Origin of the sequence: Lentzea xerophila (genome assembly GCF_051094245.1) — a bacterium.
GTDB classification, from domain to species: domain Bacteria; phylum Actinomycetota; class Actinomycetes; order Mycobacteriales; family Pseudonocardiaceae; genus Lentzea; species Lentzea xerophila.
Genome location: NZ_CP194934.1, coordinates 2167076 through 3084091 on the forward strand (window position 1 = coordinate 2167076; position 917016 = coordinate 3084091).

Genomic DNA, 917016 nt, shown 5'->3' on the forward strand with positions numbered 1-917016 from the left:
GTCAGAGGAGGTTGTGCCGGCCGGCACAGGGCAAGCGGGGACGGGCGAACTCCGACATCGCTCGTGTGGCCAGGTGGCGGACCGATTACGTCACGCGGCGATGCGCTCGTTCTCCGCGCCGGCGGGTTGGCCTTCTTCTCGTGCGTCATCAACGGTGTGGCGGTTCGGTGGGCTCCCGAGCCGCCACACCGGCCTTTTCTGTGCTGGCGTGCGGGGCATCGGTGGCTGGCTCGTGTGGGCTGGTCGCGTTCCAGCGGAGGGGTCGCCTGCCGTGCGTGATGTCGCCTTGCGTTGGTGGCTGGCTTGGGTGCCTTTGCCGGGCGTGGTCCATGCATCGCCCCAATCGCGCGGCTGGTTGCGTTGACACCGCTGGGACATCGGCGGAACGGGCGGTCGCCTCGGCTCCGTCATTGGCCTTGTAGACGGGGTCGCGCGGCTTCGCCTTCGCGCTTACCGCGCGGGGGCTCACATGCCGTTGATGCCTGCCTGGTACTTCGGCACGCGGACGGTGATCTTCGTGCCCAGGCCGCACGCGGTCTCGACCACCAGGCCGTACTCGTCGCCGTAGACCCGCCGCAGCCGTTCGTCTATGTTGCCCAGCCCGATTCCGGCGGACTCGTCCACATGTCCGGCGAGGGTGCGGCGGAGTCGTTCCGGGTCCATCCCGATGCCGTCGTCCTCGATCGTGATGTGGGCCTCGGCGCCGCCGTCGTTCGCGTAGATCTGGATGTGGCCGGGCTCTACCTTGCCCTCCATGCCGTGCCGTACGGCGTTCTCCACCAACGGTTGCAGGCACAGGAACGGCACGGTGACCGGCAGGACCTCTGGCGCTACCTGGAGGGTCACCCTGAGGCGTTCGCCGAAGCGGGCCCGTTCCAGGGCCAGGTACTGGTCGATCGAGCGGAGTTCCTCGGCCAGCGTGGTGAAGTCGCCGTGGCGGCGGAACGAGTAGCGGGTGAAGTCCGCGAAGTCGAGGAGCAGGGTTCGGGCGCGTTCCGGGTTCGTGCGGACGTAGGAGGCGATGGCGGACAGGGAGTTGTAGATGAAGTGTGGCGAGATCTGGGCGCGCAGGGCGCGGACCTCGGCTTCCACCAGGCGGGTGCGTGAGCGGTCCAGTTCGGCCAGTTCCAGTTGGCCCGCCGCCCAGCGGGCCACCTGGTTGGTGGCGCGTACCAGGCCTGCCGAGGCTTCTCGGGAGTAGGCGGCCAGCGTGCCGACCACTCTGCCCTCGACGGTCAGGGGGGCGACGACGGCGCAGTTGATCGGGCAGTTCGGTTCGGAGCAGCCGATGTCGTAGGCCTGGGTGCGGCCCGTCATGAAGACGTCCTCGGCCTGGGCCATGGCCTCGGCGGCGTGGTGGTCGGAGACGCCTTCCCAGGCCACGACCTCTGTCTCGTCGGTCAGGGCGAGGGCAGGGGTGTCCAGCAGGGTGCGGAGGTGGCGCGCTGACTTCTTCGCCGCGTCCGGGACCAGGCCCGCTCGCAGGGGAGGGGCGGCGGACCAGGCCGTGTGCAGGGTCTCGTAGGTGACGCGCTGGGCCTCGGTCGAGAGCGACTGCTTGTTGCGGGTGCCTCGCCACAGGACGAGCACGGCTGCGCCGCCGACGAACAGGATCGCGGCGGCGGTGAGGAAGTCCTGCATGGTCAGGTCACCTTCGTTCGGGCCACGTCACTAGCTTCGCTCCTCGCCCGAGTTGGAGCCGGAGCCGTCCAGTCCGAGGTTCTCGGGTGCGTGGAGCTTGACCATCGTGCGCTGCACGCCTGGCGGTACGTGACGCTGGGTCAGCAGGGAGACGACGTACATGACCCCGAAGCCGAGCGGCACGGTCCACGCCGCCGGGCGGGAGAGCAGGACCTCGTACCAGGCGTCGCCGGTGTCGGTGAACATCGTGACGAGGCCCGCCGTCAGGGCCGGGACGCCGCCCGCGAGCATGCCGGCGATCGCGCCGATCGTGGTGATGCGCGAGGACCAGATGCCCAGCATCAGCAACGGGCACAACGAGGACGCGGCCACGGCGAACGCGAGGCCGACCATGTCCGCGACGGGCATGCCGGTGGAGACGAACGTCATCGCCAGCGGCACGAGTCCCGCGAGCACCGTGGAGATCCGGAAGCCGCGCACCCCGCCGAGCCGCAGCACGTCCTGCGAGAGCACCCCCGCGAGCGACACGACCAGGCCCGACGAGGTCGAGAGGAACGCCGCGAAGGCGCCGCCCGCCACCAGGGCGCCGAGCAGCTCGCCGCCGACGCCGTCGATCATCCGCGTCGGCAGCACGAGCACCACGGCGTCGGTCTGGCCGGTCATCAGCAGTTCCGGTGTGTAGAGCCGGCCGAGCGCGCCGTAGATCGGCGGCATCAGGTAGAAGAAGGACAGCAGGCCCAGCACGATCAACGTGGTGCGGCGCGCGGCCGTGCCGTTCGGGTTGGTGTAGAAGCGCACGATCACGTGCGGCAGGCCCATGGTGCCCAGGAACGTCGCGATGATGAGCGAATAGGCCCCGTACAACGGGAAGTCCGCGCCGCTCGACATCGGCAGCGACCACATCTCGTTGGTGTTGTGCGCCATTGTGGACAGATGGGGGACCGGGGCGTCCTCCGGGAACGTGAACGTCGAGCCCTGGCCGATGCGGTGGTAGCCCTCGGTCAGCTCGAAGCCCGAGTTCGTGACGGGCACCCCGTCGATCTCGCCGGTGCCGCTCAGGGTGATGGGCCTGTCCGCGTGGACGGTGGTCTGGCGCTGGAACGAGACCTCGGTGTCCTGCCGGAACGTCGGGTACTCCGGCTTGGTCAGCGAGTCCGCCCCGTGCACCTGCCAGACGACGAACAGGAACGCGATCGGCACGGTGATCGCGGTCAGCTTGAACCAGTACTGGAACGCCTGCACGAACGTGATCGACCGCATCCCGCCGGACATCACGTTCGCGGTCACGACCCCCGTCACGATCAGCGCGCCCACCCAGTCCGGTGCGCCGGTCACCGTGTTCAGCGTCAGGCCGGCGCCTTCCAGCTGCGGCAGCAGGTAGAGCCAGCCGATCGCGAGCGCCAGTACCGACGCGACCCCCCGCACGGCGCGGGAGCGGAAGCGGGCCTCGGCGAAGTCCGGCAGCGTGTAGGCGCCCGAGCGCCGCAGCGGCGCGGCGACCATCGTGAGCAGCACCAGGTAACCGGCGGTGTAGCCGACCGGGAACCACAGCATGTCCGGCCCGTAGGCGAAGATCAGCCCGGCGATGCCGACGAACGACGCCGCCGAGAGGTACTCGCCGCCGATCGCGGACGCGTTCCACCACGGGGAGACCGTGCGCGAGGCGACGTAGAAGTCGGACGTGGTGCGGGAGACGCGCAGTCCGTAGGTGCCGACCAGGATCGTGCCCAGTGCGACGACCAGCACCGCCACGATGGCGTATCCGCTCGTCATGGACGTTCGACCAGCTCCGCGAACTCGCGCTCACTGCGCTCGGCCTGCCGCACGTAGAACCAGCCGGCCAGCAGCAGCATCGGGCACGTCGCCACGCACAGCAGGAACCACGGCAGGCCGAGGCCGAGGACCCGGAACTTCCCGAGATCCGGCTCGATCGCGAACAGCAGCGGCAGCAGTCCGAGCGTCCCGCACGTCACCAGGCACACCGACAGGCCCAGCCGGCGTTGCGCCCGGATCAGCGTGCGCATGTAGACGGCGCCGAGCTCGCTCTGCTCGTTGATCTCACGCGTGCCCGAGTACGGGCGCCGCGCACGGGGTGCCCGCGTGCGCGGGCTCGTCACCACCACGCGCTGGGCCGGTCTGGGCTCCGGCCGCTGGGGTGGTGGGGTCGTCACGACCCGAGCCCGTTCCTCGGTTGCGCGGCACCGGCCGGTGAGGGCTGGCCCGTCACGGGAGTGGGCCGGGCGCGGCGCACCAGCAGTTGCCGCAGGTGGCGGGCGTGGCGGCGGCTGACCGGCAGCACCGTGCCGCCGATCGTGACGCTCAGGTGCCCCTCTTCCAGGCGCAGTTCGTCGATGTGGCCGAGCGACACCAGATGGCTGCGGTGGATGCGGACGAAGCCCGCGCTGCGCCACCGTTCCTCCAGGCCGTTCAACGCCGCGCGCACCAGGCCGCTGCCGGTCGCGGTGTGCAGGCGGGCGTAGTCGCCGTGCGCTTCGACGTACCGGATGTCCGCGAGGCGGATGAAACGGGTGACGCCACCGAGCTCGACGGGGACGACCTCGTCACCCATCTCCGGCGGCGTGGAGTTCGCGGGCTGCGCGGGCGCCGGCGCGGCGGGCTCGGCGGGGGTCTTGGAGTCCCAGACCTCGTGCACGATGCGGTGCACGGACTCGGCGAGACGTTCCGGGCGCACGGGCTTGAGCAGGTAGTCGAGGGCCTTGAGCTCGAACGCCTCCACCGCGGGCTGCTGGTGCGCCGTCACGAACACCACGGGCGGCGGCTGCGCGAACCGCGACAGCACGCGGGCGAGGTCGAGACCGTCCAGCCCCGGCATGCGGATGTCGAGGAACACCGCGTCCAACGGCTGCCCGGCGTCCATCGCGCGGTGCAGGACCCGCAGCGCCTTGGTGGCGTCGGTGACCGCCTCGACGTGAGCGACGCGTGGATCGGAGCGCAACAGGTACACGAGGTCTTCCAGCGCGGGTGCCTCGTCGTCGACGGCGAGCACCCTCAGGGAGCGTTCGAGGCTGCCACGTCGATCCGGCCCCTCGCAGATGGGGCAGGGCAGACCTGAGGTCATTCGAGATCGAGTCCAAACTGTGTACGGCCGATCCTCACCCGGCGGCGATTGGACCATGGCCGGTCATCGCGCGCCTGATGAGCCGAGGGCGTCGGATACGCGATCATGCACCCTCACGGAGGGTGACTCTGCGCGGGGGTCCGGTTGCCCAGCGTGTGCGGCACGAGGCACCCCTCCCGGTCGACGAACCCGATCGGGCGCATCATCCGTCAGGGGATGAGGTGCCGGAACCCTCCGATCGGGTGTCAGGGTTGCCGGATCGCGCGGGGCTGGGCCGCCAGCGCGTCACCGAGCGTGATCTCCAGCTCGATGAACGACTCCTCCGCCCGGCGGGCGGCGACGCTGACGGAGGCGGCCGCGGCAGGGCCGATCAGTCTGCGGGTGGGCGCGCGGAGCGCCTGGATCGCCTCGGACCACTGGTTCGAGAGTTTGGCGAGACCGCTCAACGTGTCCACGAGCTCGTCGGTGTTGTCCGGTGGCGACGCGACGATCTCCGCCAGCCGGTCGCGCAAGGCGTCCAGTGCCGGGTCCACTTCAATCCTCCAGTCGGGCTGCGCCAGACTTTCCCCCATTGGGCAACACCATATCCCGGCCGCTATGGTCCAGCGCAATACTGTTGCCCCAAGGGCGCCATCCAGTCAATCGTTTGCGCATTTCCGTCTCAACCGGCTCTTGTCTCAACTGGCCCGCGCTTATGGCGGTCTGTGGAATTAACAGGCTTTTCGGCGTTTAACGCGGGTTAACGGCACGGTGCCGGTCCTGGGCTCCGTTGGGCCAGGTGGCGCGACGGTACTGGGCCGAACCGGTGTGTCCTGGATCGCACCCGACACGCATTGAGTTCGCCGACCGAGACACTTCTCGGTCGTTGTATCCACTCTTTTGCCGTAGTGCCGAGCCGTCGGCCGGTGCGGGTTCCCGCGGAATTCCGGCTCGTCTAGCAGACCTGCCGATAGGGGGCGTCCGGAACGTACCGCGCCCACTCGGCGGGGCTCAGCGCGCGGCCCGCCTGCTCGCACAGCGTCTTCTCGACGTCCACCGAGTACCCGACGTCCCACAACCGCACGGCGCTGTCGTCCCCGCCGCTGGCCAGCGTCCGGCCGTCCGGGCTGAACCGCACGGCCCGCACCGGCCCGTTGTGACCCCAGAAGCCCGGGCTGATCTGGCGGCGCGTGGCGACGTCCCAGATCCGCACCGACGTGTCGCCGCTGCCGGTCGCGAGGAGCCGTCCGTCCGGGCTGAACGCCAGCGAGTACACCGGCCCGGTGTGGCCGAGCAGCGCCTCACCAGCCGGCCTGCGCGTCGCCACGTCCCAGAGCCGCACGACGCCGTCCTCTCCCGCGCTGGCGACCAGTGTGCCGTCCGGCGAGAACGCGACCGCGCCGATCGCGCCCAGGTGCCCGGTCAGCTCGACCGTGCCGGCGCCGTCCTGCAACCGCAGCACGCCGCGGATCCCGCCGGTGGCGATCAGCCGGCCGTCCGGGTGCACGGCGACCGCGTACAGCTCGTCCTCGACGGTCCTGCTGTCGAGCTGCAGGCGGGTCGTCGCGTCCCAGCGGCGCAGGTTCGCCTCGTCACGGGCCCCGTGCTGCGCGGTCACGAGCGTCCTGCCGTCAGGGGTGAACGCCGCCGCGCGGAACGTGCTGCTGCCGGCCAGCTCGCCGAGCTTCCCGCTGCCCGCGCCGTCCCACCACAGCAGGCCGCCGACGTCGTCGTCGCGGATGTCGAGCCTGATGCCGGCCATCGCGATCCTGCGGTCGACGCCGATGGCGAGGGAGGTGACCGCGGTGATCACGCCGGTGTCCAGCTCGCCGCGCTGCTCGCGCTCCGCCACGTCGATGAACCGGACGGTGGCGCCGAGCTTGATCGGCGGTAACCGCTTCTCCTCCTCCGTGTCGGGGAACAGCTGACTTATGTTGGGGCCGATCCACTTGTTCCCGTCGCTGCTGCAGAGCGCGAAACCCGTGTTCTGACAGGCATAGTTGCCGTTCTCCGTGTACAGCGCACCGCCGTTGTCGCCACCGGTCAGCAGGGTCGTGCCGTCGTCGTCGAACGCCAACGCGTAGACCGGTCCGGCGAACCCCGACAGCGGTTTGGTGATCTCGTGGTGACCGCTGACGTCCCACTGCCGCACCGTGCCGTCCGCCGCGGTGCTCGCCAGCGTGCGGCCGTCCTGGCTGAACGCCACCGACGTCACCGGCCGGGTGTGGCCCGCCAGCGGTGCGCCGACCTGCTGCCGCGTGCCGGTGCGCCACAACCGGACCGTGCCGTCCTGGCTGCCGGTCGCGACCAGCGTCGAGTCCGGGTGCACCGCCACCGACGGTGCCACCAGCACCCGGTCCTCGCGGGTGTGGCCGGTCACCGGCCCGCCGATCGGTGTCCGCCGCACGAAGTCCCAGAACCGCAGCGTCCCCTCGATGCCGGCGGAGATCAGCGTGGCGCCGTCCGGGGTGAGTGCCAGTGCCGGGCTGACGGTGGCGCTGTCGTCCACCACGTGGGCGTCGAGCGGGGCGCCGAGCGCCGCTCCCGTCGCCGGATCCCAGAACCGGATCGTGCCGTCGGTCGACGCGGTGACCAGCGCGTCGCGGCTGAACAGGACGGTGGCGGCGGGACGGTCCTCGTCGTCGTAGGGATCGCTGCCGATGCTCCAGCCGCGCAGCCGTTCGCCGGTCGCGGTGTCCACCAGCACGACGACGCTGCCGGGCAGGCTCACCGCGAGCGTCCGGCCGTCGTCCGGGTGGAACGCCGGCTTGCCCGCACCGCCGCGCAGGCCGCCACCGCCCACCGCCAGCGGGCCGCCGATCCACTCGCCGGGATCGGTGCGCCACAACCGGATCCGGTCCTCGGTCGCGATCGCGAGCACCGACCCGTCCCGGTTGAACACGGCCGCGCGCACGTGGTCCGCGTCGAGCGTGCGGAACGTCCCGGTGCCGCGCACGTGCGCCTTGCCGTCCGCCACGACCGCGGACCACGGCCCGGTCTCGCTGTAGGTCACGGCCGCCGCCGTGTGCCCGGCCCGCAGCACGGTGCGGCTCGGCAGGGTGGCCGCGCGCAGCATCCCGGCACGTGCCTGCGGCGTCGGGCTGACCTTCCACGCGGCGAGTCCCAGCAACCGGGCGAGCGCCGGGTCGTTGTCGCCGATCGACTCGCTGCGGGCCGCGAGCTCGCGGGACAGCGACCTGTCCCGCTGGTCCTCCGCCTCGCTCTGCTGCTGCGCCGCCGTCAGACCGAGCACCAGCGCGATGACGGTCAGCAGCACCAGCGCGGTCACGGCTCCCTGGCGGGCGCGCACGGCGCTGCGGTGCAGGCGGACGTCCTCGCTGTCGAGCGCCTCCTTGGGCTGGCCGTGGATCGGCGCCGCCAGCGTGGCGAGCTCGGAGCGGAACCGGCTGTGCCGCACGGAGAGTTGGGTCTCGTTGCGCGCCCAGGTGAGGTTCACCCACAGCGGCTCGGCCTCGAACCAGCCGCTCAGCTGCCGCGGCAACGCGTCGGTCTGCTCCCAGTCGAAGTCGTTCGCGCGCTCGTCCCAGTTGATCGTGCCGCTGGTGAGGACGATCAGGAACGTCGCCTGCTCGCGGTGCCGCCGCCAGTGCTCGACCTCGCGGCCGACCCAGACCGACCGCGCGCTCTCCGGCGACGCCATCAGGATGAAGAACCGCGACCGCGCCAGCGCGGCCTCGATCGCGGCACCGAGCCCCGGACTCGCCTCCAGACCGGTCTGGTCACGGAAGATGCTGAGCGCGCGGGGCCGGTACCAGGGCTTCGCGAGCAGGCTCAGCCCGCGTTGCACCGCCGGGGCGAGCGCCGGACCGTCGACCGCGTAGCTGTAGGACAGGAACGCGTCGTACTGCCGTTCGGACACCTTCGGCAGCGTAACGCCGGACCTGCTGCCGAGACCGGCGGCCTTCGCCGGTCAGGGCGCTACAGCCGGCCGACGTCGGTGATCGTCAGCACCGCTTCGCCCAGCTCGTCCGACGCGGCCAGGTCGACCTCGGCGTTGAAGCCCCAGTCCTTGTCTCCCGCCGGGTCCTCGAAGATCTGCCGGCACACCCAGCGCTCGCGCTCGACGTTGATGATCAGGAACGCCGGGCCGCGCGCGTTCGGGCCCGCGCCGATGGCCGGGTGCTCCTCGAAGTACGGCTCCAGCGCGTCCATCCACTCCTTGGCCGTCCAGCCCGACTCGTGGTCGAGCTCGCCCAGCGAGTACCAGTCGCGCTTGGCGGCCAGCTCGACACGGCGGAACAGCGCGTTGCGGACCAGCACGCGGAACGCGCGGACGTTGCTGGTGACGGCGGGCGGCAGGTCGACGCGGACCTCCTGCTCGGGGGCGTCCGGGTTCGTGAGCTTCTCCCACTCGTCGATCAGCGACGAGTCGACCTGGCGGACCAGCTCGCCCAGCCACGAGATCAGGTCCTGCAGCTCCTCGGTCTTCGCCTCCTCCGGCACCGTCTGCGACAGCGCCTTGTAGGCGTCGGCGAGGTAGCGCAGCACCAGGCCCTCGGAGCGCGCCAGGCCGTAGAACGCCACGTACTCCGTGAACGTCATCGCACGCTCGTACATGTCGCGCACGACGGCCTTGGGGGACAGCTTGTAGTCGTCGACCCACGGGTGGCCGCGGCGGTAGGTGAACATCGCCGCGTCGAGCAGCTCGACGAGCGGCTTCGGGTACGTGACCTCGTCGAGCAGCTCCATCCGCTGGTCGTACTCGATGCCCTCGGCCTTCATCGCGCCGATCGCCTTGCCGCGCGCCTTGTGCTCCTGCGCGCCCAGGATCTGCCTCGGGTCGTCCAGAATGGACTCGATCACGGACAGCACGTCCAGCGCGTAGCCCGGCGCCTCGCGGTCGAGCAGCTCGATCGCGGCCAGTGCGAACGGCGACAGCGGCTGGTTCAGCGCGAAGTTGAACTGCAGGTCGACGGTGAGCCGGAAGTCGTCGCCGTTACGTTCGACGACGCCCGCCGCGACCAGCGCCCGGTACATCGCGAGCGCGCGGCGGATGTGCCTGAGCTGCTTCGGCCGGTCCTCGTGGTTGTCCTCGAGCAGGTGCCGCATCGCCTGGAACGCGCCACCACTCGGGCGGCCGATCACGTTGAGCAGCATGGCGTGCGAGACCTGGAAGCTCGACGTCAGCGGCTCGGGCTCGGCACCGACGAGCCGGTCGAACGTCGACTCGCTCCAGGAGACGAACCCGTCCGGCGCCTTCTTGCGCACGACCTTGCGGCGCTTCTTCGGGTCGTCGCCCGCCTTGGCGAGCGCCTTGATGTTCTCGACCTCGTGCTCCGGAGCCTGCACGACGACCGTGCCGACGGTGTCGTAGCCCGCGCGGCCCGCCCGGCCGGCGATCTGGTGGAACTCACGGGCCTTGAGGATGCGCGTGCGCGTGCCGTCGTACTTCGACAGCGCGGTGAACACGACGGTGCGGATCGGGACGTTGATGCCGACGCCGAGGGTGTCCGTGCCGCAGATGACCTTGAGCAGACCGGCCTGCGCGAGCTGTTCGACCAGGCGGCGGTACTTCGGCAGCATGCCGGCGTGGTGCACGCCGATGCCGTGCCGCACCAGCCGCGACAGCGTCTTGCCGAACCCGGCGGAGAAGCGGAAGTTGCCGATCAACCCGGCGATCGCTTCCTTCTCGGGCTTGGAGCAGACGTTCACGCTCATCAGCGACTGCGCACGCTCCAGCGCGGCGGCCTGCGTGAAGTGCACGACGTAGATCGGCGCCTCACGGCCGTGCAGCAGGTCTTCGATCGTCTCGTGCAACGGCGTGGAGACGTATTGGAAGTTCAACGGCACCGGGCGCTGCGCCGAGCGGACCACCGCCGTGGGCCGGCCGGTGCGCCGGGTCAGGTCCTTCTCGAAGAACGTGACGTCGCCCAGCGTCGCCGACATCAGCAGGAACTGGGCCTGCGGCAGCTCGACGATCGGCACCTGCCACGCCCAGCCGCGGTCGGGCTCGCTGTAGAAGTGGAACTCGTCCATCACGACCTGGCCGACGTCGGCCGTGTGGCCGTCGCGCAGGGCGATGTTCGCGAGGATCTCCGCGGTGCAGCAGATGATGGGCGCCTGGTCGTTGACGCTGGCGTCGCCGGTCATCATGCCGACGTTCTCCGGCCCGAACACCTCGCACAGCGCGAAGAACTTCTCCGAGACCAGCGCCTTGATCGGCGCGGTGTAGAAGCTGCGCTGGTTGCCCGCCATCGCGACGAGGTGGGCCCCGATGGCCACCAGGCTCTTGCCGGACCCCGTGGGTGTGCTGAGGATGACGTTGGCCCCCGAGACGAGCTCGATGACCGCTTCCTCCTGCGCGGGGTACAGCGCGAGACCGCGGTCGGCGGCCCAGTGGGAGAAGGCGTCGAACAGTTCGTCTTCGTCGGCGATCGAGGTGAGCCGGTCCGTGAGTGCAGTCATCGCAGGTGAACTATAGGTGGTACGCGTATTCGGTGAACTCCCAGTCGGTCACGAACCGCTGGAACCGGGCCACCTCCTCCCACTTGAAGTCCACATAGGACCGCACGAAGTCCTTGCCCAGCACCTCCACCATCGCCGCGTCCTCCTCCAGGTGGGCGAGGGCGTCGGGCAGCGTGGCGGGCAGCGTCGGTGCCTTCGACGGGTCGTAGCCGTACCCGGCGGACGGCCGCGGCGGCTCGATCCGGTCGCGAATGCCCAGGTAGGTGGCCGCGATGAGGCCGGCGATGCCGAGGTAGGGGTTCGCGCTCGCGTCACCGAGCCGCAGTTCGAGCCGGGTCGTGTCGCCGCGCTCGGCCGGCACCCGGAGCATCGCGCTGCGGTTGTCGAGGCCCCAGTCGATCAGCCACGGCGCGAGCGAGTCCGGGCCGAACCGCTTGTAGGAGTTGACCGTCGGGTTGAGCAGCGCGGCCAGCGCCGGTGCGTGCTTGAGGATGCCGCCGATGGCCCAGCGCGCCTCGTCCGACAGGCCGCTCGACGTGCCCGGCGCCTGGAACGCGTTGCGGCCGTCCTGCTCGTGGCACGACAGGTGCAGGTGGAAGCCGCTGCCGCCGCCGTCGTTGAACGGCTTGGCCATGAACGTGGCCATCCGGCCTTCGCGCCGCGCCAGTTCCTTCACGCTCGTCTTGAAGCGGAACGCGCGATCGGCGGCGTCCATGGCGGGCGAATGGACGAGGTTGATTTCGAACTGCCCGCCGGCGTACTCGTGGTTGCCGCCGGTCGTTTGGAGGCCCGCCGAACTGAGCGTGCGAAGAGTTCTCAACAGATGACCGTCGGAATCGCCGCGGCGTCCGGTCGCGTAGACGTTGCCCGGCTCGTCGCAGTAAGGCCGCCACCCGTTCGGGCGATCTTCGGCGGGTTCGCAGAGAAAATATTCCAACTCGGGCCCGATGACCGGAGACAGCCCGGTGGTCTCGAATATCTCCAGGGCTCTGCGCAGCACCTGCCGGGGTGATTCGTCCACAGGTCTTTCGTCGGCGGGGCTCACGGCGTCGCCGATGCACCACGCCACGCCCGGTTCCCAGGGGATCGGAAGCAGCGTGTCGAGGTCGGGGACCACGATCACGTCGGGCAGCCCGGCGTCGAGCACACCCCCGTTCTCCGTGGTCTTGCCGCCGGGCGTGGTGCTGTAGACGGCCCGGCAGAACGACAGTCCGCGCTGGACAACCGCAGGTAGATGCTCCACGAGGACGTCACGGCCCCGGTCGGTGCCGAGCAGGTCGGGGAAGACGACGCGCACCACGTCGATCCCGTCCTCGCCGAGTCTTGCCGCGAGTTCCCGTGTCACCTGTTCACCGACCACGTCGAACTACCTTTCCGGCACAGTGTGTCGCTGGCTCGGAGGGGATAACGTTGAGAGGCAAACGCTATGGACCCGTCCGCGGAGCAATGACCACGATCGACCCTCAGTGGGTGCTCCGCACTCATCGTCCACCACCGGGCAACAGTCCGTAACTGGACGGGTGACGACCGTCACGAGATCATGCACGATGTGGGATCGTGATCAAAGTGGTTGCCGACTGAAGCGCACCACATCACAGACATAGTTCGGAACCGCAAGTATTGTGCCGGGAACACCTGAGCTCGAGCACGGGAGACTTTGAGTTGTCTGGTCACCACACGATTGCCGAGACCGAGAAAGCCGTCCAGGCCAAGCTCGGTGCGGTGCCGCTGCATCGCGAACAGATGGCGGCGGTGTCGAACATCCACCGCGCCGCGACCGCGATCCGCCAGCACCTCGAGAACTCGGTGCTGCGCACCAGCGATCTGACCTGGACCGGCTTCGTCGTGCTCTGGGTCGTGTGGATCTGGGGCGAGATGGAGACGCGCTACGTGGCCGAGGAGGCCGGGATCTCCAAGGGCACCCTGACCGGCGTCGCCAAGACGCTGCAGTCACGGGGTCTGCTGGAGCGCATGGGCCACCCGACCGACGGGCGTCTGGCGGTTCTGCGGCTCACCCCTGAGGGTGAAGAACTGATGGCCGACCTCTTCCCCAAGTTCAACGAGGAAGAGGTCTTCGTCAGCGACCCGCTGGAGTCGTCCGAGGCCCAGTCGCTGGCCGAGATGCTGCGCCGCATGGTGACGCACCTGGAGGCCAACGGCGAGCAGCGCAGGCTCGACCTGCGCGGGGACACGCCGCTGCCGCCGCGCCGATCCGGCCGGCGCGCGAAGCACGGCTGATCGCCGCGTCTGGGCGGCTCACCTGGGGTGAGTCGCCCATTTCGGCGTTGCCGGAAGCTCTTTCCAGGGCTTGCGAGCAGGGCTTCAGAGCAGGCTGAGGACCCGTGCGTGCAGCGTGTCCAGGTAGTCCTCGGACTCCGGCTTCATCAGCACGCTGCGCAGCACCCGTGCGCCGTCCGCGTCGGCCTCGACCCCGCGATGCCGGGCGGCGAACGCGGACTTCGACTGCCGCGCCACGCTCAGGAAGATCGGGTCGACCGGCGCGTTCATGCCGGTCTCCATCACCTGGTGGGACGCGGCGTCCACGGCCGACAGGGTCAGGGGACTGGTGCGCGGGAAGTACGTGACGATGTCCAGTTCGGGCTCCTGGTAGAGCTCGAGCGCGTCGGACTCGCGGATCATCGACGCCCACCGCACGGCTGCCCGCCGACCGGCCGCCAGCACCTCACCCAGGCCGTCGCGCGTCAACGGCAGCAACCGCAGCGTCAGCCAGAGACCGGCCGCGGCGGCGCCGGCGCGGGAGCACTCCAGGCTGATCTCGCCCAGGTGCATCTCGTCGGACGTGAAGTACGTGTAGGGCGAGTCGTGCAGGTAGAAGCGGCCCACGGCCGGGTCGCGGAACAGGACGGCGCCGCAGCCGTAGGGCTGCAGGCCGTGCTTGTGCGGGTCCACCACCACGGAGTCGCACGACCCGATGGCTTCCCACGGTTCGGGGGCCAGCTCTGTGCCCGCGAGCAAGGTGAAGAAGCCGCCGTACGCCCCGTCGACATGCACCCGTGCGTCGTAGCGGCGTGCGATGTCCAGCACGAGGTGCACCGGTTCGATGGCACCCAATGCGGTGGTTCCGGGGGTGACGACCACCGTGCCGACCTTGCCGGTGCGCAGAAGCTCTTCGAGTGCGTCCAGGTCGATGCGGCCGAGGCCGTCCACGGCGACGGGGAAGCCCTCGATGCCGAGCACGCCGCACATGCGTGAGTGCGTGTAGTGCGCCTCGGAGGAGTAGGCGACGCCACGGCCGGGATGGAGCGAACGCGCCACGAACAGGGCTTCGAGGTTCGCGATCGTGCCGCTGGAGGTCAGGTGGCCGAGGTGCTCCTCGCCGTAGCCGAACATCGTCGCGAGCTGCGAGACGACCTCACGTTCCATGGCGGCGGTGGCGGGACCGCCGTCCAGGGCGTGGTTGTTCGGGTTGATCAGCATCGCGGACAGGTAGCCGACGACGGCCGCGGGATGCGGGGGCTTGAGCATCTGGCCCGCGTAGCGCGGGTGGAAGAACGGGTAGTTGTCGCGCAGGCGGTCCTGGAGCTCGGCCAGCGCCGAGCCGAAGACCGCCGGGTCGGTCTGGAGCGACGAGTGGGGGGTGAAGACGCCGTACTCGGCGGTCCACTTCTCGTGGTTGGCCAACGCCTCGTTGAGCCAGTGTTGAAGATCCACCGCACACCCCACCCGTCACATCCGTATGTTCGAATTCGGACGCTACGGCAGACCCCAGCGTGACGACGAACCGATCGGCGTCACATCGCGTGGCGAGAGGTCAGGGCGTGTGCCGCGGCGCGCGACGACGGCCGTCTGGCCTCGGCGAAGGGGAATCTCGATGGCCGCGCCGCGTGTCTTGTACTCCAGTCGGCGGCCCCAGCCGTCGCGGACGTCGATCTCGCCCGTGATGCCGTGGTCGAGCACCAGACGCGAACCGGCCTCCGAGTGCACCTTGACCCAGTCTGTGCGGCCAGAGGACCGCGAAGCGTCCACAAGGAACGCACCCTGCGTGCGCAATGACGAGATGGACGCATCAGCCCAAGTGGACGAAACCGACGGGAAGACGCGCACGACGTCGTTGTGCGACTGGATCATCATTTCCAGCACGGCCTGGCCGGACATGAGCGGCGACTCGATCGCGAGGTTGCCGCCCTCGCGGTAGAAGGTGTTCTCGGTCAGCACCGCGTTCGAGCCGACCTGCTTGCGGTCGAGGAAGTGGCGCAGGAACGACAGCGCGTCCTCCGGGCGGCCCATCGCCGAGTACATCGCCGAGGCGGCGCCGTAGCTGTAGCCGGCCCACGCCTCGCGGCGCGAGGTCCAGAGGTCGACCGTCCGCGTGATGAGCGACCGGTGCTCGGGCATGTCCCAGGTGAGCTCGCGCAGCGGGTAGAACCACAGCAGGTGCGAGAAGTGGCGGTGCGAGTCCTCCAGCGCCTTGTCCCGGCCGATCCGGACGCCGCTCGCGTCCTGGGAGTAGGGCGTGAGGCGGTTGTGGACGTCGCGCCAGCGCGGGTTCTCCTCGATCGAGAGCAGCGTCTTGACGCCCCAGCGGATCAGCGACAGGTCGTACGTCGCGTCCACGCTGTTCGCGTACTCCGGTGAGCGCGTCTCGGGCAGGTGCAGCTTGCCGTCGGTGCCCTCGACGAGGAACCGGGCGTAGTAGTTGACCGCCTTGGTGAGGATCGGGAAGAGGACGTCCTTGACGATCTTCTTGTCCATCGTGTGCCGGTAGCCCAGCCAGACGTTGTGGCAGGCCCACAGAAGATTGCCCGTATGGTCGTTCGGCGCGACGCCGGGAACGCCGCAGTAGCGCGGGCCGGAGCGCAGCGTGCGGTCGCCGGGATGGCAGATCGCGTAGGAGTTGCCGTCGCGATAGGCCGGGTTCACGTTCAGTTCGAGGTTGTGCTCGAACCGCTTCAGCGTCGTCGTCACCGCGTCGAGCTCGTGGTGGTTCGAGCCGTTGACCAGCGGATACGAGATCTGGACGTTGAGGTTCCACCACACGGCGGTCCAGCTGTTGCCCTGTTCGGGGAACCACGGCCCCCACTCGGAGATGACCGGCGCGTCGGCCCTGGTCGCGGCCGCCATCTTGTAGAGCTGCAACCAGTAGAAGCGCTGCACGAGCTTGTCCGGCACGGACACCAGCGACTTCGAGTAGTACGCGTTCCACCAGCGCCGATGCTGCAGCGTGAGCACCTCGAACGGGATCGCGAGCGCCTGACGCACCTCGCGGATCGCGTCGGACGTGTGCGTGTTCGCCGGGTGTGTGTACGCCACGTGCGCCGCGAAACGGCCGTTGCGGGTCTGCCAGGCCGTTGTGTAGCCACCGCCCGCGAGCAGCGGCTGCGCCGCGTAGGAGACACCGTTGGCCGTACCCAGTGTCGGGGCGGGGTTGGCCGTGTAGTCGGCCGGCCTGCGGATCTGCCGGGTCGTCGACGACTCCAGCGGCTGGAAACCCCAGGTCACGTCGCCTTTGACGGAGGCGAGGAAGGTGCTGCGCGCGTTGTGCACGAGCATCGTGAACGTGGCACTGCCCTGTGTGGTGGTCACCGAGCCGGTGAGCTCGGCGTTCCACAGGTCGAGCGTCCAGTCGACCGCGGTGATCGCGCCCGCGAACCGCAGCGTCAGGTACCCGATGGGCAGCCTGGAAAGGCCGACCGCGGCCTCCCAGTGGTCGCGCTGGTCCTGCACCTCCGAGTGGCTGAGCATGAGTTTCAGCTCGTCCGGCGTGCGGCCCCGGTAGACCTGGACGCCCAGGAAGCCGTTGGCGAGGAACGGGCTGTCGCCCCAGTTCTCCGGCAGCCGCCTCCACTCCATTCGCGCATCGCGGACGACGTCCCGGTGCCCGCTGTGACCCGATGTTTCCGGGATCGTCGGCGAAGCGACCGCAGTGCTCGACCCCAGCGCGGAAGCACCCACGGCCGCGCCTGTTCCATACAGAAAGGTTCTACGCGACAGCTCTGTCACTGTTCGTCCCTCCGTGCCGTGGCGGCGGCGGAACGGATCTAACCGCAGAAATCATCCGATGACTAGCGGGTGCGGTCCTCCGGGTGTGACCACCGCCGCCTTCCTGCCCATCAATCGTTGTTGCAAAGTTCTAGTCACAGTCGGCACCGGCCAATTAGCGTGATCGCTCATGTCACCTGTTGCCATGCACATGAGCGACGGTCTGCTGAACGCGCCGGTGTCGGTCGTGTTCCTGGTCATCGCGGCGTTGGGTGTCGGCTTCGCGCTCGTCAAGGCCCGGGCTGATCTCGACGACCGGACGGCGCCGATGGCGGGCCTGGTGGCCACGTTCGTCTTCGCCGTCCAGATGATCAACTTCCCGATCCTGCCCGGCGCGTCCGGGCACCTGCTCGGCGGCGCGCTGGCGGCCATCCTGGTCGGTCCGTGGGTCGGCGCGCTGTGCGTGACGATCGTGCTGGTCGTGCAGGCGCTGCTGTTCGCCGACGGCGGGCTGACCGCGTTGGGCGCCAACGTCACCAACATGGCGTTGATCGGCACCGCGACCGGTTTCGTCGTCGCCCTCGCCCTGCGCAGGCTGGCGCAGCGCGGCAAGGGTGGTCTGGCCGCCGTCGCGTTCGTCTCGGCGTTCGTCAACACGGTGGTCGCCGCGACCGGCTTCGTCGTCGAGTACGCGATCGGCGGCGCGGGCGGCGTGGAGATCGGCAAGGTCGCGCTGCTGATGTGGGGCCTGCACGCGCTGATCGGCATCGGCGAGGGTTTGATCACCGCCGCCACCGTCACGTCGGTCGCGTCGATCCGGCCCGACCTCGTCTACCTGCTGAAGGGCGATCGCGCCGGATTCGGCAGCAAGCCGCTGGAGGTCCGGTCGTGAGGAAGTTCTTCATCGGTTTCGCCGTGGTGTCGCTGCTGGTCGCGGGCGTGCTGTCGTACTTCGCGTCCGGCGACCCGGACGGCCTGGACAAGACCGTCGAGGACACCGGCATCGCCGAGCACGCGCGGGAACACCCGTTCGCGGGCAGCACGTTCGCCGACTACGCGCTCGGCGGCGACGACAAGTTCACCGGTCTCGCTGGTGTGCTCGGCGTGGTCGTGGTGCTAGGGCTGTCGTTCGGGCTGTTCTGGTTGCTGCGCAAGAAGTCCGACGCGTAGTGGGCGGTAGCCACGACGTCCTGCACCACGCCGGCGACTCGCCGGTGCACCGCCTCGCACCCCACGTGAAGATCCTCGTGGCGTTCGCGGCGGTGCTGGGCGTCGTGGCGACCCCGCGCACGTGGTTCCCGCTGTTCGGCGGCTACCTGCTGCTGATCGTCGCGATGTGGTTCGTCGCGCGCGTTCCCGTACTGTGGTTCGTGAAGCGCGCGGTGATCGAGCTGCCGTTCGTGGTGCTCGCGTTCCTGCTGCCGATCTTCGGCACCGACCCGCGCACCGGCTTCCTGGGGCTGTCGGTGTCGGTGGAAGGGTCGCTGGCGGGCTGGAACATCCTGGCCAAGGGCACTCTGGGTGTGCTGATCAGCCTGACCCTGGCCGCCACGACGGCGCCGGGTGAGTTGCTGCGCGGCCTGCGGACGTTGCGCGTGCCGGCGCCGCTGGTCATGATCGCCACCCTGATGCTCCGCTACGGCGAAGTCGTTGTCGGAGAGGCGAAACGCATGCGTGTCGCCCGCATCTCGCGCGGCGACGACCCTCGGTTCCTGTGGCAGGCGGGCGCGGTGGCGCGGTCGGTCGGCACACTGTTCATCCGGTCCTACGAACGCGGAGAGAGGGTGCACCTCGCGATGGTGTCGCGCGGCTGGACGGGCGGTTCGCCAGGCTCGGCGACGGTCGTGGCGGAGACCCCGGCCGCTCCCGCCCTGGACGTCTCCAAGCTCGCCTTCGCCTACCCGGACGGGCACCAGGCCTTGTTCGGCATCGACCTCCGCGTCGACCGCGGCGAACGAGTGGCGGTGCTCGGCCCCAACGGCGCCGGCAAGACCACTTTCGCGTTGCACCTCAACGGCGTGCTGTCCGGCGGGTCGGGGTCGGTCTCGGTCGCCGGGCTCGAGGTGACGAGGAAGAACCTCCGCGAGATCCGCCGCCGCGTCGGACTCGTCTTCCAGGATCCGGACGACCAGCTGTTCTGCCCCACGGTGGCCGAGGACGTGGCGTTCGGCCCGCGCAACTTCGGGATGTCCGATGTGGACTCCCGGGTGGCGAGGGCGTTGAGCGCGGTGGGCATGGAGCCGGTCGCGGACCGCTCGCCGCTGCACCTGTCCGGCGGTCAGCGACGCCGCGTCGCGCTGGCCTCGGTGCTCGCCTGCGACCCGGAGGTCCTGGTGCTGGACGAGCCCTCCGCGAACCTCGAACCCGTGGCCCGCCGCGAACTGGCCGAGCTGCTGCTCTCGTTGGGCCGCACGATGCTGATGGTCACGCACGACCTGCCGTTCGCGCTGCAGATCTGCCCTCGCAGCGTGCTGATCGACGACGGCGTGGTCGTCGCCGACGGCCCGACCCGCGAGATCCTCGCCGACACCGCGCTCCTCGCCCGGCACCGGCTCGAGCTGCCCTACGGCTTCCGGCTCGACTGAAGCCCGCTCAGCACGATCTCCAGCAGCACCACGGGGTTCGCGCCCTCGTGCATGCTCTGCAGCATCCCCTTCATCAACGCGACCAGGTCCTTGGTCGTGATGTCGGTGCGCACGGCTCCGGCGTCCTGGGCCCGGTGGAGGAGTCCGCCGAGCGTGGCGTGCAGCCTGTCGCGCAGGTCTGACGGCACCGCGATCGCGTCCGACATGTCCCGCTTCGCCGCGGCCTCGTCCGCCATCTTGGTGAGGAACGCCGCCAGGTCGGCACCGGGGTCGGCCGACGGCTCCGCCGACTCGATCATGGCCGACACGCGCGCGTCCGTGACGGCCTGGAACAGCGCCTGCTTCGTGGGGAAGTGCCGGTAGACCGTGCCAGGTCCGACACCGGCCTTCGCCGCGATCTCGTCCAGCGGCACGTCGAAGCCCTGTTCCGCGAACAGTTCCCGTGCCGCTACCAGCACCTTCTCGCGATTCCGCGCGGCATCGGCCCTCATCGTCGCCAACCGGGGCGTGCGTTCCGTATCATCCTAACCGGGGTCACCGTTCCGATTCTACGAGGGGACAGATCATGACGCGCACACCGGCACAGATCGTCGACCACGTCCGCCGGCAGGTGGCTGGGGAACAGGGCCACGACTCGTTCGCGGACCTGTTCGCCGCGGACGGCGTGCTGGCCTACCGCTTCCCGGCGCCGTTCCAGCAGCCGGAGATCCGGGGCCGCGACGAGATCCGCGCCTACTTCGACACCATGCGCGGGGCACGCGTCCGCGAGAAGATCGAGATTCAGCAGGTCGAGGCGATCACCAGGCTCACCGACGACCCGGACGTCGTCGTCGCCGAGATCACCCACCGCGGCTGGTCGAAGGTGAAGCAGGACCATTACGCGTTCACCGCCATCGCGATCATCCACTTGCGTGACGGCGAGATCGTCCGCTACGACGACTACATGAACCCGCTGCTGCTGCAGGAGCTCCTCGGCGCATGACCTTCGACCTGTCCGCCTGGTGCTCGTCGGAGCTGGGGAGTCCCGTGGCCGAGGTCCTCTACGAGAGGGTGTCGATCTCCACGGTCTTCGGCGTGCGCCTGGCCGACGGTCGCGAGGTCTACGTGAAGGTCCGCCCGGACGACGGCCGCGCCGCGTCCTGCGTGGCCGCGCAGGCGTCGTTGGCGTCGCGGGGGTTCCCGTGTCCCCGCCCGCTGACGCCGGTCGTGGTCGCGGGCCGGCTGGCAGTGCACGCCGAGGAACCGTTGCCCGGCGGGGAGATGCTGCTCGGCTCCACCCCGGACGTCGCTCGCCGCTACGCGGCCGTGTTCGCCCGGCTGATGGCTCTGCTGGCCGACGTCTCCGTCCCACCGCCGCACCCGTCACCGCGCTGGGCCCGCTGGGACCACACCGATCCTGGTCTGTGGCCGGCGATCGGCTTCCTCGACGCGCGGGACCAGCGCGCGGTGCCGTCCGTCGTCACGGAGATGGCCTCCCGCGTGCGCAAGCGGTTGCTGGCCACCGACCTGCCGTGCGTGCTGGGCCACGCCGACTTCGAGGCGCAGAACCTCCGCTGGCAGGACGGCGAGGTGCTGGCCGTGCACGACTGGGACAGCCTGGCGTGGCAACCGGAGGCGGCCCTGGCCGGTGCCGCGTCCGGCGCGTTCGCCAACGTGCCGCCGCCGGGTCTGGTGCCGATCGAGAGCTCGGCGGCGTTCCTGGAGACCTACCAGTTCCGCCGCGGGCGGGCGTTCTCCGCGGAGGAACTGGAGGTCGCGTGGGCCGGGAGCATGTGGACCGCCCTGCACAACGCGCGGTGGGAGGTCCTGCACGGTGACGCTCCGGTGTCGCTCGACGCCGTCCGCGAGCAGGGAGCCGAACGCCTCCGCCTCGCGAGGGCCTAGCCGGCCGCGCGCCGGCGCCGCTCCGCCAGCACCGCCGACAGGTACGGGTGCGGATGCGTCTGCTCGACCCGCGGCGACCGGATCGCCGCGCCGACGTCGTCCGACAGCCGCGACCCCAGATCCCACCGCGCCTGCTCGTTCAGCTCGTGATAGCGGCTCAGGTACTGCCGCGCCGCCAGCACCAGGTCCTCCGGCAGCTGCGAGAGGTCGAGCCCCGACGCCCACTGCGCGAGCTGCGGCGGCATCACGGCGAGCTCCACCTGCTGGCGCGGCACGCGGGTGTGGATCACCACCGTGCCGGCGAGGTAGTCGCCGACCCGCTTGCCCTGCGCCGAGAAGAGGGAGACGAACAGCGCGATCGCGCCGCCGAGGCCCAGCACCCAGAAGTCCACGATGAAGCCGGTGAGCGAGCGCACCAGGGCGTGGCGGAAGCGGATCGCGCCGCCGTCGTCGCGCACCACGCGCAGGCCCATGGCGAGCTTGCCCAGCGAACGCCCTCGCGTCGCGGTCTCCATCGCGGTCGGGAAACCGATCATCACGGCTATCAGCAGCGTGAGCGTGAGCGCGTCCCGCAGCGCGTTGTCGAGGTCGATCGGCGTCATCAGCATCACGATGACGAGCAGGCCGAACTGCACAGCCACGTCGATCGCGAAGGCGACCGCCCTGCTCGCGAGTCGTGCGACGCGCAGGTCCAGAACTACGGCTTCACCGGTGACGAGGTCCCCCACGCGGATAGTGTGACTCATCGTGGATCTGGACGTCTTCATCGATCGCCACCGCGAGTCGTGGCAGCGGCTCGAGCACCTGGTCAGGCGGTCCGGGAAGCTCAGCGGGGCCGAGGCCGACGAGCTGATCGAGCTCTACCAGCAGGTGACGACGCACCTGTCGGTCGTGCGCAGCCAGATGCCGGACCCGGCCACGGTCGAACGGCTCTCGGCGCTGGTCGCACAGGCTCGGTCGGTGCTCACGGGCACACACGTGCCGGCGTGGAAGGTGTTCGCGCGCTTCTTCACCCACCGGCTGCCCGCCGCGATCTACCTCGGCTGGCGGTGGTGGGTGCCGGCCGGGCTCGCGTTCTACCTGGTCACCGGCATCATCGCGGCGTGGATCGCGGCCAACCCGGACGTGCAGGCGAGTATCGCCGCGCCGGACGAGATCCGGGAGATGACGAGGGTCGGCGGCGGGTACGAGTCCTACTACTCCAGCGACCCCGCCGGGTCGTTCGCGGCGAAGGTGTGGACGAACAACGCCTGGGTCGCCGCGGCCTGCCTGCTGCTCGGCGTGCTGTTGGCGATCCCGCCGATCTACCTGCTCTTCACCAACGCCCTCAACGTCGGCGTCGGCATCGGGCTGATGTTCGGCGCGGGCCGCGGAGGGTTGTTCCTCGGACTGTTGGCGCCGCACGGGCTGCTGGAGCTCACGGCCGTGTTCGTCGCGGCGGGCATCGGCATGAGGCTGGGCTGGCAGGTGATCGACCCCGGCAACCGCACCCGTGCCCAGGCCCTCGCCACGGAGGGACGGTCGGTCGTCGCGGTGGCGCTAGGACTGGTCGTGGTGCTGCTCGTGTCCGGTGTCCTGGAAGGGTTCGTGACGCCGTCCGGGCTGCCGACGTGGGCGCGCGTCGGCATCGGCGTGGTGGCCGAGGTGCTTTTCCTGCTGTACGTGTTCGTGATCGGACGGCGGGCCGCGCGCCAGGGCGAGACCGGCGACATGGACGCGAGCGAACGTGAGGACGTCGCGCCCGTCGCCGTCTAGACCCGTCTTCCGCACATAGAAGTGAGTGACTTGATCAGGCGGCCCAGTGGCTGCCTGATCAGGGAGTTCTGCCAGGGTGTCCGGTCGTGGATCAACGTGGACAGCGGGCCCGGTATGTGACGGCGAGGCTGGAGAAGTCGCTGGGCGCGTTGCCGGTCGTGGCCGACTACTGCCGCCGCCTGGACCTGGCCGGGATCATCGACCGGGCGTGTCCGGTGCGTGATCTCGCGCATCTGAGCCACGGCCAGGTGATCGAGGCGCTGATCGCGAACCGGCTCACCTCGCCCGCGCCGCTGGTCCGGGTATCGGAATGGGCCGGCCAGTGGGCGGTCGAGGAGGTTTTCGGCATCGCCGCCGAGCTGCTCAACGACGACCGGATCGGCCGGGCGCTGGACGCGATCGCGCCCGAGCTGGACGGGATCATCGGATCCGTTGGGGCCCAGGCGATCTCGGCGTTCGGGCTGGAGGTGTCCCGGCTGCACTGGGACATGACCTCGATCTCCCTGCACGGGGACTTCGCCGGCAACGACGAGGACTACCCGGCCCCGAAGTACGGCCACCCCAAAGACCGCCGCCACGACCTCAAACAGATCCAGGCCGGGCTGGCGGTCACCTCCGACGGCGCGGTCCCGGTGTTCCACCGCGCCTACGACGGCAACGCCGGCGAGGTGACTCAGGTCGTCGCGGCGATGACCGCGCTGACGAAAATGGCCGCGCCGCGGGACTTCTTGCTGGTCGGGGATTCCAAACTGGTGTCCTGCAGCAACCTTGTGGCGATGGCTGATGCCGGTGTCGCGTTCCTGGCGCCCGCGTCCAAGACCTACGTCCCGGCCGCTGTCCTTGCCACGCTGGACATCCACGCCGCAGTCGAGGTCGACCACGTGGCCGAACGAGACCTGGGAAAGCCTACCGCCGAGCAGGGCCGGTGGCGGGTGCTCGAGGACACTATGACGCTGACCGGGCCCCGCAAGAAGGACCCCGTGCTCACGCTGCGCCGGGTGTTCGTGCACTCCACCGCCCGCGCCCAGGCCGCCGTCACCGCACGAGAACGCAAACTCGCCCAGGCCCGCGCCGACCTGGGGCGGCTGGCACGCGGGCTGGGCAGCCGGCACTATCCCGACGCCGCGTCAGTCACCGCCCGGATCGCCACGATCAGCAAGGCCCGCCGGGTCAGCGCCTTGCTGCGCGCCACGGTGAGCACCGACCCCGCCACCAGCAAACCCGCCCTGGCCTGGGAGTTCGACGACCAGGCCCTGGCCGCCGAGGCCGCCCTCGACGGCTGGCACGCGCTGCTGACCAACCTTCATCCCGCCGACGCCGACACGGCCGAAGTGCTGCGCCGCTACAAGGGCCAGGAAACCGTCGAACGCCGCTACGGCGCGTTCAAGGGACCACTCGCGGTGGTGCCGCTGTTCCTCAAGAACAACCGGCGCATCGCCGCGCTGATCACCGTGATCTGCCTGGCACTGCTGATCTTCTGCCTGATCGAACGCCAGACACGACTCGCGATCGCCCCGCACACCACACTCGACGGACTCTACGTCGGACGCCCCGCCAAACCCACCGGCCGGCTGATCTTCGAGGCGCTGGCCCGGCTCCGGCTCATCCCTGCCACCGCGAACGAACCTCCCGGCATCCCGCAACCACCACCACTACAGGCCACACTCCTGGCCCTGCTAGAGGTTGATCCAACCAGGCCAAGATGATCAAATCCCACCTCGGAAATGATCACCAAAGTTGATCAACCCCCATGTGCGGAACGCGGGTCTAGAGCTTGCCCGCGGCCTTCAACGACAGATAGCGGTTCGCGAGAGCGCGTGGCAGGTCGTCGGGCAGTGCGTCCACGACGTCGACACCGTGCCGTGCGAGCAAAGCGGTGATACGGCGTCGTTCGGCCAGAGTGCGTTCCGCGGCAGCGGCCGAGTACACGGCCTCCAGGTCACCACGTCCGGCCGCCATCGCGTGCACGGCCGGGTCGGACACCGACGCGATCAGCAAGTGGTGCCGCGTGGCCAACGCCGGCAGTAGCGGCAGCAGGCCGTGCTCGATGGACGGCTCCAACGCCGTCAGCAGCACGACCAGCGAGCGGCGACCGGCACGGCGGAGCACCTCGGCGACGGCGCCACGGGCGTCGAACTCCACCAGCTCGGCCTCCAGCGGTGCCATGGCCCGCACGAGGACCGGCAGCGTGGCGCGCGGCACCGAGGCACGCACCTTGTGGCTGAACGCGAGGAAGTCGACCTGGTCGCGGGCCTGCGATGCCAAGGCGGACAACAACAACGCGGCGTCCATCGACGTGTCGAGGCGGGGCAGGCCACCCAGCGCGCCCTCCACGCGGCCCGCCGAGGTGCGGGCGGTGTCGAGCACGATCGTCACCTGGCGGTCGCGTTCCGGGCGCCAGGTGCGCACCACGACGTCGGACGACCGGGCCGAGGCACGCCAGTCGATGGAGCGCACGTCGTCGCCGATGACATACGCGCGTAGCGAGTCGAACTCCGTGCCGGCACCACGGATCAACGACGCGCGACGGCCGTCCAGTTCGCGCAGGCGTTCCAGCAGCGGCGGCAGGTGGCGGCGGCTGTGGAACGGCGGCAACGCGCGCACAGTCCACGGCACGACATGCGAGCCCTGCCGTGCCGCGACACCCAACGGCCCGAGCGAGCGCACGGTCACACGGTCGGCAACGCGATCGCCGCGACGCACAGGCCGTAGCTCGAACGACAACACACGCGACCCACCGCCAGGCACATCCACAGCCACCCGGTCGGCCACCACACCGGCAGAAGGCGCCCATGCGTCACGAAGAACGCCACGCAGCCGACGTCCGGGGTTGTGCACGGTCAGCTGCACCACACACGGTTCGCCCGTGCGCACCGAAGTCGCTCCAGCGCGCGAGAACGTCAACGGCCGGACGCCGGCGGCCAACAACAAGTCCACGGCCACACACGCCAGCAGCACAGCGAACACGACGAGAATCCCTTGCCACGACGGCAAGAAAAGTCCGACGACGAGAACCCCGAAGAGCGCGAGCAGGCCCGCGCGGCCCGTGAGCGCCACGTCAGCGCGGCACCTGGACCGCGCCGAGCACGCCGTCCAGCACGCCGTCCGCCGTCACGCCCTCCAGTTCGGCCTCCGGGCGCAGTTCCAGCCGGTGCCGCAGAGCGGGCCGGGCCAGCGACTTCACGTCGTCCGGCGTCACGTAGTCACGGCCGGACAACCACGCCCACGCGCGCGCGGCAGCCAACAGAGCCGTCGCACCACGCGGAGAAACGCCCAGACGAACAGCCGGGGACTGACGGGTCGCACGGCAGACATCGACGACGTACGCGATCACCTCAGGTGCCACGGTCAACGCGCGCACGGCCGCGGATCCCGCCTCCAGGTGGGCAGCGCTCGCGACGGCCGACAACGCGGAAAGGTCGCGCGGGTCGAAGCCGGACGCGTGCCGGGTCAGCACGTCGATCTCGTGCTCCCGCGCCGGGACCGGCATGGTGACCTTGAGCAGGAAGCGGTCCAGCTGCGCCTCGGGCAACGGGTAGGTGCCCTCGTACTCCACCGGGTTCTGCGTCGCCACCACGATGAACGGCGACGGCAGCGGCCGCGTCTTGCCGTCCGCGGAGACCTGCCGTTCCTCCATCGCCTCCAGCAGCGCGGACTGCGTCTTCGGCGGCGTCCGGTTGATCTCGTCGGCCAGCAGGAGGTTCGTGAAGACCGGGCCGTCGCGGAACGAGAACGCCGCGTTGTGCGAGTCGTAGACCAACGAACCCGTCAGGTCGCCGGGCATCAGGTCCGGCGTGAACTGCACACGCGTCGTCGACAGGTCCAACGCGCGCGCGAGAGCACGCACGAGCAACGTCTTCGCAACGCCCGGCACGCCCTCCAACAGCACGTGTCCCTTGCACAGCAACGCGAGGATCAACGACGTCACGGCGGCGTCGTTGCCCACGACGGCCTTGCCGATCTCCGCGCGCAACGCCACGAGCGCCGTGCGGGCTTCCTCGGTGGTGACCACTGCCGTCATCCCTTGCGCACCTCGTTCTCCACAGCGTCCAGTTCAGCAGCCAGCGCGACCAGCCCCCGGTCGTCCACCGGCCCGTCGTCGTAGAGCAGCGCCCGCACCGAAACGGCGGGTCGCGAAGTCCTGCGGGCGATCTCCTCGGACGGATCGTCTCCCGGCGGCACGCCCAGCAGTGGCGCCAACCTGTCACGAGTCGCCTGGCGCAGCACAGAAGCAGCGTGCGAGGCGGCGTGCGACCGGCGGTACAGCCGGGCCCTGCCCTCCACGGTCTCGGCCGCGCGCACCAGGACCGGCAGCGGTTCGGGCACCACCCGGCCGAGCCTGCGCGCCCGCCACAGCGCGATCAGCACGGCCGCGATGCCGAGCTGCAGCGCGCCGAACTTCCAGCCGTCCGGGATCAGGTCCGTGAGCGTCTTCTGCTGCGACCTGTCGGCCGCGGACGGCACGTACCAGACCAGCCGCTCGTGCTGTCCCAGCAACGACAACGCGAGCGCCGCGTTGCCCTCCTGGTCGAGGTCGCGGTTGGTGAAGATGCCGCCGAACCCGATCGTCGTCACCGTGCCGGTGCGCACCAACGTCGAGTCGTAGCAACTCTGTTCGCCCTCGTAGGTGAACCCGCCCATCGTCGCCGCGCCGGCCCTGTCCGCCAGCGGGCAGCCGGGCTGCCTGGTCTCGGGCTCCAACCGGCTCATCCCGGGAGCGGGCGCGAGGAGCACGGTCGCGGAGGCCCGGCGGCTCAGGTTCGCGAGCCGTTCCGGGTCGATCAGGTTCGGTTGCGTCACGAACAACGTCGCACCGTCCACAGCGGACGCGTCGTCGGTGAGCTCGACGCGCACACCGTTCTGCTCCAGTAGCCGGGCGACGGCGTGGCTGCCTTCCGGCTGGAACGACCGGGGGTCGAGCGATCCCCCCTCGCCGCTGCCGCGCAGCAACGTCAGCACGACGGCCGTGAACAGGATGATCACGCCGATCAGCAGCGGGCCGCGCGCGGCCGTCCAGATCCGCCCGGCGTCGGGGGAGACCGCCGTCATCCGCGGACCCTGTCGTCGACGGAGACCAGCAGCCGGTACCCGTCCGCCGTCGCGGTCCTGCCGCCGTACCAGACGTCGTCGAACTGCACCGCCGCCCCGCGCAGGTCGCCGGCGAGCACCGGAAGCGCCTTGCCCGCCTCGAAGGCCACCTCGTCCACGGTGCGGCCGGCCCGCTCGTCGAGCACGCCGCGCTGCTCCAGCTCCCGCACCACCGCGCGGAAGCGTTCGCGCACGGCCTCGGCCAGGTCACCGGCCGCGGCGGCCTTCTCGGCGGCCGCCCGGTGCTGCGCGGCGGTCAGGACGGTCGGCCCGAACACCTTGCCGCCGGACCGCAGCGCACGGCTGGTGCGTCCCGTGCGGAGCCGGATGACGATCGCGATGATCACCGCCAGGGCCACGATGACCGTGACCGCGGTGATGCCGCTCATGCCGCCCGCCCCGGCGAACATCTCGCCGAGGCGGTCCAGGATCCAGTCGAGGGCGCGTTGCAGGGGGTTCGGGTCGTCGGAGACGTACGCCGGGTCGCTGAGCTCCCGGACGGCCGCCTCCCTCGCCTCGTCGCGGCCGAGATCTACCGGTACGTCAGCTACCGCCATGCCCCGCGGCCCGCTGGAGTTCGATGTCCATGCCCTCGGAGCGCATCCGGCGGTCGACGTAGACCAGCACGGTCACCGCGGCGCTGAACGGCAGCGTGATCGTCGAGGCGATGATGGCACCCAGCGTCGACAGGACCAGCGCGCCCGCGCTCAGCATGGCGGCCGGGTCGTCGCTGAAGCCGGTGGTCGCGAGGCCCAGCAGCTCGAACGGCAGGCTGACGATCCAGCCGATCACCGCGCTGATCAGGACGGTGAGCAGCAGGATGCCGAACGTCCGCCACCACGCGCCCTTCACGAGCTTCATCGAGCGGCCGAACGCGGTGCCGACGCCGCAGCGCTCCAGCACCAGCGCGGGCGTGACCAGGGCGAACAACACCCACAGCCAGACGCCGGGAACGATGCACAGGACCAGGCCGACGACGATCACGAGAGTGGAGAGCAGCGTCGCGCCCAGCAACGGCAGCAGGCGCGGCTTGAACTCCTCCCACGCCTGCGCGAACGTGACGGGCTTGCCCAGCACCGCGTGACCCACGATGACGGTGACGAAGCCCGACAGGAACACCGTGCCGAGCAGCACCAGCAGGACGCTGAGCATCGTCCCGCCGAGGAAGCCGGCGAGGGTCGAGGTGAACTGGTCGAGGAACTGGTCCTCGGTCATCGTGTTCGGGTCGATGCTCGCGACCCTGGTGAGGTCCTCCAGGAACGGCAGCTGCACCAGCAGGCCGAGGATCTGCGTGACCGCCGCGACCACCGCGGCCGCGCCGAGGAGCAGCTTCGGGTACCGGCGCATCGTCGTGATGGCGCCGTCCACGATCTCGCCCATGGCCAGCGGGCGCAGCGGGATCACGCCGGGCTTGATCGACGGCTGTGCTCCTGGCGGCGGCGGGGCGTTGTAGCCGTACTGCGGCTGCTGTCCGTACGGCGGTGGCTGCTGCGGCTGGTTCGGTGGCTGGTCGGGTGAGGACCAGCCGGGCGTGTCGGACATCTCGGCTACCCCCGGTCGTAGTGTGAGCGGCATCCTGCCAGATCAGGACGGCCGCCACCGGTCGACCTGATCACGAAACGAGCTCGGTCCTCGCCCTGGACGGTGTCGTGCGTCGCATGCCCGCGCTGACACACCGCCTGACCACCAGTGGTTGTTCGCGCATCAGCCGCAGCCCGCGCCTGACCAGCGTCGGCACCGGCTTGCGGGCCTCGGCGACGTCGCGGGCGAACCGGCGGACGAACGTGACCGGAGGGCTCGGCGCGAGCACGATCGCGTCCCGGAGCACTCCGGCCTCCCTCGCGCCCTGGACCAGCAGGTCCGCGAACAGGCCCTCCGCGATGAACGCGGGCGCGTCACCGAGCATGATCGTCTGGGTGCCGACCGCGCGGTCCTCGCTGATGGAGTAGACCGGCGCCTCGACCGTGCCCGTGTCCGACAGCTCGATGATCGCCCGGAGCGCCTTGTCCGCGTTCCACGAGCCGATGGCGTCCCAGTCCGCCCTGCCGTGCTCGTCGCGGGGCAGCAGCGGGTCGTCGCCGTCGCGGTAGAAGTCGTCGAGGCGCAGCACCGGCCAGCCGAGGTGGGCGGCGAGTGTCGACTTGCCTGAGCCGGAGGGTCCGGCGAGCAGCACGGCACGAGGGATGGGCACGGAACGCGATTTTCGCACATGACCTACGCTCGAACGCATGAGCGAAGGTCTGTTCGACGAGGGCCTCTTCGGCGCGACCGACGAGGAGAAGGCCGAGCGCATCGCGGCCAACGCCCCGCTGGCCGTGCGGATGCGTCCGGCGGTGCTGGACGAGGTCGTCGGCCAGGACCACCTGCTCGGACCCGGCGCGCCGCTGCGCCGCCTGGTCGAGGGCGCCACGCCGGCGTCCGTGATGCTCTACGGCCCTCCCGGCACCGGCAAGACGACCCTCGCGACGCTGGTCTCCAAGGCGACCGGGCGCCGGTTCGTCGCGCTGTCGGCCCTGTCGGCCGGCGTGAAGGAGGTGCGGGCGGTCATCGACGAGGCCCGGCGCCGCCTGGTGCGCTCCGGCGAGTCGACCGTGCTGTTCATCGACGAGGTGCACCGGTTCTCCAAGACCCAGCAGGACGCCCTGCTGGGCGCGGTCGAGGACCGGATCGTGCTGCTGGTCGCGGCCACCACCGAGAACCCGTTCTTCTCGGTCGTGTCGCCGTTGCTGTCGCGGTCCCTGGTGCTGCAGCTCAAGTCGTTGACCGACGACGGCGTGCGGGAGGTCATCCGCCGTGCGGTGTCCGACGAACGGGGGCTCGGCGGTTCCGTCGTCCTGGAGCCCGAGGCCGAGGACCACCTGATCCGGCTGGCCGGTGGCGACGCCCGCCGGTCGCTGACCGCGCTGGAGGCGGCGGCGGACTCCGCGCTGGCCTCGAACGACGGCGTGATCACGCTGGCGCTGCTGGAGTCCACTGTGGACAAGGCGGCGGTGCGGTACGACCGCGACGGCGACCAGCACTACGACGTGACGTCGGCGTTCATCAAGTCGATCCGCGGCTCGGACGTGGACGCGGCGCTGCACTACCTGGCCCGGATGATCGAGGCGGGGGAGGACCCGAGGTTCATCGCCCGGCGGCTGGTGATCCACGCCAGCGAGGACGTCGGCATGGCCGACCCGACGGCGTTGCAGACGTGCGTGGCGGCGGCCCAGGCCGTGCAGCTCATCGGGTTGCCGGAGTGCACTCTGAACCTCGCGCAGGCCACGATCCACCTGGCCACCGCGCCGAAGTCCAACGCCGTCACGACCGCGATCCACGCGGCCATCGAGGACGTGCGCAAGGGCGCCATCGGTGCCGTGCCGGCACATCTGCGGGACGGGCACTACGCGGGGGCGGCGAAGCTCGGCAACGCACAGGGCTACCGGTACCCGCACGACGTGCCGGAAGGCGTGCTGACACAGCAGTACGCGCCGGACGACCTCGTGGGCCGCGACTACTACGAGCCGACGGGCCGGGGCAACGAACGCGCCGTGGCCGAGCGGCTGCCCCGGTTGCGCCGCGTGATCAGGGGCGAGTAAACCGTTTGGTGCCGTGTGCATGATCGACGCATGGAACTCGTGCCGCACAACCCCACTGACGGCATCTATCCGGCCAGCGACGACTACGTGCACGCCATGGAGGTCCGTGGCGCGGGGCGGCTGTTGTTCGTCGCCGGGACCATGGGCCTCGACGCCACCGGGAGGCCCGGCGCCGGCCTGGCCGAGCAGCTCGACCTGATCTGGTCCAACATCCGCACGATCCTCGCCTCGGCTGGCATGACCGTCGCCGACATCGTGCGCCTCACCAGCTACCTGCGCGACGAGTCGTATGCGGAGGCGAACGCCGCCGCCCGCACGGCGGCGCTCGGTGGCAGGCCCGTGCCCACCACCGCGATCGTCGCCACGACGCTGGTCAGCGACTGGCTCGTGGAGATCGAGGTGGTCGCGGCCGGGTAACTCGCTTGGCGGGGCGCGTAACTTCGGCGAGGTGACGATCAGAGAAGACTTCCTGACCACCGCCCGCATCGCCCTGGAACTCCTGCGCCACGAGCGGGTCGCGCAGCACTGGGACCAGCCGAGCGCCCTGCCGGAGTTCGGGGTCGGTGGCCTCGCCGGCCACATCGGCTACCAGGCGTTGCCGTTGCCGGACATGATCTCCGCCCCGCCCGGGGACGAGCCAGTCGTCTCGCTGATGGAGCACTACGCGCGGGCGAACTGGACCGAGCTCGACGTCGACTCCGAGTTCCACACCCGCATCCGGGCGGGCGGCGAAAAGCTCGCCGCGGAAGGCCAGGGCGCCTTCTGTGACCGGGTCGAGCGGACCCTCGACGAGCTCGCGAAGACGTTGCCGGGACAGGAGAACCGGGGCGTCCGGATGCCGCACTGGGGCCCGTGGGCCGTGCCGCTGGACGAGTACCTGGTCAGCCGGCTGATGGAGTTCGTCGTGCACTGCGACGACCTCGCGGTGAGCGTTGGGGTGGAGACGCCCGAGTTCCCGCGCCACGTCAACGAGACGGTCATCGACCTGCTGACCCGGATGGCACTCAACAAGCACCGCGCCGTCGACGTGGTGCGCGCGCTCAGCCGCAAGGAACGCGCACCGCAGGACATCACCGCGTTCTAGCGTTCTCAGAGGTTCAGCGCTTGCACACCATCAGCAGTGCGACCCTCCCGGGCAGCACGATCTCGTCGGCGGCCATGAACCCGCCGGCCTCGAACGACCTGATGGCGCGTGTGTTGCGCACGTCCGGTTCCAGCACGATCCGCGTGCAGTGCGGGTCGGCTTCGAACAGCGCGTTGGTGAGCCGCGGGAGCAGCGCCCGCACGAGCCCGCGGTCGGTCATCGCGAGCTCACCGACCGCCAGGTTCAGCCCGAGGTCGTGCGGCCGGGCCTGGTAGCACCCGGCGACGGCCTGCCGGGCCGCGCGGTACACCTCGGCGTAGATCACCGGGCGGCCGTGCCAGCTGATCAGCAGGGGCCGGACGTCGTCGCCCTTCAGGTGCGTCCTCAGCTCCTCCTCCCAGCGCGGCAGCGTCCACGCCTGCCGCCAGAACGCCGCCACGTGCGGTGCCTGGTTCCAGCGGTGGACGAGGTGCAGGTCGTAGCCGTCCGACCGGGCGACGCGGGCGTCCCACGGCGCCGGCAGCTCCGGGACCGGAGGCGCGCCCGCCGTGATCTGCGTCCGGTAGGAGTCCAGGTGCGACACCGGCTTCACGAGGCCTCCTGCACGAGTAACTTAGGGTTGCCTAACTCCAGCTCTGCGGGGCCGCCGATGTCAAGCCCTGTGTGACGGGTATTTCACAGGCTGTTACTGCCAGGCGTCAATGAGTCGCTGCCCGTACGTTCTCGGCATGTTGGAGACACAGCGCGAACCCGTGCCGCGCGTCGACACGGGCGAACTCGACGTCATGCACGCGTTCCTGAAGTTCCAGCGGCACTGCGTGCTCAAGAAGGCCGAAGGGCTCACCGACGAGCAGCTGCGCCGGCCGGTGCTGCCCAGCGGAACGTCGATCCTCGGCCTGATCCAGCACCTGACCGGCGCCGAGCGCTACTGGTTCGAACACACCCTCGGCGGTGGCGAGGAACCGGCGGACGACGCCCTCAGCATGACCGTGCCCCCGGATCGTTCCCCGGACGCGGTGATCGAGGACTACCGCGCGGCGATCGTGGCCGGCGACAACGCCATCGAGGCCGCGGGTCACCCCGAGGCGCTCTCGGCGATCCCGGTCGGCACCGAGCCGGCGTCGGTGCGCTGGATCCTCGCGCACATGACCACCGAGACCGCCAGGCACGCGGGCCACGCCGACATCATCCGGGAGCAGATCGACGGCGCCACAGGTCGTTGAAGATCAACGGATGGTGCCGCTCAGCTGGGTGTCGGACCCACCCGGTAATCTCACTCGCAACCAAGCCAGAACACCGGTTCACCAGGAGGATCCGTGTCGCCAGGGTGGCTCGCCGCCGGTGCCTTCGTGCTGCTCGTGCTGCTGCTGGCGATCCCGGCCCTGAAGGCCGCGCGCTTCTTCGACGAAGCGACGATCGCGATGCGCAAGGCCCACGAGAACACGGACCCGTTGTTCACTGAGGCCAACACGACGCTCACGCACGTGAACACGCAGCTCGAGCGCGTCGACGGCATCACGGCCAACGCGCGCGCCGTCACGGGCAACGTCTCGGCGCTCACCAGCCTGTTCACCGCCACGCTCGGCGGACCGCTGGTCAAGGCCGCCGCGCTGTCCTACGGCGTGAGCAAGGCCGTCAGGGCCCGCCGCAAGGCCGTCGAGAATCCGAACAAGCACGCGAAGCGCCGCCTGAAGCGAGGTTCGCGATGAGCCGCCTCTTCTGGTTCGGGCTGGGTGCCGCCGCGGGGCTCTTCGTCGCGAAGAAGGCCGCCGAGGTGACCAAGCAGGCGACTCCGGCCGGTATCGGCGCTAACGTGGGTGAAGGCCTGCGTGAGCTCGCCGGCGCCATCGGTTCCTTCGGGGCCGAGGTGCGCGCGGGCATGGCCGAACGGGAACAGGAGTTGCAGGACACCGTGGAACGTCAGACGGGCTTCACGCCGGGGCGGCGAGCGCCCAGGGCGAACGGCAAGCACTAAGACAGCCGTTCGCCTCTGTGTCATGCGCGTTTGAGCGCCCGGCCCTGACAACTTCTGAAATAGCAAGGAACTCCCGTGCAGACCCACGAGATCATCAAGCGTTTCCGCGAGCACTTCGAGAACGCCGGCCACAAGTACATCCCCAGCGCCTCGCTGCTGCTCGACGACCCGAACCTGCTGTTCGTCAACGCCGGCATGGTGCCGTTCAAGCCGTACTTCCTCGGTGAGGCCCCGCCGCCCGCCCCGCGGATGACGAGCATCCAGAAGTGCGTGCGCACCCCCGACATCGACGAGGTCGGCAAGACCACGCGCCACCTCACGTTCTTCCAGATGGCCGGCAACTTCTCGCTCGGCGACTACTTCAAGGAAGACGCCATCCGGCTCGCCTGGGAGCTGATCACCAACTCACAGGAGAACGGCGGCTACGGCTTCGACCCCGAGCGCATCTGGGTGACGGTCTACCTGGACGACGACGAGGCCATCGAGCTGTGGCAGAAGGTCGCCGGCATGCCGCTGGAGCGCATCCAGCGCCGCGGCGTCGAGGACAATTTCTGGTCGATGGGCGTGCCCGGCCCGTGCGGCCCGTGCTCGGAGATCTACTACGACCGCGGCCCCGAGTACGGCAAGGAGGGCGGCCCGGTCGTCGACGAGGACAGGTACCTGGAGATCTGGAACCTCGTCTTCATGCAGAACATCCGCGGCGAGGGTGGTGCCAAGAAGGACTACCCGATCCTCGGTGAGCTGCCGTCGAAGAACATCGACACCGGCATGGGCGTCGAGCGGGTCGCCTACCTGCTGCAGGGCGTCGACAACGTCTACGAGACCGACCTGGTCCGCGCCGTCATCAACAAGGCCGAGGAGCTGTCCGGCCGCAAGTACGGCGCCAACGAGGTCGACGACGTCCGGTTCCGCGTCATCGCCGACCACGCCCGCAGCGGTGTGCTGCTGGTCGGCGACGGCGTCACGCCCGGCAACGAGGCCCGCGGCTACGTGCTGCGCCGCCTGCTGCGCCGCATCGTCCGCAGCTCTCGTCTCCTGGGCGTGAACGAGCCGGTGCTGCAGCAGTTCGCCGAGGTCGTCCGCGACTCGATGGGTGAGGCCTACCCCGAGCTGGTCAGCGGGTTCGCCCGCATCCAGCAGGTGCTCAAGGCCGAGGAGGACACGTTCCTGCGCACGCTGGACGCCGGTTCGCGGATCTTCGAGGGTGCCGCCGCCGAGGTGAAGTCCGACGGCCGCGCCACGCTGCCCGGTGACAAGGCCTTCCAGCTGCACGACACCTACGGCTTCCCGATCGACCTGACGCTGGAGATGGCCTCCGAGGCCGGCCTGACCGTCGACGAGGACGGGTTCCGCAAGCTGATGGCCGAGCAGCGTGCCCGCGCCAAGGCCGACGCCGCCGGCAAGAAGACCGGCCACGGGGACCAGTCGGTGTACCGCGAGCTGCTGGAGCAGGGCCCGACCGAGTTCACCGGTTACACCGAGCTCGCCTCCGAGGCCACGCTGCGCGGCATCGTGCTGAACGGTCAGCGGGTCAAGTCCGCCAGGGAAGGCGACATCGTCGAGGTCGTCCTCGACCGCACGCCGCTCTACGCCGAGTCCGGTGGCCAGGAGTCCGACGCCGGCACGATCGTCACCGCCAACGCCGAGCTGGAAGTGCTCGACGTGCAGAAGGTCGCCCGCAAGCTGTGGGTGCACCAGGTGCGCGTCCGCTCCGGCGAGGTCGCCGAGGGCGAGCACGTCGAGGCCCGCGTCGACCCGGAGTGGCGCGTCGGCGCCCGCCAGGGCCACTCGGGCACGCACGTCGTGCACGCCGCCCTGCGCCAGGTGCTCGGCCCGTCGGCCCTGCAGAGCGGTTCGTACAACAAGCCCGGCTACCTGCGTCTCGACTTCGCCTGGACCGGTGGCCTCTCGGCCGAGGCCCGCAGCGAGATCGAGGAGGTCTCGAACCTCGCCGTGCGCAAGGACCTGCCGGTCAGCATCGTCTACACCGACATGGCCGGTGCCCAGGACATGGGTGCCGTCGCCCTGTTCGGCGAGACCTACGACGAGACGGTCCGCGTCATCGAGATCGGTGGCCCGTGGTCGCGCGAGCTGTGCGGTGGCACGCACGTCGAGCACTCGTCGCAGATCGGCCCGATCACCCTGCTGGGTGAGTCGTCGGTCGGTTCCGGCGTGCGCCGCCTGGAGGCCTACGTCGGCATCGAGGCCATGCGGTTCCTCGCCAAGGAACGCGCCATCGTGCAGAACCTCTCCGACCTGCTCAAGGTCGGCTCCGACGGTCTGCCCGAGCGGATCGAGTCGCTGGTCGAGCGCCTGAAGTCCGCCGAGAAGGAGCTCGAGAAGGTCCGTGCCGCCCAGTTGCTCGGCAACGCCGGGTCGCTGGCCGACAAGGCCCTCGACGTCCGCGGCCTGTCGCTCGTGGCTCTCAGTCTGGAGGGCGTGCCGGGCAACGACCTGCGCACCCTCGGTGGCGAGGTCCGCAACCGCCTGGGCGCCAAGCCCGGTGTGGTGGCCCTGTTCTCGGTCGACGGTGACAAGGTGAGCTTCGTGGTCGCCACGACGGCCGCCGCCCGCGACCTGGGGCTGGCCGCCGGCAAGCTCGTCCCGGTGTTCGGCCCGGCCATCTCCGCCCGCGGTGGCGGCAAGCCGGACCTGGCCCAGGGCGGCGGCACGAACCCGGCCGGCGTTCCCGAGGCCATCACGGCCCTCACCAACGAACTGGACAAGGTGCTTGAGCAGCGCTGATGTTGCTGGTGTCGACGATCCGGGCCTCGGTCGGAGGCTCGGCGTCGACGTCGGATCGGTCCGGGTGGGAATCTCTCTGAGCGATCCGGGCGCTTTTCTGGCGACTCCGCTGGTTACCCTGCAGCGTGACGAGAAGCGCGGCTCGGACCTCACCGAGCTCGTACGTCTCGTGGCCGAGCATGACGTCGTCGAGGTCGTGGTCGGTCTGCCCAAGACACTGGCCGGTCGGCACGGCCCGGCTGCCGAAGCGGCGAGCGCGTACGCTGCGGCCTTGGCCGGACGCGTGGCTCCCGTGCCGGTGCGGCTCAGTGACGAACGGCTGACGACGGTCATGGTGAGCCGGGTGCTGGCAGAGCGTGGTGTGAAGGGCAAGAAGCAGCGTGCCGTGGTCGACCAGGCCGCCGCTGTCGAGATCCTGCAGTCTTGGCTGGACGCACGGGCACGGTTCGTGGCCGCCCGAAAGGACGAGTTGTGAGCGACGATCTCGGGTTGTTCACCGACCCCGACACCGATGAGCGGCGTCCGGTCCGCAAGCGCGATCGCGAGCGCGACAACGCCCGCGCGAAGGCGAAGAAGCGCAAGAAGACGATCCTGTGGCTCGTCGTGGCGCTGGTGCTCGCCGTCGGCGCGGGCGGCGCGTACTACGGCTACCGCGAGCTGCGCGGCATCGGCTCGTACGAGGACTACGCGGGCAGCGGCGAGGCCGACGCCATCGTCGAGGTCCAGGACGGCGACGTGGTCAGCAAGATCGCGGCGACCCTGTACGAGAACGGCGTCATCGCCTCCGGGCGCGCCTTCACCGAGGCCGCCAAGGCCGACGCCCGCGTGACGTCGATCCAGCCCGGCTTCTACCTGATGAAGACGAAGATGTCGGGTCAGCAGGCCGTCGCCCGCATGATCGACCCGAAGACGCGCGTCCCTGCCGTCCAGATCGTCGGCGGCCTCAAGCTGACCGACATCAAGGTGGGCGACAAGACCGTCCCCGGCATCTACTCCCAGCTCGCCGCCGCGAGCTGCACGGAGAAGGACGGCGCCAAGAAGTGCCTGACCTTCGACGAGATCAAGGCCGCCGCCGAGCAGACCGACCCGGTCGCCCTCGGCGTTCCCGACTGGGCGCTGGCCGACGTGTCGCGCGCCGAGCCCCAGTTCCGCCTCGAAGGCCTGATCATGCGCGGCGTCTACCAGGTCAAGCCGGGCGTGAGCGCCGTCGAGCTGATCCGCAGCGTCGTCGTGGCCTCCGCGCAGAAGCTGCAGGGGGCGGGCATCCCCGGCGGCACCGTGAACACCGGCTTCCGCCCCTACGAGGTCCTCGTCATGGCTTCGTTGATCGAGAAGGAAGCCATCGAGAAGGACTTCGGCAAGGTCTCGCAGGTCATCTACAACCGCCTGAAGAAGCCGATGGCCCTGCAGTTCGACTCGACCATCAACTACAAGAACAACCAGCCCCACATCCGCACCTCCGACGCGGACCGCGGCGCACAGGGGCCGTACAACACCTACATCAACCAGGGGCTGACGCCGACCCCGATCGGCTCGCCGTCGCAGCAGGCGATCGCCGCGGCGCTGAAGCCGGAGGCCGGCGAGTTCCTGTACTTCGTGAAGTGCCAGAAGGACGGCACGTCGTGCTTCGCGAACACGTTCGAGGAGCACAACGCGAACGACCAGAAGGCCCAGCGGGAGGGCGTCTACTAGTGCGCAAGGCGGCGGTGATCGGTTCGCCGATCGAGCACTCCCTGTCCCCGGTGCTGCACAACGCCGCGTATGCCGCGCTGGGCCTCGACTGGGAGTACACGCGACTGGAGTGCTCCGAGGCGGACGTTCCGGCTCTGGTCTCCTCGCTGGGCCCGGAGTGGGTCGGGCTCTCGTGCACGATGCCGACCAAACGCGCCGCGCTGGCCTTCGCGTCGTCGGTGACCGCGCGGGCGTCGGCCGTGGGTGCCGCGAACACGTTGGTGCGCAAGGGTTCCTCGTGGCACGCGGACTGCACCGATGTGGACGGTGTCGTCGGTGCGTTGCGGGAGAAGGGGTTCTCCGGCGGTGCGCACGGCGTCGTGCTCGGTGCGGGCGGCACGGCCACGGCAGCTCTGGCCGGGTTCGCCGAGCTGGGTATTTCGTCGGCTTCCCTGGTGGTGCGGGATCCTTCGCGTGCCGGGGAGGCGGTGGAGACCGCCGGCAGGGTCGGCGTCTCGGTCGAGGTGCTGGCCTTGTCCTCTGTGGACCTCGGTGTGCTGGCCGGCGCGGCGGACGTGCTGGTGTCGACGGTGCCGGCTTCGGCCACGGAGTCGCTGGCCGGTGAGCTGGCTCGGGCTCCGTACGTGCTGGACGTGATCTACCACCCGTGGCCCACCCCGGTCGCCGCGGCGGCCGAGGTGTCCGGGAGCCGGCTGGCCACCGGGCTGGACATGTTGCTGCACCAGGCTTTCGGGCAGGTGGAACAGTTCACCGGGCGGCCTGCTCCGCGAGACGTGATGCGGGAGGCGCTGGCCAAGGAGCTGGCGCTGCGGTCGTAACGGGCTGAGTACGGCGGCCGTCGTCAGGGGCAGTTGTCGTCCGACATCGTCACTCCCGCAACCTTCGCCCGGCTGGCCACGGCCGTGCAGTGCACCTGCAGGATCGCCCATTTGGTCGACGGCGGTTCCACATCGTCGGGCATCACGATCACGTCCAGCAAGGCGACCGCCTTCGAGGTCGTGGTGGGCACCTCGGTCACCAGGCCGAGCTTCTTCTCCTCGTCGGTCAGTCCCGCCAGAAGCAGGTTCATGGCAGTCGTGATGTCCACGGTGCCGGTGTAAGTGCGGGTGCGGCGGACCAGGCCGTCTCGTTCCGGCGTGACCAGGTAGATCGTGAGCTCGTGGGACGAGACCGTGGGGGCGTCGCCGCCGGTGAGGATCGGGGTCGGGCGCACGCCGCACGCGGTGAGGGTCACCAGGGCAAGCGCAAGGTGAAGACCGCGCCGCCCGAAGGGGCGTTGGCCGCTTCGATGGTGCCTCCGTGCAGGCGTGCGTTCTCCCATGCGATCGCCAATCCCAGTCCGCTGCCCTCGGAACGGGAGCGGGCCGTGTCTGCCTTGTAGAAGCGGTCGAAGATGTGGGGGAGGGCATCGGGTGGGATGCCGGGGCCGTGGTCGGAGACCTCGATGACGCCGGGGCGCACCGCGACGTGGACCGGCGTGCCGCCGTGCCTGAGGGCGTTGCCGACGAGGTTGGCGACGATGACGTCGAGACGGCGGCGGTCCACCCTGCCGACCACGCCGTCCGGGAGCGAGGCGTCGACCGAGGAGGTCCAGCCTCTGGCCGCGAGCGTGTCGCGGACCGCGGTGCCGATGTCCCACTCGTCGAGCTCGAGGACGTTGCGGCCCTCGTCGAAGCGGGAGATCTCCATCAGGTCGTTGACGAGGCGGGTGAGCTTGCGGGTCTCGGCCGAGACCAGGCGCGCCGCCACGGCGGTGTCGGGCGGGAGCGTCTCGGCGTCCTCGTCCAGGACGGCGGTGACGGCGTTCATGGCCGTCAGAGGCGTGCGGAGCTCGTGGGACACGTCGGCCACGAAGCGGCGGGAGGCGGCCTGGCCGGCTTCCAGTTGCTCGGCGGCGCGGTTGAACGTGCGGGCCAGGTCGGAGAGTTCGTCGGAGCCGCGTTCGTCGACGCGGGTGTCGAGCCGGCCGGAGCCCAGGGCCCTGGCGGCGGTGCCGAGGCGGCGGACCGGACGCAGGACGCCGCGTGCGGTGAGGAGAGCGAGGCCCAGGGCCAGGGGGAGGACCAGGCTCACGCCGACCCAGGCGGCGGTGGCGAAGCTGTCGATGGCGGTCTGCGGGGCGTTCAGGCTCTCCATGGCCCACACCTGCACGCCGGTCGAGGTGCCGTCGGGGCGCAGCAGTGGGATGCCGACGACCAGGTACGGGCTGCCCGTGTCGGTGCGGCGCTGCCAGAGGATCGTCTTGCTCGTGGTCAGCAGGCCGCGCATCTCCGCGGGGATGAACGACGGATCGGGGCCGTTGCGGGAACGCAGGCCCTCGAACAGCACGACGGCCGTGCCGCGCAGGTACGTGGCGAAGTCGTCCAGGTCCCGCTGGGCCGGCGGGACGGTCAGGCGGGGCGCGTAGTCGCGGACGTCCTTCACGAGCGGGTTCATGAAGCCGTTCTGCGCGTCCTCGAGCAGCAGGGTGCGGGCGGTCGCGTAGGAGGCACCGGTGGCCGCCACCGCGCCCAGCAGGGTCAGCAGCAGGAAGGCCGCCATCAGCCTGGGTTTCAGGCCGCGGAACAACGACCTCATCGTGGGCCGAAGCGGTAACCGAAGCCGCGCACGGTGTGGATGTGGCCGGGGTCGGACGGGACGTCCTCGATCTTGGCGCGCAGGCGCTGGACGCACGCGTCGACCAGGCGCGAGTCGCCGAGGTAGTCGTGCTCCCAGACGGCCTCGAGGATCTGCTGGCGGGTCAGCACGCGGCCCGGCGTGCGGGAGAGTTCGAGCAGCAGCTTCAGCTCGGTCGGGGTCAACGCGACCTTCACGTCGTTCTTGAGCACCTGCAGGCCGGCGCGGTCGATGACCAGCGAGCCGTGGCGTTCGACGGAGGACGGCTCGGAGACGGTCCGCCGCAGCACGGCGCGGATGCGGGCCTCCAGGACGCGTGGTTCGACGGGCTTGACCACGTAGTCGTCGGCGCCCGCCTCCAGGCCCGCGACCACGTCGAAGTCGTCGCCCCGCGCGGTGAGCATGATGATCGGCACCTCGGCGTGCGTGCGCATCCGGCGGCACGTCTCGAAGCCGTCGATGCCGGGCAGCATGATGTCCAGGACGACGATGTCGGGACGGGACTCGCGCAGCCTGTCGACGCCTTCCTCGCCTGTTTCCGCCGCTCGGACGTTGTGTCCCTGGCGGCGCAACGCCAACCCGAGTCCTTCGCGCACCGCGGGGTCGTCCTCGACCAGCAAGACCATCGCCACGAGATCCATTATCGGGCGGTGCCGAGTCCCGCGCCCGATCTGTAGCGGAACCATGACATGGCGTGAACGTTCCCGTAGACCGGCGCACGGAGTCTCGACCACATGGCCGGAAGCTTGCTGGGATTCCTCTTCACGTACTTCGCGCTGGTGTGGACGTCGTTCGGGCAGAAGGCGGAGAACGCCGCGTTGCCCGAGCTTTCGCTGCAACGCTCGTGGGCGTCCAACGTGGACATGGCGATCGTCGTCGCCGCGATCGTGGTGGTTCTCTTCGCGCGCAAGAAGTCGTTTCCGCCGTTGCTGCTGCTCGGCGGCTCGGTGCTGCTCGCTCAGCTCCTGAAGCTCAACGTGCTGGTGCGGCCGCCGTTGGACGACGACGCCGTGCTGGTGCACAACAGCTTCCCGAGTGGACACACGACGGCGGCGGTGGCGGCGGTGATCGCCGTGACGATGGCGGTGCCGCCGCGGTTCGCGCTGGCGGTGGCGGTTCCCGGGGCGATCGGCGCGGGAGCGGTCGCGGCGCAGACGGTGTCGCTGGGCTGGCACCGGTTCAGCGACACGCTCGGTGCGGCGCTGCTGGTCTCGGCGCTCGCGTTCCTGGTGCTGCGCAGGTGGACCGCGGGACTGGTCGTGCCGCCCGCGCTCGCGGTGGGAGGGGTGTGGCTGATGGTGAGCTACCCGCAGGCCACGCCGTCGACTCTCGCCGGCGTCGTGACCGCGGGTGTGGTGCTGCACTTCGGGTGGGTCGTGAGTGGTCTCGGCCGTCGGGGCGACCGAGACCACTCACGACCGGGATCACTCGTCGTGATCGGTGGCGATCAGCTCGGCGATGGCGTCCAGAGCAACGTCAGCTCCGTCCCCCTCGGCGGTGAGCACCACCTCGTCACCGTGCATGGCGCCCAGGGTCATCAGACCCAGAACACTCGCCGCGTCAACGGCTTCGCCGCCGTCCTTGGCGATGCTGACCGTCACCGGCTGGTCGGCGGCGGCCTTCGCCAGCAGTGCGGCGGGCCGGGCGTGCAGTCCGACCTTGCTGGCCACGGTGACCCGTCGCTCGGCCATGATCGTTCCTCTCGGTAGAGCTGGTTGTGCCGACTACTTGTCGTTCTTGGTGCGCTTCTCGCGCACCGCGGTGTCACCGGTGCCGCCGACCACGCTCTCGTCGGCCTCCGGCGACTCGTCATCCTCGCGGCCCGGCGTCTTCAGGTTCCACTTGGTGATGACGAAGCGGAACAGGAAGTAGTAGATCACCGCGTAGATCGCGCCGAGGATGATCAGCAGCCACGGCTTCGTGGCGATGTTCCAGTTCAGGATGAAGTCGATCGCACCGGCCGAGAACGAGAACCCGTCGTGGGCGCCCAGCGCGTTCGAGATCGCCAGCGAGGTACCGGTCAGCACCGCGTGGATCAGGTACAGCGGCCACGCCACGAACATGAACGCGAACTCGAGCGGCTCCGTCACACCGGTGATGAACGCGGTGAGAGCGGCGGAGCCCATGATGCCGCCGATGAGCTTGCGCTGGCTCGGCCGCGCGGTGTGCACGATCGCGAGCGCGGCGGCCGGCAGGGCGAACATCAGGATGGGGAAGAAGCCGGTCTGGAACGTGCCGGCGGTCGGGTCGCCCGCGAGGAAGCGCGGGATGTCACCGGTCTTGTCGTTGTACTCGCCGAACTGGAACCACACGACGTTGTTGACGATGTGGTGCAGGCCGAGCGGGATCAGCAGGCGGTTGACGACACCGTAGATGAACGCACCGATGATCGTGCTGCCGGTGACCCACTCACCGACGGCGGTCAGGCCGGCGTCGAACCACGGGTAGACCAGGCCGAGCAGGACGCCGATGATCGTCATGACGCCGGCGACGATGATCGGGACGAACCGGCGGCCACCGAAGAACGCCAGGTACGGGGGCAGCTTGATGCGGTGGTACTTCTGCCACAACAGGGCGGTCAGGATGCCGACGACGATACCGCCGAGCACCCCGTAGTTGATCACTTCGGGCTTCGCGGCCGGGTCGGTCGGCTGGTCGAGGACCAGCGGCGACATGGCCTTGAAGACGCTCGTCAGCACGACGTAGCCGACGACGCCGGCGAGCGCCGTGGAACCGTCACCGCGCCGGGCGAACCCGACGGCGATGCCGACGGCGAACAGCAGGGCGAGGTTGCTGAACAGCGCGTCACCCGCCGCACCGATCACCGAGGCGACGGCGTTCCAGCCCAGGCCTTCCTCGCCCAGCATGTCGGGCTGACCGAAGCGGAGCAGCAGGCCTGCCGCGGGCAGCACGGCGATCGGCAGCATGAGGCTGCGACCGAAGCGTTGCAACGTGGCGAGGCCCTTGATCTCACGACCACCGGTTGCGGCGTCCGTGCTCATCGGGTTCCTCCCTTGGCGGAGTTGGGTCCGGAACCCGGGACGGTCCGGTCCAGTTGCATGGTCACCTGGTAGAGATCGCCCCGGTACCAGGAAGTCACGTCTTCACAGGGCCGCCCGTCGGAGCTGGCGACCCTCCTGAACACGAGGAGCGGGCTGCCCTTGCGGACGTCGAGCGCCTTCGCGGTCTCCGCGTCGGCGGTCTCGGCCCACACGGTCTGCCGCGCGTGGTCGAGCTGCACCCCGTACCGGGTCGCGATGATCTCGTAGATCGATCCGGTCAGGTCGCAGCGGTCCAGTTCGGGAAGCATGTGCGGGCTGTACCAGCCGGCTTCGAGCGCCAGTGGTGCCCCGTCGGCCTTGCGCAGCCGTACGACGCGATAGGCGTACTCGTCGGGCTCGAGACCCAGTGAGGCCTTCGAACCCGGTGCCGCCTGGCCGCAGCTGATCACCTCGGTGCTGGGTTCGACCCCGCGTGCCTTCATGTCCGAGGTGAACGAGGCCAGGAAGAGCTGCAGGTCGTAGCGCCGCTTGGCGGTGAACGTCCCACGTCCCTTGGCCCGCGTGAGCAGGCCCTCTGCGACCAGTTGGCCGACGGCGGCCCGCACGGTGATGCGGGAGACTCCGTACCGCTCGGCCAGGTCCCGCTCCGACGGGATGGGTGAGCCGGGAGCGAGCTCCTGTTCGGCGAGCCGGCGCAGGATCTCGCGGAGCTGCGCGTGCTTGGGCTTGGGCCCCTCCACGATCTCGTGCACTCGCTCACCTCCTCGCTAGTGGTACTTTCCGGTCTAGACCAGTTGGTGCGGGAGGATGCTCCGCGCACCGAGCGGGTGTCAACCGCTGTTACGGGAACGAGAGGTACGAACGTGGCTGACGAGAAGGCGAAGAAGATCCTCGAGGCGCTGGGCGGCGCGGACAACATCGTGGAGATCGAGCCGTGCATCACCCGCCTGCGGTGTGAGCTCGAAGACGGTTCCGTGGTGGACGAGAAGGCCCTGAAGGCGTTGGGAGCACACGGGGTCATGCGTTCCGGCAACGTCGTCCAGGTCGTCGTCGGACCCGAGGCGGACACCATCGCGTCGGACATCGAGGACCTCCTGTGAGCCTCCGCGTCGGCAGCCCGGTGGCCGGCCGGGCGGTCGCGCTCTCCGCCGTGCCGGACCCGGTCTTCTCGCAGGCGATGGTCGGTCCCGGTGTCGCCGTCGACCCGGTTCGATCGAAGTCCGATGTGGTCTCGCCGCTCGACGGCACCGTCGTGACGCTGCACCCGCACGCGTTCGTGGTCGCCAACGGTGACGGCGCCGCGGTGCTGGTCCACCTGGGCATCGACACCGTGAAGCGCAAGGGCGAGGGTTTCGAGCTCCACGTCGTCAAGGGCGAGGAGGTCAGGGCCGGCCAGCGGATCGTGACGTGGGACCCGGCCGAGGTCGAGGCTGCCGGGTTCGCGCCGATCTGCCCGGTGATCGCGCTCGACGCGTCCGCCGAGGTGCTGGGCGACCTCGCGCTGGACGTGGACGTGGCGGCGAACGACCCGCTGTTCGACTGGTCCCGCTGACCCGTTCTCCCCGTTGCTTCGAAGGGGACCCGCGGGTTCGAGCGTTCCCCTGGGCGTCGTCGTGAACGGACCGTTCACGACAGGTCAGGATTTGTGCCCGAGCCGTACCGAGCAGGACCGTGGTGCCATGACCACGGTCCTGCTCGCGTTTGCGCTGGGTTCGCTGTGGACGGTCGCCGCCGTCCTGGACGCACCGCCCTCGTCGTTCGTGCTGGCGTGGTTCGGCATCGTGCTCGCCGTGATCGACCTGCGGCACCACCGGTTGCCGGACGCGCTGACCGTCCCTTTGGGCGTCGCGCTGCTGCTCCTGCAGTTCCACGGGCTGGGACCCGCGCTGGTCTCCGGGCTCGTCTTCGGTGGCGCGCATCTCGTCGTCCGGCGCTGCCGGCCCGCGCTCATGGGCGGAGGGGACGTGAAGCTCGCGTTCGGCCTCGGCGCGGCGCTCCCACCGGCGTCGCTCTTACCTGCGGCGATCCTGTCCAGTGCGGTCACCCTGGTGGTCGCCGCCCTCCGCCGCAGGCGCGCGGTCCCGCACGGCCCCGGGCTGCTGGCCGCCACCTGGGCGTTGACGACGCTGTGAAAGGATTGTGAACGTGCTGCGCTGGATCACCGCTGGAGAGTCACACGGCCCCGCCCTCGTCGCCGTCCTCGAGGGCATGCCCGCCGGTGTGGAGGTGACCACCGACGATCTCGTCGCCCAGCTCGGGCGCCGCAGGCTCGGGTTCGGTCGCTCGCCCCGCATGGGCTTCGAGCAGGACGCGGTCGAGATCCTCGGCGGCGTGCGCCACGGCAAAACCCAGGGTGGTCCGATCGCGGTCACGATCGGCAACTCCGAGTGGCCCAAGTGGCAGACGGTCATGTCGCCGGACCCGGTCGATCCCAGCCTGCTCAAGCCGACTGGCCGCAACGAGGCCCTCACGCGGCCCCGCCCCGGCCACGCCGACCTGCCGGGCATGCAGAAGTTCGGCTTCGACGAGGCCCGTCCGGTGCTGGAGCGCGCGTCCGCCCGTGAGACCGCGGCACGCACCGCGCTCGGCACGGTCGCACGGCAGTTCCTGCAGCAGCTGCTCGGCGTGCGGATCCTCAGCCACGTCGTGTCCATCGGCACGGCGGAGACGCCCGCGGACGCGGGCCTGCCCACCCCGGACGACCTGGCCGCGATCGATTCCTCGCCCGTGCGCTGCTTCGACTCCCGCGGCACCGACGCCATGGTCGCCGAGGTCGAGGCCGTGAAGGAGGCCGGTGACACCGTCGGCGGCGTGATCGAGGTGCTCGCGTACGGGTTGCCGCCGGGCCTGGGCTCGCACGTGCACTGGGACCGCCGCCTCGACGCGCGCCTGGCCGCCGCCCTGATGGGCGTGCAGGCGATGAAGGGCGTGGAGATCGGCGACGGCTTCACCTCCGCGAAGCGCTGGGGTTCGCAGGCGCACGACGAGATCGACCGCGGCACCGGCCCGGTCGGCGTCACGCGCCGCTCGAACCGTGCCGGTGGCCTCGAAGGCGGCATCACCAACGGCGAGATCCTGCGTGCGCGCGTGGCGATGAAGCCCATCTCGACCGTTCCGCGCGCACTGTCCACAGTGGACGTGCGCACCGGTGAGCCCGCCGTCGCGATCCACCAGCGTTCGGACGTCTGTGCCGTGCCGCGGGCCGGTGTGGTGCTGGAGTCCGTCGTGGCGCTGGTGCTGGCCGAGGCCGCGCTGGAGAAGTTCGGCGGCGACTCGCTGGACGAGACCCGCCGCAACGCCCACGCGTACCTCAAGGCCCTCGAAGCCCGCTGGGAGGGCATGTGAGCCCCCGGTACGTGGTGGTCGGGCCTCCCGGGGCCGGGAAGACCACGGTCAGCGAACTGCTGGCCGCGCGGCTCGGCGTGCCGTTCCGCGACGTCGACGCGGACATCGTCCAGCTGGCAGGCAAGCCGATCTCGGACATCTTCACCGACGACGGCGAGCCCGTTTTCCGCGCCATGGAAGAGGAAGCGGTCGCCAAGGCGCTGGCGGAGCACGAGGGCGTGCTGGCGCTGGGCGGGGGAGCGGTGCTGTCCGCGCCGACCCGTGAGCGCCTTCGTGAGCACACCGTCGTGTTCCTGAACGTGGGCATGGCCGAGGGCGTGCGCCGCACGGGCCTGGCGGCCAACCGCCCGCTGCTGACCGGCGTGAACCCGCGCGCCACGTTCAAGGCGCTGCTGGACGCGCGCCTGCCGCTGTACCGCGAGGTCGCGACGATCGAGGTCCTGACGGACGCGCTCGATCCGGAGCAGGTGACCGACGCGGTGATCAAGGGAGCAGAACAGTGACCGAGCCCGTGCGCATCCGGGTCGCCGCGGAGAAGCCCTACGACGTGATGATCGGCCGCGGCCTCCTCGGCGACATCGTCGAGTTCCTCAAGGGCACCGCCAAGATCGCGATCGTCCACCAGCCGACACTGGCCGAGACGGCGAAGGTGCTGGTCGACGAGCTCAAGGCCGTGGGAGCCGACGCGCACCGCGTCGAGGTCCCCGACGCCGAGGACGGCAAGGACCTCGCCGTCGCCGGCTTCTGCTGGGACGTGCTGGGCAAGATCGGCCTGTCACGCTCCGACGCCGTCGTCGGCCTGGGCGGCGGCGCGGTCACGGACCTCGCGGGCTTCGTCGCGTCCACCTGGATGCGCGGCGTGCGGCTGGTCAACATCCCGACGACGCTGCTCGGCATGGTCGACGCGGCGGTCGGCGGCAAGACCGGCATCAACACCGACGCGGGCAAGAACCTCGTCGGCACGTTCTACGAGCCGGACGCCATCTTCGTCGACCTCGCGACGCTGGAGACGTTGCCGCGCAACGAGCTCATCGCGGGCATGGCCGAGGTCGTGAAGGGCGGCTTCATCGCCGACCCGGTGATCCTCGACCTGATCGAGGCGGACCCCGCTCTGGCGCTGGACCCGACCGGCGACGTGCTGGCCGAACTGGTCCGCCGCAAGATCCAGATCAAGGCCGACGTCGTCACGAACGACCTGCGCGAGTCGTCCCTGCGCGAGATCCTGAACTACGGCCACACCCTGGGCCACGCCATCGAACGCCGCGAACGCTACCGCTGGCGCCACGGCGCCGCGGTCAGCGTGGGCCTGGTCTTCGCCGCCGAACTGTCCCGCCTGGCAGGCCGCCTCGACGACGAGACCGCCGACCGCCACAAGCGCGTGCTGCAACTGCTCGGCCTCCCGACGTCCTACGACCCGGACGCCCTCCCGCAGCTCATGGAGGGCATGAAGGTCGACAAGAAGAACAAGGCGGGCGTGCTCCGCTTCGTCGTCCTGGACGGCCTCGCCAAGCCCGGCCGCCTGGAGGGCCCGGACCCGGCCCTGATCGCCGCCGCCTACTCGGCCGTCGCCGCCGAGCCGACCCCCGGCTCCGGAAAGGTGCTGCTGTGAAGGTCCTCGTCCTCAACGGCCCGAACCTCGACCGCCTCGGCACCCGCGAGCCGCTCATCTACGGCAGCACCACCCACGCCGACCTCGTCGACATGTGCGTGACGGAAGGCAAGGACCTCGGCTTCGACGTCGAGGTCCGCCAGACCGCCCACGAGGGCGAGATGATCACGTGGCTGCACGAGGCCGCCGACGCCTCGATCCCGGTAGTCCTCAACGGCGCCGCCTGGACGCACTACTCGATCGCGGTGCGCGACGCCTGCTCGCAACTGACCGCGCCGCTCGTCGAGGTGCACATCTCGAACATCCACCAGCGCGAGGAGTTCCGGCACCACAGCGTCATCTCCGCGGTCGCGAGCGGCGTGATCGTGGGGCTGGGCGTCGAGGGCTACCTGCTGGCGCTGCGCTGGCTGTCGCTCAAGCAGGCCCCGCCCGCGGGACGCCCCTGACCACGTCGCGTGACCTCGCGCAGGAGGTGGCGCATCCAGAGGTTCGTCTCCTCGTGGTTCGCGACGATCTTCGGCCCATCGCGGAAGTCCAGGGAGATCGCGCATGCTGCATCACGTCGAGCTGTGGGTGCCGGACCTCCGCCGCGCCGAGGCCACCTTCGGCTGGCTCTTCCCGGCACTCGGCTGGACCGAGCACCAGCGCTGGAGTGCCGGCGTCAGCTGGAAGCTCAACGAGACCTACGTCGTGGTCGAGCAGTCCCCGGCCCTGACCGGTCCACACGATCGGATGAAAGCCGGCCTCAACCACCTCGCCCTGCACGCGGGCACACGCGCGGACGTCGACCGCCTGACCCGCGAAGCCGGACGGAACGGCTGGCGGCTCATGTTCGCCGACCGGCACCCACACGCGGGAGGGCCGGACCACTACGCCGCGTTCCTGGAGAACGAGGACGGCTTCGAAATCGAGCTGGTAGCGGCCTGACCGGCTGGCCGGGTCCTTCGGCGCGAGCGTCCCGCCGAGCGGCGTCCCGAGTCCGGCCGGCGCCAGCACGAGCAGCGCCGTGAACGCTGCCCCGCCCGTCAGCGCGCCACCTGCGCACCGTCAGCTCCGAGGACTGGCCGAGTCCTTCGGCACGAGCAGCCCACCCAGCAGCATCCCGAGCCCAGCCGGCGCCAGCACGAGCAGCGCCGTGAAAGCTGCCCCACCCGTCAGAGCCACCCACAGCGCTTCCTGCCCGGTCTGGTCGACGAGCAACGCCGATCCGATCACGCCCAGAGCACCCGCGAACGGCCCGGCGATCAGCGCGGCGATGAACCACTGCATGCCGCGCGACGGCAGGTCGCGCAGCGTGTCGACCGCACCCCAGATGACCGCGGCGGCGATCAGCAGGCCGATCGCGATCGGCCGGACCGAGCCGGCCTCGGGGCTGCGCACGCCCACGGCCGCCACGCCGGTCTGCACGGCTCCGTGCAGGAGCCCCATCCACAACGCACGGACGAACCAAGGACGCATGCGGACAGCTTAGGACTGGCCGTACGCTGCGAGACATGTCGTCGTACGCCGCACGCCGAACCGCATTGCGCCAGGAGCTCCAGGCCACGAACCTGGACGCCCTGCTCGTCACGAACCTGCTGAACGTCCGGTACCTCACCGGGTTCACCGGGTCGAACGCCGCCGTGCTGGTCGACGCGAACGGCGACGACACCACGGTGTTCTGCACCGACGGCCGATATCTCACCCAGTCGGCCCGGCAGGTGCCGGACCTGGAGCGGGTGATCGAGCGGCCGTGCGACGTCGCGCTCGCGGGCAGGGCGAAGGGCCGGCTCGGGTTCGAGAGCCACCACGTCACGGTCGACGGGCTGGCCGAGCTGACGGCGGCCGCCGGGAAGGCCGAACTGCACAAGGCCGGTGGCCTGGTCGAGAAGCTGCGGCTGGTCAAGGACGAGGTCGAGATCGAGGCGCTGCGGATGGCGTGCGCGGCGGCGGACCGGGCGCTGGCGGCGTTGATCGGGCACGGCGGCCTGCGGACGGGCTGTACCGAACGCGAGATCGCGCGCGAGCTGGAGAGCCGCATGCTCGACCACGGCGCGGAGGGTCCGTCGTTCTCCTCGATCGTGGCGTTCGGCGCGAACTCGGCGGTGCCGCACCACCAGCCGACGGACGCGACCCTGCACACCGGCGACTTCATCAAGCTGGACTTCGGCGCGCTCGTCGACGGCTACCACTCGGACATGACCCGCACGCTCGTGCTCGGCAAGCCCGCGGACTGGCAGCGCGACCTGTACGACCTGGTGGCGCGGTCGCAGGCGGCCGGCCGGAACGCTCTCGAGCCGGGGGTGAAGGTGAGCGACGTCGACCACGCGTCGCGCGAGGTGATCGAGAAGGCGGGACACGGCGAGGAGTTCCTGCACGGCCTCGGTCACGGGGTCGGGCTGGAGATCCACGAGGCACCGGCGTTGTCGAAGGTGGGTGCCGGTACACTTTCTGCCGGTATGGCGGTCACCGTCGAGCCCGGCGTCTACTTGTCGGGGCGGGGCGGGGTCCGCATCGAGGACACCCTCGTGGTGCGCGAAAGCGGGCCGGAGCTCCTCACCCTGACCACGAAAGAACTCGTGGTCGTCTGACACCCCCGTCCTACCCCAGGAGAAATCCCACCGTGGCCACCACGAACGACCTGAAGAACGGCCTGGTGCTGAACCTCGACGGCCAGCTCTGGACCGTCACCGCGTTCCAGCACGTGAAGCCCGGCAAGGGTGGCGCCTTCGTGCGCACGACCCTCAAGCACGTGCTGACCGGGAAGGTCGTCGACAAGACCTTCAACGCGGGCACCAAGGTCGAGACCGCCACCGTGGACAAGCGCGGCATGACCTTCCTGTACAAGGACGGCACCGACTTCATCTTCATGGACGGCGACACCTACGACCAGATCCCGGTCCCCGGCGAGACCGTTGGCGACGCCGCCAACTACATGCTGGAGAACCAGGAGGCCGTCGTGGCCGTCCACGAGGGCGTGCCGCTGTTCATCGAGCTCCCGACCTCGGTCGAGCTCGTCATCGAGCACACCGACCCCGGCCTGCAGGGCGACCGCTCCACCGGTGGCACCAAGCCCGCGCGCCTCGAGACCGGCGCCGAGATCCAGGTCCCGCTGTTCGTCACGACCGGCGAGAAGATCAAGGTCGACACCCGCGACGGCCGTTACCTCGGCCGAATCAGCGACAAGTAATGGGCGCACGGAGCAAGGCCCGCAAGCGCGCGGTCGACTTCCTCTACGAAGCCGACCTGCTGGGCAGCGACGCGGTGACCCTGCTGGCTTCCCGCGTCGGGTCCCCGGACGTGCCGCCGGTGAACGACTACACGGTGACGCTCGTCGAGGGCGTCACCGCACACCGCGCGCGCATCGACGATCTCATCTCCGAACACGCCGAGGGCTGGACCCTGCAGCGGATGCCGGCGGTCGACCGCGCGGTCCTGCGCATCGGCCTGTACGAGCTGCTGTGGGCGGCCGACGTGCCGGACGCGGTGGCCATCGACGAGGCCGTGGAGCTCGCCAAGGGCCTGTCCACGGACGACTCGCCGCGGTTCGTGAACGGCGTGCTCGGCCGGATCGCGGTCATCGCGGACCAGTTGCGCGCTGTGCTGTAACTCTGCCTGACGACGACGGCCGCCTGGGTTTCCAGGCGGCCGTCGCGCTGTCAGCCGCGTGCCCAGCCGCGGCGCTCACCCTCGTCGATCAGGTGCAGCGCCGCGTCCCAGAGCTTCCTCGATCCCTCACCGATCACGGCCTTGCGAGCCCGCACGTCGTTCGCGGTCACGCCCGGCGTGCGCCAGGTCCCGCCCTTCGCCATCCAGTTGAGCAGCAACGGTTGCAGCCGGTCCATGGCCTTGGCGAACCGCGCTTCGGGCGTCTCTCGCGCCTCGAACTCGTCCCACAACGCCCTCATGGTCCGGCCCGCGTCCTCGGGCAGGACGCCGAACAACCGGTTCGCGGCGGCTTCCTCGCGTTCCTGCTGGCTCGCGCCCAGTTCGGTGTCGTAGATCGGGGTGTCGCCCGCGTAGATCTCGACGAGGTCGTGCACCACCACGAGCTTCATGGTGTGGCCGACGTCGATCGGTTCGTCGGCGTACTCGGCGAGGGTCATCACCATCAGCGCCAGGTGCCACGAGTGCTCGGCGTCGTTCTCGCGCCGGTCCGCCGCCGCGAGAGGGGACGCGCGCAGCACGGTCTTGAGCTGGTCGACCTCGATCAGGAACGTGAGGTGGTCGCGCAACCGGGCGTCCAAGCCGGTCGGCAGCGGGTTCCGATCGGCGAGAAGTCCTGCGTCAGAGGTGGTCACGGTGCCAGGACTCTACCGATCGGCGAGGAACTCCTCCCAGGTGCGGACGCCCCGGTCGCCGTCCAGGGTCAGGTTCCGCCCGTCCCGGTAGGCCTTCCCCGCCTTGCCGGGCAGCCGCACCGGCACCGTGAGCCGGCGCTTGCCCGCCGCCGTCAGGTAGTCCCGGACGAGCTGCTTCATGTCGTGGACCGCGGGGCCCGCGAGGTCCGCGACGCGGCCCGCCGGCCGTCCCAGCGCCAGTTCGACGAGCCGGAAGGCCACGTCACGGGCGTCGACCGGCTGCAGCCTCATACCCGGCACCGGCACGATAGGCAGCTTCGCGAGGCCGCGCACCATCGTGAACGTCAGGTCGTGGAACTGGGCCGCGCGCAGGATTGTGAACGGGATGCCCGACTCCGCGATCGCCTCCTCGCAGGTGAGCTTGGTGTTCAGCCACGCCAGCGGCACGGTGTCGGCGCCGATCACCGAGATGAAGACGAAGTGGCGTACCCCGGCGCAGGCCGCGAGCAGGTTGCGGGTCGCCACGTCGTCACCCTTCTGGCCACCGGCGAGGTGCACCACGACGTCGGCCTCGATCGGGGGAACCGGGCCCGCCACCAGGTCACAGGCGATGTCGCCATGCCTGCTCAGGGTCGTGACCTGCGCGCCGGCATCGCGCAACAGGGGGACGACGTGCCTGCCGAGTGTGCCGGTGCCGCCCGTGACGAGGATCTTCATGATTACCCTCCAGAATGAGTCGTTGCCCGGTCGACCCGGCGGCGCTCGGGAACGTGACACGGTGTGTGCCAGGCCACAGGGGGAAGCTTTGATCGCGCAGTTCGAGCAGGAGCGCACGCGGTTGCGCGCCATCGCCCACCGCATGCTCGGGTCGTTCGCCGAGGCGGACGACGCGTTGCAGGAGGCCTGGCTCCGCGTCGAACGCGCCGACACCAGCGAGGTCGAGAACCCGGCCGCGTGGCTCACCACCGTGGTCGGCCGGGTGTGTTTGAACATGTTGCGCGACAGGCGGGAGCACGCCTTCGAGATGCCGGACCCCGTGATCGAGACGGGGGAGGAGCCCGAGCAGCAGGCCGTGGCGAACGACCAGGTCGGGCTCGCGATGCTGATCGTGCTGGACTCGCTCAAGCCCGACGAGCGGCTGGCGTTCGTGCTGCACGACATGTTCGCGGTGCCGTTCGACGACATCGCGCCGTTGATCGACAAGACGCCCACCGCGACCCGGCAGCTCGCGTCCCGTGCGCGCAAGCGCGTGCAGGACAGGCCGCAGCCCAACGTCAACCTGCCGAGGCAGCGGGAAGCGGTGCAGGCGTTCCTCAGGGCGGCGCAGGAGGGCGACCTGGAGGGGCTCGTGTCGGTGCTGCACCCGAACGTGGTGCTGCGCGCGGGCGATCTCGAGGTCATCGGCGGACGCGCGGTCGCCGCACGGGCCAGCCTGTTCCGCAAGTACGCCGCCGCCGCGACCGCGCAGCTCGCGGTCATCGGGGGCGAGGCCGGCTTCATCTCGCGGGTGAACGGCGTGCCGTTCTCGATCATGGCGTTCACGGTGCGCGACGGCCGGATCGCCGCGATCCACGTGATCCAGGACAAACAGCAGCTCGCCGCACTTGTTCCGTGAGCAACACCACTGCTGTCGCTGGTCAGGCCGAGCGCCCGCCGGATGTCTGGTGGGCGCTCACTGCGCGCCGCTCGTCGCCCACGGGCTGCTCAGGCCGAGCGCCGGCGCGGCTGAACACGACACCTGCCTGCGACGGGTACAACGCCTGTGGCGAGCACGAAGGGTGAGACCGTGCTCCGTGCTCCGTGCTCCGTGCTCCGTGCTCCGTGCTCCGTGCTCCCGTGGCCCCGTGCGGCGGAAACGCGTAACGGCCACATGCGACGCACCACACACACGCGCCCGCCGGGATCCCCCAAAATCAACACTAGCGAGCAGGTCTGACAGAAAAGCGGCAGTGGGCTCAAGCAGCAGTGGCTCAAAGCAGCAGTGGCTCCCCTGACGTCCTCAGGGCGACTAGCAGGACGTCAGGGGAGCCACCACTCCGTTCGAGGAGCCGGAAAGCTCAGTCTTCCTTGGCCGGACGGGCCTCGGGAGGCAGCACACCCCAGTCGATGAGCTGCTCGGTGAGCTCGCCCGGCGTCATGTCGTAGATGATCGCGAGCGAGCGGAGGTCCTCGGTGCGGATGGAGAGGACCTTGCCGTTGTAGTCACCGCGCTGCGACTGGATGGTCGCGGCGTAGCGGGCCAGCGGGCCCACCTTCTCGACCGGCAGCTGCTGGAGCCGTTCCAGGTTGATGACGATCTTGGTCGCCGGCTCGGCACCCGACGGCACGCGGCCCTCCGGCAGGAGCTCGGCGACGGGAACCCCGTAGAAGTCGGCCAGCTCGGCCAGCTTCTGCACGGTCACCGCGCGGTCACCGCGCTCGTACGAGCCCACGACCACGGCCTTCCAGCGACCGCCGGACTTCTGCTCGACGCCGTGCAGGGACAGACCCTGCTGCTGGCGGATAGCGCGGAGCTTGGCCCCCAGCGCCTTGGCGTAGTCGCCCATGTGGCGGTTCTCCGTTCATTCGCCCCGTCAGCAGTACGGGCGTGCCGCGGGGAGGCTTAGATCGATACGCAGAGTAATGATTACTCGCCGTGGTCGGCAGGTCAAGCTGATCTCGGGCGGAGACGCGCGCCACGCCTGGGCTACCACTCGGATGGTTGACCGCCCGTGGGTGATACGGTGCAGGTCAGCCTGGTTGTCACCAGGTGTCCGACGTCCTTTAAGGACCCGTCCAGTGAGGCGGGGAAGGAGGTCCAGCCGTGGCGTCACGTCAACGTGGCGCGACGGATCCGGCCGGGGATCGCGAGATCCTGTCGGCCGGTGACGTCGCGCGCACTGTCGCCCGAATGGCCCATCAGATCATCGAGAAGACCGCTCTCGATGCACCCAGCGCACCCGATGTCGTCTTGATGGGTATTCCCAGCCGGGGAGCCCCCCTCGCACGGCGCCTGGCCGCTAAGATCGCCGAATTTTCCGGCCGGACGGTGCACGAGGGCACGCTCGACATCACCCTCTACCGCGACGACCTGCGCCGGGGCCCCACGCGGCCGCTGGAGGCGACGAAGCTGCCCGAGGGCGGCATCGACGACAAGCTGGTCGTGCTCGTGGACGACGTGCTGTTCTCCGGTCGCACGATCCGCTCCGCCCTCGACGCGCTGCGCGACCACGGCCGGCCCCGCGCCGTCCAGCTCGCCGTGCTGGTCGACCGCGGTCACCGCGAGCTGCCGATCCGCGCCGACTACGTGGGCAAGAACCTGCCGACGGCCAAGACCGAGGACGTCGTCGTGCTCCTGGAGGAGTTCGACGGTCGCGACGGAGTGGTGCTGAAGTGAAGCACCTGCTCTCCACCGACGGCCTCGACCGCGACCAGGCGATCGCGATCCTCGACACCGCGGACCGGCTGAAGCAGGCGCTGCTCGGCCGCGAGGTCCGCAAGCTGCCGACGCTGCGCGGCCGCACGGTGATCACGATGTTCTACGAGAACAGCACCCGCACCCGCGTCAGCTTCGAGATCGCCGGCAAGTGGATGTCCGCGGACGTGATCAACGTCAGCAGCTCCGGTTCCAGCGTCAGCAAGGGTGAAAGCCTCCGCGACACCGCGCTCACGCTGCAGGCCGCGGGCGCGGACTGCGTGATCGTGCGGCACCCGGCGTCCGGTGCGGCCCACCGGCTCGCGGGCTGGCTCAAGCACACCAGCACGTCCGTGGTGAACGCGGGCGACGGCATGCACGAGCACCCCACCCAGGCGCTGCTCGACGCCGCCACGCTGCGCGACCGCCTGGGCGACCTCGACGGCCGCCGGGTCGCGATCGTCGGCGACGTGCTGCACAGCCGGGTCGCCCGGTCGAACGTGCACCTGCTCACCACGCTCGGTGCCGAGGTCACGCTGGTCGCGCCGCCGACCCTGCTGCCCACCGGCGTCGAGAAGTGGCCGGTCACGGTCTCGCACGAGATCGACTCGGAACTCGCGAGCCAGGACGCGGTGATGTTGCTGCGCGTGCAGGCCGAGCGGATGACCGGCGGGTTCTTCCCGAGCTCGCGCGAGTACTCGATCGCCTACGGCCTCAACGAGCGCCGCCTGAAACTGCTGCCAGAGCACGCCGTCGTGCTGCACCCCGGCCCGATGCTGCGCGGCATGGAGATCGCCTCCGTCGTCGCCGACAGCCCGCAGGCCGCCATCACCGAGCAGGTCCGCAACGGTGTCCACGTGCGCATGGCCGTGCTGTACCACTTGCTCGCCCACGAGGAGGAAAACGCGTGAAACCCTTGCTTCTCAAGGGAGTTAGGCCCTATGGCGAGGGGGAACCGCAAGACATTCTCATCCGTGACGGCGTAATCGCCGAGGGCACGGATGAGAACGCGGAGGTCATCGAAGGCAACGGCGCCATCCTGCTGCCGGGCTTCGTCGACCTGCACACCCACCTGCGCGAACCCGGCCGCGAGGACACCGAGACCATCGAGACGGGTTCCAGGGCCGCTGCTCTCGGCGGTTACACGGCGGTGTTCGCCATGGCCAACACCGACCCGGTGGCCGACAACGCCGTCATCGTCGAGCACGTCTCCCGCCGCGGCGGGGAGGTCGGTCTCGTCGACGTCCACCCGGTCGGCGCCGTCACCGTCGGCCTCAAGGGCGAGAAGCTCGCCGAGCTCGGCACCATGGCGAACTCCAAGGCGAACGTCCGCGTGTTCTCCGACGACGGCCACTGCGTGCACGACCCGTTGATCATGCGCCGTGCGCTGGAGTACTCGAAGGCGCTGGGCGCCGTCATCGCCCAGCACGCCGAAGAGCCGCGTCTCACCGTCGGTGCCCAGGCGCACGAGGGCGAGAACGCGTCCCGGCTCGGTCTGCAGGGCTGGCCGGCGGCGGCCGAGGAGTCCATCGTCGCCCGTGACTGCATCCTCGCGCAGCAGGTCGGCGCGAGGCTGCACGTCTGCCACGTCAGCACCACCGGCACGGCCGACGTCCTGAAGTGGGCCAAGGCGCGCGGCACCAAGGTCAGCGCCGAGGTCACCCCGCACCACCTGATCCTGACCGACGACCGGCTGAGCACCTACGACCCGGTCAACAAGGTCAACCCGCCGCTGCGCACGCAGGCCGACGTCGACGCGCTGCGCCAGGCGCTGGCCGACGGCACCATCGACTGCGTCGCCACGGACCACGCCCCGCACGCCGTCCAGGACAAGGACTGCGAGTGGTCGGCGGCCCGGCCCGGCATGCTCGGCCTGCAGACCGCGCTCGGCATCGTCGTCGAGACGATGGTGAAGACCGGTCTGCTGGACTGGCGCGGCGTCGCGCGGGTGATGAGCGAGAAGCCCGCCGAGATCGCGGGCCTGACCGACCAGGGCCGTCCGATCGAGGTCGGCGAGCCTGCGAACCTCGTGCTCGTGGACCCGGACGCGTCGTGGACGGTGAACGGCGCCGAACTCGCGAGCATCGCGGGCAACACCCCGTTCGAGGGCATGGAGCTGCCTGCCGCGGTGACGGCCACCATCTTGCGTGGCAGGGTCACGGCACTGGCGGGGAGGATTGCGGAATGACCCGCGTTCTGTTGTCCCTGGCCGTTTTCCTCTTCTTCGCCCTGTGCGTGTACGGCATGTGGCACGGCTGGAAGCGGCGCCAGCGCAAGCAGGCCGGCCTGCCCGCGTTCCCCGCGACTCCGGCGACTCTCGGTGCGCCGACGCTCACGACGACGGGCGTCTACCTCGGAACGACGAACGCGGGCAACTGGCAGGACCGCGTCCAGGTGGGCGACATCGGCCACCGCGCCGAGGCCACGCTGAGCCTGGTCCCGGAGGGCGTCGCCATCGACCGCGTCGGCGCGACGCCGATCTTCATCCCGGCCGGGTCCGTCAGGGCCGCCCGCAAGGACCGGGGGCTCGCCGGGAAGGTCATGTTCAGCGAAGAGGGCCTGCTGGTGGTCCAGTGGGAGAACGAGGGCCACCTCTTCGACACCGGGTTCCGCGGTGACGACAAAGACGTTTACGACGAATGGGTTGAAGCTCTCGGCCACAACCCGATCAACACGGAGGGCAAGGCGTGACGAACGCGGCATTGGTGCTGGAAGACGGACGTGTCTTCCGCGGTGAGGCGTACGGAGCGACCGGCGTCTCGCTCGGCGAGGTCGTGTTCTCCACGGCCATGACCGGGTACCAGGAAACCCTGACCGACCCCTCCTACCACCGCCAGATCGTGGTGCAGACCGCGCCGCAGATCGGCAACACCGGCTGGAACGACGAGGACGACGAGTCGTCGAGGATCTGGGTCGCCGGCTACGTGGTCCGCGACCCCGCGCGCACGCCGTCGAACTGGCGGTCCCGGCGCGGCCTCGACGAGGAACTGGCGAACCAGGGCGTCGTCGGCATCTCCGGCCTCGACACCCGCACCCTGACCCGCCACATCCGCGAGCAGGGCGCGATGCGCGCCGGTGTGTTCTCGGGTTCCGGGCTCGCCGACGACGCGTCGATGGTCGAGCAGGTCAAGGCCTCGGCGCAGATGGTCGGTGCGAACCTCGCGGTCGACGTCACCACGGACAAGCCGTACGTGGTCGAGGCCATCGGCGAGAAGAAGTTCACCGTCGCGGCGCTCGACCTGGGCATCAAGTCGAACACCCCGCGGATGATGGCGGCGCGTGGCATCGAGGTGCACGTGCTGCCGCTGACCAGCACGTTCGACGAGATCCTGGCGACGAGCCCGGACGGGTTGTTCCTGTCCAACGGCCCCGGCGACCCCGCTACGCAGGACCACGCCATCGCGCTGACCAAGGAGGCGCTGGGCCGCAAGCTGCCGCTGTTCGGCATCTGCTTCGGCAACCAGATCCTCGGCCGCGCGGTCGGCCGCGGGACGTACAAGATGCGCTACGGCCACCGCGGCATCAACATCCCGGTGATCGACGTGACCACCGGCAAGGTCGCCATCACCTCGCAGAACCATGGGTTCGCGCTGGAAGGCACACCGGGGGAGGAGTTCTCCTCCGAGTTCGGCCGCGCCGTGCTGTCGCACTACTGCCCGAACGACGGCACCGTCGAGGGCGTCCGGCTGCTCGACGCGCCGGCGTTCTCCGTGCAGTACCACCCCGAGGCCGCGGCCGGTCCGCACGACGCCGCGCCCCTGTTCGACGAGTTCGTGACGCTGATGAATGAGGCCCGCTGATGCCGAAGAGGACTGATCTCAAGCACATCCTGGTCATCGGGTCCGGCCCGATCGTCATCGGTCAGGCGTGCGAGTTCGACTACTCCGGCACGCAGGCGTGCCGGGTGCTGCGGGAGGAGGGCATCAGGGTCAGCCTGGTGAACTCCAACCCGGCGACGATCATGACCGACCCCGAGTTCGCCGACGCCACCTACATCGAGCCGATCACGGCCGAGTTCGTGGAGAAGGTGATCGCGCAGGAGCGCCCGGACGCCGTGCTGGCGACCCTGGGCGGCCAGACCGCGCTGAACACGGCCATCGCCCTGCACGAGCGCGGGGTGCTGGAGAAGTTCGACGTCGAGCTGATCGGCGCGAACGTCGACGCGATCCAGCGCGGCGAGGACCGGCAGATGTTCAAGGACATCGTGCGCAAGATCGGCGCCGAGGTCCCGCGCTCCGCTGTCTGCCGGACGATGGACGAGGTCCGCGAGACGGTCGCCGAGCTGGGCCTGCCGGTCGTCATCCGCCCGTCGTTCACCATGGGCGGCCTGGGGTCGGGCATGGCGTACACGCCGGACGAGCTGGAGCGCCTCGCGTCCATCGGTCTCGAGGAGTCCCCGGTGACCGAGGTGCTCATCGAGGAGAGCGTGCTCGGGTGGAAGGAGTACGAGCTCGAGCTCATGCGCGACCGCAACGACAACGTGGTCGTCATCTGCTCGATCGAGAACATCGACCCGATGGGCGTGCACACCGGCGACTCGGTGACGGTCGCGCCCGCGATGACGCTGACCGACCGCGAGTACCAGCACATGCGCGACGTCGGCATCCAGGTGATCCGCGAGGTCGGCGTCGACACCGGCGGCTGCAACATCCAGTTCGCGATCCACCCCGAGACCGGCCGCATGGTCGTCATCGAGATGAACCCGCGTGTCTCGCGTTCGTCCGCGCTGGCGTCCAAGGCGACCGGCTTCCCGATCGCCAAGATCGCCGCGAAGCTCGCCATCGGCTACACGCTCGACGAGATCACCAACGACATCACGGGGGAGACCCCGGCGTCGTTCGAGCCGACGCTCGACTACGTGGTCGTGAAGGCGCCGCGGTTCGCCTTCGAGAAGTTCCCCGGCGCGGACCCCACGCTGACGACCACGATGAAGTCGGTCGGCGAGGCCATGTCGATCGGCCGGAACTTCGTGGAGGCGCTCGGCAAGGCGCTGCGTTCGCTGGAAACGAAATCGGTCGGTTTCTGGACGCAGCCCGATCCGGAGGGCGCTACGCTCGAGTCCACGTTGAAGCAGCTGGAGCGCGGTCATGACGGCCGCCTCTACACGGTCGAGCGTGCTCTCCGGCTCGGTGCGTCCATTGAGGACGTGTACACCGCGTCGGGGATCGACCCCTGGTTCATCGAGCAGATCGCGTGGCTCGGCACGTTGCGCACGGAGCTCCTGGAGGCTCCCGTGCTCGACGAACCGTTGCTGCGCAAGGCGAAGCGTGCCGGCCTGTCCGACCGGCAGATCTCCGTGCTGCGGCCGGAGCTGGCCGGTGAAGACGGCGTGCGCTCGTTGCGGCACCGTCTGGGCGTGCGTCCGGTCTACAAGACGGTCGACACGTGCGCGGCGGAGTTCAAGTCGGAGACGCCGTACCACTACTCCGCGTACGAGCTCGACCCGAACGCCGAGTCGGAGGTGGCGGAGCAGCGGGAGAAGCCGAAGGTGCTGATCCTGGGCTCCGGGCCGAACCGGATCGGGCAGGGCATCGAGTTCGACTACTCGTGCGTGCACGCGGCGATGGCGTTGCGGGCGGCCGGGTACGAGACCGTCATGGTCAACTGCAACCCGGAGACGGTGTCGACCGACTACGACACCTCCGACCGCCTGTACTTCGAGCCGCTGACGTTCGAGGACGTACTGGAGGTCGTGCACTCCGAGCAGCGCTCCGGTGAGGTCGTCGGCGTGATCGTGCAGCTCGGCGGCCAGACGCCGCTGGGCCTCGCGCAGCGCCTGTCCGACGCCGGTGTGCCGGTCGTGGGCACGACGCCCGAGGCGATCCACCTCGCCGAGGACCGGGGCCAGTTCGGCAAGGTGCTGACCGAGGCTGGCCTGCCCGCGCCGAAGTTCGGCACGGCCACGTCGTTCGGCGAGGCGAAGGAGATCGCGGACGAGATCGGCTACCCGGTCCTCGTGCGACCGTCCTACGTGCTCGGCGGGCGCGGCATGGAGATCGTGTACGACGAGGAGTCGCTGTCGGGCTACATCGCCCGCGCGACCGAGGTGACGCCCGAGCACCCGGTGCTGGTCGACCGGTTCCTCGACGACGCCATCGAGATCGACGTCGACGCGCTGTGCGACGGCGACGAGGTGTTCATCGGCGGCGTGATGGAGCACATCGAGGAGGCCGGCATCCACTCCGGCGACTCGTCGTGCGCGCTGCCTCCGATCACGCTGGGCGCGTCGGACATCGAGAACGTCCGCCGCTCCACCGAGGCCATCGCCAAGGGCATCGGCGTGAAGGGGCTCCTGAACGTCCAGTACGCGCTCAAGGACGACGTGCTGTACGTCCTGGAGGCAAACCCGCGTGCGTCGCGCACGGTGCCGTTCGTGTCCAAGGCTACGGCCGTGTCGTTGGCCAAGGCCGCGTCGCGGGTCATGCTCGGCGCCACGATCGCGGAGCTGCGCGAGGAGGGCATGCTGCCGGCCACCGGTGACGGTGCCCGGCTGCCCGAGCACGCGCCGGTCGCGGTCAAGGAGGCGGTCATGCAGTTCCACCGCTTCCGCACGCCCGAAGGCCACGGCGTCGACTCGTTGCTGGGCCCGGAGATGAAGTCGACGGGCGAGGTCATGGGCATCGACTCGTCGTTCGGCAAGGCCTTCGCGAAGTCGCAGACGGCCTCGTACGGCTCGCTCCCGACCTCCGGCAAGGTGTTCGTGTCGTTCGCGAACCGCGACAAGCGCGCGATGATCTTCCCGGTCAAGCGCCTCGCGGACCTCGGTTTCCAGATCCTGGCGACCGCGGGCACGGCGGAGGTCCTCAAGCGCAACGGGATCGCGTGCACCGAGGTGCGCAAGCACTTCGAGGGCGAGGGCAACGTCGTCGACATGATCCTGGCCGGCGAGATCGACATGATCTTCAACACGCCGTACGGCAACAGCGGCCCCCGGGTGGACGGGTACGAGATCCGCACCGCCGCCGTGGCCAAGGACATCCCCTGCGTCACCACGATCCAGGGCGCTGCCGCGGCCGTGCACGGCATCGAGGCGCTCATCCGCGGTGACATCGGCGTGCAGCCGCTCCAGGCGCTGCAGGCCGCGCTGCGAGGTGACGCGTGACGTTCGGCGACAAGCTCACGAAGGCCGTCGAGGCGCACGGGCCGCTGTGCGTCGGGATCGACCCGCACCCGAGCCTGCTGGACGCCTGGGGCCTCTCGCGCACCGCCGAGGGCCTCGAACGGTTCGCGCTGACGGCCGTGGAGGCCTTCGGCGGCAAGGTGTCGATGGTGAAGCCGCAGGCGGCGTTCTTCGAGGCCTACGGGTCGCGTGGCGTCGCCGTGCTGGAGCGGGTGATCGCCGGCCTGCGCGACTCGGGCACGCTGGTGCTCGTGGACGCCAAGCGCGGCGACATCGGCTCGACCATGGCCGCCTACGCGCAGGCGTACCTGGCCGACGGCTCGCCGCTGGCCGGCGACGCGGTCACGCTGTCGCCGTTCCTCGGCTTCGGATCGCTGCAGCCCGCGCTCGACACGGCGCGGGCGACCGGCCGCGGCGTGTTCGTGCTCGCCCTCACGTCGAACCCGGAGGGTGGCCAGGTCCAGCGCACGGTTGCTCCGGACGGGCGAACCGTGGCGCAGACGATCATCGATTTCGCCACCGCTCGGAATTCCGGCATTTCCCCGTGCGGCGATGTTGGTCTCGTCGTGGGTGCCACGATCGGGGAAACGGATGTAGACCTCGCGGGGTTCAACGGCCCGATCCTGGCCCCCGGTTTCGGAGCTCAGGGTGGCTCCGTGACCGATCTAAAACGGCTCTTCGGGCCCGACATGCGCAACGTCTTTCCGACTTCTTCACGAGATGTTCTCAGGCACGGTCCCGACGTATCGTCGCTGGTCAGCGCGGTGCGGAGGGTTCAGGAGACCCTGTAGGGGACGGGCGCGCCACAACTTTTGTGGTGTGGCGCGCTCACCTGGGGAAACATGTGTTGGTAGGGTCCACGCCACCGGCTGCCCCGCTGGTCACCGGCCTCATAGCACACCTAGAGTGGGCGACGAGTTGCCGGTGGCGGTGATCAGGCCGCCGGAGGGTGTTGGTACTACTACCACCCGCCGCATCACTCATGGCCGCTGAAGATTTACCTGACTGGGTCGCGTTGTACTCAGGCAATTGCGGTCGGTACGGTCGCGGCACCGATCCGAAAAGAATCCACACCACGGAGGAAATCGTGGCTCTTCCCCAGCTTACCGAGGAGCAGCGAGCCGCAGCGCTGGAGAAGGCTGCTGCCGCTCGTCGCGCTCGGGCTGAGCTCAAGGAGCGCCTCAAGCGCGGCGGCACGACCCTGACGGACGTGCTCAAGGCCGCCGAGAGCGACGAGGTCCTGGGCAAGATGAAGGTGTCCGCGCTGCTCGAGGCCCTGCCGGGCGTCGGCAAGGTGCGCGCGCAGCAGATCATGGAGCGCCTCGAGATCGCTCCCAGCCGTCGCCTGCGCGGTCTCGGTGACCGTCAGCGCAAGGCCCTGCTCTCCGAGTTCAGCGGAGAGTGATTGGCACCGAGGCGGGGGCGGGTTCTGCCCGTCCCCGCCTCACCGTCTTGTCCGGGCCGTCCGGCGTTGGCAAGTCCAGCGTTCTGGCGGAGCTGCGCAGGCAGCAACCCGATGTCTACTTCTCCGTCTCGGCGACCACCAGGAAGCCGAGGCCGGGCGAGGTCGACGGAGTGCACTACCACTTCGTGGACCACGAGAAGTTCCAGCAGATGGCCGAGGCCGGCGAGTTCCTCGAACACGCCGAGTTCGCCGGCAACCGCTACGGAACTCCTCGCAGGCCCGTCGAGGAAGCACTGGCCGCCGGCCGTCCCGCCCTGCTCGAGATCGAACTGCAGGGCGCACGGCAGGTCCGCGTGGCCATGCCCGAGGCCCAGCTGGTCATGCTGATGCCCCCATCCTGGGAGCACCTGGTCGACCGGCTGACCGGCAGGGGCACCGAACACCCGGACGTCGTCGAACGCCGTCTTCAGATCGCCCGCGAAGAGCTGGCGGCCGAAAAGGAGTTCGACGAGGTCGTCGTGAACGCCGACGTGCAGTCGGCCGCGGCCGACTTGCTATCCTTGGTGGTCGGACCACGAATTTCAGGAGATTGACGAGTGATCACCCACACCGAGTTCGGTCACCTGACCGGTTCCCCGGAGGGCATCACCAACCCGCCGATCGACGACCTGCTGGAGCAGGTGAGCTCGAAGTACGCGTTGGTGATCTACGCCGCGAAGCGTGCCCGCCAGATCAACGACTACTACGCGCAGCTCGGCGAGGGCCTGCTCGAGTACGTCGGCCCGCTCGTCGAGCCGGGCCCGCGTGAGAAGCCCCTCTCGATCGCGCTCCGCGAGATCCACGCGGGTCTCCTCGAGCACACCGAGGGCGAGTGAGCGCGTCTGCTGACGCTACCGATGCCCCCGTCAAGCCCCGGATCGTTCTCGGGGTCGGCGGGGGCATCGCCGCGTACAAGGCCTGTGAGGTCCTGCGGCGGCTGACCGAGTCCGGCCACTCCGTGCGGGTCATCCCCACCGAGGGCGCGCTGAAGTTCGTGGGAGCCGCCACGTTCGAGGCGCTGTCCGGCCAGGTCGTGACCGCGGACCCGTTCGACGACGTGCACGAGGTCCCGCACGTCAAGCTCGGGCAGAACGCCGATCTCGTCGTGGTCGCCCCGGCGACCGCGAACATCATCGCGAAGGCCGCGCACGGCCTCGCCGACGACCTCCTGACGAACACCCTGCTGACCGCGCGCTGCCCGGTCCTGCTGGTGCCGGCGATGCACACCGAGATGTGGGAGCACCCGGCCACGCAGCACAACGTGGCGCTGCTGCGCTCCCGCGGTGTCGTCGTCGCCGAACCGGCGTCCGGCCGGCTGACCGGCAAGGACACCGGCAAGGGCCGCCTGCCCGACCCCGCCGAGATCGTGGAGCTCGCCCGGCTGCTGCTGGCGCGGCCCGACGCGTTGCGCCGGACGCTCGAAGGCGTGCACGTCGCGATCTCCGCCGGTGGCACGCGAGAACCACTCGATCCGGTCCGGTTCATCGGCAACCGCTCGTCCGGCAAGCAGGGCTACGCGCTCGCGCGGGTGGCGGCGCAACGCGGTGCCCGAGTGACCTTGGTCGCGGGCAACACCGCCGACCTGGCCACCCCGGCCGGGGTCGACCTGGTCCGCGTCGGCTCGGCGGTGGAACTGCGCGACGCCATGCACAAGGTGGCGGCGGACGCGGACGTGGTCGTCATGGCCGCCGCGGTCGCCGACTTCCGGCCGTCGTCGCTCACCGGGCACAAGATCAAGAAGACCGCCGCCGAACCGGACCCGATCACGCTGACGAAGAACCCCGACATCCTCGTAGAGCTCGTTTCCGCACGTCGGACAGGCCAGCTGATCGTCGGGTTCGCCGCGGAGACCGGCGACGAGACGACGTCCGTGCTCGACTACGGCCGGGCGAAGCTGCGCCGCAAGGGCTGCGACCTGCTGGTGCTGAACGCCGTCGGCGACGGCAAGGCGTTCGAGCAGGAGGACAACGCCGGCTGGCTGCTGTTCCCGGACGGCACCGAGACCGCTATACCGCACGGTTCGAAAACACAACTGGGTTCCGCTTTGTGGGACGCGGTTGTCGTTCGCCTGGCCGAGTTTCAGTAGACTTCTCCAGTCCAACCCGCAATTAAGGAGTGTCCGTGAGCCAGCACAGCAGCAGGCTGTTCACCAGTGAGTCGGTGACCGAGGGACACCCGGACAAGATCTGTGACGCGATCAGCGACTCGATCCTGGACGCCCTGCTGGCCAAGGACCCGCGTTCCCGCGTCGCGGTGGAGACGATGGTCACCACCGGGCAGGTGCACGTCGCGGGTGAGGTCACGACCGAGGCCTACGCGGACATTCCCACGATCGTCCGGGAGAAGATCCTGGAGATCGGTTACGACTCGTCGGCGAAGGGCTTCGACGGCCATTCGTGCGGCGTGAACGTGGCGATCGGCGCGCAGTCCCCGGACATCGCGCAGGGTGTCGACACGGCGTTCGAGGAGCGTGTCGAGGGCGCCGCGGACGAGATCGACAAGCAGGGCGCCGGCGACCAGGGCCTGATGTTCGGCTACGCGTGCACCGACACGCCCGAGCTGATGCCGCTGCCGATCGCGCTGGCCCACCGCCTGTCGCGGCGGCTGAGCGCGGTCCGCAAGGACGGCACCGTCCCGTACCTGCGCCCGGACGGCAAGACGCAGGTGACCATCGAGTACGCCGGCGACCAGCCCGTGCGCCTCGACACCGTCGTGATCTCCACGCAGCACGCCGACGGCATCGACCTGGAGAAGCTGCTCGGCGTCGACCTGCGCACGCACGTGGTCGCCCCGGAGATCTCCGAACTGGGCATCGACACGACCGACGTCCGCCTGCTCACGAACCCGACCGGCCGCTTCGTCATCGGTGGCCCGATGGGCGACGCGGGCCTGACCGGCCGCAAGATCATCGTCGACACCTACGGCGGCATGGCCCGCCACGGCGGCGGCGCGTTCTCCGGCAAGGACCCGTCGAAGGTCGACCGCTCCGCCGCCTACGCCATGCGCTGGGTCGCGAAGAACACCGTCGCGGCGGGCCTCGCGTCCCGCGTCGAGGTCCAGGTCGCCTACGCCATCGGCAAGGCCGCCCCGGTGGGCCTGTTCGTCGAGACGTTCGGCACCGAGACGGTCGATCCGCAGAAGATCCAGCAGGCCATCACCGAGGTCTTCGACCTCCGCCCGGCCGCGATCATCCGCGACCTGGACCTGCTGCGCCCGATCTACGCCCCGACCGCCGCGTACGGCCACTTCGGCCGCACCGACGTCGACCTGCCCTGGGAGTCGACGGATCGCGCGGAGGCCCTGCGCAACGCCGCCGGCGCCTGATCCCGCACGCTCGAACGGCCCGCTTCCCTCCGGGGAGGCGGGCCGTTCCGCGTTTGACGATCTTGTCGGACCCCGTGAGTACGTTGTGATGTAGGGGTTCCCAGCTCGGGGGTACCCCTGCGTGAGCCTGCCCGCGCGTGCGTTCGGCCTGCGGCGTGCTTCCGGACTGCCACCTGCGTTAGGCACGCCGCATGCTTTCGGCCGCCAAATTCTGGGCGGTCCGCGCGAACCTCCTCGAACCGCGCGGCATCGACGCCTGGGTGACGTGCAGCCCGGCCACGAGGACGCGCCTCGGCTGGCCGCGGCGATCCTGGGCGCCCTCGCCGCCGATCACACTGACGAGCCCGGCGCGGAAGAAGTCCTCGCGGCGTTCCGGCGGAAAGCTCCGCTCGACGTGTGCCTGCTGCTCGACGACGTGCACGAGGTCCCGGACGGATCGCCGGGCGCGCGGCTGTTCGAAGCCGTGGCACGCGCTACCGGACACCGCGCATCTCGTGCTCTCCGGACGTACCGTGCCGGCTCTCCCGTTGGCCCGCAGGCAGGCGGCGGGGGAGGTGGCCTCGATCGAGACGGCCGATCTTGCCTTCACCGACGCCGAAACGTCTGCACTGGCACGGAGGTTCGGCCGCGAGCTCACCGCCGATCTGCACGGCTGGCCTCGCCCTCGTCAGGCTGTCTCTCACGGCCGGGCCTGCCGCGTCGTGGCGCTACGCCGCCGAGGAGGTCGGCACGGTCATGGAAGCACCCGCCGTGATGGAGCACCTCGTGCGCGTGGTGCCGTTGGTCAACCGGCTCGACGACGGCCGGTATCGGGCACACGACCTGTGGGCGAGCCTGGTGTCCACCGATCACCTGCGGCACAAGGCCGTCGAGGTGCTCACCAAGCGCGGAGATCTGGCCGCGGCCCACCACCTCGCTGACCGGGCGCTGGAGCTGGAACCGTTCGAACCGCGCGGGCACCGGTTGGCGCTCGCGGCCGCGTTGCGCACGGAATCCACAAAGGACCGTGGAGACCCCGTGCGCGCGTGCTGGACGCGTTGCGGCAGTTCGGGGTGAGACCCGATCCGCCACGGAGATCCTGTTGCGGCAGATGGTCACACGCAGCTGACCGGGTTCTCTGTGGACGGCGGGCAGTGGTCGAACCCGGCCTCGCCGTCGCCGTCGTCGGAGTTGCCCGTGTCGCCGGACAGCAGGTCCATCCCCTCGCCACCGAGCATGTCGTCGTTGCCGCCGTAGATCACGTCGTCGGCGCCGAGACCGAGGATGATGTCGTTGCCCTCCAACCCGATGATGATGTCCGGGTTGTTGCTGCCGAGGATGACGTCCGGCCCGACGGTACCGACGATGAAGCCGTTGTCGACGATCGTGGGATGGCGTTGTAGCAGTTCGCGGGCGTCGGTCTGTTCTGGAACTCCGGCGGCACCTCATCGGCCTCGGCGACACCCGCGGTGCACAGCCCGATGGCGAGCGCTGCAGCAGCGATGCGCAGTCTCATGGTTGCTTCTCCTCTTCCGTGTATCGCTTACGGGCAGAAGAGTCGCGACCGAGCGTTGTCCGAACGCTAGCCAGAACGCGCCGTCCAGCCTACGCAGTTATTTCAGTGATGCTTGAAGTTCATGGGTTTTCCGCAACGCTGCGGGAAGGGGCTCGGTGCTCCGCAACGTGTCGATCAGACGCGCTGCCGGAGCACCGAGGGTGCGCACAACGCCAGTAGCGCCAGGAGGGAGCGCTGGCGCATACCGGTGAGGCACACCATGCCGCCTGGCCCGGTGACTTCAAGGGGTCCGGGCAGGCGGACGTCGAGTTCCTCCACTCATGAGCGGAGTTCTCCCGGCCGGCCCTGATACATCGACCAGCGCGCTGCAGCGAAGTCATCACCCGCATCGCAGCGCTGTTCGGTGTGCACAGCGCTGTCGTCGTCGCCGGTTTCCACTGTGAGTGTGAACAAGGTCCTGGTCATCCGGGGCCGATGTTCATGCGTGAGTCGGTTCCGCGACACGTCCTGAGGCTAGAAACTCGTCTCATGTCGCTCTCTCGTCGTGGGTTCATGGCTGCGGTCGCTGCTGCTGGTGCGGGCACGTTGCTGCCACCGTCGGTGCACGCCGCATTGGCTCGTGAGCCCCGTGCGGGAGGGTTGCGCGCGATCAAGCACGTTGTGCTGTTGATGCAGGAGAACCGGTCGTTCGACCACTACTACGGGACTTTGCGCGGTGTGCGCGGGTTCTCCGACCGGAACGCGTTGCGCGGGGTGTTCGACCAGTCAGGCGTGCTGCCGTTCCCGGTGCGGGAGGCGGCGTCCGGGCGGGACATCCAGTACATCGGTGACCTGGACCACAGCTGGAACGGTGGGCACTCGGCGTTGCGCGACGGGTGGAACGACAACTGGGTGCCGGCGAAGAGCGCGGCGACGATGGGGTTCTACGCGCGCCAGGACATTCCGTTCCACTACGAGCTGGCGGACACCTTCACGCTGTGCGACGCCTACCACTGCTCGGTGCCCTCTTCGACCTCGCCGAACCGGAACTACTGGGTGTCCGGGTACACGGGCTTCGAGCCGTCTGGTGGCCGTGCGACCGGCAACGCCGCCTACAGCGAGGACACGCACGCCGGGTACACGTGGAAGACGTATCCGGAACGCCTCGAGGCTGCCGGGAAGTCGTGGCGCGTGTACCAGGAGTGGGACAACTTCCAGGACAACAACCTGGAGTTCTTCGTGCGGTTCAAGGAGATCGCGCGCAAGGTGCTGCCCGCCGGGTTCAAGTCGCTGGACAAGCTGTACGGGACCGGGGACCCCGCTCTGATCGGTTCCATCGACCTCTCCGGTCTTACCGCCGCCGAGAAGTCCCTGTACTCGCGGGGACTGCACCGCGTGCAACCGGGCGGTCTGGGGGAGGCGTTCCGTGCGGACGTCGCCGCGGGCCGGTTGCCCGCCGTGTCGTACCTCGTTCCGTCCTCCGTGGACTCCGAGCACCCCGGCGCGTCGTCGCCCGCCGCGTCCGCCTCGGTCACCTACCAGGTGCTGGACGCGCTGGCCTCCAACCAGGAGGTGTGGGAGTCGACGGTGCTGTTCATCACCTACGACGAGAACGACGGTTTCTACGACCACGTGCCGCCGCCGCGTCCGCCGTTGTCCGTGGCGGACGAGTACGTGGGTGACCGGCCGTTGGGACTGGGGACGCGCGTGCCGATGACCGTCGTCTCGCCGTGGTCCGTTGGCGGTTACGTGTGTTCGCAAGTGTTCGACCACACGTCGATGACGCAGTTCCTGGAGCGGTGGACCGGGGTGCGTTCGGAGGAGATCTCCGCGTGGCGCCGGACCGTTGCCGGTGACCTGACCTCGGCGTTCGACTTCGACCGGCGCCGGACGTGGCCCGAGGTGGGCGAGCCGTCCCCCGTGCCGCCGGCGACGCCGCGGTGGCGTCCCGCGCCGCCTTCGTCGCAGAAGATGCCGGAGCAGGAGGCCGGACGACGGCGTGCGCGCGCTCTGCCGTATCAGCCTGACGCGTCGTTGCGGGGCTCCCGGCTGGACATGTCGAACTCCGGCTCGGCCTCGGTCCACTTCGCATTGTACCCGTACTCGGGGCAGTTCGCGGTGCCGCAGCACTTCGACGTTGCCACCGCCTCGTCGCTGGAGATCGCCGGTGATCACGATCTCGTGCTGCTGGGCCCCAACGGTTTCCGCCGTGAGTTCGCTGGGTCGTCGTCTGACCGTGCGCGCGTCTCATCGTCGGTGCGCGGCTACAGCCGTGTGCTGACCTTGACGTTCGAGAACAGTGGTTCGTCGCGGCTGACGTTCGTGCTGGGGCGGCGTCGTTACGTCGTGAGGCCGGGACATCGGCACGTCATCCCGTGGCTGACCATCATGAACTCCGGCTGGTACGACCTGACGGTGACGGTGGAGGAGGAACCGACGTTCCGCCGCCGTCTTTGTGGCCACATCGAGAACGGTCAGGAGTCGATCTCCGGCTGACGTGTCGCCGTGAGGACGAGATCCGGGGACGGATGATCGATCACGCTGTGCCCGAGCGGGCTGGTCGCGACGAGGGTCGGCCCGCCGGTTTGGTGAGGCGCGACGCGTGACTGTCGGAGGTGTCTGATACACCAGGAGGCATGAGCGCGAAGACCGGAGCGAGAAAAGGGGAACGGGTCCCCGCGGAGTCGCTGCCGGTCGCCCGGATCGTGGTGGACGTGCCGCTGGCCCACCTGGACCGTCCCTTCGACTACTCGGTTCCGTCCGAACTGGACACCGCGGCCGTACCCGGCTGCCGGGTCCGCGTCCGGTTCGCGGGCCAGCTGGTCGACGGCTACCTGCTCGAACGGGTGGAAACCTCGGAATACGGCAAGAAGCTCGCGTTCCTCGAGAAGGTCGTGTCTTCCGAACCGGTGCTGGCGCCCGAGATCGCCGCCCTGGCCCGCGCGATCGCCGACAGGTACGCGGGCGGCATGATCGACGTCCTGCGCCTGGCCATCCCACCCCGCCACGCCCGCGCGGAGGCGGCCTCGTCGGGCGAGTCGCCCCCGCTGCCGCAGGTGCCCGCGTGGGTGGGGGAGCAGTCGCCGGTCGAGGCGGCAGATCCGCCCGTCGATTCCGCTTCGCCCGCGGAGACCTCGCCCGGCGAACCTGCCGAGTCCGCCGCGGCCGGCCAGGCCGCGGGAGCGCCCTCCGGGGCCGGGCCCGCGGCGGCTTCTGTGTCGGTGGAGGGGCCGGCGTCGGCTCCTGTGCCGGCGGCCGAGCCCGCCTCAGCTTCCGCGTCCGATGCCGAGCCCGTCGCGGAACCTGCCGCTCCGCCCTCACCTCGTCAGTCGCAACCTCCGCGGTCGCAACTGCCGCCCGTGCCCGCCGACGCCTGGTCGCGCTATCCCCGCGGCCCCAAGTACCTGGAGGCCCTGCGCGAGGGCCGGCCCGCCCACGCCGTGTGGCAGGCGCTGCCGTCCGAGGACTGGCCCGCGCGGCTGGCCGAAGCGGCGGCCGCGGTCGCGTCCACCGGCCGGGGCGTGGCCATCGTCGTGCCCGACCACCGGGACCTGGCTCGCGTGGCCGAGGCGTGCGGCAAGCTGATCGAGGGCGTGGTGACGCTGTCGGCCGATCTCGGTCCGTCGGAGCGCTACAAACGTTGGCTCGCGGTGCGGCGGGGTGTGGCGCGGGTGGTGGTCGGCACGCGCGCGACGGCGTTCGCGCCGGTCAGGGATCCTGGGTTGCTGGTCGTGTGGGACGACGGCGATGACCTGCACGTCGAGCAACGCTCGCCGTACCCGAACGTGCGTGACGTGCTGGTGCAGCGTGCGCACATGACGGGTGCCGCGCTGCTGATCGGTGGGTTCGCCCGCACGGCCGAGGCGCAGTTGCTGGTCGAGACGGGCTGGGCGCACGAGATCGTCGCCTCGCGCGAGACGCTGAGGTCCGTCGCGCCGCGCGTCGTGTCGGTGGGCGACAACGAGTGGCAGGACGTCAAGGACCCGGCCGCGCGCACGGCCCGGCTGCCGTCCATCGCGTTCGACGCCGCCCGGTTCGCCCTGGCCGACTCGCCGGTGCTGATCCAGGTGCCACGCCGCGGCTACGTGCCGTCCCTCGCCTGCGGTCAGTGTCGCGGGCCTGCCCGGTGCCGTCGGTGCGCTGGGCCGCTGGCACTGCCGGGCGGGACCGAGGGTGGGCTGCCCAAGCCCGCGTACTGCCGGTGGTGCGCGGCGACCGAGGCCGGGTTCCGCTGCCCGACGTGCGGGTCGCGCAAGCTCCGCGGCCAGATCATCGGCGCGCGGCGCACGGCGGAGGAGCTCGGCCGTGCCTTTCCCGGGCACCCGGTGCGGACCAGCGGCGCGGACGAGGTGCTGACCATGGTGCCGGGCAAACCCGCCCTGGTGGTCGCCACACCGGGCGCCGAACCCGTGGCCGAGGGCGGTTACGGCGCGGTGCTGCTGCTGGACGGCTGGGCGTTGCTGGGCAGGGCCGACCTCCGTGCCTCCGAGGAGGCGCTCAGGCGGTGGATGACGGCGGCGGGCCTGGTGCGGCCGGGCAACGGTCGCGTGGTCGTGATCGCGGACTCGTCCCTGACCCCGGTGCAGGCCCTCGTCCGCTGGGACCCGGTGTGGCACGCCGCCACGGAGCTGGCCGCGCGGACCGAGCTGGGCTTCCCGCCGGCGGTCCGGATGGCGACCGTCGACGGCACCCCGGACGCCGTGAACGCCATGCTCGACGAGCTGCGCCTGCCGCCGACCGGCGAGATCCTCGGGCCGGTGCCTCTCGGCGACGACGAGACGAAGGAACGGGCCCTGGTGCGGGTCGCGCGCGCCGAAGGCCGTCAGCTCGCCGCCGTGCTGGCCGAGGCGCAGGCGGTGCGGACGGCGCGCAAGGAACAGGAGCTGGTGCGGATCAAGCTCGATCCGCTCGAGGTCCTGTAGTCAGCCCTCGAAGTGGGAGCGCAGGCCGGCGACGTGCTCGCGGATGTCCTCGTCGGTGAGCTTCTCGTACTCCAGGTACTCGCTCATGTAGGTCATGAGGTCGCCTCGCTCCGGATACTGCTCGTTCGCGATGACGTGCGCCGTCGTGCCCGCGATGCCCGCCGGGAACAGCAGGAAGCCGTCGAGGCCCGCCATGGTGTCGAAGGAGGCGTTCTTGGCCTCCCACAGGGCCCAGACGTCGTCCTCGCGGCCGCATTCGGCGAGCAGCAGGGCGGCGAGGACCATCGCCTCGCGCACGCCCCAGCCCTCCTGGTGCGCGGCGGTCTCCTCGGCAAGAAGATGGCGCAGCAGGTCGGCGTCGCCGTCGCGGCGTTCGCGCAGGAGCAGGTGCAGCGCTTCCTCGCGGTCGGCCTCGTCGAGCGGGGTGTTCGTGAAATTGGTTCGCAACTGGTCAAGATCGATCGACACGCCCGCACCTTAGGCCTTCCTCAAGGAGTGTTGCCATCCGGTCGTAACGGAGTAGAAGTTGCCGCATGTTGCGAACGGTTGCCGCACTGACGCTCTCCGTCGTACTGGTCGCTCCTGCCACGGCAGGCGCGGCGGAACCACCACCGCGCGTGCCCGAGCAGGTGGGCTGGGGTGGCGCTGTCTCGAGCGTCGACCCCGACGCGTCCCAGATCGGCATCGACGTGCTGCGCCGCGGTGGCAACGCCGTCGACGCCGCCGTCGCCACCGCCGCCGCGCTGGGCGTGACCGACCCGTTCTCCGCGGGCATCGGTGGCGGCGGCTTCTTCGTGCACTTCGACGCCCGCACCGGTCGCGTGTCCACTCTGGACGGGCGGGAGACCGCGCCGCGCTCGGCGACCGACCAGCTCTTCGTCGAGAACGGCAAGGCGCTGCCGTTCGCCGAGGCGATGACCAGCGGCCTGTCCGTCGGCGTCCCCGGCACGCCCAAGACGTGGCAGCAGGCGCTGCGCAGATGGGGCACGCTCAACCTGCGGGAGGCGATGGCGCCCGCGGAAGCGTTGGCACGACGAGGTTTCGTCGTCGACAAGACGTTCAATTCGCAGATCGCGAACAACGCCGCCCGCTTCGCCGACTTCACCTCGACCCGCGACCTCTACCTTCCCGGCGGCCAGCCGCCCGCGGTCGGCAGCACGTTCCGCAACCCGGAGCTCGCCGACACCTACCGCGAGCTCGCCCGCACCCAGCTCGCCTCGCTCTACGGCGGCGCGGTCGGCCGCGACCTGGTGCAGGCCGTGCGGCAGCCGCCGGTGGTGCCCGGTTCGACCCGCAACGTCCGCGCCGGCGACATGCGGCTCTCCGACCTCGCCCGCTACCAGGTCGAACGCCGTGACCCGACGCACACCCGCTACCGCGGCCTCGACGTCTACGGCATGGCGGCACCGTCGTCCGGCGGCACGACCGTCGGCGAGGCGCTGAACATCCTCGAGTCGACCGACCTGGCGAAGGTCTCCGACGTCGAGTACCTGCACCGCTTCATCGAGTCGACGAAGCTCTCGTTCGCCGACCGCCTGCGCTGGGTGGGCGACCCGGCGTTCTCCCGCGTGCCGACCGAGGGCCTGCTCTCGCAGAAGTTCGCCGACAGCCGCGCGTGCCTGATCAAGCCCGACGCCGTGCTGCCCGCCCCGCAGCCCGCAGCCGACCCGCGCAACCCCAAGGCGTGTGAAGCCACCGCCGGCCTCTCGGCGCTGCGCGAGGACGCCGAGCGCACCACCCACCTCACGACGGCCGACCGCTGGGGCAACGTCGTCGCCTACACCCTCACCATCGAGGCGGAGGGCGGCAGCGGCATCGTCGTCCCCGGCCGCGGCTTCCTGCTCAACAACGAGCTCACCGACTTCGAGTTCGTCGCCCCGACCGCGGGCGTCCCGCACCCGAACCTCCCCGGCCCCGGCAAGCGCCCGCGCTCGTCCATGGCCCCGACCATCGTCGTCGACCACGGCAAGGTCCTCCTCGCCGTCGGCTCACCGGGCGGCTCCACGATCATCACCACGGTCACCCAGATCCTGACCGCGCGCCTGGACCGCAAGATGTCCCTCATCGACGCCGTCGCGGCCCCACGCGCCTCACAGCGCAACGCCGCCACCACTCCGGCCGAGGCGGAGTTCATCGCCGCCTCGACCACAGCGGGCCTGCAGGCCATCGGCCACAAGTTCAGCCAGAACGCCGAAATCGGCGCCGCCACGGCCGTCGAACGCGCCTCGGACGGCCGCTGGCGCGCGGTCGCCGAACCGACCCGGCGCGGCGGAGGCGCGGCCCGCGTGGTGAAGGTGGGATAGCCCGTCACCTGTGATCGAAGTTGGGCGGCTGGAGCGCGGAACCCCGCACTCCAGCCGCCTTTTCACGCCGCCACGACGGTCTCGCTCCAGGTCAGGTCCTGACTTCTGCGCGGCGAACCGGAGTTCCCCGATGCTCGGGAAGCGCCAGTCCCGGACGCGCTTGTGCAGCAACAAAACCACCGCAACAAACCGTCAGACCTCCAGAGTAGAATTGAAATTGGGGGAACCCAGCCGCGTGCGTGTGTGTGGTGTGTGCGCTACTCGTTGGTGCGGCCATCAACGCGTTCGCGGATGAGATCGGCGTGACCGTTGTGTTGCGCGTACTCCTCGATCAGGTGGATGTAGAGCCAGCGCACCGAGATCTCGCCCACGCGCTCGTGCACGAAGGTGTCGTCGAGGTCGCGGGTGGCCACGGCCGCGCGGGACTCGTCCATCTCGGCGACGAGATCGGCGTACTCGGCCTCGGCGCGTGTGGGGTCCAGGTCCTCGAAGGCGCCGTCCGGGGCGCCCGGTGTGCGGTAGCGGGCCTTGACGTCCTCGCCGGCCAGGCGGATGCGGAACCACACGCGCTCGACATCCGCGAGGTGGCGGATCAGGCCCAGCAGGGTGAGGTTCGACGGGGGTGTGGACGCCGTGGCGAGCTGGTCGCCGGACAGGCCCGCGCAGTTGCCCAGGAAGGTGGCTCGGTGGCGGTCGAGCCACGCCTCCAGCATCGGGCGTTCGGCGCCGAGCAGTGGTTCGTCGGTCAGTTCGACTTCGGGTGCCGTCCAGGTCATGAGGTCATGCCTAGCTGATGGCGCCGTCGTGGACGATCTCTTTGTCGGCGTTGCGGGCCACAGACCGAGAGGATGGCGACGCCCATTCGTTCGAGCGGTACGAACTCCGGTCCGGGCTGGATCGCGCGCCGGGGTGTCGTTGAGCGTGGCGGCCCTGTCGGCGTGGTCACATCAGCCTCGTGGTCTCGGGGTCTCCACCTTGTGGCCGAGGGCGGCACGTGATCTTCCTACCCTGGGCTGATGCGGGCTCGATACTGCGAGCCGATGTGGGTTGACCTGCGCGAACGGCACAGTTGACGGCATGACGACGACTACGGTTTCCAGCGCCCCGGCAGCCCACCTCGACTTCCACGCGCTGTTCCGGCCCGTGCTGACGGCCCTGAGGTTCACCGGCCACTTCCTCGTGGCGCTCGTGGGCGTGATCTTCCTCGGCAGCGCGTCCGAGCACTGACCGGGCTCCTCGTAGACTGGCCTCCAGTCCACACGAGGAGCATTGCGTGACCGTCCAACCCATCCGCCTGTTCGGCGACCCGGTGCTGCGGACAGCGGCCGCCGAGGTCACCGACTTCGACAAGGAACTGCGCACCCTGGTCAAGGACCTGTGGGACACGATGCAGGACGCCGGCGGAGCGGGACTCGCCGCGCCTCAGCTCGGCGTTGGACTGCGCGTGTTCACGTACCACTGCGACGGTTTCGCGGGGCACCTCGTCAACCCCACGTGGGACGTGGTCGGCGAGGAGATGCAGGACGGGTCGGAGGGATGTCTGTCCATCCCGGGCATGTCGTGGGACTGCAAGCGTCACCTGCACGTCGTGGCCAAGGGCTGGAACATGCACGGTGAGCCCGTCGAGGTCGAAGGCACCGAGACGCTGGCGCGCTGCATCCAGCACGAGTCGGACCACCTCGACGGCGTGTTGTTCCTCGACCGCCTCGACGCCGAGACCCGCAAGCAGGCCATGAGGGAGATCCGGCAGGCCGAGTGGTTCGACGGTACGGTGCCCACCTTGAAGCAGAGCCCGCACCCACTCTTCGGCAGGTCCAGCTGACCATGCGACTCGTGTTCGCCGGTACGCCCGAGGTCGCACTTCCCTCGCTGCGCGCCTTCATCGACTCCTCCCGCCACGACGTCGTCGCCGTGGTCACCCGTCCCGACGCGCCCTCAGGCCGTGGCCGAAGGCTCGAGCGCTCCCCGGTGGCCGCGCTCGCCGACGAGCACGGCATCGAGGTGCTCACCCCGGCCAAAGCGGGCGATCCCGAGTTCCTGGACCGCCTGCGCGCGCTGGAGCCCGACCTCTGCCCCGTCGTCGCCTACGGCAACCTGCTCCCGCAGCGGACGCTCGACGTGCCGAGGTTCGGCTGGGTCAACCTCCACTTCTCCGTGCTGCCCGCGTGGCGCGGCGCCGCGCCGGTGCAGGCCTCCGTGCGCAACGGTGACGACATCACGGGCGCCTCGACGTTCCGGATCGTCAAGGAACTGGACGCCGGTCCCGTGTTCGGCGTGGTGACCGAGAAGGTGCGCGACCGCGACACCTCCGGCGACCTGCTGACGAGGCTGTCGGTCTCCGGCGCCGGCCTGCTGCTGTCCACTGTGGACGGCATCGAGGACGGCACCCTGCGCGCCGTCGACCAGCCCGCCGACGGCGTCACGTACGCCGCGAAGATCACCGTCGACGACGCGCGCCTCGACTTCACCACGCCCGCGGTGGCCGTGGACCGCCTGGCGCGCGCCGTGACGCCCGAGCCCGGCGCGTGGGCGGAGTTCCGGGGTGAGCGGCTGAAGCTCGGCCCGGTGAATCCGGTGGACGACGTGACGCTGCCCGCCGGTGAGGTGCTCGTCGAGCGCAAGCGCGTGCTCGTGGGCACCGCGACGACCGCTGTGGCCCTCGGTGAGGTCCAGGCACAGGGCAAGAAGCGCATGGCCGCCACCGACTGGGCCCGCGGCGTGCGGGTCGAAGCAGGGGAGCGCATCGCATGAGGTGCTCCGCGGCATGGGCGCGCGGCACAGCGGTACCCGCCTGGGAGCGGACGGGAACTGACCCGGCCGGTGCGGGCCGGGCGCACGTTGCCGGTGTGGTGCCCGGCCGGTCTTCGGCCAGGGACCGCGGTGTGGACATGGGCATCGGTGTGAATTGGGGCCGCGGCGTGGACTGGCGCTGCGGGGTGGACTGGGGTCGCAGTCTGGACTCGGGCTGCGGTGTGGAATGCGATCACGGTGTGAACTGGGGTCGCGGTCTGAACCGGGGCTGCGGTGTGGAATGCGGCCACGGTGTGAACTTGGGCCGTGGTGTGGACATGAGCTGGGGTGTGGGCCTGGACCGCGGTGCGGACCAGGGCCGCGGTGTGGAGCTGGGCCGCGTTGGGCGTGCCCCGGCAGGGAAAAACGAGATGTTGGAGCCCAAGACAGTGGAGCAGTGCGCATGACCAACCACTCGCGAGGCGCCTCCAAGCCGTCCCGCCCGAGCAGGCCGCACCCGCCGCGCCGGCGCACCGGACCCTCCAAGCCGCCTGTGGAGGATCCGGCGCGTCTTGCCGCGCTGGAGACGTTGCGCGCGGTGCGGCAGCGTGACGCCTACGCGAACCTCGTGCTGCCGAAGCTGCTTCGCGACCGTCGCATCACCGGTCGCGACGCAGCCCTCGCCACCGAGCTCACCTACGGTGCGTCGCGGGCTCAGGGCCTGCTCGACGCCGTCATCGAGGCGTGCTCCGACCGCCCCTTGTCCGAAGTGGACGGCTCGGCGCTCGACGCGCTGCGGCTCGGTGCGTATCAGCTGCTACGCACGCGGATTCCGTCGCACGCCGCGGTCGCCTCGACCGTCGACCTCGTCCGGGCCGAGCTCGGGTCCGGGATCGCGGGCTTCGTCAACGCCGTCCTGCGCCGGGTCTCCGAGCAGGACGAGGCCGCCTGGGTCGACGAGCTCGCGCCGGACCCGGACACGGACCCGGTCGGCAACCTGGCCTTCACCCACGCCCACCCGCGCTGGATCGCGCAGGCGTTCGCGGAGGCCCTCGGCAGTCGCGAGGAGCCGTTGAAGCTGGCCCTCGAGGCCGACGACGCGCGGCCGGCCGTGCACCTGGTGGCACGTCCTGGCGAGGTGAGCGCCGACGAGCTCGCCGCCATCATCGGCGGCGACGTGGCGCCGTACTCGCCTTACGGCGTGCATCTGGAGGCCGGGGCGGGCGACCCGGGCGATCTCGAGCCCGTCCGGGAACGCTTCGCCCACGTGCAGGACGAGGGCAGCCAGCTCTGTGCGCTGGCCCTGACCCGCGCGCCACTCGAAGGCGGTGACGACGGGGGGACGGACGACCGCTGGCTGGACCTCTGCGCGGGCCCTGGCGGCAAGGCCGCCCTGCTGGCCGCGCTGGTTGGCCTCGAAGGCGGCGAGCTCATCGCCGTCGAGAAGGCACCCCACCGCGCCGAGCTCGTGCGCAAGATCACCTCAGGCCTGCCGGTGACCGTGCACGTGGCCGATGGCCGTGAGACCGACTTCGTCGAAGGGGCGTTCGACCGCGTACTGGTCGACGCGCCCTGCACCGGTCTCGGTGCACTGCGCAGGCGCCCGGAGGCGCGGTGGAGGCGCCAGCCCGCCGACGTCGGCACGCTCACCAAGCTGCAGCATGAGCTGCTGACCGAGGCGTTGCGGCTGGTGCGGCCTGGTGGCGTCGTGGCTTATGTCGTGTGCTCACCTCATCTCTCGGAGACCGTCGGGATAGTGACGGACGTCGCCCGGCGGACCGGAGCCGAAGTGCTGGACACGCGTGAACTCTTCCCCGGGGTTCCACACCTCGGGGACGGGCCGCACGTCCAGCTCTGGCCGCACCTGCACGGAACCGATGCGATGTTCTGCTCGGTGCTGCGACGCCCTGTTCGAGCGCTCGGGGACGACGCTAGCGACGGGGTCTGACAGTGATGGGCGCCGTCGGCCCGCAGTGGGGTGCAACGGCGTCGGAGTTCACTGGTTCGGGTGACGCTCCGCGCCCAGCCTAAGATCGTCCACATGACACGTGGGCTGCTCGGACTGGTCGCAAGCGGCTGCGGCGGCGTCGAGTCCTGGTTCCGCACGGACCTCGCCGAACCGGCGGCTCGACGCGGCTGGCGGCTCGCCATCACGCTGACCCCGACCGTGGTCCCGTGGTTCGAGGAGGCCGGTGAGCTGGACGAACTGCAGGCGCTCACCGACCTGGAGATCCGGTGGAACCCGCGCCTGCCGAGCCAGCCGAAGCCCTACCCGACGCCCGACGCGTTCATCTTCGCCCCGGCGAGCGCGAACTCGGTGGCCAAGCTCGCCCTGGGCATCGGCGACAACCAGGCGCTGACCGCGGTGAACGAGGCCATCGGCGTCGAGAACTGCAAGGTCGTCGTCATGCCCCAGGCGAACGCGGACAAGCGCCGTCACCCGATGTGGGACACGCACGTCGCGACGCTCACCGGAGCGGGTGTCGTGGTGGTCACTGACGAGGCTCCCGGCACGTTGCTCGACCTGCTGGACACCTAGACTTCACCCTTGTGGTCCACACGCCGATGATCGCCCCCAGCATCCTGTCCGCCGACTTCGCGCGCCTCGCCGACGAGCTCGCCGCGGTGCCCACGTCGGACTGGATCCACGTCGACGTCATGGACAACCACTTCGTGCCGAACCTGACGCTCGGCCTGCCCGTGGTGAAGTCGCTGCTCAAGGTGACCGACATCCCGATCGACTGCCACCTCATGATCGAGGACCCCGACCGCTGGGCCATCGGGTACGCCGAAGCGGGCGCCTACAACGTGACGGTGCACGTCGAGGCGGCGAACGACCCCGTCGCGCTGGCCAAGAACCTGAAGGCCGCGGGCAGCAAGGCCGGTCTGAGCATCAAGCCCGGTACCCCGCTGGAGCCGTACGTCGAGGTGCTCAAGCACTACGACACGCTGCTGGTCATGTCGGTCGAGCCGGGCTTCGGCGGGCAGAGCTTCATGGCCGAGGTGCTCGACAAGGTCCGCCAGGCACGCCACCTCGTCGACACCGGCCACCTCAAGCTGGTGGTGGAGATCGACGGCGGCATCAACGCCGACACGATCGAACAGGCCGCGCAGGCCGGAGTGGACTGCTTCGTCGCGGGTTCCGCCGTGTACGACGCCACCGACCCCGGCAAGGCCGTCGAGGCACTGCGCGCTTCGGCGGCCCGCGCCCAGGTAGCCAGGACCACATGACGCCCGAGGACGCGATGGCGCTCGCCATCGCGGAGAGCGAGCGGGTGCGGGGCACCACGAGCCCCAACCCGCCGGTCGGGTGCGTGGTCCTGGACGAGAGCGGCAAAGCGGTCGGGTTCGGCGCCACGCAACCGCCCGGTGGGCCGCACGCCGAGGTCATGGCGCTCAAGGAAGCGGGCACGAAAGCACAGGGCGGCACGGCCGTGGTGACCCTGGAGCCGTGTTCGCACTACGGCCGTACACCACCGTGCACCGAAGCCCTCATCGAAGCCGGCATCAAGCACGTCATCCACGCCGTCAGCGACCCGGACCCCCGAGCCGCGGGTGGCGCGAAAGTGCTCGAAGAAGCCGGCCTCACGGTCGAGAGCGGCCTGATGCACCAAGAAGTCAGCCGCGGCCCCCTCAGGGCGTGGCTGCACTACGCGCGCACGGGCCGTCCGCACGTCACGTGGAAGTACGCGGCCTCGCTCGACGGCCGGATCGCGGCCGCCGACGGCACCAGCCAGTGGATCAGCTCGGCGACCTCCCGCAAGGAGGTCCACGACCTGCGCGCGAAGCTGGACGCGATCATCGTCGGCAGCGGCACGGTCAGGAAGGACGACCCCGCGCTGACGGCCAGGGACGCCGACGGAATGCCGCTGCCCCGCCAGCCGTTGCCCGTGGTGGTGGGCCGCGGCGACCTGCCGGAAGGGGCCAAGCTCCAGCACACCGCCCTGCACCTGCGCACGCACGACCCGGACGACGTGCTGAGCGCGCTCGCCGGGCAGGGGAAGGTCGACGTGCTGCTGGAGGGCGGCCCGACGCTGGCCGGCGTGTTCTGGCGGGCCGGGAGGATCGACCGGGTGCTCGCCTACATCGCGCCCGCGCTGCTCGGGAACGGACCCGCGGCGGTACTGGACGCGGGCGTGTCAACCATCACGGACGCTGTCCGGTTGACAGTGGAAGACGTCACCATGAGCGGGCCGGACTTGCGGATCAGCGCGGTTCCGCGAACTTAGGAGGAGCGGTGTTCACCGGGATCGTCGAGGAACTCGGCCACGTCGTAGCGACGGAGGACCTGCCTGACGCGGCACGGATCCGCATCGCCGGGCCGATCGTGACCAGCGATGCGAAGCACGGCGACTCCATCGCGGTGAACGGCGTCTGCCTCACCGTCGTGGAGGTCGAGAACGACACCTTCACCGCGGACGTGATGCGCGAGACCCTGACGCGCAGCAGCCTCGCGAAGGTCGCCGGAGGCGACCGGGTCAACCTGGAGCGCGCGGCCGCGGTCGGCCAGCGCCTCGGCGGCCACATCGTGCAGGGCCACGTCGACGGCACGGGCACGATCCTCGCGCGGGAGAAGGCCGAGCACTGGGAGATCGTCCACATCGGACTACCGCCCCAGCTCGCCCGCTACGTGGTGGAGAAGGGATCGATCACGGTCGACGGCGTCTCGCTGACGGTCGTGACCGTCTCCGAGGACCAGTTCACCGTGAGCCTGATCCCGACCACCCTCGAACTCACCACGCTCGGGCGCCGCCTGCCCGGCGACCTGGTGAACCTGGAGGTCGACGTGCTGGCGAAGTACGTTGAACGACTGGCGATCCCGCACCTGCGGGCCATCGCGGGCGAGGAGGCCCAGTGAGCACGGAGTTCGCCGAGATCGAGCGGGCGATCAGGGACATCGCCGCCGGACGGCCCGTGGTCGTCGTGGACGACGAGGACCGTGAGAACGAGGGCGACCTGATCTTCGCCGCCGAGAAGGCGACGCCGGAACTGCTCGCGTTCATGGTCCGCTACACGTCCGGCTACATCTGCGTGCCGCTTACCGAGTCCGACTGCGATCGCCTCGACCTGCCGCCGATGTTCCACACGAACCAGGATGTGCGCGGCACCGCGTACACGGTCACGGTCGATGCGCGTGAGGGCGTCAGCACCGGCATCTCGGCCGCGGACCGCGCCCGTACGATCCGGCTGCTCGCCGACCCGACCTCGAAGGCCAGCGACTTCAACCGTCCCGGCCACGTCGTGCCGTTGCGTGCCAAGGCCGGTGGCGTGCTGCGCCGTCCGGGCCACACCGAGGCCGCCATCGACCTGTCGCGCCTGGCCGGGTTGTCGCCCGCAGGCGTGCTCTGCGAGATCGTGTCGCAGAAGGACGAGGGCGACATGGCCCGCCGCGACGAGCTCGAGGTGTTCGCGGCCGACCACGACCTCGCGCTGATCACGATCGCCGATCTGATCGCGTACCGCCGCCGGGTCGAGACCCAGGTCGAACGGGCCGCCGAGGCGCGCATCCCGACCGCGCACGGCGTGTTCACCGCCTTCGGCTACGACAGCCTGCTCGACGGCATCGAGCACGTCGCGATGGTGTACGGCGACATCGGCGACGGCGAGGACGTGCTGGTGCGCGTGCACTCCGAGTGCCTCACCGGCGACGTCCTGGGCTCGTTGCGCTGCGACTGCGGCCCGCAGCTCGACGCGGCGCTGGAAGCCGTCGCGGCACAGGGACGTGGCGTCGTGCTGTACATGCGTGGCCACGAGGGGCGCGGCATCGGCCTGATGCACAAGCTGCAGGCCTACCAGCTGCAGGACCAGGGCGCGGACACCGTGGACGCGAACCTCGCGCTGGGCGTTCCCGCCGACGCGCGCGACTACGGCACGGGTGCGCAGATCCTCGTGGACCTCGGCATCAAGTCCATGCGGCTGCTGACGAACAACCCGGCCAAGCGCGTCGGTCTGGAGGCCGGATACGGTCTGCGTGTGCTCGACCGGGTACCGCTGCCGATCTCCCCGAACCCGGAGAACCTGCGGTACCTGCGCACCAAGCGTGACCGGATGGGCCACGAGCTGCACCAGCTGGAGCAGTACGAGGCCGTTGTTTCCGCTACGGAGGACCAGGAATGAGCGGCGAGGGCCGTCCAGAGCAGACCACGCTCGACGGCAGGGGCCTGAGCGTCGCCATCGCGGCGACGCGCTGGCACACCAAGATCACCGACCAGCTCGTCGAGCGCGCCCTCAAGGCCGCCGAGGACGCCGGCTGCGTCGACACGACCGTCGTGCGCGTGGCGGGGGCGATCGAGCTCCCCGTCGTGGTGCAGGAACTCGCGCGTCACCACGATGCCGTGGTCGCGCTGGGCGTGGTCATCCGCGGCGGCACCCCGCACTTCGAGTACGTGTGCGACTCGGTGACGGACGGCCTCACGCGCGTCGCGCTCGACGAGTCGACGCCGGTCGGCAACGGCGTGCTGACGACGAACACCGAGGAGCAGGCCCTGGCCCGCGCCGGGCTGCCGGACTCGGTGGAGGACAAGGGCTACGAGGCGACCGTCGCCGCGATCGACACGGCACTCGTGCTGCGCGGCCTGCGTCAGCCGTGGACCGAGCAGGGGTTCGAGTCGTGACCGCCATCGTCCTGCGCCCCAAGAAGATCCGCCGCGTCGCGTGGGCGTGCGCGATCGGCCTCGTCGCCGTGTTCACGGTGGTGGGCCTGCTGCTGGGCAACACTCCGACCGGCGTGATCTTCCGGACGTCCGACCAGATCGCCATGATCGTGCTGGGCTTCCTGCTGGCGGGCGGGGTGCTGCTGCTGACCCGTCCGCGCGTCACCGCCGACGCCTCGGGTGTCGACGTGCGCAACGTCGTGACGTCACACCACTACGACTGGAACGACGTGCTGTCGGTCAGCTTCCCGGACGGCGCCGCGTGGGCCCGTCTGGAACTGCCGGAGGACGAGTACATCTCCGTCATGGCCGTGCAGGCCGTGGACCGCGACTACGCCGTTTCGTCCGTGCGCGCGTTGCGGGAACTGCACAAGTCCGCGCGAGGTTAGGTCCACAGACCGAGGATCGCGCCCGCGAGCGTGAGACCGACGACGTGATAGCCCGCGCCGATGGCCGCGAAGGTCACCGGGGCGGGCTTCGTCATGTCGTAGGCGCCCGTCACGAACCTGACGGGCAACGCGATGCCGGCACCGATGACGAGCCCGAGCAGGACGCCCTCCATGATGGTGTCGGTGTTCGACGCGGCACCGATCATCGCGGTGACGAGCGTGATCACGAAACACGTGGCCAGCGGGACGGCGTAGGTGCTGACGCCGATCTTCTCCGGCGGGCTGAGGTCCCACCCGGCCGCTCGTTGCCAGGCCCTGCCGAAGGCGAAGTCCGCGTACCACACCATGCTCAACGCGAAGTAGGCGATCGTGGCCACGACGACGGCCCACCAGTTCAGGTCGCCGAGCACGCTCAAGCTCATCAGGTTCTCCCGCGGTGATCAGGGTGACTTGGCATCGCGGGCCGCCAGGTAGCTGTTACCGGTGGTTCGGGTTTCGACATTACGGTGGCGAATGGACCGCCCGTCCCGGGGAACGAGCGGTCCACGTCGTCACGTCACTTGGGCGGTGGCGGGACGTTGCACCGCACCGGCGCCGACTCGTTGCCGGACGCGTCCTTCGCGCTCACCAGGGCGTCGCCCTTGAGCGTGATCTTCCAGTCGATGTCACCCGTGCCGGGCTTCTGCGTGGGCGTCGCTCCGGGCGCCTGCACCAGCTTGATCTCGGTGCCGCCGGGGAAGCCGCCGAAGACCGCGGCGCTCGCCGTGTCGCGGACGTAGATCTGCGGGTTCGGGTCCACGGCGTCCGTCGCGCTCAGCAGGTAGAAGCCGTCCTCGTTGTCAGCGGGCGGAACGTTGCCACCGCTGGGGTTGTTCGTCGGCGTGCACGTCACGACCGGCGGTGTGGTGTCCACCCAGTCCTTCAGCACGTCGTCGCACACCGCGTTGCCGTTGGCGTGCGTGAAGCAGCCGCGGATCGTGTCGGTGCCGAGGCCGCCGAGTCCCTGCGCTCCCGGATAGGTGAAGTCGGTCAGCCCGTTGGCCGCCGTCGTGCCGTTGCCCGCGGCGCCGGTGTTGGGGCCGGACAGAACTCCGAACGTGACGCCGATGCCGGAGACCGGATCACCGAAGTCGTCGGTGACCTTGGCGGTGACCGTGTGGGTCTGGCCGGGGGTGCCGAGCTCGTTCACCTCGTGCTCGGGCTCGACGTCGATGTGCGCCGCACACCCGTGCACCCTCACGGTCGGGTTGGCGAACGTGACGGCGTGGCCCTGCGCGTCGCTGTAGGACACGGCCGGGTTCACGGCGAGCGTTCCACCGCCGGCGGCGGGCAGGTGCGTCGCGGTGAACGTCAGCGTGACGCTCTCCGTGCGCAGCTCGTTGATCGTCCACGTCAGGACGTTGCCGTTCTGCGCCACGGTGCCCTTGGACACGGCGGCGCCACTCACGGAGAACTGCGGTCCGACGGTGTCCACGACCTGCACGCCGGTCGCCGCGGGCACGACGATCGCCGCGCCGATGGTGCCGAAGATCTGCTGCAGCTGACCGGAGTCCGGGGCGAAGAAGTAGTGCACACCCTCGTCTGGATCGGTCGTCCAGTCCTTGATCTCCGCTTCGAACGAGGTGACGCGCAGTCCGATGGCGAAGATCTCGGTGCCGGCGGCACGGGCGCTCGCGGCGGCCGGGCTCGCGTCACCGCCCACGGTCGTCTCGCCGTCCGTGATGATGATCATCTTCTTGGCGTTGCCCGGCACCGATCCCGCGAGTTGGGCCTGGCCGGTCGAGATGCCGTCGGAGTGGTTGGTGTTCCCGGCGGCCGACAGCGTGTCGATGGCCGATTTCACCGCCGCGGCGTCACCGGTCAGTCCCACGTCGACCGAGGCGTCGGAGGCGAAACTGGTCACGCCCACTCGTGAGCCGTTGGCGATCACGCCGTTGAGCGAACCGTCGGTCGCCTGGTCGATGATGTCGACGAAAGATTTCGCCGCGGCTTTCAAATCGGCGATCGGTTGTCCCTGCATGCTGCCCGACCGGTCAAGCACCAGCTCGATGTCCGCGGGATTGCCCGCGATGCCGGTCTCGGCGTTGAGCGTCACCGTGACCGGTACGGTGCCGCCGCACTGGATGTCGGTGGCGCCCAGCGACTTGTCGCCGGTCACGGTGCCTTCCGCGGCCGCGCCGGCTTGGCCGGAGAGCGGGACGGTCATGGCCGCGACCAGCGCTGCGACGGTGATCCCGGCTCTTCGTCTGAGTTTCCTCGGTTCCACTGGAATACCTCCTTCTGGCCAATCGCGATGGTGCCGCGATTGGTCAGAAGAGGCTAAGTCCGGTCAAACCCAATGGCGATGAAGTTCACCCGTGTGCAGCAAGGAAAAGTGTTAGCCCAGTTTATCCAATTGTGACGAAAGGACCGCCCGGAATGTGTCCGGACGGATCTTTCGTAATGATCGGCTATTATGCCGATGATGTTCGAGCGGTGGATGCGCTGCTCGGCCCACACCTACGAGTTGGATCCGGCGACGGCAACCTATGCGTTGACCGGCATCTTCCGCGATCGGTTGAAGACCACAGTCCCGTTCGCCGATCGCATTGGACGATCTGATCAGCTGAACACCGAAGGCCCGCCCGGAACATGTCCGGACGGGCCTTCCGCGATGATCGGCTCTTAGCTGCGGACCATCTTGCGCAGCACGTACTGCATGATGCCGCCGTTGCGGTAGTAGTCGGCCTCACCGGGCGTGTCGATGCGGACGACCGCGTCGAACTCGACCTTCGAGCCGTCCGCCTTGGTGGCGACGACGTGCACCGTCGACGGCGTGGTGCCGTTGTTCAGCTCCGTGACGCCGCTGAAGTCGAACGTCTCGGTGCCGTCGAGGCCCAGGGACGCAGCGTTGTCGCCCGCCGGGAACTGCAGCGGCAGCACGCCCATGCCGATGAGGTTCGAGCGGTGGATGCGCTCGTAGGACTCGGCGATGACGGCGCGGACGCCGAGCAGCGAGGTGCCCTTGGCCGCCCAGTCGCGCGACGAGCCGGAGCCGTACTCCTTGCCCGCCAGCACGACCAGCGGAACGCCTGCCTCCGCGTACGCGACCGACGCGTCGTAGATCGTCGTCTGCGGGGCGTCGGCCTCCAGGAAGTTGCGGGTGAAGCCGCCCTGGACGTCGTCGAGCAGGAGGTTGCGCAGGCGGATGTTCGCGAACGTGCCGCGGATCATCACCTCGTGGTTGCCGCGGCGGGAGCCGTAGGAGTTGAAGTCCTTGCGCTCCACGCCGTGCTCGGTCAGGTACTTGCCCGCGGGCGAGTCGGCCTTGATCGAACCGGCGGGGGAGATGTGGTCCGTGGTGACCGAGTCGCCCAGCAGCGCGAGGACGCGAGCGCCCGCGATGTCGGTGACCGGCTTCGGCTCCATCTCCATGCCCTCGAAGTACGGGGGCTTGCGCACGTAGGTGGACTCGGTGTCCCACTCGAACGTGTTGCCGGTCGGCGTGGGCAGCGACTGCCAGCGCTCGTCACCGGAGAACACGTTGGTGTAGCCCTTGGTGAAGCCCTCCGCGGAGATCGAGGTCGAGATGACCTCGGCGATCTCGGCCGGGGTCGGCCAGATCTCCGACAGGTACACCGGCTTGCCCTCGGGGTCGTACGCGAGCGGCTCGGTGGTGATGTCCTTGTCCATCGAACCGGCCAGCGCGTACGCCACGACCAGCGGCGGCGACGCGAGGTAGTTCATCTTGATGTCCGGGTTGATCCGGCCCTCGAAGTTGCGGTTGCCGGACAGCACCGAGACGACCGCGAGGTCGCCTTCCTGCACGCCCGCCGAGATCTCGTCCTGCAGCGGGCCCGAGTTGCCGATGCAGGTGGTGCAGCCGTAGCCGACCAGGTGGAAGCCGAGCTTCTCCAGGTACGGCATGAGGCCGGCGCGCTCGTAGTAGTCCATGACGACCTTCGAGCCCGGCGCCAGGGTCGTCTTGACCCACGGCTTGCGCTCGAGGCCGCGCTCGACGGCCTTCTTCGCGAGCAGGGCCGCGCCGAGCATCACGGACGGGTTCGAGGTGTTGGTGCACGACGTGATCGCGGCGATCGCGACCGCGCCGTGGTCCAGCTCGAACTCGTTGCCGTCGAGGGTGACCTTGACGGGCTTCGAGACCCGGCCGGTGGCACCCTCGGCGGCGGACTGGAAGACCTTCGGCGTGCCGGAGCCGTTGTCGCCCTCGTGGACGGCGATCGGGTCGCTGGCCGGGAACGTCTCGTCGACGGCCTCGTCCACGCCGGACAGCTCCGGGGACTCGGTGTGCGCGACGTAGGCGCCCAGGGCCTGGCGGAACGACTCCTTGGCGTTCGTCAGCTCGATGCGGTCCTGCGGGCGCTTCGGGCCGGCGATGGACGGGACGACCGTCGCCAGGTCGAGCTCCAGCGTCTCGGAGAACACCGGCTCGCGGGACGCGTCGTGCCAGAGGCCCTGCTCCTTGGCGTAGGCCTCGACGAGCGCGATCTGCTCCTCGGTCCGGCCGGTCAGGCGCAGGTAGTCGATGGTCTCGCCGTCGATCGGGAAGATGCCGACCGTGGAGCCGAACTCCGGCGACATGTTGCCGATGGTGGCGCGGTTCGCGAGCGGCACGGCGCTGACGCCCTCGCCGTAGAACTCGACGAACTTGCCGACGACGCCCTGCTTGCGCAGCATCTCGGTGATCGTGAGCACGAGGTCGGTCGCGGTGGCGCCGGGGGGCAGCTCACCGGAGAGCTTGAAGCCCACGACCCGCGGGATCAGCATGGAGACCGGCTGGCCGAGCATCGCGGCCTCGGCCTCGATGCCGCCGACGCCCCAGCCCAGCACGCCGATGCCGTTGACCATCGTGGTGTGCGAGTCGGTGCCGACGAGGGTGTCCGGGTACGCCTGGCCGTTGCGGACCATGACGACGCGGGCCAGGTGCTCGATGTTGACCTGGTGCACGATGCCGGTGCCGGGCGGGACGACCTTGAACTCGTCGAACGCCGTCTGGCCCCAGCGCAGGAACTGGTAGCGCTCGCGGTTGCGCTCGTACTCCAGGTCGACGTTCAGCTCGAACGCGTCCGGGCGGCCGAAGATGTCGGCGATGACCGAGTGGTCGATCACGAGCTCGGCGGGCGCGAGCGGGTTCACCTTCTCGGCGTCGCCGCCGAGCTGGGTGACGGCCTCGCGCATGGTCGCGAGGTCGACCACGCAGGGCACACCGGTGAAGTCCTGCATCACGACGCGGGCAGGCGTGAACTGGATTTCGGTGCTGGGCTCGGCGGCCGGGTCCCAGTTGGCGAGAGCGCGCACGTGGTCGGCGGTGATGTTCGCGCCGTCCTCGGTCCGCAGCAGGTTCTCCAGCAGGATCTTCAGGCTGAACGGAAGACGCTCGGCGCCCTCCACGGCGCTCAGCCGGAACACCTCGTACGAGGCGTCGCCGACGTTGAGCGTGCCGCGGGCGCCGAAGCTGTCCTTGCTAGCTGGTGCAGTCACGTGCAACTCCATCTGGTGACAGCGCGGTGGTCAGTTCGGGGTACGGGGAGAGTCTTCCTCACCAGGTCGACCACTGCCCCTCGACCCCAAACAGTACGCTTGTCCTGTAAGTCGGTTCAACCCAGGTTGCCCTAAGTCACTTGCCTGTTCGGTCGGGGATCAGCTCAGCAGGACGATCGCGAACGTGATCAGCAGCAGCACCTTGAGGCCTTCGAGCGCGATGTAGACGACGTGCGTGCTGGATCCGGGCGGCGTCTCGCCCGCGATGATGACCGCGGCCCTGGCTTCGAGCCGCGGCCGCAGCACGAGGACCTGGACTGCCAGCGTCACGGCGAGCACGACCAGCAGGATCGTCGCGGCGAGAGAGCGTGGCGCCAGCGCGAACGTGACCGCGGTGACGGTGGCCAGCACGATCTCCGACGCGTTGAGCGCGCGGAACACCAGCCGGCCGATGCCGAGGCCCAGCGGCAGCGTGATGCCGGGCGCGCGGAACTTCAGCGGTGCCTCGATCGAGATCGCCACGACCATGCCGAGCCAGACGCACGCCGTCGCGAGCGGTACGAGTGTCATGAACGGTTATCTTGGCCTAGTGCTCCTCGATCAGGTCTCCAAGCGGTACGGGCGCGGGCCCTGGGTGCTGCGCGACCTCACGCTGGAGGTGTCCGGCCTGACCGTGTTGACCGGTGCCAACGGCACGGGCAAGTCGACGCTGCTCAAGATCGCCGCGGGCGTTCTGAAGCCGACGTCCGGCCGCGTCGTGCGACCTGCCTCGGTCGGCTACGTGCCCGAGCGGTTTCCCTCGGACGTCAGGATGTCCGCGTCGTCCTACCTGCGGCACATGGGACGAATCCGCCGCACCGAGGCCGGCGACGTGCTGGAACGGCTGGGGTTCGTCGGTTCGATGACGGCGCCGATGTCGGAGCTGTCCAAGGGCAACGCGCAGAAGGTCGCGCTGGCGCAGGCGTTCCTGGCCGCGGACGTGCTGGTGTTCGACGAACCGTGGACCGGCCTCGACCCGTCGGCGGCCGAGGAACTGGTGGCGTTGCTGCAGGGGCGGACAGCGCTCGTGTCGGACCACGAGGGACACCTCGCCGACGCGACCCGCGTCGATCTCGCCGGTGGGCACGTGACGATCGAGCTCAGCCGGGTGGCCGAACTGGACGTGTTGGAGGCGTTGGAAGGCGTGCGGTCCGTGCTGGCTCGTGGGTCGTCGGTGCGCGTGGTGGTGGCGCCGGACCGGAGCGACCAGGTGCTGGCGGAGGCGTTGCGGCTCGGGTGCTCGGTGCGGAGCGTGCGGTGATCTCCCTGGTTCGGTACCTCGCGGCGGACGTCCTTCGCGGGCAACGGTATCTCGCGCCTTTGCTGGTGTTCCTCGGCGTGATGGGCATGCTGTTCTCCGGCGACGCGGGGCAGCCGTTGGAGGCGTACTCGGGTTCGGCGGCGTTGCTCTACCCGATCGCGGCGTGGATGGCCGTCGTCGTGGCGACGTCGGAGGACGTGGTGCGGCGCGAGATCACCGTGGTGACGGCCGGCGGGTGGTCGCGGGTGCTGACCGCGGCGGCGCTGGTCGCGGTGTTGTTCGCGCTGGCGTTGGCACTGCTGGCGGCGGTGTGGCCGGTGGTGACGAACCCGCACCCGTACACGGCGGGTGAGTTTTTTGTCGGACTCGCCGCGCATACTGGGTGCGCGTTGCTCGGCGTCGGCGTGGGCCTGATGTTCGCCAGGCCGGTTTTCGACTCGATCGGGCGCACCGTGCTGGCGGTGTTCTCGGTGGTGGTGCTGACCTATCCGCTGGGGCGGGTCACTCCGCTCGGGTGGGTGCTGGACGCGTTGGGGCACAACGAGGTCTCATCGGCCTTGTGGTGGACCGGCGTGGCCGGTGCCGCGCTGGTCTCGGCGGCGGTGCTGGTCGGAGTGCGGCGGGCCTGACGCGGGTCGACGTGCTCGGGAAGCGGTTGCGGCGTTGTGGCGTGGGCGCCGTTCGCGGTTGACGAGGCCGCGCGGCTCGCGTTGGTGCGGGACGACCTGGCCGGGTGGCGGAGCCGTTGCGGGACAACCGGTTGGTGACGCTGACCGGGTGCCGAGGCGTGGGCAAGGCACGGCTGGTGCTGACGCACGCGGCTTCGGTATCGCAGGCGTGGTGCGTCGAGCTGGACTCGGCGGCCGAACGTGCGCGTGCCGGTGACCTCGCGGGACCCCCTGGGTCGCTGCTGGAGCTCGATCACGCCGTGCGGCTGTTCCCGCCCCGGAAAACGCCACGGCCCTGCCACCGCGCTGATGCGGGCGACAGGGCCGGGGTCCGGCGTGCGGAGACTTACTTGTTGATCAGCTCGATCAGCGCGTCGACGTCCTTGGGCTCGAAGCCGCGGAACAGCGTCAGCGCCAGCTCGTAGTACGAGCGGATCGGGCTCACGTACCACTTGCCGTCGACCTCGGTGGCGACGACGCCGACACCGGTCTTCATGATCGACCCGACGACCCTGCCGATGATCTCGAGGGCCTCGGAGGGGACGTTCTTGCCGCCCTGCTGCTGCACCAGCTGCGTGATGTCGTCCGCGCAGAGCTTCTGCGTGCCCTCGCCGGGGATCTCGGCCGAGTAGCAGTCGCCCTCGCGCGTGATCGTGGCGGTCTCGCCCTCGGCGGTGATCGACAGCTTCTTGATCGTGACCTGCTTGCCGCCGGCGACGTCCTTGACGTCGGTCTCCAGCGTGTTGAGCTTGGCGTCGGTCGGCTTCATCGTGCCGGCCTGCTCGAGCAGCAGCGGGCCGAGGTCCTGGAGCACACCGGCCTCGTCGGGCGGCAGCAGTGCGATGACCTTCTTCAGGTCACCGTCCAGTGCGGCGTTGACCAGGTTCTTCGCCGCGTCCTCCGGCGAGCTCGCACCCTCGGGGGCGAAGCCGGACTGCGGCCACTTGAGCTTCTCCTCCTCCAGGACCGCGTTGGCGATCGTGTAGAAGGCGCTCGGGTACCACTTGTCGCCGACCTTGATCGCCGCGATGCCGATCGGGGTGCCGCGCTTCTTGACCTCGGCGGTGATGTCGATGGTCTCGGACTTCGACGTGCTCAGGCTGATCTCGTCGCCGAGCGCGTCGACGAGCTTGTCGGTGAGCGGGATCTTCGACGCGTCCGAGGTGATCGTGATCTTGCCCTCGACCAGTTTGTTGATGGTGAGGTGGTCGTTGATCTTCTCGGCCGCCGCCTCGTCGAACTTGATGTTCTCGCTCTTGAACTCGACGCCCGTGAGCTTGTTCGGGTCGGCTTCGGGCTTCAGGATCTCGAGACGCTTCATCTCCTTCGTCAGCGACTCCGTGTAGTCCTTCGACAGCGCCGCCTCCGCGGGCGCCAGCGAGGCCATGATGCCGACGACGTCACCGCTGCCGAGCTGCTCGATGAGGTTCTTCGCCGCGACGGCGGGGGTGTCCTGGCCCGCGTTCGCCGCCGGGTCGGACCTCTTCATCGCGAAGAACGTGACACCGCCGCCGATCAGCAGCAGCACGGCGACGACGGCCGTGACCACCAGGCCGGTGCGCTTCTTCTTCGGCGGCTCGCCACCCATCGGCGCGTAGCCGTACGGCTGCTGCTCGAAGCCCTGCTGCGGAAAGCCCTGCGGGCCCGTCTGCGGGTAGCCGTGCTGCGGGAACCCCTGCTGGGGGAAGCCCTCCGGTCCGGTCTGGGGCGGCTGCGGGAAACCCTGCGGGCCGGTCTGCGGGTGTCCGCCCTGCTGGGGATAGCCGCCCTGCTGGGGCTGCTGCCCGTACGGGTTGTTCTGCGGCTGCCACTGGCCGCCGCCACCACCTGGGTAGCTCACGGGTTTCCTCCTGGAGTTCTCACTGCGCTGCGCCTGGTCGAGGTGAGCACCGTGATCGCCCCCACGATCGTCAGTACGGCACCGGCAAGAGTGGTGACAGGTCCGGAGGTGCTGATTCCGACCAGTGCGCCCTTGCCATCCCCTTGGACTGTGGCCACCAGGGCCACGGTTCCGCTGATCGTGCCAAAAAGAAGACCGATGCATGCGGCAATTCGTGGAAAACGGACCACGTGGAGAGCGATCGCGGCCATCGCCAGTGGCGTCAGCCCCACCCAGATCGACGTCACGACGCTTCCCGCCACCCCGTCCAACCCGGCGAGATCACGGAGCGAGAGCACTTCGTAACTGTCCCTCGTGGTCGATCCGGATTTCAGCCAGGGCAAGAAAGTCCCGGTGATGGAGGTGACCAAGCCCACTGCCGCGATGGCGGCTCCCACAGCGCTGCGCACCCGACTAGTGTGAACCGATGGCTTCCCAGGCGTGCGCAGTGGCACGGGAGCTGATCGCGTCCGCGCACCGGATCACGGTGCTGACGGGTGCGGGAGTCTCCACGGATTCGGGCATCCCGGACTTCCGCGGGCCGGACGGGTTGTGGACCCGCGACGCCGACGCCGGGCCGGGGTCGTCCCTGGAGGCCTACGTTTCCGATCCGCACCTGCGCAGGCTGGCCTGGCGCACGCGGCTGGACAGTCCGGTGTGGACGGCGAAACCGAACGCCGCGCACAAGGCGCTCGTGGAACTGGAACGATCCGGGCGGTTGCGCACCGTGGTCACGCAGAACATCGACGGCCTGCATCAGAAAGCGGGCTCCGATCCGCATCGTGTGCTGGAGCTGCACGGCACGTTGCACGCGACCGTGTGCCTCGGATGCGGTGCCACGGGCCCGATGCGCGATGCCTTGAAGCGCGTCGCGGACGGCGAGCAGGAACCGGACTGCCCGCGGTGCGGAGGAATCCTCAAGTCCGCCACCATCTCGTTCGGGCAGGAGCTCGACGGCGAGGTGCTGCGCCGCGCCCGGCTCGCCGCCCTGGACTGCGACGTGCTGCTGGTGGTGGGAACATCGCTCTCGGTGCAGCCCGCCGCGGGGCTCGTGCCGTTGGCGGCCAAGGCAGGTGCCCAGGTCATCATCTGCAACGCCGAACCGACGCCGTACGACTCGGTGGCGGCCGTTGTCCTGCGCGAACGCGTCGGCGAGGTGCTCCCGGACCTCAGCTCCGTTCCTCCATCCGGGGGAGGCCGGTTCTCGTCCTGGGGAGATCCGAGCACCTGGTCGTAGGGTCGGGTTCATGCGCGTACCGCTGATCACCACGGACTTCCTGGACCGCGCGTCGTTCGCGTTCTCGGCGACGACGGCGACGATCGACGAACCGGACCAGCCCGCGAAACCGGTCGAGACGACGACGTACGCGGACATGGCGGCCCGTGTGCGCGCGTGGCAGGCCGGGTTCGACGCACTGGGCATCGGTGAGGGCGAGCGGATCGCCGTCGTGAGCCACAACTCGGCGCGGATGCTGGAGCTGCTGCACGCCGTGCCCGGCAGCGGGCGGATCTGCGTGCCGGTGAACTTCCGCCTGCGGCCCGATGAGGTGAAGTACATCGTCGAGCACAGTGGCGCGTCGGCGTTGTTCGTCGACCCCGAGCTGCAGCTGGACGACGTCGTGGCGCGCCACCGGTTCACGCTCGGCGAGGAGTCGGAGTCGCTGCTCCGGTTCGATGTGGAGCCACGGCCGTGGAGCGCGCCCTCGGAGGACGCGACGGCGACGATCAACTACACGTCGGGCACCACCGCGCGGCCCAAGGGCGTGCAGCTGACGCACCGCAACATCTGGCTGAACGCGGTCACGTTCGCCATGCACACCCGTGCGTGGGAGGGCGACGTGTACATGCACGTGCTGCCGATGTTCCACTGCAACGGCTGGGGAATGCCGTTCGGACTGGCCGGTCTGGGCGTGCCGCAGGTGGTGCTGCGCAAGGTCGACGGTGCCGAGATCCTGCGCCGCGTGCGCGATCACGGCGTGACGCTGATGTGCGGCGCACCGGCCGTGTGGAACTCGGTGCTGGACGCCGCTCAGACGTGGGACGGCGAGATCCCCGGCCGCGACACCGTACGCATCGTGTGCGCCGGTGCACCGCCGCCCTCGCGCACGATCCAGCGCGTCACCGAGGAGCTCGGGTGGGAGTTCCTGCAGATCTACGGTCTGACCGAGACGGCGCCGCTGCTCACCTTCAACCGGGCCCAGCCCGGGCACGCGGGACAGGACCGGGCCCGGCTGCAGTCGCGGGCGGGCGCGCCGGCGTTGGGCGCGCAGTTGAAGATCTCCGACACCGGTGAGGTGCTCGCGCGTTCGAACGTCGTCATGGAGGGCTACTGGGAGAACCCGGAGTCCACCGCGGACGCGATCTCCGACGGCTGGTTCCACACCGGCGACGGCGGCCACTTCGACGACGAGGGTTACCTGACGATCTCCGACCGCAAGAAGGACGTGATCATCACCGGCGGCGAGAACGTCTCCTCCATCGAGGTCGAGGACTGCCTGTTCTCGCACCCGGCCGTCGCCGAGGTCGCGGTCATCGGTGTGCCCCACGAGAAGTGGGGTGAAACGATCAAGGCCCTGGTCGTGCTCTCCGGTGAGGTCACCGAGGCCGAGCTGATCAAGCACTGCAAGGAGCGGCTCGCCGGGTACAAGGCGCCGACCTCGATCGAGTTCCGCGACTCGATCCCGCGCACGGCGACCGGCAAGATCCAGAAGTTCAAGCTGCGCGAGCCGTACTGGGCGGGCCGGGACCGCGGCGTGAACTAGCCGGCGGCCTATGCCCGTATTTCGACGGTGAGACGGGTACGTCGCGGGGCCGGCCTCGCGGCGCTCGTCCATACCGGCGACACGCCAGACCTCCGATCGTCCCAAAAGGACCACCGACCGTGTTCCACTGTGACACGTGTGGTTGACGGTGCGTTAGTTCCAGATGCGCCGAATGAGTCTGATTGGTCTAATTCGGTAGGAGGTGATGCCCCGTGTTGACACGACTCTCCGCCGTGCTGGTGTTGATGACGGCCGTCCTCACGGGGACGGCGGCCGCCGTCCCCCCGCCTCCGCCGAACCCGAGCGACTCGGAGATCTCGGCGTCGCGCGCCGAGGCGGACGCGAAGGCGGCCCGCGTGGGCGAGCTGACCGGGCGGCTCACCCAGGCGGAGTCGCGCCTGCAGGAACTTCTCGACGACGTCTCGTACAAGCGCGAGCTCGCCAACAAGGCCCGCGTGGACCTCAAGACGGCGATCGCCGAGGCCGAGGCCGCCCGTCGCGAGGCCACGGCCGCGCGGGTGCAGGCCGATGCCGCGTCCAAGGCCGTCGAGGACAGCCGGCGCGAACTGGACGAGTTCGCCGCCGCCTCCTACGCGCAGGGCAGCACCGTCGGTTCGTTCTCCGCCTACATCGGCGCCAAGTCGCCCGAGGACCTGCTGGCCCGCGCCCAGCTGCTGGAGGCGGTGTCGGCGTCGAGCCTGAACCGGCTGGAGCAGGTGACCCGTGACCAGGGCACCGCCGCGAACCTCGACTCCGCCGCCCGCGCGGCGCTGAAGAAGTCCGAGGCGAAGCAGGCGGCCGCCGACGAGGCCAGGAAGGTCGCCGACCAGGCACAGCAGGTGGCCGTGGACGCGCATTCGGCGCAAGCCGCGGCTACCGCGGAGCTGCAGGCCGACAAGGACGCCGTCGAACGGGAGCTCGTCAACGCGCGCGGTGCGGCCAGCGGGCTGGAAGCGCAACGCCGGCAGTACGACCAGTGGCTCGTGGCGAAGAAGCAGGAGGAAGAGGAGAACGCCCGCCGCGCCGCCGCCCAGGCAGCGGTGCAGGCCCCCGCACCACGCCGTCCGGCCGTGGCGGCACCCGCGCCGTCGGGCAACCGCGTGCAGACCGTGATCAACCGGGCGTTGTCGCAGCGCGGCGTCATCTACGCGTGGGGTGGTGGCAACTACAACGGCCCGACGTACGGCGTGCGTGACGGTGGTGTGGCCGACTCGTACGGCGACTACCGCAAGATCGGCTTCGACTGCTCTGGCCTGATGATGTACGCCTTCGCCGGAGTGGGGGTGTACCTGCCGCACTACAGCGGCTACCAGTACAACTCGGGCCGCAAGGTGCCGCTGTCGCAGATGGCGCCCGGCGACATGATCTTCTGGGGTCCCGGCGGCGGCACGCACGTGGCGCTGTACCTGGGCGGCGGGATGATGGTGGAGGCACCGCATTCCGGCGCGGTGGTGCGGATCTCGCCGGTGCGTTACGGCGGCATCATGCCGTACGTGACCCGGATGCTGTGACGGTCGGACGGCCTGCTGGGAAGGGCCGCCACGAACAGGAGTTCAGAGGGCGCGTGCCCAGAGTTGGCCGGTCACTTCGTGGCCGAAGCTGCGCTGGGGCGTTTCCTCCTGGAGCTCGAACCCGTGCGCCTCGTAGATCTTCCTGGCGGACTTGAGGCCGTCGACCGTCCACAACGCCATGCGTTCGTACCCGGCGCTCTTCGCGAACTCGATGCACGTGTCGACGAGCGTGTTGCCCGCGCCGTGGCCACGCGCGTCCGGGTGCACGAGCAGCACGCGTAGCTTCGCTGTCGTGTCGTTCTCGCGCACGCAGAACACGCATCCGACGCGGTGACCGTCGAGCTCGGCGATCCACGCGCCCTCTCTCGCGGGGTCGTGGTCGACCGCGTAGTCGCCGACGATCTTGGCGACCAGCGCCTCGAACGAGGTGTCCCAGTCGAACTCCGACGCGTAGAGCTCGCCGTGCGCCTGTACGACCCAGCCCAGGTCGCCGGGCCTGCCGAGGGAACGGATCAGCATGGGCTCCTCCACTGACACGACTGTTTCAGTAATGCCAAGATAGTACTCATGCCGTCCGCACGGGAGACCGAACTGCTCGAAGCCGCCTACCGGTACGTGCTCACGCACGGCCTGGCCGACGTCTCGCTGCGGCCGCTGGCGGCGGCCATCGGGTCGAGCACGCGGGTGCTGCTCTACCTGTTCGGCAGCAAGGACGGCCTGGTCAGGGCACTGCTGGCGCGGGCACGCACCGACGAACTGGCGTTGCTCGCCGACATCGGCACCGGACCGGGGATCGTGATGCGGTTGTGGGAGTGGCTGGCCGAGCCCGCGCACCGGCCGTTGCTGACGCTGTGGCTGGAGGCTTACGCGCGCTCTCTCGTGGAGCCCGACGGGCCGTGGGCGGGCTTCGCGAAGGCCACGGTCGAGGACTGGCTGGAGGTCCTCAAGGCGTCGCAGCCCGAGGAAGCCCGGGACACCGATGCCGGACTGGCGTCGCGCACGCGGGAACTCGCGTTGCTACGAGGTGCCTTGCTGGATCTGCTCGCGACCGGGGACGCGGAGCGTGTCACCGCGGCGCTGACGGCTAGTTTTGCGAAATGAAGATCGTGGTGTTCGGCGCGTCCGGCATGGTCGGCCAGGGCGTGGTGCGGGAGTGCCTGCTCGACGCGGCCGTGGATTCCGTTGTGACGGTGGGACGTTCGCCGTCGGCCGCGACCGATCCCAAGCTGCGTCACGTCGTGCACGCCGACTTCGGTGACTTGTCGCCCATCGCCGCCGAACTCGCCGACGCCGATGCGTGCTTCTACTGCATGGGTGTGGCGTCCGCAGGACTGACCGAAGCCGAGTACACGCCTGTGACGCACGACTACGCCCTTGAGGTCGCACGGGTCGTCGGCGGCACCTATGTGTACGTGTCCGGCGAGGGCGCGAACGCCGACAGCAGCACGATGTGGGCTCGGGTGAAGGGGCGCACAGAGAACGAGTTGCTGGCGCTGGATCGCCTGGTGTTCGTCGTGCGGCCCGGGGTCATCCAGCCGCGGCACGGGATCAAGTCGCGCACACGCATCTACCGCTACGGCTACTCGTGGTTGTCCTGGCTGTTCCCGGTGCTGCGGAAGGTGGCACCGAGGTTCGTCACGAGCACCGACCAGCTCGGGCGGGCGATGGTGGCGCTGGCGAGAGCGCACGCGGAGCGGGTGCTGCGCAGCGACGAGATCAACCGGGTGGCGGGATGACCCTCGACGAGTGCATCCGCGAGTACCAGGAAGACGGCTACGAGGTGACGCACGTCGTCGAGTCCGTGTGCGGAGATTGCGGCGGCAAGGCGTTCCAGGTGCAGGTGACCGAGGAGCAGGCGATGCGCCGGACCTGCCTCGGGTGCGGCACGGCGGAGTTCATCGCCGACTCCGCCGAGCACTGGGATGACGACGACGCGGAGGAATGCGCGTGCACGTGCGGCGGCGAGGAGTTCGCCGCCGCGCTCGGCTCGTCCTGCCTGCCCGACGGCGAGGTGCGCTGGCTGACCGTCGGCTTGCGGTGCCTGAAGTGCGGACTGTGCGGCGTGTACGAGGACTGGAAGATCGACTACCTGCCGAGCGGGCACCTCGTCACGCGGGCTTGAACGCGTCCTCGGTCTTCACAACGCCCGCCGCACGGCCCGGCGCCCTGTGGTTCTCCCAGTAGAGGTTCGTGTGGGCGATGACCTTGTCCGGGGTGGGCGCGCCCCACTCCGAGAGGTCCTCGGTGGTGTGCGCGTCACTGACGAGTTGGGCGTCGTAGCCGCGCACGATGGCACCGTGCAGCGTCGAGCGGATGCACTCGTCGGTCTGCGCCCCGGAGACCACGAGGCTGCCGATTCCCTTGCCCGCCAGTACTTCTTCGAGGTCGGTCGCCTCGAACGAGTCGGCGTAGGTCTTGTGCACCACGGGTTCCCCGTCGGCGACCTTCAGTTCGGGGACGAACTGCCAGCCGTCGGTGCCGCGCGGCATGTGCTCGGCGCTGCTGTGCTGCACCCACACGACGTCGACGCCGGCCGCGCGCGCCTTGTCGACAAGGGTGGCGACGTTGGCTACCACCTCGTCGCGGTTGTGGGCGTGGTTCACGACGCTGTTCTGCACGTCGATCACGAGCAACGCGGTGTTGGGGCGGTTCGCCAGGGTCGTCACGCGGTCAGCTTAGGCCGCTTCCACAGGCGTGCAAGGATGTTCCGTCGACTGTGGACGGCCGTACGCGTGCGGCTCAGCGGGAACGCAACCGGCGCAGCATGCGTGCGTCCTCGAAGCCGACGTTGCGCGCGGCGGTCTCGACCGTGGCGCCCTGGCCGATGAGGTACTCGGCTCGTTCGACGCGCAACGCCTGCTGGTACTTCAACGGCGTCATGCCCGTCGCACGGCCGAACAGCCGCGTCACCGTCCGTTCGCTGCAACCGGCGACAGTGGCGAGTTCCGTGAGCGACAACCGGTCCGCGAGGCGTGACTCAATGACGTCCTGAACACGGTGCACGGTCTCGTTGATGTGCGAACGGTGCCGCAGCAGCACGCTGGCCTGCTGGTCGTCACCGTTCCTGCGCGCGTAGATGACCATCGTGCGTGCGATCGCGGCGGCGACGGCGGGGCCGTGGCGCACGGCGACGAGGTGCAACGCGAGGTCGATGCCGCTCGCGATGCCCGCGGACGTCACGACCCTGTTGTCCTCCACGAACAAGACGTCGCGCACGACCTGCGCGGCCGGGTAGCGCCGTGCGAGCTCGTCCTGCAGTTCGTGATGCGTGGTGCAACGGTGGCCGTCGAGCAGACCGGCACGCCCCAACGCGTCCGCGCCGGCACACACACTCGCGACCGTGCCGCCGGCTTCGTGGTGCGCGCGCAGCCACGCCAACGCGCGTTCGGACAGGTGCCCGGTTCCGGCGATCTTCGGCGACCGCCAGCCCGGCACGAACACGAGGTCGTGCACGTCGAGAGAGGGCAGCTCGGGCGACGCGCCCAGCGGCACGCCCTGATGGCTGAGCACGGAGTCCGAGTCGCCCACGTACGACAGTTCGTAGCCGCCGACGAGGTCGGCCGCGCTGGAGAACACCTGCGCCGGCCCCGCGAGGTCGAGCAGGTGCAGTCCAGGTACGAGCAGGAAGACGACTCTGGTCACGATCCGGTCAGCGTAGCGACATCGGAGATCCGCGCGAACCGGCCCGCCAGCACGTACTCGGTGCGCTCGATGATCTCCTCGACGCCCAGCACCTTCCCGGTCCGCCAGTGCGGCAACGGCATGGTGGCGGTCGCGTCCGTCACGAACGTCATGTCGAACCCGAGGTCCGACCCGACCCGCGTGGTCGTCTCGCAGCACTGCTCGGTCCGGATGCCGCTGACCAGCAGCTCCCGCACCCCGTGGTGGGTGAGCGTCTGCTGCAGGTTCGTCGTGGTGAACGCGTTGTGCGACGTCTTGGTGAGCACCTGTTCGTCGTCGAGCGGCTTGAGGCCGTCGATCAGCCGCACGTGGCCCGACGCGGGGTCGAACACGGTCCCGGAGCCGGGCTCGGAGTGCAGCACCCACACCACCAGGTCGCCCGCGGCGCGGCTCATGTCGACCAGCCGGTTCACCTTGCCGGCTATCTCCGGGTCGGACACCTCGGCCCAGTTCGGGCGCTGCCGGAACGACTCCTGCACGTCGATGACGATCAATGCTCGCTTCATGACCACCAGCCTCGCCGCCGTCGCGCCGGCACGACAGGCACGACCCGGCCGAGCAACGGACGGATCCGGTCAGCCGTGCGAAGATCACGGGCATGCGCATCCTGGCCGGGGATCCGGCGGACCCGACCTTAGGTGCGGAAGTCACCCTCACTCTCACCGGCAGCAGGCTCGACGGGCCCGCGGTGCCGTTCGTGCGGATCACCGGCCGGAAGAACCGCAAGATCCTCGTGGGCCAGGCACGCACCGACGGCACCGAGGTCGAGGTCGTGGTGCACGCGGCGTGGAGCGACGCCGAGGGCTGGCGCCAGAGCACCTGGTCCGCCGAGGACCTGGCCGGCACGCTGGACGAGCCCGCGCACCTGGTCGCCGAACGCGAGCGCGCGCTGACGATCGCCAAGGCGCTCGCCGAGGGGTCGCGCAACACCGTCGCGGGCCTGCGCGGCCTGCGCTACGAGATGGAACGGCAGGTCGCGGACCTGCTGGCACAGCGCAGGAACACGGCCCTGCGGATGGTCATGGCGCAGCTCGTCGAGCTGTCGCTGGCCGTCAGCCGCGCCCGTGACCAGGCGCGGGAAGCCGTCCGCGAAGGCCGCTTCAACACGGTCACGCTGCGGCACTGCGAGGCGATGGACGCCGAGCTCGGCGACGAGGTCACCCGGCTGCAGTCGCTGCTCAGCAGCGTGTCTACGTTCGCCGTCGCGCAGGAAGGAGAGGCGCAGCAACGGTTCAACACGCTCGCCGCCGCGGCTGCCGCCGGCCTCGGTCTGCCCGCGCTGATCCTGTCGCTGTACGGCGCGGACGACTACCTGCCGTTCACGTGGGACAAGGCGTGGCGCGCCCTCACGCCGATCGCGGGCGTCCTGACGGTGGCCGCGTCGATCATTCTGCGCCGCATGCCCGGCCGTACGACCGTGAAGCACTACCTGGTGGCCCTCGGCCTCATCGCCGGGCTGGTGAGCGTGCTGCTGGTCGCGGGCTTCCTCGCTCCAGGGTAGGCCGTGTCCTGCAGGTCTCGTCCGCGATAGTCGAGGCCGAGGCTCTCATCGAACGGACCTGCAGGACACGGCCTACAGCGGGCGGCGGCCGGCGAACCCCAGATCGGACCGGTGGTACCAGGCCAGCTCACGATCGCCTTCGAGCCAGCACAGCAGCACCGGCACGCCGTCCCTCTCGGACGGGAAGTCGACGAGCAGCGGCGCGAAGCCCTTCAGCTCGGCCCCGGTCCGCTGCACGGACTCCATCAGCTCGTCCAGCCGGGCCTGCGCCGCCTTGAACTCCGGCAGGCCGCCCAGCGGGGAGTCCCCGGCGGCCAGTTCGGCGGCGTCGGCGCGCAGGCGCACGATCTCGTCCAGCACGGGCAGCAGCCGCGCCAGTTCGTCCCTGGCCTCGGCGAGCGTGAACAGTCCCACGGCGCCAAGGCTGGCACAGTGGAGCCAATGACGTGGCGACTGGGTGACCTCACCGTGAACCGGGTCGGCTTCGGCGCGATGCGCCTGCCGCAGCACGGGACCGCGTTCGACCCCAGGGCCAGGCCCCGCGACCGGGCGCAGGCGATCGAGGTCCTGCGCCGGGCGGTGGAGCTCGGGGTGAACCACCTCGACACGGCCGCCTTCTACTTCTCCGCCACGCGGTCGGCGAACGAGCTGATCAACAGCGCGCTCTCGCCGTACCCGGAGGACCTGGTGATCGTCACCAAGGTCGGTCCCGGCCGCACGCCGCAGGGGGAGTGGCTGCCGCTCGCGACGCCGCGCCTGCTCAAGGGCCAGGTCGAGGAGAGCCTGCGGCAGCTCGGTCGTGACCACCTCGACGTCGTCAACCTGCGGGTCAGCGGACTGGACGACGTCTCCGCGCACTTCGAGGAGCTGGCGAAGCTCCAGCAGGACGGGCTGGTCCGGCACCTCGGGCTGTCGAACGTCCGGCCGCACCACCTCGACCAGGCCCAGCGGATCGCGCCCGTCGTGTGCGTGCAGAACTCGTACGGGCTCGGGCACCACCCCGAGCAGGACGACTTCGTCGGCGTCTGCGGTGAGCGGGGCATCGCGTTCGTGCCGTTCTTCGCCCTCGCCGGCGCGAACCAGGAGGCCGGGACGTCGGCCGAGGACGACGTGGTCACCGAGATCGCGCACGGCAGGAACGCCACGCCCGCCCAGATCAGGCTGGCCTGGACCCTCGCCAGGGGACCGCACGTGCTGGTCATCCCCGGCACGGGGGACCCGGAACACCTGCGGCAGAACGTCGAGGCGGGCGGCCTCCGCCTCACCCCGGAGGAGCTCACCCGCCTCGACGCCGTGCACCTCAACGAGAGCTGATCCGCCGGAACAGCCAGGTCGCCCAGCCGAACGCCACGACCAGCAACCCGCCCGACCACGCCAGCGCGAGCCAGCCCGACGTCACCGGCGCGGACAGCAGCAGAGCGCGCACGGTCTCGATGACCGGTGTGATCGGCTGGTGCTGGCTGACCGCGCGCAGCCAGGACGGCATCGTCTCCACCGGCACGAAAGCGCTGCTCAGGTACGGGATGAACAGCATGAAGAAGCCGAGTAGGCTGGCGGACTCGACGGTCCGCGCGATCACGCCGAACCCGGCCGCGAGCCACGACAGCGCCAGCACGTAGACCAGCAGCACTCCCATCGCCAGGACCCACGACACGAACGACCCCGTGGGCCGGAAGCCCATCAGCAGTGCGACCAGGACCACCGCGAACGTCGCCAGCGCGTTGCGGGCGACCGAGGCGGTGACGTGGCCGGTCAGCACGGAGAAGCTGCTGATCGGCATCGAGCGGAACCGGTCGACGACGCCCTTCTTCATGTCGTCGGCCACCGACATCGCGGTGGACGTGGCGCCGTAGCCGGTGCACAGCACGAGGATGCCGGGCACCACGTAGTCCACATAGGACTGCACTGAGCTGATCGCGCCGCCGAAGACGTAGACGAACAGCGACATCATCAGCACCGGCAACACGATCGCCATGATCACGAGGTCGAGGTTGCGGCGGCTCAGCCGGATGCTGCGGCCGATCATCGTCATCGAGGCGGTCATGCGGCCACCGCCGTCAACGAAGCGAAGACGTCGTCCAGTGTGGGGCGATGCGTGGACACGCGAGCGGGGCGCACGCCCGCCACGAGCACGTCGTCCAGAACACGGTGCAGGTGGACCGCGCTGCCGTCGGACGGCACGCTCAACGTCACCCCGTCGACCACGCCGTCCACCACGGACCTGGCTCGCAGGGCGTCCTCGGAGGAGTCGAAGGCCAGGTCGAGCCGGGTGCCGCCGACCGAGTTCTTCAACGCGTCCGCTGTGCCGTCCGCGACGACGCCTCCGCCGTGCAGCACCACGATCCGGTCCGCCAGGCGGTCGGCCTCCTCCAGGTACTGGGTCGTCAGGAAGATCGTCACGCCGTCGCGCACCAGGTCGCCGATCGCGTCCCACATCGTCGTGCGGCTCACCGGGTCGAGGCCGGTGGTCGGCTCGTCCAGGAACAGCAGCCGCGGCCGCGCCACCAGGCTCATCGCCAGGTCCAGCCGGCGCCGCATGCCGCCGGAGTACGTCCGGACCCGCCGGTCGGCGGCGTCCACCAGAGCGAAGCGCTCCAGCAGTTCCGATGCCCGCGCGCGAGCCGCTGACCGGCTGAAACGACGCAGGCGCGCGATCATGACCAGGTTCTCGCGCCCGGTCTGCTCCTCGTCCACGGCCGCGTACTGCCCGGTCAGGCTGATCACGCCGCGGACGGACGCCGCCGAGCTCACCACGTCGAACCCGCAGATCCGCGCGGAACCGCCATCGGGCCTGGTCAGCGTGCTCAGGATGCGGATCGTGGTCGTCTTGCCCGCTCCGTTCGGCCCGAGCAGCGCGAGCACCGATCCCTCCGCCACCTTCAGATCCAGGCCGGTGAGCACGGTGTTCGAGCCGTATCTCTTCGTCAGACCTTCTGTCTCGACGATCATGGAACCCCCTTTTTATGCGTATCTCGTACGCAAAACCTAAATTAGCGTATGGCATACGCATCTGTTTGACTAGGGGGCATGAAGAGGGGGCGCAAGCCGGCCATCGACGCCGCCGACATCACGCGGGCCGCCATCGCGGTCGCGGACGCCGAAGGCCTCGCCGCCGTGTCGATGGCACGCGTCGCGCAAGAGCTGGGCAATGCCACGATGGCGCTGTATCGGCACGTGAAGAGCAAGGACGAGCTGCTCACGTTGATGGCCGACGCCGCGTTCGACGAGCCGCCCCCGCTCCCGGACGGCGAGTGGCGGGACAAGCTCGGGGTCTGGGCGAAGGAGTTGCTCAAAGGCGTGCGCAGGCGCCCGTGGTTCCTGCAGATCCCGGTGAGCGGCCCGCCGACCGGCCCCAGGAGCCTCGCGTGGTTCGACAGCGCCCTGGGTGCGCTCGAGGGCACTCCGCTGGAGGCGGGCGAGAAGGTCGGCGTGGTGATGGGCCTGCTGACGTTCGTGCACGGCGAGGCGTGGCTGAGCGTCACGCTGCAGCAGGGTTTCGAGGACGACCCGGCCCAGTTCAGCCGCCAGTACGGGCAGCGGCTGCGCGAGATCGTCGACCCGCGCCGGATGCCCGCGCTCGCCAAGATCGTCGCGGCCGGTGTGTTCGACATGGACGACCTGCTCGACGCCGAGGACGTGGCGGCGGAGTTCGACTTCGGCCTGCACCTGTTCCTGGAAGGCGTCGCCGCGCACATCGGAGGCAGGGCATGACGTACGCGGTGATCATCCTCACCGGCGGCAGGGGCGAACGGCTCGGTGGCGTGGACAAGGCCGCGTTGTCCTTCCGGGACGCGACGCTGCTCGACCACGTGCTGTCCGTTGTGGACGACGCGAGCCAGAAAGTAGTTGTGGGACCGGAGAAGGACGTCCCCGGGGTCATCTGGGCGCGCGAGGACCCGCCCGGTGGCGGACCGCTCGCCGGACTGGCCGCCGGGCTCGCGCACGTCACCGAGGACTGGGTCGCGGTGCTCGCCGTCGACCAGCCGGGGCTCACGAAGGACACCATCGCGAGACTGCGCGGCGCGGGCGGCAACGCCGTGCTCAAGGACGACCGCGTGCAGTGGCTGATCGGTTTCTGGAACGCCGCTGAGCTGCGCGAAGCCCTCCCGGAAGAGCCACGGGACCTGCCGCTGCGCCGAACCCTGCTGCGACTTGACCCGGTGGAAGTGTCCGCTTTGCCCGGTGAGGCGCGGGACGTCGACACACCCGCCGACCTGGACACCCTTCACAGCGGTTGAACAGGCGGGGAGTAAGACTGTTCCACGATCGGTAAACCCTGTTCCGCATGGAGGCCCGCACGTGACCGAGCCCGCCGCCGAGGCAACGCCGAACGCATCGGCGCCCGTCACCCCGGCTCGTGACGCCCAGCTGCTCGAACGCACCGTGTTCGAGGTGAAGCGGGTCATCGTCGGCCAGGACCGGCTCGTCGAGCGGATGCTCGTGGGTCTGCTGGCCAAGGGCCATCTGCTGCTCGAAGGCGTGCCGGGTGTCGCGAAGACGCTCGCCGTCGAGACGTTCGCCCGCGTGGTCGGCGGCTCGTTCTCGCGCGTGCAGTTCACGCCCGACCTGGTGCCCGCCGACATCCTCGGCACCCGCATCTACCGCCAGTCCACCGAGACGTTCGACGTCGAGCTCGGCCCCGTCGTCGCGAACTTCGTGCTCGCCGACGAGATCAACCGCGCGCCCGCCAAGGTGCAGTCGGCGATGCTCGAGGTCATGGCCGAGCGGCACGTGTCCATCGGTGGCCGCACGTTCCCGATGCCGAACCCGTTCCTGGTGCTGGCGACGCAGAACCCGATCGAGAACGAGGGCGTGTACCCGCTGCCGGAGGCGCAGCGCGACAGGTTCCTGTTCAAGATCCAGGTCGAGTACCCGACCGCCGAGGAAGAGCGCGAGATCGTCTACCGGATGGGCGTCGAGGCGCCCACTCCGAGCCAGGTCCTCTCGCCGGAGGAGCTGGTGCGCCTGCAGGGCGTGGCGTCGCGCGTCTTCGTCCACCACGCACTGGTCGACTACGTGGTGCGCCTGGTGATCGCGACCCGCGCGCCGGCTGAGCACGGCCTCACCGACGTCGCCGGCTGGGTCGCGTACGGCGCCTCGCCGCGTGCGTCGCTCGGCATCATCGCCGCCGCACGTGGCCTCGCGCTGGTCCGCGGCCGTGACTACGTGCTGCCGCAGGACGTCGTGGACGTCGTCCCGGACGTGCTGCGCCACCGCCTGGTGCTCTCGTACGACGCGCTGGCCGACGGCGTGCCGATCGACCACATCATCACGCGCGTGCTGCAGATCGTGCCGTTGCCGCAGGTGTCGGCCCGTCCGCAGCAGCCGGTTCCGGCTGGTAGGCAGTGAGCGGCCCAGAAGGGAAGTCCAAGCGAGAGACCGCCGAGCGTCCCTCGTGGGCGCCCCCGATCCTGCGTGGCGTCCGGATGGAAGCCGCCCTGCGCATGCTCGAGCTCGACGTCCGCCGCCGGCTCGACGGCCTGCTGCAGGGCAACCACCTCGGCCTCGTGCCGGGACCGGGCACCGAGCCGGGCGAGGCGCGGACCTACCAGCCCGGTGACGACGTGCGCCGGATGGACTGGGCGGTCACGGCACGCACGACGGTGCCGCACATCCGCGAGACGGTCGCGGACCGCGAGCTGGAGACGTGGGTGGCGATCGACCTGTCGCCGTCGCTCGACTTCGGCACCGCGGCCTGCGAGAAGCGCGACCTGGCCATCGCCGCGACGGCCGCGGTCGCGCACCTGACGCGCGGCGGCGGCAACCGGATCGGCGCCGCGGTCTCGACGGGCGCGGAGAACGTCCGGATCCCGGCGCGCGGTGGCCTGGCGCACGCGCGCGGCATGATCCGCAAGATCGCCGAGATCGACCGGGCGCCCGAGGGCACCCGCGGAGACCTGGCCGCGTTGCTCGAACAACTGCGCCGCCCGCCGCGCCGGCGCGGCCTGATCGTGGTGATCTCCGACTTCCTCGGTGGCATGGAGTGGCAACGGCCGTTGCGCGCTCTGTCCGCGCGGCACGACATCGTCGCCATCGAGGTCGTCGACCCGCGTGACGTCGACCTGCCCGAGGTCGGCACCGTGGTGCTGTCCGACCCGGAGAGCGGGCGGCAGCGCGAGGTGACCGCGTCCGCGTTGCTGCGCAAGGAGTTCAACGCCGCGGCCGCGGAGCACCGGGCCGAGGTGGCGGCGGGGCTGCGGCGCGCGGGCGCCGGGCACCTGGTGCTGCGGACCGACTCCGACTGGATCGCGGACACGGTTCGTTTCGTGGTGGCGCGCAAGCGCCGCTGGTCTGGGGGTGTCGCATGAGCTTCTCGAACTTCGTCGCCCCGTGGTGGTTCCTGCTGCTGGTCGCGGTGGCGGTGCTCGCCGCCGCGTACGTGATGGTGCAGCGGATGCGCCGCAAGCGCGTGCTGCGGTTCACGAACCTGGAGCTGCTGGAGAAGGTCGCGCCCAAGCGGGAACGCTGGTCGCGGCACGTCCCGGCGGCGTTCCTGCTGGCGGCGCTGGCGTTGCTGACGGTCGCGCTGGCCGGGCCGACGTCCGAGCAGCGGGTGCCGCGCAACCGGGCGACGGTCATGCTCGTGGTCGACGTGTCGTTGTCGATGAAGGCGACGGACGTGAAGCCGTCCCGCCTGGAGGCGGCGCAGGTGGCCGCCAAGTCGTTCACGGAGGGCCTCACGCCGGGCATCAACCTGGGCCTGATCTCCTTCGCCGGGTCGGCCACCGTGCTGGTGGCGCCGACGACGGACCGCGCGGCCGTGTCGCAGTCGATCGACGGGCTGAAGCTCGCCCAGTCGACGGCGACCGGTGACGGGCTGGCGGCGGCGCTCGCGTCGATCGACTCGTTCGGCAAGGTCGTCGGCGGCGCGGAGGGGCCACCGCCCGCCCGGATCGTGCTGATGACGGACGGCAAGGAGACCGTCGGCACCCGCAAGGCGTTCGACGTGGCGGAGGACGCCAAGAAGGCCGGGGTCCCGATCTCCACGATCTCGTTCGGCACCGAGGACGGCGTGGTCGACATCGAGGGCCGGCAGCAGTCCGTGCCGGTCGACGACGACTCGATGAAGGAGATCGCGAAGATCTCCGGTGGCGAGTTCTTCAAGGCCGCCTCCGCCGAGGAGCTGCGCCGGGTCTACGACACGCTCGGCGAGCAGATCGGCTACGAGAAGAAGCAGGCGGACGCGTCGAAGCCGTGGCTGTTGCTCGGCACGTTGACGGCGATGTTCGCCGCCGCCGCGGCTCTGCTGCTGGGGCAGCGCCTGCCGTAGGCCTGCTCCACGACACCGAAACGCCCTGGTTGCGCTTGAGCGCCAGGGCGTTCGGCTCATCCGTGCCGCCTGCGGTATTCCGCCGCGGCGCCGGGGTGCAGTGGCACCTTGCCGGTGTCGATGAGGCTGCGCACGTCGAGGTACTGGGTGCCGAGGGCCTGTTCCGGCACGAGCTGCGCGGCCTTGCCCACGAGGAGCCGCACGACGGCGCCCGCGTACTCGGCGCGGAGGTCCGGCCGGCACACCAGCAGGTTCGGCGTGCCGATCGTCGGAATGTCGACGGGGGAGCCGTAGACGCCCATGCGGACGTCCACGCGTTCGTAGACCTTGCCGTAGTTCTGCCGCAGCCTCGGCAGGAAGGCGTCCAGCGGCAGCAGCCTGATCCCGCTGGCCTTGTCGAGCTCCGGGGTCGGGACGCCGCCGGACCACAGCAGGGCGGCGATCTCACCGGCTTTCAGCGCGTCGATGGCGTTGCGCAACGGGTAGTGCTCCTCCCGCACGCCCAGCGCGAGCCGTTCGCCCTGCAACGCCGCGCCGGATCCGGCCGCGCCCAGCGACACCGGCCTGCCGACGAGGTCGGCAGCGGAGCGGTACGGCGAAGAGGTGAGGACCACGAGCTGCAGGTAGTTCTCGTAGACCCGGCCCAACGCGACGAGGCCGGGCTCCAGGTGGGCGCTGTCGCTCAGCGTCAGCGCGATGTCCGCGGTGCCCTCTCGGAGGTGCTTGAGGTTGTCAGCGCTGCCGCCGGTCTCGATCGGCGTGATCGTCAGCGGGCTGGGGGCCAGGCGTGAGATCAGCCCGGCGAAGTCGTTGTAGAAGCCGCCGGGCTCACCGCCGGCGATCCTGATCGTCCCCTCGGGTTCCTCGGAACCGCACGCGGTCAGTGCCAGCGTGCCGAGCAGGAACGTCCGGCGCCTCACAGCAGCGGCTCCTTCGGCAGCTCCACCGTGACGACCAGGCCGTTGTCCGTGTGCAGCTTCAGCTTTCCGTCGTGCGCGGTGACGATGCGTTCCGCGATGGCGAGGCCGAGGCCCGTTCCGCGCTGGGTGTCGTCGCCCCGCCAGAACCGTTCGGTGGCGTGCTTCAAGTCCTTTTTGGACAGACCGGGGCCGTTGTCCCGGACGGTCAGCGTGGCGCGGTCGCAGATCACCGCGACCTCCGTGCCGCCGTACTTGATGGCGTTGTCCAGCAACACGTCCAGCACCTGCGCGAGGTCCGACACCGCGCACCGCACCAGTCCGGGAGCGCGGTCGTCGACGGTGATCGTGACGCCCTTGGCCTGGGCCGCCGCGCGCCAGGCGTCGACCCGGTCGTGCGCCACGACCTGCAGGTCCGCGAGCTCGGGTTCGAGGCCTCCCGCCGCGCGTTCGGTGGCGGTGCTCTCCGCCGACGCCAGTGCCAGCAGCCCGTCCAGCAACGACTCCAGCCGCTCGACCTCGGTGAGCAGCGACCCGTTGGACGGCAGCATGTCCACGCGCAACCGCAGCGCCGCCATGGGGTTGCGCAGCTGGTGCGAGGCGTCGGCGATGAGCCGTCGTTGCTGGTCGGCGGCCTCGGCGACGGCGTCGGACATGCGGTTGAACGACTCCGACAACGCCCGCAGCTCGGCCGGTCCGGCGGTGTCGGCCACGTGCGTGCGCCGCTGCCCCTCCGCGACCGCACGGACGCCGCGGTCCAGTTCCTTGAGGGGCCGCAGCAACCACCGGGAGACCACCAGCGCCAGCAGCACGCACGCGCAGGCCGCCAGCAACGCCCCGGCCAGCACGATCGCCCACCGCCGGGCCACGTCCAGGGCGGCCACGCGGGTCGAGGCCCGCAGCACCACGGCACCCGCCACCTTCGTGCCGATGCCGACCGGACGGGCGAACAGGACGTCGCCGCCGTTCCACGGCATCACCGTCGGCACGGGCGCGGCGGGCTGGTTGCGCAGGGCCGCGTCGATCTGCGCGGACACCTCGGCGGCCGTCATGCCCGACTCGACGACGGGCGTGCCGGACGCGTCGACGACCACGATCTCCTCGTCGTAGACCTCGGCGTAGCGCTCCGCCTCGGACAGGACGACGTCGACGGGCAGCGTGGCGAAGCGGTCCAGGTCGGCGGTGCGGCTGATCACGAACTGCTGCGTGCGTTCCGACGCCGTGCTCATCAGCAACGGGAAGGCGAACGCCGTGACGGCCGAGAGCGAGAACAGCAGCAGCACCAACAGAAGCCGTTGCCGCATCTATTCACCGAGCCGGTAGCCGAAACCACGGATCGTGTGCAGCAGCCCCGGCCGGTCGAGCTTGGCGCGCAACTGCGTGAGGTGCACGTCGAGGGTCCGCGACACCGCCACGAACGCGTTGCCCCACACCTCGTCCATCAGCTGCTGGCGGCTCACCGCCGTGCCCGGTCGTCTCGCGAGCACGGCGAGGACGTCGAACTCCTTGGTGGTCAACGAGATCTCGCGCCCGCCGACCACGACCTGGCGGCTCTGCAGGTCGATCTCCACATCGGACACCCGCACGACGTCGCCCGGTTCCTGCGACCGGGCCGCGCTGCGCCGTGCCACCGCGTCGATGCGGGCCAGCAGTTCGGCCAGCCGCACCGGCTTGACCAGGTAGTCGTCCGCACCCAGCCGCAACCCGCGCACCACCGTGCGTTCGTCGCCGCGCGCGGTCAGCACGAGCACCGGCACCGGGTCGATCTTGCGGAGCTTCCGCAGCACCTCCAGGCCGTCCTGGTCGGGCAGGCCGAGGTCGAGCAGCACCACGTCGGCGTCGCGGTGGGCGATCAGCGCGTCGGAACCCCTGCGCACGCGAGCGGGCCGGTGCCCGTTCGCCCGCAGTGCCTCCACCAGAGCGTCCGCGACACCGTCGTCGTCTTCGACCAACAGCACCCGCATCGCAGCAGTATCGGCCATGAAGTCTGTTTCGTGCGCGTGGCGACGCGCCTAAGTGACTGTAAAGAAGTGCCCGGTCCTCGGCGGGGACCGGGCACATCGGGGTCAGATCTTGATCAGTGGCTTGCTCGGGGCCACGGCCGCTGCCGGGTACGCCGTGACGTCGACGCTCGACGGCCCGCCCGAGGACACCGTGCCACTGAGGAGCTGGTCGAGCCGGTTCTCGGCGTCCTTGTAGTTCGCCGCCTGGGCCCTGTCGAGGTACCCGATGTACTTCTTGTTGGCGTCGGAGCCGAAGTCCAGGACGGCGGCGGCGACCGCGGTCACCCAGCGCTCGTAGGTGAACTCGAACGTGATCTTCTGCGCCGTCGAGCACGTCGTGGTGAACTCGCTCTGTGACGAGGACACCGACAGGTAGTAGTACTTCAGCTTCGGGAAGTACCGGTACGCCGAGTCGCCCGCGCCGCTCTGCTGCACTGCCTCATGGCACTGGCTGAGCACCGCGACCGAGTAGTTGCGGCTGCGGTCGTCCCAACTGGCCCGCAACGAGGTGCCGACGCCGGTGATGAACGACGTCACGCCGGAGATGATCGAGCTGGGCACGGTGGCGGCGTCGAACAGCAGCTTGAGGAAGTCGGTGCTGAACTCAGCGATCAGCTGGGTGTCCGAATAGGACTCATTGGTGATCGAGTAGCCGGTCAGCCCGCCGGTCTTCTCCAGCATGTCCTGGAGGTAGTGGGTGACCGCCGGGTCCCACTTCGTCGTCGGCACCGGGTCGGGTGGCAACGGTTTGACCGTGCCCTTCCGCATCGCCGCGAACACGGTACTGCGCATCGAGGCGATGAAGTTGGCCGTCTTGTCGAACACGTCGGTGCCGGTGTGGTACTCGGGGCTCTTGGTCACCAGGTCCGACGACAGGTTCACGAACGAGATCAGGCCGTCGGAGTCGTCGAAGGTGCTCGGCGGGTCGTCCTGGGCGCCCACCGGGGCGAGGGCCAGGATCGTGTCGAGCCGCTGGTGCGCCTCGTCCAGGCCGTTCGTTGAGCCGTTGGTCGTCAGGGACAGCCCGGCCGGCGGCGACGTCGGCGGGTTGCAGACCACGTCGTTGTCCGCGTGGCCGGGTTTGATGCCGTCCGGCACCTTCGGGATCCAGATGTAGATGCCCGCGGGCCGCTTCTCGTTGCCGTTGGGGTTCACCCCGCCCTTGTTGACCTGCGGATGACCTACGACCGTCTTCGTCTGCCCCCACCAGTGCGGCGGATTGGTGGACGCGGGCACCCAGTAGGCGCCTTCCGGGAACACCGCGACCTCGTAATGCCAGTGTTCCGTGGCCGACCAGTTCCAGTCGGGGAACGGGCCGAAGTGGTCGTTGCCCTCGTACTGGTACACCTTGACGCCGGGCCAGCTCCCGATTTCCTTGCCGGACAGGGTCAGTACTTTGCACATGGCGATCTCCTCCGCTGTGGCCGCGGCACCGTCGCCACGCCGCCCGTCAGTGTCTGGCGGTGCGTACTGGCCCGACATCGTCAAAATTGACGACCTGTACCGCGAGGTCGGCCAGGCCGGGCTCGCGCCAGCCCCGCCTGCACAACGCGACCGCGGCAAGCTGCGACGAGACTTCGAGCTTGAGCAGGATCGAGCGGATGTGGGCGCGGACGGTCGAGATGCTCACGTGCTGCCGGCAGGCGATGTCCGCGGCGACCATGCCCCTGGCCAACTCGGTCAGCACGGCGCATTCGCGCGGGGTCAGCCGGTCGAGCCGCTCGCACCACTGCTGTCGCACCCGCAGACCCTCCAGCAGGCCAGGGGACTGAACGGGCTGGGTGAGGCCGCGTTGCACGGCGGCCAGCAGGTCGATGATCGGCAGGTCCCGGTCGACGACCGTGGTCGCCCCGGCGTGCACCGCGGTGATCAGCTCACGAGGACACCGGAGGGATCCGACGATCACCGTCGGCAGCGCGCGGGCGACGCACTCGGCGACCAGGTCGCCGGGCAGCGCACCGCCTTCGAGCACGAACACCGCGGCCACGACCCCCGCCGGATCGCGCACACACGACCAGCCCAGCGTCGCCAACCCCGCTGCCAGAACCGCGCTTAACAGCCCGACCCCGACCAACCGCACCACATGGGAGTTCGCTCGTGGTTGCGGGATGAAGGGCCGCCCTGGCGCTGCCGTGGCCACCGTCCGACACTCACCTCCCCGAGGACACCGGACGAGGCGACGGTGACAGATGCCGTTGATGGGTGGCAACGGCGTCATTCAATACCTAGCTGTTCGTGTGAGACAGCTGTCACCCGGAAGGGCGGTGACCCTGCGACCTGAGGAGATGGCGGCGATCCGGCCGGTCACCGCGGTCGACGGAGCCCGTGATCGGCAGGCCCGTCGACCTGCCGATCAAGTCACCCACTCCCATGTGCGGAAGACGGGATCAGCAGCGGATGTCGGCGCCCCTGCCGAACGTGCTCACGCTCAGCGTGTTCGCGCCTTGATCGTCAGCACCTCTCGTCGGTTCCGCCGGACACGCTGTAGCCGGAACCCCACACCTGCCCGACCGCGGTGGTGCAGACGCTCAGCGTGTTCGCGCCGTTGGACCACAGTTCCTGCGCGCCACTGTCGTTGCCGCTGTAGTCCACGGCACCGTCGCTTGTGCGCGTCCAGATGCCCGCACGGATGTGGTAGTTGCCGTGGGTGGCGCGCCACGAGTCCCAGACGTAGACGTACGCCCAGTTCTTGCCGCAACCCTTGAACTGCTTCACCGACGCGACGGTCGCCGAGCCGTGCTTCATGTAGCCGGTCTTGCCGATCTGCGTGACGCCGCTGGAGCACTTCGGGTTCGTCTCGGCCTGGGCGGTGCCGGTGAACGTCATCGCGATCGCGGCGGCCGCCAGCACGGCGGCGCCAATCTTCTTCTGCATGCGCACGACGATGGTCGTGGGCGGTTAGTCAGCGGTAAATCACACCCAGCCGGGACGCGAGGACGGTGGCCAGGTGGGCCGGCTCGCGGTCGGTCGTGTGGCGGATCTGCGTGCGGCAGCTGAAGCCGTCCGCGATGACCAGCGCGTCCTCGTTCGCCCGCAGAGCGGGCAGCAGGTCCTGCTCGGCGCACGCGATCGACACGTCGTAGTGCCCTCGCTCGAAACCGAAGTTGCCGGCCAGGCCGCAGCAGCCCTCGACGACCTGGGCGTGCACTCCCGCCTTGGTCATCGCTTCCCGGTCCCGGTCGAAGCCGAGCTCCGCGTACTGGTGGCAATGGGTCTGCACGACGGCTTCGCGTTCGCCGTCCAGTTCGGGCAACCTCGGCGCGACGTGTTCTGCGAACGTGCGGGTGGCTCGCGCGAGCGCTTGGACGGCCGGGTCGTTCGACAGCTTCGGGGCTTCCACGCGGAGGAACGCCGTGCAGCTCGGTTCCAGGCCGATCACCGGGATCCCCTGGCTGGTCCACGGGTGCAGTGCCCGCGCGGTGCGTTCGATCACCCGGCGGGCCTTGGGGAGCTGGCCGGTCGAGTGCCACGTCAGTCCACAACAGACGTTCGTGGACGGCACTTCGACGCGGTTTCCCAGGTGTGCCAGCACAGCCGCGGCGTCGAGGCCGATGCCCGGCTCGAAGAAGTTCGTGAACGTGTCGGGGAACAGCAGCACCGGATCGCCCGTGCCGAGCGGGTGCAGCTGGCGGACCAGACGAGTGGTCTGCCGGGGCAGCTCCCGTTCCGGCGTGATCCCGGCGAACCGGCCGAGCTTCGCGGTGAACCTGTTCACCAGCCCGTACTTCAGCCACGTCGGCAGCCAGCCCATCGCGTAGTGCGACCGCGGGCGCGGACGTCCTTTGTAGTGCTCGTGCAGGAACTCCGCCTTGTAGCTCGCCATGTCGACGTCGACCGGGCAGTCGCGCTTGCAGCCCTTGCAGCCCAGGCAGAGGTCCAGCGCCTCCGCCACCTCGGACGACCTCCAGCCGCCCTTGACCACATCGCCGTTGAGCATCTCGAACAACAGGTGCGCGCGGCCTCGCGTCGAATGCTTCTCCTCGCGCGTCACGCGGTAGCTCGGGCACATCACGCCGCCCTTGGTGTTCAGGCATTTGCCGACGCCGACGCACCGCCGCGTGTCGCTCGCGAACTCCGCCCGGGTCGGAATGCGCGGAGGCGCGACCAGGATCCTGAGGTCGTCGTCGAGCTTCAGCGGCTCCACGATCCGGCCGGGGTTGAGCAGGTTCCCTGGATCGAAGGCGCGCTTGAACTCACCGAACGCCCTGATGGCCTCCGGCGGGTACATCCGGCTGAGCAACTCGGAGCGCGCCTGGCCGTCGCCGTGCTCGCCCGACAGGCTGCCGCCGTGGCTGACGACCAGGTCCGCGGCGTCCTGCAGGAACTCGCGGTAGCCGTGCGCGAGGTCGAAGTCGATGCGCACGTGCAGGCAGCCCTCGCCGAAGTGGCCGTACGTGATGCCGCGGCGGCCGTGTCCGGCCAGCAGCTGGTCGAACTCGCGCAGGTAGGTGCCGAGGCGCTCCGGTGGAACGGCCGCGTCCTCCCAGCCCGACCAGGCCTCGCCGCCGTCCGGCATCCTCGTCGCGAGCCCCGCCCCGTCCTCGCGGATCCGCCACAACGCCCGCTGGTGCGCGGGGTCGTGGATGATCATGGAGTTCCTGGTGATCCTGGCGACGCGTTCGGGGTGGTCCTCGACCTCGACGAACAGCCAGCTGCGGCCCTCCGGCAGGTCGGGACGGGTCCGCACGGCCCGGACGAGCGCCTCGTCGATGCCCTCGACCGCCAGCGCGCCGGAGATCTGGGTGACCTGGTCGGCGGCGTCGTAGGTGTCCGCGAAGCCGAGCACGACCAGAACGCGGCGTTCCGGCCTGCGCACGAGCTTCAGCTCCGCGCCCAGCAGCACCACGCAGGTCCCCTCGGTGCCGACGAGCTGCTGCGTCAAGGTTGGGGCGTCCAGCGCGTAGCCGCTGACCCGGCGGGTGAGCCGCGGGAACCACGCCGGGTCGACTTGCGGCAGAGCGAGCTCGGGCGGGTTCGTGGTGTCGAACGTGCGGCCGTCGGCGGTGAGCACGTGCAGGTTCGCGACGTTCTCGCTCGTCTTGCCCCACTTCACCGAGTGCGCGCCGCACGCGTTGTTGCCGATCATCCCGCCGATCGTGCACCGCGAGTGCGTGGACGGGTCCGGGCCGAAGAGGTAGTCGCCGGCCTGGGAGTTCAGCCGGTCGAGCACCGCTCCCGGCTGGGCGAACGCCCGGTCGCCGGAGATCTCGAACGAGGTCAGGTACCGGCTGAAGTCGATCACCAGGCCGGTACCGCACGCGTTGCCCGCGACGGACGTCCCGGCACCGCGGCTCGTGATCGGCACGCGGTGCTCGGCGGCCAGCCCGACCGCCGCGACCACGGCGTCCGTCGTGCGTGGACGGACGACCACCCGCGGCACGTGCCGGTAGTTCGACGCGTCCGCCGAGTACAGGGCCCGGCTCGCCGGGTCGTCGAGGACGTCGCCGTCCACGTGGCGGCGGAGTTGATCGAGAAAGGCCCGCATCACCCGATCATGCCCCGCCCGGTGTGACATGTCCCCGCCGATGCCGGTCTACCTGTCGGTAGCCGATAGCCTCACCCGGTCAACCAGCAGCGATTCCCAGGAGAGCTCGTGAGTCGGTCCGTACTGGTCACCGGAGGCAACCGCGGCATCGGCCTCGCCATCGCGCGGGCGTTCGCGGCGCAGGGCGACAAGGTCGCGGTGACGCACCGCGGTTCCGGCGCCCCCGAGGGGCTGCTCGGCGTGAAGTGCGACGTGACGAGCTCCGAGGAGATCGACGCCGCGTTCACCGAGGTCGAGGCCGCGCACGGGCCGGTCGAGGTGCTCGTCTGCAACGCCGGTATCACGCAGGACACGCTGCTGCTGCGGATGAGCGAGGACCAGTTCACCCAGGTCGTCGACGCGAACCTGACCGGCGCGTTCCGGTTCGCCCAGCGCGCCTCCCGCGGGATGCTGCGCAAGAAGTTCGGCCGCATCGTCTTCATCTCGTCGGTCGTGGGCCTCACCGGTGGCGCGGGCCAGGTGAACTACGCGGCGTCCAAGGCGGGCATGGTCGGCATGGCGCGCTCGATCGCGCTGGAACTGGGCTCCCGCAACATCACCGCGAACGTCGTCACGCCCGGCTTCATCACCACGGACATGACCGCGGAGCTGCCCGAGGCCGTCCGTGAGGCCGCGCTCAAGCAGATCCCGGCCGGTCGTTACGGTGCGGCCGACGAGATCGCGCGCGCCGTCACGTTCCTCGCGGCGAACGAGGCCGGCTACATCAACGGTGCCGTGCTGCCGGTCGACGGCGGCCTCGGCATGGGCCACTGAAACTTCTCAACGACTGCTGTTCCGTACTGCGAAAGGGTTGGATCAAGTGACCGGACTGCTCGAGGGCAAGCGACTGCTGATCACCGGTGTGATCACCGACGCGTCGATCGCCTTCCACGTCGCGCGTGTCGCCCAGGAGCAGGGTGCCGAGGTCGTGCTGACCGGGTTCGGCCGGATGAGCCTCGTGCAGCGCATCGCCCAGCGCCTGCCCAAGCCCGCGCCCGTGGTCGAGCTCGACGTGCAGAACACCGAGCACCTGGACACGCTGGCCGACCGCGTGCGTGAGCACGTCGACGGCCTCGACGGTGTCGTGCACGCCATCGGCTTCGCCCCGCAGAGCTGCCTCGGCGCCCCGTTCATGGACGCGCCGTGGGAGGACGTCTCCGTCGCGATGCACGTCTCGGCGTACTCGTACAAGGCGCTGGTGCAGGCCGTCCGCCCGCTGCTGTCGCACGGCTCGTCGGTCGTCGGTCTCGACTTCGACGCCCGGCAGGCCTGGCCCGCCTACAACTGGATGGGCGCGGCGAAGGCGGCGTTCGAGTCGATCAACCGGTACATGGCGCGCGACCTCGGCCCGGACGGCATCCGCGTGAACCTGATCTCCGCCGGCCCGGTGCGCACCATGGCCGCGAAGTCCATCCCTGGCTTCGGCGAGCTGGAGAAGATGTGGGGCGAGAAGGCGCCGCTGAGCTGGGACGTGGACGACCCCACGCCGGTCGCGAAGTCGGTCTGCGGCCTGCTGTCCGACTGGTTCCCGGCCACCACGGGCTCGATGGTGTTCGTCGACGGCGGCGTGCACTTCCTCGGTCTCTGACGTCACATCGGTTCGTCAGGTGAGGCGTTCGGGCGTCTGATTGGATGGAGCGGTGAGTTTCGATGCGCTGCTCTGGCTGTCGTTCGGCGGCCCAGAAGGTCCTGAGGACGTCCGTCCCTTCCTGGAGAACGTGGTGCGCGGACGTGGCGTGCCGCCGGAGCGACTGGACGAGGTCGAGGCCCACTACCAGCACTTCGGCGGCGTGTCGCCGATCAACCGCCTGAACCTCGACGCCATCGAGGCCGTGCGCGCCACCGGTTTCGAGCTGCCGATCTACTTCGGCAACCGCAACTGGCACCCGATGGTCGAGGACACCGTCGCGCGGATGAAGGCCGACGGCGTCAAGCGCGCTCTGGTGTTCCCGACGAGCGCGTACGGCGGCTACTCCGCGTGCCGGCAGTACGACGAGGACATCGTGCGGGCGCTGCAGGCCGTGCCGGACGGTCCCGAGCTGGTGAAGCTGCGCCAGTTCTTCGACCACCCGCTGTTCGTCTCGGCTTTCGCCGACGGCGTCCGTGCCGCCGCTTCGTCCCTGTCCGGCCCCTACCGGCTGGTGTTCACCGCGCACTCGGTGCCGGTCTCCGCCGACAAGGCCGCCGGCCCGCCGTCCGAGGGCGGCTACCGCTACTCGCGCCAGGTCGTCGAGGCGTCCCGCCTGGTCGCCGCCGAGCTGGGCGTCACCGAGTACGACGTGGTGTGGCAGTCGCGCTCGGGCCCGCCGCAGATCCCGTGGCTGGAGCCCGACATCGTCGACCACATCGACGCCCTGCACGCCAAGGGCGTCGCCGGTGTCGTCGTGTGCCCGATCGGGTTCGTGTCCGACCACCTCGAAGTCGTGTGGGACCTCGACACCGAGGCCCGAGACCGCGCGACCGAGCTGGGCATGGAGTTCGGCCGCGCCGCGACGCCGAACGCGGACCCGCGCTTCGCCGAGCTCGTGGTCGAACTGGTCGCCGAGCACACCGCTGACGCGCCCGTGCGGAAGCTGTCGTCGTTCGTGGCGGCGGGCTGCACGGTGAACGGCGCGCCGTGTGCGCCGTTGTGCTGCGAACCGGCGAAGAGGCCCGCCCGCGCCTGAGGTCGCGTCCATGATCAACCGCCGATTGCGAGGTTGATGGGGGGAGCTTTCCTCAACCTCAGGTTGAGGAAAGCTCCCCCCATCAACGTTGTCTCGCGCCCTAACGGCCCTGGAGGGCTCCGGTCAGCGCCTGCTCGGCGTTGGCCGGTAAGGCGCCGTCGTGGTCGAGGGCGTAGCGGACGATGGCGCGGAACTCGTCGCTGAAGCGTGAGTAGTACGGCGTAACCGGGCGGAGCCTGGCGTCCTCGATCGCCTTCAGCAGCGTGCGGGCGTAGGGGTGTTCGGTGGCGACCCGGCCGTCCTGGTAGACGATGCCGCGGGTGGCGGCGAGGCCTCCTCGTTCGAAGAGGAGCTGCTGGCTGCGGGGGCCGGTGAGGAACTCGATGAGGGCCTGGGCGGCGCGGGGTTTGGTGGACTTGGCGGAGATGGCGAGGTTCTGGCCGCCGAGGACGCTCGGGCCGGGCAGTTGCGTCACCTCGAAGTCGATGCCGGGACGGCCCGCCGACTCGCCGCGGTTGCCCTGCAGGGTGCGGTGGGCGACGGGCCAGTTGCGCATGAAGGCGATCCTGCCGTCGCGGAACGCCTGGGTGGTCAGCTGCTCGTTCTGGGACCGGGAATCGGGCAGCACCACGGGTTGGGGGCCCTTGAGGCCGTCGGCGAGCCAGCGCAGGGCGCGGCGGGTGCGGTCGGAGTCGATCACGACCTTGCCGGTCTCGTCGACGACGTCGCCCTTCTCCGCCCAGATCAGCTCCAGGGCGTTCACGGTGAGGCCCTCGTAGTCGCCGAACTGGCCCGCGTAGCCGGCGGCGAGGCGGGCGTCCTGGGCGGCCCGCAACGCGCGGGTGGAGGTGGTGGCGATGTCGTCGAGGCCGAGGGGCTCGTCCTGCACGAGGTCCTTGCGGTAGAAGAGCAGACCCGCGTCGGTGTTGAACGGCAGCGCCCACAGCACGCCCTGGTAGCGGCAGCTCTCCAGCGGACGGCGGAGGAACCCACTGGTGTCCACTGTGGACAACGGTCGCAGGTAGCCGGACTGGGCGAACTCGGCCGTCCACGTGACGTCGAGGTTGAAGACGTCCACGTTGTCGGTCTTCTCCCTGGCCCGCGCGACCATCTCGCTGCGCTGGCCGTCCGCCTCCGCCGGCAGCTCGACGATCTCCGCGGGCTGCTCGGGGTGCTCGGCGTTCCACTGGTTGATCAACGCGCGCCGCTGGCCGCCGTCGCTCTGGTCGTGGCCGCTGAGCACGATCAGCTTGCCCTTCTCCCACTCCGCCGACTCGCGGAAGAGGGGCTGCACGCCGCTCGTGAACAGGATCGTCAGCACGACACCGACCGCCACGCCCATCGCGAGCCACGAGCGGTTCGCCCACACCACGCCCGGCGGGCCCAATCTGGGCAGGGCCGCCCACGTGCGCCGCAACCACCTCATCCGGAACCTCCCCACACCCGGCGGAACAACTCCGCCAGGTCGTCCCCGAGCGTGTCCGTCGTCGAGTCGCGGCACTCGCCGCCCGACGTGTCCGTGATCGACGTCAGCGCGTGCGCCGCGCAGCTCGCGTCGCCGACGGCGATCACGAACACCCGGATCCCCTTCTGCCGCACCACGTCCACGACCTCCTGCCGGGTCTGCGCGCTCGTCGTGTCCTCGCCGTCGGTCAACACGATCACCGCGCTGACGTGGTCCGCGTCGTCGGCGCCGACCCGGTCGAGGCTGTCGAGGATCGCCTGGTGCAGCGGCGTGCCACCGGAGGGCTGGACCGTGCCCAGCGCGGCGGTCGTGGCCTCCTTGTCACGCCTGCCGAGGGGGATGAGCGGCCGGACGTCGTTGTCGTTGAACACCGACAGGCCGTACGTGTCCCTGGCGCCCATCTGCGTGAGGGCCTTGCGGACACCTTCGACGGCGACGGCGAACCGCGTCTCACCGGTCGCCGTCGGCTCGACCATCGAGCCGGACGCGTCGAGCGTGAGCCAGACCCGCCCGTCCCTCTTGGCCTGTTCGTACTCCTTCTGGAACTCGGCCTGCGCCGCCTCGCCGGGGGCGGCCTCGTCGCGGTCGAGCGCCAGGCCGGCCCGCACCCCGAGCTCCTCGCGGAACTCGGCCCCCGCGGCCTGCCGGGCGGGACGCAGCCCGGCGGCGTTGAGCGCCGTCATGCCGTCCTGCGTACCGAGCCACGCCTGGAACGCCTTCGCGGGCTCGCGCGCGGCGAGGTTCGACACGTCCGGCGCGTCCCACTCGACGAGGTTCAGCGGGTAGTCGGCCCGGTAGGTGTCCGCCGGGTACAGCGCGGTGAGGCACGGCTTCTGCGCACAGCTGGTCTTGTTGTGCCGCAACAACACCTGCTCGGTCGTGATCATCGCGGCACCCGGCCGCGGCCGGTCGGCCTCCTCGACCCGGCGCTCCACGACGGCGGGGGCGAGCGTCTCGTACAACGCCGCCGTGGCGAGCCTGCCGTCCGTCGTCATCAGCGGGTTCGGCCTGCCGATCGCGATCCCCGCCCTGCCGACCTTGGTGAGCAGCTCACCCCACGTCTCCGGGCTGCTGGAGACGACGTCCCGCGCGATCGGCGCAGGTACCCCGAGCACGACCGGTGAGAACGCGACCGAGCCGCCCGGCTTGATGCGCACCGCCGACCCGATGCCGTCCGTGCGGCGCACCACCTCGTTCGTCTCCGTGGTCGAGTCGGGCAGCCACACGTCCGGGTGCGGCCCGACCTCCCGCAGGTCCTGCGACGACCAGGAGGACCGCAACGCGATCGCACCCCGGTTGCCCGGCGCCGAGAACACGTACAGCCGCGCCGTGCGGCACCCGTGGTGGCTCGCCGCCGTGTGCTGTTCGAACTTCCGCGCCACCTCGCCGATCGCGGGCGCCACGTCCCGCGACGTCAGCACCCGCACCTCGGTCGGCTGCGGGCACCCGAGCAGCAGCACGCGCCCGTACGCCACCACCGGCGGCGCCGCGAGCGCGACCACCCCCGCCGCGGCGACGAGCACGGCCGTGAACACCACCCAGCGCAACCGGACGCGCTTGACCAGCTGGTTCAGCCGGTCGATCGCGGACGCCGACAGCACGAGGAGCGCCGCGCCGATGCCGTAGAGCACCCACGACTGCCAGGTCGCGAGCGATCCGGTGGCCGTCTCGGACAGCAGGTGCCCGGCGACCGCGGCCAGCATGAGGGCTCCCGCGTACCTGGGTGCTGTGCTCGACCGGCGCTGGTCGACGTCCTCCATTCAGCGTCCTCCCCACCAGGCACCTTATGCCGGGGCCCCGACAGTTCCGGCGCAGTTGCCGGGTCGGGAGGAGTTACCGGGGGAGAACCACTCGTTTGGGTCAGTGCCGGCCGGCGCCGCTGTCCGCCAGCACGCGCACGGCCTCGTCGACCGCCGCGCACCGCGCCCGTCGCACCGCCTCCGACAACGGCCGCAGCGCCTCGCTGCGCGCGGACATCGCCGACGCCGACATCGCGCCACCGGGTGAGTCGGACCTGGCCACGGACACGATCGCGTCCACCTCGGCGGCCCGCTGCAGCACCCGCAGCGCGCGGGGTGGCATCGCGTCCGGCCACGGCAGCGCCGAGTTCGCGGCGGCCAGGTCGGCGATCTCCTTGCGCACGTTCGGGCGGTGCTTGGCCACGTCGAGCGTGGCCAGTGCCGCCGTCGCCTCGCGCAGTGCCGCGCCCAGGCCGTGCTCGGCCTCGCCGATCGGGATGTGCTCCAGGCCGTTGGAGGAGGGCAGGTCGAACACCGTCCACCGCATCACGCCGTCGGCCACGATCTTCGGTACCAGCCCGATGTGCACCGACGGGACCACGAGCGCCTCACCGGACCTCAGCGCGCACGTCGAGAGCGGGCCCTTGCCGCCCAGGCCGCGCACGTCGCCCGCGACGGGGAGCACCAGCCGCGCCGAAGTCGCGCCGGCGCGCCGCAGGGCGGCCAGCAGCAGGGCTGGGCCGACCGGGGCCTCGTCGGGACCGGGGAGGTCGAGCGCCGTGGCGGTGCCGTCGTCGTCGGCCACCACCTCGTGCTGCTCGGCCCACGTGTGCAGGGCGTCGAGGACGTCGTCGGAGGCGGCCAGACCGTGCAGCCATCCCGACGTCCACACGACCAGCGTGGCACTCGCACAGGACACGCGACGAGATTACGTTGCCCTGCCCCGCGAGCCCCACCCGGTGTGCCCGATCCGAGACACCTACCTGGCCGGGCCGATGTGCTGTTCGAGGAGGGCACGGAAGGACGTCACGTCCTCATCGGACGCGAACGCCCGGTGCGGCACGGAGAGCGACGCCGCGCCCTCGTCGAGCGTCTCCAGCACGAAGCCCTGACGGGTCTCGGTCCAGCCGGGCAGCTCCTCCCAGCCGATCTCCTCGCGGACGGTGCCGCCCACGGCCATCCGGAACGACTGGTCGTCGGCACTGCCCACCACGGTCCGGCTGATCATCTCGTCCGACGAGAAGCGCCACCACACCGCGACCGGCTCCATGAACCCGATCACCAGCGCGCACACCAGGCCGAAGACCGCCACGACGAGCGTGTCCTCGAAGCCGAACAGCAGCACCAGGGAGATCACCGCGAACGCGAGCGCGAACCACGGCGCCCACCTGAACATCGGCACCATCGCCCGCAGGCTCGCACGCCAGTCCGCGGGTGACGGGGCCCACCTGAAATCAACGCTGTCACTCATATCGCCCCGCATTCTGGCGCACCGGCCGGGCCCTCGCCTGGAGTTGCTCCACATCGACGGGGCCGGATTCGGTGCGTAGCGTCGTCTGCGTGACCCAGAACCTGGCCCGCACGGCGGGCGAACTGCGCGCCGCCGGGCACCTGCCGCGCGGCGTCAAGACCGAGATCAGGGAGAACCTCCTCGCGGCGCTTCGCGAGGGACGCAACCCGTGGCCCGGCATCGTCGGTTTCGACCGCACGGTGCTCCCGCAGCTCGAACGCGCGCTGCTGGCGGGCCACGACGTCGTGCTGCTCGGCGAGCGCGGCCAGGGCAAGACCCGGCTGCTGCGCACCCTGATCACGTTGCTCGACGAGTGGACGCCCGTCATCGAGGGCTCCGAGCTGGGCGAACACCCGCTCGACCCGATCACGCCCGAGTCCCGCCGCCGGGCCGCCGAGCTCGGCGACGACCTGCCCGTGGTGTGGCGGCACCGCGACGAGCGGTATGCCGAGAAGCTCGCGACGCCCGACACGTCCGTCGGTGACCTGGTCGGCGACGTCGACCCGGTGAAGGTCGCCGAGGGACGGTCGCTCGGCGACCCGGAGACGATCCACTACGGCATGCTCCCGCGCGCCCACCGTGGCATCATCGCCATCAACGAGCTGCCCGACCTGGCCGAACGCATCCAGGTCTCGTTGCTGAACGTGATGGAGGAGCGCGACATCCAGGTGCGCGGCTACACGCTGCGGCTGCCGCTGGACGTGCTGCTCGTGGCCACCGCGAACCCCGAGGACTACACGAACCGCGGCCGCATCATCACGCCGCTCAAGGACCGCTTCGGCGCCGAGGTCCGCACGCACTACCCGTTGGAGATCGACGCCGAGGTCGACCTGGTCCGCCAGGAGGCCGGGCTCGTGGCCGAGGTGGGCGACCACCTGCTGGAGATCATCGCGCGGTTCGTCCGGCACCTGCGCGAGTCGTCCTCGATCGACCAGCGGTCGGGCGTCTCCGCCCGGTTCGCGGTCGCCGCGGCGGAAACCGTTGCGGCGTCGGCACTGCGCCGGTCCGCGCTGATCGGCGAGAACCCGGCCATCGCCCGCCCGATCGACCTCGAGTCGGTGCCGGACGTGCTGCGCGGCAAACTCGAGTTCGAGGCGGGGGAGGAGGGCCGCGAGGACGAGGTCCTGGTCCACCTGCTGCGCCGCTCGATCGCCGACACGGCCCGTGCGCGGCTGGCGGGCCTGAACCTCCGTGCGCTGGCCGAGGTCGTCGCGGACGGCCACCCCGTCGCGACCGGCGACCGCGTGCACGCGGGTGACCTGCTGGCGGCGTTGCCGGAGCTCCCGATCCTGCACGAGGTCGCGGCACGCCTGGGTGCGGGCCCGAAGGACCCGGTCGGCCGCATCGCCTCGGCCGTGGAACTGGCCCTGGAGTCGCTGTACCTGACCCGCAACCTGTCGAAGGACACCTCCTCCGACGACGACCGATCGGTGTACGGATGAGATACCGCTACGGACGCTGGGGCGGCGGCGCCGATCCGCTGGCGCCCCCGGTGGACCTCCGCGCGGCCGTCGACGAGCTCGGCCGCGACATCATGGAGGGCGCCTCACCGTCGTCCGCCCTGCGCGAACTGCTGCGCCGCGGCGTCGACGGCACCCGAGGCCTCGACGACCTGACGTCGCGCCTGTGGCAGCGCCGTGCTTCGATCCAGCGCCGGCACCGCCTGGACGGCACCCTGACCGAGGTCCGCCGGCTGCTGGACCAGGCCGTGGAGGCCGAGCGCCGGGCGTTGTTCCCGGACCCGTCCGACGACGCGCGCTTCCGCGAGGCCCAGCTCGACGCCCTGCCGCCGGGCACCGCCGCGGCCGTCCAGGAGCTCTCCTCCTACGACTGGCGCTCCGAGGAGGCCCGCGAGGCGTTCCAGCAGATCCGCGACCTGCTCGGCCGCGAACTGCTCGACCAGCGCTTCCAGGGCATGAAGAACGCGCTGTCCAATGTGGACTCCGACGACGTCCGCCGCATCCAGCGCATGCTGCGCGACCTCAACTCGTTGCTGGAGGCGCACGCGTCCGGCTCCCCGGACACGCCGCGCCTGTTCGACGAGTTCATGCGCAAGCACGGCGAGTTCTTCCCGGAGAAGCCCCGCAACGTCGACGAGCTCATCGACGCACTGGCCGCCCGCTCGGCCGCCGCGCAACGCATGATGAACTCGATGACCGACGCCCAGCGCGCCGAGCTGTCCGCGTTGTCCCAGCAGGCCTTCGGCGGCATCGGCTCGTCCTTGTCTACTTTGGACTCACTGCTGCAACGGCTGCGCCCCGGCCTCGACTGGAACTCCTCCGCGCGCTTCCGCGGCCAGGACCCGCTGGGCCTGGGCGAGGGCGCGCAGGCGATGGCCGACCTGGCCGAGCTCGACGCCCTGGCCGAACAGCTCTCCCAGTCGTATCCGGGCGCCCGCCTGGAGGACATCGATTTGGAGGCCCTGGAACGCCAGCTCGGCGAGTCGGCCTCGGTCGACGCACGCCGCCTCGCGGAGCTGGAGAAGGCCCTCCGTCAGCAGAACATCGTCGAACGCGCTCCGGACGGTTCCTTGAGGCTGACGCCGAAAGCGTTGCGCCGTCTGGGAGAAACGGCCCTGCGCGGCGTCGTGGACCAGCTGCGGTCCTCGCAGGGCTCGCGCGAGACCACCTCCGCCGGTGCCGCGGGCGAGCTGATCGGCTCGACCCGGCCGTGGCAGTTCGGTGACACCGAGCCCTGGGACGTGCCGCGGACCCTGCGCAACGCCGTGCTCCGCTCGGGCTCGATGTCGATGGACGTCGTCGACCTGGAGGTCTCCGAGACCGAACACCGGACGCGTGCGGCTGTCGCACTGTGCGTGGACACCTCCTGGTCGATGGTGCAGGACGGCCGTTGGGTGCCGATGAAACGTACGGCCCTGGCGCTGCATCACCTCGTGCGCACCCGTTTCCGCACCGATGCTCTGCAGCTGGTGACCTTCGGGCGTTATGCCGAGGCCGTGGACATCGGCCAGCTGACGGCGTTGGAAGGTGTGTGGGAGCAGGGCACGAACCTCCACCACGCGTTGCTGCTGGCGGGGCGTCACGTGCGTCGTCATCCCGACGCACAGCCCGTGGTGCTGGTCGTGACCGATGGTGAGCCCACGGCGCACCTGGAGCCCGAGGGGGACGCGGAGTTCAACTACCCGCCGCTGCCCCGGACGCTGACCAAGACGCTGAACGAGGTCGACGCTCTGGCCCGGCTCGGGGCGACGATCTCGGTGTTCAAGCTGGGGGACGATCCCCGGCTGGCCGCGTTCGTCGACATCGTGGCCCGGCGGGGTGGCGGCCGGGTGGTGTCGCCGGATGAGGAAGGGCTCGGGGCCGCTGTGGTCAGCGACTACCTGCGGTCTCGGCGTCAGCGTCGGTGATGTGGTCCCGGCGGTGTGCTGCCGGTGCTGCGAGGTCTCGGTGGGCCGGTGCGTTGGTGTGCCGGTGAAAGCCGCCGCCTGAGGTCAGAGTTCGTGGAGCGCCGCCAGGCGTGGCAGGCGGGCGGCCAGCTCCTCGCGGTCGTCGAAGTCGAAGTCCCACTCCGGGTCGAGTTCGGGGTAGCGGATGGTGAAGGCGTCCTCCGGTAACCGCATGCCGGTGGCCTTGATGTGGGCGTTCCAGGCGATGGACAGGGCGTCCTCGCCCTCGATGTCCATGCCGGACTCGGCGGCGGCCACGACGGCGGGCAGGCCGGCGAGTGAGTCGGGGTCGGCGAGCGCGGCGTCGTAGACCTCCTCGCCCTGGGTCAGCAGCCAGCCGCGGAAGTAGTCGAAGCCGTCGTCCGAGCAGCCGCCGTTGATCAGATAGGCCGCCGCCCACAGCGGGTTCCGGTACGAGGCCGCGAGGAGGTCCCACAGGACCTGCTGGGCCGCGACGATCTCGCCGGGTGGCCTGGCCGCCAGCAGGTCGGTCGCGGCGGCGGCCACCGCGGCGCTGTCCGAGGGGTCGGGGACGCGGCCGCGGGCGTCGGCGACGAGCTTCCAGAAGGTGTTCGGGTTCACGTCGGTGAGCTTGGCAGAGGGGTCTGACACTTTTGGCCTGACGAACCAGGTCGGACGATCTAGGTTGGAGGCATGATCAGGACCCTGTGGTACTCGCTCGAAGCCGTGCACGCGATGATCTACTTCGCCCCCCAGGCGGACTCCCGGTACGCGGCGGCCGGGTTGGACCGGCCCGGCGGGTACTTCGCGTCGCGGGCGGCGGCGCTGGGGGAGGCCGGTCCCGAGGTCGTGATCGCCACCTTCTACAACTTCAACCCCGACCTGGTCCGGGCGTGCGTTCCGCGGGTGTGGGAGACGGTCACGCCGCGGCAGATGCTCGAGCTCCGGCTCGCGGCGGCGGACGAGGCCCTCAAGCCGATTCTGCCGGGCGACCTCGAGGAGATCACCGGGCTGGCCCGGCGGGCGGCCGAGCGGTCCACGGAGATGCTGCACGGCCGCACCCTGTTCGCCGCGCACGCGAGCCTGCCGTGGCCGGACGAGACGCACCTGCGGTTGTGGCACGCTCAGACGTTGCTGCGCGAGTTCCGCGGCGACGGGCACCTCGCGGCGCTCCTCAAGCACAACCTCACCGGCATCGAGGCGCTCGTGCTGCACGCCGCCGAGGGTGCGGTCCCGGCGGAGACGCTCCGCAAGACACGGGCGTGGTCCGAGGAGAAGTGGGCCGAGACCGCGGAGGACCTCCGCAGCCGTGGTCTCATCGGCGAGAACCACCTGCTCACCGACGCGGGCCGGGCGCTGCGGCAGAGCATCGAGGACGAGACGGACGCGATGAACGCGGCCGCGTACGACGTCCTGTCGGAGCAGGAGAAGCAGCGGTACGTCGAGCTCGCCGCGCCGCTGAGCAAGGCGGTCGTGGCGGCGGGACTGATCCCCGGCCGGCGTTAGCCTCGACCTTTCGCTACTAGGGCTCGTCCCGTTCCGTCGACGCGAGCGCCTTCTCCGTCGCTTCGTCCTTGCCCACGCGGTGCTTTCCGGGATGCGTGATGGAGAAGTGCGCTTCCTCCCGCATCCGTTCGACCATGTGCGGGTAGTGCAGCTCGAACGCGGGCCGCTCGGACCGGATGCGTGGCAGCTCCTTGAAGTTGTGCCGCGGCGGGGGAGACGTCGTGGCCCACTCCAGCGAGTTGCCGTAGCCCCACGGGTCGTCCTGCGGGGCCGGGTCGCCGTAGCGGTAGGAGCGGAAGACGTTCCACACGAACGGCAGCACGGAGGCGCCGAGCAGGAAGGAGCCGATCGTGGAGAACGTGTTGAGGAACGTGAAGCCGTCGGAGGGCAGGTAGTCGGCGTAGCGGCGCGGCATGCCCTCGTTGCCCAGCCAGTGCTGCACCAGGAACGTGCCGTGGAAGCCGAAGAACGTCGTCCAGAAGTGCAGTTTGCCCAGCGGTTCGTTGAGCATCCGGCCGGTGATCTTCGGGAACCAGAAGTAGATGCCCGCGTAGGTGGCGAACACGATCGTGCCGAACAGCACGTAGTGGAAGTGCGCCACCACGAAGTACGTGTCGGACACGTGGAAGTCGATCGCGGGCGAGGCCAGCAGGATGCCCGTCAGGCCACCGAAGAGGAACGTGACGAGGAAACCGACCGAGAACAGCATCGGTGTCTCGAACGTCAGCTGCCCCTTCCACATCGTGCCGGCCCAGTTGAAGAACTTGATACCGGTCGGCACCGCGATCAGGAACGTCATCAGGGCGAAGAACGGCAGCAGCACCGCACCCGTGGCGTACATGTGGTGCGCCCACACCGCCACGGACAGCATCGCGATCGCGAGGGTCGCGAACACCAGGCCCTTGTAGCCGAACAACGGCTTGCGGCTGAACACCGGGAGTATCTCCGTCACGATCCCGAAGAACGGCAACGCGACGATGTAGACCTCGGGATGGCCGAAGAACCAGAACAGGTGCTGCCAGAGGACCACGCCGCCGTTGGCCGGGTCGAAGACGTGCGCCCCGAGGTGCCGGTCCGCCGCCAGGCCCATCAGAGCGGCCGTCAGGATCGGGAACGCCAGCAGGATCAGCACGGCCGTCACCAGGATGTTCCAGGTGAAGATCGGCATCCGGAACATCGTCATGCCCGGCGCCCGCAGGCACACGACGGTGGTGATCATGTTGACCGCGCCGAGGATCGTGCCCAGACCGGACACCGCCAGTCCCATGATCCACAGATCCGCGCCGACACCCGGCGAGTGCATCGCCGACGACAGCGGCGTGTAGGCGAACCAGCCGAAGTCCGCCGCGCCGCCCGGTGTCACGAAGCCCGCGACGACGGTGGTGCCACCGAACAGGAAGAGCCAGTACGAGAAGGCGTTCAGGCGCGGGAACGCGACGTCCGGCGAGCCGATCTGCAGCGGGAGGATGAAGTTCGCGAACCCGAACAGGATCGGCGTCGCGTACAGCAGCAGCATGATCGTGCCGTGCATGGTGAACAGCTGGTTGTACTGCTCGTTCGACAGGAACTGCATGCCTGGCCGCGCGAGCTCGCCGCGCATCAGCAGCGCCATCACGCCGCCGATCATGAAGAACGCGAACGACGTGACCAGGTACATGATCCCGATCTGCTTGGGATCCGTCGTCTTGAACAGCTGGAGGAAGTACGAGCCCTTCGGCCGCGCACGCGCCGCCCCCGGATGGGGCACTACGGGCGTTGGCTTGATCGTGGTCATCGCGCCTCCTCCGTGCCAGGGGTAAATCGTCCTCCCGGTCAGACCACGGGGCAATCCATGACGAGCACCGCCGAGGTCACCGGGACCACCGGAGCACCCACCGAGATGCCGCTGACCTGCACGTAGTAGGCGCCGGGGGCCAATTCACCGAATCTGACCGCCATGCTCTCGGAGATCGCCGGGCTGCGCGATTCGACCTGTTTGCCGTTCTCGTCGAGCAGCGCCACCTTCAACGCCCGCGGGGTGGTGTCCCTCAGCTCGACGGTGACCTCCAGGTCCTCACCGGTCAGCACCAGGTCCGGCACGCTGACCTGCGGTTCAGTGGCGGTCACGTTGCGTGGGACGATCGCCTTGGCGGTCAGGAACGACTCCACGGCGTCCAGCACGGCGGAGTTGTCCTGCAACGACGTGTGCTGCTCCGTCACGCGGTGCAGCGTGTTCGAGGACAACGCCAGTCCACGCCGTGCGGCACCGACCATCGGCACGGTCGCGTCTCCGTACAGCTCGTCACCCTCGTACGTCCGGTAGCAGGTCACCTTGCCGTCGGCGATACGAGCGGTCGTGGCCGTTGGCTGCTTACCGCCCAGGATCGCGTACGTCTGGTCAGCGAACGAGTCGGTCAACGCGCCGTGGAACGCCATCGCGTCCGCGACCATCTTGGTGTCCAGCTCGGGCAACGTGGTCTCGGTCGTCTTCACCAACCCGGTGGGCGACTCGATGCACGCGTACTCGGGCATCAGCTGGTGCAGCGACGGCATCGACCGCGCGAACTCCGTCAGGTCGATCGCCAACGGCCCGAGACCCTTTCTCACGCCGTTGACCAGCTGGTCCAGCGCCGCGGCCGCACCACGGTAGGGCGTGCCCATCGTGATCAGCTTGTCGGTCCGCTCCGCCATCCCGCACTGCTCGACGCACCAGCGGGCGACGAGCCCACCCATCGAGTGACACACGAAGCTGACCTTGGCGTCCGGCCCGATCCGGTCCAGCGCCTCGTCCACCCGCCTGGCCAGCAGCGCGCCGTTGTACCGGTTCGACAGCCGCCAGTCGTAGGCGAAGAGCAGCAGGTTGCCCTTCTCGACGGTGTAACCGAGCGAGTTCATCCGCCTGGTCACCCGGTCGTAGCCCTTCAACGGCGTCCAGATGCCGGGGACGACGTGCAGGTCCGACATCAACGCGACGGGCTCGACACCGTCTCCCGGGTGCTCGTCACCGATGCCGGCCGGGAGCGTCAGCCGCCGCAGGCTGCGGCCGAGCGTGAGCACCGCGCGCAACGCGGCCTTGCCGGACACCTCCCAGACCATGCCGTCGCGGTCGCGCAGCGTGCTGCCGAGGATGCCGGGCAGGACGACGACCAGATCACTCATCAGGACTCCTCGGCGAGCTTGCGGATGAGACTGAGCAACGCGAAGTTCGCGGGCACCAGGTAAGTCAGCTCGCGGATCCACGCCAGACGCTGGTCCGCCGCGGGCAACGCCAGCCGCGCGTCACCGGCCCGAGCGCGCGCGACCGCCTTGTACAGCGCGGCCAACGGGTGCGGCTCCAACGCCGTCACGGCCTGGGTCAACGCCTGAGGGGACGCGGAGGCCGCGAGCCCCCGCAGGACGTCGGTGACGCGGGAGGGGTCCTCCGCGGCGTCCAGCACGAGACCGGCCACGTCGGCGTCCTCGCCGGCCAGCAGCAGCAACGCGTGCACGGGCCGGTTGTCACGGACGTTCTTCAGGACTTCCTTGTCCAGCAGCTCGTCCCGCCGCGTCGCGAGCAGCTCCCGGCGGCGGGCGGGCGTGGCGTCGACGAACTCGTCCGCGAGGCTCATCAGCAGCCACGGCCGGTACGCGAGCGGCACGCCCTGCTGCTGCGCGGTCGTCCGGCGCGACTGGATGACCTGCGCCTCGATCAGGCTCGTCCCGTACAACGCCTCGGTCACCGCGACGTCCGCGTCCGTCGACAGCAGCTCGGGGTGCGCGAGCAGGACCGCCTGCTCCTCGGCGTACGAGCGGGCGAACACCCAGGCGCGGGCGGTCTTCAGCAACGCCCGGTCGACCGTCAGCCAGTCCGGCGTCGAGTCCCACGGCCACGGCCCGGAGTCGTAGTGGCGGCGTGCGATGTCGTGCACGTCGTGGCGCGCCTGCCGCGACTGGCCGACATGGGTCAACGCCTGGCACAGCCACTTCGCCGCCGCCGGATCACCGGGCGACGTCGCCGCCGCCCGCAGCATCAGCAGCGTGGCGAGGTGCGGGCCGGTGAACCGGGTGGTCACCCGTTCCCAGGTCTCGTCCACGATCTCGGGCTGCTCCAGCCCCGCGCAGATCGTGTCGAGCGTGAACAACGCCGCCGCGAGCGTCGACAGCCGGTCGGTGTTCTCCGGCAGCAGGCACACCTCGACGGTCCGCAGCCCGGTCACCAGGGCCTCTCTGGGCTTGTCCGCGTCACGCTGGCGGCGCATCAGGTTGTGCAGCGCCTGGCCGTGGATCCGCAGCCCGTCCGCCAGCTCCGCCGCCTGGCGCGCGGAGGTGAGCGCCTCGTCCCCGCGGCCGACCAGGCTGTAGGCGACGCTCAGGCTCAGCGCCGCGTCGGCGAGCTGCGGCCGGAACGCGGCGTGCCGGCCGAGCGTGCCGCTGATCTCCGCGGCCTGCTGGGTCGCGCGGTCGGCGTCGGACAGCCGCCCCAGCGCCAGGTAGTCGCGGCTCAGCTCGACCAGGGCGGTGACGAGGTCCGCGAGGAACACCGGATTCGTCTGCGCGAGGGCGTAGTACAGCTCCACGGCCTGTTTCGACCGTTGCATCGCCTCATACCGCCGGCCGGTCTCACTGCACCTGGCGGCGAGGCACGTCATTGCGCGCGCGAGTGGCGCATCGGTATCGACGGCCGCAACGGCGTCTCTGGCCGTCGACAGTGCCTCGTGCCGGCGCCCGAGCATCGCGTAGGTCTCGCTCAGGTCCACCAACGCACCGCTGAGGTGCGCCGCGTACGTCGGGTTGTCACCGCCGTGCGTCGTCGTCTTCGCGATGCGTTGCGCTAGCCGTTTGTGCGTAAGGCTTTCCGCTGTCGTCGGAGTCGAGGCGACCAGCTCGCGATACCGCACGGCGGCTTCCTCGGCAGGCGCCACGGCCTGCTGGAGCCGCCCGGCCTCGCGGAACCGCCGGCCGAGTTTGTTCAGCACGAAAGCCAGGTCCGCCAGGTACATCCGGAGCTTCGGCACCAGCGCGCGGAAGTGCTCGGCGGCTTCCTCCAGTGGTGCGATGGCCTCGTCGCCACGACCCCAGTGCATCAGCTCGTTCGCCGCCGTCGTGGCTGCGAGTGCGATGTCAGGCAACAACATCCGGTTCATCACCGCGAGAGCGCGCAGTCCGTCCAATGCCCGCGTACCGGCGTGCCCGCAGTGCCGCCACGCGTACTTCCACAGGTAACCCGGCACGTCCGGCGGCACGCCGGCCTCCACCCGCTGCCGGTACAGCTCGATCAGCGCACACGCCACCTTCTCGGCGTCCGGTGCGAAGACCTCGGCACGGCTGGGCGCGAAGGGTGGTCGCAGGTGGTCGGCGAACGTCTGGTGCGTCAGCTTGAAGACGGCTGTGCCCTCCTCGCCGTCCTGCACGACGTGGCGGCCCAGTTCGGTGAGCACGGCGGTGATGTCGTCACGCGTGAACTCCTCGCCGGACAACGCTTCCGCGACCGCGATCCACTCCGCCTCGGGGAAACCGGCGCCGTAGCTCCACGTCAGCGCCGTCAGCAGCGCACGGGCAGAGGGCACCTTCGCCAGTTCACGGTCGAACGCCGCGTCCAGGGACAGCTTGAGGTCCGCGCCTCCGTCGGCCCGCACCTGGTCGGTGATCATCCACGCGGTCAGGAACGGCAGCTTGGCCAACTTGTCCACAGTGGACTGCGCTGCACCGGGACCCAGGCGGGCCATGACGTACTCGCGGACGTCGGCCTCGCTCCCGGCGTCGTCGAGGTTCAGCACCTCGATCGGAGACAGCTCGGTCAACAGCGGAGCGCCACCCGCGACCCGATGGGCCTGGCGGGTCGAGACGATCACCACCGCGTGGTTCGCGAGCTTGACCAGCAGCGAGGTCGCGATCGAGAACGACTCACCGCGCGCCTCGTCCAGACCGTCGACGACGAGCACCGGCGGTGTGGCCAGCGCGCTGACCACACCGACCAGCTCGGCGGCACCGCGCCGCGGCCCCTCCGGTGGAGAGATCAGGCCCGCGACGACCAGCTGGCGGCTGAGCAGGTCGGCGACGCGGTCGGCGTCCATCGCGCGGGCGTGCACGGCGGCGTCGACCGAGCAGGGACCGGGGTCGGCGTGCTGGAACGACGGCCCGGCGGTCAGCAGCAGGTCGCGCTCGGCCGGGTTGGACAGGCTCACGACCCGGCCGACGACCGCGGACTTGCCGGTGCCGGGCGACCCGGTCACCACCCGCAGACCGGCCACCCCGGACTTCACCCAGCTCACGACCTTGTCGACCTGGGCGGTGCGGCCGGTGAACCACGACCGGTTGGACGTGGAGTCGCCACCACGCGCGGCCAGCAGAAGGTGCTTCACGACCGTGTTCGCGGCATACAGCGGGTTCGGCAGCATCGGCTGTGCGGAGCCGTACTGCATGAAGCGCGGCCGCTGGACGTCGCTGTCCCACGTGTTCAGCAACGCCGTGCCGACCGCGCCACCGTCGACCAACGCCGTGCGGTCGCTCCACCGCCGTGCGTCCTCATCAGCGGTGGGACCGGCGCGCAGCAGGTTGCGCAACTTCCCGCCGAACAGACCGTCACGGGCCGTTTCGACGCTTGAACACGACACCAGCACACCGGCCCAGTGCACCTGCCCGGCCAGCAGCTCCTCCTGGACGGCGGCGACCGTCCGGACGGCTTCGTCGAGCTGGGCGCCGGAGTAGCAGGCGTCGACGATGATGAGCACCTGGTGCGCGCCCGACGCGGCACACCACAGCGCGAACTCGTGCAGCATGATGCCGTCGATCACGCCGTCGTTGTCCCTGGCCAGCAGCCTGAGGTTGCCCGCGACGGGGATGGCGTGCCCGCTCCACAACGCCACCAGCGCGCCGCCGTCCTGCGGAGTGCGCCGCAGCGCCTTCATGTGCGCGCGGATCTCGGCCTCGGTCGGGTCGGCCAGCGGCTCGCCGTCGTAGCCCTTGAGCAGGGCGCGCAGCTCCCGCACGTCGCTCACGGCGTGCTGCAGCGGCGGCACCAGCTCGTAGGAGCCGACGCCGATGCCGACGAACCGTCCTCTGACCCTCTCCTGCATGCGTCACTACCCCCTGCCCGGACGTCGTCGGGCGCAGTGAGGCGTTACTCCGGTTAACTCACATGGGGGAATCCGTCGGCTCGCTCTTCGGCAGTTCGATGTTGGTGTTCTTCTCCAGGAACCTCAGCAGCTCCACCGGGAACGGCAGCACCAGCGTCGAGTTCTTCTCCGCCGCCACCTCCACGATGGTCTGCAGCAGCCGCAGCTGCAGCGCGCCGGGCGTGGCCTCCATCGTGCCCGCGGCCTCGGAGAGCTTCTTCGACGCCTGCAGCTCGCCGTCCGCGGTGATGATGCGGGCACGGCGCTCACGTTCGGCCTCCGCCTGCCGCGACATCGAGCGCTTCATGCTCTCCGGCAGCGCCACGTCCTTGATCTCAACGCGGTCGATGTCGATGCCCCACGTCAGCGCGGGCGTGTCGATCATCAGCTCCAGGCCCTGGTTGAGGCGCTCGCGGTTGGACAGCAGGTCGTCGAGCTCGCTCTTGCCGATGATCGACCGCAACGACGTCTGCGCGACCTGCAACATCGCGAACCGGTAGTCCTCGACGTTGATGATCGCCTTCGCCGCGTCCTGCACCTTGAAGTACACGACGGCATCGACGCGCACGGTGACGTTGTCGCGCGTGATGCCGTCCTGGGCCGGCACGGGCAGGGTGACGATCTGCAGGTTGACCTTCCGGAGATGGTCGACCCCGGGGATCACCATCGTCAGCCCCGGCCCGCGCACGCCCTGCTGGAGCTTGCCGAACCGGAACACCAGTCCCTGTTCGAACTGTTTGATCACTCTGGCGCTCATGGCGAGGCCGAGGCCTCCGAGCGCGATCAGTCCGCCGAGGATTTCGAAGAAGATCATGAGACCCCGCCCTTCGCCGGCGAATGCCCTTGATCCCTACGGTACGCCGCTAGGGCCGGTATCGAAGTCCATGTTCGCGATAGCCGGGCCTGAGGCGGCCCCTGGCGGCACGGCCGGACGGCCCACATACAACACCGGTATGCGGGTCGTCCGGCCGCACCACCGGAAACCACCTCAGGCGCGACTCTCATCGAACGGGACTTCGATACCGGCCCTACGCGCAGCTCAAGACCGGGTTCGCCCAGTCGGAGTGGTCGTTCGCGTTCCCGTCACCCCCGTCTGTGACCCGGAACGTCACCACGGTTGCTCCGGACGTGTCGACGGTGATCGGGACGGCGGCGCTCCGTCCGGTCAGCACCGGGCTCTGGTAGATCTGCTGCCCGTCGCGCAGGACCTCGAACCGCACGCTGCCGCCGCCGTTCGTCTCGTCGTCGACACCGATGGTGGCGGTCAGCGCGGAGCACCTGCCGCCGGTGTAGACCTGGAACTCCGAGTCGGCGTGCGTGCCCACGCCCTTGTCGAACTTCGCGCCACGGATGCTCATCGGGTTGCCGTCACCGCCGACGTTCTCGCCGTTGCTGCGGTCGCGCTCGATCGGGCCCCACCCGTTGCGCTCGCCGAGGAACTCCAGCGCGGACACCGGCGTCTCGCCCTGCGGCGGACGCGGGGTGGCGGTGAAGTCCTTGGTCAGGCTCGTCGTTCCCTTGCCCGTGGTGACCTCGGCGAACACCGGGCGGGTGCCGGTCGCGCCGCCCTCCCGCGTGATCGTCACCTTCGCGGAGCCGCCGGTGACCTCGACGGTGGAAGGGGAGACCGACCAGCCGTCCGGCGCGGTCAGCCGTGCCGTCGTGACGCCGGGGCACGGCTTGGTCACCACCAGTTCGGCCTCGACCTGCTCGCCGGGTTCGAGAGTGGTGTCGGCGGCGTTGAGCTGCGTCGTGGGCGCGCAGTCGACGTGACGGCCGAGCTTGCCCGTCGCGGCCTCCACGGGCGTGAGCGGGCGCAGCAGCACGGAGTACGCGTACTCGTTGCCCGCCTCCACCTGGTACTGCGGCAGCGGCTCGTGGAACGTCTCGCTGACGCCCGTCACGCGGTGCGCGGCGTGCAGGGTGGTCCAGCCGTCGTTCTTCTTGAGCGCGAACGGGTACGCTGCCCGGTCCAGGTCGTCGTAGCGCGACACCCGCACGTCGAGGTCGCCCGCGACGAGCAGGCCCGCGCGGCCGTTGGACAGCGTCGCCCAGCGCGTGTCCGCGTGGTTGCCGAAGTCCTGCGGCTTGTAGTAGTCGTTGAACTCCTTGTCCACAGTGGACTGGTAGACGCCGATCGGGTTGCCGGCCAGGCGGTCGTCGTAGTTCTCGCCGGGACCACGGCCGTACCAGGTGAACTTCTGGTAGTCGTCGGGCACCTTGAGCGTGAAACCGATGCCGGGCAGGTAGCTCAGGTCGCGCATGCGGTCCCGCGCCGCGACCCGGTGGCCGACGGTGATCTCGCCGGCGCCGGTGATCCGATAGGTGAAGGTCTGGCCGAAGGACGCGTTCTGCACCCCCTGGGCCGTGGACCTGGCCGTGATGGTCGTGTCCGTCGCGTTTTGGGCGACCGTCACGCTCGACGGCGTGGTCTTGAGGCGGTCTAGGCCGTTGCGGTACCAGGAGCCGTCCTCGCTCATGTACTCGTTGGACAGCGGCGCGCGCCACGCGTCGAGTTCCGGGCCGGTCCTGAGCAGCTCGGTGCCGCGTACGCGCATCGACGTGAGCGTGCCGGACTTCTTGCTGACGACGTACCGGAAGTCCCGGCCCGACACGACGATCTCGTCGTTGTTCTCGGTGGTGGTCAGCGTGCCGCGGAACCCCTGCGCGTGCAGGCCGGCGATCTGCGTGCCGCCGCCCACCGGGAACTGGGCGATGCCGACGTCGTTGCCCTGCCGGTCGGTCGCGCGGACGGTCAGCCGGCGCTCGGTCGCCGCGGTGAAGTCCGGCAACGTGGTCGTGCCCGGCTGGAGCCTGCCGCGGTGCTGGGCGATCGTGCGGCCGTTGTCCTGGACCTGCCAGCGCAGCTCGAGGTCGTCGGTGCCGGTGAACCGGCGTTCGCTGACGATCGTGAGCTTGTTGTCCGCGAAGGAGAACCGGATGGGGGAGTGGACCGCCATCAGTTCGGTGGTCTCCGGCTGCGGCCTGCGGTCCGCCCACACCACGCCGTCGACACCGCCGGTGCCCGCGCCGTAGGACTCGTGGCGGCCCTTGTCCTCCAGCCTCTCGAAGTCGAGCGCCAGGACCGCCTCCCGCTTCGGGTCCGCGGCGAGCTCGGACTCGGACAGGGCGCGGTGGTAGATCCGGACCTGGTCGACGCTGCCGTGCGCCATGCGGGTCCCGACGTTCTCCTGCATGGTCTCGGCGTTGCGGCCGATGTTGACCGGCCAGTGCGACCAGTCGACCGAGCCGGTGTAGTCCGCGGTGGCGACTTCACGGCCGTCGATCAGCAACCGCAGTTTCGAGCCGTCGAACGTGCCGGTGACGCGATGCCAGTTGCCCTGGAAGTCCGCCGGGACCGTGGCACGGACCGTGCGCCAGGTGCCGCTGTGGATGAAGAACTCGAGCGTCGTGGCGTTGGACATCTTCAGCGCGTACTGGTGGTCGCCCTTGGAGATGACCGTGAAGTCACCGGTCCAGGTGTCGGGCTTGACCCAGGCGTCCAGGGTGAGGCCGGTCGTGACCTCGTCGAGCTTGCGGTCGCGGTAGACCTCCACGAAGTCGTCGAGTCCGCTGAGCCGCAACGCCTTGCCGTGCGGTCCGTCCACCTGGGACGGTTTGCCGGACAGGTAGGCGAGGATCCCGTTGGCGTCGTCGGGGGTGGTGAAGAGCGGCAGCGCGATGTTCTGCTCGGCCCAGTCCCAGATGAAGCCGCCCTGCACCTGCGGGTAGGCGCGCACGACGTCCCAGAACTCCTTGAAGTTGCCGAGGCTGTTGCCCATGGCGTGCGCGTACTCGCCCATGATGATCGGCTTGGTCGTCGTCTTCGCCTTGGCTTCGAGGCTCGCGGGCGACGGGTAGCGCGGCCCGGCCACGTCCGCGAACGGAGCGTCGCCGTCCGGCACGTTCGGCTGGTGGTACAGCGGGCGGGTGTCGTGCTTCCGCGCGTACTCGGCCATCGTGTAGTGCGCCTTGCCGAGACCCGCCTCGTTGCCGGTGTCCCACATGATCACGCTGGGGTGGTTCTTGTCGCGCTGCATCATCGCGACGAACCGTTCCTGGAACGCGTCCTGCCACTCCGGGCGTTCGGCGAGGCAGTTGTTCGGGCAGCCGTCGTGGTGGTGGGTCTCGATGTCGACCTCGTCGGCGATCATCAGGCCGTTGCGGTCCGCGAGCTCGTAGAAGTACGGGTCGCTCGGGTAGTGCGAGGTGCGGACCGCGTTGATGTTGAACCGCTTCATCAGCTGGACGTCTTTTTCCTGGTCAGCGCGGGTGACGTAGCGGCTGCCGTGCACGCTCGTCTCGGCCCGGTTGGTGCCGCGGAACACCACGCGCTTGCCGTTGATCTTCAACTGCCTGTCGATGATCTCGATCTCGCGGAACCCGACCGGCTGCCTGCCGGTCTGGACGACGCGGCCGTCCCGGAGCAGCTCGATCCGCAGCTCGTAGACGTTCGGGGTCTCGTCGGTCCACTTCAGCGGGTTCGCGACCTTGCCGTCCCGGACGGCGACCTCACGGCCCTGCGGGTCGAAGAGCCTGGTCCGGACGGTGTGGCCCTCGCCCGGCCCGCCGATCTTCACGTCCGCGCTGAGCGTGGCGTCGCGGTACTCGGCGTCGAGATCGGTCTTGATCGTGACGTCCTGGAGGTACGTCCGAGGGGTGGAGTAGAGCCAGACCTCGCGGAAGATGCCGGAGAACCGCCACTGGTCGTAGTCCTCCAGGTGGGAGCCCGCGGACCAGCGGTGGACCTGGACCTTCAGGGTGTTTCGGCCGGGCTTGAGCTTGCTGGTGACGTCGAACTCGGCGGGCGTGTAGCCACCCTGGTCGTAGCCGACGTACGCGCCGTTGGCCCAGACGAAGTATCCGCTGGTCACGCCCTCGAAGCGGACCAGCGTGCGGTCCCAGTTCGCGGGCAGGTCGAAGGTCTTCTCGTAGACGCCGGTGGGGTTGACGTCGCGCGGGATCGCCGGCGGGTCGTCCGGGTACATCTCGGTGGGGATGTTGCGGAACATCGGGTGGTCGAGGAAGTCGGTCTGCCACGTGTGGGGGACCTTGACCGTGCGCCAGCCGTCCGGCGTGTCCCTGACGTCCTCGGGCTTGTCGAACATCCGGATGCGCCAGTCGCCGTTCAGGCTCAGGCGCCGCTCGGGCTTCAGGTCCGGGTGCGGGGGCTCCTGGTGCTCCCCCGTCATTCTGGGATTCTCCAGATACGCCAAGACGTCCAGGGGTTCCGCCTGGGCGGTGGCGGGGGAGAGTGAGAGCGCTACCACCGTGGCTACGACGACACGAAGCATGCCTTCGGAAACTAGGGGTGCGCTGACAACGTCGTCAACGAATGTCCGATCTTTCTGTCCTGGTCCGATCGGGGTGGTGGTTCCAACAGCCGGAAAGTGCGCTCCACCCGGCGGCACGCGTTAGTGTCGGAAGCATGCAGACCTGGTCATCCATTCCTGTGCCGCGGGTTCCGGGGGACCCCCGCCCGCTGCGGCTGTTCGACACGGCTACGGGCGAAGTGCGCCCCACGGCTCCAGGAGACACCGCCAGGTTGTACGTCTGCGGCATCACGCCGTACGACGCGACGCACCTCGGCCACGCCGCGACCTACCTCGCGTTCGACCTCGTGCACCGCGTGTGGCTCGACAACGGCCACAACGTGCACTACGTCCAGAACGTCACCGATGTCGACGACCCGCTGCTGGAGCGCGCCGAGCGCGACCAGGACGACTGGGTCGTCCTGGCGATGCGTGAGACGGCGCTGTTCCGCGAGGACATGGAGGCACTCCGCGTCCTGCCGCCGCAGGACTTCGTCGGCATCGTCGAGGCGATCCCCGAGATCGTCGAGGTGGTCGCCAAACTTCTCAACGACGGCGTCGCCTACCGGGTGGACGACGCCGAGTACCCGGACATCTACTTCGAGCACAACGCCACCGGGCGGTTCGGCTACGAGTCGAACTATTCGGAGGAGAAGATGCTCAAGCTGTTCGCCGAACGCGGTGGCGACCCGGACCGCCCGGGCAAGCGCCACCCCCTCGACGCCCTGCTGTGGCGCGTGCGGCGCCCCGGCGAGCCCTCCTGGCCGTCCGAGCTGGGCGAGGGCCGCCCCGGCTGGCACATCGAGTGCAGCGCCATCGCCCACAACCGCCTCGGCATCGGCTTCGACGTCCAGGGCGGCGGCTCCGACCTGATCTACCCGCACCACGAGTACTCCGCCGCGCACGCCGAGGCCCAGACCGGCCAGCACCCGTTCGCGCGCCACTACGTGCACGCGGGCATGATCGGCCTCGACGGCGAGAAGATGTCGAAGTCGCGCGGCAACCTGGTCTTCGTCTCGAAGCTGCGCTCCGAGAAGGTCGACCCGAACGCCATCCGCCTCGCGCTGCTGGCGGGCCACTACCGCGCCGACCGCCCGTGGACCCAGGCGCTGCTCGACGAGGCGCTGGTCCGCGTCGCCAAGTGGCGCCGCGCGGTCGAGCTGTCGTCGGGGCCGTCCGCCGCGGACACCGTGACGCGGCTGCGGGACCACCTGGGCAACGACCTCGACACCCCGAAGGCGCTGGCCGCCATCGACGCGTGGGCCGACGAGGCGTTGGCGCACGGCGGTTCGGACCGGCACGGTCCGTCGCAGGTCCGCACGGCCGTGGACGCGCTTCTGGGCGTGGAGCTCTAAACCGGCTGACCGGTGGCCGTCTCCTCGGCGGCCACCGGCTCGCTCCCCGGGACGACCACCTCGGGATCGACCGCCGCCACCAGCTGGTGCTGGATGTACGCGAGCGTCTGGAAGTGCAGCGCGGTCGCCTTGCGGAGCTGCCGGTACAGCGCGCGGATCTGGCTGATCACCACGATCCACTCCTCGGCCTCGGCGGTGGTCAGCACGAGCGACTCGGCGTTGATCCACTGCTCCCACACCCGGTCGACGAGCGCACGGTCGGCGAGCATCTTCCGGTGCCGCCGCCGCACCAGCGCGGACCGCCACCGCGACGCGGCGATGTCCGGGAACATCCTGCGCAGGAACGGCCGCCGCGTCATGAAAGGCCGGGGGAAGCGGAGTCCGTACACGATCACGTTGCGGCGGTAGACGTTCTCCAGCGTCCGGAACGCCGGCTCCCAGCCCCGTGCGAACCGCTCGGGGACCTCCACCAGGACGCCCCCGTCGACCCGTCGTGCGGTGAAGTACGGCTCGTCGTCGACGTCGGCTCGCTGGACCGTGGCCCGCATGCCCGCCCGCATGAATCTCAGCGCGACGGACTCGGCCGTCTCGCGGTCGTAGCTGCCGATCCCCGCGCTGCCGCTGTGATGGATCATCGTCGTCAGGTCGCGCGCGGTGTTCGTGCCGAGCTCGCAGACCGTGCGGATCAGGTGCCAGGCGACGGCGAACGGCGTGTGGTCGTCGTTGTGCACGACGACGCTCCATCTCTCCCCGGGATTCACCGGCGAAGTATGCGGTACGGCCTTCACACGGTCTGGTCGGTGCCGGTCTCCTGCTCGCGGTGCGGGCCGGCGAACGTGTCCGGGGCGACGGCCATCACCAGGAGCTCCTGACTGGCGCTCAGCAACGGGATCGCCCTCTTGGCGTACGCCTGCGTCTCGAGGAGCAGGCGGGCCTGTCCCAGCACCGCGATCCATTCATCGACCTCGGCGTGCGTCAGCACGAAGGGCCTGGGACCTCTCCAGCGGGCTCGCACCCGCTCGACGAGCGCCCGGTCCGCCAGCACGTCCCGGTGCCGGCGCAGGAAGGCGTCCGACTCCTTCGGCGACTGCGCCACCTCCGGGTAGAGGCGCCGCAGCAGGGAGGCGTGGCGCACCATCCACGCGGGCCTCTGCAGCGCGTACAACGGGTTACCGCGCCGGTAGCTCAGTGAGAGCCGGCGAAGCGCCCGCCCGATGCCCCAGGCGAACGTCCGGTGCATGTCCACCCGCACGCCGCCGCCGACCGGCTCGGCGCTGAACAACTGCGTCACGCCGCCCTCCGGACGCTCGCCGACAGCCCGTGCCGCAGCAGTTCCACCGCCAGGGCTTCCGCGGTCTCCCGGTCGTGGACGCCCACGAAGGCGCCGTCCTTCTCGTGGACCCGGATGGCCAGGTCACGCGCGCTTTCCCAGTCGAGACCGCAGATCTTGCGCAGCAGGTAGTGCACCACCGCGAACGTGTTGTGGTCGTCGTTGTGCAGGGCGACGCGCCATCTCTCGCCGGGATTCACCGGCAGAGTATGCACTCGGGACGAACGAGGGCCGGAAACGGGGAACCGCCCCCGAGGCGGAAGCACCGGGGGCGGTTCGTTCAACCGGAAACGATCAGACGTCGAGCGTCCAGCTGTTCAACGTGCCGGTGTCGAAGTACGCCGCGTCACGCACGCGCAGGGTCCACGTGCCGTTGGCGGCCTCACCCGAGAGGTTCCGGGCGTAGGTCTCGTTGATGTCGTTGGCCGAGCCGCCGGAACGGTTGTGCAGGTTGTAGACCGAACCGTCGGGCGCGACCAGGTCGACCACGAGGTCGCCCTTGTAGCTGTGCGTGATCGCGACCTTGATCGACGAGGTGGCCGACGCGTTGCCCGCGCAGCCGGAGACGACGATCGTGCTGGTCACGGTGGTGTTGTCCGGGATCCGGACCGGGGTGGAGTTGGTCCTGGCGTCACAGCTGCCGCCGACCGCGTTGACGACCCACGAGAACGTCGCCGAGCCGGTCTTGCCGGCGGAGTCGGTCACCCTGGCGGTCACCGTGGAGGTGCCCGCCGTGGTCGGGGTGCCGGAGATCGCGCCGGAGGCGGACGCCGACAGACCGGCCGGGAGGCCCGAGACGGACCAGGTGTACGGCGCGGTGCCGCCGCTCGCGGAGAGCTGCAGCGACGCCGGGGTGCCGACCGTCGAGGTCTGCGTGCCCGGGTTGGTCACCGAGGGGTCGCCCGGCTGCACGTCACCGAAGAGGGTGTAGAGCAGCTTGTTCGGGGAACCGGAGCCGGGGTTGCTGATCTTGTTGGGGGTCGACGCCGCGTTCAGGCCCGCCCAGACCGCGGCGGGGCTGTCGGTCGGGTGCGTGGCGAGCCACAGGGCCGCACCGCCCGCGACGTGCGGAGACGCCATCGACGTGCCGGAGATGTTGTTCGTGGCGGTGTCGCTGGTGTGCCACGCCGACACGATGTTCTGGCCCGGCGCGAAGATGTCCGTGCAGGTGCCGTAGTTGGAGAACGAGGCACGCGCGTCGGTGTTGGTCGACGCGTTGACCGTGATCGCCTCGGCGACGCGGGCCGGCGACGACGAGCACGCGTCGGTGTTCGAGTTACCGGACGCGAGGGCGTAGGTCACGCCCGACGCGACGGAGTTGCGGACGGCCGTGTCCAGGGCGGCGGCAGCGCCACCACCGAGGGACATGTTCGCCACCGCGGGCTTCACCGCGTTCGCGGTCACCCAGTTGACGCCGTCGACGACGCCCTGGATGGTGCCGGAGCCCTGGCAGTTCAGGACCTTCACCGCGACGACCTTGGCGGCCTTCGCGATGCCGTACTCGGCGCCCGCGACGGTGCCGGCGACGTGCGTGCCGTGGCCGTTGCAGTCGCTGTTGTTGCCGTCACCGGAGGTGTTGGTGCCCCAGGTGGCACGGCCGCCGAACGTCTGGTGCGTGGTGCGCACACCGGTGTCGACGATGTACGTCGTCACGTTCGACGCGGTCGTGTTGTACTGGTAGCTGTTGCTCAGCGGCAGGTCCCGCTGGTCGACGCGGTCCAGGCCCCACGACGGCGGGTTCTGCTGGACGTCGAGGAGGCTGACCTCGGCGTCCTGCTCGACGAACGCGACCTTCGGGTCCGCGGCGAGACGGGCGGCCTGCTTGGCCGTCATCGTCACCGAGAAGCCGTTGAGCGCGTGCTGCCAGACCTTGCCGACCTGGCCGCCGTAGCGGCTCGCCAGTTCCGGAGCGGCGGCCCTCGACGCCGCACCGGCCTTGAGCGAGACGATGTAGCTGTCCTTCACGACCCTGGCGCGGTCGGCGCCGAGAATCGTCCCCACGTTTTCTTGAGCGGATGCGGCGGGAGCCACAGCGGCTGCCAGACAGACGGCAGCGGCGGCGGCGAGTCCCGTACCCAAGACTCTTCGCATTGCAGGGTTCTCCCTCGTGCAGGGAACAGGGTGATCTGCACGCTAGACCTAAACCGCAGGTCAGAGGGATACGCCGTCGGTTGCGAACTGTTGACAGTTTTGGCGTTCCGTGTCAAAGCGACTGGTCGCTCTCAGTTACGGAAATAGGCCGAGAGAACGCATTTGGTTTCCCTATATCAACCCGAACGCCGAGAGGTCCACCCCTCGATCGGCCCTACCGACCAGTAGGCAGCACGAGTTAGCGTCACCCAGACGGAGGAACGAACTGATCGGGCAGTTCGACCGCCTGGGGACGCCATTCATCCGGTGTCGTGCGGGCTGTGTTGCAGCACAGCCGATCTCCTCATCGCGGTTGCCCGGTCCGGCGTTACACCGGCCCTGCACAAACCGAAGATCAAGGAGAAGTGCCTATGAAGCGCATGGCTGTCGCGGCAGTCGCCGTGCTGGCGGGTGCGTTCGCGACCACGGCCTCCCCTGCCGCCGTCGCCGCGCCGCAACCGTCAGCCGACCTGCTCGCCGCGATGCAGCGCGACCTCGGACTGAACGCCCAGCAGGCGGCGGAACGGTTGCGCCAGGAGAGCGCGGCCGCGGTCCTGCAGCGCGTTGTGGAGAACTTCGCCGGCGACAGCTTCGGTGGCGCGTGGTTCGACGCGTCCACCGGCAAGCTCGTCGTGGGCGTGACCGACGCGGCCAAGGCCGACCGGCTCCGGCGGCTCGGCGCGGAGCCGCGCACGGTCGCCCACAAGGCCAGTGACCTCGACGCGGCCAAGGCGAAGCTCGACGCCTCGCCGGCGCCCGCCGCGGTCACCGGCTGGTTCGTGGACACCAAGGCCAACGCAGTGATGATCACTGTCAGGCGAGGTCAGGCCGAGGCGGCCGCGCCGCTGGTGGAGAAGGCGGGCACCCTCGCCAAGGTCGTCGAGACCGACGAGGCGCCCCGGTTGTTCAAGGACATCCGCGGCGGCGACGCCTACTACATCAACAACGCGGGACGGTGTTCCGTCGGCTTCGCGGTGCAGGGCGGGTTCGTCACCGCCGGGCACTGCGGCTCCGCCGGTGACAGCGTGGCCGGCGTCGACCGCACCGACCTGGGCGCGTTCGAGGCCTCGTCCTTCCCGGGCAACGACTACGGGTGGGTCAAGGCCAACTCGTCGTGGACGCCCACGGCCAACGTGAACCACTACGGCGGCGCCGACGTCGTCGTGTCCGGTCACACCGAGTCCGCCGTCGGCGCCTCGATCTGCCGGTCCGGCTCGACCACGGGCTGGCACTGCGGCGAGGTCCAGGCCAAGAGCCAGACGGTGAACTACCAGGAGGGCTCCGTCAGCGGTCTGACGCGCACCGACGTGTGCGCGGAGCCCGGTGACTCGGGTGGCTCGTGGGTCAGCGGCACGCAGGCGCAGGGTGTCACCTCCGGTGGCAGCGGCAACTGCTCCAGCGGCGGCACGACCTACTTCCAGCCGGTCAACGAGATCCTCTCGGCGTACGACCTGACGCTCGTCACGGGCTGACGCACAAGCCATGGGGGTGACATTCATGGACCTCAGGTCCATGAATGTCACCCCCATGGCCGTTCGGGGTCAGTGTTCTTCGAGCCATTTCTCGCGGTGCGTGCGCCATCGGTCGAGCAGCGAGCCGAGTTCGCCGTGCACGAACCGGAAGAACTCGCGCGTCTCGTCCAGCCGCAGCGCGGCCTCGGTGTCCGGCCCGAGCGCCTCGACGCCCTCGGTGAGCACCTCGTCGATCAGCACGAGCATCTGGTCCTTGCGGAACGTCGTCTCGTACCAGACGTTGTCGCGCATCCGGAAGACGTCGCGGCGGGATCCCGGCTCGCGTTCGCGGCTGACGATCTGGACCGTGGTCAGGTAGCGCACCGCGCCCGACACCGCCGCCGGACTGATCTGCAGCAGGTCGGCGATCTCGGCTGCGGTGAGCCGCCCGGAGTCCGTCGTCAGCAGCGCCGCGAGGATGCGAGCCGGCATGCGGGGCACGCCGGTGTCCGCCAGAATCCCGCCGAACCGCTCGACGAACTGGCTCACCGCCTGCGTGTCACGCTCTGTAGCTCTGGTCACGGCGGCATCATTCCCTTCCGTCAGCCGTTCGAGCAAAATTTACGTGCTTCACGAAGTTGTGAAAGAAGTGTAGCTTACCGGCCATGACATCTGCGATATCCGTGTCGGGCCTGGTCAAGACCTTCGGCCCGACGCGTGCGCTGGACGATCTGAACCTGGATGTCCAGACCGGTGAGGTCCACGGCTTCCTCGGCCCGAACGGCTCCGGCAAGTCGACGACGATCCGGATCCTCCTCGGCCTGCTGCGTGCCGACTCCGGCACCGCGCGGCTGCTCGGCGGCGACCCGTGGAAGGACACCGCGTCCCTGCACCGCCGCCTCGCCTACGTCCCCGGCGACGTCAACCTCTGGCCCAACCTGACCGGTGGCGAGGTCATCGACCTGCTCGGACGGCTCCGCGGTGGCCTCGACAAGGCCCGCCGCACCGAGCTGCTGGAGCGCTTCGAACTGGACCCGCGAAAGAAGGGCCGCACCTACTCCAAGGGCAACCGGCAGAAGGTGGCGCTGGTCGCCGCCCTGTCGAGCGACGTCGAGCTGCTGATCCTCGACGAGCCGACCTCCGGCCTCGACCCGTTGATGGAGGCCGTCTTCCAGGACTGCATCAACGACGAACGGCGGCGCGGCCGCACCGTGCTGCTCTCCAGCCACATCCTCGCCGAGGTCGAGGCGCTCTGCGACCGGGTGTCGATCATCCGCAACGGTCACGTCGTCGAGACCGGCACGCTCGCCGACCTGCGGCACCTCACCCGCACGTCGATCTCCGCCGAGCTCGCGGGCCCGCCCAACGGCCTCGCGGACCTGGCCGGGGTGCACGACCTCGTCGCCGAGGGCAACCGCGTCCGGTTCGAGGTCGACTCGGACCAGCTCGACCCCGTGCTCAAGCAGCTCGTCTCCACGGGCGTGCGCACGCTGACCTCGCAGCCGCCGACGCTGGAGGAACTGTTCCTGCGCCACTACGAGGACGCGAAATGAGCGGCACCACGTTCGTCGGCACCCGGCACCTCGTCCGGCTGGCGCTGCGCCGGGACCGCGTCCTGCTGCCGGTCTGGGTGCTCTTCCTGGCCGGCGTCACCTACTCGACGACGACGGCGCTCGAGGAGCTGTACGGGTCGGCCGAGTCGCGGGCGCTGCTCGGCGTCACCGCGAACGCGAACTCCGCGTTCCTCGCGATGCTCGGCCCGTTGCACGACTCGTCGTCGCTCGGCGGTCTGGTCGTGTGGCGCTGGGGCGTGTTCGCGGGCCTGTTCATCGCGATCATGGCTCTGCTGGTCGTCACCCGGCACACGCGCGCGGAAGAGGAAGCCGGCCGTACCGAACTGATCAGTGCGGCCGTCGTCGGCCGGCACGCGCCGCTGGCCGCCGCGGTGATCGTCGCGGGCGGCACGAGCCTGCTGATCGGCCTGCTGCAGGCGCTGGCGCTGATCGGCAAGGGGCTCGACGCGTCCGGCTCGTTCGCGTTCGGGCTGTCCACGGCCTCGGTCGGGCTGGTCTTCACCGGCGTCAGCGCGTTCACCGCGCAGCTCTCGGAGAACTCGCGCGTGTCCAACGCGCTCGCGGGCGGGTTCCTCGGCGTGACCTACCTCTTCCGCGCGGCCGGTGACGCGGCGGGGGAGTCGGGGCCGCAGTGGCTGACCTGGCTCTCACCGATCGGCTGGACCGAGCACGTGCGGTCGTTCGCCGACAACAGGTTCTGGGTGCTCGGCCTCTCGCTGGCCGCGTTCGTGCTCCTGATCGGCGTCTCGGCTTACCTCGTCACGCGCCGGGACGTGGGGCTCGGCCTGCTGGCGACCCGCCCAGGACCTCCCGAGGGCACGATCGGCACCCCGTTCGGCCTGGCCTGGCGGCTGCAGAAGGGCTCGCTCATCGGCTGGTCGCTGGCGCTGCTCGCGGTCGGCATGATCTACGGCAGCGTCGCGCAGGCGGTCGGGCAGATGGTGCAGGACAACCCGACGCTCGGCCAGATCGTGCAGCAGATCGGCGGTGCGGACGCGATGGTGGACGCGTTCTTCGCGACCATCACCCAGCTGCTGGGCCTGATCACGTCGATCTACCTCGTGCAGGCCGTGCTGCGGCTGCGGTCGGAGGAGACGTCGTTCCGTGCCGAGCCGATCCTCGCCACACCGGTGTCGCGCTGGGGCTGGGTCGCCTCGCACGCCGTGTTCGCCCTGGCCGGCGGCGCGATCGTGCTGGCGGCGTCCGGGCTCGGGCTCGGGCTCGTGCACGGGCTGCAGACCGGCGACCTGGGCGCGGTGCTGCCCCGGATGCTCGGCGCGGCACTGGTCCAGCTGCCGGCCGCCTGGGTGGTCGCGGGCGTCGCGCTGGTGCTGTTCGGGCTGTTCCCGCAGCTCACCGGCGTGAGCTGGGCGGTGGTGTCGGTGTCGCTGGTGATCACGCTGCTCGGCCCGGCCCTGCAGCTCGACCAGTGGATCATCGACGTCTCGCCGTTCACGCACGTCCCGAAGTACCCGGACATCACCTTCGGGCCGCTCGCGTGGCTCACAGTGGTGGCGGTGGTGCTGCTGGCGGCGGGGTTCGCCGGTTTCCGCCGCCGCGACCTGTCCACGTGACGACCGCGGGCACGGTGACCAGCAGTGCTGCCGGGACGAGGAACCCCAGCAGCGGGTGCGACTGGTAGAGCGGGACGAACGCCAGCGGGGCCGCGGCGGCGCCCATGAAGCGCAGTGACTGCACGACACTGACGCTGCCACCCCTGTTGGCGTTCTCGCTCTGCAGCACCAACGCGTTGAGGCTCACCAGCACGCCCTGCGCGGCGGCCCCGGTCAGCGCCCACGCGATGACCACCATCGCGGCGAACGGCGACGTACCCACCGCCGCGACGAGCCCCGCGCCCAGCGTCGCGCCGACGACCACGGTGGTCGCCGCGCCGAACCGGTCGATGGCCCTGCCGATCTGCCGGGCGGTGAGGAACCCGACGATGCCGAAGCCCGTGAGCAGTAGCCCGCGTTCACCGGCGCCGAGGCCGAACACGTCGTCCAGCCGGAACGCCACGAGGAACGACAGGCCACCCAGACAGCCCCAGCCGACGAACGCGATCACGGCGGGCCTGACGGTGCTCGGCACGAACGCGCTGCGCAGACTCACGTCGCGTTCCGGCGCGGCGTCGGTCTCCGGCACGCCCAGGACTGCGAGCCCGACGGCGACCACCGCGATCACCACGAACGCCAGCCGCCAGTCGACCTCGGCGGTGAGGCCGCCGACGAGCGGGGCCGAGGTCTGCCCGGCCGCCTGCATCGACCCGAACAGCCCCAGCGCGCGCCCGAGCTTGCCCTTCGGTGTCGAGGCGGCGATCACCGCCAGCAGCACCGGAGTGGTGAACGAGTTCGCGGCGCCCTGCAACGCGCGGGAGGCCAGCAGCACCTCGAACGTCCAGGAGGACGCGGCCAGCACAGAAGTCACCGCATAGGCGATGTACGCGAACCGGACAGTCCGTTGTGGACCCCAGCGTTGCGCGAGCGTGCCGGACGCGAGCATCAGCACCGCGAACGGCACCAGGTAGTACGTCAGCGTCGAGGCGGCGCTGCCCGCCGACCGCCCGAAGCTGTCGCCGATCTCGGGCAGGATCGAGGTGGTCACGGCGCCGCCGAACGGCCCGATCAAGGCCCCGGCGTACAACCCGGCGCGCGCCAGCCGCCCCACAGCCATCTCCCCCCGCTCACTGATCTGCACGCGGGGCCCTTTCGTACCGTCCTGTAGTACGAAAGGGCCCCGCGTACTACAGGTGCTGCCGACGGACGCCGGTGCCGGGCAGCCTGCTCCCGGCGACCTCGGAGTGCACGCGGGGAGCTTTCGTACTGTCTTGTAGTACGCGGGGTCCCCGCGTGCGGTCCGTCGAGCGGGGTCAGCGTGGGCCCGTTGACGGCCAGCCGGGACCGCGGCCGCGGCGGCGCAGGTAGCGCTCGAACTCCGCGGCGATGTCGTCCCCCGAAGCCTCGGTGATCTGCATGGCCGCGTCGCCGCGTTCCTCGAGCGCGCGCACGTAGTTGCGCACGTCCTCGTCCTCGTCGGCCATCTCGGAGACCGTGCGCTCCCATTCCTCGGCCTGCTCCGGCAGCGCGCCGAGCGGGACCTCGATGTCGAGGACCTCCTCCACCCGGTGCAGCAGCGCGAGCGTGGCCTTGGGGGACGGCGGCTGCGAGACGTAGTGCGGGACGGCGGCCCAGAACGAGATCGCCGGGATGCCGGCCTGCACGCACGCGTCCTGGAACACGCCGACGATGCCCGTCGGACCCTCGTACTTCGAGTGCTCCAGGCCGAACTTCTCGGCGGCGTCCGCGTCGTAGGCCGTGCCGGTGACCGGGACCGGGCGCGTGTGGGGCGTGTCCATCAGCAGGGCACCCAGCGTCACCACCGTCGTCACCCCGAGGGCGTCGATGTGACCCAGCAGCTCGGCGGCGAACTTGCGCCACCTCATGTTCGGCTCGATGCCGTGCACGAGGATCACGTCCACGTCCGAACCGGGCGGGCGGCACACCGACAGCCGCGTCGTCGGCCAGTCGACCCTGCGGGTGACACCGTCCACCAGGCGGACGGAGGGCCGCGTCACCTGGAAGTCGTAGTAGTCGTCCGGGTCGATCTCGGCGAGCGGCGTGGCGTCCCAGGTGAGTTGGAGGTGCTCGATCGCGGTGCTGGCGGCGTCGCCGGCGTCGTTCCATCCTTCGAACGCGCAGACCATGATCGGAGCCGTGAGCGGTTTGCGCGGGTTCGAGGGGGCCGGGGATTCCTGGGACGGATCGTTCACGGCGCCAGACTACGGCCTCCCCCATCCAACTCATCGTAGGCTTGGCCCATGCGTGATCGCGGAGAGTCGCCGTTGCTGGAAGCGCTGGTGAACCGTGTTGTCGTCGCTGACGGTGCCATGGGCACCATGCTTCAGGCCGTTGACCTCTCTCTTGACGACTTCAACGGTCTAGAGGGCTGCAACGAGATCCTGAACGTGACACGGCCGGACGTCGTGAAGGCCGTGCATCGCGGTTATCTCGAGGTCGGTGTCGACGCCGTCGAGACGAACACGTTCGGCGCGAACCTCGCGAACCTGGCCGAGTACGACATTCCGGACCAGATCTTCCACCTGTCCGAGCGCGGCGCCGCGCTGGCGCGGGAGGTCGCGGACGAGTTCAGCACACCCGGTCAGCCCCGGTTCGTGCTCGGGTCCGTCGGCCCCGGCACCAAGCTGCCGACGCTCGGCCACGCGCCTTATGCGACGTTGCGCGACGCGTACCAGGAGCAGTGCAAGGGCCTGCTGGTCGGCGGCGTGGACGCGGTCATCGTCGAGACCTCGCAGGACCTGTTGCAGACCAAGGCGTCCATCATCGGCGCCAAGCGCGCGATGACCGCCGAGGGCCGGTTCGTCCCGATCATCGCCCAGGTCACCGTCGAGACGACCGGCACGATGCTGCTCGGTTCGGAGATCGGTGCCGCGCTGACCGCGCTGGAGCCGCTGGGCATCGACCTGATCGGACTCAACTGCGCCACCGGCCCCGCCGAGATGAGCGAGCACCTGCGCACGTTGTCCAAGCACGCGCGCATCCCGCTCTCGGTGATGCCGAACGCCGGACTGCCCGAGCTCGGGCCGAACGGCGCGGTCTACCCGTTGTCGCCGGAGGAACTGGCCCAGTCGCTGGCCGGGTTCGTGCGGGAGTTCGGCACGCGGCTCGTCGGCGGCTGCTGCGGCACCACCGCCGAGCACCTGCGGCAGGTGGCCGAGGCGGTCCGCGAGCTCGGACCGTCGGCGCGACGGCCGCGTCCGGAGCCCGGAGTGTCCTCTTTGTACCAGGCCGTCCCGTTCAAACAGGACGCTTCGGTGCTGATGATCGGCGAGCGCACGAACGCCAACGGCTCCAAGGCGTTCCGCGCGGCGATGCTGGCGGAGAAGTGGGAGGACTGCATCGAGATCGCGCGCGACCAGACGCGCGAGGGCGCCCACCTGATCGACCTCTGCATCGACTACGTGGGCCGCGACGGTGAGGCGGACATGCGCGCGCTGGCGTCCCGGCTGGCCACCGCGTCCACGTTGCCGATCATGCTCGACTCCACCGAACCCGCGGTGCTCCAGGCCGGTCTGGAGTGCCTCGGCGGCCGCAGCGCCGTCAACTCGGTCAACTACGAGGACGGCGACGGTCCCGACTCGCGGTTCCAGAAGATCATGCGGCTGGTCTCCGAGCACGGCGCGGCGGTCGTGGCGCTGTGCATCGACGAGGAGGGCCAGGCCCGCACGGCCGAGTGGAAGGTTCGCGTCGCCACCCGGCTGATCGAGGACCTGACCACGAACTGGGGCATGCGGGTCAACGACATCATCGTCGACTGCCTGACGTTCCCGATCTCCACCGGCCAGGAGGAGGTCCGCCGCGACGCCCTCGAGACGATCGAGGCGATCCGCGAGCTCAAGCGCCGTTACCCGGACGTGCAGACGACCCTGGGCCTGTCGAACGTCTCCTTCGGACTCAACCCGGCCGCGCGGCAGGTGCTGAACTCCGTGTTCCTGCACGAGTGCGTGCAGGCGGGCCTCGACACCGCGATCGTGCACGCCTCCAAGATCGTGCCGATGGCGCGCATCCCCGACGAGCAGCGCGCGGTCGCGCTGGACCTGGTCTACGACCGCCGCCGCGAGGGCTACGACCCGCTGCAGAAGCTCATGGGGCTGTTCGAGGGCGTCACCACGAAGTCGAGCTCCGCCTCCCGCGCCGAGGAACTGGCCGCGCTGCCGTTGTTCGAACGGCTGGAGCGCCGGATCGTCGACGGCGAGCGCAACGGTCTCGAGGCGGACCTCGACTCCGCGCTGGACGAGCGCCCGGCGTTGCAGATCATCAACGACACGTTGCTCGCGGGCATGAAGACCGTGGGCGAGCTGTTCGGCTCCGGTCAGATGCAGCTGCCGTTCGTGCTGCAGTCGGCCGAGGTCATGAAGACCGCCGTCGCGCACCTCGAACCGCACATGGAACGGTCCGACGACGGCGGCAAGGGCCGGATCGTGCTCGCCACCGTGAAGGGCGACGTCCACGACATCGGCAAGAACCTCGTCGACATCATCCTGTCCAACAACGGCTACGAGGTCGTGAACATCGGCATCAAGCAGCCGATCAACGCGATCCTGGAGGCCGCGCAGGAGCACCGCGCGGACGCCATCGGCATGTCCGGCCTCCTGGTCAAGTCGACCGTGATCATGAAGGAGAACCTCGAGGAGATGAACTCCCGGGGTGTCGCCGCCCGATGGCCGGTGCTGCTGGGAGGCGCGGCTCTGACTCGCGCGTACGTCGAGAACGACCTGACCGAGATGTACCTCGGCGACGTCCGCTACGCGCGGGACGCCTTCGAGGGCCTGCGGCTGATGGACGCGATCATGGCTGCCAAGCGCGGCGAGGCCCCTCCGGTGGACCCCGAGGCCGAGGCGAAGGCCGCCGAACGCAAGGCGCGCCGCGAACGGTCGCTGCGCATCGCGGCGGCCCGCAAAGCCGCCGTGGCCGAGGAGGAGACCGTCACCGGCCGCTCGGACGTGGCCGCGGACAACCCGATCCCGGCGCCGCCGTTCTGGGGCAGCCGGGTCGTGAAGGGCATCCCGGTCGCGGACTACAGCGCGCTGCTGGACGAGCGGGCGACGTTCATGGGCCAGTGGGGCCTCAAGGGCACCCGCGGCGCCGGCCCGACCTACGAGGAACTGGTCGAGACCGAGGGCCGCCCGCGCCTGCGCTACTGGATGGAACGCCTTGCCACGGAGGGTGTTCTTGCCCACGCCGCCGTCGTCTACGGCTACTTCCCGTGCGTCTCGGACGGCGACGACCTGGTGATCCTCACGGAGCCGTCGCCGGACTCCGCCGAGCGCTTCCGGTTCACTTTTCCGCGCCAGAAAAGGAATCGCCGGCTCTGCCTCGCGGACTTCTGGCGCCCGAAGGAGTCCGGTGAGGTCGACGTGATCGCGTTCCACCTGGTGACGATGGGCCAGCCGATCGCCGACTACGCGAACGATCTCTTCGGCAAGAACGCGTATCGTGAGTACCTGGAAGTCCACGGACTGGGGGTCCAGCTCACCGAGGCGCTGGCCGAGTACTGGCACAAGCGCGTGCGCGAAGAGCTCGTGTGGCCCTCAGGCGGCAATGTCGCCGCGGAGGACCCGGCGGACGTCGAGGAGTACTTCAAGCTCGGCTACCGCGGCGCGCGGTACTCGTTCGGCTACGGCGCCTGCCCCGAGATGGAAGACCGCGGGCGCATCGTCGAGCTGCTCGACCCGTCGCGCATCGGGGTCTCGCTGTCCGAGGAACTCCAGCTCCACCCGGAACAGTCCACCGACGCCTTCGTGGCGCACCACCCGGAGGCGAAGTACTTCAATGTCTGACCTGCAAGCTGTCCTGTGGGACATGGACGGCACGCTGCTCGACTCCGAGAAGCTGTGGGACATCCCGCTCTACGAGTACGCGGAGAAGCTTGGCGGTGTCCTGTCGCTGGAGACCCGCGAACGCATGGTCGGCAGCAACGTCCCCACCACGATGCGCCTGCTGTTCGCCGACGTCGGCATCGAGCCCACCGAGGCCGACATGACCGACGGCGCCGCGTGGATCTCGCGCCGCACCGAGGAGGTCTTCCGCGCCGGCCTGCCGTGGCGTCCGGGTGCCCAGGACGCGTTGCGCGCCGTGCGTGCGTCGGGGGTGCCGATGGCGTTGGTGACGTCGACCGAGCGGTCGCTGACCGAGGTCGCGCTGGACACGATCGGGCGGGACCTGTTCGACGTGACCGTGTGCGGCGACGAGGTCGACGGGCTCAACAAGCCGCTGCCCGAGCCGTACCTGAAGGCGGCCCGGCTGCTGGGCGTGGACCCGGCGCGGTGTGTGGCGGTCGAGGACTCGCCCACGGGCGTCGCGGCTGCTGTCGCCGCCGGGTGCACCGTGCTGGTGGTGCCCTGTGACGTCGAGGTGCCGGCGGGGGAGAGGCGGATCTTCCGCGACTCGCTCGTCGGAGTGGACCTGGACGTGCTGAAGACACTCTAAGTGGGCACGGACTGCCACATCAGCGCGCCGTCACGCACTTCGGTGGTCTTGCGGATGCGTTTCCGGTTCGAGTCCTCTGAGGACAGCGGCGTGTACTTCGGTGGAAAGAGGTCGACCGCCCCGGCCAAGCGCCATCGCCCAATGGCACCGGAACGCGCGGAAATCTGATCGAAGGTGCGCGATGCGTTGTCGCGCAACCAGTTCTGGACTCGTTCCCACGGTTGAAGGCCGTTCTCCATCATGAGTTCATGATGGAGCCGGACGTGACGACGGTGAGGGCCGCACACGCGGCCCCACCATCACGCCGCGGCGGCCCTTTCGGCAGCCGCCCCGCTCTTGCGCGTGGCCGGGTCGACCAGCAGGCCGAACACCACGCCGATGCCGACGTAGAGCGTGGCCAGCTGGGCGAGCGAGCTGAGGCGGAACTGCCACAGCACGGCGACCGGCATGTCCGCCGGGATCGTGTCCGGCGGCGCGGGGAACGCGAGCAGCACCACCGCGACGGCCGCGGCCACCGCTAGAAGCACCGCGGTCACCCGCACCGGCTGGGACTGGGCGCGTAGCCGCTCGGCGAGCCAACTGGCGGTCCACATGATCACCAGACCGGCCACCACCACACCGAGGTAGAGCGCGGTCCGGTAGTTCACCGTCTCCGGATCACCCACGGCGGGCGGGTTGGCCGGGTACTTCAGCCACGGCAGCAGCGCCACGGCACCGAACACCGCCGCACCGAACGCAAAGCTGCGGCTGAACGGCGTGCTGCCGGTGAACCAGCGCTTCGACAGCGCGTAGGCCGTGGCGAACACCAGGCCCACCGCGATGCCGACGATCACCACGCCGAGCATGCCGCCGACGATCTGCGCGCCGCGGCTGACCAGCTCCTCCTCGCCGCCGTGCGAGTGACCGGATTCCCTGGCCTCCTCGACCGCGAGCGCGGCGCGGATCGGGATCTCGGTCACCAGCAGCTGCACGAGCGCGGAGGCGACGCCGGCGATGGCACCGGCCGCGACCCCGCGCAGCGCGAGGGACTTGTACGTCGTCATGTGCTTGACCGAGAGGTCGGATCAGTGGCACGGGACGCCGAGCGCGTGGCGCCCGTCGTGGAAGAACTCGTGCAGCAGCTCCGAGCTCGCACCGAGCGCGAGACCGTTCTCCTGCAGGACCAGATAGGTGACGATGAGGCCGAGCAGTGAGACGGCGAAGGCCCATTTGGGCACGCGGACGGCGGACAGGCTTGCTGCGGGGCTCGTCATGACGGGCTCCTCCATACCTCGTGGAAGGTCAACTCTCCTTGCGGCGCCGCAGCCGGTCTCCTGACTCCCGGATCAACGCTGCCCCCGCGTCTTCCCAGCCCCTCGCGGGACCAGTGACGTGCTCGGCGGGGATCGCTTCCCGGTCACAGTGGCGAGGACCGCGCCGGATTCACACCGGCTTCCCGTCACTGCGGCGCGAGCACCGTAAGTTGAGCGGCCCGTTAAGCACAACCGGCCATAAGAGTTGTTGCGTCGCTCACTTCACGAGCGGACAGTCGCCACACTTCCCACCTGCGGCGACGCGGTAGTAAAGGCAACAGCTCCTGCGCCGGAACGTGACCTCGCCGGGGAAGGGGATGAATTCTCCCGCGTGTTCGAACGGCGGTGCGCTCATGAGCCGTTCGCCACGTTCTTCCGCTTCCTCCGCGGTGAGCATCCGTGCGCGCACAACCATTTTCAGCGCGCCGGCGATGTTCGACATCGCGTTGCCCCACAACAATCCGCGCGCCACCGGCGTGACGGCCTGAATCGCGTCCACCACGGGTTCGAGCGCCTCCGCGGCGTCCGGGCCCAGTCGCGGTGCGTCGATGCGGACGCTCAGGCCGTTCGTCATGTCGTGACGCCACCAGAGGTTCTCCGGCCGTACGTCGATCGGGAGGTTCGCGGCCGTGAGCGGGCTGAGCAGCCGCGCGGTGTAGCTGAGGAAGAACAGGCTCGCCGCCACGCGCGGTTCCTCCGCTTTGTACCGGATCGCGATGGCGTCGATCGTGGTTTTGAGGGCGGGGCCGTCGAGCAGCGCTGTTCCCGGCAGCCACGAGTCGTCCGGACGGCCCACGTCGAGCGCGAAGAACGGGTTGATGCCGCGCACCCGGCGCAGCGCTGCGAGTACCTCCGCGAACTCCGACACGAAGTTCACGCTACTGGGTGCGATCTTCCGCGCGAGCAGCGGCGATGTGATCAGGGCAGGCTTCTCTCCGTCAACTTGAAGTCATGAGGACGGCGTACCGTTGCCGGGCCTACCCCGATGCTGAACAGATCGCGGTGCTCAACCGCACGTTCGGCTGTGTGCGCTTGGTGTGGAACAAGACCCTTGCCGAGCGGACCCACCGCTACCGCACGGAGGGCAAGCCAACCTCGTCGAGTTGACGTTGTCGGTTCAACGCTGGACGTGTCCGGAATGCCGTGCCCGGCACGACCGGGACCTCAACGCGGCGAAGAACATCCTTGCGGCTGGTCGAGCCGTAGCCCAAGACGATTCGGGCGAGGCCTGTGGAGCTGATGTGAGACGGCGAGGGCTCGCCCTTCCGCAGTTGGCGTTGAAACAGGAATCCCGTGTCGCGAGGCACACCTCATAGGCGGTATCCGGGACGACCCGGATGGGACTCCTCACTCTTCTGGGCGAGGAGGAAGTCAAGCTACTGGGTGTCCATGCAGGACAGATCACGTCCACGGCCTGGGACGAAGGTGACCGCGGTGTGGACGGGGGTCCGGGAGATGGGAGAATGTCACGTCGTGAAGACCTTCGACTCCCTGTTCGCCGAACTGACCGAACGAGCCGCCACCAAGCCGGCGGGTTCCGGCACCGTCGCAGCGCTCGAGGCCGGCGTCCATGCGCAGGGCAAGAAGGTCCTGGAGGAGGCGGGCGAGGTCTGGATCGCCGCCGAGTACGAGTCGGACGAGAAGCTCTCCGAGGAGATCTCGCAGCTGCTCTACCGCCTCCAGGTGCTCATGCTGGGCCGCGGCCTGACCCTCGAAGACGTCTACAAGTACCTCTGAGCGGAAGACTCCCACATGCTGCGCGTAGCAGTCCCGAACAAGGGCGCGCTCGCCGAACGCGCCTCCGCCATGCTCACCGAGGCCGGTTACCGGCAGCGGCACGAGCCCCGCGACCTCACCGTGCTCGACCCGAACAACGAGGTCGAGTTCTTCTTCCTGCGCCCCAAGGACATCGCGATCTACGTGGCGTCCGGCGACCTCGACCTCGGCATCACCGGCCGCGACCTGGCCGCCGACTCGGGCGCCGACGACAACGGCTCCTCGGTCGAGGAGCTGCTGGCACTGGGCTTCGGCTCGTCGACCTTCCGCTACGCCGGGCCTCGCGGCACCGACTGGAAGGTCTCCGACCTGGAGGGCAAGCGCCTCGCCACCGCGTATCCGAAGCTGGTGGGCCGCGACCTCAAGGCCCGCGGCATCACCGCGCAGGTGATCCGCCTCGACGGCGCCGTCGAGATCTCGATCCAGCTGGGCGTGGCCGACCTGATCGCCGACGTCGTGGGCTCCGGCCGGACGTTGCGGCAGCACGACCTGGTGCCGTTCGGCGAGCCGATCTGCGAGTCGGAGGCGGTCCTGATCCACCGCAACGGCTCGGAGCTGACCGCCGCCAAGAAGCAGCTGACCGCGCGCCTGCAGGGCGTCGTGTTCGCGCAGCAGTACCTGATGCTCGACTACGACTGCCCGCGTTCGATCCTCGACCAGGCCATCGCGCTGACCCCGGGCCTCGAGTCACCGACGGTCGCGCCGCTGGCCAACCCCGAGTGGGCGGCCGTGCGGGCGATGGTGTCGCGCAAGGAGGCGAACAAGGTGATGGACGAGCTGGCCGCGATCGGCGCCAAGGCCGTGCTGGCCTCGGACATCAGGTTCTGCCGCCTGTGATCACGGAGCACGCCCTGCTCGACGTCCTGCCGGGATCCGAGCAGGACTTCGAGTGGGCGTTCGGCGAGGCGCGGGAGCTGATCTCCGCCTCGCCGGGCTTCCGCGGCCTCGAACTGCTGCGGTGCCTGGAGACGCCATCGCGCTACCTGCTGCTGGTGCGGTGGGAGTCGGTCGAGGCGCACACGGTCGGCTTCCGGCAGGGCCCGTCCTATGAGCGCTGGTCGTCGTTGCTGCACAGGTTCTACTCGCCGTTCCCCGTGGTGGAGCACTACTCCAGCGCGCTGAGCACCTCGTCGTCCGTGGTCTGATCGAACCGTTCGTACCAGCGGCTCACCGCGCCGAAGTGCTTCGGGACCAGGATGGCGACGATCGGCGTCGTGAAGGCGCGGAGTGACTCTCTGGCGGCCACCGGAACGGCGAGGGTGACGCTCTTCGGTCCGCGCTCGGTGATCCACTTCAGGGCCGCCCTGGCCGTGACGCCCGTGGCCAGGCCGTCGTCGACGAGGATCACGTCGCGGTCCCTGATGGCGAGCGGTTTGTCCCGGCGGTAGAGGGCTGTGCGCCTGGCGGCTTCGGCGCGTTCCCGGTCGCAGGTGTGGCCCAGCTGTTCTTCGGTCAGGTTCAGGGCCCTGAGCACTTTCGCGTCGTAGAACGGCTCGCTGTCCGCCGTGACGGCGCCGACGCCGTACTCGGGGTGGCCAGGGGCACCGATCTTGCGCGCCACCACGACGTCGAGCTCGGCGTCGAGGTGCGTGGCCACCTCTTTCGCCACCGGGACGCCGCCTCGGGGCAGGCCCAGGACCAGCGGGTCGTGCCACGGTTGGGTGGCGAGGCGCGCGGCGAGGGCGCGGCCCGCCTCCTGCCGGTTCGCGAACCTCTTCACAGTTCCATCGACGCTACGCCTTTTCCGGCTGCGTCAAAAAGGCCGAACTTCGCCCAAGCCACTACGGGAGGAATTCTACCCGTATCTGTACTCCATTCGAGCTATCTTCCTCGCCGTGCCGTCACGTACCCACCGTTGAGCCGGATAGCTCAAGCACACGGCAGTACGGGGTGGTTTCTCATGGCTGCGGACTTGGAACTGGGCCTCATCTGGGATCCGGACCAGCAGAACTTCGAGGTCAGCCTGCGGCTTGTCGCTCCAGGAGTCGACCAGATGGCGCCGCCCTTGCGCAGCGCCGTGAAGATCGATGTGGACGAACTCGCGGGATTGACGCACGACGAGTCGGCCTACGGTGCCCGGCTGAGCGAGATGTTGTTCGCGGAGCCCAAGGTCGAGGAGTTCCGCAGGAAGGCATTGTCGCTGGCGCGGGAAAACGAGGTACATCTGCGGCTGCACATCCACGGACCGGCCGAATACCACGGTCTGCGCTGGGAGTTGTTGCGCGCACCCGGTGAGGACGGCCTGCCTCTGGCCACGGCCGGCAATGTGTGGTTCTCGCGATTTCTCAGCAGTTTGGACTGGACGCCCATCCGCGTGCGCACCAGACCGGAGCGGCGGGCGCTGGTCGTCATCGGGGCGCCCTCCGACGCCGAGGAGTTCGGGCTCGCGGCGGTGGACGTGCGGGCAGAGACGGAGCGGGCGAGAGCCGCCCTGCAGGGCTACCAGGTCGACGTCCTCGGTGGTGGCGGCAGCGCGAGTCTGGTCCGGATGTTCGAGCAGTTCGAGAAGCACGAGTACGAGGTCCTCTACCTCGTCGCGCACGGCAAGCTGATCGACGACGAGCCACATCTGGTCCTGGAGAAGGCCGACGGGACTCGGGCACGGGTGGACGGTCTGCGCCTCGCGGAACGCATCCACGGCCTGGAACATCCGCCCACGCTGGCGATGCTGTTGTCGTGCCGGTCGGCCGACGCCGGAACCACGGTTCCGCTCGCGGGCATGGGGCCGCGCATCTCCGCCGCGGGCATCCCGGCCGTGATCGCGATGCAGGGTGACGTCACGATGGAGACCGCTGGCGTGTTCGCCAGCGCGTTCTTCAAATCCTTCCGGGACAGACCGATCGTCGACCGTGCCATGGCCAAGGCGAGGACGGCGGTGCGGGAGCGCCGGGACTGGTGGGCGCCCGTGCTGTTCTCCCGGCTGCGGTCGGGACGCGCGTACCTCGACGAGGCGTTCACCGCGCCGCCCAACGACATCTGGGAGGACTTCAGCGCCCTGATGGAGGCCGGGCAGGTCACGCCGGTGCTGGGGCCGGGCCTGACCGACGGGATTCTGGGCTCGCGCGCGGAGATCGCCCAGCGCTGGGTGAACCGGTGGCAGATGCCGATCGTGGCGCACGGCCGTGGCAACCTCGCCCAAGTGGCGCAGTACCTGCGTGTGCTGGGCAGAGCGCCGACGACCGTGCGGACCTATCTGCGCAAGTACCTGATGAGCGACATCATGGAACGAGTCGAGGTCGCCAGGGAGGGCGACCCGTTCCACGACCTTCCCGCGGAGGCGTTGCGCGGTGTCGACCCGCTGCCCGCTCTCATGGAGGTCGGGAAGCGGCGCTGGGCGGCGAACGAGAACGACCCCTACCGGATCGCGGCGGCACTGCCCGTGCCGGTCTTCTTCACCACGGGGTGGACGGACCTCCTGCAGGCCGCGATGCGGGCCCGCGGGAAGACGCCGCGGACGCTCGTCTTCCCCTGGTACCCGAGAGCGGGCTGGAAGGACGTCGAGGGTGCCGACGTCTTCGACTGGGAACCGCCCACCGAGGACAGTCCGTGGATCATGCAGTTGTTCGGCAGGCTGGACCAGCCCGACTCGCTCGTCCTGACCGAGGACGACTACTTCACGTGGCTGGGCCGGTGGATCGAGAACCGGCCGGTGCTGTCCGAGCACCTGTCGGAGTTCTCCAGCGCGCTGATCGAGAACTCGTTGCTCTTCGTCGGCTACCAGTTGCGGGACTGGGACTTCCAGGTCGTGTTCCGCGGCATCCAAAGTTTCGGCGGCGCCGACCTGCTGCTGCAGCGACAGCACATCGGGGTGCAGCTGATGCCCGAGGTGGACGTGATCGAACCCGAGGCCGCACGGCGCTACCTCAAGTCCTATCTGAAGAACAGCAACGTCGAGATCTTCTGGAACGACGCGGAGAGCTTCCTCGCGGAACTGCGTGAGCAGACGGGAGTGACGCCGTGATCCTGGCCAACCCGTACATCGGTCCGCGGGCGTTCAGGCCGGGGGAGGAGCTGCCGAACCGGGAACGCACCGCCGTCGCACTCGCCAACCACCTGATCGCCGAACGGATCGTGCTCATCCACGCCCCGTCGGGTGCCGGCAAGACGTCGCTCGTCCAGACGTCGCTCACCTACCTGTTGCAGAACCGCGGGTTCACCCCGACCAAGGCCCTGCGGGTGAACTTCACCCCACCGGCCGGCGTGACCGTCGGCAACAGGTACGTGGCCGGGCTCGCGCTCGACCTGCTGGGGCCGGAGGCGGACCTGGGGCACGTGCACCTGGAGGACGCCCTTGCCGGGCTCTCCGAGCAAAAGCGCCCGGTGCTCATCATCGACCAGCTCGAGGAGGTCCTCACCCTCGACCGCACCGACGTCGCAATGAAGATCGACTTCTTCCGCCAGCTGGGTGAGGTGCTCGAAAACCGCGGCCTGTGGGCGTTGCTGGCCATCCGCGAGGACTACCTGGGCGCCTTGGACCGCTATCTTCGTTACCTGCCAGGACATCTGCGCAGCCGGTGCCGGCTCGACTTCCTCCAGCGCGACGACGCGCTGGCCGCGATCCAGAAACCCGCCACGGGTCAGGGCGTCCAGTTCACCGCCGACGCTGCGCAGGCGCTGGTGGACCGCCTGGACGTCGCGGGCTACGTCGAGCCGTTCCAACTGCAGGTCGCGTGCCGGCAGCTGTGGAAGGACTGGCGCCGGGAGCGTGGCGACAACTACCTTGTGATCGCGCATCGCGACGTGCGGAGCTTCGACCTCGACCGAGCCCTGAGCAGGTACTACGCGCAGTCCATGGCGGACGTCGCCAAACAGTTCGGGATCGAGCAGCGGGTCGTGCGCGACTGGTTCGAGGAAGCGCTCATCACGCCGCAGCGCCTGCGCAACCAGAGCACGACCGGACCGCTGGCGGGGGAGAGGGGCAGGGAGATCCTCGCCCGGCTGGAGGGCATGTACCTGGTGCGCAGCGACGAGCGCGCCGGCACCGAGTGGTTCGAGCTCTCCCACGACCGGCTCGTCGGCGCCGTGCTGGAGGACAACCAGGCGTGGCAGCTGCGCAACCTGCCCGGCTGGCAGGTCGCCGCGTACGAGTGGAAGCGCAAGGGCAGGGCACGCGGTTTCCTGTACCCGGAGAACAAGCTCGGCACCGCGCCGCCCCTCTCGGCGCCGTACCTGCTCGACCACGAGCGCGCGTACCTGGAGGAGTCGTGGCGGGAAGCCGCGCTGAACGCGGGTTCCCGGTCGAAGCTGGTCCTCGCGAACGTCGAACTGGAAGAAGACGTCCTGACGCTCAACGGCGTCGACGTCGACACCAGCGGCTACCTGTTCCCGCGGTTGCCGCTGCGGGAGCTGGCGGAGGCCGCCCGCGGTACGGACCTGAGCTCTCCGTTCCTGGACGCGATGCGCCGGAGGTCGGAAGCCGACGAGGCGCACCTCGGTGTCTCGTTCGTCGACGATCCCAACGACCTGGCCGAGACCGGGTGGGGCCTGCTCTACGCCGAGGACACGGACTCCGCGATCCTGGAGGCGCTGGCGCCCCTGCGTGATCTGCGAAGGCGGCAGGCCGGCGAGCGCTACCGCGAGCTCGTGGTGCACGAAGGCGAGTCCCCCGGCACCTTCCTCGCCCGCAACGGGATGGGGCCCGGCCCGGCCGATCCCCGCCGGGTTCCGTACTACCTGCTGATCGCGGGTCCGCCCCGGTCCATCCCCTTCGCGTTCCAGTACCAGCTCGACGTCGAGTACGCGGTCGGCAGGGCCGAGTTCGACACCGCCGCGGAGTACGCGGCGTACGCGGCCGCCGTGGTGTCGGCCGACCAGCGCGACCGTCGCCGGCCCGCGGTCCACGTCTTCGGCACGCGCAACGCGGGTGATCTGGCGACAGCGCTCAGCTCGTCGCGGCTGGCGGCGCCACTCGCCCAGGAGCTCCGCGACCTCGCGCCCGGCATGGAGGTCACCACCGACGTCGGTCCGTCGGCGACGAAGGCACGGCTGGCGGAGCTGCTCACCGACGGACCGCAGGTGTTGTTCACCGCGACGCACGGGCTCGGGCGCGAGGCGGGAGACGCCAGGGAGATCCAGGGAGCGCTGGTGTGCCAGGACTGGCCGGGCCCGATGGCCGCCGGCGCGCCGATCGCGGCGGGCCAGTACCTCGCCGCGAGTGACGTCACGAGCCCTCTCGCGCCGCGGGTCGTGTTCTCGTTCGCCTGCTACAGCGCGGGAGCACCGTGCGACGCGTACGTGTCCCGCCTTCCGCAGAGGATGCTGACCTCCGGCGTGCTGGGCTTCGTCGGCCACGTCGACAAGGCGTGGAGCTTCTCCTTCCGGTGGAAGGGGAACGAGCCCCAGATCACCGCCATGGTCGACACCGTGTTGAAACTCCACAAAGGACACCGGCTCGGCTACGCGATGGAGTCCGTCAACTCCCGCTGGGCGGCGATCGCGACCCAGCTGATCGTGACCCTCGACGAGATGCGCGTCGACGGGCGGATCGTCGACGACCGGCAGCTCGCGTGGCTGTGGACCGCGAGCAGCGATGCGCGCAACTACGTGGTGCTCGGTGACCCAGCCGTCCGCGCGTGGTGAAGGAGGAGGCCCGATGTCCAGGGAGAGCGTGCCGGGGCACGAGATCGACTACCACCTGCTCTCGTTCGACGAGGCCGGCCGTGAACGCGGCGGTGACAGCCGGGATGTGCTTCGTGAGGCGCGGAACGGGCCGACCGACGTGTTCGTGTTCAGCCACGGCTGGAACGGCGACGTGCCTGCCGCCCGCGAGCAGTACGGAACGTGGATCGCCACGATGGCCGGCTGCACCGAGGAGCGGCAGCGTGCGCACGACTCGGCGGGCGGGTTCAAGGCCCTGCTGATCGGACTCCACTGGCCGAGCAAGGCGTGGGGAGACGAGGAGATCGGCTCGGCGTCGTTCGCCGCGGGCGCTGGGACGAGTCCGGAGACGCTCGTGCGGCTCAGCGCTGAACGGCTCGGTGGCGGTGGGGCTCGGCAGGCCGCGGTGCGCACGATCGTCGACGCCGCGCTGGACGACGCCGCGCCGGTCACGTTGCCGCCGCGGGTCCGGGAGGCCTACGAGTTCCTGGACGCGGCGGACCCCGACCTCCCCGGCGAACACGACCGGGCGCCGTTCGACGCGGAGCAGCTCTACCAGGGGTGCCTGATGGAGGACGAGGCCTCGTTCGGAGACTTCTCGCTCGGCGGCGTGCTTGCGCCGCTTCGGGTGCTGACGTTCTGGAAGATGAAGAAGCGCGCCCGCGTCTTCGGCGAGAGCGGCGCCGCCGGCCTGCTGCGCGATCTGCGGCAGGCGGCACCACGGGCGCGGATCCACCTGATGGGGCACAGCTTCGGATGCATCGTCGTCTCCGCCGCGGTGCTGCGGGCGGACGGCCCCGTCGCGACGATGGCGCTCGTGCAGGGGGCGATGTCGCTGTGGTCGTTCTGCGCGGAGATCCCGGGCGAACGCGGGCGTGGCGGCTACTTCCGGTCCGTCGTCGCGGACAGGCGCGTCACCGGGCCGGTGCTCGTCACGACGTCGCCGTTCGATCGCGCGGTCGGGCGGTTCTACCCGCTGGGCGCCTGGTCGGCGAACCACGTGGACTTCGGCCCGGAGGAGTTGCCGAGGTACGGAGCGATCGGAGCGCACGGGGTGCGCGGGCCGGGCGTCGAGGTGGTGGACCACTCTGACGTGCGGACGGTCGGCGAGCTCGCGCCGGGGCGCGTCCACAACATCGACGCCGGGACGATCGTGGCCACCGGAGATGGCATCGCCGGCGCGCACAACGACATCTGCCACCCCGAGCTGGGACGGCTCATCTGGCGCGCGGCACGGCCGTGACGAGCGGTCGCCGGTGAGCGGGTTGGGCCACGCCGGGGACGGCTCCGTGCTGTCACGAGGCAAGGCGGCGAACGGCTGGCGAGTCGTGGTCCGACGGCCAGAAACCGCTGTCACGCGCGGGTTCCGTGTTCGCCGAGCGGGTCCGCCGCATAGGGTGGCCCAGGTGGTCGGCGGCTTACCAGGGTGGCGTCGCCCGCGTGCTTCAAGGTGCGGCCGAGGTGGTCGTTGGCCTACCTCCACGGGCAGCTCCACTGGTCGCCCGCGCACCTCAGCAGGTGGTCCCGGCCCGCCTCAACGGGTGACTCCGGCGGTCGCCCACGCACCTCGCGACGGCCCGGAGCGGCGGTCGTCAAACCGCGATCCCACCGCAGAGGTATCAGCGCTCCCGCACGAACAGCGCCTGCGCCGTCGTCCCCACCGGACCTTCCGCGTCGTGCACCACGCTGGTCGCCAGGCCGACCCCGGCCGGCCCGATGGTCGTCCGCGCGTCCATGCCGACCCACTCGCCGACGGGCGGGCGGTGCAGGTGCACGGTCAGGTCGGTGTTGATCGCGTACCACCTGCGGATGTCCAAACGGGACGAGACGCCGCTGGCCGAGTCGACGACGGCGAACAGGCACTCCAGCGGTGACGGCTCGAAGCCCTCGACGACGGCCACGCGCGGGCGGGCCCACACCTGGGCGTCGCCCGGCGTGAAGATGCCGCCCGACAGCGAATGCCACTCGACGGCGGCCAGGTAGCCGCCGCCCCAGTGGTCCGGGATCTCCATCGGCACGGCGGTCGTGGGCGGTGCCAGCCGGTCGACGGTGCCGCCGGCGACGGTCGTGGTGTCCGAGCCGGCGATGCGCCACGCACGCGCTGTCAGCACCGCACGGCCCTCATGGGAGAGCGAGGCCGCGTGCAGTTCCACGGAACGGCCGGGGCGTTCGACCGAAGTGGACACTGTGAGGTCGGCCACCGGGACCGGGCCGAGCACCTCGAACGTGACGCGCGCCAGGACCGACGAGGGGGTGCCCAGCGCCAGCAGGGAGCGGACCAGCAAGGCCGAGGGTGGGCCGAGGTGCTGGCTGTCCGGGCCCCACGGGCCGACGGTGTGCGAGGTGGAGCGGAACGTGTCGTCGCCCAGCGGCAGGTAGAAGGCCGGCATCAGTCGCGGTCCTTCAGGGGCTCGGTGTCGTCGGGCTCGGGCCAGCCGGGGTAGGGCGGCGGGGTGCCGTCGAACGCCGGGCAGAACGCCTTGTGGTCGCAGTAGTCGCACAGGCGGCTGCGGTTCGGGCGGAAGTCGCCGGTCGGGGCCGCGCGCATGATGGCCTGCCAGATCGCGTCAAGGGTGCGCTCGAAGCGGGCCAGCTCGGCCTCGTCCGGGGTGTAGGCGAGGGCCTGGCGGTCGGCGAGGTACATCAGGCGGAGCTGGCGGGGGACGACGCCGCGCAGCTTCCACAGGACCAGGGCGTAGAACTTCATCTGGAACAACGCCTTCGCCTCGCCCACCTCGCGGGGGGCGGCGCCGGTCTTGTAGTCGACGACGCGGATCTCACCCGTCGGGGCCACGTCGACGCGGTCGATGTAGCCGCGCAGCAGCACGCCGGACGGCAGTTCGGACTCCACGAGCAGCTCGCGCGACTCCGGCTCCAGGCGGCGGGGATCCTCGAGGCCGAAGTAGCCGTCGAGCAGCTTGGTGGCGGACGCGAGCCATTCCGCCTCCTCCTCGCTGCCCTCGACCTCGAAGAGGGACGCGAACTCCGGGCGCTCGGCCTTCACGCGCTCCCAGGCCGGCGTGATCATCGAACGGGCCCGGTCCGGCACGCGTTCGGCGGCGGGCAGCGCGAACAGGTCCTCCAGCACCGCGTGCACCACCGTGCCGCGCACCTGCGCCTTCGTCGGCTTCTCCGGCAGCCGGTCGACCGCGCGGAACCGGTAGAGCAGCGGGCACTGCTTGAAGTCCCCTGCCCGGGAAGGCGAGAGCGCGGGCCTGCGCAACGTGGTGCTCATGGTTCGCACCATAGGACAGGGGTCTGACAATCCCGCGCGGGCCACCGAACCGCGAGATCACATCCGCGGCTCTACAGTGCTCCCGTGGCCGCGCGGATCAGCGAACGAGAGGGCGGCCTGCTGCTGTTCCGGGTGGCGGGCATCCCGGTGTTGCTCGCGCCGTCGTGGTGGATCGGCTCGGCGATCGTGGTGGCCTTCTACGCGCCGCTCGTCGACGACCTGGCCCCCGGCACGCCGCCGGGAGCCGGGCTGCTGCTGGCCGCGCTGTTCGCGGTCTTCCTCGGACTGTCGGTGCTCGCGCACGAGCTCGGCCACTGCGTCGCGGCGCTGCGGCTCGGCCTGCCGGTCAGAAGACTGCGGCTGTTCCTGCTGGGCGGGTCGTCCGAGATCATGCGCACGCCCGGCAAACCCAGCCACGAGGGCGTGGTCGCGGGTGCCGGACCTGTCGTGTCCGTGGCGCTGGCGGTCGTCTTCGGCATCGGCGCGCTGGTCATGAGACAGGGCGACGTCCTGTGGGTGCTGGTCTTCCAGATCGCCGCCGCGAACGCCGCCGTCGCGATCTTCAACCTCCTGCCCGGCCTGCCGCTGGACGGAGGCCGCATCGTGAGGGCGGGTGTGTGGGCCGTCACCGGGAAACGAGCGACGGGCACGCGTGTCGCCGTGGTCGGTGGTGTCGCCGTCGCCGTCGCACTGGTGGTGTGGGCGCTTTTCGGCATCGTGGAAGGTGCGGAGGACCGTTGGCTGCGCTTCGGCGTGTGCGTGCTGACGGCGTGGGGCGTCATCGCCGGCGCTAGGAGCGAGCTCGCGAACGAACGCCGCCGCACCTGGCCCGCCGGAGTGACCCTCAACGACCTCATCCGCCCGGTGCTCCAGCTCCCGGCGGAAAGCCCCGTCAGGGACGCGCTGAGCACCTCGGCGGGCCGGGGCGTGGTGCTGGTGCGGGCGGACGGCGTCGCGGCCGGGCTGCTCGACGCGGTCGCGGCCGAGAAGCTCGCCGCCGCCAGTCCCTTCGCACCCGCCGAGCAGGCCGCGGAGCCGATCCGGCCCGAGACGGTACTGCTCGCCGACGAGCCCGGCGAGGAGATCGTGAAACAGGTCCAGAGCACCGCCGCGTGGCAGTTCCTCGTCGTCGACCTGGAGGGCCGGCCGGCCGGTGTGCTGCGCAGGGAGGACCTGCGTGCGGCCATTGAGAAGGGCGTTTGACACCATTGCGCGGTGATTAGCGCAAGTGGACCGTTCCAGCCGGGTGACCGGGTTCAGCTGACCGACCCCAAGGGGCGGCACTACACGGTCGTCCTCGAACCCGGCAAGGAGTACCACACCCACCGCGGCGCCATCCCGCACGACCTGCTGCTCGGGCAGCCGGAAGGGTCGGTGGTGCAGTCGGTCGGCGGCACGAACTTCCTGGCGCTGCGCCCGCTGCTGCCGGACTACGTGCTGTCCATGCCGCGGGGCGCGCAGGTGATCTACCCGAAGGACGCCGCACAGATCTGCATGTACGGCGACATCTTCCCGGGCGCGCGCGTCCTGGAGGCGGGGGCGGGCTCCGGCGCGTTGTCGTGTTCGCTGCTGCGCGCGGTGGGGGAGAAGGGCAGCGTCCAGTCCTACGAGGTGCGCGAGGACCACGCGGTCCACGCCATCCGCAACGTGGAGACGTTCTTCGGCGAGCGCCCCGGCAACTGGTCGATCACCGTCGACGACGTGAAGAACCACGAGGGCGAGGTCGACCGGGTCATCCTCGACATGCTCTCGCCGTGGGAGGTGCTGCCAACGATCGCGAAGAACCTCATCCCCGGCGGCGTCCTCGTCGTCTACGTCGCCACCACCACGCAGCTGTCCGTGGTCACCGAGGCGCTGCGCGAGCAGACCTGCTGGACCGAGCCCCACGCGTGGGAGACGCTCGTCCGCCCGTGGCACGTCGTCGGTCTCGCCGTGCGGCCGGAGCACCGGATGATCGGGCACACCGCGTTCCTGCTGACCGCGCGCAAGCTCGCGGACGGTGTGACGGCGCCCAGGCCGCAACGCCGGCCCAGCAAGGGCTGATCCTCGTCCGGTTTCCGGGCAAAAGATCGCCGTCCGGGTGTTCTCCCCGAGCGTGCTCGTGGCGCCGCCGACGTACGAGGCCGGTCGGGGCGTCCACGCAGTTCCCGTGAACCGCGCCAATGCCAAGGGCCTCGCACTTCACCGAAGTGCGAGGCCCTCCGCGTCAGCTCAGTTGCCTTCGAGCTTGTCGATGCCGCAGACCTTCCAGTCGCCGCCTTCTTTGGTCAGCTTGTAGATGATGGCGCCGGACATGACCTTGCCCGGGTTGGCCGGGTCCTCCAGTCCGGTGAGGCTCTGCTTGAACGTGCCGGTGCTGCCCGACGTCCTGACCTCCGAGACGGTGGCCTTGACGCTCGGGTTCGGCGCGGCGGACTGGGTCTTCAGCTTCGGGAACTCCGCCGTGCACACGAGTTCCTTGACGTCGCTCGGGTTGCTGTTGCCCGCGTGGACGCCCTTCAGGATCTTCTCGGTGAACTCCTCCGCCACCTCCTTGGCGGCGGAGTCACCGCCGCCGGACGAACTCTTCGACGACGGCGCGGTCGGCTTCGTGCTGCGGCCCGTCGGGTCCGTGTTCGTGTTGGTGTTCGACGACGCGGTGGTGGTGCTGCCCGAGTCGTCGCCGGAGAGCATGACGGCGGCCGTGACGCCGCCGCCGACGAGGACCAGCACGCCGACGATGACGCCGATGATCAGGCCGGTGTTGCTCTTCTTGGGCGGCGGAGGACCGCCGAACCCGCCGGGCTGGCCGTACGGCTGCTGGCCGTAGGGACCGGGCTGACCGTAAGGCTGCTGGCCGTACTGGCCCTGCTGCTGGAAGCCGCCGCTCGGCGGTCCCTGCTGGCCGAACGGGTCCTGCTGCGGCTGGCCGTACTGGCCGGGCTGCTGGCCGTAGCCGGGCGGCGGAGACTGGCCGGGCTGCTGCCCGTACCCCGGCGGCGGCTGGCCGTAGCCGGGTTGCTGGGGCGGCTGTTGCCCGTAGGGCCCCGGCTGCTGTGGCGGGTAGGTCATCGAAGTTCCCCCGAAGAAGGTGTGCGAATCCGGCTACAGGTCACTTGGGCGGCTGGACCTGGCCAGCCTCCGAGGCGAGCGTGCAGTACTTCCAGTCGCCGGAGACCTTCTTGAACTTGACCTCGGTGTCCGTGACCTTGCTCTGGCCGCTGTAGGACATCTCGATCTTGACCTTCACCTTCGCCTGGTCACCGGACACGGTCGCGTCGCCGACGGTCACCTTGGGCTTGAGCGTCTTGGCCAGCTCCTCGGCTGCCTTCCGCTGGTCGGCAGGAAGCTGCTCGAACTTCTTCTGCATCTCCCTGGCCTCGTCGACGACCTCCTTGCAGGCGAGCTTGGAGGCCTTGTCGATGTCGTTGTTGATCGCGAAGTACTCCTTCGCGACCTTCTTGACCTCGGCGGCCTCGTCGGAGCCGCTGCTACCCGAGTCGGACGTGTTGCTGCCCGAGTCCGACGCCGAGTTGCTGGAGCTGCTCGAGCTGTCGCCGGAGAGCATGACGGCGGCCGTGACGCCACCACCGACGAGCACCAGCACGCCGACGATGACGCCGACGATGAGGCCGGTGTTGCTCTTCTTGGGCGGCGGAGGACCGCCGAACCCGCCGGGCTGGCCGTACGGCTGCTGACCGTAGGGCTGCTGGCCGTAGGGACCGGGCTGACCGGGCTGGGGCTGGCCGTACTGACCCTGCTGCGGGAACCCGCCGCTCTGCGGTCCCTGCTGGCCGAACGGGTCCTGCTGCGGCTGGCCGTACTGGCCGGGCTGCTGGCCGTAGCCGGGCGGCGGCTGCTGGCCGTAACCCGGCTGCTGCGGCGGCTGCTGCCCGTACGGCCCGCCGGGCGGCGGCTGCTGCCCGTAGGGGCCGGGCTGCTGCGGCGGGTAGGTCATCGAAACTCCCCCGATGCGGATGAGGCGATCTTTTCGCTGGACATTGTGGTACTTCGCCGGCCAACTCGCGGCCGAATGGGACCTATCGACACGCGCGAGTGGTTATGCACACGCCGTGCGGTCGCGATCCGGTCGCGAGAAGGCCGTGTCTGATAACAATTGCGGCACCTCGACCGGGAATCGAGCGCGATGCACTGCGCTGTCGGGGTGGTGCGCCGGACGCGTCGGTGGAACCACCCGGTTGGCGGCACGCCCTCCGGTCGTACTGGAGTCCGGCTCGCGCGGGTCGTCCGGGAAACGCGGAGGAGGTGGGTCGCGGTGGGTGACCACCGATCGGAGCAGTCGATGGTCCACCTGGTGGGACGGCGGCGGATTGCCGCCCGTCGGCGGGCCGTGAGCCGCACCAGGCGTGTCCGCGGTCGTCCGCGGGTGGTCGCGGACAGTAGGGGCCGGGTGCCCGCACAGGTGCTCCCATGACCCCTCTCTTCGGACTTCTCGCAGGTCGGCTGGCGTGTCGCGGTGCGAAACGCCGATCGTGGTCGCTGGGACGCACCGTAGCGGGTGGGCCGCCGGACCGGACACCGAGATGGAGTAGTTGACCTCTCTTGGAGGCGTTGCCGTTGCGTCACACGAGCGAAGATGATGTTGTGGGTACCCCATTTTGTCGGTGATCGCCGGTACCGTAATCGGTACGAACACGGGAGGAGGGTGCCGACATGCAGCACGGTCATCCCGGCAGCCAACCCGATGAGGGTGGCGAGCTGAACCAGGGCAACAATTCTGCTGAGCTGACTGCGCAGATCAGGTTCCTCGAGGACGAGATCGCGTCGTTGCGTCGCAAGCTGACCGAGTCGCCGCGGCACACGCGGTTGCTCGAGCAGCGCTTGGCTGAGGCGACAGAGCGCGTCAGCCAGCTGACCGAGCGAAACACGAAGCTCATAGACACCCTCCGCGAAGCACGAAGCCAGCTGCTCGCGCTGCGTGAGGAGGTCGACCGGCTGGCCCAACCGCCCAGTGGGTACGGCGTCTTCATGGCGCGGTTCGACGACGGGACGGTGGACGTCTTCACCTCCGGCCGTCGCATGCGGGTCGCCGTGTCCCCGGCGGTCGAGCCGGAGAAGCTGAACTTCGGCCAGTCCGTGCGCCTCAACGAGGCGCTGACCGTCGTCGAGGCCGGCGGGTTCGAGCGGTCCGGCGAGGTCTGCGCGTTGCGGGAGGTGCTGACCGAGGACGACGGCCAGGACTCGATCGCCCGCGCGCTGGTCGTCGGCCACGCGGACGAGGAGAGGGTGGTCTGGCTCGCCCAGCCGCTGCTCGACTCGCCGCTGAAGCCCGGCGACTCGCTGCTGGTCGACTCGAAGGCGGGTTTCGCCTACGAACGGGTCCCCAAGGCCGAGGTCGAGGACCTCGTGCTCGAGGAGGTCCCGGACATCGACTACAACGACATCGGTGGCCTCTCCCGGCAGATCGAGCAGATCCGCGACGCCGTCGAGCTGCCGTTCCTGCACGCGGACCTGTTCCGCGAGTACGAGCTGCGCCCGCCCAAGGGCGTGCTGCTCTACGGCCCTCCCGGCTGCGGCAAGACGCTCATCGCCAAGGCGGTGGCGAACTCCCTGGCCAAGAAGGTGCGGGAGATCCGCGGCGAGACCGACAAGCAGGCCAAGTCCTACTTCCTCAACATCAAGGGCCCCGAGCTCCTCAACAAGTTCGTCGGTGAGACCGAGCGGCACATCCGCCTGATCTTCCAGCGGGCCAGGGAGAAGGCGTCCGACGGCACCCCGGTGATCGTGTTCTTCGACGAGATGGACTCGATCTTCCGCACCCGCGGCTCCGGTGTCTCGTCCGACGTCGAGACGACGATCGTGCCCCAGCTCCTCGCCGAGATCGACGGTGTCGAGGGCCTGGAGAACGTCATCGTCATCGGCGCCTCCAACCGCGAGGACATGATCGACCCGGCGATCCTCCGCCCCGGCCGCCTCGACGTGAAGATCAAGATCGAGCGACCGGACGCCGAGGGCGCGAAGGACATCTTCAACAAGTACCTGACGCCCAACCTCCCGCTACACGCCGACGACCTCGCCGAGTTCGGCGGGGACCCGAAGGCCTGCATCGAGGGCATGGTGCAGCACACCGTGGAGCGCATGTACGAGGAGTCCGAGGACAACCGGTTCCTGGAGGTCACCTACGCCAACGGTGACAAGGAGGTCCTGTACTTCCGCGACTTCAACTCCGGCGCCATGATCCAGAACATCGTCGACAGGGCGAAGAAGGCGGCGATCAAGTCGCTGCTCGACACCAAGCAGCCCGGCCTCTCGGTCCGGCACCTGCAGGCCGCCATCCTCGACGAGTTCGCCGAGAACGAGGACCTGCCGAACACGACGAACCCGGACGACTGGGCGCGCATCTCGGGCAAGAAGGGCGAGCGGATCGTCTACATCCGCACGCTCGTCACCGGGAAGAACCAGGACGCCGGCCGCGCGATCGACACGGCCACGAACACCGGCACGTACCTGTAGTACCGCTTCACCGAACCGCCCCGGTCGCTGCACACGGCCGGGGCGGTTCCGCGTTCAGACCAGGCCGGACTCGTAGGCCGCGATCACGAGCTGGGCGCGGTCGCGGGCGTGCAGCTTCGCCAGCAGGTTCCCGATGTGCGTCTTCACCGTGCCGGTGCTGACGTGCAGCGTGGCCATGATCTCCGCGTTGGACAGTCCGCGGGCGATCAGCAGCAGCACCTCCTTCTCCCGCTCGGTCAGGCGCTCCAGCCCGCGCACGGCGGGCGCCGCGGGGCGCCGGACGAACTCCGAGATCAGCCGGCGCGTGACCGTCGGCGACAGCAGCGACTCGCCGGACGCCACCACGCGGATCGCCGCCAGCAGCTCGGCGGGTGGCGTGTCCTTCAGCAGGAAGCCCGAGGCGCCGGCCCGCAGCGCGCCGAAGACGTACTCGTCGAGGTCGAACGTCGTCAGCACGAGCACGCGGGGCCCGTCCAGCAGCCGCGTGGCCTCGATGCCGTCCATCTCGGGCATGCGGATGTCCATCAGCACGACGTCCGGCTCCGACGCCGCCGCGAGCGCCACGGCCTGGGCGCCGGTGCCCGCCTCGCCCACCACGGTCAGGTCGGGTTCGTTGTCGACCAGCAGGCGGAAGCTGGCCCGCAGCAGCGCCTGGTCGTCGGCGATCAGCACACGGGTCATCGGACGGGCAGCTCCGCGACGACCTGGAAACCGCCGCCGGCGCCAGGTCCGGCGGTGAACGTGCCGCCGTAGACGGCCACGCGTTCGCGCATGCCGATCAACCCGTGTCCCACCCCGAGCTCCTTCACCCCAGGCCCGTCGTCGGCCACCTCGATGCGGACCGACGACGGTGTGACGTCGACCAGCACGGTGCACGACGCGGGCGCCGCGTGCTTCACGACGTTGGTCAGAGCCTCCTGCACGATCCGGTACGCCGACAGCCCGACCCCTTCCGGGACGGCCGCGTCGCCCCGCACGTCCACCGAGACCCGCACGCCCGCCAGCGACGCCCGGTCGGCCAGCTCGGCCAGTCCGCCGAGGCCGGGGGAGGGCGTGAGGTCGGCGTCCGAGCGCAGGACGCCCAGCAGTCCGCGCATCTCGGTCAGCGCCGCGCGGCTCGTCTCGGAGATCACGTCCAGCGCCTGGTAGGCGTGCTCGGGTGAGCGCACGTGTGCGGCGTTGGCGGCCTGCACCGCGATCAGGGAAAGGTTGTGCGCCACCACGTCGTGCAGTTCGCGGGCGATGCGCATCCGCTCGTCGGCCAGTGCCTGCTCGCCCCGCTGGGACAGTTCCCGCTCCAGGAACGAGCGCCGCAACCGGGTCGTGTACCCGATGACCCAGACAGCGCTCATCGCGGCGAGGACGGCCAGCACGTTCTCCGGTTCACCGCCGGAGACGCCGGAGATCGCGATCACGGCGACCACAAGCCCGGCGAGTGACCACGTGCGGGTGCGTTCGACGGCCACGGTGTAGAGCGCGAAACACACCGCCCCCACCGGGGCGCCGAGGGCCTCCGCCGGCAGCACCTGGCTGATCACCACCGTCGCCGTGGCCGCCGTGGTCACCACCAGGGCGGACACCGGCCAGATCCGGCGCACCACGACGGGCAGTGCGACGAGGAGGGCGCCGGGCAGGACGAGCCACCACGGCTTGTCCTCGTGCTCCACCATCGCGTAGGCCACGAGAACGCCGATCACCACCGCGGCGGTCAGATCGACCAGGTAGAGGTGCAGTCTCGCGATCACGAGCACGACGGTAACGAGCGCGGGGCGGCGGCGCCTCGGACCACGGTCCGATTCCGGGGATCGGAGCACGGGCCGATCCGCCACGGGCTTGCGCGGACGACTCTCTTCGTCATGATCGAGGTGCGGAACCTGACGAAGAGATACGGGGACACGACGGCGGTCGACGGTCTGTCGTTCACCGTCCATCCCGGACTGGTGACGGGCTTCCTCGGCCCGAACGGCGCCGGGAAGTCCACGACGATGCGCATGATCCTCGGCCTGGACCGGCCTGCCGGAGGCGAGGCGCTGATCGACGGCCGTCGCTACGACAGCTTCGACCAGCCGCTGCGGCACGTCGGCGCGCTCCTCGACCCGGCGGCGGTCCACCCCGGCCGCAGGGCGCTCGACCACCTGCGCTGGCTCGCGGCCGGCAACGGGATCAGCCGGCGGCGCGCGGCCGACCTGCTGGAGCAGGTCGGCCTGGGCGGTGTGCGGCACAAGCGGATCAGGGCGCTGTCACTCGGCATGAAGCAACGGCTGGGCGTCGCGGCGGCGTTGCTGGGCGACCCGCGGGTCCTGATGTTCGACGAACCGGTCAACGGCCTCGACCCCGAAGGCGTGCGGTGGATCCGCGACCTGATGCGCTCGCTCGCGAACGAGGGGCGCACCGTCTTCGTCTCCAGCCACCTGATGAGCGAGATGGCGCTGACCGCCGACCACGTCGTGATCGTCGCAGGAGGACAGCTGGTGAAGGAGACGCCGATGGAGACGTTGACGCGCAACGGTTCGCTGGAGGACGCCTACCTGGAGCTCACCTCGGGGAGGGGACTGTGAGGAACGCGCTCGCCGCCGAGTGGCTGAAGATCCGGACCGTCCGGGCACCACTCGGCATCGTCTCCGCCATCGGCCTGATGGTCGTCGCCGGCGGGGCGCTCTCGTGGTTGATCGTGCAGGACTACGATACGTCTCCGGCCGCCGAGCAGGCGAACTTCGCCTCCGCCGACGCCAGTGTCGTGATCACGCCGGTCGTCCAGTTCCTCGTGGCCGCGCTCGGCGCCCTGGTGGCGACCTCCGACCCGAGGCTCACCGCGCTGACCGCCGTGCCGAACCGGAAACGCTTGCTGGCCGCCAAAACCACGCTCGTCGCCACGCTCTCCGTGGTGCTCGGCGCGGCCACGCTAGCCCTGAGCACCGGCACCAGCCGGCTGATCATGGGGGACCGGCCGCCCCCGATCGCGCCGTGGGACGGCCTGGGCGACGTGCTGCCGTGGGCCGGTGCCGCGGTGCTGTCGATCCTGGTGACCGGGCTGGCCGGGCTGGGGATCGGTCTCGCGGTGAGGTCGACGGCCGTCACGATCGTGGTGGTCGGCGTGCTGCTGTGGGGCCTGCCCGCGATTACCCCGATGCTGCCCGACCCGTGGAACGTGGACGCCTCGGCGGTGATGGTGCCCTACCTGGTGTGGGAGGTGGCGGGAGTCCTCACGGACCCGCCGCTGGGCCCGCCGGCGGCCGTCGCGGTGCTGGCGATCTACGCGGTCGTGACGCTCGGTGCCGGAACTGTGACTCTTCTGCGACGAGACGCTTGACTCCCTTCCGGGGCGGCTTTATGGTCATCCATACCTTTTATCGGTAAGGAAACTTACCTATCTAATCCGCCGCCAGCAGTCCGAGAGGAGACGCTGAATGGCTTGGCAGAAGTCTGTGGTGGCGCTCGCCGCGGCAGTCGTGCTCCCGTTGACCGGTGTCATGGCGGGAAGCTCCGTCGCCGCCGCACCCGCGGGTGACGTCTCCGCCGCCGCGCTGCCGCCGGGTTCGCCCGCGGCGGTCAACGGCCAGCTGAGGGTGTGCGGCGTCAAGCTGTGCAACAAGAACGGCAAGCAGATCCAGTTGCGCGGCATGAGCACGCACGGCATCCAGTGGTACTCCCAGTGCGTCAAGACCGCGTCCCTGGACGCGCTCGCCGGCGACTGGAAGGCGGACATCCTCCGCATCTCGATGTACATCCAGGAGGGCGGCTACGAGTCGAACCCCCGCAAGTTCACCGACATGGTGCACGGCTACATCGAAGAGGCCACCAAGCGCGGCATGTACGCGCTGGTCGACTGGCACCAGCTCTCGCCGGGCGACCCGAACCACAACACCACGCGCGCCAAGACGTTCTTCAAGGAGATCGCGCAGCGCCACAAGAACAAGACGAACATCATCTACGACATCGCCAACGAGCCCAACGGCGTGACGTGGTCGCGGGTCAAGTCCTACGCGGAGGCGGTCATCCCGACGATCCGCGCCGAGGACCCGGACAGCCTGGTGCTCGTGGGCACGCACGGCTGGTCGACGTTCGGCCTGTCCGATGGCAGGGACATCAACGAGGTCAGCCGCAACAAGGTCAACGCCTCGAACCTGATGTACACGTTCCACTTCTACGCGAAGGACCACCGCGACTCGTACCTCAACGCGTTGCGCACGGTCTCGAGCCAGGTGCCGGTGTTCGTCACCGAGTTCGGTTCGCAGGAGGCGTCAGGTGACGGTCCCAACGACTTCACCATGGCGAACAAGTTCATCGCCTTCATGAAGCAGGCGAAGATCTCCTGGACCAACTGGAACTTCTCCGACGACCACCGCACGGGCGCGGTGTTCAAGAGCGGTACCTGCTCCGGCAACAGCTTCGCCGGTGAGGGCCCGCTGAAGGACGCCGGCAAGTGGGTGCGCAACCACATCCGCACGGCCGACGACTTCTGATCCTCCCGCTCGACCGACCCCGGCGGGTCAGGTGAACGGCGGTCCCCCGGGGCCGCCGTTTACCGTTGTCGGCATGGCTCAACTCGCACTCGGACTCGCTTCACTCGGTCGTCCCGCCTACATCAACCTCGGCCGTGAGGACGCGTTGCCCGCCGTGCGCGACGTCGACGCGATGCGCGCGCAGTGCCACCGTGTGCTCGACACGGCTTACGAACTGGGCATCCGGTGGGTCGACGCCGCTCGCTCGTACGGGTTGTCCGAGGACTACCTGTCGTCGTGGCTGCCCGGTCACGACGACGTGACGGTGTCCAGCAAGTGGGGCTACGCCTACACCGCGGACTGGCGGCCCGACGCCGAGGTGCACGAGGTCAAGGAGCACTCGCTCGCCCGGTTCACCCGGCAGTGGCAGGAGACCTCGGCCCTGCTGCCGCGGGTCGCCCTGTACCAGGTGCACTCGCTGACGCCCGACAGCCCGCTGTTCTCCGACCGGGCGCTGCTGGACGCGATGGTGGCGATCGGCGTGCCGCTGGGCTTCTCGACGTCGGGCCCGCGGCAGGCCGACGCGATCCGCAAGGCTCTCGACCTCGGCGTCTTCCGGTCGGTCCAGTCCACCTGGAACCTGCTGGAGACCTCGGCGGGCCAAGCCCTGCGGGAGGCGCACGACGCCGGGCTGACCGTGATCGTCAAGGAGGGCGTGGCCAACGGGCGGCTCGTCGTGCAGCCTCCGCAAGCGGTTGCGGCACAGGCGGAAACACTCGGTGTCGGCCCGGACGCCGTCGCTCTGGCCGCGATCGCGCGGCAGCCGTGGGTGGACGTGGTGCTGTCCGGCGCGGCGAGCCCGGAGCAGCTGCGGTCCAATGTGGACGCGCTGCGGATCGACGTGGACCTGCCGGACCTGGCCGAGCCCGCCGAGCGGTACTGGAAAACCCGTGCCGGTCTGCCCTGGAACTAGCTACGGTGACGCCGTGAGCGATCAGCCGGTGAGACCAGTCGAGGCCTTCGAGCCCCCGTACTACGTGGCCATCTTCACCACGGTGCGAACCCAGGAGCAGAGCGGCTACCGCGAGACCAACGCGCGCATGGAGGAACTCGTGCGGGACATCCCCGGATTCCTGGGGATCGACCACGCGCAGAACCCCGGCGGGCTGGGCATCACCGTCGGGTACTTCCGCGACGCCGACGCCCTCACGCGGTGGCGGACCAACGCCGAGCACCAGGCGGCGCAGAAGCGCGGCCGGGCCGAGTGGTACCAGAACTACACGCTGCACATCGCCAAGGTGGAGCGCAGCCACGGGTTCACGCGCGCCGAGACGGCCTAGAGCCGCAGCCACTCCCGCCCGATCGCGCGGCCGTCCGGCACCAGCGGCCAGCCGGGGTCCTCGATCCTGGCGCGCAGCTCGTCCAGGTCCATCCACCCGCCCCAGGCGACCTCCTCGGGCTGGTGGGTGAACGGGCCGTCGGTGCGCGTCTCGTAGACCCACGCGTGATAGCGCGTCTGCTCGTCGACGTAGGTGGTCTGAAAGAGCGGGGTCAGCGGGGTGCCGACGCCCAGTTCCTCGCGCAGTTCGCGGACCGCCGCCTCGTCCGGGGTCTCGCCCGCGTCGATCACTCCGCCCGCGGTGTAGTCGTAGAGGCCGGGGAAGATGTCCTTGGTGTCGGTGCGGCGGTGCACGTAGACCCGTTCACCGTCGGCCGAGAACACCAGGGTGAGGACGCAGCCGTGCCAGAGGTTCTCGGCGCGCATCCGTTCGCGGGTCACCTCGCCGATGACGTTCGCGTCCTCGTCGTAGAGGTTGATCATCCCCGTGTCCTCCTGTGGTCGTACGCGAGCTTGCTACCCCAGTCCGACGCCCGCTGATCGCCTTCCTTCCTACCTTCGTGAACGTCAGACGTCACCGAGGAGGATTCGTGTCCACTTCCCTGCGGCTCGGCGTCGCCGAGTTCCGCGCCCGGCCGGGCCGCGCGCTGCTGCCCGGAGTCGCGCTCGTCGTCGGCGTGGCGTGCCTGCTGGCCGCCCTCGTGCTGAGCGACGCGCTCACCAGGTCGGTCGACGAGGGCGCGCCCCTCACGCCGTCCTCAGTGGAACACGTGGTGGACGTCAAGCCGCAACAGGGCGGCAGCAAGACCCAGCTCGACGACGCCCTGCTCGCCCGGCTGTCCGGGACCGGCCGGGCCGTGCCGGTGCAGGTGGCGCGGGCGGATCTGCTGGACTCCGCCGGCCGTGCCGGGCAGGACCGGGCCGAGGTGCAGGTCCAGCAGCCGGACCTGGTGCGCTGGCCGCTGGCCGAGGGCAGGCAGCCGGCCGCCGACAACGAGGTGGCCGTCGACAAGATGACCGCGTACGAACGCGGTCTGAAGCCCGGTGACAAGGTCACGCTCGCCTCCGCGGACGGCAAGCCGTTCGACGTGACGGTCAGCGGTGTCATGAAGAAGGGCGGGATCGACTCCCAGCCGATCCTGGTCGCCGGTCCGGAGCTCGCCCGCAAGCTCGACCCGCAGCCGTTCACCAGGGAGGTGTGGGTGATCGGTGGCGCCCGCACCGCCGTCGCGAGCGCCGCCGGTGCGGCCTACGTCGTGTCGGACCCGGTGCCGGACGCGGACAAGATCGGCAACGACCTGATGTACATCCTGCTGCCGTTCAGCGTGCTCGCGCTGGCCACGGCGGTGTTCGTCGCGGCGGCCACGTTCCGGGCGGTCTACGCGCAACGGCAGCGGCAGACGGCGTTGTTGCGGTGCATTGGTGCCCAGCGCGGGCCGTTGGTGCGCAGGAGCCTGTTCGAGGCGTTCGTGACGGGTGCGCTGGCCGGTGTCGGTGGCGCGTTGCTCGGCGGGCCGATGGCGTGGCTGCTGGCCAGGACGTTCGACGCCACCGGCATCTCCGCGCTGTTCGGCGCGGTCGAGCTGAGCCCGGAACTGCTGCCGTCGCTCGGGTACGTCATCCTCGGAGTCGTCGTCGCCGCGCTGTTGAGCGTCATGGCGGCCGTCCGTCCCGCGATCAACGCCGCGCGTGTGTCGCCGTTGGCTGCTTTGCGTGACGCGGAGAGCGAGGTGCCGCCTCGCGCCGTGCGTCGTCTGCGGTTCGTGTCCGGCGCGCTGTTCACCGGTGGTGCGGCGCTGCTCGCGATGATGGCTATCGCCGCCAAGGGCACGGCCGCCGCGCCGCTCGCCGTCACGTTCTCCGCGATCGCCGCGGTGACGGGCCTGTTCTGGATCCTCGGACCGGTCACGGTGCCGTTCATCGCGCGGCTGTTCGCCAGGATCGGCGGCACGCAATGGAAGCTCGCCGGCGCCGAGGTGCGCAGGATGCCGCAGCGGTCGGCGTCGGTGGCGCTGCCGTTGCTGCTGGCCAGTTCGATGGTGACGTTCTTCCTGGTCGTGCTGGGCGGGGCGCAGGAGATGACCTACTCCTACGCCAACGAGGAACGCCCGGACGCGACCGTCGTGGACGCGGGGGAGCGGCCGTTGCCGGAGATCCCCGTGCAGCCGGACGTGGCCGCGAGCGTCGTGCTGCACAAGACCTCCGACAGCGCCGCGAGCGTCGACCCGGAGGAGTTCAAGGCCTGGCTGAAGGCGCAGAACGTGTCCGGCGCCGAGCAGCTCACCGCCGGTACCGCCGTCGTGCCGGCGCACTGGGAGGGCCGGCCGTTCGTCGAGGCCGACGGCACGCGGTACAAGGTCGTGGGCACGGTCCCCGGCACCATCACCGGCTACACGCCGATCGTCGCCGGGCCCACCTCGGGACCCGCGACGAAGGTCCTCGTCGCGCTGAAGCCGGGCGCGGATCCGGCGTCGTTCCGGGCCGGTCTGCAGGCGGCGCTGCCGGACAACCCGACCGTCATCGTTGAGACGGACGCGGACGAACGCGCCGAGGCGGACCGGTACATGCACCTGGGCACCGTGCTCATGATGGTGCTGCTCGGACTGTCCGTGGCGGTCGCCGTGACCGGTATCGGCACCGCGCTGACCATCTCGGTGCAGGAGCGCCGCAAGGAGCTCGCGCTGCGGCGGGCCCTGGGCGTCACTCGAGGCGGGCTGCAGGGCGGAGTCATCGCCGAAGCGGTCATGCTGGCCCTGGTCGGGGTGATCGGCGGCGGTGTGCTCGGGTTCGTCTACGCGGAGATCGCGATTCTGTCGACCGGCATCGACATGTCGCTGCCCGGCCTGAAGGTCGTGTTGCCGCTGGTCATCGGGGCCGCGGCGGTCGTGCTGCTCGCCGTGGCCGCCGCGTTCGGGCCGTCGCGCGGCGCCTCGAGGATCCGACCGGCGGCCGGACTCGCGTCCGGCTGATCACCCGTGTCGGCATCCGGGTGAATAGGGTGAGGGGAGCTTCACCGCGAAGCTCCCCTCACGCTGTTGCCGGGGTCAGGTCATAAGGTGTTGCGTATGCGGCGGATCATGGGAACCGAGGTCGAGTACGGCATCGCGGTGCCGGGCGACGCGACCGCGAACCCGGTGCTCACTTCGACACAGGTGGTGCTCGCGTACGCGGCGGCGGCGGACATACCGCGCGCCAGGCGAGCGCGCTGGGACTACGAGGTGGAGTCGCCACTGCGCGACGCCCGCGGGTTCGACCTGGGTTCGCCCGGCGGGCACCCCGCCGACTCCGACGTCGAGGACCTGGGCGCGGCGAACGTCATCCTCACCAACGGCGCGCGGCTCTACGTCGACCACGCGCACCCCGAGTACTCGGCTCCCGAGGTCACCAACGCGCGTGACGCGGTGATCTGGGACAAGGCGGGGGAGCGGGTGATGGAGGAGGCCGCGCTCAAGGCCGCCACCGTTCCCGGCCAGCCCCGGCTGCAGCTGTACAAGAACAACGTCGACGGCAAGGGCGCGTCGTACGGCACGCACGAGAACTACCTGATGCAGCGCTCGACGCCGTTCACGGCGGTCATCGCGGGCCTCACGCCGTTCTTCGTGTCCCGCCAGGTCATCACGGGTTCGGGCCGCGTGGGCATCGGCCAGTCCGGCGAGGAGGCCGGCTACCAGCTCTCGCAGCGCGCCGACTACATCGAGGTCGAGGTCGGCCTCGAGACGACGCTCAAGCGCGGCATCATCAACACGCGCGACGAGCCGCACGCGGACGCGGACAAGTACCGCCGCCTGCACGTCATCATCGGCGACGCGAACCTGGCCGAGTACTCCACGTACCTCAAGGTCGGCACCACCTCGCTGGTGCTCGACATGATCGAGGCCGGTCAGCGGTTCGACGACCTGCGCATGGTCGACCCGGTGCGCGCGGTGCACCAGATCAGCCACGACCCGACCCTGAAGACCAAGGTCGAGCTGACCGGCGGGCGCAAGTTCACCGGCCTCGACGTGCAGTTCGCCTACCACGAGCGCGCGATGGCGTTCGTGGAGAAGGAGGGCGTCGGCGACCGCGACGTCCTGCGGATCTGGGGCGAGGTGCTCGACGCGCTGGCGCGTGACCCGTCCGAGTGCGCGGACCGGCTCGACTGGGTCGCGAAGCTGCGGCTGCTGGAGGGCTACCGCCAGCGCGATGGCCTCGCCTGGGGCTCGGCGCGGCTGAACCTGGTCGACCTGCAGTACTCCGACGTCCGCCTGGACAAGGGCCTCTACAACCGGCTGGTCGCGCGTGGCTCGATGAAGCGCCTGGTCAGCGAGGAGGAGGTCATCGCGGCCATCACCACGCCGCCGGAGGACACGCGCGCGTACTTCCGCGGCCGGTGCCTGGAGCGCTACCCGACCTCGGTCGCCGCCGCGTCGTGGGACTCGGTGATCTTTGATCTCGGTCGAGAATCCCTCGTGCGGATCCCGACGCTCGAACCGCTGCGCGGGACGAAAGCGCACGTCGGAGCCCTTCTGGAGGCCTCTGACACCGCCGAGCAACTGGTGGACGCACTGACTCGCGGGTGATCGTCTACCCGAGTGGCTCAGGATTTTTGTCGGTGCCGCTGGGTAGTGTTCTTGTCAGGCGAGTAAGCGGGAGGCCGAGATGTCCCAGGAACAGAAGCAGCGCCAGGGCGGTGGCGACGGCGACGACGGTGCGGACGACGCCGCCGGAGCCGGTCAGGAACGCCGCGAGAAGCTCGGCGAGGACGTGGACGCGATCCTCGACGAGATCGACGACGTGCTCGAGGAGAACGCGGAGGACTTCGTCCGCGCATACGTGCAGAAGGGTGGTCAGTAGGCCTTCGGGGGCCTGTTGACCAACTCGGGGACGGGAGAACAACCAACACATGGACAACAGCTCGACCGGGCGTTACCCGGCCGCGGCGCTGCCGGCGGCGTACCTCACGCCGGGCTCGTCGTCGTTCACGGACTTCCTGCGGGCGCAGGCACCCGACATGCTGCCTGGCGGCCGGAGGCTCCCGGAGGGGACCGTGCAGGCCCCGCACGGGACGACGATCGTCGCGGCCACCTACAAGGGTGGGGTCGTGATCGCCGGCGACCGGCGCGCGACGATGGGCAACGTCATCGCCCAGCGCGACATGAAGAAGGTCTTCGTGACCGACGACCACTCGGCCGTCGGCATCGCGGGCACCGCGGGCATCGCGATCGAGATCGTGCGCCTGTACACGGTGGAGCTGCGCCACTACGAGAAGATCGAGGGCGTGTCGCTGTCGCTCGACGGCAAGGCGAACCGTCTCTCGGCGATGATCAGGGGCAACCTCGACGCGGCCATGGCCGGCCTCGCCGTGGTGCCTCTGTTCGCCGGGTACGACACGTCGGCGACTGATTCGGACCGCGCGGGCCGCATCGTGTCCTATGACGTCACCGGTGGCCGCTACGAGGAGTCGCAGGGTTACCAGGCCGTCGGCTCGGGCTCGCTGTTCGCGAAGTCGGCGCTCAAGAAGCTCTACGACCCGGACGCCGACGCCGAGGCCGCCATCCGCGCGGTCATCGAAGCGCTCTACGACGCCGCGGACGACGACTCGGCGACAGGTGGCCCGGACCCGGTCCGCCGCCTCTACCCGGTCGTGGTCACGATCAACGGCGCCGACGGTGCCGTGGAGGTACCGGAGTCGCAGATCCAGACGGTCGCCGACGCGGTCGTCGAGGGCCGCCGGTCCCGCCCCGCAGGCTGAGTCCCCCACAGGTTCGACGTCAGGAGCACCACCCATGACGATGCCGCTGTACGCATCGGCAGAGCAGGTGATGCGCGACCGCTCGGAGTACGCCCGCAAGGGCATCGCCAGGGGTCGCAGCGTCATCGTGCTGAAGTACGCGGACGGCATTCTGTTCGTCGCGGAGAACCCCTCCAGCACTCTGCACAAGGTCTCGGAGATCTACGACCGCATCGGCTTCGCCGCCGTCGGCCGCTACAGCGAGTTCGAGAACCTCCGCCAGGCCGGCATCCGGTTCGCCGACGTCCGCGGCTACCAGAACGACCCGCGCGACGTGACGTCCCGCTCGCTCGCGAACGTCTACGCGACGACCCTCGGCACCTACTTCACCGAGCAGATCAAGCCCTTCGAGGTGGAGATCTGCGTGGCCGAGGTGGGCGACTCCGCCGACTCCGACACGTTGTACCGGCTGACGTACGACGGGTCCATTGTGGACGAACCCCAGTACATCGTGATGGGCGGCACCGTGGACGCCGCCAACACGGCGCTGAAGGAGGCCTTCGCCGACGGCTTGTCGCTGGCCGAGGCCGTCCCCGTCGCCGTGAAGGCGTTGTCCGCCGGCTCGCCCTCCACCGGGAACGGGTCCGCCGAGCTGCTTCCCGCCGCGAAGCTGGAGGTCGCGGTGCTGGAGCGCGCTCGGCCCCGGCGCGCGTTCCGGCGGATCGCCGGGGCGGCTCTGGATTCGCTGATGCCTGCGCCTACCAAGGATGGCAAGGCTGTCGAGGATGTGGAGCTGCCTGGGGACGACGAGTCCAAGTAGGCTGGTTGGCTGTTGCGAAGGCCCCTGGGGTTGTCCTCGGGGGCTTTTTGCTGTTCCGCTCCTTTGCCCGGGGTCTCTTTCGTTGGTGCTGGTTGGTGCCGGTTTCGTGGTGGGTCTTTGTTTCGATCTTGTCGGGGGTTCTCGGAGGCGGGGGACCCCTGCGGCAGCTTGCGCGTTGGTTGTGTGGGGTGCTCCGGGCGGGTTGGTTTCGTGGGTTGTCTCCCGGTTGGGTGGCGGCTGGGCGTTTGGGTTCGTAGGTTGGTTGCCTTGCGGACGGCGGCCTTGTGTTGCCGCTGGTTTGTGGGTGGTTGTCTTGCGGGCGGCCGAGTCGCGTTGCTTGCTTCCCTCTGGGGGACTCCGTCCCCCAGGCCCCCTGACAATCTGATCAAGGACCGGCCGGCGCCGCTCGCGGGTTGATGGCACGCCTGGTGCGTTGGGCGGCTTGCTGTTGCGTAGCGGGTGCTGCTCGGTGGGGTGGTCCCCGTCACGAGTCACACCCGAGCGGGCCTCAGATGCAGCAAGTGCTGAGGTGCGACTCGTGACGGGACCACCCCACCCGGCCCGTATGGTAATTACGCTCGCCTCCGGCGTCGCGGGCGATCAGGCGTGGCCGTGGGTGTGTGCGCTACTTCGCGTAGGTTTCCAGGAGGGCTGCTAGTTCCTTTGGCTTGCTCAGCTGTGCGCAGTGGCCTGCTGCGAGTTCCACCGGCTCCACGCCCAGTCGGTCTGCCACCACCCTGCGCATGAAGTCCGGGATGAAGAAGCGGTCCTCCGTGCACAGGACGAAGTGCGTTGGCACGTCGGGCATCGCGTCGAGTGGCCACGGTTCGGACATGACCTTCTCCGACATGCCCCGCTCCCGCTTCTGTGCTTCTGCGGCGAGGTCTGCCGGGACGTCGTAGAAGAACGAGTTCTCCAGGCCCGCGTCCTCGTAGCCGGTGTTGGCCCACCAGTCGCCTGGTGCCTCGCCTGGTACGGGCAGCATTGCCGTGACCAGGACGAGAGCCGAGGCGTTGATGCGGGCCGCGACCAAGGGGGCTACGAAGCCGCCGAACGAGTGGCCCACCACGACCACGTCCTCAGTGGACGGAAGGGCGTCGATCAGCGTCGTCGCCCAGTCCGTCAGGTTCTTCGACTCGTCTTCGATGGGGAGGTCGGGAGCGACGACGGTGTGGCCCTTGGTCTGCAACGCTTCTGCTACCAGGTGCCACGACCAGCCGACGTCGCCGCCTCCGTGCGCGATCGCGAAGGTGCTCATGGGATGCAGCCTATTCGCGGCGTTCGATCGGGGGAGGCGGAAACGGGTGAAGAGGGCCGTGCCGAGTGTCGCGACCGCTGGTGCCGGTGGTAGCGAGATCCCGGCGGCGGGCCAGCGGGTCTGCGTGCTCGTAGGTCGGCGGCGGTCGTTCAGGTCGGCGCGGGAGGGCTGTGATGCCGGGCCTGTTGAGTTCGTTGACTCGAACGTGCCGGCGGGCTTCCCGCTGGGAGGCTACGACGCCGTCACTCAAGTTGCCGACCGCCGGACATCTCGTCAGGGAAACGGTCGGCGTGCCCGACGAAGTCCACTTCGGACAGTTCTGCTTTCGGTTGCTGACAGGCCTGCGCACAAGGCGGCGAGTTCACCCGGTTCGCAGGCGGGCGTGGTTCACGTCGGGCCGTTCGAGGACGGTTGTCTCGGCGCCTCGACGTCCGTCGTTTCGGGGAGTGGCTGGGGCTCGTGGCGCAGGAGGCTCGCCTCGCAGTGGTCGAGCCAGCGCAGTTCGGCCTCGGCCTGGAAGATCATCGCGTCGAGCACGAGCCGCCACGGCAGGTCGCCCTGCTGGGTCTTGAGCCTCGCGTACTCCTGCACCGTGCGCATCGTGGCCGTGCGCTGGGTCGTCACGACCTTGACGACGTCCACGCCTGGCGTGGTGATCGCGAGTGCGAGTTTGATCGCTACCTCGTCCCGAGGTCGGTCGCCGCGCTGGACGGGGGTGGCGAACCACTTCTTGAGTTCATCTCGGCCGTGCGCGGTGATCTCGTAGGGGCGCTGGCCTTCGGTCTCGGGCAGTGCGGCGACGAGGTCGTCGCGCTCCAGGCGTGACAACGTCGTGTAGACCTGCCCGATGTTCAACGGCCACGTGCCGCCGGTGGCCGAGTCGAACGCGGCCCGCAACTGGTAGCCGTACATGGGCTTGCGCTTGAGCAGTGCCAGCAGACCGTGTTTCACCGACATACGTACTGAGTTTGCATACTGGGTATGTTCCTGGCAAACGGTGACGCGGAAACAAGCGTGCGAGCGGGCCCGTCATCCGGAACGCTGGTGGTACCGGGTGGACGAGGCGAGGTGGGAAGCGTGGTCGGCGCGGCGCGGGGGAGAGCCGGGAGACTGGGCTTGCTGGGGGCTTCGAACGGGCTCGGGGTGCGCGGCGAACCGCGGGCCGGCGTCCGGGACTACGAGCCGATGGACGAGGTGTCGTGGCTGCGCTGCCGCGTCCTGGGGTTGTTGGGGACGACCTGCTACGACGACGTCTGGCCCGCGAAGCGCCGGGCTGATCTGGAGCTCGTCGTGGCCGACGGTGACGTGGCCGGGCTGATGGACGTGTCGGTGCCGGGGCGCGAGGCGACGATCGAGACCGTCGTCGTGCATCCGGACCATCAGGGGCGCGGGATCGCGACGGCGTTGCTCGCGGAGGCGCTGCGGCGGTTGGAGCGGTGCGGTGTGCGTCAGGTCGACGCGTGGACCCGTGAGGACGAGCCGGCGCTGAAGTGGTTCGCGCGCAACGGGTTTGTGGAGGACTGCCGGTACCTGCAGGTGTACGCGTCACCGGCGGAGGTGGGGACCGTGCTGAGCGTGAAGTGCGGGCTGGAGCCCGTGGGGGCGTTCCTGCACGGCCGGATCGAGCGGGAAACGGAGATGCGGCAACGGTTCGAGCGCGTCCACGTGTGCCGCAGGATGGTCCGCGCGCTCACACCGTGATGCCGGTACGCGGCGCAATGGTGGCGGAGCGGCGAGCGGCATAACCAGCGCCTCGATCGGCCGCTGGCCTCGGTGCCTTCACCGGCGACCCAGCCGATGCCCGGCAACGCGGTGCAGCGCGTTCCGCTCGGCAGCCGGACTGGCCGAGCGGAACGCGCCAGGGCGCGTCAGGAAGCGAGCAACTCCGACACCCGTGTGCGGACCTCGGGGGAGTCGAGGCCGCGCACCATCACGGTGGTGCGGCGGCGCAGCACGTCGTCCACCTCGGACGCCCACTCGGTGCGGCGGGCGTGCTCTACCTGTGCCCAGATGTCCGGGCCGTCCGGGTGGACGCGTTCCAGCAGCGCCGGGTTCTCCAGGCCGAGGGCGACGACCTCGTGCGACGTCGTGCCGTAGTGCGTGGCGAGGTGGCGGACCACGTCGTCGGGCAGCGCGTCGAAGGCGTGGCCCAGCACGGAACCCACGGTGTCGGGCTGGGCCGAGCCGGGCAGCGCCACGCCGTCGAGAGGTCCGGCGAAGGTGCGGCCGAGCTCGGAGTTCACACGGGCCAGGACGGTCGCGCCGATCTTGCGGAACGTCGTCCACTTGCCGCCGGCGACGCTGATCATGCCTCCGGAGCCCGCGGTGATCACCGTCTCGCGCTTGGCGTGGGAGGTGTCGCCGGGGCCGCCGGGCAGGACCCTCAGGCCCGCGAACGTGTACGCGATGCGGGATCGGTCCAAACCGGACACCGCGACGCCCGCCTCGGCGAGGATCTGGTCGATGTCGGCGTCGGTGCACGCGACGGCCGCCGGGTCGTCCTCGTAGGCCTCGTCGGTGGTGCCGAGCAGGAGGTGACCTTCCCAGGGGATAGCGAACGACACGCGCACGTCGTCGACCGGGATCGTCAGCGCGGCCTTCCACTCCGACGACGTCCGCAGCACCAGGTGCGACCCCTTCGACAGGCGGATCGACGGGTCGGCGGCCGGGTCTTCCATGCGCCGCAGCACGTCCAGCCACGGGCCGGTGGCGTTCACGACGACGCGGGCGTCCACGCCGAACTCGCCCAGCGAGTCGCGCAGGTCGACACCCGTGACCTTGGAACCGGTCTTGCGCAGGCCCACGACCGAGATGTGGTTGAGCAGCACGGCACCGGCCTCGGCGGCGGCGCGCGCGGCGGTGATCGCCACGCGGCTGTCGTTCATCTGGTGGTCGTAGTACATCGCGGCACCGCGCAGACCGTCGGCGCGCAGGTCAGGCACCCACTCCACAGCCCTGCGCGCCGACAGCACCTTCCCCATGCCGTCGCCGAAGCCCGACAGCGCGGAGTACAGCGTCACGCCCGCACCGAGCACGAAACGGCTGTGCGGGCCTCCCTTGTAGACGGGGACGAGGAACGGCAACGGGCGCACCAGGTGTGGGGCCAGCCGGTCGCCCAGGGCCCGGCGTTCCTTGTGGTTCTCGTGCACCATCGGCACCGCCGAGGGGCCCATCGCGAGGTAGCGCAGGCCGCCGTGCACGAGCTTCGACGACGCGGACGACGTGGCGCCCGCGAAGTCGCCGCTTTCCACGAGCGCGACCCGCAGTCCCGAACGAGCGGCGGCCCACGTGGTCGCGATGCCCAGGATGCCGCCGCCGATCACGACGACGTCGAACTTGCCGTGCTGCAGCTCTTCGCGAGCCCTGGTGCGTTGTGCTGAGAAGTCAGTCATCGTCCTCGTCCATCCACCCGACGGTCCGCTCGACCGCCTTCTTCCACTTCCGGTAGCCCTTGTCGCGGGCCGCCGGGTCCATCGACGGCTCCCACTCGGCCGCCTTGTGCCAGTTGGCTTTCAGGGCCTCGGTCGAGGGCCAGTAGCCCACCGCGAGACCGGCCGCGTACGCCGCGCCGAGGCACGTCGTCTCGGCCACGATCGGGCGCACCACCGGCACGTCCAGCACGTCCGACAGGAACTGCATGAGCAGGTTGTTCGCCGTCATGCCGCCGTCGACGCGCAACGTCGTGAGGTCCACACCGGAGTCGGCGTTCATCGCGTCCACGACCTCGCGCGTCTGCCACGCCGATGCCTCCAGCACGGCCCGCGCGAGGTGCCCGCGCGAGATGTAGCCCGTCAGGCCGGCGATCACGCCACGCGCGTCGCTGCGCCAGTGCGGCGCGAACAGCCCGGAGAACGCGGGCACGAAGTACGCGCCGCCGTTGTCGTCGACCGTGCGCGCCAGCGTCTCGATCTCCGCCGCCGACGAGATCAGCCCGACCTTGTCGCGGAACCACTGCACCAGCGCGCCGGTCACCGCGACCGCGCCCTCCAGCGCGTACGCGGCAGGCTCGTCGCCGATCTTGTAGCCGACGGTGGTGAGCAGGCCGTTGTGCGAGCGAACCGGCTGGTCACCGGTGTTGATCAGCAGGAACGCGCCGGTGCCGTACGTGCACTTGCCCTCGCCGGGCTCGAAGCAGGTCTGGCCGAACAGCGCGGCCTGCTGGTCGCCGAGCGCCGACGCGACGGGCACGCCCTCGTAGGTGCCGTAGACCTCGGCGGAGGAACGGATCTCGGGCAGCATCGCGAGGGGAACGTCCAGCGCGGACACCAGCTCCGGGTCCCAGTCCAGGGTCTCCAGGTTCATCAGCATGGTGCGCGATGCGTTCGTCACGTCGGTGACGTGGCGGCCGGTCAGGTTCCAGATCAGCCAGGTGTCCATGGTGCCGAACAGCACCTCGCCGCGGTCGGCCCGTGCGCGCAGCCCGTCGACGTTGTCGAGCAGCCACCGCAGCTTCGGGCCGGAGAAGTAGGTCGCCGGGGGCAGGCCGGAGCGTTCGCGGAACCGGTCGTGGTCACCCAGCTGCTTGATCAGCGCGTCGGTGCGCGTGTCCTGCCAGACGATCGCGTTGTGCACGGGCTCGCCGGTCGCCTTGTCCCACACGACCGTCGTCTCGCGCTGGTTCGTGATGCCGAACGCGGCGATGTCGGCGTACGTCAGTGACGCGTGTGCGAGGGCGTCGCGCACCACGGCCTGCACGTTCGTCCAGATCTCGGTCGCGTCGTGCTCCACCCAGCCCGGCCTGGGGAAGATCTGCCGGTGCTCGCGCTGGGCGACCGACACGATCCCGCCGGACTGGTCGAACACGATGCACCGGGACGACGTCGTGCCCTGGTCGATCGCCGCGATGTAAGCCACGTGCACTCCCTTGTGCGAGCCATTCGACATTGTCGAACGATTCCACAGTACTACCAGGAGAGCCCGCCGAGCTCCCTCGAAACACTGCGAGCTGCCTCACGTACGTAGGACACGAGTTCGAGACGCGGCGGCTGGTCGGGTGAGTCGCACAGCCGCTCGACCGGTCCCGAGATGCCGATCGCGCCCACGACCACACCGCGCCGGTCGCGGATCGGTGCCGCCACGGACGCCTCGCCCTCGACGAGTTCGTGCAGGTCGTACGCCCAGTCGCGATCACGGATCACGTTCATGTCCTCGTGCAGCTGCTCGGGATCGAGCGTGTGCCGGGTGAAGGCCTGCAGGTCGCCGTCGGGCCAGTTGTCGCCGAACGCGACCAGTGCCTTGCCCAGCGCCGTCGCGTTCCACGGCAGCAGCGCGCCGGTGTCGAGTGTCTGCCGGCTGTTGTCCGGCCGGAAGACGTGGTGCACGACGAGGACGTGCTTGCCGTGCATCACGCCGATGCGCACCGCCTCGCGCGCACGCATCGCCAACGAGTCCGACCAGTTCAACGCCTTGGCGCGCAGCTCGTTGCCGTCGAGGTACGAGGTGCCGATCTGGAACAGCGCGGCGCCCAGGCGATACTTGCCGCCCTCGACCTCCTGCTCGACGAACCCGACCTCCTGCAACGTCCGCAGGATGCCGTGCGCCGTCGGTTTCGCGAGGTCCAGGGCGCGGGCGATCTCGCCGACGCTCAGCTGGTGCGCGCCGCCGTGCGCGAGCAGCTTCAGAACCTCCGCCGCGCGCTGGATGGACTGAATGGACCCCGGCACACACCGCACTCTACCTGCACGCGTTCGACATTGTCGAACACCAGCGCGCGCGAAGTCAGGGGCGGTAGATGCCCAGGGCGGCCGGGCGGGAGCGGAACGCGAAGTGGGTGGCTCGCTCGCGCACCTCGCCGTCCGTCGCGATCGAGATGGGCGCGCCGTGCACCTCGACGTTCAGCGAGGCCACTTCGAGGTGCCGGTACGTGCGCGAGTGCTCCAGCGCCCCGAACGCGGCGCCCAGGAAGAACCGGGTCCGCGAGAACGGCCTGTCCGCCCGCACGTACCGCACGTCGAGCAGCCCGTCGTCGAGTCGCGGGCGCATCGCCGGCGCGAATCCCTTGGGCCGGTACGGCCCGTTGCCCACGAACAGCAGCCACACGAGGTGCTTGTCGCCGTCGATGGTCATCCTGAGCGGCTTGGCCCGCTGCAGCACGCGGAACAGCGCGATCGCCGCCGCCGGCCACTTGCCCCAGCGTTTCTGCAGCTTCTCGCGGATGCGCACCATGTCCGGGTAGCCGCCGAGCGACGCCGTGTTCACGAACCACTGCCCGTTGACCTGCGCCAGGTCGACCCGCACGCCGACGCCGTCCGCGACCGCCTGCGCCGTGTCGTGCAGCCCGGTGATGCCCACGTCGCGCGCGAAGTGGTTCAACGTGCCGGACGGGATGAGCACCATCGGCAGGTCGCGTTCGACCGCCACGGCGGCCACGGCGGCCACGGTCCCGTCGCCACCGGCCACGCCCAGCGCCTTCGCGTCCGGCAGCGAGTCCAGGTCCTCGATCGGCACGACCTGCGCCTTCGGCCACTCCTCGGTGATCTGCGGCGTCGGGTCCGGGCCGATCCCCGAGTACGGGTTCACCACCACGACCAGCCCGTCGCCGTCCTGCAGCGACGTCAGGTCGGCGTGCTCGTAGGCCGAGGCGGGCTCGTTGATGCCGAGCGGCCACCACCGGCGGGTCAGCAACGCGGCACTGACACCTACCGCCGCGCCGGCCGCGACATCGGTCGGCCAATGCACGCCCGTGTGGACGCGTGAATAGGCCACGGCGGCGGCGATCGGCGCCACCACCACGCCTGCCGTGGGTGATTCCATGGCGACCGCGGTGGCGAAAGCAGCCGCCGATGCCGAGTGACCGGAAGGAAACGACGAGGACGTCGGCCGCTTCGACAACCGGCGCGGGACCGCGAGCAGATCAGCGGCGGGACGGCGGCGCGGGAAAAGTGACTTCCCGACCAGGTTCGCGCTGGCAGAGGCCCCGGCGATGGCCACGAGCCCCCGGAACGCGCCACGCCGGAACGAGCCTTTGCCCGTTGCCAGAATCGCCGCGATGACGAACCACAGCAGACTGTGGTTCGCGGCTTTCGAAAGCCTCTTCAAACCCCTGTCGAGCCTGCTCGGAGGCAGTCCGGCAGACGAGCTCATGAGCTTCTTGTCGAGAGCGCTGACCCGTTTCCACACGCCTTCGACACTAAACCGCAACCGGCGTGCCGCCCGAACGGATCACCCTGCTCCGCCTGAGAGTCGCCTACTGTTGAGGCATGCAGCGGCGGATCTTCGGCATTGAGACAGAATTCGGGGTGACCTGCACCTTCCACGGGCAGCGTCGTCTGTCCCCGGACGAGGTCGCGCGGTACTTGTTCCGCCGCGTCGTCTCCTGGGGGCGTTCTTCCAACGTCTTCCTGCGCAACGGCTCCCGGCTCTACCTCGACGTCGGCTCCCATCCGGAGTACGCGACGGCCGAGTGTGACGACCTGGCCCAGCTCGTCACGCACGACAAGGCGGGTGAGCGGATCCTCGAGGACCTGCTCGTCGACGCCGAGCGCAGGCTCGCCGACGAGGGCATCGGCGGCGACATCTTCCTGTTCAAGAACAACACCGACTCCGCGGGCAACTCGTACGGCTGCCACGAGAACTACCTGGTCGCACGGGCCGGCGAGTTCTCGCGCATCGCGGACGTGCTGCTGCCGTTCCTGGTCACCCGCCAGCTGATCTGCGGCGCGGGCAAGGTGCTGCAGACCCCGCGCGGCGCCGTGTACTGCCTCTCGCAGCGCGCCGAGCACATCTGGGAGGGCGTGTCGTCCGCGACCACCCGGTCCCGCCCGATCATCAACACCCGCGACGAGCCGCACGCCGACGCCGAGCGCTACCGGCGCCTGCACGTCATCGTCGGCGACTCGAACATGTCCGAGGTGACGACGCTGCTCAAGGTGGGCAGCGCGAACCTGGTGCTGGAGATGATCGAGCAGGGCGTCCAGTTCCGGGACTTCTCGCTGGACAACCCGATCCGCGCCATCCGCGAGATCTCGCACGACCTGACCGGCCGTCGCACGGTCCGGCTGGCCGGCGGCAAGGAAGCGTCCGCGCTCGACATCCAGCGCGAGTACTACGAGAAGGCCGTCGAGCACTGCGCCAAGCGCTCCCCGGACCCGATGGCCGAGCGCGTCCTCGAACTGTGGGGCCGCACGCTGGACGCCGTCGAGTCGCAGGACCTGACGAAGATCGACCGCGAGATCGACTGGGCCATCAAGAACCGCCTGATGGAGCGGTACATGGCCAAGCACAACATGGACCTGTCCAACCCTCGCATCGCCCAGCTCGACCTCGCCTACCACGACATCCGCCGCGGCCGGGGCGTGTTCGACCTGCTGCAGCGCAAGGGCCAGGTCGAGCGGGTGACCGACGACGGCGAGATCGAGGCCGCCAAGGACACCCCGCCGCAGACCACCCGGGCCAAGCTGCGCGGTGACTTCATCGCCGCCGCGCAGGCCGCCGGTCGCGACTTCACCGTCGACTGGGTGCACCTCAAGCTGAACGACCAGGCGCAGCGCACCGTGCTGTGCAAGGACCCGTTCCGCGCGGTGGACGAGCGCGTGGAACGCCTCATCTCCTCGCTCTGAGAAAACGACGACGAGGGGCGCGCTCCAGCCCGGAGCGCGTCCCTCGTCGCGTTTCTAGCGTGCGACCGCTTCGAACAGGTGCAGCGACTCGGTCGCCGTCGACCCGCGGTACTCCAGGCCCGCTCGGCCGAACAGGCCCGTGTACTCGTCCTCGGTGCGTTCCTGGCTGCCGAACAGCACGAACATCCCCATGTCGGCCATCGCGGTGTACGCGTCGGGCGGGCCTGACTTCCCCAGCAGCACCTCGGCGACGACGATCCGGGAACCGGGTTTCGCGGCCCGTGCACAGGACTTCAGGATGCGCACGCAGTCCTCGTCGCCCCAGTTGTGCAGGATGAACCGCAGCAGGTAGAGGTCGGCTCCCGCAGGGACGGCGGCCAGCGCGTCCCCTGCCACGGTCTCGCACCGCGACGCGAGCGGGTCGCTGACCAGCTCGGGCAGGGCGTCGGCGATGACCCCCTCCACGTCGAACAGCACGCCGTGCAGGCCAGGTGCGGCCCTCAGGACGTCCCGCAGCAGTCCGCCGCGGCCTCCGCCCACGTCGACCACCACGCCCGTCTCCGGCAGGCCCAGCGCCGCGACCACGTCACCGTTGTCCTCCTCGGTGGCGTTGCTCATCGCCTGGTGGAAGTCGGCGGCCTGCTCGGGATCGTGCTCGCTGATATAGCTGTAGAAGTCGGTGCCGTGCACGACCGCGAACGGGCTGCGGCCCTCCTTGGCGGCGGCCGCGAGGTTGCTCCACGCCTGCCACGAGGCGTCGTTCTTCAGGTCCTGCGTGAGGATGCGGCCCACGGGGTGCGTGGAGCACATCGTCCGGGAGAGCGGCGTGTGCGCGTACCGGCCGTCCTCGGCCAGCGTGAACACACCGGTGCTCGCCAGGGCCGCCAGCAGTCTGCCGAGCACGCCGGGATCGGTGCCCGTCCGGACGGCCAGGTCCGCCACGGAGAGCGGGTCGTCCTCCAGCGTGTCCGCCAGATCGAGCAGCACCGCCGCGCGCAGCAGGTGTGCCGAGCGCAGGAGCACCAGCATCCTGCTCACCGAGTCGTCCGCCACCGGTTCTTCAGGGGTCTGCGTCATCTCGTTCCTCACTGGTGGGGTGACAGCACGACGGGCAGGGCGCTGATGCGCCGGATGATCCAGTCCGACTCCCACCGCACCTCGCTCGTGTCGCTCAGCCGGGCGTGGGGAAAGCGCGCCAGGAACGCGCCGAGGGCGATCCTGGCCTCCAGGCGGGCCAGTGGCGCGCCCAGGCAGAGGTGGCGGCCGAGGCCGAAGCTGACGTTGTCGCCACCGGTTCCCGGGCGGAAGTCGTCTCCGGCGGTGCGGTGCGGGCAGCGGTTGGCCGTCGCGAGGTTGACCTGCACGGGCGCGCCCTTCGGGATCAGGTAGCCGCCGAGCTCGATGTCCTCGGTGGCGAACCGCCAGGTCGCGTGCGGCAGCGGTGGCTGCATCCGCAGGGTCTCCTCCACCCAGTCACCGATCTCCGCCTCGGTCCTCGGCCGCTCACCGGGCGGCCGGCGCAGGGCCTCGAAGATCGCTGAGGCGATCAGGCTGGCCGTGGACTCGTAGCCCGCCATGATCAGGCCCGTCGTCCACGTCACGACCTCGTTCAGGCTCACCGAGTCCTCGGCCTCGGCCGCCAGGAGGTCGGTGATGAACCCCTGGTCGAGGACGTCGCGGTCGGCGGCCCACCGGGCGACCGTGCCGGCGAGCCCGCCCACGCCGGCGGCCCTGGTGTCCTGGTCCTCCGAGAAGATGATGGCGTCGGTGACCTCGCGCAGCGCGGGGCGCAGGTGCGGTGGCACCCCGAGGAGCTCGCCGAAGAAACCGAGCGGCAGGGGGAAGGTGAAGCGGTCGATGAGGTTCACCTCGCCCTTCTCCGCGGCGAGCTCGTCCAGCAGGCCGCCGGCGAGCCTGGTGATCCGCTCACCCCACTCGCCGAGCTTGCGGGGCGTGAAGAACTTCGCGTGCAACCGCCTGATCCGGGTGTGCTCCCCGCCCTCGCTCATCACCATCGCCTTGGCGACCTCGGCACGGGGCTGGGCGCCGAGCATGACGCCGGGAATCCGCATCCACTCCGGCGCGAGCGCTATGTCCTTGCTGAGCCGTCCGTCGAGGAGCGCGGCCCGCGCGAGGTCCGGGTCGCACACGACCCAGTTGGTGCCGCCGTAGTAGTCCACCTTGACGATCGGCGCCACCTCGCCCGCCGCCAGCACCGCCGCGATGGAGTCGACGGGTGCCGGCACGGTGGGCATGCCGGCCTCGGGGGCGTCCAGCAACTCGTCCTGCTTCACCGGGTGTCTCCGTTCAGGGGCGTCGCCGGCCCGTCGCCGGTGTGGGTGGTCTGCCGGGTGCGTGCCAGTACGTCTGCCATGTCGAGCTGTCCTCTTCCGGTTTCGTGGCGCCCACGCCACTGCTCGTCCTGTCGTGTGCCGCGCTCACCACGGCTGACACCGCCACCGCACACAGCTCCGCCGCGCGTGGCCCGCCAGTCATGCCTCGACGGCTCCGCGCACCGTGTCGACGAGAGCCACGGGGTCGTCCGGGAGCGCGTCGCCCCGCCACGCCACGTGGCCGTCCGGCCGGACCAGGACGAAGGTCCGCTCGTAGAGCTTGGCCAGTTCGTCGTCGTCGCTGCGGTGGACGCTCAGCGGCACGCCGCGGCCGGCGAACGCCTCCACGAAGCGCGGAAGTCCTTCGTCCGCACCGAACTGCAGCAGGACGAAGCCGTGGCCGAAGAGGTCGAGCGTCGACGTCGTCGCGTCCCACCACGCGTGCGCGGCTCGCCTGCCCGGTTCGCCACCGGGCCGCCAGGCCGCGTCCGGCACGGTGATGCCGGCCGGCTGACCGGGGTCGTCGACGATGACCGCGGACCGGTAGCGGAGTCCGAAGTGGATCTCCGGGGCGTCGAACTCGCGGTGCGCGCCGCTCGCGGCGAGCCGTTCGGCCATGGCCTCGCGAGCCTGTTCGCCGTCCGGGCCGTCCAGGTCGATCTCCTGCGGCACCTGCCGGTCCAACGTCCGCCGCAGGTTCACGTTCGCCTCGCGCAGGCTTTCCTCGGCGATCGGCCTGCGCTCGGTCTCGTAGCTGTCGAGCAGGCCCGGTCCCGCCCAGCCGTCGAGCGTGGCGGCGATCTTCCACCCCAGGTCGGCCGCATCGGCGATGCCGGTGTTGAGGCCGAAGCCACCGGAGGGGGACAGGGTGTGCGCGGCGTCGCCCGCGAGGAACACGCGGCGGTCCCGGTAGCGGTCGGCGACCCGGTGGGTGAGGTGCCAGTCGCCGTCGCTCAGCACCTCCACCGGGGTGTCGAACGCGATCGCGTCGCGGATGAGGGACAGGGCGTCGGTGCGGGGCGCCGTCTCGTCCTCGACGCCGACGACGAGGTTGTAGAGGTCGGCGCCGTCCAGTGACCGCAGCGGGAAGCGCAGGACCGGCGACCGGACGAGGAAGTGGACCAGCGCGGTGCCGTCGCCGAGCCGCGCCCTGAGCTCGGGGGCGCGGAACAGCACGTTGCGGAAGATCTGGGGGCGGAACCGGGCGGGGGCGTCGATGCCGCAGGCCTGGCGGATGGGGGAGGACGCGCCGTCGCAGGCGACCAGGAACTCCGCCCGCACGTCGGTGGTCGTGCCGGTGGTGAGGTCGGTGAGCACGGCCTGCACGTGGTCGCCGGCCTGGGTCACGTCGCTGATCGACGACCTCAGCCGCAGCGGTCCGTCCGGTGCGATGCCGACCGCCTGTGCCAGCACGGGGTTGAGCCAGTGCGCCGGGCAGATCTGGTCGGGTTCGGGGGTGTGCTGGAAGACCGGGCGGTCGGCGGCGGTTCCCCGCCGGTAGCGGTACAGCTCGTGCCCGCCGATCTTGGTGACCCAGGCGATGTCCAGGGGGTGGTCGGGCGGCCAGCCCGCGCCGCGGATCGCGTCCGCGAGGCCCCAGCGCCGGAACAGCTCCATCGAGCGCGGCCCGATCGTGCTGACCTTCGGGTGGCGGACGGTGCCGTCCCCCGCCTCGACCACCAGACAGGCGATCCCGCGGTGGGTCAGGTCGATCGCCAGCGCCATCCCGACCGGGCCGCCGCCGACGATCAGCACGTCGGTCCGCTCAGCCTTGCCCGTCATCGTGTCCGCACCTTTCGTTGGGGTGAAAGGCAGGGCGGTGTTTCGAAAGCACCGCCCCGCGACGTCAGTGCGATCAGGGGCGCACGGCCACGGCCAGCAGGCAGCCGAAGTCGTCCGCGCCGGACAGGTCACCCGGCTTGAAGGCGTTCTCGGAGAACTCGAAGTTGCCCTCGTCCATCGCTACGGGGCGTTCCTCGAAGCCACCGAGCTTCTCGATCTCGTCGGCCAGGCGCAGCGTGCTCTGCTCGGTGATGTCGTCGATGCTGTGCAGGCGCAGGCCCGCGCGGTGCAGCATCGGCACGTAGTCGTCGATGTCGGCCGTGGTGCACATGAGGTCGCGGCAGAACTTGTCGATGCCGGGGCTGCGGACCTCCTTGCGCGGGTAGCGGTCGAAGATGTCGGTCAGCACCACCCGGCCGCCGGGCCTCAGCACCCGGAAGATCTCGCGGAACACCTGGTCGCGGTCGGGCATGTGGCAGATCGACTCCAGCGCCATCACCGCGTCGAACGAGCTGTCCTGGAACGGCAGGTTCAGCGCGTCGGCGTGCTCGAAGACCGCCCTGGCGGCGAGACCCGTCTCGGCGGCGAGCTTGTTCGCGGTCTTGACCTGTTCCGCGCTGATGCTGACGCCCGTCACCCGTGCACCGGTCCTGCCCGCCAGTCGCAGGCCGGGGCCGCCCACCCCGCAGCCCAGGTCAAGCACGTGCGACGACGCGTCGACGTTGAGCTTCTCGATGAACACGTCGGTGAGCCGGTCCATCGCCTCGTCGATCGTGGCAGTGGAGTCCGGCGAGTCCCAGTAACCGATGTGGACGTTGGTGTTGAAGCTGCCGTCGCGCATCGCGCTCAGGGTCAGCTTGTCGTAGAGCGCACCGACGTCTTGCGGCTGGGGCAGAGTCTGGGTCATGGCGAGCTTCTCCTGATGGGTGAACGAGTCCGGTCTGGAGGTCAGAGGGAGACGACGGCCTGCGTCAGTTCCTGTTCGATCTGCCGGCAGAGCTCGTAGTGGGGCAGCAGACCCTGTTCCCCCGCCTGGGCGAGGGTGATCGCGACACTGTCCCTTTCGGACAGAATCGGTGGGACGTCCTTCGGCACGGGCAGACCGAGGGCCGGGTCGAGGACGTCGAGGGCGAGTTCGTGCTCCGCGACGTAGGTGCCGGAGATCATGTACGACATCACGGTGTCGTCCTCGAGTGCGATGAACGCGTGCCCGACGCCGACCGGGAAGTACAGGGTGCGGTGGTGGTTCTGGTCCATCAGCACGGAGTCCCACCGGCCGAACGTCGGTGAGCCGACCCGGATGTCGACCACGACGTCGACGGCCGACCCGGCCGCGCAGTAGACGTACTTGGCGCAGCCCGGCGGAGTGGTGGTGTAGTGGATGCCCCTGACCACACCGCGGGCGGACACGCTGTGGTTGGTCTGCCTCACCGGGAAGAGCGGTGCACCGTGCGCGTCGGCGAACGCCGCTTCCTGGAACGGGGAGAGGAACCTGCCCCGGTCGTCACCGAACACCTGCGGGGTGAACTCCAGCGCGCCTTCCACTGCGAGCGTGCGGACTTTCATGTGAGCTCCTGCGATCTCAGAGCGTTGCCAGGACCTGGCGCAACGCATGGATGACCTTGTCCTGCAGATCGGGCGACAGCGACGGGTACATCGGCAGCGAGAAGATCTCGCCCGCCAGTGCCTCGGTGACGGGCAACGAGCCGGTGCGCTCGGCGAGGTGGGCGAAGCCGCTCATGGTGTGCACGGGCCACGGGTAGCTGATGTTCAGGTGGATGTCGTAGGACTTGAGGCGCTCGATGATGTCGTCACGCCGGGGATGGCGGACCACGTAGACGTAGTAGACGTGGTCGTTGCCCTCGGTCGTGGCGGGCAGCTTCAGGGCGGTGTCGCCGAGCCCTTCCTCGTACCGCCGCGCCACGGCCCGGCGCCCGGCGACGTAGGTGTCGAGCCGCGTCAGCTTGCGCCGCAGGATCTCGGCCTGGACCTCGTCGAGACGGCTGTTGTGCGCCGGGGTCTGGACGGTGTAGTAGATCTTGTCCATGCCGTAGTAGCGCAGCCTCCGCAGCTGCGCGGCGACATGGTCGTGCGGAGTCAGCACCGCGCCACCGTCGCCGTAGGCGCCGAGAACCTTGGTGGGGTAGAAGGAGAACGCCGCCGCGTCACCGGTCGAGCCGGCGATCGTGCCGCGCTGGCGGGCGCCGTGCGCCTGGGCGCAGTCCTCCAGAACGCTCAGGCCGTGCTTGTCCGCGATCGCCTTCACGGCCGCCATGTCCACGCACTGCCCGTAGAGGTGGACGGGCACGATGCAGCGTGTGCGGTCGGTGATCTTCGCTTCGACCTGCGAGGTGTCCATGAGGAAGTCCTCCTCGCGGACGTCGACGAACACCGGCGTGGCTCCCGCGGCGTCGATGGCGACGACGGTCGGCGCCGCGGTGTTCGACACCGTGATCACCTCGTCGCCCGGCCCGACGCCCAGCGCCTGGAGCCCGAGCGTGATCGCGTTCGTCCCGTTGTCGACCCCGACGCAGTGCGGAAGTCCGTGGTACGCGGCGAACTCCTCCTCGAACCCCCGCACACTCTCCCCGAGGACGAGCTGCCCGGAGTCGAACACCTTCTCGACGGCGGCCAGGATGTCGAGCCGCTCGTGCCGGTATTCGGCGAGGTAGTCCCAAACACGCGTGGTCATGTGCGAGCCTTTCGGGCCAGTGCGGTGACGGTTCGGCGGATCCCTTCCGCCAGCGGGATCTCCGGGCGCCAGCCGGTGACGGCCCGGAACGCCGAGGAGTCGATGGTCACGCTGCGGAAGTCGGTCACGGGGGCGTGCGAGGGGGCCTGGACCGAAGTCACCTCGACCGGCGGTGCGCCGGTGTGCTCGGAGGTGATGCCGGCGATCAGGCGGAAGACGTCGCCGAGCGCGTCGCCGCGCCCCGCCCCGAGCAGCCAGTGCCGGCCGGCCAGTGCGCCGGGATGCGCGAGTGCCGCGGCGAACGCGGAGGCGATGTCCTCGACGTGGACCAGGTCGCGGCGGACGGTGCCGTCGTGCCACATCGTGAGCGGTTGCCCGTCGAGCGCCCTCTTCACCATGGCGGACACGACACCGCGGTCCTGGCCTCCGCCCAGGCTCTCGCCGAACACCGTGGGCAACCGCAGACCGATGCCGCGCACCCGGCCGGCGGCAGTCGCCTTCTCCAGCAGCAGTTCGGCGCGCAGCTTCTGCCGGTCGTAAGCGGTTTCCGGCTGGTCGGGCTCACTGCCGTCGAGCGGTTCCCGTTGCGGCACACCGACCTGGGACGCCGCACCGCCGTAGACGATCACCGGAGGTTCGCCGGCGCGTTCGCCCAGCACGTCGAGCAGGTCCCGCATGACACCGACGTTCACGCGTTCGGCGGAGCCCTCCTCGGCCGCGCGCCACCCGCCGTCACCGAGCAGCAGGTAGAGCACCGCGTCCGCGCCGTCGACCGCCTTCGCGAGCGCGTCGCGGTCGGTGAGGTCGGCGGTCACCACCTCGACCTCGGCCGGGCCGGGCGGCACCACGGCGGGTCTGCGCGCCACGGCACGCAGCTGAACTTCCTGCTGCGCCAACGTCTTCAGCACCGCCGAGCCGATGAAGCCCGTGGCGCCGAGCACGGTGATCCTGTTCATGTCACACCACTCCCCGTGGCCAGGCGGAGGCGGCGTTCATGCACGCCAGGAGCGTGCGCGCCTCCACGTTGAGGTAGTGCCCGTGCCGGGCCAGCGCGGTGAGCTGCGCGGGCGTGGCCCAGGCGTAGCCGCGCGGAGGCTCGGACGGCACCAGCGAGGCGGCCTCGATGGTGAGGTAACGGCATTTGGTGTTCAGGAACCGGCCGCCCTCCTCGGAATGCACCGCCTCGTACCGGATCCGCGAACGATCGGCCCCCAGCACGACGTCGAGGAACGGGGGACGTTCGCCGGCCGGGAGGTGTTCGTAGTTGCGAGGGGTGCACTGCACGGTGGGCGCGAGCTCGACCGTGTCGAGGAAACCGCCGTCGGCGCGGGCGTGCACCAGCACATGCCGTACGCCACCGAACTCGCGCACCAGGAACGCCGAGACACCCATGTCGACCGATTCCAGCAACGGCTGGGTCCAGCTGACCCGCTCCCGGTTGCTGCCCCGCACGGCGACCGCCACGACCTTGAAGTAGCGGCCGTCCTCGTGCTCGACGGCGTCGGGACCGCGTTTCCAGCCTTCGACCGACGCCAGCGGGATGCGCGTGGTCCGGACGTCGTGACGGGCGCGTTCGCCGGTGAACCACGAGAGCAGCTGGACGTCGGAGTGCAGCGCGCCGGGATTCGGGTCGTAGTAGGGAAGGCAGGAAAGAACGCTGCGCGCGTTCATGTTGACCGTCAGGTCCTCGTGCAGCAGTTCCGCGATCTGGCCGAGGGTGAGCCAGCGGAAGTCGTCGTCCTCGGCGATCTCGGCGGCGGTCTCGACGATCATGTTGCGGTTGGACTTGCGGAAGAACCAGGACCCCTGCTCGGCCTGCAGCACGTCGACGATCACCTGGTCGCGGTCGAGGTCGACGAAGTGCTCCAGCAGCTTCACGCTCGAACCGCCGTGGGCTCCCGTGTAGTTGCTGCGGGTCGCCTGGACGGTCGGCGACAACTGCACGAGGTTGGGGTTGCCCGGCTCCATCTTCGCCTGCATCAGGAAGTGCAGGACCCCGTCGATCTCCTTGCAGAGGATGCCGAGGATCCCGACCTCGGGCTGTTTGATGACCGGCTGCTGCCACTCGCGGTAGGGGCCGTCGCCGTGCGGGCCGTCGTGCTCCACCACGTGCAGGCCCTCGATCGCGAAGAACCGGCCGCTCGCGTGCACGAGATCACCGGTGGGCTTCACGAAGTGCCACTGGTCGAGGTCGGCGAACGGGATGCGTTCGACCCGGAGGACGTTGGCCTGGCGGCGTTCCGCGAGCCAGGCGCGGACGTCCTCGGTGCGCATGTCCGCGCCGTGGCGGGTCGCGGCGGACAGGGCGATGCGGCCGGCGTGGCCGGGGCCTCCGCGCGGGCGGATGGCGGTGGGCAGGCTCAGGTGGGGCGTCATGGTGGGAACCCCGTTCTACGGCCGTTGTGCGGTGATCAGGACGTAGCCGCTGCTCGGGTTCTCCCCGAACGCCGACATGAGGTTCGCCGCCGTGAGGACGTCCCCGGCCGCGGCGGGCGGCACCGAGGCGGCGATCCGGCGGAACGCGGCGGCGACGTGCCCGTAGCTCGGCCGCACGTTCTCGCCGATGTCGGCGAGCTCCAGCAGCTGCCAGCCGGCTCGCTCCACCACGGCCCGGTGCTCCTGCGGGGTGTTGATCCCGGCGATCTCCAGCGTGCGGATCATCCCGGCCAGCACCTCCTCGCCCGCGCCGGTGAACGGTTCGCGCCGGCACAGGTCCGCCACGACGAGCCGGCCTCCCGGACGCACGAACCGGCGCAACCCCGCCAACGCCGCGGCCTGGTCCGGCAGGTGCAGCAGCGACTCGATGGCGAAGACGGCGTCGAACGTGCCGAGGTCGCCGGGCAGGCCTGCGGCGTCGGCGAGCCGGAAGGCGACGCGGTCCGCCACCTCCGACTCCGCCGCGAGCCCGGTCGCCCTGGAGACCTCCTCCGGTGACACCGTGATGCCGGTGACGTGGACGTCGTGGGTCTCCGCGATGCGCAGGGCCGGGAAACCGTTGCCACAGCCCACGTCGAGCACCCGGTGACCGGGCCGCAGGGCGAGGCGCTCGGCGACCAGGTCGGTCAGGCGGTCCGTCGCGATGACCATCGGCACGTCCTCGGCGCCGGGGTCCCAGTAGCCCGCGTGGATGTTGCCGCCCAGGGCCTCCGTGGTGCCGGCCTGCGCGAACTGGTCGTACTTGCCGCCGACGGCGTCGGTCTGCGCTGTCATGGGTGCGTTCCTCCCGGACTGGTGGTGGCGGGCAGGTCGAGGACGAGGCGGGCCGGTCCGTGGAAGACCATGTCGTCGGCGTACTCGACCCGCTGGGAGGCCTTCTCCCAGCCGGGAAGGCCCTCCAGCAGCGCGCGCAGCCCGATCTCGAGCTCGGCGCGCGCGAGGGTCGCGCCGAGGCAGTAGTGGATGCCGATCCCGAAGCCGAGGTGCCGGTCCGCCGGCCGGTGCACGTCCACGGCGTCCGGCCGCGGGAAGCGGGCCGGGTCCCTGTTCGCCGAGCCCAGCAGCGCGATCACGCGGCTGCCGGCCGGCACGTCGAGTCCGCCGACGAGGGTGTCCTGCCGGGCCCAGCGCGTCACGGCCTGCACCGGTGGGTCGTAGCGGAGCAGCTCCTCCACGGCGGTGGGCACCAGGTCCGGGTAGTCGCGCAGGTCGGCGACCAGCTCCGGGTGCGCGCGCAGGACCAGCGCCGCCTTGGCCAGCGAGTTGGTCGTGGTCTCGTGCCCCGCGGTCAGGAGGTGGATGCAGGTTCCCACCACTCTTTCGGTGCTCAGCGGAGTGCCGTCGTGCTTGATGCCCACGAGCAGCGAGAGCAGGTCGTGCTGACCCGGCTGCCGCCGCCGCGCCTGGTCGCGGAAGTAGTCCGACAGCTCCCGCGCCGCGGCCTCCGCGCCGGTGAACCTCGACCCGCCGTTCGCGGACCGGGTGGTGCTGGCGCCCTGCAACGCCACGGCCCGGTCGCGCAGCCACTCGTGGTGCCCCGCGGGAACCCCGAGCAGCTCGCAGATCACCATGATCGGGAACGGCGCCGCGAAGCCGCCGACGAGGTCGACCTCGCCGAGCCCGCGGAGCCGGGACAGCAGCTCCTGGGCGATGCGGGCGATGCGGGGCCGCAACGCGGTCACCACCGCGCCGGAGAACTCCTTCTGCAGCGAGGACCTCAGCTGCGTGTGCTCCGGCGGGTCGAGGAAGACGAGCCAGTTCTCCACCACGGAACGAAGAGCCGGGAACTCGGCGGGAACCGGCACTGCCGGTGGAGCCGACTCGTCCGAAGTGGAGCGCGGGGTCCGGCCGAAGCCGCGGTCGGACAGCACTTTCACCACGTCGTCGTAGCCGAAGACGTAGAAGGTGCGCGGGCCGTCCCCGGCGCCCTCGTGCACGGACCGGACCTCCCGGTACCGGCGGTACACCGGGTACGGGTCGGCGATGTCCTCTTCGGACCAGCCCGTCAGGCTGAACCGGGGCAGTGTCACGGATCGCATGGGTGCTGTCACATCCCTTCGGCTTGCCCGCGGAAGTGGTCTGCCCAGAACGTGCTCAGCTCGCCCACGCGCACGGGCACCAGCGAGCACTTGGCGCACTGCGCCGCGATGTCGTCCAGCCGCAGCGCGATGGCACGCCTGGCCACGTCCGGTCGCGCGATCGCGGCGGGCAGGTCCGGCAGCTCGAACGAGGGTCCTGCCGTCGTGCCACGCCGGCCGGAGGGCAGCGTCACCAGCAGCTCGCCCAGCGGGCGCATCATCCCCGTCATGACGTCGATGGCCGCGTTCATGAGGTCCGACCGGCGCAGGCTCGCGTCCGGGCGTTCCCCGAAGTGCTGGGCCATGAGCTGCAGGGTCATGAAGTACGACTGGTTGAAGATCCGCATGACCGTCCTGGCGTCGGGGTCCGTCACCGCCTCGACCGCCGGGCTCGCGGGATCGAGGGACGGGTTGCGGACGACCGGGTAGGCGGGGTTCCACAGCTCGGCGTGCGGACCTGTCACCGGCGCCGTGCGCAGCAGTTCGCCGATGCGCAGGAACGACGTGTAGTGCGAGTCCTCGGTGGCGTCGTGGTCCAGCACACCGCCCTCGCCCTGTTCGGTGATCACGTCGATCGCGTACAGGGCGCTCGGGAGGTCGTCGACCTCCAGCTGGTAGTCGGGGTGCTCGTGGTTGATCGACTCACGGAGGAACAGGTGGTGCTCGCCGCCGCCCCTGCCCCTGGAGACCAGGAACAGGTCCGGGATCCGTTGCAGGGCCTCACGGATGTCGGCGTAGAGCTCGCTCAGCGAGGCGTAACCGTGTTCGTGCCTGCCCGGCTGCGCCGTGGTGGCACCGTCGCGCGGCCGCAGATCGCTGACCTGGTGCTCCGGCTTCTCGATCTGGGTGAAGCGCTCCACGCTGCCGAGGCCGAGCCGTTCGAGGGCGAAGTCCAGCGGTACCGGCAGTTCGTGGTTGATCGTGGCGAAGTCGACCCGCGGCACGTGGAACGGCTCGCCCAGCGCCATGATGATGTTGTTGACGAGCAGGAAGTGGATCATCTCCTCGCGCGCGATCCCGAGCAGCATGCTCCGGATGCCCTCGTCGAGCGTCTCCCCGCCGTCGCCGCAGGCGAGCTGGAGCTGTTCGGGAGTCCACACCCCCAGCCGCACGTACTCCGCGCCGGCGCCGTAGGTGGGCACGGAGTAGGCCGCGTAGAGGTACTGGAGCATGACGGCGAGCTCGACCATGGCCGCTTCCCGCAGGATCCGCAGCAACTCGCCGCGCGTGGAGATCCGGTCGCGGGGCAGTACGGCCGTCTCGGCCGGCAGGAGCAGGTGGTCGGGAACCTGTTGCGTCCGCAGGAACTTCAGCAGCAGACGCGCTTTCGGCTCGGAGAGGTCCCGCGTCGGCGGCATGTAGTACGTCTGCGTCTTGTTGCGCGGATCGCACATCTGCCAGATCAGCTTGGCGTAGGTCTCGGTGCGGCTGCGGTTCGCGAGGCTGAAGACCTCCTTGTCCATGAAGGAGAAGAGGTGTTCGTAGTAGGCGAAGACCTCGCGGTACACCAGGTCGTAGTCGGCGTGCCGCACCTCGTCGAGGTGCCAGTCGTCCGGCAGCACGCGCACGTTCAGGTATCCGGCGCCGGACCAGAACCCGAGCTTGTCGTCGTTGTCGTAGCCGAGCGCCGCGGGTTCCGGTGTGGCCGTCAGCAGCACGCGTGCGGTGCCGGCCGTCCTGCCGCGCAGGGTGAACCGGCCGCGACCGGTGTCGTCCGTGTTCAGCACGCAGGTGGTCGCCCACGCGGACCCGTCCGCGCGCAGGGAGACGATGTCGGCGTCGGCGGGGTCGCGGGGACGAGCCGCCGGGTTGGCGAACTGCCGGACGGTGATGCCGTGCACCGCGCCGGGCCGGCCCCGGACGGACGACCGCACCACCACGTCGACGTCGTGGTCCGCGTCGTCCGGAGTGCGGGGGTGTTCCACGAAGACGCTCGCGTCGTCGACCTGGAGGTTGATCTCCTGCTCCCGCAGGAGCAGCACGCCGTCCGAGGCGACCAGCCGCAGCGCGTTGACCGCGGTGTCCTCTTCGGACAGTTCGGCGGGAACCGTGACCACACCGGCGGTGAGTGCCGCGTCGTCACCGGTGTACGCGCGGGCGGGGATCCGGGCCACCAGCCGGTCGTCGCCCGCCGTGCGCAGTTCGAGGTCCCGCGCCACTGCCGCCGGCGCGGGCGCCGTGATCATGTTCAGGGTGACGTGGCCGTCCGCGACCCCGACGGTGAGGTTGCCCAGGCGGTTGCGGGTGGCGCGGTCCGGGACGAGCAGCCGGCCGGCCGGGTACGTGCGCGGCTCGTCGGGCCGCCACGGCGCGATCGTGCCGTGCAGCCGCCACCGCGAGGGCTGGTCCGGTGCCTGTGGGGCGGACTGGTCGTCGAGCGCGAACTGCACGACGAGACCGCCCGTCCTGGCCGCCTTGAGGAGCCCGGCGATCGGTGACATCTCGGCCTCGTCCAGCCAGCGCAGGTCGTCGTCGGTGACGACGAACTGGTGCACCACCGATCGGCCCAGCCGCCAGTGGCCGGACCCGCGGCCGGTGGCGTGCCAGCGCGGCGGGGAGAAGCCCCTGACCGTTCCGGTCGCCATGTACCCGACGTCGTGCGACCTCCCGTCCCGGCCGAAGCCGAGCTGGCCCACCATGAGCGTCGTCGTCCAGTCGGAGGCGGGGTCGACGTCGAAGATCCGCGCCCGGTTGACCGTGGTGGCGAGGTACTCGTTGTAGTGGCCCCAGAAGTCGACGGCGCGGCCCACCACCGGGTCCGTGGTGTCGGACTGACCCGCCAGGCGCTCGGCGCTGACGATGCGCGCGTTGATGGAGAAGTGCCCGTTGCCCGCGAAGTCGCGGCCCTTGGCCGCGCTGAACGGCCCGTCCGGTGCTTCGCGGCCCGCGCTGTCGTACCTCGGCCCTGTCTCGTCGAGGTGCTGCTGGTACTCGGCCGGTGGGCGGTGCACCGGAAAGGGGTCACCTTGCGCGGTGAGGGCGGTGTTGGTCGCCAGGTCGACCATTCCGTTGCGTGGCCCCGTAGGCAGGCGGGTGGAGGCGGTACCGGCGAAGTGCAGCCTGGGCAGGTCGAAGACGCTCATGCGGACTTCTCCGTGTGCGTGAACCGCCGGGGCGCGAACACCGGACCCGTCCGGCGTTCGCACCACTCGATCTCGTGCGCGGCGTCGATCGCGGACTCGATCGCGCCCTCGATCCACGCGGGTTTCGACGAGCAGTGCTCCCCGGCGAAGAAGAGGCCCTTCTGCGGCCTCGTCGCCTCCCGGCGCTGCGCTTCCCGCAGCGCCGAGTCCTGGTCCCAGCGGATCGTCGCCGCCCCGCGGGACCAGCGGTGCTCGCCCCACGCCTTCGTGGCGACGCCGAGGACCATGCCCGGGCTGCGCAGTTCCGGATGCATCACCCCGAGCTCCCGGGTGATCAGCGCGATCCTCTCCTGCTCGCTGAGCTCGCTGAGCGCGTCGGCGTCGGGACCGATGCTGTAGCTGGCGAGCATCACCGCGCCGTGGGCCGGATCGCCGTCGACGGGCGGGTAGTAGGTCTGCCGGACGTGCCCGCCGGTGAAGGAGGCGCCGCCGCTGATGCCGTCCTCGTGCCAGAACGCCTCGCGGCAGTGGAAGGCGACCTTCGTCGCCGGCCAGTACTTCGTGCCGTGGATGATGTCGAGCTTCTCGTCGTCGAACCCGCTCAGCCGCAGGCCGCGCAGCACCGTGAACGGGATCGTGCACACCACGAAGTCGCAGGTCCTGGTGAAGGACCTCGTTCCCTGCCGCAGGCTCAGGACCACGGCCCTGTCCCGGACCTCGATCCCGGTCACCTCCTGCCCGGTGGTGACCCTGCCGAGCAGGCGTGCCGCGAGACCACGGGGGATCTGGTCCATGCCGTCACGCAGCCGCACGATGGCGGAGCTGGTCTCGTCGAGCACGTCGTCGAGGAAGCGTTCCAGGTGTGCCGGCACCAGCGAGCGGATGCGCGGGTTGCCCGCGTAGAAGGCGTGCAGGTCGATCCTGGTGCCGTTGCCACGACGGTAGGGCTCCAGGTCGACCTGGTCGACGAGGTCGAGCAGACCGGCGCCGATCTCGCCGTGCATCCCGTTGTAGAACTGGCGTGGCGCGATGGCCTTGATGGTCGCGTCCAGCCAGGCACCGAAGAGCAGGGTGCTGTCCCGGTAGCGCCCGGCGGGCAGCCCGGAGGCGAACTCGCTGACGAGCACGTCGTGTGCGTCGCGCACCCGCAGGTACCCGGCGGAGCTCGGCAGGTAGGCCGCGTCGTCGGAGAAGATCGTGTGGAACGGCCGCACCTGGTCCTGCAGGCCGAGCTCGGCGATGTAGTGCAAGGTCAGGCGGTGTTCGGAAGGAATGCGCATCGCACCGAGCTCGGCGAACTGCCCCTCGCCGGTGAAGCGGTGGGTGTGGATACGGCCACCGATCCTGGTGCCGGCCTCGATGATCTCGACTTCGTGGCCGAGGCGCTCCAGTTCGTAGGCCGTGACCAGACCGGCGACACCCGCGCCGATGACGGTGACCTTCTTCCTCTCGCCGACGGCGTCGATCCCGTTGACCTCTTGCAACGTTGTCACCGCGGACTTCCTTCCGGTGCGCGTTGTGCTCCATGGGGCTTGCGTTCGACGAGGCGAAACCCTTGCTCTGGGCGGCGGAGCGACGGGCAAGGAATTGATCTGCGGCCATTGTTCGTGCGGTGACGGTGCGCCCGTATCCCCCGACAGAGCCGGTCGCGGACGGCCTTCGGCGGTCCGGGACGCCTACCGCGACACGCTGAACCGACCGGCCCCGCGCATGTGCGCGGGGTTTGTCTCGACACGTCGTTCGGTGCCGTCCGGCGGGTGATGCTGACGCGAGCCGCTCAGCGGCCACACCCACGGTTGCTGCGGGAGGCGACGTTGACCCGAGTGCTGATCGCGACCACACCCGCCCCTGGACATGTCGTCAGCCTGTTCGAGATAGCCACCGAGCTGACCCGGCGCGGTCACGAGGTGCGCTGGTACACCGGCGAGGCGTTCCGGGAGCAGGTCGAACGGACCGGCGCGCGCTTCGAGCCGATGACCGAGGGGCTCGACTTCGGGGGCCGTAACCGGGAGGAGGCCTTCCCCGTCCACTCCGGCCTGACCGGGCTGAAGAGCTTCAAGGTCGGCGTCCGCGACATCTTCTACCGCACCGCCAAGGGACAGCTTGCGGACATCCTGGCGGTGCTCGACCGGTTCCCCGCGGAACGGATCCTCTCCGACGACATGTGCTACGGCGCCTGCTTCGCCAGTGAGCGCACGGGAATCCCGCTGGTCTGGCTCGCCAACTCCATCTACATCCTGGGCAGTCGCGACACCGGGCCGCTCGGGATGGGGCTGCCGCCGAGCACCACACCGTTGCGCCGCCTGCGCAACGCGGCACTGAGGTTCCTCGGCGACCAGGTGTCGATGCGGGATCTGCGTGCCGAGGCCGACCGCGTGCGCGCCGAGGTCGGGCTGCCCCGGCTGAGGAAGAGGGCGATGGAGAACATCTCCCGTGCCCCCGACCTGTACCTGGTCGGCTCGGTGGCGTCGTTCGAGTTCCCACGCAGGGACCTGCTGCCGGGAACCCACTTCATCGGCGGCCTGTTCGGCGTTCCGCCCGCTCGCTTCGACCCGCCCGAGTGGTGGGACGAGCTCGGCGGCGACCGGCCCGTCGTCCTGATCACGCAGGGGACGACGGCCAACGACGTCGAACGCATGCTGGTGCCCGCCGTGCGCGCTCTCGCCGAAGAGGACGTTCTCGTCGTGCTGACCACCGGCAGCAAACTGGACGTGGAGAGGCTTCTTCCGTTGCCGGACAACGTGCGGATGGAACGGTTCGTCCCCTACCACCACCTGCTCCCGCACGTGGACGTGATGATGACCAACGGCGGCTACAACGGGGTCAACGCCGCTCTCGCGCACGGTGTGCCGTTGGTCGTCGTGCCCGCCACCGAAGAAAACCCCGATGTGGCCGCGAGAGTCGAGTACGCCGGCGTGGGCGTGGTCGTCACGCCGCGCGCCGTCACCGAGTCCAGCCTGCGTGCCGCCGTGACGACCGTGCGCACGAACGAGAGCTACCGGCGTCGCGCCGCGGAGCTGGCCGTGGACCTCAACAACAGCGACGCGCCGAAACGGGCTGCCGATCTGATCGAGTCCGCCGCCGTTTTCCAGGACCAGATTCCCACCGGAGGTATCGCACGTTGAACGGCACGACGAAGACGGGGCTGCAGGCCCCCGAGACGACCATGCCCATCGACCCTGGTCCCTTCGACTGCATGCCGGACCTGCTCGCCGCCGCGCGGGTGGCTCCGGTCGTGAGGATTCCCTACCTCGGGCAGCACGCCTGGGTGGTGTGCGACCGGGAACTCGTCAAACAGGCGCTCGCGCACCCGAAGATGGGCAAGGACATCACCCTGGTGCCCGACTTCATGCGCCAGCCGGGCCTGATGGTGGGCTCCCAGCCGCCGCCGGAGTACGCGCGAGCCATGATCATGAGCGACGGCGAGGACCACGCGCGGATCAGGCGGATGCACGCCCCCGTGCTGAGCCCGCGCAACACGGAGAGGTGGGGTGAGCGGGTCAGCGTCAAGGTCGAGGGCTTCCTCGACGAGCTCGAGCAGCTCAGCACTCGCGGTGACGGCGAGGTCAACGTCGTGACCGACTACACCCACAAGATCCCGCTGGCGTTCATCTCCGAGATGCTGGGGCTCCCCGAGGAGGCGGAACGGCAGCTGCGCGGCATCACCGACGTGATGCTGTACTCCTCGGACTACCCCGCCCGCACCATGGCGGTCCGGTCGCTGTACGAGGCGGTCGAGGGCTGGGTGGCCAACCCGGAACCGTTGCGCGACGGCGTCATCACCGGCCTGCTGGCCTCCTCCAACGGGATCGACGCCGACGTGACGGAGGGCGAGGTGATCGTGTGGACCCTCGGCATGATCATCACGGGCTACGAGACCACCGGCAGTCTCATCTCGGCCGCCCTCTTCGAAGCGCTGCGCCGCCCGGTGGACGAGCGGCCGGAGACCGGCGACGAGATCAAGTCGTGGATCGAGGAGGCGCTGCGGGTGCACCCGCCGTTCCCGCACCCGACCTGGCGTTTCCCGCTGGAGGACATCGAGCTCGGCGGCTACCTGATTCCCAAGGGCGCGCCGGTGCAGGTCAGCATCGCCGCGGCCAACCGTGAACCGGGGGAGGAGGCGGACAGCTTCGATTCCACGCGCGGCGGCCACGGGCACCTCTCGTTCGGGCTGGGAATGCATTACTGCATCGGCGCGTCGCTGGTGCGTCTGGAAGCCCAGATCGCGGTGGAGGGATTCCTGCGCCGCTTCCCGCGGGCGCGGCTGAGCACCACCACGCCGTTCGAGTGGGAGTCCGAGTGGATGATCCGCCGGATGAGCGTTCTTCCCGCGACGCTGCGGTGACGTGAATGGCGGGCCGATTGACCACCGGCCCGCCGTTTCGCCCCGCTGTGAAAGTTAACGCCGGCTGGTCGCTCGTCCGGCGGAATCGCCGTTCCGGTGGAGCTGGTAATCGTGGGGATCGGCCAAACGAGACGTTGGTGTGAGGATTCTCCGAGCCCGGGTAATGACGGGGTTCGCTGCTCGGGAGAACTGAGGCGGGCGCCGCCGTGCCGCGACCGGGCAGCGGATCCGCATTACTCGGAACGACAGAACAATCGGCCCTGCGTGAAAACGGGATCGCCCACGCGTGTTTTTGCCTGGAGCTCACCCGGTGTGAGCGGGCACGCCCTGCCCGTCTCACTTCGCTTGCCGCTGATTTCGGATGGATCCGGTCGCGTTGTGTTGTTTGGGGGTGTTGACACGGCGGGTGAACTCGCGCGAGTCTGCAGTCGATGAGTTGAAAGGTTCTCGGATGCAGCCAACGAGTCACGCACCTGCTGGAACCCGCGTCTTGAATGGCGCAGCGCCACCCCTGTGTCACAGTGAAGTGCCGCAGCCAGATCGTCGCCTGGGGAGCATCGTTCATTTCTTTCCGTGAACAGTTCCCTTTTCGTCGTGCCCATGGCGGTGCTCACAGGACAGGACAAGAAGTGTTGTGCACACCTCTCGCCGAGAATCCCGTGGCGTGGAATCGGCCATCGGATCTGCCCGTATCGCTGCCGTTGCGCGGACGTGAAGAGGAGATCTGGCGGATAGAGCAGTACATCCTGGCGACCGCGGAGACGCGGCAGGCGAGCATGCTGGTGGTGGCGTCCGCCGAGGGCACGGGCATCAGCAGGCTGGTGGCCGAGAGCGCCTCGCTGGCCGTGCGGGGCGGCTTCTCGGTGGTGGGCCTGTCACCGGACGCCTTCCCGGCGGAGGGCTCCAGGTCCGACCATCCCCATGTCGTCAGCCTCGGCTCGCTGGCCGCGCAGATCGAACCGCAGGTGATCGGGCAGCTCCGGCACGGCCCGGTGCTCGTCACGCTCGACGACGCCCATCGGACGTCGCCGCCGGTGCTCGGCGCCGTGAGCACGGTGATGGCCAAGCTGAAGCACCTGCCGGTGTGCTGGCTGCTCACCCTGCACGACGAGCACTCCGCGTCAGTCGCGAGCGCGGTGCTCCAGGACATGGCGCGAACGCTCCCGTGCGACTGGATCGGGTCGCTCGCGCCGCTGCCGGACGACGCGGCTCTCGGCATGGCCGCCGACCTGCTGCGCGCGGAGCCGGACGAGGACGTCGCCGCGCTGGTCGGCAGCGCCGGTGGCACCCCGCGGGGCGTGGGGAACCTGGTCGTGGGCCTGCTGCGGGAGAACCACGTCCAGGTCGTGGACGGCGTCGCCCGGCTGACCGCGGGACCGCTGGAGTGCGGTGTCGCCTGCGCCGTGTCGGTCGAGCCGGCCGAGCGGCTGCCCCGGTCGTTCCGGCGGATGATGGGCGAGAGGTTCCTCGGACTCTCTCCGCTGGTGCAGGACGTGCTCCAGGTCGCGGCGGTGCTCGGTAACCGCTTCGCCCCGGAGGACCTGGCGGAGATGCTCGGCGAGCCCGTGGCGGTGCTGCTGCGGCCGCTGCGGGAGGCGCTGGCGGCCGGGTTCCTGCGTGGTGACGGTGCCGAGTTCGTGTTCCATCGGGAACCGGTGTGGCGGGCGGTGCTCGGCTCCGTGCCGAAACCGATGCGGTCGGCGTTGCACCGGCAGGCGGTGACGATGCTGCTCGCCCGTGAGCGCCAGGACGTGGTGTCGGTCGCGGTGCATCTGGTGCACTGCGCGCAAACCGGGGACGCGCGGGCCGTCGGCACCGTCGAGGAGGCGGCGCAAATCCTGCTGCCGATCTCTCCCGAGGCGGCCGCGGCACTCGCGACCAGCGGCCTGAGGATCACGGAGCCGGGTACGGCGAACCGGATCGCGCTCGGAGTCACGGCGGCCGCGGCACTGGTCCGGATGGGCAGGCTCAGCCAGGCCGTGGAGCTCGCGGGGGCGTTGCTGCACCCCGACGACCCCGTCCACGTGCAGCCGGCGTCCGTGCTGCGCACCTGGCAGACCATCGCGCAGATGTTGCGCGGTGACGCCACGACGGTGTGCGCCGTCGACTTCGAGGTCACCGGGCCGGCCGATCACGAGCTGTCGCCGGAGCTGTTGCTGCTCAACATCCTGTCGTTGCACAACCTCGGCGCGGCGGTGGGAATGGCGGACCAGGTGCTTGCGCTGCCGGCGAACCACACCGCGGACGTGCTGGCCGCCGCGCTGACCGTGCGGGCGATGGCGAACTGGCGCGAGGGGAGGCTGGGCTCCGCGATCGAGGCGGCGGAGGCGGCCGTGGCCACCCGCGACCAGCTGACCAGGACCTGGCAGAGCGATCCACTGTGGACGAAGGCCTGGCTCCTCACCAGGCTCGGCGAGCTCGACGAGGCGCTCGACGCGGTGCACGAGGCCTGCAGAACGGCGCAAGCGCACGGAACCGGCGTGATGACGTCGGTCCCGCTCACGCTGCGGGCGGCGGTCCTGCTGGCCAAGGGCGACGTGGCCGCCGCCGAAGCGGCCGCGACCATCGGACTCGCGGCCTCCGAACAGGCCGAGATGCCGCTGTTCCAGCCGCAGCTCGGCGCGGTCCTGGTGCAGTGCGCGCTCAGAAGGGGCGACCTGGTCGCGGCCTCCGACGGGCTACGCCGGCTGGAGGAGTCGGTTCCTGCCGGGCACACCCATCCCTGCGCGGTGACGCTGCGGCTGACGGCGGGCCAGGTGGCATCGGCCGCCGACGGCCCGGCGGCGGCGATCGACGAGATCCGCCCGCTGGCGGAGGATCCGGCACTGCGCACGCAACTGCTGCTCGAAGCACCGACCGCCACCGCGTGGTGTGTGCGCACCGCACTGGCCGCCGGTGAAAACGCTCTCGCCGAGCTGCTCGCGAACGCGGCCGAAGCCTTGGCCTCCGCCAACCCGCGGCACGACTCGGTGGTCGCGGCGGCCGGACACGGCCGCGCGCTGGTGGCGCGGGACATCGCCGCGTTGAGGCAACTCCAGGCGAGCTGCGCCGACCGGTGGACGAACGCCTCACTGGCGGAGGACATCGGGTCCGTCCTCCTCGACACCGACCGCGACCAGGCGGTCGTCGAGCTGAACCGCGCGCTGAGCGGCTACGACGAGATCGAGGCCGAGCTCGACTCCGCCCGAGTGCGCCGCACCCTGCGGCGGCTCGGCGTCCGGCGACGCCGCAGCACGGCGAAACGACACGAGGAACACGACTACGAACCCCGGCCGAGAACAGGATGGGACAGCCTCACCGGCACCGAGCGGAAGGTCGCGCGTCTCGTCGCGAACGGGCTGACCAACCGCCAGGTGGCCAAGGAGCTCTTCATCTCACCGCACACCGTCGGGTTCCACCTGCGGCAGATCTACCGCAAGCTCACCATCCAGTCCCGAGTGGACCTCGCCCGGATCGCGCCCTGACGCCGGCCGGAGTGCGGCGACCGCCGATCGGGGCTAGGAAGAGCAGCGGTGGCTGGGCGAGAGTGGCCGCATGCGACTTCTGCCGGCGACGCTCGTCGCCCTGCTCGCCCTCTCCGGGACAGCCGCTGCCGACCCCTCCTACTGGGAGCTGACACCGACCGGCACGGACGCCCGCCTGCGCGGCCTGTCCGCCGTGTCCGGTCAGGTCGCGTGGGTCAGCGGCTCGAAGGGCACCGTCCTGCGCACGACGAACGGCGGCCGCTCCTGGGACTCCGTCGGGCCACCCGGCACCGAGGCCCTGGAGTTCCGCGACATCGAGGCCTTCGACGCGCGCGACGCCGTGGCGCTGTCGATCGGCGAGGGCGAGTCGTCGCGGATCTACCGCACGTCCGACGGCGGCCGCAGCTGGCAGGAGTCGTTCCGCAACACCGATCCCAAGGCGTTCTACGACTGCGTGGCGTTCTTCGACCGGTTCCGCGGGCTGGCGCTGAGCGACCCGGTCGACGGGAAGTTCCGGGTGCTGCGGACGTGGGACGGTGGCCGGTCGTGGCACGTCAACGACACCAAGGGCATGCCGGACGCGTTGCCGGGCGAGTTCGCGTTCGCGGCGTCCGGGCAGTGCGTGACGACCAGCGGCAACCACGCGTGGATCGCGACCGGCGGCGGCGCGCGGGCACGGGTGCTGGAGTCGCGGGACGGTGGCCGGTCGTGGAAGGCGAGCGAGGTGCCGTTGCCGTCCGGTGAGGCGGCCGGGGTGTTCGCGGTGGCGTTCAAGACGCCGTGGCGTGGGGTGGCGATCGGCGGCGACTACCTGAAGCCGACCGATCCGACGCCGGCGTTCGCGACCAACGACGGCCGCGGCTGGAAGGCGGGGACCGACGCGCCGGTCGGGTACCGGTCCGGCATCGCCTACCGGGGCAACGGGCTCGTCGCGGTCGGTCCGTCCGGGACGGACACCAGCAGGGACGGCAGGTCGTGGCGGGTCGCGGACACCGGCAGCTTCGACACCGTGGACTGCGTCGGCTCCACCTGCTGGGCCGCCGGGGAGAAGGGGCGGGTCGGCCGCACCTGATCCACCCGGACGCAGGCCAGGCCACCGTCCGTGGCGGGCCTCGCCACTCTGTTCCCGTAACGGGGCGGGGCTTAGAGCTGGGAAGTTCCACCTTCGCCGAGCGGCGGAGGAGCGGCCCGTGACCCGCGCCCGAGGATCGTCGCGGTGTAACGCTCGCCGGGCCCGTAGCGAAAAGAGACGTGTCGGCCACGCTTTGCAGGGGTAGCCGAAAAGTGTGTTCGAGGGTTTCTCGTTGCGTTGCAGGGACGTCGGCGAGGCTGTGTTGCGAGTGAGGACCGGTGGAGCAGGGCCACCGGTCCTTCTCCTTCACGGCCACCCTCGAACCCACACGACCTGGCACCGCGTCGCGCCGTTGCTCGCCGACGACCACACGGTCGTGTGCCCGGATCTGCGTGGATACGGCGAGTCCAGCAAGCCCGGCGACTACTCGAAACGGGCGATGGCCCGCGACTTCGTGAACCTCATGCGCGGGCTCGGCCACGAGAGGTTCGCCGTCGTCGGACACGACCGAGGTGCCGCCGCCGCGATCCGGCTCGCACTCGACCACCCGGACCGCGTCACACGCCTGGCCGTGTTGGACGGACTACCGATCGGGGCGCACCTCGCCCGCGCGGACGACCGGTTCGCCCAGGCCTGGTACCACTGGTTCTTCCTGGCGCGGCAGGAGCTCGCCGCCGCGATGATCAACCAGGACCCCGACCTCTGGTACGGCGGGCGCTACGGCGACACACCGGTCGCGATGGGTGTGGAGAACTGGGCCGACTTCCAGCGGGCGATCCACGACCCCGCGACCGTGCTCGCGATGTGCGGGGACTACCGCGCCGGCCTGGAGGTCGACCGCCACCACGACGATGAGGACCGGGCCGCCGGTCGCCGGATCACGTGCCCGGTGCTGGCGTTGTGGTCGGCCAAGGACGACCTCGGCGAGCTGTACCCCGACCTGCCGGCGATCTGGGCCGAATGGGCCGATGACGTGCGGGTTCGTTCCATCGACTGCGGGCACCACATGGCCGAGGAAGCACCCGCCGAGCTGGTGCGGGAATTGCGGTCCCTGTTCTGAACGGACCGTTGACGACAGGTGGTGATGAGGTTTCAGCGCGCGCACGCGTTAGGGTCTGTCCGTGGCCATCGCACGCGCCGAACGCCTCGTCAACCTGGTGCTGTGCCTGCTGTCGACCCGTCAGTACCTGACAGCGGAGCGCATCCGCGCCATCGTCCCGGGCTATCGCGAAGCTCCGACGGACGAGGCGTTCTTCCGCATGTTCGAAAGGGACAAGTCCGAACTGCGTGATCTCGGCGTGCCGCTCGAGACCGGGCGGCAGTCGAACGCCGAGGGCGCGGAGGACGGGTACCGGATCGCGCGACGCGACTACGAGCTCGGCGACATCGACCTCGAACCCGACGAGGCGGCCGCGGTGGCGCTGGCCGCGAGGCTGTGGGACTCGCCGCAGCTCACCGGCGCGGTGCACGGGGCGTTGATCAAGCTGCGGGCCGCCGGGGTGGACGTCGACCAGGACACTCCCGCGACCGTCGAACCCAAGGTGCGCGCCAGTGAACCGGCGTTCCCGCCGCTGCTGCAGGCCGTGCAGGCCGGGCAGGTCGTGGCGTTCGACTACCGCAAGCCGCCGCCGGGCGGGCAGAAGCAGCGCACGGTCGAGCCGTGGGGCGTGGTCGCGTGGCGCGGCCGCTGGTACCTCGTGGGCTGGGACCGCGACCGCAACGGCACGCGCTGTTTCCGGCTCTCGAGAGTCGTCGGCCAGGTACGGCCCGTGGGCAAGCCGGGCGTGGTGACCGTTCCCGAGGGCACGGACCTGATGAGCCTCATCGCGCGCACGGAGGTCGATCCGCACCACACGGCGCCCGCGCGGATCTGGGTCGCCAAGGGCCGCGCGCAGGGCGTCCGCCGGCACGCGAAGGTCGTCGAGGAACGCGACGGCGGCGACGTCGTCGAGATCGACCTGAAGTTCCCGGACTCCGCGGCCAAGTGGCTCGCCGGGTTCGGGCCCGACGTCGTGGTGCTGGAGCCCGAGGTCCTGGCCAAGTCGGTCCGCGACCGCCTGCAGGGCGCACTGGAAGGAGCGCGGTGACCGCGTCGAACGAACGGCTGCCGCGCCTGCTCGCCCTCGTGCCGTACCTGCTCAACCGGCCCGCCATCACGGTCAAGGAGGCCGCGGCCGACTTCGGCATCACCCCGAAGCAGCTGCGCAAGGACCTCGAACTGCTGTGGATGTGCGGTCTGCCCGGCTACGGCCCCGGCGACCTCATCGACCTGTCGTTCGAGGGCGAGACGATCACCGTCTCGTTCGACGCGGGTCTCGACCGGCCACTGCGGCTGACCGCGGCCGAGGCGGCGTCGCTGCTGGTCGCGCTCAGGGCGCTGGCCGACACCCCCGGCGTGGTCGACACGGACGCCGTGCAACGCGCACTGGCCAAGATCGAGGCGGCGGTCGGCAAGGCGCAGCCCGCGGGCATGGTCGTCGGGCTCGGCGCGTTCGAACGCGGGGAGACCGCGGAGATCCGTGCCGCCGTGCAGGACGCCGTGAAGCGTGAACGCGCTGTGCGCATCCGCTATTACTCGCAATCGCACGACGCGATGAGCGACCGTGTGGTCGATCCGATGCGTCTGCTGCTCCTGGAAGGGCGCGGTTACCTCGAAGCGTGGTGCCGCTCGGCGCTCGGCGTGCGGTTGTTCCGGCTCGACCGGATCGACGACGTGGAGGTGCTCGACGAGCCGTCGTCCCCGCCGCCGCACGCCCAGCAGACCGATACATCGGAGGGCTTGTTCCAGCCGCGGGACGACCAGAAGATCGCGGTCCTGCTGCTCGAACCGGACGCGCACTGGGTCGCCGAGTACTACCCCGTCGACCACTCCGCGGAGCTCTCCGACGGCCGCACGCGTGTCCTCATGCGCTACGACGACCCGTCCTGGATGGTGCGCCTGCTCCTCGGGCTGGGCGGTGACGTGCACGTCGAACAGCCGGCGGAGCTGGCGGAGGAGGTCGTGCGGCAAGCGCGGGAGGCATTGCGCCGGGCAGATCACCTGCTGTCCACCTAAGCCGTATACCGTGTGCTCGTGCCGTCTACACCGACCCTGGCGCTGAGCGCGCTCGGCCTGATCGCGCTGGTCGTGATCATGGTTCGAGTCATCCGATCCTTGCGTCGATTCGCCAGCGCCCGCACTCTGGTGGGGGACAGGGTCGGAGACGGCGTGGGCCTGCTCAAGGCGCGTTCCGCGGCGCTCAAGGTGGCCCTCGCCGAACGCCGGACTTCGGGACAGGCCCGCACCAGGGCAAACCCCGCGTACGATCGACGTCGCGGGGCAGACAGGAGGACCAGCAATGCCTAACCTCGGACCCACCGAGCTGATCATCATCGCTGTGGTGATCATCCTGCTGTTCGGTGCGAAGAAGCTTCCTGACATGGCGCGGTCGCTCGGCCGGTCGGCGAAGATCTTCAAGGCTGAGACCAAGGGTCTGCGTGATCAGGACGCGGACGACGCGCCGGTCCAGCAGCAGCCCGTGCAGCAGCCGGTCCAGCAGCTTCCCCCGGCCCAGCCGCCGGTGCAGCAGCAGCCGCAGGTCGCGCCTCCCATCGAGCAGACCACCCAGAACAAGGCCGCCGGAAACTGACCTTCTCCTCTCCTGACCTGTAAGGACGGTTCGCGCGGTGGCAAGTCCGTTCCGGTGGATCGCCGAGCGCCGGGAACGCGGCAGGCGCCGTCGGGGCAACGCCGACGGCACGATGTCGCTCAAAGAGCACCTGTACGAGCTGAGGTACCGGCTCGGTCTGGCGATGCTGGTCATCTCCGTCGGCGCCATCTTCGGCTTCATCTGGTTCCAGGTGCGGCTCGGCCCGATCCCGTCGCTGGGCGACATCCTGACGGGGCCGTACTGCCAGCCGGACCTGGAGAAGTACCGGGCCAAGATCACCAACGACGGCACCTGCGCGTTGCTGCAGACCGAGCCGTTCGAGATCTTCCTCGTGCAGCTGCAGGTCGGCGCCGCGGCGGGCGCGGTGCTGCTCAGCCCGTTGTGGCTCTACCAGATCTGGGCGTTCATCACGCCAGGGCTCTACCAGAAGGAACGCAGGTTCGCCCGCGTGTTCGTCAGCGCCGGAGCGCTGCTGTTCATCGCCGGCGCCGTGCTCGCGTACCTGGTGGTGCCCGAGGGCCTGAAGGTCCTGCTGGGGTTCGGTGGCGACAACTGGGTCACGGCGCTCACCGGTAGCAAGTACATCAACTTCGTCATCACGATGCTGTTCATCTTCGGCGTGAGCTTCCTGATCCCGCTGGTCGTGGTGATGCTCAACCGCGCGGGCGTGCTGTCCTACGAGCGGCTGGCGAAGTGGCGGCGTGGCCTGATGATGGGCCTGTTCGTGTTCGCCGCGGTCGCCACGCCGGGCACGGACCCGATCTCGATGGTCGTGCTGGCGATCGCGTTGTCGCTGCTGTTCGAGATGGCGATCCAGATCGCCCGCGTGCACGACAAGCGCAAGGCGAAGCTGCGCGCGGCCGAGGGCTGGGACGCGCTCGACGACAACCAGGCGGCGCCGTTCGACTACACGCCGTCCGACGCCGACGGCGACATGCCCGGTGAGAAGGCCATCGCTGCGGAGCCCCCGAAGCGCGTCAACTACGACGACGCCACGTGACCCGGGCGGCTTTACTCGTCTGCCCCGCGTCGGGCAAGGGGCGGGCGGCCCGGATGGCCGGGTCGACGTCCGCCGCGCTGCGTCCGCACGTCTCCGAGCTGCGGCAACTGGTGGCGCACGACGCCGAGGGCACGCTGGCGCTGGCCCGTGAGGCGGTCGCCGACGGCGTTGACCTGCTGGTCGTGCTCGGCGGTGACGGTGCTGCCCACCTGGGCATCCAGGCGTGCGCGGGCACCTCGACGGCGCTGGGCATCGTCCCGGCGGGCACCGGCAACGACCTGGCGGCCGCCGTGGGATCGCGGTCGGTCGAGGACGTCGTGCACGGCACGAAGAAGTCCCTCGACCTGGGCCGGCTGTCGACGGGGCAGTGGTTCGCGACGGTGCTGTGCGCCGGGTTCGACTCGATGGTGAACGAGCGGGCGAACGCGATGCGCTGGCCCGCCGGTCCGCGCCGCTACGACCTGGCGATCGTCGCCGAGTTCGCGTCGTTGCGGTCGGCGCCCCTGGTGGTGACCACGGAGTCCGGGACGTTCGAGCTGGACGCGACGCTTGTGGCCGTGGGCAACACACCGAGCTACGGCGGCGGCATCCCCGTGTGCCCCGCGGCCGACGCGAACGACGGCCTGTTCGACGTGACGGTCGTCGAGGGCGGCACCCGCTCGATGCTGGCCCGGATGCTGCCGACGTTGCGCACGGGCAGGCACGTCGAGCACCCGGCCGTGCGGACGTTCCGCGCGCGTGAGGTGTCGTTGTCCGGTGACAACGGCTGGATCGCTTACGCCGACGGCGAACGCCAGGAGGCGTTGCCGGTCTCAGTTCGGACGGTTCCCGGCGCTCTCACTGTCGTGGGTCGCTAAGTTGTAGGGCTGTTCGGTTCGTTTTTCGGTTCTTCGGTAGGGATGCATGGAGACGCTGGAGTTTCAGTCCGAGGCGCGTCAGCTGCTGCAGCTGATGATCCACTCGATCTACTCGAACAAGGACACGTTCCTGCGCGAGCTGGTCTCGAACGCCTCCGACGCGCTGGACAAGTTGCGGCTGGAGTCGTTCCGGGACAAGGACATGCAGGTCGACGTCGACGACCTGCACATCGTGATCGAGTCGGATCCGGCCGAGCACACGCTGACGGTGCGGGACAACGGGATCGGCATGACGCGCGAGGACGTCGTGCGGCTGATCGGCACGATCGCGAAGTCCGGTACCGCGGAGTTCCTCAAGCAGCTCAAGGAACAGCAGTCGTCGTCCTCCGACCTGATCGGTCAGTTCGGCATCGGCTTCTACTCGTCGTTCATGGTGGCCGACAAGGTCACCCTCGTGACGAAGTACCCGCACGCCGAGAAGGGCGTCCGCTGGGAGTCGACCGGCGAGGCCACCTACACGATCGACGACGTGGACGACGCGCCGCAGGGCACCTCGGTCACGTTGCACCTCAAGCCGTCCGACGACGAGGACCGCCTGCCGGACTACACCGAGCCGGCGAAGATCCGCGAGATCGTCAAGCGCTACTCGGACTTCATCACCTGGCCGGTGCGCCTGGGCGGCGAGGACATCAACTCGCGCAAGGCCCTGTGGGCGCGCCCGGCCTCCGAGGTGACGGACGAGGAGTACGCCGAGTTCTACCGGCACGTCAGCCACGACTGGAACGCGCCGCTCGAGACCATCCGCATGCAGGCGGAGGGCACCTTCGAGTACCAGGCCCTGCTGTTCCTGCCCTCGCAGGCGCCGATGGACCTGTTCATGCGCGACGCCAGGCGCGGCGTGCAGCTCTACGTGAAGCGCGTCTTCATCATGGAGGACTGCGCCGAGCTGATGCCGGAGTACCTGCGCTTCGTCAAGGGCGTGGTGGACGCGGCGGACCTCTCGCTGAACGTCTCGCGCGAGATCCTGCAGCAGGACCGGCAGATCCAGCTGATGCGCCGCCGCCTCGTGAAGAAGGTCCTCTCCTCCATCAAGTCGCTGATGGGATCCCGCCCGGACGACTACCGGAAGTTCTGGGGCGAGATGGGCGCGGCGCTGAAGGAGGGCCTGCTCTCCGACGCGGACAACCGCGACGCGATCCTGGAGGTCTGCTCCTTCGCCTCGACGCACTCCGAGGACACTCTCACGACCCTCGCCGAGTACGTGGGGCGCATGAAGGAGGGCCAGGAGCACATCTACTTCATGACCGGCGACTCGCGGGTGGCCGTCGAGCAGTCGCCGCACCTGGAGGCGTTGCGCGCCAAGGGCTTCGAGGTGCTGATCCTCACCGACACGATCGACGAGATGTGGGTCGACTCGGTGCCGTCGTTCGACGGCAGGACCTTCCAGTCCGTCGCCAAGGGCCAGGTGGACCTGGAGACGGAGGAGGAGAAGTCCGCGAACGAGGCCAAGGCCGCGGAGTTCGCCGACCTGCTCACCTGGCTGAAGGAGCAGCTGGAGGACAGCGTCAAGGAGGTCCGCCTCTCGTCGCGTCTGACGACCTCACCGGCGTGCGTTGTCGGTGACTCCTACGACATCACTCCGACCCTGGAGAAGATGTACAAGGCGATGGGCCAGGAACTGCCGAAGATCAAGCGGATCCTGGAGCTCAACCCGTCGCACCCGCTGGTCGAAGGCCTGCACAAGGCGTTCGCGGCGGGCGAACGCGACTCGCTGGCCGGCACCGCCGAGCTGGTCTACGGCTTGGCGCTGCTCGCGGAGGGTGGCGAGCTGGCCGACCCGTCGCGTTTCGTGAAGCTGGTGGCGGATCGGGTGCAGCGCACGTTCTGAGGTAAGCGCGGGTGGAGGCGGTGCCGGCACCGCCGAGCTGGTCGACGGCCTGACGGTGCCGCGGATCGGGTGCAGCGCACCTTTTGAGGTAAGCGCAGGTGGGGGCGGTGTCCTGGCCGGCATCGCCGAGCTGATCAGCTGGCGCTGCTCGCGGAGGGCGGCGAGCTGGCCGACCCGTCCCGCTTCCTGAAGCTGGTGACGGATCGGGTGCACTGCACGATCTGAGAAAGCCGCAGGTGGAGGGCGATGTCCTGGTGACATCGCCCTCTGTCGTTTCAGTGTTGACTGAAGTTAATCTACGGCGGCGATTGTCGGTGCGATGTGAAAGCCTGAAGGGGTGTCACGTGCTTCGCGGTCCCCGGCCGAGGCCTACGCCGACTCCCGGCGTCGTGCTGAACGGCCCAAGCTGACCGACTTCGGCTCCGTCATCTCGTTCGAGCTGGACCCGTTCCAGCGCCAGGCCTGCGAGGCCCTGGAGGACGGTCACGGAGTGCTCGTCTGCGCCCCCACCGGTGCCGGCAAGACGGTGGTGGGCGAGTTCGCCGTGCACCTGGCCCTCACCGAAGGCCGCAAGTGCTTCTACACGACGCCGATCAAGGCGCTGAGCAACCAGAAGTTCGCCGACCTCACCGCGCGTTACGGCGCGGAGAGCATCGGCCTGCTCACGGGTGACACAAGCGTGAACGGCAACGCGCCGGTCGTGGTCATGACCACCGAGGTGCTGCGGAACATGCTGTACTCGGGCTCGTCCACTCTGGACGGACTCGCGTACGTCGTGATGGACGAGGTGCACTACCTCGCGGACAGGTTCCGCGGTCCGGTGTGGGAAGAGGTCATCCTGCACCTGCCCGAGCACGTGCAGGTCGTCGGTCTGTCCGCGACGGTCAGCAACGCCGAGGAGTTCGGCGAGTGGCTGGTCGAGGTGCGCGGCGACACGACGGTCGTGGTCGACGAGCACCGGCCCGTGCCGCTGTGGCAGCACATGCTGGTGGGCAACCAGATGCTCGACCTGTTCGAGGGCGACGAGACGCACGCGCGGATCAACGTCCAAGTGCTGCGCAAGACCGAGGAGCTCACGCGCTACCACGTGCCGTTCAGCCGTGGGCGCAACCGCGGCAACGGCGGGAGGGCGCCGCGCAACACCGGGTTCAAGCCGACCTCGCGCATCGACATGATCCAGCGGCTCGACAACGCCAGCCTGCTGCCCGCGATCGTGTTCGTGTTCAGCCGCGCGGGCTGTGACGCGGCGGTGGCGCAGACGGCGCGCGCCGGACTGCGGCTCAACACGCCGGAGGAGTCCGACCAGGTCCGGCGGATCATCGACGAGAAGACGCGGGACCTGCCCGAGGCCGACCTGATGGTGCTCGGGTACTGGGAGTGGCGCGAGGCGCTGGAGCGCGGCATCGCGTCGCACCACTCCGGGCTGCTGCCGGCGTTCAAGGAGACGGTCGAGGAGCTCTTCGTCCGCGGGCTGGTCAAGGTCGTGTTCGCGACCGAGACGCTCGCGCTGGGCATCAACATGCCCGCGCGGACGGTCGTGCTCGAGAAGCTCGTGAAGTACAACGGTGAGGCGCACGTCGACCTCACGCCGGGGGAGTACACGCAGCTCACCGGCCGTGCGGGCCGTCGTGGCATCGACGTGGAGGGGCACGCGGTCGTCGTCTGGCAGCCGGGGATCGACCCCAAGGCGGTCGGCGGGCTCGCGTCCACCCGCACGTACCCGCTGCGGTCGTCGTTCCGCCCCGGTTACAACATGGCCGTCAACCTCGTGCACCAGCTCGGGGCCGAGTCCGCGCGCGAGATCCTGGAGCAGTCGTTCGCGCAGTTCCAGGCGGACCGGTCGGTGGTCGGGCTGGCGCGCCGCATCGAGCGCAACAAGGAGGCGCTCGAGGGCTACTCCGAGTCGATGACGTGCCACCTCGGCGACTTCACGGAGTACGCGTCGCTGCGCCGCCGCATCGGCGACCGGGAGAAGCAGCTCGCGAAGCAGAACACGAACGCGCGCCGCATCGAGACGGCCAAGTCTCTCGAACGGCTGCGCAAGGGCGACGTGATCGCGGTGCCGTCCGGGCGGCGGTCCGGCCTCGCCGTCGTCATCGACCCCGGCCTCGAGCCGCTGGGGGAGGCGCGGCCGCTGGTCGTCACCGAGGACCGCTGGTCGGGCCGCCTCACCTCCGCCGACTTCCCGGCGCCCGTCGAGGTGCTCGGCCACGTGCGGCTGCCTCGGCAGGTGGACGTGCGGTCGCCCAAGTCGCGGCGCGACCTCGCGTCGACGGTCCGCAACACCGGCATCACCGTGCCGTCGCGGGGCCGCAGGCAGACCACCGCGGACGACGACCCCGAGCTCGCGACGCTGCGCCGTGCCCTGCGCTCGCACCCGTGCCACGGCTGTGACCAGCGCGAGGACCACGCGCGGTGGGGCGAGCGGTACCACCGGCTGCTGGCGGAGACCCAGCAGCTCGAGCGCAAGGTCGCGGCGACCACGCACTCGCTGGCACGCCAGTTCGACCGCATCCGGGCCTTGCTGCGCGAGCGCGGCTACCTCAGCGAGTCCGAGGAGGTCACCGCCGACGGCAAGCGCCTGACCAGGCTCTACAGCGAGTCCGACCTGCTCGCCGCCGAGTGCATCCGTCACGGCGTGTGGAAGGGCCTCAAGCCGGAGGAGCTCGCCGCCGTGGTGTCGTCGCTGGTCTACGAGGCGCGCCGGGACGGTCCCGTCGAGGCGCGGCTGCCGCAGGGCCCGGTGTCGGACGCGATGCTGGGGACCGTGCGGCTGTGGGCGGAGATCGAGGACGACGAGCGCCGCCTCAAGCTGGAGCGCATCACGCGCCAGCCGGACCCCGGCTTCGCCTGGCCGGTGTTCCGCTGGGCGCGTGGCGAGTCGCTCGAGAAGGTGCTGAGCGCCGCGGAGGCGGGCGGCAACGAGCTCGGCGCCGGCGACTTCGTGCGCTGGTGCCGGCAGGTGATCGACCTTTTGGACCAGATCCGTGAGGTGGTCGGCCGAAAGGACCCGGTCGGCGCGGCGGCGGCCAAGGCGGTCGACGCGTTGCGCCGCGGAGTCGTGGCGATGATGTGACCTCTGCCTGACGAAGGTTTTGCGAGTCGGAGTAAAGACTGACGTCAACGGTGTGATTGGATTTCGCCGCAACGTCGTACACACGGAGGTCGACAGATGAGCAGCCCGTACGGACCGTCCGGAGGGAACGATCCGCAGCAGCCCTGGGGCCAGCCGCAACAGCCGCAGCAGCCCTACGGTGGCGGGTTCCCTCCCGGCACACCGTCTGGCGGCTTCCCGGCTCAGAACCCCTACGGCCAGCCGCAGCAGCCCCAGCCGGGCCAGCAGCAGCCGTATCCGGGGTTCGACCCGTCGCAGCAGCAGACGCAGCAGTACGGCGTGCCCGGCCAGCAGCCGCAGTCGAACCCGTACGGCACCCCGGCACAGGACCCGTACGGCCAGCAGACGCAGCAGTACGGCATGCCGCCGGGCCAGCAGCAGCCCAACCCGTACGGCCAGCAGCCGGGCTACGGCCCGCCCATGCCGCCGAAGAAGAAGTCCAGCGCGGCCATCTGGGTCGCCGCGGTGGTCGTCGTCCTGCTCGTCGGTGGCGTGCTGTTCACCGGTTTCGTGTCGCCGGCCTTCCTGAAGAAGAAGATCTTCGACAACACCGCCGTGCAGAACGGCATCGTCCAGATCCTGAAGGACGAGTACAAGATCTCCGACGTCGGCGCCGCGACGTGCAGTGGTGAGAACGAGGTCAAGCCCAACACCTCGTTCGAGTGCAAGGTGCAGGTCGCCGGCAAGGACAAGAAGGTCAAGATCGTCGTCAAGACCGAGGACGGCGAGTACGAGGTCGGCCAGCCCACCGGCTGAGCCCAGCTGTCTCGACAGGCGTCCCTGGAACTTCGCGTTCCGGGGGCGCCTGTCGCGTCTCGCGGAAACTGAGGTGCGCTCGCCGTCGCTCTGAGACACGATCGCGGGCGTGACCGAGATCCGCGTTCTCAGCGACGAAGCGCAGTATCGCGCCCACAACACGGTTTTCCGCCGGGCGATGCACTGGGGCCCGCCCACCGACGAGCAGTGGCCGCTGACGCTGCCCTCCTACGAGGCCGGCCGCGTGCTCGCGGCGTTCGACGGCGACGAGATCATCGGCACGACCCAGTCGTTCGGTGGCTCCATGATGGTGCCCGGTGGCGCCGTCGTGCCGCACTCGGCGGTCTCACGTGTGGGCGTGCGTGCGGACTACACGCGCCGTGGCGTGGTGAGCGCCCTGATGCGCGAGCAACTGTCGACGCTTCCCGACCCCGTCGCGACCCTGCGGGCGTCCGAGGGGCGCATCTACGGCCGTTTCGGCTACGGGCTCGCCGGGCGCGTGCGGTTCCTGCGGATCGACGCGCGCAGGGCGGTGATCCCGGGCTCGCCGGTCGGGCGGGTGCGGATGGTGGACCCCGAGACCGCCGACAAGCTGCTGCCGGAACTGCACGACGCGTTCGGGCTCGACCGGCCGGGGGAGATCTCCCGCTGGCCCGGCTGGTGGGCGAGGGCGCGCGACCGCAAGACCGAGGCCGACAACATGGTCGTCGTTGTCCACAGTGGACCGGACGGCGACGACGGTTTCCTGTGCTACAAGGTGTCCGAGGACAAGGACTTCAAGCACCACATGGAGGTCAAGGACTTCGCGTGGGCCAACGCCGACGCGTGGCGCGACCTGTGGATCTACCTGACGCGGCTCGACCTGATCGACACGATCGAGGTCGACGCGGCGCTCGACGAGCCGGTGAGCTGGCTGTTCGAGGACCCGCGCGTCGTGTACACGAAGGACGTGTTCGACCAGATCTGGCTGCGGCTGGTGGACGTGCCGCGCATGCTCGCCGCCCGTGCCTACGGCCTCGCCGACCCCGTCGTCATCGAGGTGCACGACAAGCTGCTGCCCGCGAACGACGGCCGCTACCGCGTCTCGCCCGGCGGTGTCGAGCGCGTCGACGAGCGGCCGGACCTCACGATCCCGGTCGACCTCCTCGGCGCCGTCTACCTCGGTGACACGAGGTTCTCGGACCTCGCGGCCGCCAGGCGGATCGAGGGATCTCGGTTCGACGAGGCCGACGCGTTGTTCGCCGCCCCCGTCGCACCGCTGTGCTCGACGTTCTTCTAGTCCCCGCGCCTGATCGACACCGAAACTCCGTCATACGCGTCTAGGCGCGTCTAGGCGCTTCTACGCCCGCCGCTCCATCGCGTTCACCAGCCGCGGCACCGAACTGCCCAGCCCCCAGCGCTGCGTGAGCTCACGCAGCCGCTCGGGGTCGGCGGGCACCCGCGGCACCTCGTCGGACCGGTCCAGCACCACCGGGGCGTCCAGCGCGGTGCGGACGACCACGGGCGCCACCGCCAGGTACTCCTCGGCCGCGATGAGCGCGTTGCGGGCCTTGGTGGTGAGCTTGCGGTCCATCGGGTCGGTCACGGCCTTGAGCAGGGCGTCCAGCGAGCCGAACTCGGTGATGAGCTTCGCCGCGGTCTTCTCGCCGATACCCGCGACGCCCGGCAGGCCGTCGGACGGGTCGCCGCGCAGCACGGACATGTCGGCGTACGCGGAGCCCGCGTTCTCGACTGGCAGCGAGTACTTGGCCGCGAGCTCCTCAGGGCCGAGGACCTCGGCCTTGTTCCAGCCGCGGCCGACGTAGACGACGTGCACGGGCGTGGGTTCGAAGCGCACGACCTGGAACATGTCGCGGTCGCCCGTCACGACCTCGACGGGGGAGCGCGACTCGTGGTGGGCGAGGGCGCCGATCACGTCGTCGGCCTCGTGGCCCGCCGCCTCGCCGGTGCAGATGCCGGCGGCGTCGAGCACGTCGAGGATGATCGGGATCTGCGGCGTCAGCGTGTCCGGGACCTCCTCGGACCCGTCCGCCGCGTCCTCGGCGACCCGGTGCGCCTTGTAGGACGGCAGCGCCTTGACCCGGAACTCGGGCCGCCAGTCGGCGTCGAGGCAGGCGACCAGCCGGGCCGCGCCGCGCTCGGTGATGACGCGCGCGATCGTGTCGACGAACCCGCGCACGGCGTTCACCGGCGTGCCGTCGGGCGCGGTCATCGAGTCCGGCAGCGCGTAGTACGACCGGAAGTAAAGGCTCGCGGAGTCGAGCAGCACCAGGGGAGAGCTCACGAATGGACAAGCTACTAGGCTTTCGGTCATGGCAACGATCACCGGGCCCATCGACGTGTCCGCGCTGCGCGCGCGACTTGACCGCGCCTCCCGCGCCGCCGAGCAGGCGGGCGTCGACGCCCTGCTCATCTCGCCCGGCTCGGACCTGCGGTACCTGATCGGTGCCGGTGGCGACTCCTTCGAACGCCTCACCTGCCTGGCGCTGCCCGTCGACGGCACGCCGACGCTGGTCGTGCCGAAGCTGGAACAGCCGGGCTACGCGGCCATCCCGACCGGCGAACTCGGCGTCGAGGTCGTCACGTGGGTCGACGGCGAGGACCCGTATGCGCTGGTCAAGGCCGCGATCAAGGGCTCACGCACGGCCGTGGCGGACATGATGCCCGCCCTGCACACCATCAAGCTCGGCAACGCGATCGGCGGCCCGCAGTCCCTGGCCGGCCCGATCATCCGCGAGCTGCGCATGCGCAAGGACACCGCCGAGATCGCCGCCCTGCGCAAGGCGGGCGCCGCGATCGACCGAGTCCACGCGCGCATCGGCGAGTTCCTGCGCGTGGGCCGCACCGAACGCGAGGTAGCGCACGACATCGCACTCGCGATCGTCGAGGAAGGCCATACCGTCGCCGAGTTCGTGATCGTCGGCTCCGGCCCGAACGGCGCCTCCCCGCACCACCGCGACTCGGACCGCGTCATCGAGGCGGGCGAGGTCGTCGTCATCGACATCGGCGGCCCGGTCGCCGAGGGCTACAACTCCGACTCGACCCGGACGTACGTGATGGGCGAGCCGGCCTATGACGACGTCTGGGACACCTACGCCGTCCTGCAGGCAGCGCAGAAGGCCGCCGTCGAGGCCGTCAAGCCGGGCGTGACCTGCGAGGAGATCGACAACGTCGCCCGCAGCGTCATCACCGACGCGGGCTACGGCGAGTTCTTCGTCCACCGCACCGGCCACGGCATCGGCCTGGACGTGCACGAGGAGCCCTACATCGTGAGCGGCAACTCCCTGCCGCTCGAAGCAGGCATGGCGTTCAGCGTGGAGCCCGGCATCTACCTGCCCGGCCGCTGGGGCGCCCGCATCGAGGACATCGTGGTCGCCACCCCCGACGGCGTCGAGTCCTTCAACAACCGACCTCACGAGCTGGTGGTGCTTTGACCCTGGAGCAGATCGACAGAGCGATACTGAAGGAACTCGCCTCGGACGGCCGGTGCAGCTTCACCGACCTGGCCGAACGAGTGGGCCTGTCCGTCTCGGCGGTGCACCAGCGCGTGAAACGCCTGGAACAACGCGGCATCGTGAAGGGCTACGCCGCCCGCCTGGACGGCGCGGAGATCGGCCTGCCGATGTCCGCGTTCATCTCGCTCTTCCCGATCAACCCGGCCGAACCCGACGACTACCCGAAGCGCCTGGAGCACCTGACGGAGATCGAGGCCTGCTACTCGGTGGCAGGCGACGCCTCGTACGTCCTCCGCGTCCGTGTCGCCTCGCCAACGGCCCTGGAGGAACTCCTCCAAAAGATCCGGGAGTCGGCGAACGTCTCCACACGCACGACCGTCGTCCTGTCCACGCCCTACGAGGACCGGCCCCCGTCGGTCTGAGCCCGGCGGAGGCTGCGGGCTGCGGCGGGAGAACACCCCGCCGCAGCACGGCCACCCAGGCGTGTCGACACCCCGGCCATCACCGCAGGGCGAAGGCGAAGCCGAGCCACCCTTCTACAAGGCCAACGGCGAAGCCGGGGCGACCGCCATACCCCACTGAGCAGCGGTAATGACGCAACCACCGCGCGATTGGGGCTTGACCTTGAGGGGCGGGGTGCGACCGTTGAAGGGATCGGCCGGGCTCCTTATGCCTGGCCGTTCAGGCCGATCAATGCATCCCGCCAGAGGCTCAAGGTCAAGCCCCAATCGCAATCGTCGCGAAGCGGCGATGAATTGACCCGGCCCGGTAAAGGCACCCAACCCAGCCACCTGCACAAGGTGAGCGCATCAACAAACCCGCCCCTCCCTCAAAACCAGAACCCGATCAGCCACCTCATGAACAGCCTCATGATGAGTAGCGATCAAAACCGCGGCCCCTTCATCAGCAACCCGCCGCAAAACCCCAACAGCAGCCACCGAACTAACGGCATCCAAATGAGCAGTGGGCTCATCCGCCAGAACAACGGCAGGCCGAGCCACCACCGCCCGAGCCAAAGCGGCCCTCTGCTGCTGCCCGAAAGAAACCTGCCCGGGAAACCGATCCGCCAACCCGGCAATCCCCAACTCGGCCAACAGCGACGAAACCCCGGCCACCGGCATCCGAGCCAGCCTCAACGGCAACGCGACATTCTCCGACAACGTCAACTCGGAAGCCAGCCCAAGAGACTGGGGCAGCACAGCACAGGCGGACCAGGAAGCGACCCCGGGCAGCACCGACCCGCTGTCCGGAAAGTCGAACCCGCACAACAAAGACAACAACGCGGTCTTCCCAGATCCGGAAGGCCCGCTCAAGGTGACCAGCTCACCAGCCGCGACCGCCAGGTCCACGCCACGAAGCACCGAGACACCGCCGAAAGCGCGATGCACCCCGGACGCCCGGATCATGACGCGGCCAGCGGGATGCACAGGTCCGCCAGGGCGACCAGCCGCGGGTCGTGCGAGGCCACCACGGCCGGCACCGGCAACGACGACAGGATCTCCAGCACCAGGTCGGCGGAACGGACGTCGAGCTGCGACGTCGGCTCGTCCGCCACCACGACGGAAGTTCCACGGGCCAGCGCGCACCCGAAGGCGAGGCGTTGCTGCTGGCCACCGGACAACGCACTGATCCGCCACGCGCCGGACCCACCCAGTCCCAGTGAGTCGAGCAACGACAGGTCCGCCGCCCCGGCCGCGCGGAGGTTCTCGCCCACTGTCAGGTGCGGGATCAGGTTGTCCGCCGGGTTCTGGAAGACGACCGCGATCTCCTTGCGCCGCAACGACCGCAGCTTCGCCCACGACAACGACGACGTGGCCACGTCGTGCACGAACACCTCGCCCGCGGAGGGCCGTTCGACCAGCGACAGCACGCGCAGCAACGTCGACTTGCCGGAGCCGGAAGGGCCGGACAGCACGGTGAGGCCGGGCGCGATCGACAGCGACACGTCCGAGACAGCGCGCACGGCGCCGTAGGACACTCCTACGCCAGAAGCGCGGATCACCTGAGCAGCTCTCCCATCCGCGCGGTTCGCACACCGCGCAACGCAAGCCACGCCGCTACCACGACGACCACGAGACCGCACGTCGTCATCAACCCGAGCAACGGCAGCAGGTCCGGCAGCACCGGGGCCGGGTTGAGCCACGGGGCGGGGTCCAGGCGCGGCACGGCCGCCCCGGCACTCATGAACGACGCGAGGACGCCGACCGCCACAGCCAGCGACGCCAGCGCGCCCACCTCCAGCAGATGGCTCGACCACAGCAGGGACGGGCGCATGCCCATGCGGGTCGACAGGGCGCCGGAGATGGCGTTCTGGCGGCGCCGGACCTCGATGGCCAGCAGCAGCGCCACGGCGGCGACCACGGCCAGCACGACGCCGATCGCGGCCACGAAGCCGAAGGTCCACTCCACGGTCAGGAACGGCAGGCCGTCGAGCACGCGGGCGCGGTCGGCGACGTTCGCGTAGTGGATGCCCTCGGCCTGCAACGCGGAAGTCAAGGCGGACAGCGGGAGTGACGACCACAGGTGCCACGAGCCGACCTGGTCGACGGCGGGCACCGAGGCACGGGCGACGACGTAGCCGCGGGTGCCGAGCTTCGGGAACGACGGCAGCGACGCCACGGGCTTGATGAGCGGCAGCCCGGGAACCCGGATCTCCTGGTTCGCCGCACGTCCGATGCGCAGCGCGGGCGCGGTGTCGCCGGTACGCCGCAAGTTCGAGATCAGGGACCGCACCGCGGCGGGGTCGTCCAGGACGGCGGCGTCGGTGAACGTCGCCGGGTCCACGATCAGCGCGCCGGTGCTCACGCCGACGAGGGTTGTGGTGCCCTGCAGCGACGACGGCAGCGTGACCCGCCCCAGAGCGACGTCCTGCGACACCTGGACCGTGCTGTTGGCGCCGACGAACACGCCCGACTTCGAGGCCAGCGCCGACTGCTGGGCGCCCGCCACCGCGCTGCCGACGGCGATGGTGCCGACCGCCAGCACGCCCACCAGCAACACGCCGGTCACGGGACCGACGGCGGCCGCGAGGCGGCGTAACGCCAGCTGGGCCGCCGGGACCCGCCACCACCGCACGCGGTGCGACCAGCCGAGCGACCACCGCAGCAACCGGGTCGCGAGCAACGCCGCCGCCAGCACCACGAGCAGCGGGAACGCCAGCGCGGCCATGTCCACGCGCGGCAGCGAGCCGGCCTTGAGCGAGGTGCCCAGCCCGTTGCTGGACAGGCGGACCCACGCCAGCACCGCCAGCAAAGCGACGACCAGCTCCCACGGCACCAGCGCGAGCCGTCGCGCCCGCGCCCGCCGCTGGAACGTCCGGTGCGCCCGCCAGGACGCCACCAGCACCGTCACCGCGAGGCTCAGCAGGACCACGCCCAGCACCAGGCCCAGTGCCACCCAGAGCGTCCCGGGGGCCAGCGCCACCCCAGGCGCGTACAGCGGCAGCAGCAGCCGGGCGGCGACCAGCCCGAGCACCCCACCGGCGACCAGCGGCAGCCCGAGCTCCAGCACCGCGCGGAGGCCGAGCGCCAGCGGACTCGCCCCGCGCACCCACAGCAGCCGCAGCTCGGAATGCCGGCGCTGAGCCCACTGCACGGTCACGGTGCCCACGCCCGCGAGCCCGACCAGCACACTGATGATCACCAACGGCAGCAGCGCGGACGAGACGTTGCGCTCCGACGTGCGCGCCGCGGTGATGGCGGAGGACAGCAGGTCCGTGCGCGTCAGTGGCAGCCCGAGCGCGGCCAGGCGGGCGTTCCCGGCGTCCCGCAGCGCCTCGGCGTCGGCCAGCGTCACCGGTGGCTCGGTGGGGAAGCGCAACGACACCGTGGCATCGGACGAGAACTCCGGCGGCAACGACGCGAGGTCGGACGCCGAGGCCACCCAGATCACCGAGGTGCTGGCACCGTCACCGCCCAACGGGTTCGGCACCACCGTCTTCGCCTCGGAGCACCACCACCCGGACACGGGCTGCGCCAGGTCGGCGTAGATCGCGCTCACCACCAGCGGCGACCCGGTCAACCGGTCGCCGACCTCCACCCGCGCGGCCGTGGCGATCGTTCGCGGCACCCACAACCCGGTGCCGCCGCCCTGCACGACGGTCAGGTGCGACAACGCGTCCGGCCGGTACCCGAACCGCCCGTAGGTCGCGATCCCGTTGAAGTCGGGCCTGCCGATCCGCGAATAGGCGGCGCCCAGATCGCTGCGCGCCGCCATCGACACGGCGGTGGACAGCGGCAGCCCTTCCCCGTCCAGCGACGGGTGCACCGAGTGCTCGCACATCCGGCTCTGCTGGTAGGCCAGAGCGGCGCTGCCCGCGGACGAGGAGTGCAGGGCGGCCGCGGCCACCACGAAGCCCAGCAGCAACGTCGTCGCGATGCTCACCAGCAACGTGAGCGGGCTCGACAACGCCGCCCTGGGCGCGGCTCTCCACGGCAACTGCACCAGCGCACGCTAACCGCCGTTTCCCGATTTGGGGAGCCTTCGGGAGATAACGGAACGCATGACCCCGAAGCGGTCCCCGACGGATCGGCGAGCGCGTCGGCTACAGCGAGAACCCCTCGGGGAACGGATCGGTCGGATCGAGGAGGTACTGGCCCATCCCGGTGATCCACGCGCGACCGGCCACAGTGGGCAGCACCGCCGTCCGGTCACCCAGCGGAACCTCCTGCAGCAACCGGCCGATGAACCTGGTGCCGATGAACGACTCGTTCACGAAGTCCGTGCCGATCTCCAGTTCGCCGCGCGCGTGCAACTGGGCCATCCGGGCGCAAGTGCCCGTGCCGCAGGGAGAACGGTCGAACCAGCCGGGGTGGATCGCCATCGCGTTGCGCGAGTGGGCGCCGTCCTGGCCCGGCGCGGTGAACTGGACGTGCTTGCAGCCGCCGATCGCCGCGTCCACCGGGTGCACCGGGCGGTTCACCGCGTTGATCCGGTCCATGATGGACAGTCCGGCGGCCAGGATCCGGTCCTTCTCCGCCCTGTCGAACGGGATGCCCAGGTCCGCGAGGGGCACGATCGCGTAGAAGTTGCCGCCGTACGCCATGTCGTAGCGGACCTCGCCGAGTCCGGGCACGTCCACGACGGCGTCCAGCTCGTGCGCGTACGCCGGGACGTTGCGGATCGTCACGAGCTTCGTGCGGGTGTCGTAGTCGGCGAGCACCAGCCCTGCCGGGGTGTCGAGCCGCACGGTCGTGACGGGCTCGGTCACCTCGACCATGCCGGTCTCCACCAGCACCGTCGCCACGCCGATCGTGCCGTGCCCGCACATCGGCAGGCAGCCGGACACCTCGATGTAGAGCACGCCCCAGTCCGCGTCCGGCCGGGTCGGCGGCTGCAGGATCGCGCCGCTCATCGCCGCGTGCCCGCGCGGTTCGTTCACCAGGAACCTGCGGACGTGGTCGTGATCGGAGATGAAGTTCAGCCGCTTCTCGGCCATGGTCTCGCCGGGGATCACCCCGGCCCCACCGGTGATCACGCGCGTCGGCATGCCCTCGGTATGCGAGTCGACGGCGCTGAAGTACTTGGCGAACCTCATGACGTCGCCAGTTTCATGTCCGCGTCGACCTGGGCCAGCTGCTCGGCGCTGAGCGGGCCGCGCGGGGGACGGCACGGGCCGCCGTAGCGGCCGACGAAGTCCATCGAGCGCTTGATCGCCTGCACGAACTCGGTGCGCGAGTCCCAGCGGAACGCCGGCACGAGCTTCTCGTACAACGCGCGCGCCTCGGCGAGCCTGCCCTGCTGCGCCAGGTCGAACAGCTCGGTGCACTCGGCCGGGAACACGTTGGGGTAGCCCGCGAACCAGCCCGTCGCGCCCATCAGCAGGCTCTCCAGGACGACGTCGTCCGCACCGGCCACCACGGTGAGGTGCGGGGCGGCCGCGCGGATCTCCAGCACGCGCCGGACGTCGCCGGAGAACTCCTTGACCGCCACCACGTTCTCGATCTGGCCGAGCTCCGCGAGCAGGTCCGGCGTGAGGTCGACCTTGGTGTCGATCGGGTTGTTGTAGACCATGATCGGCAGTCCGGCCTTCGCGACCTCGCGGAAGTGGTGCACGACCTCGCCGCGGTTGGCCCGGTACATCGTCGGCGGCAGGCAGAGCACGCCGTCCGCGCCGTCCTCGGCCGCGAGCTCGGCCCAGTGCCGGGCCTGGTGCGCGCCCACGCCGTGCACGCCGATCACCGCGATGCCGCGCCCCTTGACCGCCGCGATGGCGGTCTGCGCGACCTCACGGCGTTCCGCGTCGGTCAGCGACGAGTACTCGCCCAGCGAGCCGTTCGGGCCGACGCCGCGGCAGCCGTTCTCGACGACCCACCGGCAGTGCTCGGCGAACTTCTCCAGGTCCGGGCGGAGTCCCGCCGGGGCGCTCGGGTCCTCGGCGTAGGGGAGTGCGGTGGCGACGATGACGCCGTCGAGGCGTTCGCTCATGTTTTGTCCTCCGGGAGTTCGGCGAGTTCGCCGAGGGGGATCGGGATCGCGATCACGCGGCGTTGCCCGTCGAACGGGACGCCGGTGAGCTCGGCGGCGTTGCGGGCGCAGATGCGACCCTGACAGCGGCCCATCGCGACCCGGCTGGTCAGCTTGAGCTCGCGCATGCTCGTGGCATCGCCGAGGTCTTCGAGACGGACCTTCTCGCAGCGGCACACGATGGTGTCCGGGTTCAGCCACGTCCGCCAGCCCGGTTGCACGGCATGCGCTCTGGCCAGGGCTTGGGCGAAGAGGCGGCCTTCGCGCACGGCTTCCACGGCCTTCGCGGGCGGGTTCAGTCCTGCCGCGGCGGCTCCGGCGACGACGCCCTCGGCCTCGGCCAGGTCGGCGCCACCGATGCCGGTGACCTCCCCGGCCGCGTAGACGTTCTCGACCGACGTCCGCTGGCGTTCGTCGACGTCGTAGAAGTCGTTGGTGCGCCGGGCGTCCGGCAGGAGATCCGTGCGGGGCAGGAAGCCGTAGCCGACGCAGACGAGATCGGCGTGCACGGTGCGGTGGCTGACCGGGTGCCACCGGCTGTCGAGCTTCGCGACCGTCACGCGGTCACCGTGCTTGGCGATGACGGCGGTGCGGGTCTCCAGGCGTGGCAGCACTTTCCGGTAGCCGGCGAGCTCGCCGATCTTGTGCCGGTTCGCGGTGATCGCCTTGACCTCGCGGAGCCATCTCGTGGGGGACGACGCCTCGTAGACGCCGACGAGCGTGGCACCGAGGTCCTGCAACGCGGTGGCGACGGGCAGCAGGAACGGGCCGGTGCCCGTGACGATCACGCGTTCGGCCAGCGTGACGTCCTGTTTCGCGAGCGCCTGGGCGGCGCCCGCGGTGATGACGCCCGGGCCGTCCCAGCCGGGGAAGGGGAGCGGGCGGTCGTAGGCGCCGGTGGCGATGACCAGCGCGTCGAACCGCAGTCGCCCTGGTCCGCGCAGGTGGAGCGTGTTCCCCTCCACCAGCCAGGCCTCGGTGTTCTTCAGGTGTGTGACACCGGGATGGCCGAACCTGGCCCGTCCGCGCAGGTACTGGCCACCGGCCTCGGGTTCCGAGTCGACCATCGTGACCTCGGCGCCCGCGTCGGCGGCGGTCCTGGCGGCGGCCATCCCGGCCGGTCCCGCGCCCACGACGACGATCCTCATGGCTTCGTCCTGATCACGTCGCCGTCGCGCAGCGGGTGGCGGCACGCGCGGACCTCCGGCACGCCGTTGATCTCCGCGACGCAGCCGAAGCAGACGCCGATGCCGCAGAAGAACCTGCCGGGCAACAACTCCGCGACGTGGGCGACCTCGCGTTGCAGGCCGTTGAACGTCACCAGCACACCATCACCTCCGGCCGGTCGACCCGGAACGGGCTGGGATCGACGAGCGGGGTCTCGCCCGTCAGCAGTTGCGCGAGCAGGCGTCCGGTGGCCGGGGCGAGCCCGACGCCGGCGCCCTCGTGCCCGGTGGCGTGCCACAGGCCGGGCGTGCGCGGGTCCTCGCCGATGATCGGCAGGTGATCCGGCGCGTACGGGCGGAAGCCGCCGTACGCGCGCATGACCGGCACCTGGGCCAGCATCGGGAAGAGGGCGATCGCCTTCAACGCCAACGCTTTCAGCACCTTGCTCTCGATCGCGTCGTCGAAGCCCTTGCGCTGGCGGCTCGACCCGATCAGCACCGTGCCGGCCTGGGTCGACTCGACGACGCCGGAGGTCCGCAGGTCCGCGTCACCGCTCGCGACGGCGCCGACGTAGTCCGCGTCGTAGACCTTGTGCCGGATCGTGCCCGGGATCGGCGTGGTGACCAGGACGACGCCGCGCCGGGGCAGCACGTTGACGCCGAAGTTCCGCGCCCACGGCCCGGTGGCGTTGACGACGGCGCCGCAGCTGATCACGCCGTCGGCGGTGGTGACGCTGCGACCGTCCGTTGTGGACACGTCGGCGCGCGTGACCGTGATGCCGCGCAGCAGGGTTTTGGTGGCCTTGACCGGGTTGAGCTGCGCGTCCTGCAGGTAGTGGACGGCCGCGGTGATCTCCGGGTTGAGGTGCGGCTCGTGGGTCAGCGCCTCCGCGGCCGTGATCTCGCAGGCGTCGACGCCCGCGGCGCGTTGCTTCGCGGCGAAGGCCTTCAGCGGTTCGGCGGCCTCGGGAGTCGTGGCGACGACCAGACCGCCCTTCTCCTCCCACTCGGCGTCTCCGGCCAGGTCCGGCCAGAGTTCCCGGCTCGCCTTCGCGAGGTCGAGCTCCGGGCCCGGCTCCTTGTCGCTGACCAGGACGTTGCCCTCACCGGCCGCGCTGGTGCCCGACGCCGGCCCGTGGCGGTCGAGGACGAGGACGTGGAGCCCGCGCGCCGTCAACGCCTGGGCGCACGCGGCTCCGATGATGCCCGCGCCCATGACCACGACGTCCGGGTGCATCGCCACCTCCGTTCATTAGAATGAACGTTAGTGCTTCGGATACTCCAGCACCAGTACCGAGCTGACCTCATCTCCGACGGTCTCGTACAGGTGCGGGACCGAACCGGGGAAGCACACGTAGTCTCCCGGCCCGAGCTCGTAGGGTTCGTCGACCGGCCCCACGCGCAGCCGGCCGCCCGTGACCAGCACGTGCTCCCTGCCGGAATGACCTTCGCTGGTCTGCGTGCCGCCGGGCCGGACGCGCTGGTCGTAGATCTCCAGCACGGTGTCCCCGATGTCCATCCGCCGCATCAGCCGCAGGTCGACGGCGTTGCTGCTGAGCACCTCGACGTCACGGGCCCGCACCAGCACGACGTCCAGTGGTGTCCGCGCGGTCACCAGCTCCGACACAGGCACGTCCAGAGCGTTCGACAAACTGAACACTGTCTCGATCGTCGGGTTGCCCGAGCCGCTCTCCAGCTGGGACAGCGTGCCCTTGGCGATGGACGACCGCCGCGCGAGCTCCGACAGGGACAACCCGCGTTGCTCCCGGAACGCCCTGATGTTGGCGCCAAGCACCTGACCCGCACTCATAGCCACTGATCGTTGCATAGGCTTGCGCCCATGACTGCGTACACGGAGGCGGAGGGGCAGACCCTCCGCACGGCCGTTTTCGGTGCCATGGTGCTGGTGTCCACTGCGGACCCCGGCTCGGTCGACGAGGAGAGCCACGCCGGCGTCAGGGCCATCACCCTGCTCTCGGACGACCTGCGCGCCATCATCGCCGCCGCCCCGCCCGCGCTGCCGCAGGGCTCGGCGTCCGATGTGGAGGCGGGCGTGCTGGCCGCGCTGCGCGACTCGGTGGCGATCATCAACGCCCACGAACCCCGCGACGTCGCGATCTTCCGCGCGGCCGTGAGCGAGATGTGCCGGTCGGTGGCGGGCGCGGACGGCGAGGTGGCGGTGGCGGAGAAGGAGATGGTGACCAGGGTGGTCGAGGCCCTCGGGTAGCGGCGCCGCCGGCCGCGGCCGCCGACGAGGTGCTGCTCGCCGAGGAGGTGCTGGTGGCGCCGTTCGGCCTCCGCCGCGGGCTCCAGGGCGGGCGCGTACCGGCTGTTCATCCAGTTCACCGTGAACGGGCCGCGTTCGTACTTCGTGACGGTCAACGGCGGCACGCCGGTCGAGGTGAAGCCCGACGGGATCGGCGACAACATCCCTTACGTGGCCGAGATCCCCGGTGACGCTCGACGCCGGCGCCAACACCGTCAGGTTCGGCAACGACACCGCCGGTGCGCCCGGCCTGGACCAGATCTCGATCGCGTAGGGTGCCGTTCCCATGGGGGCGGAAAGCCGGGGATGGCAGGGTTTCGGGTACACCTCGTGGACCAGTACGGAAGCGGTGCTGGAACGGCTCGGCGCCGGTGCCGACCCGAACGCGACCGAGCACTGGATGCCACCGCTGCACATCGCGGCCGAGTACGGCTCACCGGAGGTGGTGGCCGAGCTGGCCGCGCGGGTGGACGACGTCGACGCACTCGTGGACGGGCGCTCGGCCCTGTGGCGGGCGGTGGACCGGGGCAAGCCGGAGCACGCGCGGGCGCTGCTGGCCGCGGGCGCGGACCCGGTGCGTCCCATGATGTCCGGTTGGTCGCCCGCCCGGCTGAGCCTGGTGACCGGGCACGTCATCCCGTCCGGCGAGGTGCTGACCGAGCAGGAGCGGGCGGCGATCGCCGAGCGCGACCGGATGCTCGCCGCGCTCGGTGACTTCCCGCGGTTCGACGGTTTCAGCATCGCCTGCGTCGCGGGGATCGACGCGGCGGAGGCGACCCGCAGGCTGAAGGCGTCCGTCGTGCCCGACGACGAGGTGCCGAACCTCGGCGACTGGTACGACGACCCGTTCGACGACGACACCGAGCTCGCCATGGGAGTGACCGACGTGCCGGGCGGCTGCGTCGTGACGCAGCCCTGGTTCTACAACGCCTCCACCCCGGTGGTGACGAACCGGCTCTCGGCGGGCACCGTCGTGTACGCCATGTTCGCGAACCCCAAGAGCGGTGACCAGGGCAGGATCGACCGCGACGGCCGGATCGCCGGGTGGGACCTGCACCCCGGTGGCGCGCCCGGCCCGGACGACGGCACGCTCGAGGTGTTGCTGGCACACCTGTACGCCACCAATGCCGTCGCCTACTGCTGCGCCTACACGGGCCTGCGCCCGGAGGACAACCGGGCGTTCACCGAGCCGGACCGGTGGCTGCTCCTTCCCGACATCGACTACTGGCGCGCATGATGGAGTGATGCTGGAGGCGTTGAGACGACAGCTGGGTGAGGGACTCTTCGAGCGGGTCGTGGGTCCGGACCGCGAAAGACACGCGCGGCGGATCCACGAGTCGCCCGGCCCCCGCCTGTTCGCCGACGACCGGCCGATCCGGCACGTCCACGCCGACAACGCGATGTTCATCGGCGGTCTGCGGGCGTTGCTGCTGCAGTCGCTGCACCCGCTGGCGATGGCGGCGGTCGCACAGCACTCCGACTACCGCACGGACCCGTGGGGACGGCTGCAGCGCACGAGCCTGTTCATCGGCGTCACGACCTTCGGCAGCGCGGAGGACGCGCACCAGGCCGTCGAACGCCTCGGGCGCGTGCACCGGCACATCCACGGCACCGCGCCGGACGGCCGCCGGTACCGCGCCGACGACCCGCACCTGCTGGCCTGGGTGCACGTGGCCGAGGTCGACAGCTTCCTGCGCTGCCACCAGCGCTACGGCGACAAGCCCCTCGCCGACTACGACGGATACGTCGCCGACATGGCCGTCATCGCCCACGCGATGGGCATCCCCGACCCGCCGCGCACCACCGCCGAGCTCGACGCACGGCTCCAGTCCTACCGCGCCGAGCTCCGCGGCACTCCCGAGGCGCGGGAGGCGGCCAGGTTCCTGCTGCTCAAGGCCCCTTTGCCGTGGCCGGCGCGCGGGCCGTACGCGATCCTGGCCGCCAACGCCGTGGCGAGCCTGCCGCTGTGGGCGCGGATCCCGTTGCGGCTGCCCTACCTGCCGATCACCGAGGCCACCGGCGTGCGGCTCGCGGGCCACGCGTTGATGCGCGGCCTGCGGTGGGTCACGAGCTGATCCTCAGCAGGAAGCCGGCCACCAGCGGCGTGGCCTCGCCGGCGAACTCCTCGAAGTAGCCGTGCCGGGCTCCTTCGAGCAGGTGCATCCGGGCGCCGGGAATCCGTTCGGTGATCAGGGGAGCGTTGGCCGTGGGGTTGAAGACGTCGTCGGTCCCGTGCACGACAAGCGTCGGCGCGGTGATCGACGGCAGCACGTCCCACGCGTCGTGCTCGGCACTCGCGAAGAGGTGCCTCTTGCGCGCGTAGGGCGGCATCCGCGGGTCGCCGAGCGTGTTGAACGGACCTCGGTAGGCAGGCGTGTACATCAGCTCCTCCAACGCCCGGCGCGCCTTCATCGGGTCGACCTGGGCGAGGGACCTGCGCACCTCGGCGCCGCGCTCGACCGCGTGCGGGCCGCCGGGGGAGGTGCAGCCGAGCACGAGCCGGTCGACGCGGCCGCCGTGCTCCGCCGCGATCCACTGCGCGATCCGGCCACCCATCGAGGTGCCGTAGACGTGGGCGGCGCCGATGCCCGCGTCGTCGAGGATCGCGACGCAGTCCGCGGCGAACATCCGGGTGCTGTACGGGGTGTCGGGCTTGTCGCTGGAACCGGTGCCGCGGTGGTCGGTGACGATCGTCGTGAACCGCTCCGAGAACTCCGGCCGGACCTGTGACCACCAGCGCGACGAGTTCGACTGACCCGCGATGAGCAGCAGCGGTGGCCCGGAGCCCTCGACCGAGTAGAAGAGCCTGGTTCCGTCGGCGGCACGAGCGTAGGGCACAACGGATCAGTGTAGTGCTGCGTCAGCCAGCCTTCGCCGCGTCTTCGGCGCTCAGCAGGTCGCCTCGCGGCACCGGCCCCGCGCCCCGGTACAACCAGTACAGGGACGCGGGGCCGGCACCACGATGCGGCCGTCTGAACACCGAATACGGGGCAAAGGCCGGCTGACGCAGCACAAGAACCTTGACTCACCGATAGATGGTCTAGTCCAATTCGGGATGACCCCCTGCCGGCCGCCGCGCGTAAGGGATGGAGCAGCCCGATGCTGTTGTTCGCTCGAATATCCGCGGTGGCCGCACTGGTGCTCGGCACCGTGATCGTGAGTCTCGCCCCGGCCAGCGCCGCCGGAGTCACGGCGACGTTCTCCAAACAGGCCTGGAGCACCGGCTACACCGCGACGGTGACGATCAAGAACGAGACCAGCGCGGCCATCGGTTCCTGGAAGGTCGAGTTCGACTACCCGGCCTCGACCAGCGTCGGCGCCTACTGGGACTCGCTGCTCACCAAGAGCGGCAACCGCAACACGTTCGCCAACCGCGAGTACAACGGCTCGGTCGCGCCCGGCGCCAGCGTCACGTTCGGGTTCAACGCCTCCGGCACCGCCGACCCGGCGAACTGCACGATCAACGGCGCCGCCTGCACTGGAGGCACCAGCCCGACGACCACCTCGACCACTACCACCACCTCGACCAACACCACCACCACCACGACCACCACGACCACGCCTCCGACGGGGTCGTTGCCGCGCAAGGTCCTCGTCGGCTACCTGCACGCGAGCTTCGCCAACGGCTCCGGCTACATCCGCATGCGGGACGTGCCGGACGAGTGGGACGTCATCAACCTCTCGTTCGCGGAGCCGACCAGCGCGACCTCGGGTGAGCTGCGGTTCACCCAGTGCCCGGTCGCCGAGTGCCCGAACGTCGAGTCCGAGGCCGAGTTCATCGCCGGCATCCGCGCCCAGCAGCAGAAGGGCAAGAAGGTGCTGATCTCGATCGGCGGGCAGAACGGGCAGGTGCGGCTCGAGACCACGGCCGCGCGTGACGCGTTCGTGCGCTCGGCGTCGGCGATCATCGACCGGTACGGCCTGAACGGTCTCGACGTCGACTTCGAGGGCCACTCGCTGTCGCTCAACGCCGGGGACACCGACTTCCGGAACCCGACGACGCCGGTGGTCGTGAACCTCATCTCCGCGCTGCGGTCGCTGAAGTCCCGCTACGGCGCCGGCTTCGTGCTGACGATGGCACCGGAGACGTTCTTCGTGCAGGTCGGCTACCAGTTCTACGGCGGCGCGGGCGGCGGCGACGCGCGCACGGGCGCGTACCTGCCGGTGATCGAGGCGATGCGCGACGACCTGACGTTGCTGCACGTCCAGCACTACAACTCGGGACCGGTGATGGGCCTGGACAACCAGTACCACTTCATGGGCGGCTCGGACTTCCACATCGCGATGGCCGACATGGTGCTCGCCGGGTTCCCGGTGCGCGGTGACACGTCGAAGGTCTTCGCGCCGCTGCGGCAGGAACAGGTCGCCATCGGCCTGCCCGCCGCAGTGCCGGCCGGCAACGGGTTCACGTCCGTGGCCGACGTGCACACCACGTTGAACTGCCTCACGAAGGGCACGGGGTGCGGTAGCTACCAGCCGAAGGGCGTCTACCCGAACCTGCGCGGCCTCATGACGTGGTCGATCAACTGGGACAAGTTCAACAACTACGAGTTCTCCAAGCAGCACAGGGCCTATCTGCCCCGCTAGCAAGTCGATGGGGGGAGCTTTCATCAACCTGACGTTGATCTGGTGTTTTAACCAGGAGGCTCCTGATCTTTGACATAGGCACGGCCACCGCTTGATCATCTTCGGGTTCCGTCCAAAGAACTCGATCATGACAATTGGTGGCCGTGTCTCCTAGTGTGCCTGATCAAGGTCTGAGTGCCCAAGTCCGGGTGCTGCAACGGTTCCGGCGCGAGCTCTATGACTGTTTCGGCGCGTGGCGGGACACGTTGTTCGAGCTGGTGGACGCGTTGCTGGTGAGTCCGCAGCGGCCGTCGTCGGTGCCGTGGCTGACGTTGGAGACGCCGCTGCGACGCGGGCACGGCAGCGTCTACAAGGCGTTGAAGCATGGCCGGGTCGACACCCAGGGGCTCGCGCGGACGTTGACCCGGCTGGTGATCGGCTCCGCGGACGTGGCCGATCCGCTGGTGTTCGCGCTGGACTGTTCGCAGTGGCCCCGTCCAGGCGCGGTCACCAGCCCTGGCCGGACGCTGAACTACGACGCGGCCAAGGACCGGCGTGACCGGCGGGCACCGGTGACCGAGGGCTGGTGGTTTCAGTGGCTGGCCGCCACCAACAGCGAGCACTCGTCGTGGGCGCCGCCGGTCGACCTGGCCCGGATCGGCCCCGATGACAACCATCACGCGGTCGCGGTGACCCAGATCAGGTCCCTGCTCGACCGGTTGCCCGCCGACCGGCCGCACGTGCCGGTGGTGTGTCTGGACGGTGACTACAGTGCGTCCTGGATCGGCCGGCAGCTGGCCGGACTGCCGGTGCAGATGCTGATCCGGGTGCGGTCGGACTCGGTGATGCGCACCGACCCGCCCCCGCGCCGGGCCGGGGCTCGCGGCCGGCCGCCGGTGCACGGACCGGCGATGAAACTGCCGGAGGTGGCCAGCTGGCCCGAGCCCGACGAGATCAGGATCGTGCCACCCCGGCCGGACCGGGGCCGCCGGCACGAGCTGTCGGTACTGGCCTGGCACGGCCTGCACCCGCGGCACTCCAAGAAACTCGACGAACCCGGCCGGACCCCGCACCCAGGCAAGGCACGGGAGATCGTGCGCGGCAGCGTGATCCGCATCCACTCCGCGGCACCGGACGAGAAACCGATCTGGCTTTTCTGGACCGGACCGGGCGGCTCGTTCGACCTGGACCGGCTCTGGCGGGCCTACCTGCGCCGCTTCCACATCGAGCACCTGTTCCGGTTCATCAAACAGCACCTCGGCTGGACCGCACCGAGGCTGCGCACCCCCGAACAGGCCGAACGATGGAGCTGGCTGATCGCCGCCTCCTACACCCACCTGCACGCCGCCCGCGACCTCGTCGCAGACCACCGCCTGCCCTGGGAACGCGCGGGCCTGATGTCCCCGCTACGGGTCAAACGCGGATTTCGGATACTTCAGCCCGAGCTGGACACCCCGGCCAAGTCCCGCAAACCCTCCCAGCCCGGCCCCGGCCGCCCACCCGGACGCACCTCCACACCCGCACCCCGCCACCCCGTGACCCGCAAACACCCCAGCTCACCCAAACCCAAGACACACAACAAGAAACGAGCCGCCGCTGACGCGACGGCCCGCTAAAGAGCTCACCTGAGGTTAAAACACCAGGTTGATGAAAGCTCCCCCCATCAAGATTCACGCCAGGGTGGACCAGAACTGCAGCTCGTAGGCCTGCAGCAGGCGGCCGTAGCGCCACGCGTGCTTCGGCTGCCAGCCCGCGTCGAGCGCGGCCTGGATGGCGGCGACCGCGCGGTCCTCGAGCTGCGGCGCGGGCGTGGCGAAGAAGTCGACGAACGCGCAGGCCTCGTCGTCGAACCCGTAGTGCTCGCGCAGCCCCTCGGCCATCCGGGCGCAGTAGCCGCCCCACGCCGTGAAGTTCGCGAGGATCGCCAGGATCACGTCGGTCGGCTCGCCGTTGAGCGCCATCCACGCCTGGTAGGCCGGGTAGGCCTGGCAGCCGGGGAACGGCTCGTAGGCCGCGAACTTCTCGGCCGGCATGCCGGCGGCCCTGGCCAGCGGCTCGAGCATCGGCAGCACCAGCTCCTCGCCGCCCGCGAGCAGCGTGAAGAACGCCCGCGCGTTCGGCTCCTCCGCCTTCGCGGCGAGCGCCAGGAATGTTCGCCAGTCGGACGACACGATGTGGTTCTCCTCCGCGGCGAACGTCGCGATCACGGAGCGCGGGGCCTGGCCCGTTTCGATCAGGTTCACCACGAGGTTGTCGTGCTCACCGGGGTGCAGCTCGGTCCGGATTCGCGTGACCAGCTCTTTTGCGTTCATGGTCGCCGATTCTTCCGCACGCCGGAAATCGTTCGCCAGACCTGTGGGCGTTCCGGGACCATCTTCGCTCGTGGCTGAACACACCTACCGAGTACTCGTTCGCGGCCGGTTCGCCGACCTGACCGACGAGCAGCGCGTGACGCTGCGGGAACGCCTGAAGGGCTTCGACTTCCTGCACGACGCCGGGTTCAGCGAAGAGGGCGCACTCACGTTCGACGAGAAGCTCGACTTCTTCAGCTACCGCGTGATCCTCACGGCGTCGGAGAAGCCGGACGAGGCGGGGCTGCGGCGCGCGACGACGGCCCTCGACGCGCTCGGAGTCGACTTCCGGGGACTCAAGGCCAAGGTCACCGACATGGACGAGATGAAGATCAACCGGCCGAAGCGGCTGGGCTGAGCGACGAGATGTCCCCGTGCTCCACGGAGCGGAGCACGGGGACACCGCTGTTAGGGGTAGTGCGCGAGGTAGGCCTCGGTCGACCCGGCTGTCGCCGTGCCACCCGCGTTGTTGATGATCCGCTGGATGGTTCCGTTGCCGCCCAACGACACCGTCACCATGCTGTGGAACTTCACGCCAGGGGTGTTCGGCACCTCGAACGCGCGGTCGGCCGTCACGGCGGCGTTGTACCGCATGTAGATGTAGCTGCCCAGGCCCCACGCCTCGTGCGTCGCGACGTGGTTCGCGACCTTGTAGGCCGCGTAGCCGCGGGTCGAGCCGTTCATCCACGCCGCCTGGTTGGGCGCCTCGTACGGCATCTCGTTCTGGTAGAAGTACGTCCGCCCGCCCTGGCCGTTCCAGATGGTCTGGTACTTCTGGTAGTGCTCGACGAAGAGCCCGTACATCGTCACGTTGTTGCCGTTGACGATCAGGCCGGTGTCCGCCGTGTTCACGTCCCAGCCGACGCCGTAGGAATGGTCACCGCGCCATAGCCACAGGTGGTCGCCGATCACGTTGTGGCTGTTGATAACCAACGAGGTCGTGGCCCGCCCGACGGCCGAACCGCCGATCCGCACGTACACGTCGTGCAGCGACGTCGGGTTGGCGGCGTGGTTGGCGTTGCTGCCCGGCGCGCCGACCTGCATCAGCAGCGGCGAGTTGGTCGGGGCCGCGTCGATCAGCAGGCCCGCGACCTTCACACCGTCCACATCGGCCACATCGATCGCCATGTTCCCGTTGGTGGGCATGACGGTCGCGAGACCCAGGCCCAGCACGACGGTGTCGGGGCGGGTGACCCGGATCGGCTCGCTGACCTGGTGGATGCCCGGTGTGAGCAGCAGGTGCTTGCCGGCCGCGAGCTGCGCGTTGATCGTGGCGGCCGAGGTGCCGGGCTTCGCGATGTAGAACTGCGACAGCGGGATGTTCGTGCCCTGCTGGTTGCCGGAGGCCCACGTGGTGCCGCTCGAGTTGGTGCGCAGGGCGGGGACGAACACGTTGTAGTTGCCGCCGCCGTCGATGTTCAGGAACGGCTTCTCGCGCACGACCGGCGTCTGCGGGACGTTCGTGTACGGCGGCTCCGGGAACGAGGTCTGCGGCGCGTTGCGCGCACCGACGAACACCATGTTCCAGTTCTCACCGGTCCACGAGCCCCACTCGGTGTTGCGCGACAGCCACTGCTGCTGCGAACCCGAGCGCACCTGCCCCGTCACGACGGAGTCGGTCAGGAAGCCGCCGCTGGACCAGCCGCCGTCATCGAGCTGCATGTTGCCGTAGACCTTGGTGCGGCGCATCGCGGACGCCTGCGAGACGGCCCACGTGTTGGTGCCGCCCGGCGGCCGGATCGCGAGGTTCTCCGCGCCACGCCAGAAGTTGTGCGTCGCGTTGCCCTGGAACCAGTCCGCCTCGACGTGCACCTGGCCGTTGATCGTCACGCCGTCGGGCAGCAGGCCGAGCCCGAGCACCTGGGTGAAGAAACCGATGTTGACGTCGACGTTGTAGTTGCCGGGCTTGAACATGATCGCGTACCGGCGCGCGTCGTACTGACCCTCCTCCTGCTGCCGGAACACGTCGTCCAGCCGCGCCTGGATGGTGGCCGCGGGCATCGACGGGTCGAAGACCAGCACGTGGGGGCCGAAGTCGGGCTGACTCGGGTCGGGGTTCCCGGAGGTGAGCCGGAAGAGCTGCGCGTTGGTCCCGTTGCAGGTGTACTGGACCAGCTGGACGTCACCGGTCGACGCGCCGGGCACGTCGAGGCACTTGGCGCTGTGCCGGTTCACGAACCGGTAGGTGTCCGTGCCGACCTGCTCGGCGCGCCATTGCTGGTTGTTCGCGCTGAAGTTCTGCCACATGTGGACCGCCGCGTTGTCCGCGGTCGACACGTTCGAGACGTCCCAGACCTGACCCTGGCCGACCGTGTGGTAGCCGTCGCTCGTGGGCGTGAAGGTCCACTTCTGCCCAGTGCAACCTTGTTGGCGGAGCTGTGCGCCGTTGGCCGTTCCCAGCGACTCCACGCACTTTCCGCTGCCGACGTTCGTCACTTGATAAGCGGTTCCGGGCACCACGTCGGCCTGGGCGGCGACCGTCCACACGGGAACGATCGCTGCTGCCGCCAACGCTGCCACCAGCAGGGGGGTTCTCACGGGTCACAGGGTGGGGGTGGTCCGTCGCAATGGTCAACGAACCTAACGGTTTCCGGTCGTGTTCCGGTATTGACAAATGAATTTGTCAAATGGGACCGTTCTGGGCATGGAGCTGTCGCCGTTGCGCAGATCGCTGCTGGAGCTGCTGAAGTCGCCCGCCTCGGCGACGCAGCTCGCGGCGGCCCTCGACCTGCCCCGGCAGCGGGTCAACTACCACGTGCGAGCCCTGGAACAGGCAGGACTCGTCGAGCTGGTCGAGCAACGCCAGCGGCGTGGCTGCGTCGAACGGGTGCTGCGCGCGAAGCCCGGCCGGGAGATCGCGGCCGGCGTCCAGGACCAGTTCGCCGCCACGCATCTGGTGTCCGTCGCGGCGGACACGGCGCGCGAGGTCGAGCGGATGTCGGGCGCGGCCGCCGACGCGGGAAAGCGCTTGCTCACCTTCACCGTGGAGACGACGGTCCGTTTCGGCGCGCCCGGCGACATCCACGAGTTCACCAGCGACCTGGCCGAAGCGGTGCGGCAGGTCGCGTTGAAGTACGACACCGAGTCAGGCCGCCCGTACCGGGTGGTCGCCATGGGCCACCCAGGAGCAGCAGATGGCTGACGAAGGCATCCAGATCGAGATCACCGTGGCCGCGCCGGTCGAGGAGGTGTGGCAGTCGTTCCGTGACAAGGAGAAGCTGCGGCACTGGCACGGCTGGGACATCCCGGAGCTCGACGCCGAGATCGACCAGATCTACTTCCAGGACGTCGAGGAGAACGGCACCACACTGGTTGTCGCCGGCCACGACACCTTCGCGCTCACGGCCGTTCCCGAGGGCACCCGTGTCGTGCTGACCCGCGCGCCCAAGGGCACCTCACCGGAGTGGGACGAGTACTACGACGACATCACCGAAGGCTGGATCACGTTCCTGCACCAGCTCAAGTTCGGGCACGAGTACCACCCCGGCGAGAAGCGCCGCACGCTGTTCTGGCCGTCCGAGGTCGACCTGGGCGTGACGGGGAAGCCGCTCTTCGAGTCGGCGAACCAGCGCGGTGTGGTGGTCGAGGAGTTCGGTCCGGGACTCGTGATCACCAGCGCGAAGATGACCGTCGTGACGACCTACGGGTTCTCCGACGACGAGCTGGAGGCGGTGCGCCGCAAGGGTCAGGCCGCCGTGGTCGAGCCGAAGTAGCGGGTCAGGAAGTCGTTGCGGAAGACACCTTTCGGGTCGTGCTCGCGCAGCAGCGCCCGGAAGGTGTCCCACTGCGGATAGCGGGCGGCCAGCAGCGCCGGCGGCACGGTGAAGAGCTTGCCCCAGTGCGGCCGCGGCGCGATCGCCTCCTCCAGGCGGGGCAGCAGCCTCAGCACCGCCGGGGTGTCCGGCACCCAGGTGAAGTGGATCGCGAGGCTGTCGCGGTCGTAGGCGGGGCTCAGCCACTGCGGTTCGGCGTCGATCGTGCGGATCTCGCAGGCCTGCACCAGCGGCGAGATCACCGTCGACATCTCCGCCAGCGCCCGCAACGCCGTCACCGCGCGCGTGCGGGGGACGAAGTACTCCGTCTGCAGCTCCTCGCCGACCGACGGGGTGAACTCGGCGCGGAAGTGGGGCAGGCGCTCGTGCCACGGGCCGGGCACGCCGCCCTGCGGCGTGCAGCGGGAGGCGGGCTGACCGGGCACCGGGTGGGCCGGTTCGGAGGCGGGGCGGCCGGGGAACGCGAACTCCTCGTCGCCCACGCGGTGCTTCGCCCACACCGTCGCGCCGCCCTGCCAGTCGACGAACGCGCTCACGCTGTACGCGCCGTCGAAGATCTGCTCCAGCCGGACGAGCAGTGTCGTCCACGCGACGTCCTCGTAGACGGTCTGGGCGACCTGGAACGACGGCACCACGTCCAGGGTCACGGTGGTGATGACGCCCAGCCCACCCAGTGACACGGGCGCGCCCGCGGAAGCCAGCTCGACGACCGAACCGTCACCGCGCAGGACCTCGACCGAACGGACGGCGCCCGCGAGGGAGCGCGACCCCGACCCGTGAGTGGCGGTGGCGATCGCCCCGGCGACGGTGATGTGCGGCAACGACGGCAGCGTGTGCAGGGCGAGGCCGGCGGCCTCCAGCCGGACGGACAGCGCGGCGAGGGTCATCCCGGCGCCGACGCGGACGGTGTGGCCGGAGACCTCGAAGACCTCGGGCATCGCCGACAGCGACACCAGCGTGCCGGTCGTGTCGGCGATCGTGCTGAACGAGTGCCCCGAGCCGACGACGTGCACGGCCGACGACCCGCGCACGATCGCACGCAGGTCGTCGGTCGAGGCCGGCTCGACGGCCTGCGTTGCGGTGAACGTGATGTTGCCCGCCCAGTTGGTCCTCATAGGCACACGGTAAGCGCTCCGGCGCACTGTGTCGTGCTCACTATTACTTCAGTGTCGACCAATATCGAGTTGCCCGTGGTGGCAGGGTGGATCCACGTGGATACCGACGTACAAGCGCTTCGGAAGATGTCCGGTCTGGTCACGCCCATGGCGCTGCGGGTCGCCGTGACCTTGGGGCTGCCGGACCGCCTGCGTGACAAGCCCGCCACCGCCCACGAACTCGCGCCCGAGCTCAAGGTCGACCCGCTCGCGCTCGACCTGCTGCTGGCCCACCTGACGACCCTAGGTGTGGCCGAACGAACGGACGCCGGCTACCGCACCACCGGCTTCGGCGCGCACCTCGGCGCGGACGCGGGCAACGGCCTGCACAACCTGCTGCACCACGACTCCGCCGCCGGACGCGCCGATCTGGCGTTCATCGACCTGCTCCACAGCGTCCGCACCGGCGCACCGGCCTACCCACTGCGCTACGGCAGGGACTTCTGGACCGACCTCGCCGAGCAGCCGCACCTGCGCGCGGCGTTCGACCGGCAGATGAACGACCGCATCCGCGACTGGATTCCCGAGGTCGTGGCGGGCTTCGACTGGGCGCGGTTCGGCACGCTCGTCGACGTCGGCGGCGGCCACGGCAGCCTGCTCGCCGCGATCCTCGCCGCGAATCCGGGGATGCGCGGCCACCTCGTCGACCTCGAGGACAGCGCGGCGGGCGCGCGTGTGCTGATCCGCTCGCACGGCCTCGACGGTCGCGCCGAGGTGACCGGCGGCAGCTTCTTCGACCCGTTGCCCACCGGCGGCGACGCCTACCTGCTGTTCGACGTCCTGCACGACTGGGACGACGAGCACGCGCACCGGATCCTGGCCCGCTGCGCCGAGGCCGCGCCGCCCGGCGGCCGCGTTCTCGTCGTCGAGTCCCTCGGCGAGAGCACCGAGTTCGACCTGGTCATGCTGGTGCACTTCGGTGGGCGCGACCGAGGGATCGACGAGTTCGAGAGGCTGGCGTCGGCGCACGGACTGGCTCTGGAGTCCGTGACCGCGCTGACCGGTGGACGGAGCCTGCTGGAGTTCAGTCGCTGAGCGCGGCGATCCGCTCCTGGGCCTCGGCGAGGTCGTCGGCGGTGGGGGCGTCGTCCTGGGTGAGCTCTCGCCGCCAGTAGCCGGCGAACTCGATGTCCTTCTTGGACACTCCCAGGCCGACGAAGTGCCGGCGCAGCGCGCGCACCGCGGCGGCCTCGCCGCCGAGCCACACCCAGGCCGACGACGGCACCTCGGCCGCCGTCACCACGGAGACCAGGTCCTTCCCGGCGCTGCGGTGCACCCACCGCACGCCGGGGATCTCCTGTTCCTCCGCCGGATCCGCCACCTCGACGAACGCGAGCCGCCGCTGCGTCGCCGGCAGCAGCTCCAGCAGTGAGCCGATCGCGGGCAACGCCGTCTCGTCGCCCGCGAACACCAGCAGGTCCGCGGTGCCGAGCGGCCGGGCGTAGTCCCGCGACGGCCCGAACCGGCCGATGACGTCGCCGGCCTGCGCCGTCGCCGCCCACCTCGACGCGGGCCCGCTGTCGCCGTGCAGCACGAAGTCCACGGTCAGGACACCGGTGGCCAGCGAGCGGACGGTGAAGCTGCGCATCCACGGCCTCTCGGACTCGGGGATGGCCATATAGGCCTGGTACCAGGTGCCGAGGTCGGGGGAGTCCGACACGTGCGCCGAACCGCCCGGCTTGGGGAAGAGCAGCTTGAGCTGCTGGTCCGGCCAGGTGCCGATCTCGGTGAGCCCGTCGCCGGTGAACGTCATCCGCGTCATCCGCGGGGTGACCGGCCGGACGGAGGTGACCGTCAGCAGGCTCACGACAGGTACTCCTTCAGGTGTGCGGCGGTGAGGGTGCCGGAGTTCGCGACGAGCTCGCCGGGCGTGCCGGAGAAGACGACCTGGCCGCCGTCGTGGCCCGCGCCGGGGCCCATGTCGACGATCCAGTCGGCGTGCGCCATCACGGCGAGGTGGTGCTCGATCACGATCACCGTGTTGCCGGCGCCGATCAGCTGGTCCAGCAGCCCGAGCAGCTGGTCGACGTCCGCGAGGTGCAGTCCGGACGTCGGTTCGTCGAGCACGTATGTCGACGCCTTCTCCGCCATGTGGATCGCGAGCTTCAGCCGTTGCCGCTCACCGCCGGACAGCGTGGTCAGCGGCTGGCCGAGGGAGAGGTACGACAGGCCCACGTCGTGCAGGCGGCTCAGCACGGCATGCGGCTGGCCGGACGGGAAGAACTCGCGGGCGTCGGCCACGGACATGCCGAGCACCTCGCTGATGTTCTTGCCCCGCAACGTGTAGCGCAGCACCTCGGGCGTGAACCGCTTGCCTTCGCACTTCTCGCACACCGTCGCGACGCCGGCCATCATCGCGAGGTCGGTGTAGACGAGCCCGATGCCCTTGCACGTGCCGCACGCGCCCTCGGAGTTCGCGCTGAACAACGCCGCCTTCACGCCGTTGGCCTTCGCGAAGGCAGTCCGGACCGAGTCGAGCAGGCCGGTGTAGGTGGCGGGGTTGGACCGGCGCGAGCCGCGGATCGGCGACTGGTCGACCGTCACGACGCCGGGCCGCCCGCGCAGCGAACCGTGGATCAGCGACGACTTGCCCGAGCCCGCGACACCCGTGACGACGGTCAGCACGCCGAGCGGCAGGTCGACCGAGACGTCCTTGAGGTTGTTGGTGCGCGCACCGCTGATCGTCAGGAAACCCTTGGGGGAGCGGAGCTCCGGCCGCAGCTTCGCCCGGTGGTCCAGGTGGCGCCCCGTCAGCGTGCCGGACGCGCGCAGGCCGGCCACGTCACCGGAGTAGCAGAGGTGCCCGCCGTGCACGCCCGCGCCGGGGCCGAGGTCGACGACGTGGTCGGCGATCTCGATGGTCTCCGGTTTGTGCTCGACGACGAGGACGGTGTTGCCCTTGTCCCGCAACTGGAGCAGCAGGTTGTTCATCCGCTGGATGTCGTGCGGGTGCAGGCCGACGGTCGGTTCGTCGAAGACGTAGGTGATGTCGGTGAGCGAGGATCCCAGGTGCCGCACCATCTTCACGCGCTGCGACTCACCGCCCGAGAGCGTCGCGGACTCGCGGTCCAGCGACAGGTAGCCGAGGCCGATCTCGACCAGCGAGTCCAGCGTGTCACGCAGGGTGGCGAGCAGCGGCGCGACCGACGGGTCGTCGATCGAGTGCACGAACTCCGCGAGGTCGCTGATCTGCATCGCGCAGCAGTCGGCGATGTTCACGCCGCGGATCTTCGAGTTGAGCGCGGCCTCGTTGAGCCGGGCGCCCTTACAGTCCTGGCAGGTGGCGAACGTGACGGCGCGGTCGACGAACGCGCGGACGTGCGGCTGCATCGACTCGCGGTCCTTGCTCAGGATCGTGCGCTGCAGCTTGGAGATCAGGCCGTCGTAGGTGACGTTGGTGCCGCCGATGTTCAGCTTCGTCGTCGGTTTGTAGAGGAAGTCGTCGAGCTGTTGCTCGGTGAACGTCGAGATCGGCTGGTCGGCGGGGTAGAGGCCGGAGTTCGCGAGGACCTGCCAGTACCAGGTGCCGACGCCGTAGTTCGGGGCGTCGATCGCGCCGTCGTTGAGCGACTTCGTCCGGTCGACGATGGCGTCCACGTCGATCGTGGTGACCTTGCCCAGGCCCTCGCACGCCGGGCACATGCCCTCGGGCAGATTGAAGCTGAACGCGCCGGACGTGCCGACGTGGGGCTCGCCGAGGCGGCTGAAGACGATCCGGAGCATCGTGTGCGCGTCGGTGGCGGTGCCGACGGTCGAGCGGGAGTTCGCGCCCATCCGCTCCTGGTCGACGATGATCGCCGCGCTCAGGTTGTGCAGCGCGTCCACGTCCGGGCGGCCGATCGACGGCATGAACGACTGCAGGAACGCGGTGTAGGTCTCGTTGATCATGCGCTGGGACTCGGCCGCGATCGTGCCGAAGACCAGCGAGGACTTGCCGGAACCGGACACGCCGGTGAAGACGGTCAGGCGGCGCTTGGGGATGTCGAGTGACACGTCCGCGAGGTTGTTCTCCCTCGCCCCGCGGACCTGGATCACGTCATGGCTGTCGGCGACAGCGTTCACAGTCTTCTTCCCCCGGAGTGTTGTTCAAACTGATTCTTTATGCCGTAAAGTATCGGCCAACGAGGTTACTTTACGTCGTAAGGAGTTGCAACCGTGGTCGTCTACGCAGGTCAGGGCGACCCGCGCCGGTCCATCGAGCTGCTCTGGCGGAATGCCTCGACCGAGCGACGCCCCGGCCCGAAACCCGGGCTGAGCGTGGACGCGATCGTCGACGCGGGCATCGCCGTCGCCGACGAGCAGGGCATGGCCTTCTCGATGCGCGCGGTGGGGGAGCGGCTGGGGCGCACCGCGATGGCGCTCTACACGTACGTGCCGGGCAAGAACGAGCTCGTCGACCTCATGTACGACCGGACGATGGCCGAGCTGCCGACGTCCTACCCGATCGAGGACGGCTGGCGGCCCGCCGTCACGCGCTGGGCGCACGACATGTGGGAGTTCTACAGCCGGCACCCGTGGGTGCTGCAGGTGTCCCAGGCGCGCCCGGTCCTCGGCCCGCACGAGTTCGCGGTGATCGAGGCGCTGGCCGCGATCCTGGTGTCCACCGGGCTGCCCGGTCGTGAGCTGCGCGGGATCGTCGGCGCGATCAACTACTTCGTGCGCGGTGCGGCCCAGACCGTCGCCGAGGCCCGTGCGGCGGGTGGCGCGACCGGTGAGGCCGACGAGGAGTGGTGGTACGCGCGGTCCGCGGTGCTGATGGAGATCGAGCCCGACCTCGACAAGAAGTTCCCGATGCTGCATCTGCTGGAGAGCGATCGGGAGCCGGTCGATCCTGAGCTGCCGTACTTGGAGAACGACGCCGTGGAGAACTTCCGGAGCGGGCTGCGGGTGTTGCTGGACGGTGTCGAGGGTGCCGTGAGGGCTGTGGCAGAACCGTGACACGGTCCTCACATGACGCCTACAAGTGCTCGATGAGATCACCACATGTCAATCGGAAAAGTCGCGGCGGCCGTCGTGACGGCGATGGTGCTGACCGCGCCGACCACCTCTGCTGCCCCGGAAGGACACGCCGGCGGCGTTCGGACGACCGAGTACTCGCTCGGTGACCGGGCGTTCCAGGTTCCCGAGTTCCACACCGAGCCCGGCGGCCCTGTCGCCGACATCGAGCTCACCGCAGTCGTGCACGCCCCACGCAAGCTCGTCGGCAAACGGCCGTTGGTGTTGCTCGCGCACGGCTACTGGAAGACCTGCCGCGACCTTGAGGACTGGGTCTGGCCCTGTCCCTCGGGCGAGGCGTTCCTGAGCCACCGCGGGTACGACTACCTCGGGCAGGAGCTGGCGCGGCAGGGGTTCGTGGTCGTGTCGATCAGCGCCAACGGCGTGAACGCGGGAGAGCTGGGCCAGCCCGCGGACGTGGCACGCGCGATGCTGATGAGCAAGCACCTGGAGATGTGGCGCGACCTCAACGACGGCAAGGGTCCGCTGGCGGGCCGGCTGCGCGGGTTCCAGGGCCATGTCGATCTGACCAACGTGGGCACCCTCGGTCACTCGCGGGGCGGCCGGGGTGCCGTCTGGCAGGCCTCCGACAACCACGCCCACCTCCTTCCGGCGGGGGTACGGATCAAGGCGGTCCTGCCGCTGGCACCGGCCGGTTACTACGCGCCGGACCCCGAGGCCCCGGAGAACCTCGACTACCGCATCACGAAGATCCCGTTCGCGGTGCTGACCGGGGACTGCGACTCCATCGCCGGGCAGGCGGCCGGTTACGTCCGCAACGCCCAGGGCCGCAACCTCGCCCCGATCCACCACGTGACGCCCCACCGCGCCAACCACAACTTCTTCAACACCGAGTGGTCCTACGACAACGACGGCAGCTGCCAGGACACCGGGCTGTCCCCCGAGCAACAGCGGGCAGTCGCCGCCACCTACATCCCGGCGTTCTTCCGCCAGTACCTCTACGGCGTCCCGAGCTCGATCGTCAGCGAGGGCTACTCGGGCGTCGACGTCGTGACGCATCAGCCGATCGGCTAACCCTCGACGCGACTTTGGGGTGACGCTTCCCCCTTCCGCCGCTGCCAGAGTGGGTGGCGGAAGGGGGAAATTCCATGCTCAGAACAACTGCGCTGCTCACCGCGGCGCTCGTGGTACTGACCGCGTCGCCCGCCACCGCCACCGCCCGCGCCACCGGTGACTGGCCCGGCTGGCAGAAGGACCTCAACGGATCGCGGCACAACGCCGCCGAATGGCGCATCAACGCGGGCAACGCCGGCAAGCTCAAGGTGAAGTGGGCGTTCGCCTACGGCAAGGGTGACTTCAACGCGGTCCGCAGCCAGCCGGCCGTCGTGGGGAACACCATCTACTTCGGTGGCCCGGACGGGAAGTTCTACGCCCGTGACGCGCGCGACGGCCGGGCGAAGTGGGAGTTCACGCTCCCGGCGGCCTCCCGGTACGCGTTCAACTCCGACAGCCCGACGGTGGCTGACGGCAAGGTGTTCTTCGGTGACAGCGCGAGCCGGTTCTTCGCGCTCGACCAGCGCACCGGACGCCTGAAGTGGCAGGTGCAGCTGGACGACGGCATCGCCTCGGTGACCACCAGCTCACCGATCGTCCACAACGGACTCGTGTACGTCGGCACGTCCAGCAGCGAGAACGTGCTGCCGAACACCCATGCGTGCTGCACGTTCCGCGGCCACATCGACGCCTACGACATCGACACCGGCGCGCTGGTCTGGCGCCACTACACGGTGCCGGAACCGGTCGAGGTCGGCACGTGGCCCAACGGCGCCAAGCGGTTCGAGCCGTCCGGTGTCGGCGTGTGGAGCTCGCCGGTGATCGACCGCAGGACCGGCACGCTCTACGTCGGCACGGGCCAGAACTACACCGGCAAGGGCGGCGAGTTCGACTCGCTGCTCGCGCTGAACGCCCGTACCGGTGCGGTGAAGTGGACCAACCAGGTCACCGACGCCGACACCTGGCGCGGCGCGTGCAACGAGCCCGACGCCGAGGGCTACTGCCCCGGCCTCAAGGACGGCACCAACCTCGACTACGACATCGGTGCCACGCCGAACCTGTTCAGCGTCGACGGCCGCCGGCTCGTCGGCGTCGGCCAGAAGTCCGGTGTGTACCACGTGTTCGACGCCTCGACGGGGCAGGTCGTGTGGCGTCGCCAGCTCGGCGTGCCGCTGCCCAGCGGTGGCATCTCGGGCATCCAGTGGGGATCGAGCTACGACGGCAAGCGGCTCTACATCGCGACCTACTACGCCGATCCCGGCAAGCTGTTCGCGGTGGACCCCGCCACCGGCACCGTGCTGTGGGAGACCCCGGCACCCGCCGACGGGTGCTCCACGGGCGGCGCGGCCGGCCAGCCCGGCTGCTACCAGGCGCACGGGCTGCCCGTATCCAGCTCACCCGGCGTGGTGTGGCTGGGGGCCGCGGACGGCAAGTTCCGCGCGTACGACTCGAAGACCGGCCGGATCCTCTGGTCCCACGACACCATTCAGGACGTCCGCGGTGTCAACGGGCTGACCGGGCGCGGCGGCACGATGGCCGGACCCGGCACGGGAGCGGTGGTGTCGGACGGCATGGTCTACGTGCAGTCCGGTTACCACTCCGGTTTCGAGAACCCGCACGGGCACGTGCTGCTCGCGTTCGGGCTGTAGCGGACTCGCGCCGCGGCCCGGAAGTTTCCGGGTCGCGGCGCGGGTTCCGCGGGCCGGTGCGGCGAGACCAGGTGCCGCGACGGCTCGTCGGCGAACCTCGACGCGATCACACGGGTCGTCACAAGAGGAACGCCTCCCGGAGTTCGCGGACCAGCAGCTCCGGCACCTCCATAGCGGCGAAGTGCCCACCTCGCGGCATCTCCGTCCACCGCACGATGGTGTGGTTGCGCTCGGCCATCCGCCGGATCGGCACACCCACGTCGTGCGGGAACACCGCCACCGAGGTCGGTGCCGGCGACGGCGGTTCCAGCTCGCCCCACGTCTCGTCGCCCTCCTGGTAGTAGCGCGCCGACGAGCCCGCGGTCCGGGTGAACCAGAAGATCGACGCGGTGGTCAGCAGCGCGTCGAGAGGGATCCCGATCTCCGGGTCGCTCCACGTGTGGAACGCCCACTCGATCCACTCCAGCTGCGCGACGGGCGAGTCGGTGAGCGCGTAGGCGACCGACTGCGGCCGTGTGCTCTGCATCGACACGTACCCGGACTGCTCGAACTCGTACCGGTACGCCTTCTCGACCGACCTGCGCTCCGCCTCGACGGTGAGGTCCGCCGTCTCCTGGGTGACACCGGCGGAGAAGATCTGGTTGACGTGGATCGCGCGTACCTCCTCCCGCATTCCCAGGTGGCGGGTGAGCATGGCGCCGAAGTCGTAGCCGTGGGCGACGTACCGGTCGTAGCCCAGACGCCGCATGAGCTCGGCGAACACCTCGGCCACGCGCGGGATCGTCCAGCCGAGCTCGGTCGTGGGGCCGGAGAACCCGAAACCGGGAACCGACGGGATCACCAGGTGGAAGTCGCGGCTCAGTGGTTCGAGCATCTCCGCGAACGCGAAGCACGTCGTCGGCCAGCCGTGCGTGAGCAGCAGCGGTTCCGCGTTCTCGTTGGCGCTGCGGACGTGCACGAAGTGCAGCCGAGTGCCGTCGATCTCGGTGACGAACTGCGGGATCTTGTTGAGCCGCCGTTCCTGTTCGCGCCAGTCGAAGTCCCGCCACTGCCGCGCGAGCTCGCGGAGGTGCTCCTGCGGTGTGCCCTGTGCCCAGCCCGCACCCGCCGGTGCGGCGGGCCAGCGGGTCTGGTCGAGGCGGCGGTGCAGGTCGTCGACGTCGGATTGGGGGATGTTGATCTCGAACGGCTTCATGGTCGTGACGCTAGGAGGCCTGTAGGACAGTTATGGTCCTACAGTGTCCTCGGCTCGCTTGCTCAAGTTGCTCGGTCTGCTGCAGTCGCGCCGTGAGTGGTCCGGCGCGGAGCTCGCGGACCGGCTGGGCGTCACCACCCGCACGGTCCGGCGCGACGTCGACCGGCTCCGCTCGCTCGACTACCCGGTGCACGCCTCGAAGGGCACGTCCGGCGGCGGCTACCGGCTCGGCTCGGGCGCGCGGCTGCCGCCGTTGCTGCTGGACGACGACGAGGCGGTGGCCGTGGCGGTCGGGCTGCGGACCGCGAGCGGAATCGAGAACATCGGCGAGACGGCCGTGCGGGCGTTGCTGAAGGTCGAGCAGGTGCTGCCGTCGGCGCTGCGGCACCGGGTCGCGGCGCTGGAGATCGCGACGGTGCCGCACACCGGGCCGGCGCCGCTTGTCGACGCGGAGCTGCTGACGCTGGTCGGCACGGCCTGCCGCGACCGGCAGCGGATCCGGTTCGGCTACGTCGGGCACTCGGGACAGGAGTCGTCGAGGGAGGCCGAGCCGCACCGGCTCGTGACGTGGGGCCGGCGCTGGTATCTGGTCGCGTGGGACGTGGCGCGGGACGACTGGCGGACTTTCCGGCTCGATCGGATGAGCGTGCGGACCCCGTTCGGTGTGCGGTTCACGCCCCGTGAGATTCCGGGCGGGGACGCTGGGGCGTTCGTGGCCGCACGGGTCGCCGACCGGTGGCCCGTTCAGGGCGTGGTGCGACTGGGTGTGCCCGCCGCCGCGGCCGTGGAGTGGCAGAGCTACGGCGAGGTTTTGGCTGTGGACGAAACGTCGTGCCATGTGTGCGTCGGAGGGGAGACCATGGACGACGTGGTGTTCATGCTCGCGAGCATCACCGCCGACTTCGAGGTCGTCTCGCCGCCGGAGCTCTCCGCCGCACTGGTCCGGGCAGCAGACCGGTTTCGCCGCGCGGCGAAGTTCTAGAGAATTTCTCAGGGTGCTGACAGCAGACTCCCAGGCGCACACGGCTTAGTGGAGGTCAGGGAGGTCCGCCATGCTGATCGATCGCACCATGCCACTGGGCTCCGCCCTCACCGTGACCCACGCGTCGGACCGTGGACCGCGCACGCACAACGCCGACGCGTACGCCTCGAACCGCCGCACCTTCGTCGTCGCCGACGGCGTGGGCGACTCCACGTCCGCCGTCGACGCCGCGTGGGCCGCCGTGAGAGCCGCGGCCCTGCTCACCGACCCGGTCGCCGCGATCCTCGCCGCCCGTGCGGCCGTGCAGGTGCACTCCGGGGACGCCGTGATCGTCGTCGCCGTGGCCCGCCCGGACGGCGGTTTCGACGTGGCGTGGGCGGGCGACGCACGCGCGTACGCCTCGGACGGCGAAGACCTCGTTCAGCTCACTACGGACCACACGGTCGCCGAGTACTTCCGCGAGCGGGGTATCTCCGCCGAGAAGCGGATGGAACACGTCGTCACGAACACGGTCCGCCTCGCGACCCCCGGCAACATCGGCCGGGCGGCGACCCGTGCTCCCCGGCTCGCCCTGGTCTCCGACGGTGTCTACGGACCGTTAGGGCACAACGGGATCGAGGCCATCATGTCCGGCCACGCCACGGCGGAGCGGTTGGTGCGAGCGGCCCTGTACGCGGGCGGAACGGACAACGCGACGGCGCTCGTCGTCAGCTGACCTTCTTGCTCTTGCCGCGCTTCTTCTTGCTCGCCTCGACGCTGCGCTGCAACGCCTCCATGAGGTCCACGACCCCCGTGGCCTCCGGCGGCTCGGCCTCGACCACGACCTCGCGGCCCTTTTGCTTGGCCTTGATCAGCTTGTTGACGCGCTCGGTGTAGGTGTCGCGGTAGTCCTTCGGCCGCCAGTCGTCGGCCATCGACTCGACCAGCGACACCGCCATGTCGAGCTCCTTGCCGCGCGGCGCCCTGCCCTCCGGCGCCACGTCCAGCACGTCCTTCGGCTTGCGGATCTCGTCGGCGAAGAACAGCGTGTGCACGGCGAGGATCCCCTTGTCCTCCGTCAACGCCGTGAGGTACTGCTTGCCGCGCATGACGAACAACGCGATGCCCGCCCGATTCGTCTTCTTCATCGCCTGCGCGAGAAGGAGGTACGGGCGGGAGAACTCGGGCTTGGCAGGTCCGAGCCAGTAGGTCTTCTGGAAGTGCACCGGGTCGATCTCGTCGATGTCCACGAACGCCTCGATGTCGAGCGTGCGGGACCGTCCCGGCGCGATCTCGTCCAGTTCCTCGGGCTCCACGACGACGTACTCGCCGTTCTCGACCTCGTGCCCCTTCACGATCTTATCGTAGGGCACCTCACGGCCGGTGCGCTCGTTGACGCGCTTGTACCGGATGCGGTCGGACGTGCCGCGCTGGAACTGGTTGAAGTGCACGGTGTGGTCCTCGGTGGCGCTGTACAGCTCCACCGGGATGCTCACCAGCCCGAAACTGACAGACCCGCTCCAGATAGCCCGTGCCATGCCGGGGAGATACCCGCGTCGTGCAACCCCAAACGTGAGAGCCGCGTTTCCTTCTGATGATCGACAAACCACTGGGAGGAAGTGCATGAGATTCGTACTGGGGAGCTTGCTCGCCGTGCTGGCGTTCATCGGGGGAACCGGTGTGGCGCAGGCTGATCCGCCGTTGCCGCCCTACCCGACCGTGACGACGTGGCACGACGCGGAAGTGCGCACCTGCGAGGCGTTGTCGTGCCCCGTCTACCAGGTGCTGCCCGCGGGCACGAGCACCATCGGCATCTGCTGGACCCGTGGTGAGAACGTCACCGCGCTCGGCTACAGCAACAACATCTGGATCATGGTCAGCATGAACAGCGGCGGCCGCTACCTCGTCAGCGCCATCTACCTCACCGGCGACGAGCGCGCGAACCTGCCGTACGAGAACGACTGCGGGCCGTACTGACCCGGCCGAGTGCGTCGCCAAACCTGACTGCTCAGCGGTAATCCCCTGGCTTTCGCACCGGTGCCGGCGCAACGATCCGCGCATGGTCGAGGTCAGGGTCACCGCGGGAACGGTCCGGGGCGCAGTGGAGTCGGGGTCGGCGGTGTTCCGCGGCATCCCGTTCGCGGCGCCGCCGGTGGGCGAGCACCGGTTCGCCGCGCCACACCCGGTCGCGGCGCCGCCGGTGGGCGAGCACCGGTTCGCCGCGCCACACCCGGTCGCGGCGTGGACGGGCGTGCGGGAGGCGCTGGCATTCGGGCCGCCACCGCCGCAACCCTCGGTGTTCGGCATGGACCGGCCGGCAGGGGCGGGCGACGACTGGCTGACGGTGCTTTCCGCCCTCTCCCGCTCGGGGAATACCAGCCGCCCGACGACGTTGTACGCGTCCGGAAGGAGGTTCGATGAAGAACGAATTCGCTGTCCACGACAGCACAGGGTTCAACGCCTACCAGCCCAACGGTGAGGTGGCGGCGGATCGCTGGGTGACGGCGACCCGCCTGTTCGACGCGGACCACGCCGAGACACCGGCCGAGAAGTGGGAGCGCGCACGGCTGCTGTTCGAGGCCCGCGACTACATCCGGGCCGCGGAGCTCCTGGCGGCGGTGGCCGGCGAGGTGCCGTTCCAGACCGACCTCCACCTGCTGCTGGCCCGCGCCTACTACCACTCGGCGCAGCTGGGCAGGGCCGAGGAGCGGCTCCGCGTCATCGTGGACCGCGACCCGGTCGAGCACTACGCCCACCTGCTGCTCGGGCGCACGCTGGAGCGGCAGGGACGGTCCGAGGAGGCCGCGCCGTGGCTCCGGCTGGCCGCCGCTCTCGGTGGCGAGCCGGTGGGTGACGCCGGAAAGCTCACGGGCTGAGCCACCGGACGTCCCCAACTGTTCCCGCGTGCCGCAGGTGGCACGCTAACCGAGGTCCAGCTTGGCGAAGGCGCGCAACAGGCCCGGCGCGGCCCGGCTCGCCAGCCGGGCCGCCTTGGCCTCGATGGTCACCGGCACCACCGCGCGGTTGCGGCGCACCGCGCGCACGATCTCCGTGGCCACGCCCTCGGGGCCGAAGCCGCGCCGGGCGTAGAGCCGGGACGCGCTGTTCTGCTTGTAGCGTTCCTCCTCGGCGCTGACGCCGGAGAACGTCGTGGTCGCGGTGATGTTCGTGTTCACCACGCCAGGGCAGATCGCGCTGACGCCGATGGCGTGCGGCGCGAGCTCGGCCCGCAGGCAGTCGGAGAGCATGGACACCGCCGCCTTGCTGGTGGCGTACGCGGAGAGGATCTTCGACGGCAGGTAGGCCGCCGCCGAGGACAGGTTCACGATGTGGCCGCCCTCTCCGCGTTCGACCATCAGCTCACCGAACGCCCGGCAGCCGTGCACGACACCCCACAGGTTGACGTCCAGCACCCGTTGCCACTGCTCGGTCGAGGTCGACAGGAACGACCCGGAGTGGCCGATGCCGGCGTTGTTGACGACGACGTCGGGCACGCCGTGCTCGTCGGCGACCTGCCGCGCCCAGGCCCGGACCGCCTCCTCGGAGCGCACGTCGACCTCGTAGGCGTGGCCGCCGACCATGTCCGCGGTCTCCCGGGCGGCCCGGAAGTCCACATCGGACACCACGACTCGCGCGCCCGCCTTGGCGAACGCCACCGCGGTCGCCCGCCCGATGCCGCTGCCGCCACCGGTGATCACGACGAGTTCGCGCGAAGGTGCGGAGCCGGTGACGAACTCGCCGATCATCCGGGCGAGCGGCTCCGGGCGGCTGAGCGGGGCCCAGTGGCCGGCCGCGATCCTGCGCCTCGTGAGCGACGGCACCCAGCGTTCGAGGTCGAGTGGCTCGGTGCGGATGTAGCGGTCGTGCACGGGCTGGATCACCTGCACCGGCATGGGCGCGACGCGCTGCCGTGGTGAGCGCATGACCTGGCGGATGTTCGCCCGGTACAACGAGATCCCGCGCACGGCGTCCGACGCGATGGTCGGCGCGGGCGTGACGCGGACGCCCTCCAGCCGCCGCAGCACATCTCCCCAGCGGCGCGCGAGGTACAGGCGCCAGAACAGCGGGGCGACCGCCGGCAGGTGGAACGCGCCGATGTACCAGGACCGGAAGAACTGCCGGACGTGCGCGAGCGACAGGCCGTTGCGCGACCAGTGACCCATGTGGTCGAGACACGGCCCGGAGATCGAGGTGAACGTCGCGATCCGCGCGCCGGGCGTGGTCACGGCCTCCCACGACTGGATCGAGCCCCAGTCGTGGCCGACGACGTGCACTGGCTCGTCCGGGCTGACCGCGTCGATCACCGCGAACAGGTCGGCCGCCAGCCGTTCGAGCCGGTAACCGTCCTCAGTGGACGGCGCGGTCGACTTGCCGGCCCCGCGCACGTCGTACGTGACGACGCGGAAGTCCTTCTCCAGCAGGGCGGCCACGCGGTCCCAGACGGCGTGCGTGTCCGGATACCCGTGCACCAGGACCACGGTCGGCCCGGACGTGCCGCGCACCTGAACGGCGAGTTCGACTTCCCCGGAACGCACCTGCACAGTTCCTCCAAGCGCACGTATCGCAAACCCAGGCCGGCATGCCAATTACTACGCCAGCGTAGCTTTGTGAAAGCTACGCCACCGTAGCAATATGGTCCAGTGAGCACAACGCGCCGGAAGTACGCCCGCCGCCTGCCGCCCGAGCAGCGCCGCGAGCAGTTGCTGGACGCCGCGCTGACGCTGATCCCGGCCGGCTTCGACACCGTGACGATGGAGTCGGTCGCCAAGCAGGCCCAGGTCACCAAGCCCGTGCTCTACGACCTGTTCGCGAACCGCGGCGAGCTCATCAGCGCGCTGCTCGACCGCGAGGCGGGCCGCGCCACCGACCAGGTGCTCGCCGCCCTGCCCACCGGCTTCGCCACCCGTTCCCCGGACGACGCTTTCGCCGACGCCGTCCGCGTCTTCGTGAACGCCGTCGTCGAGGCCCCGGACCGCTGGCGCCTCGTGCTCCTCCCGCCCGAGGGCACGCCGCACGAGTTCCGTGCCCAGGTCGAACTGGTGCGCGCGGGCGTCCTGGCCCAGATCGAGGACCTCACCGCACTGGGCCTGGAGGAGCTCGGTGGCCTCGACGACCTCGACTCGGCCCTGCTGGGCCACGCGATGCTCGCCCTCGCCGAGATGTCCGGCCGCCTCCTGCTGACCGACCCGGACAGGTTCACGCCCGACCGCCTGGTCGCCTTCGTGACCCGGATCGCCCACGGCCTGCGCTGAGCACCGGAAGGACTCAGGCCCTGCGCACCCGCACGTGGGTGAGCAGCGCCAGCCCGGTCGGGTCGAGGCCGGCCGACACGTCGCACCCCGGCAGCAGGGCGCGGACGGCGGGCTCGTCGCGTTCGGTCACCGACCAGCCCATCAGGTGCTCGAGCGCCCACCGGAACGGGTTGCCGGTCGTGGTGCTGGAGAAGTAGAACGTGCCGCCGGGACGGCAGAGCCGGGTCAGCACGGCCTCGGTCAGGCGCACGGCCGCGCGGTCGTTGAGGTAGTCGTACAGGCCGTTGACCAGCACCAGGTCGAACGGCCCGAGCTCGGCGAGCGTCGGCAGCGCGCGGAACACGTTGCCGGGGACCGCGGTGGTGAAGTCGTTGAGCAGCCCGAGCCGCTTCCCGGCGAGCTCCAGCGCGTCGGGGTCGACGTCGGTGAGCACGAACCTGTCGCCGGGCCGCGCGATGCCCGGTGGGATGAGCCGCAGGTCGGGGGCGGCACCGGCGGCGACGAGCAGCACCGAACGCGGGCCGGAGCGTGACGCGGTGAGGGTGTCGCTGATCAGCCGGGCCTGGTGCATCACCCGGTTGCGCTGCTGGTGGGCGACCGCGCTGCCCTGCAGGTGCGCCTCGACGTGCCAGGCGAGCGTGCCCGGCCGGACGTCGTTGGCCTGGGCCAGGACGTGCTCGACCAGCTGGAAGTCGCTGGGGTAGCCGCGCGCCCACTCGTTCTCGTCGCGCATGAACGGCGAACGGGCGCATTTCGACCGCGCGGGCTGGACGATCGCGGCGATGTCCTCGTCCGGCACGCCCGCGAGGACGGCGGCGCCGATCTGCGTGCTCAGCGTGCGGAACCGGCCGCCGACCAGCATCTGTGCGGAGGGGTCGGCGAGGGTGAACTCCTTCTCACCGCGCAGGAAGCCGTCGACGGCGTCGCTGAGCCGGTACAGGGCATCGGTGCTGTGCGGGAGCACGGTCATCGAACACTTCCTCGCTGCGGCAACGGTTCCAGAGCCTGTCAGGAGCGGCGGCCGATCGACAGGGTCTTTCGGGTAGTACGGCGCCAACGCTGCCCTGGTTCGCGGACCGGTCGCGGGAAAGGCCCCCGGACGGAGTACTTCAGCGGCTCGCCGCGGTGACGGCCTCCGCGATGGCCCGGTGGCCGGCGGGCGTCGGGTGCACGTCAGTGCGGTCGCAGAAGTAGGTGAGCGCGCACACCTTGGCGACCGAGGCGGGGATCTGGCCGTACTTCGGGTCCTGGGTCAGCTCGGTCAGCGCGCCGTAGCCACCGGTCGTGTTCGTGACGTCGGCGAACTTCGCGCCGAACCGGTCGTACTGGGCCGCGATCCTCGTGTTGAAGTCCCGGAACATCGTGACGGACAGGCGGGCGAGGTTCTTGCCGTTGGGGAACGACGGGTTCACCCACGCGCCGAGGAACACGTCCGGGTAGGTCAGCCCGACGATCTTCACGTCCGGCGCGGCCTCCCGCAGTTCGGTGAGGGTGCCGGCGACGTTGGTCTGGATGTCCGCGACGGTCCTGGTCGCGCAGTCGAGCGGCTGCTCGGACAACGCGCACGGCGCCAGGTCGTTGCCGCCGATCACCACCGTGACCAGGGCGGCGTTGTTGCTCCGCACCGCCTCGACGGCCGCGTCGAGCTGGGTCCTGCCGCCCGCGTCGGGGCCGCAGGCGGGCTTGGTGGCGAGGTCGGCGGAGGTGGCGCCGTTGCAGGCCAGGTTGATCAGCCTGAGGTTCGACTGCTCGGCGACGATCTGGGCGAAGCTCCTGCCGGTGCCGTCCGGACCGAAGCCCGTGGCGTAGGAGTCGCCGATCGAGATGTGGACCTGCTGCTCGGCCGGCGACGAGGTGCTGCTGGGCGGCGGCGTGGGTGCCGGGGCGGGCGGCGTCGAGGAGCACGCGCCCAGCGCCACCAGCAGCGTCACGACCAGGGCGAACCTCGGCACACCTGCTCCATTTCTCCGGAAACTGATGTGCCGAGGCTACGAAACCGCCCGTGTGGGTCGTGTCAGCGGAAGCCGCGCAACCGCAGACTGTTGCTCACCACGAACACCGACGAGAACGCCATCGCGGCGCCCGCGATCATCGGGTTGAGCAGGCCTAGCGCCGCCAACGGCAGTGCGGCGACGTTGTAGGCGAACGCCCAGAACAGGTTGCCCTTGATCGTGGAGAGCGTGCGCCGCGCCAGCCTGATCGCGTCCACGGCGGCCCGCAGGTCACCGCGCACCAGCGTGAGGTCACTGGCCTCGATCGCGACGTCCGTGCCGGTGCCCATCGCGAGCCCCAGGTCGGCCTGGGCGAGCGCGGCGGCGTCGTTCACGCCGTCGCCGACCATCGCCACGACCCGTCCCCCGTCCTGCAGGCGCTTCACGACGTCGACCTTGTCCGCGGGCAGCACCTCGGCGATGACCTCGTCGATGCCGACCTCGGCGGCCACGGCCTGCGCCGCCGCCCTGTTGTCGCCGGTCAGCAGCACGGGACGCAGTCCGAGCCCGCGCAGACCCTCGACGGCCTCCTTCGACGTGGGCTTCACCGTGTCCGCGACGACCAGCACGCCACGGGCCTCGCCGTCCCACGCGACCAGCACCGCCGTGCGGCCCTGCCGTTCGGCCGCCTCCTTGGCCTCGGTGAGCCGCGCGTCGAGCTTGACGCTCCAGTCGGCGAGCAGGCGTTCCCGGCCGACGAGCACCGCGTGCCCCTCGACCACGCCCTGCACGCCGAGCCCCTCGACGTTCTGGAAGTCCTCGACCTCGGGCACCTCGCCCGCGGCCGTCGCGATGGCCCTGGCGATCGGGTGCTCCGACGCGTGTTCCAGCGCACCGGCGAGCCTCAGGACCTCGTCCTCGTCGTCGACGGCGTGCACGCTGACCAGGCTCATCTGGCCCGTCGTCACGGTCCCGGTCTTGTCGAGCACCACGGTGTCGACGCGGCGGGTGGACTCCAGCACCTCCGGCCCCTTGATCAGGATGCCCAGCTGGGCGCCTCGGCCGGTGCCCACGAGCAACGCGGTCGGCGTGGCCAGGCCGAGCGCGCACGGGCAGGCGATGATCAGCACCGCCACCGCGGCCGTGAACGCCGCCCCGGCGCCACCGCCGGTGCCGAGCCAGAAGCCCAGCGTGCCGACGGCCAGCGCGATCACGATCGGCACGAACACCGCCGAGATCCGGTCCGCGAGGCGCTGCACCTCGGCCTTGCCGTTCTGCGCCTCCTCGACCAGCCTCGCCATCTGCGCGAGCTGGGTGTCCGCCCCGATCCGGGTGGCGCGGACGACGAGCCGCCCGCCCGCGTTGACCGTCGCGCCGGCCACCGGGTCGCCCGGCCGCACCTCCACCGGCACGGACTCGCCGGTGAGAAGGCCGGCGTCGACCGCGGAGCTGCCCTCCTCGACGACACCGTCCGTGGCGATCTTCTCGCCCGGCCGCACGACGAACCTGTCGCCGACGCGCAGCTCGTCGGTCGGGACGCGCACCTCGCCGCCGTCCCGCAGCACCGCGGCGTCCTTCGCGCCGAGCTCCAGCAGCGCCTTCAGCGCCGCTCCCGCCCGCCGCTTGGACCGGGCCTCGAAGTAGCGGCCGGCCAGGATGAACGTCGTGACGCCCGCCGCGACCTCGAGGTAGATGTTGCCGGTCCCTGCCATCCGCTCCACGGTGAACGAGAACCCGTGCGTCATGCCGGGCACGCCGGCCGTGCCCAGGAACAGCGCGTAGAGCGACCACAGGAACGCCGCGCCCACGCCGATCGAGATCAGCGTGTCCATCGTGGCGGCGCCGTGCCGGAGGTTCGTCCACGCCGCCTTGTGGAACGGCCACGCGGCGTAGGTGACGACCGGTCCGGCGAGTGCCAGCGACAGCCACTGCCAGTAGGTGAACTGCAACGCCGGGATCATCGCGAGCGCGATCACCGGCACCGACAGCACCACGGCCGTGATCAGCCGTTGCCGCAACGTCCTCGCCGGGTCGTCCTCGACCGTCGCGGGGTCCGGAGACGGGAGCTCGGCGGTGTAGCCGGTGTCCTCGACGACCTTCACCAGGTCGGCGGGCGTGAGGTCGCCCGCGTAGCTGATCCGCGCCTTCTCGGTCGCGTAGTTGACCGACGCCTCGACGCCGTCCAGCTTGTTGAGCTTGCGTTCGATCCGCGCTGCGCAGGAGGCGCAGGTCATGCCGCCGATCGAGATCTCGATGGTGTCAGTGCCCATGACCGCCCTCCTCGTGGGTCGTGAGGGTGAACTCCGCGGTGCGGACCACGCCCTCGTGCTGGAAGTCGAGGAACAGCCGGTAGGTCCCGGCCGTCGGCACCTCGACCGCGAACCTGACCTGGTCGCTCTCCTCGGGGTGCACGTGCAGGTACGCGAGGTCGGCCGACCTCAGCGCGACCAGATGCCCCTTGGCGCCCAGGTAGTCCTGCAGGTCCCCGACGGGCCTGCCGTTCTTCGTGATGCCGATGGTGACGGTCGACGCGGCGTTCTCGGTGAGCTCACCGTCGAGGGTTACCTCGTAGCCGTCGACCGTGAACACACGGCTGACCTCGTGGTGCCGCGGCCGGTAGTCGCCGGGGACCTCGACGTCGGCGCCGAGCGTGGTCTTCGGACCGTTCTCGGGCTTGAAGTCGGCGAACACGCGGTAGCTGCCCGCCTGGCCCAGCCGGAGCGGCACCGACCACGTGCCGTCCGGCGCCATCTCCGGGTGCACGTGCTGGAAGTGCGATCCGTCCCGGCGGACGACCACGAGGTGCAGGCGCTTCTCGTGCTCCACGTCGAACCTCGTGACGGGCCGCCCGTCCGGTCCGGCGATGTCGAAGCTGAGCGAGCTGTTCTCGCGCAGCCGCAACGTGTAGCCGTTGTCCGACACGGACAGTCCCGGCGGGACCTTCGACGGCTCGGCCTTGTGCTCGGCCTTGTGCTCTCCGTGCGGCGCCTCTTCGCTGTGCGCCACCGGTGTTTCCGTTGGTCCGGCGGCGGACCCGACGGCCCAGGTGCCGCCGAAGACGACAGCCAGCGTCACGCCGTACAGCGCGACCTTGTACCCGGTCCTCATCGCTCAGCCCGCCAGCTCGTAGCCGGCCTCGGCGACGGCGGCCCGCACGTCGTCCAGCGCGACCGGGGCGGTGCTGGTGATCGTGACCCGGCCCGTGGGCAGGTCGACGGCCACGCCGCTCACCCCGTCGATCCGGCCGACCTCCTCGGTCACCGCGCTCACGCAGTGGCCGCAGGTCATGCCGGTGACGGTGTACACGGACTCGCTCATGCTCGTTCTCCTCGGTTTAGGAGCGGACCAGGCGGGCGATGGCGTCACTGGCCTCCGCGATCTTCGCGTCGGCCGTGGTCGGGCCCTCGCTGATGGCCTGGCTCACGCAGTGCTTCAGGTGCTCGTCGAGCAACCCCAGTGAGACCGCCTGCAACGCCCTGGTGGCCGCGGAGATCTGCGTGAGCACGTCGATGCAGTACTCGTCGCTCTCGATCATCCGCTGCAAGCCGCGGACCTGCCCCTCGATCCGGCGGAGGCGGCGCAGGTGGGCGTCCTTGTTCTCGGCGTAGCCGTGCATGTCTCGCTCCTTCTCCGGCCACCGCGCGGCCGGCTGGTGACGCCGGGGGAGCGGTGGGCACGACCCATTTATACCCTTAGGGGGTATGGGTATGTCAAGCGGTCCTGGCCCGGTTCCGCGGGCTCGACGGCGCCGCAACGCCGGACCGTGGCGATGTCGGCGCTGTCCCGCGGGCGCTCGACGCGATCGGCGGCATGACCACGCCGGACACGACCAGCGTCGCGAGCACGCCAGCGAGTAGAGGCCTTTGCACGTTCGCACCCGCGCGACATCGCCACGCCCGGCTGCGACGTGCCGGCACCCGAGTGGAAACCCTGCCCGGCGGGTGACGGCGGCGCCCGCTGCGCGACCGTCGAGGTGCCGCTCGACTGGCCGGAGCCGCACGGCGAGAAGATCGCGCACGCTGGGCGAGGCGGCCGAGACGGTCAACACCCGCGCGACGCTCTGGTGCAGTGACCGGTGGCTTCCGGTCAGGAACCACGCCGAGTACGAGCAGATACGGGACACGCTCGCGCGGGAGTACCCCAACGTGCAGTGGAGTCTCCAGTTCGGCATCGCGGCCGGATGTGTCGGTGAGCCGTTGCCGACCACGAACCCGCAGCGGCGAACCAAGATCAAGGGCGCCGCCGCTGGTGATGATCGGCAACCTCTACGACCGGCAGACGCCGTACGAGTGGGCCAGGTCGGCGGCCGAACAGGCCGGTTTCCACCTCATCACCTACGAGGGGCTGGGGTCACACCGCCTATGGCAACAGCGACCGTCCGCAGAGCCAGTGCGTGACCGACGCGGTCAACGCCTATCTGATCGACCTGAAGGTCCCGGCGCGCGGCCTGTCCTGCCCGGCGGTGGAGCAGCCGCCGGGTTCGTGATCGCGCGACGCACCCGCAACCAGAGCGGCGACTCCGCGGAACGCCTCGGATTGCTCCGAGAGCGAACAGCGATCGCGGGCGCGCGCAGCGATGTTTGGATGAGCGCATGACCGAGAGCGCTTTCCAGCGGTACCTGGACCTGGAGCCGACCACCGAACGTCCCGCGGTCGTGCTGGTCGCCGGCATTCCCGGCAGTGGCAAGAGCACTCTCGCCGAGGCGCTGGCCCGGCACCTGCGCGGGCCGATCGTCTCGATGGACTGGGTGCTGGGCACGGTGACGCAGTTCCCCGAACTGTCCGACGAGACCGCGGGGTCGTTGGTGGACCTGAACCTCTTCGCCTCGACAGCCCGGCACGTTCAGCTGGGGATCGACGTCGTCGTCGACGCGACAGCGCACACCCGCGAGTCGCGGGACCAGTGGCGTGAGCTCACCGAACGGCTCGGCGGCGTGTTCGTCGGCGTCGAGTGCGTCTGCTCGGACGAGGGCCTGCACCGCGAGCGGGTGAAAGGACGGGACCGCGGGATTCCTGGTTGGTACCCAACGGTTCCGTGGGAGCACGTGCAACGGATGCGCGGCCTGTGGGAGCCGTGGGAGAACGAGCACCTGGTGCTCGACTCGGCCGTGGAGACCCCGGACAGCTCGCTGCGGCGGGTGCTGGACGTGTTCCAGGGTCTGCGGTCACCAGGGGAGACCGCAGACCCCGGAATCCAGAGCAGCCAGGGCGTGTCCCATACGTCCGTTCGATGAGACTCTCGTCCGCGACTATCGCGGACGAGACTGACGGGACACGCCCTAATGCCGCAGTCACGTGAGCGGGCACCCGCCGGGAAACGCGCATGGCCGGACGCGTCGTTGGCTACTCTGCCGGTCGTGCTTGAACAGACGTCGTCACCCAGTCCTGGAACGCCCGTCATCGAGTACCGTTCCGGTCGGGCGTTGTTCCTCGGTGGGCTGGCCATGCTGGTCTTCTTCGGGTTGGCCGCCCTCTTCCCGGAGGCCGGGAGCCCGTCTGGATCGCCGAAATCGAAAAATTTCCCCCCGGTCGCCGCGTCGGTCCTCTTCGGCGCGCTCGCGCTGGGCGGCCTGCTGGCCATGGTCGGCTCCGTTCCCCGCACGCATCGCTTCGTCGTCGACGGACGCGGACTGTGGTGGCGAGCCGGTCGCAAGTCCGATCTGATCGCGTGGGAGGAGCTGCGTGCCGTGCGCGGCCAGGAACCGCGACCGCCGGTCAAGGACGCCCCGAACTCGAAGCCCCTGGTGCCGGCCCTGGTGTTCACCCCCGTGGACCGTCACTTCACCACCCGCCACGCGGCCTTGGTGAACAGCCCGCCCACTACCTCTCCGGACGTGCAACTGAGACTGCCGAACGGGGCCACGGTCCGGCAGTTGACCCAGGAGATCGCCAGAGTCCGGCCGGACCTGCTCCACCAGTGATCTTTGGTCGCCGAACCCTGCACGTCCGGGTCAGGTTTCTCGGAGGCGTGGGCCACGGATCCCCTTTCAGGACAAGGGATCGGCGCTCAGCGCGACGGCCTCGGCGTTGCACATCCACGCGAACACCGTGCGGTACCGGCTGGACCGCCTGGTGGAGCTGACGGACGCCGACCTCGGCGAGAACCCCGGCGCGCGTCGTTCTCATGTGCTGACGACGCTGCACACCTGGTGAGCGCTGCGGTCGTGGATCGACCGCAGCGCCAGGTGAGCCGCTAGAGGCGGTAGAAGTTCCCATAGTGGTCGGGGGAGAAGTAGACCGAGCCGGTCGTGCGGTCGACGACGATCCGGTACGCGTCGCGGGAGGCGTTGCAGGCGCGCGGATAGACGTCGAACTCCTGGTAGCGGTGGCCGGCCGGGAGCTGGCCCTCGCGGTTGTAGAACGTGCCGCCGGCGAAGTTGCACTGACCGTTCGGCCAGCTGTACCAGCCGCGCGAGCCCGGATATCCCTTCGCCGACCAGGTCGAGTTGGCGGAGCGGGCCGCCGAGCACCGGGTCTGCGTGCAGGAACTGTAGACGGCCGCGTCGGCGGCGGGCGTGCCGACGACGGTGGTCACGCCGAAGACGGACGCGACGATGGCGAGAGCGGCGAGCATGCGACGTGTCCAGTGCGGTTGCAGGGCTTGCACTTCAGACCTCCATCGGCTGGGGGCAGGAACCCCGTGAGCATTTCGGCCGAGCACCACGAGCCGGTGAACGGCAGGGAACCATCCGTGCAACTGTGGCCTCCTCACGCTCGCACACTTCGCGGCGCCGTGCGCGGGCACGACTCTGAACGCCCGAGTTGATCAACTCCGAACAGCCGATTGCGGATGCCGCCACCGGCGATAGATTGGCCCAATGGCAGCACGGAAGCACTTGTCGGTGCTGTTGATCCTGGCCTCGCTCACCGCCTGCACGGCAGAGCACGAAGGCAGACCGCTTGCTGCACCACAGGTCTCCTCTCCCTCCTCAGTGGAGAACAGGCCGTCCACAAAGGTGCGCACCGTTGTGGACGGCCGCACCGTCGAGCTGGCGGACGGCACGCGCGCCCGGATCTCCCTGCTCGCCGAACCGCCGTCGTGCGCGGCCGCCGCGGCGACCGATTTCGCCGCGAAGACGTTGCTGGACAAGGAAGTCCGCGTGAGCAGCATTACCCCCGGCGAGGTCTCGCTGGCGCTCCCAGACGGCGCCGACTACGCGATGCTGGCCGTGCAGTACGGCTTCCTGCGCACCTCGGGGGTCGACGGCGGCCCGCTGATGGAGGCCGAAACCAAGGCGTCGCAGGCGAAACTCGGCCTGTGGGCACAGGACTGCTCGACGCCGACCCCGTCCTCTTCGGCACCGCCGCCTCCCTGCGTCGTCGTCTACCGAATCAACGGCCAGTGGACCGGCGCCTTCCAGGCCGACGTGACGGTGCGCAACGTCAGCGGCGCGCTGGTGAACGGCTGGACGGTGCGCTGGCGGTTCGCCGACGGTCAAACCGTGACGCAGATGTGGAACGGCACGGTGTCCCAGTCCGGCGCGGACGTCACCGTGACCGACGCCGGCTACAACGCGCTGATCGTGGTGGACGGCTCGGTGTCGTTCGGGTTCAACGGCTCCGTTTCCGGTTCGAACTCCGCGCCGGGTTCGTTCACCCTCAACGGCGTGTCCTGCACGACCGGTTAGTGCCCTCGTAGCCTGGGCCGGTGGTCTTCCACTCAGTGGAAGACCGCGGTCGACTCCACGTGGCCGCGTGCCTAGCGTGTGATCGCGTGACGACCAGTCAGCAGGAGATCAGCGACGAGATCGCGAAGATCCACGCCGACACACCGACGGGTGCGCCGCTGCTGGACTTCCCGCCGTACCGCAGCACGCTGCTGCGCCACCCGACGAAGGAGCTCAGGCACGTCGACCCCGAGGGTGCTGAGCTGCTCGCGCCGGTCTTCGGCCACTCCGACGTCGCGGCGATCGAGGCCGACCTGACCGTGCAGCGCGGCGGCGAGCCGATCGGCGAACGCATCCGCGTCCACGGCCGCGTGCTCGACGGGGACGGCCGTCCGGTGCGTCGGCAGCTCGTCGAGGTCTGGCAGGCCAACGCCGCGGGCCGCTACTCGCACCAGGGCGACCAGCACCCGGCGCCGCTGGACCCGAACTTCACCGGCGTCGGCCGCTGCCTGACCGACGACGACGGCTGGTACTCGTTCACGTCGATCAAGCCGGGCCCCTACCCGTGGCGCAACCACCACAACGCCTGGCGGCCCGCGCACATCCACTTCTCGTTGTTCGGCACCGACTTCACCCAGCGGCTGATCACGCAGATGTACTTCCCCGGCGACCAGCTGCTGGCGCTCGACCCGATCGCCCAGTCGATCACCGACCCGGCCGCCCTGTCCCGTCTCATCGCGTCGTACGACCATTCGCGGTCGGAGCACGAGTGGCTGCTCGGCTACCGATGGGACATCGTGCTGACCGGCAGCCACGCGACCTACCTGGAGCCGACCGATGACTGAGCCGACCCCGGGCCAGACCGTCGGCCCGTTCTTCCACCACGCGCTCGCGTTCCCCGGCGACTCCGAGCTGGTGCCGTTCGGCGCGGCCGGATCCGTCGTGCTGCACGGCTACGTCCGCGACGGCAACGGCGATCCGGTGCCGGACGCGATGATCGAGATCCGCCAGTCCGACGCCTCCGGCGTGGTGCCCCGCGTCGGCGGGTCGCTGCGGCGCCGGGGTGCCGGCTTCACCGGGTGGGGCCGGTGCTGCACCGACGCCGCGGGGCACTACTGGTTCAGCACCGTCGAGCCGGGGTTGCCGTTCTTCGCGGTGACGGTCTTCGCCCGCGGGCTGCTCGACCGGCTGTTCACGCGCATCTACCTGCCCGGAGCTCCGGATGCCGTGGACGGCCTGGTGGCGGAGCGCGAGGAGGACGGGCGGCTGCGGTTCGACATCCACCTGCAGGGCCCGTCCGAGACGGTGTTCTTCACGTTCCCGCGGAGCTGATCGTGCTACCTGGTTCTCATCGCGCCGACGGTCTCGTCGACGATGCCGCGCTGGTACGGGCGATGCTGGAGGTCGAGGTCGCCTGGGCCCGCGTGCTCGGAACCTCGGTCTCCCTGGGCTCGTGGGTTCCCTCGCTGGACCCGGTCGAGGTCGAGGCCGCGGGCAATCCGGTGCTGCCGCTGGTTTCCGCGCTGCGTGCCAAGGTCTCCGGACCGGTCCACACCGGCCTGACGAGTCAGGACGTGCTCGACACGGCTCTGATGCTGCTGGCGCGCGGGGTGCTGGATCGGGTCGTGCCCGACTTGCGGCGGGTTGCCTCCGGGCTGGCGGCGCTGGCCGAGGAGCACCGGTCCAGCGTGATGGCGGGGCGCACGTTGACGCAGTACGCCGTGCCGATCACGTTCGGTCTCAAGGCCGCGCGGTGGCTGGTGGGCGTGCTGGACGCCGTGGACGAGCTGGAAGCCGTCGCACGCACCCTGCCGGTGCAGTGCGGAGGAGCGGCGGGGACGTTGTCGCGCGTTCCGGACCCTGTCGCGTCGGCTGTTGCTTTCGCGGGCTACCTGGGCCTGGTGTGGCCGGGGATGCCCTGGCACACGTACCGGGCGCCGGTCACGCGGCTCGGTGACGCGGTGGTGCGGACGTGCGACGCGCTCGGCGTGATGGCCGCCGACCTGCTGACGCTGGGACGGCCGGAGATCGGTGAGGTGCGCGAGGGCTTCGTGGCCGGGCGGGGAGGGTCGTCGACCATGCCGCACAAGCGGAACCCGGTGCTGTCGGTGCTGGTGAACAGCGCTGCCTTGCAGGCGCCCGGGTTGGGGGCGCGGCTGCACCTGTGCGCGGCTCGGGCGGTCGACGAGCGGCCGGACGGTGCCTGGCACGCGGAGTGGCCCGCGTTGCGGGCGTTGCTGGAGCTGCTGGTGGTGGCGGCCTCGCAGGCGGCGGCGCTGGTGGAGGGGCTCGAGGTGCACGCCGACGTGATGGCGCGCCGGGCCTCGGATGCCGCCGGTGAGTTGCTGGCGGAGCGCGGCGGTGGGGGCGATCCGGGCTCCTACCTCGGGGCTGCCGAGTCTTTCGTGGACGAGGCGCTCCGTCGGAATCGGACTCGATCGGAGGGGTCTGACGGCAATGGCGACTGAGTTGGGCTTGACCCGGCCGGGTGGGTCCGGGCGCTCGCCGTGGCGGTGGGTGGCCGGCCCGTCCCCGGACACGTCCGGGGCCTTGCCGTGGCCGTTGGGGGCCGGGCCGCCCGTGGCGTTGCTGTGGCGGGACTGCGGGCGCTCGGCGAGATCGGCATCCCGACCAGAAGGGTCTGACGGAAATGGCGACTGAGTTGAGCCTGACCCGGCTGGCGGGGTCCGAGGACTCGCCGAGGCTGCTGGTGGCCGGCCCGTCCCTGGGCACCTCCGTAGCGCTGCTGTGGCAGGACTGCGCGCGAGCGCTCGGCGAGGAATACGAGGTGATCGGCTGGGACCTGCCCGGCCACGGCAGCGGCAGGCCGGCCACCGGTGCGTTCACCGTGCCGGACATCGCGGACGAGCTGACCGCACGCACAACAGAGCTGTGCCAAGGGCGGCCGGCGGCGTATGCCGGGGTGTCGTTCGGCGGCGCGGTCGGGTTCGAGTTGGCGGCACGCGCCGAGAGCCCGTTCGAGGCCGTCGTGTGCATCGGGGCGGCGAGGCGGATCGGCCTGCCGGAGATGTGGCACGAGCGGGCCGCGCTGGTGCGGCGGGCGGGTACGCCGGTGATGGTGGAGGGGTCGGCGCGGCGGTGGTTCGCGCCCGGCTTCGTCGAGCGGGCGCCTCAGGTGGCGGGGGCGTTGCTGCGGGCGTTGGCCGATGTGGATCGGGAGTCCTACGCGGTGGCGTGTGAGGCGTTGGCGGCGTTCGAGGCCGACGAGGCGGCCGGGCCGGTGCGGGTGTTGGTGGGCGAGCACGACGTTGTGGTGTCGACGGAGGCAGCGGACCGGGTGCTGGCGGGGTGCGGGCACCTGCCGCCCGCCGAGGACCCGGTGGCGGTGGCGCGGATGGTGGTCGAGGTGCTGGAGGAGATGCGGTGTCCTACGACGACGGCATGAAGGTTCGGCGTGAGGTGCTCGGGGACGCGCATGTGGACAGGGCGGCCCCGGACGCGTTCACGCGCGACTTCCAGGAGTTCATCACCCGGTACGCGTGGGGCGAGGTCTGGACGCGGCCCGGACTGGACCGGCGGACGCGCAGCGCGATCACGCTCACGGCGTTGATCGCGCGGGGGCATTGGGACGAGCTGAGGCTGCACGTCGCCGCGGCGCTGCGGAACGGGTTGAGCCAAGCGGAGATCGGCGAGGTGATCCTGCAGAGCGCGATCTACTGCGGGGTGCCGGCGGCGAACCACGCGTTCGCGGTGGCGCGCCAGGTCCTGAACGAGGACGGGCGCCTGAACGAGGACCAGCGCCGGAAGGACGACGAGTGCCGGAAGGAGGACGAGTGAACGTGTACGAGACCGCGCGGGAGGCCGTCGCGGACACACCGGACGGGGCCACCGCGCTGATCGGCGGGTTCGGGCCGGCCGGGGAGCCGGTGCAGCTGATCGAGGCGTTGCTCGACAGCGGAGCGAAGGAGCTCACCGTGGTGAGCAACAACGCCGGGTCCGGCGAGAACGGCATCGCCGCCCTGATCCGCGAACACCGGGTCGCGAAGATCGTGTGCTCGTACCCGCGGCAGGTCGACTCGCGGCACTTCGACGACGCGTACCGGTCGGGCCGGATCGAGCTCGACCTGGTGCCGCAGGGCAATCTCGCCGAACGGATCCGGGCGGGCGGCGCGGGCATCGGCGCGTTCTTCACGCCCACCGGGTACGGCACGACGCTGGCGGAGGGCAAGGAGACCCGCGTGATCGACGGTAGGGGATACGTGCTGGAGTACCCGATCAAGGGCGATCTCGCGCTGGTCAAGGCGCATCGGGCGGACGCGCACGGCAACCTCGTCTACCGCAGGACGGGCCGCAACTTCGGGCCGGTCATGGCGTCCGCGGCGACCACGACCGTCGTGCAGGTCGAGGAGTTCGGCGACATCGACCCGGAACACGTTGTGACGCCGTCCATCTACGTCGACCGGATCGTCCACATCGGACGTGCGGCATGATCGACCGGCAGACCCTGGCCAAGCTGGTGGCGGCCGACATCCCGGCGGGCGCGTTCGTGAACCTCGGCATCGGGCAGCCCACCGAGGTCGCCGACCACCTCACGCCGGACAGCGGCGTGGTGCTGCACACCGAGAACGGCATGCTCGGGATGGGGCCGCAGGCGCACGGCGACGACATCGACCCCGACCTGATCAACGCGGGGAAGATCCCGGTCACGGAACTGCCCGGCGCGGCGTACTTCCACCACGCCGACTCGTTCGCGATGATGCGCGGCGGTCACCTCGACGTGTGCGTGCTCGGCGCCTACCAGGTGTCCGCGCGAGGCGATCTCGCGAACTGGCACAGCGGCTCCACGGACGCGATCCCGGCCGTCGGCGGCGCGATGGACCTCGCGGTCGGCGCGAAGCAGGTGTTCGTGATGATGAACCTGCTGACCCGTGACGGGAAACCCAAGCTGCTGCCGGAGTGCACGTATCCTCTCACCGGACTGCGGTGCGTCACCCGCGTCTACACCGACCTCGCGACGTTCCTGATCACACCGGAGAGCGTGGTCGTCCGCGAGCTGCACGGCATCTCGTTCACCGATCTCCAGGCACTGCTCGATGTTCCGTTGAAGGAGCTGTCATGACGCGCACGCAGGTCGGCATCGTCGGCGCGGGACCGGCGGGGCTGATGCTTTCGCACCTGTTGTCCCTCAACGGGATCGACAGCGTCGTAGTGGACAACAGGACCCGCCTGGAGATCGAGAACACCGTCCGCGCCGGCATCCTCGAGGCCGACAGCGCGCGGTTGCTGGTCGACACCGGGGTGTCGGACCGGGTGCTCCGCGACGGTCATCCGCACGAGGGCATCGACCTGCGGTTCGGCGGCGAGAGCCACCGCGTCGACTTCCGCGCGCTGGTGGGCGAGTCGGTGTGGCTCTACCCGCAGACCGACGTGTTCGTGGACCTGGCGAACGCCCGCGAACGCGACGGCGGCGACGTGCGGTTCGGCGTCCGTGACACGGCGGTCGACGTCAACGAACCCGCGATCCGGTTCACCGACAGCGACGGCGTGCGGCAGGAGGTGCGCTGCGACCTGCTCGTCGGCGCGGACGGCTCCCGCTCGATCTGCCGGGCCGAGGTGCCGGAAGCCCTGCGCACGCACAGCTTCCGCGAGTACCCGTTCGCCTGGTTCGGCATCATCACCGAAGCGCCGCGCAGCGCCCCGGAACTGGTCTACGCGCACTCGCCACGTGGGTTCGCGCTGATCAGCCAACGCACCGAGACCCACCAGCGGATGTACTTCCAGTGCGACCCGGAGACCGATCCCTCGCAGTGGTCCACCGATCGGATCTGGGAGGAGCTGCAGGCACGGGTCGCGGGCCCCGACGGCTTCACGCTGAAGGAAGGCCCGATCACCGAGAAGACGGTGCTGCGCTTCCGGTCGTTCGTCGCGGAACCCATGCGCCACGGAAACCTGCTGCTCGCCGGCGACGCCGCCCACACGGTGCCGCCGACCGGAGCGAAGGGCCTGAACCTGGCGCTGCAGGACGTCCGCGTGCTCGCCGAGGTCATCGAACGGGCGCTGCTCAAGAACGACCCCGATGCGTTGGACGAGTACGGGCCCCGCGCGCTCGGCCGGGTCTGGAAGGCGCAGCACTTCTCGTACTGGATGACCACGATGCTGCACGCGCTGCCCGGCGCGACCGGGTTCGACGTGCGCAGGCAGCTCGGTGAGCTGGGTTCGGTGGTCGCGTCGGAGGCGGGATCGCGGTTCCTGGCCGAGGGCTACACGGGCACCTGGCCCGCTTGAGCGGGACTGGAGCGCGGTCGGTGAGACTGGCCCGATGGACATCGCGGCGCTGCGCCTCGGCAACATCGGGCGGCTCCGGACGGCGGAGGACGTCGTCCGCTCGCTGGGTGCCGTGCAGGGCCAGGACTACGGCCAGTCGTTGTGGGCTCTGGGCCTGCGCACGGCCGCCGGTCGCGTCACCGACGTCGAAGCGGCGCTGCGGACGGGCAAGGTCGTCCGCACGTGGCTGATGCGCGGCACGATCCACTACGTCCTGGCCGAGGACGTCCGGTGGATGCTCGGCCTGTTCGGTGCCCGCGACCTCGCCCGGCTGACGCCCAAGGCGTGGCAGTACCACCACATGACGCCTGAGCTGATGTCGTTGGCGCGCAAGACGTTCGTCGAGGCGCTGACCGGTGGCGGCTGTCTCACCCGCCGGGAGATGATCGAGCTGATGGCGGGTGTCGGCATCCCGGACGACCGGCAGCAGAGCTACTTCACGTTCATCCACCTCGCCCAGGAGGGCCTGGTCGTGCCGGGGCCACCGCGCGGCAGGGAGCAGACGTTCGTGCTGCTGGAGGAGTGGGCGCCCCGCCAGCGTTCGCTCGACGGCGACGAGGCGATGGCCGTGCTGGCGTCACGGTTCTTCGGCAGCCACGGCCCGGCGACGCTCGCGGACTTCGCGAACTGGTGCGGCATCGGCGTGCGCGAGGCGTCGCGCGGGCTGGCGGCGGTGAAGTCCTCGCTGGTGAGCGAAACCTTCGACGGCAAGGAGTACTGGCTGCCGCCCGACCTCACGCCGGGCTCGGGCGCGTACATCCTGCCCGCGTACGACGAGCTGGTGATCGGCTACAAGGACCGCAGCGCGTTCTTCACCCGCTACGACGAGATTCCGATCTCCACGTACAACGGCATGTTCTACGCGACGATCATCGAGGACGGCCAGATCGCCGGGCTGTGGCGGCGGGTCATGAAGAAGACCTCGGTGGACGTGGAACTGCGCCCGCTGCCGGGGTTCGACGTCGACCGGCTGGCCGAGCACACCGCGCGGTTCAGCGACTTCCTCGGACTGCCGGTGCGGACCGTCGTGAAGGACGCGCCCGAAGCGGGCTCGTCGAAGGTCAGCTGGCGCTCGCGCGGGTGAGCAGCTCCACCTCACCGCCGCTGTGACCGGGCGGGACCACGGCGAGGGCGTCGGCGAGCGCCGCGCCCCACAGCGAGCCGGGACGGTCGTGGCCGGCGGGAACGGCCGCACCGCCGGTTCTGGTGACCGGCACGAGCCGCGTGTCCCTGGGGTGGGCGCCGACGTCGGGGAGCCAGGCGGTGACCGGCGGGCGGGCGGTGTGGCCGCCGAGCGTGTCCAGCAGCGGCTGGAGCAGCGTCAGCACGGCGGCGAAGGCGGCGAACGGGTTGCCGGGCAGGCCGGCGACGCAGCGGCCGTCGGGAAGGACGGCGAGCAGCATCGGGTGGCCCGGCCGGCAGGCGACGCCGCTGACCAGGACCTCGGCGTCCAGGGACCGGAGCACCCGGCGGAGGTGGTCCGCCCGGCCGACCGAGGTGGCGCCGCACGTGACGAGCACGTCGGCCGCGTCGGCCGTGAGGGCGTCGGCCAGCGCGGACGGATCGTCGCGCACGTGAGTGGTGGCGAGGAGGTCCGCGCCGGTCAGCAGGCCCGGCAGCATCGGGCCGATCGCGTCACGGACCCGGCCGGGGCGGGGAGGACCGGCGTGGAGGAGCTCGTCGCCGGTCACGACCACGGCCACGCGCGGGCGGCGGTGGGCCAGGAAAGTGTCGTGGCCCGCTCCGGCGGCGAGGCCCAGGACGGCGGGTGAGATGCGGGACCCGGCGGGGACGAGCTCGTCGCCCGCTGACCAGTCCTCGCCCCGTCGGCGGATATGCCTGCCCGGCACGGCGTCGCCGCTGAGCACCGTGCCCCGCGCCGAACAGAGTTCCACCGGGACCACCGCCTCGGCTCCGTCCGGCACGGGCGCCCCCGTGGCCACGCCGAACGCCTCACCCGGCGTCAGGACCACGTCCGGCACCGGGTCGCCCGCGGCCACCCCGCCCACGATCGTCCACGGTCCGGGCCCGGCCACCGCGTAGCCGTCCATCGCCGAGGTGTCGCAGGTCGGCTGGCTCGCGAGGGCCCGCACACCCGCGGCGAGTGCGAGGCCGAGCGCGTCGGGCAGGGCGAGCTCCACCGCGTCCAGCGGTTTCGCGGCTTCCCGCGCCGTCTGCCGGGCGAGCGTCCAGGGCATGGTCATGAGGACTCCTGTGGTATAGCCTACCGAATACTGTATGCAATCCTCGGGACGGGGTGAAGGGCATGCCAGTCGCGACTTACGTACGTGATCACGTCGGCAGGCTCTACCGGGTGGGGGAGACCGACGTCGAGGTGTCGGGGCGCTCGCGCCGCACGGTGCTGTGGGCGGCGTGGGCGGCGATGCTCGCGGCCGGCATCGGGCAGTACGGGTTCGGGGCGCTGATCCCACAGTTGCAGGACCGGTGGAGCGTGCCGGAGCTGTTCTGGGCACTGGCGCTGTGGACCGTCTGCCAGGCGGGCACGGCGTTCCCGGCGGCCTGGTTGAGAGAGCAGAAGCGGCTCACCGCCTCCGGCGCCATGTGGATCGGCGCGGTCCTGTGCGGCACGGGGTTGCTGACGCTCGGGCAGGGACAACTGGCCGGGTACGCGATCCTCGGCGGCATCGGCGCGGGCCTCGTCTACGCGACCTGCCTCGGGACCGTCGTCCGCTGGTATCCCGAGCGGGTCACCGGGAAGGTCGCGTTCGTCAGCGGGGCGTTCGCGTACGGGTCGGTGCCGTTCGTGCTCGCGGCCGGGATCTTCTTCGGTGGCGGGTTCCTCGCGCAGGCCGGGATCGCGATCGCCGTCGTCGTGGCGGTGGCCGGCGCACTGATGAAGGACCCGCCTGAGCACTGGTGGCCGCCGCACGTCTCACCACGCGAGTGGGCACTGGACCGGGCGCGGGTGCCGAACCGGTGCGCGCTCAAGGAGTTCCGGACGCACGAGGCCATGCGCTGCGGCACGTTCTGGTGGCTGTACGGCGGTGTGGCGTTCGCGGCCGCCGTCTCCCTCTACGACCTGGCGTACCTGCCGCTGTTCGTCGGCGACAAGGTGCTCGGCGCGGTCGCGCTGGCCACCCTCGCGGCGGCGACGGGCACCGGACGCGTGCTGGTCGGGTGGATCTCGGACCGGGTCGGGCGCCGGAAGGCCCTCGTCTGGACGCTGGCGACCGGCGGGCTCGCGCAGTTCCTGTTGCTGTACTCCCAGAACGTCACGGGTTTGTTGATCGGCGCGGCTCTCGCCGGGCTCGGCACCGGGTGCTGCTACTCGTTGCTGGTCGGCGTCACCAGGGAGTACTTCGGCGAGACGAACGGCGCGCGGAACTTCGGCGTGCTCTACACCGCCAAGGCCGCGGGTGCGCTGCTCGCCGCTATCGTCCTTGCCTCCCAAGGCCCCACGTTCGCGTTCGTCGCGGCGGGAGTGCTGGGCCTGGCCGGAGCGGTGCTCACCGGGCAGCTGTCGCAACCGGGAAGGCCGCGGCTGTGAGCCGGGTGCCGCGGCTCGCCAGGGGCCGGCACCCGACGCCGGCGGACGGGTGCTGCCTGATGGAGCTGACGTCGGTGCTCGCGGGCGAGGTGTGGTCGGACCGGCCCGCCTGCGTGCACCCGGTGCTGGCGTGCGTGGCCAGGTGCGTCAACGATCAGTCCACAGAGGACGGTAGACGACGGCTGCTGCCGTTCGCCACCAAGGTGATCGGGACGCGGAAGGCGCCGGCGGAACGGCTGGTCGCACACTGCGTGCGCCGGTCGGGCATCACCGCGCCCCGCTGGTGGCCCCGCGACTGGGTCGTGGCGCGGGCGGTGCGGGCGATGTCCGGGGACGAGGTGTTGCGGCGGCTGCTCGACGAGTGCGTCGCGATCTGCAGGGAGGCTATCCATGGGACGGGTGACGAGCAGGCGGCGCGTGGTGCGGCTGGTGGACGACGCGGCCACCGCGCGACCGGACACGCTGGCGGTCGAGGAACCGCTGGAGATCCGCGTGCGGGGCAGGTCCCTCGCCGTGACCATGCGCACGCCGGGTGACGACTTCGACCTCGCCGCGGGGTTCCTCGTCAGCGAGGGCGTGGTGCGCAGCCCGTCCGACATCGCCTCGATCCGCTACTGCGCGGGCGCCACGGCGGACGGCGGCAACACCTACAACGTGCTCGACGTCGGGCTCGCCGAGGGCGTGGCCCCGCCGGACCCGTCGATCGAGCGCAACTTCTACACCACCTCGTCGTGTGGGCTGTGCGGCAAGGCGAGCCTGGATGCCGTGCGCACCACCGCGTCCTGGCAGGTGGCCGCGGACCCGATCCGGCTCGACCCGAAGCTCGTCACCGGGTTCCCGACGAAACTCCGTGCCGCGCAACGGGTCTTCGACCGGACCGGTGGCCTGCACGCGGCCGGGCTGTTCGATGCCGAGGGCACCCTGCTGTGCCTGCGCGAGGACGTCGGCCGGCACAACGCGGTCGACAAGGTCGTCGGCTGGGCCACGCGCGGCGGACGGCTGCCGTTGACCGGCACCGTGCTGATGGTGAGCGGGCGGGCGTCGTTCGAGCTGGTGCAGAAGGCGGTCATGGCGGGGATTCCGGTGCTCACGGCGGTCTCGGCGCCGTCGTCGCTTGCCGCCGACCTGGCGGAGGAGATGGGGGTGACGCTGGTGGGGTTCCTGCGCGGCACGTCGATGAACGTCTACACAGGAGGGCACCGGCTGGGGGTCACGGCCGGCGCGCGGTGAGACCTCAGTGGTGGATCAGGCCGCCGACCGGGACCGGATCGACGTGACCAGTCGGCGGCAGCGTCCTGGCGAGCGCGAGGCCGATGTCGACCAGCGACGACCGGCGAAGGCCCCGGACGGCGGAGATCGGCGTCCACAGTGGATCGGTGGTCGCGCCGTCCGGTTCGGGTCGTGGTTCGCCGCCGGTGATCCGGACCAGGTAGAAGACGCCGACGTTCTGGTGCGCGTGCGGGCTCGGCACAGCGCGTTCGGCCGCGGGGACGACCCGCGAGTCCACTCCCAGCAGGCGTTCGACGACCGCGTCGCAGCCGGTCTCCTCGGCGATCTCCCGGATCACGGCGTCGAACGGGTCCTCACCGTGCTCGACCGCGCCGCCCGGCAACGTCCGGTTCTCACCGTGACGGACGAGCAGCACGCGATCGTTCTCGATGCTCACGCCGTAGGAGGCCAGCCGGAAGCTCACGTCCGCAACGTTATCGCGCGTTAGTCCATAAGGCGTCCTCCGCGAGGAGGATGCCGCACGGCGGACGCGATCTTGAACGCCGCGATCTATCGTTCGTCCCATGTTGACTGTGAGGGGGATCAGCCGGAGCTTCGGCGATCACAGGGTCCTCGACGAGGTGAGCTTCGACGTCCGGCCCGGCCGCATGACGGGCTTCCTGGGCGCCAACGGGTCGGGCAAGACGACCACGATGCGCATCGTGCTGGGGGTGCTCGCCGCGCACGGGGGAACGGTGAGCTGGAAGGGGCAGGAACTCGCGGCGCAGAGCCGGCCGGACTTCGGCTACATGCCGGAGGAACGGGGGCTCTATCCGAAGATGAAGGTGCGGGACCAGATCACGTGGCTGGCGCGGTTGCACGGCGTCGATCGCGAGACCGCGCAGCGCAACACCGACGAGCTGCTCGAGGACCTGGAGCTGACCGGGCGGGCCGGTGACCGGCTGGAGGAGTTGTCGCTCGGCAACCAGCAGCGCGTGCAGATCGCGGCCGCGCTGGTGCACGACCCGGACGTGCTGATCCTCGACGAGCCGTTCTCCGGCCTCGACCCGATCGCCGTCGAGACCGTGCTGGACGTGCTGCGCAAGCGCGCCGCCGACGGCGTGCCCGTGCTGTTCTCGAGCCACCAGCTCGCGATCGTGGAACGGCTCTGCGACGACGTCGTGATCATCTCGAAGGGACGGATCGTCGCGAACGGGTCACGCGAGGAGCTGCGCACCAGGCACGCGGGCGACCGGTACGAGATCGTCGTCGAGCAGGACGCGGGCTGGGTCCGCGACGTGCCCGGCGTGACGATCCTGGACCTCGACGGGCCGCGGGCCGTGTTCGAGGCGGCACCCCAGCAGGTGCTCAAGGCGGCGCTCGAACGCGGCGAGGTCCGCTCGTTCACGCCGGTCGTGCCCACGCTGGACGAGATCTTCAAGGAAGTGATCTGACATGGCTCGCGCCTCCTTCAACCAGGCGACCTGGCTCGTCGCCGAACGCGAGATGAAGACCCTGGTCGGCACCAAGGGCTTCTGGATCGGCTTCCTCTTCACGATCGCCGGGCTGTTCGCGCTCACCGTGCTGCCGACGGTGTTCGGCGGGGACGACCCGAAGGTCGCCGTGGTCGGCTCGGCCTCGCAGGTGGTGCAGGGCAAGGCACTCGACGTGCGTGAGGTCGGCAGCGTCACCGAAGCCGCGGACCTGGTCAGGGACGACGAGGTCGAGGCGGCGATCGTGCCGGACGGCGCCGGGATCAAGGTCCTCGCGCTCAACGACCCGCCGAACAGCGTGATCCGCCAGCTCGTCGAGTCGCCGCCGGTCGAGCTGCTGGACGGGTCGGTGGTGACCTCCGGTCAGCGGGACGTCACGGTGATCGTGTTCGGGCTGGTGTTCCTCATGTTCGGCATGGGTGGCGCGGCCATCGCGCAGAGCACCGTGACCGAGAAGCAGACGCGGATCGTGGAGATCCTCGTGTCGACGGTGCCGGTACGGGCGCTGCTCGCGGGCAAGATCCTCGGGCACACGATCCTCACGCTCGGCCAGGTCGTGGTCCTGGCGCTGGTGGCACCGATCGCGTTGCGCGTCGCGGGTCTCGGCGAGCTGCTGGGGGTGGTGGCGCCCGCGCTGGGCTGGTTCATCCCGTTCCTGATGCTCGGGTTCGTGCTGATCTCGTCCATGTGGGCGGTCGCCGGCGCGCTGGTCAGCCGCCAGGAGGACCTCGGCTCGACCATGGGCCTGGTCATGCTCGCGGTGATGGGTCCGTACTTCGGCGTGCAGTTCTTCTACGAGAACCCCGCGGTGCTCAAGGTGATGTCGTTCGTGCCGTTCACGGCCGGCGTCGCGATGCCCGTGCGGTTGTTCGCCGAACAGGCCCAGGCGTGGGAGGCGCTCCTCTCGCTGGGCATCCTCGCCGTGACCGTCGTGGTGATCCTGCTGGTCGCGTCGCGGCTCTACACCGGCTCGCTGCTGCAGACCGGTGGACGGGTGAAGCTGTCGAAGGCCTGGGCACCGGCAGAATAGGGCCCATGATCGCTGATCCGATTCGCCTCGCCGTCGTCGGCCTGGGAGCCATGGGCACCCGGATGCTGACGGCGGCGCGGCAACATCCCGGCTACACCGTGGTCGCGGGCGTGGACGTCGCACCCCGCACGCTCGACCTCCCCGTCGTCACGACGCTGGACGACGTGCTGTCCGAAGTGGACGCGGTGTACATCTCGACGCCACCCGCGTCGCACGCCGAACTGGTGCTGAAAGCCTTCCAGGCAGGCAAAGCCGTGTTCTGCGAGAAGCCGCTGGCCGTCGACCTGGCCGAGGCCCGCGCGATGGCCGCAGCCGCCCAGGGCCGCCCGAACGCCGTGAACTTCGCGTTGTCCGACATGGCGGCGACGATCGAGGTCGAACGGCGGCTGCCCGAGCTGGGCGCGCTGCGCGGCGTCGAGATCCGGCTGCAGTTCCCGCGCTGGCCCAGGGCGTTCCAGGCGGAGGCGGCCTGGCTCTCACGCTCGGAGCAGGGCGGGTTCGTCCGCGAGGTGCTGTCGCACTTCGTCTACCTCACCGACCGGGTGCTCGGGCCGCTGACCGTCGAGTCGGTGTCGTCGGACTTCCCCGAGCCCGGCGCGGCCGAGGTGGCGGCCTGCGGCGTGCTGCGGGGCAGTGGTGTGCCGGTGCACGTGTCGGCGTTCTCCGGACTGGCCGGGCCCGAGATCTACGAGTGGACGATGTGGGGCACCGAACGGTCGCTGCGCCTCGAACAGTGGGCCGCGCTGTCCACTTCGGATGGTGGCCCGTGGGAACCGGTGGCGCTGGAGCGGACCGGGTCCGACTACTCGCGGCTCACGCTGTTCGCGCAGGCGGTCAGGGGTGAGCACCCGCGCGACCTGGCGGACTTCGCGAGCGGCCTGCGCGTGGCCGAGGTCGTCGAGGCGTTCCTGCGATAAAGCGGTTGACCCCGTTCGGCAGGATCGGCGGCATGGGGATCCTGTTCGTCACGCTCGCTGGACATGGCCACGTCACGCCGACCCTGGCGGTCGTCGAGGAGCTGGCCCGACGCGGTGCCGAGGTCGGCTACGCGACCGGTGCCGAGCACGCCGAAGCGGTGACCGGAGCCGGCGCGCGGTGGGTGGAGCTCCCCGCGCTGCCCGACTTCCGGCCCGTCACCGCCAACCCGATCGACGAGTGGTTCCCGCACTACTTCAGGGCGATGAGCGCGACCTACCCGGTCCTGCTCGACCGGTGCCGGACCGCCAGGCCGGACCTCATCTGCTACGACTCCACGAACTGGCCCGCACGGCTGGTGGCGCGGCGGTTCGGCATCCCGGCGGTCCGCACCTTGCCGCACACCGCGTCCAACGAGCACCACAAGGTCATGGACGTCGACCTGGACCGATACCTCACCGAGCACACCGCGCGGTTCGCGGCCGAACACGGCGTCGAGCTCGACCCGTGGAGCACCGTCGAGGCGCCCGAGGCGTGCAGCGTGGTGTTCCTGCCACGGGAGTTCCAGCCGTTCGGTGCCACGTTCGACGAGTCGTTCCACTTCGTCGGCCCGGTGCTCGGGCGCCGGCTCGACGAGGAGTGGGCACCCCGGCGGCCGGACCTGCCGCTGCTCTACGTCTCGCTCGGCTCGGTGATGAGCGACGCCGGCTTCTACCGGGCGTGCGCCGACCAGTTCGGCGACGGCGCCTGGCAGGTCGCGATGACCGCCCGTGACGTCGAGGCGCCGGAGAACTTCGACGTCCGGCCGTGGTTCCCGCAGCCGGCGGTGCTGAGGCACGCCAAGGCGTTCATCAGCCACGGCGGCATGAACTCCACCATGGAGGCCCTGCACCAGGGCGTGCCGCTGGTCGTCGTCCCGCAGACACCGGAGCAGGTCGCGAACGCCGACCGCGTGGCCGAACTCGGCCTGGGTGAACGCGTCGACGACCACGCGGACCTGCGGGCGGCCGTCGAACGGGTGGTCGCCGGCGGCACGATCCGGCGGAACCTCGACCGGATGCGTGCCGCCATCGCGACCAGCGGCGGCGCTCAGCGGGCCGCCGACGTCATCCTCAGCCGAGCACCTCGCGCAGCCTGACCGCGAACTCCTCGGGCTTGCCCGCGTAACCGAACTCGCCACCGAGGAAACCGCCGTGGTGGCTCGGGAACACCACGGCTTCCTGGCCAAGGAGCTTCGCCGTGTGCACGGCCGTGCGCGCGGTGAACGCGTCGCCCGTCTCCTCGCCCACAGCGATCACGACGCGGGTGGAGGCGGCGGCCAGCGCGTCGGCCTTCGGGTGGTAGTCGGTGATGGCGAGCGAGGCGGTGCTCAGCAACGGGTCGTCGCGCTTGCCGTCGTCCTCGGCGGGCATGCCGAACTGCGCCGGATCCGGTGCGGGCAAAGCGAAGTACTCGTCGGTGTACTCGCCCTGCCACGAGCTCATCTGCATGAACGCGGCCATGCCCGCACCCCAGCCCTTGGTCTGGTAGACGTGCATGAAACCGTCACGCGCGCGGCGGGCGGCATCGGCGTCGGGCAGCACGTCGATGATCGGCGGCTCGTGCGCGACGAGCGTGATCACGTCGTCCGGGTAGGCGGCCACGAGCTCCAGCGCCGTGACCGCGCCGCCGCTGGACGCGAACAGGTCGACCGGGCCACCGACGGCCTCGATCACCGCGTGCACGTCGGCTGCCTGGATCTCCGGCGTGTTGTCGGTGCTGCCGTCGGACCGCGTGCTCCTGCCGATGCCGCGCGGGTCGTAGGTGATCACCTTGCGGTCGGGGAACTGCGCACGCAGGGCGGTGAAGCCGCTCGCGTCCATCGGCTGGCCGATCATCATCAGCGGACGGCCTTCGCCGCTCACGTCGTAGGTGATGGCCGCTCTGTCGGTTTCGAGAACGTGCGTTTCCATCGAGATCTCCCCAGTCGGTTCCGGACGTGAGCAGCCTAATCACCGAGGTGGCCCGGCGCCGGACCCGTGGCCCGGCGCCGGGCCACGTTCTCAGGCCGGCCGCGTCTGACTGGTGGGGTCGAGTGCGGGACCGACCCTGACCTGTTCCAACGCCGTCGTCAACCGGGCGCAGCGCGTCGGCGATGCCGCACTGGACGAGGACCCGGGAGCCGTGCGTGATCAGTCGCGCCGAATCAGCCGCCGCCACGCGCCGCGCCCTGCTCGTCGCGGGCGCTGAGCTGTTCGATTCCGGCGGTCTCGACGCCGTGACGTTGCGCGCGGCGGGAGCGAGCGCCGGAGTGACCCGAGGGGCGCCCTGCCGGCACTCGCCCGTGCCGCCCAGCGCAGCCAGACCGAGTTCCTGGCCGTCGTCGCCGACCTGGTCGGCGAGCAGGACGCCCGCCGCTACGCGGCCCTGCTCATCAGCAGCGCGAACGGGATCGCGGGCATGGAGGCCAGCGGTCAGCTCAACGATCCCAAGTGGGGCGGCGCCTCCGCGGAAGACCTCGCCGACATGATCGCGGGCAAGGGCAGGCCCAGGTCATCGGGATGAACGGCGGAGCCGGGCCCGGACGCTGAACGCGATCACCGCCACCAGCACGACCAGCAGCGCGACCCACGAGAACTCGGCGAGGTAGTGCTCGGCGGCTTCTCCGGCGAAGTAGACGGCCGCCGTCGTGCCGCCGGCCCACGTGATGCCGCCCGCCGCGTTGGCCGCCAGGAACTTCCCGTAGTGCATGCCCATCGTGGCCGCGAGCGGACCGGACAGGATCCGCAGCAACGCCACGAACCGGCCGAAGAACACCGCCCAGGCGCCGTACTTCGCGAACAGCGCTTCTGCGCGGCCGATCTTGTCCGGACTGAAGTGGCGCGGGAACTTCTCGCCCGCCCAGCCGAAGATCCGCGGCCCGAACCGCTTGCCCAGCGCGTACCCGACGCTGTCGCCGACGATCGCCCCCGCGGCCGCGGAGACCCCGACGAGCAGCGGCGAGACGCCGTCGTGGTGGGAGGCCATCAGCGCCGCCGCGACGAGCACGATCTCGCCCGGCACCGGTATCCCCATGCTCTCGACACCGACCACCAGGCCCACGACGACGTAGACCAGCAGCGGCGGAACGGTGTGGAGCCATTCGGTCAGCACCTCCGCGATCTTCCTCCAACCGGATGGCATCGGCCACGAGACACGGTGGTCTCGGTACGCTGCTGATCATCAGGACGAGGGGGCGGTTGTGGCGAGCCAGTTCGGCTTACTGCTGCGTCAGTGGCGGCAGCGGGCCGGCTTGAGCCAGGAGGCGCTCGCCCAGCGCGCCGCCGTGGGCATTCGCACGGTGCGGGGGCTGGAGACCGGCGAACGGACCGATCCGCGCATGGGCACCGTGCGGTCGCTAGCCGACGCGCTGGAGCTGACCGGGGCCGAGCGCACCGAACTGTTCTCCGCCGCCGGACGCGACGAACCCGTCGCGGTGGAGCCGGTGAGGTTCGACCCGCTGCACGAGGCCGTCGAGACGTTGAAGGTCGCCATCGAGGCCCGGTGGCGGCGCGAAGAAGAGCAACGGCAGATCCACGACCCGGTGCCGCTGCCGGTGCGCTGGGACGCGGCGCCCGCGACGTTGATGGACAGCTGGCTCAACATCGGCGGCGAGGCGGCGCTCGACGGGCGCCTGGACCAGGTCGTCGACGTGTACCGCGGGGTCGGGTCGCGGCGGCTCGTGGTGCTCGGGCGGGCTGGGGCCGGCAAGACGGTGCTGACCACTCGGTTCGTGCTCGACCTGCTCGGCGCGCGCAACCCGGCCGATCCGGTGCCGGTGATCTTCAGCCTCGGGTCGTGGCACCCGGAACGCCTGGGCCTGCGCGACTGGCTCGCCGACCAGCTGACCCGCGACCACCCGTTCCTCGCGGCACCGGGGCCCAGCGGCGGGACGCTCGCGGCGGCACTGGTCGACTCCCAGCGGGTGCTGCCGGTGCTGGACGGGTTCGACGAGATCGCGGCCGGGTTGCACCGGTCCGCGCTCAACGCGTTGAACGCCACCACCCTGCCGTTGTTGCTGACCAGCCGCGTGGACGAGTACCGCGACGCCGTCGAGGGCACGGACGTGCTGACGTCGGCCGCCGCGGTGGTGCTGGCCGACCTGGCGTGCGAGGACCTGGCGGACTACCTGCCGCGCACCACGCGCAAGACCGGGCCGGGCGGCAACGTCTGGAAGCCCGTGCTCGATGAGGTGCGCAACGGCGGCCCGCTCGCCCAGGTGCTGACGACGCCGTTGATGGTGGCGCTCGCGCGGCGGATCTACAGCGACACCCCTGACCACGACCCGGCCGAGCTGCTCACGTTCGGGACCGCCGAAGAGGTCGAACGGCACCTGCTCGGCAGCTTCGTCCCCGCCGTCTACGGCGCGGAGGCCGAGCGGGTGCGGCCGTGGCTCGGCCACCTCGCCCGCCACCTGACCAGGCTCGGCACGCACGACGTGGCGTGGTGGCGGTTCGGCTCCTCGTCGACGGTGACCGGGCTGGCTGTGGGAGTCGCGGTCGGGTTCGCCGACCTGGTGCTGGAGACCGTGCTGGTGGGTGAGCTCGGGGCCAGAGGTCTGCTGTTCGCGGTGATGATCGGGCTGGCCACCGGACTGCTGTTCGGGGTGGCGCACCGCTTGGTGGTGCGCAGGACACCGCTCGAACCCGTGCGGACGCGGCTGAGGTTGCGCGGCCGGGCCGGGAAGCGGGTGTGGTCGCGGGGACTGCTCGGGCTGGCGTTCGGCGGGGCCGTCGGTGCCGCGTACGGGCTGGTGCGCACGATGGCGTTCTGGCTGGTCACGCCCGGAGCGGTGCTGACGGCGGGGGTGCTGGTCGACATCGGCGCGTTCGGCCTGGTGTTCGGGCTCGGCGCCGGGCTGGTGTTCGCCGTGGTCGCCGCGATGGAGGCGCCGCTCGACGTGCGGTCGGCGGGCAGCCCCGACGGGCTGCGGAAGGCCAACCGGCGCGCGGTGTTCGGGCTGATGGCGCTGATGGTCCCCGTGTTCGCCCTGTTCCTCACGGCGGTGACGGGGATCGTCGCGAGAGTGGTGACGGCGTTGTGGGTCGAGGTGCTGTGGAGCCCGGTGCCGGCTCTGGCGCTCGGTCTCGTCGGCGGCATCGGCGGTGGGCTGGCCTACGTGCTGAGCCTGACCGCGTGGGGGCAGTGGGTGGTGTTCGCGCGCGTGTGGTTGCCGTTGACCGGGAAGCTGCCGTGGGATCTGCCGGCGTTTCTGGACGACGCGTACCGGCGTGGCGTGCTGCGGCGGGCCGGTGCGGTCTACCAGTTCCGGCACGCGCGTCTCCAGGACCATCTCGCTCGTTTGCGCTGACCAGAGCAACCGGCCACAAGTGGCCGGTCGTCTGGCCTGTTCTCCCGCCCGTCCCGGCTGTGATCGTTTGCCGGGGACGAGGGAGGGATCGCAGGGGTGTCAGGCAACGAGTCGCCGCCGCCGGGTGAGATCAACTGGGAGGCGTACAGCCACGAAGAGTTGCACCGGATGTTGTGGCAGGACGCCGACGTCGCGGACGTGAGCACGGTCGCCGACGAGTGGACGCGCCACCGTGCCGCGTTGGACGCGCACGCCGAGGTGCTCCGGGAACAACGAGCCGCGTTGCTCGAGGGGTGGAAAGGGGCGGCGGCGGAGGAGGCCGGTGCCCGGCTCGGCGCGCTGGCCGAGCGGATCGAGAAGATCAGCGAGCTGGCGTCGGCCGGGCAGAAGGCCGCGCAGGACTCCGCCGACGCGCTGGCCGCGGCCAGAGCCGCGATGCCGCCGCCACCGGCTCCGGCTCCGGCTCCGGCTCCGGGGATGACGATGCCGGCGTTCGCCGGCATGCCGAGCGCCCCGGCGTCCTTCGCTCCGGCTTCGTTCGCACCGGCTCCGTTCGCGCTGCCGAACGCCCCGGCGCCGTACACCGTTCCGGGCGCGCCGGCGCCGTACACCTTTCCGAGCGCCCCGACCATGCCGGCGGGAGCCACGTCGGGCTTCTACTTCTACTTCGGCGCCGCCTCGGCCGACCAGCAGAAGGCGCAGGCCGTCCGCGCGATGCAGACCTACGAGTCCAGCCTCAACGGCAGCGGCCGCCTGATCGACGACGCGCGGAGCAACATCCCGCAGGCCGCTCCCACGCCCCGTGCTGCGCCGCCCGTGGCCGCGGTGAAGACGCCGAGCTCGGGTGGCGTGCCGTGGCAACGCCTGGTGGGCGGTTCGACGGCGTCCACCACCCGAGGCCCGGTGACCCCGGTTTCCGGTGCCGCCACGCCGGTGAGCCAGCAGCTCAGTCCGGGCATGCGCACCGGCGTGATGTTCGGCCAGCAGGGCGGCATCGCCGCGATGGGCACGCTCACCGGAGACACCCGGCCGTCCGCGCAGAACAACGCGATGGGCGCACCTCCGGCGGGGGGCGCGCGCAAGGACGAGGACCAGACGCACGAGAACCAGATGCCGACGCTCGACCACGACCTGTTCGCGGTGACCGAGCGGGTGTCGCCGGCGGTCATCGGGGAGGAACAGTGACCGGTTACGAAGTCTCGCCCGACCAGCTGCAGGACCGGGTGCGGACCCTGACCAGGCTGGCTGAGCTGACCGGCGATCTGGTGGCGACGGCGAGCAGGCTGGCCGAGCGGCAGCCGTTGCTCGGCACCGCCCCGCCCGCGCAGGACCTGTCGCGCCGGCTCAAGGACGCCGGATCGGGGCTCGCGGGTGAGGTGGGCGCGGCCGAACGCGAGGTGCGGGAGTTCCGGCAGATGCTCGCGGAGATCAGGTCCACCTACACCGAGACCGACGCCGAGCAGGCGCGCAAGGCGGCCCGGTGATCGCCTTCGACCTGGTGGAGATGGACCTGCTCGCCACCCACGCCGGGGTGCGCTGGCCGTTCCCGTTGCGGGTGCCGTCGTTCGGCAGGCTCGCGGACGAACGCGCCACGCTGCTCGCCGAGGCGGGCCACGGCCTGCAGGCGCGCGGACTGGCCGAGGCGCACGGACCGACGGGCATGGCCGCGGAACTGGTCACCGCGCTGCACGAGCACCGGGCCGTGGTCGACCTCGTCGTGCCGGGCGCGGGTGCGGTCGCGATGGTCTACGGCGACGACGCGGTGGTGTGCACGCAGTCCGAGAACACGGTCCGGGTGGCGCACGTCGAGGCGGAGACGCTGGGCGACGAGCTCGTGGCGCTGGTGCCACGGCTGCGGCCCGCACAGCTCATGCCCATCACGCTGCCGCCCGGCGCCGGGCTCGACCTGGAGGTCACCGGGCAGGGGCAGGCGGGCGTGGTCAGGGGCGGGCAGCGGCAGGAAGTGTCCTGGTTGGACAGTCCAGGGGGGCGGGTCAGAGTGGACGTCGGTGAGGACGGCTGGGTCAGCGTCAACCCGATGCGGCACCACGACCTGGTCCGGGTGATCGGTGAGCTCGCCGCGACGGCGCGAGCCTAGAAGAGGGGGAGAGAAGTGGATCCAGCACAGTGGCTGGCCGACTACCAGGAACGCCTGGAGCGGGTCGCCTACAGCGCACGGTCGGCGAGTGCGAGTCTGGCCGAGGTCGGCGCGAGCGCGACCTCGCCGCGCGGTGAGGTCACCGTGACGGTGAACGCGGGGGGAGTGCTCGGCGATGTCGCGTTGACTCCGGCGGCGCGCAAGCTCGACGTCGACACGCTCGCGATGCTGATCGTCAGCACCGCGCGGGAGGCGCAACGGCTGGCGAGCGCCCGCATGACCGAGGTGATGGCGAGCTACCTCGGCGAGAGCGACGCGCTGCACCGGATCACCTCGCACCTGCCGGAGGCCGTCCGATGAGCTTCACCGTCGACCACGAGCAGTTGCGCCGCCATGCCGCGACGCTGACCGGATGCGCCGACCAGTTGTCCGCGACGGGAGGACGGTTGCCCGACCAGCTCGGTCAGGAGTCCCTCGGCTCGTTCGCGCGGTTCCTCACCTCCGGCCTGAGCGGCTCGATGGGGGAGACGATGGGTGCGTTCGCGCACGTGGCGTCCACAATGGACAAGGTAGGCGAGGGTATGCGGCGGACGGCCGAGGACTACCAGCGCACCGACGAGCGCAATGCCGAGAACGTCACGGGGGCCGGCCGATGACCGCCACCGTGACGGACGCGGGCACGATCGCCGCGCTGCTGGGCGAGCTCCGCACCACCACCAAAGCCATCGCCGGCGACGAGTGGCTCTCCGAGGACCTCGCCGACACGCCGAAGGCACAGCTGAGCGAGCTCGGCTCGAACGGGAAACCGTTGCAGGCCCTGGACAGCGCGGGCGTCGGCTTCCTCACGCCGATGGTGTCGTTCCTGGAGGAGCCGCTCAACCAGCTGCGCGGCAACCCGGACGGCGTGCAGCGCGGTGCCGGCGAGTTCCAGGACGCGGGCAAGGCCGCGACGACGCTGGCCGAGGACTACCAGCGGAAGTCGGGCAGCGAGACCAGCGGCTGGACCGGCGAGAGCGCGGAGAGCTACGCGAAGACCGGCCAGGAACTCGTCGACGGCGTGCTGTCCGTCGCCGAGACCGCGCTCACCAACGCCACCGCGCTGATCAAGGCGGGCGAGGTGGTCGCGCAGGTCGTCGCCGAGGTGACGCGGCTGATCACCGAGGCGGTCGGCAAGATCGTGCCGATCATGACCCAGGCCATCGCCGCGGCGGCCGCGACGTTCGGGCAGAGCATCGCCGTGGCGATCCCGCAGTGCGTCCAGATCGCCGTCGAGTGCGGGGTGCAGATCGCCGCCAAGCTCGGCGAACTCCTGGCCAGCGGCGAGAACCTGGTCAAACTGGTCGAGGGCGCCCAAGCCGTGCTGAAGATCGTGAAGCAGGCCATGTCGGTGATCGGGGACAAGGCCGAGGGCTCGGCCGAGCTCCCGACGTCCAGGGAGGTGACCGCGTGAAGCGCCTCACCGTGCTCGTCTGCGCGCTCCTGCTCCTCGGCGTCACACCGGCGAAGGCCGACGACGGCGTGCAGACGGTGCTCGACCAGTACCTGATGCAGGCGGGACCGGGCGCCGCCGTGCACACCGGATCCGGTACGCGGTCGACCGGCACAGGGAAGCTCCACGAGCGGCGCCCGATCACCGCGGCCGACCACTTCCGGATCGGCAGTCAGACCAAGACGTTCACCGCCGTCGTGGTGCTGCAACTCGTCGACGAGGGCCGCGCCGAACTGGACGCCCCCATCTCGCGGTACCTGCCCGGGGTGGTCACCGGGAACTACAACGGTGATGTGATCACCGTCCGCCAGCTGCTGCAGCACACCAGCGGGCTCGTCCGCGACGTCCGCGACGCGAAGGCGAGCCCGGGCGGTACGTTCACGCTGGCCGAGCTCGTCCGCTCGGCGATGGACGAGCCCGCCCAGAACGTCCCCGGTGCCGCTCAGAACTACTCGAACGTCGGCTTCCTGGTGCTCGGCCTGCTGATCGAACGTCTCACCGGCAGGCAGGCCGGCGACGCGATCACCGAGCGGGTCCTCCACCCTCTCGGCCTCACCGAGACACGCTTCCCGGCACCCGGTGACCGTGCGCTGAAGACGCCTTTCCTGAACGGCTACCTGGGTGGCCGCCTCGGCCAGCTCTACTTCTGGACCGAGGCGACCACCGCCGTCGAGCTGTCCTTCTGGAGCACCGCCGGCGCCATGGAGTCCACTTTGGACGACCTCCAGCGGTTCTACCGCGCGTTGGTCGGCGGCAGGCTCGTCTCACCCGCGGCGCTGGCCGAGATGAAGCGCACCTTCGGCCCCGCCGACCTCTACGGCCTGGCCCTGGTGAAGATGCCGCTTTCGTGCGGCGTGGTCGCATGGGGTCACAACGGTTCCCTGCCCACCGGGCACTACTCGTTCACCCTGACCACCGACGACGGCCGGTTCGCGTCGGTCGTGACCAACACGAACTGGCAGGGCTCCGGCAAGCCCTCGGCCGTCGACGTGGCCGACCGGGCGATCTGCACCGGTTAGTGCTGCGTCAGCCAACCTTCGCCGCGTCTTCGACGCTCAGCGGGCCGCCTCGCGGCCGTCTGAACACCGAATACGGGGCAAAGCCCGACTGACGCAGCACTAGCTGGTCAGGATGGCCCTGGCGAGGGAGGCGGTCTCGGACGGCGTCCTGCCGACCCTGATCCCCACCGCCTCCATCGCCTGCTTCTTGGCCTCCGCCGTGCCCGAGGAGCCCGAGACGATGGCGCCCGCGTGGCCCATCGTCCTGCCCTCGGGCGCGGTGAAGCCGGCGACGTACCCGACGACGGGCTTGGACACGTTGTCCCGCACGAACTCCGCCGCCCGTTCCTCCGCGTCACCGCCGATCTCGCCGATCATCACGATCAGCTCGGTCTCCGGATCGGCCTCGAACGCCGTGATCGCGTCGATGTGCGTGGTGCCGACGATCGGGTCGCCGCCGATGCCGACGCACGTGGTGAAGCCGAAGTCCTTCAGCTCGTGCATCAGCTGGTAGGTGAGCGTTCCCGACTTCGACACCAGGCCGATCGACCCCGGCTTGGTGATGTCGGCGGGGATGATGCCCGCGTTGGACTTGCCGGGACTGATGATGCCGGGGCAGTTGGGGCCGATGATCCGCGTCGAACGGCCCTGCGCGTGCGCCCAGAACCGTGCCGTGTCGTGGACCGGTACGCCTTCGGTGATCACGACGGCCAGGCCGATCCCGGCGTCGACCGCCTCGATCACCGCGTCGCCGGTGAACGCGGGCGGGACGAAGAGCACCGACACGGTCGCGCCGGTCTCCGCCATCGCCTGGGCGACCGTGCCGTACACCGGCAGCGTCACGTCGTCGAAGTCCACGGACGTGCCTGCCTTGCGCGCGTTCACGCCGCCGACGACCTGAGTGCCGGCCGCGAGCATCCGGCGGGTGTGCTTGGCACCCTCCGAACCCGTCATGCCCTGCACGATCACACGGCTGTTCTCATCGAGGAAGATGGCCATCAGGACTCCTTGCCGGCGAGGGCGGCGGCACGGCCCGCCGCGTCGTCCATCGTGTGCGCCACGGTGATCAGGGGGTGTCGTGCCTCGTCGAGGATGCGGTGGCCCGCTTCGGCGTTGTTGCCGTCCAGCCGCACGACCAGCGGTTTGTCGGCGCGGTCGCCGAGCATGCCGAGTGCCTGCACGATTCCGCCGGCCACCGCGTCGCACGCGGTGATGCCGCCGAACACGTTCACGAACACACTGCGCACCGACGGGTCGGACAGGATCACGTCGAGGCCGTCGGCCATCACCTGGGCCGAGGCGCCGCCGCCGATGTCGAGGAAGTTCGCGGGCGCGGCACCGGCGAGCGCCACGACGTCCAAAGTGGACATGACGAGACCCGCGCCGTTGCCGATGACACCGACCGTGCCGTCGAGCTTGACGTAGTTGAGGCCCTTCTCGGCCGCCCGCACCTCCAGCGGGTCGCCGACAGCGCTGTCCGAAGGACGAGAGTGCCGGAACGCCGCGTTGTCGTCCAGCGTCACTTTGCCGTCCAGCGCGACGATCCGGCCGTCCTTGGTGCGCGCCAACGGGTTGACCTCGACCAGGGTCGCGTCCTCGGAGACGAAGACCTTCCACAGGGCGGAAGCCACCTCGTCGACCTGCGCGGCGATCTCCGGCCCGAACACCGCGGACGCGTCGAAGGCCGAAGCCGGCATCCGGGTGATGGAGTCCGCCATCTCCTCGATCTCCATGCCGCCGGTGGCCGACGCCATGCCGATGAACGTCCTGTTGGCACGATCCAGCAGGAACGACAGGTAGTACTCCTCGGCGATCTCGCTCGCCTCGGTGACCAGAACCTTGTGCACGGTGTGGCCCTTGATGTCCATCCCCAGGATGGCGGTGGCCGCGCCGAAAGCTTCGCCGGGCGACGAAGCGAGCTTGATCCCGCCGGCTTTGCCGCGTCCGCCGGTCTTCACCTGGGCCTTCACGACGACGGTGCCGCCGATCCGCGCCGCGGCCTCGCGCGCGGACTCAGGAGTGTCCGCCACGAAACCACGCGGGACGGGCACCCCGTACCGCTCGAAGAGGTCCCGCGCCTCGTGTTCGAAAAGATCCACCGTCTACGTCCTCTCGCCGAAAACTTGCGGGCATCTATGGACATCCGGTTGGTAGCGGAGTAACGATATGCCTACCTCATACGGTATGCAATCTACAGTCGAGCGCTAGGGGAGCTGATCGCCGATGACGAGTTCCGCGGAGCCGGAGTCGACTACCGAGACCATCTCTGGGGGTCATCTGGTCGCCAAAGCGCTCAAGGCTGAGGGCGTCGACACCATCTTCACGCTGTGCGGCGGCCACATCATCGACATCTACGACGGTTGCGTCGACGAGGGCATCGCCGTCGTCGACGTCCGGCACGAACAGGTCGCGGCGCACGCGGCCGACGGCTACGCGCGGATCACCGGCAAGCCGGGCTGCGCCGTCGTGACCGCGGGACCGGGCACCACCGACGCCGTCACGGGCGTCGCCAACGCGTTCCGCGCGGAGAGCCCGATGCTGCTGATCGGCGGCCAGGGTGCGCTGAGCCAGCACAAGATGGGTTCACTGCAGGACCTCCCGCACGTGGACATGATGACGCCGATCACGAAGTTCGCGGCGAACGTCCCGCACACCGCCCGCATCGCGGACATGGTGTCGATGGCGTTCCGCGAGGCCAACGCCGGCGCGCCCGGCCCGTCGTTCCTGGAGATCCCGCGCGACGTCCTGGACGCCAGGGTGCCGGTGTCGCAGGCACGGGTACCGCAGGCGGGCCACTACCGCGCGTCCACGCGCGCCCTCGGTGACCCGGCGGACGTCGAGCGGCTCGCGGACCTGCTGGTGAACGCCCGCAAGCCCGCGATCCTGCTGGGCAGCCAGGTGTGGACCACGCGGGCCACGGACTCCGCGATCGAGCTCGTCCGCACCCTCAACGTCCCCGCCTACATGAACGGCGCCGGCCGCGGCACCCTGCCTCCCGGCGACCCGCACCACTTCCAGCTGTCGCGCCGCTACGCCTTCGACAACGCCGACGTCATCGTGATCGTCGGCACCCCGTTCGACTTCCGGATGGGGTACGGCCGGAGGCTCTCCGCGAACGCGACCGTCGTGCAGATCGACCTCGACTACCGCACGGTCGGCAAGAACCGCGACGTCGACCTCGGCATCGTCGGTGACGCCGACCTGGTCCTGGCCAGCGTCACGCAGGCCGCGTCGGGCCGTGAGGACAACGGCGCGATGGGCCGCAAGGTGTGGCTGGAGGAGCTGCAGGCGGTCGAGGAGAAGGCCCGGCAGAAGCGCGCGGAGCACCTGCGTTCCGACGACCTGCCGATCCACCCTTACCGCCTGGTGAGCGAGATCAACGACTTCCTCACCGAGGACTCGATCTACATCGGCGACGGCGGTGACGTGGTCACGTTCTCCGGCCAGGTCGTGCAGCCGAAGTCGCCAGGCCACTGGATGGACCCCGGTCCACTCGGGACACTCGGCGTCGGCATCCCGTTCGTGCTGGCGGCGAAACTGGCCAGGCCGGACAAGGAGGTCGTGGCGCTCTTCGGTGACGGCGCGTTCAGCCTCACCGGCTGGGACTTCGAGACGCTCGTCCGCTACAACCTGCCGTTCGTCGGCATCGTCGGCAACAACTCGTCGATGAACCAGATCCGCTACGGCCAGGCGGCCAAGTACGGGCTGGAGCGCGAGCGCGTCGGCAACACGCTCGGCGACGTGCGCTACGACCAGTTCGCCAAGATGCTCGGCGGCTACGGCGAGGAGGTCCGCGACCCCAAGGACATCGGCCCGGCACTGCAGCGCGCCCGCGAGTCCGGCAAGCCCTCGCTGATCAACGTGTGGATCGACCCCGACGTGTACGCGCCGGGAACCATGAACCAGACGATGTACAAGTAGGTGAGCTGACCAAATGGGTACAACTCCGACCAAGGCCCTGGAGGGCGTCAAAGTCCTCGACATGACGCACGTGCAGTCCGGACCGTCGTCGACCCAGCTGCTCGCCTGGCTGGGAGCGGACGTCATCAAGCTGGAAACGCCGGGACGGGGCGACATCACCCGCGGCCAGCTGCGCGATCTGCCCGATGTGGACAGTCTTTACTTCACGATGCTCAACTGCAACAAGCGGAGCATCACGCTCAACATGAAGGCCGCCGAAGGCAAGGAGGTCTTCGAGAAGCTGATCGCCGACGTCGACGTCCTGGTGGAGAACTTCGGCCCCGGCGTCGTCGAGCGGTTCGGCTACCCCTGGGAGAAGCTGCACGAGCTCAACGAGAAGCTCATCTACGCGTCGATCAAGGGCTTCGGCCCCGGCCGCTACGCCGACTTCAAGGCGTACGAGGTGATCGCGCAGGCGATGGGCGGCTCGATGAGCACCACCGGCTTCGAGGACGGACCTCCGCTCGCCACCGGCGCGCAGATCGGCGACTCCGGTACCGGCATCCACCTGGTGGCCGCGATCCTGGCCGCGCTGTACCAGCGGACCAACACCGGGCGCGGGCAGCGCGTCCAGGTCGCGATGCAGGACGCGGTGCTGAACCTGTGCCGGGTCAAGCTGCGCGACCAGCAGCGGCTCGCCCACGGGCCACTGGGGGAGTACCCGAACGAGCAGTTCTCCGACGAGGTGCCCCGGTCCGGTAACGCCTCCGGTGGTGGTCAGCCGGGCTGGGCGGTGCGCTGCGCTCCCGGCGGTCCCAACGACTACATCTACGTGATCATCCAGCCCGTCGGCTGGGCGCCGCTGACCCAGCTGATCGGCAGGCCGGAGCTCGCCGACGACCCGGCCTGGGCCACGCCCGAGGTCCGGCTCTCCAAGCTGGACAAGGCGTTCGCGCTGATCGAGGAGTGGACGGAGAAGCACACCAAGTGGGAGGTCATGGACAAGCTCAACGCCCACAACATCCCGTGCGGACCCATCCTGTCCACAAAGGAGATCATCGAGGACGAGACGCTGGCCGAGCTGGGCACCGTGGTCGAGGTCGAGCACCCCGAACGCGGCACGTTCAAGACGGTCGGCAACCCGCTCAAACTCTCCGACTCGGTCGTCGAGGTGCGGCGCCCGCCGTTGCTGGGTGAGCACAACGACGAGGTGCTCGGCGCGCTCGGCTACAGCGCCGACCGGCTGGCCGGCCTGCGCGCCGCCGGCGTCATCTGAACCGCCCCGAATCCCTAGGGAGACGAAATCTCATGCCGGACAACGGCTACGACCGCGCCGCGGTCGAGAACGTACTCGCGAAGGTGCGGGCGGAGGGACGGTCGTCGCTCACCGCGCCGGAGGGCAAGCGGGTCTGCGACGCCTACGGGATCGCGACCCCGGCCGAGGCGCTGGCGAAGTCGTCGGAGGGCGCCGTCGCGTTCGCCGAGGAGATCGGCTACCCGGTCGTGCTCAAGATCGTCTCACCGGACATCCTGCACAAGACCGAGGCCGGCGGCGTCCTGGTGGGCCTCAGGAACTCCGCCGAGGTGGCCGAGGGCTACCGCACGATCATCCACAACGCCAGGAACTACCAGGCGGACGCCGACATCACCGGTGTGCAGGTCCAGCAGCAGCTGCCGACCGGCAAGGAGGTCCACGAGGTCATCGTGGGTGCCACCACCGACGCCACGTTCGGCAAGATCGTCGCGTTCGGCCTCGGCGGGATCCTGGTCGAGGTGCTCAAGGACGTCACGTTCCGGCTGGCGCCGACCAGCGCGTCCGAGGCCCTCTCCATGGTCGACGGCATCGCCGCCGCGGAGATCCTCCGCGGCGTCCGCGGCGCGGAAGGCGTCGACGCCCACAAGCTCGCCGACCTGATCCACCGCGTGTCGGACCTGGTCTCGGACTTCCCGCAACTGGCGGAGGTCGACCTCAACCCCGTGCTGGCGACGCCTTCCGGCGCCACCGCGGTCGACGTCCGGATCCTGGTCGACGAGAACGCGGCCAAGGAGCCGGTCCGGTTCACCCAGGACGAGATCCTCGCCTCGATGAACCGGATCATGAAGCCGTCCGCCGTCGCCGTGATCGGTGCCTCGAACGAAGAGGGCAAGATCGGCAACTCGGTGATGAAGAACCTCGTGAACGGCGGCTACCAGGGAGAGATCTACCCGATCAACCCCAAGGCGGACGAGATCCTCGACCGCAAGGCCTTCGCGAGCATCGCCGACGTTCCGGGAGACGTCGACGTCGCGGTGTTCGCGATCCCGGCGAAGTTCGTGCCGGCCGCGCTCGAGGAGGTCGGCAGGAAGGGCGTCGGCGGCGCGATCATGATCCCGTCCGGCTTCGGCGAGACGGGCAACCAGGAGCTGCAGGACGAGATCGTGGCGATCGCGCGCAAGCACGGCGTGCGGATCCTCGGCCCGAACATCTACGGCTACTACTACACACCGGAAAACCTCTCGGCGACGTTCTGCACGCCCTACGACGTCAAGGGCGGAGTGGCCCTTACCTCTCAAAGCGGCGGAATCGGCATGGCGATCCTCGGGTTCAGCCGGTCCGCGGGCATGGGCGTCTCGTCGATCGTGGGCGTCGGCAACAAGGCCGACATCGACGAGGACGACCTGCTGACGTTCTTCGAGTCCGACCCGAACACCCAGCTCGTCGCGATGCACCTGGAGGACCTCAAGGACGGCCGGTCCTTCGCCGAGACCGCGAAACGGGTCTCGGCGAAGAAACCGGTCGTGGTGCTCAAAGCGGGACGGACCGACCAGGGCGCGAAGGCCGCGAGCTCGCACACCGGCGCCCTCGCCGGCAACGACCGGGTCTACGACGACATCCTGCGGCAGAGCGGCGTGATCCGCGCCCCCGGCCTGAACGACCTGCTGGAGTACGCGCGCGGCATCCCGCTGCTCGCGACCCCGAAGGGCGAGAACGTCGTCATCATCACCGGCGCGGGCGGCTCGGGCGTGCTGCTCTCGGACGCCTGTGTGGACCACGGGTTGTCGCTCATGTCCATTCCGGACGATCTGGACGCGGCGTTCCGGAAGTTCATCCCGCCGTTCGGCGCGGCGGGCAACCCCGTCGACATCACCGGTGGGGAACCGCCCTCGACGTACCGGAACACGATCGCGCTCGGCCTCGCGGACGACCGCATCCACTCGTTGATCCTGGGCTACTGGCACACCATCGTCACGCCACCGATGGTGTTCGCGAAGCTCGTGGTCGACGTCGTGGAGGAGTACCGGGCGAACGGGATCCACAAGCCTGTCGTCGCCTCCCTCGCGGGTGACGTCCAGGTCGAGGAAGCCAGCGAGTACCTGTACCGGCACGGAGTGGTTGCGTATCCGTACACAACGGAGAAGCCTGTCGCGGTACTGGGTGCCAAGTACCGGTGGGCCCGTGCCGCCGGCTTGCTGTAGTTGAGTCGTGAGTGGTCGTGGTCCCTCCCGGGACCACGACCACCGCACGGCGTTTCAAGGAATGGATGGCCCGTCCGCGACCGTGACACGCCCACGGTCGCGAACCCGCCAGGGAGGTCAACGAAGACAGCCGGTCCTCTGGAGGTTGTTAACCGTGGATGATCCAAATCTGGTCGCCCGCACGGACGTGTCGGCCCCGCCCGGCAAGGAACGCGTCTGGCCCGCGGGCAGGCTGGAAGCGATGCCCATCAGGAAACTGCCCGACGCGCCACCGTCGATCCACCTGCTGGGCCCCACCGTCTTCCTGGTGGCACTCGGCGTGGGCATGGGCGAGGCCTACATGTGGCCCCGGCTCGTGCTGTTGTTCGGCCCGGACATCCGGTGGCTCTTCCTGATCGGCGTGACCCTGCAGGCCGTCGTGATGCTCGAGATGGCCCGCTACGCCATGGCGACGGGCGAGAGCATCTTCTTCGGCGCGGCCCGCGTGTTCAAACCGATCATGTGGTTCTTCTTCATCGTCGCCATGGCCGTCTACATCTGGCCGGGCCACCTCTCCGCGGGCGCGGCGGCGCTGGAGCGGATCACCGGCATACCGTGGGCGGTGTCGGCCTGTGTGGGCCTGATCCTCGTCGGCGTGCTCTTCAGCCTGGCGAAGGTCATCTACAACCTGCTGGAGAACCTGCTCTCCATCCTCATCGGCGTGCTCGTCGTCAGCACCGCCGTGGTGGCGGCGATGGTCGGCACGTGGCAGGACCTGGTCAGCACCGTGACGGGCATGTTCCAGTTCGGGTACCTGCCGGCCGACGCCCTGTCGGCGACGTGGTTCCCGGTCATCGTCGGCTCGATCGCGTTCGCCGGTCCGTCCGGCATGCAGCAGATGTGGTACACGCTGCACCTGCGCGACAGCGGTGCCGGCATGGGCGCGCACATCCCCAAGGTGCGCGGGCTGCGGCACGCGGGCAAGGAAGAGGAGATGCCCAGCCGCGGCTTCATGTTCGACACGTCGGACCCGGCCGAGATGGCGAAGTGGAAGGGCTGGCGGCGCTGGGTGACGTTCGACGCGCTGCTGCTCTTCTGGGGCATCACGATGCTGGTGACGATCTCGTTCACCGTGCTCGCGCAGGCGGCGAACCGGGAGAGCCCGAACGTGCGGGCGCTGATCGAGGCAGGGGAACGGGAAGCGGCGCTCAACGGCATGTCGGACGCCTTCGCGTCAGCGGGCGGACCGGTGCTCGGCGCCGTGTTCCTCGGCTTCATCGCGTTGATCGGCCTGAACGCCACCCTGGGTCTGTTCGACTCGTTCTCGCGCGGCCAGGCCGACATGGCCTACCACTTCGTGCCCGGCGCGAAGCGGTTCCGGATGTCGCACCTCTACGCGGGATTCCTGTGGGGCGTCATCACGTTCGGCATCATCATCCTGCTGTGGGGGCCGGCGGACGGACCGGGAGCGATCCTCGACGTCCTCGCGTTCCTCTCGACGTTCGCGATGGGCGCCTACTGCGTGGTGCTGCTGCTCGTGAACAACCGGATGCTGCCCAAACCCATCCGGCCCAAGCTGATCACGAACATCATCATCGGGCTGGGTGCCGTGTTCTACCTCGGCATGCTGTTCTACAGCCTGGTCCGGTTCGGCGTCGTGGTGGACTGATGGAGATCAAGGAAGCAGTCCCCGGTGCGGCGGTCGGACTCGCCGCAGGAGTCGTCGCGGGTGGGCTGGCGGCCCTGATCGGCCAGCCCCTCTCCTGGGCGCTGGTCACGATGCTCGCGCTCGGCGTGCCGCTGGCGTCGCTCGGTGGCGGTCTCGGCGTCCTGCTGGCGTCGGGCCGGCTGCCGCGAGGGCGGTTCGCCCCGGTCGCGCTGTTCTGGCTCGTGGGCTTCCCGCTGGCCAGGCTGGTGCACGAGATCTCCGTGAGTTTGGTGCTCACCGGCCAGGTCCGGCTGCCCCCGGATCTGGCCGGTTTCCTCGCCTACCAGGGACTCGTGAGCCTCGGCTGGGCGATCGGGTTCCTGTGGCTGCACGAGCGGATCGCGCTGCGCATCCGCATGAACGCCGCGGCGGCCACCACGTCCCGCTGACCTTCCGCCGGAGGAGCGAGAATGCTGGATCTTCCTGTCTGGGTGTGGATCGCGACGTTGGGCGGCATCGCCGCCATCATCGCGTTCGACTTCTACCTCGTCGCACGCAAACCGCACGAACCGTCGTTCCGCGAGTCGTTGTACTGGGTGCTCTTCTACGTCGGCCTGGCCGTCCTGTTCGGACTCGGCGTCACGGTGTTCGCCGGGCCCGGCCACGGCGGTGAGTTCTTCGCCGGCTGGATCACCGAGTACTCGCTGAGCGTCGACAACCTGTTCGTCTTCGTGCTCATCATGGCCAGGTTCGCGGTGCCGCGTGAGTACCGGCAGAAGGTGCTCATCGTCGGCATCATCCTGGCGTTGTTGCTGCGAGCCGTGTTCATCGCCCTGGGAGCACAGGCGATCTCACGGTTCGACTGGCTGTTCTACCTCTTCGGTGCCTTCCTGATCTTCACCGCGTGGAAGTTGTTGCGGCAGAAGGAGACCGAGGAGGCCGAGTTCTCCGAGAACGCCGCCCTGCGCGCGGTGAAGAAGGTGGTGCCGGCGACCACGACGTACCACGGTGCCGCGTTGACGACGCGCATCGACGGCAAGCGCGTGGTCACGCCGATGCTGATCGTCATGGTCGCGGTCGGCACCACGGACCTGCTGTTCGCGGTGGACTCGATCCCGGCGATCTTCGGGCTCACCAAGGAGCCGTACCTGGTGCTGACCGCCAACGCGTTCGCGTTGATGGGCTTGCGCCAGCTCTTCTTCCTGGTGGGTGGTCTTCTGGATCGCCTGGTGCACCTGAGCAAGGGCCTCGCGGTGGTGCTCGCGTTCATCGGGTTCAAGCTCATCTTCGAGGCGCTGCACCACCACGGTGTCTCGTGGGCTCCGGAGATCCCGATCGTGGTGTCCCTCGGGGTCATCGTGGTCACGCTCGCGATCACCACGGTGTGGAGCCTGCACACCTCCCGGCGGGCTGCCCGTTCCGCCGTGGAGGGTGCCGAGAGTGCGCAGCGGAGCGAAGACGCTCCGGTGAAGGACTCTCAGCCGTGAATCGTGTGGCCCTTGGCGTCCTTGCGGAGCGTCTTGGCCACGGCCGCCTGGGCCTCGGCGTCCTTGCGCTGTTCGTTGAGCGCGGTGGACAGTCCGAGGCCCAGCGCGCGGCCGTCGGCGGAGAAACCCGCACGCGGCTGGGTGAGCGAGCGCGCGAAGTTCTTCAAGCGGGACATGACTTTCCTCCTGTCGATGGTGGCTCCCGAGGCGCGCAACAGCCCGACAGGCGCTGGCGTACGGGAGGAACAGGGCTGCGGCCGGGGTCTGTTCCTCCGGATGCCCATTGCCTGGGTACCCGGCGGGAAACCTCTTTCGGGTCTCCGTCGACCCCGTCCCTGTTGCGATTCAGCATACTGCGTTTTGTATGCAATCCGCCGCCATCGTGTCGCGGATCACCCGTTCGATACCAAATGACCGATTTGAGTGATCTGAGGGTAATGGATCAGTCGCTGTCCGTAGGACTTTCGGGTGTCTTGCGGTCGTGGTAGGTCTGGCGGGTCTGCTCCGCGTGGTGGTGCATGACCTCGCCGGCCCGCTCCACATCGCCGTCGGCGATGGCCGCGACCAGCTCGGCGTGCTCGTTCCACGAGTCCCGGCTGCGCGGGCGGGCGATCGGCGTGTAGTACCAGCGCACCCGGCGGTCGACCAGCCCGATCATCTCGGACAGGACCTTGTTGCGGCCGATCGCCGCGACGGCCGCGTGCAGATCGGCGTTCGCCTTGACCAGGCGCTCGACGTTCGCGGTGACGAGCGCCTCCTCGCCGGCCTTCTGCAGTTTCCTGAGCGTCTTCACGTCGGACGGGGTGGCGTGTTCGGCGGCGAGCTTGGCGGAGTAGGTCTCCAGCACGCTGCGCACGGCGAGCAGCTGGTCGGCCTCCTCCTCGGTCGGGGTGTGCACGAAGGCACCCTGGGCGGGACGCAGGTCGACCCACCCATCGGTCTGCAGTCGCTGCAGGGCCTCGCGCACGGGTTGCCTGCTCACGCCCAGGTACTCGGCGAGCTCGGCCTCGACCAGGTGCTGACCGGGTGCGAGGGTGCGGTTGACGATGAGCTCGAGCAGGGCGTCGTAGACGGCTTGACGCAGCGGTGCGGGCCGTTCGACCCGGCGGCTCGCCGCGGCGCTGAGGGACCCGCGGGGCGCTCTGCGGCCACTGGGCAAAGAGGTCATGCCGGACAGAATACAGCTTTTGGTATGCAAAAAGCACTTCTAGGGAAGTATTCGGGTTGTCAGTATACTGTATGCAATCTTTGACGAGCGGGGCGTGCTATGAAGATCGCTGTTCTCGGAGCCGGAGCGATCGGTGCCTACGTCGGTGCGGCCTTGCATCGTGCGGGCGTGGAAGTCCACCTGATCGCGCGTGGAGCCCACCTCGCCGCAATGCGGGAGCACGGCGTGCGGGTGCTGAGCCCGCGCGGTGACTTCACCGCGCATCCACACGCGACCGACGACCCCGCCGAAGTGGGCGAGGTCGACTACGTTTTCCTTGGCCTGAAGGCGTACTCGTACGCGTCGGCAGGCGACCTGCTGGCGCCGCTGATGGGACCCGGCACCGCGGTGATCGCGGCGCAGAACGGAATCCCGTGGTGGTACTTCCACGGCATGACCGGACATCCCCTGGAGGGCCAGCGCATCGAGGCCGTGGACCCCGGCGGCTCGGTCACCGCCGTGCTGCCGATGGACCGCGCGATCGGGTGCGTCGTCTACTGCTCGACTGAGATCGAGGCGCCCGGCGTGATCCGGCACCTGGAGGGCACGCGGTTCTCGATCGGCGAGCCTGATCGGTCGATCTCCCCGCGCTGTGTCGCGCTGAGTGAGGCGATGGTCGCCGGCGGGCTGAAGTGCCCGGTGGAGAAGGACGTCCGCGAGGACATCTGGATCAAGCTCATGGGCAACGTGGCGTTCAACCCACTGAGCGCGCTGACCCGCGCGACGATGGTGGAGATCTGCGACCACTCGGACAGCCGCGACCTGGTGGCCCAGATGATGGCGGAGACCCTGACCATCGCACGGGCCGCCGGCTGCGATCCGCAGATCTCCATCGACAAGCGCATCGACGGGGCCAGGAGGGTCGGCCACCACAAGACGTCGATGCTGCAGGACCTGGAGGCCGGCAAGCGGCTGGAGATCGACGCGATCATCGCCGCGGTGGTGGAGATCGCCGAGCTCACCCGCGTGCCGGCGCCGACGTTGCGACACGTGTACGCGGCGATCGACCTGCTGTCGCGGACGTCGTTGGTGTCGTAGTTGTTGCTATGCCAGCTGGATCGGACCGGACTCGTCGCGGGGGCGCGGGCTTCGACCCCTGGTGCCGGCGATGCCGGGGCTCACCCGCGGGCTTGACGTGCGCGGGGAGTTGGACCGCCTGTTGCACAAGCACCTTGACAGCCGGGACCTGTGTGCGTGGTTTACTGCTCCCTCGGCGCCCGTTTCCGGGCGCCGAAAGTCCTGGGGAGCAAAGTTGAACACGCGTATTTGTGCTGCCGTCATGGCTTTGGTCGGCCTGGTCGCAGGGTGTGCCGGTGAACCCGCTGCCGCGCCGCCGCCGTCGACCACGATCCCCATGACGACGGCGCTGCCGACGCCGGCCGAGCTGAACGAGCGCGCTAAGGCGGCGATCGCCCCGCCCGACGCCTTCGCCGCGGTCGGTGGCCAGGTCAAGACGAACGTGCCGGCGACCGACGGCGAGATCGGCGCGGACGGCCAGGTCGTGGCCATGATCTGCGGGGGCCGCGAGATCCACGTGGACGGCACCTCGGTCGCCCGGTCACGGCTCTGGACGGGGCGGACGACTGTCTTCCAGCAGGTCCACGCCATGGCAGACCGCATGGCGGCCGTGCTGGTGCAGGGTGTGGAGACCGGGCTCGCCAGCTGTACCCACACCCGCAGCGTCGAGCAGCTCACGGCGCTCGCCAAGCCGGAGGGCGTGGACGACTTCTACGCGTACTGCGAGGCGACCCTCGATCCGGACGTGTCCCCCTATGCGTGTTACGCGTTCATGGGCCGCGGCACGCTCATCTCGGAGGTGATCATGTTCGGCCAGACCAAGGAGGCGGCCGGGGCCGAACTGGCGTCCGTGCTGCCGGTCTTCGTTCCGTCGTTCGTCAAGGCCTGAGTGAGCGCTCGATAGGCGTGACCTATGAGGGGATAGGCAGTTTCGCTTGGACGCGGGGCTGCCTGCGCCTCGATGGTCGAGGTCGTGAAGCGCTTGCTTGAAGAGCTGGATCGCGTGCCGCACAAGCACCTCGACAGGCGCGAGCTATGAGCGGACAGGCGCTTTCGCTTGGACACAAGGACGTCCTGGCTTCGATGCTGAAGGCATGAAGATTCTCTGCGTTCTCTACGACGACCCGGTGACCGGGTATCCGACGGCGTACGCACGCGACGACCTGCCCGGGCTGACCGGATATCCGGGCGGGCAGACGGTGCCGACTCCGTCCTCAGTGGACTTCACACGCCTGCTCGGCGGTGTGGCGCATCGGACTCGCCAGGCTGAAGTGCCTGGCTCTGTTCTGAACCTGACGTTCCACCCGCCGGGGGTGGACATCCCCAACGCGACGTCGGCACGATCAACGCGCCGCTGCACCCCGGAGACCGAGGGGCTCTTCGACGATGACCTGATCGCGAAGACGAAGCACGGCGCCTACCTGATCAACACCGCGCGTGGAGCGCGCAGCGGCCGGCCCGGTACGCCGGGAATGTGCCCGGCCCGTGCCTGCCTCTCAGGCAGCTCGCAATCCGCACACGCCCGCTACCGCGGTGCGTGGCTGACGAGCGGGGCCGGTGTGCGACCACCGGCCCCGCTTGCCCTCTCCCCCCGACCTGGCTCATGAACTGCGGTGAACCGCGCTGCCGTCCCCACGGCGGCAGGTGCTCTGCTCAGCAATGGACTCCCCCTCCATTTGCCTCAGTTCATGAGGCGGCCGCCGAAAGTAAACTGAGATGTCTGGGCGTTTGTCAACTGACGTGAGACGAGATCCCCGTTCGTGTTCACGGCAGCTCATGGGCCGGTCGGTAGGATGTCGGCATGTCAGAAGACGAAGGGGGCCTCGCCGCGCGGGTCGACCACCTGTTCCGCACGGTGCGGGCGGACGATGGCGGCGAGTACACCTTCGAGGAGGTCGCCGAGGCGATCAGGGCCAAGGGCGGGCCGACGATCTCCGCCACGTACCTGTGGCAGCTGCGCAAGGGTGTGCGGGACAACCCGACGAAGCGTCACGTCGAGGCGCTGGCGAGCTTCTTCGGCGTGCCGCCCGCGTACTTCTTCGACGCCGCCGAGGCCGCCCGCATCGACGCCGAGCTCACGCTGCTCAACGCGCTGCGTGACGCGCCGGTGCGGCAACTCGCCCTGCGGGCCAGAGGCCTGTCGGACAAGAGTCTCGCCACCATCGCCGACATGGTCGAACGGGTGCGCGAGCTGGAAGGTCTGTCCCGGGAGGAAGGCACGAGGTGAGTGCGCGCCGGCTGCGAAAACTCCTGCGCGGCCTGGAGATCCCGGTACCGTTCGACGTGCGGGCGTTCACCGGGCAGATCGCGGCACGGCGAGGCCGGCCGATCCACCTGATGCCCATGGCGGGCCTCACCGGCGTGTGCGGTCTCTGGATCGCCACCGACGCCGCGGACATCATCTTCTACGAACAGGAAACCGCGCCGTTCCACCAGGAACACATCGTGCTGCACGAGCTGAGCCACGTGCTGTGCGACCACTACCCGGTGACGATGGACCTGGCCGCACAGGCGGAGTCGCTGTTGCCCAGCCTCGACCCGGCTCTCGTGCGGCGCGTCCTGGGCCGCGCCGGCTACACCACCGACGAGGAACGTGAGGCGGAGCTGCTCGCCACCATGATCCGCCAACGGGTTCACACCGGTACCACCCTGGCTGACCGGCTCCGCGCGGCCTTCGACGGTTTCCATGGCTGAGCTCCTGCTCCGCTACGTCCCGCCTCTCGTCGCGTGGCTGATGGTCTTCGGCTGGCGCAAGGGGGACGACGGGATCCGCCGTCTGTTCCTGGGTCTCGCGACATCGCTCACCGTGCTCACCCCGGCCGGTCAGATCACCGTGCTGCACCTGACCGGCTCAAGCGACGTCCCACGTCTGCTGGGACACGCGGGCATGGTGCTGGTGGCGTGGTCGGCCCACGGACTCCTCGCCCACCTCAACGGCCTGCGCCGCAGCCGTTGGAGCACCTGGTGGACAGCGGGCATGTTCGCGTTGATGTGCCTGCTTTTCGCGCTGAAGCCGAACCTGATGCCGAACTCGCCCTGGGTGTTCGAATACTGGCTGGCTTATCTGCTCACGCTGACACCGGCGTTCGGCAACGTGATCCGCCTGGGCCTGCGCTACGCGCGCACCACGTCCGACCGAGCCCTGCGTGCGGGTCTGCACCTCATCGTCGCCGGCGCCGCGCTGGCGTTGGTGTACCTGGTGAACAGGGTCGTGCGCGTCGCGTCGAGCCGCTTCGTCTTCGACTACGAGCTGGGCTGGAAGTTCTGGATGAGCGCCATCCTGCCGAACACGGCCCACTTCCTCGTGCTCCTCGGCGCCGCCATCCCCGCCGCGACCGCCTGGTACCGCCGCCACCGCCGGCACACCCGCCTGCACCCGCTCTGGCAGGCGCTGGCCGCCGCCGACCCGCGCATCGCCCTGAACCCGCGCGTCGGCTGGTGGAACATGCGGATGCGCCTGTACCGCAGGGTGATCGAGATCCGCGACGGCCTCCTGGACCTCCAGCCCTACCGCGACTCCGCCGTCGCCTCCGCCGTGCGGGCGAAGTCCGCGAGCCCGGCGGAGGTGGAGGCCGCCGTGATCGCCGCCGCGCTCCGGGCGAACGGTGCCGTACCGGACCGCGTCGAACCCGGCGCCGGGGGAGCGGACCTGGAGAGCGACACCGCGTTCCTGTGCGAGGTGGCGGACGCGTTCGCGCTCCTTGGCCGCCGCCCGGCCCCGCAGGACCAGTAAGAACACCTGCGCAAACCGCACGCCCAGCCAACGAAACCACAACAGGGGCTAGCGCATACCGAAGATTGCATACAGTATGGACACAGGAGGTGCAGACGATGAGCAGGCGGAAGAAGACCGAGCCCTACGTGCGGCTGACCCAGCCGTTGGTGCGTGACGCGGGAATCCTGCGACCGGCCAGCTGGGACGAGGCGCTGGACAAGGCAGCAGAGGGCTTCCGCAGGAACGTGGCCACCGGTGGTCCGGACGCGTTCGGCATGTTCTCCTGTGCGCGGGCCACCAACGAGATGAACTACATGGCCCAGAAGTTCACCAGGGCCGTCATCGGGACGAACAACGTCGACTCGTGCAACCGCACCTGTCACGCCCCGAGCGTGGCCGGTCTGGCCAAGGTGTTCGGCAGCGGCGGCGGTACCTCTTCCTACCAGGAGATCGAGGACGCCGACCTGATCGTCCTGTGGGGCTCGAACGCGCGGGAGGCGCACCCGATCTTCTTCCAGCACGTGCTGAAGGCGGTCAACAAGGGCGCGAAGCTGTACGTGGTCGACCCGCGGTTGACCAGCACCGGCAAGTGGGCACACGGGTGGTTGCGGCTCAACGTCGGCACCGACATCCCGCTGGCGCACGCCATCGCGCGCGAGATCATCGCGTCCGGCCTCACCAACATGTCGTTCGTCGAGCGGGCGACGGAAGGGTTCGCGGAGTTCGTCAAGGCCGTCGAGCCGTGGACGCTGCCGGTCGCCGAACTGGAGACCGGTGTGCCGGCCGAGCTGATCCGCGAGCTCGCGCACGCCTACGCCAAGGCGGATCGCGGTCAGCTCAGCTGGACCCTCGGCATCACCGAGCACCACAACGGCACCAACAACGTGCTGAGCCTCATCAACCTGGCGCTGCTGACCGGTCAGGTCGGGCGGTACGGGGCGGGGCTGAACCCGTTGCGCGGGCAGAACAACGTGCAGGGCGGCGGCGACATGGGCGCCATCCCCGACCGGCTGCCCGGCTTCCAGGACATCACGGACCCCGGCGTCGCGAAGAAGTTCAACGACGCCTGGGGCTCCAACTTCAAGGCCGCCAAGGGCTGGAACCTCACCCAGATGCTCGAGGCGATGGAACGCGGTGACATGACCACCGTGTACATCATCGGCGAGAACCCGGTGCAGTCCGAGGCCGACTGCGAGCACACGATCAAGCGACTGTCCAACTTGGACCACGTCGTGGTGCAGGACATCTTCCTCACCAAGACCGCGCAGCTCGCGCACGTCGTGCTGCCGGCGGCTGCGGCGTGGTGCGAGACCGACGGTACGTTCACGAACAGCGAGCGCCGGGTGCAACGGGTGCGGAAGGCCCTCACTCCGCCCGAGGGCGCGCGCGACGACATCGAGATCATGGGGGAGATCGCCACCAGGCTCGGTGCCGGCTGGCAGCACAAGACCGGCCAGGACGTGTGGGACGAGCTGCGGAGCCTGTCGCCGATCCACACCGGCATGACCTACCAGCGGCTGGAGGACCTCGGCGGAATCCAGTGGCCGTGCCCGAGCGAGGACTCCCTCGAACCCAGTTTCCTGCACGGCAGGTTGTGGGAGGAGGACCCGGTCAAGCGGGGCATGCCCGCGCCGTTCTCGCCGGTGCCGCACAGCCCGCCCGTCGACGAGCTGACGAGTGAGTTCCCGTTCCGGCTCACCACCGGGCGCCGGCTCGACTCCTACAACACCGGGGTGCAGTCGAACGGCTTCGAGTCGCCGCTGCGCATCGGCGAGACGCTCGACCTGTGCCCGCAGGACGCCGCCACGCTCGGCGTCAGCGCGGGTGAGGAAGTGCAGATCACGTCCAGGCGCGGGCAGATCCAGGCGCCGGTGCGCATCGACGACGGCCTGACGCCGGGGCTCGTGTTCATGACGTTCCACTTCCCGGACGAGATCGACGTCAACGTGCTCACGATCGAGGCGACCTGCCCGATCGCGGGAACGGCCGAGTACAAGGCCGCGGCCATTCGCATCGACAAGCTTCCGGTGAAGGTGGGCTGAGTGGATCTCAAACTGCTCGACGTCGAGCCGTCCGAGGCCGAACGCGTCGTCGTGGACCTGTTCGCCGGGATGGGACGGGACCAGCTGTTGCCCGCCCTGCACGCGGTCAACGACAGGGTCGGCTGGATCAGTCAGGGTGCGCTGAACCACATCTGCCGCGTCCTGCACATTCCTCCGGCCGAGGCGTACGGTGTGGCGAGCTTCTACGCGCTGTTCTCGCTGACCGAGCGGCCGGCGAAGGTCGTGCACGTCTGCGTCGACCTGGCCTGCCAGGTCAACGGCGCGAAGGCGTTGTGCGACAGGCTGACCGACGAGCTCGGACCGGCGGGTGCGAAGAGCGGCTGGCTGCGCAGCCCGTGTCTCGGGGTGTGCGAGAAGGCTCCGGCCGCGCTCGCGTTCGAGGCGGGGGAGGTGGCGAAGGAGCAGCTCCTGGCGCCCACCCACGCCGGTGAGGTGATCGCGGTGGCGGCCGCCGGTCCCTCGCATGTGGACGGTGAGCGCGCGGAGGTGCCGCAGGCCGGGTCCCCCGGCCTGCGGCTGCTCAAGCGGGTCGGTGTCGTCGACCCGGAGTCGCTCGACGACTACCGGGCGACGGGCGGCTACTCGGCGTTGCGGACGGCTCTCCTCCTGGGGCCGTCGGGGGTGATTCGCGAGGTCACCGACGCCAAACTGATGGGCCGCGGGGGCGCGGCGTTCCCCACGGGACGCAAGTGGGACGCGACCGCCCGCCAGCCCGTGCGCCCGCACTACCTGGTGTGCAACGCGGACGAGAGCGAGCCCGGCACGTTCAAGGACCGCCTGCTGATGGAGGGCGACCCGTACGCGGTGATCGAGTCGATGACGATCGCCGGGTTCGCGGCCGGCTGCTCGCGCGGCTACCTCTACCTGCGCGGCGAGTACCCGCGGGCGTTGCACCTGCTGCGCAACGCGATCGCGCGTGCCAAGGAACGCAACTTCCTCGGCGAGAACATCATGGGCCACGAGGGTTTCTCGTTCGACATCGAGATCCGCCGCGGCGCGGGCGCGTACATCTGCGGCGAGGAAACGGCGATCTTCAACTCCATCGAGGGCTTCCGCGGTGAGCCGCGGTCGAAGCCGCCGTTCCCGGTGGAGTCAGGGCTCTTCGGCAAACCGACCGTGGTCAACAACGTTGAGACGCTGGTCAACGTGCCCGTGATCCTCACGGAGGGGTGCGAGGCCTACACCCGCATCGGCACCGAGGCCTCGACCGGCCCGAAGCTCTTCTGCCTGTCTGGCAACGTCAGTCGTCCGGGCGTGTACGAGGTGCCGTTCGGCACCACGCTCGGGGAACTCCTCGATCTGGCGGGTGGCGTGCCGCCAGGCCGGGAGCTGCGAGCGGTACTGCTCGGCGGGGCGGCAGGCGGGTTCGTCCGCCCGGACGAGCTCGACCTGCCGCTCACCATGGAGGACGCGCGGGCCGCGAACACCACGCTCGGCTCCGGCGTCGTGCTGGTGCTCGACGACACGGCCGACCTGGGCAGCTTCCTGTTGCGCATTGCCGCGTTCTTCCGCGACGAGTCGTGCGGGCAGTGCGTGCCGTGCCGGATCGGCACCGTGCGCCAGGAAGAGGCGATGCACCGGCTCGTGGGCAAGCGCCCGCTGAGCACCAGCGCGGAGGATCTCCAGCTGCTGCGCGAAGTCGGGCAGGTCATGCGCGACTCGTCCATCTGCGGTCTGGGCCAAACCGCCTGGAACGCCATCGAATCAGCTCTCGACCGGCTGGGTTACGCGCAGGAGGCGGCGTCGTGACGATCGTGGAAATCGGGCTGCCGAAGCGGCTGGTGGAGCTGACTCTGGACGGCGAGTCCGTGCGGGTGCCGGAGGGCGCGACGATCCTGGACGCCTGCACGGCGAAGGGGAAGTCGATCCCGACGCTCTGCTACGGCGACACCCTGAAGCCGGCCAACGCCTGCCGCGTCTGCATGGTCGAGGTCGAGGGGTCGCGCACGCTGGTGCCGTCGTGCTCGCGCAAGGTCGAGCCCGGCATGGTCGTGCGCACGGACTCCGAACGCACGCAACACAGTCGCAAGCTGGTACTGGAACTTCTCGGGTCCGCCACGGACCTCTCCACCACGCCGCACGTGGACGAGTGGATGTCCGCGTGCGGTGCCGACCCCTCCCGCTTCGGCCCGCCGGCTCCGCCGTCGACCGACCGGGACGACCGCCGTCCAGGCGAGCACGAGGAACCCGACGGCCAGACGGCCGCCACCGTGCGGCAGCCGGCCAAAGTGGACAATCCGCTCTACGTCCGCGACCTGGGCAAGTGCATCATGTGTTACAAGTGCGTCGACGCGTGCGGCGACCAGTGGCAGAACACCTTCGCGATCTCGGTGGCCGGTCGCGGCTTCGACTCGCGGATCTCCACGGAGTTCTCCACGCCGCTGCCCGAAAGCGCTTGCGTCTACTGCGGGAACTGCATCGAGGTCTGCCCGACGGGTGCGCTGAGCTTCAAGCGCGAGTACGACAAGCGCGAGGACGGCACCTGGGACGAAGAGGCCCAGACGCAGACCACGACCATCTGCACGTTCTGCGGTGTCGGGTGCAACCTCACCCTGCACGTGCAGGACAACGAGATCGTGAAGGTCACGTCCCCGCACGAAAGCACCGTCACGCACGGAAACCTCTGCATCAAGGGCCGGTTCGGCTGGCAGCACGTGCAGAACCGCTGATCATCGGCCACATCTCTTCGGCCAGGAGGGCGCTCCGATGTCGTTGATCCTCAAGCCCGGCACATCATGGAACGACGTTTACGCCCAGTGCGTGCAGGTCGCACCCGAAGCGTTCCACGACGATCGCTTGCTCAACCACTTCGGCGGCGAGTGGAGCCGTTCCGGCGAACCGATGCCCGCCACCACCCCGGTCGACGGCTCCACCGTCGCGGGTCCTCCGTTCCTGGACTTCGACGTCGCGGGCCGCGCGGTGGTCGCCGCCGTCGACCAGCACATCGAGTGGCGTGAAGTACCGCTGGCGCAACGCAAAGCCCGCGTGGCGGAGGCCCTCGACGCCCTGACCCAGCACCGCGACCTGCTGTCGCTGCTGCTGGTGTGGGAGATCGGCAAGCCGTGGCGGCTCGCGACGGCCGACGTCGACCGCTGCATCGAGGGCGTGCGCTGGTACGTCGAGGAGATCGACTCGATGCTGGCCGGCCGGACGCCGCTGAACGGCCCGGTCAGCAACATCGCCTCGTGGAACTACCCCATGAGCGTGCTGATGCACGCCATGCTCGTGCAGGCGCTGGCGGGCAACGCCGTCATCGCCAAGGCACCGACCGACGGGGGCGTGAGCTGCCTGACGCTGGCGACCGCGCTGGCCGTGCGGTCGGGGCTGCCGTTGACGCTGGTGTCGGGCAGCGGCGCCGAGCTCGCCCCGGTGCTGGTCGGGTCGTCGTTCCTGGGGTGTGTGTCCTTCGTGGGCGGTCGGGATGTCGGCAGCGCCATCGCGGCGCGGCTGGTCGACTCGAACCGGCGCCACGTCCTCGAGCAGGAAGGCCTGAACTGCTGGGGTGTCTGGGAGACCGACTCGTGGGACATGCTCGGCACGCAGATCCGCAAGGCGTTCGACTACGGCAAGCAGCGCTGCACCGCCTACCCGCGCTACGTCGTGCAGCGGTCGCTGTTCGACAAGTTCCTCGACGTCTACCTGCCTGCCGTGCGGGACGTGAAGTTCGGCCACCCGCTCGCCGTCGCCTCACCCGGGGACGAACTGCCGGAGCTGGACTTCGGGCCGTTGATCAACGACGCGAAGGCCAAGGAGCTCGGTGACGTCGTCGACGAGGCGATCAGGGCCGGTGGTGTGCCGCTGTACCGGGGATCGCCCAGCTCGGGCCGGTTCCTGCCGGGCCAGCAGACCGCCGCGTACCTGGCGCCGGTCGCGATCCTCGACCCGCCGCGCTCGTCGGTGCTGCACCACGCCGAGCCGTTCGGACCGGTCGACACGATCGTCCTGGTGGACACCGAGGCCGAGCTGCTGGCCGCGATGAACGCCTCGAACGGCGCCCTGGTCGCGTCCCTGGCCTGCGACGACGAGGCCACCGCCCGCCGGTTGAGCGAGGACGTCCAGGCGTTCAAGGTCGGCATCAACAAGCCGCGGTCGCGGGGTGACCGTGACGAGGTGTTCGGCGGTCGTGGAGCGTCGTGGCGCGGTGCGTTCGTCGGCGGCTCGTTGCTCGTCCACGCCGTCACGGAAGGTCCGCCTGACGAGCGGCCGTACGGCAACTTCCCCTCCTACTCGCTCTACCCACCCACGTGACGTACCGGGCGGACTTACTCCGCATCGTGCAGAACGTGGTGGCGCCCAACGCCGCGGACGTCGACCAGCACTCCAGGTTCCCGCGTGCCGCTCTGAACGCACTGGGCGCACGCGGCCTGCTGGGCATGACGATCTCCCGCACGGTCGGCGGCGGAGGCCAGGACGTCCGGGCGGCCGGACGGGTCGTCGAGCACGTCGCTCGCTTCTGCGGTGCAACGGCTTCCGTGCTGCGCTCGCACTACTCGGCGGCCGCCGTGCTCGACCGTTCCGGGCCGCACTGGCTGCGCGCCGAGATCGCGGCAGGCCGGCACGTGTCGACGCTGGCGGCGTTCGGCTCGCCCGGCGAGATGTCCGTGCACGGCGATGTGGTGCAGGTGCGGGCGCGCAAGAGCTGGGTGATCGCGGCCGGTGAGGCGGACAGTTACGTCTGGTCGTGCGGCAAGGCGTTGTGGCTCGTCCCGGCCGAGGCGCCGGGGCTGCTCGTCCCGGCCGACCATGCCGGGATGGGCCTGCGGGGAACCGTCGCCACGTGTGTGGAGGCGGACCCGGTGCGGGTGCCGGCGTCCAACCGCCTGTGGTCGGAGGAACTGGCGTTCCCGTGGTTCATGGTTCTCGGGGCCGCGGTGTCGCTGGGACTGATGGAGGGTGCGCTGGCGGCGGCGCTGGGGCATCTCGGCGGCGGTGATCCGCGCACGAGGGCCGACCTGGCGAGGATGCGGCTGCGGACCGACTCGGTGCGAGTGCTCTACAACGACACCCTGTCCGCGGTGACGTGGCATCCGGAACGGTCGGCCGACCGCGTCCGGCTGCTGGCGGTCACCGCGACCGAGGCCGCCGTCGCGGTGACGGATCTGGCGATGAAGGTGTGCGGTGACGCGGCCTTCCGCCGTGACCTGGGCATCGAGCGCCGGTTCCGGGACGCGCGGGCGGCGGCCGCGATCGAGCCGACGGTCGACCTCCTGCTGGATTCGGTGGAGATCCAAGTTCTCGTTGGCTAGGGTCGCGGGCATGTCCTACGGTCCACCCGAACAGCAGTGGAGCCAGCCCGCTCAGCCGGGGACCCGCAAGGGGCCGCTGCTGGGTGTGCTGGCACTGGTTCTCGGCCTGGCCGGTGTCGTGGCGACCTTCCTCCCGATCGACCTTTCCGGCATCCGCGCGTACCTGGCGTGGACCTTCGGCCTGCCCGGCCTCGTGGTGGCCGTGTTCGGGCTGCTCGGCAACCGCGCCGGCAAGGCCATGGCGGCGATCGGTGCGATGCTGTCGCTGCTGGCCGTGGCGATCGGCGTGATCTCGATCGGCAACGTCGTCGGCGTGCTCTGAGGCGGTCATCCCGCTCTGCGGTAGGTCTCCGTGACCACCTCGAACATCCGGCCGGACGGCGCCGGCAGCGCCTCGGTGAGCTTGACGTGGCCGGGGTAGCGCGAGAGCAGATCCGGCAGGCAGTGCAGGTGCAGGGCGTTGGTGAGGTCGACGTACAGCGGTCCCGCGAACAGCCGCGGGGGCATGCCGTGACGGGCCCGCAACGCGGTTGTCCCGGCGACGGAGGAGAACGCCTCCTGGAGCACCGCCGAGGGGAAGTCCCAGTAGCGGCGGCCGAGCACGACGTCGCGGTAGCGCAGGCGGCCGGCGACCCGCACGCCGGCGGTGTCCACGACGGGCTGTAGCGGGGAGAGGTCGGCCGCGCCGCACGAGAGGTCGGCGTGCAGGGCGGCGACGCGGCCGGGCAACGAACCCGGCATCAGGTGGCCGAGGTAAAGCACGTCCACGACGGCACCGGTGTCGCGGCGCCGCAACCGGAGCTCGTCGTGTTCCTGGTCGTGGAAGACCTCCAGCGCGTCCGGCGTGTGGTCGGCCCAGCGCGGGTCCTCGCCGATCTCCGCGCGCCCGAGCAGCGGGTGCAGGTTCGGGTTGAAGCCGTGCACCGGGCGGTACTCGGCGAACCCGCGCGGGAACACACCGTCCAAAGTGGCCCGGACGGTCGCGTACGCCTCGGGTGGCAGCAGGTCGAGGAACCGGCCGGGGAAGCGGCCGAAGCCGTTGTGGACCTGGTTCACCACCAGGCCGGCAGGCGAGGGCTGGGCGAAGAACGAGTACGAGACCGGCCGGGTCCTCATCCACGCGGGCAGCAGGTCCGCGGCGGCCGTGACGACCTCGTCGGTGATCACGCCGTCCTGCACCAGGTCGGCCACCTGGGCCCGGCTGGCGCCGAGACCACCGGTCGGCGCGCCGGACATGGCCTCGTGCAACAAGGGCGCACACGCGGCGAGACGGGCAGAGCCGCCGTGGCCGAACTCCTTGACGAACCGGTCGCGTGAGTCCCTGCGGATCGCCAGGTGCCGGTCGAACAGCATGAGCAACGGCGTGAGGCCCGCCAACGACCGGACGCCGTCGTAGCCGTGCGCGCGGCCGAGCCGAACCGGTTGGGGCAGCACGACGTCCTCGTTCAACGGCGGCACGCCGCCCAGGTCCGAGCCGGTCAGGCGGCCGAGTGTTTCCCATGACGCGAACAACGCGTCCAGCGCGGCTGGACGTTGAGCGGCGTCGAGGTCGGCGAACGCCAAGGTGTCGCGGTAGAGCGAGATCACCCGGTCGGCGAGTTCGGTCCGTCCGGTGTCCCGCAGCCACGAGGCCAGAGCGGGACAGGCGGCGGGATCCTGCGGGTCGACCGGCAGCACCGGCACAAGGAGCTTGATGTCGAGCAGCAACGCGACGTAGTGCGGCGCGCGGTCGGCCTCGCCGTCGGGGAGCCGGGTGGCGAGCGCGCTGGCGAGCTCGGCGGGGCTGATGCCCTTGGGGTTCGCGCCGGTGAGGCCGACGAGGAACTGCAGCGGCGGGCTCGACGCCAGCTCGACGTCCTCCTCGACGCCGACGGTGGCGCGCAGCGGTCCACGAGCGGGGACGTCACGGCGGAACTTCAGGTGGCCGTCGTCGGTGCGCACGTCGGGCGCCAGGCGGTGGGGGTGGTCGAAGAGGAGCGTGCGGTCGGCGAGCAGCGCGGTGATGAGGCGGGTCAGCAGCACCTGGCTGACCCGCGTGACGGCGACCGGCGTGCCCCAGTCGGGCGTGGGGGCGTCGGGGGACCAGGTGGCCCAGCCGACGGCGGCGTACCAGGACAGGGGACTGGTCTTCGACGTCGCACGCAGGGCGTGGCGCAGCACGGCTGGTTCGGCCTTGCCGGACCCGTGGTCGCTCGCACCTGGTCCGCTGATCACGGCTGCTCGTTGCAGGGACTCGGTGCCGCACAACGAGTCCAGCACCTCGCGTTCGGCGGCGAGGGCGTCGGGCAGGCGCTGCTCGATCTCCTCGGTCAGCGCGGCCCGCTCGTCCATCGCGGCCAGCCACTCACCGAGCCGCGGGTACCGCGACACCAGGGAATCCGCCTCGGCGCGAAGGGAGGCCCTCGGCATCCGTCCCTTGTGGACGTCTCGCCGCAACGGCAGCACGACCGTGCGGTGGTAGGAGTCGGAGTGCGTGCCCGCGCTGTCGTGCAGCAGGTCCGACACCGGACCGGCCAGCGCCGCCAGTGAGGCCTCGACCGCCGCCAGCGCCTCCACCGCCCGCCGGAACGGAGCTGCCGCCGCAGCGCCGTCCGGGTGCGGCAGAGCGGCCAGGCGCACGAGTGCGTATGGCGCTGTTTCCATGCCGTGTCCTCACGTCTTCAGTTGCCGTGGACCGGCCGGGTCCGTTCAGCCAGCCTGAAGAAGCGCGATACGGCATGGATCGCGCTTTGCTTGATCGCACGGACTAGCTTGAGTTTTATCCTGTTCGGCATGGTCCGGCTCGCCAACGTTCGAGGTCAGGCCGCTACAGACGGCCGCGGACCTCGTCGGCCTTGGGTTCGCCCAGATCCTCGAACAGCGCCACCGACTCCAGCCAGCACTTCTCGGCACCGCGCCGGTCGCCCAGTCCGTCGAGCGCCAGCCCGAGGTTGTCGAGCGACTCGGCCTGCCCGTAGACGTCGCCGATCGCCCGGAACGTCGCCAACGCCCGGTCGACGAAGGACACGGCCTCGGGGAAGTCGAGCAGCCCCCGGTACACCTCGCCGATGTTGTTGAGCAGGATCGCCTCGCTGTACGGGTCCTCGATCTCCCGCCGGATCTCCAGCGCCCGCAGATACCGCGACAGTGCGACGTCGAACCGGCCCGCGTCGGCGTGCAGCAGGCCGATGTTGTTCAGCAGCACCGCTTCCGTGTGGAGGTTGCCGAGCTCCCGGGAGATCTCGGCGGCCTGTTCGTAGCACGACAACGCCTCGGCGGTCCGTCCCTGCACCATGTAGGCGATGCCGAGGTTGTTCAGCACCGGTTCCTGCCGCGACCTGTCCCCGATGGCGCGGAAGATCGCGAGCGCCTGCCGGCAGCAGTCGATGGCCTCGTCGTGGCGCCGGACCTCGCGCAGCGCGATGCCGAGCGTGATCAGCATCCGGCCCTCGGCGCCCCGGTCACCGGCCGATCGCGCGGCGGCCAGCGCGACGCCGTGCGTGTCGATCCAGTCCGCCCAGTGCTTGCGCAGGTTGAAGAAGTCCCACAGGCATTGGGCGAGGCTCCAGGAGTGCTCCGGCAGGCCGTGCTCGGCGGCGTCGCGGACGGCCGCCACCAGGTTCGCGCGTTCGGTGTCGCACCACAGCAGAGCCGCGTCGCGATCGGCGAACGCGCGCGGGTGCACGGCCGGGTCCGCGGTGCCGATCTCCAGCTTGCGTTGCGGGTTGAGCTGCTGCGCGCCGTGCCACGACGTGTGCACGTACCAGTCCAGCATTCGGCGCAGCGCCAGCGCCCTGGCAGGCGGCGGTTCGGCGGCCATGACCTGTTCGACGGCGTACGCGCGCAGGAGGTCGTGCAGGCTGTAGCGGCCGGGGGTGTGCTGTTGCAGCAGGTGCTCGTCGAGCAACGTCTCCAGCAGGTCACCGGCCTCGTACGCGGTCAGGCCGGCGAGGGCGGCGGCGGACTCGGCGGTGACGTCCTCTCCCGGTGCGAGTCCGAGGAGGCGAAACAGGCGCCTCTGGTTGTCCGGCAACGCCTGGTACGAGAGGTCGAACACGCCCCGAGCACCGAGACCGCCCCCTCGCTCCAGCCGGGACAGGAGGTCCTGCAAGGTCCACTGCGGACGACTCGCGAGCCGTTTCGCGGCCAGCGCCACGGCGATCGGCAGGTGCCCGCAGACTTCCGCGATCCGTTCGGCCGCCTCGCGATCCGCCTGCACGCGGTCCTCGCCGGCGATCCGAGACAGCAGCGCAAGCGCTTCACCGGGCGTGAACACGTCGAGGACGAGCGACTTCACCCCGTCCAGCCGCAGCAGCGTTCTCCGGCTGGTGATCAGCACCATGCAGGTGGAGCCGCCGGGCAGCAACGGCAGCACCTGGTCCTCACCGGCGACGTTGTCCAGCAGCACCAACGCGCGCTTGTCCGCCAGGCGGTCGCGGTAGAGCGCCGCCCGTGCCTCCAGCGACTCCGGGATCTGCCCACCCGGCACGCCCAGCAGACGCAGGAAGCTCTCCAGCACGGCGGCCGGGTCCGCGGGCAGCTCGTCGGCGTCGAACCCGTGCAGGTCGGCCCACAGCTGCACGTCCGGATACCGCTGCACGAGCCGGTGCGCCGCCCGCACGGCGAGCTTCGTCTTGCCGACCCCGGCCATGCCCTCGATCGCGGAGATGACGACGGTGGTCTGCGACCCCGGCTCGCACAGCCGCCGCAGCTCGGACTCGCGTCCGGTGAACTCGGCGATGTCCATCGGCAGCTGGCGGTGCGCGGTCAACGCCGCCGGCGAGGCCACCCGGCTCTCGAGGATCTCCTGCTGCAACCGGCGCAACCGCGCACCCGGTTCGACCCCGACCTGCTCGATCATGTGCCTGCGGGCGGTCGCGTAGGCCTCCAGCGCCTCGCCGCGGCGGCCGGACCGGTCCAGCGCCAGCATCAGCTGCGCCCACAGCTCCTCACGCAACGGGTGGAGCGCCGACTCCCGCCGCAGCCGGTCGATCACGACGTCGAACCGGCCGAGTTCCAGGCAGGCCTTCGCATACCGTTCGACGGCGGTGAGCCTGCGTTCCTGAATGCGGGTGAACTCCGCGCGCAGCAACGGCCCCGCGTCGAGCTCGGCCGTCGGGATGCCGTGCCAGCGGGCCAGCGCCTGGCCGAACCTCTCCGCCGCGGCCTCGGTGTCGTTGTCCGCGAAGGCGTTCTCCCCGGCGCGCACCAGCTCGTCGAACGCGTCGAGGTCGAGCTCACCGGGTTCGACGACGAGCTGGTAGCCGTGGCCGGGCCGCGTGACCAGCCGGTCGCCCAGGACCTTGCGCAGCCCGGCGACGTACGTGCGCAGGTTCGACTCGGGCGAAACCGGCGGCGAGTCCCACACGGCCTGCGTCAGCTGTGCGACGCTGACAGCCTCGTTGGCGTGCAGCAAGAGCATGGTGAGCACCGCGCGCTGCCGAGGTCCGCCCAGCTCCAGCAGCGTTCCAGCCCGCCGGACCGCCAGCGAGCCGAGCAGCAGGAACTCCACAGGTGTGTCTCTTCTCGGTGGTCAGGACGTCGGTGCACACCCATCCTCGCGCACTTCCCGATGGTCTGTGCGCGGTCTGGGCGAAATCTGTGCGGGCCTCCTGGCACCTTGTACCCAGATCCGGTACCTGCGCCGCCGGGCCCGAACGCCCGGGAGTGGGGGTCGGCGCAGTTGCCGGGTCCGGTTCCCCCAGAACCCGGCCGGCGTGTGAAAGTCACCGCGCACGCCGGCCACCTTCTGCGCGGGAACCGCTTTGCACTCCGTCTAGCCGTCGTGGCGCTTGACGGCCTCACGACGCTCGGGCAACGGCCGTCGCGGCTCACGCACACCGCTGCCGTCACCGCCGCCCTCGACCCAGACCGTCACGACGTCCCAGCGCCGGGCCCGCGTGCCCGCGGCAGGATGCTGCGCCACGACGACACCGTTCACCAGGGGATGGGGACTGTCCGGATCAGGACCCTGCAGGAGCACACCCGCGTCGTGGCCTGACAGCCACGCGTCGAGCGCCTGCTTGCCGTGGAAGTTCGGAACCACCACTGTCACTGCACTTCACCCGGTACCGACGGTACCCCACCGAGCCCGCAGTGTGGAGACGAACGCCTCGAACTCCTCCGTCATGGACACGTCGTCCGGTTGCAGCAACCACTGCTGCTGCAGCCCATCGATCACCGCGATCGTCGTGCGCACCACCGTGCCGACCGGGGCGTCCGCGGCGATCTCGCCGCGTTCCTGACCGGTGCGCACGGCATCGGTCAGCCATCGCCGCAGTCTGTTGTAGTGCTCATGCACCCACGTGTGCGCGGGATGAGCCGGTTCGGTCGCCTCAGCCGCCAGCCGCACGAACAGCCCGACCAGGTGCGGCCGCGCCGAGTTGCGCGCCACCAGGGCACCCAGCGCGTCGAACGCGGCCCAGCCCAGCGGAGGGCCCGAGCTCCCGGCCAGGAAGTCGCCGTCCTGCCTGTCGCGTTCCTCCAGCACGGCTGTCAGCAGCGCGGCCTTGCTCGGGAAGTGGTGCAGCAGGCCGGACTGCGAGAGTCCCGTTCTGGCTGCCACGGCTGCGACCGAGGTGCCCTTGAAGCCGGTCAGGGCGAACAACTCCGTTGCGGCGGCAACCGCTTTGGCCCTGGACTCCTCGCCGGAGACGTCCACCCTCGACTTGGCTCGGTATCTGGGCGGGACTGACACGTCGTTGCCTCACTCTCGATCAAAGGGGCAAGGTAACCCGGACGTCGCCGAGCCCGCGGGCGATGAGCACCTCACCGCCGCGCAACGGCTGCCAGCCGTCCGCCCACACCCGTTGCACGCGCGCCGAGCACGGCACCTCGACCTGCGCCGTTTCGCCCGCGGTCACGTCCACGACCGACCAGCCGACGAGACGGACAGGTTCGTCACGCGGCCGCAGGTAGACCTGCACGACCTCACGGCCCGCCCGGTCGCCGGTGTTGGTGAGCTCGACCGAGACCGAGCCGACCAGACCGTCCACAGTGGACAAGGCGGCCGCCCCGTACTCCCAGGTGGTGTAGCCGAGCCCGTGGCCGAACCAGAACAACGGCTCGGTAGCGCCCCGGTAGCCGACGGCCGTCCCCTCGGAGTAGTGCAGCTCGCCGTCGACCGGCGCCAGCGGCAGCGCGTCGGAGTCCGTCCGGGGGAACGTGGTCACCAGGCGCCCAGCCGGTTCGACGTGGCCGAGCAACGCGGCCGCCACGGCGTCACCTGCCTCCTGGCCGGGCAGCCCGGCCCACAGCACGGCGTCGACCTGGCCGAGCCACGGCATGAGCACCGGCGTCGCGGCGTTCACCACGACCACCGTGCGGTTCGCGGCCGCCGCCACCGCTGCGACCAGCGCGTCCTGCTCACCGGGCAACGCGAGCGTCGTCTTGTCGAAGCCCTCGGTCTCCTGTTCCTCGGTCAGGCCGACGACCACCACCGCGACGTCCGCCTCGCGCGCGGCCCGGACGGCGGCGCCGATCGCGTCGGCTGGAGCACGGCGGACCGGCTGGGCGATGAGACCGACCAGCGCGCTGGCCTCGCGGACGCGGGCGGTGATCCGGTCACCGGGGGAGAGCAGGACCTCGGTCGTCCAGTGCGGCGGCTTCAGCAGCGCTTCCTCGATGATGCCGTTCGCCCAGGCCAGGCGTGTGGCGTGCTGCTGTCCGCCGACCTCCAGCGTCCAGTCGCCGAACCCGCGCACCCCGACCAGCATCCGCGCCGGTTCGGCCAGCGCGACCTCGCCGGACACCTCGATCGACGTGGCACCCTGCGCCCACCCGCCGTACGCCGCGAGTTCGGCGATCTCCAGCTCACGGGTGGCCAGCACCTCGCCGGACGCGTCGAACGTCGTGGCACGGACGTCCTTCAGCACTCCTGGACCGGGAGCGGTGTGCCGGAGCCGGACCTCCACACCGTCCACAACGGACACCGCGGCGCCGAGCAACGACGTCAGGCCGTCGGCGATGCTGATCGTGTGCGGCGGCCGCACCCCGGCCGAACCGCCGCCCTGGGCCACGGTGTCGATCGCGTGCCGGCCGATCAGCGCGATACGGGACGGTCGTAGTGGCAGCACGCCGGAGTTCTTCAGCACGGTCATGCCACCCGCGGCGAACCTCCGCAGCTGCTCACGGCGCACCGCGCTGTCCGGCGCGGGCAGGTCTTCCGGCCACGAGCGCTCGCCGCCGAACGCCCCGGTCCGCGACGCCAGGAGCAGCAGCCGGCGCAGGTGGTCGTCGATGACCGACTCGGCGACCTCGCCCGCCTCGACGGCCGCGACCAGCTTGTCCTCCCACGGACCGCCGGGGCCGGGCATGACGAGGTCGAGGCCGCCGTTCGCGCTCGCCGCCGTGGACTTCGTGGCGAACCAGTCGGACATGACCAGGCCGTCGAACCCCCACTCGCCCTTCAGCACGCCCTCGACGAGCGCGGTGTGCTCGGTCGCGGGGACGCCGTTGACGTTGTTGTAGGCGGCCATGATCGCCCACGGTGAGGAGTCCTCGACGACGATCTCGAACGGCAGCAGGTACACCTCCCGCAACGTCTTCTCGTCCAGCACCATGCTCGCTGTGCGGCGCTCGGTCTCGGACTCGTTGGCCACGTAGTGCTTCGGCGTCGCCGCGATGCCCTTGTCCTGCAGGCCCCGCACGTAGGCGGCGGCCAGAACACCGGTGAGCAGCGGATCCTCGCTGTAGGCCTCGAAGAGCCGGCCACCGAGCGCGGTGCGGTGCAGGTTGATCGTCGGACCGAGCACGACGTGCACCCGTTGTGCGGTGGCCTCGTCCGCGAGCACCTCGCCGACCTCGCAGGCCAGCGCCGGGTCCCAGTGCTGCGCGAGCAACGTGGCGTTGGGCAGCACGCAGGCGATCGTGCCGCCCCTGAGTTCGGCGCCGCGGACACCGGTCGGGCCGTCGGACAGCTTCAGCGACGCGAGCCCGATCGCTGGCTCCGGATGCAGGGCGAAGAGCGCGGAACCGGTCAGCAGCCGCACCTTCCGGCGCAGGTCCAGGCTTGCGATCGCGCTCTCGGTGTCCATGCTGCCGAGCAAACCAGCGGCACCGACCGCGTGGTCGGTCGGTATATCTTGCTGTGATTGTTCGGTTATGCAGTGGTGATGTTCGGGCGATGCAAGGAGGCGAACAGCGGATCGGTGAACGAGGTGATCCGGGCATGGTCCTGAGCGATGGACGCGTAGGTTCCGGCGTCCGGCGAGGGTGTGAAGACGTCGGCGGTCGTGACCATCGCCTTCACCGCGGTGTCGAAGTCCGGGTGCACGCCGCTGCCGACGGCCGCGCAGATCGCCGCTCCCAGTCCCGCCGCGTCGCTCATCCTGGTGCGGCGCACAGGACGGTCGAAGACGTCGGCGAAGATCTGCATCATCAGGTCCGATCGCGATCCGCCACCGGAGACGATCAGTTCGCCGAACTCGCGCCCCAGCGCATCGGCCATCGACGTGCTGTGCCGGTGCATGGTCAGCGCGATGCCCTCCAGGATCGACCGGTACACGTGGTGGCGGCCCTGGGTGCCGTCGAACCCGAGCAACGCGCCACGCCGGTACGGGTGGTCGCCCGGCGCCAGCCAGTCGAGCACGGTCATCAGCCCGCCGCAGCCCGGTTCGACGGCCGCCGCACCGGCCTCCAGCTCACCCAGGTCGGAGTCGACCAGTTGGCGGTACCAGCTGACGGTCCACATCCCGCGCCGGATCCCGTTGCTCTCGTACAGGTACTTTCCCGGCTCAGAGCCGAAGTTGGACCAGAACCGTCCCTCGGCGTCCACGACGTGCCGTGAACCGGTGGCCATCGCGGCGATGTAGGTGCCGAGCGACACCAGCAGTTCATCGCCGAGCCCGCTGCCCAGCGCCTCGACGGCCTTGTCGTTCGAGGTCGCGAACACCGGCAGCCCGACGGGCAGTCCGGTGACAGCGGCCGCCTCGTCGGTCACGGTCCCGAGCAGCGCACCTGGGTCGACGAGCTCGAACAACTGCTCGCGGCGCATCCCGGTGTCCGCATAGGACGGTGACGCATCCGGCCAGCGCCACGTCTCGTGGTCGATGGGCCACATGCCCTCGTAGTTGCCGGCCGTGTCACGGCGTTCGCCGGTGAGCCGGTACGTCACGTAACCCGACGAAGCCGAGATGAGACCGTTCGTCTCGTCTGGCCACTGCGGCCGCGCGAGCCGCTCGTCCATCCAGCTCAGCAACGGCTCCGTCAGCCGCCCGTCCTCGGTCATCAGCGCCCGGCAGAACCGGATAGTGCACAGGCCGACGCCCGCGATCTCGCCCGGTGCGCCGGTGAACCGCTGCATCGCTTCGGTGCAGGCCTCGGCGATCGAGTCCCACACGTCGTCGCCGGGGTGCACGACCTGGCCGGGCCGCGGGTGCTCGTACGGCCGCAGCGGGCGCTGGGCCGAGGCGTGCACCCGCCCGACCTCGTCGACGATCGACACCTTCGTGCTCTGTGAGCCGTTGTCGATCGCGATCAGGTAGCTCATGACACCGGGAAGATCGTGCCGGTGTTCATGATCCCGTTCGGGTCGAACCCGCGCTTGAGCACCTCCAGCAGGTGGTACGCGCTGCCGTGCTCCTCGCGGGTCCACGGCGTGCGGTACTTGCCGATGCCGTGGTGGTGCACCATCGACCCGCCCAGCCGCAGCGACTCCTCGACGATGATCGCGTTGAGCGGGATGTGGTACTCGGTGATCTCCTGCTCCGGCTCGCAGGTGATGTCGTAGTCGTAGACGAAGTACAGGTTCGTGCCGGTCTGGTAGCTGTGTGACGAGTGCGCGCCGAACATCGTGAGGTCATCGAAGCGCGGGAACTCGGTCCGCACCCGATCCATGATCGCGTTGTAGAGAGGCGTGACGTTCGACCAGTCGACGGAGACCTCGGTGGTGTAGCCGAGGTGCCGGGTCTCGAGCATCGCCCGCTTCTCGGCGTCGATCTTGTCCTGGCCCCAGTTGAGGTTGCCGAACCACTCGACGATCAGCGCGGGGTCGACGGCCTCCGTGCCGGCGAAGGTCTTCTCGATCGCCTCGGCGGTGGCCCGCGCGATGCCCTCCGGGCCCTCCGCGACGAGCACGACCACGTTCTTGTTCTGCGAGAAGTGGGAGAAGTGCTGGTTGGCGTCCTCGGGGGAGTAGACCCGGCAGACCGATGGCCGGTAGCCATCGGTGATCAACGTCCGCAGCCGCTCGACGGCGTCGCCGAAGTCGTCGGTGAGGAAGCCGAAGTAGTGGTTGTGCTCCGGCTGGTACCGGAACAGCTTCACGGTGACCTCGGTGATCACGCACAGCGCGCCCTCGTTGCCGATCACGACGTGCCGGATGTCGGGGCCGGCCGCGCGGCGCGGGACGTTCTTGATCCGGCTGACCGTGCCGTCCGGGAAGACCGCCTCCAGACCGACGACCATGTCCTCGATCCCGCCGTACAGCGTGGAGAACTGGCCGATCGACCGGGTCGCGACGAGCCCGCCCATCTGCGCGAGGGGCTTGGACTGCGGCGAGTGGCCGGTCGTCAGACCCTGCTCCCGCAGCGTGTCCTCCAGGCGCTGCAACGGGACGCCGCACTGGGCGGTGACCATCATGTTGACCGCGTCGACCCGAACGATCGCGTCCATTGTGGAGCCGTCGAGCACGATAGTGTTCTCCACCACCGTCTCGAGCCCGCCCTCGGTCGCGGTCCGGCCGGTACGAGGGACGACGTTGATCCGGTGCTCGTTCGCGAACGCCAGCACCTTCGACACCTCGTCGGTGGTGCCGGGCCGGACGATCGCGGCCGGGATCGGGCCGGTGAAGATCCCGTGCACGGAGGTGTACTTGCGAAACCTGTCGACGCTGGCCTCGCGCAGTTCTCGCTCGTCGGTACTCACCTTCGCGGCCCCGAGCAGGCCGGTGAGGCCGGCGACGATCTCGGCGCGGCTCAGGTCGGAGGCGGAGGGGACGGAGGGCGGCGGTGCAGGAAACATGGCTCTGCCTTCGGGAAGAGAGTCAGCGGACGAGATAACCGCCGTCGACCACCAGCGTGTGGCCGTTGACGTAGTCGGAGGCGCGGCAGGACAGGAACACCAGCGCGCCCATGAGGTCGCTCGGATCGCCCCAGCGGCCGGCCGGGATGTGGTCGATGACCCGCTGGTTGGTCTCGGGGTCCGACCGGGTGGCCTCGGTGATCTTCGTGGCGAAGTAACCGGGCGCCAGCGCGTTGACCTGGATGTTGTGCTGTGCCAGCTCGTCGCAGTAGGCCTTGGTGAACCCGGCGATGCCGTGCTTGGTCGCGGCGTAGGCGGGGGACTGGCGGCCGCCCAGGAACGAGAACAGCGACGCGATGTTGATGATCTTCCCGGACCGTTGCGGGATCATGTACCTGGTCGCCTCGTGGGCCAGTTCGAAGGCCGCGGTCAGGTTGACCGCGATCATCGGGTCCCACTTGGCGCGGTCGAAGTTCTCCACGTCGTCGAGCAGGCTGATGCCGGCCGAGTTGACGACGATGTCGACAGAGCCGAACTGCTCGAAGCAGGCGTCGACGACGGACGCGCACGCGCCAGGGGCCGTGATGTCCGCGGTCATCTCGGCGAACCGCTGCCCTTGCGCTTCAACGAGTTTCTGCGTCTCACCGTCGTCGGAGACGAGGCTCGGCACGAACACGTCGGCCCCGGCGGCGGCCAGGCCGAGCGCGAACGCCTGACCCAGCCCCGTGTTGCCGCCGGTGACGATCGCGCTCTTTCCCTTGAGGGAGAACAGATCCAACCCGAAATCCATTACGCACTCCCAAACGGGTCGGACACCGCGACATAAGTGGTTTCGAGGTACTCCTCGATGCCCTCGGCGCCGCCTTCCCGGCCGATGCCCGAGTGCTTGACGCCACCGAACGGAGCGGCGGGGTTCGACACGATTCCCGTGTTGAGGCCGAGCATCCCGGTCTCCAGCGACTCCGCGAGCCGCAGACCGCGGTCGAGGTCACGGGTGTAGGCGAAGCAGACCAGCCCGTACTCGGTGGCGTTGGCCAGCCGGACGGCTTCGTCCTCGGTGTCGAAGGTGACGATCGGCGCGACGGGACCGAAGATCTCCTCGCTCAGCAGCCGGGCGTCGGCGGGCACGTCGGTGAGCACGGTCGCCTCGTAGAAGAAACCCTTGCCCTCCAACGCGATCCCGCCGAGCACGACCTGGGCGCCGCGGTCCACGGCGTCGTCGACGAGTTCGGTGACCTTCGCCCTGGTCCTGGCGTCGACCAAAGGGCCGAGCGGGTAGTCCTTCATGCGCTCGGCCAGCTTCGCCGTGAACTCATCGGCTACCGAGGCGTGCACGAGGAACCTGTTCGCCGCCACGCAGGCCTCGCCGCCGTTGCGCAGCTTGGCGAGCACCGCGCCGTCAGCGGCCGCGTCGACGTCCGCGTCCTCGAAGACGAGGAACGGCGCGTTGCCGCCCAGTTCCATCGAGACGCGCAGCACCTGGTCGGCGGACTGCGCGATCAGCTTTCTGCCCACCGCCGTCGACCCGGTGAACGACAGCTTCCGCAGCCGCGGATCGGTGAGCAACGGGCCGGTCACCGCGCCCGGATCGGTCGTGGTGATCACGTTGAGCACGCCCGCCGGCAGCCCGGCCTCCGCCAGCACCTCGGCGAACAGCAGCGCGGTCAACGGCGTGAGCTCGGCGGGCTTGAGCACCATCGTGCAGCCCGCCGCGATCGCCGGGGCGATCTTGCGCGTGGCCATCGCCAGCGGGAAGTTCCACGGCGTCACGAACAGGCACGGCCCGACCGGCCGCTTGACCGTGACCAGGCGGTTGCGGCCGTCCGGAGCGGTCGTGAACCGGCCGGAGATCCGCGGCGCCTCCTCGGAGAACCACCGCAGGAACTCGGCGCCGTACGCGACCTCCGCCCGTGACTCGGCGAGCGGCTTACCCATCTCCGAGGTGATGACCTGGGCGAACTCCTCGGTCCGCGCGGTCACCAGCTCGAACGCGCGCCGCAGGATCTCGGCACGGGCCCGCGGAGCGGTCCTGCCCCACGCGGGCTGCGCGGCTACGGCCGCGTCGAGTGCCCGCACACCGTCCTGGGGCGTGGCTTCGGCAACCGCGGCCAGAACCTCCTCAGTGGACGGATCCAGCACCTCGAACGTGCGGCCGTCGCTTGAATCGAGCCACTTGCCGTCGATGTACAACTTGGTGAGCATGGCGTGTCCCCTCACAGCCTCAGGTCGACCCCGATGAGGTCCTCGTAGAGCTTCACCGGGGTCATCTCGCCGGCCCGGTCGCCGTAGGTGGCGCGGGCGCGGCGGAAGATCTGCTCGACGAGCGCGGACAGCTCGGCGGGTACCCCGACCGACGCCGCGAGATCGGTCGACAGGCCGAGGTCCTTGCAGGCCAGCGCGATCGCGAAGCCCTCGTCGTAGTCACCGTGGTCCAGCACGGACAGCACGTCGTGTTCCACGAAGTTGCTCCGGGCCGGGCTGTTGACGAGCGCGTTGCGCAGCACACCCAGCTCGACCCCCGCCTTCACCCCGATCGCCAGCACCTCGGCCGTGGCGACCAGGTGCGAGAACCACAACTGGTTCAGCATCAGCTTCACCGTGTAGCCCGCGCCGTGCGCCCCGACGTGCAGGATGCGTTCCTTTTCACCCATCGCCTCGAACACCGGCCTCAGCCGGGTGACGTCATCGGGGTCACCGCCGACGAAGATCTGCAACGTGCCGTTCGCCGCGCCCACGGACATCCCGCTGACCGGGGCGTCCAGCACGTGCAGACCGGTGTTGGACTTGCGGATCTCGTCCGCCACCTCGGGAACCGAGGTGGACATGTCGATCCACGTGCCGCTCGGCACCATCCCGGCGAGCACACCGGCCCGGCCGGTCATGACCTCGTGGACGTGCTTGGGCGTGGGCAGCATGGTGATCACGAGGTCGCTGTCGGCGGCGACCTCGGCGGGCGTGCCCGCCCACCTGGCGCCGCCGGCGACCAGCTCGTCCGCCGCCTCGCGGCGGATGTCGTTGACCACCAGGGAGAACCCGGCCTTCTGCAGGTTGCGGGTCATGCCGGCACCCATGCTGCCGAGTCCGACGAAACCGACGGTGGGAGTCACGCTCTCTCCTCAGGGGGCGTGTAGAAGGGGTTGCTCGGGGACGCAGCCAGCACGTCTTTGAGAAGCGGCAGGTCGGAGGCGCCGTTGGCCAGCGCCGTCCGCGTGGCTTCCCGGTTGTTGCGGTACACGGTGTCCGCGTCGTCGGCGCCGGGGTTGACCCAGACCGCCGCGATCAGCACGTGCGTCGAGGTGTCCGGCTCCGGGATGCTGCCCTCGGCCACCGCGTCGGCCACTCCCGCGGCGACACCGGCCTGGGCCGGACCCCAGATCAGCAACCCGTGGTCGTCGTTCGCGGGCGCGGCCTTCGTGACGAACAACGTCATCGGCTTGACCGGCAACGAAGGTCGCAGCACCGCCACGAACGGGACGTGGCCTTCGCTTGGTGTCGCCAGAGCCGTGGCCCACGCGGTTCCCGCGGGCCCGTCGCGATGGCCGAGCACCGTGTTGATGTGGGCGGCGTTGACGCCCTCGCCGACGAAGCTCTCTCCGATCCGCATGATCAGATCAGCCCCTGCGCGGTCAGCCACTCCTGCGCGACCTCGTCGGGCTCCTCGCCGTCGACGTCGACCTTGGCGTTGAGCTTCTGCATCTCTTCGGTGGTCAGCTTGTCCGCCATCGGCTTGAGCACGTCCGCGATCTTCGGGTGGCTCTTGAGCACGTCGGCCTGCAGCGTGAACCCGCCCTGGTAGATCGGGAAGAACGACTTGTCGTCCTGCAGCACGGTCAGCCCGAGCGCGGCGATGCGGCCGTCGGTGGCGAACACCTCGCCGAAGTTGCAGTCCCTGCCTTCCTTGGTGGCGGTGTAGATGACGCCGGTGTCGAGCAGCTTCACGTTGTCCTTGGGCGCGTCGAAGCCGTACGTCGCCGAGACGCCGGGCCAGCCGTCGTCCCGCGTCGAGAACTCGCTCTCGATGCAGAACGTCCGCTCGTTCGCGGGCAGCTTGGCGATGTCGCTCATCTTCGAGACGCCCAGCTCCTGCGCCTTCTCGTTGCGGATCGCGAAGGTGTAGGTGTTGTTGAACGGCGCGGGCGCGACCCACGCGATGCTCTTGGCCTCGTCGGCCTTCTTGACCGCGTCGAACTGCTCCTGCTCGGTCTTGAGCGGCTGGGTCTGCTTGTTGTAGGTGATCCAGGACGTGCCGGTGTACTCCCAGTAGCCCACGAACTGCTTGTTCTCCAACGCCTGCCGCACGTTCGCCGAGCCCACCAGCTTGGTGTTGGCCTCCAACGTCGCGCCGTGGGCGTTGAGCAGCTTCGTGGTCAGGTGGGCGAGGATGTACTGCTCGGCGAAGTCCTTCGAGCCGATCTGGCCCGACAGGCCCGCGAGGTCGCTGGACTTCGCTTCGGTGCTCGCGTTGGGGGACGAACAGGCGGCCAGCCCGAGGGCGAGCACACCGATGAGGGCGCGCTTGTACATGGGAGGTCCTTACGGCGGAGGAGGGGTACTTACAGACCGCGGGGGCGGACGAGGTCCTCGACGAGGCCGGCGGCCCAGTCGATGAGGACGGCGATCGCGGCGACGAGCACGGCGCCGACGACGATCACGGGGTAGCGCTGGAGCTTCAGGCCGTTGACGATCATGTCGCCGAGCCCGCCGGCGTTGATGAACGTCGCGATGGTGGCGACGCCGACGGAGAACACGAGAGCGGTCCGCAGCCCGGCCAGGATCACCGGTGAGGCCAGCGGGAGCTCGATGCGCCACAGGACCTGGCGCGGGGTCATGCCCATGCCACTGGCGGCCTCGCGGGTGGCGTGGTCGACCTGTTCGAGCCCGGTCAGGGTGTTGCGCAGGACGGGGAGGAAGCAGTACGCGACGAGTGAGATGAGGGCGGTGTAGAAGCCGGTCTGCCACACGATCGCCAGCAGGATCACCACACCCACCGCCGGTGTGGCCTGGCCGATGTTGCCGAGCCCGATCACGAACGCCCTGACCGCCTTGGACTTCACCCGGTAGGCGGCGATGCCCGCCGGGATCGCCAGGAGCGCGACGAGGGCCGACGAGGCCACGGTGAGGACGAGGTGTTCCTGCGTGCGGTCGAGGAGGTAGGTGGTGTTGAGCGTGCGCTGTTCGATGGAGTCGAGCGTCAGCGTGCCGACCCACAGGAACAGCACGGTCAGGGCCGCGGCGACGGCCAGCGGGGTCGCGAGCCGGCGCAACGCCATCCGGGGAGTGGCGGGGAGCTGCGTGGTGTGGGCGGTCATGACGCCTCCACCGGTTGCCTCGACCTGTGCAGGGCGGCCGCGATCCTCGCGTGGGTCAGCGATCCGTTCGCACCCGACACGTTGACCCGCTCCGCGCCCGTCACCATCAGCAGGTCGAGCGCGTCCCGCAGCGAGGCGTCCGCGTCGACCGCCGGCGCGGACGCGTCCGGTGCGTCGAGCTCGACGTCGGAGGTGGAGATCAGCGCCAGGCGCATGAGACCGGCGCCGTGGCCGATGAAGCTCGAGACGTAGTCGTTGGCGGGGTCGGCCAGGATGTTCGCGGGCGTGTCGAACTGCTCGATCTGGCTGCGTTCGCTCAGCACCGCGATCCGGTCGCCGAGCCGGACTGCCTCGTCGAAGTCGTGCGTGACGAAGATGATCGTCTTGCCGATGTCCGCCTGTAGCTTAAGGAACTCGGCCTGCAGCTTCTGCCTGGTGATCGGGTCGGTGGCGCCGAACGGCTCGTCCATCAGCATCACCGGCGGATCGGCGGCCAGCGCCCGCGCGACGCCGACGCGTTGCTGCTGACCGCCGGAGAGCTGCTTGGGGTAGCGGTGGGCGAACGTGCCGGGGTCGAGCTGGACGGTCCGCAGCAGCTCGTCGACCCGCTCGCTGGTCCGCTCCTTCGACCAGCCGAGCAGTTTCGGCACGGTGGCGATGTTCTCCGCGATCGTCATGTGCGGGAACAGGCCGATCTGCTGGATCACGTACCCGATGTGGCGGCGCAACTCGTTGGGGTCCAACGACAACACGTCCTGGCCGTCGATCGTGATCGACCCGCTGGACGGCTCGATGATCCGGTTGATCATCTTCATCGTCGTGGTCTTGCCGCAGCCCGACGGGCCGACGAACATGACCAGCTCGCCGGGGTCGACCTTCAGCGTGAAGTCCTCGACGGCGCACTGCTGCTGACCGGCGTACTGCTTGGTGACGTGGCTCAGCTCGATGCCGACTCCAGGCTCAGACACGGAGACCCCTCGAGGTGCTGTAGCGGGCGATCAGGACGAAGGCACCGTCGATCAGCAGGGCCAGCAGCACGACACAGAGCGTGCCGGTGAGCGCGAAGTTGAGCGCGTTGACCGAGCCGAGCGAGGACAGGCCCTTGAAGATGTAGAAGCCGAGACCGGGACCGGCGACGTAGGCCGCGATCGCCGCGATGCCGACGGTGAGCTGCGCGGCCACCCGGATGCCGGTGACGATGAGCGGCCACGCGAGCGGCAACTGGATGCTGAGCAGCGTCTTCGTCGGCGTCATCCCCATGCCGCGGGCCGACTCGATGAGGTGGGCGGGCACCTCCCGCAGGCCGACCACGGTGTTCCGCACGATCGGCAGCAGCGAGTAGAAGACCAGCGACACCACCGTGGGCGCCCACCCGAGCCCGAGCACCGGGCTGAGCAGGGCCAGCAGCGCGAGCGACGGGATGGTGATCGCGATGCCGGCGGCGGTGAGCACCGCCGAGCGGGGGATGTCGCGGTCCCACACCAGCAAGCCGAGCAGAACGCCGAGGACGGTGGCGATGGCGAGGCTCAAAGCCACCACGGCGAGGTGTTGCAGCGTCAGCGTGACGAGATCTTCCCAGCGGCGGGCCAGGAACACGTCGAGCGAACCGGACACGGGGCCTCCTTTCGGCGTCGGTGCCGATGGCCGGGAACGGTAGAATTTCCGTGGTCTTATGCACAACTGCTGTTGGCAATATGGCAACGTGCCTCGTAGGGTGCCGCTTCATGCAGGGATCACGACGCAACTCCGCAGGCCTGGCTCGCGACATCGAGGTGCTGGAGGTGCTCGGCCGGCCGGAAGCCGTCGAGGCCGGCGGCCTCGGTGTCGTCCGGATCGCGACCCTCGTCGGCAGGGACAAGACGGTGGTGTCGCGGACGCTCGCGACGCTGGCCGAGAGCGGGCTCGTCGAGCGTGACCCCGAGTCCCTGAGCTACCGGCTCGGCTCCCGCCTGTACGCGCTGGCCGCGCGGACGTCCGAGGGCGCACTGGCCTGGAACGCGCGCGGGCGCCTGAAGCACCTCGCCCAGGTGACCCGCGAGACCGCGCACCTGTGCGTGCTGCGGGGCGGGAACGTGCTGACGTTGATGAGCGAGCTGAGCCCGAACCGCTTCCACACCACCGGGTGGGAGGGCGTGACGACCGCGGCGTGGCGCACCCCGTCGGGCCGGGCGTTGATCAGCGACTGGGACCTGTCGTCACTGTCGGTCTGGTACGCCGAGCACGGCCACGACCAGGCGGTGCTGGAGGCGGGGGAGCGGGCCGACGCGCAGTTCGCGGTGCTGGAACAACCTTCGCCGCGGCCGAACTCCATCAAGGACCTCGACTCACTGGTGGCGGAGCTCAAGCGCGTGCGGGAGCGCGGTTACGCGACGTCCGACGAGGAGCTGGAACGGGGCGTGGTCGCGGCTTCCGCGCCGGTGTTCGACTTCACCTCGCGGATCGTGGCTGCGTTGAACGTGTCGGCGCCGAAGGAGCGGATCGGGACGCAGCTCGACAAGCTGGGGCGGATCGTGTCCGGGGCGGCTCGCGATCTCTCCACCGCCCTCGGTTTTCCCGGCTAGGGCGGGAATATCGCGGACGACCGCTCAGCTGGGTCTCACCTGTCACGGTCCTCGAGGTAGCGGGTGTGGTCGGCCTGACGCTGGGCGTCCGCCGAGTGGAACCGTTCGGCGGTGCGCACCGCGTCGGCGTGCAGCAGGTCGAGTTGCCGCACCAGTTCCGTGCCGGAACCTCGCGCGGCGGCGTACCACCACGGCAGGTTCAGGTAGGACTGCACCGCCAGCGGCAGGTCGGTGGCCACGAGCCGGGTGACGGCGTGCAGGGCGTCCGGGTCGGCGCGCAGCTCGCGCGGGCGGTCCAGCATGCCGCGCAGGACCTCGGCGACCTCCGCGAGCTTCGGCGGGACCTCACCGGGCACGCGGAGACCTCGCACCCGTTCGACCAGCGCGTCCAGCTCCGACCGCAGCGCGCCGGCTTCCTCCTCCGGGTCGGTCACCAGGGTGATCCGCTCGGGTGGCGCGGCCAGAGCGCCGACGCCGTAGAGGCCGATCACCACCAGCACCCAGTAGGAGCCGGCGAGCCCCGCGAAGTGCAGGCCCAGGCCGGTCAGGCCGCCGACGCAGCCCGCGAGGTTCTTCCAGGAGGCCAGGTATCTACTGATAGCCACGGATCTCCTTGAAGGCGGCCGAGAGCGAGCGGCTGCGGGCGTCGAACACCTTGCCACCGCTCATCTTCGCCAGCCGGTCCATCTCGGCGGTCGCGCTCTCGCCGAACAGCACGGGGAAGATCGGGATGCCCTTGAGGTTCTGCGGCAGGCCCGCGTGGAACCGCTGGAAGTCGTCGACGTTCTCGCTGCCGGTGTTCTCGCCGTCGGTCATGAGCACGATCGACGTGAACCGGTCGGGGTCGGCGTCGATCTGCTGGCGCAGCACGTCGTAGCCGCCGCGCAGGCTGCTGTAGATGGCCGTGCCGCCGGAGGCGTCCAGCGCGGTGGCGGTGGTGCGGATCTGGTCGAGGACCGGACGCGGGTCGTCCTGCGGCACCTCGTACTTCATCGCCGGGCGCGCGCTGCTGCTGAACGGCACCAGCGTCACCTGCTCGCGGCTGTGGAACCTGTTGAACTTCCCGGCGAGCGTGGAGTCGGCGCCGGTCAGGCCCACCAGCGCCTGGCGCAGGCCGTCGATGCGGTCGCCCTGCATCGAACCGGACGTGTCGAGCACGTAGAGCGTGCGCGACGGGCGGCGCAGCTGGTCGAAGTACGTCGTGATGAGACCGTCCACAGCGGACTGACTGCCGGGGAACGGCAGTTCGACCAGGTCCCGCACGGTGAACTTCGCGTCCGGCTGCACCTGCGGCACGGCCGGGCGGCGGTGCGTGGTGTCCATGATCCTGCGCTGGACGTCCTGGCCGCGCAGGTGGTCGGACAGCTTCTGGTGCGCCGCACGGGCTTCCGAGGTCGCGGACGTGAGCAGCGTGAGCGGGTAGTCCGCGGTCACCACGCCGTCGCTCGGGTAGATCAGCGTCAACGGTTCGGGCAGCGTCGCGTTGAGCGACAACAATACGGACTCGTAGTTGATCAGACCGTCCACTTTGGTGCCGGGGTCCTCGCCCCTGGCGCGCCGGGCGTAGGCCTCCGACAGCCAGCCGGACGAGCCCGCGGACAGGGTCTGGGCCGAGAAGAACTGCTTGAGCTGCGGGGCGACGGCGTCGATCCGCGCCGCGTCGAGGGCGGAGCCCGAACCGGACAGCGCCGCCGCGACACCGACCAGCGCGGAGAAACCGGAGTTGGAGGCGGACGGGTCCGTCATGCCGTAGGTGAACCTCTGCGCACCGGCCGCGGTGGCGATCTCGGCCCAGCCGACCCGCCTGCCCTCCCAGCCCAGTTCGCGGACCTTCGCCGCCGGCAACCCCAGCACGACGGGAGAGGACATCACCCTGGCCGGCGTGCCGAGCCGTTTCTGGGCCTCGGGCACGAGCTCGAGGTAGCGGTTGGAGGAGAACCAGACGGCGTCGAAACCCTGTTCGGCGCTGCCGCTCGCGACCTTCTCGGCGCCCTCGATGGTGCCGGTGAAGCTGAACTTCACGCTGACCCCGGTCGCGCGGGCGGCCTCGTCGAGAACGGGTTGCAGGTCGGCGAGCTCACTGCCGGCCAGCACCCGCAGGACACCGGGCTCGGGGTCGCCGACGGGTCTCGCCGGATCGGCTTCGTCGGAACATCCCGCGAGCAGTGCCAGAGCGGTGACCGCGGGGACGAGGCGGCGGATCATGCTTGCTCCTCAGCGCCGCGGACGCGGCTCAGGTGGTCGTGGGCGCGCCGGATCTCGGCGTCGAGCGCGGTCACCGTGCTCGACAGGGAGTCGGCCGCGCGGGCCTTGAACGTGTCGATCGCGTCGATCGCCGCGTAGATCTGGTCGAACGAGGTCCGCACCGCCTCGACGCCGACGGCCGGTGTGGCCGCGATGCGCTGGATGTCCTGTCCCTGCACCGACATCAGCGTCGCGTTGGACCGCAGGAGGGAGTCGGTGAGCCCGCGCACGGCGTCGACCTGGTCGATCACCTCGCGCTGCCCGGCCAGTGCCGCCGCGACCGCCACCCCGATCCGCAACGCCGTGACGGTCGTGCCGACGGCCCGTTCGACGCCCTTGATCAGCTCGTCGTTGTTGCGGCGCACCACGTCCAGCGCCAGATAGCCCTGCGCGCAGACGGCGAGCTGGGTCAGCAGGTCCTGATGCCGTTGCCGCAGCCCGAACAGCACGTCGGCGCGCAGCGCCTGCGCGCGGTCCGGTTCGGCCAGGTCGAGGATCGCGACCTGCCGCTGCACCGCCTCGTCCATCTCGGCGGCCAGCGCGGCGTCCTGCGACAGCGTGGTCATCAGGTCCCACAACCGCTGCCGCTCGCCCTTGATGGCGGCGTTGTCGCGCTTCAGGGCGTCCTGGCTGGACCGCAGCCGCAACACGATCCGGTTGATCGGCTCGTCGGCCGCGCGCAGCCTGGCCAGCAACCCCTTCGCCGCGTTCCCGCCGGGGAGGAACCCGAGGATCTTGCGGCCGGTCAGCTTCGTGATGTCCTGCGGGTCGAGCTCGCGCACCGAACGCCGCAGCTCGGTCAGGCTCGTGGACATCTGCGCGCCGTGAGGTGAGGAGGCGGACGCGAGCGTGCGGTCGAGCAACCGGCCCGCGATCTGCGCCGCGACCCGCATCTCCGCCTCGCCGAGCACGAGCGCCTCGTCCACGATCCGGCCGAAGTCCGGCGACTGCGGGTCGACGGCGCTCAGTGCGGAGACGAACTCCTGCGCCCGTGACGACAGCGCGGCCTTGGCCTCGTCGGCGACGGGGATCAGCCCGGCGGCGCGGCCGACCGGCACGGGCTCGACGGGCTCCGGTGGCGTCAGCACGAAGTCGGACACGTCAGTACTGCTTCGCGATCGCTTCGAGCATCCGCTCCAGCGTCTCGTGCGCGGGCGGTTCGACCACGTCCACGATCGTCTGCGGCACGGTCAGGTTCTTCTCCTTGACGATGTCGGCGAAGTGCCTGGGATCGGCGGTGCGGAAGCCGAACGTCGCGGCGAGCCTGCCCAGCTCGGCGTCGCTCTGGAGCAGCTGCCCGACCTTGTCACCGGCGTCGCGCAGCGGTACGAGCGTGTGCTTGGACAGCACCGTCGGCGCCGGGTAGAGCAGCTTCATCTCCGGCCGGATCGTCGAGTCGCCCCGCACCACCCGGTCGGCGAACTGCGCCTCGTACGCGAGCACCAGCGGCGTCTTGCCCATCCCCGCGGACAGGTAGTCCTCGAACGGCCCCTCGGTGCTGCTCTGCGTGTAACCCTGGTCCAGGAACAGCTTGGACACCGACGGCAGCACCTTGGCCTCGGCGTCCGGCGTGCTCACCACCCCGCCGTTGGCGACGAACGACGTGATCGCGAGGTACATCGCCGCCGAGTTCGAGTCACGCGGGTCGGTCGTGGTGACCAGCAGGTTCTTCCGCGCGGGATAAGAGGTGTTGCCCGGCAGCTGGTCCCACCGCGTGCCCCTGGCCGCGATGTCCAGGTACGCCTGCACGTCGAACGTCTGGTAGCCCGGCCCGGCCTTCACCACGCCCGCCTTCGTCAGCAGCTCGACGATCGGGTCGAACGTGGCGACCACCATCGGCGACGAGAACGGCGCGTACGTCCGCGCGGCCTTGCGGTCCCGCTGGATCTTCTCGGCCGCCGGCGCACTCGACGGGAAGGCGAAGTCGTACGAGTTCAGGTCCGCGGCCGTGGCGATCTGCCGCGAACCCGCCGGATCGACCTCGATCACGAGCCCGTGCTTCGCGAACACGTCCTTGACCCGCTGGTCGGCGAAGAAGGCGAGCTTCTCCGAGCCGATCACGCCGCGCACGGTCGCCAACTGGGCTTGCTTCTCGCCCTGACCCAGGACGATGGCCGTCACGACACCCACCAGGAGCACCACCGCCAGGCCGATGCCGAGCGTTCTCTTCACTGTTCACCTCTGCCGGAAACCCTGTCGAGAAACAGATCTTTCGTTACTTCGACGGGTTTTCCCGGTGCTGCGTGGCAAGCGTGGGGTGAACAGTCGATGAACGGCCCGATGAGTTCCGCGCGCTGCCGGAGTCGGTACCGGTGAAGGCTCGAGACAGGAGGATCAGCGATGCCGAAGTTCGTGACCATCGGGTACGGCGAGCGTGAAGGATATGACCGAACCTCTGCGGCTGTTCGCGAGGAGGCGCACGAGCACGACGAACGACTGAAGGCGGCAGGCGTCGAGATGGGGATCGCCGGTGCGCCCGTGCAGGTTCGCAATCACGACGGCGCCGGTACGTCCGTGGAGGACGGGCCTTTCCTCCGAGCCGCTCTGCCGGTCGCCGGGTTCGCGATCTTCGAGGCGGACTCCGTGGAGGAGGCCGTTCGCATGGTGGCCGGGACCCCGTGCGCGGTCGCGCACGGAGTCGTCGAGGTGTGGCCGCTGAGCTGAATCGCCTTGCCGGCACCCGTGCCCGCAGCCCGCCCATTCCGTCCGGCAGTGAGGTTGATGGGGGGAGCGTTCCTCAACCTGAGGTTTGGGAAAGCTCCCCCATCAACCTCTCCGGGCGGGCGTTCAGACCTCGTTCAGCAACCAGGCGACGTCGCGCACCAGGGCGTGCCGCCAGCCGACCCGGTCGTGCCCGGACGGAGACCGGTTCACCCGCACGGTCGCGCCCGCCTGCGCGGCGAGTTCCTCCACCGCCACGCAGTGCCGGTGCATCCTGGGCTCGTGCTCGCCGACGTCGAACGCCACGCGCAGACCGGACAGGTCCGGCAGGGCGCTCAGGCGTTCCGCCGTGTCACCGCCTGAAGGCCCGTCGAGCGACAGCCCGTGCTCAGGCAGATCCCGCTTCCACCAGAACGAACCGGACTGGCAGGCCACCCGCCTCACCAGATCCGGGAAGTCCAGGGCCGCGTGGAACGCGCTGAGCCCGCCCAGGCTCTGCCCGGCGACGACGAACCGGTCCAGGTCGACGGTGACGCCGTTCGCGGCGAGCAACGGCAGCAGCTCGTCCCGGATCGCCTGCCACAGCGCGGAAGAGCTGTACTCGGCGGCACGATCACGGGGCGTGGGAAGGAAAACGAGCGTGGCCGCCGGCATCTCGCCGTTCTTCACCGCCGACTCGAACGCGGCGACGGCCGGGTGCGCGTACATCCAGTCGTCGCCGTCGAGCAGCAGCACGACCGGTTCGCCGCCCTGATGCACACGAACTGTCTTGCGTCCCAACGTCCCGTTCCACCGGATGCGCAGCGACGGCACGTCGAGCACCTCGTCCGGTCCGACGACGGGCCAGTGCGGCTGCGGTTCCAGGTCGGGCGTGGCGAAGATCGACCGGTTCGGGCCCGCACCCTCGGGGTTGCGCGGATCGGCGTGCTCGTCGCCGTCGAAGAAGTGGTACGTCACGCGCAGCCGGGCCGGCATCTCGACCTCGGCGGACCAGAGGTCGCCCTCCCTGTGCTCCAGCTCGACCGGCTCCGACCAGCTCTCGAACCTGACCGAGGCCGGGCCGCCGCGCCACTCGAACGTCGTCCGGTATCCGGCACCGGTCATCGGGCCACCGCCAGTTGGTAGGAGGAGTCGCGGCCGAGCAGTTCACGGTGCGTGCCCTCGGACGTGACGGTGCCGCCGTCGAGCACGATCACGCGGTCCGCCACGTCGAGCAGCGCCGGGCTGCTGGTGATCACGATCGTCGTGCGGTCGCGGCGCAACGCGACGAGGTTGCGGGCGATGAGCTGTTCGGTCACCGCGTCGACGGCCGTGGTCGGGTCGTGCAGCACCAGGATCTCCGGATCCGCCGCCAGCGCGCGGGCCAGTGACAACCGCTGCCGTTGCCCGCCGGAGAGGTTCGCGCCCCGGTCGCGCACGGCGTAGTCGAGGCCGTCGGAGTGCAGCGCCACCACGTCGGTGAGCATCGCGGCGGAGACCGCCTCGTCCACCAGCGAGCTGGAGCCGGCCGGGTCGACGTTCTCCCGCAACGTTCCCGCGAACACCTCGTGGTGCGAAGGGTTGACCAGCAGGTGGGTGCGCACGCTCTCGATCGTCAGCGACGCGACCTCCCGCTTGCCCACCCGGACGACACCCGCGTACGAAGCCGGGGCCACGTCGACGGCCAGCACCGACGCCAGTTCGGCCGCGGCCTGCGGCTGGTAGGCGGCGATCGCCACGAACTCACCCGGCTGCACCGCGAACGTCAGGTCCCGCAACGTCCCGTGCGTGACACCGGAGACCTCGAGACCGCTCTGCGGCACGGGTTCCTCGACGCCGGGCGTCATCCGCGGCGGAGCGGCCAGGACCAGCGCCATCCGTTCGGCCGACGCCCGCGCGATCATCACGTACTTGGGCATCTCGGAGAACAGCTTCAGCGGTTCGATCAGGAACTGCGCCAGGCCGACCACCATCACGAGCTGGCCGATGGTGATCTGGCCCTGGAACGTCAGCAGGCCCGCCCACAACGTGACCGCGGCGGCCAGCAACGAGTTCAGCGCCAACGCCAGACCGGCGTAGACGCCGTTGACCCGTGCCACGACGATCGACTGCTTCTTCGCCTCGGTGCTCACGCGGCGGTAAGCCTGGAAGGCCGCGTAGCTGCCGCCGAACCCGTGCAGCGGCCGCAGACCCGCGATCAGGTCCGACACCTTCGCTCCGGCCCGCGCGACCTTCGCCTGCTGCACCTGGGTGTTCGTGCCGATCCGGCGCGACATCACGCTCAGCACGCTGAGGATCGCCGCCGTGCCGGCGAAGACCAGCACGCCGAGCGGCACGCTGATCACCGCCAGCACCACGCCCGTGATCGCCACCGACACCAGTGCGCTGACCAGCAGCGGCACCACCTCGATGATGTCCGCCGTCTGGTCGGCGTCCTCGGTGGCGACGGTGAGGACCTCGCCGGACTTCAGGTCGACCTCGCGCGCCACCGGCTGCAGGCCGCGGTCCGCGACCTCGACCCGCCACCGGTGTGCCTCCGTCGTGTTCGCCTTCTGCAGGATGCGCATGCCGAACCGCCACGAGTACGACACCGTGGCCATCACGAGGCCGAGCGCGAGCAGCGCGATCCCCAGCGAGCTGAGCTCACCCCCACGCAGCGCGTACTCGACGATCACGCCGAGCAGGATCGGCACGGCGGTCTCGGCGGCCTGGTAGGACCCCATCAGCAGGGTCCCGGACGCCATCGCGCCGATGTTGCGGCGCAGGGCGATCCGCAGGATCTCCCTGCCGGTGCGGACTTCAGTGTTCGTCAACGTGGCGCGCAATCGCTTCGGGGGTGGAGAGGGACAGCAGGTCGCGGATCGTGACCACGGGACCGAACTCGCGTCGCAGCAGGCCGATCAGCCGCACCGCGAGCATCGAGTGCCCGCCCAGGTCGGTGAAGCCGCTCGTCATACCCACCTCGTCCTCGTCGAGGTCGAGCGCCTCCGCGAACATCTCGCGGACGACGACCTCGGTCTCGGTCAGCTCCCGGTCGGAGACCTTGGTCATCAGGGTGCCGAGCGGACGGGCCTCGGGCAAGGCCGAGGTGTCGGCCTTGCCGTTGACCGTGAGCGGGATCGCGTTGACCTGGGCGTAGTGCGTCGGCCGCAGGTAGTCCGGCATCCCGGTGCCGACCTCCGCGGCGATGGACGGGATGTCCGCTCCCTCGGTGAGAACCAGGTAGGCCGCGAGCCGGTACGCCCCGTCGACCTGCGGGTCGGCCTGCGCGACGGCGGCGACGAACTTCACGTCCGGGTGCGCGGCGAACCGGGCCTCGACCTCGCCCAGTTCCACGCGGTGGCCGCGGATCTTGACCTGCTTGTCCGTGCGGCCCAGGTAGAGCAGGTTGCCGTCGGGACGCCGGATCACCAGGTCGCCGGTCCGGTACATCCGCTCGCCGGGCACCCAGGGACAGGCCACGAACCGTTCGGCGGACTGGCCTGGCTGCCCGAGGTAGCCGCGCGCGATGCCCACGCCTGACACGTAAAGCTCGCCCGCGATGCCATCCGGCACGTGCCGCAGCCACGGGTCGAGCACGTAGACGTCGGTGTTGTCGATCGCCATACCGACCACCGGGTCGACGCAGTCGAACGTGCCGACGCCCAGCGTGTTGATCGTGTACTCCGTTGGCCCGTAAAGGTTGTAGCCGATCGTGCCGGGCGTGTCCGCGAGCAGCTGCCACAACGTCGGCGTCACGGCCTCGCCGCCCAGCAGCACCAGCGCCGGCTTGTGCTCGGCGCCGAGCAGCCCCTCGGCCACCAGCTGCTGCGCGTAGGTCGGCGTCACGTTGATGACGTCGATCTCGTGCTCCAGGCAGTACTCGACCAGCCCGGTCGCGTCGCGGCGCAGCTCCTCGTCGCAGATGTGCACCTCGTGGCCGTCGGCGAGCCAGAGCAGCTCCTCCCACGACATGTCGAAGGCGAACGAGACGGTGTGCGCGATCCGGAACGTCCGGTGCCCGTGCTCGGCCAGCACCGGCTCGAAGATCCGCCGCTGGTGGTTGACCAGCATGTTGGTCAGACCGGCGTACTCGGTCACCACACCCTTGGGCTTGCCGGTCGAACCGGAGGTGTAGATCGTGTAGGCCGCGTGCTTGAGCCGGTTCGGGTCGTCCTCCGCGAACGTGGTCACCGGATCGGCGTCCGGCCACGGCTCGTCGAGCGTGAAGACCTCGCCCTGGATCCGCGGCGCCACCGCGGTCGTTGTGATGACGAGCGCCGGTCGCGCGTCGTCGATGATCGCGGCGATCCGCTCGTCCGGGTGGTCCAGCTCCAGCGGCACATAGGCCGCGCCGCAGCGCAGGATGCCGAACAGCGCGACGACCCAGTCCAGCGAGCGCGGCACCGCGATGGCGACCGACGTCTCGATGCCGATGCCCTTCGCGGACAGCACTCCGGCCAGATGCCGGCTGCGGTCCCTGAGCTCCGCGAACGTCATCGTCTTGCCGTGCGCGACCAACGCGATCCGGTCCGGGTTGCGGTCGGCCGCGACGTCGAACAGGTCGACGACGGTCTGGTTGCCGAAGTCGTTGGCGGGGTTGAGCTCCGGCTTCGGGCCGGTGCCGTGGATCGCGCCGACCGGGCCTTCGGTGGTCGCGAGGTCGTCGAGGATCCGCAGGTAGTCGTCGAAGAGCCGCTCGGCCCGCGCCGGGTCGGTGACCTCCGGCCGGTACTCGAGCTTGACGGTGAGCTGCCTGCCCGGCGTCACGACCCAGGTGAACGGGTAGTGCGTCGAGTCCTCCGACTCGTGGTCGATGATCCCGTTCGCCGCGTTGAGCTCGTCGAACGTGTCGTCGCCCAGGAAGTTCTGCAGCACGAACAGGGAGTCGAACAGCTGCTCGTGGCCGCTCGCGCGCTGGATCTCGCCGAGCCCGAGGTGCTCGTGCTCCATCGCGTCGACCCGCGAGGCCTGCACGTTCGCGAGGAACTGCGCCGCGGTGTCCTGCGGTCGCGCCGAGACGCGCATCGGGACGGTGTTGAGCAGCACGCCGACGATGTCCTCGGTGCCCTCCTCCTCACGTCCGGAGACCGTGACGCCGAAGACCGCGTCGCCCCGGCCGGTCTCGCTGCCGAGCAGCAGTCCGAGCGCGCCGGTGACGACCGAGTTGAGCGTGACGCCGTGCCTGCTGGCCGCCTCCCGAACGCGGTTCGTCGGCTCCACCGGGAGCGTTCGCACGATCTTGGTCGGCAGCGTGTCCGAAGTGGACCCGTCGCTCAGCAGCGTCGGGCCGGGCAGGTCCGCGAGGTATCGCGCCCAGAACCGTTCCGCCGCCTGCCGATCCTTGGCGTCGAGCGCGCGGCAGTAGTCCTCGAAGCTCGGCGCGGCCTCGGAGCCGACGGGTTCGTCGCTGACGAACGCCTGGTAGGCGCCGAACAGGTCACGCAGCACGATCTCGCGCGACCAGCCGTCCCACAGCAGCAGGTGGTAGCTGAACAGCAACGCGTCCCGGCCGTCCGGCAACCGCAGCACGGTGAGCCGCACCAGCGGAGGCTGCTCCAGGTCGAAGCCCGTGGCGCGGTCCTCGATCCTGATGGCGTCGACGGTCTCCTGGTTCAGCACGTCGACCGTGCGGACCTCGACCTGCCCGCCCGGCGTGATCACCTGGACCGGCGAGCCGTCCTCGTCCTCGAAACCCGCGCCCACGACGGGATGCTTGGCGATGACGTGCCTCATCGCCTTCCGCAACGCGTCGGTGTCGAGCCGGCGGTCGAACGTGAAGTAGCTCTGCGCCACGTAGTGCCCGGCCGCACTGAGCGCGGCCTGGAAGTACAGACCACGCTGCAACGGCGAGACCGGCGCGGTGCGGCGCGCGGTCACCGAGGCGTCCGCGATCCGTTCCAGCGCCAGCAGCCACCGCGCGGCGATCTCGTCCGACACGTCCCGCGTGAGCGCGAACGTCGCCCGCAGGCTGCCGGTGCCCGTGTCGACCCAGCAGTTGACCTCGACCGCGTACGGGCTCGGCTGGTGCCCGGCGTCGACGTGCAGCGCCTGTGACTCGCTGCCCCGGCCGAGGTAGTTGAACAGCACCTGCGGCCTCGGCAGCGCGGCGAGCACGGGCGCGGTCTGCGGGTTGAGGTACCGCAACTGCCCGTAGCCGACGTGCTGCCGCTCGTCCGGCTGTCGGTGGGTGAGCTCGCGAGCGGCCGCGACGGGGTCGGTGTGCGGGCTGAGCTTCACCGGCGCGATCGAGGTGAACCAGCCGACCGTGCGGGTGTAGTCGTGGTGGTCCTGGACCGGCACGCGACCGTGGCGTTCCAGCTCGACCACCAGATCCGTCGGCGTGCCCTGGATCTCGGTCAGCGCGACGCGCAGCGCACCGCACAGCAGCTCGGTCAGGCCGATGCCGAGCGCGGTCGGCGCCGTCTGCACGACCCGGTCGGTGATGTCGGCGCTCAGGTTGACCGTGACCTCGCGCTGGTCGCCGATCTGCGGGGTGAGTGACGGGGTGTCCAGCACCTCGATCCAGCGGCGCAGGCCGGTGACCGACTGGGCGTCGATCGTGAGCGCGCTGGTGTAGGTGCTGAACGGGGTGGTGGCCGGTGCGAGGTCTTCGCCTCGCATGGCTGCGGCTATGTCGTCGAGGAGGATCAGCCACGAGACCGCGTCCACGGCCAGGTGGTGGACTACGACGACGAGGGTTTGGGTGTTCTCCAGCCACGTGAATGCGGCCATTACGCCGGCTTCGGGGTTTAGGCGGCGGGCGGCCTCGTTGGCTGCGGCCTGAAGATCGCCGGAACTGTCAGACCTGCTTGAGACGATTGGAGTGGGGACCCGATTCCCCCAGGGGGCCTGCGAATCGGTATCGATTCCGAAGGACCAGACCCCGTGCTCCACCACGAGCCGCATCCGCAGGGCGGCGTGAGCCTTCACCACGGCGTCGGCCGCGCGCTGCGCGTCAGCCAGGCTGGGGCAGTCCACCTGCCGTGCCTGGGCGAACAGCCGGAGGTCGCCTCCCAGCTCCCGCTGCCGCAACACGATCGGCGTCGGCACCACCGGTCCGTCCGCGGCCTCGGACGCCACCACCGGGGCGGCGACGGCGACCGCGAACTTCGAGGCCAGCGCGCGCGGCGTCTTGTGCAGGAACAGGTCGCGAGGCGCGATCCGCAGACCCAGGTCGCGGGCCCGGTTCACCACGCCGATCGCGATGATGCTGTCGCCGCCGGCCACGAAGAAGTCCGTGTCCGCGTCCACCGCGGCTCCCGGCAGGACGTCCGCGAAGATGCCTACCAGCGAGTCCAGAGCGGGCGAGCCGGCCGGGACCGGTACGTCCTCCTCGCGCGCCCGTTCCTCCAGCGCCTTGCGGTCGAGCTTGCCGTTGACCGTCAGCGGCAGCGCGTCGAGCCGAACCAGCCGCTGCGGCACCATGTGTACCGGCAGCTTCGAGCCCAGCGTCCCCAGCACATCACCGGCCGGCGTGCCCACGACGTGCGCGACGAGGTGGTCGGCGGTGTCGGCCACCGTCACCGCCACGTCGACGACACCCGGCACCGAGCGGATCGCCGACTCGACCTCGCCCAGCTCGATCCGGAAACCCTTGAGCTGCACCTGGTTGTCGGCCCGGCCGACGAACTCCAGCGAGCCGTCCAGCGCACGCCGGGCGAGGTCGCCCGAGTTGTACATCCTCGAACCGTCTGAGCAGAACGGGTCCGCCACGAAACGGCTGGAGGTGAGGCCCGGGCGGTTGTGGTAGCCCAGCGCGAGTTGCGGGCCCGCCACGTAGATCGCGCCGATCTGGCCGGGACGAACGGGGCGCAACGACGAGTCGAGCAGGTAGGTGCGCAGGCCGGGGATCGGGCCGCCGATCGGGCTGACGTCACCGGCCGCGAAGTCCAGGTCATCCAGCACGCGGTGCGTCACGTGGACCGTGGTCTCGGTGATGCCGTACATGTTGACCAGCTCGGGGCGGCCGGTGCCGTAGCGCTCGACCCAGCCGCGCATCCGGGACAGGTCCAGGGCCTCGCCGCCGAAGATCACGCGGCGCAGCGCGGGCAGCGGCTCGCTCAGGCGGTCCGCTTCGATGAACTGGTAGAACGCGGACGGCGTCTGGTTGAGCACGGTGACGCCGCGCGTCCGCACGAGCTTGTGGAAGTCGACCGGGGAGCGGGTCAGGCCGTGGTCGGGGACCAGCAGCTCACCGCCGTGGGCCAGCGCGCCCCACAGTTCCCAGACCGCGAAGTCGAACGAGTACGAGTGGAACTGCGTCCACACGTCGTCCGGCCCGAAGTTCATGTCCGGCTGGGTGTTCGCCAGCAGCGACACGACGCTGGCGTGCGACACGACGACGCCCTTGGGCTTGCCGGTCGAGCCGGACGTGTAGATCACGTACGCCGGGTTGCGCCAGTCGAAGGCCGGGACGGGAGCGTCGCCGGGCACCTCCTCGCCGTACACCAGCACCCGCGCCGGCACACCGGCACGATCCAGGAGACGCTCGAAGCGGGAACGGTGCTCCGCCGAGACGAGCACGACCTGGGGCGCCGAGTCGGCGAGGACGTACTCGAGCCGCTCGTCGGGGTAGGCGAGGTCGAGCGGCACGTAGGCGCCGCCCGCCGACACGATCCCGACCAGGGCGACGACCTGCTCCAGCGACCGCCCGATGGCGACCGCGACCCGCTTGTGCGGCCCGACGCCGGCGTTGGCCAGCGTCTGCGCCAGGCGGTTCTTGGCGTCGGTCAGCATCCCGTAGGACAGGCCCTCGGAGCTGCCGTCGAGGTGGCACATCGTCACGGCCCGAGCGGACGGGCCGCGTTCGGCGGCCGCGTCGAACAAATCCGCGAGCGTCACCGGTGAGACCGAGGCGGCGGCCCGCGCGGACGACAGCGAGGGAGTGGGTACGACGTCCTCACGCAGCAACGAGTTCAGCGTGTCCGAGAACGCCAGCAGGATCGTGCGGGCACCGGCCTCGCGCACGACCGTGGTGTCGTAGATCAGGTTGAACCGCAACGCGGCGTCGTTGCCCCGCTCGACCACCAGCGTCAGCGGATAGTGCGGCGCGCCCTCGTTCACGACCTCGGCGATCGTGAACGGGCCCTGCAACGACGTCACGTCCGTGGCGACGTCGAAGACGACCAGCGTGTCGAACGCCGAACCGTGCGGAGCCTGCCGGCCGATGCGGGTGAGCGACACGTGCTGGTGTGGCAGCACCGCGGTCTGGTGCGCACGCACCGAGTCCAGCAGCTCACGCGCCGACGAAGACCACTTGGTGCGCACCGGAATCGTGTTGATGAACAGACCGACCATCTCGTCGATGCCCGGCACGTCGGCGTCACGACCGGACACCGTCGACCCGAACACCACGTCCCAGCTGCCCAGGAGGCCACCCAGCGTCACACCCCACGCGCTGTGCACGGCGGCGCTCAACGGCACCCCGGCCGCTCGCGTCGCCTCGTCGAGGTCCGCGGCCGCGTCGATCGCCACGTCGGCGAACAGCTCGGACGGCGTGTGGCCCTCCGCCACGAACGACGGGCCCGGCAGTCCGGCGAGCTCCGCTGCCCAGACGCGGTCGCTCTCCGCCGCGTCGGCGTTCACGAGCCAGCGCACGTAGTCCGCGTAGGAACCCCGGACGTGCACCGAACCCGGCGCTGAGTACTCGGCCAGCAACGCGCGCAGCATCGGCGGCACCGACCAGCCGTCCGCGATGATGTGGTGCACGGTCTGCACCAGCACGAACCGTTGTGGTGCAACACGGATCAGGGTGAAGCGCATCAGCGGCCCGCGTGCGAGGTCGAACCCGGCGACGCGGTCTCGTTCGGCGTACTCCCCGATCTCCTCACTGGTCATGCCCTGACCGTCCACAGTGGAGAACTCGGGCCGGACGCCGGACTCCAGCACCGACACGACACGTCCGTCGGCAAGACCGACGAACCGCGCGGCCAGGTTCGGGAACAGCTCCAGCACGCGTGCCGCGGCCGCTTCGAGCCTGCGGGCGTCGACCGGGCCGGTCAGCGTCAGCAGCTGCTGCTCCACGTACCGGTGGGACGACTCGTCGTCGAACACCGAGTGGAAGTACAGGCCCTCCTGCAACGGCGTCAGCGGCAGGACGTCGCGCAACGCCGGCGAGTCCAGGGCGTCCACGTCGGCCTGCGTCAGCGGCAGCAGGTCGAAGTCGCTGGGGGAGTGGCCACCCCGCGTCAGCGCCGCGAGCCCCTCCAGCGCCTCCACGAAGTACGAGCCGATCTGGGCGGTGTCCTCGGAGGTGAAGACACCGGACGGCCACGAGATGACCGTGACCAGCTCCAGCGCACCGTCGGCGCCCGGCTCGGCGGAGGCGTTGAACTCCAGCGCGCGCGGCAGCCGCATCGCCGGGTCGCGCTTCTCGCCGAGCTGGCCCGCGTTCTCCGCGAGCTGCCAGTCACCGGTCGTGCCACCGGCGAACCGGCCGAGATAGTTGAACAGCACCTGCGGCCGCGTGACGTCGAACTCGTTGCGTCCCAAGTACTTCAGCGCACCGTACGAGACACCGTTGCTCGGCACCCGCGCGAGGTCTTCCTTGACCCGCTTCAGGGCCGAGCCCAGATCGTCGACGTCGACCGGATCGACGGTCACCGGGAACAGCGTCGTGAACCAGCCGACCGTGCGGGACAGGTCGGGGTCGAGCGGGACGAACCGGCCCTCGCGGCCGTGTCCCTCCAGTTCGATGTGCGCGAACGTCTGGTCCTGGCCGTTGTCGCGCCGCCACCGGGCCAGCGCCACCGCGAGGCCGGTCAGCAGCACGTCGTTGACCTTGGCGTGGAACAACGCGGGCACGTCGCTCAGCAACGCCGCGGTGGCGGCCGAACCGAGCGTGACCGTGCGAACCTGTTCGCCCGCGACGACGTCGGACTCGGTCAGCTCACGACGGCCGAGCGGCTGGTCCGCGCCCGGCAACGCGCGCTGGTAGTACGGGAGGTCCGCCTCGAACCCGGTCTTCTCCAGCAGCTGGGTCCAGCGCCGGAACGACGTTCCGACCGGGCGGAGTTCGACAGCCGCACCCGAGGAGACCTGCTCCCACGCCAGCGCCAGGTCGTCGAACAGGATGCGCCACGAGACACCGTCGATCACGACGTGGTGGATCACGAGGACGAGCTGCCGGTCCGCGGACCGCCACACCGCGCGCAGCATGACGCCGGCGTCCGGGTCCAGTCCCGCGGTCGCCGCCGCGACGCACTCCTCCACCGGAGCGCTGCTCTCGTCCCACAGCGCATGACCGTCCGCGGGAATGTCGAACGACCACCGCTCGCCGCGAACCAGCTTGGCGCGCAACATGTCGTGCCGCGCGACGACCGCGTCGAGGATCTGCGTCAGAGCGTCAGCGGTCAGATCAGCAGGCGTGTTGAGCACGACCGACTGCACGAACCCGTCGATCGCGTCCGTGGTCTCACCGAGCCACTGCACGATCGGCAGCCCTGCGACCGGCCCGGTCGGCACGTCGTCGTGGTCGACGGCCGAGGCGCCGTCACGTGACGCGACAGCCGCGAGCGCGCGAGGAGTGCGGTGCACGAAGATCTGCGTGGCCGTGACGAAGACGCCCTCGGCCCGCAACGCGGACAGCAGCGAGATCGCCAGGATGCTGTCGCCGCCCAGCTCGAAGAAGTCCTGGTCGGCACCGACCCGCTCGACCCGCAGCACCGACGCGACGGCGGCGCAGATCGCGGCCTCGTCGTCGTTGGCCGCGGCGGTCACCGGCCCGGTCTCGGCCGTCGGTTCCGGCAGTGCGCGGCGGTCGAGCTTTCCGTTGGGCGTCAACGGGAACTCGCTCATCACCACGATGTGCGCCGGGACCATGTACTCGACGAGGTTCTCGGTCGCCCACTGCTTCACGGCGTCCGAGGTCAGGCTGGGGTCCGAGGGAACGACGTATCCGACGAGGTAGTTGCCGCCCGCGGAGTTCTTCCTGACCACGACACAGGTGTGGCGGACCCGGGGGTGTTCGGCCAGCGCGACCTCGACGTCCTCCAGCTCCAGCCGCATGCCGCGGATCTTGACCTGGTTGTCGACGCGGCCGAGGAAGTCGAGCGAGCCGTCCGGCGCGAACCGCGCCAGGTCGCCGGTCCGGTAGAGCCGCGAGCCGTCGGAGGCGAACGGGTTGGCCACGAACCGCGACGCCGTCAGGCCGGGTGCGTTCACGTAGCCGCAGCCCAGCAGGAACCCGCCGATGTACAGCTCGCCGCCCACGCCGGCCGGGCACGGCCGCAGTTCGTCGTCGAGGACGTAGAGGTCGGTGTTCGGGTTCGCCCTGCCGATCGACGTCGACAGCCGCTCGGCCTCACCCCGGTAGATCACGTGCGAGACGCCGATCGTGGCCTCGGCCGGGCCGTAACCGTGGTACATCGGGATGTCGAGCTGCGTGCGGAACCTGTCGTACAGCTCGGGGGTGAGCACCTCGCCGCCGCACCACACGTGCCGCAGGCTGGCCAGCTCGCCGTCGCCCGCGATGTTCAGCAGCACGTCCAGCATCGACGACACCAGGTACACGAACGTCACGCGGTGACGGGCGATCGTGTGCAGCAGGTGGTGCGGGTCGCGCTCGCCACCGGACCGCACGACGACGGTTCGCCCGCCGCACACCAGCGGCAGGAAGATCTCGTTGACGGAGATGTCGAACGACAGCGGCGCCTTGAACAGCGACGCGTCGGAGTGTCCGAAGTGGAGGATCTGGTCCACCTGCCACAGCAGGCGTTCGCTGATCGCCTCGTGCCGGATCATCGCGCCCTTGGGGCGGCCGGTCGAGCCGGACGTGAACATCACGTACGCGAGCTGCGCGCCGAGGATCGTGACGTCCGCCGGCTCGGCGGAGTACCCGGTGAAACCCCAGTCGGAGAGGTCGACCGGGACGGCCTCTGGCTCGCCTTCCTGTCCGGTGCCGAGGAGCACGACGACCTGCGCGTCGGTGATCACGGACTCCCGGCGGGAGGCCGGCCACTGCGGGTCCAGCGGGACGAACGCGGCCCCGGCCTGCAGCACGGCGAGCAGGCTGATCACCATCTCGGCCGAGCGGTCGAGCGAGATGCCGACGACCTGCTCGGCGGTCAGTCCGCGCTCGATCAGGTGGCGGGCCAGCTGGTTGGACCGCGCCAGCGCCTCGCCGTAGGTGAACGCGCGGTCACCGTCGTTGATCGCGACGGCGTCCGGGCGCTGCCGGGCCTGCTCGCGGAACAGCTCGACGATGCTCGGCCGGTCGCGCGCGAACTCGTTGTCGTTCCACCGCGCCAGGTCGGCGAGCCGCTCCTCGGCCGTCTGCGAGGTCAGCGTTCCGATGGCGCGGTTCGGGAACTCGGCGAGGTCGTCCAGCGCCCGTTGGGCCGCAACGGGATCCACGCCCTCGGGCAGCGGGATGGCCCAGCCGTCCGGCGTTTCGGTGACGTCCCACCGCTGGCCCTTGTCGGCCCAGACGAGCAGGTCGCCGAAGAGCGTCGCGGGCGTGAGCTCGAGTCCGTCGACTTCCAGCGAAGGGTCCGCCCAGCGGGTCAGTGCGACGGCACTCGCGACGGCGATGGTCCGCTGCGGGTACTCACCGGCACGGCGCCGAACGGAGGCGATCCGGGCGGTCGAAAGAAGTACGTCACGGTCGGCCATCTGTTCCATCGACGACTCAGCCATCCCTTCACGTCGGTGAAGGTAGCCTAACCTAAGTATTTGCGGTTCCGAATCGCCAAGCGGCCCAAAGTGCCGCGTAACGCCCGTCACGCGCCACAAGTTCTTCGTGAGTGCCCTGTTCCAGCACGCGGCCCGCGTCGAGAACGGCGATCCGGTCGGCGGCGATGGCCTGGGTCAGGCGGTGCGCGACCAGAAGCGTGGTGCGGCCCCGGCACGCCGCGAGCGCCGCTCGTTCCAGGGCGGCGGCACCCTGGCTGCCCGCCTCGGCCGTCGACTCGTCGAGCACGACGACAGGGGAGCGGCCGAGCACCAGCCTCGCCAGCGCGATCTGGGCGACCTTGGTCACGTCGAGGCGTTCGCCGCCCTCGCCGACGTCGGTCAGCAAACCTTGGGGCAACGTCTGAACCCACGTGTCGGCACCCACGGTGCGCAGCGCGTCCATGAGCTCGTCGTCCGTCGCGCCGGGTGCGGCCAGCCGCAGGTCCTCGGCGAGCGGGCCGGCGAAGACGTGGGCTTCCTGGGTCAGGATGCTGACCAGCGCGCGAGCGCCCGCCTCGTCGAGATCGGCGAGGTCGGACGTGCCGATGTGCACGGACCCGGCGAGCGGGGTGCCCGTCCCGGCGACCAGGGCGGCCAGCGTCGTCTTGCCCGCACCGGTCGCGCCGACCAGTGCGAGAGAGGTGCCGGCGGGGATCTCCAGGTCGATGTCCCGCAGCACGTCGTGCTCGGATTCGGGGTAGCGGAAGGAAAGCCCGCGCACCGACACCGGAAGTGGTTGCGCGTCAGGGTCGACGGCGACCGCGCTGCGCACGAGCTCGTCGCCGTCCGACTCCGTGGTCACGCCGACCAGTCGCGTCAGCCCGGCTCCGGACTTCTGCGCCTCGTCGAAGAACGCCATGATCAGGCCGAGCGGCACGAACAACTTGTGGAACAGCAACGCCGCCACGGACACCTGGCCCAGCGAGGACTGCCCGTTCGTCACCAGGAAGTAGCCGACGACGATGATCAGTCCGAGACCGATGAACTCGGCGCGGTTCTCCCGGCCGATGAACCGGCCGAAGAACCGGAAGACCTCGATGCCGATGTTGCGCACCCGCCACGACTCGGCCGTCACCCGGTCGCGGAACACGCCTTCCAGCCGGTAGGCGCGCACGGTGGCGATGCCGTCCAGGCCGCTGATCAACGCCTGCGCGCGGTCGGCCTGCGCCTCGGAACGCGCCCGGTAGAGCGGTTGCGATCGCGGCAGGTACCAGCGCAGCGCCAGCCAGTAGGCGGGCAGCGCGCACGCGCCGGCCAGGCCCAGCCGCCAGTCGAGCCCGAACATGCCGGCCGTGGCGATCACGACCAGCACGACCGCGGAGAAGATCGTCGGGATCGCCGTGCGGAACCCCTTGGAGATCACGGCGACGTCGTCACCGACGCGCGAGAGCACGTCGCCGCGGCCGACCTCCTCGATCCGCGCGCTCGGCATCCCGAGCACCGCGCGGACGGCGCCTTCCCGCAGGCGCGCCAGCATTTCCGCGCCCAGGCGGCCGATGAGGTAGGTCGAGACCGCGGTCATCACCGCGCCGCCCAGCGCCGACACCACGGTGGCGATGCCGATGGACCACAGGATCTCCGCGCCGCGGCCCCCGACGATCCCGTCCACCACGGTGCCCAGCAGGAACACCGGGACGATCTGCAGCACCGCCCCCACCACCGTCGCCAGCACGGTGGCGATCGGCAGGGCGGGGGCGGAGCGGCAGTGGTCGAGCACCCAGCGAGCCGCCTCCCGCCCGGACGCCGTGCGCAGGATCTTCGCTGGCGCGCCGGACAGGGTTGTGCTCACTGAGTTCCTCTCGTCGTGCGGGGGCGGGTCAGCCGGCCGACTTGGCGGCCTTCACCAGCTCGTCGACCGCGTAGGGCATGGACGCCAGCGTGGCCTGCGAGATCGCGGCACCGACGGCGGGACCCTCGCTGTCGAGCAGCCAGTGGACCTTGCCGGCCTTGACCGCGGGCAGGTTCGCGAAGAGCGGGAAGTCCTTCAGCGCCTTCTGGTCGGCCTCGTCCGCGATCACGAAGATGCGGTCGACGTTCATCACGTCGATGCGCTCGGGCGACAGCGTCACGTAGAACTTGCCCGCCGCGAGCTCGTCGATCTTCGTGTTGCCCTTGAAGCCGATGCCCGTGACGACCTGGCCGCGCACGTCGGTCGTGCTGAACGGCGCGATGGCGTCCTTGTACCAGGAGGTGACTGCCGCGGTCTCGTTCGCCCACGCGGGGTTCGCCTTCTTGGCCTCGGCGATCTTGTCGTCGATGGCCTTGATGGCCTTCGCGCCCTCGTCGCCCTTGCCGACCGCCTTCGCGACCTGAAGCGCGTTGTCCTGCCACTTGGCGCTGAACGGCTCCTTCTCCTCCTTGGTCCGGCCGACCGTCGGAGCGATCTTGCTGAGCTTGTCGTACCAGGCCTGGTCGGCCTCGGAGTAGACCGCGACGATCAGATCGGGGCGCAGCTCGGCGATCTTCTCGTAGTTCGGCTCCGTGTCACCGTTCTTCATGATGACCTCGGGCGTGGTCGAACCCCACTTGTCCTTCACCCAGGCCCACTGGGTGTTGATGTCCGGGGTCTTGCCCTCGGGGTTGGGGTACTGGTCGACCATGCCGACCGGGACGACGCCCAGCGCCAGCAGCGTCTGGTCGTCGGTGTAGCCGAGGGAGACGACGCGCTTGGGCGCTTCCTTGATCTCCGTCGTGCCGAAGAAGTGCTCGACCTTGGTCGGGAACGTGCCACCGGAGGCGCTGTTCGCGTCAGGGGTCGTCGCAGGCGTGGAGGAACCGCACCCGGCGAGGACACCGGCACCGACCACCACGGCCGCGGCCACAGCTGTCAGTCGCTTCCAGGTCATGGTCGTTCTCTGGCCCATTCGGCACCTCGTTCTTCGCTGCCCACGCGGCGGGGGAAATTAGGACAGGCGAACCTTATCACCCAGTTAGGGCAGGCTAACCAAGGTCTTGGTCACTCTTCGATACCACGTGGGTCCGGCCGATAGGCACGATCAACGGCCGTTCGCTGACCGGGTCGCCGATGACTTTCGCCTGCAGACCGAACGTGTCCAGCAACAACTCGCTCGTGATGACCTCGCTCGGATGTCCCTGCGCGACAATCGATCCCGACTTCATCACGATCAGGTTGTCGCTGTAACGAACGGCCAGGTTCAAATCGTGCAGGACCATCACGATCGTGCAGCCGCCCTCGTGCAGATCGTCGACGAGGTCGATCACGTCGATCGCGTGCGCGAGGTCGAGGTAGGTCGTCGGCTCGTCCAGCAGCAGCAGATCGGTGCCCTGGGCGAGCGTCATGGAGATCCACACCCGCTGCCGCTGGCCACCCGAGAGCGAGTCGATGGGACGATGCGCGAGATCGGCGACGCCGGTCATGTGCAACGCCCTGGCGACGACGTCGGCGTCGTCGCTCGACCACTGGCGCACCCAGCTCTGGTGCGGGTGCCGGCCGCGCGCGACCAGGTCGGCGACCGTGAGGCCCTCCGGCGCGATCGGGGTCTGCGGGAGCAGGCCCATCCGCTTCGCGACGTCCTTGGTCTTCAGCCGCGCGATGTCATGGCCGTCGAGCAGCACCGTGCCCTGGCGCGGTTTGAGCAACCGGGACAGCGTGCGCAGCAGCGTCGACTTGCCGCACCCGTTCGGGCCGATCACCGTAGTGATCACCCCGGTCGGGATGGCGACGTCCAGGTTGTCGAGCACGACCCGGTCGGCGTATCCGACCGTGACACCCTCGGCACCCAGTCGGGCAGCATCGTTGCGCAACGCGGTCATAGGGCAACCTTACTTAACTCAGGCTTGCCTCAGGCCGCGCGCTTCACGTTCGCGCGCACCAGGAGGTAGACGAGGAACGGACCGCCGATGATCGCGGTCACGATGCCGACGGGCAGGTCGTTGGGCAGCATGATCCGGGCGATCAGGTCCGAGCCGATCAGCAGCAGCGCGCCGAAGAGCCCGGACGCGACCAGCGGCGGTACGGGCGAGCGCAGCAGCCGCATGGTGATCTGGGGCGCGACCAGGGCGACGAACGGCACCGGACCCGCCGCCGACACCGCGATTCCGGCCAGCAGCACCGCGCACAGCAGGAGCACCGCGCGAACGGCCCCGAAGCGGACACCGAGACCGGCGGCGACGTCGTCGCCGAAGTGCATCGGCCGCAGCTGGAAGGAGATCACCACCACGACCAGGATCAGCGCCAGGGTGACCCACAGCGTGGTCCACACCTCGTTCCACGACCGCGAGTCGAGCGATCCCACGAGCCACGACTGCGCGCGGGCGACGTCACGGATGTCCGCCAGCACCAGCAGCCACGTCGTGATCGCCTGCATCGCCGCGCTGACGGAGACGCCGATGAGGATCAGCCGGAACCCGTCGATGCCCTTCTTCCAGGCCAGGAAGTAGACGAGCAACCCGGTCAGCAGCCCTCCGGTGAGCGCGGCCGCGGACAGCCCGATCGTGCTGGCGACCGCCGCGCCGCCGCTCGCCGTGACGACGAAGACCGCCGTGGCGCTGGCACCGCCGGTGATGCCGAGGACGTCGGGACTCGCCAGCGCGTTGCGGGCGATCGACTGGGTCAGCGCGCCGGAGATCCCGAGCGCGACGCCGGCGATCAGGCCGACCAGCGCCCGCGGCATCCGCAGGTCCATGATCACGAACTCGTCGACGCGCTCGCCCTGCCCGAAGAGCGTCCTGATCACCGCGGGAAGCTCGATGGTGAAGTCGCCGACCGAGATCGACACGCAGAAGATCAGGAACGTCAGCGCCGTCAGCACGACCGTGACGAGCACGATCCACGGCCGCCAGACCCAGGACCAGCCGCCGACGCGGACACCGCGGTGCATCTCCGGTGCGTTGATCATGCCTGCCTGAACTTCCCGAGCCAGACCAGCGCCGCGAAGAACGGGGCGCCGAGGAGGGCGATGACGATGCCGGCCTGCAGTTCGGCCGGCCGCACGACGAGCCTGCCCGCGACGTCGCCGACCAGCAGCACGACCGCGCCGAGCAACCCGGCGTACGGCACCATCCAGCGGTAGTCCGGGCCGGTCATCCAGCGGGCGACGTGCGCGACCATCAGACCGAGGAACGCGATCGGCCCGCACGCCGCCGTGGCCGCGCCCGCGAGCAGCGTGACGGCCACGACGCCGACGGTCCGGCCGGCCACGATGTTCACCCCGAGGCCGCGCGCGACGTCGTCACCGAGGTTGAGCAGGTTGAGCGCGGGCAGGTTGATCAACGCCAGCACGATCCCGACGACGATGAAGCCCGCGGCCGTCCAGATCACGTCGTACCCGACGCCCTGCACGGAGCCCGCGTTCCAGAACCGCAGCACGTCCAGGGACTGCTTGTCGGACAACGCGACGGCGTGCGTCATCGCGGCGAGGAAGATCGTGACGCCCTGACCGGCCAGCACGAGCGTGAGCGGGTTGCCCGAACCGCGACCGAGGCTCGACAGCCCGAACACGACCACCCCGGCCGCCGCCGCGCCCAGGAACGCGAACCACATGTACTGGATCGGGTTCTGCAGGCCGAACAGGTAGACCGAGAGCACCACGGCGAACGACGCCCCGGCGTTGACGCCGAGCAGACCGGTGTCCGCGATGGGGTTGCGGGTGTGCCCCTGGATCAGCGCGCCCGCGACGCCGAGCGCGATGCCCGCCACGACCGCGAGCACCGTGCGCGGGATGCGCAGCGTGTGCACGATGAGCGTGATCTCGGTGAGCCGCTGGTCGGTGCCGGGATCGCCGAACAGCCCCTGCCACACCTCGGCCAGGGTGAGCGACCGCGTGCCGATGACCAGCGACAGCACCCCGGCCACCGCGAGCCCCGCGACCAGACCGGCCAGCCCGAGGCGCCGCCGGCGGTGCGGACTCGCCTCGGGTGGTGCGGACTCCAGCCCGCGTTGCTCCACGACCATGCTCACGACGGGCTACGTTAGCTCCCGTCGGGCGTCAGTACCTAGGGCACCCTTACCTAAGTGCCGTTGGATCTGTGCTTCGACGGCTGTTCCTGGGTGTTGCACGGTTTAGAGGCGGCCTGCTAGCCACCGTTCGATGTCGTGCCTGGCCGCCGCCGCCATTCCGGTGTCGCGGTGGGTGAAGCCGTGCTGCGACTCGGGGTAGACCCTGAGGTCGACCTCACCCACCGCGGCCGCTCGTGCCGCCATGGCGAGGTTGTCCTCCAGCAGGACGTCCAAGGCGCCGACGACGATCAACAGTGGTGGCAGGCCGCGCGGGTCGCCGTAGATCGGGGAGATGTCCGGGTCGGTCCGGTCGGGCGCGTGCCCCGCGTAGGCCTGGATGAAGTACTCGTCGGCGATCAGGCGGCCCGCCGGGGTCAGGCCGCTCAGGTCGTAGGTGCCGAACTGCAGCGCGGCGCCGCGGAACCGGTCGGTGCGCAGCCTGAGCAGCGTCGTCATGGCGAGGGTGGCTCCCGCCGAGAACCCGCCGATGACGAGCCGGTCGGTACCGAAGCGGTCCTCGGCCTGCTCGAGCAGCCAGCGGGCCGCGGTCTCGGCGTCGTCGGGTGCGGCCGGCCACGGGTGTTCGGGGGCGAGGCGGTAGTCGACGCCCACGACGACGATGCCGAGCGCGTCCGCGAGCCGCTGGTCGCGGTCGTCGTGCTGCGCCGTGGTGCCCAGGTAGAAGCCGCCGCCGTGGAAGTGGAGGTAGACGCCGTTCGGACGGCCTGCGGGCAGGTGGATCCTGACGGGCACCTGCCGGCCGGCGGCTTCGACGAGCGTGGAACCGGTGATCTCCGTCGGCGGCCTCATCGCCCGCAACTCGTCGAGGGTGCTCGGGCCGCGCCTCGTTCCCCTCGCGGCGTTCGCTTGCCGCGCCTCCTCGACGTGCACCGCGAGCTTCGGATCGATGAAGCCGGCCAACCCCAGTCGCACGAGCGTTCCCCCTGCCGTGAAACGGCTGTCTCCCGTCGGCGCCGGATCCTTTCATGCTGGACGGTGAGGCGATCTGGGAGAGGCGGTCATTCGTGCGCCGGGTCGGCGGGCGGCAGGGCGGGCCGGAACCATTCGGTGCGGTGGTCCTGGTTCGCGGCGGCGACGTTGCCCGCCGTCAGCTCGTCGGCGGCGGCCGGGTCGACGACGGTGCCGCTCTCCGCGGCGGGGAGCCGGTACCAGCCCGAGCATCCGTTGACGCACGGGTGGTTCATCTCGGTCAGCGTGAACACGCCGTCCGGGCCGGGTACCGGTTGCCGCCAGGTCATCGTTCCCGTGTCGTCGCACAGGTCGCAGGGGTGGGCGCGCCGCACGCGGACCAGCATTCAGCACAGTTCGGGATTTGTCCGAATTGACCACCTGAACGGGCGAACATGTGAACCGCCGGCCGTGTGACGCCGTAGGCCTCCTCGTCAGTTCGCGACCAGGCGCCAGCGGTTGTCCGCGGTGCCGTTGTCGGAGTCCTGCACGATCTGCGCGCCCGCGCTGGTGGAGCCGTTGAGAACCCCGAGTAGCTTCCCGCTGTGGACGTTGCGGATCTTGTGGGTGCCGTCGCCGTTCGGGACGAGCGTCCACTTGTGGTCAGCGGTGCCGTTGTCGGACCACTGCAGGACGCGGGCGTTGTCGGCGGTGGACATGTTCTCGACGCCCAGCACCTTGCCGCTGTGGACGTTGCGCAGCCGGACGTCGGAGCCGTCGGCGATCAGCTGCCAGTCGTGGTCGGCGGTTCCGCTGTCGTGCCACTGGACGGCCAGGCCGCCGTCCACTGTGGACATGTCGCGGATGCCCAGCACCATGCCCGTGCCGGCGTTGACGAGCCGGTGGCTCGCCGCACCGCCGGTGCGCCAGTAGACGGTGTAGTTGAAGCCGTGCGCGCCGTGGAACGGCCCGAGGTTCACCCGCGTCCCGTTCGCTGTCGCGGTGAACGCCAGTGACGAGGTGCTGGTGCGGGTGACGGAGCCGACGTCCAGCGAGGGCAACGCCGACAGGCTGGTGTTGCCGTAGTTGCCCGCGAGCACCGCCGGGCCGTAGGTCAGCGCGACGACACCGGGGTTGTCGTTGGCGGGCTGGGCGATCAGCCGCATCGGCAGCCGCAACGCCACGACGTCGCCGGACGTCCACGAGCGGGTCACGGACGCGTAGGTGCCGGGCGTGGTGGCGACGTTCTGCGTGACGCCGTTGACGCTGATGGTCGCACCCGTGGTCCAGGCGGGGATGCGGAAGCGCATCGTCCACGACCCGCCCGCGTTGCCGGTGACCGTCAATGTCGTGGTGTCACTGGCGGGGTAGGTCGTGCTCTGGGTGACCGTGATGCCGCGCGCCGACCACGTCAGCACCGAGGGCGCGTACAGGTTCACCGTGAGCGTGGTGCCGCTGAAGAAGTAGAGGGAGTCGGCGAGCTTGGTGTTGGTCTCCAGCCCGGTTCCCTGGCAGCACCAGAACGTGCCGTAGTCCGTGCTCCAGTTGCCGCCGCCCCACGCCGGGCCGGTGTTGCCCCGCCGGTGGCCGGGGTTGAGCCCGGTGAAGTAGCAGATGTGACCGTGGGGGTCCGCCGGGTTCTGCTGGCCGATCAGGTGGTTGAGCAGGGCGCGCTCGTAGTAGTCGAAGTAGGCCGCTCGATTCGGATCGGTCAGCCACAGCTCACGGGTCAGTTTGAGCATGTTGTAGGTGTTGCACGCCTCGCACGCGTCGGTGCTGAGATAGGACGCGATGGCGTTGGGGGCGCGGAAGTGCTCTGCCTGGCTGTTGCCGCCGATGACGTAGGTGTGCGCGCCGACGGTGATGTTCCAGGCGTTGACGGCGATGTCGCGGTACCGGGTGGTCCCGGTCGCCTTGTACTCGCGGGCGGCGCCGATCCACTTCGGTACCTGGGTGTTGGCGTGCAGTCCGTTGAGCCGGTCCTGGCCGGAGGCCAGCGGGTCGAACACCGCCGCGTGGTCGAACCGCTGGGCCGTTGCCAGCCAGCGGGCGTCTCCCGTCTGCTGGTACAAATCGGCGAGCACCGCGTTCATGCCGCCGAACTCGGTGCCGAGGACGTTCTGCATCCTGCTGTAGGACAGCCGCGACGTGCGCCAGTCCACCCACCCGGCCAGGCGCAGCAGCACGTCGCGCGCCTGGGTGCTGCCGATGTGGCGCCACGCGTCCAGCAGCCCGGCGAGCGTCTTGTGCAGCGAGTAGTACGACACCGCCCTCGGCGAACCGGCTTCCAGCGCGTCGAAGTCCGACTCCGGGAAGCCCGAGAGGTAGCCCGCGGTGAACCCGGCCGACGCGTTGTTCGCCTGGCACCTGGCCAGTTCGGCCACCATGCGGTTCGCCCTGTCCCGGCACGTCGTGTCACCCAGAACCGCCCACGCCTGCGCCCAGGCCGTGAGGAAGTGCCCCTGGCTGTGCGTGCGGAACGGGAAGTTCGGCGCTTCCCAGCCTCCCAGTGGCGCGGCACCGCCGGTGGACAGCCGGTGGTTGGCGCGGAAGTTGTACAGGAGCCGGTCGACGTCGACGAACCGCAGGTAGGACAGCGTCCTGTCTTGGTTTTCGAGCCACCGCCCCGGTGTCAGCCGGACCTCGGACAGGTCGAACGGGAAGGTCGACACACCCGCGTCGCCGCGGGCGGGAGGCACCGCTGCCGCCTGCGCCTGGCCCGCCAGCAGCGACGGCGCCGTGGTCGCGATGGCGGCCACGCCGGCGGCGTGGAAGAGCCTGCGTCGGCTCAACGATGAAGACATGGGGGTGCTCCCGTCGCTCGGCGAAACGGTGCTCTTCAGGCGGACGGACCGAACGTCCCGGTCGTCCGGACTGGCTACCGCACCGTGGCGGCCCTGCGACGGAATGTAGTCACGACTCCGCTGGCGGGTCAATGCTCAATGTGAGCGTTAACTTTAGCGATCCGCGACGAAGGTAAGCTGATCGGACCAACTTCTGTTAGCGCTCACAGAAAGTGGATGCAGTTCGGCGCGCTGGGCGGCGGCACGCTCGGCGCCAGGACCGGCACGATGATCGCGGTGGCCGCGGCCGGCCAGAACCGTTGTGGCTACTGCCTTTCCGCGCAGCACCAACCACATCGACGCGGTCCTCGACATCACTCGCGTGGCCCCCACCAGATGAGCACCCGGCATGCTGGCGGCCCGCTCACCCCGCCGCAACCGGGCTCTCGTTCGAAAGTACTAGGTGGAACTCCTTGTGCTGCAACCACTTCAGTGCCCTCCTACCGTCGTGATCATGACTACTGCAACAGGTAGGACCACGCCGCCGGGCACCGTCGTCGCCGCGTTCGTGGGGTTCCTCGTGTCGAGCGTCTTCGCGGTGACGGCCGTCGGCGTGCTCGCCGGCACGCACGACGACATCGTGGACGCGCTGAGGTCGTCGGGCACGACGATGACCGAAGAGCAACTGCAGAGCGCCGCCACCTTCACCCAGGTCCTGGTGGCGGGCATCGCGCTGGTGATCGCGCTGGTGCAGCTGTTCCTCGCGTTCAAGCTCAGGTCGGGACGCAACTGGGCCAGGGTCCTGCTGACGGTGTTCACGGTGCTGCACATCGGCTCGCTGTTCATCGGTCAGGGAGCGGTGACCCTTCCCGCGTACGGGGGCGCCGCCGTCGCCGCGCTGGCGGTGGTGGCGAGCTACCTGCCGGCGTCCAACGCGTACTTCGAGACCGTCAAGCGGGCGGGGTAGCGGAGAATGCCCGCATGACCGCGGGGGGAACGCCGGCACGGCGCAGCGTGTTCGTGGCCGAGGTCGCCGTGCTGGTCGCGGCGGCCGTGGCAGACGCGGTGCTGGCGGCCGGCGGGGATGGTCCGCGGGGTGTGCTGGGGCCGTTGCTCACCATGGTCGTGCCGTACGTGGGCGTGGCCGCGGCGGTCCTCGCGGTGCTGCGGCGCAGGTTTCCCCGCGGCATCGAGGTGCTGGCCGGCGCGGTCATCGGGCTTTCGCTGCTCAGCACGGCTGCCGGCGCACTCGTGGAACGGGTTCCCGCGCAGCCGCCGGTGACGGAGGTGCTGGCGGTGCTGTTGCTGGCCGCCGCGGGATGCCGCCGGCTCCCTCCGGCGCGTGCGGCGGTGCTCGCCATCGCCGCCTGCGTCACCGTCGTGCTCGCTCCGATCGCGCGCTACGGCCTGGACTACCCGGCGGCGTTGTACCCGGTGGCCGCCGCGCTGGCGTGGGGCGCCGCCGTGGCGCTGGGCCTGATCCTGCGCGACGCCGACGCCCGGCACCGCCGCGAGCTGGAGCGCGTGCGCACCGAGGACCGGCTGCAGCTCGCCCGGGACCTGCACGACCTGGTGGCGCACCACGTCACCGGCATCGTCGTGCGGACCCGCGCGGCGCAGGCGCTGGCCGCGAACCCGGCGGCACCGGTCCAGGACCCCGCCGAGGTCTACGACCAGATCGAGCACGCGGCGGCCGAGGCCCTGACCGCGACGCGGGGACTGGTCGGAGTGCTGCGCAGCGACGAGCCACCGCCGTCGCCGAGCCTCGTGCTGGGCGACGTGGTGCGCGCGGCGGTGGGCGAGGAGGCGTCGGTGCACGTCGCCGCCGATGTCGGCGCAGCTCCGCTGCCACCGCAGGTTTCCGTTGCGCTGCACCGGGTGTTGCTGGAGGCGTTGACCAACGTGCGCCGCCACGCGCGTGCCACCGAGGTGCGGGTCGTGGCCCGTTCCGACGAGGGCGACCTGGTGCTGGAGGTCGACAACGACGGTGTGCCCGCGGGCGCGCGGGCGAAGGGCGGGCACGGCATCATCGGCATGGCGGAACGGATGGCCGCGTTGGGCGGAGAGCTGACCGCGGGCCGGCGCGGGGAGGACCGCTGGCGGGTCACCGCGCGCCTGCCGCTCGCACCGGACCGCTTCGACACCCTGCCGAAGGGCATCTGATGACCATCCGCGTGCTGATCGCCGACGACCAGACCCTCGTCCGCACCGGCTTCCGGCTGGTCCTCGACGCCGAGCCGGGCATCAAGGTGATCAGCGAGGCCGCCGACGGGGAGGCGGCGGTGCGGATGGCGCGCCGGCTGCGTCCCGACGTGACGCTGATGGACATCCGCATGCCGAAGCTCGACGGCCTGCGGGCGACCGAGCTGCTGGCCGGACCGGGGGTCGAGGACCCGTTGCGGGTGCTGGTCGTCACCACCTACGACGTCGACCAGAACGTCTACGCCGCGTTGATCGCCGGGGCCTGCGGGTTCCTGCTCAAGGACGCCCGGCCGCGCCTGCTGGTCGAAGCCGTGCACGCCGCGGTCAGGGGAGAGGCGATGGTCTCGCCCGCCGTGACCGTCCGGCTGCTCGCGCACTTCACCGGTGGCACCGGGCGCGAGCAGCCCGGCACTCCGCTGACCGGCCGCGAGCTCGACGTCGCACTGGCGGTGGCACGCGGCTGGACCAACGCCGAGATCGCCGACCGCCTGCGCGTCTCGCTGTCGACGGTGAAGTCGCACCTGACCAACGTCCAGGGCAAGCTCGGCGCGCGCAACCGCACCGAGATCGCGATCTGGGCGTGGCGCAGCGGGCTGGTCAGGTGACCGGGCGGCCGGGTGCGGGGAGCCGGACGACCACCGTCCCGGCGACCATGTCCCCGAGCCTCTGGTTGCGCGGCGTCACGGCGATCAGCACGGCGCCGACCAGCCCCAGCAGCAGCCCGTCCACGGCCATCAGCAACCAGCGCACGAAGTAGTCCCGCAACGACGGCTCGCCGCCGTGCAGGGTGGTGATCCGCAGACCCAGCCACCGCATCGCCGGCGTCGAACCACCGTGCCGGTGCGGGTACCAGATCTCGATCCACAGGACCCCGAGCAACGACACCACGACGACCGCGGCCATCGGCAGCACCGAGAAGAACTTCGGCGTCAAGCCGAGCTCGAGCAGCGGCAACGACAGCAGGACACCGAGGACGAGGCTCAGGACCGCGGCGACGGACAGCAGGACGAGCTCGATGAGGTGCTGGCAGTAGCGGCGGAGGACGATCGACCGGGCATCGGCATCGGTGGCCACCCGGCCATCATGCCAAGGCCCGCAACCGGCGGTTCGAACTGCGCGGCAGGACGTCGACGACCAGGCAGCGCCGCGTCCTAAGTGGACGCGGCCGCCGTCGTCCCGCGCGGCACGTACCGTGCGGTCGGCGACCAGCGCGGCGTCACCGGCCCACCGGCGATCCGCTCCAGCACCGACTCCGCCACCGACACGCCGAACTCGTGCACGTCGACGCTCATCGTCGTGAGGGCGGGGGAGGCGAGCCGGCACAACGTCGAGTCGTCCCACGCCACGAGACTGAGCCGGGCAGGCACCTCGATCCCGAGCTCGGCGGCCGCGGCGAGACCGGCGACGGCCATCACGTCGTTGTCGTAGAGGATCGCGGTGGGCGGCTCCGGCCCGGTCAGCAGCGCGGCGGTGAGCTTGGCGCCCGCCTCCTCGGAGTAGTCGCCCTCGACGATCACCGGGTCGATCCCGGCCTCCGAGCATCCGGCCAGCAGCGCGTCCGTGCGGGCCCGCGTGTGCAGCAGCGCGCTGGGCCCGGTGACCCTGGCGATCCGCCGGTGGCCCAGTTCCAGCAGGTGGCCCAGGGCTTCGGCGATCGGGCCCGCGTGGTCGGTGCGGACCGAGGGAAGGTGGGAGTCGCCGACGACGACGGCGGGCAGCCCCGTCTCCTCGAGCACGGCCGGGCGCGGGTCGCCGGCCACCGGGTTCACCACCACGACGGCGTCGACGAGACCGCGGGCCGCCCACCGGCGGTAGGCGGCGATCTCGGCCTCGTGGTCCGCCACGACGTGCAGCAGCACAGACAGGTCGCGCTCGGCGAGCCGTTCCTCGATCCCGGCGATGAACTCCATGAAGAACGGCTCCACGCCGAGGAGCCGGGCGGGGCGGGCCAGCACGAGGCCGACCGCGCCCGTTGACTCAGCCGGCATCGGGCACCGCCGCGGGATGGTTGGTCGGCTCCGTGCCGGGGAACTGGGCACCGAGGAGCCGGGCGGAGCGGACCGGCGCGAGGCCCGCCCCACCCATCAACTCGCTAAGCACCCGGCACCGCCGCGAGATCGTTGGCACAGCGCAGGACCAGCGGACCGGTGAACGCGGCCGGGTCGACAGTCGCCTCCGTGCGGATGTGGAACACCCGGACCTCTCCGGCCAGCATCGGCACGAGCAGGTCGTCGACCACCGCGTCGGGAGCGACCCGGTCGGCCAGGATCGCCACGTCCCGGGCGAACGACTCGGCGCGCACCTCGACCTCGTAGCCGCCGCGCACGGCTTCCGCCTGGGCGGCAAGGGGGTTCGGGTGGTACGACAGCTCGACGTCCGGCCGGAACGGCAGGATCGCGCGGGCTTCGGCCGTGGTCGCCACCATCACCTCCGCGTCGTCGTGCACCGGCTGCCGCAGCCCTAGCGGGAGGTCCAGCTCCAGGACCGACCGGGGCGGCACGGTCCGCCGCAGTCTAGTCAGGTCGAGCGTGACGCCCTGGAACGTCTGCCGGTCGAGGGTGAGGTGCGCGTCCCACGGTTCGTCGTGGTCGTTGACGGCGACGAGCACGAGCCGGTCGCCCCGCGGCTGGAACGTCAGGAGCCGGGGCGCGAACGCGTGCCGCAGGCCGTACCACAGCGGCTTCAGCCGTTCCTCGCTGTCGATCGCCGCCCAGGACGTGACGGGCCAGCAGTCGTTGAGCTGCCAGACGATCGCGCCGGCCGTGCGCGGCCACCACGAGCGGAAGTGCTCGATGCCGAAGCTCACCGCCCGCGCCTGGTTGAGCTGCGTGGCCCAGTGCCAGTCCTCGAACCGCGACGGCACCGGCAGGTGGGCCGCGAGGCCGCGGTCGAGCTTTCCGTTGCCGTCCTCGGCTTTCTGGTGGGTGAGGAAGCTCGCCGAGGACGGCGTGAGCGGCTGGTCGTGGATCCACCGGGTGAGGGTGGCCCAGGTCGGGGGACCCTGGAACCCGAACTCCGAGCAGAACCGCGGCACGTGGTCGCGGTAGTGCGTGTGGTCGACCTCGTTCCACACCCGCCATTCGTGCCGGGTGCCGTGGTCCTCGTCGTTGGGGTGCAGGCCGTCCACCGGGCTGTACGGGCTGCTGGGGCAGTAGAACCGGGTCGGGTCGAGCTCGGCCACGATCTTCGGCAGCAGTTCGGTGTAGTAGCCGAGTCCCCAGGTCCTGCCGTCGAGCTGGGAGGGCCAGTCCCAGTCGGCGAAGCCCCAGAGGTTCTCGTTGCCGCCGTTCCACAACGCCAGGGAGGCGTGCGGCATCAGGCGGACGACGTTCTCCCGCGCCTCGGCCTCCAGCTCCGACCGCAGCGGTTCCTCCTCCGGATACGCGGCACACGCGAGCGGGAAGTCCTGCCACACCAGGACACCGCGTTCGTCGCACAGGTCGTAGAAGTCGTCGGACTCGTAGATCCCGCCGCCCCACACCCGCAGCAGGTTCATGTGCGCGGCGACGGCCTGGTCCACCCGGCGCGCCAGCCGGTCGCGCGTGATCCGGGTCAGGAAGTGGTCGTCGGGGATCCAGTTGGCGCCCTTGACGAAGACCGGTTTGCCGTTCACGACGATCGTGAACGGCGTGCCGATGTCGTCCGGTGTCGTGTCCACGGTGATCGTGCGGAACCCGATCCGCCGCGTCACGCGGTCGAGCGCGGCCGTCTCCCCGCACAGCAGCACTTCCAGGTCGTACAGCGGCTGCTCACCGTGCCCGACCGGCCACCACAGCGCGACCTCGGGCACCTCGACGCGGGCGATCACGGTCTCCTGCCCGGCGGGGACGGTGACGGTCTGCTCGCGGCCGCCGACGCGGATCAGCAGGGTCAGGTTCGCCGGCTCTCCCGACCACTCGATGTCGGCGTGCAGCTCGACCTGCCCGCCACCACGGCCGGTGACGGTCACGACCGGCCGGACCCGCGCGAGCCGGGCCGTGTGCCAGCGTTCCAGCCGGACCGGCCGCCAGATGCCCGCGGTCTGCAGGTCAGGACCCCAGTCCCAGCCGAAGCTGCAGGCCATCTTGCGGATCATGTTGAACGGGTGCGCGTTGACGTGCGCCCTGCTGCCCAGAGCGGCCTCGACCTTCTCGGCGTGGGTCAGCGCGGACGAGAAGGACACCGTCAGGTCGTTCGCGCCGTCGACGAGCAGGTCGCGGACGTCGAAACGGTAGCCGCGGTGCATGTTCGCGGTCTGGCCGACGGGGTGGCCGTTCAGCTCGATCGAGGCCAGGGTGTCCAGGCCGTCGAACACGAGGTCGGCCCGGTGGCTCGACGTCATCGCGGCGGCCAGGAACGTGGTGCTGTAGCGCCAGTCCGCGCGGTGCGTCCAGGTCAGCTCCGCCTCGGCCTGGTCGAGGAACGGGTCGGTGATCAGCCCGGACGCCAGCAGGTCGAGGTGGGTGCTGCCGGGTACGGTCGCGGGCACGGTCCTGCTCCTGATGTTGTCCGGCACGTCGTTCGTCGTCGCGGTCAGCTGCCAGCCGTCGTGCAGGTACTGCCGGATCAAGGCTGTCCTCCTTGGCGGAAGCGGGTTTCGGGGTTGGGCGCGGCGGCGGCGAGCTGCCGGGTGTACGGGGCTTGGGGACGCACGAGGACGTCGTCGCTCGGCCCGCGTTCGACGATCCGTCCCCGGTGCATCACCAGGACCTCGTCGGAGAAGTGGCGGGCGGTGGCCAGGTCGTGGGTGATGTAGAGGACCGCGAGGTGCTCCTCCCGTTGCAGCCGGTTGAGGAGCTTCAGCACGCCGAGCCGGATCGAGACGTCCAACATGGACACCGGTTCGTCCGCGACGATCACCCCGGCGCCGGGCGCGAGTGCGCGGGCGATGGCGACGCGTTGCCGTTGCCCGCCGGACAGCTCGTGCGGCCGGCGGCGCGCGATGTCCGGGGTGAGGCTCACCCGCTCCAACAGATGAGGCACCTCCGCGCGAGAGCGTCCGTGCAGCCGCAACGGCCGGGCGAGGTGGTGCTCGACGGTGTGGAACGGGTTGAGCGAGGCGAACGGGTCCTGGAAGATCATCTGGACGTGGTCGCGATAGGCCCGCCGAGGCACCGGTACGCCGTCCGGGCCGGTCAGCACGATCTCCCCGGACGTGGGGCGGGTCAGCCGGGCGATCATCCTCGCGATCGTCGACTTGCCGGATCCCGACTCGCCCACCAGCGCCACCGTGCGGCCCGCCGTGAGGGTGAACGAGACGTCGTCGACCGCGCGGACGGAGTGGAACGTCTTGGTGAGACCCCGGACTTCCAATGTGGTCATGTGATCAGCGCTCCTGCCTCGCCGGTCAGGCTGGGGAACGCCGCCAGCAGCTGACGCGTGTACGGGTGCTGTGGCCGCAGGTACAGGTCTTCGGCTGTCGCGTACTCGACGACCTCGCCGTCGCGCATCACCGCGATCCGGTCGCTGAGCTCCAGCAGCAGCGGCAGGTCGTGGGTGATGAAGACGACCGCGAACCCCAGCTCGTCGCGCAGCCGCTTGATCTCGTTGAGGATCTCGCGCTGCACCAGGACGTCCAGTGCGGTCGTGGGTTCGTCCATGATCATGACCTGCGGGTCGAGCAGCAGTGCCATGGCGATCATGACCCGCTGCCGCATGCCGCCGGACAGCTCGTGCGGGTACGAGCCGAGCCGTGCGGGGTCGACCCCGACGAGCCGCAGCACCTCCGCGCACCGCAGCTCGCGGTCCGGCGCGGACATCCCGGGCCGGTGGGTGCGCAGCACGTCCTGCAGCTGCGCGCGGACCGTGGTGACCGGGTTGAGCGAGTTCATGGCGCCCTGGAACACCATGGAGAGCCTGACCCAGCGGAACTTCCTGAGCTCCTCCGGTGCCAGCGCCAGCACGTCGACGTCCTCGAAGGCGACGGACCCGGACGTGACCTCGGCCGGTGGCCGGTGCAGGCGGTTGATCGCGTACGCCAGCGTGGTCTTGCCGCAGCCCGATTCCCCGGCCAGGCCGAGGATCTCGCCCCGGTGCAGGGTCAGCGACACGTCCTTCACCGCGTGCACCGGCGTCGCGGCCTGGTAGACGACGTCGAGGTGCCGGACCGTCAGCACCGCGTCAGGTTCCGCCCGCACGATCTCCGCCTCGACCGCGACCACGTCCCGCTTCCGGCGGGGACGGTCGCGCAGCCGCGGGTTGACGATCTCGTCGATGCTGAAGTTGACGAGCGCCAGCGCGCCCCCGAACAGGGCGATGACCAGCCCCGGCGGGACGAACCACCACCACGCCTCCCGTTGCAGCGCGAAGCCGTTCTGGGCGTAGTAGAGCATCGTGCCCAGCGTCGACGAGTCGGCCGCGCCGAGCCCGAGGAACGACAGCCCCGCCTCGCTGAGGATGGCCAGCACGACGGCGAAGACGAACTGGGAGGCCACGATCGGCAGCAGGTTCGGCAGGATCTCGACGCAGATCACCCGCCAGGTCCTCTCGCCGGACACGCGTGCCGCGGCCACGTAGTCCCTGTTGCGCAACGAGAGCGTTTGCGCGCGCAGCACGCGGGCGGCCGCGGCCCACCCGGTGATCGCCAGGACCAGCGAGATCGTCCACGTGCCGCGCTGGTCCGCGGGGACGAACCCGGCGACCACGATCACCAGCGGCAGGCCGGGGATGACCAGCATGACGTTGGAGAACAACGAGAACGCCTCGTCGACGAGACCGCCCGCGTACGCGCCGACGATGCCGAACAGACCGGACAGCACCGTCGCCATGACGCCGACGAGCACGCCGATCCACAACGACCCGCGCGTCGCGTGGGCGAGCTGGGCGAGGACGTCCTGGCCGGTGAGCGTGGTGCCGAGGAGGTGCTCACCGCCGGGCGGGGTGAGGCCGATGTCCCTGATCGTGGCGGGATCGCCGGTGAGCAGCGGGCCGATCAGTCCGAAGAGGACGATCACACCCGCGAGGCCGAGACCGGCGACGAGTTTTCCGGACCTGGTCATGACACCGTGCTCCGATCCCTCGTGCGGGCGTCGACCAGCCCGTAGAGCAGGTCCACGACCAGGTTCGCGCCGAGCACCGCGATCGTGATCACCAGGAAGATGCCCTGCATGAGCGCGTAGTCGTTGTTCTGCACCGCCTGCAACAGCTTCGAGCCGATGCCGGGGTAGGAGAACACCTGCTCGGTGACGATCGACCCGGACACCACGAACCCGAGCGAGATGGCGAACCCGGCGACCGAGGGGAGCACGGCGTTGCGGGCCGCGTACCGGACCATGATCCGGCGGTCGGTCAGGCCCTTGGCCCGCGCGGTGAGCACGTAGTCCTCCGACATCGCCGAGACCATCATGTTGCGCATGCCGAGCAGCCATCCGCCGATCGACGAGATGACGATCGTCAGCGCGGGCAACGTGCCGTGGTAGATCGCCGAGCCGAGGAACTCGGGGCTCCAGCCGGGATCCAGGACCACGTCGTAGCCACCGTTGAGGGGGAACCAGCCGAGGCCCGACGAGAGCACCGCGACCAGGATCAGCGCGAGCCAGAAGTACGGCACCGCCGACAGCACGGTGGTCGCCGGCACCAGCGAGTCGAGCCAGGTCCCGCGCCTCCAGCCGACGACGGCGCCGAGCCCGACGCCGAGCAGGAACGACAGCAGCGTCGCGAGCCCGACCAGGACGACGGTCCACGGCAGCGCGGCACCGATCACGTCGGAGACCTTGGCCGGGAACGCGCTGACCGACACACCGAGCTCGCCGCGCAGCAGGTTGCCCAGGTACGCGAGGTACTCCTCGGCGAACGACTTCTGGCCGCCGGTGCCGAGCAACGTCTCGTAGGCCGTGCGCGCGGCGGGGTCGACGGTCCCGCCGCGCTGCTGGAGCTTGGCCATCAGGATGTCGACGGGGTTGCCCGGCAACATCCGCGGGATGACGAAGTTCAGCGTCACCGCCGCCCACAGCGCCGTCAGGTAGAAGGCGAGCTTGCGCAGGTAGTAGCCCATCGTCAGTTACCGGCGGGCTTGAGCTTCATGTACACCTGCGAGGCGTCCGGCCGCTTCCAGACCGCGGGGAACGCGTAGAGGTCGTCCTTGCTGGGCCAGCCGGTGAACGCCTCGGCGTTGTACTCGCTCGGGATCCCGCCGGTCAGCACCGGGATGTATGGCAGGGACTTCTCGAGCTCGACCTGGATCGCGTCGTAGTACGGCTGCCGCGCGGGGTCGCCCCGGTCCGTCTTCTTCAGCTCGGCCAGCGCGTTGTCCACGGTCGCGTTGCTGAAGCGGGAGAAGTTCGGGTTCGCCGCCTGCCCGACCGGCGCCGTCGTCGCGGTCGAGAAGAAGTAGCTGTAGGTGTAGTACGGGTCCGGGGCGGGTCCCTGCTCGACCGAGTCGATGAGCAGCTCGAACTGGCCGCGGCCGCGCGCGTCGGCCCACTCGTTCCACGACAGCTGCTGCGGCGTGATCCTGATGCCGATGTTCAGCAGCTGCTGGCTCAGCGTCTCGAGCGCGGTGATGTAGTCGGTCCAGCCGGCGACCACCTTCACGGTGAGCGCGAGCGGCTTGCCGTCCTTGGCGTAGATGCCGTCCGCGCCCTTGGCGTAACCCGCCGAGGTGAGGATCTCCTCGGCCTTGACGGTGTCGGCGTTCATCGGCGCCATGCGGTCGGTGAGCTTGCTCGACAGCAACGCCTCGTCACGTGGCTGGAGCGTGAAACCGGGCGACATCTCGGTGTTGAGGTTCTGGAACGCCAGCGAGTTGATCTGCGTGCGGTTCATGCCGTGGTAGATCGCCCTGCGCACGGCCGGATCGGTCTGCGCGCCCTGACAGCCCAGCTGGGCGTTCGAGCAGGTGAACAGCGCGACCTGGTTGAGCGGCAGCGTGATCGCCTGGTAGCCGGGGTAGTTCTTCTCGATGTCCTTGACGTCCGGGATCGGGCCGGTCTGCCAGTCGACCGACCCGGCCTTGAGCGCGTCCACGCCCGCCTGGTTGCCGGACAGCGACAGGTAGCGGACCTGCTTCAGTGCGGGCTCGCCGCCCCAGTACTCCGAATTCGCCTTGAGGGTGAACGACTGCGCCTTGAAGTCGCCGAGCTGGAACGGGCCGGTGCCGACGGGGTTCTGGTTCACCTCGGTCGCCGGCGTGGCGTGGTTCTTCCAGATGTGCTCCGGCATGATCCAGAGCTGGCCGAGCACCTGCGGCCCGTCCATGTAGGACGGCTCGGTGAACTTGACGGTGACGTGCGTGTCGTCGACGACCGTGGTCGTGCCCTTGAAACCGGTCTTGTTGATGGCAGGGGTCCTGGCGACCATGTCGAGGGTGAACTTCACGTCCTCGGCGGTGAACTTCTCGCCGTCGGACCAGGTCACGCCGTCCCGCAGGGTGACGGACAGCTCGGTGCCGCCGGCGTTCCACTGGAACTCGGTGCCGAGCATCGGCTTCGGCGGCACGTCCTTGGCGATGTTGAAGAAGAACAGCGGCTCGTAGATCGTGCCCGGCCCCTCGATCTGGGCGGGGGCGTACGGGTTGAAGTTGAGCTGGAAGTCGCCGGCCTGCCCGGTGTAGACGACGAGGGTGTCCCGGGACTGGCCGCCTCCGCCGGATCCGGAGCATGCCGCGGTGGCCGCGATGACCACCGCGAGACCTAAAGCGCTGAGCCTTTTGTGCAGGAACATCGTTGATCCTCCCCGTGGCTGGGTGGGCGCGGCGGAGATTCTTCAGTTACTAAACAAAGAAAGTCAACGGCTCGGGATGCTTTACTGATCCCGAACCCGTCGAAGTGGCAGGTTCGTCGTTCGACGGAGGAGAGCAGTGAGCGGACCGGCGCGGGTGACTCACGCCAGCACCAGGGCGGCCGTGCTGGACCTGATCCGCGCGGCGGGCATGATCAGCCGCGTCGGCCTGGTCAACGCCAGCGGCCTGACCGGCGGGACGATCTCCACCGTCGTGCGCGGCCTGATCGACGAGGGACTCGTCGCCGAGACCGGGCACGCCGAGTCGACCGGCGGTAAGCGCCGGGTCATGTTGCAGCTCAACCACTTCGCCCGTTACGCCATCGGTGTGCACCTCGACGACGCGCGGATCACCTACGTGCTGACCAACCTCGGCGGCGCGGTCGTCGCCCGGATCTCGCGAACGGGCGCCGGCAGCGACGACCCGGCGGCCGTGGTCGCCAGGATGGCCCGCGAGGTCGACGCCGTCATCGAGAGCGTCGGTGTCGAACGCGATCGAATCCTCGGCCTCGGCCTGGTGTCCGCGCGGCCGTCGGCGCACCACGAGTTCGGCCGGTCGCTGGAGCGGGCGACGGGCCTGCCGGTGGTGCTGGACAACGACGCGACCGCGGCGGCGATCGGCGAGCACTGGTCCGGCGGCGTCGGCGCGACGTCGACGTTCGCCGCGCTGTGCATGGGCACCGGCATCGGCGCGGGGGTCGTGCTCGGCGGCACCACCTATCGCGGCCCGAGCGGTCACACCGGCGAGATCGGCCACGCCTGCCTCGACATCGACGGCCCCCGGTGCTGGTGTGGGGCGAGGGGATGCCTGGAGGTCCTCGCCGGTCCCGCGGCGGTCGTCGAGCAGGCACGGGCCGACCGCGCGCTGACCCGTGCGGCGGGCCTGGTCGGCGGCCGGACCCGCGCGGCCACGCCGGTCGCGGCGGACTTCGCGGCGATCAGCAGGGCCGCCCGGCACGGCAACGCCCGCGCGGTCGCGTTGCTCGAACGGTCCGCCCGGTACGTCGCGGCGGCCGCGCGCACGCTCGCCAACGTGCTGGACCTGGAGGTGCTGGTGCTCACCGGCCCGAGCTTCGCGATCGCGGGCTCGGTCTACCTGCCCGTGCTGCGCGCCGAGCTCGACGCCGCGTTCATCGCCCGCGACGCCCACCCGGTCTCCGTGCGGCTGTCGCCCTCGGCCGCGTCGGCGCCGGCCATCGGCGCCGCGGCGATCGTGCTGCAGTCGGAGCTGGTGCCGCGCCGGCAGGGGCTGCGGCTGCCGGACGACCTGGCGGCGGAGGAGCCGCCGGTCTTCCAGCAGCTCGCTCGCTGAGGTGGGTGTGGTGAGGTAGTGCGCTGAGGCGCGGCCTCGCGGTGGGGTCGCCGCCCCGGCCGTTCGGCGGGGTCGCCGCCCTCGTGGGCTGCCGGGCGGCCGCGTCGACCAGCGCGCCGGGTGTCAGGACTTCCGCGCCGAGTCCGCCGGCGTCACCCACCGGGCCGGTAGCCTGTCCATACAGGACTCCCGTCGAAACGGCGCGATCCGGTTCGACGATCGATTCGACTGCGTTCGACACCCGTGCTTGACGCTCTTGGTGCACCGATGCAGACTCCGGAAAGCGTTTTCCAGCCGACGGGGTCAGGAGTTCATGAGCGCCCTCGACGAACTGCGCCAGCTGCGGCGGGGCGGCGTGCAGGTCCGCAAACGCGACAACAGGGCCGCGTTCTGGTTCCTGGCGCCGTGGTTCGCCGGGCTGATCTTCATCACCATCGGGCCGGTGCTCGCGTCGTTCGGGCTGGGTTTCACCAAGTACAACCTGATCCAGCCGCCGAGGTTCATCGGGCTGGACAACTTCGCCCGTGTCCTCAGCGACGAGCGGCTGCACAACGCGCTGCGGGTGACGTTCACGTACGTGCTCGTGTCCGTGCCCCTGCAACTGGCGTGCGCGCTGGGCGTGGCGCTGCTGCTCGACCGAGGGCTGCGCGGGCTCGCGTTCTACCGCTCGGCGTTCTACCTGCCGTCGCTGCTCGGGTCCAGCGTGGCGATCGCGGTGCTGTGGACGCAGGTCTTCGGCACCGACGGGCTGGTGAACCGCGTGCTGGGCTTCTTCGGCATCGAGGGCAGGGGCTGGATCTCCGACCCGGACACCGCGCTGTCGACGCTCATCGTGCTCAACGTGTGGACCTTCGGCTCACCGATGATCATCTTCCTGGCCGGGCTGCGGCAGATCCCGGCTGTCTACTACGAGGCCGCCGCGATCGACGGGGTGGGCAGGTGGTCGCGGTTCCGGCGGATCACCCTGCCGCTGCTGTCGCCGATCCTGTTCTTCAACCTGGTGCTGCAGATCATCCACGCGTTCCAGTCGTTCACGCAGGCGTTCGTGGTCTCGGGAGGCACCGGCGGCCCGTCCGACTCGACCATGTTCTACACGCTCTACCTGTACCAGCAGGGTTTCAGCCGGTTCGACATGGGTTACGCGTCGGCGCTGGCGTGGTTCCTGCTGCTGATCATCGCGGCCTTCACCGCGATCAACTTCTGGGCGGCGAAGTACTGGGTGTTCTATGACGACTGATCTGCGCAGGAGGCTCGTCGTTCCCGCCAAGCACGCGGGCCTGATCGTGATCGGGCTCGTGATGCTGTACCCGGTGCTGTGGATGGTCGCGGGCTCGTTGCGTCCCGGCGACGAGATCTTCCGCAGCCCCGGACTCATCCTCGACGGCCTGCATACCGAGAACTACACCGAGGGCTGGAACGCGCTCACGCCGTCGTTCGGCACCTACCTGCTGAACTCGACGATCCTGGTGCTGGGCTGCATCGTCGGCAACCTGGTGTCGTGCTCGATGGCGGCCTACGCCTTCGCCCGGCTGCAGTTCACCGGCAAGCGGTGGTGGTTCGGGATCATGCTCGGCACGATCATGCTGCCGATCCACGTGATCATCGTGCCGCAGTACGTGCTGTTCTCGAACATCGGCTGGGTCAACACGTTCCTGCCGCTGATCGTGCCGAAGATCCTCGCCACCGACGCGTTCTTCGTCTTCCTGATGGTGCAGTTCATCCGGGGGCTGCCGCGCGAGCTCGACGAGGCGGCGCGCATCGACGGCTGCGGCCACCCGCGCATCTTCCTGCGGATCGTCCTGCCGCTGATGACACCGGCCCTGGCCACCACCACGATCTTCACGTTCATCTGGACGTGGAACGACTTCTTCAGCCAGCTGATCTACCTGACGGACCCGGACATGTACACGGTCCCCGTCGCCCTGCGCTCGTTCGTCGACTCGACGGTCGCGACGTCGTGGGGCTCGCAGTTCGCGATGAGCGTCGTGTCGCTCGTCCCGATCTTCCTCGCGTTCCTCGTCGGCCAGCGGTACCTCGTCAAGGGGATCGCCACGACCGGAGGCAAGTAGCCGAAGGGAAAGCTCATGCTCAGAGGTGTTCGCCGCCCCATCGCGTGGGCGGTCCTGCTGTCGGTGACCGCGTCGCTGCTCGCGGCGTGCGGACCCGGGTCCGACGCCGGGGGTGACCTGACGACGGAGCAGGTCACGCTGCGCTTCACCTGGTGGGGCGCGGACGACCGGCACAAGCGCACCCAACAGGTCATCGACATGTTCCAGCGCAAGCACCCGAACATCACCGTCAAAGGTGAGTTCAAGGAGTGGAACGGCTACTGGGACAGCCTCGCCACGACGATGGCCGCCAACGACGCTCCGGACATCATGCAGATGGACGAGCTCTACATCGCCTCCTACGCCGAACGCGGCGCGCTGCTGGACCTGAACGAGGCCAAGAAGCACCTCGACACCTCCAGCTTCGACCAGAAGGCGCTCGCCACCGGTGCCATCGGCGGCAAGCAGTACGGACTGCCGGTAGGCCTCGGCATGTACTCGATCATGGTCAACACCGACCTGCTGGCCAGGTACGGCATTCCCGTGCCCGACGACACGAAGTGGTCCTGGGACGACCTGAAGTCGATCGGTGACCAGGTGTCAAAAGCCAGTGGTGGCACGGTGTTCGGCGTGCAGTCGCCCGGCATCAACGACGCGGCGGGGCTGAGCATCCGGGCGCGTCAGCAGGGTGAGGCGATGTTCGACGCCGACGCCAAGGTCGTCCTGCCGCAGGAGATCGCGCGCGACTACTGGCAGTACATCCTCGACCTGTCGAAGTCCGGCGTCGCCGCGCCGCCGTCGGTGACCATCGAGAAGGCCTCCGCGGGGCTCAACCAGTCCGCGACCGCGACGAACACCGCGGCGTTCGGCCTGTGGTGGAACACCCAGCTGACCGCGCTGACCGCCGCCAGCGGTGCGAAGCTGAAGCTGTTGCGGCTACCCGGTGAGACACAGGGTGAAGCGCCCGGCGCCTACTACAAGCCGTCGATGTTCTGGTCGGTCTCGGCACGCTCGGAGCACCCAGCGGAGGCGACCGCGTTCGTGAACTTCCTCGCGAACGACGAGGAGGCCGCCAAGGTCCTGCTGACCGAGCGCGGGGTGCCCGCGAACCAGAAGATCCGCGAGTCGATCTCGGGCCAGCTCAAGGACACCGACAAGGCCGCGAAGGAGTACCTCGACACCGTGCCCGTCAGCGACCCGCCGCGGATCACGCCGAACGGCGCCAGCACGCTCGACACGATCCTCAAGCGGCACACCGAGGACGTCCTGTTCGGCCGGACCACACCCGACCAGGCCGCTGCCGCGTTCATCAGGGAAGTCCAGTCCGAAGTGGACGCGGCCAGGTGAGGCGCGCGGCCATCGTCGGGACGGGCGCGATCGCCGGCGCCCACGCGGAGGCGTTGCGTGCGGCGGGAGACCGCGTCGAGCTGGTGGCGGTCGTGGACGTCGACGCCGATCGTGCGACGGCGTTCGCCAGGGAGTGGGGTGTGCCGCGCACGCACCCCACTCCGGCCGCGTTGCTGGAGGCGGAGGACCTCGACGTGGTGCACGTCTGCACGCCACCGCGCCACCACGTGCCGTTGGCGCTCGACTGCCTCGCCGCGAACGTGAACGTGCTGGTGGAGAAGCCGCCGGCCTTGTCGCTGAGCGAGGTCGACAGGCTGATCGCGGCCGAACGCGGTTCGGCGGGCCGGGTCGCGACGGTGTTCCAGCACCGCTTCGGGCCCGCCGCGATCCGGTTGCGGCGGCTGGTCTCCGAAGGCGTGCTCGGCAGGTCATTCGTGGCGAAGTGCGACACCCTCTGGTACCGCGGTGACTCCTACTTCGACGTGCCGTGGCGGGGCACGTGGGACAGCGAGGGCGGCGGCCCGACGATGGGTCACGGCATCCACCAGTTCGACCTGCTGCTGTCGGTCCTGGGGCCGTGGCAGGAGATCCGGGCGGTCGCCGTCCGGCAGGCCCGCGACGTGCAGACCGAGGACGTCTCGATGGCGCTGGTGACCTTCGCCGACGGCACGGTCGCGTCGGTGGTGAACTCCCTGCTGTCGCCACGGGAGACCTCGGAGCTCAGGTTCGACTTCGAGCGAGCCACGGTCGAGGTCGAGCACCTGTACGGCTACACCGACGCGCACTGGACGGTCACCCCCGCTCCCGGCCACGACGACATCGCCCCGCGCTGGCGGGAGGGGCGGTCGGGGGTCGTGAGTGGCCACCGGTGTCAGCTCAGCGCTTTCCTCGACGCTCTGGACAGCGGCGAGACGCCACCGGTCACCCTGGCGGACGCGCGCAACACCATGGAGTTCATCGCGGCGCTGTACGCCTCGGCGTTCACCGGAACCGTCGTGAAGGCCGGTCAGATCGGCCCGGACAGCCCGTTCTACGCGACGATGGAAGGAGTCGGTGCTCCATGGGCGACCGCCCGGTGACCACGCGGCACGACGACGAGGCGCTCGTCGTGTCGGCAGGCGAGGTCGAGCTGTTCCGGTACGTGCACCGGCCCGCGACGCCGGCGTTCGAGGGGCCGAAGCCCTACCTGCACCCGGTGCGCACGCTGGCCGGTGACGTGGTGACGGCGTTCCGGCCGCACGACCACCGCTGGCACAAGGGCGTGCAGATGACGGCCACCGACGTGTCGGGGCAGAACTTCTGGGGCGGCGTGACGTACGTGCGCGACCAGGGGTACGTGGCGCTGCCGAACGTCGGCACCATGCTGCACGAGGAGTTCACGATCGACGAACCGCGCGTCGACGAACTGCTGTCCTGGTGCACCGAGGCCGGTGAGCACTGGGTCAGCGAGCGCCGCTCGTTCACGGTGCGCGACGTCGAGGACGACTCGTGGACGCTGGAGTTCGCCACCACGCTGACGAACCTGCGCTCCGAACCGCTGGTCTTCGGCAGCCCGACGACCAACGGCCGTGAGCTCGCGGGCTACACCGGGTTCTTCTGGCGCGGCCCGCGGTCGTTCACCGGCGGCGAGGTGATCGCCGCCGGCGGGGGAGCGGGACAGGAGATGATGGGCGAGGCCGCGCGCTGGCTCGCGTTCGTCGGCCACCACGACGAAGTGGACCGTTCGTCGACGTTGGTGTTCCTGGATCATCCGGACAACAAGGGTACGCACTGGTTCGTGCGCAGCACACCGTTCGCGGCGGTCAACCCCTCCTTCGCCTTCCACGACACGGTGGAGCTGGCCGCGGGTGATGCCCTGGACCTGCGCTACCGGCTCGTCGTCGCCACTGGCGCGTGGGGGCGCGAACAGCTGGAGTCCTATGTGGAGGCGCATCCGTGGTGACGCAGTTCCCCGGCGGTGTCGGGATCTCCGGTCTGCGGGTGTACGACTGGCCGGCGGCGGACGGGGTGTGCGGCGGGTCGCCGCACGTCCACCTCGCGTGCTCGGAGTGCTACTACGTGATCGGCGGGCGGGGCAGCGTCCAGACCCTGACCCGGCGCGGGTTCGCCGAGACGCCGCTGCACGAGGGCACCGTCGCCTGGTTCACGCCCGGCACGATCCACCGCCTGGTCAACGACGACGACCTGCGGATCATCGTCGTGATGCAGAACAGCGGGCTGCCCGAGGCGGGTGACGCGGTGTTCACGTTCCCCGCCCCGGTGCTGGCCGATCCCGAGCGGTACGCGATGGCTTCCGCCGCTGCGGACGACGAGACGGCCCGGCGCCGCCGCGATCTCGCGCTCGACGGGTTCCTGGAACTGCGCCGGCGGTCCGAGGGCGGCGACCGCACCGCGCTGGAGGAGTTCTACCGGGCGGCGCTCGCGTTGAAGCGCGATCTGCTGGCGGACTGGGAGAAGAGGTGGCGGTCCGGCGCGCTCGCGGCCGCCGAGGCGACCGGGGAGCACCTCGGGCGGTTGCGGTCCGGGGACCTCGATCACCTGGCGGAGGCGGACATCCACGTGATGGCCGCGGAGGGGCCGCGGCGGTTCGGCATGTGCGGCCGGCTCGACGTCCACGACCCGGCCGACGGAAGGTCGCCGCACGGGGAATGACAGCAGGGGCTCTGCCTTCGTCACCACTCCGGGTTCTCCGCGCTTAGACGTCTACATCGGACGATCATGCGCGCCGTTGTCTTTGTGGTCGAAGGTCGTCGAAAGAATTGACCGCATCATGTTCGACTTGTTCGACGCTAGTCTCACCTTCCGGTGAAACGTTTCAATTCTGCGGTTTCACCTTCCGGTTCAATGCTGAACGGAAGGACGAGTGTCATGGGCAAGATCAACCGAACACTCCCGGTGCTGCTCGCGGTGGTTCTCACCGCGGGCGGTGTCGCGGCATCGGCGGACGAGACACCGGTCCTCGCGGACCGCGGGCTCGTCAGCATCCGGTCGGTGCACGGCACCGGCAACTTCGTGTCGTGGCGACTGCTCGGCTCCGACGCCGCGGACGTGGCGTTCAACGTCTACCGGGACGGCGTGCGGGTCAACCGGACGCCGGTGACCACGGCCACGAGCTACCTGGACGCCGGCGCGCCGGCGACCGCGTCCTACTCGGTGCGTCCGGTGATCGGAGGCGTGGAACCGGCGGCGGCCACGCGGTCCGTCGGGACGCTCGCGACGAGCAGGGACGTTCCCCTGCAGATCCCCGGCGGCGGGAGGACGCCGTCGGGCGAGGCGTACACCTACGTGGCGAACGACGTGTCGGTCGGCGACCTCGACGGTGACGGCGAGCAGGACCTCGTGCTGAAGTGGGACCCCACCAACGCCAAGGACAACTCGCAGTCCGGCTACACGGGCAACGTGTACCTGGACGCGTACCGGCTGAACGGCACCAGGTTGTGGCGGATCGACCTCGGCCGCAACATCCGGGCGGGCGCGCACTACACGCAGTTCCAGGTGTTCGACTACGACGGTGACGGCAGGGCCGAGGTCGCCGTCAAGACCGCCGACGGCACGCGGTCGGGCACCGGCCAGGTGATCGGCAACGCGAGCGCCGACCACCGCAACAGCGGCGGCTACATCCTGGCCGGCCCGGAGTACCTGTCGGTGTTCCGCGGCACGGACGGCGCGGTGCTGGACACGGAGAACTACGTGCCACCGCGCGGGAACGTGTCGTCGTGGGGCGACAACTACGGCAACCGGGTCGACAGGTTCCTGGCCGGAACGGCCTATGTGGACGGATCGCGGCCGAGCATCGTCATGGCGCGCGGCTACTACACCCGCAGCGTGATCTCCGTGTGGGACTTCCGCGGCGGGCAGCTCACCCAGCGGTGGACGTTCGACTCGGCCTCCCAGTCGAACCGCGCGGCCTGGGAGGGCAAGGGCAACCACCAGCTGTCGGTGGCCGACGTCGACGCGGACGGCCGCGACGAGATCGTCTACGGCTCGATGACGATCGACGACAACGGCCGCGGCCTGTGGCAGAACGGCACCCGCCACGGCGACGCGTTGCACGTCGGCGACTTCGTTCCGACCAGGCCGGGCCTAGAAGTCTTCAAGCCGTCGGAGTCGACCACCGACGTCACCCACTGGATGGGCGACGCGCGCACCGGCCAGATCATCTGGAGCGCGCCGTCGTGCGGCTGCGACAACGGCAGGGCGGTGGCCGCCGACGTCTGGGCCGGCAACCCCGGCGCCGAGGCGTGGTCGGCGTCGGTGGGCGGCCTGCGCAGCGCCACCACGGGTGGTCAGGTCGCCGCGCGCAAGCCGGGTTCGATCAACTTCGTGGTCTGGTGGGACGGCGACGCCCAGCGCGAGCTGCTGAACGGCACCACGATCGACAAGTACGGCCCCAACGGCGACACGAGGCTGCTCACCGGATCGGGCGTGGCGTCCAACAACGGCACCAAGTCCACACCGGCGCTGTCCGCCGACATCCTCGGCGACTGGCGTGAGGAGGTGGTCTGGCGGACCTCGGACAACCGGGCGCTGCGCATCTACTCGACCACCGAGCCGACCTCCATCCGGCGGGTGTCGCTGATGCAGGACCGGCAGTACCGGGTGGGCGTGGCGTTCCAGAACACCGCGTACAACCAGCCGTCGCACCCGAGCTTCGCCTCGCCGTGATGGGGAGGGCCTCGCGCTCTGTGAGCGCGAGGCTTGGTGTGTCAGCGGCGAGGCGGCACCGGGTGGGCGTGGCGTTCCGGAACACCGCGTACAACCAGCCGTCGCACCCGAGCTTCGCCTCGCCGTGATGGGGAGGGCCTCGCGCTCTGTGAGCGCGAGGCTTGGTGTGTCAGCGGCGAGGCGGCACCGGGTGGGCGTGGCGTTCCGGAACACCGCGTACGACCAGCCGCCACACGCGAGCTTCGCGTCGCCGTGATGGCATCGGGGTCCCGCGCTGGGGCGCGCGGGGCCGTGGTGCGTCAAACGGCCTGGCGGCGTGGCGTTCCAGAACCGGACCTCAACCAGCCACCGCACCAGAGCTTCGCTTTTGATGTGGAGGGTCCCGCGCTCGCCGAGCGCGGGGCCTGGTCGGTCGGCGGAAGTCGTTCGCGAGAATTCGACGGAGGTGTTCGACAACGTGTCCGATCGTTGCTCCGCAAGACAATCCGACGTCAGCCGGTTGTCCGCACCGGACAGTCCGGCGCGGTGGTCCACTCGGCGGTATCGTCGGGTGACCGGCTGGCTAAGGTCCGGTTCTGGGAGCGCTCCCAGAATTCCCTCGAGACCAGTCGAACCCTCCCAGGAGGTCGTCGTGACCTTGCGATTTCTCCGAGCGGTGGTGACCGGCCTGCTGCTGGCGGCCTGCGTGGTCATCGCTCCCACCGCGGTGAACGCCGCCGCCCCCGCGCGGATAATGGCGCTCGGTGACTCCATCACCGGTTCGCCGGGGTGCTGGCGGGCGTTGCTGGCGAAGCAGTTGCAGGACGCAGGGCACACCGGCGTCGACTTCGTCGGCTCACTGCCGGCACCAGGCTGTGGTTTCTCCTACGACGGCGAGAACGAGGGCCACGGCGGAATCCTGGCGACCAACATCGTGCGGGACAACAAGTTGCCCGGCTGGCTGTCGTCGGCACGTCCTGACGTCGTCCTGATGCACCTCGGCACCAACGACGTCTGGAGCAATATCCCCGCGAGCACGATCCTGAACGCCTACACCACGATGCTCGGTCAGATGCGGGCGAGCAATCCCGCGATCAAGCTGGTCGTGGCCCAGATCATCCCGATGAACCCGTCGAACTGCGCGGCCTGCGGGCAGCGGGTGATCGACCTGAACGCGGCGATCCCCGGCTGGGCGCGGGCGAACAGCACCATGGCCTCACCCATCACGGTGGTGGACCAGTGGACCGGGTTCGACACGGCGGCCGACACCACCGACGGCGTCCACCCGAACAGCTCCACCGGCATCCAGAAGATCGCGAGCCGCTGGTACCCGGCCGTGGTGTCGGCGCTGGGCGCGCAACCCCCGGCGGCGGTGGGTCTGCACGTCGAGGGCAGTCGGGTCGTCGAGGCGAACGGCGCCGCCTTCGTGATGCGCGGTGTGAACCACGCACACGTCTGGTACCAGAGCCAGACGAGAGCCTTCGCGGACATCAAGTCCTTCGGTGCCAACACGGTTCGCGTCGTGCTCGGCAGCGGCCAGCGCTGGGGCCCGACGCCGGCCGCCGAGGTGTCGAGCGTCGTCTCGCTGTGCAAGCAGTCCAAGCTGATCTGCGTGCTGGAGGTGCACGACACCACGGGGTACGGCGAGCAGAGCGGGGCCGCGACGCTGGACCAGGCGGCGACCTACTGGATCAGCGTGGCGAACGCGCTCAAGGGCCAGGAGAACTACGTAGTCATCAACCTCGGCAACGAGCCTTTCGGCAACAACGCCCAGGTGAGCGCCACCTGGGCGAGTGCGACGAGCAGCGCGATCAGTCGCCTGCGCGGTGCCGGGCTGCAACACCTGTTGATGGCCGACGCGCCGATGTGGGGCCAGGACTGGGGCAACATCATGCGCGACAACGCGGCGTCGGTGCTGAACGCCGATCCGCTGCGCAACACCGTGTTCTCCATCCACATGTATGGCGTCTACAACACCGGGGAGAAGGTCAACGCGTACTTCGACGCGTTCCGGACCGCGGGCCTGCCGTTGGTGGTGGGGGAGTTCGGGCACAACCACAGCGACGGTGACCCGGACGAGGACACGATCATGGCCCAGGCGCAGGCACGGGGCCTCGGTTACCTCGGGTGGTCGTGGAGCGGCAACAGCAGCGACGTCGGCTACCTCGACATGGTCAACTCCTTCAACCCGGCGAGCCTCACGTCGTGGGGTGAGCGGTTCCTCAACGGCGCCAACGGTGTTCGCCAGACCTCGAAGGAGGCCACCATCTACGGCGGTGGCGGCCCCGTCGACACCGAGGCTCCGTCCACGCCGGGCACTCCGGCGGCCTCGGGCGTGACGTCGACCGGCCTCACGCTGAACTGGACCGCGTCGACCGACAACGTCGGTGTCACCGGCTACGACGTGCTCCGCGCCGTGGGCAGCGGGTCGTTCGTCCAGGTCGGCTCGACGGCGACGACGTCGTTAGCCGACAGCGGTCTGACGCCGTCGACCACCTACCGGTACCAGGTGCGCGCGAAGGACGCGGCCGGCAACGTCTCGGCCCTCTCCGGCATCGGCACGGCGACCACGAGCGCGGGCGGTGGCACCGGCACGTGCAAGGTCGGCTACTCCGCTCAGAACTGGGGCGGTGGTAACGGTTTCACCGCGAGCGTCACCATCACGAACACGGGCACCAGCGCGATCAACGGCTGGACCCTGGGCTTCAGCTACGCGAACGGCCAGAAGGTGACCTTGCCGGGATGGGGTGCGGCCTTCGCCCAGTCCGGCGCCGGCGTCACCGCGACCAACCTGACGTGGAACGGCACTCTCGCGCCGGACGCGTCGACGAACATCGGGTTCAACGGCACGTACAGCGGCTCCAACCCGGCGCCGTCGTCGTTCACACTCAACGGGAGCACCTGCACGACGGGCTGACCACGGGTTTAAACGATTCAACAGGCTGTCCGATTGCGGACAGCCTGTTGTCGTCTGCCTTGACACGCTTCCACGCAACCAACACGCTGGGCGTCGCCGACGTGATTGAAACGTTTCATCCAGCGATGAAGGTGGAGGCGACGTGCGCAGACGGGTGTTCCTCAGGACATCGGCGGTCGGGCTGACCGCCACGGCGCTCCCGGCAGGGGTGGCGCACGCCGCGCCGGAGGAGAAGGCCGGCGGGATGCGCGTGGTGCGCACGACCGTCGAGTACGCGGAAACGTTGCTGGGCACCGATGTCACCGTGCCCCGGCTCGGCTGGGTGCTCGAGGCCGGCGGCACCGGCGCCCGGCAGACCGCCTACCAGGTCGAGGTCGGTACCGCTCCCGGGCGCGCGGACGTGTGGCGGTCCGGCCGGGTCGTCTCCGACCGCACCGCGGGGATTCCGTTCGGCGGCAAGGAACTCAAGCCCCGGACGCGTTACCACTGGCGCGTGCGGGTGTGGGACGGCGCGAACCGGCCGTCGCCGTGGAGCACCACGAACTGGTGGGAGACGGCCCTGCTCGGCACGCCGTGGCAGGCACGCTGGATCGGTGCCGCGGACACGTCGATCACCTTCGCCGGTGCCTCCTGGATCTGGTCGGCCTCGACGGCGGCGGAGAGCCGGTGGTTCCGCACCTCGGTCGACCTCCCGGCGGACGCGGTCCGGGCGCGGCTCGTCGCGACCGCGGACGACGACTTCACGTTGTACGTCAACGGGTCCGAAGTTCTGCACGTGCCGGAGCAGGTCGACGTCTGGAAGGTCGGCCAACGCGCCGATGTCACCCATCTGGTGGGCAGGCGCGTCGTGCTGGCCGCGCGGGCCACCAACAGGTCAGCGGGCCCGGCCGGACTCCTCCTCAGGCTCTTCGTCGACCTCTCGGACGGTCAGCGCGAGATCGTCACCGGCCCCGGCTGGAAGGTGGCCGAGACCGAGCAACCCGGTTGGCAGACGTCGGAGTTCGACGACTCGGCGTGGGCCGCGGCGACGGTGCTCAACCCGTACGGCCAGGGTCCGTGGGGCCAGAACGTCACGGTGAAGGAGCAGCCGGCACCGTTGCTGCGCAGGGAGTTCACCCTGAGCAAGCCGGTGAGGCGCGCCCGGCTCTACGTCAGCGGCCTCGCGTACCACGAGACCGAGATCAACGGCCGCCGCGTCGGCGACCGGGTGCTCGACCCCGGTTTCACCGACTACGACAACACCGTCCTCTACGCGACGCACGACGTCACCAGGCTGGTCCGCAGCGGCCGCAACGCCATCGGCGTGACGCTGGGCCGCGGCTTCTACGGCATGAAGACGCCGAACGTGTGGCGGTGGGAGCGCCCGCCGTGGCACGACGAGCCGAAACTGCTGGCACAGCTGGAGATCGACCACCCGGACGGCACGCGCACCACCATCACCTCCGACGACCAGTGGCGCCTGACCGACGGCCCGACCGTGTCGAACTCGCTCTACACCGGCGAGACCTACGACGCCCGCCTCGCCCCGCGCGACTGGACGAAACCGGGTTTCGACGACACCAAGTGGCAGCGCACGACGATCAGGCCCGCCCCGAAGGGCACGCTGAAAGCCCAGGAGCACGAACCGATCCGCGTCGTCGAGTCGGTCACGCCGGCGGCGGTCACCAGTCCGAAACCCGGCGTGTTCGTGGCCGACATGGGCCGCACGATGTCCGGCTGGACGCAGTTGACCGTCACCGCCCCGGCGGGCACCGTGGTGCGGTTGAAGCACGGTGAGACGCTGAACTCCGACGGCACCGTGAAGATGGAGAACGGGCACGTCACCGGCAGTCGCATCCAGGTGGACGAGTACGTGTGCGCCGGCGGAACGGAGACCTGGGAGCCGAAGTTCTCCTACAAGGGCTTCCGCTACGTCGAGGTGACCGGCCTGGCCGCCGCGCCGGACCTGGTCGGCCGCGTCGTGCACTCGGACGTCCCGCGGGCCAGCACTTTCCGCTGCTCCGAACCGTTGTACGAACAGTACGACGCCGCGATGCGCCGCACGGTCGTGAACAACCTGCACGGCATCCCGACCGACACCCCGACCTACGAGAAGAACGGCTGGACGGGTGACGCGCAGGTCGGTGCCCCGTCGATGCTGGCCGAGTTCGGCATGGCGAAGTTCTTCACCAAGTGGCTCGGCGACCTCGCGGACAGCCAGGACGCGGCCGGCCAGCTCCCGGTGATCGTGCCGAGCGGCGGCTGGGGCTACCGCGAGCTCGCGCCCGCTCCCGAGTGGACGACCGTCTACCCGTTCGTGCTGCGGGAGATGTACCGCGTCTACGGCGACGACCGGCTGCCCGCGCAGCACTGGCCGGTGCTCACCCGGTACCTGGACTGGGAGATCGGCAGGCTGCGGGACGGTCTCGCGGTCACCGCGCTCGGCGACTTCCTGCCGCCCGGCTCCGGTGGCATCCCACCGGAGGACACCCGGCTGACCGCGACGGCGTACCTGTACCGCGCGCTGCTGCACACCGCCGAACTCGGTGACGTGATCGGCAAGCCCGTGCCCCGCTACCGCGAGGTTGCGGCGACCCTGTTGTCAGCGTTCAACAAGACGTTCCTCGACGGCTATTACCGCACGGCCAAGGACCCCGGCTACCGGCAGACCTCCAACGCGATCCCGCTCGCGTTCGGCATGGTGCCCGCCGGGTCGGTCCAGACCGTGGCGGACAAGCTCGCCGCCGAGGTCCGGGCGAACGGCAACCACGTCAACGTCGGCTGTCTCGGCGCCAGCGTGCTGCTGCAGGCGTTGAGCGACAACGGGCACGCTGACGTGGCGCACGCGATGGCCACCGAGCGGTCGTATCCGAGCTGGGGCCACTGGTTCTCCAACGGCGCCGACACCATGTGGGAGATGTGGGACACCGGCACGCGCTCACGCAACCACTACTTCAAGGGCACGCTCGTACAGTGGCTGTACGAGCACGTCGCCGGGCTGCGGCCGGGTGACGCGGGCTACCGGACGTTCACGGTCAAGCCCAACGCCACCAACGGGGTGTCCTGGGCGCGGTACGAGTTCGAGAGCGTGCGCGGACGGATCGAGGTGGCGTGGGCGAAGGTCGACGGGGTGCTGCGGCTCACCGTCGAGGTGCCGGTGGGGTCCACCGCCGAGGTGCACGTTCCCGGCTCCTCGGCGGTGACCGTGCCGCACGGGCGCTGGACGTTCAGCGGAACAGCCTGAGCGGAACCGACTCGGCGAGCATCCGGTAGCCCGCCGGGTTCAGGTGCAGGTGGTCCCCGACGTCCGCGGCCGGCAGCAGCCGCCGCGGACTCGCGGGATCCCGCACGACGGCGTCGAAGTCGAGCACGGCGTCGAACCGTCTGCTTGTGCGGATCCAATGGTTCACGGTCTGCCGCGCGGACTCGCGGACACCGCCGGGATCGTCGTAGCCGTGGCCGCCGAACGGGAGCAGCGTCGCGCCGAAGACCTTGATGTCGTGCGCCTGCGCTCGGTCGACGACCTGCTGGTAGGCGGCGATCAGGTCCTCGGCGACCGTTTTCTGGGCGAGTTCCGCCGGTTCGGCCGTGCCGATGTCGTTGACGCCCTCGAACAGGATCAGCCACCTGACCCCGCTCTGCGCGAGCAGGTCGCGGTCGAGGCGCGCCAGCACGTTCGGGCCGAGGCCGTCGGCGAGCACCCGGTTGCCGCCCGCGGCCTGGTTGAGCACCGAGATCTCCCTGCCGCGCAGGCGGTCGAAGAGCAGGTCGGGCCAGCGGTCGTTGCCGTTGGTGGTGGAGCCGCGGCCGTCGGTCAGCGAGTCGCCGATCACCACCACGGCGTCCGACGAGGACTGCACCTCGACGCCGCTGAGGAAGTACCAGTGGTCGGTGGGGGTGGATCCCGGCAGATCCGCCGCCTCGGTGTGGTGGCCGGTGAGGAGGTGAGACGTGGTGCGGGAGCCGGGGTGCGAGGTGATCTCGCCGGACGCCTGACCGTGCGCGAGGTAGGCCGTGACCGTGAGGTTCGTTCCGGGCGCCAACGGGAAGTCCAGCGGGTCGGACACGACCAGCGCGCCCGTCGGGACGTCCGCGTAGGGCCTGCCGTTGAACGTGACCCGGCGCGTCGTGCCCGGCTGGATCGCGCCGGTGCCCGCGCGGCCGTCTTTCGGCAGCGCGACGGTGACCGCGGTGAGCGGGAGCACCGCGCCGCCGAACGCGTTGCTGAAGCGCAACCGCATGCGCTTTCCGCCGGTGGTGACCCGGACCGTCTGGCGCAGTGTCGCGTCCGCCAGCACCAGCCCGTCCTGGGTGAAGGGTGCCGGTGGCATGTTGTGCGGTTCGGTGAGCTGGGGCATGGCCGCCCAGGTGGTCACCCAGCGGGTTCGGCGGGGGATCCGGGCCTGGGCCACGGCGGGGGTGAGAACGCCGGTGGCGGCCAGGCCGAGGAAGGAGCGCCTGCGCATCTGTGCCGTCCTTTCGTCAGCGGGGCAGATAACGCTGGAGCGGCTGCGACCTTCCTACCAGTTTCCGGAGATCGGCGAGAGTGCCTTCGACGGCCCCCGCGGCTCGGGCCTGCACCAGAACGTTGCCCAAGGCCGTGGCCTCCGCCGGTCCCGCCACCACGGGCAGCCCGCACGCGTCCGCGGTGAGCTGGCACAACAACGCGTTGTGCGAGCCGCCGCCGACGACGTGCACGACCTCGACTTCCTTGCCGGACAACCGTTGCGCGTCCGCGATGGCGTCGCGGTGGGCCAGGGCGAGACTATCCAGGATGGAGCGGACGACCTCCGGCCGGGTCATGCTCCTCCCACACCATCGCTCGATCCGGGCGGGCATGTCGCCGGGCGGGAGGAACACCGGGTCGTTGGGATCGAACGTCGAACCGGTCGCGTTCGACGCCTCCCGCAGCAACGGTTCCAGGTCCGCCCGCCAGGTCCGGAGGCATTCCTGCAGCAGCCACAGGCCCATCACGTTGCGGAGGTAGCGGATCGTGCCGTCGACGCCGCCCTCGTTGGTGAAGTTGGCGGCCCTGCTTTCGGCCGTGAGCACCGGGGAGCCGAGTTCGACGCCGACCAGCGACCAGGTGCCGCACGAGATGTAGGCGAACCGGTCCGTCTCGGCGGGCACGGCGACTACGGCGGACGCGGTGTCGTGCGAGCCGACCGCCGTGACCGGGATGCCGTTCCAGGAGCCCGCGGCGTCGCCGGGGTGGCGCAGGTCCGGCAGCAGGCCGGGCGGGAGATCGCGGGTGAGCTCGGGCGACCACCGTCCTGTTCGGACATCGATCAGGCCCGTGGTGGTGGCGTTGGTGTACTCGGCGCCGCGTTCGCCGGTGAGCCAGTAGGAGAGCAGGTCGGGGATCAGCAGGAGCTGGGAGGCCTGGGGCAGCAGCGGTTCCGCCATCAGCTGGAACATCGTGTTGAACGGCTGGAACTGCAACCCGTTGACCTCGTACAGGCCGTCCTCGGGCTTGATGCCCTCGGTGCGGGAGTCGCGGTAGTGCACGGGTTCGCCGAGCAGCTCACCGGAGGCGTCCAGCAAGCCGTAGTCGACCGCCCAGCTGTCGATGCCGATGCTGTCGACCCCGCCGGCCAGGCGCAGCCCGGCGAGGATCTCCCGGTACAGGCCGCGCAGGTCCCAGTGCAGCCGATCACCGGAGTGCACCGGCCCGTTGGCGAACCGGTGCACCTCCTCGATGCGTACGGTGCCGTCGCTGACGACCCCGCGCACCACGCGGCCGCTGGACGCGCCGAGGTCGACCGCCGCAACCGTTGTCATCGCAGGAATGCCGCGGCCACACCGGCGTCGACCGGCACGTGCAGGCCGGTCGTGAGGGACAGGTCGCCCGCCGTCAGCGCGAACACCGCGGCAGCGACGTGCTCGGGCAATACCTCGCGCTTGAGCAGCGTGCGCTGGGCGTAGAACGCGCCGAGTTCCTCCTCGGGCACGCCGTAGACAGCCGCGCGCTGGGCGCCCCAGCCACCGGCGAAGATGCCGGAGCCGCGGACCACGCCGTCCGGGTTGATGCCGTTGACCCGGATGCCGTCGGCGCCGAGTTCCGCGGCGAGCAACCGGACCTGGTGCGCCTGGTTCGCCTTGGCCGCCCCGTACGCGACGTTGTTCGGGCCGGCGAACACCGCGTTCTTGCTGGAGATGTAGACGATGTCGCCGCCCATGCCCTGAGCGCGCATGACCTTGGCCGCCTGCTGTGACACCAGGAACGAGCCCTTGGCCATCACGTCGTGCTGGAGGTCCCAGTCGGCCTCGGTGGTCTCCGCGAGCGGCTTGGAGATCGACAGACCGGCGTTGTTGACCACCAGGTCCACGCCGCCGAACGCGAGCGCGGCGACGTGGAACGCCTCGACGATGCCGGAAGGGTCGGTGACGTCGACGGTCACCGGCACCGCCACGTCCGCCGAACCGATTCCCTCGGCGACCTCACGCGCGCTGTCACCATCGCGGTCCGCGACGACGACACAAGCGCCTTCAGCCGCGAGACGTCGAGCGATCGCCCGGCCGATGCCCGATCCGCCGCCGGTGACGAGCGCGACGCGGGTGGCGAGCGGCTTGGGCTTCGGCATGCGTTGCAACTTGGCCTCTTCGAGCGCCCAGTACTCGATGCGGAACTTCTCCCGTTCCCCGATCGGCGCGTACCGGGAGACCGACTCGGCGCCGCGCATCACGTTGATGGCGTTCACGTAGAACTCGCCGGCGACCCGCGCGGTCTGCTTGTTCGCGCCGAAGCTGAACATTCCGACGCCCGGCACGAGCACGATGGCCGGGTCGGCGCCGCGCATCGGCGGGCTGTCCCGTTCGGCGTGCCGCTCGTAGTAGGCCCGGTAGTCCTCGCGGTACGCGGCGTGCAGGTGCCGCAACCGTTCCACGACGTCTTCCAGCGACGCCGTGGGCGGCAGGTCGACCACCAGCGGACGGACCTTGGTGCGCAGGAAGTGGTCAGGGCACGAGGTGCCGAGCGCGGCCAGGTCCGGATGCCGTTCACGCGACAGGAAGTCGAGCACCTCGCCGGAGTCGGTGAAGTGGCCGACCTGCGGGCTGTCCGTCGAGGCCAGGCCCCGGATCACCGGTGCCAGCTCGGCGGCGCGCGCACGCCGGTCCTCAGTGGACAGCGGAGGGTGGACCACCGGCCCGAACGGTTCGGCGCGACCGTGCTCGTCCAGGTAGCGCTGGGCGGTCTGGATGATCTCCAGCGAGTGCGCCTCGCACTCCTCGCTCGTCGCACCCCACGCGGTGATGCCGTGACCGCCCAGGACCACGCCGATCGCCTGCGGGTGGTCGCGCTTGATCGCCGCGATGTCCAGCCCCAGCTGGAAACCGGGCCGCCGCCACGGCACCCACGCCACGCGGTCGCCGAAGCACGCCTTGACCAGCGCCTCGCCGTCCGCGGCGGTCGCGAACGCGATGCCGGCGTCCGGGTGCAGGTGGTCGACGTGTGCCGCGTCCACGAGGCCGTGCATGGCCGTGTCGATCGACGGTGCCGCGCCGCCCTTGCCGTGCAGGCAGAAGTCGAACGCGGCGACCATCTCGTCCTCGCGGTCGACCCCGGGATAGACCTCGGTCAACGCACGCAACCGGTCGAGTCGCAGCACCGCGAGCCCGGCCTCCCGCAACGTGCCCAGATCGCCGCCGGACCCCTTCACCCACATCAGGTCCACGGGCCGCCCGGTCACCGGGTCGACCTCGGAGCCCTTGGCGGAGGTGTTCCCACCCGCGTAGTTCGTGTTGCGGGGATCCGCGCCGAGCCGGTTGCTCCGGCCCAGCAACGCTTCGACCTGGCCCATCACGCACCCCACCCGGCGGCCTCGCCGCCGACTCGTTCCCGGACGATCCGCTCGGCGTACCCGGACCGCCGGTACGCGGCCATCGGGTCGGGGTCGAGACCCATCTCGTCGCGCAGTTCCCGCAGCAGCGGCCGTACGTCGGTGTTGTAGGCGTCCATCAACGCGCCGTTCGCGGCGAGCACGTCACCGGCCTGCTGAGCCGCCGACAGCTCCTCCCGGTCGACGAGCAGCGCCTTCGCCGTGGCCTCCTGGACGTTCAGCACCGAGCGGATGATCGCCGGGATCTTCGCCTCCAGGTTGTGGCACTGGTCCAGCATGAACGCGATCCCCGCCGCCGGCTTGAGCGCGTCGGCCAGCACGATCTCGTGCATGATCCGGAACAGCTGGAACGGGTCCGCCGCCCCCACCATCAGGTCGTCGTCGGCGTAGAAGCGCGAGTTGAAGTCGAACGCGCCGAGCTTCCCCGCGCGCAACAGGAACGACACGATGAACTCGATGTTCGTGCCGGGAGCGTGGTGCCCGGTGTCGATCACGACCTGCGCCCGCTCGCCCAGTTCCAGGCAGTGCGCGTACGCGGTGCCCCAGTCCGGCACGTCGGTCGTGTAGAAGGCGGGCTCGAAGAGCTTGTACTCCAACAACATCCGCTGGTCCGGGCCGAGCCGGTCGTAGGTCTCGTGCAACGCCTCGGCCAAACGGTCCTGGCGGGCGCGGATGTTGTCCTGGCCGGGATAGTTGAGCCCGTCGGCGAACCACAGCTTGAGGTCGCGCGACCCCGTCTGGTCCATGATGTCGACGCACTCGAGCAGGTGCCCGATGGCCTTGCGCCGCACCGCCGGATCCGGGTGGCAGACGCTGCCGAGCTTGTAGTCGTCGTCCTGGAACACGTTGGAGTTGATGGCACCGAGCGCGACGCCACGATCCCGCGCGTAGGAAGCGAGCTTGCCGTAGTCGTCGACCTTGTCCCACGGGATGTGCAACGCGACCGTCGGCGCGACCCCGGTGAGCCGGTGCACCACCGCCGCGTCGTCGATCTTCTCGTACGGCGTGCGCGGAACTCCCTGCTGCGCGAACACCTTGAACCGGGTGCCGGAGTTCGCGTACGCCCACGACGGCGTCTCGATCCGCTGCTCGCGCAACGCGTCCTTCACACTCATTGTTCTCCCCAAAGCATCAGTCGAGGCGGAAGACCTCGTCGAGCGGCCGCATCCGTTCGTCGGCGTTGCCGTCGCCGACGAAGAACTCCGCCATCTCGGACTGCCAGCGCGCGTTCACCTCGGTGCGCGCCATCCGCGCCAGCGCCGCGTCGAAGTCGTCGCATTCGAGGTAGCCGACCAGCAGGCCGTCCCCGGCGAGGAAGAGGGAGTAGTTGTGCCATCCCGCCTCGCTGAGGGCGGCCCGCATCTCGGGCCACACGTCGCGGTGCCGCGCCCTGTACTCGTCCAGCCGATCCGGCCGGACTCGCAGGGTGAAGCAGACGCGCACGTCAGAAGTCGAACTGGTCGATGTTGTCCTTGGTGAACACCGTCGGCGGGCCGAGCACGACCTCGCCCTTGGCGCCGACCGTGTACTCGCCGAGGTCACCCGCCTTGTACTTCTCGCCCTCCGCACCGGTGATCTGCCCGGACGCGAGCGCGGCGGCGGTGTACGTGGCGAGGTAGCCGAGCTTGCTCGGGTCCCACAGCGCGAACGACTTCACCGTGCCGTCCTGGACGAACTTGCGCATCTGGTTCGGCGTGCCCAGACCGGTCAGCTGGACCTTGCCCTTGTACTCCGACGAGCTGAGGTAGCGGGCGGCCGCGGCGACACCGACGGTGGTCGGCGAGATGATGCCCTTGAGGTTCGGGTGTGCCTGCAGCAGCCCCTGGGTCTTCTGGAACGACGTCTGGTCGTCGTCGTTGCCGTACGCGGTCTCCACGAGTTTGAGACCCGCGTACTCGGGCTTCGCGAGCTCGGTCTTCATGACCTCGATCCACGCGTTCTGGTTGGTGGCGTTGGGGGTCGCGGAGAGGATCGCGATCTCACCGCTGCCGCCGACCGCCTCGGAGATCAGCTTCACCTGGCCGGCGGCGATCTCGTTCGAGGTCGCCTGGTTGATGAAGACGTCCCTGGCGTCCGGCGCGGCGTCGGAGTCGAACGTGACGACCTTCAACCCCTGCGAGCGCGCGGTCTTCAGCGCGGGCGCGACGGCGTTGGCATCGTTCGCGGAGATCACCAGCGCGTCCTGCTTCTGCTGCGCGGCGGTGTTGATGTAGGTGACCTGAGAGGAGGCGGCGGCGTCGGACGGACCGGTGGCCTTGACCTCGGCCTTGATCGCCGTGCCCGCGTTCTCCGCACCCTTCTGCGCCACGGTGAAGTACGGGTTGTTGACCTGCTTGGGCAGGAACGTGATCTTCAGACCCTCTTTGAGGGGCGCGTTGGGGTCGCCCTTGGCGGCGTTGGTGGCGCCGCCGGTCTGGTCGCCCGCGCTGTCCCTGGTGGTGCCACCACCGCAGGCGGTGAGCGCGACGGTCCCGGACATCACCAGGGCGAGCACTAGCCGTGTGTTCATGGTGTTGCCTTCCTTAGGCTTCCAACGCGACGGGTGATGGAAGGTGCGAGGACGCTCACCAACAGCAGGAGCCCGGTGACGATGGTGAGGACCTCGGTGGAGGTGTCCTGCAGGATCAACAGGTTGCGCAGACCGCCCAGCAACAGCACGCCCGCGAGCACACCGAAGAGCGATCCCTTGCCGCCGAAGATGGACACGCCGCCGAGCAGCACGGCGGCGACGACGGCCAGTTCGAGCCCGACGCCGTTGTCCGCGCGGGCACTGGAGAAGCGGAACGTGTAGACGATGCCCGCGATGGCGGCGACCGCCCCGGCGAGCACGAACAGGGTCAGCTTCACGCGCTTGACCCGGATGCCGGAGAAGCGCGCGCCCTCCTCGTTGGCGCCGATCGCGTAGACGGACCGGCCGAACGAGCTGGCGTGCAACGCGACGCCGAACAGGACCGCGAGGACCGCGGCCAGCACGATCGGGTACGGGATGTTCGTGCCCGGCAACGGTGTCGTGCCGAACGACGTGTAGCTCGCCGGGAAGTCCGCGACTGCCGTGTCGCCCAGGACGACCAGCGCGAGCCCGCGGTAGAGCGCGAGCGTGCCGATGGTGACCGCCAGCGACGGCAGGCCGAGCCGCGTGACCAGCAGGCCGTTGACCGCCCCGCACACCGCGCCGGCCACGATGACCGTCGGCAGGATGGTCTCGAGCGACCAGCCCGCGGTCCACAGCCAGCCGATCAGCGCGCTGGACAGCCCCAGCACCGACGCGACGGACAGGTCGATCTCACCCGCGACGATCACCAGTGTCAGCGGGAGGGCGATCAGCGCGATCTCGCCGATGTCGAGGCCGAGGTAGAAGAGGTTGCCGCCGGACAGGAACGAGCCGTCCGTGCTGACCTGACCGGTCAGGGCCACGACGATCAGCAGGAACACCAGCGCGGTCTCCCACCGCAGGAGGTTACGCATGGCTGGTCCCTTCCGAGGTGCGCAGGGCCTTCGCGAGCCGCAGCGCCAGGAGCCGGTCGACGGTGATGGCGCTGAGCAGGAGCGCGCCCGCGATGGCCTGCTGCCAGAACGCGGGAATCTGCAGCACCACCAGGCAACTGGTGATCGTGGCCAGCAGCAGCGCGCCGAGGGCCGCGCCGGCGACCGTGCCGGACCCGCCGAAGATCGCGACACCGCCGACCACGACCGCGGCGACGACCTGGAGCTCCAGACCGGTGCCGGCCGCGGCGTCGACCGTGCCGTAGCGGGCCACCCACAACGCTCCGGCAAGACCCGCGACCAGTCCGGAAAGGACGAACGTGGTGAGTGTCCGCTTGGCCACCGGGATGCCAGCGAGGGTGGCGGCTTCGGGGTTCGAGCCGATCGCGTACAGCTCGCGGCCGGAACGGTAGGAACGGAGGTAGACGGCCGCGACCACGATGACCACGACGGTGATCAGCACGAGCACCGGGACGCCGAGGACGCGGCTGCTGCCGAGATTCAGCAGCGCGTCCGGAAGGTTTGCCGCGTTGACCTGCTGGCCTTGGGCCAGTGCGTAGTCGACGCCGCGGAACACGTAGAGCGTGCCGAGGGTGACGACGAGGCTGGGCACGTTGCCGAGCGCCACCAGCAGGCCGTTGAGCAGGCCGCACGCGAGGCCCACCGCGACACCGAAGCCGATGCCGGCGACGAGCGGGGTGCCGGGGTGGTCGGCGAACTGCTGCGCGGTGAGGAAGGCGGACAGGCCGAGGACCGAGCCGACGGACAGGTCGACGTTGCGGGTGATGACCACGAGGGTCTGGCCCACGGCCAGCAGCGCGACGATCGAGGCGTTGAGCAGGAGGTCGCGCAGGCTCTGTGGCTGGATGAACCGCGGGTTCACGATCGCCGTGGGGATGACGACGAGGGCCAGTGCCACGAGGATGCCGAGCTCGCGGAAGCGGCCGACCCTGGTGGACAGGCGGTGGGCCGCGGTGCGGCGGGCGGGCGCGACGGCGGTGGCGGTCATCGGGCTGCCCCCGGCTGGGTCGCGGTTCGTGTTGCTGTGTTCGTTGGTGGCGCCTCGGGCTGGGGTGCGATTTGTGCTGCCAGCACCTTCGGCCGGACCGCGGTCCGTGCTGGTGCCGTCATCCCGCCACCGCCTGTCCCGCGGCCGCCAGCGCGACGCGTTCCTCCGTCGCCTCGGCCCGGTCCAGCTCCTCGACCAGCCTGCCTTCGTGCATCACGAGCACGCGGTCGGCCATGCCGAGCACCTCCGGCAGCTCCGACGAGATCATCAGCACCGCGACGCCCTGCCCGGCCAGTTCGGACAGCAACCGGTGCACCTCGGCCTTCGTGCCGACGTCGATGCCCCGCGTCGGCTCGTCCACGATCAGCACGGAAGGCTTGCGCGCCAGCCACTTCGCGAGCACGACCTTCTGCTGGTTGCCGCCGGACAGCACGCCGACGGGGTCGCTCAGCCGGGAGAACCTGAGCCGCAGCCGGACCGCCCAGTCCTGCGCCAGCGCGCGTTCCGAGCTCCGCCGCAGCAGTCCGAACCTCGACAGCCGGCCGAGCGAGGCCAGCGCGGTGTTGCGTTCGATGGACGCGTCCATCACGAGTCCCTGCTGCCGGCGGTCCTCCGGCACGAACCCGATGCCCGCGGCCATCGCGGCGGTGGGGGAGCCGTACTTCAGCTTCCTGCCCCGGACGTGGACGGAACCGCCGTCGGGGCGGTCGATGCCGAACACCGCCCGCGCGACCTCGCTGCGCCCCGCGCCGACGAGGCCTGACAGCGCGACGATCTCACCCGCGCGGACGTCGAACGAGACGTCGGTGAACACGCCCTCGCGCGTGAGTCGTCGCACCGACAGCAGAACCTCGCCGGTGGCCGTGTCCTGCTTGGGGAAGAGCTGCGAGAGCTCGCGGCCGACCATCCGGCGCACCAACGAGTCCGGCGTCTCGCCGCCCAGTTCACCGGACCAGACGAACTCGCCGTCACGCAGCACCGTGGCGCGCTGGCAGAGCTCGAACACCTCGTCGAGCCGGTGCGACACGAACAGCACCGCGGCGTCCTGCTCACGCAACGCCCGCACGACACCGAAAAGCCGTCGGACCTCGTGGGCGGACAGGGCGGCGGTCGGTTCGTCCATCACGATCACGCGGGCGTCGAACGACAACGCCTTGGCGATCTCGACGAGCTGCTGGTCCGCGATGGACAGACCACGTGCCGGTCGGGCCGGGTCGAGCCGGACTCCCAGGCGGGAGAACAACTCCGACGTGCGGGCGTGCATCTTGGAGACGTCGATGCGGCGGCCGAACCCGAGCGGCTGGCGTCCCATGAAGACGTTCTCGGCCACCGAGAGGTCACCGAAGAGCGTCGGCTCCTGGTAGATGATCGCGATGCCCGCCGCGAGCGCGTCGGCGGGGCCGGAGAACTTCACCGGAGTGTCCTCGACCAGCGCCTGACCCGCGTCCGGGCGGTGCACCCCGGCCAGCGTCTTGATCAGCGTCGACTTGCCGGCGCCGTTCTCCCCGAGCAACGCGTGGGCCTCGCCGGGCAGCAGCCGCAGCGACACCCCGGACAGCGCGCGGACGGCGCCGAAGGACTTGCTCACCTCGCCCAGTGCCACCACGGGAGGTCGGTCCACGTTTCCGTCTCCTCGATGTTGAAACGTTTTAACGGTCGCGTTACGAGAACTCTGGGTGCGCCGGGACGGCATGTCAAGACGCGAGAGGTACGATTCGTTGTCACGTTTCAACAAAGGAGCCGCCCGTGAAGCCGTCTGTGGGCATCCGCGACGTCGCGCAGCACGCCGGCGTGTCCAACGCGACCGTCTCGAACGTGCTGAACCGGCCGGACGTCGTCGCGCCCGCCACCCGGCAACGCGTGCTGGCCGCCATCGAAGAGCTCGGGTTCGTGCGCAACGAGTCCGCGCGCCAGCTGCGGGCCGGGCGCAGCCGGGTGCTCGCCTACGTCGTGCTCGACGCGTCGAACCCGTTCTTCACCGACGTGGCGCGTGGTGTGGAGGACGCGGCGCGGGAAGCGGGTTTCGCGCTGTTCCTGTGCAACAGCGCCTCCGACGGCGGTCGCGAGCGCGAGTACCTGGAGCTGCTGCACGAACAACGCGTCGAGGGCATCCTGATCACCCCGGTCGACGCCGAGAGCGCGCAGCTCACCGACCGCGGCACGCCGGTGGTCCTCGTCGACCGCGAGGCGACGGAGGGGTCGCGTTGCTCGGTGGCCGTGGACGACGTGCTCGGCGGTGAGCTCGCGGTGACGCACCTGATCGAGAACGGCCACACCCGCATCGCCATGGTCGGTGGCCCGATGTCGATCCAGCAGGTGCGGGACCGTCGCGAGGGAGCGTTGCGCGCGCTGGCGAACGCGGGGCTGCCCCCGGAGTCGCTGACCGTCCTCGAAACCAGGGGCCTGCGGGTGGCGGAAGGCCGCGGCGCGGGGGAGCGGCTGGTCGGCCTGCCCGCCTCACGTCGTCCCACGGCGGCGTTCTGCGCCAACGACCTTCTCGCGCTCGGGCTGCTCCAGTCGATGACGCAGCAGGGCCTGCGCGTCCCGGACGACCTCGCCGTAGTGGGCTACGACGACATCGAGTTCGCCGCGGCCGCCGCCGTTCCGCTGACGTCGGTCCGCCAGCCGCGCGAGCAGCTGGGCCGGACCGCGGCCCAGCTGCTGCTGTCGGAGAACGATCCGGACCACGAGCACCGGCACGTGAAATTCCAGCCGGAACTCGTGGTCCGAGCATCCACCTCGCTGAGGCGGACTACCTGACGAGCGTCATTTCGCGGTCTTCCTCGACGGTGCTCGAACCGTCCGGCGGAAGATAGGCGTTCAGCACGGCGGAAGTGAATGCGACGCCTTGCCTGAACGCTTTCGTGCGCGACACCACGGTCACGTCGACCTTGTGGAACTCGCCGGTGCACGGAATGCTCGCCGTGTACTTGTCACCGACCGCGAGCTCACCGCGCACGTTCTGGGTGACCTGCACCCACAACGACCCGGTCGCGCCGTTCTGGCACATCACCCGGGTCGGCACGGTGACGGCGGCGCCACGCGCCTCGAGCCGCGCCTGCGGTTGCAGGGCGACGGAGGCGTCGATCTGTGCTGCCGACGCCGGCAATGCGGTCACCATTGTCGCCGCCGCGGTCAACACGAGCGCAGAAATCGCACGCACGATATTTCACCTCGTTCTCGTGGAAGGGTTGAATGCGGCCGCGAGACGACATTAGCGATGAGGTGTTCAGAGGTGCGAGGGGCCATTGATCGTGGCGCGAATCCAGGTCGCGTTGGGGAGAGCTGTTCGTGCGAAGGACATTTCGGTGTCGCCGGGGACCGGCGACGGCTGTCACCGATCCCGATCCGTCATGATTGGATCACCCGCCGGGCGGGCATCCTGAACCATGCCGGACACACCTCTTCTCGCCAGCCGTTACCAGGTGGGTGACCTGCTGGGCACGTGCGGCACGGCGGAGGTGCGCCGCGGCAGGGACACCCTGCTGGCACGTGACGTCGCGATCAAGTTCTTCCGGCCGGGCCGTGACCCGGTGGACGCGCGCCGGATCGACGACGAGATCCGCGCGCTCGCCCGGTTGTCCCATCCCGGACTCGTGACGGTCTTCGACGCCGACCCGGCCGCGGACATCCCGTACGCGGTGCTGGAGCGGCTCGAGGGCCCCACGCTGGACGACCGTGTCGCGGCCGGGCCGATGGGCGCGAGCGAGGTGCGCCGGCTGGGTGCCGCGCTCGCCGACGCGCTGGCCCACGTGCACGCGTACGGGTTCGTCCATCGCGGGGTCACTCCCTCCACCGTCCTGCTCGGCGACGACGACGCTCCGCGCCTGGCCGACCTCGGCCCCGCGCGCCTGGCACCGTCGCGGGCGCCTGGCGGGCAGGTCGCCACGGCGGTGGACGTGTACGCGCTCGGGCTGGTGCTGCTGGAATGCCTGACCGGGCGCCGGCAGTGGCGGCCCCAGGTGCCGGACGACCTGCCGTTCGACCTCAAGCGGCTGCTGATGTCGATGACCTCGCAGTCCGCCGCTCGCCGCCCGACCGCGCTGGAGTGCGCCAGGGCGTTGCCGGCGGTCGCCCCGCCGACTCTCGTCGCCCCGCTTCCCCGCCGCCCGCGCGGCGCGTACCTTCCGGCCTCGGCCTGACGCCCGCCAGCTCCGCGTCAGTCCGCTTCGCGTTCGCGGTGGCCCCGCAGCGATCCGGGGTGGGCCTTGGCCGACGGGTCGTTGCGCGTCTTGATCAGGCTCGCGACCGTGACGACCACCAGGATGGCGATGATCACGCCGAGGCTGAGCGGCGTCGGCACCTCGGGCACGCTCGGGGAGATGTCGACGTGCGCCCAGTGCAGGATCAGCTTGACGCCGATGAACGCGAGGATGACCGCGAGCCCGGCCGACAGGTACACGAGCCGGTCGAGCAGACCCTTGACCAAGAAGAACAACGCGCGCAGGCCGAGCAGCGCGAACGCGTTGGCGGTGAAGACGATGTAGGGCTCCTCGGTCACGCCGAAGACCGCGGGAATCGAGTCGAGCGCGAACAGCAGGTCGACACCACCGATGGCGACCAGCACGACGAACAGGGGAGTGGCGAGCCGCTTGCCGTCCACGCGGGTGAAGATCCTGCCGCCGACGTAGTCGTCCGTGACCGGCAGCAGTCTGCGCGCGGTCTTCACCACCACGTTGTTCTCGACGTCGGGATCCTCGTCGCGGTGCCGGAACAGCTGCACGGCCGTGAAGATCAGCAGCAGGCCGAACAGCAGGAACATGAACGAGAACAACGACAGCAGCGTCGCGCCGACGGCGATGAAGATGCCGCGCATGATCAGGGCCAGCACGATGCCGAACGTCAGCACCTTGTGCTGGTGCTCCTCCGGCACCAGGAACGTGGTCATGATGATCACGAAGACGAACAGGTTGTCGACCGACAGGCTCTTCTCGACGATGTACCCGGCGAAGTACTCCGCGCCGAACCCACCGCCGTGCGCGCCGGCGAACCACACGCCGAACCCGATGGCGACGGCGATGTAGAACACCGACCACAGACTCGCTTCACGGAAGCCGATCCGGTGGGGCCGCCACGCCGCCAGCACGAGGTCGAACGCCAGCAGCAGCACGATCACGCCGATCGTGACCGCCCACGTCAGTCCGCTGATCTCCAGCACAGAGCACCCCTCCGACGGCCCGGTTTGTCCGCATTGGACGTTACCGGTCGCCGGGCGTGGGTGTGGGAGGCCGGTGGCTGTGTCCGACGTCCGACGTGGAGGCACCGGTCCTCGCAGGGGTGGGCGAGGACCGGTGCGGTCGTGGGGGCTGGCGAACGCCGGTGCCGGAGGGCGGTCAGCCGGGTGGGTGCCGGAGCGTGGTCGAGCCGGGTGGGGCTGCGGATGCCGGTGCCGGACGGCGGTCGAAGCCCGCGCGACGCCGGGACGAGCGGCGCGGGCGGCCCGGCGGTGACCGGACCTGCCCGTCCGGTCACCGCGGGTCCCCCCGCCGGCGAAGGTCAGCGGGTGTCGAACACCGGCGCCAGGACACGGTCGAAGCCGACCTCGCGCCGGGCCCCGGTCATGGTGAGCCGCAACCTGGTGTGGATGTTCGCACTGGAAGTGCCGACGTGCAGCTCGACGTCACCGGGGTCTACCTGCCGAGTGCCGGCACGTCCGGTGTAGGAGGTGAGGTCCGCGTGCAGCTCGGCGGTGACGGTGCGGGTCTCGCCGGGAGCGAGGTCCACCTTCACCGCGCCGATCAGCTGCCGGACGGGCCGCGCCACCTCGGCCACCGGGTCGTGCAGGTAGATCTGGACGACCTCGGCGGTCGCGATGTCGGTGTCGTTGCGCACGACCGCGTGCACCCGGCTGACGCCGTCCGTCGGCCATTCGCGTTCCTCGCAGCCTGCCGTCACCCACGTGGCGGGGGCGTAGGAAAGGCCGTGGCCGAACGGGAACAGCGGCGTCGGGTCGACGGTGCTGACCTCGCTGCGGGTGCCGAGCTGCGCGCTCAGGTAGGTGGACGGCTGGGTGGAGCCGGTGCCGGGGAAGCCGACGGGGAGCCTGCCGGACGGGTTGACCCGTCCACTGAGGACACCCGCGAGCGCGGACGCGCCCTCCTCGCCGGGGTAGAAGCCGCACACGACGGCGGCGAGCCGGTCGATCTGCCGGGTGAGGTCGTAGGGCCGGCCGGACAGCAGCACGAGCACCACCGGCATGCCGGTGCCGAGCAGTGCCTCCAGCAGTTCCTCCTGGCGGCCGGGGAGCCGGAGGTCCGCGACGTCGCAGCCCTCGCCGGACGTGCCCTTGCCGAACAGTCCGGCCTGGTCGCCGAGCACCGCCACGCAGACGTCCGCCTGACGCGCGGCCTCGACGGCCTCGGCGATCTCGTCGTCGGTCCCGCCGACGACGGGACATCCCCGCGCGAACACCACGTCGTGGTCCGCGCGCAGCGCCTCCAGCACGGTGGCGACCTCGATGCCCATCTCCGCGTCCGGGTGGTGGACGCCGACGTGCAGGGGGAACGAGTAGCAGCCCATCATCGCGCCGGGTTCGTCCGCGCGCGGACCCACGACCGCCAGGCGCTTGCCTGCCAGCGGCAGGACGCCGTCGTTGTGCAGCAACACGATCGAGCGCTCGGCGACCTCCCGCGCGAGGGCGCGGGACTCGTCGTCGTCGAGGTCGAGGTCCGCCGAGGGGGCGGGGGAGTAGTCCGGGTCGAGCAGCCCGAGCTCGATCTTCTGCGTCAGCACCCGGATCAGGGCGCGGTCGACCACGGCCGGGTCGACCCGGCCGGACTGGAGGCCTTCGAGCAGGGGCTCGCCGAAGCAGTCCACCGTGGGCAGTTCGACGTCGATCCCGGCCGTCAGCGCCTGCGCGGCCGCGTCCTCGCGATCGGCGGCGACGCCGTGCAGCTTGTGCAGGAACGCCACCGAGAAGTAGTCGGCGACCACGGTGCCCGTGAAGCCGTACTCGTCGCGCAGTAACTCGGTGAGCATGCTCGCGTCCGCGGCGACGGGCACGCCATCGTTGTCGGAGTAGGAGTTCATCACCGACCGGGCACCCGCGCGCAGTGCCATCTCGAACGGCGGCAGGAGCACGTCGGCCAGCTCGCGCGGCCCGATCGACACCGGCGCGAGGTTGCGTCCGGCACGCGAGGCCGAGTAACCGGCGAAGTGCTTCAGCGTCGCCACGACGCCCGCCGACTCCAGGCCCTCGACGTAGGCGGCACCGATGGTGCCCACGAGGTGCGGGTCCTCGCCGATGGTCTCCTCGACCCGGCCCCACCGCAGGTCGCGCGTGACGTCGAGGACGGGGGCGAGACCCTGGTGGATCCCGAGGCGGCGCATCGAGTCGCCGAACTTGGCGGCCATGCGCCGCACCAGGTCCGGTTCGAAGGTCGCGCCCCAGCACAGCGGCGACGGGTACACGGTCGCCTGCCACGCGGCCAATCCGGTCAGGCACTCCTCGTGCGCCATCGCGGGAATCCCGAAGCGGCTCGCCTCGATGATCTGCCGCTGGGTGCGGGCGAGCGTGTGCGCGCCGACCTCCGGTGCGATGGGACGAGTGCCGAAGACCCTGGTGAGCTGGCCGATGCCGTACCGGGTCAGCTCGTCGAAGTCCTGTGGTGCCACGGCGAACTCGTGCTGGTGCGGTGCCATCTCGCCGGCGGCGTCGATGCCGGCCCAGATGCCCTGCAGCTGCGCGATCTTCTCCTGCGGCGTCATCCGCGCGACGAGGTCGCGCACACGGTCGGCCACGGGGGCGTGCGGATTGCGCCAGACCTCGTCCGGCGTGGTGGCTTCTATCGTCACGAGAACAACCTCACGGGGTCAGGGGACGGGTCGACTGCCGGATGACCAGCTCGGTGCCCAGGGTGATGTGCGTGTCGGCGGGTTCGGCGCCGTTGATGAGCCGCACCAGCAACTCGACGGCGCGGTGGCCCATCTCGCGGATCGGTTGCTCCACGGTGGTGAGCGGCGGGGTGCACAGCGCGGACTCGGGGATGTTGTCGAAACCGACCACCGACAGGTCTTCCGGCACCCGCAGACCCAGCTCGCGGGCGGCCTGGATGGCCGCGATGGCGGTGATGTCGTTGGCGGCGAAGATCGCGGTGGGCCGGTCGGGACCGGTCAGCAGCTCGCGGGTGGACGCGGCGGCCACGTCGGCGTCGTAGTCACCCCGGCGGACGAGGTTCTCGTCCACCACCAGCCCCGCGGCGGCGAGTGCTCCGCGGAAGCCGGTTTCGCGTTGCTGGGCGGACTTCAGGTCCTCGCGGCCGGTGAGCAGCGCGATCCTGCGGTGGCCGAGCTCGAGCAGGTGTTCGGTCGCGAGCCGTCCGCCGTGCAGGTTGTCGGAGTCGACGGTGGGCAGCGCCGCGCGCCCGGTGTGCGGGTCGACGGCGACGACGGGCGTACCGGGGATGCCTTCGAGGTCGACGGCCGGCGTGACCAGCACGGCGCCGTCGACGAGGGTGCCGCTCAGCCGCGTGAGGTACCGGTGTTCCCAGCCGTGCGGATCACTGGTGCGGCCTCCCGCCGAGTACACGACCAGCTCGAAACCGGTGCCACGGATGGCATCCGCCGCGCCTTTGAGCAGTTCGGTGCTGAAGGGCTCGATGTCGGCGACGAGGATCCCGATGACGTTCGTACGGTGGTTGCGCAGGCTCTGCGCGACGAGGCTCGCCTCGTACCCCAGTTCCTTGATCACAGCCGTGACCCGCGCGAACGTGTCGGCGGAGACGCCGTAGCGCTGGTTGAGGACCTTGGACACGGTGGCTACCGAGACGCCGGCTTGAGCGGCGACGTCGCGGATGGTGACACGAGAGCGTGGAGGCACCCGGTCAGGCTAGCCGTGTAAAACGTTATCGACAACGATTGACACGACACCGGTTCACGCGAGAGTCTCTGGCCCCAACACAGGCAGTCCAACTCGGCCGACGTCGTCAGGAGTGGACCCCCAATGCGTTCCAAGAAGCCCCTTGCCCTCTTCGCCGCCGCGGCGTTCGTGCTGGCCGGGTGCAGTGGAGGCGGCGACGCCTCCACCGAAGGACCCGTCACGCTCACCTGGTGGCACAACCGGACCACTGAGCCCATGAAGTCGAAGTGGCAGCAGATCGCCGACGACTTCCACAAGACCCACCCGAACACCTCGTTCACGATCGAGCCGTTGCAGAACGAGCAGTTCCAGACCAAGGTGCCGCTCGCACTGCAGGGCAACACCCCGCCGGACCTCTTCCAGCAGTGGGGCGGCGGTGCTCTCGCCGACCAGATCAAGTCCGGCAAGATCGCCGACATCACGCAGTCGTCGTCGGGCTGGATCGGCCCGCTCGGCAAGTACGCCGACGGCTGGAAGGCCGGCGGCAAGCAGTACGGCGCGCCGTACCTGATGCACGCGGTCGGTTTCTGGTACCGCAAGGACCTGTTCGCCACCGCCGGCATCACCACGCCACCGACCACTTTGGACGAGCTCAACGCGGCCGTCGCGAAGCTGAAGACAGCGGGCATGACACCGATCGCGATCGGCGGCAAGGACCGCTGGCCCGACGCGTTCTACTGGGCCTACTTCGCGGTGCGCCAGTGCTCGGTCGACGCGCTGAAGCAGGCTGTCGAGAAGACCGAGCTCGCTGACCCGTGCTTCCTGAAGGCGGGCGAGAACCTCAAGACCTTCCTGGACACGAAACCGTTCCAGGACGGGTTCGTCGGAACGCCCGCCCAGCAGGGGGCGGGCAGCTCGGCCGGACTGGTGGCCAACGGCAAGGCGGCCATGGAGCTGCAGGGCGACTGGAACCCCGACGTGATGCAGGCGCTCACCGAGGACAAGGACATCGGCTCGAAGATCGGCTGGTTCCCGTTCCCGACCGTGCCGGGCGGACAGGGCGACCCGAGCGTGCTGCTCGGCGGCGGTGACGGTTTCTCCTGCACCACCCGCGCGGCCCAGGCGTGCTCGGAGTTCCTGGGCCACCTGGTCGGCGACGACGTGCAGAAGATCCTCGCCGAGACCAACTCCGGTCTGCCGGTGACCCCCGCCGGCGTGGCCGCGCTGAAGAGCGAGCCGCACAAGACGATCGCCGAGGCCATGAACAAGGCATCGCACCTGCAGTTCTACTTCGACACCGCGTTCCCGACCAACGTCGGTCAGGCGCTCAACGACGCCATCGCGAACTTCTTCGCGGGACAGGGCGGGCCCGACACCATCGTGCAGTCCGTGAGCAAAGCGGCTGCCGGGAACAAATGATGAGTGCCGCGATCACCACGCGGCCGCCGACCGCCCCCGTGCCGCACGCGCCAGCGGCCGGGGGCACCCGGCGGCGGTCCAGACTCCGCACCCGCCTCGAGCTCGCGTTCCTGCTGACCCCGGCTCTGCTGCTGTTCGCCGGGTTCGTGCTGGTGCCGATCGGCGTCGCCGGGTTCTACAGCCTCTACTCGTGGAACGGCTTCGGCCCGCTCACCGACTTCGTCGGGCTGCGGAACTACGTCGAAGCCTTCTCCGGTGACGTCTTCCAGGGCGCCATCGGGCACAACCTGATCATCGCCGTGCTCTCGATCATCGTGCAGCTGCCGCTCAGCATCGGCCTGGCGCTGCTGCTCAACCGGAAGCTGCGCGGCCGGACCATTCTGCGGATGGTCGTCTTCGCGCCGTACGTGCTGTCGGAGGCCGTGACCGCGGTCATCTGGCTGCTCATGTTGCAGCCGGGCGGGTTCGTCGACGAGATCCTGCGCGGCGTCGGCCTCGGCGGGTTCGTGCGGCTCTGGCTCGCCGACCCGGCGATCGTGCTCTACACGCTGTTCGTCGTGATCACCTGGAAGTACATCGGGTTCGGCGTGATCCTGCTGCTGGCCGGCCTGCAGGGCGTTCCTGCCGAGCTGCGGGAGGCCGCCGCGCTGGACGGCGCGAGCGCCTGGCAGATCACCCGGCACGTCGTGCTCCCGTTGCTGGGACCGACGATCAGGGTGTGGGTCTTCCTGTCCGTGATCGGGTCGCTCCAGCTGTTCGACCTGGTCTGGATCATGACGCTCGGCGGTCCCGCCAACGCGTCCACGACCATGGCGACCTACCTGGTCGACCACGGCTTCAAGCGGTACGAGTTCGGGTTCGGCAGCGCGGTCGCGGTGATCCTCTTCATCGTCTGCTTCCTGTTCGCGTTGCTGTACCAGCGGTTCGCCCTGCGCCGCGACACCGAGGGCGCTTTGACGGGGGTGCGCTGACATGGCACGTCGCAACACTGTCGGCTACCTCGCCGCGTTCGCCGTCGTCGGCATGACGGTGGTGCCGCTGCTGTTCGTGGTGCTGGGCGGGTTCCGGACCACGGCGCAGATCAACGCGTCGCCTGCCGGGTTGCCCGGTCCGTTCGTGTGGGACAACTACGCCGAGATCGCGACCTCCCCGCAGTTCTGGCGCCTGCTCGGCAACAGCGCGCTGATCGCGGTGATCGCGACGACGCTGGCGGTCGTGCTCGGGTCGATGGCGGCGTTCGCGTTGTCCCGCTACGCGTTCAAGGGCCGCGAGGCGTTCTACACGTTGTTCACGCTCGGCCTGCTGTTCCCGCTGGGCGTGGCGACGCTGCCGCTGTACCTGTGGCTGCGCCAGCTGGGGATGCTGGAGAACCCGCTCGGCGTCGCGATCCCCGAGGCGGCGTTCTCGCTGCCGGTCACGATCGTGATCCTGCGGCCGTTCATGCACGCGATTCCCGGCGAGCTGGAGGACGCCGCGCTGCTCGACGGCGCGGCCAAGCTCGGCTTCTTCTGGCGGATCCTGCTGCCGCTCTCGCGGCCGGCGCTGATCACCGTGTCGGTGCTCGCGTTCGTCAGCAGCTGGAACTTCTACTTGCTGCCGTTGCTGGTGTTCAACGACTCCACGAACTTCACGCTTCCGCTCGGCGTGGCGATGTTCCAGTCCGAACACACCCAGGACACCGCGAAGGTGCTCGCCTTCACCGCGTTGTCCATGATCCCCGCGCTCACGTTCTTCGTGCTCGCCGAACGCCGCATGGTCGGGGGACTCACCGGTTCAGTGAAGGGTTGACTCACAAGGGAGTGGATCATGCGAACCCGATTGGCTGTCGGCATCGCGGCACTGCTGGTGCTGACGCAGGCGGTGCCCGCGTCGGCCACCGGACCTCTGAAGAGCATCACCAAGAGGTACGTGGGCAGTGCGGTGGCCGTCCAGCACCTCGAAAGCGAAGCCGACTACCGGAAAGTGCTGACGCGGGAGTTCGACAGCGTCACGCCCGAGAACGAGATGAAGTGGGGCGTCGTCGAGGCCGTCCGCGGCCAGTACGACTGGTCCGGCGCCGACGCGATCGTCGAGTACGCCCGCAAGACCGGCAAGTCGGTACGGGGACACACCCTCGTCTGGCACAGCCAGTTGCCCGACTGGGTCGACGACCTCGACGCGACGGAGCTGCGCGGAGTGGTCAGACAGCACATCGCCACGGAGGCGGGCCGCTACCGCGGGAAGATCCGGGCGTGGGACGTCGTCAACGAGGCGTTCAACGAGGACGGCACGCGCCGGCAGACGGTGTTCCAGGACAAGCTCGGTGACCGTTACATCGCCGACGCCCTGCGCTGGGCCCACGCGGCCGACCCGAAGGCCAGGCTCTACATCAACGACTACAACGTCGAGGGCATCAACCCCAAGAGCGATGCCCTCTACGACCTGGTGCGCTCGCTGAAGCGGCAGGGCGTGCCGATCCACGGCGTCGGGATCCAGGCGCACCTGTCGATCCAGTACGGGTTCCCCTCTGGCGTCCGCGAGAACATCGCGAGGTTCGCCGCGCTCGGCCTGGACGTCGCGATCACCGAGGCGGACGTGCGGATCCCGCTGCCCGTCACCCCGGAGAAGCTGGACACGCAGGCGAGCTACTTCGACCAGGTGTGGGACGCCTGCCACGCGGTGAAGCGGTGCGTCGAGTTCACCACGTGGGGCTTCACCGACCGGCACTCGTGGGTGCCCGACGTGTTCCCCGGTGAGGGCGCGGCCTGCCTGTTCGACGAGAACCTGCGGCCGAAGCCCGCGTACACCCGGATCAACCCGTAGCGGAGTTCTCCTTGGCACAGTTCGACAATCCGGTCCTGCCCGGCTCGCATCCCGATCCGTCGGTGTGCCGGGCGGGATCGGACTACTACCTCGTCACCTCGACCTTCGAGTACTTCCCCGGCCTGCCGATCCACCACAGCAGGGATCTCGTGCACTGGCGGTTGCTCGGTCACGTGCTGGACCGGCCGTCCCAGCTGCCGCTGCGGGGCGTGCGCGCGTCCGGCGGCCTGTACGCACCGACGATCCGTCACCACGACGGCGTGTTCTACGTCGTGTGCACGCTGGTCGACGGCACCGAGCGGAGTGGCAACTTCGTGGTGACCACCACGGATCCGGCCGGTGGGTGGTCGGAGCCGCGGTGGCTGCCGGAGGCGGACGGGTTCGACCCGTCGCTGTTCTTCGACGACACCGGCCGCGCGTGGTGGACGGCGACCCGCGACGCTCCCGGCGGCACGCCCGGCCAGACCGAGGTGTGGCTGCGCGAGTTCGACCCGGTGCGGCTGGAGCTGGTCGGCGACGAGCACGTGCTGTGGACCGGCACGTCGCCCGGCTCCGTGTGGCTCGAAGCACCGCATCTGTACAAAATGGACGGACGCTACGTGCTGTTGTGCGCGGAGGGCGGCACGGACTTCGAGCACTCGGTGGTCGTGGCGACGGCGGACGAGGTCACCGGCCCGTACCGCGGTTCACCGCTCAACCCGGTGCTGACCCACCGGCACCTGGGCCGCAGTCATCCGATCGCGGCGGCCGGGCACGCGGACCTCGTGAGCACGCAGCACGGACAGTGGTTCGCGGTGCTGCTCGCGACCCGGCCGTACGGCGGCTACTACTACAACCTCGGCCGCGAGACGTTCCTCGTGCCGGTGTCGTGGGAAGCGGGTGGCCCGGTGTTCAGCCCGGGCACCGGTCGCGTCGAGGCCCGCTACGACGTTCCCGACCTGCTCGCCCATCCGTGGCCGGAGGCCGCGCGGACCGACGACTTCGACGCGCCCGTGCTGGATCCCGCATGGCTGTTCCTGCGCACGCCGGACGAGGTGTTCTGGTCACTCACCGACCGGCCGGGACACCTCCGGCTCGCGGTGCGCCCGGAGTCGATCACAGAGCTGGTCACCCCGAGCGCGGTCGTGCGGCCGCAGCGGCACCAGAGCTTCCACGTCTCCTGCGAGCTCGAGTTCGAGCCGGCGGGACCGACCGAGGCCGCCGGGCTGGTGCTGCTGCAGAACAACGACCACCACGTCCGGCTCCTGCTCGGCGCCGGCCGCGAGGTCACCCTCGTGCGCCGTACCGCCGGACGCGACGAGGAGCTCGCGCGGACGCGCCTGCCGGACGGCGTGGCGCGCCTGTGCTTCGAGGCGGCGGGCCAGGAGCACAGGGCGCTGGTCGCCGCGGGTGCCGGGGAGTGGCGGCCGCTGGGTGAGCCGTTCGACGGCCGGATGCTCAGCACGCAGGCGGCGGGCGGGTTCACCGGAGTCCACATCGGACTGTACGCGAGCAGCGAAGGTGTGCCGAGCACGTCGTGGGCCGACTTCGGCAGCTTCACCTACCACGGTCTGCCAGGTTGAACCGGTCAGGCTCCCGCCGGACGGCCGGAAGGAGTCGGTTCAGCGAACGGACGTGCTGCCGCGGTCGGTGAGCCGGGGCTGAAGCAGTCGTACCTCCGGCGCGCGGTCCTGGCCGAGCCGCGCCATCACCATGTCCACGGCGATGGCGCCCAGCTCCTGCGCGGGCACGGAGATCGAGGTGAGCGGCACGGGCAGGCTCTCCGCGACGTCGTCGGGGCACAGCGTGATCACCGACAGGTCGGCCGGTACGTCGAGTGAGCGGCGGCGCAGTTCGAGCAGCAGCTGGCCGAGCACCGCCTCGTTGTGCACGACCAGGCCGGTGATGCCGCGGCCGGGGTGCAGCACGACGTCGAGGCAGGCGGCGACCGAGTCGTAGCCGGGAGCGCACGAGTGCACCGACGCCGGCAGGTTCCTCTTCGTGGTCTCGTGCTGGAACCCGGCCAGCAGCCGTGCGGCGTAGCTGGTGCCGCGTTCGTACACGGTGGGAGGAGAGCCGATCAGGGCGATCGACCGGTGCCCGCGCTCGGCGAGGTGCGCCACCATCCGGCTGCCCGCGGCGGTGAAGTCGAGGTCGACGCAGCTCAGGCCCTCGTGCTCGTCGGGCACCCCGAGCAGGACCACCGGCGCGTCGATGGCGCGCAGCTCGGGCACGCGCGGGTCCGCGCTCTCCACGTCCATCACGATGATCGCGTCCGCCATCGACCGCGCGGTGACCCGGTGGGCTTCGCCGGGGCCGGCTTCCTTGGTCAGCAGCAGCACGTCGTAGTCGTGGTCGCGGGCCGAGGTCACGATCGACGAGACGAACCGCATGACCACGGGCAGGTTCTGGCCGGACCGCAACGGCACGACCAGCCCGAGCACGTGCGAGGTGTTCGACGCGAGAGCGCGCGCACCGGCGTTCGGGTGGTACCCGAGGGCCGCGATGCTCTGTTCGACGCGGCGCTTGGTCTCCTCCGAGATGCTGCGCTTCCCGCTCAGCACGTAGGACACGGTGCTGATCGACACGCCGGCATGACGGGCGACCTCCTTGATCGTGATCATGCCCGTCCCCTCTTCCTGGATCGTGGCGATCATCGTAGTGCCGGTCCGGCGCGCCGCGCGTCGCCGGACGAGCCGGGAAATCGACGCGGTCTTCGTCGAAATCGTCGAACCCAGGCCAGTTGCTTGACGCCCGAGTTTCGGTTGTGCCACATTCCGACCCTCGGTCGAAGCGTTTCGATTCGTTGCGGTCCGGAGGTGTCGGCGTGGTCACCATTGTGGACGTGGCGAACCATGCGGGTGTCGCTCCCAGCACGGTTTCGTACGTGCTGACGGGCAAGCGCCCGGTCTCCACGAGTACCCGCGTGCGAGTGCGGGACAGCATTCAGCAGCTCGGCTACCGGCCGCACGCCGGAGCATGGGCGCAGGCGAGCAGGACGAACGTGCTGGCGCTGGTGCTGCCGCTGCGGGAGGGCGTGCACCTGCCGGTCGTCATGCGGTTCGTGACCTCCGTCGTCACCGCCGCCCGCGCGCACGACATGGACGTGCTGCTGGTGACCGCCGACCAGGGTGCGGCAGGGCTGCGCAGGGTCGCGAACGGTGGCAGGGTCGACGGGTTCCTCGTGATGGACGTGGAGCTGGACGACGAGCGGGTGCCCGTGCTGCGCGAGCTGGGCCGCCCGTCGGTCCTGCTCGGCCATCCATCCGCGGTGAAAGGCCTTACCTGCGTCGACCTGGACTTCGAGGCGGCCGGCGCGCGCTGCGTGGACCACCTCGCCGAACGGGGTCACCGCGACATCGGCTTCCTGGGTGCGCCGAGCGTCGTCTACGCGCGCAACACCGGCTTCGCGCAACGGACTCTTGCGGGGTTCAGTGCCGCGGCCATGCGCCGGGGCGTCACGTCGACGGCCCTGCCCGCCGGACAGGGTCCCGACTCGGTGCAGGCCGTGGTCGGCACACTTCTGCGGGCGCTACCGCGGATGTCTGCGTTGGTCGTGCAGAACGAGGCGGTGCTCGGCCAGGTGCTGGACTGCCTGCGCGCCGAGGGGCGGCGGGTCCCCGACGACGTGGCGGTGGTGGCGATCTGCCCGGACGAGCTCGCCGAGCGGCTGCGCCTCACGTCGGTCCAGCTGCCGGTCGACGTGCTGGGGCGGCGGGCAGTCGACCTGCTGATGGCGAAGCTGGGCGGGCAGCAGCCGCCGGCGCTGACGTTGCTGCCGCCGAGGTTGTTCAGCCGGACCGGTCTGAAGATCGTCCGCACCGAGGACGTCGTGGCGACCGCCGAATGAGGGCAGGCCGCACCGGGTCAGGCGCCAAGACCCCGCTCGCGCAACCACTCCAGCTGGGTGACGGGGTTCGAGCCGTATCCGCCGCCGTGGTCGGCGAACTGCCACACGGTCATGGTTTTGTCCTGGCCCGCGTAACGGTTGTACGCGGCGTACACAGTGGATGGTGGGCAGACCGGATCCATCAGGCCGACGCTGAACAACGCCGGCGCGGTGGCCCGGGCCGCGAAGTGCACGCCGTCGAAGTAGGCGAGGGTGGCGAAGGCCGGTTCCACGCGGTGCCTGCTGTGCCAGCGCAGGTAGTCGGCGAGCTCCTGGTACGGCCCTTCACCGCAGATCTCGGCCGCCCGCCGGTAGTGGCACAGGAACGGCACGTCCGGCAGCGCCGCGGCGACGCCGGCCAGCCCGGCGACGGCGAGCGTGAGCCCTCCGCCCTGGCTGCCGCCCGTGACGATCACGCGGTCCTGGTCGAGCCCCGGCAGGTGGGCGACCGCGTCCACGGCGCGGACACAGTCGGTGATGAGGCGGCGGTAGTAGTAGGTCTCCGGGGAGTCGATGCCGCGGGTCAGGAAACCCTTGGCCCACTGGACACCGCCGCCGGAGTCCGGGGTGTCGTGGCCCTGGCCGCGGCTGTCGACGACGAGCTGGGCGTACCCGGCGGCCGACCACAGCAGGTGGTCGGTGGGCAGACCGCGTCCGCCGGTGTAGCCGATGAACGTGACGACGACGGGCAACGGGCCGTCCGCCCCTCGTGGCCGCAGCAGCCAGGAGGCCACCGGATCGCCGTTCCAGCCGGGGAAGCGGACGTCGTCCACCTCGACGGTGCGCAGCGGACCGGTGACGCGGTCGGCCTTCACCGCGCCACCGCACGCGCGTGCTTCGGCCAAGGTGTCTTCCCAGAACGCGTCGAAGTCCGGAGGCGCCACGAGTTCCGGGCGGTAGGCGGTGAGCTCGTCGAGAGAGAGGTCCGTCAACGGCATCGAGTGCTCCTTCAGTCGGCCGTGGTGAACCGGAAGGCGGCGAGGCGGAAGCCGCCGTGCAGAGCCACCCGCAGGTCGTGGACGCCTTGCAGCGGTGCCGGCAGCGCGGCCGACGCGGTGGTCCAGACGTAGCGGTCTCCGGTGGCGGGCACGGGGATCTCCGCCAGCGGCACCGAGCCGGACCAGAACTCCACGCGGTGGCCGGGATCGCTGACGTCGCAAGCCACTTCGACCTCGACCGAGGTCGCGCCGGAGAGGTCGAGGGCATGGAACCACAGCGTCGCTTCGGAACCGGAGGACGTGACCGCGTCACCGGCGGTGCGGGTGGCGTCGACGATCGTCACGCCGTCGTGGTCGTCGAAGTCGACGGCGAGCAGCCGCCGGTCGACGCCGGCCCGGGGTCCGGCAGGCGGGCCGGCGACCGTGAGCGGTGCGGTGAGCACGACGTCTCGCGCGGAACGGGCGACGAGCACCTCGTAGCCGCCCGGATCGACGGTGAACGCGCCGGTGCCGACGTCCCAGTGGGCGAGCTGCCGTGCGTCCAGGCGGAAGGCCAGCACCCGGATCTCGCCGGGAGCGAGCGAGACCTTGCGGAAGTCGGCGAGCCGCAGCCGGGGCGCCTCGTACCGGGCGTCCAGCGCGCGGACGTAGAGCTGGACGACCTCGCTGCCCGTCCGCGTGCCGGTGTTAACGAGCGTCACCGAGACGTCCAGCGCGCTGTTCGAGGTGATCGTGCCGGACGACAGGATCAGGTCCCGCATGACGAACTCGGTGTACGAAAGGCCGTGGCCGAACGGGTACAGCGGCTCCGTCCGGTGGTACTGGTAGGTCCAGCCCGCCTTGATGACGTCGTAGTCGAGCGGGTCCGCCAGGTCGTCGTCGCCGCGGTACCAGGTCTGCGGCAGCCGTCCGGCCGGTTCCGCCTCGCCGAGCAGCACGGCCGCCACCGCCCTGCCCGTCTCCTGGCCGCCGTGGGACGTCCACACCACGGCGGGCAGGTGCTCGTCCGCCCAGTCGAGGGCGTAGGGGTAACTGCTCGTCACGACCAGCACGGTGTCCTGGCGGACGCCCGCCACCGCGCGCAGCAACGCGTCCTGGGCGGCGGGCAGCGCGATGCCCTCGCGGTCCTCGGTCTCCCTGCCGTGGATGAGCGGGTGGTTGCCGAGGACGACCACCGCGACGTCGGCCGCCAGTGCGGCGGCCAGCGCTTCCGCGGTGCCGTCGCGCAGCAGCTCCCGTTCCCAGCGCTCGGCGTCGTCCGCGGTCTCGGCGGTGACGCCCACCCGGCCGTCGACCGGGTCGACGACGGCGTACCGGCCCGTCAGCACGCTCTGCAGCACCACGGAATCCTCGACGGGCACAAGGCGGAACGTCTCGTGGACGTCCCAGCTCTTGATCAGCTCCTGGTCCGCCACCAGCGACGTGTCGTGCAGGCGCAGGTATCGCCCGTTCTCCGCGGACCTCATCGTCAGCACGCCGTTGCCCCAGTCGGTGACGTCGAACGCCGTCTTGCCGAGCAGCTCACCGCTCGTGCGTGAGCGCAACGCGATCCGGTTCGCTCCGTCCGCGACGGTGACCTCGCCCCCGAGCACCGCGGCGAGTCCACTTGCGACGGTCACCTGGTACGGCAGCGTGCCGCTGTACCAGTCCTCGCACACCACGTCGGCGAGCGGGCCGACCACGGCGATCCTCGGCGTCTTCAACGGAAGAAGACCGGTGTTGCGCAACAGGACCACGGACTCAGTCGCCGCCTTCAGGGCGAGTGCGCGGTGTTCCTGGCAGTCGATCACCTCGGGGCCGATGGCCGCGTAGGGGTCGAGGTCGGGGTCGAACTCGCCGAGCCGGAACCGGATCTCCAGCTGCCGCCGCACCGCGCGGTCGACGTCGGCCTCGTCGATCAGGCCGCGGTCCAGGGCGACCCGCAGCCTGCTCAACGGGGTCGCGCTGTCCTCGCCGTGGTCGGTGAAGCTGTCGATGCCCGCCCTGAGTGCGGCGGCGTGCGACGCGGGGTGGTCGTCGAAGTAGTGCTCCGGATCGACCAGGTTGGACGGTGCCTCGGCGTCGCTGACCACGAAGAGCTCCTGGTCGGTCCAGCGGCGCAGTTCCGTCTCGATGAGCGGGGTGACGTGGCACGGCCGGCCGTTGACCAGGTTGTAGGCGGCCATCACGCCGGTGGCGGCACCGGAGGCGACCACGGGGCGGAACGCGGCGAGGTCGTACTCCTGCAGCACGCGCGGCCGCAGGCCCGACGACGTGACGCAGCGGTCGTTCTCGTTGTTGTAGGCCAGGAAGTGCTTGAGCACCGGGGCCGCGCGCAGAAACCGGTGGTGCTCGCCCGCGAGCCCCTGGCAGAACGCCGTGCCGAGCCGCGCGGTGTGCACCGGGTCCTCGGAGTAGCCCTCCTCGTTGCGGCCCCAGCGCGGGTCGCGCAGCAGGTTCAGCACCGGCGCCCACGCCTGCAGGCTGTTGGCGCCCGTGCCGACGGCGGGCGAGCGGTGGTAGTGGAACGCCCGCAGCTCCACGGAGGTGGCCTCGGCGACGCGGCGCACGAGCTCGGGGTCCCACGTGGCGCCCAGCCCGACCGCCTGCGGGAACACGGTGGCGGGTCCCAGCCAGGCGACGCCGTGCAGGGCCTCCGTCCCGGTGCGGAACGCGGCGACGCCCAGCCGTGGCACGGCAGGTGAGTACTGGTGCAGCATCGCGATCCGTTCGTCGAGCGTGAGCCGCCCGAGCAGGTCGTCGACGCGCTTGCGCCTCGGCAGCGCCGGGTTGCGGAAGGGCAGCCGATCGGCGGCCCGGACGTACTCGGAAACCACGTGGCAACCCCTCGGGTCGGTACCGGCAGCGAAGCGTTTCGACGTTGGCACGCGCGGGTTTGCGCTGTCAACGGTCTTGTTTCAGGAGAGCTGCGTCACTAGCCTCGCCGACATCTGTTTAAGCGCTTCGACACTTCGACGACGAAGGATCGGTTCCGCCATGGACATCGAGTTGAACCGCAGAAGCTTCCTGAACGCCGCCGCCTCCGCCGCGGGTCTTCTCGCCGCGGGACCGCTGCTGTCCGCCTGCGGAGGTAGCGCGGCACAGCGGGCGGGGGTGAACTCCGAAGCCGGCCTGAGGGCCGCGTTACCGGCCCACGTGCCGCTCACCGCGATCAAGCCGGACATCCCCTCGGTGGCGGGCGGTCCGGACGTCCTGACCGATCCCGGCTTCCTCGGCTACCCGTCCACCCGCGTCGCCACCGTCTCCGGCGTGCCGGGCAGGGGCGGCAGGTACTCGGCGGTCGTCCCGTTGTGGGGCACGATCCCGCCCGCGGACAACGCGTTCTACCAGGCGATGAACCAGGCGCTGGGCGTCCAGCTCGAGATGAAGCCGGCGGACGGCAACACCTACAACACGATCGTCTCGACGATGACGGCGGCGAAGAGGCTGCCCGACTGGATCAACCTGCCGTCCTGGTGGAACCCGAACTTCAACACCGGCGGCCTGGTCGGCAACCAGCTCGCGGACCTCACGCCGTTCCTCTCCGGCGACAACGTCAAGAAGTACCCGAACCTCGCGGCCATCCCCACCGCCGCGTGGCGAGCCGGTGCGTGGGGCGACAAGCTCTACGGGATCCCGTGCTTCTCCTCGGGTTTCGCGATCGCCGGCGCGACCTTCTACCGGCGCGACGTCCTGGAGGCCAAGGGAATCACCGCCGACCAGGTCAAGTCCGCCGACGACCTGATGAACCTGGGCAAGGAACTGACCGACGCGAAGGGCGGCGTCTGGGCGTTCGACGACGTCTACACCTACCTCTACACCGCGTTCGGCGCGCCGCTGAAGTGGAAGGTGGACAACGGAAAGCTCATCCACCTGTTCGAGACCGACGAGTTCCTCGAAGCCGTCGACTGGCACCACCGCCTCGCCACCGCGGGGTACGTGCATCCCGACGCGCTGGCGGGCGACACCGCCGGCACCACCCGCTTCTACGCGGGCAAGGTGCTGATCGCCGGTGGTGGCACGGGCGCGTGGAACCTCGCCGACCACCAGAACGGCGTCGCCGCGAACCCGGCCTACCGGCGCGGCGCGTTCGACTTCTTCGCCGCCGACGGCAAGGGCACGCCGCGCGTCGACATGGGACCGGCCACCAGCATCGTCAGCTACCTCAACGCGAACCTGAAGCCCGAGCAGATCGAGGAGCTGCTGGCCGTCGCGAACTACCTGGCCGCGCCGTTCGGCTCGGCCGAGTACACGATGGCCAACTTCGGTGTCGAGGGCACGCACTTCACCACCACCGGCGGCGTGCCGACACCCACCGACGCGGGCCGCAAGGAGGTGCAGGCGCAGACCTTCCCGTTCCTGGCCTCGCCGGCACAGGTGATCAGCAACCAGACCGCGCAGGGCGTCACCAGGGACATCGCCGCCTGGCAGGCCGCCAACGCCAAGGCGCTCGCCAAGCCGGTCTTCTGGGGCATGAACGTCAGCATGCCGCAGGCCCAGGCGACGGCGGAGGCCGCGCAGGCCGTGCAGGACACGGTGAAGGACTGCTACCGCGGCAAGAAGAAGGTGCAGGACGTCAAGGACGCCGTCGCGACCTGGAAGACCAGCGGCGGCGGTGACCGGCTGGTCCAGTGGATGAACGACAACGTGCTCCAGAAGTACGGCACGGGGCAGTGACCACCGCGCTGCGCCCGGCGCGGCGGACCTGGCGGGTGAGACTGCGGCGCGACCGCTCGCTGGTCCTGATGGCGCTGCCCGCCGTGGTCCTGCTGCTGGTGTTCAACTACGTTCCGCTGTTCGGGCTCGTCACCGCGTTCCAGGAGTACGACCCGCTGTCCGGCGTCTCCGGCAGCGCGTGGGTGGGTCTCTACCAGTTCGAGCGGCTCTTCGGCGATCCGCTGTTCTGGGGCGCGGTGCGCAACACGCTGTACCTCAGCTTCGTCCAGCTGGTGCTGTTCTTCCCGGTGCCGATCGCGTTGGCGCTGCTGCTGAACTCCGTGCTGAGCGAACGGATCCGCAACTTCATCCAGTCCGTCGTCTACCTGCCGCACTTCTTCTCGTGGGTACTGGCGATCACGATCTTCCAGCAGATGCTCGGCGGCGCGGGCGTGCTGAACCAGTTCCTGCGCAGCCACGACCTCGGCACCTGGGACGTCATGACCAACCCGGACACCTTCGCGCTCCTGGTCACCTCGCAGGTGATCTGGAAGGAGGCCGGCTGGGGGATCATCGTGTTCCTGGCCGCGCTCGCCGCCATCAACACCGACCTCTACGAGGCGGCCGCGGCGGACGGCGCCGGGCGGTGGCGGCGGCTGTGGCACATCACGCTGCCCGGCCTGCGCGGGGTGATCGTGCTGTTGCTGGTGCTGCGCCTGGGAAACTCGCTGACCGTCGGCTTCGAGCAGTTCCTCATCCAGCGGTACGCGGTCGGCCACGACACCGCCGACGTGCTCGACACCTTCTCGTTCTACTTCGGTATCGCCACCAACGACTACAGCTACGGCGCGGCGGCGGGCCTGTTCAAGAGCGTGATCTCACTGCTGCTCATCTGGGGTGCGAACAAGCTGGCGCACGCCTTCGGGGAGGACGGGCTGTATCGCGCATGACGGACACACTGACGATCACTCGCGCCGGGGCGGACGGCGAACCCGCTGTGCCGCGAGAGGAGCCGCCGACGGTTGCGGGCGAGGCCGCGAAGGGCGTCACCCCATGACCGACACACTGACGATCACTCGCACCAGGACTGACGAGTCCGCCACGCCGCAACCGGCCCGGCGCAAACGGCGCGACGCCCGCCCGCCGTGGGAGGAACCGCCGACGGTCGCAGGGGAGGCCGCGAAGGGCGTCACCCTGGGCGGGGTGCTGCTGGTCATGCTGGTGCCGCTGTGGATCATCATCGTCACCAGCCTGTCCACCCAGGGTGCGGTGAACCGCGCCGGTGGCCTCGTGATCTGGCCCGACGGCCTGACCCTCGACGCGTACCGGGTGATGCTCGAGGACGCGACCGTGCGCACCGCGTTGCTGGTGAGCCTCGGCATCACCGCGGTCGGCACGCTGGTGTCGATGGTGGTCTCGATCCTGTGCGCCTACGGCCTGTCCCGGTCGAGGTCGTTCGGCCACCGCTTCCTGCTGACGCTGCTGATCGTCACCATGTTCGTCAACGGCGGCCTGATCCCGACGTTCCTCGTCGTCACCGGGCTCGGCGGCTACGGGCAGTGGTGGGCGCTGATCCTGCCGAGCGCGGTGTCGGTGTTCAACATCCTCATCCTGCGCGCGTTCTACTCGAGCACCTCGGCCGACCTGATCGAGGCCGCGCGGATCGACGGCGCGGGGGAGTGGCGGATCCTGTGGTCCATCGTCCTGCCGACCTCGCGTGCCGTCACCGCCGTGATGGCGCTCTTCTACGGCGTCGGCTACTGGAACTCGTTCTTCAACGTGATGCTGTACCTGCCGACGGACAGCGAGAAATGGCCCTTGCAGTACGTGCTCTACACCTACGTCAGCCGGGGCAACGGGATGCCGGGCTCGGTCAACCAGGGCTTCGGCGACGCGCTCTCGCAGACCGCGCCGCTGTCGCTGCAGATGGCCGTGGTCGTGCTGACGCTCGTCCCCCTGCTCATCGTCTACCCGTTCGTGCAGAAGCACTTCCGCACGGGTGTCCTGACCGGCGCGATCAAGGGCTGAACCATGGTGACCATTGCCGACGTGGCGAGGCACGCGGGCGTGTCGTCCAGCACGGTCAGCTACGTGCTGAGCGGCAAGCGCGCGATCTCCGAGGAAACCCGGCTGCGGGTGCAGAGCTCGGTGCGGGAGCTCGGCTACCACCCCCACGCCGGCGCGCGGTCACTGGCGGCCCGGCGGTCGCACATCATCGCGCTGATGGTGCCGCTGCGCACGGACGTCTACGTGCCGGTGATGATGGAGATCGCCATCGCGGTGACCACGGCGGCCCGCCGGCACGGCTACGACGTCCTGCTGATCACCAACGACGAGGGACCGGACGGGGTCCGCCGGATCGCCGCCAGCGGCCTGGCCGACGGCGTGGTCCTGATGGACGTCGAGCTGGACGACGAGCGCATCCCGGTGCTGCGCGCCCAGGGCGTCCAGGCCGCGCTCATCGGCCTGGCCGACGACGTCCGCGGACTGTCCTGTGTGGACCACGACTTCGCCGCAGCCGGGGCGTTGTGCGCGGACCACCTCGCCAATCTCGGGCACCGCGAGGTCGCGTTCATCGGCTACGGCTCCGGCGTCTACCACCGGCACGCGGGCTACGCCGAGCGCACGATCGCGGGTTTCCGCGACCGGGCAGGGGACCGCGGCCTGCGTTTCCTGCACCGCACCTGCGAAGGGACGTACGAGAGCACCGCGGGAACGCTGGCGCGCGTCCTCGCGGACCGGCCTGCCACCACGGGTTTCGTGGTGCAGAACGAGGGCGCGATCGGCCCGTTGCTCAGCCTGCTGCGCACCAGCGGGCGGACCGTTCCCGAGGACGCCTCGGTGGTCGCGCTCTGCCAGGACCAGCTCGCCGAGCAGTTCGCGCCGCGGCTCACGGCGGTGACCGGGTCGGCGCAGGACCTCGGCAGGGTCGCGGTCGAGCAGATCATGCGCCGGCTCGCCGCGGTGAACGACGGCGGCCGGCCCACGGACGACCGGGTCCTGCTCACACCCGTCCTGACCGTGCGTGACAGCACAGGTCCAGCGCCGCACCTGCCTTGACCTCTCCGCACCTATGAACGCGAGGAGATCCCGCATGCCCCAGTACTTCCGAGACCTCGGCACCGCACTCGAATGGCGCGCCAGGGGTGAAACCCTCCGCGTCGAGGCCTGGGGCCCCGACGCCGTCCGCGTCCGCGCGACGCCCGCGGGCCCGTTGCTCGACGACCTCCCCGGCGCCCTGCTCGCCGCGCCACCGGACAGCGAGGTCGAGATCAAGGTCGCCGAGCACCACGCGACCCTCGTCACCGGCGGGCTGACCGTCCGGATCGACGCCGGCACCGAGGGCGGCCTGACCCCCGACCTGCCGTCGTCCGCGGGACTGCTGACGTTCAGCAGGACCGAGGACGGCACCGAGCTCCTGGCGGAGGAGCCCGCCCACTTCTGGTGGCCGGGACCGCGCCTCGCCACCGCGACCGGCAACGGCCACCACCGGCTGGAGCAGCGTTTCCGCGCCTACCGAGGAGAACGGCTTTACGGCCTCGGCCAGCACACCCACGGCATGCTGGACCAGAAGGGCGCGGTGATCGACCTCGTCCAGCGCAACGCCGAGGTCACCATCCCGTTGCTGGTCTCCGACCGAGGCTACGGCCTGCTGTGGAACTCGCCCGCCATCGGCAGGGTGGAGCTCGCGGAGACCGGCACCCGCTGGGTGTCCGACAGCGCCCGCCAGATCGACTACTGGATCACCGCGGGCGGTCCGGCCGACGTGCTGCGCCGCTATGCCGGCGTGACGGGCCACTCGCCGCAGCTGCCCGAGTGGGCCTCCGGTTTCTGGCAGTGCAAGCTGCGCTACCGCACTCAGGACGAGCTGCTCGAGGTCGCCCGCGAGTACAAAAGGCGCGGGCTGCCGTTGTCCGTGATCGTCTGCGACTTCTTCCACTGGACCCACCTGGGCGAGTGGCGCTTCGACCCCGCCGAGTGGCCCGATCCCGCGGCGATGGTCCGCGAGCTCGACGAGCTGGGCGTCAAGCTGATGGTCTCGGTCTGGCCGTCGGTGAGCCCGGCCAGTGAGAACTACCACCCGATGCTGAACCAGGGCCTCTTCGTCGGAACGGAGCTCGGCCCGATGGCGCACGCCGACTGGCCGGACAAGGGGCTCGGCGCCTACTCCGCCCAGGTCGCCTTCTACGACGCCACCAACCCGGAGGCACGCGAGTACGTCTGGGAACGCCTCCAGCGCGGGTACCACGACCTCGGCATCAAGGTGTTCTGGCTGGACGCCGGCGAACCCGAGCTCAAACCCGGCCACCAGTACAACCTGCGCTACCACGCGGGTCCCGGTCTTGAGGTCGGCAACCTCTACCCCCGCGAGAACGCCCGCACCGTTCACGACGGACTCCGCGCGGCGGGCGAGACCGAGATCATCTCGCTCAACCGCTCCTCGTGGGCGGGCGCGCAGCGGTACGGCGCCGCGCTGTGGTCCGGCGACATCGGCACGGACTTCGCCACGTTGCGGACGCAGATCAAGGCCGGGCTCAACGTCATGATGTCCGGCATCCCGTGGTGGACAACGGACATCGGCGGCTTCCACGGCGGTGATCCCGGCGATCCCGCGTACCGCGAGGTCCTCGTGCGCTGGTTCCAGTACGGCACTTTCTGCCCGCTGTTCCGGCTGCACGGTCACCGCGGCGCCGGGCAGGTGCTGGAGCCCAGCATGACCGGTCTGCCGAACGAGGTCTGGTCGTACGGCGACCAGGCCTACGAGATCCTCGCCGAGCACCTGCGTCTGCGGGAACGGTTGCGCCCCTACGTGATGGAGCAGATGCGCGCGACGTCCGAGACCGGGTTGCCGCCGATGCGGCCGCTGTTCCTCGAGTTCCCGGACGACCGGCAGGCGTGGCGGGTCGAGGACGCCTTCCTGCTCGGCCCGGACCTGCTCGTCGCCCCGGTGACCGAGGCGGGTGTCCGCGAACGTGAGGTGTACCTGCCCGCCGGTGCACGCTGGACCGATGCGTGGACCGGGCTGGAGCACGAGGGCGGGCAGAGTGTTCTGGCCGCCGCGCCGATCGAGCAGATCCCGTTGTTCCTGCGCGACGGCGCCCGCCTGCCGGTGCGGGACGAGTCGTGATCACGGAACGGCTGGGCGGCCTGGCGTTCGGCGGAGACTACAACCCCGAGCAGTGGGACGAGCGGGTGTGGAAGGAGGACGACGCGCTGATGCGGGAGGCCGGGGTCAACCTGGCCACGGTCGGCGTCTTCTCCTGGGCGTTGCTCGAACCGGAGGAGGGCCGTTACGACTTCGCGTGGCTCGACGCGCACTTGGATCGGTTGCACGCCAACGGTGTCCACGTCGATCTCGCCACGCCGACCGCCTCGCCGCCGCCGTGGTTCACGCTCGCGCACCCAGACGCCCTGCCGGTCACGCCCGGCGGCACCAGGCTGGTCCACGGCAGCCGCGACACCTACTGCCTCACCGCGCCCGCCTACCGCGCGGCGGCCCGGCGCATCGCCTCGGCGCTCGCGGAACGCTACGGCGACCACCCGGCCGTGGCGTTGTGGCACGTGCACAACGAGTACGTGACGTTGTGCTGGTGCGAGCACACCGCCGCGGCGTTCCGCGTCTGGCTGCGGGCGCGGCGCGGCTCGCTCGACGCGCTCAACGAGGCGTGGGGTACGGCGTTCTGGAGCCAGCGGTACACGGGCTGGGACCAGGTCCTGCCGCCGCGCGCGACCCAGTGGCACCGCAACCCCGGTCAGTCGCTGGACTTCAGCCGGTTCTTCTCCGACGAGGTGATCGCGGCCTACCGGGAGCAACGGGACGCGATCCGCGCGTTCAGCGACCGTCCCGTGACCACCAACCTGATGATGCCCCGCTACCAGAACGTCGACCTGTGGGCGCTCGGCCGCGAGGTCGACGTCGTGGCGATCGACCACTACCCGGACGCGCCGGGCCTCGACGCGGCCGCCGACGTCGCGTTCGCCGCGGACCGCGCCCGTTCGTTCGGCGGCGGCAGGCCGTGGCTGCTGATGGAACAGGGCACCAGCACCGTTTACGGCGGTGACCGGGTGCTCGCCAAGGAACCGGGGGAGATCCTGCGGCACTCGCTCGGCCACATCGCGCGCGGGTCGGAGGGAGCGCTGTTCTTCCAGTGGCGCCAGTCGAAAGCCGGTGCCGAGCAGTGGCATTCGGCGATGGTGCCGCACGCCGGACCGGACAGCCGCGTCTTCCGCGAGGTGAGGGCGACCGGTGCGGCCGTCGCCCGGCTGGCTGAGCTGGCGGGGTCGGCCGTCACGGCGCAGGTGGCCGTGCTGCACGACGCCGACGCCTGGTGGGCGCTGAACTCCGACGGCCTGCCCTCCGCGGAGCTCGACTACCACTCCGCGCTGCGCGGTGCCCACCGGGCGTTGTGGGACGCAGGGGTGGTCTCGGACTTCGCCCACCCGGAGGCGGACCTGGGCCGCTACCGGCTCGTGCTGGCCCCGGCGCTGTACCTGCTGTCCGACTCCGGCGCCGAGAACCTCCGCCGGTACGCCGTCAACGGTGGGACGTTGCTCGTGCAGCACTTCAGCGGAGTCGTCGACAGCCGCCTGCACGCGCGGCTCGGCGGATATCCCGCCGGTCCGCTGCGGGAGGCGCTCGGCATCCGGGTCGAGGAGCACCGGCCGTTGCGGCGGGACGAGCGGATCACGCTGTCCGACGGCTCGCACGGCACGGCCTGGAGCGAGTCGATCCGGCTGGAGGGCGCCGAGGCGGTCGCCACCTACACCCACGGCATGCTCGCCGGCTCTCCCGCGCTGACCCGGCACGGCACCGCCTGGTACCTGTCCACCCGCCCCGACGCCGCCGACTACGCGACCCTGGTCGCCGACCTGCTCGACTCGGCCGGTGTCCGCCCGGTGCTGCCGGGCCTGCCGCACGGCGTCGAAGCCGTGACCCGTCAGCTCGGAAAACGCCGCTGGCACTTCGTGCTCAACCACCGCGGCGACTCCGTGTCGCTGCCGGGGCCCGGCCACGACGTGCTCACGGGCGGGCCGGTGGAGGTGCTGCCACCTGGCGGGTGCGTCGTGCTGCGGGAGTAGAAGATCATCACGATGTCGTCGACGTCGTCGGCCCGTACGCCTCGCTGGGCACCGTCCGCTTCCACCGGTTCGAGTACCGCTTCTCTGATTGCGAGGGATCATGAACGGATCACGCAGGACAGCTCTCATCGCGGTCGTGGCCCTGGCCGTGACCATCGCGCCGGCGACGGCCGAGGCGGGTGTCCTGGACCGGGCGCACACCGCCGGCCGGGTTACCGAGGCCGGCCAGTACACCTGGCCCGGCGTCTACTTCGAAGGACGCTTTCGCGGCACCGGGATCGGGATCGTCCTCGACGACTCCGTGAACGACTACGACGTGGAGGTCGACGGGAGAACCGTCGCGACACTGGTGACGCCCGGCCGCACCACGTACTGGGTGCGCGGCCTGAGCAATGCCGTGCACCGGGTCCGGTTGGTCAAGCGGACCGAAAGCCCGGGGACCGCCGGGCAGTTCGGCGGGTTCGTGGCCGCGGCCGGCGGCGCGGTGCTCGCGAAACCCACTCCGCGCGCCCGGCAGGTCGAGTTCATCGGCGACTCCCTGACCGCGGGCTACGGCAACCTCTCGGCCACCCGCGACTGCTCCGCGAACGGCGGCGTCACCCGCAACACCAACACCGACCTGAGCTTCGGGGCGATCACCGCCCGCGCGCTGAACGCCGACTACCAGGTCAACGCGTTCTCCGGGCTGGGCATGGTGCGCAACTACAACGGCCACACCGCCGGCACCAGCTACCGCACCTACTACGACCGGGCGTTGCTGAACGTCGAGGGTGACGTGTGGCGCAACCCCGGCACCTGGCGGCCACAGCTGGTCGTCGTGGGACTGGGCACCAACGACTTCTCCACCGCGCTCAACCCCGGCGAGCAGTGGGCGACCCCCGATGACCTTGTCGCCGCGTACAAGGCGGCGTACCAGGGCTTTCTCGACAAGCTGCGGTTCAGGTACGGCACGCGCACGACGATCGTGGTGGGCGTCCCGGAGGGTGCGGGAAGGCTCGCCGACGCCGCCCGGCAGGTCGTGCACGAGCGCAACGACCGCCGGGTCGTCCACTGGAACTACGACGACCCGGCGCTCGACCGGCTCGGGTGCGACTGGCACTTCTCGGCGCGTGACCACCGGCTGATCGCGGGGAAGCTCGGCGACTACCTCGCCACGCTTCCCCTGCGGTGGTGACCGGCTACTTCGGGTCGAGCACGAACACCGGGATCTGCCGGTCGGTCTTCACCTGGTACTCGGCGTAGTTGGGGAACGCCGCGACGGCTCGGTCCCACCACTCGGCCCGCTCGGCGCCGTCGACCACGCGGGCGGTGTACTCCCGCACCGCGGTCCCGTCCTGCAGGACGATCTCCGGGTGGGCCACGATGTTGTGGTACCAGGTGGGGTGCCCTGACGAGCCGCCGTTGGACGCCACCACCGCGTAGCTGCCGTCGTGCTCCACGCGCATGACCGGGGTGTAGCGCAGCTTGCCGCTCTTCGCGCCCCGCACGGTCAGGAGCACGATCGGCCTGCCCAGCACCAGGACACCCTCGGTCGTGCCCTTTTCCAGGATCGTCTTCGTCTGGTTCTGAACCCACTCGGTAGGGCTGAGGTGCACGTCTGCCATGTCACGATCAACAATTCCGCCGCCGGTCGCATTCCCCGGCGGCGGACTCGTCTCACCGCCGGACCATGGTCCGCTGCACCGCGATGAAGACCAGCAGCAGCACGCCGATCACGATCTTGGTCCACCACGAGCTCAGCGTGCCCTGGAACGAGATCAGCGTCTGGATCGTGCCGAGCACCAGCACCCCGGCCAGCCCGCCGAGCACGTACCCGACGCCACCCGCCAGCAGTGTGCCGCCGATCACGACGGCCGCGATGGCGTCGAGCTCCATGCCGACGGCGTGCAGGCCGTAGCCGGACAGCATGTAGAGGCTGAACAGGAGACCGGCCAGCGACGAGCAGAGGCCGCTGATCACGTAGACACCGACCTTGACGCGGCCGGTCGGCAGCCCCATCAGCAGCGCGGACGACTCGTTGCCGCCCACCGCGTAGACCGTGCGGCCGAAGCGCGTACGGTGCAGGACGTACATCGCCGCCGCGACGACCAGCAGCGCGATCACGACGTTGTAGGTGATCGTCACGCCACCGGGCAGCTCGATCGCGGCGGTGGCGACGTCGCGGAACGTCTTGTCCTTGATGGACACCGACTCGACGCTGATCAGGAAGCACAGGCCACGGGCGAGGAACATGCCGGCGAGCGTGACGATGAACGGCTGGATGTCGAACCGGTGGATCACCAGGCCCATCAGCAGGCCCAGGGTGGCGCCGATCAGCAGCACGGCGACCACGACCAGCGGCACCGGCCACCCGGCTTTGAGGCCCGAGGCCGTGACCATCGTGGACAGTGCGAGCACCGAGCCGACGGACAGGTCGATGCCACCGCTGAGGATCACGAACGTCATGCCGGCGGCGAGCACGATCAGGAACGCGTTGTCGATGAACAGGTTCGCGATCACCTGACCGGACGCGAACCCCTCGTACCGCGCCGAGCCGACGCCGAACGCGAGGACGAACAGCGCGACGGTCGCGAAGACGGGCAGGAACCGCGACGGAACCCGTTGGGCGAGCGTGGTCATGACGAGACGGCCACCTTCCGGAAGCTCAGTGCGGCACGGGCCTTCGGTGCCTGGACCAGGCACACGGCGATGACGACGACGGCCTTGAACACCAGCGTCACCTCCGGAGCGACGCCGATCGTGTAGACGGTGGTGGTGAGGGTCTGGATGATCAGCGCGCCGAGCAGCGTGCCGGTGAGCGAGTAACGCCCGCCGGCGAGCGAGGTGCCGCCGATGACGACGGCGAGGATCGCGTCCATCTCGATCCACAGCCCGGCGTTGTTGGCGTCGGCCGCGCTGACGTTGGAACTGATCATCAGCCCGGCGATGCCCGCGCACACCGCGGCGAACACGTAGACGGTCCAGATGATCGTGCGGGACCGCACCCCGGCCAGCCGCGACGCCTCGGGGTTCACCCCGACGGCCTCGATCAGCATGCCCAGCGCGGTCCGCCGGGTCACGAACGCCACCAGCCCCAGCACGAGCAGGCTGATCAGAATCGAGACCGGCAGGACCACGAACCCGGCGCCGACCTGCTTGAAGGCGTCGTTGTTGACCGTGACGATCTGCCCCTCGGTCACGAGCATGGCCACGCCACGTCCCGCGGTCATCAGCACCAGGGTCGCGATGATCGGCTGGATGCCCAGCCCCGCAACGAGGAACCCGTTCCACAGCCCCAGCACCGCGCACAGCACGAGCGCGATCGCCATGCCCGCCAACGCCGTGCCGGCGCCACCGGACGTTCCGATGTGGACACACGTCACCGCGCCCGCGATCGCCGCCACCGCGCCGACCGAGAGGTCGATGCCGCGGGTGGCGATCACCAGCGTCATGCCCAGCGCGATCAGCAGGGTCGGCGCGCCGTTCTTCAGCACGTCGACCAGGCCGCCGTAGAGGTGGCCGTCCTGCATGCGCAACGCGAAGAACGACGGCGTCACGATCAGGTTGAGCAGCAACAGGGCCGCGAGCGCTAGGAGCGGCCAGAGCAGCCGGTTCTTCACGACACCACCTTCTTTGGTGTGGTCTTGCCGCGGTGGGTGGCGGCGGTGTGGTGGGTGGCGGTGTCGGACCGGGACCGGCCGGTGTGGTTGGCGTGGGTGAAGGACCGGCCGGTGTGGGTGGTGGCCGGCCCGGCCGGATGCTCAGCGACGCCGGCTCGTCCGGTGTGGTGCGTGCCGGTGGCGGTCACCCCAGGTCGGTGCGTCAAGACACCACCTTCTCCGGCTCCGGCGCGGCCCCGCCCGCGATCAGTTCGACCACCTCGTCCACGCCGGTCACCGCCCCGTCCAGCTCGGCGATCTTGCGCCGGTCCCGCAGCACGACGATCCGGTCCGCGATCCGCACGACCTCCTCCAGTTCGGCCGAGATGAACAGCACCGCGGTGCCCTCGGCGGCCAGGGAGGTGACGAGCTGCTGGATCTGCGCCTTCGCGCCGATGTCGATGCCGCGGGTCGGCTCGTCCAGGATCAGCAGCCGAGGTTCGGTGACGAGCCAGCGCGCGAGCAGGACCTTCTGCTGGTTGCCGCCGGACAGGGTGCGCACCAGCGCGTCCGGGTTTGCCGGGCGGATGTCCAGCGCCTTCAGGTACTTCTCGACCAGGTGGTCCTTGGTCCTGCGCGGCAGCGGGCGGGTCCAGCCGCGGGCCGCCTGCATCGCGAGGACCAGGTTGTCGCGGATCGAGAGGTCGGCGACGAGGCCCTCGCCCTTGCGGTCCTCGGAGCTGAACGCGATGCCCGCCGCGATCGCCGAACGCGGGCCGCGCAGGCGCAGCGGCGCGCCGTCCACGAGCAGCCGGCCCGAGTCCGCGCGGTCGGCGCCGAAGAGCAGGCGGGCGAGTTCGGTGCGGCCCGATCCGAGCAGGCCGGCGAGGCCGACGACCTCGCCCGCCCTGATCTCCAGGTCGAACGGTTCGATGGCGCCTCGCCTGCCGAGCCCGGAAGCGTGCACCAGCACCGGGCCGCCCGGCTGGCGCTTCTCCGCCGCGTCCTCGATCGCCTCCAGCGCGCCGAGGTCGCGGCCGATCATCTGCGCGATGAGCGTGCGCCGGTCGACGTCCGCGGTGAGGTGCTCGCCGACGAGCGTTCCGTTGCGCAGTACCGTCATCCGGTCGGAGACCTCGTAGACCTGGTCGAGGAAGTGCGACACGAACAGGATCGCCACGCCCTCGTCGCGCAGCACGCGCATGATCCGGAACAGCTCCGCGACCTCGCCCGCGTCCAGGCTGGACGTCGGTTCGTCCAGCACGAGCACGCGGCAGTCGACCGCGATCGCGCGCGCGATGGCGACCAGCTGCTGCACCGCGATCGGGTGCTCGCCGAGGCTCGACGCCGGGTCGATGTGCACGCCGATGCGCGCGAGCACCTCGGCGGCGCGCCTCCTCATCGCCGGGAAGTCGATGCCGCCCAGGCGACGGGGTTCCCGGCCCAGCAGGATGTTCTCCGCGACCGTGAGGTTCGCGCAGAGGTTGACCTCCTGGTACACCGTGCTGATCCCGGCGTGCTGGGCCTCGCCGGGGGAGGAGAACGCCACGTCGTCGCCGGCCAGCACGACCTGCCCGCTGTCGGGGCGGTGCACCCCGGTCAGCGTCTTGATCAGAGTGGACTTGCCGGCGCCGTTCTCGCCCATCAGGGCGTGCACCTCACCGGGGAACAGCCGGAAGTCGACGTCCTGCAACGCCTTCACGCCGGGAAACGCGAGGCTGATGCCCCGCATCTCGACGACAGGTGGCGGTGACTCGGTCATGGGCTCTGGCTTTCGTCGCTTGGGGCCGTGGACCCGTCACCCGGATGCGCCGGGGTGACGGGCCCACGGTGCTCGTGGGGGCTCCTGCGGGAAACGGGCTCAGTACTGGCGCTGCGGGAGCGCGGCCTTGGCCTGCTCCTGGGTGAACGTGCCCTCCTCGGTCACGACCCGCGCCGGAACCTCCTCGCCGGCCACGACCTTCTTGGCGAGCTCCATCAACTGCTTGCCCAGCAACGGGTTGCACTCGACGATGAAGTTGATCTCGCCGTTGGCCAGCGCCTGCATGCCGTCCTTCACCGCGTCGACGGTGATGATCTTGATGTCCTTGCCGGGCACCTTGCCGGCGGCCTTGATCGCCTCGATCGCGCCCAGACCCATGTCGTCGTTGTGCGCGTAGACGACGTCGATGTCCGGCTGGGACTTGAGGAACGCCTCCATGACCTGCTTGCCGCCGGACCGCGTGAAGTCACCGGTTTGCGAGGCGACGACCTTGATGTCCGGCTTGGACGCGATCTTCTCCTCGAAGCCCTTCTTGCGGTCGATCGCCGGCGCCGCGCCGGTCGTGCCCTGCAGCTCGACCACGTTCGTGGGCCCGGACGCGTTGGCGACCAGCCAGTCGCCCGCCCTGCGGCCCTCCTCGACGAAGTCGGAGCCGAGGAACGTCTTGTACAGCGACGTGTCCTCGGAGTCGATCGACCGGTCGGTGAGGATCACCGGGATGTTGGCGCGCTTGGCTTCCAGCAGCACGGTGTCCCAGCCGGTCTCGACGACCGGGCTGAACGCGATCACCGACACCTTCTGCTGGATGTAGGACCGGATCGCCTTGATCTGGTTCTCCTGCTTCTGCTGCGCGTCGGAGAACTTCAGCTCGATCCCGGCCGCCTTGGCCTCGTCCTGGATCGATTTGGTGTTGGCGGTGCGCCAGCCACTCTCGGCGCCGACCTGGGCGAAGCCCATCGTGATGGTGTCGCCGCCGGACGAGCCGGTGCCCCCACCACCTCCTGAGCCGCACGCGGTGAGCGCGCTCAGCAGGACCACGCTGGCGGCTGTCGTGATCTTCTTCAGCACTGGGATTCCTCCGGGGTGACGACGGTGTCGCGGAGCTCGACCGCGTGTCCGCGGTTGTCAGGTGGCCAAGAGTGAACGCTCACAACTGCTTGCGTCAAGGTCTTGCCCGTAACGAGTTCGCAGCCCTATGTTAACGCTCACTTCCGAGCGAGGGAGGAAATTCCGTGCCACGCAAGCACGTCCTCATGTGTGCCGCTCTCGCGGCGAGCCTCCTGGTCGCCGTCCCCGGTTCGGGGGCGGCGGCCGACACCGACTACACGCTCAAAATCGACACCGCGAAGAAGGGGCCGTCGATCGACGACTCCATGTACGGCGTCTTCTTCGAGGACATCAACCGGGCCGCCGACGGTGGCCTGTACGCCGAGCTCGTGCAGAACCGTTCGTTCGAGTACGACCCGGCGGACAACGCGAGCTACACGGGCCTGACCTCGTGGGCGCCGCACAGTGGCACGCTCGACGTCGCCGACGACGACGGCCGCATGAACGAGCGCAACCGCCGTTACCTGAAGCTGGGCCTGCCCGCCGGAATCATCAACTCCGGCTACAACAGCGGCATCGCGGTGAAGGACGGCCAGCGCTACGACTTCTCCGTCTGGGCGCGCACCGACCAGGCGAGCGCCCCGCTCACCGCCACGGTCACCGACCCCGCCGGAACCCCGCTGGGCGACCCGGTGCGGATCGAGGTCCGCGGCGACGGCTGGACCCGCTACACCGGCACCGTCCGCGCGCAGAGGTCCTCGACGACCGGCAGGTTGCTGGTGACCGGTGGTGGCACCGGCACCCTCCGCCTCGACATGGTCTCGCTGATGCCGCGGGACACCTTCAAGGGCCACGGCCTGCGTCGCGACCTCGCCGAGAAGATCGCGGCGCTCAAGCCCGGCTTCGTCCGGTTCCCCGGCGGTTGCCTCGTCAACACCGGCAGCCACTACGGCTACGACGCGCCGAACTTCGAACGCCGTCGCTCGTACCAGTGGAAGGACACCATCGGACCGGTCGAGCAGCGCGCGACCAACTGGAACTTCTGGGGCTACAACCAGTCCTACGGCCTCGGCTACTACGAGTACTTCCAGTTCTCCGAGGACATCGGCGCCATGCCGCTGCCCGTCGTGCCCGCGCTGGTCACCGGCTGCGGCCAGAACCGCGCCACGAACGACCCCGCGCTGCTGCAACGGCACATCCAGGACACGCTCGACCTGGTCGAGTTCGCCACCGGCCCCGCCGACTCCACCTGGGGCCGCAAGCGCGCCGAAATGGGCCACCCCAAGCCGTTCCAGCTCACCCACCTCGCGGTCGGCAACGAGGAGAACCTGCCCGACGAGTTCATGGCCCGCTTCACGCAGTTCCGCGACGCCATCAACGCGAAGTACCCGGACATCACCGTCGTCAGCAACTCCGGCCCGGACGACACGGGCGGCACGTTCGACCGCCTGTGGCAGCTCAACAAGCAGGCCGGCGTGAAGATGATCGACGAGCACTACTACAACAGCCCGGCGTGGTTCCTGGAGAACAACAACCGCTACGACTCGTACGACCGCAACGGTCCGAAGGTGTTCCTCGGTGAGTACGCCTCGCAGGACAACAAGTTCTACAACGCGCTGAGCGAAGCCGCGTTCATGACCGGCCTCGAACGCAACGCCGACGTCGTGAAGCTCGCCTCCTACGCACCGTTGCTGGCCAACGAGGACTACGTCCAGTGGCGGCCGGACATGATCTGGTTCAACAACCACGCGTCGTGGGGCTCGGCGAGCTACGAGATGCAGAAGCTCTTCATGACCAACGTGGGCGACCACGTCGTGCCGAGCACCGCCTCCGGCACGCCGTCGACCCAGGCGCCCATCACGGGTGCGATCGGGCTCTCGACTTGGGCGACCGCCGCGACCTACGACGACGTGAAGGTCACCAGCGCGTCCGGTCAGGCGTTGTTCAGCGACGATTTCTCCGGCACCGACGCGCAGTGGACCAAGTCCGGCCGTGGCGCGTGGAACGTCGTGAACGGCGCCTACGTCCAGTCCGACGCGGCCGCGGAGGACACGCTCGTCACGGCAGGGGACAAGACCTGGCGCGACTACACGCTGAACGTTAAGGCCACCAAGCAGTCCGGGCGTGAGGGCTTCCTCGTCGCGTTCGGCGTGCAGGACACCGGGAACTACTACTGGTGGAACCTCGGCGGCTGGAACAACACCCAGTCCGCGGTGGAGAAGGCCGTCGGCGGAGCCAAGAGCACGCTGATGACCAACGGCACCACCATCGAGACCGGTCGCACCTACGACGTGCGCGTCGAGGTCCGCGGACGCCACGTCGCGCTGTTCCTCGACGGCCAGAAGTGGGGCGAGTTCACCGACGACAAGCTCGCCGAGCCGTTCCGTCAGGTCGTCACCCGCGACCTCGCCACCGGTGAGCTGATCGTCAAGGTGGTCAACGCCCAGGACAACGCCGCCCGCACGCGCATCGACCTCGGCGTCCCGGTGGCGTCGACGGCACGGGCGACCGTCCTGCAGGGCCGGCCCGGCGACATGAACACCGAGTTCGCCCAGCCGATCCGCCCCCGTTCCGAACAGGTCCGGGTGGCGAGCAGTTTCACGCACACGTTCCCGCCGAACTCCGTCACGTTCCTCCGGATCAGGAGCCGCTCGTGATCAACCGACGATCCCTGCTGCGCACGGGCGGCGTCCTCGCCGCGACCGGAGCGCTCGCGTCCGCCGCGCCCTCGGCCGCCACCGCCGCCGAACCCGACGCGGAACTGCCGGCCCGCAACCCGCTCGTCGAGCAGCGCGCCGACCCGTTCATCACGCCGCCGACCGACGGCATGTACTACCTGACCGGGTCGGTGCCCGAGTACGACCGCGTCGTCATCCGCGGTGCGTCCACTCTGGACGGTCTGTCCGCCGCCCGTGAGCGCACCATCTGGCGGCGGCCAGCCTCGGGCAAGATGGGCGGCTACATCTGGGCGCCGGAGCTGCACCGCATCGACGGCAAGTGGTACGTCTATTTCGCCGCGGGCGACAAGGACGAACCGTTCCGCATCCGCACCTACGTGCTGGAGTCACCGAACGCCGACCCGCGCGAGGGTGGCTGGGTGTTGCGCGGGCAGATGGTGACGGCGTGGGACACGTTCACGCTGGACGCGACCACGTTCGCGCACCGCGGCAAGCGCTACTTCCTGTGGGCGCAGAGCGAGCCCGGCATCGCCACGAACTCGAACCTCTACATCGCGGAGATGGCCTCACCGCTCGCCTTGAAGACGGCGCCGGTGCGGATCGCGACGCCCACGCTGTCGTGGGAGGTGCAGGGCTTCAAGGTGAACGAGGGCCCCGCGGTGCTCGTCCGCAACGGCCGTGTGTTCGTGACGTACTCCGCGAGCGCCACCGACGCCCGTTACTGCATGGGGCTGCTCACCGCCGACGAGAACGCGAACCTCCTGGACGCGCGGTCGTGGACGAAGTCGCCGAACCCGGTGTTCGCGACACACGTGCCGACGTCGCAGTACGGGCCGGGGCACAACTCGTTCACCACGGTCGGTTCCACCGACGTGCTCGTCTATCACGCCCGTGACTACCGTGACATCACTGGTGACCCGTTGTTCGACCCGAACCGGCACACCCGCGTGCAGCGGTTGCACTGGAACGCGGACGGCACGCCTTCGTTCGGCGTGCCCGTGGGGCGCGGCGGACCGATCGTGCGGCTGTCGCCTTTGGATGCGCCCTCGCTGGTGGTGCGGCACTACGAGTACGGCCTGCGTGTCGACGGCAACGTCCGCGAGCTCGGCGACACGCAGTTCCGCTTCGTGCCGGGGTTTCTCGGTTCCGGCACCGTCGCGCTGCAGTCGGTGAACTTCCCGGACCGGTACGTGCGGGTGGACGGCGATTCGTTCCGGATCGACCCGTTCGAGGACACGGACGCGTACGGCCGTGCGGCGAGTTTTGTTCGTGTGGCGGGACTCGCGGACAGCAGCGCGGTGTCACTCCGTGTGGGCGCGGACAGGTATGTGGCCCACGACAACGGTCGTGTCGTGTTGTCCAAACCAGGCAACGACCGCGACGCGCGCCGACGTGCCACATTCCGCCTCGAATGAGTGGACAATGGACGCACTGCATCGATGCCGCGAGGTGTTATCGCTAACATCTTCGGCGCAGATCTAGGATCGGAGACCGCTAGTGGACAAGACCTCGCGTGACCCCGCGATGACCGATGTCGCACGACTCGCCGGGGTGTCGCACCAGACGGTCTCGCGTGTGCTGAACAACCACCCGAACGTCCGCGAGCAGACCAGGCTGCGGGTGCAGGCGGCCATCAAGGAGCTCGACTACCGGCCGAACCGGGCCGCGCGTGCGCTCGTCACGGGCAAAACGCAGCTCATCGGTGTGGTTGCGCAGAACTCGACGCTCTACGGCCCGGCCTCGCTGCTGTCCGCCTTCGAGGAGGCGGCGGGCGAGGCCGGGTTCGCGGTCAGCGTCGGCAGGGTGAACGTGCTCGACCGCGACTCCATCTCCGCGGCCGTCGAACGCCACCGCGACCAGCGCGTGGCCGGCATCGTCGTGATCGCGCCGAACTCCTCGGCGGCCGACGCGCTGGCCGACGTGCCGGCCGTCGTGCCGCTGGTGACCGTCGACGGCGACCCGGACCGCGCGACGCCGCTGGTCACCGTCGACCAGGCGGCGGGAGCGTTCGCCGCCACCACGCACCTGCTCGCCGCCGGTCACCAGACGGTGTGGCACGTCGCCGGTCCCGCCGACTGGTTCGACGCGGCGGGCCGGGCACAGGGCTGGCGCCGCGCGCTGGAGGCGGCCGGTGCCGAGGTGCCGCCGGTCGTGACGGCGGACTGGAGCGCGGCGTCCGGCTACCGGGCCGGGCAGATGCTGGCGAGGATGCCCGAGGTCACCGCCGTGTTCTGCTCGAACGACCACCTCGCCCTCGGCCTGCTGCGGGCGATGAGCGAGCGCGGCAGGCGGGTGCCGCACGACGTGAGCGTCGCGGGCTTCGACGACGTGCCCGAGGCCGCGTACTTCATCCCGCCGCTCACCACCGTGCGCCCGGACTTCGCCGCGGTGGCGCGCGAGACGCTCGGCCTGCTGCTGGAGCAGGTCAGCGACGGCGAGACCACCCGGCCGCGGCGGACGATCGCGCCCACGCTGGTGCAGCGGGAAAGCGTGGCGCCGCCGCCGCAGTAGGGGCGGTGATGCGGTAGAGCATCGGCCCGCGTGCGCACAGCGCCCGGTGGCCGCGCGCCGGAGTCCCGCTGCGCTGCCGCGTGGGCGCCCAGGTTCCTGAGTGGATGGGCGGGACGGCGGCGCACCGCTGCGCCGTGGCTGGCGTACGCGGGGTCCCCCCGTGCCTGACCTGGACGGTGGCGAAGCTTTCGGCCGGCAGCCGGGCTCGGTTGCGGCGCCCAGGTTCCGGCCGGTCGCGGGTCGGGTCGTTTGTCGTGCGCTCACCCTCCATCCCATTTCCACCACTCGCAGGGAAATCACGATGTCCCGGACGCATCTTGACTCGCGGAATGTTAGCGATAACACTCAGCTCGTGACTGACATGACGATCGATCCCGACGCGTGCGTGGTGGGTGTCGACTTCGGCACGCTGTCCGGCCGCGCCGTGGTCGTGCGCGTCCGCGACGGAGCCGAGCTCGGCACCGCTGTGCACGACTACCGCCACGGTGTGGTGGACCAGGTGCTGCCCGCGACCGGCCGGCCGTTGCCGCCGGAGTGGGCGCTGCAGGTCCCGGCCGACTACCTCGACGTCCTGCGCACCGCCGTCCCGCAGGCCGTCGAGGCGGCCGGGATCTCCGCGGAGCAGGTCATCGGCATCGGGACCGACTTCACCGCCTGCACGATGGTGCCGGTCACCGCGGACGGCACGCCGTTGTGCGAGCTGCCGGAGTTCGCGGAGAACCCGCACGCCTACATCAAGCTCTGGCGCCACCACGCCGCCCAGTCGCAGGCCGACCGGATCAACGAGCTGGCCCGGCGGCGCAAGGAGCCGTGGCTCGCGCGCTACGGCGGGCTGATCTCCTCGGAGTGGGAGTTCGCCAAGGGCCTGCAGGTGCTGGAGGAGGCGCCCGAGGTCTACGCGGCGATGGCGCACTGGGTCGAGGCCGCGGACTGGATCGTCTGGCAGCTCACCGGAACCTACACGCGCAACGCCTGCACCGCCGGCTACAAGGGCATCCACCAGGACGGCGCGTACCCGAGCGAGGAGTTCCTCGCGGACCTCAACCCCGGGTTCGCCACCTTCGTCGCCGACAAGCTCGACCACCCGCTGTCCGCGCTGGGCGACCGGGCCGGCGAGCTGACCGAGGAGGCCGCGAAGTGGACCGGCCTGCCGCAGGGCATCGCGGTCTCGGTCGGCAACGTCGACGCCCATGTCACCGCGCCCGCCGCGCAGGCCGTCGGGCCTGGGCAGATGGTCGCCATCATGGGCACCTCGACGTGTCACGTGATGAGCGGCGACGTGCTGCGCGACGTGCCGGGCATGTGCGGCGTCGTCGACGGCGGCATCGTGCCGGGGCTGTGGGGGTACGAGGCCGGGCAGAGCGGCGTCGGCGACATCTTCGCGTGGTTCCTGCGCAACCAGGTGCCGCCCGCCTACCACGAGCAGGCGAGCGAACGCGGCATCACCGTGCACGAGCTGCTGTCGGAGCTGGCGGCACGGCAGGAGGTCGGCGAGCACGGGCTCGTCGCGCTGGACTGGCACAGCGGCAACAGGTCCGTGCTGGTCGACCACGAGCTGTCCGGGGTGGTCGTCGGCCAGACGCTCGCCACCAGGGCCGAGGACGTCTACCGCGCGCTGCTGGAGGCCACGGCGTTCGGCACGCGGGTCATCATCGACACCTTCACCGACGCGGGCGTGCCGGTGACCGAGCTCGTGATCGCCGGTGGCCTCACGAAGAACCCGCTGCTGATGCAGATCTACGCCGACGTCGTGAACCTGCCGCTGTCGGTGATCGGCTCGGCGCAGGGCCCGGCGCTCGGCTCCGCGATGCACGCGGCGGTGGCCGCGGGCGCCCACGCCGACATCCGCGCGGCGGCAGCCGCGATGGGGTCCGTGCGGCGCAACGTCTTCACGCCCGTTCCGGAGAACGTCGAGGCGTACGAACGGCTCTTCCTCGACTACCTGGAGCTGCACGACTACTTCGGCCGCGGCGCCAACGACGTCATGCACCGGCTCCGCGGTTACCGCCGCGCCGCCCTGGAAAGGAAGAGCTGATGTCCGCCACGGCAGAACTGCGCCGCACGGTCGCCGAGCTGCACCGCGAGCTGACCCGCTACGAACTGGTGAGCTGGACGGCGGGCAACGTCTCGGCGCGGGTGCCTGACCAGGACCTGATGGTGATCAAGCCGTCCGGAGTCTCCTACGACGAGCTGGGCCCGCACGCGATGGTCGTGACCGACCTGCACGGCACCCTCGTCGAGGGTGAGCTTGCACCGTCCTCCGACACCGCGGCACACGCCTACGTGTACCGGCACATGCCCGATGTGGGCGGTGTCGTACACACACATTCCCCTTACGCGACAGCGTGGGCGGCGCGCGGCGAGCCCATCCCGTGTGTGCTCACGATGATCGCGGACGAGTTCGGCGGTGACGTCCCGGTCGGTCCGTTCGCGTTGATCGGTGACGACTCGATCGGCAAGGGGATCGTGGAAACCCTCAGCACCAGCAGGTCGAAGGCCGTGCTGATGCGCAACCACGGCCCGTTCACCGTCGGTGGCACCGCCCTCGCGGCCGTGAAGGCCGCGGTGCTGCTGGAAGACGTCGCCCGCACCGTCCACTTCGCACTCCAGCTCGGCAGGCCGGACGTGATCGAGCAGCAGCACGTCGACCGGCTCTACGAGCGCTACCAGAACGTTTACGGCCAGTGAGCCCAGAAGGAGAGCACATGGTGGACAAGCCCCAGATCTGGTTCCTCACCGGCAGCCAGCACCTCTACGGCGCTGAGACGCTCGACCAGGTCGCGGCCCAGTCCCAGCAGATCCGGCGGATGCTCACCGACTCCGGCCGGATCAGCGCGGAGATCGTGTGGAAGCCGGTGCTGACCGACTCCAGCGCCATCCGCTCGGTCATGCAGGAGGCGAACAACGACCCGTCGTGCGTCGGCGTGATCGCCTGGATGCACACCTTCTCGCCCGCGAAGATGTGGATCACCGGGCTGGACCTGCTGCGCAAACCGTTGCTGCACCTGCACACCCAGCTCAACGAGGCGCTGCCGTGGTCCACCATCGACATGGACTTCATGAACCTCAACCAGGCCGCGCACGGCGACCGCGAGTTCGCCTACGTGCAGACCAGGATCGGGGTGGCGCGCAAGACGGTAGCCGGGCACGCGAGCGACCCCGTGGTGGCCGAGCGGATCGACGGCTGGGCCCGTGCCGCCGCCGGTCTCGCGTACCTGCGCTCGTTGCGGCTGGCGCGGTTCGGCGACAACATGCGCGACGTCGCGGTGACCGAGGGGGACAAGGTCGAGGCGGAGCTGCGGTTCGGTGTCTCGGTCAACACCTATGGCGTCAACGACCTGGTGGCCGTGGTGGACGCGGTGCCCGACGCCGGCATCGACCTGCTCGTCGCCGACTACGCCGAGACCTATCGGCTCAGTCCGGAGCTGGCGCGCGGGCGAGAGCGGCACGACTCGCTGCGCTACGCCGCCCGCATCGAGATCGGCCTGCGGTCCTTTCTGGACGATGGCGGGTTCGGCGCGTTCACCACGAACTTCCAGGACCTCGGCGGGCTGCGGCAGCTACCGGGCCTTGCCGTGCAACGCCTGATGGCGGACGGTTACGGCTTCGGCGGCGAGGGCGACTGGAAGACCTCGGCCCTGCTCGCCGCTGTCAAGGCGATGGGCGCCGGAACGGGCCGCGGCACGTCGTTCATGGAGGACTACACCTACCACTTCGGGCCGGGCGAGCCGAAGATCCTCGGCGCGCACATGCTGGAGGTCTGCCCGACGATCGCCGCGGCGCAGCCGTCCTGCGAGATCCACCCGCTGGGCATCGGTGACCGGGAGGACCCGGTGCGGCTGGTGTTCGACGCGGCGTCCGGACCCGCCGTGGTGGTCGGCCTGGCCGACATGGGCGACCGGTTCCGCCTGGTGGCCAACGAGGTCACGGTGGTCCCGCCGGACGAGCCGCTGCCAAAGCTGCCGGTCGCACGGGCCGTGTGGCAACCGGCGCCGTCGCTCTCGACGTCCGCGGAGTGCTGGCTCACCGCGGGCGGACCGCACCACACGGTGATGACGCAGGCCGTCGGAGCCGGGGTGCTGCGGGACTTCGCGCAGATGGCCGCGACGGAGCTAATGCTGATCGACTCCGCGACGACCCCCGAGTCGTTCGCCGACCGGCTGCGCTGGAACGCCGCCTACCACCGCCTGGCGTCGGGGATCAACTGACGGGCGTGGAACTCGGCCAGCTGCCGCCACGTCGCGACGGGGTTGGAGTACATCGGCAGGTGCCCGCTGTGAGGGATCTCGGCGAGCTCCACCCCGTTCGCGTCCAGCAGTGGCAGGTAGGAGAGGCCGGCGCACTGTTCGCCGTAGAGGTACATCTTCGGGCAGGGCAGTGACAGGAACTTCTCCAGCAGCTTGCCGTGGTCGGCGAGCTCGACCATCGAACGGAAGAGGGTGGGCACGGCACCGCGGCGGACCTTGTTCGGCAGGTTCGCCGCGAACAGGCCACTGCCGTAACAGGACGAGTCGCGGCTGCGTTCGGCCAGCCCGAGGAGGAAGCCGGCCGGATCGCGGTGGGTCAGCGCCTCCCGGCTCAGCACGCAGTCCTCGGGCGCGAGAACGCCCTTGATGTTCACGAAGCTCAGCACCCGCCCCGGTTCCGCGTGCGCCAGCAGGAGAGCCGTGAGCGCGCCGGTCGAATGCCCGACGACGTGGAACCGGCCGATTCCCGCGCGCTCGAGCACCGCGTGGGCGGTGTCCGCCAGGAACGGCACGTCGACCTCCCCGAGATCGGCGCACTCCGTCGCGCCGCCACCAGGTGCGTCGTAGGCGAGGAACGGGCGACCGGCGAAGTCGTGCCGATGGGTGACGTCGAGGTAGTCCTCCTTGCTCGTGCCGAACCCGTGCAGGAAGAGGACGGGGGCGTCGACGCCTTCCCTGCGCACCGACGCGACCCTCACGTTGACGCCGCGGACGCGGAGCGGGACCTGCTCGTGGACGACTCTGTCTGCCGATGGCATGCGGTTCCCCGGTTCCTCGCAGGTGCGGCTGCGGACCGTGAGCATGCCAGCAGCTGTGAACGCTCACAAGTAGTTGAACCGTTCACTTTCCCGGTCCGTATTCCCCTTGTGCCGGCACAAAACGTCCCCTAGTCGTGAGGTTCGAACATGTCGAGAGCGCATGCACGACCACAACGGAGCAAGCGGGTGCTCGTCGCCGGAGTCGCTGTCGCCGCGACGCTGACCGCGGTGACCGCGGCCGTCGCCTTCGCCGGTGGGGAGACCGGGACGCAGCCGATCGCGTGCCCACGACCGGTCGTGCCGGCCGTGCCCGCCGCGGCGCAGGCCGAGGTGCAGCGGGAGCTCGCCAACCTGGACCGGCAGCTCGCCGAGGCGAACGAACGGCTGCGTACGTCGGCCGGTGAGGGCGGGCCTAACTTCGTGCAGAACGCCATTCTCGGTCCGCTGGCGAGCAAGCGGGTCGCGGCGCTGAACCGCATCGAGACCGCCATCGGCCGGGTCGTCGAGAAACCCGAAGGCCTGGAACGGTTCGCCACCTGCGGACTCGGCCAGCCGCCCGCCGTCTCGGCGCCACCGGCCGTTTCCACCACGTCGCCGGCAAGCGGTCAGGCTGCTGGTCGGACCATCGCCTGCCCGCTCCCGGAGGTGCCGAACGTCCCCGCGGCCGCGCGCACCGAGGTCGACCGCGAGCTCGCGAACCTGGGCAAGCAGCTGGCGGAGGCGAACGAACGGCTGCGCACCTCGGCGGGACAGGGCGGGCCGAACTTCGTGCAGAACGCGATCCTCGGTCCGCTGGCGAGCAAGCGGGTCGCGGCGCTGAACCGCATCGAGACCGCCATCGGCCGGGTCGCCGAGAAACCCGAAGGTCTGGAACGCTTCGCCACCTGCTCGCTCGAGTAACCCTCCTCGGGGTTCGAGCGAGCGGGCCCGCCTGGCCGGGGCGAGCGTTCCGGGGTCCTGCCGGCGGACGCGCCTTCGTCCGGCAGGACCTTGACGCGCCAGTGGGTTCTCGATAGATGTGAGCGTGAACATCGCGCGTTCAACGGAGAACCGATGACCAGACTCCTCGCTCTGCTCGCCGTTTCGGCGCTCACCCTCAGCACCGCGGCGCCCGCCACGGCGGCCGTCGACGCCGTCACGGTGAGACCGGATCCGACCTACCAGCAGGAGCCGTTCCAGGGCTGGGGCACGAGCCTGGTGTGGTTCGCGAACGCCACCGGCGGCTACCCGGACGAGATCCGCGACCAGCTCGCCGAACTGCTGTTCGGTGCGGACGGACTCAACCTGAACATCGCCCGGTACAACATCGGCGGTGGCAACGCGCCGGACGTCCCCGAGTACCTGCGGGCGGGCGCCGCGGTCCCCGGCTGGTGGAAGGCGCCGGCCGGCACGACTCGCATTGACACCGACTGGTGGAAGCCCGGTGACCCGCGGTTCTTCGACGCGGCAGCGGATCCGCGGCAGCGGTGGTGGGTCGACCGGATCAAGCGGGACGTGACGCGGTGGGAGTCGTTCAGCAACTCGCCGCCGTGGTTCCAGACCGTGAGCGGCTACGTATCCGGGGGCTTCGACCCGAACGCGGATCAGCTGCGCGAGGACCGGATCGGCGACTTCGCCGCGTACCTGGCCCAGGCGACGGCCGAGCTGGAACGGTCTCACGGCATCAGGTTCGCCACGGTAGACCCGTTCAACGAGCCCAACACCCCCTACTGGCGCACGACGCTCGGCCCGGACGGCAACCCCACCGGCGGGCGGCAGGAAGGCGCCCACCTGGGACCCGCCCTGCAGGCGAAGGTGGTGCCCGCGATGGCGGAAGCGTTGCGCGCCAACCGGGTGCAGGCGGCCGTGTCGGCGCCGGACGAGACCAACCCCGGCCTGTTCGCCGACGACTGGGCGGGTTACCCGGCCTCGGTGCGCGCACAGGTCGGCCAGCTGAACGTGCACACGTACGGTACGGCACGCCGCACGTCCGCCCGTGACATCGCCAAGGGCGCGGGCAAGCCGTTGTGGATGAGCGAGGTCGACGGGCACTGGGGCGCCGGGCAGAGCTTCACCAGCATGGACCCCGGCCTCGGTATCGCCGAGCGCGTGGTCGACGACCTGCGGGAGCTGGAACCGCGCGCCTGGCTGCTGTGGCAGGCGGTCGAGGACTACGACAACATGACGCCCGGCGCCGAGTCCCCGAACGGCATGAACTGGGGCGTGATCCAGATCCCGTTCGACTGCGGGCCGCGGGACACGCTCGCCACGTGCCCGGCGCGGGTCAACACGAAGTTCCACACGCTGCGGAACTTCACCCACTACGTGCGGCCGGGCGATCGTCTGGTGAAGGTCAACACCACGACCGACGTGGCGGCGGTGCGCAACACCGAGCTGAAGTCGGTGGTGCACCTGAACAAGACCGAGCAGGCGCAGTCCGTGACGCTGGACCTGTCGGCCTTCGCCTCGGTGCGGCCGAACGCTTCCGTCCGTCCTGTCGTGACTGACGAGCGCGGCGCGTTGGTGCAGGGCGCCGCCGTGCGGGTGAAGGACCGCAAGGCGACCCTCTCGGTGCCCGCGAGGTCGGTCACCACGTTCGAGGTGAGCGGTGTCAGCGGGGTGGACCGCACGGCCGCGCTGGGCGGGGAGTACCGGCTCACCGGCGTGCAGAGCGGCAGGTCGCTCGCGCCCTCGGGAACCTCGCTGGTCCAGCGCACCACCGATCTCGCCGCGGCGGACCAGGTGTGGCGCGTGGAGCGGCGCGCGGGCGGCTACGGCAACCGGGCCCAGTTCTCCGTCGTCAACGCCGCGACCGGTCAGCGCGTCGCGGCTGCCGGTGGCGACGTCGTGCTGGCGTTGTCGGACGGTCCTGCCGCGAGATGGGTGCTGTCGTCCACCGGTGACGGCACGTGGACGTTCGTCAACGCGCACAACGGAAGCCTGCTCGACGTGATCGGCGAGTCGCGTGAGGACGGTGCCAGAATCGGTCTGTACCAGGCGACTTCCGGCGCCAACCAGCGCTGGTCGGCGAGCGCCGTTGCGCGCCGGTAGCGGCTTGCTGCCGGCGCTGGTCCTGTTCGCCGGGGCCTGCACGGTGGCCCCTCCGGCGCCGCAGCCATCTGCGCGCACACCCTGGACGCCGCCCACCCTGGTCAACCAGGAGGTGCGCTGGGAGGGCGCGCTGCACTTCGTGCGGGACGTGCTCGACGGCCGGACCGTCGAGCTGGCCGACGGCACGCGGGTGCGGGTCGCCGGGCTGGTGGAGCCGGCGGAGTGCTCGGCGGCCGGCGCGCTCGCGTTCGCCAGGACGACCCTGCTCGCCAGTGCCGTCCGCGTCACCACGGAGGCGCCGGGCGAGGTGCGGCTCGCGCTGGAGGACGGCACGGACTACGCGTCGCTGGCGGTGCGGCAGGGCGCCCTGAGAGCCGACGGCGGGCCGCTCCTGACGGCGGAGGCCGAGGCGGCCGCCGCCGACAGGGGACTGTGGGGTCCACCGTGCGACGGGCTCAACGCCGCGCCGCCCAGTTCCGCGGCGCCGACGCCCCCTCCACGACCGGTTCCGACCACCACGGCTCCGCCCGCACGGTCCTGTGCCGTCTCCTACCGCGTCACCGGTCAGTGGCCGGGTGGCTTCCAGGCGTACGTGACCGTTCGCAACACGGGTGCCGCGCCGATCGACGGGTGGGGCGTGCGGTGGACTTTCGCCAACGGGCAGGTGGTCACCGAGATGTGGAACGCGACGCCGCGGCAGTTCCGTGCGACTGTCGACGCCGCGAACGTCCACTACAACGCGCGGATTCCGCCGGGTGGTTCGGTGGAGATCGGGTTCAACGGCTCGGTGCGCGGCGGGAACTCCGCTCCCGGCGCGTTCACGCTCAACGGCCGGTCGTGCTCGGTCGAATGATCACGCGCTCTCCCGCACGACCAGTCTGGAGGGGAAGAACGTCGCCATCGCGGTGTCGCGGCGGTCGAGCACGGCCCGCGCCGCGGCGGTGGCGATCTCCTCCACCGGGTGCGTGCTCGTCGTGAGTGCCGGGCGACTGAGACCCGCGAAGGCGATGTCGTCGAACCCGGCGACCGCCACGTCGGCCGGCACCCGCACGCCGAGCGCGTGCAGTCCGTCGAGGACACCGAGCGCGGTGAGGTCGCTGAGCGCGAACACGGCGTCGGTGTCCGGCCAGCGCGCCATGATCTCGACGGCCGCCTCGGCACCTCTCGCGGCCGTGAAATCGCCGGTGACGACCCTGGCTTCGCCGCCGCTGTCGCGCAGCACCCGCCGGTACGCCTCGACGGCGCGGTCGCCGCAGGGCAACCAGGACGGCCCGGTGACCATCGCGATCCGGCGCCGGCCGGTGCGCACGAGGTGCCGTACGACCCCGTCGGTGCCCGCGCGGTTGTCGACGTCGAACGACGGCACGTGCCGTGCGCCGACCCCGACTGCGGCGACCCGGCCGCGCAGGGCCCGCGGCACGGTCTCGAGCGCCGGTCGCGTCGGGTTCACCACCACGAGCCCGCCGAGCCCGCGGCCGTCGGCGAGCCGGGCGAGTGAGCTCGGGTCGTTCAGCGGTAACCAGTGCAGCGAGACGCCGACCTCGCGCTCGGCGGCGACGTGCGCCGCCGAGGTCAGGACGCGGCCGACGTACGGGTCGTCGAGCACGGCGGCGGTATGGCCGATGACGGCGATGGCGAGGCGCGTGCCGGTCCGGGTGACCAGTGCGCGGGCGGAGGCGTCGGGCACGTAGCCCAGTGCCGTCACCGCGGCGGTGACCCTGTCCCGCGCCTGTGGTGACGCCGGCCCCTGGCCGGTGATGACGCGGGAGGCGGTGGCCCGGGACACGCCCGCGGCCCGTGCCACGTCGTCCAGCGTGGCGGTGTGTTCTGCCGTCATCAGGGAAGTATTGCGGTGGAAGCGCTTCCATGTGTGGGGTAAGTACTTCGGTATCGAGAAAGGGAGGAACCGGATGTCGGTCACGGTGCCGCGCAACCAGGTCCGAGCCGCCGCCGCGGGGGTCGCGGTCACCTTCGGGCTCAACGGCGTGGCCGTGGCGACGTGGTTCGCCCGCGTGCCCGCCGCCCGTGACGCGCTGGGTCTGACCCCTGGCGCGCTGGGGCTGCTGCTGTTGGCGATGTCGGTGGGCGCGTGCCTCGCGATGCTCACCGCGGGCGAGGTCACGCACCGCCTCCGGCCACGGCGGACGGTGGCCGTGTCGGCGGTGACCGTCGCGGTGGGCCTCGCGGTCGCGGGAGTGGGAATCGGCTCGTACCCGTCCGCCGTGCTGACGGCGATCGGGATCTTCACGCTGGGCTACGGGTCGGGCCTGTGCGACGTGGCGATGAACGTCGAGGCCGCGGAGGTGGAACGCGCTCTCGGCAAGACGGTGATGCCGCGCTTCCACGCCATGTGGAGCCTCGGCACCGTGGCCGCCGCCGGTCTGGCGTCCTTCGCGGCGTGGGCGGTCCTGCCCGTGACCGCGCACCTCGCCGTGGTGGCCTTCGTGGTCGCCGGTGGCACGTTGGTGGCGGCACGGACGTACCGGTTGGCCCGCGAGGCGGAGCACGGCCGTGGCAGCGGTGTCATGGCCGCGTGGCGCGAGCCCCGCACGTTGCTGATCGGGCTGCTCGTGCTGGTGCTCGCGTTCACCGAGGGCACCGCGAACGACTGGGTGGCGGTCGCGTTCATCGACGGCTACGACCTCGACCCGGCGCTGGGCGCGGTGGTGTTCGGCGTGTTCGTCACGACGATGACGTTCGGCCGGATCTTCGGCACGATCGCCCTGGACCGCTGGGGCCGGGTGCCGGCGATCGTCGTCTCGATGCTGCTGGCCGCCTCCGGGGTGACGCTCGCGGTGTTCGCCGGGTCGCCTCTCGTCGCGGCCGCCGGGGTCGCGGTGTGGGGCCTCGGGACCGCGCTGGGCTTCCCGGTGGGCATGAGTGCCGCCGCCGACGATCCCGAACGGGCGGCGGCGCGGGTCAGCGTGGTCGCGGTCATCGGGTACACCGCGTTCCTCGCGGGGCCGCCGTTGGTCGGGCTGCTCGGGAACGAGATGGGCGTGCTGCGGGCTTTGCTGATCGTGCCGATTTTGTTGCTGCCCGCGCTGGCGCTCGTACCGATGCTGCGGCCGGTCGGAAAACAATGAGGCCTTGACGAGGCCTGGCAGGCGAACGCCGCGATCGACATCGATCGCGGCGTTCGTCGTTCGGCGGTGGGCGAAGGAGAAGAGCTGGTCAACCGCTCATCCGACGGCTGGACCGCGTTCGACGGCATTCGAGTCGAATAATCGTCGAATACCGGCCCGAATCGTCGAATGAATTCACTTCGTTGACGCATGGCGGACGCATTCGTAATATCCGTTTCACGATCGTGGACGCTGTTCAAGAATGTGAATCCTTTCCGAAGGGTATTCCGTCATGCGGCTTTTCGTTGGCGCGCTGGTTCTGGCCTGCGCAGGGACCGGGGCGGTGAGCCTCCCCGCGCACGCGGGCGGTGACCCGGCGCGGCAGGTGCTGCCCGCGGGCGACGGCTGGGCGTCGGCCGGGCCGGGCACGACCGGGGGAGCGGCGGCGCCGGCCGCGCACGTGCACGAGGTGCGCACGCGGGCCCAGCTCGTCGCGGCGCTCGCGGCCCCGGCGCCGCGGATCATCAAGGTCAGGGGCGTGATCGACGCCAACACCGGGGCTGACGGGAAACCGTTGCGCTGCGAGGACTACGCGGCCGACGGCTACACGCCGGCCGGGTACCTCGCTGCCTACGACCCGGCGGTGTGGGGGTGGGAGCGCGAGCCTGAGGGGCCGCTGGAGGAGGCGCGGGCGGCGTCGGCGAAGAGGCAGGAAGCGGTCATCGCGCTGAACGTCCAGGCGGACACCACGATCGTCGGGGTCGGGCGCGGGGCCGGGATCACCGGCGGCAGCCTGCGGATCCACAACGCGCGCAACGTGATCGTGCGCAACCTGACCTTCCGCGACACCCGTGACTGCTTCCCGCAGTGGGATCCCACGGACACCAGCCCCGGAGCTTCGCCGGGCAACTGGAACTCGCTGTACGACTCCGTGTCGATCCAGCGCTCGGAGAACGTGTGGGTCGACCACAGCACGTTCACCGACGAGCCGAACGTCGACAGCACCCAGCCGCTCTACTTCGGACGGCCCTACCAGGTGCACGACGGGCAGCTCGACATCACCAACGGCGCGGACCTCGTCACCGTGTCCCGCAACGTCTTCGCCGAGCACGGCAAGACCATGCTGATCGGCTCGTCGAACACCTCCACGACCGACCCGGGGAAGCTGCGGGTCTCGGTGCACCACAACGTCTTCCGCAACGTGCTGGAGCGCGCGCCCCGAGTGCGGTTCGGCCAGGTGCACGTCTACAACAACCTGTACGAGGGCGCGCAGACCTACAGCTGGGGCGTCGGAGTCAGGTCGCAGATCGTCGCGCAGAACAACCTCATCCGCGGCATCGCCCCCGAGAAGATCGTCTACAACTGGGGCGGCACGGCGATCACCGACACGGGCAACCTCGTCGACGGCAGGCCGGCCAGCCTGGTGGACGCGCACAACGCGGCGTTCCCGGACAAGGCCCTCGGCACGGACGCGGGCTGGACGCCGACGCTGCACCGCGGTCTCGAGCCCGCGCACCGGATCAGGCACCTGAAGGCGGGCGCGCAACCGGCCGGCCACCACCTCGTGGTGGGCCAGGGCTTCGCCACCGTGCAGGCCGCGATCGACGCGGCACCGGCCGGCGCCGTCATCACCCTGCCGAAGGGCGTGTACCGGGAGGTCGTCGAAGTCCCGGCCACCAAACGGAACCTCACCCTTCGTGGCGCCACCGGACGCGCCCACGACGTCGTGATCGACTACGACAACGCCAGCGGCACCAGGAAACCCGACGGCACCACGTACGGCACCACCGGCAGTGCCACTGCGACCATCGCCGCGGACGGGTTCACCGCCCGCGACCTCACCTTCCGCAACTCGTTCGACCGCGCGAAGCACCCGGAGATCACCGCGACGCAGGCCGTCGCCGTCAAGGCCACCGGCGACCGCGCCCTGTTCGACCGCGTGCGCTTCGAAGGCCACCAGGACACCCTGTACGCCGACACTCCGAACGCGAGTACCCGGTCACGCCAGTACTACCGGGACTGCGCCATCACCGGCGACGTCGACTTCCTCTTCGGCCGCGCGACGGCTGTCTTCGAACGGGCGACCATCACCGCGCTGAACCGCGGCCGGGACCCCAACGGGTACGTGACGGCCGCGAGCACGAGGAAGGACAACCCGCACGGCTTCCTGATCGTCGACTCGAAGATCCGCAGCGACGCCGGCGCGGGCACGTACTTCCTCGGCAGGCCCTGGCACCCCGGCGGCGACCCGGACGCGATCGCCCAGGTCGTCATCCGCGACACCGAGCTGCCCGCCGCGATCAAGAGCGCGCCGTGGACCGACATGTCCGGATTCCCCTGGCGCGGAGCCAGGTTCGCGGAGTACCGCAACACCGGACCGGGCGCGGGCACGGGCACCGGCCGCCCGCAGCTCACCGACGAGCAGGCACGGCAGCACACGAAGGCCGCCTACCTGAGCGGGTGGAACCCGGCGTGAGGACCCGCACCTGGGCGCCGTACGCCCTGATCGCCCCGACGCTCGTGCTGATGGCGATGTTCCTGGTCTACCCCATCGCGAGCGTCGGCTGGTTCAGCCTGCGCCAGCACACCGTCACGCAGCCGTGGAAGAACGGCTTCATCGGCTTCGAGAACTTCCGCCGGATGCTGTTCGAGGACCAGCTGTTCTGGCAGAGCCTCGTGTTCAGCGCCAAGTGGGTGGTCGTCGAGGTCGGCCTGCAGCTCGTGCTGGGGCTGGTTCTGGCGTTGATCGTCAACGAGACGTTCGTCGGCCGCGCGATGGCGCGGGCGCTGGTGTTCTCGCCGTGGGCGGTGTCGGGCGTGCTCACCACCGGCATCTGGATCCTGTTGTACAACCCGTCGACGGGGATCTTCCAGCAGCTCGCGCAGTGGGGCATCGGCGATCCCGGCACGTCCGTGCTCGGTGACCCGGCGACCGTGTTCCCGGCGACCGTCGTCACCGAGCTGTGGCGCGGGGTGCCGTTCTTCGCGATTCTCCTGCTCGCCGACCTGCAGACCATCCCGAACGACCTGTACGAGGCCGCGTCGGTCGACGGGGCCGGCCGGTGGCGCCGGTTCGTCAGTGTCACGCTGCCGCACCTGCGCGACGCGATCGTGCTGTCCACGTTGCTGCGCGCGGTGTGGGAGTTCAACAACGTCGACCTCATCTACACGCTCACCGGTGGTGGACCGGCGAACCAGACCACCACGCTGCCGCTCTACGTGGCGCGCAAGGCCGTCGACTCGCACGACTTCGGCTACGGCTCGGCGCTCACGATGGCGGGCTTCGTGATCCTGCTGTTCTTCTCGATCCTCTACCTGAGGGTGTCCAAGTTCGGGAGCCGAGCGTGACCCAGACACTCACCCGCCCGGAAACCCCGGTGGTGCCACCACCGGCCCCGCCGAGGCGCAAGAAGCACCGCGATCCGAGCCGGTACTTCCGGCTGCACCTGCCGTTGGTGCTCTACCTGCTGTTCACGCTGGTCCCGTTCTACTGGATGCTGGTCTTCGCGTTCCGGCCGACGGGCCAGACCTCGCTCGTGCCGTGGCCGATCACGCTCGAGCACTTCGACACGGTGTGGAACGGCATCGGGTTCGGGTTGTTCTTCCAGAACAGCCTGATCATCGGGGTCGGCACGATGGTCGTCGTCACCGTGTTCGCGCTCATGGGCGGCTACGCGCTGGCGCGCTTCAAGTTCCGCGGCCAGCGGGTGTTCCTGCTGGCGTTGTTGTGCACGCAGTTCATCCCCGGCGCGATGATGCTGATCCCGTTGTTCGTGATCTTCAAGTCCGCCGGGCTGCTCAACAGCCTCACCGGGCTGGTGATCGCCGACACCGCGTTCCAGCTGCCACTCGCGCTGATCCTGATGAGCGGCTTCGTGCGCAACGTCCCGATCGAGCTCGAAGAGGCCGCGATGGTCGACGGGTGCTCGCGGCTGCGCGCGTTCTTCGCGGTGACGCTGCCGCAGCTCAAGCCCGCGCTCGTGGCGGTCGGGTCGTTCGCGTTCATCGGGGCCTGGAACAACTTCCTGTTCGCGCTGATGTTCGCGAGCAAGCAGGACAAGTTCACGTTGCCGGTCGGGCTGAGCTACGCGCTGGGCGAGTTCAACACCGACTTCGGCGCGCTCGCGGCCGGCGGTGTCGTCGCCGCGGTGCCGGTCGTGCTGGTTTTCGCTGTCGTGCAGCGGTTCCTCGTGCAGGGACTGAGCGCGGGCGCGGTCAAGGGATGAGGGAGAGAGCATTGAAGAGACTGCTGGTCGCGCTCGTGCTCGTGCTGAGCGCCTGCTCCGCGGGACAGGACGGGCCCACGACGGTCACGTTCTGGGACAACAACGGTGGCCCCGGCCGCACGCCGATCTACCAGGAGCTGATCAAGCGGTTCGAGGCCGCGAACCCGGACATCAAGATCGAGTACGTCGGCATCCCCAGCTCGTCGGTGCAGCAGAAGTACGACACGGCCATCGCCGGCGGGTCCACCCCGGACGTCGGCGGTGTCACGACGTCCTACCTCGCGCACCTCGTCGGGCAGGACGCGCTCGAACCGGCCGACGACCGGGTGGAGAACGGCCCGCTCAAGGGAAAGCTGCTCAACGGCCTGCTGGAGACCGTGCGGCAGGCCGCGCCGGACGGCAAGCTCTACGCCGTGCCCGCGTCGGGCAACATGGACGTGATCTGGTACCGGTCCGACCGGTTCGAGGAGAACAAGATCGCTGAACCGTCCACCTGGGACGACCTGGCCAAGGCGGCCACCCAGCTGACCGACCCGGCGGCCAACCAGTACGGCTTCACCATCCGCGGTGGCGCGGGTTCGATCTTCCAGCTGCTCGCCGAGGCGTACTCCTACTCGGGCGTCGAGAAGTTCTACGACGGCGGCAGGAGCACGGTCGCCGACCCGCGCAACGCCGAGCTCGTGCGCAAGGTGGCCGAGCTGTACAAGAAGGCCACGCCCGAGGCCGACGTGAACAACAACTACACCCAGATGGTCGCGCAGTTCACCGGCGGCACGGTGGCGATGATGCACCACAACCTCGGCTCGACCGCGGACGTGATGAAGGCCCTCGGCCCGGAACGCGTCAGCGCCATGCCGTTGCCCAAGGGACCGTCCGGCAAGCGCACGGTGGTGCCGAACCCGACGGACGGCTTCGCGGTCTTCAAGGGCGGCAAGAACCGTGAGGCGTCCTGGAAGTTCGTCGAGTTCCTGACGTCGGCCGAGAGCAACGGCTACTGGAACGAGAAGGTCGGTCAGATTCCGGCGAACACCGACGTGCGCGGCGCCGAGTGGATCCAGCAGAACCCGGCCGTGAAGATGGCGCTCGGCGTGCTGGAGGACCCGGCGACCGTGCTGGTGCCCGCACCGGTGTACCTGCCCGAGTACTCGTCGATCACCAAGACCGACACCGAGCCGTTGTACCAGAAGGTGTTGCTCGGCCAGATGTCCGCGCAGGAGTTCCTCGACCAGCTCGCGGCCAAGCTGACGACCGCCCAGCAGGACTGGGAGAAGCGCAAATGATCGAACGCGTGGTGGTGCGGACGTTCAAGACCACGGCGGCCACGTCCGTCGACCCGGAGGGGCACCGGCACCCGGCACCGGAGCACGAGGTGGTCGAGGCGCTGCTGGAGGTCACCGACACCGACGGCGTCACCGGGTACTGCCAGGTGCAGCCCGACCAGCTGCGGCCGGCCGTGCTGGACAAGCACGTGCGGCCGGTGCTGCTCGGGCAGGACCCGTGGGATCGCGAACGGCTCTGGCGGCTGCTCGCGCGGCGGCAACGGGGATCGCACGGCGGGTTCACCGACCGTGCGCTCGGGTTCGTCGACCAGGCACTCTGGGACCTGGTGGCGCGCAGGGTGGAGCTGCCCGCGTGGAAGCTCGCCGGCGGTGCCCGTGACCGGATTCCGGCCTACGCCAGCACGATGTGCGGTGACACGGACGGCCTCGCGACACCGGCCGACTACGGTGACTTCGCGAAACACCTCGTCTCGGTGGGCTACCGGGCCATCAAGCTGCACACCTGGATGCCACCGGTGCCGGGTGCGCCCAGCGTCACCCGTGACATCGAGGCGTGCCGGGCGGTGCGCGAGGCGGTGGGACCGGACGTCGCGCTGATGCTCGACGCGAGCCACTGGTACTCGCGGACCGAGGCGCTGCGGCTCGGCAGGGCGCTGGAGGAGCTGGACTTCTACTGGTTCGAGGAACCGATGGAGGAGGCGTCGATCAGCTCCTACCGGTGGCTCACCGAGCAGCTCGGCATCCCGGTGATCGGCCCGGAGGTGGCGTGGGGCAAGCACCTCACCCGCGCCGAGTGGATCACCACGGGAGCCTGCGACGTCCTGCGGGCCGGTCCCGCGGGCAGCGGTGGCATCACCCCGGTGCTCAAGACCGTGCACCTCGCGGAGTCGTTCAACATGGACTGCGAGATCCACGGCAACGGGTCGGCCAGCCTCACCGTGCTCGGCGCGACCGACGCCGGCCGCTGGTACGAACGGGGTCTGCTGCACCCGCACGTCGACTTCGACCGGATCCCGCCGCACCGGAACTCGATCGCCGATCCGCTGGACCAGAACGGCGTCGTGACGCTGCCGTCGATTCCGGGAATCGGTGACGACTGGAATTTCGAACACATCGGAGTTCACACTCTTGAAGTATGGTGAGAAAAGCCCAGGCGTAATGCCGGGGCTTTTCCGCTAGCGGTAGGTGATGTCCGAGGACTTGAACAGGCAGTGTGTGCTGTCCGCTCCGGTGCCGATTTTCTTCGGTTCACCGCTCGTGACACCCTGGTACTTGTCGCAGATCGCAATCTTCTTGCTGCTGTCGCCGACTATCGTGATCCGCGAGAACCGCGCGGTGTCGCCGTAGTTGGTGTTGATGCCGACGAGGTTCTTGCCGGGGCGAACGCGGTGATGTTCTCCAGCACGACGTGCCGTTTGTGCTGCGTCTTGCAGTTTCCGCAGGACCGGTAGAGCTTGCCGAAGTCGTCCACCTGGAAGTTGCGGATGATCATCGTGTCCGGCCCGTTGTGCTGGAACACCTTGTCCGACGCCTTGCGCGCGCCGCCACCGCTGATGGTCATGGTCTGCGACGACGACGTGCCCTTGAAGGTGGCCGCGTCCTCGCCGACGTCCTCCCACCACACGTTGGAGAGCGTGCAGGTGCCGAGGCAGTGGACCCCGTCCGCCGCCGGCGCGCCGAGCACGACGTTCTTCAGCGTCGCGCCGTCGGCCAGCTGGAAGATCGGGCCCTGGTCCTCGCCCTGGCCGCCGGAACCGAGGTTGCCGGTCCCGTAGAACCGTTTCATGCCACCGTCGTAGGTGCCCGGCGGGACCTTGATGGTCGCGCCGACCGGAGTGGATCCGGACGGGGTGGGGAAGGTGCTGCCCGCGGCCTGTGCCCCAGGTGCGAGAAAGGCGGCCAGTGCCACGGCCAACGCCGTTGTTGCCAGTTTCTTCATGTGCGCTCCGCTTGCAGGGGGATGCGCGGCGGTAATTCGATGGTAGGTCGAAGATCGTTCCTGTCAACCGGTTTCGATTGTTCGAATCGAATATCGTCGAATTGGTTGACCGCTCTGTTCCCGACTGGTTGTGTGAGTTGCACCGCCGCTCACTCATTGGGAGCGTGGAATGATTCCAAAACGCGCAGCATTGATTTCCGCGGCCGCGCTGGTTCTCGGCGCGGTGTCCGTTCCCCAGGCGACCGCCGCACCGTTCGGGCTGGTCGGCTGGGCCACTCAGGGAGGTGGCACGACGGGCGGAGGCAGCGCCACGCCGGTCACCGTCACCACGGCGTCCGCGTTCGCGGCGGCCGTCCAGTCCTCGAGTCCCGCCGTCGTGCGGGTGTCCGGCACGATCTCGCTGTCGAGCATGACGAAGGTCGCCTCGAACAAGACCATCGAGGGTGTCGGCTCGAGCGCCGCGATCACCGGCGAGGGCCTGAACATCTCCAAGGTCTCGAACGTGATCGTGCGCAACCTCAACTTCCGCAGCTGGGGTGACGACGCGATCAACGTCCAGTACTCCACCCGCGTGTGGGTCGACCACAACACCTTCTCCAACGGCTACGACGGTGCGGTCGACGTCAAGCGGGCCTCCGACTACGTCACGGTGTCCTGGAACAAGTTCACCAGTCACAACAAGACGATGCTGCTCGGTCACAGCGACGGCAACGGTTCGGAGGACCGGGGCAAGCTCCGGGTGACCTACCACCACAACTGGTTCGACGGAACGCAACAGCGCCACCCGCGCGTGCGGTTCGGCAACCCGGTGCACGTCTACAACAACTACTACGGCGGTGTGACCGACTACGGCGTCGCGTCGACCGTCGAGGCCGGGGTCCTGGTCGAGGGCAACTACTTCGAGAACACCGAGGACCCGTTCCACCGCGGCGAGGGCAGCTCGTCCGGTGGCTCACTGGTGGCGCGCGACAACCACTTCGTCAACTCCGGAACGGGTGACCAGGGCGGCTCGGTCAAGAGCATTCCCTATTCCTACCCGCTGGACAGCGCGAGCAGCGTGAAGAGCGTGGTCACGGCCGGGGCCGGCGCCGGACGAGGCTGACGAGACCTGGGGGCGCCCGAAGTGGCGTGGGCGCCCCCACCCTCGTCTGGGACCGCTCCCAGAATTCCACTCGAAGGGAGCAGTAAGAGGAACCGGCAGACGAACCCTCGTTGTGCCGCATGGACCAAAGCGGAGCGCCTTCCGGTGCAACGTGGACTGCACCGGCGGCCAGGTGGCCGATGTGGTCCACGTTACAGTGCCGTGAACTCTGGGAGCGCTCCCAGTAGTCGAGAGGGCGGCGGCATGACTCGACGAAGAGTGGCGTTGGCGGTAGCGGCGGTGGTGCTGACCGGCGGGGTACCCGCCGTCGCGGCACCGGCCGCGGTGGGCTGCACCGTCACCTACCAAGTCACCAACGAATGGAACACCGGATTCGGCGCGGCTGTGTCGATCCGCAACGACGGGGAGGCGCTGAACGGCTGGAACCTCACGTGGACGTTCCCTGACGGGCAACGCGTCACGCAGGGCTGGAGCGGCAACTTCACGCAGACCGGCGCTGTGGTGAGCGTGACCAACCCGGACTGGGCGCGCTCGCTGCCCTCGGGCGGCACCGCGCAGGTCGGCTTCAACGGCAGCAAGGGCTCGACGAACCGGCCACCGACGGACTTCGCCGTGAACGGCGTGTCCTGCACGGGGCCCAACAAGGCGCCCTCCGTGGCGCTGACCGCGCCGGCCAGTGGCAGCAGCTACACCCTGCCCGCGCAGATCCCGCTGGCGGCGACCGCACAGGACACCGACGGCTCGGTGGCCAAGGTCGACTTCTACGCGGGCGACCAGCTGATCGCGACCGACACCAGCGCGCCGTTCAGCGGCACGTGGACGTCGGCGCCGGCCGGTGACCACAGCATCACCGCGCGGGCGACGGACGACCGCGGCCTCACCACGGCCTCCGCTCCGGCGGCGGTCAAGGTGCTGTCGGGCCCGGCGGTCCTCGCGTCACCGAGCACGGTCTCGGTCAAGCAGGGCCAGACGGCGACGTTCGACGTCTCCCTGGCCACGGCACCGAGCCAGCCCGTCACCGTCACGATCGCCCGCGACGGCAGTGCGGACCTGACGGCGACCCCCGCGACGCTCACGTTCACCAGCACCGCGAAGCAGACGGTGACGGTGACGTCGGCGGGCAACGGCGGTGAGCTCGGAACCGCCACCTTCACGGCCTCGGCCACCGGGCACAACCCGGCGACCGTGACGGTCAAGGAGCTCGATCCGTCCACTTCGGACTTCAACAAGGCGTTCCTCGACCAGTACAACAAGATCAAGGACCCGGCGAGCGGCTACTTCCGCAAGTTCGGCGACCTGCTCGTGCCGTACCACTCGGTCGAGACGCTGGTGGTCGAGGCGCCGGACCACGGTCACCAGACCACGTCCGAGGCGTTCAGCTACTACCTGTGGCTGGAGGCGAGCTACGGCCGGGTGACCGGTGACTGGGCGCCGTTCAAGTCCGCCTTCGCGTCGATGGAGAAGTTCATCATCCCGGCGAAGGCCGACCAGCCGACGAACGACAAGTACGACGCGGCCAAGCCCGCGACGTACGCGCCGGAGCACCCGAGGATGGACCGCTACCCGGCGGTGCTCGACGGCACCGTCCCGGTCGGACAGGACCCGATCGCGGGCGAGCTGAAGTCCGCGTACGGCAACTCGGACGTCTACGGCATGCACTGGCTGATCGACGTCGACAACACCTACGGCTTCGGCCGGTGCGGTGACGGGACGACGGCACCCGCGTACATCAACACCTACCAGCGCGGCTCGTCGGAGTCGGTGTGGGAGACGATCCCGCAGCCGTCGTGCGACACGTTCGCACATGGTGGCCCCAACGGCTTCCTGGACCTGTTCACCAAGGACGCCTCCTACGCCAAGCAGTGGAAGTACACCAACGCACCGGACGCGGACGCCCGCGTGGTGCAGGTGGCGCTGCTCGCCCAGCAGTGGGCCACGGCGCAAGGCAAGGCGGCGGACATCTCCAGCGAGATCAGCAAGTCCGCGAAGATGGGCGACTACCTGCGGTACGCCATGTTCGACAAGTACTTCAAGCGCATCGGCAACTGCACCAGCCCCTCGTCGTGCCCCGGCGCGACGGGCAAGGACAGCGCGCACTACCTGATGTCCTGGTACTACGCGTGGGGTGGCGCGACCGACACTTCCGCGGGCTGGGCGTGGCGCATCGGCGACGGTGCCTCGCACCAGGGCTACCAGAACCCGTTGGCGGCACACGCCCTTGCGAACGTGCCGGCGCTCAAGCCGTTGTCCGCCACCGGCCAACAGGACTGGGCGACGTCGCTGAGCCGGCAGCTGGAGATGCTGCAGTGGCTGCAGTCGGCCGACGGTGGTCTCGCCGGCGGTGTCACGAACAGCTGGGAGGGTCAGTACGGCTCGCCTCCCGCGGGCACGCCGACGTTCTACGGCATGTACTACGACGCCCACCCGGTGTGGCGCGACCCGCCGAGCAACCGGTGGTTCGGCTTCCAGGTGTGGGGGATCGAGCGCACGGCGGCGCTGTACCGGCTGACCGGTGACGCGCGCGCCAAGAAGATCCTCGACAAGTGGGTGCCGTGGGCGATCGCGAACACCACGACCGGCACGAACTTCCAGATCCCCTCGGACCTCGAGTGGTCGGGAGCGCCGGACACGTGGAACGCGACCAACCCCGGCGCGAACGCGAACCTGCGGGTCCGCGTGCTCAACCACAACCAGGACGTCGGTATCGCCGCGTCGTACGCCAAGGTGCTGCTGAACTACGCGGCGAGGTCGGGCAACGCCCAGGCCAAGACCACGGGTGAAGCGCTACTGACGTCGTTGCTCGAGCACCAGGACAGCATCGGCATCGCGACGCCGGAGACCCGCGCGGACTACAACCGGTTCGACGACGTCTACAACACCTCCACCGCGGAGGGCCCGTACGTGCCGCCGGGCTGGACCGGGACGATGCCCAACGGCGACCAGATCGGGCAGGGCGCGTCGTTCCTGTCGATGAGGTCAGGATTCCGCGACGACCCGAACTGGCCGAAGGTGCAGTCCTATCTGGACGGTGGTCCGGCGCCGACGTTCACCTTCCACCGCTTCTGGGCCCAGGCGGAGATCGCGACCGCCTTCTCCCTGCACGCAGAGATCTACGGGTGAGGAGTCCCGAGATGAGGAAACGCATAGCGCTCCTGGCCGTCGCGGCCGCGGTCGGCGCCGTCCTGGTGCACACCGGTGGCACGGCCGTCGCGCACGGTTCGATGGTCTGGCCGGGCAGCCGCACCTACCTCTGCTACGAGGACGGCCGCGCCGGCGGCGGTGGCGGCGACCTGCAGCCCACCAACCCGGCGTGTGTCGCCGCGGTCGCGCAGGGCGGGAAGCAACCGCTGTGGGACTGGTTCGGCAACCTGATCAGCAACGCAGCCGGACGCCACCGGGAGATCGTTCCCGACGGCAGCCTCTGCGGTCCCACCACGAAGTACTCCGCCTACAACCTCGCCCGCGCCGACTGGCCGGTGACGCAGGTCCAGGCGAACAGCACGGTCACCTTCCGGTACAACGCGTGGGCACCGCACCCCGGAACGTGGGAGCAGTTCGTCACCAGGGACGGCTTCGACCCGACGAAGCCGCTCAGGTGGTCGGACCTGGAGTCCGTGCCGTTCGACAAGGTGACGAACCCGCCGCTGGCCAACGGTGAGTACGCGTGGCAGGCCCGGCTGCCCAACAAGACGGGCCGGCACATCATCTACTCGCTGTGGCAGCGTTCGGACAGCCCGGAGGCGTTCTACAGCTGTTCGGACGTCGTGTTCGGTGGTGGCACCGGCACTCCGGACACCCGTGCGCCCTCCGCGCCCGGCACTCCGGTCGCTTCCGGCGTCACCAGCAGCACGGTGAAGCTGGACTGGCCGGCGTCGACGGACGACGTGGGCGTGAGCTCCTACCGCGTGTACCGCGGCGACCAGGTGGTCGCCACGTCGTCCACGAACTCGGCGACGGTCAGCGGCCTGAGCGCGGACACGCAGTACGCGTTCACGGTGGTGGCGACGGACTCCGCGGGCAACACCTCCTCGGCGTCGCCGAGCGTCACGGTCAGGACGGCGACCGGTGGTGGTGGCCCAACGGGTTCCTGCACGGTGACGTACTCGCGGCCGAGCACGTGGAGCGGCGGGTTCACCGCCAACGTGACGGTGTCCAACAGCGGCACCGAAGCGATCCCCGCGTGGCAGCTCGTGTGGGACTTCCCTGCGGGACAACAGCTGTCGCAGGCCTGGTCGTCGACCGTCACGGTCGCGAACGGGCAGGCCACGGCGAAGGGCGTGTCGTACAACGCGGATCTCGCACCTGGCGGCACGGCGTCGTTCGGCTTCAACGCCACGACGACGTCGACACCGTCCGATCCGACGTCCTTCACGCTCAACGGTTCCGCGTGCGCCATCCGGTGATGAGGGCGTTGCTCGCCCTCCTGGTGGTGGGTTCGGTGACGTTCGCCCTCCTCGTCGGACGCGCCGAACCCACCCCAGACCTCAGCAAGGGCGTCGACGGAATCGCCGCGTGGCTGCACGACCTGACCGACGAGTGCACGACCGTCCGGCGGGGCGACGACTTCACCGACTTCGCCGGTCCGGTGCGGTCGAAGGTCTACGCGCCGTTCATCGCGGAATGGGGTACCTGCGCCAAGGAGCCGTACGGGCGGCTCGGGCTGCTGGTCCTGCGGCCAGGGCTGGAACAGGCCTGGCGAACGGCGCTCGCGAACGGCGAGGTCCGGGGCGACCCGGACCTCGCCTTCGGGGACGGCTTCGCGCTCACCGGCTCGATCGGCATGGAGTACCTCGGGCTGAAAAGACTTGAGTGCACGCCCACCGCGTGTTCGCTCATTGAGATCAAGCACCACTGAGAGAGACAGGAGATCCGGAGCAATGAAGCTCAACGGACAAGGGCGGTGGGCCGCGGCGGGAGTCGTGGTCGCCACCGCCGTGGCGACGTTCGGGGTGGCCATGAGCGCACCCGCGGGCGCCGCACCCGGATGCCGTGTCGACTACACGGCGAACAACTGGGGCGGCGGTGGGTTCGGTGCCTCGGTGAAGATCACCAACCTGGGTGACGCCGTGTCGGGCGGCTGGACGCTGAAGTTCGCGTTCCCCGGCAACCAGCGGGTGGCTCAGGGCTGGAGCGCCAACTGGTCGCAGTCCGGTGCGGACGTGACGGCGACGAGCATGTCGTGGAACGGGAACCTCGGCACCGGGGCGTCCATCGACATCGGCTTCAACGGCTCAGGTGCCGACGGCACCAACGCCAGCCCGTCGACGTTCACCCTGAACGGCACGGTGTGCACCGGCCAGACGGTGCCGACGAGCACGACGACCACCACCACGACGTCCAACGGCCCCGGCCCCGATCCCGGCACGCGCGTCGACAACCCGTACGCGGGCGCGAAGGTCTACGTGAACCCGGACTGGGCGGCCAAGGCGAACGCGGAGCCCGGTGGCAGCCGGATCGCGAACCAGCCGACTGGTGTGTGGATGGACCGCATCGCGGCGATCAACGGCACCACCGGTGCGCGCGGGCTCGCGGCACATCTGGACGAGGCGGTGCGCCAGGCGGCGGGCACGCCACTCGTCTTCCAGGTCGTGATCTACAACCTGCCCGGTCGCGACTGCTCGGCGCTCGCGTCCAACGGTGAGCTCAAGGCCACCGAGATCGATCGCTACAAGACGGAGTACATCGACCCGATCGCGGAGATCCTCGCGCGGCCCGCGTACGCGAACCTGCGCATCGTGACCGTCGTGGAGATCGACTCCCTGCCGAACCTGATCACCAACGTCGCGCCGCGCGAGACGCAGGTTCCCCAGTGCGACGTGATGAAGGCGAACGGCAACTACGTCACCGGTGTCGGGTACGCGCTCGCGAAGCTGGGCGCCGTCCCGAACGTCTACAACTACATCGACATCGGCCACCACGGCTGGCTGGGCTGGGACGACAACTTCGGCGCGACGGCGGACCTGCTGTTCCAGGCGGCCAACGCGTCCGGCAGCACCAAGGCCAACGTGCAGGGCTTCATCGCCAACACCGCCAACTACGGCATCCTCACCGAGCCGAACTTCTCGATCGACGAGTCGATCAACGGCACCCCGGTGCGGCAGTCGAAGTGGGTGGACTGGAACCGCTACACCGGTGAGCTGCCCTACGCGCAGGCGTTCCGGCAGCGGGCCGTGCAGGCGGGCTTCGACGCGAACGTCGGCATGCTGATCGACACCAGCCGCAACGGCTGGGGCGGTGCCGCCAGGCCGACCGGGCCGGGCCCGAGGACGTCGGTGGACGCCTACGTCGACGGCGGCAGGCTCGACCGCCGCATCCACCTCGGCAACTGGTGCAACCAGTCCGGTGCCGGCATCGGCGAACGGCCGAAGGCGGCTCCCGCGGCGGGCATCGACGCCTACGTGTGGATCAAGCCGCCGGGCGAGTCGGACGGTGCGAGCGAGGAGATCCCGAACACCGAGGGCAAGGGCTTCGACCGGATGTGCGACCCGACGTACGAAGGAAACGTGCGCAACGGCAACAACATGTCCGGTGCGCTGTCGGACGCACCGTTGTCCGGACACTGGTTCTCCGCGCAGTTCCAGGAGCTCATGCGCAACGCCTACCCGGCGCTCTGAGCGTGATCATGTGAGCGTGCCCACGCGGTCGGCCTCGACGTCCGAAGCTCGGACGCGTGGGCACGCTCTTCTTGATTGATACGGAGTTCTGTCCGGCAAGTTTCCAGATAGTCGATAATTCGTCTGGACCATCAATCGCGCGCAATGTTAACGCGCACATAACTCTTGATGTCATCAGAAGGTGCTCCCTATGGTGTCGGCACGCTCGGTGTGTGAAAGCGGGAAAGGAGGCTGTGTGGTCACCATCGCGGATGTCGCACGGCACGCGGGGGTCGCTCCCAGCACGGTCTCCTACGTCCTCACGGGCAAGAGATCGATCTCCGCGGGCACGAAGACGAGAGTCCGGGAGAGCATCAGGCAACTGGGCTACCAGCCGCACGCCTCCGACCGCTCGCTGTCGGCCGGCCGGACGAACGTGATCGGCCTGGTGCTTCCGTTGCGGGCGGGCACGCACCTGCCCGCGGTGATGCGCTTCGTCACCGCGGCGGTGACCACCGCCCGCCGGTACGACATGGACCTGCTGCTGATGACCGCGGACGACGGCGCGGCGGGCCTGCGCCGTGCCGCGAACAGCGCCCAGGTCGACGGTTTCCTGGTCATGGACGTCGAGATGGACGACGACCGCGTGCCACTGCTGCGGCAACTGTCCAAACCGTCCGTCCTCATCGGACATCCGGCGGCGGCGCGCGGCCTCACCTGCGTGGACCTCGACTTCGAGGCGGCGGGCGCGAAGTGCGTCGACCACCTGGCGGACCTCGGTCACCGCTCTGTCGGTTTCCTTGGCGCCCCCAGCGCCGTCTACCGGCGCAGCACGGGTTTCGCCCATCGCACCATGAACGGGTTCAGCGCGGCCGCCATGCGCAGGGGAGTCGCCGCGACGGCGCTGTCCGTCGAGGGCGACCACGACTCGGTGCTCAGGGCGACCAAGGCGCTGATCCGCGCGCACCCCTCGATGACAGCGCTGGTGGTGCACAACGAGGCGGCGCTCGGCTGGATCACCACGTGCCTGCGCGCGGCGGGCCGCCAGGTCCCCGGCGACGTCGCGGTGGTCGCGATCTGCCCGGACGAGCTGGCGGAGCAGATGTCGCCGTTGCTCACCTCGGTGCGGTTGCCGGCGGAGGAGCTCGGCAGGCACGCCGTCGACCTGCTCGTCGCCAAGCTCGAGGGCAAGCAGCCGCCACCGCTGATGCTGCTGCCACCCCGGCTGTCCCGCCGGGCGAGCACCCCGGACCCGGCCGCTCACCGCGGCGCGACCGGCTAGGCGCCTGGCCAGCGTGACCTGTTCCGTCCCGGCATCGAGGTGGTCTCGGGATGCGGAGTGGACACAACGCTAGCCGATCCCCGCGGCGGGGGGATCGGACCATGGCGGACGGTCTGTGGGACGACCTGCCTGTGCGAACATGCGGCGCGCACAGGCAGACGTCTCCCGAAGATCGTCCTGGGGGAGTGCGCGACCTAACGGCGGAGCGGCTGTCGCGCACTCCTCCTCCCTTTTCCGGCAGGGCTTAGACTCGTCAGGTGGAACTAGCGGAAGCTTTGGCGCACAGGGTCGTCGTGCTCGACGGCGGCATGTCGACGGCGCTGGAGCTCGCCGGGCACGACCTGTCCGACGAGCTGTGGTCCGCCCGGTTGCTGCTCACCGATCCGGACGCCGTGCGCGCCGCCCACCTCGCCTACTACCGGGCGGGCGCCGCCGTTGCCATCACCGCGAGCTACCAGGCGAGCTTCGCCGGATTCGCCCGCCGGGGCATCAGCGAGGACGAGACCGCGCGCCTGCTGCGTTCCAGCGTCGAGCTCGCCCGCGCCGCCGCGTCCGATGTGGATGGTGAACGCTGGGTGGCGGCGTCGGTCGGCCCCTACGGAGCGGTGCTGGCGGACGGCTCGGAGTACCGCGGCCGCTACGGGTTGAGCCGGCGGGAGCTCGTGCGGTTCCACGCCCCGCGGATCGAGGAGCTCTGCGCGGCCGGGCCGGACGTGCTCGCGGTCGAGACCATCCCCGACGTCGCGGAGGCCGAGGCCGTGCTGGACGTGGTGCGCGGCAACGGTGTGCCGGTCTGGCTCTCCTACAGCATCCGCGGTGACCTGACCTGCGCCGGGCAGTCGCTGGAGGAGGCGTTCGCCGTGGTGTCCGGGGTGGACGAGGTGATCGCCGTCGGGGTGAACTGCTGCGCGCCGCGGGACGTGGCCGGAGCGGTCGCCGTGGCTCGTCGGGTGACCGGGCTGCCGGTCGTGGTGTACCCGAACAGCGGTGAGGAGTGGGATGCCCAGGCGCGGGCCTGGACCGGGGACGGCACCGGGTTCACGGCGTCGTCGGGGGAGTGGGTCGAGGCCGGCGCCCGGCTGGTGGGCGGGTGTTGCCGGACCGGGCCGTCGGCGATCTCGGTGCTGGCGGAGAGCCTCGCGGCCTGAGTCACCTGACGCGGTTCCTTCTCGCCCGGAGAACCGTTGTGACCCAAGCGATACGTGATTCGAACGGCTGCGTGTCCGGGTTGCGGTCGAACGCGTTCGACATTTCTTGACCGCGCGGAGATCGTCCTCCACAGTTTGGAGACGACCCGGTTCCCGCGTTCGTCGTACTTCCTCGACGTGATCGCTGTTCATCACGAAAGCGCGTGGTGGATCGCTCGGCGCAAACGGTCCATCGAACGTCGCCTCTACCGCGGTCCGACCCCTGCCTCGACGAAGAGGAGCACGCCCATGGCCCGATCAGGCCATCACCCGCCCACTTCCGTTCCCCGCGCCCGCGGCCGTCGTCGCGCGGCCGCCGTCACCACCGCCGTGGCCGTTCTGCTCGGCGGTCTGCTGGCGGCCTTCAGCACCTCGCCCGTGTCGGCGGCGACCGTCGACACCTCGGCCTGGTACGTGCTGGTCAACCGCAACAGCGGCAAGGCGCTGGACGTCTACAACCTCGCCACGAACGACGGCGCGCGCATCGCCCAGTGGACCCGCAACGACGGCAACCAGCAACAGTGGCAGTTCGTCGACTCCGGCGGCGGCTACTACCGGCTGAAGTCGCGGCTGTCGAACAAGGTGCTCGACGTCTACAACTTCTCCACCGCGGACGGCGGCAACATCGTCCAGTGGTCGGACCTCAACGGCACCAACCAGCAGTTCCGCCTCGCCGACTCCGACGGCGGCCACGTCCGCCTGGTCAACCGCAACAGCGGCAAGGCCGTCGAGGTCCAGGGCGGTTCGACCACCGACGGCGCCAACGTCGTCCAGTACAGCGACTGGAACGGTGCCAACCAGCAGTGGCAGCTCGTCCGAGTCGGTGGTGGCACCGGCCCCACCACCACGACGACCACCCCGCCGGGCGGCACCTGCCAGCTCCCGTCGACCTACCGCTGGTCGTCGACCGGCCCGCTGGCGCAACCGAAGCAGGGCTGGGTGTCGCTGAAGGACTTCACCCACGTGCTGTACAACGGCAGGCACCTGGTCTACGCGACGACGCACGACACCGGGACCACGTGGGGCTCGATGAACTTCGGCACCTTCACCAACTGGTCGGACATGGCCTCGGCCAGCCAGAACGGGATGAGTTCCGGCGCGGTCGCGTCCACGCTGTTCTACTTCGCCCCGAAGAACATCTGGGTGCTCGCCTACCAGTGGGGACCGACGGCGTTCAGCTACCGGACGTCGAACGACCCCACCAACGCCAACGGGTGGTCGGCGGCGCAGACGCTCTTCACCGGGAGCATCCCGAACTCCGGCACCGGTCCCATCGACCAGACGCTCATCGCCGACGGTCAGAACATGTACCTGTTCTTCGCCGGGGACAACGGGAAGATCTACCGCGCGAGCATGCCGATCGGGAACTTCCCCGGCAGCTTCGGCTCGTCCTGGACGGAGATCATGAGTGACACCCAGGCAAACCTGTTCGAGGGTGTCGAGGTCTACAAGGTCCAGGGCCAGAACCAGTACCTGATGATCGTCGAGGCGATGGGCCGCAACGGCCGCTTCTTCCGCTCGTTCACGTCCACCAGCCTGAACGGCTCGTGGACGCCGCAGGCCGCGACCGAGAGCAACCCGTTCGCCGGCAAGGCCAACAGCGGTGCGAGCTGGACCAACGACATCAGCCACGGCGACCTCATCCGCAGCAACCCCGACCAGACCAAGACCATCGACCCCTGCAACCTGCAGCTCCTCTACCAGGGCCGCGACCCGAGCTCCGGCGGCGACTACGGACGCCTGCCCTACCGGCCAGGTCTGCTGACGCTGCAACGCTGATCGCCTGACGCGCGCGGCAATGAGGCCCTCGGCAATGCCGAGGGCCTCACTCGTTGGTCAGCTCGTGGTGCAGGCGTTCCCGTTGAGGCTGAACGATGACGGCGCCGCGGCGTTGCCGGTGTGCGTCGCCTGGAACCCGACGGTGATCGAGGCACCGGGCGCGATGCCGGGGTTGTACGCGACGTTCCTCGCCGTGACCTGGCCCGTGGCGGGGGAGTAGGTGGCACTCCAGCCACCCGTGATCGTCTGCCCGCCCGGCAGCGTGAAGACCAGCGACCACCCGTTCACCGCGGCCGATCCGGTGTTGGTGATGGTGATGTTCGCTGTCAGGCCGTTGTTCCACGCGTTGACCGCGGTGCCCACGCGGCAGGCCGCGTCACCAGGGGGCGAGGTGGTCGTCGTGGTCGTGCTGGTGGTCGTGGGAGGCACTTCGCCGGCGAACTGCGTGACGAACTTCCACGCCTCGCCGGAGGTCCACGTGCGCCAGCCGTCTCCGCCGGAGTCGATCGGGGCCGGTGTGTGCCCGCCGTCGAACGCCGCCCACACGACGGGGTACCCCGTCCGGCAGCCGCTGTAGGTGGTGACGATGTGCGTCCGGCTGCCCGCTCCGGGTTCGCGGGGGTTCTGTGGTGTGCAGCCGTTGTTGCGCACGAACGTGTCGCGCAGGCCGCGCCCCAGGCCGATGCCCAGCACGTTGTCGCTGATGCCGTGGAAGCCCAGGTAACCGATGGGCTGCGTGCCGCCGTCGCAGCCGCTCAGTTGCGCACCGGCGTAGACGACGACGGCGCGGAAGACGTTGGCACGGGCACACGCGACCGCGTAGGACATGCCGCCGCCGTAGCTGAAGCCGCCGGCGAAGCGCTGGGTCGTGTCGAGGCACAGGCTCGAGTCGAGCAGTGCCACCAGGTCGTCGACGAACCTCAGGTCCTGGCCGCCAGGGTTGGCCCAGCCGTTGTTGTTGCCCTGTGGCGCCACGAAGATCGTGCCGTTGTCCGCGGCGTCGGAGAGCCTGCGCAACCCGTAGTAGGACCAGTTGTACCCGTCGGACCCGCCGGAGTCGACGTCGTTCGCGGTGCCGTTCAGCCAGTGGAAGCCGACGAACAGCCGGTACTGCCGGTTGTTGTCGTAGCCGGCGGGCAGCCGCAGGAAGTAGGTGCGGGCCTGGCCACCGGTGGTGATCGTGTGCTGCCCGCTCGTCAACGCCGGTGGCTTGCCGCAGCCCGCCGTCGCCGCCGCCGTGCCGGCGTCACCGGCGACCGGGCCGCCGGCGGCGATGCCGGCCGCGCCCAGGAAGACCACCGCGCTCGCGGCGGCCGCCGCGATCACCGACCTATGCCGGGACATGGCTCGTCCCCTCGTGGTAATGGAACATCGTCATCCCTTCGGTCGTGCGGGGTCAGATGACGGCGCACTGCACGCCGTTGAGCGTGAACCCGGTGGCGGGCGCGCTGTTGCCGGTGTGCGTGGCCTGGAAGCCGATCGACACCTGGGTGGAGGGCTGGATCTGCCCGTTGTAGGAGACGTTCGACGCGGTCACCTGGCCGGTGGCCGGGGAGTAGGTCGCGCTCCAGCCGCCCGTGATCGTCTGCCCGCCCGGCAACGTGAACTGCAGCTTCCAGCCGTTCACGGCCGTCGACGACGTGTTGGTGATGGTGACCGTCTCGGTCAGGCCGGTGTTCCACGCGTTGACGGCGGCCTTGACCGAGCAGCCCTGGGAGGGCGGCGGAATCGTGGTGGTCGTGGTCGTCGTTGTGGTGGTCGGGTCCGTGCCTGGACGGTCCAGGCCGAGGAAGGTGATGGCGTACCCGACCATTCCGGCGGTCGGCACGTCGTGGCCGGTGCCCTGGGCGCTGATGCCCTCGACGACGCCGGTGGCGCCGTACCGGGTCCGGGTCCAGTTCGGCTGGGGCTGGTCGGTAGACGCCGGGGTCCTGCTCACGCCGTGCACGTTCGTCCACTGGTCGAGCGCCTCACCGAAGTTCGGGTACGCCAGGGTGGTGTCGTTCGTGCCGTGCCACAGCTGCATCCGCGGGTAGCCGCCGGTGTAGCCGGGGAACATGGCCCGCGCCTGGTCTCCCCACTGCTGCGGGGTCTTCAGGAGTGTGCCGCCGGAGCACTGGCTGTTCCACATCGACCCGTCCGTGGTCGCGAAGCACCCGGCGGGCACACCGGCGAAGGCCGACGCCGCGCTGAACACGTCCGGGTACTGGGCGGCCAGCACGTTGGTCATCATCGCGCCGGAGGAGATGCCGGAGACGACGATGCGCGACGGGTCGGCGTTGTAGCGCTGGCGCGCGTACGACACCATCGACATGATGCCGGTGGAGTCGCTGCCACCGTTGCGGCGCAACGCGTTCTGGGTGGAGACGTCGAAACAGCGCCCCTCCCGCGTCGCCTCCGGGTAGACGATCACGTACCCGTGGCGGTCGGCGGCGGTGACGTAGTCCCGCCCGCCGCCGTTGTGCACCGCGCTCGCCGTACCGGTGCAGTAGTGGATCATCAGGAGCAGCGCTGGACGGGCAGCGAGCCGGTCCGGCGCGTAGACGTACATGTTCAGGCCGGTCGGGTTGGTGCCGAAGTTCGTCACCTGCGTCAGGGAGGCCGCGTGTGCCTGCTGCGGCACGAAGGAGAAGGCGACGGCGGCGATCAGGGACAGTGCGGCCGCGACGACGGCGACGACGCGGTACCTGGTCGTGTGCTGCCAGGTGGACTCGCGGAGGGTCATGGGTGACCTCGTTCTCGTGCTGGGGGAAGGAGCTCGTGGGGTCGGGCGCTGAACTGCCACCGGGCCACGTCGGGCAGGTGATCGTTGCCGCCGCCGAACCGCAGGTACAGGTCGCGCGGGAGACAGAGGTCCAGGCCTGCCGGTCGCCCGCGCCCGGAGCAGCTCGCTCCCACGCGGGACGTCACGTCGCGGCGGGTAACCGTTGCCACAGCTGAACCTCAGGTCGCGCAGCCCGCGCGGGAGGCGGTGGTCCAGGTCTGCCGGCCGCCCGTGCCCGGAGCAGCTCCCTGCCGGCTCCCGCGCAGGACGTCGCTTCGCGGGAACCGGCCGGGATGTGGTGTCGGGACGTCAGCGCGCCGTGCAGGACGGGTTCAGACCCGATCCGCTGCCGCTGCCCTGGAAGCCGAACTCGGTGGACCCGCTCGCGGGCACGTTGGCGTTGTAGTCCACGTTGGTCCAGGTGACGGTTCCGCTGTTACCGCTGCGGGTCGCGCTCCACGAGCCGACGACCGTGCCGTTCGACAGCGTGGTCGTGACGGTCCAGCCCCTCAGCGCGCTGGAGCCCGCGGTGACCTTGACCGTGGCGACGAACCCCTCGTTCCACTGGTTCAGCGACACCGTCGCCGTGCAGCCGCCGGTGCCGGGGTCGTTGCTCGTCGTCGTGGTGGTGGTGGTCGTCGTCGGGCCGGGACCACCACCCGCGTTGAGCGCGTCGAGCACGGAGTTGTACGCGGCCTTCTTGTTGCCGTTGCCGTCGAACAGCAGCGGGGTGCCGGAGGCGCGCCACGAGTCGGTGTCGCGGATGCCCCACACGGTGATGCCGGTACAACGCGCGACGGCGAGACAGGCCTGGGTGACCCGCTGGTAGTTCTGCGCCTGCGTGCTGCCGGAGCCTTCGATGTCCAGCTCGGTGATCTGCACGTCCACGCCGAGGTTGGCGAAGTTCTGCAGGGTGGTCTGGTAGTTGGACGGCACCGGGCTGGCGCTGTTGAAGTGCGACTGCAGGCCGACGCAGTCGATCGGGACGCCGCGGGACTTGAAGTCCTGCACCATGCGGTAGACGGCCTGGGTCTTGGCGTGCGACCAGTCATCGGTGTTGTAGTCGTTGTAGCAGAGCTTCGCGCCCGGATCCGCCGCACGGGCGGCGCGGAACGCGGCCTCGATCCAGTCGTTGCCGGTGCGTTGCAGGTTCGAGTCGCGGCGTGCGCCGCTGCTGCCGTCGGCGAACGCCTCGTTGACGACGTCCCAGGCGTAGATCTTGCCGCGGTAGTAGGTCGCCACCTGGGTGACGTGGTTCAGCATCGCGTTGCGCAGAGCCGTGCCGGACATGTTCTGCATCCAGCCGGGCTGCTGCGAGTGCCACGCCAGGGCGTGCCCGCGGATTCGCTTGCCCTGGTTGCGTGCCTGGTTCACGATCCGGTCGGCGTTGCCGTAGCTGAACTGGTTCTGGTTCGGCTCGGTCGCGTCCATCTTCATCTCGTTCTCGGCGGTGACCATGTCGAACTCGCGGTTCAGGATGCCGACGTAGGTCGAGTCACCGAGCTTGTTCGCCGAGACGGCGGTGCCGAAGTACCGGCCGCTCTGGGCAGCCGCGGCACCGAGGGTGGTCGCCGCGTTCGCGGCGGGAGGAGCGATCAAGGTGGCGCCGATCGCGGCTGTCGCGACCGTGGCGATGATCGGGAGCAGAGCCACTGACTTCGATGTCAGTTTCATCTTCCACACTTCCCGGGGGTCGACCCGAATGCGGGGTGATGGGCAGGACAGAAGGCCGGATCCGGTGCGCCATTGCCGGATCGCGGTGGGCGGTGAGAATTGACGGGAAGTTGTTCCGCCGCCGCCCGCCGCTGCCGTTCCGGAGTGTCGCAGCCACCGCGCCGCGGTCACAAGAAGTGGTCGTCGAATTCGACAGCAGGTTGCCCTGAACGGCGTAGCGGTAGTGAGGGAACGCTCCCAACTGGCACGTCACAGCGTTGATCGCATTCTTGCGACAAAGTTTCGAAACTTTCTTCACGACATCGACTCCGGCGTTGACGATTCAGTGTTCCGTGGTTACGTTGACCCGAACTCGCATTCGCTTCTCCGACGTTATGAGAGCGCTCTCGCGTCGCTGATTCCCACTTCCGGACAGCCATGACGTGGCGAGAACCGAATCACTGCAAACCGAGCGAACTGGAGAGACGATGACACGGTGGAAGCGGGGTACGGGCGCGGGCGTGCTCTCGGGAGCGCTCGTCGCGGGAACCGTCACACTGGTGGTCGGTGGCGGCACGACCGTCAGCGCCGCCGAGTCGGCGTTCTACGTCGACCCGTCGAGCTCGAGCGCACGGTGGGTGGCCGCCAACCCCGGCGACTCACGAGCGGCGGTCATCCGCGACCGCATCGCGTCGGTTCCGCAGGCGCGGTGGTACACCACGACCAACACCTCGACGGTCCGGTCGGAGGTCAGCTCGTTCGTCGGCGCGGCGGCGTCCGCCGGGAAGATCCCGATCCTGGTGGTCTACAACGTCCCGAACCGCGACTGCGGTGGCGCCAGCGGCGGCGGGGCACCCTCTCACGAGGCCTACCGGGCCTGGGTCGACGAGGTGGCGGCGGGACTGGCCGGTCGCCCGGCGACGATCGTGCTGGAACCGGACGTGCTGCCGTTGATGACCAACTGCCAGAACGCCGACCAGCAGAACCAGACCAAGGCGTCGATGGCCTACGCGGGCAAGAAGCTCAAGTCCGGTTCCGGCCAGGCCAAGGTGTACTTCGACATCGGGCACTCCGCGTGGCTCACGCCGTCCGAGGCCGCGAACCGGTTGCGCGGCGCGGACATCTCCAACAGCGCCGACGGCATCTCGACCAACGTGTCGAACTACCGCGCCACCTCCGACGAGGTGAACTTCGCGAAGAACGTGCTCAACGCCGTCGGCGACAGCCGCCTCAAGGCCGTGGTCGACACCAGCCGCAACGGCAACGGCCCGGCCGGCAGCGAGTGGTGCGACCCGGCCGGTCGCGCGATCGGGATTCCCAGCACGACGAACACGGGCGACTCGAAGATCGAGGCGTTCCTGTGGGTCAAGCTGCCGGGCGAGTCGGACGGCTGCATCGCGCCGGCCGGTCAGTTCGTACCGCAGCGCGCCTATGAGCTCGCGATGGCGGCGGGCCCGATCACGACGACGACCACCACGACCACCACGACGTCGGGCGGCGGCAATCCCGGTGGCGGGTGCACGGCGACCCACCGCGTGGTCAGCCAGTGGAACGGCGGCTACACCGCGGAGATCGTGATCGAGAACCGCGGCGCGGCGATCAACGGCTGGACCTTCTCGTTCTCGGCGCCTGGCGTGTCCGTCACCCAGGGCTGGAACGGCACGTGGACCGACACCGGCGACGCGGTCCGGGTGGCGAACGTGGCGTGGAACGGGTCGATCGCGTCCGGCGGTCGGCTGACCATCGGCTACAACGCGAACTACAACGGCACTCCGCCGTTCGGGTCGCCGGTGTTGAACGACGTCGCCTGCTCCTGACGCGGCGACACCGGAGAACGGGTCCCGCCTCGGCTCTGCCGGGGCGGGACCCGCGGCTGTCCGCGGTCCGAACGAGATTTCGACCGGTACGCGGCCGGGCCCGTACGGAGGCGGAGCTGCGGTGGGACGAACGCGCGTGACGCTGGCCGACGTCGCGGCGGCCAGCGGGGTGTCGGTCACGACGGCCTCGCTCGTGCTGACCGGACGTGCGCGGGAGCTGCGGATCTCCGAGGCGGCCGAGCGGCGGGTGCGCTCGACGGCGCAGGAACTGGGCTATCGGCGCGGCGTCCGCACGACCGGGCCACGTTCTGGCCGCTCGCGGACGATCGGGTTCGTGCTCGACTCCCTCGCGTCGTCCAGGCGGGCGGATGACCTGGTCAAGGGCGCCGTGCGGGCCGCGTACCGGCACGGGTTCATGCTGCTCGTCGCCGAGTCCGGCGGCGATCCGGCAAAGGCACGGACACTGGCCGACGCGATGCGCGATCGGCAAACGGATGGCATCGTCTTCGCCTCCACGTGCCCGACGGCGGTCGCGGTGCCGCACGGCCCCGCCGTGCTCCTCAACGCGGCAGCACCGTCCTGGACGGGCATTCCGTCGGTCATGACCGACGAGGTGCAGGGTGGTCGTTCCGCGGCACGTGTGCTCGTCGAGGCCGGTCACCGCCACGGCGTCCACCTGATCGGCGCGGGACCCGAACCCTGCGACGGCATCGGGGAACGCCTCGTCGGGATGCGCGAGGTGTTCGAGGCCGCGGGCGTCGAGGTGGTCAGCGCGCCCCACTGTCCGAAGTGGACTTCGGAGGACGGCTACGCCGCGACCAGGCGGTTGCTGCGCCACCACCGGCCCAAGGCGCTGGTGTGCCTCGACGACCACCTCGCCTTCGGGGCGTACCAGGCACTCGGTGAGGCAGGGCTCTCGGTGCCGGGTGACGTCTCCGTGCTCGGGTTCGGCGACCACCCCGTGGCGTCGTGGCTGCGCCCTCGCCTGACCACGATCGCCCTGCCACACCTGGAGCTCGGCGCGCGGGCGGTCGAGGTCCTGGTGGAGCTGGTGGAACGACGCGGCCTGCGGCAGGCACTGGTCCACCGGGTGCCGATGCCGGTGCGCGAGGGCGGTTCGGTGGCGCGCCCCGGCCCAGACAAGCCAGGTTGTTTGCGTTAACAGGACATTCGTCCAGGCACCAGGTCAAGCGCTTGTGTACAGCAACGTGCTAAACGTTAACGCTCACATTTAGCTTTGACCTGGTGAGACGCGGTCTTCTACATTGCTGGAAGCCGCCCCGCCGTTGGCCGTCAGTCGACGAAAGGCTCACCATGCCGAGCCCGCTCACAGCGTTCTGCGGTGCGCTGATCGCCACCCTGCCGGTCTGCGGTTCCGCCTTGCCCGGCGGGCACGTCGTGACGCGGATCCAAGGCCGGGATCACGGGCGGTTCGGTGACGGCGACCAGCGGCACGACCAGTCCCGGCGCCTCGGTGGTGCCCGGCTTCATCGCGTCCGAGCCACCGCGTGACCCCTGCTCCTTCCGACGACGAAGGGTGATCATGTTCTTCGCACGGTTGTTCACGTCCCGGCGCGCCCGGCTCACGGCCGTCGCCGCCGTCCCCCTGATCGCGGTGTCCGCGCTCGCCGCGGTGGCGGTGCCACCCGCCGCGGCCGCGCCGGGCTGCTCGGTCACCTACTCCGCACCGTCGCAATGGGACGGTGGCTTCACCGCGAAGGTCGTCGTCACCAACCTCGGTGACGCGGTCGACGGCTGGACGCTCACCTGGAGCTTCGCCGCCGGCCAGCAGGTGCGGCAGGCCTGGAACGCCCAGGTGACCCAGTCGGGGGCGGAGGTGACCGCGCGCAACGTCTCCTACAACGCGGCGATCCCCACCGGCGGCCGGGTCGAGTTCGGTTTCAACGGTTCCTCCACCGGCTCGGACAACCCGAACCCCACGGCGTTCACCCTCAACGGCACCCTGTGCACCGGCGACGTCGGCCCCACCACCACGACGACCACCACGACGGGCAACCCGCCGGTCGGCAACCTCCCGTCGAGCTTCCGCTGGAGCTCCAGCGGGGTGCTGATCAGCCCGAAGCCGGACGCCACGCACGCGAACGTCGCGGTCAAGGACCCGAGCGTCGTGTACCACAACGGCAAGTACCACGTCTTCGCGTCGACCTACACCGACGGCTACAACCTGATGTACACCAGTTTCAGCGACTGGTCGCAGGCGTCGTCCGCCCCGCACCACTACCTCGACCGCTCCGGCGTCGGCGCCGGATACCGTGCCGCGCCACAGGTGTTCTACTTCGCGCCGCAACGCCTCTGGTACCTCGTCTACCAGACCGGGTCGAACGCCTCGTACTCCACGACCACCGACATCTCGAACCCCGCGTCGTGGTCCGCGCCGAGGAACTTCTACGCCAACGGAATGCCGCAGATCATCCGCGACAACATCGGCAACGGTTACTGGGTCGACTTCTGGACGGTGTGCGACACCGCGAAGTGCTACCTGTTCTCCTCCGACGACAACGGCCACCTCTACCGGTCGGAGACCACCGTCGCGCAGTTCCCCAACGGCTTCACCAACACGGTGATCGCCATGCAGGACAGCGACCGCTACCGGTTGTTCGAGGCGGCCAACGTCTACAAGATCGCCGGGAAGAACCAGTGGCTGCTGGTGCACGAGGCGATCGGCTCCGACGGTCGCCGCTGGTTCCGGTCCTGGACAGCGCCCTCGATCACCGGGCCGTGGACGGCGCTGGCCGACACCGAGTCGAACCCGTTCGCCCGCGCGAACAACGTGACGTTCCCGAGTGGACAGTGGACCCGCGACATCAGCCACGGCGAGATGGTGCGCACCAACGTCGACCAGACGATGGAGATCAGCCCCTGCAAGCTCAGCTACCTGTACCAGGGCATGGATCCCGACGCGGGCGGTGAGTACAACCGGCTGCCCTGGCGGCTCGGCCTGCTGACCCAGACCAACTCGACCTGCTGATCGAAGGACCGACGCCGCCGGGCGCGCCACCGGCGGCGTCGCCCTTCCGGAAAGGGACGACGATGCGCACCCGGTTCAGGAAGCTCGTCCTCGCCGCCGTTGTGCTGGCGGCGACCGTCACCACGCACCCGGCCGCACCCGCGGCTCCCGGCAGTCCGGCCCTGACCCCTCCACTGGGCTGGAACAGCTGGAACAGCTTCGGCTGCGGCATCACCGAGGCCCAGGTCCGCCAGGCCGCCGACGCGATGGTCTCATCGGGCATGCGCGACGCCGGCTACCAGTACGTCGTCGTGGACGACTGCTGGTTCGACCCTCAGCGCGACGCGGCGGGCACCCTCCGTTCGCACCCGTCGAAGTTCCCCAGCGGGATGAAGGCGCTGGGCGACTACATCCACGCGCGCGGCCTGAAGTTCGGCATCTACCAGGTGCCGAACGAGCGCACATGCGCGCAGACCACCGGTGCTCACCCCGGTTCGACCGGCAGCAAGGGCCACGAGGCCCAGGACGCGCGCACGTTCGCTTCCTGGGGCGTGGACTACCTGAAGTACGACTGGTGCTCGAGCGCCGGTACCCGCGACGAGCAGGTCGCCCGGTTCTCGATCATGCGCGACGCCCTGCGCGCCACCGGACGCCCGATCGTCTACAGCATCAACCCCAACAGCTTCCACGCCATCACCGGCGACCGGTACGACTGGGGCGAGGTCGCCGACCTGTGGCGCACCACCGAGGACCTGCTGGACATCTGGCAGAACGGCAACACCAACAGCTACCCGATGGGCGTGGGCAACGTCGTCGACGTCACCGCCCCGCTCGCGGTCCAGGCCGGTCCCGGTCACTGGAACGACCCGGACATGCTGGTGGTCGGACGTCCGGGGCTCACCCTCACCGAGTCCCGCTCGCACTTCGCCCTGTGGGCGCTGATGGCGGCGCCGCTCATGGCGGGCAACGACATCCGCACCATGTCCGCCGACGTGAGCGCCATCCTGCGCAACCAGCGCCTGATCGCCGTGAACCAGGACCCGCTCGGCGCCGGCGGACGCCGGGTGCGCGACGACGGTGCCACCGAGGTGTTCGCCAAACCGCTCGCGGACGGCTCGGTCGCCGTCGGCCTGTTCAACCGGGCAGCGGCACCACGACCGTCACCACCACGGCGGCCCAGACCGGCCTGTCCGGCAGCGCCTTCACGCTGACCGACCTGTGGACCGGTGGCACGTCCACCACGTCCGGCGCCCTCTCCGCCTCCGTCCCCGCGCACGGCGTCGCGGCGTTCCGGGTGACCGGCGGCAGCCCGCTGCCGAGCACCACCTCCCGGCTGCGCGGGGCGGGGTCGAACCGCTGTCTCGACGTCGAGAACGGCTCGACCGCCGCCGGAGCCGGCATCGTCATCCACGACTGCGTCACCGCCGCCTCCCAGCAGTGGACGTCCTGGGCGAACGGCGAGATCCGCGTGTTCGGCGACAAGTGCCTCGACGCCTACGACCAGGGCACCGCCAACGGAACGCGGGTCATCAGCTGGCAGTGCAACGGCCAGGCGAACCAGCGCTGGACGGTGAACTCCGACGGATCGGTCCGCAACGTCAACGCTGGCCTGTGCCTGGACGTCGAACGGGCCGCGCGACCGGCAACGGCTCCCGGCTGGTGCTGTGGACGTGCAACGGCCAGACCAACCAGAGGTGGGCGCGATCATGAAATGGGCCCCGGCCGCGGCGGCGCTGTCCGCCCTCACCCTGGTGGCCGCCGGACTCGCCGCGAGCACGGCCGCGCAGGCCGCTCCCGGCTGCTCGGTCACCTACACCAGAACCTCCGAATGGCAGGGCGGCTTCGGCGCGTCCGTCTCCATCACGAACACCGGTGACGCGATCACCGGCTGGACGCTCGAGTGGGCGTACGCCTCAGGCCAGCAGGTCGGACAGCACTGGAACGCCGTGATCACGCAGAGCGGCAGCGAGGTCAGCGCGCGCAACGCCTCCTACAACGGGTCCGTACCCACCGGCGGCAAGGTCGAGTTCGGGTTCAACGGCACGTCCGGCTCCGCCAACCCCGACCCGGTGTCGTTCCGCCTCAACGGTGTCACGTGCGGCGACACCGGTGGCCCGACCACCACCACCACCACATCGCCGCGACCGGCGTCGTTCACCAATCCCGTGTTGTGGCAGGACTTCGCGGACATCGACATCATCCGCGTGGGTGAGGCGTACTACTACTCGGCGTCGACCATGCACTATTCGCCCGGCGCGCCGGTCCTGCGTTCCTACGACCTGGTGAACTGGGAGTTCGCCGGGCACTCCGTGCCACGGCTGGACTTCGGCGCCAAGTACGACCTCAACGGCGGCAGGGGTTACGTGCGCGGGATCTGGGCGTCGTTCCTCAACCACCGCAAGAGCAATAACACCTTCTACTGGGGTGGTTGCGTCGACTTCGCCCAGACGCACATCTACACCGCCACGTCCGTGGACGCGCAGTGGTCCAAGCTGTCCACGATCAACAAGTGCTACTACGACGCCGGAATGCTGGTCGACGACAACGACACGATGTACGTCGCCTACGGCAACACCACGATCAGCGTCGCCCAGCTCTCGGCGGACGGGAAGTCCGAGGTGCGTTCACAGCAGGTGTTCCAGACGCCGCCGAACATCGGAACCCTGGAAGGCGCGCGCTTCTACAAGCGGGGCGGCAACTACTACATCTGGCTGACCAGGCCCGCGAACGGCCAGTACGTGCTCAAGGCCTCCAGCCCGTTCGGCCCGTACACCGTCCAGCAGGTGCTGCTGGACATGCCCGGCCCGATCCAGGGCGGGGGAGTGCCGCACCAGGGCGGGATGGTGCAGACGCAGAACGGCGACTGGTACTACATGGCCTTCGTCGACGCCTATCCCGGCGGCCGCGTACCGGTGCTCGCGCCGATCACCTGGACCTCCGACGGCTGGCCGCGCATCACCACGGTCAACGGCGGCTGGGGCGTGCGCTACCCGATGCCGAACCTGCCGTCGCGCCAGGTGAAACCGATGACCGGCGTGGACACCTTCGACGGCAGCGTGCTCAAGCCGCAGTGGGAGTGGAACCACAACCCGGACACCACCAAGTACAGCGTCGACAACGGTTTGCGGCTGTCCACCGCGACCGTCACCGACGACCTGTACAACGCCCGCAACACCCTCACCCATCGCGTCCAGGGTCCCACGTCCACCGCCACCGTCACGCTGGACCTCACGTCCATGCGCGACGGCGACCGCACCGGACTCGCGATGCTGCGCGACTCCTCGGCGTGGATCGGCGTCAAACGAGAGAGCGGCCGCAACCGCGTCGTCATGGTCAACGGCCTGACCATGGACAGCAACTGGAACACCACCGGCACGGGTACCGAGACAGCGAGCGCGAATCCCAGCGGCACCCGGATCTGGTTGCGCGCCAACGCCGACATCCGGCCCGGCAGCGGACGGCAGGCCAGGTTCTCCTACAGCACCGACGGAGTGACCTTCACGTCGCTGGGCACCGGCTTCACGTTGAAGAACGAGTGGCAGTTCTTCATGGGCTACCGCTTCGGCATCTTCAACCACGCCACGCAGGCATTGGGCGGTTCCGTCACTGTTCAGCGCTTCGAGCTCACGACTCCATGACCCCGTTCTCCTGCAACGCGAGCCTCAACGCGCGCAAACCATCGAGCAACCGCGACTTCACGGTGCCCTGCGGCAGCTCCAGCGCGTTGGCCAGCTCGGCGACGGACTCGCCGCGGTAGCAGGCCCGCACGACCACCACCCGATGCTCAGGCTCGAGCGACGCCAGCGCGGCGGCGACGAGCGGGTGGCCGGAGCGGGCTCCGCGGCGTGCGTTCAACGAGCACCTCGCCTACGTGCGGAGGACCGAAGAACGCCGTCCGTCCAAACGCGACAACAGGGCGCGCCGGTCGACCTTGCCGCGTTCGGTGGTCGGCAGCGCGTCGACCGGAACGATCAGCGTGGGCACGCAGTAGTGCGGCAGCCGTTGTGAGACCGCGCGCCTGGCCACCTCCGGCGTCGCGGTGCCGGGGCTGATGAACCCGACGAGCCTCCCGTCGTGCACCAGGGTCGTGGCCCGGTCGCAGTCCGCCGCGTGCTCCAGCGCCGCGGTGACCGCGTCCAGCTCGAACCGGTACCCGAGCACCTCGACCTGGTCACCGGCGCGGCCGTGGTGTTCCAACTGGCCGTCGGCCGTCCACCTGCCGAGGTCGCGGGTCCGGAACATGAGGTGGTCGCCGCCGAGGAACGGATCCGGGTGGTACCGCCGCGCCGTCAGGTCGAGGTCGCCCACGTACCCGGCGGTCACCCCCGAGCCGCCGACCCACATCTCGCCGACCGCGCCGATGGGGCACGGCAGCATGTCGTCGTCGAGCAGGTACACGGTCGTGTTCGGGACAGGCCTGCCGATGGTCAGCTGTCCGGTACGAGGCTCGTAGCGCTGAACGGTGTTGACGATGGTGGTCTCGTTGTGGCCGTAGGTGTTGTGGAAGGCCACGCGGTGCGACCACGCGTCCGCCAGTGCCTGCGGGCAGCGTTCGCCGGCTACCGCGACCGTGTGCACCCGTTGGCACGCATCAGGGTCCAGGGAGGTCAGGACGCCGGGCGTGGCGATCACGACGTCCACCTCGCTGGCCGTCTTGCCTGGGTCGTCGCCGCGGAGCAGGAGCGTGCCGCCGTTCGCCAGCGTGCCGAGCACCTCCCACATGGCCAGGTCGCAGCCGATGTTCAACAGCTGCGACACCCTGGTTCCCGGTGCGATGCCCAGTGATCCGGGAGCGGTGAGCAGGACGTTGCACAGGTTGGCGTGGGACACCGGCACGCCGCCGGCGCCGGTGAAGATCACGGCGGCGATGTCCGTGTCGGCGGTGGTGGTGCGGCAGAACGTGCTCAGCTCGGGCAGGGTGTCGATCGTGACGAGCGCGGCGAGGTGACGGGGCAACGCGACCGAGTCCGCGGTCGTGGTGAGCACGACGTCGATGCGCGTGGCGCGGACGACGTGCCGCAGCTGGGCCTCCGGCGTGCCGCGCGCGTCCTGCGGCACGTAGGCCGCTCCCGCCTTGAGCACCGCCAGGATGCCCACCACCATGGAGATCGAGCGCGTCAGGAACAGTCCCACGTTCTCGCCAGGACACACGCCACTGCGGATCAGGAGCTCGGCCAGCAGCCCCGCCCTGGCGTCCAGCTCCGCGTAGGTCAGCGACTCGCCGAGGTGCTCCACGGCGGTCACGTGCGGCCGCCGCGCCACGTGCGTCTCGAAGGCGTGGTGGACGTGGTCGAACGGCGGAGTCCGGATCGGACCGGCGCCGAACGCCTGGAACAGGTCGCGGTCGGCAGGCGACAGGTCGCACAGGGCCGACTCCTGGAACACGGTTGTCACGACAGGTGCCCTTCGTGAGCGATGCGTGGTCTCCAGCTTGAACGAGACAGCGCGGTCGCAGGTTCATGACTTGTCGAATCACCAGTCGAATCGATTAAGTTCTTGTGACACAAGAGCTTGCGCAGCGCTCCTGCGAGCAGGCAGAGTCGCACCGTGGACGAGGGCACGAACATCGTGATGATGAACTCCGCGGAGCAGGTGCTGCTCTACCTGCGCGACGACAAGCCCGAGATCAGGTTCCCGAACACCTGGTGCCTGCCGGGCGGTTACCTCGAGGACGGGGAACGGCCGCACGACTGCGTCAGGCGGGAGATCGAGGAGGAGATGGGCGTGGTCCTCGCGCCGCGCGACGTTCGCCCGCTGTGCTCCGCGCAGAGGTCCTACGGCGTCGAGCACACGTTCTGGGCGGAAGTGGATCTCGACCTCGACCGCGTGGTCCTCACCGAGGGGCAGCGGCTCAGGTGGTTCACCCGCGAGGAGGCCGCGGCGCACGAGCTGGGGTACGAGGACAACGCGATCCTCGCCGAGTTCTTCGCACGCCGCGATCGGGGCGAGCTCACGGCCTGATCGTCACCCGGTCGGATGACCAGTGGTCCGTGCGTTTGTCATGGTCGTCTGCGCATATGAGCATCTGTCCCATGACGACTGTCGAGCACGTTCCGGCGGAACTGCACCGCCACACCCACGGTCCCGGCTGCGGCCACGAGGCCGTCGTGCACCGGGACCACGTCGACTACCTGCACGACGGACACCTGCACCGTGAGCACGTGACCGATGGCGGCGTGCACTACGACGAGTGCGACAAGTGCAGGTGCGCGCACTGCGCCGACTCCTGCGCGCAGTGCGACTGCTCGGAATGCGACTGCCCCACCTGCAACCACGCCCAGTGCGCGTGTGACGGGTGCGCCGACTCGTGCGCCAACTGCACCTGCGCCGACTGCACCTGCCCCACGTGCACGCACGCGGCGTGAGTCAGTCCGCAGTGGACAGCTGGAAGACCGTTTCCTGGTGGTAGACCTCGCCGGGCCGCAGCACCGTGCTGGGGAAGTCCGGGCGGTTCGGCGAGTCCGGGAAGTGCTGTGCCTCCAGGGCGAAGCCGGCGCCACGGCGGTACGGGCGGCCGCCGGTGCCGACCAGGTCCTCGGTCAGGAAGTTGCCCGAGTAGAACTGCAGGCCGGGCTCGCTGGTCCACATGGTCAGCAGGCGCCCGGACGCCGGGTCGCAGGCCTGCGCGGCGAAGGAGGCCCCGGAGGAGTCCAGCACCCAGTTGTGGTCGTAGCCCCCCGCGATGCGCAGCTGCGGATCGGACGCGCCGATGCGGGCGCCGATCGCGGTCGGCAGCCGGAAGTCGAACGGGCTCGCCTCGACCGGCACGGGGCCGCCCACCGGGATCAGCGTCTCGTCGACGGGGCAGAACCGGCTCGCGTTCAGCATCAGCGACTGGCCGTGCACGTCACCGCTGCCCTCCCCGGCCAGGTTCCAGTAGGTGTGGTTGGTCAGGTTCAGGACGGTGGGGGCGTCCGTGGTCGCGCGGTAGGTGATGCTCAGCCTGTTGTGCCGGTCGAGCCGGTACGTCACCTCGGCCGTGACGGCACCGGGGAAGCCGCCGTCGCCGTCCGGGCTCACGAGGTTGAGCCGCACGCCCACGCTGCCCGGTTCGTGTAGTTCGGTCGCGGACCACACCTCGGTGTCGAAGCCCGCCGGTCCGCCGTGCAGGCTGTTCGGGCCGTTGTTGAGCGGGAGCCGGTGCACGACGTCGTCCAGGGTGAACGAGCCGCGCGCGATCCGGTTGGCGTACCGGCCGATCACGGCGCCGAAGAACACCCTGTTCGCGCCGGGCTGGTTGTTCTTGACGTAGTCGTCGAGCGCGGGGAACCCGAGCACCACGTTGGCGGGGACGCCGTCGCGGTCCGGTGCCTCCAGCGACTGGATCACGCCGCCGTAGTCCAGCACCCGCACGGTGAGCCCGCCCGGCCACGCCAGGACGTACCGGTGGACGTCGGTGCCATCCACCTGGCCGAACAGTTCCCGGCCGAGCTCGGGTTCCCGCTGCGACATCGGACTCCTTGAGATCAGTTGACCAGGGCCCGGCAGTGCTGCGGCCGGATCCGTTGTGGTGCGATGCTTTCCAGGGTCGGCGCGACCGGGACGATGGAGCCGTCGCGGTCGAACCTCATCCTGTCGATCGTGGTCTCGCGGTGCGTGCCGTCCCCGCCGGGGATGGCGAAGCGGTGGTACACGAGGTACCAGTCGTCGGTGCCCGGGACCTGCAGCATCGAGCTGTGCCCGGTGCCCAGGACCCCGAGCTTCGGGTCCTTGCGCAGGATCAGGCCGCGGTTCGTGAACGGGCCGGTGGGGCTGGGCGCGGTCGCGTAGGCGACGCGGTAGTCCTCGCTGCGGGTGTCGTCGACCGACCAGCTCAGGTAGTACGTGCCCTTGCGCTCCACCATGAACAGCCCCTCCCGGAAGTCAGTCAGCCCGGTGATACGGGTGATCTTGGCCGGGTCATAGGAGATCATGTCACTGTTGAGCGGAACGGCGAAGGCCTCACCGTTGCCCCAGTAGAGGTACGGCTGTCCGGAACGGTCGACGAACACCGCCGGGTCGATCGCCTGACCCCCGCCAGTGGGGTTGCGCGCGACCAGCGGCCGGCCGGAGTCGACGAACGGGCCGGTCGGGGAGTCGCTCACCGCGACGCCGATCTTGGCCTCGGCGCAGAAGTAGAAGTAGTACTTCCCGTCGCGCTCGGCGATGGCCGGCGCCCAGGCGTTGCGGTCGGCCCAGCTCACGTCGGGGCCGAGGTCGAGGATGACACCCTCGTCCTTCCAGTCCACGAGGTTCTTCGAGGACCAGGCGGAGAACTTCGTGCCGCTCCAGCCGTCGAAACCGTCCGTGGTCGCGTAGATGTAGTAGGTGTCGCCGAACGCGACGACGTTCGGGTCGGCGTTGAAGCCCGGCAGCACGGGGCTCCGCATCTCGTGCGCCTCGACTGTCCACACACGACTTTCGCGGCCCGACCGCACGGTGAACCGCCTGGGTTCGCGCAGGTCGACCGGTCCTGCCGGCGTGATGGACGCGCCCGGCGCGAGACCGAAGTCGAGCCGCATCCGGCGCAGGTCGGTACCCGGACGTACGGGGAGGACCACGGTGCCGGGCTGGATGATCGCGGGCGCTTCGAGCGAATCGTGCCCGACTGACCGGATCAGCGTCGCGTTGAACGGAAGCGCTCCCACCTCGGAGCCGGAGAGCGCCCGGTTGTAGAGGCGGACGTCCTTCATCCTGCCGAGGAACGGCCTGTCGCCCGCGTAGACCGACCTGCCGAGGTAGTTGGCCGCGGTGATCCCGCCGCCGATGTCGGACGGCCTGGTGGTGGCGCCGGTGTTGCGGGCCACCTCGACACCGTCCAGGTAGAGCACTTCCACGCCGTCGCCGACGGTCAGCGTCACGTTCTTCCAGACGCCGCGCGGCAGGGCACGACCCGAGTTCACACCCTGCTCGGTCGTCCAGTTGCCGGTGGCGATCGCGCCGCGGTAGGTGTCGCCGGTGCTGAACAGGTAGCCGTTGCCGGCACCGTCCGGCGCGGTGTTGCCGAAGCCGTAGAGGAAGTACGGCGTCTGCTGACCCGGATCCACCAGCACGTCGGCGGAGATCGTCGCGGCTTCCGCGCCGGTCAGCATGTTGTTCGGCAACTGGACGTGCCCGCCCCGCAGCGACAGCGAGCCTTCGGACCACGTGGCGTTGCCGGCGAGCGCGCCGTCGTAGCCGTGACCGGTGGTGTCGACCGCGGAACCGGTGAGCGGCCAGTGCGCGACGAGACCCCGGCTGTCGGCCCTGACCGGCGCCGGGGGAGCGGTGAGCCGGTCCAGCTCCGCCCGCGTCACCGGGAGCACCGTGCCGTGGCGCGGGGAGGCGGGCAGGCGCGCCCCCGTGGACATGGTCCACTTCCCGGACGCCAGATCGGTCGTCTCGAACGGCACGTAACCGCGGCCGCCGTACTCGTCGATGAACAGGTACCACTTGTCCTCGGTGTTGGACTTGAACCCGGTCGGCCCCTCACCCGCGGAGAGACCGGGGCTCGTCGGCGTGGCCTTGCCGATGCACTCGGCGACGAAGTCGTAGGCCGGGTCCAGCAGGTCCGTCGACTTCTCCGCGGTGATGTACTTGCTGCACGGTGAGGACGACGAGTTGTTCCGTTCGTCCTTGGTGTACCGGTAGTAGGTGCCGTCGTGCTCGATGACCGTCGAGTCGATGACCGAGTAACCGGGGTCGATCCACACCTGCGCCGGGCTGAACGTCACGAAGTCACGCGTCGTCGCGTACATCATGCGGTTGTAGCTGTTGCCGGTGTGGCCGGGATCGTTCTCCGCGTACAGCTTCGAGGCCCAGTAGACGACGTACGTGCCGCGCTGGGCGTCCCAGAAGGCCTCCGGGGCCCACGTGTTGCCCGCGGTCGGCGGCGACACCTGGACGCTGCGCTGGCGCGACCAGTTCCGGAGGTCGGTCGACTCCCACACCATGATCGACCGGCTGCCGGTGCGCTGCGCCGCGTCCCAGCCACGCCCGCCGTTGATCTTCAGGTCCGTGGCCAGCAGGTAGAACTTGTCGCCGTCGGGGGAGCGCATGATGAACGGGTCGCGCACACCCAGCTCACCGAGGCTCGACTTCAGGATCGGCTGGCCGTTGTTGACCTCGGAGAAGTCCAGCGGGTTGTCGCCGTTGCTGGCGGCGGCGTAGATCTGCTCGCCGATCGGGCTGCTCTCGCCGGTGAAGTAGAAGAAGCTGTAGCCCGCCAGCGGTTCCTTGACGGGCAACGGGGTCACGGTGGCGAGGAGCGCGCGGGTGGTGCTCTGCTGCCCGCGGCTCACCTTCGCCGTCAGCACGACCTTGGCGGGCTTGCCGCCCGCGGGAGGACGGCTCACCTCACCGGTCGCCGTGATCACCTTGTCGTCGGACGACCTCCACGTGATGGTCGTGTCGTTCTCGCCGGTGGTGGGGAGGGTGAGGTGGCCGCGGACGTCGTCGAGGTTCGGGACCTCCACCGCGTTCGCCGCCGACCGCACGAGCGGTTCGGCGGCGGCGGGCGTGACGGGGAGCAGGGCGGCCGTCACGGCCACGACGACTCCGAAATGGCGCAGGGATGACAACATCGTTGTTGTTCGCCTTCCGGGAGAGGGACTTCAGGCGCGGCGCTTGGTCCAGACGTCGTAGGCGACGGCCGCGAGCAGGACGAGGCCCTTCACGAGCATCACCTGTTCGCTGGGCGCGCCGATCAGCGACATGCCGTTGTTGATCACGCCCATGATCAGGCCGCCGGTGATGGCGCCGACCACCTTGCCGACCCCGCCCTGCACCGCCGCGCCGCCGATGAACGCGGCCGCGATGGCGTCGAGCTCGAAGGCCGTGCCCGCGGTCGGACCCGCCTGGTTGAGCCGGCCGGCGAAGATCACGCCGGCGAGCGCGGCCAGGGCGCCCATGTTGACGAACACCCAGAACGTGACGGCCTTGACCTTCACACCGGACAGCGTGGCGGCCTGCAGGTTGCCGCCGATCGAGTAGATGTGCCGCCCGAACACGGAGTTGTTCGCCATCAGCGAGTAGCCGAGCGCGAGCGCCGCGAGCAGCACCAGCACCCACGGCAGGTTGCGGAACCGGGCGAGCTGGACGACGACGGCCATCACGACCACGGCCACGCCGACGATCTTCAGCACGAACACCGGCATCGGGTCGACGGTCTGGCCGTACCCGAGCCGGGATGCTCGCTTGCGCCACTGCGACAACGCGAAACCGGCCACGCACGCGAGTCCGGCGAGCAGGCTCACGAGGTCGGCGCCGCCGAGCGGGCCGAGGCCGATGTTGCCGAGGTAGCCGCCCGTGAACCCGTTCGACAGCGACCGGATCTCGTCGGGGAACGGCCCGATGCCCTGGTTGCCGAGCGTGGTCAGGGTGAGCGCGCGGAACACCAGCATGCCGGCCAGCGTGACGATGAACGCCGGGATGCCGAAGTACGCGATCCAGTAGCCCTGCGCCGCGCCGATGACCGCGCCGGACAGGAGCGTCAGCAGCACCGCCACCGGCCACGGCAGTCCCCATTGGACGGTCAGCACCGCGCAGATCGCACCGGTCAGCGCCACCGTCGAGCCGACCGACAGGTCGATGTGCCCGCCGATGATCACCAGGATCATGCCGATCGCGAGGATCAGCACGTAGGAGTTCTGCACGATGATGTTCGAGATGTTCTGCGGCTGCAGCAGGGCACCGTCGGTCAGCACCGTGAACAGCACGACGATCAACGCGAACGCGACGTAGATGCCCGACTGCCGCGGGTTGATCGAGAACCGGCGGGACGGCGCGGGCGGCGCTGCGGCCGGAGCGGGCGCGGTCTTCGTGGTCATGAGTTCTGTCCTCGGGTCATGTATTGCATCAGGCGTTCCTGCGTGGCCTCGGCACGGCTGACCTCGCCGGTGATGCGGCCTTCCGACAGCGCGTACACGCGGTCGCACAGGCCGAGGAGCTCCGGCAGCTCCGAGGAGATCACCAGCACCGCCCTGCCCTGCGCGGCGAGGTCGTTGATGATCGAGTAGATCTCGTACTTCGCGCCGACGTCGATGCCGCGCGTCGGTTCGTCGAGGATCAGCACGTCCGGGTCGGTGAACATCCACTTCGCCAGCACGACCTTCTGCTGGTTGCCGCCGGACAGCGTGCCGGTCGGCGTCGAGACGGCGGCCGTGCGGATGCCCATCGACTTCCGGAACCGTTCCGCGACCGTGTACTCCTCGTTCTCGTTCACCCAGCCGCGGTTCGCGAGCTTGTCCAGCGCCGCTGCGGAGACGTTGCGCTGCACGCCCTCGATCAGGTTGAGCCCGTACCGCTTGCGGTCCTCGCTCACGTACGCGAGCCCATGGCGGATCGCGGCGCGCACGGTGCGGGTGTCGATCTCCCGGCCGTCCTTCACCACGCGCCCGGAGATGCCCACGCCGTAGGAACGGCCGAACACGCTCATCGCGAGCTCTGTGCGACCGGCGCCCATCAGCCCGGCGAGACCGACGATCTCCCCGCGCCGCAACGACAGCGTGGCGTTGTCGACGACCACCCGGTCCGGCTGGGCCGGGCTGTGCACCGTCCAGTCCTCGATGCGCAGCACCTCGTCACCGATGTCCGGGGTGCGCGGCGGGAACCGGTGTTCCAGGTCGCGGCCGACCATGCCGGCGATGATGCGTTCCTCGCTGAGTCCCTCGGCGGGCAGCGTCTCGATCGTCCTGCCGTCGCGCAGCACCGTGACGGTGTCCGCGATGCTGGTGACCTCGCCCAGCTTGTGGGAGATGATCACCGAGGTGATGCCCTCGTCCCGCAGCCCGTCGAGCAGGTCCAGCAGGTGCTGCGAGTCGTCGTCGTTGAGCGCCGCCGTCGGCTCGTCCAGGATCAGGAGGCTGACCTCCTTGGACAGCGCCTTGGCGATCTCGACGAGCTGCTGCTTGCCGACGCCGAGGTCGTTGACCGGTGTCGTCGGGTTCTCCCGCAGTCCCACGCGGTCGAGCAGCGCCTGGGCCTCGTGGTTGGTGCGGTTCCAGTCGATGAACCCGCGCCGCGCCCTTTCGTTGCCCAGGAACAGGTTCTCCGCCACGGAAAGCTGGCCGCACAGCGCCAGCTCCTGGTGGATGATCACGATGCCGCGGCGTTCGCTGTCGCGTACGCCGTGGAACGCGCACGGCTCGCCCTCGAAGAGGATCTCGCCCTCGTACGTGCCGTGCGGGTGCACCCCGGACAGCACCTTCATCAGCGTGGACTTGCCCGCGCCGTTCTCGCCGCAGATCGCGTGGATCTCACCGCGCCGCACGGTCAGCGAGACCTCGTGCAGCGCGGTGACGCCCGCGAACCTCTTGGTGATGCCGCGCATCACCAGGATCTCGTCGGACACCGGACCTACCTGAGCTGGTCGGCGGTGTAGTAGCCGGAGTCGACGAGTTCCTTCTGGTAGTTCGCCTTGTCCACGGTGACCGGCTGGAGCAGGAACGACGGCACGACCTTGTTGCCGTTGTCGTAGTCCTTGGTGTTGTTGACCTCCGGCTTGCCACCCTGGAGCACCGCGTCGGCCATCTTCACCGTGACGTCGGCGAGCTGCCGGGTGTCCTTGTGGATCGTGGAGTACTGCTCACCGGCGATGATCGACTTCACCGAGGCGACCTCGGCGTCCTGACCGGTCACGATCGGGTACGCCTGGTCGGCGGTGCCGTAGCCGCTGCTCTTGAGCGCGGACAGGATGCCGATCGACAGGCCGTCGTAGGGCGACAGGACACCGTCGACCTTGCTGCCGCCGTAGGAGGAGGTGAGCAGGTCCTCCATCCGCTTCTGCGCGGTCGCGGGGTCCCAGCGCAGGATCGCGACGGTCCTGAAGTCCTTCTGGGCCGACTTGACGATGAGCTTGCCCTGGTCGATCAGCGGCTGGAGCACCGACATCGCGCCGTTGAAGAAGAACGTGGCGTTGTTGTCGTCCGGCGAGCCCGCGAACAGCTCGATGTTGAACGGGCCCTCGCCGCGCGTCTTCAGGCCGGCGAGCAACGAGTTCGCCTGCTCCACGCCGACCTTGAAGTTGTCGAACGTGGCGTAGTAGTCGACGTTCGGGCTCTTGCGGATCAGGCGGTCGTAGGCGATCACCGGGATCTTGGCGTCGGCGGCCTGCTGCAGCTGCGAGGTGATCGCCGTGCCGTCGATCGAGGCGACGATCAACAGCTTGGCGCCCTTGGTGATCTGGTTCTCGATCTGGTTGGCCTGGGTCGGGATGTCGTTCTCCGCGTACTGGAGGTCGACCTTGTACCCCTTGCCCTCCAGGGCCTTCTTGATGTTGTCGCCGTCGTGGATCCAGCGCTCCGACGACCGCGTCGGCATGGTGACGCCCACCAGCGCGCCATCACTCGAGCTGCTCTGCTGGTCGACCGTCTTCTCCGCCGACCCGCAGGCGGCGAGGGTGACGGCGAGTGCGGTGGTGGCCGCGATCCTGGCAAGCCTCATCAGTTCTCCTCGATGTCACCGGCAGGCAACAATGCTGTTAGGCGGCGAGTGTTATCGCTAACAACAGGCCCGTCAAGTATCATCTGGATAACACCAGGTCGTGCCTGTTAGCGCTCACAGACAACGGTGGCAGAGCGCGGCACGTGCCCGCGCACCCCGAGAAAACCGAAGCGCCCGCCGCCACGGTCGTGGCGGCGGGCGCATCCCTGGTGCGGTCAGGCGGTTCCGCAGGCCTTCCCGTTCACGGTGAAGGCGGCCGGATCGGCTCCGGCGCCGGATGCGTTGAATCCGATGTAGACGGACTTGCCCGGCTCGATCTTGCCGTTCCACGACGCGTTGCTCGCCGTGACGTCGCGCCCGGTCTGGCTCCAGGTCGCCGACCATCCCGTGGTGACGCCCTGGTCGCCGGGGAGCGCGAACCCGAGCTGCCAGGCCGGCCACGCGGTCGTGCCGGTGTTGGTGATCTTCACCTGCGCCGACATGCCGCCGGGCCACCGGTTGGCGGTGAAGCCGACCTCGCAGTCGGACTTCGGCGTGGTGGTCCCGGACTTCTCCGCCGCCCAGCCCGACACCCAGGCGAGCGCGGAGTTCCAGTTGATCGCCACCTCGTTCACCGAGTACGCGCCGATGTCGTCCACCCAGCACTTCTGCTGGGGGCAGCCGGCGAGCAGCCGTTGCGCGACCGGGTCCTGCAGTGCGCTGTTCGGGCCGCCGGACAACGAGCCGGGCGGCGCGATCGGCAGGGTCGGGTCGTTCTGCCTCGCCCAGAACCGGTGGTGCGCGTTGACCATCGCCTGGTCGCCGTAGCCCGCCACGTACGAAGTGCTGAGCGGGTTGCGGCCGAGGACGTAGTGCAGTGCCTCGAACACGCCGTCGCGGTACTTCGCGGCACCGGTGAAGTCGTGGGCGAGAGCGAGCACCTGGGCGTTGTTCAGGACCGCGGAGTTCGAGCCCCAGACGTACCCGTCGACGCTGTTGTCGTACGGCGCGGCGTACCCCATCGCCGCCATGGCCGTCAGGTGCTGGTCCGCGACGGTCGCGAACGCCGACTTGATCGCCGCGACGTCCGCCGCGGGCAGACCGCCCGGCACGAGGGCGAGCGTGATGTCACCCAGTGGCGCCGTGCCGCCCCAGTAGAAGCCGGCCCTGCTCAGCCCGGCCGCCTTGTAGTGCGGCGAGGCGGTCACGTCGGTCCGGTAGGCGGCCTCACCCGTGGTCGCGTACAGCTCCGATGCGGCCCAGTAGAACTCGTCGCTGACGGTGTTGTCGCTGTAGGCGCCGCCGCCGGTGCCGTCGTTCGGGTCGGCGAGCTTGGCGGGGTTCGCCTTGGCCGCCGCGTACGCCTCGCGCGCCGCCGACAGCAGCGTGGCGGAGTAGGTGGCGTCGATGTCCTTCCACAGCCGGGACGCCTGCGCGGCGACCGCCGCCAGGTTCAGCGTCGCGGCCGTGCTGGTCGCGGACAGCCTGCGCGGCTGGTCGTCCAGCTCGGGACGGGTGGGCAACGCGGTCCAGTTCGCGTCGTGGATCTTGTGGTGCGCCATGCCGTCGGGTGCCTGCATCTTCAGCAGGAAGTCGACCTCCCAGCGTGCCTCGTCGAGCAGGTCCGGCACACCGTTGGCCTTCTCCGGGATGTTCAGCGCGCCGTCGCGGTACGCGGACGCGTCACCCACGCGGCTTGCCCGTTCATAGGCGTTGAGGAGCTGCCAGGTCGCGATACCGCCGTTGACGACGTACTTGCCGTGGTCGCCCGCGTCGTACCAGCCGCCGCGCACGTCGAGCGTGTAGTCGCAGGCGAGGTCGGCGCGGCACGGCACGTTGTCGTCGCCCTGGTTGGGCGCGATGTTGATGTGACCGGCGGGCCGCGCGTACTCGTCGCCGACGTACTGCGCCTCGATCGGCGTTCCGCTGCGCTGGTGGTAGAAGAACGCGAGCGAGTCGTAGCGCAGCCGCTTGAACGGGTCCGCGGAGATGTCGAACGGGAAGCTGCTGTCCTCACCGACGGACAGCGTGTACCCGGTGCCGGCCGTGTCGAACGACGAGAAGTCGATCACGTGCACCGAGTCGCCGGACGTCGCGTCCGCGCCCTTCGGCGTGGTCTGGCCGGTGGCCACGGCCGCGCCCGCCGAGTTCTTGAGCGTCCAGGTCTGCGGCGTGGTGGCGGTGGAGACGAGGGTCGCGCGCTTGGGCAGGCCCGGCGCGTACGCCACCAGGTCGACCTGGACCTTCTTGGTGGGGTTGGGGTTCACGCCGCCGGGAGGCTTCACGCCACCGATCACCGAGATGTTGTCCACGCAGATCGTGTTGTCCGACGGCTGGCCGCCCAGCTGGAACGCGACCTGGCCGTTGCCCGCGTCCGGGAAGTCCAAAGTGGACGTGAAGGTGAACGAGAAGCGTTGCTTCTCAGGGGAGAGCGTGAACTGCTGGCTCGCGATCCCGCGGTACGGGCTGACGCTCTCGCCCGCCGCGGCCGTGACGGGCTGCGCATTCGTGGCGTGGGCGTCGAACGAGAACGTGTAGGACTGGCCACTCTCGAACGGAACGCCGTTCTGGCCGATCAGCGCGTCCCAGGGGTTCGTCGTCCCACCGGTGACCGCCGCGCACAGCTCGCCGCCGGTGACCCGGTTGGTCACTCCGGCGCCGCTCCACCAGGGATCGGCGGAACCGCTGTCGAAATCTCCGTTGAGCACGCGCTCGTAGTCCGCGGCTGCCGCTGCGCTGGGGAGCGACGTCGCCGTCAGCACCGCGAGCAGGGTCGCGGCGAGGAGACGTGGGGGTTTTGATCTCATGCTGTGAGGTTCTCCGTCCTCGTCGACGGGCGTCTGGGAGCGCTCCCAGGGACCGTAGGGCGAGTTCGGCGACGGCTACAACCCCTGATGGTCCTTCGATCGCGTTCGACGGTCGATTTCGACTCGAACCTCAGGCCAGCAGCCGGTCGAGAAGGTAGTGCCACCCGGCTTCCAGCCGTGCCGGCGACGCGCCGGGGCCGCGGACGAGGTGGTCGGCCAGCACGACGTCCACCGACGCCAGCAGGGTGTGCGCGAGCAGTTCGGCGTCGGCGCCGGGGAGGGCCGCGCGCACGAGCAGGGTGACGTGCCGGTGGCGCAACCGCCTGGCCGGCACCGAGAACCGGCGGTCGGGCGACGGCTCGGCCGCCAGGTAGAGATCGAGGTGGGCGTGCTCGTGGCGCAGGAGTGCCGGGCCGAACGCCCTGAGCCGCGTCGCCGCGTCGGCGCCGGGTCCGAGCGGCGGCGGGCCGCTCAGGAACGCCTCCTGGAACTGGATCTCCGAGCGGTCCAGCAACGCCTGGAGCAGTCCGTTGCGATCGCCGAAGCGACGCGACACCGTGCCTTTGCCGACCCCGGCGGCCGCCGCCACGGACTCCATCGTGATCGCCGCGGCACCCCGCTCGGCGGCCAGCCGGGCCGCCGCCTCCAGTAACAGCGCCCGGTTGCGCACCGCGTCCGCACGCAGGGGCGTCTCGGGGCCGGCGAGGGGCAGGGATGTGCCGTCGATCACCTCCGCAGCCTAGCCGGAAGATAACCGGGCCGCATCCCGTTTAGCGTCGTAGTCGTCCAACACAGCCTGCACCTGGGAGTCACGTCATGGCAGTCCGCATCCTCACGCTCGTCGGCAGCCTCCGTTCCGGATCGCACAACCGCGGGCTCGCCGAGGCCGCGGTCAGGCTCGCGCCGGAGCACATCGAGGTCGGCCTGTTCGAGGGCCTCGACACCGTGCCGTTCTACAACGAGGACATCGACGCCGAGGGCACCGTCCCAGCCCCCGCGGCCAAGCTGCGTGAGGCCGCCGTCGAGGCCGACGCCCTGCTCCTGGTCTCGCCCGAGTACAACGGCACCATCCCCGCGGTGCTCAAGAACGCCATCGACTGGCTGTCGCGTCCCTACGGCGCGGGCGCCCTGTCCGGCAAGCCGGTCGCCGTCGTCGGCACCGCGTTCGGCCAGTACGGCGGCGTGTGGGCGCAGGACGAGGCCCGCAAGGCCGCCAAGATCGCCGGCGGCGTGGTCGCCGACGACCTGACGCTCTCGATCCCGTCCTCGGTGGTGCGCTTCGCCGAGCTCCACCCGGCCGACGACCCCGAGGTCACCGAGAAGCTGGCCGTCGTCATCGAGGGGCTGGCCGCGCGCGCGGCCGCTACCGTCTGACCTGCGCGCCGCGACCGCGGCAGTCACCACCTCGGAAGGCCCGTTCCAGCCCTGACCCGGAGAGGTCGGGCGGAGCGGGCCTTCTTGTCTGCTCTATGACGGACGGTACGCCGCTGCCTTTTCGGGGCTGTTCTTGCGCGTAACGCACCACCCGTACCGTTGTTTTTGCCATCGAAGCATTCTGGTGGGTTCGCATCTCAGCTCACTATAGGATTTTGATATGACACGCGAACCCGTCGGCCATCGAAACACCGGGACCACGGGGTGAGTCATTTCCACCATTCTTCTGAAATGAGAGAAGTCACCTGAACATGAGCCTCGAAGAAAAGGTGGTCGAGCAGCTCCGCCACGTGGAGAACGGCGAATGGGACCAGGCCTGGGCCATGTACGCCGACACGGCGACCGTGTGGAAGCACAACGAGCTCGAGCTGACCCTCGCCGAGGCGTCCTCGCGGGCCAGCGCGCAGGACGGGATGGTCGCTTCGCTGAAGTACAACATCATCCGGCAGATCTCCGAAGGTGACGATGTGCTCACCCAGCTCGACATCGAGGTCGACCAGGACTACGGAGAGGGCACCATGCGCGGCAACGTGCACGCCGTCTTCTACTTCCGCTTCGAGAACGGGCTCATCGTCCGGAACGAACAGTACGCGAATTTCATCCCCATCAGCACCGGCACGGTCGACGGTGAACTGAAGGCACGCACAGGAGAAGACGCATGAGCCAAGAACTCAAGGACACCGTCGCCCGCTATCTGCGCCACCTGCAAAACCAGGAATGGGAGGGAGCACGAGCACTCTTCACGGCTGACGCGACGGTGTGGAACAACAACGACGGCACGTCGGTGCGGATCGACGAGCACCTCCGCGGCCTGCGCGAGGCGAGCGCCGGCGTGCGGTCGACGCGCTACGAGCTCACGCGTCAGCTGGCGAAACCGCGGGAGGTCATCGCCCAGCACGTCGCGCACGTGACCGCGGCGGACGGCAGCCGGGGCCGGGTGAACGCGGCGATGTACTACCGCTTCGACGACGGCCTCATCGCCCGCGTCGAGGAGTACCGCACGTTCGTCCCGGACACCACGGCGAGCGCCTGACCGGCGAGCGGGATCAGGCGCTCGATCGCCGCACGAGCGAGGTGGGCAGCAGCATCGACTGCGGCAGCTTCTCCTCGCCGGCGAGTTCCGCGAGCAGGCGCCAGGTCATGGTGCGGCCGAACAGTTCCACGTCCTGCCGCACGGTGGTGAGCGGCGGTACGGCGGTCGAGGCGAGCACGGAGTCGTCGAACCCCACCACCGCCACGTCGTCGGGGATGCGGTACCCGCGTGTCTGCAGGACCCGTAGCGCGCCCAGCGCCATGATGTCCGCGGCCACGAAGACCGCGTCGAGGTCGGGTGCCCTGCGCAGCAGCTCCTCCATCGCGAGCGCGCCGCTTTCGGGCGTGAAGTCGCTGTGCACCACCAGTTCCACGGCCATGCCGTGTTCGGCGAGCCCGCACCGCCAGCCGCTGAGCCGGTCCATGCCGACCGCCATGTCGCGTGGGCCGGCGATCGTGGCGATCTTCTCGCGGCCCAGCGAGATGAGGAAGCGCACTGCTCCCAGGGCACCGTTGAAGTTGTCCGCGTCGACGAACGGGACGGCGCCGCCCGCGAGCGGACGGCCGCCCACCACGATGGGCAGCCCCGTCTCGTGCAACGTCCTCGGCAACGGGTCCTCGCCGTGCAGGCTCACCACGAGGGCACCGTCGACGTGCCCGCCGGTGAGGTAGGCGACCTGGTCCTCACCGTCGAGCGGCTGGTTCATCATCAGCAGGAGCTGGACGTGCCGTCCGGCCAGTTCGGCGTGGACCCCGCGCAGCACCCCGGCGAAGAACGGGTCGGCGAGGACCCGGCTGCCCTGCTCGGAGATCACCAGCGCGATCGCGTTCGCCTTGCTGCCCGCCAGGGTGCGCGCGGCGTGGTTCGGGCTGTACCCGAGCAGCGCGATCGCGCGGTGCACCGACTGGCGGGACCGCTCGCTCACGTACTTCTCGCCGTTGATCACCCTGGAGACGGTCGACTTCGACACCCCGGCCACGCGCGCGACCTCCTCGATGCGCGGGCCGGGGCGCCGACTCCTGCCTTCCGTCATGAGACGGAGACCAGCGCGTTGTCACGCGCCACCCGGCTGAACCACCTCGCACTCATCTTCGGGGTGCGGATCTGGGTGGAGTAGTCGACGTGGACGATGCCGAACCGCTTCGCGTACCCCTCGGCCCACTCGAAGTTGTCCAGCAGCGACCAGCAGAAGTAGCCGCGCAGGTCGACCCCCGCCTCGATCGCCGCGTGGGCGGCGCGCAGGTGGGAGGCGATGTACCCGGTGCGGTCGACGTCGTCGATCGCACCGTTGCCCGAGAAGTCGTCGCGGAACGCGGCGCCGTTCTCGGTGATGTAGAGCGGCAGCTTCGGGTAGTCGTTGTGCACCCGCATCAGCACGGTCGTGAGCCCGTCCGGCCGCACCTCCCAGCCCATGTCGGTGATGGGGGCGTCGCGGGGCGGGAACGAGGCATGCCGCACGCCCACCCACGGCGACGGACCGGCCTCGCCGTTGGGGGAGGAGCTGACGTAGTGCTCGGTGTAGTAGTTCACGCCGAGCATGTCCATCGGCCCCGAGATCACGCCGAGGTCGCCGTCCTGCACGTGCTCGCTGAACCCGAACGGCTCCAGGTCCGCGACGATGTCGGCCGGGTACTCACCGCGCAGCAACGGGTCCAGGAAGATCCGCTGCTGCAGCCCGTCGAGCCGGCGTGCGACGTCGAGGTCCGCCGGGTTGCCGGGGTCCACCGGGATGATCGGGTACATGTTGAGCGTGATGCCCACCTTAGCGTCCGGGCTGGCGGCGCGGATGGTGTCGGCCGCGAGGCCGTGCCCGAGCAGCAGGTGGTGCACCGCGGCGACGGCGGCGGCCGGGTCCGTGCGGCCCGGTGCGTGGATTCCCGCCGCGTAGCCGAGGAACGCCGAGCACCACGGCTCGTTCAACGTCGTCCACGTGCCGACGCGGTCGCCGAGTGCCTCGACGGTCGCGGCCGCGTAGTCGGCGAAGCGGAACGCCGTGTCGCGGTTCGCCCAGCCGCCCGACTCCTCGAGCTTCTGCGGCAGGTCCCAGTGGTACAGCGTCGGCCACGGCACGATGTCGTGCGCCAGCAATGTGTCGATCAGCCGCTGGTAGAAGTCGAGCCCCGCCTGGTTGACCTTCCCGCCGTCCGGCCGCACGCGCGGCCAGGCGATCGAGAACCGGTAGGCCTTCAGTCCCAGGTCCGCCATCATGGCGACGTCCTGCTCGAACCGCCGGTAGTGGTCGGCGGCGGGTTCACCGCAGTCGCCGCCGACCACCTTCCCGGGCTGCCGGCAGAACTCGTCCCAGATGGAGTCGGTGCGGCCGTCCACCTCGGTCGCACCTTCCACCTGGAACGCCGCGGTCGCGGCTCCCCACAGAAAACCCTGTGGGAAAACAATGTTCTCCATTTTCACCCCTTGACGGCGCCCTGCATCACACCGGCGACGATCTGCCGCCCGAGCACGAGGAAGACGATGAGCACCGGAACCGTCGCGAGCGTGGTTCCGGCGAGTACGAGCGAGTAGTCGACGTAGTAACCGCTCTGCAGCTTCTCCAGGGCGACCTGGAGGGTGGGGTTGTCGGCGTTGAGCACCACCAGTGGCCACAGGAAGTCGTTCCAGGACTGCATGAACGTGAAGACACCCAGCATCGCGGCGGCCGGCCGGGCGGCGGGCAGCGCGACGTGCCAGAACGTCCGCCACAGGCTGCAGCCGTCCATGCGCGCCGCCTCGACGAGTTCGTCGGGGATGGCGTCGAGGAGGTACTGCCGCATCCAGAACACGCCGAACGCGGTGACGAGGTTCGGCACGATGACGGCTTCCAGTTCGCCCGCCCAGCCGAACTCGGCCATCGCCATGTAGAGCGGGATGATCCCGAGCTGGGTCGGCACCGCCAGCGTCGCCACCACGAACAGGAACAGCACGCCCCGGCCGCGGAACCGCAGCTTGGCGAAGGCGAACCCGGCCAGCGTCGACAGCAGCACCACCGAGAGCGTCACTGTGCCGGACACGATGAAGCTGTTGCCCAGCGCCTTCCAGAACGGGATGGTGTCGACCACCCGCGCCGCGTTGGCGAAGAAGTTCCCGCCGGGGATCAGCGTGAAGTCACCGGTCAGCACCGCGTTGTCGCGGCTCGCGACCAGGTACGACCAGTAGAACGGGAACGCCGAGCCGAGCACGAACGCGCCGAGCAGGCCGTACACCAGGAAGGATGGTCTGCGGTTGGTCATCGCACCGCCCTCCTGGTGATGAAGAAGTTGAGGCCGGCGACGGCGATCACGATGAGGAACAGCACCCACGCGATCGCGGAGGCGTAGCCGAGGTCGAGGCCCTGGAACGCCGACTGGTACAGGTAGAGCACGACGGTCTGGTACTGGTGCTCCGTGCCGCCGCCGCTGCCGCCGGACGGCTCGAACAGCTTCGGCTCGGTGAAGATCTGCAGACCGCCGATGGTCGAGGTGACGATCACGAAGATCAGCGTGGGCTTCAGCATCGGGAGCGTGATGCTGAAGAACCGCCGCAGCGCGCTCGCGCCGTCCACCATCGCGGCCTCGTGCACCTCGCGCGGGATCGCCTGCATCGCGGCGAGCACGATCAGCGCGTTGTAGCCCGTCCAGCGCCAGTTGACCATCGACGCGATGGCGACGTGGCTGCCGAAGGTGCTGGCCTGCCAGTCGATCGGGTCGAGGCCGACCGTCGTGAGCACATCGTTCACCAGGCCGTACTGCGGGCCGAACAGGTTGCCGAAGATGATCGTCAGCGCCACCAGGCTTGCCACGTAGGGCAGCAGCACGCCCATCCGCCAGCCGGTGCGCGCCCGCAGGTTCGCGTTCAGCAGCGCCGCGATCACCACGGCGATGACGATCTGCGGTGCGCTCGAGAGCAGGAAGATGCTGAAGGTGTTGAAGAGGGCGTTCCAGAACTGCCCGTCCTCGAACAGCGTCCGGTAGTTCTCCAGCCCGATGAAGGCCGGGTCGTCGGCCCCGACCTCCCAGTCGAAGAGGGAGACGTAGGCCGTGTAGAGCAGCGGGAACAGGCCGATCGCGGTGAACAGCACGAAGAAGGGAGCGACGAACAGGTACGGCGACACCTTGGCGTCTACTGTGGACAACCGATGTCGCCGCGGAGGCCGCGGGCGAGCATCCTGCGCTCGCCCGCGGTCGACCTTGGAGAGAGTGACGGTCACTACTTGGCCGCCTTCTGGGCGCCTTCGACGGCGGTGTTCCAGGCCTCGTCGGGGTTCTTGCCCTGCTCGACGGACTGCAGCGCCGGGCTGAACACCGTCTCCTGGATCTGGCCGTCGGCCGGGCCCTTGTACTGCGCGATCTTGATCTTCTTGGCCTGCGTGGCGAACAGCTGGCCGGCCTTGACGTCACCGAAGTAGGCGTTGGTCTGCTCCAGCAGCTCCGGCGCGTCGAGCGCCTTGACCTGGCTGGGGAAGGTGCCCTTGGCCTTGAACGCCTTGATCTGCTGCTCCGGCGCGGTCAGCCAGGCGGCGAGCTCGGCGGCCTTCTTCGCGTTCTTGCTCTGCTTCGGCACGGTCAGGTACGAGCCGCCCCAGTTGCCGCCACCGTTCGGGAACACGTCGGTGACCGCCCACATGCCCTTGTTCTCGGGTCCCGCCTGGGACTCGACCACGCCGAGCATCCACGACGGGCAGGTCTTCGTGGCGAACTTGCCGAGCTTGAACCCGGTGTTCCACTCGTTGCTGAACGCCCCGAGCCGCGCCGACTGTCCCCTCGCGACAGCCGCGGTCACCGTGTTCCAGTTGGACTTGATGGCGGTGTTGGTGTCGACGACCAGCTTGTCGGACTTGTCGTAGTACCCGGTCTCGAGCTGGTTGTGCATCGCGTTGTAGACCTGCGCGGCGCTGTCGAACCAGGCGACGCCGGGAACCTTGGCGACGAACTGGTCACCCGCGGCGAAGTAGCTGTCCCACGTGGCGAAGAGCGCCTTGACGCCCTCCGGGTCGGCCGGCAGACCGGCCTGCGCGAACAGGTCCTTGCGGTAGCACATGGCGAGCGGGCCGATGTCGGTGCCGTAGCCGATGAGCTTGCCGTCCTTGGTGGTGACCGCGTCGGTCTTCCACTGCAGCCAGCGGTTGTCCTCGATCTTCGGGCCGATCTCCTTGAGATCGTTGAACTGCCCGGACTTCGACATGACCTGGCTGAGGTAGCCCTCTTCGACGCCCTCGATGTCCGCGAGACCGGATCCGGCACCCAGCTTGGTGAACAGGTTCTGGTGGTGCGGCTGGCCCTGGCCGGTCTTGCGCTGCGTGATCTTGACGTCCGGGTGGGCCGCCTCGTACTCCTTGAACAGCTCTTCGTAACCGAACTCGTTGAACGTGGCGATCGTGAGCTCGGTCTTGCCGTCCGCGGACTGACTGGCCCCGCCTGACCCGCACGCTGTGGTGGCGGCGGCGGACACGGCGGCACAGATCAGCACGCTGACCCAACGGTGTCGCACGGGAGAACTCCTCTGGTCTCGGCGGCGGGTTCTGGGAGCGCTCCCAGATGTGGAGGAGTGTCATCCCGGCTTCGAACGTGTGTCAAGACACACTTCGGCCCACACCAGGCGTTTCCGGCGGGCCTCGGCGGGGTGACCTCGTGGTTCATGGGTCAGGTCACAGTTGGGAAACCTGGGAGCGTTCCCGGAAAAGTGTCCGATGGGTTAACACTGCGTGCTGGTTCCGGCACGGACAGCGGCAGGCGGAGCCGGGCCGGGGACTCGCGGATCGGGGTGTCGTGGGGAAGCTCCGCAGCGATCCGGGCGCGGCCGTTGCCTGGGCGCGGTCACGTGTCGATCCGGCGTCCAGGCGGCGCGCCCGCGGTCCCTGGGGTCAGGCGCTCGCCCGGCGCACGAGGGAGGTCGGGAGCAGCAGCGACGGCGGAAGCCCGTCGTCCCCGGCGAGCTCGCCCAGCAGCCGCCACGTCATCGTGCGGCCGAGCTGCTCGACGTCCTGCCGGACGGTGGTGAGCGGGGGAGTCGCGGTCGACGCCAGCAGCGAGTCGTCGAACCCCACCACCGCCACGTCCTCGGGCACGCGCCTGCCGCGGGCGTGCAGCACCTGCAGCACGCCCAGGGCGATGATGTCGGCGGCGACGAAAACGGCGTCGACCTCGGGGGCGCGGTCCAGCAGTTCCGTCATGGCGCGGGCGCCGCTCTCCGGGGTGAAGTCGGCGTCCGCGACGAGGTCGGCGGACAGCCTCGCCTCGCCCAGCCCCCGCCGCCAGCCGCTGAGCCGGTCGAGGCCCGCGGCCATGTCGCGCGGACCCGCCACGGTCGCGATCCTGGTGCGTCCCAGTGAGACCAGGTGCCGGACGGCGTCCAGGCCGCCGGTGAAGTTGTCCGAGTCCACGAACGGGACCGAGCTGGCACCCAGCGGCCGGCCGCCGACGACGACCGGCAGGCCGAGCTCCTGGAGCCGGTGCGGCAGCGGGTCGTCGCCGTGCAGGCTCACCAGCAGCGCGCCGTCGACGTGGCCGCCCGCCAGGTAGACGAGCAGGTCGTCGTGGTCCTCCGGCCGGCTCAGCATGAGCAGCAGCTGGGTGTGCCGCCCGGCCAGTTCGGCGTGCACGCCGCGCAGGACCCCTGCGAAGAACGGGTCGCCGAGCACCCTGCTGCCCTGCTCGGAGACGATCAGCGCGATGGCGTTCGCCTTGCTGCCCGCGAGCGAGCGGGCCGCCTGGTTCGGGCTGTACCTGAGGTGGGTGATCGCCGAGTGCACGGCGTCGCGGGCCTTGGCGCTCACGTACTGCTCATCGTTGATCACCCTGGAGACCGTCGACTTGGACACCCCGGCCAGTCGGGCGACCTCCTCGATCCGCGGGCCTGGCCGTCGCTGCCGGTCGATCTCCGTCATGACGCCATCGTAGGAGTCCGCGGACGTCATTTCGAACGTGACGAAACGCTCGCGTGTCACATCGTGAGAGCGCGTCCACAGCCGAGGGCGTCCATCCGGGAGAGCGCGTCCACGTCCGGAGGCCCCCAGGTGTGAGTCCACCTGAGAGCGCGTCCACCCACGAGAGCGCACCCACCGCCGAGGGACCGTCCACCCAGGAGAGCGCGTCCACGCCGGAAGCGCGTCCACGCCGGAAGCGCGTCCACGTCGAGATCGCGTCCCCGGCACGCCGCTGTGCCGGGGACGCGGCTGGGCTCGGGGCGGGACGCCTGAGCGCGCAGAACGACCCGCCCCGAAGTTCGTCAGGGCTCGGCGCCCCACACGAGCGCGCCGCCGGTGTGGGCGGTGACCCGGTCGAAGTCGGTGAGGGTGCCGCTGACCCGGTAGCTGTGGTCGTCGGCCTGGTCGAAGGAGGACCAGTCGGACTTCGCGGTCCGCACCTGGATGTCCCCGGTGCTCGCCCCCGCGGCGAGGCTGCCGGAGGTGAAAGACACCTCGAGGTACGCGTCGGCACCGGTGCGGGCGGCCGGGAGCGTGACCACCCGTACCTGAACGCCCGCGCACCCGATCCGCGCCCAGTCGCACCACACCTGGTACCCCGCCGATGGCGATTCCCCGGTGAACCAGTACCTGATCGTGGTGCTGGTGAGGCTGACGGGCGTGCTGCCCCGGTTGGTCAGCTGGAGCGTGGCGCCGATCTGGTTCGACGTGGCCGCGCCGGAGCCCCTGTGCTGCACCGACACCGTGCTCACCGGGCCGGGGAGCGTGCGCGTCGTGACCGGGGCGCTGGCGGCGGAGACGTTGCCGTACGCGTCACGGGCGCGCACCGAGAACGAGTACGGCGTGTCCGGCGTGAGGGCGGTGACCCGCAGGCGGGTGGTGGTCGCCGAGCCGACGACGGTGGTGCCGTCGAGCACGTCGTACCCGGCGACGCCGACGTTGTCGGTCGAGGCCGTCCAGCTCAGCGTCACGCTGGTGCCGGCGGCGTCGGAGGCGGTCAGTCCACTCGGGACCGACGGCGGCTCGGTGTCCTCGACGACACCGCCCGGTTCGTTGCCCCACACCGTCTTCCCGTCCTGGCGCAAGACGATCCGGTCGGTCTGCGCGACCGCGTTGCCGCTGCCCAGGCCGGTGTGCGACCAGTCGTTGGACGGATCCCACGTGCCGGTGCTGGTGATGCGGAACTGGACTTCCTTGCGGTACGCGGACTGTCCGGCCGGGGCGACGCCGGTGCACGGGATCTCGACGTAGTAGATCGCGCCGCGGTACTGCGCCGGCGCACTCGCCGCACCGCACTGGTTGTAGTTCGTGGTGACCGCGATCTGGCTCGGTGTGGTGGTGCCGTCGAGCGTGAAGTAGTAGCGCAGCGTGCCGTTGAACGTCCGCGCGGGCCACGCGCTCTTGTTGAGCACGAACGCCTTGACCTCGGTGAACTGGGCGGCGCTCTGGTTCACCGACGCCTGCACGGTGAGCTCGGGACCGTCCGGCGTCTCCGCCACCGGGAAGTTCGCGAGCGGGGTACCGCCGAACTCCCCGTAGAGACGGGCGAGAGCACCGGTGAACCCGGCGTTGTAGTCGAGCGCGACCTCGTTCATCACGTAGTCGCTGCGGCTGTCGGTGTAGGCGTCGTTGTTGGTGCTCGGCCCGCCGACCAGTGCGCCGTAGAGCACGTGACGGCTGACAGCGGGTTCCTGGATGCTGTCGGCCCACGAACCGTGCGCGCCGCGGTGGTGCGGGTTGCGCGGTGGGTTGGTGCCGAAACCGACCATGTAACTCGCGTTGCGCGGGTTGTCGCCGAGGGCGTAGTTGACCTGCCGCACCCCGAAGTCGTGGTAGGTCCTGGCGCGCGCACTGTCGCGTGTGGACAGCCAGTCCGAGTACGTCAGCGCGGCGAACGCGGTGTTGGCGGCGTAGCGCAGCGAACCCCAGCTGTCGAGCACCGCCTGGCCGCCGGGGGAGTAGCGCACCCGGTTGCCGTTGTACCCGGTGGTCCAGAAGTCCAGCCAGCGGTTCGCGTCGGCGATGTAGGTCTGCTCACCGGTCAGCTTGGCCATCAGGACGTAGGCGCCGTAGGACTTGTCGTCCCACGCGATGGTCCACTTGTAGGAACGTTCGGAGCTCTGCGGTTCGATGCCGAGCTTCTGGTACTCGGTCTTCGCCTTGGTCAGGTAGCTCGCGTCACCGGTGGCGCGGTGCAGCCAGATCGCACCCCACACCAGCTCGTCCTGGTAACCACTCCACGAGTTGTAGAAGCTCGCGGCGTCGGTGATGCACGAGCTGTACTTGCCGCGATAGGTGTCCGCGAACGAGTAGAGCTGCTTGGCGTGTGTGAGCAGGGTGGCCGAATAGGTGAGGTCGGTGTCCTTGAAGACCATCGAGGCCGACGCCATGGCCGCCGCGTACTCGCCGGCGAGGTCCGAGCCAGGGCAGGAACTGTCCACTTTGTACGACGGACGGCTCATCGGCATGACCTCCGCCGACCCCCACCAGGCGTGGTCGGGGTTGCCCGCGCCGACCTGCCCGTAGACGACGTTCGGGGACGGGTGCGCCTTGATGATCCAGTCCGTGCCGTGCCGCAGGTTCGCCAGGAGATGCGGGAGCTGGCCGGAATCCGCGTAGGCGGCCCGGTTCTCCACCGCACCCCAGGCGAGCATCGACATGCTGAACGCGAAGGGCAGCCCGAACTTGACGTGGTCGCCGGCGTCGTAGAAGCCACCCGACAGGTCGAGCCCGGCGTCGGCGCCGTCGCGCAGGGCCGAGTCCGCGCGCCAGCTCACGCGGTTGCCCGGCGGCAGCCGGCCCGACCGCTGGGCGTCGTAGAACCAGACCGACTTCTGCAGCGCCTCGCCGTAGTTGAACGCGGGTGCGGCCGCCGCTGGTGGCACGAATGGACCGGCCATCCCCGCGAGCAATGCGACGAGGACGGCTGCCACAGCTCTCGACCTGCGACTGTGCACGTCAGCCTCCGATGACAGGGATTCGTACGTGAACCTGGGAGCGCTCCCAGGTTCGGAACTGTAACGGTCACGAAAGCGCTCCGACAGAGGTGTCTTCGAATGCGGCCGAAATGAGCGTGGCGAGACCGCTGTTCGGCGTAACTTCTCCGTGTCCGTGTTGGGAAGAATGCGAACACCGATTCTTCGGCTCTCCCCGGAATGCCAGGCCCGTTCGACGATTCGATACACAGTCAGTGGTCAAAGCGTCGGCTGTTCCGGCGACAAGGCTGGGTGAAAGCGTGGAGAACGCCGCGTCCGCCGATTACGCGAAGTGCGATGTGAGGTTCGCTCCGATATCGACGACGATTCGACACCTGTTTCCCGGTCGCGCGGTCGGTGGTTACAGTCCGGCTCCAAACTGGGAACGCTCCCAGGTTTTCGGGAGGTGTGTGTCATGACCGGAAGGCGCGGCGTCGCGCTGGCGGCGGCTTTCGTCTCGGTGGCCGCGAGCATCGGGTTGGCGGTCGCCGTCCCTGCCGCGGCGGCGCCGGGGTGCAAGGTGGACTACGCGGTGCCGAGCCAGTGGCAGGGCGGGTTCACCGCCAAGGTGGCCGTCACCAACCTCGGTGAGCGCCTCGACGGCTGGCGGCTGACCTGGACGTGGCCGTCCGGCCAGCAGGTGACCCAGGCGTGGAACGCCACTGTCACGGCGTCGGGCGCTGAGGCCTCGGCCGTCAACGTGGGCTACAACGCCGTGATCGAACCGAACGGCACCGTGTCGTTCGGCTTCAACGGCAACTGGTCCGGCGCGAACACGGCACCGCAGTCGTTCGCCCTCAACGGGGTCACCTGCACCGGCGACCCCGGCACGCCCCCGGCGACGACCACCACGACCACCACCGGCAACCCCGTGCCGGGCGACGCGATGGCACAGGTCGCGGCGATGCAACCGGGGTGGAACCTCGGCAACACACTGGACTCGACCGGCGGCGACGAGACGTCGTGGGGCAACCCGCGGGTCACGGAAGCGTTGCTGGACAACGTGAAGGCCCAGGGCTTCAAGAGCATCCGCATCCCCGTCACGTGGGGGCAGCACCAAGGGCCGGCGCCCGGCTACGCCATCGAGACGGCGTATCTGAACCGCGTCAAGGAGGTCGTCGGCTGGGCGCTGGCGGACGGCTTCCAAGTGATGATCAACATTCACCACGACTCGTGGCAGTGGATCGCGGCCATGCCGTCCGACCGGACCGGGGTGCTCACCCGCTACAACGCGATCTGGACGCAGCTGGCGGCCGCCTTCAGGGACTCGCCGGGCAGGCTCGTGTTCGAGAGCGTGAACGAACCGCAGTTCACCGGAAGCTCGGGCGACGCCCAGAACGCGCAGCTGCTGCACGAGCTGAACTCGTCGTTCCGCGACATCGTGCGGCGGTCAGGAGGCAACAACGCGAACCGCCTCCTCGTGCTGCCCACCCTGCACACGTCGTCCGACCAGGCGCGGCTCGACGAGCTGGCGACGTCGATCAGCGGGTTCGGCGACCCCAACCTGGTCGCGACCGTGCACTTCTACGGCTACTGGCCGTTCAGCGTGAACGTGGCCGGTGGAACGCGGTACGACGCGACCGCGCAGAAGGACCTGACCGACTCGTTCGACCGCGTGTACAACACGTTCGTCGCCCGCGGCATCCCGGTGATCCTCGGTGAGTACGGGCTGCTCGGGTTCGACCGGCACACCGGCACGATCGAGCAGGGCGAGAAGCTCAAGTTCTTCGAGCACTTCGGTTACTACGCGCGCACCAAGAAGATCACCACGATGCTGTGGGACAACGGCCAGCACTTCGGCCGCACGTCCTTCCAGTGGAGCGACCCCGAGCTGATCGCGCAGATCAGGTCGAGCTGGACCACCCGCTCCGGCACGGCGTCGACCGACCAGGTGTTCAGCGCGCGGTCGAGTGCCGTCACCGCCAAAACGATCACGTTGAACACCAACGGAACCACGTTCACCGGCCTGCGCCACGGCACGGCGGAACTGGTGCGCGGCACCGACTACACGATCGCGGGCGACCAGCTCACCCTGACCGCGGCGGCGATGACCCGGTTGAGCGGATCGCGGAACTACGGCACGAACGCCGTGCTGTCGGCCCGCTTCTCCGCAGGCGTGCCGTGGCGGGTCAACCTCGTCACCCACGACACCCCGGTGCTGTCCAGTGCGACCGGCACGACGAGCTCGTTCTCGATCCCGACGATCTTCCGCGGCGACGTGCTCGCCACGATGGAGGCGAAGTACGCGGACGGGTCGAACGCGGGCCCGCACAACTGGACTTCCTTCAAGGAGTTCGACAAGGCGTTCGCGCCGAACTACACCACCGGCGCGACGACGCTGACCCCGGAGTTCTTCGCCGAGGTCAACGACAACGCGCGGGTGACGCTGACGTTCCACTACTGGAGCGGCGCCACCGTCACCTACTACGTCACCAGGTCGGGCAGTTCGGTCACCGGGAACCTGTGATCCCGAGCCCGCGGCGGAGCGCGTCCACCTCGTCGGCGACCATCCGCCGCGAGATGGCCGCGCTCTCCACCAGCGACGAGCCGTGGAAGGTGGCGGGGTAGTGGCGCAGCTCGGTCGGGACCCCGGCGTGCGCGAGCCGCCGGGCGTACTCGATGCCCTCGTCGCGCAGCGGGTCGTACTGGCACGTGGTGACGAACGCGGGCGGCAACCCGGAGAGGTCGGTGGCCCGCGCCGGGGCGGCGTACGGCGAGACGTCGTCGCCGCCCGGTTCGGTGCCCAGGTAGGCGGTCCAGCTGTAGATCGCGTTGGGGTGGTTCCACAGCGGGGTGTCGACGTACGCGCGCATCGACTCGGTGTCGAGCCGGTCGTCGAGCTCGGGGATGCCGAGGAACTGGAAGCACAGCTCGGGACCGCCCCGGTCGCGCGCCAGCAGCACGGTCCCGGCGGCGAGCCCGCCACCCGCGCTCTCGCCGCCGATACCGAGCCGGGCAGGGTCGATGCCGAGCTCCTCGGCCTTGGCCGCCGTCCACTTGAGCGCCGCGTAGCAGTCCTCGACCGGTGCCGGGAACGGATGCTCGGGCGCCAGCCGGTAGCCGACCGACACGACCACGATGTCCAGCTCGTCCACGAGCCGCAGCACGTGCGAGTGGAACATGTCGACGCTGCCGACGATGAACCCGCCGCCGTGGATGTACACCAAACCGGGCACGGGGTTCTGGCGCCCGGAGCGGCCGTAGACGCGCACCGGCACGTCCGGGGCGCCGGAAGGGCCGGGAACCGTCTCGTCGCGGAAGTCGATCGAGTTCGCCGGCTCGTAGACCGGCACGAGGCCGGCCAGCTCCGACTGCTGGCCGCGGGCGGCGACCAGCGCCTCGTGGTCGGTCATGGTCACCTGCGGCAGCATGTCGAGCCAGGGCAGCAGTTCGGGATCGATGGCGTAGCTCATGGAGTCAATCCTCGGCTCGGGGCGGTGACGCGGGCAGCCGACAGGTGGCGGGCGGTTCGCACGCCGGACCAGCCACCTGTCGGGGTTATGGTGACGGGATGAAGGGCCTGCTGCTCAGGTTGTCCGGACTCGACGCCGACGCCGAGAGCGCCGTGAGGGTGATCGGGTTCTTCGACCGCCTGATCACCGAGCGCGCCGGCCTGGACGCGTTGGTGCGCAGCACGTCCGAACTCGCCGGGTGCCCGGTCGGCCTGCACGCGCCCGGACAGGGTCTCGCACTGCGCGCCGACGCCGGTGGCGCCGTCACGGCGGGTCCGGTGCCCGCGCGGGCCTCGGTCCGGGCGCTGGAAGGTGGCGTGGAGGTCTGGGTCGCGCGCGAGGGCAAGCCCGCGCCGCTGGACGACATCCTGCTGGAACGCTTCGCGATCGCCGCCGCGGTGCTGCTGGAGCACTCCAGCGTGCCGCTGCCGGAACTGGGCGACCCGGCGCTGATCGAGCTCGTCCTCTCCGGGAGCGTCGGCACGGCGGAACGCTCGCGCGCCCTGCACCTGCTCGGCATCGCCGCCACGGCCGGGTTGCGCGTCCTGGCGGCGACCGGCGAGGTTCCCGGCCGGTCGGTGGTGCTGGGGAACGTGCGCGCGGTGCTCACCACCGAGATCCCGGAGACGGCCGGAAGGCTCGGCGTCGGGCCGCTGCTGCCCGCGATCGACGCGGCGAAGTCGTGGCACGCCGCACGGACGGCGCTGCGGTACACATCGGACAGTGAGCCGCTGGTGTGGTGGGAGAGGCTCGGCAGCCTCGCCCTCCTCGCCGAGCAGGTCGGCTCCGCGGACATCGCGGCACTGCCGGACGTGTGCGCGCTCGACCGGCTGGCCGCCGAGCCGGGCATGATCACGATGCTGGACGCGTTGTGCGCGACCGGTTCGGTGCGCAAGGCGGCGACGGTGCTGCACCGGCACCACAGCACGATGACCGCACGGCTCACCCGCGCCGAAGCGGTGCTCGGGTTCGGCCTCGACGAGGCGCCGGGGCGGTTCCGGCTCCACCTGGCGTTGATGCTGCGGCGCTTGCGGGACAACGGCGGCGACTAGGCTCGGGCGTGTGATCGATTTGACGGAAACGCTGGAGTCGGTGGAGCAGCTCACCGTGGGGTGGCGAGCCATGGTGCTGGATCGGGACGCGAATGCCGACGTGCGCGATCTGCCCGGCATCGCGGTGCGGTGGGCGGACTGCCGGTTCCCGTTCTGGAACTGCGTCACGCTGACCGAGTCCGGGATCGGCACGGACCTGCTCGCGCAGCGTTTCGCCGAAGCCGCGGACGTCATGCGCACGAAGGAGAACTTCGGCTTCCTGTGGGTGTTCGAGGACCTGGTGGAGGGCGCCGACCTCGACCTGCTGGCCGGGCACGCCGGGTTCGAGTACGCGTTTCCTGGTACCGGGATGGCGGGCGACCTGCTGCCGATCCCGGAGCCTTCGCATCCGGAGCTGACCTTCGAACGGGTGACGACCGACGACCAGCTGCTGGCGTACGCGGACATCAACTCCCGTGCGTACGGGTTCGACCTGGAGGCCGGACGGGACGGCATCGCCGGTTCGGCGCTGTGGAAGAGCGGGGTGCACGCCTACCTGGGCCTGCGGGACGGTGTGCCGGTGACGTGCGCGGCGGCGGCCGAGACGGCCGGACGGCTGTTCGTGGTGCTGGTCGCGACTGATCCGGGGTGGGAGCGCCGGGGCTACGGCGAGGCGGTGACGCGCATGGCGTTGCACGAGGCGTGGCGCGCGACCGGGATCACCCGCGCCACGCTGCACGCCACAGCCGCCGGAGCGCCGGTCTACCCCCGGATCGGGTTCAGGCCGAACTCGCCGATGCGGTTCTACGCGCTGAAGAGCTGACCGGCTGAAGAGCTGGGCGGCTAGCCGCTGACGGGGGCGCGCCACAGCCCGACGAGGGCGTCGACCAGGCCGGTCGCGGCGTCGTGCCAGCTCGCCCTCGGCGTGGGGGTGTTCTCGGCGAGCGCCCGCTCCCGTTCGGCGATCATGTGCACGACCAGCTGCCGGGCCATGTCGTGGCGCTCGGCCCGCACCTCGTCCGGCAGGTCGGCCAGGCAGGCGTTCAGGCCGGCCGAGATGCGCACCTGCGACGGCGACGACCGCGTCTCCTCGACGATGATCGGCCGCAGCGTCGGGTCGGTCATGACCTGGGCGCCGAACCGCGCGAACCAGGTGGGGCTGCCGACCGCCTCCAGGTGCTCGGTGACCGGGTGGACGAGGCAGCGCAGCCAGTCGCGCAGGTCCGGGTCGGCGCCGAGTTCGGACACCATCCGCTGCCTGATCTCCTCGACCTGCACGAGGTGCTTGCGGGCGATGGCCTGGACGAGGTCGGCCTTGGTGCCGAAGTGGTAGCCGACGGCGGTGTTGTTGCCCTGGCCGGCGGCCTCGCTGACCTGGCGGTTCGACACGGCCAGCACCCCGTGCTCGGCGAACAGGCGTTCCGCGGCGGTCAGGATCAGCTCGCGGGTGGCGTGCGCGCGCTCCGCCCGGGACGGGTTGTCGACCTTGCTCATCACGTCACCATCTTCCACCGGGAGCCGCTCCGGACATCACGGACATCCTGCGCGCGGGTCGTTCAAGATGCCCGGCCCCACCGAATTAAGTCAAGTGACTGACTTAGACTGCGAACGTGCTCCTCGAAGAGACGCGTCCGGTGACGCGCCCGAACGCCGTCGTGGCCGTGCTCGCGCTGGGCGGCATCGTCGTCTCGCTGATGCAGACCCTCGTCATCCCGCTCCTGCCGATGTTTCCGCGGATCCTGGGCTCGTCGCCGGGGGACACGGCCTGGGTGATCACCTCGACCCTGCTGGCCAGCGCCGTGGCGACGCCCGTCATCGGCCGGCTCGGTGACATGTACGGCAAGCGCCGCATGCTCGTGGTCAGCCTGCTCATGGTGGTCGTGGGCTCGGTGATCGCGGCGCTCAGCTACTCGCTGGTGCCGCTGATCATCGGCCGCGTCGTGCAGGGCCTCGCCGTCGGCGTCATCCCGCTCGGCATCAGCATCATGCGCGACGAGCTGCCCGTGGAACGGCTGGCGTCGGCGACCGCGCTGATGAGCGCCTCACTGGGTGTCGGCGGCGCGCTCGGTCTGCCCGCCGCGGCGTTCCTGGTCGAGCAGAGCGACTGGCACATGCTGTTCTGGACGTCGGCGGGAGCGGGCCTGCTGGCGCTGGCCGCGGTGCTGATCTGGGTGCCGGAGTCGCCGGTCCGCAGCGGTGGGCGGTTCGATGTGCCCGGCGCGCTCGGGCTCTCGGTCGCACTGATCTGCCTGCTGCTCGGCGTGTCGAAGGCGAGCGCGTGGAGCGGTGGCGCCATCGCGGGCCTGTTCGTCGCCGCGGCCGTCGTGCTGGGTGTGTGGGGCTGGTGGGAGCTGCGGTCACCCCAGCCGTTGGTCGACCTGCGCACCACGGCCCGGCGTCAGGTGCTGCTCACCAACATCGCGTCGGTGGCGTTCGCGTTCGCCCTGTTCGCGCAGTCGCTCGTGCTGCCGCAGGTCCTGCAACTGCCGGCCGCGACGGGGCACGGGCTCGGGCAGTCGTTGCTCGTCACCGGTCTGGTGCTGGTGCCGTCCGGTTTGGTGATGATGGCGACGGCGCCGCTGTCCGCGCGGATCTCCAACGCACGGGGCCCGCGCGTCACGTTGATCCTCGGCGCCCTCGTGGTCGCCCTCGGGTATGGCGCCGGCGTCTTCATGCTGTCCGAGATCTGGCAGCTCGTCGTGATCTCCGCGGTGATCGGTGCCGGCATCGGCATCGGCTACGGCGCGATGCCGGCCCTGATCATGGGGGCGGTGCCGACGTCGGAGACCGCCGCCGCCAACAGCCTCAACACGCTGATGCGCGCGATCGGCACCTCGGTGTCCAGCGCCGTGGCGGGCGTGGTGCTCACCCAGGTCGCGATCCCGTTCAGCTTCCAGCTGATCATGGGCCTGGGCGCCGCGACCGCGCTGCTGGCAGTCGTGATCGCGGCGTTCATCCCCTCGGCACGCCGGGCCGGACCGGTCAGCTGAAGAAACGGGTGATCTCGCGGGCGACGACGTCCGGCTGCTCCTCGGCGAGCCAGTGGCCGGACCCGTCGACGCGCACGACCTCGAACTGGTTCGCGACGTTCGGCAGCGCCCCCAGGAACTGGTCGTAGGAGGAGATCGACGCGAGGCCCAGCACCGGCGGCGTGAGCTTCGCGTAGGTCTTGCCGTCCGCGATGTCCTGGTGGAACGCCTGGTACCAGCCGTTGCTCGCGCGGATGGCGTCCGGCGTGTTGTAGGCGCACGCGTAGATCTGCCGCGACCGCTCGTCGATCGCGGCGGGGTTGAAGGCCGTGTTCGCGAAGAGCCAGTCGACCAGGTACCGGAACCGGCCCGCCAGCAGCTGCTCGGGCAGCGACTGGACCTGGTTGAACGCGAACCACCACAGGCTGAACCCGCCCGGCGGCGGCAGCAACGGGATCTGGTAAAAGCTCTCGTCGGGGTGCAGCACGTCCATGAACGCCACCTTCTTGGTGGCTTCGGGGAAGTTGGCCGCGAACGCGAACGCCGCCATGCTGCCCAGGTCGTGCCCGACGATGTTGACCTTGTCGTACCCGAGCTTCCGCACCAGTTCGCGGATGTCGGTGGCCATGGTCTTCTTGTCGAACCCGCCCTGCGGCTTCTCCGATCCGCCCTGGCCCCGCAGGTCGACGGCGATGACGCGGAACTTCGTGGCCAGCGCGGGCATGATCTTGTGGTAGAGCCACCAGGTCTGCGGCCATCCCGGCAGCAGCACGAGCGGTTCGCCCCGCCCGCCGGTGACGTAGTGCAGGCGCACTCCGTTGACCTGCGTGTAGTTGTGCCGGAACCCAGGCAGATCGGGCTCCCTCGCCCCCGCCGGGTCCGCCTGCGCGGCGCCTGCCCCGGTGCTCGCGGCGAGCGCGGCGCCGGCACCCAGCGCGAACACCTTGCGCCTGTTCAACTCCATGTCTCCTACCCCCTCCGTAGCTCGGCGCCGACATCCGAACAAGCGGCGCTCGAACCTGGGTGGAGATCAGGGGACGAGGTGGTAGGCGACGGTCGGCCAGACCGCGCCCTTGATCTCGCGGTCCTGGTCGCGGGCCGGATCGCGGACGAACCCGGCGCGTTCCGCGACCTTGCGGGAACCCGTGTTGTCCCGGTGGGTCCACAACCTCAGCTCGGTGACGGCGTGGTGCTCGAGGACCCACGCGACGAACTCGGTGAGCGCCTCGGTGGCCAGGCCTCGTCCGCGGGCGTGGGCGGCCACGAGGTAGGACACGTGGCCGATGCCGTCCTCGACGTCGACGGACATGTTGCCGCACCGCTCACCGGCGTCCTCGATGCAGAACGAGGCGGCGCCGGGGTCCGCGGACCGGGCCACGATCGCCGTGGCGACCTGCTCGGCGGTGATCGACGGCGGGTCGGCGGTGAAGCGCTGCGCCTCGGGGTCCCTGGTGGCCTCCGCGTACCAGGCGGCGTCCTCGACGGTCCATTCGCGCAGCCTCATCCCAGCTCCGCCGAGTCCGTCAGCCGCAGCTTGCGCCGGGCCCGCTGGTAGAACGTCGTCATCCCCAGCCGCACCACCCGAGCCGCTCCGGCCCGGCCGCGCAGCGAGACCCGGTGGCCCGGCTCGACGTAACCCGCGACCATGCCGTCCACCTCGACGGCCAGGCGGCCGCTGGACGGCAGCAGGTCCAGGTCGACCGCGTCGTCGACCGACAGCACCACACCGCGGCTGTAGGCGGAGTGCGGGGCGGCCGGGGTGACGAGCAGCGCTTCGACGGACGGGCTGGTGATCGGGCCGCCCGCGGCGAAGCTGTAGGCGGTGGAACCGGTCGGGGTCGCGACGATCACGGCGTCGGCGGAGTAGCTCACGAACGGCTGACCGGCCACGCGGACGGCGACCCGCGCGCTGCCCTGGCCGGGGGTGCGGACCACGGCGACGTCGTTGAACGCGGTGACCCGCTGGCCGTTGAACACCGCGTCGACGGCCAGGCGAGGCTCGACGGTGAAGTCGCGGGCGTCGATGGCGGAGAGCGCGGCGGGCAGGTCCGGGACGTCGACCTCGGCGAGGAAGCCGAGTTTGCCCAGGTTGACGCCCAGGACCGGGGCCCGCTCACCGTCGGCCAGGCGCATCGCCCGCAGCATCGTGCCGTCGCCGCCCAGACTCACGACCAGGTCGGCCCGGCGGCCCAGTTCCTCGGCGGAGACCGGGGTGGCCTCGCAGCGGAGCCGCTGGATCTCGTCGGCGATGCCGAGGATCTCGACGCCGCGGTGGGTCGCCCAGCCGAGCACGGCCTCGACGGCGGCGGCGGAGTCTCGTTGCGGGTGCAGCACCAGGCCGGCGGCGTGCACGTCAGTGGTTCCTGAGTCGGGTCACCAGGCCAGTCTGCCGAATTCCCACTGGTCGTGTGCGCTCACTCAGGTCAGGCCTCGTCCGAACGGCTGATGCCCACGCCGTCGAATCGGCCGTTCGGCGCGGAGGCCGGGCCTGGAGTAGGAGTTCCGCGTGGCCGGGCGTTCCTAGGTTGGCCGCATGACCATCCTGCTGGCAGATCCGGTCGTGCGCGCCATCCGCGTGCTCGACAACGGGGATCCCTTGGTACCGCTGGATTACGCACCCGATGTGCTGGTGCGTGAGGGGATTGCGCGGCGCCTCGACGTGGCACGCGCGCTGTTGCCGTCCGGTGTGGACCTGCGGGTGATCGAGGGGTTCCGCAGTGCCGCCGACCAGAGCGCGATCATCGAGCGGTACACCGCCGAGCTGCGGGAGCTCCACCCGACGGCCGACGCCGTCGAGCTGAGCCGGTTGTCCAGCCGCTTCGTCGCGCCGCTCGCCGTCGCACCGCACGTCGCGGGCGCGGCCGTCGACCTGACGCTGGTCACCACGGCGGGTGCCGAACTGTGGATGGGCACGGCGGTCGACGCTACCCCTGAGGAGAGCGACGGGGCGTGCTTCTTCGATGCGCCAGTGGACGACGAAGCCCGGCACAACCGAACAGTGCTGGCCGACGCACTGAGCGGCGCCGGCCTGGTCAACTACCCGACCGAGTGGTGGCACTGGTCCTACGGCGACCGCTACTGGGCGCTGCTGACCGGCGCCGGCCACGCCGTCTACGGACCGGTGGAGGTGCCTGCGTGGGCGCGCTCGTGACGAGCCTGCGCGAAGTGTCTGTGGCGCCCTCGCTCTTGGTCGACCTCGCGGCCGTGGCAGACAACACGAGACGGTTCGTCTCGTTGGCTCGTGGCGACGTCATGGCGGTGGTGAAGGCCGACGGGTTCGGGCACGGGCTCGGCGAGGTCGCCCGCACCGCGGTGGCCGCGGGCGCCACCCGGGTCGGGGTCACCTCCCTCGCCGAGGCGGTGGCGGTGCGTGAGTCCGGTGTGGACGTTCCGGTGCTGAGCTGGCTCAACCCGGTCGACGTGGACGTGCGGACGGCCGTCCGGTACGGCATCGACCTCAGCGTGCCGAGCCTGGACCACCTCGCGGCGGTCGAGCGGGCCGGACCGGTGCGCGTCCACCTGCACCTGGACACCGGGATGGCGCGCGACGGTGCCGCCCCGGACTCGTGGCTGTCGCTGATGTCGGCGGCCCGTCGATTGGAACTGGCCGGGAAGGTCTCGGTCGTCGGAGTGATGGGACATCTGCCGTGTGCCGACACGCCTGGAGCGAATGAAGCCGGGAAGCAAGCGCTGCTGCGGGGCGTCGAGATGGCGCGCCAGGCGGGACTGAGGCCCTCGATGCGGCACCTGGCGGCCACGAGCGCCACGTTGACCGACCCGGGATCGCACCTGGACGTCGTCCGGATCGGTGCCGGGCTGGTCGGGATCGACCCGTCCGGGACCACCCGGCTGCGCTCCGCTCTGCGGTTCACGGCGCCGGTGGTCCAGGTGCGGCGGGTCGCCGCGGGCACCGGGGTCGGGTACGGGCACGCGTACGTCACCGAGCGCGCGACGACGTTGGCGTTGCTGCCGGTGGGCTACGCGGACGGCTTGCCGCGCACCGCGTCCGCGCGGGCGGAGGTCTGGCTGGCGGGCCGGTGCCGGCCGGTCGCCGGGATGATCTCGATGGACCAGGTCGTGGTGGACGTCGGGGACGACGTGGTGATGCCGGGGGACGAGGCGGTGGTGTTCGGGCCGGGGGACGACGGCGAACCCACCGTGGAGCAGTGGGCCCGGTGGGCGGGAACGATCCCGCACGAGATCGTGACGGGGATCGGCGCGCGGGTGCGGAGGAGTGTGCGATGAGGGGGATCCGCGTCGCCGTGATCGGCGGCGGGCAGAACTGCGAGCACGACGTCTCCGTGGCGTCGGTCGCTTCGGTACGGGATGCGCTCGACGCGGCGAAGTACGAGGCGGTGTCGCTCACGATCGGCCGCGACGGCCGGTGGCACGGGCCGGACGGGCAGGTGCTCGACACGCCGGCGTCCGGCAGCCTCGCCGCCGCGCTCGACGTGCTGGCGATGTGCGACGTGGTGCTGCCGCTGGTCCACGGGCCGCTGGGAGAGGACGGCACGCTGGCGGGGCTGTGCGAACTGGCGGGCGTGCCGTACGTGGGATCACCGCTGAGGGCCGGCGCGCTCGCGATGGACAAGTGGGCCACCAAGCTCGTCGCCGAGGCCGTCGGAGTCCGTACGGCGAAGGGCGGGCTGGTCACCGACGCGTCCACGGTGGACTTCACCGGCCCCGTCGTGGTGAAGCCGGTGGCGGCGGGATCGAGCTTCGGGGTGCGGCTCGTCGAGCGGGAAGAGGACCTCGAACCCGCCGTGCGCCACGCGTTGGGGCTCGACGACCGGGTGCTCGTCGAGGAGGTGCTCGACGGCAGGGAGATCGACATCGCGGTGCTCGACGACCCGGACTCCGGGCGCAGAACCGGGCCGCCACTGGAGATCCGCGTCCCCGGCCTGTTCGACACGACCGTGAAGTACGACGGCAGTGCCGAGTTCGTGATCCCCGCGCCGTTGACCGACACCGAGCTCAAATCACTGGAAGACGCGGCCTTGACGGTCTACGAGGCGCTCGGGTGCCGTGGACTGGCGCGGGTCGACTTCTTCCTGACCCAGGACGGGTTCGTGCTCAACGAGGTCAACACCATGCCGGGCATGACGGCGGAGTCGCAGGTGCCCAAGATGTTCGCGGCCGCCGGACTGTCCTATCCGGACCTGCTGGACAAGCTCGTGCGGGGAGCGATGCGGTGAGGCGCGTCGCCGGGCTGGACGTGTTGCGCGGCATCGCCATTCTGCTGGTGATGCTGAGCCACGCGTTGCCCGACGTGTTTCCCCGCTGACGCTATGGCTGCGGGCGGAACTGGGCGCCGCCGCCGGTCCGGTCGCCGCGGTGCTCACTGGCCGGCACGCCTCTCAACCGCAGAACTCGGCGATCGGGCCGGTCAGGACCCTGGTGAGCCGGTCGAGGGAGGCCAGGTCGACGTACTCGGTGGCCGCGTGGGCGCCCGCGCCGTCGACGCCGAACAGCAGGCAGGGGATGCCGGTGCGGTCCAGCAGGGCGCAGTCGGTCCAGAACGGCTCGGCCCTGATGACCGGTGGTTCGCCGAGGTTGGCGATGAGCGTGCGGACGATCTCGGCCTGCGGGTCGGCCTCGAACGGCTCCCTGGCGAGGCCTCGGGTGAGCCTGGCGCGGAAGCCGGGGACGGTGGCGGTGAGGTGGTCGAGAATGGCGCGCAGCTCGTCTTCGGTTCGTTGCGGCGACTCACCGGGGACCGTCCGGCGCTCGAGGATGATCCGGCAGCTCGCCGGGTAGGTGGAGGCCTCCTCGCCGCCGCTGATCAGCGACGCGTGGACGGTTCCGGTGCCGAGGAGGTGGTGTCGTGGGCCAGCCGCGAGATCTCGGCCGAGCTGGTCCAGTGCCACGAGGAAGTGGCCGGCCTTGGCGATCGCGTCGACGCCGAGCTCCGGTCGTGAGCCGTGGGCCGCCCTGCCTTCGACCTCGACGTCGAACCACACGAAACCCTTGTGAGCCAGCGTCACCTCCAGGTGGCTCGGCTCGGTGACGATGGCGGCGTCGGCGGTGAAGGATTCGAGCACCTCCTCGGTGCCGAAACTGCCGTGTTCCTCGTCGGCGACACACGCGACGATCACGTCACCGCGCAACGGACGTTCGGTGGCCCTGACGGCGGCGACCATCATCGCCGCGACGCCGCCCTTCATGTCGAACGTGCCGCGGCCGAACATCTTGCCGTCCCGGACCTCCGGTTGGAGCGGGTCGCCGTCGTAGCCAGAGTGGCCGACCGTGTCGATGTGGCCGTTGAGCATCAACGACCTTCCGCCGCCGGTGCCCTTCCTGACCGCGACGAGCGAAGGCCGGCCGGGGCGTTTCTCGAGCCGGTGGACCTCGAAGCCGTGAGAGACGAACCAGTCGGTGCAGAAGCCGGCGATCTCCCGTTCGCCGTTGCCGCCGGGGACGAGGCAGGGGTTGACCGAGTCGATGGAGACGAGGTCGGCCAGCAGCTCACGTGGGTTCACGAGCGTCCTTCCGTGCTGATGAGCACGACGGTGGCGAGTTCGCCGAACTCGTTCCGGACGGCGCGCAGTCCGGCCAGCGGTGCGGCGCCGCACGGTCCTGAATGGACACCGAGCTCGTTGAGGTCCTTCATCGCTTCGGCGCATTCGGCTTCCGAGATGGCCACGGCGGCGTCCAGGCCGTTGCGCAGGAACGGCCACGCGGTGGCGGACGGTGTGCCGCAGTTGAGTCCGGCCATGATCGTCTCGCCGGTGGGAACGGTCTTCACCTCGCCTGCCTTCAGACTCTCCAGGACGCACGCGGCGCTGTCGGGTTCGACCGAGAGCAGCTCCGTGAGGGAGTCACGGCTGCGGTAGTGGGTGATCACGGCCTGCGCGAACGAGCCGACGCCGACCGGGACGACGACCAGGTCGGGTTCCCCGGCGAGCTGGTCGTCGATCTCGCGGCACAGCGTGCTGTAGCCCTCCACGATCCAGGCGGGGATCTCCTCGTAGCCGGGCAGGCCCATGTCCTGCACGAGGATCCCGTCGGCCTCGGCGGCCCTCGCGACCGCGTCGTCGTACGTGCCGTCGACCATGGTGACCTCGGCGTTCTCGGCGCGGATCGCCTCGATCGCCGGTGCGGGAACGGTGCGCGGCACGAAGACATGCGCCTGCTGGCCGTTCAGCCATGCGAACCGGGCGACCGCGCGGCCGTGGTTGCCGTCGGTCGCGGTGGTGAGCGTGACCTGTCCTGTTCGGCCCTCCAGCACGCGGTGGACGGCCCAGGACGCGCCCAGAGCCTTGAAAGCGGGCAGGCCGAGACGAGAGGATTCGTCCTTGACGAACAGGCGGCCGATCCCGAGCTCCGCGGCGAGGGCCGGGAGCTCCGTGAGCGGAGTGGGCGCGTAGCCGGGAAGCTGGGCGTGGAACTCTCGCACCTCAGCGGGTGCGGGCGGGCACTTCCAGGCGCCGGCGTCCGGCCGCGAGAACTTCATGCCGGACAGCGTGCTGGTGGTGCGGATCATCGGTCCAGCGCACGTTTTCGACGTGTATCGGTGGGAGAATCCGACGAGTCGGCGGGGAGGAGGTGCCGGGTGACCGACGAGGAGCTGATCGTCGAGTTCGCGCTGACCCGCCTCGACAACCCCGGCCTCGACCTGGAGGAGGTCGCCGCGCTCGTGGTGCGGCGGGTGGGGCCGGAGCGCATGGTCGAGTTCGCCGGGCAGACCCTGGTGCACCGTGACGAGCTGCGGGGAGCGGTGTTCCCGGCCGCGGTCGAGCACGTCCTGCGGGTGGTCCTGACGTTGCGCGGGCCGCGCGATTGAGGTGCCGCCGGGATGAGTTGGTGGTCGCTTCGGTGGAGCACCCGGCTTGAGCAGCACTCGATCGCGGCTGCACGGAATTGTCAGGGGTGCCCGGTAACGTCCCCGTCATGAGTGCAGCTGGGGACCGGATTCAGGAGCTCGCGGCGCGGATCGTCGAGCTGCGTGACGCGTACTACCAGGGCGAGCCGTTGGTGGCGGACGCCGAGTACGACGCGATCGAGGACGAGTTCCGTGCTCTGGTCGCCGAGCATCCTGAGCTCGCCCCGGCGGACAACCCGCTGGACCACGTGGGCGCGCCGTCAGTCCTGCATGCCCCGGTGCGGCACTCGCGGCCCATGCTGTCGCTGGAGAAGGCGAACAAGCCCGAGCAGGTCGAGGCGTTCTTCTCCCGGTTCCCCGGCCAGCCCGTGGTCGTCATGCCGAAACTCGACGGCCTGTCGCTGGCGCTGGTGTACGAGAACGGGCGCCTAGCGCGCGCCGTCACCCGTGGTGACGGCACGACGGGCGACGACGTCACGTTCCTCACGCGCGCGTTGTGCGACGGCGTGCCGGACAAGGTCGACGCGCCGGGCCGCGTCGAGGTGCGCGGCGAGTGCGTGATGCTGCGCTCGACGTTCGACACCTACAACAAGGCCCACCCGGACAAGCCGTTGATCAACCCGCGCAACGCCGCCGCGGGCACGTTGCGTGCCAAGGACCCGAAGGCGGTCGAGGGCCGGCGCATGCAGTTCTTCGCCTTCGACCTGACGACCGAGCCGGAGAGCGCCGACTCCGACCTCGACGCCGGCCTGCGCAAACTAGGCTTCAGCGTCGCCGAGATGCGCCACTGCGACTCAGCCGCCGAGGCGCAGGAGCTGATCGGCGGGATCGAGCAGGCCCGCAACACGCTCGACTACGACCTCGACGGGGCCGTTCTGCGCCTGGCGAACCGCGACGCGTTCGCCGCCGCCGGCACCCGCTCGTCATCGCCACGTGGCGCCATCGCGTACAAGTTCGCCGCCGAGGAGAAGACGACGGTGCTGATGGACGTCGTCTGGGACGTGGGCAAGACCGGCAAGATCGCTCCGGTCGCGTGGCTGGAGCCCGTGTTCGTCGGCGGCACCACCGTCACCCGCGCGACCCTGGCCAACCAGGAGGTCATCCGCTCGAAGGGCATCAAGATCGGCGACACGGTCCTCGTCCGCCGAGCGGGCGACGTGATCCCGTTCGTCGCGGGCGTCCTCGACGAGTCGAAGCGCACCGGCGACGAACGCGAGATCGTCCCGCCCTCCGAGTGCCCGTCGTGCGCCCAGCCGCTGACCGAACAGGGCAACAGCCGCGAGCTGTTCTGCACGAACTCCGCCTGCCCCGCCCAGACGGTGCGCCGCCTGATCCACTGGTCCTCCCGCGCCGCCGCCGACATCGACGCCATCGGCCAGGTGTGGATCGAACGCCTCGCCGAGACCGGCGACCTGGTGAACCCGTCCGACTTCTACACGCTCACCAAGGAACGCCTGCTGGAGTTCGACCGCGTGGGCGAGGTGTCCGCGACCCGCATGATCGAGTCCATCGACCGCAGCCGCGCCGTGGGCCTGCGCAGAGCCCTGATCGGCCTCTCGATCCCGATGGCCTCCGAAGGCACCGCCGCCCGCCTGTGCCGAGCGGGCTTCGGTTCCCTGGAAGAGGTCGCCGACGCGGGCGTCGAGAAGCTCGTCGCCGTCGAGGACATCGGCCAGAAGGTAGCCGAGTCCCTGAACCACCACCTGGCCCGCCTGCGCCCGGAGATCGAGCGCCTGCGCGCCCGCGGCGTCTCACTGGAGGTCCGCGAGGAGGACCTGCCCCCGGTCGTCGTCGCCGGCGCCCCGCTGGCGGGCAAGTCGGTCGTGATCACGGGCTCGATCAGCGACCCGCGCTCCGGCGAAAAGGTCACCCGCCCAACGTTCCAGAAGATGTGCGAACGAGCCGGCGCCACCGCCGCCTCCTCGGTCTCGGCCACCACCGACCTCCTCATCACGGGCGAGGGCGTGGGCGCGAGCAAGCTGACGAAGGCGGAGAAGCTCGGCGTCGAGGTGGTCGACCAGGGCGAGATCTGGGCGAAGCTGATCGCGGCGGGCGTCGCCTGACCGCCCGCGCGCCCCGCTTTGCGGTACGGCCCGGTTTGTGGCGCGCCCCGCTTTGCGGCGCGGCCCGGTTGGCGCGGCTGGGTTTGCGGCACGCGCGGCTCTGTGGCGCGGCCCGCTTTGCGCGGGGACGTTCTTGGGGCGCGTCCCGCTCTGTGGCGGGGGCGCTCTGTGGGCGGGGTGCCGTGCGAGGCGGCAGATCCCAGTGGCGCGGGCCGCCTTGCGGTGTCGTGAGCCCTGTGGCGCGTCAGGCCCCTGCGGCGCGGTACGCCTCGCGGATCGGTTAGCCCTGCGGCGCGCGGTAAGCCTCTCCGCGCTAACGACCCCGTAGCGCAGGTAGGGCGTCGTGGCGCGGAAAGCGTTGTGGCGCTGTGAGTCCCGTACCGCGGTAAGCCACCCCAAATGCAAGCAACCAGCGCAATGCGGGAAGCCCCCACGCTGCCTGGGGGAGGACGGCAGCCTGGGGGCGAGTTTGTGGTCGGTGCGGCGGTCGCCTCTCGGCGGTGGGCACGACGCGGTTCCTGCCGGACGGTATTCCGCGAAGGCGGTTCTGTTGGGGCCCGGGGACTCGTTCCGCACCGACCGTCGTGTTCAACGGCGCGGGGTTCTGTTGTGTTTCCTGGTGATCTGTGTGCTCGCTCACCGGTGCCGCCGGTGAAACCGTTGTGTTTGCAGGGGTTTAGGAAGCCCTCAAGCCGTCTGGGGGTGTACGGCTTGGGGGCGAGTTTGTGGTCGGTGCGGCGGTCGCCTCTCGGCGGTGGGCACGACGCGGTTCCTGCCGGACGGTATTCCGCGAAGGCGGTTCTGTTGGGGCCCGGGGACTCGTTCCGCACCGACCGTCCCGTACAACGGCGCGGGATTCTGTTGTGTTCCTTGATGATCTGTGCGCTCGCTCACCGGCCAGAGCACCGAACCCCAAGCTGTGCAAGAAGAGTCGGGTGGCCGGCGCGGCAGGAGAGGCCCGCGCCGGCCGGACACCCTCAAGCCGCCTGTCGGGGAGAATGACGGCTTGAGGGCGAGCTGGTGAGGTCGGTACGGCGGTCGCCTCTCGGCGAGTGGCTCGACGCGGTACCAGCCGAACGGTCTTCCGCGAAGGCGTTGAGGTGAGGCCCGGGGGACACGGACCGCACCGACCACTCTGTACAACGGGCCGCGGGCCTGGGGTGTTTCCGCGGGAGCTGTGGGGTCGCTCACCGCGTACCGGAGTCTCGCGAAACCGTGGCTCTGCAGGGTGAGTCACTCCTCCAGCGGGGAGGAGGCCCTGGATGGAGAACCTGACGGGCGAGGCGACACTTGTCTCTGCTCGGGGCCTCGGCCCCTTCGGTCGCCGACCACTGGATGTCCGCAGACGCGCGACCGTACACAGCGACGTGATAGCGGTGCACCGGCCACCAGATACCGCGACTGCACGCTGCAACTGGGCGACCCGGCACAACTTCGCTGGTCTACCCGCGTTCGGAGGTTTGCGGGACCACCAGTCCGGACTCGTAGGCGATGACGACGAGCTGGGCGCGGTCGCGGGCGTGCAGCTTTGTCATCGCGCGGTTGACGTGGGTTTTCGCGGTCAGCGGGCTGATCACCATGCTCGTGGCGATCTCGTCGTTCGACAGGCCCCTCGCGACCATGATGACGGCCTCGCGTTCGCGGTTGGTGAGTTGGGCGAGGCTCCTGTTCTGCCGCAGCGGCTGGCTGACGTACCGGTCGATCAGCCGGCGGGTGATCGACGGGGCCAGCAGTGCGTCGCCGCGGGCCGCGACCCGGACGGCGTGCAGGAAGTCCTCCGGCTGGACGTCCTTCACGAGGAACCCGGCCGCGCCCGCCTTCAGCGCGTGGAAGACGTACTCGTCGAGGCCGTAGTTGGTGAGGATCACGACGTGGGTGCCGGCGAGGTCCGGGTCGGCGGCGATGAGCCTGGTCCCCTCGATGCCGTCCATCTCCGGCATCTGGACGTCGACCAGGGCGATGTCCGGCAGGTGGCGGCGGGCCTGGTCCACGCCCTCCCGGCCGTTCGCTGCCTCGGCGACGACCTCGATGTCGTCCTCGGCGTCGAGCAGGGCGCGGAAACCGCTGCGGATCAACGGCTGGTCGTCGACCAGCAGGACGCGGATCATGCCTGTGCCACCGGAAGCTCGGCCTGCACGCTGAACCCGCCTCCACTTCGTGGCGCCGCCTGGAGCTGCCCGCCGAGCGCGGTGACCCGTTCGCGCATGCCCAGCAGCCCGATGCCGGGTTCCGCGGAGCGCGGCGGGGCCTTGCCGTCGTCGTCGACGCGGATGACGACCGCGTCCGGACGGTAGTCGATGCGGACCTGCGCGGACGCGGCGGCGGCGTGACGGGCGACGTTCGTGAGCGACTCCTGCACGATCCGGTACGCCGTCCGGCCGACCGCCGCGGGGACGTCCCGGTTTCCGCCTTCGATCGTGAGCCGCGCGTCCAGACCGTTGGACCTGGCGCGTTCGACGAGCTCGGGGACGTCGTCGATGCCGTGCGGCGGGTTCTTGTCGTCGTCCCTGAGCGCTTCCAGCGTGGCGCGCAGCTCCCTGGCGGCCTCGCGCCCGGCGTCGCGGATCGCCAGCAGGGGCTCCGGCACGTCCTCGCCGCGTTTGCGGGCGAGGTGGACGGCGACCTCGGCCTGCAGCTTGATCACGGAGATCTGGTGGGTGAGCGAGTCGTGCAGTTCGCGGGCGATGTGGAGGCGCTCCTCGCCTGCACGCCTGCGTGCCATCTCCTCACGGGTGCGTTCGGCCTCGTCGGCCCTGCGCTCCGCCTGCCTGAGCGCCTCACCGGCGGCCGCGGCGGCGATCAGCCACGCGATCTCCAGGACGTCCCGGGTCTGCGCGAACGCCTCGTACGTCGTGAGGTCACGCGGTGAGAGGAGCGCCGCGAGAGGGAGCGTGGCGATCAGCAGCACGGAACCAACAAGGGTGACGACGCGGTGGCCCGCGCGCATCGTCGAGTAGACGGCGAACAGGAACGCGACCACGGGCACGTCGGCGCCGGTCGCCTGGTAGCCGAGGGCGAGGAGCCCGGTCGCGGCGAGCACGGCGACCGGTGCGGTCCGGCGGGCCGCGAGGGCCAGTCCGCTCGCGGCCAGCAACGCGTAGCCGGGGCCGGTGGCGGGGTGTCCGGCCATCACCAGGCTCGCGGCGACCCCGGCGGCGATCACCCAGTCCAGCCAGCGGCTGCTCATGCGAGCACTTTAGGCCCCCGTTCGGGCTGGTAGATCGTGCGCTGGGAGGACTTTCCGCCTACTGCGAGCGCAGTAGGCGCTGTCTGCGTCCGCACGACGACTTCGCGCGGGCCGGTGCCAATGCTGGGACCATGACACTTTCGCAAGCTGCTTACGAGATGACCGCGGGACGCACGTGGTCGCTGATCGGCGCCGCCCTCGGCGTTTTCGGCGTCGTGATGGGTGTGCTGGCCCTGAGACGGCGCCGGAACGGCCTCGTCGCCGTGGTCGCCGGTGGGGCAGGCGTGGTGCTCGGCGCCGTGGTCGTGCTGATGGCGAAGGGCGGCCCCGGCACCGGTTACGGCATCGTCGGCGGCTACCTGTCGCTGGCGGTGGGCCTGGCCGCGGTGGCGCTCGGTGTTCTGGCTAGGCGAAAAGGCGCTGGGGCTGCTGCACCGCACGCCTCGTGACCAGCCCCGCCGCACCCCGCACGACAGCGAACTCGCCGAGCGGTGAGGCGAGCAGCCGCGTGTGCCGCTCGCCGCCCGCGAGCACCCTGCCGTCCATTTCGGACTGAATGGCGTTGCTCAAGTGCTCGTGCAGCAGGGCATAGCTGCCGCCGAGCACGACCGTGGGCACGTCGAAGAGGTTCATCAACGTCGCGAGCCCGACCCCGAGCGCCTCCCCGGCCTTGCGCACGGCCTCGCGCGCTCGGGGGTCGTCTGCCCGCAGTGCATTCTGGAGCGAGTCGAGACGGCGCCGCCCCGCGTCACGCAGGATGACGTCGAGACCCGCGTACCGCTCCACGCACCCGCGGCTGCCACACGTGCACAGGACGCCGTTGCGCTCGATCACAACATGCCCGAGCTCGCCGGCGAACCCGCTGACCCCGCGATACACCTCGCCGTTGAGGACCACGCCCGCACCGATGCCGACGTCCGCCGTCACGTGCACGAAGTCCTCACCCGCGAGGTGCTTCGGCCACAGGTGGGCGAGCGCGGCGAGGTTCGCCTCGTTGTCCAGCTCCACGTCGAGGCAGAGTCGGCGGGACAGACCGGCGGCCAGCGGGGCGCCGACGAGTTCGGGCAGGTTGGGGGCCCGGACGACGACGCCGTCGTGCACGACACCGGGCACCGCGAGACCCGCGCCGAGCAACTTCCTGGGTGAGCCCGCGGTGATGTCGCGGATCAGCGCGGTGACCCGGTCGAGAACCTCGTCCTCGGTCGCCTCGCGCATGTCGGCGGGCACGAGGTGCCGGTCCAGCGTCTCGCCGTCGAGCCCGAGAACCTCGACGGCCAGGTGGCTGACGTTGACCTCGGCCCCGACCGCGACCGGCCCGTCCGGGTGGAAGCGCAGCGGCTTGGACGGCCGCCCCATGCCGGCGAGCGTGGCGGGCTCCTCGACGAGGATCCCGTTGGCGAGCAACGGCTCCGTGAGGTTCGTCAGCGTGGCTTTGGTCAGGCCGGTGCGGGCCGCGAGGTCGGCCCGCGAGCCGGGGCGGTCGACGAGGGCGAGCAGGACCGTCCGCAGGTTGCCGAGGCGAACCTGCCGCAGGTGGTCGACGGTGGTCATCGGCTCAAGTATCGCGGCGGGGTGAGGCATGGCCCCACGCGGAGTCCGGCGGGCGGGCGGCGGGTGGCCGGGTGCTTGGCGGCCACCGCGCTGCCTTGTTGCCGCACGGCGCTGGATTGGTGCACGGCGCCGCATTGCCGCACCGCGCTGTCCTGCCGCACGACGCCGCCGCGCCGCACGCCGCCTCGCCCCACGGCGCCGCCCTGCCGCACGACGTCCCGCCGCACGGCGCCCCACCCGGTCATCGGGTCAGGTACCGCTCAGCAGCCTCGCCGTACCGCGCCCGCACCTCCGGCACCGCGTCCGCCTCGTACCGCGTGCTCTCGGCCAGCGTCCACTCCGGAGGCGTCGCCCCACCGGTGAGCGTCCACGCCGCCTGCCGCGCGGCACCGTCGGCGACGTACTCGCCCGGCGCGGGCACCGTCACCGGCACGCCGAACACCACCGGCGCGATCTCCCGCACCGCCGGAGAAACCGCCGCTCCTCCGACGAGGCGCACGCCCGTGACGTCCGCGCCTTGTTCGGCGAGTGCGTCGAGTCCTACCGCGAGACCGCACAACATGCCTTCGACGGCCGCACGGGCGATGTTCGCGGGCGTGGCGTTGGTGAGCGTCAGGCCGTGCAACGCGCCGGTCGCGTCCGGCAGGTTCGGCGTGCGTTCGCCTTCCAGGTACGGAACCATCACCACGCCCTCCGCGCCCGGCTTCGCGGACAGCGCGAGGTCGCTCAGCCGCGTGAGGTCGACGCCCAGCATCCGGGCGGTCGCGTCCAGCACTCGGGCGGCGTTCAGGGTGCAGGCGAGTGGCAGGTAGCGGCCTGTGGCGTCGGCGAAACCCGCCACGATTCCGGACGCGTCCGCCGCCCGCACGTCGCTGGTCGCGGTCACGACGCCGGACGTCCCGAGCGACACCACGACGTCCCTGCCGCCACCCACGCCGAGCATGGCCGCCGCGTTGTCGCCGGCCCCGGCGCCGAGACGGATCGGTTCGTCTCGCGAACCGCCGAGATGCGCCGGGCCGTTGACGTACTCGGCGGGGCCCAGGACGCGTGGCAGCACCACGTCGGCCCGGCCCAGCCCGCGTTCGAGGACGTCGAGCGCGTAGGAGTTCGTCACCGAGTCGAAGTAGCCGGTGCCGGACGCGTCCGAGCGGTCCGTGACCAGGTCGGCGAGGTCGCCGGTGCCGCGCAGCCGCCACGTCAGCCAGTCGTGGGGCAGGCAGACGGCGGCGGTGCGCCGGGCGTTGGCCGGTTCGTTCTGGGCTAGCCAGCGGAGTTTGGTGATGGTGAACGACGCGACCGGCACGAGGCCGATCCGGGCCGCCCACTCCGCCGCGCCCAGTTCGTCCGTCAGGGCCGAGGCGGCTGCCGCGGAACGGGTGTCGTTCCACAGCAGCGCCTCACGCACGACCTCGCCGTCCTCGTCGAGGCAGACCATGCCGTGCTGCTGGCCGGCGACGCTCAGCGCCGCGACGTCGGAGAGTCCCCCGGCGTCGGACAGCGCCGCCCGCAGCGCCGTCCACCAGTGCGAGGGGTGCACCTCGGTGCCGTCCGGATGGGACGCGCGTCCCTCCCGGACGAGACGGCCCGTCTCGGCGTCGCGGACCACGACCTTGCACGACTGCGTCGAGGAGTCGACGCCGGCGACGAGCGTCATGTCACCGCGCTCCGGTGAGGTGCTCGAGCGCGAGCTGGTTGAGCCGCACGAAACCGAAGCCGCGCTCGGCCGCCACGTCCGGGTCGAAGCTGTCGTCGGCGATCAGGTCGTCGTAGGACTCACCGGCGTCGAGCGTCGGCTGGCCCAGCTCGGCGACGCCCGCGACCTGCAGTGCCTCCTGCACCTCCGGGTCGGCGCGGAATGCGGCGGCGCGGTCGCGGAGCAGCAGGTAGGTGGCCATGTTCGCCTTGGCCGAGTCCCAGACGCCCGTGATGTCCTCGGTGCGCGACGGCTTGTAGTCGAAGTGCTTCGGGCCGTCGTAGCCGGCGGTCTCCAGCAGGTCGACCAGCGCGAACGCGTTCATCAGGTCGCCGTGCCCGAACACCAGGTCCTGGTCGTACTTGATGCTGCGCTGACCGTTGAGGTCGATGTGGAAGAGCTTGTCGTGCCACAGCGCCTGCGCGATGCCGTGCACGAAGTTCAGTCCGGCCATCTGCTCGTGCCCGACCTCGGGGTTGAGCCCGACGAGGTCGGCGCGGTCCAGCGTCGTGATGAACGCCAGCGCGTGCCCGACCGTCGGCAGCAGGATGTCGCCGCGCGGCTCGTTGGGCTTGGGCTCGAGCGCGAACCGCAGGTCGTAGCCGCGGTCGGTGACGAACTGCGTCAGCAGGTTCATCGACTCGCGGTACCGGTCGAGCGCCGCCCGCACGTCCTTGGCCGTGTCGTACTCGGAGCCCTCACGACCGCCCCACAGCACGAAGGTCTTGGCGCCGAGCTCGGCGGCCAGCTCGATGTTGCGCAGCACCTTCTTCAGCGCGAACCGCCGCACGCCGCGGTCGTTGCTGGTGAAGCCGCCGTCCTTGAAGACGGGGTGGCTGAACAGGTTCGTCGTGACCATCGGGATCACCAGGCCGGTGTCCTTCAGCGCGGTCTGCAGCCTGCCGATCTGCTTCTCGCGCTCGGTCGCCGCGAACCCGAACAGGTCGTCGTCGTGGAACGTCAGGCCGTACGCACCCAGCTCGGCGAGCCGGTGCACCGCCTCGACCACGTCGAGATCGGGCCGCGTGGCCTCGCCGAACGGGTCGCGGCCCTGCCAGCCCACGGTCCACAGACCGAAGGAGAACTTGTCCGCCGGAGTGGGCGTGCTCATCATCCACCTCATTCGTTCAATGCTTGAACTTAGTGCGGACAGTACGACGCCACGGCGTTGATCGCAATCGCTCAGCCGCGCCGATTTCGCGCGACCGCCTCGACCGCGGGCGCCAGAGCCTCGGCGATCGCGCGGTAACCGGCGGCGGACGGGTGGAAGCGGTCGGCGGCGAAGAACGAGGGGTTCGCGGCGAACTGCGGCGTGACGGCGCGTTCGACGTGGGCGACGACTCCGCCGGCGCGGATGACGGCCTGCTGCTGCACCTGAGCGTAGTCGCGGCTCACTGCCGACACGACGTCGCGCAGTGCGGGCGGTACGTGCGAGACGATGCTCAGGTCCGGTGCCGTGGCGACGACGACCTCGGCCCCTGCCGCGCGCAGGTCCGCGACGGCGTCGTGCAGTTGCTGGGCGCCGACCTGCACCGGGACGAACCTCGTCAGGTCGTTCGCCCCGATGACCACCACTGCGACATCGGCTCCACTCGCGACCGCCGTGCGCACCTGGGCGCGCAGATCGGCCGAGCGGGCGCCGGCGAACGCCTGCACGCTGAGATCGACGGGATGTCCCGCCTTTCGCAGGCGTTCGGCGAGCAACGGGCCGAGCGTGTCCTCCCGGCGCGTGCTGCCGACTCCGGCGGCGATCGAGTCGCCGAGCAAACACAGGCGCATACCCGTTGAACGAAGGGCGTCGTGGAGGTGTTCCGCGTCAAATGCGTTGTGAGGCACCGCTCATGTGCCTACACTCCACGATCATCATCACCCGAGGCGAGAGGAGACCGGCCGTGCGTACCGCCGCCGTCGCCCTCCCGTCCCGTTTCGACGTGATCCTCGTGTCCTCGCACTCCGGCCGCCTGCTGCGCGCCGGGCGCCGGACTGTCTGACGAACTCCTCCGCGGAGTTCGCCGGGTCATCGCGCTGACCCCGTAAGTCCTTGACACCAAAGGCATAGAGCCATGCGCACCATCACGTTGAACACCGTCCGCAACCTCGGCATCCTCGCCCACGTCGACGCGGGCAAGACCACCCTCACCGAACGCGTCCTGTTCGCCACCGGCAGCACCTACAAGCGCGGCGAGGTCCACGACGGAACGACCGTCACCGACTTCGACCCGCAGGAGCGCGACCGCGGCATCACGATCTTCGCCGCGGCCGTCACGTGCACGTGGGACGGCCACCGGATCAACCTCATCGACACGCCTGGGCACGTCGACTTCTCCGACGAGGTCGAGCGCTCCCTGCGCGTGCTGGACGGGGCTGTCGCGGTGTTCGACGGTGTCGCGGGGGTGGAGCCGCAGAGCGAATCGGTGTGGCGGCAGGCAGATCGGCACGGCGTGCCGCGGATCGCGTTCGTCAACAAGCTCGACCGGGCGGGCGCGGACCTCGACACGGCCGTCGAGTCGATCCGCACGCGCCTGCACACCGTGCCGCTCGTCGTGCAGCTGCCGATCGGTTCCGAAGACGGGTTCAGAGGCGTCGTCGACCTGGTGCGCATGCGTGCACTGATCTGGGACGACGGCATGACCGAAGGACCCGTGCCGGAACCGCTGCTGGCAGAGGCACAACGGCGTCGCCGCCTTTTGGAGGAGGCGGTGGCGGAACTGCACCCCGAGGCGCTGGAGGAGTTCTTCGCACAGGGCCTGTCCGAACGGACGCTCACCAACGCCCTCAGGGAGCTGACGAGCCGGGGTGCCGGAACCGTCGTGCTGTGCGGCTCGGCGTACCGCAACCGTGGCGTCGAACCGTTGCTGGACGCGGTGATCGCGTACCTGCCGTCCCCTGTGGATGTTCCTCCGGTGCGCGGCGTCGACGGCGAGGAACGGCAAGCGGATCCGGACGCGCCGTTCGCGGCGTTGGTGTTCAAGGTGAACGCCACCGCCACCGGACGGCTGGCCTACGTCCGCGTCTACTCCGGCACCCTCCACAGAGGAGAGACAGTGCACGTCGCGGGCAGGACCGAACGCATCGGGCGGATCCTGCGCGTCCAGGCCGATCGGCACACGCCGGTCGACCAGGCCGTCGCGGGTGACATCGTGGCGGTGGTGGGGCTGAAGACGGCTCGCATCGGGGCGACCCTTTGCACGCCAACGGCTCCGTTGCTGCTCGAACCTCCGGTGTCGGCTGATCCCGTCGTGTCGGTCGCGGTGGAAGCGCGGACGAGCGCGGACCACGCGAGGCTGGCCGAAGCGCTGGCACACCTGGTCGACGAGGACCCGTCCCTGCAGGTCAGGACGGACCCGGAGACCGGTCAGACGGTGTTGTCCGGCCTGGGTGAGCTGCAGCTGGAGGTTGCGGTGCAGAAGGCGCGCACCGACCACCGCATCGAGATCACCATGGGACGCCCGCGGGTGTCCTACCGCGAGACCGTCGCCACCGGCGTCTCGGGATTCGCGTACCGGCATGTGAAACAGGACGGAGGTGCGGGGCAGTTCGCCCATGTCGTGCTCGACACCGAGCCGCTGGAGACCGGTTTCGAGTTCCGCTCGGCCGTCACCGGCGGGCGCGTGCCGCAGGAGTTCGTCCGCGCGGTCGAGCAGGGCTGCCGGGACGCGCTGGCCGAGGGACCGCTCGGCCACCCGGTGACCGGGCTGCGGGTGACGCTCACCGACGGGTCCACGCACGTCAAGGACTCCTCGGAGATGGCGTTCCGCACGGCCGGGCGACTCGGGCTGCGCGAGGCACTGAAGGCGGGCGCCATGACGTTGCTCGAACCGATCGCCGAGGTCACGGTCACCGTGCCGGAGGAGTACCTCGGTGGCGTGCTCGGTGACCTGGCGTCGCGTCGCGGCCGGATCCTCGGGTCGGAGGCGAGAACCGGCGTCACGGTCGTGACGGCGAGCGTGCCGCTGGCGGAGATGTTCGGTTACGTGACGAGGTTGCGCAGCCGGACGCAAGGCCGCGGCACGTTCACCAGCCGCCCGACCGGCTACGCGCCGGCATAGAGGGAACACAGGCCCGGCCTGAGACAGGCCGGGCCTGTGCCATGCTCGCTGAAATGTCGACCTTGAGCGTGATGTCGTTCAACCTGCGGTACGCGTCGGCCGCCGAGCCGAACTCGTGGGCGGCGAGACGGCCGGTGATGGCGCAGCTGCTGATGAACGCGTTACCCACCGTGCTCGGCACGCAGGAAGGCCTGTACGGGCAACTGCTCGACATCGCGCACGACCTGCCGGACCACTACGACTGGATCGGTCTCGGCCGGGCGGGCGGCAGCCACGACGAGTTCATGACGATCTTCTTCGACGCGCTGAGGTTGCGGCCGCTGGAGTTCGACCACCACTGGCTGTCCGACACCCCGGACGTCGTCGGCTCCCGGTCGTGGGGCAACAACGTGATCCGCATGGTCACGTGGGCCCGGTTCGCCGATCGCCTGACGGGCAAGCAGTTCGTGGTCGTCAACACGCACTTCGACCACGAGTCGGCGAACTCCCGGGTGTGCAGCGCCGAGTTCGTGCGCGACCGCCTCGCCGCGCAGACCCTGCCGGTCGTGCTCACCGGCGACTTCAACGACGTCCCCGGCTCGCCGGTCCACACCATCCTCACCGCCGGGCTGGCCGACACGTGGCTCGCGGGCCCGCGGACCACCCCGGCGTACGGGACGTTCCACGGCTTCGGCCCGCTCGTCCCGGACGGGCCGCGCATCGACTGGATCCTCACCCGCGGCGTCACGGTCGAGGCGGCCGCGATCAACACCTACCACCGTGACGGCCAGTTCCCGTCCGACCACCTCGCCGTCCAGGCGTTGATCAGGATCTAGGCTCGGGCCTACCTTGGCGCCCACTCGGGCGGCAGCTCGTGCGAACAGGTCGGCGCGCCCGCGGCACGAGCCCGCCGCAGGTCCAGGTACGGGCCGGCGATCTGCTCGCGCGGCACCGGCGCCAGCGCGGTGATCGCGTCGCCCGCGGCCAGCACCTGACGCCGCATGCGTTCGTGGTCGACGGCGTCGGCGCCGAACGACGGTGCCCACAGCGTCCACGGCCCGGAGATCATCGCCATCGTCGGGACCAGGTGCGAGTGGAAATGCGTGCCGATACCGCCGAACGAGCACTGCGGCGGCACCCGGCCCGGCACCGGCGGGTCGCTTCCCGGCAGGACGAAGGTGCGGTCGACGGAGCGCCCGGCCAGCGCGAGGAAGGCCGTCCAGGACAGCACGGGACTGCCGGCGAACCAACCCGACAGCTCCGCCGCGCCCGTAGGTCGCAGAGTTCCCCCGCTGGGCAGGAACTCCCGCGTGCCGAGGTGTTCCAGCACGAACGCGAAGGCGACCGAACCCGAGTCGTAGTCGCTGTCGAGCGCGCGGGCGCGGAACTCGCTGCCCTCGGCCGGGCGGTGCAGGTGGCCGGTCGCGAAGACGAACTCGATCGTGCGCGGCCGGCACCGCGGTGGCAGGCCGGCGAAGTGCTCGGCCAGAGCCAGCAGCGCGACGGTTCCGTTCTCCTGCACCCATCCCACGCCGTCGGTGTTGGTGTCGAGCACGATCCGTTCACCGCTCAGACCGGGCAGGGTGGCGATCACCGAGCGCGTGACGGCCGGCTCCCGCTCCGCCAGGACGCCGACCGTCGTGGACGTGCCGGGGTGCAGCCGCAAAGTCGCGTCGGCGCCGACGAACACGCCGGGCACGCGGTAGTGGGTGCCGACGTGCGGGTCCCAATAGCCCTTCATCTGATCGTGCGGATACGGGAGGGCGACGACGACCCCGGCGGCGCCGGCCGTGCCCGCGTCGATCATGTCCTGGTGCAGCACGGGTTCGGCGAGGTAGCCGCGGTCGACGGCGGGGAACGCGCGCAGCACGACCTTGCCGCGGGCGTTCGCGGCGGTGATCGGCGTCCCGGCCGGCAGGTGGACCAGTTCGCCGGAGCGCAGGCCCGGTGCGGAGTAGGGGATCGCGGCGGCGACCGGCACGGCGCCGCCGGAGACCAGGAGACCGGGACCGGGCTGCCAGCGCTCGATCGCGAACGGTTCGGAGCGCACCGTCACGCCCGGCAGGCGGTCCATCCGGCGTTCCAGCCAGGAGACCAGGCTGTGGTGCGCCGGACTGCCGGTGGCGCGGACACCGAACCCGGCCACGGTGGCGTTGAGCGCGCGCAGTGAGGAGGCGGAGGCGAACGACCGCTCGTCGACGGTGGGGGAGCAGCCGGTCGACGCGCCGGCCGGAGCGGTCAGCTGGAAGGCGAAAATCGTTACGACACCTATGAATGCGACGCATCTGACGGGCTGCACGGCATCACTGTGGCTTCCGCCGGGTGACCCTGCAATCCGCTGTCCAGGTAACCGGCGCTGAGGTGCTGTCAACGGTGAACGGAAATGGTTTATACCAATCTCCGCTACGGTCCGCGAGATGCGCTTGAACTCAACGCCCGGCCGCGTCGCGGTGATCGCGTGCGCGCTGCTGTTCCTCTTCGGCTCGACCGCCGCGGCGAACGCTTCGCGCGGCGGTGAGTGCAGAACCCCGTCCATCGACCGGTTGCAGCACTGGATCGCCAGTGGCGAGGGCGCCACCGAGCCCGCGACCGGCAGCATCCTCGTGCCCAGGGGACGGCACGGGCACACGGCGAAGATCAAGTTCCTGGCCGACGACTGGGCCGTCATGGTCGTGTGGCTGGGCAACAGGTTCGAGGCCGAGGCGGACCTGTCGCGATCCAGGGGCTTCTGGCTGACCTACCGCGCCACCAGTGATCTCCACGTCCAGCTGCGGCCAGCCTCGTTCTGGAGCGGTGGCGACAAGTGGGTGACCAAGGTGCCGTCCACCGGCGGCAGGCTCGTGCACCGGTTCTTCGGCTTCCAGCCTGACAACTGGACAAGTTTGCCCGAGCTGGGCACACCGTCCTACCCGTTCGCCGAGGCCCTCGACGACGCCCGTGGCCTGGTGTTCGTCGGCAGGACGAAGAACGACCTGGAGTTCCGCGGCCTGAAGATCGACGGCTATCGGCCACCCTGCGTTTACTGAGAACCGGTTAGTGTCCCGGGGCGTGAGAGCGCTTCCGGTCCTCCTGGTCACTGTCCTCACCGCCGCGCTGGCGACTCCCGCGACCGCGGCGGTGAGAGACGACACCCGGTACGTCGACCCGCTGATCGGCTCGGCGGGCGGCGGCAACACCTATCCGGGCGCCGTGCGGCCGTTCGGGATGATCTCGTGGAGCCCGACGTCGACTCGCGGCGACCAGACGAACACGGGCGCCGCCAACGGATACGCCTACGACGCCACGAGGGTGCGCGGCTTCAGCCTCACGCACGTCAACGGCGCGGGCTGCCACCCCGGTGCCGCCGGTGACATCCCGATCATGCCGCACGTCGGCGACATCACCTCCTCGCCGACCGCGGACACCAAGGACCAGATCTTCGCCAGCGACTTCTCGCACGACGACGAGAAGGCCGAAGCCGGTCGCTACCGGGTGGGCCTGAAGTCCGGTGCCACGGCCGACCTGTCCGTCACGACCCGTGCGGGCATCGGCGAGTTCACCTTCCCCGTCGACGGTTCGCTGCTGTTCCGCACCTCGAACTCGCTCAACGGCAGCGAGGACGCCGAGATCACGATCGACCCGGCGACGAACTCGGTCTCGGGTTCGGTGCTGACCGGCGCGTTCTGCGGCCGCCGCGCGAACGGTGGCACGAACAACCAGAAGACCTACTACCGCCTGCACTTCACGGCGTCGTTCGACCGCCCGATCTCGGCGTACGGCACGTGGGTGAACAGCGAACTCCGGCCCGGCACGACGAATGCGACCGGCGGTGAGGGCTACCTGACCGGAAGTGCGCGCGCAGGCAAGGGTTCCGGCGGTTATGTGTCCTTTGCGGATAGTTCGGTGCGGATGCGGGTCGGCATCTCCTACACGAGCCTCGACGCCGCCAAACGCAACCTCGCGGCGGAGATCCCGAAGCGCGCGACCGTGGCCGACGTGGCGAAACAGGCCCGCAAGGAATGGGCGAAGCGGCTGCGGGCGGTCGAGGTCGACGGTGGCACCGCCGACGAGCGCACCATCTTCTACACCGCGCTGTACCACTCGTTCCTGCAGCCCAACGTGATCAGCGACGCCGGCCAGGACCTGCGGTACGGCAACTTCTCCGGCTGGGACCAGTACCGCGCCCACACCCAGCTGCTGGCGTTGCTGGCACCGGACGTGGCGAGCGACTTCGCCCAGTCCCTGCTCGAGATCTCCCGCGCGAACGGCGGGGTGTGGGACCGCTGGGTCCACATCACCGGCCCGACGCACGTGATGACCGGTGACCCGTCCGCCCCGGCGATCGCGGGCATGTACGCCATGGGTGCGCGTGACTTCGACGTGCGGGCCGCGTACGACTCGTTGCTGCGCCAGGCCACCGTCCCGCACCCGGACGGCCTGTCCGACAAGGGATGTCCCGGCCAGTGCGAGGGCCAGCGCCCCAACCTGGCCGAGTACATGCGTCTCGGCTACGCCCCGCACGACACCTGCCACTGCTGGGGCGGCGCCGCCGAGACCCTCGAGGACGCCGTCGCCGACCAGGCTCTCGCCGACCTGGGTCGCAGGCTGGGCCGTCCCAGCGCGGAGATGGAGAAGCGCGCGGGCTGGTGGCGCAACACGTTCAACCCGGCCACCGGCCACCAGCAGGCCCGCAACGCCGACGGCAGCTGGGTGACCCCGTTCAACCCCGCCTCCGACCGGGGCTTCGCGCAGGGCAGCAGCGCCACCTACACCTGGATGGTGCCGCACGACGTCGCAGGACTGGCGGAGGCGATGGGCGGACCGGAAGCCGCGGCCGCCAGGCTCGACGCGTTCTTCAAGCGCCCGGACGGCTCGTGGGCGACCGGCGGGGACGCGCTGCGGTACGACCCGACGAACGAGCCCGGCATCCACACGCCGTGGATCTACAACGAGCTCGGCCAGCCGCGCAAGACCCAGGAGACCGTGCGGGCCATGGCGAAGCTGGTCTACCGCACGGGCCCGTCCGGACTGCCCGGCAACGACGACCTCGGCACCATGTCCGCCTGGTACGTCTTCGCCGCCCTCGGCCTGTACCCGCGCACGCCGAGCAGCGCCGAGCTGCACCTCTCCAGCCCGATGTTCCCCAAGGCCCGGATCACCAAGAGGAACATCACGGTCCTGGCGATCGGAACGCCCGGCGTCCATCTGCGGGAGACGCGGTGGAACGGCCGCAAGGTCGAGCAGCCCTGGTTGCCGGAGGCGTTCGTCAAGCACGGAGGTGTGCTGGTCTCCCGCCTTGAGGGCTGATCCCGCCTCTGAACGCGTTTCCGGCCGGACCGGTGTTTGCCCCGTTCTCTCCGGGGAACCAGCCGGGGAACGGGAGGAGACGAACGTGAAGGCAGTCGTGTGGCACGGCAAGGGCGACATCAGGCTGGACGACGTGGAGGACCCGCGCGTCCAGGAACCGGCCGACGCCGTCATCCGGATCACCCGCAGCGCGATCTGCGGCACCGATCTGCACATGGTGCGCGGCACGATGCCGGACATGGTCGAGGGCACGGTGCTCGGGCATGAGGCCGTCGGCGTCGTGGAGGAGGTCGGTGCCAAGGTCCGGGGGTTCACACCCGGTGACCGCGTCGTCGTGACGTCCACGGTCGGGTGCGGCACGTGTTCGTACTGCCGCGCCGGGTATTACGCGCAGTGCGACACCGCCAACCCGAACGGGCCGGCGGCCGGCACCTGCTTCTTCGGCGGACCCAAGGCGACCGGTCCGATCAACGGACTGCAGGCCGAGTACGCGCGGATCCCGTACGCGATGACGACGCTGGTCCGGGTGCCCGACGCGGTCTCCGACGACCAGGCGATCCTGCTCTCCGACATCTTCCCGACCTCGTGGTTCGGCGCCCGGCTCGCCGAGGTCGGTTCCGGTGACACGGTCCTCGTGCTCGGCGCGGGCGTGGTCGGGCAGTTCGCGATCGCGTCGGCCAAGCGGCTGGGCGCCGGCCGGGTGATCGTCGTGGACGGCATCGGGTCCAGGCTGGACCGGGCACGCGCGCAGAACGCCGAGATCGTCAACTTCAACGAGGAGGATCCCGTTGAGGTGGTGAAGGACCTGACCGGTGGTATCGGGCCCGATCGGGTGATCGAGGCGGTCGGCATCGACGCCGAGCAGCCGGGGACGCGGACCGGCGAGCAGTGGAAGCCCGGCGACGCGCCGCGCCAGGCGCTGGACTGGGCGGTCGAACTGGTGGCGAAGGCCGGCTCCATCGGGATCATCGGCGTCTACCCGCCGGGCTTCGACCAGTTCCCGATCGGCGCGGCGATGAACAAGAACCTGACCATGCGGATGGGCAACTGCAACCACCGCCGCTACCTGCCGCGCCTGCTCGACCTCGTGGTGGCCGGGTCGGTGGACCCGCTCGCGTTCATCACCCGGCACGAGAAGCCCAGCGCCGCGATCGAGGCGTACAAGTCGTTCGACCTGCGGGAGGACGGCTGGTTGAAGACGGTCCTCGATGTCGCCTGAGCGGGTGGTGGTGACGGGCGGCGCCGGCTTCCTCGGCTCGCACGTCTGCGAGGCGTTGCTGCGGGACGGCGCGCAGGTGGTGTGCGTGGACTCGTTCCGCACCGGCTCCCGCGAGAACGTGCCGGACGGCGTGGGCGTGGTCGCCGCGGACGTGTCCCAGCCGCTCGACCTGCTCGGACCGGTCGACCTGGTCCTGCACCTGGCCTGCCCGGCGTCGCCCGCCGACTACCTGCGGATGCCCGTGGACACGTTGAAGACGGGCGGGTTCGGCACCTACCACGCGCTGGACCTGGCCCGCCGCAAGGGCGCCCGCGTCGTCGTAGCGTCGACCAGCGAGGTGTACGGCGACCCGGAGGAGCATCCGCAGCGGGAGTCCTACTGGGGGCACGTGAACCCGATCGGGCCGCGCAGCGTCTACGACGAAGCGAAGCGGTTCGGGGAGGCGATGACCGTCGCGTTCCGGGCGGAACACGGCGTCGACGCCGGGATCGTGCGCATCTTCAACACCTACGGCCCGCGGATGCGCGCGCACGACGGCCGGATGATCCCGACGTTCCTGCGGCAGGCGCTGGCGGGCGAGCCGCTGACGGTGCACGGGGACGGGTTGCAGACCCGGTCGCTGTGCTATGTGGACGATCTCGTGCGCGGGCTGCTCGCGATGGCGCGCAGCGACCACCCCGGGCCGATCAACCTCGGCAACCCGGACGAGGTCACCGTGCTCGACGTGGCGCATCGCAGCATCCGGGTGACCGGCAGCTCGTCGGAGATCCGGCACGTGGACTCGATGGTGGACGATCCGCGCCGCCGCCGTCCGGACATCGCCCTGGCGCAGGAGGTTCTCGGCTGGCGGCCACGCGTTTCGCTGGAGGACGGCCTGCGCTCGTTTGCCCGGCAGTTCGCCGGGTAGCCGCTCGTCATGCGAGTTCTCGGGATCAACGCGGTGTTCCACGACCCGGCGGCGGCGCTCGTGGTCGACGGTGAAGTAGTCGCGGCGGCGGAGGAGGAACGGTTCTCCCGCCGCAAACACGGCAAGCGGCCGGTGCCGTTCTCCACGTGGGAGCTGCCTGAGCTGTCGGCGCGCTGGTGCCTCGAACAGGCCGGGCTCACCCCGGCCGACCTCGATGCCGTGGCGTACTCCTACGACCCCGATCTGGTCGACGCGGAGTACGCGCCGTGGGAGGAGCTGCGCACCACCTACGCGCGTCAGGCACCGAAGTTCCTCGCGACGTCGTTGCCGGGCCTCGACCCCGAGATCGTGCGGTTCGTGCCCCACCACGTCGCGCACGCCGCGTCCACCGGCCTCGCCGCGCCCTTCGGTGGCAACTGCGCTGTGCTGGTGGCCGACGGCCGTGGCGAGTGCGGGTCCCACCTGGCCGGCCGGTACGTGGACCAGGCGCTGACCACCTTCGCGTCGCAGCGGCTCCCGCACTCGCTCGGGTTGATGTACGAGGAGCTGACCGAGCACCTCGGTTTCCTGCGGTCGAGCGACGAGTACAAGGTGATGGCCCTCGCCTCGCACGCCAAGCCGGTACACCTCGACCTGATGCGCGAGCACGTGGTGGTGCGCGACGGCGGCTTCGAGATCAAGCCGATGGACTGGAACACGCTGGCCAAGCAGCGCGCGAAGGACGACGAGCTGACCAGCGAACACGCCGAGCTCGCCGCGAGCGTGCAGGTACGGCTCGAAGAGGTGCTGCTGGAACTGGTGCGCTGGCTGCACGACCGCACCGGCGAGTCCCGCCTGACCCTGGCCGGTGGCGTGGCGCTGAACTGCGTGGCGAACACCAGGATCTTCGCGGAGGGGCCGTTCGACGAGGTCTGGGTCCAGCCCGCCGCCGGTGACGCGGGCACGGCCCTGGGCGCGGCGCTGCACGCGAGCACGGACTTCCTGTCGCCGATGCCGGGCGCCGACCTGGGCCGGGGTTTCTCCGACGAGGAGATCGAGTCGGTGCTGCGCACCGCCGCGGTGCCGTACAAGAGGTCCGACGACGTCGCGCTGGAGGTCGCCGAGGCGCTGGCCGCGAACAAGATCGTCGCGTGGTTCCAGGGCCGCAGCGAGTACGGTCCGCGCGCCCTCGGCCGCCGGTCGCTGCTCGCGAACCCGTGCTACGCAGAGAACCTGACCCGGCTGAACGACGTGAAGGGCCGCGAGCAGTTCCGCCCGGTGGCGCCGATGGTGCTCGCCGAACGCGCCGCAGATCTGTTCACGCGCGGACCGATTCCCAGCCCGTACATGCTCTTCGTGCACGACGTCCGTCCGGAGTGGACAGACCGCATTCCCGCGGTGGTGCACGTTGACGGCACCGCGCGGGCCCAGACCGTCTCCGGTGACCCGCTGCTGGAACGGATGCTGCGCGAGTTCGAGGCCCGCAGCGGGGTTCCGGTCGTCGTGAACACCAGCCTCAACACGGCCGGCCGTCCGATGGTCGACACCCCGCGGGACGCATTGGAGTGCTTCGGTTCGTCACCGATCGATCTGCTCGCCATAGGCCCGTTCGTGGTGCGCCGATGAACTACTCCGTCGTGATTCCCACCGTGGGAAGGCCCAACCTCGACGTCCTGCTGGACGCGCTGGCAGCGGGGGAGGGCCCGGACCCGTGCGAGATCATCGTGGTCGACGACCGCGAGACGGGCCTCGGCCCGGCGGCGGCGCGCAACACCGGCTGGCGTGAGGCACGCGGCGACTGGGTGGCGTTCCTCGACGACGACGTGGTCCTCGCGCCCGACTGGAAGGCCCGGCTGTATGCCGACCTCACCGGCCTGCCGGACGACGTCGGTGCGAGCCAGGCGAAGATCGTCGTACCGTTGCCCGGCGACCGCAGGCCGACCGACGCCGAACGCGGCACGGCGGGCCTCGCCACGGCGCACTGGATCACCGCGGACATGGCGTACCGGCGGGAGGCGCTGGCCCGTTCCGGTGGCTTCGACGAACGGTTCCCGCGCGCCTACCGCGAGGACGCCGAACTGGCGTTGCGCGTGCAGGACCTCGGCTACCGGATCGTGCGCGGCGCCAGGGTGACGACGCACCCGGTGAAGCCCGCGACCTTCCTGACCAGCGTCCGGGACCAGCGCGGCAACGCCGACGACGCGTTGATGCGCCGGTTGGTGGGGCGGAAGTGGCGTTCGCGCATCGGCGGGAGGCAAGGACGGCTGCCGGCGCACGCGGTGACCACGGCGGCCGGCCTGCTTGCTGTCCTTTGTGGAGTGCTCGGCCGGCGGCGGCTGGCCGGGGCGCTGGGTGTGGTGTGGGCCGGGCGGACCGCGTCTTTCGCGGTCGCGCGGATAGCGCCGGGACCGCGGACGTGCGGTGAGGTCGCCAGGATGGTGGTGACGAGCGCGCTGATCCCGCCGGTCGCGTGCTGGCACCGGGTGAGGGGCGAGGTGCGGCATCGGCGGGTGCGGCCTTGAGGATCCTGGTGCTGCGGGCGCTCGGGCTGGGCGACCTGCTGACAGCGGTGCCCGCGCTGCGTGGGTTGCGAGCGGCCTTCCCGCGGGCGGAGATCACGCTGGCCGCGCCGGCGTGGCTCGCGGACGCGGTGGCGCGGATCGGCGCGGTGGACCGGTTGCTGCCGACCGAGGCGCTGGCACCGATCGACTTCCGGGAGCCCGATCTCGCGGTGAACCTGCACGGGAGGGGACCGCAGAGCGTCGAGCGGCTGCTGGCCACCGAGCCACGCCGCCTGATCACCTACGCGGACCACGCCCGGCCGGGCGACCGGGTGCCGGCGATCGCGTGGCCCGCCGACCGCCACGAGGTGCTGCGGTGGTGTGATCTGTTGCGACGGCACGGCATCCGGTGCGATCCGGACGACTTCCGGCTCGCCCCGGCCGGTCCGCGGACCGGCCGGATCGTCATCCACCCCGGTGCGAGCACCGGTGCGCGGAGGTGGCCGCCGCAGAGGTACGCCGCCGTCGCCCGGGCGCTGGGGTCCGAGGTGGTGGTGACGGCAGGCCCAGGAGAGCAGGAGCTGGCCCGCCAGGTCGGCCCCGACGTCTTCACCGGCACCCTGGCCGAGCTCATGGACCTCGTCGCCACCGCGCGGCTCGTCCTCTGCGGCGACACCGGCGTCGCGCATGTCGCCACCGCCTACCGGACGCCGTCGGTGCTGCTGTTCGGCCCGGTGCCCCCGCGCCTGTGGGGTCCGCGCCGGGGCCCGCACCGGGCGCTCTGGCACGGCGGGACCGGCGACACGTTCGCCGAGGAGCCGGATCCCGGACTGCTGGAGATCACGGTCGAAGAGGTCCTTGACGCGGTAGGAGGTGCGTTGTGCGAATCGGTGTCATCGGAGCGGGCTACGTCGGTCTGACCACAGCCGCGTGCTTCGCGCACCTCGGGCATCGGGTGGTGTGCGCGGACGTGGACGCGCCCAAGGTCGCGGCGTTGAACGCGGGCGAGGTCTCCCTGCACGAACCCGGCCTGCGCGAGCTCGTCGCCGCCGGGCTGGACAGTGGCGGGCTGAGGTTCGTCCACGGCGGCGAAGTGTCCGATGTGGACTTCACGTTCGTCTGCGTGCAGACACCGACCGGAGCCGACGGTGCCGCGGACCTGACCGCGGTCGAGCAGGTGCTGGCCACGGCATCGCCGCAGATCGTCCTGAAGTCGACGGTCCCGGTCGGCACCGCGGCGCGCTATCCCGGTGTCGTGTCGAACCCGGAGTTCCTGCGCGAGGGGCACGCCGTCGAGGACTTCCTGCGGCCGCAACGGATCGTCGTCGGCGCACAGGACGAACGGCAGGCCCACGAGGTGGCCGAGCTGTACTCCGGCACGCGCGCACCGGTCGTGCTCACCGACAACACGAGCGCCGAACTGGTGAAGTACGCGAGCAACTGCTTCCTGGCGTTGAAGCTGTCGTACGTCAACACGCTGGCGGAGCTGTGCGAGCGCCTGGACGCCGACATCGACGGCGTCACCGAGGGCATGCGGCTCGACGACAGGATCGGCGCGTCGTGCCTGGCGCCAGGACCGGGCTGGGGAGGCTCGTGCCTGCCCAAGGACACCCTCGCCCTGCTCGCGACGGCGCGCACGGCGGGCGTCGACTTCGCCACGCTCGACGCGGCGATCACCACCAACCGATATCAGCCGCACCGGGTCGTCGAGCGGATCCGGGTGGAGGCTGGCTCGCTCGCCGGCGCCAGGATCGGGTTGCTCGGGCTCACGTTCAAGGCGGGGACGAACGACCTGCGGGACTCACCGGCACTCGTGGTCGCGGGAATCCTGGCGCAGGAAGGCGCCGAGCTCACCGCGTACGACCCGTGCGTCTCGGAGGGCCGGCCGAACATCGCCGTGGCGGACAGCGCGGCGGGGGCCGCCGCCGGCGCGGACGCGATCGTCGTGCTGACGGAGTGGCCGGAGTTCGCCGAGCTGGACTGGCCGGAGCTCGCGAAGCAGGTGCGGACACCGCTGATCTTCGACACGCGCGGCGTCGTACCGCCGGACAAGGCGGCGGAGGCGGGGTTCCGGCTGGTCAGGACGGGCCGGTCGTAACGCCGGGGCGGCCGGTGGGAGCGCGGGAGCGGCCGCCGAGCTGGATGGGCGAGGCCTGCCAGCCGGCCCCGTCAGGACCGGCCGGTCGGAACGCCGAGGTGGACCACCTTCGTCGTGGTCATCTCGTCGAGCAGCTCGGGACCGTAGCCGTACCCCGTGCCGGACGCGCCCCGCGGCTGAGCGGCGCCACCGGGCGCCCCGCCGAACACCGCGTTGACCTTCACCGTGCCCACCGGCAACGCCCGCCAGGCGCGCTGGGCGTGGTCCATCGAGCTGGTCAGCACGGTCGCGGCCAGGCCGTAGTCACCGGAACAGGCCTCCGACAGGCCCTCGTCGAACGACGACACCAGGTGCACGGGCGCGACCGGGCCGAACGTCTCCTCGCACATGACCCTCATCGCGCTGGAGCAGTCCGTCAGCACCGTCGCGGGGTAGAAGGCGCCGGGACCGGCGGGGATCTCGCCGCCCACCAGCGCTCGCGCTCCGGCCGACAGGGCCGCGGCCACCTGGTCGTGGACGAAGTCGCGGTGCCGGGTGTCGACCAGCGGCTGCGGATCCTCGTTCCACTCCCGTGCCTGCGCGCACAACGCGTCCAGGAACGGCGCGGCGATCGCCTTGTGCAGGTAGATCCGTTCGACCGAGGTGCACAGCTGGCCCGCGTTGGTGAACGCGCCCAGCGCCGCCTGCGCCGCCGCCCACGTGGGGTCCACGTCCTCGTCGATCAGCAGCGGGTCATTGCCGCCGTTCTCCAGCAGCAGCTTCGCGGACGAGGCCTGCGCGATCGCACGACCCGTGGCCGTGCTGCCGACATGCGCCACCACGTCGACCTCGGGGGAACGCACCAGCGCGCCGCCGATCTCGCCGTCGCCGACCAACGTCTGCAGCACGCCGTCGGGGAAGCACGGCTGCAGCACGCTCGACAGCAGCAGACCGGTGTGCGGGCAGCGTTCGCTCGGCTTGTGCACCACGACGTTGCCCGTCACCAGAGCGGCTCCGAGCAGACCGCACGCCACCGCCACCGGGTCGTTCCACGGCGTCAACGCCACGACCACACCGCGCGGTTCCGGGACCATGAAGTCGACCGCCGAGCCGAGCAACGACCGTCCACGGTGGACCGGACCCAGCTCGGCGTACTGCTCCAGCGTCGCCGCGCCCGCCAGCACACCCTCCCGCGCGGAGGCGAACGGCCGCCCCGTCTCCGTTTCCACCACGGTCGCCAGGTCGTTCGCCCTGATGCGTAGTGATGACGCGGCCTCACGGACCGCCGCGCCGCGTTCGGCGGCGGGGACCGAGGCCCACACCGGGTGCGCGGTTCGGGCGGTGGACAGGGTGGAGGAGACCTCGGAGGCCGTGGCGGTGGGGAGCCATCCGACGAGCTGTGAGTCGCGCGGGCTGTGAACGTCGATGGCGTGCATGGTGGTCATGCCGATCGGGTACCCGTCATCGCAGGTGGAAACCTTGGAGGAGACGCATGCCCGGACGCGAGGACCTGCCCAGCACGGTGGCGCGCTCGTCGAAGAAGGCTCAACGGACGTGGATCAAGGCGCACGACTCGGCCGTGGAGAGCTACGGGGAGGGCGAACGCGCGCACCGCACCGCTTTCTCCGCGCTCAAGCACAGCTTCGAGAAAGTGGGCGACCACTGGGAGGCCAAGGACGAGAAGGGGCCGTCCGATCCCCAGGCCGAACGCAGCACACCCGCCCAGGGCGAGACGGCCGGCGGAGTCGACGCGAACGCGAGCAAACAACACCTTTACGACATCGCGAAGCGCCTCAAGATCGAGGGCCGCTCCCAGATGAGCAAGGAAGAGCTCGTCGACGCCATCGGCAAGGCGAACAACCGCGAGACCGCGCGAGCGCGCTCATGAAGGTCGTCGTCACCGGCGCGACCGGCAACGTCGGGACGGCTCTCTTACGCAGGCTCGCCGAGGAACCGGACATCGAGGTGCACGGCATCTCGCGCCGTCCGCCGGGGGACGCGCCGCCGTATCGCGGCGTGCCGTGGACGCCCGTCGAACTCGGCAGGGCCGGCGCGGAAGAGGTGCTGAAGGCCGCGTTCGAGAAGGCCGACGCGGTCGTGCACCTCGCCTGGCTCATCCAGCCCGCCCGCGACGAACGGCTGCTGTACCGGACGAACGTGGCCGGATCGGCGCAGGTCTTCACCGCGGCGGCGGCCGCGGGCGTGCCGCACCTCGTGCACATGTCGTCGGTCGGGGCCTACTCGCCGGGCAGCAAGGACCGCCGGGTGGACGAGTCCTGGCCGGTGGACGGCGTGCCGACGTCGTTCTACAGCCGGCACAAGGCCGCCGTGGAGCACATGCTGAACCGGTTCGAGGACCGGTTGCTCATCTCCCGGCCCCGGCCGGGGCTGATCCTGCAGTCCGACGCGGGATCCGAGATCCGCGACTACTTCCTCGGGAAGCTGGTGCCGAAAATCCTGTTCCGGCACCGGATCCCGATCTTGCCGCTGCCGCGTGACCTGGTCCTGCAGTTCGTGCACGCCGACGACGTCGCCGACGGGCTGGTGCGCATCCTGAGGCGACGACCCGACGGCGCGGTGAACCTCGTGGCCGAGCCCGTCGTCACTCCCCGTGCACTGGCGGAGGTGCTCGGTGGGCGGCCCGTGACCGTTCCGGCGAAGCTGTTGCGGGTGCTGGCGAATCTGACCTGGCGGCTCCGGCTGCAGCCCACTCCACCCGGATGGGTGGACCTGGCCCTGCGATCGCCGCTGCTGGACGCCTCGCGGGCGAGGACGGAGCTGGACTGGAAACCGGAGGTCGACGCGCAGGAAGCCCTTCGCGCGCTGGTGCGGGGAATCGGTGCGGGCAAGGACGTCCCGGCCAGCCCCGTGTTGTGAACCGCTTCGGCGAGTAGCGTTTCAAGCCGCCTTCCTCGGCTAAATCTCCTCTATGGACCAAGTCTTCGACGCGGTGCTCTTCGACCGCGACGGCACGCTCATCCGGGACGTCCCGTACAACGGCGACCCGGAACGCGTGGTCCCGATGCCAGGTGCCCGGGAAGTGCTGCGCGACCTGCGCGCACGTGGCCTGCGCACCGGCGTCGTGAGCAACCAGTCCGGCATCGGCCGCGGGCTCCTCACCGAGGCGCAGGTCGCGGGGGTCAACGCGCGGGTCGAGGAGCTGCTCGGCCCGTTCGGCACCTGGCAGGTCTGCCCGCACCACCCCGACGACGACTGCGTGTGCCGCAAACCCGCGCCAGGGCTGGTGCTCGCCGCCTGCGCGGCGTTGGCCGTCAAGCCGGAACGCGTGGTCGTCGTGGGAGACATCGGCGCCGATGTCGACGCGGCCACGGCGGCCGGCGCGGTGTCCGTGCTGGTGCCCACCGACGTGACCAGGCCGGAAGAGGTCGAACGCGCGCCCCGCACCGCGCCGGACCTGCGGACCGCGATCGAGCTGGTCCTGTGAGGACCCTCGTCGCACGACTCGACAGCGATGGTGACGTGCTGCTGGCAGGTCCGGCGGTTCGTGCGGCCGCTGCCCGCGGCGAGGTCGTCTTCCTGTGCGGTCCGGGCGGTGTGCGGGCGGCGGAACTGCTGCCCGGCGTCACCAGGATCGTCGAGTGGGAGTGCCCGTGGATCGCGAACCCGGCGCCCGACGTGCGGCCGTTCGACATCGAGGCCGTGACCGCGCTCGTACACGGTATTCGCGCTGACGTGGCATTGATCCTGACCTCGTTCCACCAGAGCCCGTTGCCGCTCGCCCTGGTGTTGCGGCTCGCGGAGGTGCCGAGGATCGTCGCGCGGTCGATCGACTACCCCGGATCGCTGCTGGACGTGCGTCTGCGCGATGACCCGGACGTGCCGGAGGCTGAGCGAGCGCTCGAAGTCGCGCGGGCGGCCGGGTTCGAGCTTCCGGAAGGCGATGACGGCCGGTTGGCGGTCGTCGACCCGCCCGAGCCGGAACTGAGCCATCCGTACGTGGTGGTGCACCCCGGTGCGTCGGCGCCCGCCCGCACCTGGTCGCCCGACCGGTGGGCGAAGGCCGTGGTCGCGCTGACCGCGGCCGGGCACCGCGTGGTCGTGACCGGCGGACCGGCGGAGACCGGGCTGACCGGGCACGTCGCGGGCGCGTGCGGATCCGATCTCGGCGGGCGCACCAGCCTGCGCGAACTGGCGGGGGTGCTGGCCGGTGCCGACGCGGTCGTCGTCGGCAACACCGGCCCCGCCCATCTCGCGGCCGCCGTCGGCACCCCGGTCGTCTCGCTGTTCGCCCCCGTCGTGCCGGCGGTCCGATGGGCGCCGTACGGCAGGCACGTCCTGCTCGGCGACCAGAACGCGCCGTGCCGTGCCACCAGAGCGCGCGAGTGTCCTGTCCCCGGTCATCCATGCCTCGATCAGGTCGACCCGGCCGACGTCGTGGCAGCCGTCGCGGAGGTGACAGCGTGAAGATCCTGCTTTGGCACGTGCACGGGTCCTGGACGCACTCCTTCGTCCAGGGCGGCCACGAGTACCTGATCCCCGGCCCGCCGCACGGCATCGGTCTCGCCGGACGGCCGTGGCGGGCCACCGAGACCGATCTGTCCGAAGTGGACGCCGAGGTCGCGGTCGTGCAGCGGGTGGAGGAACTGTCCCGGGTACCGGCCGGCATTCCGGTGGTGTACCTGGAACACAACACGCCGAGCGCGCCCGCGCAGGAACACCCGCTCGCCGGCTGGGACGGAACCCTGGTCCACGTCACCCACTTCAACGACCTGATGTGGGACTGCGGCACCACGAGGACCGTCGTGATCGAGCACGGCGTCGTCGACCCGGGTCCGCTCTACACCGGTGAGCTCCCGCGCGCGGCCGCGGTGATCAACGACCCGGTCCGCCGCGGCCGGATCGTCGGCACCGACCTGCTGCCGCGGTTCGAGCCGATCGACGTCTTCGGCATGGGGACCGAGCAGATCGGCGGTATGGGGGACCACGGGCTCGAAGCACTGCACCGGGAGCTCGCCCGCCGCCGCGTCTACGTGCACACGCCGCGCTGGACGTCGCTCGGACTGTCGTTGCTGGAGGCGATGCACATCGGCATGCCGGTCGTCGCCCTGGGCTGCACGGAGGCGATGAGGGCCGTGTCCGCCGAGGTGGGCGCGATCTCGACGGACGTGGAGGAACTGGTGGCGGCGACGCGGCGACTGGTCGCCGACCCGGCACTCGCCGAGGAGAAGGGACGACGGGCTCGCGAGATCGCGCTGGCCCGCTACGGGCTCGACGCGTTCCTGCGCAACTGGGACGTGCTGCTGAAGGAGGTGATCGGATGAGGATCGCGATGGTGTCGGAGCACGCCAGCCCGCTCGCGGCTCTGGGAGATGCCGACGCGGGAGGGCAGAACGTGCACGTGGCCGCACTGGCTGCCGCCCTCGTGCGACGAGGTCACGAGGTGGCGGTGTACACGCGGCGCGACGCACGGGGACTGCCGCGCCGTGCCGACACCCCCGACGGCTACGCGGTGGTGCACGTGCCCGCGGGACCGGCGCGACATGTGCCCAAAGACGAGCTGTTGCCGCACATGACCGGCTTCTCCCGCTTCCTGGCCGACGACTGGCAGGACCAGCCACCGGACGTGGTGCACAGCCACTTCTGGATGTCCGGTCTCGCCTCGGTACTGGCGGCGCGACAGGTCCAGATCCCGGTCGTGCACACCTACCACGCCCTCGGCACGGTGAAGCGCCGTCACCAGGGCGCGAAGGACACGAGCCCGTCCGAGCGGATCGCGATCGAACGGCTGATCGGCCACGAGGCGCACGCCATCGCGGCCACGTGCGACGACGAGGTCGGGGAGCTCGTGATGATGGGGCTCAAACGGCACAAGATCACGGTTGTCCCGTGCGGTGTCGACACCAAGCTGTTCGCCCAGACCGGCCCGGTGGCGCCGCGGACGGCACTGCACCGGATCGTGTCCGTCGGGAGGCTGGTGCCGCGCAAGGGTTTCGACGACCTGATCGCCGCGCTGCCCCTCGTGCCGGACACGGAGCTGGTGATCGCCGGAGGCCCGCGGGACCTGAAGGCCGATCCCGAGGCGCAACGGCTGCGTGCCTGCGCGGAAACTCACGGGGTCGCCGATCGCGTGCACCTGATCGGACAGGTGGCGCGCACGGACATGCCCGCTCTGCTGCGCTCCGCCGATGTCGTGGCGTGCGTGCCGTGGTACGAACCGTTCGGCATCGTGCCCCTGGAGGCCATGGCCTGCGGCGTTCCCGTTGTCGCGTCGGCGACCGGTGGGCTCACCGACACGGTCGTCGACGGCGTGACCGGCGTGCTCACCCCGCCACGAGACCCGAGGGCGCTGGGTCGCGCGCTGCGCCGGCTGCTCGCGGACCCGTCACGCGGCATGGCCTACGGCATCGCCGGCCAGGACCGGGTCGACGCCCGGTACACGTGGGACGGGATCGGCGCCCGCACCGAGTTCGTCTACCAGCGGGTGTGCGCGAACCGCGGTCTGGCGGTGGCACAGTGACGGTCGAGAGCCACCTGGACGAACTGACCGACACCCTCGCCGGTGTCCGCGCGCAGGCCGCGCGCATCCACCGCTGGGGCGGCCTGCTCGCCCGCCTGCTCGTGGAGGGCGGCAGGGTGCTCGCGGCCGGCAACGGCGGGTCCGCCGCGGAGGCCCAGCACCTCACCGCGGAACTGGTCGGCCGCTACCGGCACGACCGCGCGCCGTTCTCCGCGCTGGCGTTGTGCGCCGAGACCTCCAGCGTCACCGCCATCGCCAACGACTACGGCTACGACCAGGTGTTCGCGCGTCAGGTGACGGCCCACGCGCGGCCGGGTGACGTCGTGGTCCTGCTGTCCACCAGTGGCCGCAGCGAGAACCTCCTGGAGGCCGCGCGCGCCGCCCGGCTGGCCCGTGCGACCACGTGGGCCCTGACCGGCCCGCTGCCGAACCCGCTGGCGGCACTGGCCGACGACACCCTCGCGCTGCCTGGCCACGCGTGCCACGTGCAGGAGGCGCAACTGGTGGTCGTGCACGCGTTGTGCGAGGCCTTCGAGGCGGCGCTGCCCTCGTCCGTGCGGAGGGCGTCGTGAAGCTGGTCGTGGTGGGTGACTCCCTGCTCGACGTGGACCTGGAAGGAACCGTCGAACGCCTCTGCCCGGACGCCCCGGCGCCCGTGCTGGACGTCGTCGGCGAGCACGCCAGGGCCGGTGGAGCGGCGCTGGCGGCGACCATGGCGGGGCGCGACGGCGTGGACGTGACGCTGGTCAGCGCGTTGTCGGAGGACGAGGCGGGCGAGCGGGTGCGGGCCCTCGTCGAGGTGCCCGGTGTGTACGGGCGCGCGGACGCCGTGCCGGTGAAGACACGACTGCGGTCCGGGGGAACGTCCCTGGCCCGCATCGACCGGGCCGGGGGATCGGCGCCGCCGCGGGTCACCGACGACATGCTCGACGTCGTCCTGTCCGCCGACTTCGTGCTGGCGTCGGACTACGGCAGGGGTCTGCTCCGCGACGAACGCCTTCGCTCGGTGCTGGCGCGCGTTCCGGTGGTCTGGGACCCGCACCCGCGCGGACCGGCGCCGGTGCCGGGAGTGCGGCTCGCGACACCGAACCTGGCCGAGGCCACGGCGTTCGCTGAGACCGCCGACCCGCACGCGGCGGCGGCCGAACTGCTGGCCCGGTGGCGGGCGCGCGCGGTCGTCGTGACGATGGGCGGCGAGGGCGCATTGCTCCACTGTGGAGGAACGCCGGTCGCCGTTCCCGCGCCGCGCGTCGCGGTCGCGGACCCCTGTGGTGCCGGGGATCGGTTCGCCGTGACGGCGGCGGTCCGGCTGGCGGGAGGTGCCGCGCCGGACGACGCCGTGGCCGACGCCGTCGGTGCCGCGGCGGAGTTCCTCGCGCACGGCGGGGTGTCGGGGATGCGAGCGCCGCTCCCGTCCACTGTGGACGAGGTGCGGAGGCGTGGCGGAACCGTCGTCGCGACGGGAGGGTGCTTCGACGTCCTGCACCCCGGGCACGTGCGGATGCTCGCGGCGGCACGGGCTCTGGGGGATTGCCTGGTGGTGTGCCTCAACTCCGACCTGTCCGTGCGGCGGCTGAAGGGTGAGGGAAGGCCGGTCAACGGCCAGAACGAACGCATCGAGGTGCTGCGCGCGCTCGAGTCGGTGGACGACGTGGTCGTGTTCGGTGAGGACACACCCGAACACGTCCTGGGACGGCTGAAGCCGGACGTGTGGGTGAAGGGCGGCGACTACACCGCCGAACTGCTGCCGGAGACCGCCGTCGTGCGGCGCTGGGGTGGACGGACCGTCGTGGTGCCGTACCACCGGGGACATTCGACGACCGAGATCCTGTCGAGGAGGGCTTGATGCTGGGCAACGTGCTGGTGACCGGGGGCGCGGCCGGACTGGGAGCGGCCGTGGCCGACGCGGTGCGCGAGGCCGGGGGAACGCCGCTGGTGCTGGACAAGTCGGCGCCGGACAGGGCCGACTTCGAGCTGGTCGACCTGGCCGACGGACGAGCGGCCGAAGCGGCGGTGCGCACACTCGCCGAACGGCACGGCGGCTTCAGCGGCGTGGTGACCGCGGCCGGCATCGACCGCTGCGGCACGCTGGCCGAGGTGCCGGCCGAGGAGTGGGAGAACGTCGTCCGGGTCAACCTGTTCGGCACCGCGGCGGTGATCCGGGCGGCGTTGCCGTACCTGGAGAACGGCCGCGTGGTGACGGTCGCGTCCACCCTCGGACTGCGCGCCGTCAGCGACGCGACAGCCTACTGCGCCTCGAAGTTCGGCGTCGTCGGGTTCACCCGCGCGCTGGCCGCGGAGACGGCCGGGAAGATCGGGGTCACGCTCGTCGTGCCCGGCGGGATGCGGACGAACTTCTTCGACGACCGGACCGAGCAGTACCGGCCCACGGACCTGGCGAAGCTGAACCCGCCGGACCGGGTGGCCGCGGCGATCGTGTTCGCGCTGAGCCAGCCGAAGGACTGCGAGGTCCGCGAACTCGTCATCGCCCACGCGGAGGAGCCGTCCTGGCCGTAGTTTTTCGGAACGCCGTTCTGGGTGGGAGACCTGAATGAGCGGCGCGGACGAGTTCGAGGAGTTGGACGAGGAGTCCCTCCACGACAGTGAGGCGTTACCCGCCGAGCGGCCGAACCAGATCGTGATCGCCGCCAGCCTCACCGCGCGGGGCGGCGCGCTCTGGTTGCCGGTCGCCGGACTACTCGCGGTGGCCGGCCGGAAGAAGACCGCCAAGCGGGCCCTCACCGCGGCGCTGGTCGCCATGCCGATCGGACACCTGGTGAGCCAGGTCGTGCACCGGCGCAGGCCAGCGGCCGCGAACATCCCTGCCCGCCAGGCGCTGCCGGAACACCCCGGCTCGTCGTCGTTCCCGTCCAAGCACGCGGTGACGGCCGCCGCGTTCGGCACCGCCACCGCGTTGCAGGACCGCGAGGCCGCCGTGTTCGTGACCCCGTTGGTGTTGCTGGTCGCCTACAGCCGCCTCAGGACCCGTGTGCACTGGCCCACGGACGTCCTGGGCGGCTTGGCGATCGGCGCGCTGGTCGCGGTGGCTCAGGCCGGGATCGGGCGTTCGGCCAGGGCCAGGGCGACGGCGTGCAGGTTGGCGGCCATCGTGCGGCCGGTCTTCTCCGACCACTCGTGACCCTCGCTGGTCTCGGAGTAGCTCGGGCCGGGGCCGGGACCGCGGTTCCAGTACGTCCAGGCCTGGCCGGGGATCGTGTAGCCGATGTCGCCGAGCCCGCCGGCGATCTCGCTGATCACGTGGTGCGCGCCGTCCTCGTTGCCCGTCACCACCACGCCCGCGACCCGGTTGTAGGCCACCGGCCGGTCCTGGTCGTCGGTCTCCGAGATCATGGCGTCCATCCGCTCCAGCGCCCGTTGCGCGAGCGAGGACGGATGGCCGACCCACGTCGGCGTGGCGAACACCAGGATCTCGGCGTCGAGCAGCAGCCGGTGGATGTTCGGCCACTCGTCCCCGCCGCCGAGATCGGTCACGACGCCGGGCGGGATCTCGTGGTCCGCCAGCCGGAACGAGGTGACCTCGACGTCCTTCTTGGTCAGCTCGTCGATCACCACCTGGGCGAGCAGGTCGGTGTTGGACTGATCGGGTGACTTCTTCAAGGTGCAGTTGAGCACCACGGCACGCATCAGGGCTGCCTCCACTTCTCGTCGGCGATCAGCTGGCTCGCCTGCGGACCCATCAGGGACATCCCGCCGTCCACGACGATCGACGCCCCGGTCACGTAGCTCGCCGCCGGGGTGGCGAGGAACGCCACGACGGCGGCGACCTCGTGAGCGCTGCCCGGCCTGCCGAGCGGCACACCGGGACGCGGCCGGGTGTGCGGGTCGACGTCCTCCTGCCCGGTCATCGGCGTCGAGATCTCGCCCGGCGCCACGGAGTTGACCGTGATGCCGTGCTCGGACAGTTCGAGTGCGAGCACCTCGGTCAGCGCGCCGAGCCCGGCCTTCGCGGCGCAGTAGGGCGCGGCGCCCACCCGCGGCAGGTGCTCGTGGACCGAGGTGATGTTGATGATCCGGCCGCCACGACCGGCGGAGATCATGTGCTTGGCCGCGCGCTGGGAGCACAGGAACGCGCCGTCGAGGTCGACCGAGAGCACCGAGCGCCAGGTGTCGAACGGCATGTCCATGACCTTCTGGCTGCTGCCGGTGCCCGCGCAGTTCACCAGGATGTCGACGCCGCCCAGTTCCTCGGCGAGCTCGTCGACCACGGCGGCCGCGGTGGGCAGGTCGGTGAGGTCGAGCTGCCGCACGGCACAGCGCGCTCCGGCCGCACGGACCTCCTCGGCTGTCTTCCCGGCTCCCTCGGCGTCCTCGTGGTAGGTGATGCCGACGTCGACGCCACCACCCGCCAGTGCGACGGCGACGGCCTTGCCGATGCCGGAGTCCGAACCGGTCACGATGGCGTACAGGGGTGTGTTCATGACACTCGGGTACCCGTCGGAGTGGCCGGCATCCGGAGGCCGAAGTGGTTGAGGGTTCCCGGCAGTGGAGCGCTGAGCGCGGGGAACGAGAGGTGCTCGCTGAGCGTGTCCAGCATCGTGGCGGCGGTGGTCAGCACGAGGTCGCGGCCGGGGCACACGCCGGGACCGGCGCTGAACGGCACGATCGCGGGGTCGAGCGGCCTGTCCCAGATCTCCGGCGCGTACCGGTCGGCGAACGGCAGCCGGTCCGGGTCGCGGTGGAAGAACGGCGTGAACACGACGAACTCCGTGTTCTCCGGCAGCCACTGACCGTGCCAGCGGGTCGGTTTCGTGCTCTCCCGCAGGATCACCGGCGTGGTCGGCCACAGCCGTGCCGACTCGAGGATGCCGTTCCTGCCCCGCGCACCGATGGCCAACGCGCGCATGGTGACGATTCCGGCCGCGTCGAACGCGAACAGCCAGTGCGGCACCTGACCCGACAGGTCACCGGGCTGCGCCGCCAGGCTGCCCTCCTCGCGCCGGGCGAGGTGCTCGTCGAGCCGGTGCTGGAACCGTTCGCGCAGGCCACGCCGCCTGGGGTGCAGGAAGGCCCAGTTGGCGTTCTGCCGCAGCGCCTTGAGGTCGTCGATGAGCTGGTCGTCGCCGCGGGCGCCGTCACCGAGGACGATCCTGCGGACGATCCGCCACCAGGCCTGGCTGAACGAGTCCCAGGTCAGCTCGCCGGTGCTCATCACGTGCCGGGTGAGCAGGTCGGCCTCGTCGCGCACGATCGCCTCGGCGGGCACGTTCTCCGGCCGTAGCGCGCGTTCGTTGAGCTCACGTAGCCGTTCCCGCTCCCGGCCCTCCGAGATGAGCACGCCGTGCGGCTGGAAGTGCTTCAGCGCGGCCTTCTTCTCCTTCGTGGCCAGCGCGAAGGGTTCCGGCGACTCGGCGAGCAGCCTGCCGACGTCCGTGGGGTCGACCAGAACGGCGAGGCTGCGGCCGGTGACGCGCAACCGCACCGGTTCGGGGCCGTAGCGGTCACGCAGCCTGCGCATGGTCTCGATGGCCCGCGTGTCGGACTGGACCTTCTCGGCGGCCGCCATCACGCCCGGCCTGCGGACGATGACGCCCTTGGCGAGCGTGGGCAGCAGAACCGTCGCCAGCACGCGGGTGGTGTCGAGTCGTGAGGAGATCGCCATGCCCACGATTACCCGGTGACCCGTGTGTGAATCGTCCCGACCGGGGGTATTCGCGGTTCAGCTCGAACCAGGAGGTCGTGATGCCAGCGGGATCGAACGCCAAACGTGAACGCCAGTACGAGCACATCAAGGACTCCGCCGAGGACCGTGGCGCCTCAGCCAAGCGCGCGAAGGAGATCGCGGCGCGCACGGTGAACAAGAACCGCGCCCAGGCCGGCGAGTCGAAGACGGCGAGCAAGTCGTCCAAGAAGGACATGTCGCCCCAGAAGCGCGGCGGGCAGCGGTCGGGCACGAACCGGCCCAAGGGCCTGACGAAGGAACAGCTCTACAACGAGGCCAAGAAGAAGAACGTCAAGGGCCGGTCCACGATGACCAAGAAGGAGCTCGCCACCGCGTTGGGACGTTGACGTGTCTGAAGTGGACAAGGCCTCGGCGCTGACGATCCTCACGATGGAGCACAACACGCTGCAGATGATCCGCACGGCGACGATCACCGACGCGACCGGACGGGCGGGCCACCTGCTGACGACGATCTCCGCGTCCATGATCGCCCTCGGGTTCGTCGCGCAGGTGGTGCCGGTGACGGTGCTGCTGACGTTGCTGCTGGTCGTCTCCACCGCGTTGTTCCTGATCGGTCTCGCCACGTTGTTCCGCACGGTCGAGCTGTCCATCGAGGACGTCCAGGCCGGTCTGGGGATCAACCGCATCAGGCACGTATACGCCGAGCTCGAACCGTTCACCAGGGACGTGTTCGTGCGCCAGATGCACGACGACACCCTGGGCGTCGAGGTGGACGGCGGCCGGACCGGCTGGCGCAAGGCCAGGCGGCCACGGCTGATCGGCACCGCACTGGGCGTGTCCGGCCTGGTGAACCTCGTCAACGGACTCGTCGCCGGCGTCGTCGCCGGTGCCGCGGCAGGGCTGCTCAACGCCAGCCTGATGTGGTCCATCGCGATCGGTGCGGTCATGGCCGTCGCTGTGATCAGCGCTTTCGGCGTGGCGCTCACCCGAATCGGACGGCGCGGTCTCGCGCCCATCACCACGCGCTATCCGAGAACAACCCGAACTGAAGGAGACCCACCACCATGCAGTACGACGTCGTCGACCTGATCATGCAGGACCACCGCGAGGTGGAGCGCCTGTTCGCCGAGCTCAAGAACCACCCGGAGAAACGGCCGCTGCTCACCCCGGTGCTCTGCGGCCTGCTCGTCGCCCACAGCCGCGCCGAGGAGGCGGAGGTCTACCCGGCCGCGAAGGACGCGGGCGGCGACGACGAGGTCGAGCACAGCCAGGAGGAGCACGCCGAGGCCGAGCAGCTGCTCGCCAAGCTCCTCGACTGCGACTACGACTCGCCGCAGTACGAGAAGGTGTTGCAGGACGTCGTCGACTCCATCACGCACCACGTCGAGGAGGAGGAGAAGACCGTGCTGCCGGGCATGCGCAAGCGCCTCAGCGCGGAACGCCGCTACCAGCTCGGTGAGCTGTTCGCGCGCAGCCGTGCCGACCACCTCGGTGAGCTGCCCGGCCAGGCCACCCGCGAGGAACTGCTCACGCAGGCCAAGAACATGGGGCTGGCCGGCGCTTCGAGCATGTCCAAGGAGCAGCTGCGCAAGGAGCTCCAGAAGGCGGCTTCGTCCTGACCCGCGTCGTCGGTGCGCACTGTCTGTATGTGCACGGTCCGGGCGCCGGTGTGGGCGTCCCGGCCGTGCCGGCGGCGGCCTGCTCGCGGTGTCGCGGGCGGGCCGCGCGTTTGTGCCCCGTATGACGTTCGCCCTGGTTCGGCTTCGACACCGATGTGTGTGGCAGTGTGGCGCTCCCGTGCGAGCACGCGATCTTCGCCGGTCTGCAGGCGCGGGAGATCACCAGGCTCACGGACACGGACCGGCCGTGGTCGCGAACGCGGTCAGCGGCCAGGCGATCCCGGCGGCTTCCTGAGGCTCGCGAGCAGGGCTGCCGCGCGATGCCGCAGCGTCCGTCGTGGGCGCGGGCCCTCGCTCAGCGCGCGGGCCAGTTCGGGTTCGGCCGTGCGGAACCACTGCTCGATGGCGGTGAGCCGCTGCTGTTCGTGACGACTGAGCATGCCCGCTCCCCGAAGTCCGGCCGGCCGTGGCACACGGCGAGTACCCACCGCGCCGGAATCCAAACCGCGGTGGTGGCGTGAACCGGAACTGCTCGCTAGATCGGCTTCGGCTCCGGAGGAAGGGGATCGGGGTCCGGGCCGGGCGGCCGCAGCGGGTCCGGGTCTGGTCCGGGTGGCTGGGGCTGGTCGGGTCCGGTCGGCCGGGGCTGGTCCGGGCCCGGCGTGGTCGGCACGGGCTCCGGCGGCGGTACTGGCTGGCTCATGACCGGTGGGTACCCGCCGGTCAAACCCCCGTCACCGGATTCTCGCCCGCGGCGTCAGGTTCCGCAGAAGGTCTGGTAGGTGGCGCTGAAGTCCTGCGGCGCGGGTGCCGCGAAGTGCTCCAGACCCTGGCGTTCCCCGTAAGGCGAGGTCACGGCGTCCAGAAGGCTCTCCAGCGGACCCAGGTCGCCGTCGGCCCTAGCCGCCAATGCCTGCTCCACCAGGTGGTTGCGCGGGATGTAGACGGGGTTGACCTTCTCCATGGCCGCGGCGTCCGGCCCGAGCTCCCGCCAGCGTGCGATCCACGCGTCGATCCCGGCGAGGTCGAGGAACAGCGACCGGGCGGGCTCGGCGTCGCCACGGGCCGCCTTGCCGAGCAGGTGGAAGAAGGACGTGAAGTCGACGTGGTTCTCGTGCATGAGCACAAGCAGGTCCTTGAGCAGCGGCTTCACGTCACCGGAGATGCCGAGCTTGGCACGCATGCCGTCGATCCAGGCCTCCTCGAACTGCCCGCTGAACGTGCCGAGCGTCTCGAGGGCCAGCGCCACCGCTTTGTCCTCGTCGTCCGAGAACAGCGGCAGCAGTGCCTCGGCGAGGCGGGCGAGGTTCCACTCGGCGATGATCGGCTGGTTCGCGTAGGCGTAACGGCCGCGGTGGTCGATGGAGCTGTACTTCGTCGTCGGATCGTAGGCCTCCATGAACGCACACGGGCCGTAGTCGATCGTCTCGCCGGAGATCGTCATGTTGTCCGTGTTCATCACGCCGTGGATGAAGCCGACGAGCATCCACCGCGCCACCAGTGACGCCTGCGCGGCGACGACCTGCTCGAACAGCTCCAGGTAGGTGCTGCCGGGGTAGTGGCGGGCGATGGCGTGGTCCGCGAGGCGGCGCAGCAGGTCCTGGTCGCCGGTGTTGCGGGCGTACTGGAAGCTGCCGACCCGCAGGTGTGACGCGGCGACCCTGGCCAGGACGGCGCCGGCCAGTGGCTCCTCGCGCTGGACGGTGTGCCCCGTGGACACCACGGCCAGCGAGCGGGTCGTGGGGATGCCGAGGGCGTGCATGGCCTCGCTGACGACGTACTCGCGCAGCATCGGGCCCACCGCCGCCAGGCCGTCGCCGCCGCGGGCGAACGGGGTGCGCCCGGAGCCCTTGAGGTGCAGGTCGCGCAGCCGGCCGTCGGCGTCGGTCAGTTCGCCGAGTAGCAGCGCCCTGCCGTCGCCCAGCCGGGGTGAGTAGCCGCCGAACTGGTGCCCGGCGTAGGCCTGGGCGACCCCCTGCCCGCTCACGAGGAAGGGCAGGCCGTCCGCGCGCAGCCAGGCGGGATCGAGGCCGAGCTCCTTCGCGAGCGGCTCGTTGAGGACCAGCAGTTCGGGTTCGGCGACCGGGACGGCCTCCCAGGAGACCGCCATCTCCGGCACCGCGGTCGCGAAATCGCTGCTCAGGCTGATGTTCACGCCTCCAAAGGTACCTGGTGAGCCGCCGCGCGTGTGTGATCGCGCTCTCAGCTCGAACTCGGCTGAACCGTTCCGGCGGCGCACACGTGACAGAGGTGAACAGGTTGGCGAAAGTCCACTCAGGAATGAGAAAACCCATGCGTCGCAAGCAAGTTGGGATCGTTGCCGCCCTTTTCGCGGTCGGTGTCGTCGCTCTGACGGCCTGCGGTCAGGGTGCCGCGCAACCGGGCACGGCCGTTCCCGTTGCCCAGGCTGAGGAAACGCAGGCGCCGGCCGGAGAGTCCGAAGTGGACTTCCTGCGCGGCTCGGCGAACTCCAACAAGGCTGACAAGAACACCGGCGACCGCGCCTCCGCGACCGCGGCCCGCGAGGTCAGGCAGAAGTGGGTCGAGCTGCGCGTCGCCAACGCCGGTGGCCTGGAACCCGCCGTGATGAACGGAAAGGGCCTCTCGGTCTACTGGTTCAGCGACGACCCCGTGAACGGCGGGGTGTCCAACTGCAACGGTGACTGCGCGAAGACGTGGCCGCCCATCACGGTCACCAAGGGCACCAAGCTCTTCTTCCCCGGCATCAAGCGGGAGAACATCGGTTTCGTCCAGCGCCGGGACGGCCAGACCCAGGTGACGATCGGCGGCCGCCCGATCTACCTGTTCTCCAAGGACCAGAAGGCCGGTGACATCCTCGGCCAGAACGTCGGCGGCAAGTGGTTCGTGATCAACCCCGAGGGCAAGCGCGCCGTCGCCCCCGCCGAGGCGCCCACACCTGCGCCGCCGGCCCCCGGCACCAAGCCCGCGAACTCCGTCACGTTCTTCAGCGGCAAGAACTTCGACGACTTCAGCGGCACCAACTTCGCCACCGGCGTGAAGGTCGGCGCCGGCTGCGCCGACCTGCGCGGCGGCTTCCAGTCGCTGTCCCCGGACGGTGCCGTGAAGATCTGGTCCGAGCCGGGCTGCAAGGGCAGGTCCGCCGTCGTGAGCGACGACGTCCGCGACACGGCCGAGCTCGGCTTCCCCGCGGGCGTGAAGTCCTACGTCCGCCCTTGACCCTGATCGGGTGAACCGTCGAGGCCGCCAGAGCACCCCGGCTCTGGCGGCCTTCCCGTCTCGCTACCCTCCAGTCATGCGCTACTCCGCCATTGCGCTGGCTTTCCTCCTTCTCGGGTGCGGAACCTCGCCGTCGTCGCTGCCCAAGATCACTCCGGTGCCCGCCTCGTCGGCTGGTTCGGCGCTGCCCGAGCTGCAACCCCGGCTCGACGCGATCGGAGTGCTTCTGACAGCCTGCCTGGCGCGCCTGCGTGGCGAGCCCGTCGACCCGGCCGACAACTGCGCCCGTGTCATGCCGGACGTCACCGGGGTGATCGACGAGGTCGAGAAGCAGGCGTCCAAGCTCCCGCCGTCCGGCCAGGCCGCCATCTCCGACGTGCGCCGGCAGCTCACCGAGATCGCTCCGTGCGAGCCGTGGTTCGCGGCCGGCGGGGTGAGTGCCGACGCGGAGCTCGACGCCCGCTGCAAGAAGGCCTGGGACGCGCTCTACAACGGGTACAACGCCGTGCGGAACGCCGCTTAGCGACGCCAGGCGGATCGGCAGGGGCGCTCTCGCGTGTCCCTGTCGATGCCGGACGGGCCGGCCTGCCGCGACCGTTCCAACGAGTTTCCTTGCCGTGCAGGCCATTCGAGTTCGAACCGGGCTTGGCGATCATCGGCGCTGGTGTGGCGTGGGTGCCGCAACCGCTGGAGCCCGTGCGGGCGGCCGACCTGCGGCGGGTGTCAGCCGAGGGACATGACGGAGTCCGCCTCGCTCTGGCAACCGGCCCCCGGTGTCACCGGCTTCGTCCAGTCACACCGGCAGGCCGCCGCCCACGAGGCCGGTCGCCACTCACAGCTCGTTCCCACGCTGAAGTGACTCCTGCCGCGGAGGACCGCCGCGGAGCGGGTGGCGTCCGCGGCGGCCTCCGGCCGAACTGCGTCCACGCTGGACGCGGCGGTCAGCGCGTCGTCGCGTTCAGCGTTACGTAGCCGGCGCCGAGCTGCGCGAACGACTCCACGGCGAACTCGGTGAGCTGGTCGATCACGGTCGGGTTCAGCAGCAACGCGCGCGTCTGAGCCTGCCGGGCGCCGGTGAGTGCCCGCTGCTCGCGGTACTCGATCTTGACGGTGTTTCCGCCCATCGACGTCACCTCGACCTTGACGTCCTTGTAGACGCCGGTCAGCTTCGAAGTGATCTTCGAGATGAGGTCGTAGACGCTCACGGAGATGGTCAGGGCCGCGATGAGCGTCAGGATCGTCGCCGGGTCCGCGAGGAGCATGCTCGACTTCGGGGTCGACCAGCCGCCGTTGCTGTAGAGGCGGGCCGCCGTGTTCTGCTGGCTGAGGTCGATCTCGACGGCGTTGGACCTGGCCGAGCTGAACATGGTGCTCGTGGCGATGTTCTGCTCGAACCACACCTGCACGACCTCCACCGGTGTCAGTACGTCGCTGCCGGAGACGATCGGGGACTCGGCGACGTAGATCGGGGTCGTTGTTCCCCGTCCGTTGACGTCGGTCGAGAACGCGCAGAGGCCGGGATGGATGGGGCCGTACTGGTTGATCATCGTGATTCCTGTCGCCGGCCCGCCGGACGAGGCCTCGCCGAGCAGGCCGTCCTTGTCGAGGGTGGCCTCGTCACCCAGGCCGATCGACACCCTGTTGGTCGCGACGTGTACGGACACGTCGCCTTCGAACTTGTTGCTGCCGAAGAGTTCGTAGAGCGGCTGCCACGAGAACGAGTTGTCCACGAGGTACTCGCTGGCCGACTGCCACACCACGTTGTAGGTGTCGTTGACCTTCTTCGCGAAGCAGAGCTGGTACCCGCTCTCCTTCAGGGTCTTGAGGTCTTCCGGGGCGATCTGGATATCGACGGTCTTGATCTGACCTTCTGGCATGGTCGCGCTCCTCTGGTCGTTCGCGGGGCCGTGTGACCCCGGGACACAACCTCCGGTGCCTCCATCTCCAGCGGGTCGCCGCCGCGGTCTGCGAGTCGTCGCGCGATCGTTCGGCTTCTGCCGTGTCACACGATGGGCTGGACTGGGCTGGACGAGTTCGTTTGGGCCATTGGTGTTACGCGCGCCACACGGATTCCGGACCGGCAACGACGGGCCGTCGACGCCCGCGCCGACCGGGTGACCACCGGGCCGGAAGTCAAGTCCGCGCACGACTGAGCCGAGGCCGTCCAGCGGCGGCGGGACCGACACCGGGGCAGGCGCGGACGAGACGCACCGGAGACGCGGCCGGTGCGATGCTCGGGATCTGGGAACAGCGTAAGGACGGAAGGAATCTGAATGATCGTGTCAAGCCGCTGTGATCGCGGACCCGGCCGGCCATCAGGTCCTCGCGCTGCGCGGCGAGCCGGTTCAGCTCGATGACCAGGTCGTCCGTGGCGATGACAGGGGTCAGATCGGTGCGCATGCGTGCGGTTTCGGCGATCACCCGCGCGTCTTGGGCATCCGACTCGGACTCCCCGCGGACACGCCGGTCATCCGGTTGACAACACGGCCGGGCGCGTAGACCACCTGCTGCCTGGCTGCGATCAGCACCGCGAACCGTGTGGCAGACCCACGATCAGCCACACCCCGTCGCCCTGGGCATCCGAGGCACTCACCCCGACAACAACAACCTTAGGGACCACGATGACCGAGGCCTCGGAAGGCGGGAGACGGGCCGATGCGCAAGGAGCGCGACTGGTACTGCTGGGCAGGTTCGAGCTGCTGGCCGAAGGTGCGGACGTCACGTTGCCGAAAGGCGCGCAACGGTTGCTGGCCTTCCTCGCGATCCACCACGGCGGCGCGGTGAACCGGCAGGCCGCCGCCGAGCAGCTCTGGCCGGAGTGCCGCCGGCAGCGGGCGAACGCCAACGTGCGGCAGGCGCTGTGGCACCTCCGCCGGGCGACGGACCACCCGGTTGTCGAATCTCTGCTGGACCGGCTGCGGCTCTCACCCGCGCTCACCATCGACTTCCGCCGGGCGCTCGAAGCCGCCCACCTCGTCGTCGGCTCGCCCGCGCCCGCCACCGTCCGCGCGGGGGACGAGCTGGTCGGCGCCCTGTCCGAGGACCTGCTGCCCTACTGGACCGAGGAGTGGCTGGCGCCCGAACGGAGGCGTTGGGAACAGGTGAGGCTGCACGCCCTCGAGGCGATCGCCTGCCACCTCATCTCGGCCGGTGCGCACCTCGCAGCGCTGGAAGCGGCGTTCACGGCGATCGCCATCGACCCGGTCCGGGAGACCGCGCACCGGACGGTGATCTCGGCACACCTCGCCCAGGGCAACTGCGGGTCGGCGCTCAGGCACTACCAGTACTACCGGGCACTGCTGCACCGCGAGCTCGGCGTCGCGCCCTCGCCGCAGATGACCCGGCTGGTGGCCTCCCAGGCGGCGCTGTAGGAGGCCGTGCCCGGGACGCTGGAACGCGCCGGGCTGTGCGCCGCAACCGTTCCCGGCCGCGTGACGTGGGCCGGGGCGCGGTTGGTGAGTGTGCGCGGGGGAGGTCTCGTGCCGCGGGACGGTACCCCGGGTTTCAGCGTGCGCGCTGGCGTGGTGGGGACAGAACGTCCGGCCGGGTGCTTCAGACCTCCGCGAACCGCGCGGTGAGCTCGTTCGAGATCTCGTAGTGGCGCACGAGGAACGTGCGTTCGTCGAGCTTCTTGCGCCGCAGCCAGCCCGTCACCTCGGCGTTGCACTTGCTGGCGTTGCACGAGCCGCACGCGGGCACGACGTTGCCGAGCGTGTACCGGCCGCCGCGCGACAGGGCCTGCACGCAGTCCTTCTGCAGCGAGAGGGCGGGGGCACCGCAGTACGCGCAACCGCCCCACGACGTCTTGAGGGCGTCCCACTGCGCGTCGGTGAGGTCGTTGACGACGCGAGCCATGCGCTTCTTGCGCTTGCGCGCGGCGCGAACCTGTTTGCTACCGCCGGTCGGCACGGTGGGTGAGACTACGCGTCGCGATGGTCAGCAGGTCGGAGGCGGGGCCCCGCGGTGTCCTGCCGGCCGGCCACACCGCCCGCAGCGCGCGGTGCAGGTCCACGTCGGCCACCTCGACCTGGACGAGGGTGCGGGCGGCCACGTCGGTGATGACGGTGTGGGCGCTGAGCACGGCGGGGCCGATGCCGCCGATCGCGGCCGCCTTGATCGCCGTGGTCGACGACATCTCCAGCAGCGGTCCCGCGGACTCGGTGATGCCCGCGGTCCTCAGCGCGTGTTCCCACGCCTGGCGCGTGCCCGAGCCCGGTTCGCGGCTGACCAGCGGGGTCGCGGCGGCCTTGGCGGCGGCGACGCGGCGGCGTCTGGCCCAGGGATGGCCGGGGGCGACGACGAGCACGAGCTCGTCCTGAGCGACGACGCGGCTGGAGAGGCCCGCCGGGACGTCGGTGCTCTCGATGAACCCGAGGTCGGCCTTCCGCGCCAGCACCTGCTCGGCCACGTGCACCGAGTTGCCCGCCGAGAGCACGGTCGCGGTGTCGGGACTGACGGCCCGCAGCGCGATCAGCCACGCGGGCAGCAGGTACTCGGCCACCGTGAGGCTCGCGGCGACCCTGAGGTGGCTCTGCCGGTCCGCGCGCAGGCTGGTGATGCCGGCGTCCAGGTCGGCCGCCCGCGCCAGCACCTGGGCCGCCCACCCGGCCACGAGCTGGCCCGCCGTCGTGAGCCGGGCGCCGCGCGGGGTTCGTTCGAGCAACGCCACGCCGACGCGGCCTTCGAGGGTCCTGAGCCGTTCGCTGGCGCTCGGTTGCGACATGCCGTGCGCCTTGGCCGCCCGGCCGATGCTGCCCAGCTCGGCGACGCTCAGCAGCAGGTCGAAGCTGGTGAGGTCGGTGACCCTGGACGGCAGAGGCATAGGGGCAGCCTATGTGCGCATCGGCGATTGGTGCCTACCGGGACCTCCGGAGCACGAGGAGTGTCATGTCGTGACCGCTCTCGCACCTCACCCACACCGTGCCCCCGAGGTGCGACGAGCGGCGCCCTTCGGCCCGAACCTCTTCGCCGCCGTGATGGGCACCGGGATTATCGCCGTCGCCGGAGCCTCGATGCCCGGTCTGCGCAGCCCGGCCACGGTCGTGTGGGCGCTCGACGCCGCGTTGCTGGTCTTCCTGGTCGCGGCGGCTCTCCGGCGCTGGACGTGGGCGACCGTGCGCGCGCAGGTCGCCGATCCCGTGATGGCCCAGTTCTGGGGCGCGCCGCCGATGGCGCTGATGACCGTCGGCACCGGGGCGTTGCTGCTCGGCCGCGACTGGATCGGGCTGCCCGCCGCGCTCGCCGTTGACTGGACGTTGTGGACGGCCGGCACGCTGCTCGGGCTGGCGACCTCGGTGCTGGTGCCGCTGCGGATGATCGGCAGCGGCGAACGCGCGTTCGCCGGCTGGCTGATGCCCGTGGTGCCGCCGATGGTCTCCGCCGCCTCCGGCGCACTGCTGGCCCAGCACCTGCCGGAGGGGCCGTCGAGGCAGGCCATGGTGCTCGGCTGTTACGCGTTGTTCGGCGTCAGCCTGTTCGCGACGTTGGTGATCGTGCCGCAGATCTGGCACCGGCTGGTGCAGCATGGCCTGGGCGCGGCGTCCACCGTGCCGACGCTGTGGATCGTGCTCGGGCCGCTGGGCCAGTCGATCACGGCCGCGAACCTGCTCGGCGGTGTGCCCGTGCTGCCCGGCCAGACCGCGTTCGGCGTCCTCTACGGCACGGTCACGTGGGGGTTCGCGCTGTTGTGGGTGGCGATCGCGGCGAGCGTCACCGTGCGGACCGCCCGGCGCGGCCTGCCGTTCGCGTTGACGTGGTGGAGCTTCGTCTTCCCGCTCGGCACCTTGGTGACCGGCACGAGCGCCCTGGCCACGAGGGTCCCGTCGCCGATGTTCACCGGCGTCGCCGTTGCGCTCTACGGCGTGCTGGTGCTCGCGTGGGTGACTGTGGCCGTTCGTACGCTTTTCCAACGGTGATGCGCGCGTAGAGGCGCGCCGCAGGGCCGCGTGATCGGGTTTCCGGCGGCGCGAGCGCGGGTAGGCGGATCGCATGGTCGACACTGCGGGCAGGGCCCGATCCGAGGGGACCGAGGTGACGCTGCGGTCCAAGGCGATGGTGCTGGACTTCGAGGGCGAGTGCCAGGTCGAGCACGACGGGGACTCCGTGCGGCTGACCGGTGTGCGGCTGGTCGCCGAGCTGCCCGACGCGGGCGGCCCGGAGGACGGCGGCACCGTGGTGCTGGCGCAGGCCGGCGACTCGAAGCAGGCAGGCCGCGACCTCGTCGTTCCGCTGGAGGCGTCGGTGACGCAGCCCGGCGGGAAGGTCCGGCTGACCGCGGTCGAGGACGCGCGGTGGACCTCGGGGCCGGGCGGGGGCTTCGAGTGCGCTGAGGTGGATTTCGTCCTGCCGGAGGCGCCTGAGGCGACAGTTCTCACCGTTCGCGGCCTCATAGTGCGGAACTCATAGCGCCTGCGAGGTTTGCCGCACACCCCGCAGGGGTATCTGCTCGGGGATGAGGTGGTGTTGGCGGACGGAGGCACAGCAGCCATGGACCGCGAGATGAGCATCGACGGCATCGGCATCGATTTCGACGAGGACTTCGACGACACCGTGGCCCGCCAGGCGCGGCAGTACGTCGGCGAGGTCGTCCTGGGTCTCGGACTGCGCGGTGACAGCTCGGTCGTCGAGACGGAGCCGCGGGTGGGGGCGTACCTGGCGCTGGACGGGCGCCTGCCGGACTTCCCCGACCACGACGTGGCGCTGCTGTGGAACGAGCTGAACGGCTGGTCGGCGGCCGTCGAGGACCGTCGCGGCGAACTCGTCGAGGTGGCCAGGCTCGGCGGCGACCCACGGCCCGCGCCCGCCGCGGTGGTCCACTGGGTGACAGGCCTGCTCCGCCGCGAGCAGGCGCAGGCCAACCGCGACTTCGCCGCGTTCGTGCCGCCGCCGCGGGGCAGCGTTCTTTCCTGAGCGGACTGGGTAGCCGTTCCTCATGAGCACTGAACGGCAGAAAGACGACGCGAGCCGGACCTCGCTGGAGGAGTCCGGCACCAACAGCGACGACACGGTGCCGGGGCGCAGTGGCTCCGGCTCCTCCCATCCCGAACCGAACCCCACGGGCAACGTCGGGATTTCCGACTACTCGGTCTCCGACGACCCCGACAGGGGCTGAACGTTCCATCGCACGACGTGTGGCCCTGCAACCGAATTCGGTTGCAGGGCCACACGTTTCTCCACGGTCGAGGGGTTTCGCGCCCGCTGCGGCGGGTAGCGCGTCGCGGCTTCCGGCCATTCCCGGGGTTCGTTGCGGCAGCCTCGTTTGCGGTGCCCGGTGGCGGGTAGCTCGATGGCCAGCACACGACTACGAGCTGAGGAGTCAGCCGTGACCGAAAACCAGATGGGTGGAGTGCGCACGGCGGCCCGGGACGAGGGCTCCGAGGTCGCGCAGCACGCCAAGGACGCTGCCGGCCAGGTCCGCGGCACCGTCGCAGACCAGGCGACCCACGTGACCCGGGAGACCGCTGACCAGGCCCGCCACGTCGTTGCGGACGTGCGGGAACGCGTTGCGGCGGAAGCGGAACAGCAGGCGACGCGGGTGTCGAAGCAGCTCGGCCGCATCGCGGACGAACTGGGTGAGATGGCGAGCACCGCGTCGCCGGACTCGATGTCGGCGGGTGCGATCCGCAGTGCCGCCGACACGAGCAGGCAGGCGGCGAGGTTCCTCGACGAACGGGGTGCGCAGGGTCTGCTCGACTCGGCGCGGGACTACGCCCGGCGCAAGCCCGGCGCGTTCCTGCTGGGTGCCGTCGTGGCGGGGTTCCTGGTCGGCCGGGTCGCGAAGAGCGCGACCGGTGGTGGCCAGGGCCAGGACCAGGGCCGGCAGTCGTCGCAGGGCGGGGTCGTGCCGGTGGCGTCCGAACGGGCCGGCCTGACGCCGGACTACGCGCAGCCGCCGGCTCCGGCGTACAACGACGTACCGACGCCTGCTTATGGCGCGCCGCGGACGCCGAACGTTCCCCCGCCGGGGGTGCCGCATGTCGAGCCGTGAGATGCCGCCGTCGCAGGTGGACACCGCGGGGGAGTCGCTGGGCGATCTCGTCAGTGAGCTCACCGGTGACCTGTCCAAGCTGATGCGGCAGGAGCTCGAGCTCGCCAAGGCGGAGATCCGGCAGGAGGCCGCCAAGGCGGGCAAGGCGACGGGCATGCTCGCCGCCGCCGGGTTCGCCGGCTACCTGACGACGGTGCTGCTCAGCCTCGCGTTGGTGTTCGCGCTCGGCGCGATCATGCCGCTGGGCTGGGCCGCGCTGATCGTCGCCGCCCTGTGGGGCATCACCGGCGCGGTCCTCTACTCCAGCGGGCGCGCGAAGCTCCGCACCGTCAACCCGAAGCCCGAACGCACCGTCGAAACCTTGAAGGAGGACGCGGAATGGGCGAAACACCCGACCAAATAAGGCGTGACATCGAAAGGACTCGCGGCGAGCTGCGGTCCGACGCCAACCGGCTGGTCGACCACGCGAACCCGCGGAACATCGCCCAGCGCCGCGTCCGCGGCGTGAAGCAGGGACTGGTCTCGATGAAGGAGCGAGTCATGGGCACCGCCACGGATGCCACGACGGCTGTGCGGGAACACGGACAAGGCACGGGACACGCCGTCGCGGAACGCGCGGAGCAGGCCGCGCACGCGGTGCAGGAAGCACCGCAGCGGGTCGCCCAGCAGACGCAGGGCAGTCCTCTCGCGGCCGGGCTGATCGCGTTCGGCGGCGGCCTGCTGCTCGCGGCCGTGCTGCCCCGCACCGACGCCGAGCAGCAGGCGGTGCGGCAACTCTCCGACAGCTTCAGCGACGTCGTGGAACCGGCCAAGGAAGCGATGGCGGAGTCGGCGCAGCACCTCAAGGGGGACGTGAAGTCCTCGGTGAGCGACGCGGCCGGTCAGGTCAAGCAGGTGGCCACGGACGCCGCGCAATCCACGGCGCAGCACGCGAAGGAGGCCGCGCAGGACGTCGGCGGCCACGCCCGCGAGTCGGGTCAGCGGCTCTCCGGTCAATGACCGGTTCGCTGCACTTCGTGGGGAACGCCACGACGGTGCTCCGGCTCGGGCCGTTCACGCTGCTGACCGACCCCAACTTCCTCCACAGAGGACAGTGGACCCACATCGGTCAGGGAGTCGTGTCGCGCAGGCTGACGGATCCGGCGATCGAGATCGCCGACCTGCCCGAGCTGGACGCCGTCGTGCTCTCCCACCTGCACGGCGACCACTTCGACCGGGTGGCGAGCCGTGAACTGGCGCGCGACCTGCCGGTGTTCACCACCCCGCACGCGGCGAAGCGGCTGGCGCGCAGGGGGTTCACCGAAGCCGCGCCGTTGCGGACGTGGGAGACCGTCGCCCTGACGCGCGGTGCGGCGAAGCTGACGGTCACCTCGCTGCCGGGCAGGCACGCGCTGGGACCGCTGGGCCGCCTGCTGCCTCCCGTCATGGGCACCATGATCGAGTACCGGGAGGCGGCGGGCGTGCTCCCGCTGCGCGTCTACCTGAGCGGCGACACGCTGGTGCACCCCGCGCTGCGCCAGATCCGCGAGCGGTTCGACGACATCGACCTCGCGGTGCTGCACCTGGGCGGCACCAAGGTGCTGGGCGTGTTGCTCACCATGGACGGCAGGCAGGGCATGGATCTGATGGAGATCCTCACCCCGCGCACCACCGTTCCCGTGCACTACGAGGAGTACGGGGTCATGAAGTCACCGCTGTCCGACTTCACCGCCGAGATCTCGCGCCGCCCGGCCGGACTCGACGTGCAGGTGGTGGCCCGCGGCGACACGTTGCGGTTCGGCGGAGTGACCGCGGCACGAGAGGAGACTGCTGTGACCGAACCCGAACACGACCACGTCGAACGTCCGGGCACCGGGCTGGACGGCGGCGGCCGCTACGCCGAGGACGGTTGAGCGACATGCCCGTTCCCGTGAACGACCTCAAACTCCTGCTCGAGTCGACGCGCCCGGAGGCGACGCTGGTGCTCGTCGAGGGCCGCTACGTGGTGGCCGGCCGCGACGAGCTCGCCGATGAGGCCCTGCGCGGCGCGCTGCCCGTGGTGTCGAAGACCGACCTGCTGCAACGGCTCGGCGGGGAGCCGGTCACCGACCACGAGCTCGCCGAGGCCGCCGCCACCCTGAGCTCCGCCGTGGACAACCGGGGAGGCTGACGGGATGGCCGTCACCCCGGCCGTGGCCGCGTCGAGCAGCTGGCGGGACGACGAGGGCACCCGTATGCCCTCGGGCGACGTCCACGCCTGGTGGCCCGGCCAGAACCAGACGCTGTGCGGCGTGCCGCTGAGCCGCGCCCGGCTCGACCGGTTTCCCGGCGTGTTGTGGGTCGACGCGGTGTGGATCAACGACACCGCGGCCGCTCCGGTGATGGCGATGTGCCCGCGCTGCACGGCGGCGACCCGTCCTAAACGGCGCCGCCCTGCGCGTTTGGCACACCGGAGGTCTGGGTAGCCGGGACCGCGTCAAGCAGTCGGCGCACCGCGTCCCCGACTGTCCCGAAGGCGGATCACCATGCACAGCTCACTCGACCAGGCGATCTGCGACGCTCTCGTTCTCCTCCGTGCCACGGGTGGAGGGGACCTCGCCGAGCAGGCCGAGCAGGCGCGCAGGTGCCTCGCGCAGGCCGTGGCGAATGCGCCGGACGCGCCCCTGCTCGCCCTGGAGCACGTGGCGGCGGCCGATGAACACCTCGAGTACGGCGAGGTGATGGAGGCGCGGATGCTGCTGACGGCGGCGCGTGGGTCCCTGCCCGGCCGCCGGGCCGTGGTGGCGGCGCGCGCCTGACCGCTCGCGGTCGTGGGGCCGGGCTGTCGCGGCTGCCGCTGTTGTGGGTGCCGCGGTTGTGGTCGGCGAAGACGGCCCTGGGGTGTCGGCATACTGCGGACAGCCCGGCTTACTGGTCCATGCCGCCCTCGTCGTGGGGCTCGGACTCGTCGCGCCCCCGGTGCGGGCCACCGGGGTTCTCGTCGGCATAGGTCGGGCGGGTGTGCTCACCGCCGATGTCGGCGTCCTCCAGCTCGCTCTCGGCGGTCACCTCGTCCGGCTCCGGCGTCGTCATCGCCATTCCTCCTGCCAGTCGTGGTGCGTGTCGAAGGCCTCGGCGAGCAGCCGCAGCACCGCCTCGTCGGAGGTGTGCTCGACCTCGGCGCGCAGCAGGGCGACCTTCTCGCCGAACGGCACGGGGTGCCGTTCCTCGGCCGCCTGGATCGGGCCGGGCAGCAGGAGCAGGCCGGTGCCGTCGTCGGAGCGCGTGATGCGCAGCCTGCCCCGGCCCTCGGCCTCGTCGAGCAGTGGCAACTGGTCGTCGGCCAGGCGCCGCTCGTCCTCGTCCAGGCGGTCGAGGACGAACTGCCGGAGTTCGTCGGTGTTCATGTCACAGGGGGTATCCGCTGCACGGACTGGGTACGCCTGATCCAGCCGCTCTTCGGAAGGGAGCACCCCCATGCGCAGCCGTGTGCGTGCCGCGGGCCACGCCGTCCACCCGATCCTCATCGTCTTCCCGCTGGGCCTGCTGACCACCTCGGTCGGTTTCGACGTGCTGTACCTGATCACGGAGCGGGCGAGCTTCGCCTTCACCGCCGCCCACCTGATCGCCGCGGGCGTGCTGCTCGGTGTGGTCACGGCCGCGACGGGCTGGCTCGACTGGTGGCTCGTCACCCCGCCGGGCACCCGTGCCCGGCGGATCGGGTTGCTGCACGGGCTGGTGAACGCCGTGGTGCTCGTGCTGTTCGCGGTGAGCTGGACGTTGCGGCTGGCCGAGCAGGGCTGGACGCCCCAGTGGCCCGCGCTGGTCGCGGCCTGGCTGGGTGTGCTCGCGGGCGGTCTGGGCGGGTGGCTCGGTGGTGAGCTGGTCGAACGGCTCGGCATCAGCGTCGAGGAGGACGCTCACCCCGACGCGCCCAGTTCGTTGAGCGGTGTGGCCGCATCAGGACGATAGCCTTCTGCCGTAACGCTTCGCGGCGCGGACGATCACCGTCGAGGCCGGTGCGACCACGACGTCGAGCACTCGGCTGACGGGAGCGAGCGAACCCAGTCGCGCGATCTCCCACCAGCGCGGTACGGCCACGGTCCGGGACGTCCGCGCGGTCAGGCACCTCTCGACCGCGCGGGCGACGTTCTCGGGCTTCGCGCCCGCGGACAGGCGTCGCGGTGCGGTTCGCTCGGACGGCCTGCCGTCCAGGTCCCGGGTGAGCCACTCGGTGCGGATCGGTCCCGGGCAGACCGCGTGGACCTTCACCCCGCGCGGAACCTCCCTCCGCAGACCGACGGCAAGTCCCAGCACGCCGGCCTTCGTAGCCGAGTACAGGGACAACGGCGGTACCGGAACCCACGCGCCGATCGACGACACCATCACCACGTGCCCTTGCCCGCCGAGCAACGGCAGCACCAGCCGGGTCAGCTCCGCGACCGCGGTGAAGTTGACCGCGACGAGGCTCTCGACCTGCTCCGCGCTGAGCTCGGCGAGCTTGCCGACGCGGCCCTGCCCCGCGTTGTTCACGAGCGCGTCGATCTTGCCGAACCGCTCGACGACCGACCGGATGAGCAGCGAGCGGTCGGCCGGATCCGATACGTCGCAGCACATTCCATACGCACCGGGCATCTCGCGCAGAGCGGCGTCGAGCCGTTGCCGGTCGCGGCCGCAGATCGCGACCAGGGCGCCGTGCCCGGCAAGCCGCCGGGCGGTGATCCGGCCGATGCCCGCCGACCCTCCCGTCACGAGGACGACCTTGCCCACCAACGATTCCATGGTCACCTCGCGCTCAGCAGCGTGACGTACAGGGTCAGTCCAGGACCGAACGCCAGCGCCACCACCGGATCGCCCGGTCGCAGCGCCGCGGTCCGCAGCAGTTCGTCGAGCACCATCAGCACGGTCGCCGACGAGCAGTTGCCGTGTTCGCGCAGCACCCGCCAGGACGGTTCGAGCGCGTCCGCGCCGAGGCCGAGCTCGTGGCCGACGGTGTCGAGGATGCGCGGCCCGCCGGGGTGCACCGCCCACCCGCGCACGTCCGGCACGGTGAGGCCGTGGTCCGCGAGCAGGCGTTCGACGGCGTGCCGCACGTGCTTGCCGAGCACCTCGGGCACGTGCGGGGACAGCGTCATCCGGAACCCGTGGTCGGTCACCGTCCACGTCATGTGGTCCGCCGTGGCCGGATCGGTGACGGCCCCGGTGGCGACGACCTCCAGCCTGCCGTGGTCCGGCCGGACGACGAGCGCGGTCGCGGCGTCACCGAACAGCGCGTGCGAGACGATCTGCTGGACGTCCGTTATGGACGGTTGGACGTGCAGCGACGTGAGTTCCAGGCACAGCAGCACCGCCGGCTTCCGGTGGACCGTGACGAAGTCGGCGACCGTCGTCAGCGCCGGCAGCGCGGCATAGCACCCCATGTGCCCGACGAGCAGCCGTTGCGCGTCGGGCGCCAGTTCCAGCGACCGGGCCAGCTGCACGTCCAGCCCCGGCGCGGTGTAGCCGGTGCAGGACACGACGGTGAGCTGGCCGATGTCGGCGGCGTCGAGACCGGCGCGGGCGAGGGCCGTGGTCACCGCCCGGTGCCCCAGCGGTTCCGCGTTCTCGTGGTACAGCCGCATCCGCTCGCCGGTCGTGCACGCCGACACGTCGTGGTCCAGCGGGCTGACGACGGCGTGCCTGCGCCGCACCCCGGCGGCGGCGAAGATCCGCCCGGCGGCCCTGCTGCCTTCCAGGAGATCGCGGAAGTGGTTGTCCCACAGGGTGCTCTGCTCCACGGCGGGGGGCAGGGCGGTGCCGATCGCGGCGATGTGCGCGGTCACCAGCGGGCCACCTCATCCGGGTTGTCTCCCAGCGCGCAGGCACCGAGCCAGTCGGCGCAGACGTCGGACGTGGCCGGTTGCAGGGCACCGCACCGCGCGTCGCGGTAGAGCCGTTCCAGCGGGTGCCCGCGGCGGGTGGCCGACGCTCCCGCCGCCTCCAGCACGGAGAACGCCACCGCGGCGGCCGTGTCACCGGCGACGAGCTTCGCCCGCCACACCCAGCGGTTCGTCTCCGGGCTGCCGGGGTCGTCGGTCACCAGCCCGGCCGCCTTCCTGACCACGAGTTCCGCCGCGGCCACTTGCACGTCGGCGCGACCCAGGCGAGCGCGGACCATCGGGAGGGTGTGCAGCCCGCGTTCGCGCAGATGCTCGGCACCGTGCCGCAGCACGGCCTGGGCCACGCCGACGTACACGGCGGCGTAGGAGGCGACCAGCCACTGCGGCATCACCTGGGCCAGCAGCAGCGCGGCGCCCTCGATGCCACCCACGAGCGCGTCCTCGCCGACCTCGACGTCGAGGTGCAGGTCGTGGCTCGCGGTGGCGCGCATGCCGAGCGAGTCCCAGGTCGGCTGGACTTCGACGCCGGGTCCGGCGGGGACGAGGAAGTAGGACACCTTCGGCTCGTCGGACGTGCTGTCCCTGGCCGCGACGAGGTAGGCGTCGGCGTGGCCCGCCCCGGAGACGAACGTCTTGTCACCGGTGATCCGGAACCCGGAATCCGTTCGCCGGTAGGAAGTCCGCACCTTCGACAGCCGCGAGCCGACGCCGCGCTCGCTCATCGCCACTGCGTACAGCGACCCGCGGGCCGCGGCCTCCAGCACCCGGTCGCGGGAGGCGAAGAAGCTTTCGGGGGCTCCGAACTGCCGCACGAGATCGTCCGGTGTGTGTGCGAGCGCGCCGGTGACGGACGCGTGCATGTTGAAGATCAGCGCGGTGGCACCAGCGCCGCTGCCCAGTCGCACGGCCACGTCGGTGTACTCGGCGAACGTGGCTCCTGCGCCGCCGAGACGGCGCGGCACCATGAGACCGAGCAGTCCCTGCTCACGCAGGTCGGCGAAGTCCTCCTCGGGGAAGTCCCCGGACACGTCGTACTTCGACGCCCGGCCGGACAGGCGGTCGGCCAGCGAGTGGAGGTCCAAGTTTCATCCCTTCTTGCGGCCGGCGCCCTGGAAGAGCGCCGCCGTGATCGCGGTCGGCACCATGCGCACAGGACGTTCGCGGCGCACCGACCACACGAGCAGACCGGGCAGTGACGGGCGGATACCCCTCAACGCGAGGCGCACACCGTGGCGGGCGCACTCGCGCACCAACGCCTTCCGGTCGACGAACAGCGCGGGATCGTGCACCCCACGGGGAGCGAGGCCGGTCAGGCGTTCCGCGAGGGTGATCGCCACGAACCGGCACAGTGCGGTGGCGGCCAGCGTGTCCAGCACCAGCAGGCCGCCGGGACGCAGCAACCGGCACGCCTCCGCCACCGCCGCGGGCAGGTCGGGCACGTGTTCGAGGATCTCGCCGGCGACGACGACATCGGCGCACCCGTCCGGCAGCGGCACCGCGAGCACGTCGCCGCGGATCGGGTGCACACCGTGCGTTCCGGCCTGGCGCAGGGCTTCCTGGGAAAGGTCGACTCCGATGTGGAAGTAGCCGTGCAGGTGGGGAGCGAGCAGTCCCGCTCCGCACCCCAGGTCGACCAGGACGGCGCCTGGACGCGCGGGCGGCGGGACCAGTTCCGCGCGAGCGGCGGCGAGCCAGTGCAGCATGACGAACGGGCCGTGCGGCCGCCACCACTGGTCGGCGAGCCGCTCGTAGAGCTCCGGATCGTTCGGTTCAAGATCGATCTGCGGAGTGGTCCGCGGCTGGCAGGATGAAGATCCATGGGCCGCCTCGGAGCTTTCGCGCGTTCCTGTCATCCGTTGCCTGCTCTCGCGGTCACCGTCGTCGCCACCGCGCTCGCCGTGACCACCGGCAGGGCGCCGGGCGGTCTCGTCGCCGTCGCGGCGGCGGTGCTGGCGGGTCAGCTGTCGGTCGGCTGGCTCAACGACCTGCTCGACGCGGACCGGGACGCGAGCGTCGGCAGGAGCGGCAAACCGGTGGCCGCCGGTGTGGTGTCCCGCCGGTCGGTGGCCGTCGCGACGGTGGTGGCCGCCGTGTCGGCGATCGGCCTGTCGTTGCTGTCCGGTGTGGACGCGACCCTGGTGCACGTCGTCATGCTGTGCTCGGCGTGGGCTTACGACCTGGGTCTGAAAGCCACCGCGTTCTCCGTTGCGCCGTATGCGCTTTCGTTCGGACTGCTGCCCGCGTTCATCACGCTCGGCGGGCCGGGTTCGCACTGGCCGCCGTTGTGGCTGATCGCGGCGGCCGCGTTGCTGGGCAGCGCCGCGCACTTCGCCAACGTGCTGCCGGACCTGGAGGACGACGCCGCCACCGGCGTGCGCGGACTGCCGCACCGGCTCGGCGGGGCCGCCAGCGCGGGGGCAGCGGCCGCGCTGGCGGCGATCACCGGAGTGGTCCTCGCGTTCGGTCCGCCGGGTCCCGTCACGGCGGCGGGACTGGTGGCGGTGCCGTTGTCGGTGGTGATCCTCGTGATCGGCAGGGTGCGCGGCCGTCGTCCGGGGTCGCGGGCGAACTTCAACGCGTTGCTCGCGGTCGCGGTCGTCGACGTCGTCCTGCTGATCATCACCGGGGGAGTGGAGCTCTGACGCCGGGCACCCCTGCCGAGCGTGAGCCTCGGCTACCCGTGACCTGACCCGGCAAACGGATCGTGTCCGGTCAGTCCGGAGGCTCGCTCGCGACCTCCCCTGCCTCCTGCTCGCGCTCCGCCCCCTCGGGAATCTCGGGTTCCTCGACGTTCAGGTCGTCGAGGCTCGGCGTTCCCGGAGAGTGCGGTGCTTCCGGGTTCAGTGGGTCGGTCATGCCGCCCGGTTACCCGAGCGGCACGACCTCATGCACACCATCAGGTGACGGCGGGCCCCGATTCACCCGTTCCGGACAGGCCCTTGAGGAACTCGTGACACTGCCGGGCGCGAGCGGAGTCCTCCTCCATCACCTGCCGGAAGAAGTCCGCGATGTCCTGGCGGCCCGCGTTGTCCGCGTCACGGACGTACTGACCGTAGTCGTGCCCGGCCTTGAGCGAGTGGTACTGCACGGAGATCAGGTCGTAGGTGACGTCGTCGAAGCCGGTTTCGCCGGTTGCCATCGTTGCCTCCCGTGGGTCGTCTGTACGGGGACATACCCAGGAAAACCGAGTCGAACCTGGCTTCTCGGTCGGGCATCGGGCACCGGCCGACCCGGCACTACGCGGGCACGGTCCACCTCTGGTTGGCCCCGCCCGTGCAGGACCAGATCTGCAGTTTCGCGCCGTCGGCGGTGTTGTTGCCGGTCACGTCCAGGCACTTGCCGCTGCCGGCGTTCACCAGGGCGCCGTTGGAGGCGGTCCACCGTTGGTTCGGGCCGCCGAAGCAGTCCCACAACTGGACCGCCGTGCCGTCCGCCGTCCCGTTCCCGGTCACGTCGAGGCACTTGCCGAGGCCGCGCACGGTCCCGTCCGCGGCCAGGGTCCACGTCTGGTTCGGGCCGCTGAAGCAGGTCCACATCTGTGGCAGGGTGCCGTTCGCGGTCGAGCCGTCGGTGACGTCGAGGCACTTGCCGCCCAGGCCCGTGATCGGTCCGGTCCCGCCGGTCGGCGGAGGGTCGAGCGTGCCGGGCCAGGTGAACGTCGCCATCGCGCCGGCGGGGAGGTGGTAGCCGAACGTCTGGCCGCCGTAGGAGACGCGGAAGTCCTGCTGACCGCCCGAGTTCAGGGCGACGAGCACGATCCGGCCGTCCGGGTTGCGGAAGGCGACGTTCTGGATGCCGCCCTCGCCGTAGCCGGTCGAGTCGATGCGGACCGCGCCGGGCCGGACGAACTTCGACAGGTGACCGAGGACGTAGTACTCGGCGTTGTAGGTGACGTCGTTGCCGTTGGTCCTGACGACGCCCGTGCAGTTGGTGCAGCTGCCGATGACCGGGCCGTTGTTGTTGTCCAGAGCCATGTTCCAGATCGCCACGGACCGCGCGTGGTTGCGCGTGGCGCCGATCGCGAGGTTGATGCCCTGCCAGCGCAACGTGTCGCGGAACGTCGACGCGTCGTCGGCGGACCGCGTGCCGGAGCACTCGGTGAAGAAGATGTCCTTGCCCGGCTGGTTGTTCTTCACTACGGACTGACCGCTCGGGTTGCCGGCGTAGCAGTGCCACGCGGAGCCGATCACGTTGCCGCCCGCGCCGTTGTTCACGGTCTGCGGATAGCTCGTGTCGTCCCAGTTGTGGTCGTAGCCGAGGACGCGCGCCTGTTCTCCGGCCGCGCGCAGCTTCGGCACCAGCGTGTTGATGACGTTGATCTGCTGCTGCGCCGACATTCTCATGCCGGGGTAGCCCGGCGGCTCGAAGTTCGGCTCGTTCTGCACGCTCAGGTAGTCGATCGGGATGCCGGCGGCCTGGTACGCCTGCGCGAACTTGACCAGGTAGTCGGCGTAGACGCCGATCCGGCCGTCGTTGAGCGAACCCTGGATGAGGCTGTTGTTGTTCTTCATCCACGCCGGGGCGCTCCACGGCGTCGCCATGACGGCGATCTGCGGGTTGAGCTGCTTGGCCTGTTGCAGCAGCGGGATGATGTAGGCGTTGTCGTGGGCGATGGAGAACCGCGAGAGCGTCGGGTCCGCCGCGCCGTCGTTGTAGGTGTAGAAGCTGCGGGAGAAGTCGGTCGAGCCGATCGGCTGGCGGAGGAAGCTCAGGCCGATGCCGGTGCTCCTGTCGAACAGGTTGTGCATGATCTCGTTGCGGCGCGGCGAGTTGAAGATGTTCCACGCCGCCGAGTCGGTGAACGACGCGCCGAAACCCACCATCGACTGGTGGGTGGAGTTCGGGTTCACGGTGATCGTCGGACCGCTGCCGCCCGAGCCGAACGTCACATCTCCCTGCTGGCGCAGGAGGTTCGACCGATCCGCGGTGGTGAGCCACACGCTCGCGTTCGTCGCCGCGGTGGCGGCGGGAGACACCAGGATGCTTCCCGCCGTCACGACGGCCGCGACGATCGCGATGCCGCGCCGGCGTTCTGTCGTCGTTGACATAAGCGCTCCTTGCAGGGGTTGGGCGCCCGTTCGGTGACTTTTCAGTTGTAGAGGCGGAAATCTGCGATGCTCCACCAGTTGTTCGCGGCGCCGGTGGAGGTGATGCGGACGTACCGCGCGCTCGTGCGGCGGACGTCGATGGTGGTCAGCTGGCTGACGCCCGCGCCCGACGCGATCGGGCGCCAGGACGTGCCGTCGTCGCTGACCGAGAGCGCCCAGTCGCGGGCGTAGTCGCCGAGGTTGCCGCCGGAGTCCACGGCGACGCGGCGGAAGTCCCTGCGCCGCTCCAGATCCACCTGCAGGTACTGGCCGGGAGCCTGGGCCGCGCCGGTGGACCAGTGGGTCGAGGCGTCGTCGTCGATGGCGAGCGCGCCGTCCGGGGAGGCGGTGGCGCCGGTCAGCGGCACGAGGTCGAGCCTGCCGCGGTACTGGGTGGTCCAGGTGAACGTCGCCAGCGCGCCGCCGGGCAGGGTGTACTCGAACGTGCGGTCGCCGAGGTTGACCGCGAACGAGCGCGGGTCGTCGTGCTGGTTGTGCACCACCAGGGCCGTGGAGCCGTCCGGGTTGCGGAACGCGGCGTCCATGATCTGACCGTTCCAGCCGGTGGTGCCGAACGACGTGCTGGCGATCCGCCGGGCGCCGGGCCGTACGAACTTCGACAGGTGACCGATGGTGTAGTACTCGGCGTCGGCGACCACCGAACCGTCCGGCTGCACGGTGACCAGGCCGGTGCACGTGCCGCAGCCGCCGTTGTGCGGGCCACCGGTGCTGTCGAGCGCGATGTTCCAGTTGACCGCGCTGCGCGCCCAGTTGCGGGTGGTGCCGAGGACGACGTTGCGGGCGTGCCAGCGCAGGGTGTCGCTGAAGACCTTCGCCGGCGGGTCGGTGACTCCCTTGGAGCCCGAGCACTCGGTGAACCAGATCCCCTTGTCGGGAAAGGCGTTGTGCAACGCCGTCTGGGCGCTCGGGTCGCCGTAGTAGCAGTGGTAGGCCGTACCGGCGACCCACTTCGCGGCCGTGCTGCGCAGGACCTGGTAGGGATAGTCGGCTTCGGCCGTGCCGTCGTTGGGGTGCGTGGCCCAGTTGTGGTCGAAGCCCAAAATCTTGGTGCGCGGACTGGCCGCCCTGAGCTTCGGGCCGAGCGCCTCGATCACCTTGATCTGGGCGGCCACGGGCATGTCCGTGCCGGGGTAGGCATCCGGCTTGCGGTTCTGCGGCTCGTTCTGCACCGACAGGAAGTCGATCGGCACGCCCGCCCTCGTGTACGCCTGCACGAACTTCACGAGGTAGCGCGCGTACGCGTCGTAGATCTTCGGGTCGTCCTTGAGCTGACCGCCGACGAGCGAGTCGTTGGTCTTCATCCATGCCGGCGGGCTCCACGGCGTGGCCATGACCTTGAGCCGCGGGTTGAGCCGCTTCGCCTCGCGCAGCAACGGAAGGATCTTCGCCTCGTCATGGCGGATGCTGAAGTGCCGCAGGGCGAAGTCGGTCTGCCCGGCCGGGACGTCGTCGTAGGTGTAGTGCTCGTCCGCCGCCGTGAAGTCGGACGAGCCGACCGGCTGGCGCAGGAAGCTGACGCCGATGCCGCGCACCGGGTCGAAGAGCGAGCGCAGGGTGTCCGCGCGGACGGCGGGGGACAGGCCCGCGAGCACCTCGGCGGAGGAGTCGGTGATGGACGCGCCGAACCCGTCGACCTCCTGGTAGTGGCGGCCGGGGTCGACCACGATCGTCGGGTGCGCCGACTCGCCGGTGCCGAACCGGACGCGCGGGCGTTCGTGCATCAGCTCCGCCCGATCCGGCGTGGTGACCCAGACGCGTACCTGCGGCCCGCCGGACGCCTCGGCCGCCGGCACGGCGGTCAGTCCGAGCACCAGGGCCACGATCGCGGTTCGTCTCATGTAACACCCATCCATCACTGTGAAAAGTCAGCTTTCAGGATGAAACACCCGGCTGTCGCGACGGTCAATGGTCTGGATGATTTCCGGTACATTGACCTGGTGCAACGCAAGATCGAAGACGTGAAACAGCGCGCGAGTCTCCGTGACATCGCGGCGGAGACGGGCGTGTCCGTCGCGACCGTGTCCCGCGTACTGAACGATCACGTCAACGTGGCGCCGCGGACCCGTGACCTGGTGCTCCAGGCCATCGAACGGCGCCGGCGGGAGACGCCGGCGAGGCTCAGGACCGTCTACGTTCGGTGCCCGTACGTGCTCACCGACTACTTCGGGTTGATCGTCTCCTCGATCGCGGACACGCTGAAGCTGCACGGGCTGCGGCTGGTGCTCGACGCGGGGGAGTCCGGCCAGCACAGCGACGCACTGCGCGGGCTGGCGGCGCAGGCCGACGTCGACGCCGCGATCCTGATCCTGCCGCCGGAGGAGGGCGAGGAGCTGGTCGCGTTGTCCCGGGCGGGTTTCCCGTTCGTCGTGGTCGACCCGAGAGTCCTGCCGTTGCCGGACATCGCGTCCGTGTCGGCCGCGCACTTCGCCGGGGCGCGTGCGGTGGCGGATCACCTGATCGCGCTCGGGCACCGCGACATCGGGGTGATCGCGGGACCGGAGGAGTGGCTCGCGGGGGACGCACGCCTCGCCGGCCACCGCGCCTCCCTCGCCGCGGCGGGGGTGCTGCTCACGCCGGACCGCCTGCGGCACGTGGAACCCACGACCACGCAGGGCAGGCGGGCCGCGGCCGAGCTGCTGGACCTGTCACCCCGGCCCACCGCGATCGTCTGCTTCAACGACAAGGTCGCGGTGGGTACCCTGCAGGCCGCGCGGAAACGCGGGTTGCGGGTGCCCCACGACCTGTCGGTGGCGGGGTTCGACGACATCGACCTGGCCGAGGCGACCGACCCGAGGCTGACCACCGTGCGGCAACCGTTGCGCGAGATGGGGCGGATCGCCGTCACGCAGCTGATGCGGGTGCTGGACGGCCATCAGCCCGAGGCGCTGCACATCGAGCTCGCGACGACGCTGGTGATCAGGGACTCCACCGCCGCGCCCTGATATCCCGCGCCCGGAGCCGGCACCGAAGTCCCGGCACACGGGGACCTTTCGTCCGCCACACCGCTAATGCACGACGGCCCAGGTGTGCACCTTCGGATCGACCAGCACGGTGAGCTGTCCGTCCCCGCGCTTGGCGGCCGCGCTGCAGACGTGGTGGCTGCACCGGTGCCGCACCTGGAAACCGCCGTCCGGCAGCGGGATCCAGAGCGTGAGCTCGTACGTGATGTCGTCACTTTCCTCGTACACGGAGCCGTCGAGGATCTCGCCGGCGACGGTCGTGCTGGAGGCCCGCAACGCGACGGTTTCCTTCGCGGACTCGGTCGCGGTGGCCCAGAGCGCCAGCATGAGGAAGACGACCACCAGCATGCCCAGCTCCCACAACGCGATCGCCCACCACGGCTCGTCCGAGAAGGCGAACAACACCATGCCCGCGGCCGTCGCGGCGATCGTGACCCCGGCGAGCACACGCTGAGCCAGAGCGGAACGCGGGCTCGTCAGGCTGACTTCGGCAGGGTTCGTGGTCACCGGCCGATCCTAGAAGACCGATGACCACCAACAGGTCACGTCACGGCCGGAGCGTGACCGACTGGCCCTTCCTCAGCCTGATCCGCTTCGTCCAGCCACCGGACCGCACCTCGGTCTCCGTGCCGCCGACACTGCGCACGGTCGCGCTGGTGACCTTGCCGTCCTGCCACGCCAGGTCGACGCTGAAGCCGCCGCGGGCACCGATGCCGGTGGCCGAGCCCGTCCGCCACGCGTCGGGGAGTGCGGGCAGCAGCTCGATCACGCCGGGGCGTGCGTAGAGCAGCATCTCCAGCATGGCGGCGGGGGCGCCGAGGTTCGCGTCGATCTGGAACGTCGAACTGTCACCGAAGCTGTACATGTCGAAGAAGTTCGGCGCCGTGCCGTTCGCGTGGTCGACCGACGGCCGGATCACCTTCAGAACCAGCTCGTAGGCGCGGTCCGCGTCCTTCAACCTGGCCCAGCAGGCCGCGCGCCAGGCGAGGCCCCACCCGAAGCTCTCCATCCCGCGGGTGATCAGGTGCTGTTCGACGCCCTCGATCAGCGCGGCGGGGGAGTCGTCGCGGTTGACGCGGTCGCCGGGGAAGAAACCGACCAGCGGTGACAGGTGGCGGTGGGTGGTCTCGCCCAGGTCGTCGGGCGACATCCACTCCTGCAGCATGCCGGTCCTGGGGCTGACCTCCGGCAGGTAGAGCCGGTCCCGCAACGCCGACATCCTGCGGCCGTACGCCCGGTCGCGGCGCAGCACGTCGGTGGCGATGCGGTACTTGCCAAACAGGTTGTGCACCAGCTCCTGCGTGTAGGTGAGGCCGCGCGCGTCCTGCGGGCCGTGCTCGGGCGACCAGTCGTGGTCGTCGACCAGGCCCTGCGGGGTTTCGACCAGGCGCGCTTCCCAGAACTCGCAGGCGCCCTTGAGCAACGGGTAGATCTTGGCCAGGTAGTCGCGGTCGAGCGTGTACTCGTAGTGCTCGAACAGCGACATGCACAGCCATGCGTTGCCGCCGGGGTGCCACCACCAGCCGCTGCCGCCGTAGATGTTGGTGGAGAAGGCGACCGCCCAGCCGGCCACGCGGTTGTTGGTGTTGCGGAACCTGTTGCGCGGGTCCTGGTAGACCGACCGGGTGGTGTTCGTCCACGCCGGCAGCTGTGCGACGCAGTAGTTGGCGAGTGCGTCGAACGTGTCCGGCAACGCGGCCCGGTCGGCGAGCCAGTAGTTCATCTGGATGTTGATGTCGGTGTGGTAGTCGCTGTACCAGTCCGGGTTGTTGTTCGACAGCCACAGGCCCTGCAGGTTGATCGGCAGGTGGTCGCGCGAGCCGGTGATGGCGAGGTAGCGGCCGAACTGGAGGTAGCTCGCCTCCAGCTCCGGGTCGGGGGTGGTGCTCGCAGCCCGTGCCCGCAACCGGGTCCAGGTGTCCATCGCGCGCTGGGCGTCGGTGGAGCGGCCGAGGTCGACCTTCTGGCGGTCGTACTTCTCGCGGTAGTCGGCGACGTGCGTGCGCACGAGGGCGTCGGCCCCGGCGCGGACCGCCGCCTTCTCCAGGGCGATCGCGGCCGGTTCGGCCAGGGGATCGATGAAGCCGATCGAGGTGTCCGGGACGTAGTTGGTACCACCGGAGAACACGATCACGAGGTCCGAGCAGCCGGTGAACGACAGCGTGGCGCCGTCCACCTGCACCGTCCCATCAGGACTGAACGCTGTCACGACCCCGCTGTAGGCGAGCGTGTTCGCGAACGAGCCGGTGAAGACGGCGGCGGTGTGCGCGGCGTCGCCGGTGGTCGGTTCGCCGTGGGCGCCGGCCAGGGAGATCGTGCCGGACTGGTCGGGACCGGCGAGGCGGACGATCACCACGTCGTCGGGGTGGCTCGCGAAGATCTCACGGCGGTACCGCCTGCCGCCGTGGGTGTACCTGGTGGTGACCAGGCCGTTGCTCAGGTCGAGCTCGCGGCGGTACTCGGTGGCGCCGGCGTGACCGAGCATCTCGACGCAGAGCTTGGCCAGCAGGGAGAACGTGCCGAAGTGCGTCGGGTCGTACGGGAGCTGGCCGTCGCCGTCGGGGGTGTCGTTGATCTCGCCGGTCCACAGCGTGACGTCGGTCAGGTACAGGAAGTCCTTCTCGACGCCGCCGCCGGCGAGCGCGCCGAGGCGGCCGTTGCCGATCGGCAGGCCCTGCTCGATGATCTTCGCCTCGTCGGCGGGAGCCGGGTACCAGAGGGTCGTCGGGGTGGGGTGGAGGGGATTGCCCGCGGGCCGCCGGGGAGCGGCGTGGGCCGAGAAGGTGGGCAGAACCATCGCTCCGAGTCCTACCGCGCCGGTGGCCTTCAGGAAGGCGCGACGAGTCGTCATCGTGGTGCTCCTGGGCAGGGGTCAGGGGAACCGGGCAGGGACGAGACCCGCATCCCTTGCCCGGGCCGCCGTCGAGGAACCTCCCACGCACCGTAGCAGTCATCCGATCTATGGCAACCCTGCCGAGCGGGTGGTCTGCGACCAGATCGGCCAATCCGCTGTTAGAAGCGAGGAGACCGCCTCCGGCGCGATGAGCGCGAAAGACGGTCGTCCGAGGTGTGTGGGGTTCAGGGCACCACGAGCACGGGCCAGTGCCCCGACCTGATCAGGCGGGTCGCCACCGAGCCCGCGAACCGGTGCCCCGTCTGCCGCGAGGCACCGACCACGACCATGTCGGCCTGGCACTGGTCGGCCGAGTCGCGCAGCACCGTGTACGGATCGCCGAACGCCTTCACGAACGTCACCGGCACCTCCAGCTCCTCCGCCGCCGACCGGGCCTGGTCGCTCAGTTCGGCGTGGAGCATGGAGGTCGCCTCGTACTCGAACACCGACGCCGCCGCCGGGCTCAGTGCCGCCAGGGACGAGTGGCACGCCACGAACGCGACGACCAGCCGGGCGCTCTGGCGGCGGGCCAGGCCGAACGCGGCGGCCGCGGCGCGCATCGCCGTGTCGGAGCCGTCGACGCCGACCACGATGGTCCGCGACGACGGCAGGGGAGCGGGACCGAAGTAGTCCACTGTGGACTCGAAGGCGTTGGGGCCGGCGCTCATCGTTCCCCCTCGGCTATCGCGCGACCACTGAGTCTGCTTCCGTCTTCTCGAGATCGATCGTCGTGCGCAACGTGATCGGCTTGAGCAGCAGTGCCGCGATGATGCCGATCACGCCCACCGCCGCCGAGATCAGGAAGATGTGCGCCGTCGCGTCACCGTAGACGGTGTGCACGATCGTCTGCACCTCGGGCGGCAGGGCCTGCAGGTTCAACGCGCTGGTGCTGCCGGTCGACTGGCCCACCGGCACGTGCAGCGCGGCGGAGAGGTCGGCGGTCACCCGGTTGGCGAGGACCGCGCCGAGCACCGAGACGCCGATGGTGCCGCCCAGCGAGCGGAAGAACGTGACGGACGCGCTCGCGGCGCCCAGCTCGCTCAACGGGACGCTGTTCTGCACGGCCAGCACGAGGTTCTGCATGGTCAGGCCGACGCCGATGCCCACCACGGCCATCGCGACGCCGACGATCCACAGCGCGGTCGCGTGGTCGACGAAGCCCAGGCCGACGAAGCCGAGCACCAGGATGATCGTGCCCGCGACGATGTACGGCTTGATCCGGCCCGTGCGGCTGATCATGCGGCCGGAGATCGTGGACGACACCAGCACGCCCGCCATCAGCGGGATCGTCAGCAGGCCCGCCTCGGTCGGGGAGTAGCCGCGGCCGATCTGGAAGTACTGGCCGAGGAACACCGCGCCGCCGAACATGGCCATGCCGACGGAAAGGCTCGCGATGATCGCCAGCGCGGGGGTCCGCTGGACGACGATGTGCAGTGGCACGACGGGTTCCTTGACCCGCAGCTCTACGGCGACGGCGATGCCGAGCAGCACGACGCCCGCGCCGACCATGGCCGCGGTCTGCCAGGACAGCCAGTCGAACGAGTTGCCGACGAACGAGACCCAGATCAGCAGGACGCTCACGCCCGCGGCGATGAGCGCGGCGCCGAGGTAGTCGATCTTGACGTTCTCGCGGCGCACGGTCTCGAGCTTCAGCGTGGCCTGCAGCACGACGAACGCGAGCACGGAGATCGGCACGGCGACCCAGAAGCACCAGCGCCAGCCGAGCCACGACACGTCGACGATGAGACCGCCGAGCAGCGGGCCGCCGACCGTGGCGACGGCCATGACCGCGCCGAGGTAGCCGTTGTAGCGGCCACGCTCGCGCGGCGGGATGATCGCGGCGATCACGACCTGCACCAGCGCCTGCAGGCCGCCGACGCCGATGCCCTGGAACGCGCGGGCGGCGATGAGCTGTCCGGTGTCCTGGGCGAAGCCGCTGAGTAGCGAGCCGATCACGAAGATCACGATCGCGGCCTGGACCAGCGTCTTCTTGTTGAACAGGTCGGCCAGCCTGCCCCAGATCGGGGTCGTGGCCGTCGCCGTGAGCAGGGTGGCGGTGACCACCCAGGTGTACTGCGTCTGCGTGCCGTTCAGCGAGCCGATGATCCGCGGCAGCGCGGTGGAGACCACCGTGGAGCTGACCATGGCCACGAACAGCGCGAGCAGCAGCCCGGACAGCGACTCCAGCACCTGCCGGTGCCCCATCGCCTGAGTCTCGATCTTCACGTCCCGCCCCTTCGTCACCCTAATTCTTGCGCGTCGTGCAAATTTGCGCAATGAGCAACTTACTCCACGGTTACGCTGATCGCATGGAGACCCTCACCACGCTCCGTGAGCAGAAGAAGGCGGTGACCCGGCGGTCGCTCGCCGGCGCGGCGCTGCGGCTCGCGATGGAACGCGGCCTCGACGGGGTGACGGTCGAGGACATCGCGGACGCGGCGGGGGTCTCGCGCAGGACGTTCTCCAACTACTTCACCAGCAAGGAGGACGCGGTCCTCGACGCCGACCGCGAGCGGATGAGGACGTTGCTCGCCCTGGTGCGGGCCCGGCCCGGTGACGAGGAATCCTGGCAGGCCCTGCGCGGGGCCATGGCCGAGCTGTACCGCTCCCGGCCGCTGCCGGACGTCGAGTGGATGGCCCAGCTGCGGCTGCTGCGCCGGCACCCGTCGCTGATCGCCCGCCAGGCGGGCGACCAGGTCGCGCTGGAACGAGACCTGACCGCCGTGCTGGTCGCTCGCACGCCGGAACTGGGTGCGGAGGTGGCGCGGCTGATGGCGTCGACGTTCCTCACGACCGTGCGCACCGGGATCGCGCTCTGGCTGGAGAGTGCCGGGGACGAGGAACTGCCTGGCCTCGTGGACCGGCTGTTGAGCCGCGTGGTCGTTCAGGGCACGTAGACCTGCCCGGTCTGCCTGCCCTCGATCGACCGGACGTACGCCCGCGCGACGTCGGCCAGCGGCACCGGCTTCATGCCGGGGAAGAAGTCGCCGTAGACGTCGAGCGACTCGGTGAAGACCGTCGGGCTGACCGCGTTGACGCGCTGCGGCGCGATCTCGATGGCGGCGGCGCGCACGAACGCCTCCACCGCACCGTTGACCAGGGCCGCCGCGGCACCGGTGACGATCGGTTCGCGCGCGAGCACGCCGGTGATCAGCGTGAACGACTCGGTGACGTGCGCGAGTCCTTCCCTGACCAGCGCCACCTGGGACAGGACCTTCCCGGTGACCCCCGCCTGGTAGTCCGCGATCGTCAGCTCGCCGAACGGCCGGAACGGCACGTGCCCGGCGGCCGACGCGACGGCGTCGACCTGGCCGACGGTCTGGTAGAGCTCGGTCACCTGGGCCGGGTCGGTCACGTCGTACTGCAGGTCGCCTCCGGTACGTGAGACGGTCACGACGTCGTGCTTGCGTTCGACGAGCACCCGGTGCACGGCCGTGCCCAGCATGCCGGTCGCTCCTACGAGCAGAATCCTCATGCCTTCGACGCTAGGTGCGCACCTCTCCCATGAGAAATGCCGTTCGTGCAGCACTTATGATCGGCGGTCATGAATGTCGAGCTGCGTCACCTGCGAGCCCTCGCCGCCATCGGCGACCACCGGTCGATCACCGCGGCCGCCCAGGCGCTGCACGTCACGCAGCCCGCTCTGTCCCGCACGCTCGACCAGTTGGAGCGGCGCCTCGGCGTGCGGCTCGTGGAACGCACGACCCGCCACGTCGCCCTGACCGACCCCGGCAGGCGCCTGTGGGAGCACAGCCACCGTCTCCTCACCTCCCTGGACGCGGCCCTGGCGGAAGCGGTACGTCCCCAGCCCATCCGGCTGACCTTCGCCTGGGCGGCGCTCGGCAGGTTCACCGTCCCGTTCCTGCGGGAGTGGCGCGCGGAGCACCCGGACGTGCTCGTGCGCATCCGCCGGTTCGACGATCCCGAAGCGGCCCTGCGGCGCGGTGACGCGGATGTGGCCGTCCTGCGCACCAGCCCGGCGCGGTCGGGCATCGATCACGTGGCGTTGATCGAGGAGCCCCGCATCGCGGCGGTCGCGGACGACCACCCGCTGGCGGCCCGCGGCGCCCTGGTGCTCGACGACCTGGTGGGCGAGTGCGTCGCTGTGTGCGAGACCGCGGCGACGACCAGCGCCGACCTCTGGCCTGCCGGGGCACGCCCGCGCACCGTGGACGTACCCGGGGTGGTCGAGTGGCTGACGTCCATCGCGACAGGGGCCACGGTCGGTGTCACGGCGGCCGGCACCAGCCACCACCACCCGCAGCCCGGCATCACCTACCTGCCGCTGACCGACGCTGAACCGATCACCGTGCACCTGGCGTGGCCGTCCGGTGCGGCACACCCGTCGACCGATGCGTTCATCGCACTGGCGCGGCGCCACCTGGCCGCCACAACCGGAGCTGGAGCATAGCCGCGAACCGCGCGTCCGGATCGCCGAGATCGATCTCCCCGACCTCCGACAACCGCCGCAGCCGATACCGGAAAGTGTTGGGGTGCACGAAGACGGCGGCAGAAGCGGCAGCCACGTCCCCGAACGCGTCGAGCCACGCGCCGAGCGTCTCGACCAGGCACGCGCTGTGCTTGCGGTCGTAGGCGATCAGCCGCGCGACGGGCCCGTTCACCGTGTCACCGCGCTCGGCGATCAGGTCCGACAGCTCCAGCAACAACCCCTCACTGTGCACATCGGACACGCGCGCCACCGGCAGTGAGGCACGACCCGCCCGCAACACCCGCAGCACGAGGTCGGCACCGGCACGGGACCGCGACAGCGTCAGGCCGTCCGCGATCTCGCCGACCCCCACCAGCACGTGGCCGCCGATGCGGTTGCGGAAGTCGGTCGCGATCCGCAACGCCCTGTCCTCGGACTCGGCGGGCAGGATCGCGTAGGCGACGTCGCCGATCAGCGCGGCGGCCGCGCGCGGGTGGACGGCCGTCAGGTGCATGGCGAGCGCGTCGGCGATCTGCTGGCGTTCGGCCAGGAGCCGGGCGTGGGCGGCCGGGTCGTCGCCGTGCGAGTGGGCCAGCGCCAGCGCCAGCACCACACACGCCTGGTCGGCCAGCCCGAGCCGGCGCACCGCCTCGGCCGCGCCCTGCCCACCCTCCACTGCGGTCGAGACCAGGTCCGCGCGCAACCGCCGTTCGACGTCGGCGCCCGCCCGCTGGCGCATCATGTGCAACGCCACGAGCTTGGCCGCGTCGCAAAAGGCCGCGGACGTGTCAGGCGACAGCGGCGAACGGACGGCGGCCCAGATCGAGCCGAGGAACTCGTCGCCCGCCCGGACCGCCACGGCGACCCTGGGCAGGCAGAACGTGCCGTCGTCGGCGGGCAGGCCCTCGATGAGGACGGGCTGGTCGCTGCGGTAGAGCTGCTGGAACACCCCTCGCGCCTCCAGCAGTTGCGAGTAACGCGCGGGAACCTGCCTGCCCAGGATCGTCTCGACGCGCGACGGGTCGGCCTCGTCCTGGCGCCCGGAGAACGCGAGCACGCGCGAACTGCGGTCCTCGATCGTCACCGGGGCGCTGATCAGCGACGCCACCGCGTTGGCCAGCGCGAACAGGTCACCGGCCGGCACCCCGCCGAGGGTCTCGGACGGGTCGACCTCGCCCTCGGCCAGCAGCGACCGCAGCATCGCGGCCAGCTGCGTCCAGGACGCGCCCGGTGCCAGGCCGAGCAGCGCCACGCCGGAGCGGTCGACGGCGGCGGCGATCTCGTCCGTGACCACGACGGGGCCGCGCACGACGAGCGCGGCGGCCCCCTCCTTGCCCAGCAGGTCGAGGATCTCCGCCGGCTCGCGCACCCCGACGCCCAGCACCAGCGCGGACGGCGGCAGCGCCTGGTCGTCGTGCGGGTCGTGGATCACCACACCGCCGATGTCCGCCGATCGACCCGGGTCGCCACGCACGAGGTCGATCAACGTGGTGCCCAGGTCGTCCAGCACGCGGGTGAGGCCTGTTCGCGGGCTCATGTCCACCACCCTGCCAACGGTCTACAGAGGAATCCACTCCGTCTTCACTGATTGAACCCTAATAGCACACCGGCATGTTCATGCTGGTCAGGTGCCTCTTAGCGGTTCCGGATGCCCAAGCGTTTGCGCAAATGGGAGCAGTGTGGGAGCGCGAGTGATGAACACATTCGCGATGACCAGGTGGTCACTAGGCTTCGTCCGGTCCTTCCGCGCTCCAGGACCACCCGCCATCTTGCGGCCCCAGTCCACGCCGCTGGCGTTCACGCTCTTCGTGGTGTTCGCGGCCACGAACTGTGCCCACTCAGTGTCGCGGTTCGACACCGTACGCACCATGTGCTCCAAGACCGTCATTCGCTTCCCCTTGCCTGTAGTAGTTCGGCAAGCGCCAGAACGGGCGCTTGAACGGAGTTTCGACAGTGGTCGGTTTCGGTCGCGGCGAAGGTGTCGTGTTCGAAGTCCCGATCACCCGCGTGCGCGCCCTGACAGAAGGAGAAGAACTCGCACGTCTGCTTGCAGGTCTCCAGCGCGGCCGCGAACTCCTGGACGTACAGCAGTTCGTCAGCGCGCTGCACAATCGTGGGCAGGTCGTCTTCCAGCACGTTGCCCGCGATGAAGTGGTCGTAGGTGATGCTGCGAACCCCGAGCAGTTCCGGTGACAGCAGCACCACGTCCCCGTTCCACGCGATCGTCGGAATGGGGTCGTGCCGGGCGTCCGCGTCGCGCCGGTCTTGTGTCAGGCCGAGGAACCCCAACAGGTTCGAGACCTCTCGCACGGTCACGTCGTTGTTGCGGCGGCACCATTCGAACGTGTCACGCCAGAACTGGCGGGTGTGGTCGATCGAGGGAGTCTGTCCGTCGGCGTTCGCGCCTTCCTTGGCTTCGACGTTGAACCCGACCCACGAGGTGCCCAGGTCTCGTATGAAGTCCAGGACCTGCGCGGCCTGCCCGGTGCCGTCCTGGCTGACGACCGCTAAGACGGTGAAGGGAATGCCGCGTCGTTTCAGTGTCTTGATGCCCGCCATGGTCCGGTCGAACATCGGCCGGCCACCGCGGTCGACGCGGTGGTGGTTGAGTTCACGAGGTCCGTCGATGCTCACACCCACGCCGACCTCGTACTGCTCGAACACGTCGCACCAGGCGTCGGTGATCGGCCTCCCGCCGCCGGTCTGGACTTTGTGCCGCACGCGTCCTGCCTGGCGCAGAGGCTCGAACGGCTGCAACAACTCCACGAACCGCTCGAGCCCGACCACCAATGGTTCGCCGCCGTGCCACACCACCTCGACTGGCTCCCACGACGCGGCGATGCCGTCCGCGATCGAGGCGGCCACCTGAGGCGTCATTTCTTGCTTGAGGTGCCGTTCGAGCAGGTAGCAGTAGGTGCAGTCCATCGGGCACAGCGTTGTTGGTTGGACGGCGATGGTCTTGGGCTGTTCGGCCAACCATCGGGCCATCGCTCCTCCGGTGCGTTATCGCGGACATGACGTCGAACGTCGAAGACTGGGTTCGTTCGTGTTGACTCAAATATGGTTTGGACGACGACCATGCGGCAGATGACAGGCAGGGACACGGAAGGACATCGATCATGTCCAGCGACGCCGCTGCGACCGGCGAGGGGAAGCGTCCGACGCCGAACCTCGTGCTGATCGGCCGGCGGCAGGCCAAGGGATGGGGACGAGACCGGCTCGCCAGGGAGTTCGAGCGGCTCGGTCGCCAACTGGAGCTCACAACGCCTGAGCTGGGCGCCATAGCCAAGGCGATCTACCGGCACGAGACCGGCAGAGCCGCGGTGCGGGATGAGGTCTACATCCGGCTGTACTGCGCCGCGTTCGAGGCCACACCGCATGAGCTGTTCGGCACCCTCAGCACAGGTGCGGCGAACCGCCAGTCGTGCGGCCTCACGAGCCACAAGTTCGTGCCGGTGCACCTCGGCCCTGAACTGCTCTCCACGCTCATCGAGCGCGCGAACCTCGTACCCGGCTCGGTGCAATGGGCGGACTGCCACGTCGGACAGGTCGAACATCCGGCCGGTCACTGCGATTTGTACGCGTTCCCCTGGGGTGTCGCGGTCTTCCACCTAACCGAGGAGCTGAGCGTGCCGAACATCGCCAGCCTGGCGATGTGGCGTCGGCAGACGTATCGGGAGACCAGGCAATGGGCGACCGAGTGGCTCTGCGCGCTGATCGGCTCGGACAGACCCATCGCGCACTACGTGCTGTCGGCCTACTGGCTGCACGAGTCACCGTGGAGCGGCCAGGACCTCGACACCGCGATGCGGTTGTTGAGCATGCCGCGCGTCCTGCTCGACCGCGGAACGGACGAAGCCGGGCCTTCCCTGCACCACGCGGAGCTGGTGGAGCAGACACTGCTGCGCGAAGGATTCCACGACAGCCGCATCGATGAGTTCGGCATCCGCGGCTTGTCCATCGGCTGCGCGAGCTGGGCGGGGCTCAGCTACTACCCGCAGGCGGCAGGACGAGCACTCCAGATGTCTGATCTGGTCGACTGCGAGCTGTTGGTCCAGGCGTTGTGGTGTTACTGCCACCGCGTGCACGAGCAGGTGGAACAAGGATGTGATCCAGTTGTTCCACCTGAGTACGGGTGGCGTTGGATTCGCGCGGTCAGGTCGCGGTTGACCGTGGCCAGGCCGCAGGAGACAGCGCAACACGCCGCGATGAGGCGGGCGGTGCTCGAGACCAGCGAGCTGGGCAAGCACCTGACGACCGCGCTGGAGTTGCTGCGAGACACGAGCGGAGAATGATCAGGTGGACCTTGCCAAGAGCGTGCTGGTCGTCGTCGATATGCAGAACGGCTTCGTGTCCAGCAAGTCAGCGCCCATCGTTCCGCACGTGGCAGATGTCGTGCGTCGCTGGGAAGAAGCCGGCGGCGCGACCGTGTTCACCCGATTCGTCAACTATCCTGGTTCGCCCTACGAGCGGCTGATCAACTGGTCGCGGATGCAGAAGTCTCCCGAGATAGACATCGTCGACGACCTGGCTCCAGCCTCCCAGCGTGCGGTCACGGTGCTGGACAAGCCGATCTATTCGCTGTTCACCGAGGAAGGCGCCGCGACGGTGGCGCGACACGGCTGGACCGACATCGTGATCGTCGGGATCGCGACCGAGTCGTGCGTACTCAAGACGGCCTGCGACGCGTTCGAGCGCGGCCTGACGCCCTGGGTGGTCAAGGACGCGGTCTACAGCCACGCGGGACAGGAAGCGCACGAGGCGGGCCTCCTCGTGACCAGCCGGTTCATCGGGCGCCGCCAGCTCATCGACGCCGAGGACCTCTTCACCGAGAAGCTGGTGACGACAGCGTGACGCGACCAGTAGCGGTGATGGACATCGACGGCACCGTGGCCGACGCCCGACATCGCCTCCACCTCCTCGACTCCGACTCGCCGACCAAGTGGGCGGACTTCTTCGACGCGGCCGGAGACGATCCAGTGCTCCCGGATGGTGCTCAGTTGGCTCGCAAGCTGGCTGTAGAGCACGACATTGTGTGGCTCACCGGCCGACCGGTGCGACTGGCCGAGCTGACCCGTAGTTGGCTCGTCGAACAGGGCTTGCCAGTAGGCGAGTTGTTGATGCAGCCGCACGGCGACAAGAGACCGGCGCGATTGGTCAAGCTTGAACGCGTTCTCGAGCTACAACAGCGGCGCGTAATCGCTCTGATCGTGGACGACGATCCCCGCGTCGTCAGTCAGCTTCGGGAGGCCGGACTTCCCGTCCATCACGCCACCTGGGCACCCTGGTCACCAGCATTCGGCAATCAGTAGGCCGCACCTCAAACGGTTGTGCTCTGCGGATGTGAACACGTACTTCCGGCCAGCCCTGATCGCGTGTGGATGTTGTTCGCGACAGGCAAGGGTTGGTGCTTGAGCGGTAGCGGCAACGGCAGCGGTCCTTTGCGCAAGTCGCTGCGGACCGCTGCCGTTAGCTCAGGGGCTGAACGCCCCGACGCGCCGAACAACACGGGGAGGTAGCCACGTGCACGACGGTGTGCGTGAACTGGCAGAGACGACTGGATGGGCCGGACGGTCCTATGTGAAGACGCCGTGGGAGGTAGTCCACCGGAGCCTGGGGTTCGAGCTACCGCCGGACTACCGCGACCTGCTGGACGTCTTCCCTCCTGGAAGGTTTCTGGCGCCGGACTACTTCGCCGAAGTGATCGTGCAGCCTCCGTACCGCGTTGACGGCGTACTGGACCACCTGTATCAGTTCCGGACCGAGCTGGACGAGGCAGAACAGTGGCGGCGGGAGCATCCGCGGGACGTGCCGGAAGGGCTCGTTCCCTGGGCGCGGTCCGGACGGCCAGGCCAGTTCTGGGTGCGCCAACAATGGATCCGGACCAGTGGACGGTTGCGGTCTCCAACGGCGGAATCTGGCGTTACCGCGACGAGCCGGTGGTGGAGGAGTTCGACTGCGGCGCGGTTGAGTTCCTGATCGGCTTCGTCACCGGCCGGATCCGGAGCCGGGTCCTCGCCCCGACACAGGATCCCTGGTCCCGGAAGGTCCCGGCGTTCCGGCCGATCGACGAGCCGGAGTGGCTCAGCTTCTCGGAGGTCCGATCACCACGGCTGCGGCGGATCTCGTTGCGTGATAGGGAATGACGCGTTTCGCCGCTGTTGATGTGTTGGCTGATGTTGTTGGCTTCTCTGGCCTGCCCAAGTGGCAGCTGGACCGGATGGTGACGGAGCGTCTGCTCGGTCTGGCTCTGCCGGATGACTACAAGGCTTTGCTCAGCGCGGTGCCGAAAGGCGAGTACGCCGGGACGGTGCTGATCAACGCGCCGACTCGAACAGGGGAGGAGGGCGATCTGCTCGCCCTCTACCGCGAGGTGATGCTGTCGTTGAAGGACGGGAGGAAGCCTCCGTACGCTGTCTTTCCCTAGCTTCCCGGTCTGATCCCGTGGGCCGCCTTCAGTCATCCGATGGGCGGGGAGCTGTTCTGGCTCGCGGACGACGGCGATCCGAACAAGTGGCCGGTTGGTTGGCCGCGACCAGGAGTTGGCGGCGGTTCGCGCCGCCTACGAGCGGTCGAGGAGGGACCTGCCGATCACCGTGCTGGTGTTCGGCGAGGCTGGCATCGGCAAGACGCGCCTGGTGGCCGCCGCGACCGAGACCGTGACCGGAGACCCGCTGGTGCTGACCGGTGGCTGCCTGGAACTGGGCGCGGGCGGGCCGCCGTACGTGCCCTTCGTCGCGATCCTCCGCCAGCTCGTCCAGGAGCACCAACGGATGGGAACAGGGCTGACCAGCGGTTTTATATCGGCAGCCTCGTGGTGGAGTCATCGTTCGGCCTATCCACGCCCGAGTAGCGGCCTGGAGACGGGTCGCGCGGCCCCGTCCCCAGGCAGGCGATCCTGAGCGACCGTCGGACTGCCTCAACCAGCCATGAAGGCTGGCAGGGGCGGAAGGTCCCGGCTCGCGAGGACATACGCGTTTTCGATAGGTGGACGATATGCGGGACTACCCGAACGCACGTCGTTGTGCCGCCGCGACTTTGGCCATCGCCTCGGTTGTGTCGGAGAACAGACGAGGCACGTTCATGAAGCCGTGCACCATCCTCGGGAAGTCGTGGAAGTCGACCGGAACGCCGGCGGCATCGAGCCTTTGCGCGTACTCGACGCCCTCGTCGTGCAGCGGGTCGTTGCCCGCCACGACGACGGTCGCGGGCGGGAGGCCGGAGAGGTCCGGAGCGTGCAGAGGCGAGATCAACGGGTCCCGCCGGTCGGCACCGGCGGGCAGGTGATGCCGCCACGCCGCCTGCATCGCCGCGGTGGGCAGGATCGGCGCGGTCGACTGCGTCCGGTACGAGTCCGAGGACATCGTCGCGTCCAGCGCCGGATAGAGCAGCGTCTGGTGCACGATCGGCGGTCCGCCGGCGTCGCGTGCCCGCAGGCACAGCGCGGCTGCCAGATTGCCACCCGCGCTCTCGCCGAGCACCGCGATCCTGGCCGGGTTGCCGTCGAGCTCGGCGGCGTGCTCGCTGACCCACTCCAGCGCCGCGAGGCAGTCGTCGAGCGGGCCGGGGTGCACGGTCGCCGGGCCGAGCCGGTACTCGGCCGAGACGACGACCGCGCCGGTCAGCGCCATGATCGTGGCGCACATCCAGTCGCCGTCGCGGGGACTGCCCTGCACCCAGCCGCCGCCGTGCATGTGCAGGACGATCGGGTGCGGACCGGCGGCCGGCGGGGTCCGCACGCGCAGGACCAGGCTCCCGGACGGGGTGCCGATCGTGCGCAGGTGGGTGTGCCGGCCGAGCCGAGTCGCGCGACGGCGGTGCCGCCGTTGCCGTGCGAGCAGCTGGGATGTGGTGGACCCGGCGAGGCCGGGGCTGAAGCGCATCAGGGCGCCGAGGAACCGCGCCGTCAGTGTGGTCCGCTGAGGGCGCTCGCCGGTGATCGGCACGGGTGGCTCCAGTCAGAAGGTGGTGTGGCCCTGCAGGATCGAACGCAGCCGGTCCATCTCCTCGACCAGCGTGCGGGCGGCCGCGTCCCGTTCCCGCGGCCCGAAGCGGGACTCCGGGGCGATCACGCTGTAGACCGCGAGCCCCCGCCGCACCCAGGGAATGGGTGCGGCGATCGCCACCGATTCCTCAATGGTCTCGCCGCGGCTCATCGTGTAACCGCGGCGGCGGGCGGCCTCCAGTTCGGCGAGCAGGGTGGCGGCGCCGCCGACGGGGGCGGGCACGTCCGGTTCGGTCAGCAGGTCGCGGATCTCGGTCTCGGTCAGGTCCAGCAGCAGGGCCTTGCCCGCGGCGCCGAGGGTGAGCGGGAAGTCGGCGCCGATGCCCGCCTCGATCCGGGTGGGCTGCGGGCTGGGCATCTCCTGCGTGCAGGTGCACCTGTTGCCGAGCCGCCAGTAGATCGCGACGGTCTCGCCGGTCAGCGCGCGTAGCCTGATGAGGCTGGTCTGGGTCTGGGCGACCAGCGCGTCGCGGTGCAGCATCACCCCGGCCAGGCGGAGGATCTCCGGCCCGGGGCTGTAGGCGCGGGTCGAGCGGTCGAGCACGAGGAAGTTCTCCGCCTCCAACGCGCGCAGGAGCCGGTAGGCGGTCGGGAGCGAGTAGCCGAAGAGGTCGGCGACCTCGGGCCCGGTCAGCGTCGGCCGCGCCGCGGTGAACGCGTGGAGGATCTTGAGCGCGCGGAAGACGCTCTGTGTGCCGGTGACCGACGGCTCGACGGTGTCCACGAGCCGATTCTGGCCGTGCCGGATCAGAACGTCACCTCGACACCGACCCACGGGTCCTGCTTGCGCCGGATCGCGTACCAGGCCTTCGCGAGCCGGGCGAGCGGTGCCTTGCGGGCCATCAGCCGGTACGCCCGCTCGGTCTCCGCCCGGTCCAGGATGCGGCCGGTGTCCTCGATGCTCCGCGCGCCGGTGGGAATGCGGCCGGCGGAGTCGCACGGCGCGACGACCACGCGCGGGTTGTTGCGCAGCCGCTTGAGCTTGCCGGTGCCGGCATAGCTGAGGACGTAGAGCGTTTCCCCGCTGACCACGCCTCCCACCGGTGTGGCGACGGGGGTGCCATCCCTGCGGAACGTGGTGAGGCTGACGTTGCTGCTCTTCGCGAGCTGGTCGAGGGAGGTCATCGGGTGCCTGCCGGGAGGTCGAAGGTGAGGCCGGTGAGTTCTTCGGACCGCGCCCACAGCTGGGCGGCGAGCTCGGGATCCCTGCTGGTGGCCGCTGGTGCCACGACGACCGGGGGACCCGCGGTGCCGAACCGCGGGCCGTAGTGGAGGCCGCCCAGGGCGTCCGGGTCGGTGGCCGCGCGCAGCGCGGGCCAGGCGCCGCGGGCCTTGCTCTGGACCGGCCACCGCAGCGGGAAGCGCTCCAGCGCCAGGCCGGAGTGCGCCGCCGTCGAGCGGATGTCCACACCGGACTTCCGTAGCCTGCGGTCGAGTTCGAACGCGAACAGCAGCACGGCGTGTTTCGACTGCGCGTAGGACTCCTCATCGCGCGGGTCGTACTTCACCCATCTGGTCATGATGCTGCCGATCGACACCACCCGGCCGCCGATGAGCGACGGCAGCGTCAACGCGGTGAGCGCGAAGTGGCCCAGGTGGTTCGTGGCGAACGCGCGCTCGTCGTCGTTGGTGCCCGCGTTGAGGACCAGGCCGTCCAGCCCGTCCAGTTCGGACAGCCGGCCGGCCGCCGCGGCGACCGAGTCCAGGTCGGCGAGGTCGAGCCGGATGGTCGCCCGGCCTCCGCGGGCGAGAGTCACGACCTCGGCGCCGGCCGCGGAAAGCCGGTCGGCGATGTGCCTGCCTATTCCCGCGGTGCCGCCGGTAACGGCATACCTCTTGCCGTTCAGATCGGGTGGAATCCAGGTCATGACAATGAGTGAACGGATCGGTCGTGGTGCTGTCAAACCTCGATCACATGGTGATCGGGGCTGTGCTCGCCGATTACATCGTGACCCGGAAACAGCAGCTCAGGCATCATTTGTCAGCATGTTGAACGTGCTGCCCACCGTGGTTAGCGTGGCCTTGTGTTCGACGTTGAGAACGACGTTCCCGTTTTGTCCATGACCCGCGAAAAAGACGCGCCCTTCGATCCGCCGCGTCAACATTCGTTTCTTCCGCCAATTGCCCGCATCTCGCTCGGTGAGGCTTCTCCGCAGGCCTGGCTCGTGCGGCGCTGGGAGGACGCGCGCACGGTGCTGGCCCACACGGCCGCGAGCACCGACCTCACCCGCCCCGGCTACCCGGCGCGCTCGCCCGCGGTGCTCCCGCGCGGCTTCTTCCTGTTCCAGGACGACCCGGTGCACGACGTGTTCCGCAAGGTGCTCGCCCGCGAGTTCGTGGTCAGGAAGATCGAGGCGTTGCGCGAACCCACCACCCGCGTCCTCGACGGCCTGCTGCGCCAGATGGTCGAGGAGGGCGAGCCCGCGGACTTCGTCGAATCGGTCGCGCTGCCGCTGCCGTCACTGGTGATCAGCGAGCTGCTCGGCGTCCCGTACGACGACCACGAGTTCTTCCAGGAACACTCGCGGGTGCTCATCGACTCCGTGTACATCGGCGAGCAGAAGGCCGCGGCGCAGCGAGCGCTCGGCGACTACCTCGAAGCACTCGTCGTCGAGCGACGCGTGAGGCCGCGGGACGACCTGATCAGCAGGCTGGGCCAGCACGTCGACGCGGGCACGTTCACCGTACGCGACGCCGCCGACGTCGGATCGTTTCTGCTCTTCGCCGGGCACGAGACCACCGCGAACATGATCGGCCTCGGTGTGCTGGCCCTGCTCGAGAACCCGGAGCAGATCCCCGTGCTGCACGGGAACCCGGCCGCCGCGGTCGAGGAGTTGTTGCGGTACCTGACGATCGCGCAGAGCGGCGTTTCCCGGGTCGTCACCGAGGACGTCGTGCTCGGCGATGTGACGATCCGCGCGGGCGAGGGCGTGATCGTGATGCTCAACTCCGCCAACCGCGATGAGGCGGTCTTCCCCGGCGGCGGTGAGCTGGACCTGGCCCGTCCGAACGCGCGGCAGCACCTGGCGTTCGGCTACGGCGTCCACCAGTGCCTCGGCAAGCCGCTGGCCCGGATGGAGCTGCAGGTCGTGCTGCCCGAGGTGCTGCGCCGCCTGCCCGGCCTGCGCATCGCCGACGGGCAGCAGGTCGTCTACAAGCACACCGCTTCCGCGTACGGCCCCGCCCGCATGCCCGTTGCCTGGCTTTGAGGAGAACGAAATGCACGTCGCAGTCGATGTTCCCAGGTGCGTGGCGTCGGGTCAGTGCGTGCTGATCGCGCCCGAGGTGTTCGACCAGCGCGACGACGACGGCTTGGTGGTGCTGTTGGACGACGCGCCGCCGCCTGCGTCGCACGCGGGGGTCCGCGAGTCGGCGCTGGTGTGCCCTGCGGCAGCGATCCGGGTGATCGAGCCGTGAGGAACGTGGTCGTCGTCGGAGCTTCGGCGGGTGGCCTCGCCACGGCCGAAGCGTTGCGGGGACTGGGTTTCCGCGGCGGGATCACGCTGATCGGCGATGAGGCCTACCTGCCGTACGACAGACCGCCGTTGTCGAAGCAGGTCCTCACCGGAGGGCTCGCGCCCCACCAAGTGCTGCTGCGACCGGCCGCGCAGGTCGAGGCGCTCGGTGTGCGCCTGGAACTGGGGGTCGCCGCGACCGGTGTCGACGTGTCGGAACGCGTGGTGCGGGCGTCGAACGGCCAGGTGCCCTACGACGCCCTGGTCATCGCGACCGGCGTCCGCCCACGCGGCCTCCCCGGCGCCGGTGTGCGCGGAGTGCACTTCGTGCGGACGCTGGAGGACTCGTTGGGGCTGAAGGAGGACCTGCGCCCCGGACACCGCCTGGTCGTCGTCGGTGCCGGCTTCGTCGGGACGGAGGTCGCGGCCGCGGCCCGTGACCTGGGCGTCGAGGTGACGGTGCTCGACCAGGAACCGGCGCTCGCGCGGGCGCTCGGAGCCCCGGTGGGGGAGGCGTTGGCCTCGGTCCACCGGGAGCACGGCGTTTCGCTGCGCACGGGCGTCACGGTGCGGGAGGTGCTCGGGTTCGGCGGCCGGGTGACGGGCGTGCAGCTGGTGGACGGAACGCACGTGCCCGCGGACGTCGTCGTGATCGCCATCGGCTGCGTCCCGAACGTCGAATGGCTGCGGGACAGCGGTTTGCGCCTCTCCGACGGACTTGCGTGTGACGAGTTCTGCGAGGCGGGCCCCGGCGTGTACGGCGTCGGCGACGTCGCGCGCTGGCACAACCCGCTGTTCGGCATCTCCATGCGGGTCGAACACCGCACGAACGCCGCAGAACAGGCCCTCGCCGTCGCCCGCGGCCTGCTCGACCCGGCGGCGCGCAGGCCGTACGCGCCCGTGCCGTACTTCTGGTCCGACCAGTACGACCTGAAGGTCCAGGCATACGGCCACCTGCCCGGCCACGACGAGGTCGCCGTGGTCGAAGGCGATCTGGACAGCCGCCGGTTCGTGGCGGCCTACCGCAGGGGCTCACGGCTGACCGGTGTCGTCGCCGTCAACGCCCCGCCGAGAACCCTGCGCCAGTGGCGCGCGGCCATCGCCGCACAGCGCCCATGGCACGACCTCGCAGCCTGATCATCCACATGGGAGTGACATGAACGCACGTCTGGCCAAGCTCGGCCTGTTCCAGAAGCACAGCACCGCGGGCTGGACCGTGGGCGCGGCCGGGGCGATCGCCCTCGGCCTCGGCGTGATGGGTCTGCTCAACCAGGACGCCCAGATGGCCGCGGTGGGCCTGGACCCCGGCGACTACCCGGAGGACGACCCGCTGCGCGTGACGATGACGAGCTCATCGGTCGCGGCGCTCAACACCGGTGCCCTGTACGTGCTGGGCGTGGCGAAGGGCTGGTCGTGGTTCCCGGCGGTGACCGTCGCGACCAGGTCGGCGCAGGCCATCGGGTTCCTCAGCATGATCGCGCAGGGCAAAGCGCCGACGTCCTACCTGGGCGCGGCGGTGTGGGAGGCGGCCGGAGCGGTGATCACGGCGGGCGCCATCTGGTGGGACAGGCGGAAGGCGGCTCGACTGGGGTGAGCACCCGGCCGGGCGCGGTGCGAGCGGCTCGCACAGAATGCCTGACGTGCTGGAGGCGAGGCTGCTTGCGATGGTGTCCCGTCTCGCGGGTCTCGTCCGTGGCCATAGGGCGCGGTCAAGCCGGACGAGATGATTGGTGCGAGCCAGCAGGACTGCTGGCCGGACTTCGGGCGGGACTACCAAAGGATGGGAACAGGACTGACCAGCGGCTTTGTGTCGGCAGGTCGACAGGCTCATCGTGCGGAAATGCACCCGCGCCGTCAGTCCGGCCGCCGCGACCATGCCCGCGCCTTCGGGGCCGTGGGTGCCCAGTGAGTGTGCTTCGTCGACGACCAGGACGCTGCCGGTCTGCTCGGCGACATCGCACAGTGCGGCCAGCGGGGCGAGACTGCCGCACACGCTGTACATCGAGTCGGCCGCGATCACTCCAGGCCCGTATTCCTCAATGTGGCGCAGCAGGTGCGCGGTGTCGTTGTGTCGGAAGGGCCGTACCGGGGCACCGGCCGCTTTCGCCCCCGCCCACAGCGACATGTGGGCCAGCATGTCCACGTACACCGGCACTTCAGGCCCGGCCAGGGTCTGCAACAGTCCCACGTTGGCGTCGTACCCGGACTGGGTGAAAACGCCCGCCTCCGAGCCGAGGTAGCGGGCGAACTCCCGCTCCAGCACGGTCTGCGGGTGCTCCTCGTGCAGCAGTACCGCCGAAGCCAGCCTCGCTCCCCGCATCGCGTCGAGAGATTCCACGACGGCGTCCACGATGCGTTTGTCGCCGGCCAGACGCAGGTAGTCGTTGCTGTCGACCACCGTGGAGCCGGGGCTTGGCAGTCGCCGGCCTCGCAGGATGTGACGGCCATGCCACCGGCCCCGGATCCCCGCCGTGTGGAAAGCCTCCACGCGTTCCTGGACGAACGAAGGAAGCAGAGAGCTGCCGGCAGCCGTATTGATGATCTTCATGCCTCGAGCACGATGCAGCCCGCCAACGGACACGACCCCAGGGAAATGTTCGCTCGTTCGAGCTATCTGGCCAGAGGCCTGTGCAGATTCGGGACGTCCGCGCCGAACTGTGAGTACTTCCGGAGGATGGCGACCGAGTTCGGTCCGTCGCCGCTGGGGTCGATGGTCGCTTGAGCTTCACTCATGCCGGTTGTTCGCTTGCGCTGTGTCGCAGTTCTAAGCCGAGTTCCGGACAACCGGGTCGTGGTGAGGTCGTGGACTCACTGCCATCGCAGCTCACTCAATCGTGTGATGTGCGAAGGTGCGCCGCAACGATGTGTCAGGTCGTGCGCACTCCTTGCCGATGAGCCGTAGTGCCCGAGCTGTCGGGCTTTCACCGTTATCAACGGCTTGGAGGTACTACCCATGCGGATGCTCGGGAAGCTCGTCGTCGCGTCCGTCATCGCCGGAGGCATTGCGTCCGTCGCGTCGACTGCCAACGCTTCACCCGCCACTCCGCGGAATCTGATCGGAAATGAGCTCGGCGTGATCAACCTCGCGAGCCAGAACTCGGCCATTAACAACGGCAACACGGACGGCTCCGTCAGTCACAGCGAGAACACCCAGAACGCCGCGCAGCAGATCGTCACTGATGCTCAGTCCATCGATGTTCTCAAGAACATCGATGTTCTTGAGAAGCCTCTCATCCTCGCCTGATCTGGTAGCCGTTCGGCCGGGCTGGTCTCGGCCTGCGCACGTCCTTCAAGTTCGCCAGCACACTCGAGCTGACTGTTGCGTGCGCAGGCCATCGAGGGGTCGACCCGCTAGGGTTTTGAGCTGACCAGTTGACCGCGCCGCCATACCGGCGCCGCCGTCCACGGGTGAGCCTTGTACGGACGGTGGTCGTCTTGTACCCATGAGGTCGATCGTGTTTCAGGTCTTTACGTCCCGACCTCTTCTGTTCGGATGGCGGACTGGAACAGCAGCGTGTTGTGCTGTCGGGGTCGCACCGCCTCGACGCCCCAACAGTCTGAGGAACGCGCTAACACACCAGAGCGTGCGCGGCTACCGACGAGCCCCACTGGCCAACTGAGGCAGCGCACTCTCTAGGTGCAACTTGTCACGACGCCCCGTCGGCATAACCGATCTCGTAGTTGACGACGCCGAGCCAGTCGCCGTCGATGCTGGGGAAACGACCGTGCAGCCGGCCCTCTGCCGCACCGGTCAGGTCGAGGGCGGCTTCGACGACGTGCCCGCAGTGCGCCTGGGAGGCGAGTGAAACTGGTCCAGCCGGACGGAGACCCCGTGAGTACGGGTTTCGCCCGTGAACCTGGGACGCGGTGATGAACAGTTCGTCGCCTTCGGAGATTTTCTCGACTTGGCGACGGCGAGCCTCGGGGAAGGCCATGCGGCTCTCAGTGAGGGAGATGAATCGGGGTTCCGGGGCCAACGGGGATCTCGGCGAAGTAGAAGACGGCGAGCAGCGCGGCCCAGAAAACCCAGAATGGGATGACATAGATCGACAGACGCGCCATCAGCGTGCCGAGCCCGGTTCCCGGCTGGTACTTGCGGACGAAGGTGAGCAGGACCAGAAGGTAGGGATTCATCGGGGTGATGATCTGGGTGGCGGAGTCTCCGATTCGGAACGCGGCTTGAACGAGGCCAGGCTCGAATCCCAGCAGCAGGAAAGCTGGAATGAAAACCGGCGCCATGAGCGACCACATGGCGGAGCCGGAGATGATGAACAGGTTGAGCATTGAGGCCAGCGCGACGAACAGCAGGATGCCACCGAATCCAGTCAGACCGAGTGCGGTGAGGGCTTCGGCGCTCTTGACCGCGAGCAGGGATCCCACGTTCGTCCACGAGAACAGGGCGATGAACTGGGAGACCGCGAAGATCAGCACGATGTAGCCCGCGACCTCTTTGACCGAGTCGGCCATGAGCCTGGGTACGTCACGATTGGACGTCACGGCGCGGATGCTGAGGCCGTAGACGATGCCCGTGGCCAGGAAAGCGACGAACAGGATGGGCACGAGGCCGCTCAAGAACGGGGAGGGGACGAACGCGCCGTTGTCGCCGCGAAGCGGGCTTCCCGGCACGAGCCATCCTCCGAAGACCACGAGAAGGTAGACCGCGAGGGTGATCAGGGCATTGCGCAGGCCCCGGCGTTCGACTGGGTCGAGTCCGCTTGCCACCTCGTCGTCGCCGGCTTCGATGTCCTGGTAGGTACCGAGGCGGGGTTCGACGATGTGGGCCGTGATCCAGCCGCCCACGAACGGCAGCACCAGCCCGGAGGCTGCGGTGAAGAACCAGTTCATCGCGATGTGGGTGTCGATGCCTGTGCCCATCGGCAGGATGTCGACGGCTTTGCTGGTGATCCCGGCCAGCAGCGCGTCGGAGCTACCCAGCAGCAGGCCGGCCCCGTAACCGCCGCTGACGCAGGCGAAGCCGCCGATGAGCCCGGCGACGGGATGTCTACCGGCCTCACGGAACAACAGTGCGGCCAGCGGCGGGATAACGATCATTGACACGTCTGACATCACGTGGGCCTGGAAACCGACGAATGCCACGGCGTAGGGCAGGACCCGGCCGGAGACCCGAGTCAGAGCTGCACGGACGACGGCCTTGAGCAAGCCGGTTCGTTCGGCGACGCCCACGGCCATGAGCATGAGCAAGACGTTGCCCAGTGGCGGGAACTCGATGAAGTTCTCGATCATCTTGGTGATCAGGAACTCGGCTCCGTCGCCGGTGAACAGTCCTCGGATGGCGATTGGCTTGCTCGTGCCGGGGATGGTCACCGTGGTGCCGAGGGCAGCGAAGACAGTGGACACGACCGCGAGTACGGCGAAGAGATAGACGAAAAGCATGAAGGGATCCGGCAGGCGGTTGCCGACCCGTTCGATACCTTCGAGAGCGGAGGAGAAGACCCGTTTCGCCGGTCGGGTCCAAGGTGCCTTGGCCATTGCTGTCTCCGTTGACGTCAAGGTAGGTGGGCTGAGGTGTGCGGGACATGCCCAACCCGAGGACGGCGCCGATCTCGCGCGCTCATGGTGCGCGCCGAACCGCGGTTTCTCGGGCACCAGGTCGCACCCGCGCAGGTGGTGCTCGCGTCTTTGTTGGTGTCGGTCACCTCGCTCGTCAACTCGGTTCGGTTGACAGGTGCGCTCGGGATCCCCGCGGCCGGAAGCCAAGCCGGTGTGGGGAGGGTGAGTCCCTGGGATGTGGGGTGCGGATGAGCTCGTCGAGGACCTCCAGAGCCACGGCCATGGCGGATTCATCGATGTCGAACGACGGGTGGTGGTGGGGCGCACGGTGGTCGGCGCCGACCACCGTGTAGGTGGCCATGCCACCGTTCTGCTGCACCGCGTGCGCGAACAGGCTGGCGTCGTCGCTGCCGTTCATCCGCCATAGCGAGTGTGCGGCGGAGTCGCCGAGGAGTGTGGCCGCGGCCCGTCCGACGGCGTCGACGAGCGGACGGTCGCAGCGCATCGTGGTGGACCCACCTGTGCGATGCAGTTCCAGCCTCAGATCGTGCATCGCCGCGGCGCCGTGCAGCCGGGTCTCGATGCGTTCGGTGAGGTCCTCGCAGACGGCACTGTCGGTCGACCGGGCCTCCAGGGTCATCTCCGCCCAGGAGGGCACGATGTTGACGTTGTCGCCTGCGCGCAGCGTGCCGACGTTGATCCGGGTGTCCGCGGTCGAGTACCGCGGCAGCGCCATCACGGCCAGCGCGGCACTTGCGGCCCCGAGAAGTGCGTTGCGTCCCTCCTGCGGAGACAGCGCCGCATGGGCGGCGGCACCGGTGTAGGTCGCCCGCAGTTTGGTCGTGGCCAGCATCCCTTCGACTCCACCGGCGACCACTCCGGTGGGCAGGTCCAAACCCAGGTGCAGCGCAACGAACTTGTCCACTCCGTCGGCCGCCCCGGCGGCGAGCATCGAAGCCGCGCCCCGGCCACCTTCTTCGGCGGGCTGGAACAGCAACCTCACTCGCCCTGCGAAGCCGCGATCGGCGACGAGCCGCTCGGCCAGAGCCAGCCCGATCGCTGTATGCCCGTCGTGGCCGCACGCGTGCATGAATCCATCCGCGCAGCGAAATCCCGCGGCAGCTGGAACGTGGGCGGGTTCATCCGACTCGGTCAGCGGCAGCCCGTCCATGTCGAATCGCAGCGCCCAGGTGGGGCCTGGAAGATCGCCCTCGATCTCGCACACCACCGCCGTCCCGTGCGCGGCCGCGAACTCCGCGAGCGCAGCATCCGCTCCAGCAGCGACGGCACGAGAGGCGAACCGATCTAGCTGATCAACGCTCGGATAGTCGGTCACGACTCCGGTACGCATCGCATCGCGGCCGGTGCGAGGCTCGATCCCCAGCGCACGCAGCCGCGTGACCACGATCGTCGAGGTGCGGATCTCCAGGAAGGCGGGCTCGGCATGTTGATGGAGGTCGCGACGCACAGCCACGAGTTCGTCGTAGGTCATCTGTCCGTACTCCTGCATCTGCGTGGTCTTAGAGCGGCCGGCGCCGCGCGGGACTCGTTCACCCGCTGTGTGACGACGCTGAATATCGGATGACGAGAGTGTGGACATCGGTGAATCGCAGCTGCAAGGATGCTCGAAACTGGTCAATTGGAGCGATCATTTGCAGGATTCGTTCACGCTTGACGAGATGGATCTCGCGTTGATCAACGCCATCCAGATCGCACCCCGAGCCGCCTGGTCGACGATCGGCCGGGCGCTGGAGCTGAGCCCCACCACAGCCACCCGACGGTGGCAGCGCATCACCGACAACGGGTTGGCGTGGGTCACCACCTATCCCCGCCTGAAGGTATGGGCGCGACACCACTGCATGGCCTGCGTCGAAGTCGACTGTGCTCCCGCCGAACGTGACCAGGTCGTCGCAGCCCTGGCGCAAAAGCCGCAGGTCATCTCGCTGCACCAGGCGGGCAGCGGGCGCGACCTCTTCGCCCTGGTGATGACCGCCGACCTTCACGCGCTGTCCCGCTTCGTGCTGGAGCAACTGAGCAAGCTCAGCGGCGTCCACCGCGTCCGCACGCATCCGGTGACCCAGGTCTACAGCGAAGGCAGCACCTGGCGGCTCAACGCCCTCACACCCGCACAGCGGACCTACCTGAACAGACACGCCCCGCCTGGCAATGTGGAGAGCGAGATCCTGCCCGAGCGCTACCGCGAGCTACTGCTCGCGCTGGGAGGCGACGGCCGCCGATCGGTAGCCCAACTCGCGAGTCTGTCCTCGACCAGCCTCTCCACCACACGGCGACGCCTGCAGCGCGTCCTCCATGAGGGCATGATCACCCTGCGCTGCGAAGTCGCCCAGAACATCGCGGGATGGCCGGCCTCCGCCATCCTCTGGGCCCGAGTCCCACCCGATCACCTCGACGCCGCCGCAAGGACCCTGTCCACCCTGCCCGAGCTCCGGTTCTGCGCCGCCATCACCGGCGCGAACAATCTCGTCATGATCGTCTGGCTGAACTCAGCCAGTGATCTGCTGCGGCTGGAAACCAGCCTCGCCGAACGCCTCCCGACAGTGACGCTCACCGAGCGCGCCATCACGTTGCGTCAATCCAAACGTCAGGGGTGGCTGCTCGATGACGTCGGCCGCGCCACCGCCGTGATCCCCATCGACCCCTGGCACGAGATCGAAGCACCAACGTCTGCCTGACCGAGAAGGACCACCGCACCCGCGTGCGGCCAGATGGTCACGGTCGACGGCTAAGCCTGTTGCCAGAAGTTGTGTCTGTAACTCGCGGGAGTTGACCTTGCGACGAAGCGTGATGAGCCCCGTCGGGTTGGATTGAGTTACCACCTGCACTACGAGCCGGTCACGATGCGCCGCTGGATCTCATGACACGCCCGCGACGGATAATCGGGGTGCTGGTCCAGCCGGACATCGGCCTCAACGATGCGACCATCGCGGCGGTACGGCAGGGGCATGCGGTCGCCATCGCGTCCATGCTGGAGCCCGACGACGGTATGGGACGGCGCCTCGTCGTACCCGCTGACGGCGTGCTTGACGGTTTTGGCCGGTGGTGGCGGATCAGGCCGAGGGCATGCTCGCAGCCGGGTCCACCGGCGCGGTGGCGCTGGGTGTGTTCGTGCAGTCGTTCGCGCCGTCGGCCCGCATGATCGTGTTCGGAGCGATCGAGTTCGCGACCGCGGTCGTGCGGATCGGCCGTTTCCTCGGCTACCACGTGATCGTGTGCGCTGGTCGCACGATGACGACTCCGTGGTCGTGCGGCCGTTGCGCTCGCTCACTGACACTGGAACGAGATGAGGTGGAAGAGGAAGGGCAGCAGGCAGCGGCCTTCCTGTCGGCAGGGGAGCGCAGTCGTGTGAAGGTTGAGACTGCGGTGCTGGAGCGGCTTCCCTGACGCAGGATCGTCTGCTTGTGCGCTGGTGGGCAGTTCAGGCGATCGGGAACCGATTGCCAAGCCACCTGGTGATCTCCGCTGCGGCGAGTTCGTTGCCGGTCGGCTCGCCTTCCGCGATCGCGGCTCCGAAGTGGAGACCACGCACCTTCGCCGTGGTCGTGTCCGTCGCGCCGAGTGCCTTGATCATGCGGCGGGCATCGCTGGGGAAGGCGGCTTGGTCACCGGTCAGCTCGATGTACAGCGTCGGGACCTCGACGCCCGGTGCGCATCGAACGAAGTCGGCGTGGGAGCTCAGGCCTGACCACGTCGACAGCCAAGCCTCGGGTGTGGTGAGGCGCCCGAACCCGGCCAGGCCGTAGTTGATCAGATCGGGCCGTTTGCCGAACAGGGAGCCGTACGGGCGCTCGCTGGGGTCGAGGTTGAGATCCACCGTGCGCGGGTCGGCGTCGGTGCGGAACACGGTCAGGATCCGCGGTGCCAGCGAGCGCCGCCGATTCTGCGGGCGGTGGTCTGCGTTGAACGCCGCCCGCGCGTCGGCCGTACGCGCCAGGTGAGCGTGTGCGACAGCGTCGATGCGGGCCACGCGCTCGCGTTGTGCCGCGCGGTAGCGATCCAGGAACTCCGGTGCGTAGGACGAGCTCTCCGGTGGTTCCGCGAACCCGTTGGCCGGGTCGAAGGGGTCGAGCTCGGGCACCACCGACAGCGGGTCCGACTCGTCGGCCACCGAAGGGTCGATGCACGCGAGCAGCAGCCTGCCCTGACCGGGATGCGGTGCCAGGAAGACGGCACCATCCGGCAGCGGCATCTCGGCTTCCGCCAGCCCGGTCGGCCGCCCACCGGGAGTGATCGCGATGCGGTCCGATGCCGCGGCTTGTTCGCAGTGAGGGTCAGGTCCGCCATTCCTCCTGCCAGCCATGATCGGTGTCGTACGCCGCCGCCAGGAGCCGCAGGAGCGACTCGTTCCCGGAGTTCTCGATCTCCCTGCGCAGCATCGCCAGCTTCTCGGGAAACGGAACGGGCGCCCGTTCGTCCTGCGCTTGCACTGGCCCCGGCAGGAGCAGCAGACTCTCGCCGTCGTCCGACCGCAGAATCCTCAGTCTGCCCCGCCGCTCTGCCTCGTCGAGCAAGGGCAGTTCGTCGTTCGCGAGGCGCTGCTCGTCCTCGGCGAGCCGGGCGAGCACGACCGGCCTCAGCGTCCGCGATCACCGTGCTGATCGAAAAGACAGAACAACAGCTCGACACGGACAACCGGTGAGCGGCTACCTGATCCAGCCGACCGCCACGCGGATGCAGCTGTTTACGGTGTTCACCTGGATGGGCTGGTGATGATCTCGGTGCTCGGCCTGCTGTGGCTGGCCATACTGGTGTGCACCTCGCACAGAGCGGTCGCCCCGGTGGTCGGACGCGGCTATCGGCGCGGAGCGGGTGGCGCGGCTGAAGCTGAACGGTGCTCTGCGTACCTACTCGCCGCTCAGCCGCTTCCTGGAGCTGGAGATCCTCACGATGGGGATCGACGGCAAGAAGCAGCTCTGGGAGACCTTGCGCGACCTCGCCGGCCTCGCGGCCCGGCTGCCGGACGTCGACTTCGACGAGTTGATCGAGCGGGCCGAGCGTCAACGCGCGGAGCTGGAACCGTTCCGCATGCGAGCCGGGACCAAGGCGCTCGCGGCACCCACGGTGAGCACCGACCTCAACCGGTCTTCGCCAAGCCGGGATGTTCCTTGAACTTCAATGACTTCCAGGCATCGCGGCGGCCGTTGAACAGCTCCGGCGACAGCCGCCGGCAGATCAGACCGGCCTCGTTCTGCGGACGAGGTTTCGTTCTTGTGGTGGCGCTGACGGTGGTCGGATCGGCGCCGGGCCTCACTGCCCTGCACGGGCGGGAGTGTGGACTTCGGAGGTGTTCGATGTGCGCGATTGCGGACTCCTACCGGGTGTAAGCGTCCTCGTGGGACAGAGGGCCGATGTCGGCGTGTCGTCCGGGGCGTAGGGCGGCGTGGCGCTGGCCGGGGCCGTCCCCGTCGCGGGCGGCGAGTGCGTCGGCTACGGCACCGGTGACGAAGGCGTAGACGGCCTTGTGCAGTAGGTCGACGACCAGTTCGGTGCGGGGCCAGGTGGTGGGTGGGGCACCGACGCCGGTGGCGTTTTCCAGGATCTGGTCGTTGGTGAGGCGCACGACGGTGAACTTGGCCGAGGCGACCGGTCCGCGCAGCCCAGCCTGCGCCATGATCGAGCGCACAACTCCGAGCAGGGCGGCTTGGCCGAAGTGCATGGCCCAGTTCAGCGCCAGTGGTTGCTTGCCGGGGCGCTCGGGCAGCCCGGTCAGGCGTTCCAGCACTCGTGCGGGGACGTGGGAGTCGGGTCGGCCGGTGATCGCTTGTTCGATCTTCTCCCCGAGGGTCATCACCACGCCTCCGGCGGCGCCGGCGAGCAGCCCCTGCCACAGTGCTCGTTTGATCATGATTTGTGGATACCCGCTTCCCATGGATCCACTCATCTCCTTGGCTGGTACGGCGCGAGGTGGTGTCCGTAGCTGGTTGACCGCAGGCTGCGCGGGGTATCTGGGTGTCCGACAGCAGGTGCTCGACTGGAAGGCCCCGGCCTCATGACCCGACCGGTCCCCATGCACGCTTCCCCTGACGCACCGGCCCAGACCCGCAGGTCGATGATGGTGTGCGCGCTGATCGGCGTGGCGGTGATGGCGGCGGTGGACGAGATCGTCTTCCATCAGGTTCTGGGTTGGCACCACTTCTACGATCGCTCCACACCGGCGATCGGGTTGCTGTCGGACGGTTTGCTGCACAGCGCCGAGCTAGTGGGGCTGGTGGCCGGGTTCTTCCTCTACGCCGACCTGCGCCGCCGCCGCACGCTGTCCCGTGCCCATGCCTGGGCCGGGTTCTTCCTGGGGCTGGGCGGTTTCCAGCTCTTCGACGGGATCGTGGATCACAAGCTGCTGCGGCTGCACCAAGTCCGCTACGGGGTGGACATCGCCCTCTACGACTTGGCGTGGAACCTGGCCGGTCTGGTGCTACTGCTCATCGGTGTCGCCTTGGCCGTCCGCGCGGCCCGGCGCACTGTGCCGGCGTCGTGACGCGGGGACACGTGCACCACGGTCCTGGCGACGCGGTATTCATCGAGCCGCTGGTGATCGTGATCGCGCTGCTGGCGGGGGTGGGATATCTGTGGGCCGCTGCTCATCTGCGTCGCCGCGGTGACGACTGGTCCCGGCGGCGCGACGGGTCGTTCACCCTCGGCGTCGCCGGGTTGGCCTGGGCGGTCGTGGGCATCGAGGCGGGCGGGCCGTTCACCGCGCACATGGCCCAGCACCTGGTCGTGGGCATGGCGGCCCCGCTACTGCTGGTCCTGGGCCGCCCGGTCACACTCGCGCTGCGCGCCCTGCCGCCCGGTCGTCGCCGCCGGGGTCTGCTGGCGGTGGTGCACTCCCGCTGCGCAGAATGGTTGCTGTGCCCGCCGGTGGCGGCTGTGCTGGACGTCGGCGGACTGTGGTTGCTGTACCGCACGGGCCTGTTCGAAGCCACCAGGGATCAGCCTCTGCTGCACGCTGTGGTGCATGCGCACGTGCTGGCTGCCGGACTGCTTTTCACCGTCGCGATCTGCCAGCTCGACCCCGTGCGCCGCCGCTGGAGCCTGATGGTGCGCGGAGGCACACTGCTGGCAACCGGCGCCGTTCACGCCGTGCTGGCCAAGAGCCTCTACGCCACACCGCCCGCCGGCACCGCCTTCGACACAACCGACCTGCACGCCGGCGCCAGGCTGATGTACTACGGCGGCGACCTCGTCGAACTCGCCCTCGCCGTCATCCTGGCCGTCCAGTGGTTCACTGCCACCGGTCGAGCCCTGACCCGCGCTCGTCGTGCGCGGGCGGCAACCCCGGCCCTGCCATCGGCACGCTGAACTCACCGGATCGCCACACTGAGGTTGCAGCGGACCTCGGTGGGGTTGGTGCGACGTGCCGCCGGTCTAACACCGCCCGGTCGGTCCCATCCCGACCGACGGTTGGCCGCCCAACGCTCACCCATCGCACAAGGCAACTGCCAGAGGGGACAAATCATGGCGATGTCCGTCCGGAGCCCACCAGTGTCGGCGGTGCGGCCTCATCGCCGCACGCCGGCTTTGTGGGACCGAGTCTGCTGCCCAATCAGCTCGGTGGTCCACGGATGACCGAAGCGTCCGGTCACGATGACGAGTCCGGGGAAGCAGAGCGCGACGTCGTCCGAACAGGGGATCGGTCAGTCGTCTGGGAGGCGCGCAACGGGCCGGTGTGGCCAACCTGCGTACAGAAGGTGATCTCGAACTCCCGCACCCCGTGGAGCAGGCCGTAATCGGCGGCCTGGGAAAAATCGCCACCCTGACGAATACAGGGAGTAACCGTCGCAGTGGATGCTGGTCTATCCGTATTCCGAAATGAGGCTACAGTGCGGTGGTGCGCAGGTCGGGACTGGTGGAACACACGCGCGAGCTGGGTGCTCATGATCACGTGTGCTGGCGGTACGAGGACATGCATGAGTTCCGCGCTCGTGTCCGCGAGTTCCTGTCCGAAGGACTCGCGCAAGGCTATCGAGTTTCGTACATCGCGCCAGGCGACATGAACGCGCTGCTCGACGATCTGCGCGGCATCGACGGGATCGACGACGCCCTGGAGACCGGCGCCGCACAGGTCGCTTCGCTGGACACCAGCTACCCGGTCGGCGCGGTGATCGACCCGGCCGCGCAGGTGCGTGCTTATAGCGAGGCCACTCAGGCGGCGCTGGCCGCCGGATTCACCGGTTTGCGGGTCGCCGCGGACTGCACGCCGCTGGTGCGCACTCCCGAGCAGCTCGACGCGCTCGCCCGCTACGAGCACCTGGTGGACCACTACATGACCGGCAGCCCGTTCTCGGCGATGTGCGGCTACGCCGGTGGTGCCGTGGACGAGCGGACGTTCGCGCAGGTGGCCTGCATGCACCCGAACACCAACTCGCCCCTGCCCGGTTTCCGGTTGTACGCCGCCGGCGACGGCGGCACCGCACTGGGCGGCGAGACCGACCTCGTCACCGGGGATCTGTTCAGCCTGGCCCTGGCCCGCGCAGACCTGCGCTTGCGAGACGGGCGACTCGTACTCGAAGCCGACGACCTGGAGTTCCTCGACCACAACAGCCTGCTGCGCCTGGCCGGGTACGCCGCAGACCGGCACGCACCGCTCGTGCTACGCACGTCGTGGCCGGGGGCCGCGCGCCTGGTGGAACTGCTCGACCTGGCCAACGTGCGCGTGGAGGCAGCATCATGACGGTCTTGGAACTGCCGCCTCCGGGGCATTTCACACACCCCGCCCTGTTCTACGGTACGGATGAGCAGTACCTGGATGCTCTCGTGCCCTTCGTCACCGATGGCTTGGAGCGGACGCATCCCGTCGCCGTGGCGGTGCCCGGCGCGCGGCTGCGGTTGCTGAGTGAGGCGCTGGGCGACGCTGCGCGGGAGGTGACGATGATCGACATGGAGGTCGCGGGCCGCAACCCGGGCCGGATCATTCCCACCGTGCTGCGCCGCTTCGCCGACGATCACGACGGGGTGCACGTGCGGATCGTGGGCGAGCCGATCTGGGCCGGCCGTACCGCCGCCGAGTACCCGGCGTGCGCGCAACACGAAGCGTTGATCAACTTGGCCTTCGCCGGGCGCGACGTCACCATCGTCTGCCCTTACGACACCTCAGCGCTCGATGACCGTGCGCTGGCCGACGCCCTGGCCACCCATCCGTTGGTCTGGGAGGGCGCTCGGCGTGCGGAGAGCGACCGGTACGACCCTGGTGACGTCCTCGGCCGATACAACCAGCCGCTGGCGGTCGTTGCGGACGCGGTCGAGGTGGAGGTCGCCGAGTCCGCCGATATTCGTGTCGCGCGCAGGTTCGCCACGGACCATGCGCACCGACTGGGTCTTCCCGCCGGACGCGTGGCCGACCTCCAGCTCATCACCAGCGAACTGGTCGCCAACAGCCTCCAGCACACCGGCACGGGCTGTCGTCTGCGCATCTGGCGCGACCAGGACCATCTGGTCTGCGCGGTGGAAGACGGTGGATGCCTGAAAGACCCGCTCGCGGGCCGCCGCCCTGCCGCGGCGGACCAGGTCGGTGGCCGCGGACTGCTGCTCGTCAACCGGCTCGCCGACCTCGTCTGCGCCCACACCACTGCGCACGGCACGACGGTGTACGCACTTCTGGCCCTGTCCTCGTAACCGCTCGGCGACGAGCCTCCTCCCGGCCGGCGGCAGCCTCATGACCGTGGGGAGGCGACGGCTTCCTCGACGGTGGGGTGCAAGGGGAAAACCTGCTCGAGCCCGAGGATCCGGAGGAGTCGCACCAGTTCGGGGTTGAGCCCGGCGAGGCCGAATGAGCCGCCAGCGGCCTTGGCGCGTCGGTAGGCGACGACGAGAACGCTGATGCCGGTGGAATCGCAGTAGACGAGATCGGTCGCATCGACGACGAGACCGGTGCCCAAGCCGAGGTCGACCGTGTCGAGCACTTCGCGGAATCGGGGAGTGGTGTGGAAATCGAGCTCGCCGGCGACCCGTAGCACCGTAATGAAGCCTGTCGGATGCGGATCGAGGGTGACAGTGATGTTCTGATCGGTCACCGGGCCTCCTGTGCGACGGGATCGGAACTGCGAGGGAAGTCTTGCACCGCGCTCGGCAGAATGTCGGATTCCCGCCTGTCCGTTGAGTGCATGGATGAGGTTTTCGGCAGGCACAGGGTCGGTGATCCACGCACCAAACACGATCACAGCCGCGCAGGCCGCTTCGACGAGCCGCACGAGCATGTCGATCACAGCACGATAGGCTTTCCTCACCCATGCGCCGGTGGCTATCCCGGGACCCGTGGAAGCAAACAGCCCCCGCCGTCTCGGACGGCATTCGGGACGCCAGGTCGAGACGAGAGCGGCGGCGAAGCAGGAGTTCGCCATGCCTGCGTCGGCGGCCTCGGCTGGCTGTACTGGCCGAGGCCGACGTCCTCTACACCGTGGGCATCCCGCTGCACTGACGGTGCCTCGGCCAGGCCTCAGCGGCAGGACCCGGAGCCACGCTAGTCCTTTTCGCCGTCCTCGGGAGTGCCACCCTCCGAACCGACACCGTCAGGATCACCGCTGTCGGGATCGTTGCCGCCACCACCACCGCCGCGGTCAGTAAGCTTTCGCCACGCCTCCTTCGCCTTCTCCTCCAGGTAGATTCTTTGCTCGGAGCGGTACTTGTAGGCCTGGTTCACGAGTTGGTCTTTGTACTCGTTGCCCTGGCTTTTGATCTGGTCGTACCTGTCCTCGGAGCGCTGCTTGAAGTCCTCGCCGAGCTCGCCCACCGTTGGAACAGCCTCCAAGAGAGTTTCCTGGACGCGTCCGGCGCCGTGGTCCAAGGCCGCCTCGATGGCAGCGCTGTCGTTATCGGCCATGTCGTCGTTCTCGTCGGCGCCGCCGGTCTTGTCGCCCTGGCCGCGGTGTTGCCTCTTGAACTCTTCGCCCTGAGCGGCGACGCGGTCGTACCTGCTTGGCTTCCGGAGCTGCGCGACCCAAGGTGGCGGAGTGGCCGGACTGGGAGCACGTTCTGGGAGCAACAGGGAGCAGAACCCTGCGTTGAACGTGCCCATACGCACCTCAACGAACTTGAACGGAGCCGCACTGACCCGCAGGAGTTGCATTTCCGCAGGGCAGTGCAGCATTCATGTCATAGGAATCCACTCCGTCTTCACCGTCACCGCGTCCAGGGCGTCGGGCAACGGTGTCACGCCGAGGCCGGGGCCGGTCGGAACGGCCAGGTGGCCGTCGTCGAGCACGAACGGTTCGGTGACGTCCATCCGGTAGTAGCGGTCCGACGCGGAGGTGTCGCCGGGCAGCGTGCAGCCGGGCAACGCGGCCAGCGCCACGTTCGCGGCCCGGCCGATGCCGGTCTCGAGCATCCCGCCGCACCACACCGCGATCCCGTGCGCCGCGCAGACGTCGTGGATGCGCCGCGCCTCCAGGTAACCGCCGACCCGTCCCGGCTTGATGTTGACGATCTGGCAGGCACCCAGCTTGATCGCGTCGGCTGCCGACTGGGCCGAGGTGATCGACTCGTCCAGGCAGATCGGCGTCCGCACCACCTTGGCGAGCTCGGCGTGCGCCAGGATCTCCTCCTCGTCGAGCGGCTGCTCGATCAGCAGCAGGTCGAACGGGTCGAGCCGGGCGAGATGCCGGGCGTCGCCGAGGGTGTAGGCGGTGTTCGCGTCGACCTGCAGCAGCACGTCGTCGCCGAAGCGCTCGCGCACGGCCCGCACGGGTTCGACGTCCCAGCCCGGCTCGATCTTCAGCTTGATCCGCGCGTAGCCCTCGTCGAGGTACCCGCCGACCGCGTCGAGCAGCTCGGGGACCGAGTTCATGATCCCGACCGACACCCCGCACGGCACCCGGTCGCGCGTCGCGCCCAGCTCACGGCCGAACGACACGCCACGCGCGCGCAGTTCGGCGTCCAGCACGGCCATCTCCAGCGCGGCCTTGGCCATCCGGTGCCCGCGGAACTTCGCCAGCCGCGGCGCGACGGACACTCCGTCGACCGGCCCCGACAACGCCGGCACGAGGAACCGCCGCAGCACGTCCGCACACCCCTCCAGGTACTCCGAGGAGTACACCGGCTCGGCCATCGCGACGCACTCGCCCCAGCCCTCGCCCTCGTCCGTGACGGCGCGCAGCAGCAACAACGCGCGAGCGGTCTGCGTGCCGAACGACGTGCGGAACGGGGACTTCAGCGGCATCTCGACCCAGCGGATCTCCACCCCGGTCAGCTTCACGACTCACTGCCCTTCTCGACGACGTACCACCCGGACCTGTCGAACCCGGTGACGCGGGCGCCGCCGGCGAGCAGCCCGCCGAGCACCTCCCGCACGGCGTAGCGCCACTCGGTCGCCGCGGCCGGGTTCGTGGCCCGCAGCGTCTCGATGTCCGGCGGCACGGCGACCAGCACGGTGTCGCCCGAACACAGGCCCCGCACCGGCAGACCGTCCGTGGAGATCCCGAGACCGACCACGCCAGCCGCGCTGACCGTCCGGGGCTGACCGGCGCACGCGGCGACGACCTCGGGCGCCGCGATGCGCCAGCTGACCAGCAGCCGGTCGGTCTCGCCGCCGCCGTTGATGTCGTCCTGCATGTGGCCGTAGAAGTCGGGCAGGTACTCGGTCGCGTCCGCGGCGAGCTTGCCCAGGTTGAAGTAGGCGTTGCGGCGGACCAGCGGGTCGAACGTCCAGCTGATCTCGCTGAGCCCGCGTTCGAGCGCCCACGCCCGTTGGTCGAGCTTGAGGGCGTAGCCGACGTTGCGTCCGCGCATGCCCGCCGCGACCCCGGCGATGTGGCTGTGCAACGCACCGGCGGCCGGCGGCGAGCAGAACCCGACGCAGGCACCCACCAGGTCGTCGCCGTCGAACGCGCCCGCGACGTAGCTGCCCGCCTTGGTCATCGCCCGCAGCAGCTCCGCGGTCACCGGCGGAGTGCCGCCGTCACCGGTCGGCCGCCAGATCGACTCGTACAACCGTTGCGTGGCAACGAGTTCGGCGTACTCGGTGAGCTGGCGGATCACCACGTTCCGCGTCACCAACGTCATGTCAGCTCCTTCACGAGCGCCGCGAGCAGCGAGGTGCGCGGGACGATCTCCGACACCAGCACGTGCTCGCTCTCGGCGTGCGCGCCACCGCCGACGGCACCCAGTCCGTCGAGCGTCGGAACGCCGACGCCCGCGGTGAAGTTGCCGTCGGACGCGCCACCGACCGCCGCCTGCGTCAGCTCGAAGCCGAGCTCGGCGGCCAGTCCCGACGCCAGCTCGAACAACACGGCGGACGCGGACAGCTCCATCGGCGCGCGGTTGGGGCCGCCGGTCACCTCGACCTTCGACCCGTCCAGCACGGGCCGCAACGCCTGCATCTCCTCGTCCACCCGCAGCTGCTCGGCGAGGTTGCGCACGCGCACGTCCACCATGAACTTCCCTTGTGCGGGAACGGTGTTCGTCGTCGTGCCGGCCGAGAGCACCGTCGGCACCACCGTCGTTCCGGCGGCGAGGTCCGCCAGCCCCGACACGGCGAGAATCTGGTGCGCGGCCTCGACCGTGGCGTTCACCCCGCGTTCGGGTTCGAGCCCGGCGTGGGCCGCGCGGCCGTGCAACGTCACCTCGTACATGGACGTGCCCTTGCGCTCGGTCTTCAGCGCACCACCGTCCGCCGAGCCCTCGGTGACCAGCACGGCCGCGTGCTCCACGGCCTCGGTCTCGATCAGGCCGCGCGAGGACGGCGAGCCGATCTCCTCGTCGCCGGTGATGAGCACCGTGACACCGTCGGGGGAGCCGAGCGACGCGACGGCGTGGAAGATCATCGCGACGCCGGTCTTCATGTCGAAGCAACCGGGCCCGCGCAGCACGCCGTCGCGCACCTCGAACGGGATCCGTGCCAGCGTCCCGATCGGCCACACCGTGTCGTGGTGGCCGAGCAGCAACACCTTGCGCGGCCCGGAACCCAGCCGCCACCGCAGGTGGGTGCGGCCGTCGAGCACGATCCGTTCCGGCGGCGAGCCGAGCAGCGCGGAGCCCACCTCGGCGGTGACCTCGGCACTGCGGGCGACCGCCGCCAGGTCGGTGGACGGCGACTCGCAGGACACGAGCCGCTCGATGTCGTGGATCAGGTTCATCTCAGGAGACCTTCGGCGTGGCGCGGACACCCATGTGCACGTACTGCTCCCCGGTGGGCAGCGTGTAGAACACGAGGGACGACCAGCTCTTGTCCCCGGACTCCCGGAACAGGAACGTCGAGTCGTCGACCGGGACCAGCGCGACCTGCGGCGGCTTGGGGAAGAGGCCCGCCAGCGGACCGGTGGGCGTCACGTCCAGTCGCAGCCCGTTCTCGCCCTCGATGACGTCGAGGGTGATCGAGGCACGCTCGTACTTCCCGGCGTACCGCGCGACGTCCACCGCCGGTGGTTCGGCTGCCGGCTCCAACGGGAGGGGCATGACGACGTCCGCGAGTTCGGAGAAGATCTCCCGGTACAGGTCCAGGTACAGCTCACGGGCGCCGTCGCCGTTGGTCAGCAACGTGACCGCGAGGTCGTGCTCCGGCAGCAGGCGCAGGAACGCGGACTGCCCGATCGTGTTGCCGTCGTGGCCGATCAGCCGGTGCCCGTCCCAGCCGAACCGGATCCAGCCGACACCCCACGAGTCGCCCAGCACGTTCTTGTCCGGCACGTCGGCCTGCTTCTCGGTCATCGCGGCCGCCGACTCCTCGGACAGCACCCGCGTGCCGTCCGGTGCCAGGCCGCCGTCGAGGTGCATCCGGGCGAACGCCAGCACGTCCTCGGTCGTCGAGAAGATCGTCCCGGCCGGGCCGACCGAACGCGGCAGCGCCCACACCGGAGCCACTTCCAGCTTCTCGTCCTTCTTGACGTGACCGACGGCCGCGCGGTGCAGCAGCGCCTCCTCCGGCAGCGTGCCGGTGCGGGTGAGGCCGAGCGGTGCGAAGAGCTTCTCCCGCATCGCGACGTCCCACGTCTTGCCGGTGAGCTTCTCGATCACCCTGCCCGCGAGGACGAAACCGGCGTTGCTGTAGGAGAACGTCGCGCCGAGCGGGTGGTTCTGGGCGGCGTCGGCGAGCAGTTCGGTGTAGCGCTCGAGGCAGTCGTCGCCGCGCCCGGTGTCGGTGAAGTTGTCGCCGTCGATGCCGCTGGTGTGCGTGAGCAGGTGCCGCATGGTCACCTTCTGGCCGACCACCGGGTCCGACAGCCTGAGCTCGGGCAGCACGTCGGTGATCGGTGCGTCGAGGTCGAGCAGGCCCTCGTCGACGAGCCGCATGACGACCGTCGTCGTCCAGACCTTGCCGATCGAGCCGATCTGGAAGATCGTGTCGTCGGTGACCTCGACCCCGGTCGCCGTGTTCAGCACGCCGTGGTGCGCCTGCGCGACTTCGCCCTTGTACAGGATGCCGAGCGCCGCTCCCGGCACGCCGTGCTTCTTCGCGAGCGCGGAAAGCCTGCGCTGCCAATGCTTCGCGTCGAGCGGCCTGCGGTTCTGCGCGTGCTCGCGGACCCAGTCGACGACGCGGCGGTTGAAGTCCTCGCGGTGTGAGGGCTTGCCGTCGAGGATGAACAGGTGCGACGCGTCGGGGTAGAGGACGAGCTTGGCCGGCACGGAGTTCCGGCGCAGCGCGGTGAACCACTGCTCGGCCTGGCCGGCCGGGCACCTGTCGTCCGAGGCGCCCTGGTAGATCAGCGTCGGGGTGCGGACCTGGTCGACGTGCGTCAACGGAGACATGTCCGCGATGTGCTCGCCGGGACCGCCCAGCTCCAGCTCCGTCAGGTAGTGGCCGGCGTCGGAGGTGCCCCCCATACTGCTCAGGTCGCTGACCACGCCGCCGGCGACGGCGGCGGCGAACCGGGTGTCGCGGCTCGTCAGGTAGCAGGTCATGTAGCCGCCGTAGCTGTAGCCGGTGACGGCGAGCTTCCGCGGATCGGCCAGTTCCTCGGCCACCAGCTGGTCGATCGGCTCCAGGAAGTCCTTGGCGTCGGCCGTGCCCCACCCGCCGAGCGCGGCCGTGTAGAAGTCCTCGCCGTAGCCGTCGCTGCCGCGCGGGTTGAGCAGCAGCACCGCCCAGCCCTGCTCCGCCAGCACCTGGTGGTAGAGGTGGACGGGGTCGGCAGTGCCGTTCCACGCGTTGTGCGGGCCGCCGTGGATGTCCAGCAGCAGCGGCGCCGGACCGGTGCGCTCCGGGTCGCGGACCAGCCAGCCGTGCACGACGGTGCCGTCCGAGATCGTGAACTCGCGTTCCTCACGCACGAACAGCTCGGCCGTGTTGTGTCCGGTGTGGACGGTGACCTCGCCGGTGTCCAGGTCGACGGTGGCGACCTCGCCGTACGAGGTGGCGGTGCCGAGGACGATGGCCGCGACACCATTCGCGACGGAAAGCCCTGCCACGACTCGTGAATCCCCGCCCAGGACCAGCTGCGGCTCACCGCCGTCGAGGTCCGCGGAGTACAGCTGGGTGCAGCCCCGGTCGCGAGCGCAGAACAGGACCGCGCTGCCGTTCAGCGTCGGCAGACCGCCCGGATATCCCGCCATGCCGGGCATGACGTTGCGGTCCAGCGCCGACGAGAGGCTGCGCACCTCGCCGTCCAGCGACAGGTGCAGCAGGTCGAGATGTCCGGTGTCCGCGGTGGTCCGTCCGGTGACGAGCAGCCCGTCCGCGGCCCACGTGACGGTCGCGGCCTGCCCCTCGGCGAGCCCGACGAGCTTCGGCTCCGCGGTCCCCTCCAGGTCGACGACGTGCACGGGCACACGGGCGGTCAGGTCGGCGTCCGCGTCGCGCGCGGCGGTGAAGGCGAGCCGGGTCCCGTCCGGTGACCAGGCGAGCGAGCCCGCGTGCCAGTCGCCGGTGGTCACCTGGCGCACCTCGCGGCTCTCCAGGTCGAGCACGTGCAGGTGGGCGCGGATGCTGCGCAGGTACCCGGACCCGTCGGCCTTGTAGTCGAGGCGGTCCGCGACGATCGGCGCAGTGGCGTCCGCGATGTCGACGGGCGCCGCGAACGCGAGCCGCGTGCCGTCCTCGCTCCACACCGGCGCGCCGGCCCCGAGCGGCAGGTCCGTCACCTGCTCGGGCTCGCCTCCGCCGACGGGCAGCAGCCACACCTGGGCCGGCCCGTCCTGGGCGCGCAGGAACGCGACGCGGGTGCCGTCCGGCGACCAGGCCGGTGCGACGTCGGCCTTGCCCCTGGTGAGCTGCCTCGCCTCGCCGCCGTTCGCCACGCGCCAGAGCGCCCGCACGTCGCGGTCGCCCTCGCGGTCGGTGGTGCGCAGGACGTAGACGACCTCGGTGCCGTCGGGCGAGATGGCGGGCTGCTCGGGCAGCGCGTGGCCGTACAGGTCCTCGATGGTGGTCATGTGTCGATCCCCCTAGTCAACGGGTGGCGCCGAGCCCGGCGCGGAACAGGTCGAGCACGTTGCGGCCCAGCACCAGGGCGATGTCCTCGTCGGGCCAGCCCCGCTTCCGCAGCGCCTCGGTCACGAGCGGCAGCCCCGCCGGTCCCTCCAGCCCCGGCAAAAACTGGTCGGTCGGCACGCCCTCGATGAACTGCGCCTCGCAGCACGGCGGCGTGACGTCCTCCAGGACCTCCTTGACGAAGTCCGGGCCGAGGCCGACGTGCCGGACGCCCATGACGCCCGCGATGTGCTCGATGTGGTCGATCAAACGGTCGATGGTGTAGTCGGTCTCGTGCAGGAACGGCGCGAAGAAGTTCACGCACACCACGCCGCCGTTGTCCGCGATGCCCCTGAGCTGGTCGTCCGTGAGGTTGCGGTGGTGGTCGCGCAACGCCCGTGCCGACGAGTGGGTCGCCATCACCGGACGGGTCGCGAGCTCCAGCACGTGCTCGACGCCCGCCGCGCTCAGGTGACTGACGTCGAAGATCATGCCGAGGCGTTCCATCTCGGCCAGCGCGGCGACACCGGCCCTGGTGAGCCTGCTGCCGGTGGCGTCCTCGCCGCTGCCGTCGGCCAGCGCCGTGCGGCCGAAGTGGGCCAGGGACGCGACCCGCACCCCGAGGCGGAACAGGGTCTCCAGCAGCTCGACGTCCTCGCCGACGCCCGGCGCGCTCTCCAGCGCGAGCACCAGCGCGATGCGGTCCTCGCCGAGCGCCTCGTCGATCTCCGCGCCGTCGAGGCAGAGGCGCACTGTGTCCTCGTTGGCCTCGGCGATGCGGTGGGCGGCCTCGATCATCCGCAACGTCTGCCGGAGCGCGCCTTCCGGCCGGAACACGTCGTCGACGAACACCGGCAGCACCTGCAGGTTCACCCCGCCCGCCTGCAACTGCGGCAGCCACCGTTCCCGGAAGTGCGGCACCCACCGCTCGACCGGGCGGTGCGCGATCGCGTCCAGCAGGTCGTTGTGGGTGTCCGCGACGACGCTGCGCCCGTGCAGATCGTCGATCATGAAGCCTCCAGCCTGGTGTGGCGTCTCGGCGCGGCCGCGAGCAGCTCGCGCGTGTACTCGTGCCGCGGGTCGGCGAGCACCTGCCCGGCCGGCCCCTCCTCGACGATCCTGCCCGCTTTCATCACCGCGATGCGGTCGCTGACGTACCGCACGACGGCGAGGTTGTGCGAGATGAACAGCATCGACAACCCGAGCCGCCGCTGCAGGTCGCGCACCAGGTTCAGCACAGCGCCCTGCACGGACACGTCGAGCGCGGAGGTGATCTCGTCGGCGATGATCACCTCCGGCCGCCCGGCGAGCGCCCTGGCCAGCGCGACGCGCTGCCGTTGCCCGCCCGACAGCCGCGCCGGCAACGCACTCGCGCGGCCGGGGTCGAGGTTCACCAGTTCGAGCAGCCGGGCGACCTCCGCTTTCTTGTTCGTGCCCCTCGGCATGGCCTCGGCGATCGAGTTCCCGATGCTCATCCTCGGGTCGAGCGACGAGTACGGGTCCTGGAACACCATCTGGACCTTGCGGTCACGCCGGCGCTCGCCGTCCAGCAGCACCTGGCCGCTGGTGACCGGCACGAGGCCGACAGCGGTGGCGGCGAGGGTGGACTTGCCGGAGCCCGACTCGCCGACGAGACCCACGACCTGGCCCGACGGCACGGTCAGGCTGACGTCGTCGACGGCGAGGTGGTGGCCGTAGCGGACGGTGACGCCGGTGAAACTGAGCTCGGTCATCGCGCACCTCCGGCGGTGGTGATCGGTTCGGTCTCCGGCTGCGAGCAGGCGAATCCGTGCCGGTCGGCGGCCCAGCGGAACGTCGGCAGGCTCATCGCGCACCTCCGCCCGCGGCCAGCGCCAGCTCCTTCTCCGACTTCCAGCAGGCGACCCGGTGGCCGTCCGACATCGCCGCGAGGTCGGGTTCCTCGGCCCGGCACCTCTCCTCGGCGAGCGGGCAGCGCGGCGCGAACGGGCAGCCGCGCGCGATCTCGCCGGGCTCCGGCGGCCGGCCGGGGATGACCGCGAGCGGCGCGTCCCGGTCGGTGTCGAGGTCCGGGACCGCGGCCAGCAGCGCGGTCGTGTAGGGGTGGCGGGCGGCGGTGAACAGCTCGTCGGTCGGCAGTTCCTCGACGATCCGGCCCGCGTACATCACCAGCACGCGGTCGCAGGTCTGCGCGACCACGGTGATGTCGTGGCTGATCAGCAGCACCGCCGCGGAGCGGTCCTTCCTGATCTGCGCGAGCAGCCTGAGCACCTCGCGCTGCACGGTGACGTCGAGGGCGGTGGTGGGCTCGTCCGCGATCACCAGCTGGGGTTCGCCCATCAGGCCCATCGCGATCATCGCCCGCTGCCGCATGCCTCCGGAGAACTCGTGCGGGTACTGCTTCGCCCGGCGCTCCGCCTCGGGAATCCGCACGGCCTTGAGCCGGTCGACGGCTCGGGCGAGCGCGGCCTTGCGCGTGAAGCCCTGGTGCACCTCGGACACCTCGGCGAGCTGGCCGCCGATGCGCCGGGTCGGGTTGAACGACGTCATCGGGTCCTGGAACACCATCGCGAGCCGGGTGCCCAGTTCGCGGTCCGGCGTTTTCGCGAGCGGTTTGCCGTTGAACTCCAGGCGATCGGCGGTGACCGTGCCGGGGTGTTCGACGAGCCGGGACACGGCCAGCGCGGTGAGGCTCTTGCCCGAGCCCGACTCGCCGACCACGCCGATCATCTCTCCGTTGTGGACGGTGAACGACACCCCGCGCACCGGCGTGACGCCGCCGGGGAAGGTGACGTGCAGGTTCCGCACGGTCAGCAGGCCGCCGGCCGAGTCGTCCACAGTGGAGTCGGGCTTCGGTTGCGGCTTGTGCCGGGACTGCTGGCGATGTCCCGCGACGGACGCGGCGGCCTCGCCGAACAGGTTGAACGCCAGACCGGCCAGGACCACGGCGATCGCGGGCCCGAGCGCGGGGGCGGGGGAGATGTAGATGCGGTTGAGGCCCTCGCCGAGCAGCCTTCCCCAGTCGTAGGAGGGCGCCTGCACGCCGATGCCCAGGAACGAGAGTCCGGCGAACGCCGTCAGGGCCGAGCCGGCCGCCAGTGTCGCGTTGATGACCAGCGGTTCGGCGATGTTCGGCAGGATGTGCCTGGTCAGCAGCCGGAACCTGCCGACGCCGCACACCTTCGCCGCCGCGATGAAATCACGGCCGCTGACGGAGGCGGTCAGGGTCTGGGTGAGGCGGGCGAACGCCGGGGTGATCGCGAACGCGATGGCGAGCACCGCGCCGATCGTCCCGGTGCCGAAGATGACGGCGAAGAACAACGCCAGCAGCAGTCCGGGGAACGCGACGGCGATGTTCACGGCCGAGTTGACGATCCTGGCCGCCCAGCGGGGGAGCACCGAGGGCGCGGATCCCAGGAGCAGACCGGAGACCACCCCGATCACGGTGGCCAGCAGGGCGAGACCGATCGTGAGCCTGGTCGCGACGAGGACGCGGTAGAAGATGTCGCGGCCGAGCTGGTCGGTGCCCAGGAGATGTTCGGGCGACGGACCTTGCTGCAGCGCGTCGGTGTCGATGGCCGCGGCCCGGTCGCCCCACAGGATGGGGGCGAAGATCGCGAGGCCGATCAGCAGGGCGAGCAGCACGGCGGACGCGGCGCCGACCGGGGTGCGCAGAGCCGAGCGCATCAGGCCTCCCTGATCGTCGAACGAGGATCGAGCAGCGCCAGCACCACGTCGACCACCAGGTTCACCAGCAGCACCCCGGCGCCGTACACGAGCACGATGCCCTGCACCGCCGGGTAGTCCTTCTGCTGGATCGAGCCGACGATCGTCGATCCCAGCCCGGGCCACGCGAACACGTTCTCCACCAGCACCGTCCCGGCCACCAGAGCGGCGAGCATCATGCCGCCCAGGGTCAGCGTCGCGGTCACGGCGTTGGGCAGCGCGTGCCGCAGGTACACGAGCCGTGCCGGCAGCCGCTTGGCCCGTGCGGTCCGGACGAAGTCGTTGCCCAGCACGGCGAGCAGCTCCACCCGCACGATCCGGGCCAGCACCGCGGCCGGTCCGATCGCGAGAGCGAGCACCGGCAGCACCCACGAACCCGCGGCGTCGTTGCCCGCCACCGGGAACAGACCGAGCTGCACGGCGAAGAGGCTCACGAGACCGACCGCGAGCAGGAACTCCGGGATGGCCGCGAGCACCACGCTCGTCGAGGTGAACGCGAGCTCGCCACCGCGACGGCGGCCACCCTTGGTCAGCACCGCCATCACGACGCCGACGGGCACCGCGACGACGACCACGACCAGGAACGCCAGCACCGCGAGCTGCACGGTCGCGGGCAGCCGGTCGCCGATCAGGTCCGCGACCGGGGTGCCGCTGACGAGCGAGGTGCCGAACTCGCCCCGGAACAGGCCGCTGAGGTAGTGCCAGTACTGCACCGGCAGCGGGTCGTTGAGCCCCAGCGCCTCGCGGCGGGCGGCGACCAGGTCCGGTGGCGCGGAGAGGCCCAGCGTCTCGCGCACCGGGTCGCCGGGGATCAGGTGGATCATCAGGAACGCCGCGGTCACCAGCACCCACAGCGAGGTCAGGAACCGCACGGCCCGCCGCCGGGCGAAGGGCAGCCACGTGCTGCCCCGCACCCGTTCCAGCGTGGTCATGAGGCGAGCATCCGGATCGAGGTCGGATCGAGGCTGTCGCTCATCGTGAACTTCGCGCCCTTGACGAAGGTGGGCACCACCGCGTCGAAGTACGGCACGAAGCTCGCGTCCTTGACCAGCGCGGCCTCGGCCTTGTTCCAGTTCTCGCACCCGGCCGAACCGGCCTTCGTGGCGGCCAGCTTCGACTCCGCCTCGAACTCGGCGTTGGTGAAGTGGCCGAAGTTCACGCCCTCCGGCGGCACCGGGCCGGACGCGAACGGCGTCAGCTGGCTCGGCAGCGAGAGCGTCAGCGGCACCATCGACACGTCCCACGCGCCCGTCCCGAACAGCGTCTGGTTGATGCCGGCCGCGTCGACGGGCGCGATCTCCACCTGCACGCCGATGCCCTGCCACGCCTGCTGGATCAGCTCGGCGGTCGCGGTCAGCGTCGGGCCGGCCACGGTCGGCTGGAGCAGCTTGACCGCCAGCGGCTTGCCGTCCTTGGCCCGCTTGCCGTCCGAACCGGCCCGCCATCCCGCCGCGTCGAGCGCCCCGGCCGCCGCGGCCTTGTCGAACGCCGGCAGGTTGGGGGTGACGTTGTCACCCGTGCAGGGCCGGGGTTCCACGGTCACCAAGCTCTTCGACGGCCTGCCCTTGCCGTTGGTGAGCACCTTGCCGACCTGGGCCAGGTCGAGCCCCTGGACGAGGGCGCGGCGCACCGCCGGGTCCTGACCGGGATGCCCGGCGGCCTGGTTGAACGCCAGCGTTCCCAGTGGTGTGGCGTAGTCGACGTGGTCGAGCTTCTGCGCGAGCAGCCGTTCCTGGTCGGGACCCGCCACCGTCGCGGCCGTGAGCTGACCGGACAGCAACAGGTTCACCGCGGTCGTCTCGTTCGCGATCACCCGGACGACGACCTTGTCGGGGAGCCCTGCCTGGTCCTTCTGCCAGTCGCCGGGACCCCACGCGAAGTCCTTGCGGCGCTCCAGCGTGTAGTGGTCGTTCGGCACGATCTCGGAGATGGTGAACATGCCCGTGCCCTGCTCGCCCTTGGCGAGCAACGAGCGGTCGGCCATGCCCTTGGCGCACACGATCGGCAGCGTGCCGACGTTGGTCAGCAGGAACGCGTCCGGCGCGCCGCTGGTCACCGTGACGGTGCGGGCCGCCTCGTCCGCCGTCGCCGACGTGCCCGGCGCGACCTGGATCCCGGCCAGCGGCGACTTGTTCTTCGGGTCGCCGACGAAGTTGATGTTGTCGGCGACGTCCTTCGCGGTGAGCGGCGCGCCGTCGGCGCACGTGATGCCCTGGCGCAGGGTGAAGGTCGCCGTCGTGACCGTGGCGTCCCACTTCTCGGCGAGCCCGGCCACGATGTCACCGTTGGTGGTGCGCTCGATCAGCCTGCCGTAGAGGAACCTGCCGACGCCGCGGGCCACCGACAGGACCGTGAGCGCGGGATCCAGCGAGCCCGGATCCGCGCCGACCGACATCGTGAACGTCTTGCCGTCCGCGAGGCTCTGGCCGCCGGAACCGGAGTTCCCGGACGTTCCGCAACTGGCCAGGGCGAAGACTCCGAGCAGGGCTACCGCGCGCTTCATGACGTCCTCCGGAGGTGGTCGACGGCGAGGCGTCCGGCGCGGCCGATCACCGCGTCGACGGCCGGTTGCCGCAGCTCGAGCGACTGCGCGCGGGTGAACACGGCGACGGCGTAGCTGCGGCCGTCCGGGTAGGTGACGACGCCGGCCTCGTTGCGCACGCTCGGCAGCGTGCCGGTCTTGCCGGCGACCTGGACGTCGGCGGGGAAGCCGGAGGCGAGGCGGTGCGGCCACACCTGCTGGGCCATGATCGCCCGGACCCGCTCGCACGCCTCGGGTGCGGCCGCGCGGTCGGTCCAGATGGCGTCCAGCAACGTGGTGATTTCCCTCGGCGTCGAGGAGGTGGTGCGTTCCGGGTCCACAATGGACAGCTTCTGGACGAGCTCCCACGTCGGGTTCGCCAGTGCCGCCTCGGCGTCGTCGGTGCCGAGGTCCGCTCCCACCGAGGCGAAGAGGTCCTCGCAGCAGCCCAGGATCCGGGTGCGCTGCAGGCCGAGGTGCGTGAGCACCGCGTCGACGGCGGCCTGGCCGACGCGGTGGAAGACGACGTCCGTCGCGGCGTTGTCGCTCATCGTCATCATGAACAACGCGAGGTCGCGCCAGCTCATCTCGACGTCGTCGGCACACCCCGCGGTGCCGATGCCGCCGATGCGGTAGCGCGAGGTGACCCGCGTCCGTTCGGTCTCGTCGAGCCGTCCCGCGGCGACCTCGGCCGCGTAGGCGACGGCGACCGGGATCTTGAACACCGACGCCAGCACCACCTGGTCGTCCGCGCCGTGCCCGGCCTCGGCGCCGTCCGCGCCGATCTCGCGGGCGTGGACGAACCCCTCCACGCCCGCGTCCGTGAAGACCTCGGTTACGAGATCAGGAAAGGCTTCGGCGGTCATTGAGCCACCCGGCGGTCCGCGCGGCCGGTGTGCAGGAACAGCGCCCGCCCGTTGCCGTCGTCGCCGACGAACGCGTGCGGCATGTGGATGCCGTGCACGGGTTCCGCGGCGACGAGCGTGTCGTCGCGCCACGGCACCAGCTCGGTCTTGCCGGCGGACTCCGGGCTCAGCTCGGCCATGATCCCCTTCGGGATGAGCTCCATCCAGATCCGGCCGTCCTCGTCCTGGGTCACCACGCGCTCGCCGACCGACGACACGTAGACGCCGGTGAACCGTTCGCCGTCGACCCGCTCCGGCTGTGCGGCGGGCTGGGGCATCTCCGGCAGTTCGACGCCGGCTAGCTCGCGCAGCACGTGCCGGAAGATCGCCTGGTAGAGGTCGATGACCTTGCCGCCGTTGGTCAGCAGCGCGACGGCGACGCCGTGTTCGGGAACCATGCGCAGGAAGGCGTTCTGCCCGATCGTGCCGCCGTCGTGGCCGATGACCGTCGCCTGCGGGTAGTGGAACATCTCCCAGCCCAGGCCCCAGGCATCACCCATCAGCGCCAGGTCCGGCACCTGCACCTGCACCTGCCGCATGGCCTCGACACCGGCGGCCGACAGCACGTCGGCGCCGCCCTGCATGTGCATCCGCGCGAACTTGAGCAGATCACGGGGGCTCATGGCGAGCGTCGACCCGGCCGGTGCGTTCGACCGCACCAGGGCCCAGATCGGCGCCGTCTGCGGCCCGGCGTCCTCGTCGTGCGTGAGGTGCCCGGCGGCGGCGCGGAACATGATCGCCTCGTAGGCGTCCGCGGCGGCGTGGGTCAGGCCGAGCGGGGCGAACAGGTGCTCGCGCAGGCAGTCGTCGTACGGCTTGCCGCGCAGCACCTCGACGATCCGGCCGAGCACGACGTAACCGGCGTTGTTGTAGCTGAACATCTCACCGGGCGCGAAGAGCTGCGGGGTGTCGTGCAACGTGGCGACGTACTTCTCCACGCAGTCGTCACCGCGACCGGTGTCGGTGAAGAGGTCGCCCTCGAAGCCCGCCGTGTGGTTCAGGAGCTGCCGTACCGTGATCCGCGCGGCGGCGTCCTCGTCGGCGATCCGGAAGTCGGGCAGGTAGTCGCGCACCGGCGCGTCGAGGTCCAGCAGATCCTCGTCCACGAGCTGCAGGACGAGCGTGGCCGTCCACACCTTGGTGATGGAGCCGATCTGGAACACCGAGTCGGTCGTCGTCTCGACACCGGTGTTCTTGTTGAGCACCCCCGCCGCGGCCTCGACGACGTCGTCGCCGACGGTGACGGCCACCGCCGCACCGGGCACGCCGTGCTCGGCCACCAGTCGTGGCAGGTTCTCCTGCAGCCAGTCGCTGATCTCGTTGAGCTGGGACATCCGCGCCTCATCCACGTCGACGTGACTCCGGTCACGGGCAACGCTAGGTTCGGCGCCCCGTGCCCCACCTCGTCGCGGCCGACGAATCTGACCTCCCCGATCTGTCCGCGCGCACGAACGCGCCGCCGGGTGGAGCAGGCTCTACCCGAGGCCGGGCAGCCTGCGTGATCGTTCCGGAGGGTCCTGCGAAATTACGTTCTTGCTTGCAAGTCGTTGCGAGCCAAGGAGAACGTGATGAAGGCAGACGCGCTGGCGCTGCAGGCGGTGCGGAAGGTGTACGGCACGGGTGGCGGTGCCGTCACCGCGCTGGACGAGGTCACCGTCGGCATCCGGCGGGGCACCTTCACCGCGGTGATGGGACCGTCCGGCTCGGGCAAGAGCACCTTCCTGCACTGCGCGTCGGGCATGGACCGGCCGACGTCCGGCCGGGTGCTGCTCGGCGACACCGACCTCGGCAGTCTCAAGGAGGCCGCGCTGACCAAGGTGCGGCGCGACCGGATCGGGTTCGTCTTCCAGGCCTACAACCTGCTGCCGTCCCTGACCGTCGAGCAGAACGTCACCCTGCCGCTGCGGCTCGCGGGCCGTCCGGCGGACCGCGGCTGGCTGCGCGAGGTCGTCGGCAGGGTCGGGCTCGACGGGCGGCTCGACCGGCTGCCAGCCGAGCTGTCCGGCGGTCAGCAGCAACGGGTCGCCATCGCGCGCGCCCTGGTGGCGCGGCCGGAGGTGGTGCTGGCCGACGAGCCGACCGGTGCGCTGGACTCGCGCACCGCGCACCAGGTGCTGACGCTGCTTCGGTCCATTGTGGACGACATGGGGCAGACGGTGCTGATGGTCACGCACGACCCGGTCGCCGCTTCCGCCGCGCACAGCGTGCTGTTCCTGGCCGACGGGCGGCTGGCCGGCGAGCTGGCCGGGCCGACGCCGGAGCGGGTCGCCGAGCGCATGACACACCTGGGGGAGTGGTGAGCGTGCTGAACCTGGTGCACGTGGGCGAGGTGCTGAGCCTCGAACTGCTGACCTGCGCGATGGCGATCGTGGTGCGCCTGGCCGGGGGTGAGGGGTCGTGCTGAGCCTCGCCTGGCAGACCGTCAAAGCCCGCACCAGCGGGTTCATCGGCGCTTTCGTCGCCATCCTGTGCGGCACCGCGCTCGTCGCGGCCTGCGGGATCCTCCTGGAGTCCGGGCTGCGCGGCGGCGTCCCGACCCAGCGCTACGCGGCCGCGGACGTGGTCGTCACCGGTGACCGGATCGTGCGGCCGCCCGGTGCCGACGTCCTGGCGTTCGAGCACGCCGCCGAGCAGCCGGGCATCCCCGCGGCGCTGGTCGCCAAGATCGCGGCCGTGCCGGGCGTGCGGGCCGCGGTCCCCGAGCAGACGTTCCCGGCCGTGGTGGTCGGGCCGGACGGGCAGCCGCTCGCGGACAAGCCGTCCCTCGGTCACAACTGGGACTCCGCCGTGCTCGCGCCGTTCACGCTGCAGGAGGGGACCGAGCCGAAGTCGGGCGACGAGGTGGTCCTCGACTCGGCGCTCGCCGTCCGGGCGGGGACCTGGGTGGGCGGTGAGGTGCGGATCATGACCCGGTCCGCACCGGTGACCTACCGCGTCGCCGGCGTCGCCGAAGCGTCCCGATCGGAGCGCCAGGCCTCGTTGTTCTTCAGTGAGGGCAAGGCCGCCGAACTGGCCGGACGACCCGACCAGGTGAGCGCCATCGGCGTGCTCGGCGGCGACGCGGAGCGGATCGAGGACGCCCTCGCGGCGGACCACGTCACGGTGTCGTCGGGCGCGGACCGCAGCGCGGCCGAGTTCGACGACGTCAGCCAGACCAAGTCGATCCTCGCGCTCCTGGCCGGCTCGTTCGGCGGGTACGCGATCCTGGTCGCGATCTTCGTCGTGGCCAGCACCCTCGCGCTGACCGTCGAGCAACGCCGCCGCGAGTTCGCGCTGCTGCGCGCCGTCGGTGCGACACCGCGGCAGATCCGCAAGCTGATCGGCGTCGAGACGACGGTCGTCTCGGTCGTCGCCGGGGTGATCGGCAGCCTGCTCGGCATCCTGGTCGGCCAGGGGCTGCGCGCCGCGTTCGCGAGGATCGGCGTGGTGCCGGCCGACTTCGAGCTGTCGATCAGCCCGCTCCCGCTGGTCGCGGCGCTGCTGATCGGTGTCGGCGCGGCGCGGCTCGCGGCCTGGAGCGCGTCGCGCCGGCCGTCGTCGATCAACCCCGTCGAGGCGCTGGGCGAGGCCGCGGTGCAGAAGCGGGACGTCGGCAGGGTCCGGCTGGTCATCGGCTGGGTCCTGGTCGCGATCGGGCTCGGCGCGACCACGCTGCCGCTGTTCTTCCGCGGGCAGCTCGGCGCGGCGATGGCGGTGATGGCGGCGCTCGTGCTGATCATCGGACTGACGCTGACCGGGCCGAGGGTGGTCGGCGCCGCGGTGCGGGTGATCGCACCGGCGCTCGGCAGGTTCTCCGGCGTCAGCGGCTACCTGGCGTCGGCGAACGTGCTGAAGAACTCCCGGCGGCTCGCGGCAGCGGTGACCCCGTTGATGCTGGCCATCGGGTTCGCGGTGGTGAACTACTACAGCCAGACGACGTTCACGGCCGCCGTGCAGCAGGAGACCGAGCGGTCGATCACCGCAGACCACGTCGTCACCGGCGTCACCGGAGTGCCCGCCGAGATCTCCGCCGCGGCCCGCCAGATCCCAGGCGTGACGGCGACGTCGCTGGTGCGGACCCAGGTGATCACCGCCACCAGGACCGGCGACGGCGTCGAGGTGCAGAGCCGCGCGGCCAACGGGCTCGACGCGGCCGCCGCGGGGATCGTCGACCTCGACGTCGTCTCCGGCGACATCGCCGACCTGGCGGAGGGCACGGTCGCGTTGAGCGACTCGCACGCCTTCTGGGAGGACAAGAAGGTCGGGGACACCGCGGAGTTCTGGTTCGCCGACGGACGGCCGGCGAAGCTGCGGGTCGTCGCGACCTACCAGCACGACCTGGCGTTCGGCGACTACGTGCTCTCGGCGGCCGAGGCCCGAGCGCACACCACCGCCGGGATGGACAGCGCTGTCCTGGTGAAGGCCGCCGACGCGACCAAGCTGAAGGATCTGACCAGCCGTTATCCGGGGGTGCAGGTGAGTGAGGGGGTCGCCGCGCAGGAACGCGGCGCCGAGCGGACCCAGTTCCTGCTCAACCTGGTCGCCGTCGGCGTCATCCTCGGCTACGTCGCGATCTCGGTGTCGAACACGCTCGTGATGTCCACCGCCGCACGGCGCCGCGAGTTCGCCCTGCTGCGCCTGGTCGGTACCGGTCGCCGGCAGGTCGTGCGGATGATGCGGGCCGAGGCACTGGTGACGGTCGGACTCGCGGCCGTGCTCGGCTCGCTGGTGGCGGTGGTGCCGCTGACCGTGCTCGCGATCGGCCTGACCGGGACCCCGCTGCCCGCCGGCCCGATCTGGGTGTACCTCGGTGCGCTCGCCGGCGCGGCACTGCTCGGTGTGGTGTCGATCGCGGTCTCCACGCGGGTGTCGTTGCGCTCCAAGCCAATCGACACCATCGGCATCCGCGAGTAGAACGCGAGAACGGCCACCTGGAAACCCAGGTGGCCGTTCTCGCGCGTCATCAGCCGACCGGCGGCGCCATGTCGAACCAGTTGAAGCCCTCCACCAGCTGCGTGGTGGTCGCCGTCGAGCCCGGCGTGGTGAGCTGCCAGCGGGTCACCCAGCGGTACGTGCCCGGCGTGAGGCTCTCGTCGACGTCGGTGTCCGGGTCGTCGGTCACCGGGACGTACTGGTAGACGGACTTCTTCGTCATCGTCGCGTTGACCGTCGCGTAGTCGGACTGCGTCTTGAGGTAGTCGCCGACGCCGTGGTCTGAGGCACGGGCCGGGTCCATGTAACGGACCTGCAGGGTGTTGCCGCCGAACGACCCATCGACCGACGTCACCGTGATGATGTGGCCGCCGCCGCGCTGCAGGCTGTTCTGCGGCCCGGCCGAGTACCGGCCGTAGACCATCTGCAACGGGCCTCTGGCCAGCTTCTTCGCCATGTCACCCGCGAAGTCCGCGTGGCCGTGCGTGCTGACGCCCTCGGTGACGGTGCTCCAGCCGGCGTCACGGGCGGGCTTGGTCGCGATGTTCCACGCCGCGCGCAGGTTCGTGAGGTTCGTGCCCTTGGTCGTGTACTTCGCGTCCACGCCGATACGCCCGACCGAGTTCGTGATCACGTTGTAGTCGGCCTGGTCCTTCGGATCCAGGTTCTTGACCTTGGTGGTCAGCCACCCGACCGGCGCGTTCTTCTCGTGGCCCCAGTAGTGCAGCACGTTGTACAGCGAGGTCGGGCCGCAGTGCGAACCACCGTTGTTCTGCAGACCCGCGCGGTACTGGTCGACGTCGCTGACCCCGCACTGCTTCACCGAGAAGTCGGGGCCCACCAGGTCGGTGACCTTCACGCAGGGCGTCGGCTGGCCGATGACCGGGTCCGCGGCGGCGACGGCCGGGAGCGCGATGGTCGAGAGGGTGGCGGCGGCGATGATGGTCTGGCGGATCATGGTGTCCTTACCTTCCGTTTCGCGGATCGCGTTGGTAGGTAAAGACTGTTCTGCCGGGAACGCGAAGGCATGAGGGATGGACCCTCAACCCCGACGGCGAAAAGTTGGGTGTATCAGGCCATCCCCCACGTGCCTCTGTTACTGAAACCTGCCACTCGCGACCAGGTGTTGCCGGCGGCGAAAGCAGCTCCGCGATCCGCCAGCCGCCTCCGGTGCGGTCGAGCCGGAAGGTGTAGACATCGGTCGCGAGTACGGCGGCGTCGGCGGTCAGCGTGAGGGTACGCGGTCGTGGTGTCCGCGCCGCGGACGACGACGTTGGTCAGATTATGCCGCCGCTGCCCGGTCTCCGCGGCCCACGCGGTGCGCGTGAACTCCAGGATCGCCTCGCGTCCGGCGATGGGGCCGAGGACTGGGTTTCGTGAACGGCGAGCCGCTCCGCCGGGCTCATCCGACGGTGAGCAGATCTTGCCCTGGAGGTGCCCCCGCGCGGCTCGCTCGTGCGCGGCCTGGGCGTCCTTGAGCGGGAAGGCGCTGTCGATCGCGACGCGGAGGGTGCCGTCGTCGAGCAGGCGGCCGATCTCGGTCAGTTGCGCGCCGCTCGAACGGACCTGGGTGGACGTGACCGTGATGCCCAGCCTCGCGTTCTCCTCGTCGTCGAACTCGCCGAAGTAGACCGGGTAGAGGGAGCCGCCGCGCTTGATCGTCTTGAGGAAGCGCTTGCTCTCCGGTCCGCCGACGCAGTCCAGGACGAGGTCGACGTCGTGGGCGACCTCCTCGGGGCGCTCCCGCGTGTAGTCGATGACCTCGTCGGCGCCGAGGTCACGCAGGAACGCCTCGTGGGCGCCGGAGGCGACGGCGATCACCCGTGCGCCCCTCCACTTGGCGAGCTGGAGCGCGAGGTGCCCGACGCCGCCGGCAGCGCCGTTGACCAGGACCGTGCTCCCGGCGTCGAGCGCCATCGGGCGGTGCCGCGCTTCCTGGAACGGTGACGGGAAGTCGTGGCCGAGCGCGATCAGGTACTGCCCACGCCGTCAGCCCCGACATGGCCACGGCCGCGGCGCGTTCGTGGCCGACACCGGCCGGCTTGTGCGCGAAGTCCGCGGCCGACGCGGCGACGTACTCGGCGTAGGCGTTGCCCTGCAAGGAGATCGGGAAGTTCAGCATGCCGAACACCTCGTCGCCGACCGCGAAGCCCTCGACGCCGGCACCGATCGCCGCGACGACGCCCGAGGCGTCGGTTCCCGGAATCAGGGGCAGTACGACCGGCGGCTTCAGCTCGTCCGGCACGTTGGGCATCCCTTCACGCGCATACCAGTCGGGAGGGTTGACGCCGACCGCGTGCACCCGGACCAGCAGCCGGCCCGGCCCCGGCTCGGGCATGGGTGCCGCCTCGTAGCGCAGCACCTCGGGTCCGCCGTACTCGTGCAGGCGGATCGCGTTCATGGTCCCGGTCGGCACGGGTTTCTCCATGTCTCACGAGGGTAAGCTCGAAGCGAGTCAGTGACCCGTTTAGGCAAGGAGCGCAGATGAGGGCAGACGCCCAGGCCAACCACGACCGCCTGCTCGGGGTCGCCGGCGCCGTCATCGCCGAGCAGGGCACCGAGGTGTCGATGCGTGACATCGCGCGCCGCGCCGGGGTCGGGCTCGCCACGTTGCAGCGGCACTTCCCGACCAGGGAGTCGCTGCTCGAAGCCCTGCTCCGCACCAGTTTCGACGAGCTGACCGAGCGGGCGGCGGAGGTCGAGACCTCGAACGTGCCCGGCGAGGCGCTGGTGCTGTGGCTGCGCGGCTTCATCGCGGTCTGCACGAACTACCGCGGCGTCGTGACGGCGATGGTGCAGGCGATCGAAGACCCCGAGTCGGCGCTCCACACGTCCTGCGTCGCGATGCGCGGGTCCGGCGCGCGGCTGCTCACCCGCGCCCAGGAGGCCGGCGTGGCGCGAACCGACCTCGACGGCGCCGACCTGTTCGCTCTGGCGTCCTCGCTCGTGTGGCTCAGCGACCAGCCGGGGCTCGAGGCGCGGGCCGAGCGCCTGTTCGAGCTCGTGATGAGCACCGTCGTGACGAAGGGGCGTCCCGTCTAGGGAGTCGTCGTCGACCACGAGCGCAGCCTTGGGTTGGCCAAGGGCCGCGCTCGTGACCCCGCCCGCGGATCAGAGGTCAGGAGTTGTCGGAGACCTGCTGGATCGGACTCGGCTGTGCCCCGAGGTGCATCGGGAGCGAGTGCAGGCCGTAGACGATCGAGAGCTTGCGGAACGACAGGTCGCCCGGCTCGACCGCGAGGCGCATCTCCGGGAACCGCTTGGCGAGCGCCGGGTAGGCGATCCGCAGCTCGATCTTGGCCAGTTCGGCGCCGATGCAGCGGTGCGCGCCGTAGCCGAACGCGAGGTGCTGAGCGGCGGGACGTTCCGGGCAGATCTCGTCCGGGCCCGCGTAGACACTCGGGTCGCGGTTCGCCTGCGACAGCGAGCACGCGACGATGTCGCCGGCCTTGATCTTCGTCCCGGCGATCTCGATGTCGCGGCGGGCGATGCGCAGGAACGCCACCTGCACGACGCTGAGGTGCCGCAGCAGCTCGTCGACCAGCCCGTTCACGGCCTTGTCGTCGCCGAGCGCCTGGTCGAACAGCGCACGGTTGCGCAGCATCGCGAGCGTGCCGAGCGAGATCATGCTCGCCGTCGTCTCGAACCCGCCGGTGAGCAGCCCGTCCGCGAGGCCCGCGAGCTCGTCGTCGTCCAGGTCGTCGCCGTGCTTGCGCACCAGTTCGCCGAGCAGCCCGTCGGTTGGTACCTGGCGTTGCGCCCGCACCAGCTCGCGGAAGTACACGATCGACTCGGACACCGCCGACAGCGACGTCGTGGCGGCGCCACCCAGGTCGAAGCGCGAGACGCTGCGCCGCTGGAACTCCTCGCGCTCACTCGCGGGCACGCCCAGCAGCTCGCAGATCGTGAGCGCCGGCACGGTCATCGCGAAGTGCTCGACGAGGTCGACCGGACCGTCCTTCATGGACATCAGGTCGAGCTGGTCCGCGACGATCGCCTCGATGCGCGGGACGAGCCGGGACAGCCGGCGCATGGTGAACTCCGGCGTCAGCACCTTGCGCAGCCGCGTGTGCTCCGGCGGGTCGCTGAACCCGAGCCCGCCCGGCGCCTCGTCCGAGAACAGCCCCAGCTCCCGCAGGTGGCCGAAGTCGTTGCTGAACGCCTCCGAGTCCACGAGGACCTGTTTGGACGCTTCGTAGCCCGTCACCAGCCACACCGTCACCGGCAGCGGGAGCCTCGTCAACGGCCCGTTGGCCTGCATCCGCGCCAGCTCGGGAACCGGGTCCAACCCGTTGCGCCGCAGCGGCGCCAGCACGCGCGAGGGCACGAACCACGACGACTCGAGATCGAAACCGGTCTTGCTGAGGTGCGCGAGGAACCGCCTCCCCATCCACTCGGTCACGCGCGACCGGACGTCGGTCGCAGACTGCAGAACTTCCCACATGAGGCGGCTGTCCCTTCGGCGGAAAGGGTGGGATGGCGGCTGGTTGCCGTGAACGGACAATAACGACGCCGCCCGGCGCCCGTCGTCATACCCTGGCCTAACGCGTCGTCATACTTTGGTCCAGATGTGGATCAGAACCAGTGCAGGCAGTGCGGAGGGCGTTCGGACCACAACAGAGTGTCAGCGAACGCTGTGTCCCCCTTCACATGGCCGGCACGGGCGAGCGCGCCCGGCGCGGTTCCGCCGAGGTGGATCGAGCCCAGGAGCTGGACCTGGGCAGGCAGCTTCCCGAGGCCGTTTTCGCGGACGTCGAGGTCGTCGCGAAGCCCGAGTGGCAGGTCGTGGAGAAGCGCATCTGGGAGGAGGCGCTCGCCGTCAACGCGCCCGGTGACGCCGCGATGCTGTCGATGCAGCGGGAGGCGCGGCTCGTCCTGTCGAAGTTCGACCAGAAGAGCCGCGTCCTCGCCGCCGCGCGCAAGCCTGGCTGATCAGTGGCAGTGGCCCTGTCTGCCCAGCGTCTGCACGGCCGTAGCCCCTGGTCGCGTCCACTGCGGCACGGGCCTGCTGTCCTCGCCCCAGCTCGACTCGCCGTCCGCGTTCGTGCGCCAGAACCACCCCGCCTGCCGTCCCTCGGGCCAGCCCTCGGGGTGGTCCTCCCACGCCTCGCCGCGCCCGCGCACGGTGATGTCGAGCAGCCCCAGCGACCCGTTGACCAGCTCACAGCCGCGCCCGGTCGTCGAGTAGGTGAGGAATGTGCGGTCCCCGTCCCGCAGGTAGCTGGTCAGGTAGCCCATCTCCCCACCCGCCGGACCCTCCACACCGCGCACCGAGTACCAGGGCTGGGTGTAGCCCATGAACTCGACGAACGCGGCCACCTCGTCCCACGCACCTGTCGTCACGATGGCGAACGAGACGCCGCGCGCGTTGAGGTAGGCGGCGTTGCCGAAGTGCCACGGCACGTGGGTGCACCCCTCGCACTGTCCCTGGTGCGGCGCGCCGTCCCACCACATGTGCTTGTAGACGACGAGCTCGTCGCGGCCCTGGAACAGCTCGACGAACGGCACGGGCCCGTCGGCTCCGACGACCTCGACCTTCCCGTCGAACTCCACCATCGGCAGCCGCCGCCGGGCCGCGGCGATCGCGTCGCCCTCGCGGGTGTGGGCCTTCTCGCGGACCAGGAGCTCGTCGCGGGCCTCCTGCCAGGTGGCGAGGTCGACGACGGGCGGGTGTCCGGTCATGATCAGTCCTCCGTGACGTGCGGTTTCGGTCCTTGCACGGAGGTGTCGAAGCTGACGCCGGGATTTCGACACGGCCTGCACACCGACTTGCGGCTTCTACCGCCGGCCGGAGCCGGGCAGCCCGATCTCGGCGCCCTGCCAGCGCTTCCGCAGCCACCGGTCGTGGCTGGCGAGCACGATCGCGCCCGGACCCGGCCCCAGCGCCTCCTCCAGCTCGTCGCACAGCGTCGGCGACAGGTGGTTCGTCGGCTCGTCGAGCAGCAGCAGGTGCGGCGGCGACGCGACGAGCAGGGCGAGCGCGAGGCGGCGTCGCTGGCCCACCGACAGCGCGCCGACCGGCTTGCCGAGGTCCCACCTGTGCAGCAGGCCCAGCGACTCCAGCGGCACCTGCTCGACCCGTTCGGCGCCGAGCGCGCGGCCGTAGGTGCCGCGTGCGGTGAGGCGCGGGTTGGCGAACGACGTGTCCTGGTCGAGCAAGCCGATCGTCACGCCGGGCTGCCGCCGCACTCCCGCGACCTCCAGCCGGCCGGCCAACACGAGCAGCAACGTCGATTTTCCCGCGCCGTTCTGGCCGGTCACGAGCAGCCGGTCGCCGTCGCGCACGTCGAGGAAGTCGAGCACGAGCCGTCCGGGCACCCGGACCTGCCGCAGCGACACCAGCTCCTCGCCGGGCGACGCCAGGGTGTCCGGTGCGAACCGCAGCGGCCGCGGGGGAGCGGGCACGCTGCGGCGTTCCAGCTCCTCCAGGCGGCGGGTGGCGTTGCGAACGCGGCGGGAGATCTGGCTCTGCACGCGGTTGGCCCGCACGCCGTAGCCCATCTTGTCGTTGTCGCGCATGGCCCGGTTCGGTGCTACCCGCCCGGCGATCAGGCCGAGCGAGGAGCGCAGCTCGGCCAGCTCCTCCTGTTCCTCGGCATAACGCCGTTCCCAGCGGTCGCGGTCGGCGCGCTTCTGCCGCAGGTACTCGCTGTAGGTGCCGCCGAACCGGACCGGGCCCTCCACCGCCGGGTCGAGGTCGACGAGGTCCGTGCAGACCGCGTCGAGGAACGCCCGGTCGTGGCTCGCCAGCACGACGGTTCCGGGCAGGCCGCGCAACTGGTCCTCCAGGAACGCGGCCGCGTCGTCGTCGAGGTGGTTCGTCGGCTCGTCGAGCAGCAACGCCGTCGGCCGGCGGACGACGAGCGCGGCCAGCGCGAGCCGCCGGCGCTCGCCACCGGACAGCGAGCCGAGCGTCCGGTCACGCGTGACGTCACCGAGCCCGAGGCCACCGAGGACGACGTCGGCCCTGCGGTCCGCGTCCCAGGCCTCGTGCCGCTGCGCCAGCTCCAGCCGTTCCGCGTACGCCGCGAGCAGGTCCGCGTCCTCGGGTGACGATGCGAGCAGCGTGCCCAGCCGGTCCAGTTCGGCGAGGTCCGTCCGTGCGTCCGCCAGCGCGTCGTCGAGGACGCCGGCGACGGTGGCGGACTCGGGGAACAGCATCTCCTGGTGCAGGAAGCCCAGGTCCGGGGGTCGCTGGACGACACCGCCGTCGGGCTGGTCGGTGCCGGCGAGCAGTCGCAGCAGCGTCGACTTTCCCGCGCCGTTCTCGCCGATCAGGCCGATGCGCCGGCCGGGTGCCGCCGTCAGCGACACCCCGTCGAGCACCCGCCGGCCACCGAACCCGCGCACCAGGTCCTGCGCGACGAGCGCTGCCTCAGCCATGTGCGGCCTCCAGCAGCTTGCCGCCGTCCAGGCGCAGCCAGCGGTCGATCTTCACCTCGCTCAGGAACCGTTCGTCGTGGCTGACGACGACGAACGCGCCCCGGTACGCGTTCAGCGCGCTCTCCAGCTGCCCGGCGCTGACGAGGTCGAGGTTGTTCGTCGGTTCGTCGAGCAACAGCAGTTGCGGCGCGGGTTCGGCGAACAGGATGCACGCCAGCGTGGCGCGCAGCCGTTCTCCGCCGGAGAGCACCCCGACCGGCAGATGCGCGCGTGCGCCGCGGAACAGGAAGCGCGCCAACAGGTTCATCCGCTCCGCGGGCGGCATCGCCGGGGCGAAGGCCGCCAGGTTCTCGGCCACGGTGCGGGCGTCGTCGAGCAGGTCCAGGCGTTGCGACAGGTAGGCGACGCGGCCGTCGGCCCGCTTCACCTCACCGCTGTCCGGCGCCAGCGAACCGTGGACGACGCGCAGCAACGTCGACTTGCCCGCGCCGTTCGGTGCGGCCAGGGCGATCCGTTCCGGACCCCGGATCGCGAGGTCCAGGTCCGTGAACAGGTCCCGCACCCGGATGTCCGAGCCGAGGAACAACGTGCGCCCGGCGGGAACCGCGGTCTGCGGCAGCTCCAGGCTGATCCTCTGCTCGTCCTTCACCGCCCGCTCGGCCTGGTCGAGCCTCGAGCGGGCGGCACCGAGACGGGCCGCGTGCGTGCCGTCCGCCTTGGCCGCCGACACCTCCGCGTTGCGCTTCATGGTGCCGGCGAAGATCTTCGGCAGACCCGCGTTGGACAGGTTGCGCTGTGCGTTCGAGGCCCGCCGGGCGGCGCGTTCGCGGGCCTGCTGCATCTCCCGCTTCTCGCGCTTGACCTCCTGCTCGGCGCTGCGGACGTTCTTCTCGGCGACCTCGCGCTCGGCCGCGACCGCCTGTTCGTAGGAGGTGAAGTTCCCGCCGTGGAACCGGACCTCGCCGCCGTCGAGCTCGGCGATCCGGTCCATCCGGTCGAGCAACGCCCGGTCGTGGCTCACCACGAGCAGGCACCCGCGCCAGTCGTCCAGCACGTCGTGGAGCCGGCGGCGGGCGTCCAGGTCGAGGTTGTTGGTCGGCTCGTCGAGCAGCAGCACGTCCGGCTGCCTGAGCAACTGGGCCGCGAGCCCGAGCGAGATGACCTGCCCGCCGCTCAGCGTGCCGAGTGGACGGTCCAGCGCCAGGTCGCCGAGGCCGAGGCGGTCGAGCTGGGCGCGGGTGCGTTCCTCCAGGTCCCAGTCGTTGCCGATGGTGGTGAAGTGCTCCTCGCCGACGTCGCCCGACTCGACGGCCCTGATGGCGCGCAGGACGTCCGCGACGCCGAGCACCTCGGCCACGGTCAGGCTCGCCGTGAGCGGCAGGTCCTGCGGGAGGTAGCCGAGCACGCCGGCGACGGACACGCTGCCCTCGGACGGGGTGAGCTCGCCCGCGACGAGCTTGAGCAGCGTCGACTTCCCGGCGCCGTTCGGGGCGACGAGACCGGTGCGGCCCCCGGGCACCGTGACGGACAGGCCGTCGAACACAGGCGTGTCGTCCGGCCAGGAGAAGGACAGTGCGGACACGACGATGAAAGCGTCGGACATGGGTGTGAGACCTCGGAATGTGCCGCGCGCAGAACGACCACGCGTGTGGAAAAGGGGACGACTGAACGGCCATCGGGGTTCGGTGGCCTGTCACATCCCGGGCTCACCCGGAGATGTCGTCTTCACCCATCAGCACGTCGGGCTCCTCTTCGAGGGCGGTTGATCTCACTTTCCACGGTAGCAGCCGTACGCAATCGGATAATGGGGTCGTGGTTCACTCGGCTGTGTGACAGTTCTCGACCTGCTGCGTCAACGCCGGCAACGACAGAGCGTTCCAGGACGACGGGACGACGACGCCCGCCTGGTGTTGCTGGTCGAAGGCGGTAGCTCACGCGGCGTCTACTCCAGCGGGATGACCGTCGCGATCGAACGGCTCGGGCTGCTGCCGCTCTTCGACGCCGTCTACGGCAGTTCCGCGGGGTCGCTGAACGCGGCCTGGCTGCTGTGCGGCCGCGCCGACGCCAGCAAGCACGCGTGGTGGGACCCGGCCGTCATGCGCACGACGATCAACCCGAGGCGCGCGTTCACCCGGCGGCCCGTCGTGGACACCCACCACCTCGTCCACACGATCTACACCCAGGTCGTGCCGATGGGCTTCCAGGAGATCCTCGACAACCCCGTGGAGTTCCACCCGATGGCCACGGACGGTCTCACCGGCGAGGCGGCCGACCTGTACGACCACGTCCGCGACATGCTGAGCCTGCAGACCGCGCTGCGGGCGTCGACCGCGATGCCGTTCCTCGCCGGCGACCCGGTGATGATCGACGGCCGCCCGTATGTCGACGCCGGGCTGAGCGAGACGATCCCCGTCCGGACGGCGATCGAGCAGGGGGCCACGCACGTCGTCGCCCTGCGCACGCGGCGCGAGGACGAGTTCCTGGGAACACCGCCGTCCCGTGGCGAACGCGTTGTGCTGTCGCGGTGGTTCGCCCGGCACGCACCCGGCGTCATCTCCGCCTGGCTGGGGCGCGAGGCGATCAGGGCCGAGGACGAGCGGCTGCTCGCGTCCCATCCCGCCTGCCTGCAGATCCGGCCGCCGCTCGGGAGCGCCACGATCGGCAGGACGGAACGCCGCCCGCGCGTCATGCAGACCGCCCTCGACGTCGGCGTGGCGGCGGCGATGAACGACCTCGAGAGCTGCCTCGCCGTGCACTGACCCTTGTGGACATACGACGGTCGCCCTACGGTATCGCTACAACCTGTTGCGAATTGGAGGGCTGCCGATGGCCGGGCGTCCGCGGGATCCCGAGCTCGAACAGCGGCTGCTGGCGACGGCGTGGTCGCTGCTGACCGCGAACGGCTACGACGCGCTGACGCTGACCCAGGTCGCGGCGCAGGCAGGCGCCCACAGGACCGACGTCTACCGGCGGTGGCGCAGCAAGGTGCGGCTGGTCGCGGACGTGCTCGACGCCCACCTGCCGCCGGTGCGGGATCTCGACACCGGGACGCTGCACGGCGATCTCCGCGGGTTCGCGGAGGATCTGGCCGGCGTGTGGAACGAGCCGTGGAACGACGGCCTGGTCGGTTTCCTCGCCGACCTGCGCGGCGACGCCGAGGCGGAGCGGACGTTCCGGGCACTGGCCGCGCGCCGGTCACAGCCGCTGGTCGACGCGATCGCGCGGGCCGTGCGGCGCGGTGAGATCGCCGAGGTGCCCAGCCTCCCGCTGGTCGGCAACATGCTGGAAGGCCCGCTGATGCACCGGCGGATGTTCGGTGGTGAGCCGATGACGTCCGAGGAGCTCGACACGGTGACATCGTCGGCGCACCGCCTGCTCACCGGAACCTCCGTGAAGCCATGAGTGATCTCCATGAGCTCACGGCAGCGCAGCAGCTGAAGGCGTTGCACGCCAAGGAGATCAGCTCCCGCGAACTGACCGGGCACTATCTGTCGCGCATCGAACGGCACGTCGGCCTCGGCGCGTTCGTGACGATCAACGAGCAAGCGCTCGACGCGGCCGCGTGTGCGGATGAGCGGCTGGCCGCGGGGGACCGAGCCGCATTGCTCGGGTTGCCGTTGGGCATCAAGGACCTCGCCGCGACGGCGGGCATCCGCACGACGTTCGGTTCCGCGGCGCTCGCCGAGTCCGTGCCACCGGAGGACTCGTGGACCGTCGGGGTGCTGCGGCAGGCGGGCGCGGTCGTGCTGGGCAAGACGAACACCTCGGAGTTCGGCGCGACCTGCTACACCGAGAACGACGTGACGCCGAGCCCGGCCGTAACCCCTTATGCGCCAACGCGTTATTCGAGCGGATCGAGCGGTGGAGCCGCCACGGCCGTCGCGGCCGGACTGCTGCCCGTCGCCCACGCGAGTGACGGCGCGGGCTCGATCCGCACGCCTGCGGCGACCTGTCACCTCGTCGGGATGAAGCCGAGCCGCGGCCTGGTGAGTCCGGCGCCCGTCACCTCGTTCCTCGTCGCGACCACCGAGGGGCCGATCGCGAGAATGGTCGGGGACGCGGCGCTTTTGCTGGACGTGATGGCATCTCGCGCACCTGGCGACCTTTACGGCTGGCGCCACGAGGGCGGGTTCAGCTCGGTGATGACGCGCCGCCTGAAGGTCGCGATGTGGACGGACACCGGCCTCGACCAGGACGTCGACCCGCAGGCCGAACTGGCGGTCCGGCGCACCGCGGAGGTGCTCACCGGACTCGGCCACGACGTCCGGGAGATCCCGCTGCCCGCCCGCTGGGACGAACCCGTGCGATGGGCGATCACGACCTGGTTCGCGTACCAGGCCGGCGCCGTGGCGCGGATGATGGTGCCGCCGGACCGGACACACCTGCTGCGCCCGTACTCCCGGTACCTACTCGCCACGAACGAAACGTTGTCCGCCAACGACATCGTGACGGCACAGGCTCTGCTTGCCCGCTACGCCAGCAGGTTCCTCGCGGCGGTCGACGACTACGACGTCGTGCTCACACCCACGACGAACGGCGGACCGGTCCCGATCGGCTACTACAGCACGGGCGACGTGGCCGACCTGATGCTGGAGTGGTCCTGCCACACGCCGTGGGCCAACCTCGCCGGCGTGCCCGCGATCTCGCTTCCGTCGCATGTGGACGATGACGGTCTGCCGCACGGCGTGCACCTCGTCGGCCGCAACCGCGGCGACGCCGAGCTGCTCGCCCTCGCCGCCCAACTGGAACAGGCGGAGCTGTGGGACGAACTCCACCCGCCCAGCTGGCACCAGTGAAAGGCCTCGCCATGCCGGATCCCGGACTCGGCCTCACCGAGATGATCGTCACCCTGCCGGACGGGCGCGCGCTCCGCGCGATCACGGCGGGGGATGCCCCAGGGCCGTTGGTCCTCTTCGAGGCCGGGATGAGCGCGCCCGCCGCGACGTGGATCCACACCCAGCGCGAGGTGAGCGCCCGTCACCGCACGGTGTCCTACGACCGCGCCGGCTACGGCGGCAGCGACGTGGACCCGCACGACCGCACGCTCGACCGGATCGTGGACGACCTGACGGCGCTGCTCGACGCGCTGGGGGAGACCGAGCCGGTGGTGCTCGTCGGCCACAGCTGGGGCGGGCCGATCATCCGGGTGTTCGCCGACCGGCACCCGGAGCGTGTCGCCGCGATGGTGTTCGTCGACGCGACGCTCGCCGAGGTCATGTCGACGCGGCTGGCGAAGGTCAACGCCAGGTTCTTCGGCTTGATGGCGTTGGTGGCGCGGCTGGGCGGCCAGGGGTTGATCAGGCGGTTGACGTTCCGCAACGGCGTCTCGCCGGAGATCTCCGCCGCCGACATCGAGATCATGACGCGCGACTACGCCTGCGTGGGCGCGATGCGGGCGGGTGGCAGGGAGGCCGCGCAGATCACGGCCGCGCTGCCGGTCCTGCGTCGAGTCCAGGAGGCGGGCACTCCGGACGTGCCGACCGTCTGCCTGCAGGCGGGGCTGGCCGAGCGAGGTACGGCCAAGTGGCGGCCGTTGCTCAACCGGCGCGCGGCCGGCCTGATGGCCGCCGTGCCGCGCGGGAAGATGATCGTCGTCGAGGAGGCCGGGCACCTCATCCCGCAGGAATGTCCCGCCGTCGTGCGGGAGACCGTCTTCGGCGTGATCGAACAGCTACCTTGAGCGCGTGGACTTCGACGAGTACCGGAAGTACGACGCGACCGGGCTGGCCCGGCTCGTCGCGGACGGGCAGGTGTCCGCGGCCGAACTGCTCGAGGTGGCGAGGAAACGCGCCGCCGAGGTGAACCCGAGGCTCAACGCGATCGTGCGGGACGTCCCCGCCGAGCCCTCGGAGGACCTCACCGGACCGTTCGCCGGCGTGCCGTTCCTGATCAAGGACCTCGGCCAGGACTACGCGGGTCTGCCGACCTCGAACGGTTCCCGGTCGCTGAAGGCGCTGAAGGTCGCCGGGCACTCGACGGTCGTCCAGCGCTGGATCGACGCCGGCCTGGTGATCTTCGGCAAGACCAACCTGCCGGAGTTCGGCGCGAAGGCGATCAGCGAGCCGACGGTCTGGGGTCCCGCGCGCAACCCGTGGGACCTGGAACGGACCCCCGGTGGTTCGTCGGGCGGGTCGGCCGCCGCGGTCGCCGCCGGGATCGTGCCCTGCGCGGGCGCGAACGACGGCGGTGGCTCGACCAGGATTCCGGCGGCGTGCTGCGGCCTGGTCGGCCTGAAACCGGGACGCGGCCTCACGCCGTTCGGCCCGGAGACCGCCGAGATGATGCACGGCGCCGCGGTGCAGGGTGTCGTCTCGCGCACCGTGCGCGACACCGCCGCGATGCTCGACGTCATCTGCGGTGGTGAGCCGGCGGGACCATACTCGGTCGCCATGCCGGACGCCTCCTTCGCGTCCTGCGTCGGTGAGCCGGTCGGGACGCTGCGGATCGGCTTCCGGATCCCGTCGGCGATCAACCCCGACCCGCACCCGGAGGCCGCCAAGGCCGTCGAGAACGCCGTCCGCGTGCTCACCGACCTCGGCCACCACGTCGAGGAACTGCCACAGGCGCCCTTCGACGACGCCGTGCTGGCCAAGGACTTCCTGCTCACGTGGTTCGTGAACCTCGCGTGGAAGGTCGCCGACGCCAAGCGCCTGACCGGGGCGCCTGACATCGCGTTCGAACGCGACACGCTGCTCATGGCCGCGCTGGGACGGGCCACGAGCAGCGTCGACTACGTGGACGCCGTGCAGCGGCGGCACGAGCACACCCGCCGCCTGAGCACCTTCTTCGAGTCCTACGACCTGTTGCTGACGCCGACCCTGGCGACGCCCCCGCCGAAGATCGGGCAGTTCGACCTGCCCGTGTCGTTGCAGCGGGCCACGGACGCGGTCCTCAGGACCGGCACGGCGCGGTTCCTGCGGCACACCAGGATCGTCGACGACATGATCCGCGACAACCTCGGCTGGGTGCCCTACACGCAGCTCGCGAACATCACCGGACGGCCCGCGATCTCGCTGCCGCTGCACTGGACCGCGGACGGCCTGCCGCTCGGCGTCCAGTTCGTCGCGCCGCTCGCCGGGGAGTCGGTGCTGATCCGGCTGGCGGCCCAGCTCGAAGAGGCGCTGCCGTGGGCCGATCGCGTGCCGGTCATGAGCTGAGGAAGCGCAGCAGCTCCGCGGTGACGAACTCCGGGTTCTCCTCGACGAGCCAGTGCCCCGCCTTCGGCACGTCGACCGCCCGCACGATGTTCGTCATCCGCGGAGCCACCGTGCCCCGGATCGCGTCGGCCTGTCCTTCGGCCGCCATCACGAGGGCCGGCGCCCGCACCGGCCTGGCGGCTTCGGTGTCGCGCACGTCCTGGTCGAGGGCGCGGTACAGCTCGAAACCGTTGCCCAGGGCGGTGCGGTAGGTCCGCGCGTACTCGTCGATCTCGGTGTCGGTGAACGGAGATGCCGTCGACGTACCGCCGAAGGCGCTGCCCTGGTAGGAGACCTGCGGGTAGAAGAGCCTCAGGTAGTCGCGGACGTCGTCGTCGACCAGGGTCTCGGGGACCTGGGGCTGGGAGTGGAACGCGATGTGCCAGCTCAGGGTGCGGTAGGTGCGCGCGTCGATCGCCGGGCCCGGCAGCGGCAGGTCGAGGTAGCCGAGGCGGGCGGTGTCCTCGGGGAACTGGCTCGCGTACTGGAACGCGACGGCGGCGCCGAGGTCGTGGCCGACGATCGAGGCGTTCCGCAGACCGAGCTTCTCGGTCAACGCGTGGACGTACCGCGCGAGGGTCGCCTTGTCGTAGCCCTTCGGCGTGCCGGTGCTGTCGCCGAGGCCGGGCAGGTCGATCGCGTAGACGGTGTGGCGTTCGGCGAGCGCGGGCATGACCGGCCACCAGCCGTACCAGGTCTGCGGCCAGCCGTGCAGCAGCACGACCGGGGTGCCGCTACCGCCGGTGACGTAGTGCAGCCGCACGCCCTCGACGTCGGTGAACTCGTGCCGGAAGGTCTTCTGGAAGGCCGGGTCGTCCTGGGTGACGGCGGCGTGCGGCGGGGTCTCCGGAGCGGCCGAGCAGGCCGTGATCGTGAGAAGTAGGACGAGCATGAGGCGTTTCATGGGGCAAGCTTCGGTCGCTGTTGCTGACCTTGGCACGAAAAGTTGCCATGATGGCAAGATGGGTCTCGTGAACAGCGAAACCGAAGAAGTGCTGGACGGCGTGGGCGCACGGCTGCGGACGTTGCGCCGGCACCGCGGCATCACGCTCGCCGACCTCGCGACGACCACCGGCATCTCCGAGAGCACCCTGTCGCGGCTGGAGAGCGGGCAGCGCCGCGCGACCCTGGAACTGCTGCTCCCGCTGTCACGCACCTACGACGTCCCGCTGGACGACCTCGTCGGCGCGCCGCGCACCGGCGACCCCCGCATCCACCTCAAGCCGATCCACCGCTACGGCATGACGTTCGTGCCGTTGTCTCGGCGGCCGGGCGGGGTGCAGTCGTTCAAGATGCTGATCCCCGCCACCCAGTCGCCGCTCGAGCCCGCTCTGAAGACCCACGACGGTTTCGAGTGGCTCTTCGTCCTGAACGGACGGGTGCGGCTGGTGCTCGACGACCTCGACCTGACGCTGCCGCCGGGCGAGGCCGCCGAGTTCGACACCTCGAAGCCGCACTGGCTGGGCAGCGCGGACGGCGGTGCCGTGGAACTGCTGATCCTGTTCGACCCGCAGGGGGTGCGCACGCACATCCACGCCGACCGGATCGCCTCCGGTTGAGCCGGGGAACGCGGGGGCCCTACGTTTCCCAGAAGGAAACGTAGGGCCCCCGCGTTCCCTCCGAGCGGCCGCGACGAGGCCGATCGGCGTCAGCGCGACACCTCCCTGCCTGTGTTCACCGTCCGGCGCGCGGCCTGAGTGCCACCGAGCCCGCCAGCAGCAGCCCGGTGGCGACGAGCAACGCGTGCGGCACGAGCAGGCCGGCGATGACCAGGGCGAGCGCGATCAGGTGCAGCGGCCAGGTCTTCGGGCGACGGGTGGTCGTGGGGCTCATCGGGCGCCTCCCAGCTGGGGGTTGAGGGCGTCGGGTGCCACGATCCGCGACTCGCGCGGTTCTGGCGATCCGTCCTGGCACTCACCCTCGGGGTGGTGAGACGGCCGATGCGCGACGAACGTGGGTGCCGCCACCCGTCCCACTCGCGAACCAGCCGGGCACCCAACGCGGTGCGCGGCCTCCCTGAACGGCGGATCCCCCGCGACCGCCGTCACGTCGGCGAGCGTGACCGTCCCCACCTCCGCGCCACCCCCGCCGTTCCGACCGGCGCACCTGCCGCGCCCCCGCGAACATGGGTGTTGCCACGGATGGACACGTGGCGCCCTCGCCCGTCAGCCACGCAGGCGTGGCGGGAAGTGATCACGGAGAGGCGGCGCGTGTGTCGTTGTTCGGGCGGATCTTCCTGCTCAACGCCCTCGTCCTGGTCGTGGCCGCGATCTTGCTCGTGTTCGGGCCCGCGACCGTGTCCACACCGGCGCTGCACCGAGAGGTGCTGGTGCTCGGGGCCGGGCTCGCGGTGATGCTGATCGCGAACGCCGTGCTGATCCGGGTGGGGCTGGCGCCGCTGGGGCGGCTCACGCGGGCGATGACCACGATCGACCTGCTCAAGCCGGGGCCGCGGCTGCGGGCGACCGGGCACGGGGAGGTCGCGGAGCTGATCACCACGTTCAACAGCATGATCGACCGGCTGGAGGCCGAGCGCGGGTACAGCTCGGCGATCGCGCTCTCGGCGCAGGAGTCGGAGCGCCGCCGGGTCGCGCAGGAGCTGCACGACGAGGTCGGGCAGTCGTTGACGGCGGTGTTGCTCGGCCTGAAGCGGGTCGCGGACCAGTCGCCGCCGGAGACCCGTGAGGAGTTGCGCCAGGCGCAGGAGACCACGCGCAGCACCCTCGACGAGATCCGCCGGATCGCGCGCCGCCTCAGGCCGGGTGTGCTGGAGGAACTGGGACTGGTCAGCGCTCTGAAAGCCCTCACGCGGGAGATCGGTGAGCCGGCGGGGCTCACGATCAGGCGGTCGTTCGACAAGAACCTGCCCGCGCTGGACGCCGAGACCGAGCTCGTCGTCTACCGCGTCGCGCAGGAAGGTCTCACCAACACCGTCCGGCACGCGCGGGCCGACGAGATCGAGCTCAGCCTGACCGCCCGTCCGTCCGAAGTGGAGCTGCGGCTGCGCGACAACGGCCGGGGGATCGGCGCGAACCAGGAGGGCGCGGGAATCCGGGGCATGCGGGAACGCGCGCTGCTGGTCGGTGCCGACCTGGCCGTCGGCCCGGCACCGGCCAGGGGGACCGAGGTCAGGCTGGTCGTCAAGGCGAAGGGGGAGAGCGGATGACCGTGCGCATCCTGCTGGCCGACGACCACGCGCTCGTCCGCCGCGGCGTCCGGATGATCCTGGACAACGAACCGGACCTCGAGGTCGTCGCCGAGGCGGGCGACGGCGCCGAGGCCATCAGCCAGGCGAAGAAGGACCGGCCGGACCTCGCGATCCTCGACATCGCCATGCCCCGGCTCACCGGTCTGCAGGCCGCGCGCGAGCTGTCCCGCCTCCAGCCCGACCTGCGGATCCTGATCCTCACGATGTACGACAACGAGCAGTACTTCTTCGAGGCGCTCAAGGCGGGCGCGTCCGGGTACGTGCTCAAGTCCGTCGCCGACCGCGACCTGGTCGAGGCGTGCCGGTCCGCGATGCGCGGCGAGCCGTTCCTCTACCCCGGCGCGGTGAACTCGCTGATCCGCAACTACCTGGACCGCGCCCGGCAGGGTGGCGGCTTCCCGGCCAAGGCGATCACCGACCGCGAGGAGGAGATCCTCAAGCTGGTCGCGGAGGGCCACTCCTCCAAGGAGATCGCGGACATGCTCGTGATCAGCGTCAAGACCGTCGAGCGGCACCGGGCCAACCTGCTGCAGAAACTCGGGCTCAGGGACCGTCTCGAACTCACCCGGTACGCGATCCGCGCCGGGCTCATCGAACCCTAGGAAACGCGAGTGAACGTCGAAGTGACGCCCCTGCCCGGCATAGGGGTCAGGCAGGACTTCTCCATCCGCTCCGGCCGCCGGATCGGCGTGATCTCCTACCGCGACGGCAAGTTCGAGCTCATCCTGTCCAAACAGGACGATCACGACGCCACCGCCGCCTCGATCCCGCTCGCACCGGAGGAGGCGGGCACCCTCGCGGGGCTGCTCGGTGCGCCGCAGCTCGTGACGCAGCTGGCGCAGCAGCACCGTGACATCACCGGGATCACGACCCGTCAGCTGCCGGTCGCCGGGTTCGCCGCGCGCACCCTCGGTGACACCGCGCTGCGCACCCGCACCGGCGCGTCGATCGTCGCGGTCGTGCGGGCGGGCAGCGCGCATCCGTCGCCAGGCCCTGACTTCCTGTTCGAGCCCGGCGACCTCGCGGTCGTCGTCGGCACCGCGGAGGGTCTCGATGCCGCCGCGGACATCCTGACGGGCGGCTGAGCCAGTGCACGACACCACGGTCGCACTGATCCAGCTGGGTGCGGTCTTCTTCGGGCTGGGCCTGCTCGGCCGGCTCGCCTGGAGATTCGGCATCTCGCCCATCCCGCTCTACCTCGTCGGCGGTCTCGCGTTCGGCTCCGGCGGGCTCATCCCGTTGCACGGCATCGAGGAGTTCGCCCATCTCGCCAGCGAGATCGGCGTGGTCCTGCTGCTCCTGCTGCTGGGTCTCGAGTACTCGGCGTCCGAACTGACCACCGGCCTGAAGAAGTCGTGGATGGCCGGTGTCCTCGACATCGTGCTCAACGCCGCGCCCGGCGCCATCGTCGCGCTGCTGCTCGGCTGGGGCCCGGTCGGCGCGCTCGCGATGGCCGGCGTCACCTACATCTCCTCGTCCGGCATCATCGCCAAGGTCCTCGGCGACCTGGGACGGCTCGGCAACCGCGAAACACCGGTGATCCTCTCGGTACTGGTGTTCGAGGACCTCGCCATGGCCGTCTACCTGCCGGTGCTGACGGCCGTGCTCGCGGGCGTCAGCTTCCTCGGCGGGCTCACGTCGGTGGGCATCTCACTGCTCGCGATCACCGTCGTTCTCGTGGTGGCGCTCAAGTACGGCCGGTTCATCTCGGCCGTCGTGGACAGCCCGGACCACGAGGTGTTCCTGCTCAAGCTGCTCGGTTCCGCGCTGCTCGTCGCGGGCATCGCCTCGGAGCTGCAGGTGTCCGCCGCGGTCGGCGCGTTCCTGCTCGGCATCGCGATCTCCGGCTCCACCGCCGAGAACGCCACCCGCCTGCTCGAACCGTTGCGCGACCTGTTCGCCGCCATGTTCTTCGTCGTGTTCGGGCTCAACACCGACCCGCGCACGATCCCGCCCGTGCTGTTCATGGCCGTGCTGCTCGCCATCGTCACCACGCTGACGAAGGTCGCGACGGGCTGGTGGGCGGCCCGCCGGCAGGGCATCGGACCGATGGGGCGCGCCCGCACCGGCGCCGCGCTGGTGGCGAGAGGTGAGTTCTCCATCGTCATCGCCGGTCTGGCGGTCGCGTCCGGTCACGTGAACGAGCAGCTCGCCGCGCTCGCCACCGCGTACGTGCTGCTGATGGCGATCATCGGCCCGATCGCGGCGCGGTACGTGGAACCGGTCGGCGAGTTCTTCCTCCGCAGGCGGGCTGCCGCGACGTGAGGTGGCCGGCGCTCCTGCTGGCCCTGCTGCTGGCGTTCGTCGGCACGAGCACGCGGCACGCCGAGGCCGACCAGCCGGGATCGGGGCTCAACGCCCCGGTCTCGGCCGTGCACGTGCAGACGACTGCCTCTCCGGACGCCTCCTGGGCCCTCCCCGGCGGCACGACGGGCCCGCGCCCGCCGCGCGGACGGGCCGCGGCCGTCCCGGCGAACGCGGACAGCGCGGACGGAACGACGACAGGTCCCTGGTCGAGCCGGGCACCGCCGCGCGTGGCGGCTCCCGGCTCCACGTACCCCTGACCTGAGGATCTGAAATGTCGTATGTCGTTCTGGTGTTGCTGATCGCGTCCGTGCTCTTCGGTGTCGGCGCGCTGGCCGCGATGGTGTGGAGGAAAGAGTCGTTCTACGGGGTGATCGGGCTCGTCACCATCTGCGTCCCGAGTTCGCTCCTGGCGTTCGCCTACCTGGCCGTGGCCTGATCGGCGGACTGGCCGAGCTGGGCGATTCCCTGTGCCACGCCCAGCTCGACCAGGTCCTGTGGCCGCAACCGCAGCTGGTCGGCCGTCTGCCGGGCCTGCGCCGGGTCCCGTTTCAGGATCGCGGCCGCCAGCTCGGGTGAGATCACCGCGAGGTAGCTGTCCGGCGTCACCCACGTCCGCTCCGGCGCGGCGAACGCCAGCGCGCCACCGGATCCGCCCTCTCCGATCAGCAACGTCGTCACCGGCACGCGCGCCGCGGCGATCGCGGTGAACAGGTCGGCGATCGCCGCGCCCACACCGGCTTTCTCGGCGGCCGCGTCGTTGGCCGCGCCCGGCGTGTCCACCAGCGTCAGCACCGGGACGCCCAGCCGGTCCGCCAGCCGGACCAGGCGCGCCGCCGTGCGGAACCCGGCGGGCCGCGTCGCCGTGCCGCACTGCGCCGCGTAGGCGAACGTCCGCCCGTCGCGGTGCCCGAACCCGCACAGCACACCGGGATCCACGCCGCCGGCACGGTCTCCGTTGACCGGCTCGCGCCAGTCGAAGTACGCGTCGAGATAGTCCTCGGCGCGCGGACGCTCCGGCGCACGCGCGCGCAGCACCGCGTCCCAGCCGGTCTCCGGCAGTGTCGCCGCGCCCAGCGCCGCCGGGACGGGAGCGGGGCCGTCCGCGGGTGTGGTGAGCAGCCGCAGCCAGCGCCGCAGCCGGTCACGCAGCTCGTCGGGCGCTAGCAGCTGATCGACGAGACCGGCCGCGAACTGTTGCGTCACCGAGTACCCCGGCGGCCGGACGCGGGAGCCGGCGAACCCGACCTGGGCGCCGCGCAGCCCCAGCACGACGTCCGCGCCCGCCCCGAGCGTGGCCCAGCCGCCGCCGGTGGTGGGATCGCGCAGGACGGCGATGTGCGGCAGTCCGGCCGCACGGGTCAGCGTGATCTGGCGTGCGATCCGCGGCAGCTGCAGCAACGCGAGCGTGCCCTCCTGCATCCGGCTGCCACCGGTCGCGACCAGTGACACCACCGGCACGCCCAGCTCGCGGGCGTGGGTGAACGCCTGCTCGATCCTGGCACCGGTACGGGTTCCCAGCGAGCCGCCGAGGAACCCGAACTCGAACGCCACCACCACGGCCGTGACGCCACCGATCTCCGCGACGCCGCAGACGACGGACTCGCTCTCCCCGGTCAGCCCGGCCGCCCGCGCGAGCTGGTCGCCGTATCCCGGCCAGCCCAGCGGTCCGTCCACCGCGGACAGTGCGAGGTCCTCCGGCAGCGCGGTGAACGCCGAGGCCACCCGGCCGATCAGGTCACGGGCCGGCTCACGTCCCGAGGGCACGTTTCATCACCTTGCCCATGTCGTTGCGCGGCAACGACTCCACGAAGCGCACCAGCCGGGGCCGCTTGTGCGGGGTGAGCAGGCGCGCCACGTGGTCGGCGAGCTCGCCGGCGGAGGGTTCCGCGCCCGCGGGCACGACCCAGGCGACGATCCGCTCGCCCAGGTCGTCGTCGGGCTCGCCGGTCACCGCCACCTCCTTCACCCCGGGGTGCTCGAGCAGCGCGTTCTCGATCTCGCCGGCGCCGATCTTGTAGCCACCGCTCTTGATGATGTCCGTGGCCTTGCGCCCGACGATGCGGTAGTAGCCGTCCTCGTCGCGCGTGCCGACGTCACCGGTGCGGAACCAGCCGTCCGCGAACGCCTCGGCGGTGGCGTCGGGCCGGTTCAGGTACTCGGTGAACAGGTTCGGCCCGCGCACCTGGATCTCGCCGATCGCACCGGTGTCGTCCAGCGTCAGACCGGCGTCGTCGACGAGCCGCACCTCGACCCCCGGCAACGGCACGCCGACCGCGCCGGGCCTGCGGTCGCCGTCCGCGCGGACACTCGTGTTCATCAGCGTCTCGGTCATGCCGTACCGCTCGACCACCCGCTGCCCGGTCGCGGCGGCGATCCGCTCGTGGTCGCGCACCGGCAACGCCGCCGAACCCGACACCAGCAGCCGTGCCTTGCCCAGTGCCTGGGCGAGCGCGGCGTTCTCACCGACCTCCTCGGCGATGCGGTGGTACATCGTCGGGACGCCGAACATCATCGTCGCGTCGCCGTTCAGCGCCGCCGTGACCTGGTCGGTGGCGAACTTGCCGAGGTGGTGCAGCGTGCCGCCGCGGCGCAACGGCCCCAGCACGCCGAGGATCAGCCCGTGCACGTGGAACAACGGCAACGCGTGCACCAGAACGTCCTCGGAGGTCCACACCCAGGCCTCCGCCACGGCGTCCAAAGTGGACAGGATCGCCCTGCGGGGCAGCACGACGCCCTTGGGTGATCCGGTGGTGCCCGAGGTGTAGACGATCAGCGCGGGAGCCTCGTCGCCCGGATCGGCGAACGGCTCAGAGTGGTCGCCGTCGAGCGTGACGTCCAGGCGGGGCACGGACTGCAGCCCCTGCGGCAGCGGGACCCCGGGAGCCGCCAGCACGGTCGCGGGCGCGCTGTCCGCCACGATGTGCGCGAGCTCGCGCTCGCCGACCTTCGGGTTCAGCGGCACCGCCGGTACCCCGGCGAGCAACGCGGCGACGACCGCGACGCACGTCTCGATCGTCGGCGTCGCCCAGATCGCGACCCGGGGAAGCCCGGACAACCGCTGTGCCAGGGCTCCCGCGCAACCGGCGAGTTCGGCGTGGGTGAGGACGCGGTCACCGAAGCGGAGGGCGACGCGGTCCGACTGCAAGGCAAACATCAACTCACCAGATTCCCGGGACGACGAGGGCGAGCCACACCAGCGGCGGCGCCGCCGCGACCATGATCCCGCCGTAGACCATCAACTGCTTGAAGAACTTGTCGCGGTCGACGTCCTGCGCACCGGCCAGCACGAGCGCGCCGTTGGTGGAGAACGGACTCACGTCGACCACGGTCGCCGACACCGCGAGCGCCGCGATAAGCCCGACCGCACTGACCTCGCCCTGCAGCAGGAACGGCACGGCCAGCGGGATGAGCGCGCCCATGATGCCGACCGACGAGGCGAACGCGGACACGATCGCGCCGATGTAGCAGATCAGCAGCGCGGCGAGCAGCGGGGCGCCGACGCCCGCGACCGAGTCGCCCGCCCACTTGATCGTGCCCATCGTCTGCAGCACGGCGACGTAGGTGAGGATGCCGCAGATCAGCAGCACGGTCGGCCAGGTGATCTGGGTGATCGCCTGCTTGGAGGTCTCCGGCCAGACGACGCTGAGCAGCACGGCGATCGTGATCGCGGCGAGGCCGACGTCGAGGTCGAACCCGAGCGCCGCCACGACGAGCCCGACCAGTCCCACGAGCGTCGCGATCCGCGGCGCGGTCAGGGTGACCCGCTCCTCCTCGGGCTCGCCACCGGTACCCGCGCCACCGCCGCCGGTGCGGACCAGCGCGGGAGCGTCGAGGGGCTGCCGGGCGAGTTTCATGCCGCCGCACACCACGAACACCACGACCGCGATGAGCAGGTTCACCACGAAGCTCGCCAGGAACAGCACGATCTCGTTGCCCGGCAGGCCTTCCTTGTCGACGATGCCGTTGACGATCGTGCCGTAGATGCTGATGGGGGAGAACCCGCCGGCCTGCGCGCCGTGCACAACCATCACGCCCATCAGCAGCGGGCTGATCTTGTACTTGGCCGCGAAGCCCATCGCGATGGGCGCCACGATGGCGACCGCGGCCGGGCTCACCGCACCGATCGCGGTCAGTACGCCGGTGATCGCGAACATGACCCACGGCATCAGCGCGATCCGCCCGCCGACCAGCCGGATCGCCACGTGCACCAGCCAGTCCGTGGTGCCGTTGGCGCGGGCGATGGCGAACAGGAACGTCACCCCGACCAGCACGACGAACAGCGAGCCGGGGAAGCCGTCGAAGATGTCGTCGGTCTCCATGTCCGCGACCAGCGTGCCGACCCCGAAGGCGGCGGCGAACGCCAGCGCTCCCATGTTGATCGACCGGGTCGTGGCTATCACGAAGACCACGACCAGCACGAGTATCGAGATCAGTTCGGCGGACATCGGCAGGGCTCCCGTCGTTGGGTGATCCCAGTGGGTTGACACCGTGGGTTGGTGCGGTGGGTGGTGCAGTGGCCAAGTGGCTGAGCCACTTTCCGCCTCGGGTCCACCGCCTGTCAAGAGGTGGCCTAGTGGCTGAGCCACTTGGCCCGATACCCTGGACAGATGTCCGAGGCACTGCGGCCCATGGTCAAGTCCCGCCTGTACGAGCAGGTGCTCGAACGCCTGCGCGCGCACGTGGCCGAGGCCGGGCTGCGCGCGGGGGACAGGCTGCCGGCCGAACGCGACCTCGCCGCGAGCCTCGGCGTGAGCCGCGCGTCGGTCAAGCAGGCGATCGTGGTGCTGGAGGTCCAGGGCCTGGTCGAGGCACGCCACGGCGGCGGCACCTACCTGGTGCGCGACACCCTCGACGTCGAACCGGTCGAGCAGCTCGTCGAACGCCGCAAGCGCCTTCCCGAGGTGCTGGAGGCCCGCGAGGCGCTGGAGACCAAGCTCGCCGAGCTGGCCGCCGAACGCCGCACCGACGCCGAGCTCGAGACCATCCGCGCCGCCCTCGACTTCATGCGCGACGAGATCGCCGGGGGCGCGAACGGCGTGGAGGGCGACCGCCGCTTCCACGCCGCCGTCACCGCCGCCGCGCACAGCTCGCTGCTCGCGGACTTCATGAAGACGATCGCCGCCCAGATCACCGAGAGCCGCACCGAGTCGCTGCGCCAGCCGGGGCGCCCGTCCCGGTCGCTGGCGCAGCACACGGCGATCTACGAGGCCATCGCCGCGGGCGACGCGAAGAAGGCCGCCGCGGCGATGCGCAAGCACGTCCGCACCGTGGCCAAGGTGCGGCTGCTCACCTGGGTGCCGGAGGACTGAGCGGCCGTCGCGGTAGGGCCGCAGCCGCGCGGAAGGTCGCGGCTGCGCGCGTGTCCGAGGGGTGAGCCGGAAGCCGCGTGTGGGGACCGCAGCCGCGCGGAAGGTCACGCCGATGCCCGCACCTTCGCGTAGCCCCGCCCGCGTGGGTCGCTGCTCGACGGGCTGAACGTCCACACCATCGCCAGGCACAACGACCCGGCACCCAGAAACGAAGGCGCCGCGCCGTGCGCAATGCACGGCGCGGCAACCAAAACGTCAAGCGGCCGGTCAGCGGAGACTGATCACCACCTTCTGGTGCGCCGACTTGCCGGACGCCGTGACGGTGCGAGAAGTCCCGTCGGCCTCGTGCACCACGACCGTCCAGTCCCGTTTGGACACCTTCCCGGGGAACCAGCCCCGAGCCGGGTGCACGGTCACCGAGTCGCCGTCCTGCACGATCCGCGTGCGCGCCGCCAGCTTGCGTCCACCGTCCTCGTACAGCGTGAACTCGCCCTTCGCGCCGGCCGTAACGTGCACGGTCAGCTCGTCGGCCGGGTTGTGGACGTCGTTGGCCACGTTGCCGGTGCGCTCGACCAGCAGGCCGCCGGAGCGCAGGAACACCGGCATGGTGTCCCAGCCCGCGCTGACCGTCGCCCAGGTGTTGCCCTGGTACACGCGGCCGGTGAAGTAGTCGGTCCACTGGCCCGGCGGGAACCAGACCCGCGTCTCGCCGACCTCGCCCGGCGTGGTGATCGGGGCGACCAGCATGTCCGAGCCGAGCATGAACTGGCTGTCCACAGTGGAGTAGGCCTCCGGGCTGCCCGGGTAGTCCAGGTAGGCCGGTCGCACGATGGGCACGCCGGTGCGGTTCGCCTGCTCGGCCAGCGTGTAGATGTACGGCACGAGGCGTTCGCGCAGGTTCAGGAACTTCGTCGCCGACGCCTGCGCGGCCGGGCCGTACTGCCACGGCAGCCGGTCGCTGTGGTTGCTGTGCAGGCGGGTGATCGGCTGGAACGCGCCCAACTGCACCCACCGCGCGTACATGTCGTCCGGCATCTTGGTGGTGTAGCGGATCTGGCCGTTGTCGAGGTACGGCTCCGACCCGCGCAGGCCGGTGGTGTCGTTGTGGCCGCCGATGTCGTGGCTGATGTTCGACATGCCGGTCGCCACGCCCTCGGCCGAGGTGTAGCCGATGGTGCCCTTCATCGCGCCCCACGTGGACGAGGTGTCACCCGTGAAGTGCAGGGTGGTGCGTTTCTCCGCCCACGGACCGGTCGGCAACGGACCGGCTCCGCTGTAGCCGCCCGCCTGCAGCGAGCCGAACCCGCGGGAGAACGCGAACGCGCCGATCTTCGAGTACTGCTCGTTGATCCACGTGTCCGGCGTGACGCCGCGCATCGACGAACCCGAGCCGTCGCAGCACCAGTCGAGCCACCAGAAGTCGGTCGGCATGGTCTTGTGCAGGTCGAGGTACGCGCGCAGTTGGTCCGGGTCGCCCCAGTCGAAGAGGTAGCAGTTGTCGCAGTTGCCCTTGACCAGCTTGCCCTTCGCGGTGGCCTGGGCGCGGGCGAAGTCCGGGTCGTCGCCCTGGATGCTCGGGTGGATGTTCAGTGTGCTGTGCAGGCCCTCGGAGTGCGCCCAGTCGAGGAAGCCCTGCGGGTCCGGGAACTTCGACTGGTCCATCCGCCAGCCGTTCCACCGGTTGTGCCCCTTGAAGTCCGTGTCGACCACGAGGACGTCGAGCGGCACGCCGTGCTGGCGGAACGCGGGCAGGATGCGGTCGCGGAAGTCGGCGGCCGTCCTGTCGATGTACTCGGAGTACCAGACGCCGTAGGCCCAGCGCGGCAACAACTTCGGGCCGCCGGTCAGCGTCGCCAGGTCACCGAGCGCGGTCTTGTAGTCCTGGCCGTAGCCGAAGACGTAGCCGTCCTGGTACGGCTGCGCGCCGCGGTCCGCTCGTGGCGTTCCGTTGCGCAGAGCCGAAGGCGTGTCGTCCAACAGGTACCAGCCGTCGCGGTACATCAGGCCGGGGTAGAGCTTCGGGTCACCGTTGGTGCCCGTGTAGCCGTCCAGCGAACGCCGGTAGCCGCCGAGCGCCACGTGCTGGGTCGAGTTGTTGATCCCGATGGTGTCGAGGTTGACGTGGCAGCCGGTGTCCGGGCACGTGACGGTGAGGTCGGAAGTGCCGGCGGGCAGTGAGACCTGGGCCGTCGCCGTGGCCCAGGTGGCCCAGTTCGCCGTCGTGGGCAGGGTGATCGCCTGCCCGTTGAGCAGCACGGTCCGCGGCTCGTGCTTGCCGTCGCCGCCGACACCGTTGGCGTAGCGCAGCACGACCGGGTAGGTGCCCGCCGCCGGAACGCTGGTGACGCGCTGGCTCAGCCGCGTGCCGCCGACCAGTTCCGCGACGAATCCCGTGCCCGCGTACCCGGCGTGCTCCTCGGCGATCTTGGCCGGACCGCTGAGCACGCCGTTCTCGGCCTCGCAGCTGGTGCCGAACCGGCAGTCGTCCACCGCCCTGGCGCTCGGATAGGCCTGACCGGCCGTGAGCAGGGCGAGGCTGTCGACGTTGACGTTGCCCGAGTCGCCCGCACCCCGCGTCAACGCGATGCGGTGCTCGCCGGCGGTCAGGTCGACCTCGGTCTCCATCTGCTGCCAGTCACGCCAGTCCGCCGTCCTCGGCAGGGTGATCTGCCTGGGCGCCTGCCCGTCGACGCTGAGGCCGAGCGTGCGGTTCTCGTGCTTGCCGTCGCCGCCCTGCCCGTTCGCGTACTTCACGACGACCCGGTGTCTGCCCGCGGTCGCGGCCCGGACGGTCGCGGTGACCGAGTTGTTGGTCTGGGTGAAGCCGGCGACGAAGCCCTGCCCGGTGTGACCGGGGTGGTCGGCCGCCACGAGCATGGCCTCACGCTGCTGGTCCTCGGCCTCGCACAGCTGTCCGGTCGCACAGACCACCCGCCGCCACGGGGACGCGGTCGTGCCGGCCGTCTTCAGTTCGATGTTGTCCGCGCGGAACGGGCCGGAGCCCACCCGGTAGCGCAGGGTCATGGCCGAGGTGGTGATGACGAGCCAGCCGTTCTCGACCCGTGACGTGTAGGGCGTGCGGGGGACAGTTCGATTTACAACGTTGTAAGTGGCCTGGTTCTCAAACCTGCGGTCCCCGGCGTACTCGCTGCGCACGAGGGTGGGGGAGAGGATCTGGAACCTGGCCTGCCCGGAGGTGACCGTGCCGGTCGGCTGGGCGGTCGCCGGAGCGGGGAGGACCAGGGTCAGCAGAGCCAGTAGGGGGATGACTGTCGCGCGTTTTCGCATTCGTGCTCCTCGACTGACGCCGTCGGCTTCCGAGGTGTTCAAGTAGCTGAACCTTCCTCACCTTGGCCTGATGCTGTGGAGCGATCAAGAGGCCACTCGGCCTACAGCGCACGCGGACGAACAGCCGGGGTCGTTTGCCCGAGATGCCAGCGGGCATTCGTGCGGTGACGACCGGAGGGGGAGCCGATGTACGCCGACGATCTGACGTGGCCCTGGTGGGAGGCACTGGATGTCGACGACCGGCTCTTCGACGTCCACACCCACCTCGGGACGCACGACCCCAGCGGCTTCTCCGCCACCGCACCGCGGTTGCGCGCCGCGCTGTCCACTGTGGACGCCAGAACGGCGGTGTTCCCGCTGACCGAACCGGACGGTTACCGCGCCGCGAACGACGCGGTGCTGGCCGAGGCGAAGTCGAGCGACGGCACGCTGGTCGCGTTCTGCCGGGTCGCACCGGGCGACGACGCCTCCGGCGAGGCACGCCGCTGCGTGGAGGCCCGAGCGGCGGGGATCAAGCTGCACCCGGCGAGCGACGAGTTCGAGCTCGACGACGACCGGCTCGACGGCGTTCTCGGTCTCGCACACGACCTGCGCCTGCCGGTCGTGGTGCACGCGGGACCGGAGATCGAGCTTTTCGGCGACACCCTGCTCGCCGTGCTGGAGAGGTTCTCCGGCGCCCGGTTCGTGCTGGCGCACGCCGGCCTGACGGACCTGGCGTGGCTGTCCGGGCACCCGGTGGCCAACCTGTTCTTCGACACGTCGTGGTGGAGCCCGACCGACCTGGTCACGCTGCTCGGCACGATCCCGCCGGGCCAGGTGCTGTTCGGCAGCGACGTGCCCTACTCCACGCCCACCTGGGGAGCGCACGCCACCGCCCGGTGCGCCCGGTACGCCGGCCTCGGACCGGAACAGGTCGCGAGCGTCCTGGGCGGCCAGGCCCGCCGCCTGATCGACCGCGCCGAGCCCGCCGACCTCGGGCCCGCGCCGATGCACGTGCCGGCGCTGGACCCGTTGCTGGAGCGGGTGTACGTCTACCTCGCCGCGGGCGTGGAAGCCACCAAGCGTGGTGAGACACCGGGCCAGACCCCCGACCTCGCGCGGCACAGCTGCGCCGTCCGGCCCGATCACCCGTACCGCGCGGTCTTCGACTCCGTGCGGGAACTGCTCGACCGCTACGACAAGCACGCTCCGCACATGAGCACCGGGAACGAGTACGCGCCGGGCTGGGACCTGATCGCCACGGCCGCGATCGTCGCCCGCACTCCCGGCCCGCCGCTGCCCGACTGGCTCACCTGATCACGCGGTAGGTCACGTGGGTGAAGGAGTCGCCCGCGCGCGAGTCGACCTGCTCGAGGTTCAGGCCGGGAACGCCGTCGAACAGCCGGGTGCCGGCGCCGAGGGTGATCGGCACGATCCGCAGCCGCAGCTCGTCGACCAGACCCGCGGCCAGGTACTGGTTGATGGTCGTCGCGCCGCCCTGGATGGAGATGTTGCCGTGCCCGGCGGCCTCACGGGCGAGCTTGAACGCCGCCGCGATGCCCTCGGTCACGAAGTGGAACGTGGTGCCGCCCTCCATCGGCTGCGGGTCGCGCGGGTGGTGGGTCAGCACGAAGACCGGCGCGTGGTACGGCGGGTTGTCGCCCCACCAGCCGTTCCACTGCCGGTCCCACTCGCCGCGCACCGGGCCGAACATGTTGCGGCCCATGATGAACGCCCTGGTCTCGGCCAGGCGGTCCAGCTGCCACCGCTGCTCGTCCGGGTCCTCCATCCACGCGTGCAGTTCGCTGCCCCAGCCGTCGCCGCCGTCGTCGCCGAACGGGCGCTCCTCGGTCTGGCCGAGTCCGGCCGAGTAGCCGTCGAGTGAGATCGAGAGATCGCAGGTCACCTTGGTCATGGGACCCAGCCTGGACCAGCTGACTCATGCCGGCACTCCGGCACCCCGGTCGAGGAGGGGTTCCGGTTCCTCCGCCTCGGTGCCGACCCGATCCACCTGGTCAGCAGGCAACCGGACGACAGCCTCGCGAACCACCGGGACTCGGCATCGCCGGCCGGGCGTGCACGCCACCGAGCTGAAGGGCTTCCAGCGCGAGATCCACGCCGTCACGTACGGCGACCCGCCCGATCCACCGGGCGTGGCCGCCGTACTGGCCGCGTTGACGGGATCGCTCAGCGCTTGAGGGTGAAGGTGAAGTCGCCGGTGACCTTGCCGGTCAACCGGACGGCCGACACGACCTTCCCGTCGGCGATCAGCCGTTCGACCTCGGCCCGCGACAGACCGCACGCCTGCGCGATCAGCCGCACCGGCCGGACCGGAATCCGCGCCGCGAACCGCACCGACACGTCGGCCACCTCCTGGTCCAGGTGGTCCGAGCCACTGGTGTCGAGCAGCCAGGCGCCTTCCCAGTCGAGCGAGACGCGGTTGCGGCGCTGCAGGACCGGGTCCTGCAGCAGTTCGGCGATGAGGGCGGGGTCGTTGTCGTGCAGGCGGTCCAGCAGCTCAGGCCGCACCGAGCGCACGTGCGTCCGCTCGAAGATCGTGAGCTTGACCGTGTCCCCGCAGCCGGTGCAGAGCACGAGGAGCCAGGCGTCGAGGACCTTGTGGTTGGCGTTGACGCGGAACTTGCCGCTCGCCCGGAAGCGGCCGGCCGCGCACACGTGGCAACGGCGGCGGACGAGAGGAAGGCAGGTGGGCACGACGGCCCAGGTGTTGAGCACGGAGGTACACCGTTCGGTGAGAAGTCCACAGCAAAGGAAGCGCGGCGCTCACAGCGCGACGCGCAACAGAAACCAGCGCATGGAGGGGACTCACACGGTGTACAACGGCACGTCCTTGCCTGGGCGACTTCGTGAGACGGGACGGTAGCGGTGCCCGGCGGAGCTGCTCCACCCAATTTCGGCAGGACCGCGGCACCGAGCGCGTTCTCCAGCCGTTTACGGCGTGCTCGAGGCACCCCGGGTCAGTGGGGAGAAGTTCACCCCGGCCAACGCCGGCGAGTAGCCGGGACCGGCTGCCTGCCCTTACCTGCCGCCGCCAGCCCTGCCGGGCGCCCTGTCCCACAGCCCGGTCACCACGAACCGAGTGCACCCCTACGAACCCGCGAGCGTCGTCGCGGTCCTGGGTGACTCGGGAGGCAGGACGGCAGCGGTGCTCGGTGGAGCCACTCCACCCAGATTCGGCAGGATCGCGGAACCGAGCGCGCTCTCCAGCCGCTCCCACCGCGTCACGAGGTCGGCGAGCATCAGCATCATGACGTCGGGGAAGGCGTACAGGAAGCTCTGGTAGCGGTAGTGGTCCAGGTAGAACACCGTCACGTCGTCGGTCAGTGCCGTCGCCGAAGTGGTGCGGGCGTTGAAGAACATGTCGTAGTGGCCGAGCAGCCCGCCACGGCCGAGCACCACCCGTTCGTAGATGCCGCCGAAGTCGACTTCGACCTCACCGGCGGCGACGAGGAACACCCCGTTCGCGGCGTCGTCCTCGTGGAAGAGCGTATCTCCCGCTGTGTAGGGGATCTCGTCGAACATCGACGCCAGCGTCTCCAGCTCGGAGTCCGTGAGCGCGGCGAACAGCCGCACCCCGTGGGGATCGGCGCTCTCCCGCAGGCACGCCACCCGTTCGGTCAGCTCGTGGTCGGTGAGGTGGTTCATCCGCATCCGCACGAACCGCAGCATCCGGTCGGTGTTGCGCGACTGGGCGCGGGACTTCCCGGCGCTGGGCGGGGTGTGGAGGGCTGAGTTCCCGCTGATGCGCGCGGCCTCACGGAGGCCGGACTCGTAGGCGCTGTGCACGCAGCCCCAGTGGTACGGGTTCGTGCCCTCACCGGCGAAGAACAGCCGGTCGCCGACCGGCTCGGCGAGCGTGGCGATGTCCTTGGACGAAGAGCCGACGCCGATGCACGTGTACGAACCCAGGGCGTACGGATCCGCGGACCACGCCGTGCGCGAGACGCTGGAGGGAGCGGGCGCGTCGGCGCCGAAGAGGTCCCGGACGACCGAGGTGGCGTAGTCCGACACGTCCCGCGCGGACCAGGTCTCCATCTCACGGCCGAGTGAGGCGCCGAGCAGCATCACCAGGATCGGCTTGCCGTGGGACTTCCACATGCTGATCACGACCGTGGGGTAGCGGTCGGTGTCCCGGCACAGGTAGCCGAAGACGTACTGTTCCCTGGGCCAGAACGGTTCGGGGTAGTGCAGTGCGATCTTGTTGAGCGTGCCGAAGCCGAGCCGTTCGATCGCGCTCCGCTTGGCCTCGGGCAACGGCGGTGCGAACTGGACCCGGCCGGCTTTGAGCACGCCGAGCGGCAACGTCACGAGCACCTTGTCCGCCTCGAACACACCGCGGTCCGTGATCACGCGCCCCTCCTCGACGCGCGTGACGACGTGGCTCAGCCGGATGTCCAGGCCTTCGGCGAGAGCGTCCACAACGGACTGGTAGCCCTGGTGCAACGTGCTGTCGCCGTAGCCGTAGACGAGGTAGCCGTCCTCCCAGTGCTTCAACGAGAGCCTGTCGGGGTCCTCCGCCACGTCCTCGCGCATGATCACGTTGAGGTGGTACCGCACTGCCTGTTCGTCCTCGGGGGACAGACCACGTTCGGTGAGGATCTGGCGCACCGCTTCACCCAGCGGCGTGTCCGGGTGGTCACCCTTGCGGGCGACCGCGGCGCGGTGTTCCAGCTCGTGCAGGACGTCGTCGGCCAGTTCGAGGGTGCGGCTCTTGTAGCGGTGGTTCACCGCCCGCCGCTCCGCGCCGAACAGGTCGAGGCTGTCGAACCCGCCGGTGTAGGCGCTGTCCCCGCCCACGTAACTGTACGGGATGCCCAGGTCCTCGACCAGGTCGGTGATCGGGTTGCCGTCTGTGCCGTGGATCCAGTGCGCCCCCAGGTCGACGCCGTGCTCGTCGGTCCAGATCCGGCCACCGACCCGGTCGCGCGCCTCCAGGACCGTGACGGGATGGCCATGCTCCCGCAGCGCACGCGCCGCCGTGAGTCCGGAGATCCCCGCACCCACCACCAGGACGCTCGGTCTCGCGTCCTTATTACCAGAACCTTCGAATACCTCGGGCATCGCTCGATTGTCGGGCGGCCATGCGTGTCCGAACATTCCCGGATCGTGTGTACGTGCTGGGCCGTCCGGGTCGTCCGCGGGGGCACCGGATCTGGGCGCCGAGACCGTCACCTGCGCCGCGCTTCCGGGCGAACCGGGACTACCAGGTAGTGACTTGATCTACAACCGCCGGTATAACTTGTTCTCATGCGCCCACAGTGAGGAAGATCACATGACCCACACAACGACGTGTGACAACGGTTTCAAGGGTCCTTCACGACGTACATTCATCGCAGGAACAGGTTCTATTCTTGGCGCGGTCGCCCTCGGTGGCGTCACTCCGCTGGCCCAAGCGTCCGCCGCGATCGCCGACGCGGCCGTCGTCCCGGCGCTGGTGATCGGTACCGGCTACGGCGGGTCCGTGGCGGCCCTGCGCCTCGCCCAGGCCGGCGTCGACGTCCACATGGTCGAGATGGGCATGGCGTGGGACACCCCCGGTGCGGACGGCAAGATCTTCGCCAACACGACGACCCCGGACCAGCGGTCGTTCTGGTTGCGCACCAAGACGAAACAGCCGCTGAGCCACTTCCTGGGCTTCCCGATCGACAAGGCGATCCCGCGCTACACCGGCATCCTCGACGCCGAGGAGTTCGCCGGCATCACCGTCTACCAGGGTCGCGGCGTCGGCGGCGGCTCGCTCGTCAACGGCGGCATGGCCGTCACGCCGAAGCGCGAGAACTTCGGCGAGATCCTGCCGATGGTGAATCCCGTCGAGATGTACGGCACCTACTACCCGCGCGCCAACGCCGAGCTCGGCGTCGGCCTGATCCGGCCTGCCTGGTTCGACACGACCGACGCCTACCAGTACTCGAGGGTCGGCCGGAAGCACGCCGAGCGGTCGAACTTCCCGTACGTGTTCGTGCCGACCGTGTACGACTGGAACTACATGGAGCAGGAGGCCGCCGGGACCGTCCCGAAGTCGGCGCTGGTGGGGGAGATCCTCTTCGGCAACAACCACGGCAAGAAGTCGTTGCAGAAGACCTATCTGCAGAAGGTCAGGGCGACCGGCCGCGTCACCATCTCGCCGCTGCACCGGGTCGTGTCGGTCGTGCCGGCGTTCGGCGGCTACGCCGTCACCATCGAGCAGCTCAACACCACCGGCGACCCGATCGCGACGAAGCAGGTGACGGCGGCGAAGGTGTTCTTCGCGGCGGGCAGCGTCGGCACGAGCAAGCTCCTGGTCAAGCTGAAGGCGACCGGCGCGCTGCCGAACCTCAACGGTGAGGTCGGCAAGGGCTGGGGCGACAACGGCAACGTCATGTGCGGCCGCGCCAACCACATGTGGGACCCGACCGGCAAGCTGCAGTCGTCCATCCCGACCCTGGGCATCGACAACTGGGCGGCCGGCGGAGCGTTCGCGGAGGTGGCACCGCTGCCGACGGGGATCGAGACCTACGCGTCGTTCTACCTGTCGATCACCAAGACCCCTAACCGCGCCCAGTTCACCTGGAACGCCGCCGCGGGCAAGGTCGACCTGAACTGGCAGAACGCGTGGAAACAGGTCTCGATCAACGCCGCGAAGTCCATCTTCGACAAGATCAACTCAAAGGAGGGGACGATCTACCGGACGGACCTCTTCGGCGTGTACAAGATCTGGGGCGACCACCTCACGTACCACCCGCTCGGCGGCGCCGTCCTGAACAAGGCGACCGACAACTACGGGCGCCTGCACGGTTATCCCGGTCTGTACGTCATGGACGGCTCGCTGATTCCCGGCTGCACCGTGGTGAACCCGTTCGTCACGATCACGGCGCTCGCCGAGAGGAACATCGACCAGATCATCGCGACCGACCTCTGACGGTCGCGTGTGGACGGTCAGAACTTCGGTAGCACGCACATGGCGTCGAGGCCGAACACGCGGTTCAACCTGCCGAACGCGAGCCATGCCCCGATGCTCATGGTCAGCTCCACGATCTCCGCCTGGGTGTAGTGCCCGGTCATGCGCGACCAGAACTCCTCGTCGAGACCGTGGTGATCCAGTGCGTACCGCTCGGCGTACTCGGCGGCCAGCCGCGCGCGGTCGTCGAAGGCGTCGGTGGTGCGCCACTGGGTCACCGCGTCGATGAAGTCGTCCTCGACCTTCTCGCCCTCGCGTTCGGTCCGCCAGTCGAGGCAGAACATGCAGCCGTTGATCTGCGCGATCCGCAGCCGCGCTGCCTCGAACTCGCGCAGCCCCAGCGTGGTGTGCTGGTACACGGCCAGCGAGAGGCCCGCGGCGGCGACGCCGATGCCCGGCACCAGCTCGCCCCACACGTATCCGATGGGGTCCTTGCCCTCGGGGATGTTGATGTTCATGGCCTGCTCCTTCCGAGCTTGCCGGCCGCGGGCCGCAGCGGGACGTCGAGCGCGTCGTAGAGTCCTGGCTTCGCCTCGGCCAGCCAGTCGATGGCGTTGACGAGACGGCCGACGGCGGTCGCGTTGCCGCCCGCGGACCGGTTCTCGCCCTCGTCGGCGGCCTCGACCGAGACCTCGATGCGCGGCCGTCCCTCGATGATCACCCTGTGCGCGCCGTCGCCGGACGGCGGCATCGGCCAGTCCGTCGCGCACGAGGCGTGGATGCGCGTGACGTGCTCGATGACGATGAGCGGCTCGCCGCCGACGATGCCCTGCACCTCGAACCGGATCGCGCCCTGCGTGCCCGCCTCGAACTCGCCCATGGTCCGCGTCGTCACCGTCTCGTCGAGCGCGCGCCGGTCGACGGTCTCGCGGATCTCCTCGACCTCGACCCCGAACGCCCTCGCCATCAGCCGGATCTGCCCGCCCCACACCATGGTCGGCACCGTCGGCATCAGCATGGGCGCCTGGTAGTCGAGCGGCTGACCGAACCCGATCAGCCACCGCACCGCGTCGGGCTGGTCGTAGGTGGAGTAGTCGAAGATCTCCTGGCAGCGCACCGCGTCGATCGTGTGACCGAGCCCGCTGACCAGCAACGGCAGCACGTCGTTGCCCCAGCCGGGGTCGACGCCGGAGACGAACAGCGAGCCGCCGCCCGCCTCGATCGCAGCGAGAACAGGTTCTCGGAGCTCCGGCGGTGCGCTGCGCGGGTCGTAGAGCGCGTACAGCGACGGCGTGACCACCACGGCTCCCGCGTGGATCGCCTTGGCGATGTCGGCGAGCGCGTCGTCCGGCCGGATGTCACCCGACGCCGCGTACACGACCGCCCGCGGACTCGCGGCCAGCACCGCGTCGATGTCATTCGTCGCCGTGATCCCGAGTTCGGTGTCCAGCCCGGCGAGATCGCCCGCGTCGCGGCCGACCTTCTCCGGGTTGTGGACGACCACGGCCGTCAGCTTCAGCGCCGGATGGGCTTCGACGGCGCGAATGGCGGCACGGCCGACGTTTCCCGTACCCCACACCACTGTGGCGATCATGTGGTGCAGATTACCTAGAACACGTTCTAGTTGTACAGGGTCGATCCGGCGCGAACGCAGGACCCCGTCGGCGCGCGCGGTCCCGTGTTCAGTCCGGCAGCAGCGGCACGGAGATGCCGGGATCCCGCCCGAGCAGCGCCGCGCGCGTGACGGACGTGGTCCCGAACCGGTCCCGCACGTCGTCCAGGGCGGCATCGAGCGCGGCCGGCTTCCGCTCCTCGAACGGCAGCGCGAGCTGCATCGGCGCGTCGTTCTGCAGGTTGGTGAGGGACACCCCGAGCAACGTGATGCCGCGCCCTGGAACCAGCGGCATCGCGGTGTCGAGCAGCTGCCGCGCCGCCGCGAGCAGCACCTCGGTCTCCGTCGTCGGGTCCTTGAGCGTGCGCGAGCGGGTCGCCCGCGTGAAGTCCGCGAAACGCAGGCGCAGCACCACCGTCCGGCAGGCGCGGTGGGCGGTGCGCAGCCGGCGGGAGATGCCGTCGACCAGCGAGGCGAGGACGGCCTCCAGGTCGTCCTGCGTCCTCTCCCGGCGGCCCAGCGCTCGCTGCGAGCCGATCGAGTGGCGGCGCCGTCCTGTCTGGACCGGACGCGGGTCGTGGTTGTGCGCCAACGCGTGCAGGTGCCGGCCCGCATCCCGGCCGAGCATCGAGACCAGGGCGCTCTCGCCGAGCCCGGCGATCTCGCCGACCGTGCGGAGACCGAGGGCGTGCAGCCTGGCCGCCGTCACCTCGCCGACGCCCCACAGCCGTTCGACCGGCAGCGGGTGCAGGAACTCGAGCTCCTCTCCGGCCGGTACGACCAGCAGCCCGTCCGGCTTCGCCACCCCGCTCGCGACCTTGGCGAGGAACTTCGTCGCGCCACCCCGACCGTGATGGGCAGGCCGACCTGCTCCAGCACGTCCCGGCGCAGTCGTGCCGCGATCACCTCGGGCGGTCCCGCGATCCGGTGCAGGCCGCCGACGTCGAGGAAGGCCTCGTCGATCGACAGGCCCTCGACCAGCGGCGTCGTGTCGCGGAACACCTCGAAGACCGCCTTGCTCGCGACGGAGTAGGCCCGCATCCGCGGCGGCACCACGATCGCGTGCGGGCACAGCCTCCGCGCTGTCGCCCCGCCCATCGCCGTCCGCACGCCGAACGCCTTGGCCTCGTAACTCGCGGCCAGCACCACTCCGCCGCCGACGATCACCGGGCGCCCGCGCAGGTCCGGGTCGTCCCGCTGCTCGACGGACGCGTAGAACGCGTCCAAGTCGGCGTGCAGGATCGGGGTGCTCACGAACACATGTTCGCATTCGTCACCCGTTCAGAACAGTGCCCGTCACATGATCGCGCGGGCGATCGGCCAGGCGCCGGGGGCGGTGTTGGACAGCACCGTGGTGGTCCTTCCGGTGTGCGGGTCGTGAGTGGACTTGAACGACGCGCCGGCGTCGTACCCGGCCAGGATCACCGTGTCGCCGGTCTCGTGCAGCCAGAACCCGAGCCCGTAACGCAGCGACTCCTCGGGAACGTCGTGGCGCGGCCTGGTCACCTCCTCGGCGACGTCACTGGCGAACAGCGCGCGCCAGAACTTCGACATGTCGCCCGCGGTGGTGTGGATGCCGCCGTCGCCGTTGGCCAGCACCGGCAGGTGGAAGACGTTGGAGCGGTCGAGCCCGTCGAGGTACCCCACGGCGGCGTCGGCGGGCAGTTCGTCGGACCGCAGGAAGCCGGTCCTCGTCAACCCCGCCGGCCGGAGCACCCGATCGCGGACGAGGTCGTGGTAGCCCGCGCCGGTGGCCCGTTCCATCAGCAGCGCGAGGACGACGTAGCCGCCATTGCAGTAACCGAACCGCTCGCCCGCCTTGAACTTGGTGGGAATCCCGTCCAGCAGCGGCAGGAAGGCCTCGGTGCTGGTCAGCACGTGCACCGCGCCTACCACGTAGTCGTTGGCCTCCCAGTCACCTTCCTCGTCGAGGTAGTCGCCGATGCCGGACGTGTGCGTGAGCAGGTGCTCGACCGTGACGTCGTCCGCGATCAGCGGGAGGTCGTCGCCGAGCAGTGACCGGGCCGTGGTGCCGAGGGCGAGCGCGCCGTCGCGGATCAGCGAGAGCACGGCGAGGGCGGTGAAACCCTTGCCGCCGCTGGCGATGCCGAACCGGGTGTCCACGGTGTTGGGCACGCCGTAGGCGCGGTTGGCCAGCCCGTAGGCCTTCGCGAACTCGATCTCGCCGGCGTGGTCGATCTGGACCACGCCGGAGAAACCGGTGTCCTCGGCGATCTTTTCCAGTTCTCGCAACGGCATTCACGCAGGCTAGCCCCGAGTCGCAGCCTCGCTGAAACGCATTTCCGGCTGGACGGGCAAGCCAGGCGACGTGGACGTGTGAGGCAACCGATTCCGCGGGCATCCCGTTTCGGCAAGTGCAGGGGTTGCTCTCACACGGGGAAGGGCCACGCGGCTTGTCGCTCGCCACGATCCAGCGCCCCGTCGAGGTCCCGGCGCCGGGAGCAGGTCCTCGGCGGTGGCCGTTCGCGCTGGTGGCGGTCGTGTTGCTGGCCCAGATGGCGATCGCGATGGTCACCACCGCGGTCGAGCAGACCCCGACCATCGACGAGCCGGTCTACGTGGGCACGGCCGTGGTCTACCTGGAGCAGGGCAGCCTGCGGTACAACCCGGAGCACCCGCCGCTCGGCAAGCTGGTCATGGCCACCGGACTGGCGTTCGCCGGCGCCCGCCTCGACCCGGACTTCCGGGGCGACCAGACCGCGCTCGGCCGGCACGTCCTCTACGAGCAGGGCAACGATCCCGGCGCGCTGTTGCCGGCGGCCAGGCTGCCGATGATCGCGCTCACGCTGCTGTTCGGGCTGGTCGTGTGGCTGTTCGCCACCGACGTCTCGACCAGGTCCGGCGGCCTGCTCGCGCTGGCCCTGTACTCGTTCTCACCCGACCTCATCGCGCACGGCTCGCTCGCCACGCTCGACGTCGCGGCCGCCGGTTTCCTCCTGACGACGGCCTGGCTGCTGTGGCGGGCGCGCGCCAACCCCGTGCTCTACCTGCCGCTCGCCGGACTCGCCCTGGGCGCGGCCCTGGCCACGAAGACGAACACCCTGGCCGCGGTCCCGGTGTTGCTGCTCCTGGTCGTCTGGCAGGCACGGGTCAAAGCCGCCGCCGCGGTGGTGCTGATCGCGATCGCCGTCGTGTGGGTGTCGTACCTCACCGTGGATCCGTTGCTGCGCTGGGAAAGCCCGCCGGACCTGCCGTCCGCGCCGATCGGCTGGCTGCCGTTCCCCGAGCCCTACCTGGACGGCATGAGGCTCCAGTTCGGCTTCGAGAGCCAGGTGTGGGGCGGGTACCTGTTCGGCACGCACTACGAGGGTTCGCGCTGGTACTACCTGCCGGCGGCACTGCTGGTGAAGACACCACTGGGCGCACTGGTGCTGTGGGTCGCCGGAGTGATCGCCATGATCCGGCGTCCGGCGGCGCTGCACGTCCTCCTGCCCGTCGCCGTGCTGCTGGCCGTCGCCATGACCGGCAGCCGCGACCTCGGCGTCCGGTACGCGATCTGCGTGCCGATGTTCCTGGCCGTCGCCGCCGCCGCGGTGCGCGGACGGTGGGCCGTCACCGCGGCCGCCCTGGCCGCCGTCAGTTCGCTGTGGACCTTCCCCTACTACCTGCCGTACTCCAACGAGGTGTTCGGCGGCCCGGCGAAGACGCACCTGCACCTGCACGACTCGAACGTGGACTGGGGCCAGGACCTGGCGAGGCTGGCGGAACGGCTGAGGCGCTACCCGGACGAGCCGGCCTGGCTCGTCTACAAGGGCGCGGGAGTGCCGGAGTACTACGGAATCCACGCGCCCGATCCGCGCAAGGTGCCGCCGGAACGGGTGCGGGGCCTGCTCGTCGTGTCGGACTCGGCCATCGCGAAGGCCGACGACCGCCTCCGGGCGTTGATCACCACCAGCACGCCGATCGACGCGGTCGGTCACTCCATCACGATCTTCCGCAGACCATGACCACGGGACGGCACGGGAGCCCGCAGCCGGCGCCAACTCCCGGCGGTCGGCCCGCCGCGAGAAAGTTCCGTACCCCTACGGATGCGGACCCTGATTGTTCCGCACCGGGACTCCTCCGACAGTGATCGCAGCGAACGGCCGCCGTCCCTGCCCTGAGGTGGGCGTTCCTGAGATCCGAGAGGAACCGACGTGACGAGAACACCACGCTCCTGGGGCCTGCTGGCCCTGGTCGCGGCCACGGTGCTGGCACCCGTCAGCATCGCGAACGCCGCGCCACCGAACGCCCCTGCGGCGAACTACCTGGGGGACACCGTCCCCGCCGACCTCGGTGACGCCTCGCCCCAGTTCGCCGGCGGGCAGAACGCCACCGTGAGCGAGTTTCCCGGCATCATCGCGGGCATCCGTGCCGGCGGGTCCCGGCCGGAAGGCCAGACCTGCACCGGCACCGTCGTGGCACCGCGCAAGATCCTGATCGCGGCGCACTGCGCGGATGCCCAGGGGGAGAAGAAGTTCGTCTACGGGCTCGACGACCTCAAGGACTACGACGGTGGCTCCGGCAGCGGGTTCCCCGTGAACGTCGTGAGCTACAAGAAGCACCCGAAGTACGTCAACTTCGACCAGGGCTTCGACGTCGCCGTCGTGACCGTGGACCGCGACATCGCGCTCAAGGGCGGTGCCGCCTACCCGAAGTTCGCCACCTCCGCGGACGCGGGCGGCGCGGCGCCCGGCAAGACCGGGCTCGGCTTCGGCTACGGCAAGAAGGACTTCAACGACACCTCGCAGGACGTCACCCTCGACAAGGCGAACCTGCCCATCGTCAACGGTGACAGCGTCTGCCAGGGCGTCGGCGCGGGCTTCAAGTCGGCGACCATGATCTGCGCCGGCTACTCCGACGGCCGGATCACGATCCTGCCCGGTGACAGCGGCGGTCCGCTGATCGTCGACGGCAAGATCTACGGTGTCGCGTCGTGGAGCCGCTCCGACTTCAAGTGGTACTCGATCTACGGCCGCCTCGACAACGAGATGGGCGACTGGGTCAAGAACGAGGTCGGCGTCCAGCCCCCGGTCGGCGACTTCGGGCTGTCCGTCGCGCCGGGCAGCGGGTCGGTCGCGGCCGGCAAGACCGTGTCCGCCGGCATCACCACCACGGCCGGATCGGGTGGCGCGGAGAACGCCACGCTGTCGGCTTCCGGTCTGCCCAGCGGCGTGAAGGCGGTCTTCCAGCCGACGTCGGTGACCACCGGGAACTCGGCCAAGGTCACGTTCGAGGCGAGCACCTCGGCACCGAACGGCACCTACGAGGTCACCGTCACGGGAACCACCTCCAGCGGCAAGACCGCGTCCGGCAAGTACTCGCTGACCGTCACCGGCGATCAGCAGCCGGGCGACTTCACGCTGTCCGCGTCACCGGGCAGTGTGAAGGCGGCCAAGGGGAACTACGTCTCCACCACCATCTCCAGCACCGGTGGCGGCCAGACGATCACCCTGTCGGCGAGCGGCGTGCCCAGCGGGGTGAAGGCGGCGTTCCAGCCCGCCTCCATCGGTGCCGGGTCTTCGGCCAAGCTGACGCTGGACGTCTCCAGCACCGCGACCGCCGGCACGTCGACCATCACGGTCACCGGCACCGACGCGGCCGGGAAGACCGCCACCACGACGGTCGCGCTCACGGTCGAGGGCACCCAGGAGCCGCCGACCGGTGACGTCACCGTGACCGCCACGCCGTCGTCGGGCAGCGGCTGGCAGGGGCAGCTCGTGCAGACCGCGGTGAAGGCCAGTGGTGGCACCGGGAACCTGACGCTGACCGCGTCCGGTGCTCCGGCCGGTACGCAGGTCTCGTTCAACCCGGCCACCATCGGCCAGAACGGCACCAGCAACGTCTGGATCTTCACCAGCTTCTCCACCCCGACCGGCACCTACCCGATCACCATCACGGCCACCTCGGCCGACGGGAAGACCGGCAAGGTGACGTTCACCCTGACCGTCACCAGCTTCGCGATGCACCGCGTCGGCGCTCACTAGCACCGACGGGAGAAGGGCCCCGGAGATCCGGGGCCCTTCTTCGTACGCGGAACTCCTAAACGGTGAGGGTCCAGGAGTCGATGTTGCCGGTGTCGTAGGAGTAGATGTCGGTCACCTGCAGCTTCCACGTCCCGTTGCGTGCCTCGGAGGACAGGTCGACGGTGTAGGTCTCGTGGATGCCACCGGAGGACGAAGCACCGCCGGCCTTCTTGAGGACGTAGGACTTGCCCGACGGACTGACCAGGTCGACGGCCAGGTCGCCGGTGTAGGTGTGGTTGATGTCGACCTTGACGGTTGCCGAGGCCGTGGAGTTGCCGGTGCAGCCCGAGATCGTCACCGACGACGACACCGGGGTGTTCGTGTCCGGAATGGACACGTCGTCGCCGTTGGTGCCCGGTCCGCACTCCGGGTCGGGACCGCCGCCGATGAAACCGCTGTAGAGCAGCTTGTTGGGCGAACCGGTACCGGGGTTGGTGACTTTGCCGTCGGTGGCGTTGTTCACCAACGCGTCGCGCAGGGCCTGTGGGCTCGCGGACGGGGTGGCCGACAGGTACAGGGCCGCGACCCCGGCGACGTGCGGGGTGGCCATGGACGTACCGGACATGCCGGTGGCGCCGCCGTTCAGCCCCAGCGAGGTGATGTTGTCACCGGGGGCGAAGATGTCCGTGCAGGTGCCGTAGTTCGAGAACGAGGCACGCGCGTCGTTGGACGAGGTCGCGTTGACCGTGATGAGGGACGCGATCTTGGCGGGGCCGGTGGAGCAGGCGTTCGTCGAGCTGTTGCCGGACGCGACGGCCATCTGCACGCCGGAGGCGACCATCCCGGCGATGGCGTCGTTGCCGATGTCGGCGGTGTCGAAGGTCCAGGAAGCGTTGACCACAGCGGGTTTCCGCGCGTTCGCGGTGATCCACTCGATGGCCTTGACACCGGCTGAGTCCGGGCCGCTGTTGCCGCAGTTGGTGCCGAGCATGCGGACCGAGACCAGCTTGACCTTCTTGGCCACGCCGTAGGTCTTCGAGCCGACCGTGCCCGCCACGTGCGTGCCGTGACCCGAGCAGTCCTGACCGTTCTGGCCGTCCTCGATGAAGTCGGCGCCCACGGACGCGCGACCCTCGAAGTCGGCGATCGAGGTCTTGATGCCGGTGTCGGTGACGTAGACCGTCACGTTCGACGCGCCGCCGCTGGGATAGGTGAACTTCTTGTCCAGCGGCAGGTTCGCCTGGTCGATGCGGTCGAGGCCCCACGTCGGGTTGGTCTGCACGTCCAGCGCCTTCGCGGTGCCGTCCTGGTAGACGGCCTTCACGGCAGGGTCGGCCGCGAGCTTCCGCGCGGCGGCCTCGGTCAGGTTCGTGACCTGGAAACCGCGCATGGCGTGGGAGAACACGGCGTCGAGGTCGCCGCCGTACTTCTGGACGAGTGCGCTCGACGACGCCTGAACGCCGGCGGTCGCGGGCTTGAGGGACACGATGAAGCTGCCGCCGGGTGCGGGGTTCCCGGCCCGGACGAAGTCGGCTTCAGCCGCCTGGGCCGGGAAGGCCAGCACGGTGGAGGCGAGGACGAGAACGGCGAGCCCGCAGGTGGTGCGGTACATGGGAAGTCCTTCCGGGCGTCGTCAGAACGTCAGGGTCCAGGTGTCGATGTTCCCGGCGTCGTAGGTCCAGACGTCGGTCACCTGCAGCTTCCACGTGCCGTTGCGGTTCTCCGCGGAGGCGTCGACCGTGAAGGTCTCGTGCACACCGCCGGAGGAGGTGGCGCCCTTCGCCTTCTTGAGGCTGTAGGTCGCGCCGGACGGACCGACCAGGTCGATGGCCAGGTCCGCGGTGTACGGGTGGTTGATGTCGACCTTGACCTGGGTGGTGGCCGAGGCCATGCCGGTGCACCCGGTCACGGTCACCGACGAGGTCACCGCGGTGTTGTTGTCCGGAATGGACACATCGTCGCCGTTGGTGACGGCGGCGCACGGCTCGGGGCCGGGCCCACCCATGAAGCTGATGTTGAGCAGCTTGTTCGGCGAGCCCTTGACGTCGGAGATCTTGTTCGGCGTCGAGTTGTTCACCAGTGCGTCGCGAACCTGGGCAGGGGAGGCGGACGGGTTCGCGGACACGTACAGCGCGGCGGCGCCGACGACGTGCGGGGTGGCCATCGAGGTGCCGCCCATCGACGTGGTGCCGCCGCCGTTGCGGGTCGAGGTGATGTTCGAGCCGGGCCCGAAGAGGTCGACGCAGGAGCCCCAGTTCGACGCCTGGCCGCCGGTGTAGATCGAGCGCCGGTCGGCCGAGTCGCTGGCGGCCACGGTGATGGCCTCCGGCACGCGGGCGGGGGAGGTCTGGCAGGCGTCGCCGTTGTTGTTGCCCGCCGCCAACCCGAACGTCACGCCCGCCGCGATCGCGCGCTTCACCGCGTTGTCCACAGTGGAGTCCGCGCCACCGCCGAGGCTCATGTTCGCCACGGCCGGCTTCTTCGCGTTCTGCGCCACCCAGTCGATGCCCTTGATGATCTGGGAGTACTGCCCGCTGCCGTTGCAGCCGAGCACGCGGACCCCGACCAGGGTGACCTTCTTCGCCACGCCGTACGTCTTCGAGCCGACCGTGCCGGCGACGTGCGTGCCGTGCCCCTGGCAGTCCGACGCGTCCGGGTCGTTGTCGATGAAGTCGTAGCCGTCCTTGGCCCGGCCCTCGAACTCGGTGTGCGACTTGTGGATGCCGGTGTCCAGGATGTACGCGGTCACGTTCGACGCGGTGCCGGGGTAGGTGTACTTCGAGTCGACCGGCAGGTTCGCCTGGTCGATCCGGTCGAGGCCCCAGGTCGGGTTGGTCTGGGTGTCGGACATGTGCGCCCAGCCGTCCTGCTGCACGTAGGCGACCGACGGGTCGGCCGCGAGCCGCCTGGCCGCCGCCTCGTCCATCTTCACCGCGAAGCCGCGCACCGACGCGACGTAGGTGTTGCTGACCTTGCCCCCGTGCTTGCGGGCGAGGTCGAACGCCTTGGCGTTGGTGGCCGGGGCGTCGCTGGCACCGTCCTTGAACACCACGATGTAGCTGCCCGCGACGGGCTCGCCGGTCTTCTGGATCGAGCCCGTCTGGGCGGAGGAGGGGCTGCTCACCGCGGCCACGACGGCCAGGCCGATGCCGGCGGTCGCGAGCACGCGTGTCGTGCGATCGAGTCGCATCTCGGGTTCTCCGTTCTGGCCGCCTCGGCAGGGATGGGCGGCACCTGCGGATCACCATCGAGCGACCACGAACAGCGAACAATCCGGATATCGCTACGTAGGGATACCCGTCTTTCACCTACCATCGGTCCGGATGAGCCGGACACCGAGATCGGGCCAACGGAGGTCCGACCCCACGGGGCTGATGCGGACCAGCTCGCCCGTGCTGGTGGGGCGGGGTGATCAGCTCGGCGCGCTGCGTGCCGCCGTGCCCAGCCAGCCCGCGGTGGTCCTGATCGAGGGCGAGGCGGGCGTCGGGAAGTCACGCCTGGTGCGCGAGCTCCTCGAAGCGGACCTCGGCCCGATCGTCGTGCTCATGGGCCACTGCCAGCCGGTGGGGGAACCGTTCCCGTACGGCGCGGTGCTGGAGGCGTTGCGCGACTGCACGGACCGGTTGGCGCGCCACCACTCGCGGCTGAGCCCGGTGGCGGGCGTGCTCGGTGCACTGCTGCCGGAGCTCGCCGCGTACCTGCCCGAACCGCCTGCTCCGACCGGTGACCCGCGAGCCGAGCGGCACCGGGTGTTCCGCGCGCTGCGGGAGCTGATCAGCGTGGTCGGCCCGGTGCTGCTGGTCGTCGAGGACCTGCACTGGGCCGACGACGGCTCGCGGCAGCTGCTGCGGTTCCTGATGGGCGATCCACCGGCGAACCTGTCCATCGTGGTCACGTACCGGCGCGAGGACGTGCCGGGCGGCGTCCCGCTGGGGTCGGCGTACCGGCCGCCCACCGGCATCACCAGCGCGTTGCTGGAGCTCGAACCGCTCGACGTCGGCGAGGTGCGGGCGCTGACGTCGGCCATCCTCGACGGCGAGCCCGTGTCGGCGGAGTTCGCCGCCAAGCTGCACGAACGCACGGCGGGCATCCCGTTCGTGGTCGAGGAGACCCTGCGGGCCATGCGGAACCCGGCCGGCGCGGTGCACGCGGACGGCGCCACGGCCCGCCGGCTGCTCGACAACGTGGACGTCCCGGTGCTGCTGCGGGACGCCATCGCCGAGCGCCTCGCCACCCTGCCCGCCGCCGCGACCCGGCTCGTCGAGGCCGCCGCGGTGCTGGGCGCGCCCGCGTCCGCCGAACTGCTCGGCGAGGTGGCTTCGGTCAGCGAGGTCCGCGAAGCCCTCACGCACGCGCTGACCGGCCACGTTCTGCACGAGGTCGACGCACGGCGGTACGGCTTCCGGCACGCGCTGGCCCAGCAGGCCGTCTACGACACGTTGAGCGGCCCCGATCGGCAGTCGCTGCACCAGCGGGCCGTGGAGGTGCTCGACCAGGTAGAACCCCGCCCGCTGGTCCAGCTCGCCGAGCACAGCGAACGCGCCGGGCAGACGTCGGCGTGGCTGCGCTACGGCGAGGCCGCCGCCGACCGGGCCGTGGAGATCGGCGACGCGGGCACTGCCACCGCCCTGCTGCAACGGCTGCTGCTCGACCCGGCGGTGCCCGCGGCCGACGTCGACCGCCTCGCGATCAAGCTCGGCCAGATCGCCCACCAGGGCCTCGACCAGCTGGACCCGACCGAGGCGCTGGAACGCCTGCTGTCCGACCGGCGGCTGTCGACCGCCGCACGCGGGCAGGTGCGCCTCTACCGCGGCGTGCTGCTGATCCGGCAGGCGGGCGGCGTCGAGGAGGCCCGTTCCGAGCTCGAACGGGCCGTCGCCGACCTGACCGAGCGCCCGGACCTGGCCGCGCGCGGCGCCGCCGTGCTGGGACTGTCCTACCTGGGCATCACCCCGATGAGCGAGGTCGAGCCGTGGCTCGACCGCGTCACGCAGGCCCGCGCGTCGTTGGACGACCCCGAGCTCAGGATGTCGTTGTACGCCAACGTGGTCGGCTCGAGGATGCACACCGGCGACCCGGCGGTGCTGGCCGGGCTGGAGTTCCGGCCCGCGTCCACCCCGGGCGAACTGCGCCAGCTCGCCCGCGCCCACTGCAACCTCGCCGACGCGCTGACCACCACCGGCCACTTCGACCTCTGCGCCGACCTGTTGCGCGACGGCCTGCGGTTCGCCTCCGAGTGCGGCGCCCCGTTCGTCGCGAGCACGGCCCACGCGACCAGGGCCCGCCTCGACTGGCTCACCGGCAACTGGGACGGCCTCGCCCAGCGTGCCGAGAGCCTGCTCGACGAGTACCGCGACCTGTTCCCGCTGGCCAGCGAGCTGAGTCTGGTCCTCGGCCTGCTCGCCACCGCCCGCGGCGAGTGGCCGGAGGCGACCAGCCACCTCACCGAGACCGGCGCGTTCGCCCCCGAGGAGTCGATCGCCCCGGTCGCCATCGCCGGCTGCGCGGCCCTGGCGAGGACCATGCTCGCCCAGGACGAGATCACCCGCGCCTGCGTGGACGTCGACCGCGGCCTCGCGATCGTCCGGGCGAAGGGCGTCTGGGTGTGGGCGACCGAACTGGGACCGGTCGCCGTGGCCACGTTCCTCGCCGCCGGCCGCGAGACCGACGCCGAGACGGTGATCGACGAGATCGCGGAGGGCATCGCCGGCCGTGACGCCCCGATGGCCTTCGCCTCGCTGGCGTGGTGCCGCGCTCTTCTCGCCGAGGCCCGCGGCCGCGCGGACGACGCCGTGTCGCTCTACCGCGAGGCCGCCGACCGGTACTCGGCGTTGCCCGCGCCGTACCTGACCGCGCTGGTCGCCGAACGCGAGGCAGGCTGCCTGCTCCCCCGCGAGCAGGAGAAGGCGAGCGAACTCCTCTCCGACCTCGTGGACACGTTCGACGCGCTGGGCGCCACCCGTGACGCGGCCCGCTGCCGGCACCGGTTGCGCAGCATCGGCGGCGGCAAACCGTCGCGGCGGGGGCGGCGCGGGTACGGCAACGAGCTGTCGCCGCGCGAGCAGGAGGTGGCCCGGCTGCTCGCCGCCGGGCACACGAACCGGAAGATCGCGGACGTGCTGTTCCTGTCGCCGCGCACGGTCGAACAGCACGCGGCGCGGGTGCTGCGCAAGCTCGGGGTGTCGTCGCGGGCGGAGCTGCAGGCGGAGGACCTGGCCTACTAGGGCGCGTCCCGTAGGGCGTTCGATGAGAGTCGCGCCTGAGGTGGTTTCTGGTGGTGTGGCCGGACGGCCCGCATACCGGTGGGGCTGGTTGTCTGCGGCCATGCCGCCAGGAGGGTGTCGTGCCTCGGTCATCCCTCCTCGTCGTCGTGCTCGAGGAGGATTTCGAGCACTTGGTCGTGCAGTGCCCCGTTGCTGAACACCCCCGCCGTGCCCTCGAGGCTGCGCCCTCCGGACAGGTCACTGAACCTGCCGCCGGCCTCCTCGACGATCGGCACCAAGGCCGCCAGATCCCACGGACCACCACCAACCAGCAGGAACACATCCACCACACCCACCGCCACCAGCAGGGCCCAGTGGCAGGTCCCCGAGCCGGCCGACGGCTTCCCGCCGCCCGCTCCCGGCTCTGGGAGCACTCGTGCGGCGGCAGCGGCCAGCCGTTCCAGCGGACGCCGCATCTCCGCGGTGAGCGCCGCCACCGGCGGCCAGATCGCCACGCTCGCCGCACCCAGCTCCGGCGTGGCCGACACGGCCAACCGCTGCTGCTCCGCGGACCAGCGCGCGGTCCACGCGCCGTGCCCCGTGACGGCGTACCAGCGTCGGTCCAACGCCGGCGCCGACACCAGACCCATCTCGACCTCGCCCCGCGCCTGCCGAGCGATCAGGGTGCTCCACTCCGGCTCACCGGCCACGAAACTCGCCGTGCCGTCGAGCGCGTCGACAATCCACCGCCGCTCTGCCGGCCCTCGCGGCCCGAACTCCTCACCGAGGAAACCCTCGTGCGGACGCTCCCGCGCCACCGCGTCACGCAACGCCAGCTCGACCTCCCGGTCCACCCGCGTCACCGGCGAGCCGTCGGCTTTGGTCTCCGTCTCCACCACGCCACCGGCGAAGTAGCCGCCGGAAATGCCATCCGCGATGTCGGCCAGCCGATGGGCCAGCCCGAGATCCTCTCCGGTCACGGCAGCTGGTCCTCGGACGGCGCCTCTGTCATGTCGCGAGATTACCGAGACCGGGGCCGGCCTGGGGAGAACGCCAATGACGTGAGCCCGCAACAGGCTTGGGCGAGCAGCTCGTCGCGCAGTCGCCAAGGCCGGCGGGCTGAAGCTGCTCGACCGCCCGCACCACTACTCGGTGCGCCACACCTCGGCGAGGTTCCGGTCGAACATCGTCGCCATCGACGCCAGCGCGGAGTCGAGGTCGACGTTCTCCGGGTCGATGAGCGCCTGCAGGTGGATGCCCAGGAGCGCGCCGTTGAGCGCCACGGCGGCGACGTGTTCCTGTTCGGCCGCCTTCTCGGGGTCGGCGTCGGCGGGGCGCTTGAAGCGCAGCAGGTCCTCGATGCCCGCGCGCCTGCGGGAGAAGAACTCCTGGTACTGCTCGTGCACGACACCGCGGTCGCCGAGGGCCTCGACCAGGATCATGAACAGCAGCGCGGAGTTGCCGCTGCGCAACAGTTCCCCGGTCTCGGCGAACACCTCGGCGAGGGACGGGACGGACTCGTAGCGCTCGGCCGGCCAGATCCGGGCGACCACCCGTTCGAAGACGGCCAGCACGAGGCCGTCCTTGTTCTTGAAGTGCCAGGGGATCGAGCCGCGGCTGATTCCGGAGCGCTTCGCGATGTCGACGAACGACGTGCGGTCGAACCCGCGCTCGGCGAAGAGCTCCTCGGCGGCGTCGAGGATGCGGCGGCGGCTCTCGTCGCCGATCTCGTCGATCCGGCGTGGCCCAGGAGAGTTCACGGCGGTCATCGTAGATCGCCGGTTCGCGCGATGTCGCGACGCACGTGCCGGGTGCTCGCGACCAGGACGATGCCCGCCAGCACCGAGGCCAGCGGCGCCGAGACGGCGACCGCGGCCTGTCCGCCCCAGAGTCCCTCCGCCGCACCGGTGAGCAACGCTCCGCCGAGTCCGCCGACCAGTGCCGTGTAGACAGCCATCAGCGCGAACGCCGTCGAGCGGAGTTCCGCCGGTGTCACCGCGGCCACGACAAGGCTCAACGCGATGACTCCGGCGTACGTCATCGCCTGGGTGACCATCCCGATCACGGCGTACGTCGTGACGTCCGGCGCGTAGGCCTGCACCGCGAACCCGACGCCCAGCAGCGTGAGCGCCACGGCCGCCAGGTGGACGCACGCCTCGGGGCTGCGCCGGAACAGCCGGTCGCTCAACGCCCCGCCGAGGGCCGCGCCGAGCAGCCCGCCGACCGCGCACACGGACGTGATCACGCCCCGTGCCGCCGCGTCCTGCCCGAGCTGGTCCTTCAGGATGACGTTCAGGTAGATCGGCACCGTCGTCACGGACATGCCGAACGCGCCGAGCGCGACCATCACCAGCACGAACGTGCGGATCTTCAGCAGGCCTCGGAAGGCGTCCCGTACCGACGGGGTCACCTTCGCGGCCCGTGGTTCGGGCAGGCGGAACGCGGTGAACGCGAGCAGCAGCGCGGGGATGGCGAGGAACGCGAACGCCCACCGCCACGGCTCGTGCTCCGCGGGGATCATCGCCGCGAACGCCGCCGCCAGCAGCGGTCCGATGACGGTGCCCAGTGGCTGCCCGCCGCGGTGCAGCCCGAGCACCCGGCCACGCCCGGCCGGCGGGTAGGCGTCGACCAGCAGTGACGTCTGGATCGGCCCTTCGCTCGCCTTGCCGATGCCCGCCGCGACGCGCAGGGCGACGGCCTGCCAGAGGGTCTGGACCGTGCCGAGCAACCCGGCGGCCGCGGCCCAGATGAGTGTCGCGACGCCCGCGATCGTGGTGCGGCGGTACCGGTCTCCCAGCAGGCCGAGCGGGAGTGCGGCGACCGCGACCATCAGGCCGGTCAGCGCGCCGAGGACGCTCACGGCCGGCGTGCTGATGCCGAGCGAGTCGCGGATCTCCGGCGCGAAGACGATGAACATCACTCCGTCGACGCTGTCGAGCACCTGCAGGCCCATGAACGCGACCAGGGTGGCCCGGCCGCCGGTCGACAGGACCTGCCTGAGCGTCATCGAAGGCTCGTCGTCGGGGGAGCTCCGCGGGGGCTGGGTCGTGATCAAAGGGCCATCTTCTGGCGTCGAGTGCATGCTGAGCAGGCTACTATGTCGGTCAGCATAGTGTCATCAGGCCAGCATAGAGAGGCTCTCATGAGGAACTGGACCGGATCGGCCGCCTTCATCACGGGCGGCGCCAGGGGCATCGGCCTGGGCATCGCGCGAGCGCTCGGCAAGCGGGGCGTGCGGCTCGCGCTGGCCGACGTCGACGAGCCGTCACTCGCGCACAGCAAGGAAGAGCTGTCCCGGCTCACGGCCGTGGAGACGTACCGGCTGGACGTGCGCGACCGTGCCGCGTTCGCGGAAGCCGCGGACGACGCGGAACGCGCGTTGGGCAACATCGACCTGTTGTTCAACAACGCTGGCATCGCGCCGTACGTCGCCGTGCAGGACCTGACCTACGACAAGTGGGATCTGGCTCTCGCGGTCAACCTCACCGGCGTGATCAACGGGATCCAGACGTTCCTGCCGCGGATGCTTGAGCGCAAGGCGGGGTATGTGGTGAACACCGCGTCGGCCGCCGGGCTCGTGAGCGACCCGAACCTGGTGTACGCGACGGCCAAGTTCGCGGTGGTCGGACTGTCGGAGTCGTTGCGGCTCAACGTGGCCAGGCATGGCATCGACGTCAGCGTGCTCTGCCCCGGTCCGGTCGACACCGGCATCGTCGCGAACACCAGGGAGGTGAACGCCGGCGTGGCCGTGCGGGAGGACCTCGTGCCTGATGTCGAGGCATTCCTCCGGAGCGGGGCCAGTATCGACGAGGTGGGCGTGATGGTGGTGGCCGGCATGGAGAAGGGCTCGCCGTGGATCTTCACGGGCGACGAGGCCCGGCCGCACGTGGAGAAGCGGATGGCGGCACTGCTGGACGCGTTCTGATCAGACCGCGCTGAGCCGGCGGCGCAGGCGGCCGAACAGCTTGGCGTTGTTCATGGCGAGCACCCCGACGGGCAGGCCGGCGCGGCGGAACTCGGCGACGAACCTCCGGTCGTCCGGCGACCCGTCGATCACGAGCACCTCGTCCGCGCCGGCGGTGTCGCCCGCGAGCTGCAGGCGGACGCCGTACTGGTCGGACCACACGTAACCGGACGGCCGGAACGTCTCCAGCGTCGTACCGGCGAGGAGGTTGCGAACGGCCACGACCGGCTGTTCCGAAGCGTTGGTCCAGTGCTCGTGCCGGACGTGACCGCCGGCGGCGGTGCGGTACCGGGCCACATCGCCCACGGCGACGACGGACGGGACGGCCGTGACGCAGCCGGCGTCGCACAGCACGCCGTTGTCCAGCGCCAGGCCCGAACCGTGCAGCCATTCGGTCGCGGGCTCCATGCCGATGCCGGCCACCACGACGTCGGCCGGGAGGTGGGTGCCGTCGCGCAGGACGACGCCGGTGACGCGCGTTCCGTTGTGCGCGAAGGACTCCACGCCGACGCCCAGGCGCAGGTCGACACCGTGGTCGGCGTGCAGGTCGGCGCAGAGTGAGCCGAGCGTCTTGCCCAGGACGCGTTCCATCGGCACCGACGCCGCCTCGACGACCGTCACGTCGAGGCCGAGTGAACGGCAGGTGGAGGCCACTTCGGCGCCGATCCAGCCCGCACCCACCACCACGACGCGGGTGCCCGGCACCAGATCCGCTTGCAGCGCAACGGCATCGTCGAGGGTGCGCAAGGTGTGCACACCGCGCAGGGCCGAGGTGCCGGGCAACGTGCGCGGGCGGCCACCGGTGGCGATCACCAGGCCGTCCGCGCGCAGCACCTCGCCGGTGGACAGGTGGATCGAGCCGGTCGACGGGTCGGTGCGCTCGGCGCGGACCCCGAGCCGCCACTCGGCGCCGAAGTCCTCTTCGGACAGTGCGAGTTCCTCGCGAGGCAGGGCACCGGACAGGAACGCCTTGGACAGCGGTGGCCGGTCGTAGGGCGCGTGCGGCTCCTCGCCGATCACCACGATCCGCCCGTCGAACCCCTGCTCGCGCAGTTCCTGGACGGAACGCAGGCCGGCCAGCGAGGCGCCGGCCACCGCGACCGTCCTCATGCGACGGCCTCGTGACCACCCGCGTCCACGTAGATCACGCCGTCCCGCACCACGACCGGGTACGTGCGCACCGCCTTCTTGGCCGGCAGGCAGGTCGGGACGCCGGTGCGGAGGTCGAAACTCGCGGCGTGCAGCGGGCATTCGACGAAACACCCCTCCAGCCAGCCCTCGGACAGGGAGGCGTCCTGGTGGCTGCAGGTGTCGTCGATCGCGTAGAGCTCGCCGTCCGCGTTGAAGACGGCGATGGCCACGTCGCCGGGAATGCGCAAGGACTCGCCCACCGGCAGATCCTCCACGGCGCAAGCGGTGATCATCAGAATCCCTCCGTTGCGTATTACGGAACAGAGTGTGTTATACGCAACAAAAGCATGACTGAGGATCAAGAGAGACGTCAAGGAGGCTGTGCTTGAACGAGTAACCAGTACAGGGAGGGGATCCACCGGAAGGAGGCGCCGGGGCGCTTGCGCGAGCACCCTTCGTTGCACTCATCGGTTAACGTTGCGCTATGAGCAACAACGAGGAGGCGCGCGACCCGGCGCTGGTGCAGTCGGTCGATCGGGCGGTGACGGTTCTGGAGCTGTTGGCCCGCAACGGCGAAGCGGGGATCACCGAGATCGCCGCCGAGCTCGGCGTGCACAAGTCCTCGGCGTCCAGACTCGTCCACACGCTCCAGGCCCGTGAGCTCGTGGAGCAGGTCGGCGAGCGCGGCCCCTTCCGGATCGGTCTCGGCATGCTCCGGTTCGCCGGTGCCGTGAGCGGTCAGCTCGACTACGTCCGGGTCGGCGGTCCGGTCTGCTCGGCGCTCGCGGACCGGCTCGGCGAGACGGTCAACATCGCGGTCCTCGACGGCGGTGTCGCGCTGAACGTGAGCCAGGCGCGGGGCGGTTCCGCGGTGGCGGCGCAGAACTGGGTCGGGCAGCGGACTCCGTTGCACGCCACGTCGAGCGGAAAGGTCCTGCTAGCCGCCGCGTCCGAAGAAGATCAGGAACGCGTGCTGTCCGGCGACCTGGAGCCGTGTGCCCCGCGCACGATCACCGATCCCGTGCGGCTGCGCACGGTGCTGCGGCGCACGGCCGAGGACGGGTTCGCCACGTGCATGGAGGAGCTGGAGGCCGGCCTGCACGCGGTGGCGGTCCCGGTCTTCGGCTCGCGCGGTGACGTCGTGGCGGCCATCAGTGCCGCTGGTCCCGCCTACCGGCTCTCGCAGAAGCGCATGCCCGAGATCGTCGAGGAGCTGCGCGTGGCATCGCGCGACCTCTCCGTCCGCATGGGGCATCCCGTGCTGTGAAAGACATTCATGAACAACGAGCCCCCGGCCGCGGCCGGGGGCTCGTTGTCGTTTCGGGTACGTCCGTCCGTGCGACAAGGCTTGACAACGGCTCGAGCGGGTCTCACCGTGATGCGCGCTGCAGTTGCATAATGCGGACCTCGTTGCGTATTACGGAACTCGCTCGGAAGGGTTGGCCCGTTGTCACTCTCCGTTCCCACCACAGTCCTGGACCAGGATCTCGACGAGCTCGACCCCGAGGTCGCCGCCGGGATCCGCGCCGAGCTGCACCGCCAGCAGTCGACGCTCGAGATGATCGCTTCCGAGAACTTCGCGCCGGTCGGCGTGCTGCAGGCGCAGGGATCGGTGCTGACCAACAAGTACGCCGAGGGCTACCCGGGACGCCGCTACTACGGCGGGTGCGAGCACGTCGACGTGATCGAGGCGCTGGCGGCCGACCGGGTCAAGGCGCTGTTCGGCGCCGAGCACGCGAACGTCCAGCCGCACTCCGGCGCGCAGGCCAACGCGGCGGCGATGGCGGCGGTGCTCCAGCCCGGCGACACGATCATGGGCCTGGATCTCGCGCACGGCGGCCACCTGACGCACGGCATGAGGATCAACTTCTCCGGCCGGCTCTACAACGTCGTCGCCTACCACGTGGACCGGTCGTCGGGCCGGGTCGACATGGCCGAGGTCGAGCGCCTGGCGCTGGAGTCCCGGCCGAAACTGATCATCGCGGGCTGGTCGGCCTACCCGCGGCAGCTCGACTTCGCGCGGTTCCGCCGGATCGCCGATCTCGCCGGCGCCAGGCTGATGGTCGACATGGCGCACTTCGCCGGTCTGGTCGCCGCGGGACTGCACCCGAACCCGGTGCCGTTCGCGGACCTGGTCACGACGACCACGCACAAGACGCTCGGTGGTCCGCGCGGTGGCGTGATCCTCTGCACGCGGGAGCTGGCCAAGAAGGTCGACTCCGCGGTGTTCCCCGGCCAGCAGGGTGGACCGCTCCAGCACGTCGTCGCGGCCAAGGCGGTCGCGTTCCGGGTCGCGGCGGGGGAGGAGTTCCGCGAACGCCAGCACCGCGTGCTGCAGGGCGCGTCGATCCTGGCTTCCCGGCTCGCACGGCCCGACTGCGCCGAGGCCGGCGTGAAGGTCCTGACCGGCGGCACCGACGTGCACCTCGTCCTGGTCGACCTGGTCGAGTCCTCATTGGACGGCAGACAGGCCGAGGACCGGTTGCACCGCATCGGGATCACCGTCAACCGCAACGCCGTGCCGTTCGACCCGCGCCCGCCGATGGTCACCTCCGGCCTGCGGATCGGCACGCCCGCCCTGGCCGCCCGCGGTTTCACCGCCGACGACTTCGCGGAGGTCGCGGACATCATCGCCGCCGCGCTGAAGCCCTCCTTCGACGAGACGGCCGAGGCGGACCTGGCCGCCCGCGTCGCGTTGCTCGCCAAGAACAACCCCCTCTACCCCCACCTCTGACGGGAGCGATTCGAGTGGCACATGCGGTGAACGGTGTCGTGGCCACGGGGCGCGGGGCCAAGGTCTCGGTCGAGACCGTCCTCGTACCGGACCCCGGCCCCGGCGAGGCGCTGGTGAACGTACGGGCCTGCGGGGTCTGCCACACCGATCTGCACTACCGGGAGGGCGGGATCAACGACGAGTTCCCGTTCCTGCTCGGGCACGAGGCCGCGGGCGTGGTCGAGGCGGTCGGTGCCGGGGTGACGGACCTGGAGCCCGGTGACTTCGTGATCCTCAACTGGCGGGCGGTCTGCGGCTCGTGCCGGTCGTGCCTGCGTGGCCGGTCGCAGTACTGCTTCAACACCCACAACGCCGCGCAGCCCATGACCCTGGCGGACGGCACGCCGTTGTCGCCGGCGTTGGGCATCGGGGCGTTCGCGGAGAAGACGCTCGTCCACAGCGGACAGTGCACGAAGGTGAACCCGAAGGCACCGGCGGAGGTCGCGGGCCTGCTCGGCTGCGGCGTGATGGCGGGCATCGGTGCCGCGATCAACACCGGTGGCGTCACCCGTGGCGACAGCGTGGCGGTGCTCGGGTGTGGCGGTGTCGGTGACGCGGCCATCGCGGGGGCACGGCTGGCGGGGGCGCGGACGATCATCGCCGTCGACCTCGACCCCACCAAACTGGAGTGGGCACAACGGTTCGGCGCCACGCACACGGTCAACGCCCGCGAGCACGACGTGGTGGAGGCGATCCGCGAACTCACCGAGGGCAACGGCGCCGACGTGGTGATCGACGCGGTCGGCCGGCCGGAGACGTTCCGGCAGGCCTTCTACGCCCGCGACCACGCCGGCACCGTCGTGCTCGTCGGTGTTCCGACCCCGGACATGACACTCGAACTGCCGTTGATCGACGTGTTCTCGCGCGGTGGCGCGGTGAAGTCGTCCTGGTACGGCGACTGCCTGCCCAGCCGCGACTTCCCGCTGCTCATCGACCTCTACCTGCAGGGCAGGCTGGACCTGGGAGCGTTCGTGACCGAGACGATCGGGCTGGAGGACGTCGAGAAGGCGTTCGACGACATGCACCACGGCCGTGTTCTCCGCTCGGTGGTGGTCCTGTGACCCAGCCGAGAGTGGTGCTCATCGGAGCGGGCATCGTCGGATGCGCGCTCGCCGACGAACTGACCGCGCGGGGGTGGACCGACGTCACCGTGCTCGAACAGGGACCGCTGTTCGCGACGGGCGGGTCGAGCTCGCACGCCCCCGGCCTGGTCTTCCAGACCACCGGCTGCAAGACCATGACCTCGTTCGCCCAGTACACCGTCGAGAAGTACACGGCGCTGACGATGGACGACAAGTGGTGCTTCCAGCAGCTCGGCGGGCTGGAGGTCGCCACCACCCCGGAGCGCTGGACGGACCTCAAGCGCCGGCACGGCTGGGCGACGTCGTGGGGCGTCGAGAGCTTCCTGCGCGACCCGGAGGAATGTGCGCGGCTGCACCCGTTGCTCGACCCGGCCAGGATCCTCGGCGGGTTCCACATCCCGAGTGACGGCCTCGCCAAGCCGCTGCGCGCGGCGGAAGCACAGGCGCGCAGGGCGATGGACCGGGGAGCGAGGTTCCTGGCGCACCACGAGGTCACCGGGATCGAGCGCACCGGCCGCCGGGTGAAGGCCGTCGTCACCGAGCACGACACCTTCCCCGCCGACATCGTCGTGTCCTGCGTCGGCATGTGGGGCCCGCGGATCGGGCGGATGGCCGACCTCGACATCCCGCTGGTCCCGATGGCGCACCAGTACGCGAGAACGACCCCGTTGCCCGTGCTCAAGGGCGTCAACACCGAGCTGGGCGAGATGTCGAAACCGTTGCTGCGCCACCAGGACGCCGACCTGTACTTCCGCGAGCACGTCGACCGCCTCGGCATCGGCGCCTACGGCCACCGGCCGATGCCGATCTCGGCGGACGACATCGTCGGCTTCGACGCGGCGCCGACCATGCCGTCCGAGATCGCGTTCACCCCGGAGGACTTCGAGACCTCGTGGGACGCCGCGGTCGACCTGCTGCCGGTCCTCCGCGACGCGAAGGTCGAGGAGGGTGTCAACGGACTGTTCTCCTTCACTCCGGACGGAAACCCGCTGCTCGGTGAACACCCCGGCCTCAACGGGTTCTGGGTCGCGGAGGCCGTGTGGATCACGCACTCCGCCGGTGTGGCCAAGGCGATGGCCGAGTGGCTGGTGGACGGGCAGCCCGAGATCGACCTGCACGGCTGCGACCTCAACCGGTTCGAGGACGTCCAGCGCGCGCCCGGCTACGTGCACGAGCGGAGCTGCCGCGCGTTCGTCGAGGTCTACGACATCCTCCACCCGCTGCAGCCCGCCGAGAAGCCGCGGCCGTTGCGCACGAGCCCCTTCCACGAACGGCAGAAGGAACTCGGTGCGGTGTTCCTGGAAGCCTCCGGCTGGGAACGACCGCACTGGTACGAGGCCAACGCGACCCTGCCCGAGGTCGCGGAGATCCCGGAGCGCAACGAGTGGGCATCGCGGTTCTGGTCGCCGATCGCCGGTGCCGAGGCGCTCGTGGCACGCAAGCGGGTCGCGATGTTCGACATGACGGCGTTGAAGCGGCTGGAGGTCAGCGGCCCGGAGGCACTGACGTTCCTGCAGACCCTGACCACCAACCAGCTCGACCGCAAGCCGGGCACGGTGGTCTACACGTTGCTGCTCAACGAGAACGGCGGAGTGCGCAGCGACCTGACCATCGCCCGGCTCGGCGAGGACCGATTCCAGGTCGGCGCGAACGGCCCGCTCGACCTCGACTGGCTGCGCAGGCATCTGCCACCCAACGGCGGCGTGCACATCGCGGACATCACGCCGGGCACCTGCTGCATCGGCCTGTGGGGACCTCTGGCGCGCAAGCTGCTGCAACCGTTGACCCGCGAGGACTTCTCGCACGAGGCGATGGGGTACTTCAAGGCCAGGAAGGCCTTCATCGGCGAGGTTCCCGTCACCGCGATGCGCCTGTCGTACGTCGGCGAGCTCGGCTGGGAGCTTTACACGACGGCCGACCTGGGCGCCCGGCTGTGGGACACACTGTGGGAGGCCGGGCAGGAGCACGGCGTCATCGCCGCCGGCCGCAGTGCGTTCACCAGCATGCGGCTGGAGAAGGGCTACCGCTCGTGGGGCGCCGACGTGACCACCGAGCACGACCCGTTCGAGGCGGGCCTGGGCTTCGCGGTCCGGATGAACAAGGGCTACTTCCACGGCCGCAAGGCGTTGGAGGGCCGCTCCGGCGAGACGGTGTCGCGCAGGCTCACCTGTCTGACGATCGACGACGACTTCCAGGTCGTGATGGGTTCCGAGCCGGTGTTCGCCGGTGGAGTGCCGGTCGGGTACGTCACGAGTGCCGCGCGCGGTTACTCGATCGGCAAGAACATCGCCTATGCCTGGCTACCGGCCGAGGTCACCGTCGCGGGCACGCCGGTCGAGATCGAGTACTTCGGCGAGCGCGTCGCGGCGGTCGTGGCGGCGGAACCGCTGTTCGACCCCGAGATGAAGCGGATCCGCTCATGACCCGCGTCCTCGGTCCGGACGCGCACACCCTCTTCCTCTGACCTCCTCCACCGCCACGGAGCGACCATGACCGCGACCGGACTCCCGTCCAGCCTGATCCCCACGCTGCCCGGCCACACCTACACCGACCCCGCGATCTTCGCGCTGGAACAGGAGAAGATCTTCGAGCAGATGTGGTTCTGCGCCGTGCGCGGCGCCGACCTGCCGGACGCGGGCAACTTCAAGACCGTCCAGATCGGACGCGAGTCCGTCCTCGTCACCCGCGGGCGGGACGGATCGCTGCGCGCGTTCCTCAACATCTGCCGCCACCGCGGCGCGAAGCTGTGCGTCGAGGAGGCCGGCACGGTCAAGCGCGCCTTCCAGTGCCCGTACCACGCCTGGACCTACGGCCTCGACGGCAAGCTCGTCGCCGCGCCGAACCTCACGTCGATGCCGGACGTCGACCGCGTCGAGTACGGCCTGAGGACCGTCCACCTGCGGGAGTGGCTCGGCTACGCGTGGATCTGCCTCGCCACCGACCCGCCGTCGTTCGAGCAGACCGTCCAGCAGGACGTCCGCGAGCGCCTGGGCGACCTCGACGCGATCGGCAACTACCAGGTCAGCGAGCTGGACCTGGGACGGCGGATCACCTACGACGTCAAGGCCAACTGGAAGCTCATCATCGAGAACTTCATGGAGTGCTACCACTGCGCCACCATCCACCCCGAACTCACCGAGGTCCTGCCGGAGTTCGCGGACGGGTACGCGGCGCAGTACTACGTCGGGCACGGCGCGGTGTTCGGTGAGGAGATCAAGGGCTTCACGATCGACGGCGGCGAGGGTTTCGACCGGCTGGACGGCGTCGGCTCCGAGCAGGACCGCCGGTACTACGCGATCACCGTGCGGCCGCAGGTGTTCATCAACCTCGTGCCCGACCACGTGATCATCCACCGGATGTTCCCGATGGCCGCCGACCGCACGATCGTCGAGTGCGACTGGCTCTACGCCAAGGACGTCGTCGCGACCGGCAAGGACGTCTCGCGGTCCGTGGAGCTCTTCCACCGCGTCAACGAGCAGGACTTCGACGCCTGCGAACGGTGCCAGCCCGCGATGTCGTCGCGGGCCTACGCGCAAGGGGGTGTGCTGGTTCCCTCCGAACACCACATCGGGGAGTTCCACCGCTGGGTTCAGGAAGTCACATCCACGACGAGGTGGTAGACACGATGCCCGAACCGAAGTTCCTTCCCACCACGAAGACGGGCACCGACAAGGTCGTGTTCGTCGTGTCCGCCGCCGTGGCCTCGGCCTTCCTCGCCTGGGGTGTCATCGGCACCAGCAGTCTCGGCAGTGTGTCCTCGGCCGTGCTCGGCTGGGTCATCCGCAACACCGGCTGGGCCTTCCTGACCGCGGCCACCGGGTTCGTGCTCTTCGCACTCTGGCTCGCCTTCAGCCGCTACGGCCGGATCCCGCTCGGTCACGACGACGAGCGGCCGGAGTTCCGGACGGTCTCGTGGGTCGCGATGATGTTCAGCGCGGGCATGGGCATCGGGCTGATGTTCTACGGCGTCGCGGAACCGTTGTCGCACTTCGTGAAGCCACCGCCCGGCGCGGTCGAGGGCGGCACGGACGCCGCCGTCGAGACCGCGATGGCCACCTCGTTGTTCCACTGGGCGATCCACCCGTGGTCGATCTACGCGGTCGTCGGTCTCGCCATCGCCTACGGCACCTTCCGGCGCGGCCGCAAGCAGTTGATCAGCGCGGCGTTCGCCCCGCTGTTCGGGGACCGGGTGTCCGAGGGACCGCTCGGCCGGTTGATCGACATCCTGGCGATCTTCGCGACGTTGTTCGGGTCGGCCGCGTCGCTCGGTCTCGGCGCGTTGCAGATCGGCAGCGGGCTGAAGGCGGGCGGGTTCGTCGCCGAGAACCCCGGCGTCGGCGTGCTGATCGGCATCATCGCGGTGCTGACGGTCGCGTTCGTGGCGTCGGCCGTCTCCGGTGTGGCCAAGGGGATCCAGTGGCTGTCGAACATCAACATGGTGCTGGCGACCGTGCTGGCGGTGTTCGTGTTCGCCGTCGGCCCGACCATCCTCATCCTGAACCTGATCCCCGCCGCCGTCGGTGACTACTTCCGCGAGATGGGCGAGATGATCTCCCGCTCGGGCGCCTCCGGCGGTGCCGCGATGGAGAGCTGGCTGGCGTCATGGACGATCTTCTACTGGGCCTGGTGGATCTCGTGGACCCCGTTCGTCGGCATGTTCATCGCGCGGATCAGCCGCGGCCGCACGATCAAGCAGTTCGTCAGCGGCGTGATCCTCGTGCCGTCGGTGGTCAGCCTGGTCTGGTTCACGATCATGGGTGGGACCGCGATCACCTTGCAGCGTGGCGGAACCGACCTCGCCGGCGCGGCGAACCCCGAGTCGCAGCTCTTCGGCGTGCTCGAGCAGTTCCCGCTGGCGGCCGTCGCCGGAGTGGTCGTGATGGTCCTCGTGGCGATCTTCTTCGTGTCCGGTGCGGACGCCGCGTCCCTGGTCATGGGCACCCTGTCGCAGCGCGGCGCCATCGAGCCGCACCGCAGGCTGGTGGTGTTCTGGGGAGTGGCGACCGGAGGTGTGGCCGCGGTGATGCTGCTGGTCGGTGGTGGCGGCGCGACGGCGTTGACCGGCCTGCAGAACCTCACGATCATCGCCGCGGCACCGTTCGGGCTCGTCATGGTCGTGCTGTGCGTGGCGCTGGCGAAGGACCTGCGCAGCGATCCGATGGTGTTGTGGGAGAAGCGCTGCGCCGACACCGTGGACGAGCTCGTCAGATCAGCGCCCGAACCGCCCGTTCGAAACCGATGACGTGCTGGGAGGCGAGCTCGCTCGCCTTCTCGGCGTCACCCTCGACGATCGCGGTGAGGAGGGGGACGTGCTCGTCGACGTGACCGGCCATTCCGGACAGTCGAGGCAGGAAGACGCACCAGATCCGCGTGGCCAGGTTGTCGTAGGAGACCAGCGTGTCCTCCAGGAACGGGTTGTGCACGCACCGGTAGATCGCGCGGTGCACGCCGACGTCGGCGCGCAGGAGCTCCGTGTTGTCACCGGAAGGCGCCGCCGTGTCGAGCCGTGAGCGCAGTGCGGTGAGCGCGGCCCTGTCCTCGGTCGTGGCACGTTCGGCCGCCGCGGCTGCGGCAAGGGGTTCCAGGGTCCGGCGGACCTCGGAGATGTGCGAGAGGTCGGAGATGTTCACATCGGTGGCGAACGTGCCGCGGCGCGGGAAGGCGACGACGAGCCGCTCCTGCTCCAGCCGCTTCAACGCCTCGCGGATCGGGGTGCGGCCCACGCCGAGCTCGGTGCGCAGCCGGTCCTCGTTGATGGGCTCACCCGGCCTGATCTCCAGCATCACCAGGCGGTCGCGCAGGACGGCGTACGCCTGCTCGGTGAGTGAGACGGAGGCGGGCTCGTCGTTGACCCGTGCGTTCATGTGACCTACTGTACTGCACAGACTGATATACCAGTAGTCGACCAGATGACCACGCTGGAGGCGTCGCGCATGACCAGCTCGGCTCAGCCGCCCGGGGCGCACCTGCCGGAGCACCCGGACTTCCTCTGGGAGAACCCGGAACCGAAGGCCTCCTACGACGTCGTGGTCGTCGGCGGCGGTGGGCACGGCCTCGCCACCGCCTACTACCTCGCGAAGGTCCACGGCATCACGAACGTCGCGGTGCTGGAGAAGGGCTGGCTGGCCGGCGGCAACATGGCCCGCAACACCACGATCATCCGGTCGAACTACCTGTGGGACGAGAGCTCCGGCATCTACGAGCACTCGCTGAAGCTCTGGGAGGGGCTCGAGGAGGACCTCGGCTACCCGATCCTGTTCGACCAGCGCGGTGTCCTGAACCTGGCGCACAGCCTGCAGGACGTGCGGGACAGCGTGCGGCGGGTCAACGCCAACCGGCTCAACGGCATCGACGCGGAGTGGGTGGATCCCGCCGGGGTCAAGGAGATCTGCCCGATCGTCAACACCTCGCCCGACGTCCGCTACCCGGTCCTGGGCGCGACCTACCAGCCGCGCGCGGGCATCGCGAAGCACGACTACGTGGCCTGGGGCTACGCGCGGGCCGCGCACGCGATGGGCATCGACCTGATCCAGAACTGCGAGGTCACCGGGCTGGAGACGGGGCAGGGCCGGATCACCGCCGTGCAGACGTCACGCGGCCGCATCGCCGCCGGCAAGGTCGCGTTGTGCGCGGCCGGGCACAGCTCGGTGCTCGCGAGGATGGCCGGGATCAGGTTGCCGCTCGCGTCGCACCCGTTGCAGGCCCTGGTCTCCGAACTGCTGGAGCCCGTGCACCCGACCGTCGTGATGTCGAACGCCGTGCACGTCTACGTCTCCCAGGCGCACAAGGGAGAACTCGTGATGGGTGCCGGCATCGACAGCTACAACGGGTACGGCCAACGGGGTTCGTTCCACATCATCGAGCAGCAGATGGCGGCGGCGCTGGAGCTGTTCCCGATCTTCGCCCGCGCCCACCTGCTGCGGACGTGGGCGGGCATCGTCGACGTCAGCCCGGACGCCTCGCCGATCGTCGGGCTAACGCCGGTCGGCGGGCTGTACCTGAACTGCGGCTGGGGAACCGGCGGCTTCAAGGCCACGCCCGGTGTCGGTGACTGCTTCGCGCACACCATCGCCCACGACAAGCCGCACCCGTTCAACGAGCCGTTCACCCTCGAGCGCTTCACCACCGGCGCGCTCGTCGACGAGCACGGCGCCGCCGCCGTCGCGCACTGACACCTCGAATTTTGGGCAGGAGCTGACGATGCAACTCATCCCGTGTCCGTGGTGCGGGCCGCGCGAGGAAGCGGAGTTCCACTACGGCGGCCAGGCCCACGTCGCCTACCCCGAGGACCCGTCGGCGCTGACCGACGAGGAGTGGGCCCAGTACGTGTTCTTCCGGGAGAACCCGAGCGGTCCGTTCGCCGAGCGCTGGAGCCACCACGCCGGGTGCCGGCGGTGGTTCAACGCTGTGCGCGACACCCGCACCCACGACCTGCTCGCCGTCTACCGCGTGGGCGAGCCCATGCCCGAGGTGACCGCATGAACCTCCGCACGAGCACCGGCGGCACGATCGACCGGAACACGGTGCTGCGCTTCACCTTCAACGGCCGGTCGTACACCGGGCACCCCGGCGACACGCTCGCGTCGGCGCTCCTCGCGAACGGCGTGCACGAGATCGGCAGCAGCGTGAAGCTCGGCCGGCCGCGCGGCATCGTCGCGGCGGGCTCCGAGGACCCGACGTCGCTGGTGCAGGTCGAGGCGCCCTTCTCCGAACCGATGCTGCTCGCCACGACCGTCGAGCTGTACGACGGCCTGGTGGCACGCGGGCTGGCCGGTCAGGGACGGCTGGCGGCCGAACCGGACCCGGCGCGGTACGACGCGAAGCACGAGCATTGCGACGTCCTGGTCGTCGGTGCCGGACCCGCCGGCCTGGTCGCCGCTCTGACCGCTGCCCGCAGTGGCGCTCGTGTTGTGCTCGTGGACGAGCAGAACCAGGCGGGCGGAGCGCTGCTGGGCGTGGACGAGTACCTGGACGACCGGCCGTCCGCCGAGTGGGTCGCCGACATCGTCGCGGAGCTGAAGAGCACGCCGGGCGTGCTGGTGCTGGAGCGCACCACGGCGTTCGGCATGTACCAGGACGGGTTCGTGCTGGCACTGCAGAAGCGCACCGACCACTTGGGCTTCGCGGCGCCCGCCGGTAGGGCTCGTCAGCGCGTGTGGCGGATCAGGACCAGGCAGACCGTTCTCGCCACCGGTGCGCACGAACGTCCGGTGGTCTTCGCCGGCAACGACCGCCCCGGGATCATGCTGGCCTCGTCCGCCCGCACGTTCCTGCACCGCTACGGCGTGCTGCCCGGTGCGCGGGCTGTCGTGTTCACCACCAACGACAGCGCGTACTGCGCGGCGATCGACCTCGCCGAGTCCGGAGTGGACATCGCGCTGGTCGTCGACGCCCGCCAGGAGGCTCCCGCCAGGCTCGCCACGGAGTGTGCGGCCCGGGGCATCGAGGTACGCGCCGGACAGGTCGTGACCGGAACCGAGGGGGCCGGCCGGGTCACCGCGGTGCACGTCGGCGGCGAGAAGATCGCCTGCGACACGCTGCTGGTGTCGGGTGGCTGGAACCCGGTGGTCAGCCTGTTCAGCCAGGCGCGCGGAACGCTGTGCTACGACCCGGTTCTCGGTGCTTTCGTACCGGGCGAGGAGCTTGCGTCCGTTCGCGTCGCGGGATCCGCGTCCGGTGAGCTCGACCTGAACGCCTGCGCGCGCCAGGGCAGGGAAGCGGGCTCGGCGGCGGCATCAGCGGCCGGGTTCAGGCCCGGCGGCCAGGTCCCGCTGCCGGTGTCGGACTCGCGGTGCACGTCGCGGTCCGGTCTGGTGCTGTGGCGGGTTCCGGGTGACGACGACGCGAGCTTCGTCGACCTGCAAAGGGATTCGACCGTCGCGGACGTGCTGCGGGCGACGGGCGCGGGTCTGCGGTCGTTGGAGCACATCAAGCGCTACACGACCATCGGCACCGCGCATGACCAGGGCAAGACGTCGGGCATGATCGCGGCCGGCATCGTCGCCGAGGCGCTCGGTGTCGAGCTCGCGGACCAGCGGCCCACGACGTTCCGCCCGCCCTACACCTCGGTGTCGTTCGCCGCGCTGGCCGGACGGGACCGCGGTGAGCTGCACGACCCGGTGCGCGTCACGGCGATCCACCCGTGGCACGTCGCGCACGGGGCGCTGTTCGAGAACGTCGGCCAGTGGAAGCGGCCCTGGTACTACCCGAAGCCAGGCGAGGACCTGCACGCCGCGGTGTTGCGCGAATGCCGGGCCGCACGCGAGAGCGTCGGCATGATGGACGGCTCGACGCTGGGCAAGATCGACGTGCAGGGCGGCGACGCCGGGCAGTTCCTGGACCTGCTCTACACCAACATGATGAGCACGTTGAAGGTCGGCCGGATCCGCTACGGCGTGATGTGCGGCGTCGACGGGATGGTGATCGACGACGGCACGGTGATCCGGGTCGGCGAGCAGCGGTACCTCGTCACCACGACCACCGGCAACGCGGCGAAGATCCTCGACTGGATGGAGGAGTGGCTGCAGACGGAGTGGCCGCACCTCGACGTCCACTGCACCTCGGTCACCGACCACTGGGCCACGATCCCGTTGGTGGGCCCCAGGTCCCGCGACGTGCTCGCCGCGGTGGCGCCCTCGCTCGACGTCGGCAACGCGGCGTTCGAGTTCATGACCTGGCACGACACCGAGGTGGCCGGCGTCCCCGCGAGGGTGTGCCGGATCAGCTTCTCCGGCGAGCTCGCCTACGAGATCAACGTGACCGCGTGGCACGGCCTCGCCGTGTGGGAGGCGCTGATGGCGGCGGGCGAGCAGTACGGGATCACTCCGTACGGCACAGAGACCATGCACGTGCTCCGCGCCGAGAAGGGCTACCCGATCATCGGGCAGGAGACCGACGCGACGGTCACGCCGCAGGACCTCGGCATGTCATGGGCCGTGTCGAAGAAGAAGCCGGACTTCATCGGCAAACGCTCGTTCGCCCGCGCCGAGAACAACCGCACGGACCGCAAGCAGCTGGTGGGGTTGTTGCCTGTCGATCCCTCGGTGTTGTTGCCGGAGGGGTCGCAGATCGTCGAGACCGACCGGCTGCCCGAACCGCCCGTCCGGATGCTCGGCCACGTCACGTCCAGCTACCCCAGCGCGGCGCTCGGCCGCACCTTCGCCCTCGCGCTGGTGAGGTCCGGCCACGAACGCATCGGCGAGACGCTCTACGTACCCGTCGAAGACTCGCTGGTGCCGGTCACCGTCACCGAATCCGTGCTGTACGACAAGGAAGGAGCCCGTCGTGACGGCTAGCCCCCTCGCCGCCTGGACCGACCGGCTGGCGGTGCTCGCCCCCGTGCTGACCGTCGCCGAGCACCCGTTCCATTCGCAGCTCACGGTCCGAGCGTCTGAACCGGACGCCATCGCGGCGATGGGAACGGCACTGGGCGTTCGGTTTCCTGCTGTTCCCTGCACCTTCACCTCCGGCTCCGGGGCGTTCGGGGACGTGGAGGTGCTTTGGATGGGTCCCGACGAGTTCCTGGTCGTGGCGTCGCCCGACCTGCAGGTCACGATCGAGGAGGTGTTGCGTGGCGCGCTCGGGAACGCGAGAGGGTCCGTTGTGGACACTTCGGCTCAGCGCACGACCGTGGTCCTTCAAGGGCCGCTCGTCCGGGACGTGCTGGCTCACGGATGTTCCGTGGACCTGCACCCGTCTGCGGCTCCCGTCGGCACTTGCGTGCAGACGCTGCTCGCGAGGACGGGAGTCGTCCTGCAGGTGACGGGCGAGGACCGGTTCACGCTCCTGGTCCGCTCGTCGTTCGCCGACTATCTCGCCGCCTGGATCGCCGACGCGTGCACCGAGTACCTGGCGGTGCCGTGATGCCACAGTTCATCCTGACCCTGAACTGCCCGGAACGAGCGGGCATCGTGCACGCCGTGACCTCGTTCCTGGTCGACCACGGCTGCGACATCGTGCAGCACCAGCAGTTCGACGACGACGTGCGCGGGAAGTTGTTCCTGCGCACCGCGTTCTCCTGCTCCACCACCGAAGTGGACGACCTCGCGCGGGAGTTCGCCGCGGTGGCGGCGGAGTTCGAGATGGACTTCGACCTGTGGGACGAGCGGCGGCCGCGCGTGCTCGTGCTGGTGTCGAAGGCCGGCCACTGCCTGAACGACCTGCTCTTCCGCTGGCGCGCGGGCAGTCTCGGCGGCGAGATCGCGGCGGTCGTGTCCAACCACGAGGACCTGCGCCCGATGGCGGAGGCGGCCGGGCTCGACTTCGTGCACGTGGCCAACACCGCCGACACCAAGCACCTCGCCGAGCAGCGCCTGGTCGAGCTCGTCGACGAGTACCAGGCCGACCTCGTGGTCCTGGCCCGGTACATGCAGGTGCTGTCCAACGACCTGTGCGCGAAGCTCGCCGGCCGCGTCATCAACATCCACCACTCGTTCCTGCCGGGCTTCAAGGGCGCCAAGCCCTACCACCAGGCCTACGACCGCGGCGTGAAGTACGTGGGCGCGACGGCCCACTACGTCACCCCCGACCTCGACGAGGGGCCGATCATCGAACAGGAGGTGCTGCGGGTCGACCACTCCTACGACCCGCGCGCCCTCACCGCGGCCGGTCGTGACGCCGAGGCCCTCGCGTTGTCGCGCGCGGTCCGCTGGCATTGCGAGCACCGCGTCCTGCTCAACGGCAACGGCACCGTCGTCTTCCGTTAGTCCTTGCGCACCAGCAGCTGGGCCTGAAGGAACCGCTCGCCCTCGACCGGTTCGCGGATCATCCGCCCGACCTCGGCGAAACCGGCCTGCCGCAACAGGTCCATGAGGCCCGAGGGCGACCATCGGTAGGCGAGTGTCACCTTGTGGTCGAACTCCTGCGGCTCGGGATCGTCACCGGCGAAAAACCCGAGCAGCACATGCCCGCCCGGTGCCAGCACGCGGCAGAATTCGGCGAACACGGCCGGTACCTGCTGTGGCGGCGTGTGGATGACCGAGTAGAACGCGAGAATGCCGCCGAGAACTCCGTCGGCGAGGTCCAGTTCGGTCATCGAACCCTCGTCGAACCGCAGGTCCGGATTCGCCGCACGGGCCAGGGCGATCATCGCGGGGGAGAGGTCGAGACCGAACACGTCCAGCCCGAGCGAGCGCAGGTGCGCGGTGAGGTGGCCGGGGCCGCAACCGAGGTCGGCGACCGGCCCGCGGCCACCTGCGAGCTCGGCGAACGCGGCGAGCATCGCCCGTTCGAGCGGCCGGGTCTCGAGCATGTCGGTGAAGAGCTCGGCGTAGAGGGACGCGACGGCGTCGTAGGAGGTCCTGGTGTCGTCCAGCGCGGAGTGTCCGGTCACCGGGAAACCGTATCGAAGAATTGTCGGGAATGTGTTGCTGTTGCCATTGATCTGCTGTTGCACCGTCGACGCAAACTTATTCCGGTGCCTATAGTGCGGCGGTGATTTCCGTTTTGCGCGATCCGTCGTACCGGAAACTGTTCGGTGCCCAGATCGTCGCGCTGACCGGAACGGGACTGGCCACCGTCGCGCTGGGGCTGCTGGCCTACGACCTCGCCGGGGCGGAGGCGGGCGCGGTCCTCGGCACCGCGCTGGCGATCAAGATGGTCGCCTACGTCGGGGTGGCGCCGATCGCGACCGCCCTGCTCGGCGCGTTGCCCCGCCGGGCGGTGCTGGTCGCGCTCGACCTCCTGCGGGCAGGGGTGGCGGTGGCGCTGCCGTGGGTCGGCGAGGTGTGGCAGGTCTACGTCCTGATCTTCCTGCTGCAGGCGGGATCGGCCGCGTTCACGCCGTTGTTCCAGGCGACCATCCCGGACGTGCTGCCCGGCGAACGCGAGTACACCCGCGCGATCACGTTGTCCCGCATGGCCTACGACCTGGAGAGCCTGCTGAGTCCCGCGCTCGCCGCGGCGGCACTGGCGTTGGTGAGCTTCCACCAGCTCTTCCTCGGCACCGCGATCGGGTTCGCGGCGTCGGCACTGCTCGTCGCCTCGGTCGTTCTGCCACGGCCGAAGCCGTTGCGCCGCAAGAGCAGCCGGTACGAGGCCACGGCACGCGGCATCCACATCTACCTTGCCACGCCACGGCTGCGCGGCCTCCTCGCCGTGCATCTCGCCGCCGCGGCCGCGGGGTCGATGGTGTTCGTGAACACCGTCGCGCACGTGCGCGACGGGCTTGGTCGTGACGCGTCCGACGTCGCGGTCGCGCTCGCGGCCAACGGTGCCGGGTCACTGCTGGCAGCCCTGGTGCTGCCCGGGCTGCTCGACCGCTTCGAGGACCGCGTCGTCGTGCTGCGCGCGGCTGGCACGCTGGTCGTCGTGCTGATGGCCGGTGCGGTGTTCGCCGGGGACTGGCCGGCGCTGCTGCTGTTGTGGGCACTGATCGGCGCGGGGTGTTCCCTCGCCCTCACGCCGGGCGCCCGGCTGCTGCGGCGCTCCGCCGATCCCCGGGACCGGCCCGCGGTGTTCGCCGCGGACTTCGCGCTGTCTCACGCCTGCTGGCTGCTCTGCTACCCGCTCGCCGGCTGGGTCGCCACCACCGCCGGCGTGACGACGGCGTTCGTGGTGCTCGGTTCACTCGCCGCGATCGGTGCGTTCGGCGCGCTACGGCTGTGGCCCACGCACGACCCGGAGGTCGTCGAGCACGAACACCGCGATCTCGCGGGCGGTGTGTGGACGCACACGCACGAGTTCCGCATCGACGAGCACCACGCGCGCTGGCCCGGTTGACCGTCCGGATCTCCGCACGTCAACCGTGGCGACAACCATCCGAACGACCGGATGTCGCCCGGGATTTCGCCAGCTACCGTCGCCTGACCCTGCATCAGGAGCGAAGGAGCTCGACCGTGCGAAGAAGAAGATCCCTGCTCTCCACGGCATTGGTGACGGTCGTCGTCGGTGCGGCGATGGTCATCCCTGCGGCCGCCACACCTCTGGCCGAGAAGTGGCCTCTTGGTTTATGCCTGAAATGGGGCTACTGAGAGGCCACTTCCTCGGCGAACATCATCACCGTGACCACACAGCACACCATCACGATCGCCGAGCTCGACGGCGCGGACACCGCGCTGGCCTTCGACGCGCTGCGCGAGCTCCGGCCGCACCTCACCGACGTCGACGAGTTCGTCGAGCTCGTGCGGGCCCAGCGGCGGGAGGGCTACCGGATCGCCGCCTCCTTCGACGCGGACGGCCGTGTCGTCGCGGTCGCCGGGTTCCGGCACATGACCAACCTCTATGCCGGGTCGCACCTCTACGTCGACGACCTGAGCACGCTTCCGTCCGCACGCAGGCAGGGCCACGCGGGCGCCCTGCTGCGGTGGGTCGACGAGGAGGCCCGCCGTCTCGGCTGCGCGGCGGTCCACCTCGACTCCGGGACGCCGCGGCACGACGCGCACCGGCGCTACCTGACCTCCGGCTACGTCATCACCGCGTTCCACTTCGTCAGGACCCTTTGACGTACGCGCTCACAAGCTGATCTAAACCGCGACGCGCCGCTGTACGTACACCCAGACATGGGCAAGCACCACGATGACGGGCGCAGGGCCAAGGTGATCGCGGGCGCCATCGGCCTCGTGGCCGTGGCGATCACCGCCACGACGTTCACCGCGAGCCAGGCGGCACCCGAGCAGCGCACGGCTCCGGCGCAGGCCACCGAGACGTTGCGGCAGAAGGCCTCGGTGCCGGGCACCGCGTGGGCCGTCGACCCGGCCACGAACGAGGTTCTCGTCACGGCGGACAGCACCGTGACGGGGACGAGGTGGGACACCCTCAAGTCCACAGTGGACGCGATGGGCGCCGGGGTGACGCTGCGGCGCACGCCCGGCACGTTCCGGCTGTTCGCCGAAGGTGGTGACGCGATCTTCGCCGGTGGCAACCGCTGTTCGCTCGGCTTCAACGTCGTCACCGGCGACGGCCGTCCCGGCTTCCTCACCGCGGGCCACTGCACCGGCGCGGGCAGGCAGTTCTCCCTGTCGCCGAACGGCAGAGCCGCCGCGACCGTGGTGGAGTCGACGTTCCCCGGCAACGGCGACTTCGCGCTGCTCACCTACAACAACCGCAACACCGACGCGCCCAGCGAGGTCGACACCGGCAACGGCCGCACGGTGCGGATCCGGGGCGCCGCCGAGGCCCGGGTCGGCACGCAGGTCCAGCGGATGGGCAGCACGACCGGACTGCGTTCCGGCCGCGTCACCGGCCTCAACGCCACGGTCAACTACCCCGAGGGCCGCGTCACCGGCCTGATCCAGACGACCGTGTGCGCGGAGGGCGGCGACAGCGGCGGGCCGCTCTTCTCCCGCAACGGCGACGCGATCGGGCTGACCTCCGGCGGCAGCGGTGACTGCCGCGGCGGCGGTGTGACGTTCTTCCAACCCGTCACCAGGGCGCTGGCCGAGGTAGGTGCGCGCATCGAGGGCTGAAGCTCAGGCCGCGTCACGCCGGCTCACCGGCCGCAACCTGACCCGGCGCCGCACGCGCGAACGTCCAGCACGCTCCGCCGTGCCGGCCGCGTCGCCCGTCGCGGTGCCGTTGTCCCGCAACGAGGTGCGGTCGCCCGGCCCGCGTTCGCCGAAGTGCACGAACGCGAGCAACACCAACCCGACGAGCAGCAGTGAGTGCGAGAACACCCGCGCCGCGGTGGCCGTGCCGCTGACGAGGTCGCTGGCGGAGTAGGGGATCAGCACGGCCACGAACGCGGCCGTGACGGGCAACATCCCCGCCACCGCCACCGGGCGCAGCGCCGTCCACAGCAGACCGAGGCCGAGTGCGAGGTTCCACGCGGTGCTCTCGTTGAACAGGTGGCTGCTGTCGACACCGGCCGTGTGGCCGCCGTGCGCGGACGTGCCGACACCCAGCACCTGCGCGAGGCCCAGCGTGATCTGGGCGACCGCGACACCGCACAACAGCCCGCGGGAAAGCCAGCCGCGCGGCGCGGGCGGGACGACCGGCGGAGCGGCGTCGAGGATCGCCGCGGCCAGGTCGGGAACCTGCGCGGCGGGTCTCACCCGGAGCGTGCGGGTGAGCGCGGCGGCGCTGTCGTGCCACTCCCGGCAGGACGCGCACGTCTCGAGGTGCGCGTCCACCTGGTCGGCGGGCACGCCCTCGGGTTCCCCGTCGAGCCTCGCGGACAGGGCTTCGCGGCAGATGTTGCACTCCACACCCACATTGTCGGGTATAGACCGTTCACAGTTCCCAGCAATCTTGATCGTTGGGTTACTCTGCCGAACCGTGTCGACTTCGAGGGGTGACGACGAGGCGGTCACAGCGTGCGCGCTGGCCGCCGGTGCCGGTGATCGCGAGGCGCTGGAGCGGTTCATCCGCCTGACGCAGCGCGACGTCTGGAGACTGGTGGCGCACCTCGGCGGCATCGGCGTGGCGGACGACCTCACCCAGGACGTCTACCTGCGCGCCCTGCGCAGCCTGCCGGGCTTCGAGGGCCGCTCCTCCGCCCGCACCTGGCTGCTGTCGATCGCCAGGCGCACCGTCGTCGACCACATCAGGGCCGCGGTCGCGAGGCCGTCGATCGCCTGGTCGGCCGACTACCAGCTGGCCTCGGACGCGGACCGCTACGCCCAGCACGCCCGCTCGGCCGGGTTCGAGGACGTGGTCGAGCTCAACGTGATGCTCGCGGGCCTCGCGCCGGAACGCCGCGAGGCCCTGCTGCTCACCCAGGTGCTGGGCCTCTCGTACGCCGAGGCCGCCGAGGTCGTGGGCTGCCCGATCGGGACCGTCCGGTCGCGGGTGGCTCGGGCGCGGGAGGACCTGATCAGCGGGCAGGGCCACGAGGACGTCGGGGTGGTTTAGGCGCGTCCTGGCGGGGTTCGGGGCGGCCGGTGGGTGGTGACGCCTCGACGCGCACGCCGCGGCACGGCTGAGGTCCGCCGCACCGCTGACACCGCCGCACCGCTGACACCGCGGACCCCTGCGGCCACACCCGCTAGCGGCGCCAGACCGTCCCCCGCCGCTCATACTCCAGCACCGTCTCCGTGCGCTGCGCGAGCTGCGCACCGACGAACCGTTCAACCAGGTACAAAGCCACCTCCAGCCCCGACGTGATGCCGCCGCCGGTGATCAGGTCGCCGTCGTCGACCACGCGGGCGTTGATCACCGTCGCGCCCTGGGCGGCGAGCTCGGCCTTGGCGCCGGAGTGCGTGGTCGCGTTGCGTCCTCTGGTGATCCCGGCGGCCGACAGGATGATCGCGCCGGTGCAGATGCCGACCGGGAGCGCGTCGGAGTCGGCCAGCCGCCGGATGAACGCGCGGTCGGCGATCACCTGGTGCACGCCGGGGCCGGTGCGGTTGGTGAAACCGCCGCCGGGGACCACGAGGATGTCCGCCTCGCCGGGCGACCAGCCGTTCGGCACCTCGATCCTGGTGCCGTGGACGCAGGTCACGGTGCGCGGGCGGTTGGTCGACACCAGCGTGGTGCGGATGGCGCCGTTGCTGAGCTTGCCGGCGAGGCCCAGCACTTCGACCGGTGCGATGAAGTCCTGTTCCTCGACTCCCTCGTACATCAGCACCTGCACCCGCAGCGGGTCCGCGGCGGAGGCGGTCGCGGTCGCGGTTGCCGTGAGTCCGACTGACAGCGCCGAAGCGCGCAAGAAGGTTCGACGTTCCATGGCTCACGAGTCGGGCGGGTAACGCTTTCGGTTCCCGGGGAACTGGATGTCCCCCGTATCCGACCAGTGGCCGTGGAGGAAGTTCGCTTGCGCGGGCGGTCAGCGGTGCCGGTGCTGACCACGGCGGCGATGACGGCGTCGATGCTGCCGCTGTTCTTGCTGGGAGCGCTCTCACCTGCGCTGGTGGCGGAGTTCGGCATCGCACGGCCGTTGCTCGGCGTGTTGGTGACGGCCGGGTTCGGTGTCGCCGTGGTGCTGTCACTGGCGATCGGGCCGGCGGTGGACGCGGTCGGGCCGCGGCGGTCGGTGATCGCGTTGTTCGGCACGAGTGCGGTGGCGTTGACCGTCTTCGCGACCGCGCCGCACTACGCCGTGCTGGTGGTGGCGGTGGCCTTGGGCGGCGTTCCACAGGCGCTCGCTAACCCTTCGACCAACAAGCTGATCGCGACGTCCGTGCCCGCGTCACGACGGCCGGTGGTGCTGGGTGTCAAGCAGTCCGGGGTGCAGCTCGGCGCGTTCGTCGCCGGACTGCCGCTGGCGTGGCTGGCGGAGGGCGCCGACTGGCGGCTCGCGGTCGGTGTCGCCGCTGCGCTGGCCGCGGTGGCTGCACTGGCGTGCCTCGCGCTTCCCGGAGACTCACGCCCGGTGCGGCGGCCGGGGCTCGCGGTCTCGCTCGCCGCCGGTCCGGTGATCTGGCGGCTGGCCGGGTTCTCCGTGCTGCTCGGCTCCGGCATCGCGGCGGTCAACACCTACGTGGCGCTGTACGCGACCGAGGAACTCGGGTTCACCGCGCCGGTCGCCGCCGGACTGGTGGCGGTGCTCGGTGTGGTCGGCATCGTGAGCCGGATCCTGTGGGCGCGGGCGGCGGGTCCTACGTTGCTGGTCTGGCTGTCCGGGAGCGCCGTTGCCGCACCGGTGCTGTTGCTGACCGGGAACCCGGCGCTGGCGTGGGCGGGCATGGTCGTCGTGGGTGCGTGTGCCGTCGCCGCGAACGCAATCTCGATGGTGCTGGTCGTGGCCGCGTCCAACGGACCGGGGCTGGGGCGCGACTCCGCACTGGTGTCCGCCGGGTTCTTCACCGGGTTCGCGGTCGGTCCGCCGCTCTTCGGGCTGCTGGTGGAGATGGGCGGCTACACCTCGGCGTGGGTGCTGGTGGCGGCCGAGTTCGCCGCGGCGGCGGTCGTCGCGTGGCGGGCGCGGTGAGGGCACGGGCAGAGTCGACGCTGGCACAGGTCGGCGAACGGTTCCCGCTGTACGCGGACCCGGTGTCAGGTCGCTGGCGGACAACGGCTCGTGGCTCCTGGGCCGGAGGGTGCTGGGCAGGGCTGCTGTGGTTGCTGGACATGCCGGACGCATCGGCGTGGACGGCGAAGCTCGGCTGCTGGCACGACAGCGACACCGTCCTGCAGAGCCTGATCTTCTGGTACGGCGGGGGAGACACCGGACGAGCGGCGAAGTCACTGGCGGCACGCGCGGCTGATGGCGTGATCCCGTGGGGCACGGCGTTCGGCCCCGACACCGGGATCAGGGCGGATGGTGCGGCCGGAGTCGTTCCGTTGCTTGCCGCCAACGGCCTGCACGACCTCGCCCGGTCGCATGTGGACGCTCACCTGGCGATCGACGAGACCTGGCCCCGCGGCAGGGCCTGGCTGATGCTGGCCGCGGCGGACGCGGTGCTGTGGCTCGGCGAGGACTACCGCGAGCGTGCCGAGTCGATGGCACGCCAATGGAGTCCGCCGGGTGACACGTCCGCGGACGCCATCGCCGCCGTGGCCCTGCTCAAGCTCGGCCTCGACGCGACACCGGTGCTGGCCAGGCTCGCCGATGCGGTGCACGACGGCAGGTTGCTCGGTGGCACCTACGAGGATCTCGAGAACCAGGAACTGGTGTGGGGCACGTTCTTCTACGCCGTGGCGCTGGCGATCGCGTCCGGGCGGATCAGCCCGCGCGAGTTCTGAGCACGCGCCGCGCGGTGTCGGAGACGTGCATCTCGTCGGCGCCGTCGAGGATCCGTGCCGCACGGGCGATCCGCGCGAGCATCGGCAACGGCGTGTCCGGACCGAGGCCCTCCGCTCCGAACACCTGGATCGCCGCGTCGGTGACCTGGTGCAGAGTCCGCGCGGCCGCCACCTTCGCGAGCCCGATCTCCGTGCGCGCGTCCTGGTCCGCCGCCACCAGATCGGCGGCTGCAATGCTAAGAGCGCGTGCGGACCGGATGGCCAGCAACGAGTCGAAGACGTGCTGCTGCACCAGTTGCCGGTCGGCCAAGGCACTGCCGCGCACCTGGCGTTCGACGGCGCGGGAGCACATGAGCTCGAACGCGCGCTCCGCCATCCCGATCCAGCGCAGGCACCGCAACGTCCGCCCGAGGGCGAGCCGCGTCCCGGCGATGGTGAGCCCGTCACCGCCATCGCCGAGCAGGTGGTCGTCCGGCACGAACACGTCCTCCAGCGCGATCTCGAACTGTCCGGCCGCGCCCAGCACCGGGATCTCCCGCACGACCCGGAAGTCCCGCACCACGAACAACGATCCGCTGGCGAGCACCGTGACGTAGGAGGCGTTGCCCGCACCGGTGGTGAACCACTTCCGTCCGTTGAGCACCCAACCGCCGCTGCTCCGTTCGGCGGTCGTGCGCACGGCAGCCGGGTCGGAGCCCGCGACACCGGGTTCGGTCATCGCGTAACTGCCGGTGATCTCCCCGGCCACCAACGGTTTCAGGTACTCGAGGACGCCCGGACGGGCGAAGCGCTGGAACATCCGCACGTCGAGCAGACTGCTGGAACCGAGTGCGGCCGGTCCGTGGTCGCTGCCGCCTTCCGTCTCCGCCAACGCGAAGTACTCGCTGAGGCTCAGCCCGCCGCCACCGAGCGCGCGGGGAAGTGGCAATGCCCACAACCCGGCGGACTTCGCGAGCCCTTGCAACCGCGTCAGTTCCGCCCGTGCCGCGTCGCCACCAGCGTCGAGCACCGTCTCGCCCGGCTGCACGTGCTCGCGGACGAACGCGGAAACCTGTTCCAGCACCGGCGTTCTCCCTCCCGTTGGGAACTCGGGCGGTGTCCCGTCCGACTGGTGGACGACCGACCGTCGCCGCCAGGAGGAGGCCCGCGTGACACTGCACCTCGACCGGACGACGAGCGATCCGCCGTTGTCCGGCACCGAGATCACCGTCCGCGGCGACTCGGCCGCGGCCGCCGTGCTCGGTGCGCTCCTGCACCAGTCGGGCGCGGGCGTCTCCCGGTTCCCGGACGCCGGTGGTGAGCCTGCCCACGTCCAGGCCGGTGGCACCGAACTGGCGATCAGCTGGGCCGGGCCGGTGCGTGGTGGCGAAGTCGTCGACGAGGCCAGCGCCCAAGCCGTGTGCGGGCCGATGCACGTGCACGGCCGCAGCCAGGGATCACCACGAGGGCTCGGTCTGGACTACTGCGCCACGGCCGCTGGAGTGATCGGCGGAACCGGGCTGCTCGCGGCACTGTTCGACGGCGGATCGAGCGTCACGACGAGCGTTGCTCAGTCCGCACTGATGACGGTGTCGCAGTACCTCGCGGCCGCCGGGGCACCGGAGGCCGAAGCGACCGCGCTCGCACCCGGCGGGCCGCCGTTCCGCAGCGCCGACGGCGTGCTGTTCGAGATCGAGGCACTCGACCCGGCGGTGTGGCAGGCGTTCTGGGCCGGTCTCGGCGTGCCGGGCAAGGTGATCGGCGCGGGCTGGCGGCCGTTCCAGTTCCGGTATCCGACCGCGACCGCGCCACTGCCGGCCGCACTGCACGCGGCGACGTCGACGCGGACGTTCGCCGAGCTCGAGGCGCTCGCGAGCGAGACCGCGACGAGCATCTGCGAGCTGCACCCGCACGGCACGGCCGGTGGCCCCCTGTTCGAACTGACCACTGTGGACTCTCCGGGTCGACGAGACCGGGTGCGTGGCTCGTTGCCGTTTTCGGGCCTGGTGGTGCTGGAGGCCGGCCGGCGCGTCCAGGCGCCGCTGGCCGCCCACCTGCTGGGCCTCCTCGGCGCGGCCGTCGTGCGCGTCGAACCGCCGGGCGGCGACCCGTTGCGTGGCATGCCACCCATGTGCGGCGGCACGTCCGCCCGCTGGCTTGCCCTCAACCGCGGCAAGAGCGCGGTGGAGATCGACATCAAGGACCCCGGCGACCGCGACCGGCTCCGCGATCTCGTCCGCATCGCCGACGTCTTCCTGCACAACTGGGCACCCGGCACCGCCGAACGCCTCGGACTCGGCGCGCACGACCTGGCGGCGGTGAACCCGGCCCTGGTGTTCGTGCACACCTCGGGCTGGGCCGGCCGGATCCCGGACGCCCCGCTGGGCACCGACTTCATGGCCCAGGCCCGCACCGGCCTCGGTGCGCTGCTGCGCCCGGCCGACGAACCGCCGGCGCCGTCGCTGATGACCCTGCTCGACGTGCTGGGCGGCCTGCTGGGTGCCTGCACGACCGTCGCGGCGTTGCTCCAGCGCGAGCGCACCGGCCGGGCGGTCCGCGCCGAGTCCTCGTTGCTCGCCGCCGCCGAACTCCTCCAGCTGCGGGCGAACGGCCGTCCCGCACCGGGATTCCGCCGTCCGGTGCTCGGCGACGGCGGCTGGACCCACGACGGCGTCCCGGTCACCGACGACCTCGCCTCGATCATCACCGACCCGCGGTTCGCCGACGTGGTCGCGCTCGACTCCGACCACTGCCCCGAAGTCCTGACACCCTGGAGGTTCAGATGACGACCACCACCGTCCGCGACCTCGTCCCCGCCGAGCTCCGCCACCAGTGGGCCGAGCAGGGACACTACCCGGACCGCGACATCTACGACCTGTTCGCCGTCCGCGTCTACTTACACCCGTTGCGAACAGCGGTGATCGACGACGACGGCGAGCTGACCTACGTGCAGCTCAACGAACTCGCCCTCCGCATGGCCGCGAACCTCCGTCAGCGCGGCGTCGGACCTGGTGACGTCGTGGCCGTGCAGCTGCCCAACAGCCGGTACGCGGTGGCCGCCGATCTCGCCGTCGCCGCCGTGGGGGGCGTGGTGCTGCCGTTCCCGGTGGGACGCGGGGAACGGGAGGCGCGCTCACTGGTCACCCGCAGCGGTGCGGTGGCCCTGATCGCCGACGGCCTGCCCGGCGCCTGGCCCACAGCCTCCCTGCTGGCTCCGGTGGGAGCGTTCGAGCCGGTGCGCTCCGATCCCAACGGCCCCGCGCGGATCCTCGTGTCGTCGGGCTCGGAGGCCGAGCCGAAGATGGTGCTGTACTCGCACAACGCGCTGCTGGGCGGGCGCGGCGCGTTCGTCGGCCGGCTGGTCCTGCCCGGCGAGGAGCTGCGGGCGTTGTTCCTCGTGCCGCTCGCATCGTCCTTCGGCAGCAATGGAACCACGGTCACGCTTGCCCGCCACGGCGGAACGCTGGTGCTGCAGAGCAAGTTCAGCGCCGAGTCCACTCTGGACCTGATCGCACGAGCCAGGCCGACGCACCTGTTCGGCGTGCCGACGATGTTCAAGATGCTGCTTTCGCAGCCCGGTGACTTCTCGTCGGTCCGCGTGATCGCACCCGGCGGCGCCCAGCTCGACGCGGCGACGGCGCGGGCGTGCCGCGAGGCGTTCGACGCGATCGTCGTGAACATCTACGGCTCCGCCGACGGCGTCAACTGCCACACCGCGCTGGACGACCCACCGGACTCCGGTGCCGGACGCCCCAACCCCGCGGTCGCGGAGATCCTCGTCGTGGACGACTCGCTGCGGCCCGTTCCCACAGGAGTGGTGGGGGAGATCATCGCCCGCGGCCCCATGAGTCCCTTGCGCTACATCGACGACGACCTCAACGCCCGGTACCGCACCCCGGACGGCTGGGTCCGCACGGGCGACCTCGGCGTGTTCGACGCCGACGGCTACCTCTCCGTCGTCGGACGCCGCAAGGACGTCGTGATCCGCGGCGGCGCGAACATCAGCCCGGCCGAGGTGGAGCAGGCGCTGGCCGCCCACCCGGCGATCCGGGACGTGGCCTGCGTCGGCGTGCCCGACGACCTGATGGGGGAGCGGCTGTGCGCGTGCCTCGTCACCGGTGCGCCGGTGACCATCGAGGAACTTGGGCAATTCCTGGGGGAGAAGGGGATCGGCCGGTTCAAGCACCCGGAGCACCTGCTGGTGCTGCCCGAGTTCCCCCTCACCCCCGCGGGCAAGGTCGACAAGGACGCCCTGCGGCTGCTCGCTAGCCGAGAGCGTCGCTGATCGTCCTGGCGTTGGCGCGGTAGACGCCGAGCAGGTCGTTGTCGTCGCCGGGATAGTTGACGAGGTCGACCTGCTTGGCGTTCGCGTCCGGCAGCACGGTTCCGGTGCTCATGTGCGAGTTCTCGAACACGAACTGTGGCGCCTTGTTCCTCAGTTCCGCGACCTGTGACGCCGTCACCGGCTCCGGCCCGTAGACGCCGAGCAGCTCCGCGCCCGCGAGGTCGGCCGCGTACCCGACGAACATCTGCGCCACGACCTTGGGCTGCTGCCCGCCCGGCCACTTCGCCTTCACCTCCCCGGCGAGCTTCGCGTACTCGGCGTCGAAGCCCTCGATCCACTTCCTGGCCGCGTCCTGCGTGCCGAACAGCTCACCGAGCCGCGTGACCTCGGCCTTGACCTTGTCGCGCGAGTTGTCCAGCGCGACCGCGACCTTCTTCGCGTTCGACCCGGCCGCATCGGTGATCTTCGGCGCGAACGACTCGAACGGCGCGTAGAGCACGTAGTCCGCGTCCGCCACCGCCTTCAGGTCGGACGGCTTCGGGTCGTAGTCCGGCGCGTGCAGCACGGACCTGGGCACGATCACCGTGACGTTCGTGGCACCGGCCGCCTTCGCGAACCCGGCCTCCCAGCTCGTCGTCGCGACGACCTTCGGCCCGGACTGCTGCTCGGGCGATGTCGCGGCCGATCCGCACCCGGCCAGCAGCAGTGCGGCACCGGTCAGTGCGAGGAGGCGGACTGCCATGCGGGAGTTCTCCGTTCGGGGATGAGGTGGGCGGCGAGCGCGACCGCGCCCGCCAGGAGCACGAGGACCGGACCAGGCGGCTGGTCCAGCAGCAGGGCCAGGGCGAACCCGGCCAGGTTCACGACCACGCCGATCCCCACCGCCCACAAGGCCATCCCCGTCAGGGAATGCGCGAGGCGGCGGGCGGCGAGCGCGGGCAGCAACGTCAGGGCGTCGACCAGCAACGCACCGGTCAACCTGATCGCGCCGGCGATCGCGACGGCCACGAGCACGAGCAGCACGAGCGTCAACCGGTTCACCGGGACGCCGGAACACGCGGCCAGCTCGCGGTCGTGCAGCAGCAACGCGAGTTGCCCGCGCCGCCACAGGAAGAGCGCGGGCACGACGACCGCGAGGGCGCCGAGCAGCACCACGTCACCGGTCTTGGTGGCCAGGATCGAACCCCACAGCAGCTCGAACGCCGCCGACGCGTTGACCCCGGAGATCGACAGCACCAGCAGCGCCGCGGCGATCGCCAGGCTCATCAGCAGCCCCATCGCCCCCGACAACCCGCTGGGGCTGCGGGCCAGCGGGGTGAGCCCGGCTCCCGACAGTCCACACGCGACCACCGCGCACAGCAACGGGTCCAGCCCGGTCAGCAGGCCGACCGCGATGCCCAGCAACGCGATGTGCATCATCGCGAACCGCACCGGCATGATGTCGAGACCGATGATCACCACGCCGACGATCGGCAACGCGACCGCCCCGAGCAGGAGCGCGAACGCGGCTCGCTGGACGGCGGCGAGCTCGAGCAGCTCGATCACGTGATCTCCCGCAACGTCCCCGCCGCCATCTCCAGAACCCGCTCGCACCGGCGCACCACGGCCCGGTCGTGCGTCACGACCAGCACCGTGACCGGCAGGCTCGTCAGCAGTCCGGCGACCGCCGCCTGGCCCTCGAAGTCCAGTGCGGCGGTGGGTTCGTCGGCCAGCAGCACCCGCGCGCCTGCCTCGACGCACCCGATCGCCCGCGCGAGATAGGCCCGCTGCAACTGCCCGCCGGACAACGTGTGCACGGGCTGGCGACCGAGTGAGCCGACCCCGAGTTCCCGCGCTGCCTCACGAGCACGGGGAAGAGCACCGCTGCTCGCCAGCAGTTCGTCGACCAGCAGGGGAAACCGCCCGGCTGCCTGCCGCTGCGGGATCCACGCGACCTCACGCCGCCGGCGAGCCCAGTCGGCGGCGGTGCGCGCCCTGAGCGAACCGACCTCGACCACACCGTCGAAGGAGCGGTGCAGACCGAGGACCGCGCGCAGCAGCGTCGTCTTGCCGGAGCCGTTCGTGCCGGTCAGCGCCACCCGTTGACCGGGCTCGACCAGAAGGTCGACCGAGTGCACGACCGTTCTGCCGCCGTGCGCGCAGCTCACCTTCGCCAGCCGCACCGGCAGACCTGTCGTTTCCACGAGCATCTAGTCGGAACGCACACCCGATCAGTTCCCTCGCAAAGCGTGAGATCGGGAACGTGGGCGTCACCGGGGAACCGACTGCGCGAAGGCGAACACGCCGTCGGGGTCGTACCGGGCGGCGACCTGCCGCAGCCGGGCGAGGTTGCCGCCGTAGTAGGCCTCCGCCCACCGCGGCAGCTGCGGGTCGATGTAGTTGACGTACCCGGTGTCGCCGACCAGCGCGCCGAGCCCGTCGCGGATCTGCGCCAGCGCGCCGCGGGCCGTCTCGGCGGCCTCGGGCGGCGTCTTGAGGTAGATCTGGACGTTGGCGAGCGCCGTGCGGTGCGGGAACGCGGTGGCGTCCGGCGCGACGTCGGCCACCGCGCCGCGCAGGCCGTCGAAGATCAGGTACGTCTCGTCGGACTGGCCCGCCAGCAGGTCCACGGCCGCCGCCGGGTCGCTGATCGGGTCGCGCACCACGCGGGAGGACGCCACCGCCGACTCGCGGGCGATCGGGCCGCCCGCGAAGTACCGCGTGGCCTCGGCGTAGCTCCGCGGCTGGACGAAGCGCGACTCCGGAGCGGGCAGTTCTCCGAGCAGGGCGGTGAGGCCGCCGGCGGACCCGATGAAGCAGCCGCCGACCTGGCAGCTCGGCCGGGCTCCGCCACGAACCACGACGTTGGACCACAGCTCGTTGGGCGCCTGCGCGATCCACGGCTGCCACGCGCCGAGCACGTCCGCGGCGGCACCGGCGGGGTAGGACAGCGTGAAGACCGTGACGTCGGGCGCGGGCACGGTGGCGAAGACGAACTCGGTGACGATCGCGAAGTTGCCACCGCCACCGCCGCGCAACGCCCAGAACAGGTCGGGCTCCTGCTCGGCGGACACCGCGAGCAACCGGCCGTCCGCCGTGACGACGGAGGCGGACACCAGATGGTCACAGGTCAGCCCGTACTTGCGGGTGAGCACGCCGATCCCGCCGCCCAGCGTGAGGCCCGCGACGCCGACCGACGGGCACGTGCCGGTCGGCAGGCACCGGCCGGACGCCACCAACGCCTTCGACACGTCACCGAGAGCGGCCCCGGCACCGACGCGGACCTGGTCACCCGGCAGCACCTCGACGTCCGCCATCCCGCGCACGTCGACCTGCAGGCCACCGGAGGGCGAGGAGTAGCCGGCGTAGCTGTGGCCACCGCTGCGGGCGGCGATGGGCACGCGCAGCCTGGCCGCCTCCACGCAGGCCCGCACGTCCGCGGCGGAGGTCACCTTGGCGACGGCGGCGGGTTTCGAGCCGTCCCACACCGGGTTGAAGCCCTGGTACGCGTACCCGTCCTCACCGGCCAGCGCGAGGCGGCCGGACAGCCGGGACCGCAACGCACCCCAGTCGGGTGGTCCACTGGGAACGGACGAACTGGACGGAGCCGGAACCGGTGGAGGAGCGGGAGAGGAGCACGCTGCGAGCGCCGCGCCGGCGCCCGCGAGTCCGGCGACTGTCAGGAACCTGCGTCGATCCACCTGATCCAGGGTGACACGCCATGATCACCCCCGCACCCCCGGGAAGGGTGCGTACCACCCGAGGTGGACGTCCCCCCACCCGCACGGACGGCGGCTGGTGGGCCGCCGACCCGCTATCACCGCCAGATGATTGGTTCCGTTATGTTGGTGTCAGTGATCCTCAGGCGCATACCAAGGTTATTCTTGGTAGTGAATACACTGTGGTTCGCGGTGGTTCACCCGGACGGACGATGCCTTATCGTTGAACACATTCAGGAAATTGGCACTTGATGCCCCGGGGGCAATGGAAAGGCAATGATAAAAGGTGCCAGGGAACGGATTGGGGTACCAGCTGCTCTGGTAATCTCTGTGCTCGTAGACCGTCACCCACACCGGCAAACGGTTCCAGGCTGAGGTCGCCTTGTCGTTGAAGTCGTTCCCGACGTAGGGAGTGCTCCCATAGCGGTAGTAGTACATCCCTTCATAGCTGCTGTGCTCCCACATGCAGAAACTCGACTCGCCGCACTGGCTGTAGTGAGCGCTGGCCGTTGGGGTGACAACCGCTATTGAAGCCAAGGCGGTCAGAAATGCCACAAGGACGCCGTGGATTCGTCGTCGAGCTCGCATGGACGGTTCCTTTCTGGTGCTGGGTTCAGACTCGCGCCCGCACGTCGGGAGGATATGTGCGAACGCAGGAACCGTCACACCTCTCACAGCCGGCGTCAATGAGGCGTCCCAGACCGCGGACCGCGGACAGCGTTTACCGCGACACTCAAACCCGTCCGGCAGCTCATCGGGTCAGTCAAAGACACACCGAAAGGCCGGCACAATTTCGAACTGCATGTCCGGACCATCGATGGCGTCACCGCCCGCATGGACTTACTCGTCTAGGGAACCAGCACGACCCGGCCGTGAGCGGTGCGGTGCCAGGCATCGGTGACGGCGTCCAGCGGCACCACCTCGTGATCGACGGTCAGCGCGCCGTCCGCGGCGTGCCGGGCGATCACGGAGATGGCCTCGGCTCGTTGCTGCGCGGTGAGCTCGTTGTTGGTGTAGCCGGACAATCGCAACGACCGGCTGCGCAGGGTGGACGACGTGATCGGGGACGTCTCGCCGGCCGAACCGCCGAGGTTCACCCACCGGCCGCCGGGGCGCAGAGCCCCGGCGGCCACCGCGGCGGGAGCACCGAACATCGGGTCGATCAGCAGGTCGGCGCCCTGAGCGGCGGCGGCCAAGTCTTCGAACGTCACCACGACGTCCGCTCCTGCTCGCACCGCGCGTGCCCGGCCCTCCGCCGAACGCGCGGCGGCGACGACCCGTCCGGCACCGGCCAGGCGCGCGAGCTGGATCGCGGCTTGACCGACCGCCCCGCAGCCGAGCACGACCACGGACTCACCGGCGGCCAGCTCGCCACGCCACGTCAACGCCATGTACGCGGCGACGGCGGAGAGTCCGAGCGCGGCCATGACGAACGGATCCACGACGTCCGGCAGGAAGACCAGATCCTCCGTGCGGGCCAACGCCTTCGCGGCCATGCTCCCGTCACCCGCCGCCATCCCGGCGCTGGTCGGAAACCACACCGCCCGCCCGTCCACCGTCCCGATCCCCTGCACGCCAGGCACATAAGGGGTCGCGGGAACGCCGAAGTACGAGTTTCCGCCCGCGCACAACAGGTCCAGCGGGGTGATCGGCGCGGCCAGCACGTCGACCAGCACCTCGCCGGGGCCGGGAGAAGGCTCGCCCCGGTCAGCGAGCGACGGCGGCTGACCGGGACGAACGACTACTGCGGCGCGCACGGCTGCAACACGAAGTCGTACTTCGCGAGAACCCACGGCACCGCGGACTCACGGCCGTCCGGTGTCGGCCCGGGCTCGCGAGGCTCGAACCTGACCACCAGCTCCTGCTTGGTGCCGAACACTACGTCGCTGTCAAGGTACTCAGCGCCCTCCTCGAACAGGTGCGTGATCAGCGGTTCGAAACCGTCGGCGGTGAGCAGGAAGTGCACGTGGGCCGGGCGGAAGTGGCTGATCTCCGTCTGCCCGATCAGCTCGCCGACCGGGCCGTCCATCGGGATCGAGTACCCCTTCGGCGTGATCGTCCGCACGCAGTAGGGGCCGTCCGGTTCGGCCCGGTACTTGGCCCGCAACCGTGCCTCGTCGACGTCGAGCTGGGCCTCGTACGCGCCGTCGGCGTCCGCCTGCCAGACGTCCAGCACGGCACCGGCGACGGGGGAGCCGTCGAGCGAGCGGACGGTTCCGGTGAGGTAGAGCGGAGTTCCGGCGACGTCGTCGGACATGTCGCCGCCGAACCCGAGCTCAGGGGAGCCGTCGATGTGGAACGGGCCGAGCACGGTGGCCGGTGTCGCGGCCGCGTCGAACCGGTGGTTCATCTGCACGACCAGCATGCTCAGCCCGAGCACGTCCGACGCCAGGATGAACTCCTCGCGCTTGGCGTCGCTGATCTGCCCGGTCGCGGTGAGCCACCCGATCGCCGCCATCCACTCGGCCTCGGTGAGCCGCACCTCACGGGCGAAGTCGTGCAGGTGCCGGACCAGCGCCGTCATCAGCTGCGCGGTCCGCGGGTCCTTCGCGGTGGCCCAGCGCTGCTCCGCGAGCGCGGTGATGTTGTCCTCGGTGACGAGCTGCATTGCTCACTCCTCGACAGGTGCGACGGACCTGGTGTTCATGTCGACGGACAGGAAGATCTGGTTGGCCACGGGGTGGCGCAGCTCCTCGGCGAGCTGCCCGATCAACCCGGCGGTGCGGGCCAGCAACGCGAAGCCCCGCAACAACTCGAGCGGCAACCCGAGGTCGGCGAGCACCGCGCCGCACGTGCCGGCACCGTTGAGCGGCAACGTCCTGCCGAGCACCTGCGGGTGGACCCGGCCGATCGCGGCGAACAGCGACAGGTGCGGCCCGACCAGACCCTCCTCTTCAGCGATCTCGTAGAGCCGGGCGGTGCGCGGGTCGCCGTTCTTGTGCACGTGGTGACCGAGGCCGGGGATGCGCGCTTTCCCCTGTGCCCGCACGGTTTCCAGTGCCAGCGCGTCCCAGTCTTCGGGCGCGTCGTGAGCGCTCACCACGGAGTTCAGGAACCGGCCGGCGTCCTCGGTGACACCGAGGAACCGCGACCCTCCGCCGAGCAGCCCGGCCGCGAGCGCTCCCTGCACGGAGTCGGGCGCGGAGAGGAACGTGAGGCGGCTGACGATCGCGGTCGGCGTGAACCCGTGGTCGGCGAGCGCGGCCAGCACCGCCTCGAACAGCCGGGTCTCGCCGGGGCTCGGCCTGCGCTGGGTGGCGAGCCAGAACGCCAGCTCGCCGAACCCGACGTTGCCCATCACGTCACGCGCGAGGTCCTGGCCCAGCAACGTGATCGTCTCGGGCGTGGACGCACCGAGCGCTGTCTCATAGACCGTCACGGTCCTCCTTCAGCCACGTGCGCAGCTCGTCGCCGTGCTCGTCCAGTTCCGGTGGCGGCAGCTCGTAGGCGGCGGGTGTCTCCGAGAAGCGGATGGGGTGCCGGGTCGTCGGCACGCCGCCGACCTCGACGACCGGGTCGAGCCCGAACCGTTCCGCCATCGCGAAGCCGCCGTCGATCGTGTTGATCGGCCCGCACGGCACCCCGGCCGCCACCAGCAGGTCGAACCACTCGACCGCGCCACGGGTGCGCAGCCGTTCCTCCAGCAGTGGCCGCAGTTCCTCGCGGTTGCGGGTGCGGTCGGCGTTGCGGGCGAACCGCGGGTCGTCCGGCACCCCGGGCAGCCCGAGCACCTCGCACAGCCGCCGGAACTGGCCGTCGTTCGCCGCCGCGACGATCAGGTCGTTGTCGGCGGTGGGCAGCGGTTCATAGGGGAACACGCTGGGGTGCGCGTTGCCCATCCGGAACGGCACGACCCCACCGGCGACGAACGCCGAGCTGTGGTTCACCAGCCCGGTCAGCGCCGACGACAGCAGGTTCACCTCGACCAGCTGGCCCTGCCCGGTGGCGTCGCGGTGACGCAACGCGGCGAGGATGCCGATGACGGCGTGGTTGCCCGCCATCACGTCGAACACCGAGATGCCCGCGCGGTACGGCGGCCCGCCCGGATCACCGGTGAGGCTCATCAGCCCGGAGATCGCCTGCACCATCAGGTCGTAACCGGGAACGTGCTTTCCTTCTCCCGAACCGAACCCGGTGATCGACGCGTAGATCACCCGCGGGTTCGCCGTGCTCACGCTCGTGTGGTCGAGCCCGTACTTGGCGAGGCCGCCCGGCTTGAAGTTCTCGATCACCACGTCCGCGCGCCGGGCGAGCTCACGGCCCAGGGCGGCGTCCTCCGGGTCCCGCAGGTCCAGCGCGATCGACCGCTTGCCGCGGTTGACCCCGAGGTAGTAGGTCGAGACGTCGTCGCGCACCGGCGGCATCCACGTGCGGGTCTCGTCCCCGGCAGGTCCCTCGACCTTGACGACCGTGGCGCCCAGGTCGGCCAGCAGCATGGTCGCGTACGGGCCCGCCAGCACGCGGGAGAAGTCGGCGACGAGCAGTCCCGAGAGCGCCCCCATCAGACGGACATCCGGGTGTCGCCGCGGAACTCGGTGTAGGTGTAGGGGTTGTCCAGCACCTTCGCCGTCGGGATGTCCGGGTTCATGCCCTTCGCCCACGCCTCCTCGCCGAGCTCCGCCCGCAGGTGGTCGACGGTCTGCCCGACCTGGGCGCGGATCGAGGCGAGGTCGACGCCGACGAGCTTGTGGCCGCGCTTCACGATCCGCCCGTCGACGATCACCGTGTCCACATCGGACCGTTGCGCCTGGAACGCCACGTGCCCGTACGGGTTGAGGATCGGGAACATGGCCGGCGAGTTCTCGTTGAGCAGCAACACGATGTCGGCCTTCTTGCCGACCTCGACGCTGCCGAGGTCGTCGGCGCGGCCCAACGCCCGTGCGCCACCCATCGTCGCCCACTCGACGACGTGTTCGGCCCGCAGCGACGAATGCGTGACGGTTTCGTTCCTGGCGTGTGCCGCCATGTGCTCGCGGGCCCGGTCGGCGCCCAACGTCGTGCGCATCGCGGAGAACAGATCGCCGCTCCACCACACCGAGGTGTCCATCGACAGCGACACCGGGATGCCGTGCTCACGGATCGCCCAGGTGGGCGGGTAGCCCTGACCCGCGCTCTGCTCGCTCTCGGTCGACACGGAGATCGACCCGCCGGTGGCCGCGATGCGGTGGTAGGAGTCGGCGGACAACGTCGCCGCGTGCACGTAGATCGACTGCGGCGTCATGAACCCGTTGTCGTACATCAGCCTGATGCCGTCGTCGTTCGTCGCGCCCCACACGCCCGCGTGCGTCGTGACGGGAACGCCGAGCTCGCGCGCGACCTCGAACGCGGGCTTCTCCGGGAACTCCGGGTCGCCGGTGACGTCGAACGCGAGCTGGAAGCCCAGCATGTCGTCACCGGTGATCCGGCGGGAGACGAAGTCGCGGAACTCCGGCTTGGCCGTCCAGGACGCCGGGCTGTCCTGGATGTTCCCGTACGCCAGCACGAACCGGCCGGGCACCGCCCGCAACGCGTCCACGGCGGCGTCGGCGTGCTCGGGGGTCTGCAGGCCGTGCGACCAGTCGACGGTCGTGGTGACACCGGCGTCGATCGCCTCGGCCGCGCCGAGCAGGTTGCCGGCGTGGATGTCCTGCGGCCGGAAGACCTTGCCCCACTCCAGGTAGTACCAGACGAAGTACTGCGTGAGCGTCCAGTCGGCGCCGTACCCGCGCATCGCCGTCTGCCACATGTGCCGGTGCGTGTCGATCATGCCCGGCATGACGATGCCACCGGTGGCATCGACCTCGACGGTCCCCTCCGGCACCTCCAGGCGCGGCCCGATCGCGGCGATCCGGTCGCCGACGACGAGGACGTCGTGGTCGGCGAGGGGGCGGCGGCCGTCCATGGTCAGGACAGTGCCGCTTCTCAGGACGACGGAACCCATCTGGAACTCCCTTGACCGCCAGGCGGACGGATGTCCGTTGAATCGTCAACCTTCGGCGGCCTCCGGTCAACCCCTCAGGACGCGACGACCTCGTGCGGGACGGTGCCGAGCCGGGCGAAGTCGGCGCTGATCTCGCCCGCGACCTGCAGCAGGAGCGGCAGGTGGTGGTCGGTCATGTGCTCGACGGACGTCTCGGACGCGTGGCAGTTGACGTTGAGCGCGGCGACGACCGTACCGTGCCCGTCGCGCAACGGCGCCGCGACCGACCGGATGCCCAGCGCGAGCTGCTCGTCGGTCAGCGCCCACCCGCGCGCACGGACGTCGCGCAGCACGGCGTCGCGCTCGGTGGCGTCCGGCTGCCACCTCGGCGTCAGCCCGGACCGGGTCGGCTGCGCGAGCACGGCCTCCAGCTCGACCGGCGGCAACGCGGCGAGCAGCACTTTTCCGAGCGAGGTCGGCAAAGCAGGGAACCGCGTGCCGATCTGCACCGACAGCGTGACGATCTTCGGCACCGCGACGCGCGCGACGTAGACGATGTCCGGCCCGTCGAGCTGGGCGATCGACACGGACTCGTTCGTGCCGGCGCACAGCCGTTCCATGTGCGGCCGGGCGACGTCCCACAGGCCCATCGACCGCACGTACGCGACGCCGAGCTCGAGCACCCGCGGCGTGAGCGCGAAGCCGTTCTCGCTCTGCCGCGCGTACCCGAGCTCCACCAGCGTCAGCAGGATCCGGCGCGCCGTCGGCCGCGCCAGCCCCGTGGCCGTGGCGACCTCGCTGAGCGTCATCACCGGGCGCGCTGGCCCGAACGCGCGGAGCACGTCCAGGCCGCGGGCGAGCGCCTCGATGAAGTCCGGGCCGGTGTCAGGGCGAGCAGGCATATCGCCACGATAACGGACACCTGTCCGCCAGGCTCCCGGAACTCACGGCCGGGACACGAGGGCCGCGCAGGCGATCACCAGCGCGGTCAGCACGAGCAGGGTGACGGTGAGGTCGACCGCGAAGTCGATCAGGCGTGCGGTGGCCATGACATCAGTCCGACCGGATGTCCGCGGTGTGGCGCGACCGCAGGCTGGTCAGGGTCACGGCGCCCAGCACGGCCACGATGACGCCCAGCGAGACCGGCGTGGGGATCTGCGGCACGGCGGGCCAGATCCCGTGCGCCCAGTGCAGCACCAGCTTCACCCCGATGAACGCCAGGATGATCGCGAGGCCGTGGTTGAGGTGCACGAGCTTGGCCAGCGCCGAGTGCAGCACGAAGTACAGCGCCCGCAGGCCGAGCAGTGCGAACGCGTTGGTGGCGAACACGAGGTACGGGTCCTCGGTGATGCCGTACACCGCGGGCACCGAGTCGATCGCGAACACGACGTCGGTCGCGAAGATCGCCACCACCACGATCGCCAGCGGGGTGAGCGCGCGCCGCCCGTGCTCGCGGACTGTCAGCCGCGTGCCGCGGTAGTCGTCGGTGACCGGCATCAGCCTGCGCAGCAGCCGCACCGACCGCATCGTCGACGTGTCCTTCACCGTGGGCTGACCGGCGAGGGCCGCGTGCAGGATCTTCAGCGCCGAGGCGAACAGGATGAGCCCGAACACGAGGAACGCCCAGGTCCCGGCTGACAGCATGGCGGCACCGGCGGCGATGAAGACACCGCGCAGCACCAGCGCGCCGACGATGCCGTAGAGCAGCACCCGTTGCTGGATGTCGGACGGGACGCTGAACGCGGCGAGCAGCAGCATGAAGACGAACAGGTTGTCCACCGACAGCGACTTCTCCACCACGAACCCGGTGATGAACTCCAGCGAGTGGCCGCTGCCGAACTCGGACCACAGCCACAGCCCGAACACGAAGGGCAGCGCGAGGTAGAACACCGACCAGCCCGCCGCCTCCCGCATCGACACCTCGTGCGGGCGCCGGGTCACCAGGAAGTCGACCACCAGCAGTGCGAGCAGCACGGCGATGCTGAGAAACCACAGCGCGGGCGATGCCACGGAGTGCACAGGCACGGGACCTCCTCGAACGTCTGCGTCCGAGGTCTCCTTCACCCGCGTGGGGCGGCCTCCCGGGGGCACCTTCTGGGTGTCCGTCCTGACCGGGCAGGCGCTTGGGAAGTACTCCCCTCGCGGTCAGCATAGGTAAAGCAATAGTAAAGCTCAAGTAACCCGTTCGTGGGTTGCATCTCAAGCGGCTTGAGGTCCCATAGTGACCACATGGACGACAACAGGCTGTACGCGATCGGTGAGGTCGCGCGCCGCACCGGGCTGAGCGTCAGCGCCATCAGGTTCTACGCCGACGAGGGGATCGTCGAACCCGCTGACGTCACGGCCGCCGGGCACCGCCTCTACGACGTCCACGCCATCGCCCGGCTGGAGTTCGTCAGCACCCTGCGGGAGCTGGACGCGGGCCTCGACGACATCCGCAAGCTGCTCGACGGCAGCGTGACGCTGACCGACCTCGCCGTGGCGCATCTGTCGCGTGTGGACGAACAGGCACGCCGCGTCGGGTCCAGGCGAGCGGTGCTGCGGACGATCGCCCGGCAGCACACCGAGTCCGAACAGGTGATCCTCCTGCACAAGCTCGTCTCGCTGGCCGACGACGACCGCGACCGGCTGGTCGACGACTTCTGGAACGAGATCAGCGAGGGCCTCGAAGCCGATCCCGCGTTCGTCGACCTGCTGCGCAGCCACCGGCCCGTCCTGCCGGGCGAGCCCACGACCGAGCAGCTGGAGGCCTGGATCGAGCTCGCGAACCTGGTGCAGGACGACGACTTCCGCCGGGCGGTGCGCGACCAGTTGCGCGAAACCTGCTCCACTCCCGGCGCCGAGGTCATGATGACGCCGGAGATGCTGGGTGCGTTCGACCGGGGAGGGGCGATCCTGCAGGAGGCGCAGACGGCACAGCAGGCGGGCCTGCCGTCGGACTCGCCGCGAGCGCACGAGATCGCCGGCCGTTACGTGGCGTTCCTGGCGGAGATCGCCGGCCGGCCGGACAGCGCGGAGTTCCGCACCAAGCTCGCGGCCGACATGCTGCACGTCGAAGAGCTCCACCTCCAGTCGATCGAGGAGGCCGCCGCGCCGTCCGATCCGCACACCCGGTACCAGTCGCTGGTCGCGGTCATCAACGGGACCGCGCAGGAGGCCGCCGACTTCATGCCGTTCGCCTGGATGTCCGCGGCGCTCAAGGCCTCCGCCCAGTCGTGTCCCCCGTGAGAGCTACACGCGGATGTCCACTGTGTGGTGACGTTCCGCGATCTCGGAATCCATAGGGTTCCGGTCATGCGATTTCTGAAGCAGTTCGCCGTGATGGTGGTGGTCTCGTTCGTCAGCGGTGCGGGTGTTCAGGCGTTGGGCTGGAACGCCCCGCTCACCCTGGTGGCCGGTTTCGCCGCGGCGGCTCTGGGACTCGTCGCGTACGCCTGGGTGGTGCGCAAGACGGAACGCCGCGAGGCCGTCGAGGTCTCGTGGAAGATCGCTCCGGGCGCGTTCGGCCGCGGCGTCCTGATCGGACTCGCGATGTTCGGCTCGGTGATCGCGAACATCGCCTTCCTCGGCCTCTACGAGGTGCGCGGCCTGGGTTCGGTGCCGGGCGCGATCGCGCTCCTCGGGTTCATGGCGGCCGTCGCGGTGAGCGAGGAGCTGATGTACCGCGGTGTCCTGTTCCGCATCATCGAGGAGCGCCTCGGCACGTGGATCTCCCTGGTCCTGAGCGGACTGATGTTCGGCCTCGCGCACATCTTCAACCCGAGCGCCACGCTGTGGAGCTCGCTCGCCATCGCGATCCAGGCCGGGTTGATGCTCGGTGCCGCGTACGTGGCCACGCGCAACCTGTGGGTGCCGATCGGCGTGCACTTCGCCTGGAACTTCGTGCAGGGCGGCATCTTCAGCACCAGCGTCTCCGGCCAGGACGCGCCGCAGGGTCTGCTGGACGGCGTCCTGTCCGGTCCCACGATCCTCAGCGGTGGTCAGTTCGGACCCGAGGCCAGCATGTACTCGGTCCTCGCGGGCGTGGTGGTGACGGTGGCGTTCCTGTGGCTGGCCAAGCGCCGGGGCAACCTGGTGCCGCGTCGTGGCCGCACCGCTCCTGCCGCTACCCTCAGCGCGTGATCAGGCTCCGGCCGTGGCGCGAGTGGGACGTCACACTCCAGGACGCGCCGCTCGCGTTGTTGCTCGCGCTGTCCGCGTTGGTGCCCGCGCTGGAAGGCAAAGGCACCCAGCTCGGCGAGCTGCCGAACCGGCCGTGGGACGCGCTCACGCTCCTGGTGGTCGCCATGGAGACCCTGCCGCTGGTCGTGCGCCGGCGGTGGCCCCTGGTCTGCTTCGCGATCGTGGCGGTCGCGTTCGCCGTCGACCAGCTGCGCGGCTACCACACCGTCGCCGGGACGGCGTTGCCGATCATGTTGATCAGTACCGGCCTGCACCTGTCGCACCACCGGCGCACCACCATGACCGCGGCGTCTCTCGCCTACCTGGGGCTGGCCATCGCGCTTGACCTCAACGGCGCGAGGGAGGGGCTGGCCGGGTTCGTCACGTTCTACCTGGCGCTGGTCGCCGCCTGGAGCATCGGCGCCTGGCTGCGGCTCGCCCGCAGCGCCGAGGAGGAACGCCGCACGCACGTCGCCGAGGCCACCCGCATCGCGGAGCGGACCTTGATCGCCCGCGAGCTGCACGACGTGGTGACGCACCACGTGACGGCGATGGTGGTGCAGGCGGAGGCCGCCCGGTACCTGACCGCGGCGCCCGAGCGGCTCGACCAGACGTTGCAGGCGATCACCGACACCGGGCGGCGGTCGCTGACGGATCTGCGGCACCTGCTCGACCTGCTGAACCCCGACCACAGCCCCGAGTCCGTCGGCGACCTGCACGGCCTGGTCGAGCAGACCCGCCAGGCCGGGCAGCCGGTGGAGTTCGCCGAGGAGGGGCAGGCGAGCCCTGATGCGGGCAGCGCCGAGGCCGTCGCCTACCGGATCGTGCAGGAAGCACTGACGAACGCGTTGAAGTACGCGCACGGCAACCAGACGAACGTCCATGTGCGTTACGGCGAAAGGGAGATCACCGTGGAGGTCGGCACCGAGGGCGCCGCGACGACGTCGGCGGTCGGAGGCAGCGGCCGCGGGCTGGCCGGGCTGCGCGAGCGCGTCGACGTGCTGGGCGGCGAGTTCTCGGCGGGACAACGGGACGGCGGCTTCGTCGTCCGTGCGCGTATCCCCGCGGGGAACCCGGCGTGACCGCACCGGTTCGCGTGCTGGTGTGCGACGACCAGGCGCTCATCCGCACCGGCTTCGCCACGATCATCGACGCCCAGCCCCACCTCGAGGTGGTGGGGGAGTGCGGGGACGGCCGCGCGGCGGTCGACCTCGCCGCCCGGCTGAGCCCGGACGTCGTCGTGATGGACGTGCGGATGCCGGTGCTCGACGGCATCGCGGCGACCCGGCTGCTCGCGGGCGCCGGCGTCGCCGATCCCGTCAAGGTGCTCGTGGTGACGACGTTCAACCTGGACGAGTACGTCTACGAGGCACTGCGCGCCGGCGCGAGCGGGTTCCTGCTCAAGGACGCGCCGCCGTCGCAGCTGCTGCAGGGCATCAGGACGGTCGCGAGCGGTGCCGCCCTGCTGGCCCCCGAGGTGACCCGCCAGCTCGTCGGCAAGTACGCGGCGCGCATCCGGCCGGCCGACGAGGTCGTCCAGCCCCAGCTCGCGCCCCGTGAGCTGGAGGTGCTCCGGCTCATCGCGGAAGGCCTGTCCAACAGCGAGATCGCCGCGGCGCTGGTGATCAGCCAGGAGACCGTGAAGACCTACGTGTCACGGATCCTCACCAAGCTCGACCTGCGCGACCGGGTGCAGGCCGTCGTCTACGCCTACCGCAGCGGACTGGTGACCTGACCCCTTACCGCGGGATTACAACTCGTGACCTGGTCGTCACGAAGCGGTAAGACCAGAGTCATGAGAACTCGGATCCCTGCGCTCGTCTCGACGATGCTGACCGTCGCCGCCGTCCTCACCCCCGCCGCCGAGGCCGGCAGCTCCGGCTGGTTCACCTCCTGGGCGCAGTCGCAGCAGAACCTCGCCCCCGTCACGCTGCACGACCAGTCGATGCGGATGATCACGCACCTCAGCCAGGGCGGCGGTGCGGTGCGGATCCGGCTGCAGAACACGTTCGGCAAGCAGCCGTTGACGATCGGCCGCACCACCGTCGCGCTGAGCACCGGCGGAGCAGCCGTGACATCGGTGCGCGACGTGACCTTCGGTGGCCGTCGCGCGGTCACGATCCCCGCGGGCGGCGAACTGTGGAGCGACGGGACGGCGCTGGCCACCACACCCGGCACCGACCTCGCGGTCAGCATGTTCGTCGCGGGCGACGTCGTTCCCGGCCGGCACGACTCGGCGTTCCGCGACAACTACCTCACCCCGCCCGGATCCGGCTCGCACACCACCGACCCCGGTGCGGCGTACACGGAGAAGACCCAGTCGACCTACCTGGTCAGCGCTGTCGACGTGTACAACCCGCGGCTCAGGGGGACGGTCGTGCCGTTCGGCAGCTCGGTCGTCGACGGCGTGGGCAGCACCAACTGCGGACCAGGCTGCACCGAACTCGGCACCAACAAGCGGTGGACGGACGTGCTCGCCCGCCGGATCGTGGCCTCGCCGCGCCCCCAGCTCGCCGTGGCCAACGCCGGCATCAGCGGCACGACGAGCGCCGTCTGCCCCCGCAACCCCGCGGGAGTCCTGGGCCTGGATGCGATGTCACGCTTGGAAAGGGACGTTCTCGCCCTGCACGGCGTCACGGACGTCATCTACTACTACGGCACGAACGACCTGGCGAACGGCTGCACGGCGGCTGACATCGTCGCCAGCTACCGCGCGGTGTTCCAGCGGCTGCGCCAGGCCGGGATCGCCGTGCACGTCACGCCGATCACGCCCCGGCCCGGCTACAGCGACCAGAACAACGTGGACCGCCACGCCGTCAACGACTTCGTGAAGCGGGGAGGCGACTGCTCGGACACCTGCGCGTCGGTGCAGGACTTCGACCAGGTGCTGGAGGACCCGATCAGGCCGAACAGCATCAACCCGCCGTACGACACCGGTGACGGCGTGCACGCGAACATCAAGGGGCAGCAGGCGATCGGCGACTACATCGCGCTGGAGACGATCGCCTGATCCCGTTCAGCGGCGTGCGCCGCGTGCCGAGTAGGCGGCGATCCCGAGCACGAACAGGATTCCTGCGGTCCAGTGGGTCACCGGGTCGTCCGGTGACCCGTGCGGCCACGTGGCGATCCGGTTCGGCACCGACTCCGTGGCCTGCGACGCGACCATGATCGAGCTCACCGCCCACCACAGCATCGGCACGGCCGGGGCGAGCCGCGCCCCGGCCACCGCCGTTGCCAGCCCCGCCAGGCCGATCATGCCCGCCGTGTCGCGCACGATGAACGCGGCCTCGAACTGCTCGGTCCCGAGTTCCTGCACGAACAGCACGGACACCGCGGCGAGAACGGCCGCGAGCAGCAGGTGCCCGAACCGCCACACCGGCCACGGCACGGCCGTGGAGGAGTCCAGTTCGGGGTCCTGGCCCGTGAGACCGATGGTGATCACCAGAACCGCGGCGAGCGACGTCAGCGAGACGCTCAGCACCGTCCACGGCGAGTGCATCGCCCACCACGCGATCACCACCACGACGGGCAGGGCCACAAGTGCCGCGGGAACTCCGCGCGACCGTGCGTACAACGCGAGCGGCCTCATCGCGCCGCCAGCATGGTGAGAACGCCTTCGGAGTCCTCGCACGCCAGCAACATCTGCCGCGCCTTCGTGATCCGGTTGAGCTGCTCCTGCGCCGGCTGGCTCCGCAGTGCCTGCCAGACCGCCTCCATCTCGGACCGCGCCCGCTCGTTGCCCCACAGGTACGACTCGGAGGCCAGCTCTGCCAGCTCTCCGTTGAAGTATCCGGCGGTCAGGTGACGCACGATGCCTTCTCTGGAGTGGAACTGGTTCGGTGTGGAGCAGCTGGGAACGCCCGCCCCGGCGAGCAGTTCGAGCCGGATCTGTTCCGGGGTCAGTGTCAGCACACGCGGATGATCCTGGGACTCGAAGTAGACGATCTTGCTGTTGTGCTGGGGCGCCTCGAGGTGAGCCATCGCCGACGTGTCCTCACGGATCTCCGTGGGCGGGTCGGGCAGCACCGCGAGCTTCGCGAGCACCTCCCGGCCCACGGCGGCCGCCTTGGGCAGGTCGCCCGCGTGCAACTGGCTCACGCACACCCGGCCGTCGCAGACGAGCTTGCCCGCGATCGAGTCCGTGACCAGCACGTCGGAGATCCGGGTCGGCATGATCGACAGGGCGATGGCCACCGCCAGCCCGGCCGGGACGAGGGCCACCAGCCGTCCGCGATAGGTCTTCGCCACCAACAGGAGGAACGCCGTCACGCCCAGCCCGGTGAACCACACGATCTGGCCGAGGTCCACGGACGTCGAGGTCGTGACCAGGTCCGAGTAAGGCGCGTTGAGAACCGGCGTCAGCAGCGCCAGCCCGGACATCTCATCGTCAGCGGACTGCACGTCAGATCCCTGGTAGGCCAACTGCGCCAACATGAGCGTCGTGACGAGTGCCACCGGCGCGGTCAGCGGGTGGGGCAGCATCCGTCCCACCGCGATGCCCAGCAGGACACTCGACGCCAGCGCGAGCACCGTCGTCACCACGAGTGGGACGAACCCGATCGAGACGAACCCACCGCCGAAGGCGACCACGGCGACCACGCCCGCGCACAGCAGCACTGTCGCGATGGTGACGACGCTTGCCACCGCGGAGGCCAGCGTGCCCAGCCTGACCCAGCCGGGGCGGGAGGTGGATTCGAACAGTTCGGTGACCCGCGCCCGGCTGTCCCGCATGCCCTGGAAGACCGCCAGGCCGACCACGAGCGCCCACACGTACGTCAGGGGCGTGCGGAGCTCGAGCAGCGCCGAGGTCGAGTTGCCCCTCCACTTCCCGCTCGCCGACGAGACGAGCCACATCATTCCCGTGCCGGCGACGAGCACGAGCAGCCCGGCCCAGAGCGCGGTCGAGCGCCGCAGTTCGATGCGCAACCCGGTCACCAGGCACCCCCGGCCCTGGCGCTGATCAACGCCGAGTAGCCGCGTTCGATCGGGCTGTCGCCCACGTGGTTCTCCGTTCCCGCGGTGACCAGGTCGGCCGGAGTCCCTTGGAAGACAAGAGATCCCTCCGACACGAGCACGACGTCCGTGCAGGCCGCGGCGACGTCCTCGACCAGGTGGGTCGAGATCAGCACGCAGGCGTGCTGGCCCAGTTCGGCCACGAGCTCGCGGAACCGCAGCCGTTGCGCGGGATCCAGCCCGACCGTCGGTTCGTCCAGCAGCAGCACGTCCGGGTCGTTGACGATCGCCTGCGCGATGCCGACGCGGCGGACCATGCCGCCGGACAACGACTTCATCCGGTCGTCGGCGCGGTCCGTCAGCCCGACCCTTTCCAGTGCGCGCCGCACGGCGCCGGGGATCTCCTTCGCCGGCATCTCCTTCAGCCAGGCCAGGTACTCGACGAACTCCCGCACCGTGAACCGCTTGTAGAAGCCGAAGTGTTGCGGCAGATAGCCGAGCCGGCGCCGCACCGGCCTGAGCCGGCCGCTCGACGGCGTGCCGAGCAACGACAGCGTTCCGCCGCTGGGCGGCTGCACCGTCGCCAGCGTCCTGATCAGCGTCGTCTTGCCCGCGCCGTTCGGGCCGAGCAGCCCGTGCACGCCGCGGCCGAGTCGCAGGCTCAGCCCGTTCACGGCGTTGCGGCCGTTGCGCCTGCCTCCCACCCGCACGACCAGGCTGTCGGCTTCGATCGCCTGCATCCCGTTCTCCTTCAAGTCATTTCCACCCACACCCGGCTAGACGGCGCCTCGGTCCCCGCGGTTCTCGAATCGCTGTGACGTGGCGCACATCTGCTTCTTGTGGACAGTCCTTTTCGGACTGCTACCAGCTGCCGGGCCGGTGGGGGAGAGCGAGAAGGGCGCTGTAGCCGCGTTCGATCGGGCTGTCGCCCGCGTGCTCGGCGGTGCCGGCCGCGGCGAGCTGGGCGGGTGTGCCCTGGAAGACGAGCTTTCCCTGGGAGAGCAGCACCACGTCGGTGCACGCGGCGGCGACGTCCTCCACCAGGTGGGTGGAGACGACCACACACGCGTCGGTGCCGATCTCGGTCAGCAGCTCGCGGAACCGCAGGCGTTGCGCGGGATCGAGGCCCGCGGTGGGTTCGTCCAGCAGCAGGATCTCGGGGTCGTTGACGATCGCCTGCGCGATGCCGACCCGCCGCACCATGCCACCGGACAACGTCTTGAGCTTGTCGTCGGCGCGATCGGCCAGTCCCACCCGGTCGACGGCGCGCTGCACGGCCGCCGGGACGTCGTGGGCCGGCATCTCCTTGAGCCACGCCACGTACCCGACGAACTCCCGGACGGTGAACCGCCGGTAGTGCCCGAACTCCTGTGGCAGGTACCCGACCCGGCGCCGCAGCTCGCGCAGCTCCATCCCGCCCAGCAACGTCAGCTCGCCGGCAGGCCGGACGACGGTGGCGAGCGCGCGGATGAGCGTCGTCTTGCCCGCGCCGTTGGGCCCGAGCAGCCCGTGCACGCCGCGTCCCAGGGTCAGCGTGACCCCGTCGACGGCCGTCCGGCGCCCGTTCCTGATCCGGAGGTCGCGCGCCTCGATCTCCCAGGCGTACGTGGTCGGTGCGGTCATCGGGTCGCCTCCAGGCGGGTGAAAGCCATGCGGCGCAAGCCGATCACGACCAGCGCCACCGCGAGCGCGGCGGCCCACACCGGCGCGGCGGCTTCGGCGAGCACGACGGACGTGCGGCTGAACGCGATCGTCGGCGCGACGATCGCGACGGCCCACGCGCCGATGAGAATGATCGCGGCACGGGTGACTCCGACGAGCCCGCCGAGGGCGAGCGTGCCGGCCGTGAACGCGAGGCAGGGCAGCAGCCACCGGGTGAACCCGACACCGGTCAGCAGGCCCGCCGCGGCCAGCCCCGGCACGACCACCGCCAGTGCCGCCGCGGTGCGCCTGAGCACGAGCGGCAACCCGGCTCGCGGTGTGGCGGCGGTCAGCTCGTACGCCGGATCCAGCGCCCTGCCCCACGACACGGCGACCCCGAGCACCGGCAGGATCGGGGCGACCAGCAACACCGCCGACACGCGGTCACCCGCCGCGGCGCCGAAGTGGTCCAGCGCCACGGCCGTCGCGGTGACGAGCAGGATCATCGCGAGCCACGGCCCGGCCGCGGGGGAGATCCAGCTGTGGACGCGCCGCCGCCAGTCACGCGCTCTCGGAATCCAGGGATGTGCGCGCGGCATCTGCGGAGTGCGGTCCAGCAGCGGTCCGAGGTCGGCCCACACCGCTTCGGCGACCGGGTCCGGTGCCAGGCGGCCACGGCACGGTGCGCAGGTCTCGAGGTGGGACTCGACCGCCCACAGCTGGTCGGCGACGATGTCGTCGCCTCGGGCGTAACGGTGCAGCAGCTGCTCCGTGGGGTGCTGCGCGGTCATGTCAGGGCCTCCCTCATCGCGATCCGTGCCCGCCGGGCGCGGGTCTTGACCGTTCCCTCGGGCACGCCGAGCAGCACCGAGGTCTCCCGGACCGAAAGCCCGTCGAGCACCATCGCCTGCAGGACCTGCCGCAGCTCCGGGGCCAGCCTGCGCAACGCGTCACCGACCTCGTCGCCGACCACCCCGCCGAGCACGGCCTCCTCGGCGGCGGGCGCGGTGCTCTCGGGCGCGGCCGCGGCAGGCGGCGCGGCGTGGTGCGCCCGCCGCCGGAACGCGTCGATCAGCCGCCGGGCCGCGATCGTCCACAGCCAGCCGACAGCCGTGCCACCCGCGGCGGCACCGGCGAAGGCGCCGGCCGCACGCCAGACGGCGAGGTAGGTCTCCTGCAGCACCTCGGCGACGATCTGGTCGTCCGCGCAGCGTCTGCGCAGCCGCACTGTCAGCCAGGGCGAGGTGCGGCGGTACAGCTCCTCGAACGCGTCGCGGTCGCCGCGCGCCACTCGGCGCACGAGCTGTTCCTCGTCCAGGTCGGCCGGTTCACCCCGGATGGCTCTCACACTCCGCAAGACGTCGAGATCGCGGACCAGGTTCTCGCGTCCCTGTGGTGTGCGCCACACCAAGGCGCGCGAGTCGAGGTTGATGAGGGGAGCTTTCATCAACCTGAGGTTTGGGAAAGCTCCCCTCATCAACCTCACTGCCCGGGCGGGCTGGGTCAGACCGCGGCCGGGCTCGCTGTCTCGGGGAGCCCAACCGCCAGCGTCAGCTCCAGCACGCGCTGCGGCGAGGTCAGGTCCGGGAAGAGGTCACGCAGCTGCCCCATCCGGTACCGCACGGTCTGCGGGTGCACGAACAACGCCGCCGCCACCTCCTCCCGCCGCCCGTGGTGCAGCAGCCAGGCCCGCAAGGTCTCCTCCAGCCGCCGTGCGGTGCTGGCGGGCAGAGTCCGCAACGGCGCGAGCGCGCGCGTACGGAGGTCGGCGTAGGCGTCCGGATCAGCGCTGAGCACGAGCGATGCGAGGTGTTCCTCGGTGTCGCGGATGTCGGGGGAGAGGGTGCGCGCGCGTGTGGCTCGGGCGTAGGAGGCGGACGCACGCATCCATGGGCGGGCGGGTCCGACTACGGCGGTGCGGCCGATCAGCTGTCGCAGCAGGTGGGCGCGGTCGGCGTCGGGCACGAGCAGCACGCCGGTGGCGTCCGGCAGGTCGTCGAGCACCAGCGTGCTGGGGTCCAGCAGCCGGTAGGCGGGGCGGGCCTGGAAGGCGGGCAGCAGGACCACGGTGAGCGCGGTCGGGGGCTGCCACCCGGCGCGTTGGGCGTCCGCGAGCAGCACCTCGGTGCTCGCGCCGGCGAGCAGGTCGCGGGCGAGTTGTTCCAGGTGGCGCTCGTGGGCGAGGCCGCGGGCGGCCAGTTCGTCGGCGTGGCCCGCGGCGCTGGCCGCGGACAGCTCGTCGATGTAGGCGAAGGTCAGCTCGGCGAACTTCGCGACCTCCGCGGCGGGCAGGCCCGCGGGTACGGCACCGGCGGCGAGGCCTCGCCAGGCCACGCGGGCACCGACGCGGTACGCGCTGAGCAGGGCGTCCATCGAACGGCCGTCGCGCACCTCGCCGCGGCCCAGTTCGTACGCGGCGTCGCTCGCGTCGCCACCACCGCCGGTGCCACCCGCGAGGTCGAGGTAGTGTCCGAGTGCCGTGCGGACGGCGCGGCGGATCGTGCCGCCCATGCGTCCGGACAGCGCGTTCGCGTAGCTCGGCACCTCGTCGATGATGGCGCGGACGACCTCGTCGGCGGTCGTCCTCAGCACCGCCCGCAGCGCGGTGACGGTCTTCTCATCCAGGGCCAGTTCGGTGGCCCTCCGCATTGCGTGACTCATGATTTGTTCCCTGTGAACAATTCGGCTGGCCAGATTCACGTCCTACGGACAGGACTTTACGCCCTGAGGCACATCAAGCTGGAGTCATGACGAGTACCGCCCTACGCAGCAGGGCGTGGAAACTGCTGGAGTTGGTCACGACGCCGCTGCTGCCGTCCGACTACCTCGACCTGGTCAGCCCTCTCCGCGGGGGCTCTGACCTGCGTGGTCGCATCGAGGCCGTGCACCCCGAGACGGGTGACGCCGCGACCATCGTGATCAGGCCGGGACGAGGCTGGCGCGGTCACGTCGCCGGCCAGTACATCCGCGTCGGGGTCGACGTCGACGGCGTGCGCCTGTGGCGTGCCTACTCGGTCACGTCGCCCACGAGCCGGGCGGACGGCCGCATCACGATCACCGTGAAGGCGATCCCGGACGGCAAGGTCAGCAACCACCTGGTCCGCAAGGTCAAGCCGGGCACGGTCATCCAGCTCGACCAGGCCACCGGCGACTTCGTCCTGCCCGCCGCCCGACCCGCCAAGGTGCTCTACCTGACGGCCGGCAGCGGCATCACGCCCGTGATGGGCATGCTGCGCGACACCCAGTTCGCCGACGTCGTCATGGTGCACTCCGCGCCGCGCAAGGAAGACGTGATCTTCCGCAACGACCTGCACGACCTCGTCGCGGACAAGGCCCTCACGCTTGTCGAGCTGCACACCGACACCGACGGCATGCTCGACGTCGCCCGTCTCGAGGAGCTCGTGCCCGACTGGGCCGAGCGCGAGACCTGGGCCTGCGGTCCGACCGGCCTGCTCGACGCCGCCGAGGCGCACTGGACCGGGCACGGCATCGCCGAGCGTCTGCACACCGAACGCTTCCGCCCCAGCGTCGTCGTGGCCGGCGACGGTGGCGAGGTCACGTTCAGCACGACCGGCAAGACCGTCGAGGCCGACGGTGCCACGCCGTTGCTGGACGTCGGCGAGGACGCCGGTGTGCTGATGCCGTCCGGCTGCCGCATGGGCATCTGCTTCGGCTGCGTCACGCCGCTGCGCTCTGGCGCCGTGCGGGACCTGCGCACCGGCGAGATCACCGAGGCCGAGGACGGCGTGCTCGTCCAGACCTGCGTGTCCGCCGCGGCGGGCCCCTGCGAACTCGAACGCTGACTCGCGCCCACCACCGACTTTCCTCCTCCGCGCAGTGGCCCACCCCCCAGCCACTTCCCCCGAAAGCGAGCTTCATGAGCGCCATCGATCCCACCGCCCACCTGTCCGACGAGCAGATCGAGGAACTCGGCCGCGAACTCGACGCGATCCGCGACGAGGTGATCGCGAGCCGTGGTGAGAAGGACGCCGCCTACATCCGCAAGGTCATCTCGGTGCAGCGCAAGCTGGAGCTGACCAGCCGCGGCATCCTGCTGTTCTCGATCTTCCCGCCGGCGTGGCTGATCGGCACCGCCGGTCTGTCGGTCGCGAAGATCCTGGAGAACATGGAGATCGGGCACAACGTCCTGCACGGGCAGTGGGACTGGATGCGCGACCCGAAGATCCACTCCACCACCTGGGAGTGGGACCACGTCTCGCCCGCCGAGCAGTGGAAGCACTCGCACAACCAGCTGCACCACACGTACACCAACGTGATCGGCAAGGACAACGACCTCGGCTACGGCATCATGCGCGTCGACGAGGACCAGAAGTGGCACCCGATGCACCTGGGCCAGCCGCTGTGGAACTTCATCAACGCGTGCTTCTTCGAGTACGGCATCGCCGCGTACGACCTGGAGCTCGGCAAGAACCTGCACAAGCGCCGCCGCAAGAACCCGGAGTTCCGCGCGCGGGCCAGGGCCGTGGGCCGCAAGATCCGCCGCCAGGTGCTCAAGGACTACGTGATCCACCCGCTGCTGTCGGGCCCGTCGTTCCTCACCACGCTTGCCGCGACGTTCACCGCGAACCTGATCCGCAACCTGTGGTCGCACTCGGTGATCATGTGCGGTCACTTCCCCGAGGGCGTGGCGGTCTTCGAGCGCCGGTCGATCAAGGGCGAGACGCGCGGCCAGTGGTACCTGCGTCAGATGATGGGCTCGGCGAACATCAGCGGCAGCAAGGCCATGCACATCATGACCGGCAACCTGTCGCACCAGATCGAGCACCACCTGTTCCCGGACCTGCCGAGCAACCGGTACGCCGAGGTCGCGGTGAAGGTGCGCGCGCTGTTCGAGAAGTACGAGCTGGACTACGTGTCCGGGCCGCTGCCCAAGCAGGTCTTCTCGGCGTGGCACAAGGTCTTCCGCCTGTCGCTGCCGAACCGCAAGCCGAAGGTCAAGACCCCTGGCCGCGACAAGGAGCTGGTCGCGGCCTGACATAGTGCTGCGTCAGTCGGCCTTTGCCCCGTATTCGGTGTTCAGACGGCTGCATCGTGGTGCCGGCCCCGCGTCCCTGTACTGGTTGTACCGGGGCGCGGGGCCGGTGCCGCGAGGCGGCCCGCTGAGCGCCGAAGACGCGGCGAAGGCTGGCTGACGCAGCACCAGGCAATGGTTTAGATCTTTCGGCCGTACCGGTGACACCGCCGGATTCGGTGAGATCCGTTCGTGGGGCCCGAGCTTCACCCCCTGCTGCTTCATCGGGCCCTCCGACGGAGGAACACATGCGAAGGGTCTATCTCGTCGCGGCCACCCTGCTCACGGCCGCGACGATCCACACGCCTGCCTCGATCGCGGCACCGGCCGCGGTCACCGAGACGGTGTACGTCGAGTCCACGATCGACAGTGACGCGGACGGCAAGCTCGACCGGATCGCCGCCGACGTCATGCGGCCGGACACGGCCGGACGGGTGCCGATCGTGATGGAGGCCAGCCCCTACTACGGGCTGGGCGCGACGGCGGCGGCCAACGTGCCGCGCGGCTTCGGCCGCTGGTACGACGAGTACTTCGTGCCGCGCGGATACGCCGTCGTCGAGGTGGAGATGCAAGGCACCTCCCGCTCGACCGGGTGCCCGACCACCGGCGGTCCCGAGGACACCGCGAGCGTCCGCGCGGTCGTGGACTGGCTCAACGGCCGCGCCAAGGCGTTCTACGCCGACGGCCGCGCGGCGGTCGCGAGCTGGAGCACCGGCAACGTCGGCATGCTCGGCGTGTCCTACAACGGCACGCTGCCCAACGCCGCGGCGGCGGCCAACATCCCCGGCGTCAAGACGATCGTGCCGATCGCCGCGATCTCCAGCTGGTACGAGTACGCCCGTGACCAGGGCGTCGCCTACAAGGGATGGGACGCCGACTACCCGTCGTACCTCGCGAACTACGTCGTCAGCTCGGCGCAGAAGACGAAGTGCAAGCCGGTGTTCGACAAGCTGGCGCGTGAGGACGGCGACGAGTCCGACGACTACACGTCGTTCTGGAAGGCACGCGACTACCGGCCGGGCGCCCAGAACGTGTCCGCGTCGGTGTTCGCCGTGCACGGCCAGGCCGACTGGAACGTCAAGCCGTCGCAGTTCGGCCGCTGGTGGAAGGAGCTCGCCGACCGGAACGTGCCGCGCAAGATCTGGCTGCACCGCGGCGGGCACCTCGACCCGATCTCGTTCCGCCAGGCCGAGTGGCAGCGCGTGATGGGCCTGTGGATGGACCACTGGCTCAAGGGCGCCGACAACGGGATCATGAGCGAGCCCATGGCCGACGTGCAGAAGCCCGACGGCACCTGGGAAAGGCACGCCGCCTGGCCGCAGCCCGGCACCAGGGACACCACCCTGCACTTCGGCCCGGCGGCCGGCGGCATGGCGGGATCGCTGACCACCACACCGGTCAGCAGCGGCACGCAACGCCTGGCGGGCAACACGAACCTCGGCGAGTCGGCCATGATGGCGAACCCGGAGACGGCCGACTCACGCCGGCTGGTCTACGTGACGGCACCGCTCAAGCAGGACGCGCGCCTGTCCGGCGAGGTACGGCTGACCGTCCGCGTCGCCGCGAACCGCACATCGACGCCTTTGACGGCGTTGCTCGTGGACTACGGCCCGAGCACGCAGGCCGTGCTCACCGAACGCAGCCCGCTGCAGCTGTCCACCGAGAAGTGCGGCAAGACGGACCTGCGCGACCGCACCGGATGCGCCCGCCCGCCGGACGTCTCCGTGCAGGCGGTGACCGCGAGGATGCTGACGAAGGGTGCCATCGACGCCAAGAACCGCCTGTCCCTCGAGTCCGCGACCCCGTTGCCCACCAACGCGACCGCGGACGTCAGCTGGAAGCTGCACGCCAGGGACGCGCTGATCCCGGCCGGTCACCGCATCGGCATCGTGGTCGTCACCCACCACGGCGGGTACATCGCCGCCGATCCCGGGGCGAACGGGATCTCGCTGGACGTGTCGCTCGGCGTCAGCAAGGTCGTGCTGCCGATCGTCGGGGGAGCGGTGATCACCTGACGATGAGCTGGGGCCTGCGTGCCGGAACCTCGGCGGTGCGCAGGCCCTGGCCTCGGCATGGCTGGACCGACGCGCTTCGGGAGAAAGTCCGTCGGCGATGCGGGGATGGCCGCGCGGTCGCTCACACGCCAGGGGTGACCAGACCCGTCTCGTAGGCGAGGACGACGGCCTGAGCCCGGTCGCGCAGCTCCAGCTTGGCGAAGATGCGGGCCACGTGCGTCTTGACCGTCGCCTCGCTCAGCGTCAGGTCGCCGGCGATCTCGGAGTTGGACCTGCCGTGCCCGACCAGCGTCAGCACCTCGCGTTCGCGTGGCGTCAACGCGGCCAGGTCGCGGTGCACGACCGGCGCCGAGACGCCGGACGCGAACCGCTCGACGAGCCGGCGCGTGATCGACGGCGCGAGCAACGCGTCGCCGGTCTCGATGAGGCGCACGGCGGCGACGAGATGTTCTGGCGTGACGTCCTTGAGCAGGAAGCCGCTGGCTCCCGCCGCGAGCGCCTCGTAGACGTACCGGTCCAGGTCGAACGTGGTCAGCATCAGCACGCGGCAGTCGCCCGGCTCGCGCATGATGCGCCGGGTGGCCTCCAGGCCGTCCATGGTGGGCATGCGGATGTCCATCAGCACCACGTCCGGCTTGAGGTCCCGCACCGCCGTCACGGCCTCGGCGCCGTCGGCCGCCTCGCCGACGACCTCGACGCCGCCGGAGGCGAGGATCATCCGGAAACCGATGCGCACGAACGCCTGGTCGTCGGCGATCACGACGCGGGGGCCGGTCATGGCCGCTCGATCGGGAGCTTGGCCCGGACGCGGAACCCGCCGCCGAGCCGCCTGCGGGCGTCCAGGTCGCCGCCGAGCACCGCGACGCGTTCGCGCAACCCCAGCAACCCGCGTCCTCGACCGTCCTCTGTGGACATCGGTGCGCCGGACAGTGCGCTGGGCCCGGTATTGAGCACCTCGACCCGCAGGTGGTTGTCGGCGTACCGCACCGTCACCTCCGCCTGCCGTCCGTCGCCGTGCTTCAGCGCGTTGGTCAGTGCTTCCTGGACGATCCGGTACGCCGTCAGGTCCACTCCTGACGGCAGTGGGCGCGGCTCGCCGGAGATGCGCACCTCCACCGGCAGACCGGCGAAGCACATCCGGTCGACCAGCGAGCTGAGCCTGCTCAGGCCGGGTTGCGGCGCCAGCAGGTCGTCGCTGTCGGCGGCAGGGGCGAGCAGGCCGAGCATGTGCCGCAGTTCGGTCATCGTGTCGCGGCCCGCGCTCTCGACGGCCAGCAACGCGTCCGTGGCCTCACCGGTCCCGAGCACCCGCCGCGCCGCTCCGGCCTGCACGACCATGACGCTCACGTTGTGGCTCACGATGTCGTGCAACTCGCGCGCGATCCTGGCCCGTTCGGCGTCGACGGCGTTGCGGGCGACGGACTCCCGTTCCCGCTCCAGCAGCCAGCCGCGTTCCTCGACCGCGCGGGCGTACGCGCGCCGGGCCGCTGCCAGCCGCACCGCGAAATACCCCGCGGCCAGGCAGGCGACGGCGGCCACTCCCCACTCCCACACCCCGCCACTGTCCCAGAACGGCGGTCACCGGCGCATCGAACCCCGGATGCAGCTCCCTACATCCCCGGGATGACGCCGGCGCCGAGTTACCTCCCCGGTCTGACGCTTCCCGGCGGCCGGTTGAGCAGGATGGCCACCATGCAGAACGCAGACGCCGTCGTCGAGATGACGAACGTGCGCAAGGAGTACAGCGACTCGACCGCGCTCGACGGGGTCTCGCTGACCGTCCGCGCCGGGGAAGCCGTAGCGGTGATGGGGCCGTCCGGCAGCGGCAAGTCGACGCTGCTGAACACGATCGCGGGCCTCGACCGCCCGACGTCCGGCTCGGTGGTGGTGCACGGCACCGATCTCGGGTCGCTGGGCGAGACCGGCCTCGCGCTGTTCCGCCGCCGCGGTATCGGCATGATCTTCCAGTTCTTCAACCTGCTCGACGACCTGTCGGCGCTGGACAACGTCGCCCTCGCCGCCCAGCTCACCGGCACCGCGCCGGGCCAGGCCCGCCAGCGCGCGCTGGAGCTGTTCGGAGAGCTGGGCATCGCGCACCGGAAGAACGTCTACCCGGCGCAGCTCAGCGGAGGCGAACGGCAGCGCGTCGCGGTGGCGCGGGCGTTGATGAACCGCCCCGCCCTGCTGCTCGCCGACGAACCGACCGGCGCGCTCGACAGCAGGTCCGGCGAGCAGGTCATGGACCTGCTGCTCGACCTCAACCAGATCGGCCAGACGCTGGTGCTGGTCACGCACGACGAGCGGCTCGCCACCCGGTGCGCCACCCGGCTGATCGAGGTCGTCGACGGTCGCATCGCACGCGAGAACAGCCTGGAGCGGGTATGAACGCGGTGTGGTCGGCGGCGTGGGCCGCGGTGCGCCGGCGGAAGCTGCAGACGATCGTGATCGGTGTCGTCGTGTGCGCCGCCAGTGCGACGCTGGTGATGGCGCTCGGACTGCTGGAGGCCTCGGCGGCCCCGTTCGACCGGGCGTTCGCCGCGCAGCAGGGCGCGCACCTGGCCGCCGCGTTCGACCCGCGGCAGGTGACCGAGGAGGACCTGCGACGTGCCGCCGGCCCGGCCGAAAGCTCAGCAGGGCCGTTCCCGCAGGCCATTGTGGACACTTCCGGCGGCGAGGTCTTCGCGGGCACGCTGACCGTCGTGGGACGGGCGGATCCCGGCGGTTCCGTCGACCGCGTGACGGTGTGGCAGGGCAGGTGGGCCACCAGCCCCGGCGAGATCGTCCTGAACCGCACGCCCGGCTCGATCGGCCGGATGAACGTGGGCGTCGAGCTGCGGCTCCCCGGACGCCCGGTGCTCACGATCGTCGGGTTCGCCCACTCGGTGGTGGGATCGGCCGACGCGTGGGCGACTCCCGCACAGGTGCTGGAGCTGCGGCCGAACGCGTTGCAGATGCTCTACCGGTTCGCCGCGGCCGGCACGCCCGCCGAAGTCGAGGTGGGGCAACGCGCCGTGATGGCGGGGCTGCCCCAGGACGCGTTGCTCGGCACGCTCTCGCACCTCACCGTCAAGGACAAGGCGACCTCCGAGCTCGGCGTGTTCATCCCGTTCCTGATGATCTTCGGCGTGCTCGGCCTGGTCGTGGCGGTGCTGATCGCCGCGAACGTCGTGAGCGGCTCGGTGGTCGCGGGCCTGCGGCACATCGGGATGCTCAAGGCCATCGGCTACACCCCGAACCAGGTCATGGCCGTGTACCTGGTGATGGTGTCGATCCCGGCGTTCGCGGGCTGCGCGCTCGGCACGCTCGCGGGCAACCTCTTCGCCAGACCGGTCGTGCAGGACGCGGTCGAGGGCTTCGGCGTCGACGAACTGAGCTTCGCGCCGTGGGTGAACATCGTCGCGGCACTGGGCATGCCGGTCCTGGTGATGCTGGCCGCGCTCGTCCCGGCCCTGCGGGCGCGGAGGCTCCCGGCGGCACAGGCGATCAGCGCGGGCATCACCGCGCACACCGGGCGGGCGCTGCGGATCCAGCGCCGGCTCAGCGGCACGAGGTTGCCGCGTTCGGTCAGCCTGGGCCTCGGCCTGCCGTTCACCCGCATCGGCCGCAGCGCGCTGACGCTGGCCTCGGTCGTGCTCGGGGTCATGACGGTGACCCTCGCGGCGGGCGTGACCCTGTCGATGACGGCCTACAACGACGCTGTGAGGCCGAACTTCACCGACCGCGTCGAGCTGATGGCAGGGCCGCCGCCGGGCGCCCCGCCCGTTCGTCAGCAGGACGTGGAGCCACCGGCCGCGAAGCTCAGCGACGCCGAGGACGAGTCGATGCTGCGGTCGCTGCCCGGCACGACGGCCGTGCTGGCGATGACCCAGCTCGACACCGAGGTCGCCGGTGGCACCCAGGAGGCCATGATCCGGTTCTACCGCGGGGACACCGCCGCACTGGGTCCGCGCGTGCTGAGCGGGCACTGGCCGGACGGACCCGGTCAGGTGGCTGTCCCGTCGAGGTTCCTGAACCAGCGGGGACTCGCGGTCGGCGACACCATCACCGTGCAGGCACGGGGAAACCAGACGCGGGTGCGGATCGTCGGGATCGTGCTGACCAACAACGCCGACCAGATCTTCGCCGACTGGTCCACTGTGGACTCACTCGCTCCAGGTGCGCGCGCCACCTCGTACCTGGCGCGGATGGCTCCCGGTACCGATCGCGACACCTACACCGCCGCGGTGAGGTCGGCGGATCCGGGACTGCGCGTCCTGCCACCACGGGACGGCGCCTCGTCGACCGCCGTGATCATCATCAGCGCCGCGGTCGTGCTGACGCTGGTGCTGGGCGCGGTCGCGGCGCTCGGCGTGTTCAACACCGTCGTCCTCAGCGCCCGCGAACGCCGCCGCGACCTCGGCATGCTCAAGTCGATCGGCATGACCCCGCGCCAGGTCACCGTGCTGCTGGTGACGTCCATGGGAGCGCTGGGCGTGCTCGGCGGACTGATCGGCGTGCCCGTTGGCGTCGCGGTGCACCAGGTGGTCGTGCCGGCCATGGCGCACGCGGGCCAGGCCGACGCCGTCGCCATCCTCATGAACGTCTACCACGCGCCGCTGCTCGTCCTGCTCGCCCTGACCGGGATCGTCATCGCCGTGCTGGGCGCGGTGATCCCGGCCAGGTCGGCGGCGCGCTTCTCGATCGCCACCGTCCTGCACAACGAATAGGGGGACAACCATGCGCCGGTTCCTGGCGTTATCGCTCGTGTCGGCAGCGGTTCTGGCCGGCAGCCCACCCGCCGTCGCCGACGGCGGCACCGTGATCAGACGGACCTCCTACGGCATCCCGCACGTGCTGGCGGCGGACTACCGCGGTGTGGGGGAGGGCCTCGGGTACGCGTTCGCCGAGGACAACGCGTGCGTCATGGCCGAGATCGTCGTGACGCTGTCCGCCGAACGGTCCCGCTGGTTCGGGCCGGACGGTCTCGCCAGTGACCTCTACTACCAGCGCCTGAACCAGTCCAAAGTGGTCGAACGGCACATCGGGGACCAGTCGCGGCAGGCACGGGACCTCGTCCGCGGCTATGCGGACGGGTTCAACCGCCACCTCGCCGAGGCCGGTCCACCGGCGGCCTGCGCGCGGTGGGTGCGGCCGATCACCGCGCTCGACGTGTGGCGGCGCGTCCACCAGGTGGCGGGACTGACCGGCAGCGAAGGGTTCCAGGAGCAGCTCGTGTCAGCGCAACCGCCGGGATCGGAGGTCGCGGCACCGGCGCGCGTCATCCGGGAGCGGCCCGGCAGCAACGGCATCGCGCTCGGCCGGCAGGCCACCACCGCGGGCACCGGCATCGTGCTGGGCAACCCGCACTTCGACTGGGACGACACCTGGCGCTTCTACCAGCACCACCTCACGATCCCCGGCGAGCTGAACGTCAGCGGGGCCGGCCTGTACGGCGTGCCGGTGGTCAACATCGGTCACAACGACAAGATGGGCTGGACCCACACGGCGTCCGAGGCGCAGACGGTGACGCTGTCGAAGCTGACCCTCGTCCCCGGCGACCCGACCAGCTACCTCGTCGACGGCCAGGCGCACCGCATGATCGCCGAGCAGGTCACCGCCGGCGGCACCACGAGAACCCTCTACCGCACACCGGACGGCCCGATCGTCGAGGACGACCGTGCGCTGCGGTGGACGGACACCACGGCGTACGTGCTGCGCGACGCGAACCACGGCAACCTGCGGGTCATCGACCAGTGGCTCGCCATCGCCCGTGCCCGCGGCGTGCATGACCTGCATCATGCGCTCGTCCGCCACCAGGCGCTGCCCTGGGTCAACACGATCGCCTCGGACTCCACCGGCACCACCTACTACGGTGACATCCAGGTCGTCCCGCACGTCACCGACGACCGGCGCGCCCGCTGCGGCGTCCCCGCCGAGATCGGCCTGGTGGTCCTCGACGGCAGCCGGTCGGACTGCGGCTGGGGCACCGACGCCGACGCCGTGACACCCGGCAGGCTCGGACCAGGCCGGTTGCCCACCCTGGTCCGGCGCGACCACGTGAGCAACATGAACGACAGCCCCTGGCTCACGAACCCCGCCGCACCGCTGACCGGCTACCCGTCCATCGTCGGCGACATCGGCACCGAACGGTCCGCGCGCACCCGCCTGGGCCTCGACATGATCGGCTCCAACCGTTTCACACTGTCCACTGTGGAACAGGCGATGTTCGGCAACCGCAACCTCACCGCCGAACAGGGCCGCGCCGCCGTCGTCGCGATGTGCCAGGCGAACCCGGCACTGCCCGCGAGCGACGGCAGCATCGTCGACGTCCGCGCGGCCTGCTCCGCCCTGGCCACCTGGCCAGGCACCGGCGACACGGGCGAAACCAGCCGGGGCGCGTACTTCTGGCGTTCGTTCATCACGCTGACCGGCCGGCCGGGAACCAAGCTCTGGCAGGTGCCCTTCGACCCGGCCGACCCCGAGCACACCCCGCGCGGCATCGACGCGACCGACCCCGGCGTCCAGCGAGCCTTCGCCGACGCGGTACGGGCGTTCGCGGCCGCCGGAGTCGCGGTGGACGTGCCGCTCGACGCCGTCCAGCAGTACGAGGGCATCCCGGTCCACGGCTGTCGTGGCCCGGAAGGCTGCTTCAACGTGATCTCGGTGCCCGGACCGCCACAACCCGGTGTGGTTCCGTCGATCCCGCACGGCACCAGCTTCGTCATGGCGGTCGAGCTGACGAAGAACGGGCCGCGCATGAGCTCGATGCTGGTGTACGGCCAGTCAGCCGACCCGGCCTCGCCGCATCACACCGATCAGGCCCGGCTCTACGTGCGGAAGCAGTGGGTCACGGGGGCGTTCAGCGAACGGGAGATCGCCCGCAATCCCGACCTCACGGTTCGGCGCCTTCGCTAGCGAGCTTCCCGTGGCTGCCGGTGAGGCCAGTTCAGCGTTGGTCGCCTTCGGTAGCGCGCTTCCGGTGCCTGCCAGCGGTGCCAGTTCAGCGTTGGTCGCCTTCGGTGGTGAACAGCCCGTGCCTGCCGGCGCCGCCCGCAAAGCGTGCGGCGCCGGCAGCACCCTCCCGTGCCACGATCGGCACCCCGGCCACGCCCTCGGCCCGCAGCGCCTCCGCGAGCGGCAGGTCGAGCCCGGCGTAGGTCGACGCCCGGTCCGTGAGCACGCACTCGAACGGGAACGCGGCGATCTGCTCGGCCAGTTCCAGCGCGGCGGGCACGGCCTGGCCGGGGTCGACCACGCGGTTGGCCAGCCCGATCGCCAGCGCCTCGTCCGCGGCCACGGGGCGTCCGGTGAGGATCAGGTCCAACGCCCGGCCCAGACCGACGATCCTGGGCAGCCGCACCGTGCCACCGTCGATCAACGGCACGCCCCACCGCCGGCAGAACACCCCGAACACCGCGTCGCTCTCCACCACCCGCAGGTCGGCGAGCAGCGCCAGCTCCAGCCCGCCCGCGACCGCGTACCCGCTGACCGCCGCGATCACCGGTTTGCTGAGCAGCAACCGTGTCGGCCCCATCGGGCCGCTCCCACCGCCTTCGGGATCGAGCTCGTTGCGGCGGGACGGGTCCCCGACGGAGCTGAGGTCCGCACCCGCGCAGAACGTCCCGCCCGCACCCGCGAGCACCGCCACCCGCTGGCCGGCGTCCGCCTCGAACGCCAGGAACGCCTCCCGTAGCTCGGCGGCCATGGGCCCGTCGACCGCGTTGCGCCGATCTGGGCGATTCATCCAGATCACCGTGGTGGTCCCGGCGATCTCCACCCGCACGTCCATGTGGCCTCCGCGATCATCAGTGGTGTCCGGCCCGCCGCTGTCGTCTGCTGACACGATGCCAGTCGTCCCAGCGAGGACACCGGTCTGGAGTCCGGATCGGGTGAACCCGGCAGATTCCGAAAGGTTCTCCGGAGCCCTGCCAGGCGGCTGGGTGTGGCCGCGCCGAGTTCGTGGAGGCCGTGGCCGACGTCCTCGTGGGACCCCTGCCGCGCCCGCGCCGAACGTTCGCCTGAGAAGGGAGAGCAGTGCGGAGCGACGGCCACGGCCAGGACCACAGCCGCGTTGGCGGCAACGCGACTGTGGTCGATCTGCGTAGACCTTCGCCCTTGCCCTCACTGTGGCAGCCGGGCAGTGCGGGTACCGCGGTTCGGTGGCGACGTTGCGCGTCTGCCAGAACGCTCCAGGGCACCCGTCAGCCTGGAGATCCCGCTGCCGTCAGATGCCCGAGTTGCCCTCTCCCAGCGTCAGAGCGAACCCCTGGGCGTTGAGCAGCCCGCCGGAGGACGCCCGGCTCACCCTGGTGTTGGAGATCGTGCCGCTGCCGGCGGCCTGGATCTCGAAGCCCCACGTGGCGCCGTCGATGGTGAGGCGGTCGAAGGTGATCGGGGTCATCGTCTTCTGCCAGCTCATCAGGACGCCCTGGTAGCTGCTGTCGGTGATGGTCAGGTCGGTGATCACGACCGGGGTGCGGATCTCGTGGTCGGCTGTGTAGATCCACAGCGCGCCGATCGCCGAGTTCCAGTTCGGCTCGAAGCTGCCCGCGCGGAGCAGGGTGTTGCGGCGCACGGTTGTCGTGCCGCTGAACGGAACCGGCTGGTGCCAGGTGCTCACCGCGATGCCGGAGCCCGAGGTGACGATGTCCGAGACGTGGTTGTCCTCGATGCGGTTGTCCGTGCCGCCGTACACCGCGATGCCGTTGGCGCCCGCCGGTAGCTGCACCGTGTTGTGGGTGAACGCGCCTCGGGTCACCGGTGCGCCTTCGGACCACATCGCCAGGCCGTCGTCGCCGTTGTTGCGGGTGGTGGACTGGTCGATCCTGGTGTCGACGACGTTGCCGTTCAGGTTCACGCCGTCCGCGAACGTGTTGCGGATGCGCAGGCCGACGGCGTACAGGCCGGTGGTGCCGTTGTCCGCCCAGAGGCCGACCTTCGTGTGCTCGATCCAGAGGTTCTGCAGCAGCGAACCGGTGCCGAAGTTGCCTTCCAGCGCGGGGTCGGAGCCGTTGTCCTCGCGGACCCGGACGTCGCCGAAGATCGCCAGGTCGGCGATCGTCACCTTGCCGGTGGCGACGAAGCCGCCTTCGGGACCGGTGCCCTGGATGACCGAGTGCCACGGGCCGGCGCCGATGATCCGCACGTTGCCCACGGTGATGCGCGATGAGATGCGGAACGTGCCCGCCGGCACCCACACAGGCCTGTTCTGGGCGGCGCCCTCCGCGATCGCCGCGGTGATGGCGGCGGTGGCGTCCGACCCGTTGTCCGGCACGGCGCCGTGCGCGGTGATCGACACGGCGTTCGCCGGCGCGGTTGCCGCGGCCGGTACCGCTTCGGCCTCCACGAAGTCGAGCACGTACGGCAGCGCGTTCGCGGTGTCCACCTGGAACTTCAGTTCGGTGCCCGCCGCCCAGGAGCCCAGGACCCTGGTCTCGTCGAAGAACCGGTGCCCGCCGCCCAGCGCCGGGTTGTTGAAGTACGGGTAGTCGCCGTACACCCAGCTGTACTCCGACGTCAGCGTGATGTCGCGGACCTTCGTGCCGCCCGCGTACAACGAGATCGGTGCACGCCGGCCCGCGCCGTCCGCGGTGTCCGGGATCGAGTAACGCAGCACCAGGCCGTTCGCCGGGGCCGTCAGCTTCACGGTGACGTGCTCGCCCACAGCGTCGAGAACCACGGCCCGCCGGCCGCTGGCCTCGGACTGGATCTGCCGGTACGCGCGGTTCTCCGCGAGCACCGTGCCGTTCGTGGTGGAGGTTTCGGCCTCGTAGGTCGTGTAGGGCACCGTGGCCCCGCGCTCGGCGAGCGCGCCCTCGCCGGTCACCGCGATGCTGTCGACCGCCACGTCCGCCGCGGTCGTGCTCGACAGGCCGACGGTGTTCACTCCTGCCCGCAACGGTACTGTCGCCGTCGCCGTGCGCCACCCGGTGCCCGCCGTGAAGGACACCGTGCCCGCGTCCCGGCCGTTGACCGTCAACGCCAGCGTCGCGTTCGACGTGCTCTGGAACCGCACGGTGACGGTCGCGTTCCCGGCGCTGTCGGCCTTCAGCGTCCGGACCACCCGTGCGCCGACGGTGCCGAACCCGGCGACGTAACCCGGCCCCGAGTAGCCACTCAGTCCTGTCTGGACGGACGCGCCACCGGAGCGGAACGCCGATTCGGCTTCACCGGGTCCGGCCTGGACCGCGGTGCCGACGGTGAGGCTGTCGAGGTTGAGGTTGCCGGAGTCGCCCGAGTCGAACGCCAGCGCGACGTCGTGCTGCCCGGCGCTCAGCTGGACCTGCTCGGTCGAGGTCGTCCAGGTGTCCCAGTTCGCCGTGGTCGGCAGCGAGATCTGCCGTTGCCGCGCGCCGTCGACGTACAGCGACAGGGTGCGGACCGAGCCGGTGCCGTTCGCCAGCCGGAACACAAGGTCGTGCCGGCCGGAGGAGGCGGCGGTGACCCGGAACGTGGTGCGCGCGGTACCCCGGTTCGCGTCGACGTAGCCGCCGACGAACCCGCTGCCGGTGTACCCGGCGTGGTCGGTCTGCGCGGCCGCGCCACCACTCAGCGTCGCGTTCTCCGCCTCGTAGCCGGGCCCCGACTCGGCGACGGTGCTCGTGACGTCGAGGTGGTCGAGGTTGACGTTGCCGTTGTCAGCGGACCCGAAGCTGTACGCGAGGGTGTGGGAACCCGCCGGCAGCTGGACGGAGACGGGTGCCGTGGTCCAGCTGTCCCAGTTCGCCGTCGGCGGCAACGTGACCTGGCGGGCGGTACCGCCGTCGACCCGCAGCGTGAGGGTGCGCCCGGAGCCGGTGCCGTTGGCGTACCTGAGGTTCAGCGCGTAGGTGCCGGCGGCCGGCGCGGACCACGTGAACGACGTGGTCGCCGCACCTCGGTTCGCATCGGTGTAGCCGCCGACGAATCCACTGCCGGTGTAGCCGGTGTGGTCGGACTGGACGACCGCGCCGCCGGTCAGCGCGGCGTTCTCGGCCTCGAGGCGCGTGGGGGCCGCGCTCGCCGAAGTGGGCAGAACTGTGGCACACAGGGTGATCAGGGCGGTTGCGAGCGCGCGCAACCATGGCGACGTTGCCATGTGGGGGTTCCGTTCGTTCAGCCCTTCACCGCGCCGCTCAGCGCGCCGCCGTTGAGGAACAGGCGCTGGAAGACGAGGAAGAGCGCGACAGGGATGAGGGTCGAGATGGCGAGCGCGGCGAGGAACACGTCGAGCTCGACGAACCGCTGGAGCGCGGGCAGACGCACGGACAGCGGTTGTACTGCCGGATCAGGCAGCACCAGCATCGGCCAGAGGAAGTCCTTCCACGACGCGATGACAGCGAACACCGACACCACCCCGAGGATCGGCCGGGACATCGGCAACACGATCGAGACGAACAGCCTTAGAGGACCGGCACCGTCCACCGTCGCGGCCTCGAACACCTCGCGGGGCAGCCCGTCGAGGAACCGCTGCACCAGCAGGACGTTGAACGCGTTCGCGCCCGCCGGCAACCACACCGCCCAGAAGCTGTTGATCAGCGACAGGTCGGTGATCGTGAGGTAGAGCGGCACGAGCAGCACCACCGACGGCACGAACAGCGTCGCCAGCACGACCCCGGTGACGACCTTGCGGTAGCGCGGGCGCAACACCGACAGGGCGAACCCGGCCGTCATCGCGACCAGCAACTGCACCGCCCACGCGCCGAACGCGAGCAGCACCGTGTTCAGGAAGTACTTGTCGATCTCCACCCGCGTCCACGCCGTGACGAGGTTCGCGAAGTCGAACCCGTTCGGCCACAACGCGAGCGGCTCGCGCAACGTGTCCTGCGTCGGCGTGATCGCGGCCTTCGCCAGCCACAGGACGGGCCCCAGGCCGATCAGGAGCAGGCCGCCGAGCACCAGGCCCTGCACGGTGCGGAGGCCGCGGCGGACGGCCGGGGTCTTGCGGTCGTAGGAGGAGAGGACGCCTCGGTCGGTCATCGGGTCCTCCTGTCGGTGGTTGGGTGGCGGGTGACCGGTGGCGTGATCACGTTGGGGGAGAGGACGTTTCCGGTGCGGACGTGGTGCCGGATCGGCTGGTTGTTCCGGTTGCGGGCCGGGAGGTGGCCGGCGGCGGGCGCGCGGGCCGTCACGACGTGGCCCACGAGCGGGTGAGGCGGAAGTACAGGGCGGAGAGCAGGGCCAGCACGACGGCGAGCATGAGGCTGAGGGCGGTGGCCGCGCCGTAGTCGCCGCCGAGGCTGGAGGCGAACGCGTAGTTGTAGATCAGCAGGAGAACGGTGGTGGTCTGGTTCGCCGGGCCGCCGCCGGTGAACAGGAACGGTTCCAGGAAGACCTGGGCCGTGCCGACGATCTGCAGGATGAACGTGATGAGCAGGACGCCCCGCAGCTGGGGCAGCGTCACGTGCCAGACCTTGCGCCACACCGAGGCGCCGTCGATCTCGGCGGCCTCGTAGAGCTCCGGCGGCACGCGGGTGAGGGCGGCCAGGTAGATGATGACCGTGCCGCCCATCGCCGCCCAGGTGGACTCCACGACGAGCGACACCATCGCGGTGCCGCCGTCCTGCAGCCACGCCACCGGTGCTACGCCGAACCAGCCCAGCACCGTGTTGAAGAGGCCGTGCGGGCCCGCGTCGTAGAAGAACTTCCACAGCAGCACCGCCACCACCGGTGGGACCACCACGGGCAGGTACGCGAGTGCGCTGTAGAGGCCGCGCATCCGGCGCACCTCGTTCATCAGCACCGCGAGCACGAGTGGCGCGGGGTAGCCGATGAGCAGCGCGAGGAACGCGAACCACAGGGTGTTGCGGACCGCCGTCCACAGCAGCGGGTCGTTCAGCACCGTCACGAAGTTGTCCAGGCCGACGAACTCCGGGGTGTCGACCAGGTTGGTCTGCTGCAGCGACATCACCGCGGTCTGCAGGATCGGGATCCACGAGAACACGCCGAACACCGCGAACATCGGCAGCAGGAACAGCAGGGCCGCGAGGCCGGTGCCGCGGGGCCGGGTGCGGCGGCGGAGCGGGGCGGCAGACCGCGCGGCGGTGCGTGGCGCGGCCTGCCTGGCCGGGGCGGTGGTGGTCACTTGCGGTCCAGCAACGCCTGCGCCTGCGACTCCGCCTGAGCCAGCAACGCGGGCACGTCCGCGTTCCGGTCCGTCAGCGCCGCCTGCACCACGGGGTCGAGCAACGCGTAGACCTGCTGGGTCGACCTGGTCGGCTCCGGCACGAGCGGTTGCGCGAACATGCGGTCCGTGTACGGCTTCATCTGCTGCACCGGCACGTTGACGTACTGCGCGATCCACTGCTGACGCTGCTCGTGCAGGGCGCGGTCGAACACCGGCAACTCGGGTGAGCCGACCGCCTGCGACGTCTCGGCCGTCGTCTTCGCGTCCGCCACGGCCTGGGCCTGCTCGGTCAGCTTCGACAGGTAGTAGAAGTCGATCCACTTCACGCCCGCCGAGATCACCGCGGCGGACGACTTCGCCCTCACCACGGCGAGCGAGCCGCCGCCGAGCACACCGGCGGTGCCACTGTCCGCCAGGGGGATCGTGGTGATGCCGTAGTCCTCGGCCTTCAGCGCGTTCTGTGCCTTGAGCGAGCCGTAGTTGCCGCCGCCGGAGACGTACATGCCGATGCGGCCCGCCGCGAAGTCCTGGTTGATCGTGGCCCAGTCGTAGAGGAAGTTCGCGCCCATGCTGTTGTCCGCCCACCGCATGTCCTGCAGCGTCTTGAGCGCGGCCCGCATCTCTGGCGTGTTGAGCGTGGACTTCGCGCTGTCACCGGAGAGCTGCTCGATCCGGCCGCCGAACGCGTAGCCGAGCGTGGTGAGGACCCAGCCGCCGGTGTTGCCGGCCGTCATCTGGGCGTAGCCGGCCTGGCCGGTGCGCTCGGCGATCTGCTTGGCGGCGGAACGCACCTCGGCCCACGTGGCGGGAGGGGCGTCCGGGTCGAGCCCCGCCTGCTCGAACAGCGTGCGGTTGTAGTGCAGGGCCTGGCCGTACGCGGCGATCGGCACGGCCTGCATGCTGCCGTCCGCGGCCTGGCCGGCCTTCGCCACCGACGCGTTGAACCCCTTGGCGTACGGCAGCTTCGCGACCTCGCCGCCGATGTCCGCGACCTGCTTGCGCTCGATCAGCCCGCGGCCGTCGGTGAACGGCACGGTGAACACCGCGGGCAGCGTGCCGCCCGCGAGCTGGGCGGTGAACGTCGTCGCGTCCCACTTGTACTCCTGGGGCTGCACGTCGACGTCCGGGTGCGCCTTCTCGAACTCGGCGACGCGGGTGTTGAACGCGTCGATCGCGCCCTTCTCCAGCCCGGGGTCGATCGCGACCGTCAGGGCGAGCCGGCCGCCGGATCCCTCCGGTTCACCACCGGCGCACGCGGAGAGGGCGAACGCCGCGGTGAGCATGGTCGCTGTCAGCACCGGGGCGGTGGTTCTCGAGGACTTCATCGTCGCTCCTTGCAGGATGGCTCACACACGCAGCCAGGCGGCGGCGTCGGGGGAGAGGTGGCCGGCGCGCACCGGCTCGCTGGCGAGCAGCACTTCGATGTGCGGCGGGAGGGGAACGGGGGTGGTGCCGAGGTTGACGACGCAGGCGAAGCCGGCGCCACGGCGGAACGCGAGCACGTCCGCGCCCACGTCGAGCCAGGAGAAGTCCTCGCCGCCGAGCTGCCTGCGCAGCGCCAGCAACGAGCGGTAGAGGCTCAGCACCGAGCCGGGGTCGGACTCCTGCCGCTGCACCGAGTACGCGCCCCAGCCGGTGGGCTGCGGGAGCCACGGCTCTGAGACCGCCCCCTGGGGACTGAACCCGAACGCGCTGCCGGCCTCCGTCCACGGCAGCGGGACGCGGCACCCGTCCCGGCCGGGGTCGAGCCCGTCGGAACGGAAGAACATCGGGTCCTGCAGCACGTCGAGCGGCAGGTCCTCCACCTCGGGCAGCCCGAGCTCGTCGCCCTGGTAGACGTACAGCGAACCGGGCAGGGCGCCCGTCAGCAGAGCCGCCGCGCGAGCCCGTCGCGTGCCCTTGCCCAAATCCGTCGCGATGCCGAACCTCCGCGCCTCGAACCCGAACGAGCTGTCCTCGCGCCCGTACCGGGTGGCGGGCCGGGTGACGTCGTGGTTCGCCAGCACCCAGGTGGCGGGCGCGCCGACCGGCCGGTGAGCGTCCAGAGTGGACTCGATCGAGCCGCGCAGCGCGGCGGCGGACCACGGGCGGGTCATGAAGTCGAAGTTGAACGCCGTGTGCATCTCGTCGGGCCGCAGGTAGCGGGCGAACCGCTGCTGGTCCGCCAGCCAGACCTCACCGATCAGCACCCTGGGTTCGGCGTAGGAGTCGGCGACCGCGCGCCACCGCCGGTAGATCTCGTGCACCTCGTCGCGGTCGACGAACGGGTGGCCCGCCGCCTCGTCCACCCCGGGGAACCCGGGGTCCTTGACCGGCATGGTCGCCGAGTCGATGCGGATGCCCGCCACGCCGCGGTCGAACCAGAAGCGCAGCACGGCCTCGTGCTCGCGCCACACGTCCGGGTGATTCCAGTTGAGGTCGGGCTGCTGCGGGGCGAACAGGTGCAGGTACCACTCGCCGGGCGTGCCGTCCGGGTCCGTGGTGCGGGTCCACGTGCCGCCGGAGAAGCTCGACACCCAGTCGGTGGGCGGGAGCTCGCCGTGCTCACCCCGGCCGGGCCGGAACCAGAAGCGCTCCCGTTCGGGTGAACCCGGCCCCGCCGCCAGCGCCGCCTGGAACCAGGCGTGCTGGTCGGACACGTGGTTCGGCACCACGTCGACGATGGTGCGGATGCCGAGCTCCGCGGCCTCGGCGATCAGCTGCTCGGCCGCGGCCAGGTCGCCGAACGCCGGGTCGATCGCCCGGTAGTCGGCGACGTCGTAGCCGCCGTCCGCGAGCGGGGAGGCGTACCAGGGCGTGAACCAGAGCGCGTCCACCCCGAGCGAGGCGAGATAGGGCAACCGTGATCGCACGCCTGCGAGATCGCCCACGCCATCGCCGTCGCCGTCGGCGAAACTGCGCGGGTAAATCTGGTAGATCACCGCGTCCCGCCACCAGTCCGCGCTGCTCGCGACCCTGGTCACGGATGGTGCGACGGAAATGCTCCTGCTCACGTCGACCCCGATCTGACTGGAGAGGTTGAAAGTAGGTTTAGCGCTCAACCAGAAATGACGGTAATGTGACCCGTGCCATGCTGTCAACCGAGCGGCAGCCGAGCGGGGAAGGCGGGATCGCGAGCGTGCGGGTCACGTTGAAGGACATCGCCCAGAGGGCGGGCGTCAGCATGATGACGGTCTCGAACGTCATCAACGGCAACAGCGCGCGGGTCTCGCCCGCGACGATCGAGCGGATCCAGCGGATCGTCGTCGAGCTGGGCTACGTGCCGAGCCACTCGGCGCGCAGCCTCGCCGCGAAGTCGTCGCGCATGGTCGGCGTGCTGGTGCCGGCGGCCGACGAGGAGAGCCTGACGATCAGCCCGCACAACGTCGCGATCATCGGCCAGCTGGAACGAGAGCTGCGCAAGCGCGCCTACGACGTGCTGCTGCGCGGCATCGCCCGGCCGGGGGAGGTCGCGGAGGCGCTGCGGGCCTGGAACCTGGACGGGGCCCTGCTGCTCGGCTTCCTCGACGAGGAGATCGGCACGTTCACCGCGAGCTCGGCCGGCCGCACCCGGATCGTGGCGGTGGACAGCTACGCGGACAACCCGGTGACCAGGGGTGTGCGCACCGACGACTTCACCGGGGGCCGGTTGGCCGCCGAGCACCTGCGGGCCCTCGGCCACGTCGACGTCGTGTTCGCCGGCCCGCGTTTCGCCGGCCAGGGCGTTGTGTGGCAACGCTTCCAGGGCTTCAACGAGGGGTTCGGTGAGTGCGCGGTCGAAGCGGCCAACACCACCTACGACGACGGCGTCGCGCTGGGCCGCCGGCTGCGCGCCGAGCATCCGTCGGCCACGGCCGTGTTCGCCACGGCCGACATCCTCGCCATCGGTGTCGTGGCCGGGCTGCAGGAGACCGGCGTGCGCGTGCCGGACGACATCTCGGTGATGGGATTCGACGACCTCGACCTGTGCCGGTACGTCCGGCCGACGCTGACCACGATCGCGCAGGACCTCCCGGCGAAGGCGGCGACGGCCGTGGCGATGCTGATCGCGGAGATCGAACGCGACGAGGCGCCGCCGGCGAGCGCCACCTTGGAGGTCCGTCTCGTGGAGAGGGGGTCTACCGGTCCGGTGGCTTCGCCTGGGTGAGGTGGTCGCCGGCTGTGGGTGGGGCGAGCAGTGGTGGGGCGGTGGGTTGGGCTCAGCACGCCTCGTCGCGGGCATTGTGTCCGCCGCCCTTGTCGAGGTGAAGGACGGAGGTCGGCTCTTTGGGGAGGGCCGCTGGTGAGGGTCGAGACGAACGGCGTCTTCGCCGTGCGGACCCGGTCCGGCGACGGCCGGCTCTCCGCGGCGAACCGTGGCGGCGGACCGTTCGTGACGGTCGAGACCACCCCCGACCTCGCGGAGTAGACCCAGCCGGCTGCTGTCCGCGCCCCGCAGCACAGGCCCCAGCAGCGAGCAGCGGATCGGATGAGCAGGCAGGGCGCGGAACGGCGCTTCCTCGGGCGCCAGGTCCGGAACCCGCAGCCCGGCAGCCGCGAAACAGCGAAACTTGTCCGGTTTGACATGGCCGATACCTCCGAACGGCCGTAGCCCGGCCACCGAACCGTGTGCGTGGATGTAGGGGAGCGCTCTTACAACGTTGTAAAACGAAGGGGATCTTCGCCGATGAAGAAAGCCGCCCCCGTACTCGTCGCTCTGCTGCTGGCGTTGGGCGTTGCGCCCGGTACGCCGTCAGCGGGTGCCGCCGAGCCCGTGCACGGCCTGAAGGGCGAGTACTTCAGCATGTCTGCGCCGGGTGCGCGGGACTTCGCCAACCTGGCCGGCACGGTGCTCGACTCCGAGGTGAACCACTCGGACCTGACTTCGGTGTTCGGGTTCCTGGCCGGCCGCACCGAGCACACGACGGCCCGCTGGACCGGGCAGATCGCGGTGCCGCAGACCGGCGACTACACGTTCTACGCCATCGGTGACAACGGGTTCCGCCTGCTGATCGACGACAAGCCGGTGATCGACCACTGGGTCGGGGACTGGGACCGGGAGCAGACCAGTGCCCCGGTGACGCTCACCGCCGGGCGCCAGTACGCCTTCAAGCTGGAGATGTTCCAGGACGTCGGTGGCGCCAACATGTTCCTGCGCTGGTCGAGTGCGACCACGCCGAAGCAGATCGTGCCGGAGTCGGCGTTCACGCCGCCGTCGGACTTCCAGGTCGTGCCGCGCACGGCAGGGGTCTCGAAGGACGGCCGGGTGCTGACGGCGGACTTCGACGCCCGCGTCTCCGGGATCGGTGACCTGAAGGAACACCTTCAGGTCGAGGTCGACGCGACGCCGATGCCGATCTCGCTCGTTACGACGAACCGGAACCGCCTCACGATCCGGCTGGCCGAGGAAGTGCTGAAGGACCAGCGGGTCCGCATCTTCTACGACGGCGCCGGCTCGCTGGCCGCCGGCGGCAAGAAGGTCGAGAAGACCGCGCGCACCGTCAAGAACGCCTCGGTCGAGCGGCTGAGGACGCCGTGGGGCGAGAACTTCGACCCGCGCAACCCGTTGCCGGAGTACCCGCGGCCGCAGCTCGAACGTGACAAGTGGGTCAACCTCAACGGACCGTGGGAGTTCGCGGGCGCCAAGGCCGGCGAGCAGCCGAGGTTCGGGCAGCGGTTGCCGGAGAAGGTGATCGTGCCGTTCCCGATCGAGTCGCAGCTCTCCGGGCTGGAGCGGCACGAGGACCACATGTTCTACCGCAGGACGGTGTCGGTCCCGCACGACTGGAAGATCGGTTCGGGACAGCGGCTGAAGCTCAACTTCGGCGCGGTCGACCACCAGGCGAAGGTCTGGGTGAACGGCAAGCTGGTCGCGGAGCACTCCGGCGGCTACACGGCGTTCAGCGCGGACATCACCGACGCGCTCAAGCGCGGTCAGCAGGAGATCATCGTCGGGGTCACCGACACCACCGGCCCGCACCAGCCCAAGGGCAAGCAGTCGCGCAACCCCAGCGGCATCTTCTACACGTCGTCGTCGGGCATCTGGCAGACCGTGTGGATGGAGCCGGTGGCGGACAAGGGGATCGACGAGGTCAAGATGACCCCGGACCTCGCCACGAGCTCGCTGTCGCTGAACGTGAAGTCCGCCGGCGGCGCCACCGTCACGGCGGTCGCCAGGGACGCCAGGGGCAAGCAGGTCGGCACGGTCACCGGACCGGCGAACTCGAACCTCAAGCTGCCGGTGCCGGACGCGCACCTGTGGACGCCGGACGACCCGTACCTCTACCAGCTCGACGTCACCCTCGGCAGGGACAAGGTCAAGAGCTACTTCGGCATGCGGTCCATCGGCATGACGAACATCGGCGGCACGCCGAAGCTGACGCTCAACGGCCAGCCGATCTTCAACCTGATGCAGCTGGACCAGGGCTTCTACCCGGACGGCCTGAACACCGCGCCGAGTGACGACGCGCTCGTGTTCGACCTGAAGGCGCAGAAGGACCTCGGCTTCAACTCGGTCCGCAAGCACATCAAGGCCGAGCCCGCCCGCTGGTACTACCACGCGGACCGGCTGGGACTGCTGGTGTGGCAGGACTTCGTGTCCCTTGAGGACGGCAGCAACCCCGCGGCACAGCAGGCGTTCCTCACCGAGAGCCGCGAGCTGATGCAGCAGCTGCACAACTACCCGTCGATCTACGCGTGGATCGTGTTCAACGAGGGCTGGGGCGAGTGGGACCGCACCGTCACCGGGCAGATCACCGACGACGTCAAGGCCGCCGATCCGAGCCGGATCGTCAGCGCCCACAGCGGTGTGAACTGCTGCGCCTCCAAGGGTGACTCGGGCAGGGGCGACGTCATCGACCACCACGACTACAACAACACCGACCCGGCCCGCCCGGACGGCAAGCGCGTCGTGATGGACGGCGAGCACGGCGGCTTCACGCTGCGCACGCCGGGACACCAGTGGCCCGGTACGCCGATCGCGATCTACAGCGGTGTGGCGGACAAGGCGGCGCTGACGGCGAAGTACGTCGACAACACCCGCACGTTCTACCTGGGCCAGGCACGCCAGGAGTTGTCCGCGTCGGTTTACACGCAGGTCACCGACCTGGAGGGCGAGCTCAACGGGCTCTGGACCTACGACCGCAAGCGCATCAAGGTCGACCCCGGTCCCGTCCGCGAGATCAACCGGCGGGTGATCGAGGCCGGTGCCAACGCCGGCAAGCCGTACCCGTACGCGGGCAGCGGCGAGTGGAAGCTGAACGAGACCAGGGGAACCTCGGCCAGGGATGCGAGCGGCGGCGGGAACACGCTGACGCTCAGCACGACCGGCGCGACGTGGAAGGACGGCGCGCTGGAGCTCAAGAACGGTTTCGCGGAGTCCTACGGTCCGGTGGTCGACACGACCAAGGACTACTCGGTGTCCGCGACGGTGCGGCTGAACGAGGTGCCCGAGGGCTGGGTCAGCGCCGTGAGCCAGGACGGCCGGCAGCAGGAGAATCCCTTCTACCTGCAGTACGGGCAGGGCGGGTTCGCGTTCAGCACGCCGGGCGGCAACCGCGCCCGGTTCGAGATCACGCCGGAGGTCGGCCGCTGGTACGAGCTGAAGGGTGAGCGGAAGGGCGACGAGATCCGGCTGTACCTGGATGGTGCGCTGGTCGCCACCGCACCGGCGGGGCCGGCGATCGAGAGCACCGGCGCGTTCGCGGTGGGGCGGGCCAAGTTCGGTGGCCGCAACGTCGATTTCTGGCCTGGTGCGATCAAGGACGTCCGCGTGACGTCCTGATGTACGGAGAACGCTCTCCCGACGTGGTACAACCAGGGTATGAGCAAGGTTGCGCCCACGCTGGAGGACGTCGCGAGAGTCGCGGGCGTGTCCCGCGCGACGGTCTCGCGGGTCGTCAACGGAACGCGCAACGTCGACCCTGAGCTCCAGGAGACGGTGCGCAACGCGATCGAGCAGACCGGGTACACGCCCAACCGCGTGGCCCGGTCTCTCGTCACCAGGCGCACGGGCACGGTCGCGCTGGTGATCTCCGGCGCGGGCGGGGGATCGGACGTGTTCACCGATCCGTTCTTCGGCCGGGTGACCGCGGGCGTGGTCGACTTCCTGCGGTCGCACAGCGTGCACCCGGTGCTCATGCTCGCCGACTCGGACCCCGCGCGGACCGAGGTCGTCGAGTTCCTCAGGCAGGGCAGCGCCGACGGCGCGTTGCTGGTGTCCACCCATCCCGCCGACCCGTTGCCCTCCCGGCTGCTGGAGGCCGGTGTTCCCTCGGCGCTCTACGCGCGGCCCGGCCGGCCGATGCCGATCAGCTACGTCGACATGGACCACCGCGCGGGCGGCAGGATGGCCGCCGACCACCTGGTGGCGGCGGGACGGTACAACGTCGTCACGATCTCCGGCCCGCTGGACGTGCTGGCGAGCCAGGACAGGCACGCCGGGTTCCGCGACGCCATGGCCCGCCACGGGTTTCCGTTCGTCCCGAGCGCGGAGGGCGGGTTCACGGCCGAAAGCGGGGCGTCCGCGATGCACCGGCTCCTCGCCGAGTGTCCCGACCTCGACGCCGTGTTCGCGGCGAACGACCTGATGGCGCAGGCGGCCGTGGGCGTGTTGCAGGAGCACGGGCTCCGCGTTCCCGAGGACGTCGCCGTGGTCGGGTTCGACGACAGCGCGCCGGCGCTGGCCTGCCGCCCGCAGCTCACGACCATCAGGCAGCCGGTGGAGCGGATGGCCGCTCAGATGGCCGACCTGCTGCTGGCAGATCTGGACGAACCGGGACAACGGCCGAAATCCGTCATCTTCGAACCGGAACTCGTCGTACGGGCCTCCGCCTGATCGCACGGGCGGACCCGGCGAACCACGTCCGCTACCCGTGATCGAGCTCGGCGAGCTGGTCCTTGCGGGACGACTCGACGGCCGCCGCGAGCTGTTTGGTCTCGGCGTCCGTTCCGTTCTCCTGTTCGCTGCGGGCGAGCTTCGCGGTCTGGTCGAGGTGCTCGTGCAGCTTCTTCGCGAGCGCGGTGGGATCGGTCCTGATGACCAGCAGGTCGGCCTCGGAGACCAGGCCCGGCATCTGGTGACCCGCGTGCACGTTGGTGTCCGGCAGGCCCGCACGGTCGCGCAACTGTCGCAAGTGGACCAGCTCGTCCGAGTGCGAGGCCCGCAGTGCGGTGGCGAACGCCGCGAGCTCGGGCGGGGCGTGGTCGAGCGCGGGCAGGAGCTGCTCGTTCATCGGGATCATCAGCTGGACCCACGCCGTGTCCGTGCTGTTGAACGGTGACGCGGGCGGTGGCGGTGCGGGAGGCGCGGCGCATCCCGCCAGCAGCAGCAACATGGAGACACCCCAGGGCACGCGCCGCCCTGGGGTGCATGAGGCCGAGAACCTCACTGCGGCAGCCGGTAGTCCGGTCCGAGTGCGGCGCCCCGGTGTGGCTTGTAGAGGTCGTATCCGCGGGGGTCGCATTGCAGGCCGCCGTTGATGCAGTGGCGGACCAGTGCGGCCTGGGTGGGTGCGTCCCAGGCGTTCATGAAGTCGTAGTGCCAGGTGTAGCCGCGGCCGCTGGAGAGCCGGACCTGTGACATGTCACCGGACACCGGGAACGCCATCTTGAACTCGATCATCGGCACGGCGACCGGGTGCGACGCCGGGCATACCAGCGTCCCACGGTCCGGATAGGCCATGTGCGACTTGTGGTCCGCCGAGTCGAGATCACGGCCGTTCCAGCAGCTCGGAGCCTGGTAACGCACGTTGAGCTGGCTGCCCGGCGCGCAGTAGGCCGGGATGTCCCAGTTGTGGAAGCTGTCGCCGCACTCCCAGCCCTCGACCGCGCCGGGCGCGGTGCGGAACTCCTCCTGCGACGCCGTGGGACTGCCGACGACGAACCGGATCCCCGGCGGGAACGGCACGACGTCCTGGTACCTCAGGATCCCGGACTTGTAGTAGATCACCTGAGGGAAGTTCGGCGGCACGACCTGGTCGCCGTTGAGCACCGAGGGGAACCAGTACGCCGACTTGTCGTCCGGCGTCCTGCAGTTCGTCTGACCTGACTTGAGCGAGTCGTTGGTGCTGTTCGCGTTGGTGGAGCTGTTGCCGAGGAACGTGTGGAGATGCGACGCGCCCGGCAGTCCCGGGAAGACGATCGGGTCGTCCGGGAGATGTGTCGTGACCGAGCAGTTCGCCTGGAACTCGTGGTGTGTGACCAGGTCGTCGGCCTGGGCCGACTGGGTCGCCACCGCGATCACGGCCGCTACGAGGGCAGCCGTCATCGACAACGCGCTGATTTTCCGGGACACCTGTGTCCTCCTGCCGACGTGGGGAAACCGGCTTGGAGAGCGCTCTCCCACACAGGTTCCCGCTCGCCTCGGTGGGGTGTCAAGACCGGGCTTTTGACACCGCGGACGGCTCGTCGTAGCGTTCGGCGGCAGGGTTGTGAGAGCGCTCTCCGGTATGACAACCCCGAGCTGAGGCGGACGACGCGCTCAGGACACCGCGCCCGGCAGCCGGATCGTGACGCGCAGGCCGCCTTCCGGAAGGGCCACGAGGTCGAGAGCCCCGTCGTGCGCCCGCACGATGCTGTGCACGATCGCCAGCCCGAGGCCCACCCCCGCGTGCCCGTCGGCCCGGACGCGTTCGGTTCCGCGTTGGAACGGCTCGGTGAGCGTCGGCACCAGTTCCTCCGGGAGTCGCTGCCCGGTGTTCTCCACGCGCACCACGCAAGCCTGGTGCTGCGGTTCGGTGTGGACGGTGACGGTGCCGCCGGCCGGGAGGTTGTGCACGATGCCGTTCTGGACGAGGTTCGTGATCATCCGCAGCATCAGTTCCGCGGAGCCGGTCGTCGTGGCCGGTTCCCCGGTGACCTCGATGGCGACCTTGCGCTGTTCGGCGAAGGGGAGCAGGGTCTCGGCCGCCTCTTCGGCGATCAGGGACAGGTCGACGGGCGCGCGGGTGAACGTGCCACGGTCGCCCCGGCTGAGCAGCAGGAGCGCCTCGGTCAGGTCGATCGCGCGCCTGCTGGCGGTGTGGAGGCGGTCGATGAGCTCGCCGTCGACCTTGGAGGGGTCCTGCCGGGCCACGTCGAGGAGCGACTGCGAGATCGCGAGCGGGGTGCGCAGCTCGTGGGAGGCGTTGGCGGCGAAGCGTTGTTGCTCGCCGACGTGCGACTCGAGCTTTTCGAGCATGGTGTCGAAGACGTCGGAGAGCTCGCGGAACTCGTCCGCCTTGCCCGGCAGCCGGATCCGGTGCGACAGCGAGCCGTTCGCGGCCAGCCGCGCCGCGTCCGAGATGGGAGCGAGCGGTGCGAGCATCCGGCCGGCGAGAAGCCAGCCGCCCAGCAGCCCGAACAGCACCAGGAACACCATCGCCACGGCCGCCGCCTTGCCGAAGATGCGGGAGAGCAGGTACCGGTTCGGGCTGATCCCGAGCAGGCCCTGGTCGTTGTCGGGGACGAAGCGCAGCAGGAAGAACCACACCACGACCAGCAGGACGGCACCGCACACGACGACGAAACCGGCGTAGCTGATCGTCAGTTTCAGGCGGGCGCTGAGCCCCGGCCGTCTGGTGCCGGTCGAGGTGTCAGGCATCGGCGTCGATCCGGTAGCCGACGCCCGGCACGGTGGCGATGAGCCACGGCTCGCCCAGCCGCTTGCGCAGGGCCGAGACGGTGATGCGGACGGCGTTGGTGAACGGGTCGGCGTTCTCGTCCCAGGCCCGTTCCAGCAGCTCCTCGGCGCTCACGACACCGCCACCGGCTCCGACGAGCACTTCGAGCACCGCGAACTGCTTGCGGGTGAGCGCGACGTACTGGCCGTCGCGGAACACCTCCCGGCGGAACGGGTCCAGGCGCAGGCCGGCGATCTCGGTGACCGGCGGCCGGGCGTACGCGCGGCGGCGGGCGAGCGCGCGCAGCCGCAGGACGAGTTCGCGCAGCTCGAACGGCTTAGTGAGGTAGTCGTCGGCGCCGAGGCCGAACCCGGACGCCTTGTCGTCGATCCGGTCGGCGGCGGTGAGCATCAGGATCGGGATGCCGCTGCCCGAGGCGATGATCTGCCGGGCCACCTCGTCGCCGGACGGGCCGGGGATGTCGCGGTCGAGCACGGCGAGGTCGTAGGAGTTGACGCTGAGCAGCTCCAGCGCCGTGTCGCCGTCGCCGGCGATGTCGGCGGCGATCGCTTCCAGCCGCAGCCCGTCGCGGACGGCTTCGGCCAGGTGGAGCTCGTCCTCCACGATCAGCACGCGCATGGCGCCAGCCTAGGCAGCACGGCACATCGCTCGCACGTCGTCATCGGACCGCGACGAGCTGCGGCCGGTCCGGCACCACCGCGTGCTTGGGACGCCACCACGACCGGGACGCGAGTGCGGCCAGCCCGGCGCCGGCGGCGTTGAGCAGCACGGCACGTCGTCATCGGGCCGCGACGAGCTGCGGCCGGTTCGGTACCACCGCGTGCTTGGGACGCCACCACGACCGGGACGCGAGTGCGGCCAGTCCGGCGCCGGCGGCGTTGAGCAGCACGTCGTCCACTGAGGACACCCGGTCCAGCCGCAGCGCGAACTGCGCGATCTCGAGGAAGGCGGAACACCCCGCCCCGAGGGCCAGGACCCGCCACACCGACCGCAACGCCGCGAACCTCAGCGGGGCGAAGAACCCGACCGCCGCGAACACCAGCAGGTTGCCGATGATCTGGCCGGTGTCCCCGTGGGAGACGAGGTCGGTCAGGTCCGCGAACGGCACGAGGCTCAGCCTGCCGGGAGCGACACCCGGTTCCGCGCCGGGGAGCATGATGATCCACACCGACGGCAGGGTCCCGTAGACCATGCCGACGTCGGCGAGCGACGCCCGCCACGGTCCAGCGGTGCCGCGCGACCTCCGGACGAACGCCAGGAGCAGCACCGCCAGTGCGGCCACCGGCAGCCCCACCACCGTGGAGAACACCACCCCGGTCTCCGTACCGATCCACTCCTGCCAGGTGTCGAGCACGCCGAACTCCGCTTCTGAACGCCGGTGAGACGTCCACTGAACCTGAACGGCCGTTGCCGGGGTGTACGCGTTTTTCGATATGCCGGCGATATGCCGGCGGGCGGGTTCGGCAGAATGCGGGACGTGCTGCTGGAGGCGAGGCTCCTCGCGACGGTGTCCCGTCTCGCGGGCCCCGTTCGCGGTGCGGGCGTCGTGCTGATCAGCTTCTTCGGTGCCGTCTCGCTGAGCTCGACGCTGGGCTGGGCACTGTTCGCGTTCGTCGCGGCGAGCACGGTGGCCGACTTCCGCCTGCCCCGCGTGGCACTGCCGGTGGCGTTCGTCCGGGTCGTGGCGCTCTCAGTGGTGTTGGGTGCCGACGCCCACCAGTGGGTGCTGACCGTGCTCACGACGACCCTGATCACGTGGCAGTGGCAGTGGCCGCCGCGGGTCACCGTGCCCGCGACCGCGGCCCTGCTCGCCGTGCAGGTCGTGACGACCGGGCCGGACGTGCTGGTGCGGGCGGTGCTGGAGTCGGTGCTCGCGCGGCTGTCCTACGAGCTGCTGCGCCGGTCGAGCCGCCGGGTCGACGCGTTGCGCGAGCGTGCCGCCGAGCAGAACCGGGCGGCGGCGATCGCACTGGACCGCGGCCGGCGGGAACGCGAGTACCTGGCGTTGCTGCACGACACGGCGGCGGCGACGTTCCTGATGGCCGCGCACGGCGGTGATCCATCGGCGGTGGCCGCCCATGCGCGCCGGGACCTGGCGGTGCTGGCCGAGCGGGGCAACGCGCAGGGGACCGTGGACCTCGGCGCCGCGCTCACGGCGGTGGCGCGCGACAGTTCCGTGCGGGTGAGGGTGCGGGCCGAGGTCGTGACGGTGCCGGCCGGCGTCGCGCTGGCGTTCGTGCGGGCCGCACGGGAACTGCTCACGAACGTCGAACGGCACGCGGGCGCGACGGCCGTGGACCTGACGGTGTCGCGGTCGGACGGCGGCGCGGTGGTCGTCGTCCAGGACGACGGCCGGGGGTTCGAGCCCGCCGCCGTGCCCGAGCACCGGCGCGGCCTGCGCGGTTCGGTGACCGGTCGCATGGCCGCGGCAGGCGGCGAAGCCGTGATCGAGTCGAAGCCCGCACACGGCACCACCGCACGACTGGTGTGGGCCGCCCATGACTGATCACGCCGTCGTCCTCACCACGCGCCAGGTCCTGCTGGTCGTGGTGGTCACCACCCAGCTCGTCCTCTTCCTGCCCTCGCTCGCCGGGAACCCGCACGGCCCGGCGGCGTGGATCGCCTACGGCCTGCTCACCTCGGTGCTGGGCGTCGTCGCCGGACACGTCGCGGCCGGACGCGCGAGGGTCCCCGTGCCCCTCGCCGCGGTGGTGCTCACCTCGTCGGTGCTGGCGGCGACCGCCCTGCCCCCGGGAACCTCCTTCGCCTCCGCCGAATGGGGCTTCGGGCTCGTCGGCTGGTACCTGTTGCTGGTGCTGGTCGAGCGGCCGGTGTGGCTGATCACCACCCTGACGGCACATGTCTGCTTCAGCATCGCGTGGTTCGCGCACGCCGGGAACGGTGACGTCGGCGCCGCCGGGGTCGTCATCCTCAGCGGCACCAGCTTCCAGCTCGGCGTCATGGTGATCACGCGCGTCCTGCTGCGGGACGCCCGCCTCGCCGTCGAGGCCGCCGCCGAGCACGACGCCGCTCGCACCCGTGAAGAGCTTGTCCGCCAACGCGAACAGGACCTGCGAGCCGGGTTCGAAGGCCAGTTGGGCGCGTTGCTGCCGCTGCTCGCCGACCTCGCGGACGAGCAGGTGAGCGTGGCCGACGAGACGACCCGGCTGCGCTGCTCCGTGGCAGCGGTGCAGCTGCGCAGGTTGTTCGCCGAGAACGACGACGTGCCCGACCCGTTGCTGCACGAACTGACCGCGTGCGTGGACGCCGCCGAACGCCGCGGTGTCGTCGTCTCGCTCGCCGTCAGCGGCACGGTCACACCGGTGCCGACGGAGGTGCGGCGAGAGTTGGTGGCGCCGATGGCCCAGGCACTCGCCGCCGCCGGTGGGCGTGCGAAGGTGAGCCTGCTGCGCACCGCCACCGAGGTGCGCGTGGCCGTGGTGGCCGACGCGGCGTCCGTGCTGCCGGAGGCGGGAAACGCGCGGGCGCCGGTCAGCGTCGAGACGAGCATCCACAGTGGACTGGTGAGGAGCGAGGCGCGATGGCGGACGACGTGACGGCGGTCGTGGTCGACGACCATCCCGTGGTGCGCGCGGGAGTGGCGCACTGGTTGTCGACGGCCGGGATCGAGCTCGTGGCGAGCGGCGAGAACCCCGCGGTGGCGTGGACCGGACCCGGCGCCAAGGCCTCGGTGGTCGTCCTCGACCTGCACCTCGCCGGCGTCACGCCCGCCACGGCCGAGCTGCGCAGGCTCGTCGAGGACGGACGCAGGGTCGTCGTCTACTCGATGCGGTCCGACGACGAGATCGCCTTGCAGTGCCTGGAGATCGGGGCACTGAGCTACCTCACCAAGGCCGAGGGCGCCGACCACCTCGTGCAGGCGGTACGCGCGGCGGCGGCCGGTCAGTCGTACACACCCCCGGCGCTCGCGGGCGCGCTGGCGGGTGACAGGTCGGAGACGCGGCCCGCCCTGTCACCGCGCGAGACCGAGGTCCTCGTCGAGTGGTTCCAGTCGGAGTCGAAGGAGTTCGTGGCGCAGCGGCTGAACATCACGCTCAGTACGGTGAACTCACACCTGGAGCGGATCAGGGTGAAGTACGCCGCGATCGGCAGGCAAGCCCCCACGAAGGCGGCGCTCGTCGCACGGGCCATCCAGGACGGACTGATCGGCCTCGACGACCTCTGAGCCGCGTGTGGTGTGAACGACCGATACCGTCGCGTCCACTTCGGACCTAGCCTCCAGTGCATCCAACGGTTCGGCATCGAGGAGCTCAGCAGTGACGCACGCCCGTGGCCCCCTGTTCATCGCCGCCATCGCGACGGCGGGCCTGGTCCTGTCGGCCTGTGGCTCCGAGACCTCCGGTTCGGCGACACCCGCCACGGACTCGACGACGCCCACGACCAGCAGCAGCGCGGAAGAGCCCACCACCGAGTCCTCCGCGGCGCCCGTGGCCGCCGGTGGTGACGTCACCGCCCCTGGCACGAAGCTGAAGGTCGGTGCCCGCGCTGTCATTCCCGTGACCTCCGGTGACAAGAGCGGCACGATCGCCGTCACCCTCACCGCCATCGAGGCGGGAGCGAAGGAGGACCTCGCCAAGTTCGGCGACAAGGCCAAGAACATCACGCCGTTCTACCTGCGGCTCAAGGTCGAGAACCTGAGCGGCACCGACCTGAGCTACACCTCGGTCGCCCTGCGCGGCCTCGGCGAGGACGGCAAGGGCACCGGCGTGATCATCTCCGGTGACACGCCGAAGTGCGACTCCACCAGCGCGCCGAAGACGTTCAAGGCGGCGGGGGAGACCTACGAGACCTGCACGCTGAGCGGGGCTCCGGACGGGTCGAAGGTCTCCGGCGCCGAGTACAACCGCAGCGGCGAGTACGTGAAGTCGCCGGTCACCTGGGAGAGCTGATCAGCGGCGGGGCTGCACCAGGCCGTTGATGTGCGCGTAGGCCACGGCGTGCACCCGGTCCCGCAGCCCCAGCTTCGACAGCACCCGCGACACGTGGGTCTTCACCGTCTCGTCCCCGACGTGCAGCCGCGCGGCGATCTCGGCGTTGCTGTACGCCGCCGCGACCAGCTGCAGCACCTCGCGTTCGCGCACGGTGAGCAGGTCGAGCTCCGGCGGCGTCGGGGGAGGCGCGAGGCTGACGGCGAACCGCGCGATCAGGCGTTGCGTCACGGACGGGTCGATCAGCGCGTCGCCACGGGCCGCGACCCGGACGGCCGAGATCAGTTCCTCCGGCGGTAACGACTTCAGCAGGAATCCGCTGGCACCGGCCTTGAGCGCACGGTAGACGTACTCGTCGGCGTCGTAGGTCGTCAGCAGCAGGACCTTGGTGCGGTTCGCGGGGTCGGAGAGGATCATCTCCGTCGCGCCGAGACCGTCCAGCTTGGGCATCCGGATGTCGAGCACAGCCACGTCCGGGCGCAATCGCGCGACCTCGGCGACGGCGGCCCTGCCGTCGCCGACCTCCGCCACGCACCGCAGGTCGTCCTGCGTGTCGAAGATCGCGCGCAGGCCCGAGCGCAGCATCGCGTGGTCGTCGGCGAGCAGCACCGACAGGGTCATGACGCCTCCAGGGGGAACGTGACGACGGTGCGCCAGGTCCGGCCGTCCGGTTCGAGCCCGGAGCGGGCCGTCCCGGCGAACATGGCGGCGCGGTTGCGGATGCCGACCAGGCCCCGGCGCACCGAGCCCGAGTCGTCACCGCGCCCGGCCACGTTCCACGCGGCGACGGTGAGCGAGTCCGGTGCGTACTCCAGGGTCACGGTCACGCCCGACGAGTCGCCGTGCCGCAGGGCGTTCGTCAGCATCTCCTGGATGATCCGGTAGACCGTCACGTCCAACGACTCCGGCACGTCGCGCTGCTGCCCGCGCATCTCCAGCCGCGCCGGCGTGCCTGCCGCGCGCACACCGTCGAGCAGCTCGTCGAGGTTGCCGAGGCCCGGTTGCCGGGCGCCCTCGGAGTTGTCGCCGTGCAGCAAGTCGAGCAGGTGCCGCAGATCCACCATGGCCGCGCGGCTCGACGTCTCGACCGCCCGCAGCGAGTTCGTCAGGCCGGGGTTGCCCTCGGGCAGGCCCAGCCGGGCGGCGCCGGCGTGCAGACCGATCGCGCTCACGTGGTGGATGATCACGTCGTGCAGGTCGCGGGCGATCGCGCCGCGCTCCTCGGTGATCGCTTTGGTGACAGCCGCCTTCGCGTCCTTCTCCGCCATCGCCGCACGCTTCTCGAGCTCGGCGAGGTAGGCGCGGCGGGCCGTCGTGTACCGGCCGACGAGCCACGGCAGCAACGCTCCCTTGCCCGCGACGAGCACCGCGTACAGCAGGCCGTAGTCCGCGAAGAACATGCACGCCATCAGGCTGGCCGAAAGCACTCCCAGCGACGCGAACGCCGGTGTGCCGCGCAGCCAGGCCCCCGCCCGGTACCCGGCGATCAGCATTCCCGCGTCGTTGGCGTCGTTGGTGTCCAACCCGTTGCTCATCGTGAGGAGGACGATCACCGGGACGGCCGCCTGCGCCGCCGCGACCCAGCCCGACAGCCGCGCGGGGCCGGCCAGCATCGCGTCCACGGCCAAGGTCAGCGCGAGCACGACCAGGGTCTCCTGGAACGGTTCGCGGTCCAGCAGCACGAATCCGCCGTCCACGATCATGCACACGGTCGCCACCAGCCACGACTGGTGCCTCAGGGGGAGCTTGATCGAGTCCATCGGGATGAATCCTGCCGCATCGCCGGCCCGAGGTCCTCCCGCTTGGCAGGGGTCGGGGATCCCCCGCGCGGGGGACCCGAGTTCCGTCCCGGCAGTGACGCGGTGCTCCGGCCGTGATCGATACGTTCGGTCGCGATGAAACGACGTGTAGTGACCTTGCTGCTGGCGCTGGGGGCGGTCCTGGGGATCGCGGCACCGGCGCTGGCCGACGGCGCCCAGTCCGGCGCCGACATCCACGTGGCGCAGAGCCTCGGCGACCGCGACCTCACGGTGATCATCCGGCGGGTCGCGGAGGTGCCCGGCCCCGTGCACGTCGACGTGGTGACGCACGCCGGGACACCGCCGGGCGAGCTCACGCTGACGTTGCGGGCGGCGGGTGCGCCGAGCAGTACGACCGAGGTCGTCCTCGGTGCCACGCCGGGCTTCCACTCCGGTGTGCTGCGCGTCGACCGGCCAGGCCCGTGGGAGCTGGCGGTCGACGAGGCCACCATTCCGTTCGTCGTCCCGGCTCTCGTGCCGCCACCGTGGGAGAACGCGACCTACGGCGGGTTCATCGCGGCCGGCCTGCTGCTGCTGGCGGCGCTGCTGTTCGCCGTGTTCGGCAAACCCGGTCTCGCGCTCGTCCCCACCGCCGGGATGGTCGCGGCGGTGGCGGTCGGGGTGACGGGGGCGTTGCTGGCACCGAGCATCCCGCCGGTCGCGGCTCCGGGCACGCAGCTGGACCCGACGTACGACAACGTCCTGAACCCGTACGCACGAACGTCCATAGTGGACTTCTCCCGGCCTCCGGTGAACCTGGTGCCGCGCATGGAGGACAGGGACCTCGTGCTCAGCCTCACCGACGGGTCCTCCGGCCGTCCGGTCGACGACCTGCTGGTGCACGACAGCGCGTTCGTCCACCTGGTCGTGGTGTCGCCGTCCGGGAACCTCCGGCACCTGCACCCGGTCCGCACGGCGCCCGGTGAGTACCGCGCCCGGCTGCGGGACCCGGAGCAGGGCACGCACGCGGTCGCGGCGGAGATCGCCCGGCGCGGCGGAGGAGTGCAGCTGCTCCGCTCGAGCATCGGCGTGCCCGGCACGGCCACGGCCGCTCCGAACGACGGGAAGGCCGACCTGGTGGCGGAAGTCCGGGAGGCGGGCAGGCCGAGCACCATCACCGCGAAGTTCGGTGAACGCGACCTGCAACCGTGGCTGGGGATGCTCGGGCACATGATCGTCGTCGGGCCGGTCTCGGACGGTGCCGCGAACGCCCCGATCTGGGCGCACGTGCACTCGATGATCCCGCCGGTACCGGGCGTGCCCGGCCAGCCCGACGAGAGCGTCGCCGCATACGGACCGGACGTGCCGTTCACCTACTCGTTCCCGTTGCCGGGCAAGTACCTCGTGTGGATCCAGGTCGAACGGAACTACTCGATCGTCACCGTTCCCACGGTCGTCGACGTCCCCGCACCGAAGGAGGTGCCGTCCAGGTGAGGCGCTCCGTGCCGGGTGTGCTGGCCGGCGTGATCGCGCTGGTGGCGGCACTGGTCGTGCTGTGGCCGCGCGCCGTCGAGGCTGAGCCGCACCTGGCCGAAAGCGGCCGGTTCCGCTTCGTGCTCACACCCGCGAGCACGAGGTCCGGCAGCAACTCGTTCGACCTGCGCATCACCGACCGCTCCGGCAACGCCGCCCAGGGCGACGTGACGGTCGAACCGGCGATGCCACAGATGGGCCACGCGCTCGCCCCGATCACCGCGACGGCGCTGGCACCCGGCCGGTACCAGGTCCCGCACGTCGACCTGTTCATGTCCGGTCAATGGGAGATCACGGTCTCACTCAGCACGGAGCGGGTCGTCATCCCGCTCCTGCTCACCTGAAGGGGGAGGAACACCAGTGGACATCACGGCGGTGGCGTCACCGGCGAGGGCGGTGCCGAGGGGACTGGTCCCGGCGAGCGTCGTGCTCGGCGGCACCCTGCTCTCGCTCATCGGTCTGACCTGGGATATCCAGTGGCACTCGGATGTCGGGCCGGACACGTTCTTCACCATGCCGCACCTGTTCCTGTACTCGGGCAGTGCGGTCTCGGGCCTGGCGAGTCTCGCCGTCGTCCTGATGACGACGGCGGACGCCAGGCGTGCCAAGGCCGTCGACCCGATCGTCGGCGGCCGCGCGGTCGGTGTCCTCGGCCGGACGTTCTCCGCGCCCGTCGGCTACCTGGTCTCCGGCATCGGCGCGGCCCTGTTCCTGGTCTACGGGCTGTGGGACCAGTGGTGGCACGGCCTGTACGGCTTCGACGCGGTGATCGACTCACCGCCGCACATCGGGCTCCTGCTGTCGATCTCGATCACGATGGTCGGCGCGGTCATGGTCTTCTCGGTCGCGCGCGGCCAGCGGTGGGGGACCTACGGCGTCGCGGGGGCCGCGGCCACGTTGCTCGCGTTCAGCATGGTGACCGTGATCGGTCTGCAGGCGCTGCCCGGCGGGCCCGTCGACACGATCATCGCGGGCAGTGCGTTCTTCTCGGTGATGATCCTGTTCATGGGCGCGTATGTCCACCAGCGGCGGGGCGGCGCGCTGGCCGTCGCAGTCGTCGTCGCGGCACTGCAGGCCGTGTTCTGGTGGTTCTCCCCGTGGGCGACCGAGGTCTACGCGGACGCCACCGGTCTGCCGTTGCGCGACTACGCCGACGGCGTTCCCGAACTGCCCAGCATGCTCCCGATGAGCCTGATCCTCGTCGCGGTCGCCGTGGAGCTGCTGCACAGGGCGCCCGCCTGGGTGCCGGGAGCGGTCGGCGGCGTGATCATCACCGCCTGCCTGCCCCTGCAGCACGTGCTCGTGTACGGCAGCGACTTCCCGAACGCCGGTGGGTACGTCGCCACCGTCGTGGCGGGCGCGGTCCTCGGCGCTCCCGCCGGGATGCTCGGCCGGCGGTTCGGTCAGATGCTCCGCCACCTCGCACCCGCAAAGGAAAACCGCCATGCGTAAGACGTTGCTGGGACTACTGGGCACCGCCGCCCTGCTGTTCGGCCTGGCCGCCCCGGCGCTGGCGTTCGAACCGGTGAACGTCGTGCACACCGAGAAGGTGCAGGCGGGACCGTACGACCTGACCATCGGGTTCAGCACCTGGCCGGTCAAGGCCATGCAGTCACTGGACTTCACCTTCGCGCCCGAGGACGGCATCACGGGCAAGAAGGGCACGCTGACCTTTCTCCACAACGGTGTGGAGGAGGCCGGCGACCCGCTGGCGCGCCATCCCCGCAAGCGGGATGTGTGGGGCCTCGACATCCACGCCCTGCCCGAGCCGGGGACGTGGTCACTGCGGTTCGACGTCGACGGACCGTCGGGCGCGGGGACGGGAGAGCTGAAGAACCTCCAGGTCATGGAGCAGCCGGGTCCGCCGATGGGACTGTCCTGGGCGATCAGCACCATCCCGTTGTTCGGGCTCGTCGCGTTCATCGTCATCGCGTGGCGGAGGACGGGGACCACCACCTGACCGGGTGAAGTTCCACCCGAACGGCTGAAGCGGCTCGCTTCTCGCTCTCGCGGTCCGGTACTTCCTGCCCGTGCGTTTGCCTCACGCGGTTTGGATCGGCGGGCTGTTGGTGCCCGCGCTGCTCGCCGCCACCGGCGTGTTCCTCCACGGCGGTGGCATCGAGCGGACGCTGCACGCCGACGTGCGTTCGGCGCTGGGAAAGGCCGGCTACCACGGCGTTGTCGCGGTGAGCGGTCGCTCGGTCGTGGTCAGCGAGGTCGCGCCGCGGTCGGTCGACGCGGTGCGCGCCGTGGTGTCCGACGTGTCCGGCGTCGGCACCACCGACGTGCGGGTGGCCGAGCCCGAGCAGCTGCTCGTGGCGGTGCGAGGTGCCGAGGTCCTGGTGTCCGGCGCGGTGGCCGACGACGCGGAACGCCACGCGCTCATCGAGGCGGTGCGGTCCGAGAACCACCGCGTCACGGCCGCGCTCCGGTTCGGCGGCCTGCTGCCGATCCCACCGGCCGTGATCGGGCGCGTGGTCACCGCCGCGTTGTCCGCCAAGGTGTCCGACGTGACCGCGACCGTCCACCGCGGTCAGGTCGTGATCGCCGCCCGCGTGCCGGACGAGGCGCGTGCGACGGCCGTCCGGGACGCCGTCCAGCGGGCGGCGAACGGTCTGCGGGTCAAGGACCGCATCGAGGTCGGATCGTCCGCGGCCACCGGCGACCTGAACGTCGAGGCCCTGCACGACTCGATCTCGCGGCTCGTCGACGGCAACGGCGCGATCCGGTTCGTCCAGGGCACGACGGCGTGGGAGGGCCACGGCCAGGTGCTCGCGCAGCGCGTCGGCCGCATGCTCCTGGTCGCGCCGCGTGCCTCGATCACCCTGGTGGCACACGGCACGGATCCCGCGGTGGCGTCGACACGCGCCCAGATGGTGCGGGACGTGCTCGTCGGCCAGGGCGTGGCAGCCGCGTTGATCGCCACCGAGACCCGCCCCGCCCCCGACGGCGAGTACGACCCGGCCACGCGCCAGGTCGACGTCGTCGTCCGTTAGGAGTTCCCGTGCTCTGGTTGTTCTCGCAGATGTTCTTGCTGTGCGCGGTGTCGTTCGCCGCCGGCTCGCTCGTGACGTGGTCGGCGGTGCGCGGCCGCCCGCAGCCTGAGCGGCCCAAGGCGCGGCTGGCCCTGCCCGCGCCCCGGCCGGCGGCGGAGCAGGTGGTGATCGCGAAGCAGCCGGTGGTCGAGCAGGAGCCGTTGCCCGTCAAGGGCAACCCGAAGACGAGGGTCTACCACACGCCCGAATCTCCTTACTACCGGCGGATGAAGGGCGACACGACGTTCGGTTCGGAGGCCGAGGCACTCACGGCCGGCTACCGGATGTGGACCACCAAGGGCCGCGTCAAGGCGTAGCGAACGAGGCTCGGCAGCCTCTCCCGCTATCGCTTGACCAGATCGCGGATCGCCGTGGCGACGACGTCCGGCGCCTCCTCCGCCATGAAGTGTCCACACGAGACCGTGCGGTGGTCGAGGTCGGGTGCCCAGGCCCGCCACAACGCCTCGGCGTCGAAGCCGAGTGCCGCGCCCCAGTCCTGCTGCAGCACGGTGACGGGCATCGTCAGCTGGTTGCCCGCCTCGCGGTCGGCCGTGTCGTGCTGGACGTCGATCGTCGCCGACGCCCGGTAGTCCGCCACGATCGACGTCACCGCCTCCCGCGAGGCGCGCAGGTACTCGGCGCGCACGTCGGCGGGGAACGGCGAAGTGCTCCAGATGTCGAGGAAGTGGCCGAAGAACGCGTCCGGACGCGCGCTGATCAGCTCTTCGGCCAGACCGGGTGGCTGGGCCATCAGGAACAGGTGGAACCCGACGGCGGCGGTCGTTCCGCGCATCACGTCCCACATGTCCAGCGTGGGCAGGACGTCGAGCGACGCGAGGTGCGTGACGTGCCGCGGGTGGTCGAGGCCGGTCCGGAACGCGACGAGCGCGCCCCGGTCGTGACCTGCCAGGGCGAACCGGTCGTGGCCGAGCGCCTGGGCGACCTGGACGACGTCGGCGGCCATGGTGCGCTTGGCGTAGGTGGTGCCGGTGTCGGCGGGCTTGTCGCTGTCGCCGTAGCCGCGCAGGTCGGGCATGATCACGGTGTGGTCGGCGGCCAGGTCGGCGGCGACGTGCCGCCACATCAGGTGGGTCTGCGGAAAGCCGTGCAGCAGCACGATCGGACTGCCCTCGCCGGTGGTGGCGACGTTGAGCTCGACGCCGTCGGAGACCCGGACGCGCTGGTGGTCGAATGCGGTGTGGTTCACGCTGCCACTGTGCGCGCGCCCGATCAGCAACCAATCAGCGTTAGGGCCAGCGGGTGGTGACGTTCGGGGTGCTGGGCCCGCTGACCGCGGGATCGGCCCGCCTCGGCGGCCCGAAGCAGCGCGCTGTGCTGGCCCGGTTGCTGGTCGCCCGGCGCCGGGTCGTGCCGGTGCGCACGCTCGTCGCCGACCTCTGGGAAGATCCGCCGGACGGCGCGGTCGGCACGGTGCAGACGTTCGTCGGGGCGTTGCGCAAGGCGCTGGAACCCGATCGTCCACCCCGGACTCCGTCGACGTTGCTGGTCACCGAGGGCGCGGGGTACGCGTTGCTCGCCGAGGACGTGGACGCCTGGCGGTTCGGGGAGATGCTGGGCGGCGACCTGTCCGTGCTGGACAGTGCGCTGGCGCTGTGGCGTGGCCCCGCGTACGCCGAGTTCGCCGACGCGCACTGGGCGCGGGCGGAGATCGACCGGCTGGAGGAGTTGCGGCTCGTCGCGGTCGAACGCCGGGCCGAAGCCGCGCTGGCGCTGGGACGTGCGGCCGGTGTCGCCGCGGATCTGCGCGCTCACCTCGCCGAACACCCGTGGCGGGAGAAGGCGTGGAGCCTGCTCGCGCTGGCGTTGTACCGCGAAGGACGTCAGGGCGACGCGCTGGCGGCGGTGCGAGAGGCACGGCACGCGCTCGTCGAGCACCTCGGTGTCGATCCGGGCGCGGAGCTGCGTGCGCTGGAGTCGGACATCCTCGCGCAGTCGCCCAGCCTCACGCCCTCTCTTCCAACGTCGCTGGTGGGACGGTCCTCGGAGGTGGCGGCGCTGCACACCGCCGTGCCGGCCGCGGGACTGGGGATCGCGCTGGTGACCGGGGAGGCCGGCGTCGGCAAGACCGCGCTGGCCGAGGCGTTCACCTCGGAGCTGGGTGGGAGGGGATGGACGACGGTCTGGGCGCGGTGCCCGGAGGACGCGCCGGTGGCGTGGCCGTGGCAGCAGGTCGTGGAGGCGTTGGGGGAGGAGCTGAGCGCCACCGACCGCTTCCACCTCCGTCTTTCCGTCGTGTCCATGGTGGAGGCGGCGGCTCCGGTGCTGGTGGTGCTGGACGACCTGCACCAGGCTGACGATGAGACGTTGGCGGTCCTGGCGGCGTTCACGACTCGCAGGCTCTCCGGCCGCGTGCTGATCGTCGCGACCTCGCGCACCGCGGTGCCGCTGGAGGCCTTGGCCCGGGCCGAACCGGTTCGCGTCGAGCTCCGAGGCCTGGACGAGGAGGCGGTCGCCGCGCTCGTCGGGCCACTCGACGCGCGGGCGATCCACGAGCGCAGCGGCGGCAATCCGTTCTACGTGAAGGAGCTTGTCCGGCTGGTCAACTCCGGTGGGGACCTCGGCTCGGTGCCGGCGGGCGTCCGGGACGTCCTGCGCCACCGGCTCGCCAGGCTGCCGGCGCAGCCGCGGCGGGTGTTGCGCCAGGCGTCGGTGCTCGGGCGGGACGTCGAGGTGGACCTGCTGGCCGCACTGGCCGGCGAGGACGTGCTCGACGCGCTGGACCTCGCCGTCGAGGCGGGCTTCGTCGTCGAGGTGGCGTCCGGTCGCGCCCGGTTCACCCACGCACTGGTGCGCGACACGGTGTACGAGGACGTGTCGCTGACCAGGCGTGCACGCTGGCACGCCGCCGTCGCCTCCGCGCTCGAATCGCTGCGCCCCGACGACGTCCAGGTGCTCGCGCACCACTACCTGCTCGCCGGTGCGCGAGGTGAGCCGGCGGTCAGGGCGCTGGCGGATGCCGCGGAGGTCACGAGGTCGCCCCGTGAGGCGGTGCGGTTGTGGCGGGCGGCGATCGAGGCTGCCGGCTCGGCCCGGCTCGATCTGCTGACCGGGCTGGTCAGGGCGTTGGCGGTCAGCGGAGACCTGGAGGAGGCGCGGAAGCAGAGGTCGGCCGCACTGCGCATGGCCGGTGATCCGCGGGCGACGGCCGAGGTGATCGGATCGTTCGACGTGCCCGGCATCTGGACGACGAACGACGACCCGGCGCACTCCGCCGAACTCGTCGCCGCCGCCGAACGCACCCTGACGAGCTTCCCCGGCCCCACCGCGACCCGCGCCCGCCTGCTCGCGACGATCGCGATGGAGGAACGCGGTACCGGCACCCGCCTGCCCGAGGCCGTGGAGGCCGAGGCCATCGCCCGCGACCTCGGTGATCCGGCGCTCGTCGCGTTCGCGCTGAACGCCCGTTTCATGCACACGTTCCACCGCACCGGCCTGGCCCCGGAACGCGCCGCGATCGGCCGCGAACTTCTCGCGGTCACACCCGATCTGGTCACCCACCAGGTCCTCGGCCACCTGATCCTGGTCCAGGCCCACGCCGCACTGGCCGAGTTCGCCCTCGCCGACGAGCACGCGGCCGCCGCCGACGAGCTGGCGCAACGCCACGACCTGCCGCTCGTCGGCGTCTTCACCGACTGGTACGCGGCGCTGAAACTCGCGGCGTCCGGGCAGAGGGCCGAAGCCGACCATGCTTACCGGGCCGCCGCCGCCCGCGTGCGGGGGACCGGCATGTGGGGCATGGAACGCGGACTCCTGCCACTGGCCCTGCTCAGCCTGCACGGTCCGTCCACTGTGGACCTCGACGACGACTGGGGTCCACACCTCGACTGGGTGCGCCCGCTCGCGTTGCCCGTCGACGAGGCGCTGGCCGCCGCGCGAGCGTTGCCGCCAGGACCCGCCGACCTGCTCAGCGAGGTGCGGGCGTGCCTGCTGGCGATGGCGGCGATCCGGCTGAACGATCCCGAACTGCGTGAACGGGCCTACGAGCTGCTGTTGCCCGCCAAGGACGAGCTGGTGGCGGGCACCGGGCTGTTCACGTTCGGCCCGGTGAGCCGCTACCTCGACGAGCTACGCGGCTGACCTCGGAGCCGGTCACAGCGGCATCCGGCGCAGCGCGGGTTTGAGCACCTTCCCGGAACCCGTGCGCGGCAGCTCGGACACCACCTCCACGTGCACCGGGATCTTGTACTTCGCCAGGCGTGGCACCAGGAACTCCCGCAACCCGGCCACGTCCACCGCGGCGCCGTCGCGAGGCCGCACGAAGGCGCGTCCGACCTCGCCCCAGCGCTGGTCCGGCACCCCGACGACGGCGACCTCGGCCACGTCCGGGTGTGAGGTGATCGCGTTCTCCACCTCGGCCGGGTAGACGTTCTCCCCGCCCGAGATGAACATGTCCTTCAGCCGGTCGACGACGTACAGGTGACCGTCGTCGAGCCGGCCGATGTCCCCCGTGCGGAACCACCCGTCCTCGGTGAACGCGGCCGCGGTGGCGACCGGGTCGTTCCAGTAGCCGGGGGTCACGTTCGGGCCCTGCACCTCGATCTCACCGCTCGCGGCGAGCCGCAGGTCGCCGAAGAACACCGGCGTCCCGGCCGAACCCGCCCTGCGCACGCTGTCCGCCGCCTCCAGGAAGCTGGCACCGGGCGCGGTCTCGGTGAGCCCGTAGCCCTGGCAGAACACCAGGCCCCGGTCCTGGTAAGCGTGGATCACCGCGTCCGGTACCGCCGCCCCGCCGCACAGCAGCACCCGCAACGACGACAGGTCCGCGGCGGGCCAGCGCGGCGAGGAGGCGAGGTCGGCGTACATCGTGGACACACCGAACATCCACGTCACGCGGTGCTTCTCGATCAGGTCGACGCACTCGTCCACGTTCCAGCGCGGGGTGATCACGCTGTGCCCGCCCTTGACGAACGTGGGCAGCAGTGTCTGGGTGAGCGCGGCGACGTGGAAGAGCGGGGCGGCGACCAGCGCGACGTCGGACGTCGCGATGTCGACGCCGATCATCAGGTTGAACGTGTTCCACAACAGGTTGGCGTGGCTCAGCAGCGCGCCCTTGGGCCGGCCGGTGGTGCCGGAGGTGTAGAGGATCAGCGCGATGTCCTCCACGGCCACCGGCACGTCCAGCGGCTCCTCCGAACCACCCGCGAGCCAGTCCTCGTACGAGTCGAGCGAGATCGCCCGCGGATGGTCCGTGCCGTGCGACGGCGCGTGGACCAGCACGTGCGCGCCGCTGTCGGCCAGCTGGTAGTCGATCTCCGCCGGGGTGAGGCGGAAGTTCAGCGGCACGAAGATCGCGCCGAGCTGGTGCGTGGCGAACATCGTCTCGGCGAACGACGGGTGGTTCGGGCCGAGGTACGCGACCCGATCACCACGATCCACGCCCAGTTCCCGCAACCGCCACGCCAGGCGGGTGGTGCGGACCGCCAGTTCCCCGTAGGTCGTCGAGACTCCGTCGTAGGTGAACGCTTCACGCTTCGGTGCCATGCGCGCGCGGCGGTGTGGCCAGCTGCCCAGTCCCGCGTTCCGCATTCCGGTCTCCTGTCAGGCTGGTGTGGCTGGTTTCCCGCAGCGCCATCGTGCAGACCACGGTGAGCAGGCAGAACGCCGCGAGGATGAACGGGATGGCGCCCGTGCCGGCGGTGCTCTGCACCTGCGCGAAGAGCAACGGCGCGAGGCCGGCGCCCAGGCCGGCGAGCTGGTAGCCGAGCGAGGCACCCGTGTAGCGGCTGCCGGTGCTGAACAGCTCGCTGTAGAGCGCGGCGAGCGGGCCGTACATCATCGGGTGGATCACCGCCTGGCCGAGGACGAGCGCGATGACGACGAACCCGTTGTCCACCAACGGGAACAACGCGAACCCGAACGCGGCCATCAGGACGGCGCCCGCGAGCACGACAGGCCGGCGCCCGAACCGGTCCGAGGCCGCCGACCACGCGATGATGCCGATCACGGCGAGCGCGGAGGACAGCGTCAGGGCGTTGAGGATCTCCTGCCTGCTGTTGCCCGCCTGAACGCCGTACGCGAGCACGAACGTCGTCAGCGTGGACTGCGCCACGAACGCCGCGAGCCCGACCCCGATCGCGAGTAGCAGCGTGCGCGGGTGGTTGCGCAGCACGTCGGCCAACGGCGCGGAGGTGCGTGTGCGCTCGGCCTTGAAGACCGGCGTCTCCTCGACCTTCATCCGCACGAACAGGCCGATGCCGAGTAGCACGACACTCAGCAGGAACGGCACACGCCAGCCCCACTCGAGGAACGCCTGTTCCCCCACCAGCGCGGCGGTTCCGGTGAGCGCGGCCGTCGACAGCACCATCCCGCACGGCGCGCCGGCGTTGGTGAAGCTGGCCCACAGCCCACGTCGTGAGGTCGCGTGCTCGGCCGACATGAGGACCGCGCCGCCCCATTCACCGCCGACGGAGACGCCCTGCACGACCCGCAGCAGGATCAGCCCGGCCGGGGCGAGCCAGCCGGCCTGCGCATAGGTGGGCAGCAGGCCGATCAGGAAGCTCGCCACGCCCATCAGGCTCATGGTGAGCACGAGCATCTTCTTGCGCCCCAGCAGGTCCCCGTAGTGTCCGAAGAGGATTCCGCCGAGCGGCCGGGCGAGGTAGCCGGTGGCGAACGTGCCGAAGCTCGCGATCGTGCCGACCAGCGGGTCCAGCGAGGAGAAGAAGACCTTGTTGAACACGATCGCGGAAGCGGTGGCGTAGAGCAGGAAGTCGTAGTACTCGATCACGCTGCCGAGGAAGCTCGACGTGACGGCACGGCGTAACTGCGTTGTATTCGCCATGACTGCACCTCTATGTGTAGTGGCGGTAGACGGCACGTGCGACGCAGGCGGGCTTCGCGGAGTCCTCGATCTCGACGGTGAAATCGACGGTGAGCTGGACACCGTCGCCCGCCACGTCCTCGGCGGACGCGACCCGGCCCAGCAACCGGATCTTGGCGCCGACCGGCACCGGGGCGGGGAAGCGCACCTTCTCCAGGCCGTAGTTGAGGCTCATCCGCACGCCCGAGACGTCCAGCAGCTCTCCCGTCAGCGGGATGAGCAGCGCGAGCGTGAGGTAGCCGTGGGCGATCGTGCCGCCGAACGGGCCGGTGGCGGCGCGTTCCGGGTCGACGTGGATCCACTGGTGGTCGTCGGTGGCGGTGGCGAAGGTGTCGACGCGGTCCTGGTCGATCTGCAGCCAGTCGGTGTGGCCGAGGTCCTTGCCTGCCAGGGCCTTGAGCTCTTCGAGTCCGGTCACGGCGGTGGTGGTCACGCGTTCTCCTTGACGAGTCCGAGCAAACGGGCGGCGTTGTGCTTGAGGATCTTGGGGCGGACCTCGTCGGAGATGTCGATCTTGGCGAAGTCGGCGAGCCAGCGGTCGGGGGTGATCACCGGATGGTCGGAGCCGAAGAGGACCTTGTCCTGCAGCAACGTGTTGGCGTAGCGCACGAGCTGCGGCGGGAAGTACTTCGGCGACCAGCCGGAGAGGTCGATGTGCACGAACGGCTTGTGCGTCGCGACGGCGAGCGCCTCGTCCTGCCAGGGGAACGACGGGTGCGCGAGCACGATCCTCAGCTCCGGGAAGTCGACGGCGACGTCGTCGACGAGCATCGGGTTGGAATGCTTGAGCCTGATGCCACCGCCGCCCGGAACACCGGCGCCGATCCCGGTCTGTCCACTGTGGAAGAGCGCGGGGACACCGAGCTCCTCGATCACCTCGTACAGCGGGTAAGCCATCCGGTCGTCGGGGGAGAAGTCCTGCAGGCTCGGGTGGAACTTGAAGCCCCGCACGCCGTGTTCCTCGACGAGCCGGCGCGCCTCCCGGACGGCGGCGCGACCCTTCCACGGGTCGACGCTCGCGAACGGGATCAGCACGTCGGCGTGCTCGGCGCAGGACGCGGCGATCTCCTCGTTGGAGATGCGCGGGTGGCCGGTGGCGTGCTCGGCGTCGACCGTGAAGATGACCGCGGCCATCTTCCGCTCCCGGTAGATCGCGGCGGTCTCGGCGATCGTCGGCTGCCGGTGGGCGGCCTTGAAGTACCTGGAGGACGCCTCGATCAGGGCAGGACTGAGGGAACTGTGGCCGTCGCGGGAGATCTCGGCGTGCGTGTGGACGTCGATCGCGACCAGGCTGTCCACATCCATCTCGGGAACGTTCACGGCGCCACCGGAGCCGGAATGCCGTAGGTCTCGGGTTCGAGCTCGCTCCACCGCCCGGCGATCGCGGCCGCGGTCCAGCCACCGTCCGCGAACAGGACCTGCTTCTCGGCGGGATGCGCCCAGAGCGCGAGCCGGTCGCCACCGATGCCGATCGCCTGCCCGGTGATGCCCTTCGCCTCGTCCGAGGCGAGGTAGACGATCAGCTCGGCGACGTCCTCGACAGTGCCGAGCCCCTCGTCCCGGCGCAGCCACTCCGGCAACGGCGTACCGGTCCGTTCCGACTCCTCGATCACCGGCGCGAACGCCGGAATCGTGCGCGTCATCTCGGTGGCGGCCACCGGGACGACGGCGTTGACGGCGATGTCCGACCGGGCCAGTTCCAGCGCCCAGGTCCGTGCCATGGCGGCGATCCCGGCCTTGGCGGCGGCGTAGTTGGTCTGCCCGAAGTTGCCGCGCTGCCCCGCAGGCGACGAGATCAGCACGAGGCTGCCACCGGTGCCCTGCTCCCGCATCCTCACCGCCGCCGCGCGGGCGCAGGTGAACGTGCCGCGCAGGTGCACGTCGATCACGGCGTCGAAGTCGTCGTCCGTCATCTTCCACAACACGCGGTCGCGCAGGATGCCCGCGTTGGTGACCAGCACGTCGAGCCGGCCGAACTCCTCGACGGCGGTGGCGACGAGCAGGTCGGCGGTCTCGGTGGACCCGACCGGCGCGATCACCGCACGTCCGCCGATGCCCTCCGCGACCTCCCGCGCGGCTTCGTCCACGTCGTTGACCACCACCTGGGCTCCGTTGCGCGCCAAGGCTTCGGCGTACGCCCGCCCCAGCCCGCGGCCGGCGCCGGTGACGATCGCGACCTTTCCCGACAGCTCCATCCGACGAGTCCTCTCCGTGGGTGTCGCGACCCAAAGTAGGGCATATTCGTAACGCTCGTCTAGATGCTGCCCAACATGTATCGTGAGCGCCGTGACGCCCCAGTCCTTGATGCTCAACTTCCTGGGCCTGTACGTGTTCGACCGCGGCATCGCGGTCTACTCGGGCAGCGTGATCGACGTGTTCGGGCGCGTGGACGTCTCGGAGGAGGCGGTGCGCTCGACGCTGACCCGGATGGCCGCCCGCGGCCTGCTCGCCAAGCACCGCAACGGCCGCAAGGTCTACTTCGGACTCACTCCGCGCGCGACGGACGTCCTGCGGGACGGTGAGCGCCGGATCTGGCAGCGCGGCGCGGTGAACAGGGACTGGGACGGCAGCTGGACCCTCGTGGGCTTCTCGCTGCCCGAGGGCCGGCGCGGCGAACGGCACGACCTGCGCTCACGGCTGCAGTGGGCCGGGTTCGGTCCGGTGCAGAACGGCCTGTGGATCGCGCCCGGCACCCACGACGTCACCGAGATGGTCGAGAGCCTCGACCTGGCCGGGAACGTCACGGTCTTCACCGCCCAGCACGCCAAGCCGACCGAGGCGGCGGACCTCGCGCGCCGCGCGTTCGACACCGCCGCGATCGCCGCCCGCTACCAGGACTTCCTGGCGCGCTGGCGCGAGCCGGACGACGCGCTGCCCGACGACCTCGCGCGCCAGTTGCTGCTGCACGCGGACTGGCTCGACCTCGTGCGCCAGGATCCCCACCTGCCGGCCGAGTTGCTGGCCGGCGACTGGCCCGCCATCGAGGCCGAGCACCTGTTCCAGACCCTCGCCACCCGCTACGCCGAGACGGCGGCCCCGCTCGCCGAGGCCGCCATCGAGTCGATCGAGGTGTCCGCCGGCTAGGTCGCGGCCCCGCACTGGCCCGACGCCACTACACCGACGGCAGCGCCGGCCTGGTGGGAGCCAGGCCGGCGCTGCCGGGTACTGCGACGGAGGTACTCCTCGGCGAGCGCGGGTGCGCTCGCCGACCGTCACGCCACCGCGGTCCCTTCCAGCTCGACCAGCAGGTCCGGGATCGCCAGCCTGCTCACCCCGAGCATCGTCGTCGGAGGCGCCACCCGCGCCGCACCCAGCCGGGCCGCCAGCACGCCGTAGTGCTGGAAGAGCAGGTCGACGTCGGTGGTGTAGACGTTGAGCCGCACCAGGTTCGCGAGTGTCATGCCGGCCTCGCCCAGCACCGCCTGGAGGTTGTCGAGGCTCAACGCCAGCTGCGCCGCCATGTCACCGGCGTGCTCGGGCTGGCCCTCGGCGTTCATCGACGTCTGCCCGGCGCAGTACAGCGTCCGGGTCTGACCGGAGACCACCTCTCCCTGGTGGTAGCCCAGTTCCACCGACCACGGCCACGGGTCGACCGGCGTTCGTTCCACTGCCACGACAGCTCCATTCGATCTTCATCGACAAGTGCCGCCAGCTTCGCAACGAATACACGACATCCTCTGTCGTGTATTCCCGTAGGGTTTTCCCATGCGTGCCGACCGGTTGGTCTCGCTGGTTCTGCTGCTGCGCCGGCACGGTCAGTTGTCCGCGACCGCCCTCGCCCGCGAGCTCGAAGTGTCGACGCGGACGGTGTTGCGCGACATCGAGGCGTTGTCCGCGGCCGGTGTTCCGGTCTACGCCGAACGCGGCCGGCACGGCGGTTTCGTGCTGCTGCCCGGCTTCCGGACCGAGCTCACCGGGCTGAACCACGACGAGGCCCTCGCGCTGGTGGTGGCCGGGTCACGCCGCGGCGCACAGGTGTTCGGCCTCGGCTCGGCGCTGGCCTCGGCCGTGCTGAAGGTGGTCGACGCGCTGCCCGAGAGCTACCGGCACACCGCGGCCGGCGCGGCCGAGCGGCTTCTCGTCGACCCGGAGACGGATCTCCTCTCGCGCCGGGTCGACGCCGAGGAACTGCCCGACGCCGTGGTGGCCGAGGTCCGGCGCGCGGTGTTCGCCGGGCACCGGCTGCGCATCAGCTACGCGGCCGCGGACCAGGAACCGCGGTGGCGCACGGTCGACCCGATCGGCCTAGTCACCGTGCGCGGACAGGGTTACCTGCTGGCCACGAGGTCGGGTGAGGATCGCACCTACCGGCTGTCCCGGATCGCGGAGGCGGAAGAGCTCGGCGAGCCCGCGCGGCGTCCGGACCGGGTCGATCTGGGCCGGGCCTGGCAGGAGCGCAGCACGCGGTTCCGGGCCGGCGGCGACCAGGTCGCCGTGCTGCTGCGGCTGCATCCGGCGCGGCGCGAGGAGCTGGTGGGCACCGCGCTGGCCGTCCTCGCCGAGGAGACCGACGAGGACGGCCGGCTGCGCATGGAGGTCACCTTCCAGGACGCACGTCACGCCGAGTGGGCGTTGTGGCAGCTCTCGACGAGCGCGGAAGCCCTTGAGCCGCAATGGTTGCGCACTTCCCTACGGGACCGTGCCGCGACCGTCGCCGCCCGTTACGCCTGACCGGGGGTGCGGGCGGGAGACCGCCCGCACCCGTGCTGGGGTCAGACCTTGCAGGGCGATCCGCCGGGGTGGCCCGGCTTCGCCTCGACGTTGGCCTTCGCCTCACCGATCACCACGTCGGTCAGCAGCGTGTCCACGACGACGGCCTGCTGCACCACGGTGGTCGCGGTGGTCGTGGTGCTGTTGAGCCGCAACGAACCGATCACCAGCGGGATCGTCAGCGGTGCGCTGCCCACGGCCACGGATACGCCGTTGATCTTCAGCGACGCGATCGTGGACGAACCCGCGAACTGCGGCACCAGGCCACCCGGACCCGGCACGCAGGTGACAGACGCGTTCGACTCGATCACGCCGATCTCGATCGTCAGCAGGCCGCTGGTCACGCGGGTCTGCTCGATGCGCGCCCGTGCCGCCGCGAGGTCGGTCGTCGCGGGCGCCGTGCCCGTGAGGTCGTCCGGCGACTGGTCGGTGCGGGCGTCGAGCGCCGTGGCGCGCACAGCCAGGATTCCCGCGTTCAACTGGACGTTCGCCAGCGTCTTGTGGTCGTCCACGCACGGCACGTCCTGCGGGTTCGCCCTCGTCGAGACGATGCCCGCGAGGTTCAGCGCGGTGGCCTGGCAGGAGAACACGCCGGTGCGTTCGGACGTCTTGATCCGCAGGTCGGACAGGGCCGGGCTGTCACCGGTCGCGTTCGCCGTGAGGGTCGCGCGGACCTCGATGTAGCGGCCCGTCTTCGCGAAGGTCACGCCGTTCGTCACCGGTGTGAAGGTCTCGCCGGCGAGCCCTGCCTCGGTGTCGGACGTCCTGGCCTCGACGACGATCGACGTGCCCGGCGGCTCGGCGCCCTGGGCCTCGGTGTTCCAGGTGATGGTGCCCCACGGCCGGCCGTTGGTGCCGCCGTCCTGCACGACGCTCCACGTGCCCTGGGGTGCGGTGATCTCACCCAGCACGGACCCGGTCATGTCGCTGTAGTTGTACGGACCGGCACCCGCGCCGAGGTCGACGGTCAGGTCGACCGCGCCGACGGTGTGGCCTCCGCCGCCGACCGGACCGGCGTCCGGGTCGATGCGCTGCGCGTTGTTGGTGCTGATGTTGGTGACCCACACCTTGCCGTTGCTGTCGATCGCGACGCCGGTGGGGCCGACGCCGCCGGGCAGCGGCACGTTGCCGACGTACGTGCCGTCGGTGCGCAGGTGGCCGACCGTCGTCGCGCCGGCGAGCGAGTGGGCGACCCAGACGTTGCCGTCGCCGTCGACCGCGACGCCCTGCGCGTTCTGGCTGCCGTGGGCGAACGCGCCGAGCAGCGTGCCGTCCGGTGCCAGCTTCGCGACCCGGTTGCCGGAGAAGTTCGTGTGCCAGATCTCGCCGGTCACGGGATCCATGCCGAGGCCGTAGTCGCCGTGGGTCGAGTCGAGGCACGCGTGGGTGTTCGCGGCGGGGTCGTACCGCAGCAGCCCGAAGTTGCGCGCGGACCACAGCGTGCCGGCCTTGTCGATCAGGCCGCCGTAGCCGCCGCAGCCCACGTTGAACTGCGTGCCGGTGGCCTGGCCGTCGGCGTCGAGCAACTCGTGGTCGAGGTCCTGACCGCCCGTCCACAACCGGTTCTGCGCGTCCACGGCGACCGTGCGGGTGTTGCTGCCGGTGACGCGGGAGTAGTTGATGACGCACTCGTCGGCGGCCGTGGTGACGCCGCCGTTGTCGTCCGCACCGCCCGCGTTGGTCCACGGCCGGATGTCGCCCAGGCCGCGGCTGGTGGCGATCAGCCCGTCCTGGTTCCGGTCGACGCACTTGTTGTAGGCGAAGGGGCCCTTCAGGAAGTCGCCTGCCGGGTTGGGCGTGCCGTCGGAGTCGACGCGGGTACCGCCCTGGATGACGGCGATGCGCGTGACCGAGCCCCGGCCGTCGGCGCCCTCGTTGCGGTTGGACAGCCACGTGCTGCCGAACTTGTCGACGGTCGTGCGCGACGGGTTGCGCCCGCGGCCGTCCGGGGCCGATGCCCATTCACCGACGATCTGACCGGTGTTGACATCGATGCGGACCATTGTTCCGCGCGCCGAGGCGGCGACGTTGACGTACGGGAAGAACACCGTCGAACGGTCGAGCTGAAGCTGGTCGTTGTTCGGGGCGTCGTGGTTGACGTCCTGCATGGTGCCGTTGTCGAAATCGGCGTCGAGCGTGTAGAGGACGTCGGTGCCCGAAACCGGTGCGGCGAAGGCCGGAACGGCGAGGGCGGCGAGCAGGAACGACGTGGTGGCGATCGCGAGCACCGGTCTGACGCGGTGCCGTGAGTGGCGCATGGCGGCTCCATTCGGGAGTGGGGTGAACCGGACATACGCCCGGAACACACCGAGAGGAGTCGGCATGCGAAAAAATGCGTTACCGGCGATTCATGATGCCAGTGGAGTTGTAATTGTCCAATTTTCGAAGAGTTCAACCGTCTCCCAGCCGGTATCGCCCTGACGGCCCAATGGGGGAGTCCCGCGGGTATCGCCCCGCTGTTCGGATCTGCGGCGATCGGGTCGGAATTGAGCTGTCCCGGTCAACTTCCGGTCAACTCTGAGTGTCCTGGGCGGTGGCGCGTCTCGTTCTCAGCCGCCGGCCGACCGATCGGCAGCGCATTGCTCGGGGTGGCGCACCCTCAGTCGCCGAGCAGCCTGGCGATGCCGAACTCGAACCGCTCGCCGAACGACTCCTCGGTGAGGAACGGGAGAACGCGCTGCAGCGCCGGTCGTTCTCCCACGACGAGTTCGTGGGGTCCGCTGGGCGCGGCCTGCTCCTCCTGGGTGAGCCCGAGGACGAAGTAGATGACGCCCCAGCACGTCCACGCGGCGTCGCGGGCGGACATCCCGCCGTCCAGCAGCGCGGCGACGAGCGCCTCCGCCGTGTCCAATGTGGAGGGTTCGGCGGCGTAGGTGCCCGCCACCACCGCGGCGCCGTCGCGGTGTGCCAGCAGAGCCCGCCGGTAGCGGCGGGCGATCTCGGTGGCCCTCTCCCGCCAGTGTCCTGGCAGTCCTTCGAGCGAGACGCCGCCGACGATCGCGTCCGCCATCAGCTCTTCCAGCCGGGCCTTGGTCTTGACGTGCCACAGGACGGTGTTCATCCGCACGTCGAGCCGTTGCGCGATGGCGCGCAGCGAGACCGCGCCGGCCCCGAGCTCGTCGAGGATCTCCAGGGCGGTCCGGACCACGTCCGCTTGACTCTTGGTCACTGACCTAGTCTACTCGGCCTGTCGTTGTTGGTCAGTGACCAAGGGAGTGGTTGATGCAGGACGTGGTCGTCGTGGGCGCGGGCCCGACCGGGTTGTGGCTGGCGGGGGAGCTGCGGCTCGGTGGAGCCCCCGTCACGGTCCTGGAGGCGCGGGAGGAACGGGACGAGAACTCCAAGGCGCTCACGATCCACCCGCGCACCATCGAGATCCTCGACTGCCGTGGCGTCGTGGAGCCGTTCCTGGAGGAGGGCATCCGCATCCCGAACGGGCACTTCGGCGGCCTGCCGGACCGCATGGACTTCGCGGTCCTCGACACGCCGTTCCCGTTCACGCTGGCGCTGCCGCAGGCCCGCACCGAGGAACTGCTCGAGGAACGCGCCGTGAAGCTGGGGGCGACGCTGCGGCGCGGTTGCCGGGTGACGGGCCTGACCGCCGAGGGGGTCGAGCTGGCGGACGGATCCGTCGTCGCCGCGCGGTACGTCGTCGGCTGCGACGGGACTCGCAGCACCGTGCGGGAGGCTGCGGGCATCGGCTTTCCCGGAACCGACGCCACGACGTGGGGGTGGCTCGGTGACGTCGTGCTCGACGCGCCGCCACCGCGCGGATTCGCGAGCGTCACGAGCGTCGAAGGCGGCCTGATGGTCGTGCCGCTGCCCGGTGGCCTGCACCGCATCGTCGGCGGGGACCCGGTGACGAACCGCGCCGGGTGGCCGGGCGAGCTCACCCTCGACGAGCTGCGGGCGACGGTCACCAGGATCGCGGGCACCGACTTCGGCCTGCGCGACCCGAAGTGGTTGTCGCGCTTCGGCAATGCCACCCGTCAGGCCACCGCCTATCGCGCCGGCGACGTCCTGCTGGCGGGCGACGCCGCGCACATGCACTTCCCGGCCGGTGGTGTCGGCATGAACGTCGGCATCCAGGACGCGCACAACCTCGGCTGGAAGCTCGCCGCCGTCGTCACCGGGCGGGCCGGCGACGCGGTGCTCGACACGTACCACGAGGAACGCCACCCGGTGGGCGCCGACCTGCTCCGGCACACCAGGGCGCAGACCGCGTTGATAACGGGCTACTCGCCGGAAGGGCAGGCGTTGCGCGCTGTGGTGAGCGGGCTGATCGCGTCGGCGCCGGACATGTCGAAGGTGCTCGCCGAGCGCCTGTCCGGCCTCGACGTCGCCTACTCGACCGGGCGGCGCGTCCCCGACCAGCGGCTACCGGACGGAGGCACCCTCTTCACGCGGCTGCGCGGCGGCACCCACGTGGACACCGGAGCGGGACTCGTCCGTCCGGACGGGCACCTCGCGGCTGAGAAGCCGCTTCGCCTGTGACCCCATCAACCTCGCTGCCGGGACGGCATGGGCGGCGGTTCGAGTGACGACGTGGGTCGGGTCGCGGCGCACCCCTGGAGGACAGCGCCGCGACCCGTGCTGGGGATCAGGAGTGCGGGCAGGTGTCCCGGTACTCCTCGATCAGCGTGCTGCGCCCCGGCGCCGGGCAGAGGAACTGCTCGTAGCGGGTGTCGTTGTCGATGAACCGCTTGAGCCACGAGATGCTGTATTTCGCGATCGTCGTGTTGGACGAGTTCGGCGCGAAGTGCGAGGCGTTGTTCAGCTCCAGGTACGCCTTGTCCAACGTGGACGGCAGCGAGGTGTAGAACGGTTCGGAGTGCGACGAGACCGGGGCGACCGAGTCGTCCTCGGCGCCGACCACGAGCGTCGGGACGCGGACGGTCGACCAGTTCTTCGTGGTGTGCCAGCCGGTCAGCGGGATCGCCGCCTGCAGTGCCGGGCGCTGGCTCGCGGCGCGCAACGTGCCGCCGCCGCCCATCGAGTGGCCCATGACGCCGAGGCGTGAGCTGTCGATCCTCGACCGGACGCTGCTCTGCTGCGTCAGGTAGTCGAGGGCGGCCAGCAGCTGCGAGGCCCGGCTGTCGGGCTGGTCGTAGCGCGAGTTCGTGTCGATGGTGAAGATGACGAAGCCCTGCGACGCGAGGCGCGGGCCCAGCCACGAGATGCTGGACTGCGTGCCGGTGTAGCCGGGGGAGATGGCCACCGCGCCGAACGTCCCGGCGGAGGTGCTCGTCGGGTAGTAGATCGTGCCGCCACCAAAGCCGCTGACCAGCGACGACACCGAGGTCTCCGACACGGCGAACGGGCCGCGCGTCGCCTCGATGCTCGAGTTGGTGGGCGCGGGACCGCGTTCGTACGGGTTGTCGGCCGCCTGGGCGGCGGTGCCGGTGACGAGCACCAGGGAGAGCGCTGCGGGGATCAGGGTGCGAAGTTGCACGGCGTTGTACACCTCATTCGGCAGGGGAACGTGAGGAGGAACGTCCCCGACCCTGCAACCGCCGCCCACCTGTCCGCATCGGTGCAACCACCGGTATCGGTGAACAACTTCAGCAAGAAAACTAACGGTGGTAGGTGAATTTGGCCCTTACCCCTTCCGGAGGAGCCGTCGCCGCCGTAAGACTGGTCCGATGCTGCGTGGCCGAGAGCGGCAGCGCGTCGCCATCGACGCGTTGGTTGACCGTGCGCGCGCTGGGTGCGGCGGGGTGCTCGTGCTGCGCGGTGAGGCCGGTTCGGGCAAGACTGCGCTGCTCAACGCGGTACAGCACACCTACGACGCGCTGTTGTGCGTCGATGTCCTCTCTCTTGACGACGACCTCATGCAGCTCGCACAGGACGTGGCCGGAACGAGGGCCGCACTGCTCATCGCCACCGAGGGCGAGGCACACGGGCTGCCGAGCATGACGCTCGACCCGCTGGACCCCGCGACGAGCGTGCAGGTCCTGCACGACCTGGTGCCGGGGCTGCCCGCCGCCCTCGCCACGGACGTCGCCGACCTGGCCTGCGGGAACCCGCTGGCGCTGGTCGAGCTGGCGGGATCGCTGACGTCCGCGCAGCTCGGCGGCATCGCGCCGGCGCCGGAGGTGCTGCCGGCGAACAGCTCGCTGCGCCTGCGGTGGCGAGCGCGGTTCGAGGCGCTCTCACCTCGCGCGCAGCACGTCGTCGCGCTGGCCGCGGTGGACGAGGAGATCGACACCGACACGCTCGACCTGGACGCGGTGGCCGAGGCGGGGCCGCTGGCCGACCCGCGCAGGCTGGTCCGGTCGGTGCTGCGGGCGGACGTCCCGGCGGCATTGCGGCGCCAGGCCCACGCCTACCTGGCGGAGACCCTGCCGCCCGGCGCCCGGCGCACGTGGCACCAGGCGGTCACGACCCAAGACGCCGGGCTCGCCGACGTCCTCGCCGGCCATGCCGAGCACGCACGCCGGTGCGGCGACTTCGCGACCGCCGCCCGTGACCACGACCGCGCGGCACAGCTCACGACCGATCCGGAGGAGAAGGCGCACAACCTGCTCAAGGCGGCCGCCGACCACTGGGCCCACGGCGCGCCGCACCGGTCGCGGGCCGTCCTGCGCACCGCGGTCCGGATGACCGACACCCCGGAGCTCAGAGCCCTCATGGACCTGGTCGCAGGCGGCATCGACCTGGGCGAGAGCCTGCCGGACGTCGCGGCGGACCGCCTGATGCGCGCCGCGAAAGGCCTGGTCGGCACCCGTCGCCAGATGGCCGTCGCGGCACTGGGGTTCGCGGGAGAGGCCGCGAGCATCGCCGGTGACCACCGCAGGTACACGGCCGTCGCCGAGTTCGCGCGGGCGATCCGGCGCAGCGACGAGCCACCGGCCACCAGCCTCACGCTCGACCACCTCGTCGGGATGTCCGCCACATTCGACGGCCGGCACGACGAGGCGTTGCCCACGCTGCGCACCGTCATCGACCTGGCCGACCAGGTGCCAGGGCCGCAGGCGCGGATCTGGGCGAGCCAGGCCGCCTACGTGCTCGGGGACGCCGCCCGGTCGCACGAGATGGCGACCAGCGCGGTGACGGTGGCACGGGAGAGCGGGTTCGTCGCGCTGGTGCCGTGGGCGCTGGTGTACCGGGCGTTGTCGGCGCTGCTGCTGGACCAGCACGCGGCGGCGTTGACCGCCGCCACCGAGGGCGTGCACGCGGCGACGGCGATCGGGCAGCACAACGCCGTGGTCGACCACCTGACGATCCTCTCGTTGCTCGCGGCGCTCAGGGGCGACGCGGATACGGCGGTGCACCGCATGGACACCGCCACCGAGCACATCACCCAGCGCGGACTCATCCGGCCCAGCACGTTCGGCGCGTGGGCGTTCGCGTGCGTCGACCTGGCCCGCGACCGCCCCGCGGACGCCCTGGACCGGCTGCGGCTGCAGCCGGGGCACGCGGGCATCAAGGTGATGGCCGCGCCGCACGTGGTGGAGGCCGCCGTCGCGTGCGGCAGGCCGTCCACAGGGGACAAAGCGCTGCTGCCGTTCGAGAAGTGGGCCGGGACCACGGGCAGCACGGCCCGGCTGGCGCTCTCGCACCGCTGCCGCGGCCTGCTGCAGAGCGGAACGGCCGACGAGCACTTCGAGGAAGCGATCCGCCTGCACCGCGCCAGCGGCACCGCCATGGAGCTCGCGAAGACCGAGCTGCTGTACGGCAACCGGCTGCGGCGCGGGCGCAAACCCAAGGCGGCGCGCGAACACCTGCGTGACGCCGTGCGCATCTTCCAGTCCTACCAAGCGGACCACTGGGTCGAACGGGCCAGCGCCGAACTGCGCGCGGCCGGTGACTCCACCGGCGAACCCAAGGACCAGCCCGGCCTGACGCCGCAGCAGGCGCAGATCGCGAGGCTGGTCGCCGAGGGCGCCACGAACCGCGAGATCGCCGCGCGGTTGTTCCTGAGCCACCGCACCGTCGAGCACCACCTGCGCAACATCTTCGCGCGGCTCGGCGTGCGGTCGAGGGTCGAGCTCACGAGGAGACTCGATTGACGCCGATGCGACCAGGAGAGTGCGTGCGCGAGGGTTACCGGCACTGGCAGCGGATTCCGACCCGATGGGCGGACAACGACGTCTACGGCCACGTGAACAACGTCGTCCACTACGCGTTCATGGACACCGTGATCAACACCTGGCTGATCGACGCCGGCCTGGACATCCAGGCCGGGCAGCAGATCGGGCTGTGCGTGGAGTCCCACTGCAACTACCGCGCCTCGGTGTCGTTCCCGGAGGCGCTGGACGCGGGGCTGCGCGTCGGGCACCTCGGCCGGTCGAGCGTGCGCTACGAGGTCGGGTTCTTCTTCGAGGGACGCGAGGACGTCGTGGCGGAGGGCCATTTCGTGCACGTGTTCGTCGACCGGACGACCCGCAAGCCGGTGGAGATCCCCGTACATCTGCGCACGGCGATGGAAGGTCTGGTGATCGCGTGAAGACCCGGGGCGCGGTGCTGACCGGAGTCGGCCGTCCACTCGAGATCGTCGATCTCGAGCTCGACCCGCCGGGTCCGGGCGAACTGCTGGTGCGCGTGCACGCCACCGGCCTGTGCCACTCCGACCTGTCGGTGATCGACGGCTCGCGCATCCGGCCGTTGCCGATGGTGCTCGGCCACGAGGCGGCGGGCGAGGTCGTCGAGGCCGGTCCGAACGCCGAGTTCGAGCCGGGGGATCACGTCGTGCTGTCGTTCGTGCCCGCGTGTGGTGCCTGCCGGCGGTGTGCGTCGGGCAGACAGGCGTTGTGCGAGCCCGGTGCCGCCGCGAACCGCGACGGCACGCTGCTCGGCGGACATCGCCGGTGGACGCTCCCGGACGGGACGCGCCCGCACCACCACCTGGGGGTGTCCGGGTTCGCGGAGTACACGGTGATCTCCGGCAGGTCGGCCACGCTCGTCCCGCCGGACCTGCCGCTCGACGTCGCCGCCCTGTTCGGCTGCGCGGTCCTGACCGGCGCGGGCGCGGCGTTCTACAGCGCGCAGGTGGTCCCGGGGGACAAGGTCGCGGTGTTCGGCCTCGGCGGTGTCGGCCTGGCGGCGGTACTCGCGGCGGTGACGGCGGGGGCGACGCAGGTCGTCGCGGTGGACGTCGTCGAGCACAAGCGCGCGCTGGCCCTCACGCTCGGCGCGACGCACGAGGCCGCCGGCGGACCGGACGTCGCCGGCCACGTCCGGGACCTGACCGGCGGTGGCGCGGACAAGGTCATCGACACCACCGGCGTCGCCGCGGTGCTCGAACAGGCCTACGCCGCCACGGCGGTCGGCGGCACCACCGTCACCGTCGGCCTGCCGCACCCCGACCGGACCGTCTCGCTGCCCGCGCTGAACCTGGTCGCCGAGGAACGCACGCTCAAGGGCAGCTACCTGGGTTCGTGCGTGCCACGCCGGGACGTGCCGCGGTTCGTCGACCTGTACCGCGCGGGACGGCTGCCGGTCGACGGCCTGCTGTCCGGGCGGCTGGGGCTCGATGAGATCAACGACGGGTTCGCCAGACTGGCCTCCGGAGAGGCCGTGCGGCAGGTCGTCGTGATGGGCTGATGCCCGGTTTCGCCCATTCGGTCATGACTCGGGCAGGACAGGTGCGTTGTCAGGTGTTGACCACCTGGGCCTGCCTGCTGCACGGTGAGAGCGCTCTCATGTTCGTCGCTCCCGCAACGGGGCGGTAGCGATCCCTGCACGGACAAGGAGAAGAGCATGCGCTTCACCATGCCCAGAATCGTGCCCGCGCTGGCACTCGTGCTGGTCGGGTCCACCTTCACCGTTCCCGCCCAGGCGGCGGAGAAGCCGATGTCACCCGGCCTCCTCACCGCGATGAGCTCGGCGTTCGGGCTGACCGAGGCCCAGGCGCGGCTGCGTCTGGAGAAGGAACACCGCGCGTCGCTCATCGCGCCGCGCGCCGAGACCGAAGCCGGCACCGCGTACGCCGGCAGCTGGTTCGACGAGACGAAGAACCGCCTGGTCGTCGCCGTCACCGACGCCGCGGCCGCGCGCAAGGTCGAGACCACCGGCGCGGAGACCGTGGTCGTCGGCCGATCGGCGGGCTCGATGGCGGCCCAGAAGAACCGCCTCGACGCCCTGTCCGCGAGCGGCGCCGTGCCGTCCGCGGTCGCGAGCTGGTACCCCGACCCGCGCACCGGCACCGTCGTGGTGAACGTGGAGGCGGGCAAGCAGACCACCGAGGTCGCCTCGTTCCTGGACAAGGCACGTCAGCTCGGCTCGATCACCGTGCGCACCGAGGGCGTGCAGCAGCCGCAGCCGTTCGCGGCCGGCACGGTCGGCGGCGACCCCTACTACACCGGCAACGTCCGCTGCTCCATCGGTTTCTCGGTGCACGGCGGCTACGTCACGGCCGGCCACTGCGGCGGCAACGGCCAGGCCGTCTACGGCTGGGACCGCTCCTACCAGGGCAACTTCGCCGGATCCTCCTTCCCCGGCAACGACTACGCGTGGGTGCGCATCGGCGGCGGCTGGTGGACGGTGCCCGTCGTGCTGGGCTGGGGCACGGTGAGCGACCGGCTGGTGCGCGGCTCCTGGGAAGCTCCGATCGGCACCTCGGTGTGCCGCTCCGGCTCGACGACGCACTGGCACTGCGGCGTGATCCAGAGCCGCAACGAGACCATCCGCTACGCGCAGGGTGACGTGCACCAGATGGCGGGCACGAGCGTGTGCGCCCAGGGTGGCGACTCCGGTGGTTCGTTCATCACCGGCGACCAGGCCCAGGGCGTGACGTCCGGCGGCTACGGCAACTGCTCCAGCGGCGGTCGCACGTGGTTCCAGCCGATCAACGAGATCCTCAACGTCTACGGCTTGAGGCTGCACACCGCTTAACGCCCGCGACCGGCTGTCCACCCTTCCAGGTGGACAGCCGGTCCTGGGTTCAGGCTCGCGCGCCGACGTGCAGCGCGAGCGCGGTTCCGGCGCCGAGCGTCGTCGTGAACCTGCCCGAGGAGTCGACGGTGACGCGGACGCACCCGTTCTCCTGGACGTTGCAGTAGGTTCCGGCGGGCAGTGCCGTCTGGAACGTGCGGGTCACCGCGAAGGTCTCGCGGTTGATCGCGACGAAACCCTTGTCACCGCGGCCGAACGCGATGAGGTCGTAACCGTTGTCCTGCCAGTTGTTGACGTCGGTGCCCGCGACGGTGTTGCGGAACGCGACCATGTTCGCGATCTGCGTCCAGGCGTGCTGGCACTTCCAGCCGCTGTAGCAGACCGAGTTCCCGGGCGGACCCGCGTCCTTGTCGGTGAACTCGTAGCCCGAGTACACCTGCGGCGCGCCGTAGTTCCACGCGAGCATGAACACGTTCGCCAGCGTGTAGGTCGAACCGTCCTTGTAGGTCAACGTGGAGCCGTTGCGTTCGGTGTCCCAGTTGTCCACGAACGGCCGTGCCTGACCACTGGGCAGGAAGCCCCATGACTGCCCGAAAGTGCGCAGGTACGCGAGGTTCTCGTTCTGGAAGATCCGCTTGACGTCGTAGGCGTAGCGGAACTCGTCCACGTCACCGGAACCCGTGTACTCGCCGGGTTGCACCGCCTCGCCCGCGCCGTAGATCACCTCGTGCACCCAGAACACGTTGGGGTCGCTGAGCTTGCCCTTGATCGCGGCGAGGTCGGCGGCGGCCATGTGCTTGGCCGCGTCGATGCGGAAGCCGTCGACGCCCATGCCGATCAACCGGTTGAGGTACCCGGCGATCGCGCCGCGCACGTAGTCGCTGCCGGTGTCCAGATCGGACAGGCTGACCAGCTCGCAGTTCTGGACGTTGTAGCGGTCCTGGTAGTTGCTGATGGGCGTGCGGCAGGGATGGAAGTCCCAGTCGCTGTAGACGCCGGGGTAGTTGTACTTCGAGTAGCCCGAGCCACCCGTCCCGGTGCCGGAGCCCGCGCTCATGTGGTTGATCACCGCGTCGGCGATGACCTTCACGCCCGCGTTGTGGCAGGCGGTGATCATGTTCCGGAAGGCGGTCTCGTCACCGAGGCGCCCGGCGATCCGGTAGCTCACGGGCTGGTAGGTCGTCCACCACTGCGGACCCTGGACGTGCTCGGTGGCGGGGGAGACCTCGACATAGCCGTAGCCCTTGGGACCCAGAACGTTGGTGCACTCCGATGCCACGCGGGCGAACGGCCATTGGAACAGGGTGACGGTGACGTCCTTGGCGCCCGGTGGCGCCGCAAGACTTTGCACCGGTGTGGACAGACCGAGGATGAGCAGCACCGCGAGAAGGGTGCGCGAAGCCGAGGAAACCACGTTGTCTCCTTGCTGCAGGGGTTCATCCAAGGGGTAGCACCCGCAGGCATACCGGGCAAAGCGTTGCAAGAACTTTCCGGAGTAATTCGGCCGTGGGGCGTACGTCCGAATTGGTTCACGTTCTTTCCTGCGGAGGTTGGCGTCGTGCCGGCCCTACTGTGCGCTGACCACCAGGTAGCGCTGGTCCTCGACCTGCCGCCCCCACAGGTCGGGGTCGGTCAGCAGGGTGACGGCGGCCTCCGCGCGAACCCGGCTGACCAGGCTGCGGGTCTCGTCGGCGGTCAGCCCGGCGCCGGTCGACCAGCGGCCCTCGACGAGCAGGAGAACGCCGTCCGGCCTGAGCAGTGACACCCATTCGACCAGCGCCGCTGCCGGGTCTGGCAGCGCCCACAGCACGTGCCGCGCCAGCACGACGTCGAAGGACGCCTCCGGGTACGGCAGGTGAGCGGCGTCGCCGGTGGCGAAGGCGGCCGCGACACCCGCCGCCGACGCCTTGGCCCGCGCGGCCTTCACCATCCGCGCGGACAGGTCCAGGCCGCACACGTCGTGACCGGCTTCGGCGAGGAGCACCGAGAGGCTGCCGGTGCCGCACCCCAGGTCGGCCACGGAGGCGGCCGGCGGGATCAGCGGCAGCAGCAGACGGGCCCAGGCGGCGCGCACCCGCGGGTCGCGCAGCCCGTGGTCCGGCTCGTCGTCGAACGTTGCCGCGTGCAGGTCCCAGAACTCGCTCGTCACGCGCTCATACTCGCCTAAGCGCACCTCAAGTCTTGCCCAAATGAGATGCGGATGCCGTCGTACGGTCCCTAACCTCAGTCCATGAGGCTTGTGATCTGGTTCACGCTCGCGTGCACGTGCGCGCTCAGCGGTGATCACGCGCTCGCGGCCGTCATGCTCATGGTCCTCGCCGCCTGCGCGACCGACCGCGCGCGTCCCTGACTGTTCAGTTCACGCTGTACAGTTCGCTCCATGCTGACCTGTGAGACCCGCGAAGCGGCACTCGCCCGGCTCGGTCGCGCGCTGGCCGACCCGACGCGCTGCCGCATCCTGATCGCGCTGCTCGACGGACCGGGCTACCCCGCGCGGCTGGCGGAGACGTTGGAGCTGTCCAGGTCCAACGTCTCCAACCACCTGTCGTGCCTGCGCGGCTGCGGGCTGGTGGTGGCGACCTACCAGGGCCGGCAGGTGCGCTACGAGCTGGTCGACCAGCACCTGAAGCGCGCGCTCGGTGAACTCGTCGACGTCGTGCTCGCCGTCGAGCCGGGTGTGGAGTGCGTCGATGAGTGACGCCTGCTGCACACCCGTGCTGGACGAGCGGAAGGCCGTGCTGCAACGCCGGGTCCGTCTCCTCGTGGCCGTGACGATCACCTACAACGTCGTGGAGGCGGTCATCGCGCTCGCGGCGGGCACGGTGGCGTCCTCGACGGCCCTGATCGGCTTCGGGCTCGACTCGGTGATCGAGGTGGCGTCGGCGACCGCCGTGGCGTGGCAGTTCGCCGGAAGTGACCCCGAGAAGCGCGAACGCACCGCGCTCAAGGTGATCGCGGTGTCGTTCTTCGCGCTGGCGGCCTACGTGACGGTCGAGTCCGGGTTGTCGTTGCTGCAAGGGGACCGTGCGGAGCACTCGACGGTCGGCATCGTGCTCGCGGCCGTGTCGCTGCTCGTCATGCCGGGCTTGTCGTACGCCCAGCGCAAGGCCGGTCGGGCACTGGGGTCGGCGAGCGCGGTGGCGGACTCGAAGCAGACCCTGTTGTGCACCTACCTCTCCGCGGTGCTGCTGGTCGGGCTGGTCGTGAACAGCCTGTTCGGCTGGTGGTGGGCGGATCCGCTGGCGGCGTTCGTGATCGCCGCGGTGGCGGTCAGGGAAGGCCGCGAGGCGTGGCGGGGTCATCACTGCTGCTGATCACGGTCCGGCTGCGCTGGACAGCCCGGCGCGGCTGCGTTAGATGGTCCGCGTGCGCGTAGTCGTCGTCTCCGGAGGCGATCCCGGTCATGTGGTGCCGGCGATCGCGTTGTGCCTGCGGTTCGCGGAGGCCGGTGACACCCCGGTCCTGCTCACCGGCGATCGGTGGGTCGCCGCCGCCGTGGACGAGGGGATCACCGCGGCGCGGGTGGCGGGCCTGTCGCTGGACGACCTCCGGGACGCGCCGGACCTCGGCCGGGCGCTGCACGACCAGGCCGCGATCCTGGCGGAGGCGCTCGTTCCGCAACTGGCCGCGCTGACACCGGATCTGGTGGTGTGCGACGTCCTCGCGCTGGGTGCGAGCATGGCCGCGGAACTGCTCGGCGTGCCGTGGGCGCAGCTGTCGCCCCACCCTCTCTACGAGCCCTCGAAGGGCCTGCCGCCGATGGGAAGCGGGCTGGCGGCGGGGGTGGGTGTGCGCGGCAGGCTGCGGGACGCGGTGCTGCGGGCGATGACGGCCCGGTCGCTCCGCGAGGGCGACCGGCAACGTGCGGTCGTGCGGCAGCGGATCGGGCTGGGCGCCAGGGGACCGGGGCCGGTGGCCCGGTTGATCGCCACGCTGCCCGCGCTGGAGGTGCCGCGCCCGGACTGGCCGGCCACCGCGCACGTGGTCGGGCCGCTGCTGTGGGAGGCGAGCCGGCGGACGCTGAGCCCGCCGCCGGGTGCCGGGCCGCTGGTGATGGTGGCGCCGTCGACGGCGTGGACCGGGGCCGAGGGCATGGCCGAGATGACGCTGACGGCCTTGGCGGGCCTGGGGGTGCGGGCCGTCGTGTCCACGTTCGCGCCGGCACCCGGCGGCCTGCCGGACTGGGTGCGGTCGGGACCCGGCAAGCAGGACGAACTGCTGCGCCAGTCCTCGGTGCTGGTGTGCGGTGGCGGGCACGGGATGCTGGTCAAGGCGTTGCGGGCCGCGGTCCCCGTCGTGGTGGTGCCAGGTGGCGGCGACCAGTGGGAGATGGCGAACCGGGTGGCGCGGCAGGGCAGTGGAGTGATCGTCCGGCCGGCCCGCGTCGAGGCTCTGCGGGACGCGGTGGCGCGCGTGCTGGGCGACCCTGCGTTCGCCGCGGCGGCGGCTCGTGCGGCGGCGACGGTGGCTGATGTTCGTGATCCTGTGGAAGTATGTCGCACTGCGTTGAGTCTTGCGCGATGAGAGCGCTCCCTCTTCAATAGCGTCATGCGCGGGTCAATGACGATGCTCGTGGTGGTGGCATTAGCGGTCTCGACAGCCTTACCTGCGGTCGCGCAACGCGATCGCGTCGCGGCGCCCGACCTGTATCCAGCGGTCGGTGCGGGGACGAACTTCCTGAACCACTCCGAGCTGTTGGGCGACGTCCCGGAGCCCGCCTGGTACGAGGCGAACATCCCGTTCGTCGACCTCCCGGACCGGGAGATCCGCGACACCTACTACTACCGCTGGCGGACCTACCGCGAGGCGCTCAAGTACACCGGGCCGAAGGACGGCTGGATCGTCTCGGAGTTCCTCGGGCCCGTCGGGTACTCGGCTCCGAACGGCGGGATCGTCGCCGCGGCCGGCCACCACGTCTACGAGGGCCGTTGGCTGCGCGACCACCGTTATCTCGACGACTACGTGGACTACTGGCTGCGCGGCGCGGGCTCCGGGCCCAAGCCCGCGACCGACTTCCTCAACAAGAACACCACCGACTGGGCGCACCAGTACTCGTTCTGGGCCGCCGACGCCGTCGCCGCCCGTGCCGCCGTGGACGGCCGCTCCCGGTTCGCCACGGACCGGCTCCCCGAGCTGGTGCGGCAGTGGGAGCGCTGGTCGCCGCAGTTCGACCAGGAACTGGGGCTGTACTGGCAGACGCCGGTGTGGGACGCGATGGAGTACACCGTCAGCTCCTACCAGAGCCCCGATCCCTACCACGGCGGTGACGGCTTCCGGCCCACGCTGAACGCCTACCAGTACGGCGACGCGAAGGCGATCGCGCAGCTGTTCAGGGCACGTGGTGACGCCGCCGGCGCGCGCCGGTTCGACGAGGCCGCCGACGTGCTCCGGACGAACCAGGAGCGGTGGCTGTGGGACGACGCGGCCAAGTTCTACAAGCACGTCATGCGCGACGACAACCCCGGCCGCACGAAGCTAACCGATCGGGAGGCGATCGGGTTCGTGCCGTGGTACTTCCACATGGCACCGCCGGCGAACAGCGAGGCGTGGGCGCAGCTGACCGACCCGCAGGGGTTCGCGGCCACCTACGGCCCGACCACCGCCGAGCGGCGCAGTCCGTGGTTCATGCGTGACGCGCTCAACGGGTGCTGCCGCTGGAACGGCGTGAGTTGGCCGTACGCCACCAGCCAGACGTTGACGGCGCTGGCGAACCTGCTGATCGACTACCCAGCGCAGTCCTATGTGGACCGTGACGACTACTACTCGGTGCTGCGCGGTTATGCCCTGACACAGCGCAAGAACGGTCAGCCCTACGTCGCGGAGGCGCACCACCCCGACGAGGACCGCTGGCTGTACGACGGCAAGGGCCACAGCGAGGACTACAACCACTCGACCTTCAACGACAACGTGCTCTCCGGCCTGCTCGGCATCCGGCCGCAGCTCGGCAACGCGGTGTCGATCTCGCCGCTGGTTCCCCGGAACTGGGACCACTTCGCCGTCGAGAACCTGCCGTACCACGGTCGCAACCTCACCGTGCTCTGGGACAGGACCGGCAGCCACTACGGCAAGGGCGCCGGGCTCCGGGTCTGGCTCGACGGCAGGCTGACCCACACCCAGCCGGACCTCACCGCGGTGCGCCTGCCGATCCCGCCGCGTGCCACCGCCGAACTGCCGGAGCTGGTCGACGACTTCGCGAACGTCAGCCGGACCGGGTTCCCGGCGGCGCGCGCCTCCTTCAGCTACAGCGCCGACCCGCCGGCCAAGGCGATCGACGGCCAGGACTTCCACCTCGACGTCCCCGGTACCCGCTGGACGACGTACGGCAGCCCGAACGCGGCCGACTGGCTGGAGGTCGACCTGGGCGCGCCGGCACCGATCTCCGACCTGCGCGTGACCTTCTACGACGACGGCGGGGGAGTGCGCGTGCCGACGACCTTCGACCTGCGGTACCGGGCACCCGACGGCCAGTGGAGGGACATCCCCGGCCAGCAGAGAACTCCCGCACAACCCGTGGCGCGTCAGGTGAACCGCGTCCTGGTGCAACCGGCACTGACCACCGACCGGGTGCGGATCCTGCCGCGCCGGGCCGACGGCGGGGCGGTCGGCATCACGGCCATCTCCTCGATGCGCCCCACGGTCCGTGGGCTGAGCGCGTCGTTGCCGGATCAACTCCAGGCCCGGGCCGGTGCGGCGATCGAGACGACCACGACTTTGCGGGCGCAGCAACCGTTGCGCGGTGTCCGGGCCACACTCGCCGTGCCGGCCGGATGGACCGCCGTACCGCTCACGTCCGCCACCGCCGCGCGGCTGACCCCGGGCCGGAGCCTCGTCACCCGGTGGCGCGTCACCGCACCCGCCGGCCTGCGCCTCGGCGAGAGCGCCCCGGTCCGGTTGCTGGCAACGGCTTCCGGCGACAACGGCGTGACGTCCGCGCTGAGCTCCGCCCAGGCCGTCTTCGACCCCGCCGACTACGCCTCCGTGGTCTGGGACGACACGTTCGACACCGACCGCCTCGCCTCCTACCGCGTGGACGGCCCGTTCGCCGAACCGCCGCCGTCGCTGAAGGTCGCCGACGGCGTGCTGACGGCCAGTGCCACCAGCCGGGCGGGCTCGGTGCTGGCCGCGCCGGTGACCGGTGCCGCCCGCGGGACGGCGGTGGTCGTCGAACCGAGGTCCTTCGCGGGCTCGGCTCCCGAGGACAGCCTGTTCCTCGGCCAGACGGCCGGCAACCGCGACTTCGCCCTGGCGTGGTTCAACAACGCGGGCAAGGCGTCGGGTGTCGACGTGACCGTGGCCGGGATCCGCCGCGGCGACGAGGCCACCGGCGGCTGTTGCGCGACCCTGAACTGGGCACCGGGCGACCGGCTCGCCGTGGTCGTCGCGGACGGTCAGCTGACCAGCTGGCACGAGCACGAGAAGCGGTGGACGCTGCTGCGGTCCGCGCCGATCGGGACGGTCGTCGGCGACTCGGTGGTCGCGAGCTGGGCGCCGGCGCTCGGGTTGCGGCTGGACTCCGGGGCGTTGACGATCGACCGCTTGACGGTGCGGAGCCGGTGACACGGGTGCGGCCAGATCACCGGAGACGGCATCACGTCACGGCTGTGGTGCGCAGGCGCAGGCTGTTCGCGACCACCAGCACGGACGACAACGACATCGCCGCGCCCGCGATCAACGGGGTGAGCAACCCGAAGGCGGCGAGCGGGAGCGCGGCGGCGTTGTAGCCGAACGCCCACCAGAGGTTGCCGCGAATGGTCGCGAGAGTCCGTGAGGACAGCACGATCGCGTCCGGCACGGCGTCGAGGTCGTCGCGCACGAGGATGACGTCGGCGGCGTGAGCGGCGACCTCACTCCCGCGTGCCATCGCCATCCCCAGGTGTGCGGCGGCCAGTGCCGGGCCGTCGTTGATGCCGTCTCCGACCATGGCGACGTGCCGGCCGGCGGCGCGCAACCGTTCGATCGCGGCGGCCTTCCCGGCGGGAAGGACGTTCGCGAGCACCTCCTGGACACCGGTTTCCTCAGCCACCGCACGGGCCGCCGCCTCGCTGTCGCCGGTGAGCAGCACCGTGCGCAACCCGAGTGCGTGCAGGCGTTCGACCGCGGCACGCGCGGAGGGGCGCACGGTGTCGCGCACCGCGATGCCGCCGATCACGACACCGTCGCGGGCGACGAGGACCCCGGTCTCGGCACCTCGGTCTGCCAGCCAGGCCGTAGCGTCGGCGGGCACCTGGACGTCCTGCCGTGCCATGAGGTCGGCCGACCCCACGAGGATCAACGAGCCTTCGACGACACCGCGTGCTCCCGCACCGACCAGGGCCTCGAACTCCGCGACGGCGGGCACGTCACCGGCCGCCGCGGCGATCGCGACACCGATGGGGTGCTCGGAGGCCGCGTCCACCGCGGCCGCCAGGCGCAGTACGTCGTGCGTGTCGCCGAACGACCGCGTCGCCACCACGGTCATCTGCCCGGTCGTGACGGTCCCGGTCTTGTCCAGCACGACGGTGTCGACCTCACGCGACGCCTCCAGCGCGTCCGGTCCCTTCACGAGAATGCCGAGCTGGGCCGCACGGGCCACCCCGACCATGAGCGCGGTGGGCGTGGCCAGGCCGAGCGCGCACGGGCACGCGATGATCAGCACCGCGACCGCCGACGTGAACGCCTCCCGCGCGGAGTGCCCGGTGAGCAGCCAGCCGCCGAGCGTCAGCGCCGAGAGCACCAGCACGACGGGCACGAACACCGCGCATACCCGGTCGACCAGCCGTTGCACGCGTGCTTTGCGTTCCGCGGCCTGCTCGGCCAGTGCGCGCATCTGGGCGAGCTGGGTGTTCGCGCCGACCGCGGTAGCACGGACGACGAGCCGTCCGGTGTGGTTGACCGTGCCGCCCACCACCGCGGAGCCGGGACCGGCCTCGACGGGCACCGGTTCGCCGGTCATGGACGACGTGTCGATCGCGGAGAACCCCTCCGCCACCACGCCGTCGGCGGGCAACGCCTCGCCGGGCCGGACCACGAGCAGGTCACCGACGCGGACCTGCGCGGCCGGCACGGTCGTCTCGGTTCCGTCGCGCAGCACGCGCGCGTCCTTGGCCGCCATGCCCGCGAGCGCGTTGAGCAGACCCACGGCGGTGCGGCGCGACCGCACCTCGAAGTAACGGCCCGCGAGCAGGAACGTCGTCACACCCGCGGCCACGTCCAGGTAGCCGACGTCGGACGTGGCGACCGCCCACCCGAACGACGACAGCACACCCAGCGACACCAGTGTGTCCATACTGGACGAACCGTGCCGCAGGTTCCGCAGGGCGGCGCGATGGAACGGCCACGCCGAGTAGCACACGACGGGCAGGCTCAGCAGCACGCACAGCAGTTCCCAGCCGGGGAACCGCAACGCGGGCGCGAACGTCAGGGCCACGGTCAGGTTGCCGAGCGGGATCGCGAGCACGGCGGCGACCACGAGCCGGCGGCGCAACCCGCCGATCGGGTCGGCCACCCGCCCCCGCCCGGCCACGGTGGCGTCATAACCGGCGGCCTGCACGACCCGCACGGCGTCCGACATCGGCAGGCCGTGGACGACAGCGCGTTCGGTCGCGTAGTTGACGGTCGCGCGCACGCCGTCGAGCTTGTTGAGCTTGCGTTCGATCCGGGTCGCGCAGGCGGCACAGGTCATGCCGGACACGGACAGTTCGACGACGCCGTCGGTGGTCATGCGGAGTTCTTCCGTTCGGAGAGTTCGGCGAGCATCGCGTTGTAGGCGGCGAGCCGGTCGTCGTGGCCGGTGTCGGTGGCGCGGTCGAACCGCACGGCTTCCCGCCGGTCGGCGATCGCCCACTGGCGCAGCAGCGCGATCACGACGACCAGCATCGGGACTTCCCCGGTGGCCCAGGCGATCCCGCCGCCGAGCCGCTGGTCGGTCAGCAGGTCGGGCATCCAGGTGAGGTCGAGGGAGCGGTAGAAGTTCGAGGCGATCACGGTCTGCTTGTTCATCAGGATCACGCCGAAGAACGCGTGGAAGGGCATGACGGAGAACAACAGGCCGAGCCTGGCCAGGTGCGGCAACGAACGCGGTGCGCGGTCGACGCCGATCACCAGCCAGAAGAACACGTACCCCGTCACCACGAAGTGGATGTTCATCAGCTGGTGCGCCCAGTGCAGCGGCATCGCGGCGCCGAACAACCCCGAGAAGTACAGCAGGTAGAACGAGCCGACGAACGCCACGGCCGCGATCGCGGGATGGGCGGCGAGCCGCGCCGCCCGGCAGTGCACCAGCGCGGTGATCCAGACCCTGGGGCCTGGCGGCACCACCCGCAGTGCCAGCGTGATCGGCCCGCCGAGCACCAGCAGCACCGGCCCCAGCATGTTCAACGCCATGTGCGCCACCATGTGCGTGCTGAACGTGCCCGCCGCGTACCTGCCGACGCCGGACGACGTCACCACCAGCAGCACCGCGCAGCCCAACAGCCATGCCACCGTTCGTCCGGCGGGCCAGGCGTCGCCGCGCCGGCGCAACCGCACCACACCGGTCACGTACAGGACCGCGAGCAGTACGGCTCCCAGCCCCACCACGAGGTCGAGCCGCCAGCCGAGCAGCAGCTCGGCGGTCGACGGCGCGTCCGGAAGCTCGTAGCCGATCAGGGTTTCCTGAGCTGACGGCCGGTTGCTGCTCCACGCGGGTGGCACGAGGTGGGTCAGCCCGGTCGACGCTCCGAGCGCCAGCCCCACCACGGCCAACTCGGTTCCGAGCGGTCCGCGCATGCCCCACCGCGCCCGCACCAGCGGAACCAGCGCGCACACCGCCACCTTGAGCAGCAGCAAGGCCACGTAACCGCTGTGTAGCCCCGACGGACCGGCCAGCACCACGCCGACGACCGCGCCGCTGAGTACCAGCACCACCAGGCATCCGGTGCTGAGCAGGCGGTAGCGCCGCAGGACCACGGCATCGGCCGCCGGACGCCGCAGGTACCCGCGCAACGCGACGAGCGCGCCGATCCAGACGGCGGCCGCGGGAACGTGCCACACCACGGCGTTCGTCGCGACGTCGTGCCACGCCCCGTTCGCTACGTGACCCGCGATCACCGGTGCCAGCACGCCGAACAACGCAGGCAGCAGCCACAACACAGTCGTCGTCCACGTCAGCGTGGAGCGGGAACCCACCGCGACGACACCCGCCGCCACCAGAGTGCACAGCCACGCCTTGGGTTCCTCGGCCGCCGCCACCAGGCCGGGCAGGTGTTCCAGCACAACGGGAAGCGGCTGCCCGGTGGCGTCCGCAGTGGACAGAACGACGGCAGCGCCCGCGGCACCGGTCCACACCGCCGCAGCCGTGGCAGCGGTGCGCACGGCGGCGTAGGCGGGCGCGGTCAGCCCGGTCTGCCGAGGCGGTGCGGGAACGACGAAGGCAGCGAAGACGAGCGCTCCGAGCGTCACGGTGCCCGCCGCGTTCGCCAGCGTCCGGACCAGACCGAACGCCAGCGACGTCAGCCGGCCCGGATCGCTGTCGCCGAGCAACGCGTGCACGTCACCGGCCCAGAACACCACGAACGCCACGCACAGAACCGAGATGGCCGACGCGAACACGACGGCCTTGTCCACTCTCACAGGACACAAGTCGTATCCGTGAGCGAAACGGTTCCCGGCGGATCAGCTTCGGCTGAGCCGCTGCCTGATCTCGGCCTTGAGCACCTTGCCCACTTTGGACCGTGGCAGGTCCGGCCAGATCTCCACCTGCTTGGGCGTCTTCACGCTGCCCAGCCGTTCCCGGACGAACGCGGTCAACGCGGCGGCGTCGGCGTGACCGGCGGCCCGCAGCTGCACCACGGCGGTCACCCGTTCACCCCACTTGTCGTCGGGCAACCCGACGACCGCGCTGTCCTGGACCGCCGGATGCGCCTGCAACGCCTGCTCGACCTCGGCCGAGTACACGTTGAACCCACCGGTGATGATCATGTCCTTGGCCCGGTCGACGATGAAGAGGAAGTTCTCCTCGTCGAGGTACCCGATGTCGCCGGTGTGGTGCCAGCCGTGCGCGCTGACCTCGGCCGTGGCGGCGGGGTTCTCGTGGTACCCGGCCATCACCAGCGGCCCGCGCACTACGATCTCGCCGCGTTCTCCGGCGGGCAGCAGATCACCGTCGGAGGACATGATCGCGACCTGGGTCAGCGGTGTCGGCCTGCCCGCGGACGACAGCCGCGCGGTCGCGACCTGGCCGTCGGGCAGGAAGTGGTCGGCGGGGGAGAGGGTGGCGATCATGTTCGGGGCCTCGGTCTGCCCGAACAGCTGGCCCATCACCGGCCCGATCCGCCGCAACGCCTCGGTCAGCCGCACCGGGGACATCGGCGCGGCCCCGTACCAGAGGCAGCGCAACGACGTCAGGTCGGCCGAGTCCAGGGCGGGGTGGTCGAGCAGGCCGTAGATCACGGTCGGCGGCAGGAACGCGTGCGTGATCCGGTGGCGCTCGATCAGCCGGAGGAACTCGCCGAGGTCCGGCGCCGGCATGATCACGGTCTCGCCGCCGTGCGCCATGATCGGGAACGTGAGCACGCCCGCCGAGTGCGTGAGCGGGGCGAGCGCCAGGTAGCGCGGCCGGACGCCGAACGGGTAGCTCATCAGCGTGAGCGCGGTCGCGGTCTCCAGGTTGTGCCCGGTGAGCCGCACGCCCTTGGGCCTGCCCGTCGTGCCACCGGTACCGGCCAGCATGCAGAGGTCGTCGTCGGCCACGGTCACGGGATCCGGCTCCCGGCCGTGCCGCGCGAGCCAGTCGGAGAACGTGACCGCGCCCTCGGCCTCACCGTCCAGGCACACCAGCGTGGTGAGCGCCGGCAGGTCGCCGCGGATCCTCTCGACCAGTGGCGCGAACGAGGACTGGAAGAACAGGCACCGGCAGCCGAACAGGTCGAGCAGCTCCCGGTTCTCCGCCGCCTCGTTGCGGGGGTTGACCGGGCACCACACCGCGCCGGCCCGCGAGATGCCGAACACGCAGGTGAGGGCCAGCGGGTCGTTCGCGGACAACACCGCGACCCGGTCTCCCGGCCCGATTCCGCTGTCCTGCAACGCTCCCGCGATGTCACGGGAGCGTTGCCGCACTTCGGCGTAGGTCTGGGAGACACCGCCGATCGTCAGGCAGGGCGCGTCGCCTCCGAGCGACGCGCCCTTGTCCAGGTAGTCGCTGAGCCGCATCAGCGGTGCGTTTCGACAATCGGGTCGAGCACCAGCCCGAACGACCGCAGCGCGCCCAGCAGTTCCCGGTGGCCGAACGCCTGGCAGCCCGAGGCGAACCCGACCCGGCGCGGGGCGTCCTGCAACAGATGCACGGCGGCGTGCACGTTGAGCAACGCCGTCTGCTTGTAGTTGCAGTTGCCGTGGATGACGCAGCTCGCGCGACCGAGTGGACCGGACGCGTGCACGGAGTCCAGCGAGATGTTGATCCGCGGGTTCTCGCGGGGCGGCATCTCGCTGCGCACCTGCGCGGAGAACGCGTCGACGATCTGGTACTTCTCCTCGTCCGACTTGCCCTCCATCTCCTGGAGAGCGGCCGTCACGATCTGCGGCACGCCGAGCATCAACGGCCGGTTGAACACGCCACCGAGCGCGCGCACCGACGCGACCCGCGGATCCCGCTTGAACCACACCGGATGCGCGGTGCCGCCCCACGGCAGCGCCAGGCCCAGCTCGTGCTGGCCGGGTACGACGAGCTCGTAGAGCCCGGCGTCCGCCGGCCATTCCACGTACTCGTTCTGCTCCAGGTAGTAGGCCTTCGCGAACGCGGCGTTGGTGAGGATCGTGTTGGTGGACGCGACGGTCGGGTAGCCCTTCCAGAACACCCCGATGTCCAAAGTGTCCAGTCCCGGCTGCTCCAGGCAGATCTGCGCGGCGATCTCGCCGACGGTGTACATCTGCGCGATGCCGGGGGACAGCAGCAGGTTCTGCTTCGCGAACTCGGCGCCGTACTGGGCGTCGGCGTCGATCATCCAGTCCTGCTCGCCGTTGGTGTCGGTGTAGTGCGCGCCGACGTTCAGGCTCGCTCGCACCGCCTCGTGGCCGTAGCGGGAGAACGGGCCGACCGTGTTGAGCACGACCTTGGCGCCGGTGAACGCCTCGGTCAGCGCCTGTTCGGTGTGCTCGACCTCCGCGATCTCGTAGGAGACCGTGTCGATGCCGGGGACCGCGCCGACGGCCTCCTTGACCCTCTGGCCGTCCCGGCCGGCGGCGAGGAACGGCACGCCGTACTCGCGCAGGTACTCGCAGATCAGGCGCCCGGTGTAGCCGGAGGCGCCGTAGACGACGACAGGCTTGTCGGTAGGCATGCTCACATCCCCATTCCGCCGTCGACCGGAAGACCCGCTCCGGTGATGAACTTCGAGGCGTCGGACGCGAGGAACACCACCGCGTCGGCCATGTCGTCGACCTGGCCCAGCCGTCCGAGCGGCGTCAGTTCCACGACGGCACCGGCGGCGGCCTCCGGTGACGGGAACAGGCCGAGTTCGGCGCAGTCGACGGCGAGCTGGTTGCCCATCGCGGTGGGCGTGAGGCCGGGGTAGATGCAGTTGACCCGCACGCCGTAGCCGAGCTTGCCCGACTCCGCGGCGGCGACCCTGGTCAGCCGGTCGATGGCGGATTTCGTGGCCGAGTAGACGCTGATTCCGGGGAAGGCGATGGTGGCCGCGACGGACGCGATGCTGATGATCGAGCCACCGTTGCCCGCCGCGCCGCCCGGACGCATCGCGCGCAGTCCGTGCTTCATGCCCAGTGCGGTGCCCAGGACGTTGACGTCCAGCATCTTGCGCACGTCGGCGGGGTCGAGCTCGGTGATCAGGCTGGTGATCTCGATGCCCGCGTTGTTCACGAGGATGTCGAGACCGCCGATCACGTCGACCGCGGTGCTCACCGCGGAAGCCCAGCTCGCGTCGTCGGTGACGTCCAACGGAACGAACTCCGCCGTCGCGCCGTTGTCGCGCAACGCCTGGGCGGTCTGCTTGCCCTCGTCCTCCAGGACGTCGCCGATCAGCACCGCCGCGCCGGCCGCCGCCAGGGCCTCGGCCATGCCCGCTCCCAGACCGCGCGCACCGCCGGTGACCAGGGCTTTCCGCCCGTTCAGCTGATAACTCGTCATTGAGTCGCCTCCTCGGTGAGTTGGCTCACACACTAGCCTGAGCTGGACAGTCGTCAAGGATTTTCTTGACGACTGTCCAAGAAATCTTGGACGAGTGGTCAAGCGTTGTCGCGGTAGGCGATAGGATCCGTTGCGTGACGGATGTCGCCGAGAGCAAGCAGGACCGCATCGCCCGCCGGCAGGTCGACAAGTTCGACGCCAGGCGGACCGAGCTCGCCGTGGCGACCCTGCACACGCTCGCCGAACTGGGCTACGCCCGCACGAGCCTGCGGGAGATCGCCCAGAACTCGGAGTTCTCCCACGGGGTCCTGCACTACTACTTCGCGGACAAGCGCGACCTGATCACCGAGGCGGTCCGCCAGTACGAGGTGGTCTGCGTGACGCGCTACGACGAGGTCGTGGCCCACGCGACCACCGCCGAGCAGCTGCGCGACGAGTTCGTGGCGATGTTCTTCGACACCCTCGGCCAGGACGCGACGCTGCACCGCCTCTGGTACGACCTGCGCAACCAGAGCCTGTTCGACGAGTCCTTCCGCGCCGACGTGCTGGAGATCGACAGCCACCGCGAGGCGATGGTGTGGCGCGTGATCAGCCGCCACGCCGAGCTGCTCGGAGGTGAGCCCGCGGTCTCGCCGGGCGTCGTCTACGTGACGCTCGACGGCATCTTCCAGCGGGCGCTGATGCACCACCTCTCCGGCGACGCCGAGACCGTCGCGCGGTTGCGTGCCGACCTGCCCGTCGCCATCGGCCTGTTGGTCAAGAAGCCCGAATAGCCGCCGTATCGCCGGTATATCGAAAATCGGATACGTACCGGCAACGTGCCATTGCCTTGAGTGAACGGCATGGCAACGGGCATCACCATCTACGGGTGCGGACAGGACGAGGCCGTCCTGTTCCGGAAAATGGCGCCCCCGTGCGGAGTCGCGCCCACCATCACGGACGCCGCTCCCACTGAAGCGAACCTCGATCTGGCTTTCGGGAACCGCTGCATCAGCGTCGGACACAGATCTCCGATCACCGAACCGGTGCTGCTCGCTCTCAGCCGAATCGGCGTGCGGTACATCTCCACCCGCAGCATCGGGTTCGACCACATCGACGTGGAGTACGCGCGAAGCGTCGGCATCACGGTCGAGAACGTGGCCTACTCGCCGGACAGCGTCGCCGACTACACGGTCATGTTGATGCTCATGGTCATGCGGGACGTCAAGGCGCTGCTCCGACGTGCCGACCAGCACGACTACCGGTTGAACGACGTGCGCGGCAGAGAGCTGCGCGACCTGACCATCGGCGTGATCGGCACCGGGCGCATCGGCGTGGCGGTCCTGGACCGGTTGCGCGGCTTCGGCGGCTGCGTGCTGGCCCACGACAGCCGTCCCCGGAACTCGGCCGACTACGTTCCCCTCGACGAGTTGTTGCGGCTCAGTGACATCGTCACGCTCCACACGCCGTTGAACGCTGGCACGCGTCATCTCCTCGACCGCGAGCGCATCGCACAAATGAAGCCGGGCGCGTTCGTCATCAACACCGGACGCGGTCCTCTCGTCGACACCGATTCTCTGCTCGCCGCACTGGAAAGCGGCCGGCTGGGCGGTGCCGCCCTGGACGTCCTCGAAGGCGAGGAAGGAATCTTCTACACCGACTGCCGAGATCAGGAAATCGGCAGCGAGGCGTTGCTGCGGCTGCAGGAAATGCCGAACGTGATCATCAGTCCGCACACCGCCTATTACACGGACCACGCCCTGAGCGACACCGTGGAGAACAGCCTCATCAACTGCCTCAGCTTCGAAAACGGGGGAATGTGTGAATAAGGTGAAGATCGGGATCATCTTCGGCGGGTCCTTCGAAGAACATCCCGTCTCCGTGAAGTCCGCGCGGGAGGTCGCGCGCAGTCTCGACACCGAGAGGTACGAGCCGTTCTGGATCGGCATCACGCGGGGCGGTGACTGGAAGCTCTGCGACGGTCCAGAGGAAGGCTGGCAGGACGGCCGTCCGGTCGTGCTGTCGCCGGGCGGACTGCTTGTCCTGGACGAGGGCCGGTACGACACGGTCGGTCTGGACGTCGTGTTCCCCGTCCTGCACGGCAGGTTCGGCGAGGACGGCGCCACACAGGGCCTGCTGGAGCTGTCGGGCATTCCGTACGTCGGCTGCGACGTCCAGAGTTCCGCGCTGTGCATGGACAAGTCCCTCACCTACGTCGTCGCCGCGAGCGCGGGGGTCGCGACGCCGCGGTTCCGGACGGTCGCGGCGGACGAGCACGTCGAACCCGGCGAGCTCACCTTCCCGGTGTTCGTCAAACCGGCCCGGTCGGGGTCGTCCTTCGGTGTCACCAAGGTGTCCGCGGCGGACGAGCTGCCGGAGGCGATCGAGGTCGCGCGCCGGTTCGACTCGAAGGTGCTGATCGAGGAGTCCGTCGACGGCAGCGAGATCGGGTGTTCGATCCTCGGCAACGAGCTCGAGCTGTTCGCCGGCGAGCTGGACAGGGTCGCGCTGTCCCACGGCTTCTTCCGCATCCACCAGGAGAGCACTCCCGAGACCGGCTCGGAGAACTCGTCGTTCATCGTGCCCGCGGACATCCCGGCTCAGTCGCGCACGCTCGTCCAGGAAACGGCGAAGGCCGTGTACCGCGCGCTGGGCTGCTCGGGCCTCGCGCGGGTCGACATGTTCCTGACACCGGACGGCAAGGTGGTACTGAACGAGGTCAACACCATGCCCGGCCTGACGTCGTACAGCCGTTACCCGAGGATGATGGCGGCGGCGGGCCTGTCGCTCGGCGACGTGATCGACCGGCTGATCTCGTTGGCGCTGACGGGGAAGTCGCGATGAACGACGACTTCGTCTTCGTGGACGAGTGCGTGCCGGGGATCCGCTGGGACGCCAAGTACGCGACGTGGGACAACTTCACCGGCAAACCGGTCGACGGCTACCTCGTGAACCGGGTCGCCGGCACCAGGGCGTTGGCCGCGGCCCTCGAAATGGCGCAGGAGAAGGCCAAATCCCTCGGGTTCGGACTGCTGCTGTGGGACGGCTACCGCCCGCAACGCGCCGTGGACCGCTTCCTGCACTGGTCACGGCAACCGGAGGACGGGCGGACGAAGGCGCGCCACTACCCGAACATCAGCAGGGCCGACATGTTCGAACAGGGTTACGTGGCAGCGAAGTCCGGGCACAGCAGGGGAAGCACCGCCGACCTCACGCTCTACCGCCTGGACACCGGTGAGCTCGCTCCCATGGGCGGCGACCACGACCTGATGGACCCGATCTCGCACCACGGTGCCGACGGGATCACCCCGGTCGAGGCGGCGAACCGGCAGCACCTCTGCTCGATCATGGAGGCCTGCGGGTTCAGCCGCTACGACTGCGAGTGGTGGCACTACACGCTGCGGGACGAGCCCTATCCGGACACCTACTTCGACTTCCCGATCGGCTGGTGCGACGCCCAGCCCGCCCGGTACTGAGGTTGATGGGGGAGCTTTCCCCAACCACGTTGAGGAAAGCTCCCCCCATCAACGTGGTCGTGGGGTGCGGGACGCCCGCGCTACGGCTTGTCGGCGACCTTGATCCTGCCCTCGATGATCTGCGCCTTGTAGCCCTCGATGATGCCCTGCAGCTTCGCGTCGATCTTGCCGCCGGACGTGGCGTAGCCCATGCCGTTCACCTTGAGGTCGAAGACCTTCGGCAACGACGCGAGGTCGTTCTTCGCGGCGGCGTGGAAGAAGTCGTACACGGCGACGTCGACGCGCTTGAGGCTCGACGCGACGATGACGTCCCTGTTGGCTGCGAGCGCCGGCTGGTTGTACTGGTCGGCGTCGCAGCCGATCGCCAGCACGCCCGCCTCCTTCACCGCGGCGAAGACGCCGATGCCGGACGCGCCCGCGGCGGGGTAGAGGACGTCCGCGCCCTTGTCGATCAGGCCCTTCGCGGCCTCCTGGCCCTTCGGCGGGTCCTGGAACCCGGTGAAGTCACCGGCCGGGGTGATGTACTTCTTCTCGATCTGGACCTTGGGCGCGGCCGTGCGCGCGCCCTGGTTGTAGCCGGCCTCGAACTTCTGGATCAGCGGGATGTCCACGCCGCCGACGAACCCGATGTGGCAGTTCCTGCTCTGGTACGCGGCGACGACGCCCGCGAGGAACGCGCCCTCCTGCTCGGCGAAGACCAGCGGCGTCACGTTGGCGACGCCCTCCACCGCCGAGTCGACGAGGCCGAACTTGACGTTCGGGAACTCCGGCGCCACGACCTTCAGCGACTCGGTGTAGGCGAAACCGACGCCGACGATCGGGTTGAAGCCCTCGGACGCGAGCTGGCGCAGGCGGGTCTGCTTGGCGGACTCGTCCTCGTTGGGCGCGGCGGAGAGTTCGCGGGTGTTCTCCTTCTTGACGCCCATGTCCTTGATCGCCTGGTCGAAGCCCGCCGCGGCGAGGTCGTTGAACGACGCGTCACCGCGGCCGCCGATGTCGTAGGCCAGACCGATCTTCAGCGCACTGCCGTCGACCCGGTCGCCGGCGGCGGTGCTGGTGCTCGACGTGACGGGCGCGGTGGGCGGCGTCGAGAACTCGCACGCCGCGCCGGCGGCGTTCGTCGACCCCGTGGTGCCACCACCGGAGTCCTTCGCGCAGGCACTCACCACCATGGTCAGTGCGATCGCGGCAACGGCGGTGCCACGCATACGACGGCGCACGGGTCGTCTCCTCTTGCTCGGTTTGAGCGGACGGTACCTGCCCTCGTGAGCGAACCGGTTGAGCGTTCACCTACTGGGAACCGTCGAGGTCCTTGTGGAAGACGAGGAAGTCGCACGGGCAGGCGAGGTGCGGCACCAGCTGCGGGTAGTCGTCGGCGAGGTTTCCCGTGCGCACCACGCGGTAGCCGATGCGCGTGTACCAGCCCCGCAGGAACTCCTTGACCGGATGGGTCCAGGTCCGCGGGACCAGCAGCTCCAGCTGCATGCGGGAGAGACCGCCCTCGCGCGCCCAGCCTTCGGCGAACGCCACGAGTTCGGTGCCGAGCCCGGTGCCGCGCGCCTCCGGAGCGGCGACGAGCATCCCGAACTCGCCCACTCCGTCGCCGAGCCGCTGCACCCGCACCGCACCCACGACGCGGCCGTCCGACCTGGTGACCGCGATCTGCCCGGAGGCGATGAGTTCCGCCACCTCGGTCGCGGTTGTGCGGGCGGTGCCGTCGATCCAGAGCCCGGTCTCGGCGTCGGCGTAGACCCGGTTCACGAGATCGGCGATCTCCGCCGCGAGTCCGGTGTCGGAGATGAGGGACGTGGTCACTCGCGTGACCCTAGCGGGCGCGCCCCGTGAGTCTCGTCCGCGATAGTCGCGGCCGAGGGCCCCGGAGCGGCACCGCCGCAACGCCCGAATACGCCCGGTATGAGGGCGTCGCGGCGGCACCGCCTCCGGACTCTCGACCGTGACTCTCATCGAACGGACTTACGGGACGCGCCCTAGCGGGCGCGCAGTACTTTGACACTGTCACGGTTGCAGTGTCAGTATTGTGCTGTGTGGACGCTCGACGAGTTGCTGGAACGTGTCTCCGCCGCGTTGACGGCGGAGTACTCGGGCGCGCCCAACGGTCGTGTGCGGGACGTGCCCGACCGGCGGGCCGTCCGCTGGTACGCGACGACGGGGCTGGTCGACCGGCCGTCCGCGATGCGCGGCCGCACCGCGCTGTACGAGCAGCGCCACCTGCTCCAGCTCGTGGCCGTGAAGAGACTGCAGTCGGAGGGGAGGACGCTGGCCGAGGTCCAGGCCGCCCTCGCGGGCGCCACCGACACGACGCTCGCGGAGATCGCCCGCGTTCCCGCACGACTGCTGGACTCCGGTGCCGCACCGCCTCCGGAGGCCGTCCGCCCGAGGTTCTGGGCGGAACCCGTCGCCGCACCGGTCGCACCACCGCCGGCACCGGCGAAGGCGCTGAACGGCGTCGCGCTCGACGGGGGCGCCGTCCTGCTGCTGCCGGGAACGCCCACGGCCGCCGACTGCGCGGACATCGCGGCCGCCGCCCGGCCGTTGCTCGACCTGCTCGCCGCCCGTGGTCTGCTCACGAACGAAAGGGAACCGTCATGACCATCTCCGTCGCCCCGATGAGGTCCGCCGAACTGGACAGGATCGGCCGGACGACCGAGGACACGGGTGTCGGCGCGCTGCGCACCGAACGCGGCAACCTGCCGCTGGAGCGTCTCGACGTGCGGGCGACGGTCACCGGTCTCGTCGGCCGGATGGTGCTGACGACCGGTTTCGTGAACTCCCACGACACGGCTCTCGAAGCGACGTACGTGTTCCCGCTGCCGGACCGCGCCGCCGTCACCGGCATGAAGATGACCGCCGGTGACCGCACCGTCGAGGCCGAGCTGCAGGAGCGCGGACAGGCCCGCGAGGCCTACGACGAGGCGATCGCGGCGGGCAAGAGAGCGTCCATAGTGGAGGAAGAACGGCCGGACGTCTTCACCATGCGCGTCGGCAACATCCCGGCGGGCGAACGGGTGACCGTCGAGCTGAGCCTCGTCGGGCCGCTGGTGTTCGAGGACGGCGCGGCGACGTTCCGGTTCCCGCTCGTGGTCGCCCCGAGGTACGTTCCGGGCACGCCGCTGCCGGGACCGTCGGTCGGCGACGGCCACGCCGAGGACACGGACGCGGTGCCGGACGCCTCCCGGATCACGCCGCCGGTGCTGTTGCCGGGCTTCCCGAACCCGGTGCGGCTGGGCATCGGCGTGGAGATCGACCCGGCCGGGCTCGAGCTGGGCGAGGTGCGGTCGAGCCTGCACACCGTCGTGGCCGAGGGCGACGTGGTCACGGTCGCGCCGGGGGAGAAGGTCGACCGCGACTTCGTGCTTCGCCTGTCCTACAAGGGGAACAGCTCCGCTGTCGTGTGCGTGCCCGACGAGGGCGAGACCGGTGAGGGCACCTACCAGCTGACGGTCCTGCCGCCCGAACCCGAGGTGCCGGTGCGTCCCCGTGACGTGGTGCTGCTGCTCGACCGCTCCGGCAGCATGTCCGGCTGGAAGATGGTCGCGGCCAGGCGCGCGGCGGCCAGGATCGTCGACACGCTGACCGCCGCCGACACGTTCTCCGTGATCACCTTCGACGACCGCGTGGAACGGCCGGCCGAGCTCGGTGCCGGCCTCGTCGCGGCCACCGACCGCCACCGCTTCCGCGCCGTCGAGCATCTCGCGGCCGTCCAGGCACGTGGCGGAACCGAGATGTACCAGCCGTTGCGGGAGGGCCTCGGGCTGCTCGCCGACGCGAACGCGGAGCGCGACCCCGTCCTCGTGCTGGTCACGGACGGCCAGGTCGGCAACGAGGACCAGCTGCTGCGCGACATCGCGCCGGTGATCAACCGGACGCGGGTGCACGCGGTCGGCATCGACACGGCCGTGAACGCGGGCTTCCTCGGCAGACTGGCCGCGGCCGGAGCGGGCCGGTGCGAGCTCGTCGAGAGCGAGGACCGGCTGGACGAGGCGATGACGCACATCCAGCGGCGCATCGGCGCACCGGTGATCACCGACGTGGTGGTGTCGCCGGAGTCCGATCTGCCGAAGCAGCCCTCGGCCATCTACCCAGGGGTGCCGCTGGTCGCCTTCGGCCGGTACCGCGGACCGGCGCCGGACTCGTTCACCGTGCGCGGCCGGAACCGGGACGGTTCGGACTGGCAGGAGACGGTCGCCGTGCAGCGCCACGACGAGCCCGCGGTCCGGGCGCAGTGGGCCCGTGCCGCGTTGCGTGATCTCGAGGACCGGTACGCGACCGGCGACAGGTCGCTGGAGCCGGAGATCGTGCGGACGTCGTTGCGGTTCGGTGTGCTGTGCCGCTTCACGGCGTTCGTCGCGGTGGACGAGCAGGTCGTGTCCGACGGTGAGGTGCATCGGATCGTGCAGCCGGTCGAGCGGCCGGCGGGATGGGACCTCCCGGTCCCGGGCTTCGCCGTCACGCCGATGGCGAGCTTCGCCGGCGCGGCCCCGATGATCGCGGCACCGGGCGGTGGCTACGGCGCGCCGCCTGCCCCGCCCCAGGCGGTCGCGGGGCGGACCCGTGGTGCTGCCCGGCCCGCCGCGCCGAAGATGATGCCCGCGCCCGTTTCCGAAGATCCGGCCGACCTGCGGGAGATCGCGGCGACGGAGGTCCGGCGCCTGGAACAGGACGCCCAGCGGCCGGCCTGGGAACGCCGTGACCTGCTCGCCGACCTGGCGAGCCGGCTCGGCACGCTCGTCGCGGGCCGCCAGGGCCCGGCGTACGAGCCGTTGCACCGCCTGGTCGCGGAGCTCACGGCCGGCGGAGACGTCGACCAGCTGTGGGCGCGGGCTCAGCAGGTGCTGCGGGAGTTCGCGGAGGAGGCGCCCGCACCCGATCGCCGGCGGCGGTTCTGGCGCTGATCGGGGTTCCCAGCAGCCGTCACGGTTTACAAATGGCTACCTGTTGTCAAAACTGCTTTACAAGTCTTATCGTTCTGTCAACCTCCTGAGGAGTGTGGCATGAGCGACAAGAAGGCAACGGTGCCCGTCGGCTCAACCGAGCAGTGGACCGACGGCAAGCGGTACCTGTGGCTGCTGGGACTGGTCGTCCCGTCCCTCGCGTTCCTCGCGATCGGGCTGCACGCGGCGACCGGCTGGGGCGTGTGGTTCTGGATCGGCCCGATCGTGGTGCTGGGCATCGTGCCGGCCATCGACCTGGTGGCCGGTCTCGACCGCGGCAACCCTCCCGACGACGTGATCGAGCGGCTGGAGAACGACCGCTACTACCGCTGGGTCACCTACCTGTTCCTGCCCGTCCAGTACGCCGGGTTCGTGGCGGCCTTCTGGCTGGTCGCGCGAGGAGATCTGTCCGTTGTGGACAAGGTCGGCCTGGCCGTGTCGATCGGGTGCATCGGCGGCATCGGCATCAACACCGCGCACGAGCTGGGACACAAGAAGGAGAGCCACGAGCGCTGGCTGTCCAAGATCGCGCTCGCGCAGAGCTTCTACGGCCACTTCTACATCGAGCACAACCGCGGCCACCACGTGCGGGTCGCGACCCCTGAGGACCCGGCGAGCAGCCGCGTGGGCGAGAGCTTCTACCGCTTCTGGCCGCGCACCGTCGCCGGCTCGGTGAGGTCGGCGTGGCGGCTCGAACGCAAGCGCTACGGCCGGCGCGACCGGCACCCGTTCCGGCTGGGCAACGACGTGCTCAACGCGTGGCTGATGTCGGCCGTGCTGTGGGCGGCGATGATCGCCTGGCTCGGCGCCGGCATCGTGCCCTACCTCGTGGTCCAGGCGGTGATCGGGTTCTCGCTGCTCGAGGTGGTGAACTACATGGAGCACTACGGGATGCTGCGGCAGAAGGTCGGCACGCCGGAACGCAGGCGGTACGAGCGCGTGGATCCCAGCCACAGCTGGAACTCCAACAACATCGCCACCAACGTGCTGCTGTACCACCTGCAGCGGCACAGCGACCACCACGCCAACCCGACCCGCCGCTACCAGACGCTGCGCGACTACGCCGAGTCGCCGGTGCTGCCGACCGGCTACGCGGGCATGATCCTGCTGGCCCTGGTACCACCGCTGTGGCGCCGCGTGATGGACCCGCGGGTGCGCGCTCACTTCGGCGGCGACATCGGCCGCGCGAACATCCAGCCGGACAGGCGCGCGAAGATCCTCGCCCGCTACGGCGGCACCGGCACCCGCGAGGACGTCGTGGCCGACACCCGCGGCGACGCGACCGCGGGCGGGATGTGCCCCGGCTGCGGCTACGTCTACGACGAGAACACCGGCGATCCGCGGGAGGGCTTCCCGGCCGGAACGCCGTGGTCGGCGATCCCGGACTCCTGGTGCTGCCCGGACTGCGGGGTGCGGGAGAAGATCGACTTTGTCGCGCCGGGCCGGGTGGCGTCGGCCTAGGATCGACGTCATGGGCGGGACTCCTCAGGCGGGTGGCGGGCGCCGGCGGCCGGTCACGCAGGCGGCTGCGGGTGGCCGGCGTCGGCAACCGTTGGTCGAGGCGGCCGCCGGCGGCCAGCGCCGGCAGCCGATCATCGAGGCGGCCATCGAGATGACCGCGCGCCACGGCTGGGCCGCGGTCACCATGGCGCGGCTCGCCGAGCAGGTCGGTGTCAGCCGTCAGACCGTCTACAACGAGATCGGCTCCAAGAACGCGCTCGCGGACGCCATGCTCGCCCACGAGCTCGCCCGGTTCCTCGCCGCGATCCGGGACGCGTTCGACCGCCACACCAGCGATCTCGTCGAGGCGATCCACGACGCCGTCCGCGACGTCCTCGAACTGGCCCGCGACAACCTCCTGGTCCGGGCCATCGCCTCGGCGACGCACGGCGCGGACACCGAACTGGTGCCGTTGCTGACCACCCAGGCCGAGTCGCTGCTCACCGAGGTCAAGGCGATGCTCGCCGAACGGGTCGCGGCCTACCGGCCCCGGCTCACGGCCGAGCAGGTCGAGGTCCTGATCGACCTGATCACCCGTGCCGTGCTCAGCCACGTCGTCCAGCCGGCGGGCACCCCGGCGGGCACCGCGGACGGCATCGCGTGGCTCGCCTCCCGCGTCCTCGAAGAGCCCGCGCGCAAGCCGCTGCGTTACGGCTGACGCAGGCGCTCCATGATCCGAACGGACGAGTCGCGCTCGCGTGGACTTCCTGTGCCGCAACGGAAAACTGTAACGCTCCGGACGGTAGGGTGGATCACCCTGAAGTGATCGTCCGAAGGCGGTGTGCGTGTCGAACGGCTTGATCCGCGTGACCGGAGACGACGTGGTGTTCGGCGACGCGGTGTCGCGGATCGCGGAGTCGCTGAGCCCGCTCGGCGATACCGGCCGGCACGTCGCGGAGTCCTACGCGCTGAACGCGGAGCTGCGCCGGCTGGCCCTGGAGGAGACCAAGGCGGCCGGCGACAGGGAGATCAGGCTCAAGCTGCTGGAACAGCGCCGGCGGGAGTCGTCGGCCTCACTGCGGCAGGTGAAGCGGGAGCTGGGACGGGCGGACGTCAGCGCGGGCGCCCTGCGCGAGTGCATGGTCAACATGCAGCGCGAGACCGTCAAACCGGGGCTGCCGCTGGCCGAGCGCCGCGCGTACATCGAGCTGACGCAGCACTTCACCACCATGCTCGTCCAGCACCATTCCGACCTCGCCGGCGGGGTGGCGGTCGTCATCGACAGGGTGCTCAACGGCTCCGGCGCGGCGTCCCTGGCACCGAAGAGCACCCCGCGGCGAAGATCGGGCAGACAGGGCGGCAGGGCGCAGGACAACGGCCGCGGCCGCCGGGAGCGGTGAGTCTTGGCCGGTAACCGCGGCGGCTGCGGGTGCCCGCTGCTCATCTTCGGCCTGTTCTTCGCCCTGCCGCTGGCGATGCTCCTGGTGTCACCGGCCGTCGCGGCGCACATCCTCGTCCGGGGATCGGCGGAGCAGGAGGCCTACCTCTCGCAGTGGCTGGGCATGTCGGCCGCCGCGCTGCCGCTGGCCGTGTTGCTGGCCCGGCGGTCGTTGAGGAGGAACGGCAGGCTGCGCGGCGGGTCGACGCCGGTGGTCACGCGCTGGCTCGGGTTCCTCGCGCACGGGGTGCTGCTGCTGGGCGCGATGAACGTGGTCGCCTTCGCGAGCCTGACGCCCGGCGACCACGTGATCGACGACGGGTTGATGCCCCTTGTCGCCACGGCGGGCACCGGCATCGGTGTGCTGGTCGCGCTCTCGCTGTGGGACCGCCGGCCGCGGCGCGTCACCGTCGCGCAGGTGCGTGCGGCGGCCGAGGAGGCCGACCGCAACCTGCGCCGGGTCCGCGCCGAGAACGACCGGGTGCGCCGCCAGGCCGACCAGGTGCGGGCGCGGCTGACGAAGCTCCGCGCGCGGGGCAGTGGTCCCGCCGGCCATCCGCGAAGCGGCTCCAGCGGCCCGAAGAAACCCGTGCGGAACACGGCTCCTTCCGACATCGACTTCCACTCCTTGCGCACGTTCCACCGCGAGTCGTACCAGTGCGCCGACACCGCGCACATGGCCTACCAGTCCGCGCAGACCTCGTTGCACACGATGTCGTACCTCGTGCGCCGGGCACGGCTCGCACCGCACCGCCTGGTCATTCCGGGCCGGGCCCGCGCCGAGATGCACGCCGCCGCGGCGCATCTGGCCCGGTCGCACGGCGAGCTGCGGGTGCAGGTCGAGGAAGGGCTCGACATGGTCCGCGACCTGAACGCCAACACGTCCGACCTGAAGCTGGAGATCCGCGACAGCTGCGGTGAGCCGGGGCAGCAGTGGTTCGAGGCGCTGGAGCAGCGCATCGAGCAGGCCCGCGAGGAACGCCGGGCGAGCGGAATCCGTTGAGCGCCAGGCGCTTCGTGACGGTGGATCGTCATCTTCGTGTCGTTGCGCCACCACTTCGAGCAGAACTTCCGCGTCGGGCATCGGCTCGAACGGTACGGAGCAGGCCGGTGCATGACCTACGACGACGTCGTCGACCGCGAGGTCCTGGCCGCCGCCATCGCCGAGGAGGTCCAGCGCGACGTCCGCTACCGGCCGATCGAGGCCGGCGGCGCGGCCCGTGCCGCGGCGCTGCTCGCCGATGTGCTCTGAGGTGTCAGTCGGTCTGGCGGCTGTCGGCGGCCGCGGTCCGGGTGAGCGCGGCGACGGTCTGTTCGAGCCCTCGCTGGACTTCGTCGCCCTGGGCCTCGCGCACGCTGTGCAGGCTCACCGTGATGCGGGACCGGCCGGCGGCAACCTCCTCGACCTGGAGCTCACCGTGGTAGTCGTCCTGGCCCTCGGCGCCCCACTCGAGCGTCCTGCGTCGGGCGTCCGGCCGCACCCACGCCTCGCCCTCGACGTGGTGGCCGTGCACGTCGGCCTCCACGTGCACCTGTTCGCCGCCCTCGGGCTCGGCGGTGGTCATCTGCGGGAAGTACCGGGGCAGGTTCCTGGGCTCGGCCAGGAAACCGAACAGCGTGTCGGCCGGGAGGTCGGCCTCTGCCGTGTGCGTGTAGGTCGCCATGCCAGCCGGGGTACCCCGCCCGCGTCATCCGCAGACGCGCTCGACGAGAACCCGCCAGCTGGTGGCCAGCCTGGTCACCACGGTGGTGGGAGCGGGCTCGGGCGCCCGCACGTACAGCAGGATCGGCCCCTCCAGCGCGGCGACGAGCTGCAACGCGAGGGTGCCGCTCGCGGCCTCGTCCGGACACGCCTCGCTCAGCAGCATCTGCACGTGGAACAGCGACGGGCTCTCACCGGCGGGAACCGGCTGGCCGGGGTCGAGCGCGGCACGGCCAGTGCGGTGTGCTCCACCAGGAACCCGAGCCGCGCCCGGCCGAACGCCACCAGTCGCTCGACCGCCGGGGCGCCGGGACCCAGCGGCGGCGGACCGGTCATCAGCCGCTGCTGGAAGAGCTTCTCCTCCTCGTCCAGCAGCGCGAGGAAGATGCCCGCACGGGTACGGAAGCGGCGGAACACCGTGCCCTTGCCGAGCCCGGCGCGGTCGGCGAGGCCGTCCATGGTGACCTTGTCGGCGCCGAGTTCCTCGACCATCCGCCGGGCGACGTCGATCAGGTGGGCCCGGTTGCGCGCGGCGTCGGCCCGCTCCTCACGAGGCCGGCCGAGCGGCAGTGCAACGGGTTCCACGTCGCTGAACGCTACCCCGGTGATCGCCACTGGACAGGACGCCTGCCGCGAGTGTCCCCGCCGGTCGTTCACTCGTCGCCGGGACGCCCCTTGCCCTTGCCGCTGTTCTTGCCGGACTGCTTCGCGTCGTCGTCCTTGACCCGCTCGCCGCCCTTGTCATCGGCCCCGTCGCCGGCGTTCTCGTTCGCCTGCACCTGCACCGGCACGACCGGGGCCGGGGCCTGTGGTTCTGCTGTACCGGTCGCCGGCGCCGGCACCTCGGCCGGGGACGTGGCCGCCGGCGTGGTGGCCGCGGGAGGCGCCGATTCCGCGGGCGGTGACGACGAGAACAGCGCGGCGCTGACACCCGCCGTCGCGAGCACGGCCACGGCGACCGACGTCATCAGCACGTGCGACGGGTGGCGGCGAATCGCGGCACCGACACGGGTGGGCGTCTCGGCCGCACCCCGCAGAGCGAGGGCGCAGTCGGCGGCCGTCGGACGGCGGCGGCGCGACCACGAGGTCATGAGCGTCAGCAGGCGCTTGAGGTCGGGCGGGAGCGAGCCGGGGATCGAGGGCCGCCGGTGCAGGCGGGCGACCGCGGCCTCGATGTCACCGCCCTCGAACTCCCGCTTGCCGGTGAGGCATTCGAGCAGCACCAGGCCGAGCGCGTAGACGTCCACCGCCTGGTCCAGCGGCTCCCCGCGCACCTGCTCCGGCGCGAGGTAGGCGGCGGTGCCGACCAGCTGGTCGGGCCTCGTGAACCGGGTCGTGCCGATCAGGCGCGCCAGGCCGAAGTCCGCGAGGTGGGCCTCGCCTTCCTGGTCGAGCAGGATGTTGGACGGTTTGACGTCGCGGTGCACGACGTCCATCGCGTGCACGTAGGCGAGGGCGTCGGCGAGGTCCGCTCCGAGCCGCCGCACCTCGTCGACCGCGAGCGGCCCTTCGTCGTCGATGCGGTCGCGCAGAGTGGGCCCCTCGACGAGCTGGAGCACGACGAACGGGGTGCCGCCGCTCGTTCCCGCGTCGTGCACCTGCACGAGCCGGGGGTGGGAAAACGAGGCGAGGGTCCTGATCTCGTTGTCGAAGCGCCGTTCGTGGGAGAGCTCCGACCCGGCCTGGAAGAGCTTCACCGCGACGTGCCGGTGCAGGCGCATGTCCCAGGCGCGGCGCACCTCGGCCATGCCGCCCGAGCCCAGCAGATCGGCGAGCTCGTACCGCTCCGCGAGCACACGGCCGGGGGAGGACCGGTGGGGCGTCGGCACGGCCATGAGGGTTCTCCCGTCGGTGATCAGCTGTGTCGGGTGTTCCCGCTGACCGCCACCGTCAACCTTCCCCGGCCCGCCTTTCGCCGTTGTGAGTTCACCTCAACTGTCGTTGCGGACCGCCAGACAGGCCAGGGGGACGTGGTGCTGACCGGCGTGGATGTCGCGGTCGGTCAGGCTCGCCTGGGCGACGGGCCGGGGGAACGAGATCTTGACGACGTTGAGCGACGGGATCCGGAAGATCTGGACGTCCTCGGCGCGCACGTCGTACAGCAGCGCGATGACGTCCTCGTTGATGGTCTCCGGCGCGGCGGCCAGCGCGTAGCCCGCCTCGTCCCGCAGGAACAGCTCCATCGTGACCCAGAACGGGCCGGCGTTCTTCGAGCGGACCTCCAGCGCGAGGTCGCCGAACGTCCGCACGGGCTGATCAGTCATGGGCGGGGGCCTTCCGGTGCTCGATGCGGAACATCTCGGTGGGAGTGCGGGTGTCGACGACGTGGTTCAGCACGAACTCGTGGACCGGGCCGCGCTCGGTCTCGGCGGGGGAGGTCGCGAACGCCAGGCTCGGCAGGTAGGCCATGTCCGGGGTCGGCAGGTGCAGCATCAGCGGGTTGGCGACCTTGGCGACGGCGGTCGCGAGCTCCTGGGTCGCGGCGCGGACGAGCAGCATCACGCCGATCTCGCGGGGCGGCCGGGCAGCGGGATCGAGCGTGCCCAGCACGGCGTCGTAGCCGTAGCGGCGCAGGTCGAAGGAGTAGTCCGCGGTGCCGAGCCCGAGTGTCTGTGCGACGCGGCCGGTGAAGACCTTCACGAACAGGTCGGTCCACTCCTCGATGTTCGCGAGGATGTGCTCGTCGCGGATCGCCGTGAACGACATCGTCTCGTAGCCGGTGACCCTGGCGCCCTCCAGCTTGACCGTGTGCTGGCCGGCCGGGTGGAACAGGGAGCCTTCGACGCGGACCCGCCGGTCGTCGAGGGCCGTGTAGGTGGCCGCCGTGACGTCCAGCTCGCCGGCGGGCTCCCGCATCCGGAACGGGTTCACCGTCTCGTAGAGCATGTGCGCGGCAACGGAGATCGGCGTGCACGCGGCCTCCGGGTCGAGCGGTTCGATCGTGAACCCCGTCTGGTCGATCGTCGCGAGCACGCCGCCGGTGCGCGGGTTCGTCGTGCACTGGCCGCCGCACTCCACGATCTTCGCGGCGTGCCAGGCCGGGCCGGCCGGCATCCCCTTCATCAACGGGAACGCGGCGGCGACGGCGGTGTCGGTGGCGCGGCCCGCGAGCACGACGTCGGCGCCCTCCCGCAGGGCCTGCTCGATGGGTTCGTGGCCCATCATCCCGACGATGTGGGTGCAACTGTCCACAGTGGCCTCGTCGAGCGGTCCCGCCGGGGCGAGCGGGTGCACCGCGCCCTCGCGCAGTCGTGCGTTGACGAAGCAGGCCTGTTGCTCGCTGAGGATCGTCGCCACGGAGAGGTCGAGCCCCTCCTCGAGCAGGACGGCGTCCACGATCCCGGCGACCCACTCGACCCCCGAGTCGGTGCCGCTGGTGCCGCAGGACCCGACGACCAGCGGAATACCGGCCTTGGCCGAGGCGCGCAGCAGGATCCGCAGGTCGCGGGCGACGGCGCTCGCTGTCGTCTTGGCGGTGCCGGTGCCGAGGTAGTGCGGACCCGAGTCGGTGGATCCGGCGTCGACGGCGATGACGTCGGCACCGAGCTCGAGCCCGCGGTCCACTGTGGACTGCTCGAACCCGGCGCCGAGCATGCCCGTGGGCGCCAGGACGCGGACGGCTCCGGTGGGAGCGCTCATTGCGGAAGTCCTTCCAGTTCTGAGATCTAAAGCGAGGTCGAGTGGCGGCGGCTCACCGCGGCGACGCGCAGGATCACCGCGGTGGCGAGTGAACTGACCAGGGCGATGTCGAGGAGCATGTACCGCCACCCGGTGACGTCGACCATCGCGCCGACCACCCCGGGGCCGATGAACCCGCCGACAGCCCAGCTCACGGTGTACAGACCGGTGTAGACGCCGATCACGCGGGCGGACGGCGCCAGGTTCCACAGGACGACGGCGGCGTTGATCAGGAACCCGGACGCGCCGACGGCCGCGACGCAGAAGGCGACGACGGTGGCGGCGGGAGTCGGCACGAGGGCGCCGAAGGCGAGCGAGGCGCCGAAGACCGCCATCCCGATGGTCATCGTCCGGATGCGTCCGATGCGTTCGGCGAGCAACGCCGCGGGGTAGGCGGCGGCGAGGAACGCGATGCCGCTGGGGAACGTCAGCGAGCCCGCCGCGCCGCGGGACAGGCCGAGCGTCTCCATGCCGTACGGGGTGAACAGGGAACGCGAGGAGAACCAGGCGGACGCGAACAGCAGCACCGCGGTGACCACGAGGAGCCTGCTGCGGTTCGGGTCGCGCACGATGTCGGTGAACACGTGGCGCAGTCGCACGGCGGGTTCGTCCGCGGCCTCGCCGTCCTCGGCGAGCGCGAGCCGGTACGACCTGGACGTGTTGTCGCGCACCCGTGAGACGAGGACCGCGGTGCACACCAGCATCAGCACGGCCGGGACGGTGAAGGCGAGTTCCGGGTGGTCGTCCACCATCAGGGCGCTGATGAGCGCGGACACGATGATCGTGAGTCCAGAGGCGATCTTCACCACGGCGTTGGCCCTGCCACGCCGCTCCGGCTCGATGAAGTCGGGCAGCAGGGCCTGCGCGATCGGCTTGAAGCTGTTGCCCACCAGGGCGTAGACGAAGATGACCGCGACCAGCGCCGGCAACGACGTCGCCAGCGGGATCAGCGTGAACAGCACCGCCGCCAGAGGCATCCCCACCGCCAGGTAGGGGATCCTGCGGCCCCAGCGTGTCCGGGTGTTGTCCGAGCGGTGGGCGATCCAGGGCTGAACGAAGATGCCGAGCAGGTTGTCCATGCCCATCAGCAGGCCGACGACGGCGGTGCTCGCGATGTGCTCGCGCAGCAGCGGGGGCACCTGGGCGTCGTAGAAGTCCCAGGTCGCCTCCTGCGCGAACACGGCCAGCGCGACGAAGAACGTGATCCGCCTGGTGAGCCGCCGGTCCGCCGGCGTGGCGAGTGCTGTCATCGAAGCCTCCGTTGGCTCGCCGGGGCCTCAACCTAGAATGCTATAGCAAAACGGTCAAGCGATAGCGTACGCGTTTGACGTAGTATCGGTGCTCGTGACGGCCGACGAAGATCCCCGCGCGTCCCAGCCCGACACGCTCGCCGGCCGGGCGTACCGCGAGGTGCAGGACGCCATCGCCGCCGGTGAGCTGGCGCCCAACGTGAAGATCACCGAACGGGGGCTGGCTGAGCGGCTGTCGATGAGCCCCACCCCGGTCCGCGAGGCCATCCGCCGGCTGGAGCAGGACGGCCTCATCACGAGGACCGGTCCGCGCACGGTCGTCGTCGCGGACATCGGCGCCGCCGCCGTCGAGGACCTCGCCGAGGTCGAGATCGCGCTGCGCGGTCTCATCGCCCGGTTCGCCGCCCGGCACGCGACCGCCGCCCAGCTCGACGGACTGGACACGATCCTCGACGAGGCGGACGACCTGCTGATCGTCATCAAGCAGCGCGACGCCGAGGGGCGCCCCGTCGAGAAGCACCTCAACGCGCTGCTCGACACCATGCAGCGCTTCAACGACGCGGTCGCCGCCTGCGCGGGCAACGCCGTCCTGGTCAGGTTGCTCGACCAGACCAGGGTGTTCACCCGCGCGGAACGCCGGACCCGCGTCCTGGAACGGGTGCACGCGAACCACGAGTACGGCCTCGACCGCTACGCGGGCCACCGCGCTCTCGTCCGTGCCCTGAGGGCAGGCGAGGGCGCCACCGCGGAACGCATCGCCATCGAGGACGTCCGCGGCGGGCTCGACGATCTGCGCCGCCCGCCCGGCGAGGTGCGCTCGCCGGATCGGCTCGGTTCACCGCGCTGACCTGGGGTGCGGCTGGTGCCGTGCGGCCGCGCCGGGGGTGCGCTACGTTCGGTTCCGGGTTCAGCAGGCAGCCCTCCATCACGGTCAAGCCGTAAAAGAGGGCGGATGAAGATCGCCATGGTGTCCGCGGAGGACACGCCCGAGTGGCGCGACGTTCACGTCACGGACCTGTCGAAAGCCCTGACGGCGCTGGGCCACGAGGTGACCGCGCACCGCCTGGACGGAGCGCAGGCCGACCAGGAGCTGCACCTGGGTGACTTCGTCGAGGTCCTGCGCGCCGACTGGAACCGTTCGCGGCCGGACCTCGTGCACGCGCACTCCTGGCGGCCGGGTCTCGCGGCTTCGCTGGCCGCGCGGACGTCGGGCCTGCCGGTGGTGCAGTCCTTCCACGGCTTCGGCCGGCGAGCGGACGTCGAACGGCTGGTGAGCAGGGAAGCGGCCCTGGTCCTGGCGAGCTGCGAGCACGAGATGTTCGACCTGGCCGCCGCCGGAATACCGCGGGCACGGATCGCGGTCGTGGCCCGCGGCGTCGACACCGACCTGTTCCAGTCCCACGGTGAGGTGGCCGCCCGCGGGCCGATGCGTCGTATCGTCACCATGGTGGACCCGTTGTCGGACAACGGTGCCGCTGACCTCGTCGCGGCGCTGCCGCGGCTGCCGGACGTCGAGCTGGTGATCGCGGGAGCGCACGCCGCCGGTGGAGCCGACCGGGTGCTGAGCCGGGTACGTCAGCTCGGCGTGGAGAAACGCACCCTACTGCTGGGCCCGGTCGCACGGCGGGACATGCCCGCGCTGTTGCGGTCGGCGGACGTGGTGGCGTACGTGCCGAGGCTCCCGTCGTGGGACCCGTTGCCGCTGGAGGCGATGGCGTGCGGCGTCCCGGTGGTCGCGACCGCTGTCGGAGGGCTCACCGATGCCGTGATCGACGGTGTGACGGGCGTCCTGGTGCCGCCGCGCGAGCCGAAGCAGCTGGTCAGGACGCTGTGGGCCGTGCTGGCCGACGACACCCTCAGGGACTCCTGCGGGATCGCCGCGGTGGACCGGGTCGACGCCCGCCACACGTGGCCGTCCGTCGCCGTGACCGTGGACCGGCTGTACCGGCGGTTGGTCCAGTCGGCCGTCACCTCGCCGGCGGTCGGGGTGAACGGGGGCTGACCGGCCGGAGTTGCCGCTGTCGGGCTGGGTGGTGGCGAGGCGGGCGGGCAGTTGGCGACGACTTCACGTCCGGTCCAGTCCGTCGCACCGCCTGCCGGTGCCTGCTCGGGCTGATGCCGGCCACCTCGCGTCCAGCGTGCCGCACGCCGCCCCGAATCCGAACGCACCCCCGCTCAGGCCGAATCGCGCACGATCAGCTCCGTCGGCAGTATCAGCGACGTCGGCTGCTCCCCGTTCAACAGCCGGATCAGCATCCGGGTCATCTCGCGGCCGAGCGCCTCGATCGGCTGCCGGACCGTGGTCAGCGCGGGCTGGGTGTGCTGGGCCGTGACGATGTCGTTGAACCCGACCACCGCGACGTCCTGAGGGACCCGTTTGCCGTGCTCGCGCAGCACGGTGAGCGCACCGGTGGCCATCGCGTCCGACGCGACGAACACGGCGTCGAGGTCGGGGTGGTCGGCGAGCAGGAGCTTCATGCCGATGGCGCCGCTGGTCTCGCTGAAGTCGCCGTGCGCCACCCTCGCGTCGCTCAGGCCCGCCAGCACGACGGCTTCGCGGAACCCCATGTAGCGGGACATGCCCGCGTGGGTGTCGAGCTCGCCGGTGATGGTGCCGATGTTGCGCCGCCCGGACGTGATGAGGTGCTCCACGGCCGTGCGCGCACCGCCCCGGTTGTCCGCGTCGACGTACCACTTGGGTGCGCGGTCGAGCGACCGTCCACCATGGACCGCGGGCAGGCGGCTCTCCTCGGCCATCTTCGACAGCGGGTCGTTCTCCTTGAGCGCCAGCAGCATCACGCCGTCGGCGCCGCGGGACTGGAGCACCTTCGCGAACCGGTCGCGGCCGCGTTCTGACGCGGCGAGCAGCAGCATCAGCTGCAGGTCCGTCTCCTCCAGCACCGCGTTGACGCCGGTGATCACCTCGGCGAAGAACAGGTTCGCGAACAACGCCGGGTCGTCGCTCGAGATCGCCAGCACGACCGCGCCCCTGCGCTGGGTGGCGAGCGAGCGGGCGGCCGTGTTCGGCACGTAGCCGAGCTCCGCGATGGCGCTCTGGACGGCCCGTCGCGACTTGTCGCTGACGTGGCGCGCGTTGTTGATGACGCGCGACACCGTGCCGGTGGAGACGCCCGCGCGTTGCGCCACCTCCTCCAGAGTCGGCGGCCGGGTGTTCATCTGTGGTTCCCCCTGTTTGCGTTGGCCTGGGTGGAGCGTAGCAATTCTGTAAGCGCTCACAGTCCGCCGCGCTCGATCAGGCCCGCGTACCACCGCGCGCTGTCCTTGGGTGTGCGCCGCTGGGTGGTGTAGTCGACGTGCACCAGCCCGAACCGCTGGGCGTAGCCGAAGGCCCACTCGAAGTTGTCCAGCAACGACCAGGCGAAGTAGCCCTTCAGGGGCACCCCTGCGGAGGCGGCCGCCGCGCAGGCGCGCACGTGTCCCTCCAGGTAGGCGACGCGGCCGGCGTCGTGCACCTCGTCGTCGAACGCCGCTCCGTTCTCGGTGATGTACAGGGGAACGGCGGGGTAGTCGCGGTCCAGGCGCAGCAACAGCTCCAGCAGCCCACCGGCGTCGATCTCCCAGCCGATGGACGTGCGCGGCCGGCCGCCGTCGGCGTGCTGGACGTGCTCCGAGCCGACGTAGGCGGACGAGCCGGAGGTGGTGCCGTGCCCGACCAGCATGGGGGAGTAGTAGTTCACCCCGAGGAAGTCGATCGGCGCGGCGATGGTCTTGAGGTCGTCGGCCTGCACGTGGCCGAAGTCGGTGACGGCGGCCAGGTCGGCGAGCACGTCGTCCGGGTAGGCGGCGAGCAGCACCGGGTCGAGGAACAGCCGGTTCTGCAGGCCGTCGATCCGGCGGGCCGCGTCGGCGTCGTCCTCCTGCGTGGACACGGCCGAGACGTGGGTGAGGTTGAGCGTGATCCCGACCCGGCTCTCGGGCATCTCGCGTGCCGCGAGACCGTGCCCGAGCAGCAGGTGGTGGGCGGCGCGGACGGCGGCGGCGGGCTCGCGGCGGCCGGGCGCGTGCCTGCCGGTGGCGTAGCCGAGGAAGGCCGAGCACCACGGCTCGTTCAACGTCGTCCAGTGGGTCACGCGGTCCGCGAGCGCCTCGTGCACGATCTGCGCGTATTCGGCGAAGCGTAGCGCGGTGTCCCGCTCCGGCCAGCCGCCCGCGTCCTCCAGTGGCTGCGGGAGGTCCCAGTGGTACAGGGTCGGCCACGGCTCGATGCCGTTGTCCAGCAACGTGTCCACCAGCCGCCGGTAGAAGTCGAGGCCGCGCTGCTCGACCGCTCCCGAACCGAGCGGCTGCACCCGTGGCCAGGCGATGGAGAACCGGTAGGCGCCCAGCCCGAGCTCGCGCATGATCGCGACGTCCTCGGGGTAGCGGTGGTAGTGGTCGGCGGCCACCTCGCCGGTGTCACCGCCGTCGACCTTGCCCGGTGTCGCGCAGAAGGTGTCCCAGATGGACGGACGCCGGCCGTCCTCGGCCACCGCGCCCTCGATCTGGTAGCTGGAGGTGGCCGCGCCCCACAGGAATCCCGGTTCGAACGTGGTCATGCCTTGACCGCCCCTTCCATGATGCCGCCGATGATCTGACGACCGAACGCGATGAACACGAGCAACAGGGGAACGGTGGCGACCAGCGCACCGGTGAACATGAGCGTGTAGTCCGTGTAGTAGGTGGTGGACAGCTGCGACAACGAGAACTGCACGGTCGGGTTGTCCGCTTCGAGAACGGCGAGCGGCCAGAGGAACTCGTTCCAGGCGCCCATGAACGTGAACAGGCCGAGCACGGCGGCACCCGGTCGCAACCCCGGCAGCACGACGGTCCAGAAGATCCGGAAGGTGCCGCACCCGTCGATCCGCGCGGCCTCGATCAACTCGTCCGGGATGGCCTGCTGCGCGTACTGGCGCATCAGGAACACGCCGAACGCGGAGACGAGCGACGGCACGATGATCGCTTCCATCCGGTTCTGCCAGCCCAGCTCGACCATGATCATGTACAGCGGGATGATGCCCATCTGCACCGGGATCATCATGGTGGCGAGGACGACCAGCAGCAGGGCGTTGCGGCCGCGGAAGCGCAGCTTGGCGAACGCGAAACCGGCCAGCGAGGAGAAGAACACCACCGCGACGGTGATCACCGCCGAGCTCAGCAGCGAGTTCCACAGGCCCAGCGCGAAGTTCGCGTCCTCCGCGGCGAACAGCCTGCCGGCGTTCTCCGCGAGGTTGGGGCCGGGCAGCAGCGGCGGTGGCCAGTCGCCGACGACGTCGTTGGAGCGGGTCGCCACGACGAAGAGCCAGTAGAGCGGGAACGCCGACAGCACGATCCCCGCGAGCAGCGTCACGTAGACGAGCGGATGGGTTTTGCGCATGGCTACTTCGCCCTCCGCGAGACCAGGAAGTTGACGACGCCGAGCAGCGTGATCAGCAGGAAGATCATCCACGCGACGGCCGAGCCGTAGCCGTAGTCGAAGTCGCGGAACGCCTTCTCGAACATGTACATCGACACGGTCTGGAACTGCCGCAGGCTGCCACCGGAGATCGCGAAGCTGCCCTGGCCGAAGATGAGCGGCTCGGTGAAGAGCTGCATGCCCGCGATGGTGGACATGACGACGGTGAACAGGATCGCCGGCCGGATGTTGGGGACCGTGATGGACCAGAACTGCCTGATCTTGCCCGCACCGTCCACAGTGGCCGCCTCGTACAGGTCGCGCGGTACGGCCTGCATCGCCGCGAGGTAGATCAGCGCGTTGTAGCCGGTCCACCGCCAGTTCACCATCGTCGCGATCGCCGACCACGACGACCACTTGTCCGCGCGCCAGTCGACCGCGTCGACGTTCACGAGGCCGAGCAGGCCGTTCACCATGCCGGCGTCACGGTCGAAGATCTGGCTGAACACGATGCCCACCGCCGCCACCGAGGTGACGATGGGCAGCAGCACTCCCATGCGCAGGAACGTCATCCCGCGCAGCTTCTGGTTGAGCAGGCTCGCGAGCACCAGTGCCATCAGCAGTTGCGGCACCGTGGCCAGCACGAGCATGCCCAGGGTGTTGAAGACCGCGTTCCAGAAGTCCGGGTCGTTGAACAACGTCACGTAGTTGTCCAGCCCGACGAACGCGCCCGCGCCGCTGATGTCCCAGTCGTGCAACGACACCCACGCCGTGTAGACCAGCGGGAACAACCCGAACACCGCGAAGATCACGAAGAACGGCGCGACGAACAGGTACGGCGACCAGATCACCTCGGCGCGGGACAACCGGGCGCGCCACCCGGTGCGCGGCTGCTCGGGAGGCCTGGCCGCCGCCGCGCTCACGGCCGGCAGCGGCTCAGCCTCCGCGTGTCGTAGCTGCGTCACTTGACCAGGCGCTTCGCGTCGTCGACGGCCTTCGCCCAGGCCTCGTCCGGCTGCAGCTTGCCCTGCTCCACGGCCAGCAGCGCGTTGCCGACCCGGTCGCCGATCGGGTTGTTGTCCGGGCCCAGGTAGACGGGCTTGAGCGCCTTCACGCTCTCGCCGAAGATCTTGCCGACGGGCGCGTCGTTGAAGAACGGGTTCGTGAAGCCCTGCACGGCCGGGTCGTCGATGGCCTGCGGCGACGACGGGAAGTTGTTCTTCGACTTGAACGCCGCGGTCTGGCCCTTGGCGCTGGTCAGGAACTTCACCAGCTCGGCGGCCTGCTGCTGGTGCTTGCTCTGCGTGGGCACGGCGAGGAACGACCCACCGCGCACGGCTCCATCACCGGGCACACGGGTGACGTCCCACTTGCCCTTGTTCTCCGGACCCGACTGCTTCTCGATCGTGCCGAGCATCCACGAGGGGCAGGGGATGGTCGCGAAGGTGCCGTTCTTGAACCCCGCGTTCCACTGCGGGCTCCACTGCTCGATGTTGGCGGAGAGACCGGCCCTGATCATCTCGATCGTCTGGTCCCACGCCTTGCGCACGCCGGGGTTGCTGTCGATGACGAGCTTGTTCGACGTGTCGTAGTACGTGTGATCACCCTGCTGCATCAGGATGTTCTGGTACAGGCCACCGGAGGAGTCGTACCAGCCCGCGCCGGTGTTCGCCTCCTTGAACCTCTTGCCGGTCGCGATGTAGTCGGACCAGGACGGCCACAGCTTGCCGACCTCCTCGCGGTCCGTCGGCAGACCTGCCTTCTCGAAGAGGTCCTTGCGGTAGCACATGCCCTGCGCGCCCACGTCCGTGCCGAGGCCGACGACCTTGCTGCCGTCCGGTGTGGACGCCTGCTTCCACTTCCACTCCAGGAAGTTCGGCTTGAGCTCCGCCGCGCCGTGGTCCAGCAGGTTCACGAACTGGTCCGGCTTCGCGAGGAACTGCGAGAGGATGCCCTCCTCGATGGCGACGACGTCACCGGCACCTGACCCCGTGGCGAGCCACTGCTGCAGTTTCGGCAGGTAGTCGCCCAGCTTGCCGATGTTCTCCTCCTTGATCTTGATGCCGGGGTGGCTCGCCTCGTACTCCTGGTACAGCTCGTCGTAGCCGAACTGGCTGAAGGTCTTGACGACGAGCGTGGTCTCGCCGGAAGCGGACTCGGCCGCCCCGCCACACGCGGACACGGCCACGACTGCGCCGAGCAGGGTGGTGGCGAGCAGCGCCCGCCTCGGTCGAACAACCATCGGGAACCTCCAGTTGGCGGATGGCCTGCAAGCGGTAACACATGGATACGGGCGCAGTGCGGGCCACGAAAACACCGTTCACCTGCTGCGACGCTGCGGCCGGTGCCGGTGTGGGGCACTCAGGATCGGGGGAGACTGTGAGCGCTTACAGGACTGTAACCACGTGTCCATCTGGATGTGAAGTCCTCATCCAGGTCACAGTTCGGTGACGCGCGACCGTTGACACGGCTGCCCTCGTGGGTGAGCATTCGTCCCGACGCTGCGGTCGCGCCGGGAGACCTTCGACCCGAGAGGGCTCCGGTATGTCCGTGAAAACCTGGTTGGTGGCGCTGAGCCTCCCGCCGATCCTCGTCGCCGGTGCCGCGCCTGCCGCGACCGCCGCCGAGGCCTACGAACGCGTGCTCAACGGCGGCTTCGACAGCGTGAAGACACCGTGGTGGAGCAGTGGCAACACACCGTCCACAGTGGCCGGCGGCAGACTCTGCGCCCAGATCCCGGCGGGCACGGTCAACCCGTGGAACTCGATGATCGGCCAGAACGACATCCCGCTGGAAGCCGGTCAGCCCTACACCCTGCGCTTCACCGCCACCGCGACGAAGAACGTCACCGTGCGGGCGACCGTGCAGCTCGCGGCTCCGCCGAGTACCACCACGCTGAACAAGCCGGCCGCGCTCACCAGCACTCCCAAGACCTTCGAGTTCACCGGTACGTCCACAGTGGCCACGCGCGGTGGTCAGGTCGCGATCCAGGCCGGCGGCGCGACCGAGGCCTACACGCTCTGCCTCGACGACGTCTCCCTGACCGGCGGTGTCATCCCGCCGGGCGGTGGCTGGGACTACGGCTCGGCGGTGCGGGCCAACCAGCACGCCTACCCGGTGTCCGGAACCAAGCGCGCCTCGGTCGTGCACAGCTCCACGAGCCCGGTTCCCTGGCAGCTGCGCGACGCGGCGGGCAGGGTCGTCAGGAGCGGGAAAACGCAGGTCAAGGGCGATGACGCGATGACTCGCGACCACGTCCACATCGTCGACTTCACGCCGTACCGCAAAACTGGAAGCGGTTACACGGTGGCGGTCGGCGACCAGGTCAGCTACCCGTTCGACATCGCCGCCAAGCCCTACGACAGCCTGCGGCGGGACGCGCTGGCGTACTTTTACCACAACCGCAGCGGCACCCCGATCGACGCGAAGTACGTCGGCGACGCCTACGCGCGCCCGGCAGGACACGCCGGCGTCGCACCCAACAAGGGCGACACGGCGGTGCCCTGCCTGCCCGGCGAATGCGACTACACCCTCGACGTCAGTGGCGGCTGGTACGACGCCGGCGACCACGGCAAGTACGTGGTGAACGGCGCGCTGGCGGCCTGGCAGCTGATGGACCTCTACGAGCGTTCGCTGTACCGGTTCGACCTGGAGGGCCTGAAGGACGGCCTGCTCGCGATCCCCGAGCAGGACAACCGGGTGCCCGACGTGCTGGACGAGTCGCGCTGGGAGGTCGAGTTCCTGCTGAAGATGCAGGTGCCGGCCGGCAAACCGCTCGCGGGCATGGCGCACCACAAGATCCACGACCTGGCCTGGACACCGCACCCGACCCTGCCGCACAACGACGCACAGCCCCGCTACCTGCACGCCCCGTCCACGGCTGCCACGCTGAACCTGGCCGCGGCGGGTGCGCAGTGCGCGCGGCTCTGGAAGCTGTGGGACCGCGCGTTCTCCGACCGCTGCCTGGCCGCGGCGGAGACGGCGTGGCAGGCCGCGCTGGCCAATCCGGCGAGGTACGCCCCGCGTGAGGACAGCGTCGGCGGTGGCCCCTACGACGACACCAACGTCACCGACGAGTTCTCCTGGGCCGCCGCCGAGCTGTACGCGACGACCGGCGAACGGCATTACCTGGAGAAGGTCACCACGACGCTCACCTCTGCGGGGTTCTCGTGGAAGGACACCGGCGCGCTGGCGGACCTGACCATCGTCCGGCTGCCGCACCGCTTCCCGATCGACCGCGTGCTCGGGGCCCGTTCCCGCGTGCTGGAGGTCGCCGACGGGCACGTGCGGGACCTGAAGTCGCAGGGCTACCCCAACCCGTCCAAGCCGGCCGACGGTCTGTACGCGTGGGGCTCGACCAGTGCCACCACGAACGCCGCGATGATCATGGCGATGGCCCACGACCTCAGGCCCAAGCGCGAGTACGGCGACGCCGTGCTGGAGTCGATGGACTACCTGCTCGGCCGCAACGGCCTGAACCAGTCGTTCGTCAGCGGCTACGGCGAACGCGCGAGCAGGAACCAGCACCACCGCCACTGGGCGAACCAGCTGGACGCCAAGCTGCCCAACCCGCCCGCCGGTTCGCTCGCGGGCGGACCGAACTCGGGCCTGCAGGATCCGGTCGCGCAGCAGAACCTCCCCGGCTGCGCCCCCGCGAAGTGCTACATCGACGAGATCGGGTCCTGGTCCACGAACGAGGTCGCCATCAACTGGAACTCGGCCCTCGCGTGGATCGCGGCGTTCGCCGACACCCGCTGAGGAACTCCCGACGCCACACCGCCCCGCACAACGCCGTGCGGGGCGGTGTCCGCGACGGGTGGGAGGAAGACGGTCCCCCATCGAGAGGAGATCCACAGTGCGGTGGATTGTCCCTGCAACGGTCGTCGTCACGGCCCTGCTGCTGTTACCCGCCATCCCTGCCACGGCAGCCAGCCCGCTCGACCTGACCAGTGGTTTCTACGTCAACACCAACTCGGCGCCCGCCACCTGGGCGCGCAACAACCCCGGTGACTCCAGGGCGGCGCGGATCCAGTCGTCCATCGGGTCCAAGCCGATCGCCCGCTGGTTCGGCAACGACAGCTCCATCGGCTCGACCGTCGCGAACTACGCCGGCGCGGCGGACGGCCAGGACAGGCTCCCGGTGCTGGTCGCCTACAACATCCCCAACCGGGACGCCTGCGGTGGCCACTCCGGCGGCGGTGCCGGCAGCGCGGCCGCGTACCGGACGTGGATCTCGAGCTTCGCGGCCGGGATCGGCACCAAGCCGGCGGTGGTGATCATCGAACCGGACGCGCTCGCCGCCTACGACTGCCTGACCGCGGCGCAGCGGACCGAGATGGCGGGCCTGCTCAAGTACGCCACCGAGCAGTTCAAGGCCAAGGCGCCCAACACCTTCGCCTACCTGGACGGCGGCAACGCCGGCTGGGTGTCGCCGTCCACCATCGCCTACCGGCTGGACGAGGCCGGTGTGCGGAACGTGCGCGGGTTCTCGGTGAACGTGTCGAACTACTACACCACCAGCCAGTCGACCAGCTACGCGAACTCGGTGAACGGCTACCTCGGTTACGCGGCGAAGTTCGTGGTGGACACGAGCCGCAACGGCAACGGGCACAACGGTCAGTGGTGCAATCCGCCCGGCCGCCGGCTCGGCGTGTCTCCGCAGGTCGGAGGCGGTGCCGAGCTGCTGCTGTGGGTGAAGACGCCCGGTGTGTCCGACGGTCCGTGCGGCATCGCGCCCAGCACCCCGGCCGGCACGTTCAACCCCGACCTGGCGGTGCGCCTGATCGACGGGATCTGAGCTCCGGCGCAACCATGAATCCATCGATCTAGAACTGTGAGTTGACAGTTCTAGATCGGTGGAGTTTTATTGTGGCCATTCCTGTTAAGGCCCGCTCCAATGATGATCTGAGGGGATCGAATGTCCGTGACCAGCACCTTCATGGGGACACCCGCGGACGGGAGGTTCGGCGGGTTCGGCGGCATGTTCGTGCCCGAGCCGATCGTGCCCGCCTGCCTGGAGCTGGTGCGGGCGTTCACCGAGGCCTGGGCCGATCCAGCGTTCCGCGCCGAGCTCGACGGCTACCTCAAGCACTACGTCGGCCGCCCGTCGCCGGTGACCGAGTGCCGCAGGCTGTCCGAGGAGCTGGGGGTCCGGGTGCTCGCCAAGCGCGAGGATCTGAACCACACCGGTTCCCACAAAATCAACAACGTGCTGGGCCAGGTGCTGCTGGCCAAGCGCATGGGCAAGACGAGGGTCGTCGCCGAGACCGGTGCGGGCCAGCACGGCGTCGCGACCGCCACCGCGTGCGCGTTGTTCGGCCTGGAGTGCGTCGTCTACATGGGCGAGGTCGACGTCGAACGCCAGCAGCTCAACGTCTTCCGGATGGAGCTGCTCGGCGCCGAGGTCCGCCCGGTCTCGTCCGGCAGCCGCACGCTCAAGGACGCGGTCAACGACGCGATGCGCGACTGGGTCGCCACGGTCGAGACGACGTTCTACTGCATGGGGTCGGTGCTCGGACCGCACCCGTATCCGTGGATGGTGCGCGAGTTCCAGCGGGTGATCGGTGACGAGTCCCTTGAACAGTGCCGTGCGCTGCTGGACGGCGCCGCCCCGACCCACGTCGTCGCGTGCGTCGGCGGCGGGTCCAACGCGGCCGGCATCTTCGCCGGGTTCGCCGACACTAGCGCCGCGTTGATCGGCGTGGAGGCGGCCGGTGGCGCGGCGGTCGGCGGGGGCAGGGTCGGCGTCGTGCACGGCGCGAAGAGCATGCTGCTGCAGGACGACGCCGGGCAGGTGCGGGAGGCCTACTCGATCTCCGCCGGTCTCGACTACCCCGGCATCGGCCCTGAGCACTCGCACCTCGCCGAGATCGGCCGCGCCACCTACCCATCGGTGACCGACGACGAGGTGATCGTCGCCGTCCGCGAGCTCAGCAGGCTCGAAGGCCTGATCCCGGCGCTCGAGTCGGCGCACGCGTTCGCCTATCTGCTGCGGGAGGCGGGCAAGGAGATCCCCCTCGGCTCCACCGTGCTGGTGAACCTCTCCGGCCGCGGTGACAAGGACATGCACCAGGTCATCGCCCTGCTCGGCGGCGAAGGCGGCAAGGCATGAACGCGCTCGAAGACCACCTGCTCGCCACCCGCGCGGCAGGCCGCAAGCTCCTCCTCCCGTACATCACCGGTGGCGTGTCCGACGACTGGGTGGACCTCGTGCACGCGGCCGTCGACGCGGGCGCGGACGGCGTCGAGATCGGCATCCCGTTCAGCGACCCGGTGATCGACGGACCGGTCATCCAGGCAGCCTCCGTGCGGGCACTGGACCGCGGCACCACCCCCGAGACGGTGCTGCGCGACCTCGCCGCGTACCGGCGCTCGGCGCCGCTGATCGCGATGACGTACTACAACCTCGTTCTCCAGCAAGGAGAGCAACGGTTCGCGCGGCACCTGGCCGAGGCGGGCGTCGGCGGTGCGATCCTGCCGGACCTGCCGCTGGAGGAGTCCGCGTCGTGGGAGCGAGACGCCGCCGCGCACGGTGTCGCAGGCGTGCTGATCGCCGCGCCGAGCACCCCGGACGACCGGCTGAAGGTGATCTGCGACCGCAGCAGCGGTTTCGTCTACGGCATGGGTGTGATGGGCGTGACCGGTGAACGGGCGGCGCCCACCGACTCGGCCCGGCAGATGGCCGAGCGCCTGAAGGCGGTCACCGGCAAGCCCGTCCTCATCGGCGTCGGTGTGTCCACTTCGGACAACGCGAGGAAGGTCGCGGGCGTCGCCGACGGCGTGATCATCGGCGCGCCGGTGATGCGCCGCATCGCCGAGCAGGGTGGCCCCGCCGGGGTCGCGGCGCTGGTCGGCGAGTTCCGGGCGGCGCTGGACGGCTGACCCCGAGGTGAAGGACGGCCTCCGAACGGCTACCGTCTCCCGCGTTGATCCACGCGGGGAGGACGGGCACATGGCGAGCCTGCGACCGGACGGCAGGCGCAAGCTCGCCAAGGCGGCCGACCTGCCGAAGTACGCGGTCATCGAGCGGGACCTGCTGCGCCGCATCGGCAGGGCGGAGTTCCGCGCGGGCCTGCCGCTACCGTCCCAGCGGGAGCTCAGCCAGGAGTACGGCGTGAGCCTGATGACGCTGCGGCAGGCGCTCGGGGCGCTGGAGGCGCGCGGCGTGGTCGAGCAGATCGCGGGCAAGGGCACCTACGTGAAGATCAACCGGGTGCCCTACGTCGCCACCGGTCTCGGCAGCATCGTCGACGACCTGCGCGGCCAGGGCATCGCCATGGAGACGACGCTGCTGCGGGCCGAGGTGGTCGAGGTGGCGCCGGACGTCGCGGGCAGGCTCGGTCTCGCCGCCGGTGGCCGGGTGCTGGAGGTCGAACGGCTGCGGTTCGTCGGCGGCGCCCCCGTGGTGCACCAGCTGTCCCGCGTGCCGGAGTCGTTCGGCGCGGCCCTGCTCGACGCGGACTTCCGCACCGAGTCGCTGTACGGTCTGCTGACCGAGCGGTGCGGCGCCGTGCCCGCCCGCGCCACCGAGACGATCAGCCCGCTGACGATGTCCGACGAGGTCGCGGCCGTGCTGGAGGTCCCGGCGGGGTCCGTGGGACTGCGCAGCGACCGGTTGACGTTCGACGCGCACGGCGTGGCGCTGGTGCACGATGAAGCGTTGCTCGTCAGCGACCGCATGGTGGTCACGATCGAACGCGAGGCGAACGGCCCGAACTTCCGCTACGTCGTGGGCGAGCGCTGACGAGCGGCGGCTCAGCGACGCCGCCGCGCTGACGGTCGCGTGACGGGTGCCGCGGTGAGAACCTGGCGAGGGCGACGTACTGTCATGGACGTGGTCGAGGCGAACGGAGGCGGAATGGCCGGGACCGGGAGCTCGCCGATCCGCCTGCGGGTCCTCGACGCCGTCACGGACGGGTCGCTCAAGGACCTCGACCTCGACAAACTCCTGAGCGTTCTGCTGGAACGCTCCCGTGAGCTGCTCCAGGCCGACACCGCCACGGTCCTGCTGCTCGATCGCGGTGGGACGCATCTCGTGGCGAAGGCGACCTCCGGGCTGGAGGAAGAGGTCTTCCAGGGAGTGCGCGTGCCCGTCGGCAAGGGCTTCGCTGGCCGCGTGGCCCAGCTCCGCGAACCGGTGCAGATCAAACGCGTCGATCCGTCCACTGTGGTCAACCCGCTGCTGTGGGAGCACGGCCTGCGGGTGCTGCTCGGCGTGCCGATGATCGCCGAGGGCGAGCTGACCGGCGTCATGCACATCGGCAGCACCACGTCACGCCACTTCACCGACGAGGAGATCGACGCCCTGCAGATCGTCGCCGACCGCCTCGCGGTGGCCGTCTACGTCGGCCGGATGCGGACGGAACACGCCGCCGCCGCGCTGCTGCAGGAAAGCCTGCTGCCGGCGAGCCTGCCGAGCCCCGCCGGCTGGGAGCTCGCGGCCCGCTACGTCGCCGGCACCGAGAGCGGCGTCGGTGGCGACTGGTACGACGTGTTCGAACTGCCGGATGACCGCCTGGGCGTGGTGATCGGCGACGTCGTCGGCAACGGACTGCGGGCCGCCGTCGTCATGGGACGGTTGAGGAGCGCGTTACGCGCCTACGCGCTGGAGTGCCTCGATCCAGCGCAGGTGCTGAACAAGCTCGACCGGAAAGCCAGCCATTTCGAGCACAACACCATGGCCACCGTCGCCTACGCGGTCATCGACACGGCGACCCACCGCATGACCCTCGCCGTCGCCGGGCACCTGCTCCCGGTCATCGCCGTGCCGGGGGACGAGGCCCGGTTCGCGTCCGCCCACGTCGGTCCGCCCATCGGGTTCGACCTCGGCACCACCGGTCGCCGCAGTACCGGCATGGACGTGCCACCCGGCACCCTGATCGTCCTCTACACGGACGGCCTCGTGGAGCGCCGCGGGCAGGACCTCGACCTCGGCCTGGAGCGGTTGCGCAGGATGATCGGCCCGATGGAGCCGGAACAGGCGTGCATCCTGGCCATGTCCACGATGGTCGGGGACCAGCCGGCGACGGACGACATCGCGCTGGTCGCGATCCGCCACAGCGACGTGACCTGACGCGCGCCGCTCGGCTGGTGTTCGATCGGGTGCCTCGGGTAGAGCCTGCTCCACCTGAGGAACGGGCGTTGAGGGGATCGGCGCGCCCTTCCGCGGTGGATAGTTTTCCTGGCATGACGAACGAAGCGAACCCCACCCGCACCCACGGCCGCGCTCTCCTCTGGGTGGCCCTGGTCATCAGCGCGGTGGCCAACGCGGCCACCTCGGTCGCCGGCCTGAACCTCTACATCAGCATCTCGTTCGGCGTTCTGACGCTGTTCTTCGGTGCCGCCCTCCTGCTCGGACGACGTGAGAGGCGCTGAACCCGTGCCTGTGGCCGAGCCGTGGGCTGAGGTTTCGGTGTGGGCGAACGTGTCCGTCCGGACGGCGGTCCACCACGACGCGTGGCGGTGCGCACGCACCGGCCCGATCCGCGGGACCGCGACAATCGCGGTCCCCGGACGCGAATGGCGTCCGGCGGCGAAGACACGCACGTCCGGCGGGCAGGGGCGATCCATTGGCCGTCGCCCCGATAGCCTGAGTGGCCGCAAAGTCCGGCATCTCCTTGTGGGGTACCGGGCGGTGAATTACGTTCGGGCCAGTGGCGGTGAGGTCTGTGCGGATCCAGGTGCTGGGTCCGACGCGGGCGTGGCACGGCCGTGCGGAGATCCCACTCGGCCCGCCCGCGCGGCGAGCCGTGCTCGGGTTGCTCGTCCTCGCCGAAGGTGAGGCGGTGGCCACCGCCGGCCTGGTGGACGCCCTGTGGGGCGACCGGCCACCGCGCAGCGCGGTGAACGTGTTGCAGACCCACGTCAAACACCTGCGGCGGCTCCTGGAACCCGGCCGCACGTCCCGTTCCGGCAGTGAGGTGCTGCCGTTCGCGAACGGGGGCTACGCGCTCAACCCGGACGCGGCCGAGATCGACCTGCTCGTCTTCCACCGTCTGGTCGCCGAGGCGAACGAACTCCACCGCTCGGACGAGACGGAGCGCGGCGCCGCCGTGCTGGGCGAGGCGTTGCGCCTGTGGCGGGGCCGGCCGCTCGCCGACACGCCTCTCCTCGCGACGCATCCGAAGGTCGTGGCGCTGGTCGCGAAGCGCCGGGAAGTCCTTGCCCGGTACGGAGATGCGATGATCGCGATCGGTGCCGCCGCGGGCGTGCTGCCCGACGTCGCCGAGGCCGCCGCGGACCAGCCGCTGGACGAACCCGCCCAGGCCCGCCTGATCCGCGCCTACCACGCCGCCGGTCACCGGGCCAAGGCGTTCGAGGTCTACCAGGAGGTGCGCACGCGGCTCGTCGAGGAGCTGGGCGTCGATCCCGGTCCGGAACTGCGTGCCGCACACGCGACCCTGTTGCGCGACGACAACGGTGTCGGCGCCACGACCGCTGTCGTGCGGTCCAGGCCGGTACTGGGTGTGCCGCGGCAACTACCCGCGCGGCCCGCCGGGTTCACCGGCCGGACCGCACAGCTGTCCACATTGGACGAACTCGGAGGGGACGGCGCCACTGCGGTCGCCGTGATCTCCGGCAGCGCCGGCGTCGGCAAGACGGCGCTGGCCGTGCACTGGGCGCACCGGGTGCGAGAGCGCTTTCCCGACGGACAGCTCTATGCGAACCTGCGCGGCCACACCAGGGGAGGGGCGGTCCCGCCGATCGAGGTGCTGGCCCAGTTCCTGTCCGCGCTGGACGTGCCGGCCGAGCGCGTGCCGCTCGACGTGGAGACGGCGTCGGCCATGTACCGGACGCTGACGACGGACCGGAAGGTCCTGGTGCTGCTCGACAACGCCGCCGGGCCGGAGCAGGTGCGGCCGTTGCTGCCCTCGGGACCGCACTGCCTCGTGGTGGTGACCGCCCGCGAACGGATGACCGGCCTGGTCGCCGTGGACGGCGCCCGCGCGGTGAGGCTCGACGTGCTGAGCCCCGACGACGCACTGGACCTGCTGGCGCGCGTGCTCGGCGCCGGGCGGATCGAGGCCGAACCGGTGGCGGCCGCGGAGTTCGCCAAGCTCTGCGCGTACCTGCCGCTGGCCCTGCGGATCGCGGCGGCCAACCTCGCGGATCGCCCCGCGTACGGGATCGACGACTACGTCGGAGAGCTCAGGGAGGGCAACGTGTTGTCCGCTCTGGCCGTTCAGGGCGACGAGCAGACCGCCGTGCGCGCGGCGTTCGACCTCTCCTACGCCGCGCTGCCCGCCGAGGCGCGGCGGGTGTTCCGGTTGCTGAGCCTCGTGCCCGGAACCGACGCCGGCACCGAGGTCGTCGCGACGCTCGCCGGCACGGATTCCGCGCAGGCCGCGCGGCTGCTGGACCGGCTCGCGGGCGCCCACCTCGTCGAGCTCCACGCGCCCGGCCGCTACAGCTTCCATGACCTGCTGCGCCGGTACGCGGCCGAACGGGCGTCGGACGAGGACACCGCGCAGGACCGGGAGGACGCCCTCCATCGGTTCTACGACTGGTACCTCAACGCGGTGGACAGCGCGGCCCGGCTGCTCTACCCGCACATGCTGCGGCTGCCGGTGCCCGAACTGAACGCCCGCAGGCCGTCCGCCGTGACAGGACCCGCCGAGGCGTCCACGTGGCTCGACTCCGAACGCGGCAACCTCGTCGCGGCCGTCCGGGCGGCGGCGCGCACCGGACCACGACCGATGGCGTGGCTGCTCTCCGACGCGCTCCGGGGATACTTCTGGATGTCCACGCGCCGGGTCGAGTGGCTGGCCACGGCGGAGGCCGGGCTCACCGCGGCGGAGGAGACCGGCAGCCCCCGCGAACGGGCCGCCGCCCGGCTCAGCCTCGCCGACCTGCACTACCGCCAGGGCCGGTACCGGGAGGCCGTCCGGCACTACACGCACGCCTGGCTGGCCGCGCGGGACGGGGGCTGGGTGGCGGGTCAGGCCGCGGTGCTCGGCAACCTCGGCGGGCTCTACTGGCAGTCCGGACGGCTCGAGGCCGCCGCGACCCGGTTCGTCCGGTGCCTGACCGTGAGCCGGAGCATCGGCCAGCGGGCGGGCGAGGCGGTCGCGCTCGGCAACCTGGGTCTCGTCCACTGGGAGCTGGGCCGGCTGGCGCAGGCGGCCCAGCACTACACGGCCGCACTGAGCCGGTACCGCCAGATCGGTTCCCGCTACGGCGAAGCGCTCAACCTCGGCAACCTCGGCCAGACGCAACGCGCCCGCGGACTGCCGGACGAGGCGGCCGACCTGCTCGGCCGCGCGCTCACGCTCCACCACGAGGACGGCAACCGCAGCGGTGAGGCACTGACGCGCAGCAGGCTCGCCGTGACCTGCCTCGACCTCGACCGCGGCGCGGAAGCGCTGGAGCACGCCCGCACCGGTCTCACGCTCGCGCAGGAGACCGGCGATCCGCGGACCGAGGTGGAGGCGCTCACCGCGCTGGCCGAGGTGGAGCACCGGCTCGGCCGCCGGGCGGACGCGACCGGCCACTACCGGCAGGCACTGGACCTCGTGCGCAACATCGGCGACCGCTACCCGGAGATCGACGTCCTGATCGGCCTGGCGGCGGTCACCGCCGACGCCGGTCGAGCCAGGCACGCGCTCGCGCTCGCCGAGCGCGCCGGTTATCTCGCGTTGCGCGGACAGGCGCTGACCGTGCTGGCCGAGCTGCTGCTCGCTTCAGGACAGCGGGTGGAGGGCGCGGACCACGCCCGTCGCGCGCTGGCCGTCCACCGCGAGACCGGTCAGCGCCGGGCGGAAGCGCTCACCCTCGCCGTTCTGGAGCGGCCGGCACCTGCCGCACGATGACGTCACCGATCCCTTTGCGCTCGACGGCGCTGTCCCCGTTCGGCCACACGGTGATGATGCCCCACGGGTTCACGCTGCCCTCCTGGCCGTCCCGGTCCTTGCAGGAGAACTCGGCCATGTTGAACCCGTTCCAAGCACCGCTGCCGTCGTCCACGCGTGTCTCGGACTCCTCGGCGTTGGTACTTCTGTCGCACGTGACACCGTCCACCACCCGCGCGACCCGGTGGGCGAGGTCCGTGATCCGGCCGTCCTCCACACACCAGATGACGTGGTACTGGTAGCTCCACAGGTCGCCATCGGCCAGAGTTACCGGCACTGAAGTCAGCGGCGGAGTCGAACACGTCAGCTCGTCCGCGTTCGCCGTCGTGACCGTGGTGAGTGATATCCCTGCGGCGACAACCGCCGCGAACGCCATGATTCTCCGGATGTGCATCGAGTCCCCCTCGAAACCGTGTGCTCCCAATGGTGTTCCTGCACCGGGGCGTGCGCAAGGTGCCGTCACGCCTAGTCCAACCTACGTCCAATGGACGTCCAGTCCGGCCGAATAGCTTGTGTCGCAAGGGCTTTCGACAAGGGGAGGGCTGAGTCATGAGGTCACGTCTGAAGAGAGCTGCCGCCGCCGCGGCGGTGGTCCTGTCGGTGACGTCCGCCGTCGTCGTCGGTGGCGGGGGAAGTGGTGTGGCCCAGCCCGCGGGGCTGCGGGCGTTCGGGATCTCGGCGGACGGCAGGTTGATGGCGACGTTCATCACGGACCAGCCGGAGGTGCTGAACTGGGTGCGGGTGATCCACGGCTTCAAGGGCGACACGGCGGCGGTCGGCCTGGACTTCCGCGTGCAGGACGGCCTGCTGTACCTGGTGGGCAACCACGGCGGCATCTACACGGTCAAGCTCACGCCCGACGTGGTCGTCACCAAGGTCTCGCAGCTGACGTACCCGTCGCACGGCACGAACTTCGGTGTGGACTTCAACCCGGCGGCCGACCGGCTCCGGATCGTCAGCGACACCGGACAGAACCTGCGCCACGACCTCAACGCGCACACGACCGCCGTGGACACGATGCTCACGACACCGCCGACGCAGGGGACGACGCTCGGCGTCACCGCGGCCGCGTACACGAACAACGACCTGAACCCGGACACGGCGACCACCCTGTTCGACATCGGCACGACGACCGACCAGGTGCTCATCCAGTCCCCGGCCAACGGCGGAACCCTGGCGCCGACCGGCAGGCTCACCGTGGACGCGGCTCCCAACGCGGGCTTCGACATCTTCAGCACCCTGAGCGGGGGCAAGGCCACGTCGGCGGCGGGCTTCGCCACCATCGTCGGGCCGGACGGCGTCGCCAGGCTGTACGCCGTCAACCTCCTCAGCGGCGCGGCCACCAGCGTCGGACAGTTCCCGCTGGCGATCACGGATCTCGCCGTCTCGCTGTCCGGAAGCTGACTCTCCCGGGGCGGGCTCACCTGCGCCGTCCAGCCGACGTCCAGTGCCGGTGAATAGCTTGTGCCGCAAGGTTTCTCGAGCAGGGGAGGCATCTGATGCGGTCCAGGCGGTTCAGAGCAGGCGCGGCCGTGGCGGCGGTGGTCGTGACGGTGGCGGCGACGGTCGCCGGCGGTGGTGGGACCAGCGCGGCCCAGCCCTCCGGCCTGCGGGCGTTCGGGATCTCGGCGGACGGCACGCTGATGGCGACGTTCACCACGGACCGGCCGCAGGTGCTGGACTGGGTGCGGGAGATCCAGGGGTTCACGGGGGACACGGCGGCGATCGGGCTGGACTTCCGCGTGCAGAACGGGCTGATGTACCTGGTGGGCAACCAGGGCGGCATCTACACGGTCAAGATCACGCCGCCCGACGTGGTCGTCACCAAGGTCTCGCAGCTCACGGTCCCGTTGTACGGCACGAACTTCGGCGTCGACTTCAACCCCGCGGTCGACCGGCTCCGCGTCGTCAGCGACACCGGCCAGAACCTGCGGCACAACCTCGGCGACAACACCACCACCGAGGACGCCGTCCTCTCCACCCCGCCGGCGCTCGGCCCGACCAGGGGTGTCACGGCCGCCGCGTACACGAACAACGACCTGAACCCGGACACGGCGACCACGTTGTTCGACATCGGCACGGCGACCGACGAGGTGCTCATCCAGTCGCCGGCGAACAACGGGCTGCTGTCGGCCACCGGCAAGCTCACCGTCGACGCGGCGGCCAATGCGGGTTTCGACATCTACAGCACCCTGTCCGGCGGCAGGGCGACGTCGGCCGCGGGGTTCGCCACGCTCGTCGCGGCGGACGGCACCGCCTCGCTCTACAGCGTCAACCTGCTGAACGGCTCCGTCACCGGCATCGGGCGGTTCCCGCTGCCGATCACGGACCTCGCCATCTCGCTGACCGGAAGCTGACCGTGAGCTGATCGCCGGAGCCGGGCCGCGTTCCGGTCACACGTGCGTCCGAGACGCGTTGTCCGCGCCGCCCTTCTGCCGCCGCTTGCGGTCGAGCAGCCACATCACGGGCGACGCGGACAGCCCGTGGACGACGACGGACCCGATGACCACCAGGCCGACGATCCGCCAGATCGTGTCGTGCTCGGCGAACTGCCCTTCCTGCAAGGCGTAGGTGACGTAGAACAGCGTGCCCACGCCTCGTACGCCGAAGAACGCGATGACGGTGCGCTCCCTCGGCCCCGTCCTGCCACGGAGCAGACCGATCCAGCCGGCCAGGGGCCGCACCAGGAGCAGGATGACCGCCGCGACCAGGATCTCCCGCCAGGTCACCCCGGAGAGCAGACCGGTGGCGGCGGCGCCACCGAGGAGGAAGACGATCAGGACGGTCAGCATGCGCTCGGCCTGCTCGACGTACCGGTGCAGGACCTGGTGATAGCCGTGGTGCCGTTCGGCCGCCCTGATCGTGCAGGCGCACACGAACACGGCGACGAACCCGTAGCCCTCGGCGAGTTCGGCGAGGCCGTACGCCAGGAACGTCGCGGCGAGCGCGACGAAGCCCTCCGCGTGCTCGGCGAGGCGGAGCTTCTCCGACGGCACGGAGAAGAACAGCTTGCCCAGCAACCAGCCCACGCCCACGCCGATGGCCAGGCCGCAGGCGAGCCGCCACAGCACGTCCACGGCGAGCCAGTGCCCGAGCCAACCGGACGGCGCGGCGCCGGCGAGGCTGATCGCGATGGCGGCGTAGGTGAAGGGGAACGCGAGACCGTCGTTGAGACCGGCCTCGGAGGTGAGGGCGAACCTCGCCTCGTCCTCGTCGGACTCCGGGTTCTCCGCCGGTTCGGCGACCTGGACCTCGCTCGCGAGCACCGGGTCGGTGGGGGCGAGCGCCGCGGCCAGCAGTGCGCAGGACGCGACGCCGAGGCCGAGGGCGCTCCAGCCGAGCACGCCGACGGCGAGAATGGACAGCGGCATCGTGACCGCGAGCAGCCGCCAGGTGGTGGCCCAGCCGCGCAGGCCGACCACGCGGTTGAGCGCGAGGCCCGCGCCCATCAGCGAGATGATCACGCAGATCTCGGTCAGGTGCAGGAGCACGGTGCCGTGGCGATCGGGATCGGGGTCGGGCAGCGGGTCGGCGACGGAGAACGTGAGCGCGCCCGCACCGAGGAAGAGCATCGGCATCGAGACCGGTGCTCGGTCCAGCAGCCGTGGCAGCAGTGCGGCGGCCAGGGTCGCGAGGCCCGCGCCGGAGTACAGCAGTGAGCCTGAATCCACTGTGTGCCTTCCGCTCGCCGTTTGAACGGGGACATACCCATTACGGTGATGGGCAAACCACGCGTCCAGTAAGTTGAACGTCCTGAGTAGACAGTCGGGTTGGCTTGGTACGGCTCCATTTCCTGCGCGATGGGTGTTTCCGCGAGCCGCTGGAAGGGTAACCGGCGGTCCCTGGTTCCCCCGCGGCGCGTGTCGGCGCCATGAGCAGGACGGTGAGACGTGGAAAAGGCGCCATCGAAGGACGCGTGGTGTCCCACGGTCGGTGTGGAGGAGGAGTTTCTCCTGGTCGATCCGGCGACCGGTGTCCCGGTGAACCGCGCGGAGGAGGTCGTGGCCGTCGCGCGTGACCAGCTCGGTCTCGAACTGGAGCACGAGTTGACCGGGGCGCAGGTGGAGATCAACACGTCGGTGTGCCGGGACGTGGAGCAGGTCCGCCGTGAACTGCTGGAGGTTCGCCGCGTGGTCGCACAGGCCGCGCGCACGGCCGGGTGCCGGGTCATCGCCGTCGGGGCGCCGCCGCTGGGCGACGCCGTCGGGGAGGTCACGGACAGCGTGCGGTACCGGCGCATCGCCCGTGAGTTCGGTGCGCTGGCCGAGCAACAGCTGATCTGTGGCTGCCACGTGCACGTCGCCGTGCCCGACCGGGAGACGGCCGTGCAGGTGTGCAACCACGTGCGGCCGTGGTTGCCCGTGCTGGGCGCGGTGACGGCGAACTCGCCGTTCTCGGGCGGAGAGGACACCGGCTTCGCGAGCTGGCGTTCGACGGTGTGGTCGCGCTGGCCGGTGTCCGGCCCGCCGCCGGTCTTCGACTCGTGGCAGCACTACGAGGAACTCTGCGACACCGTGATCGAGGCGGGCACCGCCCTCGACCGCGCGATGGTCTACTGGGATGTCCGGCCCGCCACCGACCTGCCGACCGTGGAGGTGCGGGTCTCCGACGTCGCGGCGACCGTGGACGACGCGGTGCTGCTCGCGGCGCTCGTGCGCGCCCTGGTCGCTCAGGCGGTCGTCGACGTCCAGCGCGGCGTGCACGCGGAGCCGGTTCCCCAGGAGATGCTGCGACAGGCTTGCTGGAGCGCCGCCAACGAAGGCCTGCGCGGCAGCGTCCACGACGCGCTGGCGGGCGAGCCGCGGCCGATGCGGCAGCAGCTGGACGACCTGGTGCGCCGGTTGACCCCGGTGCTGGAGACCAACGGCGACCTGGCCGCCGTACAACGAGGTCTGCGGCTGCTGGAGAAGGAGGGAACCGGCGCGGACCGTCAGCGTCGTGCGTTCGGCGCTGGTCAGGTGGAAGCGCTGCTGTGCCTCCTCGACGTCGACCACGCGGACCGGGCCGAGCAGAAGGAACCGTCCGTGACGCGGTGACGGTTGAGGTTTCGCCAGGACGGGCACCCCGGAAGAGGACGTCGCACCTGAGATTCAGGTGTCGGGAAGGACCACATGGGCACCGATGACAAGCTCGACGCCAAGGCCGACCAGCTCAAGGGCAAGGTCAAGGAAGGCGTCGGCGACGCGACCGACGACAAGGGCCTGGAGACCGAGGGCAAGGCGGACCAGGTGAAGGGCCACCTCGGCGAGGCGGCGGAGAAGGTGAAGGACGCCTTCAAGAAGAACTGACCGGCTGATTGTCGCCCCCAGAAGCGTGCACCCTCGCGGTGCGCGCTTCTGTGCGTGCGGACCTGAACCGGCTCAGGACTTCCAGCGATGTGGCAGAGTCGCCCGATGACGCGTTTCAGCTACCCCGACGACCTGGGCGGTGCCGAGTTCGTCGATGTGAGCCTGCAGGGCGCGCGGTTCACCCGGTCGAACCTGTCCGGCGTGGTCATGCGGGCGGTCGACGTCGGGGAGGCCGACATAGACGCGCCGTGGCTGCTCGACGGCAGGACCGCGTTGCGGGTCAACGGCGTCGATGTCGCGCCGTTCGTGGAGGCCGAGCTCAACCGCCGCTTCCCCGGCCGGGCGCAGCGCCGCGCGGGGGACCCGGACGGGTTGCGCACGGCGTGGGCCGCTCTCGAAGCCGCCTGGACCGCGGCGCTGGACCGGGTGGCGGGAATGCCGCCGGGCACCGCGGACGTCTCGGTGGACGGCGAGTGGTCGTTCGCCCAGACGCTCCGCCACCTGGTCATGGCGACGGACACCTGGCTGCGCGGGCCGGTCTTCGGGGTCGAGCAGCCCTACCACCCGCTGGGTCTGCCGAACGCCGAGTACGAGACCGACGGGTACGACGTCTCCGTCTTCGTCTCGGGCACCCCGCCGTACGCCGACGTGGTGGAGGTCCGGGCCGGCCGGATTGCGATGGTCCGCGACTTCCTCGCCGGGGTGACGGAGGCCGACCTGGCCGTGGCACGCCGGAACCCGTGGGAACCGGAGCATCCCGAGTCCACCCTGTCGTGCCTGCACACGATCCTGACGGAGGAGTGGGAACACCTGCGGTTCGCCACCCGCGACCTCGACGCCATCGCGGCACGCGGATAGCGGTTTCCGGCGCGTCGCGCGGTCAGGTGTTCGGCACGGGGTTCGCTCGTGTCCAGTCGTCGACGTGGAAGGGTGACGCGCCGTTCACTCGCGGCGAGGCGGCCGCCGCGTGCGCGACCACCTCGGCGGGCAGCGGGGCGTCGGTCATGCCGAGCCGGCCGCGGTAGTCCGCGACGAACGCCGCGGCCACCCGGTCGGCGGTCAGCGCGGGCGCGTAGTCGGCCAGGCCCGCGATGGAGCTCTGGCGCAGGTCGTAGCCGAGTGCCGCGGACACGTCCGTGATCACGGCGCGCACCCGGTCCGAGACGGCGACCTGGACGACCGTGCTGAACAGGGAACCGGTGGCGGTGACGCGTTGCGCCGAGCCCACGACCTTCACGGTGCCCCCGACGTTGATGCTGAACTCGCCGGGGCAGTACTCGCCGTCCACCTCGCCGACGCGGACGTCGACGTCACCGAGGCCGCGCAGCACCCGGACGTGGCTCTCGGCGTTCGCGGCGAAGGTCGCGCTGCCCGCGTGCCGGATGTCGGTGGTGCTGTCGAGGTGGTCGATCACGACCGCGCCGCTGTCGTAGGCGACCATCCGCCCGCCCGGCGACCGGACCACCGTCTCGAACCCCGCCGCGCGGGCCACAGCGGTGGCGGCGGCGATGCCGGGCGAGCGGAGGTCCCGGCCGCTGAACGCGACGGTGGGACCGTGAGGCACGTAGATGTGGACGAGCTGGGACCACGGCGCGTTGGGGGTGCGCAGCAGCAGCGCCGGGATCACCAGCTCGGTGACAGCGGGCCCGGAGCTCCCGGACACGAGCAGCCGGGTGTGGTCGAGATCGTTCGCGGTCGGCACGCCCGCGATTCTCGACCACGACCCCGGCTCGTCGTTCAGCCGCTCGGCTACGGGGCTCCCAGCAGGGTCAGGAACTCCGTCCGGGTGCGTTCGATGTGCGCACCCAGGTCCAGCACCGGCTTGCTCGTGCCGGCCGAGAGTTCCGCGCGGGCGACCGTGCGCGCTTCTTCGAACTGGGTGCGCAACACGGTCCTCAGGTGCTCGTCGAAGGCGGTGTCCTCGGCGGTGCCGATCGCCGCCAGCTCGGCGGCTGTGATCATGCCGGGCATGTCGTGGCCGTCGTGCTGGCGGGTCTCGGGCCTGCCTGCCCTGGCGAGCACGTCCCGGACCCGTGCCAGCTCGTCCCGGTAGGTGGCCGCGACCTGGTCGGTCACCGGGCGCAGCGTGGAGCCGGGGCGGGTCGCCGTCAGAGCGAGTGCGGCGAGCGCCGACTCGTTCTGGGGGATCACCAGCTCCGCGAACGCGAGATCGGTCGCGGTCAGGTCGGCGGACGGGGCGCCGGACGGAGTGCTTGCGCGGACCGTCGTGCCACACCCCGCCACCACCAGGAGCACCGCCGCGAGGAGAACCCTCACCAGTGCCGCGTCCGTCGACGTTCGCCGCGTCTTCCGGCGTTCAGCAGGTGCGTTACAGCCCGCCCGACCGTCGAAACACTGGGCGGAAGCGACAGGTCGTGACACTAGGGACGGCCGTCCGGCCCGCACTTGACGATCCGGTTGATGCAGTCGCGCACGCGTTGTGCCATCTCGGCCTGGGGCCAGGCGTTGAAGAAGTCGCCGTGCATCGTGTACCCCGGACCGGACGCGAGCTTGAACCGCGCCGGGTCGCCGTTCACCGGGTACCGCAGCACCTGGCGCAGCTTCGGCACGGGCACGGGGTGCGTCGCCGGGCAGTCGCCCGCGACCGGGTAGGACATGTGGCTCTTGTGGTCCGGGGAGTCGAGGTCCTTGCCGTTCCAGCACTGCGGGAAGTCCAGGTAGGACTCCATCATCGTGCCCGCCGGGCAGTTCACGAAGTCCTTCGAGGCCACGACGTGACCGGCGTGCAGGCACGACCAGCGCGACATCGTGCCGTCGTCCGGCGAGCTGGCCTTGGCGTTGCCCGCGACGACACGAAGGCCGTACGGCAACGGCTGGATGCGCGCGGTCACGTCGTCGCGCACACCTTCACCGAGGTAGTAGAACGTCGTGCCGGTCGGCTCGACCGGCTTGCCGTCGACCAGCAGCGTGGGCACCCAGTACGACGAGAGGTCGGACTGGGGGCTGCACGTGCTGGTGGCCTTGGCCAGGCTCTCGACGTCCGAGTGGGCGTTGGTGGAGACGTTGCCGAAGAAGTCGTGCATGTGCGAGACACCGGGGAGCTTCGGGAAGACGATCGGGTCGTCCGGCAGCCGGTGCGTGAACGGGCACTCGGCCACGAACTCCGCGACCCGCACGGCGTTCGGCGGGATCGGTTCCTGCGTCGCCGCCGGGGCGACCGCGGGAGCGGGTTCGGGAGCGGGCGCGGGCGTGCCGGCCGGCGGAGGAGCGACCGTCGTGGCGCCCACGGTCTGGGACGAGGAGGTCGTGGCCGTCCTCGGCGAGGTCAGATTCTGCTCGGGCGGGGCGGGGGAGAAGAACATGGCGTTCGCGGTCACCGCGGACGCCGCGACGCCTGCCACGGCGAGGGCGGCGATCAGCACGCGCCGCCGCAACCGCGAAGTGGGGACGTGGGGCATGGAAAATCCTTTCGGGCAGGGGTGAACTGACGTGAGGGGGTGGATCGGGACCGACGCGGGCGGAGGACTCAGCCCGCGTCGCGGTAGGCGGCGCCCGCCTGGTTCGGGGTGCCACCGGGGGCGTAGAGGCCGGTACCGGGCTTGTCGGCGGGCAGCGCGAACCAGGCGTAGCGCTCGACGTACGGGAGGCTCTCCAGCATCGCGCTGGATCCGCGCGCGAAGGCCGCGAGCTGCGCCTGGGTCGGGTAGCGCGGCGAGCCGCTCGAGAAGTCGATGAGCGAGTACTCGGTGAGCCACACCGGCTTGCCGTACCGCGCGTGCACCGCGTCGAGGTAGTTCCTGAGATGACCGACGGCTGCTTCGCTGAAGTCGGAGCCGTACCAGTGCACGGCGATGAAGTCGACGCGCAGACCCCGTTGTGCCGCACCGGTCATGAACCGGTCGAGCCAGCCGCCCGCCTTGTCACCGCTGTGCGCGACGGCGGGACTGCCGAGCCGCAGCCCGGTCGCGGCCAGCTTCGGCCACAGGTCGAGTGCCTGCTCCGGCGTCATGTTCGCCTGGTCGGGCAGGTCCGGCTCGTTGAAGCCGAGCAGCACCTTGCCGTTCGCCTTCGCCCTGGAGAGCGTGGCGTCGTCGGTGAACTTCGTGCCCCAGATCATCGGCACGAACTCGACGTTCGGCGGCGTGGCGATGCCGTCGGGATGAACGGCCCAGTTGTAGTACCACCCCGCCCGGACGTCGGTCAGCGCCCTGCCGACCCCGTCGAAGTTCCAGGTGCTGACGCCCTTCTTCGCCGACGCCGCGACGGGAGCGACGGGCGGCGCGGGCGGTGGGGGCGCAGCCGCCGTCGTCGACAGTGGCACCGAGGACGGGACGGACGACGGTGCGGTGGTGAGAGGCGGTGTGGTCGTGGGCGCGCTCTGGGTGGTGGCCGTGATCGCCTGCGCGACCGGTTCCTCCTTCGAGGGCAGGACGGCGACCACGATGCCCGCGGCCAGCACCGCGGCCGCGGCGGCGGCCAGGGGTTTCACCAGCGCGCCCTGCAGAAGCAGGCCGAACTTGCCGCCGCCGGTGGCGGCAGGGCTCGTGGCGAGCTGGGAGACGGTCGTCTGCGATCCGGTGACAGGGGTGCCGGTCGTGGACGATCCGGTGACGGGGGAGCCGGTGGCCTGTGATCCGGTGGTCTGCGATCCGGCGGCAGGGGTGCCGGTCGTCGACGATCCGGTGACAGGTAAGCCGGTGGCCTCCGGTCCGGCGATCTGGGAGAGGGCGGCCTGCGATCCGGCGAGCAACGGCTGGTCGAAGCCGAACGCGGCGGGCAGCGGCGCCAGCGGGAGCCGGGCGATCAGTCCTTCGACGGCCGCGAGGTCGTACCCGCACCGCTCGCACCGGGCGCAGCCGCGGCTGTGCCGGGCGATCCGCTTGCGCCACAACGGACTGGGATCACCGTCCCAGTCCGCGACGACGTCGGCCAGCTCAGGACAGCGCGGCGTGCTCTCCAACGTCCGCACGACGATGCGCGCGGCGTCGAGCTGCGCCTTCACTCGCTGCACCCGCACGGCGGTGTGCTGCGGGGTCAGTTCCAACGCGTTGGCGACCTCGGTGCGGGTGAGCCGCCCGGCCGCCTCCAGCCACCACAGCGACAGCAGCTCGCGCTCGTCCGCGCTGAGCCACCGGGTGGCCGCGACGACCTCACGCCGCTGCCCGGACAGCTGCAGCCGCATGATCGTGAGATCGACGAAGTCCGCACCGGGATCGGCGACGTCCTCCAGCACCGGGCCGGTGATCGGCACGCGCTGGCGTTCGCGGTGCCGCAGCCGGATCTGGTTCATCGCGATCACGACGAGCCACGACCGGAACCCGGCGGGATCGCGCAGCGCGGACAGTCCGTGCACCGCCCGGAGCATGGTCTCCTGGACCACGTCGTCGGTGTCCTCGTGGCCGCCCAGCGCGTGTCCCACGATGTTGTAGACGAGGGGAAGGTACGCGCTCACCAGGTCGTCCAGCGCGCGCTGGTCGCCGTCGCGCGCGGCCACCACCGTCGCGACGCCGGGTTCCTCGGCCACCGCCATGCCCACCTCACTTGCCGGTTCAGGGTCCTCTGACCAGGAGATGTCCCCGGCACCCGGCGATAACGAAAAAACTTCGCCGACTTTTGCGAGGGGTCGGCGGTGAGCGCACTGGCGAGCCACCCTACGGGGACGCCGTGCGCGGCGGCCAGACCGCGGTGGACGGCACGGCGAAGCCGTCGAGGTGGAACGGATCGAGGCACGCCGCCTGGTGCAGGTTGAGGTTCGCCCGGTTGAGGAGGCTCCACCAGCATCGCCGAACTGTGGCTTCCCGCTGTGCAGCCAGTGCGTAGACGGTCTGGAGCGGCTCGTGGGCCTACGTGCGGATCATCAAAGCGGATCCGGTGCCATGACGGCGGTCTTCTCCGTGGCGGCACCAGCGCGTTCGTAGACCTTCAGGACCTCCCGGGCGACCCGCCTCCAGGAGTACCGGACGGTGACGCGGTCCCGGCTCGCCATCGCGAACCCCTCGCGCAGCGTGTTGTTCAGCAGCAACCCGTGCAGCGCCCGCGCCAGGGCCTCGGGGTCGTCCGGCGGCACGAGCAGCCCGGTGACGCCGTCCACGACGACGTCCGCGAGCTCGCCGGCCGAGGTGGCGACGACCGGAACGCCGCACGCCATGGCTTCGAGCGCGACCACGCCCGACGGGTCGTACGCCGGGGCGCAGACCATCGCGTCCGCCGACCGCAGGAGCGCCGGCACCGCGTCCCGCAGGACCGTCCCGGCGAACACGACCCTGGACGCGACGCCGAACTCCTCCGCCCGTGCCCGCAGCGTCGCGAAGCAGGCGTCGTCGTCCGCTCGCCCGCTCTCCGGGACCCTGGTGACCACGAGCTCGGCAGCGTCCACTCGCGACACCGCGGTGAAGATGGCGTCGAGGCTGTGGTGCGCCGGCAACGGTCTGGCGAGGACGACGCGGTACGGCCGTCCACGCCGTGCCCGTGACCCCTCCGGGGTGAACAGGGAGAGGTCGACGCCGCTGCCCACGATGGAGATCCTGCTCCGCGCGACGCCCGCCCTGACCAGGGTGAAGGCCTCGCCGGCGCTGGCGGCCACGACGTGCGTGGCCTCCTTGCCGACCAGTGCCTCGATCTTGCCGCGCTCCGCCGGACCCGTGCCCGCCGCCGCGCGTCGCGTCTCGCCCAGCGCGAGCGAGTGGAACGTCTGCACGACGGGAACCCGGATCCGCCGCCCGCCGAGCACGCTCACCAGGCCCGACATCCACCGGTGGCCGTGCACCACGTCCGGCGGGGACTCGCTCCACTGGCGCAGCAGGAACGAGGTGAAGTCACCCATGTGTGGCAGGACGTCCTCGTCCGCGAGCCGCGTCCGGGGTCCGGCGGGCACGTGCACCACGTCGTAACCGGCATCGGCCCGGAGGCGTTCGGGCAGGCTCGGGTCGTCCCAGCGGTGGTACACCGTCACGTCGTGGCCGCGCCGGCACAGTTCGGCGGAGAGACCGGCGATGTGCGGGTCTGCGGCCCGGCTGAGCGGGCTCGCGTGAGCGGACACCATCGCGATCTTCACCTGAGCGCTCCCACGTTGAGTACGACGAGCTGTCTGCTCAACTCCGAGTACACGGCCGCCTACGCTCGGCGACGCGGCAGTATACCGCTCATCTCATTTGGGCAACACCGCTGTCCTGATCAATCAAGTCGCGTCGGCGGCGTACCGGTGCTGGCGAGCTGTTCGGCGATGTCAGGCAGCTTGGCGTTGGCGTTGGCTGGCGCGGGTGAGCACGGTGAACGCCTGGTCGGCGGTGAGGTCGCGCGTCAGCACGGCCGCGCGGAGCCTCCCGCGTTCCTGGGCGGCACATGGCCCGTGAACAGGCGATCCTGGGGCCAGGTCCGGCGCAACCCGCGCCGAGCGGTGCGCGTGCGGTGTCGTTTCCCATGCGGAAAGGGTTTCCCACCATGAGGGTCACTCGTCCGCGTGGTCAGGGCTTGCGGACCACCACCCGGAAGGAGGTGAGCTCCGGGTCGGCCGGGTCGGGCAGTTCCATCCCGGCGCCCAGGCCGCTGCGGACGTAGTCGACCACCTCCCGGGTGATCACCTCGCCGGGCAGGATGGCGGGGGCGCCGGGCGGGTAGGGCGTGACCATCTCGGCGCAGATCCGCCCGGCCGCCTGGTCGGCGCCGACCTGCTCGACCTCGGCGAAGAAGGCGTCACGCGGCAGCATCGCCGTCTCCAGCTGCAGGTCGTCCGGCGAGGGCAGGTCCACCGGCGGTGGTGCCGGCAACTGGTCGGCGGCCTTGGCCAGCGCACCGAGCGCGTCGAGCAGGACGCCCGCGGTCCTGTGGTCGTCGGCGTGGGTGAACTGGGCGACGATCCGCCGGTGGTCGGACAGGCCGAGGGTGACGCGCTGGTGTTCGCGCAGCCAGTCGGTCGCCTGGTAGCCGCTGATGCCCAGCGCGGACACGTCGATGACCATCTTGAGGGGGTCGAGCGAGTTCGCCAGCTTCGCGCCGACGAACTCGGCGTCGCCCATCACGCTCAGGCCGGGTAGCTCGCTGATCGCGGCGCGGGTGGAGTGGGCCAGCGTGAGGGTCGCGCTGAGCAGCTCCTCGCCGTGCTGGACCATGTGGCGCCGCCAGCCGTCGAGCGTGGCGTAGATCAGCGACGTGGGGCTCGTGGTGGCCAGCAGGTCCTCGCGGGCCTTGAGCACGTTGGGGTCGACGAGGTCGCCCCGCAGGTGGAACACCGAGCTCTGCTCCACCGCGGCGCCGGACTTGTGCACGCTGGTGACGACCACGTCGGCGCCGGCGTCCATGCCCCACGGCGGCAGGTCGGGGTGGAACGGCAGGTGCGCGCCCCAGGCCTCGTCCACGATCAGCGGCTTGCCGAAGTCGTGGCAGACCTCGGCGATCGCGGCGATGTCACCGCAGGTGCCGTAGTCGGTGGGGGTCACCAGCAGCATGCCCTTGGCCTCGGGCTCGGCCTCGAACAGCGCACGCACCTCGTCGGGACCCGGCGGGTGCGACAGGTGGCGCTCGGTGTCCCAGTGCGGGGAGAGCCACACCGGCGAGACGCCGCTGAGGATGAGGGCGGAGACGACCGACTTGTGCGCGTGGCGCGGCACGATCAGCTTCTCGTGAGGTCCGGCGACCGACAGCATGGCGCTCTTGACCGACAACGAGCTGCCGCAGGTCGAGAAGAACGCCTGTTCGGCGTCGACGGCCTCGGCCATCAGCTGCTGGGCCCGCTCGATGACGCCCTGCCGGTTGAGCCGGTCGTCCAGCCCGTTGACCGAGATGACGTCGGCGGCGAACACCGCTTCGCCCAGGATCTCCAGCACGCGGGGGTCCGCGCCGCGGCCCTGGCGGTGGCCGGGTGGGGTGAACGGCGTGTAGCCGTGCTCGCGGAACGGCTGCAACGCCTCGAGAACCGGTGCCCTGTTCTGGTCCATATAGGAGTGTTGCCGGGACGGCGCTGCTTCAACCCGGTTCTCGCGGGTGCGGCGGAGCGGCGACGGCCGGTTGTCACAGCGGGTGCAGACGGGTGTGTCGGCCGGCGTGGTGAGCCGACCACAACAGGCAAGCAAACACTTGCATGCAAGCGGGCACTTGCCTATGGTGGCCGTGTGGAAGACGAGCTCTTCAAGGCGCTGGCGGACCCGAACCGCCGGCGCATCCTCGACGAGCTGACGGAGCGCAACGGCCAGACGTTGTTCGAGATCTGCGCGCGGCTGGTGTCCAAGCACGGCCTGAGCCTGAGTCGTCAGGCCGTCAGCCAGCACCTGGCCGTGCTGGAAGCGGCCGACCTGGTTCGGTCGCGCCGCGAAGGCCGTTACAAGTTCCACGACCTGAACACCGAACCGCTCGAGCACATCGTCATTCGGTGGCTCAAGCCGCAACCGCCGGAGGGCGCCCCATGAAGATCCACCTGACCAGCGTGTTCGTCGACGACCAGGACAAGGCGCTGGCCTTCTACACCGAGGTCCTCGGTTTCGTGAAGAAGACCGAGGTGCCGCTGGGCGCGGACCGGTGGCTGACCGTGGTCTCGCCGGAGGATCCCAACGGCACCGAGTTGTTGCTGGAGCCCGACGGCCACCCTGCGGTGAAGCCGTACAAGACGGCGCTGGTCGCGGACGGCATTCCCGCCACCCAGTTCGCCGTCGAGGACGTCCACGCGGAGTTCGACCGGCTGAGCGCGCTCGGCGTGCGGTTCACCCAGGAGCCGCTCGCGATGGGCCCGGTCACCACCGCCGTGCTGGACGACACCTGCGGCAACCTGATCCAGATCGTCCACCACGCGGCTCAGTCCTGATCGTGTCACGACGCGGCCGCCGCCCGTTCGCTCACAGGTGCGGTTGATCGCGGGGGTCTGCCGCGATCGGCGAGCCGTGCGCCACCGGCGGAACGCTGCCCCGGCCCACCCCCGGCTCCTCCGGCCGCGTTCCGTCGCGCACGAGCCGACTCATATGTCCACTGTAGACAGTCAGCCTGGGCATCGGCACCGCCTCCGTGGAGACCGGCGGCAGGATGCCTGTCACGAAAATCTTGTCCGGACATCAGTCGTTCGCGCCGTTGACCGGACCACGCCGGGTTCAAGACCATGAGAGCGATCCCATGGACGAGGGAGCGTGGTTCGGGTGCTGAACTTCTTCGTGGCTCTCCTGGTGGTGGCGGCGGTGCCCAGTCCGCCTCCCAGCAGTTCCCCGGCAGAACCGGCCACGGCCGCGGTGGTGTGCGTGCTCTCCTGCGACACCCTCGACCCCTCCCGGGCCGCGCAGGAGACGTTCCCGGTGCCGGAGAAGCGGATCAACGGCCGGCGGCTGGTGCTGCACGTGTCCGACCGGGACGGCATGGCGTGGGGGAGCATCGACAACGGCGTCGCCGGCGACTCGGTGTGGCTCGACAGGTCCTGGGACGGTGGCGCGACCTGGGAAGGCCTGCTGGGCAGGGCGAGCATCCCCGGCACGTGGACGGGCACCAGGACGTTGATGTACAACGTGACCGATCCGGGTCATCACCGGCGCGGCCTGATCCGGGCCTGCGGTGACGCCGCCGCGGTCACCTGCACGGACTGGATCTACCCGACGGTCTGCGACGTGCTGTGCGACCGCACCGGCGCGGGACAGGCCAACGGTGACGTGCAGCCGGTGCCGCCGACGACGTTGTTCGGCCGGGTGATCCGGCTGCACACCGATCTGAACGCGATGGCGTGGGCGAGCATCGAGGCGGGCGGGCCGGGTGACGAGGTCTGGCTCGACCGCTCCTGGGACAGCGGGGTGAGCTGGCCCGGCGGTTCCTCGCTCGGCCGGACCGCGACGCCCGCCGGGGCGAGTTCGGTGCGCACCACCATGTTCGCCACCCGCGATCCGCGCGGCCGCCACTACGGCGGTGCTGTGCGCGCGTGTGGCAGGGAAGCGGGTCACCAGCAAGGCAGTTGCACGGCGTGGGCGCGGCCCGTGCCGACGAGGGCGCGCGCCGCCGCGGACGCCCTGATGTACTCCTACGATCCCTCCACGGCCTGGTGGCCGACCAGCTGGTGGAACTCGGCGACGACGCTCACCGCGGTGATGGACTCCGGAATCCGGGACTACGACTGGGTGATCGCGCGCACGTTCGACGTCAACCGCGGCTCGTTCGCCGCGGGACAGCGCAGCACGGACCCGATCGAGGGCAACTTCATCAGCCGGTCGATCGACGACAGCGCCTGGTGGGGTCTCACGTGGGTGGCCGCCTACGACCGCACGGGAGACCAGCGCTACCTCGCCATGGCCACCACCATCGCGGCGTACGTGCACCAGTACTGGGACACCCGCACGTGCGGTGGCGGAGTCTGGTGGGACCGGGAACGCACCTACAAGAACGCCGTGACGAACGGGCAGTACCTGAGGCTGACCGCGTCGATCCACCGCCGCACCCCCGGCGACACGACGTGGCTCCAGCGCGCCCGCACCGCCGCCGACTGGTACCTGGGCAGCGGCCTGGTCAACTCCGCCGGTCTCGTCAACGACGGTCTGAACGGCGACTGCCGCAACAACGGCCAGACGGTGTGGACCTACAACCAGGGACTGGCGATCGGCGGTCTCGCCGAGGTGTGGCGCGCGACCGGCGACGCCAGGTACCTCGACACCGCGAAACGCCTGGCGGACTCCGCGATCGCGAGCCCGGTGCTCACCCGCGCCGGTGTGCTCACCGAGTCGTGCGACGTCGGCTCGAACTCCTGCGACGACAACCAGAAACAGTTCAAGGGCATCTTCATGCGCTACCTGAACGACCTCGCCGCGGTCACGAACTCCGTTTCGTACCAACGGTTCGCGCGTCATCAGTCCGACTCGGTCTGGGCGAACGACCGCGACGCGCTGAACCGGATCGGCCAGCGCTGGGCCGGCGGCACCCCGAACCAGCTGGACTGGCGCACGCAGGCGAGCGGCCTGAACGCGGTGATCGGCTGATCGTCAGGTGACCGGCCCGCGGGTCACCGACGCGAGGACGATCTCCCGCGCCGCGCGGACCGTGGCGGGGAAGGAGCCGGGATCCCGGCCGATGCGTTCGATGCCGGCCCGCATCGCGCCGGACAGCAGTTCCACCGTCAGCTGAACGTCGTCGACGTCGTGGAACTCGCCGGTGGCGATGCCGGCCCTGACGACGTTCTCCACCTCGGCCACGAGGGCGGTGAACGGGTTGCCTGGCCCGTTCTGCAGCTCGGCGACCAGCGGACCGGCGTTCGGCAGGAACATCAGCCGCATCGCGTGGTCCGTGGACGCGGAGAGGATCACCTCGATGATCTCCCGCATCCGGTCCGCGGCCGGCTCCGGCGCTCGTGCGGCGATCGCGGCCACCCGCTCGGCCAGCGGACCGCTCGCCCGGTGGGCCAGTGCCAGGACGAGTGCTCTCTTGTCGCCGGCGTAGTTGTAGAGCGTGTTGCGCGCGAGCCCTGCCCTCGTGGCGATGTGGCCCATGGTGATCGAGTCGTAGTCACGTTCGAGCAACAGCTGCCGCATCGCCTCGGTGAGGTCGGCCCACACCATCTCGTGGTGCTCCTCGATGGTGGCGGCTCGAATCCGCGGCATCCGGTCGTCCTCCTCGGTTCCGGGCCGGCTAGTTCGCTGCTGAGACGACATCCGGTAGGCGTGGCGCGTTCTCCTGGTGGATGGCGGTGAGCTTGACACGGCTGAGTCGCCAGCCGTCCGGCGTGCGAACCGCCTCGTTGTCGTAGAAGCCCACGACCAGCCAGGGCAGACCGGCTGGGAACCAGTGCTCGGCGCGGACGTGCGCGTGGATCTTCGCACTGTCCCCGTCGAGGTCGACCACGTGACCGGTGATGGCGTGGTGGGTCGCCGTGAAGGGCGCGAAACCGGCGCGGAGGACGTCGAGGTAGTCGCTCAGCGGCATCGTCATCGCGGGCATGCCCGTCACGGACTCGAAGTCGAGCGTGACCTCGTCGGTGAAGACCAGGCCGGGCAACGTGGTGAACTCCTTCAGGTCCGCGATGTCGGCGTACCGGCCGAACAGTTCGATGATGTCGGCGCGGTCTTCGAGTTCGTTCATGAAAGCCCTTCCCTTCGCGCCGCGGTACTCCGGGGCACGCTTTTACGACAACCTGTCGCAAAAGATTACGACGGGATGTCGTAAAACGTCAAGCGTCACGTGGAGATCGCGGCTTCGGCTGCCTCAGCCGTCGCGCCGCAGCGACTTGACCGCCTCCGGCGCGCTGTCGAACAACGGCAACGTGTCGGTCAGGCCGGTGAGCTCCAGCGGGAGCCGGGCGGCGCGACTGGACGTCACGAGACCGAACGGGACTCCCGCCCGCGCCGCGTCGAGGTCGAGCTTGACCAGCAGTGCGAGGCCCGGTGAGCCGAGGAAGTCGAGAGCGAGGTCCACCACCAGGCCGTCGGGGCGCGCTTCCAGTCGCGTGCGCAGAGCGGACCCCAGCTCGTCGGCGTTCACGAGGTCGACCTCGCCGGTCAGGGTGACCACGACGATCCCGTCCTCGACGGAGACCTCCGCCTGCGCGAGCGGCGGGCGCTCGGAGCTGTCGCTCACCGTTGACCACTCCCTCCACCCACACCGTCGAAGGTGCCCCCTCCGGCACGAAACCGGAAGGAAGACAAACGCTACGGCGCCTGTGTGCGGGTCCTCAACTCCAAGCTCGCGGCGTCAACCGGAAAGTGGAGCCTTGTCCTGCTCGATCTGTGCGAAGAGGTCGCCGAGGTCCGCCACCCGTTCGAGGACCTCGTCCGCGGTGAACCTCAGCTGCTCCGGTGTGCGGCAGGAGCGGACCTCGTCCCAGCTGACCGGAGTCGCCACCAAGGGCTCGTCACGACCCCGCAACGAGTAGGGCGCGATGGTGGTCTTGGCGGGGTTGTTCTGGCTCCAGTCGATGAAGACCCTGCCCTCGCGGCGTGCCTTGGCCATCGTGGCGGTCACCTGGTGGGGCGTCTCCCGCTCGAAGGCCACCGCGACGGCCTTCGCGTAGGCGGAGGGCGTCTGCGCGCTCGTCGGCTCGATGCCCGCGTAGACCTGCAGGCCCTTGGAACCCGACGTCGTCGCCACCGGGGAAAGGCCGTCCGCGACGAGCACGTCGTACAACCGCTCGGCGACCCCGCAGCAGTCGACGATCGTGGTGCCAGGCCCCGGATCGAGGTCGAACACGAGCCGGTCCGGCGGGTTGCGGGTGCCGTCGCCGGACACGGTCCACTGAGGAACGTGCAGTTCGAGCGCGGCGAGGTTGGCTGCCCACACCAGTGCGGCGAGTTCCCGGAGCAACGGGTAGCGGACGATCTCGTCGGACCCGCGTCGTGAGCCGCCACCGCGCAGCGGCACGGTAGGCAGCCAGTCCGGTGCGCTGGCGTCGGTGTTCTTCTGGAAGAACTTCTGGCCGTGCACGCCGTTGGGGAACCGCACGAACGTGATCGGCCGGTTCGCCAGGTGCGGCAACAGGATCGGTGCGATCCGGCTGTAGTAGGCGATGACCTCGCTCTTGGTGGTGCCGTCCGGGTACAGGGCCTTGTCCAGGTTGGACAGCGCGAGTGTCCGGTCGCCCGCCCTGACCGTGACGCGGTTGCCGATCTCCGGTACCGCGGCGGCGGGCGGGTTCGGGCGGCCGGGCCGTGGTGCCGTCACCTCGGACGGACTCCGGTCGGCGCGAAGACCACGCCACGCGGTGTGCCGCAGCCTGCCGTCCTCACCACGGGTGAACTGCCGGAAGCGCACCTCGCCGACCAGTACCGGATCCACCCACCGTGCGCGCACCACGTCCTCGCGTGGCGGCGTGGTCACGAACGGGTGGGAGGACCGTTCCAGCGGTTGCAACCGGTCGCGCAGCTGATCGCGCTCCTGCCGGGTGAACCCGGTGCCGACGTCGCCGATGTAGACGAGGTCGCCGGTGTCCGGGTCGTGGGCGCCGAGCAGGAGCCCGCCGACGGTGCCGGTGAAGCCGCTCTGGCCCGGTCGCCAGCCGCACACGACGACCTCGCGGGTCTGCACGAGCGGGTGCTTGCACCAGAAGTCCGGCCGTTTGCCCGGCAGGTAGGGGGAGCCGAAGCGCTTGGCGACCAGCCCTTCGTGGCCCTCCGCGGCGACGCGTTCCAGCAGCCGCTGCGGTGTGAGGCGCTCGGCGGCCAGGTCGTCGGAGGTGAACGACGGCACCACGGAAACCCGGAAGGGGTCAGGCATCGCGAGCTCGGTCAGCTGCCGCCGCCGCTCCTCGTAGGGCAGGTTCAGCAGGAGCTCGTCGCCGAGCTGGAGGAGGTCGAACGCCAGGAACCTGACGTGGACGCCGGTGAAGGGGTCCTCGCGCCGGGCGGTGCGGTGCTTCTGGAACCGGCCGCGCCGTTGCTGCAGGAGCCCGAAGTCGATCTGGCCGGCCTCGTTGTAGACCACGACCTCACCGTCGAGCACCGCGGCGCGCCCTCGCAGCGCCGCGGTGAGCACACCGGTCAGCTCGGCGAACTCGGCGGTGAGGTCGAGGCCGTTGCGGCTGGTCAGCACCGTGGTGCCGTCAGCGGCGATCCGCATCGCCACCCGGTAGCCGTCCAGTTTGTACTCGTAGGCCCACAACGGACCTTCGCGCAGCCGGCCACCGTCGGGCTTGGCGAGCATCGGCTCGGTCCAGGCGGGAACGGAGTCCTGTGCGGCGCGCACGGCGACCTCCGATCCCTGGCTCGGTCACCAGGAATTTCAAGGTAGCCCGAACGGCCTAGTCTCGCGCGTCAGCCAGTTCGCTCGCGGGTGCCAACGCCCGTTGCGCGCGGCGGAGAACGAGTTCGGCGTAGAGCTCCTCGGACAGTTCGGCGCGATCGGGAGCCGGTGCGGTGGCGGCCAGCCGCCACGAGTGGTCGGCGGTGTCGGAGGCGCAGGCAAGGCAGCTGATCCGGGCTTCGCCGTCCCGGACGACCGCACGGAACTGGGAGTGGCCGAGCGTGTGCCGGCCGAGCTTGCATCTCGCCGGCAGCAGGGCCACGGGCCGGCCGGTCGTGTCGTAGCTGTACGTGAGTTTGCCGTCCACAGGGGACTGTTGGGGTGGCTGCCGATCCATGAGGCGGGAACCTATCAGCTGAAATTCGCACAGGTGTTCGGGTCGGTGGGTGTGGCGCGACACCGGGTGATCTTCACCCGAACGGGTCACATAGCCTGACGCCGGCACATCCAGTTGAGACAGCAGGGGGAATGGTGGGAACGGGGTTCCACGCCGAACCAGAAGGCTTGAAGCACACGGCGAAGTACGACATGGGCAAGCTCATCGACCACACGCACACCGCCACGAGCAAGATCGCCGAGACCGAGCTGCTCGACCACCGGGCGTTCGACGGGGACGTCGAGGTCTACGAGGCTCACCGCCAGTGGATCGACGCGCGTTCGACGCTCCTCAGCGTGTTCTCCAGCAACGAGGAGAACCTCAAACTGGCGCAGGAGGCCCTGACGGAGGTCGCCGAGCGCTACGTCGCCGTGGACTCCGGCAACCAGGGGATGTTCGGGGGGTTCCTGTCGTGAGCTGGGCCAGTGACATGCAGAAGCACGCCGACTACTTCTGCAAGAAGTTCGACGAGCAGGAGGACTGGTACTTCCCGGACCACCCGGAGAAGAACGCGAGCTACCCGACGGCGAAGGAGGACATCCAGCTCATCTTCGCCAAGTTCGCCGCGTTCATCGACGTCGAGGTGGCACTCGAGGGCGTGCGCGAGGAGATCTCGTTGCTGTCCAAGGCCGCCGACGACATCGACCAGGACTTCTGCGAGGGCGTGCTCAACGACATCGACCTCTACCTGGAGAACTGGGAGGGCGACGCCGCCGACGGCTTCCGCTCCTACCTGCGCGGCCAGCCGAGCATCGAGCACGCGCTCGCCCGCAAGCGGGACATCGTGCGTGCCGCCAAGTACGCGATGCAGGCCTACGAGAAGGCGATCACGAGCTTCCGCGACGACGTGCTGTCCCTCGTCGAAGCCGGGCAGAAGGGCGTCGGCCGGTGAGATCAGGGACGCCAAGATCATGATCACGCTCGCCTCCGCGGCGGTGTCGATCGGTGTCGCGGCCACGACCGCGGGCAGCGGCGCGGCGTTCCTCGCCACGCTCGCGGTGGGCGACGCGCTGCAGACCGGTGCGGCGGGCGTCAACTCGACCGTGCTGGACGCCAAGAGCACGGAGGAGGTCATCGGCACGCTGCCGTGGAAGGGCGAGGACATCCTCGAGACCGGTCGCAGGCAGATGGAGAAGGTCAAGATGGGATTCCGCGCGGTGGCCGGGAGCGCGGGAGGAGTCGGCGTGCCCGACGTCAACCCGCCGCGGCCCCGGCTGGTCACCGATGACAGCTTAGATCCCGGCGACTTCCACCAGAACGGCCGCCGGCCGCCGGAGAACATCAGCCGTGACGACCTGGTGAAGGAACCGAAGGAAGCGAGCAGCGGTCCCGCTCGGCCGGGCCTGTGACGGAGGACGCCGAAGCGCGCGCGGCCCGGCTGCGCGCGCAGTCCGAGGAAGGTGCCACGACGGCCGACCGCCGGGCGCAGGCGCGGGAGTGGGCCGAGAAGCAGGTCGCCGCGGTCCTCGGCACCGCGCAGACCGAGCAGGGCGACGTGCGCGCCACCGTCGACCACTCCGGCCTTCTTCTGCGGCTCGAACTGTCGCCCCTCACCAAGCAGGCCAAGCAGGACGACCTGGCGCACGCGATCACCGCCCTCGTGCGCCAGGCGACGGCCGACGCGCGGAACCAGGTGCGCGCGGTGTACGAGCGGCTGCGGAACGAGGGCGCGATCCGGGCCCTGCCGCCGTTCCTGCTGCCGGCACCGGAGGTCGGCGAGGTGGGGCTCGCGCTGCCCGTGCGCGGCGGCTCGCCGTCGAAGCGGGCCGGTGACCACGCCGAGGAGGGGCCGCCGGACAGCTGGCTCAAAGAGGAACCTTGGTGAGGCTCCGCGGCTTTCCGGGCCGATCGGGCGGCCGGAGACCAGGCTCGCGGGTTGCCTAGGCGCGGATCAGGGTCTTCTCGAGGAACGGAAGTGCGAGCGCGTGGACCTCGTCCGGCGTCTGCACGTGCGGGTAGTGCCCGGCGCTCTCGATGACCGTGAGCTCGCCCAGTCCGCGGGGCAGGGCGGCGATGATCTTCTCGCCCTCCGCGCGCGGGTCGGCCCAGTCGGGGTCGGCCCCGCCCTCGACGACGAGGACCGGGCACGTGACGTGGGGCAGCTGCGCGCCGGCGTCCCCTGCGCCGCTCTTGCCCATGGCCTGGAGGGCCTGCATCCGTCCGGGCTCGCGCAGCTTGGACTCGATGCGGGCGAGCTCGGCGTCCCAGTCGGACGGCTTGGCCGGGATCGCCACGTCCAGGTACTTCCTCCAGTTCTCGACCCGTCCCCGGACGAGGACCAGCGCCAGCTGGAGGTAGCCGGCGCGGAAGCGCTTCACCCTGAACAGCCCGCCGAGGTCGAGGGACTGCGCGCGGGTGAACGGCGCCAGCTCGATGACGCCGGCGACCAGGTCCGGCGCCTGGGCGGCGGCGATGGTGGCCGCGCCGCCGCTGATCGAGTGGCCGATGAGCACGGCAGGGCCGCCGAGGTGGCGCGCCAGGGCGACGAGGTCGCCCGCGATGTCGGTGCGGCTGTAGCCGTCCCAGCCGAGATCGGAGTCGCCGCAGCCGCGGATGTCGACGTTCGCGACCCGGTAGCCGTTCCGGACCAGGGCCGGGGCGAGGAAGCGGTAGGAGTGCCGGCTGTCGCCGATGCCGTGTGCCAGAACGACGAGGGGCCCTTGTCCCGACACGTCGTAGGCGATCGTCTTGCCGTCGATGGTCATGTGCTCGGTCATGCTGTCCTCCGGAACGGCGACTAAGGCGATTAGCTAAAAGCTAATGTCATTAGCCTCCGGTGTCAACGACAGGGAGTGGTTGGTGCCGGCATGTTCGGCTCGGGTCGCGGTGAACAGCTGTTTCGCGATGCTGCCGTGGTTGCTCGCCTTCTTGGGCCAATCTGCTGAGCGGTTCGTCTCGAAGCACAGGTGTGAAGGCAACACGAACCATCCTCATCGGCCAGGTGTCGGTGGCCGCGGCGCTGGCGGCAGGGCACCTGGTCGCGGGGCTGGTGAGCCCGCTGGCCTCGCCGTTCCTCGCGGTCGGCAACACCGCGATCGACCTGACGCCCCACCCGGTCAAGGACTTCGCGATCCGCACGTTCGGCGAGGACGACAAGCTGGTGCTGCTCGGCGGCATGGCGGTCGTGCTCGCCGGGCTCGGTGTGGTGGCCGGGCTGCTGTCCCGCCGCAGCCCGTGGCCCGGTGTGGCCATCGCCGCCGTGCTCGGCCTGCTCGGGATCGCCGCGGTGCTGGCGAGGCCGACGACGAGCGGGTGGTCGGTGCTCGCCCCGCTGGCGAGTCTCGTGGTCGGTGTGGCGGCGTTCCGCTGGCTGTGGTCGCAGGCGCCGGCCGTGGTGCCGGGGAGGCGGAGGTTCCTGCTGTCGACCGCGGCGATCGCGGCGGGTGCCGGTGTCGCGGCGGTGGGCGGGCAGCTGCTCGCCGGCCGGGTGGACGTCGAGGCGTCCCGGCGTGGGATCAGGCTGCGGCCGGGGCAGACGGCGCCGGAGATCCCGTTCGGCGCCGACTTCGCCCGTGAAGGCACGCCGACGTTCGTGACGCCGAACGAGAAGTTCTACCGCGTCGACACCGCGCTCACCGTGCCCCGCCTGCGCGCGGAGGACTGGCGGATGCGGGTGCATGGCATGGTGGACAACGAGCTGGTGCTCACCTACGACGACCTGCTGCGGCGGCCGTTGGTGGAGAAGACCATCACGCTGGTGTGCGTGTCCAACGAGGTCGGCGGCCCGTACGTCTCCACGTCGAACTTCATCGGCGTCTCCCTGCCGGACCTGCTGCGGGAGGCCGGCGTGCGCCCCGGCGCCGACCAGCTCGCGACGCGCAGCGTGGACGGCTGGACGTGCGGCACTCCGGTCGCCTCGATCATGGCGCCCGGCTCGAACGCGTTGCTGGCACTGGGAATGAACGGCGAGCCGTTGCCGCTCGAACGCGGCTTCCCCGTCCGCATGGTCGTGCCCGGCCTCTACGGCTACGTCTCCGCGACGAAGTGGCTGGTGGACGCCGAGCTCACCACCTTCGACGCGTTCGACCCGTACTGGGCCCAGCGCGGCTGGGCGAGGAAGGCCCCGATCAAGGTCATGTCCCGGGTGGACCGTCCGAAGTCCTTCGAGAGGGCACCGGCGGGCCGGTTCGTCGCGGCGGGCGTGGCCTGGGCCCCGCACGTCGGCATCGACCGCGTCGAGGTCCGCGTCGACGGCGGGCCGTGGCAGCGGGCGACGCTCGCGACCGAGGTCAACATCGACACCTGGCGGATGTGGCGCATCGAGCTGGATCTGCCGCCGGGCAACCACACCGTGGAATGCCGTGCCACCGACCGGACCGGCTACACCCAGACCAACGACCGCGCCGCCCCCATCCCGGACGGTGCCACCGGCTGGCACTCGATGGTCTTCACCTCGGTGGCCTGATCGGGTCGCTGCCCGCGGCGCGGGAGTTCCGCTCAGGTCAGCTCATGGGAGTGTCTGATGTGGACGGACGCCGCGTCGCCACGGCGCCGTCGTGATCGCCGTGCTGCCCCTGTCCACGGCCATCTCAGGTGAGGCCCGGCTGGTCGGCCACCGGCGCCGCCGTTCCCCGCAGCTTGCCGAGCGCCGCCTTCCACATCTTCCTGGTCACCGGACGAACCTGCCGTCGCCGGCACCCAGCCGGGGAAGACGACACCGCCGAACAGCGCCGGCCCGCCGCCCGCGCCGGGACGGTGACTCACCCGAACGGGGTGACGGGGGTGTGGGACGGCGCGGCCGGGGGAAAAGAAGAGGCGTGAGCAAACCGGAGTCCACCACACGCCCCTCGATCGACGTACACCCGACGGCGGGGGAGCGGGGCGCGGACGGCCACCCCGCGCCCGGTCGCACCGCCGGCCAGGCGGAGATCGACACCTCCCTGCACTGCGACAACCTCGCGGCGGTGCGCGAGCGGATCGCCGAGGCCCTGGTGGGCCACGACGACGACTTCGTCGTCGACGTGCAACTCGTGGCGACGGAGCTGGCGGCCAACGCGTGCGACCACGCCGAGGCTCCGCGCCGGTTGGTGCTGCGGCGCGAACCGCACGACGAGCTCGTCATCGAGGCGCGCGACGCCAGCGTTCAGCGCACGCCCGTCGTCGGCGCGTCCAGCCTCGGCCCGTATCGGGGCCACGGGATGAAACTCGTCGAAAACCTGTGCACCGACTGGGGTGTGCGGTTCGAGGACGACAACAAGGTCGTGTGGGGACGCATCCCCATGGAGGTCAAGCGTCAGCCGTAGCACGCGCCGAAGGAGATGTTGACCTGGGTCGAGGCGATGCTGCGGCCCTGGTCCGACGCGACGAACGCGGCGACGCTGCCCACGTCGGCCATCGTCGCGGCGCGCTTGAGCGGCGACGCGTCGATGATGCCCTGCCTCGGTCCCTCCATCTCGGGGATGTCCGGGAAGGTGTCGATGATGCCGCCGGTCAGCAGCGTCACGGTGCGGATGCCGTGCGGCGCCAGCTCGACCGCCCACTGCCTGCGCAGCGACTCGACGGCGTCCATGCCGACCTGCACGTTGCCGAGGCCGGGGCTGGTGTTCGCGTGGTCGGACCCGCCGAAGAACAGCAGCACGCCGGACTCCTGCTTCACCATGTGCCGGGCCGCGGCCTTCGTGGTGATCAGCTGCGTGGTCAGGCCCTTGGAGATCGCCGCGACGAAGTCGGACGTCGAGATGTCCGCCAGGGGCTGGAAGACCGCCTCCACGGTGATCAGGTTGATCGAGATGTCCACGCTGCCGGTCTTCTCCACGACGGCGTCGGCGTGGTCGTTCACGGCGGAGGCGTCCAGCGCGTCGACCACGGCCGTCTCGGCCTGGCCGCCGGCCGCGCGGATCCTGTCCGCGACCGCCTCCAGCTTCGCGGGGGTCCGGCCGGCCAGGAAGACCCGCGCGCCCTCGGCGGCGAAGGCACTCGCCACCGCGCCACCGATCGAGCCGCCGCCTCCGTAGACCACCGCTGTCTTGTTCTCCAGCAACATCTGTTTCTCCTCCCGTTGCCGGAGAAGCTATGGCGGGCGCGCGGTGGTCCACATCGGTCACGTGACTGGCGTGTGGACCGGTCAGCGACCGGCGGGCAAGTCATCCGAGGCCGAGCCGCGCCAGCTCGATCCGTCGCGTGACGCCCAGTTTCGGGTAGGCGCGGTACAGGTGGTGGCCGATCGTGCGCGGGCTGAGGAACAGCTGCGCGCCGATCTCCTTGTTGCTCAGGCCGGCCGCCGCCAGTCGAACGACCTGCACCTCCTGCGGTGTCAGGTCCTTCAGCGGGTCGTCGGCGACCGGTTCGAGCGCCGGGCGTTCACCGAGCGCGGTCAGCTCGCCAGTCGCACGCGCCTCCCACCCGGACGCGCCCAGCCGGGCGAAACCGGCCAGTGCGGCGGCCAGCTCGGCACGCGCCTCGCCGCGGCGGCGTCTGCGGCGCAACCATTCGCCGTAGAGCAGCTGCGTTCTGGCTTGGTCGAACCGGCCGCCCGGCAGGTCGAGTGCCGCCCGGTAGTGCTCCTCCGAGTCCTCGACCATCGCCCGGCAGCGGTGAGACAACGCCGCCGCGACAGGGCTGTCCACGTGCGCGGCCCACCGTTCGAACGCCGTGAGCTGCTCGGTGACGCGGTCCGGCCGGCCGTCGCGGACCGCCGCCTCCACCAGGTCAGGGACCGCGCGGACGAGGAAGTCGTACCTGGCCGGTCCCGTGCACACGGCGTACAGCGCGTCGAACGCCGCGCCGTACCGCCCCGCGGCGAGGTCGAGCAGGCCGAGACCCCAGGACGTCACCGCCGTGCCGACGGCGTGCCGTCCGTCGAGGACGGGCAGCACCTCGGCGGCCAGGGCACGGCAGCGCGGTTCGTCGCCCGTCACCCCGGCCAGCCAGGCGGAGGTCGCCCGCAGCACCGCGACCTCCATGTCCATCCCGAACTCGGTGCTGAGCGCGATCGCCTCGGCCAGGCTGGTCTGCGCCGTGCGGAAGTCACCGCGCAGAGCCTGGGCGAGCGCGGCGAGCTCCTGCGCGTACGGGATCCACGTCAGTGCTCCGCCGGCGCGCACCTCCGCCAGCAACGTCTCCATCACCGCGATGGTCGCCTGGTCGTCGGCCAGCATCAGGCCGCTGAACCCCGCCACGACCCGGTGGATGGGGTCCACGTCCTCCGCCCGGCCGATCTCGAGCATCGCGCGGAGCGGCCCGGCGGCGTGCTCCGGCCGGCCGGCCAGCAGGTCACCCCAGCCGATCTGCGCGTCGGCGGACGCGCGCGGCGCGGATTCCGGCGCGAGCCGCAACCGGGCCATCAGCCGCCCGCCTTCGGCGACCAGAGGCAGCGCGCCGGCGTCCTTTCCGGCGCAGATCATCTCGGTCAGCATGACGACCGCGCGTTCGGGGTCACTGTCCACGACCAGCCGCGCCGCCTCGGCCGCGAGCGCGGCATCCGCCTCGGGCGAGGTCCGCTCGTACTCGATCTGGCCCCGCAGCAACGTCACGTCCGCGATGGTGCCCGGATCGGTGGTGAGCGACGTGACCTCCACGGCGAGGCGTGCCGCGCGGTCGGGTTTGCCCGCGTCGTAGGCGGCGAGCGCGGCCTTGGCGATGCGCCGCGCCTTCAGCTCGGGATCCACGCTCAGCCGTCCGGCGCGGTCGTACGCGGCGGACACGGCCATGGCCCCGCCACGGCGTTCGGCCCGCAGCGCGGTCCGTTCGAGCTCGGCGGCCACCGCCTCGTCCGGCTCGGTGGTCGCCGCCGCGAGGTGCCAGGCCCGGCGGTCGAGGACGTCCGGGGTGCCGAGTGCCTCGGCGTAGGCGCGATGGACCGCGATCCGCTGGTGGTGGGTGGCGCTTTGGTAGGCGGCCGCACGCACCAGCGGATGCCGGAACGTCAGCTCCCCGTCCACCACGCTGATCAGACCCGCGCGCTCGGCCGCGGCCAGGTCGGACGTGTCCGCACCGATCGCACGGGCGACGCACAGCACCGTGTCCATCCCGGCGAAGCGGTCGGCGGCGGCGACCAGCAGGATCGACTGGCAGGCCTCGGGCAGCCCGACGATCTGTTCGCGGAACGTCTCCTGCACCCGCCGCGTGACCGGTAACGGCCCGACCTGGTGCGCGGGCTCGGCACGGCCCGCACGCTGCGCGGCCAGGCGAGCCGCACCGAGTTCGAGCAACGCGAGCGGGTTCCCGCCGGCCTCCTCCAGCACCCGCGCCCGCATCGGCGCCGTCAACCCCGGACTGTGGTGGTCGAGCAACCCGGCCGCCTCGTCCGGCGACAGGCCGGACAGCCGCAGCTCCTCGATGCCGGGCGTGCGGAACGGCACGGCCGTGTCGCGGACCGCGAACAACATCACGATCGGGTCGGCCTGGAACCGCCGGGCGGCGAACAGCAACGCGTCCGACGACCCGCGATCGAGCCACTGCGCGTCGTCGACCACGCACAACAACGGCTGCTCCGCCGCCAGTTCGGCGAGCAACGTCAACGTGGCCGCACCGACCAGGAACGGCGTCGTCGCCGTGTCGCTGCTCAACCCGAACGCACCCCGCAAGGCGTCCGCCTGCGGTCCGGGCAGCAGGTCGAGCCGGTCCAGGTAGGGGTACAGCAGCAGGTGCAGCGCGCCGAACGCCAGCTCGGCCTCGGACTCGATGCCGACGCCCCGCAACACCCGCATGTCCCCTGCCGTGGCCACGGCGTGGCCGAGCAGCGCGGACTTGCCGATCCCGGCCTCGCCCCGCAGGACCAGCGCCGCGCTGCGACCGGAGGACGCCAGCTCCAGTGATCGCTCGACGTGGTCGCGTTCCCCGTCCCGGCCGACCAACATGGCACGGGAGCCTAGCTGTCGACGCGGTCCGGAGACCGCGAGATCGGTCCGGTCCAGCAGGCGAACGGCCCTGGTGCGGTCAGGGGCAGGGCGAGAACAACCCGCGGGTGCCGGGACCGGTGTAGGCGGCGGGATCGGTGAACCGGCAGCCGAACGCCGGCGCGGCGACGGTGGAGCGGTCGCCGATCACGTCACCGGCGGGCTTCTTCCCGCGGCCGGTCCACGTCACGAGGTCGTTCCACGCCGTCCCCACCTCCGCCGGCGAGAACTCGCAGTGGTCCACCGTGCGGATCGCCCGTTGCACCAACCACTTCGACTGGCCGTTGCGGACGACGTCGGTCCGGTAGTCGTGTTCCATCGAGAACGGCACGAAGAGGTCGCCCAGGCCGTGCAGCGAGAGCACCGGGACGCCGGGCCTGCCGGCGATCTTCGGGATCTCGGTGAGGGCGGGGGAGAGGCGGGACCGCCAGTCGCTCGGTGCCACCCGCTGCACCGAACGGTTGAGGTCGACGGGCGAGTTCGGCTGGTAGCGGGTGCCGAGGTTGGTCGCCAGCCGGCCGGGATCGAGCGCGAGCGGGGCGTCCGGCGCGGGCGGTGTGGCGAGGCCGAACAGGAAGTCCTTCCAGAACGCGAAAGCGGGCGTCGCGCCGGGACGCGGTCCGCCGCTGCGTTCGACCACGGTCGCGCGGAACTGGGCGCCGCGGTCGGTCACGGTGTCGGGGCCGCCCGGAACGAGCGTGCTCAGGCCCAGCTTCTCCTGGATGCGCGGCACCACCGTCGTGAGGTAGTCGGGCGGTACCGGGTAGGCGCGGATACCGGCGAGCGCCTGCGCCGTCACCTGGTAGTCGAGGAAGAAGTCGAACAGTTCGTGGTCACCGAGCACGCCGCACATCGGCAGCGCGCCGTCGTAGAAGCCGGGGAACTGCTCGAGCGACCGGCCGATGACGTGGCCGCCCATCGACACCCCGGCGATGAGGACCTGGTCCGGCTTGGCCACCAGCTTGCCGAAGTGCTTCGCCAGGTCGTGCGTCGCGAGGACGCCGGCGCGCACGTCGTAACCGTTGCTGTAGTAGGAGGACGCGGCCCACGCGTACCCCTGGCCGAGCATCCGGGTGCGCAGGCCGTAGGCCGGTGGGTCCACCGTGAGCACGGTGCCGGTGCCCCGGTAGCCGTGCGCCCACATGGCCAGCCGGCCGTTCCACTTCGCGGGCACCTCGACGATGTACGCGGAGTGCCGGTGGATGCCCTGCAACACCCTCGTCGGCTGCCCGTCGACGACCTCGGGCCGCAGCGGCGGGTTGTGCACGGTGTAGCCGGGCAACGGCTGGTCACCGGGCGTGGCGTGCGGCGGTTCGGCCACCGCGGGCGCACCACCGGCGACGAGCACGAGCCCCAGCAACGACATCACGAGCCGTGTTCGCATGCCACACCTCCGTCGGTTTCCCGCGCGTCCGTTCATTGCACCCCGGCGGGGCCGCCCGGTCACCCCCTCAACGGCCGAATGCGCCGCGGATCGGCCGGCAGAGGTCTGGCGCGGGTGGGCGGCCACTGCGAGGGCCCGAAGTGGCCGAGCCACCCACACACGAGCGGAGGGTCCCGACGGGGAGCCGGGACCCTCCGCGGACGTCAGCCGACCCGGCAGGACACGCTGGGCCAGTTCCAGTTACCGCCGTGCATGATGGTGAAGCCGAACGTGTTGCCGTTGCCGTTGGGCCGGGCGGTCATCACGTTCGCCGAGTCCCACGACGCGCTGGTGTTCCAGGTCGCGATGATCCGCTGGGGCGAGCTGACGGTGACCGTCACGACCCAGTTGTCCGTGCCCGAGACCGTGACCTGGCCGTTGAAGCGGTCGTTCCACTTCTCGCCCTCGGAGTACGTCGCGGTGCAGCCCCCGCCGCCGGGGTTCGAGGTGGTCGTGGTGGGAGGCGTGGTCGGCGGCGTGGTGCCCGTGCCGTCGTTCAGGACGTTGAGGACCGAGGTGTAGGCGGCCTTCTTGTTGCCGTTGCCGTCGAACAGCAGTGGGGTGCCGGAGGCGCGCCACGAGTCGGTGTCGCGGATGCCCCACACGGTGATGCCGGTACAACGCGCGACGGCGAGGCAGGCCTGGGTGACGCCCTGGTACTGCTGGGCCTGCGAGCTGCCGGAGCCTTCGATGTCCAGCTCGGTGATCTGCACGTCGACGCCGAGGTTGGCGAAGTTCTGCAGGGTGGTGTGGTAGTTGGACGGCACCGGGTTGCCGCTGTTGAAGTGGGCCTGGAAGCCGACGCAGTCGATGGGGACGCCGCGGGACTTGAAGTCCTGCACCATGCGGTAGACGCCCTGGGTCTTGGCGTGCGACCAGTTGTCGGTGTTGTAGTCGTTGTAGCAGAGCTTCGCGCCGGGATCGGCCGCACGGGCGGCACGGAACGCGGCCTCGATCCAGTCGTTGCCGGTGCGCTGCAGGTTCGAGTCACGACGTCCGCCGCTGCTGCCGTCGGCGAACGCCTCGTTCACCACGTCCCAGGCGTAGATCTTGCCGCGGTAGTAGCTCGCCACCTGCGTGACGTGGTTCAGCATCGCGTTGCGCAGAGCCGATCCGGACATGTTCTGCATCCAGCCCGGCTGCTGCGAATGCCATGCCAGCGCGTGCCCGCGCACCCGCTTGCCCTGGTTGCGTGCCTGGTTCACGATCCGGTCGGCGTTGCCGTAGCTGAACTGGCCCTGGTTGGGCTCGGTCGCGTCCATCTTCATCTCGTTCTCGGCCGTGACCATGTCGAACTCGCGGTTCAGGATTCCGACGTAGGTCGAGTCACCGAGCTTGTTCGC

The 917016-nt window shown here is 70.3% G+C and carries 832 protein-coding genes, 10 pseudogenes and 1 riboswitch (1 of these 843 running past the window's edge); of the genes and pseudogenes, 442 read left to right on the top strand and 400 right to left on the bottom strand.

The window, feature by feature from the left end:
- Positions 1–465: 465 nt before the first annotated feature.
- From ACRSBM_RS10725 to ACRSBM_RS10760, 8 genes are all read right to left on the bottom strand, one after another.
- A complete protein-coding gene (locus tag ACRSBM_RS10725) occupies positions 466–1641 on the bottom strand; it encodes a sensor histidine kinase (RefSeq protein WP_434442544.1) in 1176 nt (391 codons plus the stop codon).
- A gap of 30 nt (positions 1642–1671) precedes the next feature.
- Positions 1672–3414, bottom strand: a complete 1743-nt coding sequence (locus ACRSBM_RS10730) for a cation acetate symporter (protein ID WP_434442546.1) — start codon at positions 3412–3414, stop codon at positions 1672–1674.
- A complete protein-coding gene (locus ACRSBM_RS10735) occupies positions 3411–3812 on the bottom strand; it encodes a hypothetical protein (protein WP_434442548.1) in 402 nt (133 codons plus the stop codon). Before ACRSBM_RS10735 ends, ACRSBM_RS10730 begins: the two co-directional genes overlap by 4 nt.
- A complete protein-coding gene (locus ACRSBM_RS10740) occupies positions 3809–4720 on the bottom strand; it encodes a LytR/AlgR family response regulator transcription factor (RefSeq protein WP_434442550.1) in 912 nt (303 codons plus the stop codon). The genes ACRSBM_RS10735 and ACRSBM_RS10740 overlap by 4 nt, the downstream gene beginning before the upstream one ends.
- A gap of 245 nt (positions 4721–4965) precedes the next feature.
- Complete coding sequence (locus tag ACRSBM_RS10745; protein WP_434442553.1) at positions 4966–5292, bottom strand: hypothetical protein; 327 nt, start codon at positions 5290–5292, stop codon at positions 4966–4968.
- A 362-nt stretch (positions 5293–5654) separates the two neighbouring features.
- Entirely contained in the window at positions 5655–8579 is a 2925-nt protein-coding gene (locus tag ACRSBM_RS10750) for a hypothetical protein (protein ID WP_434442555.1), read from the bottom strand.
- Positions 8580–8638: 59 nt separating this feature from the next.
- On the bottom strand, positions 8639–11125 hold the full coding sequence (locus ACRSBM_RS10755; protein ID WP_434442557.1) for a DEAD/DEAH box helicase: 2487 nt from the start codon (positions 11123–11125) through the stop codon (positions 8639–8641).
- A 10-nt stretch (positions 11126–11135) separates the two neighbouring features.
- Entirely contained in the window at positions 11136–12485 is a 1350-nt protein-coding gene (locus ACRSBM_RS10760; RefSeq protein ID WP_434442559.1) for a glutamine synthetase family protein, read from the bottom strand.
- A 302-nt stretch (positions 12486–12787) separates the two neighbouring features.
- Between ACRSBM_RS10760 and ACRSBM_RS10765 the strand changes: the two genes are divergently transcribed.
- Positions 12788–13363, top strand: coding sequence for a MarR family winged helix-turn-helix transcriptional regulator (locus ACRSBM_RS10765; RefSeq protein ID WP_065920564.1), 576 nt, complete (start codon positions 12788–12790; stop codon positions 13361–13363).
- A gap of 84 nt (positions 13364–13447) precedes the next feature.
- Here the strand turns inward: ACRSBM_RS10765 and ACRSBM_RS10770 are convergent, their stop codons facing one another.
- Both ACRSBM_RS10770 and ACRSBM_RS10775 read right to left on the bottom strand, forming a co-directional pair.
- Entirely contained in the window at positions 13448–14797 is a 1350-nt protein-coding gene (locus ACRSBM_RS10770) for a pyridoxal phosphate-dependent decarboxylase family protein (RefSeq protein WP_434442561.1), read from the bottom strand.
- A 42-nt stretch (positions 14798–14839) separates the two neighbouring features.
- Positions 14840–17086, bottom strand: a complete 2247-nt coding sequence (locus ACRSBM_RS10775; RefSeq protein WP_434442563.1) for a glycosyl hydrolase family 95 catalytic domain-containing protein — start codon at positions 17084–17086, stop codon at positions 14840–14842.
- A 169-nt stretch (positions 17087–17255) separates the two neighbouring features.
- Between ACRSBM_RS10775 and ACRSBM_RS10780 the strand changes: the two genes are divergently transcribed.
- From ACRSBM_RS10780 to ACRSBM_RS10795, 4 genes and pseudogenes are all read left to right on the top strand, one after another.
- Positions 17256–17957 (top strand): energy-coupling factor ABC transporter permease, encoded by a 702-nt coding sequence (locus tag ACRSBM_RS10780; RefSeq protein ID WP_434442565.1) that lies wholly within the window; start codon positions 17256–17258, stop codon positions 17955–17957.
- Positions 17954–18235 carry a PDGLE domain-containing protein gene (locus ACRSBM_RS10785; RefSeq protein ID WP_434442567.1) on the top strand — a complete coding sequence of 94 codons (282 nt, stop codon included), beginning with the start codon at positions 17954–17956 and terminating at the stop codon, positions 18233–18235. Before ACRSBM_RS10780 ends, ACRSBM_RS10785 begins: the two co-directional genes overlap by 4 nt.
- Before the next feature lie 92 nt (positions 18236–18327).
- Positions 18328–18825: pseudogene (locus ACRSBM_RS10790) on the top strand (energy-coupling factor transporter transmembrane component T family protein); the annotation flags it as partial.
- Between the two features lie 36 nt (positions 18826–18861).
- Entirely contained in the window at positions 18862–19650 is a 789-nt protein-coding gene (locus ACRSBM_RS10795) for an energy-coupling factor ABC transporter ATP-binding protein (protein ID WP_434453049.1), read from the top strand.
- Here ACRSBM_RS10795 and ACRSBM_RS10800 read toward each other — a convergent pair.
- Positions 19629–20141: a TetR/AcrR family transcriptional regulator gene (locus tag ACRSBM_RS10800; RefSeq protein WP_434442569.1), complete on the bottom strand. Its 513-nt coding sequence runs from the start codon at positions 20139–20141 to the stop codon at positions 19629–19631. The two genes, ACRSBM_RS10795 and ACRSBM_RS10800, sit on opposite strands and share 22 nt — an antisense overlap.
- A 74-nt stretch (positions 20142–20215) precedes the next feature.
- On the opposite strand from ACRSBM_RS10800, the gene ACRSBM_RS10805 reads away from it, so the two are divergent.
- Both ACRSBM_RS10805 and ACRSBM_RS10810 read left to right on the top strand, forming a co-directional pair.
- Positions 20216–20632, top strand: a complete 417-nt coding sequence (locus ACRSBM_RS10805; RefSeq protein ID WP_434442571.1) for a nuclear transport factor 2 family protein — start codon at positions 20216–20218, stop codon at positions 20630–20632.
- Positions 20629–21534, top strand: coding sequence for a phosphotransferase (locus ACRSBM_RS10810; RefSeq protein WP_434442573.1), 906 nt, complete (start codon positions 20629–20631; stop codon positions 21532–21534). Before ACRSBM_RS10805 ends, ACRSBM_RS10810 begins: the two co-directional genes overlap by 4 nt.
- Here the strand turns inward: ACRSBM_RS10810 and ACRSBM_RS10815 are convergent.
- Complete coding sequence (locus tag ACRSBM_RS10815; RefSeq protein WP_434442575.1) at positions 21531–22262, bottom strand: RDD family protein; 732 nt, start codon at positions 22260–22262, stop codon at positions 21531–21533. The genes ACRSBM_RS10810 and ACRSBM_RS10815 overlap by 4 nt on opposite strands.
- A gap of 19 nt (positions 22263–22281) precedes the next feature.
- Between ACRSBM_RS10815 and ACRSBM_RS10820 the strand changes: the two genes are divergently transcribed.
- The gene (locus tag ACRSBM_RS10820; protein WP_434442576.1) at positions 22282–23289 is read left to right on the top strand and encodes a stage II sporulation protein M; all 1008 of its coding nucleotides are present in this window, start codon (positions 22282–22284) and stop codon (positions 23287–23289) included.
- 86 nt (positions 23290–23375) lie between these two features.
- Complete coding sequence (locus ACRSBM_RS10825) at positions 23376–24995, top strand: IS1634 family transposase (protein WP_434442577.1); 1620 nt, start codon at positions 23376–23378, stop codon at positions 24993–24995.
- Between the two features lie 61 nt (positions 24996–25056).
- Here ACRSBM_RS10825 and ACRSBM_RS10830 read toward each other — a convergent pair whose 3' ends face one another.
- The 6 genes from ACRSBM_RS10830 to ACRSBM_RS10855 all read right to left on the bottom strand — a co-directional run bounded on the left by ACRSBM_RS10830 (position 25057) and on the right by ACRSBM_RS10855 (position 30568).
- On the bottom strand, positions 25057–26346 hold the full coding sequence (locus ACRSBM_RS10830; RefSeq protein ID WP_434442579.1) for a DUF58 domain-containing protein: 1290 nt from the start codon (positions 26344–26346) through the stop codon (positions 25057–25059).
- A 1-nt stretch (position 26347) separates the two neighbouring features.
- Complete coding sequence (locus tag ACRSBM_RS10835; RefSeq protein WP_434442581.1) at positions 26348–27310, bottom strand: AAA family ATPase; 963 nt, start codon at positions 27308–27310, stop codon at positions 26348–26350.
- On the bottom strand, positions 27307–28338 hold the full coding sequence (locus ACRSBM_RS10840; RefSeq protein WP_434442583.1) for a DUF4350 domain-containing protein: 1032 nt from the start codon (positions 28336–28338) through the stop codon (positions 27307–27309). The genes ACRSBM_RS10835 and ACRSBM_RS10840 overlap by 4 nt, the downstream gene beginning before the upstream one ends.
- A complete protein-coding gene (locus ACRSBM_RS10845) occupies positions 28335–28934 on the bottom strand; it encodes a DUF4129 domain-containing protein (RefSeq protein ID WP_434442584.1) in 600 nt (199 codons plus the stop codon). The genes ACRSBM_RS10840 and ACRSBM_RS10845 overlap by 4 nt, the downstream gene beginning before the upstream one ends.
- Positions 28921–29919 (bottom strand): hypothetical protein, encoded by a 999-nt coding sequence (locus ACRSBM_RS10850; protein WP_434442585.1) that lies wholly within the window; start codon positions 29917–29919, stop codon positions 28921–28923. The genes ACRSBM_RS10845 and ACRSBM_RS10850 overlap by 14 nt, the downstream gene beginning before the upstream one ends.
- Before the next feature lie 70 nt (positions 29920–29989).
- Positions 29990–30568, bottom strand: coding sequence for a uridine kinase family protein (locus tag ACRSBM_RS10855; RefSeq protein ID WP_434442587.1), 579 nt, complete (start codon positions 30566–30568; stop codon positions 29990–29992).
- Between the two features lie 37 nt (positions 30569–30605).
- Here ACRSBM_RS10855 and ACRSBM_RS10860 point away from each other — a divergent pair, with 37 nt between their 5' ends.
- The 3 genes from ACRSBM_RS10860 to ACRSBM_RS10870 are packed head-to-tail and all read left to right on the top strand — an operon-like array spanning position 30606 to position 33039.
- Positions 30606–31955, top strand: coding sequence for a replication-associated recombination protein A (locus ACRSBM_RS10860; protein WP_434442588.1), 1350 nt, complete (start codon positions 30606–30608; stop codon positions 31953–31955).
- Between the two features lie 30 nt (positions 31956–31985).
- Positions 31986–32372, top strand: coding sequence for a RidA family protein (locus ACRSBM_RS10865; RefSeq protein WP_434442590.1), 387 nt, complete (start codon positions 31986–31988; stop codon positions 32370–32372).
- Between the two features lie 31 nt (positions 32373–32403).
- The gene (locus ACRSBM_RS10870; RefSeq protein ID WP_434442592.1) at positions 32404–33039 is read left to right on the top strand and encodes a maleylpyruvate isomerase N-terminal domain-containing protein; all 636 of its coding nucleotides are present in this window, start codon (positions 32404–32406) and stop codon (positions 33037–33039) included.
- Between the two features lie 13 nt (positions 33040–33052).
- Here the strand turns inward: ACRSBM_RS10870 and ACRSBM_RS10875 are convergent, their stop codons facing one another.
- Positions 33053–33631 (bottom strand): GNAT family N-acetyltransferase, encoded by a 579-nt coding sequence (locus ACRSBM_RS10875; protein ID WP_434442593.1) that lies wholly within the window; start codon positions 33629–33631, stop codon positions 33053–33055.
- Between the two features lie 136 nt (positions 33632–33767).
- Here ACRSBM_RS10875 and ACRSBM_RS10880 point away from each other — a divergent pair, with 136 nt between their 5' ends.
- The 7 genes from ACRSBM_RS10880 to ACRSBM_RS10910 all read left to right on the top strand — a co-directional run bounded on the left by ACRSBM_RS10880 (position 33768) and on the right by ACRSBM_RS10910 (position 40269).
- Positions 33768–34262, top strand: coding sequence for a DinB family protein (locus ACRSBM_RS10880; protein ID WP_434442594.1), 495 nt, complete (start codon positions 33768–33770; stop codon positions 34260–34262).
- Between the two features lie 93 nt (positions 34263–34355).
- Complete coding sequence (locus ACRSBM_RS10885; protein WP_434442595.1) at positions 34356–34748, top strand: DUF948 domain-containing protein; 393 nt, start codon at positions 34356–34358, stop codon at positions 34746–34748.
- Positions 34745–35014, top strand: a complete 270-nt coding sequence (locus tag ACRSBM_RS10890; protein WP_434442596.1) for a hypothetical protein — start codon at positions 34745–34747, stop codon at positions 35012–35014. Before ACRSBM_RS10885 ends, ACRSBM_RS10890 begins: the two co-directional genes overlap by 4 nt.
- Before the next feature lie 75 nt (positions 35015–35089).
- Positions 35090–37759 (top strand): alanine--tRNA ligase, encoded by a 2670-nt coding sequence (alaS, locus tag ACRSBM_RS10895; protein WP_434442598.1) that lies wholly within the window; start codon positions 35090–35092, stop codon positions 37757–37759.
- The gene (gene ruvX / locus ACRSBM_RS10900) at positions 37746–38234 is read left to right on the top strand and encodes a Holliday junction resolvase RuvX (RefSeq protein WP_434442599.1); all 489 of its coding nucleotides are present in this window, start codon (positions 37746–37748) and stop codon (positions 38232–38234) included. The genes alaS and ruvX overlap by 14 nt, the downstream gene beginning before the upstream one ends.
- Positions 38231–39451 (top strand): endolytic transglycosylase MltG, encoded by a 1221-nt coding sequence (gene mltG / locus ACRSBM_RS10905; RefSeq protein ID WP_434442601.1) that lies wholly within the window; start codon positions 38231–38233, stop codon positions 39449–39451. The genes ruvX and mltG overlap by 4 nt, the downstream gene beginning before the upstream one ends.
- On the top strand, positions 39451–40269 hold the full coding sequence (locus tag ACRSBM_RS10910) for a shikimate dehydrogenase (RefSeq protein ID WP_434442602.1): 819 nt from the start codon (positions 39451–39453) through the stop codon (positions 40267–40269). Before mltG ends, ACRSBM_RS10910 begins: the two co-directional genes overlap by 1 nt.
- 23 nt (positions 40270–40292) lie before the next feature.
- Here the strand turns inward: ACRSBM_RS10910 and ACRSBM_RS10915 are convergent, their stop codons facing one another.
- From ACRSBM_RS10915 to ACRSBM_RS10925, 3 genes are read right to left on the bottom strand one after another with little or no spacing between them, the layout of a single operon-like run.
- Positions 40293–40685, bottom strand: a complete 393-nt coding sequence (locus ACRSBM_RS10915) for a hypothetical protein (protein ID WP_434442603.1) — start codon at positions 40683–40685, stop codon at positions 40293–40295.
- Positions 40682–42028 carry a sensor histidine kinase gene (locus tag ACRSBM_RS10920; protein ID WP_434442604.1) on the bottom strand — a complete coding sequence of 449 codons (1347 nt, stop codon included), beginning with the start codon at positions 42026–42028 and terminating at the stop codon, positions 40682–40684. The genes ACRSBM_RS10915 and ACRSBM_RS10920 overlap by 4 nt, the downstream gene beginning before the upstream one ends.
- Complete coding sequence (locus ACRSBM_RS10925; protein WP_434442606.1) at positions 42025–42699, bottom strand: response regulator; 675 nt, start codon at positions 42697–42699, stop codon at positions 42025–42027. Before ACRSBM_RS10925 ends, ACRSBM_RS10920 begins: the two co-directional genes overlap by 4 nt.
- A gap of 231 nt (positions 42700–42930) precedes the next feature.
- On the opposite strand from ACRSBM_RS10925, the pseudogene ACRSBM_RS10930 reads away from it, so the two are divergent.
- Positions 42931–43293 (top strand): annotated as a pseudogene (locus ACRSBM_RS10930) (phosphatase PAP2 family protein); the annotation flags it as partial.
- Between the two features lie 198 nt (positions 43294–43491).
- Here the strand turns inward: ACRSBM_RS10930 and ACRSBM_RS10935 are convergent.
- From ACRSBM_RS10935 to ACRSBM_RS10945, 3 genes are read right to left on the bottom strand one after another with little or no spacing between them, the layout of a single operon-like run.
- Positions 43492–43758 carry an HPr family phosphocarrier protein gene (locus ACRSBM_RS10935; protein WP_434453051.1) on the bottom strand — a complete coding sequence of 89 codons (267 nt, stop codon included), beginning with the start codon at positions 43756–43758 and terminating at the stop codon, positions 43492–43494.
- Positions 43759–43791: 33 nt separating this feature from the next.
- On the bottom strand, positions 43792–45069 hold the full coding sequence (locus tag ACRSBM_RS10940) for a PTS transporter subunit EIIC (protein ID WP_434442607.1): 1278 nt from the start codon (positions 45067–45069) through the stop codon (positions 43792–43794).
- Positions 45066–45821, bottom strand: a complete 756-nt coding sequence (locus ACRSBM_RS10945; RefSeq protein ID WP_434442609.1) for a GntR family transcriptional regulator — start codon at positions 45819–45821, stop codon at positions 45066–45068. Before ACRSBM_RS10945 ends, ACRSBM_RS10940 begins: the two co-directional genes overlap by 4 nt.
- 111 nt (positions 45822–45932) lie before the next feature.
- Between ACRSBM_RS10945 and ACRSBM_RS10950 the strand changes: the two genes are divergently transcribed.
- From ACRSBM_RS10950 to ACRSBM_RS10985, 8 genes are all read left to right on the top strand, one after another.
- Positions 45933–46169: a glucose PTS transporter subunit EIIB gene (locus ACRSBM_RS10950; RefSeq protein WP_236219942.1), complete on the top strand. Its 237-nt coding sequence runs from the start codon at positions 45933–45935 to the stop codon at positions 46167–46169.
- A complete protein-coding gene (locus ACRSBM_RS10955) occupies positions 46166–46621 on the top strand; it encodes a PTS sugar transporter subunit IIA (RefSeq protein WP_434442611.1) in 456 nt (151 codons plus the stop codon). The genes ACRSBM_RS10950 and ACRSBM_RS10955 overlap by 4 nt, the downstream gene beginning before the upstream one ends.
- A gap of 127 nt (positions 46622–46748) precedes the next feature.
- A complete protein-coding gene (locus tag ACRSBM_RS10960) occupies positions 46749–47201 on the top strand; it encodes a prepilin peptidase (protein ID WP_434442613.1) in 453 nt (150 codons plus the stop codon).
- A 13-nt stretch (positions 47202–47214) separates the two neighbouring features.
- Positions 47215–48414: a chorismate synthase gene (aroC, locus tag ACRSBM_RS10965; protein WP_434442614.1), complete on the top strand. Its 1200-nt coding sequence runs from the start codon at positions 47215–47217 to the stop codon at positions 48412–48414.
- The gene (locus ACRSBM_RS10970; RefSeq protein ID WP_434442615.1) at positions 48411–48917 is read left to right on the top strand and encodes a shikimate kinase; all 507 of its coding nucleotides are present in this window, start codon (positions 48411–48413) and stop codon (positions 48915–48917) included. Before aroC ends, ACRSBM_RS10970 begins: the two co-directional genes overlap by 4 nt.
- A complete protein-coding gene (aroB, locus tag ACRSBM_RS10975) occupies positions 48914–50023 on the top strand; it encodes a 3-dehydroquinate synthase (protein WP_434442616.1) in 1110 nt (369 codons plus the stop codon). Before ACRSBM_RS10970 ends, aroB begins: the two co-directional genes overlap by 4 nt.
- Positions 50020–50469, top strand: coding sequence for a type II 3-dehydroquinate dehydratase (gene aroQ / locus ACRSBM_RS10980; RefSeq protein ID WP_434442617.1), 450 nt, complete (start codon positions 50020–50022; stop codon positions 50467–50469). Before aroB ends, aroQ begins: the two co-directional genes overlap by 4 nt.
- A gap of 103 nt (positions 50470–50572) precedes the next feature.
- Positions 50573–50950, top strand: a complete 378-nt coding sequence (locus tag ACRSBM_RS10985) for a VOC family protein (protein WP_434442619.1) — start codon at positions 50573–50575, stop codon at positions 50948–50950.
- Between the two features lie 120 nt (positions 50951–51070).
- Here ACRSBM_RS10985 and ACRSBM_RS10990 read toward each other — a convergent pair whose 3' ends face one another.
- Positions 51071–51481, bottom strand: coding sequence for a B-4DMT family transporter (locus tag ACRSBM_RS10990; protein WP_434442621.1), 411 nt, complete (start codon positions 51479–51481; stop codon positions 51071–51073).
- A 35-nt stretch (positions 51482–51516) separates the two neighbouring features.
- On the opposite strand from ACRSBM_RS10990, the gene ACRSBM_RS10995 reads away from it, so the two are divergent.
- From ACRSBM_RS10995 to nusB, 3 genes are read left to right on the top strand one after another with little or no spacing between them, the layout of a single operon-like run.
- The gene (locus ACRSBM_RS10995) at positions 51517–52593 is read left to right on the top strand and encodes a M24 family metallopeptidase (protein WP_434442622.1); all 1077 of its coding nucleotides are present in this window, start codon (positions 51517–51519) and stop codon (positions 52591–52593) included.
- Positions 52594–52625: 32 nt separating this feature from the next.
- A complete protein-coding gene (gene efp / locus ACRSBM_RS11000) occupies positions 52626–53192 on the top strand; it encodes an elongation factor P (RefSeq protein WP_434442623.1) in 567 nt (188 codons plus the stop codon).
- Positions 53192–53611, top strand: a complete 420-nt coding sequence (nusB, locus tag ACRSBM_RS11005) for a transcription antitermination factor NusB (protein ID WP_086661789.1) — start codon at positions 53192–53194, stop codon at positions 53609–53611. The genes efp and nusB overlap by 1 nt, the downstream gene beginning before the upstream one ends.
- 50 nt (positions 53612–53661) lie before the next feature.
- Here the strand turns inward: nusB and ACRSBM_RS11010 are convergent, their stop codons facing one another.
- Together ACRSBM_RS11010 and ACRSBM_RS11015 are read right to left on the bottom strand one after the other, a co-directional pair.
- On the bottom strand, positions 53662–54303 hold the full coding sequence (locus ACRSBM_RS11010) for an HD domain-containing protein (RefSeq protein ID WP_434442625.1): 642 nt from the start codon (positions 54301–54303) through the stop codon (positions 53662–53664).
- 12 nt (positions 54304–54315) lie between these two features.
- Positions 54316–55020, bottom strand: coding sequence for an SDR family oxidoreductase (locus ACRSBM_RS11015; RefSeq protein WP_434442627.1), 705 nt, complete (start codon positions 55018–55020; stop codon positions 54316–54318).
- Between the two features lie 88 nt (positions 55021–55108).
- Between ACRSBM_RS11015 and ACRSBM_RS11020 the strand changes: the two genes are divergently transcribed.
- Positions 55109–55918, top strand: coding sequence for a sigma-70 family RNA polymerase sigma factor (locus tag ACRSBM_RS11020; RefSeq protein ID WP_434442628.1), 810 nt, complete (start codon positions 55109–55111; stop codon positions 55916–55918).
- A gap of 442 nt (positions 55919–56360) precedes the next feature.
- On the opposite strand, the gene bldD is transcribed toward ACRSBM_RS11020, so the two are convergent.
- Positions 56361–56849 carry a transcriptional regulator BldD gene (gene bldD, locus ACRSBM_RS11025; RefSeq protein ID WP_030471611.1) on the bottom strand — a complete coding sequence of 163 codons (489 nt, stop codon included), beginning with the start codon at positions 56847–56849 and terminating at the stop codon, positions 56361–56363.
- 257 nt (positions 56850–57106) lie between these two features.
- Between bldD and pyrR the strand changes: the two genes are divergently transcribed.
- The 12 genes from pyrR to metK all read left to right on the top strand — a co-directional run bounded on the left by pyrR (position 57107) and on the right by metK (position 69585).
- Positions 57107–57679 carry a bifunctional pyr operon transcriptional regulator/uracil phosphoribosyltransferase PyrR gene (pyrR, locus tag ACRSBM_RS11030; RefSeq protein WP_434442630.1) on the top strand — a complete coding sequence of 191 codons (573 nt, stop codon included), beginning with the start codon at positions 57107–57109 and terminating at the stop codon, positions 57677–57679.
- Positions 57676–58608, top strand: a complete 933-nt coding sequence (locus ACRSBM_RS11035; RefSeq protein WP_434442632.1) for an aspartate carbamoyltransferase catalytic subunit — start codon at positions 57676–57678, stop codon at positions 58606–58608. The genes pyrR and ACRSBM_RS11035 overlap by 4 nt, the downstream gene beginning before the upstream one ends.
- The gene (locus ACRSBM_RS11040; protein WP_434442634.1) at positions 58605–59885 is read left to right on the top strand and encodes a dihydroorotase; all 1281 of its coding nucleotides are present in this window, start codon (positions 58605–58607) and stop codon (positions 59883–59885) included. Before ACRSBM_RS11035 ends, ACRSBM_RS11040 begins: the two co-directional genes overlap by 4 nt.
- Positions 59882–60388, top strand: coding sequence for a transporter (locus tag ACRSBM_RS11045; RefSeq protein WP_434442636.1), 507 nt, complete (start codon positions 59882–59884; stop codon positions 60386–60388). The genes ACRSBM_RS11040 and ACRSBM_RS11045 overlap by 4 nt, the downstream gene beginning before the upstream one ends.
- The gene (gene carA, locus ACRSBM_RS11050; RefSeq protein WP_434442638.1) at positions 60385–61497 is read left to right on the top strand and encodes a glutamine-hydrolyzing carbamoyl-phosphate synthase small subunit; all 1113 of its coding nucleotides are present in this window, start codon (positions 60385–60387) and stop codon (positions 61495–61497) included. The genes ACRSBM_RS11045 and carA overlap by 4 nt, the downstream gene beginning before the upstream one ends.
- A complete protein-coding gene (gene carB / locus ACRSBM_RS11055; protein WP_434442640.1) occupies positions 61497–64799 on the top strand; it encodes a carbamoyl-phosphate synthase large subunit in 3303 nt (1100 codons plus the stop codon). The genes carA and carB overlap by 1 nt, the downstream gene beginning before the upstream one ends.
- Positions 64796–65608, top strand: a complete 813-nt coding sequence (gene pyrF / locus ACRSBM_RS11060; RefSeq protein WP_434442642.1) for an orotidine-5'-phosphate decarboxylase — start codon at positions 64796–64798, stop codon at positions 65606–65608. The genes carB and pyrF overlap by 4 nt, the downstream gene beginning before the upstream one ends.
- 296 nt (positions 65609–65904) lie before the next feature.
- Positions 65905–66222 (top strand): integration host factor, actinobacterial type, encoded by a 318-nt coding sequence (gene mihF, locus ACRSBM_RS11065; protein WP_030471603.1) that lies wholly within the window; start codon positions 65905–65907, stop codon positions 66220–66222.
- On the top strand, positions 66219–66815 hold the full coding sequence (gmk, locus tag ACRSBM_RS11070; protein WP_434442644.1) for a guanylate kinase: 597 nt from the start codon (positions 66219–66221) through the stop codon (positions 66813–66815). The genes mihF and gmk overlap by 4 nt, the downstream gene beginning before the upstream one ends.
- Before the next feature lie 3 nt (positions 66816–66818).
- Positions 66819–67097 carry a DNA-directed RNA polymerase subunit omega gene (gene rpoZ, locus ACRSBM_RS11075; RefSeq protein ID WP_396416157.1) on the top strand — a complete coding sequence of 93 codons (279 nt, stop codon included), beginning with the start codon at positions 66819–66821 and terminating at the stop codon, positions 67095–67097.
- Positions 67094–68347, top strand: coding sequence for a bifunctional phosphopantothenoylcysteine decarboxylase/phosphopantothenate--cysteine ligase CoaBC (coaBC, locus tag ACRSBM_RS11080; protein WP_434442645.1), 1254 nt, complete (start codon positions 67094–67096; stop codon positions 68345–68347). The genes rpoZ and coaBC overlap by 4 nt, the downstream gene beginning before the upstream one ends.
- A 35-nt stretch (positions 68348–68382) precedes the next feature.
- Complete coding sequence (gene metK / locus ACRSBM_RS11085; RefSeq protein WP_434442646.1) at positions 68383–69585, top strand: methionine adenosyltransferase; 1203 nt, start codon at positions 68383–68385, stop codon at positions 69583–69585.
- Positions 69586–69763: 178 nt separating this feature from the next.
- Here metK and ACRSBM_RS11090 read toward each other — a convergent pair whose 3' ends face one another.
- Positions 69764–70174: a hypothetical protein gene (locus ACRSBM_RS11090; RefSeq protein WP_434442648.1), complete on the bottom strand. Its 411-nt coding sequence runs from the start codon at positions 70172–70174 to the stop codon at positions 69764–69766.
- Here ACRSBM_RS11090 and ACRSBM_RS11095 point away from each other — a divergent pair.
- Positions 70165–70641: a hypothetical protein gene (locus ACRSBM_RS11095; RefSeq protein WP_434442649.1), complete on the top strand. Its 477-nt coding sequence runs from the start codon at positions 70165–70167 to the stop codon at positions 70639–70641. The two genes, ACRSBM_RS11090 and ACRSBM_RS11095, sit on opposite strands and share 10 nt — an antisense overlap.
- 38 nt (positions 70642–70679) lie before the next feature.
- Here ACRSBM_RS11095 and ACRSBM_RS11100 read toward each other — a convergent pair whose 3' ends face one another.
- Positions 70680–70868 carry a hypothetical protein gene (locus tag ACRSBM_RS11100; protein ID WP_434442651.1) on the bottom strand — a complete coding sequence of 63 codons (189 nt, stop codon included), beginning with the start codon at positions 70866–70868 and terminating at the stop codon, positions 70680–70682.
- 740 nt (positions 70869–71608) lie between these two features.
- Between ACRSBM_RS11100 and ACRSBM_RS11105 the strand changes: the two genes are divergently transcribed.
- Both ACRSBM_RS11105 and ACRSBM_RS11110 read left to right on the top strand, forming a co-directional pair.
- Positions 71609–73555 (top strand): phosphocholine-specific phospholipase C, encoded by a 1947-nt coding sequence (locus ACRSBM_RS11105; RefSeq protein WP_434442652.1) that lies wholly within the window; start codon positions 71609–71611, stop codon positions 73553–73555.
- 140 nt (positions 73556–73695) lie between these two features.
- Entirely contained in the window at positions 73696–75981 is a 2286-nt protein-coding gene (locus ACRSBM_RS11110; protein ID WP_434442654.1) for a primosomal protein N', read from the top strand.
- On the opposite strand, the gene ACRSBM_RS11115 is transcribed toward ACRSBM_RS11110, so the two are convergent.
- Complete coding sequence (locus tag ACRSBM_RS11115) at positions 75982–76449, bottom strand: hypothetical protein (protein ID WP_434442655.1); 468 nt, start codon at positions 76447–76449, stop codon at positions 75982–75984.
- Positions 76450–76514: 65 nt separating this feature from the next.
- Here ACRSBM_RS11115 and ggt point away from each other — a divergent pair, with 65 nt between their 5' ends.
- Complete coding sequence (ggt, locus tag ACRSBM_RS11120) at positions 76515–78284, top strand: gamma-glutamyltransferase (RefSeq protein WP_434442657.1); 1770 nt, start codon at positions 76515–76517, stop codon at positions 78282–78284.
- A gap of 257 nt (positions 78285–78541) precedes the next feature.
- Here ggt and ACRSBM_RS11125 read toward each other — a convergent pair whose 3' ends face one another.
- A complete protein-coding gene (locus ACRSBM_RS11125) occupies positions 78542–79060 on the bottom strand; it encodes a DinB family protein (RefSeq protein ID WP_434442658.1) in 519 nt (172 codons plus the stop codon).
- A 301-nt stretch (positions 79061–79361) separates the two neighbouring features.
- Between ACRSBM_RS11125 and ACRSBM_RS11130 the strand changes: the two genes are divergently transcribed.
- The 11 genes from ACRSBM_RS11130 to ACRSBM_RS11180 all read left to right on the top strand — a co-directional run bounded on the left by ACRSBM_RS11130 (position 79362) and on the right by ACRSBM_RS11180 (position 88056).
- Positions 79362–79511, top strand: coding sequence for a hypothetical protein (locus ACRSBM_RS11130; RefSeq protein ID WP_434442659.1), 150 nt, complete (start codon positions 79362–79364; stop codon positions 79509–79511).
- A gap of 46 nt (positions 79512–79557) precedes the next feature.
- Entirely contained in the window at positions 79558–80106 is a 549-nt protein-coding gene (def, locus tag ACRSBM_RS11135) for a peptide deformylase (protein ID WP_434442660.1), read from the top strand.
- A gap of 2 nt (positions 80107–80108) precedes the next feature.
- The gene (gene fmt / locus ACRSBM_RS11140) at positions 80109–81035 is read left to right on the top strand and encodes a methionyl-tRNA formyltransferase (RefSeq protein WP_434442662.1); all 927 of its coding nucleotides are present in this window, start codon (positions 80109–80111) and stop codon (positions 81033–81035) included.
- Between the two features lie 442 nt (positions 81036–81477).
- Complete coding sequence (locus ACRSBM_RS11145) at positions 81478–82962, top strand: RsmB/NOP family class I SAM-dependent RNA methyltransferase (RefSeq protein ID WP_434442664.1); 1485 nt, start codon at positions 81478–81480, stop codon at positions 82960–82962.
- A 93-nt stretch (positions 82963–83055) separates the two neighbouring features.
- A complete protein-coding gene (locus ACRSBM_RS11150; RefSeq protein WP_434442666.1) occupies positions 83056–83553 on the top strand; it encodes a flavoprotein in 498 nt (165 codons plus the stop codon).
- A gap of 26 nt (positions 83554–83579) precedes the next feature.
- Positions 83580–84245, top strand: coding sequence for a ribulose-phosphate 3-epimerase (gene rpe / locus ACRSBM_RS11155; RefSeq protein WP_434442668.1), 666 nt, complete (start codon positions 83580–83582; stop codon positions 84243–84245).
- Positions 84242–85243 (top strand): bifunctional diaminohydroxyphosphoribosylaminopyrimidine deaminase/5-amino-6-(5-phosphoribosylamino)uracil reductase RibD, encoded by a 1002-nt coding sequence (ribD, locus tag ACRSBM_RS11160; protein WP_434442670.1) that lies wholly within the window; start codon positions 84242–84244, stop codon positions 85241–85243. The genes rpe and ribD overlap by 4 nt, the downstream gene beginning before the upstream one ends.
- 8 nt (positions 85244–85251) lie before the next feature.
- A complete protein-coding gene (locus ACRSBM_RS11165) occupies positions 85252–85872 on the top strand; it encodes a riboflavin synthase (protein ID WP_434442671.1) in 621 nt (206 codons plus the stop codon).
- A complete protein-coding gene (locus ACRSBM_RS11170; protein ID WP_434442672.1) occupies positions 85869–87131 on the top strand; it encodes a bifunctional 3,4-dihydroxy-2-butanone-4-phosphate synthase/GTP cyclohydrolase II in 1263 nt (420 codons plus the stop codon). The genes ACRSBM_RS11165 and ACRSBM_RS11170 overlap by 4 nt, the downstream gene beginning before the upstream one ends.
- Positions 87128–87628, top strand: coding sequence for a 6,7-dimethyl-8-ribityllumazine synthase (ribH, locus tag ACRSBM_RS11175; protein WP_434442674.1), 501 nt, complete (start codon positions 87128–87130; stop codon positions 87626–87628). Before ACRSBM_RS11170 ends, ribH begins: the two co-directional genes overlap by 4 nt.
- The gene (locus tag ACRSBM_RS11180; protein WP_434442675.1) at positions 87625–88056 is read left to right on the top strand and encodes a PH domain-containing protein; all 432 of its coding nucleotides are present in this window, start codon (positions 87625–87627) and stop codon (positions 88054–88056) included. Before ribH ends, ACRSBM_RS11180 begins: the two co-directional genes overlap by 4 nt.
- Here the strand turns inward: ACRSBM_RS11180 and ACRSBM_RS11185 are convergent.
- A complete protein-coding gene (locus ACRSBM_RS11185) occupies positions 88053–88478 on the bottom strand; it encodes a DUF1761 domain-containing protein (protein WP_434442677.1) in 426 nt (141 codons plus the stop codon). The genes ACRSBM_RS11180 and ACRSBM_RS11185 overlap by 4 nt on opposite strands.
- A 134-nt stretch (positions 88479–88612) precedes the next feature.
- Positions 88613–90322 (bottom strand): vWA domain-containing protein, encoded by a 1710-nt coding sequence (locus ACRSBM_RS11190; protein WP_434442678.1) that lies wholly within the window; start codon positions 90320–90322, stop codon positions 88613–88615.
- 198 nt (positions 90323–90520) lie between these two features.
- On the opposite strand from ACRSBM_RS11190, the gene ACRSBM_RS11195 reads away from it, so the two are divergent.
- Positions 90521–90724, top strand: a complete 204-nt coding sequence (locus ACRSBM_RS11195) for a hypothetical protein (RefSeq protein ID WP_434442680.1) — start codon at positions 90521–90523, stop codon at positions 90722–90724.
- Here ACRSBM_RS11195 and ACRSBM_RS11200 read toward each other — a convergent pair.
- Together ACRSBM_RS11200 and ACRSBM_RS11205 are read right to left on the bottom strand one after the other, a co-directional pair.
- The gene (locus ACRSBM_RS11200; protein ID WP_434442682.1) at positions 90721–93537 is read right to left on the bottom strand and encodes an aconitate hydratase; all 2817 of its coding nucleotides are present in this window, start codon (positions 93535–93537) and stop codon (positions 90721–90723) included. The two genes, ACRSBM_RS11195 and ACRSBM_RS11200, sit on opposite strands and share 4 nt — an antisense overlap.
- A gap of 159 nt (positions 93538–93696) precedes the next feature.
- Positions 93697–94107, bottom strand: a complete 411-nt coding sequence (locus tag ACRSBM_RS11205; protein WP_434442684.1) for a hypothetical protein — start codon at positions 94105–94107, stop codon at positions 93697–93699.
- Positions 94108–94126: 19 nt separating this feature from the next.
- Between ACRSBM_RS11205 and ACRSBM_RS11210 the strand changes: the two genes are divergently transcribed.
- A complete protein-coding gene (locus ACRSBM_RS11210; RefSeq protein WP_434442686.1) occupies positions 94127–94837 on the top strand; it encodes an ATP-binding cassette domain-containing protein in 711 nt (236 codons plus the stop codon).
- The gene (locus ACRSBM_RS11215) at positions 94834–95466 is read left to right on the top strand and encodes a hypothetical protein (protein WP_434442688.1); all 633 of its coding nucleotides are present in this window, start codon (positions 94834–94836) and stop codon (positions 95464–95466) included. Before ACRSBM_RS11210 ends, ACRSBM_RS11215 begins: the two co-directional genes overlap by 4 nt.
- Positions 95467–95851: 385 nt before the next feature.
- Here the strand turns inward: ACRSBM_RS11215 and ACRSBM_RS11220 are convergent, their stop codons facing one another.
- Positions 95852–97345, bottom strand: a complete 1494-nt coding sequence (locus tag ACRSBM_RS11220; RefSeq protein ID WP_434442690.1) for a proline-rich domain-containing protein — start codon at positions 97343–97345, stop codon at positions 95852–95854.
- A complete protein-coding gene (locus ACRSBM_RS11225) occupies positions 97342–97794 on the bottom strand; it encodes a hypothetical protein (protein WP_434442692.1) in 453 nt (150 codons plus the stop codon). The genes ACRSBM_RS11220 and ACRSBM_RS11225 overlap by 4 nt, the downstream gene beginning before the upstream one ends.
- Before the next feature lie 17 nt (positions 97795–97811).
- On the opposite strand from ACRSBM_RS11225, the gene ACRSBM_RS11230 reads away from it, so the two are divergent.
- The 3 genes from ACRSBM_RS11230 to ACRSBM_RS11240 all read left to right on the top strand — a co-directional run bounded on the left by ACRSBM_RS11230 (position 97812) and on the right by ACRSBM_RS11240 (position 101657).
- Positions 97812–98621, top strand: coding sequence for an SIR2 family NAD-dependent protein deacylase (locus tag ACRSBM_RS11230; RefSeq protein WP_434442694.1), 810 nt, complete (start codon positions 97812–97814; stop codon positions 98619–98621).
- A 10-nt stretch (positions 98622–98631) separates the two neighbouring features.
- Positions 98632–100146 carry a class I adenylate-forming enzyme family protein gene (locus tag ACRSBM_RS11235; RefSeq protein WP_434442696.1) on the top strand — a complete coding sequence of 505 codons (1515 nt, stop codon included), beginning with the start codon at positions 98632–98634 and terminating at the stop codon, positions 100144–100146.
- Between the two features lie 212 nt (positions 100147–100358).
- On the top strand, positions 100359–101657 hold the full coding sequence (locus ACRSBM_RS11240) for an NlpC/P60 family protein (protein ID WP_434442697.1): 1299 nt from the start codon (positions 100359–100361) through the stop codon (positions 101655–101657).
- A 42-nt stretch (positions 101658–101699) separates the two neighbouring features.
- On the opposite strand, the gene ACRSBM_RS11245 is transcribed toward ACRSBM_RS11240, so the two are convergent.
- Entirely contained in the window at positions 101700–102176 is a 477-nt protein-coding gene (locus tag ACRSBM_RS11245) for a GNAT family N-acetyltransferase (RefSeq protein ID WP_434442698.1), read from the bottom strand.
- A 48-nt stretch (positions 102177–102224) separates the two neighbouring features.
- Here ACRSBM_RS11245 and ACRSBM_RS11250 point away from each other — a divergent pair, with 48 nt between their 5' ends.
- From ACRSBM_RS11250 to ACRSBM_RS11260, 3 genes are read left to right on the top strand one after another with little or no spacing between them, the layout of a single operon-like run.
- The gene (locus ACRSBM_RS11250) at positions 102225–102758 is read left to right on the top strand and encodes a TetR/AcrR family transcriptional regulator (RefSeq protein ID WP_434442700.1); all 534 of its coding nucleotides are present in this window, start codon (positions 102225–102227) and stop codon (positions 102756–102758) included.
- Positions 102755–103393, top strand: a complete 639-nt coding sequence (locus ACRSBM_RS11255) for an epimerase (protein ID WP_434442701.1) — start codon at positions 102755–102757, stop codon at positions 103391–103393. Before ACRSBM_RS11250 ends, ACRSBM_RS11255 begins: the two co-directional genes overlap by 4 nt.
- A complete protein-coding gene (locus tag ACRSBM_RS11260) occupies positions 103390–103779 on the top strand; it encodes a hypothetical protein (RefSeq protein WP_434442702.1) in 390 nt (129 codons plus the stop codon). Before ACRSBM_RS11255 ends, ACRSBM_RS11260 begins: the two co-directional genes overlap by 4 nt.
- Here ACRSBM_RS11260 and ACRSBM_RS11265 read toward each other — a convergent pair.
- The 3 genes from ACRSBM_RS11265 to ACRSBM_RS11275 all read right to left on the bottom strand — a co-directional run bounded on the left by ACRSBM_RS11265 (position 103766) and on the right by ACRSBM_RS11275 (position 105844).
- Positions 103766–104323, bottom strand: coding sequence for an isochorismatase family protein (locus ACRSBM_RS11265; RefSeq protein WP_434442703.1), 558 nt, complete (start codon positions 104321–104323; stop codon positions 103766–103768). The two genes, ACRSBM_RS11260 and ACRSBM_RS11265, sit on opposite strands and share 14 nt — an antisense overlap.
- A gap of 73 nt (positions 104324–104396) precedes the next feature.
- Positions 104397–105299: a GlxA family transcriptional regulator gene (locus ACRSBM_RS11270; protein WP_434442706.1), complete on the bottom strand. Its 903-nt coding sequence runs from the start codon at positions 105297–105299 to the stop codon at positions 104397–104399.
- Positions 105296–105844 carry a cysteine hydrolase family protein gene (locus tag ACRSBM_RS11275; protein ID WP_434442708.1) on the bottom strand — a complete coding sequence of 183 codons (549 nt, stop codon included), beginning with the start codon at positions 105842–105844 and terminating at the stop codon, positions 105296–105298. The genes ACRSBM_RS11270 and ACRSBM_RS11275 overlap by 4 nt, the downstream gene beginning before the upstream one ends.
- 92 nt (positions 105845–105936) lie before the next feature.
- Here ACRSBM_RS11275 and ACRSBM_RS11280 point away from each other — a divergent pair, with 92 nt between their 5' ends.
- Entirely contained in the window at positions 105937–106839 is a 903-nt protein-coding gene (locus ACRSBM_RS11280) for a hypothetical protein (protein WP_434442710.1), read from the top strand.
- Between the two features lie 72 nt (positions 106840–106911).
- Here the strand turns inward: ACRSBM_RS11280 and ACRSBM_RS11285 are convergent, their stop codons facing one another.
- Positions 106912–107253, bottom strand: coding sequence for a DUF2203 domain-containing protein (locus ACRSBM_RS11285; RefSeq protein WP_434442711.1), 342 nt, complete (start codon positions 107251–107253; stop codon positions 106912–106914).
- A gap of 27 nt (positions 107254–107280) precedes the next feature.
- On the opposite strand from ACRSBM_RS11285, the gene ACRSBM_RS11290 reads away from it, so the two are divergent.
- Positions 107281–108153, top strand: coding sequence for an aldo/keto reductase (locus ACRSBM_RS11290; RefSeq protein WP_434442713.1), 873 nt, complete (start codon positions 107281–107283; stop codon positions 108151–108153).
- On the opposite strand, the gene ACRSBM_RS11295 is transcribed toward ACRSBM_RS11290, so the two are convergent.
- On the bottom strand, positions 108140–108883 hold the full coding sequence (locus ACRSBM_RS11295) for an ABC transporter permease (RefSeq protein WP_434442714.1): 744 nt from the start codon (positions 108881–108883) through the stop codon (positions 108140–108142). The two genes, ACRSBM_RS11290 and ACRSBM_RS11295, sit on opposite strands and share 14 nt — an antisense overlap.
- Positions 108880–109788, bottom strand: a complete 909-nt coding sequence (locus ACRSBM_RS11300; protein WP_434442715.1) for an ATP-binding cassette domain-containing protein — start codon at positions 109786–109788, stop codon at positions 108880–108882. The genes ACRSBM_RS11295 and ACRSBM_RS11300 overlap by 4 nt, the downstream gene beginning before the upstream one ends.
- A gap of 78 nt (positions 109789–109866) precedes the next feature.
- Here ACRSBM_RS11300 and ACRSBM_RS11305 point away from each other — a divergent pair, with 78 nt between their 5' ends.
- From ACRSBM_RS11305 to ACRSBM_RS11325, 5 genes are all read left to right on the top strand, one after another.
- Positions 109867–110550 carry a TetR/AcrR family transcriptional regulator gene (locus ACRSBM_RS11305; RefSeq protein ID WP_434442717.1) on the top strand — a complete coding sequence of 228 codons (684 nt, stop codon included), beginning with the start codon at positions 109867–109869 and terminating at the stop codon, positions 110548–110550.
- Complete coding sequence (gene mobA / locus ACRSBM_RS11310) at positions 110547–111077, top strand: molybdenum cofactor guanylyltransferase (RefSeq protein ID WP_434442719.1); 531 nt, start codon at positions 110547–110549, stop codon at positions 111075–111077. The genes ACRSBM_RS11305 and mobA overlap by 4 nt, the downstream gene beginning before the upstream one ends.
- Before the next feature lie 61 nt (positions 111078–111138).
- Positions 111139–112188, top strand: a complete 1050-nt coding sequence (locus ACRSBM_RS11315; RefSeq protein WP_434442721.1) for an AAA family ATPase — start codon at positions 111139–111141, stop codon at positions 112186–112188.
- A 77-nt stretch (positions 112189–112265) separates the two neighbouring features.
- Positions 112266–113147: a DUF58 domain-containing protein gene (locus ACRSBM_RS11320; protein WP_434453052.1), complete on the top strand. Its 882-nt coding sequence runs from the start codon at positions 112266–112268 to the stop codon at positions 113145–113147.
- Entirely contained in the window at positions 113144–114109 is a 966-nt protein-coding gene (locus ACRSBM_RS11325) for a VWA domain-containing protein (protein WP_434442722.1), read from the top strand. The genes ACRSBM_RS11320 and ACRSBM_RS11325 overlap by 4 nt, the downstream gene beginning before the upstream one ends.
- A 56-nt stretch (positions 114110–114165) precedes the next feature.
- On the opposite strand, the gene ACRSBM_RS11330 is transcribed toward ACRSBM_RS11325, so the two are convergent.
- The 7 genes from ACRSBM_RS11330 to ACRSBM_RS11360 form a co-directional block, all read right to left on the bottom strand.
- The gene (locus ACRSBM_RS11330) at positions 114166–115029 is read right to left on the bottom strand and encodes a TAXI family TRAP transporter solute-binding subunit (RefSeq protein ID WP_434442724.1); all 864 of its coding nucleotides are present in this window, start codon (positions 115027–115029) and stop codon (positions 114166–114168) included.
- Positions 115026–116330: an ATP-binding protein gene (locus ACRSBM_RS11335; protein WP_434442726.1), complete on the bottom strand. Its 1305-nt coding sequence runs from the start codon at positions 116328–116330 to the stop codon at positions 115026–115028. Before ACRSBM_RS11335 ends, ACRSBM_RS11330 begins: the two co-directional genes overlap by 4 nt.
- Positions 116331–116990, bottom strand: a complete 660-nt coding sequence (locus ACRSBM_RS11340) for a response regulator transcription factor (protein ID WP_434442728.1) — start codon at positions 116988–116990, stop codon at positions 116331–116333. It abuts the gene before it with no gap.
- A 102-nt stretch (positions 116991–117092) separates the two neighbouring features.
- Complete coding sequence (locus tag ACRSBM_RS11345) at positions 117093–118433, bottom strand: hypothetical protein (RefSeq protein ID WP_434442730.1); 1341 nt, start codon at positions 118431–118433, stop codon at positions 117093–117095.
- A 46-nt stretch (positions 118434–118479) separates the two neighbouring features.
- Positions 118480–119037, bottom strand: a complete 558-nt coding sequence (locus ACRSBM_RS11350) for a helix-turn-helix transcriptional regulator (RefSeq protein ID WP_434442732.1) — start codon at positions 119035–119037, stop codon at positions 118480–118482.
- A gap of 443 nt (positions 119038–119480) precedes the next feature.
- Positions 119481–119903, bottom strand: coding sequence for a hypothetical protein (locus ACRSBM_RS11355; RefSeq protein ID WP_434442734.1), 423 nt, complete (start codon positions 119901–119903; stop codon positions 119481–119483).
- A 28-nt stretch (positions 119904–119931) separates the two neighbouring features.
- Positions 119932–122514 carry an FAD-binding and (Fe-S)-binding domain-containing protein gene (locus ACRSBM_RS11360; RefSeq protein ID WP_434442736.1) on the bottom strand — a complete coding sequence of 861 codons (2583 nt, stop codon included), beginning with the start codon at positions 122512–122514 and terminating at the stop codon, positions 119932–119934.
- Between the two features lie 108 nt (positions 122515–122622).
- Between ACRSBM_RS11360 and fabG the strand changes: the two genes are divergently transcribed.
- From fabG to ACRSBM_RS11375, 3 genes are read left to right on the top strand one after another with little or no spacing between them, the layout of a single operon-like run.
- Entirely contained in the window at positions 122623–123327 is a 705-nt protein-coding gene (fabG, locus tag ACRSBM_RS11365; protein ID WP_434442737.1) for a 3-oxoacyl-ACP reductase FabG, read from the top strand.
- A 46-nt stretch (positions 123328–123373) separates the two neighbouring features.
- A complete protein-coding gene (gene fabI, locus ACRSBM_RS11370; protein WP_434442739.1) occupies positions 123374–124141 on the top strand; it encodes an enoyl-ACP reductase FabI in 768 nt (255 codons plus the stop codon).
- 52 nt (positions 124142–124193) lie between these two features.
- Positions 124194–125219 carry a ferrochelatase gene (locus ACRSBM_RS11375; RefSeq protein WP_434442740.1) on the top strand — a complete coding sequence of 342 codons (1026 nt, stop codon included), beginning with the start codon at positions 124194–124196 and terminating at the stop codon, positions 125217–125219.
- A 100-nt stretch (positions 125220–125319) separates the two neighbouring features.
- Here ACRSBM_RS11375 and ACRSBM_RS11380 read toward each other — a convergent pair whose 3' ends face one another.
- From ACRSBM_RS11380 to ACRSBM_RS11395, 4 genes are all read right to left on the bottom strand, one after another.
- Positions 125320–126645 carry an extracellular solute-binding protein gene (locus tag ACRSBM_RS11380; protein ID WP_434442742.1) on the bottom strand — a complete coding sequence of 442 codons (1326 nt, stop codon included), beginning with the start codon at positions 126643–126645 and terminating at the stop codon, positions 125320–125322.
- Positions 126642–128444 carry a VWA domain-containing protein gene (locus ACRSBM_RS11385; protein WP_434442744.1) on the bottom strand — a complete coding sequence of 601 codons (1803 nt, stop codon included), beginning with the start codon at positions 128442–128444 and terminating at the stop codon, positions 126642–126644. Before ACRSBM_RS11385 ends, ACRSBM_RS11380 begins: the two co-directional genes overlap by 4 nt.
- Before the next feature lie 100 nt (positions 128445–128544).
- Complete coding sequence (locus tag ACRSBM_RS11390) at positions 128545–129342, bottom strand: hypothetical protein (RefSeq protein WP_434442745.1); 798 nt, start codon at positions 129340–129342, stop codon at positions 128545–128547.
- 60 nt (positions 129343–129402) lie between these two features.
- Entirely contained in the window at positions 129403–129828 is a 426-nt protein-coding gene (locus tag ACRSBM_RS11395; protein ID WP_434442746.1) for a YcxB family protein, read from the bottom strand.
- A gap of 155 nt (positions 129829–129983) precedes the next feature.
- Here ACRSBM_RS11395 and ACRSBM_RS11400 point away from each other — a divergent pair, with 155 nt between their 5' ends.
- Both ACRSBM_RS11400 and ACRSBM_RS11405 read left to right on the top strand, forming a co-directional pair.
- On the top strand, positions 129984–131375 hold the full coding sequence (locus ACRSBM_RS11400; protein ID WP_434442748.1) for a sigma 54-interacting transcriptional regulator: 1392 nt from the start codon (positions 129984–129986) through the stop codon (positions 131373–131375).
- Positions 131372–133300 (top strand): vWA domain-containing protein, encoded by a 1929-nt coding sequence (locus tag ACRSBM_RS11405; RefSeq protein ID WP_434442750.1) that lies wholly within the window; start codon positions 131372–131374, stop codon positions 133298–133300. The genes ACRSBM_RS11400 and ACRSBM_RS11405 overlap by 4 nt, the downstream gene beginning before the upstream one ends.
- 84 nt (positions 133301–133384) lie before the next feature.
- Here the strand turns inward: ACRSBM_RS11405 and ACRSBM_RS11410 are convergent, their stop codons facing one another.
- Positions 133385–133921, bottom strand: a complete 537-nt coding sequence (locus tag ACRSBM_RS11410) for a DUF4240 domain-containing protein (RefSeq protein WP_434442751.1) — start codon at positions 133919–133921, stop codon at positions 133385–133387.
- Positions 133922–133993: 72 nt separating this feature from the next.
- Here ACRSBM_RS11410 and ACRSBM_RS11415 point away from each other — a divergent pair, with 72 nt between their 5' ends.
- The gene (locus ACRSBM_RS11415; RefSeq protein ID WP_434442752.1) at positions 133994–134806 is read left to right on the top strand and encodes an SCO6745 family protein; all 813 of its coding nucleotides are present in this window, start codon (positions 133994–133996) and stop codon (positions 134804–134806) included.
- 16 nt (positions 134807–134822) lie between these two features.
- Here ACRSBM_RS11415 and ctaD read toward each other — a convergent pair whose 3' ends face one another.
- The 5 genes from ctaD to ACRSBM_RS11440 all read right to left on the bottom strand — a co-directional run bounded on the left by ctaD (position 134823) and on the right by ACRSBM_RS11440 (position 147071).
- Complete coding sequence (ctaD, locus tag ACRSBM_RS11420) at positions 134823–136580, bottom strand: aa3-type cytochrome oxidase subunit I (protein WP_434442754.1); 1758 nt, start codon at positions 136578–136580, stop codon at positions 134823–134825.
- Between the two features lie 38 nt (positions 136581–136618).
- Positions 136619–137944: an esterase/lipase family protein gene (locus tag ACRSBM_RS11425; protein WP_434442756.1), complete on the bottom strand. Its 1326-nt coding sequence runs from the start codon at positions 137942–137944 to the stop codon at positions 136619–136621.
- Positions 137944–141840 (bottom strand): hypothetical protein, encoded by a 3897-nt coding sequence (locus ACRSBM_RS11430; protein WP_434442758.1) that lies wholly within the window; start codon positions 141838–141840, stop codon positions 137944–137946. The genes ACRSBM_RS11425 and ACRSBM_RS11430 overlap by 1 nt, the downstream gene beginning before the upstream one ends.
- A 58-nt stretch (positions 141841–141898) precedes the next feature.
- Positions 141899–142693 (bottom strand): slipin family protein, encoded by a 795-nt coding sequence (locus tag ACRSBM_RS11435; protein ID WP_434442760.1) that lies wholly within the window; start codon positions 142691–142693, stop codon positions 141899–141901.
- Between the two features lie 214 nt (positions 142694–142907).
- On the bottom strand, positions 142908–147071 hold the full coding sequence (locus ACRSBM_RS11440) for a glycoside hydrolase family 2 TIM barrel-domain containing protein (RefSeq protein ID WP_434442762.1): 4164 nt from the start codon (positions 147069–147071) through the stop codon (positions 142908–142910).
- A gap of 236 nt (positions 147072–147307) precedes the next feature.
- On the opposite strand from ACRSBM_RS11440, the gene mshC reads away from it, so the two are divergent.
- Positions 147308–148546 carry a cysteine--1-D-myo-inosityl 2-amino-2-deoxy-alpha-D-glucopyranoside ligase gene (gene mshC, locus ACRSBM_RS11445; RefSeq protein WP_434442764.1) on the top strand — a complete coding sequence of 413 codons (1239 nt, stop codon included), beginning with the start codon at positions 147308–147310 and terminating at the stop codon, positions 148544–148546.
- Here mshC and ACRSBM_RS11450 read toward each other — a convergent pair.
- The 4 genes from ACRSBM_RS11450 to ACRSBM_RS11465 all read right to left on the bottom strand — a co-directional run bounded on the left by ACRSBM_RS11450 (position 148543) and on the right by ACRSBM_RS11465 (position 151877).
- A complete protein-coding gene (locus tag ACRSBM_RS11450; RefSeq protein WP_434442766.1) occupies positions 148543–149307 on the bottom strand; it encodes an ATP-dependent Clp protease adaptor ClpS in 765 nt (254 codons plus the stop codon). The genes mshC and ACRSBM_RS11450 overlap by 4 nt on opposite strands.
- 23 nt (positions 149308–149330) lie before the next feature.
- A complete protein-coding gene (locus ACRSBM_RS11455; protein ID WP_434442768.1) occupies positions 149331–149837 on the bottom strand; it encodes a hypothetical protein in 507 nt (168 codons plus the stop codon).
- Complete coding sequence (locus tag ACRSBM_RS11460) at positions 149834–150076, bottom strand: ATP-dependent Clp protease adaptor ClpS (protein ID WP_434442769.1); 243 nt, start codon at positions 150074–150076, stop codon at positions 149834–149836. Before ACRSBM_RS11460 ends, ACRSBM_RS11455 begins: the two co-directional genes overlap by 4 nt.
- A 94-nt stretch (positions 150077–150170) precedes the next feature.
- Positions 150171–151877 carry a S8 family serine peptidase gene (locus ACRSBM_RS11465; RefSeq protein ID WP_434442771.1) on the bottom strand — a complete coding sequence of 569 codons (1707 nt, stop codon included), beginning with the start codon at positions 151875–151877 and terminating at the stop codon, positions 150171–150173.
- A 500-nt stretch (positions 151878–152377) separates the two neighbouring features.
- Between ACRSBM_RS11465 and ACRSBM_RS11470 the strand changes: the two genes are divergently transcribed.
- The gene (locus ACRSBM_RS11470; RefSeq protein WP_434442773.1) at positions 152378–153478 is read left to right on the top strand and encodes a S1 family peptidase; all 1101 of its coding nucleotides are present in this window, start codon (positions 152378–152380) and stop codon (positions 153476–153478) included.
- Positions 153479–153547: 69 nt separating this feature from the next.
- Here the strand turns inward: ACRSBM_RS11470 and ACRSBM_RS11475 are convergent, their stop codons facing one another.
- Positions 153548–154039 carry a GbsR/MarR family transcriptional regulator gene (locus tag ACRSBM_RS11475; protein ID WP_434442775.1) on the bottom strand — a complete coding sequence of 164 codons (492 nt, stop codon included), beginning with the start codon at positions 154037–154039 and terminating at the stop codon, positions 153548–153550.
- An 83-nt stretch (positions 154040–154122) separates the two neighbouring features.
- Between ACRSBM_RS11475 and ACRSBM_RS11480 the strand changes: the two genes are divergently transcribed.
- A complete protein-coding gene (locus ACRSBM_RS11480; protein WP_434442777.1) occupies positions 154123–155010 on the top strand; it encodes an ABC transporter ATP-binding protein in 888 nt (295 codons plus the stop codon).
- The gene (locus ACRSBM_RS11485; RefSeq protein ID WP_434442779.1) at positions 155007–156605 is read left to right on the top strand and encodes an ABC transporter permease; all 1599 of its coding nucleotides are present in this window, start codon (positions 155007–155009) and stop codon (positions 156603–156605) included. The genes ACRSBM_RS11480 and ACRSBM_RS11485 overlap by 4 nt, the downstream gene beginning before the upstream one ends.
- Here ACRSBM_RS11485 and ACRSBM_RS11490 read toward each other — a convergent pair.
- Both ACRSBM_RS11490 and ACRSBM_RS11495 read right to left on the bottom strand, forming a co-directional pair.
- Positions 156535–157701, bottom strand: a complete 1167-nt coding sequence (locus ACRSBM_RS11490; RefSeq protein WP_434453053.1) for an MFS transporter — start codon at positions 157699–157701, stop codon at positions 156535–156537. The two genes, ACRSBM_RS11485 and ACRSBM_RS11490, sit on opposite strands and share 71 nt — an antisense overlap.
- A 196-nt stretch (positions 157702–157897) precedes the next feature.
- Complete coding sequence (locus tag ACRSBM_RS11495; RefSeq protein WP_434442781.1) at positions 157898–158797, bottom strand: PAC2 family protein; 900 nt, start codon at positions 158795–158797, stop codon at positions 157898–157900.
- 48 nt (positions 158798–158845) lie between these two features.
- On the opposite strand from ACRSBM_RS11495, the gene metH reads away from it, so the two are divergent.
- Both metH and ACRSBM_RS11505 read left to right on the top strand, forming a co-directional pair.
- The gene (metH, locus tag ACRSBM_RS11500) at positions 158846–162385 is read left to right on the top strand and encodes a methionine synthase (protein ID WP_434442782.1); all 3540 of its coding nucleotides are present in this window, start codon (positions 158846–158848) and stop codon (positions 162383–162385) included.
- The gene (locus ACRSBM_RS11505; protein ID WP_434442784.1) at positions 162378–163034 is read left to right on the top strand and encodes an HAD family hydrolase; all 657 of its coding nucleotides are present in this window, start codon (positions 162378–162380) and stop codon (positions 163032–163034) included. The genes metH and ACRSBM_RS11505 overlap by 8 nt, the downstream gene beginning before the upstream one ends.
- On the opposite strand, the gene ACRSBM_RS11510 is transcribed toward ACRSBM_RS11505, so the two are convergent.
- The 4 genes from ACRSBM_RS11510 to ACRSBM_RS11525 all read right to left on the bottom strand — a co-directional run bounded on the left by ACRSBM_RS11510 (position 163031) and on the right by ACRSBM_RS11525 (position 165194).
- Positions 163031–163276 (bottom strand): hypothetical protein, encoded by a 246-nt coding sequence (locus ACRSBM_RS11510; protein ID WP_434442786.1) that lies wholly within the window; start codon positions 163274–163276, stop codon positions 163031–163033. The two genes, ACRSBM_RS11505 and ACRSBM_RS11510, sit on opposite strands and share 4 nt — an antisense overlap.
- A 57-nt stretch (positions 163277–163333) precedes the next feature.
- Entirely contained in the window at positions 163334–164077 is a 744-nt protein-coding gene (locus tag ACRSBM_RS11515; RefSeq protein WP_434442787.1) for a CbtA family protein, read from the bottom strand.
- A 21-nt stretch (positions 164078–164098) separates the two neighbouring features.
- On the bottom strand, positions 164099–164287 hold the full coding sequence (locus ACRSBM_RS11520) for a CbtB domain-containing protein (protein WP_089955709.1): 189 nt from the start codon (positions 164285–164287) through the stop codon (positions 164099–164101).
- A 33-nt stretch (positions 164288–164320) separates the two neighbouring features.
- A riboswitch (cobalamin riboswitch) is annotated at positions 164321–164495 on the bottom strand.
- Positions 164496–164543: 48 nt separating this feature from the next.
- Positions 164544–165194 (bottom strand): (2Fe-2S)-binding protein, encoded by a 651-nt coding sequence (locus ACRSBM_RS11525; RefSeq protein ID WP_434442789.1) that lies wholly within the window; start codon positions 165192–165194, stop codon positions 164544–164546.
- Between the two features lie 83 nt (positions 165195–165277).
- Between ACRSBM_RS11525 and ACRSBM_RS11530 the strand changes: the two genes are divergently transcribed.
- The 5 genes from ACRSBM_RS11530 to ACRSBM_RS11550 all read left to right on the top strand — a co-directional run bounded on the left by ACRSBM_RS11530 (position 165278) and on the right by ACRSBM_RS11550 (position 167247).
- Entirely contained in the window at positions 165278–165433 is a 156-nt protein-coding gene (locus ACRSBM_RS11530) for a helix-turn-helix domain-containing protein (protein WP_434442790.1), read from the top strand.
- On the top strand, positions 165364–165642 hold the full coding sequence (locus tag ACRSBM_RS11535) for a zinc ribbon domain-containing protein (RefSeq protein WP_434442792.1): 279 nt from the start codon (positions 165364–165366) through the stop codon (positions 165640–165642). The genes ACRSBM_RS11530 and ACRSBM_RS11535 overlap by 70 nt, the downstream gene beginning before the upstream one ends.
- Before the next feature lie 157 nt (positions 165643–165799).
- Complete coding sequence (locus tag ACRSBM_RS11540; protein ID WP_086667212.1) at positions 165800–166063, top strand: phosphoribosyl-ATP diphosphatase; 264 nt, start codon at positions 165800–165802, stop codon at positions 166061–166063.
- A 15-nt stretch (positions 166064–166078) separates the two neighbouring features.
- The gene (gene hisG, locus ACRSBM_RS11545; RefSeq protein ID WP_434442794.1) at positions 166079–166939 is read left to right on the top strand and encodes an ATP phosphoribosyltransferase; all 861 of its coding nucleotides are present in this window, start codon (positions 166079–166081) and stop codon (positions 166937–166939) included.
- A complete protein-coding gene (locus ACRSBM_RS11550) occupies positions 166936–167247 on the top strand; it encodes an antibiotic biosynthesis monooxygenase family protein (protein ID WP_434442796.1) in 312 nt (103 codons plus the stop codon). Before hisG ends, ACRSBM_RS11550 begins: the two co-directional genes overlap by 4 nt.
- Here the strand turns inward: ACRSBM_RS11550 and ACRSBM_RS11555 are convergent.
- Positions 167208–167822 carry a phosphoribosyltransferase gene (locus ACRSBM_RS11555; RefSeq protein WP_434442797.1) on the bottom strand — a complete coding sequence of 205 codons (615 nt, stop codon included), beginning with the start codon at positions 167820–167822 and terminating at the stop codon, positions 167208–167210. The genes ACRSBM_RS11550 and ACRSBM_RS11555 overlap by 40 nt on opposite strands.
- A gap of 180 nt (positions 167823–168002) precedes the next feature.
- On the opposite strand from ACRSBM_RS11555, the gene ACRSBM_RS11560 reads away from it, so the two are divergent.
- The 3 genes from ACRSBM_RS11560 to ACRSBM_RS11570 are packed head-to-tail and all read left to right on the top strand — an operon-like array spanning position 168003 to position 173942.
- Positions 168003–170063 carry a CHAT domain-containing protein gene (locus ACRSBM_RS11560; protein WP_434442799.1) on the top strand — a complete coding sequence of 687 codons (2061 nt, stop codon included), beginning with the start codon at positions 168003–168005 and terminating at the stop codon, positions 170061–170063.
- Complete coding sequence (locus ACRSBM_RS11565; RefSeq protein WP_434442800.1) at positions 170060–172681, top strand: ATP-binding protein; 2622 nt, start codon at positions 170060–170062, stop codon at positions 172679–172681. Before ACRSBM_RS11560 ends, ACRSBM_RS11565 begins: the two co-directional genes overlap by 4 nt.
- Positions 172682–172694: 13 nt before the next feature.
- Entirely contained in the window at positions 172695–173942 is a 1248-nt protein-coding gene (locus ACRSBM_RS11570) for an alpha/beta fold hydrolase (protein ID WP_434442801.1), read from the top strand.
- Between the two features lie 376 nt (positions 173943–174318).
- On the opposite strand, the gene ACRSBM_RS11575 is transcribed toward ACRSBM_RS11570, so the two are convergent.
- Both ACRSBM_RS11575 and ACRSBM_RS11580 read right to left on the bottom strand, forming a co-directional pair.
- Positions 174319–175089 carry a thioesterase family protein gene (locus ACRSBM_RS11575; protein WP_434442802.1) on the bottom strand — a complete coding sequence of 257 codons (771 nt, stop codon included), beginning with the start codon at positions 175087–175089 and terminating at the stop codon, positions 174319–174321.
- Positions 175089–175946 (bottom strand): RecB family exonuclease, encoded by an 858-nt coding sequence (locus ACRSBM_RS11580; protein WP_434442804.1) that lies wholly within the window; start codon positions 175944–175946, stop codon positions 175089–175091. Before ACRSBM_RS11580 ends, ACRSBM_RS11575 begins: the two co-directional genes overlap by 1 nt.
- Before the next feature lie 72 nt (positions 175947–176018).
- On the opposite strand from ACRSBM_RS11580, the gene ACRSBM_RS11585 reads away from it, so the two are divergent.
- Together ACRSBM_RS11585 and ACRSBM_RS11590 are read left to right on the top strand one after the other, a co-directional pair.
- On the top strand, positions 176019–177137 hold the full coding sequence (locus ACRSBM_RS11585) for a site-2 protease family protein (protein WP_434442805.1): 1119 nt from the start codon (positions 176019–176021) through the stop codon (positions 177135–177137).
- Positions 177138–177152: 15 nt separating this feature from the next.
- Entirely contained in the window at positions 177153–177977 is an 825-nt protein-coding gene (locus ACRSBM_RS11590; protein WP_434453054.1) for a tRNA (adenine-N1)-methyltransferase, read from the top strand.
- A gap of 168 nt (positions 177978–178145) precedes the next feature.
- On the opposite strand, the gene ACRSBM_RS11595 is transcribed toward ACRSBM_RS11590, so the two are convergent.
- Together ACRSBM_RS11595 and ACRSBM_RS11600 are read right to left on the bottom strand one after the other, a co-directional pair.
- A complete protein-coding gene (locus tag ACRSBM_RS11595) occupies positions 178146–178985 on the bottom strand; it encodes a hypothetical protein (protein ID WP_434442807.1) in 840 nt (279 codons plus the stop codon).
- Between the two features lie 40 nt (positions 178986–179025).
- Positions 179026–179871 carry a hypothetical protein gene (locus ACRSBM_RS11600; RefSeq protein WP_434442809.1) on the bottom strand — a complete coding sequence of 282 codons (846 nt, stop codon included), beginning with the start codon at positions 179869–179871 and terminating at the stop codon, positions 179026–179028.
- A 716-nt stretch (positions 179872–180587) separates the two neighbouring features.
- Here ACRSBM_RS11600 and arc point away from each other — a divergent pair.
- Positions 180588–182387, top strand: a complete 1800-nt coding sequence (arc, locus tag ACRSBM_RS11605) for a proteasome ATPase (RefSeq protein WP_434442810.1) — start codon at positions 180588–180590, stop codon at positions 182385–182387.
- A 54-nt stretch (positions 182388–182441) separates the two neighbouring features.
- Here the strand turns inward: arc and ACRSBM_RS11610 are convergent, their stop codons facing one another.
- Positions 182442–183068, bottom strand: a complete 627-nt coding sequence (locus tag ACRSBM_RS11610; RefSeq protein ID WP_434442811.1) for a response regulator — start codon at positions 183066–183068, stop codon at positions 182442–182444.
- Positions 183065–184132, bottom strand: coding sequence for a sensor histidine kinase (locus ACRSBM_RS11615; protein ID WP_434442812.1), 1068 nt, complete (start codon positions 184130–184132; stop codon positions 183065–183067). The genes ACRSBM_RS11610 and ACRSBM_RS11615 overlap by 4 nt, the downstream gene beginning before the upstream one ends.
- Positions 184133–184243: 111 nt before the next feature.
- Here ACRSBM_RS11615 and ACRSBM_RS11620 point away from each other — a divergent pair.
- From ACRSBM_RS11620 to ACRSBM_RS11640, 5 genes and pseudogenes are all read left to right on the top strand, one after another.
- Positions 184244–184888 (top strand): annotated as a pseudogene (locus ACRSBM_RS11620) (ABC transporter ATP-binding protein); the annotation flags it as partial.
- Positions 184889–184941: 53 nt separating this feature from the next.
- Positions 184942–185697, top strand: coding sequence for an ABC transporter permease (locus tag ACRSBM_RS11625; protein ID WP_434442814.1), 756 nt, complete (start codon positions 184942–184944; stop codon positions 185695–185697).
- Positions 185698–185794: 97 nt separating this feature from the next.
- Positions 185795–186850 carry a glycoside hydrolase family 5 protein gene (locus ACRSBM_RS11630; protein WP_434442816.1) on the top strand — a complete coding sequence of 352 codons (1056 nt, stop codon included), beginning with the start codon at positions 185795–185797 and terminating at the stop codon, positions 186848–186850.
- Positions 186851–186923: 73 nt separating this feature from the next.
- The gene (locus tag ACRSBM_RS11635; protein WP_434442817.1) at positions 186924–187802 is read left to right on the top strand and encodes an aldo/keto reductase; all 879 of its coding nucleotides are present in this window, start codon (positions 186924–186926) and stop codon (positions 187800–187802) included.
- A 13-nt stretch (positions 187803–187815) separates the two neighbouring features.
- Positions 187816–188169: an antibiotic biosynthesis monooxygenase family protein gene (locus ACRSBM_RS11640; protein WP_434442818.1), complete on the top strand. Its 354-nt coding sequence runs from the start codon at positions 187816–187818 to the stop codon at positions 188167–188169.
- Here ACRSBM_RS11640 and ACRSBM_RS11645 read toward each other — a convergent pair.
- The gene (locus tag ACRSBM_RS11645) at positions 188166–188651 is read right to left on the bottom strand and encodes an NUDIX hydrolase (protein WP_434442820.1); all 486 of its coding nucleotides are present in this window, start codon (positions 188649–188651) and stop codon (positions 188166–188168) included. The two genes, ACRSBM_RS11640 and ACRSBM_RS11645, sit on opposite strands and share 4 nt — an antisense overlap.
- A gap of 107 nt (positions 188652–188758) precedes the next feature.
- On the opposite strand from ACRSBM_RS11645, the gene ACRSBM_RS11650 reads away from it, so the two are divergent.
- From ACRSBM_RS11650 to prcA, 5 genes are all read left to right on the top strand, one after another.
- The gene (locus ACRSBM_RS11650; protein WP_434442822.1) at positions 188759–191137 is read left to right on the top strand and encodes an FtsX-like permease family protein; all 2379 of its coding nucleotides are present in this window, start codon (positions 188759–188761) and stop codon (positions 191135–191137) included.
- A gap of 96 nt (positions 191138–191233) precedes the next feature.
- Positions 191234–192727, top strand: coding sequence for a depupylase/deamidase Dop (gene dop / locus ACRSBM_RS11655; protein WP_434442823.1), 1494 nt, complete (start codon positions 191234–191236; stop codon positions 192725–192727).
- Between the two features lie 79 nt (positions 192728–192806).
- Positions 192807–193001, top strand: coding sequence for a ubiquitin-like protein Pup (locus tag ACRSBM_RS11660; RefSeq protein ID WP_030471529.1), 195 nt, complete (start codon positions 192807–192809; stop codon positions 192999–193001).
- Between the two features lie 49 nt (positions 193002–193050).
- Entirely contained in the window at positions 193051–193899 is an 849-nt protein-coding gene (prcB, locus tag ACRSBM_RS11665) for a proteasome subunit beta (protein ID WP_434442825.1), read from the top strand.
- 34 nt (positions 193900–193933) lie between these two features.
- Positions 193934–194698 (top strand): proteasome subunit alpha, encoded by a 765-nt coding sequence (prcA, locus tag ACRSBM_RS11670; RefSeq protein ID WP_434442827.1) that lies wholly within the window; start codon positions 193934–193936, stop codon positions 194696–194698.
- Positions 194699–195323: 625 nt separating this feature from the next.
- Here the strand turns inward: prcA and ACRSBM_RS11675 are convergent.
- Positions 195324–195956 carry an alpha/beta fold hydrolase gene (locus ACRSBM_RS11675; RefSeq protein ID WP_434442829.1) on the bottom strand — a complete coding sequence of 211 codons (633 nt, stop codon included), beginning with the start codon at positions 195954–195956 and terminating at the stop codon, positions 195324–195326.
- Between the two features lie 387 nt (positions 195957–196343).
- The gene (locus ACRSBM_RS11680; RefSeq protein ID WP_434442830.1) at positions 196344–196913 is read right to left on the bottom strand and encodes a PadR family transcriptional regulator; all 570 of its coding nucleotides are present in this window, start codon (positions 196911–196913) and stop codon (positions 196344–196346) included.
- Between the two features lie 159 nt (positions 196914–197072).
- Here ACRSBM_RS11680 and ACRSBM_RS11685 point away from each other — a divergent pair, with 159 nt between their 5' ends.
- Entirely contained in the window at positions 197073–197657 is a 585-nt protein-coding gene (locus tag ACRSBM_RS11685) for a GNAT family N-acetyltransferase (protein WP_434442832.1), read from the top strand.
- Between the two features lie 167 nt (positions 197658–197824).
- On the opposite strand, the gene ACRSBM_RS11690 is transcribed toward ACRSBM_RS11685, so the two are convergent.
- Genes ACRSBM_RS11690 through ACRSBM_RS11705 form a run of 4 tightly spaced genes read right to left on the bottom strand, consistent with a single transcriptional unit; the run spans position 197825 to position 203075 of the window.
- Entirely contained in the window at positions 197825–199348 is a 1524-nt protein-coding gene (locus ACRSBM_RS11690) for an FAD-dependent oxidoreductase (protein ID WP_434442834.1), read from the bottom strand.
- A complete protein-coding gene (glpK, locus tag ACRSBM_RS11695; RefSeq protein WP_434442836.1) occupies positions 199341–200810 on the bottom strand; it encodes a glycerol kinase GlpK in 1470 nt (489 codons plus the stop codon). Before glpK ends, ACRSBM_RS11690 begins: the two co-directional genes overlap by 8 nt.
- 50 nt (positions 200811–200860) lie before the next feature.
- Positions 200861–201619 (bottom strand): IclR family transcriptional regulator, encoded by a 759-nt coding sequence (locus tag ACRSBM_RS11700; protein WP_434442838.1) that lies wholly within the window; start codon positions 201617–201619, stop codon positions 200861–200863.
- 55 nt (positions 201620–201674) lie between these two features.
- A complete protein-coding gene (locus ACRSBM_RS11705; RefSeq protein WP_434442839.1) occupies positions 201675–203075 on the bottom strand; it encodes a bifunctional phosphatase PAP2/diacylglycerol kinase family protein in 1401 nt (466 codons plus the stop codon).
- Positions 203076–203155: 80 nt separating this feature from the next.
- Between ACRSBM_RS11705 and pafA the strand changes: the two genes are divergently transcribed.
- The gene (pafA, locus tag ACRSBM_RS11710) at positions 203156–204514 is read left to right on the top strand and encodes a Pup--protein ligase (protein ID WP_355307909.1); all 1359 of its coding nucleotides are present in this window, start codon (positions 203156–203158) and stop codon (positions 204512–204514) included.
- 54 nt (positions 204515–204568) lie between these two features.
- On the opposite strand, the gene ACRSBM_RS11715 is transcribed toward pafA, so the two are convergent.
- The 12 genes from ACRSBM_RS11715 to ACRSBM_RS11770 all read right to left on the bottom strand — a co-directional run bounded on the left by ACRSBM_RS11715 (position 204569) and on the right by ACRSBM_RS11770 (position 220411).
- Positions 204569–205591, bottom strand: a complete 1023-nt coding sequence (locus tag ACRSBM_RS11715; protein WP_434442841.1) for a methyltransferase — start codon at positions 205589–205591, stop codon at positions 204569–204571.
- An 8-nt stretch (positions 205592–205599) separates the two neighbouring features.
- On the bottom strand, positions 205600–206808 hold the full coding sequence (locus tag ACRSBM_RS11720) for a cytochrome P450 (protein ID WP_434442842.1): 1209 nt from the start codon (positions 206806–206808) through the stop codon (positions 205600–205602).
- A gap of 198 nt (positions 206809–207006) precedes the next feature.
- Positions 207007–208629: an FAD-dependent monooxygenase gene (locus ACRSBM_RS11725; RefSeq protein WP_434442844.1), complete on the bottom strand. Its 1623-nt coding sequence runs from the start codon at positions 208627–208629 to the stop codon at positions 207007–207009.
- Between the two features lie 73 nt (positions 208630–208702).
- Entirely contained in the window at positions 208703–209536 is an 834-nt protein-coding gene (locus tag ACRSBM_RS11730) for an SAM-dependent methyltransferase (protein ID WP_434442846.1), read from the bottom strand.
- A gap of 41 nt (positions 209537–209577) precedes the next feature.
- Positions 209578–210195, bottom strand: a complete 618-nt coding sequence (locus ACRSBM_RS11735; protein ID WP_434442847.1) for a dTDP-4-dehydrorhamnose 3,5-epimerase family protein — start codon at positions 210193–210195, stop codon at positions 209578–209580.
- 16 nt (positions 210196–210211) lie between these two features.
- Positions 210212–211321 (bottom strand): DegT/DnrJ/EryC1/StrS family aminotransferase, encoded by a 1110-nt coding sequence (locus ACRSBM_RS11740; protein ID WP_434442849.1) that lies wholly within the window; start codon positions 211319–211321, stop codon positions 210212–210214.
- Positions 211318–212277 carry an NAD-dependent epimerase/dehydratase family protein gene (locus ACRSBM_RS11745; protein WP_434442851.1) on the bottom strand — a complete coding sequence of 320 codons (960 nt, stop codon included), beginning with the start codon at positions 212275–212277 and terminating at the stop codon, positions 211318–211320. Before ACRSBM_RS11745 ends, ACRSBM_RS11740 begins: the two co-directional genes overlap by 4 nt.
- A 1-nt stretch (position 212278) precedes the next feature.
- Entirely contained in the window at positions 212279–213697 is a 1419-nt protein-coding gene (locus tag ACRSBM_RS11750; protein WP_434442853.1) for an NDP-hexose 2,3-dehydratase family protein, read from the bottom strand.
- A gap of 15 nt (positions 213698–213712) precedes the next feature.
- Positions 213713–214531, bottom strand: coding sequence for an SAM-dependent methyltransferase (locus tag ACRSBM_RS11755; RefSeq protein ID WP_434442854.1), 819 nt, complete (start codon positions 214529–214531; stop codon positions 213713–213715).
- The gene (locus ACRSBM_RS11760; RefSeq protein WP_434442856.1) at positions 214528–215796 is read right to left on the bottom strand and encodes a cytochrome P450; all 1269 of its coding nucleotides are present in this window, start codon (positions 215794–215796) and stop codon (positions 214528–214530) included. Before ACRSBM_RS11760 ends, ACRSBM_RS11755 begins: the two co-directional genes overlap by 4 nt.
- Before the next feature lie 8 nt (positions 215797–215804).
- Entirely contained in the window at positions 215805–218918 is a 3114-nt protein-coding gene (locus ACRSBM_RS11765) for a ferritin-like domain-containing protein (RefSeq protein WP_434442858.1), read from the bottom strand.
- Complete coding sequence (locus ACRSBM_RS11770; RefSeq protein WP_434442860.1) at positions 218915–220411, bottom strand: flavin monoamine oxidase family protein; 1497 nt, start codon at positions 220409–220411, stop codon at positions 218915–218917. Before ACRSBM_RS11770 ends, ACRSBM_RS11765 begins: the two co-directional genes overlap by 4 nt.
- Positions 220412–220741: 330 nt before the next feature.
- On the opposite strand from ACRSBM_RS11770, the gene ACRSBM_RS11775 reads away from it, so the two are divergent.
- From ACRSBM_RS11775 to ACRSBM_RS11845, 15 genes are all read left to right on the top strand, one after another.
- Positions 220742–222043 (top strand): glycosyltransferase, encoded by a 1302-nt coding sequence (locus tag ACRSBM_RS11775; protein WP_434453055.1) that lies wholly within the window; start codon positions 220742–220744, stop codon positions 222041–222043.
- Positions 222040–223263 carry a cytochrome P450 gene (locus ACRSBM_RS11780; protein ID WP_434442862.1) on the top strand — a complete coding sequence of 408 codons (1224 nt, stop codon included), beginning with the start codon at positions 222040–222042 and terminating at the stop codon, positions 223261–223263. The genes ACRSBM_RS11775 and ACRSBM_RS11780 overlap by 4 nt, the downstream gene beginning before the upstream one ends.
- Before the next feature lie 629 nt (positions 223264–223892).
- The gene (locus tag ACRSBM_RS11785) at positions 223893–226727 is read left to right on the top strand and encodes a LuxR C-terminal-related transcriptional regulator (protein ID WP_434442864.1); all 2835 of its coding nucleotides are present in this window, start codon (positions 223893–223895) and stop codon (positions 226725–226727) included.
- Between the two features lie 70 nt (positions 226728–226797).
- Entirely contained in the window at positions 226798–227799 is a 1002-nt protein-coding gene (locus tag ACRSBM_RS11790) for an oxidoreductase (RefSeq protein WP_434442865.1), read from the top strand.
- A 268-nt stretch (positions 227800–228067) separates the two neighbouring features.
- Positions 228068–228859, top strand: coding sequence for an alpha/beta fold hydrolase (locus tag ACRSBM_RS11795; RefSeq protein ID WP_434442866.1), 792 nt, complete (start codon positions 228068–228070; stop codon positions 228857–228859).
- Between the two features lie 61 nt (positions 228860–228920).
- A complete protein-coding gene (locus ACRSBM_RS11800; RefSeq protein ID WP_434442867.1) occupies positions 228921–229886 on the top strand; it encodes a helix-turn-helix transcriptional regulator in 966 nt (321 codons plus the stop codon).
- Positions 229883–230854: a helix-turn-helix transcriptional regulator gene (locus ACRSBM_RS11805; RefSeq protein ID WP_434442869.1), complete on the top strand. Its 972-nt coding sequence runs from the start codon at positions 229883–229885 to the stop codon at positions 230852–230854. Before ACRSBM_RS11800 ends, ACRSBM_RS11805 begins: the two co-directional genes overlap by 4 nt.
- Before the next feature lie 18 nt (positions 230855–230872).
- Positions 230873–231145 carry a bacteriophage holin gene (locus tag ACRSBM_RS11810; RefSeq protein WP_434442871.1) on the top strand — a complete coding sequence of 91 codons (273 nt, stop codon included), beginning with the start codon at positions 230873–230875 and terminating at the stop codon, positions 231143–231145.
- Positions 231138–231428 carry a Sec-independent protein translocase subunit TatA gene (gene tatA, locus ACRSBM_RS11815; RefSeq protein ID WP_434442872.1) on the top strand — a complete coding sequence of 97 codons (291 nt, stop codon included), beginning with the start codon at positions 231138–231140 and terminating at the stop codon, positions 231426–231428. The genes ACRSBM_RS11810 and tatA overlap by 8 nt, the downstream gene beginning before the upstream one ends.
- A gap of 112 nt (positions 231429–231540) precedes the next feature.
- A complete protein-coding gene (gene tatC, locus ACRSBM_RS11820) occupies positions 231541–232449 on the top strand; it encodes a twin-arginine translocase subunit TatC (RefSeq protein WP_434453056.1) in 909 nt (302 codons plus the stop codon).
- Complete coding sequence (locus ACRSBM_RS11825; protein WP_434442874.1) at positions 232446–233306, top strand: diacylglycerol/lipid kinase family protein; 861 nt, start codon at positions 232446–232448, stop codon at positions 233304–233306. Before tatC ends, ACRSBM_RS11825 begins: the two co-directional genes overlap by 4 nt.
- A 46-nt stretch (positions 233307–233352) precedes the next feature.
- On the top strand, positions 233353–235194 hold the full coding sequence (htpG, locus tag ACRSBM_RS11830; RefSeq protein ID WP_434442876.1) for a molecular chaperone HtpG: 1842 nt from the start codon (positions 233353–233355) through the stop codon (positions 235192–235194).
- Between the two features lie 337 nt (positions 235195–235531).
- Positions 235532–238270: a DEAD/DEAH box helicase gene (locus ACRSBM_RS11835; RefSeq protein ID WP_434442878.1), complete on the top strand. Its 2739-nt coding sequence runs from the start codon at positions 235532–235534 to the stop codon at positions 238268–238270.
- A gap of 96 nt (positions 238271–238366) precedes the next feature.
- Positions 238367–239065: a DUF4333 domain-containing protein gene (locus ACRSBM_RS11840; RefSeq protein ID WP_434442880.1), complete on the top strand. Its 699-nt coding sequence runs from the start codon at positions 238367–238369 to the stop codon at positions 239063–239065.
- Between the two features lie 109 nt (positions 239066–239174).
- Positions 239175–240344, top strand: coding sequence for a GNAT family N-acetyltransferase (locus ACRSBM_RS11845; RefSeq protein ID WP_434442881.1), 1170 nt, complete (start codon positions 239175–239177; stop codon positions 240342–240344).
- A gap of 60 nt (positions 240345–240404) precedes the next feature.
- Here ACRSBM_RS11845 and ACRSBM_RS11850 read toward each other — a convergent pair whose 3' ends face one another.
- Positions 240405–241349 carry a 5'-3' exonuclease gene (locus ACRSBM_RS11850; protein WP_434442882.1) on the bottom strand — a complete coding sequence of 315 codons (945 nt, stop codon included), beginning with the start codon at positions 241347–241349 and terminating at the stop codon, positions 240405–240407.
- 28 nt (positions 241350–241377) lie between these two features.
- On the opposite strand from ACRSBM_RS11850, the gene ACRSBM_RS11855 reads away from it, so the two are divergent.
- Both ACRSBM_RS11855 and ACRSBM_RS11860 read left to right on the top strand, forming a co-directional pair.
- A complete protein-coding gene (locus ACRSBM_RS11855; protein WP_434442883.1) occupies positions 241378–242499 on the top strand; it encodes a M24 family metallopeptidase in 1122 nt (373 codons plus the stop codon).
- 2 nt (positions 242500–242501) lie between these two features.
- Positions 242502–242942, top strand: a complete 441-nt coding sequence (locus tag ACRSBM_RS11860; RefSeq protein WP_434453057.1) for an Lrp/AsnC family transcriptional regulator — start codon at positions 242502–242504, stop codon at positions 242940–242942.
- 387 nt (positions 242943–243329) lie between these two features.
- Here ACRSBM_RS11860 and ACRSBM_RS11865 read toward each other — a convergent pair whose 3' ends face one another.
- The 9 genes from ACRSBM_RS11865 to ACRSBM_RS11905 all read right to left on the bottom strand — a co-directional run bounded on the left by ACRSBM_RS11865 (position 243330) and on the right by ACRSBM_RS11905 (position 251961).
- Positions 243330–243926, bottom strand: a complete 597-nt coding sequence (locus tag ACRSBM_RS11865; protein WP_434442885.1) for an ABC transporter ATP-binding protein — start codon at positions 243924–243926, stop codon at positions 243330–243332.
- A complete protein-coding gene (locus tag ACRSBM_RS11870) occupies positions 243923–244522 on the bottom strand; it encodes an ABC transporter ATP-binding protein (protein WP_434442887.1) in 600 nt (199 codons plus the stop codon). Before ACRSBM_RS11870 ends, ACRSBM_RS11865 begins: the two co-directional genes overlap by 4 nt.
- The gene (locus ACRSBM_RS11875) at positions 244519–246963 is read right to left on the bottom strand and encodes an ABC transporter permease (protein ID WP_434442889.1); all 2445 of its coding nucleotides are present in this window, start codon (positions 246961–246963) and stop codon (positions 244519–244521) included. The genes ACRSBM_RS11870 and ACRSBM_RS11875 overlap by 4 nt, the downstream gene beginning before the upstream one ends.
- 100 nt (positions 246964–247063) lie before the next feature.
- Complete coding sequence (locus tag ACRSBM_RS11880) at positions 247064–248056, bottom strand: proline racemase family protein (RefSeq protein WP_434442891.1); 993 nt, start codon at positions 248054–248056, stop codon at positions 247064–247066.
- Complete coding sequence (locus tag ACRSBM_RS11885) at positions 248053–248946, bottom strand: dihydrodipicolinate synthase family protein (protein WP_434442893.1); 894 nt, start codon at positions 248944–248946, stop codon at positions 248053–248055. Before ACRSBM_RS11885 ends, ACRSBM_RS11880 begins: the two co-directional genes overlap by 4 nt.
- A complete protein-coding gene (locus tag ACRSBM_RS11890; protein ID WP_434442895.1) occupies positions 248943–250133 on the bottom strand; it encodes an FAD-dependent oxidoreductase in 1191 nt (396 codons plus the stop codon). Before ACRSBM_RS11890 ends, ACRSBM_RS11885 begins: the two co-directional genes overlap by 4 nt.
- Positions 250130–250312, bottom strand: a complete 183-nt coding sequence (locus tag ACRSBM_RS11895) for a 2Fe-2S iron-sulfur cluster-binding protein (protein ID WP_434442898.1) — start codon at positions 250310–250312, stop codon at positions 250130–250132. The genes ACRSBM_RS11890 and ACRSBM_RS11895 overlap by 4 nt, the downstream gene beginning before the upstream one ends.
- Entirely contained in the window at positions 250303–251388 is a 1086-nt protein-coding gene (locus ACRSBM_RS11900) for an NAD(P)/FAD-dependent oxidoreductase (protein ID WP_434442901.1), read from the bottom strand. Before ACRSBM_RS11900 ends, ACRSBM_RS11895 begins: the two co-directional genes overlap by 10 nt.
- Before the next feature lie 27 nt (positions 251389–251415).
- Positions 251416–251961: a helix-turn-helix domain-containing protein gene (locus ACRSBM_RS11905; protein ID WP_434442904.1), complete on the bottom strand. Its 546-nt coding sequence runs from the start codon at positions 251959–251961 to the stop codon at positions 251416–251418.
- A gap of 30 nt (positions 251962–251991) precedes the next feature.
- On the opposite strand from ACRSBM_RS11905, the gene ACRSBM_RS11910 reads away from it, so the two are divergent.
- From ACRSBM_RS11910 to ACRSBM_RS11920, 3 genes are all read left to right on the top strand, one after another.
- The gene (locus ACRSBM_RS11910; RefSeq protein WP_434442906.1) at positions 251992–252378 is read left to right on the top strand and encodes a hypothetical protein; all 387 of its coding nucleotides are present in this window, start codon (positions 251992–251994) and stop codon (positions 252376–252378) included.
- A gap of 325 nt (positions 252379–252703) precedes the next feature.
- Positions 252704–253654, top strand: a complete 951-nt coding sequence (locus ACRSBM_RS11915) for an ankyrin repeat domain-containing protein (protein ID WP_434442907.1) — start codon at positions 252704–252706, stop codon at positions 253652–253654.
- Positions 253655–253661: 7 nt separating this feature from the next.
- Complete coding sequence (locus ACRSBM_RS11920) at positions 253662–254492, top strand: oxygenase MpaB family protein (RefSeq protein ID WP_434442908.1); 831 nt, start codon at positions 253662–253664, stop codon at positions 254490–254492.
- Here ACRSBM_RS11920 and ACRSBM_RS11925 read toward each other — a convergent pair.
- A complete protein-coding gene (locus ACRSBM_RS11925) occupies positions 254482–255255 on the bottom strand; it encodes an alpha/beta fold hydrolase (RefSeq protein ID WP_434442910.1) in 774 nt (257 codons plus the stop codon). The two genes, ACRSBM_RS11920 and ACRSBM_RS11925, sit on opposite strands and share 11 nt — an antisense overlap.
- Positions 255256–255516: 261 nt before the next feature.
- Between ACRSBM_RS11925 and ACRSBM_RS11930 the strand changes: the two genes are divergently transcribed.
- Positions 255517–257004, top strand: coding sequence for a chitinase (locus ACRSBM_RS11930; protein WP_434442911.1), 1488 nt, complete (start codon positions 255517–255519; stop codon positions 257002–257004).
- Between the two features lie 188 nt (positions 257005–257192).
- The gene (locus ACRSBM_RS11935) at positions 257193–258599 is read left to right on the top strand and encodes a transposase (protein ID WP_434438575.1); all 1407 of its coding nucleotides are present in this window, start codon (positions 257193–257195) and stop codon (positions 258597–258599) included.
- A 54-nt stretch (positions 258600–258653) separates the two neighbouring features.
- Here the strand turns inward: ACRSBM_RS11935 and ACRSBM_RS11940 are convergent, their stop codons facing one another.
- Positions 258654–259295 (bottom strand): transcriptional regulator, encoded by a 642-nt coding sequence (locus ACRSBM_RS11940; protein ID WP_434442913.1) that lies wholly within the window; start codon positions 259293–259295, stop codon positions 258654–258656.
- A gap of 70 nt (positions 259296–259365) precedes the next feature.
- On the opposite strand from ACRSBM_RS11940, the gene ACRSBM_RS11945 reads away from it, so the two are divergent.
- Entirely contained in the window at positions 259366–259692 is a 327-nt protein-coding gene (locus ACRSBM_RS11945; protein WP_434442915.1) for a DUF6204 family protein, read from the top strand.
- A gap of 50 nt (positions 259693–259742) precedes the next feature.
- On the opposite strand, the gene ACRSBM_RS11950 is transcribed toward ACRSBM_RS11945, so the two are convergent.
- Positions 259743–261872, bottom strand: coding sequence for an RICIN domain-containing protein (locus tag ACRSBM_RS11950; protein WP_434442917.1), 2130 nt, complete (start codon positions 261870–261872; stop codon positions 259743–259745).
- Positions 261873–261978: 106 nt separating this feature from the next.
- On the opposite strand from ACRSBM_RS11950, the gene ACRSBM_RS11955 reads away from it, so the two are divergent.
- Positions 261979–262476 (top strand): ArsR/SmtB family transcription factor, encoded by a 498-nt coding sequence (locus ACRSBM_RS11955; protein WP_434442918.1) that lies wholly within the window; start codon positions 261979–261981, stop codon positions 262474–262476.
- A complete protein-coding gene (locus tag ACRSBM_RS11960) occupies positions 262469–263047 on the top strand; it encodes an SRPBCC family protein (protein WP_434442920.1) in 579 nt (192 codons plus the stop codon). The genes ACRSBM_RS11955 and ACRSBM_RS11960 overlap by 8 nt, the downstream gene beginning before the upstream one ends.
- Here ACRSBM_RS11960 and ACRSBM_RS11965 read toward each other — a convergent pair.
- Positions 263020–264222, bottom strand: coding sequence for an FAD-binding protein (locus ACRSBM_RS11965; protein ID WP_434442921.1), 1203 nt, complete (start codon positions 264220–264222; stop codon positions 263020–263022). The genes ACRSBM_RS11960 and ACRSBM_RS11965 overlap by 28 nt on opposite strands.
- A 96-nt stretch (positions 264223–264318) precedes the next feature.
- Here ACRSBM_RS11965 and ACRSBM_RS11970 point away from each other — a divergent pair, with 96 nt between their 5' ends.
- The gene (locus ACRSBM_RS11970; RefSeq protein WP_434442923.1) at positions 264319–265296 is read left to right on the top strand and encodes a methyltransferase; all 978 of its coding nucleotides are present in this window, start codon (positions 264319–264321) and stop codon (positions 265294–265296) included.
- Here ACRSBM_RS11970 and ACRSBM_RS11975 read toward each other — a convergent pair.
- Together ACRSBM_RS11975 and ACRSBM_RS11980 are read right to left on the bottom strand one after the other, a co-directional pair.
- Positions 265286–266068, bottom strand: a complete 783-nt coding sequence (locus ACRSBM_RS11975) for a siderophore-interacting protein (protein WP_434442924.1) — start codon at positions 266066–266068, stop codon at positions 265286–265288. The genes ACRSBM_RS11970 and ACRSBM_RS11975 overlap by 11 nt on opposite strands.
- Entirely contained in the window at positions 266065–268323 is a 2259-nt protein-coding gene (locus tag ACRSBM_RS11980; RefSeq protein ID WP_434442926.1) for an ATP-binding cassette domain-containing protein, read from the bottom strand. Before ACRSBM_RS11980 ends, ACRSBM_RS11975 begins: the two co-directional genes overlap by 4 nt.
- Positions 268324–268416: 93 nt before the next feature.
- On the opposite strand from ACRSBM_RS11980, the gene ACRSBM_RS11985 reads away from it, so the two are divergent.
- The 3 genes from ACRSBM_RS11985 (at position 268417) to ACRSBM_RS11995 (ending at position 271919) form a co-directional block, all read left to right on the top strand.
- A complete protein-coding gene (locus ACRSBM_RS11985; RefSeq protein WP_434442927.1) occupies positions 268417–269199 on the top strand; it encodes a TetR/AcrR family transcriptional regulator in 783 nt (260 codons plus the stop codon).
- A gap of 45 nt (positions 269200–269244) precedes the next feature.
- Positions 269245–270291, top strand: coding sequence for an alpha/beta hydrolase family protein (locus ACRSBM_RS11990; protein ID WP_434442928.1), 1047 nt, complete (start codon positions 269245–269247; stop codon positions 270289–270291).
- 74 nt (positions 270292–270365) lie between these two features.
- Positions 270366–271919, top strand: a complete 1554-nt coding sequence (locus ACRSBM_RS11995; RefSeq protein WP_434442931.1) for a PQQ-binding-like beta-propeller repeat protein — start codon at positions 270366–270368, stop codon at positions 271917–271919.
- A gap of 118 nt (positions 271920–272037) precedes the next feature.
- Here ACRSBM_RS11995 and ACRSBM_RS12000 read toward each other — a convergent pair whose 3' ends face one another.
- Positions 272038–273114: an epoxide hydrolase family protein gene (locus tag ACRSBM_RS12000; RefSeq protein ID WP_434442933.1), complete on the bottom strand. Its 1077-nt coding sequence runs from the start codon at positions 273112–273114 to the stop codon at positions 272038–272040.
- 43 nt (positions 273115–273157) lie between these two features.
- Here ACRSBM_RS12000 and ACRSBM_RS12005 point away from each other — a divergent pair, with 43 nt between their 5' ends.
- The gene (locus ACRSBM_RS12005) at positions 273158–274096 is read left to right on the top strand and encodes a helix-turn-helix transcriptional regulator (protein ID WP_434442935.1); all 939 of its coding nucleotides are present in this window, start codon (positions 273158–273160) and stop codon (positions 274094–274096) included.
- Positions 274097–274166: 70 nt separating this feature from the next.
- On the top strand, positions 274167–274811 hold the full coding sequence (locus ACRSBM_RS12010) for a PP2C family protein-serine/threonine phosphatase (RefSeq protein ID WP_434442937.1): 645 nt from the start codon (positions 274167–274169) through the stop codon (positions 274809–274811).
- Here the strand turns inward: ACRSBM_RS12010 and ACRSBM_RS12015 are convergent.
- Positions 274804–275571, bottom strand: a complete 768-nt coding sequence (locus ACRSBM_RS12015) for a Ku protein (RefSeq protein ID WP_434442939.1) — start codon at positions 275569–275571, stop codon at positions 274804–274806. The two genes, ACRSBM_RS12010 and ACRSBM_RS12015, sit on opposite strands and share 8 nt — an antisense overlap.
- 127 nt (positions 275572–275698) lie before the next feature.
- Between ACRSBM_RS12015 and ACRSBM_RS12020 the strand changes: the two genes are divergently transcribed.
- The 3 genes from ACRSBM_RS12020 (at position 275699) to ACRSBM_RS12030 (ending at position 276951) form a co-directional block, all read left to right on the top strand.
- Positions 275699–276052, top strand: a complete 354-nt coding sequence (locus ACRSBM_RS12020; RefSeq protein ID WP_434442941.1) for a hypothetical protein — start codon at positions 275699–275701, stop codon at positions 276050–276052.
- An 82-nt stretch (positions 276053–276134) separates the two neighbouring features.
- Positions 276135–276554 carry a carboxylesterase family protein gene (locus ACRSBM_RS12025; RefSeq protein ID WP_434442943.1) on the top strand — a complete coding sequence of 140 codons (420 nt, stop codon included), beginning with the start codon at positions 276135–276137 and terminating at the stop codon, positions 276552–276554.
- Positions 276493–276951: a tetratricopeptide repeat protein gene (locus ACRSBM_RS12030; protein ID WP_434442945.1), complete on the top strand. Its 459-nt coding sequence runs from the start codon at positions 276493–276495 to the stop codon at positions 276949–276951. The genes ACRSBM_RS12025 and ACRSBM_RS12030 overlap by 62 nt, the downstream gene beginning before the upstream one ends.
- Before the next feature lie 45 nt (positions 276952–276996).
- On the opposite strand, the gene ACRSBM_RS12035 is transcribed toward ACRSBM_RS12030, so the two are convergent.
- The gene (locus ACRSBM_RS12035) at positions 276997–278610 is read right to left on the bottom strand and encodes an SDR family oxidoreductase (RefSeq protein ID WP_434442946.1); all 1614 of its coding nucleotides are present in this window, start codon (positions 278608–278610) and stop codon (positions 276997–276999) included.
- Between the two features lie 105 nt (positions 278611–278715).
- Here ACRSBM_RS12035 and ACRSBM_RS12040 point away from each other — a divergent pair, with 105 nt between their 5' ends.
- Entirely contained in the window at positions 278716–279327 is a 612-nt protein-coding gene (locus ACRSBM_RS12040; protein ID WP_434442948.1) for a TetR/AcrR family transcriptional regulator, read from the top strand.
- 13 nt (positions 279328–279340) lie between these two features.
- Here ACRSBM_RS12040 and ACRSBM_RS12045 read toward each other — a convergent pair whose 3' ends face one another.
- The 6 genes from ACRSBM_RS12045 to ACRSBM_RS12070 form a co-directional block, all read right to left on the bottom strand.
- Positions 279341–280297, bottom strand: a complete 957-nt coding sequence (locus ACRSBM_RS12045; protein WP_434442949.1) for a class I SAM-dependent methyltransferase — start codon at positions 280295–280297, stop codon at positions 279341–279343.
- 139 nt (positions 280298–280436) lie between these two features.
- The gene (locus ACRSBM_RS12050) at positions 280437–281279 is read right to left on the bottom strand and encodes an SGNH/GDSL hydrolase family protein (protein ID WP_434442950.1); all 843 of its coding nucleotides are present in this window, start codon (positions 281277–281279) and stop codon (positions 280437–280439) included.
- A 62-nt stretch (positions 281280–281341) separates the two neighbouring features.
- The gene (locus tag ACRSBM_RS12055; protein WP_434442953.1) at positions 281342–283528 is read right to left on the bottom strand and encodes a heavy metal translocating P-type ATPase; all 2187 of its coding nucleotides are present in this window, start codon (positions 283526–283528) and stop codon (positions 281342–281344) included.
- On the bottom strand, positions 283518–284366 hold the full coding sequence (locus tag ACRSBM_RS12060; protein WP_434442954.1) for a hypothetical protein: 849 nt from the start codon (positions 284364–284366) through the stop codon (positions 283518–283520). The genes ACRSBM_RS12055 and ACRSBM_RS12060 overlap by 11 nt, the downstream gene beginning before the upstream one ends.
- Positions 284367–284369: 3 nt before the next feature.
- Complete coding sequence (locus ACRSBM_RS12065) at positions 284370–284576, bottom strand: heavy-metal-associated domain-containing protein (protein ID WP_434442955.1); 207 nt, start codon at positions 284574–284576, stop codon at positions 284370–284372.
- 16 nt (positions 284577–284592) lie between these two features.
- Positions 284593–284874, bottom strand: a complete 282-nt coding sequence (locus ACRSBM_RS12070; RefSeq protein ID WP_434442956.1) for a metal-sensitive transcriptional regulator — start codon at positions 284872–284874, stop codon at positions 284593–284595.
- Between the two features lie 572 nt (positions 284875–285446).
- Here ACRSBM_RS12070 and ACRSBM_RS12075 point away from each other — a divergent pair.
- From ACRSBM_RS12075 to ACRSBM_RS12095, 5 genes and pseudogenes are all read left to right on the top strand, one after another.
- A pseudogene (locus tag ACRSBM_RS12075) lies at positions 285447–285584 on the top strand (alpha/beta hydrolase); the annotation flags it as partial.
- A gap of 25 nt (positions 285585–285609) precedes the next feature.
- Positions 285610–285744: pseudogene (locus ACRSBM_RS12080) on the top strand (alpha/beta hydrolase); the annotation flags it as partial.
- 106 nt (positions 285745–285850) lie between these two features.
- The gene (locus ACRSBM_RS12085) at positions 285851–286492 is read left to right on the top strand and encodes an AAA family ATPase (protein WP_434442958.1); all 642 of its coding nucleotides are present in this window, start codon (positions 285851–285853) and stop codon (positions 286490–286492) included.
- Positions 286493–286615: 123 nt separating this feature from the next.
- Positions 286616–287179 (top strand): hypothetical protein, encoded by a 564-nt coding sequence (locus ACRSBM_RS12090; RefSeq protein WP_434442960.1) that lies wholly within the window; start codon positions 286616–286618, stop codon positions 287177–287179.
- A 58-nt stretch (positions 287180–287237) separates the two neighbouring features.
- Entirely contained in the window at positions 287238–287411 is a 174-nt protein-coding gene (locus tag ACRSBM_RS12095; protein ID WP_434453058.1) for a helix-turn-helix domain-containing protein, read from the top strand.
- A gap of 40 nt (positions 287412–287451) precedes the next feature.
- On the opposite strand, the gene ACRSBM_RS12100 is transcribed toward ACRSBM_RS12095, so the two are convergent.
- Positions 287452–287865, bottom strand: a complete 414-nt coding sequence (locus tag ACRSBM_RS12100) for a ribonuclease domain-containing protein (RefSeq protein ID WP_434442962.1) — start codon at positions 287863–287865, stop codon at positions 287452–287454.
- A gap of 211 nt (positions 287866–288076) precedes the next feature.
- Between ACRSBM_RS12100 and ACRSBM_RS12105 the strand changes: the two genes are divergently transcribed.
- The 10 genes from ACRSBM_RS12105 to ACRSBM_RS12150 all read left to right on the top strand — a co-directional run bounded on the left by ACRSBM_RS12105 (position 288077) and on the right by ACRSBM_RS12150 (position 296234).
- Positions 288077–288886, top strand: coding sequence for a cellulose-binding domain-containing protein (locus ACRSBM_RS12105; protein ID WP_434442964.1), 810 nt, complete (start codon positions 288077–288079; stop codon positions 288884–288886).
- Between the two features lie 86 nt (positions 288887–288972).
- On the top strand, positions 288973–289710 hold the full coding sequence (gene pcaH, locus ACRSBM_RS12110) for a protocatechuate 3,4-dioxygenase subunit beta (protein ID WP_434442965.1): 738 nt from the start codon (positions 288973–288975) through the stop codon (positions 289708–289710).
- A complete protein-coding gene (pcaG, locus tag ACRSBM_RS12115) occupies positions 289703–290197 on the top strand; it encodes a protocatechuate 3,4-dioxygenase subunit alpha (protein ID WP_434442966.1) in 495 nt (164 codons plus the stop codon). Before pcaH ends, pcaG begins: the two co-directional genes overlap by 8 nt.
- Positions 290198–290199: 2 nt before the next feature.
- Entirely contained in the window at positions 290200–291333 is a 1134-nt protein-coding gene (locus tag ACRSBM_RS12120; RefSeq protein ID WP_434442968.1) for a lyase family protein, read from the top strand.
- A gap of 182 nt (positions 291334–291515) precedes the next feature.
- Positions 291516–292271 (top strand): alpha/beta fold hydrolase, encoded by a 756-nt coding sequence (locus tag ACRSBM_RS12125; protein ID WP_434442970.1) that lies wholly within the window; start codon positions 291516–291518, stop codon positions 292269–292271.
- On the top strand, positions 292268–292663 hold the full coding sequence (locus ACRSBM_RS12130; protein WP_434453059.1) for a carboxymuconolactone decarboxylase family protein: 396 nt from the start codon (positions 292268–292270) through the stop codon (positions 292661–292663). Before ACRSBM_RS12125 ends, ACRSBM_RS12130 begins: the two co-directional genes overlap by 4 nt.
- Positions 292660–293316 (top strand): 3-oxoacid CoA-transferase subunit A, encoded by a 657-nt coding sequence (locus ACRSBM_RS12135; RefSeq protein ID WP_434442971.1) that lies wholly within the window; start codon positions 292660–292662, stop codon positions 293314–293316. Before ACRSBM_RS12130 ends, ACRSBM_RS12135 begins: the two co-directional genes overlap by 4 nt.
- Positions 293313–293945: a 3-oxoacid CoA-transferase subunit B gene (locus ACRSBM_RS12140; RefSeq protein ID WP_434442973.1), complete on the top strand. Its 633-nt coding sequence runs from the start codon at positions 293313–293315 to the stop codon at positions 293943–293945. Before ACRSBM_RS12135 ends, ACRSBM_RS12140 begins: the two co-directional genes overlap by 4 nt.
- Positions 293942–295111: a 4-hydroxybenzoate 3-monooxygenase gene (locus tag ACRSBM_RS12145; RefSeq protein WP_434442974.1), complete on the top strand. Its 1170-nt coding sequence runs from the start codon at positions 293942–293944 to the stop codon at positions 295109–295111. The genes ACRSBM_RS12140 and ACRSBM_RS12145 overlap by 4 nt, the downstream gene beginning before the upstream one ends.
- A 34-nt stretch (positions 295112–295145) precedes the next feature.
- Positions 295146–296234: a winged helix DNA-binding domain-containing protein gene (locus ACRSBM_RS12150; RefSeq protein WP_434442976.1), complete on the top strand. Its 1089-nt coding sequence runs from the start codon at positions 295146–295148 to the stop codon at positions 296232–296234.
- On the opposite strand, the gene ACRSBM_RS12155 is transcribed toward ACRSBM_RS12150, so the two are convergent.
- The gene (locus tag ACRSBM_RS12155) at positions 296212–297354 is read right to left on the bottom strand and encodes a molybdopterin molybdotransferase MoeA (protein ID WP_434442977.1); all 1143 of its coding nucleotides are present in this window, start codon (positions 297352–297354) and stop codon (positions 296212–296214) included. The genes ACRSBM_RS12150 and ACRSBM_RS12155 overlap by 23 nt on opposite strands.
- A 62-nt stretch (positions 297355–297416) precedes the next feature.
- Between ACRSBM_RS12155 and ACRSBM_RS12160 the strand changes: the two genes are divergently transcribed.
- Positions 297417–298658 (top strand): MFS transporter, encoded by a 1242-nt coding sequence (locus tag ACRSBM_RS12160; RefSeq protein WP_434442978.1) that lies wholly within the window; start codon positions 297417–297419, stop codon positions 298656–298658.
- 390 nt (positions 298659–299048) lie between these two features.
- Complete coding sequence (gene fdhD / locus ACRSBM_RS12165; protein ID WP_434442980.1) at positions 299049–299888, top strand: formate dehydrogenase accessory sulfurtransferase FdhD; 840 nt, start codon at positions 299049–299051, stop codon at positions 299886–299888.
- Positions 299889–299892: 4 nt separating this feature from the next.
- Here fdhD and ACRSBM_RS12170 read toward each other — a convergent pair whose 3' ends face one another.
- Positions 299893–300351, bottom strand: a complete 459-nt coding sequence (locus ACRSBM_RS12170; RefSeq protein ID WP_434442982.1) for an NUDIX hydrolase — start codon at positions 300349–300351, stop codon at positions 299893–299895.
- A 100-nt stretch (positions 300352–300451) separates the two neighbouring features.
- Here ACRSBM_RS12170 and ACRSBM_RS12175 point away from each other — a divergent pair, with 100 nt between their 5' ends.
- The 4 genes from ACRSBM_RS12175 to ACRSBM_RS12190 are packed head-to-tail and all read left to right on the top strand — an operon-like array spanning position 300452 to position 304443.
- Positions 300452–301321 carry an ABC transporter ATP-binding protein gene (locus tag ACRSBM_RS12175; protein WP_434442984.1) on the top strand — a complete coding sequence of 290 codons (870 nt, stop codon included), beginning with the start codon at positions 300452–300454 and terminating at the stop codon, positions 301319–301321.
- Between the two features lies 1 nt (position 301322).
- Entirely contained in the window at positions 301323–302390 is a 1068-nt protein-coding gene (locus ACRSBM_RS12180; protein WP_434442986.1) for an ABC transporter permease, read from the top strand.
- A 5-nt stretch (positions 302391–302395) separates the two neighbouring features.
- Entirely contained in the window at positions 302396–303307 is a 912-nt protein-coding gene (locus ACRSBM_RS12185; protein WP_434442988.1) for a Gfo/Idh/MocA family protein, read from the top strand.
- A gap of 32 nt (positions 303308–303339) precedes the next feature.
- Entirely contained in the window at positions 303340–304443 is a 1104-nt protein-coding gene (locus ACRSBM_RS12190; protein ID WP_434442989.1) for a macrolide family glycosyltransferase, read from the top strand.
- On the opposite strand, the gene ACRSBM_RS12195 is transcribed toward ACRSBM_RS12190, so the two are convergent.
- Together ACRSBM_RS12195 and ACRSBM_RS12200 are read right to left on the bottom strand one after the other, a co-directional pair.
- On the bottom strand, positions 304418–305257 hold the full coding sequence (locus tag ACRSBM_RS12195) for an alpha/beta fold hydrolase (RefSeq protein WP_434442991.1): 840 nt from the start codon (positions 305255–305257) through the stop codon (positions 304418–304420). The genes ACRSBM_RS12190 and ACRSBM_RS12195 overlap by 26 nt on opposite strands.
- A gap of 580 nt (positions 305258–305837) precedes the next feature.
- A complete protein-coding gene (locus ACRSBM_RS12200; protein WP_434442993.1) occupies positions 305838–306437 on the bottom strand; it encodes a DedA family protein in 600 nt (199 codons plus the stop codon).
- Between the two features lie 88 nt (positions 306438–306525).
- Between ACRSBM_RS12200 and ACRSBM_RS12205 the strand changes: the two genes are divergently transcribed.
- From ACRSBM_RS12205 to ACRSBM_RS12240, 8 genes are all read left to right on the top strand, one after another.
- The gene (locus ACRSBM_RS12205) at positions 306526–308634 is read left to right on the top strand and encodes a helix-turn-helix domain-containing protein (protein ID WP_434442995.1); all 2109 of its coding nucleotides are present in this window, start codon (positions 306526–306528) and stop codon (positions 308632–308634) included.
- A 96-nt stretch (positions 308635–308730) separates the two neighbouring features.
- A complete protein-coding gene (locus ACRSBM_RS12210; protein ID WP_434442997.1) occupies positions 308731–309819 on the top strand; it encodes a hypothetical protein in 1089 nt (362 codons plus the stop codon).
- A complete protein-coding gene (locus ACRSBM_RS12215; RefSeq protein WP_434442999.1) occupies positions 309816–310118 on the top strand; it encodes a hypothetical protein in 303 nt (100 codons plus the stop codon). The genes ACRSBM_RS12210 and ACRSBM_RS12215 overlap by 4 nt, the downstream gene beginning before the upstream one ends.
- Complete coding sequence (locus ACRSBM_RS12220; protein ID WP_434443000.1) at positions 310115–310732, top strand: ESX secretion-associated protein EspG; 618 nt, start codon at positions 310115–310117, stop codon at positions 310730–310732. Before ACRSBM_RS12215 ends, ACRSBM_RS12220 begins: the two co-directional genes overlap by 4 nt.
- 15 nt (positions 310733–310747) lie before the next feature.
- A complete protein-coding gene (locus tag ACRSBM_RS12225) occupies positions 310748–311092 on the top strand; it encodes a YbaB/EbfC family nucleoid-associated protein (protein ID WP_434443002.1) in 345 nt (114 codons plus the stop codon).
- Complete coding sequence (locus tag ACRSBM_RS12230; RefSeq protein WP_434443004.1) at positions 311089–311388, top strand: type VII secretion target; 300 nt, start codon at positions 311089–311091, stop codon at positions 311386–311388. Before ACRSBM_RS12225 ends, ACRSBM_RS12230 begins: the two co-directional genes overlap by 4 nt.
- Positions 311385–312182 carry a WXG100 family type VII secretion target gene (locus ACRSBM_RS12235; protein ID WP_434443006.1) on the top strand — a complete coding sequence of 266 codons (798 nt, stop codon included), beginning with the start codon at positions 311385–311387 and terminating at the stop codon, positions 312180–312182. Before ACRSBM_RS12230 ends, ACRSBM_RS12235 begins: the two co-directional genes overlap by 4 nt.
- Positions 312179–313240 (top strand): serine hydrolase domain-containing protein, encoded by a 1062-nt coding sequence (locus ACRSBM_RS12240; protein WP_434443008.1) that lies wholly within the window; start codon positions 312179–312181, stop codon positions 313238–313240. The genes ACRSBM_RS12235 and ACRSBM_RS12240 overlap by 4 nt, the downstream gene beginning before the upstream one ends.
- 99 nt (positions 313241–313339) lie before the next feature.
- On the opposite strand, the gene sucD is transcribed toward ACRSBM_RS12240, so the two are convergent.
- Together sucD and sucC are read right to left on the bottom strand one after the other, a co-directional pair.
- Positions 313340–314218 (bottom strand): succinate--CoA ligase subunit alpha, encoded by an 879-nt coding sequence (gene sucD / locus ACRSBM_RS12245; protein WP_434443010.1) that lies wholly within the window; start codon positions 314216–314218, stop codon positions 313340–313342.
- Positions 314218–315318, bottom strand: a complete 1101-nt coding sequence (gene sucC / locus ACRSBM_RS12250; protein ID WP_434443012.1) for an ADP-forming succinate--CoA ligase subunit beta — start codon at positions 315316–315318, stop codon at positions 314218–314220. The genes sucD and sucC overlap by 1 nt, the downstream gene beginning before the upstream one ends.
- Positions 315319–315442: 124 nt before the next feature.
- On the opposite strand from sucC, the gene ACRSBM_RS12255 reads away from it, so the two are divergent.
- From ACRSBM_RS12255 to ACRSBM_RS12280, 6 genes are all read left to right on the top strand, one after another.
- The gene (locus ACRSBM_RS12255; RefSeq protein WP_434443014.1) at positions 315443–317140 is read left to right on the top strand and encodes a thiamine pyrophosphate-binding protein; all 1698 of its coding nucleotides are present in this window, start codon (positions 315443–315445) and stop codon (positions 317138–317140) included.
- Between the two features lie 13 nt (positions 317141–317153).
- Entirely contained in the window at positions 317154–318395 is a 1242-nt protein-coding gene (gene frc / locus ACRSBM_RS12260; protein ID WP_434443016.1) for a formyl-CoA transferase, read from the top strand.
- A gap of 32 nt (positions 318396–318427) precedes the next feature.
- Positions 318428–320575, top strand: a complete 2148-nt coding sequence (locus ACRSBM_RS12265; protein ID WP_434443017.1) for an acetate--CoA ligase family protein — start codon at positions 318428–318430, stop codon at positions 320573–320575.
- A 154-nt stretch (positions 320576–320729) separates the two neighbouring features.
- Positions 320730–322223, top strand: coding sequence for an Nramp family divalent metal transporter (locus ACRSBM_RS12270; RefSeq protein ID WP_434443019.1), 1494 nt, complete (start codon positions 320730–320732; stop codon positions 322221–322223).
- Positions 322223–322651, top strand: coding sequence for a hypothetical protein (locus ACRSBM_RS12275; protein ID WP_434443020.1), 429 nt, complete (start codon positions 322223–322225; stop codon positions 322649–322651). Before ACRSBM_RS12270 ends, ACRSBM_RS12275 begins: the two co-directional genes overlap by 1 nt.
- Before the next feature lie 24 nt (positions 322652–322675).
- Positions 322676–323689, top strand: a complete 1014-nt coding sequence (locus ACRSBM_RS12280; RefSeq protein WP_434453060.1) for a TerC family protein — start codon at positions 322676–322678, stop codon at positions 323687–323689.
- On the opposite strand, the gene ACRSBM_RS12285 is transcribed toward ACRSBM_RS12280, so the two are convergent.
- Together ACRSBM_RS12285 and ACRSBM_RS12290 are read right to left on the bottom strand one after the other, a co-directional pair.
- Positions 323680–323865, bottom strand: coding sequence for a hypothetical protein (locus ACRSBM_RS12285; protein ID WP_434443022.1), 186 nt, complete (start codon positions 323863–323865; stop codon positions 323680–323682). The genes ACRSBM_RS12280 and ACRSBM_RS12285 overlap by 10 nt on opposite strands.
- Before the next feature lie 266 nt (positions 323866–324131).
- Positions 324132–324857, bottom strand: coding sequence for a GntR family transcriptional regulator (locus ACRSBM_RS12290; protein ID WP_434443024.1), 726 nt, complete (start codon positions 324855–324857; stop codon positions 324132–324134).
- Positions 324858–324956: 99 nt separating this feature from the next.
- On the opposite strand from ACRSBM_RS12290, the gene ACRSBM_RS12295 reads away from it, so the two are divergent.
- The 12 genes from ACRSBM_RS12295 (at position 324957) to ACRSBM_RS12350 (ending at position 337259) form a co-directional block, all read left to right on the top strand.
- On the top strand, positions 324957–325934 hold the full coding sequence (locus ACRSBM_RS12295; protein WP_434443026.1) for a 2-dehydropantoate 2-reductase: 978 nt from the start codon (positions 324957–324959) through the stop codon (positions 325932–325934).
- Positions 325935–326175: 241 nt separating this feature from the next.
- Positions 326176–326802, top strand: coding sequence for a hypothetical protein (locus ACRSBM_RS12300; RefSeq protein WP_434443027.1), 627 nt, complete (start codon positions 326176–326178; stop codon positions 326800–326802).
- Positions 326803–327007: 205 nt separating this feature from the next.
- Positions 327008–327520: an NAD(P)-dependent oxidoreductase gene (locus ACRSBM_RS12305; RefSeq protein WP_434443029.1), complete on the top strand. Its 513-nt coding sequence runs from the start codon at positions 327008–327010 to the stop codon at positions 327518–327520.
- A 194-nt stretch (positions 327521–327714) separates the two neighbouring features.
- Positions 327715–328140 (top strand): helix-turn-helix domain-containing protein, encoded by a 426-nt coding sequence (locus ACRSBM_RS12310; protein ID WP_434443031.1) that lies wholly within the window; start codon positions 327715–327717, stop codon positions 328138–328140.
- On the top strand, positions 328137–328607 hold the full coding sequence (locus tag ACRSBM_RS12315; RefSeq protein WP_434443033.1) for a hypothetical protein: 471 nt from the start codon (positions 328137–328139) through the stop codon (positions 328605–328607). The genes ACRSBM_RS12310 and ACRSBM_RS12315 overlap by 4 nt, the downstream gene beginning before the upstream one ends.
- Positions 328600–329646 carry an MAB_1171c family putative transporter gene (locus ACRSBM_RS12320; RefSeq protein WP_434443035.1) on the top strand — a complete coding sequence of 349 codons (1047 nt, stop codon included), beginning with the start codon at positions 328600–328602 and terminating at the stop codon, positions 329644–329646. Before ACRSBM_RS12315 ends, ACRSBM_RS12320 begins: the two co-directional genes overlap by 8 nt.
- Positions 329647–329744: 98 nt before the next feature.
- Positions 329745–331670 (top strand): molybdopterin oxidoreductase family protein, encoded by a 1926-nt coding sequence (locus ACRSBM_RS12325; protein WP_434443037.1) that lies wholly within the window; start codon positions 329745–329747, stop codon positions 331668–331670.
- Positions 331671–333440 (top strand): NAD(P)H-dependent oxidoreductase subunit E, encoded by a 1770-nt coding sequence (locus ACRSBM_RS12330; RefSeq protein ID WP_434443039.1) that lies wholly within the window; start codon positions 331671–331673, stop codon positions 333438–333440.
- Positions 333437–334360 carry a 2Fe-2S iron-sulfur cluster-binding protein gene (locus tag ACRSBM_RS12335; RefSeq protein ID WP_434443040.1) on the top strand — a complete coding sequence of 308 codons (924 nt, stop codon included), beginning with the start codon at positions 333437–333439 and terminating at the stop codon, positions 334358–334360. Before ACRSBM_RS12330 ends, ACRSBM_RS12335 begins: the two co-directional genes overlap by 4 nt.
- Before the next feature lie 37 nt (positions 334361–334397).
- Positions 334398–335939, top strand: a complete 1542-nt coding sequence (locus ACRSBM_RS12340) for an aldehyde dehydrogenase family protein (protein WP_434443042.1) — start codon at positions 334398–334400, stop codon at positions 335937–335939.
- Between the two features lie 26 nt (positions 335940–335965).
- A complete protein-coding gene (locus tag ACRSBM_RS12345) occupies positions 335966–336937 on the top strand; it encodes an acyl-CoA dehydrogenase family protein (RefSeq protein WP_434443044.1) in 972 nt (323 codons plus the stop codon).
- Between the two features lie 10 nt (positions 336938–336947).
- Positions 336948–337259, top strand: a complete 312-nt coding sequence (locus tag ACRSBM_RS12350; protein WP_434443046.1) for a hypothetical protein — start codon at positions 336948–336950, stop codon at positions 337257–337259.
- A 5-nt stretch (positions 337260–337264) separates the two neighbouring features.
- Here ACRSBM_RS12350 and ACRSBM_RS12355 read toward each other — a convergent pair whose 3' ends face one another.
- The 15 genes from ACRSBM_RS12355 to ACRSBM_RS12425 form a co-directional block, all read right to left on the bottom strand.
- Positions 337265–339580 carry a lantibiotic dehydratase gene (locus tag ACRSBM_RS12355; protein ID WP_434443048.1) on the bottom strand — a complete coding sequence of 772 codons (2316 nt, stop codon included), beginning with the start codon at positions 339578–339580 and terminating at the stop codon, positions 337265–337267.
- 163 nt (positions 339581–339743) lie between these two features.
- Entirely contained in the window at positions 339744–342428 is a 2685-nt protein-coding gene (locus tag ACRSBM_RS12360) for a BTAD domain-containing putative transcriptional regulator (protein WP_434443050.1), read from the bottom strand.
- Positions 342429–342692: 264 nt separating this feature from the next.
- Positions 342693–342971, bottom strand: a complete 279-nt coding sequence (locus ACRSBM_RS12365; protein WP_434443052.1) for a PASTA domain-containing protein — start codon at positions 342969–342971, stop codon at positions 342693–342695.
- 6 nt (positions 342972–342977) lie between these two features.
- Positions 342978–343613, bottom strand: a complete 636-nt coding sequence (locus tag ACRSBM_RS12370) for a TetR/AcrR family transcriptional regulator (protein WP_434443054.1) — start codon at positions 343611–343613, stop codon at positions 342978–342980.
- 19 nt (positions 343614–343632) lie between these two features.
- Positions 343633–345951, bottom strand: coding sequence for a glycoside hydrolase family 3 C-terminal domain-containing protein (locus ACRSBM_RS12375; protein WP_434443056.1), 2319 nt, complete (start codon positions 345949–345951; stop codon positions 343633–343635).
- A gap of 65 nt (positions 345952–346016) precedes the next feature.
- Positions 346017–347405 (bottom strand): FGGY-family carbohydrate kinase, encoded by a 1389-nt coding sequence (locus tag ACRSBM_RS12380; RefSeq protein ID WP_434443058.1) that lies wholly within the window; start codon positions 347403–347405, stop codon positions 346017–346019.
- Positions 347402–348877 (bottom strand): FAD-binding oxidoreductase, encoded by a 1476-nt coding sequence (locus tag ACRSBM_RS12385; protein WP_434443060.1) that lies wholly within the window; start codon positions 348875–348877, stop codon positions 347402–347404. The genes ACRSBM_RS12380 and ACRSBM_RS12385 overlap by 4 nt, the downstream gene beginning before the upstream one ends.
- A gap of 22 nt (positions 348878–348899) precedes the next feature.
- Positions 348900–349667, bottom strand: coding sequence for an SDR family oxidoreductase (locus ACRSBM_RS12390; protein WP_434443061.1), 768 nt, complete (start codon positions 349665–349667; stop codon positions 348900–348902).
- Positions 349667–351079, bottom strand: a complete 1413-nt coding sequence (locus tag ACRSBM_RS12395; RefSeq protein ID WP_434443063.1) for an NAD-dependent succinate-semialdehyde dehydrogenase — start codon at positions 351077–351079, stop codon at positions 349667–349669. Before ACRSBM_RS12395 ends, ACRSBM_RS12390 begins: the two co-directional genes overlap by 1 nt.
- A gap of 11 nt (positions 351080–351090) precedes the next feature.
- Positions 351091–351984 carry an NAD(P)-dependent oxidoreductase gene (locus ACRSBM_RS12400; RefSeq protein WP_434443064.1) on the bottom strand — a complete coding sequence of 298 codons (894 nt, stop codon included), beginning with the start codon at positions 351982–351984 and terminating at the stop codon, positions 351091–351093.
- Positions 351981–352481 (bottom strand): formaldehyde-activating enzyme, encoded by a 501-nt coding sequence (gene fae, locus ACRSBM_RS12405; protein ID WP_434443066.1) that lies wholly within the window; start codon positions 352479–352481, stop codon positions 351981–351983. The genes ACRSBM_RS12400 and fae overlap by 4 nt, the downstream gene beginning before the upstream one ends.
- 2 nt (positions 352482–352483) lie before the next feature.
- Positions 352484–353401: a glycine betaine ABC transporter substrate-binding protein gene (locus tag ACRSBM_RS12410; protein ID WP_434443068.1), complete on the bottom strand. Its 918-nt coding sequence runs from the start codon at positions 353399–353401 to the stop codon at positions 352484–352486.
- A gap of 29 nt (positions 353402–353430) precedes the next feature.
- Complete coding sequence (locus tag ACRSBM_RS12415) at positions 353431–354186, bottom strand: ABC transporter permease (RefSeq protein ID WP_434443070.1); 756 nt, start codon at positions 354184–354186, stop codon at positions 353431–353433.
- Positions 354183–355154 (bottom strand): ABC transporter ATP-binding protein, encoded by a 972-nt coding sequence (locus ACRSBM_RS12420; RefSeq protein WP_434443071.1) that lies wholly within the window; start codon positions 355152–355154, stop codon positions 354183–354185. The genes ACRSBM_RS12415 and ACRSBM_RS12420 overlap by 4 nt, the downstream gene beginning before the upstream one ends.
- On the bottom strand, positions 355147–355800 hold the full coding sequence (locus tag ACRSBM_RS12425; RefSeq protein WP_434443072.1) for an ABC transporter permease: 654 nt from the start codon (positions 355798–355800) through the stop codon (positions 355147–355149). The genes ACRSBM_RS12420 and ACRSBM_RS12425 overlap by 8 nt, the downstream gene beginning before the upstream one ends.
- A gap of 110 nt (positions 355801–355910) precedes the next feature.
- Between ACRSBM_RS12425 and ACRSBM_RS12430 the strand changes: the two genes are divergently transcribed.
- Complete coding sequence (locus ACRSBM_RS12430; RefSeq protein ID WP_434443074.1) at positions 355911–356747, top strand: IclR family transcriptional regulator; 837 nt, start codon at positions 355911–355913, stop codon at positions 356745–356747.
- 35 nt (positions 356748–356782) lie between these two features.
- Here the strand turns inward: ACRSBM_RS12430 and ACRSBM_RS12435 are convergent, their stop codons facing one another.
- From ACRSBM_RS12435 to ACRSBM_RS12450, 4 genes are read right to left on the bottom strand one after another with little or no spacing between them, the layout of a single operon-like run.
- Positions 356783–357352 carry a hypothetical protein gene (locus ACRSBM_RS12435; protein ID WP_434443076.1) on the bottom strand — a complete coding sequence of 190 codons (570 nt, stop codon included), beginning with the start codon at positions 357350–357352 and terminating at the stop codon, positions 356783–356785.
- Positions 357339–358952 carry a substrate-binding domain-containing protein gene (locus ACRSBM_RS12440; protein WP_434443077.1) on the bottom strand — a complete coding sequence of 538 codons (1614 nt, stop codon included), beginning with the start codon at positions 358950–358952 and terminating at the stop codon, positions 357339–357341. The genes ACRSBM_RS12435 and ACRSBM_RS12440 overlap by 14 nt, the downstream gene beginning before the upstream one ends.
- Complete coding sequence (locus ACRSBM_RS12445; protein WP_434443079.1) at positions 358949–360091, bottom strand: toxic anion resistance protein; 1143 nt, start codon at positions 360089–360091, stop codon at positions 358949–358951. Before ACRSBM_RS12445 ends, ACRSBM_RS12440 begins: the two co-directional genes overlap by 4 nt.
- A 1-nt stretch (position 360092) precedes the next feature.
- Positions 360093–361163, bottom strand: a complete 1071-nt coding sequence (locus tag ACRSBM_RS12450) for a hypothetical protein (RefSeq protein ID WP_434443081.1) — start codon at positions 361161–361163, stop codon at positions 360093–360095.
- Between the two features lie 168 nt (positions 361164–361331).
- Here ACRSBM_RS12450 and ACRSBM_RS12455 point away from each other — a divergent pair, with 168 nt between their 5' ends.
- Positions 361332–361655, top strand: a complete 324-nt coding sequence (locus ACRSBM_RS12455) for a YciI family protein (protein WP_434443083.1) — start codon at positions 361332–361334, stop codon at positions 361653–361655.
- 123 nt (positions 361656–361778) lie between these two features.
- Here ACRSBM_RS12455 and ACRSBM_RS12460 read toward each other — a convergent pair whose 3' ends face one another.
- The 11 genes from ACRSBM_RS12460 to ACRSBM_RS12510 form a co-directional block, all read right to left on the bottom strand.
- Positions 361779–362756 (bottom strand): alpha/beta hydrolase-fold protein, encoded by a 978-nt coding sequence (locus tag ACRSBM_RS12460; protein ID WP_434443085.1) that lies wholly within the window; start codon positions 362754–362756, stop codon positions 361779–361781.
- Positions 362753–364444, bottom strand: a complete 1692-nt coding sequence (locus ACRSBM_RS12465) for an ABC transporter ATP-binding protein (RefSeq protein ID WP_434443087.1) — start codon at positions 364442–364444, stop codon at positions 362753–362755. The genes ACRSBM_RS12460 and ACRSBM_RS12465 overlap by 4 nt, the downstream gene beginning before the upstream one ends.
- Positions 364431–375248, bottom strand: coding sequence for an amino acid adenylation domain-containing protein (locus ACRSBM_RS12470; protein ID WP_434443089.1), 10818 nt, complete (start codon positions 375246–375248; stop codon positions 364431–364433). The genes ACRSBM_RS12465 and ACRSBM_RS12470 overlap by 14 nt, the downstream gene beginning before the upstream one ends.
- 28 nt (positions 375249–375276) lie before the next feature.
- Positions 375277–377073 (bottom strand): ABC transporter ATP-binding protein, encoded by a 1797-nt coding sequence (locus tag ACRSBM_RS12475; RefSeq protein WP_434443091.1) that lies wholly within the window; start codon positions 377071–377073, stop codon positions 375277–375279.
- Positions 377074–377101: 28 nt separating this feature from the next.
- Positions 377102–378130 (bottom strand): iron-siderophore ABC transporter substrate-binding protein, encoded by a 1029-nt coding sequence (locus tag ACRSBM_RS12480; protein ID WP_434443093.1) that lies wholly within the window; start codon positions 378128–378130, stop codon positions 377102–377104.
- Positions 378131–378224: 94 nt separating this feature from the next.
- Complete coding sequence (locus tag ACRSBM_RS12485) at positions 378225–379058, bottom strand: ABC transporter ATP-binding protein (protein ID WP_434443095.1); 834 nt, start codon at positions 379056–379058, stop codon at positions 378225–378227.
- Positions 379059–379087: 29 nt separating this feature from the next.
- Complete coding sequence (locus tag ACRSBM_RS12490; protein ID WP_434443097.1) at positions 379088–380143, bottom strand: FecCD family ABC transporter permease; 1056 nt, start codon at positions 380141–380143, stop codon at positions 379088–379090.
- A complete protein-coding gene (locus ACRSBM_RS12495; RefSeq protein ID WP_434453061.1) occupies positions 380140–381198 on the bottom strand; it encodes a FecCD family ABC transporter permease in 1059 nt (352 codons plus the stop codon). The genes ACRSBM_RS12490 and ACRSBM_RS12495 overlap by 4 nt, the downstream gene beginning before the upstream one ends.
- Before the next feature lie 108 nt (positions 381199–381306).
- Complete coding sequence (locus ACRSBM_RS12500) at positions 381307–382176, bottom strand: alpha/beta hydrolase (RefSeq protein ID WP_434443099.1); 870 nt, start codon at positions 382174–382176, stop codon at positions 381307–381309.
- Between the two features lie 86 nt (positions 382177–382262).
- Positions 382263–382547: a hypothetical protein gene (locus tag ACRSBM_RS12505; RefSeq protein ID WP_434443101.1), complete on the bottom strand. Its 285-nt coding sequence runs from the start codon at positions 382545–382547 to the stop codon at positions 382263–382265.
- A gap of 99 nt (positions 382548–382646) precedes the next feature.
- Positions 382647–384956: a beta-L-arabinofuranosidase domain-containing protein gene (locus ACRSBM_RS12510; RefSeq protein ID WP_434443103.1), complete on the bottom strand. Its 2310-nt coding sequence runs from the start codon at positions 384954–384956 to the stop codon at positions 382647–382649.
- Between the two features lie 493 nt (positions 384957–385449).
- On the opposite strand from ACRSBM_RS12510, the gene ACRSBM_RS12515 reads away from it, so the two are divergent.
- Genes ACRSBM_RS12515 through ACRSBM_RS12525 form a run of 3 tightly spaced genes read left to right on the top strand, consistent with a single transcriptional unit; the run spans position 385450 to position 387742 of the window.
- Entirely contained in the window at positions 385450–385902 is a 453-nt protein-coding gene (locus ACRSBM_RS12515; protein ID WP_434443105.1) for a hypothetical protein, read from the top strand.
- A 14-nt stretch (positions 385903–385916) separates the two neighbouring features.
- Positions 385917–387098 carry a sensor histidine kinase gene (locus ACRSBM_RS12520; protein ID WP_434443107.1) on the top strand — a complete coding sequence of 394 codons (1182 nt, stop codon included), beginning with the start codon at positions 385917–385919 and terminating at the stop codon, positions 387096–387098.
- Positions 387098–387742 carry a response regulator gene (locus ACRSBM_RS12525; protein ID WP_434443110.1) on the top strand — a complete coding sequence of 215 codons (645 nt, stop codon included), beginning with the start codon at positions 387098–387100 and terminating at the stop codon, positions 387740–387742. The genes ACRSBM_RS12520 and ACRSBM_RS12525 overlap by 1 nt, the downstream gene beginning before the upstream one ends.
- Here ACRSBM_RS12525 and ACRSBM_RS12530 read toward each other — a convergent pair.
- From ACRSBM_RS12530 to ACRSBM_RS12560, 7 genes are all read right to left on the bottom strand, one after another.
- Positions 387735–388211, bottom strand: coding sequence for an RDD family protein (locus ACRSBM_RS12530; protein ID WP_434443112.1), 477 nt, complete (start codon positions 388209–388211; stop codon positions 387735–387737). The genes ACRSBM_RS12525 and ACRSBM_RS12530 overlap by 8 nt on opposite strands.
- 77 nt (positions 388212–388288) lie before the next feature.
- Positions 388289–389125, bottom strand: coding sequence for a LacI family DNA-binding transcriptional regulator (locus ACRSBM_RS12535; protein ID WP_434443114.1), 837 nt, complete (start codon positions 389123–389125; stop codon positions 388289–388291).
- Between the two features lie 104 nt (positions 389126–389229).
- The gene (locus ACRSBM_RS12540; RefSeq protein WP_434443116.1) at positions 389230–391686 is read right to left on the bottom strand and encodes a glycoside hydrolase family 2 protein; all 2457 of its coding nucleotides are present in this window, start codon (positions 391684–391686) and stop codon (positions 389230–389232) included.
- Entirely contained in the window at positions 391683–392438 is a 756-nt protein-coding gene (locus ACRSBM_RS12545; RefSeq protein ID WP_434443118.1) for an ABC transporter ATP-binding protein, read from the bottom strand. Before ACRSBM_RS12545 ends, ACRSBM_RS12540 begins: the two co-directional genes overlap by 4 nt.
- Positions 392435–394114, bottom strand: coding sequence for a dipeptide/oligopeptide/nickel ABC transporter permease/ATP-binding protein (locus ACRSBM_RS12550; RefSeq protein ID WP_434443120.1), 1680 nt, complete (start codon positions 394112–394114; stop codon positions 392435–392437). The genes ACRSBM_RS12545 and ACRSBM_RS12550 overlap by 4 nt, the downstream gene beginning before the upstream one ends.
- The gene (locus tag ACRSBM_RS12555) at positions 394111–395109 is read right to left on the bottom strand and encodes an ABC transporter permease (protein ID WP_434443121.1); all 999 of its coding nucleotides are present in this window, start codon (positions 395107–395109) and stop codon (positions 394111–394113) included. Before ACRSBM_RS12555 ends, ACRSBM_RS12550 begins: the two co-directional genes overlap by 4 nt.
- Before the next feature lie 2 nt (positions 395110–395111).
- Positions 395112–396776: an ABC transporter substrate-binding protein gene (locus tag ACRSBM_RS12560; RefSeq protein ID WP_434443123.1), complete on the bottom strand. Its 1665-nt coding sequence runs from the start codon at positions 396774–396776 to the stop codon at positions 395112–395114.
- Between the two features lie 154 nt (positions 396777–396930).
- Between ACRSBM_RS12560 and ACRSBM_RS12565 the strand changes: the two genes are divergently transcribed.
- The 10 genes from ACRSBM_RS12565 to ACRSBM_RS12610 all read left to right on the top strand — a co-directional run bounded on the left by ACRSBM_RS12565 (position 396931) and on the right by ACRSBM_RS12610 (position 412324).
- Positions 396931–398145 carry an ROK family protein gene (locus ACRSBM_RS12565; protein ID WP_434443125.1) on the top strand — a complete coding sequence of 405 codons (1215 nt, stop codon included), beginning with the start codon at positions 396931–396933 and terminating at the stop codon, positions 398143–398145.
- A gap of 313 nt (positions 398146–398458) precedes the next feature.
- Positions 398459–399382, top strand: a complete 924-nt coding sequence (locus tag ACRSBM_RS12570; protein ID WP_434443127.1) for a carbohydrate ABC transporter permease — start codon at positions 398459–398461, stop codon at positions 399380–399382.
- Positions 399372–400214 (top strand): carbohydrate ABC transporter permease, encoded by an 843-nt coding sequence (locus ACRSBM_RS12575; protein ID WP_434443129.1) that lies wholly within the window; start codon positions 399372–399374, stop codon positions 400212–400214. The genes ACRSBM_RS12570 and ACRSBM_RS12575 overlap by 11 nt, the downstream gene beginning before the upstream one ends.
- A 15-nt stretch (positions 400215–400229) precedes the next feature.
- Positions 400230–401540, top strand: coding sequence for an ABC transporter substrate-binding protein (locus tag ACRSBM_RS12580; protein WP_434443131.1), 1311 nt, complete (start codon positions 400230–400232; stop codon positions 401538–401540).
- The gene (locus ACRSBM_RS12585) at positions 401537–402619 is read left to right on the top strand and encodes a Gfo/Idh/MocA family protein (RefSeq protein WP_434443133.1); all 1083 of its coding nucleotides are present in this window, start codon (positions 401537–401539) and stop codon (positions 402617–402619) included. The genes ACRSBM_RS12580 and ACRSBM_RS12585 overlap by 4 nt, the downstream gene beginning before the upstream one ends.
- On the top strand, positions 402601–403482 hold the full coding sequence (locus tag ACRSBM_RS12590; protein ID WP_434443135.1) for a PmoA family protein: 882 nt from the start codon (positions 402601–402603) through the stop codon (positions 403480–403482). Before ACRSBM_RS12585 ends, ACRSBM_RS12590 begins: the two co-directional genes overlap by 19 nt.
- The gene (locus ACRSBM_RS12595) at positions 403476–404192 is read left to right on the top strand and encodes a cupin domain-containing protein (RefSeq protein ID WP_434443136.1); all 717 of its coding nucleotides are present in this window, start codon (positions 403476–403478) and stop codon (positions 404190–404192) included. Before ACRSBM_RS12590 ends, ACRSBM_RS12595 begins: the two co-directional genes overlap by 7 nt.
- Positions 404193–404408: 216 nt before the next feature.
- On the top strand, positions 404409–406205 hold the full coding sequence (locus ACRSBM_RS12600; RefSeq protein ID WP_434443138.1) for a rhamnogalacturonan lyase: 1797 nt from the start codon (positions 404409–404411) through the stop codon (positions 406203–406205).
- 631 nt (positions 406206–406836) lie between these two features.
- On the top strand, positions 406837–409101 hold the full coding sequence (locus tag ACRSBM_RS12605; protein ID WP_434443139.1) for a cellulase family glycosylhydrolase: 2265 nt from the start codon (positions 406837–406839) through the stop codon (positions 409099–409101).
- Positions 409102–409243: 142 nt separating this feature from the next.
- Positions 409244–412324, top strand: a complete 3081-nt coding sequence (locus tag ACRSBM_RS12610; RefSeq protein WP_434443141.1) for a family 78 glycoside hydrolase catalytic domain — start codon at positions 409244–409246, stop codon at positions 412322–412324.
- Here the strand turns inward: ACRSBM_RS12610 and ACRSBM_RS12615 are convergent.
- The 9 genes from ACRSBM_RS12615 to ACRSBM_RS12655 all read right to left on the bottom strand — a co-directional run bounded on the left by ACRSBM_RS12615 (position 412308) and on the right by ACRSBM_RS12655 (position 423034).
- The gene (locus ACRSBM_RS12615; RefSeq protein ID WP_434443143.1) at positions 412308–413546 is read right to left on the bottom strand and encodes a GDSL-type esterase/lipase family protein; all 1239 of its coding nucleotides are present in this window, start codon (positions 413544–413546) and stop codon (positions 412308–412310) included. The genes ACRSBM_RS12610 and ACRSBM_RS12615 overlap by 17 nt on opposite strands.
- Before the next feature lie 16 nt (positions 413547–413562).
- Positions 413563–414861, bottom strand: coding sequence for a rhamnulokinase (locus tag ACRSBM_RS12620; protein ID WP_434443145.1), 1299 nt, complete (start codon positions 414859–414861; stop codon positions 413563–413565).
- Positions 414858–416882 carry a bifunctional aldolase/short-chain dehydrogenase gene (locus ACRSBM_RS12625; RefSeq protein ID WP_434443146.1) on the bottom strand — a complete coding sequence of 675 codons (2025 nt, stop codon included), beginning with the start codon at positions 416880–416882 and terminating at the stop codon, positions 414858–414860. The genes ACRSBM_RS12620 and ACRSBM_RS12625 overlap by 4 nt, the downstream gene beginning before the upstream one ends.
- Positions 416882–418036, bottom strand: coding sequence for an L-rhamnose isomerase (gene rhaI, locus ACRSBM_RS12630; protein WP_434443148.1), 1155 nt, complete (start codon positions 418034–418036; stop codon positions 416882–416884). Before rhaI ends, ACRSBM_RS12625 begins: the two co-directional genes overlap by 1 nt.
- A gap of 16 nt (positions 418037–418052) precedes the next feature.
- Positions 418053–418364 (bottom strand): L-rhamnose mutarotase, encoded by a 312-nt coding sequence (locus ACRSBM_RS12635; RefSeq protein ID WP_434443150.1) that lies wholly within the window; start codon positions 418362–418364, stop codon positions 418053–418055.
- Between the two features lies 1 nt (position 418365).
- Complete coding sequence (gene rhaS / locus ACRSBM_RS12640; RefSeq protein WP_434443151.1) at positions 418366–419430, bottom strand: rhamnose ABC transporter substrate-binding protein; 1065 nt, start codon at positions 419428–419430, stop codon at positions 418366–418368.
- Positions 419427–420386: an ABC transporter permease gene (locus ACRSBM_RS12645; protein ID WP_434443153.1), complete on the bottom strand. Its 960-nt coding sequence runs from the start codon at positions 420384–420386 to the stop codon at positions 419427–419429. The genes rhaS and ACRSBM_RS12645 overlap by 4 nt, the downstream gene beginning before the upstream one ends.
- Positions 420379–421413 (bottom strand): ABC transporter permease, encoded by a 1035-nt coding sequence (locus tag ACRSBM_RS12650; RefSeq protein WP_434443155.1) that lies wholly within the window; start codon positions 421411–421413, stop codon positions 420379–420381. Before ACRSBM_RS12650 ends, ACRSBM_RS12645 begins: the two co-directional genes overlap by 8 nt.
- A 118-nt stretch (positions 421414–421531) precedes the next feature.
- Positions 421532–423034, bottom strand: coding sequence for a sugar ABC transporter ATP-binding protein (locus ACRSBM_RS12655; RefSeq protein ID WP_434443157.1), 1503 nt, complete (start codon positions 423032–423034; stop codon positions 421532–421534).
- A 125-nt stretch (positions 423035–423159) separates the two neighbouring features.
- On the opposite strand from ACRSBM_RS12655, the gene ACRSBM_RS12660 reads away from it, so the two are divergent.
- The gene (locus ACRSBM_RS12660; protein WP_434443159.1) at positions 423160–424173 is read left to right on the top strand and encodes a LacI family DNA-binding transcriptional regulator; all 1014 of its coding nucleotides are present in this window, start codon (positions 423160–423162) and stop codon (positions 424171–424173) included.
- On the opposite strand, the gene ACRSBM_RS12665 is transcribed toward ACRSBM_RS12660, so the two are convergent.
- Positions 424166–424576: a hypothetical protein gene (locus ACRSBM_RS12665; protein WP_434443161.1), complete on the bottom strand. Its 411-nt coding sequence runs from the start codon at positions 424574–424576 to the stop codon at positions 424166–424168. The genes ACRSBM_RS12660 and ACRSBM_RS12665 overlap by 8 nt on opposite strands.
- A 226-nt stretch (positions 424577–424802) precedes the next feature.
- Between ACRSBM_RS12665 and ACRSBM_RS12670 the strand changes: the two genes are divergently transcribed.
- The gene (locus tag ACRSBM_RS12670) at positions 424803–425555 is read left to right on the top strand and encodes a serine/threonine-protein kinase (protein WP_434443163.1); all 753 of its coding nucleotides are present in this window, start codon (positions 424803–424805) and stop codon (positions 425553–425555) included.
- 17 nt (positions 425556–425572) lie between these two features.
- Here ACRSBM_RS12670 and ACRSBM_RS12675 read toward each other — a convergent pair whose 3' ends face one another.
- The 3 genes from ACRSBM_RS12675 to ACRSBM_RS12685 all read right to left on the bottom strand — a co-directional run bounded on the left by ACRSBM_RS12675 (position 425573) and on the right by ACRSBM_RS12685 (position 430231).
- Positions 425573–426571: a TerC family protein gene (locus ACRSBM_RS12675; RefSeq protein ID WP_434443164.1), complete on the bottom strand. Its 999-nt coding sequence runs from the start codon at positions 426569–426571 to the stop codon at positions 425573–425575.
- 338 nt (positions 426572–426909) lie between these two features.
- A complete protein-coding gene (locus ACRSBM_RS12680; RefSeq protein ID WP_434443165.1) occupies positions 426910–429207 on the bottom strand; it encodes a beta-glucosidase in 2298 nt (765 codons plus the stop codon).
- Between the two features lie 10 nt (positions 429208–429217).
- Positions 429218–430231, bottom strand: a complete 1014-nt coding sequence (locus tag ACRSBM_RS12685) for a LacI family DNA-binding transcriptional regulator (protein WP_434443167.1) — start codon at positions 430229–430231, stop codon at positions 429218–429220.
- Positions 430232–430354: 123 nt separating this feature from the next.
- On the opposite strand from ACRSBM_RS12685, the gene ACRSBM_RS12690 reads away from it, so the two are divergent.
- The 5 genes from ACRSBM_RS12690 to ACRSBM_RS12710 are packed head-to-tail and all read left to right on the top strand — an operon-like array spanning position 430355 to position 435993.
- Positions 430355–431629, top strand: a complete 1275-nt coding sequence (locus ACRSBM_RS12690; RefSeq protein ID WP_434443169.1) for an extracellular solute-binding protein — start codon at positions 430355–430357, stop codon at positions 431627–431629.
- A complete protein-coding gene (locus ACRSBM_RS12695) occupies positions 431629–432600 on the top strand; it encodes a carbohydrate ABC transporter permease (protein WP_434443170.1) in 972 nt (323 codons plus the stop codon). Before ACRSBM_RS12690 ends, ACRSBM_RS12695 begins: the two co-directional genes overlap by 1 nt.
- A gap of 1 nt (position 432601) precedes the next feature.
- Positions 432602–433417 carry a carbohydrate ABC transporter permease gene (locus tag ACRSBM_RS12700; protein ID WP_434443172.1) on the top strand — a complete coding sequence of 272 codons (816 nt, stop codon included), beginning with the start codon at positions 432602–432604 and terminating at the stop codon, positions 433415–433417.
- Between the two features lie 18 nt (positions 433418–433435).
- A complete protein-coding gene (locus ACRSBM_RS12705) occupies positions 433436–434431 on the top strand; it encodes an endo-1,4-beta-xylanase (RefSeq protein WP_434443174.1) in 996 nt (331 codons plus the stop codon).
- 11 nt (positions 434432–434442) lie between these two features.
- Entirely contained in the window at positions 434443–435993 is a 1551-nt protein-coding gene (locus ACRSBM_RS12710) for a glycoside hydrolase family 43 protein (protein WP_434443176.1), read from the top strand.
- Between the two features lie 39 nt (positions 435994–436032).
- Here the strand turns inward: ACRSBM_RS12710 and ACRSBM_RS12715 are convergent, their stop codons facing one another.
- Complete coding sequence (locus ACRSBM_RS12715) at positions 436033–437034, bottom strand: LacI family DNA-binding transcriptional regulator (RefSeq protein WP_434453063.1); 1002 nt, start codon at positions 437032–437034, stop codon at positions 436033–436035.
- Positions 437035–437237: 203 nt separating this feature from the next.
- Here ACRSBM_RS12715 and ACRSBM_RS12720 point away from each other — a divergent pair, with 203 nt between their 5' ends.
- Positions 437238–438260 carry a LacI family DNA-binding transcriptional regulator gene (locus tag ACRSBM_RS12720; protein WP_434443177.1) on the top strand — a complete coding sequence of 341 codons (1023 nt, stop codon included), beginning with the start codon at positions 437238–437240 and terminating at the stop codon, positions 438258–438260.
- Between the two features lie 17 nt (positions 438261–438277).
- On the opposite strand, the gene ACRSBM_RS12725 is transcribed toward ACRSBM_RS12720, so the two are convergent.
- Both ACRSBM_RS12725 and ACRSBM_RS12730 read right to left on the bottom strand, forming a co-directional pair.
- Positions 438278–439237, bottom strand: coding sequence for an acetylxylan esterase (locus ACRSBM_RS12725; RefSeq protein WP_434443179.1), 960 nt, complete (start codon positions 439235–439237; stop codon positions 438278–438280).
- A gap of 11 nt (positions 439238–439248) precedes the next feature.
- The gene (locus ACRSBM_RS12730; protein ID WP_434443180.1) at positions 439249–442053 is read right to left on the bottom strand and encodes a glycoside hydrolase family 3 C-terminal domain-containing protein; all 2805 of its coding nucleotides are present in this window, start codon (positions 442051–442053) and stop codon (positions 439249–439251) included.
- Positions 442054–442213: 160 nt separating this feature from the next.
- Between ACRSBM_RS12730 and ACRSBM_RS12735 the strand changes: the two genes are divergently transcribed.
- The 7 genes from ACRSBM_RS12735 (at position 442214) to ACRSBM_RS12765 (ending at position 452126) form a co-directional block, all read left to right on the top strand.
- The gene (locus ACRSBM_RS12735; protein WP_434443182.1) at positions 442214–443893 is read left to right on the top strand and encodes an ABC transporter substrate-binding protein; all 1680 of its coding nucleotides are present in this window, start codon (positions 442214–442216) and stop codon (positions 443891–443893) included.
- On the top strand, positions 443890–444822 hold the full coding sequence (locus ACRSBM_RS12740) for an ABC transporter permease (protein WP_434443184.1): 933 nt from the start codon (positions 443890–443892) through the stop codon (positions 444820–444822). Before ACRSBM_RS12735 ends, ACRSBM_RS12740 begins: the two co-directional genes overlap by 4 nt.
- Before the next feature lie 103 nt (positions 444823–444925).
- Positions 444926–445900: a carbohydrate ABC transporter permease gene (locus ACRSBM_RS12745; RefSeq protein ID WP_434443185.1), complete on the top strand. Its 975-nt coding sequence runs from the start codon at positions 444926–444928 to the stop codon at positions 445898–445900.
- Between the two features lie 3 nt (positions 445901–445903).
- Positions 445904–446932 carry a LacI family DNA-binding transcriptional regulator gene (locus ACRSBM_RS12750; protein WP_434443186.1) on the top strand — a complete coding sequence of 343 codons (1029 nt, stop codon included), beginning with the start codon at positions 445904–445906 and terminating at the stop codon, positions 446930–446932.
- A 34-nt stretch (positions 446933–446966) separates the two neighbouring features.
- Positions 446967–449000: a TIM-barrel domain-containing protein gene (locus tag ACRSBM_RS12755; RefSeq protein ID WP_434443188.1), complete on the top strand. Its 2034-nt coding sequence runs from the start codon at positions 446967–446969 to the stop codon at positions 448998–449000.
- Positions 448997–450952: a beta-galactosidase gene (locus tag ACRSBM_RS12760; RefSeq protein ID WP_434443190.1), complete on the top strand. Its 1956-nt coding sequence runs from the start codon at positions 448997–448999 to the stop codon at positions 450950–450952. The genes ACRSBM_RS12755 and ACRSBM_RS12760 overlap by 4 nt, the downstream gene beginning before the upstream one ends.
- A gap of 100 nt (positions 450953–451052) precedes the next feature.
- The gene (locus ACRSBM_RS12765) at positions 451053–452126 is read left to right on the top strand and encodes an SGNH/GDSL hydrolase family protein (protein ID WP_434443191.1); all 1074 of its coding nucleotides are present in this window, start codon (positions 451053–451055) and stop codon (positions 452124–452126) included.
- A gap of 4 nt (positions 452127–452130) precedes the next feature.
- Here the strand turns inward: ACRSBM_RS12765 and ACRSBM_RS12770 are convergent, their stop codons facing one another.
- The 6 genes from ACRSBM_RS12770 to ACRSBM_RS12795 all read right to left on the bottom strand — a co-directional run bounded on the left by ACRSBM_RS12770 (position 452131) and on the right by ACRSBM_RS12795 (position 457360).
- A complete protein-coding gene (locus ACRSBM_RS12770) occupies positions 452131–452556 on the bottom strand; it encodes a nitroreductase family deazaflavin-dependent oxidoreductase (protein WP_434443193.1) in 426 nt (141 codons plus the stop codon).
- Positions 452557–452608: 52 nt separating this feature from the next.
- Positions 452609–453571, bottom strand: coding sequence for a galactofuranose ABC transporter, permease protein YjfF (gene yjfF / locus ACRSBM_RS12775; RefSeq protein ID WP_434443195.1), 963 nt, complete (start codon positions 453569–453571; stop codon positions 452609–452611).
- The gene (locus ACRSBM_RS12780; protein WP_434443197.1) at positions 453568–454551 is read right to left on the bottom strand and encodes an ABC transporter permease; all 984 of its coding nucleotides are present in this window, start codon (positions 454549–454551) and stop codon (positions 453568–453570) included. Before ACRSBM_RS12780 ends, yjfF begins: the two co-directional genes overlap by 4 nt.
- Complete coding sequence (locus ACRSBM_RS12785; protein ID WP_434443199.1) at positions 454548–454757, bottom strand: hypothetical protein; 210 nt, start codon at positions 454755–454757, stop codon at positions 454548–454550. The genes ACRSBM_RS12780 and ACRSBM_RS12785 overlap by 4 nt, the downstream gene beginning before the upstream one ends.
- The gene (locus ACRSBM_RS12790; RefSeq protein ID WP_434443200.1) at positions 454754–456292 is read right to left on the bottom strand and encodes a sugar ABC transporter ATP-binding protein; all 1539 of its coding nucleotides are present in this window, start codon (positions 456290–456292) and stop codon (positions 454754–454756) included. The genes ACRSBM_RS12785 and ACRSBM_RS12790 overlap by 4 nt, the downstream gene beginning before the upstream one ends.
- A 99-nt stretch (positions 456293–456391) precedes the next feature.
- Positions 456392–457360, bottom strand: a complete 969-nt coding sequence (locus tag ACRSBM_RS12795) for an ABC transporter substrate-binding protein (RefSeq protein WP_434443202.1) — start codon at positions 457358–457360, stop codon at positions 456392–456394.
- A 164-nt stretch (positions 457361–457524) separates the two neighbouring features.
- Here ACRSBM_RS12795 and ACRSBM_RS12800 point away from each other — a divergent pair, with 164 nt between their 5' ends.
- From ACRSBM_RS12800 to araA, 6 genes are all read left to right on the top strand, one after another.
- Positions 457525–459996 (top strand): alpha-L-arabinofuranosidase C-terminal domain-containing protein, encoded by a 2472-nt coding sequence (locus tag ACRSBM_RS12800; RefSeq protein WP_434443204.1) that lies wholly within the window; start codon positions 457525–457527, stop codon positions 459994–459996.
- Positions 459993–461432, top strand: a complete 1440-nt coding sequence (locus ACRSBM_RS12805) for a family 43 glycosylhydrolase (protein ID WP_434443205.1) — start codon at positions 459993–459995, stop codon at positions 461430–461432. Before ACRSBM_RS12800 ends, ACRSBM_RS12805 begins: the two co-directional genes overlap by 4 nt.
- A 109-nt stretch (positions 461433–461541) precedes the next feature.
- A complete protein-coding gene (locus ACRSBM_RS12810; RefSeq protein WP_434453064.1) occupies positions 461542–462528 on the top strand; it encodes a LacI family DNA-binding transcriptional regulator in 987 nt (328 codons plus the stop codon).
- Positions 462529–462889: 361 nt separating this feature from the next.
- Positions 462890–464563: a ribulokinase gene (araB, locus tag ACRSBM_RS12815; RefSeq protein ID WP_434453065.1), complete on the top strand. Its 1674-nt coding sequence runs from the start codon at positions 462890–462892 to the stop codon at positions 464561–464563.
- The gene (locus tag ACRSBM_RS12820) at positions 464563–465216 is read left to right on the top strand and encodes an L-ribulose-5-phosphate 4-epimerase (protein ID WP_434443207.1); all 654 of its coding nucleotides are present in this window, start codon (positions 464563–464565) and stop codon (positions 465214–465216) included. The genes araB and ACRSBM_RS12820 overlap by 1 nt, the downstream gene beginning before the upstream one ends.
- Positions 465217–465233: 17 nt before the next feature.
- Positions 465234–466736, top strand: a complete 1503-nt coding sequence (araA, locus tag ACRSBM_RS12825) for an L-arabinose isomerase (RefSeq protein WP_434443209.1) — start codon at positions 465234–465236, stop codon at positions 466734–466736.
- On the opposite strand, the gene ACRSBM_RS12830 is transcribed toward araA, so the two are convergent.
- Positions 466706–467533, bottom strand: coding sequence for an alpha/beta fold hydrolase (locus ACRSBM_RS12830; RefSeq protein ID WP_434443211.1), 828 nt, complete (start codon positions 467531–467533; stop codon positions 466706–466708). The two genes, araA and ACRSBM_RS12830, sit on opposite strands and share 31 nt — an antisense overlap.
- A gap of 186 nt (positions 467534–467719) precedes the next feature.
- Here ACRSBM_RS12830 and ACRSBM_RS12835 point away from each other — a divergent pair, with 186 nt between their 5' ends.
- The 3 genes from ACRSBM_RS12835 to ACRSBM_RS12845 all read left to right on the top strand — a co-directional run bounded on the left by ACRSBM_RS12835 (position 467720) and on the right by ACRSBM_RS12845 (position 471416).
- Positions 467720–468433: a hypothetical protein gene (locus ACRSBM_RS12835; protein ID WP_434443212.1), complete on the top strand. Its 714-nt coding sequence runs from the start codon at positions 467720–467722 to the stop codon at positions 468431–468433.
- Positions 468434–468586: 153 nt separating this feature from the next.
- Entirely contained in the window at positions 468587–470563 is a 1977-nt protein-coding gene (locus tag ACRSBM_RS12840) for an RICIN domain-containing protein (RefSeq protein WP_434443213.1), read from the top strand.
- Entirely contained in the window at positions 470550–471416 is an 867-nt protein-coding gene (locus ACRSBM_RS12845; protein ID WP_434443214.1) for a cellulose binding domain-containing protein, read from the top strand. Before ACRSBM_RS12840 ends, ACRSBM_RS12845 begins: the two co-directional genes overlap by 14 nt.
- Here ACRSBM_RS12845 and ACRSBM_RS12850 read toward each other — a convergent pair whose 3' ends face one another.
- Positions 471417–472400, bottom strand: a complete 984-nt coding sequence (locus tag ACRSBM_RS12850) for a LacI family DNA-binding transcriptional regulator (protein WP_434443215.1) — start codon at positions 472398–472400, stop codon at positions 471417–471419. It lies immediately after the preceding gene.
- Positions 472401–472473: 73 nt separating this feature from the next.
- Between ACRSBM_RS12850 and ACRSBM_RS12855 the strand changes: the two genes are divergently transcribed.
- From ACRSBM_RS12855 to ACRSBM_RS12880, 6 genes are all read left to right on the top strand, one after another.
- Positions 472474–473649: an MFS transporter gene (locus ACRSBM_RS12855; protein ID WP_434443217.1), complete on the top strand. Its 1176-nt coding sequence runs from the start codon at positions 472474–472476 to the stop codon at positions 473647–473649.
- Between the two features lie 271 nt (positions 473650–473920).
- A complete protein-coding gene (locus ACRSBM_RS12860; RefSeq protein WP_434443218.1) occupies positions 473921–476104 on the top strand; it encodes a pectinesterase family protein in 2184 nt (727 codons plus the stop codon).
- Positions 476101–476976: a carbohydrate ABC transporter permease gene (locus ACRSBM_RS12865; RefSeq protein ID WP_434443219.1), complete on the top strand. Its 876-nt coding sequence runs from the start codon at positions 476101–476103 to the stop codon at positions 476974–476976. The genes ACRSBM_RS12860 and ACRSBM_RS12865 overlap by 4 nt, the downstream gene beginning before the upstream one ends.
- Positions 476973–477854, top strand: coding sequence for a carbohydrate ABC transporter permease (locus ACRSBM_RS12870; protein WP_434443221.1), 882 nt, complete (start codon positions 476973–476975; stop codon positions 477852–477854). The genes ACRSBM_RS12865 and ACRSBM_RS12870 overlap by 4 nt, the downstream gene beginning before the upstream one ends.
- An 11-nt stretch (positions 477855–477865) precedes the next feature.
- Positions 477866–479134 (top strand): ABC transporter substrate-binding protein, encoded by a 1269-nt coding sequence (locus ACRSBM_RS12875; protein ID WP_434443223.1) that lies wholly within the window; start codon positions 477866–477868, stop codon positions 479132–479134.
- Entirely contained in the window at positions 479131–480276 is a 1146-nt protein-coding gene (locus ACRSBM_RS12880) for an enolase C-terminal domain-like protein (protein WP_434443225.1), read from the top strand. The genes ACRSBM_RS12875 and ACRSBM_RS12880 overlap by 4 nt, the downstream gene beginning before the upstream one ends.
- 167 nt (positions 480277–480443) lie before the next feature.
- On the opposite strand, the gene ACRSBM_RS12885 is transcribed toward ACRSBM_RS12880, so the two are convergent.
- Positions 480444–481073: a pectate lyase gene (locus ACRSBM_RS12885; RefSeq protein ID WP_434443227.1), complete on the bottom strand. Its 630-nt coding sequence runs from the start codon at positions 481071–481073 to the stop codon at positions 480444–480446.
- 169 nt (positions 481074–481242) lie between these two features.
- Here ACRSBM_RS12885 and ACRSBM_RS12890 point away from each other — a divergent pair, with 169 nt between their 5' ends.
- From ACRSBM_RS12890 to ACRSBM_RS12925, 8 genes are all read left to right on the top strand, one after another.
- The gene (locus ACRSBM_RS12890; protein WP_434443229.1) at positions 481243–482175 is read left to right on the top strand and encodes a pectate lyase family protein; all 933 of its coding nucleotides are present in this window, start codon (positions 481243–481245) and stop codon (positions 482173–482175) included.
- Positions 482176–482418: 243 nt separating this feature from the next.
- On the top strand, positions 482419–485295 hold the full coding sequence (locus ACRSBM_RS12895; RefSeq protein ID WP_434443231.1) for a glycoside hydrolase family 48 protein: 2877 nt from the start codon (positions 482419–482421) through the stop codon (positions 485293–485295).
- Between the two features lie 11 nt (positions 485296–485306).
- Positions 485307–486578 (top strand): lytic polysaccharide monooxygenase, encoded by a 1272-nt coding sequence (locus tag ACRSBM_RS12900; RefSeq protein WP_434443233.1) that lies wholly within the window; start codon positions 485307–485309, stop codon positions 486576–486578.
- Positions 486563–487030, top strand: a complete 468-nt coding sequence (locus tag ACRSBM_RS12905; protein ID WP_434443235.1) for a hypothetical protein — start codon at positions 486563–486565, stop codon at positions 487028–487030. Before ACRSBM_RS12900 ends, ACRSBM_RS12905 begins: the two co-directional genes overlap by 16 nt.
- A gap of 22 nt (positions 487031–487052) precedes the next feature.
- Positions 487053–488789 carry a glycoside hydrolase family 6 protein gene (locus ACRSBM_RS12910; RefSeq protein WP_434443237.1) on the top strand — a complete coding sequence of 579 codons (1737 nt, stop codon included), beginning with the start codon at positions 487053–487055 and terminating at the stop codon, positions 488787–488789.
- A gap of 235 nt (positions 488790–489024) precedes the next feature.
- Positions 489025–490050, top strand: a complete 1026-nt coding sequence (locus ACRSBM_RS12915) for a LacI family DNA-binding transcriptional regulator (RefSeq protein ID WP_434443239.1) — start codon at positions 489025–489027, stop codon at positions 490048–490050.
- Positions 490051–490307: 257 nt separating this feature from the next.
- Entirely contained in the window at positions 490308–491198 is an 891-nt protein-coding gene (gene mmuM, locus ACRSBM_RS12920; protein ID WP_434443241.1) for a homocysteine S-methyltransferase, read from the top strand.
- A 288-nt stretch (positions 491199–491486) separates the two neighbouring features.
- Positions 491487–493016: a non-reducing end alpha-L-arabinofuranosidase family hydrolase gene (locus ACRSBM_RS12925; protein ID WP_434443243.1), complete on the top strand. Its 1530-nt coding sequence runs from the start codon at positions 491487–491489 to the stop codon at positions 493014–493016.
- A gap of 57 nt (positions 493017–493073) precedes the next feature.
- On the opposite strand, the gene ACRSBM_RS12930 is transcribed toward ACRSBM_RS12925, so the two are convergent.
- The 3 genes from ACRSBM_RS12930 to ACRSBM_RS12940 all read right to left on the bottom strand — a co-directional run bounded on the left by ACRSBM_RS12930 (position 493074) and on the right by ACRSBM_RS12940 (position 497454).
- Complete coding sequence (locus ACRSBM_RS12930) at positions 493074–494360, bottom strand: cellulose binding domain-containing protein (protein WP_434443245.1); 1287 nt, start codon at positions 494358–494360, stop codon at positions 493074–493076.
- A gap of 52 nt (positions 494361–494412) precedes the next feature.
- Entirely contained in the window at positions 494413–495741 is a 1329-nt protein-coding gene (locus tag ACRSBM_RS12935; protein ID WP_434443248.1) for an extracellular catalytic domain type 1 short-chain-length polyhydroxyalkanoate depolymerase, read from the bottom strand.
- Positions 495742–496089: 348 nt separating this feature from the next.
- The gene (locus tag ACRSBM_RS12940) at positions 496090–497454 is read right to left on the bottom strand and encodes an endo-1,4-beta-xylanase (protein ID WP_434443249.1); all 1365 of its coding nucleotides are present in this window, start codon (positions 497452–497454) and stop codon (positions 496090–496092) included.
- A gap of 467 nt (positions 497455–497921) precedes the next feature.
- On the opposite strand from ACRSBM_RS12940, the gene ACRSBM_RS12945 reads away from it, so the two are divergent.
- The gene (locus ACRSBM_RS12945; RefSeq protein ID WP_434443251.1) at positions 497922–499250 is read left to right on the top strand and encodes a glycoside hydrolase family 6 protein; all 1329 of its coding nucleotides are present in this window, start codon (positions 497922–497924) and stop codon (positions 499248–499250) included.
- A 121-nt stretch (positions 499251–499371) separates the two neighbouring features.
- A complete protein-coding gene (locus ACRSBM_RS12950; RefSeq protein ID WP_434443253.1) occupies positions 499372–500412 on the top strand; it encodes a LacI family DNA-binding transcriptional regulator in 1041 nt (346 codons plus the stop codon).
- A 131-nt stretch (positions 500413–500543) separates the two neighbouring features.
- Here ACRSBM_RS12950 and ACRSBM_RS12955 read toward each other — a convergent pair whose 3' ends face one another.
- A complete protein-coding gene (locus ACRSBM_RS12955; RefSeq protein ID WP_434443255.1) occupies positions 500544–500741 on the bottom strand; it encodes a hypothetical protein in 198 nt (65 codons plus the stop codon).
- A 52-nt stretch (positions 500742–500793) separates the two neighbouring features.
- On the opposite strand from ACRSBM_RS12955, the gene ACRSBM_RS12960 reads away from it, so the two are divergent.
- The 4 genes and pseudogenes from ACRSBM_RS12960 (at position 500794) to ACRSBM_RS12975 (ending at position 505856) form a co-directional block, all read left to right on the top strand.
- Positions 500794–502239, top strand: a complete 1446-nt coding sequence (locus tag ACRSBM_RS12960; RefSeq protein WP_434443257.1) for a non-reducing end alpha-L-arabinofuranosidase family hydrolase — start codon at positions 500794–500796, stop codon at positions 502237–502239.
- Positions 502240–502301: 62 nt separating this feature from the next.
- Positions 502302–503429 (top strand): glycoside hydrolase family 27 protein, encoded by a 1128-nt coding sequence (locus ACRSBM_RS12965; RefSeq protein WP_434443259.1) that lies wholly within the window; start codon positions 502302–502304, stop codon positions 503427–503429.
- Positions 503426–503797 (top strand): annotated as a pseudogene (locus ACRSBM_RS12970) (ricin-type beta-trefoil lectin domain protein); the annotation flags it as partial. The gene ACRSBM_RS12965 and the pseudogene ACRSBM_RS12970, both read left to right, overlap by 4 nt.
- Positions 503798–503924: 127 nt before the next feature.
- Positions 503925–505856 (top strand): family 43 glycosylhydrolase, encoded by a 1932-nt coding sequence (locus tag ACRSBM_RS12975; RefSeq protein ID WP_434443261.1) that lies wholly within the window; start codon positions 503925–503927, stop codon positions 505854–505856.
- Here ACRSBM_RS12975 and ACRSBM_RS12980 read toward each other — a convergent pair.
- Together ACRSBM_RS12980 and ACRSBM_RS12985 are read right to left on the bottom strand one after the other, a co-directional pair.
- Entirely contained in the window at positions 505843–506073 is a 231-nt protein-coding gene (locus ACRSBM_RS12980; protein ID WP_434443263.1) for a sigma factor-like helix-turn-helix DNA-binding protein, read from the bottom strand. The genes ACRSBM_RS12975 and ACRSBM_RS12980 overlap by 14 nt on opposite strands.
- Positions 506074–506085: 12 nt before the next feature.
- Positions 506086–507612, bottom strand: coding sequence for an AMP-binding protein (locus ACRSBM_RS12985; RefSeq protein WP_434443265.1), 1527 nt, complete (start codon positions 507610–507612; stop codon positions 506086–506088).
- A 153-nt stretch (positions 507613–507765) separates the two neighbouring features.
- On the opposite strand from ACRSBM_RS12985, the gene ACRSBM_RS12990 reads away from it, so the two are divergent.
- Positions 507766–508179, top strand: a complete 414-nt coding sequence (locus ACRSBM_RS12990; RefSeq protein WP_434443267.1) for an NUDIX hydrolase — start codon at positions 507766–507768, stop codon at positions 508177–508179.
- A gap of 71 nt (positions 508180–508250) precedes the next feature.
- Positions 508251–508583: a hypothetical protein gene (locus tag ACRSBM_RS12995; RefSeq protein ID WP_434443269.1), complete on the top strand. Its 333-nt coding sequence runs from the start codon at positions 508251–508253 to the stop codon at positions 508581–508583.
- A 1-nt stretch (position 508584) separates the two neighbouring features.
- On the opposite strand, the gene ACRSBM_RS13000 is transcribed toward ACRSBM_RS12995, so the two are convergent.
- From ACRSBM_RS13000 to ACRSBM_RS13030, 7 genes are all read right to left on the bottom strand, one after another.
- Entirely contained in the window at positions 508585–509670 is a 1086-nt protein-coding gene (locus ACRSBM_RS13000) for an aldose epimerase family protein (protein WP_434443271.1), read from the bottom strand.
- Between the two features lie 14 nt (positions 509671–509684).
- Positions 509685–512759, bottom strand: coding sequence for a family 43 glycosylhydrolase (locus ACRSBM_RS13005; RefSeq protein ID WP_434443273.1), 3075 nt, complete (start codon positions 512757–512759; stop codon positions 509685–509687).
- Positions 512760–512789: 30 nt separating this feature from the next.
- Complete coding sequence (mmsB, locus tag ACRSBM_RS13010) at positions 512790–514004, bottom strand: multiple monosaccharide ABC transporter permease (protein ID WP_434443275.1); 1215 nt, start codon at positions 514002–514004, stop codon at positions 512790–512792.
- The gene (gene mmsA, locus ACRSBM_RS13015; protein WP_434453067.1) at positions 514001–515506 is read right to left on the bottom strand and encodes a multiple monosaccharide ABC transporter ATP-binding protein; all 1506 of its coding nucleotides are present in this window, start codon (positions 515504–515506) and stop codon (positions 514001–514003) included. Before mmsA ends, mmsB begins: the two co-directional genes overlap by 4 nt.
- A 26-nt stretch (positions 515507–515532) precedes the next feature.
- Positions 515533–516618 (bottom strand): multiple monosaccharide ABC transporter substrate-binding protein, encoded by a 1086-nt coding sequence (gene chvE / locus ACRSBM_RS13020; RefSeq protein WP_434443276.1) that lies wholly within the window; start codon positions 516616–516618, stop codon positions 515533–515535.
- A 215-nt stretch (positions 516619–516833) separates the two neighbouring features.
- A complete protein-coding gene (locus tag ACRSBM_RS13025; protein WP_434443278.1) occupies positions 516834–519404 on the bottom strand; it encodes a glycoside hydrolase family 9 protein in 2571 nt (856 codons plus the stop codon).
- A gap of 130 nt (positions 519405–519534) precedes the next feature.
- The gene (locus ACRSBM_RS13030) at positions 519535–520134 is read right to left on the bottom strand and encodes a TetR/AcrR family transcriptional regulator (protein WP_434443280.1); all 600 of its coding nucleotides are present in this window, start codon (positions 520132–520134) and stop codon (positions 519535–519537) included.
- A gap of 86 nt (positions 520135–520220) precedes the next feature.
- Here ACRSBM_RS13030 and ACRSBM_RS13035 point away from each other — a divergent pair, with 86 nt between their 5' ends.
- The 3 genes from ACRSBM_RS13035 (at position 520221) to ACRSBM_RS13045 (ending at position 521871) form a co-directional block, all read left to right on the top strand.
- Positions 520221–520778: an NAD(P)H-dependent oxidoreductase gene (locus tag ACRSBM_RS13035; protein ID WP_434443282.1), complete on the top strand. Its 558-nt coding sequence runs from the start codon at positions 520221–520223 to the stop codon at positions 520776–520778.
- Positions 520779–521089: 311 nt separating this feature from the next.
- The gene (locus ACRSBM_RS13040; protein ID WP_434443284.1) at positions 521090–521500 is read left to right on the top strand and encodes a nuclear transport factor 2 family protein; all 411 of its coding nucleotides are present in this window, start codon (positions 521090–521092) and stop codon (positions 521498–521500) included.
- Positions 521497–521871 (top strand): nuclear transport factor 2 family protein, encoded by a 375-nt coding sequence (locus ACRSBM_RS13045; protein ID WP_434443286.1) that lies wholly within the window; start codon positions 521497–521499, stop codon positions 521869–521871. The genes ACRSBM_RS13040 and ACRSBM_RS13045 overlap by 4 nt, the downstream gene beginning before the upstream one ends.
- 13 nt (positions 521872–521884) lie before the next feature.
- Here ACRSBM_RS13045 and ACRSBM_RS13050 read toward each other — a convergent pair whose 3' ends face one another.
- The 7 genes from ACRSBM_RS13050 to ACRSBM_RS13080 form a co-directional block, all read right to left on the bottom strand.
- Positions 521885–522904: a LacI family DNA-binding transcriptional regulator gene (locus tag ACRSBM_RS13050; RefSeq protein ID WP_434443288.1), complete on the bottom strand. Its 1020-nt coding sequence runs from the start codon at positions 522902–522904 to the stop codon at positions 521885–521887.
- Positions 522901–524277, bottom strand: a complete 1377-nt coding sequence (locus tag ACRSBM_RS13055; RefSeq protein ID WP_434443290.1) for a GH1 family beta-glucosidase — start codon at positions 524275–524277, stop codon at positions 522901–522903. The genes ACRSBM_RS13050 and ACRSBM_RS13055 overlap by 4 nt, the downstream gene beginning before the upstream one ends.
- A gap of 2 nt (positions 524278–524279) precedes the next feature.
- A complete protein-coding gene (locus tag ACRSBM_RS13060; RefSeq protein ID WP_434443292.1) occupies positions 524280–525098 on the bottom strand; it encodes a carbohydrate ABC transporter permease in 819 nt (272 codons plus the stop codon).
- Positions 525095–526054: a carbohydrate ABC transporter permease gene (locus ACRSBM_RS13065; RefSeq protein WP_434443294.1), complete on the bottom strand. Its 960-nt coding sequence runs from the start codon at positions 526052–526054 to the stop codon at positions 525095–525097. Before ACRSBM_RS13065 ends, ACRSBM_RS13060 begins: the two co-directional genes overlap by 4 nt.
- On the bottom strand, positions 526054–527334 hold the full coding sequence (locus tag ACRSBM_RS13070; protein WP_434443296.1) for an ABC transporter substrate-binding protein: 1281 nt from the start codon (positions 527332–527334) through the stop codon (positions 526054–526056). Before ACRSBM_RS13070 ends, ACRSBM_RS13065 begins: the two co-directional genes overlap by 1 nt.
- 373 nt (positions 527335–527707) lie before the next feature.
- Positions 527708–528730, bottom strand: coding sequence for a LacI family DNA-binding transcriptional regulator (locus ACRSBM_RS13075; protein ID WP_434443298.1), 1023 nt, complete (start codon positions 528728–528730; stop codon positions 527708–527710).
- A 341-nt stretch (positions 528731–529071) separates the two neighbouring features.
- Positions 529072–531702, bottom strand: a complete 2631-nt coding sequence (locus ACRSBM_RS13080) for a glycoside hydrolase family 9 protein (RefSeq protein WP_434443300.1) — start codon at positions 531700–531702, stop codon at positions 529072–529074.
- A gap of 457 nt (positions 531703–532159) precedes the next feature.
- Here ACRSBM_RS13080 and ACRSBM_RS13085 point away from each other — a divergent pair, with 457 nt between their 5' ends.
- On the top strand, positions 532160–534211 hold the full coding sequence (locus ACRSBM_RS13085; protein WP_434443301.1) for a cellulase family glycosylhydrolase: 2052 nt from the start codon (positions 532160–532162) through the stop codon (positions 534209–534211).
- On the opposite strand, the gene ACRSBM_RS13090 is transcribed toward ACRSBM_RS13085, so the two are convergent.
- Positions 534195–535157: an alpha/beta hydrolase gene (locus ACRSBM_RS13090; RefSeq protein ID WP_434443303.1), complete on the bottom strand. Its 963-nt coding sequence runs from the start codon at positions 535155–535157 to the stop codon at positions 534195–534197. The genes ACRSBM_RS13085 and ACRSBM_RS13090 overlap by 17 nt on opposite strands.
- 98 nt (positions 535158–535255) lie before the next feature.
- On the opposite strand from ACRSBM_RS13090, the gene ACRSBM_RS13095 reads away from it, so the two are divergent.
- Both ACRSBM_RS13095 and ACRSBM_RS13100 read left to right on the top strand, forming a co-directional pair.
- A complete protein-coding gene (locus ACRSBM_RS13095; RefSeq protein ID WP_434443305.1) occupies positions 535256–536248 on the top strand; it encodes a helix-turn-helix domain-containing protein in 993 nt (330 codons plus the stop codon).
- Between the two features lie 10 nt (positions 536249–536258).
- A complete protein-coding gene (locus ACRSBM_RS13100; RefSeq protein WP_434443307.1) occupies positions 536259–537050 on the top strand; it encodes a GNAT family N-acetyltransferase in 792 nt (263 codons plus the stop codon).
- Positions 537051–537070: 20 nt separating this feature from the next.
- Here ACRSBM_RS13100 and ACRSBM_RS13105 read toward each other — a convergent pair whose 3' ends face one another.
- Complete coding sequence (locus tag ACRSBM_RS13105) at positions 537071–537721, bottom strand: TetR/AcrR family transcriptional regulator (RefSeq protein WP_434443309.1); 651 nt, start codon at positions 537719–537721, stop codon at positions 537071–537073.
- 116 nt (positions 537722–537837) lie between these two features.
- On the opposite strand from ACRSBM_RS13105, the gene ACRSBM_RS13110 reads away from it, so the two are divergent.
- Positions 537838–539217 carry an MFS transporter gene (locus tag ACRSBM_RS13110; protein WP_434443311.1) on the top strand — a complete coding sequence of 460 codons (1380 nt, stop codon included), beginning with the start codon at positions 537838–537840 and terminating at the stop codon, positions 539215–539217.
- On the opposite strand, the gene ACRSBM_RS13115 is transcribed toward ACRSBM_RS13110, so the two are convergent.
- The 3 genes from ACRSBM_RS13115 to ACRSBM_RS13125 all read right to left on the bottom strand — a co-directional run bounded on the left by ACRSBM_RS13115 (position 539210) and on the right by ACRSBM_RS13125 (position 541548).
- Complete coding sequence (locus ACRSBM_RS13115; protein WP_434443313.1) at positions 539210–540160, bottom strand: alpha/beta fold hydrolase; 951 nt, start codon at positions 540158–540160, stop codon at positions 539210–539212. The two genes, ACRSBM_RS13110 and ACRSBM_RS13115, sit on opposite strands and share 8 nt — an antisense overlap.
- Positions 540161–540226: 66 nt before the next feature.
- The gene (locus ACRSBM_RS13120) at positions 540227–540700 is read right to left on the bottom strand and encodes a GNAT family N-acetyltransferase (RefSeq protein ID WP_434443315.1); all 474 of its coding nucleotides are present in this window, start codon (positions 540698–540700) and stop codon (positions 540227–540229) included.
- Positions 540697–541548, bottom strand: coding sequence for an NAD(+)/NADH kinase (locus ACRSBM_RS13125; RefSeq protein ID WP_434443317.1), 852 nt, complete (start codon positions 541546–541548; stop codon positions 540697–540699). The genes ACRSBM_RS13120 and ACRSBM_RS13125 overlap by 4 nt, the downstream gene beginning before the upstream one ends.
- A 181-nt stretch (positions 541549–541729) precedes the next feature.
- Between ACRSBM_RS13125 and ACRSBM_RS13130 the strand changes: the two genes are divergently transcribed.
- Genes ACRSBM_RS13130 through ACRSBM_RS13140 form a run of 3 tightly spaced genes read left to right on the top strand, consistent with a single transcriptional unit; the run spans position 541730 to position 544391 of the window.
- The gene (locus tag ACRSBM_RS13130) at positions 541730–542347 is read left to right on the top strand and encodes a M15 family metallopeptidase (RefSeq protein WP_434443318.1); all 618 of its coding nucleotides are present in this window, start codon (positions 541730–541732) and stop codon (positions 542345–542347) included.
- The gene (gene alr / locus ACRSBM_RS13135; protein ID WP_434443320.1) at positions 542332–543441 is read left to right on the top strand and encodes an alanine racemase; all 1110 of its coding nucleotides are present in this window, start codon (positions 542332–542334) and stop codon (positions 543439–543441) included. The genes ACRSBM_RS13130 and alr overlap by 16 nt, the downstream gene beginning before the upstream one ends.
- Positions 543438–544391, top strand: coding sequence for a D-alanine--D-alanine ligase family protein (locus ACRSBM_RS13140; protein WP_434443322.1), 954 nt, complete (start codon positions 543438–543440; stop codon positions 544389–544391). The genes alr and ACRSBM_RS13140 overlap by 4 nt, the downstream gene beginning before the upstream one ends.
- 162 nt (positions 544392–544553) lie before the next feature.
- On the opposite strand, the gene ACRSBM_RS13145 is transcribed toward ACRSBM_RS13140, so the two are convergent.
- Both ACRSBM_RS13145 and ACRSBM_RS13150 read right to left on the bottom strand, forming a co-directional pair.
- The gene (locus ACRSBM_RS13145) at positions 544554–545675 is read right to left on the bottom strand and encodes an ArgE/DapE family deacylase (RefSeq protein ID WP_434443324.1); all 1122 of its coding nucleotides are present in this window, start codon (positions 545673–545675) and stop codon (positions 544554–544556) included.
- Positions 545672–546679, bottom strand: a complete 1008-nt coding sequence (locus ACRSBM_RS13150) for a pyridoxal-phosphate dependent enzyme (protein ID WP_434443326.1) — start codon at positions 546677–546679, stop codon at positions 545672–545674. Before ACRSBM_RS13150 ends, ACRSBM_RS13145 begins: the two co-directional genes overlap by 4 nt.
- Before the next feature lie 69 nt (positions 546680–546748).
- Here ACRSBM_RS13150 and ACRSBM_RS13155 point away from each other — a divergent pair, with 69 nt between their 5' ends.
- Together ACRSBM_RS13155 and ligA are read left to right on the top strand one after the other, a co-directional pair.
- Complete coding sequence (locus tag ACRSBM_RS13155; protein ID WP_434443328.1) at positions 546749–546979, top strand: hypothetical protein; 231 nt, start codon at positions 546749–546751, stop codon at positions 546977–546979.
- A 107-nt stretch (positions 546980–547086) separates the two neighbouring features.
- Entirely contained in the window at positions 547087–549081 is a 1995-nt protein-coding gene (ligA, locus tag ACRSBM_RS13160) for an NAD-dependent DNA ligase LigA (protein ID WP_434443330.1), read from the top strand.
- Positions 549082–550523: 1442 nt separating this feature from the next.
- On the opposite strand, the gene ACRSBM_RS13165 is transcribed toward ligA, so the two are convergent.
- Both ACRSBM_RS13165 and ACRSBM_RS13170 read right to left on the bottom strand, forming a co-directional pair.
- The gene (locus ACRSBM_RS13165) at positions 550524–551189 is read right to left on the bottom strand and encodes a response regulator (RefSeq protein WP_434443332.1); all 666 of its coding nucleotides are present in this window, start codon (positions 551187–551189) and stop codon (positions 550524–550526) included.
- Positions 551186–552268 carry a sensor histidine kinase gene (locus ACRSBM_RS13170; RefSeq protein WP_434443334.1) on the bottom strand — a complete coding sequence of 361 codons (1083 nt, stop codon included), beginning with the start codon at positions 552266–552268 and terminating at the stop codon, positions 551186–551188. Before ACRSBM_RS13170 ends, ACRSBM_RS13165 begins: the two co-directional genes overlap by 4 nt.
- A 131-nt stretch (positions 552269–552399) precedes the next feature.
- On the opposite strand from ACRSBM_RS13170, the gene ACRSBM_RS13175 reads away from it, so the two are divergent.
- Positions 552400–552717, top strand: coding sequence for a DUF6223 family protein (locus ACRSBM_RS13175; RefSeq protein ID WP_434443336.1), 318 nt, complete (start codon positions 552400–552402; stop codon positions 552715–552717).
- Here ACRSBM_RS13175 and ACRSBM_RS13180 read toward each other — a convergent pair.
- The 5 genes from ACRSBM_RS13180 to ACRSBM_RS13200 form a co-directional block, all read right to left on the bottom strand.
- Positions 552674–553819: an ROK family protein gene (locus ACRSBM_RS13180; RefSeq protein WP_434443338.1), complete on the bottom strand. Its 1146-nt coding sequence runs from the start codon at positions 553817–553819 to the stop codon at positions 552674–552676. The genes ACRSBM_RS13175 and ACRSBM_RS13180 overlap by 44 nt on opposite strands.
- Positions 553816–554064, bottom strand: coding sequence for a hypothetical protein (locus tag ACRSBM_RS13185; RefSeq protein ID WP_434443339.1), 249 nt, complete (start codon positions 554062–554064; stop codon positions 553816–553818). The genes ACRSBM_RS13180 and ACRSBM_RS13185 overlap by 4 nt, the downstream gene beginning before the upstream one ends.
- Positions 554061–555473, bottom strand: a complete 1413-nt coding sequence (gene xylB, locus ACRSBM_RS13190; protein ID WP_434443341.1) for a xylulokinase — start codon at positions 555471–555473, stop codon at positions 554061–554063. Before xylB ends, ACRSBM_RS13185 begins: the two co-directional genes overlap by 4 nt.
- Position 555474: 1 nt before the next feature.
- Entirely contained in the window at positions 555475–556626 is a 1152-nt protein-coding gene (xylA, locus tag ACRSBM_RS13195; protein ID WP_434453069.1) for a xylose isomerase, read from the bottom strand.
- A 68-nt stretch (positions 556627–556694) separates the two neighbouring features.
- Positions 556695–557291 carry an SGNH/GDSL hydrolase family protein gene (locus tag ACRSBM_RS13200; RefSeq protein WP_434443343.1) on the bottom strand — a complete coding sequence of 199 codons (597 nt, stop codon included), beginning with the start codon at positions 557289–557291 and terminating at the stop codon, positions 556695–556697.
- Between the two features lie 284 nt (positions 557292–557575).
- Between ACRSBM_RS13200 and fusA the strand changes: the two genes are divergently transcribed.
- Positions 557576–559561, top strand: a complete 1986-nt coding sequence (gene fusA, locus ACRSBM_RS13205) for an elongation factor G (RefSeq protein ID WP_434443345.1) — start codon at positions 557576–557578, stop codon at positions 559559–559561.
- A 53-nt stretch (positions 559562–559614) separates the two neighbouring features.
- Positions 559615–560376 (top strand): endonuclease/exonuclease/phosphatase family protein, encoded by a 762-nt coding sequence (locus ACRSBM_RS13210; protein WP_434443347.1) that lies wholly within the window; start codon positions 559615–559617, stop codon positions 560374–560376.
- An 8-nt stretch (positions 560377–560384) separates the two neighbouring features.
- On the opposite strand, the gene ACRSBM_RS13215 is transcribed toward ACRSBM_RS13210, so the two are convergent.
- Complete coding sequence (locus ACRSBM_RS13215) at positions 560385–561839, bottom strand: hypothetical protein (protein WP_434443349.1); 1455 nt, start codon at positions 561837–561839, stop codon at positions 560385–560387.
- A 118-nt stretch (positions 561840–561957) separates the two neighbouring features.
- Here ACRSBM_RS13215 and ACRSBM_RS13220 point away from each other — a divergent pair, with 118 nt between their 5' ends.
- The 8 genes from ACRSBM_RS13220 to ACRSBM_RS13255 all read left to right on the top strand — a co-directional run bounded on the left by ACRSBM_RS13220 (position 561958) and on the right by ACRSBM_RS13255 (position 571530).
- A complete protein-coding gene (locus ACRSBM_RS13220) occupies positions 561958–562566 on the top strand; it encodes a hypothetical protein (RefSeq protein ID WP_434443351.1) in 609 nt (202 codons plus the stop codon).
- Between the two features lie 22 nt (positions 562567–562588).
- Positions 562589–564826 carry a GH92 family glycosyl hydrolase gene (locus ACRSBM_RS13225; RefSeq protein ID WP_434443352.1) on the top strand — a complete coding sequence of 746 codons (2238 nt, stop codon included), beginning with the start codon at positions 562589–562591 and terminating at the stop codon, positions 564824–564826.
- Between the two features lie 85 nt (positions 564827–564911).
- The gene (locus ACRSBM_RS13230) at positions 564912–566045 is read left to right on the top strand and encodes a zinc-dependent alcohol dehydrogenase (protein ID WP_434443354.1); all 1134 of its coding nucleotides are present in this window, start codon (positions 564912–564914) and stop codon (positions 566043–566045) included.
- Complete coding sequence (locus tag ACRSBM_RS13235; protein WP_434443356.1) at positions 566035–566952, top strand: NAD-dependent epimerase/dehydratase family protein; 918 nt, start codon at positions 566035–566037, stop codon at positions 566950–566952. The genes ACRSBM_RS13230 and ACRSBM_RS13235 overlap by 11 nt, the downstream gene beginning before the upstream one ends.
- A 9-nt stretch (positions 566953–566961) precedes the next feature.
- Complete coding sequence (locus ACRSBM_RS13240) at positions 566962–568557, top strand: carbamoyltransferase family protein (RefSeq protein ID WP_434443358.1); 1596 nt, start codon at positions 566962–566964, stop codon at positions 568555–568557.
- Positions 568554–569453, top strand: coding sequence for a glycosyltransferase family 2 protein (locus ACRSBM_RS13245; protein ID WP_434443359.1), 900 nt, complete (start codon positions 568554–568556; stop codon positions 569451–569453). Before ACRSBM_RS13240 ends, ACRSBM_RS13245 begins: the two co-directional genes overlap by 4 nt.
- Positions 569450–570352 carry a glycosyltransferase family 9 protein gene (locus ACRSBM_RS13250; protein WP_434443361.1) on the top strand — a complete coding sequence of 301 codons (903 nt, stop codon included), beginning with the start codon at positions 569450–569452 and terminating at the stop codon, positions 570350–570352. The genes ACRSBM_RS13245 and ACRSBM_RS13250 overlap by 4 nt, the downstream gene beginning before the upstream one ends.
- On the top strand, positions 570313–571530 hold the full coding sequence (locus ACRSBM_RS13255) for a UDP-glucose dehydrogenase family protein (RefSeq protein ID WP_434443363.1): 1218 nt from the start codon (positions 570313–570315) through the stop codon (positions 571528–571530). The genes ACRSBM_RS13250 and ACRSBM_RS13255 overlap by 40 nt, the downstream gene beginning before the upstream one ends.
- A 71-nt stretch (positions 571531–571601) precedes the next feature.
- Here ACRSBM_RS13255 and ACRSBM_RS13260 read toward each other — a convergent pair whose 3' ends face one another.
- Positions 571602–572954 carry an aldehyde dehydrogenase family protein gene (locus ACRSBM_RS13260; RefSeq protein WP_434443365.1) on the bottom strand — a complete coding sequence of 451 codons (1353 nt, stop codon included), beginning with the start codon at positions 572952–572954 and terminating at the stop codon, positions 571602–571604.
- A 47-nt stretch (positions 572955–573001) separates the two neighbouring features.
- Here ACRSBM_RS13260 and ACRSBM_RS13265 point away from each other — a divergent pair, with 47 nt between their 5' ends.
- Genes ACRSBM_RS13265 through ACRSBM_RS13310 form a run of 10 tightly spaced genes read left to right on the top strand, consistent with a single transcriptional unit; the run spans position 573002 to position 581126 of the window.
- Positions 573002–573397 carry a ChaB family protein gene (locus tag ACRSBM_RS13265; RefSeq protein WP_434443367.1) on the top strand — a complete coding sequence of 132 codons (396 nt, stop codon included), beginning with the start codon at positions 573002–573004 and terminating at the stop codon, positions 573395–573397.
- The gene (locus tag ACRSBM_RS13270) at positions 573394–574386 is read left to right on the top strand and encodes an NAD-dependent epimerase/dehydratase family protein (protein WP_434443369.1); all 993 of its coding nucleotides are present in this window, start codon (positions 573394–573396) and stop codon (positions 574384–574386) included. Before ACRSBM_RS13265 ends, ACRSBM_RS13270 begins: the two co-directional genes overlap by 4 nt.
- 52 nt (positions 574387–574438) lie before the next feature.
- Positions 574439–574954: a D-glycero-alpha-D-manno-heptose-1,7-bisphosphate 7-phosphatase gene (locus ACRSBM_RS13275; RefSeq protein ID WP_434443371.1), complete on the top strand. Its 516-nt coding sequence runs from the start codon at positions 574439–574441 to the stop codon at positions 574952–574954.
- Positions 574951–575934, top strand: coding sequence for a glycosyltransferase family 9 protein (locus ACRSBM_RS13280; RefSeq protein WP_434443373.1), 984 nt, complete (start codon positions 574951–574953; stop codon positions 575932–575934). Before ACRSBM_RS13275 ends, ACRSBM_RS13280 begins: the two co-directional genes overlap by 4 nt.
- Positions 575931–576791, top strand: a complete 861-nt coding sequence (locus ACRSBM_RS13285; RefSeq protein ID WP_434443375.1) for a glycosyltransferase — start codon at positions 575931–575933, stop codon at positions 576789–576791. Before ACRSBM_RS13280 ends, ACRSBM_RS13285 begins: the two co-directional genes overlap by 4 nt.
- Positions 576788–577987: a glycosyltransferase gene (locus tag ACRSBM_RS13290; RefSeq protein ID WP_434443377.1), complete on the top strand. Its 1200-nt coding sequence runs from the start codon at positions 576788–576790 to the stop codon at positions 577985–577987. Before ACRSBM_RS13285 ends, ACRSBM_RS13290 begins: the two co-directional genes overlap by 4 nt.
- Entirely contained in the window at positions 577984–578559 is a 576-nt protein-coding gene (locus ACRSBM_RS13295; RefSeq protein WP_434443379.1) for a D-sedoheptulose-7-phosphate isomerase, read from the top strand. Before ACRSBM_RS13290 ends, ACRSBM_RS13295 begins: the two co-directional genes overlap by 4 nt.
- Positions 578556–579833: a D-glycero-beta-D-manno-heptose 1-phosphate adenylyltransferase gene (gene rfaE2 / locus ACRSBM_RS13300; protein ID WP_434443381.1), complete on the top strand. Its 1278-nt coding sequence runs from the start codon at positions 578556–578558 to the stop codon at positions 579831–579833. Before ACRSBM_RS13295 ends, rfaE2 begins: the two co-directional genes overlap by 4 nt.
- A complete protein-coding gene (locus ACRSBM_RS13305; protein ID WP_434443383.1) occupies positions 579833–580504 on the top strand; it encodes an SDR family oxidoreductase in 672 nt (223 codons plus the stop codon). Before rfaE2 ends, ACRSBM_RS13305 begins: the two co-directional genes overlap by 1 nt.
- A 34-nt stretch (positions 580505–580538) precedes the next feature.
- Entirely contained in the window at positions 580539–581126 is a 588-nt protein-coding gene (locus ACRSBM_RS13310) for a phosphatase PAP2 family protein (protein WP_434443386.1), read from the top strand.
- Here the strand turns inward: ACRSBM_RS13310 and ACRSBM_RS13315 are convergent.
- From ACRSBM_RS13315 to ACRSBM_RS13325, 3 genes are read right to left on the bottom strand one after another with little or no spacing between them, the layout of a single operon-like run.
- Positions 581036–581632: a flavodoxin family protein gene (locus tag ACRSBM_RS13315; protein ID WP_434443389.1), complete on the bottom strand. Its 597-nt coding sequence runs from the start codon at positions 581630–581632 to the stop codon at positions 581036–581038. The two genes, ACRSBM_RS13310 and ACRSBM_RS13315, sit on opposite strands and share 91 nt — an antisense overlap.
- A complete protein-coding gene (locus tag ACRSBM_RS13320) occupies positions 581632–582426 on the bottom strand; it encodes an SDR family oxidoreductase (RefSeq protein WP_434443392.1) in 795 nt (264 codons plus the stop codon). The genes ACRSBM_RS13315 and ACRSBM_RS13320 overlap by 1 nt, the downstream gene beginning before the upstream one ends.
- The gene (locus ACRSBM_RS13325) at positions 582423–583607 is read right to left on the bottom strand and encodes a cytochrome P450 (RefSeq protein WP_434443394.1); all 1185 of its coding nucleotides are present in this window, start codon (positions 583605–583607) and stop codon (positions 582423–582425) included. The genes ACRSBM_RS13320 and ACRSBM_RS13325 overlap by 4 nt, the downstream gene beginning before the upstream one ends.
- An 80-nt stretch (positions 583608–583687) precedes the next feature.
- Here ACRSBM_RS13325 and ACRSBM_RS13330 point away from each other — a divergent pair, with 80 nt between their 5' ends.
- Genes ACRSBM_RS13330 through ACRSBM_RS13340 form a run of 3 tightly spaced genes read left to right on the top strand, consistent with a single transcriptional unit; the run spans position 583688 to position 585247 of the window.
- On the top strand, positions 583688–584014 hold the full coding sequence (locus tag ACRSBM_RS13330; RefSeq protein WP_434443397.1) for a plasmid stabilization protein: 327 nt from the start codon (positions 583688–583690) through the stop codon (positions 584012–584014).
- A 1-nt stretch (position 584015) separates the two neighbouring features.
- A complete protein-coding gene (locus tag ACRSBM_RS13335) occupies positions 584016–584717 on the top strand; it encodes a hypothetical protein (RefSeq protein ID WP_434443400.1) in 702 nt (233 codons plus the stop codon).
- Positions 584693–585247: a hemerythrin domain-containing protein gene (locus ACRSBM_RS13340; protein WP_434443401.1), complete on the top strand. Its 555-nt coding sequence runs from the start codon at positions 584693–584695 to the stop codon at positions 585245–585247. The genes ACRSBM_RS13335 and ACRSBM_RS13340 overlap by 25 nt, the downstream gene beginning before the upstream one ends.
- Positions 585248–585510: 263 nt before the next feature.
- Here the strand turns inward: ACRSBM_RS13340 and ACRSBM_RS13345 are convergent, their stop codons facing one another.
- The 3 genes from ACRSBM_RS13345 to ACRSBM_RS13355 form a co-directional block, all read right to left on the bottom strand.
- On the bottom strand, positions 585511–585687 hold the full coding sequence (locus tag ACRSBM_RS13345) for a DUF3040 domain-containing protein (protein WP_434443404.1): 177 nt from the start codon (positions 585685–585687) through the stop codon (positions 585511–585513).
- 95 nt (positions 585688–585782) lie between these two features.
- The gene (locus ACRSBM_RS13350; protein WP_434443406.1) at positions 585783–585950 is read right to left on the bottom strand and encodes a hypothetical protein; all 168 of its coding nucleotides are present in this window, start codon (positions 585948–585950) and stop codon (positions 585783–585785) included.
- A 54-nt stretch (positions 585951–586004) separates the two neighbouring features.
- Entirely contained in the window at positions 586005–587402 is a 1398-nt protein-coding gene (locus ACRSBM_RS13355) for a protein adenylyltransferase SelO (RefSeq protein ID WP_434443408.1), read from the bottom strand.
- Between the two features lie 137 nt (positions 587403–587539).
- On the opposite strand from ACRSBM_RS13355, the gene ACRSBM_RS13360 reads away from it, so the two are divergent.
- The 3 genes from ACRSBM_RS13360 to ACRSBM_RS13370 all read left to right on the top strand — a co-directional run bounded on the left by ACRSBM_RS13360 (position 587540) and on the right by ACRSBM_RS13370 (position 589304).
- Positions 587540–588445 carry a COG4315 family predicted lipoprotein gene (locus ACRSBM_RS13360; RefSeq protein WP_434443409.1) on the top strand — a complete coding sequence of 302 codons (906 nt, stop codon included), beginning with the start codon at positions 587540–587542 and terminating at the stop codon, positions 588443–588445.
- A gap of 76 nt (positions 588446–588521) precedes the next feature.
- Positions 588522–588968, top strand: coding sequence for a hypothetical protein (locus ACRSBM_RS13365; protein WP_434443411.1), 447 nt, complete (start codon positions 588522–588524; stop codon positions 588966–588968).
- Between the two features lie 213 nt (positions 588969–589181).
- A complete protein-coding gene (locus ACRSBM_RS13370) occupies positions 589182–589304 on the top strand; it encodes a hypothetical protein (protein WP_434443413.1) in 123 nt (40 codons plus the stop codon).
- A gap of 82 nt (positions 589305–589386) precedes the next feature.
- Here the strand turns inward: ACRSBM_RS13370 and ACRSBM_RS13375 are convergent, their stop codons facing one another.
- Together ACRSBM_RS13375 and ACRSBM_RS13380 are read right to left on the bottom strand one after the other, a co-directional pair.
- Positions 589387–590322: a hypothetical protein gene (locus ACRSBM_RS13375; protein ID WP_434443415.1), complete on the bottom strand. Its 936-nt coding sequence runs from the start codon at positions 590320–590322 to the stop codon at positions 589387–589389.
- Positions 590323–590743: 421 nt separating this feature from the next.
- A pseudogene (locus ACRSBM_RS13380) lies at positions 590744–590976 on the bottom strand (IS110 family transposase); the annotation flags it as partial.
- 90 nt (positions 590977–591066) lie between these two features.
- Between ACRSBM_RS13380 and ACRSBM_RS13385 the strand changes: the two are divergent.
- Complete coding sequence (locus ACRSBM_RS13385; RefSeq protein ID WP_434443419.1) at positions 591067–591816, top strand: AfsR/SARP family transcriptional regulator; 750 nt, start codon at positions 591067–591069, stop codon at positions 591814–591816.
- Positions 591817–591997: 181 nt separating this feature from the next.
- Here ACRSBM_RS13385 and ACRSBM_RS13390 read toward each other — a convergent pair whose 3' ends face one another.
- Together ACRSBM_RS13390 and ACRSBM_RS13395 are read right to left on the bottom strand one after the other, a co-directional pair.
- Positions 591998–592354, bottom strand: a complete 357-nt coding sequence (locus tag ACRSBM_RS13390) for an HNH endonuclease (protein WP_434443421.1) — start codon at positions 592352–592354, stop codon at positions 591998–592000.
- A complete protein-coding gene (locus ACRSBM_RS13395) occupies positions 592338–593267 on the bottom strand; it encodes a LysR family transcriptional regulator (protein WP_434443423.1) in 930 nt (309 codons plus the stop codon). Before ACRSBM_RS13395 ends, ACRSBM_RS13390 begins: the two co-directional genes overlap by 17 nt.
- A gap of 70 nt (positions 593268–593337) precedes the next feature.
- On the opposite strand from ACRSBM_RS13395, the gene ACRSBM_RS13400 reads away from it, so the two are divergent.
- The 11 genes from ACRSBM_RS13400 (at position 593338) to ACRSBM_RS13450 (ending at position 599209) form a co-directional block, all read left to right on the top strand.
- Positions 593338–594360, top strand: coding sequence for a TDT family transporter (locus tag ACRSBM_RS13400; RefSeq protein ID WP_434443425.1), 1023 nt, complete (start codon positions 593338–593340; stop codon positions 594358–594360).
- Between the two features lie 73 nt (positions 594361–594433).
- Complete coding sequence (locus tag ACRSBM_RS13405) at positions 594434–594850, top strand: hypothetical protein (protein WP_434443428.1); 417 nt, start codon at positions 594434–594436, stop codon at positions 594848–594850.
- An 81-nt stretch (positions 594851–594931) separates the two neighbouring features.
- Positions 594932–595354, top strand: coding sequence for a DUF6292 family protein (locus tag ACRSBM_RS13410; RefSeq protein WP_434443431.1), 423 nt, complete (start codon positions 594932–594934; stop codon positions 595352–595354).
- A 22-nt stretch (positions 595355–595376) separates the two neighbouring features.
- Complete coding sequence (locus ACRSBM_RS13415) at positions 595377–595556, top strand: hypothetical protein (protein ID WP_434443434.1); 180 nt, start codon at positions 595377–595379, stop codon at positions 595554–595556.
- Positions 595557–595766: 210 nt separating this feature from the next.
- A complete protein-coding gene (locus ACRSBM_RS13420) occupies positions 595767–596432 on the top strand; it encodes a hypothetical protein (RefSeq protein WP_434443435.1) in 666 nt (221 codons plus the stop codon).
- Positions 596419–596835 carry a phage holin family protein gene (locus ACRSBM_RS13425; protein ID WP_434443437.1) on the top strand — a complete coding sequence of 139 codons (417 nt, stop codon included), beginning with the start codon at positions 596419–596421 and terminating at the stop codon, positions 596833–596835. Before ACRSBM_RS13420 ends, ACRSBM_RS13425 begins: the two co-directional genes overlap by 14 nt.
- Positions 596811–597431: a DUF3618 domain-containing protein gene (locus ACRSBM_RS13430; RefSeq protein ID WP_434443440.1), complete on the top strand. Its 621-nt coding sequence runs from the start codon at positions 596811–596813 to the stop codon at positions 597429–597431. Before ACRSBM_RS13425 ends, ACRSBM_RS13430 begins: the two co-directional genes overlap by 25 nt.
- Positions 597428–598324, top strand: coding sequence for an MBL fold metallo-hydrolase (locus ACRSBM_RS13435; protein WP_434443442.1), 897 nt, complete (start codon positions 597428–597430; stop codon positions 598322–598324). Before ACRSBM_RS13430 ends, ACRSBM_RS13435 begins: the two co-directional genes overlap by 4 nt.
- 5 nt (positions 598325–598329) lie before the next feature.
- Positions 598330–598581, top strand: coding sequence for a hypothetical protein (locus tag ACRSBM_RS13440; protein WP_434443443.1), 252 nt, complete (start codon positions 598330–598332; stop codon positions 598579–598581).
- A gap of 4 nt (positions 598582–598585) precedes the next feature.
- On the top strand, positions 598586–598876 hold the full coding sequence (locus tag ACRSBM_RS13445) for a hypothetical protein (protein ID WP_434443445.1): 291 nt from the start codon (positions 598586–598588) through the stop codon (positions 598874–598876).
- Positions 598877–598936: 60 nt separating this feature from the next.
- The gene (locus ACRSBM_RS13450; protein WP_434443448.1) at positions 598937–599209 is read left to right on the top strand and encodes a hypothetical protein; all 273 of its coding nucleotides are present in this window, start codon (positions 598937–598939) and stop codon (positions 599207–599209) included.
- A 109-nt stretch (positions 599210–599318) separates the two neighbouring features.
- On the opposite strand, the gene ACRSBM_RS13455 is transcribed toward ACRSBM_RS13450, so the two are convergent.
- Both ACRSBM_RS13455 and ACRSBM_RS13460 read right to left on the bottom strand, forming a co-directional pair.
- Positions 599319–599483: a hypothetical protein gene (locus tag ACRSBM_RS13455; RefSeq protein ID WP_434443450.1), complete on the bottom strand. Its 165-nt coding sequence runs from the start codon at positions 599481–599483 to the stop codon at positions 599319–599321.
- On the bottom strand, positions 599480–599797 hold the full coding sequence (locus ACRSBM_RS13460; protein ID WP_434443453.1) for a hypothetical protein: 318 nt from the start codon (positions 599795–599797) through the stop codon (positions 599480–599482). Before ACRSBM_RS13460 ends, ACRSBM_RS13455 begins: the two co-directional genes overlap by 4 nt.
- A gap of 70 nt (positions 599798–599867) precedes the next feature.
- Here ACRSBM_RS13460 and ACRSBM_RS13465 point away from each other — a divergent pair, with 70 nt between their 5' ends.
- A complete protein-coding gene (locus ACRSBM_RS13465; protein WP_434443456.1) occupies positions 599868–600362 on the top strand; it encodes a DUF2231 domain-containing protein in 495 nt (164 codons plus the stop codon).
- Here the strand turns inward: ACRSBM_RS13465 and ACRSBM_RS13470 are convergent.
- From ACRSBM_RS13470 to ACRSBM_RS13485, 4 genes are read right to left on the bottom strand one after another with little or no spacing between them, the layout of a single operon-like run.
- Positions 600351–601172, bottom strand: a complete 822-nt coding sequence (locus tag ACRSBM_RS13470) for an SDR family oxidoreductase (protein WP_434443460.1) — start codon at positions 601170–601172, stop codon at positions 600351–600353. The two genes, ACRSBM_RS13465 and ACRSBM_RS13470, sit on opposite strands and share 12 nt — an antisense overlap.
- A gap of 2 nt (positions 601173–601174) precedes the next feature.
- Positions 601175–602212 (bottom strand): type III polyketide synthase, encoded by a 1038-nt coding sequence (locus tag ACRSBM_RS13475; RefSeq protein WP_434443462.1) that lies wholly within the window; start codon positions 602210–602212, stop codon positions 601175–601177.
- A complete protein-coding gene (locus tag ACRSBM_RS13480) occupies positions 602209–603351 on the bottom strand; it encodes an acyl-CoA dehydrogenase family protein (RefSeq protein WP_434443465.1) in 1143 nt (380 codons plus the stop codon). Before ACRSBM_RS13480 ends, ACRSBM_RS13475 begins: the two co-directional genes overlap by 4 nt.
- 3 nt (positions 603352–603354) lie before the next feature.
- Complete coding sequence (locus ACRSBM_RS13485; RefSeq protein ID WP_434443468.1) at positions 603355–604122, bottom strand: methyltransferase domain-containing protein; 768 nt, start codon at positions 604120–604122, stop codon at positions 603355–603357.
- A 3-nt stretch (positions 604123–604125) separates the two neighbouring features.
- On the opposite strand from ACRSBM_RS13485, the gene ACRSBM_RS13490 reads away from it, so the two are divergent.
- Entirely contained in the window at positions 604126–604911 is a 786-nt protein-coding gene (locus ACRSBM_RS13490) for a UbiA family prenyltransferase (RefSeq protein ID WP_434443471.1), read from the top strand.
- A gap of 70 nt (positions 604912–604981) precedes the next feature.
- Here the strand turns inward: ACRSBM_RS13490 and ACRSBM_RS13495 are convergent, their stop codons facing one another.
- The 4 genes from ACRSBM_RS13495 to ACRSBM_RS13510 form a co-directional block, all read right to left on the bottom strand.
- Entirely contained in the window at positions 604982–605125 is a 144-nt protein-coding gene (locus ACRSBM_RS13495; RefSeq protein WP_434443474.1) for a hypothetical protein, read from the bottom strand.
- Between the two features lie 40 nt (positions 605126–605165).
- Positions 605166–605408 (bottom strand): acyl carrier protein, encoded by a 243-nt coding sequence (locus tag ACRSBM_RS13500; RefSeq protein ID WP_434443476.1) that lies wholly within the window; start codon positions 605406–605408, stop codon positions 605166–605168.
- A gap of 97 nt (positions 605409–605505) precedes the next feature.
- Positions 605506–607317 (bottom strand): ricin-type beta-trefoil lectin domain protein, encoded by a 1812-nt coding sequence (locus ACRSBM_RS13505; protein ID WP_434443479.1) that lies wholly within the window; start codon positions 607315–607317, stop codon positions 605506–605508.
- A 41-nt stretch (positions 607318–607358) separates the two neighbouring features.
- Complete coding sequence (locus ACRSBM_RS13510) at positions 607359–609215, bottom strand: discoidin domain-containing protein (RefSeq protein ID WP_434443481.1); 1857 nt, start codon at positions 609213–609215, stop codon at positions 607359–607361.
- A gap of 99 nt (positions 609216–609314) precedes the next feature.
- Here ACRSBM_RS13510 and ACRSBM_RS13515 point away from each other — a divergent pair, with 99 nt between their 5' ends.
- Positions 609315–610319 (top strand): LacI family DNA-binding transcriptional regulator, encoded by a 1005-nt coding sequence (locus ACRSBM_RS13515; protein ID WP_434443484.1) that lies wholly within the window; start codon positions 609315–609317, stop codon positions 610317–610319.
- Positions 610320–610382: 63 nt separating this feature from the next.
- Here ACRSBM_RS13515 and ACRSBM_RS13520 read toward each other — a convergent pair whose 3' ends face one another.
- From ACRSBM_RS13520 to ACRSBM_RS13535, 4 genes are all read right to left on the bottom strand, one after another.
- Complete coding sequence (locus ACRSBM_RS13520; RefSeq protein WP_434443487.1) at positions 610383–610844, bottom strand: hypothetical protein; 462 nt, start codon at positions 610842–610844, stop codon at positions 610383–610385.
- 40 nt (positions 610845–610884) lie between these two features.
- Positions 610885–613188, bottom strand: coding sequence for a glycosyl hydrolase family 95 catalytic domain-containing protein (locus tag ACRSBM_RS13525; protein WP_434443490.1), 2304 nt, complete (start codon positions 613186–613188; stop codon positions 610885–610887).
- A 227-nt stretch (positions 613189–613415) separates the two neighbouring features.
- Positions 613416–613898 carry a universal stress protein gene (locus tag ACRSBM_RS13530; protein ID WP_434443493.1) on the bottom strand — a complete coding sequence of 161 codons (483 nt, stop codon included), beginning with the start codon at positions 613896–613898 and terminating at the stop codon, positions 613416–613418.
- Positions 613899–613911: 13 nt separating this feature from the next.
- Positions 613912–615435 carry an MDR family MFS transporter gene (locus tag ACRSBM_RS13535; RefSeq protein WP_434453070.1) on the bottom strand — a complete coding sequence of 508 codons (1524 nt, stop codon included), beginning with the start codon at positions 615433–615435 and terminating at the stop codon, positions 613912–613914.
- A gap of 104 nt (positions 615436–615539) precedes the next feature.
- Between ACRSBM_RS13535 and ACRSBM_RS13540 the strand changes: the two genes are divergently transcribed.
- Positions 615540–616127 (top strand): TetR/AcrR family transcriptional regulator, encoded by a 588-nt coding sequence (locus tag ACRSBM_RS13540; protein ID WP_434443494.1) that lies wholly within the window; start codon positions 615540–615542, stop codon positions 616125–616127.
- On the opposite strand, the gene ACRSBM_RS13545 is transcribed toward ACRSBM_RS13540, so the two are convergent.
- Positions 616115–616705, bottom strand: coding sequence for a short chain dehydrogenase (locus tag ACRSBM_RS13545; protein WP_434443496.1), 591 nt, complete (start codon positions 616703–616705; stop codon positions 616115–616117). The genes ACRSBM_RS13540 and ACRSBM_RS13545 overlap by 13 nt on opposite strands.
- A gap of 69 nt (positions 616706–616774) precedes the next feature.
- Between ACRSBM_RS13545 and ACRSBM_RS13550 the strand changes: the two genes are divergently transcribed.
- Positions 616775–617641, top strand: a complete 867-nt coding sequence (locus ACRSBM_RS13550) for a LysR family transcriptional regulator (RefSeq protein WP_434443498.1) — start codon at positions 616775–616777, stop codon at positions 617639–617641.
- Here ACRSBM_RS13550 and ACRSBM_RS13555 read toward each other — a convergent pair.
- From ACRSBM_RS13555 to amcB, 3 genes are all read right to left on the bottom strand, one after another.
- Entirely contained in the window at positions 617589–619196 is a 1608-nt protein-coding gene (locus ACRSBM_RS13555; RefSeq protein WP_434443500.1) for a PucR family transcriptional regulator, read from the bottom strand. The genes ACRSBM_RS13550 and ACRSBM_RS13555 overlap by 53 nt on opposite strands.
- 87 nt (positions 619197–619283) lie before the next feature.
- Complete coding sequence (amcA, locus tag ACRSBM_RS13560) at positions 619284–619547, bottom strand: multiple cyclophane-containing RiPP AmcA (protein WP_434443503.1); 264 nt, start codon at positions 619545–619547, stop codon at positions 619284–619286.
- The gene (gene amcB / locus ACRSBM_RS13565) at positions 619544–620647 is read right to left on the bottom strand and encodes a cyclophane-forming radical SAM peptide maturase AmcB (protein ID WP_434443506.1); all 1104 of its coding nucleotides are present in this window, start codon (positions 620645–620647) and stop codon (positions 619544–619546) included. Before amcB ends, amcA begins: the two co-directional genes overlap by 4 nt.
- A gap of 131 nt (positions 620648–620778) precedes the next feature.
- Between amcB and ACRSBM_RS13570 the strand changes: the two genes are divergently transcribed.
- The 6 genes from ACRSBM_RS13570 (at position 620779) to ACRSBM_RS13595 (ending at position 624561) form a co-directional block, all read left to right on the top strand.
- Positions 620779–621954: a hypothetical protein gene (locus ACRSBM_RS13570; protein ID WP_434443507.1), complete on the top strand. Its 1176-nt coding sequence runs from the start codon at positions 620779–620781 to the stop codon at positions 621952–621954.
- Positions 621955–621976: 22 nt separating this feature from the next.
- Positions 621977–622513 carry an isochorismatase family cysteine hydrolase gene (locus ACRSBM_RS13575; protein WP_434443510.1) on the top strand — a complete coding sequence of 179 codons (537 nt, stop codon included), beginning with the start codon at positions 621977–621979 and terminating at the stop codon, positions 622511–622513.
- A gap of 17 nt (positions 622514–622530) precedes the next feature.
- Complete coding sequence (locus ACRSBM_RS13580) at positions 622531–622971, top strand: hypothetical protein (protein WP_434443512.1); 441 nt, start codon at positions 622531–622533, stop codon at positions 622969–622971.
- Between the two features lie 561 nt (positions 622972–623532).
- Positions 623533–623805: a hypothetical protein gene (locus ACRSBM_RS13585; protein WP_434443514.1), complete on the top strand. Its 273-nt coding sequence runs from the start codon at positions 623533–623535 to the stop codon at positions 623803–623805.
- Positions 623802–624086 (top strand): hypothetical protein, encoded by a 285-nt coding sequence (locus ACRSBM_RS13590; protein ID WP_434443517.1) that lies wholly within the window; start codon positions 623802–623804, stop codon positions 624084–624086. Before ACRSBM_RS13585 ends, ACRSBM_RS13590 begins: the two co-directional genes overlap by 4 nt.
- A 94-nt stretch (positions 624087–624180) precedes the next feature.
- On the top strand, positions 624181–624561 hold the full coding sequence (locus ACRSBM_RS13595) for an AAA family ATPase (protein WP_434443518.1): 381 nt from the start codon (positions 624181–624183) through the stop codon (positions 624559–624561).
- A 102-nt stretch (positions 624562–624663) separates the two neighbouring features.
- Here the strand turns inward: ACRSBM_RS13595 and ACRSBM_RS13600 are convergent, their stop codons facing one another.
- From ACRSBM_RS13600 to ACRSBM_RS13615, 4 genes are read right to left on the bottom strand one after another with little or no spacing between them, the layout of a single operon-like run.
- On the bottom strand, positions 624664–625605 hold the full coding sequence (locus ACRSBM_RS13600) for an alpha/beta hydrolase (RefSeq protein WP_434443520.1): 942 nt from the start codon (positions 625603–625605) through the stop codon (positions 624664–624666).
- Between the two features lie 12 nt (positions 625606–625617).
- Entirely contained in the window at positions 625618–626388 is a 771-nt protein-coding gene (locus ACRSBM_RS13605; RefSeq protein WP_434443523.1) for an IclR family transcriptional regulator, read from the bottom strand.
- 23 nt (positions 626389–626411) lie between these two features.
- A complete protein-coding gene (locus ACRSBM_RS13610; RefSeq protein WP_434443525.1) occupies positions 626412–626789 on the bottom strand; it encodes a PPOX class F420-dependent oxidoreductase in 378 nt (125 codons plus the stop codon).
- Positions 626786–627532, bottom strand: a complete 747-nt coding sequence (locus tag ACRSBM_RS13615; RefSeq protein ID WP_434443527.1) for an SDR family NAD(P)-dependent oxidoreductase — start codon at positions 627530–627532, stop codon at positions 626786–626788. The genes ACRSBM_RS13610 and ACRSBM_RS13615 overlap by 4 nt, the downstream gene beginning before the upstream one ends.
- Before the next feature lie 192 nt (positions 627533–627724).
- Between ACRSBM_RS13615 and ACRSBM_RS13620 the strand changes: the two genes are divergently transcribed.
- The 4 genes from ACRSBM_RS13620 to ACRSBM_RS13635 are packed head-to-tail and all read left to right on the top strand — an operon-like array spanning position 627725 to position 630713.
- Positions 627725–628873, top strand: a complete 1149-nt coding sequence (locus tag ACRSBM_RS13620) for a cytochrome P450 (RefSeq protein ID WP_434443530.1) — start codon at positions 627725–627727, stop codon at positions 628871–628873.
- Positions 628874–628883: 10 nt separating this feature from the next.
- A complete protein-coding gene (locus tag ACRSBM_RS13625; protein WP_434443533.1) occupies positions 628884–629081 on the top strand; it encodes a ferredoxin in 198 nt (65 codons plus the stop codon).
- The gene (locus tag ACRSBM_RS13630) at positions 629078–630256 is read left to right on the top strand and encodes an NAD(P)/FAD-dependent oxidoreductase (RefSeq protein WP_434443536.1); all 1179 of its coding nucleotides are present in this window, start codon (positions 629078–629080) and stop codon (positions 630254–630256) included. Before ACRSBM_RS13625 ends, ACRSBM_RS13630 begins: the two co-directional genes overlap by 4 nt.
- A gap of 19 nt (positions 630257–630275) precedes the next feature.
- On the top strand, positions 630276–630713 hold the full coding sequence (locus tag ACRSBM_RS13635; RefSeq protein WP_434453503.1) for a hypothetical protein: 438 nt from the start codon (positions 630276–630278) through the stop codon (positions 630711–630713).
- Positions 630714–630971: 258 nt separating this feature from the next.
- Here the strand turns inward: ACRSBM_RS13635 and ACRSBM_RS13640 are convergent.
- Positions 630972–631667, bottom strand: a pseudogene (locus tag ACRSBM_RS13640) (aminotransferase class I/II-fold pyridoxal phosphate-dependent enzyme); the annotation flags it as partial.
- Positions 631668–632072: 405 nt separating this feature from the next.
- On the opposite strand from ACRSBM_RS13640, the gene ACRSBM_RS13645 reads away from it, so the two are divergent.
- On the top strand, positions 632073–632363 hold the full coding sequence (locus ACRSBM_RS13645) for a hypothetical protein (protein WP_434443539.1): 291 nt from the start codon (positions 632073–632075) through the stop codon (positions 632361–632363).
- Positions 632364–632766: 403 nt separating this feature from the next.
- On the opposite strand, the gene ACRSBM_RS13650 is transcribed toward ACRSBM_RS13645, so the two are convergent.
- The 3 genes from ACRSBM_RS13650 to ACRSBM_RS13660 all read right to left on the bottom strand — a co-directional run bounded on the left by ACRSBM_RS13650 (position 632767) and on the right by ACRSBM_RS13660 (position 636122).
- Positions 632767–633054: a hypothetical protein gene (locus ACRSBM_RS13650; protein WP_434443541.1), complete on the bottom strand. Its 288-nt coding sequence runs from the start codon at positions 633052–633054 to the stop codon at positions 632767–632769.
- Between the two features lie 7 nt (positions 633055–633061).
- Positions 633062–634609 carry an AbgT family transporter gene (locus ACRSBM_RS13655; RefSeq protein WP_434443544.1) on the bottom strand — a complete coding sequence of 516 codons (1548 nt, stop codon included), beginning with the start codon at positions 634607–634609 and terminating at the stop codon, positions 633062–633064.
- A gap of 175 nt (positions 634610–634784) precedes the next feature.
- Positions 634785–636122, bottom strand: a complete 1338-nt coding sequence (locus ACRSBM_RS13660; RefSeq protein WP_434443546.1) for an amidohydrolase — start codon at positions 636120–636122, stop codon at positions 634785–634787.
- Positions 636123–636222: 100 nt separating this feature from the next.
- On the opposite strand from ACRSBM_RS13660, the gene ACRSBM_RS13665 reads away from it, so the two are divergent.
- Together ACRSBM_RS13665 and ACRSBM_RS13670 are read left to right on the top strand one after the other, a co-directional pair.
- Positions 636223–637323 carry an Lrp/AsnC family transcriptional regulator gene (locus ACRSBM_RS13665; protein ID WP_434443549.1) on the top strand — a complete coding sequence of 367 codons (1101 nt, stop codon included), beginning with the start codon at positions 636223–636225 and terminating at the stop codon, positions 637321–637323.
- 364 nt (positions 637324–637687) lie between these two features.
- Positions 637688–638032 (top strand): hypothetical protein, encoded by a 345-nt coding sequence (locus tag ACRSBM_RS13670; RefSeq protein WP_434443552.1) that lies wholly within the window; start codon positions 637688–637690, stop codon positions 638030–638032.
- Between the two features lie 34 nt (positions 638033–638066).
- Here the strand turns inward: ACRSBM_RS13670 and ACRSBM_RS13675 are convergent, their stop codons facing one another.
- Together ACRSBM_RS13675 and ACRSBM_RS13680 are read right to left on the bottom strand one after the other, a co-directional pair.
- Positions 638067–638837: a hypothetical protein gene (locus ACRSBM_RS13675; RefSeq protein ID WP_434443554.1), complete on the bottom strand. Its 771-nt coding sequence runs from the start codon at positions 638835–638837 to the stop codon at positions 638067–638069.
- Between the two features lie 82 nt (positions 638838–638919).
- On the bottom strand, positions 638920–639213 hold the full coding sequence (locus ACRSBM_RS13680; RefSeq protein WP_434443556.1) for a hypothetical protein: 294 nt from the start codon (positions 639211–639213) through the stop codon (positions 638920–638922).
- 244 nt (positions 639214–639457) lie between these two features.
- Here ACRSBM_RS13680 and ACRSBM_RS13685 point away from each other — a divergent pair, with 244 nt between their 5' ends.
- Complete coding sequence (locus tag ACRSBM_RS13685) at positions 639458–639757, top strand: hypothetical protein (protein ID WP_434443558.1); 300 nt, start codon at positions 639458–639460, stop codon at positions 639755–639757.
- A 202-nt stretch (positions 639758–639959) separates the two neighbouring features.
- Here ACRSBM_RS13685 and ACRSBM_RS13690 read toward each other — a convergent pair whose 3' ends face one another.
- On the bottom strand, positions 639960–640493 hold the full coding sequence (locus ACRSBM_RS13690) for a hypothetical protein (RefSeq protein ID WP_434443561.1): 534 nt from the start codon (positions 640491–640493) through the stop codon (positions 639960–639962).
- 144 nt (positions 640494–640637) lie between these two features.
- Between ACRSBM_RS13690 and ACRSBM_RS13695 the strand changes: the two genes are divergently transcribed.
- The 4 genes from ACRSBM_RS13695 (at position 640638) to ACRSBM_RS13710 (ending at position 644260) form a co-directional block, all read left to right on the top strand.
- Positions 640638–641123: a DUF2243 domain-containing protein gene (locus tag ACRSBM_RS13695; protein ID WP_434443564.1), complete on the top strand. Its 486-nt coding sequence runs from the start codon at positions 640638–640640 to the stop codon at positions 641121–641123.
- A complete protein-coding gene (locus ACRSBM_RS13700) occupies positions 641120–641947 on the top strand; it encodes a cytochrome c oxidase assembly protein (protein WP_434443567.1) in 828 nt (275 codons plus the stop codon). Before ACRSBM_RS13695 ends, ACRSBM_RS13700 begins: the two co-directional genes overlap by 4 nt.
- 529 nt (positions 641948–642476) lie before the next feature.
- Positions 642477–643319, top strand: coding sequence for an MEDS domain-containing protein (locus tag ACRSBM_RS13705; protein ID WP_434443570.1), 843 nt, complete (start codon positions 642477–642479; stop codon positions 643317–643319).
- Complete coding sequence (locus tag ACRSBM_RS13710; protein ID WP_434443573.1) at positions 643316–644260, top strand: anti-sigma factor RsbA family regulatory protein; 945 nt, start codon at positions 643316–643318, stop codon at positions 644258–644260. Before ACRSBM_RS13705 ends, ACRSBM_RS13710 begins: the two co-directional genes overlap by 4 nt.
- A gap of 38 nt (positions 644261–644298) precedes the next feature.
- Here ACRSBM_RS13710 and ACRSBM_RS13715 read toward each other — a convergent pair whose 3' ends face one another.
- The 13 genes and pseudogenes from ACRSBM_RS13715 to ACRSBM_RS13775 all read right to left on the bottom strand — a co-directional run bounded on the left by ACRSBM_RS13715 (position 644299) and on the right by ACRSBM_RS13775 (position 660451).
- Positions 644299–644841, bottom strand: coding sequence for an STAS domain-containing protein (locus tag ACRSBM_RS13715; RefSeq protein WP_434453072.1), 543 nt, complete (start codon positions 644839–644841; stop codon positions 644299–644301).
- Between the two features lie 263 nt (positions 644842–645104).
- Positions 645105–645710 (bottom strand): hypothetical protein, encoded by a 606-nt coding sequence (locus tag ACRSBM_RS13720; protein ID WP_434443576.1) that lies wholly within the window; start codon positions 645708–645710, stop codon positions 645105–645107.
- 21 nt (positions 645711–645731) lie between these two features.
- Positions 645732–646835, bottom strand: a complete 1104-nt coding sequence (gene menC / locus ACRSBM_RS13725; RefSeq protein ID WP_434443579.1) for an o-succinylbenzoate synthase — start codon at positions 646833–646835, stop codon at positions 645732–645734.
- Positions 646832–647641: a GNAT family N-acetyltransferase gene (locus ACRSBM_RS13730; RefSeq protein WP_434443581.1), complete on the bottom strand. Its 810-nt coding sequence runs from the start codon at positions 647639–647641 to the stop codon at positions 646832–646834. The genes menC and ACRSBM_RS13730 overlap by 4 nt, the downstream gene beginning before the upstream one ends.
- Positions 647638–648714, bottom strand: a complete 1077-nt coding sequence (locus tag ACRSBM_RS13735) for a M20 family metallopeptidase (RefSeq protein ID WP_434443584.1) — start codon at positions 648712–648714, stop codon at positions 647638–647640. Before ACRSBM_RS13735 ends, ACRSBM_RS13730 begins: the two co-directional genes overlap by 4 nt.
- A gap of 1 nt (position 648715) precedes the next feature.
- Positions 648716–651949 (bottom strand): LpqB family beta-propeller domain-containing protein, encoded by a 3234-nt coding sequence (locus tag ACRSBM_RS13740; protein ID WP_434443587.1) that lies wholly within the window; start codon positions 651947–651949, stop codon positions 648716–648718.
- 16 nt (positions 651950–651965) lie between these two features.
- Positions 651966–652997 carry a dipeptidase gene (locus tag ACRSBM_RS13745; protein WP_434443590.1) on the bottom strand — a complete coding sequence of 344 codons (1032 nt, stop codon included), beginning with the start codon at positions 652995–652997 and terminating at the stop codon, positions 651966–651968.
- 8 nt (positions 652998–653005) lie between these two features.
- A pseudogene (locus ACRSBM_RS13750) lies at positions 653006–653719 on the bottom strand (ABC transporter ATP-binding protein); the annotation flags it as partial.
- A gap of 91 nt (positions 653720–653810) precedes the next feature.
- Complete coding sequence (locus ACRSBM_RS13755) at positions 653811–655652, bottom strand: dipeptide/oligopeptide/nickel ABC transporter permease/ATP-binding protein (RefSeq protein ID WP_434443593.1); 1842 nt, start codon at positions 655650–655652, stop codon at positions 653811–653813.
- Positions 655652–656623, bottom strand: coding sequence for an ABC transporter permease (locus tag ACRSBM_RS13760; RefSeq protein ID WP_434443596.1), 972 nt, complete (start codon positions 656621–656623; stop codon positions 655652–655654). The genes ACRSBM_RS13755 and ACRSBM_RS13760 overlap by 1 nt, the downstream gene beginning before the upstream one ends.
- The gene (locus tag ACRSBM_RS13765) at positions 656620–658194 is read right to left on the bottom strand and encodes an ABC transporter substrate-binding protein (RefSeq protein WP_434443599.1); all 1575 of its coding nucleotides are present in this window, start codon (positions 658192–658194) and stop codon (positions 656620–656622) included. The genes ACRSBM_RS13760 and ACRSBM_RS13765 overlap by 4 nt, the downstream gene beginning before the upstream one ends.
- The gene (locus tag ACRSBM_RS13770) at positions 658191–659078 is read right to left on the bottom strand and encodes a serine hydrolase (protein WP_434443601.1); all 888 of its coding nucleotides are present in this window, start codon (positions 659076–659078) and stop codon (positions 658191–658193) included. The genes ACRSBM_RS13765 and ACRSBM_RS13770 overlap by 4 nt, the downstream gene beginning before the upstream one ends.
- Positions 659075–660451 carry a serine hydrolase domain-containing protein gene (locus ACRSBM_RS13775; RefSeq protein WP_434443604.1) on the bottom strand — a complete coding sequence of 459 codons (1377 nt, stop codon included), beginning with the start codon at positions 660449–660451 and terminating at the stop codon, positions 659075–659077. The genes ACRSBM_RS13770 and ACRSBM_RS13775 overlap by 4 nt, the downstream gene beginning before the upstream one ends.
- 234 nt (positions 660452–660685) lie before the next feature.
- On the opposite strand from ACRSBM_RS13775, the gene ACRSBM_RS13780 reads away from it, so the two are divergent.
- Positions 660686–661417 (top strand): ABC transporter ATP-binding protein, encoded by a 732-nt coding sequence (locus ACRSBM_RS13780; RefSeq protein ID WP_434443606.1) that lies wholly within the window; start codon positions 660686–660688, stop codon positions 661415–661417.
- Positions 661418–661514: 97 nt separating this feature from the next.
- Positions 661515–664010, top strand: coding sequence for an ABC transporter permease (locus tag ACRSBM_RS13785; RefSeq protein WP_434443608.1), 2496 nt, complete (start codon positions 661515–661517; stop codon positions 664008–664010).
- A gap of 49 nt (positions 664011–664059) precedes the next feature.
- Here the strand turns inward: ACRSBM_RS13785 and ACRSBM_RS13790 are convergent, their stop codons facing one another.
- The 3 genes from ACRSBM_RS13790 to ACRSBM_RS13800 all read right to left on the bottom strand — a co-directional run bounded on the left by ACRSBM_RS13790 (position 664060) and on the right by ACRSBM_RS13800 (position 666456).
- On the bottom strand, positions 664060–664986 hold the full coding sequence (locus ACRSBM_RS13790) for a hypothetical protein (protein ID WP_434443610.1): 927 nt from the start codon (positions 664984–664986) through the stop codon (positions 664060–664062).
- Between the two features lie 113 nt (positions 664987–665099).
- Positions 665100–665849 (bottom strand): zinc-binding dehydrogenase, encoded by a 750-nt coding sequence (locus ACRSBM_RS13795; protein WP_434443613.1) that lies wholly within the window; start codon positions 665847–665849, stop codon positions 665100–665102.
- Positions 665806–666456: an alcohol dehydrogenase catalytic domain-containing protein gene (locus ACRSBM_RS13800; protein ID WP_434443616.1), complete on the bottom strand. Its 651-nt coding sequence runs from the start codon at positions 666454–666456 to the stop codon at positions 665806–665808. Before ACRSBM_RS13800 ends, ACRSBM_RS13795 begins: the two co-directional genes overlap by 44 nt.
- Before the next feature lie 56 nt (positions 666457–666512).
- Here ACRSBM_RS13800 and ACRSBM_RS13805 point away from each other — a divergent pair, with 56 nt between their 5' ends.
- Positions 666513–667070, top strand: a complete 558-nt coding sequence (locus tag ACRSBM_RS13805; protein WP_434443618.1) for a TetR/AcrR family transcriptional regulator — start codon at positions 666513–666515, stop codon at positions 667068–667070.
- Between the two features lie 76 nt (positions 667071–667146).
- Here ACRSBM_RS13805 and ACRSBM_RS13810 read toward each other — a convergent pair whose 3' ends face one another.
- Complete coding sequence (locus ACRSBM_RS13810; protein ID WP_434443620.1) at positions 667147–668472, bottom strand: cytochrome P450; 1326 nt, start codon at positions 668470–668472, stop codon at positions 667147–667149.
- A 206-nt stretch (positions 668473–668678) separates the two neighbouring features.
- Here ACRSBM_RS13810 and ACRSBM_RS13815 point away from each other — a divergent pair, with 206 nt between their 5' ends.
- Positions 668679–668960 carry a hypothetical protein gene (locus tag ACRSBM_RS13815; protein ID WP_434443623.1) on the top strand — a complete coding sequence of 94 codons (282 nt, stop codon included), beginning with the start codon at positions 668679–668681 and terminating at the stop codon, positions 668958–668960.
- On the opposite strand, the gene ACRSBM_RS13820 is transcribed toward ACRSBM_RS13815, so the two are convergent.
- From ACRSBM_RS13820 to ACRSBM_RS13830, 3 genes are all read right to left on the bottom strand, one after another.
- Positions 668961–669710: a DUF899 family protein gene (locus ACRSBM_RS13820; RefSeq protein WP_434443625.1), complete on the bottom strand. Its 750-nt coding sequence runs from the start codon at positions 669708–669710 to the stop codon at positions 668961–668963. It abuts the gene before it with no gap.
- 96 nt (positions 669711–669806) lie between these two features.
- The gene (locus tag ACRSBM_RS13825) at positions 669807–671411 is read right to left on the bottom strand and encodes an ABC-F family ATP-binding cassette domain-containing protein (protein WP_434443627.1); all 1605 of its coding nucleotides are present in this window, start codon (positions 671409–671411) and stop codon (positions 669807–669809) included.
- Positions 671404–673014 carry an ABC-F family ATP-binding cassette domain-containing protein gene (locus ACRSBM_RS13830; RefSeq protein ID WP_434443629.1) on the bottom strand — a complete coding sequence of 537 codons (1611 nt, stop codon included), beginning with the start codon at positions 673012–673014 and terminating at the stop codon, positions 671404–671406. The genes ACRSBM_RS13825 and ACRSBM_RS13830 overlap by 8 nt, the downstream gene beginning before the upstream one ends.
- 226 nt (positions 673015–673240) lie before the next feature.
- Here ACRSBM_RS13830 and ACRSBM_RS13835 point away from each other — a divergent pair, with 226 nt between their 5' ends.
- The 5 genes from ACRSBM_RS13835 (at position 673241) to ACRSBM_RS13855 (ending at position 678568) form a co-directional block, all read left to right on the top strand.
- Positions 673241–674170: a patatin-like phospholipase family protein gene (locus ACRSBM_RS13835; protein WP_434443632.1), complete on the top strand. Its 930-nt coding sequence runs from the start codon at positions 673241–673243 to the stop codon at positions 674168–674170.
- 67 nt (positions 674171–674237) lie between these two features.
- A complete protein-coding gene (locus tag ACRSBM_RS13840; protein ID WP_434443635.1) occupies positions 674238–674813 on the top strand; it encodes a TetR/AcrR family transcriptional regulator in 576 nt (191 codons plus the stop codon).
- Complete coding sequence (locus ACRSBM_RS13845; RefSeq protein ID WP_434443637.1) at positions 674810–676207, top strand: amidase; 1398 nt, start codon at positions 674810–674812, stop codon at positions 676205–676207. The genes ACRSBM_RS13840 and ACRSBM_RS13845 overlap by 4 nt, the downstream gene beginning before the upstream one ends.
- The gene (locus ACRSBM_RS13850; RefSeq protein WP_434443640.1) at positions 676204–677091 is read left to right on the top strand and encodes an alpha/beta fold hydrolase; all 888 of its coding nucleotides are present in this window, start codon (positions 676204–676206) and stop codon (positions 677089–677091) included. Before ACRSBM_RS13845 ends, ACRSBM_RS13850 begins: the two co-directional genes overlap by 4 nt.
- A 4-nt stretch (positions 677092–677095) precedes the next feature.
- Positions 677096–678568, top strand: coding sequence for an amidase (locus ACRSBM_RS13855; RefSeq protein WP_434443643.1), 1473 nt, complete (start codon positions 677096–677098; stop codon positions 678566–678568).
- Here the strand turns inward: ACRSBM_RS13855 and ACRSBM_RS13860 are convergent.
- On the bottom strand, positions 678558–679511 hold the full coding sequence (locus tag ACRSBM_RS13860; RefSeq protein ID WP_434443644.1) for an alpha/beta fold hydrolase: 954 nt from the start codon (positions 679509–679511) through the stop codon (positions 678558–678560). The two genes, ACRSBM_RS13855 and ACRSBM_RS13860, sit on opposite strands and share 11 nt — an antisense overlap.
- A gap of 67 nt (positions 679512–679578) precedes the next feature.
- Between ACRSBM_RS13860 and ACRSBM_RS13865 the strand changes: the two genes are divergently transcribed.
- Complete coding sequence (locus tag ACRSBM_RS13865) at positions 679579–680166, top strand: helix-turn-helix domain-containing protein (RefSeq protein WP_434443647.1); 588 nt, start codon at positions 679579–679581, stop codon at positions 680164–680166.
- Positions 680167–680281: 115 nt separating this feature from the next.
- Here the strand turns inward: ACRSBM_RS13865 and ACRSBM_RS13870 are convergent, their stop codons facing one another.
- A complete protein-coding gene (locus ACRSBM_RS13870) occupies positions 680282–680440 on the bottom strand; it encodes a hypothetical protein (RefSeq protein WP_434443649.1) in 159 nt (52 codons plus the stop codon).
- A gap of 379 nt (positions 680441–680819) precedes the next feature.
- On the opposite strand from ACRSBM_RS13870, the gene ACRSBM_RS13875 reads away from it, so the two are divergent.
- Genes ACRSBM_RS13875 through ACRSBM_RS13900 form a run of 6 tightly spaced genes read left to right on the top strand, consistent with a single transcriptional unit; the run spans position 680820 to position 684558 of the window.
- The gene (locus ACRSBM_RS13875; protein ID WP_434443652.1) at positions 680820–681773 is read left to right on the top strand and encodes a HAMP domain-containing sensor histidine kinase; all 954 of its coding nucleotides are present in this window, start codon (positions 680820–680822) and stop codon (positions 681771–681773) included.
- Complete coding sequence (locus tag ACRSBM_RS13880; protein ID WP_434443653.1) at positions 681770–682417, top strand: response regulator; 648 nt, start codon at positions 681770–681772, stop codon at positions 682415–682417. The genes ACRSBM_RS13875 and ACRSBM_RS13880 overlap by 4 nt, the downstream gene beginning before the upstream one ends.
- 9 nt (positions 682418–682426) lie before the next feature.
- A complete protein-coding gene (locus ACRSBM_RS13885; protein WP_434443654.1) occupies positions 682427–682900 on the top strand; it encodes a cation:proton antiporter regulatory subunit in 474 nt (157 codons plus the stop codon).
- 4 nt (positions 682901–682904) lie between these two features.
- Entirely contained in the window at positions 682905–684080 is a 1176-nt protein-coding gene (locus ACRSBM_RS13890; RefSeq protein WP_434443657.1) for a cation:proton antiporter, read from the top strand.
- A complete protein-coding gene (locus ACRSBM_RS13895) occupies positions 684077–684379 on the top strand; it encodes a hypothetical protein (protein ID WP_434443659.1) in 303 nt (100 codons plus the stop codon). Before ACRSBM_RS13890 ends, ACRSBM_RS13895 begins: the two co-directional genes overlap by 4 nt.
- Before the next feature lie 14 nt (positions 684380–684393).
- Positions 684394–684558, top strand: a complete 165-nt coding sequence (locus tag ACRSBM_RS13900) for a hypothetical protein (RefSeq protein WP_434443662.1) — start codon at positions 684394–684396, stop codon at positions 684556–684558.
- Here ACRSBM_RS13900 and ACRSBM_RS13905 read toward each other — a convergent pair.
- The 3 genes from ACRSBM_RS13905 to ACRSBM_RS13915 are packed head-to-tail and all read right to left on the bottom strand — an operon-like array spanning position 684540 to position 688567.
- A complete protein-coding gene (locus ACRSBM_RS13905) occupies positions 684540–685886 on the bottom strand; it encodes a carboxyl transferase domain-containing protein (protein WP_434443665.1) in 1347 nt (448 codons plus the stop codon). The two genes, ACRSBM_RS13900 and ACRSBM_RS13905, sit on opposite strands and share 19 nt — an antisense overlap.
- On the bottom strand, positions 685870–687276 hold the full coding sequence (locus ACRSBM_RS13910; protein ID WP_434443668.1) for an acyl-CoA synthetase: 1407 nt from the start codon (positions 687274–687276) through the stop codon (positions 685870–685872). The genes ACRSBM_RS13905 and ACRSBM_RS13910 overlap by 17 nt, the downstream gene beginning before the upstream one ends.
- 4 nt (positions 687277–687280) lie before the next feature.
- Entirely contained in the window at positions 687281–688567 is a 1287-nt protein-coding gene (locus tag ACRSBM_RS13915) for an SLC13 family permease (RefSeq protein WP_434443671.1), read from the bottom strand.
- A 162-nt stretch (positions 688568–688729) separates the two neighbouring features.
- Between ACRSBM_RS13915 and ACRSBM_RS13920 the strand changes: the two genes are divergently transcribed.
- Positions 688730–689431, top strand: coding sequence for a FadR/GntR family transcriptional regulator (locus ACRSBM_RS13920; protein ID WP_434443672.1), 702 nt, complete (start codon positions 688730–688732; stop codon positions 689429–689431).
- 267 nt (positions 689432–689698) lie between these two features.
- On the opposite strand, the gene ACRSBM_RS13925 is transcribed toward ACRSBM_RS13920, so the two are convergent.
- Positions 689699–692719 carry a TIM-barrel domain-containing protein gene (locus tag ACRSBM_RS13925; RefSeq protein WP_434443675.1) on the bottom strand — a complete coding sequence of 1007 codons (3021 nt, stop codon included), beginning with the start codon at positions 692717–692719 and terminating at the stop codon, positions 689699–689701.
- A 186-nt stretch (positions 692720–692905) separates the two neighbouring features.
- On the opposite strand from ACRSBM_RS13925, the gene ACRSBM_RS13930 reads away from it, so the two are divergent.
- The gene (locus tag ACRSBM_RS13930; protein ID WP_434443677.1) at positions 692906–694015 is read left to right on the top strand and encodes an amidohydrolase family protein; all 1110 of its coding nucleotides are present in this window, start codon (positions 692906–692908) and stop codon (positions 694013–694015) included.
- Here ACRSBM_RS13930 and ACRSBM_RS13935 read toward each other — a convergent pair.
- On the bottom strand, positions 694008–694613 hold the full coding sequence (locus ACRSBM_RS13935; RefSeq protein ID WP_434443679.1) for a dihydrofolate reductase family protein: 606 nt from the start codon (positions 694611–694613) through the stop codon (positions 694008–694010). The genes ACRSBM_RS13930 and ACRSBM_RS13935 overlap by 8 nt on opposite strands.
- A 160-nt stretch (positions 694614–694773) precedes the next feature.
- Between ACRSBM_RS13935 and ACRSBM_RS13940 the strand changes: the two genes are divergently transcribed.
- A complete protein-coding gene (locus ACRSBM_RS13940; protein WP_434443680.1) occupies positions 694774–694896 on the top strand; it encodes a hypothetical protein in 123 nt (40 codons plus the stop codon).
- Here the strand turns inward: ACRSBM_RS13940 and ACRSBM_RS13945 are convergent.
- Positions 694886–695434, bottom strand: a complete 549-nt coding sequence (locus ACRSBM_RS13945; protein ID WP_434443681.1) for a DUF1062 domain-containing protein — start codon at positions 695432–695434, stop codon at positions 694886–694888. The two genes, ACRSBM_RS13940 and ACRSBM_RS13945, sit on opposite strands and share 11 nt — an antisense overlap.
- Before the next feature lie 372 nt (positions 695435–695806).
- Positions 695807–697780: an FAD-dependent oxidoreductase gene (locus ACRSBM_RS13950; RefSeq protein WP_434443684.1), complete on the bottom strand. Its 1974-nt coding sequence runs from the start codon at positions 697778–697780 to the stop codon at positions 695807–695809.
- A gap of 211 nt (positions 697781–697991) precedes the next feature.
- On the opposite strand from ACRSBM_RS13950, the gene ACRSBM_RS13955 reads away from it, so the two are divergent.
- Complete coding sequence (locus ACRSBM_RS13955; RefSeq protein WP_434443687.1) at positions 697992–699617, top strand: GMC oxidoreductase; 1626 nt, start codon at positions 697992–697994, stop codon at positions 699615–699617.
- 17 nt (positions 699618–699634) lie between these two features.
- On the opposite strand, the gene ACRSBM_RS13960 is transcribed toward ACRSBM_RS13955, so the two are convergent.
- The 4 genes and pseudogenes from ACRSBM_RS13960 to ACRSBM_RS13975 all read right to left on the bottom strand — a co-directional run bounded on the left by ACRSBM_RS13960 (position 699635) and on the right by ACRSBM_RS13975 (position 703467).
- Positions 699635–700114, bottom strand: coding sequence for a carboxymuconolactone decarboxylase family protein (locus ACRSBM_RS13960; RefSeq protein ID WP_434443689.1), 480 nt, complete (start codon positions 700112–700114; stop codon positions 699635–699637).
- On the bottom strand, positions 700111–701190 hold the full coding sequence (locus tag ACRSBM_RS13965) for an NAD(P)H-dependent amine dehydrogenase family protein (protein WP_434443692.1): 1080 nt from the start codon (positions 701188–701190) through the stop codon (positions 700111–700113). Before ACRSBM_RS13965 ends, ACRSBM_RS13960 begins: the two co-directional genes overlap by 4 nt.
- Before the next feature lie 88 nt (positions 701191–701278).
- Positions 701279–702468, bottom strand: a pseudogene (gene dinB, locus ACRSBM_RS13970) (DNA polymerase IV).
- A 36-nt stretch (positions 702469–702504) separates the two neighbouring features.
- On the bottom strand, positions 702505–703467 hold the full coding sequence (locus tag ACRSBM_RS13975; RefSeq protein WP_434443694.1) for a serine hydrolase domain-containing protein: 963 nt from the start codon (positions 703465–703467) through the stop codon (positions 702505–702507).
- Positions 703468–703622: 155 nt separating this feature from the next.
- Here ACRSBM_RS13975 and ACRSBM_RS13980 point away from each other — a divergent pair, with 155 nt between their 5' ends.
- The gene (locus tag ACRSBM_RS13980; RefSeq protein ID WP_434443696.1) at positions 703623–705176 is read left to right on the top strand and encodes an ArnT family glycosyltransferase; all 1554 of its coding nucleotides are present in this window, start codon (positions 703623–703625) and stop codon (positions 705174–705176) included.
- A gap of 189 nt (positions 705177–705365) precedes the next feature.
- Positions 705366–707195, top strand: coding sequence for a trypsin-like serine protease (locus tag ACRSBM_RS13985; protein ID WP_434443699.1), 1830 nt, complete (start codon positions 705366–705368; stop codon positions 707193–707195).
- Positions 707196–707250: 55 nt separating this feature from the next.
- Here the strand turns inward: ACRSBM_RS13985 and ACRSBM_RS13990 are convergent, their stop codons facing one another.
- Together ACRSBM_RS13990 and ACRSBM_RS13995 are read right to left on the bottom strand one after the other, a co-directional pair.
- On the bottom strand, positions 707251–708786 hold the full coding sequence (locus ACRSBM_RS13990; RefSeq protein ID WP_434443701.1) for a S8 family serine peptidase: 1536 nt from the start codon (positions 708784–708786) through the stop codon (positions 707251–707253).
- A 21-nt stretch (positions 708787–708807) separates the two neighbouring features.
- On the bottom strand, positions 708808–710364 hold the full coding sequence (locus tag ACRSBM_RS13995; protein WP_434443704.1) for a S8 family peptidase: 1557 nt from the start codon (positions 710362–710364) through the stop codon (positions 708808–708810).
- A gap of 133 nt (positions 710365–710497) precedes the next feature.
- On the opposite strand from ACRSBM_RS13995, the gene ACRSBM_RS14000 reads away from it, so the two are divergent.
- A complete protein-coding gene (locus ACRSBM_RS14000; protein WP_434443706.1) occupies positions 710498–713398 on the top strand; it encodes an ATP-binding protein in 2901 nt (966 codons plus the stop codon).
- A gap of 128 nt (positions 713399–713526) precedes the next feature.
- On the opposite strand, the gene ACRSBM_RS14005 is transcribed toward ACRSBM_RS14000, so the two are convergent.
- The 3 genes from ACRSBM_RS14005 to ACRSBM_RS14015 form a co-directional block, all read right to left on the bottom strand.
- Positions 713527–714357 carry an inositol monophosphatase family protein gene (locus ACRSBM_RS14005; protein ID WP_434443708.1) on the bottom strand — a complete coding sequence of 277 codons (831 nt, stop codon included), beginning with the start codon at positions 714355–714357 and terminating at the stop codon, positions 713527–713529.
- Positions 714358–714522: 165 nt separating this feature from the next.
- On the bottom strand, positions 714523–715137 hold the full coding sequence (locus ACRSBM_RS14010; protein WP_434443710.1) for a TetR/AcrR family transcriptional regulator: 615 nt from the start codon (positions 715135–715137) through the stop codon (positions 714523–714525).
- Positions 715138–715142: 5 nt separating this feature from the next.
- A complete protein-coding gene (locus ACRSBM_RS14015; RefSeq protein ID WP_434443712.1) occupies positions 715143–716384 on the bottom strand; it encodes an MFS transporter in 1242 nt (413 codons plus the stop codon).
- Positions 716385–716519: 135 nt separating this feature from the next.
- Here ACRSBM_RS14015 and ACRSBM_RS14020 point away from each other — a divergent pair, with 135 nt between their 5' ends.
- Positions 716520–717302 (top strand): SDR family NAD(P)-dependent oxidoreductase, encoded by a 783-nt coding sequence (locus ACRSBM_RS14020; RefSeq protein ID WP_434443715.1) that lies wholly within the window; start codon positions 716520–716522, stop codon positions 717300–717302.
- Here ACRSBM_RS14020 and ACRSBM_RS14025 read toward each other — a convergent pair whose 3' ends face one another.
- Together ACRSBM_RS14025 and ACRSBM_RS14030 are read right to left on the bottom strand one after the other, a co-directional pair.
- The gene (locus ACRSBM_RS14025) at positions 717303–718451 is read right to left on the bottom strand and encodes an NAD(P)/FAD-dependent oxidoreductase (RefSeq protein ID WP_434443717.1); all 1149 of its coding nucleotides are present in this window, start codon (positions 718449–718451) and stop codon (positions 717303–717305) included.
- Positions 718448–718765: a bifunctional 3-phenylpropionate/cinnamic acid dioxygenase ferredoxin subunit gene (locus tag ACRSBM_RS14030; protein WP_434443720.1), complete on the bottom strand. Its 318-nt coding sequence runs from the start codon at positions 718763–718765 to the stop codon at positions 718448–718450. The genes ACRSBM_RS14025 and ACRSBM_RS14030 overlap by 4 nt, the downstream gene beginning before the upstream one ends.
- A 191-nt stretch (positions 718766–718956) precedes the next feature.
- Between ACRSBM_RS14030 and ACRSBM_RS14035 the strand changes: the two genes are divergently transcribed.
- The 6 genes from ACRSBM_RS14035 to ACRSBM_RS14060 all read left to right on the top strand — a co-directional run bounded on the left by ACRSBM_RS14035 (position 718957) and on the right by ACRSBM_RS14060 (position 727569).
- Complete coding sequence (locus ACRSBM_RS14035) at positions 718957–719739, top strand: IclR family transcriptional regulator (RefSeq protein ID WP_434443721.1); 783 nt, start codon at positions 718957–718959, stop codon at positions 719737–719739.
- A gap of 180 nt (positions 719740–719919) precedes the next feature.
- Positions 719920–721206 (top strand): serine hydroxymethyltransferase, encoded by a 1287-nt coding sequence (gene glyA, locus ACRSBM_RS14040; RefSeq protein ID WP_434443723.1) that lies wholly within the window; start codon positions 719920–719922, stop codon positions 721204–721206.
- Between the two features lie 14 nt (positions 721207–721220).
- Positions 721221–722306 carry an S-(hydroxymethyl)mycothiol dehydrogenase gene (locus ACRSBM_RS14045; protein WP_434443726.1) on the top strand — a complete coding sequence of 362 codons (1086 nt, stop codon included), beginning with the start codon at positions 721221–721223 and terminating at the stop codon, positions 722304–722306.
- The gene (locus ACRSBM_RS14050; RefSeq protein WP_434443728.1) at positions 722303–724750 is read left to right on the top strand and encodes a GcvT family protein; all 2448 of its coding nucleotides are present in this window, start codon (positions 722303–722305) and stop codon (positions 724748–724750) included. The genes ACRSBM_RS14045 and ACRSBM_RS14050 overlap by 4 nt, the downstream gene beginning before the upstream one ends.
- A 66-nt stretch (positions 724751–724816) precedes the next feature.
- Entirely contained in the window at positions 724817–725947 is a 1131-nt protein-coding gene (locus tag ACRSBM_RS14055; RefSeq protein ID WP_434443730.1) for an aromatic ring-hydroxylating oxygenase subunit alpha, read from the top strand.
- Between the two features lie 5 nt (positions 725948–725952).
- Positions 725953–727569, top strand: a complete 1617-nt coding sequence (locus ACRSBM_RS14060; RefSeq protein WP_434443733.1) for a BCCT family transporter — start codon at positions 725953–725955, stop codon at positions 727567–727569.
- On the opposite strand, the gene ACRSBM_RS14065 is transcribed toward ACRSBM_RS14060, so the two are convergent.
- Positions 727532–728191: a GntR family transcriptional regulator gene (locus ACRSBM_RS14065; RefSeq protein WP_434443735.1), complete on the bottom strand. Its 660-nt coding sequence runs from the start codon at positions 728189–728191 to the stop codon at positions 727532–727534. The genes ACRSBM_RS14060 and ACRSBM_RS14065 overlap by 38 nt on opposite strands.
- 69 nt (positions 728192–728260) lie before the next feature.
- On the opposite strand from ACRSBM_RS14065, the gene ACRSBM_RS14070 reads away from it, so the two are divergent.
- Genes ACRSBM_RS14070 through purU form a run of 5 tightly spaced genes read left to right on the top strand, consistent with a single transcriptional unit; the run spans position 728261 to position 734032 of the window.
- Entirely contained in the window at positions 728261–729499 is a 1239-nt protein-coding gene (locus ACRSBM_RS14070; protein ID WP_434453074.1) for a sarcosine oxidase subunit beta family protein, read from the top strand.
- Positions 729500–729527: 28 nt separating this feature from the next.
- Entirely contained in the window at positions 729528–729809 is a 282-nt protein-coding gene (locus ACRSBM_RS14075; protein WP_434443738.1) for a sarcosine oxidase subunit delta, read from the top strand.
- Entirely contained in the window at positions 729806–732622 is a 2817-nt protein-coding gene (locus tag ACRSBM_RS14080) for a 2Fe-2S iron-sulfur cluster-binding protein (RefSeq protein ID WP_434443740.1), read from the top strand. The genes ACRSBM_RS14075 and ACRSBM_RS14080 overlap by 4 nt, the downstream gene beginning before the upstream one ends.
- Entirely contained in the window at positions 732612–733190 is a 579-nt protein-coding gene (locus ACRSBM_RS14085) for a sarcosine oxidase subunit gamma (protein ID WP_434443742.1), read from the top strand. The genes ACRSBM_RS14080 and ACRSBM_RS14085 overlap by 11 nt, the downstream gene beginning before the upstream one ends.
- Positions 733190–734032, top strand: a complete 843-nt coding sequence (gene purU / locus ACRSBM_RS14090; protein WP_434443744.1) for a formyltetrahydrofolate deformylase — start codon at positions 733190–733192, stop codon at positions 734030–734032. The genes ACRSBM_RS14085 and purU overlap by 1 nt, the downstream gene beginning before the upstream one ends.
- Here purU and ACRSBM_RS14095 read toward each other — a convergent pair.
- Positions 734029–734577, bottom strand: a complete 549-nt coding sequence (locus ACRSBM_RS14095) for a class I SAM-dependent methyltransferase (RefSeq protein ID WP_434453075.1) — start codon at positions 734575–734577, stop codon at positions 734029–734031. The two genes, purU and ACRSBM_RS14095, sit on opposite strands and share 4 nt — an antisense overlap.
- 182 nt (positions 734578–734759) lie before the next feature.
- Here ACRSBM_RS14095 and ACRSBM_RS14100 point away from each other — a divergent pair, with 182 nt between their 5' ends.
- The 3 genes from ACRSBM_RS14100 to ACRSBM_RS14110 all read left to right on the top strand — a co-directional run bounded on the left by ACRSBM_RS14100 (position 734760) and on the right by ACRSBM_RS14110 (position 737731).
- Complete coding sequence (locus ACRSBM_RS14100; RefSeq protein WP_434443747.1) at positions 734760–736046, top strand: MFS transporter; 1287 nt, start codon at positions 734760–734762, stop codon at positions 736044–736046.
- Between the two features lie 281 nt (positions 736047–736327).
- Positions 736328–736768, top strand: coding sequence for a GNAT family N-acetyltransferase (locus ACRSBM_RS14105; RefSeq protein ID WP_434443750.1), 441 nt, complete (start codon positions 736328–736330; stop codon positions 736766–736768).
- Between the two features lie 57 nt (positions 736769–736825).
- Positions 736826–737731 carry a S1 family peptidase gene (locus ACRSBM_RS14110; protein WP_434443753.1) on the top strand — a complete coding sequence of 302 codons (906 nt, stop codon included), beginning with the start codon at positions 736826–736828 and terminating at the stop codon, positions 737729–737731.
- A gap of 3 nt (positions 737732–737734) precedes the next feature.
- Here the strand turns inward: ACRSBM_RS14110 and ACRSBM_RS14115 are convergent, their stop codons facing one another.
- A complete protein-coding gene (locus ACRSBM_RS14115) occupies positions 737735–738469 on the bottom strand; it encodes a zf-HC2 domain-containing protein (RefSeq protein ID WP_434443755.1) in 735 nt (244 codons plus the stop codon).
- 70 nt (positions 738470–738539) lie between these two features.
- On the opposite strand from ACRSBM_RS14115, the gene sigC reads away from it, so the two are divergent.
- A complete protein-coding gene (gene sigC, locus ACRSBM_RS14120; protein WP_434443758.1) occupies positions 738540–739115 on the top strand; it encodes an RNA polymerase sigma factor SigC in 576 nt (191 codons plus the stop codon).
- Positions 739116–739248: 133 nt separating this feature from the next.
- Here sigC and ACRSBM_RS14125 read toward each other — a convergent pair whose 3' ends face one another.
- The gene (locus tag ACRSBM_RS14125; protein ID WP_434443761.1) at positions 739249–739929 is read right to left on the bottom strand and encodes a DJ-1/PfpI family protein; all 681 of its coding nucleotides are present in this window, start codon (positions 739927–739929) and stop codon (positions 739249–739251) included.
- Positions 739930–740001: 72 nt separating this feature from the next.
- Between ACRSBM_RS14125 and ACRSBM_RS14130 the strand changes: the two genes are divergently transcribed.
- Positions 740002–741132: an MFS transporter gene (locus ACRSBM_RS14130; RefSeq protein ID WP_434443764.1), complete on the top strand. Its 1131-nt coding sequence runs from the start codon at positions 740002–740004 to the stop codon at positions 741130–741132.
- Positions 741129–741887, top strand: coding sequence for a hypothetical protein (locus ACRSBM_RS14135; RefSeq protein WP_434443766.1), 759 nt, complete (start codon positions 741129–741131; stop codon positions 741885–741887). The genes ACRSBM_RS14130 and ACRSBM_RS14135 overlap by 4 nt, the downstream gene beginning before the upstream one ends.
- On the opposite strand, the gene ACRSBM_RS14140 is transcribed toward ACRSBM_RS14135, so the two are convergent.
- On the bottom strand, positions 741868–742950 hold the full coding sequence (locus tag ACRSBM_RS14140) for an acyl-CoA dehydrogenase family protein (protein WP_434443769.1): 1083 nt from the start codon (positions 742948–742950) through the stop codon (positions 741868–741870). The two genes, ACRSBM_RS14135 and ACRSBM_RS14140, sit on opposite strands and share 20 nt — an antisense overlap.
- A gap of 85 nt (positions 742951–743035) precedes the next feature.
- Here ACRSBM_RS14140 and ACRSBM_RS14145 point away from each other — a divergent pair, with 85 nt between their 5' ends.
- On the top strand, positions 743036–744652 hold the full coding sequence (locus ACRSBM_RS14145; RefSeq protein WP_434443772.1) for a CoA transferase: 1617 nt from the start codon (positions 743036–743038) through the stop codon (positions 744650–744652).
- Positions 744649–746151 (top strand): class I adenylate-forming enzyme family protein, encoded by a 1503-nt coding sequence (locus tag ACRSBM_RS14150; RefSeq protein WP_434443775.1) that lies wholly within the window; start codon positions 744649–744651, stop codon positions 746149–746151. The genes ACRSBM_RS14145 and ACRSBM_RS14150 overlap by 4 nt, the downstream gene beginning before the upstream one ends.
- Here ACRSBM_RS14150 and ACRSBM_RS14155 read toward each other — a convergent pair.
- The 12 genes from ACRSBM_RS14155 to ACRSBM_RS14210 all read right to left on the bottom strand — a co-directional run bounded on the left by ACRSBM_RS14155 (position 746132) and on the right by ACRSBM_RS14210 (position 757773).
- Positions 746132–746893 carry a metal ABC transporter solute-binding protein, Zn/Mn family gene (locus ACRSBM_RS14155; RefSeq protein ID WP_434443776.1) on the bottom strand — a complete coding sequence of 254 codons (762 nt, stop codon included), beginning with the start codon at positions 746891–746893 and terminating at the stop codon, positions 746132–746134. The genes ACRSBM_RS14150 and ACRSBM_RS14155 overlap by 20 nt on opposite strands.
- Entirely contained in the window at positions 746869–747696 is an 828-nt protein-coding gene (locus ACRSBM_RS14160) for a metal ABC transporter permease (RefSeq protein ID WP_434443779.1), read from the bottom strand. Before ACRSBM_RS14160 ends, ACRSBM_RS14155 begins: the two co-directional genes overlap by 25 nt.
- The gene (locus ACRSBM_RS14165; RefSeq protein ID WP_434443781.1) at positions 747693–748340 is read right to left on the bottom strand and encodes a metal ABC transporter ATP-binding protein; all 648 of its coding nucleotides are present in this window, start codon (positions 748338–748340) and stop codon (positions 747693–747695) included. The genes ACRSBM_RS14160 and ACRSBM_RS14165 overlap by 4 nt, the downstream gene beginning before the upstream one ends.
- A 60-nt stretch (positions 748341–748400) precedes the next feature.
- A complete protein-coding gene (locus ACRSBM_RS14170; protein ID WP_434443783.1) occupies positions 748401–749831 on the bottom strand; it encodes an FAD-binding oxidoreductase in 1431 nt (476 codons plus the stop codon).
- A gap of 177 nt (positions 749832–750008) precedes the next feature.
- Positions 750009–750437 carry a peptidase inhibitor family I36 protein gene (locus ACRSBM_RS14175; protein ID WP_434443785.1) on the bottom strand — a complete coding sequence of 143 codons (429 nt, stop codon included), beginning with the start codon at positions 750435–750437 and terminating at the stop codon, positions 750009–750011.
- 260 nt (positions 750438–750697) lie between these two features.
- Positions 750698–751606 carry a quinone oxidoreductase family protein gene (locus ACRSBM_RS14180; RefSeq protein WP_434443787.1) on the bottom strand — a complete coding sequence of 303 codons (909 nt, stop codon included), beginning with the start codon at positions 751604–751606 and terminating at the stop codon, positions 750698–750700.
- Complete coding sequence (locus ACRSBM_RS14185) at positions 751591–752457, bottom strand: dioxygenase (protein ID WP_434443790.1); 867 nt, start codon at positions 752455–752457, stop codon at positions 751591–751593. The genes ACRSBM_RS14180 and ACRSBM_RS14185 overlap by 16 nt, the downstream gene beginning before the upstream one ends.
- 3 nt (positions 752458–752460) lie before the next feature.
- On the bottom strand, positions 752461–753228 hold the full coding sequence (locus tag ACRSBM_RS14190) for a citryl-CoA lyase (RefSeq protein WP_434443793.1): 768 nt from the start codon (positions 753226–753228) through the stop codon (positions 752461–752463).
- Complete coding sequence (locus ACRSBM_RS14195) at positions 753215–754351, bottom strand: CaiB/BaiF CoA transferase family protein (RefSeq protein ID WP_434443796.1); 1137 nt, start codon at positions 754349–754351, stop codon at positions 753215–753217. Before ACRSBM_RS14195 ends, ACRSBM_RS14190 begins: the two co-directional genes overlap by 14 nt.
- Entirely contained in the window at positions 754351–755769 is a 1419-nt protein-coding gene (locus tag ACRSBM_RS14200; RefSeq protein ID WP_434443799.1) for an amidohydrolase family protein, read from the bottom strand. The genes ACRSBM_RS14195 and ACRSBM_RS14200 overlap by 1 nt, the downstream gene beginning before the upstream one ends.
- Before the next feature lie 74 nt (positions 755770–755843).
- Positions 755844–756650, bottom strand: coding sequence for an IclR family transcriptional regulator domain-containing protein (locus ACRSBM_RS14205; protein ID WP_434443802.1), 807 nt, complete (start codon positions 756648–756650; stop codon positions 755844–755846).
- Between the two features lie 151 nt (positions 756651–756801).
- Complete coding sequence (locus ACRSBM_RS14210; protein ID WP_434443804.1) at positions 756802–757773, bottom strand: TerC/Alx family metal homeostasis membrane protein; 972 nt, start codon at positions 757771–757773, stop codon at positions 756802–756804.
- A 204-nt stretch (positions 757774–757977) separates the two neighbouring features.
- Between ACRSBM_RS14210 and ACRSBM_RS14215 the strand changes: the two genes are divergently transcribed.
- The 5 genes from ACRSBM_RS14215 to ACRSBM_RS14235 all read left to right on the top strand — a co-directional run bounded on the left by ACRSBM_RS14215 (position 757978) and on the right by ACRSBM_RS14235 (position 762919).
- Positions 757978–758976 carry a MerR family transcriptional regulator gene (locus ACRSBM_RS14215; RefSeq protein ID WP_434443806.1) on the top strand — a complete coding sequence of 333 codons (999 nt, stop codon included), beginning with the start codon at positions 757978–757980 and terminating at the stop codon, positions 758974–758976.
- Between the two features lie 66 nt (positions 758977–759042).
- The gene (locus ACRSBM_RS14220) at positions 759043–759870 is read left to right on the top strand and encodes a lysostaphin resistance A-like protein (RefSeq protein ID WP_434443807.1); all 828 of its coding nucleotides are present in this window, start codon (positions 759043–759045) and stop codon (positions 759868–759870) included.
- Entirely contained in the window at positions 759867–760991 is a 1125-nt protein-coding gene (locus ACRSBM_RS14225; RefSeq protein ID WP_434443809.1) for a sensor histidine kinase, read from the top strand. The genes ACRSBM_RS14220 and ACRSBM_RS14225 overlap by 4 nt, the downstream gene beginning before the upstream one ends.
- Positions 760988–761644: a response regulator gene (locus ACRSBM_RS14230; RefSeq protein ID WP_434443810.1), complete on the top strand. Its 657-nt coding sequence runs from the start codon at positions 760988–760990 to the stop codon at positions 761642–761644. Before ACRSBM_RS14225 ends, ACRSBM_RS14230 begins: the two co-directional genes overlap by 4 nt.
- Before the next feature lie 60 nt (positions 761645–761704).
- Positions 761705–762919: a GDSL-type esterase/lipase family protein gene (locus tag ACRSBM_RS14235; RefSeq protein ID WP_434443812.1), complete on the top strand. Its 1215-nt coding sequence runs from the start codon at positions 761705–761707 to the stop codon at positions 762917–762919.
- A gap of 6 nt (positions 762920–762925) precedes the next feature.
- Here ACRSBM_RS14235 and ACRSBM_RS14240 read toward each other — a convergent pair whose 3' ends face one another.
- The 7 genes from ACRSBM_RS14240 to ACRSBM_RS14270 all read right to left on the bottom strand — a co-directional run bounded on the left by ACRSBM_RS14240 (position 762926) and on the right by ACRSBM_RS14270 (position 769164).
- Positions 762926–763498, bottom strand: coding sequence for a hypothetical protein (locus tag ACRSBM_RS14240; protein WP_434443814.1), 573 nt, complete (start codon positions 763496–763498; stop codon positions 762926–762928).
- Positions 763495–764844 (bottom strand): hypothetical protein, encoded by a 1350-nt coding sequence (locus ACRSBM_RS14245; protein WP_434443815.1) that lies wholly within the window; start codon positions 764842–764844, stop codon positions 763495–763497. The genes ACRSBM_RS14240 and ACRSBM_RS14245 overlap by 4 nt, the downstream gene beginning before the upstream one ends.
- Entirely contained in the window at positions 764841–765602 is a 762-nt protein-coding gene (locus ACRSBM_RS14250) for an ABC transporter ATP-binding protein (protein WP_434443817.1), read from the bottom strand. The genes ACRSBM_RS14245 and ACRSBM_RS14250 overlap by 4 nt, the downstream gene beginning before the upstream one ends.
- A 121-nt stretch (positions 765603–765723) precedes the next feature.
- Positions 765724–766485, bottom strand: a complete 762-nt coding sequence (locus ACRSBM_RS14255; protein WP_434443820.1) for an ABC transporter ATP-binding protein — start codon at positions 766483–766485, stop codon at positions 765724–765726.
- Complete coding sequence (locus ACRSBM_RS14260) at positions 766482–767294, bottom strand: zf-HC2 domain-containing protein (protein WP_434443821.1); 813 nt, start codon at positions 767292–767294, stop codon at positions 766482–766484. The genes ACRSBM_RS14255 and ACRSBM_RS14260 overlap by 4 nt, the downstream gene beginning before the upstream one ends.
- The gene (locus ACRSBM_RS14265) at positions 767291–767950 is read right to left on the bottom strand and encodes an RNA polymerase sigma factor (protein WP_434443823.1); all 660 of its coding nucleotides are present in this window, start codon (positions 767948–767950) and stop codon (positions 767291–767293) included. Before ACRSBM_RS14265 ends, ACRSBM_RS14260 begins: the two co-directional genes overlap by 4 nt.
- A gap of 56 nt (positions 767951–768006) precedes the next feature.
- A complete protein-coding gene (locus ACRSBM_RS14270; protein WP_434443825.1) occupies positions 768007–769164 on the bottom strand; it encodes a PucR family transcriptional regulator in 1158 nt (385 codons plus the stop codon).
- Positions 769165–769250: 86 nt separating this feature from the next.
- On the opposite strand from ACRSBM_RS14270, the gene ACRSBM_RS14275 reads away from it, so the two are divergent.
- The 3 genes from ACRSBM_RS14275 to ACRSBM_RS14285 all read left to right on the top strand — a co-directional run bounded on the left by ACRSBM_RS14275 (position 769251) and on the right by ACRSBM_RS14285 (position 773550).
- Positions 769251–770306: a ferredoxin reductase gene (locus tag ACRSBM_RS14275; RefSeq protein WP_434443827.1), complete on the top strand. Its 1056-nt coding sequence runs from the start codon at positions 769251–769253 to the stop codon at positions 770304–770306.
- A 74-nt stretch (positions 770307–770380) separates the two neighbouring features.
- Positions 770381–771499, top strand: coding sequence for a fatty acid desaturase family protein (locus tag ACRSBM_RS14280; protein ID WP_434443828.1), 1119 nt, complete (start codon positions 770381–770383; stop codon positions 771497–771499).
- A 284-nt stretch (positions 771500–771783) separates the two neighbouring features.
- Positions 771784–773550: a CocE/NonD family hydrolase gene (locus ACRSBM_RS14285; protein WP_434443830.1), complete on the top strand. Its 1767-nt coding sequence runs from the start codon at positions 771784–771786 to the stop codon at positions 773548–773550.
- Between the two features lie 121 nt (positions 773551–773671).
- Here ACRSBM_RS14285 and ACRSBM_RS14290 read toward each other — a convergent pair whose 3' ends face one another.
- Together ACRSBM_RS14290 and ACRSBM_RS14295 are read right to left on the bottom strand one after the other, a co-directional pair.
- Positions 773672–774328 (bottom strand): response regulator, encoded by a 657-nt coding sequence (locus tag ACRSBM_RS14290; RefSeq protein ID WP_434443831.1) that lies wholly within the window; start codon positions 774326–774328, stop codon positions 773672–773674.
- A complete protein-coding gene (locus ACRSBM_RS14295) occupies positions 774325–775104 on the bottom strand; it encodes a sensor histidine kinase (RefSeq protein WP_434443833.1) in 780 nt (259 codons plus the stop codon). Before ACRSBM_RS14295 ends, ACRSBM_RS14290 begins: the two co-directional genes overlap by 4 nt.
- Positions 775105–775242: 138 nt before the next feature.
- Here ACRSBM_RS14295 and ACRSBM_RS14300 point away from each other — a divergent pair, with 138 nt between their 5' ends.
- Genes ACRSBM_RS14300 through ACRSBM_RS14310 form a run of 3 tightly spaced genes read left to right on the top strand, consistent with a single transcriptional unit; the run spans position 775243 to position 780444 of the window.
- The gene (locus ACRSBM_RS14300; RefSeq protein WP_434443835.1) at positions 775243–775935 is read left to right on the top strand and encodes an ABC transporter ATP-binding protein; all 693 of its coding nucleotides are present in this window, start codon (positions 775243–775245) and stop codon (positions 775933–775935) included.
- The gene (locus ACRSBM_RS14305) at positions 775932–778256 is read left to right on the top strand and encodes an FtsX-like permease family protein (protein ID WP_434443837.1); all 2325 of its coding nucleotides are present in this window, start codon (positions 775932–775934) and stop codon (positions 778254–778256) included. The genes ACRSBM_RS14300 and ACRSBM_RS14305 overlap by 4 nt, the downstream gene beginning before the upstream one ends.
- 10 nt (positions 778257–778266) lie before the next feature.
- Positions 778267–780444, top strand: a complete 2178-nt coding sequence (locus ACRSBM_RS14310; RefSeq protein WP_434443839.1) for a penicillin acylase family protein — start codon at positions 778267–778269, stop codon at positions 780442–780444.
- Between the two features lie 85 nt (positions 780445–780529).
- Here ACRSBM_RS14310 and ACRSBM_RS14315 read toward each other — a convergent pair whose 3' ends face one another.
- The 6 genes from ACRSBM_RS14315 to ACRSBM_RS14340 all read right to left on the bottom strand — a co-directional run bounded on the left by ACRSBM_RS14315 (position 780530) and on the right by ACRSBM_RS14340 (position 789597).
- A complete protein-coding gene (locus tag ACRSBM_RS14315) occupies positions 780530–781318 on the bottom strand; it encodes a crotonase/enoyl-CoA hydratase family protein (protein WP_434443840.1) in 789 nt (262 codons plus the stop codon).
- A 435-nt stretch (positions 781319–781753) separates the two neighbouring features.
- Positions 781754–784588, bottom strand: coding sequence for a carbohydrate-binding protein (locus ACRSBM_RS14320; RefSeq protein ID WP_434443842.1), 2835 nt, complete (start codon positions 784586–784588; stop codon positions 781754–781756).
- Between the two features lie 35 nt (positions 784589–784623).
- Complete coding sequence (locus ACRSBM_RS14325) at positions 784624–785487, bottom strand: carbohydrate ABC transporter permease (protein ID WP_434443844.1); 864 nt, start codon at positions 785485–785487, stop codon at positions 784624–784626.
- Between the two features lie 148 nt (positions 785488–785635).
- Positions 785636–786592, bottom strand: coding sequence for a carbohydrate ABC transporter permease (locus tag ACRSBM_RS14330; protein ID WP_434443846.1), 957 nt, complete (start codon positions 786590–786592; stop codon positions 785636–785638).
- Positions 786589–787959, bottom strand: a complete 1371-nt coding sequence (locus ACRSBM_RS14335; protein ID WP_434443848.1) for an ABC transporter substrate-binding protein — start codon at positions 787957–787959, stop codon at positions 786589–786591. Before ACRSBM_RS14335 ends, ACRSBM_RS14330 begins: the two co-directional genes overlap by 4 nt.
- 21 nt (positions 787960–787980) lie before the next feature.
- Positions 787981–789597, bottom strand: coding sequence for a glycoside hydrolase family 13 protein (locus ACRSBM_RS14340; protein ID WP_434443850.1), 1617 nt, complete (start codon positions 789595–789597; stop codon positions 787981–787983).
- A 107-nt stretch (positions 789598–789704) separates the two neighbouring features.
- On the opposite strand from ACRSBM_RS14340, the gene ACRSBM_RS14345 reads away from it, so the two are divergent.
- From ACRSBM_RS14345 to ACRSBM_RS14360, 4 genes are all read left to right on the top strand, one after another.
- On the top strand, positions 789705–790760 hold the full coding sequence (locus ACRSBM_RS14345; RefSeq protein WP_434443852.1) for a LacI family DNA-binding transcriptional regulator: 1056 nt from the start codon (positions 789705–789707) through the stop codon (positions 790758–790760).
- A 135-nt stretch (positions 790761–790895) separates the two neighbouring features.
- Positions 790896–791021, top strand: a complete 126-nt coding sequence (locus ACRSBM_RS14350; protein WP_434443854.1) for a hypothetical protein — start codon at positions 790896–790898, stop codon at positions 791019–791021.
- 258 nt (positions 791022–791279) lie between these two features.
- Positions 791280–794375 carry a PA14 domain-containing protein gene (locus ACRSBM_RS14355; protein WP_434443856.1) on the top strand — a complete coding sequence of 1032 codons (3096 nt, stop codon included), beginning with the start codon at positions 791280–791282 and terminating at the stop codon, positions 794373–794375.
- A 39-nt stretch (positions 794376–794414) separates the two neighbouring features.
- Positions 794415–795428, top strand: a complete 1014-nt coding sequence (locus tag ACRSBM_RS14360; protein ID WP_434443858.1) for a LacI family DNA-binding transcriptional regulator — start codon at positions 794415–794417, stop codon at positions 795426–795428.
- Positions 795429–795459: 31 nt separating this feature from the next.
- Here ACRSBM_RS14360 and ACRSBM_RS14365 read toward each other — a convergent pair whose 3' ends face one another.
- The 5 genes from ACRSBM_RS14365 to ACRSBM_RS14385 form a co-directional block, all read right to left on the bottom strand.
- On the bottom strand, positions 795460–795927 hold the full coding sequence (locus tag ACRSBM_RS14365) for a DUF305 domain-containing protein (RefSeq protein ID WP_434443860.1): 468 nt from the start codon (positions 795925–795927) through the stop codon (positions 795460–795462).
- A 50-nt stretch (positions 795928–795977) separates the two neighbouring features.
- A complete protein-coding gene (locus ACRSBM_RS14370) occupies positions 795978–796886 on the bottom strand; it encodes a DUF1996 domain-containing protein (RefSeq protein WP_434443861.1) in 909 nt (302 codons plus the stop codon).
- A gap of 186 nt (positions 796887–797072) precedes the next feature.
- On the bottom strand, positions 797073–798173 hold the full coding sequence (locus tag ACRSBM_RS14375) for a sensor histidine kinase (RefSeq protein ID WP_434443863.1): 1101 nt from the start codon (positions 798171–798173) through the stop codon (positions 797073–797075).
- Complete coding sequence (locus ACRSBM_RS14380) at positions 798166–798831, bottom strand: response regulator transcription factor (RefSeq protein ID WP_434443865.1); 666 nt, start codon at positions 798829–798831, stop codon at positions 798166–798168. The genes ACRSBM_RS14375 and ACRSBM_RS14380 overlap by 8 nt, the downstream gene beginning before the upstream one ends.
- Positions 798832–798991: 160 nt before the next feature.
- A complete protein-coding gene (locus ACRSBM_RS14385; protein WP_434443867.1) occupies positions 798992–799567 on the bottom strand; it encodes a VanZ family protein in 576 nt (191 codons plus the stop codon).
- Between the two features lie 114 nt (positions 799568–799681).
- On the opposite strand from ACRSBM_RS14385, the gene ACRSBM_RS14390 reads away from it, so the two are divergent.
- From ACRSBM_RS14390 to ACRSBM_RS14405, 4 genes are all read left to right on the top strand, one after another.
- On the top strand, positions 799682–800719 hold the full coding sequence (locus tag ACRSBM_RS14390; protein ID WP_434443870.1) for a sensor histidine kinase: 1038 nt from the start codon (positions 799682–799684) through the stop codon (positions 800717–800719).
- On the top strand, positions 800712–801770 hold the full coding sequence (locus tag ACRSBM_RS14395; protein WP_434443872.1) for a hypothetical protein: 1059 nt from the start codon (positions 800712–800714) through the stop codon (positions 801768–801770). Before ACRSBM_RS14390 ends, ACRSBM_RS14395 begins: the two co-directional genes overlap by 8 nt.
- Complete coding sequence (locus ACRSBM_RS14400; RefSeq protein ID WP_434443873.1) at positions 801755–802399, top strand: response regulator; 645 nt, start codon at positions 801755–801757, stop codon at positions 802397–802399. Before ACRSBM_RS14395 ends, ACRSBM_RS14400 begins: the two co-directional genes overlap by 16 nt.
- A gap of 91 nt (positions 802400–802490) precedes the next feature.
- Entirely contained in the window at positions 802491–803123 is a 633-nt protein-coding gene (locus ACRSBM_RS14405) for a hypothetical protein (RefSeq protein WP_434443874.1), read from the top strand.
- On the opposite strand, the gene ACRSBM_RS14410 is transcribed toward ACRSBM_RS14405, so the two are convergent.
- On the bottom strand, positions 803124–803783 hold the full coding sequence (locus ACRSBM_RS14410) for a response regulator (protein ID WP_434443875.1): 660 nt from the start codon (positions 803781–803783) through the stop codon (positions 803124–803126).
- Positions 803780–804922: a sensor histidine kinase gene (locus ACRSBM_RS14415; RefSeq protein WP_434443876.1), complete on the bottom strand. Its 1143-nt coding sequence runs from the start codon at positions 804920–804922 to the stop codon at positions 803780–803782. Before ACRSBM_RS14415 ends, ACRSBM_RS14410 begins: the two co-directional genes overlap by 4 nt.
- Positions 804923–805057: 135 nt before the next feature.
- On the opposite strand from ACRSBM_RS14415, the gene ACRSBM_RS14420 reads away from it, so the two are divergent.
- The 6 genes from ACRSBM_RS14420 to ACRSBM_RS14445 all read left to right on the top strand — a co-directional run bounded on the left by ACRSBM_RS14420 (position 805058) and on the right by ACRSBM_RS14445 (position 809786).
- A complete protein-coding gene (locus tag ACRSBM_RS14420; RefSeq protein ID WP_434443877.1) occupies positions 805058–806395 on the top strand; it encodes a hypothetical protein in 1338 nt (445 codons plus the stop codon).
- On the top strand, positions 806392–806778 hold the full coding sequence (locus ACRSBM_RS14425) for a FixH family protein (protein ID WP_434443878.1): 387 nt from the start codon (positions 806392–806394) through the stop codon (positions 806776–806778). The genes ACRSBM_RS14420 and ACRSBM_RS14425 overlap by 4 nt, the downstream gene beginning before the upstream one ends.
- 16 nt (positions 806779–806794) lie before the next feature.
- Positions 806795–807886 carry a hypothetical protein gene (locus tag ACRSBM_RS14430; RefSeq protein ID WP_434443879.1) on the top strand — a complete coding sequence of 364 codons (1092 nt, stop codon included), beginning with the start codon at positions 806795–806797 and terminating at the stop codon, positions 807884–807886.
- On the top strand, positions 807879–808394 hold the full coding sequence (locus ACRSBM_RS14435; RefSeq protein ID WP_434443880.1) for a hypothetical protein: 516 nt from the start codon (positions 807879–807881) through the stop codon (positions 808392–808394). Before ACRSBM_RS14430 ends, ACRSBM_RS14435 begins: the two co-directional genes overlap by 8 nt.
- 70 nt (positions 808395–808464) lie before the next feature.
- A complete protein-coding gene (locus ACRSBM_RS14440; protein WP_434443881.1) occupies positions 808465–809430 on the top strand; it encodes a hypothetical protein in 966 nt (321 codons plus the stop codon).
- Positions 809431–809438: 8 nt separating this feature from the next.
- On the top strand, positions 809439–809786 hold the full coding sequence (locus ACRSBM_RS14445) for a sunset domain-containing protein (protein WP_434443882.1): 348 nt from the start codon (positions 809439–809441) through the stop codon (positions 809784–809786).
- A 26-nt stretch (positions 809787–809812) separates the two neighbouring features.
- Here the strand turns inward: ACRSBM_RS14445 and ACRSBM_RS14450 are convergent, their stop codons facing one another.
- Positions 809813–810676: an alpha/beta fold hydrolase gene (locus ACRSBM_RS14450; protein ID WP_434443883.1), complete on the bottom strand. Its 864-nt coding sequence runs from the start codon at positions 810674–810676 to the stop codon at positions 809813–809815.
- 53 nt (positions 810677–810729) lie between these two features.
- Here ACRSBM_RS14450 and ACRSBM_RS14455 point away from each other — a divergent pair, with 53 nt between their 5' ends.
- Positions 810730–813567, top strand: a complete 2838-nt coding sequence (locus ACRSBM_RS14455) for a BTAD domain-containing putative transcriptional regulator (protein WP_434443884.1) — start codon at positions 810730–810732, stop codon at positions 813565–813567.
- Between the two features lie 12 nt (positions 813568–813579).
- Here the strand turns inward: ACRSBM_RS14455 and ACRSBM_RS14460 are convergent, their stop codons facing one another.
- Genes ACRSBM_RS14460 through ACRSBM_RS14480 form a run of 5 tightly spaced genes read right to left on the bottom strand, consistent with a single transcriptional unit; the run spans position 813580 to position 818505 of the window.
- Positions 813580–815016, bottom strand: a complete 1437-nt coding sequence (locus ACRSBM_RS14460) for an acyl-CoA synthetase (protein WP_434443885.1) — start codon at positions 815014–815016, stop codon at positions 813580–813582.
- Positions 814955–816271: an MFS transporter gene (locus ACRSBM_RS14465; protein WP_434443886.1), complete on the bottom strand. Its 1317-nt coding sequence runs from the start codon at positions 816269–816271 to the stop codon at positions 814955–814957. The genes ACRSBM_RS14460 and ACRSBM_RS14465 overlap by 62 nt, the downstream gene beginning before the upstream one ends.
- 10 nt (positions 816272–816281) lie before the next feature.
- Entirely contained in the window at positions 816282–816743 is a 462-nt protein-coding gene (locus ACRSBM_RS14470) for a MaoC family dehydratase (protein WP_434443887.1), read from the bottom strand.
- The gene (locus ACRSBM_RS14475; protein WP_434453078.1) at positions 816740–817615 is read right to left on the bottom strand and encodes an amidohydrolase family protein; all 876 of its coding nucleotides are present in this window, start codon (positions 817613–817615) and stop codon (positions 816740–816742) included. Before ACRSBM_RS14475 ends, ACRSBM_RS14470 begins: the two co-directional genes overlap by 4 nt.
- 11 nt (positions 817616–817626) lie before the next feature.
- A complete protein-coding gene (locus ACRSBM_RS14480) occupies positions 817627–818505 on the bottom strand; it encodes an SDR family oxidoreductase (protein ID WP_434443888.1) in 879 nt (292 codons plus the stop codon).
- Positions 818506–818596: 91 nt separating this feature from the next.
- On the opposite strand from ACRSBM_RS14480, the gene ACRSBM_RS14485 reads away from it, so the two are divergent.
- The gene (locus ACRSBM_RS14485) at positions 818597–819394 is read left to right on the top strand and encodes a PaaX family transcriptional regulator (RefSeq protein WP_434443889.1); all 798 of its coding nucleotides are present in this window, start codon (positions 818597–818599) and stop codon (positions 819392–819394) included.
- A 128-nt stretch (positions 819395–819522) separates the two neighbouring features.
- On the opposite strand, the gene ACRSBM_RS14490 is transcribed toward ACRSBM_RS14485, so the two are convergent.
- Positions 819523–819918 (bottom strand): RidA family protein, encoded by a 396-nt coding sequence (locus ACRSBM_RS14490; RefSeq protein ID WP_434453080.1) that lies wholly within the window; start codon positions 819916–819918, stop codon positions 819523–819525.
- A gap of 97 nt (positions 819919–820015) precedes the next feature.
- Here ACRSBM_RS14490 and ACRSBM_RS14495 point away from each other — a divergent pair, with 97 nt between their 5' ends.
- Entirely contained in the window at positions 820016–820981 is a 966-nt protein-coding gene (locus tag ACRSBM_RS14495; RefSeq protein ID WP_434443890.1) for a helix-turn-helix transcriptional regulator, read from the top strand.
- A gap of 41 nt (positions 820982–821022) precedes the next feature.
- Here the strand turns inward: ACRSBM_RS14495 and ACRSBM_RS14500 are convergent, their stop codons facing one another.
- Both ACRSBM_RS14500 and ACRSBM_RS14505 read right to left on the bottom strand, forming a co-directional pair.
- Positions 821023–823278, bottom strand: a complete 2256-nt coding sequence (locus ACRSBM_RS14500) for a hypothetical protein (RefSeq protein WP_434443891.1) — start codon at positions 823276–823278, stop codon at positions 821023–821025.
- Between the two features lie 341 nt (positions 823279–823619).
- On the bottom strand, positions 823620–824189 hold the full coding sequence (locus ACRSBM_RS14505; protein WP_434443892.1) for a TetR/AcrR family transcriptional regulator C-terminal domain-containing protein: 570 nt from the start codon (positions 824187–824189) through the stop codon (positions 823620–823622).
- A 53-nt stretch (positions 824190–824242) separates the two neighbouring features.
- Between ACRSBM_RS14505 and ACRSBM_RS14510 the strand changes: the two genes are divergently transcribed.
- The gene (locus ACRSBM_RS14510; RefSeq protein ID WP_434443893.1) at positions 824243–825514 is read left to right on the top strand and encodes an FAD-dependent monooxygenase; all 1272 of its coding nucleotides are present in this window, start codon (positions 824243–824245) and stop codon (positions 825512–825514) included.
- Positions 825515–825620: 106 nt separating this feature from the next.
- Here ACRSBM_RS14510 and bdeA read toward each other — a convergent pair whose 3' ends face one another.
- The gene (gene bdeA, locus ACRSBM_RS14515; RefSeq protein ID WP_434443894.1) at positions 825621–826472 is read right to left on the bottom strand and encodes a bis(hydroxyethyl) terephthalate hydrolase; all 852 of its coding nucleotides are present in this window, start codon (positions 826470–826472) and stop codon (positions 825621–825623) included.
- A 190-nt stretch (positions 826473–826662) separates the two neighbouring features.
- On the opposite strand from bdeA, the gene ACRSBM_RS14520 reads away from it, so the two are divergent.
- The 4 genes from ACRSBM_RS14520 to ACRSBM_RS14535 all read left to right on the top strand — a co-directional run bounded on the left by ACRSBM_RS14520 (position 826663) and on the right by ACRSBM_RS14535 (position 831856).
- Complete coding sequence (locus ACRSBM_RS14520) at positions 826663–829032, top strand: LuxR C-terminal-related transcriptional regulator (protein WP_434443895.1); 2370 nt, start codon at positions 826663–826665, stop codon at positions 829030–829032.
- 5 nt (positions 829033–829037) lie between these two features.
- Positions 829038–829469 carry an acyl-CoA thioesterase gene (locus tag ACRSBM_RS14525; protein ID WP_434443896.1) on the top strand — a complete coding sequence of 144 codons (432 nt, stop codon included), beginning with the start codon at positions 829038–829040 and terminating at the stop codon, positions 829467–829469.
- Positions 829466–830566, top strand: coding sequence for a zinc-binding dehydrogenase (locus ACRSBM_RS14530; RefSeq protein ID WP_434443897.1), 1101 nt, complete (start codon positions 829466–829468; stop codon positions 830564–830566). The genes ACRSBM_RS14525 and ACRSBM_RS14530 overlap by 4 nt, the downstream gene beginning before the upstream one ends.
- Before the next feature lie 156 nt (positions 830567–830722).
- The gene (locus ACRSBM_RS14535; RefSeq protein ID WP_434443898.1) at positions 830723–831856 is read left to right on the top strand and encodes a S1 family peptidase; all 1134 of its coding nucleotides are present in this window, start codon (positions 830723–830725) and stop codon (positions 831854–831856) included.
- Between the two features lie 49 nt (positions 831857–831905).
- Here the strand turns inward: ACRSBM_RS14535 and ACRSBM_RS14540 are convergent, their stop codons facing one another.
- Positions 831906–833270 (bottom strand): alpha-amylase, encoded by a 1365-nt coding sequence (locus ACRSBM_RS14540; RefSeq protein ID WP_434443899.1) that lies wholly within the window; start codon positions 833268–833270, stop codon positions 831906–831908.
- 153 nt (positions 833271–833423) lie between these two features.
- Entirely contained in the window at positions 833424–834005 is a 582-nt protein-coding gene (locus tag ACRSBM_RS14545; protein ID WP_434443900.1) for a class I SAM-dependent methyltransferase, read from the bottom strand.
- Between the two features lie 231 nt (positions 834006–834236).
- Here ACRSBM_RS14545 and cmtR point away from each other — a divergent pair, with 231 nt between their 5' ends.
- Genes cmtR through ACRSBM_RS14565 form a run of 4 tightly spaced genes read left to right on the top strand, consistent with a single transcriptional unit; the run spans position 834237 to position 839413 of the window.
- Positions 834237–834554: a Cd(II)/Pb(II)-sensing metalloregulatory transcriptional regulator CmtR gene (gene cmtR, locus ACRSBM_RS14550; protein ID WP_434443901.1), complete on the top strand. Its 318-nt coding sequence runs from the start codon at positions 834237–834239 to the stop codon at positions 834552–834554.
- Positions 834547–835170, top strand: a complete 624-nt coding sequence (locus ACRSBM_RS14555) for a cation transporter (protein ID WP_434443902.1) — start codon at positions 834547–834549, stop codon at positions 835168–835170. The genes cmtR and ACRSBM_RS14555 overlap by 8 nt, the downstream gene beginning before the upstream one ends.
- A gap of 52 nt (positions 835171–835222) precedes the next feature.
- Positions 835223–836380 carry a glycosyltransferase gene (locus ACRSBM_RS14560; RefSeq protein WP_434443903.1) on the top strand — a complete coding sequence of 386 codons (1158 nt, stop codon included), beginning with the start codon at positions 835223–835225 and terminating at the stop codon, positions 836378–836380.
- A 24-nt stretch (positions 836381–836404) separates the two neighbouring features.
- Positions 836405–839413 carry an MGH1-like glycoside hydrolase domain-containing protein gene (locus ACRSBM_RS14565; protein ID WP_434443904.1) on the top strand — a complete coding sequence of 1003 codons (3009 nt, stop codon included), beginning with the start codon at positions 836405–836407 and terminating at the stop codon, positions 839411–839413.
- 31 nt (positions 839414–839444) lie between these two features.
- Here ACRSBM_RS14565 and ACRSBM_RS14570 read toward each other — a convergent pair whose 3' ends face one another.
- The 5 genes from ACRSBM_RS14570 to ACRSBM_RS14590 are packed head-to-tail and all read right to left on the bottom strand — an operon-like array spanning position 839445 to position 846956.
- Positions 839445–841556 (bottom strand): heavy metal translocating P-type ATPase, encoded by a 2112-nt coding sequence (locus tag ACRSBM_RS14570; RefSeq protein ID WP_434443905.1) that lies wholly within the window; start codon positions 841554–841556, stop codon positions 839445–839447.
- Positions 841553–843439: a cytochrome c oxidase assembly protein gene (locus ACRSBM_RS14575; protein WP_434443906.1), complete on the bottom strand. Its 1887-nt coding sequence runs from the start codon at positions 843437–843439 to the stop codon at positions 841553–841555. Before ACRSBM_RS14575 ends, ACRSBM_RS14570 begins: the two co-directional genes overlap by 4 nt.
- Positions 843440–843487: 48 nt before the next feature.
- Positions 843488–845023: an acyl-CoA synthetase gene (locus ACRSBM_RS14580; protein ID WP_434443907.1), complete on the bottom strand. Its 1536-nt coding sequence runs from the start codon at positions 845021–845023 to the stop codon at positions 843488–843490.
- The gene (locus tag ACRSBM_RS14585; RefSeq protein ID WP_434443908.1) at positions 845023–846150 is read right to left on the bottom strand and encodes a DUF5938 domain-containing protein; all 1128 of its coding nucleotides are present in this window, start codon (positions 846148–846150) and stop codon (positions 845023–845025) included. Before ACRSBM_RS14585 ends, ACRSBM_RS14580 begins: the two co-directional genes overlap by 1 nt.
- Positions 846151–846152: 2 nt before the next feature.
- Positions 846153–846956 carry an SDR family NAD(P)-dependent oxidoreductase gene (locus tag ACRSBM_RS14590; protein ID WP_434443909.1) on the bottom strand — a complete coding sequence of 268 codons (804 nt, stop codon included), beginning with the start codon at positions 846954–846956 and terminating at the stop codon, positions 846153–846155.
- Positions 846957–847090: 134 nt separating this feature from the next.
- Between ACRSBM_RS14590 and ACRSBM_RS14595 the strand changes: the two genes are divergently transcribed.
- The 4 genes from ACRSBM_RS14595 to vanX all read left to right on the top strand — a co-directional run bounded on the left by ACRSBM_RS14595 (position 847091) and on the right by vanX (position 850411).
- The gene (locus ACRSBM_RS14595; RefSeq protein ID WP_434443910.1) at positions 847091–847729 is read left to right on the top strand and encodes a TetR/AcrR family transcriptional regulator; all 639 of its coding nucleotides are present in this window, start codon (positions 847091–847093) and stop codon (positions 847727–847729) included.
- Positions 847730–847798: 69 nt separating this feature from the next.
- Positions 847799–848764 carry a D-isomer specific 2-hydroxyacid dehydrogenase family protein gene (locus ACRSBM_RS14600; RefSeq protein WP_434443911.1) on the top strand — a complete coding sequence of 322 codons (966 nt, stop codon included), beginning with the start codon at positions 847799–847801 and terminating at the stop codon, positions 848762–848764.
- The gene (vanA, locus tag ACRSBM_RS14605; protein ID WP_434443912.1) at positions 848757–849779 is read left to right on the top strand and encodes a D-alanine--(R)-lactate ligase; all 1023 of its coding nucleotides are present in this window, start codon (positions 848757–848759) and stop codon (positions 849777–849779) included. Before ACRSBM_RS14600 ends, vanA begins: the two co-directional genes overlap by 8 nt.
- A complete protein-coding gene (gene vanX / locus ACRSBM_RS14610; RefSeq protein ID WP_434443913.1) occupies positions 849776–850411 on the top strand; it encodes a D-Ala-D-Ala dipeptidase VanX in 636 nt (211 codons plus the stop codon). Before vanA ends, vanX begins: the two co-directional genes overlap by 4 nt.
- A gap of 80 nt (positions 850412–850491) precedes the next feature.
- On the opposite strand, the gene ACRSBM_RS14615 is transcribed toward vanX, so the two are convergent.
- Together ACRSBM_RS14615 and ACRSBM_RS14620 are read right to left on the bottom strand one after the other, a co-directional pair.
- Positions 850492–851619 carry a BMP family lipoprotein gene (locus tag ACRSBM_RS14615; RefSeq protein ID WP_434453082.1) on the bottom strand — a complete coding sequence of 376 codons (1128 nt, stop codon included), beginning with the start codon at positions 851617–851619 and terminating at the stop codon, positions 850492–850494.
- Between the two features lie 82 nt (positions 851620–851701).
- Positions 851702–852226, bottom strand: coding sequence for a GNAT family N-acetyltransferase (locus ACRSBM_RS14620; protein WP_434443914.1), 525 nt, complete (start codon positions 852224–852226; stop codon positions 851702–851704).
- A gap of 228 nt (positions 852227–852454) precedes the next feature.
- On the opposite strand from ACRSBM_RS14620, the gene ACRSBM_RS14625 reads away from it, so the two are divergent.
- The 7 genes from ACRSBM_RS14625 to ACRSBM_RS14655 all read left to right on the top strand — a co-directional run bounded on the left by ACRSBM_RS14625 (position 852455) and on the right by ACRSBM_RS14655 (position 859493).
- On the top strand, positions 852455–853021 hold the full coding sequence (locus ACRSBM_RS14625; RefSeq protein ID WP_434443915.1) for a MerR family transcriptional regulator: 567 nt from the start codon (positions 852455–852457) through the stop codon (positions 853019–853021).
- Positions 853018–855324 (top strand): VIT domain-containing protein, encoded by a 2307-nt coding sequence (locus ACRSBM_RS14630; RefSeq protein ID WP_434443916.1) that lies wholly within the window; start codon positions 853018–853020, stop codon positions 855322–855324. Before ACRSBM_RS14625 ends, ACRSBM_RS14630 begins: the two co-directional genes overlap by 4 nt.
- A gap of 99 nt (positions 855325–855423) precedes the next feature.
- Complete coding sequence (locus ACRSBM_RS14635) at positions 855424–856824, top strand: fatty acid desaturase (protein ID WP_434443917.1); 1401 nt, start codon at positions 855424–855426, stop codon at positions 856822–856824.
- 10 nt (positions 856825–856834) lie between these two features.
- Complete coding sequence (locus ACRSBM_RS14640) at positions 856835–857521, top strand: TetR family transcriptional regulator (protein ID WP_434443918.1); 687 nt, start codon at positions 856835–856837, stop codon at positions 857519–857521.
- Between the two features lie 127 nt (positions 857522–857648).
- Positions 857649–858203 carry a hypothetical protein gene (locus ACRSBM_RS14645; protein WP_434443919.1) on the top strand — a complete coding sequence of 185 codons (555 nt, stop codon included), beginning with the start codon at positions 857649–857651 and terminating at the stop codon, positions 858201–858203.
- A gap of 3 nt (positions 858204–858206) precedes the next feature.
- Entirely contained in the window at positions 858207–859244 is a 1038-nt protein-coding gene (locus tag ACRSBM_RS14650) for a hypothetical protein (RefSeq protein ID WP_434443920.1), read from the top strand.
- Between the two features lie 36 nt (positions 859245–859280).
- The gene (locus ACRSBM_RS14655; protein WP_434443921.1) at positions 859281–859493 is read left to right on the top strand and encodes a hypothetical protein; all 213 of its coding nucleotides are present in this window, start codon (positions 859281–859283) and stop codon (positions 859491–859493) included.
- A gap of 4 nt (positions 859494–859497) precedes the next feature.
- On the opposite strand, the gene ACRSBM_RS14660 is transcribed toward ACRSBM_RS14655, so the two are convergent.
- The 7 genes from ACRSBM_RS14660 to ACRSBM_RS14690 all read right to left on the bottom strand — a co-directional run bounded on the left by ACRSBM_RS14660 (position 859498) and on the right by ACRSBM_RS14690 (position 864871).
- Entirely contained in the window at positions 859498–859905 is a 408-nt protein-coding gene (locus ACRSBM_RS14660; RefSeq protein WP_434443922.1) for an SRPBCC family protein, read from the bottom strand.
- A 24-nt stretch (positions 859906–859929) separates the two neighbouring features.
- On the bottom strand, positions 859930–860115 hold the full coding sequence (locus ACRSBM_RS14665) for a hypothetical protein (protein ID WP_434443923.1): 186 nt from the start codon (positions 860113–860115) through the stop codon (positions 859930–859932).
- The gene (locus tag ACRSBM_RS14670) at positions 860100–860528 is read right to left on the bottom strand and encodes a TetR/AcrR family transcriptional regulator (RefSeq protein ID WP_434443924.1); all 429 of its coding nucleotides are present in this window, start codon (positions 860526–860528) and stop codon (positions 860100–860102) included. The genes ACRSBM_RS14665 and ACRSBM_RS14670 overlap by 16 nt, the downstream gene beginning before the upstream one ends.
- 68 nt (positions 860529–860596) lie before the next feature.
- Positions 860597–861778, bottom strand: a complete 1182-nt coding sequence (locus ACRSBM_RS14675; RefSeq protein ID WP_434443925.1) for a serine/threonine-protein kinase — start codon at positions 861776–861778, stop codon at positions 860597–860599.
- Positions 861779–861874: 96 nt separating this feature from the next.
- Positions 861875–862207, bottom strand: a complete 333-nt coding sequence (locus ACRSBM_RS14680; protein WP_434443926.1) for a DUF4387 domain-containing protein — start codon at positions 862205–862207, stop codon at positions 861875–861877.
- The gene (locus ACRSBM_RS14685; protein ID WP_434443927.1) at positions 862200–863582 is read right to left on the bottom strand and encodes an acyclic terpene utilization AtuA family protein; all 1383 of its coding nucleotides are present in this window, start codon (positions 863580–863582) and stop codon (positions 862200–862202) included. Before ACRSBM_RS14685 ends, ACRSBM_RS14680 begins: the two co-directional genes overlap by 8 nt.
- 26 nt (positions 863583–863608) lie before the next feature.
- Complete coding sequence (locus tag ACRSBM_RS14690) at positions 863609–864871, bottom strand: MFS transporter (RefSeq protein ID WP_434443928.1); 1263 nt, start codon at positions 864869–864871, stop codon at positions 863609–863611.
- A 94-nt stretch (positions 864872–864965) separates the two neighbouring features.
- Here ACRSBM_RS14690 and ACRSBM_RS14695 point away from each other — a divergent pair, with 94 nt between their 5' ends.
- Together ACRSBM_RS14695 and ACRSBM_RS14700 are read left to right on the top strand one after the other, a co-directional pair.
- Complete coding sequence (locus tag ACRSBM_RS14695) at positions 864966–865718, top strand: GntR family transcriptional regulator (RefSeq protein ID WP_434443929.1); 753 nt, start codon at positions 864966–864968, stop codon at positions 865716–865718.
- Between the two features lie 105 nt (positions 865719–865823).
- Entirely contained in the window at positions 865824–866873 is a 1050-nt protein-coding gene (locus ACRSBM_RS14700) for a glycosyltransferase (protein WP_434443930.1), read from the top strand.
- A 173-nt stretch (positions 866874–867046) separates the two neighbouring features.
- On the opposite strand, the gene ACRSBM_RS14705 is transcribed toward ACRSBM_RS14700, so the two are convergent.
- The 5 genes from ACRSBM_RS14705 to ACRSBM_RS14725 are packed head-to-tail and all read right to left on the bottom strand — an operon-like array spanning position 867047 to position 872505.
- A complete protein-coding gene (locus ACRSBM_RS14705; protein WP_434443931.1) occupies positions 867047–868048 on the bottom strand; it encodes a LacI family DNA-binding transcriptional regulator in 1002 nt (333 codons plus the stop codon).
- A 56-nt stretch (positions 868049–868104) separates the two neighbouring features.
- A complete protein-coding gene (locus ACRSBM_RS14710; RefSeq protein ID WP_434443932.1) occupies positions 868105–869427 on the bottom strand; it encodes a GH1 family beta-glucosidase in 1323 nt (440 codons plus the stop codon).
- Positions 869424–870245 carry a carbohydrate ABC transporter permease gene (locus ACRSBM_RS14715; RefSeq protein WP_434443933.1) on the bottom strand — a complete coding sequence of 274 codons (822 nt, stop codon included), beginning with the start codon at positions 870243–870245 and terminating at the stop codon, positions 869424–869426. Before ACRSBM_RS14715 ends, ACRSBM_RS14710 begins: the two co-directional genes overlap by 4 nt.
- Before the next feature lie 2 nt (positions 870246–870247).
- On the bottom strand, positions 870248–871228 hold the full coding sequence (locus ACRSBM_RS14720; protein ID WP_434443934.1) for a carbohydrate ABC transporter permease: 981 nt from the start codon (positions 871226–871228) through the stop codon (positions 870248–870250).
- Positions 871225–872505, bottom strand: a complete 1281-nt coding sequence (locus ACRSBM_RS14725) for an ABC transporter substrate-binding protein (protein ID WP_434443935.1) — start codon at positions 872503–872505, stop codon at positions 871225–871227. The genes ACRSBM_RS14720 and ACRSBM_RS14725 overlap by 4 nt, the downstream gene beginning before the upstream one ends.
- Before the next feature lie 308 nt (positions 872506–872813).
- Here ACRSBM_RS14725 and ACRSBM_RS14730 point away from each other — a divergent pair, with 308 nt between their 5' ends.
- The 8 genes from ACRSBM_RS14730 to ACRSBM_RS14765 all read left to right on the top strand — a co-directional run bounded on the left by ACRSBM_RS14730 (position 872814) and on the right by ACRSBM_RS14765 (position 884071).
- Complete coding sequence (locus ACRSBM_RS14730) at positions 872814–875021, top strand: glycoside hydrolase family 9 protein (protein WP_434443936.1); 2208 nt, start codon at positions 872814–872816, stop codon at positions 875019–875021.
- Positions 875022–875118: 97 nt separating this feature from the next.
- Positions 875119–876060: a glycoside hydrolase family 6 protein gene (locus ACRSBM_RS14735; RefSeq protein ID WP_434443937.1), complete on the top strand. Its 942-nt coding sequence runs from the start codon at positions 875119–875121 to the stop codon at positions 876058–876060.
- 120 nt (positions 876061–876180) lie between these two features.
- A complete protein-coding gene (trpB, locus tag ACRSBM_RS14740; protein ID WP_434443938.1) occupies positions 876181–877374 on the top strand; it encodes a tryptophan synthase subunit beta in 1194 nt (397 codons plus the stop codon).
- Complete coding sequence (gene trpA / locus ACRSBM_RS14745; RefSeq protein WP_434443939.1) at positions 877371–878144, top strand: tryptophan synthase subunit alpha; 774 nt, start codon at positions 877371–877373, stop codon at positions 878142–878144. The genes trpB and trpA overlap by 4 nt, the downstream gene beginning before the upstream one ends.
- Positions 878145–878214: 70 nt before the next feature.
- Positions 878215–879006, top strand: coding sequence for a GntR family transcriptional regulator (locus ACRSBM_RS14750; RefSeq protein WP_434443940.1), 792 nt, complete (start codon positions 878215–878217; stop codon positions 879004–879006).
- A 114-nt stretch (positions 879007–879120) separates the two neighbouring features.
- The gene (locus tag ACRSBM_RS14755; protein ID WP_434443941.1) at positions 879121–880335 is read left to right on the top strand and encodes a PP2C family protein-serine/threonine phosphatase; all 1215 of its coding nucleotides are present in this window, start codon (positions 879121–879123) and stop codon (positions 880333–880335) included.
- A 113-nt stretch (positions 880336–880448) separates the two neighbouring features.
- Positions 880449–880637, top strand: a complete 189-nt coding sequence (locus ACRSBM_RS14760; RefSeq protein ID WP_434443942.1) for a hypothetical protein — start codon at positions 880449–880451, stop codon at positions 880635–880637.
- 278 nt (positions 880638–880915) lie between these two features.
- Positions 880916–884071 (top strand): BTAD domain-containing putative transcriptional regulator, encoded by a 3156-nt coding sequence (locus ACRSBM_RS14765; protein WP_434443943.1) that lies wholly within the window; start codon positions 880916–880918, stop codon positions 884069–884071.
- On the opposite strand, the gene ACRSBM_RS14770 is transcribed toward ACRSBM_RS14765, so the two are convergent.
- Positions 884028–884504: a hypothetical protein gene (locus ACRSBM_RS14770; RefSeq protein WP_434443944.1), complete on the bottom strand. Its 477-nt coding sequence runs from the start codon at positions 884502–884504 to the stop codon at positions 884028–884030. The two genes, ACRSBM_RS14765 and ACRSBM_RS14770, sit on opposite strands and share 44 nt — an antisense overlap.
- A gap of 155 nt (positions 884505–884659) precedes the next feature.
- Between ACRSBM_RS14770 and ACRSBM_RS14775 the strand changes: the two genes are divergently transcribed.
- Together ACRSBM_RS14775 and ACRSBM_RS14780 are read left to right on the top strand one after the other, a co-directional pair.
- Positions 884660–885514: a DUF4394 domain-containing protein gene (locus tag ACRSBM_RS14775; RefSeq protein ID WP_434443945.1), complete on the top strand. Its 855-nt coding sequence runs from the start codon at positions 884660–884662 to the stop codon at positions 885512–885514.
- A 95-nt stretch (positions 885515–885609) separates the two neighbouring features.
- Entirely contained in the window at positions 885610–886467 is an 858-nt protein-coding gene (locus ACRSBM_RS14780; protein WP_434443946.1) for a DUF4394 domain-containing protein, read from the top strand.
- A gap of 36 nt (positions 886468–886503) precedes the next feature.
- Here the strand turns inward: ACRSBM_RS14780 and ACRSBM_RS14785 are convergent, their stop codons facing one another.
- Complete coding sequence (locus ACRSBM_RS14785) at positions 886504–887781, bottom strand: cation:proton antiporter (RefSeq protein ID WP_434443947.1); 1278 nt, start codon at positions 887779–887781, stop codon at positions 886504–886506.
- Between the two features lie 219 nt (positions 887782–888000).
- Between ACRSBM_RS14785 and ACRSBM_RS14790 the strand changes: the two genes are divergently transcribed.
- The 3 genes from ACRSBM_RS14790 (at position 888001) to ACRSBM_RS14800 (ending at position 890256) form a co-directional block, all read left to right on the top strand.
- A complete protein-coding gene (locus ACRSBM_RS14790) occupies positions 888001–889146 on the top strand; it encodes a carboxylate-amine ligase (protein WP_434443948.1) in 1146 nt (381 codons plus the stop codon).
- 75 nt (positions 889147–889221) lie between these two features.
- Entirely contained in the window at positions 889222–889398 is a 177-nt protein-coding gene (locus tag ACRSBM_RS14795) for a CsbD family protein (protein ID WP_434443949.1), read from the top strand.
- A gap of 105 nt (positions 889399–889503) precedes the next feature.
- Positions 889504–890256, top strand: coding sequence for a DinB family protein (locus ACRSBM_RS14800; RefSeq protein WP_434443950.1), 753 nt, complete (start codon positions 889504–889506; stop codon positions 890254–890256).
- 22 nt (positions 890257–890278) lie between these two features.
- Here the strand turns inward: ACRSBM_RS14800 and ACRSBM_RS14805 are convergent, their stop codons facing one another.
- From ACRSBM_RS14805 to ACRSBM_RS14830, 6 genes are all read right to left on the bottom strand, one after another.
- Positions 890279–891100, bottom strand: a complete 822-nt coding sequence (locus tag ACRSBM_RS14805) for a lipoyl protein ligase domain-containing protein (RefSeq protein WP_434443951.1) — start codon at positions 891098–891100, stop codon at positions 890279–890281.
- Between the two features lie 47 nt (positions 891101–891147).
- Positions 891148–891675: a DUF305 domain-containing protein gene (locus ACRSBM_RS14810; protein WP_434443952.1), complete on the bottom strand. Its 528-nt coding sequence runs from the start codon at positions 891673–891675 to the stop codon at positions 891148–891150.
- Positions 891676–891779: 104 nt separating this feature from the next.
- The gene (locus ACRSBM_RS14815) at positions 891780–892817 is read right to left on the bottom strand and encodes a DUF1996 domain-containing protein (protein WP_434443953.1); all 1038 of its coding nucleotides are present in this window, start codon (positions 892815–892817) and stop codon (positions 891780–891782) included.
- A gap of 68 nt (positions 892818–892885) precedes the next feature.
- Positions 892886–894889, bottom strand: a complete 2004-nt coding sequence (locus ACRSBM_RS14820) for a sigma-70 family RNA polymerase sigma factor (protein WP_434443954.1) — start codon at positions 894887–894889, stop codon at positions 892886–892888.
- A 327-nt stretch (positions 894890–895216) separates the two neighbouring features.
- Positions 895217–896413, bottom strand: coding sequence for a glycosyltransferase (locus ACRSBM_RS14825; protein WP_434443955.1), 1197 nt, complete (start codon positions 896411–896413; stop codon positions 895217–895219).
- A gap of 409 nt (positions 896414–896822) precedes the next feature.
- Complete coding sequence (locus ACRSBM_RS14830; RefSeq protein ID WP_434443956.1) at positions 896823–898292, bottom strand: aminotransferase class I/II-fold pyridoxal phosphate-dependent enzyme; 1470 nt, start codon at positions 898290–898292, stop codon at positions 896823–896825.
- Between the two features lie 174 nt (positions 898293–898466).
- Between ACRSBM_RS14830 and ACRSBM_RS14835 the strand changes: the two genes are divergently transcribed.
- Positions 898467–898760 carry an ArsR/SmtB family transcription factor gene (locus ACRSBM_RS14835; protein ID WP_434443957.1) on the top strand — a complete coding sequence of 98 codons (294 nt, stop codon included), beginning with the start codon at positions 898467–898469 and terminating at the stop codon, positions 898758–898760.
- Positions 898757–899152: a VOC family protein gene (locus ACRSBM_RS14840; RefSeq protein WP_434443958.1), complete on the top strand. Its 396-nt coding sequence runs from the start codon at positions 898757–898759 to the stop codon at positions 899150–899152. Before ACRSBM_RS14835 ends, ACRSBM_RS14840 begins: the two co-directional genes overlap by 4 nt.
- Before the next feature lie 31 nt (positions 899153–899183).
- On the opposite strand, the gene ACRSBM_RS14845 is transcribed toward ACRSBM_RS14840, so the two are convergent.
- Positions 899184–899306, bottom strand: a complete 123-nt coding sequence (locus tag ACRSBM_RS14845; RefSeq protein WP_434443959.1) for a hypothetical protein — start codon at positions 899304–899306, stop codon at positions 899184–899186.
- A gap of 162 nt (positions 899307–899468) precedes the next feature.
- On the opposite strand from ACRSBM_RS14845, the gene ACRSBM_RS14850 reads away from it, so the two are divergent.
- Positions 899469–901289, top strand: coding sequence for a glycoside hydrolase family 76 protein (locus tag ACRSBM_RS14850; RefSeq protein ID WP_434443960.1), 1821 nt, complete (start codon positions 899469–899471; stop codon positions 901287–901289).
- A 3-nt stretch (positions 901290–901292) separates the two neighbouring features.
- Here the strand turns inward: ACRSBM_RS14850 and ACRSBM_RS14855 are convergent, their stop codons facing one another.
- The 5 genes from ACRSBM_RS14855 to ACRSBM_RS14875 form a co-directional block, all read right to left on the bottom strand.
- A complete protein-coding gene (locus ACRSBM_RS14855) occupies positions 901293–901907 on the bottom strand; it encodes a TetR/AcrR family transcriptional regulator (protein WP_434443961.1) in 615 nt (204 codons plus the stop codon).
- Positions 901908–901935: 28 nt separating this feature from the next.
- On the bottom strand, positions 901936–902385 hold the full coding sequence (locus ACRSBM_RS14860; protein ID WP_434443962.1) for a nuclear transport factor 2 family protein: 450 nt from the start codon (positions 902383–902385) through the stop codon (positions 901936–901938).
- A 123-nt stretch (positions 902386–902508) separates the two neighbouring features.
- Positions 902509–902880, bottom strand: coding sequence for an STAS domain-containing protein (locus tag ACRSBM_RS14865; RefSeq protein ID WP_434443963.1), 372 nt, complete (start codon positions 902878–902880; stop codon positions 902509–902511).
- 114 nt (positions 902881–902994) lie between these two features.
- Positions 902995–904938, bottom strand: coding sequence for a DNA ligase D (gene ligD, locus ACRSBM_RS14870; protein WP_434453084.1), 1944 nt, complete (start codon positions 904936–904938; stop codon positions 902995–902997).
- Positions 904939–905035: 97 nt separating this feature from the next.
- Complete coding sequence (locus ACRSBM_RS14875) at positions 905036–905344, bottom strand: hypothetical protein (protein ID WP_434443964.1); 309 nt, start codon at positions 905342–905344, stop codon at positions 905036–905038.
- 197 nt (positions 905345–905541) lie between these two features.
- On the opposite strand from ACRSBM_RS14875, the gene ACRSBM_RS14880 reads away from it, so the two are divergent.
- From ACRSBM_RS14880 to ACRSBM_RS14895, 4 genes are read left to right on the top strand one after another with little or no spacing between them, the layout of a single operon-like run.
- Entirely contained in the window at positions 905542–905829 is a 288-nt protein-coding gene (locus tag ACRSBM_RS14880; protein ID WP_434443965.1) for a hypothetical protein, read from the top strand.
- Positions 905826–906305, top strand: coding sequence for a hypothetical protein (locus ACRSBM_RS14885; RefSeq protein WP_434443966.1), 480 nt, complete (start codon positions 905826–905828; stop codon positions 906303–906305). Before ACRSBM_RS14880 ends, ACRSBM_RS14885 begins: the two co-directional genes overlap by 4 nt.
- A gap of 19 nt (positions 906306–906324) precedes the next feature.
- The gene (locus ACRSBM_RS14890; RefSeq protein WP_434443967.1) at positions 906325–906762 is read left to right on the top strand and encodes a hypothetical protein; all 438 of its coding nucleotides are present in this window, start codon (positions 906325–906327) and stop codon (positions 906760–906762) included.
- Entirely contained in the window at positions 906759–907238 is a 480-nt protein-coding gene (locus tag ACRSBM_RS14895; protein WP_434443968.1) for a YbaB/EbfC family nucleoid-associated protein, read from the top strand. The genes ACRSBM_RS14890 and ACRSBM_RS14895 overlap by 4 nt, the downstream gene beginning before the upstream one ends.
- A gap of 55 nt (positions 907239–907293) precedes the next feature.
- Here the strand turns inward: ACRSBM_RS14895 and ACRSBM_RS14900 are convergent, their stop codons facing one another.
- Positions 907294–908130 carry an alpha/beta fold hydrolase gene (locus tag ACRSBM_RS14900; RefSeq protein WP_434443969.1) on the bottom strand — a complete coding sequence of 279 codons (837 nt, stop codon included), beginning with the start codon at positions 908128–908130 and terminating at the stop codon, positions 907294–907296.
- 191 nt (positions 908131–908321) lie between these two features.
- On the opposite strand from ACRSBM_RS14900, the gene ACRSBM_RS14905 reads away from it, so the two are divergent.
- Positions 908322–909818, top strand: a complete 1497-nt coding sequence (locus ACRSBM_RS14905) for a molybdopterin-dependent oxidoreductase (RefSeq protein ID WP_434443970.1) — start codon at positions 908322–908324, stop codon at positions 909816–909818.
- A 352-nt stretch (positions 909819–910170) separates the two neighbouring features.
- Entirely contained in the window at positions 910171–910656 is a 486-nt protein-coding gene (locus ACRSBM_RS14910) for an ATP-binding protein (protein WP_434443971.1), read from the top strand.
- On the opposite strand, the gene ACRSBM_RS14915 is transcribed toward ACRSBM_RS14910, so the two are convergent.
- From ACRSBM_RS14915 to ACRSBM_RS14930, 4 genes are all read right to left on the bottom strand, one after another.
- Complete coding sequence (locus ACRSBM_RS14915; RefSeq protein ID WP_434443972.1) at positions 910647–911396, bottom strand: SDR family NAD(P)-dependent oxidoreductase; 750 nt, start codon at positions 911394–911396, stop codon at positions 910647–910649. The two genes, ACRSBM_RS14910 and ACRSBM_RS14915, sit on opposite strands and share 10 nt — an antisense overlap.
- Before the next feature lie 100 nt (positions 911397–911496).
- Positions 911497–914211, bottom strand: coding sequence for an ATP-binding protein (locus tag ACRSBM_RS14920; protein WP_434443973.1), 2715 nt, complete (start codon positions 914209–914211; stop codon positions 911497–911499).
- A 79-nt stretch (positions 914212–914290) separates the two neighbouring features.
- Entirely contained in the window at positions 914291–915634 is a 1344-nt protein-coding gene (locus tag ACRSBM_RS14925; protein ID WP_434443974.1) for a hypothetical protein, read from the bottom strand.
- A gap of 203 nt (positions 915635–915837) precedes the next feature.
- Positions 915838–917016 carry the 3' portion of an endo-1,4-beta-xylanase gene (locus ACRSBM_RS14930; RefSeq protein ID WP_434443975.1) on the bottom strand. It continues 165 nt past the right edge of the window, so 1179 of the gene's 1344 nt are visible here — the last part of the coding sequence; its start codon lies off the right edge, out of view; the stop codon is at positions 915838–915840.

Coding starts and splice junctions, on each gene's coding strand:
- ACRSBM_RS14565 (WP_434443904.1), top strand. CDS start 836,405: ATGCGCGGGTCAATGACGATGCTCGTGGTGGTGGCATTAGCGGTCTCG.
- ACRSBM_RS12030 (WP_434442945.1), top strand. CDS start 276,493: ATGAAGAACGAATTCGCTGTCCACGACAGCACAGGGTTCAACGCCTAC.
- ACRSBM_RS14775 (WP_434443945.1), top strand. CDS start 884,660: ATGAGGTCACGTCTGAAGAGAGCTGCCGCCGCCGCGGCGGTGGTCCTG.
- ACRSBM_RS11280 (WP_434442710.1), top strand. CDS start 105,937: ATGCGCATCCTGGCCGGGGATCCGGCGGACCCGACCTTAGGTGCGGAA.
- ACRSBM_RS11345 (WP_434442730.1), bottom strand. CDS start 118,433: ATGTGCAAAGTACTGACCCTGTCCGGCAAGGAAATCGGGAGCTGGCCC.
- ACRSBM_RS14375 (WP_434443863.1), bottom strand. CDS start 798,173: ATGCCTGACACCTCGACCGGCACCAGACGGCCGGGGCTCAGCGCCCGC.
- ACRSBM_RS12175 (WP_434442984.1), top strand. CDS start 300,452: ATGTTGACTGTGAGGGGGATCAGCCGGAGCTTCGGCGATCACAGGGTC.
- ACRSBM_RS14380 (WP_434443865.1), bottom strand. CDS start 798,831: ATGCGCGTGCTGATCGTGGAGGACGAGCTCCACCTGGCCGAAGCCGTC.
- ACRSBM_RS12070 (WP_434442956.1), bottom strand. CDS start 284,874: ATGCACGGCTACGCCGAGAACAAGGACGCCCACCTGCGCCGCCTCCGC.
- ACRSBM_RS12700 (WP_434443172.1), top strand. CDS start 432,602: ATGGCACGTCGCAACACTGTCGGCTACCTCGCCGCGTTCGCCGTCGTC.
- ACRSBM_RS11890 (WP_434442895.1), bottom strand. CDS start 250,133: ATGAGGATCGTCGTCGTGGGCGCGGGACCGGCCGGGATGGCCGCCGCC.
- ACRSBM_RS13965 (WP_434443692.1), bottom strand. CDS start 701,190: ATGATCGCCACAGTGGTGTGGGGTACGGGAAACGTCGGCCGTGCCGCC.
- ACRSBM_RS12060 (WP_434442954.1), bottom strand. CDS start 284,366: ATGAGGACCGGGTACAAGGTCGCGCTGTACGGCGTGACGCTGGCTGTC.
- ACRSBM_RS13245 (WP_434443359.1), top strand. CDS start 568,554: ATGAACTACTCCGTCGTGATTCCCACCGTGGGAAGGCCCAACCTCGAC.
- ACRSBM_RS13580 (WP_434443512.1), top strand. CDS start 622,531: ATGGACATCGACGGCACCGTGGCCGACGCCCGACATCGCCTCCACCTC.
- ACRSBM_RS14165 (WP_434443781.1), bottom strand. CDS start 748,340: ATGCTCGTGGAAACGACAGGTCTGCCGGTGCGGCTGGCGAAGGTGAGC.
- ACRSBM_RS13275 (WP_434443371.1), top strand. CDS start 574,439: ATGGACCAAGTCTTCGACGCGGTGCTCTTCGACCGCGACGGCACGCTC.
- ACRSBM_RS11575 (WP_434442802.1), bottom strand. CDS start 175,089: ATGCCGGCCTTCTACCTGCCGCTGGGCGACGACACGTTCCGCTCCACC.
- ACRSBM_RS13720 (WP_434443576.1), bottom strand. CDS start 645,710: ATGCAACTCCTGCGGGTCAGTGCGGCTCCGTTCAAGTTCGTTGAGGTG.
- ACRSBM_RS14640 (WP_434443918.1), top strand. CDS start 856,835: ATGGGCGGGACTCCTCAGGCGGGTGGCGGGCGCCGGCGGCCGGTCACG.
- ACRSBM_RS11840 (WP_434442880.1), top strand. CDS start 238,367: ATGAGCAGCCCGTACGGACCGTCCGGAGGGAACGATCCGCAGCAGCCC.
- ACRSBM_RS11235 (WP_434442696.1), top strand. CDS start 98,632: ATGCGCGTACCGCTGATCACCACGGACTTCCTGGACCGCGCGTCGTTC.
- ACRSBM_RS12320 (WP_434443035.1), top strand. CDS start 328,600: ATGGCTGAGCTCCTGCTCCGCTACGTCCCGCCTCTCGTCGCGTGGCTG.
- ACRSBM_RS12190 (WP_434442989.1), top strand. CDS start 303,340: ATGGGGATCCTGTTCGTCACGCTCGCTGGACATGGCCACGTCACGCCG.
- ACRSBM_RS13525 (WP_434443490.1), bottom strand. CDS start 613,188: ATGACGACTCGTCGCGCCTTCCTGAAGGCCACCGGCGCGGTAGGACTC.
- ACRSBM_RS12255 (WP_434443014.1), top strand. CDS start 315,443: ATGACGAGTTCCGCGGAGCCGGAGTCGACTACCGAGACCATCTCTGGG.
- ACRSBM_RS12325 (WP_434443037.1), top strand. CDS start 329,745: ATGAGCAGGCGGAAGAAGACCGAGCCCTACGTGCGGCTGACCCAGCCG.
- ACRSBM_RS12615 (WP_434443143.1), bottom strand. CDS start 413,546: ATGCGCAGGCGCTCCTTCCTCGGCCTGGCCGCCACCGGCGTTCTCACC.
- ACRSBM_RS12860 (WP_434443218.1), top strand. CDS start 473,921: ATGCGGCTTTTCGTTGGCGCGCTGGTTCTGGCCTGCGCAGGGACCGGG.
- ACRSBM_RS14275 (WP_434443827.1), top strand. CDS start 769,251: ATGACGAGTACCGCCCTACGCAGCAGGGCGTGGAAACTGCTGGAGTTG.
- ACRSBM_RS11320 (WP_434453052.1), top strand. CDS start 112,266: ATGGAAGCCGCCCTGCGCATGCTCGAGCTCGACGTCCGCCGCCGGCTC.
- ACRSBM_RS13240 (WP_434443358.1), top strand. CDS start 566,962: ATGCGAGTTCTCGGGATCAACGCGGTGTTCCACGACCCGGCGGCGGCG.
- ACRSBM_RS12960 (WP_434443257.1), top strand. CDS start 500,794: ATGTTCTTCGCACGGTTGTTCACGTCCCGGCGCGCCCGGCTCACGGCC.
- ACRSBM_RS12555 (WP_434443121.1), bottom strand. CDS start 395,109: ATGGGCTACTACCTGCGCAAGCTCGCCTTCTACCTGACGGCGCTGTGG.
- ACRSBM_RS14000 (WP_434443706.1), top strand. CDS start 710,498: ATGAGCCGGACACCGAGATCGGGCCAACGGAGGTCCGACCCCACGGGG.
- ACRSBM_RS12000 (WP_434442933.1), bottom strand. CDS start 273,114: ATGAAGCCGTTCGAGATCAACATCCCCCAATCCGACGTCGACGACCTG.
- ACRSBM_RS13920 (WP_434443672.1), top strand. CDS start 688,730: ATGTCCGAGGCACTGCGGCCCATGGTCAAGTCCCGCCTGTACGAGCAG.
- ACRSBM_RS13315 (WP_434443389.1), bottom strand. CDS start 581,632: ATGCGTGCCGTGGTGCTCAACTGCACCTTGAAGAAGTCACCCGATCAG.
- ACRSBM_RS12025 (WP_434442943.1), top strand. CDS start 276,135: ATGGTCGAGGTCAGGGTCACCGCGGGAACGGTCCGGGGCGCAGTGGAG.
- ACRSBM_RS13290 (WP_434443377.1), top strand. CDS start 576,788: ATGAGGATCGCGATGGTGTCGGAGCACGCCAGCCCGCTCGCGGCTCTG.
- ACRSBM_RS13425 (WP_434443437.1), top strand. CDS start 596,419: ATGTCGAGCCGTGAGATGCCGCCGTCGCAGGTGGACACCGCGGGGGAG.
- ACRSBM_RS14195 (WP_434443796.1), bottom strand. CDS start 754,351: ATGGGGGCGCTCTCGGGACTGCTCGTCGCCGACTTCTCCCGCGTGCTG.
- ACRSBM_RS10960 (WP_434442613.1), top strand. CDS start 46,749: ATGACCACGGTCCTGCTCGCGTTTGCGCTGGGTTCGCTGTGGACGGTC.
- ACRSBM_RS12945 (WP_434443251.1), top strand. CDS start 497,922: ATGACACGGTGGAAGCGGGGTACGGGCGCGGGCGTGCTCTCGGGAGCG.
- ACRSBM_RS13770 (WP_434443601.1), bottom strand. CDS start 659,078: ATGACCGCCGAAGCCTTTCCTGATCTCGTAACCGAGGTCTTCACGGAC.
- ACRSBM_RS14030 (WP_434443720.1), bottom strand. CDS start 718,765: ATGATCACCGCTTGCGCCGTGGAGGATCTGCCGGTGGGCGAGTCCTTG.
- ACRSBM_RS12520 (WP_434443107.1), top strand. CDS start 385,917: ATGACCGCGGGGGGAACGCCGGCACGGCGCAGCGTGTTCGTGGCCGAG.
- ACRSBM_RS13545 (WP_434443496.1), bottom strand. CDS start 616,705: ATGAGGATTCTGCTCGTAGGAGCGACCGGCATGCTGGGCACGGCCGTG.
- ACRSBM_RS13975 (WP_434443694.1), bottom strand. CDS start 703,467: ATGCCGTTGCGAGAACTGGAAAAGATCGCCGAGGACACCGGTTTCTCC.
- ACRSBM_RS10880 (WP_434442594.1), top strand. CDS start 33,768: ATGTTGGAGACACAGCGCGAACCCGTGCCGCGCGTCGACACGGGCGAA.
- ACRSBM_RS12340 (WP_434443042.1), top strand. CDS start 334,398: ATGTCGTTGATCCTCAAGCCCGGCACATCATGGAACGACGTTTACGCC.
- ACRSBM_RS13915 (WP_434443671.1), bottom strand. CDS start 688,567: ATGTCCGCCGAACTGATCTCGATACTCGTGCTGGTCGTGGTCTTCGTG.
- ACRSBM_RS12790 (WP_434443200.1), bottom strand. CDS start 456,292: ATGACCGAGTCACCGCCACCTGTCGTCGAGATGCGGGGCATCAGCCTC.
- ACRSBM_RS14265 (WP_434443823.1), bottom strand. CDS start 767,950: ATGAAAGCTCCCCTCATCAACCTCGACTCGCGCGCCTTGGTGTGGCGC.
- ACRSBM_RS12910 (WP_434443237.1), top strand. CDS start 487,053: ATGAAGCTCAACGGACAAGGGCGGTGGGCCGCGGCGGGAGTCGTGGTC.
- ACRSBM_RS13055 (WP_434443290.1), bottom strand. CDS start 524,277: ATGGAGAACATTGTTTTCCCACAGGGTTTTCTGTGGGGAGCCGCGACC.
- ACRSBM_RS13745 (WP_434443590.1), bottom strand. CDS start 652,997: ATGATCGACGATCTGCACGGGCGCAGCGTCGTCGCGGACACCCACAAC.
- ACRSBM_RS13345 (WP_434443404.1), bottom strand. CDS start 585,687: ATGCTCAGTCGTCACGAACAGCAGCGGCTCACCGCCATCGAGCAGTGG.
- ACRSBM_RS14095 (WP_434453075.1), bottom strand. CDS start 734,577: ATGCTCGAGACCCGGCCGCTCGAACGGGCGATGCTCGCCGCGTTCGCC.
- ACRSBM_RS11960 (WP_434442920.1), top strand. CDS start 262,469: ATGGCTGACGAAGGCATCCAGATCGAGATCACCGTGGCCGCGCCGGTC.
- ACRSBM_RS13650 (WP_434443541.1), bottom strand. CDS start 633,054: ATGGCCTTCCCCGAGGCTCGCCGTCGCCAAGTCGAGAAAATCTCCGAA.
- ACRSBM_RS11275 (WP_434442708.1), bottom strand. CDS start 105,844: ATGAAGCGAGCATTGATCGTCATCGACGTGCAGGAGTCGTTCCGGCAG.
- ACRSBM_RS11425 (WP_434442756.1), bottom strand. CDS start 137,944: ATGAGTGATCTGGTCGTCGTCCTGCCCGGCATCCTCGGCAGCACGCTG.
- ACRSBM_RS13805 (WP_434443618.1), top strand. CDS start 666,513: ATGAGGGCAGACGCCCAGGCCAACCACGACCGCCTGCTCGGGGTCGCC.
- ACRSBM_RS13755 (WP_434443593.1), bottom strand. CDS start 655,652: ATGCGCTCGGCTCTGCGCACCCCGGTCGGCGCCGCGTCCGCCGTGCTG.
- ACRSBM_RS12715 (WP_434453063.1), bottom strand. CDS start 437,034: ATGATCACGATCAAGGAGGTCGCCCGTCATGCCGGCGTGTCGATCAGC.
- ACRSBM_RS12485 (WP_434443095.1), bottom strand. CDS start 379,058: ATGACCGCGTTGCGCAACGATGCTGCCCGACTGGGTGCCGAGGGTGTC.
- ACRSBM_RS11600 (WP_434442809.1), bottom strand. CDS start 179,871: ATGACCTACCCGCCGCAGCAGCCCGGCCCCTACGGGCAGCAGCCGCCG.
- ACRSBM_RS11305 (WP_434442717.1), top strand. CDS start 109,867: ATGAAGAGGGGGCGCAAGCCGGCCATCGACGCCGCCGACATCACGCGG.
- ACRSBM_RS13790 (WP_434443610.1), bottom strand. CDS start 664,986: ATGATCCGCCAGACCATCATCGCCGCCGCCACCCTCTCGACCATCGCG.
- arc (WP_434442810.1), top strand. CDS start 180,588: ATGCAGCACGGTCATCCCGGCAGCCAACCCGATGAGGGTGGCGAGCTG.
- xylB (WP_434443341.1), bottom strand. CDS start 555,473: ATGACGCTCGTCGCCGGCGTCGACTCCTCGACGCAGTCGTGCAAGGTC.
- ACRSBM_RS14205 (WP_434443802.1), bottom strand. CDS start 756,650: ATGCCTGCTCGCCCTGACACCGGCCCGGACTTCATCGAGGCGCTCGCC.
- ACRSBM_RS14630 (WP_434443916.1), top strand. CDS start 853,018: ATGACCATCTCCGTCGCCCCGATGAGGTCCGCCGAACTGGACAGGATC.
- ligD (WP_434453084.1), bottom strand. CDS start 904,938: ATGCTCGCCAAGCCCGACGGTGGCCGGCTGCGCGAAGGTCCGTTGTGG.
- ACRSBM_RS14200 (WP_434443799.1), bottom strand. CDS start 755,769: ATGGGTTCCGTCGTCCTGAGAAGCGGCACTGTCCTGACCATGGACGGC.
- ACRSBM_RS14590 (WP_434443909.1), bottom strand. CDS start 846,956: ATGACGAGTTATCAGCTGAACGGGCGGAAAGCCCTGGTCACCGGCGGT.
- ACRSBM_RS14855 (WP_434443961.1), bottom strand. CDS start 901,907: ATGCCGCGGATTCGAGCCGCCACCATCGAGGAGCACCACGAGATGGTG.
- ACRSBM_RS13375 (WP_434443415.1), bottom strand. CDS start 590,322: ATGCCAGAAGGTCAGATCAAGACCGTCGATATCCAGATCGCCCCGGAA.
- ACRSBM_RS13635 (WP_434453503.1), top strand. CDS start 630,276: ATGAACGCACGTCTGGCCAAGCTCGGCCTGTTCCAGAAGCACAGCACC.
- ACRSBM_RS13570 (WP_434443507.1), top strand. CDS start 620,779: ATGTCCAGCGACGCCGCTGCGACCGGCGAGGGGAAGCGTCCGACGCCG.
- ACRSBM_RS11045 (WP_434442636.1), top strand. CDS start 59,882: ATGACCCGCGTTCTGTTGTCCCTGGCCGTTTTCCTCTTCTTCGCCCTG.
- ACRSBM_RS12725 (WP_434443179.1), bottom strand. CDS start 439,237: ATGCCGTTGACGGACCTCTCTCTCGACGAGCTCACCGCCTACCGCCCG.
- ACRSBM_RS13045 (WP_434443286.1), top strand. CDS start 521,497: ATGAGCCAAGAACTCAAGGACACCGTCGCCCGCTATCTGCGCCACCTG.
- ACRSBM_RS13620 (WP_434443530.1), top strand. CDS start 627,725: ATGACCCGCGAAAAAGACGCGCCCTTCGATCCGCCGCGTCAACATTCG.
- ACRSBM_RS14725 (WP_434443935.1), bottom strand. CDS start 872,505: ATGGTTGTTCGACCGAGGCGGGCGCTGCTCGCCACCACCCTGCTCGGC.
- ACRSBM_RS14845 (WP_434443959.1), bottom strand. CDS start 899,306: ATGAGTCGGCTCGTGCGCGACGGAACGCGGCCGGAGGAGCCGGGGGTG.
- ACRSBM_RS12940 (WP_434443249.1), bottom strand. CDS start 497,454: ATGAAACTGACATCGAAGTCAGTGGCTCTGCTCCCGATCATCGCCACG.
- ACRSBM_RS13180 (WP_434443338.1), bottom strand. CDS start 553,819: ATGACCACCGTCGACCACCTGCGGCAGGTTCGCCTCGGCAACCTGCGG.
- ACRSBM_RS12620 (WP_434443145.1), bottom strand. CDS start 414,861: ATGACAACGGTTGCGGCGGTCGACCTCGGCGCGTCCAGCGGCCGCGTG.
- ACRSBM_RS11185 (WP_434442677.1), bottom strand. CDS start 88,478: ATGAGCTTGAGCGTGCTCGGCGACCTGAACTGGTGGGCCGTCGTCGTG.
- ACRSBM_RS13840 (WP_434443635.1), top strand. CDS start 674,238: ATGGCCGGGCGTCCGCGGGATCCCGAGCTCGAACAGCGGCTGCTGGCG.
- ACRSBM_RS14150 (WP_434443775.1), top strand. CDS start 744,649: ATGACGACCACCACCGTCCGCGACCTCGTCCCCGCCGAGCTCCGCCAC.
- ACRSBM_RS13880 (WP_434443653.1), top strand. CDS start 681,770: ATGACCGTGCGCATCCTGCTGGCCGACGACCACGCGCTCGTCCGCCGC.
- ACRSBM_RS13310 (WP_434443386.1), top strand. CDS start 580,539: ATGAGCGGCGCGGACGAGTTCGAGGAGTTGGACGAGGAGTCCCTCCAC.
- ACRSBM_RS14750 (WP_434443940.1), top strand. CDS start 878,215: ATGGCGAGCCTGCGACCGGACGGCAGGCGCAAGCTCGCCAAGGCGGCC.
- purU (WP_434443744.1), top strand. CDS start 733,190: ATGCCACAGTTCATCCTGACCCTGAACTGCCCGGAACGAGCGGGCATC.
- ACRSBM_RS13450 (WP_434443448.1), top strand. CDS start 598,937: ATGCACAGCTCACTCGACCAGGCGATCTGCGACGCTCTCGTTCTCCTC.
- ACRSBM_RS11515 (WP_434442787.1), bottom strand. CDS start 164,077: ATGACGACGTACAAGTCCCTCGCGCTGCGCGGGGTCGCGGCCGGTGCC.
- nusB (WP_086661789.1), top strand. CDS start 53,192: ATGGGCGCACGGAGCAAGGCCCGCAAGCGCGCGGTCGACTTCCTCTAC.
- ACRSBM_RS13510 (WP_434443481.1), bottom strand. CDS start 609,215: ATGAGACGAACCGCGATCGTGGCCCTGGTGCTCGGACTGACCGCCGTG.
- ACRSBM_RS12145 (WP_434442974.1), top strand. CDS start 293,942: ATGACGCGCACGCAGGTCGGCATCGTCGGCGCGGGACCGGCGGGGCTG.
- ACRSBM_RS14840 (WP_434443958.1), top strand. CDS start 898,757: ATGAAGATCCACCTGACCAGCGTGTTCGTCGACGACCAGGACAAGGCG.
- ACRSBM_RS11360 (WP_434442736.1), bottom strand. CDS start 122,514: ATGCGGGCCTTTCTCGATCAACTCCGCCGCCACGTGGACGGCGACGTC.
- ACRSBM_RS11335 (WP_434442726.1), bottom strand. CDS start 116,330: ATGCGGCAACGGCTTCTGTTGGTGCTGCTGCTGTTCTCGCTCTCGGCC.
- ACRSBM_RS13625 (WP_434443533.1), top strand. CDS start 628,884: ATGCACGTCGCAGTCGATGTTCCCAGGTGCGTGGCGTCGGGTCAGTGC.
- ACRSBM_RS12765 (WP_434443191.1), top strand. CDS start 451,053: ATGAACGGATCACGCAGGACAGCTCTCATCGCGGTCGTGGCCCTGGCC.
- ACRSBM_RS13025 (WP_434443278.1), bottom strand. CDS start 519,404: ATGAGATCAAAACCCCCACGTCTCCTCGCCGCGACCCTGCTCGCGGTG.
- ACRSBM_RS13305 (WP_434443383.1), top strand. CDS start 579,833: ATGCTGGGCAACGTGCTGGTGACCGGGGGCGCGGCCGGACTGGGAGCG.
- xylA (WP_434453069.1), bottom strand. CDS start 556,626: ATGATGAGCACGCCCACTCCGGCGGACAAGTTCTCCTTCGGTCTGTGG.
- ACRSBM_RS14435 (WP_434443880.1), top strand. CDS start 807,879: ATGCGTAAGACGTTGCTGGGACTACTGGGCACCGCCGCCCTGCTGTTC.
- ACRSBM_RS14025 (WP_434443717.1), bottom strand. CDS start 718,451: ATGAGGACGGTCGCGGTGGCCGGCGCCTCGCTGGCCGGCCTGCGTTCC.
- ACRSBM_RS12455 (WP_434443083.1), top strand. CDS start 361,332: ATGCCGAAGTTCGTGACCATCGGGTACGGCGAGCGTGAAGGATATGAC.
- trpB (WP_434443938.1), top strand. CDS start 876,181: ATGTCCGTGACCAGCACCTTCATGGGGACACCCGCGGACGGGAGGTTC.
- ACRSBM_RS13655 (WP_434443544.1), bottom strand. CDS start 634,609: ATGGCCAAGGCACCTTGGACCCGACCGGCGAAACGGGTCTTCTCCTCC.
- ACRSBM_RS14475 (WP_434453078.1), bottom strand. CDS start 817,615: ATGGATGTGGACAGCCTGGTCGCGATCGACGTCCACACGCACGCCGAG.
- ACRSBM_RS11725 (WP_434442844.1), bottom strand. CDS start 208,629: ATGACGGGCAAGGCTGAGCGGACCGACGTGCTGATCGTCGGCGGCGGC.
- ACRSBM_RS13430 (WP_434443440.1), top strand. CDS start 596,811: ATGGGCGAAACACCCGACCAAATAAGGCGTGACATCGAAAGGACTCGC.
- ACRSBM_RS13395 (WP_434443423.1), bottom strand. CDS start 593,267: ATGCCTCTGCCGTCCAGGGTCACCGACCTCACCAGCTTCGACCTGCTG.
- vanX (WP_434443913.1), top strand. CDS start 849,776: ATGAACGACGACTTCGTCTTCGTGGACGAGTGCGTGCCGGGGATCCGC.
- ribH (WP_434442674.1), top strand. CDS start 87,128: ATGAGCGGCGAGGGCCGTCCAGAGCAGACCACGCTCGACGGCAGGGGC.
- pafA (WP_355307909.1), top strand. CDS start 203,156: ATGCAGCGGCGGATCTTCGGCATTGAGACAGAATTCGGGGTGACCTGC.
- fmt (WP_434442662.1), top strand. CDS start 80,109: ATGCGACTCGTGTTCGCCGGTACGCCCGAGGTCGCACTTCCCTCGCTG.
- ACRSBM_RS10935 (WP_434453051.1), bottom strand. CDS start 43,758: ATGGCCGAGCGACGGGTCACCGTGGCCAGCAAGGTCGGACTGCACGCC.
- ACRSBM_RS10985 (WP_434442619.1), top strand. CDS start 50,573: ATGCTGCATCACGTCGAGCTGTGGGTGCCGGACCTCCGCCGCGCCGAG.
- ACRSBM_RS13815 (WP_434443623.1), top strand. CDS start 668,679: ATGGCCGGCACGGGCGAGCGCGCCCGGCGCGGTTCCGCCGAGGTGGAT.
- ACRSBM_RS12020 (WP_434442941.1), top strand. CDS start 275,699: ATGAGATTCGTACTGGGGAGCTTGCTCGCCGTGCTGGCGTTCATCGGG.
- ACRSBM_RS14220 (WP_434443807.1), top strand. CDS start 759,043: ATGCGATTTCTGAAGCAGTTCGCCGTGATGGTGGTGGTCTCGTTCGTC.
- ACRSBM_RS12195 (WP_434442991.1), bottom strand. CDS start 305,257: ATGGAAACGCACGTTCTCGAAACCGACAGAGCGGCCATCACCTACGAC.
- ACRSBM_RS14675 (WP_434443925.1), bottom strand. CDS start 861,778: ATGGCCGTGCCGACGCCCCACCGGTCCTCCCCCGGCCGTGTGCTCGCG.
- ACRSBM_RS13990 (WP_434443701.1), bottom strand. CDS start 708,786: ATGTACCGCACCACCTGCGGGCTCGCCGTTCTCGTCCTCGCCTCCACC.
- ACRSBM_RS14020 (WP_434443715.1), top strand. CDS start 716,520: ATGAGGAACTGGACCGGATCGGCCGCCTTCATCACGGGCGGCGCCAGG.
- ACRSBM_RS13435 (WP_434443442.1), top strand. CDS start 597,428: ATGACCGGTTCGCTGCACTTCGTGGGGAACGCCACGACGGTGCTCCGG.
- ACRSBM_RS11855 (WP_434442883.1), top strand. CDS start 241,378: ATGGCAACGATCACCGGGCCCATCGACGTGTCCGCGCTGCGCGCGCGA.
- ACRSBM_RS12055 (WP_434442953.1), bottom strand. CDS start 283,528: ATGGGCACTGACACCATCGAGATCTCGATCGGCGGCATGACCTGCGCC.
- ACRSBM_RS12925 (WP_434443243.1), top strand. CDS start 491,487: ATGGCCCGATCAGGCCATCACCCGCCCACTTCCGTTCCCCGCGCCCGC.
- ACRSBM_RS11580 (WP_434442804.1), bottom strand. CDS start 175,946: ATGGTGCGAACCATGAGCACCACGTTGCGCAGGCCCGCGCTCTCGCCT.
- yjfF (WP_434443195.1), bottom strand. CDS start 453,571: ATGACCACGCTCGCCCAACGGGTTCCGTCGCGGTTCCTGCCCGTCTTC.
- ACRSBM_RS12105 (WP_434442964.1), top strand. CDS start 288,077: ATGGCAGCACGGAAGCACTTGTCGGTGCTGTTGATCCTGGCCTCGCTC.
- ACRSBM_RS11715 (WP_434442841.1), bottom strand. CDS start 205,591: ATGACGCAGACCCCTGAAGAACCGGTGGCGGACGACTCGGTGAGCAGG.
- ACRSBM_RS12535 (WP_434443114.1), bottom strand. CDS start 389,125: ATGCCGGCTGAGTCAACGGGCGCGGTCGGCCTCGTGCTGGCCCGCCCC.
- ACRSBM_RS11125 (WP_434442658.1), bottom strand. CDS start 79,060: ATGACCTGGACGGCACCCGAAGTCGAACTGACCGACGAACCACTGCTC.
- ACRSBM_RS14280 (WP_434443828.1), top strand. CDS start 770,381: ATGAGCGCCATCGATCCCACCGCCCACCTGTCCGACGAGCAGATCGAG.
- ACRSBM_RS14710 (WP_434443932.1), bottom strand. CDS start 869,427: ATGACCACGTTCGAACCGGGATTCCTGTGGGGCGCGGCCACCTCCAGC.
- ACRSBM_RS11245 (WP_434442698.1), bottom strand. CDS start 102,176: ATGCTGATCCGTTCCCTCGGCAGGCCCGGCGACCTGGGCTGGGTCGTA.
- ACRSBM_RS12410 (WP_434443068.1), bottom strand. CDS start 353,401: ATGTACAAGCGCGCCCTCATCGGTGTGCTCGCCCTCGGGCTGGCCGCC.
- ACRSBM_RS13455 (WP_434443450.1), bottom strand. CDS start 599,483: ATGACGACGCCGGAGCCGGACGAGGTGACCGCCGAGAGCGAGCTGGAG.
- ACRSBM_RS12265 (WP_434443017.1), top strand. CDS start 318,428: ATGCCGGACAACGGCTACGACCGCGCCGCGGTCGAGAACGTACTCGCG.
- tatA (WP_434442872.1), top strand. CDS start 231,138: ATGCCTAACCTCGGACCCACCGAGCTGATCATCATCGCTGTGGTGATC.
- ACRSBM_RS13115 (WP_434443313.1), bottom strand. CDS start 540,160: ATGGAGTTGAACAGGCGCAAGGTGTTCGCGCTGGGTGCCGGCGCCGCG.
- ACRSBM_RS14715 (WP_434443933.1), bottom strand. CDS start 870,245: ATGCGCAAAACCCATCCGCTCGTCTACGTGACGCTGCTCGCGGGGATC.
- ACRSBM_RS11130 (WP_434442659.1), top strand. CDS start 79,362: ATGACGACGACTACGGTTTCCAGCGCCCCGGCAGCCCACCTCGACTTC.
- ACRSBM_RS14500 (WP_434443891.1), bottom strand. CDS start 823,278: ATGCGCCACTCACGGCACCGCGTCAGACCGGTGCTCGCGATCGCCACC.
- ACRSBM_RS12995 (WP_434443269.1), top strand. CDS start 508,251: ATGACGACTGTCGAGCACGTTCCGGCGGAACTGCACCGCCACACCCAC.
- ACRSBM_RS13845 (WP_434443637.1), top strand. CDS start 674,810: ATGAGTGATCTCCATGAGCTCACGGCAGCGCAGCAGCTGAAGGCGTTG.
- ACRSBM_RS12850 (WP_434443215.1), bottom strand. CDS start 472,400: ATGACGGCAGAACACACCGCCACGCTGGACGACGTGGCACGGGCCGCG.
- ACRSBM_RS12830 (WP_434443211.1), bottom strand. CDS start 467,533: ATGCCATCGGCAGACAGAGTCGTCCACGAGCAGGTCCCGCTCCGCGTC.
- ACRSBM_RS12590 (WP_434443135.1), top strand. CDS start 402,601: ATGGGCGACCGCCCGGTGACCACGCGGCACGACGACGAGGCGCTCGTC.
- ACRSBM_RS14900 (WP_434443969.1), bottom strand. CDS start 908,130: ATGACCGAGCACATGACCATCGACGGCAAGACGATCGCCTACGACGTG.
- ACRSBM_RS14660 (WP_434443922.1), bottom strand. CDS start 859,905: ATGGCGACCTACACGCACACGGCAGAGGCCGACCTCCCGGCCGACACG.
- ACRSBM_RS11675 (WP_434442829.1), bottom strand. CDS start 195,956: ATGAGCACCTTCGCGATCGCGCACGGAGGCGGCGACGTCGGCTGGTCG.
- ACRSBM_RS13935 (WP_434443679.1), bottom strand. CDS start 694,613: ATGACCAAGGTGACCTGCGATCTCTCGATCTCACTCGACGGCTACTCG.
- ACRSBM_RS13445 (WP_434443445.1), top strand. CDS start 598,586: ATGGCCGTCACCCCGGCCGTGGCCGCGTCGAGCAGCTGGCGGGACGAC.
- ACRSBM_RS13930 (WP_434443677.1), top strand. CDS start 692,906: ATGTACGCCGACGATCTGACGTGGCCCTGGTGGGAGGCACTGGATGTC.
- ACRSBM_RS13265 (WP_434443367.1), top strand. CDS start 573,002: ATGCCCGGACGCGAGGACCTGCCCAGCACGGTGGCGCGCTCGTCGAAG.
- ACRSBM_RS11300 (WP_434442715.1), bottom strand. CDS start 109,788: ATGATCGTCGAGACAGAAGGTCTGACGAAGAGATACGGCTCGAACACC.
- sucD (WP_434443010.1), bottom strand. CDS start 314,218: ATGGCCATCTTCCTCGATGAGAACAGCCGTGTGATCGTGCAGGGCATG.
- ACRSBM_RS13800 (WP_434443616.1), bottom strand. CDS start 666,456: ATGGAGAAACCCGTGCCGACCGGGACCATGAACGCGATCCGCCTGCAC.
- ACRSBM_RS14920 (WP_434443973.1), bottom strand. CDS start 914,211: ATGTTGGTCGGCCGGGACGGGGAACGCGACCACGTCGAGCGATCACTG.
- ACRSBM_RS14270 (WP_434443825.1), bottom strand. CDS start 769,164: ATGAGTCACGCAATGCGGAGGGCCACCGAACTGGCCCTGGATGAGAAG.
- ACRSBM_RS11740 (WP_434442849.1), bottom strand. CDS start 211,321: ATGACCACGCGTGTTTGGGACTACCTCGCCGAATACCGGCACGAGCGG.
- ACRSBM_RS13530 (WP_434443493.1), bottom strand. CDS start 613,898: ATGAGCGCCGGCCCCAACGCCTTCGAGTCCACAGTGGACTACTTCGGT.
- ACRSBM_RS13405 (WP_434443428.1), top strand. CDS start 594,434: ATGGTCGACACTGCGGGCAGGGCCCGATCCGAGGGGACCGAGGTGACG.
- ACRSBM_RS12690 (WP_434443169.1), top strand. CDS start 430,355: ATGCGTTCCAAGAAGCCCCTTGCCCTCTTCGCCGCCGCGGCGTTCGTG.
- ACRSBM_RS12390 (WP_434443061.1), bottom strand. CDS start 349,667: ATGGATTTCGGGTTGGATCTGTTCTCCCTCAAGGGAAAGAGCGCGATC.
- ACRSBM_RS12580 (WP_434443131.1), top strand. CDS start 400,230: ATGCTCAGAGGTGTTCGCCGCCCCATCGCGTGGGCGGTCCTGCTGTCG.
- ACRSBM_RS13350 (WP_434443406.1), bottom strand. CDS start 585,950: ATGAGCCAGCCAGTACCGCCGCCGGAGCCCGTGCCGACCACGCCGGGC.
- ACRSBM_RS11110 (WP_434442654.1), top strand. CDS start 73,696: ATGAGCGCGAAGACCGGAGCGAGAAAAGGGGAACGGGTCCCCGCGGAG.
- ACRSBM_RS11150 (WP_434442666.1), top strand. CDS start 83,056: ATGACACGTGGGCTGCTCGGACTGGTCGCAAGCGGCTGCGGCGGCGTC.
- rpe (WP_434442668.1), top strand. CDS start 83,580: ATGATCGCCCCCAGCATCCTGTCCGCCGACTTCGCGCGCCTCGCCGAC.
- ACRSBM_RS12745 (WP_434443185.1), top strand. CDS start 444,926: ATGACCGACACACTGACGATCACTCGCACCAGGACTGACGAGTCCGCC.
- ACRSBM_RS14345 (WP_434443852.1), top strand. CDS start 789,705: ATGCTGTCAACCGAGCGGCAGCCGAGCGGGGAAGGCGGGATCGCGAGC.
- ACRSBM_RS13050 (WP_434443288.1), bottom strand. CDS start 522,904: ATGACGGAAGGCAGGAGTCGGCGCCCCGGCCCGCGCATCGAGGAGGTC.
- ACRSBM_RS14060 (WP_434443733.1), top strand. CDS start 725,953: ATGCCCGAACCGAAGTTCCTTCCCACCACGAAGACGGGCACCGACAAG.
- ACRSBM_RS13460 (WP_434443453.1), bottom strand. CDS start 599,797: ATGAACACCGACGAACTCCGGCAGTTCGTCCTCGACCGCCTGGACGAG.
- ACRSBM_RS14290 (WP_434443831.1), bottom strand. CDS start 774,328: ATGACCGGCCCCCGCGTCGTGATCGCCGACGACCAGGCGTTCGTGCGC.
- ACRSBM_RS14305 (WP_434443837.1), top strand. CDS start 775,932: ATGAACGCGGTGTGGTCGGCGGCGTGGGCCGCGGTGCGCCGGCGGAAG.
- ACRSBM_RS10990 (WP_434442621.1), bottom strand. CDS start 51,481: ATGCGTCCTTGGTTCGTCCGTGCGTTGTGGATGGGGCTCCTGCACGGA.
- ACRSBM_RS14250 (WP_434443817.1), bottom strand. CDS start 765,602: ATGCAGGCGATCGAAGCCGACAGCCTGGTCGTGCGGGTGGGAGGCAGG.
- prcB (WP_434442825.1), top strand. CDS start 193,051: ATGGACAACAGCTCGACCGGGCGTTACCCGGCCGCGGCGCTGCCGGCG.
- ACRSBM_RS13740 (WP_434443587.1), bottom strand. CDS start 651,949: ATGACCACCATCGAGGACCTGTACGGCCACGCGCTGCCCGAGCAGCCC.
- ACRSBM_RS12480 (WP_434443093.1), bottom strand. CDS start 378,130: ATGACCTGGAAGCGACTGACAGCTGTGGCCGCGGCCGTGGTGGTCGGT.
- ACRSBM_RS11610 (WP_434442811.1), bottom strand. CDS start 183,068: ATGACCCGTGTGCTGATCGCCGACGACCAGGCGCTGCTGCGGGCCAGC.
- ACRSBM_RS13690 (WP_434443561.1), bottom strand. CDS start 640,493: ATGATCAAACGAGCACTGTGGCAGGGGCTGCTCGCCGGCGCCGCCGGA.
- ACRSBM_RS11910 (WP_434442906.1), top strand. CDS start 251,992: ATGACTGCGTACACGGAGGCGGAGGGGCAGACCCTCCGCACGGCCGTT.
- ACRSBM_RS13365 (WP_434443411.1), top strand. CDS start 588,522: ATGCGCTACTCCGCCATTGCGCTGGCTTTCCTCCTTCTCGGGTGCGGA.
- ACRSBM_RS11745 (WP_434442851.1), bottom strand. CDS start 212,277: ATGAACAGGATCACCGTGCTCGGCGCCACGGGCTTCATCGGCTCGGCG.
- ACRSBM_RS13675 (WP_434443554.1), bottom strand. CDS start 638,837: ATGCCGCTGCCGGATGGTGCCGTCTTCCTGGCACCGCATCCCGGTCAG.
- rhaI (WP_434443148.1), bottom strand. CDS start 418,036: ATGAGTGTGAAGGACGCGTTGCGCGAGCAGCGGATCGAGACGCCGTCG.
- ACRSBM_RS10840 (WP_434442583.1), bottom strand. CDS start 28,338: ATGACGGCGGTCTCCCCCGACGCCGGGCGGATCTGGACGGCCGCGCGC.
- ACRSBM_RS13220 (WP_434443351.1), top strand. CDS start 561,958: ATGCGCTTGAACTCAACGCCCGGCCGCGTCGCGGTGATCGCGTGCGCG.
- ACRSBM_RS14365 (WP_434443860.1), bottom strand. CDS start 795,927: ATGTTGCTGCTGCTGGCGGGATGCGCCGCGCCTCCCGCACCGCCACCG.
- ACRSBM_RS14125 (WP_434443761.1), bottom strand. CDS start 739,929: ATGGAACGTCGAACCTTCTTGCGCGCTTCGGCGCTGTCAGTCGGACTC.
- ACRSBM_RS12755 (WP_434443188.1), top strand. CDS start 446,967: ATGCCCCAGTACTTCCGAGACCTCGGCACCGCACTCGAATGGCGCGCC.
- ACRSBM_RS10745 (WP_434442553.1), bottom strand. CDS start 5,292: ATGGGGGAAAGTCTGGCGCAGCCCGACTGGAGGATTGAAGTGGACCCG.
- ACRSBM_RS13270 (WP_434443369.1), top strand. CDS start 573,394: ATGAAGGTCGTCGTCACCGGCGCGACCGGCAACGTCGGGACGGCTCTC.
- ACRSBM_RS13900 (WP_434443662.1), top strand. CDS start 684,394: ATGTCGTATGTCGTTCTGGTGTTGCTGATCGCGTCCGTGCTCTTCGGT.
- ACRSBM_RS12645 (WP_434443153.1), bottom strand. CDS start 420,386: ATGCGTAACCTCCTGCGGTGGGAGACCGCGCTGGTGTTCCTGCTGATC.
- ACRSBM_RS12085 (WP_434442958.1), top strand. CDS start 285,851: ATGACCGAGAGCGCTTTCCAGCGGTACCTGGACCTGGAGCCGACCACC.
- ACRSBM_RS12955 (WP_434443255.1), bottom strand. CDS start 500,741: ATGAAGCCGGGCACCACCGAGGCGCCGGGACTGGTCGTGCCGCTGGTC.
- ACRSBM_RS12440 (WP_434443077.1), bottom strand. CDS start 358,952: ATGATCCGCCGCCTCGTCCCCGCGGTCACCGCTCTGGCACTGCTCGCG.
- ACRSBM_RS11470 (WP_434442773.1), top strand. CDS start 152,378: ATGAAGCGCATGGCTGTCGCGGCAGTCGCCGTGCTGGCGGGTGCGTTC.
- ACRSBM_RS10850 (WP_434442585.1), bottom strand. CDS start 29,919: ATGTCCGACACGCCCGGCTGGTCCTCACCCGACCAGCCACCGAACCAG.
- ACRSBM_RS11790 (WP_434442865.1), top strand. CDS start 226,798: ATGCGACTTCTGCCGGCGACGCTCGTCGCCCTGCTCGCCCTCTCCGGG.
- ACRSBM_RS12515 (WP_434443105.1), top strand. CDS start 385,450: ATGACTACTGCAACAGGTAGGACCACGCCGCCGGGCACCGTCGTCGCC.
- ACRSBM_RS13150 (WP_434443326.1), bottom strand. CDS start 546,679: ATGATCCGCACCACCAGCACGCTGTCCGGCATGAAGTTCTCGCGGCCG.
- ACRSBM_RS10995 (WP_434442622.1), top strand. CDS start 51,517: ATGTCGTCGTACGCCGCACGCCGAACCGCATTGCGCCAGGAGCTCCAG.
- ACRSBM_RS13260 (WP_434443365.1), bottom strand. CDS start 572,954: ATGACCACCATGCACGCCATCGACGTTCACAGCCCGCGCGACTCACAG.
- carB (WP_434442640.1), top strand. CDS start 61,497: ATGCCGAAGAGGACTGATCTCAAGCACATCCTGGTCATCGGGTCCGGC.
- ACRSBM_RS13715 (WP_434453072.1), bottom strand. CDS start 644,841: ATGCTCGTGCGGCTCGTCGAAGCGGCCTGCGCGGCTGTGATCGTGTTT.
- ACRSBM_RS13360 (WP_434443409.1), top strand. CDS start 587,540: ATGCGTCGCAAGCAAGTTGGGATCGTTGCCGCCCTTTTCGCGGTCGGT.
- ACRSBM_RS12545 (WP_434443118.1), bottom strand. CDS start 392,438: ATGACCACATTGGAAGTCCGGGGTCTCACCAAGACGTTCCACTCCGTC.
- ACRSBM_RS11735 (WP_434442847.1), bottom strand. CDS start 210,195: ATGAAAGTCCGCACGCTCGCAGTGGAAGGCGCGCTGGAGTTCACCCCG.
- ACRSBM_RS14780 (WP_434443946.1), top strand. CDS start 885,610: ATGCGGTCCAGGCGGTTCAGAGCAGGCGCGGCCGTGGCGGCGGTGGTC.
- trpA (WP_434443939.1), top strand. CDS start 877,371: ATGAACGCGCTCGAAGACCACCTGCTCGCCACCCGCGCGGCAGGCCGC.
- ACRSBM_RS13210 (WP_434443347.1), top strand. CDS start 559,615: ATGTCGACCTTGAGCGTGATGTCGTTCAACCTGCGGTACGCGTCGGCC.
- ACRSBM_RS13485 (WP_434443468.1), bottom strand. CDS start 604,122: ATGACAGGAACGCGCGAAAGCTCCGAGGCGGCCCATGGATCTTCATCC.
- ACRSBM_RS11930 (WP_434442911.1), top strand. CDS start 255,517: ATGCTGTTGTTCGCTCGAATATCCGCGGTGGCCGCACTGGTGCTCGGC.
- ctaD (WP_434442754.1), bottom strand. CDS start 136,580: ATGACCACGATCAAGCCAACGCCCGTAGTGCCCCATCCGGGGGCGGCG.
- ACRSBM_RS10780 (WP_434442565.1), top strand. CDS start 17,256: ATGTCACCTGTTGCCATGCACATGAGCGACGGTCTGCTGAACGCGCCG.
- ACRSBM_RS11105 (WP_434442652.1), top strand. CDS start 71,609: ATGTCGCTCTCTCGTCGTGGGTTCATGGCTGCGGTCGCTGCTGCTGGT.
- ACRSBM_RS14355 (WP_434443856.1), top strand. CDS start 791,280: ATGAAGAAAGCCGCCCCCGTACTCGTCGCTCTGCTGCTGGCGTTGGGC.
- mobA (WP_434442719.1), top strand. CDS start 110,547: ATGACGTACGCGGTGATCATCCTCACCGGCGGCAGGGGCGAACGGCTC.
- ACRSBM_RS12180 (WP_434442986.1), top strand. CDS start 301,323: ATGGCTCGCGCCTCCTTCAACCAGGCGACCTGGCTCGTCGCCGAACGC.
- ACRSBM_RS10865 (WP_434442590.1), top strand. CDS start 31,986: ATGGAACTCGTGCCGCACAACCCCACTGACGGCATCTATCCGGCCAGC.
- ACRSBM_RS14410 (WP_434443875.1), bottom strand. CDS start 803,783: ATGACCCTGTCGGTGCTGCTCGCCGACGACCACGCGATGCTGCGCTCG.
- ACRSBM_RS14400 (WP_434443873.1), top strand. CDS start 801,755: ATGGCGGACGACGTGACGGCGGTCGTGGTCGACGACCATCCCGTGGTG.
- ACRSBM_RS13320 (WP_434443392.1), bottom strand. CDS start 582,426: ATGAACACACCCCTGTACGCCATCGTGACCGGTTCGGACTCCGGCATC.
- ACRSBM_RS11325 (WP_434442722.1), top strand. CDS start 113,144: ATGAGCTTCTCGAACTTCGTCGCCCCGTGGTGGTTCCTGCTGCTGGTC.
- ACRSBM_RS13950 (WP_434443684.1), bottom strand. CDS start 697,780: ATGCCCGAGGTATTCGAAGGTTCTGGTAATAAGGACGCGAGACCGAGC.
- ACRSBM_RS12140 (WP_434442973.1), top strand. CDS start 293,313: ATGATCGACCGGCAGACCCTGGCCAAGCTGGTGGCGGCCGACATCCCG.
- ACRSBM_RS14700 (WP_434443930.1), top strand. CDS start 865,824: ATGAAGATCGCCATGGTGTCCGCGGAGGACACGCCCGAGTGGCGCGAC.
- ACRSBM_RS10725 (WP_434442544.1), bottom strand. CDS start 1,641: ATGCAGGACTTCCTCACCGCCGCCGCGATCCTGTTCGTCGGCGGCGCA.
- ACRSBM_RS13340 (WP_434443401.1), top strand. CDS start 584,693: ATGCAGTACGACGTCGTCGACCTGATCATGCAGGACCACCGCGAGGTG.
- ACRSBM_RS13550 (WP_434443498.1), top strand. CDS start 616,775: ATGAATGTCGAGCTGCGTCACCTGCGAGCCCTCGCCGCCATCGGCGAC.
- ACRSBM_RS11490 (WP_434453053.1), bottom strand. CDS start 157,701: ATGGCTGTGGGGCGGCTGGCGCGCGCCGGGTTGTACGCCGGGGCCTTG.
- ACRSBM_RS12810 (WP_434453064.1), top strand. CDS start 461,542: ATGACCGATGTCGCACGACTCGCCGGGGTGTCGCACCAGACGGTCTCG.
- ACRSBM_RS12275 (WP_434443020.1), top strand. CDS start 322,223: ATGGAGATCAAGGAAGCAGTCCCCGGTGCGGCGGTCGGACTCGCCGCA.
- prcA (WP_434442827.1), top strand. CDS start 193,934: ATGACGATGCCGCTGTACGCATCGGCAGAGCAGGTGATGCGCGACCGC.
- ACRSBM_RS13615 (WP_434443527.1), bottom strand. CDS start 627,532: ATGACCTGGATTCCACCCGATCTGAACGGCAAGAGGTATGCCGTTACC.
- ACRSBM_RS11885 (WP_434442893.1), bottom strand. CDS start 248,946: ATGAGCGAACGCCTCGACGGCGTCATCGTCGCCACCGCACTCCCCTAC.
- ACRSBM_RS13500 (WP_434443476.1), bottom strand. CDS start 605,408: ATGGCAACCGGCGAAACCGGCTTCGACGACGTCACCTACGACCTGATC.
- ACRSBM_RS12295 (WP_434443026.1), top strand. CDS start 324,957: ATGAAGATCGCTGTTCTCGGAGCCGGAGCGATCGGTGCCTACGTCGGT.
- ACRSBM_RS14480 (WP_434443888.1), bottom strand. CDS start 818,505: ATGGAGCTGTCGGGAAAGGTCGCGATCGTCACCGGCGCCGGCCGCGGG.
- dop (WP_434442823.1), top strand. CDS start 191,234: ATGCGGCGGATCATGGGAACCGAGGTCGAGTACGGCATCGCGGTGCCG.
- ACRSBM_RS14395 (WP_434443872.1), top strand. CDS start 800,712: ATGACTGATCACGCCGTCGTCCTCACCACGCGCCAGGTCCTGCTGGTC.
- ACRSBM_RS14325 (WP_434443844.1), bottom strand. CDS start 785,487: ATGACCGACCGAGGCGTCCTCTCCTCCTACGACCGCAAGACCCCGGCC.
- ACRSBM_RS14570 (WP_434443905.1), bottom strand. CDS start 841,556: ATGACCACCGACGGCGTCGTCGAACTGTCCGTGTCCGGCATGACCTGT.
- ACRSBM_RS11355 (WP_434442734.1), bottom strand. CDS start 119,903: ATGCAGAAGAAGATTGGCGCCGCCGTGCTGGCGGCCGCCGCGATCGCG.
- ACRSBM_RS14555 (WP_434443902.1), top strand. CDS start 834,547: ATGAGTGACGCCTGCTGCACACCCGTGCTGGACGAGCGGAAGGCCGTG.
- ACRSBM_RS14915 (WP_434443972.1), bottom strand. CDS start 911,396: ATGTTGCTGGAGAACAAGACAGCGGTGGTCTACGGAGGCGGCGGCTCG.
- ACRSBM_RS13130 (WP_434443318.1), top strand. CDS start 541,730: ATGACCATCCTGCTGGCAGATCCGGTCGTGCGCGCCATCCGCGTGCTC.
- ACRSBM_RS14815 (WP_434443953.1), bottom strand. CDS start 892,817: ATGCCCCACGTCCCCACTTCGCGGTTGCGGCGGCGCGTGCTGATCGCC.
- metH (WP_434442782.1), top strand. CDS start 158,846: ATGCGTGATCGCGGAGAGTCGCCGTTGCTGGAAGCGCTGGTGAACCGT.
- ACRSBM_RS14335 (WP_434443848.1), bottom strand. CDS start 787,959: ATGAAGTCCTCGAGAACCACCGCCCCGGTGCTGACAGCGACCATGCTC.
- amcA (WP_434443503.1), bottom strand. CDS start 619,547: ATGACGGTCTTGGAGCACATGGTGCGTACGGTGTCGAACCGCGACACT.
- ACRSBM_RS11015 (WP_434442627.1), bottom strand. CDS start 55,020: ATGAAGATCCTCGTCACGGGCGGCACCGGCACACTCGGCAGGCACGTC.
- fae (WP_434443066.1), bottom strand. CDS start 352,481: ATGCGGATCGGAGAGAGCTTCGTCGGCGAGGGCGTCAACGCCGCCCAC.
- ACRSBM_RS11905 (WP_434442904.1), bottom strand. CDS start 251,961: ATGAGTGCGGGTCAGGTGCTTGGCGCCAACATCAGGGCGTTCCGGGAG.
- ACRSBM_RS14315 (WP_434443840.1), bottom strand. CDS start 781,318: ATGGACGTGCGGGTGGAGATCGCCGGGACCACCACGGTGATCTGGATG.
- ACRSBM_RS12510 (WP_434443103.1), bottom strand. CDS start 384,956: ATGTCTTCATCGTTGAGCCGACGCAGGCTCTTCCACGCCGCCGGCGTG.
- ACRSBM_RS10845 (WP_434442584.1), bottom strand. CDS start 28,934: ATGGCGGTAGCTGACGTACCGGTAGATCTCGGCCGCGACGAGGCGAGG.
- ACRSBM_RS13830 (WP_434443629.1), bottom strand. CDS start 673,014: ATGTCCGACGCTTTCATCGTCGTGTCCGCACTGTCCTTCTCCTGGCCG.
- ACRSBM_RS14155 (WP_434443776.1), bottom strand. CDS start 746,893: ATGGCAGTCCGCCTCCTCGCACTGACCGGTGCCGCACTGCTGCTGGCC.
- ACRSBM_RS14510 (WP_434443893.1), top strand. CDS start 824,243: ATGCAGGACGTGGTCGTCGTGGGCGCGGGCCCGACCGGGTTGTGGCTG.
- ACRSBM_RS13330 (WP_434443397.1), top strand. CDS start 583,688: ATGCCAGCGGGATCGAACGCCAAACGTGAACGCCAGTACGAGCACATC.
- ribD (WP_434442670.1), top strand. CDS start 84,242: ATGACGCCCGAGGACGCGATGGCGCTCGCCATCGCGGAGAGCGAGCGG.
- ACRSBM_RS11530 (WP_434442790.1), top strand. CDS start 165,278: ATGAGGACGGCGTACCGTTGCCGGGCCTACCCCGATGCTGAACAGATC.
- ACRSBM_RS12550 (WP_434443120.1), bottom strand. CDS start 394,114: ATGACCAGGTCCGGAAAACTCGTCGCCGGTCTCGGCCTCGCGGGTGTG.
- ACRSBM_RS11865 (WP_434442885.1), bottom strand. CDS start 243,926: ATGATCCGGGCGTCCGGGGTGCATCGCGCTTTCGGCGGTGTCTCGGTG.
- ACRSBM_RS13765 (WP_434443599.1), bottom strand. CDS start 658,194: ATGAAGCGCGCGGTAGCCCTGCTCGGAGTCTTCGCCCTGGCCAGTTGC.
- ACRSBM_RS14310 (WP_434443839.1), top strand. CDS start 778,267: ATGCGCCGGTTCCTGGCGTTATCGCTCGTGTCGGCAGCGGTTCTGGCC.
- ACRSBM_RS12385 (WP_434443060.1), bottom strand. CDS start 348,877: ATGTTTCCTGCACCGCCGCCCTCCGTCCCCTCCGCCTCCGACCTGAGC.
- ACRSBM_RS14820 (WP_434443954.1), bottom strand. CDS start 894,889: ATGGCGGTGGCCGAGGAACCCGGCGTCGCGACGGTGGTGGCCGCGCGC.
- ACRSBM_RS14580 (WP_434443907.1), bottom strand. CDS start 845,023: ATGCGGCTCAGCGACTACCTGGACAAGGGCGCGTCGCTCGGAGGCGAC.
- ACRSBM_RS14080 (WP_434443740.1), top strand. CDS start 729,806: ATGAACCTCCGCACGAGCACCGGCGGCACGATCGACCGGAACACGGTG.
- ACRSBM_RS13695 (WP_434443564.1), top strand. CDS start 640,638: ATGACCCGACCGGTCCCCATGCACGCTTCCCCTGACGCACCGGCCCAG.
- ACRSBM_RS12310 (WP_434443031.1), top strand. CDS start 327,715: ATGTCAGAAGACGAAGGGGGCCTCGCCGCGCGGGTCGACCACCTGTTC.
- ACRSBM_RS12470 (WP_434443089.1), bottom strand. CDS start 375,248: ATGGCTGAGTCGTCGATGGAACAGATGGCCGACCGTGACGTACTTCTT.
- ACRSBM_RS11765 (WP_434442858.1), bottom strand. CDS start 218,918: ATGAGCGTCTTCGACCTGCCCAGGCTGCACTTCGCCGGTACCGCCTCC.
- ACRSBM_RS13555 (WP_434443500.1), bottom strand. CDS start 619,196: ATGAGCCCGCGAACAGGCCTCACCCGCGTGCTGGACGACCTGGGCACC.
- ACRSBM_RS12895 (WP_434443231.1), top strand. CDS start 482,419: ATGACTCGACGAAGAGTGGCGTTGGCGGTAGCGGCGGTGGTGCTGACC.
- ACRSBM_RS13200 (WP_434443343.1), bottom strand. CDS start 557,291: ATGCGCCTGTGTTTGCTCGGCGACTCGATCGCCGCCGGAGTCGGCAGC.
- ACRSBM_RS13820 (WP_434443625.1), bottom strand. CDS start 669,710: ATGACCGGACACCCGCCCGTCGTCGACCTCGCCACCTGGCAGGAGGCC.
- ACRSBM_RS14705 (WP_434443931.1), bottom strand. CDS start 868,048: ATGAACACCCGGCCGCCGACTCTGGAGGAGGTGGCGCAACGCGCGGGC.
- hisG (WP_434442794.1), top strand. CDS start 166,079: ATGCTGCGCGTAGCAGTCCCGAACAAGGGCGCGCTCGCCGAACGCGCC.
- ACRSBM_RS13775 (WP_434443604.1), bottom strand. CDS start 660,451: ATGTCCCAGCTCAACGAGATCAGCGACTGGCTGCAGGAGAACCTGCCA.
- ACRSBM_RS11645 (WP_434442820.1), bottom strand. CDS start 188,651: ATGATCAACCTCTACGACGAGGACGCGAACGTCATCGGCGAGGTGACC.
- ACRSBM_RS14525 (WP_434443896.1), top strand. CDS start 829,038: ATGCGACCAGGAGAGTGCGTGCGCGAGGGTTACCGGCACTGGCAGCGG.
- ACRSBM_RS11205 (WP_434442684.1), bottom strand. CDS start 94,107: ATGACACTCGTACCGCTCGCGACGGCGTGCGTCTGGCTCGGCATGGTC.
- ACRSBM_RS11485 (WP_434442779.1), top strand. CDS start 155,007: ATGAGCGGCACCACGTTCGTCGGCACCCGGCACCTCGTCCGGCTGGCG.
- ACRSBM_RS12820 (WP_434443207.1), top strand. CDS start 464,563: ATGTCCGCCACGGCAGAACTGCGCCGCACGGTCGCCGAGCTGCACCGC.
- ACRSBM_RS12150 (WP_434442976.1), top strand. CDS start 295,146: ATGGACATCGCGGCGCTGCGCCTCGGCAACATCGGGCGGCTCCGGACG.
- ACRSBM_RS12235 (WP_434443006.1), top strand. CDS start 311,385: ATGACCGCCACCGTGACGGACGCGGGCACGATCGCCGCGCTGCTGGGC.
- ACRSBM_RS14800 (WP_434443950.1), top strand. CDS start 889,504: ATGACGCGTTTCAGCTACCCCGACGACCTGGGCGGTGCCGAGTTCGTC.
- ACRSBM_RS12230 (WP_434443004.1), top strand. CDS start 311,089: ATGAGCTTCACCGTCGACCACGAGCAGTTGCGCCGCCATGCCGCGACG.
- ACRSBM_RS13165 (WP_434443332.1), bottom strand. CDS start 551,189: ATGATCCGCGTCCTGCTGGTCGACGACCAGCCGTTGATCCGCAGCGGT.
- ACRSBM_RS11990 (WP_434442928.1), top strand. CDS start 269,245: ATGTCAATCGGAAAAGTCGCGGCGGCCGTCGTGACGGCGATGGTGCTG.
- ACRSBM_RS12375 (WP_434443056.1), bottom strand. CDS start 345,951: ATGGACACCGAGAGCGCGATCGCAAGCCTGGACCTGCGCCGGAAGGTG.
- ACRSBM_RS14680 (WP_434443926.1), bottom strand. CDS start 862,207: ATGACTGATCAGCCCGTGCGGACGTTCGGCGACCTCGCGCTGGAGGTC.
- ACRSBM_RS12930 (WP_434443245.1), bottom strand. CDS start 494,360: ATGTCCCGGCATAGGTCGGTGATCGCGGCGGCCGCCGCGAGCGCGGTG.
- ligA (WP_434443330.1), top strand. CDS start 547,087: ATGAGTGCAGCTGGGGACCGGATTCAGGAGCTCGCGGCGCGGATCGTC.
- ACRSBM_RS14520 (WP_434443895.1), top strand. CDS start 826,663: ATGCTGCGTGGCCGAGAGCGGCAGCGCGTCGCCATCGACGCGTTGGTT.
- ACRSBM_RS14415 (WP_434443876.1), bottom strand. CDS start 804,922: ATGGACTCGATCAAGCTCCCCCTGAGGCACCAGTCGTGGCTGGTGGCG.
- ACRSBM_RS14830 (WP_434443956.1), bottom strand. CDS start 898,292: ATGGACCAGAACAGGGCACCGGTTCTCGAGGCGTTGCAGCCGTTCCGC.
- ACRSBM_RS13185 (WP_434443339.1), bottom strand. CDS start 554,064: ATGACCGGGTGGGGCGCCGTGCGGCGGGACGTCGTGCGGCAGGGCGGC.
- ACRSBM_RS13540 (WP_434443494.1), top strand. CDS start 615,540: ATGGAGACCCTCACCACGCTCCGTGAGCAGAAGAAGGCGGTGACCCGG.
- ACRSBM_RS14240 (WP_434443814.1), bottom strand. CDS start 763,498: ATGAGGCCGCTCGCGTTGTACGCACGGTCGCGCGGAGTTCCCGCGGCA.
- ACRSBM_RS13590 (WP_434443517.1), top strand. CDS start 623,802: ATGACGCGTTTCGCCGCTGTTGATGTGTTGGCTGATGTTGTTGGCTTC.
- ACRSBM_RS12890 (WP_434443229.1), top strand. CDS start 481,243: ATGATTCCAAAACGCGCAGCATTGATTTCCGCGGCCGCGCTGGTTCTC.
- ACRSBM_RS10835 (WP_434442581.1), bottom strand. CDS start 27,310: ATGACGGCAGTGGTCACCACCGAGGAAGCCCGCACGGCGCTCGTGGCG.
- ACRSBM_RS13040 (WP_434443284.1), top strand. CDS start 521,090: ATGAGCCTCGAAGAAAAGGTGGTCGAGCAGCTCCGCCACGTGGAGAAC.
- ACRSBM_RS12840 (WP_434443213.1), top strand. CDS start 468,587: ATGACCAGACTCCTCGCTCTGCTCGCCGTTTCGGCGCTCACCCTCAGC.
- ACRSBM_RS12975 (WP_434443261.1), top strand. CDS start 503,925: ATGAAATGGGCCCCGGCCGCGGCGGCGCTGTCCGCCCTCACCCTGGTG.
- ACRSBM_RS12065 (WP_434442955.1), bottom strand. CDS start 284,576: ATGAGCGAGTCCGTGTACACCGTCACCGGCATGACCTGCGGCCACTGC.
- ACRSBM_RS14685 (WP_434443927.1), bottom strand. CDS start 863,582: ATGAGCGCTCCCACCGGAGCCGTCCGCGTCCTGGCGCCCACGGGCATG.
- ACRSBM_RS14075 (WP_434443738.1), top strand. CDS start 729,528: ATGCAACTCATCCCGTGTCCGTGGTGCGGGCCGCGCGAGGAAGCGGAG.
- ACRSBM_RS13085 (WP_434443301.1), top strand. CDS start 532,160: ATGACCGGAAGGCGCGGCGTCGCGCTGGCGGCGGCTTTCGTCTCGGTG.
- ACRSBM_RS12770 (WP_434443193.1), bottom strand. CDS start 452,556: ATGGCAGACGTGCACCTCAGCCCTACCGAGTGGGTTCAGAACCAGACG.
- mmsA (WP_434453067.1), bottom strand. CDS start 515,506: ATGCGCGGCATCACCAAGAGGTTCGCGGGCGTCACCGCGCTGCACGAG.
- ACRSBM_RS14760 (WP_434443942.1), top strand. CDS start 880,449: ATGACGAACGAAGCGAACCCCACCCGCACCCACGGCCGCGCTCTCCTC.
- ACRSBM_RS13495 (WP_434443474.1), bottom strand. CDS start 605,125: ATGACCGACCCACTGAACCCGGAAGCACCGCACTCTCCGGGAACGCCG.
- ACRSBM_RS14925 (WP_434443974.1), bottom strand. CDS start 915,634: ATGCGAACACGGCTCGTGATGTCGTTGCTGGGGCTCGTGCTCGTCGCC.
- ACRSBM_RS11680 (WP_434442830.1), bottom strand. CDS start 196,913: ATGTCGGTGAAACACGGTCTGCTGGCACTGCTCAAGCGCAAGCCCATG.
- ACRSBM_RS14635 (WP_434443917.1), top strand. CDS start 855,424: ATGAGCGACAAGAAGGCAACGGTGCCCGTCGGCTCAACCGAGCAGTGG.
- ACRSBM_RS13035 (WP_434443282.1), top strand. CDS start 520,221: ATGGCAGTCCGCATCCTCACGCTCGTCGGCAGCCTCCGTTCCGGATCG.
- pcaG (WP_434442966.1), top strand. CDS start 289,703: ATGACTGAGCCGACCCCGGGCCAGACCGTCGGCCCGTTCTTCCACCAC.
- ACRSBM_RS11385 (WP_434442744.1), bottom strand. CDS start 128,444: ATGGAGGACGTCGACCAGCGCCGGTCGAGCACAGCACCCAGGTACGCG.
- ACRSBM_RS13660 (WP_434443546.1), bottom strand. CDS start 636,122: ATGACCTACGACGAACTCGTGGCTGTGCGTCGCGACCTCCATCAACAT.
- tatC (WP_434453056.1), top strand. CDS start 231,541: ATGTCGCTCAAAGAGCACCTGTACGAGCTGAGGTACCGGCTCGGTCTG.
- ACRSBM_RS11405 (WP_434442750.1), top strand. CDS start 131,372: ATGAGATACCGCTACGGACGCTGGGGCGGCGGCGCCGATCCGCTGGCG.
- rhaS (WP_434443151.1), bottom strand. CDS start 419,430: ATGAACACACGGCTAGTGCTCGCCCTGGTGATGTCCGGGACCGTCGCG.
- ACRSBM_RS13860 (WP_434443644.1), bottom strand. CDS start 679,511: ATGAAACGCCTCATGCTCGTCCTACTTCTCACGATCACGGCCTGCTCG.
- ACRSBM_RS14795 (WP_434443949.1), top strand. CDS start 889,222: ATGGGCACCGATGACAAGCTCGACGCCAAGGCCGACCAGCTCAAGGGC.
- ACRSBM_RS14185 (WP_434443790.1), bottom strand. CDS start 752,457: ATGCAGCTCGTCACCGAGGACAACATCACCGCGCTCGCGGAGCAGCGC.
- ACRSBM_RS10860 (WP_434442588.1), top strand. CDS start 30,606: ATGAGCGAAGGTCTGTTCGACGAGGGCCTCTTCGGCGCGACCGACGAG.
- ACRSBM_RS14420 (WP_434443877.1), top strand. CDS start 805,058: ATGAAACGACGTGTAGTGACCTTGCTGCTGGCGCTGGGGGCGGTCCTG.
- ACRSBM_RS14600 (WP_434443911.1), top strand. CDS start 847,799: ATGGCAACGGGCATCACCATCTACGGGTGCGGACAGGACGAGGCCGTC.
- ACRSBM_RS12560 (WP_434443123.1), bottom strand. CDS start 396,776: ATGTTCCTGCACAAAAGGCTCAGCGCTTTAGGTCTCGCGGTGGTCATC.
- ACRSBM_RS12965 (WP_434443259.1), top strand. CDS start 502,302: ATGCGCACCCGGTTCAGGAAGCTCGTCCTCGCCGCCGTTGTGCTGGCG.
- ACRSBM_RS13585 (WP_434443514.1), top strand. CDS start 623,533: ATGGATCCGGACCAGTGGACGGTTGCGGTCTCCAACGGCGGAATCTGG.
- fusA (WP_434443345.1), top strand. CDS start 557,576: ATGCGCACCATCACGTTGAACACCGTCCGCAACCTCGGCATCCTCGCC.
- ACRSBM_RS10940 (WP_434442607.1), bottom strand. CDS start 45,069: ATGAGCACGGACGCCGCAACCGGTGGTCGTGAGATCAAGGGCCTCGCC.
- ACRSBM_RS14285 (WP_434443830.1), top strand. CDS start 771,784: ATGCGAAGGGTCTATCTCGTCGCGGCCACCCTGCTCACGGCCGCGACG.
- ACRSBM_RS13385 (WP_434443419.1), top strand. CDS start 591,067: ATGACCGAGGCCTCGGAAGGCGGGAGACGGGCCGATGCGCAAGGAGCG.
- ACRSBM_RS13505 (WP_434443479.1), bottom strand. CDS start 607,317: ATGTCAACGACGACAGAACGCCGGCGCGGCATCGCGATCGTCGCGGCC.
- ACRSBM_RS11340 (WP_434442728.1), bottom strand. CDS start 116,990: ATGCGGGTGCTGTTGGTCGAAGACGACGACGGTGTCGCGGACGCTCTG.
- amcB (WP_434443506.1), bottom strand. CDS start 620,647: ATGGCCCGATGGTTGGCCGAACAGCCCAAGACCATCGCCGTCCAACCA.
- ACRSBM_RS14070 (WP_434453074.1), top strand. CDS start 728,261: ATGACCAGCTCGGCTCAGCCGCCCGGGGCGCACCTGCCGGAGCACCCG.
- ACRSBM_RS11760 (WP_434442856.1), bottom strand. CDS start 215,796: ATGCGATCCGTGACACTGCCCCGGTTCAGCCTGACGGGCTGGTCCGAA.
- ACRSBM_RS13370 (WP_434443413.1), top strand. CDS start 589,182: ATGACGGAGTCCGCCTCGCTCTGGCAACCGGCCCCCGGTGTCACCGGC.
- ACRSBM_RS11755 (WP_434442854.1), bottom strand. CDS start 214,531: ATGACAGCGCAGACCGACGCCGTCGGCGGCAAGTACGACCAGTTCGCG.
- ACRSBM_RS13075 (WP_434443298.1), bottom strand. CDS start 528,730: ATGACGGAGATCGACCGGCAGCGACGGCCAGGCCCGCGGATCGAGGAG.
- ACRSBM_RS12125 (WP_434442970.1), top strand. CDS start 291,516: ATGGCGACTGAGTTGAGCCTGACCCGGCTGGCGGGGTCCGAGGACTCG.
- ACRSBM_RS10920 (WP_434442604.1), bottom strand. CDS start 42,028: ATGAGGTCGTTGTTCCGCGGCCTGAAACCCAGGCTGATGGCGGCCTTC.
- ACRSBM_RS14770 (WP_434443944.1), bottom strand. CDS start 884,504: ATGCACATCCGGAGAATCATGGCGTTCGCGGCGGTTGTCGCCGCAGGG.
- ACRSBM_RS12350 (WP_434443046.1), top strand. CDS start 336,948: ATGTCCTACGGTCCACCCGAACAGCAGTGGAGCCAGCCCGCTCAGCCG.
- ACRSBM_RS14585 (WP_434443908.1), bottom strand. CDS start 846,150: ATGCCTACCGACAAGCCTGTCGTCGTCTACGGCGCCTCCGGCTACACC.
- ACRSBM_RS13095 (WP_434443305.1), top strand. CDS start 535,256: ATGAAGGGCCTGCTGCTCAGGTTGTCCGGACTCGACGCCGACGCCGAG.
- ACRSBM_RS13465 (WP_434443456.1), top strand. CDS start 599,868: ATGCGCAGCCGTGTGCGTGCCGCGGGCCACGCCGTCCACCCGATCCTC.
- ACRSBM_RS14860 (WP_434443962.1), bottom strand. CDS start 902,385: ATGAACGAACTCGAAGACCGCGCCGACATCATCGAACTGTTCGGCCGG.
- ACRSBM_RS12735 (WP_434443182.1), top strand. CDS start 442,214: ATGGACATCGAGTTGAACCGCAGAAGCTTCCTGAACGCCGCCGCCTCC.
- ACRSBM_RS11395 (WP_434442746.1), bottom strand. CDS start 129,828: ATGGTGCCGATGTTCAGGTGGGCGCCGTGGTTCGCGCTCGCGTTCGCG.
- ACRSBM_RS14255 (WP_434443820.1), bottom strand. CDS start 766,485: ATGACCGCACCGACCACGTACGCCTGGGAGATCGAGGCGCGCGACCTC.
- araA (WP_434443209.1), top strand. CDS start 465,234: ATGGTGGACAAGCCCCAGATCTGGTTCCTCACCGGCAGCCAGCACCTC.
- ACRSBM_RS12490 (WP_434443097.1), bottom strand. CDS start 380,143: ATGATCAACGCACCGGAGATGCACCGCGGTGTCCGCGTCGGCGGCTGG.
- ACRSBM_RS14690 (WP_434443928.1), bottom strand. CDS start 864,871: ATGACAGCACTCGCCACGCCGGCGGACCGGCGGCTCACCAGGCGGATC.
- ACRSBM_RS11920 (WP_434442908.1), top strand. CDS start 253,662: ATGCTGGAGGCGTTGAGACGACAGCTGGGTGAGGGACTCTTCGAGCGG.
- ACRSBM_RS11195 (WP_434442680.1), top strand. CDS start 90,521: ATGTTCGAGCGGTGGATGCGCTGCTCGGCCCACACCTACGAGTTGGAT.
- ACRSBM_RS12695 (WP_434443170.1), top strand. CDS start 431,629: ATGAGTGCCGCGATCACCACGCGGCCGCCGACCGCCCCCGTGCCGCAC.
- ACRSBM_RS11730 (WP_434442846.1), bottom strand. CDS start 209,536: ATGACCCAGACTCTGCCCCAGCCGCAAGACGTCGGTGCGCTCTACGAC.
- ACRSBM_RS13870 (WP_434443649.1), bottom strand. CDS start 680,440: ATGAGCCCCACGACCACCCGTCGCCCGAAGACCTGGCCGCTGCACCTG.
- ACRSBM_RS12300 (WP_434443027.1), top strand. CDS start 326,176: ATGGCTTTGGTCGGCCTGGTCGCAGGGTGTGCCGGTGAACCCGCTGCC.
- ACRSBM_RS11965 (WP_434442921.1), bottom strand. CDS start 264,222: ATGAGGACCAACTGGGCGGGCAACATCACGTTCACCGCAACGCAGGCC.
- ACRSBM_RS14390 (WP_434443870.1), top strand. CDS start 799,682: ATGCGGGACGTGCTGCTGGAGGCGAGGCTCCTCGCGACGGTGTCCCGT.
- ACRSBM_RS12575 (WP_434443129.1), top strand. CDS start 399,372: ATGACGACTGATCTGCGCAGGAGGCTCGTCGTTCCCGCCAAGCACGCG.
- frc (WP_434443016.1), top strand. CDS start 317,154: ATGGGTACAACTCCGACCAAGGCCCTGGAGGGCGTCAAAGTCCTCGAC.
- ACRSBM_RS13470 (WP_434443460.1), bottom strand. CDS start 601,172: ATGGAATCGTTGGTGGGCAAGGTCGTCCTCGTGACGGGAGGGTCGGCG.
- ACRSBM_RS11570 (WP_434442801.1), top strand. CDS start 172,695: ATGTCCAGGGAGAGCGTGCCGGGGCACGAGATCGACTACCACCTGCTC.
- ACRSBM_RS13170 (WP_434443334.1), bottom strand. CDS start 552,268: ATGAGCAGCCGCTGGCTGGACTGGGTGATCGCCGCCGGGGTCGCCGCG.
- bldD (WP_030471611.1), bottom strand. CDS start 56,849: ATGGGCGACTACGCCAAGGCGCTGGGGGCCAAGCTCCGCGCTATCCGC.
- ACRSBM_RS13995 (WP_434443704.1), bottom strand. CDS start 710,364: ATGCGACTCGATCGCACGACACGCGTGCTCGCGACCGCCGGCATCGGC.
- ACRSBM_RS10805 (WP_434442571.1), top strand. CDS start 20,216: ATGACGCGCACACCGGCACAGATCGTCGACCACGTCCGCCGGCAGGTG.
- ACRSBM_RS14235 (WP_434443812.1), top strand. CDS start 761,705: ATGAGAACTCGGATCCCTGCGCTCGTCTCGACGATGCTGACCGTCGCC.
- ACRSBM_RS10755 (WP_434442557.1), bottom strand. CDS start 11,125: ATGACTGCACTCACGGACCGGCTCACCTCGATCGCCGACGAAGACGAA.
- ACRSBM_RS14465 (WP_434443886.1), bottom strand. CDS start 816,271: ATGGCGAATACAACGCAGTTACGCCGTGCCGTCACGTCGAGCTTCCTC.
- ACRSBM_RS13140 (WP_434443322.1), top strand. CDS start 543,438: ATGAGGGGGATCCGCGTCGCCGTGATCGGCGGCGGGCAGAACTGCGAG.
- ACRSBM_RS11480 (WP_434442777.1), top strand. CDS start 154,123: ATGACATCTGCGATATCCGTGTCGGGCCTGGTCAAGACCTTCGGCCCG.
- ACRSBM_RS11635 (WP_434442817.1), top strand. CDS start 186,924: ATGGCTCAACTCGCACTCGGACTCGCTTCACTCGGTCGTCCCGCCTAC.
- ACRSBM_RS12285 (WP_434443022.1), bottom strand. CDS start 323,865: ATGTCCCGCTTGAAGAACTTCGCGCGCTCGCTCACCCAGCCGCGTGCG.
- ACRSBM_RS11290 (WP_434442713.1), top strand. CDS start 107,281: ATGACGTGGCGACTGGGTGACCTCACCGTGAACCGGGTCGGCTTCGGC.
- mmsB (WP_434443275.1), bottom strand. CDS start 514,004: ATGACCACGAAGACCGCGCCCGCTCCGGCCGCAGCGCCGCCCGCGCCG.
- ACRSBM_RS12525 (WP_434443110.1), top strand. CDS start 387,098: ATGACCATCCGCGTGCTGATCGCCGACGACCAGACCCTCGTCCGCACC.
- ACRSBM_RS11230 (WP_434442694.1), top strand. CDS start 97,812: ATGGCTTCCCAGGCGTGCGCAGTGGCACGGGAGCTGATCGCGTCCGCG.
- ACRSBM_RS12885 (WP_434443227.1), bottom strand. CDS start 481,073: ATGAAGAAACTGGCAACAACGGCGTTGGCCGTGGCACTGGCCGCCTTT.
- araB (WP_434453065.1), top strand. CDS start 462,890: ATGACGATCGATCCCGACGCGTGCGTGGTGGGTGTCGACTTCGGCACG.
- ACRSBM_RS12460 (WP_434443085.1), bottom strand. CDS start 362,756: ATGACCGGTGCCGGATACCGGACGACGTTCGAGTGGCGCGGCGGCCCG.
- ACRSBM_RS13415 (WP_434443434.1), top strand. CDS start 595,377: ATGAGCACTGAACGGCAGAAAGACGACGCGAGCCGGACCTCGCTGGAG.
- ACRSBM_RS14890 (WP_434443967.1), top strand. CDS start 906,325: ATGATCACGCTCGCCTCCGCGGCGGTGTCGATCGGTGTCGCGGCCACG.
- ACRSBM_RS13825 (WP_434443627.1), bottom strand. CDS start 671,411: ATGGCTGAGGCAGCGCTCGTCGCGCAGGACCTGGTGCGCGGGTTCGGT.
- ACRSBM_RS11505 (WP_434442784.1), top strand. CDS start 162,378: ATGTCTGACCTGCAAGCTGTCCTGTGGGACATGGACGGCACGCTGCTC.
- ACRSBM_RS12495 (WP_434453061.1), bottom strand. CDS start 381,198: ATGGTCGTGGAGCAACGCGGGCTGGAGTCCGCACCACCCGAGGCGAGT.
- ACRSBM_RS12045 (WP_434442949.1), bottom strand. CDS start 280,297: ATGACCGTGCTCCCGCACAGCACCGATGCCCTGTACCGGCTCAGCGAC.
- ACRSBM_RS11660 (WP_030471529.1), top strand. CDS start 192,807: ATGTCCCAGGAACAGAAGCAGCGCCAGGGCGGTGGCGACGGCGACGAC.
- htpG (WP_434442876.1), top strand. CDS start 233,353: ATGGAGACGCTGGAGTTTCAGTCCGAGGCGCGTCAGCTGCTGCAGCTG.
- ACRSBM_RS13910 (WP_434443668.1), bottom strand. CDS start 687,276: ATGTTTGCCTTGCAGTCGGACCGCGTCGCCCTCCGCTTCGGTGACCGC.
- ACRSBM_RS14015 (WP_434443712.1), bottom strand. CDS start 716,384: ATGACGCTCAGGCAGGTCCTGTCGACCGGCGGCCGGGCCACCCTGGTC.
- ACRSBM_RS13090 (WP_434443303.1), bottom strand. CDS start 535,157: ATGAGCTACGCCATCGATCCCGAACTGCTGCCCTGGCTCGACATGCTG.
- ACRSBM_RS12160 (WP_434442978.1), top strand. CDS start 297,417: ATGCCAGTCGCGACTTACGTACGTGATCACGTCGGCAGGCTCTACCGG.
- ACRSBM_RS11595 (WP_434442807.1), bottom strand. CDS start 178,985: ATGACCTACCCGCCACAGCAGCCGGGGCCCTACGGGCAACAGCCGCCC.
- ACRSBM_RS12355 (WP_434443048.1), bottom strand. CDS start 339,580: ATGGAAACAGCGCCATACGCACTCGTGCGCCTGGCCGCTCTGCCGCAC.
- ACRSBM_RS13710 (WP_434443573.1), top strand. CDS start 643,316: ATGACGGTCTTGGAACTGCCGCCTCCGGGGCATTTCACACACCCCGCC.
- ACRSBM_RS11295 (WP_434442714.1), bottom strand. CDS start 108,883: ATGACCGCCTCGATGACGATGATCGGCCGCAGCATCCGGCTGAGCCGC.
- ACRSBM_RS13535 (WP_434453070.1), bottom strand. CDS start 615,435: ATGGGGCACCGGCAGGTGCTGGAGTCGCTGTCCGGGCTGCTGCTCGCG.
- ACRSBM_RS11415 (WP_434442752.1), top strand. CDS start 133,994: ATGATCAGGACCCTGTGGTACTCGCTCGAAGCCGTGCACGCGATGATC.
- ACRSBM_RS12855 (WP_434443217.1), top strand. CDS start 472,474: ATGTCGGTCACGGTGCCGCGCAACCAGGTCCGAGCCGCCGCCGCGGGG.
- ACRSBM_RS14360 (WP_434443858.1), top strand. CDS start 794,415: ATGAGCAAGGTTGCGCCCACGCTGGAGGACGTCGCGAGAGTCGCGGGC.
- ACRSBM_RS12625 (WP_434443146.1), bottom strand. CDS start 416,882: ATGGGCCAGGTCGAAGCGTTGCTGGGCCGGAGCAACCGGCTCGGCGCG.
- ACRSBM_RS11995 (WP_434442931.1), top strand. CDS start 270,366: ATGCTCAGAACAACTGCGCTGCTCACCGCGGCGCTCGTGGTACTGACC.
- ACRSBM_RS11690 (WP_434442834.1), bottom strand. CDS start 199,348: ATGACTGACTTCTCAGCACAACGCACCAGGGCTCGCGAAGAGCTGCAG.
- ACRSBM_RS13410 (WP_434443431.1), top strand. CDS start 594,932: ATGGACCGCGAGATGAGCATCGACGGCATCGGCATCGATTTCGACGAG.
- ACRSBM_RS12750 (WP_434443186.1), top strand. CDS start 445,904: ATGGTGACCATTGCCGACGTGGCGAGGCACGCGGGCGTGTCGTCCAGC.
- ACRSBM_RS12415 (WP_434443070.1), bottom strand. CDS start 354,186: ATGACCGCCCACACCACGCAGCTCCCCGCCACTCCCCGGATGGCGTTG.
- ACRSBM_RS13960 (WP_434443689.1), bottom strand. CDS start 700,114: ATGAACATCAACATCCCCGAGGGCAAGGACCCCATCGGATACGTGTGG.
- ACRSBM_RS13780 (WP_434443606.1), top strand. CDS start 660,686: ATGAAGGCAGACGCGCTGGCGCTGCAGGCGGTGCGGAAGGTGTACGGC.
- ACRSBM_RS13005 (WP_434443273.1), bottom strand. CDS start 512,759: ATGTTGTCATCCCTGCGCCATTTCGGAGTCGTCGTGGCCGTGACGGCC.
- mshC (WP_434442764.1), top strand. CDS start 147,308: ATGCAGACCTGGTCATCCATTCCTGTGCCGCGGGTTCCGGGGGACCCC.
- ACRSBM_RS13810 (WP_434443620.1), bottom strand. CDS start 668,472: ATGTGGGAAGTTCTGCAGTCTGCGACCGACGTCCGGTCGCGCGTGACC.
- ACRSBM_RS13955 (WP_434443687.1), top strand. CDS start 697,992: ATGACCCACACAACGACGTGTGACAACGGTTTCAAGGGTCCTTCACGA.
- ACRSBM_RS12395 (WP_434443063.1), bottom strand. CDS start 351,079: ATGCTCACCAAGTTGTACATCGACGGCAAGTGGCTCGATTCAAGCGAC.
- ACRSBM_RS12305 (WP_434443029.1), top strand. CDS start 327,008: ATGAAGATTCTCTGCGTTCTCTACGACGACCCGGTGACCGGGTATCCG.
- ACRSBM_RS11510 (WP_434442786.1), bottom strand. CDS start 163,276: ATGATGGAGAACGGCCTTCAACCGTGGGAACGAGTCCAGAACTGGTTG.
- ACRSBM_RS11880 (WP_434442891.1), bottom strand. CDS start 248,056: ATGAGGTTCGCCAAGTACTTCAGCGCCGTCGACTCGCATACCGAGGGC.
- ACRSBM_RS13060 (WP_434443292.1), bottom strand. CDS start 525,098: ATGACCAACCGCAGACCATCCTTCCTGGTGTACGGCCTGCTCGGCGCG.
- ACRSBM_RS10890 (WP_434442596.1), top strand. CDS start 34,745: ATGAGCCGCCTCTTCTGGTTCGGGCTGGGTGCCGCCGCGGGGCTCTTC.
- ACRSBM_RS12705 (WP_434443174.1), top strand. CDS start 433,436: ATGCGAACCCGATTGGCTGTCGGCATCGCGGCACTGCTGGTGCTGACG.
- ACRSBM_RS12570 (WP_434443127.1), top strand. CDS start 398,459: ATGAGCGCCCTCGACGAACTGCGCCAGCTGCGGCGGGGCGGCGTGCAG.
- ACRSBM_RS12670 (WP_434443163.1), top strand. CDS start 424,803: ATGCCGGACACACCTCTTCTCGCCAGCCGTTACCAGGTGGGTGACCTG.
- ACRSBM_RS11380 (WP_434442742.1), bottom strand. CDS start 126,645: ATGAGGTGGTTGCGGCGCACGTGGGCGGCCCTGCCCAGATTGGGCCCG.
- ACRSBM_RS14300 (WP_434443835.1), top strand. CDS start 775,243: ATGCAGAACGCAGACGCCGTCGTCGAGATGACGAACGTGCGCAAGGAG.
- ACRSBM_RS14260 (WP_434443821.1), bottom strand. CDS start 767,294: ATGACCGCGCAGCACCCCACGGAGCAGCTGCTGCACCGTTACGCCCGA.
- ACRSBM_RS14535 (WP_434443898.1), top strand. CDS start 830,723: ATGCGCTTCACCATGCCCAGAATCGTGCCCGCGCTGGCACTCGTGCTG.
- ACRSBM_RS10795 (WP_434453049.1), top strand. CDS start 18,862: ATGGTGTCGCGCGGCTGGACGGGCGGTTCGCCAGGCTCGGCGACGGTC.
- ACRSBM_RS14175 (WP_434443785.1), bottom strand. CDS start 750,437: ATGCGAGCTCGACGACGAATCCACGGCGTCCTTGTGGCATTTCTGACC.
- ACRSBM_RS13000 (WP_434443271.1), bottom strand. CDS start 509,670: ATGTCGCAGCGGGAACCCGAGCTCGGCCGGGAACTGTTCGGCCAGGTG.
- ACRSBM_RS13735 (WP_434443584.1), bottom strand. CDS start 648,714: ATGAACCTGATCCACGACATCGAGCGGCTCGTGTCCTGCGAGTCGCCG.
- ACRSBM_RS11260 (WP_434442702.1), top strand. CDS start 103,390: ATGACCCTCGACGAGTGCATCCGCGAGTACCAGGAAGACGGCTACGAG.
- cmtR (WP_434443901.1), top strand. CDS start 834,237: ATGCTGACCTGTGAGACCCGCGAAGCGGCACTCGCCCGGCTCGGTCGC.
- ACRSBM_RS13175 (WP_434443336.1), top strand. CDS start 552,400: ATGACACTTTCGCAAGCTGCTTACGAGATGACCGCGGGACGCACGTGG.
- ACRSBM_RS10740 (WP_434442550.1), bottom strand. CDS start 4,720: ATGACCTCAGGTCTGCCCTGCCCCATCTGCGAGGGGCCGGATCGACGT.
- ACRSBM_RS14110 (WP_434443753.1), top strand. CDS start 736,826: ATGGGCAAGCACCACGATGACGGGCGCAGGGCCAAGGTGATCGCGGGC.
- ACRSBM_RS11955 (WP_434442918.1), top strand. CDS start 261,979: ATGGAGCTGTCGCCGTTGCGCAGATCGCTGCTGGAGCTGCTGAAGTCG.
- ACRSBM_RS12650 (WP_434443155.1), bottom strand. CDS start 421,413: ATGACCGCCACCGCCGTCGCGCCCGCCCGCCGCACCGCGGCCCACCGC.
- chvE (WP_434443276.1), bottom strand. CDS start 516,618: ATGAGGCTTGCCAGGATCGCGGCCACCACCGCACTCGCCGTCACCCTC.
- ACRSBM_RS13440 (WP_434443443.1), top strand. CDS start 598,330: ATGCCCGTTCCCGTGAACGACCTCAAACTCCTGCTCGAGTCGACGCGC.
- ACRSBM_RS11430 (WP_434442758.1), bottom strand. CDS start 141,840: ATGCAGGAGAGGGTCAGAGGACGGTTCGTCGGCATCGGCGTCGGCTCC.
- ACRSBM_RS11630 (WP_434442816.1), top strand. CDS start 185,795: ATGGCTTGGCAGAAGTCTGTGGTGGCGCTCGCCGCGGCAGTCGTGCTC.
- ACRSBM_RS11435 (WP_434442760.1), bottom strand. CDS start 142,693: ATGATCTTCTTCGAAATCCTCGGCGGACTGATCGCGCTCGGAGGCCTC.
- ACRSBM_RS11900 (WP_434442901.1), bottom strand. CDS start 251,388: ATGCACCCGGACGTCGTGGTCATGGGCGCGGGCATCATCGGAGCCGCG.
- ACRSBM_RS12600 (WP_434443138.1), top strand. CDS start 404,409: ATGGGCAAGATCAACCGAACACTCCCGGTGCTGCTCGCGGTGGTTCTC.
- ACRSBM_RS14055 (WP_434443730.1), top strand. CDS start 724,817: ATGACCGCGACCGGACTCCCGTCCAGCCTGATCCCCACGCTGCCCGGC.
- ACRSBM_RS10810 (WP_434442573.1), top strand. CDS start 20,629: ATGACCTTCGACCTGTCCGCCTGGTGCTCGTCGGAGCTGGGGAGTCCC.
- ACRSBM_RS10800 (WP_434442569.1), bottom strand. CDS start 20,141: ATGAGGGCCGATGCCGCGCGGAATCGCGAGAAGGTGCTGGTAGCGGCA.
- ACRSBM_RS12900 (WP_434443233.1), top strand. CDS start 485,307: ATGAGGAAACGCATAGCGCTCCTGGCCGTCGCGGCCGCGGTCGGCGCC.
- ACRSBM_RS11940 (WP_434442913.1), bottom strand. CDS start 259,295: ATGAACGCAAAAGAGCTGGTCACGCGAATCCGGACCGAGCTGCACCCC.
- ACRSBM_RS12880 (WP_434443225.1), top strand. CDS start 479,131: ATGATCGAACGCGTGGTGGTGCGGACGTTCAAGACCACGGCGGCCACG.
- ACRSBM_RS11750 (WP_434442853.1), bottom strand. CDS start 213,697: ATGACGCCCCACCTGAGCCTGCCCACCGCCATCCGCCCGCGCGGAGGC.
- ACRSBM_RS12290 (WP_434443024.1), bottom strand. CDS start 324,857: ATGACCTCTTTGCCCAGTGGCCGCAGAGCGCCCCGCGGGTCCCTCAGC.
- ACRSBM_RS11145 (WP_434442664.1), top strand. CDS start 81,478: ATGACCAACCACTCGCGAGGCGCCTCCAAGCCGTCCCGCCCGAGCAGG.
- fdhD (WP_434442980.1), top strand. CDS start 299,049: ATGGGACGGGTGACGAGCAGGCGGCGCGTGGTGCGGCTGGTGGACGAC.
- ACRSBM_RS14755 (WP_434443941.1), top strand. CDS start 879,121: ATGGCCGGGACCGGGAGCTCGCCGATCCGCCTGCGGGTCCTCGACGCC.
- ACRSBM_RS13760 (WP_434443596.1), bottom strand. CDS start 656,623: ATGACCACGCTGGAACGGGTGCGGGGCAGCACGTGGCTGCCCTTCGCC.
- ACRSBM_RS13105 (WP_434443309.1), bottom strand. CDS start 537,721: ATGAGCAAGGTCGACAACCCGTCCCGGGCGGAGCGCGCGCACGCCACC.
- ACRSBM_RS12010 (WP_434442937.1), top strand. CDS start 274,167: ATGCTGATCGATCGCACCATGCCACTGGGCTCCGCCCTCACCGTGACC.
- ACRSBM_RS13235 (WP_434443356.1), top strand. CDS start 566,035: ATGTCGCCTGAGCGGGTGGTGGTGACGGGCGGCGCCGGCTTCCTCGGC.
- ACRSBM_RS13925 (WP_434443675.1), bottom strand. CDS start 692,719: ATGCGAAAACGCGCGACAGTCATCCCCCTACTGGCTCTGCTGACCCTG.
- ACRSBM_RS13645 (WP_434443539.1), top strand. CDS start 632,073: ATGCGGATGCTCGGGAAGCTCGTCGTCGCGTCCGTCATCGCCGGAGGC.
- ACRSBM_RS12155 (WP_434442977.1), bottom strand. CDS start 297,354: ATGACCATGCCCTGGACGCTCGCCCGGCAGACGGCGCGGGAAGCCGCG.
- ACRSBM_RS14215 (WP_434443806.1), top strand. CDS start 757,978: ATGGACGACAACAGGCTGTACGCGATCGGTGAGGTCGCGCGCCGCACC.
- ACRSBM_RS13610 (WP_434443525.1), bottom strand. CDS start 626,789: ATGACCTCCCTCGACCAGCTCGCGAAGAGCAGCAACGTCAGCCTCACC.
- ACRSBM_RS12130 (WP_434453059.1), top strand. CDS start 292,268: ATGAAGGTTCGGCGTGAGGTGCTCGGGGACGCGCATGTGGACAGGGCG.
- ACRSBM_RS13730 (WP_434443581.1), bottom strand. CDS start 647,641: ATGACGTTGGTGACGCGGAACGTGGTGATCCGCCAGCTCACCGAGTAC.
- ACRSBM_RS11560 (WP_434442799.1), top strand. CDS start 168,003: ATGGCTGCGGACTTGGAACTGGGCCTCATCTGGGATCCGGACCAGCAG.
- ACRSBM_RS11915 (WP_434442907.1), top strand. CDS start 252,704: ATGGGGGCGGAAAGCCGGGGATGGCAGGGTTTCGGGTACACCTCGTGG.
- ACRSBM_RS14460 (WP_434443885.1), bottom strand. CDS start 815,016: ATGCGGAACGCGGGACTGGGCAGCTGGCCACACCGCCGCGCGCGCATG.
- ACRSBM_RS12430 (WP_434443074.1), top strand. CDS start 355,911: ATGCAGGGATCACGACGCAACTCCGCAGGCCTGGCTCGCGACATCGAG.
- ACRSBM_RS11440 (WP_434442762.1), bottom strand. CDS start 147,071: ATGACGGGGGAGCACCAGGAGCCCCCGCACCCGGACCTGAAGCCCGAG.
- ACRSBM_RS14065 (WP_434443735.1), bottom strand. CDS start 728,191: ATGAACGCACGGGTCAACGACGAGCCCGCCTCCGTCTCACTCACCGAG.
- ACRSBM_RS12380 (WP_434443058.1), bottom strand. CDS start 347,405: ATGAGCTACCTGATCGCGATCGACAACGGCTCACAGAGCACGAAGGTG.
- ACRSBM_RS13325 (WP_434443394.1), bottom strand. CDS start 583,607: ATGGCGATCTCCTCACGACTCGACACCACCCGCGTGCTGGCGACGGTT.
- ACRSBM_RS11520 (WP_089955709.1), bottom strand. CDS start 164,287: ATGACGAGCCCCGCAGCAAGCCTGTCCGCCGTCCGCGTGCCCAAATGG.
- ACRSBM_RS14035 (WP_434443721.1), top strand. CDS start 718,957: ATGAGCAACAACGAGGAGGCGCGCGACCCGGCGCTGGTGCAGTCGGTC.
- ACRSBM_RS14615 (WP_434453082.1), bottom strand. CDS start 851,619: ATGCGTGGCACCGCCGTTGCCGCGATCGCACTGACCATGGTGGTGAGT.
- ACRSBM_RS11250 (WP_434442700.1), top strand. CDS start 102,225: ATGCCGTCCGCACGGGAGACCGAACTGCTCGAAGCCGCCTACCGGTAC.
- ACRSBM_RS13120 (WP_434443315.1), bottom strand. CDS start 540,700: ATGAGGCTGCGCGAATGGACCGTCGAGGACGCCGCCTGGTACGCGGAG.
- ggt (WP_434442657.1), top strand. CDS start 76,515: ATGTTGCGAACGGTTGCCGCACTGACGCTCTCCGTCGTACTGGTCGCT.
- ACRSBM_RS10730 (WP_434442546.1), bottom strand. CDS start 3,414: ATGACGAGCGGATACGCCATCGTGGCGGTGCTGGTCGTCGCACTGGGC.
- ACRSBM_RS11255 (WP_434442701.1), top strand. CDS start 102,755: ATGAAGATCGTGGTGTTCGGCGCGTCCGGCATGGTCGGCCAGGGCGTG.
- ACRSBM_RS12185 (WP_434442988.1), top strand. CDS start 302,396: ATGATCGCTGATCCGATTCGCCTCGCCGTCGTCGGCCTGGGAGCCATG.
- ACRSBM_RS12935 (WP_434443248.1), bottom strand. CDS start 495,741: ATGACCCTCCGCGAGTCCACCTGGCAGCACACGACCAGGTACCGCGTC.
- ACRSBM_RS14495 (WP_434443890.1), top strand. CDS start 820,016: ATGCGTGCCGACCGGTTGGTCTCGCTGGTTCTGCTGCTGCGCCGGCAC.